This window comes from Lactobacillus sp. CBA3606, assembly GCF_002970935.1.
Classification (GTDB): Bacteria; Bacillota; Bacilli; order Lactobacillales; family Lactobacillaceae; genus Lactiplantibacillus.
The window spans coordinates 1,384,118-2,306,863 of sequence record NZ_CP027194.1; the positions used below are offsets into that span (position 1 = coordinate 1,384,118).

A 922,746-nucleotide genomic window follows, 5' to 3' on the forward strand; every position below is an offset into this window, starting at 1 on the left:
GACATAATTGCAGCAGTCTGCGTGAAACGCTCAGTACCACTATCATTAGCGGCGCCGGCATGCATGACTACCGTAATAATCCGATTACCATTACTGAACTTAACGGTCCCAGTAAAGGCATTCCCGGCCTTAGTGGACGTCCCCGTCTTCAAGCCATCGACTGGTAATGCCGAATAGTGCTTAACGAGCCCTTTCAACATGTAGTTTCGATTGTCCATCTTCGTGGCAGAACTCGTGCCTTTTTCAAACCAAGCATGAGCAATGCTAGATGTTTTAAGTACTTCTGGGTACTTACTCAATAGCTTTTGGGCCACTGTGGCAACGTCTTGCGCTGACATTTCGTTTTCAGCGGTAGCCGCTACATTACTATACCCAATCGTACTACCGACTTCTTTATTCGTTAAACCAGATGCATTAATGATAGTCGCATCCGTAATTCCGAAAGATTTAGCCGTTTTCCGCATCAACGTTACAAACTGATGTGGTGAACCCGCCACCGCATCACCTAGCGCAGTAATGGCCGCATTCGCTGAATAAATTTCAGTCGCATTATACAATTGCCGGACCGAATAAGTCTTGGTTGATAATAATGGCACATTCGCATAGTCAGTGTTCTGGCTCATTTTAGCAACTGCCTTGCTAACACTGATCTTTTGATCCCAAGATAACTTACCTTCATGAATCGCTTGTAAAACTAAGTATGTACTCAGCATTTTCGTCATTGACGCAATCGCCATTGGCTTGGTACTATTCTTATCGTATAAAATCTGTCCCGTATTGGCATCCACAGCAATCGCAGCCTTGGCTGAAATAGCTGGCGTTGTCGCAGCTTGAGCGTCGATGGTCGCCCCCGCAATACCCAATCCAGTCGTGGTAAACGTCACTGCCGCTACCAACGTGATCATAATTTTCTTTAACTTTCCCGCAACTCTCATCTTTCAATTATCCCTTTCCTGACTGTCCTAATTTCAGTTTAAATAATAATGGTACTCGAAACAAGTTAATTCGTGATTTTTTGCTTAGTTTTCGTCAGTGGTTGATCATGCTTGACTGGGAGATGCATCACAAAACTCGTTAATTCATCATCACTCTGGGCATAAATGTAGCCACCATGGTGCGTAACAATGCTTTGGGCAATCGCTAAGCCGAGCCCTGAACCGCCCGTTGCTTTCGAACGTGATTCCTCGACCCGATAAAACCGTTCAAATAAAAGGCCTAAAGAATCGGCTGGAATCCGTTTACCATCATTAGTCACATGAATCACCACTTCTGGACCACGTTGTTCCGCTTGTAAAATAACTTTTTTAGCCCCATCACCGTATTTAAAAGCATTCGTAATCAAGTTATTAAAGACTCGTCCTAATTTTTCCGCATCCGCTTCCAGATAGATGGGCGCCGGCCCCGTTTCAACACTAATCGTTAATTGTTTCTTATTAGCTTCTAACTCAAAACTAGCCGCCAACTGTTCCAGCATCGCCGTTAGATTCAACCGGCTAATATTTAATGGCGTTTCAGTCTGCCGAACCTTGGTGTACTCGAATAAATCTTCCACTAAGGACTTCATCTGCGTCGCTTTAGTATAGGCAATGTGCGTGTATTTTATCAGATCAGCTTCTGATTGATACTGGTGATTTTCAATCAAGCCGAGATACCCAATAATCGACGTTAACGGTGTGCGGATATCATGACTCACATTGGTAATTAACGCATCTTTCGACCGTTCAATTTCTCGTTCTTCGTCCATCGAATGAATCGCCGAATCAACAAGCGCATTCACGCTTTCAACCACTCGTTGCGTATCACCAGTCAAATTAAAATTAATTCGGTGATCAAAATGGCCCGCAGCAATATAATGTAACTCACTGATAATATGCCGTAATTGCATTTGTTTATAGCGCCGAATCAGCCGCCAATATAAGACAAATCCATCGGCAATGACCATTAAAGCAATGAATAGATTCTCATAGCTCCATAATTGATAATTCGTCGGTCCGATTTTAATCGAGCGTTTTATCTGAAAAATCCCGCTCTGTAAGCCGGGATTATGCGCAATCGCACTATTAATCAACACCACAATTGACAAGTTTAAAAGGAGTAGCAAAATAACGGTCACTACTCCTTCAAAGAATAATTCACTTTTTTCACGTCCTGTTAATTTCAAAAGTTAACCTCGCTCTTAACGTGATTCAATCTTATAACCAACGCCCCAGACAGTTTGAATGACTTTTTCTCCATCCGTTGCCTCTTCGATTTTATCGCGCAAATGACTCACATGGACCATGACCGTTTTGGCGGACACGATACTCTCTTGTTGCCAAACCCGTTCAAAAATATCATCCGCTGAAAAGACCCGGTTAGGATGACTAGCCAAGAGATATAAAATACCAAATTCCAAGGCAGTTAACTGAATATCCTTGCCAGTCAGTGTCTTAACTTCGTGTGAATCTTTATTAATCGTCAACGGCCCAATGTCTAAAACATCCGGTTCATTAGTCGTCACATTATTTTCTGACCGTCGTAATAATGATTTGACCCGCGCCATAATTTCTAGCGGATTGAATGGCTTCGTCACATAATCATCGGCCCCGGTAATTAAGCCTTGAATTTTATCCATATCGCCGGTTTTAGCGGATAACACTAAGATGGGTAATTGGGAGTCTTTACGGACTTCTTTAATGACTTCAATCCCGTCCATTTCAGGCATCATAATATCCAAAATCATTAACGCAATGTCTGGATTCGTATTTAATTTCGTCAGGGCTTCTTTCCCGTTGTAAGCACTGATTGGTTCATAACCTTCATTTTTGATATAAATCTCTAATAGTTGTGCAATTTCTTTATCGTCATCGACTACCAAAATTTTCATATTCATTTCTCCTCATATTAATTCTATTTATATTCTACCAAAAAGTATTAATCAACGGGGTATTCAAGGTGCTATTTAGAGAAAACGCAAAGATTGTTCGGGTTAATCATTGACGCCGGCTACCATATTGCAAAAAAAAGCTCAATTCAGCATTGAATTGAGCTCGTTTGAACCAATCAAAGATTGGCTGGTTTAGTTCATTACCCGTTAACAGAATAGTTAGGGGCATTCTTAGTAATTTGAATTTCATGTGGATGCGATTCACGCAAGCCCGCACCAGAGATTTCAACGAATTGGGCATTTTGGATTAAGGCATCGATATTTTTAGCACCGACATAACCCATCCCAGAACGTAAGCCACCAAGCATTTGGAAGATAATATCGTCCGCACTACCCTTAAATGGCACGCGGCCTTCAACCCCTTCTGGCACTAACTTGTTAGCTTCATTCACGCCACCTTGGAAATAACGGTCCGAAGAACCATGCGCTTGTGACATGGCACCAACGGAACCCATGCCACGGTAGAACTTGTATTGCCGACCATCGTCAAAGACAACTTCACCAGGGGCTTCAGTCGTCCCGGCTAACATGCTGCCTAACATCACTGCATTGCCGCCAGCTGCCAAGGCTTTAACGATATCACCAGAATACTTAATCCCACCATCAGCAATGATCGCCTTCCCATATTCTTGTGCAACACTTGCTGAATCATAAACTGCCGTTAATTGTGGCACGCCAACTCCGGCAACAATCCGCGTCGTACAAATTGAACCAGGGCCGATACCAACTTTAACCACGTCAACCCCAGCTTCAAATAACGCCCGCGTGCCTTCAGCAGTAGCGACATTTCCAGCAATCAAGGTTTGGGTTGGGAAATGCGCCCGAATTTCTTTGATCTTCCGTAAAACCCCGGCTGAATGCCCATGCGCTGTATCAATCACAATTGCATCAGCACCGGCTGTGAACAACGCTTCAGCCCGATCAAAGGTATCGCTGGTCACCCCAACCGCACCAACAGCCAACAAATGGTTGGTTGCATCAACAGCGGCATGTGGATGTTCAGCCGTTTTTTCAACGGCCTTAATTTTGCTAATTTCAGCTGCTTGGGCTTCAACACTCAAGTTCTTATGAATAACTGCTAGTCCACCTTGGTTAGCCATTGCGATCCCCATGGCTGATTCAGAGACTGTATCCATTCCCGCACTGAGAATTGGAATATTAAGTTGCAAATTATCAGCCAACTTTACACCTAAATCGACTTCATTCGGTAAAACGTGACTTTCGGCCGGAATCAATAAGACATCATCAAACGTATAACCCTTTTTTCCAAACTTTGTATCCCAATTAGACATTGAATGTTAGCTCCTTGTGGTTTTATTTTTATCTGTAAAGGTAACAAAACATCGCCATAAATGCAAGGTGAAACTTGCATTTTCAGCAATTTTTCATTTAGATGGCTTAAAACGGATTCGATTTTCTCGAATCCGTTTTAACTTAAATGCTGTATTTAACTAAAATAAACTCGTGGTGATATGGTAACGCCGCTTCAACCACATCCGTAAGAAGAAGACAATCACTGCCATAACCAAATAAACAATCGCTGGCAAGGCTGGGTTCAAGCTCGTTGGTAATGAAGCTGCGGTCGTAAAGATTAACATCCAAACAATCACTGCCATGACGGACCATAAAATCTTACGCCACATGGCAACTTTTTTGTTTTTACCTGGTGCCAAGTATTCAAATAACTTCGCTACCCCGAGACCACCAATCGCTGACGTGACGACAATTGCCGTAATCCCGTTGGCACCGGCTGAGCCCTTGGTTGCATTGGAACCAAAGAACCCAATCGCACCATACATCAAGCAGAAAATCATGAATAACATCAATCCATTATCCAACGCCGTAATCCAGTAATTAGCGTGAGCTTGATCAGCAGGATCTTTCTTAGGCCCATCAATAATGGCCTGCGTTTGTTCTTGGACGGTGCCATACAACTGACGCGCAGTGGTCCCTTTATGTTGTTCAGCCAGCAACGTCGCTAGCATCTCATCCAGGGCAGCTTTCTGCTTGTCACTTGATAAAGTTGTAGCACTCAAGGACTTGCGCATTTGGCGCATGTATTCGTCATTACGCTTCGTTAATTCCGTTGCATCACGTAATGGTTGTTCGGCTGCTTGGATTTGCTTAGCACCCGCTTGCGCATTCCGTGGTTCTTTCGATGATTCACTCACGAATAGTTCCCCCTCTTGGCTTAATTAGACGTTGAATCGGAATTCGACGATGTCACCATCTTGCATGACGTAGTCTTTACCTTCAAGTCGTAGCTTACCATTTTCTTTGACTTTGGCTTCACTGCCGGCCGCATCTAAGTCGGCAAACGACATTACTTCGGCCCGAATAAACCCACGTTCAAAATCAGAATGAATAATTCCAGCTGCTTGAGGCGCCTTTGTTCCGCGTTTAAAGGTCCAAGCACGTGTTTCCTTGCCACCAGCGGTAAAGAACGTTTCAAGGCCTAAGAGCTTATAAGAAGCCCGAATTAACCGATTCAAGCCGGGTTCTTCGACACCTTCAGCGGCTAAAAAGTCTGCTTTGTCAGCATCATCAAGTTCCGCAATTTCTTCTTCAGTTTCAGCAGCGACCCCAATTGCTTGGGCGCCCTCTTTTTTAGCATAATCGGCCACAACCTGATAATATTTTGAGCTTTCAGGGTCAGCCATATCATCTTCGGCAATGTTAGCGACATATAACACTGGCTTCGACGTCAGTAAGAATAAGCCCTTAACAATGAGTTGGTCATCTTCATTAAAGGTTAACGACCGCACTGGCTTACCAGCTTCCAGGGCTGGCTTGATCGTTTCCAGCACGGCCAATTCAGCTTTAGCTTCCTTATCGCTCCCTTTGGCTGCACGTTGGACCTTAGCCAAACGCTTGTCAACAGTCTCTAAGTCAGCCAAGCTTAATTCCAAGTTAATCGTTTCGATATCATCTTGAGGATCGACTTTACCCGTCACATGCGTGATATTATCATCATCAAAGGCTCGGACAACGTGGACAATCGCATCAACTTGGCGAATATTTTCAAGGAATTTATTCCCTAACCCTTCACCCTTACTAGCGCCCTTAACAATCCCGGCAATATCTGTAAATTCAAAGGTCGTTGAAACGACTTTTTTGGCGGGAATAACTGCTTGAATCCGATCTAAACGTTGATCAGGAACTTCAACCATCCCAACGTTTGGGTCAATGGTCGCGAACGGGTAGTTGGCCATTTCGGCGCCCGCCTTCGTAATTGCGTTAAATAATGTTGATTTACCAACGTTTGGTAACCCAACGATACCTGCTGTAAGTGCCATATTGATTATTCACTCTTCCTTTTAAAGTAATTAAGCTTAGTCGGCTTTCTTTTCGAGCATCTTTTTCATTTTTTTATCAAACTCACGGCGCGGCAACATGACGATATGACCGCAGCCCGTGCATTTGATCTTAATATCAGCGCCCATCCGGGTAATCTCCCAACGGTTGACCCCACAGGGATGCGCTTTTTTCATTTCGACAATATCACCTAAATCGTACATGTGCAACGCTCCTTTAAGGTTTAATTTAAATCAATTTGTAAAATTTCTAAAATCCGATTTAAGTCATCATTTGATAAGTATGGGATTTCGATTTTACCTTGTTCTTTTTTATTTTGCTTGGTTTGAATGGAAACTGCTGTCCCAAACTTTTCTTGCAATTGTTCCTCGCTAGCGCGAATATACGGTGATTTTTTGACGACTACCGGTTTAGGCGCTTGCTTTTGTTCGCCATTATAGCGCGCCACAATCTGCTCTAACTGGCGGACCGTTAACTGGGCTTTAATCGCCTTTTTAGCCAATGGGACTAATTGGGTCTTATCCTTTAAAGACAATAACGTCCGTGCCTGACCCATGGACAATTGGCCCTTTTGAATCAGTTGTTTAACCCCAGTTGGCAAGCCTAATAGACGCAGATAGTTGGCAATATAGGGCCGACTTTTACCGAGGCGTTTGGAGACTTCAGCTTGGGTCAACTTAAGCTTATCCATCAATGATGCATACGCTTCGGCCTCTTCTAACGCAGTTAAATCTTCACGTTGTAGATTTTCTAAAACCCCAATTTCCATCATCTGAGCTTCGGTAACATCCCGGACAATTGCTGGAATGGTCTTCTGCTTAGCTAATTTTGAGGCACGAAAACGACGTTCACCAGCAATTAACTCGTACTTTTTAATTTCAGCATCCGGTTGCCGGACAATGATAGGCTGAAAGACACCTGATTTTTCAATCGAACTGGCGAGTTCTTTTAAAGCCGTTGCATCAAATTTTCGCCGTGGTTGATAGGGATTAACTCGAATATCAGTTAGTGCGAGTTCCGCAACCATTTCTTCATTGGTTGGTTCATCAGCATCGGCAAACAAGGCATCAATGCCACGGCCTAATGCTTTATTTTGCGCTTTTTCTTTACTTGCCATGAGCCGCCAACACTTCCTTTGCTAATGCTAAGTAGACTTGCGCCCCTTTTGAACGAATGTCGTAATCAACGATTGAGAGACCATGACTAGGCGCCTCTGACAACCGCACATTGCGGGGAATAATCGTCTTATAAACGGCATCCTTAAAGTATTTGCGCACTTCTTCATTAACCTGGGCCCCTAGATTGGTCCGGGCATCATACATCGTTAATAACACCCCTTCAATTCGAAGTTGTCGATTGAAGTGTTTTTGGACTAACTTAACGGTATTCAATAATTGGCTTAACCCTTCCAAAGCATAATATTCACTTTGCACCGGAATTAAGATTGAATCACAAGCCGTAAAGGCATTGATCGTTAGCAGGCCTAGCGAGGGTGGACAGTCAATCAAAATAAAGTCATAAGCGTCCCTGACGTCATCAATGGCATCCCGCAAACGCGTTTCACGAGCCATCATTGGCGTTAGCTCAATCTCCGCACCCGATAATTGAATCGTGGCTGGGACAATGTCCAACCCCTCATGACTCGTTGGAATAATTGTATCTTTAATTGGGGTATCATTAATTAAGACATCATAAATTTCACGTTCAATCGTTGATTTTTGAATGCCCAAGCCGCTCGTCGCATTTCCTTGCGCATCCGTATCAATTAATAGTACCTTTTGACCTTGTTCTACGAGACTTGCACCTAAATTGATGCTTGTCGTTGTCTTACCAACGCCACCTTTTTGGTTGGCGAGTGCAATTACGGCTCCCATAATTATTGACCACCCCTTGCTTGATTTTTCGGGATTTCAATCGTGATACGGTAACTGTCACCAGTGTCTTCTTCATGCGACTGCACTGACAAGCCAGCGGCCGTCACCATCTTAATTGATTTTTTAATCGTATTGACCGCAATGCGGGTATCTCCCGTTAATCCCCGCGGTCGTTTTTGTTTTGGTTTTGGTGGCACCTGTATTTTTTGTACCACTTGTTCCGTTTCTTTAACGGTTAACTGCTGGTCCAACACTTGAGCTAACACGGTGGCTTGCTGATCCACTGATAAATTCAAGAGGGCCCGGCCATGCCGTTCGCTGATTTGGCGTTTTAATAAGGCTTGTTGCACGGCTGGCGCTAACTTTAATAACCGCAACTTGTTCGCCACAAACGACTGACTTTTACCGAGTTCTTTCGCCAGCGCCACTTGTGTCAGCGTATTTAAGGTCATTAATTCTTGATAGGCCGTCGCTTCTTCAATGACCGTTAAGTCTTGGCGTTGTAAATTTTCAATCAACGCCATTGAAGCCGTTTCGCCATCATCCATTTTTTGAATAATTGCTGGCGCTTGGGCCCAATGCAAAGAACAAATCGCACGAAAACGTCGTTCACCAGCAATGATTTCGTATTTTTTAGGCGCATATTCTCGCAATACAATCGGTTGCAATAAGCCATGTGCCGCAATCGTGGCTGCTAATTCATCAATCCCGGCTGTCTCAAAAACTTGCCGTGGCTGAAACCGATTCGGAACAATCGCTGTCACCGGAATCTGCACGATTTGTTGTTGGGGATTCGCTGTTTCAGCATCCTTATTTTTATCACGATTACCACCGAATAAGGAAAATGCCATCTCAATTACCTCCCACTTTAGTCATGGGCCGTTAACGGCTGTTTAGCAGGCGTCCCCGGCTTACGTGGATAGCGCTTAGGCGTCGGCCGCTTTTTAGCCACAATAATAATATGCCGCGGGTCACCTGTTTGTGGTAAAGTCAACGCTTCATCACGCACTAATTGACCACCTAATTGTTGAATCGCATAAGCACCTTCAGCTGTTTCAGTCCGAGCATTAGCGGCCTTTAGCGCCACCATCTGACCACCGACTTTTACAAGTGGCAAACACAATTCGCTTAACACCGATAAGCGGGCCACCGCTCGGGCTGTGACTAAATCATATTGCTCGCGATGACCGGATTTTTTGCCCGCAAAGGTTTCAGCCCGATCATGAAAAGCTTGCACATCACTTAATCCCAAAGCGCTAATGAGTGCTTGCAAAAAATTAATCCGTTTATTTAACGAATCCACAATCGTCACTTGTAACTGGGGGAACACGATTTTTAATGGTAGCGACGGAAAGCCAGCTCCCGCACCAACATCACAGATGGTTAACGGTTGTTCGCGCAACGCTGCCACATAAAAAGCGGGCGTAATTGAATCATAAAAATGCTTCAAATACACTTCGGGCTGAGCTGTGATCGTCGTTAAATTGAATTGGCGATTGGTTTCAATCAGCAACTTAAAGTACGTTGCGAATTGAGCCATTTGCTGATCACTTAGTCTAATATCGTGACTCGCCAAAGCTTGTTTAAATTCTTCTGGATTCATGAAAAAGCTCCTTAATTAAGGTCGCATTTGCCTTACAGTTGTGAAACAACTTGAATGTTTCACGTCACCTCATAACTTTAACTTAAAATCAAGGCAAAATCAATGCTCGAGCTTGGATTATTACCCCGTGTAACCCTTGAAAAATCACGATTTCGCTTCATTTAGCCAGAACCGATTTTTTTGCATCTATCCCACTGGATTTTAGCAGATTTTTAGAAAAATAGACGGCCTTTCAGCTAGTTGCTGAAAAGTCGCCTATCGTTTATTTTATATTTAGTTGCTTACCAAACGAATAACCCAACTACGCCGGCGGATAAGAGGGAAACTAAAATCCCAGATAAAAGTAAATAGCCCACGTTACGTGAAATCAAGTCATTCTTTTCACGACTCACAATCCCCTTGAATGCCCCAATAATCATCCCAACAGTTGAGAAGTTGGCAAATGATGTCAAGAAGACCGTCAAAACTGCTCTAAAATGGGGGGCAAAATCGTTAACTTTACCCGTAACTTCACCCATGACCACGAATTCATTCGTGACCAACTTGGTCCCCATGTAAGAGGCCATTTGGAAGGCATCGTGAGCATTGAAACCCAGTAACCAAGCAAATGGGAACATGATTACCCCAAAGATATTTTCAAGTGAAAGGTTCGTGTTGATTAAGCCTAACAACTTATCAATTAACTTCGCTAACGCCACAAAGGCAATAACGTTGGCCGCGATAATCAAGATTAACTTACCAGCGCCAAGAATGGAGTCACCTAAGAAAGAGAAGAATGGTTCGCGCACTGGCTTAGCTGCTTGAACTTGTTCATCTGCCAAGGTTTCAGAGCCACTAGTTTCAGTTGTTGCCGTCGTTTCTTCAACGGCAGCACTACTGCCAACTTTGGCAATGGTATCTTCTTCTGGTTTAACATCGACCGGATTTAAGATGGCCGTAATAATGGCCGCATTTAAGACATTCATTGGCACCGCCGTCAAAATAAATTGACCAGGCATCATCTTAATATACGCGCCCAGAATGGAGGCCGTCACACAACTCATCGACATCATCGCAATGGTCAAGTTTCGTTGAGCTTTCATCTGTTTCAATTGTAATTGCGAAACAGCAAGCGCTTCGGTATTACCTAAAAACATCATTTCAACAACGAAAAATGATTCGAATTTTGGTTGACCGGTAATATAAGCCAAACCACGACCGACCCATTTAATAATCCATGGTAAAACGCCGATATATGTCAAAATATCAAATAATGGCACAATTAATAAAATTGGTAACAATGAACTGGTAACGAAATCCATTTGTTTGACATTGACCCAACTAGCCAACGCAAATGCAATCCCATCGTATGAAACATCAACCAGCCAAGTAAAGCCATCAGCTGCTGCTTTAACCGCGTCAACCCCGACTTGTGAACCGGTTAAGAACCATGCTAACAATAATTCCAAAACCAACATAACACCGATTGAACGCCAATGAATCGCGTGTTTTTGCTTGGAGAATACGTAGGCAATTGCAATGAAGACCACAATCCCAATAATATTAACCACCAAGTTAAATACCATGTGAATATTCCTTCTTCCCTATAGATGTTGTCAAACCAATAAAAAACAATTAAGAAAAAACTACCTTTATTAATTTACCATTTCCGCTAACGTTATGGTAGCTAAATTTTAAGGAATCATTAAGGAATTGTGTGCTGACGCCACTAAAAAAGCGACTTAACTTAAGAATCATTAAGTCGCCAATTAAAACCCAATCATCAACTGAACTGATGACGAGCCCCTGCCAAGGACTTTTATTATACCGCGTTTTATCAGACACCGAACCAATTAGTTGACCCACCGCTTAGATGAGCGTAAGCTACAAACAATTAAACGAAAGGGGGTGATGCTTTTTGAGTACCAATCGTAAGCTTAAAGCATCAGTCTCTGCTCTACTTGGAGCACTGAACTGATTGCTTTAAAGGTATCTAAGACTACGGTCTTGGATGCCTTTATTTTTTTGCGTCACGGTTCTCCTAGCACCCCTTAAGACTTTACGGGTGGTCACTAAAACCAAGCGGCGCACTTAATCATTAACTAGCGCGATCGCCACAACATTTCGTTTGGATATTCAGTCGTCAAAAATTGTTTGATTGCTCGAATCATCATTGCGGTCGACGGCGCTGTGGCCTGCGTTTTATTGGCAACCAATGCAATCTCTCGATTATAGGGTTCCGCAAACGGATACGTATTGACATCCCCTGTTAATTTTTTCAACGCTAACTTCGGCAAAATCCCCATTCCCAAACCAGATTCCACCATCGAAATGATGGATTGGTCATCAATCGAAAACCGCAAAAAATTATTCGTTACATGATAATGATCCAAAGCCAGCTTCGTATCACGGTCATAATCACTCTGCTGCAAAATGAAATTTTGATCCATGACATCCGCTTTCGTCATATACTGACCGTTAGCGGGGACAAAACCGGCGGGGGTCACACAATAGATTGGATCATTAATCAAAGCATGCGCTAATAAATTATCATTAACGGGGAGCGACGTGAATCCCACATCAATCGTCCCAATTTTCGCCCACTTAGTAATCTCATTGAAATTCCCTTGAACGACTGAAATTTCAATATCGGGATATTCATGGTTAAAGCGCCGAATAATGCGAGGCAACCAATTGATGCAAACACTACTGAAGCCGCCAATTCGCACGGAACCAGAATGTAATCCTTGGATATTATCGGCTACTTGACGCAGATTACTTTCAGTATTCAAGATTTCCTGGACGTAAGGCAGGACTTGCTGCCCATCACTGGTAAGTTCAACCCCCGAACGGTTACGAATAAATAACGGAAAGCCAAGTGCCTTTTCCAGTTGGTTCACAGAATGACTGACCGCACTGGGCGTCACATTCAAGGTTGCAGCCGCTTGATAGAAGGTTTTCTGCGCCACAACAGTTGCAAAAACTTCATACGCAAAATTTGCCATACTGATGATTTACTCCTTAGATGAATTGTTTTCATTTATAATTGAAAAAGTTGAACTTTACTAAACTGCTCCCCCATTTTATCATATTAATAATCAAACCAGTCAATGACACTTAAAAAAATCAAGTGGGGGCCACATCATGAAAAAACTATTTGCGAATCGCGTCTTAACTAATGACACAACTGATCTTGATAATATTTTCAAAAATAGCGCCAATCCGGAAAACATTTCCTTTGCTGGCGGGTTTCCCGATGTCCGCTTATTTCCCGAACAGGCTTTGCAACAAGCCTATCATGACGCAATTAACCAACAGGGACCGGCCATTTTTCAATATCAATCCACCCAAGGCCCGCTGGCGCTGCGGCAAAAATTAGCGACACGCATGGTCCAACAGGCCGGCGTGACAACCACTGCAGCAAATATCTTGCTTACCCAAGGCGGGCAGCAAGCCATCGACTTGGTCGCTAAATTACTCTTAAATCATGGCGATGCCATGGTCGTTGAGGGCCCGACTTACATGGGCGCCTTAGCTGCATTTGATACCTACGAACCCACCTATTATGAAGTGCCAGTCGATCAAGATGGCATGAACTTACGCCGGTTACAGCAGACGCTTAAAGCGCATCCCGAAATCAAACTCATCTATACAATTCCTGATTTTCATAATCCAACTGGGACAACGCTCACTGCAAAACGGCGACAGGCAATGGTGGCCTTAGCTAATCAATACAATGTCATCATTTTAGAGGACAGCCCTTATCGCGACCTGCGTTACAGCGGACAAACCATTCCCGCAATTAAGCACTATGATACTGAAGGTCGGGTAATCTTCATTTCCAGCTTTTCTAAAATTCTATCACCCGCTTTACGAACCGGCTGGTTAGTTGCTGACGACACCCTGATGACCCAATTAGTTGGGTTAAAATCAGCCGTCGATGTTCAATCACCGAATGTGACTTTAGCAGCAATTAATGCTTATTTGGATCAAAATGACTTAGATGCTCACATCGCAACCCTTAACCAAGCCTATCAAGTTAAGCGCGATGCCATGTTGCAAGCCTTAGATCGTTATTTTCCTAAAAATGTGACTTATACACGTCCAGCTGGTGGGTTCTTCATCTGGGTCACGTTACCTGCAACCATCGATGCGCAGCAATTGTTAACCGACGTTGTTTTACCACAAGCGCATGTCGCCTACGTCCCTTCGGCTTGTCAATTCGCTAGTCGCACCGTTAAAAACGGTCTCCGACTAAACTTCACCAGTCTCGATCCAACGACAATTACAGCCGGCATTCGGCGCTTAGGTCAGTTACTCCAACCCGCGCCCGTCACAACCACCACTAAGCCACGGCTAAAAACCAGTTTTCAATTTTGATAATAGCAACTAGTTCGTTTGATTATGAGAAAACGATTTGACTATCATTAGAGAACGCGGTAAACTTACGCTAAATAATCAACATTTTGATGAGATGAGTACGTTATTTGATTCAGTCCAGCGAGCTGTGGTGCGATGAAAAGCAGCCTGAATCCTAACCGAAGATGGTCTCTAAATGGTGTCGGTAAGCGTTAGTGAACCGATGACGGGGTCGTACTCGTTAACGTACGCGAGTTAAGCTTAACTCACAGAGTTGGACCGAGTGATCGGTTCAAGCACAAAGGTGGCACCACGATCAACAATCGTCCTTTTATTAGGAAGATTGTTTTTTTTCGGCAAAAAATCAATGAAGGAGCTAAAATATAATGAAAAAATGGATCAAACAATTAGGACTAGCTATTTTAGGCCTCACCCTCGCAATTACCCTTACCGCTTGTAGCCAAAAGACACATTCAACGACTACCCGCGCAACCACTAACTTGCATTTGCAACAAGCTGGTACTTTGACCATCGGACTAGAAGGAACATTTCAACCTTACAGTTATCGCAAGAACGGCCAATTAACCGGCTTTGAAGTTGACCTAGGTCGCGCCATTGCCAAAAAAATGGGCTTAAAGGCTAAGTTTGTGCCAACTAAATTTGATGCGTTAATTGCTGGTTTAGCAGTCAACAAATACGATGTCGTCATTAATGATATTGCCGAAACACCACAACGTCAGCAAAAATATTTATTTTCAACGCCTTACATTTATTCAAAATCGCAATTGGCCGTTAAAAAGAACGCCACGATTACGCAACTGACCGCGATTAAAGGGCAAAAGGTGGCCCAGACAACCACCAGTAATAATGCCGCCGATGCTAAGCGTTTGGGCGCAACCGTCGTCCCCACTGACGGCTTTGAACAATCAATTGCACTCGTGACCCAAGGACGGGTCAGTGGGACCATTAATTCACGCGAAGCTTTCTACGCTTACTTCAAACAAAATCCGACCGCTCATTTAAAGCTAATCGCTACGGGTAATGCAATTAAAACGCAAAAAATCGGCGCTATTGTCACTAAAAAGCACGCCAAGTTACAACAACGCTTATCAACTGCCATCCGGGCATTACGCCAAGATGGCACGCTCACGAAACTCTCAAAGCGCTACTTTGGTGGTGACGTGACCAAGCCTTAGCCCGAGCGAGACGCCCGTTAATTTTTCTAGCCTCACTTATTCCCAGTGAATTTTAGGTATCATGATTGAAACTGGTTCGCTATAATAATAGAGTGCTTATTTTTTGTCAGTTAACTTAGTTTCAATTATGATATGACTAGTGTCTAAAAAATTTAGGGAGTGTTGAGTAAATTATGAAAAGTGTTATTAAACGACTAAGTCTAGCCGTTTTCGGGGTAGCCTTGGCAGTGGTCTTAACTGCTTGTGGTAATAGTTCCAGTCAATCCAGCAGTGCCAGTTCTGACCTTGGATTACAGACGCCGGGGACGTTGACCGTGGGTCTAGAAGGAACTTTCAAACCATATAGTTATCGCAAAGACGGTAAGTTGACCGGGTTTGAAGTCGATTTAGCTCGCGCCGTTGCTAAAAAGATGGGCGTTAAAGTCAAATTTGTGCCAACCAAGTTTGACTCGTTGATTGCTGGCTTGGATGTCAACAAATACGATATCGTCATTAATAATATTTCTCAAAATAAGCAACGGGAAAAGAAATATCTCTTTTCGACCCCTTATATCTATTCAAAGTCACAATTAGCGGTTAAGAAGTCGAACAAAGCCATTAAAAAGATTACTGATATCAAGGGTCAAAAAGTGGCTGAAACGACAACTAGTAACAATGCTACCGATGCCAAACGCTTAGGCGCTACGATTACACCAACTGATGGCTTCCAACAGTCCATTGATCTCGTTGAACAAGGTCGCGCCGCCGGAACGATTAACTCCGGTGAATCGTTCTACGCTTACTTGAAACAACAACCTAACGCTAATATTCGTTTAATTAGTGCTGGTGACGAGATTGCCACGCAAAAAATTGGCGCCATTGTCACTAAGAAACACGCTAAATTACAGAAAAAAGTTTCTAAAGCGATTCGTGACTTACGTCAAGATGGCACTTTAACGAAGCTTTCCAAACAATATTTTGGCGCTGACGTCACTAACAACTAACCGTTAGACCACTTTAAGCGCAATTACACCAAGCGTCGAGCCTGACTCTCGGCGCATACATACATTTTATTTTCACAGGAGGTCCCGCATGGAATCCATTTGGCATATTATTGTTACTTCAACGCCCCAAATCGCCTTGGCTGGCTTAAAATATACGATTCCGATTGCCCTAATTTCATTTATCTTGGGCCTAATCTTAGCCGTATTGACCGCATTAACTAAGCTATCACCTCGCCATGGTTGGTTTTCAATTCTGAAAGCCATTGCTTACTTTTATGTTTGGCTCTTTCGGAGCACCCCGTTATTAGTGCAATTATTCATTGTTTACTTTGGCCTGCCCTACTTGAAGATCAAAGGTCTCTTCCCGAATGGGATTCAACTTGATCCGTGGACGGCTGGTATTACAACTTTCTCACTCAATACCGGTGCCTATTGCGCCGAAACTATTCGGGCGTCAATCTTGTCTATCTCACAGGGCCAATGGGAAGCCGCTTATTCTATCGGAATGACTAAGCCACAAGTCTTGCGTCGGATTATTTTGCCACAAGCAGCTCGCGTCTCGTTGCCACCACTAGCCAATAGTTTTATTGGCCTCGTCAAAGATACTTCCTTGGCCGCCTCAATTACCATTATTGAAATGTTTGAAGTGAGTCAACAGATTGCTGCTGAAAACTACCAGCCATTGGTCATGTATGCGTTAGTTGCCGCCCTTTATGCCGTCTTGTGTTCAATTCTTAGTTACTTACAAGGCTATCTTGAAAGACGGACCTCACGTTACATTAGTCCCATTAATTAGGAGGGATCACCTGTGATTAAATTTGAACACGTCAATAAAACTTTTGGTGAGCACCCCGCTTTAATCGATATTAATACTGAATTTAAAGCACACCAAACCACGGTCATCGTTGGGCCTTCTGGGTCCGGCAAATCAACTTTATTACGATCGCTTAACTTATTAGAACATCCTGAAAGCGGTCAGTATCACTTCAATGATTTAACCATTGATTTCGCTAAGCCCTTGACCAATAAAACCATTTTAACGTTACGGCGCAAAACCGGGATGGTATTTCAAGGCTATAACCTCTTCCCACATTTAACCGTCATTAAAAATGTGATGGAAGGTCCTGTTCAAGTTTTGAAACAACCTGTGGCAACTGCTCAAAAGTCGGCGTTAGACTTGCTAACGAAGGTTGGCCTAGCTGATAAGGCTGATGCTTTTCCTAGCCAACTTTCTGGCGGGCAACAGCAACGCGTGGCGATTGCCCGCTCGCTAGCGATGAACCCGGAGTATATTCTCCTCGATGAACCCACCAGTGCCTTGGACCCCGAACTAGAAGCCGGCGTGTTACGAGTACTCCTAGATTTGGCCCGTGAAAAAGACTCGATGGTCATTGTGACGCATAACTTAGAATTTGCCCGCGCGGTTGCCGATAAGATTCTCTTCGTTGAAAATGGAAAAATCTTATTTGATGGCACCCCGGCCGAATTCTTTAAAGAACCGACCCAACGAATCTCCGATTTCTTAGCTGCTATGACTTTTACCACCATTTCTGATAAAGCTAACCAATAATAATTAGTCTAAAAAGAGTACTGCGAGAATTGTTAACTTCTTGCGGCACTCTTTTTTTGCTAGCAGTCGCCTTTTATCGCCCCAACCTTGACAGGAATTGATCAATCACGCTATACTATTAATCGAACGATACTATACGACGTATAATATAGCAGGAGGAATAGCGATGGCGATTCAAATTAGCTCCGAACTGTTGGACGGCTGCGTCTTAGCCCTTTTACAAACAGAAGATTATTACGGTTACGCCTTAACGCAACGATTACAAGCATCCGTTTCAGTCTCTGAATCAACGCTATATCCAGTTTTGCGGCGCCTTAAAAAAAATGAGTGGGTCACAACTTATGATCAGGCTTATCAAGGCCGTAACCGACGCTACTATCAGATTACAGCCGCTGGGACAGCACAACTCACCATCATCCAACAAGACTGGCAGACTTACAATCAGGCCATTAATACATTACTAAAGGGGGAAGCATCTTCATGACAGACTATCTAGATAAATTCACCGCCTTACTGGTCCAATTACAAGCGGATGAGCGAGACGAAGTAATCGAATTTTATCGCGAATATTTATTAGACGCTGACATTCAAACTTATGCTGATTGCGTTGCCGAACTGGGAGCGCCGAAGCAGCTTGCACGCAAGGTTTTGGCCGATTATTCAATCCGCTTCAATGAAAATCTCAACGCCAATACCTCGAAACATCAAAAATCTAAAGCCGGGATGCGCGCAATTTGGTGGGTTATCTTAGCGCTCCTCTCCACGCCGATTACAATTCCAGCATTATTAGTCATTATGGGCGTCTTACTAACATTAGCTATTATGATATTCGCCATGGCTGTCGTTATCGTTGTGGGCTTTGTCACTGTGACCATCTTGGCCTTAACCATGATTACTGCCGGTATTGGTATCTTCATGCAATCGTTGGCGACCGCCCTCTTCTATCTGGGCGTTGGTCTGGCACTGCTTGGCATTGAATTGCTGATTCTGCCGTTAGTCCTCTGGTTTATCGGCCTGATTATCCAAGGCGTTTCCACCATTATCCAGCGACTCTACCAACGCTTCGTGACCCGTAATCGTGCCGAAAGGGGGCAACGTCATGAAAAAAACCATTAAAATCGGCTTTGGCTTATTAATTCTAGGTGCCATCCTCATTATCTTTGGCATCGCCAATAATGGGATTCAGTCAGTCTATTGGCACAATGGCTTTCACGTGTTAAAGCAGACGACACGGACTTATCATCCCAAAACCATTAAAACAATCACGTTAGCGACTGCGAACAATGTCATTATTCGACGTGGCGATACGACTAAAATTCAAGTCACAGCTAGTCATCATCGACCAACAATTACGACCGATCACGGCCACGTCACGATTAAATCTACGGCAGCTAACACGACCGGCTTTTTACTACACTCAGCGACCGATGTGACCGTTATTACGTTGCCACAAACCGCCAAATTAACCACCGTCACGGCGACGGCGAATCAAGTTGGTAATTTACGCCTGCATCATCTGAACATCGACCGCTTAAAGCTAAGTGGTCAGGGCGCCGTTAATCTGAGTCAAGTCACCGTAACGCAACCATTAACGTTGGCTACGACCGATGATGTTCAGCTCACTAAAGTTCAAGCGCCAAGCTTAACCATTGGGGCTGAGGCTGATGATATTCATATTACTCAAAGTCAATTTACGAAAGCCGCTTCAAATCTCAAAACAACCGATGGTGACATTACCGTTCACCAAACGACTTTTAAAAGTGGTCACATTAGCAGTGATGAGGGTGATATTGCCTTACGTGATAATCACTTACAACAACGACTCACGGTTAATGCGACCGATGGTGATATTACTGTTCGAGCTCCCCATCAAGTTGGCATTAACGCCACGACTAGCGAAGGTGATCTCTCAATCTTTGATTGGAAAAATGATGACCAGAACCACTATCAAGTCCATACCGACGCCACTAGTCAATATGACTTAACCACTACTGAAGGCGATATTACGGTCACCGCTGCCTAATTACTGACCTATCAAAAAAGCCGCATTAACCTGCTTAATTCATAGCAGATTAATGCGGCTTTTAAAATTAGTTACCGCTCAAATTACGATAAAGTGACCGTTTGACCTTCAATGGTCATGCGATTACGACCGGCAGTCTTCGATTGATACAAGTATTGATCAACACGTTCAAACCAATCAGTAAAGGTAGCATCCGTCGTCTGTAGTTCTGAGACCCCAAATGAAACAGTGACCATTAATTTTTGCGTTTCAAAATCAATGGGCGTTTGTTGTAGGCTGTCACGAATGGTAGTCATAATCTGTTGGGCATCCGTTGCCGAACGACCCCGGAAAATGATAACAAATTCTTCACCGCCATACCGGAACAATTGTCCCCGCGTCTTGGCCTGAAATAAAGCTTGATCAAAATGCTGCGCCACATGCTTTAGCACCGCATCGCCCGTCGTATGACCATACTGATCATTAAACTGCTTAAAATGGTCAATATCAAACATCGCCATTGTTACTGGCACGTTAGTCCGTTTTTGATAAACCTCAAAAACTTCACGCGTCACCGTATCAAAGCTGAACCGGTTACGAACCCCAGTTAATTCATCATAATTCGCTTTTTGATCCAGTTGGGTAAATCGGTCAATTAATCGCCCTACTCGTTGCACGCAGAAACGAACGATCCACATATAAGCGACAAACACGATTAAAATATTAATCGTGTACGCCAATTGAAACCGGTGCACCGACCAAATAATGAACCACCAAGTCCCACCATAAACCAGTTGTAACGCAAGGTACCGCCACTGTGAACTCATCATACTGGTTTGATGATGCGAAATATAAATGATTGTCCCAGACAATAAGACCGTCATGGTAATAAAGACTGCGACAAAATGAGCGCCGTGCCCCATATACATCCCTTGCGCATAGAAAAAAATGAGCATTAAAATATTAATAATTTCGACCATTAAATTCCTCATGGTATAGAGACTAAAGAGTAGCACCGTTAATTGAGCCGTAGCATATGCCCAACTGACCACACTGCCAGAATTGACGGTCCAAAATATCTGCCGCAGTAAAACCATACTTAACACGACGCTACCAGCTTCAATTCCATGAACTAAAAAAGTAAATCGCCGACGCCGTATTTTTAACGCTTGGTGCTCTAAACTATAAGTTAATAAGGTCATGATCGTAATCAGACCCGTCATAATCAAAATCGTAATAACTGTTTTCATATTAAAAAAATCGTTAACAAATAAATTCAATAAATTATCTAGTTGCATATTTATCACTCCGGACACATATGTTCAAAGGAATTGTCCTTTAAATAGTACCATGAAGTACCCCCGACTGTTAACCACTTGTTTCTGAAAAGAAGCGGTTTCACAAGGCTAACGATCCCGAATGAAAGCTAATCATTGCTCGCAAAAGTCACTTATATCAAGGCTTTAGCCGTTCATACACAACCTGATTTTGACCGTTTATTTGGGGCAAAACTTTTTTTAGCACAATTTATTTTTCTCAGACCTAATGCCCCGTTGCAATCGTCACCCAGACGATTCCTAACGATAAAATAGCCAAACCAAGCACTGCTAAAGCATGCCACCACTTATGTTGAGCAAAAATCGCCAAATATTCGCGGATAATAGCATCTGGCAAGAAGAACCGTGCCGTTCGTGACCCAATCCCATCAGCCTTTAATCCGGCTGCTTTAGCAAAGATACCAGCTCTAAACGTGTGGTAATTGTTGGTCACGAAGATTGTCCGTGGGTGCTTAATGGAACCTTGGTCAATGAGTCGCTTGCTAAATTGCATATTTTCTAAAGTCGTAGTGGCTTGCGTTTCGGCCCAGCCAGCCGTCGCGGGTAATCCCTGGGCGCGTGCATAAGCCAACATAGCTTGGCCTTCCGGTAAGGTCTCATCACTGCCCTGACCACCTGAAAAGATTAAGATCGCTGGATGTTGCGTTTTTCGTTGTTGACGTTGATAAAACGCCAACCCGCGCCTAATCCGTTGCGCCAATAATGGGGACACTTGATTACCATGTAGCAAGCCCGCTCCCAACACGATAATATAGTCTTGGCGATACCGTGGTCGATTAAACTGATATAACACGAGCATCGTCAAATAATTGTAAAACCAAAAAACAACATAAAAAATAACGAGACTTGGAAAAATAAGCATAAAGTCACGCACCGAACGCGTCACATGTTGACTAATCACGTGACTGATCAGTGGTAACACCAAGATTCCTAATCCTAAGTATAGCGTCAACATATTCGCTAACGTATGGCTTTCGTGCCGCCAGACAATCCACGCATTCCATAATAGCAAAAATGCTTGTAACGAAAATAATAGCCCAATTAATAGTAAGAAACTTACAAAAATAACACTGCAAACCAAGATTAAGTGCCGATGGTTGGTCGCCAAAATAGTCCAAGCTAGTAGAATCAAAAACGTATAAAACCATAGCGAAAACCAAATACCATTACTCAACCGAACCTTATCATGGCGATACCGCCAAATAAAAATAAGCCCTAACACCACTGGTATCAACCAGCAACTAGCTGGTTCGGCTGGCATCAGATTGGTCGTATTAGCCAAACTCCCCACCTCCGATAAAATCCTATTTATCATAGCATAGTTCGGCCGCAGCGATGGTGGCGTTACCGGAGTTGTTTTTGCTCATTGTGAACTACTCGGCCATGAATGACTGAGCTTCTGAGAACACTGCCAACTTACACAATAGTGACTAGCACTATGCCCAGCGGTTACAGCTATTTATCACGGCTCGTTCCGAGCCTAGTTAGTCTTTTCTTTTCTTTAAGCATTCAATATGTTCTTGGCGGCATTAATATCCCGATCATGGTTAATGCCACATTTTGGACATGTCCATTGCCGGATAGCTAGCCCATGCTTACCGTCATCGTAACCACAGTCAGCACAGATTTGACTAGTTTTTCTAGGGTTCACAGTGACCAGCTGTTTACCATACCAAGCACATTTATATTCAAGCTGAGTGCGTAGTTCACGCCAAGCTTGATTGGCAATCGCCCGAGCGAGCCGATGATTGCTAAGGAGATTTTTGGTTTTCAAATCTTCGATTTTAATCACATCGTACAGCGTTACCAGTTTCTTGGTAAGCTGATTCAAATAATTACTACGTTGATTAGCGATTTTTTCGTTATATTTGGCAACCATGAGACGCGCCTTGCGATAATTACTGAAATCCGTTAATTCACGGGGTTCTAATACTTGATTGTGTTTATCCCAAGCAATTTCTTTCAAGGCTTGTAACCGACGTCGGGCTAGCCGTTTTTCCCAATAATGTTTCTTTTGCGATAAGACTTTATCAAAGCGAATAGTAGGATATTTGACACCCTCGCTGGTAATCATTAGATCCGCTACGCCCATATCAATCCCAACCGATTGCTTAGTTTCAGGCAGTTCTTGCACATCATTATCGACTAACACAATGGCGTAATATTTGCCGGTAGCGGATAACCGGATTGTGACATTCTTAATTTTACCGGTGAGTTGTCGGCCAGATTTAAATTCAATACAGCCTAATTTTGGGATTTTGATATAGTGTTGATTGATTTGAATAACGTTGTGATTGACGGCACTAGACTGATAACTCTGTTTAGGAAATTTTCGTGATTTGAACTTCGGAAAACCACTGTGTTCCTTGAACAATTTCTGAAAAGCGTGATGTAAATCACGACTAACATGTAAAAGACTGGTTGATTCCGCTTGCTTTAAGAAAGGGTATTCCTGTTTGAGACACTTGATCAGATAATTCATGCCAAATTCGTTGACGTAGGCGCCACCGTTATTATGGCGTTCAATCTGCATACTTAATAGTTGGTTCCAAACGAAACGACAGCAACCAAAATTGTTAATGATTTTTTCTTGTTGGTCAATTTGAGGATAAATTCTTGTTTTAATCGCCCGCAGCGTCATCTATATGCCCCTCTTTTATTCGTTGGTCATCGATATACTTAACAACTGCTTGCTGGTTAGTAGTGCCAATAACTTTTGCGGTACATTAATTAATAAATGGCTACAATCGTCGTGACCAATTTCCATCTGTTCAATACTAAATCCGTATTTTGAACCGATTTCTATTAAATAGACGCTACTTACAAAACAAAAGGCGATTCATCACGTTCTTAAAGGAACGTGTTTCCTCGCCTAATTTAAAAAATAATAAATACCATCATCGCCATAGTTAACCATAATTCATCAACCCGAAAGATATACTTCAGTAAATAACCAACAACTACTAATTGGACAACGGCCCGAACTACACCAACCACAATATCTTTATCGAGTCCTAGCTGTTGCCATAAACTAATCCCCAGCGCGACCAAAACAAGCATCGCCGCCAAAAACAATGAGGTATTATTCACAACTAGCTTCATTTAACATCCTCCAAACGACCGGCAACGATCCGCAGTAGCTGATCTGCGGCCGCAACTTCAGTCACATCATGGGTGACGAATATTGTTGTCACCTGCTGTTCAACATTTAATTGACGTAACCACTGATGAATGATTGCTTTGTTAGCCTCATCCAAGCCAGCCGTAACTTCATCTAATAACAAAATTTTAGGTAAGAATAAAATGTTACGAATCAATGCAATTCGTTGGCGTTCGCCCCCAGACAAGGTCCCAACAGATTCTGTCAGCATCGTCGTTGGTAACCCAACGTTAGCTAACGCCATCTTAATATGCGCCCAGTCAGGGGTCCGCTGCCGAATTTGATAAGGAAATGCTAAATTGTCAGCGACAGTCTCACCAAACAACGTTGGCTGCTGAAAACAATAAGAGACTTGTCGGCGATATTCAATCGGATCGTAACTCATCAGCGGCTGGCCGGCAAAAGTTAAGGTGCCACTGGTTTTAGAAATCATCGCAGCCATTAGCCGGAGTAAGGTACTTTTACCGCTACCGGAAGGCCCCGTCATGGTATAATGCGCGCCAACTGGAATCGTTAAATTAATCGCTTTTAGAATCTGCTTTGTCCCGACTTGATAACTTAAATCTTGCATTGTCATGATCGCTGTCATGTCACACGCCTCCATTTGATTGTGTACAATTCATTCTAGCATAATCAGGCGCTAGTTTATAATTATTATCACTCACAATCACCCTTAATTGGCGCCCAACCAAACACTTTGGGTCCCTGGTCCTTACCATGCTATAATAACGTGAACGTAGTCAACAGAAAACGAGGTTAGTTAAAGCTAATATGACACAATTTAATCAACATCATTACCAGCCCCGAACCCGGCCGGCTGAAAAGGTTCAAGCTGAGGTTCAACTTGGACAACGGTTTCCTTTAACCATTCACCGGTTAGGTATTAACGGTGAAGGCATCGGTTATTACAAACATGTCATCACTTTTGTGAAAGGCGCTTTGCCAGACGAAGTCGTCGTTGCCGAAGTCACTGCCGTTCATCCGCGTTACTTAGAAGCGAAAATACACAAATTACGTCAGGCCAGCCCTGATCGAGTTGCTCCCCGCGACGCTTATGCAGGCCACGTCGGCGGTTTTGAATTAGAGCATCTCGCCTACCCAGCCCAATTGCGTTTTAAACAAGACTTAATTCGGCAAGCTTTAGAAAAATATCGGCCAGCCGATTACCAACATTACGATGTTCGCCCCACAATCGGCATGGAAAATCCTTATGGTTATCGTAATAAGGCACAATTCCAAGTACGCGTCATTGATGGTCATGTTGCGGCGGGTCTTTACCAAGAAAATAGTCATGACTTAGTTGATTTACCCACTTGTTCCGTCCAGATGCCAGTGACAATGACCGTGATGCGAAAAATCGTCCAATGGCTTGAAGAACTAGCCGTGCCAATTTATGACGAAGCTAGTAATTCCGGGATTGTTAAAACTATCGTTGTCCGGGCTGCAGCCGCCACGGATGACGTCCAATTGGTCTTGATTACGAATACGCCCAAATTACCGAAAAAGCATCAATTACTCATGAAAATTGCGGCCGAATTACCGATGGTCGTTTCCGTGATGCAAAATGTTAATATTGGTAAAACTTCCCTAATTTGGGGTGATCAGACCACCTTATTAGCGGGTAAGACCACGATTACTGAAGAACTCGACGGCTTAACATTTGAGCTATCCGCCCGAGCCTTCTTCCAATTGAATCCGGAACAAACCCAGAAGCTGTACAGCTTAACCCGTACGGCACTTGATTTAGCACCGCATGAAACATTAGTCGATGCCTATTCTGGCGTGGGGACCATTGGCTTATCCTTAGCCGATGTGGCTTACGAAGTCCGCGGGATGGATACGATTCCAGCTGCGGTAACCGATGCCAACGAAAATGCCAAACGCAATCACATTACCAACGCCCAATATACCGTTGGGGCTGCTGAAACGTTACTCCCACAATGGTTAGCTAGTGGTTTTGAACCAGATGCGATGGTTGTTGATCCACCACGAACCGGTTTAGATGATGTCTTACTTGATACGATTTTACAAAGTGCCCCTGAAAAGTTGGTTTATATTTCATGTAATCCGTCTACCTTGGCACAAGATTTACGTCAATTAACCCGCGGTTACCAAGTTGATTACATCCAATCAATTGATATGTTTCCACAAACGGCGCGGTGTGAAGCGGTCGTCCGGTTCACCAAGCGTCACTAAGGAGTTGCAGTTATGGCAACAGCTGATAGTCAAATTTCATTAGTGATGACCAGTACCTTACGGCCACCCTTTAAAACTCATTTTTTATTATTAAAAGATTATATTGCGGATGTACGACTCCCAACAAGGGACGGTCGCTTAACCACCTTGATTGCGAAAAACATTCCCTTATCACCAGCCTTATCGGAATTAAAGACCATTTTTGATGATACAAAAAATCCAGTTTATTGGCGGCTACACGATCAGGCAATCCAAGAATTCTTTGCTGCGTATCCTGAAAAACGGCCAGTATTACCGTTAGATCTCTTGCAGGTTGTGCTCAACACGTTAGCTGAACAAGGGCTAACTGATGCCCAATTAATGCAGATTATGACCCAAATCTTTGAGCGGTTACAAACCAACGACTTTAATGGTCGGGCTGCACAACGCATTTTAACTGAATTTATCCATGATTAAATAAAAACGTCGCTACGAGAATTTCCTCGTAACGACGTTTTTTAGCATTAATTTTAGGGCTTAGCTTTTAAAATAAACTTGGTCTGATCATCAACCAACGTCACAAATAGCTCTTGGCTTGGATTAGGATCGAATGGCCCTAAATCAACCATGAGCTGACCATCATCGCCGACTTCAAATCCCTGATACCGGTCGAACAACATGTGATACATCGTCTGCGCCGGTCGCATTCGCTCATCAACTTGGGTGGCAGCGGCTTTCAACGTATAGCCGGCCGCAAGTAAATTACTCATTGCGGCTGCTTTAATCACCATCTTCATCGTATAGATGCGCGCCCGTCCCGGTTCATCTTGGTTTTTAGGAATAATATACCCCTTTTTTTGCCAATACCGTAGCTGGCGTGGCGAGACACCAGTCATCTTACTCAGTTCACTAATGCCAATCGTCAATTGACCACGTCGAAACATCGTACGAAAATCTGGCATACCATCAATCATCCTGATGCCCCCTCCACGGAAACTATAATTACCTTAAATTATAGCATGGATTGGCAGCGAACTTATGCCTTTATGCTTAATTTTAGGCCGTTAAGTCAAGTGTGTTTGTAAGAAAGCCGGCAAAGATTGTGCTGGTTGCCCCATAATCAGCTCATAGTCCGCACTAACTTCACTTAACAAACCTTGTGCACCACCAGCATACATGGAAGCCAACATTGACCCCTCGTTATTTTGATTATAAAGCGCCGCAAATTCCGCTAATGGTAGTGGTTGATACCCAATTTCATGCCCACTTACTGCCGATAAGACGGTTGCTAAGGCTGGCATCGTATAGGATTGCGCCTGCGTTAAGGTATAAATACGGCCGGTTTGTAATAATTGGGGCGTCGTCGCAACTTTAGCAAAGGCCGCCGCACTATCCGCTTGGCTAATAAAGCTCAAAGCTTGATCTCCCATCGGATAAATGACATTTTTCCGCGCAATTAACTCAGGCAGATACGGCACCAATGGATCGGCGTACAACGCATTGCGAATAATCGTATAGTCCAATTGCGACGCAGCTAATCGACGGGGAACGTACCCATAAAAAGCGGACAAATCAAATGGATTGTTCACTTGATCAGCAATAAAGCCCATCACCAAGAGGTGCTTAACGCCACTAGTTTCAGCGGCATGCACCACATTTTCAAATTCACTAACCCGACTATAAGCGTCATGACTTTTACTTGGAACGTAAATAAAAACATCACTCGCTGCTAAAACCCCTGCCAAGCTGGCGGGATTTTGATAATCAATAGCCGTTACCGTGAGGCCTTGTTGTTGAAACCCTTGGGCTTTACGTAATGTGTGTACCCCTAAATTCAATTGTTCCACTGGAACCAGCTTGATTAACGCCTGTACAATCTGCGTCCCTAACTTCCCAGTAGCACCAGTAATCGTATATTTCATATGGTCAGCGCCCTCTCTTGTAACTTTATTAGTTACATTAAAGCAGTGCCACATACATTTGTCAATTTAAACGCAAGCGTTGCCCGCCCAAAAAGGACTGCTGAAAATCCGCCTGCGTTTTGACTTGTTTCCCAAAATCAACAATCTGTGCGTGCCATTCACGAGCCTGAACAAAATCATAAGTCCAATTGGCGTCAATCAGGGCTTGGGCACGTCCATATTGTGCGGGTAATGGTTGGCCTAACCACGTGAATAGTCGCCGTAAATACGTATCGACAATAATCGTTGGTTGGTCAAACACGTACATCGAAAAATAATCCGCCGTTTCATTGCCAATTCCTTTTAACGCTAACAATTCCGAACGTAATCGTGCTGCCGGTAACGCACGCATGATCGCCAAATCAAACGAATATTGGCTACTCCAAGCAGCTAAAGCGCGTAAAGTCGGCACTTTTCGTGTATAGAAACCAGCGGGTTTGACCAACGTTGTTAATTCCGTAACCGACAACGCTAGAATAGCTTGTGGTCGAAATTGGGTAGCATGCTTTAGATTAGCTAAGGCATAGTCGACATTGCGCCAATTCGTATTTTGGACCAGGACGCCACCCCACAAAATCTCCCAAGGCGTTTCAGCCGGTGGCACGCCGGGTTCCAACCAATGCCGAGGCCCTAAATTAGTGGCTAAACTTTGATATAAATCAGCAATTTGCATGCATCATCCGCCTCCTCAAAACTGACTGCTGTTGTCAAAAAAAGGAGCTTGGTTTTTACCAAGCTCACTTCTTAATTAAGTTAGTACTGATTAACTCCGTTTTACCGTTAACACAATATCAGCTTTACGATTTTCTGGTTTGACCTTTTCTTGGAAGTCTAAACCTGCATCCTTAAATAGTGCTTGGATTTCAGTATTTACTAATGGTAACTCACGTGGATCGCCGGCTTGTTGGCGAATATAAACCACATATTCAGCTGGTAGTTCTTCCAAATCATATTCGACATCTTCATCATTTAAAATGACGTAAATTAATTTCCGTTCTTTATTCATACGAAATTACCCCTCAACTATTTTTTAATCTTTATTGCGCAGTGATTGGCCGTGACTGTTGCACAAACTCAAGATAGTCCTGCACACAATGATCCAACCAATCAATCGTTGGTTGATCGATCAGTTGACCGGCAGCATCGAATTTAGTTTGAACGAGGCCTAATAAAAATTCGTCGCCCGGTAAAACTCGGGCTGCCACGCCTGGTGAATCCAGAATTTGTCGCAAGTGACCTTGGGCACGCACGGTCCCTAATGGCCCCATTGTCGCACCAAGAATCATTACCGGCTTATTCTTCAATGGATGTTCGACGCGCGACAACCAATCAATGGCATTTTCTAAAACGCCGGAAATACTATGATTATATTCCGGCGTGACAAAAATAACCCCATCTGCCGCTAATACCGCCTGTTTTAAAGTTTGGACACTTGCGGGCGCAGTTAGCTCAATATCTTGATCATAAAACGGTAAGGTCTTGAGGGCTGGAATCGTCACAGTTAGTTGATCAGCATAGCGTTTTTGCACGTATTCAGCTAGTTTTTGATTATATGAGGCTTGCCGAACACTCCCCACCAGGGCAACAATTTTCATTAGTGTAAGACTCCTTTAAGTTGTGTTTGTCTTTAGTATACGCCTTTTTTACGCCCTCAGCGAAACCGGTTACAACTATTCCGGCCTAATTCGGCCAAAATCAACCGCCGAATTTAAACTTTCGCCTAACGTACCGTTGCGTTCAAACCAGGCCTCATTTATCTGAATGCCGTTAGTAAACCGGACAAAAACCAGGTTGCTTAGTTATAATTAACTTTAATTAATCCGGCTAATGATGCCAACACTGAACAGCGCCTCAACCGGTTGATATCCCCAGTAGTCAATCTGGTTTATTAACTTTTTTCAAAACCCAGCATCTCACGCATCCCAACCATAGCTAGTCTGTTATACTAATTGTTAGAGAATTTGATCGGAGGTTTTGGCTTGTGTATTATCGTGGTGAAGTCCTAGATTTTGTGAACATGCTACTCACGGATGAAACCGTGCCCTTAATGCGTTCACGCTTAGTTTTTTCTAGTAAAATTAATGTCGAGCGCCTCAAAGCTGCTGTGCTAGCTTCGGCGCAAATTGTCCCTGAAATCTTTGCCAGTTATCAGGCCGATCGTAATCGTTTTGAGGTCGTTCATCAACAAGTTGATGACATTGTCATTGAAGCTCAAAGCCCTTATAGTCCTGAAAACGTTGAATTTAATTTTAACAACGGCCCGCAATTACAGCTTTTCGTGATTCATCACGACCAATATGATGTCTTGCAAGCCTTTATGAGCCATCTGTTAACCGATAGTGTCGGTTTTAAAGAATACCTCTATCTACTCGTCCAAGCCTACAATTATGACGACTTATCTCATTTTAGTAACGAACGGCGGTTACGGCCCGTCATGTCACAATTACAACGGCAATTTAAAAAAACACATGCCCATGGTGACGCCCACTTCAGTACCGTTCGCTTGCCCCATTACCAAGGCATCAGCTTACGCCATATCGGTCATATTATGCTAACAAGTGATCAGTTCAGACGTGTTCGTCGGGTTGCTAAGGCGCAAGATATCGGCATCAGTGAGGCTATTCTAGCTGCCTATGCCAAAGCATTACAAGTGCTAACTGGACACACCACTATTACCTTACCTTGTCCCGTTAACTTCCGGCGCCTGACCACTGATCAGCCTAATATCACGCAAATTGCGAATCTAACCGGCACCGTTTACCTAAATATAAAAGTCGATGTCGATGCACCTTTTTCAGTCTTAGTTCAACAGGTCCATGATTTATTGGCAGCGGAACACACTCGCGCAGCTTTCTTATATCGGTTGACTAATTTACAAAAAATGAATCACACCATGCCAATTGGGTTAATGCGCAAAATTGCGAAGCGTTGGTTAGCACAACAACCACTCACCTATACTAATTTTGGCACGATTGATCAAGCCCGCCTTAAGTTCCACGGTTTAACGGTCGTTAATTGCGTTTTTTCAGGCGCTTTTCGAACCACGCCGACTATGGAAATTGCAGCGAGCACCTTTGCTGGCACTTGTACGTTAAGCTTTAACAGTATCGGTTCCGAGCGTGATTATCAGCTTGGCATGAAGATTCTAGAGAATATTCAAGCCCAATTACTGGTTTGGGCGCAAACAGCCCCCACCCCACAAGTCGCACCGACCAAAGCCACATTTTCTATCAAAGAATCCTAAACGAACGGCTCACTCTTACACTGAGTCGTTTTTATGTGTGACCACTTATTTTAGTCAATTTTTCTTAATAATGGTTCTAAGCTGGAATCCCGTTCACAAATGTGGTTTAATAGGGTTGAATCTTAATAAAGGAGGCCTCACGCCATGGCAGCGGATATGTTAACGCAAGCCTTACAACAATTAAAAGATCATAAAATCCGGGTAACCCCGCAACGTCAGATAATTTTGACTTATTTAGTGACCCATCACAATCATCCTTCTGTAGAAACAATTTATCAGGCCTTGGCCGCACAGCTACCTAATTTAAGTCTAGCAACGGTTTATAACACGCTCAAGCTCTTTGTCGATTTAGGCCTAGTGATTGAATTACAAAATGGGGATGCCGGTACCCATTACGACTTTTTTGGGCGGCCTCATTATCATGTTGTTTGCGAAAATTGCGGTAAAATTACCGACGTCTTTGAACCTGATTTGAGTCTGGTTGAAACCAAAGCCGCCAAAATTTCGGGCTATCTAGTTACTGGTCACAATATGGAAGTCTACGGCCTTTGCCCCGATTGTCAAAAGCAACTCAACGTCACGAAAGTTGCGGATTTAAAACGCCTGCACTTAAAAGATGACGCTGACTAAAAAAACTGCAATCAAAAAATAGTCACTGCAAGAATTTACAAAAATTCTTGCAGTGACTATTTAGTCTCGGCCAACAAAGATGCCGTAATGTGGGAAAACTCGCTTGCTTCTGCTTACCCTTTAGTTTGACCAAATTTAAAATATAGCCAAGGTCCAATTGGCTGAACCAATGTTAACACTAACCATCCCAGCTTATGCCCCCGACGCACTGATTTAGCTCGGATAATATCAATCATTGCGATACTGGTCGCAACCAACTCGAATGCCACAAAGGGCGCGATTTGTTGCCGGCCGTGCCGTGATAACTGACGCTTTTTGTGCCAATTTTTACCCATTTTGAACCCCCTCCTTCAATTATTTACTATTATACGCTGCTTAAATTGAAAACGCTAACAGGATAATGAGGCTAATGGTGATGGTGTCAAGAACCGCGCATTAGCCACCTGAATCGTATCAATCACTGCTGGCCGATACAATAATTGCCGAGTGGTAACGCCCACCTGCCCGCGTTCCACCGTAATCACTTGATAGCCACTGCTCTCGTGCACGAGATGCATCTGCGGATTAGCGCAATCAATGCCATATGCCGCTGACTCCGCCACCGCATTTAAGATATGATCACCGACCAGATAAGTCGTGGCGAAATGCACATGGCCGGTAAAAACACCGCCAATATTATGCCCCCGTAAGACGGATAACAAGGCCGGTGTATTTTGAAGAATAGCGTAGTGCATGTTCTGCATGGTCGGTCCGTCTAACGGATGGTGTAGAAAAAGGAAGGCCCGTTTCGTTGGTGCCTGACGTAAATGTTTTCCTAACCATTGCAACTGTTTTAACGCTAATTCACCAGCTTCAAAGCCAGCCACTTTTGAATCTAAAAAATAAAAGTCATTCTGTCCAATCCGCATCCGACTTGTATAATAAGGGCCAGGATTTGCCGGTAAATAACCCGCATAAAAGGCCGCACGATTATCATGATTCCCCAAAATCACCCGGACATGACATTGAAATTCTGCTTTCATCTGATGAACCACGGCATGTAACCGCTGATAATCAGTCGCACTACCGTCGTGAATCAGGTCACCTGTTAAGACGATTAAATCCGGTTGCATGGGTAAGGTCCGAATATCTTGAATAATCGTCGCTAACTTATGCCAAGGATCGAGCTGTTGATGATGAACCGGTATTTGACCACGCGGTGTCAAATGCAAATCGGAAATCTGAATAATATGCAAACATTGCACCCTAATCACTTCTCTACGCTAGTATTCACCAAATGGTTACCCTTAACATACTAAGCGGACGTAAATTTTCACCAAGTTATCCTGTAAAATAACTGTAAATATTCTGTTAGTAGTGCTCAGCAATCAATTGAGCTATGATAAGACTACTTAAGTTAATAAGTGAGGGAATTTACATGAAGAATATTTTAGCTGGTCCACGCATCGTTTTAGCGGTACCACAACCTGAAGACTTTGATGAAATTAGCGATTGGTACACTGCTGGTAGCTTTGGCCGTAACCTAGACACCTTACCGGCCCGACCACTATCAGGTGAAGAACTTGAACAAACCTATCGTAATCTTAGTCGCGATACCGAATTCTACTTCCACATTCGTACCGCTGACGATGATCGCTTACTAGGCTTTGTCACGCTGTTCAACATTGAATGGAATAATCAAATCGGACAATTAGCCATTGCGATTGGTGACCCAACTGATCGTGGTCAAGGTTATGGGACGGAAGCCTTAAACCTCATGCTTAATTATGGTTTTAATGAATTAAACTTATATAAAGTTCGTTTGGACGTTATTGCAACTAACCAAGCAGCCATCGCGGTTTATCAAAATAGTGGCTTTGAATTTGAAGGCACGAATAAGCTCGCCGTCAAGCGTGACGGGCAACGCCATGACTTATATAACATGGGCTTATTTGCCGCTGATTTTCAACCCCGCATCAACCTGGATTAAACAATCAGCGCAATTAGTTGCAGTCAATATGGTTTGCAATTATAATAGTCGCAGATTGATAGAAAAGACTTTGTCGCTATCAATCATTAATATTCTTTAGTCTTTTAGATTATAATAGGCATTGCTGCCATAATGTCGATTATTAATCATTTTCATTCATAGACTCCCCCAAGTCTTATGAATGGGGTGCATCAAAGCCCCCACTTTGATGTTGCCTACTCCTTGACCACTACATCCCTGATGTGGTGGCTTTTTTGTGTGTCCAATATGGGTTAACTTGGGTTGGTGCATGATCTATGCGTTTATAAATCGTTCACCAATTCAACCTAACTGAAATTAATCCTCTTCGACCGGCGAATTCGACCGACGATCTTGTAACCACGTTTTAGCTTGGACCAAGACCCAGGCAATGCCAGCGGTAAAAAGTAACAACATCAGCGTCGATAAAATAATAACCACGATAATTTGTAGCCCTTCGGCTTTCAAAACATCTAACTTCGTCGCCAATGCAACCCCAGACGGAATAAAAATCAAACTGATAATTTGCACGAAGAAGTTACTAACGCCTTCAACCTGTTCTAGTTTAACCAGCTTAAACGTTAATAGACCGTATAACATAATCATCCCGATTAAAGCTGGTGGCATGGGGAAGTCCGGCCAGAGCTGGGCCATTAGTTCTGAAATCAAACTACTTGCTAATAAAATTGCGCCATAAATCATAATTTGTCTAATAAACGACCATTTGTGTTTAGGTTTCATTAAAAGTCCTCCTTAACCGAGACCGACTAACCGGGCAAAGACTGGTACCATAAAGTTAACTAGTATTCCAGCAATCACAAAGGCAATCGCGCCAGTTGCGCCAGCAGCCTCACTAACTTCAATCGCTTTAGTTGCGCCAACTGCATTGCCAGCAATTCCAAACCCTAAGCCGGCACCTAACGGGTTCTTATGTAACTTGAACCAACGAATAAAGTGGTCACCTAAAGCATAAATCAAGACTGAGTTTAGAATAACCGCAAATGCCGCAATGGCTTGGTCACCACCAACTGATTCCGCAACTGGTAAGGCAATCGCCGTTGTTGCAGCCTGAACTAACATGGCACCTAAGGCTTCATCCGTCAGATTGAGTGCGCGGGATACCCCATAAATTCCGAATAACGAGAACAATAGTCCTAAAAATAACGCTATTAAAATCACATCCCAATGCTTCTTAAAAATATCATTACGTTTATATAGAGGGACCGCAAATGAAACGGTGGCAGGCGCAACTAGCCAAAATAGCCAATCGCCGCCAATTTGATAAGCCTGATAAACTTTGTGCAGCGGTGCTTGCAGGGCTGACGCAATCAATACCAGTAAACCAATCCCGAGTAACATTCCAAAGAACAATGGCTGGAATAAGACAAATCGATTCGTTTTATGATACAAATACTCGCCAATCCCATAAACTAACACGGTCAAACCGATGCCAAAGAATGGATTATTGAGAAGATAATTCAAATAAGTTCCAACTTTCTTTTAGGGGGTGAAAGTGACAAAAAAGCGCCCCACTCCGGGTCTAGTCATCATTTGCATGGTGGTTAGGCTCAGAGCAGTGCGCTAACACGACTCCAAATATTATATACTTATTATAGCAAGCTATAGATTTAATTAATAGTATTTAGCCTCCGGCGGTTTAATCAACCACTTGAAACATCAACGCATAGGCACCGGTACCCGTATGCGTCGCAATAATCGGACTCGTTCGGGCAACTAATAAATCTGCTTGTGGCGCTACTTTTTGCATCAAAGCCTGTGGGGCCTGCGCCACTGTTTCAGCACCGACATACGAGATACCGGCGGATTCAACCCGGCTAACATCCGCTAATTCCGCTAAAATCTGCGTTTGTGCTTTAATTAGTGCTTTTTTTCCACGTCCCCGCGTATACAGTTTTAGCTTGCCTTCAACCAATTCAAACACAAACTTTAATTTGATTAAATTAGTCACGACCCCTGCAATTTTGGGAACTCGACCACCCTTGACTAGGTTATCTAAGGTATCCACAAACAGATAAACGTGCGTCTGTTGTCGAATGACCGCAATCTTAGCCAGAATTGCATTCAAATCAGCGCCCGCATGCGCCATGCGCGCAGCAGTCAATACTTGAAAGGCCATCCCCCGATCAGCGGACTGCGTATCAATAACCGTCACCTGGCCGGCCGCCAGCTTAGCAGCTTGACGCGCAGCATTCACGGTCCCACTTAAGGTTTCAGTGAGATGCAGTGACAACACTTGACTCCCATCCGCAGTCAACGCATTGTAGCACGTTACAAAATCACCGATTGGCGGTTGGCTAGTCGTTGGTAATTTCGGATTGGTCGTCATTTCACGATCAAAGTCAGCTCGTGAAACCGTGGTATCAGCCACCAAATCACCATTAAAGCCCACCAGCAACGAAACAATGTTAATATCATATTGGTCAATTTCGGCCGCGGTTAATTGGACCGATGAATCAGTGACGATTTTAATTGTCATAACAAGAACCACGCTTTCAACTAAGTTGGTTGCAATTATAGCATTCACATTTTCGTCACCTTTATGAAAGCTTACTACGACTGCCTTTTGCGGCATTGGCGGTATTAAATCGGTCACGATGTAGTTATAAAGTTTGTAAAATTAGGCTAAGTCGCCATGACTAAGTTGTTTTTTCAAAATGAGATCACGTTTTTAGCCTTTAGCCGTCACACTTTCTTCAAGGAACGTGGCTATACTATGTTTATGGTCATTGAGGAACTCCCCATTCCTTAACGACAGCCCTAAATTAAATTCAATTACCTCCCCAAGTAATGAATTTGTGTGTGTGTAACAACCTAACTTAATTTACTTCCCTTTTCCACCGTATTCCCCGATACGGTGGTTTTTTGTGTCACCGCTGGGTTATTCCAAAAAGACATCCGCCATAATCCAGCAGATGTCTTTTAGCCTTATTTTACTTAACTTGCTTTAAAGCATCCTTCACGGCCTCTTTAATCGCGCGACTCGAAGCCGAAGCCCCGGAAATCGCATCAACATCGGTGGAATTCGCCGCAACCATTGCTTTTGGTAATTGATCAACCGCTATTAAACCAACATCTTCGCTTTCATGATGTTGCATAACCTCTACCTTTTCTAGCTGATGATGCCGATAAGTGACGCGCACCACGACCTTGCCACCAAGCCCACTATTGGAACTACCTAGATATTGATCAGTCCCTAAATCAATCTTAGTCGTCTGCTCAATAGCCACAATATCATTAATGCCATTAACATCATTGGCCCTAACGTCATCAGCATCATCTTTAGCAGCTGCTGCATTTTCACCAGCTAGTTTTCCAAAGATGAGGCATTCAGCTAAGTTACCACCACCTTGATAGCAATTAGCCACAATCCCACCTAGTTCACCGGCACCAAACAAATGTGGAATGGGATTATTATTAATATCTAGAATTTGGGCCGCTTCATTGCGTTCTGGTCCGCCTTGCGTGTTTAAAACGTCATTAGCAACCGCAATGGCATAATAGGGGCCGTCATCAAAACAACGCATGCTTGCCGAATCTCGTCCAAATTCATAATCTTGACCTAAGCGCTTAAACTGATTAAAGCTTGCCACTGTACTTTCAAGCTTGGCAGTTGGCACAGCTAATTTTTCGGCTAATTGCGCTAGTGAAGCTGCCGAAACTAACTTCTGCATGAATTCTGGATAAGGCAACTGACCCTTTTGTGCTAGTTCTTGCTTGAACTCATCGTATTGCGTTTGATCAAACACTAAATACGGATGCTGATTTTTCATCGGAATTAACCAAGAACCATGCATCTTAATATGCCCATGACGATGTGGTGCATCCTCTGGAAAATAACGCGTCCCGTCATCAGCAATCACTAGAATACTGCCTTGCTTCAACTTAGGCCATTCTAGCTGACGACCACGTTCATTATCAGCTTCCTTAAAAGTTAATCCGGGCAGAATACCATGTGACTCATAATTAGTCATATGCCACATCTTAGCGCCAACTGCTTGCGCCATTTTGATGCCATCACCACGATTGAATAAGGTCCCTAGTGGGGTTAATCGTTGACTGTGCAAATAGGTTTGAACTAGTTCTGGATTATTTTCAAACCCACCCATGGCTAAAACAACCCCATTTTTGGCATGCACATTGCACAATTGACCTTGCCGTTTAATCTGGACACCACGAACAATTCCAGTACCAGGGTCTTGAATCAAAGATTGTGCCCGTGAGTCTAGCCAAACATCAATCTGATCGGCTCGGTCTAATACCTTTTGTCGCAGGAGTTTCCATAAACCAGCATCTTTATCACGCTTATGGACTAGTGCAAAATCAACGGTTTGACTTCCCTTTAGTTCTGGATATTCGGCCATCGTTTTTTTTATTGCGACAGCATCCCCAGGTTTAATATCGTGTTTCCAGCTAACTGCCGGAATGCCCAAGTATTGCTTGAAATACTCGGGCATTTGATGCATCCCCGATAAATAAGCCTGTAATGTCTTTTCTGGCATCGCAAACGGCGCATTTAACGCATGATAATAATCAGTTAAATCAGTCAAGCTGTCACCCATTACGACGTGTTGCGCTGAATAACGGGTATTACCACCTTCACGCCCATATGGCGCCGCCTCAACTACCAACACATGCGCGCCATTATCGGCTGCAAACCGGGCTGCAGAGGCCCCAGCCCCGCCAAATCCTAATACAATCACATCATAATTTCCTTGCCACTTAACGGTTAAAGCCGGGCCGTTAATTTGAGATTTTACGAGTTGTGTAAAATTGGCAAAACACCTTTCCAAAAAATTAACCGTATGTGGATCAACTAAACTGCCTTGTTCATTAAACGCCTTTGGTGCAAAGCTTAACATGAATTCATTACCGGGCAGTACAGTTGCCCCAACTCCTGGTGCATTCAAAATCAACCGTAATTCATCTTGTGCGCGCGAGGTGCCTTGAATCCCCAATGAAGTTCCCACAATCATGAGTGGCTTCCCCACAAATGGGTGGACACGGTATGATAACCATTCAATCACACTTTTAAGTGCTGCCGGCACGGCATGGTCATATTCTGGAACACCAATGATGACACCATCGGCTACTTGAATTTGATCAGCTAACGTTTTTACTGACGCTGGTAATTCAACAGTTGCATTACATTCTTTAAACAATGGTATTTGATCAATCTCTGCAATCTGCATCGTGACATTTTCACTAAAGTGCTGCTTCATATACTGTAATAAGTCTCGATTATAAGATTTTTCAGCATTGGTCCCAACGATTGCAACTAATTTCATAACTAACAGTCCCTTTTATTTTTAATTGTGAAAATTCAAAAAGTATCGTGTGGTTGTTCACAAGGCCAATATACGCACTTTTAAAAAAAAGACAATGTTAGCATTCAGAAAAATCAGCTGGAAGCCTGCTATCATCGGCTAAACGGCGTACTACTTTTTATATTTAGCCAATAATTAGGCTAGGTCGCACTCATTTTTGCCGAAAAAATAGTTTGACTTTCATAAATAAAATTAATGATTATCACTTTAAAATCTGCTGATAGCCTAGTTATTTCATCCACTGATTGACTTGTTAGTCGTGTTTGCTCTGATACAATTCCCTACAGTGGTACCTTTTAAGGCGCTATTTAACCTATTCGTGTCATTCGCTAAAAAATAGCACGTTGACAATTCAAAAATAAAAGTTATGCTACGGATGAAGATTTAGGAAGTTACTAGTTTAACTAATCATGTGATGTTTTTTTCAATGGTGATGGTTGCACCATTGATAGTCACGCCTATCATCATCTTTTTTGCAATCAGTGAATCATATAAAGGGGTACCCATTATGACTAATAAAATTAATTGGAAAGCTTTTATTTTACCCTTAGTACTGGGGATTGGACTTTGGTTACTCACACCAGTTAAGCCTGCAGCGATTAGTCCAACTGCCTGGCATCTATTCGCTATCTTCGTTGCTACTATCATTGCCTGTGTGACTAAACCGTTACCAATGATGGCGACCACCTTAATCGGTATCACGGTCGCCACGCTAACTGGCATTTTCACTATGGACGAGGTCACCGCCGGATTTGGCAATTCCACCGCTTGGATGGTTGCCATGTGTATGTTTATGGCAGCTGGCTTTATTAAGTCCGGCTTAGGCAAAAGAATTGCTTACTTATTTGTCAAATTATTTGGTAAACACACTTTAGGGTTAGCCTATGCTTTGTCTGCGGTCGATACCGTCTTAGCAATTGGTATCCCCAGCAATAATGCTCGGGTCAACGGCATTATGTATCCGATTATTGATAACCTTTCTCATGAAATGGGTTCCGATCCCAAGCAAGGAACGCAACGTAAATTAGGGTCATTTCTAATTTTTAACGAATATGAAATTAATAACGTTACTTCTGGGCTATTTTTAACCGGCTTAGCAGGCAACATGGTGGCCTTAGGACTGGCAAAAACCCAAGGCATCACAATTTCTTGGTTGCAGTGGTTTACTGCGGCCAGTGTACCAGGACTGATTTCACTATTGGTCATTCCTTTCATCCTATATAAAGTTTATCCGCCTGAGATTAAAGCAACCCCGAATGCACGTGTTTGGGCAGATAAACGCCTTAATGAACTTGGCAAAATGGCCATCAGTGAAAAAATCATGTTACTCACTTTCTTACTTGCGATTATTTTATGGTTGGTCGGCACAAGTATCGGTATCGATGCGACGACAGTTAGCTTTATTGCCGTAGTCATCTTGTTACTTACTGGGGTCATCACAACTAAAGACCTATTAAATGAAAGTTTCGCCTGGAATATTCTAGTTTGGCTATCCATCATTATGTTGATGTCAAAAAAATTAATGACGCTCGGCTTCTTCCCTTGGTTCTCAAGTACATTAGGCCATTCACTCCATGGCATGAATTGGATTCTAGTTCTAATTATTTTATTCTTGGCTTACTTCTATTTACATTACATGTTTCCCAGTGTTTCAACCCAGATTTCAGCCCTCTATGCTGGTTTTCTTTCAGTAGCCATTGGTGCTGGCGTCCCCACTACTTTGGCTGCCCTAATGTTAGCCTTTTGTGGTTCTATCTATTTATCAACAACACCATACTCTGCTGGCCCGGCAGCCTTGCTTTCCGGTACCGGCTATGTGACCAATAAAGAATGGTGGCAATTAAGTGCACTCATCGGACTTGTCTTCAATATCATTTGGCTGGGAGGCGGCCTACTGTGGACTAAGGTGCTTGGCCTTTGGTGAGCCCTACCATTATTTAAAAATCACGTTGCCAGCTCTAATTAAACTAATTTACGTTATACTTAAATTAGTTTAAAGGGAGGCTTTTTATGAACGAGCGTGATTTAAAATACTTTTGTAGCTTAGTCGAAACTGGTAATTACACTGCGACTGCTAAACAATTTCAGGTAACGCAACCGGCGATTTCAGTTGCACTCAAACGACTTGAGACCAAATATGCCACTAAACTATTAACCCAGTCTAATCACCGGGCACGCTTAGTTACCACCTCAGCTGGACAGGTTTTATATATTAAAGCTCGTCACCTAATTAAAGAATTTACCCAGATTGAATTAGAAGTGCAACATGCTGGTGATCAAAAAGTTAGACTTGGCTTTTCACATATTGCTGGCGGGATTTGGCTACCGCGCGTCATTGAAACCTTCGCCCACCATCACTTATTGGCCTCTGTCACGACAGAAGTTGCCATTTCTGAACAACTACTCGAACAGTTGCGTCATCATAAGTTAGATGCCGCTATTTTTTCAACACTACAGCCAATGCAATCAGATGACTTGCAAGTATTTCAATTAGAAACCCACCCTTTATGTGTACTGGCTAACATTCAGCAACCAATCAGTCGCTTACAGATGGTTGAAGCAACTGACTTACAACAGTTGCCCATCATTGCCCGTTTACCACATTCACTACCAAGAACAGCGTTAACTCGCTATTGTAGTCGTAGTAACGTTCGACCAAAAATCATCTATGAAGCTCATTCTAATCAGCTAGTTGAAAGCTTAGTTGCTCGCAATTTAGGCATCGGTTTTGTCATTAACGGGTCCGTTGCTTTGAGCCCCAATGTTGTTAAGATTCCACTCAAGCCTAGTCAATCAATTGATTGCTACATGCAACTGGCGGTTCGAAAATCCTTCCTACCAAACGCTTATCAAACCCGTTGCATTGACTTGCTAAAAGAAATTAAGGTTCAAGAGTAATTGACTGCCCTTTGCCACTGTATTCCCCACTACGGTGGTTTTTTGTGCACTGGCTAGCAACTAGTCCCCCTAGGCAAAGTTAGTCATATCTGCTAAACTAGCTCTTAATATTTAACCATTAAGGAAGACTTACACGTGTTTTACTCACTATTTGATCCAACCTATTTTTTGGTCATCATTGGTTTAATCATCTCAATGGCCGCTTCAAGCTATATCAATCGGACTTTCAAACACTACGATACCTATCGAAGTCAATCTAATACGACGGGAACTGCAGCGGCGCAGTTTATTTTGACCCAAACGGGGATTAACGACGTGGGCGTTCAAGCCATCAGTGGCGATTTAACCGACAACTATAATGGACAAACTAAAGTCCTTAGTCTGTCCGCTTCAACAGCACAATCCACGTCGGTCGCCGCCATCGGGGTCGCTGCGCATGAATGTGGTCACGCTGTACAAGATCACGTGAACTACTGGCCTATGCGGCTCCGAACAGCCCTCGTTCCAGCAGCCAACCTCGGGTCAACGCTATCTTTACCCATTATTATTGTGGGGGTCTTACTCAGTTACAATCAGACCTTAATTCATATTGGCATTTTGCTATTCTCATTAGCCTTACTATTTCAACTCGTGACTTTACCCGTTGAATTCAATGCTTCTAGCCGCGCCTTAAAGATTTTAGCGAGTGGCGGCGTTCTGACGCCGGCAGAAGTTCCGCTAGTCCGCAAAGTGCTTATCGCCGCAGCATTAACTTACGTGGCGGCTGCGTTAGCCACTTTCTTACAGTTGCTGCGACTAATCATCCTATTTGGCGGTAATCGCGACAATGATTAGGGGCTTAATAAAGGCTTAGTGAATTCTTCACCACATCGGCTGGATTCGTTCACATATTCTTCACACCGGCTCGGTATGATAGTATCATAGCAATTGAGGAACAACCTCAACTAGCTACAACACAACCTAAAATTTTTCATTTACTCCTCCAAAGTAATGAAATTCATAGTAACATGCGACCCCCCATCGCATGTTTACCCTACTCCTTTTTCCACCGTATTCCCCGATACGGTGGTTTTTTGATGCTAAATCATTGCCCTTTGAGCAAGCTATTTACTTTTTATGCCATAAATCGTTATACTGGTAGCATGGTAGTTGAATTTGTCACTCAACTGCTATACCTTTTCATTTACTCCTCCAAAGTTAATGAAAATAGTCTTGTTAGGTCCTCCAACCTAACAAAATGAACACTCCTTTTGCCGTCGCGTAAAGCGATGGTTTTTTATTTTCTGAAAATTTGCATTTTTAAAAGCTGGGGGCGTATCATAATAAGGTTGATATTAAGGAGTTGATCACATGAAAAAGCGCCGTTGGATGGCAGCTTTAGCCACACCATTCATGCTAGTTTCAGCGACTCTGCTCGCTAGTGAAAAATTATATAATTTTGCTTTTAAGCGGGTAGATTACGTGCCTGAAACATCCGCCGATAAGCAAAAATACGCGACTGATTATTGGGCTTATGTCGATTGGTTGCAACGCCAGCCGCTCCAAACCTGGCATTTACATCGTGACGATACGGCTAATCAGCTAGTTGCCAAGTTCGTCCCCGCCAAAAACCCGAGTCGGCGCACCGTCATTGTCTCGCATGGCTATAAGGGAGATGGTGAAACCATGGCCAATTATGCCTATATGTTTCATAATCTCGGATATAATGTTTTGTTACCCGATGACCGTGGTCATGGTCAAAGTGCCGGCCGCTATATTAGTTTTGGATGGCAAGATCGCCATGATTATGCGGATTGGGTTCAACAGGTCCTCCAAAAGATGGGCCACCAAGCTGAAATTGTGCTTTTCGGCGTTAGCATGGGGGGCGCAACCGTGGAAATGATGAGCGGTGAAGTCCTCCCACCACAAGTCAAAGCAATTATTGCGGACTGTGGCTACACCAGTCTGGCAGATGAACTCACTTATTTGCTCAAACGCCAATTTCACTTACCAAAATACCCGATTGTACCGCTGGTCAGCTTTATTAATCGCCATCGGATGGGCTATTTTATCAGTGATGTGAGTTCAGTAGAACAACTCCGCCACAACACCCGTCCCATTTTCTTTATTCATGGTGAAAAGGACGTTTATGTGCCTAGTTGGATGTTGAAACAAAATTATCAAGCTGCAGGCGGACCTAAGCAGATGTGGCAGGTGCCAAATGCTAGCCACGCTGAAAGTTTTTGGGTCGACCCCGCTACTTATGAAAAACACGTTAAAACCTTTCTTAATCGTTATCTCACTCATTAAAAACAACCTTAAGTTTAGCAACTGCCAACTAATGGCGCCTAAACTTAAGGTTGTTTTTAGGTTTATTTACAAGCACTGATAATCCGTGCCAAACGGTCGGCCATGCGGGCTAAATTAGCTGGCCCTTCCTGCATCGCTGCCGCCAAAGTTGCGACATGGTCCACAATTGGCAATACTGCGGTAACGCCATGATCAGCAAAGGCCTGATTGGCACCTTTTTGATTACCTACCATTAAGTAGCACGCTTTTTGAGCGGCTTGGGCACGTTCGCTAATCTGAATCGGCACCTTCCCCATAAAGCTCTGATCATCGACTTGCCCCTCGCCAGAAACCACGAAATCAACTGTCGCAATTTGAGCTGTTAACTGGCTCAAATCTGCAATTAGTTTAAATCCTGACTGGACTTGGGCACCTAGAAAGTACCGTAACGCAAACCCAATGCCACCCGCAGCACCATCGCCTAAGTGCGCACTAACTTGCCCAGCGGTAACCTGCATAAAATGCTGCATCGCTTGATCATAACTCGCCACTGCTACGGTAGTCAGCCCTTTTTGAGGACCAAAGATAGTTGCGGCCCCCGTAGGACCAGTCAGCGGATTGGTGACATCCGAGGCCGTGACAAACGTCACTGCTTGGACAGCTTTAGTCACCTGAGTTGCATCCCAATGCGCTACGCGACTCAAATCGGCGCCGACCATCTTTAACTCTTGATTTTGCGCATCAAAGAAACGATAACCCAATGCCCGTAAGATTCCAGCACCACCGTCCACCGTACCACTGCCGCCAAGCCCAATCACAATCTTTTGGGCCCCACGCGCAATGGCCGCTTTAATCAATATACCAGTACCGTACGTGTTCGTCTCAGCAGGCGTTAGCCCCGCCGTAATGAACTGAATACCCGAAGCGGCGGCGACTTCAATCACGGCTAACTTCTGATCCGCAAAGTACCCATAAGTTGCCTGAATGGGCCGTTGGTTAATATCAACGGTTGCCACTTGTACCGTCATACCACCAGGTTGATTGGCTAAAAATGCCGCTACCGTTCCTTCACCACCATCCGCAATGGCAATTTGGCGAGAGTTGATGCCCTGCTTAGCAAATTGATCTGCCACAATTTGATTGGCTTGAATGCTCGTCATTGATTTCTTAAATGAATCAATCGCAATTAGTGCTTCCATCATTTTACCCTTCTTAATTTGAGTTGCTGCTGAGCCCCTTGAATCGGTACTAAAAGATAATCAGCCGCCTCATTTTTCAATACATAAGTCCCATTATACGCTCCCGCCGTAATGACTAAGTCATCATCACGATTAAAATAATAGTGCCACGTTTGACGTTGCTGATTCGTGGCATCAATCGTTAACTCAGCTGCGGTAAAAGTTGCCCGACCAATCGTATGAACCCGGCCTGTAACCGTAGTCAACTGCCAGGTGTGTTGCTGTAGAACCGCCGGATTACGCTGGTCACAAGCACTCAAACCCCCGATGATCATGGCAATGCCTAAGATTAAAGACACCCATTTTAGTTGATATTTCATTGTTAGCTCCCCCATGCCATCAGTATATAATAATTTATATTCGAATTATTATATCCAACATAAAGGGGCCGTTTAACGACCTGAACGTTATTACCAGTGACCATGGCTGTGATTTAAAGTCCCTTTATCGCAAACTTAACCATTAAAATAGTCCCCACCGAGTTGGCGAGGACTAATGACTCAATTTTATTTAATCATCTAAGCCTAAACGTTTAAAGATATCATCAACATGCCGTAAATGATAATGATAGTCAAAAGCATCATCAATCGCTGCTTGATCTAAATGTTGGCGAATTTCGGCATTACTTTCAACCAATGGTTTGAACTGCAACTGCTGGTCCCAAGATTGGGCCGTGAGTGGCTGAACTAAATCATAAGCTGCTTCACGTGACATCCCAGTATCAATCAGCTTCAATAAGACCCGTTGGCTATAAATTAACCCATAGGTGGCATCCATATTCTGCTTCATACGTTCTGGAAAAACAGTCAACGTCCCAATAATCTTTGTAATCCGCGTCAAGATATAGTCCGTTAAAATCGTCGTATCCGGCAAAATGATCCGTTCAGCTGAAGAATGTGAAATATCCCGTTCATGCCATAATGGTACATCTTCGTAAGCTGTCATCATGTGTCCACGAATGACCCGTGCTAAGCCAGTCACATTTTCAGAACCAATCGGATTCCGCTTATGCGGCATCGCTGATGACCCTTTTTGACCTTTATTGAAAAATTCTTCAACTTCATGCGTTTCTGATTTTTGTAAGCCGCGAATTTCAGTTGCAAATACTTCAACACTCGTGGCAATTAACGCCAACGTAGCGATGTATTCGGCATGTAAATCACGCGGTAAAATTTGGGTTGAAATTTCTTGTGCCCGAATACCGAGCTTATCACACACAAACTGTTCGACGAATGGCGGAATATTGGCGAAAGTTCCTACTGCACCACTAATTTTCCCAGCTTCAACGCCAGCAGCAGCGTGTTCAAACCGTTCAATATCCCGATTAATTTCAGAATACCACCGTGCCAACTTCAGTCCGAAGGTCGTTGGTTCCGCATGGACCCCATGGGTACGACCCATTTCAACAGTATATTTATATTTTTTGGCTTGTTGCGCTAATGTTGCTCGTAAATCCTGTAAATCTTGACGAATAATCGCATTGGCTTGCTTTAATCGGTACCCCTGCGCCGTATCAACCACATCGGTACTCGTTAACCCATAATGGACCCACTTACGTTCAGCCCCTAATGATTCTGAAACATCACGCGTAAACGCCACCACATCATGATGGGTCACAGCTTCAATCTCAGCGATACGATCACTATCAAACTTCGCATTGGCACTAATCTTAGCAACATCTGCCGCTGGAATCTTGCCTAATTCAGCCCAGGCTTCATCAGCCGCAATTTCAACTTCCAACCAAGCTTGGTACTGGTTTTCTAGGGACCACACTTGGCCCATCTCGGGACGCGTATAACGATCAATCATTGCTAATCCTCATTTCTATTTACTGATTTGCCAACAAAACACGAACATTATTATATCATATCCGCCTAATAATTAATAGTGACGAACAATGAAAAAATATGGCTTATTTTCACTAAGTCGGTTTTTATCCGCTTGGTTTTATCAACTTATTTAGTTAACTATGAACATTATCAATACAGCAAAATAAGAACATTCGGATTTAGGCTTGCACTTGGAAAGGAAAATTGCTATACTCATTCCTGTTGGAGTGATGAACATTTCGTCACTCATTGCTATTAATCATTCATATATTAAAAATACTTTAATGAGGTGGAAAACATGGCATCAGTCGTAGTAGTAGGGAGCCAATGGGGCGATGAAGGTAAAGGAAAGATCACAGACTTTTTAAGTCAGGAAGCAGATGTGGTATCACGTTACCAAGGCGGCGATAACGCCGGCCACACTATCGTATTTAATGGTAAGACTTTTAAATTACGGCTGATTCCATCAGGGATTTTCTTCCATGATAAGCTTAGTATCATTGGTAACGGCGTCGTTTTAAATCCTAAATCATTGGTTGAAGAACTCCAATATCTGCGCGATAACGGGGTCCAACCAGATAACCTCCGCGTTTCCAACCGCGCACATGTGATTTTGCCTTACCATATTCTTTTAGACGGTGCGCAGGAAAAGGCTAAAGCCGGCGGTAAGATTGGGACAACCAACAAGGGTATCGGACCAGCTTACATGGATAAAGCCGAACGCATTGGGATTCGGATGGCCGACCTATTAGACAAAGAAACCTTTGCCGCCCTCTTAAAACGTAACTTACAAGAAAAGAACCAAATCATCACCAAGCTATATGATTTGGAACCCATTAAATTCGATGATATTTTCGAAGACTACTATAACTATGGTCAAGAATTGAAGCCATTTGTGACAGATACCTCGGTTGTCATTAATGACGCCTTAGACGCTGGCAAGCGCGTGCTATTCGAAGGTGCTCAAGGTGTCATGCTAGATATCGACCAAGGGACTTACCCTTACGTGACCTCGTCTAACCCCGTTGCCGGTGGTGTCACCATTGGGAGTGGCGTGGGCCCTTCTAAGATTGATAACTGTGTGGGGGTTTTAAAAGCCTATACGTCACGAGTTGGTGACGGTCCATTCCCAACCGAACTCTTTGATGAAGTTGGGAATTTCATCCGCGAAACAGCCCATGAATATGGCACAGTCACCAAACGGCCACGTCGAATCGGTTGGTTTGATAGTGTTGTTCTACGCCATGCTAAACGCGTTTCTGGCTTAACTCATTTAAGTTTGAACTGTTTAGATGTTCTTACCGGCTTAAAAACCATTAAAATCTGTACCGCATATGACTTAAATGGCAAAACCATTTATCATTATCCTGCCAGCTTAAAAGAACTCGAAGCTTGCAAACCGATCTATGATGAATTACCTGGTTGGGATGAAGATATCACTGGCGTGAAGACCTTGGCTGAATTACCTGAAAACGCCCGTAACTACCTCCGCCGTATTGAAGAACTCGTCGGTGTTAAGTTGGCAACTTTCTCAGTCGGTCCCGACCGTGAACAAACTAATGTGATTGACCACGACATCTGGAACTAAATAAAGGAGTCGGTTATGATGGAAATTTTTGATTATGAAGATATTCAACTTGTCCCCAATAAATGTGTCATTAATAGTCGATCCGAAGCTGATACGACGGTAACCCTTGGTGAACGCCGCTTTAAGCTTCCGGTAGTCCCAGCAAATATGGCAACGGTCATTAATGAAGACTTAGCCGCATGGTTCGCCACTAATGATTATTTTTATATCATGCACCGCTTTAACCCTGAAACTCGGCAGCAATTTATTGAAACAATGCATGCCAAGCAACTTTATGCTTCCATCTCAGTCGGCGTAAAAGCCACTGAACATGATTTCATTGACGCCTTAGCCGCCGCGGCCATCGTACCAGAATATATCACGATTGATATTGCGCACGGCCATGCGGACAGTGTGATTGCCATGATCAAGCATATCAAGCAAGTCCTCCCTGCTAGTTTCGTCATTGCCGGTAATGTCGCAACGCCAGCTGCCGTCCGCGACTTAGAAAATGCCGGCGCTGATGCGACCAAAGTCGGTGTGGGTCCAGGTAAGGCCTGCATCACTAAAGTCAAAACCGGTTTTGGGACCGGTGGCTGGCAATTAGCCGCCGTTCGTTGGTGTGCTAAAGCCGCCCGCAAACCGATTATCGCTGATGGCGGTGTCCGGACTAACGGCGACATTGCGAAGTCAATTCGGTTCGGTGCCACCATGGTCATGATTGGGTCAATGCTGGCCGGTCACCAAGAATCACCCGGTAATACCTTAAAAATTGACGGTAAAACTTACAAACAATATTATGGTTCTGCCAGTGAGACCCAAAAAGGCGAACATAAAAACGTTGAAGGTAAACAAATGCTGGTCCCATATCGCGGCCACTTAGCAGACACCTTGAATGAAATGCAAGAAGATTTACAATCATCCATTTCCTATGCTGGTGGTCGTGATTTAAAGGCCATCACCAAATGTGATTATGTCATCGTAAAAAATTCCATTTATAATGGTGACTAATTAAGCAAAAGCGGTTGAGATATTGGTCTCAAGCTCTTTTTTGCTGGTCATTTATGAGAAACGGTCCAGTAAGGCTGGATAAATCAGGTGTTTTCCCCTAACCACCCGCTATGAAAGCGGTTATAATTAAGGAAACGACTAATCGAGGTAATTTTAATGGAACATAATCGCGTTTTACGACTAGATCACGGTATTAATTTTCGTGAACTAGGCGGTTACCAGACCACTGGTGGCCAGACGATTAAATGGCAAAAATTATTACGTTGTGGTGGGATGTCGCTACTTAGTCCCCACGACCTCACTTATTTAGACCAATACGGATTACGTTACGATATTGACTTACGGCAAGCGAGTGAAGCCCAGTTATCACCTGACCGCTACCCACAAAGTACCCACTATCGTAATACTTCCGTCTATCCGTTCACCGATAACCGCCGTTTTGACCGGCGCCTCAAACGGTTAATCAAACGGATGATTATTGACGATAGTTTTAATGCCCAAACCTACGCTCAAATGGTCACTGACAGTCATCCGATTAAAGTTTGGCAACACCTGTTTGCAACACTTTTAGCTAACGACCAGCCGAATCAATCCCTCGTGTTTCACTGTGCCGCGGGTAAAGATCGAACTGGCGTAGCGGGTGCCTTAATCATGACCGCTTTAGACGTCCCACGTGATACCATTATGCAAGATTACTTGTTAACCAATGCCGTCTTTATGGCCGCTGATGAGCTCGACAACGATACCATCATTACTGAAGCCAACAATGGTGACTTAGCCAGCCATTTTAATACCGCCTTAGCGGTCGAAGCAGATAATTTAAAAATGGTATTTCATGTTTTCGATGATTTATACGGTGGTGGTCGTGGCTACCTCCGTGAGGCGCTCGGTTTAAGCCTGGCCGACCTTAATGAGTTAAAACAGCTTTATTTAGATGACCCTGCATAAAACGTGCACAAAAATAGTCGCTACAAGCATGTGATGACTGCTTGTAGCGACTATTTGACTTGCTTGATTTTTATAAAATTGGTGATAACAATCGTGAAAATGTTTGTTTAAACTTCAACCAAAAGGGCTGATCTTTAAAGTCTTGGACCGTCACTAAACTACTCAACGCTTGATCTTTTAAGAAGATTTCTTCAAGCTCTTGTGCCAATTCGGTATCATACAAAAAGGCATTCACTTCAAAGTTCAACTTAAAGCTCCGGAAATCAAGATTAGCTGATCCAACTGACCCAACCTGACCATCAATCACGATGGTCTTCGCATGAATAAAGCCATTATTATAATAATAAATTTTCACACCGGCTTCAGCTAATTCGCGCGCATAATATTGCGTGGCTCGATAGACAAAGGCATGATCGGGCTTATCAGGCACGATAATCCGGACATCAACCCCTGACATGGCCGCAATTCGGATGGCATCTAAAACTGAGTCATCAGGAATCAAGTATGGCGATTGAATCCATAGACGATGCTGGGCCGTCATGATCATTTTAATATAGCCCATCTTAATTTGTTCACCATCATTATCTGGACCACTCGAAACAATTTGTAACGAGGTGTTCCCTTTAACTTTGATAACTGGAAACATTTCGGCATTGGGTTCAATGCGATGTTCAGCATCCGTGGCGTTCCAGTCCCGAACAAACCGTTCTTGTAATTCAAAGACCCCGGAACCCACAATTCTCAAATGCGTATCCCGCCAATAGCCAAATTTCTTATCACGGCCAAGATACTGGTCACCAACGTTAAACCCACCGACATACCCTACTTGACCATCAACAACGACAATCTTACGATGATCCCGAAAGTTAAGGCGGAAGTCCAAGATTGCCGAATGCCCGCCTAAGAATGGCCGCGCATGCCCGCCTAATTCTTCCAAGTGTTTGAAGAAACTCTTGAACGTGCCCATTGACCCCCAAGGATCATAGACAACGCGGACATCGACGCCGGCAGCCGCTTTTCGTTCCAATAAATGTAATAATTCATTACCGATCTTATCGTTGTAAAAAGTATAGTACTCCACATGGACATGGTGCTGTGCAGCTTCAATATCTTTGAACAGCGCCTGAAACTTTTCATGCCCATCCGTAAAAATCTTGACCTGATTCTTACGACTGAGTAAAGCGCCATCGGAATTCAAGAAAAGACTAACCATCCCACGTACGGAACTGGTAACCGCATCAGCGGGCATTAATTCCGACCCCAGCTCATTGCGTTGCCGTTGAATCATCTCTTCTAATCGAATTTGGGTTTCTTTCTTCAACCGAAACATCCGATTTTTCGGTAACTTCCGCCCCAAAAAAGCGTATGCGATAAAGCCCACAACTGGAATCATGATTAAAACTAATAACCATGCCCAAGTGGCGGCAATATCGCGGCGATCTCTAAATACCGTCACAACGGCAGCAATCGCATTGATAATAACTATGACGTTCATAACTGGCAAAATGTATTGCACTTGTGGCACCCACCTATTTTAATGATAAATTCATTTTACCGCAGATAGCCATGAGATAATAACATTTTGCGACGATAATCATTGCTTTTTTCGCAGAAAACGGCAATAATTTCGTCAGGGAGGGACCTCAATGTTAGCCATGTTAGGAATTCACGGACTAGGGCCACTGCGGCTATTTCATTTAACCGAGCGCGCCGCTGGGCCCAAAGGTGCGATTGGCCTCTTATTAATTGTTGTTTTGTTAGTCGTTGCCTATCGTTATTATCGACGTCATCATTAAAATAATTACCGCCAGCTTACTAGCTGTGCGACTTGAACCAAAGCAACTAATTACTGCAAGAATTTTATGACTTCTTACAGCAATTGGTTGCTTTTTCAACCCCAGGGGCCTGCTTTTAAAAATGCCAACCGTTATCACCGGCACTGATTAAGTTATGAATCAGACCTAACCGATTGCATACTAACTTAACAATCGGTTGATTTTGATAACCAATCCTAACGCTCACGTGACCGAGCTAGTATAGTTAAAGCCATCACGATAGGGGGAGGCAACTCAGCACGATGGAAAAGCAAAAAATGCCAACGCGGTCATTGATGGGCATGTTAATTACCTTAGGAGTGGTCTATGGCGATATTGGAACATCGCCATTATATGTCATGAACGCCATTATTAATGATGCTGGGCCACTAAAAAAAGCCACGCCCACCTATGTCATCGGCTCAGTCTCCTTAATCTTTTGGACCTTAATGCTGATCACTACCATTAAATATGTCATTATCGCCTTACAAGCTGATAACCACCACGAAGGTGGCATTTTTGCGCTCTATGCCTTAGTGCGCCGCCGGTCTAAGTGGCTAATAGTCGTCGCTTTAGTGGGTGGCGCCGCCCTCTTAGCCGACGGAACTTTGACACCAGCCGTGACGGTAACTTCTGCAGTTGAAGGTCTCCGGGGACTACCTGGTACCGCTGGCTTTAGTCAGCATCCGTTGCTCGTCCCCCTAACCGTCACCATTATTTTAGTGGGCTTATTCATGATTCAAAACTTTGGCACCACTGGGATTGGTCGCGCATTTGGACCGATTATGTTAGTCTGGTTCACCTTTTTAGGCCTTGCCGGTTTAGCAAATATTGGACAGGCTCCTCAGATTTTAAAGGCACTTTCACCTTGGTATGCCGTCCAAATCTTATTCAGTCCGACTAATAAAACTGGAATTTTTATTTTAGGTAGTGTCTTTTTAGCCACGACCGGGGCCGAAGCACTCTACTCGGATATGGGCCACGTCGGTAAGGCCAATATTAAAGCAACCTGGCCGTTCATCTACCTCATGTTAACCTTAAATTATTTAGGCCAAGGCGCTTGGATTATTCAGCACGCGCAACAACCAGCCTATCGCGAGGCCTTGAATTTAAATCCTTTTTATGAAATGATTCCAGCTAATTTTAAAGTTGCTATTATTATTCTCGCTACCCTTGCCGCCATCATCGCATCTCAAGCCTTAATCACGGGCTCTTATACCTTGGTCGATGAAGCAATCGGGTTAAAATTTCTCCCCCGGATGGTCATCAAACACCCCAGTAAAGTCCGTAGTCAAATCTACATTAGCACCGTTAATTGGTTACTATGCGGCGGCACCTTAACGATTGTCTGGCTATTCCAGACATCGGCTCGCATGGAAGCGGCTTATGGTTTGGCAATTACCATCACCATGCTGATGACGACTATTTTATTGACTCAATTTGTTCAAATGAAGGGCCATTTTGGCTGGTCATTGGTTTTACTGATTGCCTTTGGGACACTGGAAACCACCTTTTTAATCGCCAGTCTGACTAAATTCATTCACGGCGGCTACCTCACCTTGGGGCTCACCCTACTAATCTTTCTTGTGATGGTCACTTGGTATTTTGGTAATCGACGCCGGTTACAATACAACCGGGATGAAGAACAGGTCAGTCTACTCGATTATCGCCATCAGCTCACCCAGTTAAGCCATGATGACCGCTATCCCTTATTCGCAACTAATCTAGTCTACTTAGCCAAAGTCGATGCTCAATATCGACTCAAACGGGCGATTTTATATTCCATCTTAGATAAACAACCCAAACGAGCGAAAGTTTACTGGTTTATTACGATTAACGAAACTAATCAACCCTATGATTGTAACTATACAGTTGATATGTTGGAGACTCGGAATATCGTCGAAGTTCAACTCAATCTTGGCTTCAAAAAGTCACAACACGTTAACATCTATTTGCGGCGCATTGTTACCCACCTGATTGCCAACCGGATTATTGACCCACAACATCCGCATTACGGGACCATCAAGCATCGCCAAGTTGGTGATTTCAAATTCGTCGTTCAAAATCAACAACTGATGGACCTAACCAGTTATCCGAAGATGCATCAGCTGGACCGCTTATTAATCGGGGGCCGGGTCTTCTTACAAAACATTACGCCGTCACCAGCCGTTTGGTATGGCTTGGAGTTTAGCGACGTTCTTGAAGAAACAATCCCACTGTTCACCACCCCAGCAACGGATGCTACCCTCACTAATCACACCATCTGCCATCAGTTAAAGCCACCAAAATAACCCGTTTTGGCCCCTTTGATGACCGACGCTAAATAGGCACCGCAAGAATTTTGTTAATTCTTGCGGTGCCTATTTTCTGTTATGCGACACTTTTGCATGGCCCACTGCTTAAGCCCCCGCCGTTATTTCTTAGTTGCCACCCGTTTTTGTTCAGAATCCTGGACGCCAATAATATCTAAGAAGAACGCTACAATCGGAATCCCGACAATCAAGCCCCAAGCGCCTAATAAGCTTTCCATAATAATCAGCGTAATAAAGGTAGCAAAAACGGGTAAATCAGTCCGATCCGCCATTAACCGTGGATGTAAGAAATAAGACTCAAAAGCATGCACGAGAATGACAAGGACGATAATTTCGGCAACATAGACGACGCCGCCCGCAGCAAACGCCAACAACGTCAATGGAATCATCGACAAGAGTACCCCCGCAACTGGGACTAGTCCTAAGATAAAGACAATAATCGACAACACTAAGATACTGGGCATCCCAATAATAAAGAAACCAATGGTCATTAAAATTGTGTTGATGGTACAAATAATCAATTGGGTCTCAATAATTTTGCCAAGAATTAAAATGAATTTATGGGCTAAATAGTAGACATTTTTAAAGAAGCGACTGAATTTTGAATTTAAAAATTGCCGGCCAAAACTCATCATCCGGCCCCGAGTTAACGTGAAAATAAAGCTTAAAAAAATCGCGAGAATCACATGGGTGAAGCCAGTCCCGACATGACTGATTTCTTTAACCCCAGTCACTAATAACGACTTACTATTTTGGATTAACTCACTACTATGAATCGCCTTATTAATCCAAGTATCAATATTTTTATTCAAAACTGGATGATGGGTGATGGCCTTCGCCAACATATCTGGAATGACTTTGAGCTGCGCAATTAAAGTCGGCGCGGCGTAAGACAAGGCGCCAATAAAAATCCCCAAGACCAAGACATAGACGACAATGGCCGCCAACCAATACGGTAGATGAGTTTTTAAATTCAACCAATGGCTCACTTTTACCCCTAAAAAGGCAAAAATCGTCGTTAATAAAATAACCGTCGCAAAGCCCCGCATTAAGTAAACGATAATCATTAAAAATAGTAATGTTAAGTAAAGCGTAATATCATCGCGTTTAAAAAAACGACTGATTCGATCCATGAACAATCCCCCAAATCTTTTGCTAGTTGTCATTATAGCATTGCCTGAAACTCAGCGGGGACCCGGTCACTTCATTGGTTGACATTTGACCTGAAAGCCAGTAAGATAAACCATAATATTAGAGAACGATTAAAAGATGAGTAAATCAGGTGACTGTCCAGCGAGTATCGGGTTGATGAAACGATATCAGGCGGCTGATTGAAGATGGTCTGGTTTAAAAGTTCGTAGCTTTGGCTACCGACATCACTGCCCGTTAACGCAGTTGCGGATTACTTGTAGTCCGATTGAGGAAGTTAGTGCAACCTAGCTTCGAACTCAGGTGGTAACCCGACCAACGTCGTCCTGATTGATTTAACGATCAATTAGGACGGTTTTTTTGTTCAAAAATAATTAATTTATAAGGAGTGTAATTCAATTATGACAACTTTAACCCAAACAATTCCCTTTCATTACGATGTGGTGGGGAGCTTATTACGCCCAGCCAGCCTCAAGCAGGCCCATGCACAACTTGCAGCTGGTGAAATAACCCCCGCAGCCGAATTAAAGTCACAACAAACGGAAATCAAACGCATTGTCGCCGAACAGGTCAAATTAGGCTTGCAGGCCGTTACTGATGGTGAATTTTCACGTAGCTGGTGGCATTTAGACTTTCTTTGGGGCCTCAATGGCGTTGATAAATATGACTATCATCAGAGTTACAAGTTCAAAGGCGACCACACGCGGACCGATAACGCTGAACTAACTGGGAAAGTTGCTTTCAACCCCAACCACCCTTTCTTTGCGGCCTTTAGCTATCTTCAATCAATCGTGCCAGCGGGAATCTTAGCAAAACAAACAATTCCGTCACCGACGATGTTATTTCGAGATAACCGTAGTGACAATTGGGCGCAATTCTATGATAGCTGGGAAGCTTACCTGACTGATTTAGCTCAAGCTTATCACGCCACGCTACAACACTTTTATGACTTGGGCTGTCGCTATATCCAACTTGATGACACCACTTGGGCTTTCTTAATTAGCAAGCTCAACGATGACACCCTGACAGCAAGCGAACAGGCGCACTTCCATCAAATGGCAACCGATGCCGTGCAAGTCATTAACGCCAGTTTGGCTGACTTACCTGCTGACTTAAAGGTCACGACCCATATCTGTCGTGGAAACTTCAAGTCGACCTACCTCTTCTCTGGAAGTTATCAAGTCGTCGCTAAATATTTAGGCCAATTACATTATGACGGGTTATTCTTGGAATACGATAATGCCCGCGCCGGTAACTTCGATGTTTTAGACCAAATCTGGAACGGTGATCCGCACAAACAACTGGTTTTAGGCTTAGTCACCTCAAAGTTTCCAGCACTCGAGCAGCCAGCCGACTTAATCGCTCGGATTAAGTCAGCAGCGACTAAAGTGCCGCTAGCTAACTTAGCGTTATCAACCCAATGCGGCTTTGCTTCCACTGAAGAAGGTAATGAGCTAACTGAAGCTGAACAATGGGCGAAGTTAGCCCTAGTCATTAAAACGGCGCAAACCGTTTGGTCAAAAGCATAACAATGTTAAAGGCATGTTGATTTTGAGTTAATTTTAACTCGCATCAACATGCCTTTTTTATTTTGCTAATCATAATTTTCCTTAATTGCGGGTCGTCCGTGAACGCCAACGTTTCCGCAGTGGATTGACTGACCGTGAATTGCTTGCTTTGACGGGGGCATTTAAGAGCACCACGCCAATAATCACTGCCATGAAACCTAACAACTTCGTGCCACTCAAGACTTCGTCAAATGCGACAATCCCAATTAACCCGGTAATAGCGGTACCTACGCCCGCCCAAATAGCGTAACCTACACTCAGTGGGAGCTGTCGCAACGCCAATGAGAAGCTAAAGACGGCCAAACCGTACAACAACATACCTGCAATACCAATCCAGGTATACTCAAACCCATTGGAAAGCTTCAATAAGCTTGTCCCTAAAATTTCAATTCCAATCGCTACTAATAACTGTAACCATGCCCGCATCTGCGTCGACCCCCTTTTAATGATTCAATAAAATTGCCCCGATAATAATCGCTACTAAGCCGCTAATTCGAGCCAAATTCAAGCGTTCCCGATACACCACCACTGCTAAGATCACAGTTGCAAATGTGCCGAAGCCAGCCCAAAGTGCATAGGTTATGCCTAATGGTAACGTCTGCATTGCTAACGTTACTAAGACTAACGAACTAAAGTACCCAATTAAAACCATCACGGTCGGTCCCAAATTTCGAAACCCGTTCGCCTTTTTCAAGAAAAAGCTCCCAACAACTTCCATCACAATCCCAATAAATAACAAACCGTATGCCATCATTAGCACCTCCAAATTTAAGCTGTCCTACCATTCTAATCGAAAATAATTCGCAAGGCAATCAAAAAGACACACCTGGATGATTACATTTTGATGACAAACTTGATATCAAAATGTAAAACTCAAGTTTGGCTTTAAAATTGGGACGACAAAAAAGCGCCAAGTCACCAAATTAGCTTGGTTAACTTGTCGCTACATTTTGAGTCGTTTAAATATAAAAATAGATTGAAAAATACATTAAGGCGGTCCCAATCATCACCGCAACATGCCAGATTACATGTAAGTATTTAATGTGAGGAATACTGTAAAGTAAGGCCCCTAGCGTGAAAGCCACGCCCCCGGCAACTAACAGCCAAAAACCCGTTAGCCCTAAATTCAACCATAACTGCCGCCCGCCGGCTAAACACATCCAGCCCATCAAAACATAAATTACCGTCTCGACCTTATGTAACCGGCCCGGCCAAACGGCATTAACTGTGATGCCGGCTAGGGCTAGTGCCCAGATGGTCAACAAAATCGTCCAGCCCAACCAGCCCTTAATTGCTAACAGACTAAACGGGGTATAGGTGCCCGCAATCAGAACATAGACACCACTGTGATCTAGAATTCGAAAGACTTCCCGCGCCCGGGTAAAATACAACCCGTGAAACAACATCGAACACGTATATAACACGACTAACGAACACCCATAAATCACAAAGGCCGTCCATTCCAATGCTTGTCCATCGTTATATGCTTTTAACATGAGAAAAACAAACCCAACGATACTTAAAATCAAGCCAATTCCGTGGGTCACTGAATTCAAAACTTCATTGGTTATTTGATAACGTCGTGATGGTTGTTGCATGCTAATCACCTCAGATTTTCATTGTTTATAGCATACCATCATATAGTGTTAATATCAACTTACCTAGTCAGTTAAACTAGATAGTGGTTAACTCACTGTTCCGCCTCTTCGGCATGGGCTGCGACCTGCTGAAAAATACTAATAATATGTTTATCGGCTAACTGATAGTGGACATTCCGACCATTGCGGGTCCCAACCACCAACTTTAATTGGCGCAAAACGGACAGTTGATGCGAAATATTGGATTGCGTTAATTGTAACCCGGTCGCTAACTCCCCCACGCTTAGACTAGACACGCCCAGCGCATACAGAATACGAGCTCGGGTTGGGTCGCCCAAAGCCTTAAAAATAGCCGTAATACGCGCGAGTTCATCGGTTTGAGGAATCAATTGATTTAATTTTGTCACCAGTACATCATGCGTTAATTCTGAATCCATAGGCACTCCCATTTTCTGATTGTTCTCGACATGTAATGGTGTTACAATACACATGAACAGTCATTCATATGTATATTCATTCATGTTTAATTATAGCAATTCAACTTTCAAATTCAACTAAGTAGGTGTTTTTTATCATGACCCATACTCATCAAGTCCAACAACAAACCAATGCCTTCAAAATTGGGATTAGCTTAAATGCCATTTTCATTGTGCTAGAAGCCAGTTATGGCTTTTCAAGTGGTTCCTTGGCTCTCGTGGCGGATGCTGGCCATAACCTAAGCGACGTTTTAGGCTTACTTATCTCTTGGTTAGCCCTCTGGCTCGGTCAAAAAAGTGCGAACGCGAAGTATACGTACGGTTACAAGAGTTCGTCAATTCTAGCCGCACTATTTAACGCCGTCTTTCTATTAGTCGCAATTGGCGGTATTTCAGTAGAAGCCATTCAGCGCCTCAGCAATCCCGGACCAGTGGCTGAATGGGATGTGATTATCGTGGCGGCGATTGGGATTGTCGTCAATGGTTTTACGGCCTTACTCTTTATGAAAGGCCAGCAGCATGACTTAAATATCAAAGGCGCCTTTTTACACATGGCAGCGGATGCCGGCGTATCACTTGGTGTGGTACTTGCTGGTTTTGTCATCTTGATGACTGGCTGGTATTGGCTCGACCCCGTAATTTCACTCTTAATCGCCCTTGTCATTTTAATCGGCACCTGGGGGTTATTGCGTGATGCCATGGCTTACTCTTTAGAAGCGGTCCCTAATAATATCGACCAAGCTGCCATTTATACGTATTTGATGGCTCAGCCAAGTGTTCGTCAAGTGCATGATCTCCACATCTGGGGCATGAGCACGACGGAAACCGCAATGACCGTCCACCTTTGCCGAGCTACCTTAGCGGACAATAATGCTTTTCTTGAACAACTGAACAAAGAACTCAGTGACCAGTTCCCGCTAACGCACATTACCATTCAAATTGAATTAGGTAAAGTCGATTATGAAACCACTGATAGTTCCATTTAGCCTCAAACACAACGAAAAAATCACTGCAAGAATTAAGTTATAAATTCTTGCAGTGATTTTTTTGTCATCATTAAGCTACACATACTTTAGTCAACTTGAATAATCCCCGCCGCCAACAGAAACATTTGTGTCACCACCGGACCGACAAAGGTAAAATCATGCCGATGCAAGTCAGCGGCAACGCGGGTCCCTAATGCCGACTGGGTTGGTAACTCATTATCCGGTGCCGGCATGTGGAACGGCGCCTGCGCCACAAAAGCCCATAGATACGCCTCAAAGCTCCCATATTGCTGTTGGATTTTGACAATAGCTTGCGCATCCTGAATAATTGCATGCAACTTACGGCCATTACGCATGACGTTAGGCGCTTGTAATAACCGCTCTAAGTCGAAGTCATCATAGCCCGCCACCACCTCGACCTGCAGACCGGCCATCTGTTGGCGTAAAACCGGTAACTGACTGGCAGCCGCTTGCCAACTCAACCCCACTTGAAGAATACCAACAATCAGTAATTCAAATAACACATGGTCGTCATGCGTTGGCGTTCCAAAATACTGGTGATAATCGTCGACACCCGTCGCTGAGAAATCATTGAAATCATCACTTGCAATCATTCATCAGCATTTAACCAGTAACCATTTTCAATTCGATCAAGTAACGTGACCATTTGTCGTGTTTCAGCCACATCGTGAACGCGTAAAATTCGCCCACCTTTTAGAGCCATCAGCGCTTCGGTCACCAAAGTCATCGGTAACCGATCTTCTTTTTTCAGACCTAATAAAGCCCCTAAATAGCCTTTTCGTGACACAGCAACCATCATCGGCCGCCGCAGGTAGTTAAATTCGTCAAGGTTCCGCATCATCACATAGTCTTGTTCACCATGTGCGACCTTAGCGTAACCAATTCCTTGATCTAAGGCAATCCGCTCTAAATCAATCCCCGCCTGCGTTAAATCAGCCAAGTTCTGTTCAAAGAATTGCCGCATTTTCCCAGTTAAATCCGTGTAAGATTGGGACCGATTACTATGCATGGTTAAAAGTCCCACCCGACTATCGGCCATCAAAGCGACTTTCCGCGGATCATCCGTGAAAGCATCAACATCATTAATAATACTAATGCCTTCAGTCAAAACAGCCTGCATGACTGGATACTTATACGTATCGATCGCTAACACGGCCGTTGGAAATTGTTGTTTAATCGCACGAATATACGGTAAGGTCCGGTCCAATTCAACTGCTGGCGTCACGGCTTTAAATCCCGGGCGCGTCGTCTGACCATTCACTTCAATCACATCGGCGCCAGCCTGGAGCATTGCTTCCACATGCTTCAATACGGCCGTCATCGTTTCATACCGGCCACCATCATAAAAAGAATCTGGTGTAATATTCATAATACCGTAAAGCATCGGCCGCTTGGTCAAATTAAAACGACGGTCACCGACTTGCCAATAAATATCATATTGTTTCATAATTTGCGTCAATTGAACTTGAACCAAAGCCTGTTGTTGGAACACTAACGGCCATTGTTGGGTAAGTTGTCGACCAGCAGCTTGACTAAGTAAGACCGTTAAGTGTTCTGGTCCGGCTTGCACCACCCCGTCTAACTGCTGACAAAGTGCCGTTAACTTGACCTGTTGTTCCCGCTCGTAGCCCCCGAATTGTAGTACGAGTTGCTGTTGACGTTGCACTTGCGCATTGAGGGCCTGGCTAGCAAAATCAGGCTTAGGCGCAAAAGAACTGGTTATATCTTGAACAAACATTTATAACACCGATCCTTTCATTTTCGATAGTTGCTGACTTAATTGTCGGGCGGCTTGACCACGATGTGTACGCGGTAATCGCCAAACAGCTGGTAATTCAGCGAGCGTCCGGCCAGTCGTTGGTAACCAAAAGATGCGGTCAAAGCCACCGGAATATTGACCAGCTGGCGTTGTTGCAATATACCCGTTAATTGTCGCTTGCACCGTTAATAAACGGCCATCCGGCCAAGCTGCTGCTAGCGTGGCTCGGAGTGTGGCTTGTCGATCAACACCCGTAACCGACTGCAAAGCCGTTAAAATGGCTTGATTACGGGCCATGCCACTCATTTCAACACCTAAATCACGAGCTGTGGTGACCCCTAAGGTTGTCGGTAATGCTGGAATTTCAATCCCGCTGTCATCCGCAATCACTGGCCGTTGTAGCTGTTGCGCGGCAAATTGCGCCTTAGTTACTGCATTCTGCACATAACTCGTAGTTGTTTCACTTGGAAAGCTTAGCTTAGCGGTTTGCGTCAAATACGATACTGCAGCAATGCCGTAATAGGCTAAACATAGTTGTAAATCATGGCTCTTAGCTCGATTATTGGACCCAATCAACCAGAGTTTAGTCATTAGCTAACCCCGGCCAACCCGCTTGTTGGAGTTCGCGCATCACATAAAACGAGCCCGCAATAATGATAGCACTATCATCAGTTCCCCGTTGCTGTGCCAGTGTTATAGCTGCTTGAATGTCAGTGGCAACTAAAACTTCGGCTTGGGGGTTAAGGGCCTTAGCCGCTTGGGCCAATTCAGTGGCTGGTAAGGCGCGCTTCGGATTAGCAGGCGTATTAGTAATCACCAACGCTGCCGCTGGTAAAACTGCTACTAACATCTCAGCATAAGCCTTGTCCCGTAAGACGCCTAGCACCCAAATTAACTGCTTAGCTGGGAGTAGCTGGCGAACGCTCCTCACCAAGGCGCGCATGCCATCAGGATTATGTGCACCATCCGCCAACATTAACGGGTCAGCTTGTAATAACGTTAAGCGCCCAGGTAACCGAACTTGCCGTAACCCTTGCCGAACAGCTGTATCACTAATCGGTACCATTTGTCGCCGTAAAACGGCGATGGCCGTTAACACGAGTCCTAGATTCTGAACCTGATAAGCGCCAATTAGCCCCAATTTTAGTTGTGACCATTGGAACAAGTCACTTGTCGCATCCACAATCGTGCCCTGAATGGTAACTCGTTGGTTCGTCATCACTAGGTGGTTAGCGGTAATTAAAGGCACTGACTGGGCCGTTGCCTGCGCTTGCAAGACCGCTTTGGCAGCTGGATTTTGATCCGCCAATGTCACCACGGTGGTCTGCGGTTTAATAATTTGAGCCTTATTTTTAGCAATCGCTGTAATTGTCGACCCTAAAATCTGCATGTGATCAAGCGCAATTTTGGTAAAAACCGTTAATTGCGGTGCCGACAACGCATTGGTGGCATCATACTGGCCGCCTAAGCCAGCTTCCACAATGGCCCATTGGACCTTTTGTTGTCGAAACCAGACCATCCCAATCAAAAAATACCATTCAAAAATTGAGATATCAGCTGGAACTAGTCCCAACTGGGTTAACGTCGGCACAATGGCTTGATAAGTCGTGACAAAGGCGGCCTGACTAATCCACTGGCCATTGAGCTGTAACTGCTCCCGCTCATCATTAATCGCTGGACTACTGAAGCGGCCCACCCGATAACCTTGTGCTTGTAAAATTTGGGCTAACATCGCCCCCGTCGACCCCTTACCATTGGTACCGGCTAAATGGATCACGTGTAACTCACGATCAGGATGTCCGAGCGCTTGCATAATCCGTCGTAGTAACGGGACCCGATCTGTTTCAGTCACTAGCATGGCTTGATTTAAATGGGCCACTAAGGTCGCATAGCGCTGTTCCATTGTCATTGCCGTCATTTTATCACCTGCTTAATTGGCAATCCGTTGTAAAAATTCATGTTTTAAATCTAAATTTTCACGAAACTGCCCACTATAGTAGCTACTTTCAGTCTGAACACCGGGTTTGCTGACGCCCCGCATTTCCATGCACATATGACGGGCCGAAATCGAAATCGCAATTCCCGCTGGCTTTAAAATACGCTGTAACTCTTTGGCAATCGTGACCGTCAATCGTTCTTGCACATTCGGCTGTTGACTACAATAATCAATCAATCGTGGAATTTTACTTAACCCAATAACTTGCTGATTTTGAGGCACATAGGCCACTTGAACCGTCCCAAAAAATGGCAATAAATGATGTTCACACATTGAATAGAATGGAATATCTTTTAAAAGGACCATTTCGGTGGGGTCCGTCACGTGAAATAACTTGTAATTATCGAATTCAGGTGCTGTTTTAGTTGCAAAGACTTCGGCGTACATCCGCGCAACTCGATCGGGGGTCTCAACTAATCCGGGCCGATCAGGATTTTCGCCGACTGCCGTTAAAATTTCACGGACCGCCTGGCGAATTTTAGCTTGCTTCGTTTCATCAATCATCTTGTTCACTCACATTTCCTACATTTTTTATCCAACTTGTATCTGTATTTGCCGCAATCAGCCGTTGTACTTGTGGGCCCACCCAAGGATCTGCCGCAGCAATCTCGGCAATTGGTAATAACACAAAATTACGTTCCGCCGCATGCGCATGCGGAATCGTCAAGGTAGCCGTTTGTAATTGCCGGGTTCCCCAAAAAATAATATCTAAATCAATTGTCCGCGGGCCCCAATGAATCAAGCGTTCACGATGCAAACTTTGTTCAATCACATGTAACTGTGCCAGTAATTGCTCGGGGGTGGCGGTCGTCGTCAAGGCAACGGCCACATTATAAAAATTCGCTTGGTCGCGGTTCCCCCACGGCTCAGTTTCGTACCAATTAGAGACTGCTCGCACGGTCACCGTTGGGAGCGCCCGTAATTGAGCAATCGCTTGCTTAATATTAGCGACCCGTGGGTGAATATTCGCCCCAACACTCAGGTACACCCGTTCTTCAGCTGGCATGTGGTGCACCTTCCACCTCAATCTCAACGTCATCAAAAATTCCAGGCATTGGAACACTGTATTTACGAATCTTTAAATTAATCAGTGTGACCGTCGGAAACTGCGTTAATAGCGTTTGTAATAACTGATTAGCAAGTGACTCAATCAATTTATAAGAATGGGTCGTCACGAACTCATCAGCGGCAGCCCGAACTTCTGCATAGTTGATGGTTTCATGCACATCATCATGTTGAACTTTCGTTTCAATTGGATACTTAATGGCAATATCTAACGCCAATTGTTGCCCATTACGACGTTCTTCTGGTAAAACCCCATTAAACGTATGGACCCGTAAATTATTAATTCGAATTATTCCCATCAAAATCCCTCTTATGCTATTTTTTAACTATAATCATAGCATGAAGCCCTCCTAAGTGATAGTAATCCGACAAATATCCCTTTGATTGGGCCCAAATGTTTGGAATTAACCTAAAAAAAAGGAGCTTCAGGTTGCCCCGAGCTCTAGTCCGTTCAATAAATTAGGAATCCGTTTCAAATTTAAAAAGTTGACTTAAATATTGACTCGTTAAACCAGGCGTTTGTTTGACAATAAACGTGGCGACTGGCGACTGTGTCATCTGCGTTTGAATAAAAGTCGTATTAAATAGGTTCGCCAAGGACAACCCGATAAAAATGACCAGATATGAAATCACAAATGCCACGACTCCACCTGCTAGGCTATTGACTTGCTTAATTACTGGTAACCACGTGATACTCCGCGAAAGCCGTGCTAACATCCGAATCACCGCCCAGCCAATAGACGTTAAGATGAAGAACGCAATCAAGTTAATGACTAAGAGACTAATGGCACTAGGATCTAATAAATGTAAGTTAGTCAGTAAGTTACTAATAACGGTGCCAAATGGTTGATAGAGCAAACGAGCAAAAATCAACACAACAATCGTGCCAACTAAGTGAAGCATTTCAATTACAAAACCGCGGTGAAAGCCACGCATAACTGCAGTTACTAACCACAATATAATAATAATCGTAAAAATCATCGAGTTTCCCCCTTTAGTGTCATATCAGTAGTTTAGCAGGTCTAGCCCTTTGATGATAGTTATCCGCAGAAAAGTTAAGCTTTCTTTAGGGACTTGACTTACGAGCAAATTTTGGTTAAAGTTAAACAGTAATAATTACTATTTAAAAGAACGGAGTAGTGGCATGCCTTTCAAAAAAATATGGGTCGGTTTAGCATTACTTATCGGATTTAGTAGTCTACTGGCCGGTTGTCAAAATAAGACCAGCTCGCAAACAACGACTAATGGCAAGATTAAAATCATTGCTAGCCTAGACTTCTATGGTCAAACTGCTAAAAAAGTTGCGGGTAAATATGGGGACGTTACAGCCGTCATTAATCGGCCCAGCGTTGACCCTCACGACTTTGAACCTACTGTCCAAACTGCTAAAGTCGCCAGTAGTGCAGAATTACTCATCTACAATGGCCTAGGTTATGATGATTGGATGACTAAGCTCATCACTAATAAAGCCGCTAACGCCAAGGTCATTCAAGTTGGGACGACCGTTGCCGGCCAAAAAAACGGCGCCAATGAACATGTTTGGTATGATCCAACGACCATGCCAAAGTTAGCTACTGAAATTGCCCAGCAATTGGGTCGATTACAGCCAGCCCATAAAACGTATTTTTTAAAGCAGGCTAAGCAATATCAGGCAAGTTTAAAACCCTTAACGGCCGCCGTTAACCAACTCAAGCAAGGTGCCAAGGGCCAAAATGTTGCTGTCAGTGAGCCCGTCTTTGATTATTCATTAAAAGCCATGGGCTACCATATCAGCAATCGTCATTTTGCATTGGCCATTGAGGAAGGTTCTGATCCGTCACCAAAAGATATTAAGCAAATGCAAACGGCGATTAAACAACACAAAATTGCGTTCTTTGTTGAAAACACGCAAACGGATAGTAATATCGTGGATAATATGGTTAAATTAGCTAAAAAATCCGGAGTGCCCGTCTTAAAAGTCACTGAAACTTTACCCGCCAATCAAACTTATCAGCAATGGATGCTATCACAATATCAACAATTAGCAAAGATTCAAGCTACCACTACTAATTAAGTACCAGGCAGCGGAACAAACTACCTTTTGATGCTAAATAGCCACTTCAAGAATTTTGTGAATTCTTGAAGTGGCTATTTTATTTTTTCGTTTATTTAGCCTGCCGTTCATCACGCAAGAGTAATGCTAAAACTAAACCGACAATTTCAATGCCAAGCATTGTTAAAAAGACCACATGGTAGCCCTGCAAATTAGCAGCCAGTGTTGGCACCCCCGCTTTGAGTTGGGCGGCCGTAACATTTGATAATAGCAAGGTCGCCACGGCTACCCCCGCCGATCCCAGAATCTGCCGGACGGTCGTAATGACCGCTGTTCCATGCGAAATCAGCTGATCTGGTAAGGAGTTAGCGCCTAAGGTAACAGCTGGCATCATCACAAAGGCGTTCCCACCTTCAATAATCGCCGCGATTAGAATCATCGTCACTAGATTGAGTTTAGTGGTAATCACTGCTAAACATAACCAGCCAACGACAATCATCGTCATTCCAATCAACATAATCCGTTTATAGCCAATTTTTTCGGCCAACTTACCGGTTAAGGGATTTAAGATGCTTAAGAATACCGCACCAGGTACTAACGAGAGGCCTGAAATAAATGGTGACACCTTCAAAATTCCTTGATAGTACAATGGAAAGATAATCGTGACCACGATTAAAGCTACATACGAAATCGCCGTTAAAAAGATTGCTAAATCATAATTAAATGTTTTAAGTACCCGTAATTCCAGAAGCGGTGTCGTTAATTGGAACTGCCGATAAGCGAAATAAATCACTGCTAAAATCGACACAATTAATAATAGCCAGCCCCAAGTCCAATTAACATTTGGCTTGCCAATTTCATTGACCACGTATAAAATACCAGCAAATCCAAGTAACATGACGATGGAAATCAAATCCAGCTTTGATGGTTTGCTGACCAATACGTCTTGAATCGTAACAAAGCTTAGTAAAATCAAGATTGTGGCAACAGTAATAAAGACCAAGAACAAGCCATGCCAATCAGTAAACTTTAAAACGACACCAGAAATGATTGGGCCCGATGCTAACGCAGAGCCCATCACCAAGCCAGCAATGCCCATAGTGGACCCCCGCTTCATTTCAGGCGTAATCGTCAGTAGGATTGATTGGTATGATGGAAATAGCACGCCAACCGCAGCCGCCTTCACTAATCGACCCACCATCATTACCGGAAAACTAGGTGCAAAGTAAATAATAATTGAACCGACGTCGAACAAGACTAAGACTGTTAAGAATAATTTCTTGAAACCGATATTGTTTAATAACCATGGACTGATTGGCATCATGACAACCATGGTCAACATAAAGCCCGTCGTGAGCCATTGAACAGTTGACGCCGAAATACCAAAGTCACGCATAAACGTTGGATAAACCGTCGATAACGATGATTGACTAATTGACATCGTCCAAGTCCCCATGAGTAACGTAAAAATGAACCAGAACCGTCGGCGCCCACTTAACTGGAGCGTCGCTTTGGTTTGTGACATTATAAATTCCCCTCTCCTACTTACTTTAGAACTGTTATCAACTAACGATTCTATTGTACCTATTTACTGCCGTGATGTACAGGTTTGACTACGTATTCTTCAAATTAGTTGGTCGACTCACAAAAAAGGAGTTTGGGATGATCCCAAACTCGGGCTTTATACTTCTAATACCCACAGATTTTGTTTCCCAACACTAATTTAACTTTATTCTGCTAGCATTGCTGGACTAACTGCACGCATTTGTGCTTTTTCTTGAGCACTGGGTTCTGCTAGGTGCATCTTTTTTAGCGCTATCACCGCTCGATACTGTAATTCGACCACATTAACATCATCTCGCCGATCATAGTGCGTAATGGTTACATAGGCCGCATGCTCATATATTTTTTCAACTTTAGCAAAAAAATCATAATCAGTATTACCGTTTTTTTGACACTTCACCCAATCACCAACTGTAATTTCAGCCATGCCTATCACTCCATTTCATAAAATATGCTAATAACATAGCACTGAATTACCGGAATAACAATTATTGGCCCTAATTAGTTCTCTCACTCAACAATCAAAACAATTTTTGAACACAAAAAAAAGGAACCGAATTAATCGATTCCTTCGTTTGCATGGCAACGTCCTACCCTCGCAGGGAGCGATCCCCCAACTACTCTCGGCGCTAAGAAGCTTAACTTCTGTGTTCGACATGGGAACAGGTGTATCCTTCTTGCCATCGTCGCCACACTATTGAGAAACTTGTGCTCTCAAAACTAGCTAATATCAAATTGTATTTTTCATCTTACCGGAACACCAATTACTTGGTTAAGTCCTCGACCGATTAGTATTAGTCCGCTTCACACGTCACCGTGCTGCCACTTCTAACCTATCTACCTGATCATCTTTCAGGGGTCTTACTTCCATAAAGGAATGGGAAATCTCATCTCGAGGTGTGTTTCACACTTAGATGCTTTCAGCGTTTATCACATCCATACGTAGCTACCCAGCGATGCGCCTGGCGGCACAACTGGTACACCAGAGGTATGTCCATCCCGGTCCTCTCGTACTAAGGACAGATCCTCTCAAATTTCCTACGCCCGCGACGGATAGGGACCGAACTGTCTCACGACGTTCTGAACCCAGCTCGCGTACCGCTTTAATGGGCGAACAGCCCAACCCTTGGGACCGACTACAGCCCCAGGATGCGATGAGCCGACATCGAGGTGCCAAACCTCCCCGTCGATGTGGACTCTTGGGGGAGATAAGCCTGTTATCCCCAGGGTAGCTTTTATCCGTTGAGCGATGGCCCTTCCATACGGTACCACCGGATCACTAAGCCCGACTTTCGTCCCTGCTCGACCTGTCTGTCTCGCAGTCAAGCTCCCTTGTGCCTTTACACTCTGCGAATGATTTCCAACCATTCTGAGGGAACCTTTGGGCGCCTCCGTTACTCTTTAGGAGGCGACCGCCCCAGTCAAACTGCCCACCTGACACTGTCTCCCACCACGCTAAGTGGTGTGGGTTAGAGTGGTCATACAGCGAGGGTAGTATCCCACCAACGCCTCCACCGAAACTAGCGTTCCGGTTTCTATGGCTCCTACCTATCCTGTACAAGCTGTACAAACACTCAATATCAAGCTACAGTAAAGCTCCATGGGGTCTTTCCGTCCTGTCGCGGGTAGTCCGCATCTTCACGGACAATATAATTTCACCGAGTCTCTCGTTGAGACAGTGCCCAGATCGTTACGCCTTTCGTGCGGGTCGGAACTTACCCGACAAGGAATTTCGCTACCTTAGGACCGTTATAGTTACGGCCGCCGTTTACTGGGGCTTCAATTCTGAGCTTCGCCGAAGCTAACCCATCCTTTTAACCTTCCAGCACCGGGCAGGCGTCAGCCCCTATACGTCATCTTACGATTTTGCAGAGACCTGTGTTTTTGATAAACAGTCGCCTGGGCCTATTCACTGCGGCTGATCTTGCGATCAGCACCCCTTCTCCCGAAGTTACGGGGTCATTTTGCCGAGTTCCTTAACGAGAGTTCACTCGCTCACCTTAGGATTCTCTCCTCGACTACCTGTGTTGGTTTGCGGTACGGGTAGTTAAATACTCACTAGAAGCTTTTCTCGGCAGTGTGACATCAGACGCTTCGCTACTAAATTTCGCTCCCCATCACAACTTGTCCTTAAATTGATAAGCATTTGACTCATCAAAAGACTTGTTGCTTGGACATCCTAATCCAACAGGATGCACATCTTAGCCTACTGCGTCCCTCCATCGTTCAAACGCATTTAACTAGTACAGAAATATCAATCTGTTATCCATCGTCTACGCCTCTCGGCCTCGACTTAGGTCCCGACTAACCCTGGGAGGACGAGCCTTCCCCAGGAAACCTTAGTCATTCGGTGGATGGGATTCTCACCCATCTTTCGCTACTCATACCGGCATTCTCACTTCTAAGCGCTCCACAAGTCCTCACGATCTTGCTTCACCGCCCTTAGAACGCTCTCCTATCACGTGACCTAATGGTCACATCCACAGTTTCGGTAGTATACTTAGCCCCGGTACATTTTCGGCGCAGAATCACTCGACTAGTGAGCTATTACGCACTCTTTAAATGGTGGCTGCTTCTGAGCCAACATCCTAGTTGTCTGTGCAACTCCACATCCTTTTCCACTTAGTATACATTTAGGGACCTTAACTGGTGATCTGGGCTGTTCCCCTTTCGACGGTGGATCTTATCACTCATCGTCTGACTCCCGGATATGAATCAATGGCATTCGGAGTTTATCTGAATTCAGTAACCCAAGACGGGCCCCTAGTCCAAATAGTGCTCTACCTCCATGATCCTTCATCCGAGGCTAGCCCTAAAGCTATTTCGGAGAGAACCAGCTATCTCCAAGTTCGTTTGGAATTTCACCGCTATCCACACCTCATCCCAGCAATTTTCAACTTACACGGGTTCGGTCCTCCAGTGCGTTTTACCGCACCTTCAACCTGGACATGGATAGGTCACCTGGTTTCGGGTCTACAACCTCGTACTAAAAACGCCCATTTCAGACTCGCTTTCGCTACGGCTCCGACTTTTAAGTCTTAACCTTGCACGGGATCGTAACTCGCCGGTTCATTCTACAAAAGGCACGCCATCACGCATTAACGCGCTCTGACTTATTGTAGGCACATGGTTTCAGGAACTATTTCACTCCCCTTCCGGGGTGCTTTTCACCTTTCCCTCACGGTACTGGTTCACTATCGGTCACTAGGGAGTATTTAGCCTTGGGAGATGGTCCTCCCGGATTCCGACGGAATTTCACGTGTTCCGCCGTACTCAGGATCCTGAACTGAGAACGTCTAATTTAATCTACTGGGCTATCACCATCTATGGCGGATTTTCCCAAATCCTTCGACTATCAAACGTTTTGGTAACTCAAATGTTCAGTCCTACAACCCCAAAGAGCAAGCTCTCTGGTTTGGGCTGTTCCCCGTTCGCTCGCCGCTACTTAGGGAATCGAAATTTCTTTATATTCCTGCTGCTAATGAGATGTTTCAGTTCACAGCGTTTACCTCCGACTAGACTATGTATTCATCTAGCGGTAACAGTTGATTAAAACTGCTGGGTTGCCCCATTCGGAAATCTCCGGATCATAGCTTACGTACAGCTCCCCGAAGCATATCGGTGTTAGTCCCGTCCTTCATCGGCTCCTAGTGCCAAGGCATTCACCATGCGCCCTTGTTAACTTAACCTCATTTTCCTAACGGAAAATGCGATTAATGAGTTTAGCGATTTAAAACTTCTTTAAAAAACTCAAAAAACGCGGTGTTCTCGGTTTAATTATGAAAAATTATATTTGATATTATCTAGTTTTCAAAGAACAAGTTTGAGAGTTAGACCTCTCAAAACTAAACAAAGTTTCAACAATCATGTGTAAGGTTTCCGTAATATTCCTTAGAAAGGAGGTGATCCAGCCGCAGGTTCTCCTACGGCTACCTTGTTACGACTTCACCCTAATCATCTGTCCCACCTTAGGCGGTTGGCTCCCGAAGGTTACCCCACCGACTTTGGGTGTTACAAACTCTCATGGTGTGACGGGCGGTGTGTACAAGGCCCGGGAACGTATTCACCGCGGCATGCTGATCCGCGATTACTAGCGATTCCGACTTCATGTAGGCGAGTTGCAGCCTACAATCCGAACTGAGAATGGCTTTAAGAGATTAGCTTGCTCTCGCGAGTTCGCAACTCGTTGTACCATCCATTGTAGCACGTGTGTAGCCCAGGTCATAAGGGGCATGATGATTTGACGTCATCCCCACCTTCCTCCGGTTTGTCACCGGCAGTCTCACCAGAGTGCCCAACTTAATGCTGGCAACTGATAATAAGGGTTGCGCTCGTTGCGGGACTTAACCCAACATCTCACGACACGAGCTGACGACAACCATGCACCACCTGTATCCATGTCCCCGAAGGGAACGTCTAATCTCTTAGATTTGCATAGTATGTCAAGACCTGGTAAGGTTCTTCGCGTAGCTTCGAATTAAACCACATGCTCCACCGCTTGTGCGGGCCCCCGTCAATTCCTTTGAGTTTCAGTCTTGCGACCGTACTCCCCAGGCGGAATGCTTAATGCGTTAGCTGCAGCACTGAAGGGCGGAAACCCTCCAACACTTAGCATTCATCGTTTACGGTATGGACTACCAGGGTATCTAATCCTGTTTGCTACCCATACTTTCGAGCCTCAGCGTCAGTTGCAGACCAGACAGCCGCCTTCGCCACTGGTGTTCTTCCATATATCTACGCATTTCACCGCTACACATGGAGTTCCACTGTCCTCTTCTGCACTCAAGTTTCCCAGTTTCCGATGCACTTCTTCGGTTGAGCCGAAGGCTTTCACATCAGACTTAAAAAACCGCCTGCGCTCGCTTTACGCCCAATAAATCCGGATAACGCTTGCCACCTACGTATTACCGCGGCTGCTGGCACGTAGTTAGCCGTGGCTTTCTGGTTAAATACCGTCAATACCTGAACAGTTACTCTCAGATATGTTCTTCTTTAACAACAGAGTTTTACGAGCCGAAACCCTTCTTCACTCACGCGGCGTTGCTCCATCAGACTTTCGTCCATTGTGGAAGATTCCCTACTGCTGCCTCCCGTAGGAGTTTGGGCCGTGTCTCAGTCCCAATGTGGCCGATTACCCTCTCAGGTCGGCTACGTATCATTGCCATGGTGAGCCGTTACCCCACCATCTAGCTAATACGCCGCGGGACCATCCAAAAGTGATAGCCGAAGCCATCTTTCAAACTCAGACCATGCGGTCCGAGTTATTATGCGGTATTAGCATCTGTTTCCAGGTGTTATCCCCCACTTCTGGGCAGGTTTCCCACGTGTTACTCACCAGTTCGCCACTCACTCAAATGCTATATCACTCAGGTGCAAGCACCGTCATTCAATAGCCAGAGTTCGTTCGACTTGCATGTATTAGGCACGCCGCCAGCGTTCATCCTGAGCCAGGATCAAACTCTCAAATTAATGATGAGTTCTAAAAAAGCTCATTTAGTACTTGATTTAAAAATTGTTTGTTTACGAATTGACTTCGCAAATGTTTGCTACCAATTCAAGAATTGATAGACCCTACACATTTGATTTGTCGAAACTTTGTTCAGTTTTCAAAGGTCTAATTCGTTGGTTGATTACCTCAACGCAACTTAATTATCTTAACATCTTGATTTCTTTTTGTCAACTTCTTTTTTTAATAGAATTAACAATCTCAAGCTGTTTGTTGCCGTTGTGACAACAGGAATAATCATATCAATTACTGAAGCAGTTGTCAACAACTAATTTCAATATTGTTTTTCGTATTCCTTGTCGCCGTAGCAGCAACGTGTACTAATATACCAACCACAGCCGAAACTGTCAACAACTTTTTACATCTTTTTTAATCAAGATAGCTTATCGACCAGTTCTTTCTTATAATAGAACCTATTAAACTTAACTAAGGAGTCCAATCCATGCAACCTACTTGGTACCCGTTTCTACTATTAACCGGTCTCGTCTTAATAATCGCTATTCATATCGCCCATCAAACTCAGCAGGGGCTGATACGACTAAAGTGTCTTAGTCTACTCGCTTTTCTCTGGGTACTCACGGCTTTTTGTTACACACCAACTGCTTACGACTTTGGTAGTAACGTCGTCTTGCACTACATCCAATGGGGACCCGTTAAACTAATTTTGAATCCTTTTCGCCACCTCGACATTGAGTTTTGGCTCAACGTCGTCTTAACTATGCCACTCGGCTTCTTACTTGGCTGGAATTTTCCACACTATTCCTGGCGTCGCATCATTGTCCTTGGTTTGATCACCGGCCTGACCCTTGAAACTGGACAATTCATTTTAGATTGGTTGGTTCACCTTAATCGTTGGGTTGAAGTTGATGACGTCTTAACTAATTGGACAGGTGTCATCATTGGATTCGGTAGTTTTCAGCTGCTAAGCCGCGTGCCAGGTGGGCGTTGGCTAAAAAAATAACTGTAAGACTTAAAAACCACGCTGGCAAAATTTGCCAACGTGGTTTTTGCTTTAACAAGCTATTCTTCAAAAAATAAGTCAAAAACATGTTGCCGATCTTGGTTCCAAACCTGATTATCGCTCGTCGGATAAACGCGGTTGGTCAAAACGACCAAGCCGAGTTGACGATCCAAATCAAACGCAATCGCTGGTCCGGTATAACCGGTATGCAGATACTGATGTTTACCTTGGCGTCGCTCCCAACCTAATGTTCGACCTTCAACATCATGCTCACCTAACCAATCAAAAACATTTTCATCTAAAACACGCTTACCTTGGTATTCGCCAAAATTCAACATCATTTCAACAAAAACTGTTAAATCCGTTAAAGTTGAAAACAAGCCGGCATGACCGCTCTCGCCATTAAGCAAGAATGCTTTATAATCATGGACTTGACCTTGGATTTGGCCGCGCCGTGGATCAAATTCCGTTGGGACAAACCGAATCTTGGGCCGATTCAAGTTATATCCGGTATTCGTCATCGCCAATGGATACAAGATATGATCTTGCACACTGCGCGCTAATGACCCATCTACCGTCCGAATAATCCAGCCTAAAATAATATAGCCTAAGTCTGAATAAACAACTTTTTCACCGGGAGCTTGTTGCAACTTAGCATCATAAACTGCCGTAATCAAGTCTTCTCGATTCATCCCAGATAGATTTTCAATGTCACTTGGCAAGCCACTCGTATGTAACAATAATTGCTTAATCGTTAATTGAGAATGTGCAAACCCAGGTAAGAAACGGGCCACTGAGTCATCCAATCGAATCGTATGGTCTGACAATAGTTGGAAAATCCGGGTGGTTGTGCCAACTACTTTCGTCACCGATGCCAAATCATATATCATAGAAGCATCTAGTCCGACTGCAAACTCACCATTACCTTGAACACCATGGTAGTACTGGTTAATCCCTTGTGGTGTAATCACACTAAACGACGCCCCATAAATATCACCAGCAGCAATACACTTATCAATATATTGTTCTATTTTTTCAATCACTCGTCACGAGCCTACCTTTCGTCATTGTACGCCCTTAGCTTTTAGGCTTCTCATACCCTTTTATCATAACGAAATTCCGAATAAAAGCAACGGCAAACATTTTTTAAAATTTAGAGACATTCCTATTGCAAACGCTTACTTTATCTGGTAGTATATTAAGTGAGGAAAGGTTATAACCCTCATTAGCAAGCTTCTCAATGAGTTTTGGTTGTCGCCATCACATTAGACAACTAGTCTTAACGTTTGGTCGTTACCGAGACCAGTCAGACGTCGTTAAGCGTTATCGGTCCAGTTACTTGCATTGGATGTCTGAACGTTGACCCTTAGACAAACGGTAACCGTTATTTGAACCAGCAACAAGTAACATCCGTACGGTTAGTTCCAAATTTCGACTCAGGTTGTAAAAATTTAAGCGGAGGTGCTGTCTGTCACGAAGACATTACCAAGTTTTAAGCGTAAGTTCGACTTTCGTTAGAATCCGTTTGACGAGTCATGAATCAAGTAAAAATTACTTTTGATCGACTAAAGCAGATCGCTACAGGAAATACGGGTTAGTCCGTTAGAAGTTGGACACACGTAAAATTGAATAGCATGAAGGTGTAACGTATTAAGAACACAGTACAATTAATAATTGCTAATCAGGATTATTCCTCATAAGTAGGACTCAAGTTGAGAAGCCTTGAGCCCTATTTTTTTGTCGTCTGCAATTGAAATCGTTTACACCACTAATATGAACTCGTATACTTGAGTCAAAATAGGAGGTCTTCCTTTGAAAAAAATTAATTTAGGTCAAAGTGGCATTCAAGCATCGGCCGTTGCCCTTGGCATTATGCGCATGAACGCCCTCGACGTTACCCAAGCAGCCCAAGTTTTAAAATCGGCAGTCGACTTAGGTATCAACTATATTGATGCAGCCGACATTTACGGCGACGGTCAGTCATCAACCATTTTTGGTCAAGCCTTAAAGCAGGCTAACATCACCCGTGACCAACTTTACATTCAGACTAAAGGCGGTATTGTTCCCGGTCAACGTTATGACTTCTCCAAACAACATCTCATTGATGCTGTTGATGGCGAGCTCAAACGCTTAGGTGTTGATTATTTAGATAGCTTTCTTCTTCATCGACCGGATCCATTGATGGAACCAGCCGAAGTGGCGGCGGCTTTCAATGACTTACAACGCGATGGTAAAGTACGGCATTTTGGGGTATCTAACTTCAACCCGATGCAAGTCGAGTTATTACAAGCAGCTCTAAGCCAACGCTTAATGATCAATCAGCTTCAATTTGGTGTCATGCACACTGGTCCAATCGACTTTGGCCTGCACACTAATATGCAAGACGACCGTAGTATCAACCACGATGGTGAAATCATTGAGTATTCACGGTTACACAACATGACCATTCAAGCATGGTCACCTTATCAATATGGTAATTTTGCTGGAATTTTCTTGGACAATCCTAAATTTCCAAAACTAAATGCGGCAATGCAGACCCTTGCAGATGCTAAGCAAGTTACCAAGAGTGCGATTGCAACCGCTTGGATTTTGCGCCACCCAGCACAAATTCAGGTTATCTTAGGGACGATGAATCCAAAACATCTCGCTGAAAATGCCGCTGGAGCAGCAATCGAGCTAACCCGCCAAGAATGGTATGATATCTACTTTGCAGCAGGCAATGACTTGCCATAAGCTATATTGGTTACCCTTTCAGCCTCAATAAAGCGACTTAAACAAATAATTGTTGTCAGAACCTTACGGATTCTTGCAGCAATTATTTTCTTTTGGCCGCCATTGTTAGCGGTCGTTTTAAGCTGCAACCCCCGTTTTCTTTAAATTTACCGTAAGAACGGCGAAAACCCAATAAATTCAAGCTTTTATATTTCGAATTTTAGTAAAAATGCGCTATCATTAATACAATGAGTTCTATTTTATGAAATAAATCAACTAATGATACCAATTGTACTTATCAAGGGAGCCCTGCTATGTCAAAATTCAACATTACACTCATCAACGCGGACCGCGCTAAGGCAATGCTGACGGAATATAAGGAACAACGCAACCTGTCCATTCCGCGGTTAGCCCATCCGGGTCGTTACATCTTACCAGACTACAAATTAACGCGGCGGCGGGCGGCTTTCAAAATCGTTAAACACACTTTTTTAACCCCGCATTATAAATCTTACGTTGCAATGGACTCTGATAACGGTCATACGTTATGGTTTCACAATTTCGGTTCATTAACTGAAGCCTTGTTTTGGTTAGAAACAGGCCTTAAAACTGGTGATACTGATTCCCACTCTAACTATAAAGAATGGACCGCAAAACACACTGACGAAATTGATACTTTCAAGCAAGATTTGCGTCAACATAAAAAGGCCCATCCCAAAAAGAAAAACAAGTAAACTCAAATAACCTAAGGAGCGCCCCTTCAAACTGATTCAGTCTGGTGGGACAATCCTTAGGTTGTTTTTTATCAAAATCAGGGTTTGAGACCAACGCCTCAAACCCTGATTATTATTTCTTTTTTAAAAGATACTATCTATAGAAGCTAGTTTGAAACTCAATCCGTTTCTTGGGCTGATTTTTGCGTGCGTTTTTCACTGGCGTAGTCCGTCTTAGTCGAGATCTCAACATCCCGAGCAATCGCAGTCCGCCGCGCAATCACCGCCGCCTTAGCATTGGCCTTCGCCGCTGCTTTGACCGGATCGGCAGTTAAATCATGGTACAGCGAGTATAACAAGATTAAACAAACCGCAATCAGTGGAAAACCAGACATCGCACAAATCGACTGAATCGCTTTAAAGCCACCGACTGTCACCAAGCCCAGTGAGAATAGTAAGAAGATAACGACCCAGCTCATACGATTAAAGCGACTCGGTTGTTGGCCAACTGACAATTCTTTACTCGTAAATGAAGCCGTGATAAAGGCAAATGAAGAAACGGTCGTTGCTAAAAAGATAAAGCATGATAGGCAGTATAACGCCAACATAATCATCTTAAATGGTAACGTCGTTAAAACGGCCGCAATCACCGCAGCTTGACCTTGAGTATTCAAAATGTGGACTAAATTGACAACCCCCATCTTTTGCAAATACAAGGCGTAGCCACCCAAAACGGCGTAGAAGCTGACACAGCCAAGTGAGCCCCACAACAACATGCCACCTAAAACTTGGCGAATGGTCCGACCACGTGAAATCCGAGCAATAAATAACCCCATCACTGGCATAAAGGATAACCACCAACCCCAATAAAAGATCGTCTGACTCTGCATCGCAGTCATTGCACCATTGGGAGCTGAGTTAAAGCTCAAGCTGACAAACTTATTAATAAATAAACCGATACTACTGGTTTCTGAATTCAAAATATAAAAGGTTGGTCCCACGACTAACACGACCACTAAAAAGCCAATCGCTAGCCAAATATGGGCAGAACTTAAGCGACCAATCCCACGCTTCAAGCCATTGAAGACCGCCATCGCAAAAATCACGAAGAGGATGGCAAACAGTCCTAACTTTAAAGTCATGGTATCAGCGATTCCGGTAACTTCACTCAATACTTTTGAAATCACTGGAATTTCCATCCCGACGGAGGTCCCAACTCCCCCCATAATCCCAATGATTACTAAGAAATCAATGACATTACGCGCAAGTCGTTTCCCCATCCCGGGACCCGCTAAAACAGAAATGGCGGCACTAAGCCGTTGCACTTTGACGTGTTTCACATACATGGCATACGAAATTCCAATGGTGGCTGGCGCAAACATCATCCACGCCATTGGTCCCCAATTGAATTGTCCCAGCATGTGTGCATAATTGTAAGCCGAAGCTGAAAACGGCTTAACTCCAAATGAAGGGCTCTGTAAATAACGCAAGGGATCCACGATACTCAACATTAAAATGCTGGCATCAATCCCCGTGGCATAAACCATACTGCCCCAATGGAACGTTGAAAATTCCGGTTTGTCCTTGGGACCGCCTAACTTGGTTTTACCTAATTTACTTAAGCCTAAGTAAATGAAAAAGATAAAGTTGATGACGTAAACGAGCATGTATAACCAGCTCATGTTACCGGTCAACCAGTTGAGAATCGACCCCAAACCGGTCTCTAATGACTTACCCCCGACTAACAAAAACACTGAAGCCGCAGCGAATAAGCCAATTGTCGGCAAATACACCCACCAATCAATATTCTTACTTTTTAAAATAATAAACCTGCTACTGAACATATACTTTCTATATAACTATTCGTGCTTCATCCTACCATGACCGGTAGTCCCCACGCGTTAATTTCCGACTAGCAATCGGTACACCCCTCCGAGCTAAATTCTCGCTCGAAGCACTCAGTACCCTCATCATAAGGTTCAAACGGCTTTGCATGACAAACTCTGTTTTTGCTAACTCAAAATCAGTAGCAGAATTTCCTTCTTTCCGTTGGTGAGTTCATCATGCGCCATACTGACATAAAACTGGACGTGAATCCGTCTTAAATTAATTGCCTCATCTACGTTGGCGTTCACCATACCTTTAGCGCTGATAGCTAGTACCAATGCCGATTAATCTCGTCGTCATCAGCACACCACGTAACGATTAATTGTTACATTATCTTGCTAATGGATAACCCCCTTGAACTCAGATAAGTTGTTTTTGGTTAGCGACCGCGTGTTGTAAAAAACCGGCCTCATCATACACAAAAAAATCGCACGACAGGGTAACAAGTTACCACCTGTACAGCGCGAGCGTCTTATACAAATGCTGATTTCAGTATTTATTCTGATATCTGATGTTCATGTATTAGTATACTAGTATAATACGATATGTAAAATGACCACGTTCGCAGACGTTTAAGCCTATCATGTTAGGCCTGACTCGGTTTTTAATGGCCTAAAAAGCCCCGATTTGCAGAAAATTAATTGTTTTTTCTGCAAATTATTAGTTTTTGTTTAGAATCATTCTTATCTATTTAAATAAGGCCATTTTCATGATAAGCTGTTACTATCAACAAAGAGAACGGTTGCATACCGGTGGAGGAGGAGTTTAACATGCGTCATTATTACAAATTAATTTTAACCATTAGTATTGGTGTCGTTGCTTTAGGCCTACAGTTTGGGTTACAACTGCCGTTGGCCGCCCAAATTATCATTACATTAATGGGGACCATCATGGCCTTATCAATGCTCGTGGAAATGATCAAAACATTGCGTACCGGTAAATACGGCGTTGATTTACTAGCCATTACCGCAATTGTCGCAACTTTGGCCGTTGGTGAATATTGGGCCAGCTTAGTCGTCTTAATCATGTTGACCGGTGGCGACTCCCTCGAGGACTTTGCTGCTAAGCGGGCCAACACGGAACTAAAAGCCTTGCTTGATAATTCACCTCAAGTTGCCCACCGCTTAACTGCCGAGCAATTAACTGACGTTACCGTCAATGCAGTTGCCGTGGGCGATCAATTAGTTGTTAAGCCGGGCGAATTAGTGCCCGTCGATGGTCACTTAATTCAAGGGACAGCGCTATTTGACGAATCCTCATTAACTGGGGAATCCAAGCCGATTGAAAAACAAGTTGGCGATGACCTAATGTCTGGCGCTGTAAACGGTGATAGTGCGGTGACCATGTTAGTTGACAAACGCGCCGCTGATAGTCAGTATCAACAGTTAGTCAAACTAGTCAAAGAATCCGAAGCGCGACCAGCCAAATTCGTTCGACTTGCTGATCGGTATGCCGTCCCTTTTACACTTGTGGCCTACGTCATTGCCGGGATTGCGTGGTTACTAAGCGGCGATCCGCATCGGTTTGCCGAAGTTTTGGTCGTCGCTTCACCTTGTCCATTAATTTTAGCCGCACCGGTTGCCTTAGTCTCTGGCATGAGCCGTACTAGTCGTAACGGGATTGTGGTAAAAACTGGTGATATGTTGGAAAAATTAGCCACTGCTAAGTCGGCTGCCTTTGATAAGACCGGCACCATTACCAGCGGCCAACTGACTGTAAACACGATTGTGCCGCAAGCAACCTTTACCGCCGCAACCGTCTTACATTTAGCCGCCAGCGCAGAACAAAATTCTAGTCATATTTTAGCTCGTTCGATTGTCAAATATGCTAATCAAACACCGCTAAGTCCAGTCACTGATTTAGAAGAAGTCACTGGTAATGGTGTCACAGCAACTGTCGATGGGCATGCCGTTAAAGTTGGCAAGCTAAAATTTGTGGCCCCAACGACGACCCAAACACCGTTAACAACAACGGCCATTTACGTGGCAATCGACGATCACTATGCCGGCTATATTACCTTTATTGACAACGTTCGACCAGAAGCAGCGGCGACTCTGCAGGCTTTACACGCGGGGGGCATCAAAAATATTATGATGCTTTCCGGCGATCAACGGGCGATTGCGGACCGAATTGCCGCTGAAGTCGGGATTGATACCGTCGCAGCCGACCTATTACCAGCTGATAAAATCAAAAATCTACAAGCACTGCCTAAAACCGAACGCCCGGTCATTATGGTCGGTGATGGCGTGAACGATGCCCCCTCACTGGCAGTGGCCGATGTCGGCATTGCGATGGGTGCCCACGGCTCAACTGCGGCCAGTGAATCGGCTGACGTGGTTATTTTGAAAGATGACCTCAGCCGTGTTGTCACCGCCGTTCAGATTTCAAAGGACACCATGCAGGTTGCCAAACAGGCCGTTTGGATTGGCATTGCGATTTGTACCATCCTGATGCTAATCGCCAGCACCGGGATTATCCCGGCACTGTTTGGGGCGATGCTTCAAGAAGTTGTCGATACGGTCTCAATCTTATGGGCCTTACGCGCGCTCCGTGACCGCCCTTAACCTCACTTAACTAATGGAGATGTTAACATGCCAGAATGGCTTTTGAACTGGTCTCAAGAATCTTTGATTTTCATTGTTGTGCTCACCTTTGTCGCCGTTATCCTTTTAAAATTGCCCTTACGGACTGCCATCCTAGTCGACTTTGGCTACATGATTATGGCGTTCCCCTTTGCTTGGCAAAAGCGACATCGGCACCAATAAAATAACTCAAAAAGAACGCTCGCAATTTCAAGTTGCGGGCGTTCTTTTTGGTAAAGTAGTCATTTAGTGTCGTTCAACTGGAATAAACTTAAATTGATCATAATCAAATAACCCACGATCAGTTAACTTTAAAGTTGGAATGACTGGTAGCGTCAAAAATGACAATGTTATAAAGGGATCAAACGTCATTGGCGTTGCACATAGCTGATTATAAGCAACTTTAATGGCCGCTAATTGTTGCGCGGCAACCCTATATGAAGCGGTTGATAGTAACCCACCAATTGGCAACGGCATCGTCGCTAAGACTTTTTGCGTGGTCGCCACTGCAATGCCACCATTCGTTTTTGTGAGTTGATTAATCGCCTGTAAAATGGCCGCATCCGACGTGCCAACCGCAACAATATTATGGGCATCATGCGCCACGGAGCCAGCTACGGCCCCTTGCTGCAGCTGAAAGCCATGAACTAACCCGACGCCGACTCGCCCCGTCTGATGATGACGTTCCACCACTACCATTTTTAAAATATCTTGGGTCAAATCAGCTTGAAATTCACCGGCTACGACTGGCACTTGCTTCACTAAGTGATCCGTTTCAATGTGATTTGGTTGCACGCCAATCACATTCACGTTGCCCGTCGTTAATGGCAGCTTCAAATCGGCTAGGGTTGTTTGCTGGTGCAAACGGGTCGCAGTAAACGGCAATGGCTGGGTGGCAGCCGCCGTCGTAATCCAGGTGCCATTTTTCATGGTACGCGCAATCTGCACCTTTTTGACATCCGTCAACACCACTAAGTCAGCCAATTGCCCTGGCGTTAAGCTGCCACGGTCATTCAATCGATGGGCTTTAGCGGCATGATAACTCGCCATGGTATAGGCTAACGCTGGCCGTATACCACTCGCAATCGCCAACTTAACATTGTAATCAATCGACCCTTCGGTAATTAAGTCAGCAATCGTTTTATCATCCGTACAAAACGCAAAGCGACCGGCATTAGCTTCGGTAACCGCCCCAATCGTCGCTTGCACATCACGTTCAACCGTCCCCTCCCGTAAGAAGACCCACATACCGGCTTTCACCCGTTCTAAGGCTTCAGTCACCGTGGTGCATTCATGATCCGTATCCAGGCCAGCATTGCGCATGACGCCTAATTGGTGGGCATTTAACCCGGCTGCATGCCCATCCGCATGGTAACCATGAGCTAATGCATCATGAATCTTAGCCATCGTGTCAGCATCACCGCGCGCAACTGCCCCGTAATCCATCACTTCAGCCAAGCCGTGGACTTCCGGTTCCGCGTACAACGGTCGTAAATCAGCCGCATGTAAAGTGGCGCCATTATCATCAAAAGGCACGCAGGGAACCGAAGATGGCAGCATAAAACAAACATCCAATAACGTTTGACGCGCATCATCAATGAGATATTTTATGCCAGCTACCCCAGCGACATTCGCCAACTCATGCGGGTCAGTCGCCACCGTGGTCACACCGTGCTTAAGAAGTACCTTCCCAAATTCACTCGGGGCAACCATGGCGCTTTCCATATGCACATGCGCATCAATTAGCCCAGGAACCACCCACTGACCAGTCGCATCAACGTGTTGACGTGCTTGATAAGGTTCGTCCTTTAGATTACTGATAATGTGCCCCTGATCAATCCACAAACTGGTCAGTTCAAACTCCCGGGTAAAGACATTCAACACTTGGGCGCCCGTAATTACCATATCAACTGTTTTTGTCACAACGTTCTCCTTCTGCCTATTGGAGAAAGCAAACGGGTCACCACGGCAAAAAGAGCTGTGATGACCCATCGACTCAATTCGCTTATAGTCCAGCATTTACGGTGCTGGGTAGAAACTCGCCATCCTTATCATGGCATTATATAGGCAATTCGTTTATTTTATAAATTTGTTTGTCAGTAACCTTAGCAGACTTCGATTTCAAATGCAACCGCCGTGAGTCTGACTAAGCATTGCTTTACTAACTGGAAGCGTTTATGCTATTAGCAACAAGCCAACTTGGCTCACTCAAACAATGTAAGGAGTTCCCTGTCATGAACAATCCAACGATGCTATCTTATATTCGCCGTGAACAAACGGTGCTCGGCCAATTATTGACCGGCTATACTGATCAGACCGACGCCGCCTTGGCACCGGCTCCCACTGAAACCACCCACTGGCTCATCTTAGCGACGGCTTCTAGTTTAAATGCTGCTCGCAGTGCCCAAGGCTATCTCCAAAAAATAGCTGCCGTGCAAGTAGAAGTGGTCGATGCTGAACACTACTTGCATTACGTGCCGGTCAATCCCTTGATTGACACCGTTATTGGGATTTCACTCAACGGTGAAGATGCTGCGGTCCTCGCTACGATTCAAAAAGTTAAAGCCCAAACCAATGTCTTTGTCTTAGCTTTAACGAGTCAATTAGACACCCCACTCGTTACGTTAGCTGATGCGAGCTTTGATCTTTTAACTGGTCACGAAACAAGCCCCTACATCACATTAAGTTATCAAGCCATCTTGCTAAGTCTGATGTTCTTGGGCCTGCGGAGTGCAACTAAGCGCCAACTCATTACCCCCTTCTTCGCCAACCAAGAACTAGACGAATTTGGCTTACTAATCGAACACATTAACGAAACCAGCCAGCGGGCCAGTGATTTCTACCGTAAATTCACCATTGATTTCGGCTTAGCCCCACAATTTACTAGTATTGGCGCCAGTGTGTTAGCTGGAACACTGGCCGAAGTTCAAACAAAGTTCACTGAAATCGTGCGTGTTCCCACCCACGGCTACACCTTAAATGCTTTCACTACCGGCGGTTATCTGGGCACCCATGACAATCATCGACAATTCTATATTGAACTCAATACAACTCCCAGCGTCATGGCAACCATGCAAGCGGTCAAGACTTATGAATCTCGTCTGACACCACATATCTACACGATTAGCTTGACTGGTGAGCAGCCAACTTTAAATGACGAACAAACCTTACAATTGCATCAAGTTGATGATGCGCTAAAAGCACCTTTATTAGCAATTATCCCGTTCCAAATTCTAGCTTGGTATATTGCTAAAGCTAAGGGTATTAACCTCGCACATCCAATTTTCACTGACTTTCAAGCCAGTTTACCAAAATAATCGATGACTACTAGCGGTTGGGCCAAGCCTCAACCGCTTTTTTACCCCCTAATCCATGTTATCAACTGGCTTTAACGACGCTTTAAGCTTGGTCGCTTGACCAACATGGGCTAATCCCAAACCAGTAAACCCACTGATTAATGACATCACTGGACAAAGTAAACTGAAAAACGCAAATGGCAAGTACTGAATCGTGGGCACGCCCAAGGTAGTCGTTAAAAAGACCCCGCCGACGCCCCATGGGACTAAGTAATTAATAACGGTCCCACCATCTTCAAGTACCCGGCCCAACGCCTGGTCTGCTAGTCCACCAGCATTAAACGCTTGGCGAAAAGCACGCCCTGGTAAAATAATGGACAAGAACTGTTCCCCAACTAATACATTAACGCCGATACAAGTGATGATGCCCGCCGTGACCAGCTTACCATCACTAGTTAACCGTTTGGCTAAGGGCGTCATCACCTGACCAATCAACCCAAACTTCATTAAGAGGCCACCTAGTGACAACGTCACCACAATTAAAGCGACCATACTCATCATGCTGACAATTCCACCACGTGACAACAAGGTATCGACACTTTGATTACCCGTCTTTGAGACAAAACCCGTATTAATAATCGCCGTTAATTTAGTCATCGAAAGCTGGGGCTGTTCAACCAAAATCAACCCTGCTGATACAAAGATATTCAATAGCATCGTTGGAATTGCCGGCATTTTGAACCCTGCACAGATAAAAACCAACACAATCGGCAACAAAGCCAACGCTGAAATACTAAAGTGCTGCGTCAAAACCGTCACCGTTTCATTTATTTTCGTCAAACTAGTGCTGCCCGTCGCACGTCCTAAAATGGCAAATAAAATCAGACTGATGCCACCAGCTGGTAAAGTACTCCACAGCAAGTGTTTAATGTGGGCAAACAAATCCGTGGCGACCACGGCTGAAGCTAAATTATTCGTTTCTGACAATGGCGATAATTTGTCGCCGAAAATACCACCACTAATAATGGCCCCGGCCACTAAGGCTGGATTCAAATTCATCGTCACGCCCATACCGAAGAAGGCAATGCCAACCGTGGAGGTCACTGTAAAAGCACTCCCAACTGCGGCGCCGACTAACGTGCAAACAATGAAAACAGAGGGCAAAAACCAATGGATGTTGATTAACCGAAAACCAATAACCATTAACGTTGGAATAGTCCCCGCTGCAATCCAAGTCGAAATCATCGCACCAATCAGAATAAAAATAAAAATTGGAATGATGCCTTGATCAATGCCTTCTTTAATTCCAGCATTCACGGCAGCCCACGGAAAACCTCGAAGCATCGCCCAGGCAGTCACAACCCCCATAGCTAGTAAAACTGGCACTTGTGGTGACAACCCCAACCCAATTACCCCCAAGCTCATAATTCCTAAGACAACTAGCAAGACAATCACTGCTTCAAGTGTACTAATTTTAGGTATTGTATTCGTTTTTTTCATTTTTACCACTCCTAATCTCATCTGCTGTAATAACCAGCGTTAAAGTCAAAAAAATCGTCCCTATTGTTCGTTAGAACAACAGGGACGATTAGACTAGTCGCGGTACCACCCAGATTGAGACTATTCAAAAAGCCTCCACTCACTAGAAGATAACGGCTCTAGTTATTATCCGTTCAGTCTGAAACTCGGTTACCGTATTTCGAACACAACCCCTGATCGGTTCGCAGCCCCCACCGACTTCCTGACACTCAGACTTGCTTCTACTTGATGTAACGTTTAACGTTCATTTATTAAGTTGTGGTTAACATTACCACTGATTATTTTAATCGTCAAGCAGTTGTTCTAATTGATTTTTAATCTTTCGGCTCAACCGGCGCTTCGACCCCATTCACGACAGCTTGCGGTGCTTGTCCGTTTAAAACCGCAATCGCATTCGTGGTCACAATCTTAGCCATCGCATCACGCGCTTCCACGGTGGCATTACCAATATGTGGCGTTAAAACCACGTTCTTTAACGCGGCGAATCCTGGGGTTAACTGTGGTTCTAATTCATACACATCTAACGCCGCCCCAGCTAATTGCTTGGTTTTTAATCGCGCTAGTAACGCCTTTTCATCCAATAATGGCCCACGGGCTGCATTGATCAAGTAGGTACTTGGGCGCATTAACTCAAGTTGTTCAGCGCCTAATAGATGTGTCGTCTCAGCGGTTAAGGGCGCATGTAGACTCACAACATCAGCTGTCTTTAACAACTCCGGTAACGTTAAATACGTCGCATCCGTCTTACTAGCCGTAAAAACATCTAAGGGTTGGCGTTGATAATACACGATTCGCATCCCAAATGCGTGCAATCGTTTCGCAACAGCTTGCCCAATGGCACCCATCCCAATAATTCCCAGCGTCTTGCCAGCAAGTTCATGACCTAAGAAGAAACAAGGGGCCCAACCCTCAAAGCCCGTCGTTCGCATGACCTGATCACCTTCAACAATTCGATGAGTCACGGCTAAAATCAACCCAACCGTTACTTCGGCAGTGCTAGCCGTCGAAACTCCGGGCGTATTAGTCACCGCAATCGCCTTAACAGCGGCATAATTAACATCAATATTATTAAAACCGGCCCCAAAATTGGCAATTAATTTTAGCTGGGGGGCTTGATCAATAACCGTTTGATCAACCTTGGTTGATAACGGCGTAATCAGTACCTCGGCATCCGCCACACCAGCAATTAAGTCGGCTTGGCTAATTAGCCCTGGCCCTTGATACATCTCAGGTTGATACCCAGCCGCTTGTAACGCTTCAATCCCACTCATCGGAATAACTGCTGAAATAAAAATTTTTGCCATGGTTGGCAACTTCCTTTCTACAACGAAAGGGCCTCGCTTGATTTAGCGCTGACCCTTTAACAATCGACTACTGACTATCCTTTATCACCATAAAAATGAAATCATGGATTTTGCTACTTTGGGATTCTGATTTAGCGCACAATGAGCTGCTGTGGCCCCACTATAGAAGTCTTCTTGATATTGTGCTAATTTGTCCCGTAATAAATAACTGACCGAGCGCGCCGAAGCTACCGAAACAAAGCCATCATTGTTGAAGCCATTATCCGTATCACCGATCACATTTAACAGTTTGACGTGTTGCGGAAAATTCTGTCGTTGCTTCAACATCGCAGCAAAATGTTGCGAAAACCGTACTGGCTTCGCAGCGACGGTCTGCGTTTGCGCTTCAGTCTCAGCATTCAGATACCCCGTCAAGCCATCAAAAGGCCCCGCAATCGTGACAACTTTCTGTAAGGTTGGTAAAGCCTGATCAGTGCCATACTTCAGCGCCTGATTCACAATATCATTGGCACCTAACGAATGACCCACAGCATTATAGCTAGTCACCCCATACTTTGTTTTCAATTGGACTAACACTTGGTGTAACCAATAAATCTGTGTTTTTTGTGGCGCATGATTATCTTGAAAGACCACTTGAACCATTGGATTCTTAATGGACTTGTGCCAGTAACCCTTAAACGCCATCACCCCATCTTTATAAACGTGGACGACCAATGCTTTTTGCGCGGCTCCCGCTTGCTCAGCCTGCTTAATCAAATAATTAGTCGAGGCTGCCCCACCGTTATAACCATGCAAAAAGACGGTCGCTGTACGCGACTTTTGATAGCGTTGACTTAAGCCGACCACAGTTGTTGGTTGCACGCGGCTGGTCACTTTTGTAATTTTAGTCTGATGACCACTGGCCCCAATTAGCACGACAGTTGCACCGATTACAAACGCCAATAGTAAAAATTGAATGGCTGTTCTAAATCGTTTCAACAAAAGTCACCGCTTCCCCCATCATCATTTATCAGTCCTATTCTATGATTGCTTAATTAATATTGTAATGTTTCTATTATGCCACAAAACAACGCCACTGTGTCACTTGCGGTTAAGCGCTGAAACCCTTTAATACCGTTTTATTAGTAATAACCGTATAATTAATTTTGACGGCTAAGCACGTTCGCTTAACCAACATTTTAATTATCATTGGAGGGCATTATGTATAATAAAGCATTTAAGTATCCTGATAAAGCCGCTTACGAATTTGTCATCAAAGCGCTGGCCGCTAAGGGCATCACTTATAAAGAAATTGCGCAAATCACTTATAAGTTGCAAATTAAGTATGTCCCCGAACTAACCATCGCCGAATGTGAAACAGAAGCCCAAGAAGTCTTGCATAAGCGTGAACTCCTCAATAATGCAATGGTCGCCTTGGAATTGGATCGGCTAGCCACTGAAGGCCAGCTCAAAGAACCCCTCCAAGCCATCGTTGCTAATGACGCCGGTGTTTTTGGCGTCGATGAGGGCCTAGCACTCAACATGGCCAATATTTACGGAACCATTGGTGTCACTAATTATGGCTACGTGGACAAAGTTAAAGAAGGCGTCATCAAAAAACTAGATACTGATAAATCTGGCGTTGTTAATACCTTTATTGACGACCTCGTCGGGGCTATTGCCGCCGCGGTAGCCGCTAAAATTGCGCATAAATACGCTTAATTTCGAAAAAAAGCGTAAGAGCCGCTAACTGTCATCATCAGTTTATGATGACAGTTAGCGGCTCTTTATTTAATTTTTTTCAGGATGCCCCAAATCAATCCAATTGGTTGGAACTGGTTCGCTTTAAGCCATTTGGTGTTCTGATAATGATTTCATCTTTAGATACCGTTGTTCGCGTGGAATAAACATCCGAATTTCATCTTGGTTGAACCCACAAAGTAAGCGATGGTCATCAAAAATAATTGGCCGCCGTAATAATTGTGGTGTCTGGCTCAACACATGGACTGCTTCACTTAACGGCATATCTTCAATCGGTGTCGTCTTACTTAATTGCCGATAAGCATTCGACTTAGTACTAATTAAATCGTCAATGCCATTATAAGTGTACTGCAATAAATGTTTAATTTCGACTTCGGTCAAAGGCTGGGCATTCATATTGCGTTCATGGAACGGAATTCGATGCTCTAATAACCAGCGATGGGCTTTGCGACAACTTGCGGTACTTGGTAACACACATAAGTTTATCATATTATTTTCCCCAATCTTGCTTGCCTCACAGTGCAACCCCCATTATTGTGCACTGTAATAGTTGACGTCATTAATTAACGCCTTAATCATAGCAAAATTTATATCCAATTACTAGCTTTTACGGGAAAATAAATTAAATAATTTAATTACCGCAGTTTAGCTGCCGTTATATTCCAAATTTATCAGCGTACCTATCAATTTTTTTATATTAATCAGCAGGACAATCACTTTGTTGCATCAAATACGTCCTTAACACAATTGCTTGATTATAATGTTCATCCTTAGCGCCATAGAGCAAAATGACATTGTTTTTTTTAAGTTCATGATTGACGAGCTGACAAAAGTCCGAGCTCAAAGGGTTATTTTCAAGTTCACTTAAGTAACGTTTTTTAAACACCGGATATTTTTCGGGTTCATGATTGAACCATTGTCGTAATTCCGTTGACGGCGCAATCGTTTTCACCCAATCGTCTAACTGGGCATTAACTTTAGAAATTCCACGCGGCCACAACCGATCCACCAAAATTCGATAGCCATCCAAGTCCACTGGTTTAGTATAAATACGTTCTACTCTTAATTTCACCCTGCACAACTCCCTTAATTAGTCAGATTAACACCCGCTGCTAACCCTATTATAACGCATCATTTCAACGAAATAATGTAACCGAAACCAATAATTTGAACAGTACTGGCAACCGTGGGATAAATGCTCGTTTTCCCCCCTTGATTAGTTCAAAAAAACGAACGTCAGCTTTAAGCTGGCGCTCGTTTTTTGTCGCATTTAAAACTACCCTCGACCGTTTTAAACGGGCTGGGTCAGCATATCTGTTAATTCCATAGCAGTTGGATAGGACTTTTGTGTTCCCTTCTTAGTAACCGTCATTGCAGCATATTGGTTCGCATGTTGTAATGCAGTTGGGATTGATTCACCCTTAGCATAATAGTGAGAAAAGCTCCCGATAAACGAATCTCCAGCCCCAGTTGTATCAACAGCCTTAACCTTCATTCCGGGGACTAATTCAGAATGTCCCTTTGTAATCCATAAAGCGCCTTTGCTACCTAACGTGATAATTAAATTACCAACACCACGGTCAATCAAATTTTCGGCTGCTAATGTAATCTCATCTAAATTACTAGTTGGCATACCGGTTAATGTGGCTAATTCAGTTTCATTAGGGGTAAAGAAAGCGACCTTAGAAACATAATTAATATTCAAATCTTCATTAGCCGGTGCCGGATTAAGTAAAACTGGTACGTCATATTTCACACCAAGATCAATCGCATGATAGTTAGTTTCTAATGAGATTTCCTGTTGCAAGACGATTAACTTTGATTGCTTAATTAAATCAATCTTAGCATCCAGAATAGCCGGCGTTAGCTCTTTATTAGCCCCTTTGATAATCAAAATACGATTATCACTCGTTGGATCAACAAAGATTGGCGCAACGCCGCTAGCCTGATGTCCAATACCAATACCGTCAGTACGAATACCACTAGCTTGATAGTTGCTTAATTGTTGTTTACCAAAATCATCATTACCTACCATTGTAATAAAATTCACATCTGAGCCTAACCGTGCAGCAGCCATCGCTTGATTGGCACCCTTACCTCCGAAACCCATTTCAAATTCTGGCGCTTCAATTGTTTCACCTTCAATTGGCATCCGATCGACATAAGCAGTTAAATCAATCATATTTGAACCAATTACTGTAATATCTGCCATTACTTACTCCTCCTTAGTTTTCTAGACCGGTTGTTACACTGAAATGTCGTTGTTCCATTGGCTTAAGTTGAATTAAAGTACCTGCTTTTTCAGCGGCATGTTTGCCTTCCGGGGTACTCGTTCCAGGGAGTGCAAATGCAGCAACTTGTTGATCTGCATTATATAAAATCCAACGTGTCGCAATTGGAAATTGGCTCGTCTTGAACTTTGTTAAAAAATTATGTTGGTCATTCAAATGTAATCTAAATTCGGCAACATCAGTAAATTCAGTTAAGTTCTTTGAGAAAAACACAATTTCTGGATCATAATGTTGTGGATCATCCAATTGATTAATTAATTGACCACTAGCCTTGAGTTCATCATTATACGCTAACCATTCGGGCGTTGGATGCACATGACTAGGCACCGTTTGTCGTAATTCAAAAGCTTCATCTGGTAGATTTTGTTCAATACGACCATTTTCAGCATAGGCGTAATTCATATGGCACATATACTGTAGTGGCATTGATTGATATTTAGATAAATTCGTCACACTTAAGTTAATGTCAAACAAACCAGCATCTTTACGCATCATTACTGACGGTTCACTCAAATAGTGATTGCCAAAGCCCTTAACATATTCAAAATCCGCATGTACAGTCAAAGTTCCCTCACCTAATGTTAGATACGCATGATCCATTTTACTAGTTGGAAATTCACCGTGTAACTGATAATTATCTTCTAGCGCTGGCGTCCCATTGCCTAACAACCCTGATGTAAATTGGAAGCACCCATAAGTATCTGCAATCCCTTTTCCAGGTAATGGTTGTGAAAACATATCCTTCATCTTTAATGAAATACCATCAAAAATAGCATCCCAAATAATTAATCCCATAAAAGGTAATACGACCAAGTGACCGCGACTATTATCAATTCGTAACCCTTCAACACTGGAAGGATACGTGAAAGTAGTGGCCTTAAAATCATCATCTTGATACAAAACTTTTTCACTTTGCCCAAACATAGCATGGGTTAAATTAATTTTTTTCATTTTAACTACTCCTCTTAATTTTCGATACGTTGATGTTTTTGATAGTAATCGTAAGCATAGACACCAACCACCGCAAAACTAATGACATTAATAATAAATGATAACGAAATTGAGCCTGTCATATCAGCCACTGCTCCTTGAATTAACGGTGACACAGCACCACCAATAATTGACATCACAACAATTGCCCCCGCAGTTTCGGTATAACGCTTATCTTTAACAGTATTTAAAGTTTGAGAATAGATGGTTGGCCAACCGGGACCAAATAGACCACTTGCAAGAATTGCAAAATAAATTGCTGAAATATTTGGCACTAACATGACATATACCAGTGCTAACACACCCACTATGGCAAACCCCATTAATACTTGTGAAGATTGAAATTTTTTCATGAGGCTCGTTGCAATGATTTTGCCTAAAAAGAAAGCAATATAGCTATACACCATAAAGGTCGAGGCATCCCGTTCAGTAATCGTTTTTGAAAAGCTCATAGCTAGCGTAATCGTAAATGACCAGACTGCCGTTTGCATTCCCATATAAATAAATTCGGTTCCAATACCCTTCATAAATTCTTTGTTATGCATAAGGTAACTTAACGTTTCACCGATTTTGGCATCTGCAACTTGTTTAGTGCCCTTTGTAGCATGTGGGCGTCCGCTTGGAAACTGAGTCAAAGCAAACAGTAACATGCCAATAATCAGAACCACAATGATGTATTTATATGGTAATAACGTTTGTTGCAACATTTTTTGCCCATAAGCCAATCGAGCTGCACCATGCATTTTTGCCATCGTAGACTCTAAGCTCGCACCGTCGTTAAAGACTAAATACTTACCTAACAGAATCCCAGCGACTGCGCCAATCGGATAAAAGATTTGCGAAATATTCAATCGTACCGTCGAAGCCGATTTAGGTCCCATCAACGTCGAAAATGTGTTAGCACTAGTCTCTAAGAAGCTAAGACCACACGCAATTGCAAATAATGCAATTAAGAACACCCCATAAGTGGCAAGATGTGACGCCGGAAAGAATAACCAACACCCCACTGTATAAAGAGTTAATCCCATTAAAATTGCAAATTTATATGATGTCTTTTTAATAATTCGACTGGCTGGAATTGCAAGTATGAAGTAACCCAGATAAAAGGCACTATTCACAAAAGCACTGGCGGCATTACTAAGCGTAAAAATTGTTCTAAATTGTGTGATTAAAATATTGTTAAGACTAGCTGCGGCCGCCCATAGTGGTATTAATAGCGACAACAACATGAACTGAAAGATTGGCGTTCGATCTAAATAGCCATCGTCTAATTCCTTAGCATGTAATTTAATCAGACCGAAACGTCGTTGGGACTTTTTAGACCCAATAATCGGTTTTTCCATGGTGATAACATTCCTTTCATGTCCGATTAGTATTAAACCTCACAACAGCTTGTCAGTCCTAATACCAATCTACAAACTTATTTCAACTATGGGCAGTAGTGCGCCAATGATGTCAATAACCGCTTTACAGCGCTTACATTTACAAGGAAATTCATAGCCGTTCTAACAACGGCTATCACTTAATTATTAGGCCTTACCAATAATTTTCATGCTGGCACTGACGCCCAAGCGTGAAGCCCCTGCGTCAATCATTGCTTGCGCTTCTTCCGCAGAATGAATACCACCTGAAGCCTTAACTTTGATGCGATCACCAACTGCAGCCTTCATTAACTCGATATCATGAACGGCAGCACCGCGCTTAGAAAAACCAGTTGACGTCTTAACAAAATCAGCATTTGCCTTCGCCACGATATCACTAGCTTTACTAATTTCATCATCAGTTAAAAGTGCCGTTTCAATAATCACTTTGACCAATTTACCTGCTTGATGACCAACTTCAACTACCGCCTCAATATCCTTTTGAACAATATCGTCATGACCAGATTTAAATTCACCAATATTCATAACCATATCAAGTTCATCAACACCATCTTTTATAGCTTGTTTACTTTCGGCAACTTTAATAACTGTCGTGTTTGCTCCCAATGGAAAGCCAATGACACAAGCAGTCTTAACATCCGATCCTGCCAATTGTGTATGTACGTGATGCACCCAATATGGATTAACCATGACGGAGAAAAAATGATTAGTTAATGCTTCTTGGGTTACCTGATCAACCTGTGCTTCGGTTGCCTCTGGATTTAATAGTGTATGGTCGAGATAATGATTTAATAACATGTTTTGAAACCCCTTTCTTTTTCAACAAAATCATCATATCAGCTATTTGAACATTTGTAAAGTACATACATGAAAAAATGTTCAATCATTAAAATGTGCTATAATGACGCTATTAATAACAATGGAGTCTGTCTATGGATAATCAGGATAAAATTAAAAACGCTTTAAAAGTTTGTCATTTATATTATGAAGATGGTCTAAGTCAGGGCGAAATTGCCATCAAGTTAAATATTTCTCGACCAACAATTTCACGGTTATTACAATTCGCACGCAATCAAGGCTTGCTTAAAATTGAAATCGCCGATCCCTTGAAGGACCTGGATGTATTGGCTACACAATTAGAACATCAATACCATTTAAAAAAAGTGGTGTTAATTTTTGATGCAACCAATGATTTAAGTGCCATTAATGAAAAAATTGGGGCAGCTGCAGCTGATTATTTAGATAGCATCATTAAGGATCGAGATAGTATCGGTATTAGTTGGGGGAAGACCTTAGAAAGCGTCGCTAACCACTTACACCCTAGTAAGGCTAATAACGTGTCGGTCGTGCAACTAAAGGGCAGTGTTTCGGCCAGTGAAATGAATAATTTTGCTAACGATATCATCACTAAATTTAGTACTGCTTTTCACACGGATGCGGTCAATTTACCTTTACCGGTTATCTTTGATAATGCCGTTACTAAAAACGTTGTGATGCAAGATCGTTTTATCAATGCTATCGTTCAAAAAGGAATTGATACAAATATTGCCTTATTTACTAGTGGTACAGTTCGATCAGATGCCATGCTTTTCAATCTTGGCTATCTGAGAGATACTGAAATTAGTCGCCTACAAGCACAGTCAGTCGGCGATGTTGTCTCACGCTTTATTACATCATCTGGACAACTTGCTGATAATGATATCAATGATCGCACCGTCGGCATCCCTTTAACGGCCTTACAGAATAAAGAATATTCGATTTTAATTTCGGGTTCCAGCCGTAAAGTTGCTTCAATTCGGGGTGCTTTATTGGGCGGTTATGCTAATGTTTTAATTACCGATTCACAAACGGCCGCTGCCTTGTTGGGTTAACTCAAAATCTTCTTAAAAACAATGGTAAGCGCTACTAGTTATCTATAATTCCAATAAAAAAAGGTCAATCTCAATTGTTCTCCTTAGGGAGACACAACTGAGATTGACCTTTTATTTAACTAATTACCCTTCTCCAACCACTACTTCAACTTGACCACGTTTCGGCACAAAGTTAATGTTATAGATTGGTTCGCGTAATACTTTTTCATATTCATCCAACACATCCGCTGGTAACGGGGTGTGCGCCGACAACGCTTGCATGAGATCATCGACAGAATAAACCTCTGCCATATTAATAAAAATCCGCATATTACCAATCACATCATTTAACAATTCTGTTAAAATTGCGTTTGGTTTACCATTGCCATCCGTGACGACCACTTGGTTACTGTCAATTTCATTGTGATTAATTCTCGTTAGTTTAACGATATCAAATACATTTAGCATCCTGTCACCCTCCATTAAGTCGTGCGTTTGTCGTCACGATTAACGCCAAACAACCCTTAGTTTGCTAATAGTTTACCACAAATGACCTTAACTAAAACGGAGGAGCCGTTGAATCATTTATTTTTCCCGCTGGGCGTAGCGGTCCCAAATTTTGGCCTGTACTTTCGGTGTGGGTAACTGAGTTAAGGCGTCCGCTGTTACCAACTTCCCAGCAAAATACGCTAAATCAGTTGATTCGGTAGTCCCAGCCAATAACTGAATCGTCCATTTTTGATGGGTAAAGGTATGAGTCACCGGTCGCACGGGCAATGGCGCCACGACCACTTTAAGTTGATATTCTTGTTGAAAATACAGCTGAACGGCCGTTATTAAGTCAGCCGGCGTGTAGGCATCCGCTAATGCCAAATCCGTCACTTTAATCAGTGGGACCGTCCATAAATTAGCCAACATCCCTTGACTGGGACGCTGGGTCATTAACCATTGATCCGCTTGCTTCACCACGACAGCCACATACGCTACTGGCTGTGGCCGTGGCTTTTTAGTCTTAACGGGATAATCCAATTCTTTGCCATCTAGATAAGCCTGATTAAACCGTTTGACCGGTGAATGGGCCGTATCTGGCTGACGAGCCGTCATATAACTAGCGCCTAAATCCATAATTGCTTGATTAAAATCGCCTGGACGGGTCGGTGAAATAATCTTTGCAATCACCCGTTCAAAAATCAAGCGGGTTTGGGGCTTAGCAATATCCGCATCAATTTCTAATAGGCGACTAAAAACCCGATAAGCATTGCCATCCACCGCTGGTACGGGTTCATTGAAGGCAATACTTGCAATAGCGCCTGCCGTATAGGGCCCAATACCAACCAGCTCAACTAATTCCGCAGCTGTTTGCGGCCATTGTCCCGCATAATCAGCCAATAATTGGCGCGCACAACGTTGCATATTGCGGACCCGTGAATAATAGCCTAAACCCTCCCAGGCCTTTAATAGCCGGTCTTCCGGCGCAGTTGCTAACGCAGTAATCGTCGGGAACCAAGTCATGAACCGCTCATAATATGGAATTACCGTTTGGACCTGCGTTTGCTGTAACATAATCTCTGAAACCCAGATATGATATGGGTCGTGATCATGACGCCAAGGCAAATCTCGACCGGCTTCATCAAACCAGGCTAACAACGTCGTTTGAAAATCACTAATTGTTGCCGCTGACCACTCAATCATGCAGACGACCTCCTAAAAACGCCACGTAACTCCGTTAAAGGGGTCCGTGGCGTCCATTTCTTATTTAATCTAAAGTTCCAGCCAAATCAACTAATGTTTTTTCATAATGATCCGTAACACTTGAGTCTTGAAAATCAGCGTTAAAGACAGCTAAAGTTAGATATTCTGGATACTTACTAATAACTGCCGCCAAACGCGTATTCATTTCTGGATATTTATGATCCTCATTGTTCAAGATATCGAGACTAGCCTGATAACAAACATTAGCTAGAAACAAATAATCAACAAAATAGTTAAAGCCTAATTGATTTTTTAGTTTAAAATGCGCATCAGCATCCACCGTTTCATGAATATTCGTTAAATACTTAGAAACAATTTCCTGATATTGACGCAACAACTCTTGTTTAGCTTGTGCATGCACTTCCGTCGCCATTTCATCCCCACCTAACTTACTCCTGTGAGAATTATAGCATATGGCGCAATCCTAAATTAATGTTTTCAACTAATTCAGCTAATTGCTGATATTGCCAGTGACGTTCAGCGGTTACTGCCGCTTGATCATTAGGTGCCGTTAAATTAACTAACTTAATCCCTTGATCTGCAGCCCGTAAGGCATTTTCATCGACATACGCCGAGGCAATTGCCCAACTGATACATTCCAAAGCCGCCGCGCCAATTGAACTGGTACTGTTGGCGATCATCGCCTCAACCTTGGCACTGGCTTGCCGCACTTGATAAACACTTGCCAAATTAACTTGCCATAATTCATTCGCATCAATAGCCAGTCGTAACTGGCGATCATGCTTCTGATTATCATCGACATATTGCATCGCCTTTTTGGCAATTACTAACGCCCATTTGGCGAGTTGCTGTTGTGAGAGTTCACCGGTTAATCCTTCGATTTGGGACCGTATTCCAGGGTCATCATCAATCGATATTTTAGGGTGACTCGGTCTAAAACCTTCCGTCATCACGCATTCCTACTTTCTACTAATCCTACGACTGTTCCAAATACTTTTAGCGCCACCCCAGCGAAAATAGCTAATTGCCAATAATCGATGTTGGCGCCTTGTGCGGTGGTTACAACATTTTACTTGCTCGTCAGTCATAATTGTGTTGCCAAACGTAAAAGCGATTCCCGCTGGTGCTATATTGGCCCGGCGTAACCACATTTGGTAACATAAACAAACTACTGATACTGATAAATTGTAACAGAAAATAGGCCAACAAGTGACAATCAACTATCAAATTATTGAAAATCTTTAACTCCAGTAGCTGAACCTGCGATTTAACACTATAGGACACTCTAGGATTCAAAAAAACGGTAGTCCAAGTCTAACAACTCGGACCACCGTTAAGGCGTTAGCTAATTATTGAATCTCAATGTGTTGCGTATCCGCTGCGGCTTTCTTAGGCAACGTTAACTTCAAGACCCCATTCTCATAATGGGCTTCAATCTTCGTCGCATCCACATCAGGCAACGTATATTCACGACCAAAGTGTCCAGTTTGCCGTTCACTAGTAATGACATTACCATCTTTATCGCTTTCGTCACTAATACTTTCACGTTTAGCTGTAATGGACAACTTACCATCACGATATTTTAGCGCCAAATCTTTTTTCTCAATCCCTGGAACATCAACTTGCATCTCATATTGGTCATCGGTTTCTTTAATATCGGTCTTCAAAATTGCATTGCTGGTTGTGCCATTCAAGAAAGAACGACCTAATCCATTCACCAAGTCATCGACCTTCGTTAAATCATTGAACCGATCAAATAAATCATTGTGCCAATTTGTCATATCATTAGCCATATGCAATCACCCTTTCAACTTGTTTACATCTTTAATCCTAATCGTTTGCGGCTTAATTGCAAGAATTTAGCACTCTAAGCAAGTGAGTGCTAAAATATTAATCCACGCGATAGGCCTGCATATCAACTGGAATCAGCCGTACCACTTTATGGGGAGAAATGGTTAAGTTCTTGGTGGTCGCTGATTGCGGCCACTCTGTCTTAGGTCGGTCCGCCAATTCCAAGCCCACCAACATCCGAATCCGATCCAAAATATCTGGCACTGCAAATGCGTTATCGCCCTGATTAAACGATGTTTGTAAGGTCGTCATTTCGACTTGCAAATGATGCTCCCGAAAAATAAATGTGACTGGAATCTCAACTATCTCAGTCGATTGCGGTGATGCCTGTGCCAGGGTTTGGTCCAGTGCCGTAATAAAAGTTGTAAATTCATCCATTGATGTCACCCCCTCTAGTTAGGTTAAATTATACTGCAACCGCTTACCAACGGCATCAAAAAAAGAGTTATGACCGTAGCCATAACCCTTTAACTGTCAAAATATTAGTTATTAGATAATTTTTTTGCATCTTCGTCGATCGTTTCAAAACCGGAAACGCCGCTCTTCTTCTTTGGATGCTTTGCACGTTCTTCTTCAGCCTTTTGAATCATAGCTTTTTTCTGTTCCTTGCTAAGCTTTTGTGCCATGATAATCGCCTCTTTTATATTGGTAAACGAAGCCTCGCCTCGTTACTTATTCATTATAGTGCTATTTTGTCCGAATAGCGCACTTTTAGATCAAAAATTTTCAAAACCGCTCGCTTGCATTCTGTAATAATAAGATTTACAGTTAAATTATTCAGGAGGGGATACCATGACAAAAGTACTTATCTTAGGGGCTGCCGGTCAAATCGCCCGGTTAGCTGAACAACAATTTTTAAACGACACGCAAGTAGAACTCACACTTTACTTACGAAATGCACAACGAGTTAACGACTTAAAATCAGCGCGGGTCACCATCATTGACGGCGATACAACTGACGTAACCAAGTTGACCCAAGCGATGCAAGGTCAAGATGTGGTCTATGCTAACTTAGCCGGCCAAAATATCAAGGCGCAAGCTGAGACCGTTGTGACGGCGATGCATACCACCGGACTCAAACGCCTCATTTGGATTTCAACATTAGGTATTTATGATGAAGTCCCTGGTAAATTTGGCGAATGGAATAACGCTACTTTAGGTAGCTACCTCACCCGTTACTTTGATGCCGCCCAAGTTCTAGAACAATCTGACTTGGATTACACTATTATTCGGCCAGCTTGGTTAACAAATAAAGCCGAAACTGATTATGAACTAACCCAACGCCATGATACTTTTAAAGGCACTGAAGTTTCACGTCAAAGTATTGCCGCGTTAGTCGTCCAATTGGTTCAAAATCCAACCACACAATTACGAACATCTTTAGGGGTTAATAAACCCAATACCGATGGCGATAAACCAGCTTGGTATTAATAGCCATGTGAGTCAAATGACAACATAGTTTCAGTCATTTGACCCACGTTTTTTTTAATGATTTTTTCATTTTAAACCCGCTTAAATCAAACTTCATAATTCACGGACCTTCCAATTTGACGCCACTTAAATGTGGTGTTAGATTGTAAACTTAATTTGAAAATAACCAGGTTTTCTGACCTAGTTTTCAAGGAGGCTTCACGTTGAATTTAAAATGGTATGTTAAACAATTTTCCGGTCTAACAACAATCCAATTACACGATATTTATCAGCTCCGCGCAAAAAGCTTTGTCCAAGAACAAGCCCGAAGTTATCAAGACCCAGATGATACTGATTTTGACGCTCGTCATATCTTTGCTTACGATAATGGTCACCTAGTCGCCTATGCACGGATTTATGACCGTGCTGGGGTCGTGACTTTTGGCCGTATCACAACTGATAGTACGTATCGCGGCACTGGTCTCGGTAAACAACTTATGAACCATGTCATGGCGATTTTAAAAGTCCATTATGCCGATGCCCAGATTGAAATTGACGCTCAAACCCAAGTCCAGAAATTTTACGAAAAATTCGGCCTAACGACCCAAGGAGACCCCTTTATCGATTTAGGCGCCGAAGTGATCAAAATGCAAGCACCTGTTCAAGCTTTGGTACTGGCTTGACGATTACCATAGCCCACCATTAACGTCCGACTGGCTGACAGTGATGGCCAATGGTGGCTATTTTTTTACGCTGTATCAGACGATCGCGTGAACTTTCTCAAACTTAAAGTTCAACTTCAAAATAAGACCATTACATCTACAGAACTTTGGTATCATATTTATACATTTAAGGTATTAAAGCCTGATTAATCAGCGTTTATACCTGGTATTCAATTCATTAAATCGGCTTGATTGAATTTGTGAGTTGTGTAACAATAGCAATTGTAAGCGTTTTACATATCAATTAACTAACAAAGTGAGGCACTAATTATTATGAAAATTAAAGCAGCAGTTGTTAATCAAGTTAATGATCCATTCGTCATTAAAGACGATATTGAATTGGCTGAAATGGGCCCAACTGATTTACAAGTTAAATTAGTTGCAAGTGGGATTTGTCACTCGGACGAAGCGATTCGTAAAGGGGATGCTTCCCTGGGTTATCCAGTTATTCTCGGTCATGAAGGTTCGGGAATTATTGAAAAAGTCGGCCCCCAAGTAAAAGATTTTAGCGTGGGTGATCATATTGTCATGTCTTTTTACGCCGATGGCACTTGCGATAACTGCTTAAAAGGGATGCCAACTAAATGCCGCCACTATGCCGATTATAATTTAAGCGGCACACGACCAGATGGGTCTGATCATTTCCAAGAAAACGGCGCTCATGTCAGTGATATGTTTGACCAATCCTCATTCACGACCCATACGGTCATCGATCAGCGCAATGCCGTTAAGGTGGACAAGGCCTTAGACTTACGGCGCTTAGGACCTTTAGGTTGTGGCTATGTCACTGGGAGTGGCACTGTTTTGAATAGTCTACAACCACGTCCCGGCCAGACGATTGCCGTCTTTGGGACCGGTGCGGTTGGGTTAGCTGCAATGATGGCCGGTAAAATTTCTGGTTGTACCGAAGTTATTGCGGTCGACATCGTAGATTCTCGCTTAGCCTTAGCGAAAGAACTAGGTGCAACTCACACCGTTAACAGTAAAACGGAAGATCCAGTAGCAGCCATCAAAAAGTTAACCAATGGCTACGGCGTTGATTTCACTGTGGATACGACTGGTGTAGAACCCGTAATGGTCGCTGCCATTCATGCTTTGGCTCAAGGTGGGACTGCCGCTTTAATTGCCGTTACCGCTAAGAATATTACCATCAGTTCATGGAATGACCTATGTGTTGATGATAAAAAGGTTATTGGGGTTAACATGGGGGACGCCATTCCTCAAGTCGATGTGCCACGCCTCATTGACTTCTATCAACATGGCATGTTCCCATTTGAAAAGACCGAAAAATTCTACAAGTTTGCAGATATTAATCAAGCCAATGCGGACTCCGTGAGTGGTAAAACCATCAAACCCGTCCTAATTATTGACGAAGACTATCAACCTGAAGCTTAATTTAGCTCAAGCCCAAAAAGGGTTCTCTGTCAACTGTTGTTGGTAATCTTTTTATTGGTGCTTAGCCGCGCAACGGCTAAGCACCTTTTTTTAATGCGAACATTAAATGTATACGCAATCTGAAATTATTGAAATTTCCAAAACCATAGGCGGTATGTTTTAAAACTTTAATTTTATTATTCGTCCCTTCCAAAGGACCGTTTGAATATTGATATCTGAGTGCGTTCTCAATTTAATCTTGGCTATCTCGTAGTTTTGAAAAATGTTTCTCAATCTCCTCTGGAAATTGATTACTAGCATCCAGAACCTGCCTTAACCGGGGTAAATCTCGATATTTGACGGCGCTTCTGAGTGTATGCAAGGCGTCATAGGCTCGTTTTAACTCTGGATCAAATTCCAGCATCTCTTCAACAATTTGATTTTGGGTATGGCGTCCGGCAATAAAGGAATAGTGCCTATAATTTTTGATATCCAGTTTCTCGTTAGGTTTTAAGAGTAGTTTCCAATATCTTTTTAGTGCTTTATATTTAATGTTTGATTTAGCAAATTGTTTCATGACGCGAATACGAGTTTGATTAAAGCCTACCACCGCCGATTTCACGACGTGAAATCGGTCAGTAACGATTATGGCCTCTGGAAATACTGACACTAGCTCAGGGTACGTATAATTCATATCCGTTACAATAACTTTGACACTCATTCTGGCTGTTTTCGTATAACGTTTAAAGTATTTTTCAAGACTAACAAGTGTTCTCGATTCTAAGATATCTATAAATTGATGAGTTTCTCCATCCATAAAGACGAAACTAATCGAACCATTGGCATCTTTGGTTGACTTGATTTCATCCATGCAAATGACACTTGGCAACCAATCATAATGGGTCAATAAATCACGTTCGTAGGTCTTTAACATTGAGACAACTGTACTACTTGAAATATTCAATTCGTGAGCAATGTGTGTCATGGTCACCGGTTCACTTAGCTTCTCTAAGCAAGCGATGCGAACATTATTAGAGATTGTATGATTCCGTTGCGTTAGCGTAGTTGCTGCTAAAAAATAGCTGTTGCACACTTTACACTTAAAGTTCCGTTTCTTTAGATGCAGTAAAACGTCTCGCTCACTGCTCCTAAGTAGCTTAACTTTTACTTGTCGCCAACCATAGTGAATGATACTTTTTCTGTTGAGTACGCCGCACCTTGGACACGCTTTTGGACGATAGTCCAAAATTGCTTGAGCTTCGATTGGTCCTTTTTCTTGAATGTTATTGATAATATTCACTTTTTTGATGTTTGGGTCTTTAATTCCCAATAAAAATTTAGTATCCTTACTCATAGGGGTATAGTCGCTTCTTTCTCTTGAAATGTGGTAGTGGATAGATATATAAGTCTGCCGACTATATCTCTTTTTTTTTGCACTTTTTTAATATACTACAAATAAAATACATACAAAAATATCTGCTGCCAGTAATCAAGTTTTCACTTAATTACCAACAACAGATATTTTAGAACCCCAAAAAGAGATCACAATTTTAAAATTGCGACCTCTTTTTGGGTTACTGCGATAACGTTATTCTAACGTTGACTTACTGCGATAATGCTGCAAAATATAAATCGCAAAAACGACTAAGATTGAGCCAATAATTTCAATGATGCTAACTTTTAAATTCAAGAAAATAATACTCAAAACAAATGTCACCACCGGTTGCACCGCATCAACAATACTAACAACTGCAGAAGGCGCATATTGTAAACTATGCAATAATGCTGAAAACGCAAAGATCGTCCCAATTAAGACGACGGCGCCAATCGAAATCACTAATCTTGGCGTAATAGTTGGGGCACCACGCCAAAGTGGATGATAGAGATTGAATAGAATCCCGGCAATTAAAGTCCCCCAACCTAAAACGATGATTGGGGAATTTTCAGCAACAATTCGTCGGGGCAAGACCACGTATAAGGCCGCTGTAACCCCAGACAAAATCCCCCAAATGAGCGCATTCATCGGAATCGCTAATTCATGAATATTTCCCCGCGTAATCGCCAAAAAGACCCCTAACAGCGAAACACCAAAAGCAATCATATCGGTACGCAAAGGCCACTCACGCTTGAACACTAACGTTCCCAGTACAATAAATAGCGGACTTAGATATTGTAGAATTGTCGCTGCCGCTGCACTGCCTGCTTCGATACTAATATAAAAAGTATACATATTCGCCATTAGCCCGACCGTAGCATAGGCCAACAGTTGCCCAGTTGAACGCCAACTCTTAAAAATCTTAAAAATACCCATGCCACGCTGCATAAAACCGATTGCCAATAGAATGATCCCGGCGGATAGTGTCCGTACCGATAAGAACCAATCCGCTGGTATCGCTTGGTTTTGCGAAATGAACTGCATGACCGTGCCAGAAATCCCCCAAAGGGTTGAGGCCAACATGGCCCACATAATACCTTTCATATAACGGTTAGTTGTGGTTGTTTTCAATTTTTAATTACCCCAGTTTTTAGATTAATGGCAATATTATACCGGGGGATGATTAAAACTCACTGAAAATTGACCGCATATTTCCAATAAAAAAATAACAGATTTCAATCTTTTTTACGACACCCACGCTTAAAATAACGTCCCAATATAATAATGAATAAACATCGTAATAATACCCACAATCACATTCCGCGTAACAGCCGTTTTAACATTCCCTTTACCAAGTACCGCTGATAAATAACCGGTTAGCGCCACTGATAAAGATACGGCTAAAATTGTTCCCGGCCATTTTAAAGCGGTTGGTAAAAAAGTCATTGCCACTAATGGGAACACGCCACCCGCTGAGGCTGAAAATAAGGAAGAAAAGGCCGCATCCCAAGGGTTCATATAATGACCTAATTGAATGTCATACTTGATACTTGCCATGGTCTTCAACGGTTGCTTTGCTAACAAATCTTCCGCAATCGCCTGTGAAGTCTGTTCCGTCACCCCTAAAGCCCGGTAGTGACGCTTAACTGCGGCTAATTCATCATCAAAGTTAGTCGCTAACAATTGCCGTTCCCGTTCAACGACTGCCTTTTCCGTGTCCTTTTGGGTACTGACTGACGCGTACTCACCAGAAGCCATCGAAAAAGCACAGGCCAGGAGATCTGATAACCCGGCAATAAAAATTGTAAACTGATTACTAGTCGCTGCGGCAACACTAAAAAGCACCCCAACAACGGTTAAAATCCCATCATTTGACCCTAATACACCGGCTCGCAACGTATTCAACTTTTCGTCCATGGTCTGTTGCGTTTTTTTTGATTTTGTCTTTGTTCTCAACATCTTGCTGTTTCCCCCTCAACTAAAACTACGCAAATAAATGACCAATAAAATACGTTACAATCATCGTTAATAAGCCTGAGACGACATTCCGTAAAACCCCATGCTTACGATCAGAATTACCCAAGACCGCAGCAATATAGCCGGTAATGGCTAATGCCACTGCGACCGCGACCACCGTCGCTAAAATCTTAATCCGTGCTGGAAAAAAGGTAATGGAGACTAACGGTAAGATTGATCCCGTTGGAAATGAAATCATGGATGCAATTCCAGCCGCATAAGGACTGATAAATTCACTCGGATTGAATCCATAACGTTCCCGTACTGTCGTGATTAAGGCATCTTCTTGCATCATTTCTTTAGTCGCCTGGGCCGCTAACGGCGCACTAATCCCTTGATCAACATATTTTTTAGTGACCATTGCGACTTCATCGTCGTAATGCTGCGATAACGCTTTTTTTTGCCGTTGAATCGCCATTTTTTGCGCATCTTTTTGGGTATTAACTGAAACGTATTCTCCCATCGCCATTGAAATTGTTCCAGCCAACATACCAGCTAATCCAGAAATCAAGATTGAAAAACTATTCGTTGTGGCACCAGCAACCCCGACAACAATCCCCGCAACTGATAAAATCCCGTCATTTGCGCCCATGACACTAGCGCGCAAAATATTAACCCGTTGTGCTAAGGTCATTTTTTGTTTCATTATTCCTAGCCCCCGTTGCTACTTTATAATCACTATTACTTAATAGATGTTATTCTTTTATCGTTTAAAATGCAAGCTCTGCTAAATATTTTAAGTTATGCTTACCTAAATATAATTATAGTGTACCATCAAATCGAATTTTCTGTTAATCGAATCAACGACTAAAACGGCGCAAAGGACTTAGCCTCAGCGCCGTTTTTCATCTATAATTTTTAATTAACTGCTTTAAATTGTTGACTTGTTGCTAATGGAAATTCAGCTGGTTCAGCGGCATTCATTAAGTCGGCCGTTAAAGCAACCCGCGTGATAGTTTGATCATTATATGGTTGCATATAAAAAGCTGGTTCGTGCATACTCATATAAGCACGATATTGCGTATAATCAGCGGAGCCATCATCTTTAATCTTAACACCCTTGGGAATTTCAACAGAATTTAACATGTGTGACAAAGCGTTTACGGCCGCAGCATCCGTAGTAACGGCCTCCGTATGCGTCCGCATAAAGACCGTCCGGATAAAGCGTGATGGTGACGTATAATCGCCAGGCATCCCCAAAGCCCCAGTCCCAGGACCGAAAGCTTTGACTTCTAAATCACCGTATTGCCGATTAACATGTGATTCTGGTTGCAATTCAACGTAGTTACTGAGGTTCTTCAAGTGCCAATCAAAATCTGGTGAGTTCGTCATAACACCCACTGGATTCTTCATGAAATGGATGCCATCAGCTTCTTGTTCCAAAACATAGGTTGCACCACTACGATCACTGATAATCCAGTGCAATGGTACCACAATGTTCAATAAGGGCGCTGCAGCTTCTGTAATGTTCAACTCATCTAAGCGGTCACCTAATTCAGCGGCACGCTTCAAGTTGCCTAAGAGCCACATGACAAGTTCATGTGGGGCCAAATTAGTCTTAGCGTCAACCGGTTCTGCGGCATAGTGCGCTTGACCGGAAAAATATAATGCTGCAGCACTAACCCCAAATTCATTGACACCATCAACGAGCACGTAACCGTTCAAATCACGGCCAGTACCTACAAAACTATACGGAGCATCAAAACCAGTCGCATTGGTCACGCTGGTAAAATGATGGTGCCGTGGAATAACTACTGGCCGACCACCGAGTTCAAATCCAAAATCCATTGTCCGGGCTAAAAATTGATCACCACCCGTGGTTTGATACGTTAAACTTGTACACATGGGACTTCACTTCCTTGATTTAAGTACTCCCATCTTAGCACCTAAATCAATTCGATACACGTATTTACACAATTAATTTACCCTAGTCAGTTTAGTCTTTAATCCGCAAAGTCATCGCATTAATCGCCACGATTACAGTACTAAGTGACATGACAACCGCTCCAACCATTGGATTTAAGATGAAACCAAGTGGCGCTAACACCCCGGCTGCCAACGGAATCGTAATCACGTTATAACCAGCCCCCACCAGAGGTTCTGCGTCATCTTACGTGTTGTTTGTCGTGCAAGTTCGAGGAATTCAACCACATCGTTAGGATTACTTTTAACTAGGACGATGTCCGCCGAATCAATCGCTACATCCGTCCCGGAACCAATTGCAACGCCAATATCCGCACTGGCTAAGCTAGGTGCATCGTTGACCCCATCACCAATCATCATGACATGACTACCGTCAGCCTGATATTTTTTAACTAATTTCGCTTTGTCTTCTGGTAATAGACTTGCGTGGACGGTCTTAATGCCAAGTTGTTTAGCGACCACTTGAGCACTTTGTTCATTATCCCCAGTCAACATAACCGGTGTGATGTGTTGTGCGATTAAGCTATCAATCAAGTTTTTGGCTTCCGGCTTAATCTGATCCCCTTGTGCCACATAACCTAAGACTTGGTCAGCTTGAATTAAGAAGCTAACTGAGTTGCCGGCCGAAGCTAACCGATTGAACGTCGCTTGATCATAAGCCAATTTTTGGCGATCCAAGTAAGCCGCTGAAACGATTTGAACCGTTTTTTCAGCCACGGTCCCACTAAGACCAACCCCGGTAATTTGATGCACATCACTCGCTGTGGCTGGCGTTAATTGCTGCGCTTTAGCTGCTTTCAAAATCCCGACTGCTAACGGATGACTTGACCCATTTTCCAGTCCGGCCATAATCGCTAAAACATCATCTGCTTTAAGTGACTTAGTCGTGCTCTGATAGTCAGCAACCTTGAAGTTCCCAGCAGTTAACGTCCCAGTTTTATCCATTAACGCATAATTTAATTTTTTCACTTGTTCCATGGCATCCCGGTTACGCATCAACAAACCATGACTGGCCGCAATCGCTGTACTCCGAGCAACCACTAATGGTACCGCTAAGCCCAATGCATGCGGGCAGGCAATGACTAAGACAGTCACCGCAATGGATAACGCTAACGCAAGGTTACCAAAAATCATCCAAACGATAAAAGCGACAATCGCCACGGTTAACGCCGCGTAGAATAATAATCCAGCCACCCGATCGGCCATATTTTCTTGCGACGACTTAGCTGCTTGCGCATCGGTGACCAATTTCATGACTTGCGCCAAGTAACCCGTTTCGCCAGTCCCAGTAACCCGCATTTCAAAAGTACCTTCACCGTTGACTGAACCGCCGACGACTTTGGCATCAGTTTGCTTTTCAACTAAGCGCGCTTCACCAGTAACCATCGCTTCATTAACACTGCTGGCACCGCTAGTAATCACCCCGTCAGCTGGAATCTTTTCACCAGCACGAACTTGAACGTGATCATCAGCAACTAATTCTGAAATCTTAACGTCTTTAGTTTCACCGGCAACCACTTTGTGCGCTGTACTTGGTAACAGCTTAGCCAAGTTATCCACCGCAGAACCGGCGTTCATCACCGTATTCATTTCAATCCAGTGACCAAGTAACATGATATCGATCAATGTAGCTAACTCCCAGAAGAAGTCGGTGACCATGGGCGTGACTTGTAATAAGTTGTTGGCAACGACTGCATAAATACTATAAACGTATGCCACGCCAATCCCCATCGCAATCAACATCATCATCGCTGGTTTATGGTTGGCCCATTCGGCTTTGGCCCCACTAAAGAATGGCTGACCACCATAGATGAAGATGATCGTCCCTAAAATGGCGACCAGATAATCCGACCATGGCCGGAAAACAACTTGAAACGGTAAGCTAACACCCATCATAGGACTCATAATAATGAGCGGAATCGTTAAAATTAATGAGACCCAGAACTTCCGCTTTAAGTTCCCCATGTGCATCATCTGGCCACCGCCCATATCCATGTCCATATCATGCATATCCATTTTACTCATATCCATATCTTGCATATTCTGCTTTGAATCAGCATTCATATCGGTCATATTCCCCATATCTGCTTTTTTCATTCCAATTACCTCCCAAATGCTTGCTTGTCGTTTACATCTGTAATTCATAACCAAGTTTACAATCGTAAACGATAATTGTCAAGTAACAGCCTCATTATTTAAATAATTACTTTAAATACTGGTCGGTAATTACAGCATACAAAAAAAGTAGTCCGTCGGGCAATCATGACGCACTACTTCACTCGCTTAACTTTCAAATTACTTTGCTTAACAAGTCGCCTCATCACCAGGCAAACAATCACAGTCCACGGTGACCGGTGCGGTGGCCGCCTTGCGCGCTAATTCCGCTTGTAACTTCGTAATATCAGCTTGACTAAGCGTTAACTTACCGACTAGATCAGTTAACGTTTGACCGACGCGCATCTGACAAAGGTGACCAAACAACGTCTCAACGGCTTCATCCATCGACGGTTGTTCCGCAACCGTTGGATAATACGTAAATGCCCGGCCATTCTTTTCGGCCCGTAAGGCACCCTTTTTAATCAACCGCCCTAGCAAGGTCTTAACTGTAGCTGGCTTCCAGCCCATCTTTTCAGCCATGATTTCGGCCATTTGACTACTGGTCACATGACCCAACGTCCAAGCTACCCGCATTACTTCCCATTCAGCGTCACTAATTTCAATTTTAGTTTGTGCTTCCATTTTTAGAAACCACCCTTCCGTATTGTCTACTTTTTATAGTTTACAATCGTAAACGATAAAAAGCAACTTTCTTCTCTCTAATGATAGCGCAACCACCACTAGATATAAATATCTTAATGTCAGCGCCTGTAATCCGGTTCGGCTTATTGAACCGATTATAAATCTATACTACAATATTGATAAATAGATTTATTTAGGAGGAGATTATTATCTATAAATTCTTTGTTCAACCACAAGTTAATGAGACTGATCATTCAATCTATGGTTACGAAGTTCTATTGCGAGAACAGCAAAATGATACTTGGACTTTACCCACCAATTTTTCTGAAATTCCCTTAAAAGAACAAGCCAAGCTGTTAAAGCAAACTGCAACCGCACTTAAAACTTCACTCACTAATAAAGTCATAGCGTTTAACCTTGACCACGAACAAGTGATTAACCCACTAACCCTAGGCACAATTGTTGCATTGAAAAAACAGATTAATCCTTCAGCCTTAACCATCGAATTTACCGATGCGCCGACCCTGGAAGAGGTCCAACAATACAGCATTCTTCTCCATCAAAACGGCATGCAATTAGTCCTAGACGATGTCGGTACTGGTACTAACACCTATGAGAATATCAAAGACATGTTACCTTATGTTGATCAGATTAAGTTCGCGATGCAAAACTTGCGTATGAGTGGTGAAGCCAATAAAATACCAGAACTACTCGCTTTTTGGAGTAAAATTGCTCGTGACTACCGGTTAACCATGATTCTTGAAGGCGTCGAGGATCAACATGACCAAGCCTTAGCTGCTAAATTTGGCATTACGATTCATCAAGGGTACTTATATGGTAAGCCCACATTGCCAGCTTAACTTTATTTGGGGGTCTGATTAATATGACACTTGCGCATTGGTACGTGCCATCACTAATAACCAGTATTTTTTTCTTACTCGGGATGATTACCTTATATTGGCTACTCGCTGATCGTGCGATTCACTACGTCGAGCAGCGCCGGCATACCGTGAATCAGGAACACGTTCGAACCATCGTTGGCTTATTATATATGGCGATTTTCATTCTTTGCTTACAACTACTCGTTGGTCACCAGCAAAATAGCTGGGTTTTCATGAATTTCCAATTATTTGCGGTCGTCTTTGTCAGTTACTTCTTATTATTAAATATCAAGCTATGGCAATGGGGACTAACGGCCGTTTTGTTCATGATTATTAATGGCACGTTTTTTGAATCTTTATCCTGGCTATATACATTAATTTTGATTGTTTTCTTCTTCATCATGAAACTTTTAAAACGACATAAACAGTACAATCATTGGGATTTTATCAACTACTTAGTCATCACAATGGGATTTTCTGCAATTCTCTGGGGGATTGTCGCTTGGCGGTTACAACTATCGCCTAAGCTAGTTGGCGCTGAATTAGGTTATATGTTAATTATGTTAACTATCGTCTACTTTTATATCAACTTACTTTATCGCGATGCCGCCACGTTGGCACAACTCACTTACAGTACTAATTTTGATGAATTAACTCATGCCAAAAATTATTTTGCTTTTCGAACTAACTTTGGGCATGACTTTGAAGATGACCGTACGCAACAGCGACCATTTACTATTATGCTATTTGATATTGATCACTTCAAAACCATCAACGATACTTACGGCCATTTGGCTGGTGATTATGTGCTAACCCGATTAGCGGGCTTGATTGAAGCTTACTTACATGAACTCGATTCAGACTTAGTCCTCTACCGAACGGGCGGTGAGGAGTTCACGATTCTGTTCAATAACTATTCACTAGCTACAACACTCCCGCAGGCGCAAGCCATTGCTGAACTGATTCGTACCGCAGACTTTAATTATGACCATCAACCGATTCACGTTAGTATTTCCGTGGGATTAACACAACAACGGGTGACGGACGATGATAGTACCGCCTTATACAAGCGGGCTGACAACTACCTTTATCAGTCTAAGAATCATGGCCGTGACCAAGTTACTGCCAAATGAATCTGGTTTCAACTAAAAACCGGTGGTCCAGAGATAACGTCTCTGGGCCACCGGTTTTGGGCTTAAATCATGATTTAGTTCACTTGCTGACTAAAACGGGTCAATAGAATCATTAATGTTGGCACCGTCGTTGGATAATCAGTCACATGGGCTAATAAATAACTTTCTATTTTACTTTGATACAACGTTATAGTTGTTATTTGACCATTGGTTTGTAATAACGTCCGTCGAAACTCATTCAATAATTGTTGTAACTCGGCTTGAACTGAATCCGACCGATCTAAGGTTAATGCCGCCCGACTAATGGCGTCCACGACCATCACGGGTGTAATTGTTGCACTAGTTGTCATTTTTAATTGGCCCCCGCCCTTTTTAGAATAACCTCCAGTATACACCGCCCGCTGAAAAAGGTTAGCACTAAGTCCGGAAATTGCCGGGGTGATTGAAATATGTTAGGATATTCCATCACGTAACTATGGAGGTTTTTCGATTGAAACCAAACTCAAAACTTTTTATGCGGCTACAAACCTTTATGCGTGGCCGCTATGGTCAAAATGACACGCTTAATCGCGTTTTAAATAACACTGCGTTATTACTTATCTTAGTGGGTATCTTCACCCGTCTAACTTGGCTAACGCTAATTGCCCTAATCCTATTAGTCGTTAGCTATTGGCGCCTTTTTTCTAAAAAAATCTATCGGCAAGTTGCCATTAACCGCACTTTTCAGCGTTTCTGGCGACCCTTGGTGCGGCCGTTCACTCGCATGGGTTACCGCATTAAACAGCGGTGGCATTACCGTTTCTTTCATTGTGCGCAATGTCAGCAACGGATTCGGGTCCCACGTCATCACGGCCATGTTCGGGTCACTTGTCCAAAATGTGGGCATCAATTCAAGGCTCGAACTTAATTTCTGAAAAGCTAAAAAAAATTTCAGAAATCGCTTACGAAAACAACGCTTTTCTGTTACAGTGACCTATTGTGGTTACTGTTTCAAAAAAGGAGATCTCGTTTTATGCAAACTAAGTCACACAGTAATCCAACCTTAATTATGATTGGATTATTACTCGGGGGCTTTGTGGGAATGTTCAGTGAAACGGCTTTGAACATTGCCCTCCCCCAATTAGAACAACAATTACATGTTAATACCGGGACCATTCAATGGCTCGTGACGGGCTACTTACTAATGGTCGGCATCGTCTTACCGTTATCAAGCATGTTAACGAAACACTTTACCACGCGCCAACTAATCATCTTTGCCTTAGTTGATTTCATGGTTGGGGCAATTGTTTCGGCGTTAGCGCAAACTTTCGTCCTATTATTAATCGGCCGGATGATTCAGGGGATTGCCACTGGACTCATCTTACCCTTGATTTTCATTGTGTTGTTAGCGGTTTATCCACCACAAAAACGTGGTGCCGCCATGGGACTAGTCGGGTTAGTCATTATGTTCGCACCGGCCCTCGGACCAACTATTGCGGGGATTATTCTGGGAAGTCTCTCTTGGCATTGGATTTTTTGGTTATTCGTGCCTTTACTCGCAGTTGCTCTCATTATTTCAATTATTTTTATGCAAAATGTTTCCGAAGTTACCAAACCAAAAATTGATGGCTTATCCATTGTCTTATCATCGGTTGGATTTGGTGGGTTAGTCGTTGGTGCCAGCTTAGCCGGTGATCGTGGTTGGGGCAATCCGTTAGTACTCATCGCTCTAATTATCGGGGTTGTCGCACTATACTTCTACTGTCACCGCCAACTACACTTGGAAACGCCAATTTTAAACTTACGTGCTTTTAGCTTTAAAAAATTCAGCGTCGGGACCGTCTTAGTCATGATTGACTTCGGCATCATCATGTCATCTATGTATCTCTTACCCATGTATTGGCAAAAGGGATTGCTCGCACCTGTTGCGATGACAGGAATTTTGATGTTACCTGGTGGGATTATCAATGCGGTCATTTCGGCAACTTCTGGTCATCTCTTTGACAGTTATGGGGCTCGTTACTTAACTCGTGGTGGTTTTGCGTTAACCTTTATTGGCGCCTTAATGCTGATCTTCACGACGACACACTCGAGTTATTGGTACGTTGTTTTGGCCCACGTCATTCTCATGATTGGCGCCCCATTAGCTATGTCCCCTGCCCAAACCTATGGGTTAAATGCTTTACGAGGACCCGTTGCCGCTGATGGCAGTACAATTCTTAACACCTTGCAACAAATCCTTGGCGCCCTAGCAACCGCAATCGCCACTAGTCTATTGGGCATCGGCCAAAGTGCGAGTCATGCGACTGGTGCAACTGCCTTTGTCCATGGCGTTCACTACGGATTTTGGTTCACACTAGCGTTGTCAGTATTAGGCTTTATCATCTCCCTAATGGTCAGCAATCAGCCTGAAAAATCAATTGATCCGTTGGCTGACAAATTCGCTGCTCCGACCAAACAATAACTATAATTAACGCTACTTTGATGCCAAGGTAGCGTTTTTTTGATTGCACTTTCTACTAATTTCCCGCACAATGATTATGAATCGAGTAATAAGGAGTTTTATCTTAATGGCAATTACAATTAATTTAATCATTGGGACCAGTGTTATCTTAGCCTTACTTTGTTGGGGATTGGCCGTTTATTATTTTCGGGCCACTCAAAAGCTCATCCCCCTCATCTGGCTGATTGCTGGTCTAGCTTCAGCGGGACTAGCCGGCTTCTTCATCTGGGCCGCCATTCCGCTTTGGACAAGTATTTAAGGAGGGCAATTATGGATTCATCAGGACTTTTTAAAAAATATCTCACAAAGTACCACATCACGATGCAACATCCGGAACACGGGTTAATCATGCTAACCTCTGAAGTTTGGCTCAAGCATCCGGAACTTCAAACTGCTATTTTAGAAAATTTACAAGATTTAACTGGCGTACAACAAGTGACAGTCAATAGTCCCGAACAACTCGTCATGCGTTATAATTCCGCCCAACTGCGACAACTTAATCCTGTGGCGTTATTTGCCATTGAACGCAAGCTCAGCCGGCAATATCGCGAAGCCGGTTACTGATTTCAAAAAAGGTCACCCGATTATCATGACAATCGGGTGACCTTTTTTGTGAACCAGTTAGAATTTAATGGTTGCTAAAATCTTACCTTCATCACCACTAAAATTGATGACGTTACGTTTCAAATTAGCCGTCCAAGCTTGGCAACCGGCTGCGGCCAATTGCTTAACAGCTGTGGCTAAATCAAGCTTTCCCGCTACGTAATCAGTCCCAACTTGGGTGACTGTTGCAGCTGATTCTTCCCGCGCAACTCGGGTTGCCAGCCCGTTAGTCCGGCGTTCAACTAGATAGCCATCTTCACCAAAATAAGTCGTGGCGCCCGTGGCAACATCGTATTGAAAATGCTGGACTCCTAAGTCCGCTTCTTTTTGACCAATGGTGGCAAAATCAACGTGTTCACCCAATTCAGCTAAAACTTTATCAATTGCTGCTAATTTAAACATGGTATTACACTCCTTTTAATTTCATCGTTAGTCCTATTGTAATCCAAATTAAGCCGGCGTGGTTTTTAGGGGGTAGAAAATTCGCATTAATCCCATATAAATTAACGCAATGAGGACCATATCAATAAAGGTAGCCCCCAAGACCGTTGCAATTAACGTCACTTGTTTTAATAACAAGAAAATGACCACACCTAACACCCAGCATCCCAGCGCAATCCAATTAACTCCATGATGATACCAGTATTGCCCTTGCGAACTTGCCAATTCATTAACATCATAATGTTGATGATGACGCCAATAATAATCCACTAACAAGACACTAATCATCGGCCCTAAGACCATCCCAATATAATCTAAGAAAGCCGTAAATGCTGCTAAAAAACTACCCATTATCAAAGGAATCAACGTCACTAACGTTGCAATCACAGTGACTGCCCATAATGCCGGTCGCAAACGAATCCTGGGAAAAATATTTGATAACGCCGACCCGGCCGCCAACAAATTAACCGCATTAGCGGTCATACTGGTTAACACAATAACTAATAACGCTAATACCCCTAGCCCCAGCCGACTCGCAATTGTACTTGGATCTGAGTTATTGGGATCATAAGTACCGGAAGTAATTGCAATGCTCATCGTTGCAGCTAAACCAATAAAAGCAAACCAGAATAGCCCCGTGAATGCGCCTAGAAAGGGCATGCCGGTCGCACCGGACCGTTTAGGCGTGAAGCGGGTAAAGTCGGCACCAGCGGTCACCCATGACAGGTTAAAAGCTGCCAACGTATCCATCCCAGCACCAGCAGTCATATGTAGTTTCGTTGGTGCTTGCCAGGCTAATAATTGTGAAAAACTCACCGTTCTAAAAACGACGACCGTTTCCCACAACACAAATAAGATGACCAGCACAATGCCAACCCGTTCAATCATCTGAACGGATTTTTGACCAACGGAAACACTAAGTAAATGCAAAATACTCATGACAATAATGCCCGAAATCAGGCCTTTAGCACCACCGGGTTGCCCATAAATTGGCCACCCGACAAGGTCATGTAATAAATAGCTGACTGAAGTAGCCGCAATAAACGTATTAACGGCAGTCCAGCCAATATATTGCGTTAGGTTAACAAATGAAGGCACGTAACTCCCACGCACACCGAATGAGCCTCGAATCAAGCTCATCGTCGCTGCCCCGGTCTTATAACCCATAAAACCAACTAATGATAAGCATAAATAGGAAAGCGTGGACGAAGCAATAATGACTTTTAAAGCAGTGAGTAACCCACAGGCGGCTAAAACCCCACCAACGTACCAAGTCCCGTTGTTCGCATTGGCCCCAATCCAAGTCGCAAACATGTCCCAATTCGACATATGGCGATGTTTTGGTGCAATCACTTCTATCTGATATTTTGTTTCTTGCTTCACAACGTTCACCCTTTCTACAATGTTAACCATTGTAGTTTTTTCCGCTAGTGATGGTCAAGTTAATTTGACGAACTTTGTGCATTGCACTGCCTTTTAAATAGCCGTAAGATTAAAATAATAATAAATTAATTGGGGAAGTGACACGTTTGAAAGGCGCATTAGTGGGTTGGCGACGTAATCTAGCCGTTTTATGGTTAGGAACTTTTATTGCGGGGATGGGATTCTCCGAAATTATGCCATTTTTATCTTTATACGTTAGCGAATTAGGCCATTTCACTCGGGGTCAACTAACGATGTACAGTGGGGTCACTTATGCCATTACCTTTTTAGTTATTGCCGTGGTATCGCCACTGTGGGGCAAGCTCGCCGATCGTCGTGGCCGCAAACTCATGTTACTGCGATCATCACTTGGGATGGCTATCGTAATTGGTTTAATGGGATTTGTGCATAATATCTGGATTCTCATTTTTTTACGGTTTTTGCAAGGCTTATGTGCAGGCTATATTCCGAACGCCAGTGCCCTAATTGCGACAGAAACACCTAAAGAAAGTAGTGGGACCGCCATCGGTATCTTAACGACTGGTTACGTCTCCGGTAACCTAATTGGCCCAATTTTAGGCGGTGTTTTAGCACAAATTTTCTCGATTCGCCTGACATTTATTATCACCGGGATTTTATTATTAATCGTCTTTGTGTTGAGCCTCACCTTGGTACATGAGAACTTCCAGCCTAGTGACCAAGCCGCCGCTCAGCCAACTGGTAGTCTATTGAGCCAATTTAAGAATCCAACGCTAATCATCACGTTACTCGTCTCAACAATGATTATTCAAATGGGCAATAATTCGATTACCCCGATTATCAGTCTTTACGTTCAACAATTAATGCACAACGTCGGCCCGATTACCATCGTTGCAGGAATTATCGCCGCCCTACCTGGGATTTCAACGCTCTTATCAGCGCCACGGTTAGGCCACTTAGGCGATACCCGGGGGACTGACCGAATCTTAGTCTTCGGCTTTGTTTTCGCAATTTTGATGTACTTTCCCCAAGGCTTCGTATCAAGTATTTGGACGCTCGGGTTATTACGCTTTATGATTGGGGTCTCAGATGGCGCACTCTTTCCAACCGTTCAAACCCTGCTCTCAAAAAACACCCCCCATAACTTAACCGGGACCATTTTTAGTTGGAACCAATCTTTCCAAGCACTGGGTAGTATGTTGGGGTCATTACTTGGTGGCGCAGTATCGACTTGGTTCAACTACAATGGCGTCTTTATTTTTACCGGTTTGTCCCTCTTACTTAATTTTATCGTCGTTTTGATTTTTATTCCAAGTATGCGTCATCCGTTTCGAGCTCATTGAGACGCCGACGAATTGTGTGCCTAATTGGATTTTTCTGATCGGCAATTCATTGAAGTTTTTTCATTTCACAGTATTTAAAAATGCGACTGAAAATGACTCGAAGGAGTCATTTTTAGTCGCATTTATTTTTATTTTTTCATTTGTCGGCGTTTAGCCAGTCTCTCATTCATGCGGCGAACATCAATCCGATTACTAATTTGTAAGCCCAGCCAAACGAGACCATAAATCAGCGTCACGCTTAATAAATAGCGCACCGGGTGGGCTATAAAGATAGGCCACAAGCCATTATATACGCCGGTTAAGCCAACAAGCAATAAAACGCCACCATAATGGCTAACTAGCGCTAATGCAAATGGCATTTTCTCACTGTCAAAAATCATGGATAACAGCCCAATTAAGGCGCTCATGACCCAGTTGCTTAGAATGTTGGCACGGGTGATGTTAATCGTTGGACTGAGGCTCATGATCACGACTAGAAAAGTAAACGACCCAATCAAGATCCCAATCCCGGCGCTCTTTAAACTTTCCTTCAGCATCTTTTTCACATCCCTAATTGTTGTCGCAACTGTGGTAAGTATTTACGACTCACCTGCATTTTCAACTGATTCGTTAAGAAGGCCGTCATACTGCCGGAAAAGGCGGCTTCTAACGATTGGAGATGGTTCACGTTAATGGCGGCGCCTTTGGCAATTTGAATGAAATCTGGTTGGTTTAATTTGCTCAGGATTTTCTTCAAGACCCCCGAATTTGATAGGTCGCGGCGATCGTGTAGAGCGTCACCTCATGACCGTAGACCGCTAGTGCGATAATATCGGCGATCGGCACTAAGACGACACGATCATCAACTGTAATCGGATAAACGTCCACCGGTTGTTGGTGAGCTTCCAGCGCCTGAATTAATGCGATGACCGTCGGCGAAAAATGGGCAGCTTGAACCGTCACGCGAATATCATCATCTGCTAATTGGTCGTTTTGCTCAAAATTAACCTGCAAGTCACCCACCACCTTTTTATCTGCCAATTATACCTTATTGATGGCTTGGCGACGACTGCGCTTGGCAAATACCAGGGTGAGGGCACCAAAGATGACACTAAAGCCGACTAAGATTAGGCCATTTTCTTGCCAACTGGTTAAATGTTGTAACTGAATCCCAATACCTAATGTCTGTTCGAAATAATCACGCAATTGTGGTGCCGGTTTGAAAGTCGTCTTTAGTTGATCAGCCATCAAGGCTTGGCGATAGATCGCCGCATTATAAGGAAATGGCGTGACCTTCATCACGTTTTGCGCGGCGACCGGAACTGCCCCAATTGGGATGTAGACCCCGGCGAAAAAGCCGGCAGATGTCCCTAAAATGGCCCCAATTTTTCCGAGCGAATCCGGATTAGTGACGAACGATAAGAGGAGTAGATTAAAAGTCGTCCAGACCACACTACTCAATAACATAATCCCTAAAACGGGTAAAATCAGCGTTAATGACAACATGACTTGATCCGTGAGACTAAAGTAACCAACCATTGCGACAAACATCATCGACTGCATTAAGGTGCCAATAATAATAGCGCTCACTAAGTAACTGCACTGAATGCCAATGAAGGACATATCGGTCAATGCTAAATCAGCCAGTGTCCCCGATTCGCGATCGACAATCATCTGATTCAAACCATTTGCGGTCGTGGTGACGGCGGTTACCGCTAATGTACCACCGATTAACCAGGGATCTAATAGGTTCTGTGGGGCTGCTAATTGTGACCAGCTGGTTAACATGTTCTGCTTCAAAAAGACGAGATACAGGATAAAGGCAATGAGCGCGCCTAGTAACGAAAAGAAGACCCCACTTTTATTGCCAAAATAAAGCGTTAAGTGCCGTTTAACTAAAGCCATCATGAGCGAATTTCCTTTCCGGTGAGGGCCATGAAGATGTCATCCATATTTCCGTGGCGGAATTCAAAATGCGTCACGACCGGCTGGATTTTGGTTAACAACTTAATGGCCTGTTGATCATCCGGCAATGCAATCTGCAATTGTTTACCCGTTTGTAGAACATGCCATTCTGGTGCTAATTGCGCCAATACCACTTCGGGTTGGTCCGTCTCAATCATCAGTTGACTGTGTGCATAGGTGGCTTGCAGTTGTGCAACCGTATCGGCCGCAATAATTTGGCCCTGATCGATCACGTAGACAAAATCGGCTTCAGCTGCCTCTTCTAAATAATGCGTGGTCAGAATAATCGTTAAGCCTTGTTGCTGGCGTAATCGGTTTAAGGTCCGCCAGATAACTGTTCTCGTCTGAATATCCAAGCCAGTCGAGGGTTCATCTAAAAAGAGTAATTTAGGCTGATGAATCAAGGCACGTGCAATATCAACTCGCCGGCGTTGACCACCTGAGAGCGTTCCATAAGTTTGATTAAGGATCGACGTCAAACCAATGGCGGTAATCAATTCACTTGTGGGCGTTAAAGTTACCCCTTGGTACATATCCGCACGACTTTTAAGATTTTGCCAAACCGTCAACTGATCATCCAAGACACTTTTTTGAAAAACAACGCCAATCTGCTTTTGATAGTGGCGATTATCTGGACTGAATCCGGCCATCTCAATGGTCCCGGCAGTGGGTGCTATGGTGCCAGTTAATAAATTAATTGTTGTTGATTTACCAGCGCCATTGGGCCCCAAGAAAGCCACTAACTGGCCGGCTTGGACCGTTAAATCAATCTGCTTAACGGCAAATTTAGCGCCAAATTGTTTGGTAATACCGATTGCTGTCAGTAATGTCATCGCTACACGCTCCTTATCAATACCCCAAATATACAGGAGTAGTGGCTGGCCTGCCCCCAACTTTGCGATAAGTGGTCTGAATGTGACGATAAGTGGTTGCTTTCAAGGTATCAAAAGGAAACACCCACTAGAGTAAAATGAAACGCTGTAGCGCGCTTGCTCAAATTGGGATGCCTTTAGCAGAAAGTTCAAGGCTACTTTCTTGTGCAGATATTGTAATTCGTCTTGCAAAAAGCGGGACAACAATCGGGTTATTTGCGCACATTAACATAAAATCGGCAGTCATTCTCAAAGCTAGAATGACTGCCGATTTTATGTTATCTCACGCTCTTTTTATTACTTCAAGATCCGTTGAATCTGTAACGCCATCAGCATTGTTTCTTCAGCTGGTATCGGCGTTTTAAACTTCATATTTAAGTAAACAGTAACTTGCTTAGCAATTTGAAAAGCTCGTGGATTTTGGCTTTGAACTAACGCTACCATCGCTGGATCAGCATCCGTCAACAAACGCTTGGCAATCGCCCGTTCCACAAGAAACTTGACATGAATAATACACCGTTGAAAGTTAGGACTACTCTCATCTAAGCCACTGCCAGCTTGATATTTAATAATATTAATAATCCGACCAATTAGCTGACCAGCTTTTAGGGCATCTTTTCGTTCATCCGTGCCATTCTCAGCATTAATCACATGTGCTGCAATATTGGCCGCCTCTTGTTCTGAAAAATCAGTTCCACTAGTCTCATTCACCAGTGTCACGGCAAATTGGCCAATTTCGAACTCATTCGGATAATAAGTTTTAATTTCCCAATAAACACGATTCGTAATCACAATCCCTTTTTCAGCACGTTCTAATGCGAATTTTAAATGATCCAATAACGAAATATACAATGTGTCACTAAGTTTAGTAGTCATTCGTTGGCTCGCATGTTTAACAATTTGTTGCGTAATTTCAATTAATTGTGGTGAAGAGGAGGCAATCGTTGCCAGCAACTGCTCCACATTAGCATCTGGGGCTGGAACAAAAACTTGATTAAAAGCACCTTCAGTTATAATAGCACCATTTTTTTGCCCATAACCAATCCCTTTACCAAGTAAAATAAATTCTTGATGCTGCTCGTTAGTTGCCAACACAACGCTAGAATTTAGCACTTTTTTGATGTGTAACACGTAATCGCCTCCCAAATATTAATTATGTTAAATCAGCTCCATTCGTTCGGATTACCTTTTGGTACCAAGCAAAAGAATCTTTCCGATATCGTCTAAGCGTTCCATGGCCTAAATCATCTTCGTCGACATAAATAAAACCATAGCGTTTAGACATTTGTGAGGTTGAAGCACTGACTAAATCAATTGGTGCCCAACTGGTATATCCCAAGAGATCAACCCCGGCGTCAACTGCTTTAATCATCGCTTGAAAATGAGCCCTAAAGTAATTAATTCGATAATCATCATGAACTTCGTGCGTTGCTGTTAACACATCTTTAGCCCCCATGCCGTTTTCAACAATCATTAGAGGCTTATGATAACGGTCATAAAGCTGTAACAATGAAATTTGGAGGCCAGTTGGGTCAACGGTCCAACCCCATTCAGTTACATCCAAGTGGGGATTTTTACCACCGACAACTGTATTTCCGGTCGTTAAAGTCAGGTTATTTTGATCATAGGATGAAACCATCGACATGTAATAACTGAAAGAAACAAAATCAACTGGATTTGCTTTTAAGATTGCTAAATCATCAGGTGCTAGCTTAATTTCAATCTGATTGGTCTTAAAATAATTTAAAACTAATTCAGGATATTCACCGAAAACCTGCACATCCGCTGGAAAATAGTTCATTGTATTTTTATTAAACGAGGCTAATACATCACGTGGATCAGATGAATTTGGATAATCGGTCAGTTTCGTCAACATACAGCCAACTTGACTGCCCGGAATAATTTCATGACAAGCCTTGGTGACCAATGCCGAAGCTACAAACTGATGGTGAAAAGCTTGATATTCGGTTTGTAGTAAATTGGCCGTTTGATCTGGAATAATTCCGGCCGACGTAAACGGATGGCGCGTGACACTGTCAATCTCGTTAAACGTCAACCAATATTTAACATCTGTTTGAAAGGCTTTAAAACAAGCTTTGCAAAATTTAACAAATAAGTCAATAACGCGTCGATCGGCCCAACCATTATACTTAGTAGCCAAGGCTAGTGGCATTTCATAATGTGAGAGCGTAACAATGGGCTCAATCTGATACGTGTGCATTTTAGCAAAAATAGCTTTATAGTATGCTAACCCAGCTGCATTCGGTTCATCTTCTTCACCAGTAGGAAAAATCCGAGTCCAAGCAATCGATAACCGTAACGTTTTGAAGCCCATTTCGTGAAACAACGCTAAGTCTTCTGAATAGCGGTGATAAAAATCAATCCCTCGCCTTTTCGGGTAATCCTCAACATGCTTCGTTTTAAGTGCCATTTCAATATCAGCAGTCGTTACACCAACCTGTTTACGGTAATCCTGAACGTCAACTTTTGGTTTATAAGTTGCCACATCCGCAACCGACAACCCTTTACCATCAACATTCCATGCACCCTCAACTTGGTTGGCAGCAATCGCGCCACCCCACAAAAAATCTTTTCTTAAACTCATCAGCTATACTCCTAACTTAGCAATATTCATAACTGCATTATCAATTGAATTTTCACGATTTTCATCAACCGCTACTGTATATGCGTCCTGATTGGTCACAACCATCATCGTAATCGGATTGTAGCCAGCCGCTTTAATCTGTGCTAAATCAAAAACTTCTAGCACCTCACCAGCTTGCACTCGCTGACCAACTTTAACATCAGACTCAAAATACTGACCATTTAGTTGAACTGTGTCTAAACCGATGTGAAATAAAATCTCGGCACCATTATCAGTTTTCATGCCCAATGCATGTTTAGTTTCATAGACCATCTCAATCGTGCCAGCAGTTGGTGCAACCAACCGACCCTCACTAGGTATAACTGCAATTCCTTGTCCCAATAGGCCTTGTGAGAAAACATCATCTGGGACCGATGACAAAGGCATCAACTTGCCAGCAATTGGCGCTTTTAAGTCTTCAGCCAACACCGTAGTTGTATCAGTAAGCGTTTGTTCCGTATCTGACTCTGTTTCGTTCTGCCACAAACATAAACCGGCAACAAACGAAACAACAAATGAAATACCAAAGCCAATTAATGCATGCATTAGATTCGCTGGATTAGTTTTGTCAACATACATAGGTAAGCTGGCTAAGCCAGGACCAACTAACGTAAAGGCACTGAGCCCAGCGATTCCAATATAGGTCCCTCCAACGACCCCACCAATAATAACGCTAATTAAAGCGCGCTTATGTTGTAAGGTTACCCCGTAAAGTGCCGGTTCAGTAATACCGAATAGGGCTGAAATACCGGCTGAAATTGCTGTTGCTCGTAATTTAGTATCTTTGGTCCTAAATGCAATTGCAAAACAAGTCCCGCTTTCAGAAATATTATGCGCTAACGATGCGGGTAAATAGAGTGACTCTTTGCCAACCGTACTAAACGTGGCTACCACGTACGGAATCATTGGTTTGTGCATACCAGTTGCCACCATGAAAGGCAATACGCCAGCCAACAATGCAGTTGCAACCCAACCAAGATGCGTATTTAAAAACAAAATAGCGCTTACAAATCCTTCACCAGCGACATATCCGAGTGGCCCTAAAAATAACAGCGTAATTGGTGCTGTAATCAACATGGCCATCATGGGTACAAAGAAAATACGAATTGGTTTTGGTGAATATTTAGTAAAGAATCGCTCCATTACTGCATAAAACAAAACACTTAAAATAGCCGGAAATACTTGAGAACTATAAGTCACATTCATCACTGACATGCCAAATAAATTAGTTCCTTTAGCTAACATTGTGACCATGTCTGGTAAGATTAAGACTCCCACCGTTGACACCGCAACTAATGGATTAACTTTTAATTTTTGGGCAGCCGTAATCGCAACCAATAATGGTAATAGGTATAGGGGGGCGCCACCAACCAAATTCAAGATTTGATAAGTTTGACTTTTATCACTGACCCAACCAATCATTGCTAATAACATTAACACGGCTTTCAGAATCCCACCACCAGCAATTGCTGGTACTAATGGCTGAAAAACTCCAATGATGAAATCTAAAATGACTTTCCCAAAAGACTGTTTGGAGCCTTTAACCGCAATACTGTCAGTACTATTGCCCAACAGAGCTTGAACCGCATCAAACATTTCAACAACATCGTTCCCAATGATAACCTGGCATTGACCGCCCGCAATCACAGCTCCGAGCACCCCATCAATCGCCTTTAATTGATCTAAATCAGCCTGGTCAAAATCATTTAGTGAAAACCGGAGACGGGTCGAACAATGAATGAGACTTGTCACATTCTTAATGCCACCGACACCTGCAACAATTAACTTAGCACTTGCTTTAAAATCCATATCTATTCCACTCCTAACGACAAAAAACAGGACCTAAAAAGTAGTGAGCTAACGCCCGTTACTCTTTTAGATCCTGCCTGCATTACCAGTTACATGTCTAGTTTATTTATTTCTATGTTATTAATGTAAGCCCTTTCTTAGCCGGTGTCAACCTTATTTTTCATTTCAAAATTAATTCGTGTCCCTCACAAGGACTCATCCTAGCCCCTAATTAAGGTCAATACCTCGGGTTGCTTCTTAATAATTTCTAGCAATCGGCTGGCACTACGACTAGGACGAGATTTGCCACTTTCCCATGATTCAACTGTCCTTGGTGACACAGAAAGAACCGTTGCCAAGACCCGCTGAGTAACTTCAATTTCTGCACGAATTGCTTTAATTTCAGTTGCACTATACTGTGGTGCTGGCATAATTGAGACTTCATGAGTTGTAACCTGTGACCCATCGCCATTCAATGCTGCAGTTGCTTGTCGGATACTCTTTTGTAAAGCTGTTAATTTTTCAGTCATTTTCATAAGCCTTTCTTGATAATAATTTTGAAAATTTATATAGGGCCCTTTTTTCTGGATTGGTGAGTGTTACTTTATGATTTTTCTTATAGATTTTAAGAAACCAGAGCTGGCTACCTTGAGCAACAAAATAAATGGTCCGATAACTACCACTTTTTCCTTGTGTACTTTCTGGATCGGCATAACGATACTTGTATGCGCCACCAGTACCCTTAATGATACTACCCGGAAATTTTTTGCCATGGTTGTTTACTGGAAGCCTGTTTCGATATGCGGCAATCTTAGCCTCAAAATCATCACGGTGTTTTTTAGTTAACTTTAACTCACACCATTCTTTATTGAACTCATCCGTATAGACAAACGTGATATTAGGGTTACTCATAACAGACCTTTCTGACTACTACGCATAAATCGTATACGATTTATGCGTAGTAGTCAATTCATTAATACTTTAACGATGTACCTAAATGTAAATCCGAAAAAATAGTCCAATACCTTGAAATGATAAACTAACAAGGCATTGGACTAACTATATAAAAACTGCTTACAATTAAATTCGCTTTACTTCACATACATTCCCATAAATTGCGTTACCTTTTGCGTATACAATTTCGGTTGCGTCGTATACGATTCGGCATGGCCTGCACCTGGTACCACCCAGATTTTTTTAGTCTTAACTGTGGTGGCACGATAATTTTGGTAGACCATCTTGGTTGGCACAAACGTGTCCTGACCACCATGAATGAAAAAGATGGGCAACTTATTATGCTTTAGCTGCGCAACTGAACTCGCTTTAAGAAAGTTAAAGTGAGCTTTCGCATCAGCGACCAAACTCGCGGTATAAATTAGTGGGAATTTTGGTAAATGATACAGTTCTTTGAGTTCATAACTTAACTCGTCACTCACACTCGTATAACCACAATCTTCAATAATCGCTTTAACCTGTGACGGTAACGGTTCACCGCTCATCATCATGACAGTGGCACCCCCCATTGAGACACCAAACAGGCCAATCTGGCTCTTAGGACCAACCCGTTTGACGACTTGGCGCGTCCACTTAACATAATCTAGACGATCCGGCCAACCAAACCCATAATAATCGCCGGCACTTTGACCATTGCCGCGGTCATCAGGAGCTAAAACATTATATCCACGGCGATGCCAGAGACGAATATAGCTTGCCATCTGTTCTTTATTCCCCATATAGCCATGGGCAACGACAATCGTCCGTGTCGTTTTTTTAGTTGCCGGTACAAAATCAGCCACTAATTTTAAATGATCCGTTGCTGACCATTCATGCCAAGTTTGTTTTTTGACAGTCTTCAGCCAAGCTTGGTTCTTTTTTAAAGTTGTATGACTGCGTTTAGAACTATGCGTCAAGACTTTCGGCGTCGGCTCGAAAGCAAAATGATAGAGATAGAAACTCCCACCTGTTATCCCGATAACAACGACAGCAACCACTGCGACGACAGCAAGTAGCCATTTTTTACGTTTAGTCATTGGTCGCTACCTCGCTTGCTAAAGTGGCTAATTGTCGTTTCGTTAATAAGTGAGTTGCGACCGTCTGGGCAGCCAACTGAATCGCTTTTGTCATGACATCCGGGGCTAATGTCACTGTTTGCCCACGCAAAGTTTGTTCAAAAGCCTGACCGAACTGCGTGTATCGCGCTTCAATCTGACGCGACTCTCGAATCGTTAAAATCGCCTGACTAATCGTCGTTAAAGAAAAGTCTTGCTTTAAAATTGTCACGACCAACACGGCAGCTAACTGATGCCGTGCATACTGCCGCCCCGTCGTCGGTCGACTAAAGAAATGTTGCTTCACATAACTATTGACCATCGTTTTAGTGACCGCTGGAATCTCCAGGGGGGCCAGGGTTTGGTTAACTAACTGTAATAATTGATCCATATAAACTGGCATTGTTGGGAACTGTTCCCATGGTAATAAGTGAAATTCAGTTAAAGGTTGTGCTGTCATTATTCGACCTCCTAAGTTAGTCTTAAGTTACCGTAACTCAAACTCAAATTCAAGCTAATTTAGTTTTATTAATTATATTATATAGATTTAAAATCTATATAAAAATCTAGTCCGGCTGCTTATCGAAAATAACTTGAACCGGCACCCAATTTTCGGCTAAAATGAATAAGACTTAAAATTACGCATTACAGAAAGGACCCTTTCATGAATAACGTTTATTTAGCCGCTCCTTTTTTTGACGAGGCCCAAAAAGCACGCATTGCTCAGGTTAAAGCTGCTTTAATCGCTAACCCAACCATCAACTCAGCCGGTATTTTCTTACCAGAAGAGCACCAATTCGAAGCTGAACCCTTTGGTAGCCGAGCTTGGCAACAATACGTCTATGCCTCCGACATGCGGCAAGTTCACCGCGCTGATCTAGTGGTCGCCCTGCTCGACTTCGACATGACCAGTGACACTAACGAACCTGATTCCGGTACTATGTTCGAAATTGGCGCCGCCGTGGCTGAAAAAACGCCGGTCTTGGTCGTTCAATTCGATGCTGACAAACAACTCAACTTAATGATTGCCCAAGGCTTAACTGCTTATTTCGATGCTAGCAAAGATGGATTACAAGCATTAGCCGCATACGATTGTGACAACCTTAAATCCAGACCAGCCAAGCGCCCCGTTTTTTAAATCTTTAAATCGTCAACCGTTCAAGCCCCGCACTTCACCCGGCACTATGTCGTGATGAAATGCGGGGCTTTTTAAGGCACCAAGTCGTCATAAAATCTAATTAAGCCCAAACATTTAACACCGCCGTCGACTAAAACTTTGCATTGTTCGTTACCAAACTAAACTTAAATGGCATTAATATTGTTATAATAGAACTTAAACAAAATGTGGAGGCCCGCCGTTATGCAAATTAAATTAATCTCGACTAGTGATGTTCATGGTTATTTAGCGCCCACCGACTATAGCCGGCGTGACCACGTGGTGCCCTTTGGCCTTAGTCGAGCGGCGACAGTGATTCAACAATTAACTCAGATAGACAACGATGATGTTTGGCCAATCGTCATTGATAATGGAGACTTCGTTCAGGGCTCACCTTTGACTTACTTTATTGCGCGCCAGCACCAAGAAGCCGCCCCGTTATACTCGCGGTTAGCCAATCGTAATCACGTCCAAGCGGGCGTTTTTGGCAATCACGAATTTAACTACGGTCTCGACTTTTTGGACCTGTGCGAATCAGCCCGTAATTATCCCATGTTGGCCGCTAACATTCATGATGACCAGCACCGAACCTTATTTTCAAAACCCTACACCATCCTAGAACGCGCCGGCGTTAAGGTTGCCATCTTAGGCCTCACCACCCAATTTGTTGCCCATTGGGAACTCGCCAAACATTTAGACGGCCTGCACTTTGAAGACGTCGTGGCAACGGCAAAAAAGTATGTCCCTAAGTTACGCGCCTTAGCCGATGTCGTGGTCGTTGCTTACCACGGTGGCTTGGAACGTGATCCCCACACGGATGCGCCCACAGAACGCTTAAATGGTGAAAACCGTGGCGCCGCTTTATTGGCAGAAGTCCCAGGGATTGATGCGCTTATCACCGGCCATCAACATCGAAAATTAGCCGTCACGGTCCATGGTGTTCCCGTGACCCAGCCTGGGATGAAAGGTACTAACGTTGGCGTAATTACCCTTGATCTCAACGATCAAAAACAAATTATTCATGGGCAACCAGCGGTTTTAAGCGTAAAAAATGCGCAACCTGATGCTGAAACTATGGCATTAATCCAACCGATTAATCACAAAATGGAAGACTGGTTAGACACCCCGTTAGGTAAAATTAATGGCAACATGTTGGTACATAATCACTTAGAAGCCCGGTTACACAACCATCCTTATATTAACTTTATCAACCAAGTTGAGATGACCGCCACTGGAACTGATATTGCGGCGACGGCACTCTTCAATAATGATGTCCCTGGTCTCAAACAACACGTGACGATGCGCGAAGTCATGAATAGTTATATCTACCCAAATAAACTCGCTGTTGAAACAATTACCGGTGCAGCTTTAAAACAAGCACTGGAACGCTGTGCCAGTTATTTTCTGTTGCAGGCTGGACAAGTTATCGTCAATCCTGAATTTTTAAAGCCGAAATTGCGTCATTATATTTATGATATTTATAGTGGCATCGACTATACCTTTGACTTGACCCGCCCCATTGGGCAACGCGTGGTTCAACTCGATTATCATGGGCAACCCGTGCAACCTGATCAACCCCTAACCGTCACATTAAACCATTATCGTGCCGGGGGCGGTGGTAACTATCCGATGTATTCACGTGACAAGATCACCCGGCAATTATCCATTGACATGACAGTTCTAATCGCTGATTATTTTGCTGAAAATCCAGTGGTTACAGCGCGTCAACCTACTAATTTTAAAGTCCTTTATTAAGAAAAAAAGCGGGTCCCTAGCTAAATGTTGACATTTAGCTAGGGACCCGCTTTTAATCACTAATCTTTAGAAATCAACTTCATCAGGGTCGTTAGCTAAGCCAGCTACCCCATGCATGCCATTAATGGTTTTCACATCTTCAGCACTCAATTCAAAATCAAATAATTCTGTATTTTGTTGAATCCGATCAGCGTGCACTGATTTTGGTAGTGGTAAGAAACCACGTTGCAATGACCAACGGAGAACTACTTGTGCCACACTCTTTTGGTACTTATCCGCAATCGTCTTCAATGCTGGAATACCAAAGATTTTACCCGTGCCTAATGGACTATAAGCTTCGGACAAAATGCCATGTGCCTCATTGTAAGCCACAACTTCAGGTTCAGTGTCACTAGGATTCAAGAAGATTTGGTTCACGGCTGGTACCACTTTAGCCGTCTTTAATAAGACATCTAAGTGGGCTGGCCGGAAATTAGAGACCCCAATTGCCCGGGCTTTACGAGCCGCATATAAGTCTTCCATCGCCCGCCAAGTATCGGCCGTCAATTGTTCAAAGTTAGCTCGCATCGCTGCTGGATTAGGCCAATGAATTAAATATAAATCAACATAGTCTAAGCCTAACTTGTCTAATGACGTCGCTAACGCGGCCTTAGTCGCTTCATAACCATGATCAGCATTCCAAAGCTTTGTGGTCACAAATAAATCTTTGCGGTCAACGCCACTATCTGCAATCGCTTTACCAACACTATCTTCGTTGCCATAAGCGGCCGCGGTATCAATATGGCGATAACCAGCTTTTAAAGCCGCCAGTACGGACTCATAAGCCACTTGACCATCAGGCGTTTGCCAAGTCCCAAAACCAACAATGGGAATCTTGGTGCCATTATTCAAACTATACGTATCGGTAAGCTTTGTTAATTGTGTCATTAAGAAATGCCTCCAGTATTTTATTTACTAAGACTAAGTTTACTCGTCAAGGGGGGCCTTGGTCAAGCATCTTGTCCCTAAATAGATGACACCAACTCGATTCGGTGCGAAAATATGATTATCTTAAGTAAATGGCGGTGATAATGATGGCCGATGCGACGCTATTAATGCAAACAGCCCTATTAGCTGGTGCAACCTTGTTAGAAAATGGCGCTGAAATTGCGCGCGTAGAAGATACCATGCAACGGATTGCCGCTAATGCTGGTTATCCTGACGCCCAAATTTTTGTTTTATTAACCGGTATTACGATTTCATTACCAACCGTCACCGCTAGTCAGGTGCGCGCTATTCATCAACGGGGCATGGACTTAGAAAAGGTAGATCAAGTGAACACATTGTCACGCCAATTCGCCCAACACCAAATTACCCTCCCAACATTTGCAATCAAATTAAAGCACGTCAGTCAAGCTGTGCCGACCTTCCGTTTTTATTGGTTAGCCTTAGCGGCCGCCATCGTCAGTGTGACACTAATGATTGCCTTTACTGGACATGCCACGCCAGCCGATTTAATCACGTGTGGGCTGGCTGGCGTTGGCGGCTTCAGCGTTTATTATTGGATCAATCGCCTAGGTCAAATTCGGTTTCTAAGTGAATTTGCTGGGGCTTTAATTATCGGTATCATCACCCTACTTGGGTTTTATCTAACAACTGGTCACTATCATCCGGATGCCATCATTATTGGTGCCATCATGCCGTTAGTGCCCGGGGTCGCCATTACAAATGCTGTCCGTGATACAATGACTGGTAATTTGTTAAGCGGTCCAGCCCGGGCGATGGAAGCAATTCTATCCGCTTGTGCGATTGGGGTTGGAATTGCCTTAACATCGATTTTTTATTAAGGGAGATGCTTAACATGGGACATTGGTTATTAACCACCGGCTTATTACAAACCTTACTCGCTTATTTAGCCACTGCGGGTTTCGGTGTTTTATTAAATATTCCACGGCGAGCAGTTAACCTGAGTGGCTGGGTGGGCGCAGCAGGCTGGGTCACCTATGAAGCGATTGCTCAGGTTTTGCCACTAACTATTAACATCAAGCTTGCATTAGGCAACTTAGGCGCTGCCATTGTGATTGGCGTCGCTAGTGGTTGGGCGGCACACTATAAACAAATGCCGATGATTATCTTCAATATTCCTAGCTTAGTTCCACTCGTCCCCGGTGGGCAAGCCTATCGCGTTGTGCGTAATCTAGTCACCGGGCATCCCGCCATAGCGACCCATTATTTTGTCCAAGTCGTCATTATTGCAGGCGTAATTGCGATTGGGTTTTTAATTGCTGAATTTATCAATCGTTTAACTTGGACTTTAGCGCAACAAACACCAAAGGATCACGCTTGAAATCAGTTTTCAAGCGTGATCCTTTTAAAAATCAGTCGTTCAGTCTTAATGGACCAGTGTGAAGTAGGCAATTACTAAGGCCCCGAGCACAATTCGATACCAACCAAAGACCTTGAAGTCATTGCGTTTGATGTAATCTAACAAGAAACGAATCGATAAGTAAGCGACCACAAAGGAGACAATCACCCCAACTGCTAGAACAACCCCTTGGGCGCCAGCTAATGAATTACCGTGATCAAAATACTTATACAACTTCAATAATGACGCCCCAAACATGGTTGGAATCGCCATAAAGAATGAGAACTCAGTCGCCACATAACGCGACGTCCCAATTAAGATTGCACCTAAAATCGTAGCGCCAGAACGCGACGTCCCTGGGACTAACGAAAGTAATTGGAAACAACCGATAAAAAGCGCCGTCGTATAAGGCAACGTCTTTAATTCACTGAACCGTGGTGTTAAACGTTTATTATGATTTTCAATCACAATAAAGAGCACCCCATAAATAATCAAAGTTGCTGAAACCACCGCCCAATTCATCAGATGGGCATCCATCCAATCATTCAATGGCAACCCAATAATGACCGATGGAATGACCGCTAGAATCACTTTACTCCACAACACCCAAGTATCCCGCTTTTCCGGCCGACTCTTACGTGGCGATAAGGGATTTAGCTTATGGAAGTAGATGACAACCACCGCCATAATCGCTCCTAATTGAATCACCACATTAAACATATCCGTAAACTGCGTTGATTGTTGCATCTTAATAAACTCATCAACTAAGACCAAATGCCCCGTTGAACTAATTGGTAAGAATTCAGTAATCCCTTCAACAATCCCCAAGATTACTGCTTTAATAATATCTAACACTGGCTAATTCCTTTCTTTTTCAACCCTTGCAACTGGCATTTAAACTATTTAATTATAGCAAGGCCACTAACGAGTTAATAGCACAATTCAGTAAGTATTTTGTAAAGTTTAGGCTGATAGGGCCGCCAAAGCCTGATCAAAGGCACTTTTAGTTTCGTTATCGAAACAAACAATCTGAATCAACGCCACCGTTTTAGCCGTGGTTTGGGCCGTTGCTTGCAATGTTTGTAACGCAATCGGGGCCGCTAATGCTAAGGGAAAGTGATAGACCCCCGTACTAATTGATGGAAAAGCCACCTGTTGACAACCATGCGCTGCAGCAACGTTCAAGCTATTGCGATAACTATTCGCTAGCAATTGCCGCTCGTTATGCTGCCCACCACGCCATATTGGACCAGGCGTATGAATAATAAACTTGGCCGGCAAACGATACCCGCGAGTTAACTTAGCCTCCCCCGTTGCACAACCGTTTAATAACCGGCAGGCCGCTAATAAGGCAGGACCCGCAGCCTGATGAATCGCACCATCGACGCCACCCCCGCCTAACAAAGTTGTATTCGCTGCGTTCACGATTGCATCCACTTTGACTTGGGTAATATCGCCACGCTTAATTTCAATTTTAATCATCCGTTAGTCCCCCGCCATAATTAATTGAACACTGACGGTTGCTTGTTGCTTCAACTGGGCTGCGCTCGGCGCCTGCTTCGCTAAAATCTGCAACCCGGTCCGAACTTGCATTAAACTAGCCGCCAATGCAGCCACAGAGGCCGGCAAAGTTGCCGCATGGGGACTTAATATCCCCACTAACCGCGTTTGTAACCCAGCATATATGGCTTGCGTCTGGTCAGCAATGAGTTGATCTTGATCCCCAACTTCAGCCATTGAATTAACCATGAAACAGCCCGCTGGCCACCGGTCACTTTGAAATGGCAGTAGCACACAATCTGTTAAGAGCGCTGTTAGTGGCGTTCCCAACGCTTGATCACGTTGGATTAGTTGCGTTAACTGCTGATCCAACACCGCCTGATAAGCCTGTAAACTTTGCCGTAATGCGACGGCCTTGCTATGATAATGCCGATAGAACTGCGATCGTGACAGCTGCCCGCCACGTACTAAGTCATCCACTGTCGTCTGGGCATAGCCGTATTGCCAAAACTGCACCATGAAGGCTTCCACCACTGCTGATGGCATTGCTTTTTGCGTTGTTGTCATTGCCGACACCTTCCTTTTATTCAGTAACTAAATATTGAATGCCACGCACAATTGCCCCTAAATAACTCACCAGTGCCACCAAACTTAGCACCCCGAGCAAGCCAATTGCTAACCAACTACTCTGACTGAAATTAGCCATATAAAAGCCCGATACTGCCAAAATAACGATAAAAGCGACCGCCAATACTGCTGGTAATAAGTGGAGCCAAAAAGCATGAGCCGCCGTTCGATGCACGGCTGGGTTATCGCGCGATACAGCCCACACGATTAATGGAAATAAAACGGGTAAAAATAAAATACTAAGATAACTTAAACTATTAATAATCCGATTATGGGTCATCTCAATCCCACCCCTCAATTAGTTACCCCGAGTATAGCGAAACTGACGCTTATCAGCAAATGATAAAGAATTTTTAAAATGTTTAGAAGTCTCTCAAGGTTGGGCCGCCAATCCGTGCGCACCGCCTTTCTTCTGCTATACTTTAAAGTGCATTAGTTAAGATGCGGAGGGAAACTGCTTATGAAACGACACATCAAATTCAAATGGCAACTATTACTGGTTGCCCTACTCCTGAGTTTTGGCAGTTGGCAAACGTTAGCCCATGCGGCTGACGAGCCAATCGTCACCTTAGGGTCCAGCTTAACCAGTAGTCAAAAAACGGGCACCATCAGTACTTTAACCGCTAGTCTAAATGGGGATAGCTATCAAACCTTAACGGTTAACGGGGATACCTTAGTCAAATATCTGAATCCGGCCGGTGAAAGCTTTACTAGCACTTCAGGCGTTTGGTCGAGTGCGATGATTCAAAAGACCAGTTCAGGATCCGGCATTAATGTTCAAATTCTTGATTACAACGGGACCAACAATATTACGACAATCACTGCTAATCAATATAAAAATGCCGCATTAACGGCTGGGATTACGGATGCCAACATCTATGTCACTTCAGCCACCCCAATTGACGGCTCAGGGGCCTTAGCAGGGGTCTACGCCGCTTACGCCCAGAGCGGTAACCAGTTAAACACCAAACAAGTTAATGCCGCTCAGAGCGAATTAAGCACGTTAAGCGGCATTACTAGCACCAATAAGAATAAAACTGGTTACTCAGATGCCCAACTGAATAATGCCGTAGCTGGTGCCAAGCAAGCCATGGCAAAAAAAGGCAGCACTGTCACCAATAATGAAATTACGACCATTGTGAACCAACAAATTACTAATAATAACTTAACTAATGTGATTACTAATAATCAAAAGACCCAGTTGATTAATCTTTTAATTAAAGTCCGCGATTCCGGGGCCTTAGACTCAGCCAGCTTTAAGACGCAGGCCAGCTCTTTAATGAAGAATATTCAATCGAATGCTAAAGGAATCTTTAGTAAATTGAACACTAAAGAGAACCAAAATTTATTGCAACAAGTGTGGACGGCCATCACCAACTTCTTTAGTTCGATTTTTAAATCAATTTTCGGCTAAATGAGCAAAAAGCGCGTGGAACAAAAGACAGATTGTGACCGTAACAAGGCCCAGTCATTACCTTTTGTCGCCCGCGCTTTTTTATTGATGCCCTTCAAGCCAACCAAAAAGGTCATTTAACTAACTTGTGTAAGTTAGCTAAATGACCTTTTTAAATGATGTCCATTAAGCTTGTTTTAAAGCCGTATACTTAGGTTTTTCAACCGTCTTGCTGGCATCTTCATTAACGAATTTATCCATGAATTCTTCTACTAAGTCTAATGTTTGATATTGCTTAGCTAAGTTGAAAGATTGTGACCATTCCCGATTGCGTTGTAATAACTCAGAAAAGACAACATGTTCAACCCGTGCGCCTTCAGGAGTTAACTTCAACACCTTGTTACGGCGATCATGATCTTCAGCTTCTTGATATAAATAATCTTTACGTAATAGGCGACCGATTAACCGTGAAATCGCTGACCGCGTCACGCCATGAGTTTCCGCAATATCCATTAAACGAATCTTGCCTTTAGCTTCGGCAATGTCATAAAGAATATAAAATTCGTCTAGCGTAATCCCGTGCTCCGTGGCTGGTTCCGCAAACATGTCAGCTAAGTTTTTAAAGCCGTGTAAGTACATATGGCTAAACCGGTTAAAAAATTCCATATCATCATTCATATAAAAAATCTCCCTTTCAATTCAAAAGCCGAATTATAATCTGTTAGTCTTCATAATTCGCTCCAAAGTTATTATAAAATTAGTAAGCGCCTTTTATCATTTCCCCGATTTAAAGTGTACTAGTATATTTTATGAAATACAAGGTCTTTAGGTTATTTTTTATATTAAATTTTTATTTCAGAACTTAAATCAATGGTCGCCCGCTCATGTAAGTAACTAATGAATTGACGGTAGTAACGATCGGTATTGTACTTAGCGGTGCTCAAATAAATTCGGTTGATTGTTTGCTTATCTGCACCAAGCAATAAATAAAAGGATTGCTCGATATTTTCGGCAATCGTTTCCACACTAACTCGTAATAATTTACGCTTGAAAAAGACTGCCATGCCACCAGATATTGAAAAATTAATGGCATATCTGATTGCCGAAGTCTCACCCGCAACCCCGATACTTTCTAACCAATCCAGACTGACTAATACCAGCTCAGTCGTTAATTCTGGGCTAGCGAAGACGTCTTTACTAAAGTGTTCAAGCTTGGGATTTTCATCTAACACGCGCAACATAAAACACATTTGAATGATAGTCCGTTGTTCAACGGTCAAATCAGTTAATTGCTCATTACTATAGACAAACACGCTTAACATCAGTTCATTTAACATCGTACTTAATAACACGATTTTTTTAGGAAAATAGTGTTGTAACAACGATTTACTGATAGCGCACGCTTCGGCAATATCTTTCATCTGCACGAAGTCATAGCCTTTTTCGGCAAATAACCGAAAAGCTGTATTTACAATTTCGGCACGCCGTTGCGTATTTCTTTTTCGGGGCATAAACTTTACCTTCTCTTCATTTTTAACTAGTTCAACACTAAGTTAACCGTTTTAATCATTTTAAATCGTGACTTAATTCTACCATTTTTTTTAATATCAACACTAAATAAACTATACTAATATATCTTTACTTGCAACTTTTATGAAAACAAACCGATTAATTACAGCTTGTTTTCATAAGTTGCGTTATGAAAATTTAGCTTAGGCGGCCGTTTGCTTCGCTTTATAAAGCGCTTACATTAAGCTGTTTTATGTTAAACTTAACTTAATCATCATGATAAGGAGGAGTCCACATGAGCACTAAAAATACTTATCAACTAGCTGATATTGGACGACATAATCCGATTTTTTCACCATTACGTTCAACGATTGAGACAGCCTTTTACGCCAATAATATGACCCATATTACAACCGTTCAAGCGGCTTATGAGCGTGCGGTGATTAGTCCCGGCACAATCAAGACTGATTTACCGATCTATCGACCAACTGACCTCGGGTTACCTGCCGATGCTAAAATGTTAGTCGACAATACTGGTAAGGTCGTTGGCCGGACGGCACAAGCACGGCGTATTCTCGGTGATCCAGGCGTTGATGAAGCTGATATGACTGGTCGCATTCGTCAAGCTATCTATGTTAGTCAAACACAACCTTTTATTAAAACCGACGTCTTAGTCGGCTTAGATCCGGATTTTACGGTCCGGGCCCACTTAGCACTCCCGGCTGGTTTTGCAACTAATTTATTATCTTACTTGCTGAATTTCCAGCCCCTCACTGCTAACTATCAAGCCATGTTTAAGGCTTCCACGCCCTATCCAGAAGGCGATATCTATATCTATGCGGATCCAACTTATCATGATCCCGATTATCCTAATGGGCTAGCCTTATTCGACCCTAAACATAATGTGGCCGCCATCCTTGGCTTACCTTATTTTGGTGAACTCAAAAAAGCCACCTTAACATTAGCCTGGTCAATTGCCCATCGCCATGGTTATGTCGCTTGTCACGGTGGTTTAAAAGCCTTTCACTTTAAACAGCAAGCCGATCAAGTTTTTGCGATGTTCGGCCTATCAGGCTCAGGCAAATCCACTTTAACACATGCTAAACATGGTCATCATTATGATATCACCGTTTTACATGACGATGCTTTTGTTATTAATCGCCAAAATGGGAGCTCAGTCGCCTTAGAACCAGCTTACTTCGATAAAACCAACGACTATCCGATGACCGCTAATGAAATTAAATACTTTATGACAGTCCAAAATGTTGGCGTCACATTAGACGAACAAGGCCGCAAAGTCCTTGTTACTGAAGATCTGCGTAATGGTAATGGTCGGACCATCAAGTCACGTTATGCCTCAACTAATCGCGTCGACAAAGAAGCGGCTCCTATTAATGCTATTTTTTGGATTATGAAAGATGACAGTTTACCACCGGTTATTAAAGTCGATGATGCCGTACTAGCCGCCACATTTGGGGTCACCCTGGCAACTAAGCGTAGTTCAGCGGAAAATATCGTTGGTGACATTGACCGCAACGCCTTGGTGATTGAGCCCTTCGCTAACCCATTTCGTGTCTACCCTTTGTCAGAAGACTATCATGACTTTAAAGCACTCTTTAAAGACCGTCAACTTGATTGCTACTTACTTAACACCGGTTCCTTTGGCTCTAAAAAAATCCCGAAGGAAGTCACCTTAGGGGCCTTAGAAGCCATCGTTAATCAGACGGCCCAGTGGGAAAACTTTGCAGGGCTGGATCATTTGCAAAACTTACAACTAGCAGATTTTCCCGTTGCTGCTGAAGATACCGATTATCGTCGCTTAGTTGCAGCCCGGTTAGCCATTCGTGCTAACTTTGTGGCGCAATATCAGCAGACCCATACTGATCAGCTCCCCGCTGAAATTACTGCTGTGTTGACGAAGTTGCAACACCAATTAACAGCACATTAAATAGTAACAACCAGTAGTCTAATAACGACTCTGACCTAAAACCAGCTTACCGATATCAAGATTTTTATTGCCATTGCGTCATAATGGCACCAAAAATAGCTTACTTTTAACTTGGCATTCATTCGCGCCCCGTTTTAACTCAATTAAGGTTATAATAAAAGTATCAGTTACCGCACTGAACTTTTACGAATCTTAACAATCGGGGTGAAGAGCATGGAACTACCATTGAGTCAATTATCAGAAAAATTAATCGAATTTGAGCGTCAACATCATCTTACCGATGGCGACCTTGCCTTTGGCAGCCAACTATCAGTTGAACGGATTCATAACATCAAATCCGGTGAAGTCACACCAACACAAGCAGAAATCCAATTGCTTAAAAAATTCATGAATAGCCGCGCTAAAGCTTAACTAACCGTTGCGACTTCATTCAGAGCTTGGGAAAATCCAAGCTCTTTTTTTATCACTAAAAGATGCAATCAAAAAAAGCTGACCCAATTGTCAAACGACAGTTGGATCAGCTTTCTAACTGGACTAAAAGCCCACTATTCTTTGATTACATGTGGATAGCAAAACTTGGTGTGAAGTAAGCAGTACTCTTAACAGATGCTGGATCACCATAGTCATGCGCACCAATATATTGGCCGCCGCCTAAGTAGATTGCAACGTGATAAGGGTTTGCAGAGTTACCCCAGAATACTAAGTCGCCAGCTTGAGCTTGGCTAAAGGCAACATGGCTACCAAGTGCAGCTTGTTGTGAAGTCGTCCGGCCAATAGTAATACCAGCCTTAGCAAAAGCTAATTGCGTAAATGCTGAACAGTCTAATTGACCGCTACCAGTACCGTAAGGAGTACCAACTAAGCTATATGCAGCTGAAATGGCTGAGCCATAAGTTGCACTGCTAGTTGAGACAGTTTTAGTACTCGTTGAGTTGTCATTAGTTGAGTAAGTGGTTTCAGTTGCTGAAGCACTTTGGGTGCTGGTGCTTTGACTAGCAGCACTTTGAGTTGATACTGAACTAGTAGCAGCTGAGCTTTGTGTCGTTGCTGAACTAGTAACAGCTGAACTTTGCGTTGAAGCTGAGCTAGTTGCGACACTTGATGACGTCGTTGAGCTAGTAGCAGCACTCGTTGCGCTACTTACGCTAGCTGTTGAGTTACTGCTTGATTGAACCGCAGCACTCGTTGCAACACTACTGCTTGAAGCAGCTTGGCTGGTACTACTTGCACTAGTAGTCGTCGTCGAGCTGGTTACAGCAGCACTGGTTGCTTGGCTACTAGTTGAAGTAGCGGCACTCGTTGACTTAGCACTGCTTGCACTAGCAGTAGTCGTGGTCTTTGAGGCCTTGTCAGTAGTCTTAACACCTGGGATGTTAATTTTTTGACCAGCAATAATTAAGCTAGCATCGCTTAAGTTGTTTTCAGCAGCAATTTGCTTAACTGAAACGTTATATTTTTGTGAATAGCTCCAAACCGTATCCCCAGAATGGATTGTAAGTGTGTCGGCATTTGCGACTGCTTGACTAGTTACTAATAAACCAGCTAAAGCAGCGGTTCCTAACATTACTTGTTTAATATTTACTTTCATTTTAATGATGATCACTCCAAAAAGAATGTCACGCATATGTACTTCAAGCCAAGCTCTATACTACCTAAGTTGTATTACACAGCAGTGCCATTTAAATAACATTATGTTACGAACGTTACAGAATCTTAACAATATGCGACAAACGTAATATTACAATTTCAGATTCCCACAACCACGCGGTTTGTCATCCATCGTTTTTTGGGTTATGCGCGATTCTTTTTTTAAAAGTTTTTTAAATTTGTAAAAAAATAAGCAAATGAGTTGAAAAATTTCATTTGCTTATTTTAAATTAGTGCTGGCGCCGGTGAGTGCGGGGTAATCCTAATAACCAACGCACATCGTTACCCGTGAAATTAATTTTTAAAAATTCCGTCTGCTTGGCTTGGGTATACATCGTTGTTAAGACGTCATCACCTAAGGTTAATACCCGCTGTGCAATTTGCTCATCGAATAGATAAAGTAACGTGGCAGTTGTAATCTGATCAATCATAAAGATTTCGGCAGCATTTTCAAATAATGCCACGGGACTACGCTGTAACTGACCCTGTTTAAAAGTTGCATAAGCTGCGTTTAGGACTTGTTCCGCTTGGTCCATTAATACCGTTGCTTCCGCCATTACCAGCGCCTCCTTTAATTTACTTTCATTTTAACGGCTGTCGGTCTTTTTAACCACCATTAACGACTTATTTTATTGGAAATTTGTTATACTAAATGTGCCTTAGGAGGAAATTAACTTGCCAAATACCGATGAACGTTATTATCAACCCACTGATTTAAAAGATGCCATGTTAGCTATTCAAAAATTATTTAATTCTTATACTGAAGCGCCATTGACGCCAGAATTAATCGCCTATCATCAAAAACTGATTACCCAATTACAAACAAACCTACTGGTAGTCGCCAAAGAACAGCACAATCAATTACGACTTAACCAACTCGACCAAATGATAGCGGTTATGCAGGACTGGTTAAAATTACGACTTAACGGCAAGATTTTCAATGGCAAAATGCAACACTTTAAATTCGTCAGTAAAGCCCAACCACAATTCAAACGCCAAGTGCATAAAATTCGTGGGAATCAAAATCATCGAGCTAGTCGCCATTAACTTTCAATCGCAAATTCAGGGGTTGCGCCTCCTCATTTTTGCGGTATACTAAACTAGTACTTGGGCCCTTAGCTCAGTTGGGAGAGCGCCTGCTTCGCATGTAGGAGGTCGTCGGTTCAAATCCGGTAGGGTCCATAAAAAAACGCATCACGCTGATTTTGATCAGTCGTGATGCGTTTTTATTGTACTTAGAAAAGTTGGGCCCCGTTATGGCGGCAGATAACTAGGGCCACTTTTAGATTTAGGCTAAATCATCTCCATTAGATTTAATCACTTTTTGATACCAGTAGAAGGAATCTTTTTTGATCCGAGCCAAGCTCCCTTGACCAGCATCATCTTGATCAACATAAATAAAACCATAGCGTTTGGACATTTCAGACGTTGAAAAGCTAACTAGGTCAATTGGACCCCACATGGTATAGCCCATTAAATCAACCCCATCCGCAATCGCTTCCTGCATTTGCGTAATGTGTTGTCGCAAATAGTCAATCCGATAATCATCATGCATCTGACCATCTGCTGTTAATTGATCAACTGCGCCTAGGCCATTTTCCACTACGAACAATGGTTTCCGGTAACGATCCCACATTTCGTCTAACGTGATCCGCAACCCAACGGAATCAATTTGCCAACCCCAGTCGGATTCTTCCAAATAAGGATTGCGGCCGCCAGTCGCCATATTACCGTTGGTTTGTTCACCAGCATCCGCCGTCGTTACCGTGGTCATATAGTAGCTAAAGCTAATGAAATCCACCGGATACTGCGCTAAGATAGCTTGGTCATCATCAGCCATTGCCAACGCAATGCCATTATCGGCAAAGTAACGATTCATGTATTCCGGATATTCACCACGAGCCTGCACATCGGTAAAGAAGAGGTTTTTATCATCTTCTAATTGTGCGGCTTGCACATCAATCGGGTTCGGGGTACCTGGATACGTCTGCATCCGTGCTAACATTGAGCCAATTTTTGCATGCGGATCAATTTCATGTAATTGCTTCGTCGCAATCGCACTAGCAATAAACTGATGATGTAGCGCTTGATATCGGGTCTGCAACTGATCGTGTTTTGACATTGTTGTATCAATGGCACCTGTTTCATGGAAGCCCCAGGTACCCGTGTTAATTTCATTAAACGTTAACCAATAGGGCACTTGACCTTGATAACGCTTGAAAACAACTGCCGTAAAGCGATTAAATGCGGCAATAGTCGCTCGACTGGCCCAGCCATTTTGCTTTAAAGTTAGTGCAATTGGCATTTCATAATGTGACAACGTGATTAATGGTTGAATATCATACTTCTTTAATTCTGCAATTACCCGATCGTAAAAAGCCAAGCCAGCTTCATTCGGTTGGGCTTCATCACCATTTGGAAAGACCCGCGACCATGCAATGGAGAACCGATAAACTTTAAAACCCATCTCAGCAAATAATTTAATATCTTCCTTATAGTGGTGATAGAAATCAACACCCCGGCGTTTGGGATAACGCGTATCCGTGGCATCGGCCACCGCTGCCTGGATAGACGCTGTCGTGACCGCATCCATCGACATCTTTTTACGATCCGTAGCCTTTTCAACGACTTCCGCCGTCGTTAAACCTTTACCATCTAAGTTCCAAGCACCTTCAACTTGGTTAGCAGCGGTCGCGCCGCCCCACAAGAAGCCTTGGGGAAAACCTTTAGGATAAGTTGTTTTATACATTTGCAGTTACTCCTTCATTAGTTGCTAACTTCAAAATCCAATTGTCAGCTGCAGCGGTTGCATCCGTTGGTGTCACCGCTTGATAATCAGTCGTATTTGTCACGATAACCATTACCGTTGGATCATACCCAGCTGCTTTAATCTTCGCAACATCAAATTTTGTAATGACTTCACCCCGCTTAACTGTGGCGTTTTGTTTAACTAACGTTTCAAAGAATTGACCGTTTAACTGAACAGTATCAATCCCAATATGAATCAAAATTTCAATACCGGCTGTAGAGGTAATCCCAATCGCATGACCAGTTGGGTAAACTGCACTAATCGTCCCATCGACCGGGGCCTTCACAACGCCCTCTGTCGGCACAATTGCTAACCCTTTTCCCATTGCTTCAGAAGCAAAAACATCATCGTTAACACTCGTTAAAGGAATGATTGTCCCGGTCACAGGTGCTGTAATCGTCGTGTCCGCAGCCGCCAACGTCATTGCCGTGGAGGTCGTTTTAGTCGTCGTAGTCTTAGGCATGCCAACCAGCAATGTCAAAATTAATGCTCCGACAAAGGCAACAATTAACCCAATGATTTCACCGACAAACCCTTGGCCTAAATAAGTTGGTAAGGCTAATAAGCTCGGCAAGGTAAATGAACTAGCGTGGACTTGGAAAGCGCCACTAATGGCCCCACCAATAGCGCCACCGACAACCGCACAATAGAATGGTCGTTTTAATTTCAACGTTACCCCGTAAATCGTCGGTTCTGTAATACCAAAGAACGCAGTAATCACGGACGAGCCGGCTAAGGCTTTCATCTTACTATCTTTTGTCCGTAAAAAGACCCCCAATGCCGCGCCAGCTTGCGATAAAACAGCGGCACTCAGAATTGGTAACAAGGGATCATAGCCCATTTTAGCAATATTATTCATCATCAATGGGACAAAGGTCCAATGAACCCCAAAGATAACGAAGACCTGCCAGAAGGCGCCCATCAAGATTCCGGCACCGATTGGGAAGAAGTTGTAAACGGCCATCATGCCGGTTGCTAACGCATTACTAATCGTGCCACCAATTGGGCCCACTACGAGTAAAGTCAATGGCATCATGACAATTAAGGATAGTAACGGCGTAAAAATATTCCGGACGGCTTCTGGGAAAATTTTATCAAATAATGGTTCCAAATAGGATAGCACCCAAATTGCCAACAAAATTGGAATAACGGTTGACGTATACGTCGTGGGAACTACCGGAATGCCAAAGAAGTGCAGTGTCGTTGCATTTGACATCACTGAAACTAAAGTTGGGTACAATAACGCCGCGCCTAATGACACACTAACAAATTGATTGACATGTAATTGTTTGGCGGCCGTAAAGGCTAAGAATATTGGTAAGAAGTAGAAGATCGCATCCCCTGCCGCATACCAAATCTTATAAGCACCACTGCTAGCTGATAACCAGTTTAAAGCAACCGCTAGGGCTAAAAGCCCTTTCAAAATTCCGGCACCAGCTAAAGCACCCAAAAATGGGGTGAAAATGCTTGAAATAAAGCCGATGAAACGGTTAATCAAATTTGGCTTGTCTTCTGGTTCAGTAGCGGTCGCTTGTGGCGCAGTCATGGTTGCCAGACCAGCTAAGTCTGCCAAAGCATCGTATACTTTAGCGACAGAATTTCCAATTACAACTTGATACTGACCGGCACTTTGAACAACCGTAATCACGCCATCTAAATCATTGATTGCGGCAGTATTGGCAGCATCGGTCGACTTCAAGTTAAATCGTAACCGGGTTGCGCAATGCCAAGCTTTACTAATATTTTCTTTACCACCGATATTGGTTAATATTTGTTGGGCTAAATCTTGATAATCCATAATTTGACTCACTCCTTAAAAAATAAAAACCCAAGTCACCCCCTGCTCGTCATGGTCGACGATTAAGAGATCACTTGGGTTTTGCCTAATTCAATAGTTACAATCCCATTATTAATGCGCTTCGTTCAACATCCGTTGAATGTGCATGGTTAAATAAATCTGTTCGTTCATTGAAACAGGTTGTTGCGCCGTCTTTTTAATAAACGTCACAATCTTTTGTACACAAGCAAAGGCTTGCGGATACTTCTGTGAAACATGTTGAAATAAGATTTCATCTTCAGTGCCTTGTGAGCGATCAACCTCTTTCAAGGTTAGCCGCTCGGCAAAGAAACGCAAATGAACTAAGAACCGTTGCAAACTTAGACTGTCATCCGTCATCGTTAACGATAATTGATATTTGACGATATTCAAGACATCATTAATCAATTTCGTCATCACAATCGTTTGATCAGCATCCGAGGTTGCCATACTATTTTCAACAAACTTCATGGCAATAAAGCCGGCTTCATCCTCAGGTAACCGAACCTCAAATTGACTTGCAACCAACGTTAACGCTTGCCGACCAACCTGATATTCTTGATGATAGATGCGTTTGGTTTCCCATAAAACCTCATTTTTGATATCCATTTGATGCAAATGTCGATACACCGCAAAATGAATATGATCAGTCAATGAGATGAGTAAATAACTATTAAAGGTGGTATTCAGCTGTTTTTCCGCTAAATCAATAATCTGCGACGCAACTTCAAAATACTCCGGTTCAATATCACTCATTAGTGACTGAAAGTTGGCTAACCAATTATCGGCCGTTGGCGTATACGTCTTGGTGACGCGGGTCTCATCTACAGAGTCACCGCTCTTCTTTTGAAAACCAATCCCTTTACCAATTAAAATAACTTCGTGACCATGCTGGTCCGCCAATAACACATTATTGTTAAAAACCTTTTTAATCCGCATGCCTCACGCCCCTTGACTCTTGGTCTAAAAATAAAACCCAATAATTTTAAACCCAGTGATTGACTACGCCCATCATGGTATTCAAAATTATCAGGTTTTGCCCACTAACGTGTTAGCGGTAACAATCCTTATTTACAATTGTTTAGTATAACGAGTGACGAAAACGATTGCAAGGATTTTATTTATCAATTTTTATTTTTTTCAGTTTAACTTTAATTATTGCTGCGAACTGCTGATGCTGGTCATCCCCTATATATCGTCGCCTTTAAAAATTTGACTCACGGCTATACTCGCTTTGCGACCTATTATGTGCGCTAAACTGCTATAGTAGACATAATAAAACTTACTTTGGAGGTTATCACATGGCAAATCGTTACTTGCATAACGTTCAGGGCCTTTTTGATACGATCGCCCCAAACTATGATCGGATGAACACTATTATCAGCTTAGGCACTCATCGCCATTGGCGTAAACAAACCATGGCACAGATTAAACTCGCACCATCAGCCGAAGTGTTGGATCTCTGCTGCGGCACCGGTGATTGGACCATCGCGCTTGCCCAGCAACTCGCGCCAACTGGTGAAGTCATTGGTTTTGATTTTTCAGCACCAATGCTTAAATTTGCCCAACAAAAAGTTAATCAAGCCAACGTCGCCAATCGCGTTTGGTTACGACGAGGTAATGCGATGCGGCTGCCCTTTAAAGCCAATACCTTCGATCTCGTGACCATTGGTTTTGGCTTACGCAATTTACCAGATAAAGTTCAAGCTTTAGCCGAAATTTACCGTGTCTTAAAACCCGGGGGCCAGCTGGTTTGCTTAGAAACATCGCAACCTGACCAGCCTTTGATCAAGCCCGTCTGGCAATGGTATTTCACTAAAATCGTGCCCACCTTTGGTCGCTTATTCGCCCATCAATATCAGGAATATGCTTACCTACAAGAGACCACACGGCATTTTTGGAGTTACCAGCAATTAGCCGGCCATTTCGAACAGGCTGGTTTTAAAAACGTCCATTACCAACGATTTAACTTTGGGGCAGCGGCCGCTCACTTCGGTTCAAAGCCTGATTTGGCGGTGACTCATGACTAATTTAACCGCACTCAATCAATGCCTAGCTTGGCTGACACAACCCGTGACACCACTTAACCCGATTGATGGCCTGATATTATGTGGCAATAGCCTCCCATTAACGACCCAACTAGCTGCCCAATTAGCATCCAAGCACCACTTACCTACGATGATTATCACCGGCGGCATCGGTCACGCCACCAAATATTTACGTCAAAATTTACAACAGACTAACAATGATAGCGAAGCAAAAATCATGGCAGCTGGCGTCCGCCATGCCGGCTATCAAGGCGACCTACGCCTTGATCCCACTTCAACTAACACTGGCGAAAACGCCCGGCACGCATTAACCTTAGTCCCAGCTCATTGGCATAACGTCCTACTGGTTCAAGATCCCTTATTGGCCCGCCGAACACAGCTCACTTTCGAATCAGTCTGGGGGCCGGCGTACCACTTTGAACGCGCCATGCCGAGCCAACTTCAGCTCACCACATTAACACCGGCACTTAAATTTACTAATGCGCCCGCATATGATGCTGCGTGGCAACCAGCCTATTTCACCGAATTACTATTAGGTGAGTTACAACGACTCTGGGATACCCCCACCGGTTACGGTCCGAAAGGGCAACAGTTCATTCCACATGTTGACCTCCCACAGCCTGTATTAACGGCCTATCAGACCCTAACCGCCGCCGCATTACAGCGACACCGTTAAAGCTTAAGTTCAACCAACGAATTTGATCCTAAATTCGTTTTTTTTAATGTCAAAAAAATAATTGGCACCTTTTTACGAATTTAACTAATGTCATACGGCTAAAATAACCGGCTATTCAAGCTAGTATTTTCAGTAACATTTCAATCTAAACAAAAAACTAGCTCAAAATCTGCCGAAATAACCGGCTAAAGATTGCGCTAGTTAACCATTCTGCTAAGCTAACAAGTAGCTACTTGTCCAAGGAGGACGCCATGAAAACTCGAAATTCTGCCTTTGAACTATTAAGAATTATTGCCATGTATCTGATTGTGCTTTATCATGCCACTTTCTGGGGGCCCTTAAATACGATTACTGAACTATCAGTTAACCGTGGCTTCACGCAATTATTTGCCGTCGGTGGTAAATTAGGCGTGAACTTATTCGTCATGATCAGTGGTTACTTTTTAATTCATTCCCACGCGACCCCCAAGAAATTAATCCCGATGTGGAAACAAGTGTTTACCTATTCGGCGGGCTTTTTCATGCTCTTTCTAATCATTAACCATGGTCAGTTTCAGCTAATGGCTTTATTACGCGGCCTGCTCCCCGTCATTTTCAACGAATATTGGTTTGTGACTGCCTATATCATGCTATATCTGTTAGCACCTTATCTAAACCAATTGATCAAGCAATTATCCCGCGTGGCCTTACTCAAACTAGTCGGCCTATTAGTTGGCTTAACCTCAATTTTGCCGAGTATTTTCCAAAATCAAACCGCCGTTAGTGACCTAGGCTGGTTTATTTTATTATATGTTATTGCGGCATACTTACGACTCTATGGCATCCCCACTAGCCTAGCCAGCAACCGTCGTTCTTGGCTATTTTTAGGGAGCAGTGCTTTTATCCTGGCGGGCTCTATCTTAACCATGGACTTGTTAGGGCAACGATGGCCCATTTTCCAAGGTAAAGAACTCCACTTTGCGGGTCAAGAATCCATTTTATTGCTCTTACTCGCAAGCGCCATCTTCATTCGTTTTATGCAACTCAAATCATTCAACAATCCATTAATTAATCGGTTAGCCACACTAACTTTTGGGGTCTATTTGATTCACGATAATGAATTTATTCGGCCACTACTTTGGCAACATTGGGTGCCTGAAAAGACTTTCTATGCCAGTGCACTTTATCCCTTACAACTATTGCTCAGCGTTTTAGCCATTTATCTGGTTGCCTCGGCCATTGAACTTGGCCGGCAAAAGCTGTCAAGTCTTTGGCTACACCACAAACAACGTGGGGTATAAACGCCGTAGCGCTTGTGCCAAATATTGCCCTGCCACTCGGGATCCTGCTAGATCCAAGTGCACATAATCAGTCGTTGTTGGCGCCCAATCAGCGGTTTCAATCAACTTAATTGGCGGAAAAGTTGCAACCACGGCACGAATTATCCGGTCAAAAGCTTGATTGAATGGCACTAACACCGCAATTTGACTCATCGGATATAACCGTTGGACCTGTTGCAGAAACCGGCGATAAATCAGTGTAAACTCAGCCGCTGAAACGCGGCGATCATTGGTCCCAACGTTGATGACCACCAGCGCCGTTCGTTCCGGTCGCCACGGCGTTGTCGCATTGAGGGCCGTCAAAACTTGCGGTAACGGTGGGACACCACCAGTGCCCGGCCGCTTTAACCCCGCAGCACTATAAGCAATCCGGACGTTTCGGGCATTCAATAAATCACTGGCAAGCGCCGCATAATTAGCCTCACCGCGATAATCGCTAGCGGGCTGTTTACCAGCGACCCAACACCCCGCCGTAATTGAATCACCAATAAAGGTAATCCCATGTTGCCCAGGCTTGACGGCTTGCAGTTGACCATCACTAACGATATCGGCGATGGCAAAACCACTGCCCCCTTGCCAAACCAGATCAGCATCCGTATTACCACTCATCACTAACCGAATCACATGGGGACGACCGTCTAAAGTTAGCTGGTATGGTAGCATGCTAATCGCAATGCGCTGATAAGGTAAGCCATCAATTTGTAGCGCCATCCATGAAGCTTCGGCAACTGCTAACGGGAGCATCTTTATCGTCACTAATTGCGCATGAGTGACCTTAAACCAGACTTCTGCGCCAAGATTAGTACTATACATTACGGTTTGGTTCTGAATTATTTTCACCGCCCAGCGCCCTTGAAAATACGCTGTCATCACGGGGTTGTTCGGGATTGTTGCTTGCACTCGCATTTAAATTAACCTCCTAATCGCTGAAACTTGATACCCATCAATTTAATCTGCTCGCACCGATTATATACTAGACTCATCAAATCAAACGAGGAGTCTTACTTATGAAATTCCAACAATTTTTAACCAAGCATACCAATCAAATTACCCTTATAACCGGTATTTTAATCGTCTTGGGCATGCTGAGTAAATATGTACTCAACTTTACATTAGGCTATCAGCTCACACTAGCCATTGCATCCATTATTGCCGCCGTGCCCATTGCCGTCCGAGCTTGGAGTGCCTTAATCAACAAGGTCTTTAGTATCGAGCTATTAGTCAGTATCGCCGTCATTGGCGCCTTTATTATTGGTGAGTTCAACGAATCGGCCATTGTTACCTTCCTATTTCTATTTGGATCTTATTTAGAAAGTCGGACCCTTCAAAAAACACGTCACGCCATCAAAGGTCTGACCGAAATGGCGCCAACGACCGCCACGTTAGTCACTGAAACTGGCACCGAAACCGTTGACGTCGATGACGTTGAAACCGGCGACGTCGTCTTAATTAAGACCGGGAGTCAAGTCCCAGTTGATGGCACGGTGATTGACGGTAATGGCTACTTGAATGAAGCTTCCATTACTGGTGAAGCGCGCCAAATCAACAAACAAGTCGATGATCAAGTCTTTTCTGGGACCTTAGTTGAAAATGGCTATTTAAAAGTCCGGGCCACTCAAGTTGGTGACGACACGACTTTCGCTAAAATTATTGATTTAGTCGAAGAAGCCCAAGATACCAAATCCAAGGCTGAAAAATTCATTGACCGTTTTTCACAATATTATACGCCCGCTGTTTTAATTTTAGCCGTGATAGTCTTTATTTTCTCCCGTGATTTTCGCTTAGCAATTACCGTCCTTGTGCTCGGTTGCCCAGGTGCACTAGTCATCGGCGCACCAGTTTCCAACGTGGCCGGTATTGGCAACGGCGCCAAACGTGGTATTTTAATCAAGGGTGGCGAAGTAATCGACACCTTTGCAAAAGTTGATACCCTTGTTTTCGATAAAACAGGCACTTTAACTGAAGGAAATACCGCGGTAACTAGTTTTAAAACCTACACCGCTCAAACCGATACAGCACTAAGCTTAGCCGCCACGATTGAAGGCGTCTCCGATCATCCTTTGGGCCAAGCGATTGTCACCTATGCTGAAAAGAACGCTACCGAAATGACAGCCCCAACTTTGACCAATACTGAAACGGTTAAGGGTCAAGGTATCTGTGCCGAAGTCAATCATCAACAAGTCGTCATTGGCAATCAAGCCATGTTAACTGCCCATCAGATTAAGTTAACGGCGACACAAACGCAAGCCCTCACAACGATGCAACAAGCTGGGCAATCAACGGTCATCATGGCCATTGACGGTATCGTTAACTTGATGTTTGGAATTGCAGATACAATTCGCCCCGACGTCAAAGCTTCCTTAGCGGCTTTGAAGACGCAAGGTATCAAACACCTCGTGATGTTAACTGGCGATAACGCCTTAACCGCAGATGCCGTTGCCCGCGAACTCAATATTGATGAAGTCCATGCCAATTTATTACCGGCCCAAAAGGTCACCTATGTTAAAAAATTACAGGCCGCTGGCAATACTGTCGCCTTCATTGGTGATGGTATTAATGATAGTCCATCAATTGCCAACGCCGATATCGGCATTGCGATGGGTAGTGGCACCGATGTTGCAATTGATACATCCGACGTCGTCTTAATGCAGTCTAGTTTCCCCGCCTTAGTTCATGCTCACGGCCTCGCCAAAAAGACTGTCTTAAATACTCGCGAAAATATCTTTATCGCTATCGCAACCGTAGTCTTCCTACTAATTGGGTTAATCTTTGGTTACATCTACATGGCTAGTGGGATGTTCGTTCATGAAGCCAGCATCTTAGTCGTTATTTTCAATGCGATGCGCTTGATCAACTTTCAAACTAAATCCAGCCAGCCAACTAAAGTGACCCATCCAACCGGTAAACTCAGCTCGACTGTCAAAAGCTAGTCTTTCAATTTGCGCCATCAAAGGCAGTTACAACCAATTCCACTAGGATTGGTTGTAACTGCCTTTTTGACGCGCCTGTGTACGCTGACTACCTAAAGTTCTGCCGCCCATAACCGGTTGACCAAACAAGACCGATTAATTGCTTTTATATACAGGTGGGGGTATATTAACAATCATCAAACACCCAGTGGGGGTTATGACATTTGGAGGGAATCAATAATGATAAAAGAAATTCATGATCAAGATTTTGCTAAAGAAACCGATACTGGCATTGCCGTCGTCGACTTTCGAGCCGATTGGTGTCCACCTTGTCGGATGATGGACCCCATCTTAAAGTCCTTGTCTGAAGATCCAGCCTACAAAGATCAGGTTAACTTCGTTTCATTAAATGTTGATCACGATAAGGAAGTCGCTAGTCAGTTCCAAGTACAAGGGATTCCAACTTTCTTAATCAAAAAAGACGGCCAAGTCATTAGCCAGATGGTTGGCGCTCGACCGAAGCCTGATTTTGAAGCTGAATTAAAGAAAGCCGTCAATTAATCATGGCTACCGACGCAACGCCCTACGTAACCAACAAGCAAATCACAACCCGTTTAAAACGTTCGGCTGGGCAACTAGATGGTGTTTTGCGGATGATGGCTGAGGAACGTCCTTGTGACGACCTGTTAGTCCAATTATCCGCTGTGAAGTCCAGCATCGATAAGGCTATGAAACTAGTTATCGCCCGTAACATTAGTGATTGTCTTGATGACGCCACCGCTGTCGACGCTGAACGACTTGCCCATTCATTAGATTTATTACTCAAAACTAAATAGACAGACTAAAAGCGGCCACCAACGTCTTTCACCTTGATGGCCGCTTTTTGGTGCGCCTTATTTGTCCCAGTTCCCTTTTTTCCAATCATCGTGCGCCCAGTCATCTTGGTCCCACGCCGCCTGTTTTTTATCGGCTTGTTTCATTTGTTCAGCAGTTGGCTGCTGTTGCTTGGCACGGCGCATTAATACTGCCGTTGACACGACCGTAATAAAGCCAGTCGCAAGGATGAATACGAACGTCCACATGATAATTTCACTAATTGACATCCTTAATACCCCCCCGTATTGATTAGCGCTAGTATACCGCAGTCCCTTTAGATTTGCCATCCAGCACGATTCCACAAAAAAACGGCCATCGTTTAAGATAGTCGTCTTGCCATCATTTTAATCGTCATCCTCGTCTTCTTCGTCCAGCCCAGTCCGAGCCGTATGACCTAAGAAAGCTTGTAATTGGCGAATTTGGCGATTATTGCTGCCCCGATAGGCCGTTAACCACGCCGCTAATGCTGGTCGGTCTTCCTTGACTGCCAACTTAATTGCACGATCAGTAAATAGATTCTCAGTATCAAAATCTTTCACGGTTGCTGCAACCATGGTCTTGGCATCTGCATATTTGAAAGCCCCATCCTCTGTCAACATGGTATATTTAACCAATTCGGCTGTGGTTGATGATGGTTTTTGATCTTCATCTAATAATAAGTCGGCTAACGCCGCAAAGTTTTGCGTATTCAATACAATTAACCGATCATATTCAGTCCGCAACGCTAATGAATCCGGTCCCTGAACGTACCATTTGATTTGATTTAATTTGACGTATTCAACCATCAAATTAGCTAAGATATGATTCGTCATGGCGCCGGCCGTTGGTAATTTATGGTCAAGCTCACTCTGTTTTAGTTCAGCAGCATATTTTTCAGTCATCGTTAAATCACTCATCATTAAAATCTCCTTATTTAACCTTTACATTTTCAACTTCATAACCCAGGCCAGTCACAACTTGGCTCAACTCGTCGGCGTTGGTCACACTTTCATCAAAGGTCGCCTTAACCTTACTGGCATTAAATAACACCTTAACCGTTGCTACACCGGCTTGATTCGTCAATGCCTTTTCAATTTTTGTTAAACATGATGGACATGTTAGTGTCCCTAATTGCATCGTTGCTTTTGTCATGATTAAAACCTCCAATTAGTTTTACTTCCGATTGCTTGAACCTATCATAACGGCTCAGTGGCAATTAAAAATTGATCTCGGTCAAGAAACCAAATAAAAGTTTCAAACAGTGATTAGGACCTGAAAGTCCCCGCCATATCTGCTATAGTTATGGTGACTTATATATAAGGAGGTTCTTACGATGCCCACTCATGCCACGCACGACTGTGTGCAACTTGTCCCCATTTTCAAGAATCTAGCGACTGACCAATTAGATACGATCGAATCCATTGTGCAGCATCACCATTATCAAGCTGGCGAAACACTATTCAATGCGGATGATCCATTAGACACCTTAATGATTGTTTCTGGTGGTCAAGCTAAAGTTTATCAACTCGCTGCAAATGGCCGTGAACAATTACTCTATCTCCTACAAACTGGTGATATCGATGGCGAGGCTGCCTTGTTTGAAAACAAAAATCGGACTTCCTATGGCGAAGCACTAGTCCCGACTGATGTTTGCAGCATCCGCCGCGAAGACTTTCAAAGCTTGATGCAGACCTATCCTAGCATCAGCCTGAACGTTTTGAATGTTTTTGGAAAACGACTAACTCAACTAGAACGTCAAACGACCAGTACCGCTACTGAATCCGTTGAAGCACGGTTAGCTAATTATTTAGTAGAAACTGCAGCCTCACTTAAAGTCAAAGCGTTCAAGCTGCCATTAAAGAAGAAAGATTTAGCTACCTTCTTAGGCACGACTCCTGAGACCATCAGCCGAAAACTCACTCGTTTTGAAGAAACCGGCTTAATTACCCAAAAACCGGGTAAAGTCATTCAACTTAACGATGTCGATCAATTGTTATTGGTTGATTAGCGCCACAATAACTCATGAAAACCCGAAGCAAAAACCCACCTGTGCCATTAATCTACGGTATAATGAGGATTGTATTAGAAAATCAATCGAGGAGTGAATTTAATGGCAACAATCAGTCCAGCAGCAGTAAAACAAGACTTGTATGACGCCGTCAATGGCGACTGGCTCAAAACAGCCGAAATCCCCGCTGACCATGCGTCAACCGGTGGCTTCATGGATTTAGTCGATGCAATTGAAAAAACTTTAATGCATGATTTCGATGCAATGGCCGCCGGTGACTTGGCGACTAATGATCCTCAATTAACTGAGTTCATTAAATTTTATCAATTAGCTAAAGATTTCCAGCAACGTGACCAAGCTGGCGCTAAGCCGCTACTGCCTTATTTGAAACAGATCGACAGTTTGAGTGACTTCGCTGACTTACAACAGCGCATGCCCGATTGGATTTATGACGGTCTGCCATTGCCATTCAGTCTAGATGTTGACGCCGACATGAAGAACACTAAAGTCAACGCCCTCTTCGCTCAAGCTCCCGGCACGATTTTACCGGACAAGACTTATTACGATGAAGGTAACGAATCTGGACCAAAATTATTAGCCGTTTATAGCCACATGATGACCCAACTACTTCAATTGACCGGTGCTGATGAAGCCGAAGCACAACAAACTGTCGCCGATGCTTTGAAGTTTGACCGCTTGATTGTCCCTTGGGTTAAAAGCGCTGAAGAAAGTGCGGATTACAGTAAAATGTATAACCCGCGGGCTTTCAAAGACTTTGCTAACGATAGTAAATACTTGGACCTAGCTGCCATTACTTATTCGGTGATTGCCGGCAATCCAGAAACTGTTATTTTGCCAGAACCAGCTTACTTTGATCACCTTAACGAAGTCGTTAATCCAGACAACTTCGATTTAATGAAAAATTGGATGAAAACAAAATTAGTTCAACGACTTAGTGGCTACTTAAGCGACGAGATTCGCACTTTAGGCACCACTTATTCACGAACTTTATCCGGGCAAGAACAACCGCGTAGCCAGGCCAAAAGCGCTTATTATTTGGCTACCGGTGCTTTTGACCAAGTCGTTGGCCTCTACTATGGTCACAAATACTTTGGCGAAGCTGCCAAAGCTGATGTCCACCAAATGGTCACTAAAATGATTGGTGTCTATCAACGTCGGCTACAAGCCAACACTTGGCTCAGTGCCGCTACCCGCGACAAGGCCATCACTAAGCTTAACCATTTGGGCATCCAAGTGGGCTATCCAGATAAGCTGGAAGCTGTTTATACTAAGTTCAAGACGCATACTGCCGCTGAAGGTGGTAGCGTGTTGAGTAACGTCTTAAACTTCGGTCGCATTGCACGACAAGCTATGTTTGCTAAATGGAATCAAGCGACCGACCGAACCCGCTGGGAAATGAGTGCGGATACCGTTAACGCCTATTATCATCCATTCATGAACATCATTGTCTTCCCAGCTGCTATCTTACAGGCACCATTTTATAGTCTCAAGCAATCCGCTAGTGCCAACTATGGTGGTATCGGGGCCGTGATTGCACATGAAATTTCACATGCCTTTGATAATAACGGTGCGCTGTTTGATGAATTTGGAAACTTGCATAATTGGTGGACGGAAGCCGACACCACTCATTTCAAGGAATTGGCTAAAGCGATGATTACTGAATTCGATGGTCTTGAATTTGCTGGCGCTAAAGTCAACGGGACCTTGACCGTTTCGGAAAATATCGCTGATGCTGGTGGGTTAAGCTGTGCTGAAGAAGCGGCAAAGAGTGAACCTGAAGTTGATCTCACAGCCTTTTTCACCAACTGGGCCATGGTTTGGCGTATGAAAGCCACCAAACAATACATGCAATTACTGTTATCCATTGATGTGCATGCGCCAGCTAAACTACGCGCTAACGTGCAACCAAAGAATTTAGATGATTTTTACACCACTTTTGATGTTCAACCAAGCGATCCAATGTATTTGGCACCCGCTGATCGCGTCAAAATCTGGTAATGTCCCTGATTAAATCCGGGTTATTTGCCCGGATTTTTTAGTTATCGCGAGGTAGCCGTATGACAAAATTTGAAAAGTATCATCCATTATTAACCCCCCACTACACTTTGGATTGGTTAACCAAGGTTCGGGTTAAAAATGTCCTTACCCTTTACCAACAGATGAGCAACGCACAAACGCCGCCCACTATACTAACAACGGCCGATCAGTTAAATCAAACTATGCGCGAGATTTTTCATGATCAAAAATTAGTTTGGGGAATTAGCACCCGGCCAACCGATCAGTTCATCGGCCAAGCCGGCTTTGATCCAATTGACCTCACTGCCAAAACGGCCGTTCTAACCGTGACTGTTCTGACAGCTCACCACCAAATAGCGGTGCTAACTGAAATTTATCAACGATTAATCGCATTTGCCTGGCATGAGCTTCACCTCACCCACTTGACTGTGATACCAGCAGCGGATGACACGATGACGCGTAGCTTGTTAAGCCAGCTCGATTTCGTCCCCACAACCCCTGCCGCTCAAAGCTACGAATTAAAAAATTAATAACCTCCTATATCGACTCACAATTATAAGATTGTGAGTCTTTTTATATTAAGGGTTATTTTTAATAACGGTTCAAATTATCATTCAAGGCCAAGTCAGTTTAACCCGGCCCAACCCAACTAGCCACCCATACAGTTGCTAGTATTACTGTCATAACAGCGTTCATTTATCACACAATTAATGAAAGACTTTAACTTTTAACCCGTTTTTGGTTGCGTTTTCTTTTAAATCTAGTAAAATAGAATTGTTAACAAAAACATGTTGTACAATTATGATTGTGAAGCTAGACACATTAACTAAGGAGTGTTTTAATATGAAAGTTATCGTTATTGGTTGTACCCATGCCGGCACCGCTGCGGTGAATCAAATCTTAGCCTCAAATCCAGAAACAGACGTGACTATTTATGAAAAAAATGATAACGTTTCCTTCTTATCTTGTGGGATTGCGCTCTACTTAGGCGGTCAAGTCGCCGATCCACAAGGCTTGTTCTACTCAAGTCCTGAAAAGCTTGCTGAACTTGGTGCCACCGTAAAAATGCAACATGATGTCACCGCCGTAGATGTCACAGCCCATACCGTCACCGTCACCGACTTAGCAAGCGGCACCGTCGCAACCGAACACTACGACAAATTAGTCGTTACGACTGGGTCTTGGCCAGTCATCCCGCCAATTGACGGCATTGATAATCCCAATGTTTACCTTTGTAAAAACTGGGGCCATGCTCAAAAGCTTTGGACCGATGCTAAAGCGGCCAAACGCGTTATCGTCATTGGTGGCGGCTACATTGGGACCGAACTGGTAGAGGCTTACCAACACCAAGGTAAGGAAGTTACTTTAATTGACGGCTTACCACGAATTTTAAATAAATATTTAGATCAAAATTATACGAATCGCATCGAAAAAGACTTTACTGATCACGGGATCAAGCTTGCGCTGAGCCAGATGGTTAAAGGCTTCAGTGGTACTGATGAAGTGACTGTTACAACGGATCAAGGTAGCTATACTGCTGATATGGCAATTCTCTGCGTTGGCTTCCGGCCGAACACTGGCTTATTCAAAGACCAACTTGAGATGTTACCAAATGGGGCCATTAAGACCAATGATTACATGCAAACTTCTGACCCTGATGTTTATGGTGCTGGTGATTCCGTAACCGTGCATTACAACCCGACCCACAAAGATGCTTATATTCCATTAGCAACTAATGCTATCCGCCAAGGGACACTAGTTGGGTTAAACCTCTTCAAGCCAACTAGAAAATACATGGGCACCCAATCAACTTCCGGCCTAATGTTATTTGGTAAGACCATCGTCGCTTCTGGGATGACATTAGAACATGCACAAGCTGAGGGTATTCCAGCCGCTGCCGTCACAGTCGAAGATAATTATCGACCAGAGTTCATGCCAACGACTACCCCTGTTTTAATGCAATTAGTTTACAATCCAGAAACTCGAGTAATCTTAGGTGCTCAATTTATGAGCGACTATGATGTGTCACAATCTGCGAATACTATTTCAGTCATGATTCAAAATAATAACACCATTGATGACTTAGGCTTCGTTGATATGTTCTTCCAACCAACTTACGACCGACCATTTAATTACTTGAACATCCTTGGTCAAGCAGCCATTGCACAAGTTGAAAAACAAGTTCACGCTTAACCATTTTTAAACCGTAATAAGGGCCAGCGATGATTATCGCTGGCCCTTATTACGGTTTATTTAGCTAGGCGCATTACTTAACGTCCATGTGATTTTCCCTGAATAAGACCCTGGCGTTGCTGCAGCATTGGTCTCAATCAACAAACCAGTATCGGCAGTCCAATTCTGCATAACGTCATATTCATCACTATCACTCGTGCTTTCGTGTTGGTCAATGATGGTTCCCGCCCCATTAATTACTGTGGCTTGGTCACCATTTTTGTAGACAATTTGACTAGGCAAGACTTGTCCATCTTCATTCGTAAAGTCACCAGCACTGGCTTGCAACTGCCAACTAGACCCTTTCCCTCGTTCATCAGAAACGACCAGTTGCCAATCATTTTCACGCGTGGCGGTCTGGGCCTTCCCATTAACGGTAATCGCGGCAAACTTGCTCGTTGCGGCAATCGTCTTAAAGCCCAGCGCACCGCTACTAACCTTAATCGCAATCGTCACTTCATTCGATTCGTTTTCATCTTCATCCACGACGTGCACTTTTAGCTCATTGTCGCCAACGTGCAGTTGATCAGCCTTAAGCACCATACTGAAGACCCCAGACTCATCATCATCGCTCATTTTAAATGGCGCTAATTTTTCACCATTCAAGCTCGAATTGACTGTTATCCAGCTATTTTTGATTTGTTCAGAGTCTTCTGCAAACACCAAGCCCGTGATTTTTAAGTCGCTACCCTTATCAATCGTATAAGATTGCTTCGGAATATAGAGCTGAATATCTTGATCCACAGTCACCGTATAATCGGGTGCTGTCGTGGTCGTTTCAAATTTATCACTCGTAAAGGTGGCAGCCGTCGCCGTCGTAGCTGTATTGATTTTTACATCATCAGCTTGCCCTTTCAAAGTAATCACTGCGGTTGGATTAGACGTCGATAATGCCTGCGCTAAGTCATACGTGACACTACTATCACCAGCTGCCGGTGCGGCTACTGTTTGTACCTCACCGTTAGCGTACTTAATTTCCGCGGTATCAAACGTAATCCCAGTCGGTAATTTTAAATCAGCTTTAATCGCATCCCAATCAACAGCACCGGCTTGATAATCCAACGTATACTCATAAGTGACTTGATCTTTGGCTTTAACTTTAGACCCAGCCGTCACAACTTTATCCTTAGTGTTATCTGTGACTTTAACTGCCGCAGTCGCATCTAATAGGTTTGGTAGCGATTCAAATACGACCAAGCTATTCCCGGCGTTGCTTCCATTAGTCCCAACAAACCCCCAGCGTACCAAACCATCACTACTATTAAACTGCGTTGTATCCACAGCTTCAGTTTGCGTGATGGCAGTCGCATTATCGGAGCCATCGGGATTAATATCATTAAAGGTGTACGTCATCGTTTTTGCACTCGCATCCCATTTTAAAACCAAGTGGTGCCATGCGCCATCGGTCAATGACAAGCTCGGTTTGGCATCAATGTGATTTTGGGTAAATAGATACCGATCCGCCCACAGCAGTTGTGTTACCTTCGTCGCCGTATATTGATCAGCTGAGCCTGGATAACCAGCGGCAATATGTTGGCCTTTAATCCCAACATCAAAAGCAGTGCCGCTACCCGCATCACTATAAGATTTAGATGTATTCGAGTACGTATCAAATTCTAACGCCCAACTATTCTGAATCCCAGTTGCCGCAATTTCGGCCGCATCCGTTCGTTGTTTGTCATCATCCACGCCCCAAACGCCCATCGTTTCACCGATAATGGTTTGTTTCGTATAACTTGAAGCGGCACCCGTTCCGTTCGCATCATTTTGCATCACAAACGCGAGTCCGTCGCCTGCTTTGCTCGTCGAAGTCCCCAGATAGACCCACATTTTCAAAGTCGCATCCTGGTTAATGTCAAACCGATTGGCATCCGATGACCAAGCACCACCAAGTTGTTTTTTCGCGCTATTAATCTCAATAGCTTCCGTGTTAGGGGCCGCCGCATTAGTTACTTTCTGAATACTGGCACTGTTTTTAACCCCATTCGTAAAGGTTGCTGGTAACGTAAATAACTGACTTAATTGATTTAATCCTTTTGGAGCCGTCGTTAATGGGGTGGCTGCTGCTTCAGCGGACCCGTCAACGGCTTGAACACGCGCGGCACTCGCCCATAAACTAGCCCAGATGATAAATCCAGCCAATAATAGTCTTCGTACTTGACGCATTTGCTTAGCTCCTCTCCTTAATTAGGCTTGGTTATGCCGACGATTCTTGAGTAACAACCAGATAACTAGTCCCAGTAAAGCCACAATAATAACGCCAAGACCAACGAACCACCAGAAATAGTTCCGTTGTTGCACTTGCCCAACCGCTGTTTTATTTAAGCTATCGGCTTTTTGCTGACTGATTGTAAAGTTCCGAGTAAATTGCCACTTGTGCTTACCTTTATCCGCTGTAGCCGTTAAATGTAAGGTGTATTTGCCGGCTTTCAAAGGTTGCTTGCCATCCCCAATAGCAAAGTTGAAATTACTATTAGGGGCCATCGCCATGTTTTCTTTATTCGTTGTTAACAGTTTTTTAGTCGAATTAGCAGCGGTCACGTAACTCTTGATCTTGAGCCCGTGCATAATTACAGGTTGATCATTTTGCAAATTAGCGGTGACGTAATTCTGATAGTTAATTTGTTTGGCTTTAATCCCTAATAACTTCATATTAGGCTTAATTGATGTACTCGTTGCTTCACGAACTTGCAGACCAATGACGTAAGCATACTGATTTTCAATCGTCATGCCACTTGATTTTTTGGCAGTCGCCGTATTTTCCTGCGTCACATTAATACCACCAAGCGCAATCCCGGTAAATGCCGTCTTGGGAATTGCTAACTTAATCGTCACGGCCTTAGTTGACTTAGCTGGTACTTCAACTTTTTGGACTTTTGATAACGCCGTTTTAATATCAAATTTTAGTGACGCATCTGCTTTCGCTCGCGGTTGACTATAATCAATCACCCCGTTGCTATTAGTGCTTGCTCGATTTGGAGAAACCGCATAAGTGTGCGCCTGACTATCTTTATTCTTAATCTTGATTGTCAACGTCTGGGTTTGTCCCGGGTTAACTTTCAAATCGAAATACGAGACATCTGAATTCACTTGGTTTTCTGGCAGTTCAGCCGCAACACTATAATTTAAATTATCAGCCTTAGCCACCATAGTTAAGCCGCCAAATACCACGCTCAAGATGAGACTCAACTGCAAGAATATTTTTTTCATCACTATTTTTTACCTTTCTTTTTCAACTTACTTCCTATGTATCCGGGGGTAACCCGTATCGATTCGGATAACCCTGGACTGATTCTCAACTGGGGGCATTCGTTAGTAACCACGTTAAGGTCCCCGTATAATTTCCTGGTGCAATCGTGGCATCATGTAACTGTAACGTCGTCGGCACCGTCCCACGATTCATTACCAACAGCCACGTCCCTAAACCAGTTTTGGGCGCTGCGACTAGCACGTTGTTAACTTGACCAGCTGTTAAATGACCCTGATTGACTAGTTTGGGTGCTGAACTAACGTTAGTCCCAACTGGTTTAATTTCGACCGATCCTAAATCAATCGTGGCATGTAACATTTGCGTCGCACTACTAGGTTGACTAGGCTTAACTTGTAGCGCCCAACCGGCTGTACTCGTCCGCCGATTAGAAACCTGAACCATCGCCCGTTGATTTTGTGCCGCTACGATAATTGGCCCCTGGTGACCGTGACTAGGTTCAAACTTCAAATTACTTAAATAATCAATGGTTAAATTACCCTGCGAACCAGTGCCAGTCACATTGCCTGGATCAACGCTATCACCTGGATAGATCTGACTCGGATCATCTGGATCAACTGGCGCGACGGCGCTATCATCCGTATTAGGCGCAATTTCAATCTTGACTTGCGACTGATGAGAAGTGGCGACTTGACCCACTAATGGCATCAATAACCAGCCACTAACTAGTGCACTACCGACTAGTGGTAACCGCGTTAAAGTCTTCACCATGCGCATCAGTTACACCTCGCTTCTCACGGTGAAATTCAAACAAAATTCGTTTTTTAATTAAGATGGGGCATTAGTTAAAGTCCATGTCAAAGTTGATTTGTAAGCGCCCGCTGCATTCCCTGCTGGTACGTTCAAGCTAACATTATCTTTATCATGAGTCATGGTGAAGACCCCAATCCCTTCACCAGCATCTGCTGATAAAATCGATTGATTTTCAGAATTAACAGTCACATTTTGAGCCGTAGGGGCCGTAGACGCATTACTTGAATCTTCAGCTTCTACTTGACCACTGTTTAAGCTCAGGGCAGCGCCACGTAATGTGCTTTTACTATCACTAGTCGTAAAGCTAGTTCCTTTAACATCAACATGCCAACCATCGGTATTTCCAGGATTGGTCACTTGTGCCAAGCCAGTCACTGCATTAGCAGTATAAGTTTGCGTTGCCAAATTGTTCGTATTCGTACCAAGATCAATGTCTGGGGCCGAATCTAACGTGATATCTTTTTTAGTTTCATCTTGAGTTAACTCAATTTCAGCTGTGGTATCCTTGCTAGTAGTCGTGTCTGCTGCTTGGGCAGCTAAAGGTAAAACGGTCATTAGTGAAATTCCTGCGAGTAGTGTTCCAATATATTTTTTCATTACGATTGCTCCTTTATTTGTCGACGGCATTGCCACCAGATTCTGATCAGTAGTCCTAATAAACTAACTATAAGTAATGCGATGCCCCCTAAGACCCAGGTTTGACTTCCATTTAGTTGCGGTAACAATCCCGCTAACCGGCCTGATTGCAACGCATCGCCAGCGGCATGTGCAGTTACGGTAATATCATAGGTGCTTTGTTGAACATCAGCCAACGCATTGAGCGTCCAGCTACCATTTAAGACGGCTGCTAAACCACTCAGCAAAATTCGCCACCACATCTTACCATCACACCCTTCGCTTGGCTTTACAATTAATCGCTTAGTCAATCTACATGTCAGTTACTAATAGTTAACTTTTGTTAATGCTTCCCTATCAGCAACGAAAATATAGCACGGAAAGTAAATCACTGTCAATTAATTAGAGGCGTTAACTATCAGCTTAAAATGCACTTTTAACGGTCTTCTGAGGTGTTTCTCATTTTTATAAAAGGATAAAAATAGTTATATAAACTACTCTAATCAGTTTGATGACAACGTTTTTAAGCCTTTGTTAAATCAATTTTTCGAAAAATCAACAACCCGTTTAATCAATCAACCCGTTAACATTATATTATTATTAAATTTCAATGTGACCATCCATTAGTCATTTACTTCAATTACCATAACTAATCATCGTTAACATAAAAATGGAATGTTAGCGGGTTCATCACTGCTATGTAAAGCTTACATTGACCCATTGATTAGCAACTAAACTGGTTAAAAGCTAGTCAATCTTTTGTTTTATTAATCGAGGCCTTCAATTTTTGATTAGAGCTTGCTATAAAAACAAAAAATATTATATTGAATACAAAATAATTTATTCCTCAATCGCAATCATCCCTGCCAAACACCGCTAATCTGCGTCATACCATATGGTATACTTAGAAAAATAATTGATTTAACCAGAAGGAGACACTCATCTTGCCTGCCAAGAAAACCTTTAACGATGACCAAGTCATCACCAAAATCATGCAGTTGTTTTGGCAAAATGGTTACTACCACACCTCCATGGATGACATTGTTGCCAAAAGTGGTGTGAAGAAACAAAGCCTATACAACGCTTTTGGTGATAAGCACACCCTGTACCTCAAAGCCTTACAACGCTACCATCAGCTCACTCTAAAAGCCTGCGCGCAAGCCATGCAGCCATTAGAACAAGCTGGCGAATCGCCGTTAGTGGTACTCATGATGTTATTTAGCCGCGATTTAGTCACGCCAACCCAACCGACCGGCGACTTAATGGCCAACGCCGTTGCAGAATTTGCCGCCACCGATAGCGCCGTTACACAAACTACTGACCGTTTTTATACAGACTACTTAACCTTAATGGCCGCTGTCATTTTAAAAGGACAGGCCAATCAAGCCATTAGTAATGCCCAACCGGGGATGGTCTGGGCGCAAAGTTTATTGGAAGCACGAATTGGCTTGCAAACCCGCATCCGGCAAGGACAACATCCCGATATCGCCCAACGTCAACAAGTCTGGACAGCTTTGTTACAAGTCTAGCCGCATGCTTAGCGGGCGCTTCAGTACCCCCAACGACCGCAATAAAATAGTCGCATCAAGAATTTACAAGCCAATTCTTGATGCGACTATTGTTTTATTTAGAGCCCATTTGTTTCACGTGAAACAATCACTCAAAAGCAAGTTGATAGTGAATCTTACTTTCACCGTTACCAGTCGGAATAACTTGTAATTGTGCTGGCAATTGACTTTCAAGTTCACTAACATGACTAATAATTCCAATCATACGTGATTGACCTTCTACTTGTTGCAACGTTTCCATAGCCATCTCTAAAGCTTCTTCATCTAAAGAGCCGAACCCCTCATCAATAAATAAGGCTTCAATCTTAATACCACCGGCTTGCGCTTGAATGACCTCAGCCAATGCCAATGCCAACGAAAGTGCGGCCACAAAGCTTTCACCACCGGATAAGGTATGCACACTGCGAACTTTGCCGGCATTGTCATCATAAATATTGATTTCAAGGCCACTGCCATTCCGGAAGGTCCCTAACGCCGTCTCTAATTGGAATTGATAGCGCCCACGCGTTAATTGTTGGAGCCGATGGTTAGCTTGCCGGAGCACCTTCTGCAAATAAGTCCGTAATACAAAACGTTCTAGACTTAACTTTTGCGCGCCACTACCGTTAGTGACATCGGCTAACTTAGCCAATTGGGCCAACTCAGCTTGTTGATCACGAACTTGAGCTAGTGCTGCCTGCATCTTAGCCACCAAGGCTTGATTAGCTTGCAATTCACGGTCCAAATCATAATACTGATGTTCAATTTGTTGTTCGGCCGTTGTCGCCGTTGTTACCGCTAATTCTAAAGCTGCGATGTCCGGCTGTGACTGATTGCCAATCGCTTGTTGAACAGTTGCAAGCTGACCTTGTAGCGTTGACCGGTGTTGTTCAAATTGATTGATCTGCGCCCGCAACGTAGCCAACGTCGTGACTGCTTGCAATTGCTGATTTAACCGTTCAAAATCAACATAATCCCAGGCTGCTTGCATGGCCGCCGTTAACGTTTCAGTCGCTGTTTCGACTTGTTCTTGACTAGCAGTTAAATGGCTAGCGGTTGTTGCCAATTGTGCCTGAACAGCCGCTAATTGTTCATTGATAGCCGTCACAGCTTGATCAGCTTGCTGCATCGCCGTTTCATAATCAGTCTGCGCCTGTGATAACTGCGCTAAATACTGATTTAAGACAGTTAAAGTTGGATAATCCGGTGATAATTGCTGTTGTTGATCAGTCAACTGGGTCTGTAATTGTAAGCCATGATTTTCAGCGGTAGTTAGGGCTTGCGTTACTTCGGCTTGTTGTTGCGCTAACTGGTCACTAGTTGGCCCTAATTCGGTCAATTGGGCTTGTGCCTGTTGCGCAGCAGTCACTTGCAGCTGATTATCGGCCTGTTCTTTGGTCAATTGCGCCTGCATGGCGGTTAATGCCGTCGCTAACTGTGCAACCACGGTGGTCAAAGTAGGTTGTTTCGTTTGAATCAATTGGGTTAAAGCACTGGTTAACTCCGTCAGTTGTGTTTGTGCCAGCTTGGCTTGTTGTTGGTCATTCGTCAATTGCGTTTGCGCGGTCGCCAAAGTTTTCGCTGCCTGCATACTTTGTTTTTGAGCTATTTTCACAGCATCCTCAGTAACGGTCAATGTATCGCTTGGGGCCGGCTGGGGATGTGTCGTCGAACCGCACACCGGACACGGTTCATTGGGCAATAAACGCTGGCTCAATAAAGCAATCTGCCCGCGAACCCAAGCGCTGTCTAATTCCCGATAAGTCGTTTCAGCCTTGGTCGCCGCGGTCGTTTGCTGCGTAACCTTTTTTTGCTGTTGCTCACAACCTGCTGTTGCTTGGGTCAACTTAGCTTGTTGACTCGTGACTGCCGTCAATTGGGTCGTAATCTCAGTTAGATCACGTTGTTGACTAACTAAAGCAGCTTGTCTCGTTAAGCGACTAGGTAATTGGTCACTCAGAGCAGTTAATTCGGTCTGTTGCTGCTGTAAGTGCTGTTGTCGAGCGGCTAACTCAGTCGCTTGGGCTTGTAAGTGCTGCACTTGTTGCTGCGCCTTTTTTTCTGCTATCGTCGTCTGCTCAACTTGTTCATATAGCTCTTTTTTAGCGGTCAATGTCGTCAACTGTTGCTGCCGTTCAGCGGCAACTGGCTTTTTATCTACTAGCCGTTTTTGCTCGGTTTGCGCTGCTTGTTGTCGCGCGCTCAAGTTGGTTTGCTGATCAGTCAACTGGGTTTGCGTCGCCTGCTCAGCTTTGACTCGGGCTTGGGCAGCCGTTAATTGTTGTTGGACTGGTGCTAATTGCTGCGCCCATTCTAAATGTTGTACTTGCTGACGTTGTACGTCAATCTGTGGCTGTTTTTGCACTAATTGGGCCTGTTCTGTGGTTAATTGCTGCTGAGTTGCATAATTTTTAGCCAGCGTTTGCCCAGTTGCTTCAGCTTGTTGGGCCTGCTTTAAAGTCTGATTAGCAGTGGTTAGCGCTGTATTTAAAACTGCTCGTTGGGCCACTTGCTCGGCCTGCCACGTTAATTGCGCCGTTACCGCTGCTTGTGGTGCCAAATCAGCACCGGTCACTTCAGCGGGCCACGTTAACTGCTGCTGATATGTGGTCAAAGTTTGCGTTGTTGTCGCATTCGCTTGCTGTTGTTGCTTCAGCTGTTGTTTCAGTTGCGCCGCCCACCGACCATATAGACTTGTCCCGAAGATGCCACGTAAGACCTTTTCTTTTTCATCACTATTAGCCATCAAGAATTGGCGAAATTGACCTTGCGGCAAGAGTACGATTTGTGAGAATTGGGCGCGCGTCAATTGCAATAAGTCGCTAATATAAGTTTGGACGGCATTAACTTTCGTATATTCTGCGACCGCCTGACCGTTGGCATCAAAAACCGTTAAGGTCACTGCTGCTGGCTGATTATGCGTTCCAGTCCCTCGTTTTTTAGCAACGAGTTGTTCAGGCGAACGGACGAGCCGATAAGTCTGTCCTTGGTGTTCAAAATCAAACCTAACTTGAGTCAATTCATCAAACGTCGCAAAGTCGGACCGCATTTGCTTAACTTGCCGGTCACCCCCCGACGTCCCACCAAATAACGCAAAACACATAGCATCAAAAATCGTCGTTTTGCCAGCACCCGTTTTACCACTAATTAGAAAGACCGGAAAATCATTAAATTTCGTGAAATCAATCTCCTGATGGCGAAACGGACCAAAAAAATCAAGTTGTAAGGTTAAAGGTCGCATCGGTTATTCCTCCTGATTGGCTGCCGTTAAAGCTTGGGCCGCCCACTTTTTTTGTTGCGTACTAAGGGAACTAGTCGTCGTTTGTTCAAAGAATTGCGCTAACAAGGCCATCGGATCCAAGTTTGGGTCTAGTTCAGCTATCTGACTATCCATATTAACTGGACCGTCAGCACGTTCTAACTCAATAATATTAGGATAGACTTCCCGTAATGCCGTCATGACGTTAGGGATTACGGCTTGGTCAGTTAACTGAATAGCTAAATAATCAGCTTGTGCTTGTTGTTGATAAAATGTAGGATCGGTTAAGGTTGCAAAGGCACCTGTTAGCACCCGGACATCGTGAATTGGTGTTAACGGCTTGAACGTCACTTTAAAAGGCGCCGTATCGACAATCCAGACCCCCTTTTGCTGTTGCGCTTCTGAGACGGAAAACTTCACCGGCGAACCGCTATAGCGCACGCGCTCAGCATGGAGGGCATCTTTACCATGTAAATGCCCTAACGCCACGTAATCGAATGGTGCCAGCAAATCTACTGGAATTGCATTCAACCCACCAACCGTAATCTTAGTTTCCGAATCCACATGTTCACTACCAGCCGCAAAAAAATGCGCCACTAAAACATGTTTTTTAGCTGGATCAAAGCGTGCCACCATGGCAGCCACTAATCGTTTCATCCCGGCTAAAGCCGTTGTTAAATGCGGATCATCAAAATACTGTCGCGCTGCGAATGGTTCAAAATATGGCAATAAGAAAAATTGCGTATCCTCGAATTCCACCGGTGTGACGGCCTGACTTAACGTCGTATTGAGATAATAATTAGTCGCCTGAAACCAGGGACTCCCAGTTCGCAACCGGGTCGCACTGTCGTGATTGCCACTAATTGCTAACACTGGTAACTTGGCTTTTAAATTTAAATCAATCAACATATCGTCTAGTTGGGTCACCGCCCGCTCGCTAGGAATTGACTGGTCATATAAGTCGCCAGCAATAACAACGGCGTCCACCTGTTCATCAATCGCAATTTGTTTAATCTGCTGATAAGCCGCCTGCTGTTCTGCCGCTAGATCAAACCCATGTAGTTTCTTGCCAATATGCCAATCAGCAGTATGTAAAAAGCGCATGTTTGTCGTCCTCCTAAAAAATAGTTAGTTCTATTATAAAGCAGCTGGTGCGTTAATTGCCTCAGTTAGGATCATTGACAGATTAGGTTTGTTAGAATGACGAACTAGCCATCTTCAGGTTCACCTCACTGAGAAAAATCAGAAAAATTATTATTATGCTAAATATTTAATGCACCAAAATTGTCAAAGTTCTTATTAATCAGCAAAGAAATCGTTTCCATAAATATCACAATTATTGCGTTAAACTTATCGAACTTATTACTATCATGAGTATATTACAAGCAGTCCATTTTAAAGTATTGTAGAATAGGCATTAGGTTGTCATATTATAAAAAGGAGCGTGAATTTCATGCGCAAATATCTAGCCGAGTTTCTCGGTACATTTATGCTGGTCTTTCTTGGGACTGGCGCCGTTGTTGTTGGTAAGGGTGGCGTCTTAACCATTGGCTTGGCCTTTGGATTAGCAATTACGGTTTCAGCTTATGCTTTCGGTGGTATTTCCGGTGGGCACTTTAACCCAGCCGTCACCACTGCGATGCTAATCAATCGTCGAATAGCAGCGCGCGATGCCCTTGGATACATCGTCAGTCAAATCTTAGGGGCCATTGTTGCTTCAGCAGCAATCCGTAGTTTTGTTAGCGCCTTGGGTCTCGCGACCAACTCACTTGGTCAAACGGACTTTTCAAAAATCAACAGTGGTATGGCCTTCTTCGTTGAAGCCTTAGTGACCTTCTTATTCTTAATGGTCATCTTAAATGTCACTAGTGCCAGCCATGGCAACAGCAATTTTGCTGGCTTAACAATTGGGGTTACGTTAGGTTTCTTAATTATCGTTGCCTTGAACTTAACCGGTGGCTCATTAAATCCTGCCCGTTCAATTGGCCCAGCGCTCTTTGCTGGCGGCACTGCAATCTCACACCTATGGGTCTACATCTTAGCTCCCGAAGTTGGTGCAATTCTAGCCGCTTACTGCTCACGTGTTTTGGGTAGTGAAGACTAACATTTAAGTTAACATCAAACTTAGTTCAAAAATAATACCGCTAATCGGCCCTCGTGCCTGTTAGCGGTATTATTTATTTTCGACGCCAGTGTCGGTACCATTCATGTAGCGTCCCAATCACCAGACCGACAATGACAATGACGGCCGTGACGTAGCCAAAAATCCCAATATTAGTAATCCAGCTATTATCTGAGTGACTTTGGACTAGTAACGAAGAGCCCACAATCAAAGCTGCTAAAATCACGGCTAAAACAACCTTATTGACCATTGAATCAATCCGATCAATAAACATTTTACGATGTGAAAAAACAATATTCACCCGTGTCTGTCCGTTTTCAAATGTATCTAAGGCTGCTAACAACCGTGATGGTAACTTAGGCGTATCCCGTAAGCCCTGCGCCGTCGCTAACAGGCCATCTTCTAACTCATGTTGTAAGTTAAAATTCTCGCGAATATATTGACGTGCAAAGGGCCGAGCCACATCCATCATCGACAATTTGGGATCCAATGTTTCGACAATGCCTTCAATCGTACCAAATGCCTTGCCAAGTAGCGTCACTTCAGAGTTAACCTGAATATTATTACTACGACAAACTTTGACCATTTCAAAAATTAGTCCTTGAAAATCAATATCGCCTAAACCAGAATTATAATACTGCCCTAAAAATGGGGCTAATTCACTAAAGAACGCCTCTTCATCCACTTCGCCAGTACGATTAGAAATGGCTAGAATGGCTTTGCCGACTTGCTGCGTATTTTCAGTCGTGACCGCAACTACGACATTTGCAATCCCTGCCATCAGCGCTGGGCTAATGGCCCCCATCATTCCAAAATCCAAGTAGACTAACCGGTATGGTGGTACTGGTCGTTGCCCTAAGCGGCCCTTTTTCCGGAGAACCGTTTCATGATAGCCAATATCAGTTGGCGCTAATTCACGTAATAAAATATTGCCGGGATGCGGATCAGCATGGAAAAAGCCATCCTCAAAAACTTGTTTTAAAAAATTAGTCACTAATACTTGTGCCAGATATTGACGTTCGTCATCATATTGATGATCGTCGGCGGCATCGGCCGCGCTGACTTGCGCCATAAAGTGCTGAATGCTCGTGCCCGCCATATATTGATTGACCAAAACTTTTTGGGTGCTATATTTCGCATAAACCCGGGGCACACGAATAATATCATCTTGATTATTCAATCGGTAAAAACGTGTCCCATTCTTAACCTCAATGCTAGTATCTAATTCGTTAAATAAGGAACGCTTAATTTCAGCCACCATTTCTCGTAAATCAATCACCGAGGAATCTGGAATATAGCGTAAGAGCGGCAGGGCCCGTTCAAATAACGAAATATCCAACGTCACTTCGGCATCAATCCCCGGATGTTGCACCTTTACAACCACTTTTTGACCATTAAGTAAGGTTGCATGATGTGTTTGCCCCATTGACGCCGAGGCAAACGGCTGCTCATCAAACGCGGCAAACATCGCCGTCATCGGTTGGTTGGTCTGGGTTTCAATAGTTTGTTTGACCACTTGGTAATCATCCGCCCGGACATTATCTTGCAGCTTTTTGAATTCATTAGCGAATTCCGGCTTAACAATATCAGTTCGTGATGACAGAATCTGACCGATTTTAATAAAAGTTGGCCCCAGCTCTTCAAAGGCCGCCCGCACTTGGCTTGGATGCTTCTGCCGAGCTAAATTACTGAGGACATTATATTTTCGTAACACGCTCACAATCGTGCGAAACCGCGTATGTCGATTTTGGTTAACCCGCCATTGTGGTTCTTCAGTCGTGGTTTTAGCCATTTGAAGGCCTCCGATTCAGAAATTAAGTTAAGTCTATTATCCATCTTTCCACCACAATACGCACGACTTAAACTGTCTTTCCCCAAAAAAGAAACCGTCTTGACGCTAGCTACTAAATAATCGCTGCAAGAATTGGACATTCTTACAGCGATTATTTGGTCTTTATTCAAGTCTAATTTTTCAATTCTGATCGCTTTGCCAGTTACCACGCGCCGTAACTCGTGGTTCGGCATGACCTAAGTCTAACTCCTGTTCAACCGCCTGTTGACCGACCAAATTCAAATAATTAAATGGTTCGTCAAAATTTGGTTGGAACAACATGTCGATATAAGCCAAATCATCGATCGTATTCTGATTTTGAATCATCACCGAAATCGTATTCGCTGATTGAGAAACATCGTGCTTACTCCAAAATTGTGCACCTAAGATTTGGCGCGTTTTATAATTATAAACGAGATCAATCAATAGTCGTTCTGCCGTTGGCATATAAGTTGGCCGCCAAGTGCCATCAAAGATCACATGGCGAATCGGTAATTGGTCATGCTGAGCGGCTACGTAGGTCAAGCCAGAGGTTGCCAGCGTATAATCGAACAATTGCATCGCTGAAGTGGCCTGCGTGCCCACATACGGCTGAATATCACCAAAGACGTTGATTCCCGCTAGCGCACCTTGCCGTAGCGCATTCGTGGCTAATGGCGTATAGGCGGGCTTGCCAGTCGGATTATAGTTCACCACACAGGCATCGCCAGCCGCGTAAATATCTGGATCTGACGTTTGAACGTAGTCATTAATAATGAGCGCACCATGCCGATCCATCTTCACTTGACCCCGTAATAATTCGGTATTCGGCACAAAGCCGGTACAAACAATGGCTAAATCAGCCGTATAGTCGCCAGAAGAGCTTTCAATCACGAGCTGACCGGCATCGTTGTTGCTAAAACCAGTTACCCGTTCATTCAAATAAACTTTTACTTGATGATCTCGTAACAACTGCACCGCCTTAGTCGACATTTCAGGGCCAATATAGTTATTTAAAATTTGGTCATGTGACTGAAACAGCGACACATCATGGTCGGTTGACGCATAGCTTTCAGCTAATTCAGTCCCCATATAACCGGCACCAATAATCGCAATATGCTGGTTATCCTTTGCCGTTGCATAGATGGCTTGGGCTTGTTCATAGTTCTTACAGAGCAAGACCTTTGATTGATCAATCCCCATGATGGGCGGTACGACCACTGAAGAACCAGTGGTCATGATTAACTTGTCGTACTGGTCATCAAAGACTCGGCCAGTCTGCATATCAGCCACCTGCATCGTCTTATTTTTCGTATCAATCCGTAAGACATTATGCTGCGTTCTCACCGTGGCCCCAATCTTTTCCAAGGCTTCGGGCGATGAATAAAACATGTCTTCTAAGTGCTTAATTTTCCCAGTTAAATATAAATAAATCCCACTAGAAACAAATGAAATATTATCGTGCCGTTCATATATCGTCACCTGAGTATCCGGGTGTCGTCTTAAAATTTGTTTTGCCGCTGCGGTACCAGCGTGCGTACTACCTACAATAATAACCTTCATGCGATACCTTCCATTCATAAAAATAAACTTAACTAATTAATTAAAAGCTTCATGATAAAATTGAAACATCATTCTGATTTTTCAATACTAATGCTAATTAATTGATTAGTAAACCACAAGGCATTATTAAAAGATATAAAATTTTAAGTTTATTTTTATATCGTTATCATTTAATCGCTAGCTGGTAGCGTTAGCGGCTAGTTTAAAGCGTAGCCGCGTCGCGCAATGCACTAAACCTATTAACATTATCTTTACCACCAACGCCAACCAAGATTGCATTGGCAGTCGCTTTAATCTTATCACTAGCCATATCTAAGCCCTCCTAATAGCTGCCGCTACTGATCAGCGTATCGGTCCGAAGTAGCCGTCCGAATAGCTTCGAATTGTTGCTCATCATTATTTTCAATTGCCGCTAATTCATCAACTCGTCGTAAATGACGCCCCCCAATAAAGCTTGCATCTAGCCAGGCCTTAACAATCATCTTGGCCAATTCAGGGCCGACAACTCGAGATCCAAAAGCTAAAACATTGGTATTATTGTGTTGTCGTGATAATTGGGCCGAATAAGGTTCGCTACAAACAACCGCCCGAATCCCTTTAATTTTGTTGGCAGCTAAGGAGATGCCAACACCGGTACCACAAATCACAATTCCTAGGTCAAATTCACCGCTAGCAACGGCCTCACCAACCCGCTTACCATAAATCGGATAATCCGTTCTCGTCGTTGTATTCGTGCCAAAATCAGTAACGTCATAACCGAGTGTTTTTAAATAAGCGCTAATCGTTGGTTTTAATTCAATTCCTACATGGTCTGATCCAATTGCAATTTTTGTCATCATCATTCTCCTTAATTTAAATCGTAACGGTATTTTCTTGTCGAACTTCATGAATAATTTGTTGATAGGTTTGAGGCTTGTTAAATAGCGTCGATGTACCCAGAATAAAGTTTTCCACGCCTAAAGCATGCAACTGCTGAATTCGTGGCCGTGAAATGGCCCCATCGACACTGATGGTGTACCCAAATTCAACTTGTTTGGCAGCCAAAGACTCAATCTTCGGTAAAACGTAGTCTAAAAATGGTTGTCCAGCAAATCCGGGATTAACTGTCATTACCATCACATTGTCGACAATTGGGAGTAGCGCTTCGATGGTTGCCACCGCAGTCCCAGGATTAATCGCAATACCAGCTTGCTTACCCAGTGCATGGATATCATCGATTGTTCGAGCCGCTTGTGTTTCCGCTTCAGGGTGAAAATAAATCACTTGCGCACCGAGGTCACTGAATAACTTGACGTAACGCCGGGGATGCTCAATCATCAAATGCACGTCCAATGGCTTTTGTGCCACCTGACTGATGTAGGCATAATCTTGTAACCCCATCCCAAAATTAGGCACAAATTGACCATCCATAATATCCATATGAAAGTAATCAATCCCAGCCTGATTTAAAGTTGAAACTTCATGCTTTAAATCGGCGAAATTAGCACACATCATTGACGGACTTAGTCGTAATTTCATTAATTAATCCTCATTTCTTTTAAATCATTCGCGAGTAATCGTTTACTCAAACGGCAAAAAAATTAAGCCAATGTTAACTTTAAATTAGCCCCATTGGTGGCAATAACCCGTTGATACCAATAAAAGCTTTGCTTCTTAATCCGTTTTAACTGCTGGGTTTTATCAACATACACGAACCCGTAACGCTTTTCAAAACCTTCACGGGTTGAGTATAAATCCGTTGCCGACCAGGTTAGATAACCGACCATTTCGACCCCACCCTCAACTGCCTCACGCATTTTCTCAATATGATTGGCTAAATACTTGATTCGATAGTTATCAATCACGGTGCCATCGGCTTCCAACGTATCACGAGCACCTAAGCCATTTTCCAAAATCAAGATTGGCAATTGGTAACGACTATAGAAATCTTCTAAATAATGTTTAAACCCATAAGGATCAATGGTCCAGCCCCATTCACTGGTTGCGACGTACGGATTAGGCGCTTTAATCCCATTCATTTCATGACTGAGATCCGTTTGTTGTGCTGAAATCGCTGACGACATGTAATAAGTTAATGACATAAAGTCCGGCTCGGCCTTAGCAATCACCGCTAAATCCCCTGGTTCAATGACCTGATCAAAATCAGCACCTGGAAAAGCTTTCAGATAAAATGGGGCATATTTACCACGAAAATAAACATCCGCTGGCCCGTAGCCAACACGCTTTAATAAGCCGTCCGTTGCTTCGACATCCTTTGGATCTGCGGTCATTGGATAAGCACAAATATTACCGATATTACCACCCACCTGCGCTTGCGGATCAATTTCATGCACGAGTACCGTTGCTTGGGCATAGCTTAAATTAAAGTAATGTTGCATCTTAAAAATTTCAGTCTTATTTTTTCCATGGTAACCAGTCATATATTGCGAATCCATGGGTAAAAAATTTTGCTCATTAAAGGGAACCCAATACTTCACACGCCCTTTAAAATAAGTCACGACCGTCTTAACATAATGCAAATAGTCTGTGATAATTTGCCGATCCATCCAACCGTTATAAGCTTGCAACAAATGCAGCGGTAAATCATAAGCATAGAGTGTCACGACTGGTTCAATATGGTATTTTTCCAGCTCGGTTAACATCGCATCATAGTAATCTAAACCAGCTTGATTAGGTGTCGTCTCATCACCATTCGGGAAAATCCGCGTCCAGGCCATCGTAAACCGATAAAAATGGTCCGAGGCCGTTTTAAAATCGGCAAAGTCAGCACTCGATGCCACCGTATTAGCCTGGGAACTAGCCGTTTGACGGACATCCGCTATCGACACACCTTTATGCCCGGAATTGGAATCGCCTTCAAATTGTTGCGCATTCGTTGAGGATCCCCACTTAAAAGTCTTTGGAAACCCAACAGGTCGTAATTCTATCATTGTCAAACCTCCGTTTAAATTATATAATAGTTATTGAGTAATCGTTTACTCTTTACGGTTACTATCCTAATACCTTAAAATGTAATTGTCAACGCTTCCTTAACCAATTTTATTTAAAAACAGCGAGGTGACTCAAATGCAGCACTATTCAATTAAAGATATTGCCCGGCTCAGCGGGGTTTCCGTGGCGACCGTCTCACGCGTCATCAATAATAACGGTCGTTTTTCTGAGGAAACTCGTAAAAAGGTCTCAACTGTTATTCAAACCACTGGCTATGAAACCAACTATAGCGCTAAAAATTTACGCATGAATCGTTCTGATACCATTGGCATCTTGATTCCTGACATCAGTAACTTTTTCTTTGCTGAGATCACTAAATTGTTAGAAGAAAAATTGTTTGCCCATGGCTACTCTGTCATTATCTGCAATACAGCACATGATGATCAACGTGAACAAAGCTATCTTCGAACCTTAGAGAGTAAAGGAATTGACGGCTTGATTGTCATCTCTGGTAGTGCCACCTTTGAATTTACGCAAGGAAACAGTCAAAAAAAGATTCCTTATGTCTGCGTTGATCGTAAACCGGCCGATAAGTCCAAAACCATTTTTATTTCTTCAGATCATCAGCAAGGTGCTTATGACGCTACCAAAGCACTTTATCACGCTGGTTGCCAAAACCCAGTAATTGCAATTGGCACCTTTGACACCCCTTCAATGCAGGGCCGACTTGCTGGCTTTAACGCCGCCTTAACCAATCGTACCTCCCAATGGGGCCACGTTTTTAAATTATCAACACCAGCAGCTGGCACTGATGACCTAACCGCCTACTTACAACGACATCCCCAAACGGATGGTATCTTTGCGGTTAATGATTCCGTCGCTTTAAAATTGCATCAAATTTTACGGCAATTAGCTATTTCAGTGCCAACGACGATGAAACTGATTGGTTTTGATGATTCACCAACTGACGAATACGTGACGCCTACCCTTTCATCAGTTGCTCAAAACAATACTGAGTTGGCTGAGCAGACCGTCATACAATTGCTCGGGCTCATTGACCAGACGACACAGCCAGGGCACGAGGTAATTGTTCCAGTCAAACTACGACTACGGGAAACCAGTTGATCCTTGCCTGACGTCAATAGCGTTACTGCTGACACTTGAAAGGTACTAGTGAATAGACATTAAGCCTGACGCTTATGTCTATTTTTAAGTTGCATTTTATTAAAAATCTGCTGGTGGTAATCTGAGTTTTCACTTTGATTACCACCAACAGAAATTATTGCACGCAAAAATCGCTATTTCATACTTGTTATATAATGATTTTAAAAAAGGCGACCTAAAGTAAGTTGGCGTGGCTATCATGACTATCACCTGACACTAACTTACTTCGTACTATCTCGTTCCACTAACTGTGTGCCTAATTCAATCCGTTGTGGAATCTTGCGGCCACTTTGTAACCGGCTCACAATTAAGTCCACGGCCGTTTCACCCATCAATTCAGTTGCGACCCGGACCGAGCTTAATTCTGGATAAACGAATGTCGCTAATGACGTATCATTAAAACTGAAAAGTTTGACACGTTCGGGAACCTGAATCTTAGCCGCTTGTAGCGCCTTGAGTGCGCCAGCAGCCATTGGATCATTGGCAATAAAAAAGGCCCGTGGTAAATCGTCACCTAACGTCTCAATGGCTTGTTTCATCATCTCATAGCCGCCTTGACCAGTGTAATCACCTTCAAAGACGAGTTCCGGTTGATAAGCTTGATGCGCCATCATCGCGGCCTTAAAGCTGATTAATCGTTGGTCGACGACTTGAACGGCCTGATCAGTCGTGGTTTCAAGACCATGAATCATCCCAATCGCTTGAATACCTTGTTGCCAAAAGTAGTCCACGACTTTAGCTGTCGCCAGCTTAAAATCCGTTAAGACACTATCAAAGCCAGCCGCAAACTGATCATCATCCACAAAAACCAGTTGATCCGTCAGCGCTGCCATATCCTGAACTTGCTGTGGACTAAACTTGCCAATAGCAACTACTGCATCTACATCGGTCGCAATTTGCTGCATGTCATTTTGGAAAACCCGGGTGACTTCAAATTGTTGGGCCTGACCTTGACGCTCGATTCCCATCCGCACCGACATATAATACAAATCATCTTGTTCTTTTGACTCAGAATACCATTGCACAATCGCCAACTTTTTACGCACAGTTGGCATAGTTGACCGCCGTTTATTCTTCGAATATTGTAACGCTTCCGCTGCACTAAAAATTCGTTGGCGCGTCTCGTCACCGACCGATAAGGATTGATCATGATTCAAGACCCGTGAAACGGTTGCTAACGAAACCCCCGCTGCTTTGGCAATATCTTTTAAAGTTGCCGCCATTACCCAATTCCTCCTAGATGATAAGAATGCCAGGCTCACAAAAGTTGCTGAGCCTGGCGCCTTACTGTCATTTAACCTGACAATCTTTTACATTTAATTACTGGCTCTAACTGCCGTGACAAACCGATCAAAAGCCGCTTGGCCGGCATCATCCCATTTGAAGACCCCCGCGTTAGCAAGCACCTCCGCAAAGACTTGACCCACTTCACGATCCAATATTGGCGTCACATTATCAGCCGTAAACGTATACTTGGCTTTCAATGCATCGGCCCACGGCTGATGCATTGGTACCATTTGATTATGACGGTCTAAGAGGTATTTTGCAACTTCTTGAAGTTCGGTTTTTAGCCGGGCAGGTAAAATGGCCCGACCCATGACTTCGATTAAACCAATGTTTTCTTTTTTAATATGTTGCACAGCTTGATGTGGATGAAAAATCCCATCTGGATAAGCTGCTGACGTTTGGTTATCCCGTAATACCAAGTCTAAAATATATTGATCGCCCACTTTACGTGCAATCGGCGTTGTTGTGTGGTGACGCGTCGTTCCTGTATAGGCTCGCACGTCAACTGTTTCATCCGAATAGTTTTTCCAGACTTCATGAATCTTAGTTGCCGCATCAAGTAACGCAGTCTGATCTGAACTAGTCAAACGAATTGTCGACATCGGCCACTTCACGATTCCAGCCGTAACGTTAGCTAGTCCTAAATCAAGCGGACGGTCCAGCGGTGCTTTCATCATTGGAAAATCATGACGACCGCCTTGATAATGCTCATGTGACAACATCGATCCACCCACAATTGGCAAATCGGCATTGCTACCGACAAAATAGTGTGGAAATTGGGTCACAATCGCTAATAAGTTACTAAAGGTTTGCCGATTAATCACCATTGGCCGATGCACCCGATCTAAGAAGATTGAATGTTCATTAAAGTAGGCATAGGGTGAATATTGAAAGCCCCAAGTTTCGCCCGCTAAAGTGAAACGAATCACCCGATGATTACTGCGAGCTGGGTAACCTAGCCGACCCAAGTAGCCTTCATTCTCTAGACATAGTTGGCACAACGGATAACCATTTTCCGGTTGATTCCGTGCGGCTGCAATGGCTTTTGGATCTTTTTCTGGTTTTGACAAATTAATCGTAATTTCTAGCTCGCCAAAATCAGTCTGCGCTGGAAAAACAACATTTTTCGCAATAGCACTCGTTTTAATATAGTCATTTGCTTGACTTAACTGATAAAAATAATCAGTTGCCGCTTTAGGACTCGTTTGATACTTATCCCAAAAATTTTGATTAACCACGGATGGCAATGGCGTGACTAAATCCATCAATTGATCTGCTAAAATATCACGTGCCGATTGATCGGCCTCAATCGACTCATTTTGGACGGCCGTTTGCACAAGTGCAGTGGTAAGACTCGTCAGCTGATCATCGGTCGCGGTCACGACTGGACCTTCACCGACTAAGGCGAGTACCCGATTGGTGACATAAATCCGATCTAAGGCTGTGTATTGTGACGGCGACGCAATGACTGCCGTCACAAATTGATTAATGGTTGTCACTAGGCTTGCCCTCCCTGATCATCATAGCCGGCGGGATGGCGCTGTTTCCAGTTCCACGCAGTCCGAATAATCTCTTTGACATCATCATACTGTGGTTGCCAGCCCAAAGTAGCGCGGGCTTTATCACTCGCAGCAATTAAGGTACTTGGATCGCCGGCTCGACGTGGCGCCATCACAGCTGGAATCGGTTGTCCAGTTACTTCACGAGCAGCATCTAACATTTCTTGATTAGAAAAACCCGTTGAAGAACCTAAGTTAAAGGCTGCACTGGCATGATCTTGTTGTAAATAAGTTAATGCCAGAATATGCGCATCCGCTAAATCAACCACGTGGACATAGTCGCGCACGTTGGTGCCATCTGGGGTGGGATAATCATCACCAAAAATCTGCAATTGATTCCGTTCACCCGCAGCAACTTGCAAAATAATCGGCACGAGATGCGTTTCTGGGTGATGATCTTCACCGATACTGCCATCTGGTTTCGCACCAGCTACGTTGAAATAGCGCAATGCAACAAACTTAATTCCGTAAGCGACATCTGACCAATGCATGATTTTTTCCATGGCTAACTTACTTTCCCCATAAGGATTCGTCGGCACTTGGGGGTCAGTTTCTTTGATGGGAACTTGCTTGGGTTCGCCATAAGTTGCAGCGGTTGATGAAAAGACAATTCGTTTCACGTCATGTTTTGCCATAACTTCTAGTAATTTCACCATACCAGCCGTATTATTATCAAAATATTTCAACGGATCTTGCATTGATTCTGGTACGACAGAAAAGGCCGCAAAATGCATAACTCCTTCAATATTTTCCTGATCAAAAACTGAATTCATAAACGTGGTATCCCGAACATCACCTTCATAAAAACGAGCTTGTGGGTTGATAGCAGCTTGATGTCCCGTCACTAAATTATCAACCACTGCAACATCATAACCCTGTGCAACTAACCGATCGACTGCGTGTGACCCAATATAACCAGCCCCACCTAAAACTAACACTGCCATGTGATTTCCTCCTATTCAATTCCGCTACTTATGCCAAACTCATTAAGCCAATTCTAAAGGTCCATCCGCAATTTCAGCAATATAGAAATCAGCATCATAGCCGACCGTATCCCGATAAACTTGACCCACGTTTGCCTTAAAAGCGTCAACTTGATCCTTTTCAACAATTGCAATTGCACAGCCACCAAAACCGGCCCCAGTCATCCGCGCGCCTAAAACGCCAGGTTGTTGCCAAGCAGTTTCTGCCAAGGTATCTAATTCTTTACCCGTAACTTCATAATCAAAATGTAGTGACACGTGTGAAGCGGTCACTAAGCTACCGAAAGTCTTTAAGTCAGCATTAGCCAAAGCCTGCGTTGCTCGGATAGCGCGTTGATTTTCAAAAACAGCATGCCGGGCGCGTTTAATTAACGTGGCATCATTAATCAGATAGGCCGCTTCATCAAAGTTAGCTTCATCTAAATCACCTAATGACTTAATAGCTAACTTCGTTTGGAGGCGTGCCAAGGCTTCTTCACATTCAGCCCGACGTTCATTGTATTTCGAATCTTGAAGTTCGCGCCGTTTATTCGTATTCATAATCACAATAACATGATTCCCCAATTTAACAGGGGCGTATGAATAGGCCATGGTATTGGTATCTAATAGGATTGCTTGATCTTTTTTACCCATACCAACTGCAAATTGATCCATAATTCCCGAGTTAACGCCGATATAATTATTTTCAACTTTTTGACCTAATTTAACGAGGTCTAATTGGCTAACCGTTAAGTTAAAGCCAGTCTTTAAAACAATTCCCATCAACAATTCGATAGAAGCTGATGATGATAACCCAGCACCATCTGGTAGATTTCCATGCACATATAAATCAAAACCATGATCAAATGTAACGCCGGTCTTCGCTAATTCATCCATCATCCCTTTAGGATAATTCGTCCAACCAGCGGCCTTGTCATAATTTAAATCATGAACATCAAACGTCACGATGCCTTGATCCGGAATATTGGCAGAATACATCCGCACCGTGTTATCAGTTCGCGCAGCATAGACCCCGTACGTCCCAATGCTGATTGCACATGGGAAGACGTGGCCACCATTATAATCTGTATGTTCGCCGATTAAGTTAATCCGACCAGGTGAGAAAAAGACCCGTTCTGGTTCGCTGTCAAAAGTCGTTTTAAATTCTTGTCGTAAGTCGCTGGTTTTCATAATTGTAGCCTCCGGTTTATTTTAGTAAAACTTTATCAATCTGAATATAAGGCAATTTCCACGGTTTGTCAATCACTAATTATCCTTGGTTTCACAAAAATGGTAACGCTTTATCGTATATTTTATTTTTCGATTTATACCTTTAGCAACCAACCTAACTTAGCCTGGTTTTCACTTGATTAGTAAAACTATTCTAGTTAATTTTAACTAAACATTCTATACAAATGCCCAGTTTTGCTTTATATTATTTGTGTAAGCGTTTTATAAAATGCTGTTATTTTTGAAAGGAGCACCATTTATATGCAAGCTGACCTTGAGTGGTTGGATGACCCCGAAGTGTTTCGTGTGAATCAACTTCCGGCTCATAGTGACCATGCCTTCTATCAAACCAACGCTGAAATAACCCAAACCAGTAGTTACGTGCAATCTTTAAACGGGATTTGGCAATTTAGCTTTGCCAAAACCCCGGCGGAACGGCCCTTGAACTTTTATGACCCGAACTTCGATGCTAGTGCGTTTGAATCAATTACGGTGCCTGGTCATATTGAATTAGCCGGCTACGGTCAGATTCAATACATCAATACGTTATATCCTTGGGAGGGCCAAGTTTTCCGCCGCCCACCCTATACGTTAAATGCAGATCAGTTAGTCTCTGGACTCTTTAGTGACGCCATTGACAATACCGTCGGTTCATATCTTAAAACATTTGAATTAACGCCTGCATTCCAAGGCAAACGGACAATTATTCAATTTCAAGGCGTTGAAGAAGCCCTGTATGTCTGGCTAAATGGTCATTTTGTTGGCTATGCAGAAGATAGCTTTACCCCATCTGAATTCGACTTAACGCCGTTCATCACCACCGGTAAAAATACGTTAGCAGTACGTGTTTACAAGCGCAGTACCGCTGCGTTCATCGAAGATCAGGATATGTTCCGCTTCTCAGGGATTTTTCGCGACGTTAATTTATTAGCACTCCCGGCCGTCCATATCGCAGACCTCGATTTACGACCAACCGTAACTACCGACTGGCATACTGGCAATTTAGCAGTTACGACCAAGTTATCATGTGCAGCTACCACCACAACGGCCACCTTGCAACTCACGGTCACCGATCCAGCTGGTACCGTCATTGCTCAACAAACCCAACCACGGGCCAATACGGTGACCTTTGACCCAATCACGGTCACGGACGTTCAACTTTGGGGTCCCGCTACCCCGAACCTCTACCAGGTCACACTAACCGTTTTGACCGCTAATCAGCACATCATGGAAGTCGTCCCGTATCAATTTGGCTTCCGGAAAGTCGAACTTCGCGCTGATAAAGTGATTTACGTCAATAATCAACGACTGATCATCAATGGTGTGAACCGCCATGAATGGAACGCCAAAACCGGCCGCGTCCTATCAATTGCCGACATGCAAGCTGATATTCAAACCATGTTAGCTAATCATATCAACGCTGACCGAACTTGCCACTATCCCGATCAACTCCCTTGGTACACTTTATGTGACCAAGCCGGCATTTATTTGATGGCCGAAAACAACTTGGAATCTCATGGTTCTTGGCAAAAATTAGGCGCCATCGAGCCATCTTATAATGTACCTGGTGATAATCCACACTGGTTAGCCGCAGTAGTGGATCGAGCCCGCACTAACTATGAACTTTTCAAGAATCATCCCGCCGTTATTTTCTGGTCATTGGGGAATGAATCTTACGCTGGGAGTGATATTGCTGCCATGAACCGTTTCTACAAAACTCATGACACCTCTCGCTTGGTTCATTATGAAGGGGTCGTTCATACGCCCGACTTAAAAGATCAAATTTCAGACGTTGAAAGTCGGATGTATGAAAGTCCTAAAAACATTGCCGCTTACTTGGATAATGATCCGCAAAAACCCTTTATCGACTGTGAATACATGCATGATATGGGTAATTCACTAGGCGGTATGCAAGCTTACAATGACCTCATTGATCGCTATCCGATGTATCAAGGGGGCTTCATCTGGGACTTTATCGACCAAGCCCTCCTCGTTCATGATCCAATTTCTGGACACGATGTTTTACGCTATGGTGGCGATTTTGATGACCGTCACTCAGATTATGAGTTTTCCGGCGACGGGTTGCTATTTGCTGACCGAACCCCAAAACCAGCCATGCAGGAGGTGAACTATTACTATGGGTTACACAACTAATCAGCTTCATGTCATTTACGGTGATGGGGCACTCGGTGTGAGCGGTGCCGACTTTCACTACCTTTTTAGCTACGAACGCGGTGGGTTAGAGTCCTTACAAATTCACGGTAAAGAATGGCTTTATCGCACGCCAAAACCTACTTTCTGGCGGGCCACGACCGATAACGACCGCGGTAACCATTTCTCAGAAAAATCCGCACAATGGTTAGCGGCCAATCAGTTCAGCCCTTGTACGCAAGTCGCGGTAAGTATCGATGGTCAGCTCTTACCTGAGTTGCCAATTGCGCCGTTGAATAATCGTTACACTAATAACGAAACTGCGGCTGAGGTTGCTCTAACCTTCACCTTCAGTACCAATACGGTGCCCAGCACACCAGTCACCATCACCTATACGGTCACCGGTACCGGAAAAATACACGTCCAAGTCCACTTTACGGGCAATGCCGCTTTACCAGACTTACCCGCTTTGGGACTACGCTTAATCATGCCAACTACCGCAACTGGTTTTGACTACACCGGTCTCGCTGGTGAAACCTACCCTGATCGTCAAGCCGGCGCAGCTCACGGAACTTACCACATTGATGGCTTACCAGTTACTCCTTATCTAGTGCCACAAGACTGTGGGATGCACATGGCGACCCAACAAGTCACCGTCACCCGTGATCAAACCCAAAACAATGCCGATCAAGCGAGGATGCCGTTTGCTTTAACCTTTGAACAAGCGACACATCCTTTCGCCTTTAGTTGCTTACCTTATACGGCTGAAGAACTCGAAAATGCGACTCACATGGAAGAATTACCCTTGCCACGACGGACTGTATTAACGATTTACGGCGCTGTACGTGGCGTTGGCGGGATTGATAGTTGGGGCGCCGACGTCGATGCTCAGTATCATATTCCAGCCAGTCAAGCTATTGATTTTGACTTTAATATTAGTCCTAAACACTGACATTTATTTAAAATTTCGAGCTTGGGTTTAACCTCAAGCTCTTTTTTAATGCCCGAAAATTGAGCGCTAAATGCTAAGTCTCGGTACCACTGCAACAGCCAAATTAACTTCGTTGGTAAAACCATCGTTAAACTTTTTAGTAAAATAGTTATTGACATCTTTACTGAAAACGATTACATTAAGACTTGTAATTCATAACGAGAAAGATGTGAGGCGATACTATGACTGATTCTGTAACGACTAAAAGTAAATCGCGACGCGTAACTTCGCAATTAGCTTATTCCTTTGGGGCTTTCGGGCATGATGCGTTCTATGCAACGCTATCCACGTACTTTATTATGTTCGTCACTTCCCACTTATTTGACAAGAGCAGCGGTGCTCAAGGTTCCAAGATGATTGCGTCCATTACGTTAATCATCGCTGCCTTACGCTTCGTCGAATTGGCGATTGATCCTTTGATTGGGAACGCCATCGACAATACCAACTCACGCTGGGGACATTTCAAACCTTGGATTGTCATTGGCGGGACGATTGGTTCAATTGTCTTAGCTATTTTATTCACTGACATGGGTGGACTCAATGCTTCTAACCCGGTCCTATATTTAATTATTTTTGCTATTTTATACATCACAATGGATATCTTTTATTCCTTTAAAGACGTTGGTTTTTGGTCCATGATTCCAGCAATTTCATTTGATTCGGCAGAACGTGAAAAGACGGCCACCTTCGCTCGAGTTGGCTCAAATATCGGGGCCAACTTAGTTGGCATCGTTGTTATGCCAATCGTCTTATACTTCTCGGTGAACGCTAACAGTGGTCAAGGTGATAACCGAGGTTGGTTGGCCTTTGGCTTAATCATCGCCTTAGTTTCTTGGATCTCCGCGATGGCAGTTGCTGCCGGCACCAAAGAAAATGAGTCTGAATTACGTCAAAATACTGAAAAAACGACTTTCAAAGACGTCTTCAAGGTTTTGGGTCGTAACGATCAATTAATGTGGTTAGCCCTTACCTATGGGATTTATACGGCTGGGATTGCCATCACCAACTCTCTGGAACTCTATTACTTCACCTATATTTTAGGGAACGCTTCTGAATATACCTTGCTAGCCAGCTTGAATGCGATCATCGGGATCTTTTCTGTTTTGGCTTTCCCATCACTAGCCAAGAAATTCAGTCGTCGCAAAGTCTTCTTCTTAGCGATTGCCATCATGATGGTCGCCTTAGCTCTATTCACGTTCTCCGGTCAATCTTTAGCCTTAGTTTTGACGGCTGCTGTCTTATTCTACATTCCACAACCATTGATTTTCTTAGTTGTCCTAATGGTCTTAAGTGATTCCGTAGAATACGGGCAACTAAAGTTTGGGCACCGTGACGAATCTTTAACTTTATCCGTTCGCCCATTGTTAGATAAACTAGGCGGCGCCGTTTCCAACGGGATTGTTGGTTTGACTGCCGTTTGGGCCGGGATGACTGCCGGCGCAACTGCGGGTGACATTAGTACTCATGGGCAAATGATTTTTAAATTAATGATGTTTGGCGTTCCGGCACTGATGATTCTAATCGGAACGTTTATCTTCTTCAAAAAAGTCACTTTAGATGAAACCATGCACGCTAGCATTGTGGACGAACTCGAAAAGACTTGGCACAAACATCTAGATACCGATGAAACACCAGCCGAGGTTGAAGCTGAAGCAACGGCCACGACCAGCTACCAACTGCCGGTCAGTGGAACGTTACAAAAGTTAAGTACCGTTGGTAATCAGACCTTTGCCAGTGGCGATATGGGTCGGGGATTTGCAATTAAACCGACGGATGGTGGTGTCTATGCCCCGTTTAACGGGATTGTTGAAGCCACCTTTCCAACACGTCATGCTATTGGGCTGCGCTCAGACACCGGAATCTTAACCTTGATTCATATCGGGATTGGGACCGTTAACTTACGCGGTACCGGTTTCGTACAATATGTTCAAAAAGGCGACCGGGTCACTCAAGGTCAAGAATTGATTGAATTTTGGGCACCAGCAATTACTAAAGCTGGTTTAGATGACACCGTCATGGTCGTTATCACCAATCATCAAGCCATTCAAAGCTTTGATTACTTGAAACATACCGGAACCGCCACACACGGCGAGGCGATTTTAAAACTTTCGAGTCCCGCTGCTAAGCAAGACTAAAGTCATTGAAAAAGCAATCCGCACCGGCAAATAGCTGGCGCAGATTGCTTTTTGTTCACAGCCCCCCTCGGCGCCATGTCGGCCACCACTTTCACTGCTAAAGTTCGTTAGTTTAAAGCACAAATGTAAAATTTTATGTTATGATAATAATATTATTATTAGGTACAGTTAGGGTCCCATCAAATTGATGGGGCCCTAACTTTTAGTCGTTTAGTTTAATGCTTCATATTGATACCTAATCGTATGTGTCACCGGATGTCCTGGCCGCAATACGATATCACCAAAATCAGGATGATTAATCGCATCTGGTAAGGTTTGAGCTTCCGTCGCTAATGCCGTATATTGATGAGCGGCTTCCTTAGTTGCATCAAACGGATTAGCCGTATAAATAATCAAGCTATTCCGATCAGAATAGAGCTTTACTTGCCGATGCTGGTCGGTATCACCAATTACCGCAATGGGCGTTGTCGCACTAGGCGTCACTTCGTAAGCATCATCGAATTCAATCCCTTGACTGGTCGCTTTCAATTGATCCAAAGCCGCTTGAACTGGTTGCGGTTCATTGAAATCATAAGCAGTCTTGCTAACTGGTAACCGTTGACCGGTTGGCACCTTTTCAGCATCAAACTCTAAGCGCTTAGCACTAGTGATTTGTAGCCATTGATGGGCCAATGAGGTCCGATCATCCGCCACGTTCCAATAGACGTGGTTCGTTGGATTGAAGAGTGTCGCCGCATCCGTATCACCTGTAAAAGCAATCGAAACACGATCTTGATTATCTAAAGTAAACTTAATTTGCACAGCTAAATTACCCGGATAATGATCGGTCGTCGTTGTGATTTGCCGTTGTAGGGTCACGCTAGCACTATCCGCTGTCTGACTTAACTGACCCGCAAAATTCAAGGTATTAAACCCGTGCTGGCCCCCATGCAAAGAATGGGTTTGCTCATTCATATCAACGTTATAACGTTGATCGTCAATCTTAAAGCTAGCACCGCCGATACGACCTGCGACACGCCCAATCGATTGGCATAAGCAGTACCCGACGCGTTGATAGTCTGCCATGTTGTCTAGGCCCCAAATCAAAGGCCGCTCGACGCCATTTTCCACAACGACAAACTCTTGCCACGTTCCCCCATAACTCAAAACTGAGATACGAGTTTGGTGATCATTAATTAACGTATATCGCATAATATCTTGACCGGCTAACTGGTCAAAAACTGTTGCTTTCGTTTCCAAGGTAATCCCTCCATATTTAAAACGCTTTCATCGTTAATTATAGCCTATTTAAACTGGAATTGATATTATTTTAGTAAAAGTTTAACTAAAAAGCGTTAGTCCTTCGCTTGCGAAAAACTAACGCTTTTTCAATTAGGCCTGTACGGTCGTTTTAGCTGCTACTGCGGTAATGTAATCTAAGAAATTCCCGAAACATTGCTTCAAGAAGTGTTCGCTACCATCGTCATCTAAATGGTCGTTTTCATCAAATTTGGTGCCTGCTTGCGGTAACATAAATTCATTCCCCGGCATCACTTTAGCATCTACCCCTGGTGAATCCAGAATCTGCCGTAAGTTCATTTGTGCGCGGACCGTGCCTTGAATCCCTAAGGATGTCCCCACAATCATGACTGGCTTGTCCTTAAACGGATGTTCCGCACATGATAACCATTCAATCGCACTCTTCAAAGCGGCTGGAATCGAGTGATCATATTCTGGTACCGCAATGACCACGCCATCAGCAGCGTCAATTTTAGCTGCTAGGGCTTTGACGGTCGCTGGTTCGTTATCCAGATCATCTTCGTTAAACAACGGCAAGTCTTTGATTTCACAAATATCTAAGCTAGCTTGTGCATCCATTAAGTCCTTCATCGCATACAAAAGTTTTCGGTTATACGATTTTGAGGCATTAGTGCCGACAATCGCGACAATATTAGCTTCATCATCGCCGGCCTTTTGTTGCGCCTTGGCATTCTCACTCGCCGCCGCACCCGCAACGTAACCGGATGCAATTCCCCAAGTATTCATCATACTTGGCATTGAATCGTGACCATTGGCGCCACCGATAACTTCACCGGCCCCAAAGTAGTTTGCTACTAAAGCATTCTTACTCGTCAATAATTGTAAGCTCTTAGAATCCGTGGTATAGCCACCTAACGTGGTCGCAAACCGGTCACGTTGTTCGATAAGATAATAAGTATCGCCTTCATATTGATGTAAGTATTTCGGATCACGACCGAATTCACGATCATGGCCAGCCTTAACGTAACCTTGATAATCAGAAACCGTCTGTGCGAGCCGGTCGGCATTTACGCCAGCTGCCTTGGCAACCGTCGTTAAGTCACCCTTAACGAAAATTGGTCGCTTAGTGGTATCGGCAAAGAATCCTTTGATTTCTTGGGGAGTGAAGTCATGTAAAATCAAGAGATCGTAAACTTGTTTCCAGGTCCGTTCATCCATTAACAAGTAAGCAGTTTTGTCCGCTTGCTTTAAAATAGCATTCCGAAAAGCGGTGTACACGTTAGATTCATTAACAATCCGTTCACCCTTGGTGTTCACATAAATGGCACCCATATCCGTCGCTTGCTTTGAGGCATAAGTTGTTAACTTAGCAACCCCTGGTTCCACTTCAACCCCATGCGGATAGATCTTATACCAATCTAAGTCATGCGTTTGTAAATCCAAATCTGCATTAAATTCATAGGCATCACCCGTGGACGTCATTGGACCATAGTAATCAATCCCTTGGCTTTCAGCACCACGCATCTTTTGATTAGCCCCATGACCCCCCGTAGCTAAGACAACTGAGCGCGCTTTAATCTTAATCAATTGCCCATGTTGTTTACCGACTAAGCCGTTCAACTGACCTTGGCGGTTAAACGTTAAGGATTGAACTGGCGTATCTAATAAGATTTCGCCTCCCGCTGCCGTAAAGGCCCGCGAAACTTTTTGAATCAGTTCATAACTGCTAGCTGAAGGTAACTCGATTTGCCGATTAATTGAATGTTCCGGCGTTTGGGTTTGGGCTTTTTGGTAATGTAAGTCCGCAAAATCACTAATAAAATCAATCGCTGGTCCAATATGGTCTACCATTAACTGGGTTAGAGCAGGATAGTTAGTTTCGAGACTTTCACGGGCAACATCCTGCGCTAACATTTCAGGCGTATCATGATTATTATCAAAAATCTGAGCAGATACTTTAGAGCCCGTCCCAACAACATTGGAGCCATTGAGAATCGTCGCACCCCCAAGATAACCATTCTTTTCAACTAGAATGACCTTTTGACCCATAGTTAACGCCCGACAACCCGCAACTAATCCGGCTTCACCACCACCGATAATCACAACATCCGTCCGCAGATGCTGCGTTGTCGTGGCTTTTTTAGCCTTCGGCACTGGGGTTAACGTAATCCCTTCGTCAGCGACCGCTTTTTGCGCGGAAGTCAATAGGGCTTGGGTCATCACGGTAGCACCACTAATCGTATCGACATTGAATGATTGTTCATCAATAATATTTTGTTTTAATTTATCAATGACTTGATTAAAAATTCCGGACGTTTCAGAATGTTTCAAGATTTTTAAATCTTCCACTTTATCATCTTGAACGTCAACTTCATAATTAATAATGCCATTATGGCCCATTGCTTGACCTTTAATTTGTTGTTCTGCTTTACTCAATTGAATACACTCCCTTACGTCGCGGCTTCAAGCCACTCGTGACCTTAACTTGTTGCTGGCGATCGATAAAAATTGCTTCGACCCCTGGTAATTGCTCGATGGTCGCCATGCCAGCCACACACCCTTGAAAATAACCCACCGTGGCTAGTACCTCGGCTAATTCTGATTGTGCCGTAATAATACTGACTTGGGCCACCTGATTTTTAACGGGATAGCCCGTTTGTGGATCAAGAATATGATGATACACTTGGGTGCCAACCTTAAAATATCGTTCAAAAATACCGGATGTCACAACGGTTTTAGCTGGCATTTGAACTTGCAATAATGGTTGTCCGCGTGGCGCGGTTGGGTTTTGAATCCCAACCTCCCAACGTTGATCGGCAGTGAACGGCTGTGTCCCTAGTAACTTAACATTACCACCCAAATTCACAATTGCTTGCGTGACACCAGCTTGTTGCAACTGGGCCACAATTTGATCTGCAAAGTAACCTTTCGCAATTGCACCCAAATCAAGCGCCATCCCGGCCCGTTGCAAATAAACGGTCTGGTGAATGGGGTCTAGCTTAACTTGATCAGGATCCATCAAGGCTAGTCGTGCCTGAATACGCGCCGGACTGGGCACTTGTTGCCCCCCAAACCCGATCCGCCATAACTTGACTAACGGTCCAATCAACACGTTAAAACTAGCCGAATATTGGCGTGTATAGGCTAGTGCTGCCTGAATTAATTGAAAACCCGGGGTACTGATTGCAACCGGCTGCTGACCGGCTTGTTGATTAATCGCACTTAATTCCGAATCTGGTCGATTCATTGAAAAAACTTGATCCATCCGTTGCAGATAGTCATAAATAGCTTCAATGACCGGCTGATTCCGTTCAAATAACGTTATTGAGATAACCGTGCCCATTAACGTAAACTGGGAAACGTATTTCTTATGCGTTGCATGTGGTGCCGTCAATGGTCACAGCTCCTTTTTTATTTAGCTTAATTTCAAATCAGTTAATGTCGGTCGTAACCGGTCCAAGGCAATTTGCCCAGGCGCTGAGGCCGCACCAACCGTCGCAAAGGACAAGCAGGAGCCAAAAACTTCTCCCGCCAAGCGCGACACTTTACCCAAATCACCCATAGACATCGTAATCACCGGTTGAGTCAGGCTTTGGTGCGCTTCATTGGTCGCTGCCAGTAAGGTTAACACGTCATTTGACGTTTGTGGCATGACCGCCATCTTCGCAACATCGGCGCCAAAAGCCACCATACTGGTCAACCGTTCTACAATATCAGCTTGCGCTGGCGTCTTGTCAAAATCATGATTACTCATAATGACGACGACTTTTTGCGCATGGGCTTGGTCAACTAATTGTTTCACCGCTACTTCATCATGATACCGTTCAACATCTAACGCATCCGTGAACTGGCCCGCTAATACCGTCGTATTAACTTTAAAGTAATCGGCATCGCTTAACGCTAATTCGCCACCTTCGCCTTGAGTTCTAAATGTGGTTAACAAGGCTAAATCGCCTAACGCTTGGCGTAACTGTTGACCGGTTTGTGTTAATTGATCTGGTTGCGTGACGCCCTCATAAAAATCAATGCGCCATTCAACTAAATCTGGCTGGGCCGCTTTAATTGCCGGCACGGCCGCAAGAATTTCAGCCGTCGTTTTACCCGTAATCGGGACTGCAATTTTAGGCCGGCCAGCACCTAAGGTTAGGTGCCGTAATTTAACGATTTTTTGCATGATTGAGACTGGCTCCTTTCTGAGTTGGTTTGCCAAATAAATGATAGTATCGAATCGTTATTAAGACTGCTAAGATAAAACCAATCAGCGCAATAATAACATCAAATAAGAAGATATTAGCTAAACTATCAGCCATCATTCCGGTAACTAATGGAATTGTGAAGGAGGCAATTGAACCAGCCGTATAAAAGGCTCCGGTAATTGTTCCCTTACCTTGTGGGAAGAAGGTCGACATAACCGTTAACCCTAATTGCATCACCCCACCGGCGGCTGAGAAACCAATGACAAATGACATAATTGAACACATCATCGCGGTTGGGAATAAGTACATTAACAAAAGTGATAAGAATGACATTAACGTATAAATACCTAAAAATTGAATTTCTTTAACGGCGCGTTTGGCCAAAGCTGCGGTCACTAAGACACAAACAATCGAGCCGATACTATAATAACTAATCAACGCTCGTGACCCCGTGTCACCCATGCCGGCAACATGGGTCCCATATTGACTTAACCATTGGCTAACAAGATAAAAGGTGGCTTGTGAGACATAACCATAAAGGATAAACAAGGTGCCATCAAACCATAAACTACCTTTAGGTTTAGCAGCTGTTTCAGCTTTAGTGGCAGTAGTCGTCGTTGTACTAGCTTGATTGGCAACTGGAAATTTGCCAGAAACTAATAAGAAAATCAAGTTAATGACTAAAACAACAATACACAGAATAAATGACCAACCATACCAATACTTACCAGCAACTAGAAAGCTAACCAATAAGGGTAATCCGAATTGTCCAACTGAGATAAAAGCTTTAATAATAACATTTGCGGTTCCTTTAGCATTCGGGAACATTTCCATTAAAGCTGGATAAGTCCCAGAATCTAAGAACGAGTTAGCGATCCCCGCTAGAATCCCAAAAATATACGCGATTGAGATTGACGGGCTCATTAAGATTCCCACAAAGAACAACAGATAAGTAATGACACCTAAAACAACGAATGGCTTACGACCAAATTTATCTGATAAAAATCCTGAAACCAATAAGACAATTAAGCGACCAATTCCTAATGAAGAAATAACGACCGCTACACCACCTGTATTGGTATGCCATTGTCCAGCTAACGAATCCATGTTTTGGGCTAAAATAATGACCCCAATCCCATGAATAAAGTAGTTTAGGTATAGGCTAATTGCGGTTGGCATATACTTATTTTTCATGATATCCTCCTAAGCGCAATTTTTATTTATGGTCAACAGCATCTTCATCAAATAAAATATGGCGAATATAATCAACTGGCATTTCTTTACCCGTCCATAACTTAAAGGCAGCTGCACCTTGTTCAAGCATCATGCCTAAACCGTTAAAGACATGTTCAACCCCAGCTGCTTGTGCAACTTTCATGAGTTTAGTCGTCCGTGGCGCATAAACAGTATCAAAGACAATCAAGTCCTTACGTAACCAACTAGGATCATCAATTAGCGTCTTGTCTTCCAATGGTTTCATCCCAACCCCAGTTGAATCAGTATAAATATCAGAACTTTGAATTTCTTGTTTGAAATCAGCGCGATTTTCAAGTTCATGTAAGGTCGCTTTGCAATCGGTCCGTTCATTAATTAACTTAACATTACGTTCTGCATTTTCCCAAGAAGCATCATGCATATTAAAGATCGACATCTCTTTAACGCCATCTAAAGCTGCTTGCACAGCAATGGCAGTCCCAGCGCCACCGGCACCAGCCAAAGTCATCTTTTGACCACGAATATCAATACCTTCATCTGCCAAAGACTTCATAAAACCAATGCCATCAGTTGTATACCCGGTTAGCACGCCATTATCATTAACAACCGTATTAACCGCACCAACCATTTCAGCGGCAGGATCTAATTTATCTAACAATGGAATAACTTTTTGTTTATTAGGCATGGAAATATTAGACCCACGCATATCTAAAGTTCTAATTGATTGAATCGCGCTTGGTAACGTCTCATTAGTGACTTCAAATGCTAAGTACGCATAATTTAATCCTAGTTTAGCAAAAGCATTGTTATGCATCGTTGGTGACATTGAATGTCTAATTGGATAAGCCATCAAGCCGATTAGTAATGTATGTCCGTCAATTCGTTCAGTCATAATTAATTCACTCCTAAATAAAATTTATAATATTTTGTTACTCAATTCACTTGTCATCTTAGCAGATTGACTTATTATATTAAATAGGGTAACGTTGATTAATCAATAGATATTTTCTATGATTGAAAGGGGTATCATTTTCATGAATTTACGCCACTTGATTTTCTTTAAGGAATTGGCGCGCACCCAACATATGTCGCAAGCCGCTGATAGCCTTGGTATCTCACAACCATCACTTAGTTATGCCATCAAAAAATTGGAAAAAGAATTGGGCGTGCCACTTTTTGAACCTGACGGCCGTAATATTAAACTAACCCCAATCGGTGAGGTCTATCTGAAATATATCACTGCCAGCTTAAATGATTTATCACAAGGTAATGAGTTAGTTCACCAGTTGATGAATCCTGATACCGGTCACGTTAATTTAGGCTTTACTTACACCCTGGGTCAGCAGTTAGTGCCGGAACTACTCACTAACTTCCAAGCTGAGCCACAAAACAAGGCAATTACGTTTGAACTTGGCCAAAGTAACTCTACCGCCCTATTACAAGACCTAGCCAACGAAAAATATGACCTGATTTTAGCTTCTAATATTGAAAAATTTGGTGATCAAGCCGCCGACAATCTCTTTGACTTTATTCCACTGGTGCAACAAGAAATCGTGGCCGCAATTCCTAGCCACCATCCCTTAGTAAGTAAAGACTCCTTAAAGGTCGCCGATTTAGCACCTTACCCCATGATCCTTTTTTCTAAAAACAGTGGGCTTCGACCGTTAATCGATCAAATCTTAGCACGCGCTAAATTAACCCCTAAGGTTGCTTACGAAGTCGAAGAAGATCATACCATGGCTGGCTTTGTTCAACATAACTTAGGCGTGGCGCTCATGCCTTATTTACCATTGCTTAATCAAACCAATGTTCACTTGAAGCATCTTATAAACCAACCGTTGCAACACCAAATATATCTAATCGTAAAACAAAATCACTTTATTACACCTTCTGTTCATCGTTTCCAGGAATTCAGCCGCAGTTACTGTTGGCAACATTATACGAATCAAGAACGGTTGATTTAGATCTTAAAAGCGCGGGCGACAAAAATCCATCTTGTCGCCCGCGCTTTTGAATACTTTTACTTAGTCACAACTATTTTGGGCCGATATAAACTTAAAACAATCAGACTGCAGGCGACGCCAACCATCGCAATGCCAACATCAAACCACATAATATTTCGAATACTGACCCGCGAAATCCAGGCAGTAAACACCGGAATCGTAAACGAAGCCAACCCACTAGCCGTATAGTAAATGCCAGTAATACGACCCTTAGCCCGCGGAAAGACATCGCTCATAATGGTTAAGCCCAATTGCATCACGCCACCAGCGGCTGAACAACCAATGACAAAAGAACAAACTAGCGCCACGCTCATCACCGGCACTAACGTTAAAACAATTAAGGCCAGTAACGAAATTAACGTGTTGATTAACATGAGCCACACGGCCTTAATAACCCGTTCAACTAAAATAGCCGTCACGACGACCCCAAGAATTGAGCCAATACTGTAAATACTAACCAGCATCCGAGCATGGACCAAGTTAAGCTTAACCACTTCACTACCATATTTGGTTAACCACTGACTAACTAAGTAAAAAGTCGCCATCGACACATAACCAAAAATCGTTAAAACAATCCCTAATACTAACTGTCGCGGCTTTAGCCCAGTCGGTTTTGGGGCTACCTTCGTGACAGCTGGTTTAGCCGGAACAGTTGATAGCTTTGGAAACTGCCGTGCTCGTAATAGCATAAAATTAATAACCAATAGCCCGATGCACAGTAAAAATGACCAACCATACCATAAGGTCAAATGATCAAGTCCGGCCACGATGATTGGTAATAATAGCTCACCAATCGATGCAAACGCCTTAATCATAATATTGGCAGTTGCTTGTCGCTTGGGATACAACTCCATTAGTGCTGGATAAGTCCCAGAATCCAAAAAAGAATTTGCCATCCCAGCTAAAATTCCAAAGCCATAGGCAACAATAATGGTCTTCGATAAAATAATACCGATAAAAAATAACGTATACGTTAAAATGCCAATCTGTACAAAAAACTTACGCCCAATTCGATCGGAAAAAGTGCCGGCAATATACAAAACTAGCAAGCGACCAATGCCTAGTGATGAAATAACTAATGAAACTCCAGCATCATCAACGTGCCACTGTTGCCCTAAAACAGTCATGTTCTGAGCTAAAATAACAATGGCCATCCCATGGACAAGATAGTTGAGGTATAAGCAAATCGTCGTTCGGGTCCGTTCTATCTGAGTCATCCGTATTCACCTGTGCTTTGCTTAAATTTGAATTGAGTAACAAAGCACTTTGCTCACCTGTTAACACAATCATTAAAAGGTAAAAATCTAGGTTTGTCAAGGCAACTAACCGTCACTTAGCACGCCACAACAAAATAGTCCTAGTTTTGGACTATATCAAGCTACTTTGGCAGCCGACTGAGCCATTAACTAGCACTATTATTGACCACTATCTTTAATCCAAGTCTACCTTAGCACGCTCATCATCAGTTTTAGCTTTTTTCTTCATCAAACCATTATTTTCAATGACGGCTTGATACCAATAAAAGGACTGTTTTCGATAACGTTTTAGCGTGCCTTGACCATTATCATCTAAATCAACATAGATGAAACCATACCGCTTACTCATCTCTCCAGTTGAAGCACTAACCAAATCAATACAGCCCCATGGTGTGTAACCCATTAGGTCAACCCCATCAGCAATCGCGCCGGCCATGGCTTGGATATGTTGCTTCAGGTAATCAATCCGATACTGATCATCCACATAAAAATTCTTATCTGGCTTATCAATTGCGCCCAAACCATTTTCAACGACAAACAGTGGTTTTTGATAACGGTCATAAAGTTCATTTAAAGCAATTCGCAACCCAGTTGGATCAATTTGCCAACCCCAATCACTGGCCTTCAAGAACGGATTTTTGACACCGCCCATTAAGTTACCCGCAACTGTATCAGTGTTCGCATCCGTCGTTTCAACGGCCATTGACATGTAGTAACTAAAGCCGACATAATCAACTGGATACTGCTTCAATAACGCTAATTCACCATCAGTAGTTGCTAAATCTTCAAATTTCAAGCCATATTGTGCCAATAGACGCTTCGTATAGGCGGGATATTCACCACGTACTTGCACATCGCCACAGAAAAAGTTAAAATCTTGGCTTTGTTGCAGGTTAGCTAACTGATTTTTTGGATTAGCATCGTAGCTGTAACTCGTCGCGTATAAGATCATACAACCGACTTTGAGTTCTTTCCGCAAATCATGCGCAATTTTAACTGCCTTGGCACTGGCGACGAACTGATTATGCCAAGCTTGGAAGACATTCTTTTTGTCATCAGCGCCACTTGATGGCACCATGCCTTGACCCATCACTGGAAAATGAGCGGCACTATTAATCTCATTAAAAGTCATCCAATACTTCACCTTATCTGCATAGCGCGTCAACACTGTCCGGGCAAAGTTTTCATAAAATTCGATCAAATAGTGATTCTTCCAACCACCATATTTTTTTGCTAAATTTAAAGGTAATTCATAATGTGAAATGGTTACCACTGGTTCAATCTGATGCGCTAAACATTCATCAATCACAGCATCATAAAAAGCTAAGCCGGCTTCATTCGGTTGGGTTTCATCGCCATCCGGAAAAACGCGTGACCAGGCAATCGAGAACCGATAGCATTTAAATCCCATTTCAGCAAATAACGCAATATCTTCCTTATAGTGATGATAAAAATCAATCCCTAAATGGTTGGGATACGTATATTTGGCTTCATCAATTGTCCAATCAAAATCTGGCTGTGAAACAATCTTAAAGCGATCTTTACCACCAGGTAACGCATCCGCAATGGACAAACCGCGACCACCTTCTTGGTAGCCACCCTCTAATTGATTGGCGGCAGTAGCCCCACCCCATAAGAATCCTTCTGGAAATTCTGACATTTGCTTTGCACCCTTTCTGACTTATGCTTTAGCACTAAATGTTAGCCCTTACATTTAGTATACGAACTTCGTAGTTGAATTTCAAATGAATTTGAAACCGGTTACTACAACTTGGCACCATTAGACGCGATGACTTTTCGATACCAATCAAACGAGGCTTTCCGGCGACGTTTTAACGTTCCTTGCCCAGCGTCATCTTGGTCGACGTAAATAAAGCCATAACGTTTAGACATTTCAGAAGTTGATGCGCTGATTAAATCAATTGGTCCCCACATAGTGTAACCCATCAAATTAACACCATCTTTAATCGCTTCTTGCATTTGCTGGATATGTTGCCGTAAATAATCAATTCGATAATCATCATGAATTTTGCCATCCGCTGAGGGTTTATCAAAAGCCCCGAGCCCATTTTCAACAATGAATAGCGGCACTCGATAACGATCCCAGAATTCGTTCAACGTTATCCGCAACCCAATCGGATCAATCTGCCAGCCCCAATCACTGGTCTTTAAATATGGATTCTTGCCACCCATATTTAAATTACCATTCGCCTTTTCAACATTATCACTAACAGAAGTAACGGTTGACATGTAGTAACTAAAACCTAAATAATCAACTTTACCAGCTTGTAATAACGCCTCATCACCGGGATCCATTTGTAAAGTTACACCGTTTTCCACGAAGTAACGGTTCATATATGTTGGATACTCCCCACGCACTTGGACATCCGTGAAGAACAAGTTAAGCTGATCTTGAAGCTGTGCTGCACGTACATCAACCGGATTCGACGTATTCGCATATGTTTGCATCCGGGCTAACATGCAACCAATCTTAGCAGTTGGATCAATTGCATGACATTGTTGAACCGCAATTGCGCTAGCAATAAATTCATGATGTAACGCCTGATAACGTAGTTGCATTTGCCCAGCAGTATCCAAATCACTATCCACTGCACCGGTTCCCATAAATCCCCACGTTGAGGCATTAATTTCATTAAATGTCATCCAATATTTTACAATACCTTGATATCGATTAAAAAGAACTTTGGTATAACGTGTAAAATCCGCAATGGTTTGACGACTCGCCCAACCATTGTTGATTAATGTCAAATCAAGTGGCATTTCATAATGCGAAATTGTCACAACTGGTTCAATATTATACTTGTGGCATTCAGCAAAAACAGCGTCATAAAATTTCAAACCGGCCTCGTTTGGTTCAGTTTCATCACCCTTAGGAAAGATCCGTGACCAAGCAATCGATAATCGAAACGCTTTAAAGCCCATTTCCGCAAATAGTTTTATATCTTCGCGATAATGATGGTAAAAATCGATGCCCCGTCGTTTCGGATATAACGTATCAGTCGAATCAGCCATCGCCGTTTGAATACTAGCCATCGTCACCGCATTCATTTGATCAATGTTTTTACGATCTTCAGCCTTTTTTACGACTTCTGCCGTCGTTAATCCTTTACCGTCCACGTTCCAGGCGCCTTCAATTTGGTTAGCGGCTGTTGCCCCACCCCATAAGAACCCTTTTGGAAAGCCAGTTGGAATTGTTTTTGAATACATTTTTAAACATCCTTTCAATAACAGATTATTAGTCTAAAATTAATAATGGTTTAGTTGCGCCAATAGTTTGAAGTTGTTCATCAACTAAATTAATATGATGATAATTTTTAGAGTTAGTGACCACGATTGGGGTTGTCACTGAGAACCCTGCTGCCTGAATAGCTTTAATATCAAATCTGACCAGTGGCTGCCCCATTTTAACAGTATCACCTTGGCTCACTAACGTTTCAAATCCCTTACCATCTAATTCCACCGTATCCATGCCAATATGCATTAGGAGCTCTGCACCATCATCGGTATTCAGACCAATGGCATGTCCTGTTGGAAAAACTAGTGCGATTGTCCCATCGGCAGGCGCTACTAACACCCCATCAGTCGGTTCAATAGCAATTCCTTTACCCATCGCACCAGATGCAAATACTTCATCTTTAACTTCGTTTAACGATAAGACTTGTCCCGTTACCGGACTATTTAAACGAGTGGCCTGATTATAAGTCACACTTGGTTTTAAAGTCGTTACACTAGTTCCAGTTGAAGCTTCCGCATTCACACCAGCCAATATGGGTTCTGCTGCAGGTGCCACTGTCTTAGCTGGTTGATCACCAGCATCAACACTTTGACGGCCAAATAACATCTGAAGGGCAAAACCTAAGACTGCTGAAACACCCATGGCAATGAGTAATCCATAGACAGCACCATCGATCCCACTTTTAGCATTAATTGCAGCTGGAATACTGAAAATACCCATACCGCCCATCATCCATAACTTAGTTCCGGCAAGACCAATAATTCCACCGCCGAAAGCGGATGCAATACAACTTAAAATAAATGGCCGTTTCCGTGGCAAGGTTAACCCATAAATGGCCGGTTCAGTAACACCGAAAATCCCAGAAATGAAAGCTGGAAAAGCAATACCACGCGTTTTTTGATTTTTAGTCTGCAATAAGATACCTAACACCACACCCGTTTGGGCAAAAGAAGCTGCCAATGATAAGACCACGATTGGATCATAGCCTTTGGAAGCCAGATTGGCCATTGCCACTGCGACAAATCCCCAATGAACCCCAAAGATGACGAAGACTTGCCAGAAAGCACCAATCACAACACCGGCTAGAATTGGACTAATATCATAAATAGCGACACAAGCTGTTGAAAGACCATCACTCAACCAAGTTGCAATTGGTCCAATGATTAGAAAGGTAACCGGGATCGCTACCAATAACGTGACGAATGGCACCAAGAATGTTTTAACCACAGTTGGAATCACTTTTTTGGCCCATTTTTGAACTTTGGAAGCAAACCAAACCGCTAGAATAATCGGAATAACGGATGAAGTATAGCTCATCATAACAACTGGAATACCTAAGAAAGTGGCATGAATTGAAGATTCAAAGAAAGTACCACTGAATAAAGTCGTTAGAACTGTTTTACTACTATTTAAAGCGACAATATCTGGATAGCAAAGTGCCATTCCAATTGCCATACCGACGTATTTGTCGAGATGGAATTTGCTAGCTGCTGACATACCAAGAACAACTGGCAAGAAGTAGAAGAACCCATCCCCAATTGCATATAAAATTCGGTATGTCCCAGAATTAGCTGATAACCAGCCAAACGCTAGAAACATTGCGTCAAAACCTTTAATCATCCCGGCTGCACACAAGACACCCAAAATGGGACTAAAAATACCAGAGATTAGATCAATAAATCTGTCAAAAATACTCATACTTTCATCGCTAGCATCATCATCTGGCACAGTTCCACCATCTGCGAAACCGCCGACTTTGATTAACGTTTCATACACATCAGCGACCTCATTACCAATAACTACCTGATATTGCCCACCTGATTGCACCACCGTAATGACACCATCGGTATCCTTTAAAACAGCTGTTTTTGCAATACTTTCATCCTTTAACTTGAACCGTAACCGCGTTGTGCAGTGCACCACACTGTTAACATTATCCTTACCGCCAACTCCGGCGATAATCTTTTTACTTAATTCTTCATAAGCCATCTTGTTTCCTCCTAAAAATATTCGACTTGGATAAACAAAAACCCAAACGTCCTTGCTTAAAGGCCTCACCATTAGTACTCTCATGGTGATGATTCTTAAGCAAAGATATTTGGGTTCATGCCTGTTTAACCAGTAACACACCTACTTAATCTTCGATTATTCAATTTTCTGTCGATGCGTTACTCGCCAGATATGCAACGTTAAATATACTTGATCATCCGGTGATAACACCCAATTTGCCTTACTTTGTAAAAAGTCATCAATTCGTTCAACCGTTCGATAGGCTTTAGGATATTTGACTATCATTAGCTGAAGCAATGATTGATCTAAGTCACTGCCAGTTGCTGGTGCATGACTTGCGCGTTGAACCATTAGTGATCGCAAATGTGCTACGAAACGATTATAATTGAATGATTCAGAGTCTAGCGTAATACCATATTGGTACTGAACAATATTGACAATACCACTAATAAGTTTTGTGATTTTGATCGTTTCTTGTAACTTAGAGCCATCCGAAGCAGCATTGACAAAGTGATAGGTCATAAAGACCACTTCACTTTTTGGCAACGAAATTTTAGCACAAGTTTTAATCAAATCAACAGCTTTTTGAGCGGCTTTATATTCTTTGCTAAAAAGGTTGCGAACTTCCCACCGAACCGTACCATTATCCACATCAATCCCATCATTGGCACGTTTAATAGCAAAATCAATATGATCTGCTAATACAAAATATTGATAATCGTTGAAGCTGAGCCCTAAGATAGGTTCAACCAAATGAATCACCTTAGTCGTTAATGATAAAGCTTGCGGCCGCAAATCCTTAAAACTATCAACATCTAAATTGCCCGTCAACGTAGCAATAAAACGCCGATCGATTTTTGTCTCATCAATTAGGTCGTCACGATGCTTGCCAAAGCCTACACCGTTCCCAATAACAACCCATTCGACGCTATCGTCATCTTCTACCAGGGCCGCATTATTATTAAAGTTTCTCAGGAATTTCATTACTGCGCCTCCCGGATTAAATAAAAAGCCTACTTTAAAAGTAGTCCAATTCCTTAATACGGAACTGTTGTACTAATAATAGTAGGCTAATGCCTGATCAAGTCAGTAACACGCTTTATTTATGGATTCATAGTACCAAGTTTTGTAAGCGTTGTCAACGACGTTTGTTAATTTAATTAGGATTACTTTTTAAAGGTATACCAATTTATTAAATAACCAGCAAGATTGGCGCTAAAAATTTATTTATCAATTTATCATTACGATCGTGATAGACTATAATAAAGTTAATTACAATTTGAAAGGAAACTATTTTTTTATGACTTATAAAACCATTCTATTCGATGTTGATAACACCTTAATTGATTCAGCTTCCATTGCCGCAAATGTCTTTCACGACGTCATTGCGACCTATGGTGTAGATATTCCTGTACAACAGCTCCGGAATTTAGTCGGCTTGCCCACTGATAAAATTTTGGAACAATTACAAATCGAACCCGCCGCTGAAATTGCAGCTAATTATGTTAAGAAAATTAGTGCTTACAAAGATAATTTGCACTTCTTTGACGGTATCCAAACTACTTGGAAACGTCTAAAAAATAACGGCATCGACACCGGCATTGTGACCTCAAGAACTATGGCCGAAGTTAAGAGCGATTTAGCTAATTTTCCTGAAATTACTCATTCTAAAATTATCGTAACCGCTGATAAAACTAGCGAACATAAACCAAGCGGCGCGCCACTGGAATTTGCTATGAAACAAAATGGCTTAGTTAAAAATGAAACTATTTACGTTGGCGATACTGTCTACGACATGCAAGCGGCCTTTGATGCTAAAATCGATTTTGCTAGCGCAACTTGGGGTGCACTACCTAATGCTGATTTTTCTGAAGCGACTTATCAATTGGAACACCCCTATGAATTATTGAATTTATAAAAAATTCATCATTATTAATTTTTTAATATACCTTTACAACCGTAGTAATTCAGACGCTTTGTTAACGAGAGGAGCCATAGAATCGATTCTTTTTCTTTTATGTTAATTTCAAATCTTATGTCAACACAAGAACAATATATTCCTACAGTGTTTAATAAAAAACTAGTATCGATAGGATTTTACACCTATCAACACTAGTTATCATAGAGCTACTTAATTATTAATAACAACTGCTTTGTTTTTGACCATTAAATTTAACAAGCATGTCTATATCTATTTTTTAATCGTCTTTAAACCATAGTGTTTCAAGTTAATAAAAACAGTTCTATCAAAGAAACCAATAAACGTTCCTTGAAAAAATAGACAAATAATAGTTCCGATATTAACTGCCCATAATTGACCACTAATAAGATAAGTAATCACCATAATAATTACTGGCGGAATATAGTGAACGATTTGCGCAATCGTTGCATTACCGTGCAAATATCTGAACCGAATAATCTGCATAAAATCATCATTCGGGTGCAGAATCAGATTAGCGCGCTGATACATTGAAGTTGCCAACGCCACACATAGAATTCCCAAAACATCAATTATTACTCGAGTATTTACAGGTAGCTCTCGAATGCCCGTTTTCTGAATTTCTTGTGTAAATAGTTGAATCAAATAACTAAATGGTACCGTGAATAACAAATTCCCAATAATTCGTGACCAGATAATCTGTCGAATTAAAATTGTATTCAATAACACCACTACCACACCACAACTAAATAACGTTACGCTCAAACTAAATGGCCAAAGATGATATAAATTAACAGCAGAGGCTGTCCACACGGCACTACCTAGGTTCATTACAATTGTTAAAGCATGCCCAATCGAGTTAATTAAGAGCGATAATCCGAGGAAGAACCATCTTTTGACCCAATCATGACCAACCTTCACTTGTGTGTTCTGAACCATCCGCAGCACCCCAGCTTAAATTGCCCTAAAGATTAATCAACGTTAGCAGTAACTGCATCCGGTGTTAAAAAGTCTTCATTAGCAGTTAAATCAAAACGTTGGATCAAGTCTTTAAAATCTTTATCTGTAATAGATTGTAGAATTTCGCCACCTTGAGCCCGAATCGTTGTGTAAATTAGAGCTGATTTTTCAACGGTTTCAATTAATCCATAGGTTTCATCCAATGAGTCACCGGCAGCGAAGACCCCATGATGTGGCCATACAACAACTCGAAAGTCATTCATCTTATCGGCTGTTTTTTCGCCAATCGCATTGGTTCCTGGACACATATATGGAATTACACCAATACCTTCTGGAAAGACAACAATTGATTCTGGATGCATTTTCCATAAAGTCCGACTAAATCGCTTTGAAGATAGCGGTACAGTAAACGTCATTGCAACTAAGTTAGTTGGGTGACAGTGCATGATAACCCGTTGATCAGGATCATGCTTTAGCCGTTCAATGTGACTCATCAAATGAGATGGAAATTCACTAGTAGGTTCGCCACCATCATTAAAGCCCCACATTAAATCAACCTGATTACCAGCCTTACTGATTCGAATTAACCCCATATCACGTTCAGGATATTCGATAATATTCTTAAAGTAACGGCCAGTCCCAGTTACAAGATAATACTTACCAGCTAATGCACTAGCATCAAATTTGATAGGAATTTGACGTAACACTTTATCAGTACCAGCAAAGGCTTCAACCTCTTCTTTGGTTAAGCGTAAACTGACATTCCCACCGTTACGTTCATCCCAGCCATGTCGATATAAATTATTCGTTGTTTTAGACATATCCTTAACATATGATGATTCAATAAAATTCTTCATATTTGCCAACCTCTTTAAATTAATTATTGTTGTAACAAACCTAATTTAGTTAATTATTTTGCATCTCGTGGAAATTGGACCTTTTGTTCATAATTCCGAATTTCATTAAGCCAATCAGCACCAACTGGTGTATTGTTCTTCAAGCAGAATTCATCCCAGATTGCACCAAATGGGTATGATTTAAGCTCTTCGGTCACTGCTAAACGCTTTGTAAAATCAAAATTCAATTCAGCCTTCTTTAAATCATCAATTGGTGCCAGCATTGCTTGTAATAATGCTTTTTGAGTCGCACGAGCACCAACAACCCAAGCAGCAACTCGATTAATGGTTGCATCAAAGAAATCTAATCCAATGTTAGTCCGGCTTAATTCATTATCACGAACCAAGGAGCGTGTAATTCGAGTTAATGCATCATCAAAGATAACAACGTGATCACTATCCCAACGAACTGGCCGAGAAACATGTAACATTAAGCCTTTGCCAAATGGCATGAAAGCAGAGAACTTATCTGAAACATCTTCTGTTGGGTGCCAGTGTCCAGCATCAATGGTCCATAATTTACCTCGACTGATTGCATAGTTGTTATAGAACAAGTGTGAACCAACCGTATAAGATTCAATTCCAGTTCCGAATAATTTACCTTCAACCGCTTCGATAGTATTATTTTCATCGTATTTTTTAGCAAATACTTCATCTAATGATTCAATTAAGCGTTCCCGTGGGCTTTGTTTGTCGATTGGATTATCTTTAAAGCCGTCTGGAATCCAGAAATTATTAACTGATTGTTGACCTAATTCCTTACCAAAGTAATTAGAAATTTCACGTGATTGTTTCCCAACTTGGATCCAATAATCGCGAACCGATTTTTCAGGACTTGCCAACGTAAAATTATTTTTAACCATTGGATGTGAGAAGAAAGTCGGATTCATATCTAGTCCAATACCTTCTTGCTTAGCCCAATCAACCCAATACTTAAAATCATCAGGACCAACCTCATTAAAATCCTTTTTCTTATCTGTAACCGCATACAAAGTATGCAACTGTACTTTGTGACTCCCAGGAATCAATGACAAAGCTTCATGTAAATCACCAGTTAATTGGTCTGGCGTCCGTGCAATTCCAGGATAATTTCCAGAAACTCCAATTCCACCAGTCAATTCTTGATTAGGATTCAAGAAACCATGAATATCGTCACCTTGCCAACAATGAACCGACAATTTAACTTTTCTCAAATCATCCATAACTTTATCAGTATCTACACCTAATTCAGCATAACGTTCCTTGGCAACTTCATAAGCTTTTTCTACTTCATCAGTTTTAACCATTATTATTTCCTCCTAAAATTAATCTAAATGAAATACTTCTTTTAGATCTGTAGTAACTGGACTATTATCCTCATTAGTATCCATTAATGGTTCCATATACTGCCACCATTTCTTACAAATATCGGTATCAGCGATTTTGTTATATGTGGCTTCATCAGATACTTCCAGATAAGCAAAGGTCTGGCCTGTCAATTCATTCAAAAAGATTGAATAATTTTTAGCACCATATTTTTTTAGTGCTTGCTTCATTTCTGGCCATAACTCAGCATGCCGTTTTTGATACTCAGCATAGGCATCCTTATGCAAATACATCACTTGTCCTAATCTAACCACTTTAAACCATCTCCTTAGACTTGTTTTTCAGAAACTCTTGATACTGACTTAAAATATCTCCATATTTATTTTTTTCTGGTCGGAATCGTTTTAAATCAAATGATTTAGCAATTAGCCGGCGACCAGCATTGATATTCTCAACATCCTCAGCCGCAATCATCTGAACCATGATGTTACCAATTGCCGTAGCCTCGCTAGGACCAGCAATCACTTCAACATCTGCTAAAGTGCTCGTTAGCTGATTCATCAGAGCAACATTACTACCACCACCGACAATATTTAAAGTATCAATATGGTACCCTAATATTTCATCTAACTTGGCTAATTCATTGGCATAAAACAACGATAGATTCGAATAAATAGCTTGGAATAATTCTCCAGGTGTTGTCGGAATCTTTTGATTAGTTTCTCGACAATAAGCCTGTAACTCTTCAATCATGTTGTTCGGATTCGTAAAACGATCATCATTAATATCGATAAATTGTTCAAATGGTTTTACCTTATCGGCCAAAGCAGCTAACTCACCAAAACTATATTTATCATTCAATTCATGTCGAACACACTGCGCAACCCATAAACCCATAATGTTTTTTAAGAAACGATAGGTCCCGTAAGCGCCCCATTCATTAGTATAATTTTCACGAAAAGCTTGTAAGCCATTTTCAGGAACATTCAATTCAGTTCCCAATAATGACCAGGTTCCCGAGCTTAAGAACGCCCATCGATCACCTTTTCCAGGGGTTCCAACAACTGCAGAAGCTGTATCATGAGTAGCAACGGTTATAACTTCAACTTCAGGAATATCATATTTTTTATGCCACTTGTAACTTACATTACCTAAGATTGAACCAGATTCTACTAATCGTGGAAATTGGTCTTGCGAAACATTTACTTTATCAAGTAAGTCTTTATCAAATAGTCCTACTCGTAAATTCAGCATTTGAGTAGTCGAAGCATTTGTAATCTCAGTAACTGCATTTCCAGTTAGTACATAGCCAAGGTAATCAGGCATCATCATAATCTTGTCAGACTTTAATAACAGAGACCGATTTTCCTTGTATAACTGATACAGTGTGTTGAAATCTTGAAATTGAATCCCAGTCTTTTCATAGATATACTCTCTTGGTAAATCACTAGTTAGTTCCTGAATCGCATTATGAGTTCGTTTATCACGATAACTAATTGGATCCTCCAACTTATGACCATCAGCACCAACTAAGACATAGTCAACAGCCCACGTATCAATCCCTAACTTAACCTCGTTAATTCCCATTTGCTTAACTTTTTCAAGTCCAAGAAAGATTTCATCAATTAAATGATCCACGTCCCAACGATCATGCCCAGCATGCATTGAAAACCCATTTGAAAAACGATGAACTTCCTGTAAAACTATTTTTCCATCTTGTGGTTGACCTAAAATCAAACGGCCACTTGAAGCACCGATATCAACAGCAATATATGATTTCATTCATTTCACACCTCCCGTTGTTGAGGTCGAAGAACTAGTATGATCGTTTTTGTCTTCAACGGTATTAGTTTGTACCGCCTTGGCCTTGCCATAACGTTCTTCTGTAATTTCATCTAATGATTTTCCACGTGTTTGTGGTGTCCAAATAACCCCGATAATTAGCGAAATAATTAATAAGACAATCATGAACATCCCAGCAGTTTGAAAACCCATGTTAGTTAAAATAGCTGGGAATATAATGGACCATATTCCGGCTGAACCCCGGACAACAAAGAACATAACACCTTGTGAGCCAGCTCGATATTTAGTTGGGAATAACTCCGTTGCCCATAGTGCATACCAAGCTTGAGCACCAATCCCAGCAGAAATTCCCCAGAGTGCAACGAAGATCCAAAGACTAGTCCAATTCATTCCGGAGAAGGTTAAAACGATCCATGAAGCAACTGCCATAATAGCGCCAACTGCAAAGAAGATTCGATGATTAGCACGATCACCATAACGCGCAAAACCAATATAAGTTGCAGCTGCTGTTAAAATCCAAAGAACGGCTTGTAACAAATTAGCTTGCATGTTGGTCAAACCACCAGCAGTTTCGTAGACATATGGCATGAAGAAACCCATTGCTCCCGAAACTAAATTCCAGAACATGTAAACACCAATTAGAAATAACAAAGTTTTAATATTAATTGCATTTGAGAATAGATCACGATATGGATGTGGTTTTTCATTAGTTGCTTTTTCAAGCTTCTTTTGTTCAACCCAAACTGCTGATTCATCCAATTTGCTTTGCAATCGCCAAGCAATGAATGCCACAATGGTTAGGAAAACGAATAAAATCCGATTACCCATCAATCCCATCGGTGATAATATTGTCCCGGCAATAAAAATAATGGCTGGTCCTAGTGACCAAGCAAATTGTGAAATACCAATATTTTTAGCTCGGTCATTCGATTGTGATGTTTCTGAAATATAAGTCCACGATGCAGGTACCCCCGCACCAACTGCAATCCCAGTTACTAAGAATCCGGCTAGTAACATCGGAAAATTAACCGAGAATGCTACGATAGCTGTACCAACCATATAAATCAGCATATCGTACGTATAAATAACCTTACGACCATACTTATCTGATAAGTGGCCTCCAATTAAAGCACCAATTGCTGAACCAAATGCATTTGCGCTTAACGCACCCAACAATCCGACTTGAAAACTGCTTAAACCCAAAGCTTTAGTCCATAGCGTTAGACCACTAGCACCGGCGACAATGGAACCAGAATCCAGAAAGTTTGTGATTGATACCGCAATTGTAGATCCAGCAGATCCTTGTTCTTTTTTACTCATTACATCTACCTCCTTTAAAAAAGTAAGCGGTTTCATTTGTTTACAAGCCACATTGTACCCGTTGACTTCACTATGCTACAATAACAGTTGTGCGGTATGTGTGTATCATATTTACAGGAGGGATTGTGAATGGAAGCACGTATTTTGAACCTTTTAAAGCAACCAACATTAATCGAGGAAAAACAAAAAAAACAGCATTGTTTTGTAGAAGACATGCCAACATACGCAATTAACAAAGCACTCTCTAAAGAAGAACATGCCCGTGTTCTCAGCAACTATTTCTTTAGAAATAAAGATATTTACATTAGCAGACACAATCGCTATGCCGATTACCCAACTCATACACACACCTTTTTGGAAATGAATTATATGTTACAAGGTCATGCTAATGAAATTGTTGATGATAATAAGGTTACTTTAAATACAGGTGATTTATTATTGCTAGATAGTGGTTCAACTCATTCAATCGCTGCTTTAGGCGATGACGATTTGCTCATAAACATTTTATTCAGAACTAAAAATATTAGCATCGATCTATTAAATGACTTGCGTCGCAGTAATAGTGTGTTATACGACTTTTTACTTAATCAAGTTGTTGGAAAACAAGACCAGTCTAGGGACTATCTCATTTTCTCTAAACGACGCAGTAGCGAAATTACCGACACTTTGAATCGGATAATTGAAGAGTATTATTTAAAAAAAGATTTTTCAAACGCTATAATTCAGTCCTATCTATCCATCTTATTAGTTCAACTAGTCCGTAAGTATCCCCTAAATGGACCACATCAAGCCAGCAAACGACGATTAATGGCAATTAAAATTCTTAAGGATATTGCTACTGAATATAAAACAATTAACTTAACCACACTGGCTACTCGCTATAACTACAATAAAAATTATCTTAGTAATATGTTCAAACAAGAAGTTGGTAAGCCATTCAGTGAGGTCCTAACTCGTCAACGTTTAATTCAGGCCAGGACTCTAATCACGTCTAGCTCAGCGCCCATCGCTACTATCATGGAACAAGTCGGTATTTCTAATAAAACCTTTTTTTATAAAAAGTATCAAGAGTATTACCATTCTGTTCCCAGTGCCGATCGCTAAAAAAATAATGATTTACAAATTAATCCTAATTTGCTATATTAGTCGTCAAAAGTAAGCGGTTTCTGAAAAGAGGAAACCATGTCAACAGCTGAACAAAATCTCGATCCACATCTTCAAAATGCAATCTGGGGGTTACCACTATTACGCCCAGACGAACAGCATCGTTGCTTAGGTACCTTTTATGAGCGAATTGACTTGAAAATTACATTTGAGCAAGCCTTACAGCGAGATTTTTCCCAAGAACTACTACTAACTATTCAACAACATCCAGAACGCATGTTATTACTACATGGTAAACTTGATGCTGATATTTTAGGTCGTTATGTTAAGTTAGCTCACCAAACTGCGATTAATTTCGCCATTAAATCTGACATTTTCTATCACCATGACCGCAATAGCGTTGCAATCATTCTTTGTGCCAATACCAATATTGATTACCAAAAAACTGACATCACGCAACGTTTTCCAACCCCAGTTAAACCAAAAATCATCAAAAAACATCATTGGTTTACTTAGTTCAATACAACAAGCCGCTCAAAATTATCAGTCAAAATGACTAGTAACTTTGAGCGGCTTGTTGTATTTATTTTAAACTAGATTGTGAACAAAAAAATTAATGGAAACTGAATTGTTTTCTAATATTTATTCAATTTTAATCTTTTCATGATCCTGGAAACATAACCCTAACATCATTTATTTTCATCTTTTCAATGAATAGTTTATCGGGCTTTTTATCAGTTATTAAAATTGACCATGCCGATAATTCAGCCAGTTTAATATAATCTGAATTGTCATGTCGAAACTTAGTATGATCTGCTAACAATATACTTTCACGCGCATTTTCCACCATTTGCCGCTTAATAGTTGCTTGTTCAACATCTGCCATATAGGCTCCCGAAATATCTAAGGTACTGCATGACATAATTGCAAGTTGTGGGCGAAACATTGCGATATCTTGAAGTGTATGACTGCCTAATATCGAATCAGAATTAGCACGTAATTGCCCACCAGTTAAAAATACATTTAAATTTGTCATTGAATTGGCAGCCACTGTAAACTGCAAATTATTCGTAATAATATTTAAATTTTGATAGTCCATCAAATAATTCGGTAAATGCGCCGCAGTTGTACTTGAATCAATAAACATTGCTTGATTATCTTGAATTACTTTAGCTAATAGACGACAGATAACCTTTTTTTCAGCAATATGCTCACGCCTCCGAAATGGTGATGCAAACTCAATATTAGTATCTTGCAATAACGATACCATACCAAAAGTTCTTTTTATTCGTCCAGATTGTTCTAAGATAATCAGATCCCGACGCATTGTCGAAATACTTTCACTTGTCAAATCAATTAATCGCTTAACACTAATTCTTGGATGCTTTTTTAGTATCCTCAATATTTGAACCAATCGATCATCTCTATTACTCATCTTTACCCTCCAAATGAACATTCTTGAACTATATCCGCCTATTTTGAACATTTAGTTGGAATAATTTTGAATGATTTTCATAATATGTCGAATTGCATACCAATCCGCATATAGCCATCATATACTGGTCATTGAAAGCGAATCGGCGAGGGTAATGTGAATAATATTCAATCTATATCACTAATATTAATTAACATATTATCATATCATTTATTAAAAAAATAAATTTTATCTGTAATCACTTTGAAAATTATCAACCAGTTTTTCATTATGGGTTGCCATTAAATGAATCCGCTTTCAAAAGACTATTAGGAGGACTTCTTATGGATTATCAAACAATGCTTAAACCAGAGTTAATTTTTTTAAATGTTGATGCTGAGGATCGAATTGATTTATATCAGCAAGTAGCAAAAGAGCTATTGAAACTAGGCTATGTAAAAGACTCTTATGAATCTGCATTAAACCAACGCGAAGATGAATTTCCAACTGGTGTAGTGAGTGATCTAATTTCAATCGCCTTACCACATGCCAACCCTGAAAACATTTATAAACCGTTTGTATGCGTCGTAACTACTCGAAAACCGATTCCAATGCTTCAAATGGGCTACAATACCGAAGAGCAAGCCAAAGTATTCTTCTTTTTAGGAATTACCCACGCTGATGATCAACTGATTCTCTTACAAAAATTCATGGCTCTAATTCAAGATCCAATCTTCGTAAAACATCTTGATAAAATCCATGACAATGCTGAAATGTTCACTTACTTGACCAAAGAATTCAAATAGTTCAAAAAAAGAAAGGAAGTATCCTATTATGGCAAAAATTATTGTTGCTTGTGGAAGTGGCGTCGCTTCAAGCGAGTTAGTTGTTAAGCATATTTCAGATTTTTTTGAAGATCATCACATAACAGGTGTCGAAGTCGAAGCTACTGACTTTAAAAAATTACCAGATATTTTGGCCAACTATGATATCTATGTTTGGATTGCACGTCCAAGCGAAGAAATTCAGCAAATTGTTGACGATAAAAATATTGCTTCAGTCAATGGACTACCAATTTTCACTGGACAAAAACCAGAGATTTCCTACAAGGCTATTATTACTGCCTTAAAAAGAATGCAATCTTAACGATGCTCTAATTAGGAGGAACAACTCATGGATGTGTTAAAAACAATCGTTAATTACGTTTTAAATCTCGGAGCACCGGTCTTTGTACCGCTAATTATGTTTATTCTAGCTACAATTGCCGGCCTAAAACTCAAAAAATCAGTTTTAGCCGCATTAACTTTAGGGGTCGCCTTCAGTGGCATGACTTTAGTCGTTAACTATATGATGGATTCAATTTCACCAGCTGCTAAAGCAATGTCTAAAGTTTTCCATCTAAGCTTAAATGCCATTGATGCTGGATGGACCGGTGTTGCTGCAATTACTTGGTCATATAAATCAGCATTTTTATTCTTCCCATTATTACTTGCAATTAATTTCATCATGCTAACTTTTAATTGGACAAAAACGTTAAACGTTGATATGTGGAACGTTTGGAATAAAATTTTTACTTATGTAGTTGTTTTATATTTTACTCACAATGCCTTCTACGGATTTCTAGTTGCCGGTCTCCAAATTGTACTTGAACTCAAAGCCGGTGACATGTGGCAGCGACACATTGAAGATCTTACTGGAATGCCTGGAGTTACCGTCCCACATTTTGTCACTTTGTTTGCTGTTATTTTACAACCATTGAACAAATTACTCGATTTCATTCCAGCCATGAATAGACCTTTTGATTCAGCTGCGCTACAAAAGAAAATTGGCGTCTTTGGTGATAACACCGTCATGGGAGCCATTATCGGAGTATTGCTTGGCTTTGGCGCCGGGTACTCGGTGTCAGGCTCATTAAACTTAGCTATTGAAGCTGCAACTGCAATGACCTTATTCCCAATGATTTCAAAGCTCTTTATGCAAGCGCTGTCACCAATTGCTGATGCGATGAGTGATTTTATGAAAAAACATTTCAATGGTCGTGAATTCTTTATTGGTTTAGATTGGCCAATTTTAGCTGGACGTAACGAACTCTGGGTAACAGTCGTTATTTTAGTACCAATTATGCTAATTTTCGCCATGATCCTTCCAGGAAATACCGTCTTACCTTTTGCCGGCATTATTAACCTTTCCTTTGTGGTTGCAGCACTCCTACTGACGGGGGCTAATTTACTACGTATGTTGGTTCTTGGTGTTATTACTACACCCATCTTTCTGTATGGTGCAACCTACTTTGCACCAGTTATTACCAATCTTGCAAGAACTACTGGAACGGTTAAAGTTCGTGCAGGCCAACAATTATCTTGGTCGACTTTTGAAGGCCCGGACTTTCGATTATTCTTTGCTAAAGCTTTTACTGGTGAATGGTGGGCCATTGCTCTAGTTATTCTTTGGTTATTAGGCTTTGTCTGGCTATATATTGATCAAAACAAGCTTAAATTACCTAGTCAACGTTATACTACTGGCAATAGCTCACCGGTCTCAGTAACGACGACAACCTCTAATATTTCAACAGCTGATGTCAATCTTGACGACCTTGATGGACTAGACTTCGGGACTACTTCCCATAATAAAAAAGCGACATCCGAAAAACAAGCTTCCAATCTTAATGATGTTGATAATATGGATTTTAGTCATGCTTCTAAACAAAAATAATCACGGTGAATTATTATGAAAACAAATCACAAAAAGAATTCCCTTAAATTGTTCTGGTCATTATTACTTTTTGTAGATGTTCTACTTTTTATCGATGCCTTAAGCACTACTACTATTTGGGCATGCTTATTGGTTATGATTTTAAGTGAGCTCATCTATTTCAAAGGCAATAAATACCTTTTTGGTGAATTTGATCGTAAACAACAACTAAAACGCGAACAACGCAAACAAAAATATTTACAAAACAAAGAATCGGAGTAACGATATTATGACAGAAGAATATGTATTTGAAGCTGAGCGTCGTGATTTAGCAATGGTTTCAAGAGAGATGTTTAATCGTAAAAATACTAACATTGCTGGAGGTAATATTTCTGTAAAAATCACTGCCTCTCACAATATTGATTTCGGTAGAGTCCACATAAAAAAGTATCATGATTATATTATTATGACACCTACTTTTATGTCTGAAGCGTGGTATGGCAAACTAGATGGTGCTCAAATTCTAGTCGTTGATTTAGAAACTGGTCAACAAATTGATGGTGTTGGTCGATTAACTCGCGAAATCAACATGCACCTTGAAGCCTATGCCGCCAATCCAGCTATTACCGTTGTTTATCACTCACATGCTGAAGAATCAATGTTTTGGGCAACCATTGGACAAGATATGCCAAATGTTACAGAAATTACAGCTGTTAATCAGAGTCTCGGAAAAATCCACTGTTTACCTTATGAACCTGCTTGCTCCAAAGCACTAGCTGATCAAGTCCATACCAGCTTAGTTGACTTAGGTGATGCTGCTTTAGAAAACATCTTTCTATTAAATAGCCACGGTGTTTTAATTACTTGTACTGATCTACATGCAGCCACTCGTATTCTCGAAACAGTTGAATGGAATGCTAAAATTGCCTATCAACAAACCGTTTTTAAATCACTTGGCTTATTAAAGAAATATCAATCGTGTGGAAAAAATACGGATGCATTTTTAAATTAATATGGATTCTATGATATTTGGTGCTGATGGAGAAATCCGTTAACACCAAATATTATAGATCCAAAATATCTAGCGCTTGTGGTGCACTGAGCTTTTTTAGCTGAGTGCACCACTTTTTATAGTGCATTCCTGAACCATGCTTGACTGTACAAATACTGTTATATCAGCATTTTTTAAATATTATTTAAAACAATAACTATTGTTATCCAATGCACTACCAGTAGTATCAGCATTGTTCATTTTACGGTAGTTCACCGATTGCACTGAAATCAATCGTTCAAGTTCACTTATAAAGCGTTTTCATTCATGGTTTAATAACAAATGTAAGTTAAACAAGTGATTTACAATCATTATCAATCTATTAGCTGGGGGGTGTATCTATGAGTATCCTAAATAAAGAGTTGGTTTTTTCACATGTTGATGCCAACGATGCTGACGAACTTATTCACTATCTTGCAGAACAATTAAAACAAGCTGGCAAGGTCAAAGATACTTTTGAGCAAGCTATTAAGGATCGTGAAAAAATTTATCCAACTGGTTTACCAACTGGAAAAATTGCCGTTGCAATTCCACATACTAATGTTGAATATGTTAACGAGGCTGCGATTGCCTTTGCTACTTTGGCTCATCCAATCAAATTTCATAATATGGCAGTAACTGATCAAACAGTTGATGCCCAAATTGTTGTGATGTTAGCAATGAAGAATCCACATAGTCAAATTTCCATGCTCCAAAAGTTAATGGCCCTTTTTCAAGATCAAACACTATTAGGTCGGTTACAGCAAATTACAGATAACGAGCAATTATTCAAGATTGTATCAGAACATATTTGATTAAAGCTAAGGGGGATTATTCACTATGAGTCATATTATTGATTTCATCATGTATATCGTTGGATTAGGACCAACCGTTCTAATTCCGATTGTTATGTTGGTGTTCGGGCTAGTTGTCCGTGTACCTTTTACCAAAGCCTTACGTGGTGGTTTGATGGTCGGAATTGGTTTTATCGGTCTAAACGCCACAGTCTCAATTTTGACCAATGTCATGAACCCAGCAATTAAGAGCATGATTGCAGTTATGCACTTAAACTTACAAGTTATTGATGTGGGCTGGCCATCTGCTTCTGCCATTGCCTATGGGACTGCAGTTGGTGTCAGCATGATTCCACTTGGAATTGCAATCAACATTATCATGTTACTCACTAAGACAACTTCAACGATTGATGTTGATATTTGGGATTTTTGGCATTTCGCTTTTAGTGGCTCGTTGGTATATGCCTTAACTAGGGATATCTTATTGAGTTTATTCTTAGCAAGCGTAAACATGATTGTCATTATGGTTATTGCTGATCGAACTGCGCCACTTTCTGAAAAGTATTTAGGTTTGCCCGGAATTTCTATTCCTCATGGTTATGCTGGATCGTTCGTCCCAATTGCAATTGTCTTGAACTGGATTCTCGACAAAATTCCAGGCATCAATAAAATCCATTTGGATGCTAAAGGTTTCAATACCAAGTTTGGTTCATGGGGTGAACCTACTTTACTTGGTTTCTTAATCGGGCTTGTTATTGGTGCATTAGCCTATGGCTTTATTCCTGGTATGACAATTGCTGCTAAGCTCGGCAAAATCATGCTAATGGGAGTTACGCTATCAGCTGTTATGATTATCACACCAAAAATGGCTGCCTTATTACTACAAGGGGTTGTACCAGTTTCAACAGCCATTCAATCTTATACGCAAAAGAAGTTTTCCGGAAAGCGTAAAATTTACATTGGTATGGATACTGCAGTTGGGATTGGGAGTCCCGTTGTCTTAGCTTGTGCAACTCTGATGATTCCGGTTGCCTTACTATTCGCTTTCATTTTACCTGGTAACCAATTCTTACCAACAATTGGTTTAGTTGGATTTGTGTTCATGTTCCCATTGATTGTTTCAATTACTCATGGTGATTTTTTCCGTTCATTCATCATTGGTGCTATTAACGTTATTATTGGCCTCTGGATTGGGACCGATCTGGCACCATTAATTACTAAAAGTGCACGTGCCGCTCACTTTACCATTCCAAAGGGTTCATCATTAATTTCAAGTATTGATTACGGTTCCAACCCCTTCCCATGGTTATTCGTCCAAGTAGCAACACATAAGATTACTGCTTATATCATTGGTTTAGCATTGATTGTGGTACTCTGCTGGTGGAACCACAAGAAAATTGTCGAAGAAGAAAAAGGGTTGTCAGCAGAAGCTGTCAAATAACAAAATCAGAATTTAAATTAGGAGTGTATATATTATGAAAAAAATTTTAGTTGCATGTGGTGCCGGTGTCGTTACAAGTACAGCTGCTATGAACAAATTACAAGAAGAGTTAGCCAACCGTGGTATTTCAACCGACGAATATACATTGGGTCAATCATCCGTTGCTGAAGTCCAATCACTTGCTAGTCAATATGATATGGCAATTACAACGACTCAATATGACAACGATGCGATTAAAATCCCTGTCATCAACGGCCTACCACTACTAACAAACATTGGTGTTGATACAGTAATTGATAAAGTTGTTTCAGAGTTGGGGCTTTAAAGGATACGGCTAATAATAACTAGGCATAAGTTAATAAAGCCGAATGATTGGTCTCTCAATCATTCGGCTTTATTGGCTTTAATAGTCACTAAGCATTCACACAGGAGGTACATCGGATGACAAAAAATAGTCCAGTGACAACTGGTGCTGAACGTCTATTAGACTACTTAGTCTATACGACCGAATATCTCAGCATGGAAGAGATACGTGAACTATTTAATATTTCCAGACGTACAGCTTTCAACTGGTTAGCAATAATTAATAGGAAACTAATTAGTGAAAAGCTTACACCCATCATAAATATCCCTCGTTATGGCTATAAATTAAATGATCAAGCCCGGCACCAATTAGCCCAACAGCACCTTAAAATGACTCCAGCATCAGCTGAAGAGAGTTTAAACTTAGGTCCCCAAGAACGACGAACTGAAATTATTTGGCTATTACTTCAAGGCCAAAATAACATCTCAATTAATAGATTATCTGAATACTTTAGTTGCTCTCGCAACACAATTATCAAAGATTTCAAAGAGCTTAATCTGGCTTTTCCAAAGTTAACAATTATCAGCACTCACCAAGGACGCAAGATTGACAGCGCTGAACGAACCGTCCGACTCGTTATCTATGAATTATTACAGCGTCACAACACCGCTATGTTTAAGTTCATTGATACACTAAATTATAGTGTGACAAAGTATGAACAAATCATTATCGACTGTCAGTCAAGGTTACACATGAATTTCTCGGAAAATGCGATTCATCAGCTGACTTATTTACTGATTTTTTCAGATTGGCGAATTCGTCAAGGAAAAGTCATTCAAGACGAGAGTGATTACTATTGGATTGTTGAAAATACGAATGGTGTCATCTCAACTTGTGAGAACATTATGGAGGCTATCTTTGGTAAAACTTACGATGTCGGAGAGGTTATTTTTCTGAGTAAAGTTGTACTTTGCTCACAAGCAACTGAGATGGATTGTGTCAATGCCAGTCTGTACGATGATTTAAATGATATTTCGCAAGAAATTATTTTCCGGTATGAACAACTAACTGGCGAAAAAGTTTCTTACAAATTATTCACTAAAGTGCTCTGTAATCACCTATATTCAACTTTTTTTCGTGTGAAATTTGAAATACCATTTTCTTCTAGCGAAATAGATGCCATCAAAAAACGTTATCCACGTTTAGTCAAATTCACAGCTATTGCCTGTGATCCCTTGGAACACTACCTTGGGAAACGTCTACCAAGCAATGAAGTGGCTTTAATTTGTTTATACTTTGGTCCTGGTGACAGTAACGAGTATCAGGATTTGCAAGATACGGATAAATTTAAGCGAGCTTCACTAGCTGAAGTTTTAGTGGTTTGTTCAAGTGGTATTGGGACTTCTGTCATGCTTTACAATGAACTTAGCAAAACATATCCCTTAATAAAATTTTCATTACCCTTAGAGATTCGAGAATTACCAGAGATATTCAGATTGAACTATCAAGCACAATTAATTATTAGCACAGCACCACTTGACGAAAATGACTATCAAATTCCGGTGGTTAATGTAAAAGCTATTCTTACTGAACACGATCAGAGCTTAATTGAAGCTCAATTTAGAAATAAATTACCACGAAAAATTGAACACAATACAAATGTCGTTAGTCACTTGCTGGAAATCATTAATGACTATGCCACTGTTAATGACGAAAACGGTTTACGGCTAAGTCTTGACAAATTTATTTTTCCTGATAATAATCGAGAATCCACTCACACCGATCGGCCATCACTAGGCAGTATTTTGCCAGCCAATCATATCAAGTTGCTTCACAACAACGGTCAATTAACTTGGGATGAAGTTTTAAAAATTGGCTGTCAGATGCTAGAAGAAGACCAAATTATTGAATCACGCTATTACTCAGAAATCCAAAAATTAATTAATCAGTATGGTCCATATATGTTAATTGCTAATAATATCTTTTTAGCCCACGCTGCACCAAGCCAGGGCAGTAAAACGGTTGGGTTATCCCTAGTCCTATTGGATCAACCTTTAAAAATCACTGCTAAAAACCAAAGCGTTTATGTCACATGCATCTTTGTACTATCTCCCGGCTTAAAACATGAACATGAGCGCGCATTAACAGAGCTAATTGACATCGTCCGAAATACTGATAATGTTAAAAAGCTTTTGAAAGCATCAACCGTACAGGATGTACGTGAAATTATTATTTAAGGAGTAAAAATCATGTTAGAAAATTTAAAACAGTATGTCTATGAGCAAAATATGCGTTTGCCAAAGTTAAACTTAGTCACTTTTACTTGGGGAAATGTTTCAGCAGTAGACCGCGAACATAACCTTTTTGTCATTAAACCATCTGGTGTAGCTTACGACAAACTCACTCCAGAGGATATGATAGTTTGTGACTTTAATGGCAACGTCATTGAAGGCACATTAAATCCATCTAGTGATACACCTACCCATGCCTATTTATATCAACATTTTCCAAAAATTGGCGGTATTGTTCACACTCATTCACCTTGGGCAGTCTCATTCGCACAAGCAGGCATGGATCTACCAGCACTAGGAACAACCCACGCAGACACTTTTTATGGCCCAGTCCCGGTTTCTGAAGCATTAACCAAAGCAGAAATCGAATCAGCGTATGAAAAAAACACCGGAATTGTTATCGCGCGTACTTTCAAAGATCACAACATCGACCCAATGGCCGTACCAGCTGTCTTAGTCCGTCAACACGGCCCGTTTACTTGGGGAGAAACAGCTGCCAACGCTGTCTATAACGCTAAGGTTCTAGAAGTTGTTGCTGAAATGGACTATCACACACTCCAATTAACCCGTAATGATAGTTCTGTTCCACAATTTCTACTCGATAAACACTATTATCGCAAACATGGTAAAGACGCTTACTATGGTCAAAAATAGCCACAATATTCTGTGCTTAGCTAATTGAATAATTACCCATTTCATTGAATTAGGCTAACTAAACTATTAACTATCAGACAATTTTTTTGAAAATGCCCTACTAAAACTTGTTTCTTTATATGTCTTAGATAGACTCAAATATTCATTATTAAAAAAGTTGGCTTTGTGAACTTAGACAATAAAATCTCCCTTGAATTAACCATGATTCGTCATTCAAGGGAGATTTTATTGTCTTATTCACTATGCGTCATTGATTGCGGATTGTTTTGACCATAATAGGCATCCTTACCATGTTTACGATAATAATGCTTATCTAACAGATATTGTGGGACATGACTATCTTGGTGTGATAGTGTCAGTGCATGATAATCAATTTCGGCAACAACTTCTAAAACCTTAGCATTATAAACTGCTTTGGCAGCTGTTTCCCCCCAAGTAAATGGACCATGTTGAGATACCAATACACCTGGAATAGCTTCTGAATCAATATGGCGATCCTTAAAAGTTTTGACAATAACAGCACCAGTTTCTGCTTCATACGCCGTTTCGATTTGTTGCTTACTCAAGGGCTCTGAAACTGGAACATCCCCATAAAAAGTATCAGCCGCAGTCGTATTTAAGGCCGGGACATCCATGTTAGCAGAGGCGAATGCCACCGCCCAAGGAGAGTGCGTGTGCACAATGCCACCAATTTGGGGGAAAGCATTATATAGGACAGTATGTGTTGGTGTATCACTAGATGGATTTAACTTGCCTTCCACTACTTCACCTTTAAGATTAACAACGACCATATCACTAGGCTTTAATTCATCATAGGCGACCCCACTGGGTTTGATGACAAATAATCCTTTTTCACGGTCAATCCCACTAACATTCCCCCAAGTAAATGTTACTAACCCCAATTTTGGTAACTGCATATTCGCTTCATAAACTTTTTCTTTTAATGCTTCAAGCATGAACACCCTCCTGTTCTAATCCAACTTTGGTGAATAACGCATCAAAATACTTCTTAGCCATAGTCACTTCACGAATCGAATCATCAGCTTTTTCAGTCCACATCTCAATTGTGAATGCTCCGTGATAATTCAATCGCTTTAAGGTTCGTAAGCAACCTTCAAAGTCTACCGTTCCTTCACCGAAAGGAACATCACGAAATTGCCCGATACTATCAGGTGTAACTGGCTGAGTATCCTTCAAATGTACTGCCACAATATTATCCAAGCCAACTTCTAAATCATGTGCCACATCATTATCCGGCCATGCAGTCAAATTACCCACATCAGGGTAAGCTTGGAGCCATGGGCTGTGGATCTGACTTTTAATATCACGAATCTTTTCTAATGAATTTAGAAACTGATCGTCCATTGTTTCAATCGCCAACATGACTTCTTTAGAAGCTGCATATTCGACACCTACTTTTAGGTTTTCTAAAAAAAATTCCCGTGACAAAATCGTCTTTGGCTCATAATAAACATCGTACCCAGCTAATTGAATATTTCGAATACCCAGATCACTGGCTAGATCAATTGCTTGTAATAACATTTTCAGACTGGTTTGGCGAACCGCTACATCCGCAGATCCTAACGGAAACCGTCGTTGACCGCTCAGCATCAACGTATGGATTCTGACTCCAGTTTGCCAACTAGCATCTCGAACCTCTTGCCGTTGCGCTTTAGTCCATTGTAGCCGAGCTAGTCTGGTATCGCTTTCATCTACTGATAACTCTAAAAAGTTAAACCCTAGTTGTCGTACTAACTCTAACCGCGCCAACCACGACTTGGCTTTAGGCAGCGCTTTTTCATAAATTCCTAACGAAACCATGCGTTCCTCCTTAATTCGCCACTTGAACAACTTCAATTCCCCGATGACGAAAATCCCGGATGACTTTTTCATTTGCAAATGAATCAGTAATTAAGACATCCACTGCTGACAAATCGGCAACATGATAATTACTAGAAACACCAATCTTTCGATAATCAGCAACACAGATTACTTTCTGCTTCGTCCGTTGGATCATCGTACTATTGACTTGTGTTTCGTAAATATTTTGAGTAGTTACCCCACTCTCAAGATTAATGCCATCACAACCAATCAATGTAAAATCGGATTGAACTGTTTCTAGTAATTGAATCGCAACCGTCCCAACCAAGGACTCCTTAGGGTAACGTACCTCACCACCAGTTAAAATAATAGACGTCTCTGGGTGTCGTACACATTCTGTTGCGCGAATATTATTTGTAATAATAGTCAATGGTTTAACAGCCAATTGATTAATTGCACGCCAACAAAGTGAGCTTGAATTTACAAAAAGGGTACTACTGTCTTTGATATAACTTGGCACAGCTGCAGCAATACTATCTTTTAATTGATCAATTTTTGAGCGTGAAGAATCATCCTGAGTCTGCTCATCAGTAACTTTTCTAACAATACCATGTTGCCAATCAACTAACCCCATACTATTTAAAGCTTTTAAATCACGACGTACTGTTATCTCTGATACTGCCAGCTGAGCGGCCAATGTCTTAACTGGGATCAAATTATTTTGATATAAAGCCTTAACTAACCGATCACGCCGATTTTGAACATTTTCCATTGAATTCTTCACAACTACACCCTCAATCTATTACTTTGTTACAGCTGAGATTATTTTCCCCAAAGACGTTTCAACTCGTCTTGAAATTCTTGTGCAGCTTTGGCTGGACTGGAAGCTTGAGTAATTGCACGCCCAGCAATGAATGTATAGACATTAACACCCTCAAATAACGCTAATTTGTCAACACTTAACCCTCCAGTAACCGAAACTCGGAAACCCATATCTACTAACATTTTAACCTTGGTTAAATCTTTTTCACCCCAACTACCACCAGATAAGAGTGCATCACGGCTTTGATGATAAATGGCTTGGGTAATCCCAGCATCCAACCATGATTGCGCATCAGCCCTGGTCCAATTACCGTACAGTTCAACTTGAATTTCTGAAATTTCTTTATTAGCAGCCTTCATTGTTGGTATAGTGGCAGAACAAATACAGGTCATCCAATCGGCCCCAGCCTCAGCCATATTTTTAGCTACGGTACCACCAGCATCAGCACATTTAGTATCCGCAATAATTGTTTTATTTGGAAAAAGTGCCCTCATAGAAGAAACTGCTTTGGTTCCTTCTTGTAAAATCAAAATGGTTCCAGCCTCAACAATATCAACAATATCCCCAACTTCGCGAACGTCAGCTAAAGCACTAGCCAAAGTATTATTATCTAAGGCAACTTGTAAATTTGGTTTTGTCATTTTAAACCCTCCTGATATTTTAGAAACACAACAAGCGAACCGTGGTTAGTCGGTTCGCTTGTCAATACCGATTAATTATTTAACCAAATCGGTTTCTTCACGTACATGTTGCATAATTTCCTTATCACTCATGACGTTTTTGACACCGATAACCATGACACCCTTAGCTTTGGCTTCATCAAACATATCTACAAAGTTACTTGGTGTAAATACCATGTCATAAGAACGTGCTGTACTTTTACCTTCAGCTAAACTCGTATGTTCAATTTTAGTGATTGGTAAATCTAATTGCTTAAATGCCTTTTGGACACTCTTCATCATCATTAAGCTGGTACCAGAACCATTTGCACAAGAAACTAAGATATTCATAATAGAATCCCCCTAAATATATTTAAACTGACAGTTATTTCAACGCTTTCTTTTCAGCCATATTCTTCTTATATTGTTCATAATCCGTAACCATCAAGAAATAATTCTTTGGATCATGACGATATTCTAACTGCGGAATAACAACTAAGATAACCACAACGGCAATGATCCCAAAGATACCTAGGAATTTCATCAAAACCGTAAAGATTGGCCAAACAGTATCCCAATCGAACATACCAAGGTAACCACCGAATTTTGATAAACCAACCCAACTTGAAATTAATGCAGCTCCGAAAACTTGAATCAAGCCACTGCAGAACGGTAATAGCATCGCTGCTTTAGCACCGGCACGTTTGTTAGCATAAATCCCGAATGCAGCGTTATCAAAAAACAACGGAATAAATCCGGCAATAATAATTGTTGGTGAATGGAAAACAAGCAAGGCCCCTATCGCTAAGAATTGCCCTAGAGCACCAAACAAGAAACCAATTGTGACTGCGTTAGGTTCACCAAATGCGAAGGTTGCTGCTACATCAATACCAGGCACCGAACCAGGTAATAACTTGTCAGAAATCCCAGTAAAGCTCTCAGTCAATTCACCAACGAAAGTCCGGACACCTAACTGCAAAATTGCCAAGTTAACCGCAAAACTCAGTGATGTCGTCAAAATGTAGAACAAGAAGCTACCACCTGGTACTAATCCAGAAGCCCCTTTACTAGATACATAAACTTCATTAAAGTATGGCCGTCCAAGCACCAACATAATAATTCCAAAGAAGAATAACATTAAAATTCCAGTAGCAACCATGTTTTCGTTAAATATCTTTAAGAAACCTGGTAGTTGGATGTCTTCTAAACGACGCGCTTTTTTATTGCTTTTAATCTCATGTGCTTTGAAACGATCGGACAACCAAGAAACGAACGCAATCCCAAAAACTTGTTGATGCGCAATGGCAAAGCCACCACCGTCAGTCAAATCTTGTGTATAACGAATCGTCAAGTTAGAACCAACTGCCCAGTACAACCCTAGAATGACACCCATAACTAGAAGGACTTCAATCCGTCCCATTTTTGGAAAACAGAATAGCAGTAACCAGAAAGCAGTAGCAGCTTGTTGAACTTGCACATTACCAGTTGTGAAAACTGCTCTTAGTTTAGTATACTTCTGAAATCTAACTAACAGAATATTAAAGATAAAAGCAAACAACAATAGCAACATGACATCACCAAATGTTCGTCCAAATGTCTTCAAAAGTCCATCGGTGACAGCGTTCTGACCGAAGTACGGATCAATGACCGTCGCAGTTAAGTTGAATCGTGTCTTTAGTCCCGTTAAAATTGGTCGAAAACTGCTAACCAACCCACCAGAACCAACCATTAAAATCATATACCCGATAACCGCTTTCAAAAAGCCCGCGATTGACTCATATAGAGGCTTACGTTCCAGTATGTAACCGAGCAAAACAATAAAACCAATCATATAAGCCGGTTGAGTTAAGATATTGGTAGCAAAGTAATCCCATATTTTGAGTAAAATATCTAGAAATTGCGACATGAGTTTCCTCCCTTTTTAACTCTCGGCATCAATAACGGCTTTAAAATCAGCAATACTTTTAACGGCTAACAGTTTATCAATCAAACCATCTGTCATTAACATATCCGACAAATCACTAATATTCTTCAAATGCTGGTCAGGATCTTTAGCTGCCAGTGTAAAGAACAACTGAGCTTGTGAATCTGGATTAGTTTTATCAAAAACCACTGGTTGTGGAAACTTTGTAAAACTAATCGCTGTCCCTAAAACATTCTCGCTTTCGGCTAATGCATGAGGCATTGCAACCCCTGGGACAATCACAATATAGGGTCCGTTCTTCTCAACATTTAAAATAATTTCATCGAGATACGCTGGTTTGATATACTGATGTTCAATTAACTTTTGACCAGATTGGCGTAAAGCTTCACGCCAATCACTGACCGATTCCTGCCTAATATCAACAAGATCTTTTTCTAAAAAATCGTTAAGTAACATTTCAACTCACCAACTTTACTATTTTATAAGAATGATGGGAATGGTGTATCATTATCAATTGAGAATGCATCCTGGAAGCCACGATCGAAGTTGAATTCCATTCGATCTTTATCGTCAGGGTAAGTAAACTCACCACCAACTTGCCAAATATATGGTTTAAACTTGTATTGCAGACGATCTTTCTTAAAGTTCCATAACATGGTAATTTCCTTAGGATCAGCCATAAAGTTTGTCCAGATATCATAATGAACTGGAATAATAACCTTAGTTTTGAGTGATTCGGCCATCCTTAGAATATCAACTGAAGTAACTTTATCTGTAATCCCACGTGGATTTTCACCATAGGCACCTAAAGCAACATCAACATGATTTTCATTACCATGTTTAGCAAACATATTTGAATAGTGTGAGTCTGCAGCATGATAGAGATTACCACCAGTCGTTTCAAATAAGTAGTTAACCGCAATGTTGTTCATATCTTGTGGCATTTTTCCTTTAAGCGTAACTGTTGGATCATCTTCGGTAACTAACGCCGTCCGATCAAATCCTTCTAACACCTTAACTTTGGTTTCACCAATCGTAACCACATCACCTGGCTTAACGACAATCGTTTTTTCTGCAGGAACACCCCAACTTTGCCAGATCTCACAAACCTTCTTTGGCCCATAGAACTTCGCTTTAGGACAATTCTTGTTAACTGCCGCAGCTGTATTAACATCCAAATGGTCACTATGAATATGACTAACGAATAAGGCGTCAACATCTTTAATTGCAAATGGGTCAATAACAAAAGGTTGATTCCGCAAGTTAGGCTGCATCGCTTGCACACCACTCATTCGTTGCATTTGATGACCTTTGCGCATTGTGCCATTACCATGACTTTGTTTACCAGTACCACACCACATATCGACTAAAATGTTAGTTGATTCTGCGGTTTTTAACCAAATACCGGTACAACCTAGCCACCACATTGAGAAGGTTCCTGGTTTAACTTGCTTATCAGCAATTTCTTCATTTAACCAAGTTCCCCATTCTGGGAATGTATTTAAAACCCAACTTTCACGAGTCACATTACTAATATTTTTTTCTGGCATGATGATTCCTCCAATAGATTGATAACTTATATTTCATCTATAATGATACGACCGTTTGTATCCGCTTTCAATGTTGCTATATGCTCTTTTTAACTATTTTATGACTTTTACGAATGTTTTATGATTGATTATGATTTTTTACTTTTAATTCACCTATTTTTAGTTCATAAAGGTACTTTTATGAAATCACACTCACTTATGAGCCGTTAAAAACTATGATTAAGCCAAATAAAAAACTGCCATGATAGCTACATTTTTGTATGTAACTACCAAGACAGTTTTCTATTTAAAACCCTATGATATCTAATATTGATGAGATAGAAACCTATTAAGCCCATTTTTTCAAAAGTATTATATTACTCATCTAAACATTCGAGAAATATTAATTCAAAAGATAACTCTGATAAAACACATCATTATTACGTGATATAATTTTCTTCGTAGTTATCAGGTAATATGCTCATAACTCGCCTAACAACCACGAAAAAATATTTTGCCTATCAAATTCTAAGTTCAGTACCCGCAGAACAGAATTAATGTTAATCGTTCACCTGCAAGAAACGACCTCACTCTAGTTAACTACCAGAATAAGATCGCTTAAAAGAACACAGAATTATCTTACTTCGGCTGAACGTTTGGCAGGAACTAGCGCAAATGACTGTCAAGACACTGGAAAGTTGCATCTCGCAACCACATCGCTGGAATATCACCTATTTTGACAAACAACGTCCCATCATCCTCAGCACTGGTCGCTTTCGTCAAAGTATCGCTGAGTAAAGCATGGAATAATACTGTTGTTTTTGCAGTTGGTAGTGTCTGCTACACAACATAAGCATTAACTTTAGTAATCGTTTCAGTTAAATTAGTTTTCATAATTATCTCCCTTTAAATGCTATCCCTTTCACAAAATCAAAGATAACATTATTTAGTAGTCATAATTTTTAATTCGTTTAAAATTAAGCACTTTTAAAATTAATTTAATCACGTTAGTCTGTAAATTATTAGTTCATCATCTCTTCATTTCATCAGTAAAATAAAAAAGAACCAGATCAAGCTGGCTCTTCCAGATTCTTAATACTAACCTTTTTGATATGTCAAAGTTCCAACTGCATCACCATGATCAACATATTGTGGTGACACGATGGGAACAGAATCGATCTTATCCATATTAGTGTAAACAATCACGATAGTCGTTCCCTTTCCACCAGCCTTAACTTTATCAATATCCATAATTGCTAGTGGTGTGTTGGGTTCTACATGATTACCTGATTCAACTAACATATCAAATGGTTCGCCATTTAACTCAACAGTATCCAATCCCATATGCACCAGAACCTCAAGCCCCTTCTCTGTCGTGATGCCAATGGCATGCTTTGTTGGGAAAACCGTTGAGACTACTCCAGCAACAGGTGAAACGATATCATTATGAACAGGATCAACGGCAAAGCCATCCCCCATCATTTTTTGTGAAAAAACATCATCTGATACAGATTCAATCTTAATCAACTGTCCTGTGGCCGGTGCCACAATTTCTTCTGATTTATTTTTCTTAAATAGTTTAAACATCATAAATCCTCCATTCAAATCAATACCTATCGTTTACAGATCTCGTAATGATAGTGCTCATCTAAATTAACTGTTGTTATCGACAAATCACCTGACAGCGCTTTCAAATCAGCTAATTTTAAACCGCGGGTTACCCGCTCGCCCAGATTAATATAAAACGTGATTTGTTCCGTCACCCCTGCTGGCAATTGCATCCGCAGACTTACCTCACTATTCTCAGTAATGATGTCAATCGTCCGATTCTGTTTGGAATAGCCAATGACTCTTCCAGCGACCGGGGCATAGATACTTGAATCATCACACTTTATTATAATCTTCATTTGCCGATCATTCGTTATGACATGATAAATACTGTTAGCCGGTAATTCTATCTGAACACGCTTCTTAATTACTGTCATTATGCACGATTTCTTTCATTTTATACATGTTCATCATTAACATTTGTCTCGCAATATCGGTTGCATCCGCAATATCAACATATATCCGGTCACCAATCGGCTTGACAGCCCTGATTCCAATTCCTAGTTGTAGCATAATATCAAAAGGATCGACCCATGAGACATCCTTAACCTGAACCATAATCTGATTATTGGATACTGTAATTTGTTGAATATTACCATCGAGTCCAAAACACTCATATAACATCGTTGCTTTTTCACCCACCGGTGTTAGACCATATTCATCAAGTTCAGCATCGTAAATATCTAGACCAGATATTAACTGCCGCATTACACTAAGTATTTGAGGGACGTCTAAACCGACAATCACTTGAACAGCTTTCCCATGTCGAACCACTGTAATTGCGCCATCGGCAATAAATTGTTTGTCGGGTGCAACAGCCTCAGGACTGTTCACAGTAACCCTAATTCTGGATGCACAATTAACAAGGTCATCAATATTGACACTTCCGCCTAAATCTTTCAGATAATTGACTGCCTGCTGTGAGAAGCTATTTCTCGTGCCCATCTTAGACATCCTCCTGAATTATTAATTATTGTTAGGCATGATAATTGTTTTAATCTCCAAATATGCTTAACACCAGATAATTCTACAACTTATCTTCTAGGGCATAATCTGCCTTACTGATATAATTGATTAATCCCATACTGAATAAATCTATTAGAACGTGTAAATCCGAGAAAAATTGTTCTTTTCGATTTTCATAATTAACGTTTTTCGAAACTGTATCATAGTAGAGATTATATTTTGCAATTTGCGATAACTTATTTTGTCTAAATGACGTAAAAGCTACTGTTTGCACACCTTGCAGATTAAAATTCTGAACCATCTTTAAGACTACTTCATTCATACCAGAATATGAAATAACAATCAACACATCTCTAGCATCAATATGCGTTCGTGTTAAGCTCATTTCATCGACCGCACTTGGAAAACTGAAAGCCATTTTACCTGACAAATATAAGTTTCGCTGCAACTGCTGAGCAACAATTTGTTGCTCCCAACCAGTCGAATAAATAAATATTGTTCCAGCTTTATTCAGCGCCTCATAAATATCGTCCAACTTAGTACTTTTAAATTGATTGGACATCCATAAAACTGACTTGACGGTTTGTGAAACAAAATCAATATTAACATCTTGAACTTGTTTCGATTCCTCCTGCAATAAATATTTGAGCTGACTAAAACCAGTTAACCCTAACTTTTGACAAGCTCTAAATATGGACGACTTAGAAAACAATGACTTCGTTGCAACATCCGCTAAACTTGCGTCTTTAACCATCGCTCGATTACGGTTAATAAATTGGATAATTTCCTTATCCGTTTCATTTAACTCACTAAAGTGCTCGTTTTCCAGAACTTCTAAATTCAAATTGCATCCCTCAATCTAATTAGTTTATTTGTTTAGTAAATGTTTAATTTACTAAAACCCTTAGATTGTAACACGCACATTAACCATTGTTTTAATTCATGCCAACAAAGGAGCGCATCCTTCATTACTATTAAAGTCTGCTCTCCAATTGTTACTCATATTCTATTTTGACTTATTTTAATTCTGGCCAGAAATCCTTGTTGGCAACAACCATATCATCAAGAATATCTTTAGCAACACCAGCATCAGGGACGATCTTGCATAAGCTAAAGGCTTCCCACAGTTTCGTATATGAACGTTCTTCCCAAGCATCAACGGCTAACTTTTCAACACTATTTTGCTCGGTAATTAGACCTTTCTGGAAAGTGGCTGCCTTACCCATGGCAATTCGTTCAGCACCAGTCGCACCAAATAAGCAAGGTACTTCAACTGTAGCAGTCGGGTCGATGTTTGAGATAGCACCCTCGTTAGGAATAATTGCTAACATCCGTTGTTTCGTATCGTAAGCAATGGCGGTACATAAGTCAACGATATAAGTTGAATGTTGATCCGATACAAAGTTAGTATCTTTAGCACTCTTATTCTTAACGATTCGAGCACATTCACTGAAGACATTCTTTTGACGATAAGCTTCAACTTCATCGGTTCGTGTATACTTAGGATTTGAATTCTTAACAACCCACGATGGATAGAGGTAATACTTCAAGTAAGTGTTTGGCAAGGTTGTTGGATCCAGTGCATAAACATCAGCTGCCTTCTTGAAGGTTTCTTCCCAGCTTGCTTCAGTATTCTTATCATAGTCACCACCGACCCAGTAACCATTCTTGGCAACATATTCTTTCAAAGCAGGCATCAAATCTTTACCAGTCTTGTCACGAATATCAGTCCACCAACCAAAGTGATTCAAACCATAATAACGGAAAACTAACTCATTACGATCCTTCAAATTGAGAATTGCAGCCATCCGATCCATAATATCAATTGGCATATCACAGATATTGATAATTTTTGAATTTGGCCGTAAACGCCGAGTAGCTTCAGCAACAATTGCAGCTGGGTTTGAATAATTCAACATCCAGGCATTTGGTGAATACTTTTCCATATAGTCAACTAATTGAATCACCCCAGGGATCGAACGTAGTCCATAAGCAATCCCACCAGGGCCAGTGGTTTCTTGGCCGACAACGCCATGAGCTAGTGGGATTTTTTCATCCTGGCTCCGCATTGCATATTTACCAACTCGAATTTGAGCCATAACAAAGTCAACATCAGAGAATGCTTCTTCTGGATTTGTTGAAGCTTCGAATTCAACTTCTGGCGCTCGTTCTTTAACTAAAATCCGGCAAGCGTCTGCAATTTTCTTTTGGCGTTCACCATCATTATCATAAAATTTTAATTTCCGCAACGGGAATTTTTTCATATGTTCCAATAAAGTTAAAACAATTCCTGGGGTATAAGTACTACCACCACCGGCAATTAATACGGAAAATTTTCTATCATCCATGAGTAATTCCTCCTAGAACTATTTGTGTTTCACTTGATTACATGTTTAATATTACTCTGAATATAAGCGCTTTCAATACTTTGCGGCTAGTTCGGGAACAGTTCCACAAGCTATCCTACATTTCAAAAAATGAAATATATTTCAGCATCATTAAAACCCAAAGTGACTGATAATCCAGCGATTAAAGCGTTTAAATAAATTCACTAATTTTTCGTAATCGTTTCACCAATTTGGGCATAATCGTAGATTTGATAATCGACGCGCAAATTAGTCGGCATGGTCAACGCTACACAATGTGGATCCTCAACCAGTATAATTGCCCCCGTATCGACACGATTTGCCGCCTGTATGCCTGAAATAGAATCCTCAAAAATCACGCTAGTCGCTGGTGTCGCTTGAACATTTGCGATGGCTTTTAAAAAAATGTCTGGTGCTGGCTTACCCGGTAGCGAAAAGTCATTCAGCGCTACCTGTTCAATATCAAACCAACGATCGAGTTCTAAATAGGTAAAAAAGAACTCAACATTTGGCTTTTCTGAAGCGGTGGCAATGTTCATTTGAATCCTCTGATCCTGGCAGCTATCCAAGAATTCCGGTAATCCTGCCACTAAGTGAAAATCACGTGGCCGTGATAAACATAAATCACAATAAATTTTTTCTTTAGCTGTCGTCATGCTAATTAGTTCATCAGCTGTAATCTGACGCCGTGCATAATATTCAAATGTATCGCGATTATTACAACCAGCGATATGTTGTTGAAATTCCAACTCAGTCATCTTACGATTAAAATTTTGCTGAATAAACTGACCCCAAGAATCTTTTTGAAACTTTGCATCAAAGAACATAGTGCCATTAAAATCAAAAATCATTGTGTCTATCATTTATGACTCACTCCATTCGTCTTTGACAAAATGCAGTCAAGTCAGCACAATAAGTGCTAACTCGGCTGCATTTTTCACAGTTATAACTTATATTATTGTATCTGACTAAGCTACTGAAAATACCTATTTCAAGCCAATTGTAAACAGTAACCAAGTACAAATAAGGTAAAATGGTGTACTACCAATGATAACCGCTAAAGTTTGTTTATCAATCGATATTGTTTGAATCGTTACAATGTTTTTTGATAGATAGAGCACAATTAAGCCTATAATTACTGAAATAATATTACCAACCATTAATTGTAAAACTGTTAAAATGCTAAACGTCACAATTACCGTTAGTCGACTGGTTAGTAACACTGATTTCCTGAAGTAGAGTACATAAGCCACAATTAAATCCATCAACGTTACAATAAACATTACTGTTGTAATCGGACTTTTACCAAAATATGTCTCCAGCCCCATATTATTCATGTTCAGTGCCAGCGCAATATACGCAAAGTAAGCTACTGGAACAATCATCAAAACCGCAATATAGATATTCAATGCTTTACGTAAATCATAATGCAGCCCCGTGATAACCCTGTCAAAAAATCTTGAAATTCTACTATTCTTTGCAACCATTTAACTGACCTCCTACCTATCAATTCAACATTAATGACTTAAATTAACGACAACATCGCTTGGACAAACTTCTCATGATCCTTCATACTAATAGTCACTTTTTTACCATCAGCGACAACCTGTTCTACGCCAATGTTAAGCTCCTTAAAAACTGATTCCTGGTCAACTTCAGCCGGATTAACAACCGTGACGACTAATTGACCAGCAACATCTTCCACATTTTCAATATTTTGATCAGTCCCCAATGAATCCATAATCAACGTTGCATTTTGTTGCATAGGCGTTAGCGCTTTCACTTCTGGCTGCGTACTAGCATCCATTTGAATAGGGCCACTAGATAAATCAGTCATCTTTTCAAGCACTTGAGCAACATCTAAGCCAACGATAACTTGAATGGCTTTACCATGATGCACAACCCCAACGGCTTTGTTAGCTTTAAACATGCTATCACTAGCTACTTTTTCAGGATCTTTAACTGTCACCCGTAAACGTGTTGCACAACTAGTCATATCTTCAATATTTCCTGCACCGCCAAGACCTTCAAGATAAGCTTGTGCCCGCTCAATGTATGGATTCGAAGCAGTACCAGTTTTAGCTTTATATTCTTTCTTGTTAATCAGCTTGGTATCTTCACCTTCGGCCTCACGACCTGGTGTTGCATAGTTGAAATGTTGAATCATGGTCTTGAAGACAAAGAAGTAAATAACTGAGAAAACTAACCCAATTGCAATTTGAAGAATCCAAGTATGCCAGTGATTAGCCCACAGTGGAATCCAGTTCATACTCAAGAAATTAATTAGACCACCATCGAATTGACCAACAATCCCAAAAGCGAACATCGTGGCATCCAGTGTCGCAGCCAACAATGAGTGAACGACCCAAAGTACAGGAGCTGCAAATAAGAAAGTAAATTCAACTGGTTCAGTAATCCCAGCAGCAATTGAAGTTAAGCCAGCAGGAATCAATAAAGCAGCGGTTTGCTTTTTACGACTCTTCTTAGCAGTTACATAGAAGGCATAACAAATTGCTGGAATACCAAAGACTTTTTCATTACCAAATAATTCGAAACCCATTTCTGGTGCTAAGGATTTGATAGGTGCCGTACTGGTTGCAAATTGTGATAAATGTTGTAACCAGTATGGTTCCAATCCACCAGCAACTGCTGCTGGACCGTATTGGAACGGAATATAGATAAAGTGATGTAACCCAGTTGGAATCAGGACCCGTTGTAAGAAACAGTAGACCCAAACCCCAATTACGCCAGATGTCTTCATAAATCCTTGCAAAGCGGAAATGCCCAATTGAATCTTTGGCCATACAAGACAAGTTACAAAGGCTAAGACAAACATTGCGGCAAAGCCTAGAATAACAACATATGATGATCCTTGAAAAGTCCCTAACCAATCAGGTAATTTCTTATCAAAATACTTGTTGTGTAACCAAACAACAATCCCTGCAACAACTAACGCACCAACGATACTAGTATCTAGCGTTTTGATACCAGCAATCATTGTTAATCCACCATTAGTGGAGTTTGCAGTGATTTCACGAGCATAATGATTAACACCAAAAGTTGGTCCCCAAATACTTAAAATAGCAGCTACAAAATAATTAAAGGTTAAATACGTCACTAACGACTCTAGGGCTGCCCGGCCTTGTGACTTTTTAGCTAAACCAATCGGTAAACCAACAACGAATAGTAATGGGACCTGCCGGAAGATGGTCCAACCACCTTCTTCAATCGTGTACCAGATACCATACCAAGTTGTTGTAGACTTAGCCAAACTTGGAAAAATAGCAGGATTCGTAAACAAAGAACCAAAAGCAACCACTAATCCAGCAAAGGAGAACAGCAAAACTGGTACGAACATCGCTGCCCCAAATTTTTGCAGTTTCTGCATCATAATTATTCATCTCACTTTTTTAAATTAAAAAGAAAGACTAGCCAATCATTGCAACAGTCCTTCTTAATCACTACTTACTAAAACTAGTTAAGTTCTGGCCAGTAGTCCTTATTTGCAACAATCATGTCATCTAAAATATCCTTTGCGATACCCGCATCAGGAACAATCTTGCATAAGCTAAATGCTTGCCATAACTTCGTGTATGAATGATCTAGTAACGCGTCAACCGCTAACTTTTCGACACTGTTTTGTTCCGTAATCATCCCAGTTTGATAAGTTGCTGCTTTGCCCATTGCTAAACGTTCAGCACCATTGGCACCAAATAAACAAGGAACTTCAACCATTGCGGTTGGATCAATATTCGAAATAGCCCCTTCATTAGGAATAATTGCTAACATTCGTTGCTTAGTATCATAAGCAATTGCCGTACATAAATCGACGATATAAGTTGAATGATCATCTGGTTTGAAACCAGTATCCTTAGCCGTCCCGGTCTCAACAATACGAGCACATTCACCAAAGACTAGCTTCTGCCGATGATCTTCAACTTCATCCGTCCGAGTATAATTGGGATCTGAATGTTTAACCACTTGTGATGGGTACATGTAATACTTCAAGTAGGTATTAGGCAACGTTGTTGGATCTAGCGCATAAACATCGGCTGCCATTTTAAAGGTTTCTTCCCAACTTGGTTCGATACCTTCTTCGTAGTCATCATCGACGAGATAGCCATGTTTGGCAACATGTTTCTTCAATGCCGGCATTAGATCTTTCCCAGTCTTATCGCGAACATCCGTCCACCAACCAAAGTGATTTAAGCCATAATATCTAAAAACTAAATCATTGCGATCTTCTAAGCCAACGATCTCAGCCATCCGATCCATGATACCAATTGGCATATCACAAATATTGATAATTTTTGAATTTGGACGTAAACGCCGGGTTGCTTCTGCAACAATAGCTGCTGGATTGGAATAGTTAAGCATCCAGGCATTTGGTGAATACTTTTCCATGTAATCAACTAATTCAACCACTCCAGGAATTGAACGTAACCCATACGCAATCCCACCAGGACCAGTTGTTTCTTGACCGACAACACCATGCTTTAATGGGATTTTTTCATCTAAGCTCCGCATAGCATATTTGCCAACCCGAATTTGCGCCATGACAAAGTCAACATCCGTAAAAGCTTCAGCAGGATCCGTCGTTGCTTCAAATTCAATTTCTGGTGCTCGTTCCCTAACTAATATTTCAGTGGCATCTGCAATTTTCTTTTGACGTTCACCGTCATTATCGTAGAATTTTAACTTGCGAAGTGGAAATTTATCAAGCCCGTTTAACAATGTCAAAACAATCCCGGGTGTGTAAGTACTCCCACCACCGGCAATTAAAACTGAAAACTTACGATCATCTGTTGCGTGAGTCATAAAAATAGCCTCCAAGCCTTTTAGTAGCTTTATATAAAGCGCTTTCATCAATTGATGAATTCATTATTGCATGCTCATTAATCGACTTCAATGAGTTCAAACGATTTAGAACGTTGTTCCAATATATTAAATTAGTTTCTACTCATGAAATTTTTTTCAAAAATCCTTAAAATTTTCGTATAAGTGCCTATTTAACAGTAATATTCAATTAAAAAAAGATGATAACCAATCAAACATTCCCCATTAAGCTTATAGTTACCAATATGTAAACATAATATAACGGGCTATCTTTAAAAACTATATTCCAACTAAAATGAAACATAATGATCAACAATTCACATAAAAAGCAACAATTAGTTTTTATTGTAAAATTCATCTTTTAAAACAAATTAAAAGTATGATCCATTAACGGATCATACTTTTTCTGCACAACTTTCATCGCGCCAATATGGATGGGATTCGGCAACCATAACCGTCGCAGCCCCTTTAAAACGAACAATTTCTCCTGGTAACGCTAGAACACTCTGACCAGGCCACAACACCATCTGAGATGCTGTGATTAAAGAACCACTTAAAACTGTAATTGCCGCCGCAATCACCCCAGTATTCTGCCACGTTGTATCAATGAATCGTGTATGAGTCAAAGTATACGGTCGTTGATCAGTCGTTCCTCCAAGCGGTAATGGGATCGTAGTAACAGCATTACTAGTTACTAAATTCCGGTATGCCGCCGCGACTGCTAACTTCCGTGGTCGACCATCTAACCCTAAACGATGATAGTCAAAAAAACGATACGTCACATCTGTCGACTGTTGAATTTCATAAACTAGCGCTCCCTTTTGAATCGCATGCAAGGTCCCAGCTGGTACATATAAACAATCACCAGCCTTAGCTGAAATTTGATCAACAACTGCTAACGGAGACTGCTTAATCTGCGTCAAGGAAAGTCCTTGCCGATATGCTGGCTTAACACCAGCAAAAACTTTTCCTGATGTTGGTGCCGTGATAAAGTACCATGATTCTCGCTTACCGTATCGCAATCCTTGCGCTCTCGCATCAGCATCTGTTGGATGAACTTGAATGCTCAAATGTTCGTCAGCGCCCAGCATATCAATAATTATTGGATAAGGTTCTCCGGGTTTTAATCCGAGCATTGTTGGCTGTTGCGTAACAATATCATGTAAATGCATCGACTGCTGTGTCTTAGTGTTATACGTGTCACAATCAATCGCTGTAGTTCCGGCAACAGAATAAACTGAACCTGTTTTTGGTGCCGTTGCCTGATATGCTTTTAACCGTTCTGTCCCCCAGATTCGAGGCTGTGAAATAGATTTTAAAATTAGCATCAATAACCTCCACTAAAAGAAGCCAATTAAACAACCAATCGTGACAATCACTGTTAAAACTAAAATAATCTTCGTTGCCGACAATTGTTTAGCCGAGACTAACCACCAGCCAAACAAGACCACTGCCAATGGTAATAGTCCTGGGAAAATCCCGTTCAACACGGTTTCTAAACTCTGACTTTTGCCACCAAGAGGTACTTTAGCAATCGTCTTCAACACGATTGTATTAGCGGCTAGAGCACCAACAACCATCACACCCAGAATATTAAAGGCGTCTGTAATCCGCTTAGAATTTTCACCGACAATCACGTCGATTGCATTAACACCTAACCGGTAACCACTATGAAATGCAATATAAGAAATTGTTGGTCCAATAATACCATATGTGAGAATGTAGAACAGCGGCCCCAGAGGACTACCACCAGCGGCCAAACTCATCCCTATAGATAAGAGAATCGGGACGATAATTCCTTGGATTACTGAATCCCCAATCCCAGCTAGCGGCCCCATCAAAGTTGCTTTAATATTGACTGGCATCTCTTCAGAGACATTCTTACCTAAAGCAATTTGCTCTTCCAGAGAAGCAACAATTCCGTTAATCAATTGACCAGTCTGTGGCTCAGTATTATAGAACATCGAATGTCGCTTCAGTAATCGCCGTTTTTTGTCAGGATCATTAGCATAATATTTTTTAGCAAATGGTAGGTAGGAGTACGCCCACGCATGGGCCTGCAACTTTTCATAACTCATTGAACTTAATTGTGTAAAGCCCCAACGGTACCAGATTTCATTTAATTCATGTTTCGTTAGTGGCTCCGAATTGGAAGTTACTGCATTTTTCATCTATAATCCCTCCATCAGAATAAATCATCATCTTCATACTCATCGTCCGTATTAACCACATTACTATCAGCGACTGACTTCCCGCCATCGGAACTGCCATTACCGTGATTGGTTGATGCATAATAATAAAGATAAGCTACCAAAGCGGCAATAAAAACAATCGCAATCATACTCAATTTAGCGAAAGCCAACAAGACAAATCCAGCCATGAAGAAAATCAAGTGTGTCTTATTCTTGATTACAATGCTCATCAGCAAGGCAATCCCAAGTGCTGGTAAGACCCCACCCAGGACTTGAATAATGTGAGTAACAATATCTGGGACACTATTGATTAACCAATTAACTAATCCTTTACCAAAATAAATAGCCAGAAAAACAGGTACTGCTCGTAAAATAAATGTCGAAATTTGAGGGTAAACAAGGTGATTCAAAACAATTCCCCGATCATTATTCGTTTCGGCAGCTTTATCAGCTCGAGAATTCCAATATGAATAAATTGCCATTCGGAAATTATAGAAAATCAATCCAAAAGTCTGACCAATTAATATGGCTAACGTAACAGCAATCGCGGGATTTTGTGTTGTTGCCATCGCCAAACCAATCCCACCGTAAGCAGCGTAAGTAATTTCGCTATTAGTCGCCCCACCAGTTGAAAGATTGGCAATGAAAACTGCCTGAACAGCAAGCCCACATAAGATCCCTGCTTTGATATCACCAAATGCCAGTCCGACTAATAAGCCCGCCACTAACGGTCGCCCAACAATATAGTAACCACCAGACATTCCGAACAGCCACGGTGTTTCAATGGCACCTAGATAGCAGAAAACTCCAGTTAACAGTGCTGGTAAGAATAAGGACGAATTCATTTATAACACCTCCATCTAATTGACTAAGCTAATCCATCGAATCATATTTTGCTTTCATCGTCTTCCAAGACCGAATATCATCATCAGGCAAGAGCTGAAATTGAATATCGATTCCATGATTATTCATATTGTCAAAAGCTTGATAATCATTGCTATCAATTGCAACCGTTCGTCCTAAAATCTTGGCGCCAGCCCGTGTATTCATTGGACCAACATTTAGCACACCTCCAAAATCTACGCCCATGTTGACCAGTTTTGAAAACGTCTGGGGAGAATCACTAATCAAGAAGAATTTTTTCTTAGATGCGATTCCTTGTTGAATTTTATCTGGTGCTTCCGCAACCGTATAAATACCAACTTTCAATTCATTTGCGGCTGCTTTCAAAACCTTTCTTCTTAAAGTATCATGAGCGATATTATCACCAACAACTAAAATGCCATCGACAGGACGTGCTTTAGTCCAACGAGTCATCGTTTGGCCATGAATGACTCGGTCATCAACTCTTACTATTGAAATACTCATAATTTTTTCCTCCTAAATTATCAAAAAACAATATCGTCATCATCATTATCGTTATTAACTGCTACCGCTATCCCCATACGACCGGTATTTGCTGCAATATCAGCAAGCTTAACTAAACTTGTTGAACTCGATAATGTTCCCACTTCTAATAACATCGCCAAGTTCAACCCACTCACAACACATACCTTATCTGGATTGTCCAAGAATCGTTTAAAAGATTCATTGTACGGTGTCCCCCTTGAACATCCGCTAAAATCAATACCTTATCAGCCGTATTGAGATACTCGTCCAAACTTTCTCTGAATTCTCCAACGCCAGTATCCGTTAATTCCAATTTATCAATTCCAGTAGTATCACCCGCAATCATGTGATAACTGGTCAAAATACCACTTGCTAAATGACCATGTGAAACCAACAATAATTTCATAATCAGCACCTCTTTATTTGTAATAATATATATCTATATAAGCTAAATATGCTTTTACATAAGCCATTATATGAATCCGCTTACATTATGTCAATAGCTATCTTTATTTTCTTTAAAAAGGCATTATATTAATACTTTAGGAATTTAATTTGTCTATTTACGATTAATTTGACAAATCAACTACAAACCACTATCATTAAATATGTAATAACTTAATAAATGGAGGTTAACATGATGGAATCTTATACAATTGATGATTTTTCACGACTAATTGATCACACAAACTTAAAGGCCTTTGCTTCCGCTGCGGATATGATCAAACTCTGTAACGAAGCTAAACAGTATCATTTTAAAATGGTTGCTATTAACCAGGTTCAATCAAACCTATGCTCAAAACAATTGACCGGTACAGATATTGATACCGGTGCCGCCATTAGTTTTCCCTTAGGCCAGACAACTATTGCTTCCAAGGTTTTCGACACAAATGATGCCATTAAAAATGGGGCGAACGAAATTGACTACGTCATCAATATCACCGAGTTAAAGAATAAAAATTACACCTATATTGAAGATGAAATGCAGCAGATTGTCACAGCTTGTCATGCACACAACATCCCCTGCAAGGTAATTTTTGAAAATTGTTACCTGACAACCGCTGAGACAAAACAGGTTGCTGAAATTGCACGCAAAGTTAAACCAGATTTCATTAAAACATCAACTGGTTTCGGTACTGGCGGTGCAACTGTCGCTGACGTTAACCTGATGAAATCTGTCGTTGGCAACACCGTTAAAGTCAAAGCCGCTGGAGGCATTCGTAACACTGATACCTTTTTAGCTCTCGTCAAGGCCGGGGCCGATCGGATTGGGTGTAGCGCTGGTATCCAAATTATTGACGCCTTAAAAGAACGGATGGCTGTTGATCACATTGACCATATCGATATTGACCGACCATTTCCAAAAGTTAACCAATAACAAGACAAAAAAAGCATCTTGCAAAATCTTAATTGGTTTTACAAGATGCTTTTTGCATATTATGAAAAATAATTGTCTTTTTACGCCCGCTGCAAATTCATGACAAAGTAATTAACGTCGCCTCGATATTTAGCCACTGAATATTCAACTGGTAATTCACTTGCTGTAAATCCCTGAGTGTGAAAATAGAATAATGGATCACCCTGAGCAATATTCAATAAGTCCGCAACCGTTTCATCAGCTGTTAGTACATCTAATCGACGACGTACATGCGTGACTTCATGTTTTGCTTGACTCAGCGTATCGTACAATGAGGCTTGTGTAAAATCAACGGCTAACAAATCTGCCTGTAGCCTAACTGGAATGTAGCTCGTGATCAAAACAACTGGTTGGTAGTTCGCGTACCGCAACCGTACGAGTTTATAGACAGCCTCCCCCACGTTAAGCCGTAAATTATCAGCAACCTCTACGTTAGCTGCTTCCCGTTGCAATAACAAGACCTTTGTTTGCGGCAATAATCCCTTATTACTCATTTCATCGTTATAACCTTCTACAATTTGAGTAAAGGCCTGCGCAATTTTAGGTTGCTTAACCATCGTCCCCCGACGCTTGCGTTTTTCAAGTAATCCTTGACTCACTAGGGATTGAATTGCCTGCCGCACTGTCGGCCGACTAACCCCATAATGAGCCATTAAGTCAACTTCTCGCGGAATCAACGTCTGGGGTGGATAGGTGCCATCCTTGATTTTTTGTAACAGGTCCAATTCAATCTGTTTATGTTTTGCTAGCTCACTCATCAACTAATCCTCACTTTTGTCCTGATATATTATCGTTATCATAGCACACAAATAAATAAAGTGTTGGCTAGCACTGAGCATAAGGCCCCTTGCCAGCTAACACTTTAAAAGCTACTTCATTGTTGTTGCACGCTTTAGCCACGCCTCATCGGCCGGATCCCCAGAACCACGCTTATTTTGATCAATCGCTGTAATAGTAGCCATTTCGCTATCACTCAGTTTAAAGTCAAAAATATCAATATTTTGTTGAATTCGATTTTGATGAATTGACTTTGGAATCACAATAATTCCGCGTTGCAGATGCCAACGTAAAATAATTTGTGCCGTTGATTTTTGGTGATTATCAGCAATCTTCATTAACACTGGGTCAGTGAGGACGTGACCTTTTCCTTGTCCCAATGGTCCCCAAGCTTCATGCCGGATTTCTAATTGATGTAACAACGTATGCATCGCTTTTTGCTGGAAATATGGGTATGTTTCAATCTGATTAACAACTGGCCGAACCTTAGCTGTGCTTAATAACTTATCAAGCTGTTTTTGATTGAAATTAGACACCCCAATCGCTTTAATCAAACCGGATTTATATAGATCTTCCATCGCCCGCCATTTCTCAGTATAGCCGACACTTGGCCAATGAATTAAATACATATCAAGATAATCTAGTTGTAATCGTTTCAAGCTCGCTTCAAATTCCCGCTTAGTTTCATCATAAGTGGTTGATTACACCATAGCTTGGAGGTGACAAATAAGTCCTCACGCTTAACATTGGTATTAGCCAAAGCCGTGCCAACACCAGCTTCATTATGATAAATAGCCGCGGTATCAAAATGACGATACCCCGCCGCTAATGCATCTTCAATCGCTGTTATTAAAGTTTGTGTATCGTCAACTTTAAAAACGCCCAATCCCAATTGGGGGATTCTGACATTATTATTTAAAGTGATATATTCCATTAGATAGGCCCTCTTTTTCTTAATTTGTAATTACATATTAAGAATAGCGAATTAAGTAAGAATAAGCAAGACTATCTTAGCATCCTGGCAATTTTGGGATTCATTTCAAAAATAAAAGGACATTTAGTTTTTATTCCAAACGTCCAATTAATTTTCCGAAATTTAGCTGTCACTCTAATAAATCTTTACTAGGAGTCGTCTGCAACAACTCAGCTTTCAAACTGATTGTCCACACTTACCTGCTTAAACCAAGTAGCAGACTTCTTCAAAGCCTTTTTCTGCGTATGAATATTATCACGAATTAAACCATAACGATTGTGATAGGCATGATTCCAAAACCAGCAATCAACTGCAGTCCAAACAAAAAAAGATCATCGCCGCCCAAATCAGGCAAGTAACGATGATCCTCCGCAATACTAATAATCTTCTAAAACTATCAATCCTTACTTTTCAGTTCCCTGACCATCCCATTCACGTTGCATGATCGCTTTTAATTCACTAATCAAGGGTTCCCGTGGATTGGCTGTCGTACATTGGTCCTCATATGCCAGTTCAGCTAACTGATCGACATTAGCATCGAACTGCTTTTTCTCAACGCGGTTCGCTTTCAAGGATAACGTAACATCCATTGAATGCGCCAAATCAATATATGCTTGCACCAAGCTTTCTTTAAGTTCTTCATCCGTATTGCCGGCTAACCCCAAGGCTCGCGCAATGTTGGCATAGTCTGCCAATGCTGTATTGTGCGTATATTTAGGCCACATCGCCAATTTAGTTGGAATCTCCGCATTATACCGAACGACTTGCGGATACGTAATCGCAATCGCTAACCCATGCGGTAAGTTGAAGGCGCCACCTAATTTATGGGCAATCGAGTGATTAATTCCCAAAAAGGCATTGGCAAACGCCATCCCAGCTAGGGTCGAAGCATTATGCATCTTCTCACGCGCTAATTGGTCGCCATCATACGAGGCTTTCAAGTATTTAAAGGCTAATTGTAGCGCTTGAATCGACCAACCGCGGGTAAAATCTGAGGCCATCGTTGACACGTATGATTCTGTAGCATGCGTAATCACGTCTAAGCCCGTCCAGGCCGTCGTGCGCTTAGGAACGGTCTCCACAAACTGTGGATCCACGATAGCGACATCTGGTTGCATCGCATAATCAGTAATTGGGTATTTAACATGGGTCTTAGAATCCGTGATAACCGCATATGGGGTGACTTCTGAACCAGTGCCAGACGTTGTTGGAATCCCGATATAAGTTACTTTATGCGCCGCTGGCACTTGATAAGTCCGCTTCCGAATATCTAAGAACTTCTGCTTAGCCTCTAAAAATGACGTTTCGGGATGTTCATAAAAGAGCCACATGCCCTTAGCTGCATCCATCGCTGAGCCGCCACCTAATGCGATAATTGTATCTGGTTGGAACGCCTGCATCCGTGCAACCCCTTTAGTCACCGTATCTGTCGAAGGATTAGGTTCAACCTCTGAAAAGATATCAATATCAACCGGTTCAGTCCGTTGATTTAAGACTGCAGTTACGCGATCTGTATACCCAAATTTAACCATTCCAGGATCACAAACGATAAAGACTTTTTCGAGGCCACTCATATGTTCCAAATACTGGACGGCATTGCGTTCAAAATAGACTTTGGGTGGCATTTTTACCCACTGCATATTATTCCGTCGTTTTGCGACCGTTTTAATATTAATTAAATCCATATCTGTCACATTATGTGAAATAGAATTACCGCCATATGAGCCCGTGCCCAGCGTTAATGATGGCGTCATGTTATTATAAATATCGCCCAAACCTCCCACTGAAGATGGGGTATTAACTAAGATTCGGCAGGCCGGCATTTGGAGTCCAAACGCTTTGATCAATTCGTCATCTTTTGTATGAATACCCGCAGTATGCCCTAAGCCACCGTAATGCAGCAATTCATCCGCTCGTTTGAAAGCGGCGGCTGTCGATTGGGCCTTATACAAAGTCAATACTGGCGAAAGTTTTTCACCAGACAAGGGATAATTAACACCGACACCATCAATCTCCGCAATTAGAACCCGACAATCAACGGGGACCTGCGTCAAACCAGCCATTTTAGCAATTTGATAGGCGGTCTTCCCAGCAACCGGCCCGCGTACCGTATGCCGTTCAGGATCAATCACAGCATCACTTAGAGCTGCGACTTCTTGTGGTTTCACGAGGTAACAGCCTAACCGATTGAATTCAGCTTTCACGGCATCATAGATTTCGGCATCTACAATGGCACTATTTTCTGAAGCACAGATCATCCCATTATCAAAAGTCTTTGATAACACAATATCATTCACAGCCTGTTGAATATCGGCCGTCTTTTCAATATAAGTCGGGCCATTCCCAGGGCCAACACCCAACGCCGGCTTACCAGAAGAATACGCCGCCGTAACCATGCTAGGCCCGCCAGTTGCTAAAATCGTGGCAATCGCAGGATGGTGCATCAAAGCATTGGTCGCTTCAATACTAGGGTGTTCAATGTATAAAACAGCATCGGCTGGACCTCCAGCAGCCTTAATTGCGGCTTGCATAATCCGAGCCGCCTCGGCACTCGCTTTTTGCGCTTGGGGATGAAAACCAAAAACAATGGTATTCCGACCCTTTAATGAAATCAACGCTTTAAAAACAACCGTTGACGTGGGGTTAGTAACTGGGGTAACCCCGGCGACAATCCCGACTGGTTCCGCAATTTCCATCAATTGCGTTTCAGCGTCATCTTTCAAAATACCAACAGTCTTATCGTGCCGAATACTATTCCAAATGTATTCACTGGCATAAATATTCTTAATGGCTTTATCTTCCACGACCCCACGGCCAGTTTCTGCCACAGCTAATTTGGCTAACTTCATATGGTTATCTAATGCGGCGACAGCGACCTTTTCGCACAAATCATCAATTTGCGCTTGTGTATACGTTTTCAATTCGGCTAATGCAGCTTGTGAGCGGGCTACTAATTTAGCGACTTCAGTTTCAGCAGCAGTCTTTTTTTCAATTGGTTTTGTTTTAATCATGGGATGTTCCTCCATTCAATTCTCTTGTGAATTAATTTACAAACATTATTATAACGGACTCCCGTAAAAATGCAAGCGCTATCTTCACTGGTTGTCCAAACCAATCCACACCAACAGTTCCATAGTCCCTACCCGGTGGGCTTTTAACCGTCCCAAGCGCGTTAAAAATAAAGTTTAGTTCTGCACAAAGTCTACACAAAAAAAGGATTGGCCGCTGAAATTCAACCGCGGACAATCCTCTACTCAACTCATTTATTCAAAAGTACGATGCCTCATTACCGAACAACAATCACAGAAACGGGGGCTTTTCGGGCTAACCGGGGACCAATGGCAGCCGTCATCTTCGCATGGGCAAATTCAGTATCGGCCCCTGCGACTAGTAAATCTGGCTTAAAATCAGGAATGACTTGATCCAAAATAACGTCATCCACATCGCCACCTTCGTAAACTAGCGGTTCGACATTTTGAACCCCACGTTCGGTGGCAAGCTTGACGTAATCTTGAACAACTTGCGTCACATGATTCCGTTTCGCCTGTAATTTCGACGGTGTCAACGAATCAAAGATATTAATATCTTCGCTCTCCAAGACTGACACAATCCCCAAAGTAACGTTATAATCACGAGCCAACGTCAGTGCGTAGCGAAAGGCGCGTTCAGAAGACGTCGTGTCATCCTCATCCACCGTCAATAAAATCCGCCGATAAACGAAGGGCTTATCAATCTCATTTTGATCCATTTACATGACCTCCTCATTAAGTTGGTACTGACCATCGCTATTATACCAGTTCCCCTACAGCAACGTGGGACAAATGATCGTTTTTTCAGGTTGAGCTAATGCTTCACTGGTAACGCCGCCAAAGTCTGCTTTAGCCAATCAACATAGTAAGTTTCACGACCAATCGCATGTTGCAAAATCAAATAATGACCATATGTCGTGGTTTGCGGCCGGCCTTTAAAAACCGTCGTTAGGCGCGCCTGCAAGTGCATTAATTTTGTTTGATGTAACTGTAATTGTTCCGTTAGCATTTCTGGCAAACGTGGGTCACGATTCGTTTGGATGAAATATAGTTTTAAAATGAACTCATCCTTGGTCGCCGTTAAATCGGGGGTACCTACACTAATCCACTCCCGTAACCAGGCCAAGCCAGTCGGCGTAATATGATAGAGCTTTTTCTCTAATTTCTCACCACTGATTGTGATTTCATGTGTAATGGCTCCTTGGGTTTCAAGCCGTTTTAGCTGCGGATAAATTTGACTATGCTGTGCTTGCCAAAACTCACCGATTTCGTGATCAAAAGCTTTCGTTAAATCATACCCAGTCAGCGGTTGTTGATTTAATAGTCCCAGAATAATAAATTGTAATTTGTTTTTTTGCGCCATTTGGTAGGACCCCCTTGACGAATCTTTAACTTAAGTATACACTAGCTTTGTTATTTAAAACATGTAATTTATAACACGTTTTAATTTACTTAATTTTACTTTTGAAAGGATCTTTAATAATGACCAAAACATTTAAAACTTTAGCTGACTTTTTAGGTACCCATTTTATTTATACGTATGATAACGGTTGGGAATACGAATGGTATGCAAAGAACGATCACACCGTTGACTATCGCATCCATGGCGGCATGGTCGCTGGCCGCTGGGTCAAAGACCAAGCAGCCAATATCGTTATGTTAACTGACGGTATTTATAAAGTTGCTTGGACTGAACCAACCGGGACTGACGTTGCTTTGGACTTTTTACCAAACGAAAACAAAGTAAACGGGACTATTTTCTTCCCAAAATGGGTCCAAGAACATCCTGAAATCACGGTTACTTTCCAAAACGACCACATTGATGTTATGGAAGCTGCCCGTGAAAAGTATGCCACTTATCCTAAATTAGTCGTTCCCGAATTCGCCACTATTACTTATATGGGTGATGCTGGACAAGATAACGATGACGTCATTAGCGAAGCCCCTTACGCCGGCCTGCCTGACGATATTCGTAATGGCAACTATTTTGACGAAACTTATCACCGGCTAAACAACTAATGTTTCACGTGAAACATTACGGTGCGTAACATAAAAAGAATAGTCGCTTCAAGAATTTTTACAACTAATTCTTGAAGCGACTATTTAGTATCTGCTATTAGGTTACCAAAAATCAGGCTACGCGTATTAATCCAAGTTTAACGCCACATATTGTTCGGTATGTGTATCTCTTAACGTGTAGTTTGGCGGCAAGGCATCCCGGTCAGCCTTAACGATTTGAAATCCAACCCGTGCATAGAACCGTAGGGCCGCTTCGTTAGCCATTACACACTTTAAGGTCACTGGTTCAGTCGCATATTGTCGCATTTCAGTCAGCAAATTTTCACCAACACCTAATTGACGAAAAGCTGGGTCAACAAATAAGAGATGAATAAAATTAGCTAACCGATAAAGCGAACAAAAGCCCGCTCTTTGCCCATCAATCCACGCCACCAAAACAAATTCACCGCGACTATCTTGGTCAAAATCTTGTAGTCGTGGATTCGTCACCCATGGAAAGTCCTGCTGACGATCAACCAAATAAATTTGTGCTAAAGCGGCACGGTCAGCTTGCGTTGCAGTTTTAATTTGAATCACTGCCATCGTTTTCATCCTCTCCCCCATAATTTATTTTATTATGCGGGTCTTTGTAACAGAATACAACCAAACTAATAACATCAAGCAACGTTAAGCCTTAATTTCACGCAATCAATGATTGTTTTTTTAATATTTGAACCTGACAAAACTAGCTTTCACCCTCGGACTAGCGGTATAATACAGTCTAAATCTTTCACCCTGAAAGTAGGAGAAAAATGAGAACAGCAATTGTGACCGATAGTGCCAGTTATTTATCAGCTGCGGATATCAAAAAATATAATATCCACGTCGTACCAATTACCGTGATCTTCGGTAAACAAACTTATTTAGAAAATGTTGAAATGACGACTAAAGAATTCTATGAACGGATGCGTACGGCTCCCGAACTGCCAACCACCACCCAGGTCACGTTGGGGCAAATGCAACAAATGTATGACCAATTAGCTGCGGAAGGCTACGATAATGTCATTAGTATTCATCTGTCTTCCGGTATTACCAGCTTTATCACCAACCTTGAAAGCTATCTGCCTAACGTCACCAACATCAAAGTCTATCCATTTGATTCTTTGATTACGGCGGCTGGCGAAGCTTACATGGCACTTTTAGCGGCTAAATTAGTGGCAGCTGGTCAGACACCAGCCCAAGTCATTGAACAACTGCACCAACTCCGTGAGACAACTGAAGTTTACTTTGTGGTCGATAACCTCAGTCACCTCGTCCGGACCGGTCGGTTATCCAACGCTTCCGGCTTGGTTGGGAACCTCTTACGGATTAAACCCGTACTAACCTTTGAGGATGGCAAAATTGTAGCGATTGAAAAAGAACGCACGATGCGCCGCGCCTACCAAGCCATTAAGGCCAAGTTAGCCGCTGCCATTGCAGCGGCCGATTACCCTTTACGCGTGACAATTGAGAATGGCAACAATCCCAAGTTACAAGCAGAGTGGACCGCCGATTTGATCAAAAGCTTTCCTGATTTAACAATCGACGAAGGCGAAATTGGCCCGGTAGTCGGCGTGCATGTTGGTGAAGGCGTGATGGGCTTGATTTGGGCAAAAGATTGGGAAAAATGGCCCGATTGACCGAATTAATTTTCAATAGCTACGCACAAAATTAAAGTTCAATAATTGTAAAGGTGAGCTTGAACAACACCCAGGCTCGCCTTTTGCATCCTATAAGATTTAGCAGTTGCATTAGCCTGACATTTCACTAAGCATAATAGATACGAACTTAGCCCTATAGTCATAAGATTGTTTACGAGTAATTACGACAACTCAGGGTAATCAAAAAGCGCCATAACCTGCTTTGGGTTAGCGACGCTCATCTTAATTCGTAAAAAGCCATTATTTTTTGGCTTTTTTCTTTTTACCTTTTGGCTTACCCGTTTCGGCCGTTGGCGCTTGCTTAAGCACTAACTTCCGTACCTTTTTAAGTAGCTTCTTTTGATTCGTTGCATCGAGCTGCTCCCATAATGTAACCAATTCAGGCGTCATTTGCTTCGGCCCTGATGCCACAGTAACAGTGCCCAACAACCACTCAGGCGTGACTGACAGCGCTTGCGCTAACGCCGTGACCTTATCTTGTTTCGCCACGTATTTACTACTTAACCACTGACTGATGGAAGACCGCCCAATCCCAGTCGCTTTGGCTAATTGTGCCGATGTCATTTGGGCCTGCTGCATCGCTGTTTTTAATCGTTCAGCAAATAAACTCATTCAGAATTACCTCCAATCTTAGTTTCCTTTGGTACTATCAATTAAGTGAACTTGCCATCAGTTTAGCCTTGTTAGTGCGGAAATTCAATGCTAACCAACTAATTGTTTACTTTTCTAAACTATTTCAGTTTCATTTATTTAAGTTCGGCTAAAAAAATGAACCCAGGATAACTCCCAGGTTCACCGTTTACTTTAATAACCGATAGCATTAACATTATGTCGTTTCGTCGTACTGGTGTCCCAAATGGGCACTTTAACCACGCCCAAAACTTTATTCGCTGGGACAAAGCCCCAATACCGACTATCATTTGAGACTGAACGATGATCGCCGAGAACAAAATACGAATTTTTTGGCACTTTGGTTGCAGGAATGGCCCAACTATTCTTATTCGAAATCGAAGCCAAACTCCAATTCCCGGTCCCCTGTGTCCGCTCAAACTGACTAATAAACCCTTGTTTAACGACATGCCCATTGACGTAAACTTTCCCATCTTTAGAACTAACAGTATCACCGGGCATCCCAATCACACGTTTCACATACTTAACCGTCTTCGATGAGGCATCGGGATCTACTTTATAAGCATTAAAGACAATGACACTCAGATGCCGAATTTTAGCCGTTTTCACAACTGCCACCCGCTCATTATTTTCGAGATTTGGCTCCATAGATGGCCCATCGACCCGCACCATCGTGAACACAAAATGGCGAATGACCATTGCAATCAGTAATCCCACTACAATTGGCAATATCCAGCTCATGATATTTTTGAAAGTTTTCATTAACACTGCTCCCTTATCCCCGCCTTAAATACTTTTAACAAGTATAATCCAATTATAGAAGCTTGTCCGTTAATCTCTAATGCTTTTTACAAATTATAAAGAACCGCATGCCCCTAACTGTGGGTTGTGATGCCGGTCCCAACATCAGTCTGCCAATTTTCTGAAAAAAAAGAGCTTGGATTTTCTCCAAGCTCAAGTTCGTTATTTAATTGTGAAAATCAATTAATTCGCAACTTTAGCAATCCGACCCTGTTGAATGTAAACACTCAAAATCGCAATATCAGCGGGATTAACCCCACTGATTCGTGAAGCCTGTGCAATCGTCGTTGGTTGGATTTTCTTCAACTTTTGATGTGCTTCTGTTGCTAACCCATCAATGGCATCATAATCAATCCGGTCTGGAATCTTTTTAGCTTCTAGCTTTTTCAAGCGATCAACCTGTTCCTCGGCCTTCTTAATGTACCCTGCATATTTGATTTGAATCTCAACTTGTTCAATAATATGCCGTTCTAAAGGTGTTTCAGGCGCTGGAATAAAGGTCATCAAATCCGCATAACTAACTTCTGGTCGTTTCAAGAAATCAGCCGCTAATACGCCATCCTTTAATTCACCTGAATGATGTTCCCGTAAAAATTGATTAACGGCCGCATTTGGTTTGATTCTGATTTTGCCTAAACGGTCAAGTTCGTTTTCAATTGCCGTTCGTTTGGCCTCAAAAGCGGCATAACGATCATCACTAATGAGCCCGAGTTCCCGACCTTTATCCGTTAACCGTAAATCAGCATTATCATGCCGCAAAATTAAGCGGTATTCGGCCCGACTAGTTAACAAGCGATAGGGTTCATTCGTGCCCTTAGTGACCAAGTCATCAATCATGACTCCGATATACGCATCACTGCGTTTCAAGGTCAATTGACCTCGGTCTAAAGCCCGTAACCCAGCATTAATCCCAGCAATCAATCCTTGACCAGCGGCTTCTTCATAGCCGGAAGTCCCATTGGTTTGACCAGCCGTATAAAGATTCTTAACCCGTTTCGTTTCTAATGTCGCCTTTAATTGATAAGGTGAGACCACATCATATTCAATGGCATAACCTGGCCGCATCATCTCAGCCGTTTCAAGACCCTTAATCGAATGCAGAATCCGTTGTTGCACTTCTTCTGGCATTGAGGTTGAGAGGCCTTGAACGTACCATTCATCCGTGTTGCGCCCTTCTGGTTCTAGGAACAATTGATGCCGTTTCTTGTCAGCGAAACGCACAATTTTATCCTCAATTGACGGACAATATCGGGGGCCAACACCTTCAATCACACCAGTAAACATTGGTGCTCGATCGAGATTTTCTCGGATAATACGATGTGTCGTTTCATTCGTATAAGTTAACCAACAAGAGAGTTGGTGCTTTAAGTCAATATAATCTTCATCTTTAGTCTCAAAACTAAAATGATGAGGATCGGCATCGCCAGGTTGTTCTTCAGTCACACCGTAATCGATGGTCGTCCCATCGACCCGCGGTGGTGTCCCGGTCTTGAAGCGTTCAAGATCAAAGCCCAGCCGTTTTAAATCTTCTGATAACTTCATGGCAGGTTGTGAATTATTAGGCCCAGATGAATACATCAATTCACCAATAATAATCTTGCCACGGGCAGCCGTTCCAGTCGTCAAAACCACACTCTTAGCCCGATAACGTGCCCCGGTATTGGTAATAACCCCTTCACAGACCCCGTCTTCAACGATTAAGCCATCAACAATACCTTGGCGTAGCGTCAAGTTGGGTTCCCGTTCAATGGTATGCTTCATTTCAGCATGATAAGCATGCTTATCCGCTTGGGCCCGCAAAGCACGAACTGCTGGGCCTTTACCGGTATTTAGCATCCGCATTTGAACATAAGTTTTATCGATGTTATGCCCCATTTCACCACCAAGGGCATCAATTTCACGCACGACGATGCCTTTAGCTGGACCACCAACGGACGGATTACAAGGCATGAACGCCACCATATCCAAGTTAATCGTCATTAAAAGGGTCCGATTACCCATCCGAGCAGCTGCTAATGCCGCTTCAGCACCCGCATGGCCGGCGCCAACGACGATAACATCATAGTCGCGGCCAGTATATTCCTTTACTTCTGTCATGATTATTCTTTTCCTCCGTACCGGCTACTTGCCTAAGCAGAACTGGCTAAATAATTGATCTAATAATTCATTTTCATAACTATCCCCGGTAATTTGACCGAGAAATTCCCAACAACGGGTCATATCAATCTGAACTAAGTCTACGGGCATCCCCGTGGCAATCCCAGTCTGAACGTCTTGCAAGGCTTGTTTGGCCTGATTTAACAACCCGATATGCCGGGCATTAGTGACCATGACCGTATTTTGACTACTTTCGATGCCTTCATGGAAGAACATCTTCGCAATCCGTTGTTCCAGCTCGTCAACGCCAGCTTGTTGCAGCACAGACATGTTTAACACGTCGCTTTCATCAACCACTTTTAATAAGGCCGTTTGGTCCAATTGGGCCGGTAAGTCAGTCTTATTCAAGATGACAATGCGTTTAGAATCAGCCGTGTCACGTAATAATTGCTCGTCTTCAGGTGTCAATGGTTGGCTATTGTCGAGGACTAACAAGACCAAGTCGGCAGCCCCAATCGCTTTCCGACTGCGTTCGACACCGATTTTTTCAACTTTATCATCCGTATCACGAATCCCAGCTGTATCGACTAGCTTCAACGGCACACCGCGCACATTGACGTATTCTTCAATCACATCACGCGTCGTCCCCGCGACATCCGTAACAATCGCTTTATCTTCGTGCAGTAAGTGGTTCAACAAACTCGACTTACCCACATTTGGCCGGCCGATAATTGCTGTTGCAAGCCCCTCACGCAAGACTTTACCTTGCTTCGCCGTGGCTAACAACTGGTCAATACTTTGGCCGACTTCGGTTGCTTTTTCTTTTAACATCTTAGTCGTCATCGCTTCAACTGCATCATATTCGGGATAATCAATATTCACTTCGACCTGCGCTAACACGTCTAAAATATCTTGTCGTAAGTGACGAATCAGCGTCGAAAGGTCGCCATCAAGCTGATTTAGTGCCACTTTCATGGACTTATCCGTCTTCGCTCGAATCAAATCCATCACGGCTTCAGCCTGTGACAAGTCCAACCGACCGTTAAGAAAGGCCCGTTTGGTAAATTCACCCGGTTCAGCCATCCGCGCCCCATGACTTAAAATCAATTGTAAAATCTCGTTGGTCGCAACTAAGCCACCATGACAGTTAATTTCAATCACATCTTCACGTGTATACGTCTTCGGTGCTCGCATCACGGAAGCCATGACTTCATCAATTTCTTGATGGGTTTCTGGGTCAATAATATGCCCATAATTAATCGTGTGGGTGTGGACCTGACTAAGATCCTTGCCCTTAAAAATCTGAGCAATGACGTCTAAGGTCTGATCACCGCTCACGCGAATAATCGAAATGCCCCCTTCACCAGGTGGCGTTGAAATTGCTGCGATTGTATCAAATTCTGTGGTTACTGCCATACCTTCAGGTCCTTTCTAAACGTGTTTGGAACGCTTTACCATCTCAAATACCATACCAAATTTCACTTACAATTAGTTAACAATATGTCCTAAAATGCAGAAAAAAAGTGCCTAGTCCACGCCACCTTAAAGCGTGGATAAAGCACTTTGACTACTTTATCTAAAAGATAAGAATGATTAATACCTATACTATAATAGCTCATTTGCGGTTTGTCAAACGCCTGTTTGCATCCGCAAATGGCCCTACTTCCGAATCGCTACAACCACGGCCCGGTGCGGATCACGGCCCGCTGAAAAAGTGGTGACGTGATGATTATCGGCTAATTCCGCATGAATGAGTTTCCGTTCAAAGGATGGCATCGGATCTAAGAAAACTTGTTTGCCGGTCGCAATAACTTCACGCGCCGTATTTTCAGCTAACCGCTGCAAGGTCTCTGCGCGCCGTTCACGATAATCGTCAACATCTAAGCTCACATTAACGTGGGAAGCCCCGTGATGATTCATGTAGACTTGGGCTAAATCTTGTAACGCATTAATCGTCCGACCGTGTTTCCCAATCAACAAGCCTTGCTTCGCTGTATCAAAATTCAAAAGCGCATACCGATTACCAAAATCAACATCTAAGTCTGCCGTAATCCCTAATTGTTTCACAATTTTTAATAAGTACGCACTCAAATCACGTACCGCCTGCTCATTAGCCGCCTGCCGGGCTGCAATTTGGGCCGGGGTCTTTACCGGCATTACCGACTTTACCGGTGCTGGTTGCGCTCGGGCGACCACCGGTTTAGGCTTGGGTGTTGGTGTTTTAGCTTTAGTCACCACTGGCGCTACTGGCACCACCGGCTTAGCCACTGGCTTTACTGGTGCTTTAGCTTGCACTGGCTTTTTCGCTGGCATCTTGGTGACCGCGGGCTTAGGTGCCGCTTGGGGCTTCACGGTTAACCGAACTTGGGCTGCTTGCTTGCCGATGCCCAAAAAGCCCTTCTTAGGCGCCGTTACCAGTTCAATAGTGACTTGATCACGCGTCCGTGCCAGTTGTTTTAAACCAGCTGCGACCGCGTCCTCGACGGTATTACCTTCAAATACTGTCATACGATTTCCTCCTCGATAAAAATACCTGCATTCATTATAGCATTCTCATCTCCAACTCGTGTCACTTCAAGTTAATTGCCCGAATTGCCATTGCATTTGTTATTTTGACCATTTGGTAAAAATACGCATTTAATCGTCAAAAAACTTACAAAAAAAGACCCACCAATCGGCAGGTCCAACTTACATTTAACGTTTATGATTCCGAATTGCCCGTTTTCTAGCTTTTTCAAGCGCTTGTGTCCGCTCGCGTTCTTTTTGCTTCTTCGCCGCCCGTTCACGATTAATCTTGAAGGGGTTTTGGAGTAACAACGTTTGACCAACTTGGAACGCATTAGAAATCACCCAGTATAACGACAACGCTGATGGCACATTGATAGCTGTAATTAAGATCACTAACGGCATCAAGTATGTCATCGACGTGGTCATACCATTCTGTTCTGGTTGTGACTTCATTGACAACCATGAACTAGCGAACGTAAAGAGCGCCGCTAAGATTGGTAAGATATAATATGGGTCTTTGCTCCCAAGTTGTAACCATAAGAACGTCCCGCTCTTCAAGACTTGTGTCCGCCAAATGGCTTGATACAAGGCAATCAGAACCGGCATTTGCACTAGTAACGGCAACATGCTGGCCATCGGATGGACCCCATACTTTGAATAGAGCTTCTTCATCTCGGCCTGGAGCTTTTGCTGAGTTTCCATATCGCGTGATGAGTATTGCTTTTGCAGCGCCTTCATCTGCGGTTGAATCTCTTGCATGGCAACCATGCTACGAGTTTGGAAGACCATCAATGGTAGGATCACAATCCGAATAATAATGGTAAAGGCAATAATCCCTAAACCATAACTATGACCGAACAACTGTGATAGCCAAATAATCGCCCGTGAGAAGTTCAAGATGATCCAGCCATCCCAAAATCCAGTGCTCTTATCCGTAATCGGCGTATTGCTACACCCCGATAAAACCAGCACTAGTGCCAGTACGGCCAACATCGCCAGTATTTTTCTGTACTTTTTCAAACGAATGTCCTCACTTTAATCATTGTCCAGCAGGTGCGCTAGCTTTAGCGCATGGCTTAGATAAGCTTTGGTTTCGGCTTGCGACTTGCCGGCAACGGCTGGTCGGGCAATGACGAGGAAGTCCGCATCTTGTTTAAGTTGCGGCTTTAACTCGGTAATTGATTGCCGAATCCGGCGTTTCACCCAATTACGAGCAACGGCGTTTCCAATCTTTTTACCGACTGAAATGCCGACCCGAAAATGTGGCTGCTCCGGTTTCTCCAAAACGTAAATGACAAATTGACGATTGGCATACGAGTTGCGGGTCTCAAAAACTTGCTGAAACTCAGTTTCTTTTTTTACCCGATATGATTTTCGCATAATCCATCTCCATGTGTGCGCTCAAGCTCACCTGAGCGAATTGCTACACAACTTTACAGTCCTGAACCTAAGCGCGGTTCAGGACTGTAAAGAAAAAGCCACTGATTATCAGTGGCCTATGCAGACAATACTTTTCTGCCTCGTTGACGTCGACGAGCTAACACTTTACGACCACTGCTAGTGCTCATGCGTTTGCGGAAACCGTGCACGCGTTGACGATGACGTTTCTTTGGTTGGTAAGTTCTTTTCATTACAAATCCTCCTTCAATCTAATGACATGAATCAAGTCGATTAAGTCGTTATTTTCAAAACGCAGTCTATATCTAAATGCATTTCCTGAATACTATAGCATAAATAACCTTATTTGAAAACCACTATCTTGTTTTTATCCTTTTACGACCGGCTTGCTGGTCGCAAAGCACACCTTGAGTTTACCCATTTTAGCCTGTTACCACTGATCTCAAATTTGGTGCAAAACACTTGTGGATGAACCAGCTGCCATTTTTCTTGTCCCCAGTTTATGCACCGACTTGTCGACAAATTCACGGGGTGTGCATTGGTTTTCCACAGGCCCATTCTTACATGTGTATAACTCCAACAAACGTTGTTATAATCACCTTAGTTTCAAACACATTTCTGTGGACAACTGCCGACTTTTTAAAAACAATGCCTTTTTTAGACAGCTTGTGCATAACTTTAAAAACAGGGTGTGATTTATTTTAACAACTCACGCACCCCCTGTGGAAAACTCACGATGTTCATGCTAGAATAGAATTACGTTTTTTAAGAAAAGGGGTATCCACGTGCTGGAACGTAATGACTTATGGAATATCATTAAGTTCTCCCTGAAAAGTGATCTTTCATCGATGACCTTTCAGACGTTTGTCGAACCGGCGAAACCACTCCAGCTCAATAATTCGCAGATGACGATTGAAGTCCCCACAAAACTTCATCGTGATTATTGGGAAAATAACTTGGCAGCTAAATTTTCAGATTATGCCTTCCAAGCAACTAATGAGCAGATTACGCCGGTGATGATAACCGAGGAAGAACGTCAGCAGCTTACGAAAAAATCGCAAGCGACTACTACCGGTAACGTTGCTAGTGACGCACCTGTCACCGCAACTACCCCCACATTTATGCGGGAAACGAAACTCAACCCGAAATATACATTTGACAGCTTCGTCATTGGTAAGGGGAACCAAATGGCCCATGCCGCGGCCTTGGTGGTCTCTGAAGAACCTGGTAATATGTATAATCCGTTGTTTTTCTATGGGGGTGTTGGGTTAGGCAAAACCCATTTAATGCACGCTATCGGTAACAAATTACTCGAGTCAAATCCTAATAGCAAGGTTAAGTATGTCACGAGTGAGGCGTTTACCAACAACTTGATTAATTCCATTCAAACTGGAACACAAGAATCATTTCGCGAAGAATATCGGAGTGTTGATTTACTACTCGTTGATGATATTCAATTCTTCGCTAATAAGGAAGCCACACAAGAAGAATTCTTCCATACATTTAATGCGTTATATGAAGATGACAAGCAAATTGTGTTAACTTCTGATCGTTTGCCTAATGAAATTCCTAAATTACAAGATCGCTTAGTTTCTCGGTTTAAATGGGGCTTATCCGTTGATATCACCCCGCCTGACCTCGAAACACGAATTGCCATTTTAAGGAATAAGGCCGATTTAGAAGGCATCAATATTCCGGATGATACGCTCAGCTACATTGCCGGGCAGATTGACTCTAATGTCCGCGAGCTCGAGGGGGCTTTAGCCCGTGTTCAAGCTTATTCGCAACTAAACCAGTCCCCAATTACGACCAGTCTAGTTGCCGATGCGCTCAAAAGTCTCAACCTTAGTAGTAAGCTATCCGAAGTTTCAATTCCCATTATTCAGGAAAAAGTGGCTAAATATTATCACGTCACGATGACGGAGCTAAAAGGTAAGAAGCGTAACAAGCAAATTGTGACGCCGCGCCAAATTGCGATGTATTTATCCCGTGAATTAACGGATAGTTCCCTTCCCCGGATTGGTAATGAGTTCGGTGGCAAGGACCATACGACCGTGATTCATGCTTATGATAAAATTGCGGCTGCCTTAAAAACTGATCCTGATTTGCAACAAGCCATCGGTGATCTCAAAAGTCAGCTAAATGGCTAGTGTGGATAAACTCAGTTAAGTCAAAAAGTTTTCCACAGCTTATGCACATGTGGAAAACTCGATTGTTACAAGGGTTCTGCCTATGTTTCCACAGTATCCACTGCTCTACTAGTACTACTATCTTTTATTACTAATCTATATTAAACCCGCATCAGCAAAGAAGAGAGGATTTATTATGAAGTTCACGATTAATCGATCGGCCTTTATTAAAGAATTAAACAATGTTCAACGTGCCATCTCATCAAAAACTACGATTCCCATTTTAACGGGCCTAAAATTAGACGTTGCTACCGAAGCCATTACCTTAACTGGGAGTGACGCCGATATTTCAATCGAAACCACGATTCCAGCCAATGATGATAACAATACGTTAGTCGTTGAAGAAGCTGGTTCAATCGTTTTACCAGCCCGCTTTTTCAGTGAAATCGTTAAAAAATTACCTGAAACCACGATGACCGTGGCTGTTACGGAAGGCTTTCAAACGCAGATCACATCAGGCGCGGCGTCATTTACCATCAATGGCTTAGATCCTGATAACTACCCACATTTACCAGAAATTGATACGACCAATACGATTACGTTAGCCGGTGATGTCTTCAAAGAACTCATTGGTCAAACGGTTATTGCGGTTTCTAATCAAGAAAGTCGGCCGATTTTAACTGGGATTCACTTTATCTTAGCTGATGGTGAATTTTTGGCGGTTGCCACCGACTCACACCGTTTGAGCCAACGTAAAATCAAATTACCAGCAGCCAATAATGCCAATTATGACGTGATTATTCCTGGTAAAAGTTTAACTGAATTATCACGGATGATCGGCGATGATAACCCCGATGTGCAAATGCGGTTATCAGAAAACCAAGTGCTCTTCGTGCTTGGCAACACGGCGTTTTATTCCCGTTTATTGGAGGGTAATTACCCTGATACGTCACGGTTAATTCCAAAAGAATCAAATACGACGGTTGAAATTGAAGCGCCAGCGTTATCTGCCGCCATTGAACGGGCTTCTTTACTGTCACATGAAAGTCGCAATAACGTTGTCCGCCTTTCCGTTAATCCTAGTGATAAAACCATTACGATTTTTGGCAATTCACCCGATGTGGGGGAAGTCACGGAACAATTACAACCTGCTGAGTTAACGGGTGAAGAACTCGAAATTTCGTTTAATCCGGATTACATGAAAGAAGCGTTACACTCATTTGGTCAGGCCATGATCAAGATTTCATTCACAATGGCATTACGGCCCTTTACGTTAGTCCCAACTGAAGAAGGCGAAAACTTTATTCAATTGATTACGCCAGTTCGGACGTTCTAACTTGGCTGAATAAATATACAAAAGTAAGTTAAAGCACCCTAATTCGAGATGAATTGGGGTGCTTTTTTTAATCACTTGCAGTCAGCATAACTAGGTCAGAGCAAGGATAGCCCGCGATGAAACTTTTGAAGTTACGTTGTTTAAACCCTAAGTTGTTTTTATACAATTCCCATAAATTAGTTGCGCTAAGCGCCACTAAAGTAGCCCTGATCAACTAACCGTTAGTTTTAATCAACCCAATTATCCTGAATTTAACGGCTAAAAAAACAGTGATTTTGCGAAAATAAGCGATTTTTTCAAATCCTAGCAAATTTACCCCGGGGCTAGTACCCCGACATTAGTTTTACTTAAATCGGCTTAAAATGGCTCTGAACGCGGTTATAAATTGAATTTTGTGTGAAAAACAAGTATAATGTAACCTGTTGAAGAGTAGGCCAAAACCGGTAACGGTCAAGCTTGAAAGCTTGTGTTTGAAAGGTTAGGTAGGTGATAGTTATGAAAAAGCCAGTACAAATTGATACGCCTTTTATTACTTTAGGCCAATTATTAAAAGAAGAGGCCATCATCAGTTCCGGTGGTCAAGCCAAATGGTTCTTACAAGAAGTAGCTGTTTTGGTTAATGATGAACCCGATGATCGGCGTGGCCGTAAGTTGTATCCCGGTGACACGATTGACATTGCCGACAACGGGTTATTTTTTATACGCTCAAATCAGACAGAAACGACTGATTAGATGTACTTAGAGAATTTAGAACTACATGATTTTCGCAACTATCCGGATTTGGCAGTGAGCTTTAGTCCGAGTACAAACGTCTTATTAGGTGAAAATGCGCAAGGCAAGACAAACTTGTTAGAAGCGATTTATGTGTTGGCCTTAACACGCAGTCATCGAACCGCTAATGACAAAGAGCTCATTCGCTGGGAAACCACGACCGCCACTTTAAAGGGTCGGTTACATAAGACGACCGGTAGCTTACCACTAGAATTAGAACTGGGCCGGCGCGGCAAGCGGGCCAAAGTTAATCATTTAGAACAAGCAAAGTTATCGCAATATATTGGCAACTTGAATGTGATCGTCTTCGCGCCGGAGGATTTATCGATTGTAAAAGGAGCGCCGGCCATTCGCCGCCGATTTATGGATATGGAATTTGGACAGATGAGTCCGAAGTATCTTTATAATCTTAGCCAGTACCGCGCTATCTTGAAGCAACGTAATCAGTATTTACGGCAGTTACATCACCACCAAGCGAAAGATAAAGTTTATTTAGAAGTATTATCTGATCAGTTGGCTGCATTTGGAGCTGAAATTATTGCCAAGCGGCTAGAATTGTTAAAGCAACTAGAACGCTGGGCTCAGGTGGTCCATGCCGAAATCACTCAGGATCAAGAGCAACTGAGCTTTCATTACAAAACGCAGCTTGAAGCTACGTTGACGACCGTTGAACAGCTCTATCCGGCGTTGCAGCAACTGTATGCCCAACAACAAGCTAAAGAAATCTTTCAAGGGACGACGTTGCTAGGGCCTCATCGAGACGATTTGCAGTTTAGTGTGAACGGCAAAAACGTGCAGACTTTTGGCTCGCAAGGTCAGCAACGGACGACTGCGTTATCAGTGAAGTTAGCTGAAATTGATCTGATGAAGGCTGAGACCGGTGAGTATCCGGTTTTGTTATTGGACGATGTTTTATCAGAATTAGATGCGGCACGGCAGACCCATTTGCTAACCGCTATCCAAGATAAGGTACAAACTTTTTTGACCACGCCGAGTTTGGATGGCGTGGCCCGTAAATTAATTAAGCAACCCAAAGTATTTGAAGTTAGCCATGGCATTTTACATGAGGAGGAACCGCATTGACCGAAAATGAAAAAGAAACCAAACTTGAACGTGCTCGTGAATATGATGCGAGCCAGATTCAGGTCTTGGAAGGTCTTGAAGCTGTCCGGAAACGGCCAGGGATGTATATTGGGACGACAAGTAGTCAAGGTCTCCATCATCTCGTTTGGGAAATCGTGGATAACGGGATTGATGAAGCCTTAGCGGGTTTTGCCAACGAAATCCATGTGACCGTTGAAAAAGATAATAGTGTCACGGTGACCGATAATGGTCGGGGAATTCCAGTTGATATCCAAAAGAAAACGGGTAAGCCGGCCTTGGAAACGGTCTTCACGATTTTACATGCCGGTGGTAAATTCGGCGGTGGTGGATACAAAGTTTCCGGTGGCCTGCATGGGGTCGGGGCTTCCGTTGTGAATGCCTTGTCTTCAGAACTCGATGTTAAGGTTATTCGGAATGGCAAAGTCTATGGCATGGACTTTGCGCGTGGTAAGGTTCAAACCGCCATGCGCGTCGTTGATACCGCACCAGCGGATGCCCATGGGACAATCGTCCACTTTTTACCAGATGCTGATATATTCCGTGAAACAACGGAATATGATATTAGTATTTTAACGACACGGATTCGGGAATTAGCCTTTTTAAATAAAGGATTACAGATTACGATTCGCGACGAACGCCCGGAAAAACCTACGGAACAAGATTTCTTGTATGAAGGCGGGATTCGGCATTACGTTGAATACTTGGATAAGAATAAAACAGTGTTGTTCCCCGAACCAATTTACGTGGAAGGGGCGCAAAACGGTATTACCGTGGAAGTGGCCTTACAGTATACGGATGACTATCACAGCAATTTAATGACCTTCACGAATAATATCCACACCTATGAAGGTGGGACGCATGAAGAAGGCTTTAAACGGGCCTTAACGCGGGTTATTAACGACTATGCGCGGAAGAATAACTTGCTAAAAGATAACGAAGCTAACCTGTCAGGGGAAGATGTTCGTGAAGGTATGACCGCTGTTGTTAGTGTTAAGCATCCGGACCCACAATTTGAAGGTCAAACGAAAACAAAATTAGGAAATTCAGATGCGCGGGCCGCCGTTGATCGGTTGTTCTCAGAACATTTCAATAAATACTTGATGGAAAACCCTAGTATCGGGCGTAAAGTCGTGGATAAGGGGTTACTAGCCTCTAAAGCTCGGGTTGCCGCCAAACGAGCGCGGGAAGTCACGCGGAAAAAGAGTGGGTTAGAAATCAGTAATTTACCTGGTAAATTAGCTGACAACTCAAGTAAAGATCCTAAGATTAGTGAATTATTCATTGTCGAAGGGGATTCCGCCGGTGGCTCTGCTAAGCAAGGTCGCTCACGGTTGACGCAAGCGATTTTACCAATTCGGGGTAAAATTTTAAACGTTGAAAAGGCTAGCATTGATAAGATTTTAGCCAATGAAGAAATTCGGTCCTTATTTACTGCGATGGGTACTGGTTTTGGTGGCGACTTTGATCTAAGCAAGGCCAACTATCATAAATTAATTATCATGACCGATGCCGATGTCGATGGTGCCCATATTCGGACACTGTTACTAACGTTGTTCTACCGCTATATGCGGCCATTAGTTGACGCTGGCTTCGTCTACATTGCGCAACCACCATTGTATCAAGTCCGCCAAGGTAAATTTGTGCGGTATATTGATTCAGATGAAGAGTTGAGTGAAGTCATGGGACAATTAGCGCCATCACCAAAACCCGTTGTGCAACGGTACAAAGGGTTAGGGGAAATGGATGCTGAACAGCTGTGGGAAACGACGATGGACCCAGAAAAGCGGCGCTTACTGCGAGTACGCGATGAAGATGCAGCCGATGCGGATGGCGTCTTCTCAATGCTCATGGGTGACCATGTCCAACCACGGCGTGAATTTATTGAAGATAACGCGAAGTTCGTCCAAGATTTGGACGTTTAAGCGAACCGTTAATTGCCCGGGAAATAATTGGCAAGCGTAGATGAAGGAGGATGAAAGATTTGGCTGAAGCAGAATTACCAAATCGGATAACCGATGTGAATCTGTCCAAAACGATGCGAACGTCGTTTTTGAGCTATGCCATGAGTGTTATTGTGGCGCGGGCTTTACCCGATGTACGAGACGGTCTAAAACCCGTTCACCGGCGAATCCTTTACGGGATGAGTGAATTAGGCGTCACCCCTGAAAAACCATATAAAAAATCAGCCAGAATTGTCGGCGATGTCATGGGGAAATATCATCCCCATGGTGACTCTGCCATTTATGAATCAATGGTGCGGATGGCCCAAGACTTTAGCTATCGGTACATGCTAGTTGATGGTCATGGGAACTTCGGGTCAGTCGATGGCGATAGCGCCGCGGCCATGCGGTATACCGAAGCCCGGATGAGTAAGATTGCTGTTGAAATGCTCCGTGATATTAATAAAGACACGGTTAGATGGCAACCTAACTATGATGATACTGAACGAGAACCAGAAGTTTTGCCGGCCCGTTTTCCGAACTTATTAGTAAACGGCGCAACTGGGATTGCGGTCGGGATGACGACCAATATTCCACCGCATAACTTAACGGAAGTTATTTCAGCAATTCATATGTTGATGGATAATCCAGATGTAACGACAGCCGACTTGATGGAAGCGGTCCCCGGTCCAGATTTCCCAACTGGTGGGATTGTGATGGGTAAATCCGGGATTCGAAAAGCTTATGAAACGGGTCGCGGGAATATTATTATTCGCGCCAAAGTGGATATTCAAGAACAAAAGAACGGTAAGGAACGCATTATTGTTAATGAATTACCTTACATGGTGAATAAAGCCAAGTTAATCGAACGGATTGCCGGCTTAGCACGGGACAAAGAAATCGAAGGTATCACTGATATCAACGATGAAAGTGACCGTGAAGGGATGCGGATGGTGATTGATATTCGGCGGGATGTCAGTGCGTCCGTCGTTTTAAATAACTTGTACAAGATGACTTTGATGCAGACTAACTTTGGGTTTAACATGTTAGCCATCGTTAAAGGGGCGCCTAAAGTCCTGAGTTTGAAGCAAATCTTAATCTATTATTTGGAACATCAAGAAGATGTGATTCGGCGGCGGACCCAATTTGATTTGAAGAAAGCCCAAGCACGGGCTCATATCTTGGAAGGGTTACGAATTGCGTTAGATCATATTGATGAAATTATTGCCATTATTCGACAATCACAAACGAGTGAAATTGCTAAGAACCAGTTGATGGATAACTATGGCTTGTCAGATAAACAGGCACAAGCCATTCTAGATATGCGGCTGGTACGATTAACTGGTTTGGAACGCGAAAAGATTGAGAATGAATATCAAGACTTGGTTAAGTCGATTGCGGACTACAAAGCCATTTTGGCTAGCAAAGAACGCATTAATCAAATTATTTACGAAGAATTACTTGAAATTCAACGTAAATTTGGTGATGAACGACGGACTGAACTCATGATTGGGGAAGTCTTGAGCCTTGAAGATGAAGACTTGATTGAAGAAGAAGAAGTCGCCGTAACGTTAACGCATAATGGTTACGTTAAACGCCTTCCAACCACTGAATTCAAGTCACAGCATCGTGGTGGTCGTGGTATTCAAGGGATGGATGTCCATGATGATGACTTTATCGAGCATCTCTTAACAACTTCCACCCATGACGTCTTGTTATTCTTCACGAATGCGGGGAAAGTTTACCGGATGAAGGCTTACGAGATTCCTGAGTATGGTCGAACGGCCAAGGGAATTCCGGTGATTAATTTACTGGGAGTTAACTCTGGTGAAAAGATCCAAGCTGTGGTCAACGTTTCCGGCGACGCCAGTGAGAGTGAACAGTTCTTGTTCTTCACAACCGTTAAAGGGGTCGTCAAGCGGACGCCAGTACAAGAATTCGCCAATATTCGGAGTAATGGGCTAAAAGCGATTACGTTGAAAGATGACGATGAATTGATTGGGGTTACGATTACTGATGGTCATCAGAACGTGATTATTGGGACCCATGCCGGGTACGCGGTTAGTTTTGATGAAACGACGGTTCGCTCAATGGGCCGGACAGCTGCTGGGGTGCGTGGGATTCGTTTACGTGACGATGATTTTGTCATTGGCTTCGACATCCTTAAACCTGACAGCAAGGTCTTTATCATTACCGAAAAGGGTTATGGTAAGCAGACGCCAGCACTTGATTACCCTATTAAGGGACGTGGTGGTAAAGGGATTAAGACGGCCAACGTGACCGAAAAGAATGGTCCCTTAGCCGGTTTAACGACTGTTGAAGGGACTGAAGATATTATGGTGATGACCGATCATGGGGTCATGATTCGCTTTAATATTGCGACGGTCTCACAGACTGGTCGGGCAACCTTAGGGGTTCGTTTGATTCGCTTAGATGACGGCGGTAAAGTAGCGACAATGGCGAAGGTTGATCCAGAACCAGCTGTCATTGAAGATACTGATACTACCGCTGATGATCAACCAGCGGATGCAGCGATTGACGCACCTGCTAGTGATTCAGTTGACGTAACACCAACTGAAACGCCAGCAACTGAGGCTGATAATCCTGCTGATTCAGAATGATTTAGCTGAAACGAGAAGGGCTAGTGAACGTTGCTAGTCCTTTTTTGTGGGCAGATATACGAGGGCTATCGTTACTTTAATAGCCTTCGTCGTAGCTTTAGCAAGGACCAAATTTTAAAATTCAGCAATAAAAAAGTATTTCCCGGGCAATAAACGTAATTGATAAGTGTATCGTGCATCGGGATTTTTTGTTTCGTCGGCCGTTCCAACCTTGCAACAGATTAATTTAGATGCTATACTTATAATTCGTGAGTATCTAACAATGATTTAGATTACTTTCCTTGCTCTTTCAAAAGAAAGGGCCTGAAGTCCATAAGGAGGTGCAAATTTCATGAGTGAATCAAAGAAATATGAAATTACTTACATCGTTCGTCCAGACATTGATGATGCTGCTAAAACAGCTTTAGTTGATCGTTTCGACAAAATCTTAACTGATAACGGTGCCGAAGTAATTGATTCAAAAGATTGGTCAAAGCGTCGTTTCGCATACGAAATCGGCGGTTACAATGAAGGTACTTATCATATCGTTAACGTTAAAACGACTGATGATGCCGCATTGAACGAATTTGATCGTCTTTCAAAGATCAATGATGACATTTTACGTCACATGATCGTTCGTCGCGAAGATTAAATTAAATTTGAAATAAATTACGAGAGGAGCACTTCTGTCTATGATTAACCGTACAGTTCTTGTTGGCCGACTAACAAGAGATCCCGAATTACGATACACTTCTGGTGGCGCTGCCGTGGCAACGTTCACGCTGGCTGTTAACCGGAGTTTTACTAATCAAAATGGGGAACGTGAAGCTGATTTCATCAATTGCGTCATCTGGCGTAAAGCTGCTGAAAATTTTGCGAACTTTACTCATAAAGGGTCGCTGGTTGGGATTGATGGCCGGATTCAAACCCGGAATTATGAAAACCAACAGGGACAACGCGTTTATGTTACAGAAGTGGTCGTTGACAACTTCTCATTATTAGAATCACGAGCAGAGTCTGAACGTCATCAGGCTGCTAATGGTGGTAGTAATAACGGCAGCAATGCTAGTTATAACAACAATAATAGTGGGTATAATCGTCAGGACCAAAACGCAGCTCCTCAACAATCATCAACGACTAACAATAATCCTTTTGGTAATGGTAATCCTAGTGGTGCTTCTAACACCAATGGGACGGCTGGTAACAATAGCGCCCCAACTAGTGGGTCTAATGAAAACCAAGCTGATCCATTTGCCAACAATGGGGATCAAATTGATATTTCGGATGATGATTTACCATTCTAGCAGACTAGCTGCAGATATCGAGGAGGGAAATACCAATGGCACAACAAAGAAGAGGTGGCCGTCGTCGTCGTAAAGTCGACTTCATCGCCGCTAACCACATCGAATACATCGATTATAAAGATACTGACTTATTACGTCGTTTCGTTTCAGAACGAGGCAAGATTTTACCTCGTCGGGTAAGTGGGACTAGTGCAAAGAACCAACGTTCTTTGACTATTGCTATCAAACGGGCTCGGATTATGGGCTTATTACCATTCGTTTCTGAAGAATAATTCAGCTCATACTAGACCATGGCTAACCAGCTATGGTCTTTTTTTTGCAAAAAATGCCCTTTAATCGGCTAGATATTGGTTGTTTTTGACAAAAGGTTCGTCCATACCAATTTTCATTTGAACAGTTAGTAAATAGCGATAAGTTCGACTCAAACTAACTTGATTGGAGCTGAATCGCGGCAAGTATTAATACTTGTTTATCTAATTATTGATAATTTTTAATCCAAAACAAAATATTAGACCCATACCAATTTTGCCGTCACTTAATTTTCTTAAGTGACGGCAAAATTGGTAATAAGCATTTATTATATTCATTTAAATTCCCTTACAATGAAAAACGTGTACATATCAGCAATAAGTTGGATAGCTTAAAGTGGTGATTATCGCGGTGTAACACCTTGTTTAGTGGCATTTATAATGGTTATCAACTATGGGAACTAGTTGAAGTGGCGTGATGAGTGCAATTTATCAGTATTACTGAATGTAATACGTAAAAATGGCGTCACTAACTTTAGTTACGAATCAGTGCAAAACCCATGTTAACGTTAGCAAGGTTAATAGTGACTATGGTAAACTATCAATAACATATAAACAAAAGGGGATATCGCAATTATGAAAAAAATTATCGGAAGTTTACTATTATCTGGGGCACTTTTAGTATCAGTCGCATTACCAACGGTCGCAAATGCCGCTGAAAACCGTGATGGTTCAACAAACGTTACCGCAACATTTACGGCTGGGAATACTGATGTAACACCAGTTGATCCAACTGATCCTGATACACCAAGTACTGGCGGTGATGGTAATAACGGGTCTAACACTGGTAATGAGGGTGGTAGCGGCTTATCACTTATCTATGTCACAAATAAATTAGACTTCGGCTCACATGCCATCGATGTTTTGAATTCAAATACTTACGCTGCTAACTACACAAATGCTGACGATACAAAGACCAATGCGGATACAAGTGCTTTATGGGGTAACAAAGCTGTCATTGAAGTTTCAGATACCCGTGGGACTAACAACGGCTGGTCATTACAAGTTTCTGGTTCAGCCCTAAAATCAACGAGTGGTGATACCATTGAAGGTGGCACCTTAGCTTTACCAACCGGGGATGTTACGAACTCTGGGACTGCAACCAATGATGCTAAATCAGTTGCAGTTACGAATGCCTTAGGGACGGCCACGAATGTCTTAACTGCCGCTAAAGATGGTGGTGCTGGGGTTACTGTTGATCAATTAGACCCAACAAACATCAAATTAACCGTACCAGCTAACACGGCTAAAGCCGAAGCTTACTCAACGACTGTTAACTGGTCATTAACTGACACACCAGCTAGCTAAAAACAAAAACGCACAAAATAAGATGGTCATTGTGCAAACAGTGACCATCTTTTCTTACATAATTAGGTTGAAGAGGGAGTAAGCATATGAATAAATTTATGAAACGTTGGTTATTAATGTTAGTAACGGTGGGGGCCGTTTGGGGCGGTGTCGCTAGTCAAAATGCGCAAGCCGCTAATAGCAGTAGTAGTAGCTCATCGGCTAGTAATAATATTGGCTATAGTGTGGCAGCTGAAATCCCTAAAAATCAAATCAATAAAAAGAATTCGTTCTTTGACTTGAAAATGACGATGAGACAAACACAGACATTAAAAGCCGTCTTGTACAATTCGTCAAATAAAGAATTGAAGATTGCAACGGCCATTCACACGGCCTATACCAATAGCAATGGCCTAATCGAATATATCAATACGACGAAGACTTATGACCAGTCATTAGAGTACAAGATGAGTAACATTACGAAACTAAACACCAAAACGGTAACGGTTCCAGCCAATGGGTCAAAAGTTGTGACGGCGCAAGTCACGATGCCTAGCGGGAACTTTAATGGTGTGATTCTAGGTGGTTGGTATTTCAAACGGATTGACGATAAGGTAACCGGTTCGGTCAAAGGGTCTATGAATATTAAGAACGAATATTCATATGTCATCGGGATGAAGTATACCGTGGGTAAGGCAGTGACGCCGAATATGAAGTTAACTAAGGTCAAAGCCGGACTAGAAAATTATCATAAAGGGATCTTTCCTTATTTACAAAATCCAACCGCAGTCATTATTCCAAACTTAACGATTAAGTCGACGATTACCGACAAGCAGACCGGTAAAACGGTCAAAACGGCGAAGAAGACGGGTGTCCAAATGGCGCCTAACTCAACGTTCCGTTACCCCTTACTTTTAGGTAAGACGGAATTACAAGCTGGTAAGTATCATATTAAGATGGTGGTTAAGAATACTGATTACACGTGGACTTTCAATCAAGATTTTACAATTTCTCAAAAAGACGCTAAAACGTACAACAAAAAAGCGGTCGATAATTCGGGTATTAACATCTGGTGGTTAATTGGATTAGGTGCCTTAGCAATGTTAATTATTATTTTAATTATCGGTTTAATCATTTACTTCATCATTAAAAAACGGCGTCAAAAGGATTCAGACGACTAACAAAGACCATCAACTGCTGGGGGAGGGTGATCGTGATGAAACGGCTCATATTAAGTCTACTAATTGGTTTCGGGTTAGGGTTTATTAGTGTTATACCAGTGAGTGCAGCAACGATTAATGGTAGCATGGACGTTAATATTAGTTTTTATCAGACTAAAACGACAGCGATGGCGTATGCTGATAAGATTGATATTCCAGATGGTCAAACACCATATGTGGTTAAGACCAAGCTTGTCAAAGCGCCACCACTGACAGCGGCGATGCTAGTTGAAAAAATCAAGGCGTACCAATTGCCACAGACCAATGAAAGCAGCTCTATTTTGGCGCTGATAATCGGGTTCTTAATATTAATGGGGTTAGTATTAGGCCGATTAAGTCGACGGGGATTAGCGGATGCAAAACAACGGGTGAATGATCATGGGAAAACGTAAAACATTTTGGCAATTAAGTTTAGGATTAATCATACTGATTAGTATCGCCTTTGGTGGCCGAGTTGTTGGACAAGCGGCTGATACGTTTGTTGATGTGACAGCTAGTTTCGATAACGGTGTCAATAAAGTGCTGCATAGTTATGGGACTGCTTTTAGTATCACTTCGTGGCCAGAAGTTAAGTCAGTTACAGCTAATAATACAATTGATGGACAAATCACCAATCGAACAACTGAATTACAAGTCACTTATCGTGGGACTTTTGGGATTGGTACTGGTGGATTTAACAGTGTTTATGCCGAAATTATGGATACTAGTGGTAATATTTTGGGTACCGATGCTAATACCCGTGATATTTTTGCTGATTTAGGTCATAAAGGAACTGGACTTGGTCAGGCAGATCAGGTTAGCAGCTTTAGTATGGATGCTTCAGATACTCAAAAAATTGATTTTACTTGGGGTAAGTGGGCCGGTACCGTGCCAATGTACATTGCTTTAAAGTTCCCAACTAATAATGCGGCTAAGGATGCTGGTGCTATTGGTTTAGCTAAAATTGATGAGTACAAGGCTTGGCCAGCGGATGCTAATCCAACGATTACGAGCACCTTAACGACTAACTCAACCACGATTACAGGTAAAGGGACCACTGCTGGCGACGTTATTAGTAGTGATGTTAACGGTGTTACAACGACGGTTGGTAGTGATAAGACCTATACCCTGAATTTAGGCACAACGTTGGCTGGTAAGAGCAAAGTGACGGTGACTGAAAAAAATAGTGTTGGTGATGCTGGGACGGCTAGCGCGGATGTGACCAAAGATTTAACGATTGCAGCTGATAAAACCAGCTTGAATTTAGATGCGGATGATGTGGTGGCATTAAAAGGCAAGTCTGACAGTGATATGATTAGTTGGATTGTGAAGCAGGCTGGCATCACTGTCAAAAGTGGTTCTGGTGGGACAGCAACGTTTACTGCGGACGAAACGGGTTTAGCAGCGACCATTCAAGCCTTAGCTGAAAATGGTAGTACAACTGTTAACATCTACGCAAAGAATGGTGCTGACGTTTCTGATAAAGTGGCGGTGTCATTAATTAAAGAACCGACAACACTGACTTTTGGAACGTTATCAGCGGATGTTGGCTTTGGCTCGACCACGGTACCAAGTAAAGAGACGGTGATTAGCCCAACCAGTAACTTTGATATTAACGTGGCGGATGCACGAGCGACTGGGTCGAAATGGTATGTCTATGCGACGGCGACACCATTAACAACGGGCACTGGCACGGCGGCACACACGTTAAAAGGCAATTTGATTTATAAAGATGGGACTAATCAACAGAATTTAACCAATACGAGTACGTTAGTGGGGTCGGGGACTAAAGTTGCCGGCACCACTGACACCAAGGTAACGAGTAGTTGGGATAGTTCTAAAGGCATCTTCTTAGATGTTTTCCCTGGTGTTTATGCAGGAGATTATACCGGTCAAGTTAATTGGAGTTTACAAGATACACCGACCGACTAGCACGATAGGCTGGTTTTGGTCCTAACGAACGGAATTCATTGATAATGATGAATTCCGTTTTGTGCTATCTGGATAAGCAATCAGGTCGGTCGTTTAAGCTGAAACTAAAATGAAAGCGCGGTTTGTGATAGAATATAACTATTACTGAGAACTCTTGAGGGAATTTCAAATGAAAAAAATTTTTTCGCGCGAAAACATTCCATTTTTCTTACAAAATCAACCGCTACGCCTGTTGTCGTTTGTCATTTTGGGCCTATCGCTGATTACGTTAGTGACTGGTTTTTTAGTGAACTGGATTTTTGGCACCATTATCTTGGTCTTAATTATTATGGCCGGCATTCTGTCTTACAACACGTTGATTGAACTAAGTTCGAGTGCTAATGAATATATATCAGATTTATCCTATCGTATTAAGCGTGGCGAACAAGAAGCCTTGATTCAAATGCCGATTGGCGTCATGATTTTTAATGCGGACCAAACAATCGAATGGGTTAATCCATACCTGCAACGTTATTTTGGGCAACAAGACGTCTTAGGCTACCGGCTAGTTGATCTCGATAAAGAACTAGCGGCGGCGGTTAGTGCCCACCAGGATGAACCGGCGACGATTCGGTGGCAGGACTATCAATTTGATTTACGCGTGCAACAGAGTACCAATACGTTATATATGATGGACGTCACTAAATATGCCGAGTTAGCCAATCAATTTGAAGATGAGAAGTTAGTCATTGGACAGATCTTTTTGGATAACTATGATGAGATTACACAGTCAATGGCCGATACGGATATTTCTAATTTAAACAATTATGTGACCAACGAATTGTCCAAATGGACGCAAACGTTTGGCATGTATTTGAAACGATTAGATGATGACCACTTTTTCTTACTAGGCTATGCCAATAGTTTACGGCGGGTGGAGGAAAATAAGTTTCGGATTTTAGACCGGATTCGTGAGTCAACTTCGAAGCAAAACTTCCCCTTAACGTTGAGTATAGGGATTGCGTATGGCGAACGTAATATGAATAACTTGGCCGATTTAGCGCAAAGTAATATGGACTTAGCGCTGGGTCGGGGTGGCGATCAAGTCGTGGTTCGAGCGGAAGATGAACCCGCCCGTTTCTATGGTGGGAAGACTAATCCGATGGAAAAACGGACCCGGGTGCGGGCGCGGATGATTAGTCAGACGCTCCAAGAATTGATGAATCAATCGGATCAAGTCTTTGTGCAGGGCCACCATCAACCGGATATGGATGCAGTGGGCGCCTGTTTAGGGATTCGGCGGATTGCGGAGATGAACGGCAAACAATGCTGGATTGTTTTAGATGAACAAAATCTACATTCAGATATTCAACGGCTGTTAGATCAATTACGGTCGGATGAGACGATTGAAGCGTCTATTATTTCACCAGCTGAGGCGCTTGAGAAGGCCACTGATCAAAGTTTATTAGTGATGGTCGATCATTCGAAGCCAAGCATTTCAATGTCACAACCGCTCTATGAACGGTTAGAAAACCGTGTGATGATTATTGATCATCATCGTCGAGGCGAAGAATTTCCTGAAAACCCAGTTTTGGTTTATATTGAACCGTATGCCTCATCAACGTGTGAGCTGATTACCGAAATGTTTGAATATCAGTCGCATGATGCGGAAGCGATTAATAAGATTGAAGCCACGGCGATGTTGACTGGGATTGTCATTGATACGAAGTCCTTCTCACTGCGTTCTGGATCGCGGACCTTTGATGCGGCCAGTTACTTACGGTCGGCTGGTGCGGATAGCTTATTAGTCCAACAGTTCATGAAGGAAAATGTCGATAGTTATTTGCAGCGTAATCATTTAATTGAATCCGTTGAATTTGTTAATCAGGACATGGCGTTATGCGTCGGCGAAAATGACCAAGTGTATGATCCGGTCACGGCTGCCCAAGCCGCTGATTCGTTATTGTCCATGTCGGGGGTTGATGCCTCCTTCGTGATTACGCGCCGTGAAGATGGTCGGGTTGGCATTTCAGCGCGTTCTTTAGGTGAGATTAATGTCCAAGTTTACATGGAAAAATTGGGTGGTGGCGGTCACTTGTCGAATGCCGCTACTCAAATTGAAGGCCAGTCCGTTGATGAAGCCAAACAAACTTTGATTGACTTACTAACGGCAACTGATGATGAAAATCCAGAATCTAATTAGGAGTGAACACAGATGAAAGTTATTTTTTTAAGTGATGTCCGTGGTAAAGGTAAACGGGGCCAAATCAAAGAGGTTCCTGCTGGTTATGCCCAAAACTTTTTGATTAAAAAAGGGTTAGCTAAAGAAGCGACCAAAGTGGCTGTTAATACCCTAAAAGCTGAACAAAAATCCGAAGCTAGTCGAGCGGCTGAAGAATTAGCCGCTGCCAAAGTTAAAAAAACTGAATTAGAATCTGACGCAACGGTCGTTGAATTAACCGCTAAAGCTGGAACTGATGGCCGCTTATTTGGGTCAATTCCTAGCAAGCAAATTGCGACGGCCTTGGCTGATCAATATCAAGTTAAGTTAGATAAACGTAAGATCGAATTACCAGAACCAATCCGCGTGTTAGGATACACGAATGTGCCAGTTAAACTACACGCGGAAGTAACGGCGAAGATTCGCGTCCACGTTGTCGAAAAGTAAAAGGATGGATTGCGCATGAACAATGATGGGTTAGATCAAACACCACCACAAAATATTGAAGCTGAAAAAGCGGTCCTCGGTGCCGTTTTCTTAAATAGTGATGCGTTAGTTGAAGCGATGGAATTCGTGGAAGCCACAGACTTTTATCGCCGGGCCCATCAAATTATTTTTGCGTGCATGGTCACTTTAAATGACCGCGATGAAGCCATTGATGCAGTGACGGTCAGTGATTTATTGACGGCGCAAAATCAATTAGATGATGTTGGCGGGATGAGTTATATCGCTGAGCTCGCTGGGTCGGTACCAACGGCAGCCAATGCGGGTTATTATGCCAAAATTGTTGCGCAAAAAGCCACGGTTCGGCGGTTAATTAAGACGGCCACGGCCATCACAACTAAGGCTTATACCGAAAATGACGATGTGACCACCTTACTGGATGATGCCGAACGAGACATTATGAATGTCTCGGAACAGCGTAATCAGAGTGGGTTTAAATCAATTTCAGACGTGCTAAACTCGTCAATTGAAGAGATTGATCGGTTATATCAAAATGATGATGATATTACCGGTTTACCAACTGGTTTTACGGAATTAGATAAGATGACTGCGGGCTTGCAACCGGATAACTTGATCATTTTAGCCGCGCGACCAGCCGTTGGTAAAACGGCCTTTGCATTAAACATTGCGCAAAACGTTGCAACTAAGACGGATACTACCGTGGCCCTTTTTAGTTTGGAAATGGGCGCTGAATCCTTGGTTAACCGGATGTTGTGTGCAGAAGGCAGTATTGATGCTGGGCATTTGCGTACCGGTCAATTGAATGAAGAAGAGTGGGAACACTTGGTGGTGGCGATGGGGAGCCTCTCCAAAGCCAGCATTTATATTGATGATACACCGGGAATCAAAATGTCTGAAATCCGGGCGAAAAGTCGGCGCTTAGCAAAAGAACAAGGTAACCTCGGCTTAATTGTCGTGGATTATTTACAGCTAATCGAAGGTGGTAACAACGAAAGTCGGCAACAAGAAGTTTCCGAAATCTCACGTCAAATGAAGAAGCTTGCTAAAGAACTGGGCGTGCCAGTGATTGCCTTGTCCCAGCTATCACGGGGCGTGGAGCAGCGGCAAGATAAACGGCCGGTACTATCCGATATTCGTGAATCTGGGTCAATTGAACAGGATGCTGACATCGTTGCTTTCTTGTATCGGGAAGATTATTACGATCGTGAGGGCGACGATGATGATAGTGGCGGTGATTTTGGCGGAGGAGGCGGTAACTTCAACGGTGGTGATCCACGTGAACAGGATGCCTCTGAAGACGTCGGCGAAGTCGAAGTTATCATTGAAAAGAACCGGGCCGGGGCGCGTGGTACCGTGAAATTATTGTTTGTTAAACCATTCAATAAGTTTTCATCGGTCTCCTATGCGCAAGACCCACAACAAGCATAACTTATCATAGTTGAGTTTGGGTTAATCCCTGAACTCTTTTTTTATCGAAATTTGACACGTTGAACCGTCGAATTGGCTGACCCGCATTTTTATTTTGGATTGAATTTGCTATGATGGGATTAAGGTGTTGAAAAGGATGGGGATGCGGATATGACACGTAAACAAACCATTGGCATACCATGGTTAATTGTTGGGCAGTTTATGAATAATATCGGAATGAGTTTTATTTGGCCGTTAACGACCATTTATATGCATAATGTACTCGGAAAGTCGCTGACAGAAACCGGGATTGTTTTATTACTCAATTCGGTGGCGAATGTGTTAGCGAGTACGATTGGCGGGCGGGTCTTTGATCGTGGTAACCCGTACTATCTGCTATTAATGGGGATTATCTTGAATGGTACGGCTAACTTGATGCTGATTTTTTATCACAGTTGGCCATGGTATCCGGTGCTACTCGTGGTGACTGGCTTTGCTAGCGGTTGGCTGAATACGATGTTTAATGCCTTAGCTGCGAGTGTTCCCCGCGAAAAAATCCGGCGCACATTTACATTCATGTATTTAGCAGCTAACTTGGGGGTGGTTTTTGGCACGATGTTTGTGGGGATTGTCTATAGTTTGGGTATGGCATTGTTGTTTTCAATGACCACCGGGCTCTACGTGATTTTTCTAGTGATTGCGTTATTTAAGTACAATGTTGATTCTTCAAATGTCACGGGAGTGGACCCCCGGCAAGCACGGGCAATTCAGTTACCACGGGCTAATTATCGGATTATTTGGACATTTTTTATTAGTTTATTTATTATTTGGCTATTATACGAGCAATGGGTCAGCAATTTATCCGTCTACATGACGAATCTAGGCATGCCATTAAGAAATTATAGCTTTTTATGGACGGTCAATGCCGGGCTATTAGTGGTCATTCAAAGTATCTTGAGTTTGTTGGGCAATCGGGTTAAAAATCTTTATGATCAATTTTTCTTTGGAATGTTTTTTGTGGGCCTATCTTTCCTGTCATTAGTGATTGCTCACGATTACCCACATTTTATCTTTGCCATGATTCTGTTAACGATTGGGGAAGCAACCTGGTCACCGGCGATTCCAACGCTCGTCAGTCAACTATCACCGGTTCGGTCAAAAGGGCGCTATCAAGGCCTCGTACAAGCATTTTGTGCTTTGGGTCGATCATTTGGACCGTTATTTGGTGGCGTGATTATTGATAATTGGTCATATAAGAGTTTGTTTTTATTGGCTTTTGGCGTTTTACTGGTAGTCTTAGGTATTAATATGGTGGTTGTCCGGACGAATCACCAAAAAGCGGTCAATTACATGGATGGTCCGGTTAAATAAAAATGTTTCACGTGAAACAAATTAGGTAGAGGTGGGTGCCAAATCGTGAGTGATAAACGAAAAATCCGCGCTAATCGCGTGGTGATTAAAGTTGGGACGAGTACGTTAGTCTACCCAGATGGCGCGATTAATCTGCGGGCAATTGATCAATTGGCATTTGTCATTAGTGCAATGCAGCATCGCGGCCGCGAAGTTGTCTTGGTCTCTTCTGGGGCCATTGGGGTCGGACTCAATTATATGGGGCTCACGAAACGTCCAACGGCTATTCCAGAACAACAAGCAATTGCGGCAATCGGGCAAACCGAACTGATTGCGATTTATAAGGAACGTTTCGCAATTTACGAGCAAAAAATTGGGCAGTTGTTATTAACGCGCGATATTTTTGTTTATCCAACGAGTCATCATAATGTCTTGAACACTTTTGAAGCGTTGCTAGCCGAAAAGGTTGTCCCGATTGTGAATGAAAATGATACGGTTGCTGTTGATGAATTAGATCATGAGACTAAATTCGGTGATAATGATCAATTATCAGCGATTGTGGCGACTAATATTGGGGCAGATTTGTTGATCATGTTATCAGATATTGATGGCTTCTATGATGGTAATCCTAAGGACCCGACAACTAACCTGATACCGCACATCGCCCAAGTTGATGACCGAATTTATGCATTGGCCGGTGGTAGTGGCAGTCGTTTTGGCACGGGTGGTATGGTGACCAAGTTAAAGGCAGCTGAACGGATGATTGCGGCTGATGGTCAAATGATTCTGGCAAATGGGGCGGACCCAACGGTGATTTTTGACTTACTGGATGGCGAACCGCTCGGAACGTTATTTGGGCGTTGAATTGAGGAGGAAGCGGCAGATGGCAACAGTTAATTTAGACCAACTAGGGGCGCAAGCCCAAGCAGCAAGTTACACCTTAGGATTATTAACGACGACTAAAAAGAATGCAGTTTTACGGGCAATGGCAACGGCGCTGACGACTCATCAAACTGAAATTCTGGCGGCTAATGCTGAAGATTTAGCTAATCCGCAAATTCCAGCAAAATTTGTTGATCGGTTGACCCTAACCGCCGAGCGGATTACTGCGATGGCAACGGGCCTGGAACAAGTGGCCGCTTTAGCAGATCCGATTGGCACGGTTGATCGTGGTTGGCGAAATGCAGCTGGTTTGCTGATAACCAAGGAACGGGTGCCATTAGGGGTTATTGGGATGATTTTTGAAGCCCGACCGAATGTGACGATTGATGCCTCAGCATTATGTTTTAAAACAGGAAATGCCGTCATCTTGCGTGGGGGTAAAGAAGCCTTGCATTCTAATCAGGCTTTAGTGACAATTCTGCGGGATGTTTTGGCAACAATGGCAGTCGATCAGAATGCGATTCAATTGATTCAGGATACATCGCATCAGACAGCCGCAGCCTTTATGCAACTGACAGATTACGTGGATGTATTGATTCCGCGTGGGAGTGCTCGGCTAATCCAAACGGTCCTAGCAACAGCGACGGTGCCCGTAATTGAAACTGGCGCTGGCAATTGTCATGTGTATGTTGATCAAGCGGCACAATTGCCAATGGCGACGGCGATTGTGGTGAACGGGAAAGTCCAACGACCATCCGTTTGCAACGCAACTGAAAAATTATTGATTCATCGTGCCGTGGCAGCGGACTACTTGCCAACGATTATCAAGGCGCTGCGACAACATCACGTGGAAGTTCGTGGTGATGCGGCGACGCAAGCTATTGTGCCAGATGTTATACCAGCAACACCGGCAGATTGGGGTACTGAATATAATGATTTAATCATTGCGATTAAGGTGGTTGATTCAGAAGCCGCCGCAATTACGCATATCAATCACTATAATACACAGCATTCCGAAGCCATTGTGACGGATGATTATCAAGCCGGTAAAGTTTTTCAGCAACGGGTGGATGCAGCCTGTGTTTATATTAATGCTTCGACGCGCTTCACGGATGGTTTTGAATTTGGATTTGGGGCCGAAATCGGAATTTCAACGCAAAAATTACACGCACGCGGGCCAATGGGCTTGGCGGAATTAACGTCGTATAAGTATGTGATTGATGGCAATGGTCAGACGCGGGCCTGAAAAACGCGGCGTCGCCAGATCTTAAACGGGACTGGTTGGCCGTTAACAGCCGGTTAGCGACGTTCTAATGGTTGACTTGGCTAACTAGTCAGTCAAAATTAAACAACGGTTATTGCGGCTGTAATTGAGAATTGTAAAGAAGTTTACATGTTTTTTACAATAACGTGCTAGTTGCCAAGTTCAAGTAGCGCTATATTGTAAGTGTACTTCTTAATCAGCACCCCGCGATTAGTCATTAAGAAGTATCCCCGTCGATCCTTAAAGACGTAAAATGAGGTCATGACTTCCTTGATTGGTCATGGCTTTTTTTGTATTTTCTGACTGAGTTGAGACCAGTGTTTTTCGGCCAAGCGCGTTATACTTAAGCAGACATGAACTTTAAGGTGATGGTTTTCTATGGGGGGATTTAGCATGTATCAAGCAGTAGTTTTTTTTGATTTAGATGGGACCTTAATGCAAGCTGACAAAACGGTAGCGCCTAGTAGCGTGCAAGCGATTCAGCAGTTGCGGGCCAATCAGATTTTACCGGTCATTGCGACCGGGCGTAATGTGTTTGAAGTAGCGACTATTATGCGCCAAATGCACATTGATTCAATTGTGAGTGCTAATGGGAGTTATGTGCAGTATCAAGGTCAATTTTTAGCGGCACATGAATTGGATAAAGACTTATTAACGGATATCACGCACTTTGCGAATCAGCGTGAAGAAGCCTTGGCCTACTACAACAACGCCGGTTTTGTGCTAAGTCATCAAGATGCCTTAACGGTTCATAACTATCAGCTCTTACAGCAACCGGTTCAAGTTCGCCCAAATCATTATCGGAATCATCATATTAACTTTTTGCTTGTCTTTAATACCCATGGTGCTGGACAATATCAGCAACGGTATCGCGGGCGCTTAAGCTTAGTTCGTAATAATCCACGGGCGTTAGATACGATGCAGTGGGGTGTTTCAAAAGCAAGTGGGATTGATGATATCTTAACGAAAGCGCAGCTAACCCAGGTGCCCACGTATGCGTTTGGTGATGACTTAAATGATATTGAGATGTTTCACCGCGTGCAGTATCCCATCGCAATGGGCAATGGCAATCCACAAGTTAAACGATTGGCACGCTATGTGACCGCTGATAATGAGCATGATGGCATCAGACAAGGGCTGCAACATTTTGACTTAATTTGAGCTTATGGGTTGATGCATATTGGCATCATCTAAAAAAGTGTTCAGGGACAATCCCCGAACACTTTTTTAGATGATTGGTTAAGCCATGGCGGCTTTAATGTTGGCTAACGTGAGTTGAGCGGTCGTGGCAAAGTTAATATCAGCTGCGGCGAGCACGGTTGCGTCACCAATCCCAATTGAAGTCTCACCGGCGCCGTTAATTGATTGTACACCGGCCGCGGCATCTTCGACCCCAATGCATTGTTGGGGATCCAAGTTGAGAATTTCAGCCCCGCGACGGAAAATTTCCGGATTAGGTTTTCCATGCGTTAAACTCGTGGGGTCAATTGATTTCGTGAAATAAGCTTCTAAGCCCAAGTGTTTTAAAACGAGTGGTGAATTTTTTGAAGCCGAAGCTAGTGATAGTAAGTAACCACGGGCCTTTAAATCTGCTAAAAATGGTTTAATGCCAGGAAGAATATTAGCCGGCGTCATTTGAGCGACTAATTTTAAGTAATTCTCATTTTTTTGCGTTGCTAGCGCTGTTTTTTCAGTGGGGGTAAAGTCATTTTCACGCTGGTCATGTGCTAAAATCAGATTTAATGAATCCATGCGACTAATGCCTTTTAAAGCATCCGCCAAGTGGTCGTCCCACTTGACCCCGACTTGATCTGCCACTTGATGCCAAGCCTGGCTATGAAAAATCGAAGTATCTGTAATCACCCCATCTAAATCAAAAACAAAGCCTTTAATATCAGAAAATTTTGCCATTGTAAGAGCCTCCTAATTTTCGGCATCGGCCACTGTTAGTGGTTGATTGGCCTGTAAATGGTGCATTTTAGCCGCAAGTTGACTCGAGGGTGTCACCGTGACACCCAGATGAATGCTTTCAGTACGAGTCCAGTGTTTGTAAGCGCTATTGGTCAAAGTTATTATACCGACTTACATTGCTGTTGACAACGCTTTCATTAATTTGGAATAAAGTTGTAATACTCTTGGCAGGTTGCGGTAATAGTGGTTGAATCAAAAAAAGCCCACCGACCTAATTGGTCGTGAGGGCGTTAGTTGGGGTTGAGACTGGTCCATTCAGCAGTGTCGGCGACCCGCTCGAGATGATCAATGGTCATGGCTTGGCGAATTTTAATCGTTTGGGTTTGAAAGCGTAAGATAACGGGATCTTTATAGGCTAACTGCTGCTGAAAGGTAGTGAGTTCCGGTTGCCAAGTGGGGCCCATTTGCTCGGGACTGCTGAGAGTTAAGTGTCCTTTGAGCATTAAGGACGCATAGTCAGCCAGGTGATAACAAAATAGCGTCGCCCGCCGATTATGTTGAATGTTTTGCGCCGTCGTGGTTTGCCGGCTGGTATAGAAAAAGAGCTGTTCGAGTGTCCGATGCGTGGGTAATGGACTTAAAGCGACTAGCGTTGGAAAGCCAGTTGCATCAATTGTCGCCACGGTAAAGACCGGTGTTGTCTGAATCATTTGTAGGGCGGCCTGACGGGTTGTATGTTGCATTTTAACCCCCTCCTTTTTTTAAACTAGCTAGTGCTAGTATGCCGGAAGGGCGGGTGATTGTCATTTGATGTGCTCTGGGTAAAATGCTGACTTTGAGAGTTAAACTAAAAAATGTGGTACCGACTGACTATTGTTCGCAGCGCCACACTAGGCGGTGGCCAGATGAAATCGCTGAAGACACAAAAAAATCAGCTCTCACGGTGGATTATCACGGCGTGAAAACTGATTAGTGGTTATGGATGGGCAGTCAGGGGATCGAACCCTGGACCCACGGATTAAGAGTCCGTTGCTCTGCCAGCTGAGCTAACTGCCCATAACTCAACAAAAAATATAATATCATGAATTCGGCCATCTGACAATACTATTTTGAAACTTTTTTCAAAAAATGGATATTTTCTTGAAAACGACTAGGCTAAAAAACATGATTTGGCGCTAGATATTTCCCGGGAAATACTGATATCACGCGGGTTAGCATTCAAAGAAAGCCCCGGGTATTTGTGATATACTAAAACAGTGTTGAAAGAGTGCTTCAACCTGCCTGACGCAGGCCGTGATCGTTACGGCGCTGTATTATTCGATGGATTTAATAAAAATTTGACTTAACTTGATTTTCCCCTAAGGAGGAAGCTGTGTATGAAAAAGATTCTAGTTGTTGATGATGAAAAACCGATTTCCGATATTATGAAGTTTAATTTGACCAAGGAAGGGTATGAGGTCCATGTGGCCGCAGATGGCGAAGAAGCCATTCAAAAAGTGGATGAAGTCCAGCCAGACCTGATTCTCTTGGATTTAATGTTGCCTAAAATGGATGGCCTAGAAGTAGCCCGCCAAGTCCGGAAAAACTATGATATGCCAATTATTATGGTTACGGCTAAGGATTCAGAGCTCGATAAAGTCTTGGGCTTGGAACTGGGTGCCGATGATTATGTGACTAAGCCGTTCTCTAATCGGGAATTAGTGGCCCGAGTTAAAGCAAACCTGCGTCGGCAGGGGGCACCAGCGGCACAACCAGCTGAAGAAGAAGCTAATTCCGATATTGAAGTTGGCGATTTAGTGATTCATCCAGATGCTTACATGGTCTCTAAACGAGGCGATAACATTGAACTTACCCACCGTGAATTTGAATTATTACACTACTTAGCGCAACATACTGGTCAAGTGATGACCCGCGAACATTTACTACAAACTGTTTGGGGTTATGACTACTTTGGTGATGTGCGGACGGTTGATGTCACGGTCCGGCGGTTACGAGAAAAAGTCGAAGATAATCCAAGTCATCCGAAATGGCTCGTTACCCGGCGGGGGGTTGGGTACTATCTTCGCAATCCTGAAAATGAGTAGAGGTCGTTAGGTCGTGTTGAGATTTAAACGAAAGAATTTTTTAAAATCAATTAATTTTAAAATTGCGTTGGTCTTCGCGTTACTACTATTAATTACGTTAGAGATTGTCGGCGCCATCTTTGTCCGGCAATTAGAAACGCAAAATTTGCGACAATTTAAGACGCAAGTACAAATTCCAACGTATGTTGATAATTCGTTAGCGGAACAGCTATCGGCGGGCAGTGCATCGAAAGCAAATGCCAAGATTAAAACGATTTTGTCGGACTATAACAATGCCAATATTGATGAAATTCGGATTATTGACAGTAAAGGGACGATTCGAGGGACGAATGACGTTAACGATCAAACGATTGTCGGTCAAAAAACCACGGATCGTAATGTCAAAAATGCCATCTATAATAACCGATCCTATACTAAAAATACTTATGATACTCAGAATAACGGCCGATATTATATCTCAATTGTCCCTTTATATAATTCGAATGCGACCGGGAATAATAGTCAATTAGTCGGGGTTTTGTATGTCCGGGCTAATTTGAAGTCCGTCTACAATACCATTAATTCAATTATGAGTATTTTTGCGTTGGCGTCGTTAGTGGCGATGGCGTTGGGATTAGTGATTGCAATTGTGATTGCGCGGGCAATTACACGGCCAATTGAAGAAATGAAACAACAGACGCAACGGATTGCACGGGGCGATTATGCGGGGCAAGTCCGCGTCTATAGTGATGACGAACTAGGCCAATTAGCTGGGGCCATTAATAACTTATCCATTCGGGTGGAAGAATCACAAGAGTCCACAGAAGCCGAACGGCGTCGGTTAGATAGTGTTTTAGCCCATATGAGCGACGGGGTGATTGCGACAGATCGGCGTGGGAACATTACGATTATTAACGAAACGGCCTCAGACTTTGTGGATGTCAGTGCAGAAAAAGCTATCGGTAATTCAATTCTAGACATGCTTCAGATTCGCGAGACGTATTCGTTACGAGATTTAATTGAAAATCAAGATGAACTCACGTTAGACTTCTCGTCGAATGATCGCGACTTAATTTTAAATGCTTATTTCTCATTAATTCAACGCGAGTCTGGCTTTATCAGTGGTCTAGTCTGTGTGCTACATGATGTGACGGAACAACAGAAGATTGATAATGACCGGAAGCAATTCGTCTCGAACGTGTCACATGAATTACGGACGCCGTTGACCAGTCTAAGAAGTTATATTGAAGCGTTGAGCGATGGCGCTTGGAAAGATCCAGAGGTTGCGCCAGGTTTCTTAAAAGTGACCCAAGAAGAAACAGATCGAATGATTCGGATGATTAATGAGCTGTTAAGCTTGTCACGGATGGATTCAGGTACAACCCGGGTTGATATGGAACTCGTTAATATCAACGAGTTGTTTAATTATGTGTTGAATCGTTTTGATATGATTTTGAAAAAAGATGATAATCCAGCGAAGTATTACACGATTAAGCGAGAATTCACCAAGCGCGACTTATGGGTTGAGATTGATACCGATAAGTTTACCCAAGTATTGGATAATATTATGAATAATGCAATCAAGTATTCGCCTGATGGTGGGGTCGTGACTTGTCGGCTATTGGAAACCCATAACCAAGTGATTATTAGTATTAATGACCAAGGTTTAGGGATTCCCCGTGCTGATTTGGGACATGTGTTTGATCGGTTCTTCCGGGTTGATAAAGCTCGTTCGCGGGCCCAAGGTGGGACTGGACTGGGCTTGGCGATTTCGAAAGAAGTCGTTCAAATGCTCGGTGGTCGGATTTGGGTAGATAGTGTCGAAGGCCAAGGGTCAACGTTCTATATCTCATTGCCGTATGAACCTTATGAAGAGGAGGACCTTTGGGATGACGACTCACAAGTTTAGAGGCCTAATATTACCAATTATCCTCATAATCTTAATTGTCCTCAGTGTGGGCTTATCCATGTATATTTGGACGAATCCGGCCCGCTATGAACGTGAAAATAAGGTTAGTACCACGTCGTCTGGTTCCACATTAACACGGACGATTGATGACATTTATTTACCGACGCAATTAATTCACACGGATGCGGCTGGTAAGCAGACACTTCTGCTGAATAAAAGTGTTAGTTTAGTTGAACAATTCAAAGCCCAAATCAGTAAATGGGATGCACGTAGTATCTCGAAAGTGCGTGTCACGTCGGCTAAAAGTTATGCGGCGTTGCTAAATGGGCAAGACTCGTACGTCTTGAACTTTCCAGATAGTGTGACGGTTAGTCTGTTTAACACGACCTTTAATCAGCAACTGAAAAATTTTCGGTCGTCAGAATTTAGCCGCATCGTGATTCCAATCAATGATACGAATCATTTGTATCTGTTGAATGATAATCAGCATCAAATCTATAGTGTCCGGTTAAAAAAGAAGTCACTAAAGTCGGTCCAGCAGTTCTTGCAGGCGGATAAGGTGACAACGATTGCGGTCAAGATGACTTATACGAATGGCGCGACTTATTTGGATTATACGCAGCCAGTTAAAATGCAACATTATAGTTATTTAATGAACAAATTAGCCGCGAGTGAATTAGCGAACCGTTTGTTGGATGCGGATGGTAATTCAACTGTTTCAGTGCATAATCATAAGGACAGTCAAGAATATACCACGGGTTCTTTTAAACGGATGACGGTGAATAAGCAATTAGGGACCGTTTATTTTGAAGATTATAGTGATTCTGGGGATACCCGCAATCTTTCGTTTACGAGTCAATTAAAGAAAAGTTATAACCAATTGACGACTTTAGGGGTGCCAATGGATAACATTCGGTATTATGGTTACGATACGACAAGTAGTAGTGTGATTTATCGCAGCTATGTGGAAGGCTTCCCAATCTTTAATCAAACAGAAAACGGGGATGTGCGGATTCAAATGACCGCCAATGGCTTAGATCGCTACTACTTCTCGTTATATAGTCTACAGGTTCCAGTGCCCACTACGAGTAAGCAACAAACGGTCACACTGCCAAGTTCAAGCAGTGTGTTAAAACAGTTAGTGGCTGCGGGGTATAAGGAAAATAAAATTGGTTCGATCGAGTTAGGCTATCAGTGGTCACAAAATAAGTCGTCGAAGCTCGTGATTGACTTAACCCCGACGTATTACGTCTACTATAATAATGCTTGGCGGACGTATACGTCGCTGCTAAGCGGATCGTAAGGGGGCGGCCACAGTGAATTTTCGAAGAATTGAGTGGATTTTTGTCGTTGCATTTGTCGTGTTAGACATTTTCTTGGTGTACATGTTTGTCCAGACAAGTTCAAGTGATTCCAGTAGTAAAACTGCCAGTGATACGACCACAATGGTGATTCGCGAGATGCACGAGGATAATATCAGTTTTAGTAATCCGAGTGCGCAACAAGGGACTGGTTATTATATTGCTGGGAGTAACGATAGTGGGCTCAAGCAACATCTCAGTCAATTGACCGGTCAGGTGACGCGGTTTCAAAGTGATGGGAAGTTAACGAGCACGCTACGGAGCACGGTTACCGTGGATGAAAGTCATCCGCAAGCGGCGTTAGATCAGTTTGTGCATCAGTCGACCAATGTTATTCATGGCAAACAATACGTGTACAGTGCGTCGTTATCGTCTAAAGGGGCTTATGTCTACGTCCAAAAAGTGGCGGATGGCGAGATTTTAACTGGCACGGGTCAGTTACATTTATTGGTCAATAAGAACAATCAGTTAGTAAGTTATACGCAAGCATACGTGAATAACGTGAAAACGTTACGAGAAAAAGCGGTGACGATTAGTGAGAAAAAGGCGTTAGTTGCGCTGTATCAATACAATCAAGTCTCCAATAATTCGCGCATTGTCTGGCGAAAGTTAGGCTATTCACGGCTATTAAAATTAAAAGATAGTAGTGTTTACGTGCCAACTTGGATTTTTGCGGTGCGGAGTAAGAACAGTTCCAATGTTAGCTTGCATCGGATCAATGCTTTTACTGGCGCAGCGATGAAGGCTAGCAATACGAGTGCGACCACCAGTACGGCAGTCAGTGAAACGACAGCTGGCATGGTGTGGAACGTCGAATAGCCTGTTTTAGGAGTTTGGGTTTTGAACCCAAACTTTTTTTATTATGACGGTGGTACCCGTTGACTTTTCAAGCCCAGCAAAAGCGTGTATCATAACAAGGTAGAATCTGATTTCAGAGATGGGAAGAACCTAAATAATGGTATTAAAGTTAGCAACGGATCAAATGCAAGTGAGTATCTTAGCTTCAGGGAGTACTGGCAATGTCACTTATATCGAGACACCAGAACACAAAGTGCTTGTGGATGCGGGATTAAGCGGTAAAAAGATTGCCAATTTGATGACCTCAATTGGTCGCGACATTAACGAAGTCGATAGTTTGTTTGTGACGCATGAACATACGGATCATTGTAAGGCTGCGGGGATTTTAGCGCGTAAATATGGCTTAGATGTCTATGCGAATCAGGGGACTTGGGATGCCATGGCGCATACTGTCGGCAATGTACCAGCAGAATTACAACATGTCTTCGCTCCAGATACGAGTTTAGACTTAGGTGATTTAGATATTGAGTCGTTTAGTGTGTCGCATGATGCCGCTGAACCGCAATTCTATGAATTACACCATGCGGGAAAATCCTTTGTTGTGATTACGGATACGGGGGTCGTTTCTGACCGTGTTGAAGGGGTTATTAAGGATGCGGATGGTTATTTATTTGAATGTAATCATGACTTAGAGATGCTGCGGATGGGCCGTTATCCTTGGCCGTTAAAGCAACGAATTCTAGGTGATGAGGGTCATTTGTCAAATGAAGATAGTGCCAATGCTTTGATGGATGTTATCGGAACGCGGACTAAACGCATTTATTTAGGGCATCGCAGTCAGGATAACAATATGAAGACGTTAGCCCATTTAACAGTGGCATCAATGATGAAAGAACACGATTTTGGTGTTGAACATGATTTTCAGTTGTTCGATACTGATCCTGAAACGGCCACGCAATTAGTGACCCTCTAGTGTAGATTTAAGTGTTCCACAAGGATTCAGTCATAGAAAAATCACATTTTTTCGGTAGAATAAACTTAAAAATTGATACTAGGTAGGGAGGGATCGCGTTTCGACGCGAAATTATGACAAATCATTCATTAGTCAAAGTTGCTGTCACGGCGCTCGTTGCTGGGTTATTAGGTGGCGGGATCGCTTACGGTGGCATTAGTTACTTCAGTAATAACAACGTTACGACGTCGGCAACTAGTGTACCGACAGGCTCCAACAAATCTGGTTCGACCGCGACCACGAACGTTAAAGTTAATGTGAGTTCCCAAGCCACCAAAGTCTTCAAGAATAATAAGGCTGCGGTTGTCTCCGTTATTAACTTACAAAAACAAAGTTCAGCTAGCAATAGTTGGAGTGGAATTTTGGGTGGTGACGACGGGTCATCATCTAGTAGTGATAGTTCCAGTTCTAGCTCGAATTCTTCCAGTAGTAAACTCGAAGAATATAGTGAGGGCTCTGGGTTAATTTATAAAAAGAGTGGCAATGTCGCTTATATCGTCACTAATAATCACGTGGTGAGTGGGTCAAATGCCGTTCGCGTGATTATGAGCGATGGGACTAAGCTATCCGCAAAGCTGGTTGGGACTGATTCAGTGACCGACTTGGCTGTCTTGAAGATTAATGCTGATAAAGTCACTAAGACTGCAAGTTTCGGTAATTCCGATAATATCGAAGTTGGTGAAAATGCGTTAGCGATTGGGTCACCATTAGGGTCTAGTTATGCGACGACGCTAACTGAGGGAATTATTTCTGCGAAGAAGCGGACGGTCGCCACGACCAATACATCCGGACAGCAGACGGGTTACGCCGCTGTTATCCAGACGGATGCTGCGATTAACCCCGGTAATTCTGGTGGGCCGCTCTTTAACTTAGCAGGCCAAGTTATTGGGATTAATTCGATGAAGCTGTCTTCCGATAGTTCTGGGACGAGTGTTGAAGGGATGGGCTTTGCCATTCCAAGTAACGAAGTCGTTAAGATTATCAATGAATTAGTTAAAAATGGTGAAGTTGTCCGGCCAGCATTAGGCGTGGCAACGTACAATGTATCAAGCATTCAAGCGAGTGATCGTAAATCTGTCTTGAAGTTGCCAACTAATGTGACTAATGGGGTCGTTATTATGAAGACCTACACTGGGTCACCGGCGAAAACCGCCGGACTAACGAAGTATGATGTGATTACGAAGTTAGGCAATACCAAGGTGACTAGTCTGGCAACGTTACGGACGGCGTTATACGAACACAGTGTTAATGATACGGTTGCCGTGACCTACTATCATGAAGGTAAGCTAAAAACGACCAACATGAAGTTAACGGAAACGACCAAAACGTTGAATAAACAAGCCAATTAATTGAAGTAGTTTTCATAAGCGTCCTGCGACGGTAATTGCGTTGCAGGGCGCTTTTTTGTGGATTTGCGCTGATTGATTGAAAAAGCGAACGAGCGAGTTTCAAAACAGGGCGTTAGGTCTTAAGATTGGTCGTTTGAAGGTGGTAAAGCCGAACAAATTTGGCTTAAGCGCAGTGAACCATTTATAACTCGAATGGGTGGGGGTGCAAAACGGTGGATAACTTCGGGGATAACTTTTACGGTTAGGGTGGATAATTTATTAACAGGCGTTAAATCGGCAATTTGGGCGGTTGAAAAGTTATCCACAAGTAGAGCGCTGGGCTGTGGACTAAATTTAAAAAATATATTTTAAATTGCGGCGATTGTTGATATAATAGGTTTTGTAACCGGCGTCGGCGAACAAATGTTGCTGTGGAAAACTGTGGATAAGTCGGAGGCCCCTTGACAAAATGGGGTGAAATAAATGTTGTGGCAAACGTACGTTCAACACAATATATAGATAAATTAGTTATACCCCTGTGGATAACTTTGTTAATAACTTGTGTAAAGGTGGTTAATTATGAACATCAAAATTATCTGTGTCGGTAAATTAAAAGAAAAATACTTCAAACAGGGCATTGCAGAATATGCCAAACGGATGAGTAAATTCGCTAAATTCCAAATCGTGGAGGTCTCGGATGAAAAGGCCCCTGAGTCATTAAGTAACGCAGAGATGGAAAATGTGATGGCAAAAGAAGGCCAACGGATTTTAGACAAGATTAAAGATCGCGATTATGTGTACGCACTAGCCATTTTAGGTAAAGAGCGTTCCAGCGAAGAATTCGCGGCCGAAATCGATAAGTTAACGACGTATGGTCATAGCGACATTGATTTTGTAATCGGTGGTTCACTAGGCTTGGCACCGGAAGTTTTACAGCGGGCCAATACCCAGATCTCATTTGGCCGTTTTACATTGCCACATCAGTTAATGCGGTTAGTGTTGACAGAGCAGGTATATCGGGCATTTATGATTAATATCGGTAGTCCGTATCATAAGTGATAGGGTAATATGCGGTATTTTTTGTTTTAGTGGGAATTGGTCGTGCTGGTGTTTTCGGAGAACGAAGTTGTGACTAGTTGCGATGCAGTCGGTTGGTTTTAAGATGAGCCATTTTTGACTGACAACTTAAAAGTAAGTTAATGTAAATCAAGGTTTTCAATAATTGAGAATGTTGCTATATCAAGGATGACGGACGCCAAGTATTCCCCACGCATGTGGGGGTTAATTTCAAGAATTATAAGTGGCATCCTAAACTGGGGTTTACAGTCATTTCTTAAGTTTAGCGTACTAGTCTAGATAACTGTTGTAAGTCTTTTTTTACTGTTATCCGTAATATGAAAAATGTTATTATTGTGTTTATGACAACTAGCCTAATAGTTTTAATAGTCCTGATGACTTATACGCTGAAACAGCAAGTGTCATTCTAAGCCTGTTAATTATTCGATAATTCTTTTATGATATTAGTAATGACACCGTTTTGACTTGGTTATATGTCATGCCCCACTGACTATTTTGATGTTTGCAAGGAGTGGGGCCACTGAAGTCTAGATAACTTACTACAATGAGCATCGCATACAAATGAAACTAGGGTCGCTGATAGAATATCGACAATCTGCCACCTAGAAAAGACAAGCACTATTCACTTTAACTTTTGGGATACACGCTATATATATCAAGGTGATGTGTCTTTTTTTACAAAAATAGTGTTGATGGAGAAATCCATCAACACTATTTTTGAGAATGGTCAGATAATCAGTAATTGGCAACAAAATAGCAAAGTTCTGAAGTTTCAGCTACAAGTGCTTTTTAATACGATTGAAACGGATCAGCTCGCAAGTAAGACTCACAATTTGATTGATGATGGTAATGAGCTTTGGTAGTGGCTAGAATATGAGTAATTGTCGAATAAAAAATTGATAGGTTATCAACTATAGTCAACATTAATAGGAATAGCATTAGTTGATTGGCTAATGTTGTTCTTATTATTAATGCTTTGTCATACAGAAATGGTACTCATATCGTTTGTCTTTCTTAGAGTTGATATTTTTTAATCAGATAAGCAGGTGTACAAGCCCAAGCATGACAATAACTATTAATTAGTGGATTGCCATAGGGAGAGTAATTACTGTCTTCTGGTTTGTAGGCCTCCCAGAATGTATCAGCGTGTTGTGCTATCATACCGCCCCAGTATGTCTTAAGTAATCGGCGTCCTTCAGTTCGTAATCCCGATTCTAAAAGAGCGGTAACGATGAAATGATACATATAAGGGGTTGCAATACCAGTAACTGGGAAGTAAGACCGGTATGCCTTCTGCATTAACTTGGTTGTTTGTTTAGACGGTAATACTTTTGCTAAGGCCATCCAAACCTGACTATAAAGATTAAATTCATGTTTGGGACCGCTTGTGAATAAGCCTTGATCGGCATCAAATAAAGTTGTTTGTGCGTATCGTGTTGTCCGTTCTAAGCTGGCTTGATAAATTGTGGAAGTTGGTAATTTTAAAGATGTTGTTAGGACTAAAAAGTCACGTAAAACGCTGATTAAAACTCCTTGAGCGGCGGTTGTTTTATCATAAATATCGCCCCAATCAATGAAGGCTGGCCAGGACTCCGGCAATTGTAACTTGCCATTGTGATCCACGTAAGTTAATGCTAAGTCGAGTTGCCGTTGGGCAATTGGGTAAAGTGTTAAACCAGTTGCTCGATCGTGAGTTTGGTCAACGTAGTCTTTTAAACAGCTGATAAAAAACAAGCTGTAATCAAAGAGAAATGTATCATCTGGGGCAGGTCTACCATGTGTGAAAATATTAGCACTAATTAATCCTCGAGTAGTTGGCATACCGGCAAATAAATATAAGCAGCGTTTAACTAAATCAGGATGATTAAAAGTTGCATAATTAGCCAACGCCTGCAAATGTAAATCTCCCAACCAAAGGCGTTGATCACGTTTAGGACCATCCTCAAACACATTTTGCATGCACTCTGCCAAGGTTTTGGTACTGACCCGTTCGATTTCTCGAAGTTCGGGGTCTTTAGAGGTTGGTCTGGGTAAGTTTTCTTCGTCAACGGCACTAGTAGCAGTAACGATTGGATTGGTCAGCAATACTTGCCATTTTGGCGACGTATCAATGACGGTAATTTTGACATATCGGAAACTGTAACGACGCGGCAATCTTAGGCTAGTGGGTAAGCTATCAATATGGAAAACTTCTTCGGCAATCCAGGATCGTGATAACCAGCCAGTGTAATTAGCTGAATCTAAGGCTAGCTCAGCCGGGACTTCGGCAAATTGGAATTTCAGCGTCAGAGGCGCATCCATATGAGCTCCGTGAGCAGAGAGGTCGAGAGCTAAATGACCGACATAATGATCACCAAAATCCAAAATACGACAGTCATCTCGGTGTAAGGGTAACTGTATCAGTTTATTGGGCAGTGGAACTAATTGTTTTTGCGTGTTTAAGGTATACCAACGCTTGACTGACTGCTGATGAACAATTAAAGTCGGCTCATTGGCGTCAGCTTGTGCTAAAAATTTTTGATTGTAATCAAATTTAATATTTGGATTGAGTTGAAATTTAAAAGCCATACAGATCACTCCTGTGAGGTTGTTGATTGTGAGTTTTGTTGTTTGTGACCGAGAAAATGGCCTGAAATCATGACGATAACTAGGATAATTAAAATAATGGCACAAACTGTTAGAATCATATCTGGATTATTATTACCAATCCTACTCCCGATTAGACTCATAAAATATGGGGCAACAAAGATTCCAATATTAACCACAATGAGTTCAATTGAGGAAGCCGCATTGTTAAGCGCTTTAGGCGTAATCTCTGAGACACGGAGAAAGATGGATGTCGAGCAGCATGTGAAGAAAGCTGCTGCAAAGACAACACCAAATGTAGAAACGAGCAAGCTATTGGAAGTTGCGGTGACTAATAATAATAAGGCCATCATAAACATTGCTAAAGGCAGTAGGGCATTCTTTAACCATTTATGGATTAAGCCGAAGAATATGCCAATGATCATTCCAATTGGTGCCGTTAAACTTAAGATGTAGGTAGCTTGTGAAGCATTCCCGTACCCCTTGCTAGTGACGAGTAAACCAAATTTTTGGTTGAATGTCATCCAAACCATGAATAAGAAAAACATGACGATTGCTAAGTAATAGACACGATGATCCATTGCTGAAAAGTTAGTTTTTTCTTTCTTTCCTTTGGCTGCAGGTTGAATATCCATTTCAGGTAGGATGAAATAAACAAGGATTAAAATCGCTAATAAGACAAAATAGGTTAAGAAACTATAGTGCCAGCTAAATTGTAATAAAACGCCAACCAAGCCTGTCAGAATCCAAGAAGCGAAATTGGAAACGGTACCAATTAAACCGTACATTGAGGAACGCTCATCACCATCATAAAAGTACGCAACAATACTATATGATAGCGGGTTCAACAATCCAATGCCTAGGCCAAAGATGAATCGAAAGGCTAAGATAAGATAAATATTGGGTACAAATGCCGGGGCAATCCCAGCTAAAAATGAAATTGCGAGTCCAATTAAGACAGTCTTCTTATAACCTATTTTATTAGTAACAAATGGACTAATCATTACGGCCAACATAATTGCTAAACTAGGTAGTGACGAAATTGATTCGACAATTGCTTGTGGGGCATTGGGAAAAGACCTTACCATTAAAGGAATGGCACCTGAAACAACCCCAGAAACGGTGGAATCAATTGAAATTGATAGAATTGAAGCTTTAAACCAAAAGCTGTGTTTATTTTGAGTGGTTTGCATTGATTAAGTCTCCTTTTTGATTGATGATGCTAATCATCGTGTTAATGTTTTGAGTATCTAACGTAGCATCAACGCGCTTTAAAGTGTTAAAGGTCATTAAGGCACCCATTGAGCGGGCTTTTAAGGGATCATCGTCCTTAGTCATTTCTAAGAATTCGGCCGATTTAGGATGCTTTTTAAATAAGGATTGTAGCGTTTTTGCCATTCCTGGTTGATGCAACATATCGCCAAGATTGCTGTCGGCGGTCACCGGGACTGGTATTTGAGCGATAGTCATTTCAGCATTGAGCTGAGGATCATCGCTGGCATTGCCGACGAATAGATGATAATGACCGGCATTGAGAACCCATTGGTGGATTGTTGAATCAAATGTTTGAAAGACTCGTTGGTCTAATTTGATAACTACCGATTTAGTTTGATTTGGAGCCAACTTAATTTTTGAAAATCCTGCTAATTGTAGCGGTTCCGGTCCACTGATCGAATCGGTATAACAGGTATAAACTTCAGCGGTTGCTTGGCCGGCTAAATGACCGGTGTTGGTTAAGTCAAAGGTAACTTGCGTCTGTGTCGAGTCAATGAGTGTATCTGTTGAATGATAAGCAAAGGTCGTGTATGATAGTCCAAATCCGAACGGAAATGCGACTGATTTATGAGTGGCAGCATAGTACTTGTATCCGATGAAGCGACCTTCACCGTAATTGACCGTGTGCTGATTTCCTGGAAAATTCAAATAACTGGGATTATCACTAAGATGTTGTGGAAAAGTCTCGGCTAATTTACCTGAGGGATTAACTTTGCCAAACAGAATATTGGCAATTGCACTGGCCCCGGCCTCGCCACCAAGATAGCTTTCCAAGATACCAGCAACTGAGTCTTTCCAAGGCATAGTTATGACAGAACCGTTGGCAAGAACGACGACTACAGGTTTGCCAGTAGCTGTTAATGCTTGAATCAGGTGATTTTGGTTTGCTGGTAGCTCTAGGTTATCACGATCATAACCTTCTGATTCGATTAGATCTGGTAATCCAGCAAAGACAACAATCATGTCTTGGTTTTCACTTGCAATGACAGCTTGATGAATTAAGTCAGTTTGGTTCTGATTGTCAATTTGGTAACCTTGAGCAAAAGTGAGGTTAGTCGTAAATTGTTTGAGTTCAGTTAGAGGCTGTTCTAAATGATAGGGATTCACATGAGAACTACCACCACCTTGAAAATGAGGATGGATTGCCATATCACCGACGACTAATAAATGTTGTTGGGATGTTAATGGTAGGGTCTGATCACTATTCTTAAGCAAAATCATACTTTCCTCAGCAACTTTACGAGCAAAATTATGATGTTCCTCACGATTATATTTTTGGCGATGCTGTCGTTCATTTGCAGCATCTAGTGCGAAAACAATATTGTGTTTAATAGCTCGATTTAAATCCGTTGTAGTGAGCTTTTTAGTTTCAAGGAGCTCTTGAATTTGTGCCGTGATACGTTCCTGATTTTCACCAGGCATTTGTAGGGTTAAACCATGTTTGAGACCTTGTGCAAGATTATGAGCAGCGAAACAGTCTGTAACGATGACACCGTCGAAGCCCCAATCTTTTCGTAACACATCCAATAGTTGTGGGTTGCTGGCGCAATAGTCACTATTGACCTGGTTGTAGGCTGTCATAATCATTTTAGGCTGACCAATTTTAACTGGTTTTTCGAAAGCGCGCAAATAAAGTTCATGAAGTGTTTGTTCATCTACCTGAACGTTAATGTTCATGCGCCGGGTTTCTTGATTGTTAAGCGCGAAATGTTTTAGACAAGCACCAATGCCTGTTGCTTGAATTCCTTGAATGAAGCGGGTTGCCAGTTCACTCGTTAAATAGGGATCTTCAGAATAATATTCAAAATTACGACCACCAAGTGGGCTACGTTTTAGATTGATGGCTGGCGCTAGCATCGTGTCGACATCTTCTTGTAAAGCCTCTTTACCAATATGCTGGCCAATTTGGGCAATTAAATCAGGATCCCAGGAGCTAGCGTAGGTACTGGGCGATGGATAGGCAGTACTTGGTTTGGTATTGTAAATATCTTCGTCAAAGTAGTCTTTTAAGCGCCGAATTCCAGCCGGACCATCTGCCAACAAAAATTTACTTAAATGATGATCCAAGTGGTTAATAGCAGTGGTTTCCCAGATAACCTGGGATAATAACTGTGCTTTTTCAGTGACAGTTAATTTGCCAATAATTTCATCAGCCAATTGTGAAGTAGTTGTCATTTTTCACGCTCCTCAATAAATTGAACAGATTTCAAGTTTCCCAGCCGGCCAACAGCATGATTTTCGGCGCCAAATTTCAGCCATACCCGATGAATACCAGCCGTTTTTGCCAAAGTTCCATGATAAATTTGATATGTTTGCCAATCAGGCCCAGGATGATTAATCTTAATCGTGCCAATTTTATGATTGTTTTCAAGCCAAACTTCGACACGCATTGGTTTTGGCGTTGCTAAACTTATTTTGAATTGTTGGCAATTGTGGCCAAAATCGACATGATCAAATTGAATCCAATCGTTATTTTTGACGTAGGCAAGCGTATCAGCGCTTCCTAGTGGATGTAGTGCCATCGGTTCAATTAACGCATTAAATGGTAGTTTTAGGCGCATTCGTGATAGACGACTAACGGTTATTGGCTGATTGACGGGTAAAGCGGTCTCAACTCCAGTTGAACTCATTTGGACTTCATTGATACTACCGTCTACGTTTAACGTTAATGGTTCAATACACAAGCGCCGGTTATAGATACTATTTTGACTAGAGCGATGATAGAAAACATATAATTGATGATTAACTAATTCAATTGAGCCATGATTATTCCAACTACTTGAGTCAGAACCGGTATTATCAATAATGATTCCCCTTTTGGTATAAGGACCTAGTGGTTGTTTGGCAGTGGCATAAGCTAATGACGTGGCACGACCACGTGAAATATCTGTATAAGTTAGATAATAAATTCCCTTAATCTTACGAATTGATGCTCCTTCATGGAAGCCGTGTTCATGTTCACTTAGGATATTAGTATTAATAGTGGTCGGAATAATTGTTTGCATATCGGTTGCAAGCTGGCCACCACGGAGATTGAATTGTCCCCAGAAATAGTAAGCTTGACCATCATCATCAATAAAAATGGCAGGATCAATACTTTGTCCATCTGCTGGGGTGACTGGGCCTAGGTTTTTAAATGGGCCGTCTGGTTTGTCGGCAACAGCAACACCCATGCGATTACCATACATACAGTAGTAGAGGTAATAACGGTTATGACTAACAATGCAATCTGGTGCACCTAGAGTTAAGCCATTGTTGACACCATGTTTTTTATCAGTACTATTAAAAATAATGCCATGGTCTTGCCAATGAATTAAATCTGTTGAAGAATAGGTCACATAGTTAGTGCTACAAAACTCGGTGTCGCCAGGATTATCGTGAGAACCGTAAAGATAAACACGACCATCCGGCATAATGCGAGCCTCGGCATCGGGAAGATAAACCGTTGGATCTAAGATAGGATTCATAATAAGGCTCCTTTTTTTGTAAACGTTTTCTTTGTTACGTGGATTATTGTAGCGGATAAGAATAAGATGGTGTTAGGGCATATTATGACGAGATAATATCGATATTTTGACTTTTACTAAAGAAGGAGAAATTATCATGCAATTGGAATATGATTCTGACTTACATGAACGCGTACAATTTGACAAAAATGTTCCGATGCGAATTTTTCGTGGATATGATCGTGGGCATGCGATGATTGTGCCACATATGCATGAAGCGATTGAGATTATTTATATTACGACTGGTGAGTTGCATATCATGGATGAAACAAAGCATTTCATACTAACTGCGGGTCAGTTTCATATTTTTAATTCTAATTCAGTACATTCAACACAATTTGATGGCACCTTATTAAAAGGAATTGTCTTACAAGTATCGTTCCGATTTATTAGGGATTTAGTACCGAATGCTGATATGTATTACTTTTCAGATAAGGTGGGCACACAGGACGCTAAAGAAGCAGTGATTACTTCATTAAATCAGTTACTAAAATTGGCTATAAAACATACTGAATTTAATTATTTAAGTATTTATGCGACTTTGATGACATTGTTACATAGGTTATTTACCAGTTTTAAAATGCCGCGGTCAGTGCGTGAACGTCGTCTCAGTGAAAAGTATTTTAAGCGAATTCAAAACATCACGACGTACATTGATCAGCATTATGCTGAAACAATAACTTTGACGACATTAGCAACCCAGGTTAATTTAAATGCGAGTTATTTATCTCGTTTTATCAAACGACACTTTGGGATAACTTTCTATGATTACTTAACTAATGTTCGATTAGACCATGTCTATTCGCAATTATTGACAACTGATAATGGTATTATGCAGATTGTTGAACAAACGGGTTTTGCTAATTATGCGCAATTTAGCAAAGAGTTTAAATTGAGATATGGTGTTCTTCCTAGCGTGGCTCGGCAGGAATATCTTGATAATCAGTAGGCAGTTAGCCTCAAAATCCCTGTCACCAAGCACTGAGTAATTGGTGGCAGGGATTATCTGGTTTTCTTTTTATTGATTCATGATGAAAATTACGTTTACCATTGATATGAACGAGTTGCTTAGTAAGCACGAGCTTAACTTGACCTAAGACATAAGCACCTTTGATATCACCAGTGTTTTTAAAGCGGCAATACCTTCTTTAGATAAATATAAGATACTCATTATAAAGCTCAGGATTTAATTGGTTATTTTGACGATGAACGTTCTTGTGGCCGGGTTCACTGGTGATTGGAAAAGTGGTTGGTAATTTGATTAGTGTATCCAAAAGTCCATGCACGTGAATATTCGCAATTTGTTGATTATCATAGATGTCGTCTTGCTGCCTTCTTTAAGACCACTATCGGCACTATTACTAAAAAAGACTGGCGAATGCGGGGTGATCCTCGGTATCACTTAGGTTGGTATAAAGTGTTCCCAAATTTATGGCAAGCAATTTTTTTAAGAACGCTTCCTTGAGAGATTTACTTAAGCAGCGGCTTAAAAAAACTGTTATTATTTAAGCACAGTATTTCACGGGAGTAATTACCCCATTGGAAACTCAGCAAGAACAGCGCGGGTCAACACCTACATTCACTAATTTTAAATTGGGTGGGGTGTTGCGATGCGTCATTATGGTGCAGTATTTTAATGGTTATACTAACGATAGTCCAAGCGATTGTGATGCTTGCTATCGCGTATTATATTTATAGTCGGGCGGTTTAACCTGAGTCGTGCAAAAAAGATCAGAGATGAAACTGATCTGATGTGGCTCAAGTTCTTACTGGCAATAAAAAAGCTACCTCATAAGAGATAGCACCCAAAGTATTGCGTCGTACTTGCGGGACAAGGTTAGAGCGACTAGCCTTATCTTTACATAAAAATTATATCATGAGGGTGAGATAGGTGCAAAAAATTGATATAGCACAACAAGTACAACGATTGTTAGATAGTGAGTTAACGGCTTATCGAATTGGAAAGGATACTGGGTTATCTATTACAGCTGTACAGCGACTTAAGACAGGTGAAAGCGCGATAGACAATCTAAGTGTTAAGACCGCACAAACGTTAATCGATTATGCGTGCAAAGAATTGGGATGCTAGCAATAGCGTCCTTTTTATTTTGCCGTGATTAAAAAGGACGAGCGATTAATGTGCCTATATGGATACAGTCGCGCGCTTGGTGAGAAGCTAAGTTAGGGAGGGCCTTGATATGTCCGTACAAGGTCACTCAAAAGGGTGGATGAAAGAGTGCTGGGTCTTGAATCACCGACTAATAATTCGACTCAATTAAATTATTAGCTTTTAATTCCTTATCATGTTTGCTAATATTAATATGTTCCCCATACATGGGGGTGATCCAATGATTAGGAAGGTCTGATCAGTGTTCCCTACGGATGTGGGGGTGAATTATGAGGGTTAAAGTGGGGGCGCTAATGAATGCGGTTACAACAGCTTGTCTTAAGGTTGAATCGTTTAAGCAAACAAAGGAGGAAAGTGGTTATGAAACCATCTAAACAGGCTGGCGCTTTATGGGCCAAAAAGCAATCGAAAGACGGTCAACAAGCGTGGCTGCCGCTAATCGTACATTTAATTGATACTAAAAATACCATTAACTGGTTATTTAATCATTGGTTGAGTGCCAGTCAACGGCAGTTATTGCAGGGGACATTATCAGAGGCGGAAGCACAGCAGTTGGTTGAACTAGTGGGCTTTATCCATGATATTGGAAAAGCCACCCCTGCGTTTCAAACCAAACAGTCGTATGACCGCGATGACGAATTGGATGACCAGTTAAAGGCCCAGTTAGCGTACAGCGGGTTTCTTGATTTAGATAAGTTATGCTTGGCATCACCGAATAAGTCGCTGCATGCTCGCGCAGGTGAAGTAATTGTTGATGAGCTTGGGCTACCGACTGCAATCGGCGCAGTTATTGGTGGTCATCATGGCAAGCCAGAAAGTAGTCGGCCATTTGAACAATTGGCAGCTTATACAGCCAATTATTTTCAAAGTGATAATGACCCTGAATTACAGGCCCCTTGGCGGCAGGTTCAAAAAGACTTACTTGACCTGGGGTTAGCATCAGCAGGTTATCACTCAGCAACTGAAGTCCCCACGATTAAGCAACCGCAGGCGGTTATCTTAGAGGGATTACTCATTATGGCTGATTGGTTAGCCTCTAGTGAGTATTTAGATTATGAACAAACTGTACCTCTTTTTCCGCTAATTGCGCTGGATCAGTCTTGGCAGTCAATCAATCTAACCACGCGGTTTCAAGCCGCTATCAGTGCTTGGAACCTGAGTGACGAGTGGGACCCACAACGTGTTCAGTTAGAGCATGCCTATCAGCAACGGTGGGGTTATGAGCCGCGGCCAGTTCAAAAAGTGATGACGGCGGCAATCGGTGCCCTTACTGATCCCGGCATGGTTATTGTGGAGGCACCCATGGGACTGGGAAAGACTGAAATTGCCCTAATTGCGGCTGAAGAGCTGGCTTATAGAACGGGTAGTGATGGGGTTTTTATCGGGTTACCTACGCAAGCAACCACTAATGCCATGTTTGAGCGGGTCGACGATTGGGTGAGCTTTTTAGCGCACCAGCAAGATAAAAATTTGGCTATTAAATTAATGCACAGTAAATCGCAATTCAATCAAACTTATCGAGAACTGCCGCATGCGGCGAATATTTATATGGCCGAAGACGACGCGGGCGCAGTGGTGGTTAATGATTGGTTTGCTGGGAAAAAATCTATTTTAACGAAGTTTACGGTTGGGACGATTGATAATCTGTTATTGATGGGCCTGAAACAAAAGCATTTATTCCTGCGTCATTTAGGTTTCAGCGGCAAGGTTGTTATTATTGATGAGGTTCACGCCTATGACGTTTATATGGATCAGTACCTCTATAAAGCCATCAGTTGGTTAGGTGCCTACCACGTGCCAATTGTGATTTTGTCAGCGACTTTACCAAAAGCCAAACGAAAAGCGTTGTTAGAAGCGTATTTGATTGGTAAGTATGGTCGCAAATATAAAAAACAATTAGTTGCACCGGCAAACTGGGCCGAAACGCAAGCGTACCCATTGTTAAGTCTGTTGGATGGTTGTGAAATTAAACAAGTTGAAGACTTTCCAGGTCAGAGTGATCAACCACCGATGAAGGTACAAGTCAAACAGTTAACTGGCTCGGATGAGGAACTGATGTCACAAGTGGCAGCAAAAATAGCGGCTGGTGGCGTTGCTGGGGTGATTGTTAATACCGTAAAACGTGCGCAAACATTGGCGCAGTTAGTTCCGGCGGATATTAAATTAATGGTTTTACATTCGGCTTTTTTGGCAACGGATCGAACCGCACAAGAAACGGCCTTACAGGCGGCGATTGGGAAGCAGGGTGACCGGCCGACTAAGTTAATTGTGATTGGAACCCAGGTGCTAGAGCAGTCTTTGGACATTGATTTCGATGTTTTATACACGGATATTGCACCGATGGATCTTATTTTACAACGGATTGGCCGGCTGCATCGTCATCAAATTAAGCGCCCACAGGCCTTGCAAGCGCCACAAGTATTTATTATGGGGATTCAAGATCAAAATGACTATGGCGCAGGCAATGAAGCAGTTTATGGCAAGTATTTACTGATGAAAACCGCACATTTTCTGAAAAGCACGCTAACATTACCAACTGATATTTCACCATTAGTTCAGCAAGTCTATGATCCGCAAACGGATGGGGAAGTTGCTGATCTTGAGGCCGCTAAGCAAAAATTTGATACTGATTTGGCGCAAGAAAGAAAAAAAGCTAAAGTCTTTCAAATTGCAAACCCTGACCTTAGCACTGAAGCCACCATCCACGACTGGCTAGGTCGTGATTTGGGACGCGTTGATCAAGATGAGCAAAAGGCTAATGCAGCAGTGCGCGATATTAAGGAAACCTTGGAGGTTATTTTGGTGCAACAGACAAGCGCTGGTAAGTTCTTGTTAGATGGGCGACCGTTAGCCAGTGTATCAGAACAAGTCATTGCGCAACAGGTGATCCGATTGCCAAACGCAGTAACGCCACGGATTGATCAGGCCATTCAAGCCTTAGAAACGTTAACCAGTCATTACTTTTTAGGTTGGCAAAATAGTATTTGGCTTAAAGGAGCCTTGGTATTACCATTGGATCAAAATTTAGCAACGGATTTTGAGGGTTGGCACTTATCATATACGGCTACCCAGGGTCTTAGCTATATAAAGGAGGATGAGCATGGATAAGCAAACGTTTAATTTAACCACGGACCCATGGATTAAGGTCATTGAAAGGCAGACCAATCAAACGCGAACCGTTTCTTTGATTGAGCTATTTGAACATGCCCAGGATTACCGGCAACTAGCCGGTGAGATGCATGCCCAAGATTTAGTTGTTTTACGCTTTTTACTTGCCATATTAACCACCGTTTATTCACGATTCGATGCCGATGATGAGCAATATGATTGGTTGATAACCAGTTCAGATTCGGCGCAATCATTAGTGGTCGATGAAATGGCGGATGAGACGGATATTCAGAAGGATCTATTAGCCACCTGGCGACAACTCAATCAAGCTGGCCATTTTTCCGCTGCAGTTACGACATATTTAAAACAACAAACTAAACGGTTTGACTTTTTTGGGGAACGGCCTTTTTATCAAGTAACCACAAAAGATTATGATGCCTTAGTTCCTAAAAACAAGCAGATTGCAGCGGGAAAGGGGCAAGTTGCGCTTAAACAACTGAATCGTCGTATTTCGGAAAGTAACAATACACCGGCCCTTTTTTCACCAAAGGCGGGGGAAACTAAGAATGAATTAGCATTGGACGAATTAGTCCGTTGGGTTATGACCTATCAGAATTTTACTGGGGTAACAGATAAAACCAAAGTGGTAACTGATGAAAAGTTTTCTAATTCAGCAGGATGGCCTTATCGGCTCAATCCGGTTTTTGCCAAAGGAACGTCCCTGTTTGAAACGTTAATGTTGAATTTAATCCTAGTTAATAAACGGGATGAAATGGCCCCGTATACGTTGCAGAAGCCCGTGTGGGAGTATCCAACGGTCAGTGCCTATATTGATGAACGAAAGCAACAGCTGCAACCAGATAATTTAGCTGCGCTGTATACCACTTGGTCCAGAATCCTACATATTGAGTGGGATGAAGCGGGGCAACCAACTATTTTTAGTGCGGGAATACCAATCTTTGCCGCCGATAATGCCTTAATTGAGCCGATGACAACTTGGCGATTGGATAAGAAAACCAATGATTACCGGCCGGCGGTTAAAGGATTACGGTCATTAGGGATTGCGATGTGGCGCAATTTTGGCCAGTATGTCAAAGTCAGACAAGCGGATGATAGTCATGAACCGGGGATTGTAATTTGGCTACGGACGCTAAAAGAAAAAGAAATAATTTCTCATAGTAAACCTTTAATTCTGAATTCAGTAGCTTTAATTAGTGATGGGAATGCAACCTCGCAGGCACCGGCAGTTGAAGTGGTCGATGATATGCAACTGCAAGCCGATGTCTTGTTTGATCCAGAAAGCGCTGACTATTGGCCGCTGCGAATTGAAGACACGATTGAACTAACTCAAACTATTGGGACTGACTACTATCACTTTGCTACCGATGTTGGTCGCATTCGTAATTTGGATGTGCGCACATTTGCCAACGGAATGAGTGCTAAATTTTACGAAGCGTTAAACGAACCGTTCAAGGCCTGGTTGGCCGACTTAACGGGAGACGATAATCGTGAAGAAAAAATTAATTTGTGGAAGCAAACCTTGGAGAGCATTGTGGTGCAGGCGGTTGATGAGACGTTACAAATCAGCTCACCACGCGATATTAAAGGTATCAATACGGAACATGGTATTTTAAACATCTTTACCGCAAAGAATCGTCTCATGTACAACTTACGGCAGCATCTCAAGCCACAGAAAGGGTGATTAAAAACTTATGACAGGAAAAATAGCAACAACGACTGCACGGATTATTAAGACGCTTTATCGTAATGGTGAACCCAATAAGGCCGTATTAGCTGATTTAAGAAGTGCTGCTACCGTGACGAGTCAACGTGCTCAAGGGGTTTGGCCAATTATGATGGCGAACTTAGAACGCTATCAACTTAGTCGCGATGGTGTGCCAACTTCAGCCGAAGTTGCGGTATATGCGGCGCTACGGTTCTATGCCATCCAGCAACAGGGGCAAACACAGTTGGTTTATGAATCGGCGGAAAATGGCAATGGACAAGCCTTCTTTTCGGCTTTAGCGCAGTTAAGGGCTCAAGAAGAGACCCGGGTGGCGTTAGACCGACGCATACAACCGCTGTTAGCGACGACGAATCCGACCAGTGTGATTAATGGATTGGCCCAATTGGTTAAAATATTAAAGGCTAATGATAGACAGCAAAAAATTGATTACGCTTGGTTAGCGCAAGATTTATATGGGCTACAGGCCAGCTATGAGCAAGCTAATCGGGTGCGTTTACGCTGGGGACAACAGTATTTTTGGATTAAGCAAGCATCCACTAAAAACGAAGGAGCACAAAACTAATGACGAGTAAAAATTTATATATTGATTTGAATGTGTTACAAACCGTGCCATCATCAAATATTAACCGTGACGATACTGGGGCACCGAAAACGGCCCTTTATGGTGGTGTCATGCGGGCGCGGGTTTCTTCTCAAAGTTGGAAGCATGCGGTTCGGAAGGAATTTAAAAATGACAATGTTTCGGTTGGAACGCGGACTAAAACGGCGCCGACCTTACTAGCGACTGAGTTACAAAAATGTGATGCAACCTTAGATGATGCAGCCGCCATGAAAAAAGTGACCGAAATTTTTAAAGCTGCCGGTATTAAGATCAATAAAGATAACGAAACCGGGGCCCTTTTATTAATTAGTCATGGTCAACTTAGCAAGTTAGCGCAATATGCCATTGATAATGAAGAGCTAGACAAAAAAGAACTGAAAAAAGTGTTAAAAGGCGACCAGTCATTGGATTTGGCGTTGTTTGGCCGCATGGTGGCAGATAACCCTGAATTGAATGTGGATGCTTCAGCACAGGTGGCCCACGCGATTTCGACCCACGAAGTTGTGCCAGAATACGATTATTTCACGGCATTGGATGATGAACAACCTAAAGATACTACTGGTGCAGCAATGTTAGGAACTATCGACTTTAACTCAGCAACACTCTATCGTTATGCTAATTTGAACATGACTGAATTAAGCCATAATCTCAATGAAACTGATGCGATTCAGGGAGCCACGGCCTTTATTAAAGACTTCTTGTTGTCAATGCCAAGTGGTAAGCAGAATACATTTGCGAATAAGACGTTGCCTAGTTATGTGATGGTTACATTGCGGACAGATACTCCAGTTAACTTAGTATCGGCCTTTGAAGAACCAGTTACTTCCAGTAATGGCTATGTTACACCGTCAATTAAAAAACTTGAAGCTGAATATACAGCTACGCGTCAATTTTTGGCACAACCACTCGAAAATTTAATTTTGAGTAAAAATGAGTCACAGGTTGGAAAACAGGTCACAAACCTCGATGAACTTTTGGCGCAGGTTACCGAGGCTTTATCAAAGGCGGTTCAGGATGAAAACATTAACGATTAAATTAACGGCGCCGTTACAGTCGTATGGTAACGAAGCGAGTTTTTCACGGCGTACCACGACGCATTATCCGACCAAAAGCGCTGTGATTGGAATGGTTGCAGCAGCTTTGGGTTATCGGCGATCGGATCAGCGGATTTTAGCACTCAATGACTTGAGTTTTGCAGTCAGGATTGATCAAGTTGCTAAAATACTCACGGATTATCAAACGGTTGAATGGAAAAAGGATACGAGAAAGATTACGTATCGAGACTATCTTCAAGATGCGGTGTTCATGGTCGCACTCGGTAGTCAGCAGGATCAGTTAATTGATGAGATTCAGGATGCTTTACGTCATCCCCATTTTCAATTGTTTTTAGGGCGGCGTTCAAATGCTCCGGCTGGTGTTCTTCAGTTACAGGTATTCACAGAGACCACTCCGCTTGCGGTATTAGAACAGATTGCTTGGCAGGCAGCGCCATGGTATCAAAAAAAGAATCAAGTTCGCACGTTAGACATTGTTGCGGATGCTAATTTAGTGCCAACGGCTCAAGGTGCGATGATTAAAGACCAAGTTGAGTCGTTTGACCAACGTAATCGGCGATATGGCTTTCGAGCGATTGCTAAGACCAGCGTCAGCTTGAACCAGCTAGGTTCTCAGGCACATGATATTATGGGATTTCTCTAGAAAGGAGCAAGTATGTATTTATCAAGAGTTGAAATTGATTATAACAATCGGTATAAAATCAAAGATTTAACACATCTTGGGGCCTTTCATAATTGGGTTGAACAGAGTTTTCCGGCTGAACTAGTCGCGGGACAACGGAATCGGCATTTATGGCGGCTTGATGAATTGGCCGGCAGAAAATATTTGTTAGTGTTGAGTGCCGCTAAGCCCGATTTAGACTTGCTGGTAAAATACGGCGTGCCCGGAACGGCGATAACGAAGTCGTATGATCAATTCTTAGACAAGCTACAGGTCGGGCAACGGATGCGATTTCGATTAACGGCTAATCCCACGCATACCATCAGTCAACCAGGTAAAGCGCAAGGTCGAGTGGTCCCACATATTACGATTGACCAGCAACGACAATGGTTAATGGATCGTGCTGAAAAAGCAGGCTTTCAGTTAAGCACGCCAGTGGCAGCTGATGTATCGGACTTACAGGAGTCGCGAACCTTCGATATTGTTAGTCGAGAATGGCCCGTCTTGCATCGCAAAGCTGGTCGGGGTGTCCGCTTGAGTCGGGTGACTTTTGAGGGCGTCTTAATAATCACTGATGTGGCTGATTTTAAGCAAACCTTGATTAAAGGACTTGGTCGTGAAAAAGCCTTTGGAATGGGCTTAATGACGGTTATCCCGGAGGATTAGCAAATGGCTAAACAAATTGGTGCTAAGCACCCAGAACGCTATGAGTTAGGACGAGTTCGTGATCGAGTTACTTTTTTATACTTGGAACATGCCAAGTTAAATCGTCAAAATAGTGCGATTCAAGTTACAGATCAGCGGGGTGTGGTCTATGTTCCAGCGACGATAATCAGTGTGCTTATGCTCGGTCCAGGCGTTGATGTGACACATCGGGCCATGGAACTCATTGGTGAATCCGGTTTGGGTGTTGTCTGGGTTGGTGAATATGGGGTCCGGCAATACGCAGCTGGTCGTTCATTGAATCATTCCTCAACCTTACTTGAGGCACAGGCCAAGTTAGTATCTAATCAACGGTCACGACTCATGGTTGCGCGGCAGATGTATCAGATGCGTTTTCCTAATGATGACGTTTCGGAGCTTACGATGCAAGCATTACGCGGCAAGGAAGGTGCACGTGTGCGTCAAGTTTATTTAAAACAATCCCGTGAAACTGGTGTGGACTGGGAAAAACGTGAGTACAATCCAGATGATTTTGAGGCTGGTACGCCAATTAACAAAGCATTAACGGCTGCACATCAGGCTTTATATGGGTTGAGCTATAGTGTGATTGCCGCAATGGGTGCTTCAGCGGGGCTTGGTTTTGTGCACACTGGGCATGACTTGGCCTTTGTTTACGATTTTGCTGATTTATATAAGGCTGAATTTTCGATTCCAACGGCGTTTAGGGTTGCTGCTGAATTTGGAGATGACCCAGACATTGGTAGTCGAACCCGGTTGGCGATGCGTGATACTTTTGTTGACGGTAAATTATTAATTCGCATGGTCAAAGATTTAAAAGCACTTTTGGGCCTGCCAATAGTTGAAGATGATGTTGGCGTTGTTAATTTATGGGACGATAAGATGGGATTGCAAAAATTCGGTGTTCAGTATCATGAACTGCCAGTAGATGAACGCTCATGATTGTGATAACGCTGACTAAAGTGCCAAAGTCGCTGCAAGGTGATTTAACGAAATGGTATCAAGAGATTCAGACAGGTGTTTATGTGGGTAATGTTAGTGCGCGAATTCGCGATGCATTATGGACTCGGATTATGGAAAATATTGGTCGCGGTGAAGCTACCATGGTCTATAATGCGAATAATGAATTAGGTTATCAGTTTAAAACAACGCGTCAAGATCGAGCAGTCCTTGATTTTGATGGCTTACCATTGATGATGCATTTGAATGTTGCGACTGGCAATGTCAAACATGGATTTAGTGATGCCGCGAAGTTTCATCGAGCAAAAGTTATGACCCGTAAAGCGGCTAATCGAACGTCATTGCCAACTAAGTTGTCACCGTTAGTAACGATTGATCTTGAAACGACCGGCTTAGATGCGGCTAAAGATGCCATCATATCAATCGGTGCCGTTAGACGATTAGATGCGAATCAAGTGGATCATTTTTATCAGTTAATTCAGATCAAATCGGCAGTGCCAAAAAAAATCACGGCGCTCACACAGCTCACTACTGAAATGTTGAACACGACCGGCGTTAGCTTAGCTGCGGGGTTACAAGCATTGCAAGCGTTCGTCGGTGATTTACCCATCGTCGGTTACAATTTGCGATTTGATGAGCTTTTTCTGACAACTGGTTTTGAGCAAGTCGGGCAAACTGATTTAGCTAATCAGTGGTTAGATTTGCTACCGATGGTCAAAAAATCGAATAAATTTTTAGATAATTACCGGCTATCAACTGTATTGAGTGAATACGGTATCAAAAATAATACGCCACATAATGCACTTTCAGATGCGACGGCAACGTTCACATTAGCAGACAAGTTAATTGAAAACAGGGTTTTGAAAATTTAAGAACCGCGGTATAACAGTGATTCTTTAGTGTATTCCCCACGCATGTGGGGGTGATCCTTTAACTTTTAGTCCACCAGCCGTGCATGTGTCGTATTCCCCACGCATGTGGGGGTGATCCTCGAGCCGACAATCTAATTTGGTCTAAGAAAGGGTATTCCCCACGCATGTGGGGGTGATCCCACTTGTAACCCTACTCTACCAAGGGTTGTAAGGTATTCCCCACGCATGTGGGGGTGATCCTAATGGCAGGGCATCATTGGCACTTGGCTGCGTAGTATTCCCCACGCATGTGGGGGTGATCCTCATAGCCGCGAATGACGCTACCAATGCCGGTGGTATTCCCCACGCATGTGGGGGTGATCCTGTTAACGATCCATCCATGTTATTCAGTAAGTTGTATTCCCCACGCATGTGGGGGTGATCCTCGTCGTTCGTTTCACTACCAATTCCCCTTTCAGTATTCCCCACGCATGTGGGGGTGATCCTAAATTTACCTTCAATTTAGAAGGAAAAGTAAAGTATTCCCCACGCATGTGGGGGTGATCCCGTTCGAACTCTTCCAAGCGTAGAAACTTCTACGTATTCCCCACGCATGTGGGGGTGATCCTATCACAAACAGAATCGGCAGGTCACCCTTTATGTATTCCCCACGCATGTGGGGGTGATCCTCCAGAAACGGCGCTATCAGCAAGTGCGGTTGAGTATTCCCCACGCATGTGGGGGTGATCCTGACAAAACAATCGTCAATGTTGTCATATCCAAGTATTCCCCACGCATGTGGGGGTGATCCTTTACTAATCCGGTTATAAAACCCGTTAGCATTGTATTCCCCACGCATGTGGGGGTGATCCTGATTATAATTTCAGCTATTCAAGTTCAGTTAAGTATTCCCCACGCATGTGGGGGTGATCCTATAAAGCTAAAACTGATGACCAAATTATTAAGGTATTCCCCACGCATGTGGGGGTGATCCTTTCTGGCCTAGCGTGCCACGTCTGGGGTTCTCGTATTCCCCACGCATGTGGGGGTGATCCCGATAATTCAAAATGGACACAGTCATATTTGAGGTATTCCCCACGCATGTGGGGGTGATCCCAACAACCGTGCTCCCACCGTTATTAGATGATGGTATTCCCCACGCATGTGGGGGTGATCCTAAAATTAATTTCATGAAAACGGAAAAGGGCGGGTATTCCCCACGCATGTGGGGGTGATCCCTGGCACCATTTGTTTAGCTGTGTAAACCGAAGGTATTCCCCACGCATGTGGGGGTGATCCTCGGTTAATTTCACTCTATCTTACCCGCTTTCTGTATTCCCCACGCATGTGGGGGTGATCCTAGAAACCAAGGAAGCAGATATAACAGCACCTTGTATTCCCCACGCATGTGGGGGTGATCCCAAAATCACCTTTAATCTGATCTAGCGCCTCTTGTATTCCCCACGCATGTGGGGGTGATCCTAAGCAACGTTGATAAACTTTTCAATTCTTGATGTATTCCCCACGCATGTGGGGGTGATCCCATTTTTCTATAAAATATCATTGACATCTATAAGTATTCCCCACGCATGTGGGGGTGATCCTCACGGCTAACGTATATTCCTACTTGATTGATGGTATTCCCCACGCATGTGGGGGTGATCCTCACGGCTAACGTATATTCCTACTTGATTGATGGTATTCCCCACGCATGTGGGGGTGATCCTCAGTCAAAGATGAATTGCAGATCACTTTTACCGTATTCCCCACGCATGTGGGGGTGATCCCACGTATGGGAAAGATATGTCTGACGGAGCACAGTATTCCCCACGCATGTGGGGGTGATCCCCAGCCCGAACATCTAATCCCGTATGCACCTCAAGTATTCCCCACGCATGTGGGGGTGATCCCCAAGCAATGCGAATATCACTGATGGGAAGGTCGTATTCCCCACGCATGTGGGGGTGATCCCGTCAGCTTACTGACGAAGCGGATATTCAAATCGTATTCCCCACGCATGTGGGGGTGATCCCTTGACGACGGTCTTGAGCGTGTATGTTTTTTTGTATTCCCCACGCATGTGGGGTAGTCTTATAATTATTCTAATGACGAAGAAAATTGTGAATAAAGACTCATTGAAAAAAGCTATCAGATTCAACGGATATTAGTAATCTTCAAATACGGGTATTTGTAGACCTACCTAAGATACAATCATTTCAAGATGGTAATAAACAAATAGCTTTAATTACCGCTAATGCTGTATTGGACACTTGAAAGCGGAAAATTATCTGACCTTACCATTCAATAATCTTGATTGAGTAGCTTTTACGACGGCGTTAATTTGTTATTATATGACAGATATACTGGAATTGGTAGATGGCTCCTTTTAAGCCGATTACAGCGACGCTTCCCATAACGTCTAAACGTAGGCTTCAGTTGTAGCAACTCCTGAAAGATGCCTCGAATGAGTTATTGAAAACTGGTATCGTTAAAAATAAATTCGGTAATAACGGGTACTGATTGTGCCATATAGTAATAGCCTACTATAGCTAGAATACTCAGTTCTAAAAAGAAATTAACTGATTAAATTTAGAAACCTTAGTGAAACGGTGCTTAAAGCACAATTTTTATTAAGTCTTTTTTTAATCGGCTATATATCTTTCACAGCATCTAACTAGTTTTAGGAGACATTATTTCACGTGAAACAGGCTTACTCTTGCATATATGAAAAAACTGGAAATTAATGATTGGTATTATGCAAAAAAATTATGAGGGTAGTTTACATTTCAGTGATGTTCATCTAAACTAGAACAAGGCAGATCTTATTACATTCCTTATCATGTTAATGAAAATTATGCGTTTCACACGTCGATAGATGGGTTAAGGATCATTAATGAGTAGCCTAGTCTAAATACTGATGACTTTAAAAGCTGATCGTACTTGGAGGATTAGAATGGAAGAGACAACAAGATTTTGTTTTAAGTGTGGGGAAAAGATTTCTAGTGACGTTGATTTTTGTCCAAAATGTGGCGCAAAACAACCTAATAATCAGGAACAAAATACAGTAACACCACAGCCTACAGCTACACAAACGGTTAACAATTATCAAGAGCCAGTTCAAGCGAAAGCTGATGAAAAAACTGGTTGGTTAGTATTCTGGGGCTGGGTTGCAGCTGTTATTGCGCTTTTTGTTCCAATTATTGGCGTGATTTCAATTGTTCTAGGCGCTATGGTGATTAAAAAGCACCGAACGGTTGCAGGGACGGTTTTAATTGTTTTTGCTATTATTTTTATTATTCTAGGATTAACCGGATTTTCTGAAGGATTCTTTGGTGCAATCTAAATTGAAAAATAATTATTAAATATAAAATAGGTTCCTAAGGCTGAACAAAATTAGCTTTAGGGGCTTATTTCACATTTTCTGTTAATTGGTAATGTTATGCTGACGATGTGGTTTACATCTATCAGCATAAATAGGCGATAGTGGAATTGTCAGTAGGGGTGTCTTCTTTTCAAGTTACGTCTAACTCAGAAGATGATTCAAACAGTTTTATTTTTTTCGGGTTTAGTTTAACCTATAGATTATAATAAGGGCTTATTATAGACTAAAGAATGAAATCTGGTACTTACGGTCCATTTGACTATTTTACCAGTAAAGAATGTAAGCTAAACGATAGCTTAAAAAATTTTATTTTATGAGAGGATTTTTGCCATGTCTCCTGATGAAGCGAGCTTTAACAAAATGTATGGCGAACCAGAACCAATAAGGATTGCAGACTTTTTTCAAAATTCTCCGGTTATTCTACAAGACGCTGCTATCACACCTTTTTTCACACAGCCACAATATAGTGGTATTGATTTTAATCGGTTTATTGATCAAATTGCAGCAAAACATAGTCCAGCTCAGTTACAGTTGGCGTATGCCTTTTTTATGGAAAAGGACGACATACTTGGTCATATTTTACGAGCGGCTGATGATGTCGATGGTCTCAAACTAACGGAACAGGCAGACGATGATATTGCTTTTAATTTCTTTATTTGTTGGATATTTGCCAAGCGCTTAAATATGACAGCAATTATTGATTTAGCAAAGGTATTTCATTTGCTACTAAAATTCCTGTTAGACAATCAGATCCTTAATGCCCAAGCATACGCTGTTCTTCAGCGGATTGGGAATCAAGCTTTAATCGGTGTAGTCAACGCTCGGCAGGCTGATGAGCATGATTTTAACCAAGAAATGATGTTATTCAGTCAGGGGCGCAAACAAGCCGACAAAATTTTCACTAAACCGAACTATACAATTGATGTCAAAAAGGCGAAAATTGTCTTAGCTAAGATGAACCGACCGCAATCAGCGCTGGCTAATTTTTCACCTCAGAAACCGGTGAAATTAAAAAAGGGGCTGGATCAGCATCAGTTAGACTTAGAATTGAAGCAAGCCCATCGCTTACTTAATGACTTTCAAATGGCAGTTGAAGATGAATTAGCACAATCAGATTGGACAGTTTATGAGTCATTGATTTTGCAAATTCATCATAATATGGTAGTGAACTATAATCGACGATTACGACATTGGACACAAGAAAGCTTGCTGGCTTGTCTGATTAACTGCTATCAAGAAAATCGGCTGTTTGATGCGACACCGACTTTTTTTCGTCTTTTTCAAGGCTATCTATTTTCGATTGAGGATCAAGGCGCTATTCAGAATGGTGAGCGCTTATTTATGGCGTTAGAGAATAGTTACAAGTATTACGTGACTAGTAGTGCTAACGCTTTAGTGCACTAAAGTCATAGCTTTAGGCAAAAACGATAATTGTAGTCTGTTACTCAAGGTGACAATTGTTTCACGTGAAACAATTTAAAGCCTTTTGAGTAACAGGTGGTCAATACCGTAAAAATTCTATTAAAACCATGAGTGATTTTTAAGAAATACCAACCTAATCAATTGCAGTTAATGTTAAAATAATAACTGGATTATGTCATTTTAAATAAAAGGTCGGGGAAGTTAACTCATGAAACTTAAGCAACAAATGCTATTAGTAGTAGTCATGGTGGTTGGTTTGTTGGTTGGGATGGGGCTCAACGGACAAGCGGCGACGACGTATCAACGGTCAAAAATCACTAGTTTTGCGACCAGATGGTATTATTCAACGAATAGAACGGCTAAAGTTTATCAGATTAGCGGGGCCGCTAAAAAAACGAAGTTACGCGCTAACCATTCATTGAAAAACTATACGCAGACTAACTGGAAAGCAACCAAACAAATGACCCTCAAACGGGGGAAAAAATCGTACCATTACTATTACGTGCAAAATTCGAAACATGGTAAAGTGACGGGCTGGGTGTTAAGCAACAGCTTGAAATCAGCTTTTGGCCGCGCACTTAAGACGGGAAATAGTAACGGAATGGGCCAATATAAAGTTGATGGGATGAATTTATCAGCTTATTCAACGCGGGCTTTTTCAACGGTGAAGATTGGCAATTATATGATGGGTCCCATCAAGTATCAATACATGCCCTCGTATAAAAAGCTTGGTAGCTTCCAAACGAATCCCGAAACTTTGGGTTTGTTACGGCGGACACGGGATAAGACTAGTCGTTATACCCTTAAAACCAGCATGTATTTACCAATCGATTATAAGAGTACGCCAGCGCATCGGTTTACCAGCAAGAGTGTGTTAGGCAATCCCCAAAGTGCCACGTTCTCAAAAGATGACCATTATTTATACGTGATGTATACCGATAATACGAAAGCGAATAATGATAGTCAGCCGGGCTGGGTGATTCGCTATGACTGGAATCGATTAACCAGCTTGGGCGCCTCAAAGGCCGGTCGGATGGATATGTTGCGGCGAGCAACTAATCGGTATTGGCATGGAACAACGACGGCCTTTGATCGGCAAGTCTTAGCTTGTATCAAAGTTGGACCACGGTTTGCAACCGGTCATGCACAGTCGTTGGCGTTAAACCCGAAAACGAATGAATTATGGTTTATCAAAGCGTACAAAAATGGGTATCAAGCGACGGCCGAACGGTTAAATGGCACGACGTTAAGACCAAACGCCGCTGTGCGGTTCCAACTAAAATCAAATGTGCATATGGGTAGCGTGTTAACTTTTGACGCTGCTGGGAATGCTTATTTCTGGGCGCAAATGAAGACGGCCTGGCCTAGAGCGGGCGTTAACTCAGTTAAAATTTATCAGGGTAAGTTAAGCACGAGTAATGTACACTTTAAACTCGTGATGCAAGGCATCAACAAAGCGCCGGGACAGGTGCTCCAGTCGATGAGCTATAATACAAGCGATCATCGGCTCTACTTAGCGGCGGATGAAAGTATTTTCTCGATTCCAACGAATCGGTTGGGCAAATTGCGCACGAGCGATGTGAGTGCTAGCAATTTTAGCGGGAATCGTGAATTTGAAGGCTTAGTCTTTAAACACCGGTCCGCAACGGGTTATGTGTTAACTAATAAAGGGCCCGAAATGATGCAAATGATGCGATAATTTAGTGATTAACACGTTGGGAAATAAAAATTTCTAGCGTGTTTTTTGTTAGTAATCAGGCTAAGGCCCCATCTTTTTAAGTAGCGTAGTATGATAGTTGAGATAAATGAAATGAGAGGAGTCCTGAATGATGACGACAGTAGTAGCTGGGATTATTGCCCATGTGGATGCCGGAAAAACGACGCTTTCAGAAGCGATGTTATATCAAGCCGGTGCATTACGACAATTAGGTCGGGTGGATAAACGCAATGCTTTTTTGGATTCGGATGACCTTGAAAAGCAACGCGGCATTACAATTTTTTCACATCAAGCGAATTTACATTATCAAAATCTAGATCTCACGTTATTGGATACCCCGGGACACGTGGATTTTGCCACCCAAACGGAACAAGTTTTAAGCGTTTTAGATGTTGCCATTTTAGTTGTCTCAGCCACGGATGGCGTCCAAGGCTATACGCGGACTTTATGGCGGTTGCTGGCGCATTATCATGTGCCAACAGTTATTTTTGTGAATAAAATGGATGCGCCAGAGACTGATCGAGCGGCAATTTTACAACAATTGCAACAAGAATTAGCGGCTGGGTGTGTTGATTTTGGAGTTAATACCTTAACGACGGCGACTTATGAGACGATGGCGATGCAAAATGACACGGTGTTAGCGAATTACTTGGAGACGGAGCAACTCGGTGATGAGACGATTCGCCAAATGATTCAACAGCGAGAAGTCTTTCCTTGTTATTTCGGAGCGGCGCTTAAAACGACTGGTGTCACAGCCTTACTTGCCGGACTGGATCACTGGATGCAACCGGCAGCGTATCCCAAAAAATTCGGGGCGCGGGTTTTTAAAATCTCGCATGATGAACAAGGTGAACGCCTGACGTGGCTACGCTTGACCGGGGGACCTTGGCGACTAAAGCGGTGCTTTTAGATGGTCAAAAAGTGAACCAGATTCGTAGTTATAATGGCACAAAATTTAAGTCGTTACCGACTTTGTCAGCTGGCATGGTGGGAGTTGTTCCCGGCTTAACGGGGACGTACCCGGGGCAAGGCTTAGGGACTGAACCGGCTGGTCGGCCACCGGAAATCCAACCGGTCTTAAACTATGCGCTGGATCTTAAAGGCCATGATAGCCAGACGTGTTTACAGATTTTACGGCAGTTAGCTGATGAAGATCCTCAATTGCATGTGGTTTGGTCTGAACAGTTGCAAGCCATTCGGTTACAGCTGATGGGGCAGGTCCAACTCGAAATTTTACAACAATTACTGCATGATCGGTTTAACTTGGATATTGGGTTCGATGAGGGCCGAATTCTTTATAAGGAAACAATCACGCATGCTGTGGAAGGCGTCGGACATTTTGAACCTTTAAGGCACTATGCAGAAGTCCATTTGCTATTGGAACCGACCGCACCCGGCAGTGGGCTAACGATAGCGTCACAATGTGATTTGGAAGTGTTAGGCCGTAATTGGCAACATCAAGTTTTAAGTAACTTGCAAGCTAAGTCTCAACTCGGGGTATTGACCGGCTCACCGTTGACCGATCTGAAAATCACACTAGTTAGTGGTAAAGCTAGTAATGTGCATTCAGTTGGTGGTGATTTTCGGGAAGCAACGTGGCGGGCGGTCCGGCAAGGTCTGATGATGCTGCAAACAACTGAGCAATGCCAATTGCTTGAACCGTGGTATCGGTTCAATCTGTTAATTGGCACCGACCAAGTTGGCCGCGCATTGACAGATATCCAACGAATGCATGGGACTTTTGAGCCGCCAGAAGCTGGTCATGATGCGACTTTAACGACAATTACTGGCGTGGCACCGGTGGCCGAAATGCAGGCTTATTCGCAGGTGGTTCAAGCGTATACACATGGTCAAGGACAACTGGAATGTATTGTTGATGGTTATCGCCCCTGCCATAATGCCACGGCAGTTATTGCGGATATGGCTTATCAGCCAGTAGCGGACTTAGAGAATACACCGGATTCGGTTTTCTGTGCCCATGGTGCTGGCTATCCCGTGCCATGGGATGCAGTGCCGGCAATGGCGCACGTGCCTTATACGTATACAGCCGCTGCTTTAGAAAAATTGAGCTAACGAAAAGCGTGGGACAAATAAATTCTTGTCTCACGCTTTTCATTAGCTAACTGCTTTAGACTTCAGCCTCGTTTTCTTCATTCAGCTTGTCGCAATCAATGATTAGCTGGCAGACTTCTTTAGCCGGTGTGAGCTTCATGGAATACTTACGACCGTATTCAATCATTGTGTGATGTGCTTGATGTAATTCCGCTGGTGCTAGTACTCCGACAATCTTATTTTCAACCTGCAAAGGTGAGGCGGATTGATCGACAAAGTACAGACGTTTGGCGATGGCTGAAACATGGGTATCCACTGCGAAGGTGGGTTGCTCAAAGACATCGCTCAAAACGACATTGGCGGTTTTTCGTCCGGCCCCAGGTAACGCCATCAGGCCTTTACGGGTGGTTGGCACGACGTCATGTAAGTCTTCATGTACGATTCGCGCTGTCTTGATGATGTTCTTGGCCTTATTATGAAACAAGCCCACACTTCTGATAATGTCTTCAACAGCGGTGACATCCGCCACCATTAAGTCCTTTGGCGTTGGGTAAGCCGCAAATAAACGCGGCGTCACCTTGTTAACAGAAACGTCCGTCGCTTGCGCGCTTAAAATTACGGAGACCAGATATTGAAACGGGGTGCGCGAGTCTAATGACGGCCCCACTGGTCCAATCTCAGCTTCCATTTGATGAATTGCCCAAACAATCTGGTGGTCTTTTAACATATTGTCCCCACGCCTTTCCATTCTTGATAGTGTTACTTACCTGCTATCATACAATGTTTATTGATTTAAGACTATCATTATCTCAGAACAGTAAACTGAACAAAAATTCAGCTAGCTAAACAAGTGTCGTTTAGCAAGCTTAAGTGCGGCTGGTAATGTGGATCCACTCGCACCAACCTAATGACAAGTAAAAAAACAACCAAAATTTGGTTGTTTAAAGTTAGTCGGTTGCGTTAAAGTTCACTTTAAGGGGTACACTTAATGGCGTTAACAAATTTAGATTAGGAGTGATTAATGATGAAAACAGCAGTATTTATTGAACCTGGAAAAATGGTTGCACAGGACTTACCTAAAGCGACGATTAAAGCGCCAACGGATGCCGTCTTAAAGGTAGTCCGGGCTTGTGTTTGTGGGTCCGACCTTTGGTGGTATCGCGGTTTAGCCAAGCGACCAGCCAATAGTCCCGCCGGCCACGAAGCGATTGGGATTGTTGAAAGTGTCGGCGCTGAAGTGACGAACGTGCAGCCGGGTGATTTTGTGATTGCGCCGTTTACCCATGGTTGTGGGCATTGTGCCGCTTGTTTAGCTGGTTTTGATGGTGATTGTCAAAATAATACTGACTCTGAAGTAGTCGGCTATCAAGGTGAATATTTACGGTTTACGAACGCTGATTGGGCTTTAGTCAAGATTCCCGGCCAACCGGCTGATTATACCGATGCTCAATTAAATGATTTATTGGCGTTATCCGACGTAATGGCGACCGGGTACCATGCGGCCGTTAGTGCGGAAGTTAAAGCTGGTGATACCGTCGTCGTGATGGGCGATGGTGCCGTGGGGTTATGTGGCGTGATTGCGGCCAAATTATTAGGTGCGCAGCGAATTATTGCGATGAGCCGGCACGCTGATCGGCAACAATTAGCACAGGAATTTGGTGCAACTGATATCGTTGCCGAACGTGGAACCGCGGCTGTTGAGCGAGTTATGGCGTTAACGGCCGGCGCCGGCGCTGATGCTGTCTTAGAATGTGTCGGGACCGCGCAATCTGTTGATACCGCTGTTCAAGTTGGCCGACCAGGCGCTGTAGTTGGGCGCGTTGGGGTGCCACAAAAGGCTGAGATGAATACGAACAATCTTTTCTGGAAAAACATCGGCTTACGGGGCGGGATTGCCGCGGTTACGACCGCTGATCGGCAAGTCTTATTGGACGCTGTCTTAAAAGGCGCCATTCATCCGGGTAAGGTCTTTACACAACGGTTTGATTTGGACCATATTCAAGACGCTTATACGGCGATGGATCAACGAACTGCTATTAAGTCATTGTTAGTAATTAGTGACTAACTAAATCGTATTAAAAAATAACCTCGTTTAATCAGCGCACTGATTAAACGAGGTTATTTTTGGTCGCAAAAGACGAGCCGAGTGGCTGTTGAGCGAGCCGAATCGAAGTGATAATCAGGGTGATCGAATTGCTGAATGGTAGCGGGCTCGGTCACTTGGTGTTCTGCGAGGAAGCGGACCATCGCGCCTCGCGCCATTTTAGCACGGGTGGCCTTGGTCTTTAGTTGCCCATTAACTAAGCTGGCAAAGACAATCGTAATAAAGGGCTGTTGTGGCTGCATGTAAGGATAAATGGCTTTGGCATATTCCTCTGAAGCCAAGTTAATCACCGGTTCAGTCGGGCCTAATTGTAAGGCTTGGTAAAGGCGGTTGCCCCAGAATTCATAGAGATTGTGGGTGCCGGCAACGGCTAACTTGGCCTGAAATTCTAACCGGTAGGGCACGACGCCATCAAATGGACGCAAGCAACCGTAAAAACCAGATAAAAGTCGCAAATGGTCCTGACAATAGGTTAGCGCCGGTGCCGTAAAAATATCAGGGGCCATATATTGATACTGAATGCCGCTAAAGCTGAGTAAAGCGGGCGTCAAAGCCGTTGTGAGTTCCAAACGTTGGAGCCAATCATAGTTAACTTGGGCCAATCGATCGCTACAATGCCAAAGGGCCTTAGCTGCTGGATAGGATAATCGGCGTAAAGCCTGCAGAATCAGAGTTGTTTGGGCTAAGGATGAGGGTAAAGCAGTGACAGCAAAACTATCGGAATCTACAATCATTTTTTTAGCGGGTGCAATGATAATTTTGATGAAGCACGCCTTCTTTCAGAGCTAATCAGAAATTCAGTTTAGCATATTTTAGCTGTTAATGTCGTAAATTGACTTTACTATGTGAAAAATGTACAGTCTTTCGGGCCAAATACTGTAGCTATTGTCTCTTATCCAAGTGCAATGTAAGTGTTATCATTTAGGCGTAGTAAGGAATAACTAGTTATTGATATTATCACAGTATCTATTAAATATAATTAAATCATTCACAATCAGGTGTGCGTCATCAAGGAGGTTATTTTTCATGAAAGATTTTAAAGATAAAGTCATGTTTATTACCGGTGCGGCCCATGGATTCGGGCAAGTTATTGCTGAAGCAGGGGCGAAACGTGGCATGCGGATTGCCATGGTTGATATTGATGAACCGGCCTTAAAAACAACTTATCAAGCTGTCACAGATGCCGGTGCCACTGCCATTATGATTGGCGCAGATGTCACCAAAGAAGCCGCAGTGAATGCGGCGGTCGATCAAACCATGGCCAAATTTGGTCAGATTGATTTGTTGGTCAATAATGCCGGTATTGCGTTACCTGGGCGGATTTGGGAATTACCAACGCGCGACTGGGAATGGATTATGCATATCAACTTGATGAGCCAAGTTTACGCGATGAAACGGATTATTCCAATCATGCTGAAGCAGAAGACGCATGCAGATATTTTAAATGTGGCGTCGATTGCTGGGTTAGTCGACACCCCCGGCATGCCATCGTACCATGCTAGTAAATTTGCTTCAGTTGGGATGACTGAAGCGACGGCTTATGATCTACAACGGATTAAAGCGGATATCGATATGCATGTGATGTGTCCTGGTTTTGTTCAGACGGACCTCTATCACACGGAAAATCATCGCCCAGACCAATATCGCGACGACACGGACCCTTACTATCAAAGTGAAGCTTACTTAAAGGGCCAACAATTTGCGAAGTACGTTATTACGTCTGGCAAACCAATTGATACGATTGCGGCGACGGTCTTTAAGGCGCTCGAGGATAATCGGTTCTATATCCTGACGCATCCTGAATTTAACCCATTGATTGCAGATCGAGTTGATCGCATTATCCATGATGGTGCGCCTGATGTACATGTCATGGATGGACTCATGTAACGCTTGAAAATTAAAAAGGAGTGTTGAATAATGGCTAGTTTTATTGCAAGTAACGACGATATGAAAAACTTTTTGAATCTGCCTAGTATGAACGATCAAGCTGGGATTGGGTTTGCTTATGCGACGGATGAAACCATGTTGAAAAAGTTAATTCCAGCGCCATTAAAATTATTAGCGCCAGTGGTTTGTGGGTATGTGGTCCATATGGGGAAGCCAACGTTTAGTGCCCCTTACTTGGAACAAAGTTTATTCGCCTTAGTCAGTTACAAAGATAAGATGATGGGGGCCTACCCAATTTCGTTATTGCTACACGGTCCTGGAGCTGAAAGCGGGGTTATCGCAGGCCGTGAAGGTGCTGGGATTCCTAAAAAGTTAGCTGATGCCATTGAATTACGGCGTAACGATAATTCGGCAACGGCGACTGTTCAACGCCATGGCAAAACATTATTGGATGTTTCATGGACAGCTGGTGAACTGAATGATCCTTCGATCATGCAACAATTTGCCGGTCAGTTGGCACTAGGTAAGGAAGCTGAAATGAATAGTTTCTTCTATACCTATGACTTAGATCAACATCCGGATGGCTCTAATCATTTCACGAATGTTGAACTTGTAGCGACACAACTACGATCATTAGCTGATCAAGTGGAACCGGGGAATTTAACGATTACCATGAATTCGACAGATGACGATCCGTTTGGCGAATTGAAAGTTCTGAAACCACTCGGGGCCGCTTGGTTCCACTTTGACACCTCGGTGATGTTCAATACATTGAAGTTAGAACAAGTTGATGCGGCGACAACGATGCCAAAATTATTAACAAGTCGCTATGATCGGACTTTCTTCAACCCGAAAGCAACCACTTATACGATTTAGGGACACGTTAAAATTAATGAAAAGAAGGGTTTAAGATGACACAAACCAAACCTACCATGGTTAATAATGATTTTTCAGATGTGGTTTTTAACCGCCACTCAGTTCGTTCTTTTGATCCAGAAGTTAAGATTCCCCGCCCAGAACTACAGGCGATGATTGCTGAAGCTGCGAAAGCGCCCTCGGCTTGTAATTTACAATCTTGGCATTTTGTGGTGATTGATACCCCAGCTGCTAAGGAAAAATTCAAGCAGTCAGTCATGTCTTTCAACTACCCCCAAGTGGATAGTGCCGCTGCAATTGTCTTTATCGCTGGTGATACGCAATCCCATTTCGTCTATCGTGACGTTTGGAATCAAGTTTATAAGGCGGGTAAGATTACTAAAGAACGCTTGGATCAGATTTTAGGGACTTTCCTACCAATGTATGAACATGCGACGCCGGACTTTTTGAAGTTTGATGCCACGATTGATTGTTCAGTCGTTGGGATGCAGCTCTTATTAGTTGCTCGGGCGCACGGCTACGATGCGAATGCCTTTTCAGGGATTGATTTTGAGCATATGATTCCAACGTTAGGCCTTGATCCAAAACGCTACATTCCAGTGATGGGGATTGCGCTTGGAAAAGCTGCGGGTGAACCATTGCATACGGATCGGTATGATGCAAAGACGTTAACCGACTTTTTAGCAGATTAAATTGAATTTAACGTATAATTGATCGTTAACCTAGGTGGAAACCAGCCTAGGTTTTTTTGTGCTCTTTACAACAGCGCTTACATTGCCTATGATGAAGGCAACGAAGTCAGTTCAACTAAGGAGCCGATATGAAACTTAAACAAGTGATGCAGCATTTGGCCACTAAATTCGAGGTGACTGATTGTTTAACACCGGCGACGGCAGCATTAGTCATAAACCAAGCGCAGTTTGAGAATAAAGACCGGTCGCCGATTGGGTCGCAGACGTTATTATTACAGCTACCAGTTGCCCAAAAAGTTCGTTTGAGTTGTGATGTACAGGGGACTTGGCAGCTGGTAGGGACGCTTCAGCTAGGCGCAAAACAACTAACCGTTGCCCAGACGCAAAATCAACTGTTGCGTTTACTTTTTATGCTCGGAAAGTTATTACAACCGGCAACGACTGGATTAGCGACCCTCAATGACTTGGCAATTGATGCGATTACAGCGGACTTTGATCCGATTTTTGATCGGGCAGTGCGCCTAGTTCAAAACCCGTTAGCCATCATTGATTTAAATGGGCAGGTCTTATCACGGTCACATATGACCAAGCTCAATGGGGCGAGCATCCAGGCGGCCGTGGGAACTAATCAGATTGGTAAGTGGTTATTAGAACGCGGCTTTGAACCAGAAAAGTTAGACTTTTTGACGCAAATCTATGTGGCCGCAGATCAGCTTTCAGCGGTACCGATGCTAGTCACACCATTGGCACATCGGCAAGAGCCCTTAGGTTATCTGGTGATGCCCGCTTTGACGACGCCACTAAATACGCAACATGCGCTCCTGATTAATGACTTAAGCAAGATTATTGCAGGGTCGTTGGTTAAGAACCAAATTATGCCGACGGCGGCATCGCAACGGGATCGATTGCTCAATATGTTATTAACGGAACGGCAAAGTGCCACTTTTGATGCGCAATTTAAAGAACAAAACGTTAAGTTGCCAACTGAAATGGTTTTAATCAAGTGCGACCCCCTAGCCGATCAGGCGCCCATGATTTTGCAACAGCGGCTGCAGTATTTATTACGACCACTGTTTACACAAAGTTTGATTTCGGTATATCGGCAACATTGTTTGGCACTAGTGACGATCAGTTTGGCCGCTTATAATAGTGCAGAATTTAAAGCCCAGTTACAACGGATTACACAGCAAGCGGATTGTCGATTAATCGTTTCAAATTATTATGTGCGTCCAGAAGATACAGCGGCGGCTTATCTGGTCTGCAGTCGGACGGCCAAGTTAAAAACAATTCACACGCGTGTGGTTTTTTGCGAGGATGAATTTTATAACTTAGCGTTAGCACGAGTTAACCATATTGAAATTTTACCGTTTTTTGTGAATCCAGCTTTAAAGGCGTTAATCAGCTATGATGCAACGAATAAGACGACGTTAGTGCCAACTTTGGATGCGTATTTAACGGCGACGTGTAATTTGACGCGCACGGCCAAACAACTTTATGTGCATCCGAATACGCTCCGGAACCGGTTAAAAGCGATTACGACCATTACGGGGTGTGATTTACGCGATGCTGAAACTTGTTTTAAGTTGGCGTCTGGGTTTAAACTACAGCGATTTTTGATTGATAATAACGATAGCGTGGCAACACAGTCGGTGCAACCGAAATAATGGCGTTAAAAACGCTTGGCCTAAATGAAGGTAGTCGTCTTCATTTAGGCCAAGCGTTTTTTAGAGGCTAGCGTAAGGAGCAGTACCGTTTTTAAACTTTAAGAATCAAGCTAAATTGAAAAAATTTTTTTTAGAACTAATTATCGAAAAAATGATAAAAAAATTAATGTAAACGAGTTCATTTTAATATTTTTAGTGCTAGGTTTAATCAAACCACTAACCAAAACATTCCGGTGAAATACATAATTAGTTGAGTCGGTTGATAAACTAATTGCGTCAGTTTATCGCTGTGGCTGTCGGATTTATAACGCATGTTTAAAATAAATTATTAATAATATAATCTTTATTAGCCAGCCAAACGGCAATGTGATAGTATTTTTTGATTCTGTGCAAGTAAAGTGACTTTCACATTTTTATCATGTAACAGGGTAAAGGTTAACGAGATTAATTATCCCCATTTATCAATAAATTGATGATACAATGTAATTTATCAATGACGATTAACGCATTGAATCAATTAAATAAAATTATATTTGGATACTTTTTAGATTTGTGAAAGAGGGCATAATTGTGAAATTCTTGAGGAATACGGCTTTTAAAGGCGATCCTAAATTGCGATACAAGATGTTTAAAGTTGGCCGTACTTGGGTGTTTACCACCATGGCGACTTTCGCTTTAACTGGTGGGATGCAATTAGCAGCCCATGCCGAAACGACAACTAATAATGAAACGACGGCGAGTGTTACTGCCACCAGTAGTGCGGCGACTACTAGCACCACCGTCGCGGATACTGAGACAGACAATGCGTCGGCAACGGCATTGGCAGCTGCAACTAGTGCGGCAACAACTTCAATAAATAGTAGCGCTGATACTAGTACAGCTGATGCGGCGGCTTTAGCCGCTGCCATGGCAGCTAATGCTAGCAGCAGTAGTGTAACCAGCAGTACAACCACTGAAAATAGTGCTGTGTCAACGAGTGCAGCTAGTTCTAGCGCCGTTACCAAAGCGACGAGTACCGCGACAACTAGTCGTAGTGACGCTAGTTCGACTGCAAGTGCTACGAGCACGGCAGCCGCTAGCAGTAGTAGTGCCACTAGCGAAAGCAGCAGTGCCGCGACGAGTGATGCAACCACAACGAATGAAAGCAGTAGCGCGGCAACAACTAAAACCAGTAGCGCCACTGCCAGTAGTAGTGCAGTAGCTTCAAGCACAGCCAGTGAAAGTACCGCGGCTGTAACGAATGACGATAACACTGTCACCGCAACGAATGATGGGGACAAACTGTCTTCATCAGTTAGCAGTGCCGTAGCAACACCTGCTAAAAGCGTTACGAGTCAGGCCACCGCGGATGTGACGGAAGCTGCTGCCACTGCGACTGCGCAAGCTAAAGCAGCCCGTGATGCGGCCAGTAAAGGTAATAATACGGATAGTAGTGCCACGAATGCTGCAAATTCAGCAGCTAATTTGGCCTCTTCGTATGCCGTTGCTGCTAGCAGTTACGCTAGCTTAGTTAATAATTTACAAACGCAAAGCGCCTATAGCTCTGCCCAAAGTGCTTACCAAGAAGCCTTGAAGATGGCAGATTTAGCTAAACATTATAATAGTTTGGCGAATATGTATTTAGATGCAGTCGATAATGGGGTGGGAACACCTTCAGACAACGCGTTGAGCTATTATGATGCCATTAATGCTGCTCAATCAGCTGCAAACGCTGCGGCTGATTACGCCACGACCGCTTCTTCAGCGGCCGAAACAGCGCGTAGTGCAGCAACTCAAGGCTTAGCTAGCATGGCAAGTAGTACATATACTGCTGCTAGTGATGCTGCCAAAGCTGCCGAAGCTGCTGCTAGTTCAGCAGCGGATGCGGCCAATAGTGCTTATTTAGCAACACAGTATGATAAAAATAGTTCTTCCGTTGCAGCTGCTTATAACACGGCAACTAGTAATGCAGCGGCAGCTTCAACCGCAGCAGTTAATGCTAAATCTGCGGCCGAACAAGCTTCAATTGCCTATGCGAATGCCGTTTCAGCAGCGGCGGCTGATGATTATGCCGCTGGAAGTACCGCTTATTCAACTGCTACGGTAAACATGACCACGACAATTAATCAAAGTAATATTGCGAGTGCGGCTAACTTAAATGCGCAATCAGCAGCTAGCACTGCTACAAGTATCTCAATTAGTGATGCGGCTTCGTCAGCAGCAAAAGATGCGACGACTGCTAGTACCGCTAGTATTTCAGCGGCCAAACAAGCGAGTGATGCGGCTAATTACGTTGGGACACAGGCTTCACAATATGCAAGCTTAGCTAATTCAGCAGCAATGGCTGCCGCTGCCGCTTATGCAACGGCCAGCTTAGCCACTGCCGAGGCAGCCACCGCAGCTACCGCTAAAGATGCGAACTCGTATGCTCGGATTGCGGCCGCTGCTGCCGAAGAAGCTAACAGTTATGCCGCAATTGCCGCAACTAACGCCGCGTTGGCTAAAAAATTCAGTACGGATGTTTCTAATGAACAAACGGATGCTGATGGTGCAGTGCTAACGACTTCGGTTACTAATGAGACGATTAATGTCGGCAATTCAGTTAATCTAAGCACTGATCTTTCAGGAATAGGGAACCTTTATACGACCTCTGGGAAAACTTATGTTTGGTACATGTCAACTGATGGTAAGACCTGGACCATTATTAGTGGTGCCACGGCAGCTAGTTACAGTGCATCAATGACTGTTGCTGGGACTTACTATTTCCAAGCTGTGATTTCAGGGTCGAAGACATTAGCTCTTTATACCACTAAATTTAAAGCTGCATCGAATGTTATGACAGTTGTGGTTACTGATCCAGCTGGAACGTATGCTGATCAAGCTAGTAGTTCGGCTAATGTTGCGTCAGACTATGCTAATGGTGCCAATTCAAATGCCAATGCCACTAGTGATGCGATTAAAAATGCCAGTTCTTCAGCTAACTTGAATGGTTCTTTAGCTAGCTTTCATACTAGTCAAGCGAACTCTTCTTACAAAGTTTCAAGTTCTTATGCTGCATTAGCGGCTAGTGCGGCTAGTGCGGCCAATGCTGCGCAAGCCAGTGCAGCGAGTTATGAAGCTAGTGGGAATTATGACTTAGCGAGTTCTTATGCCGTTAATGCAGCGAGTTATGCTAACGATGCGAACTCATATGCAACACTGGCCTCAACAGCTGCTTCAGCAGCGATGGCTTCACTAAATACTGCCTTAGAACAAGCAGTTCATGAGGATGGTGGTGATGCTGCCAATGATTATCTTGCATCAAGTTACGCTAACGCAGCTGCTGCAGCCGCTTCATCGGCAGCTAAACAAGCTAGTTTGGCGGCTTCTAATGCCAATAACGCCAACAATGCGTATACCGCTTCGCCAAACTTTAATGCCGGGACAGCCAGTTATTCAGCTGCGGCTAGTTCTGCAGCTGCGGCGGCTCAATCTCATGCCGCTGATGCTAATAAGGCTGCTAGTTTAGCAGCGTCCTATGCTACTGATGGTAATTATGATAGCGCAGCCTTGCAAAACAGCTATGCTGCTTTAAGTTTGATTTATGCCACTAATGAACTTGATGCTGCGCAAAGTGCCGCTAACATGGTGACTTCAACCATTGTTCAAGCACAAAGCACTTATTATAACTCCTTGGCTCAAGATGCTAAAACAGCTGCGTCAGCTGCGAGTTCAGCTGCAAGTTCAGCTGCGTCAGTTGCTAATTCATTATCAGCGAAGTATGCCAGCAATACGACGCTAGGTGCATCATATGTTGCTCAGACCAAAGGTTATGCTGAAGATGTTATGAGTGCCGCCGCCGCTGCCAATTCGGCGGCTGCGATGGCCGTTCAATATATGAGCTTGGCTACTTCTGCGGTTAATGCCGGGAACTTTGCGGATGCGAGTTCTTATGTCACTAGCGCAGATCGCGCTTATGCTGATGCGAGTTCTTATGCGGCAATGGCAACAGCTGCCGCTAATTCAGGGAGTGTTGCTGCCGATTCTGCAGTTGCTTTCTCCAATAATTTAGGTAGCAAGCAATCTGATAAGACTGGGAACGCTGGGACCGTCTTCGGCGTAGTAGTCGTTGGTGGGATGACCTCGCAACCAGCAGCAGTGACGTCAACAAAATCTGGAAATACCTTCACCTTATCTGCTTCGTCTTCATTAGGATTGGGTGTGCCAGCAATCGGGGTTACGAATACCTGGTATGTCCAAATTAATGGGACTTGGATGACTGTTGCGGCTGCAGTCAAGGCCGGCTACTTTGTTAGTGCGACGGCAGTCGGTAATGATAGTGGTTCCTTGGTTGGGTTGGCTTCAACCGGACGGAGTGCTTTAACTGTTAAATTGAGCGATTCGTTTACAGGGTCGTTAATTTTCCAAATGGTCACAACGTTTAAAGATATAGGTATTACAACCGCAACCTTTGCCAGTGATTTAGCACAAGTGAACGTTTATGATGGTGATATTCCAGCCACTGGCGTTGAAATTAGCGGTGATGATTATATCGTTATTTCGACGGTCGGTGGTGATGATGATGCAACGACTGGTCAATATGTTGTTACAACTAATCCGGGTAATGCAACCGGTGAAATCACTTGGTCAAGTAGTGATGAAAGTGTTGCTACTATTGATAATGCCGGTTTAATTACGGTAGTTGGTAGTGGGACCGTCACGATTACGGTGACGATTACCAATGCGGACGGTAGCACCTACTCAACTTCTAAAGTGATTACCATCGGGAATGGGTTAGATGATAAAGAAGTTAACGCTGGTGACACGATCGAGTGGATTCCAGATGGTGGTCTTGGAAATGCCGGTGACGATATTAGTTACCAATGGTATTATTCAAAGACTCAAGATGGCACCGGTACTGCAATTAACGGCGCTAATGGTGCTACGTTAAATAAAGATGATATTTCAGTCAATGATTCTGGTTACTATTACCTTGTGATTACTGGAACTTCAACTGCTGAAGATGGAACTGTCACAACTCAAACAGTTACGCTTGGTAGTGCTTATCTAACAGTTAATGCGATCCAAACTTCAGCGGCCGAATCTTCAGCTAATGAAGCAAGTGAAGCGGCCGATGATGCTTCAGTCTATGGTAGTATCGCTGGATCATATGCCAACATTGCTGATGAATATGCGGATGGCAATAGTGCGGCTAGTTCATATGCACAACAGGCTGCAGATGCTGCTGCAACGGCACAACAAGCTGCAGAAGATGCTAAAAGTGCCGCCGCCGCTGCTAAAGAAGCGCAAGCTAATGCTGATTCAGCGGAAGCTGCTGGTCAAAATTCAGCTGCTTCAAGTTATGCTAAAAAAGCACAGGAAGCTGCTTCGAGTGCTGCAGATGCCAAGAAGAAAGCGTCCCAAGCAACTGATGATGCCGGTTACTATGCTGCGTTAGCTGCAGATGCGTTGGACACGGATACCGACACCGATGCTGATTCGGATACTGATACCGATACTGATTCGGATACTGATACCGATACTGACACAGATACTGACACAGATACTGACACTGATACAGATACGGATACTGATACCGATTCAGATACGGACACGGATACGGATACCGATACTGATACTGACACAGATACCGACACAGATACGGATACCGATTCAGACACCGATACGGATACTGACACAGATACCGATACGGACACGGACACGGATACTGATACGGATACCGATACCGATTCAGACACGGACACGGACACGGATACTGATACCGATACGGATACTGACTCAGATACTGACACAGATACTGATACGGACACGGATACTGACACCGACACCGATACAGATACTGATACTGATTCAGATACTGACACAGATACCGATACTGATACTGATACTGACACGGATACTGATACTGACACGGATACTGATACTGATACAGATACAGATACGGATACAGATACGGATACAGATACCGACACGGATACTGACACAGATACTGATACTGATACCGACACAGATACTGATACCGATACCGATACCGATACCGATACTGACTCAGATACGGATACTGACACAGATACCGACACAGATACCGACACTGATACCGACACGGATACCGATACTGACACCGATACTGACACGGATACCGATACCGATACCGATACGGATACTGATACCGATTCAGATACAGACACCGATACGGATACGGATACCGACACCGATACGGATACTGATACCGACACCGATACGGATTCAGATACCGATACTGACACCGATACGGACACGGACACAGATACCGACACGGATACCGATACTGATACTGATACCGATACTGATACCGATACTGATACTGATACGGATTCAGACACAGATACTGATTCAGACACCGACACGGATACGGATACCGACACAGATACAGACACGGATACCGATACTGACACCGATACTGATACTGATACGGATACCGATACTGATACGGATACCGACACAGATACAGACACGGATACCGATACCGACACCGATACGGATACTGATACTGACACCGATACGGATACCGACACGGATACTGATACTGATACCGACACGGATACCGATACTGATACTGATACCGATTCAGACACCGACACGGATACCGATACCGATACCGATACCGATACCGACACTGATACTGATACGGATACGGATACCGATACGGATACCGACACGGATACTGATACTGATACCGACACCGACACCGATACCGATACCGACACGGATACCGATACTGACACGGATACCGATACTGACTCAGATACTGATACGGATACCGACACCGATACGGATACTGATACCGACACCGATACGGATTCAGATACCGATACTGACACCGATACGGACACGGACACAGATACCGACACGGATACCGATACTGATACTGATACCGATACTGATACCGATACTGATACTGATACGGATTCAGACACAGATACTGATTCAGACACCGACACGGATACGGATACCGACACAGATACAGACACGGATACCGATACTGACACCGATACGGATACTGATACTGATACGGATACCGATACTGATACGGATACCGACACAGATACAGACACGGATACCGATACCGACACCGATACGGATACTGATACTGACACCGATACGGATACCGACACGGATACTGATACTGATACCGACACGGATACCGATACTGATACTGATACCGATTCAGACACCGACACGGATACCGATACCGATACCGATACCGATACCGACACTGATACTGATACGGATACTGATACGGATACCGATACGGATACCGACACGGATACTGATACTGATACCGACACCGACACCGATACCGATACCGACACGGATACCGATACTGACACGGATACCGATACTGACTCAGATACTGATACTGATACCGACACAGATACTGATACTGATACCGACACGGATACTGATACCGACACCGACACCGATACCGATACCGACACGGATACCGACACGGATACTGATACCGACACAGATACCGATACTGACACGGATACCGATACTGATACTGATACCGACACTGATACCGATACCGATACTGACACGGATACCGATACTGATACCGACACAGATACCGATACTGATACCGATACTGACACGGATACCGATACTGATACGGATACCGACACGGATACCGATACCGATACGGATACCGATACTGACACGGATACCGATACTGATACCGACACAGATACCGACTCAGATACTGATACTGATACCGACACGGATACTGATACTGACACCGATACTGATACCGATACTGATACCGACACAGATACAGATACCGACTCAGATACGGACACGGATACCGACACGGATACTGATACGGATACCGACTCAGATACTGATACCGACACAGATACTGATACTGATACGGACACGGATACTGATACGGATTCAGACACGGATACTGACACGGATACTGATACCGATACCGACACAGATACCGACACGGATACGGATACTGATACGGATACCGATACCGATACCGATACCGATTCAGATACCGACACGGATACCGACACGGATACTGATACCGACACAGATACCGATACTGACACGGATACCGATTCAGATACCGACACGGATACCGATACCGATACTGACACGGATACCGATACCGATACTGACACGGATACCGATACTGATACTGATACCGACACAGATACCGATACCGATACTGATACCGATACTGATACCGACACAGATACCGATACTGATACCGATACTGATACCGATACCGATACTGATACGGATACCGACACGGATACTGATACGGATACCGATACTGACACGGATACTGATACTGACATCGATACTGACACTGACTCAGGCACTGATTCTGGTTCAGAGGGTGATACTGGTTCAGGCAATGGTAGTGCGGGTAATGGTTCAGGAACAGGTAATGGTTCAGGTTCGACTACTGACTCAAATAATGGGTCGAATACGACTACTGGAACTGGATCAACCAACGGTAGTAATAACACCACTACCGGAACCGGATCAACAACTAGTTCCAACACAGGTAATGGTACGACTACGACACAATTAAGTGCAGTAGCCAATACCGCTACTGGTAATGGTACGACTGGTATTACTAGCCTCAGTGCTCAAACCAACAATGCCAATGTTAGTGGTGTAACTGCTACTAATGCTGCAACAACTGGCAATGCTTTGAGTGATGGTGCGGCAGCAAACACGCCAGCGGTAGCATTGGCAACTGCGGCACAAGCAAGTACCAATAGTGATACTGGTGAAGCAGCTACTGCTACTAGCAAAAAGGCTAAGTCTAAGGCCAAGAAAGCGGCCAAGACTAAGACGGTTGCTAAAGAAACGCTGCCAGATAAGAAACAAAGTGATAGCGATAAGATTAGTTCAAGAAGTAATTGGGCGACAGTTGGCGCTTGGCTAGCTGCCATTGCTATCGCTGCTCTAGGTAGTGTGGGTGCCATTGGCTGGCGTCGTCGTAATAAGAACTAAGATTCATAGGTGGTTTTGCATGATGACTGACCAGTAACATGGTAAATTAGAGTTAACACATCAGGTGGGCTTAAAGGCCCGCCTGATATACATAAAAGAAAAAAGGCGAAGGTGACTGACGTGCAAAAAACAACTATTAAACAATTAAAACAAGCAGTTTTAGCAACTGGGAATGTGGTGGATCATGGAACCAATTCGGTTACCTTAGCAGTATCTATCTCTGATCAACAACATCGTGCGCAAGTGCAATTTGTTCGCCGAGAAACTTTTAATCAAGCTTGGCAAGTTGTGGCAACTGAATTAGCGACGACGCCTCAACATAGTTGGGTTCGGGTTGAAAGTATTCAGTCTATTCAACGATTACCGCGCGCTGAATTTGAACAACGGTTGGCGGCGACCTTTCGGATGAATTATTGGCGTTATGGTGTAAGTTTTGACGCTGATTTTAAGACGGCTTTGTTGGAAATGGAAATTAATGGACAAGCCTTTTTCCGACCTGGTAAGGACCATCGGATTGGTCGTAATCGGTCGGGCTCATGGGCTGATTATCAACGAATCACGCCTTATTTAAAACAACGAATGGGCACACTGCCAGTTGATATTGAACAGACCGAATTTGTCTGGGTCTTTACAACGGCGGGCGTCTTTACAGACGGGGAGCAACTGTGGAATTTAGAAACAAAAGAAAACTGTGCTAAGGGGATTCGGGTGCTCACCGATCCGCAGACGGAGATTGCGACCGTGATTGATCAAGGTGAAACCTTTTTGATTAATCAAATTAAATCCGATGGCCAATTCGTTTATGGCTATTTTCCGAGTCGGCAAAAAGTATTATCTAATTATAATTGCGTGCGGCATTTTTCATCCTTATATGCATTGTTAGAAGCGATTCCGTTTACGGGTCGCACTGCCGACTATGTCAAAGTTAAGCAGGCCATTCAATGGGGGCTGGATAATGCGACAATCGAGCAGCAAGGAGCGCTTTTTATTAACGATAATGGCGAGCTTAAATTGGGTGGTCAAGCCTTATTAATGCTGACGCTTTGCCAATATCAAACGGTCACTGGTGATAAGAGTTTTGAACCAGTTTTAAATAAGGCTTTTAAAGGGGTACCGTTTTTCCGGGAAGCATCTGGGAAACTAAATCATGTGTTGAATCCTGATTTAACGCTTAAAAGTGCTTATCGGACCATTTATTATGAAGGTGAAGTCGCATTTGGCTTATCGCGATTATATGAATTAAATCATGATCCAGCCGTGTTGGACTTGGTTAAGCAGATTTTAGATTACATGGTTGCTAATGACTATGGTAAGTATCATGACCATTGGATTTCATATGCAATTAATGAAGCGTTACAAGTCTTTCCAGATAACCGGGATTATATGGCGTTGGGCTTGAAGAATGTGTTCATTCACTTAAAGTTCATTGAAGAACGCGATACGACCTATCCAACCTTGCTGGAATTAGTCGATGCCGCAGTAAAAATGACTGACTTTATACGCGCTTCTGGCAATGAAGATTTATTGGCACCGTATGATGTGATTCGCTTACGCCAAGTTTTAAAGTATCGCGCGGAATATGAAGTGACGACGGGGAGCTTTTTACCAGAACTAGCGATGTATTATTATCGACCAGCTAAGTTTATCGGTGGCTTCTATGCGCGTCATGACAGCTTTCGGACCCGGATTGATGACTGTGAACACTTTTTATCAGGGTTAATTAACTACTATAACTATACGTACCAATAAAGCGAACAACGTCATTATTGGGAGAGGATGTTAGCATGTTTTACTTTATTAATGAATACTTACTACCTAAAAATTCTAGCGTGGAACATAGTGCCATGGACCGGGTTAAGCTCTTTAATCACTACCAAACGCCCGCTAAAATCGTGACCAAAATGTACGATCGTTTGTTACACCAAACACTCGCGACTTTCAATTTACCAGATGAACAAGTGCTCAATATGTTTGACTATTTCCAGCAAGCCACCACGGTGCTGACGCAAGTCTACCATGTCGAAGAGTTACAGTTGCCCGTAGAATATGCGGTGGAAGTTGGTGCTAATTTCAGTCGTATCTTTAATGGCGATGAGTTAGTCGGCAATGTCGGGTTTATTCCAGGCACGATTGGTCGGGTCTTTTATCAAGAATTTCTAGATAATCAAGGCAACCGAATGGCAACGGATTTATGGGATTGGCGTGGATTTAAATCTTGTACGCAGTATTTTGGTCAAAATGGTAAGCTGACGATGGAACGGTATTATACGCCAGCCGGTAAGATTGCGATTGAACAATACTTTGTGCCGGATACTGAAGGCAATCCGCTGGCATCACGGTTAATCTTAAAAGATTATCAGGATCAAGGCGATCGCTTTTTCCAAAATACCACAGCGTTATTTAACTTTTTTATTGCTGAATTAAGTCATCGCGATACTGAAACGACGACCTTTATTAACGATCGTCCTGGTACCGGGATTCAACCATTATTGCAATTAAATGATGATTCGAAAAAATACGTCATGGTCCCAATTTATCATGCCAAAACGCTAAATGATCCACTACATGCGCCACTTGATGGCTTTTTGGAACCGGCCCTCGATAATGCGCCGCATTTTGATGGCTTTATCACGTCAACCAACCAGCAAGCACAACATTTACAAACTCGTTTCTCACAGGCTAAAGTGACACAATTACCAGTCGTCGCAACGACGGCTCTAAACCAAAGTCAATTAGTGCCAATGTCGCAACGTGCTAAGCAATTGTTATACGTTGGTCGGTTAGCGCCGGATCGCCAAATTGATCATTTAATTCGGGTTGTGGCGTTAGTTAAACAACAGATTCCAACGATACAATTTGATTTATATGGCTACGGTGACACGGCTTATTGTGAGACGTTGACTGCATTGATTGATGAGTTGGATCTGACGACCAATGTTCATTTGATGGGTTATCAACCAGATTTAGCGCAACGTTATACAAGTTATCAGCTATTATTGAATGCGGCATTAGCTAATGGTGGGCCGATGGCGATGCCAGAAGCCATGGCCCAAGGCTTACCCGTGATTAGCTACCGCTTTAACTATGGTCCCCATGATTTCATAAATGATGGGCAAGATGGCTATATTGTTGAACCAGGTGACCAGCTGGCAATGAGTACGCACATTACTGACTTGTTAACCGATGAAAAACAGCTAGCTAAATTTAGTGCAGCGGCATTCAATAAACTGCATACCGACCAAACTTACTTAAAGGTTTGGCATCAATGGCAACAGGTATTAGGGTTGAAAAACGGAGGATAAAAATTTGTATTATTTTTTGAATGATAATTTACAATTTTCTAAGTCTGGGATTGAACATGCCGAATTGAAACGGTTAACGCTTTTCAAACAACACCAGATTCCAGCAAAAATCGTGACGCGGATTTTTGCAATGAACTTGCATGCGGTTATGGCAGATGCCGGTTTAGCTGCGACTGATTTAGTTAATTTATTCGACTTCTTCTGCGGTAGCCAACAAGTTGCGTCGCAGTCAGTTAAGCTCGCCGATTTTAAGATTCCGGCGGATGCGATTAAGACACGAAAAGATCGTCAGGTTCACGTTGTTCAGCAGGGTAAATTGATGATGATTATTTACTTGCGACCGACTGAAGATGAGATTAGCAATGTCCAGTATTTTGATGTTAATGGGAAAACCCTAAAAATGACTTGGTGGGATACACGAGGTATGAAATGCTTGGAACAGTTGTTTGACTGGGATGGCAAAATCGTGGAAGAAGCCTACTTTGGTCCTGATGAGCAGATTCACATTGAAAAACTGCACTACTTAAACCATGCAGGACAAGAACGAGTGACTTGGCGGGTCTTAAATTATCGCGGTACTAGTTGGACGTTCAATGGCATGAATGAATTAACACGTTTCTTTTATGATGAATTGAACCAAAACGATGAGGAAAACGTCTATATTTGTGATCGGACAGTGGAATGTGCTTGGAGTTTGTTCAACATGGTGACACCGACTAAAAAGATTTTACATCTGCATAATAATCATGTGGGCGAGGATGCGGATAGCTTGCATGCTAGTTTCAATAATAACTATGCCCATGCCCTGAATAATTGGGCTAATTGGGACGCGGTTATTTCAGCGACTCCTGAACAATCGGCCGATGTAGAAGCTCGGTTTGGTCAAGCCATACCGGCCTTTACAATTCCGGTCGGCTATGTGGAAGCAGCTACGTTAGATGCGCCACATGTGCCTTTTGCGCAACGGCAAAAATACTTACTCGTGCAAGTTGCTCGGTTAGCGCCTGAAAAACAACAAAATCATTCGATTGAAGCCTTTCAACAAGTATACGAGCAATTTCCAGAGGCCCGCTTAGAGTTCTGGGGTTACGCTAATGGCGATATGGAAAAGCAATTAAAAGCCCAAGTTAAGGCGGCCGGTCTTGAAGAAGTCGTTCAATTTAAAGGGTATACTAATGATGTTGATGCGGTTTATAATCGGGCTCAAATTGGTCTACTGCCAAGTCGGGCGGAAGGTTTTTCATTAATGTTACTAGAGGCGCAAGCACATGGGTTACCGATGATTGCTAACGATGTCAAATACGGTCCTAGTGATATTATTCAAGATGGTGTTAGTGGGGTCTTGACGACGAATGGTCAAGTCCAACAATTGGCCGATGCAATGTTAGATTTATTAAGTCATCAAGCTAAGTTAGCGACTTATAGTACCAATGCTTATCAAAATAGTCAACGCTATTCAGCGGCAGCAGTCTTTGATAAGTGGCAAGCGTTATTGGATGTCTTTCCAAGTGGTGCGAAGCCAGTCGCCACAACTGTAAAGTGAGGAACTGATAAATGTTAATTATGATGTCGACTTATACGAGTATCAAAATGGGTATCCGGTTAGTGGCCTATTTGGTATTAGGTGGTCTAGTTTTGATTATTCGCCACCGACACCGTAAAAAATCTCGCACTGAAATGGATGAAGAAACGAAACGCTTAATGGCGCGGACCAAAAAAGATGAGAATGGCAAGTATCCATGGGAACAATAAAGTAAGAGTGCTCAGCCAACCGGTTAGCGACTGAGCATAGTCTAGCACCCCCTTTGATGCGGTTTTAGCATCAGCGGGGGTGTGTCGCTAAGCGGAGGTCGCTGGTTGGCTTAAGTTATGAATGTTATTACTAAAAAAACACGCCGGTAATGCCCCGAAAGGCATGACCAGCGTGTTTCTTGATGAAGTGCGGCGACCTTCAGAACGCTTGCGCGCCGATCGCGTACCTCCATCATGGTTTGGCACCATCAGTAGTATCGCACGTTCAACTAGGTGCCGTCAACTAAAAGTTAAGCAAAATGTTTCACGTGAAACATCTAAGAAAAGGACGCTGATTCCCAAAGTGGAAAATCAAAGTCCTTTTTTACGGCTTAAAGCCGGCTGTTATAAATCAAGAAACTAATGTAACATGTATCGCCGTCTGGTAAAGTGTAACCAGAATTTTGGTTTGAACCATCATTTTCATGTAACACGATGAATTCACCGGCGCCGTAATCTTGATCGTTTAAGTATAAGACTAAGCTTTCATCACAGTCTGCTAAGGTCTTACCGGTGACGATGCGCCGATTCCAGCCGCGGTGAATGGTACCATTTGGATTAATCATAATTTTGTAACTCCTTTAATTATAAAGTTAGTAGTTGCGCTTGACGTTGAGGTTGGGCAGATAATTCTGCTGCCGTTAAGTCAGCTTCAATTTGATGAGCGGCATTAAAAATTAGATAACGTTGGCCTACCGCTTGAACCTGTTGATAGTTATGGCTAGCCATAATAATAGTTTTTCCAGCTGTTTGGAGCCGTTTAAGCAGGCCCAACATTTGTTGTTGGGCGGTAATGGTCAGACCATTGAGTGGTTCATCAAGCAATAAAATGGCCGGATTAAGTGCCAACACGCTGGCTAAAGCCACCCGTTTTTTCTCACCACCAGAAAGTTGATAAGGAACCCGATCACGTAGGGCCACACAGTCGGTTAGTTCAAGACAGTCGGTCACGCGTTGATTGATTTCAGTCGGACTTAATCCCAATTGTTGAGGACCAAAGGCAATCTCTGCGGCTACCGAGGGGTTAAACAATTGAATGTCGGTGTTTTGAAAAACCATGCCAATTTGTTGATGTAGTTGTTGTCGCTGAGTGGGGTCGGCTAAATAAGTCGGTGTGATGGCTTGGTCGTTAAACCAATACTGTCCCTGACTGGCAGTGGTTAGCCCGCTCAGTAACCGTAACAAGGTTGATTTACCAGATCCATTTGGTCCCATTAAACAGACCCATTCGCCAGTGTCGATTGTGAGGCTCAGCTGATCGAGCCCTTGGGTATTTGGATAATTGTAAGTCACATTTTCAAGCTTGATTAAGGTCAATTTAAAGCCTCCCTAGCAGTAAGACAGCCATCAAAATCAGTTCGGGACTAAGCGAGAGATAGTCTTGCCAGTGATGCTTTTTGGTGGGTACCTGAGCGTAATGACCGTTGAATCCACGGGCTTCCATCGCAGCATAGAGTTCTAAAGCATAGGCGTAACTTTTTAAGTAGAGATTGCCAAAGAGGGCACCGATTAAATGATACGGATGTTTAGTTGGTGCGACGGTTCTTAAATCCAACGCTTCCATGGTGTGTAATAAGTAATTGCCAAGCATCCGTAAATAAGTGATGGCAATCGCTAAGGTCATAATTAAGACGTCAGGACAGTGTAAACTTTTGAGCCCAGTCAACAAATCTTGAAATGGCGTGGTTAACCGATAATAATGGGCGTTTGCTAGCAGTAGCGCAGTCTTGATACCGAAGAATAGCACCGTCGTGGGACCGGTCAACCAGTAACTAGGTAACACCACTAATAAAGCGATGAGTAAGCTAACGGCCCAATCACGGGTGAAACGGCGCAATTGTCGTGGTGATAAGCTGAGTAATTGACCGCCAAGTAATAGCGCTAATCCCCATAAGAGCAGGCCGTTTTGAATTAAGGCAATTAATAATAATAGCAGTAACAACCGTACTAATTTAATGGCAGGGGATAGTTGCCAGCGTGACGATGTTTGGACGGGCGCTGGCTGGGCAAATTGGGCTAATAACTTTTGTAGTCGCCGTCGATTACGGGCTAAAAATGGCCGTTGTTTGCCCATGGCAATTGGTTGCGGCGCCTGTTGCAACCAGGCGGGTAACTTAGTGGGTGCTTTTGGCATCATGTTGAAGACCTCGGATCAATAATAAGCAAAGTAAAATGGCCGTCAAAGCAGATAAAATATAGCCAATAGCGAGTGGTAACCCGGCAATCGAATAATCTTGAAATAAGGCTTGAAAATGAATGCCGTGGGTCATGCCAACCGGAGCAGTGGCTTGACCGAGCCGGTGTTGAAGCTCGCTGGGACTCCATTCACCCCAAGCAGTGTTACTGGCGAGTAGGCCGAGTGGTGAGATTAAGGCCAACCCAATCAGGAGATACAACCATGGTCGTCGGTTCGTCCGTGGGGTAGCTTGATATAAGTTGAGCGGGGCGACTTTCTTAACGAACTGATAAACCAGTAACGTAAAACCGACTTCCACCCAACCGGCGACTAATAAATGAGCCGCTAACATGGCTGGTACGGCGATGTTAAGCCCGTATGGACAGTAAAGCGGCGTGCCGTTGGCCGTATGAGCTAATAAAGGTTGCAAGCCTAGCTCAATTCCCGCAACTAAGGCAGCGGTGTTAATGCCAAGGTAGGCCCCAACTGCGAGGCCTATTTTTTCGTGATGCCATTTTTGACCGATACGATAGCAAGCATAACCAACAAACGGCATGATGACTGCCATATTAAATGCATTAGCACCAAAGGCCAGAATCCCGCCGTCACCGAAAAGTAGGGCCTGTAGTAATAAGGTCACGGTTAACGCTAAACAGGCCGCCCAGGGCCCAATCAGCACCGCTAACAGCGTCCCACCCACAGCATGTGCGGTGGTCCCGCCTGGAATTGGCAGATTAAACATCATGATTAAAAAAGCCAACGCGGCAGCAATGCCGAGCATCGGTAAGGTTTCATGGTGGGTTTTAATCTGAACTTTAACCTTTAGTACTGCCACGGTCCAAATGGGCGCCATGGCGGCAACGAGTGTGCCACAAGTGGCAGGGCTTAAATAGTTATCCGGAATATGCACGGATGAGCACCTCTTCTAATTAGCAATTTGATCTAAGAGATAACTGATGTCTTGAATAATGAACTTATGATTTTGAACCAACAATACGTTATCAGCCCGCAATTCTTTCAACATTCGGTTGACGCTACTCCGTGAACTAATCCCACAAAATCCCGCAATATCTTCATTAGTGACGACAAAATCAATTAAAATCCCAGCTTTAATTTGACGGCCAAATAAACCAACTAGACTGTAAATAAAAGCACAGATAGCGCCTTTTTTACCGTTCATGACCATACGTTGCAAGCGTAAAATGTTTTCGGACAATTTCTTCCGATAATAATTTTTGACGTAATTTTGTAATTCCGGGGTATGGTTCACATATTTCCAAAAATCGACGCGATTAACTTGGTAAAAAGTAGCATATTCGGATTCAATCCGGACGTTAAAAGGTTGATCGGTCGACCGTGAAACTTCATCACGGAGTAAAGAAATCACATCAGGCTTGGCAATGTACGATAAATTAAATTCGCGGCCGTCTTGTAAAATGATGCTGTTCTTGATGATGCCATCCTTTAAGACGTACGTGTAGTGCTCTGCTAAACCATGATAGGTCAAGTAAGTATGGCGTTTTTTTTGAATTGTCGGGACATGATGGGCTTCTAAATAGCTCAGTAAATATTCAATATCAGTTAATACCATCTTAGTTTCAGTTCTTTCGTGAATAGATTTAGGGTCACGATTGTCCTAATCACGATCAGTCCGTTGTTAAGCATACCTTTTTTATGAATTAGTACAATCGCATTTAAAGTATACATTTGTTAACGCATTTTGAAAACTTTAAATGTAGCAGTTAATTTTGGCAGGGACGAGTATAACAAAAGGTGCGTGTAAAAAATAGTTTAATGAAAGAGGATGGCCAAAAGACATGGTTGCAATTGATTTACCCTATGATAAGACCACGATTACCGCTGAAATTCCAGAAAAGAATTTCGCCGGTAAACTAGTCTCACAAGCTGCAACATATCATAACAAATTATCCGAAAGTGAAACGGTGGAACAATCACTAGATCACCCCATTGGCACGGATAAATTAGAAACTTTAGCTCAAGGAAAAAAGAATATCGTCATTATTAGTTCTGACCATACCCGGCCGGTACCGTCACACATTATGACGCCTATTTTATTACGGCGGTTACGGTCCGTTGCACCAGATGCACGGATTCGAATTTTAGTCGCAACGGGCTTCCATCGGCCATCAACCCATGAGGAATTAGTTAACAAATATGGTGCTGACATCGTCGCTAATGAAGAAATCGTGATGCATGTGTCAACCGATGATAGCAGTATGGTTCAAATCGGCCAGTTACCATCTGGTGGCGCTTGCATTATTAATAAAGTCGCCGCTGAAGCCGACTTACTAATTTCAGAAGGCTTCATTGAATCTCACTTCTTTGCCGGCTTTTCTGGTGGGCGTAAGTCAGTTTTGCCAGGGGTAGCGTCTTATAAGACCATCATGGCAAACCATTCCGGTGAATTTATTAATTCACCTAAAGCCCGGACCGGTAATTTAATGCATAATCCGATTCATAAAGATATGGTTTATGCAGCTCGGACTGCCAAGCTCGCATTTATTTTGAACGTAGTCTTAGATGAAGATAAAAAAATTATTGGCTCCTTTGCTGGTGACATGGAAGCAGCGCACAAAGTTGGTTGTGACTTTGTCAAAGAACTTTCCAGTGTCCCTAAAATTGATTCTGATATTGCAATTTCAACCAATGGTGGTTACCCCTTAGATCAAAACATTTATCAAGCGGTTAAAGGGATGACAGCCGCTGAAGCAACGAATAAAGAAGGCGGGACGATCGTGATGGTTGCCGGTGCCCGTGATGGTCACGGTGGCGAAGGTTTCTTCCATAACTTGGCTGATGTTGACGATCCGAAAGAATTCTTAGACCAGGCGATTAATACGCCACGGTTAAAGACAATTCCTGACCAATGGACGGCACAAATTTTTGCCCGCATTTTGGTGCATCATCATGTTATCTTTGTGTCAGATTTGGTTGATCCAGCATTGATTACGGGAATGCATATGGAACTTGCTAAAACCTTAGATGAAGCCATGGCTAAAGCTTATGCTCGTGAAGGAGAAAACGCCCGCGTAACGGTAGTGCCAGACGGTTTAGGTGTCATTGTAAAATAACATGACAACTGATGAAATCTTACAAGCCGTCGCTGCTGGCAATCTCAGTCCAACGGCCGCCGCACACCAATTAGAGGCCACCCAAACCGCTGATTTAGGATTTGCCAATGTTGATTTAAGTCGTCAACGGCGCAATGGTTTTCCAGAAGTCGTCTACGGTGCGGGTAAAACTGCTGCTCAAATTGTCGATATTGTCACTGCCATGACGACCACTGCAGCACCGATTCTAACAACACGGTTGTCAGCGGCGAAGTTTGCGGCTATTCAGCCGGCCTTACCAACCGCGGTGTATCATGCTACGGCGCAATGCATGACGGTTGGGGCATTAACCCCAGCGAAGTCAGCGGACTATATTGCCGTGGTGACAGCCGGAACATCAGACATGCCAGTAGCAGAAGAAGCGGTGATTACTGCCCAGACTTTTGGTAACCGGGTTGAACGGGTCTACGATGTCGGTGTGGCTGGGATTCATCGGTTATTTGCTAAGTTAGACGTGATTCGCGGTGCTAAGGTTGTCATCGTGGTTGCGGGCATGGAAGGCGCTTTAGCCAGTGTGGTTGGCGGCTTAATCGACAAACCGTTAATTGCGGTGCCGACCAGCATTGGTTATGGCACGAATTTTCAAGGCATGACCGCGCTGTTGACCATGCTAAATAGCTGTGCGTCCGGGATTACCGTGGTTAATATTGATAATGGTTTTGGCGCGGCGTATTCAGCCAGCATGATTAACCAATTATAGGATTGTTCACTTAACTGAACAGAGAGGAAAATAACATGCGAACACTCTATTTAGATGCTTTTTCCGGCATTAGCGGGGATATGTTTTTAGGGGCACTCTTGGATTTAGGCTTGGATTTTGAGGCCTTAAAAACCGAACTTGCCAAATTACCCGTGACTGGCTATACCTTAACGCATGCGCGGTTAGCTAAAAGTAGCATTTATGGTACAAGTTTTGATGTGCAAGTCGCTGGTGGCAAGGATCATGGTTTTGTGGAACATCATCATCCGGCTGCGGATCACCATCATCATGGTGCAGCCCGTCATTTAAGCGATATTTTAGCGCTAATTGATAACAGTGCCTTATCGACCACGGTGAAAAAGCGGGCGCAAGCTATTTTTACTGAAATTGCGCAGGCTGAAGCGACTGTTCATCAAATGCCACTTGCCGAGGTTCATTTTCATGAAGTCGGGGCATTAGATTCGATTGTGGATATCGTCGGTTGTTGTGTGGCCTTGGAATTGATGAAAATCGACCAGCTAATTGCGTCACCATTAAGTGATGGTAGCGGGTTTATCCAAGTAGCACATGGGCAGATGCCTGTACCAGTACCTGCAGTGATGCAGATGCGTGTCGGTACGCAGATTCCAATTCACCAACGGTTAGATGTGCAAACGGAATTGATTACGCCGACCGGGATGGGCTTGGTTAAAACTTTAGTGCATGAATTTGGGCCATTGCCCGCCGATCAGACGCCACTCAAAGTTGGCTATGGTTTTGGACAACGGGATACTGGTGGCTTCAATGCATTACGTGCAGTTTTATTCGAAAAAAAAAACTAAGTCATCAATTGGTTGATCAGACAGCGGATGCTGTGGTCTTGATTGAAGCGAATTTGGATGATCAAACAGGGGAAAGTTTAGGTTATGCGATGGCGGAGCTTTTGGCAGCCGGCGCTTATGACGTCTACTTTACTCCCATTCAGATGAAGAAAAATCGACCTGCTACGAAGTTGTCGGTATTAGGTCAGCCGCGTGATCGTGAAAAACTAACTAAAATTATTTTAACGGCCACTAGCACGATGGGCGTGCGTTATCAGACTTGGCAACGGACCATTATGCGGCGGCGGTTTACAAGCGTTGAAACACCATACGGACTCGTGCAAATCAAAATCGCAACGTATGACGACCTTGAAAAGCGGACGCCAGAATATGCGGACTGTGCACATTTAGCGCAGCGTTACCATATTCCGTTTATGACCGTTTACCAAGCTGCCTTAGTGGCCGCAACTGATTTGAAGCAGGAGGAATGAGTTTTGTTACATCAATTAATTGCCGAATTTATGGGCACCGCCTTGATGATTATTTTTGGGGTCGGCGTGCACTGTAGTACGGTGCTCAAAGGAACCAAATATCGTGGTTCTGGTCATATTTTTGCAATCACTACATGGGGATTTGGGATTACGATTGCCTTATTTATTTTTGGCAATGTTTGTATTAATCCGGCCATGGTTTTGGCCCAATGTTTATTAGGCAATTTGGCTTGGAGTCGGTTCATTCCTTATTCCATCGCCGAAGTTTTAGGTGGGGTCGTTGGTTCTGTCATCGTGTGGATTATGTATGCGGATCATTTCAAAGCATCGGCCGATGAAATTTCACCGATTACGATTCGAAATTTATTTTGTACGTCACCAGCCGTACGGAACTTACCGCGGAACTTTTTCGTCGAATTATTTGATACGTTTATTTTTATTTCAGGAATTTTAGCTATTTCGACGGTAAAGACGCCCGGGATTGTGCCAATCGGTGTGGGCTTACTAGTTTGGGCTATCGGGATGGGACTTGGGGGTCCTACCGGTTTCGCCATGAACTTAGCGCGTGATATGGGTCCCAGAATTGCGCATGCTATTTTACCTATTGCCAATAAAGCGGATAGCGACTGGCAATACGGTATTGTGGTTCCCGGGATTGCACCATTTGTCGGGGCAGCCTTGGCAGCTTGGTTTATGCATGGATTTTTTGGTATTTAATTTAAACTAAATAGAAGAGGGTCATTAGAATGACAACTTTAGCAACTAAGAAAGTAACTTTAACCAACTTATTAAAAGATTTAAAACGCGTTACCGTCGCATTTTCAGGCGGAATTGACAGTACCTTAGTTTTAAAAATGGCTTTAAACACATTGGGCGCTGAAAACGTCACAGCCGTTGTTGCTAATTCAGAATTATTTACGGACGAAGAATTTGAAAAGGCTGTTAGCTTGGCACAAGAATTAGGTGCTACTGTTCAAACGACCACCTTGGATTATTTGAGTGATACGCATATTGAACATAACACGGCAGACAGCTGGTACTATGCAAAGAAAATGTTCTATGATCGTTTGACCGCTTTAGCTGCTGAAAATGGGAGTGCCACTGTTCTTGATGGTATGATCAAAAACGATGAACAAGATTATCGTCCTGGTTTGAAGGCACGGACCGAAGCCGGTGCTCGTAGCTTGTTACAAGAAGCAGACTTTTACAAGGTAGATGTTCGGGCCTTGGCACAAGAACTTGGCTTAACAAACTGGAATAAAGTTGCCTCATGTTCCGTTTCTTCACGGTTCCCTTATGGCACCACGTTGACGCATGCTAACGTCAAACAAGTCATGGCAGCAGAAAAATACTTGCGTAGCTTAGGCTTCCCAACGGTTCGGGTTCGTTATCATGATGATATTGCTCGGATTGAATTACCAGAAGCTCGGATTGGGGATTTCTTGGTCTTCAATGACCGTGTTAATCGGCAATTACAATCATTAGGTTTCCGATATGTTACCTTAGATTTAGGTGGCTTCCGGAGTGGTCATATGAATGATACGTTGACTAAGCAACAATTAGCGACGTTTGCAACTCAAAACTAAATAATTAATGCACTTAGAAGCGTTTGGCTGAAAGGTCAAACGCTTTTTTGCTGTCCAAAATTCCTTGTGGTTAGTCGGGTTTATTTAATTAATAAACGACGCAATAATCACATAAAAAAATTAGTCGCTTATTATTAAACCTCAACGTGATTATATTGTTTTTACTTTAAAATTATAATTGAATATTAATTTCCTATCAATTGGAAAAAGTTCAAATGAGAAGTAGTGGGGCGAAATAATGGCGGAAAATAATAATAAAATAACGCTAACGGCGTTAGTTATGATGATCTTTACCACAGTTTTTGGCTTTGCCAATAGTACAGTGGCATTTTACTTGATGGGCTATGCGTCAATCTTGTTCTATCTGTTAGCAGCGGTACTCTTTTTCATTCCGTTTGCGATGATGATGGCGGAATATGGTGCGGCGATTAAGTCAGATAGCAGTGGGATGTATAAGTGGCTGGAAGTGAGTGTCAACGCACGTTTTGCGTTTGTTGGTACTTTTATGTGGTTTGCTTCTTATATCATTTGGTTGGTTTCGACGTCAGCGAAAGTTTGGATTCCCTTTACCACGATGTTTTTTGGGAGTGACCAAACGCAAAAATTTGCGTTTTTAGGCTTGAACGCCACCCAAGTAATTGGGTTACTATCCTGTTTGTGGATGGTCATTGTGACATTAGTATCCATCAAAGGGGTCAAAGGAATTGTGCGGGTTACGAGTTTAGGGGGCTTAGCGGTCACCAGCTTGAATGCGATTTTATTGGTTGTTTCAGGAGTCATTTTGGCCTTGAATCATGGCCATTTTGCACAACCAATGACGCATCTGTTGGATTCGCCTAATCCAGGTTATCAGCAGCCGGTGGGATTGATGAGTTTTGCAGTGTTTGCCATCTTCGCTTATGGCGGACTGGAAGTTCTTGGTGGCATGGTCGATAAGACGAAAAATCCAGAAAAGACCTTCCCCCGCGGTATTATTATTTCGGCCATCGTGATTACACTTGGCTATGCGTTGGGGATTTTATGTTGGGGGATTAGTACGAATTGGCAAGCCGTCTTAGCTAACCCAACGACGAATATGGGGAATATTAGTTACGTGATGATGCGTAATTTAGGGCTAGTCTTAGGGCAGTCATTAGGGTTGAGCCAAGCGACGAGTAATTTAATCGGGTTGTGGTTTGCCCGCTATACCGGATTAGGGATGTTCTTGGCTTATTCGGGAGCGTTCTTTACGCTAACTTATTCACCACTAAAAACCTTGATTCTGGGGACGCCCAAGTCGTTATGGCCAAAAAAGTTTACTAAATTAAACGAAAATAAGATGCCTAGCTATGCCATGATGGTGCAATGTGCGATTGTTATTGTCATTATTTTGGTGGCTTCCTTTGCAACGAGTGATGCATCGGCCTTTTATAATGTTTTAACGTTGATGGCCAATGTTTCGATGACTTTGCCATACTTATTCTTGCTCTATGCTTTTCCAAAGTTCAAGCAAAATCGAGCGATTCAAAAACCGTTTGAAGTCTATAAATCACCACGATTAACGGTGCTGATTAGTTGGGTTGTGTTTGTCGTCGTCTTAGGTGCGAATATCTTCACGTTGATTCAACCGGTTCTAGCTACGGGGAACTTTAAGAACACGTTTTGGATGTTAGTTGGGCCAGTCTTGTTTGGTCTGATTGGGATAATCTGGTATCAAGTACATGTTCACCGCACGACTCGTTAAAATTAATCCAAACATACGTTCCCTTATGAGCTGAAAAGGGGTATAATAAAAGTTATCAATTAGTAGGAAAGGTGATTTTATCATGGAGATTTCTGCCTTACAACAAGTCGTTAAAACGAGTAACAAAATTGCGTTAAGTACAGCGTTGGATCATCAAGCTGATGTTAAAATCGTTAATTTTATTTGGTTAGCTGAGCAGCCCGACCGCTTGTTTTTTTCATCGGTTAAAGATAGTTCGGCGCTAGCTATTTATGCGCAAAACCCTGACCTAGCGTTCATCTCGGTCCCAAAGGATGGGACACCCGGTAATCCTTATATGCGGGCGCAACATGTGCAGTTGCGGCCCTCTAAGAAGACGATGACCGAGTTATTGCCGAGTTACCTGGCAACGGTCCCAAATTATCAAAAAGTTTGGGATTTAATCGGGTCTAAGTTAGTCGTCTTTGAACTCGTGCTTAAAGATGTCTATGTTGATCCGGGACTCGGACAACCCAAAGGAACGTTACATTTCAAGTAATACGTTAAACGAATTGGCTGATAAATAAAATAAGTATGCGCTGAATGACCGATTGAGTTGGGTTCAGCGCATTTTTTTGCGCCCAGTTTAAGAACTAAAAGCAGTATGGTTTCCGCCAACGAGGGGCACCATACTGCTTTTTAGCTAAATATATTAAGAATATAGGCGTTACCTGCTGGTCGTTGTAACCCTTTTTTTCGCGCGCTACTGAACGATATCAAACCAATCACCCGAATTTTGCAATAATTGCCATAATTTATCAGGTAATTTCATATTGGCTAATTGAGAGATGTGCAATTGTTTCTCGATATCGGCGGTTGCGCCAGTTTTAACTTTCTCAGCCCAATCAGGATTGATAATTAGGCCATGTGCGATTGCGGCCAAATCTAACCCGGCGTTTAAGGCTTGCTCGGCCTGCTCTGGTGTATCTAATGACCCAGCAGAAATCAATGGGACCCGCTGATCGATGTGTTGAGCTAATATGTCGAGATAGGTCGGTCCTGTTTTTGAATTGCCAATTGGTTTAGAAGTTAATACATTGTTCAATGTGACATGAACATAATCAATATCGTGGTTAATCAGCTCATCGATTAAGGCCAATGAATCATGTAACCGTAAGCCACCATCGAGATGTTCTTCAAGTGTAATCCGGTACCCTAAAATAAAGGGGTGTTTGGCATAACGTGCAATGACCGCTTTTATTTCATCAACGACAGCTAAGGCAAACCGCATTCGATTTGTAAGGGACCCACCCCATTGATCATGCCGTTTGTTATAGTATGGCGAGAGAAAGTTTTGGAATAAGAAGCCAAATGCCCCATGTAATTCGACGCCATCAAATCCAGCAGCGATTGCTCTTCTAGTCGTTTCACCAAATGCTTTGATGATAACCAAGATTTCTTTTTCAGTTAACGCTCGTGGACTCAAGGCTTTGACAAAAGTACTTTCTTTGGTTGTGATTGTACTTGAACTGACGACATCTTGAGGGTCCACTAAGTCGGTATTAGCCTTATTACCTGCATGTAGCAGTTGCAGGATTGCTTTGGCGCCACCACTCTTAGCAACGTCGGCTAGCCGTGAAAAACTTGGAATAAACTTGTCATCATAGCCAGCAAATTCGTCACTGAAGCCAATTGCATTTGCGGCGACGGGGGTTGATCCAGTGATGACTAGTCCTAAGCCGTTAACTCGACGACGATAATAAGCAATCTCTTGATCAGAGACTGTGCCATCAGCATTGCCAGACCAGGTCGTCATTGGTGCCATGACCATCCGGTTATTTAGAGTCAGGCCGTTCTTAAAAGTAAAAGGAGAAGTGCTCTTCGTATAGTTATTGTTTGTCATTGATAACGCTTCTTTCATATCAGTTGAATTTTCGAGGAAATTTATTTCGGTTGCGGAATTTTAAACTGTGACATCCGCCAAAGCTCCTCAACATGATCAGCATCCATTTCGCCAGTTTTGAACTTGGCGGTGTGGTCTTCAAAGGTATCGATCTTATGTTGTAGGAGGGCTTGAGTTCGTTTCATTTCGGCCAATTTTCGATTGAGGTCTGTCAATTGTTCTTGCAAAATGGCTTTTTGCGCGGGCTCATTTTCGCCACGTTGGTTCAATGTGGCAAATTCAATTAATGCTGCCATTGACAAGCCAGCATCTTTTAAACACTTGACCAAAAATAACCAGTTTAAATCATTGGGACGGTAATCGCGATACCCATTTTGGTCACGCTTGATTGGTGGAATTACACCAATATTTTCGTAATAACGTAGGGTGTCAGTTGAGAAACCAATTAAGTTTGAAACTTCTTTTCTATTCATGGAAATTTGCCGGCTTTCCTAATTGATGGTTGTAGTATAAACCTGGGACCTAACTCCCAAGCAAGTGAAAGGTTTAAAGTCTTGTTTAAATTAGTCGTTTACTTTGGTTACTAAAAAAGAGCTTGGGCGTTTAGGCCCAAACTCTTGGTCGTGATTAGAGACGACTGTTATAAATTAAGAAACTAATATAGCATTGATCACCATCGGGTAAATCATAACCAGTGTTGAGGTTACTACCGTCATTTTCATGTAAAACGACGAATTCACCAGAACCGTAATCTTGATCATTTAAATATTGAACGAGTAGTTCGTCACATTCAGCTAAAGTTTTACCAGTAACGACGCGGCGATTCCACCCACGATGAACGGCACCATTCGGGTTAATCAAATTCTCCAACTCCTTATTATATAAAGTCATCAATCGCACTATTGACGAAAAATCGTGATAATAGTGTCACTTTGATGGACAGTGTTGAATCTGTTTGACAACTAAGGCTACTAGCCCTAGTTAATCATAGCAAAGTTTAGCTCAGTTAACCAGTTGACGGTAACGCTTACAACCAGTACACTGAAAATATATACACTAGGGGTGTCCATGACTGGGCTGAGACAGTGCCGATGCGCTGATCCCTTTGAACCTGTAAGTTCAGACTTGCGTAGGGAAAGTGTCATAGCTAATGAAGTAATAGCTAGCGGTCCCGGGTTCAATGAAAGTTGAAGCGGCCGCTTTTTTTGCGTGGCCGTGAGTAACGTTATCTGTAAGGGGGAACCGAAATGGATTTAACTTTATTAGCAAAGCTCCGACAACAAAACCCAGTGGTCCTTAATTTAGCGAACTGGGTGACCGCGCAGGCGGTAGCGAATGGATTGAATGCTGTCGGTGCGTCGCCAATTATGTCGGCGGAAGTGCAAGAAGCAGCGGCGGTCGTCAAGATTGCGGGCGCTGTTTGTTTTAATCTAGGGACGGTGACCACGTCACAAGTTGAACAGATGCAGGTGGTGGGGCGTTTCGCTAATGCGCAGCAGAAGCCCATTGTATTGGATCCAGTTGCGGTTGGTGCCGTGCCTTATCGACGCCAAGTGGCGCTCGGGTTATTGACAACTTGCCAAGTTGCGGTTATTCGTGGGAATGCAGGCGAAATTGCGGCTTTAGCGGATTTTGACTGGCAAGCTAACGGCATCGACGCTGGCACTGGTACTGGTGATCTAGTTAAGATTGCGCAGGCCTGCGCCCAAAAATATCACTGCGTCGTCTTGTTATCGGGACCAACGGATATCATTACGGATGGTCACCGAGTCATTCAACTCACCAATGGAACCTCGTTATTTCAATTACAAGTGGGGGCGGGCGACCTGTTATCAAGTCTAGTTGCGGCCATGCTGGCCGTCAGTCCAACGGCGGTTTTTGAGGCAACACAAGTGGCTAGTGCAGTGTTAGCAACGACAGGGGAATGGGTTGCTAATCAACTCGTTTCTGAGCGTCCCGGTTCATTTGGGACGGCCTTAATTGATAAGTTACATTTAGTGACAGCAGCTGAGATTCAAGCTATTTTGACGATTAAAGGAGCAGATAACTAATGGCAGATTTTCCACAAGCTTTGACGATTGCTGGGACGGATAGCGGTGGTGGTGCCGGAATGATGGCAGATTTAAAGACGATGCAAGCGCGACAAGTTTTTGGTGCGGGCGTAGTGGTCGCCGTTACGGCGCAAAATACTTTGGGCGTGCAGGACTTTATGGCCTTACCGCCACATTTGATTGATGAACAGTTTGCTTCATTAGCGGCGGATTTGACGATTCGAGCCTGTAAGACCGGGATGCTGGCGGATGCGACCCATGTTAAAGCTGTCGTGCGCAATCTAAAACGGTACGACTTTGGCCCGTTAGTGGTCGATCCAGTGATGATTGCCAAAGGTGGGGCGTCATTATTAGCGGCTGATGCCATTCAAGTGGTGCGTTCTGAGCTAGTCCCGTTGGCAACTTTGATCACGCCGAATTTGCCAGAAGCTGAACAACTGACTGGATTAACAATTACCGATACAGTTGGGATGGTAGCGGCGGGTAACGCATTACAAAAATTAGGCGCTAAAAATGTCATGATTAAAGGCGGACATCAAACTGATGCTGTATGCGCCCGTGACTTCGTATTATTGGCAGATGGAACGGCTTTTTGGCTAACAGCTCCTCGGACTGTAACGCAACGTACTCATGGGACCGGAGATACATTATCAGCTTGTATCACAGCTGAACTGGCGAAAGGACAGCCGTTGCGAGCAGCAATTAAAACGGGCAAGGCGGTGGTGACAGCAGCCATTGCGGCCACGATTCAAGTCGGGCACGGTCATGGGCCTTTAAACCATTGGGCGAGTCCCAGTCTGGCGGTGACTGAAGATGATGCTTGATTTTGAGCCAGCACAGTTACGGGCTTATTTTGTGGCAGGCACGCAAGATGTCCCCGGTCAGGATTTACGGCAGGTCTTACAACAAGCTGTGGCTGCTGGGATTACGGCGTTTCAGTATCGCGATAAAGGCACAAGTCAATTAACCCCGCAGCAGCGTTACGAGTTAGGCCAATCATTACGTGCTGCTTGTGCGCAGGCGCAAATCCCATTTATCGTGGATGATGATATTGATTTAGCGTTGGCATTAAAGGCCGATGGTGTGCACGTCGGTCAAAGTGATGGTCAGGTGCAGCAAGTGTTACAACGTGCCGCCGATAATTTATTTGTCGGACTATCCTGTGCCAATCTGACAGAAGTTCACGCAGCTAATCAGCTTTCAGGGTTGGCCTACTTGGGCAGTGGTCCAATCTTTCCAACAACGTCGAAACGTGATGCTGCCCCAGCAATTGGCTTAGCTGGATTAACCCAATTAGTCCAAGCGACAACGCGGCCAATTGTGGCAATTGGTGGAATTACAGTGGCTCAATTACCAGCCATCATAGCTGCCGGTGCTGCGGGCTCAGCCGTTATTTCGTTGCTAACGCACAGTCCCAATTATCAAGCGACCGTCCAAGCGATGTTAGCAGCAACGCGTTAAAAATCAGGATTTAATTTCCCGGGAAATAAACGCCTTAATTAACACTACTAGTCGTAATTGTTGGGGTGCTAACTTATTAGTTGACATTCGAATTGATTAAACCTAATCTATAATTAATCGAATCATCATTTTTCTTTAATTAAAGAGTTAATGGTAGTTTAGGGTGGCGTCATGAAAACCAATCCCCTGTGGACCTGTGATGGTGTACAGGGGATTTTTATGGCGTCGATAGAGAGGAGTTTATAAAACGAATGGTTAAACCAATTATTGGTATTGCACCGGGAGTTTTAACGGTGAATAGTCAGATGTTTCCCGGGCGACAACGCGATTATGTGAACCGCGATTATTTAAAATCAGTGACTGATAATGGTGGCATCCCACTGGTCTTGCCGGTGACGACGGATGTAGCCACCATGCAACGATACGTTCAGTTGATAGATGGGTTACTACTGTGCGGTGGTCAAGATATTGATCCGCTTACTTATGGTGAAGAACCGTTAGCTGAGCTAGGGGCAATTGATCCGCAACGTGACCAGTATGAACGGGCGTTAGTCGCCATAGTCCATGCGGCGCATAAGCCTATTCTGGGGATTTGTCGTGGCTTACAACTGCTGAATACGTTATATGGTGGGACGTTGTATCAAGATATTACCGACATGCCAGCTGGCGAGGGAACCCTGAAACATATGCAGGCGCAATTACCCGCATATGGCATGCATCATATTCAGGTTGAAGCAACGTCGCAATTAGCAACGTATCTAGGTCAAACATCGTTAACGGTTAATTCGTTTCATCATCAGACATTGCATCGGATTGCACCAGGTTTTCAAGTGGTTGCGACTGCTCCGGACCACGTTGTCGAAGCGATTGAGGCGACTGCTGGCGGTATGCAGTTGGGTGTGCAATGGCATCCAGAAATGATGCAAACTGACAATCCAGTGATGGCCCAATTGTTTGCTAAATTTATTAACACAAGTACAGTAACAAATTAAATTCTAGGTGGGGAGTTAGTTCGATGAAAATAAATAAAAAAGGGTTAATTGGGCTGGGCGTAGTGGTATTGGGAATTGGCCTAGCCAGTTGTACCACTAACTCACCGCAAACTAAAACGAGTTCAGCAGCCTTAAAGGTAACTGCGTCGCAGGCGATTGCCACGGCTGATCCGAATAAAGCCGATGACATTGCGAGTCAAGCTGCAATTGCCCAATTTATGGAGGGGTTATACACGACTAATGCGCACGGCAAAATCGTACCGGCGATTGCGACTAAGCTGGTCAAGCCGACGAATGGTGGTAAAACGTACACTTTCACGTTACGCCATAATGCCAGGTGGTCAAATGGACAAAAGGTGACGGCAGCTGATTTTGTGTACGCCTTGCAACGCCAAGTTAATCCCACGACGAAATCTCAGGAAGTCGGTCACGTGGCCGAAATTAAGAACGCAACTGCGATTATGGCTGGCAAAAAGTCGGTTAAAGCTTTAGGGGTTAAAGCCTTAGGTCGCTATCGACTGCAATTAACCTTAACGCAAAAAGTGCCGTATTTTAATTACCGGTTAGCGACTGAAATCTATCCGTTAAAGCGGACATTTACTGAAAAGTACGGCAATAAATATGGCACGACGGCTAGTAAGACACTCGCAAATGGCCCTTACGTGTTAACGGCTTGGAATGGCACGAGTGATACGTGGCAATATACTAAAAATCCCTATTATTATGCGCGACAAGGTGTCCGGATTAAGACGGTGAAAGTGCAAACGGTTAAAACTAATAGTACGGCCCAAAACTTATTTGAAAGTAATGGGGTGCAAGTAACTCAGCTGACTGGGACGCAGGTTGAAAATGCGCAACGCGGGCAATTGAAGACTAATTTGACGATTACGAAATTAAACCAGCTTTACTTTATGCCTTGGAATCAACGTCGCACGGTGACCAAAAATGTGGATTTGCGGCGAGCGGTTAGTTATGCTTTGAACCGCCAATCATTAGTTAAAAATGTTTTAAAGGATGGCTCGACCGCGGCGACCTCCTTAGTTCCAACGGGGAACACGACTAATCCAACGACCGGGAAAGACTTCAATGTGGATACGGGAAACTTATACCCCTACAGTCCTACCAAAGCTAAAGCTTATTGGAAAAAGGCGCAAGCTAGCCTAGGTCATCAAAAAATAACGTTGCAATTGTTAACTAATGATAGTGATGTGAATAAATCGGTCGCCGAGTTCATTCAGGCGGCCATCGAGAAAAATTTGGCCGGTGTGACGGTTAACATCAAGTCGGTACCGTTGACGAATGAAATCTCGAGCTTGAGTAATGGTGATTTTGATTTTGCGACGTTATCGTGGTCGAGTGATTTTCAAGATCCAATTGATTTCTTGAATAAGGCTTCCGTGACTAATTCAGTTGATTTTGGAAAGTTCAAGTTACCAGCTTATGAAGCGCAAATCGCACAACTGGCGGCTGGTACTCAAAGTACAACGCAACGGTATCAAACGATGCAGCAAGCCGCTAAATTAGTTGCGACTGAACAAGGTGTCACGCCATTGTATCAAACTGCGGCTGCTCATTTGGTTAGTGATAAGGTCGGGGGCATTCATTTTACGTTGTTACGAGATGCCTTGTATCGTTATGCTTATTGGAAATAACGGCTTTTAGCAGTGAGTTCTGCCAGCGTCATAGCCTGTTTATTTGCTCAGATTACGGTAAAATAGAAGATAACCCAAGATGTTTCACGTGAAACATTTAAAATTAACGGTTAGTGAAGGGATTGGTCAGCATGGCGGCAAAGTTTCAATTCGAACCAACAGCAATAACGGCATTAAAGGATCAGTATGATGTGATTATTATTGGTTCTGGCAGTAGTGGCTTAGTTAGTGCAGTTCAGGCCCATGAGTTAGGATTGCGGCCGGTTATTTTAGAAAAAATGCCTAAAATCGGTGGCAATACGACGCGGGCATCTTCTGGGATGAATGCGGCTGAAAGCTTGGTGCAATTAAAACACCACGTGGTGGATAGCTATGCTGATTTTTATCATGAGACTTTGATTGGTGGCGGTCGTCAAAATGACCCAGCCTTGTTGGATTATTTTGCGTCACATGGCGCCTTAGCGCTTGATTGGCTGGCAGCACATCAGATTGAACTAGACGACTTAACCATTACCGGAGGGATGCGAGTTAAACGCACCCACCGACCAAGTAGTCTAGCACCAATTGGGGGCTTTTTGATCACGCAATTATTAAAAGTGATTGCAGCTGAAAAGATTCCACTGTTTACTGAAGTCACGGTGACCAGCTTACAACAAACGGAAGCTAAAGTTACGGGAGTACGAGTGACCTTAGCCACCGGTGAAGAACGAACGTTACAAAGCGCAGCGGTAATTTTAGCCACCGGTGGTTTTGGCGCCAACCGGACTTTGATTGGCAACTATCGGCCAGATTTGACGGCTTATCAAACCACTAATCAACCAGGTGCGACCGGTGATGGCTTAACTTTAGCCACCCAGGTCGGCGCACAACTAGTTGATATGGATCAGATTCAGGTTCATCCGACTGTGCAACAAGAGACGGATCATCCGTTCTTAATTGGTGAAGCCGTGCGTGGCGAGGGCGCTATCTTGGTCAATCAAGCGGGACAACGGTTTGTGAACGAGTTAGCGACCCGAAAAGCTGTCACAGCGGCGATTGACCAGTTACCAACTAAGCATGCTACTTTGATTTTGGATCAATCTGTACGGCAACGCGTGCCCGCAATTGAATTTTACGATCATATGGGGTTAGTTGAAACCGGCGCAACCTTAACTGAATTAGCGGCTAAAATTAATCTGCCAGCTGCGGCGTTAACGCAAACCGTGACGACTTGGAATACGGCCGTGGCGACACAAAATGATGCGGCTTTTAACCGGAAAACTGGCATGAGTCATGGCCTTAAGACGGGACCATTCTATGCGATTCGCATTGCACCAGCTGTACATTATACGATGGGTGGGGTTAAGATTAACCGGCAAACCCAAGTCTTAAATGCCAACCAACAAGTGATTCCAGGGCTCTATGCGGCCGGTGAAGTAGTTGGCGGGCTGCATGGAAATAACCGGATTGGTGGTAACTCAATTGCTGAAACCGTGATTTTTGGTCGGCAGGCAGGGCAACAAGTCTATCGTTATTTAACGGCACTTAAAACTGAATAAACTAAAGCGGGGCCGTCAAATATGGCGGCCCCACTTTTTGTAACTGATTGGAAGGGGTGCTGAAATCGGCAAAACTGTGGCAATTAATGTGTTTGTTCAGAGAACTAAACAGCCGAAAGTGACTAACCAATTGGTACTTTATTAGGTTGTCACGATAAATAAGTGCTGATTTGGATGCGATGGGGCATCCAAATCAGCTACGACCGAATTATGGGTGCACCCCTTATTAGTGGGGAGTGTTTTCGATGAAGCCAAAAGCATTTTTACCAATCGGTCAACTTGGAAAGTGAAAACGACTTAAGCTTGCTTGATGAAGTTTTGACCGGCTTTAATTAAGTCAGCGGTCTGCTGATTAAGTAGCGGTGGTAATTGGTCGAAATCAAAGTAGGCTAGTTTTAAAGTTTCATTGGTGGCTTGACGTAAAACCTGTCCGCCAACTGCGCGGACTAAGAATAGTCGCGTGATTGTTTGGGCGATATCGCCATTTGGATAGGCGGTTTCGCCGCGATCAAAAATACCAATGGGGGCTACTATCTCAACCTTGAGGCCACTGTCTTCTTCGTATTCGCGGACGCAAGCAGTGGCATAAGTTTCGCCGTATTCTAAATAACCACCGGGTAAGCTCCAATTATGGGTATCAGTCCGTAAGTTCAGGAGTACCCGTTGCTGTTCATCAACTAAAATTCCAGCGGCCGTGTTTAAAATAATGGGCTTGTGGCCCACTAAAGCGCGAATTTCTTGAATATAATTTGCCATTATTATGCCTCACCTTCATGGTTGTTAAAGTTAATTATACGCGTTGCTGATAATAAATAAACCGGTTACAGCCGCGGAAATTGCCAATTTTGTTGGGCCTTAAATAGCGACTTTAATGCTAACTGGGTTTGCGCATCCGTCGTTTTTTAGCTAAGATGGTAGCTATATCCTGCTATCATAGTAGCAGTAGTTCTTTGAATAATGAAAAGAGAGAAAACGATGCAAAGAAAATTAAGTACGGGCCAAATGCAGATGATTGCATTAGGTGGCACGATTGGCGTAGGGCTCTTCATGGGTTCTGGCTCAACCATCAAGTGGACCGGACCGTCAGTTTTGATTGCGTATATCGTCGCCGGCGCTTTTTTGTACCTGATTATGCGAGCTTTGGGTGAAATGCTGTACGTTGATCCAAATACGGGGTCTTTTGCCAAGTTTGCTTCTGAATATATTCATCCGGTCTTCGGCTATTTAACCGCATGGAGTAATGTCTTCCAGTTTGTGGTGGTTGGGATGAGTGAGATGATTGCGTTAGGCGGCTATTGCCGCTATTGGTGGCCAAACTTACCAGACTGGATTCCAGGCTTAATTGCGATTGGTTTTTTATGTGCGGCTAATTTGATTTCGGTCAAGATGTTTGGCGCCTTGGAAACTTGGTTCTCCCTCATTAAAGTGGTCACCATCATTTTAATGATTATTGCGGGGCTGGGACTGATCTTGTTTGGTTTTGGGAATCATGGTCATGCTATTGGTATCAGTAACCTGTGGGCGCACGGCGGCTTTTTCACGGGTGGGGTGAAAGGTTTCATGTTTGCCTTAGCAATTGTCTTGGCGTCTTATCAGGGGATTGAACTGATTGGTGTGACGGCTGGTGAAGCTGAAAATCCGCAGAGCACGTTAGTTAAAGCGATCCGGTCGACCGTCGCTAGAATTTTGATTTTTTACGTCGGCGCCATTTTCGTGATTGTTAGTATTTATCCCTGGGATCAATTGAGTCAGATCGGCTCCCCCTTCGTTCAAACGTTTGCCAAGATTGGGATTACTGCGGCCGCGTCGATTATTAATTTCGTGGTCATCACGGCCTCACTATCTGGAACGAATTCTGGGATTTATAGTGCCAGTCGGATGACGTATACCTTAGCGGAAAATCGACAATTACCACACAAGATGACCTTGTTAAATCGCCATGGGGTCCCGTTTTATGCGGTCATTTCAATTTCAATTGGAATTTTAATTGGGGTGTTACTAAATGTGATTTTGCCCTATTACTTTAAAAGTGCCAGTGAAATTTTCGTGATGGTTTATAGTTCGAGTGTCTTACCTGGGATGGTGCCGTGGATTGTGATTTTGATCAGTCAGATTGAATTTCGCAAACAAAATGCGGCTAAGATGGTCAACCATCCTTTCAAGATGCCATTTTCACCGTATTCGAATTATTTAACGTTAGCTTTTTTAGCGTTAACCTTGGTATTTATGTTTATTAATCCGGAAACGCGGTATTCGATTTTAGTGGGAGTTGTCTTTTTAGTTATCATGACGATCATTTACTTCCGAAAATATCGCCAATCAACGGATACACATTAATCAGTTATCAATGATCAGCTTGTGACTTAATGGTCACCGGCTTTTTATTTGGGCAAAAGTTGCGGTAAAATTGGGTATCAACGGATTAATGAAGGGGGTTTTGAGGCAATGGTTAAACAAGGACATTATGCTAGCTCAAGTCGACGGAAGGTTGTCCATCAGCTCAAACAGCATCATCAAGCGCAGGCTGATCGGGTCATTGCCACAGCGGCGATAGCCGAATTTTTACAGGTCCGGTATCATTTGACGCAGGCCGGTGCACAACGGCCAATCGTACGTAAAACCATGCAACGCTGGCTAACGCAGTGGTTGGCATTAGCCACAGCGACGCCTGCCACGACTTGGTCGGTCGCCACTTTGACGGCACAAACGTTGCAAGCATTCAACCGGCAGTTACCTTGGCAGGGGTATGCGCTGGTATTACAAAATTTTGCAGCGTGGCAAGCTTTCTTGGTTAAAGAGGTTCCCGCAGTGCCACTGACGACACGGCTAACGTTGACGGCATTGCAGTCGCCGACACAGATTCAAGCACAGGTGATGCAACAATTGGCGGTGAATGGCTTGTTAGGCTTGCTGGGCCAAGATGAACAGCGATTAGCCCAAGTGACGACGACGCAGGTGGCACAATTACAAACAAGTCTACAAGTAGCGGGTAAGGTGGACTGGCAACGGGTCGCCACGTTACTAGAACCAGTTGCGGCCACGGCTACCAGTCAAGATATAAGTACACAGACTTGGGTGCAACAACTGAGAAAATTAACACCGAAAGATTTTGACTAAATGTTCAAAAAGGAGATGCACTAATGAAATTTATGACGTCTGATCAGGTGACTTTAGATTATACGGATGCGGGCCACGGACAAGCAGTGGTTATTTTAACCGGTTTTGGTGGTGCTAAAGCTATCTGGGCGGCCCAAATCCCGGTGTTGCTTGCTGCGGGCTATCGGGTTATTAATCTGGATGGCCGGTGCCAAGGGCTTTCAGAACACACGGCAAAAGGATTACGGATGAGTCGGCGGGCCCTGGATGCGGCTGAATTAATTGCAGCCTTACAATTAGAAAAACCGATTTTAATGGGAAATTCTATGGGAGCAGCAACTTGGTTTGCTTACCTATCCTTGTTTGGGGATGCTAACGTTGGCGCAGTGATTGATGTTGATCAATCGCCTAAAATGATCAACACCCCCCAATGGCCTTATGGCTTTAAAAAATTAACTTGGACAGATTTTCCCGCTAGTTTCCAGCAACCATTGGGGCGTTCGACCTTCAAACACATTGATGACGCAACGTATGCGCAAGTTAAAGCGGTTGCCAACCAAGCGCCATTTGATGCCCCCTTAATGGGCCCTTTACTGATCAATCACGCTGTTCAAGACTGGCGCGATGTGATCCAACAACTGACCAAGCCGTTTTTGATTATTGCAGGTCAAGAATCCCCTTACTTTAATTCAGATTTTGCGGCGGTTGTGGCGCAGACCGCCCCACAAGGGCAAAGTGTTGTGATTCCAGCAGCCGGCCATATTGTTATGGCTGAACAGTCAGCCGCGTTTAATACCGCATTATTACATTTTTTAGCAACGGTAACGTCAAGCGATGAGGATTAGCATCGCTGTTTAGTTGTTTTTGTTGACTAAATATGCCATAATTTGTTCGAATATATTTTAGCGATGGGGTAGGCTAAATTAAGCGAACGAAATGGGGATGGCTTAATGTCAATTCATCAAAACAATTTTTATGCTAACGAATTAGGCCGGCTGGTTAACGTGACGGTGATTTTACCGGAGCCAATGAATTCGGCGGGGAAGGTCGCCGCTACTTTCAGTCGCGGGTCAGCCCAATTACCTGTTATCTGGCTGTTACATGGTTTAGGTGGCGATGCGACGACGTGGATCCGCCAGACTGCAATTGAACGTTTAGCGACCCAGTATCGCGTCGCTGTCGTGATGCCACAAACGGAACGCGGCTTTTATACGGATATGGTCACTGGACCCCGGTATTGGACCTTTTTGACGACTGAATTACCAGACCGATTACGATTCATGTTCCCACTAAGTGCCGCCCGTGAACAAAATTTTGTGGTCGGAAATTCCATGGGTGGGTATGGGGCCTTGCGATGGGCGCTAACGTATCCAGAACGTTTTGCCGCCGTTGCTGCACTATCACCAGTGACGGATTTGGCACGTTTTCGGGTAGAACAGGCCGCAATTATGCCCGATTTTGACTTAGCGTTTGATCCGCAACATTTAAGCGATACGCCGGTTGGCATTGATTACTTGTTACAGCACTTGTCCGCACCTAGCCAGACCTTACGAGTCTTAATGACGACGGGGAGTGAAGATATGTTGCGGGCAATGGATGTCGCCTATCAGCCCCGGTTTGCCAATGCCTTTAAAACGAATTTTACGTGGCAAGAATTACCTGGACGTCACGATTGGCCGTTGTGGAATCAGCAGTTGCCGATGGTGATGCAATGGCTATGTGGCGAACAGTTGGCGCCATTGTAAAATTGTTTCACGTGAAACAATTGCTAAAACTCAAAAAAATCCCCGCCGGAAATTAGCTTCCAGCGAGGATTTTTTTGTTAATCAGTTTTAAGATTTAATTTAAGCCCGGATCTTTTTCCAAAAAGTGGAAGCGGATGAACTTACCAATTTCAGTGACAATTAGGACCACAATTCCAGCTAGGATGGGAATTCCCCAGCCGTAACCAAAGCTAACGTTGGTTGTGTGGAAGACTGATTGCATAAATGGCAAGTAGACAATCCCTAACTGTAGCAGAATAAGAATGCCGACAATGTAAAAGGCCATTTTATTTTGAAAGAGGTATTTAGAAATGACGGGATGGTTATTCCGCAAGTTAAACAGGTAGAAAATCTTCCCAAAGATAATGATGTTTAACGACATCGTACTTCCGACCACATTTGGCAAACCTAACGCAGTTAAGTAGTCGTAGGCGAAAATACCTAGTCCGGAAATGAGCAACGAAACATAGACAATTTCAAAGGAGTCTAACTTGGATAAAAGTCCGGCTTTGACGTTTCGCGGCCCGCGGGCCATAATCCCAGCCTCGGGTGGTTCGAAAATAAACGCAAACTGAATTGTTAATGCCGATACCATGTTAATCCAGAGTAACTGTGTCGGGTAGAGGGGCAATTCATGGCCCATTAGAATACTGATGATGACGACCAAGCCTTCTGCAAAACTGGTTGGCAGTAAAAAGCGAATCGTTTTCCGAATATTATCAAAGACGTGGCGACCTTCACGGACTGCCGCCACTATGTCGGCGAAATCATCGTCTGCTAAGACCATATTAGCAGCTTCTTTGGCGACTTCAGTTCCCTTAATCCCCATAGCAACCCCAATATCGGCTTGTTTTAAGGCTGGTGCATCGTTGACCCCGTCACCAGTCATTGAAACGACGTGTTGATTAGCTTGTTGTGCGCGGACAATCCGTAATTTATTGGCCGGAGTAGCGCGGGCAAAGACATTGTAGTCATCAATTTGGGCGTTGAGTTGTTGATCATCTAAAGCATCGATTTCAGGCCCCGTGATGGTTTTGACGTGTGGCGCTAAAGCCAACTTGTTGGCAATTGCCATCGCCGTATCTGGGTGGTCACCGGTAATCATTTTAACTTGGACACCAGCTTGGCGAAGTTCCGCAATGGCGGCAGCGGCTTCTTCACGGGGTGGGTCAATGATTCCGACCATACCGGCTAAGGCTAAGTTGCTAATGTTTTTGGCATCAATGGTCGTCATGTCTGGCGCAACGACTTGATAAGCTAAGGCGACGACGCGCAAGCCATCTGCGGTTAGGTCGGCCATGGCATGATCCCAATAAGTGGGAGCTGTTTTTTGATCGGTTAATCGCAAAATAGTAGCGGGCGAGCCTTTGACCATCAATAAGCGTTGGCCGTTAAAGTCAGCTAAACGTGCGGAGAATCGGAAAGCAGAGTCAAAAGGTAGCGAGTCGACTTCGGCTACTTTCGGATCATGACCAGTCATCTTACGATAAAGCGTTGTTAAGGCGCCATCGGTCGGTTCACCGGTCAGTTCCCATTTATTGTTTTCAAAATGCAATTGTGCATCAGTGGTTTGACCGGCAATATTGACTAGCCATTCCATGCTTTCATCCTGATGCCAATCCATTGTTTGACCGTTTAGTTTTAAGGACCCGTCGAAGTTAACGCCACCATCGGCATCATAACCCACACCAGTAACATCGAAGAAATGGTGTGGGGTGACCACTTTCGTGACGGTCATTTCATTTTTAGTTAAGGTCCCAGTCTTATCGGTATTAACAATATCCACGGCCCCCAGGGTTTCGACAGCGGGTAATGATTTAACGATGACATTTTTCTTCGTCATGCGCCGGGTCCCCATGGCTAAGACAACCGAAGTACTGGCAGGTAAGCCTTCTGGCATGGAACCCACGACCATGGTAATCACGGCAATTAGTAGGGTTGGTAAGCTGTAAGTATCCATCAGCAGGCCCAGACCAAATAACAAGACGGCTGCGACGACGATGGCGATTGATAAGCCGAGACCCAATGAATTCAAGTTTCGCATTAGCGGGGTCGGCTTTTCTTTGACAGCGCCAACCGATTGTTGAATGGCCCCGATTTCGGTTGCTTCGGCGGTTGCCACGACAATGCCTAAGCCGGAACCACTCGTGACCGCCGTTGAAGCATAGACCAAGTTACGCCGATCTGCCAAGGCCAATTGCTCAGCTGGCATGGGCTCTTCAATCTTTTCAACCGGATTGGTCTCACCAGTAAGAATGGATTCTTGCACACTTAGATTATCGGCAGAAATGAGGCGCATATCTGCCGGGACGGCGTCGCCCGCCTCCAAGTTGACCAAGTCACCAACTACTAAGTCGCGCGCATCAATCTCAAGTTTTTGGTTGTCGCGAATGACAAAGTTTTTAGATATCAGCATTTCACGGATGCGCTCTAAGGCGTTTCCCGCTTGACGTTCTTGCACGTAACCAATGATGGCATTGGCAATGATGACCAACCCGATGACGATGGAATCTGAGTAACGATGCATGAGAAACGTCATAATTGCGGCGGCAGCTAAAATATAAATAATACTATTATTAAACTGCTTGATGAACTGAATGAAGCGAGAAGTGTGCTTGGTTTCCAGTTCATTCCGACCGTTTTGTTGTAAACGGTGCTCAGCTTCGGCAGCACTAAGGCCAGTCACAGGATCAGTCCGGTACTTGGTTGCTAAAGTTGGTTCATCAAGCTGCCACAAATGGGTGGTATCCGGAGGCACCTGATCTTGGTCTTCCGGGTTAGTCAACTGCTGATTGTTATTATCTATCATTAAATTCACTCCTATAAAAGTTTTAAATTAAGCTTAACGATGGGGCGCAGTAAAATCGTTACGTTTTTTGGGCGTTAAGCAGGCCAAGGTGGCCACATCCCTTCCGGTTTTAGGTTGTCGTTAGTTATTATTATAAACGAATATTAATCGGCGTTGTTATAAAAATGTTTTACAGTTATATAACGCTTAATTACTTTAGTTGCAATAGTATATCAGATTACCCGTTAAAAGGCGCTAGTTAGCATTGCAACCCGGGTTTAAAACCAGTATGATGGCTAATAAATATAACTAAAAGGAAGCTAACTTGATGATTACCTATCGCTATTCTGTGGCGGCGGATTTACCGGCATTATTCGCCATTGATCAAACTATCTGGAATTCACAAAATAGTCCGGGGCCGATACTAGCCAAGGACCTCGCGGCATATACGCAAAATTATCCAAGCGGCAGTCAATTGGTGGCAGTTCAAGATGAGCAAATTTTAGGGATGATTTCTTGGAATCCAATGCCGCCCTTTATGTCAATGCGATTTACTTGGGATATTGGCATCGGGATTTTACCGCAAGCACAACATCAAGGCGTTGGGCGTGGTTTGATGACGAAACTTAAGGCTGAAGCGCGGCGTCTCGGGATTCATCGGCTTGAATTACGGGTGCTAGCGACTAATTTGGTGGCCCGGCAGTTCTATGCACAACTGGGATTTCAAGTAGAAAGTGTGGCCCGTGAGGCCTTTTACTTAGATGGTCATTTTGTGGATGACTATGGCTTGGCTTATTTGATTGATGAGTAGTGGAAATCAGTCAAGATCGGCGTTAATAATCGTTACAAAAAAGCGCTCGGGCAACTTTGTCCTGAGCGCTTAGTGTTTTAAAGGCATTACTAGCTTAGTCGATAGGGTCCTTCATGAGTAACCAAAGGATTAAGTAGGCGATTAATCCAGGAAACATCGGTGTAATTGCGAGTACGATGAAAATAAGCCGTGCGAGATTGGCATTCCAGTCGTAACGGGTGGCAATGCCGCCAATGACACCGGCAATCACACGATTTTGATTGGAACGATGAATGTTAATTTTCATGACGAAAGCCCTCCTTGAAGTGTATTTACACCTAGTGTAGCGTGTTCAGACTGGTCCGTCTACTAAGAGGCTTTTAAGCGGTTGGAAATGGATGTTCAGTGAGTACTGTTGTGTAGTAAGCGATTTCCTGGAGTGCTTGTGATAAGCCTTTGGTATAGCGTGCTTTTAGTGGGGCTGCCGCGATGAAGTGACCATCGGGTTGCAGGTTGTTTTGTAACTGACCAACAGGGGTGGGTTTAGGTAAGACCAGCATGCCTAGCCGTTGTAAGACGGGGACCAGCGCTGCCGCACCAAACTGGCCACCACGCATGTTATCAGCATATGAAACGAGTTTAACCGGTTTACGCTGGCCTTCAAAAGCCAGAAAATCGAGGGCATTTTTGAGCGCGGCCGGCATCGCATGGTTATACTCTGGTGTCAAGATGAGGTAACCGTCTGCTTGGGCCATATCACTAACCCATTGTTGCTGATTAGCGGGTAAGTGACGCTGGTTGTTTGCCATTGGTGGTAGTGCTTCATCAAAAAAGGGTAGATTGTATTGAGCTAAGTCTAAAAAGGTCGTCTTGAGACCTAATTCAGTACATAATGCAGGTGCCGTCAGCTGCAAATGGTTGAATAAAGCCCGACCGAGGGAACTTTTACGGGTACTACCTAAAATAATCGCAATTGTTTGCATAAGTAATTAACTCCATTTCGTTATTGATTCGCATGAATACAAAATGTTATTATAGACGGATAATCTTAATAATACAAGTATTTATTCATGTGAATTAAAAAGGAGATGAAAAGATGACCGAACCGTTAATCGAGCAGATAATGTCTGAATTAAATGCATTTATCGCCCAAGATGGCGTTGATGATGACGAGAAACAATGGGCGCAACGACAGACGACGGATGTCCACCTGCAACAGCAACTCAAGCAATTGTCGACTACCGATATTAAGGTAATTGCGCAATTAGCGACACAATCGGCGACGCACGCTAAAGCATTGCCACAACTAACGACGTTGTCACAAGCGACCATCTCACGAGCAGTTACTAAGTTAGCGCAGGTGGGCTTAGTTGAAAAATTTCGGAGTTTGCAAAACAATAAAGAAGTTTTAGTGCGGTTAACGACAGCGGGGCAACAGGTGGCACAACTCCAGCACCAATTAAAGCTGGCGATTGCTGCACAAGCCAGCGCCATTGCTGCAGACTATACGCCAGCAGAATTGACCCGGTTCGTGACCTTGATGCACCGAATTCGCCAAATCAAGCTGTGACTAGCATCTGGGAATGATAAGTCATTGACAGCCACGGTCAAAATTGTAAGTTAATAGCTGACAAGCCATACTCAGTTCTGGTATTGAAAGCGATAATGACCTTTTATATTCAGTCGTAAAATTGGAATTTTCGTTGAGATACTAATTTTGATCAAAGCTTAGTAAAACAGATTTTACTTGTTGAAACCTCCTATGAAATGCAGCGCACTGAAAATCAAAGGTGTGCCAGTTACGCTAATATTTCCCGGGAAATAATCGTGAACTACTCAAAAAATGTGGGCTGAAATGTGATAAGCTAGGTTGTACTATCTTGACTTACAAAAAATTAGTAGTCGCTAGATTTGGAGATGATAGTTGTGGATGACGCAGAACGTGAGCGCGGACCATGGCATCGTAATTTAATTGTTTTATGGTTTTGTACCTTTGTGGCTGGGATGGCATTTAGTGAAATTATGCCATTTTTGTCATTGTTTGTGAGCCAGCTAGGAGACTTTAATAAGCAGCAAGTGACCTTTTATAGTGGTCTTGCCTATGCGGCTGATTATGCTATTTCTGCTATTTCCGCACCATTATGGGGTATTATTGCGGATAAAAAAGGTCGTAAAGTGATGTTACTACGCGCTTCGTTAGGGATGGCGTTGGCGATGGGGTTAATGGGGTTTGTCACCAATGTTTGGCAATTAGTTGCTTTACGGGCTTTACAAGGTGTCTTTGCCGGTTTTATTTCCAATGCGCAAGCGCTAGTCGCTTCTCAAACACCACGTAAATATAGTGGTCACGCATTGAGTACCTTAATCACTGGGGCCGTTAGTGGTCAGTTATTTGGGCCGGTTATCGGTGGTGTCTTAGCCGAAGTGTTCTCGATTCGAAATACGTTCTTTATTACGGCGGGGTTATTAGTTGGTGCATTCTTGCTGAGTTTGTTCTTCGTGCAAGAACATTTCAAACCAGTTGATCATCATCGAGAACCGGGTGCTAGTCGCAATCCATTGGCAGCCTTTCAAAATCCTAAGTTAATCATTATCATGCTGTGCTCGACCATGATTGTCCAACTAGGGAATGCGTCAATTGCGCCGATTATTAGTTTATATGTGCGCGAATTGATGCATTATAAAGGCCCAATTACGGTTGTGGCCGGGATTATTGCTGCCTTACCCGGAATTTCTAATATTTTAGCGGCCCCTCGGCTAGGTCGGTATGGCGACCAGCATGGTTCAGGGCGGGTGCTATTGTTTGGGTATGTTTTTGCAGTTATTATGTATTTCCCACAAGGTTGGGTCACGAGTGTGATTGCCTTAGGGTTGTTACGATTTGCGATTGGAATTTCTGATGGGGCACTGTTCCCAGAAATTCAAACCTTATTGACTAAGAATACGCCAGTGCATTTGACGTCAACGATTTTCAGTTACAATCAGTCTTTTCAGGCGATTGGTAATATGTTAGGCGCTTTGTTAGGTGGCGTAATTGCTGGGATTTTTGACTATAATTCAGTCTTTATTCTGACTGCCGTGATGTTGGCCATTAACTTAGGCTTGATTTTGTGGTTGGTCCCAGGAATTTGGAAACAACAGGGGTCATTAGCTGAATAGTACGGTCTAAATGGTTAGGGAGGCGTACCTCGCTAACCATTTTTTGTTGTCAAAATTGAAACGAAGGCGTATGGTAATTCTATGACTATCGAACTAAAACAACAGATTAGTGAAGACCAACAACGTATCGCAATCTTTAAAGCTTTGGCTGATCAAAACCGATTGCGAATTATCCGAGTACTTTATCAGACGAACCGTGAAATGACTTGTAGTGAGGTAGGTGCGCAATTAAAGATTAGCAAGTCCACGGTGTCTTATCATTTTAAAGCCTTACGATTAGTTGGTTTAACTAATACACGGCGCGTGGCGCAGACGAAGTATTTGTCTTTACGCGCCGCGACGTTTGACCAGTATTTACCTGGTTTTTTAAGCACGCTATAATTTTTCTGAAACTTAGTTCGATATTTGTCGAATTAAGTAAGCTAAGAGGAGTGGATTTTCATGTTGAACACGCATCAGCATAGCCGTTATCTGACTTTAGGCATGATGTTAGCCGCCGCTAATATGCGTTTGCCGATTACAATGATGCCAGGGTTAATCAGTAGTTTAAAACGAACTTTAGGTTTACCGAGCTCAATGGCAGGTTTATTGACGACGATTCCGTTGCTGACCTTTGCCGTGATGTCACCACTAATTTCACGGTGGGGTCGCCGGTTTGGCAATGAGCTGACCATTTATGCCATGCTGGTTATTTTAGTCATCGGCAGTTATTTACGGGTGATTCCGTCAATTACTTTACTATTTTTAGGGACGTTATTGGTTGGAATTGGCGCTGATGGTGGCAATGTCTTGATTCCAGCAATTATTAAGGATAATTTTCCAACTAAGATTGGCGTCGCTACCAGTGAGTATACCTTGTCAATGCTACTTATCGGTGCCTTTGGGACGGGACTTTCTGGCGTACTAACAGCGTATTGGTCGCTACCAGTTACAATGGCAGTGCTGTCGGTGCTAGGGATAGTTAACTTAATTGCTTGGGGACCAAATCTGAAATATAATCACCGTGCTGAACGTCCCACCGTTAAGCGTCAGGTGAGTGCCGTAGCACATGCTAGTGTCTGGCGGTTACCCTTAGCTTGGGTGGTGACGGCGTTCTTTGGGTTACAAGCCTTGGTCTATTATTCATTGTTAACGTGGTTACCGACTATTTTAGTGGCACATGGCTTCACGCTAGTTGCTGCCGGAAACTTAGTCACTGTCATGCAATTAAGTGGACTACCAATGTCGTATTTAGTACCGGCGACGGCTAGTAAGCCAGCCGGTATACGCGCAATGGTGGCGGTTGTCGGTGTTGGCTTTATCGCTGGGATTGCTGGCATTTTGGTTGGGGGACTCAACTTTGTAGTTGTTGCCGGCTTATGTGTGTTAATCGGTCTCGGCTCAGGTGCGGCTTTTAGCCTGGCAGTGGTGTTCTTTACGCAAAAAACGACGACTGGTTTTGAAACCGCAGACTTGTCAGGGATGGCCCAATCCGCCGGCTATTTACTGGCGGCCGTGGGTCCGGTTGTTTTCGGTTGGTTAGGGAGTCAGCTTGGCTGGACGCCAGTTCTGTGGTTGGCAATTGTTTTTTCAGCCTTACTCACATTAGCAGGCCTGGTCATACAGCGACATCCGTCAATCTATGACTAGGGTGTTGGGAGTGTCATTTTATTAAATTAAAAAAATTTAAAATTTACGAACTAATTAGTTGCCTTAGAGTAGGACTAAGGTCTTAAACTGAGCATTGTTAACTTAATCAAGCTATCTTAATTAGGAGGGCCCAACAATGGCAGTAATTCAGATTTTAGTCGTTGTCTTGGTTGCGACTGGGTTATTGACCCTTATTGGTGATCCGACACGACCACTAGCAACACAACGGATTAGACGGCGGCACTAAGCCGATTTTAACTAATGAATTTAATTATAGAAATGGAGATTTCTAAAAATGACAGTACTAACAGATACGTATACTTTAACCAATGGGGTTGAAATTCCACAGGTGGCTTTCGGTACTTGGCAAATTCCAAGTGGTGATACCACCTATCAAGCAGTTAAAAATGCGTTAGCTGCGGGCTATCGGCATATCGATACTGCTTTAGCTTATGGTAATGAACGTAGTGTCGGTGAAGCTATTCGTGATGCCGGTATTCCACGTGACGAGATTTTTGTCACGACAAAACTACCTGCTGAAACGAAGTCTTATCAAGGAACATTAGCGGATTTTGACCAATCACTAAAAAACTTAGGTTTGGACTATGTTGACTTGTATATCATCCATGCGCCATGGCCATGGGGTCAACTTGGAAGCAATTATGATGAAGCTAATCTAGAAGTTTGGCAAGCGATGGAAGCTATTTATCGAAGCGGTCGGGCCAAAGCTATCGGGGTTTCTAACTTTGCTGTCCACGACTTGAAAAATCTACTAAAACAGGCTGAAGTTAAACCAATGGTTAATCAGATTCAATACTATTTAGGCTATACTGAACCTAAGATTACGGCGTTTTCAACGGCCAACGGGATGTTGGTTGAGGCTTATTCGCCTTTAGCAACGGGTGGACTGGTCCACAATCCGGCAATTCAGCAAGTCGCTGATCACTATCAGGTTAGTGTCCCACAGTTGGCGTTACGTTTTGTGCTCCAAAATGGCATTTTACCGCTACCTAAGGCAATCAATCCGGCCCATATTGAGGCCAATACTAAGTTAGATTTTGAAATTAGTGCGGCGGATATGGTGACCTTAAATGCGATGTCGGTTGTGGATGCTTCTGTTTTTCACAATCCAACCCAAGGTTAAAAAGTTGCGGGTCAAATAATTGACCGCCCCCCGGTGACAGGGACTACACTAAGACTTGTAAATGAAGCCAATAAAAATGATAGGAGCAAAATTTGATGGCAACAATTAATGCCGCTAATGCGGGCACTTATGCATTTGATGATAATTTTAAGGTTAATCGGTTAGGTTACGGGACCATGCAATTGACTGGACCTGGAACCTGGGGTCCTTACAAAGACCCTGAAGCAGGGATTAAAGTCGTTAAGCAAGCCCTTGATTATGGGATTAACTTCTTTGATACTGCGGATTCTTATGGCCCTTGGTTTGCGGATCGGTATTTAGCAGCTGGTTTAAAGGGCGCTGCTAACCGGGATCAAATCTTTATTTCGGATAAAGTTGGTCAAACTCGGCAAGGACCAAATATTTGGACGCCACATGGTGAAGCCAATTATTTGCGGCAACAAGTTGAAGTGTCCATGATGACGTTGGGCTTAGACCATGAAGACTTGGTATTCTTGCATCGAATTGACAGTCATTTTTCAGTGGCCGAACAGGTCGGTGAATTGAAGAAATTACAAACCGAAGGCAAAATCAAGCATATCGGCTTAAGCCAAGTATCGGTTGCCCAAATCAAAGAAGCTCAAAAGGTCGCTAAGATTGATGCGATTGAAAACTTATACAACGTTGCCGACCATCATGATGATGACGTGGTTGATTATGCGGCTGAACAAGGCATGGCTTTCTTGCCTTGGTTCCCATTGGCAACTGGTAAATTAGCACAGCCCGGCAGTGCATTGAGCACGATGGCTGAAAAGTATCACGTTAGTCCGGCTCAAATCGCCTTAGCTTGGTTATTGAAGCGGTCAGCGAATATCTTGCCAATTCCTGGGACCAGTTCCGTGGCTCATTTGGCGGATAATGTTGCAGCTGCCAACGTCGATTTGACGACGGCTGACTTCAACGAACTAAGTCAATTAAGTCTTAAATAGATTATTAGCGTTTGGGCTCAAACCCGAACGCTTTTTTGTGCTTGTTTTTTTGAACCAGTTACGTTTAGAATAGAGAAAGCTTAAGTTGAAAGAGGATGGATAATCAGATGAAGACGCGCCTTGAAAGTAAGACACCAATGATTTATTTGGCGGGACCTTGGTTTACAGCGGGTCAACCCGAACGGTTAGCGAAGATTGAACAACTCATGAATGAGTTAGAATTAACGTATTACAGCCCACGCCTAGATGGAATCGATCTTACGCCAGATGCAACTGAGGCTGACCGTAATGCTGTTTTTGATGACAATGTAGCGCATTTGAAGCAAGCTAAGTTAGTCGTTGCGGTTGTGGATGGTTTTGACACAGGGACAATCTGGGAGACTGGTACGGCCTTTGGACTGAACATTCCAGTGGCCTATTACGCTGAGACTTTAGCTGATGGAACTTTTAATGTAATGTTGGCGAAATCAGGCAAAGCAACAGTCCAAAACATGGCTGATTTGAAGGCATTTTTACAGGATCCGACGACGGATGACTTTCAGTATGCTGGTGCGATTCGATAAATACCATAATCATATAACTAAATAACGCCATTCTGATAATTTTTTATCAGAATGGCGTTATTTAGTTTAAGTAGATTTTTAAACTAATCTAAACTTTTATCAAGAATTGAACGTAGAACTTTCTCACGTAGTGCAACTGCATCTACTTGGTTACGATTTTCATAGCCTTGAGTGAGCACATCACAAATGTATAGCTGTGAAATTCGCCCAGCAACTGAACCACCATTTAGAAATTCTTCGATGGCTGTTTGTAAAACGACATCACCGAGTTGAGCGACAGGACTATTTAAATTATTGGTAATCGCAATAACCTTAGCCTGGTTATTCTTGGCAATTTTTAGGGCATCATAGGTATCTTTAGTTCGGCCGGTTAGAGACAGACCGATAACTAAATCAGTTGATTTAAATAATGAGGCAACTTGCGCCTGAATATGTGGATCACTAACGGGCGTCGCTTGCACGCCCACACGTAAAAGGATTGAAGCAAATGATTCACTTACTTGGGCACTGCCACCAACACCAAAAATATAAATCGATTTAGCCTGACTCAGCAAATCAATAGCCTGGTTTAGTCGGTTAGGATCAATTAATTGAGCAGTCGCAGTTAAAGCATCTTGTAGATGGCGATTAATATCATCATAGTAATCAGCTGGTCGGGTCTGTTCCTTTTGAGTAAAATCCTCTTTAGCAATTTCGATTTTGAAGTCAGAAAAGCCACTAAAGCCTAATTTTTGACAAAAACGAATAATGGTTGCATCACCAACTTTAGTTGCCATTTTGATATCACTCATTGTAGCGTACATTAGTTGACTACCAACTTTTAAGACGTAGTCGGCAACTTTTTTTTCTGAACGGGTTAGCGTTTCATACTGTTCATGAATTAAGTAATCATAGCGCAACAGTTATCACCATCCTTATAGGTAATATTATACGCTATTCCAAATGAAATTAAATTGGAGTATTACTCCATAAAAATAAATAAAGCGCTTTACATTATCCAAAACAGCTGTTATATTTTATTTGGAGATAAAATCCAAAAAGATTGTTTATGGAGGAATTACGGATAATGAAAAAATCACAATTTTTATCACAAATTAAAAATGGTCTCATTGTTTCTTGCCAAGCATTACCGGGGGAACCGTTGTACACCAAGACTGGTGGGGTGATGCCACTATTAGCAAGTGCCGCACAACAGGCCGGAGCAGTCGGAATTCGGGCGAATTCAATTCGGGACATCAAGGAAATTCAAGGCGTTGTTGATTTACCAATTATTGGCATTATAAAAAAAGACTATTTACCAGAGAAACCATTCATTACAGCCACCATGCAAGAAGTTGATGCGTTAGTTGCGGCCGGGGTTGAAGTAGTTGCGTTTGATTGTACTGATCGTCAACGTCATGATGGGCTAACCGTGACGGCCTTTATTCAGCAAGTTAAAGCCAAGTATCCTGATCAATTATTGATGGCTGATATTTCAACTTTTGATGAAGGGATAACTGCTTGGCAACAAGGGATTGACTTTGTCGGAACCACACTCAGTGGCTATACAGAAGAAAGTCCTAGACTAATTGGCCCTGACATTGATCTGATTAATAAGCTAGTAGCTGGCGGGGTTGACGTGATTGCCGAAGGTCGTATTCATAGTCCTGAACAAGCGCAGGTCGTTCATAGTTTAGGTGTGGCTGGAATGGTCGTTGGTGGGGCAATTACGCGGCCTTTAGAGATTGCAACGCGCTTTATTCAAGCAATCAAATAACTTTTTAGGAGGATTGAAAAATGTTTAAACAATTTTCTAAGCTGGGTCAAGCTTTTATGCTGCCAATTGCTATTTTACCCGCAGCAGGATTATTACTTGGATTAGGTGGGGCTCTAACGAATAAAAGTGCGTTGACGGCATACCCTTTCTTAGATGTCAGTTGGTTACAAACCATTCTAAAAGTAATGAATTTTGCAGGAAATGCTGTTTTTGCTAATATTGCGCTAATCTTTACAGTTGGGATTGCAGTTGGTTTAGCTAAAGGGGATAAAGGGACGGCAGGGTTGTCTGGGGCGGTAGCGTATCTAGTGTATACCGCTACAATCAGTGGATTATTACAATTGTTTTCCGCCAAAGATGCTGCAATTGATACGGGTGTTTTAGGGTCCATTGTCGTTGGTGGGGTAGTTGCCTATTTACATAACCGCTACCGTAAAATTGAATTACCACAATTTTTAGGTTTCTTTGGTGGATCAAGGTTCATTCCCATTGTTTCTTCCTTCGCAGCAATCGTTTTAGGTATGATTTTTTACTTAATTTGGCCACCGATTCAGGGATGGTTAGTGGTTGCGGGGAAAGAAATTGCAACCTTAGGTAGTATCGGAACTTTTCTCTATGGCTTCTTACTTCGTTTACTTGGTGCGGTTGGTCTGCATCATACTATCTATCCTATGTTTTGGTACACCTCTTTGGGCGGAACCGAAGTTGTAGCTGGTCATACGATTCAAGGGGCACAGAACATTTTCTTTGCTCAATTAGCTGACCCCAACCATACGGGATTGTTCACCTATGGGACACGATTCTTTGCTGGTCGATTTGCAACAATGATGTTTGGCCTACCAGCTGCGGCACTAGCAATGTATCATGCCATTCCAAAACGTAATCGTAAACAAAATAGTGGCTTGTATTTTAGTGGCGCTTTGACATCGTTTTTAACAGGTATTACTGAACCTTTAGAGTATACGTTTTTATTTGTTGCACCCTGGTTATATGTTATTCATGCGTTCTTAGATGGCTGTTCTTTCTTTGTTGCTGATATTTTAAATATTCGAATTGGCAATTCATTTTCCGGTGGCTTGATTGATTATTTACTCTTTGGTGTGCTACAGGGTCAAGATAGGACGCATTGGATGTATGTTATTCCTTATGGGATTGCTTGGGCATTTATTTACTATTTTGTTTTTTCATTTTGTATCAAAAAATTTAAAGTTGCTATTCCAGGAATGGTAGATGTCGATAACACTAGTGTCGTAGAATCCAGCAGTAGCGATAGTGATTTAAATACGCAATCGCAAATAATCATTGACGCATTGGGCGGTGCAACGAATATTGAATCAATTGAAGCTTGTGCGACGCGATTACGAATTGCGGTTAAAGATAGTGGCCTAGTTGATAAAACGCAGCTTAAATCATTAGGTGCAACTGCTGTTCTTGAAATGGGTGGCGGTATTCAAGCTGTTTTCGGTGGTAAAGCAGATTTGTATAGTCAAGAGATTAATCAGATTTTAGGTACTGATTAGGAGGAAAAATAAAATGTTTAAATTTTTGAAGAAAAAAGTAGCGTTGAAGTTAGTGGCACCGGTTGATGGTCAAATAGTAGCGTTAGAAAATGTGAACGATCCTGTTTTTTCACAAAAGTTAATGGGAGAAGGGTTTGGTATTCAGCCAACCAGTGGTCAAGTGTATGCGCCGATTAGTGGTACGATTACTAGTGTGTTTAAGACTAAACATGCCATCGGTCTAACGACGCCGGAAGGATTAGAAATATTAATACACATTGGTTTGGATACGGTTGAATTGAATGGTGTACCATTCAGCATCCAGGTTAAAAAAGATGATCAGGTTACTCCTAAGACCGTTTTAGCGGATGTCGATTTTGAGCAAATTAAAGCTGCTGGTAAAGAGACCGTTGTATTAACGTTGGTTACTAATTCTGCGACCCAGTTAGCTGAGTTAACGGCGATTAGCACGCAACCGATTAAACATGGGGCGGAAGTCACTAGTCTAACCCTTAAATAAAGTATCAAAAAGGTTGCTTGATCAGATTTTGATTAAGCAGTCTTTTAAGTTAAAAATAAATAAAGTAATAAAAAGCCTAAGTTCATTAAGGCGAGTTAAAGAACTGGCTGGTTGCTGTCGTTTGAGTAGCATTTTAACGGTCAATCGGTTAATTTGAAGAAGTCCCGAAGATAAACTGCCACGCCATCTTGCGTATTGGGCAATGTGACTGCCGTTGCGGCTTGTTGCACAATAGCTGGCGCGTTACCCATGGCGATACTGTGATCGGCAACTTGAAACATACCCAAGTCATTCAAGCCATCACCAAAAACTAAAGTGTGCGCACGGTCAATGCCGGTTGCTTGTTGAATGGTGGTAATAGCAGTGGCTTTATCAACACCATGCGGGATTAATTCTAAATTATGCGGGTTAGAACTCGATAAATTTAGGGTGGTTGTCTGGCCTAGTTCAGTGCGAATTGCCGCCAACTGAGCAGGGTTTCCGTAGGCAATTGCATTGGTGATATACCCAGCAAGCTTGGGCAGATATTCAGGCCCAATCAACGGTAATGCATTTAAATCTGGCATTGTGACGACGTTGGCGCGGGCAGCGTCAGCTTGATAAGGCGGTTCGTCACCCGTGTAGTATAAACGATTGGTTTCAAAGAAGAAGACTTTGCAATCGTGGCCTAAGACGGTCTGATAAATGGTTGTGAGCTGGTTGGCTGATAAATAGGCCGTCTGTAGCTGGTCGCCGAGTTCAAAAGTCGCACCGTTTGCGGCGATAATTTTAACTGGACCGCCAATTTGGGCCGCTGCTTGTCGAGCTAAGGGCAACATACGGCCGGTAGCAATGTAGAAGTGGTGTCCGCGCGCCATCAAGCGCTGGAGGGTAAGCTGGGTCGCCGTCGTCAGGCGGGTATGGTCAATCATAAGTGTCCCGTCGACGTCGGAAAAGATTAAATAAGGTGTCATCATTAACGTCACTCCTTATTAAACGATTATACTAGAAGTTAATCGCGGTTGGTGTAAAGGCCAATAAATATCATGATAAAAGCCTAAATTAATCGTAATTAAATGAAAGTAAGGGCTTTTTTTCAGTTCAAACTAGACAATTGATATCCAAGTTGTATAATGTACCTGTAAGCGTTAACAAAATCCGAATTTGGGGGCGTTAGTTATGGTTAAAAGTAAAGCAATTATGATTGGTGCTGGGCTATCGAACATGGCTTCAGCAGTGTATTTGATTCAAGATGGTCATTGGGATGGCAAAGATATCACCTTTTACGGGGTTGATATGCATGGTGCCAATGATGGCGGGTCAACCGCAGACTTCACGAACGAATATTGGAACAAGAATCATCCCATGGAGAACACGACCGGGTATGTTGCTCGGGGCGGTCGGATGTTAAATTATCGGACCTATGTGGATTTAATGGAATTGTTAGACCGGATTCCATCAATTACGGAACCAGGCATGACAGCCGCAGAAGATACTCGCGACTTTGATGCAAAACACCGGACTTTTGATAAGGCACGGCTATTACAAGGTGGCAAGGGTATTATCAATGCCAGCAAGTTAGGCTTTAACAACAAAGATCGGACCTTACTCACGAAGCTGATTTTGATGCCAGATGCTGAGGAAGAAAAACTCGACAATGTGACTATCGCAGAATACTTTGCGGATGATCCACATATGTTCCAAACGAACTTCTGGTACATGTGGGAAACAACCTTTGCGTTCAGAACACAAAGTTCTGCACAAGAATTACGGCGTTATATGCATCAAATGATTTATGAATTTACTCAAATTGAACATTTAGTTGGGGTTAATCGGACGCGTTACAACCAATTTGAAAGTATGATTGAACCATTAATTAAGTATTTACAAGCTCAAAATGTGACCTTTATTGACAACAAGATTGTTGAAGATTGGCAATTTAAAGATACTGCGATGCAAGATGAAATCACGGTGACAGGATTAGTTGTGAAAGATGCTAAAACCGGTGAGACTGAAGAAGTTGAAGTCGATGATGACACTGCAGTAATCTTTACCAATGGGTCAATTACCGATTCTGCAACGATGGGGGATTACAATACGCCCGCACCTGAAAATATGGAATACGGGATTAGTGCCGCCCTCTGGAAGAAAGCCACGGAACGCTTCTATAACTTGGGTACGCCGGACAAATTCTTTAATGATCGGAATGCAAGTGAATGGGTCAGCTTTACGTTAACGACCAAGGATCATGCTTTCTTAAATGAAATCGTGCGGATTACGACGCAAGAACCAGGGAATGCGTTGAACTCCTTCCTATCAACGACGCCAATTACACCTTTGAATCAAAAAGATATTAATATGTCGATTGTTATTCATCATCAGCCACACTTTACTACCCAAAATCCAAATGAAACCGTACTCTGGGGTTACTTCCTTTATCCACGGCGACAAGGCGAATTTGTTCACAAGCCATACATTAAGATGACGGGTAAAGAAATGGCGCAAGAATTAATTGGTCAGCTTTCGAAAGTTGATCCTGGTCCTGGCAACATTAAGGATAAGGAAAAAGAATTATTAGATAGCATCATCAACAATATTCCGGTTTACATGCCATATGCCTCTGCGTTGTTCAATAACCGGGCTAAGACTGATCGGCCAGAAGTTGTCCCACAACATTCAACCAACTTAGCCTTTACGGGTGAATTTGCGGAACAACCTTACCAAATGATTTTCACGGAACAAAGTGCAGTTCGTTCTGGTGAAATTGCAGCCTATCACTTTGCAGGGGTTCCAATGGATAACTTAGTTAAGACACCACGTTATGACAAGGATCCAAAGACCTTGTTGAAAGCGACTAAGAAAATGTTTGACTAAAATCAAAATTGGTTTTAAGAGATAAAGTGAACCCCCTGAGTTGGAGTAAATCCAAACTTGCTATGATCCCTTTATGGTTGTCAGATGAAATAATATAATTCATCTGACATTCCATGGAGGGATTTTTGTATGCCAAGGTCTAGATATACACTAGCCGAAAAACTGGCTTTAATTACTGAGTTTCAGAGCTCCAGTCTTTCTATTACTGCATTTAGTAAGCAACATGGGTTGGATCATCACACCATTGGTCAATGGAAATTACGTCTTCAACGCGATGGTATCAATGGATTAATGGCAACCACTAAGAATCAGCATTACAGTAAAGCGTTCAAGCAAATGATTATTCAAGCAAATGATTATTCAAGCATATTTGAATGGCGAGGGAACACTTCAAGAATTAACTAATAAATACCAAATGCGCTCAACTTCACAGCTAAGAAACTGGCTAATCAAGTATAATAGGGACCAAACTGTGACGGCTTCGCCGTCTAGAAAGCAGGTCCCTAAAATGAGCCGTAAAACAACTTTTAATGAACGTGTAGAAATTGTGGAGTGGATTAATAAAGGTAATCATTCATACAGTGAAGCCACCAAGCATTTTAACGTCTCTTATCAACAAGCTCGTTCTTGGGCCTTAAAGGCCCAAGCCAAAGGTTTTGAAGCCTTGGTTGATAACCGAGGGCATCGTAAACCTGAATCAGAACTAACGGATCTGGATAAAGCCAACCTCCGAATTAGGCAATTAGAGTCACAAATTAAGGATCAGCAATTATTAGAGGCATTCATAAAAAAATATCAGGAACTTCAGCGCAAGGGGTGAAACATCAACGTCGACTGGCTTACCACGCAATCAAGGAAGTTAGTCAAAACAATCATGGGACGATTACTAAGTTATTAGCAATACTTAAGGTTAGTCGTCAAGCCTATTACAAAGGGCTACATCGTAACGTAACGGATTGGGAGATTCGAGATAACTTCTTAACTGAACGGGTTCAATATTGGTATAACCAACATCATCAAAGTATTGGCAGTACCAAAATATTATCTAATCTCAGAAAAGACCTGGCCGTCACCGAACAGGTGACGTTAAAGCAAGTTAAGCGGATTATGATCAAGCTAGGAATTCGTTGCCAGGTTCGTCAGAAAAAGCATTCACGAATCCAAACAACAGGAGCAATACTTACAAGATAATTTTTTAAATCAGTGTTTTAGCGTTAACCAACCAAACCTGGTTTGGTTAGCTGATTCAACGGAATTGACCTATGGTGTTAACGGTCAGTATAAAGTGCGTTTGAGTGGCGTACTGGATCTTTACGGTCGCCATCTAATTGCCCATAAATTAAGTGAAACTGAAACTTCGAAGGCAGAAGTTCAGGTTTTTCAACGGGCCTTTAATTTTGCGGGTGACGTCCACCCTGTAGTGCATACTGACCGAGGTTCGGCATACACATCAGGAACATTCAATAACTTTTTGGCGCAACATGAAGTCACCCGTAGTATGTCACGACCAGGAACGCCGTATGATAACGCACCAATGGAACGTTGGTGGAACGAGTTCAAATTGCGCTGGATTGATCGACACGCTAAACCAGTTACCTATAAAGAATTAGTGGCCTTGGTCGAAGAAGGCATCAACTATTTTAATCAACTAGATCGTTCACCAGCAAGAAACGACCGCACCCCAGCGGAATACTGGAATGAGGCCGTTTAAGCAAAGCAAAACAAAACTTATATTATTTCAAATGACAACTTGACAGGGACTAGTACAAACTTAGGGGCTTTATTGCTCTAACTGTTTTTCAGATAATTCTCTGCAAACCGAGTCTGACCATTAGGATATACCCTAGTGGTCATTTTTAGCTTAGTGCTATACTGGTGATTATAAATGTTCATTAGAGCTGTCCAAAAGGGAACGCTGAAAATGGCTAAAATCGGTTACGCGAGGGTGAGTTCCAAAGATCAAAATCTGGATCGGCAGTTAATGGCTTTAAAGGACGTTGATCAACTATTTACGGATAAATTAAGTGGGGTCAACACCCAGCGCCCGGCGCTGAAAAAGTTGTTGGCCTATATTCGCGAGGGTGACGTTGTCCTAGTCACCGAATTAGATTGCTTAGGTAGGAACAACCAGGATTTAACCAAGATCATGAACACTATTCAAACTAAGGGTGCCACCTTGGATGTCCTAAATCTACCTTCCATGACCGGAATTGCGGATCCGAACTTGCGCCAATTGATGACCAACCTCATTATTGAATTGTATAAGTACCAAGCCGAGAGTGAACGTAAACGGATCATCGAACGTCAGCAACAAGGGATTGCCTTGGCCAAACAGCAGGATAAGTATCGCGGACGGAAGCCTCAATATGCCGAAGATGATTCGTGTTTGCAACATGCTTTTAAGCTTTATAAAGCAGGCATGAGTGATGTGGATGTTGCCAGGAATACAGGTATTAAACGGACTACCTTTATTCGATATCGAAAGAAATTCGATGTGAAAAGATGACGTTTACATGAGATAATCATGTCAAAAAAGATTAGTAAGTAGAAAATTCGCTAGAAAAACACAAGCTGAAGACGATGATAAAAAAAGGGGTATGTGTTTATGACTGTAGATTCTTGGTTTAGCAATTATGTTTCAGAAAACATAAATATAGATAGTAAAAAAAGCACAGGTGCAAGAAATAGTAGAAATTGGTTAACTTCAAATATTAAGGATCTTAGTCAAAGAAACGAGGAAAACCTTGAATTATACTCGGGCTCAGAATTTGCATTAAAAATGGGATCATTTGCTCGAAAGACACAGATTAGACCTCTTGACGATGTTGACCAAATGATTATCTTTTCGGCAAAGGGGAGCACCGCTAATTTAGATACATCTCAATGGAATCAGGTGTTTGTAAATGTTCCAGATAGCGCTCCTGAATTAAAGAAAATGGATGGAGAAAATGGGCTTAGTTCTATAAAGGTCTTGAATTATCTTAAACAGCTATTGAATGGAATATCGCAATATCAGTCGGCAGATATTAAAAGGAGTCAGCAGGCACTCAGACTGGAATTGTCAAGTTACGACTGGGGATTTGATATAGTCCCTGGATTTAGAACTGTTACTGATGGTCAGGGATATTACTACTACATCATTCCAAATGGGGAAGGTGCCTGGGAAAAAACAAATCCACGAATAGATCGTCAAAACTTAACTGAATATCAAAAAGAAGCCTCAATTGATCTAAGGGAAGTAGTGCGTATTCTCAAATATTGGCGAAAGGCTCATAATGCAGTATGCAAGCTTAATTCTTATGCACTAGAGACCATGGTTCTTGACTTTATAGACACTAATCCAATATACTCCAACTCCCGAGAGTTTGTAGAAAGTTTCCTTCTTTATCTTTCAAAAGCAGTTTTCGGTTCTGTTCAAGACAGAAAAGGATTTCAAGGAGATTTGAATTTTTTAGATTTTACAGCTCGTTTAGAAATTCAGAAAAAAGCAATATATTACCATGACGTGATAAAAGAGGCTAATAAATACGAAACTGAATTTATGAGTGAGCAAGCAATAAAATCTTGGACTAAGTTTTTTGGGAACTGATAGATGAAAATGAAAATTGACATAGCTAAGCAAAACACACCCAAAGCAATTCGGTTATTGTCTGCACAAAGGAATTTATATTCTCAAGCAAAATTTATAGAGCTTTTTAGCCTGTTGTCAACATTAGTTCCGATTGTCCTTGTACTTTTTATTGGAAATGGGATTTGCATTCAATTCATTACAACAATCGCCCCCGTGATAGCTCTTTTACTAACTCAGTGGTCAAAAAACGAAATAAAAAGCGCCGCAAGAATTCAAGAAAAATTTGACACTATTATATTCGGGCTATATTGGAATGAAATATTAGTCGGGAGAGAACCAAGTCCAGAGATTATTAATAAGTTTTCAAAAAATCAGGATCAAAGTATTTTAAAAAATTGGTACACTAATCCAGGTTTAGATTCAGATGAATTAAATATAATCATTTGCCAAAGGAATAATGTGGTATGGAATATACAGCTCCATAAAATCTGTAAAAATATAATAGTATTTTTGCTTTTGCTATTTCTAGGATTTATTACTGCTGGTATCTTTTTTAAAGATTACATGTGGGTACATGCTATGGATACTGCTATCGTTACTATAATTCCAATTGTTATCAAACTGGTAAGTTATTGGATCAGTTTTAAAGCTTTGCTAGATGAAGAAACCCAACTAATTAACAAGATAGATGATATCATTCACTCTATAGATGAAAATAGATATTCAATTTCTGTTGAAGACTTAAGATCTATTCAAGATTTTATATTTATTAATATTAGATCTGCAACTGTTTTAGTTCCAAATTGGATTTACTTTGTTACCAAGAAAAACCGTGAAGAAGCAATGGAATCCTCTACAAAAAGTATTGCTGACAATTTAAAAAAGCATTCGGAACATTAATCTTATGGTGTAAGATCATGTTCTGGATCTTGCTCAATTAAAAGAACCTAAGAACATAGATACTAATAGATACAATATAGATACTCAAAAGTTGGACTTTCCCACAACTTATTTCTCACCAGCAGAAATTGAAAAACAAAACAGAGACCTGGTCACTCATGCTGATAAATTCCTAACTGATGAAGACAGTGGACTACCAGCTTTCTTAGAACTCGAAGCGGTTCAATTACTTAGCTTTTGGTGCCGAACCCCGCAACAGATGCGCCGGTTTATCGGTATTATTCTCAATGCCAAGTACGAGGTCGAAAAGGAACGTCAAAACATTGGGGTCTATATTCCACTAGACGATGAAGAGCTAAAGCCCTTGATGACCAGGACTTTAAGACGCTACTTTAACGCCCTTAGAAGTAATGAGAAACATATCAAAGACGTTGAGAATTACCTATACGGCACCATTCAAAATCTATTTGGGGTTTGGTGGAATAAACATGTTGCCAGAGATTATGCCGCCAAACACCCCGAAAATGCTAATAACGATCATGCTTGGAATTGAAGGCCTGTATAAGCTTATATCTAGATCTTTAATCGTGTGAGGACCATTTAATTGGAAACAGCTTAAAACCGTTTAGAACAAAAAATAGATAGCTTAAACGGCACATGCTGGATAAGTAGCTGAACATGAAAGGAGCTTTTAAAATGACTAAACCAATCAAAAAAGTCGGAAAGATAGAGCAATTGTTGGCTGACCCGTGGGCAGTCGATATTCAAGAAATTTGGGAGCAAGCAGCACATAATCCTGATCCTGATAAACGCAAACTCTTTGACGCTTTACACACTTACCTCTTAGACAAACGTCAAGAACAAATCATCAATGAAAAACACTTTGTGGTCTAATATGAGTGAACAAAAAAGATATATCATTGTGGCTGGAATAAACGGCGCTGGGAAAAGTACTTTGTATCGTACACGGCCAGAATTATTTGCGCATTCTAAACGATTGAACGCTGATGAAATTCTGCAAGCAATGGGTGGTGATTGGCGAAAAAATCGTGATAATTTTAAAGCCATGCGCGAAGAAATTAAACAGTTACATGCTGCTTTAAATCAGCGACAGAGTATTCACGTTGAAACAACCTTATCTGGACAAGGTAAGGCTCAATTGAATCTAATTGATCGTGCTCACAAAAATGGTTTTGAGGTCACGCTTTTATATGTGGCTTTAAAAAGCGAAAAAATAGCAATTAATCGTGTTCATGAGCGGGTCAAAAAAGGTGGGCATGGTGTACCAGATGAAGTTGTAAAAAAACGTTATAGTCAATCAAATCATAATTTGCCAGCAGTTGCCTTCAAAGTTGATAACGTAGTGATCTATGATAATAGCCAAAAATTTGTGTCAGTTTACAGAAGAGAGCATGACCAGGTGATTAAAAATAAATTGAGTGAATATCCTTGGATTAATTCTAAAATCACTTTTGAAGCAGCCATTCAAAAACAACTAAATGGCTTTGTTAAAGATAATCCAGATTTAAAAATTGAAAATCCAATGAATGATCCAGAAAATAAAGACGAGTCCGGGACATAACTCGGATTCCATAAGAAAATGAGGTAGTAAATTCTCGAATTTTGAGAATTTACTACCTCATTTTTTCTTTGCCCCTCCGGGTCTGCAAATAGCATGGCTAATTTTGCCATATTATTTGCCATTAATGCGATACCAACTTCATTCCATGTACCCATTAAACCTCGCACCGAGAAACGGTTGAACGACAAATGAGCTTTCAAGTTGGCAAAAATTGGTTCAACATCAATTTTACGTTGCGCGTAAATTTGTTGGCCAACTTGACTTGAAAGCTGTTCTTTTGCTTTGTTTTTAAAATATTCCCAATTTGAGTTAATACTGATTTGGCGCTTGTTACCCTTGGGGGTAGTGGCTAATTTTTGCCGAATAGGATCTTCAAAATATTTAACAGCTCGATACACTTTGAAGTTTCGCTCAGCACCGTATTTATCGTGACGAGTGCTGTAATTAGAAAAGACAAATTGAATGCCATCCAAATCAGTAAAACAATCGTTCTTTTCATCATAATTCCAATTAGCAACTTTCCGTTTGTCTTTATGATAAGAACGTTTTTGTTCTTTTTCATACATGCCATATGGAATCAAAAAATTAGTTTTAAGCTCATCAGTAATATATTGATAGTTCATTTCACTACCATAACCGGCATCAGCAACAATATACCGGGCAGTATATTGGTTGGTATCAAAGATAGTCGATAAAAATGGCTGTAGCGTCCGAGTATCGGTAGGGTTATGGAATAAATCGAAGAATAATGTAAATTGATTTTGACTTGCGACCTGAAGATTATATCCTGGTTTTAGTTGACCGTTCTTCATTGGATCCTCTTTCATACGCATGAAAGTTGCCGCAGGATCAGTCTTAGAGAAACTATTGCGTTTACCAAAAGTCCTATTGGCAAACTCGTATTTTTGTTTGCGTGGAATCAGATCGTTGTGTAGCAAATGTGAGTAATGTTTTAGTTTACGACGACGGCGCTTATTTTGAGAGCCACCGGGTTTAATCTTTTCGTCGGCAATAATTGTATTCAAATGAGTGATTTCATCATCCACTTGATTGGAGATTACATCTAAACTAGCACTATCAAGAGGCCGATCGGTCTCTTGATTGACGGCCAAATCAACTTTAGCTTGAATTAAATCCTGATAAAGTTGGCTAGTTTTAACATTAAGCTTAGGCTCATTTTTCTCAACAGACTTTCGCCATACAAAAGTATATTTATTAGCGTTAGCAAGCAGTTTAGTACCATCAATAAATAATGCCGAGTCATCAATCAGCCCCAATGCTTCTAACCGTTGGCGGAAAGTTAAGAAAAGCCGTTTGATCAGTGTTTTAGTTTGCGGTTTAACCCGAAAACGATTGATAGTTCGATAACTAGGTGTTGTTTGGATATTGCCTAATAGCCAACGCATCGGTAAGTTTTCTTCCGCCATTTCAGCGATTTTTCGACCAGAAAAAACTTTACGAGAATATCCAAATAATAACATTTTAAGTAATAATCTAGCAGGATACTCAGGACGACCGGTCCGAGAGGACTCGGCGTCCAAATCAGCCATTGAAATTGATTCAACTAAAGTATTGATTGCCCAAACAATGTGATTACTTTTGGGTTGCCAGTCCAATTCTAGTTTCAAAATAGTTTGATTATTGATATAATTCATTTGCATAGAAAGCACCTCTATTTTCTTTTTTGTTTGGTCGCAATAAGAATACCAGAGAACTTTCTCTGCGTACATAAAGAATGAAAAAATAGTTCTGAGAAATCAAAAAACGATTTCTCAGAACTATTTTTTAGAATCTAGGACTTTTGTCCCAAACTCGTCTTTTAGTTATGCCTTTAGGCCCAGTTGAGCGCGCTAAAGCGTGCGAAACAAAAAACCACCCGCTATGCGGGTGGATGGCAAAATGGTTAAACCAAAACGCCCCCATCAGATTTAGAATGTAGGTGTCAGAGCCAAACATTCAAAATCGAAAGGGGACGTCAGAAATGGCGAATAAGCTAAATAGTCTTGCGCATACCAAATGGCTGTGCAAGTACCATATTGTATTCACTCCAAAGTATAGGAGAAAAATAATTTATAATCAATATCGACGTGATTTGCAAGAGGATATTCGATTGTTGTGCCAATATAAAGGCGTAAAAATTTTGGAAGGCCATATGATGCTTGAACATGTGCATTTATTGGTAAGTATCCCACCGAAGCTGAGTGTATCAAGTTTCGTGGGGTATTTGAAAGGTAAATCGGCATTGATGATGTTTGATCAGCATGCAAATTTAAAATATAAATTTGGAAATCGACATTTCTGGTCAGTTGGTTATTATGTCAGCACGGTTGGATTGAATGAAGCAACCATCGAGAAGTATATCCGTGATCAGGAGAAAAATGATCAAGCGGAAGATTGCTTGAGTGTTCGGGAATATGAGGACCCTTTTATGGGTCAAGGTAAGTAATACCAACACCACTTAAAGCGGTGGCAAAAGTGACAAGAGCAAGTTTGGCTTTGATACACAAAAGCCAGAGCTTTGAGACGCTGGCAAGGACATAGGGCTTATAGCCCTGGAGCAAACTACCCGTTTTACGGGTAGTTATGATTTGTCGGTGTTTGAGTCTAAAAAAGCCCACTATGCGGGCTAGAAAAACTAAGCGGTGATCCTTGGTCTAATTATTTGAATAATTCAGTGTGACGCATTGTGTTAGTCATGACGGTGCTAGCGCTTCTTGTACTGCATGCAAAAAAGCTTGGGCTGCTGTAGTAAGGGAGAGGTCTTTGGACCAGACTAAATTAACGGCCACAGGTGGTATGTCGGCTAGCGGAACGAAAGCTAGTGCAGTACTGGCGGTGTTGTAGATACCTTCAATGGCGATGGCGGCACCTATCCCAGCCTCAACAAACTTAGTAGCGTTGTAGAGTAGATTATAGGTTGCTATCACATTTAACTGAGTGATATTTTGCCCAAACCAGTCGGCAATTTCTGTGTTAACCCCGCGTTGATAGGACATCATCAAGGGAACTGTGAATAAATCAGTCGGTACAATTTGGGCGTGTTTGGCCAGTGTTGAAGTCTTGGGTAAGAGTAATCCCCAATGACTGTGACTTGGCAAATTAATGAAATTAAGCCGCTCTTTGTCGACATGACCTACTAGGAGACCAAAATCCAGTAGGCCTGCAGCTAATTGCCGTTTCACGTCGTCTGCATTCAGGCTGGATAGCTGGAAGGTCACTTGTGGATGCTGATTGGTCAGTGTCTTAGCCGCTTGTGCGATGGTGGTAATGCTGGGGACTTCGCCACCGCCAATGGAGACGTTGCCACTGAGTGTGGTTGTTTTTTGAATATTATAGATAGTCTTGTCCGCAAGTGCCACAATTTGACGAGCCTGTTGGGCGAAATAAGTGCCACTGGCAGTTAAGGCAATTGTGCGGCTGCCACGTTCGAATAAGGTCACGTCTAGTTCATCCTCTAAATCGTGCAGTTGTCGTGAGATGGTGGGTTGAGAGATGTGGAGTTTGGTGGCGGCCCGGCTGATATTTTGTTCTTGGATGACGGTGAGAAAATAACGTAGAACTCGAATTTCCATGAGAAACCTCCTATGCTTTTTAAGCATGATATATTAATCAATTTAGGTATTAGACATACTATAGTTTACCAGTTATGCTAGTCTCCACAAAGTCATTGAAGGAGATTAAAAAAATGAGTGTTGAAAATAAGGTTGTAGTTGTTACTGGAGCATCTAGTGGCATTGGTGCGGCCACTGTTAAATTATTAGTTAATCAAGGCGCCAAAGTGGTTTTTGGTGCGCGACGTGCTGATAAATTGGCAATGGTTGCGGCTGATTTACCTAAGGATCAAATTGCTTATCAGGTGACGGATGTGGCAGAACTCGTATCTGTTCAGGAATTAATTCATTTGGCTGTTAGCACATTTGGCAAGATTGATGCCCTCTTTAACAATGCTGGAGTGATGCCCACGGCTAATTTAGCTGAGAATCATCATGATGAGTGGCAACGGATGTTAGATATTAATGTGATGGGCGTATTAAATGGGATATCAGCGGTACTTCCTGTCATGCATCAACAAGGATTCGGCCACATCTTAGCAACGGATTCGGTTGCAGGTCACTTGGTTTATCCAGGATCTGCGGTGTATTGTGGAACGAAGTTTGCTGTACGAGCGATTATGGAAGGCTTACGACAAGAAGAAATTCAGAATCGGATTCGCACGACGATTGTGTCACCAGGAGCAGTTGATACGGAACTATACCGGTCTATCAGTGATTCTAAGACGGCTAAAGACTTAGTGACCGCTTGGCATGCAACATCAGATAGTGCCCTGCAGCCCGAAGATCTTGCGGCTGCTGTCGTTTATGCTATTGGTGCACCTAGCCGTGTAGCAGTAAACGAAGTCTTGATCCGTCCCGCTGGTCAGGCGATGTAAGAAAGTGAGTAAATAAATGCAGAAGACAACGATTCTTGACCGTGCTCTGGCGGGTGAACGACTCGTGTTTACGGATCCGGAATTTGCGATTGTGGAGCAAAAAGTTGTCCACACAGCTCGGCTTTTACAGATGTTTAATCAGACTACGCAAACCGGAGCAGAACGCCGACAATTACTCAGTGATATTTTTGGGACAACTGTGCCAATTTCAACGGACATTAAGGCACCGCTCCATAGCGATTTTGGCGGTCATATCTTTGTTGGAGAAAATGTCTTTATTAATCAAGATGTGATATTAACTGATCTTGGCGGTATTTATTTAGGGGATGGTGTCTTGATTGGACCACGGTCAACGTTGATTACAGTGAACCATGTGGAAGCTCCTAAACATCGGCGTGATCTTTTGCCGCAAGCAATCCATATTGAAGCGGGGGCCTGGTTAGGTGCTGGTGTAACGGTTCTTCCCGGTGTTACAATCGGAGAAAATACCATTATTGGTGCTGGTGCAGTGGTGACTAAGGATATCCCCGCCAATGTGGTCGCAGTGGGAACACCTGCCAAAATACTGCGACATGTTTTGGCGGAGGTAGACGATGAATCGGCAATATAAAGTTGCGGGTAAGATACTTTTCGTCGTTTTAGTTAGTGTGCTAGTTATTGTGAGTGCCTGGTTTTGGCAGACGCATCGCCAATCTAGCCAACAGCCGTCATTTCAGAGGACAGCATCGCAATCAGTAGTGGGGACAAACAATCGGCGGATAATTGTGACTATTGGACACAAACAGCTTACTGCTCGTTTAAATAAAACGGTACCGGCCCAGCAGTTATGGCAGCAATTGCCGATGACGGTTAGCTTTACTGATTTTGGGAGTGGTTTTGTAGAAAAAATTGCGCCACTACCGCAATCACTACGAACAACAGGTACGCCAGTAGGTGCGAATCCACATCCCGTTGATATTGCTTATTGGTCGCCACAACCCCGGTTGGTCTTCTACGGGGGGAATGCGGGATACTATGAAGGCATTCATATCATTGGTCATTTTGAACAGCGAAAAAAGGCGCAACGATTACTGCAACGACACATGGGTCGGATAAAAATACAAATTACCCGGGATTAAATGGACGGAGCAGTGTTTATTTCACCGTCCGTTTAATAAATGAAAATCGTATCCGTTTTCAATACTAGTGCTACTAAGTTTTTTTGAAGATTAATAAAGTCGCTCAATAGCGTTCGATTTAGTTATTATTAGACTATGAATGTGAACAGATAAAATAAATGTGTTTTGAAAATGAATTGTCAGCAAATCTGAATGGATGCAGCCATGGTAACCGTCAGTATTAATCATAATTAGGCTTATCAGCACGGATTTTTAGCGAGGTATGCTATGCTAGAAAAAGACTTTTTATGGGGAGTGGAATTGATATGCCAGCAATGACCACGTTGATTACGCCAGCTGAGAATCGCTTTTTTTTATTGAGCGAACGGGCCCGACGAACCACGACATTACAACAAATTAGCGGTTTGCTTCGAGACCATGTGACGGTCAAAGTAACTAGTGATTTTTTATTAGACACGGTTCGTAATTTGATTTTGCATGACCATGCGGCATGGATGACGGCGTGTAGCCATGAATGGCAGCTTTTAGCGAGCTTGCCATATGTGATTAATCCGAGCGATGATCGGCATAATTGGCACCATTGTGAGCTGTGCCATAAGCCAGTACGCTACGAATATCATGTGCAAAATAAACATAACCAGCAAGCCTTAGTGGTGGGTTCTGAGTGCGTGAAGAAGTTCATGAATGCCGAAACGCGGTATCTAATGGTGATTACGACGGAAGATAACTTTTATGCGGTCGCGCAATACCAAACATTGACGGCACAAGTTCCGGTGATCCCAACGATTATGTTCAAGCAACCGTGGCTGCCGCAATTACCAAGCGACCAGCATGCCCAAGCAAAGCAGTTGCGAACGATGACCAGCCAAACCGTGACGACTTATCTGAAACGGCGCACGACGACCTTGCCATTGTTAGCCTTAAAGCCAGCCTTGAAGGATTATGACCAATTGGTCCAGTTGGAAGCGAAAACAGTCGCAACTCAAGCCGTTGTAAAAGAAGCCCAAGCGGTTGCAACTCAGCAACAACGGACCAAAGCAGTGCAACGGACGGTGCAGTCGGCTGTCGAAAAGCTTAAGACTAGCCCGCTTTACCGCCAATATTTACATCAATTAGCGGTCATTATTGTGTCACGTCCAGACCGTGCGACAGCTAAAACCCTGTTCAGCAAACTGACACCGCCAGCAACCACCCGGCCACTAGTCAATTCTTACCAATTTGGCTTAATGGTAACGGAGTATCAGCAGATCGGCCAAATCCAAGTGCGACGATTGGCAATGTTGGACCGTGATTTTGTGCAAGCGTTGAACCAAGTTACCCGCCAATTAGACCAACGCCAAACGATTCGGTTTTATGATGATGTTTATAATAGTTGTTGGGGGTGGACCTACCATCAGGCCGCCAATCAACGGGCCGATTGGCAACGTTTATTAGCAACTCGGTTTGGTACTGATCTGTCATTGGCTTGGTTTCAAGAACTGACTCAGCAGACTGACGCTACCGTGGTTGCTTGGTTAGCTAAGCATGCCGATACAATCATGCAAACTCAGTTGAAACAGCGGCTCAAGACGGCCGGACCAATTGCCAGATCACGGTTAACCCGGTCAGAATTACGGGAATTTTGTCAGCGTGAGTTGACTGCAAGTGCTACAGCGGTGGATTTTCAGCGAGCTTTTGACCGTTATTATCAGTTGCCAGCTGAGCGTCAAACGCAATGGCACGAGACTTTAGCGTATTATTACGTGGCGAAGCATAGTACTGCCGACCATCAAGTTGCGCTCCAGCAATTGCAATGGTTATTGCGGCAATAGTGCGTGTCACACAACTTTAGATTGTTTCACGTGAAACATCTCCTAGGATGTCAAAAGGGCTTCTGCTAAAGCGAGCACTTTTTGACCGTTCATTGTGCCATAGTCGTGCATATTGATAATGGCCATGGGAATATGTAATTGGGTCGCTAGGACTTTAACTTTTGGTGCTAAAAAGCTGATTTGCGGGCTTAATAAGAGGACATCTGGCCGTTGAGCGGCCGTTAAGGCGCGGTCAATTGTGGCCGCTGCAGTGGCAAAAATGTGGTAATTAGTATTGCGCTGTTCGGCGACTGTCTGCATCTTAGCAACGAGTAATGAGGTGGATATGCTACTGGTGCAAGCTAACATGATGGTTTTTTTAGGCATGGATGAGGCTCCTTTACGACGGTATATTAAGCAATACCTTAGCATAGCTAGCATCAAATGAAAAGCGGCGACTGCGACAAAAAATAGCGACTGTAAGAATTCACGTGAATTCTTACAGTCGCTATTTGGTATCGGTGATCAAGCGGTTTTAAAGGTATACCAATAATCAATTTGTTCCGCTAAACCTGAAAACGCGTTTTTAGTTAGCCAATTACTTATCGCCTAATAATTTTTCAGCAGTAGTTAGGACGTTTTCACCATTCATCATGCCATAATCTTGCATATTGATGAGAGCCATTGGAATCCCAGCCTGGTCCGTTTTCTTTTTTACATCATCAGCCATATAACTAATCTGTGGTCCCAGCATCAAAACATCTGGTTTGTGTTCAGACTTTAGTTGATGATCAATGTCGGATGAAGCGGTGGCAAAAATCTTGTAATTAACGCCATCGGCTTTAGCGGCCGCTTCCATTTTTGAAACTAGTAATGAGGTTGACATGCCGGCTGAGCAAGCCAACATAATTATTTTTTCAGCCATAATGATGAACTCCTTTTAATCTTATAATTTTTCAGTAGCGGCATTGCCAGCGGCTGCTTCAGCAGCGGCTTTGGCGCCTTCTTGTTTCGTCAAGACAGCATCGTATTTCTTAGCAAATGGGAAGTAGATACCGACAGACATTAACAAGGTAATCGTTTGCCAAATGGCCATCTTCCAACCACCGATTAAGAACCCAGAAATGATGGCAGGCGTTGTCCAAGGTGCGGCGAACCCATTTAATGGCGGTACAATCCCAAAATAGATGACTAAGTAAGTCGACAAAGCGACGATCACCGGTGTCAAGAAGAATGGAATTGCCAAGAATGGATTCATAACAATTGGTAAACCGAATAGGAAAGGTTCGTTAATGTTAAAGAGGGCTGGGACTAATTCAATTTTCCCAATCGTCTTAAATTGCACTGATTTAGCGGCAACTAACGTAAAGATAACCAACCCAATTGTAATCCCGGAACCTGTTAAGTTAATGAAGTTATTGTAGAATTCATTGGTTACAATATGAGCACCATTAGCAACGGTTAATTTACCGGCTTTATATAAAGCGGCATTGTCAAAGGTGTTTGGAATCAACAAGCCACTGGTAATGGCCCCCATGATTAAGCCACCATGGACCCCAAAGAACCAGAAGAATGGGACCAATAGCGCGATGACTAGGGCACCGCCTAAGGAATCAGATAATCCTTGTAAAGGTGTTTGTAAAACTTTATAAATAAATTGCAAAATATCAGTGTTACCAAAAGCATTGAAAGCAGCATAGATTAACATTGAAACAAATAGAATAATCCCAGCAGGAATCATCGCTGTAAATTGATTAGCGACACTTGAAGGAACTTGTTCAGGTAAGGTGATCTTCCAGCCGGCGCGAATCATTGCAGAGTATGACCAACCAACTAGAATCCCAACGATAATAGCGGCAACCATCCCTTGACCACCTAGCCAAGTGATGTTAATGACACCGGTAACGGGCGAGGTCACAAAGTTTTGTAAAGCGGTTGGTAACTTGTCGATATTGGTTGCAACAGCGCCACCAGACATGACTACTTTACCAGCGGCATTAGTAATCCCAGTACCGGCTTTGCCCATTGCTCCAGCTAATGGGCTAGCAATGTTCAAAGTTTGCAATAGGAGGAAAGTTGCCATCGACGTTAAGCCAGCTGGCAAAGCTTCGTAACCTTCATTACGGACATAAACATAGGCAATCCCAACAGCGGCCCAAAGTGACATAATCCCGAAAGTGACGGTATAGGCTTGGTTAAAGAAGGCTGACCAGCCAGAAGCTTTCACCGCTGCTGCAACGGAAGCGATTGGGATATTTGATAGAATTAAGAAGACTGACCCAATAATGATAAAGGGGAGGGCGTAAACCATCCCATCTTGTAAGGCCTTCACCGGTTTAGTGTTCACGAACTTCATAATCGGTGGTAGCACTTTTTTGTTAATGAAATTACTGAAAGCACTGTTACTACTTGTTTCATCCATTACAATTCATCTCCATTTTTTTCTAAAACTGCTTGTAACCAATAATAAGATTTCTTCGGTACACGTTTTAGATCCTTTAAATCATGATTACTCCGGTTAACATAAACAACCCCGTAACGTTTTTCGATATCCGCATGTGAGCTCGGAATATCAATGAGGCCCCAGCCCAAGTAACCTAACACTTGGGCGCCATCTAGAAACATCGCATCTTTCATCGCTTTTAAATGTTCGGCGTGATAACGAATCCGTAAGTCATCGGCAATCGGATGCTGACCATCCCAATGTTCACGGATGCCAATGCCGTTTTCAATCGGAAAGACAGGGACTTGGTAACGATTGTATAAATCAGTAATTAAATTGCGGAAACCTAAAGGATCAATCGACCAGTCCCATTCGTTAGTCTCTAGAAAGCGGTTACTTTCCATGCCGAAATTTAAGTAGCGATTTGGCGCCGTATGTGCGGGAATTTTATCAGCGTTAATCGTCGTTGACCGATAATAACTGAAAGCTAAGAAATCAGCATGCATTGCCGCTAAAATGGCTTCATCGCCAGGTTGTAAATCATAATCAAGGTGCTGGTTCTTAATAAATGTCAGAACTTCATGGTCATAGTGCCCATTAACGAAGGCTGTATTCAAATTTTGATTCAAAAATTGATCCAACTGACGGGCGGCGAAAACATCGTTCGGTTTGGCAGTCGCCGGGTAAACTGGGGTGTAAGCCAACATGCCACCAATTTTGACGTCAGAATAGTTTGCATGCACGAAAGCGTCTAATTGCGCATGGGCGAGCATCGTGTGATGAAAAATCGTGTATAACTCACTCAATGACCGATCACCAGTGGTATAGCCGGAAATATTAAAGGCCTCATCACTGAAATAGAGGTTATGTTCATTGAACGTAATCCAATATTTAACGCGATCAGCAAAATGTTCAATAACCTTTTTACCAAAACGGACGAACGCCGCGACCGTATGGCGGGACATGAATCCGTTTTCTTTTTGAGCTAACGCTAATGGCATGTCAAAGTGATAGAGACAAATCATTGGGGTGATACCACGTTTTAGCATGCCATCGACGAGACGATCATAGAAGGCCAAGCCTGCGGGATTAAAGGCGCCATCACCGTCAGGGACGATTCGTGACCATGAAATTTGAATGCGATACATGTTCATATGCAACGCTTGCATGAGGTCTAAATCCTCATCATACCGGTGATACTCATCAATCGCATCGTGCCAGTCGGCGGTAGTGGCCGTCGCTGGTCGAACATCATAAACTGATAAGCCTTTACCATCCACATTCCAGGCACCTTCAGTTTGCATGCTTGAAACGGAATTTCCCCAGAAAAAATCTTTAGGCATTTTACGTGATTCTTGCATCGTTTTCTCCAATCTAAAAGTTATAACAGGAAGCGCTTTCCTTAACACTGATAGTATAGCCTGAACTGGTATTAAAAACAATCCTTTTAACTATATTTGTATATTCTTTTGTTAGATAATTGCGGCGTATTCAAGTTTAACGTTGGTATCAGTACCTTTTGAACAACTGTAAAAAGGACTAATGCCAGCAAAAAAATGAGCCAACTTTTAAAGTTGACTCATTGATCAGGTGATTGTTAGCTATTGGTTCAGTTAGTTTTTAAAAGGATTCCAGAAACGGCCGCCATTGAGTTTAAAGCCGGCGATACCGAGAAGAATTAAGAAGAGGACGATGACTAGTGCCAAGTAATCACGCCACTGAAATTTTTGGGCACGGTACCAAGTCCGATGTTTTCCCTTCCCGAAGCGCCGCAATTCCATGGCTTGACTAATAATTTCGATACGATCAAGACTTGAAAAAATCAATGGCAAAAGAATTTGGATGCCACCCCGAATTCGCGTTGTTAGCGTGGCTTTTTTTGAGAGTTCAAAGCCACGTGCTTGTTGGGCTAGACTAATTGTCCGATAGTCATTTTGAACATCCGGAATGTAGCGCAAGGCGATGGCAACTGAATAACTAATGCGATAAGAAATCCCGATCTTATTGAGACTGGCGGCAAATTCACTGGGATTAGTCGTCATTAAGAAGATGAGTGCAAGGGGTACGGCAAACGTGTATTTGAGCAATAAATTAAACTCATAGAATAGTTGTTCAGCGGTGAGGTTAAAGTAATGCTGGTTGCTACCTAACAGCAAATGTTCCGGCCCATAAATGGTCACGCCATAGTGCGGTGCAAAAATATAAACCATGATCAGATTGAGCACTGAAAAGCCGATAATGACACTGACGACAACTGAAATCTCATGGAACTTTATTTTTGAAAAGTGAAATAAAATAAGCGAAAAAATCATGATTCCAATCAGATAGCGGGTATCGTAAGTCATCATACCGATGATTGATAGGCCGATGAAGCCAAGTAACTTAGTGCTGCCACTCAGCCGATTTAAGAAAGTCTTTCGATCAGTATAACCAATGAGGAGTTGATGTTGCATCTTAACGTGCCTCCCGTTCCGCTTGGACGAATTTGGCGACAAATTCAGTTGGATTAAGTTGATGTTGCGCTGCTAAGGTATAAAGGCTCGTCTTAGCTAAGCCGGCGGTTTTGATGGTAGCGGTATCGGTTAAGACGTCGGCTGGGGCCGCATCCTTGATGATTTTGCCATGACCTAACACGATGGTTCGATTGGTATATTCAAGCATCAAGTGCATATCGTGGGTGATGAGCATAATTGTCAAATGCTGTTGCTGATTAAGCGTCGTTAAGAAGGTCATCATCTCAGTATAGTGTTTTAAATCTTGGCCGGCTGTAGGTTCATCTAGGATGAGCATGGTGGGTTCCAAAACTAAAATGGCCGCAATGGTCACGCGTTTTTTCTGACCGAAACTTAAAGCCGAGATGGGCCAATGGCGAAATTCGTAAAGGCCACAGACTTTTAAAGTCGCTAAGACCCGCTGTTTAATGGTGGTAGCCGCAACGCCACGTAGAATTAGGCCAGTTGCGACCTCATCAAAAATCAATGTCTTTGATAGCATTTGATTAGGATCTTGTAAAATATAACCGATTTTATCTGCCCGTTCTTTAACGGATTGGGTCAAGAGGTCGTGACCGTCAAAAGTTAAGTGGCCCGCTTGCGGCGTTAAAAAGCCGGTGATGAGATTGCTAAGCGTCGACTTACCGGTCCCGTTTTGGCCGACTAAACTAATCATTTCACCGCGATACAGTGTTAATGATAGTTGGGTAATAATGGGCTTCTTGGGGTCATAACCAAAGCTAAGTTGGTCGATGTTAAGCAAGGGATCAAGATGTTGCACAGGTGACTTTAAGGCGACCCCGGCGGTCCAATGTTGCAAGGTTGCCGTTAAGTTCGGCACGGTTAACCGTTGCAAATCTGCCACATGACTTACTGCATGTAGGTCGATGCCGGCTAATTTTAAGGCGGCTAAGTAAAGCGGTTCGCGGAGGCCTAATTGCGCTAACAATGAGGTCTTCAGAATAACTTCAGGTCGATCGTTCGCTACGATTTGACCGTCGTTCATGATGACTAAACGGTCAATTGGCTGTTCTAAGACGGCTTCAATGCGATGTTCAATAATAACCACGGTTAAAGCTTCTGTGTGGGTTAATTGCTCGATTAAAGCCATTGACGCTTTACCCGCTGCGGGATCAAGACTTGCTAAGGGTTCATCGAATAAAAGAATTTTGCTGTTATCAATTAAGACGCCAGCCATGGCAACGCGCTGTTTTTGACCACCGGATAACGCTTGCGGCCGTTGGTTCAACAGTGTTTGCAGGTGTAACGTTTGCGCCCATTTGGCAGTGGCAGCTTGCATCTGTGGTTGTGATTGCTGGTCATTTTCAAGGGAAAAGGCCATGTCTTCTACCACGGACAAGCCGACAAATTGACTATCGGGATCTTGCAAGACCGTCCCAACGGCCAGCGAACGTTCAAAAATGGACGTCGTTTGGACCGCTTGCCCGTTCACACTAGCTTCACCGCTGAGCTGACCCTTGAAAGATTGCGGGATTAAGCCATTGAGACAACGGCCTAGTGTTGATTTTCCTGAACCAGATGGCCCAGCAATCAGCACCTTTTCACCTGGATAAATGGCGAGATTGAGGTGACGTAACGTTGGTTCCGTTTGACTATCATATTGAAATGAAAAGTCTTTGAAGGTAATAATCGGTGCAGTCATAGGTTAACGTTCCTTTTTTAAGCTGCCATGTTGAGTCCGCGTCCGGGCGTATAAAACGAGGAGGATGGTCCCAATAACGGCCACTGAAATTGAGTCGACAATCCAAGTGGTGATACCTTGGACATAGACTTTGCTAGCAGGTTCGTGATAAATAATGATGTCGCCGGTGGGTGCTAAAATGACCCAGCCGATAAAGTTAATGATAATTTGGTAGAGGTTGAACCAAATTAACTTCGCTTTACTTAAAACGCCCTGGTCAATCTTAAGGCGATTTTTGGCGAGACCAAAGGCTACACCGATTAGGCCGTCGACAATGACCCAAGTCCACCAAGGGGAGCCGTATGTGACGAAGTCATTTAAGGCATGGCCGATAAAAACAGCTAATCCAGCTGCAACGGGGCCAAAAATGGCGCCCAATAAGGCTAAAAATCCCATAGCAACGTTAAATTGGGTATTCGGGACTCCGGTTGGGATGGCGACGAATTTCATGAGGACAAAAATGACGGCGGCGCCAATACCAGTGGCGACAACGGTCCGAATGGAAGTTGATTGTTTATTTTGCATCTAATGACACACTCCTTATAATGGCTAGATCAGTTAAAGTTGTACAGATGACGAAAAAAAACGCGCCTGAAAGCGAAATGCTTTCGAGGACGCGTTTGCGTGTTACCACCTGAATTTTCCCAGTATTGGGACTTGTCTTGATGGTAACGGATCGCTCCGACTGAGATTACCCTCAGTAGCTTCTTCAAGACCATCTTCACTAGTTCACGTCATCGCTTGCACCAAACACGACTCTCTTAGGACGCTGGCCTAGTTACTCATCTCGTCACAGCTTTTTCTCATCTGAATTTAACTTACCATAGCATACGCTAAACTAACCAGATAAGCAAGTAAATCCGAACGAATAAAGCCGTTTACACTAAATTGAACGGCTAATTTATTTGTTATGGACCTTATGCGCCATATAATAAGCGCCCCATTCGGCTAATTGCCCTTTTGAAATAGCTTTGGCGTAGCCTTGTTCTAATAATTTTTGGAAAATTACGGTAAATTGTTCAGTGGTGGCCTGGGCTAAAATCTGGGCCTCCGCTTGGTTGGATAGTTTTGAAAAATCAACGTCGATTTCGGGCTTGAAATCAGCCAGCGCCTTAATAGCGGCTGAATAAATCACGGCGTCTTGGTCAAGTTTCAATGAATGTACTTCCATCGTTAATCACCTCATTAAAAGAAATTGCAGTCTAGTTATCGTTATTATAGCGATTAATCGCAGCTAAGGGGAACGATAAACCCCAGAATTGATAAAAATGACAATTAAAATAAAAAGTATATACAAATGTTTTGTTTTCGCGCCAAAATAGGTTAGACTGTTGGAAAAGAAGACTAATGAAGAAGGAATGTGACTAATTTGGCTTACAAATATGAAGCCATCGCAACTAGTTTGCGGCAAGACATCAAAACCGGTAAATATGCGCCCGGAGAATTGATGCCTGATCAAAATAAGTTAGCAACCACGTTTGACACGACCCGGATTACGATTCATAAGGCGATTCAGTTACTGATTATTGAAGGCATGGTTTATTCTAAGCGCGGTGCTGGGACCTTTGTGCGAAAGGATTTTGGTTTAAAAGAACAGCGGCAAGCAACTCAGGTTGACCGCCCCTTGGAACAACGCGGACCAATCAGGGCAAAAAAGTAACTAGCAAAGTGTTAGAACTCCAGGCCCGGCTACCAACGACGCATGAAGCTGAACAACTCATGATTGATGAGATGGATCCCGTGTACGTGATTCGCCGAACGCGGTTTGTGGATGGCAAGGTGTGGGCCTATGAGCATACCATTATGCCAACCAGTATTGTGACGTTAACGAAGACGGTGCTAGAAGGTTCAATCTATGGTTACTTAGAACAAGCCCGGGGCATGTCGTTAGCTGGGTCGCATCGGCTAATTTCGGCGGCCAAGGCCACTACGGAAGACGTTGAAGCAATGGGGGCCCAATTGAATGATCCCGTGTTAGTGATTAATCAAGTCAGTTATACGGACGATGGCCAACCCTTCGAATTATCAGAATCACATTTTCCGTATGCCAGCAGTACGGTAGTGGCAGATATTCAAGTGCACTAATGACCGAAAATTATTAGCCCATGGCTGTCGCATGGGCTTTTTTGAGTGGTTTGCATTCGGTAAATAAGAGGTGCATAATTTATTTGAAAAAGTAAGCGTTTTCTAAAACGCTAAAGGAGGGTCTTCAAATGGCTGAAGATTTTTATCAACGTTTGATTGATAAGTATGAACCAATGACGGAAGCGGCTTTTTTAATTTTAGTGAGTGTCCGGCAACCGATTAAAAGTGAGGCGTTACCAGCAAAAATTGCGGCGTTGACGCAGGGAAAATTGCAATTGGGATTAGGAACCTTATTTACGACCTTACATGCGATGACCAAGGATTATTTGATGACGGAGCGTTTAGACGCCGATGATCAGGCCATTTATGAAATCACTGGGAGTGGCGCAGCCGTATTGGCGGCCGAACGCGATCGCCTGCAACTACTAACCGCGATTTTAAAACAAGAACAAGTCTAAGTACGTTAATTTAGAGTGACTGGGGAAGCGAGTCAATGTGGCGTTATCGGTTTTTAATTAAAGGATCAGCACAAGAGTTAACTTGGTTGAATCAGTTGGCCCAAAAAGGGTGGTTGCTGGCTCAGATTCGGGGAAATTGGTATCACTTTCGGCGGACGAAGGTGACTTATCGTCTATTTAGTGAGTATGTGCCCACTGAATTGATGACGACTGTGGCACCGGGTAATCAGCTGTTTAGCGTGTTAGCCACGGTTCAAGTCAAGAAGCCAGCTATTCAAATTGTTTATACGGGGAGTCCGCAAGCTGTGGTCCAAGCTATCCGGTTATCACCGGGAGATGCGTCCATGCGGTTAAAAGTCGCGCTCAGTTTACGTGATCGCGCGCTCAATACGATGAATCTATTGATTTATTTAGGCGTTGGCTTTTTTGGGTTGCTTATTTTTACCATGGATAGTGATTTGCAACTTATCTTACTGACGGTGTATGGGGCAATTGGTATTTATGTCGTATTGCGATTTGCGAAGGCAACTAAGAATTTACAGGCACAAATCATGATTTTACGGCGCGCCACGGCAGATTATGATGGCGCATGGCTGCCAACGATGCACGTCTTTTTGACGGCCATGCCTAGTGACTTAGCGTTAGAACCAGTAGCGAGTTTGGGCCGTTGGACGCTAGTTGGCCATAGTCATAACGGCACTTATTGGTATGACTTGCAAACATTAGCGTCAGCAGCCGAAATTAAACAAACGCTCCAACCATTTTTACCAGCCACCACCCAAGTGAATGTGATTAGTTGGCTGGGATTAGCACCACTTGGTTGGGTTATTTAACTAATATCAAGGTCGGGTCCGGAGAATTAAACGGGCCCTTTTTGTGTTACCCGACGCCGGGCTTTTTTATAATATAAATAATATTAGGTGACATAAAATTAAAATAGTAGTACTCTGATAAAGACTAAGGCTGGGATGTGCGTTATTATTATCATTGAGTATTGAACTATTAAAATATAAATAAATAATGCTATGAATGTTGCGGTATTCGTCATACTATTTTCATAAAATCAGTTTAAATTGTAGTTAGGGTCAATTAGGTTGACCAGGAAAAAATTAGCGAGGTGATTTTGATGCGATTAAAAGATTTAACTGGAGTAACTTTTACCCGTTTAACAGTGATTGAACGGGCGGAAAGTGCCCCTAATGGCAATGCGCGCTGGTTATGCCAGTGTTCTTGCGGGCGAAAAGTGGTTGTGGACAGTTATCGGTTGCGTAAAGAAATTACGAAGAGTTGTGGCTGTTTACGGGCCGATGTCAGTCGAAAAAATATCTTTGAAAATCCTAAAACCCGTCAAAATATGGGCCGTAGTGATAATTTACCTTTATATCAAGGCACGTCCGTGGATCGCTTAAAGCCAAATAGTCGTAACCGCAGTGGTGTCATCGGGGTTTCTTTTGATCGGTGCTCACAGAAATGGGTCGCTCGCTTAATGTATCGGGGTCGCTTGGTTTTAAATCAACAATTTGCCGATATGGATGATGCTATTTTAGCGCGTAAACAGGCAGAGCAACATTATGTGATGCCCGTACTAGCCGAATATGCCAAGTCAAGCGCGGAATAACGCGTACATAAGTCTGATGATTAGTTGCAAGGTGTTTGGGATAAAATCCAAATGCCTTTTTTGCTACTCTAAATTTGCGGGTATTGTTTTTGGGGAAGCGGTTGGCTGAACCTAATTGTGATACTATTAATGAATAATAACCGATCAGCTAGAAAGGATGCGGCAAGCATGGCAGTAGTTGGACGACCGCAAGATCCAAAAAAAGTGCAGCGAATCATGCGAGCAGCGACCCATGAATTCGCTAGTCAAGGGTATACCAAGGCAAAGACCGACCAGATTGCTAAAGCGGCCCAGGTATCAAAGGGCTTAATTTTTCATTATTATGGGAATAAGCAGCAACTTTATTTTGAAACGGTGCAAGCGGCCACGGCTTTGATCAAGGCGACGCTAAGTCCAGTGACGCCGGTAGCACCAATTGATTTAGTGACGTTAGTGGTTCAAAGTACTCAAGCTAAAGCTGATTTCGGGCAAAGTCATCCGGATGAAATGCGGCTCATGATTGCGGCGTATGGTAATGCTGAGCAATTACCAAGCGGGATTCAGCAGCAATTAACGCAACTTTATACGCAAAGTATGGTGGCGATGCAAACGTTGATTGAAGCGGTCCTGGCGCGGATGCCGCTGCGACCAGAATTGGATCGATCAACAGTGGTGGCCCTCATTATGGGTGTCTATAACCAAATCTTTACCGAATTTCAACAGCAGTTACCGGCCCATTCAGCGATGACGACCATGGCGGATACGCAATGGATTGTGGAACGGGCTAAGGCTTATATGCATATTTTAGAAGTTGGTTTAGTTGGACCAAAAATTGATAGTGAAAGTTGAGCAACGGTGATGGAATTGAATTTAACAACAGAACAGGCGGCATTGTGGCAAAAGCTGACGACTTTTACCGCCCAAAAAATAACGCCGTTAGATCATGAGATTGATCAACAAGGTCGGTTTGCGGCTGAAGCGTATGCGCTATTGGTGCAACAAGGTCTCCCACAACAAGGGTTAACGGCACCCTTTGGTCAGGGCTTGGATATGGTATCGCAAGTGCTATGTGTCATGGCATTAGCGCAAGGTTCCGCCAGTGTCGCCACAACATTAGCCAGTTTATGGCAAATTACAGCGCAAATTGATCGGTATGGCACGGCTGACCAGCGCGCGACTTTGTTGGCGGCGGCGCAGACTAAATTAATGGGCTTTGCCGTTACTGAACCCGGTGGCGGGAATGCGTTGGGCGTTCAAACGACGGCATTTAAAAGCACAACTGGCTGGTTATTAGATGGCGAAAAAGTGTTGATTACAAATGGGGGGCAAGCAGCTCACTATTTGGTTTTGGCGAAAACTGATCAAAATGATTTTGCCATTTTTATGATTGACGCCACGATGCCAGGTGTTAAGGTGACGCAACCAGTTGAAACATTAGGATTACGGGGAGTCGCAGTGGCTGGCTTACAATTAAATAATGTGGCCGTTACGACGACCCATTTATTAGGCCAAATCGGTCAAGGGTTAGAAATTTCACGACACCAACAAAATATGGCCCGAATCTTCAACGGCGCTTTGGCAGCCGGAATCATGCAACATGCTTTAACGCAATTGAAACCGTATACGCAACAACGACATTTAGTTGATGGTCCCCTAAACACGTTCGCAACGGCACAAACTCAGGTTGCAACAATGGCGACAACATTACGGGCAACCCAATTATTAACGCTCGATGCAGCGCGCCAAATGGATCGACAACCAGATTTTGCGGCCGCTGCGACGATGGCAACGTTATTTGGGAGTCAAAATGGCCTGACGGTTACAAATCAGGCCTTACAATTGGCCGGTGGTTTGGCTTACACGCGTCAATTGCCATTTGAACAATTAATGCGTGACATGCGAGCGTTAACCCTAATTGACGGCCCCGTTGAAATGCTGCAACAGGAATTGGGCGCAGCTGAGTTAGACGCGGCCAATGAGGGGCACTTAATGACTAAACAACCGGTGCCCGTAACGAAACGGATCGAAGTTGCAGATTTGCCACGGGTAATTAAGGCTTTGCGGTTGACGGAAGAGGTCCCGGTGACGGTCGGTGGCATTCGCACTGCCAAACGAATTATTGCTTTAGGGCGCGGCGCTGATAATCCAGAAGTTTTGTTGCAAGCACAGCAATTGGCGAAATGGATTGGGGCGGCCGTGGCCGTGACCCGGCCGTTAACCACCAAGGAACAGTTTAGTATTGACCAGCAAATTGGTACTGGTGGGGCGACGGTGACTCCGGAAGTAATTATTAATATCGGTATTTCTGGATCCGAGCAATATGTTAGCGGCATGATGGGGGCGACCCATATCTTGTCGGTTAATCAAGATGCCACGGCAGCAATTTTTAGAGTATCACAGCAAGCGTTTGTTGGGACGGCCGCAGCATTTTTGGCTGGCGTTTTGGCAGCTTTGAAGTGAGGGGAAATAGTTAATAGATCCAGCTTCCGAACACAAAGTGTCGTTTCGGAAGCTATTTTTTTAGGTCGTGGCGAATACCAGTCCGGGTTCTTAATGTCAAAATAAGGGGAAGTTAAACATGCAAATTCAAGATCGTATTATTCAAAATGAGCAAGTCCGGTTTACTATTTTAACGGATAAATTAATTCGAATTGAATATTCAAAGTCTGGTCAATTTGAGAATCAAAAGACGCAACTAGTTCAAAATCGAGATTTTCCGCCAGTTCAGTTTAAAGTTTATCAAAATGAACATGGGCATGTTTTAGAATTAGTGACGACTGGTTTTCATCTGTACTATGATGGCGGTGAACTTGATGCTGGAAGCTTGTTTATCGATGCGGCTTCGAATTATGGTACTCATTACAGTCGCTGGTATTACGGAGAGCCATTGACTAAAAATCTAAAGGGAACCGCCCGAACTTTGGATAAAGCGGATGGTGCTATTTCGTTAGCAGATGGTCTTATGTCTAAAGATGGTTTTAGTGTGTTAGATGATTCAAATTCGTTTATTTTAGAAAATGATCAAGTTAGTGTGCGGCAACAGCCAGAAATTGATTTATACTATTTTGCCTATGGCCGCGATTATCGTCAGACGTTGCAAGTCTATTATCAGTTAACAGGTTTTCCACCGCTAGTGCCACGATATGCTTTAGGAAATTGGTGGAGTCGGTTTTATCCTTATACCCAAAATGAATATTTAGAGTTAATGCAAAAATTTGATCAGCAGCAAGTTCCGATTGCGGTCGCCGTCTTTGATATGAATTGGCATATAACAGCTATTCCTAAAAGATATGGTAGTGGTTGGACTGGCTATACTTGGAATCGGGATTATTTTCCAAATCCCGTTAAAATGATGCAACAGTTGCACGCTCAGGGTCGAAAAGTGACTTTAAATGTCCATCCAGCTGCTGGTATTCGAGCGAGTGAGGTCGAGTATCCAGCCGTTGCGAAAAAATTAGAGTTAGATCGTGCTAATGAACAACCGGCTTTATTTAACTTGCAAGACAACCAATTTAAACTCGTTTATTTTAACTTTATTCATCGGCAGTTGGAACAACAAGGAGTAGATTTCTGGTGGGTTGATTGGCAACAAGGCGGCGCTCGTGGTAAGTCAAAAATTGATCCATTATGGTTATTAAACCTTAATCATTACTTAGATAATGAACGGCAACACCCTGGAGAAGGGTTAGTACTATCGCGGTATGCTGGCCCTGGGAGCCATCGTTATCCCATCGGTTTTTCTGGTGATACAGTTGCTTCGTGGGCCTCATTACAATTTCAACCATACTTTACGGCGACTGCTAGTAACATTGGTTACACTTGGTGGAGTCATGATATTGGTGGGCATATGCGTGGCACATATGATGGTGAATTAGCTTTGCGATGGCTGCAATTAGGTGTTTTCAGCCCGATCTTGCGTTTGCATAGTTCTAACAATATTTTCATGGGAAAAGAACCTTGGAATTATGACCAAACGATAGCACCGGTTATGATTAAATTCTTACAGTTACGGACACAGTTATTACCTTATTTGGATAGTGCTAATTATCAAACGCATGCGGAAGGCTTACCGTTAGTGCAACCAATGTATTATGGTCATCCGAATGATGAAGTGGCTTATCAAGTGCCAAACGAATATCAATTTGGACCTGCCATGATTGTGGCATCAATTACGACGCCCGCAGATTCAGTGACACAATTAGCGAAGACTAAGGTCTGGTTACCTGCGGGTACTTGGTATGATTTCTTTACCGGCTTACGCTACCAAGGAAACCGTGTTTTTGAAGCGTACCGTGAAAAGGCGACCTATCCAGTATTTGTCAAAGCTGGCAGTATAATTCCTTTAAGCTCTGACTATATGGCGCCATTGACGCAATTACCAATAAAATTAAAACTTAAGATATTTACTGGTCAAGCGGGGACTTATGAACTCGTTGAACATTTAGGTCAACGAAGGGCTATCACAACGATTACTTGGGATGAAGAGCAGCAGCGATTAAGTATGGTTAGTGATGATCCTACTCACTTGATTCCAGTTAATCGTGAGTACCAACCAGTATTAGTTGGGGCAACTGCTCAAATAACTGCAAGGACGGCGACCACATTTCAATTTAACGATTACAAAACTCAGTTGCAAATGCCCACAGTAGCACGATTAGTTAAGCAACGGTTGCAATTTTCAAAGTTAAGTTTCGAAATTAAGTGGCAAATTTGGCAGGCATTTGATGAGGCTGATAACACCAATCAATTATTAGGTTACTTATCAACGCTTAATGAAACGCAGATTAAGGCGATGATTACTGAATTGATTATTAATTAAATTTAAGTGGTTTAGCGAATGGGAGCCAAACTGACTTTCGGTGCGTGTTTTGGTGACTTTAATGCTGATATGATCACTTTGCAACCGGTTGCGCTAGCTAAAGTTAACGCTTACAATGACTAATGAAAGTTAAAATGTAGGGGGCGATTTTATGGCGACAATTAAAGACGTTGCAAAATTAGCGAAGGTTTCACCATCAACGGCATCGCGCGCAATGCATGATAATCCAGCGATCAGTCAAAAAACAAAATCACGAGTTTGGCGAGCGATGGCGCGACTACATTATGCGCCGGATTTTAATGCCCAAGGGTTAGCAAACAAACGCAGTAACGCTATTGGGGTGATTTTACCAATTGATCAACAAGAAATATTTACCAATCCATTTTTCTTGAAAGTTTTACGTGGGATCAGTGAAGCGTGTTATCATGCGCAAATGATGGTCAACTTAGCGACTGGGTCATCACAAGCTGAATTATTAAAAAGTATTGATATTATGGTTACTCAGGGAATGATCAAACGATTTATTGTTCTGTATTCAGAACGCGATGATCCAATTTTAGTTAAGCTCCAACAATTAGAGGCTCAATATGTCATAATTGGAAAACCGTATCGATTAGTAAACGAGACGCCATATGTTGATAATGATAATATTTTAGCTGGTTCAGATGCCACCCAATTTTTAGTGGCGCATGGGCATCACGACATTTGTTTTGTGCATAATGATTTAAAAAAGATGGTTCAAAATGATCGGTTATTAGGCTATCAACGAATCATGATGGAAAATCACTTTCCAGTTAAGATGTTGGCATTACCGGCACAAGAGTATCCAGGTGGACGACAATTAGTTATTCAATACTTAACGCAACATCCAGAAATAACTGGTTTTGTGACCGTGGATGATATGTTGGGTTTACGGATTCAACAAGTGCTGCAATCATCTGAAATGGTAACTGGACGGCAAATATCAATTATTGGTTTTAATAACTCGGTTTATTCAGAAGCGGCACATCCAGCTTTAACCTCAGTGGAAGTATTCCCACGCCGTTTAGGTCATGAGGCGGCTAAAATTGCGGCGGGGTTACAAACGCACGAACATTTAACGACTAAAATTATTGTTCCCCATCAAATCATTGAACGTCATTCTGTCGTAACCATGTAAAACATCATTTTCGGAGGTGTAAGTGTGACCACATTAACAGATGTTGCAAAGCGGGCCAATGTTTCCAAGATGACGGTATCACGGGTGATTAATCATCCGGAACAAGTTCGTGATGAATTGAAGCGCAGTGTTTTTGCGGCAATGCAAGCGTTAAATTATCGGCCTAATGTTGCTGCTAAGGCGTTAGTAAATAATCGTACCCAAATTATTAAGTTATTTATTTTAGAAGATATGGACACGACGGAACCCTATTACATGAAGCTTTTAGCCGGAATTTCAAAGGAATTGGGGAAAGAACAGTATTCATTACAGTTAGTGACGGAGCATAATTTTGACATCGGTGGTTGTGATGGGTATATCGTCACTGGGATGCGTCATGCAGACTATGAGTGGTTACAACGCTTAGAGCGACCAGTCGTTTTATTTGGTGAAAATCGCTTAGAGTTTGATTATTGTGATACTGATAATACGTTGGGAACAAAAATAGCCACTGAATATGCAATTAAACAAGGTTATACGCAGATTGAATTTATTGGGATTAATGTAAAGGAACCTTTCGAATATTCACGTGAAGCGGGTTATTTGCTTAGCATGCAAAAGCATCAATTGACCACGTCGATTCAACGATTTAGTAATCATAGTCATTTAGCTATGGAATATATTCAGCAACAGGCGCAACGTTTGCAAGCCAATACTTGTTATATTTGTGCCAGTGATCGGTTGGCATTTGGCATTGAAAAGGGCTTAACGCGTTTTAACGCTAAAATCCCGGCAGATTTTGGAATTATTGGTTTTGATGGGGTCTTTTTAAATCAGGTGGCAACGCCCAAGTTAACCACAATTCAGCAGCCGGTTTTCGAATTGGGTGTCCAGTGTGCACAGATGCTACTGACTAAAATCAGTCAAGGGGGTCAGCCACAGGGCATTCATCAGGTGAAACCGACGTTACTAATCGGTGGTTCAACAAGATAAATTGATTTGACATGTTTTTTATGATTGGTGGTCAGGATGAGAATCCTGATTTTTTTGTTGGGTTAAAATCTGTTAGCGATAACAATTGGAAAACCCTTGTTTCTCTTATGGATAGTCAGTAGGATTATCGTGTAAGAAAACGTTTTCTTGATGGGCGAAGGGGGTAGTTGCAATGGTGAATTGGTATGATCGACAGATTATTTATCAAATTTATCCAAAAAGTTTTCAAGATACAAATGATGATGGCATTGGTGATTTACAGGGCGTGATTCAACGAATTCCCTATTTAAAAGAGTTGGGCGTTACTACAATTTGGTTAAATCCAATCTATGTTTCACCTCAAGTTGATAATGGTTATGATGTATCAAATTATTATGCGATTGAGCCATCTTTAGGCACGATGAGTGATGTCGAAGCGCTAATTAAAGCATTGCATCAAAATAATATGCACTTATTGTTAGATTTTGTCATGAATCATACATCTGATCAACATCCTTGGTTTCAAGATGCTATTAAGCACCCTCAGGGGTTGTACCGGGATTATTATTTGTGGTCAGATGCACCGGCTAATCAGTTACCGAATAATTGGGGGTCATTTTTTGGCGGGAGTGTTTGGGAAGCCGATCCGGGAAAAACTGAACAATATTATTTCCATTTGTTTGATCGGCACATGCCGGATTTAAATTGGCGTAATCCAGAAGTACGGCATTCAATGCTGGAGATCGCCAAATTTTGGGTGAAGAAAGGCATCGATGGCTTACGTTTAGATGCTTTTATCCATATTGATAAAGCTAATTTTAAGCAACAGGTTCCTAGCCAGTCAACTGAACCAGTTGTCGCTGAGGCGTTTTATGCGCATTTGCCGCATGTTCAACCTTATTTAAGTAAATTTTGTGGCGCATTGCGGCAACTAAAGCCAGATATTTTTATTTTAGGTGAGGCAGCTTCTGCCAGCCCAGAATTGTTAATGGATTATAGTCGTCCAGCTAACAATGAATGTAATGCAGTCATTACTTTTCGGTCATTGGTTGATGACAAAAGCCATCTTAATCCAAAACTGCCCGCGGAATTTCAACCTAAGCCCTTAGATATCGAAGGGATGAAACGGCAACTCACTACGATTCAAACTAAGTTAGCTGGCGTGAGCTTACCGGTTTTATATTGGAGCAATCACGATTTGGCGCGATTAGCGACACGGTATGCGAGCAAATGGCATCATGAGCAAAGTCTTAAATGCTTAGCAGCGATGCTATATTTACAACGTGGTATTCCGATTATTTATTACGGCGAAGAAGTCGGTATGGAAAATTTAACTTTGCCAAATTTGCAAGCATTTAATGACCGAACGGTGGGGCCATTCGATCGGCAGGCTCAAGCCTTAGGTTATGATCAGCACCAAATTATGCAGATGTTGAATCAAACCCATAAGTTGGCGGCCCGTGGTCCGATGCAATGGGATAAAAACCAGCCCTATGATGGGTTTTCAACCCAAACGCCTTGGCTCATTGGTCAAACTAAGCCTGAGAGTTCAGCAATGACGGCGAGCCTATTAAGTTTTTATCGCCAGTTACTCAAGCTTAAACAAACTGAGTTATTTACAGCTGGTGATGAACTGATTGAGGCATCACCAAAAGGATTATTCCAGTTTACACGTCAATTGGATAACAGACGAGCAACGGTGACTTGTAATCTGACGGATACGGCCATTACAGTCGCAGTACCCACGTTGGCTAAGGTGCAGTTATTGGAAGGCGATGTTACCCAGACCGCAACGACGACGACTTATCATCCTTGGTCAGTGATCGTTACTAAAAATTAGGAGGTTTTTTAAATGGCAAATGATACGATTACCAATTTACGGCAACAAGTGATTTATTCTGTTTTTCCGCGTAACTATACGGCGCAGGGGACATTTAGTGCGATTCAAGCTGATCTACCACGAATAAAGGCCTTGGGCACTGATATTATTTGGCTAATGCCGATTTATCCGATTGGAAAGGCTCATCGAAAAGGGGCGCTAGGTTCACCATATGCAATTGCAGATTATCGTAGTATTAATCCAGAATTAGGAACGATGGCAGATTTTAAAGCGTTGACGACTGCGATTCATCAACAAGGGATGCGAGTAATTATTGATATTGTTTATAATCATACATCGCCAGATTCGAAGTTAGTCCAACAGCATCCGGACTGGTTCTATCATAAATCGAATGGTGATTTTGGTAATCGTGTGGCGGATTGGTCGGATATCATTGATTTAGACTATCAGAATTCGGCTTTGTGGACGTATCAAATTGAGACCTTAAAGCAATGGGCGACCGAGGTGGATGGTTTTCGCTGTGATGTAGCGCCCCTCGTACCTTTAGACTTTTGGTTAACCGCTCGGCGAGAATTGGCAGCCTATAAACCGGGGCTAATTTGGTTAGCAGAAAGTAATGATTCAGCTTTTTTGAAGCAAGTTCGTGATGCCGGTTTTGAAGATTTGTCAGATAGCGAACTCTATCAAGCTTTTGATATGGTATATGACTATGATACTTTAGCTGATTTACATGCCACCGTAGCTGGTAAGCGTAGTCTAGGCGAGTTTGCACGAATCCTAATGAAACAAGATGTTACTTTCCCGAAAAATTATGTGAAGTTACGATTTTTAGAAAACCATGATGTGCCTAGAGCGGCCGACTATCTTTCAACCCCCCAACAAGTAAAAAATTTATTAGCATTTAATCTATTTGAAAAGGGAAGTGCTTTAATTTATGCCGGTGAAGAGTTTGGCGCTAAGCATTTGCCGAGTTTATTTGATCGTGATCCAGTTGCTTTAAATGGTCCGCTAGCTTTGACACCGATGATTCGCCAAATTAGTTCAATTAAGCATCATTCCCTCTTTGAGACAGGGGCTTATCAGGTTCAACCAGTTAATGAGCAAGTGATGCAAGTTCAGTATCAGCAAGCTGATGAACTGGCCTTAGGTTATTTCGCATTTCAAACTTTTACCGGTGAAATCAGTTGTCCATTAGCGAATGGAAAGTATCTTAATCAACTAGATGGCCAAGATATTATGGTGAAAAACAATCAGTTTAGTTTCACCGGTGACCCAGTTATTTTTATAAAACAATTGATTTGTTTCAAATAAAATTGTGTCAAAATTCAGTGATATTACGGGTTGATTTAAGGCTTTTACATGATCATAATGTTAAGAATGTTTGAATTTGCGCAACCGATTGCATAGGTTTTTAGATGCAGAAAGTCGTGTAATGACGCTGTTTATAAAAGAAATATAAAAATTGTTATCGGTAACATTGTGAAAGGGGTTGCGAAAACGCTTTCAAAACTGCATAATTGAAGTTGTCATAAAAGGTTATGGATCTTAATAAAATTAAGTAGGGGGTAACATCATGACAAAGGGATGGAAAAAGTTAGGAGTTACAGTTTTAGCCGGGGCAATGGCATTAACATTGGTCGGTTGTGGTAACAGCAATTCTTCAAGTGCTTCTAACAAGAAAGTTAAGATTACGATCTTCCAAGGGAAGGTTGAATCAAACAAGCAATTTAAACAAATTGCGGCACGGTATCATAAGTTACATCCAAATGTTTCAATTTCAGTTTCATCAGTTGGTGGGGGGACCGATTATAGTCCAGTTCTAAAGACACGGATTTCTTCAGGGAATGCGCCAACAATCTTTAGTTTAGCTGGACCAGCGGATGTTAAGCAATTTGCTTCACAAGAAGCTGATTTGTCTAACACTAAGGCTGCTAAAGCTGCCCAATCTGGGACTTTAAATGCCGTTACAACGAATGGCAAAACAGTTGGGTTACCATTCAACGTTGAAGGTTATGGGTTTGTTTATAACAAGACGATTTTCAAGAAGGCTGGGATTGATCCAACTAGCTTAACAACGATGGCTAAATTAACTGCTGCTGTTAAGAAGATTGATTCTGAAAAATCTGAATTAGGGATTAAAGGCGTCTTTGCATTACCTGGTAAGGAAACTTGGATTCTTTCTGACCATTTAGCTAACTTGTATGTGGGTCAACAATTTAATGGCAATGCGCAAAAGATGTATAAATCTAAGAGCATGAGCTTTACAGCAAATAAAGAAATGAAGTCAATGATTGATTTACAGAAGCAGTATTCTGTTGGACCAGTTATGCAATTAGACTATTCTGCCCAAGTTAATCAAAACTTCTCACAAGGTAAAGTTGCGATGATTCAACAAGGGGACTGGATTTATTCAACGGTTGAACAAATCGATAAGAAATTTGCTAAGAATGATATTGGCATGATTCCAATTCCAGTTAAAGGTTATGAAAATAAATTACCAGTTGGGACTTCATTATACTGGGGTGTTAACAAGAACAAGTCAACGGCTGAACAAACAGCAGCTAAGAACTTCTTAGATTGGTTATACACATCTAAAGAAGGTAAGAAGTTAGTTGTTAACAAGCTTCATTTCGTACCAGCCTACAAGGGTTACGGTAACGTTAAGATGCCAGATGCATTGTCACAAGTTGTCTTCAAGTACTCAAAAGCTAATAAGACAATTGGTTGGGCATTCCCTGCTTACACTGGGACATCATGGGATCCAAATACCTTCCAACCAAACTTACAGAAGTATCTGTCAGGCAAGCAAAGTTGGGATACAACCGTTAAGAATTCAATTAAGGGTTGGAACGAACAACAATCGTCAAATTAGTAAAGTCTAAAGGTATTTCAGAAGAGGGGATTATATATGAAGAATCGAAGCTTATCTTTCTGGCTCTTTTTAACGCCAACCCTCGTTGCGTTAGCACTAGTTGTTTTCATTCCGGCCATTATGGGTGTATTTTACTCATTCACTAACTGGGATGGGCTTGGCTATACTGAGATGCTCGGTTTTAAAAATTACATCACACTTTTCCATAACAGTGGCTTTTTAGCCGCTTTGTGGTTTACTGTTCGATTTGTAATTGTAACCGTTATCTTATTGAACGTGATTGGTTTGGCATTAGCGTTATTAGTAACGCAAAAGTTTAAGGGTAGTAATTTATTACGGACAATTTTCTTCATGCCAAACTTAATTGGTGGGTTGATTTTAGGTTTCATTTGGCAGTTTATCTTTACCCAAGCTTTTACAGCAATTGGGAAAGCGTTACACATCGCGGGATTATCAGGGTGGTTGACGGATGCTAAGACTGGTTTTTGGGGCTTAGTCATTGTCACGGTCTGGCAAATGAGTGGTTATATCATGATTATTTACATTGCTTATTTGCAAAATATTCCCAGTGAAGTAATTGAAGCTGCTGAAATGGATGGAGCTTCACCATGGCAACGATTCGTTCATATTACGTTCCCAATGATTGCACCAGCCTTTACGATTTGCATGTTTTTAACACTTTCAAATGGGTTTAAGATTTATGATCAAAACTTGTCATTAACGAACGGTGGTCCCTATAAATCAACGGAAATGTTAGCAATGAATATTGTTAATACGGCCTACTCAGAAAATAATTTTGCTTTAGCTGAAGCGAAAGCTTTAATCTTCTTCCTGATTGTGGCGGCCATCTCTATGTTGCAAGTCTACTATAACCGTAAGCGGGAGGTAGATTTGTAATGAAGAAAACTAGTCGAATCTTTTTAGGGATTTTAGGAATTCTGTTAGGGCTGGTCTGGCTCTTCCCATTTTACATGATTTTAACAAACTCTTTTAAAACGCCAAAGGGAATTTTCGCTTCCGTATTAGGGTTGCCAACAACGGCTACGACGGCTAACTATAAAAACTCTTTTAAAGCGTTAGATTTCATGAATTCATTAGGTCACTCGTTACTAATTACCGTTGTTTCGGTAGTCATCATTGTCTTTTTCTCATCAATGGCGGCCTATGCGTTGCAACGTAACAAGAGTAAGTTAAGCGGTGCCTTGTTGATGTTATTTGTTTCAGCGATGCTGATTCCATTTCAAACGGTTATGATTCCATTAACGGCTAACTTTGGACATGTTCATATGTTAAATATGTGGGGATTAATGTTGATGTATCTTGGCTTTGATGCCAGCTTATCAATCTTCCTGTATCAAGGCACAATGAGCAGTATTCCGATTGCCATGGATGAATCGGCTGAATTGGAAGGGGCTAATCGATTCCAAATCTTCTTTAAAATTATTTTTCCAATGTTAACACCAATTACGGTGACCGTTGGGATCCTAAATATTATCTCGATTTGGAACGATTATCTGTTACCATCACTGGTTTTACCACAAACTCAGTATACGATTCCGCTACAGATGTTCTTCTTCTTTGGTCAATATACCAAACAATGGCATCTAGCGTTAGCCGGATTGACTTTGTCGATTATTCCAGTCATTCTCTTTTACGCCTTTGCACAACGTTACATTATCAAAGGTGTTACTGATGGTGCGGTCAAGTAAATTAAGCAATTGAATAAAGCGAAGGGAGGGTGCTAATGTTAAATTTACAATCAAAGTTTGGACAAAAACTCGTCGTCATTGGTAATTGGTTAGCGGCATTGGTAACGATCAATCTAATTTGGTTTCTAGTGACACTGCCGGTTCTGGTTATGCTGGTTTTAAGTTTCAGCGTACCGTTAAACCAAACCTATGCGGGTTCACTGGCGATTACGGTTGTGATGTTAGCAGCCTTCACCGTACCGGCTACGACTGCAACGTATCAAGCGGTGCAAGCGTGGCAGACTACCGATAGTGGCTCATTTTTAAAGGTCACTTGGCGCGCTTATTTAGTGGCATTAATGCATTGGCAAGCAAATCTGCTAGTGGCAGTAGTAGCAGGTAGCTGGATCACGGCTTTAAGATTAACGACAACTAATGTTGGGTTACACGTTGCGACACTAGTTTTCGGTATTGTATTACTAACTCTTTGGAACGGGTGGAATTATTGTCAGTTTGAAAATTTATCGGTCATTGAATTGGTGGTAGCCCACCCATTCAAGCTACTGCTATCAGCAGTGGTTACGATAATTCTATTTGCACTTAACTTTGAGTTGCGGCTGATTTTCTTTATCTTGTTGTTTAGCATGTCTTTGTCAGCGCTAACAACCTATCGAATTTTTAACCCGCACTTAAAAGCTGAATCGACAAACTGATTTTAACTAAATGAATGATGGAAATAAAGGAGCGTTGGCATAATGGCAGAAATAAAATTGGAACACATCTATAAACGTTATCCTGGAAACGACGCAGACTCGGTAACTGATTTTAACTTAGATATTAAAGATAATGAATTTATCGTATTTGTCGGTCCTTCTGGGTGTGGTAAATCAACAACTTTGCGGATGATTGCCGGATTGGAAGATATTACCAAGGGTGATTTAAAGATTGATGGGGAAGTTATGAACGATGTTCACCCCAAAGATCGGAATATCGCCATGGTTTTCCAAAACTACGCATTATATCCACAAATGTCAGTTTTTGATAATATGGCTTTTGGATTAAAAATTCGAAAAATGCCAAAGGATGAAATTGAAAAACGGGTTAATAACGCGGCTGATATCTTAGGCCTCACTAATTATTTGAAACGGAAACCGGGTGCCTTGTCTGGTGGACAACGTCAACGGGTGGCTTTAGGTCGCGCCATTGTGCGGGATGCTAAATTATTCTTACTTGATGAACCTTTATCAAACTTAGATGCCAAACTTCGAGTTGATATGCGGACTCAAATTGCGCAGTTACATCAGCGTTTAAAGACCAATATGATTTATGTGACGCATGATCAAATCGAAGCGATGACCATGGCTGATCGAATCGTGATTATGAATGATGGTAAAGTCCAACAAGTTGGGACGCCCGACGATTTGTATAATAAACCAGTTAACAAATTTGTCGCTGGTTTTATGGGATCACCATCAATGAATTTCTTTGAAGCCGAACTAAAAGATGGTCGTGTTTCAAATGGCAAAGGTCTGGATGTCGCGGTACCAGAAGGGCGTTTAAAACTTTTACGTGAGCAAGGCTACGATGGCAAGAAACTAACGGTTGGGATTCGACCAGAAGATATTCATACCGAACAAGTCGCTTTGGATGCCATGGCAGATGCAGTTGTTAATGCTAAAGTTGAAGTTTCAGAATTCTTAGGTACTGATTCAATGCTCTATTCACGGACAGGGGCCACGGAATTTGTAGCCCAAGTCAATGCACGTGATTATCATAAACCAGGCGAAGAAGTTAAAATGGCCTTTGAAATGAGTAAAGCTCATTTCTTCGATGACGAAACTGAATTGACAATTGAGTAAACAATTGTTGTGGGGTTAAGTTAATGCTGATGAAAAGAGTCTGGTGGCAGTAACTGTCGCAGGCTCTTTTTTAGCGGGGCTAATTAGGAGGACGTAAGCAAATGAAACGTATTTTTGAAGTCAATCCATGGCACGTGATTAGTCACGAATTAGTGCCGACTGATAAGCGACTACAAGAGAGTATGACAAGCATTGGCAACGGTTACATGGGCATGCGTGGGATGTTTGAAGAGCATTACTCGAATGATACGCTCAAAGGAATTTACATTGGTGGTATTTGGTATCCAGATAAGACCCGGGTTGGCTGGTGGAAGAATGGGTATCCGGACTACTTTGGTAAGGTCGTTAATGCGGTTAATTTCATTAAAGTGAACTTAACGATTGATGGTGATCAAGTAGATTTGGCTAAAGATGATATTAGTGATTTTACGGTCGATTTAGATATGCACACAGGGGTGTTACGGCGATCATTCATCGTAACAAAAGGTGCTAAGCGCGTTCAGTTCATGATTGACCGGTTCGTTAGCGTCGCGCAAAAAGAACTATTTGATGTGCATTATAGCGTGCATAATTTGAGTGCGGAACCTGTGCAAGTTGGGTTTATCTCACAAATTGATGCAGATGTCTTTAATGAAGATGCTAATTATGATGAACAATTCTGGCAGGTTCTTGATAAACGACACACCATCACCGGTGGCAGTATGGTCGCTGAAACGAAGCCTAATGACTTTGGGACACCGCGGTTTACCTTAGGACTGCAAATGATGCATATGACTGATTTTCGGGGTGTTAATGCACCGGATACTGAAAAATCAGTCACCAACATTTTTCGTGGCACCCTGGCAGCGGATGAAACGAAAAATTTTGAAAAAAGAGTCCTCGTGGTGACCTCGCGCGACTATGAAGATATGTTAGCCTTACGTTCCGGCTTAGCTGAGTTAAGTGAAAAGATCAATACCCAGACGTATGAAGACCTATTGCAAGCGCACGTGGCAGTCTGGGCGCAGCGCTGGGAATTAGCCGATGTGGCAATTGACGGTGACGATGCGGCACAACAGGGGATTCGGTTCAACTTGTTCCAGCTATTTAGCACGTATTATGGTGAGGATAAGCGCCTGAACTTGGGACCAAAAGGATTCACTGGTGAAAAGTATGGCGGGGCAACTTATTGGGATACTGAAGCTTTCGGTGTGCCCTTCTACCTGTCATTAGCGAAGCCTAAAGTTACTGAAAACTTACTAGAGTATCGACACAATCAATTAGATGGTGCATATCATAATGCGCAGATGCAAGGCTTAGCTGGTGCACTTTTCCCGATGGTGACCTTTAACGGTATCGAATGTCACAATGAATGGGAAATTACCTTTGAAGAAATTCATCGGAATGGCTCGATTGCGTACGCAATTTTCAATTATACCCGTTATACTGGTGATGAAACTTATTTGAAGACCCACGGTATCGATGTTTTGACCGCAATTGCTCGTTTCTGGGCGGATCGGGTTCATTTTTCAGAACGGCGCCAACAATACATGATTCATGGCGTCACTGGTCCCAATGAATATGAAAATAATGTTAACAATAACTGGTATACCAACTTTATGGCGCGCTGGACGTTGCAATACACGTTGGCGAGCTTGAAGAAAGTGACCTCGGCGAAGCAAGCAGAACTCGCCGTGAGTGCGACTGAACGTGCTAAATGGCAAGATATCGTGGATCGGATGTATTTCCCACACGATGATCAATTAGGGATCTTTGTTCAAAATGATACTTATTTAGATAAGGATTTGAAACCAGCGGCATCAATTCCAGCTGATCAGCGACCGATTAATCAACACTGGTCATGGGATCGCATCTTGCGGTCACCTTATATTAAGCAGGCGGATGTGTTACAAGGCATCTATTACTTTATGGATCAGTTTACACCAGCCCAAAAGCAAGCTAACTTTGACTTTTATGAACCGTTGACGGTCCACGAATCCAGTCTGTCGCCCGCAGTGCATGCGATATTAGCCGCAGACTTGCATTATGAAGATAAGGCCGTTGAAATGTATCAACGAACGGCGCGCTTGGATTTGGATAATTACAATAATGATACGGTCGATGGGTTACACATTACCTCAATGACTGGTTCTTGGCTGGCAATCGTCCAAGGTTTCGCAGGAATGCGGGTACGCGATGGTAAGTTAGCGTTCGCACCATTTGTACCGAAAGCTTGGTCGCACTATCAATTCCATGTCAACTTCCGTGGTCGCTTATTGAAAGTTGATGTTGATCAACAAGGGTCGACGGTTGAATTGGTTGCCGGTGAGCCGTTGACGATTGAATTGGCTGGTCAAGCGGTCAACTTAAAAGATACCGTAGCTACTAAAGTTCAGGCCTGATTTCAACGTGGCCGAATCTGGTTGAAATCAAGTGTTCACACCCTAGAATGAGTCAAACTTCATTCTAAACAACTCCTAAACGACGTATTCCTGAAGGGGAATACGTTTTTTTATCAGCAGAATGTCGCAAACAGGTGACCAAGGTCAGGTTGTTCTGCTTAACCAAAAATTGGCAGTCATTCTCAAAAAGAGGAATGACTACCAATTTCATGTTAATACTCGCAAACGAGTCGACTAATAAGAAAATCGTTAGACTTGGTGCAAGAATAATAACTTGGTTTCAAAATCATGTGCTGGTGGGTCTAGTGACAAGCCGATTTGGTTTAGTTCTTGGCCGGACCATTGGCCCCCGGTGCTTAACTGATAATGCGCAGTTTCGTTGAGATAATGCAACGGTAACTGGGTGGGGACTTTTACCGCTGAACTTAAACCCGCGGTGTAGAAACAAACCGCATGTTTTTGATCAGCTGTTACTAACAACCAAGCTTGTTCAGTCGTTGTGGGTCGTTGTGTTGCCAGCCGGTAAAAGTTAGCGGTTTTAAACAACGGTTGCCAAGTTTGATACGTTTTAAGCCGTTTTTTAATGGCGGCCTGATTCGTGGCCGATAAGGTGTTTAAATCCAATTCGAAGCCTAGTTGGCCGATTGTTGCTAAATCCAAACGTGTTTTTAATGGTGTGGACCGACCGTTTTGGGCATTGGGGCTAGCGGCGACGTGAGAGCTAAACACCGCTTGAGGAAATTGATAACTGAAACCTTTGATAATGGTGGCTCGATCAACCGGGTCGGTTAAGTCACTCAGCCATGTTTGATCAGTGTAAGCTAACATCCCAAAGTCTAAACGCCCACCGCCTGCGGAACAATTTTCGATAATTAAGGCCGGAAAACGGGCGCGCAATTGACCTAATAGATCATATAATCCCAAGACGTAACGGTAATAAAGTTCATCTTGTTGGTCACTAGGGAGGCAATCATTGCCCACCTGGGTTAGATGCCGATTCATATCCCATTTCAGGTAATCCAAATGATTAGTGGTAATTAGTGTGGTCAATGTTGTTAAGAGATGTTGACGGACAACAGTTCGCGATAGATCCAAAACTAACTGATGACGTGCAGTAATGGGCGCACGTTGTTGGTAGTGGAGGGCCCAATCAGGATGTTGCTGGTAGAGCTGGCTAGTCATCGTAATCATTTCCGGTTCAACCCATAAACCAAATTTTAAGCCAGCTTGATGAGCTTGCTCAGCTAATGGCCGTAACCCTTGTGGAAATTTTTGTGAATCTACCACCCAATCGCCCAATTGACCGTGTTCACTATTGCGATTAACGAACCAGCCATCGTCTAAGACCACCATGGTTAGGCCTAATTTTTGTGCCGTCTGAATCAAAGGCTGCATTTTAGTAGCTGAGACCGCAAAACCCAGGGTTTCCCAAGTGTTCAGGGCAATTGGCTTGTGGTTTGTAGTGGGCTGTAGTTGGTTAGCAAAAGCATGCAATGATTGCGACAAACCGTTAAAGCCTTGATCAGACCAACTTAAAAGTGCCTCTGGTGTTTGAAAAGTAGCGCCAGCGACTAACTTCCAAGTGAAAGTCGTGGGCTCTAAACCAATCGTTAAGCGGGTTTGTTGATATTGATCAACTTCCACGGTGTGTTGAAAATTACCACTCCAGACGAGCGCACTCCCCAAGACTTCGCCAGTAAATTCGGTTGTCTGAGGGCGAGCTAACGCCACAAATGGTTGGTGTTGTGGTCCACTAGTACCGCGTAAGCTCCGCTGACTTTGCAACCCAGGATGCAATGGGGTGAAGGTGGCTTGAGCTTCATGCGCGTGAGTGCCACTAAAGGTTAGCGCTTTATAATTTGCATCCGCTAAGTCCAATTGTAGACTAGCCGCAGCGTCGACCATCAGTGTGGTCGAACCCGCATTGATTAGGGTCGTACTACGTAAAATTAAAGCCGAATCTTCAAAAATTGTATAATTTAAATCCAGCTTTAACTGGGTGACAGCATCGCTTAAATGTAAAATCAACGTGGTCACTGCTGTGCCGGCCTTAACGGTTGGAGGCAACTGCTGTGGGTTTAAGGGCTGTTGCGTGACTGTCATGCCAGTGTAAGTTAGGAGCGGCAATAGTTGATTAGCTGTGTCTTTAATCAAGTAACTTGGTTGCCGATAATCTCCGCTGCCAATCGTGGCATATTCTAGCGGAAGCGACGTGATGGCATATGGAAAAGTTGCGGTGGGGTCAGTGGCAAAGGCATGGGCGCCAGTTGGCAAGCCCGGTTCTCCGCAATAGTTTGGCAAATAACGCCCAAAATAGCGATGCACCGGATACCGATTGTCGAGTAACTGAATAATATAACTGATCTGATGATTATAGAGTTGAATCAGACCACTCGCTTTATCGAATTTAACAGGCATTTTAAAGGCTCCAATCAGGTTTAAATGGCTGCAGCGACGCCACTAGTTGCCGGTTGCGTCAAGGCGACTAACTGGTTACCCGCTGTCACTTGGTCAACTTTTAAGCGTTCAACATTGGCGTAGGCCGGTGTATTAGTAATGACCAGCATTACGGTGGGGTCATAGTGTGCCGCGGTTAAGGCAGCAATGTCAAAGGTTCCCAATAGCTCACCTGCTTGGACGTGGTCGCCTTTTTGGACCTTGGTCGTAAAGTGTTCGCCGTTTAAGTTAACGGTATCAATACCAAGATGAATCAGAATTTCAGCGCCAGCATCTGTCTTAATACCATAAGCGTGGTGACTATCGTAGGTAACCGTGACGGTACCACTAGCTGGTGCTAAAACTTGGTCGCTGATGGGAATAATGGCCGCCCCTTGCCCCATAATTTCAGCGGAAAAGACTTGGTCATGAACTTGGCGGAGACTTTCGTTGGTCCCACTGACGGGGGCAACTAAGACTTCATCAGCAACGACACTAGCGACGGGAGCAGCAACAGGTGTGGTTGCTTGAATATCGGTATCATCACCTAAAGTTTGTTTAGCATAGATGAAGGTCGGAATGAAAGCCACAATAAAGGCGATTAAAGCACTTAATAAGAAGGCCGGAATTGAACGTGATGCAATCGAAATGAAGCCAATGACGGAAGCTGGTCCCATGGCGACGGCTAAAACGTGAAACAGGCCTAGAAAAATACAAGCAATCCCAGAGGCAATCGCCCCAAAGATAAAGGGATATTTCATTTTTAAGTTGACCCCGAAAATGGCAGGTTCAGTAATTCCCAGCAACGCTGATAGTCCAGCAGATGAAGTCAATGCTTTTTGTTTTTGACTCTTAGTTGCAAAGAAAATTGCTAAGGTTGCGGCCCCTTGGGCAATGTTAGCCATGGAAGCGACCGGGAAGATAAATGAGCCACCAGTTTTACTAATATTAGCTAATAACTGAGTTTCAATCGCCGGGAATGTTTGATGTAGCCCGGTAATAACGATGGCTGAGTAGAGGAGCCCGAAAATACCCATCCCAATCCAGCCGGTGGTGTTGTAAAGGCCAACTAGCCCGTTGGTTAAAGCATCACTAACTGTCCGTAAAACTGGACCAACAATGGTAAAGGTTAGAAAACCGGTAATTACAATAGCAAACATCGGTGTAAACGTAAAGTCGAAGGCGCCTTTAATATGCTTATGGAAGAATTTTTCAAGCGTGGCTAGGATGAAGGCAACGGCTAGTACGGGTAAGACTTGGCCTTGATACCCAGCTTGGGCAACGTTTAAGCCAAAGATATTCCAGTAAGTCATTTTGCCGGCTGCCGTAACGGCGGCTACATTATTGCCGTTAACGAGGTCGGGTAAGACCATAATCATGCCCATGGCAGCCCCTAAGAAGGGATTACCACCGAAGCGTTTCGTAGCTGAGAAACCTAATAAGATTGGTAAGAAGGTGAAAGGAGCAGCTGCCATGGCGTTAATCATTTCGGCAATGCCTTTGAGTCCGGGATAAACTTCAACCACAGATTTGGCCATGAATAGATTTTCGGCCGTTAACACATTATTTAAAGCCATTAATAGACCACCAGCAACTAAGGCTGGAATAATTGGAATAAAAATATCAGATAGCACTTTCAAAAAGTCCATTAAGGGGTTTTTCTTTTGACCAGCACTGGCGACGGCTTTAATGTCATCAGGGGTGGCTTCTTTAAGTCCAGTTCTTTCAATTAAAGCATCGTACACGTGATCAACATCGCCAGGTCCAATAATAATCTGGTATTGTCCGTTGGTTTCGAAAGTTCCCTTAACATCGGGATCGTCATCCAACGCTTTTTGATTGATTTTGCTTTCATCTTTAATGACTAACCGTAGCCGAGTTGCACAATGGGCAGCGGCTTGAAGATTATTAGTACCGATCGCAGCTAAAACACGATCAGCGACTGCTTGATGGTTCATTAGGACCACTCCTTTTAGGTTGATAAATTAGTTTTGCAAGCGCTTTACACAATCCAATAATAACAAGTTATCAAAATATGTCAAGCGTTTAACATAAAATAATTTAGCAAGGTGTTCTTTATTAAAAAGCCAATTTCATAAAAAATAACACATAATTAAGCAAAATGTGATAAACGTTTGACATATCGTTGTAAGCGGTTTTATAATAGGCTTAACTTAAATTAGTCCATCGAAGGAGTTAACAATCATGGAATGGAATCGGCAAACAAGGTATACCCCTTATCAACAGTGGCCACAGTCGCGGTTAACGGCTTTAAAAGCGCAAGCCAAAGGGTCCAAGTGGCGGATGCAGCACCATATTCAACCTGCCAGTGGCTTGTTAAACGATCCAAATGGGTTTTCTTATTTTAACCAGCAGTGGCATTTGTTTTACCAGGTTTTTCCATATGGGCCGGTACATGGTCTGAAAGCTTGGCAACATGTGACTTCTAAAAATTTAATTGATTGGCATGATGAGGGCCTAGCGATTCAGCCGGATACCCGTTACGATTCCCACGGTGCCTATACAGGGACGGCGTTACCGATTGGCGACCGGTTGTTTATAATGTATACCGGCAATGTTCGTGATGAAGCTTGGCAGCGGCAAGCTTATCAGTTGGGCGCTTGGATGGGGCCAGATAATCACATTGAAAAGCTGGCAGCGCCGTTAATTGACGCCGCACCTACAGGTTACACGACTTCGTTTCGTGATCCGTACTTATTACACCATGACGGGCACTATCAAGCCATTATTGGTGGTCAGACGACTGCAGAAGTTGGGGCGGCCTTAGTTTATGACTCACCCGATCTACAACACTGGCAATTCAAAGGTGAACTCAACTTGCCAGCAGCGTTGCGTGGTTATATGGTGGAATGTCCTAATTTAGTCTTTATTGGCGGTCAACCCGTTTTCTTGTTTTGTCCACAGGGGTTACCGCAAACGACCCTAGCTTATCAAAATATCTATCCTAATGTTTATATCGTCGGGCAAACCTATGATTGGTCACAGGCCACTTTGACGGCACCCACCGGGCCAACGCAATTGGATGCTGGGTTTGATGTCTATGCGACGCAAGCCTTTAATGCGCCTGATGGCCGTGCCTTAGCGGTGAGTTGGATTGGTTTACCAGAAGTCGCTTACCCGACGGATGCTGAGAATTGGGCGCACTGTTTAAGTGTGGTGAAGACGTTAACGTTAAAAGATAATCACCTCTATCAAAATCCAGTTGCCGAAGTAACGCAATTAAGAACGCAGTCCCATGATTTAGTGACTGAAGTAACGCAATTGAACGGCGCCTTTGAAGTGGAACTCACTGTTCCGGCCGCAACCGTTGCGACGGTCACGATTAAGACGGGGATTGGCACCGGGCACTTAACCGTAACCCTCGATGCCCGCCGTGGTCAGGTTACTGTTGATCGAAGTGCCACAGGCCACCCCTTTGCGGAAAAGTATGGTCAGGTGCGAACGGCGCAAGTGACAGCTGGTACTGCGATAAAAATGCGGCTAATCGTAGATGTGTCAGTCTTTGAATGCTATATTAATGAGGGCTATACCGTTTTAACGGGCCGCTTCTTTTTAGATGCAGCGCCAACCACGGTTCAATTAGCCGGTTCACCGACCACTGGGACCGTCTGGGAATGGCGTAAATAAGTGAGTACTGGAGTCAAACTATGAAACCAAAATTAAATGATGTGGCAAAGTTAGCTGGTGTTTCGGTCACGACGGTGTCGCGCGTGATTAACAATCATGGTTATCTGAGTCAAAAAACAAAAACCGCGGTTATGGCGGCGATGCGCGAGTTACATTATCAGCCGAATAATATGGCCCGTTCGTTACAAGGTAAAAATACCCAATTAGTGGGAGTGATTTTTTCAGATATTAGCAACCCATTTTTTGCTGAACTGGTTTCTCGGATTGAAAAGCTATTATTTGCTAAAAACTATAAAGTCATTTTATGTAACAGTGCCGATGATCCCCAAAAAGAGCGCGATTATTTACAAATGTTAATGGCCAATCAAGTTGATGGCATTATTGCCGGGGCACATAATTTAGGGTTGGAAGAATATCAACAGTACGGCTTACCGATTATTTCGTTTGACCGTTATTTGTCAGCCAATATTCCAATTGTGAGCTCGGATAATTTTAATGGCGGTTACTTAGCTGCGCAAGCTTTACGGCAAGCGGGGGCAACGAAATTAGCGATTTTTACGGGTAAAAACCAAGCTGGTTCCCCAACTAATGGGCGCCGGGAAGGTTTTACAGCCTATTTAAAGCAACAGCAATTGACGCCCCATGTTCATGAGTTACCCTTTGAATTGTCACCAGCATTAAAAATGATGCAAATTCGGACTATTTTGGAAAACAATGATTATGATGGGGTCTTTTGTAGTGATGATTTGACAGCGTTGCTCACGATAAATGTGGCCCGACAAATTCCGATTGATGTTCCCAATGAATTAAGGGTGGTGGGGTATGATGGGACCGCCTTGATGCGCAACTATCAACCCCAATTGACCACGATTGAACAACCCTTGGCCGATATTAGCACGTTGTTGGTGTCATTATTATTACAACGCATTGTCGATGCGAATTGTGAGTTAGAAGCGAAATACACGTTACCAGTAAAGTTAGTTAAAGGCACTACAGCTTAAAAGTAAGAAAGGCGGTTTGAAGATGCAGACGGCAGCAATTAAATGGTGGCAAAAAGCCGTAGTTTACCAAGTTTATCCACGGAGTTTTCAGGATACAAATCAGGATGGTATTGGCGACTTACCCGGTGTCACCGCTCATTTAGATTATTTGAAAAAATTAGGGGTCGATGTGATCTGGTTGAATCCAATCTATCGGTCGCCTAATGACGATAATGGCTATGATATTAGTGATTATCAAAAGATTGCGTCAGAATTTGGCACGATGGCCGATTTTGAGACCTTGTTAGCCGCTGCCCATCAGCGGGGCCTCAAAATTATTATGGATCTAGTGGTTAACCATACGTCAGATGAACATCCCTGGTTTCGCCAGAGTCGCTCAAGTACGACTAATGCGTATCGCGATTTTTACTTTTGGCGTGCTGGCAATGGTGAAGCCGCCCCTAATAACTGGGATTCGGCTTTTGGTGGTTCGGCTTGGCAGTATGATCAGCACACTGACGCCTTCTATCTGCATACTTTTTCAACCAAACAGCCTGATTTGAATTGGGAAAATCCGACCGTGCGTCAAGCTATTTATCAGATGATGACGTGGTGGCTGGAGAAGGGCGTTGATGGCTTTCGCATGGATGTTATTAATCAGATTTCCAAGCGGCCAGGCCTGCCAGATGGGCCTTTGAAACCGAATAGTGTCTTTGGCGATTCCCAGTTAGCCAATGGTCCGCGGGTGCATGAGTTTTTGCAAGAAATGCATCAGCAGGTGTTGACCAAGTTCGATGTGATGACTGTTGGTGAAACTCATGGGGTGACGCCGGCGGATGCCCTTAAATATGCGGGTCAAGACCGGCACGAATTGGATATGGTTTTTGAATTTGACCACCTTAAACTAGATAATAGTCAGGCTGGTTACGGCAAGTGGAGTACCCGTAAAACACCGCTGGTGGCCCTAAAAGCAGTCATTGAAAAATGGCAAATTGGGCTAAACGGTCAGGCTTGGAATAGTTTGTTTTGGAATAACCATGATACCCCCCGCGTGGTCTCGCGGTTTGGCAATGATACGCCACAGTATCGTGAACGATCGGCCAAAATGTTAGCGACCTGTTTGCATTTGTTACAGGGGACTCCGTATATTTATCAAGGGGAGGAACTTGGAATGACGAATGCGCATTTTGACCACCTCAGTCAGTATCGAGATATTGAAACGTTGCATGCGTATCGTGATTTAGTCACGACCAACCATCAATTGACGAAACCAGATATGTTAGCGCGTATCGCAGCGAAGTCACGTGATAATTCACGAACTCCGATGCAATGGAATGCCCATGAAAATGCGGGCTTTAGTACTGGCAAACCGTGGATTGAGGTCAACACTAATTATCCGACGGTGAATGCGGCCGCAGCATTAGCTGACCCTGATTCAGTCTGGTATTATTATCAAAAATTAATTGCGTTACGCCATGACTACCCGTTGGTTACCTTGGGGACCTTTACCTTATTGTTGCCAACGGATCCAGCAGTATTCATGTATCAACGACACTATCAATCGCAAACTTGGTTAGTCGTTTGCAACTTTACCGCTGAGCAAGTCACCCGTGCGTTAACGCCATATTTGACAGCACAAGCGCGGTTAATGATTGGCAACTATGCGGATGATCAGGGCGATGTATTGCGGCCTTATGAAGCTAAAGTCTACGCTGTTTAATGTCGTCAATTGAGCATAAATCCAAAAAAAATTGCGTCAAGAATTCATAAAATTCTTGACGCAATTTTTTTAATTATTTCTCAATGACAATCCGGCCATCATGGGTTCCCGCTAATAATGCTTGGCCTTGAGTGAAGCCGGCTAACGTGAATGGTAAATGGGTTCCAATGGTGGTCCGTAATTGGTCGGTACTGAGTAATTTAAATAACATTTGCAATGCGGCCTGATCAGAAATGACATTGGTTGCGTGAATGGATTGGAAGTGAATGGACTTGCTACTAGCTGGCAAGCGGTTAGCGACTGAAACAATCGTTGCGTCGAATTTAGCCATTGCCAAATCGGTCTTACCATCAATTCCATTGAGCGTGACGTTGATAATCACATCCCCTCGGTCAGCTAAGACATGGGCGGGATTTTGATGATCATAAGCCACGAACTGGTCTAAACCTAAGGCCGTTAGTTCATCCGCATGGCGCTGACTTGCAATGGCAATCACGTGAGCGCCTAAGCGCTGGGCCAATTGGACGACCAACATGCCGACACCACCAGCCGCGCCTTTGACAATCACCGTCTGGCCGGCCTGAACATCAGCGAAATAACGCACGGTTTTGTAGGCAGTAATACCCGGCGTAATCAGGCTAGCTGCCATCGCTGCTGTTAGATTATCTGGAACTGTGACCACGGTATCAGCGTCCACACAGACTTGTTCAGCGTAGGCATGCTCTGTGTGTGCCGCCACCCGGGTCTGTAACGGCACGTCTGTCACGGCGGCCCCCACTTTGATGACACGACCAACCACATCGTGGCCGGGAATGAGTGGCAGTGGTGTGTCCGGATTAGTCCCCCGATGGTCAAGACGATCACTATCATTTAAATTTACCGCTAGCGTTTCAATCACCAGCTGATTCGCGGTTGGTTCTAAAGCTGGCTGTTCGATTGCTTCAAAAATGGCAGGTCCCCCAAATTTGCGATAACCATATGCAAGCATCGTTTTCCCCCTCCTAGGCAAAAAAGTTCTTTAAGCCAATTGTAGCGGGGGACTAGGGTAAATCACAAGCTACAACCATCAGATTAGGGGCTTTGTTTGGTGACTAACTTAGTAAGCGCAACGGCTTGCTTATTCACTCGGTAACTGCTTTTTAGGCTGACGCTTGAGCCCCCAACCAGTGAAGCCGCTGAGAATGGAGAAGAGTGGTGACAATAAGCTGAAGAAACAAAATGGGAGGTAAGCTAGCGTGCTCACGCCTAATGTATTGGCGGCAAAGGCTCCCGCAACACCCCAAGGAATGAGGTAGTTAATGACGGTACCGCCATCTTCTAGGACCCGACTTAAGGCAAGATTAGCTAAGCCGCGGTCATTAAAAGTCTTTTTGAAAGCTTTTCCCGGCAGAATAACGGAGAGGTACTGTTCGCCAACAAAGAGATTGACGCCGATTCCTGCTAAAATCGCGGCGGTGACTGTGGCACCAGTGCCGTGGAGTCGCTTAGCGAGGGGCACCATCGCAGTTTGCACGAGGTTGAACTTCATGAGCAAGCCGCCTAACGCTAGGGTTAACAATATTAACGAGACGGTGCCCATCATTGCACTGATACCGCCCCGGGATAGCAATTGATCGACACTCGCATTGCCGGTTTTGGCCACAAACCCCGTTTCAATCATGCCAGCAACTTTGCTTAATGGCGTGTGCGGCTGTTCAATAAATAACATCACGATGGCTAGGCCGATATTCAATAAGAGCGTCGGAATGGCAGGAATTTTGCGCAATGCACAGCCTAACATGAGTAACAGCGGTAATCCGGCCCACCAACTAATGGTGAAATTCTGATTTAGCACGGCCAAGGTTGTTTGGATTTTTCCCAACTGGCTACCTGTGGCGGCCCCTAAGCCGAGAACGGTGTATAGGCCAAGTGAAACGACGAAAGCGGGAATCGTGGACCACATTAAGTTTCGAATATGGTTAAAGAGGTCACTTTCAGCGATGGCGGCAGCTAAGTTCGTTGAATCAGATAGTGGTGACGTCTTATCTCCAAAAATAGCACCTGAAATGATGGCACCGGCAATTAAGGCCGGGTTAATCCCCATAGTGGTCCCAATCCCGAATAGCGCAATCCCAATCGTCGAAATAATGGTAAAAGCACTCCCGATTGAAGTTCCGATAATAGCACAAACTAAGAAGACTGAGGGGACGAACCATTGTGCGGAAATCAGATGAAAGCCGAAGACCATCATGGATGGAATAATACCGGCCGCAATCCAAACACTGATTAAGGCACCAATCAACAGAAAGATAAAGATTGGAATGATACCAGTGGTAATGCCATCTACAATGCCGGCATGAATCTCTTCCCAGGTTGCCCCGCGAGTTTTGGCCCAGAGAATTAGTAATGCGATAACTAAAATGACGGGGGTCTGTGGAGAAAGCCCGAATTTGATGACGCCTAGCCCCATAATCGTTAACATGAGTAATAAAATAAGTAGCGCGGCGGGTAAACGAACCGGCCGCCAATGAGAATTAGGTTGCATGGTCAACACTCCTTTTTTTTAACAAAAAAATCGTCCCCGTTGCAGTTAATGCAACAGGGACGATTGATTAGACCGTGGTACCACCCAGCTTGAAGTCACTTTAAGTCACTTCCACTCACTAGAAGGTAACGGTTCTAGTTATTATCCGCCGGGTGATCCCGGACATTTTACCGTATTTCAGCATCATTAACCTGATCGGTTCGCAGCAACCACCGACTTCCTGACCCACAGTTAAGATGTTACTTGAAAGTAAAATTAACGTTCATTATTAAGTTAAAGGCGATATTAGCATGTTGTAACCAGAACGTCAAGTGCGACAGCTAACAGGTTAGCCTTGATCCGCATTAAACGTTTGTTCCACGATATCCATGACTTCTTTGAACAAGCCAATTGGAAATTGGTGGGAGCGGCGAATTAAGTTGATATGCACGCTAGGAATTTGAACGTCGTTAATTGGTAATTTAACTAAGCCATCAATGGGCGCCGTGGTGATATCTGAAACAAAGCCTAACACCTTGTTTTCACGGACTAGACCGCTGATTAAGTTACTATTATCCGATTCAAATAAAACTTGTGGTTCGATTGATAACTGTTCTGTCAATTGATGAAAGACGAGTTTGTTTAAATAAGTGGCATTCAAAATCACGAACGGGTACTGTAAAGCATCCTTGAAAGTCGGATGTTCCAATTGGGCAAAGGGGTGATCAGGATGACTTAAAATTTTAAATTCGAATGGTCGCAAAGGCGTCACCGCCAAGCGTTCATCAAGTGTTTGGTCGAGATTCCCACTAATGGCTAAGTCAAGCTGACCAGCTAAAACTTGTTTGACTAATTGGTTAGCACCCATTTCAACAGTGTGAACGCTATTTAATAGGTCTTTTTCGATGATTGGTCTGGTTAAGGCTGGTAAGTAGTGTTCACCAATCGCTGGTTCAACACCGAGCCGCAACGTATGCTGACGCAAGTGACTGATGGATTCATTCACGTGTTGCCAGTTAGAGGTAATATCATTAGCTGCTAATAAGAGTTGCTGACCGCTAGGCGTTAAGACCAAGGCTTTTGTCTTGGCCTGGCGAAAAAAGAGTGTCACTTGAAAATGACGTTCAAGGCGTTTGATGGCTTGAGAAATTGTGGGCTGACTGACATGAAAGTCGGCAGCTGTTTGGGTGTAGCTCTGGGTACTAATCAAACGCTGAAAGTAATACAGATCCTTAATGTTCATGAAAATGTAGCCTCCATAAGAATTGTTAGTAACGAGTCTTAAAAGAATCGCTCTGGGCTAGCTTAAGTTTGTGTTATTTAAACATGATTATAAAAAAAACTTATTGATTAAGGGGGTGTTCAATGACCCGCCCTTGATGTTTGGGTTATCAGTTGACCAGTTAATCATACCACGATTATTGCTTGAATAGGCCAATTATGTTACTGAATATTTAATTTAGGGTAATTAATCATATAATGGTTGAATACTTAAATTTATAATTAATTTTAATAGTGTTTCGCCGGCAATACTGATACCTGAAAACGCTGATGAGTGATGGCTTTCAGCGATTCTGCTGATTAAACGAAGTTGTACAGTTTAACTGGGACCGCATAAAACAGGCGCTCATCAGAACACTATATAATAGTTATAATTAATATTAGAAATTATGCTGAAAAATAAATTTAGTTTATAACCCGTTTGTCGTCGCCAATGATGATGAGTTAACGGTCAAGAGCCAAAAAGATAACTTATAAGCATTGCTTATTGGTTAAAGCGGTGTCATATTTAAATTTAACCAGCCAATTTGCTAGCTGAAAAGGGGTTAAAGTTAGTACTGGCAATGGGTTGCTTAGTTTTGGCTAATTTTAAGATAAATAAGGTTAACCCCCTGAAACTATAACTGATGTTAATGAGTCGGTTCGGCTGGCTGAGTAGTTGGGCCCGTCCAGATTAAGTTAAGTAAAACTAACATAAGTATGGCGTATCGGTTAAAGGGGTGTGCTAATTTAGTTGGCAGGACTGGCTAACAAGCGATTCAATATAAGTTATTATAATACTAAACATGTTTTCAATGAGATAAATGGTGTTAAAACAACTAGTTTGTTAATTAAGTATAAAATATTATTATAAACAAACCAAATTAAATATAATTTTTTGATGGTGACAGTAACTAATTTAGCTATAAAAAAACTGCGACGCAAATTGGTCGCAGTTTTTTTAATTTTGATGGCAGGGTCCTTAACGCCGATCTTGATGTGATCGGTTCGTGGGTCTTATTCGAACGGGTTGAGCAGCGGGGACGCGGTTCCCGGCGACAACACCAGCAACGGCTGCGAGCCCGGCAGCTGCTAATAAACCAGCTAATAGCATGTGCAAGACCTCCTTTTCGTTAAAGCACTAGTAACGTTTTGATTACTTGCAGTCTAGGCGAGTTGGCGGTGAAATGCAATTAATAAGCTGGTAAATTAACGAACTTTTGCATAAGTTGCAATTTTCTTAAGTAATTGTTGATTATGGTTGATTCTAGCAAAGGCGGCGGCGTCATTTAAGAGTAGTGCGGTCTTGGTTGAATCTGAGCTTAATTGAGCCTGTAAAAATTTAATACGCGCAACATAAAAAGTGACATGAAATTGGGCACAAATTTTAATGGCGTAGGTGAGGAGCTTTTCACTCTGGTCGGTTTCACCTAATTCGGCGTAAAAGGCACCCGTGTGAAAGGCTAAGTTAATGACCCGCCAGACGCTGGCTGTTGTTGTTAAAGCGAGATTTGGTAGGGCATGCCGGACCTTTTCAAAGTAATACTGGGCTTTATTTAATTCATGATTATATTGATAAGCAATCCCACTGCCGCAATAAGCAAGCTGGGTATAAATGAGGGCGTGTTGTTCATCCAAATCGGTGATGATCTGGTCAAAGTTAAAGAGGACATCACTGATTGGATGATGATTAAGAGCGGCGACGTAGCCGTTTAAATAGTAATATTGTAGCTTGGTTTCTTGATCGTGGCGAGGGACGTCGGCAACTTTTTTGAGCCGCGTTTCGGCGTCGGCGTAGTCACTAGTAATTAAGTCAAATTCAACTTTTTCGAGTTCCGTTAAGACGGCCGCATCTGCGACCCGTTCAGTTGGGAAAACGTCTTCTAATTGTAATTGCAGCCGTTGACAAAGTTGTGCGACAATCCGAATTGCTGGGGCCTTGCCGTTATTTTCAAATTTACTTAAGGTGGCTTGGGTACAGATTCCCGCAGATAAGGCTTTTTGCGACAAGCCTAAAGCTTTCCGCCGGGCAATAAATAATTCAATGTTCATTCTTATGGACCCCCTTAAAGGTTATCGCATTAACTTTATCAGAATTAACGATGAACAACAAGGCTAACATCGCGTGTGACAAGCTTTGGCTGGAACCGGTCAGTAAAAAAGCACCCTATAGTCATTAAACAAATTGTCTAATGATTAGGGGGTGCTTCAGTGCGACCTGATTCAGTTATTTAGCCATGTAAGCGGACTTGAAATTATAGTTAATGCCCGCGGTATTGTAAATTAACCCCTTCAGTTTTGGATTAACCATTTGCGCGATGACGTTTTGCGAAAGTGGGGCGACCCCTTGGTCAGTGCCCATAATCTTTTCGGCTTTGGCTAAGGCTGCCCAACGTGTTTTGCTGTTGGTCGTATTAGCGGCGGTCGTAATGGCGGCATCGTAATCTGAGTTGGTCCATTTACCGAAGTTATAATCGTTCGTCGAGGTCATGATACCTAAATCTGAGATTGGATCAGAGAAATCAGCTTGCCATGCGGATAGTACCAACTGGAAGTTCCCGGCAGTTTCCCGAGCAATTCGCGTCTTATAAGGCACGGTGATACTCGTGATCTTTAGACCCGGTAATTCTTTTTCTAATTGGCCTTGAACATATTCCGATAGAGCTTTCATCTGATCAGTATCATCATGCGTTAAAGTCAATGTTAAGCTCTTTTTGCCAACTGCAGCCAAGCCTTCACGCCAGAGCTTTTTGGCCTTGGCATTGTCTTGGGTCACAGAACTGTTAACGGTGTTTTCCGTAGCAAAATCTTTGCCAGTGGTTGGATCTTTCGCTAAGCCGGCGGTCACGAAGCCCTTTGGTGTGACCGAACCGTCACCTAAAACGTTATTGACGAGTTGCTTCCGGTTGAGCGTTAAGGACATCGCTTGTCGTAACTTCGTATTAGCTAAGGCCTTAACCTTCTTTTGATTGAACTCCAAGTAATTCAGGCGCGAAGATTTGCGAATAACTAATTTATTATTATTCTTTTCGTTTTTAACTTGTTGCCCAGATAGGGTTGCCATATCCAGCTTACCGCTTTGGAATAAGTTAAAGGCGGTCGTGGTTGATTTGATGACTTGATCATGAATCTTGGTTAGATGGACATTCTTTTTGTCCCAGTATTGATTGTTTTTAACTAAGGTCCAAGTCGCGTTGGTTCCTTCCCAACCAGTCATTTTAAACGGCCCATCGTAGACCATTTTACTAGAACTGGTCCCGTAACCTTTGCCATATTTTTTAACGGCATTTTCGTTTTGCGGGAAGAAGACGTCAAAGCCCATCAACAACTTGAAATACTCGATGGGTTTTTCCAACGTGACGGTTAACTGGTACTTCCCATTGGCTTTAATCCCTAAAGTTGACGGCTTGGCTTTGCCGCTGGTGATTTTGTCGGCGTTTTTAATGCCAGAGTAGAGGTAAGCGTATTGTGAAGCCGTCTTAGGGTCGACACTCCGGCGCCAGCCATAGACGAAGTCTTGCGCCGTGACTGGGTCGCCGTTACTCCAATGGGCATTTTTACGTAACGTAAAAGTATAAGTTAATTTATCTTTAGAAAGCTTGGTCCCCGTCGCAATTCCGGGCGTGATTTTACTATCATTGCCAATACGATAAAGGCCTTCTTGCGAGTTACTAATCATGGTACCACTAATGACATCGACTGCTAGTGATGGATCTAGTGTGGATAAATCTTGGCCATTTTCGGACCAATTTAAAACTTGTGAACTGGCTAGTTTGCCAGTTGACTGACTGCTACTGGATGAGTTGGTTTTACCGCAACCGGCTAATAATAGCCCGATGGTGGCAGTGGCGGCAAGTGCCGCGGTGATTTTTTGCCATTTCATGAGTGGTGACCCCCTAGTTCCTTTTATGATATAAGAATGAGAATACATTAAAAACTGATTAAAATCAACTTAAATTTAAAATTATTTTTAAGCGGTCACCAAAAAAGCAGTCCAAACGGTGAGTTTCGCCGGGACTGCTTAGTAAAAGAATTCACCTAACAATGTCAGAGTAGCCGTCGTTTAGTAAGGTCGCTTAAGTAGCCGGACCCGATCAACGGCTGGAATTTGGTTGAGTGTCGTGATTAATTGCTGACTACGGGTGTGGTCAAGCTCATCGATATCGATGATGGTATAGGCAGTTTGTTGTTTGGCAGCATTCGCCATTGAGGCGATATTTAGTCCCGCCGCCGCTAATGTTGCGGTAATTTGACTAACCATATTGGGGACGTTTTGGTGAATGATGGTGAATCGGTGCGCTGCATTAAATGGCACGCTTAAGTTGGGTAAGTTAATGGCATCTTGAACATTGCCCGTTTCCAGGTAGGTCATAATGGTTTGCGCAGCCGCGGTGGCGCCGTTAACTTCGGCTTCTAAGGTTGACCCGCCGATATGTGGCGTGACAGTGACTTGGGCTTGATTAGCCAAGCTTGGTTCACCAAAGTCGGTGTAATAGTGGGCCACCTGACCGGTCTTAATGGCTGCTAAAACGGCACTATTATCCACAATCCCACTACGCGCGTAGTTGAATAACTGAACCTTAGCTGGCATTGCGGCCAGTTCGGTGGCGCCAATTAGGTTTAATGTGGCCGCACTTTTAGGGACATGGACGGTGACGTAATCAGCGTCTTTGACGGCCATCGGTAAGGTGGCGGCCCGTTGGACCTGTTTGGAAATGTTCCAAGCGGCGTCGGCTGATAAGTATGGATCATAACCAACAACGTTCATCCCAAGTGCAAGGGCAGCGTTTGCCACTAAGACCCCGACATGACCGAGGCCGATGACGGCGAGCGTTTTACCGAATAATTCGGTGCCGTTGAATTTGGTTTTATCATGTTCAGTGCGTTGCGAGACATCTGCTTCGGTGTGGTGGGCTGAATAATTGGCAGCTTCGATTAAGTTTCGTGAGGCCACAATTAAGAGTGCAATGACGAGTTCTTTAACCGCATTGGCGTTACTGCCAGGTGTGTTGAAGACGGCTGTCCCATTTTTAGTGGCGGCGGCGATGGGAATATTATTGACACCAGCTCCGGCGCGGGCAATCACTTTGAGCGTCGCTGGTAAGGGTTGGTGCGTGAGGTCGACTGAGCGAATGAGATAAGCATCAGGATTGTTAGTTTGGTTGAGTTGGTAAGCGCTAGTAAATCGGTCTAAACCGGCTTGGGCAATCGCATTATAAGTTTTAATTTGATACATTTGACTGAACTCCTTTATGGGTGGCTTCAAAAGTGGCGAGATAATCAACGAGTGCCTGCACACCAGCGATTGGCATGGCGTTATAAAGACTCGCCCGCAGGCCACCTAATAGGCGGTGACCTTTTAAATTCAATAAGCCATTTTGAGTGGCACCGGCAATCACTTGAGCATCTAAAGCTGGACTAGTCGTTTTAAAAGGGACGTTCATCAGTGACCGGTCAGCGGGAGCGACGGGATTATTAAACAGCGTGGATTGATCTAAAAAGTCATATAATAAGGCTGCTTTTTGACGGTTACGTTGGGCCATGACGGTGACGCCACCTTGCGCTTTGAGCCATTTCAAGACTAGCCCGGCTGCATAAATTGCCATGACTGGTGGGGTATTGAACATCGACCGTTTGGCTGCAAAAAGCTGATAGTCAAGCATGCTGGGCAGATGTTGGGCGTGCCCGATTAGGTCGTCACGAACAATAACTAAGGTTAGGCCAGCCGGACCAAGGTTTTTTTGAGCACCAGCAAAAATCATCCCAAAGTCGGTGACATTGTAGGGCTGGCCTAAAAAGTTAGAGGACATGTCAGCAACTAAGGGGACGGTCCCAGTGACCGGTAAAGTGGTATAGGCGGTGCCTTCAATCGTATTATTAGTTGTGACATGGACATAATCTAAGTCAGTTGCGACCGGTTGAGTGAGGATTGGTAGGGTGGTGAAGTGAGTCGCCGCGCTACTGCCCAAAATATCGACTTTAGTGTGGACCCGTGTGGCTTCATCTGCGGCGCGACTCGCCCAATGACCGCTATCAAGGAGCCCGATATGATGATGTTTGGTCGCTAAATTTAACGGTGCGGCGGTGAATTGTAAGGTGCCACCACCTTGAAAGAAAAGCACGTGATAATTATCAGGAATTTGCATTAGCGTTCGTAAATCGGCTTCAGTATCAGTGATAACCTGGTCAAATAGTTGGGAGCGGTGTGAAAGTTCCATGATACTCATGTGCGATCCTTGAAATGATGGTAATTCGGCTTGAATCTGAGCAATCACTGGTTGCGGCATGACGGCCGGACCGGCGGAAAAATTATAAATTGGCATTAATATCCCCACTTTCAAATTAACGGTGACTAGCTAAAAAAGTCCGCGCAATCAATTTTGATCACGCGGACTTAAAGTCAGGAGTTATAACCGTCCGCGTCATCAATGGTCATTGACAAGTGCGCGGGCTTTGTTGGAACGCAAAACTAGGCCGACACAGTTGTCTGTGTTGACCAGGAGGAGACGATTAAGTTAGCTTGACGATTAATAACCATGCTGACCACTCCTAAAATTTCGTTGCCTTAAATCTACCAAGCCGGTAAAAATTTGTCAAGCTAACATGACTAAAATTATTGTGGCATAATGAAAAGCAACTAAGCCAATTAATGCAAGGAGATTCAGCTGATGACTACTTTCTATATTGTCCGGCATGGTCAAACGACCGCCAATGCGCAAGACTTAAAACAAGGGACGATTAATACCGCTATTACACATTTAAATGCGGTCGGTGAGCGCCAAGCGCAAGCCCTACAAGCACGTTTTGACATTAGTTTTGCTGATCGTTTAATCGTGAGTCCGTTAGCTCGGACGCAAGCAACCGCCGCTATTTTAAATCATGGTCGTGATTTGCCAATCACACTCGATGAGCGTTTACTTGAAATTTCATATGGTCAATGGGATGGTCAAAAGAATGCCGCGCTAAAAGCGCAGTATCCCCAATATTTTGATCCAGCCTTACACGACGTCCTGCCAAGCTATGTCACCGTTGCCACAGCGGGTGAGTCGTTTGATCACGTGGTCCAACGGGTGACCGATTTCTTAACGACAACGGCGCAAGCCCATCCAGCTGATCAGATTATCGTGGTGACGCACGGGTTTACGGTGAAGGCGATGTTACTTGCCATCTTAAAACCGGCTGATCCCATGAGTATTCCTGAACCGGATAATGCCAGTATGACGAAGCTGACCGTGGTGCCAGCTGAAGACCGCGCTTATGTGAGCTATTATAATCGGCAGGTTGGCTTTTAAAAATGGAGGATGATTTAAATTGACTTATTCAGCAGCAGCGACGCGTTATCAAGATTTACCGATTCGGCGAGTAGGCCGCACGGGGCTACAACTCCCAGTCGTGTCACTGGGACTATGGCGTAATTTTGGCGATACCGCGCCACTAGAACAGTCCCGTGCCGTAGTGTTAGATGCCTTTGATCATGGGGTGTTTAGCTTTGATTTAGCGAATAACTATGGTCCTAGCAAAGGTTCAGCCGAAAAAACCTTTGCCCAGATTCTGAAAACGGATTTAAAGCCTTACCGGGATGAATTGGTGATTACAACGAAGGCAGGCTATCCAGCCTGGCCGGGGCCATATGGGGCGTTTGGGTCCCGGAAAACCTTGATTAGTTCGCTGGATCGCAGTTTACAGCGAATGAATTTGGATTATGTGGATATCTTTTATTCTCATCGACCGGATCCAAATATTGATCTCCAAGAAACCGCAGCGGCTTTAGATTTATTAGTGCGGCAAGGCAAGGCTCTGTACGTCGGAATTTCTAATTATGACCGAGCGCAAACTGAAACCATGGTTGGCTATTTTAAAGCGATGCATACGCCATTTACGGTCAATCAAGTGTCATACAATTTACTGAATCAGCAAGCAGTCACTAGTGGTTTGCTGGATTATTTGACGCAGGCGCAGGCCGGTTTGGTGGCATATGGACCCTTGGCAGAAGGCCTATTAACGCAGCGCTATTTAGCTGGGATTCCGGCTGATTTTCCAATTCATCGAACAAATCAAGCGCTTTTAGCAGCGGGCGCTGCACCAGTGGTCGCACGCTTGAACGCACTAAATCAAGTTGCCATGCAACGGGGCCAAACCCTGGCTCAGATGGCGTTAGCGTGGTTATTACGTTCAGAAACGGTGACGAGTGTCATTATTGGCACGACCAGTGTGGCCCATTTACGGGCGAACTTAGCAGCGACGCAACAGTTAACTTTTAGTGCCGCCGAAGTGACCACAATCAAGCAAATTTTAGGCTAGGTCGGTGGCCTAAAAAGTAATCAAACTGTAACTTTAAATATCGAACGTGCGTTCTGTAAATGTGCTATGATTAGGATACTATTTTCGATGAGGTGATCTGAATGGAACAGCTGAAAACAATTGAAGCGTCGTTATTACAAGCGTATGAATTGAATTGTGTGGTGCGATTAGGCTTAACGGATGGGCGCAATCCCAGTGGCCTGATTGCAGCGGTCAATGATACGGCCGTCTTCTTAAATCAACAGGCCGGCATTGTTAATCAAATTGCCATCAGCGATGTGACTGAGATTGTCTTTTTGAAAGAACCCTGGTGGCAACGTTAACTAGTACGTCTAGTGAGCCTAAAAGTCTGCTTTGGTATCTTTAATGACCGATACCAAATAATCGTCGCAAGAGTTAAAAAAATTCTTGCGGCGATTATTTTTTCGATCCAAGTTACGTGTTAATCAGCTTGAACTCGTAACTGTTTGACTAATGCAGCATCTGGGCGGACCGTGATTGTCTTCGCTTGACCACTAAAAGTGACGAGGCCAGATTTGGCGCCCTTCGGCTTTCGAAGTTGACTAACTTTTAAGACGTCAACCGGGACCCGGGGGTATTTGCGGCCTTTACTGTAGTAAGCCGTCAAGACGGCCGCTTCAGTCAAGGTCTGTTGGCTAGGGTGATTACTATGAATGACCACGTGTGATCCCGCGAGTTCGCTCACATGCATCCAGTAGTAATCCTTACGGGCAGTCAGGGTCAAGTGATCATTTTGATCGCTATCTTTACCGACTTCCACTAACACGTGGTCGCTCGTGTAAAAACGACGGGGATGCGCTGGTTCCGGGGCTTTCGATGAATGTAAGATATGCGTTTTCAAGGCGCCTTCAGCAATCAATGCTTGTTTTAGCGTGGCAACTTGGGTGGCATCGGTCGGTTGAAAGCTGGCTTGCCGGTCGAGTTGAGCTTGCCGAAGCTGCTTAGCTGTTTGTAAGTGTTCAGTAACGGTTGCTAGGCCACGCTTGGCTTTGCGATAAGCATGGAAGTAAGCTTCTGCATTGACCATGATCGACTTGGTCACATCGAGTGGAATCGTGATAGTTTGTCCGGGGGTTCGATAATCGGGCAAGGTCACAGTCTGCTGATGACCAGTGATTTGGCTAGCGTAGGTTTTTAGTAAAGTGCCTTTGACTTGTAAGTCGGTGGCATCGCCCACTTGTCCAATGGCGCGGGTCAAAGCTGTAATTTGTTTGTCAGTCCGAAAAAGCTGCCGGGTCATCGCAGCTTGAACGAGTTGTGTATCGGTTGGTTCGGTTGAAATTGACATGAGTAACCGTCCTTTGCTTGAAGATAAACGTAGGTTTAGTATACCGCATTCAAAATAATTCAACACTTTTCATGAAAATTCGGTATTCTATTATATGGGAGGTTGATATTTCGATGCAAAAAACATTAATTATTAATGCCGGTAGTTCGTCGTTAAAGTGGCAGTTATTTGAAATGCCCGCTGAAACGGTGCTAGCTAGCGGTATGGTAGAGCGAATTAGTATGCCCGGCTCAATCTTTACGATTAAGTACGGTGACCATCAAAAATTTGAGACCGTGGTTGATAATTTGGACCAGAACCAAGCGGCTCAAATGATGTTGGCAGAACTGCAACGGTTGCAGGTGATTCAAACGTTGACAGAAATTACAGCGGTTGCCCATCGGGTGGTTGCCGGTGGTGAAACGTTCAAGCAGGCGGTGGAAGTAACGCCGGCCGTCTTAGACACAATTAAACAGTTAAGTAACTTTGCGCCGTTACACAATCCGATGGAAGCAAAAGGGATTGAAACCATGGCGCAGACATTACCCAATGTGAAGCAATATGCTGTTTTTGACAGCCAATTCTTTACGGATTTGCCAGAGATGAACGCGATTTATAGTTTGCCGTATGAATTAACTCAAAAATACCATATTCGACGGTATGGCGAACATGGTATTTCACATCGCTACTTGACTAATCGGGCGGCAGAACTATTGGGTAAGCCCGTTTCAGCAGTCGACTTAGTGACGTTACACTTGGGTAGTGGTGCGTCATTAGCCGCCGTTAAAGCTGGCAAAGCTTACGATACTTCGATGGGCTTTACACCATTAACGGGGGTTACGATGGGAACACGTGCTGGGGATGTCGATCCAGCCGTGCTGCCTTATTTAATGCAAGTCTTGAAGATTAGTGATCCCAATGAAATCATGATGATGTTGAATAACCAGTCGGGTTTACTCGGTGTTTCAGGCATTTCACCAGATATGCGTGAGATTAAAGCGCAAGAAACAACTAATCCACAGGCAAAGTTAGCGGTTGATATTTTTGTGAACCGCATTACGAAGTATGCCGGTAGTTACTTGACTGAATTGCATGGGGCCGATGCGGTGATCTTTGCCGGTGGGATTGGTGAACACAATGCGCAATTACGGCAACAAATTGTGGATGAATTAAGTATCTTTGGCCTTAAGTTAGATGCTGACTTGAATGCTGCCGGTAACGAAGGCGTGATTAGTAGTGCCGATTCAGCGATTAAAGTCATGTTAATTCCAACCAACGAAGAGTTAGCGATGGTGCGCCAGGTCGCCGCACTACAACAGTAATTAAGCTTTCCTAAACTTGGAACTGGACGGTAGGCGTTGGGTGCCAGCCCATGCTAAACTTAACGTTGAGAACAAGTTTGTTCAACCAGCAGTCGCGATGACCGTAAGGAGGGAAGCTCAGTTTGTTGAGCGCATAGATGATCGGGTTATTGATTGCTTTAGTAATTGGCTTTTGGTTGCTGAAAGTTGTCTTTAAAGTTGGTTTTTGGCTGATTGGATTGGCGGCCATGATTGTGGTCGGCCTATTCTTAATTCGGATTGCTTTATGGTTAGGCGTTGCCGTGCTAGCCATTGGTGGTTTAGCCTTAGTTGCCAGCCCATTTCGTAATTAGTAAATTCAAGCTATTTTTAAAGCCGTTAGTCATAATCACTGGTGGATTATGACTAACGGCTTTTTGATGTAAGATGAAAAGTACAGCTCAGGCGGATATTGGTTTAAAGCAAAGTTCCTAGCCAAACAAAACTGAGGCCGCCAAAAAGGCTGAGGCTTAAATACCAACTAGCGGTGGTCCAATGATGGTGGCGTGCTAATAAAACAATTTCGTTAATCATGGTGGCAAAGGTTGTCAGGCCACCCATAATACCAGCACCTAAAAAAAGTTGCCATAATGGTGGCAGTGAACTGGGCAAATCCCAGCCAAGCAATAGGGCCCCACTAAGGTTGATGATGAAGGTAGCGAGAGGGAAGGCCCAACGTTGATTGAGTGGCTTGGCGAGGGTCATGACACCATAGCGAGTGAGGGCGCCCAGTGCCGCGCCACCACCAACTAGACTAACTGCGATCAACATGGGGTCGCCCCCTTAGTCAGCCAATAATGACTCAGTAAATTTCCCGCTAAACCGGCAATAAGTCCTAATCCCAAGCTGGTGCCGACGTAGGCGCCTACTAAGCCCAGCTGATGTTGTTGGAGTAGTTGCAAGGTTTCGAATGTGAACGTTGAAAAAGTGGTAAAACTACCGATGAGGCCAACGCTTAACCCGGTGATGACCGCTTCGGACAGCGGTAGCCAGGTTGGGAGTAATTGCGTCACGAGACTCAACAGGAAAGCACCCGTCACGTTAATAATGACGGTTAGCCAAAAATGTTGCGGCCAGCTGATGAGCAGACTGAGCCATTCGCGACTACCGCCACCGATAAAGCCAAAAATGGCGATGGCACTTATTTTTTTCAAAATATTGGGCTCCTTTGGATTGTTTAGTTTCAGTTTAAAGCCTTTGCCGGCTAGTTGCAAAATAAATTAAAGCATGTTAACCTATAACACAACTTATGAAAAACGGGGTATTCAGCCAATGCGTAACTAATTAATGCGAGCAATTGAACAGTTTTGACCACTCTTTAAGGGGTCAACTGTCTTTTCTTGGGATTAATTAGTTGGGCTGGCAGGATACTAAATGCCAGTGGTCTCTTAATTGAGAGCACTTTTTTTGTGCCCAGTTTAATCCCTGAATTTAAGGGGGAATTTAACGTGGTAAGTCTTAAATTAAGTAAAATTGAAAAACAAATCAATGGTCAAACGTTGTTTGAAATTGACCAATTACAAGCGACGGGCTCGGCGCATATTGGCGTTGTGGGTCGCAATGGTGCTGGTAAATCGACCTTGGCACACCTGATTACGGGCGCCGACCAGGATTATACTGGTCAAATAGTAGTCGATGCACCAGTCCGCTATGTGCCACAAATTGCGGCGAATCATGAACGCAGTGGTGGGCAAGCCATGTTGGCCCGGGTACGGCAGGCATTACAAGCGCGACCGGCAATACTAATTTTGGATGAACCGTCATCGAATTTGGATGAAACGCATCAAGCGTGGTTGATTAAAAAGCTACAGCAATATCGCGGTCTATTGCTGCTCATCTCGCATGATCGCCAGCTGCTCAATGCAGTGACTGACCAGACATGGGCGGTTGCGCAACACCAATTTACGGCCTATGCCGGTAATTATGCGGCTTACGCCGCGGTACAGGCGCAACAATTAGCCAGTCAACAAAATGCGTATGCCCGCCAAACGCGACATACGCAGGAGTTACAACGGGCCATGCAGGCGCGACGGGAGAAAGCCCAACGCGTTCGGCGTGGCAGTCGACGTTTAACACCAGCGGAACGGGCTAATTCAAAATCGCTACGGGAAGCAACGGCTGCCAAGTTGGAACGCAGTGCTAGTAGCTTGGGCCAGCGTGGGGCGCGTGAAGCAACCGTTGCCAAACCAGTGACTGCGACTGGTTTCAAATTAGTGGCAACTGATTTTCCACCGTTGACGGGTAAAACAGTCGTTGCTGCGACGGACTTTACCTTAAAGGCGTTCAACCAAACGCTTTTAAAACAACTTAACTTGCAAATCAAACCGGGCGAACGGGTGGCATTAGTCGGTCCGAATGGCTGTGGCAAAACAACGCTATTACAGGCTATTCAAGCTAGGACGGCAGGATTAGCCGTGGCACCAACTGCTAAAATCGGCGTTTTTAATCAAGATATGACAGTGCTAGATGACCAGTTGACAGTCTGGAAAACAGTCCGTGCGACCAGTGCGTTGCCTGATCAAACGATTCGCAATGTTTTGGGCGCCCTGGGATTGCCGGCCAGATTCTATTCACAACTCGTGGCAAACTTGAGTGGTGGCGAGTTGGTCAAGCTACAATTGGCCCGGATTTTAGTTGGGATGTACAACGTCTTAATTTTGGATGAACCGACCAATTATTTAGACGTCGCCGCCTTAGATGCATTAGCGGCTTACTTGCAACATTATCCCGGCACGGTCTTGTTTGTCTCCCATGATGCGACTTTTCGGCAACAAGTCGTGACGCGGACGTTAACCTTCGCTGACCGGACTTTGATTGACCCAGCCCAAGTTGCCACACAAGCGGCCCAACCGTCAGATTTACCGTTGTTGCAGTTCAAGTATGATCAATTAATGCAAGATCCAACTGCTAAAACTGCTGACATCCAAGCCTTGCGTACGCAAATTGAGGCCTTAAAATAAGGCGTACAACGTGCGTGGATTAAAAGTCAGTTTAATGTCACTTAATCTAAAATCGGCAGTCATTCAGGTATTGAGAATGACTGCCGATTTTAAGGTAATGTGCGTCAATAACTCGACTTTTGGTTCGCGCACTTTAAGGCTAGGGCCAAGGAATAATGAAGACGCCAAGTTGCATTAAAATAATACCGCTAATTAAGAGGGCCCAATCACGTGCTTGCAATGGCACTTGCCGATAATGAGTGCGTGGTGCGTCTTCGACAAACCCGTGGGACGTCATTGCTTGTGCCAGATTTTGTGACCAGTTAACAGCCACTAGCACGGCTTTGAAATACAGCTTGGGTGACCAGAAACTTAGCGCCTGACCACGCATTAAGCCTGCCGTGTGAATCACTTTGACTTCGTGCTGAATCTTCGGGACTAGGTTATAAGCCGCTAAGACCCCGTAAGCAAATTTAGCGGGCAAATGCCAATTTTGTTCCAATGAATCAGCTAATTGGAGAATGTTAGTCGTTAGCGTAAAGGTTGCTCCGGTAAAGACGAACGCATAAATCCGGGTAAATAACACCCAGGCCATCATGGTCTGATTGCCACTACCATTGATATATTGGGTACTCCATAGACCGATAGCGGGTAGCAATGGCACCAATAATAACCAACCGAGCGTGCGCAACTTGATCCCGTGCCAAAGCAGGTCGATGATGGCTAAGAGGACTAATGCCACGTTGAGACTGATAATCGTTGTAAACGAAATTTCTAAGGCAATTGTTAATAATAGTAATAACTTAATACTAGGATTCATGAGCGCACCTCCGGATAGCGTAAATGCTGCTGATTGAACCGCAAATGATAATCAATTAAAGAGGTCAGACCAGTTAACTGATGACTAATAATAATCAAGGTTTGCTGGGTGGCTGCTTGCGTGGTCTGCAATAACGTGACTAATGCCTGCACCGAAGCTAAGTCCAGCCCTTTTAGTGGTTCGTCCATGAGCAATACCGGCGTCTGCATGATGAGCATCGTTAATATCTGTAGCTTTTTCTTTTGCCCTTCGCTTAACGTATAGATGACTTGGTCGGTGTGGTCGGCTAGATTCAGTTGTTGTAATGCTGCCTGAATCCGGGCTGGCGTGAAATAGTCCCCATAAGCGTGTTGCTGGCTAAGCGCTAATTCCTCGGCCATGGTAATCGTTAAGAATTGCGTCTCAGCCTCTTGGAATAGCAATGCCACTTGGCGCGCATATGGTCGACGCTTGATTTTTTTGATGTCATGACCAGTGTAGCTAATTGTTCCCAAATAGGGGGCCAAACGGACGAGTGCTTCAAAAAAAGTTGATTTGCCACTGCCATTTGGTCCGGTAATCAAGGTATTGTGATGCTGGTATAACAATAGGTCAGTGGGAGCTAACAAAAGTCGGGTTCCGGCCATTAGTTGCACGTTAGCGAGCTTAAACAGCGGCGTCGCAGTTGGCGCCGGTACGGGCCAAGTTTTCGTTGGCGTTTCAAAGGCTGTTAGTAACGAGGCCCACTGACTTGGTGGTAACGTGGCTAAGCCTTGGCCGGCAGTAATCTGAACCAGATTATCAATGAGGGGGGCATAACCAGTGAAAACGTGATCCGCTAAAATAATGGTTTTACCAGCTTGGTCACGGAGCTGAACGAGACACTGTAACAGACTCGCGCGCGCCGCCGGGTCAACGCTAGCAAAGGGTTCATCTAATAAAATAACGGCACTATCCATGGCAACAATGACCGCTAAGGCGACTTTTTGCTTTTCTCCACCGGATAACTGATCTAACAAGCGCTGGCGGAGTGGCCCGATACCGACTAAGTCTAAGGCGCGGGTGATTTTGGCTGGCATGGCGGCCGGGTCGACTTGGCGATTCTCTAATGCAAAGATTAATTCATTTTCGACCGTATCCATAGCGAATTGCTGGTTCGGATTTTGAAACATTAACGCCACTTGACTAGCACGTTTGGTGAGTGGTAAGTCGGTGAGCCGAGTTTGGTCATAATAAATGGCATCGGTAGCGGCGGTTGCAGGTAATAAACCGGCCATCAATTTGAGTAAGGTGGATTTGCCTGCACCGGATGGCCCCGTTAGTAAAGTGAACTGGTGGGCCGGAAAGGTGAGCGTTGCCTGATCAAAGATGGGCGTTTGCGCCGCCGGATACGTATAAGTGAGTTTTTTTAGCGCAATCGTTGCCATCAAAAAGCCCCTTTTCTAATTAGTGTGTGTTCTAAAAACATGACTACGATCTAATAAATTGGTGATTAAGCGAGTTAAGACGCCGCCAAATAAGAACATGGAACAGAAGCGGACGACGAAGTACAAAATTAGTAACCAAAGTTGGAGCTTGATATAACCGTTGCGAGCCAAGTCCCAAGCAAAGGTGACGATGGTGGTCGTTAGGGCCGAAGCGGTCAGGCCGAACCAGTCATAGTGCCGATAGCGCGTGATTACGTAACCTAATTCAGCACCGATACCTTGTGTCACTCCCGAAATCAAAGTTGAAATCCCCCATTGACCGCCAAAAAACATTTCGACAATTGAAGCAAGTAGTTCGCCTAGTGTTGCGGCTCCTTTTAGGCGTATCAGGTAGCCGGCTAACATCCCTGGCATACACCAAAGACCTAGTAAGAGTTCATTGGCGAGCCCGGATAGGCCAACGGGCGCTAAAAGCGCTGTTAAAACGTCATAAACATAGTTAGTTCCCATAAAAATTGCCCCAAAAAAGATCCCGATTAATGCAATCAGAATAATATCACTTAAATGCCATGCTTTTGTCCAGTTCATCAATAAAACCTCCCCAATAATGTGGCATTCATGCATTCGGTAGACTAAAAACGGTCACCATTAGTCATAAATAACTAGTGGTGGCCGGCTAAAGTCCATATTGATGGTTCCCTAAAAGCATTGCTCCCTGCGCTGGCATTGTCCAGATTCAGGTTCAATGGGTATTATCTCAGCCATTTGGCACCCCAGTTGCTATGAATGTTACGCTTAGTGTAACCGAATTCAGCGGGGCATGCAATGACTTCTTACCAGGAGTGAGCAAAGTTCATTGGAAAATCATGATTTTGTGCTTTACTATAAGTTAGTAAACTTGCAAGTTAATCAAGTGGCAGTCAAGTTGGAGGTTGTTAAGATGACAACAATATATGATTTTAAAGAGACTGAAATGACCGGCGATTCACTCGCATTAGAGCAGTACCGTGGGCAAGTGATTTTAATTGTGAATACGGCTAGCAATTGTGGCTTAGCACCGCAGTTTAAAGGCTTAGAAGCGTTGTATCTAAAATATAAAGCAGAGGGCTTGGTTGTTCTAGGCTTGCCTTCGAATCAATTCCACCAAGAAAAGGCGGATGACGCAGCGACCCATGACTATTGTCAACGGCATTATGGCGTCACTTTTCCGATGACTAAGCGGGTGTTAGTCAACGGTGAGGATGAAGATCCACTGTTTGCTTATCTGAAACAAACGGCGGGACATGGTCGGATAAAATGGAATTTTACGAAATTTTTAATTGGTCGTGATGGGCGCGTCTTAAATCGGTTTGCACCGACCACGCGACCAGAAACATTCGAAGCTGCGATTCGCGATGCCTTAGCGGATCGGTCATAAGATGGGAGGAATTTAGTGTGGAAACATATACATTAAGCGATGGGTTAACGGTCCCTAAGATTGGTTTTGGCACCTATAAATTGAATGGCGCACAAGGGGTTCAAGTCATCGATAGTGCTATCGATCGTGGGTACCGGTTATTGGATACGGCTTTTAATTATGAAAACGAAGGGGCCGTTGGTGAAGCGGTACGGCGGACAACGGTACCGCGCACTGACTTAATTATTTCATCGAAGTTGCCCGGCCGGCATCATACTTATCATGAAGCAATTGCAACGATTGAAGAATCCTTATATCGGGCGGGGTTAGATTATTATGACCTCTATCTGATTCATTGGCCGAATCCCAAGGAAGACCACTATGTGGAAGCTTGGCAAGCCTTGATTGATGCGCAAAAGTTTGGGCTGGTGCGGTCAATCGGCGTATCGAACTTTTTGCCAGCTCATCTGGACCGCCTAGCGCAGGAAACGGGCGTGTTACCGGTGATTAATCAGGTTGAACTCCATCCATACTTCAATCAAGCAGATCAGCGTGACTATGACACGGCGCACGGCATCTTAACACAAGCTTGGAGTCCGCTTGGCCGGGCCAGTGAGCTGTTAAAAAATCCAACGCTTAAAAAGCTAGCAACCACCTATGACAAAAATGTGGGTCAATTGATTTTACGCTGGGAAACGCAACTCGGGGTATTGCCAATTCCCAAGTCTTCAACCCCTGGGCGGCAAGCCGGCAATCTCGCTATTTTTGATTTTGAAATTTCAGCGGCAGATATGGCAACCATTAATGGGTTAAGTCAGGCGGATGGCCGCCTGAAAGCCCAAGACCCCGCCGTTTATCAAGAGTTTTAAGTCAGATTACAATGTTTGGAAAATGCGATTGAGACAAAAAATAAGTGCTGGCAGAAGTTACAAAATTCTGCCAGCACTTATTTTTATCATTAAAACAGTCGTAACGGGAACTTTAGGCCTTATGAATCGCAATAATTTTAACTTGGTAATGACCATTGGGCGCCATGACGGTGACGATGTCATCAACGGTATGTTGGTTCAGGGCAGCACCAATAGGTGAGGTAAATGAAATTTTGTTATCGGTTAAGTTGGCCTCTTGTTTACCGACTAATTGGTAAGTGACACGGTCGTGGTCATCCATGAATTCTAACGTGACTGATTTGCCAATATCAAGTTGATCATTATCAGCCGGCGTAACGACCTTAGCGTATTGCAATTGCTTATTTAAAAAGCGAACGCGACTTTCCAAACGGCCCAAATCGCGTTTGGAATTCGTATATTCGGCGTTTTCAGAGCGGTCACCTAATGCGGCCGCGGCTGCCAGCACTTTGATGCGGTGTGGACGTTGGGCAATCAATTCAGCAATTTCTTGTTCAATCGCGTGGTAACCGGCAGCAGTCATTTTATTAAAGGTTGGTTCCATGAGTTAAAACCTCACATTACTTGGATTTTGCTGACAATAGTTTACCGCAAATTAATTTGAATTGGTACTGGATAGGGGTTAGTTAGCTAATCATCAACACTTTATTATTAATAAGTTGGAACTGGTTCGACAGACTAGTTAACAATCAAAGTAAAAAAAATAGCCAATAGCTTTACAGCTTTGGCTAGTCGTAAGGTTTCTCACGCCTTACGGAGTTACGAACACTCTCAGTATAGGCAAATTAATGTAAAAATACAATTGTTATGTTATTTAGACAGTGGCATTATCGGTGAATATGGTAGCGATTACAAAGAAAAATAAAATATTTTGAACAAACTGCTTGAATTTTAGTCTAGACCAATATACAATTGGACTATACCAAACAAAGAGGGAGTCAGTTAATTATGAAAGTTATCGTAGTAAAGGATCAAGCTGCCGGCGGCAAAGAAGGATTTAAGGTCTTTAAGGATGCCTTAGATGATGGGGCTAAAGTATTTGGGTTGGCAACTGGTTCAACACCCGTTACAACTTATCAAGAAATCGTAAAGAGTGACTTAGATTTCAGTAACTGCACATCCGTTAACTTGGATGAATATGTTGGTATTGCACCAGACAATGACCAAAGTTACAAATATTTCATGCAATCACATTTATTTGACCAAAAGCCATTCAAGGCGTCATTCTTACCAAATGGGTTAGCTGCTAATCCAGATGAAGAAGTTAAACGTTATGACAAGGTTATCGACGAACATCCAATTGATTTACAAATCTTAGGAATTGGTCGGAATGGTCATATTGGGTTTAACGAACCTGGTACTTCTCGCGATGTTACGACCCATGTTGTTGATTTAACACCGTCAACCATCGAAGCCAACGCTCGGTTCTTCGCCAGCGAAAATGATGTGCCTAAGCAAGCCTTCTCAATGGGCTTAGCTTCAATCATGAAGAGCAAGCACTTATTGCTTGAAGCCTTTGGCGAGAACAAAGCCGACGCAGTTAAGGGCATGATTGAAGGTCCTGACACCCCTGATCTACCAGCCAGCATTTTGCAAAATCATCCTAACGTTACCGTTATTATTGATGAAGCTGCAGCTAGCAAATTAAGCAAAAAATACTAATTTAAACGCATCCTAGAAGCTTAGCATCACGAGACCATTTTGGTTTTGTGATGTTTTTTTGCTGGTTGAAAAACAATCGAAAAAACGTCACCCTAAAATTAATCAAGGTGACGTTTTTTGTATCAAATATCAAGTTATAGATTCTGGCCTTTTTCCCAACTAGTTGCTGATAATAATAAGCTTTGTTTAACCAGCTGATCGAATAAAGCATAGGTCCGTTTTGAGATTTCACCAGCTGTTTCAGCGTTTGCCCGCGTTAAAGTAGTTGCGACATTTTTTCCTTTAACCATGGCATCCGTCTTCGCCACACGGCCCAACGCATAGGATTGGCACCCAGCACGAAAGGCATTAACCGTGGCGGCGAAGTCGTGCCAGTGTGGTTCAATCAAAGCGGATAAGGTTTTGTTTAACCAGTAGACGTTGTGGCTATCGACCGTGGCTGTCGTATTGCGGTAGTCCAGCGGCGTGTCATTAATGTTGGTAAAGAATGGGACGGCGGGCGCATAGGCGAATAAGCCCATCGTTACCCATTGAATCGCCGCTTGTTCGGCCGGAACATCATTGCGGATTTGCAAGATGGATTGACATTGATTGCGGTCCATCGCAATCGAACGGTACCGCTTTTGTTCCGCAACAGTTCCAGAAGCATAGGTGTCAAATGGATCATATGGCGTGCCATTATAGTGTGACGATAGGAAGAACTGAACGTCATCAACTGCTAATAAATGGCTGGGTTTACGAGACATTGGCATCGTTTGATCGGTCGGTTGTTGTGTGGTTATCTCAGGGTTGAACAAGGTTTGCCCGTACCAAGTTCGCGGCGTGTTGTAGTAGGCATCGTCTTCGCCATGGGTCCCAAAAATTTGACGGAAATTAAAGTGATCAGGAGCGGGATTCAAATGGTTCTGGTTAACAAAGGCCACTAAATCGGTGGCACCTAAAAAGTTATCAGTATCGTTTAAATCCAGTTCTTCTATGACCATTTGGTTAGGGACAATTGCATAGGTCGCTTCAGGTAAGCGCATGGCGCCCCAATGATGACCGCCAGCAGTTTCTAACAACCAGATATCATTATGGTCATTGAACGCAATGCTGTTGCTTTCACCAGTCCCGTATTTTTCGATTAAGGCACCCAGCCGTTGGACGCCGGCTTTCGCACTTTTGATGTACGGCAACACTAATGTGACCATTGCTTCCTCATTAATCCCATCGGTGACGAGTGGATCGTAACCTAAAACACGGGCATTAGTGGCTGTGGTTTCAGTTGCACTCATGCCGACGTTATGGTCATTAATCCCAGCTTCTTCATATTGACCGTCGCTTTGGTCTGCCTGTGGGGTACCCGTATAACGGTAAGCGTGGTCGGGTAACGGCACCGTCACGCCGGTTGTGACCGAGGTGAAGGTCGCGTTCGGCTGATCAGTAGCAGGATGGACTACAAATTTAATGGGATTAATTGGGCCGTAACCATCCTCGTTACGTGCGACCATCGTGGACCCATCGATACTAGCGGCTTTACCGACTAATATTTCGGTGCAATCAGAACTTTTATTTATCATTAGTGTTGCCCCCTTGATTGCTTCTAGTATAGGAGTCTGAGGCGAGAATTCAACGGTGGTCAGATGAGTCACTTGTGAAAACGCAATCATTTAGGTGGCAATTGAATTCATGAAACGGCTATCATTCCTTTTAAATTAGCAATTTGCGAGCGTGTGCCAACCTTTTGACTTGTGAATTAGTGAGTTTAATTTTGGCACACTTTCCTGTGCCACGGGTCTACCTAGAACTCCTTGAAACCGTTTTCTATACTCGATATGATAGAGACGTTAAGAAAAAGGAAGGAGCTTTAGTGTAATGAAAGCAGCAAATGTAAATAATTCTGCAACCCAATCCGCTCCTGTTGCAAAGAAGCCGGGTATCAAAGCCCGGGTACAAAAATTTGGGAGTGCCTTAAGTAACATGGTCATGCCGAATATCGGGGCCTTTATTGCTTGGGGGTTAATTACCGCCATCTTTATGAAGGGTGGTTGGTTCCCAAATGCGGATTTGGCTAAGATGATTCAACCCATGGTTAATTATCTCTTACCACTACTAATCGCGTTTACCGGTGGGAATATGATTGCCGGTCATCGTGGTGGGGTCGTTGGTGCGATTGCAACCATTGGGGTCATTGTTGGGTCCAACATTCCAATGTTTATTGGGGCCATGATTATGGGACCACTTGGTGGCTGGGCCATCAAGAAATGGGACGATGCGATTTCAGATAAAGTCCGGAGTGGCTTTGAAATGCTCGTTAATAACTTCTCCGCTGGGATTATGGGGATGTTACTAGCCATTGTTGGGTATTACGGTATTGGGCCGGTTGTTGCGGGTGCTAGTGCAGCGATGGCCGCCGGGGTTAACTGGATTATCAAGGTTAACTTATTACCATTAGCGAATGTCTTTATTGAACCAGCCAAGATTTTATTCTTAAATAATGCAATTAATCAGGGGATTTTAACCCCACTTGGGATTCAATCAGCTGCTTCAGCTGGTAAATCAATTCTGTTCTTACTTGAACCAGATCCAGGTCCAGGTCTTGGGGTCTTGTTAGCCTTTGCTTTATTCGGTAAAGGAACGGCCAAGGCTTCAGCACCGAGTGCGATGATTATTCACTTCTTTGGTGGGATTCATGAAATTTACTTCCCATACATTTTAATGAAACCAGCCTTATTCTTAGCAGTTATCGCTGGTGGGGTTACCGGTACGGCGACCTTTAGTTTGTTAAACGTTGGTTTGAAGTCAACGCCATCACCTGGTTCGATCTTCATGCTGTTCATCATGTCACCCCGTAGCATTTCAAATTATATTGGCCTCTTGTTAGGGGTTGCCTTGGCGACGGTGGCCTCATTCATTGTTGCGGCGATTATCTTACGCCGTGATAAGAGTATGGGTGCCGAAGATTTGGCTGCTGCTCAAGGTCAAATGAGTGCGATGAAGAATGCTAAGAATGGTGAAGCGGTTAATCCCGCCGAAGCCGCTGACGTGATTGCTTCTTATAAAGATGTTGATCATATTATCTTCGCTTGTGATGCCGGTATGGGATCATCCGCAATGGGGGCATCCTTATTACGGGATAAAGTGAAGAAAGCTGGTATTGAGATGTCCGTGACGAATACGGCCATCAGTAATTTGAAAGATGAACCAGGCTTATTAGTTATTACGCAAGATGAATTAGCTGATCGAGCTGCCCAAAAAGCACCGCATGCTTTACGGTTGGCCGTTGATAATTTCTTGAGCAGTCCTAAGTATGATCAAGTCGTTGTTAACTTAAAGGCTCGCGATCAAGTTAGTCCGGAACCAGCACCTGCTTCAGCAGCACCACAAAGTGCCACCGAAGATCCGAGTGCATTACCTGACAACTTAGATTTAACCGTCGTTAACGAAGTGGTCTTTGTTCATCATGATGGTCACTTGGGAACCGCAACCATGGCAACGTCATTGATGAAAGGGCGTTTAAAGAAAGCTAACAAGTCAATTGCTGTTAAGAACTTAGGTATTGATGAATTGCAAGATAACCACAGTCTCTTAGTTGTTTCCAGTTCGGAAGCCGCTAAAAACTTGAAGACCCGTTATACACACGTTCAAGTGTTAGTCACGGACGACCTTCTGAACTCGCCTAAATATGATAAGATGGTCTTAGGATTAAAATAAACCGTTATCATATGAGGTGACCCATGGTTAAGTTCACGAAACGTCAAGACGAATTACTACAGTTATTGTTGGCTAGCCCAACGGGACTCAGCATGAGTCAGATTGAAACCGCCATCAATAGCAGTCGTCGGACGATCTATCGAGAGTTTAGCAACTTAGAACTAGTTCTTGAAAATGCGCATTTAAAAGTTGTTAATCACGAGCATCGGTTCCAATTAAGTGGGACGGCGACGGAATTAACGGCTTTTAAAGCCCAATTGACAGCTAGTCATGGGATTACGCCCGCCTTTGATTCGCAAACACGGCAGAATGCCTTAGCTTGTCGCATCCTAATGGCGGACCGTTCGATGAAGTTAAAAGAATTAGCGTTAGATTTTAACGTCAGTATTGCGACTATTTCCAATGATTTAAACACGTTGAGTACCCCCTTTGCAGACTATGAACTTTCAATTGAACGCTTAAAGTCGCGGGGAATTCAAGTGGCCGGCACGGAAGGCAATATTCGGAGTTTGTTTGCTACGATTTTGAATCATGCCATCAATGACTACGAATTCTTCAAAACAATTGGTAAGCTCAAACGTGGGTTGGAAGTGTCAACGATTGATGAACAATCTTATTTTCTCAGTCAATTAGATACCACCGTCTTAATGTACTGTTACCAAGCGGTGCGAAGCTTGAAAAAACAATATTTTTCGGCGGTGCCGGATGGTCAATTACAACAATTGATTATCACGCTAACGACCGCTGTCATGCGGTTACAACGCGGTCAACGGGTGACGTATTTACAAGGTATCAATCGCGATGACTTCTTAAAGTATCAACGGATTGCCTTAGCGATTTTGACACAATTGCCAGGAACGTTGAAAGCCCAGATTACCGGTGCTGAGATTGACTTTTTAGCCCAGCAGATTAAAGGCCTCACGTTTCGGATTGACCAGGATGCGTCATTGTCTAATTATGATTTGCAACTCACGTATCGAGTGAAAAAGTTAATTGATGCCGTTGCCCAGTATTTTGATTGGTCATTTGGGACGGATGATCAACTGCTCAATAATTTGACGGCACACATGCAGATCGCATTACAACGGAACGGTATTCCCGGGCCAGTACCGCCGAGTCCAGAGTTACAGGAAGTCCGTTCTCAGTATCCAAAGTTATATTCGGCCGTGGTGCGGGGCTTTGCGGCCACGTTCCCGGATCAGAACTTTCAGATTGATGAACTAACGTATTTGCTGATTCATTTTGCCAGTACTTATGAACAACAGTTAAGTCATCAAGCGTTGAAAGTCTTGGTGCTATGTCCCAATGGGATGACGACGGCGCGGATTTTAAAAACGCGTTTGGCACGCTTGATTCCAGAAATTACCATGATTGAAGTGGCTCGGATTGGGAGTCTTGGTCAGATTGATTTAAAGCAATTTGACATGATTCTCTCAACGACCCAACTACCGGGATTCAAGTTGAATTATCGGGTAGTCAGTCCCTTGTTACTTGAAAATGAAGTGAGTGCGTTGCGTGATTATATCCACCAGTATTTTCCAAGTACCCAGTTGGTAGATGCGCAACCGGCCCCCCAGCCGGAACTCACTTTAGACTTTGACACGACCTATCAACGGCTAACAATTGCGAAAAAAATTTTGGACCAGTTCACAATTACCGCCATTGCTAATGAACAGGCGACGATTGCGGAAACCTTAGTGAAAATCACACGGTTACTTGATCCAAAATTAGTCCGTGACCCTTTAGAAGTGGCCGGAAAATTGTTACACCGAATTGGAGTTGCCCCAGTTGGTATTCCCAAAACCAACTTGGCGCTCGTGCATACTTTAAGTCAACAAGTCACGGCACCGTATTGTGCCATCTTTGAATTGACAACGCCAATGACGTTTAAAAGCATGGATGACCAAACGATTCAACTCCAGCGTATCGTACTGATGCTGGGTCCGGAAAATATGAGTAGTTTTGAAAATCGCTTAATGGGCAAGTTAAGTGCCCTAGTGATCGAAAACCAAGCGAACACCACCGCCTTTATGACGGGCAGTCGCCCAGAATTGTATCAATTAATTAGTCAAGCATTTTTGAACGAACTAACGAAATAGTGTAGGTGAATAAAAATGGAAGCTTTAGATAAAAAGATGATTGCTTTAAATCAACAAGTTGCCACGCAAGCAGAAGGGATTCGGTTAGCTGGTCAATTATTGGTCGATGGTGGTTGTGTCGAACCAGAATATATTGATGCGATGCAGGCCCGTAACCAAGATGTTTCCGTGTATATGGGTAACTTCATTGCCATTCCCCATGGAACTGAGGATGGCATGAAATATATTAAGAAAACGGGAATCTCCGTGGTGCAAGTTCCAATGGGTGTGAGCTGGGGTGATCCCGAAAATGATGACGATGATAAAGCCGTCACAGTAATCTTCGGGATTGCTGGCTTGAATGGTGAACACTTGAACCTCTTATCACAGATTGCCATCTACTGTAGCGACGTGGCGAACGTGGCGAAGTTAGCTGATGCTCAATCCGAAGATGAAATTATTAATCTATTAAAGGAAGTTGATTAGCATGTTAGACGTACATTTTGGTGCCGGTAATATTGGTCGGGGTTTCATTGGTGAAACCTTAGCGGACAATGGATTTAAGATTACTTTCGTGGATGTTAACGAAACGTTGATTGATGAATTAAACGAGCGACATGGTTATACGATTGAATTGGCGGCAGAAGGCCAAGAACATATCGAAGTTCATGACGTTAAAGGGATTAATAACGGTAAAGATCCACAAGCCGTTGCCGCTGAAATCGCGCAAGCTGACTTGGTCACAACTGCGATTGGGCCTAAGATTCTGAAGTTCATCGCACCGTTGATTGCGGATGGGATTAAGTTACGTCAAGCTAATGCTGATACCACACCTTTAGATGTGATTGCTTGTGAAAATATGATTGGTGGGAGCCAATCTTTGAAGCAATCCGTTTATGAAGCTTTGGATGATAGCGAAAAAGCATGGGCAGACCAATATATTGGCTTCCCTAATGCCGCTGTTGACCGGATTGTACCGTTACAAAAACATGATGATCCGTTATTCGTTTCAGTCGAACCATTCAAAGAATGGGTCATTGACAAGTCACAAATGAAGAACCCAAAGATTCAATTAAAAGGGGTCGATTATGCAGATGACTTGGAACCTTATATCGAACGGAAGCTCTTCTCTGTTAATACCGGACATGCGACCGTGGCTTACACGGGTAATATGAAAGGGTACAAGACGATTGGTGAAGCGGTTAAAGATGACAGTGTTGTTGCTCAAGCGCAACGTGTCTTAAGCGAAACTGGAGACTTACTCATTCAAAAGTGGGGGTTTGATCCAGAAGTTCACCATGCTTACCAAGCGAAGATTTTGAGCCGGTTTGAAAATCCTTATATCTCCGATGATATCGAACGGGTTGGCCGGACCCCAATTCGGAAGTTGGGCTTTGACGAACGATTCATTCGTCCAATTCGTGAATTGAAGGAACGTGGCCGGGATTACAGTGCCTTAGTCGACACTGCCGGTATGATGTTCTTCTTTGATTATCCGAATGATGCCGAAAGCGTCAAGTTACAACAATTATTGAAGGATGAACCAATTGAAGCAGTCATTAAGACAGCGACTGGTTTGAAAGATGCCGCTTTGATTGATGAAATCAAGGCTGCGTATGAAAAACATTTAGCTGAAAAATAAATCAAGTTAACTTAAAGGACTGATTGCCAACCGCCAGGGCAACCAGTCCTTTTTTGACTCAAATGTCAGTCGGGTTATTTACTTGGGCTAATTATCGGCAGATGGACTTAATCAAAAAAATCAGGTTAGCAAGCGCAATTGGCATACAAAAAATGTAAGCGATGGCATAATTGACTTAATAAAACTGATTATGTCAGTTAAGCCAGAAAGGGTTGGAAAGCGATGATTAGTAATGAAACGTTCCTAAGTATGCATGAAATTGCTGAAATGTTAGATGGAAAGTGGGTGTTGCCACCGGCTGATGACCAAGCGTTAGTCGAGCATTATGCAATCTATCCAGGTGAGTTAATACATAAAGACCATGCCAATTTATGGTTCGCAATGGATGTCCCAACTTGGCAGCGGGGGACAAGTAATACTGGGGTATATGCCACCACTTTTGCTGACTCACACGCTAAAGTTAGCCAATATCAACAGTACTTGCAGATGGCAGTTGTCCAACATCCGGTGGCTGATACGACCGTGCCTCAGCTACAAGTCACAGACCCTTATGTAGCGATGGTCACACTCTTTAAATGGGTCAATCAACATAATCCTAGTCGTAATGTGGGCATTACGGGGACTGTTGGGAAAAGTACGATGAAGGAATTAGTTGCAACGTTGTTATCATGTACGACCACGGCGAATAAAACGCCACTGAATCATAATTCACGGACGTCATCGCGGATTACAGTTCTGAATAATGCTAAAGCCGACTACAATATCTTAGAAATTGCGTTGGCTTCATTATGGTATGGCCGCCAAAAAGTGGGCATTGTGGAAGATGTCAAGTTGGATTTAGCGATTTTGACGCAGGTTGGTGTCGGCCAACGCGGTTATGATGAACATAAAATGGCCGATTTTAAAACGCGAATTGCCTATGGGTTGAAGCCGGGTCAACCTTTTTTAGTTAATGGGGATATTGCCAATATTGATGAAGTAGTAACGAATGCGCAACGGTATACGAAAAATATCGTGACATATGGAACCACCGCGGCCTGTGATTTTGTTGGACAAGTCAATGCTGCAGGGCAACTGACTGTGACTTACCAAGATAAAGCGGTGGCGACGTTAACGGTGGCTGGTTTTGACCAAGGTCTCATTAGTAATATTATTGGTGCTTTGGCAGCTCATCAATTGTTAATAGGGGATTTGGCGCCGGCTGATTTAACAACTTTTGCCACCAGTTGTCAGGCTTTGGCTGTTAAAGCTTTGCAACAGACAACGGTGCAGAATCATCAGGTGACCATTATTGATGATACGCATAATGCCGAGTTACTCTCGATGACGAACTTTATGCAGTATGCCCAAAGCTATCCTGTTTCAGCGCAGACGCAAAAGATTTTTATTGTCGGGCGGATTATTAACTTAGAATCGCAAGCGCGCCAAGTTTATCAGCAACTAGTGACGGAATTTAATCAAAGCCAGTTTGATACGGTCTATACGTTTGGTCCGGAGATTGATCAAGTTGCAGCTGAATTTAAGCCAGCACTTTATGGCGGACATTTTGAAACAATTGAGTTGCTGATTCAAGCGATTACGAAGCGTTTATCCACGGATACGGTTATTTTTATCAAGGGATCGAGTCGTAATTCGAAAATCAATCGTATTAGTCGGCAGTTTGTGAAGCAGGCGCCACATTACGTTGACGGTGTTGATCAAGTCGCAATTACTGAAATTGAACCAAGTTCAACGGCGTATACCACTAACGGTGTTGGGAGATTGTTAGTGATTCTAAGTTGTTTAGAACGCTTAACTTATCGCAAGTTAAAGCTCACAGATTTGGTTAAGATCACGCAAGATTTAAATCACGATCGTAGTGTCAATAAAGTTGGGTTAACGGTGGGCGCCACTCACACGGTACTAGAATTGTTGAGTTTAGCGATTGTTGCGCCAGCACCGGATGTCATTATTAACTTGGCCGAATCAATTTTTGGCGGTAATCGAGCGGCAATTCAAGGCATACAACAGCGGGCCAAGCAATTGGGATTATCGGCCCAAGCGGTGGTTAACATTACTGGTCGACCAACTCGGCATCCGCAACGGACTTATTTAAGTGATGTAGAAAAGATTGGGGCTGCCCTAGTTAAATTGCCGAATGAGTTTTTAAGCTTGTTAAGTTTACAGCGGGCACAGCTGGCTAATAGTCGTCAGAGTTATCAGAAGCGGTCGCAGTTATTAAAAACTGGGAAAAACTATGGTTCAGTTTTCTTTGGGCCCCAAGAAAGTAATGGCTTGATCTTTTTCAATACGCCAACGGGTAAGCGGGCTATTGCATTTATTAATGCGCCGCATATTAGTTATATTGATACTAAGTTGGAACAACTGATTGATGGTGGCTTGCCAGCAACGGCCGTTAAAACGCCGGTGGATAAAGTCACGTTAACGCAACCAATTATAAATTTATTGAGTGATACTTACTTTGGCGAGATGTATACGCGAGACCGGCAACGGCGCCAGATTGATGATGGGTTACAAAAATATGGCTATGGGCACTCTTTTGAAAAAATCGGGTCGTTCTTTTCAGCAACTGCGTATAATATTTTTAATTTTGAGGCGGTCTTTGCCAGTGGGCCGAGTGCCCTTACGGGGATTAAACCATTCGTGTTAGATGCTAAGGCTAAGCCAACGATTGCTGAATTAAAACGGCGCCACTTTAACCTAGCAATGATGGGGAATAATCATGCGAAAGATGCGGGCGCAGAAGCTTTGATGACTAGTATTACGGCCTTTCATCAAGCTGGAATTGCCACGGTCGGTGCGGGAATCGATCAGACTGATAGCCGTCGCTTCGTTGAGTTTGACTATCATGGGCAAAAGATTGCCTTGTTTAATGGCTATTGGTATCGTAACCCGGCCTATAATTTATTTGATTTTTATGCCAAAACAAACGTGGCCGGTGTTAATTGTTTGGATACCTTAGTATGGGAGGCAGTGCGGGATTATAAACAACAAAATCCGACGGCCAAGGTAATTGTTAGTGCCCATTGGGGTAATGATTTCCAAGAAAAAATTATGCCAGTCCAGCAAGCAACAGCCGAAAAACTCGTGAGCGCTGGGGCAGATTTGATTATTGGGCATGGCCCCCATATCTTACAGCCAATTAAGTATGTGGGTAAGGCGCCGGTAATTTATAGTATCGGTAACGGTGTGTTCAATAATAACGGTGAATTTGTTAAACGTGGTTGTTTAGCCTATGGTGCGACAGTTCGGCTTGATTTGGACAAGCAACGTCTCTATCTATGCCCATTTTATGCCAATAATCGTGAAACTTTCTGGCAACCAGCCTTTGTGAATGATGAAGATTTTAAAGAGGCGGCGGGGGTGTTTGGTACTGAATACGCAACGACTAAGTTAGATGGCGATCTAAATGCGGTTGTGATTCCGCTTTAGATTTGAAACTTCAATTAAGAAAGTTAGTCCCCAAACGTGCTATGATAATGAATAAATGAATTTGAAGTGAGGGACTAAGATGATTGAACCAATCAATGGTGATCAGTTTGCGACTGTTGCTGCTGGTACTGACTTAACGGTTGTTGATTTTTGGGCAGATTGGTGTGGGCCATGTAAGATGCAGACGCCAGCACTAGAAGCATTGGATGAAGAATACGATGGCAAAATCAAGTTTGCATCATTAGATGTTGACCAAAATAAAGCGCTGGCAGAAGAGTTGCAGATCATGAGTATTCCAGCTTTGGTTGTTTTCAAAAACGGCCAACCAGCCGAAAAAGTCGTGGGTTTTCATCCTCAAGGGGCTTTAAAAAAATATTTAGATCAAAAGCTCGCAGAAGTAACAGCGGGATAGTGAGTTTATATAGAAAACGCTAGCCGCTAATCGGATGTGATTAGTGGCTAGCGTTTTTAGGTATACTGACAAAAGGCAGATTATTCTGATAGTAACCAGTCAACGATATTAATAATCGGTATGCCATCAATTTCTTGAAGGTCGGGATAGTGTCGCTGTGTGATTAGAATTTTTTGATAGTTGTCTCGAATATGCAATAAGTTATCAGTTTCGTGGGAATTCTTAGGGATTTCGTAAGTGACTTGGATATAGATGATTTGGTCAACTTTACGGGCGACAAAATCTACTTCTGTTGTATCCAACTTACCGACATCGACAGTGTAGCCACGTCGGATTAGTTCAAGATAAACAATACTTTCTAATTGGCCTGAATAGTTACCGGGCCGGCGTCCAACGGCATTTCTTCTTAATCCAGGGTCCACAATAAAATACTTACCGGCCGATCTCAGATAAGAACGGCCTCGAATATCATATTGTCGACTTTGATAAAATAAAAAGGCATCTTCTAGTAACTGTAGGTAACGTTCAATCGTATGATTGGTGATTTTAATGCCTTCATTGGTTAAAGTGCCCGCCACTTTTGCTGGTCGTACAAGTTGACCAATGTTATCTGCCAAAAAGCCAACCAAGCCTCGTAATGATTCGGGATCACGAACGTTGGCTCGCATTGAAACATCATTTAAAATAATCGTATCAAAAATGCCAGATAAGATGGTGTCTTTAATAACGGGATTGGCTAAAACTACGGATGGAAAGCCGCCATACTGTTCATATTCTAAAAAGGCTTGATCAATATTAGGTGTGTTAGGATTAATATCTTTAGCGGCTAAAAATTCTCGAAATGAAAAGGGATAAATTGGTATTTCAACATAGCGACCGCTTAATAAGGTCGCTAATTCGCCGGATAACATTTTTGCGTTGGAACCAGTGATAATGATGTCGCAGTCGTAACTGACGCGCAACCCATTAATCACACTTTGCCAACCGGTAACCATTTGAATTTCATCAAACATCAGGTAGAGATGTCGTTCTTTAGTTAGTTTTGGTTTTAACAAGGTCATTAATTGAGATTGGTTGCGGATATTTAAGAGCTCGAACTCTTCAAAGTTATAATATAAAATTGATTGCTCAGAGATGCCCTGTGTTTTTAGATAATCACGATAGAGCATCAGCAGAACTGATTTACCAGATCGACGTACGCCGGTAATAACTTTGATGGCATCAATATCTTTTAATTGAATTAACTTATTTAGGTAAGCATCACGCTGAATCATGTTGGCCTCTTTTCAACAAAATATTAAATTATAAAATGGAAGTATACTTCCATTTTAGCGTAAAAACTATTTTTTTGGAAGTGTACTTCCATTTTTTGTGAATGACAGTGTTTTTGGAAACACGTTGCCATTTTTAGTTAGGCCAGTCAGAAACGCCGCTCAACAAGGGAAATTGTTGAACGGCGTTTTTAGTTCGGATAGTAACCTATAGATGAGTGTAAATGGCTTCAATCAGATCATCGCTGTTTACAATTAATTGACGATCTAACGAAATCAAATAAGTGGGATGCATGGGATTGACCATGTTATGAAAGGCATCCTTAATGATGCAACCAGTCATAACCAGCGTCTCGGTTTGAACTTGAATGATGATGTTAAAGGTCTGATGATTACTGGTCACAACGACATTAGCATCAAGTAAGTGTGTTAAGTTAAGTCCTAACGTGGCGGTTGAATTGGTCAGCCCCATGGCCCCTGTGTTAGTGATTAACTTTAAACATTGATCAACGCGTTCTAGGGCTGTATACATTGAAACTTTTGGGACTGCCCGTGTTTTACGTAAAAAAGGTCCGACAACTAAATTCATAAGAATTCCCCCAAATCCTTAATTGATAATTTAATCATAAGGCCTTTTAAGCGAAGGTTCTATAATTTCGACATGTAAGGGTCGTTAGTTGGGTATCTTTATAAGATACCTTAGTAAGGCTTACAAACAACGGCTTTGTCAGCTGTCGGCATAGGTGTCGAAACGTGTCCCAAAAGTCAGATTAGCCGCTTAATGCTAAATCGGCAGTCATCCTCAAAAACAGAATGACTGTCGATTTCATGAAAACTGGCTAACTAAGTGCGCTTATTTTTTAGTCAATTTTTCGATTTTTTTACGTGATTTAACAGCTAATTCTGGAAACCAAATGGCAATTTCATGATGGGCATTTTCACGACTGTCGGAGGTGTGAATGATGTTGCGCAGAATACCATCAGGATATTCATGTGCAAAGTCGCCGCGAATGGTGCCAGGTTGGGCATCGTTTGGCCGGGTCTTACCTGCAAGATTATGCACTGACTTGACGACACCAGTGCCGCTAACGATGATGGCGACTAGGGGTCCTTCTGTCATGTAAGTTTCAATCTCGGCAAAGTAAGGTTTCTCAACTTTTTCACAATAATGTTGCCGTAATTGTTCAGGTGTCGCAGTGATGACTTTCAGTGCGGTGATTTGATAGCTTTTACGTTCAAAACGAGAAATAATATCACCAATGTGACCTTCAAGGACACCATCTGGTTTTACCAGTACTAAAGTTTTTTCAGAATTTGCCATAATCAAGGACCTCCTAAAGTTTTAGAAAACGCTTTCAATGTTGATTAACTTAAATTGTAGATGAACCAAGGGCGGACGTCAACTAAGGACGGGCTAAATCATGAAATAAGTTATAATTAAGCTGAATTAATCGGCTTAATCGTACTCCTAAAATGATTTTACCGGTATAATGAAAACAGCTCAAAAACAAAGGATTGATGTGCATGCCACCACTTGATTTAACGCATATTCGCCAGCACCATACGGTTGCCGAATTGATTGCGCTTGGAAAGGCCCGCCGATTGGTTACGACTTTTGACCAATTAGGGACGTTTATCCCCGTAAAACGGGATGCGGCCGCTTATCTGAAGCGGGTCCGTAAAATGTTAGTGCCAGAATTATTACCATTGCGGCGGGAACGAATGTCGGCCTCTAGTTTTGCCTTCTTTCGGGGATCTGTCGAATTGATGGATTATGATTTAGATTACCAGAAATCAACTGAAATTTCGGCCGTGGTTTGCGGTGACGCCCATATTGGTAATTTTGGATTTTATGCGTCACCAGAACGACGCTTGGTTTTTGATCTGAATGATTTTGATGAAGCCAGTGTCCATCCTTGGGAATGGGATTTGCGGCGGTTATTGGTCAGTATTATTCTGGCGGCCAAGGATTCTGAGTTTAAACCTAAAAAAATTGAAAAATTAGTTCGCGAAGCCAGTGCCAGCTATCGTGATGGGATTAAACGGATGTTTAACCAAACGACACTGGAACGTTTTTATCGGGATAATGAAGCACAATCTGTCTTGAACTTTGGTGGTGAACCGGAAGATACGGTGGACTTTATTGCGGAGTTAGCTAAAAAGGCTGCTCGTCGAAATTCAGAACAGGTTGTCCGAAAGTTTACGATTACGAACAGTCGTGGTGAGCGCCAATTCAAAGACAACGCCCCCCGTTCAGTTCACATTGATAAAAAAACGTATCGTGGATTGAAGCAGGGTATCTTAGATTATTTACAGACGGTGCGCACGGATGTGGCGTTACTCTTGTCACAGTATGAAGTCACGGATATCATTCGGCATAGTGTTGGGGTGGGGAGCTTTGGTTCCTTGTGCTACCTCGTATTATTAACGAGTACCGATGGCAGTCACATGGTCTTACAGATCAAAGAAGCCTTGCCAACTCGGAAAATTGGTAGTCAAACGACCGGACCTAAGTTAACGGCGGCTTTGGAATTGACAGAAGGGCAACGGATTGTGAGTGCGCAACGAATCTTGCAATCAACTTCGGACGTCTTCTTAGGGTATTTCCAGATGGCGGATAAGAGTTTTTACGTCCGTCAATTCCGCGATATGAAAGAGTCAATTGATATTCCAGCGTTGTCATGGGGCCAATTTAGCGCCTATGCAAATACGTGTGCGATGATTTTAGCCCAAGCACATGCGCAAAGCCCCACTGCCGCAATGATTCGCGGGTACGTCGGGAGCTCAGATAAATTTGATGAAGCGATGGGCAACTGGGCTGAAGCGTATGTTGACCAAGTTGAAAGTGATTATCAAACCTATTTACAGTTAGATTAACTGAATTAAAGTCAGATAAGACCAGATATGTCGAACTTCAACACAAAAATTAGACAAGGCTATATATTTCTATGTTGCTAAGGTATGTTCTCGATATTTGATCGAGAACATACCTTTTGTTATGCCTTTAGGCCTAGTTGAGCGCGCTAAAGCGTGTGAAACAAAAAACCACCCGCTATGCGGGCGGATGGCAAAATGGTTAAACCAAAACGCCCCATCAGATTTAGAATGTAGGTGTCAGAGCCAAACATTCAAAATCGAAAGGGGACGTCAGAAATGGCGAATAAGCTAAATAGTCTTGCGCATACCAAATGGCTGTGCAAGTACCATATTGTATTCACTCCAAAGTATAGGAGAAAAATAATTTATAATCAATATCGACGTGATTTGCAAGGAGATATTCGATTACTATGCCAATACAAAGGCGTAAAAATTTTGGAAGGCCATATGATGCCGGACCATGTGCATTTATTGGTAAGTATTCCACCGAAGCTGAGTGTATCAAGTTTCATGGGGTATTTGAAAGGTAAATCAGCATTGATGATGTTTGACCAGCATGCGAATTTAAAATATAAATTTGGAAATCGACATTTCTGGTCAGTAGGTTATTATGTCAGCACAGTTGGATTGAATGAAGCAACCATCAAGAAGTATATCCGTGATCAGGAGAAACATGATCAGGCGGAGGATCGCGTGAGCGTTCGGGAATATGAGGACCCTTTTAAGGGTCAAGGTAAGTAATACTAACACCGCTTAAAGCGGTGGCAAAATTGACAAGAGCAGTTTGGCTTTGATACACAAAAGCCAGCGCCTTGAGATGCTGGCAAGTACATAGGGCTTATAGCCCTGGAGCAAACTACCCGTTTTACGGGTAGTTATGATTGATAGTCACGGTGAAGTGCATCGTGGTAACTACTACTCGACATCTGTACTGCTTTTAAAACCACAACTAATTTAACATTGAATTTACGCCTTAGCTCAGTGATTAGCTGGGCTTTTTCTTGGTTTGAGATTTTTTCTGTGCCAAGGCTTCGAGTTTTTCCAAGTATGCTACCCGTATTCGTAAAAGCTCGTTTTCTTCTTGAAGTTGCTTCAAAGTTTTGGGTTGTTTAGATTTATCTGTCATTTTTAAAGACCGTCCTTTAGATGGCTTAAGACGTCCCTCAATCAGTTTGCGTTCCCAGTCCCAAACCATCATCGGTTGCTTTAATCTGAAATGGGTTGCCGTTACTGGATATGAGGCATGGTGTTCTTGTCGCCATTTGATAACTTTAATTTTAAAGGAATAGTCATAAAATGTCTTCCTACGACAATGCTCTAATCCTTGAATTCCAAAAATTTTAAATTGAGTGAGCCACTGATAAATCGTTGCACTTCCTTTAATGTCATACTTTTTCATAAGTAACAGGGACGAAGTTCCCTGGAGATATTCCCTTAATACTTGTTGCTTTATTTTAGCTGAAAACATAGTAACCCCCTTGAGTTTGGATTTACTCCAACTCAGGGGGTTCACTTTAGCAACTTTAGTCGTCTGGACAGCTTTTTATTTATTTCATTTATTGATGTCTTTTAACACCTAAAGAGCTTGAAAAAGCACTCATCTCTTGTGGCATATTCCTACAAACAAAACCATTCATAAAGCTTCACACTAAAATATTCTGCATTACTATCTAGATAGGTAAAGTACAATATTTATTATTAAGTCAACATAAGTTGCCGTTTTATTAAATTTGCTCTAAAATATTTGTATGAAACCTAATAAAAACAAAAAACAGATTGTAGTTAATTCAGCAAATCTGAACACGGTCCATAATTTGGAAAATGCTTTTTCACTTTATCCAGAAAACAGACGACGACCAGTGAACAAAACACTATATAAGGATACATTTTTTAAATTAGTCTACAATGTTAATGACGACTCATTAACCATAATATCCTTAGGAAATATTGTTTATTCAACAATTCCGTACGACACCACTCGTAATTACATGCAACAATCTGCAATTCAATATCTGCTCAATCCAGAAAAAGTCCATCAACATATTCGTCAGGAAAAGAGTAATCTACTGAATTATTTTGCCTTTGCATTAAACAAAATAAATAGTCAAGTCTACGGGAAAAATTCAGTTGCGGTTAATCAATCCTATCAACAAATTTTTAATGATCCATTATTTGAAATACAAATCAATGGTCGACTTCTACAACATGAAGAAACTGGTGCCATTTCAGCAAATATTCCTGCTAAATTTCTAATTAAAATCAATCGGTCAAGCGGTATATCTGAATATTTAAAAGCTTACATGCAATTTGTTATACAATTAATACATATTCTGCCAATTGCAACAAACGGCCGAGCAGTTATTGCCATGCTACCCGCCATGGAAAATCAAACTCGAGTAATTAATCCAGACGGATATCTGAGTACTCATTCAAATTTTCATACTGCAGAAAAATTATTAGCAATGAACGAAAATAATAGTAATCTAGATATTAAATTATCAAATAAACCAATCTTAAAATCGGAGGTTGGAAAAACACTGATTCAGAATAGAAAAAATTACACTAAACAAAGCATTAGTCCTAATTTATTAGCACCCTACTTTGAAAATACCACTACAGCGGAAAATGACAATCTCTTAAACGTCGTTTCAGATATCCATTCAACTAACAGTAAACTGCCAATTATTAACCAACACTTTAATATCTTAGCTGGTGATATTTCAGACTCACAGGTCACTGATAAGCACATCAGAGGTGTCTATGTACTCGGAAACCATGATACAACAGATGCACTTACGCAGACTACGCTCTTAGCAAGACAGATAGGCACAAGAGGTGCTTCTTTTTTAAGAGAACCATGGTTTAAAAAATTTGTCGATGCTTCGACACGTCGGTGGTGGATGCTACCAATTGGTGACAATGATTTTTATAAAAGTGTCAGTTCTGAACTACAGTTACGATTTCCAAAAATGACGATTTTGAACAATAATAGTACCATACATGACGGTGTTCGTTACATTGGTATAACTATACCGATTGAATTTAATAAACGGATAAATGAAGAACAGCATTTTTTACTCCAAAAATTAAATGAACTATTAGATTATAATTACACGATACCAACAATCATCATCTCACACGCACCATTATTCAATGAATTAAGTCTGCTCACATCAAAAAATGTAGATTATCATGAAAATTATGTTTGTCTGGAACCCAAGATAAAAGAATTATTTACCAATTATAATATCCTCGGTGTCATTCATGGTCACCATCACATTCCAGCATCTTCAGGCACATTTAAGATGGTCAAATTTGCCAACAAAGACTTATTCGTCATATGCTCTATTTATGCTCAGAGTAACACCGGCTTCGATTTAACTAGTCTTATAAATTATAAACGGCCAACACTTGATACGACCATTAAAAGATAAGATGAATTCATAAATCTTTGAACTCTAAAAAACTGAATGTTTAAGTGTTCATCCGCCTTTGCGAAGATATCGAGTCACTCAAAGAAGCCTAAGAGCGTTATATTAATTGGTACAGTAATTATTGAATTCCCCTTAAAATCATAACTACCCATAAAACGAATAATTTACTCCAGGGTTATAAGCTCTATGTACTTGCCAGCATCTCGAGATGCTGGCTTTTATGTATCAAAGCCAAACCACTCTTGTCACTTTTGCCACTGCTTTACGCGGTGCTTGCTGGTATTACTTACCTGGACCCTTAATAGAGACTCCATATTTCCTAATGATCACGTATATACCTCTTGGTGGTTGATCCATTTAATCCAACTGTGCTGACATAATAACCAACTGACCAGAAATGTCGATTTTTAAATTTCATGTTGAACAAACATCATCAATGCCGATTTACCTTCCACAAGTTTTATGCCTTTGTATTGGTACAACAAGTAAATATCATCTTGCAACTCACGTTGATATTGATTATAAATTATTTTTCTCCTATATTTTGGAGTGAATACGCTATGGTACTTACAAAGCCATTTGGTATGCGCAAGACTATTTAGTTTATTCGCCATTTCTGACGTTTCCTTTCGATTTTGAATGTTTGGCTCTGACACTTACATTCTAAATCTGATGGGGGCGTTTTGGTTTAACCATTTTGCCATCCGCCCGCATAGCGGGTGGTTTTTTGTTTCACACGCTTTAGCGCGCTCAACTAGGCCTAAAGGCATAACAAAATTGGCCGGTATATCCCCGGTAAAATACCGGGAACATACCAGCCAATTAGCAGCTTAGAAATTCACTCTAATTTATGGGGTTCACTTCAAATGTTATTTTTAACGGGCCATACGAAGCCTCCAAACGTAATAAACTGATTGTTTGGGGCTGTTATCTATGTTCTAGCATTGGTACGGTACTATATTTCTTCACCGGGTATCAACTGATTCATGGGATAATCAATCAAGAGTTCCTAGCTATCGCATTTTTATCGTATATTCCAGGGATTATCATAATGCCTAAACAAATCTATAATTATTGGTCGCAACAGCCTGATCCTAATCAAAAAATCATTATACCAACGGTTGCGGACTACCAATTTGCTAACAAGCTTAGACTAAAAGAAGCCATTGCGTTTGCATTCTTCGCATTAGCAATCTTGTTGCTTAGAACGTAAATTTTAAATTAGTTTTCTTGTTTCAATAAGCATTATTATGTGGCGTTTTCAAACAAATAAAAAATAAAGTGATCCTCAATTAGGACAAATATTGTCCAAGCCTTGAGGGTCACTTTATTTTTGTTTTATCGAGGTTTGAAATTCGATTGTATCAAACAGAATTATTTTAATAAATAGGCCGCATCCGCTGCATGATCGAATGAGGATAAAATCTTAGGCCCATCATCGGTAATAACGAGGGTATGTTCATACTGGCAACTTAAACTGCCATCCATCGTCCGGACGGTCCAGCCATCATCAGCTGTTTCGCCAGAACGCCAGTCGCCGATGTTCACCATTGGTTCAATGGTAATCGTCATCCCAGCCTTGAGCCGTGTCCCGTGACCAGCTTCACCATAATGAGGGACGTCTGGTTTTTCATGCATCGTTGGTCCGATACCATGGCCGATGTATTCGCGGACCACGCCGTAACCCATTTGGTTTTCAGCGTAATCTTGAATTGCCCAGCCGATATCACCGATACGGTTGCCAACAACGGCTTGGTCAATCCCACGGTAAAGTGCTTCATAGGTGACGGCCATTAGTTTTTTGACTTCTGGTGAGGCTGTACCGGCAACGAAAGCGTGGCAAGAGTCACTCAAGTAACCATGGTAGTTAATGACGGTGTCGATTTTTAATAAATCGCCGTCTTTAACTAAGATGTCTTTACTAGGGCAACCGTGACAAATCATGTCATTAACGCTGACACAAGTTGAGTATTTGTAGCCTTCAAAGTTAAGTTCACCCGGGGTGGCGTCGTGGGCGGTAATGTAATCATAAGCAAAATGATCCACATCCCAAGTTGTAATGCCAGGCTTAATGTAATCTTCTAAGGCATGAAACAAGCCGACCATGATGTCGCCAGCTGCTTGCATGCCCTTAATCTCGCGATCTGATTTAAGAGTTATCATGTTTCCTCCAAAAAAATTAAATGAATTTATGAGTAAAATTGGTTCCTTTGTTAGTATACTGCAATCAGCCATATCCGACAAAATGCATTGTTTGTGGTGTGTCAGGCTAAGGCTGCGCAATAAAAAAGTTATAAAAAATTTGCTCGGCTCCGGATATTGAATTGGCGGGCAAGTAAGCGGATTGGTTGTTTACAATTGAGTCGCCATTTCAAAATAAAGGCTGGTTATCCCAAAAGTTAATGATACAATATATAGTGTTGTTTCAAACAAGGCCACTACATACTGTAGTGGCTACCGAATAGTTGGCCAACTATTAGCATACAGCGGTATATTTAGCGATGGAAAGAGGAACTTTATTTTGAGTAATTATTTTAAATTTTTGTCCCACCAATTAAAAGGTTGGCCACAACAGAATTACTATTTATTCTATTTTAGCTTGGGTTGCCAAGTGATGACCTTGGTAAGTGCGCCTATCACAATCCTATCTATTCTAACATTTATTGGGACGACCTTGGGTGTTTTATGTGTCTTAGCAATCAATGCGGCGAAATCAGTCAACGGTTTGTTGGGCGTTATATCAGCAATTTGCTTCATTGTTGTTGGTTTTTCAGCGAAAAACTATTTAAGTATTGGGGAACAACTTGCTTACGTCGTGACCTTGGATATTCCGGTGTTACTCAGTGCGAGCTGGAATGTCAACATGGTCTCGAAAATTCGAAAGTTTACTGGCCGGACTTGGGTCGTGGCCATTGTGGCAACCTTAGTGGTGTACGGGGTATCCGGTTACTTAATCGGCGCTTTAACGGATGATCCACGGCCGTGGGTTGATGCGATTAGTTTCGCCATTTGCCTAACAGCGGGTGTGATTTGCTACTTACGTTACAATAATCAATATTTCTGGTGGATTGCATCAGGGCTAGCGCAAATGGTCCTTTGGTTCATCTCGTTCCGACAAGGTTCCGCAACCTTAGCGATGTTCATTAATAGTTCCGTTTACTTAATGAATGACGTTTTAGCGTTTACTGTTTCGCCTTGGTACAACAAGCATGAACGGGCTCGCTTGATTGCCGAAGAAAAGGCCGCCAGTGAATCAACAGATGATGCGGCAACGGACTTTAGTTTAAATCATTAATCAGAATAGGTAACACGATTAAAAAACGATTGCGATGATTGACGTCGCAATCGTTTTTTTTGATAACTTGTCTAGCTAGTATAGACAAGCTAAAACATAATGAAACTCATTATTAAAAGCAAAAAGCGTTGCTATTTGACAACTTGTCTAAACAAGTTTATAGTCAGCCTTGAAAGCGATTGCTTAATCAATTGGAGGGCCAAGTAGATGCGAAATAAATCAGCACTAGTTTATGATGACTTAATGCAAAAAATTGATCGCGAGGTTTACAAACTAGGCACTTATCTGCCGAGTGAATATCAAATCTGTGAACTTTACGGTATCTCACGAGAAACTGGGCGCAAGGCCTTGGCAATGTTAGCTGAGGATGGTTATATCCAGAAAATTCGTGGGAAGGGGTCGATGGTAATTGAACATCGACAGTATGAATTTCCAGTTTCTGGGATTGTCAGCTATAAGGAGTTAGCGCAACAGCTACATGTGAATACTGAAAATGACGTGTACTACTTTGAACCACATGTGAGCTTACCAGTTCAAAAGTTTACATCGTTAGGGGTCGAGATGGCTGCCGAACCAGTGACTGCGATTAAGCGGATTCGCGTCATTGATAGCGAACCAGATATTATCGACAAGGATTATATTTTACAAGCGGTGGTACCGGATTTACCAAAAAGTGCGGCTGAAGATTCATTGTATGCCTACTTTGAGGATGAATTGGGGTTAGAGATTGCCTATGCCACCAAAGAGATTACGATGGAGCCGGCGAACGCTGAAGATTGTGAACGCCTCAACTTAGCAGCTGGGGCGTATATGGCAGTGGTCCGGAGTGTCACTAGTCTAGCGGATGCGACGCCATTCCAATATACCGAATCACGACATCGTGCAGATAAGTTTCGGTTTCGGGACTTTGCCCGCCGGACTAAGAAGTCAAATTAGAGAGGAGCCGGCGTTATGAAATTATCACAACAAGTCATTTATCAGCTTTATCCAAAATCATTTTATGATAGTGATGGTGATGGGATTGGTGATCTACAAGGCATTATTGCCAAGATTCCTTATTTAGCAAAGCTGAATATTGATATGATTTGGTTCAATCCATTCTTTGTATCACCGCAAAATGATAACGGTTATGATATTGCGGATTATTACCAAATTGACCCAACTTTTGGGACGATGGCTGATTTTGACGAATTGGTCGCGAAGCTCAAGGCAGTCGGGATTGAAGTCATGCTCGATATGGTCTTCAATCATACATCGACGGCGCATCCCTGGTTTCAAAAGGCATTAGCCGGCGATCCTAACTATCAAAAATTTTATTATTTGCGACCAGCCAAAGCCAATGGCCAATTACCAACGAATTGGGAATCGAAGTTTGGTGGGCCGGCCTGGGCACCGTTTGGGACGACTGGTTTATATTATTTACACCTATACGACCCCACCCAAGCGGATTTGGATTGGCATAACCCTGCCGTGCGTGCGGCTTGTAGCGCAGTCGTTAACTTTTGGCGTCAAAAGGGCGTTAAAGGCTTTCGCTTTGATGTTTTCAATGTGACCGGCAAAGCCACCACCTTAGTGGATGCTCCCGCTGGTGTTGCCAGCAAGACGCTTTATACGGATCAACCGGTGGTGCATGATTATTTGCGAGCACTGAATCAAGCCAGCTATGGTCAAGATGCGGCTAGCATTACTGTCGGTGAGATGTCATCGACCACGATTGAAAATAGTATTGGGTACACGGCACCGGCTAATCAGGAACTATCGATGGTGTTTAATTTCCATCATTTAAAGACCGATTATGTCGATGGTCGCAAATGGTCAAAGATGCCCTTTAACTTTCCCCGCCTGAAACGACTTTTAGACGACTGGGCCAAGGGAATGGCTGTCGGTGGTGGTTGGCAAGCACTATTTTGGAATAACCACGATCAACCGCGGGCCATTAATCGCTTTGGCGATGCTGGCAAGTACCGTACTAAGTCGGCCGAGATGTTAGCCACCGTTATTCATTTGATGCGGGGCACGCCGTTCATATATATGGGTGAAGAAATCGGGATGACCGATCCGGATTATCAGTCGATGACTGACTATGTGGATGTTGAAGCCGAGAATGCTTATCACACCTTGATTCAACAGGGGTATCGCCCTGAAGATGCTTTCACCATTGTCAAAGCCAAAGCGCGGGATAATTCACGGACACCGATGCAATGGGATGCGAGTGCCACCGCTGGCTTTACGACCGGCACGCCCTGGCTTCAGCCAACTAATCAGGCTGAGATTAATGTTGATGAGGAATTAGCCCATGGCGAAATTTTTAATTATTATCAACAGTTGATTCACTTGCGGAAAACGATGCCAATTGTTGCGGATGGGGATTATCAGCCGTGGCGTTTAGATGATGATCAAGTCTTTGGTTATTGGCGTCAACTAGGGACGCAACGGTTACTAGTCTTAAATAACTTTTACGGCACGGCAACGACCGTGACCCTCCCGACTGCAATGGTCACGGCCAAAGTCTTACTCTCTAACTATACGCAAGTTCAGGTGCAACCTAACTTAGTTTTGAAACCTTACCAGTCAGTTGTCTTAATGCAAGCATAAAAAGGAGGCCATTTTTATGGTGAAGAAAATGCAAACGGTTACAATTGCAACCCCCGTTACTGGGACTGTGATACCGTTAAAATCAGTGAAAGATCCGGTCTTTTCAGCCGGCATGTTGGGACTTGGATTTGGCGTTCAGCCTAGTGCTGGGCAAATCGTCGCGCCAGTCAGTGGTAAAGTGACAATGGTCGCTGAAACCAAGCACGCGATTGGCTTCAGTACACCGGCTGATAACTTGGAAGTGTTGGTACATTTAGGGATTGATACGGTGGACTTAAAAGGTGCGCCGTTTACCTTAACGGTCAAGGTTGGCGACGAGGTGAAAGCCGGCGACGTGATTGCGACCATGGATTTAGCAGCTATTGAACAAGCCAATAAGCAGACGACCGTGATTCTAGCGGTGACTAATTCTAGTGATAAGTTGGCCTCGTTAGATATTGCGACCGGGACCACTACGGCAGGCCAAATGGTTGCGACGGGACGATTGAATGCCAATACATTTAATGCTAAACAGCAAGGACGTTTGCCACAAGCCGGTAAGTATGATGAACTAGCCGCAGCGATTGTCGCTAATGTCGGTGGCGTTGAGAATATTAAAAGCTTGATTCATTGTATTACGCGGCTGCGCTTCTACCTTAAGGATGAACAGCAGGCTAATGATGACGTTATTGCGAATTTAAAGGGCGTCATCGACGTTGCGAAAGCTGGCGGTCAATATCAAGTGATTATTGGGCCAGCCGTGACGGATGTCTATGATGCCGTAATTAAGTTAATCGGACCCGAATTATCCAATGATGCGGAAACGGCTAAAGCGGTCGCCGAAACCAATGCCGCTGCTAATCGGCCAACCACGTTGTGGGGGCAAATCAAGTATGCTTTTAGTAGTCTAATTGGGGTGATTACGGGGTCGATGATTCCGGTGATTGGATTATTGGCTGCTTCCGGGATTTTAAAAGGGGTGCTGGCATTACTGACGACCTTTAATATCGTTGATCCGAAAGCGTCGACGTATATCATTATTAATGCCATGGGTGATTCGGTGTTTTACTTCTTACCGATTTTTGTCGGCTTCACCGCTGCGAAAAAATTAGGCTCTGATCCTGTCATTATGGGGATTATTGGTGGGGTCTTGACCTATCCGACCTTGGTTTCAATTGCGGGCGGGGGCAAGACGTTGGGGACTTTCCTCGGTATGAGTGTGAATGCGAGTTTCTTTGGCTTACCGGTGCATATGGCGTCGTACACGTATTCTATTTTTCCAATGATTGCGGGGGCTTGGCTGGCTAGCAAGCTTGAACCGTGGTTAAAACGGGTGATTCCGGTTGTTTTGCGGATGATTTTTGTGCCATTATTCGAAGTGGTTATTATTTCCGGGGTCATTATCTTATTCCTCGGGCCAATCATTACCGTGATTTCAACGGGCTTAGCCAATGCCATTGTGGCAATCTATAACTTGAGTCCGGCAATTTCTGGCTTGATTATTGGTGGCTTCTATCAAGTCCTCGTGATTTTTGGATTACATTGGGCCTTGATTCCAATCGTCGCCAACGATATTGCGTCGACAGGGCATAGTTATTTAAATGCCATCATTTCTGCAACGATGGTTGCTCAAGGTGGGGCCGTACTGGCGATTGCGATGAAGTCTAAATTAGCTAATATCAAAGAGTTAGCTTGGCCGGCAACCATTTCAGCCTTTTCTGGCGTGACGGAACCGGCGATGTATGGGATTAACTTGAAGTATGGTCGCGCCTTTGTCACCGCTAGTATTGGGGCCGCCGTTGGGGGGTTCTTGACCGGACTATTACACGTTAATATGTGGGGCTTTAGCGGTTCGTTAATTGGCTTTACCTCCTTTGTGAATCCGAAGGGGTTGGACTTTAGCTTCTGGGGTTATTGGATTGCGACGCTTGCCACAATTGTGGTGTCATTTACCTTAACTTGGTTCTTCGGCTTTAAGGATGAAGATGTCGCGACCGTTAAGACGGCGCCTAAGAAACGTCATTTAGGCGCAACGGCCTAATTTCAAACAGCTCAATGCGACGCAAAAACGGCATGAATTCGTTTATTTTCTCGAATTCATGCCGTTTTTTTTAATTTAGCTGACTCACATGGGCTTGCTGATGCATCGCTTCAACGTAAATACGCACAAAGTCGGTGCCATACGTGGTCGCCAAGTGTTGTTCAAGATTCGGCGTCGGTGGCAAGACTTGCAGTAAAGGTCGAATCCATTGATTAGTTGGAAGCAAGCGTAATAAGCGGTGGCTCGTGAATTGGGAGAACAATAAATTGCGCCCAAAGAGCTGTCCCAAACGCGCCTGAAAGCCGGGTTGATTGACGGGAATTAGTTGCAAACGACTGTTGTTCATATCGCCTAATAATAATTTTGTGTGTGGAAAATCGGTGTACAAGTCGAGCTGTTGATTCTTATAGGCTTTAGCAATCACCGGTGATAGTTGAACTAACCAGATGAGTTGGTGTTGTTCTAGGTGCAGCAGTAACCGTAACGTGATGAGATCTGTTGGCGTTAGGGCATAACTATAATGGGTTAAATTAGCGGCGGTCAGGTGGTTATGTAACGTTTGTTGCAACGCTAAAAAATCACCAGCTTGCCAAGTTAGCGCTAATTGATCGTGATTTGTTAACCATAGCGGATGGTCGGCTAGCCGTAACGTTAAAAAACGGGCGGCTTGTGGCGCTGGTTGATCCAACATTAATAACCAGTAGGAACTGGCACTAGACCGCGCAAAGTTCCGCGCGAGGATGTGAACAGTAGCCGGTAGCGCCGTCTGAACAGCTAGCTGGAGTTGACGCCGATGACTGGCGGTATTAATGAATGGTTGTGAAGTTTGAGTTGTTCGCCATTTTGCCAACACGCATCTCTCCTGACTAAATAAACTACCCTGAGTATAAGTCAAAGTACTGCGGACCACACAAATAAAGTTCAAATTTTAAAAGACTGATGACTTTCGGCGGTAATTCGAGGTGACCGCGGTATAATGGAAAGTGAGAGCTGATTATTTGATAACCAGTTTTAGACGGTTAGCAGGTAAGAGTTTGAGGAGGCCCAAAATGGATTTATGGACAATTGAAGCCGATCAACCAACCCGTGAATTGGCAACCCAATTAACGGTTAGTAATGGGTTGATTGGAGTTAAAGATTTAACTGAAATACCACAGTTACAAACCGGACAACCGACTGATACGGCTGTTTATGTAAATGGGTTTTATGAGGATGACCCGATTCAATACGGTGAAGCCCAATTTGGTTTTCCAAAACAAAATCAAACCATGTTACCATTGCCAGCGCCCACCCGTTTTGACCTGTGGTTGGACGATGTGCCAGTGGATTTACAACAAGGGCGACTCGTGGCACAACATTATCAGTTATCCATGCAAACCGGGCAATTTACCCATACGATTACTTGGGAAGAACAGGCGACTGGCCGACAACTAGCCATTACCTTAACGCGCTTTGCGAGCTTGGATACGGTGGGGTTATTAACCCAACAGCTCCAAGTGCAACCGCTTAATTTTGAACACGGTCGGTTGCGGGTGATTTCTGGGCGACATGTGCAGGCCCAGGCTAAAGCGACTGATCAGCTTATCGAACCAGCAGTGACGCAATTAACGCCAGCCTTACGTGGGTTAACCTATACGGCGCCACATAGTGAACAGATGGTGACCTTAGTGACCCACTACGATCAACCGGGACAGTGGGTTGCTGATGGAAATTGGCTGGGTGAATTTGAGTTAACCACGCAACCAATCAGTTTAACTAAAACCGGGTGGTTCCAATTAGGCGCCCTCACGGCTTTATCAGCAACGGCGACCACCCAGTTGACGACGAGCTTTGCAGAACTAGCAGCGGCACAAACGGCGGTGTTAACCAAGTTTTGGGCCATTAGTGATATTCAGATTAGTGGGGATTCGCCGGCGCAATTAGGCCTCCGTTTTTCACAATTTGGGTTATTACAGGCGTCTGGCACGCATCAAGGTAATCAAGGCATTGCTGCAAAGGGCTTAACCGGGAGTGGCGATAATGGGCATTACTTGTGGGACACTGAAATCTATGAAGCTCCTTTCTTTTATTGGAACCACCCACAGTTAGCGCGGCAGTTATTATTAGGCCGTTATCATCAATTGGCGGCAGCGCAGGCGCATGCACAAGCATTAGGCTTGAATGGGGCCTTATTCCCTTGGCAAACGATTAATGGCGAAACCGCATCAGCCCACTTTTCAGCGGCCACCACGGCTATCCATATTAATGCGGATATTGCCTACTTTGTGATTCGCTATTATCAGATTACGCATGATGCCACCTTTATGCGAGACTATGGACAGGAGCTATTAGTTGAAACCAGTCGTTTTTATTTAAGTTATGGCAATTTTGATCAGGAAAAAGGATTTGTTTTGAATACGGTGACCGGACCGGATGAATATACGGCGTTAATTAATAATAATGCCTATACAAATTATCTGGTTCAGTTTGAACTACGTTATTTAACGGACCACTTCACGCAAAAAGATATCGGCCGCTTTAAAGTTTCACAACGTGAATGGGATCATTTTAAAGCCGCAGCAGACCAGATGTACTTTGAAACTCATGGCGATTTGATTGCACAAGATGATAGTTTCTTATCGAAGGAACGCTTGGATTTGACCCGCATCCCTAAGGATCAATTTCCACTTTTGCAACATTACCATCCGTTGATGTTATACCGGTTACAAGTTTTGCAGCAGGCGGATTTACTATTAGCAATGGTGCTGTTACCAGAACAGTTCAGCACGGCACAAGTAAAGACCAACTACGATTATTACGAACCGTTAACAACGCCTGATTCATCACTTTCGCCAGCAATTCATGCGATTGCAGCGGCACGCTTTGGTGACAATACTGACGCGAGTGCCTTCTTTCAACGGACCATCAATACGGACCTAAAAAATGAACAAGGTAATACGGCAGCTGGTCTGCATTTAGCAGCCATGGGGGGGAGCTGGATAGACTTTGCTTGGGGGCTGATGGGTTTGACTGTTGATGATGAAGCGGCCACTTTACGGCCACAGCTACCGGCCAACTGGACCAGTTGTACGTTTAAGTTACGTTATCGCGGGATTAGCTATACGATTGAAGTGACGGCAACGACCTTAGTCGTGACGGGCGCGCAAGGTGATGAAGTGACTATCGATGCGGATCAACGGCTGATTCGTATCTTAGCAGTGTAAGCTTAGAAATGAAGTAAATAATGGTCCAATCAATGACTAAAACCCATTGATTGGACCATTTTTGATACTAAATTTTCCTATTTGGGGATAGCAGTGGGCCAGTGTTGTTGAATGTCCCTAATTAAGGGGATTAAGCGGCTCTTTTGGGACAGTGAATAGTTGGCATAGATTGGCATCTGAGCACTATCGTCGCTAATTGGTACGGAAACTCGATCAGTGTCTGCTTTAACACTTTTATCATATAAAGGGTCACTCTGTGAAAGGCTAGTGGTAAAGAATGGAAAACGAGAATATTTAGTGATTTCAGTAAAAGAATCACGATCGTCTTGATACATAAATTTTGCATTTGCAATCTGTTTTTCGATTATTTTATGCCATGAGCCAATGGCACGCATGACGATAAAGCTTAGGCCTTTTAATTCGTCGAAAGTTACGGTTGCTTGGTTGGCTAGGTACATAAACTGGTCTAGATTAACTTGTAGTCGTTCTTCACCAATGTATTGAGATTCGATGTCGGTCGCAAAAATCTCTTGATTGGAAAATAGGATTGAATATTGATTACTAGTCAGTACTGTTTCAATCGATTCTGTGGGGACCAGTTTATCGACAAGTTGAATTTTTTCGTTAAGGGTGTTCTGTAATTGAGTCAATAAAATTAGTGGACCAGGGACAGTGGCGGCGAGGATTGTTGTGTGTTGACCGTGGTAGTAATTCTGAACTCTGGAAACCATGGCGGTGCTCGCTTGTAACAGCTTGGTGGCCTCTTTAGCAGCTAGTTCACCAGTAGGCGTGAGTTTGATTCGATTTGCTTGGCGAACAAATAATTGCACACCAAAATCATCCTCTAGTTTTTGCATGCCACGCGTGACCGATGGTTGGGTCACGTTCAATTGGGCCGCCGTTTGGGTCAGTGTTCCGGTCTGAGCAAAGACGGTGAGTTCTTCTAATAAATAATTTTCAATCATTTCATCAGCTCCTAAGCATGCGTTAAACGTATATTAGCATGTTTATCTGGTAATTTTCAAATATTCAGTTGCGACCTATGATAGCGTCATTCAATTGGTAGAATTAAATAATGGGGTTGAAATGTCACAAATCGGTTTCGGTGTTTTTTAAATTATTGATGAGCAAAAATGTGAGTCTGCAGTAACTCAGGCCTTGCAAGTAGGTTATCGCTTAATTGATACTGCTACGGCTTACCAAAATGAAGTTGCGGTTGGGCGCATACATTGGTACCTTTAAAGTGAGCATTATTGTTGGCTAAATTTTGTTTCTAATTTGCAATTTCACAACTGTCGAATGGCCATTTTAAGCACTTTTCACGCTAATATTCTTAAAACGAATATCACTTAGTCAAAAGTCGAGTTGTTCGTTAACGCCGAAACGCTTAACATAAATAAGGTGAGTAGATTGAAAGTCGATATAAAAAAGAGTTAGTAAGTGAGGTCATAGAGATGAAGCGGATTGTGATTGGAATTACCGGGGCGTCCGGGACGATTTATGCGGTTGATCTATTAGAAAAGTTGCATCAAGATCCAACGGTGGAAGTCCATCTAGTGATGAGTACCTGGGCCAAAAAAAATTTAGCGTTGGAAACGGACTACACCTTAAAGCAATTAAAGGCGTTAGCCGATTATACGTATCATATTAATGACCAGGGCGCCACCATTGCGAGTGGGTCATTCTTAAACGATGGCATGGTCATTGTGCCGGCTAGTATGAAGACGGTTGCGGGGATTGCGACTGGTTTTGGTGATAACTTGATTTCGCGAGCGGCGGACGTCACGATTAAGGAGCAACGTAAGTTAGTGATTGTTCCACGTGAAACACCATTGAGCGTGATTCACTTAGAAAATTTAACGAAACTAGCCCGATTAGGCGCACAGATTATTCCACCGATTCCAGCTTTTTATAATCAGCCGAAAACCATTCAGGACTTAGTTAATCATCAGACGATGAAAATCTTGGATGCCTTCCAAATTGCTAATAAAAATGATCACCGTTGGGAGGGCGATTAGGAATGTCAAGTTTTACAACGACACAAGCGGGTTACCAGATGACGGCAACCTTGCAAGTGATTGGATTTGATTTATTGGTCGTCGTGACGGGTGGAACGAATCCCCATATTGGCGATGTCACCACGCTAACGGCGACAACGGGCCCAAAAACAGTTAAATTTCCAAGTCATGATGGCCGCTTTCATAAAGATAACTTTATTTCAGAACGCTTAGCACAACAGTTACAGCCCCATCTAACGGGGAGTTGTACGATTACTGCTGGGATTCATGTTAATCAGATTACGAAGGCGCAGATTGCGGCCGCCGCGCCGATGACCTTAGACTTAGGTCAACAAATTATTGCTTGGTTACAAGCCAATCCGATTCAAGCCGCTAAACCTGAATATTATCGTTAATTAGTTGAATTACAAAACGCTAGTCCCCATCAAAATGATGGTCGACTAGCGTTTTTGTCATAGGTTCACTTTAGCCCGTTAAGTAATGTTTGCCACCAAGTTGTGAGTGGCTGTGTTGCAGATTGCAGGGCACCTGCCGTTAACCCAATGCCTGGAACCACCGTTGTTGTTGGTAATAGGCTGGCAAAGTCGGCTTCATAGTTGCCGGGTGTTCCGGCATCAGTATAAAAAGGTGCGACTGTGCCTGAATAGGTTGTGAGTTGTTTTAGAAATGTGCGAACCGGAGTAGCAACTTTTGCCGACCACACGGGACCACCGACTAAAATGATGGCATATTGGGTTAGCTCAGGCCATGAATTGGTTAGTTCAGGTAAGTGTCCACTAGCTAGTTGCTGATTAGCAACATCGGCGGTGGCGAACATGTCGCTAGGAAAAGTGCCTGGTGCAACCGTGAGTTCAATCCGGGTTGCCGCCGTGAGTTGTTGCAATTGAGCCGCCATTGCGGCCGTTGTTTGTGACCATGAATAATCAACGATTAATACTTTTTTTGCCATATTAAGCACTCCTTATGATTTGATTGCCTCTAGCATACAGGGTTAAAGTAAGTTGAAGGCAAGGCTTTTTGCTAAAATAATCGAGACTATTTTAGCAGCTGACTACAAGACGGTCGTCACGGCTGCCAAAAGTCAAGATGGATCGGTTAATGCAAAATCGGCAGTCATGCGGTGTTTGCGCATGACTGCCGATTCAGATTAATATGCGCAAATAACCAGTGCGTTAGTGTTGCGCGTCTTTTTTAGCTTGATCGACTAAAATACTATCGACCACGTCTTGCATGCTAACTTTTGCGAGGCGGGCTTCCGCGGCCGTCTGCGCATCTTGATAGTATTGTTGGAGCACATGTTGAATATTGCCACCGACGATACATTCGGGATTGGTCTTGGGATCAACTGCGAACAGGGCCTTATCACCTTCAATGGCATAAAAAATGGTTAAAAGTGAAATGTCACTTAAGGGCTTGGCTAAAGCCGGCTGGGCCGTTCCCGGCGTCGTGGTGATTAAGCCAGCCCGGCGTAACTTGCTCATTAGTCGGCGCACGACCACGGGACTGGTCTCAATACTACTGGCGATTAAGTCACTGGTTAACTTGGCCTGGTCATAGATTTTGATAAATGCTAGCAGGTGAATTGAATCACTAAAACGAGTTGACACACGCATCTGCGGTTCCTCCTGTAACTTAATTAATTACCGTGATTATAAACTAAGCGGATTATTAAAGCAATTATCAAGTTATTATCAACTTATCTTGTAACTTTTTAGCAATAATTATCGCTTATTAGGATAAAATCAGTTATGATGATGGTACTAAATTGAGCAGTTACTGCAAAAGGAGCCAGGCCAACATGAGTGAGCTTGAAACTATCCAGGCATATTATGCCGCCTCGTTGAGTAAGGATGGTCAAATTACCAAAACCCAACAAAAAATACTTGCTGCGGCCTTAGCGTTATTTGCTGATAAAGGGTATGAAGAAGTCGGCACGCGTGAAATTGCTGACCGAGCAGGGGTCGCTGAGGGGACTCTTTTTCATAATTTTACGAATAAAAATGGGATTCTCGCTGCTATCATGCAACCAATCGTGAAGCAAGTCCTGCCAGCCATGCTAAATGCTTTAGATCAAGCGGTCTTAGAGCGTGATCATCAAACGTTAGATGCCTTTGTATTTGCCTTAGTGTCTGATCGCGTCGCTTTTGTTGAACAGAATCGGGCGTCACTGGCGGTGATTTTGTCGCAATTCTTCAATAATTCCGCCGATCGTGCTGCGGTTATGGGCATGGTTTCGCCAGCGATTTTAACGCAGGCCAATCAAGTGATGGATCGATTAAAAGCGGCGGGCGAATTGGTCGATTGGCCTAATCATATGATTTTACAGTTGTTGTTTTCAACGCTTGGGGGCTACTTGGTGGAAGCGGTCCTATATCCCGCTTTGAATCAACTCGCTAACCCAGCTAAAATCACGTACCTCAGTGATTTCTTAGTAAATGGCTTGAGCCCACGACGGATGCCCTTACATGTTGATGAACCTGGGTTTGAGTGAGTTTAGGAACACCAAAAAAATAAGTGAAAACAGTTGACTAATTTTTCAATGATGATATACTACTTATTGGAATTAAAGCGAGCGCTCAATTGAATAGTAACGGGTGTTAGCTGTTGAGGATCACACAGTAGTCCACAACCTGAATTCTAAACCAATAGAAGAGAGGGTTTCATAATGAAACTAGCAAAAACGAAGGACCGTTCAGCGATGGTGGCCACCAAAGGTAGTACGGGGGTTCATTCAACTGGGACCGATAGTAAGAGCTTGGACGAAGTGAATGGGAGTGTTCGGGTCCCGAAAAATGCAAACTTTTGGCGCACATTAGTTGCATATACGGGCCCGGGCGCACTGGTAGCAGTTGGTTACATGGATCCAGGGAACTGGATTACATCAATTGCTGGGGGTTCACAATATAAGTACGCATTGCTATCCGTTATCTTGTTATCAAGTTTAATTGCCATGTTATTGCAAGCAATGGCAGCACGGTTAGGGATTGTCACAGGTAAAGATTTAGCCCAATTGACACGTGAACGAACGTCAAAAGGGATGGGAATCTTCCTCTGGGTTATTACTGAATTAGCGATTATGGCAACGGATGTGGCCGAAATCATTGGTTCTGGGATTGCCTTAAAGTTGTTATTCGGCTTCCCCTTAATTGTGGGGATTCTGATAACAACGGCCGACGTCTTAATCTTGTTGTTGTTGATGAAGCTTGGTTTCCGAAAGATTGAAGCAATTGTTGCAACCTTAGTTGCCGTTATCTTATTTGTTTTCTTATATGAAGTTATTATTTCACAACCTAACGTCCCAGAAATGTTCAAAGGTTATGTGCCAACCACAAAAATTGTCAGCAATCAATCAATGCTGTACTTGGCATTAGGGATTGTTGGGGCGACAGTTATGCCGCATAATCTGTATCTTGGTTCGTCAATTTCGCAAACACGAGCAGTTGACCGTAGCGATGAAAAAGAAGTTGCCAAAGCGGTTAAGTTCACCACGATTGATTCTAATATTCAATTATCAGTTGCGTTTGTTGTGAACAGTTTGCTCTTAATCTTAGGGGCTGCTTTGTTCTTTGGGACTAAGGGTGACTTGGGTCGTTTCGTGGATTTATACAACGCCTTGGGTGATAGTAAGGTTGTTGGGGCGATTGCCAGCCCAGTATTAAGTATGTTGTTCGCAGTTGCGTTACTGGCTTCTGGTCAAAGTTCAACCATTACAGGGACGTTATCTGGTCAGATTATTATGGAAGGGTTCATCCGGCTAAAGATGCCATTATGGGCACAACGGTTGTTAACTCGGCTGATCTCAGTAACACCCGTCTTGGTATTCGCCATTTATTATCATGGCAATGAAGCTAAGATTGAAAGTTTATTGACCTTCTCGCAAGTCTTCTTGAGTATTGCCTTACCATTTGCGATGATTCCACTCGTCATGTTTACGAGTGATAAGCAACTGATGGGGAACTTCAAGAGTCGCACGTGGGTTAAGTGGACCGCTTGGGTCATTACGGCGGTACTGATTATTTTGAATATTTACTTGATTCTGCAAACAATTGGTTTAGTTTAATTGAATTATGGCTGGTATCAGGTATAATTAGAGTATAAAAGCGAGGGCTGCTAGTGACAGCCCCCGCAAGTTCGCAAGTCTAGTGCGGTTTACGTTGGTGACTAACCCTTTTTGTGGTTAGTCTCTTTTATTATCCGGTAAGCCTTGGCATAAATGTAAAATGCGTTGGCAAAAACCCAGATACTAATTGAAAAGTCGACCAATCCGTAAGCCTTTCTAGTAATATAGTCATGTCCGTACCTCCTAGCCTAGAATGTGAGGGGTTCGGGCACACACTATATCTTGCTAAGTCTTGTTCGGGGTAATTACTCCCTCACTTGACCATAACTAAAGCATACACTTGGATAGGCGCAAAGCCAATGGATTTTGCACTTTTATTTTGTCTTAAAGACGAAATTAGGCGAGGAAACAATAGTTTTCGGTTTTGATGCCTGTTATAATACTGTTGCAAGGAACACTAAAATATTGGATACACCAAGTCCCCCAACTATGTGGAGTAGTTGAGGGACTTTTTACGCTTATCGCTTATGTAAATAAACGGGTGGGTTAGAGTGTTGCCTACGATCTAACCAATCGGCAAACAGGGCCACCAATAGATCAACCACTCACCCAATTTCAAAAATGGTTAGTCACCAACGTAAACTGCACTAGACTTGTGAGGACTGTCATAACCAGCCCTTGCGTTTATACTCAATCCATATTATAGACACCCCACCGAATCGCTTAAAACATCTGAGAATGGCTTACGTGTTTGGTCCGATGGTACAGATGATTTCAGACGCCAGAAAAAATAGTAGCCACAACCAATCAGGGTCGTAGCTACTAGCTAGAAACTATATTATTTAGACTCATTTTCTGCTATCAACTCCTGCATACGGGCTGACAACAACTCTTGAAATTCGGCCACGTCCTTTAGGGTAGCTTCATTTTTTATAAAATTGCGGGCTTTTGACCGATACTGAATATAATTTACCCGCTCCTTGTTCTTACGATCCCACCGCTGATTAGCGGCCTTTTTGGCTTCGCTATACGCCATCGTATATTACCTCCCCTGTGAAATACTCGGCCATAGACGACTGAGCTGCTGAGAACACCGCTAACTTACGCAATAGTGGCTAGCACTGCACAGCAGTTACAGTTATTTATCACGGCTTGTTTCGAGCCTAGCAAGGCTGGTTAAGCGCTTAGTTTATGCTCCTGACGGCATTAATATCTCGAGCATGGTTAACGCCACAATTACCAGCAGACGTAACATTATCGTATTTACCTATCTGAGTATGAATAGCCATACTAGCAAGCTAATCAATAGCAGCCAAACAGTAATGTTCGGTAATGCCTGTTTCAGCGTAATGCGGTTGACACTCACTTTCACATTTTTAGGCTTAAATCGGTTCATGGTTTCCCCCCCTTTTTTAGTGCAGTAGCACTGTATATTTGATATAATGAAAACGTACCAACAAGGGGTGGGCTAACACCCCTTGTGAAACTCACAACTCACAACTAAATTCGATTTTGAAGACCCATAAGTTAAGCTGTAGCTTGACTTTGTAACTTGGTTCATCAAATCGTTTTCTGACTTCTAAGCTGATGATTATCAGGTTCACTGTTAAAGCGAACTCGATTTTCGTTGGCTTTTTTAGTTTGAACTGCAAGGAGTTTCATCTCCCTCATTGGTACAACTATATCACGTACCTATCCAAGTGTGTTGTCAACCTTTAAGGCGGATTGTTCTGCCGACAATGATAATGCATTAAAGTAGCGAGCTTGGGATAAGTCCTTGGCTCGTTTTTTTGTGAGCAAAATTTGGTTAACCGGCGGCTAAGGTAAAGGGTGTCAAGTTGAGGAGCGTCGCTAGCAGTGGTCGGATGCCTGTTTCAAAGTCATAAATATCAATCACCGGGGTGCTGGGACTGTTGGCGGCTTGTTTTAAATCAGCCAGAGAATAAGCGTGACCGGCTGCTAGTATTAGGGCCGGGGGTGTGGCGGTAGTTAGTTTAGGGGCTAAGTCATGGACGAAGTATGCAAAGTCGGGGGCGGTGTTCAGTAACAAGGGTAACCGACTAATTTCTGTTGGATTAAGTTGCTGGGCCAATTGCTGCATCTGGGCGGGGGGATAAACCATGGCTGCATAACGTTGCGGTGCCAGTTGCGGTAGCGTTGCCGTGGGTGGCGTCAGCTGCACGGTTAAGTTTAATTGCCAGCTGGCTAGTAATAAAGCCGGTAAAGTTGTTAAGTTAATGAGACTAATCAGAATGGTTTGTCCAGGGGTCACGGCCTGCTGTTGTAAACTGGTCCGACACAGTGCTGCATCTTCAAGCAGATCGGCACCAGTGTACCAGATGCCTTGGGTGGGCGTCTTAATGATGGGACGTTGATAATTTTGACGTAATTGTTGTTCAATTGCAGTGGTTAAAGTCGACATCTGGCAGGGCTCCTTTCGAATTTGGTAGGCTTAATCAGCAGTTGGTTGGTATTTGAGTTTATCAAGGCTTTGACTACTAGTATCGATTGTTGCGAGCACTTGGTTTTGGATGGTCTTATTGACTAACTTCGTTGCTTTGGGGGTCAGGTCAGGGGCAATGGGGTGTTTAGTTACGGGCATTGCCAAGTTAGTCTCGTGAGTGACTCTTTTAGTCAGGGTTGTTGTCGTTTGGGCAGTCGTAGTGGGGGTCGTGTCAGCCATGGCGGTAGCGGTGGTTGCGAAGAGGGTCCCGGCGGCCATTAAGGTGATGGTGAGCTTTTTAAATGTATTTTTCATTAGTATCGAACTCCTTTTAGTTGATTAAAGTTAGCGTTATTTTTCCCTTAGGCGACTGGCATCAGCCAATCGTTTGAAAGTAGTTGATGGAAGTGACGGCCAAGTGGCACCCATAATTTGGAGTTGCAAATGTTGCGTGCCGTTTCCCAAAAGAGGGGATCACTGAGTTGAGCGTCACTTAACTTAACCTTGATGTATTCACCTTGTTCACTTTTAGCGATGATGAGGGGATAAAAGACTTTGACTAAATGCACCGCAGTAATGTTTTTAATTTTTGGGTCGGTATCTAATAACATATGGACAACTCCTTAGTTGCTGGCTTGACTTGAATGACTTTAGTTTACCGGGAATTGGCCTAACTAACTATCGAGTTTTAGTAAGCTTTAAATAAAAATTTCTTAGAAAAGCATGTAAGCACAAAAAATAGCCACCATAAGCAGTCATAACTGCTTGTGGTGGCTGGTTAAAAAGGTCAAGCGAGGGTCCAACTGACCGTGAAAATCGTCCCTTGGGGCTGATTATCAGTGACCGTGATGGTCGCTTGATTTAAAGTGACCAGCTGTTGCACAATTGCTAAGCCTAAGCCGCTGCCTTCAATCGTTTGTGACCGTGCTTGGTCGACGCGATAGAATCGTTGGAAAATGGCGGCTTTTTGGTCGGCTGGGATGCCCTCACCTAAGTCAGCGACGACCAGCTGAATTTGTTCAGCGGTCTGGATTAAGCTTAACGTAATCGGCTGGTCGGCCGGTGAATACTTATGGGCATTATCTAAGAGGGCAACGACAATTTGTTGTAGCATCTCAGCATTACCAGCGACGTGAATGTTTTGGGCAATGGCTAATTTTAAGGGTTGTGACCAAGCGGGCTGATAATGTTCGGTTAGTTGTATTAAGAGGTCCGATAGGTTTTGGTCCGTCAAGGTTAACTTGGCCCGATCGGCCCGGGATAAATGTAAGAGATTCTCGATCAGATGTTGCATGCGTAAGGACTCTTCATCGATAAAATGTAAGGATTCCGGGATGACTTCCGGATGTGCTGTGCCACGGCGACGAATGAGACTGAGATTACCCCGAATAGCTGCAATTGGGGTCCGTAATTCGTGGGAAGCATCCGAAATGAATTGCCGTTCGTGTTGCAGCCGGTGATTCTGGGTCACTAAGAGTTCATTAAAGGCTTGTCCTAAATCGTTGATTTCACGTGGACTAGCCGGGACTTTTAGCGTGGGTTGATCAGCTTCTGGATTGTTTGACGTATATTTTGTCTCATGTACGAGCGCAATTGTTGGGGCACTCAACCGGGCAGCTAAGCGGTGCGCCCACCAAGTACCAATGGCTAGAGTCAAGAGGGTAACCGCAATGATTAACACAATCAAAATGAGTAAGCTATGCATTAAGCGCTGCAAGCTCACACCCAGTTGATACGTATTGTGACCATCTTTTTGCGTATATAATAGAAAGAAGCCGAATTTTTGGACGTAAATTAGAGGCCCAACTAGGTGCGTCTGGTGATTAGCAAAAAAACTTTTGGATGACGGCGATGTTAAGATGGTGCGGCGGCTCTTCGTCGTGGTTGTTAACGTCGCTTTTTGCGTCGTGACCCGAATAAAGGCGGGTTGCTTCGTGTTGCGAGTGGTTGAATTATTCCACTGAATAAAACTCGGCACGTCTTTAATGTTGGCTCGTTTCAGACTGCTCATCAGGTCATGGGCCTCATGCGTCGTATTAACGGTCTGCTGGACCCCAACTAAGACTAAGATAATCAAGCTAATCATCAGGGTAATGGTCAAGACCAGTCGTTTGATGGCCCGGTTAATCAGTTGCTCATAGGTGAGGGTGGTGTCAGTTGTTTTGGGCATTGGCTAATGGCTCCCTTAGTTTATAGCCGACCCCGCGGACCGTTTTAATTAAGGGGTCGACGGCGGTTGGACTGGTGATTTTATTGCGTAAATAACCCACGTAGACATCGACGACGTTTTGTTGGCCTAAAAAGTCGGCCCCCCAGACTTGATCGAGTAAGTCATCACGGGTGAAGACTTGTTCGGGATGGGCTAAGAAAAATTGCAATAAGTCGTATTCACGATGGGTGAGTTGGACGTCGGTGCCAGCATTAGTCACTCGGTGCGCCTTAGTATCTAAAACCAGGTCATCAAGTTGATAAACTTGATTGGGTTCAACTTGATTTTCGGCACGGCGCTGAATGACCCGGACCCGAGCCAAGAGTTCTTCGATTTCGAAGGGTTTAGTCATATAATCATCGGCGCCATTATCTAAGCCAGCAACTTTATCGCCGATATAATCGCGGGCAGTCATGATGATGACTGGCACTTGGTCGTGTTTACGAATCCGCCGGAGGACCTCCATGCCGTCTAGCTTGGGGAGCATCCAGTCTAGTAAGATGAGCAAGAGTTCATTTTGATGGGCTTCGTAAGTCGCCATTGCTGCCAAGCCGTCATCAGCGACTAGTACTTTGAAATCTTCAAATTGTAATTCTTTGGTTAAGTAACCGGAGAGGCTATGTTCATCTTCCACGATTAAAATTGTATTTTTCATCGGTTAACAAAACTCCTTTGATGATGATTGATTAGATTAATTATAACGGATATTTGGCGATAGTCGACTGAATTGGCAATTGACTTTATAATCTAAATGTAAGCGCCTTAGTGACTTATGGTAAACTTGGGCTAGTAACAAAATGGAAAGGTAGTGGCAAAATGGGACTTTTTGGCGATGCAATGCAAGCCTTATATCATAGTGGGCATTATCGGTATGCCATCATTATTAAAAAAACGGCGCCGGCTGTGGATCCAAAAACGGTGCCAGCGATTATGGCGTTAGGTCAGGTAAACCGAACCCCTAATTTTAAAACCTGGGAAGTCGATTCACCATTTAAGGTAGCCGAGTTTACGCAAAAGTTGACGGCGGCGATTGCGACTTGTCCGCTTGAAATGACGGCTATCACAATTAAGCCGGAAATGGATGGCCGCTGGGGCGATCGGTAATAATTGGAATTTGTTCCTACAAATGCTGGTTGTAACTATGAATTATATAATATACCAATTAATAAAAGCTTGAGGTGGAAAAGATGTTTTCATATGATCAAGTTCAGCAGTTAAATCGCTTAGAGATTGAGATTTATAAGTATATTATGGGTCATCCGGTGGAAGTGAGCACGATGACGATTCGGCAATTAGCGAATCAAAGTCATGTCTCGGCGACGACCATCTTGCGGTTTTTAAAGCGGATGGGGTATGACGGCTACGCTGAATTCAAATTTACCTTGCGCGAACAGTTAAAGCAAGATGCCGAACAACCCTTAGCTAAAACAGTGGTACCGATGCGGGCCTTTTTTGACCGTCTGAATATTCCGGCAGTCACGACGAAATTACAACAAGCGACGACCTTGATTCAACATGCTCAAACAGTAGTTCTCATTGGTGCGGGGACGAGCAAAGGCTTAGCGAGTTATGGGACGCACTTACTAGCTAACTTTGGCGTGTATGCCCTACAAATTGCGGAGACAACGCAACCGTTACCCGTCCAACATCGTGATTTGTCACAAACCGTATTATTGCTCTTATCGGTTTCTGGAGAATCCGAAGCGGTGATTCAACAGGGGCTATATTATCAGCAAAGTGGGGCGCACTTAATCGTCATCACCGCTAGTAGTCATTCAACAGCGGCGGGGATTGGCGATGTGGTCTTAACCTACGATATTCCAGAAGTGCAAGCGGTCAGTGGTGGCAGTACTTTATCACAATTACCAGTCGTTTATTTCTTAGAACAATTGGCGATGGGCGTGCAACCATTGGCATAGACCGGTATATCAAGTTAATGTGGAACATGTTTCATAATTGGAACGAATTCCTTTATTGGAAACAGCACACTGTTTGTTTTGAAAGGGTATACATTCACTCATCGATTGGTATAATGGATGTTGTGGAAAGCGCATTCAACTTTTTTACTGAATAAGTTGGACGTGGTTGTGAAACATATTGTTATTTATAAGTTAGCAAGGCTTACTGGCAAGCGGCCGTTGTTGGTAGGTAGGTTTTAGATGAATTGGTTTGGCGATATCCAAGCCAGTTACAGCTAAGTGGTTTTTAAATTATTCTAGGGGGTCACGACATGAGCGAAAATAATAAATCAAGTTTCGTTAATGATCGACTTGTCCCATTATTTGGTAAGATTGCTGGTTCTCGTCACTTAATCGCGTTACGTGATGGGATGACACTAGCCGTACCAATGATTATTATCGGGTCGGTCTTCATGATTATCGCGCAGTTTCCAATCAAAGGTTATCAAACATTTATGTTGAATACCTTTGGTAAGAACTGGGCAACGATTGTTCAATATCCAACTAACGCCTCATTCCATGTGATGGGGTTGATTGCCGTTATCGGGATTGCTTATAACTTGGCAAAGAGTTACAAAGTTGATCCAATTTCAGCGGCGATTGTTTCGATGAGTGCATTCTTATTAACAATTCCATTTACCAGCGACAAAGCTGGGGCTTTATGGGTACCATTGACCCAACTTGATTCAGCCGGTTTGTTTACAGCTCTTATTATTGGTCTATTTATTACCGATCTTTATGTCTTTATGGTGCACCGCAATTGGACGATTAAAATGCCTGATAGTGTACCGCCGGCTGTTAGTAACTCGTTTGCAGCGTTAGTACCAGGGGCCATTATCTTGGTTCTCATCTGGTTGTTACGCTTACTTGTTGAAGCAACGCCAATGCAAAGTATCCCAAATGTGATTTCTTTCGTGTTAGCAAAACCATTAGGCTTACTAAGCAACACCTTACCTGGTGCGATGGTTGCTGAATTCGTCGTTTGTATCCTTTGGATCTTTGGGATTCATGGTGCTAACGTGGTCAGTGGTGTCATGCAACCAATCTGGTTGGCTGCGATGTCACAAAATGCGCATGCGTTACAAGCTGGTAAAGCTTTACCAAACGTCGTTACCCAACAATTCTTCGATAACTTCGTCCACATGGGTGGTTCTGGTGCGACCTTAGGGTTAGCATTCATGATTGCCTTTGTCTCGAAGAGTGCTGAATTTAAGACGTTAGGTAAATTGATTATTGGTCCGGCTATCTTTAATATCAATGAACCAATCGTCTTTGGGTTACCAATCGTTATGAACTATCGAATGGCAATTCCATTTATCGTGGCGCCATTAGCTAATGTTGTGACTACTTATGTCACGATGTCGACTGGCTTGGTTGCTAAGACGATGGGGGTTATGGTTCCTTGGACCACGCCACCAATCATTTCTGGATATTTAGCAACGGGTCACATTTCTGGGGTGGTCTTACAAATTGCTAATATCATCATGGATGGTGCGATTTACTACTTCTTCTTTAAGGCCTTAGATCGTGATAAGATCAAAGAAGAAAAAACATTTGCTGAAAAACAAGCAGCTGGCGAAACTGTCAAAGCTTAATATGAGTAAATAAATAACGAGCTTGGGGAAATCCCCGGGCTCGTTTTTGTTAATTAACTCGTATGAAATTGCGGATGTAGTAACTTAGGATGCTGATGGTCGTGACCTTGATATTGAATAAGCCAATAGTCGTTTTGTGGGAGCGCATGGCGCGCGATAATGTGCGTGATGACAAAACGGACCATATCAGCATTGGCGTTAGTCCAAAGCCGCCAAGTCGGTAAATTAGCGGAATAGACGCGTTCCCAAGTCCCCATATTTTGCTCATCGGGGGCGAGATTGACCAATAAGTCAGTATAACGATTGCCGGTTAATTCAAGTAAGTAGCAATAATTATATTGATGGCTTGTAGCGGTGACGACCATGATTGTCAGCTCCTTTGTCGTGATAGAGCGGCGTTAATTACGTCAGCCCTTAAATTAACTTTCCAATATATAGTACAACCGTTTGACTAATAATCCTAGCCTTTTGCAGAAGTGTTATTGAAATGTAATAAACATAGTTGCAATTGAAAAAATGAAGCGTAATCGCTTGACCTGAAACGCGTTTCACCAGCTATAGTAGACTCAAAAGTAAGTCACAAGTGGGAGGTTTAAGTCATGGAAACGGGTATTTTGAAGCAAATTGATTTGAAGACGACGGCGGAACAGTATTTTTTTGTAGCGGCAAGTCAGCAGGCAGAATGGATTCGAATTCGGTCACTTCAAGCTTTTAAGCCTTTTGAATTGACCTTTCGCGTGAGTGATTTGCGCATTAGTCACCACCAAATCGTGACAGCGGCTAATCACAAAAAGTATGAATTTAATGACGATACGGGTGGCTTAATAACCCAATTAATGAATTGGCACCACCAGTGTTAATGGTATTCGGCGATTAAGATAAAGTAATCAGGACCAAAAGAATAGACACTGCAAGAATGAGTTATGACAATTCTTGCGGTGTCTATTTAGGTGCTGCTTGATTTTTAGTTGGTACTATCGGTATAAGTGATGCGGTCCAAACCATTGGTGTCATAATTTAAATTATTAATGCCATCATAGGTCGGATTTAACGCATTTAATTTGGTTTCCATATTCGACAACTTAGCCTTTTTTAGCCCTAATTGTTGGCGAATCGCATCAGAAGTTGCTTGTAAGGTCTTCGTACTAGCGATTTGATAAGAACTGGTATTAATCCAAGCGGGCGTACCAACCAGTTGCGTAGACTGAATATTCTTCGTGTTTTCATGGTCATGTGTGGCTAAACCGACTAATTCTTTGAAGCTCAGGTCGGTCTTTAAGTTGCCCTTAAGTGAACTTAGTAATTCACTGTAATGAGTGAGAGTCGCCGTTTTAGCAAGTTTAGCGAGGACTGCCTTCATGACTTGTTGCTGCCGTAGCTGGCGGCCATAATCGCCCCGTGGATCTTGGTGCCGCATCCGAGTATACGCCAATGCTTCTTTCCCATTGAGGTGATGGGTCCCTTTAGTGACGGTAATATTATCAAAGGTGACATCCATCGGACTGGTGATGGTGACCCCGCCAACGGCATTCACAATTTGTTTCAAACCACCCATATTAATTGTGGCATAGTAGTTAATGGGGATGTTGAGCAACCGGCTGACACTAGCTTTTGCCATATCGGAACCGCCGATATTGTAAGCGGCGTTTAGTTTTTGGACATTAGTTTGTGAGTCGCCCACCATTTCGGCTAAGGTGTCACGTGGAATACTGGTAATGACGGTTTTTTTAGTCTGCGGATTGATGGTCACGACCATAATCGTATCAGAATTCCCCTTATCAATCCGGCCATCGGCGCCAGTATCGGTCCCCAATAATAAGATGCTGAGTGGTTTGCTGGTGTCGACATTTTTGGCCGTTTTACCGGAATTAATTGATGATTGGTAGGCCGCTAAAGTTTGATGGACGAATAGGCCGCCAGCAATTAAAACGATTAAGGCAACGATGCCCCCTGCGATTAGTACCGGTCGTAATTTAAAATGTGCCATAAGTTGTTTGTAACTTCCCCTCTGTTTTTTGGTGCAAAGTTCCCCGCGTTTTTAAAAACTATAGTAGCTAGCATACCGGTTTTGTTGTGAGCTGGAAAATACTTAATTTAAGTGTACGTAATTTAAAAAATAGATACCATTGAACCGTCTTAGATAGGTAACTGTGCAAATAGTCTGGCCGGAAAAGACCGGGTCGTTTAATGAAAGGTTAAATTAACGGAATAAGATTGCGTCACGTGACGATAATGCTTATGATATAAGGGTAGAATTGAAAGATAAGGAGGCGCTTGTTATGGCATTAAAGGAATCTAAAATCCGCCTTGAATTTGATGCGGAGGTCTTGCGTAATGAGATTTTTGACATCGAAGATTTTGCCAGTTTTCAACGTTTTTGGCACCGATTTGAACATTTTCTGGAGGATCGGGTGGTGTTAGGTCATCTGAACGTGTTGGAAAGTCATGGGTTAATCCCGAGTGATTTTAAAGACGTTGCGGGTCGTTTGAGTTACCATGCCGGCCGTGACCAATACACGATTGACTATCACCAGATTGTAAGAGAATGGTTAGTCACGATTCAATAATATTGTTAGCTTAGTCAAGTTAATCATTGGAGCGATAAAACAACGTGAGTAAAGCAAATCCTCAGTCGGATGCGGCCAATCAATTATTACCCGCCGCTCCCGAATTATTACAAGCAGTTGACCAGCTGAAGGCGTATTCGTTACGGTATGAAGTCGCGATGAAGCTTGTTTTAGATAAGTTAGACTATATTAGTCGTGAGTATGAACTACGCTATGGCTATGCGTTGATTGATAGTGAACAGTCCCGCATCAAGTCGCCGGAAAGTATCATCGGTAAGGTCAAACGTAAGCAGTTACCGTTAACGCTGGCAACGGTGTTTGATAATTTACATGATATTGCTGGGATTCGGTTAATCGTTCGATTTTTGAGCGACATTAAAATCGTCGAAGACTTATTGGCGACCCAAGCGGATATTAAAGTGTTACGCGTCAAAGATTATGTGCATCACCCGAAGGCGAATGGCTATCAAAGCCTACATTTGATTTTGGGCGTCCCAGTGTATACCGTCGATGGCCCGAATATTATTGAAGTCGAATTGCAGATTCGGACGATTGCGATGAATTTCTGGGCGTCGTTAGAACATGAACTGAACTATAAAAAGAATGTGCCTGAACAAGCGACCTTACAGCGGGCCTTGACTAAAAAGGCTCGGTTAATTACTCGTTTAGATCAAGAAATGGATGATATTAAGACTCGGATGTATGATCAAGATCCTAAGTAACTAGCCTGCGCACCGCAAAAAGACGCCAGCCAATTGGTTTTAAACCAGTTAGCCGGCGCTTTGTTTTATTTTTAGTTGTGTAAAGCTAGTTCATCACGTTGCGGTAGCACCCAGTCGTCGGCGAGTAATTGGTGGAACTTACGGCCGATAGGGACCCACAGTTGAGCGTGCCAAATATCTTGGACGCTTTCCCAAAATATTGAGTCTTGGCGCTGCCGATTGCTGACGTTGACGGGGAGATATTGCCCGGTTTCAGTTTGGACAATAATTTGAGGATAGAATACTTTCACAATTTTAGCCGCCATGATATTTTTAATACGTGGGTTATTATCCAGTAGCATCTTGTGCATCTCACTTTCCAGCTGACTTCATTAGTAACACTATGATAATCATACTGATAAAATAGGGTCATTTTGCTGGGGTTAAGTGATCTTTTTGTTATGAATTGCTTTAGTTCCGGTAAGGAAAGTTGTGAATTGGTAAAGCTAGTTAAGGTTCGGTGGGCAAATCGGTAATATCTTTCAGAGGTTTGCCGCGATACCACCAATCATTAATGAAGCTCGCAAGTTGTTCGGGGGTCTCTTGCAACCCAGTCTTCAACCAATAACGCACAACGCCCACGATACCATTTAAGTAGTATTCAAACATATACTGACCCTCACGGATGCTAGTCGCGTCGTCGACTTTCGCACGGTCATGCTCGAGAATTTCGCGTTTAGTTGTGGCAATAAAATGCATCAAAAAGTCTTGGTCAGTGGTCAAAATAAAGGAGGTTACGGCATGCCGCTTTTTTACGATTTCGAAAATTCCCGTTAAAATCGCACGTAAGGAATTCGGATGCGTATGTTCATTGATCACAGCGAGTAATTCTTTGGTGGCATCTTGTTCCATGGTATGCATGCAGTCTTTGACGTCTTCGTAGTGGGCATAAAAGGTCCCACGATTAATGTCAGCGACCTTGCAAATCGCAGTCACAGTAATTTCGTTAATCGTCTGTTTTTGTAGTAGTTCAATTAAGCTATCTTGGATTAAACGGTCGGTCATTTGGGACCGCCGATTGTTTTTTGTTCCAACCATTTTAAAATCACTCCATTATATGGACAGTTCACTATTAATTGTTTATTTAATGACATATTTATGAAAATTGTTGGTTGAAATTTATATTGTTTTCAACTAACATGTTGTTATTATTTAAACACATTGTTGATTAAATGTCACGATGTCGTTTTAGAATCTGATTTAGGGAAGGGATACAGATTGAAAGGGAGTCATAGACGCTTTATAATCCAGGCACTCATTTGGGTCGTAGTAATGGTGGCGGCCATTGTTATGCTCCCAAATGTCAGCCAACTGGTTCGTGATAAGGGCCAGACACAGTTGCCGAGTTCGGCTAAGAGTCAAGTTGCACAAGTTATCCAAGATCATTGGGGACGTAATCAGAACAATACGCGCCAAGTAGTGGTGGTCTTTAGTAATGGTGATAAGCCATTAACAGCTAACCAGAAGCAAGAAATCGCTGGGACGATCCAACGCTTCAAGGTTCAAAAGTCGAAATATCATGTGAAATCAATGACGGCTGCGAGTGATAACTCAGCGGCTAAGAAACAATTGATTTCTAAAGATAAATCAACCGAGTTGTTACAATTGATGGTCGGTAAGAATCAAACCGTTGAGAATATGACCGCTAGCATCACAGACGGTGCCAAAACCAGTGGGGTGAAAACCTATATCACTGGGAGTGACATCTTAAATGATGACTTTACGCAAGAAACGGAAGCCGGGATTCAAAAGACTGAAATTATTACCGTCATCTTTATTTTCATTGTGTTGACGTTAGTCTTCCGGTCACCGATTACACCATTAGTTTCATTATTATCAGTTGGGGTCTCCTTCATTATTTCCTTGAGTATCGTGATGAATTTGGTTAATAAATTTGATTTTCCACTATCAAACTTTACTGAAGTCTTTATGGTCGTGGTGCTCTTTGGGATTGGGACCGACTACAATATTTTGCTATTCGATCAATTCAAAGAAGAACTCAGTCATGGCGATAGTCCAGTCGCCGCGACTGGGCGAGCGTTAAAGATTGCTGGACGAACCATTCTCTATAGTGGGTCATCTGTCTTAATTGGGTTCACATCGTTAGGTTTAGCGAACTTCTCGATTTATCGGTCAGCCGTTGGGGTTGCCATTGCGGTGGCAGTCTTGTTGTTAGTTTTACTAACCTTGAACCCATTCTTCATGGCAATCTTAGGACCAAGATTATTCTGGCCAACTAAGAAGTTTGCCGGCGGTAGTACCAGTAAAATGTGGCATGGCATTTCGGCCAGTTCAGTGCGTTATCCAATTATCGCGTTGGTCGTGGTTTTAGGGGTGTCGTTGCCATTCATTGTGACGTATGACAATCAATTAAATTATGATACTTTAGCTGAATTGAAAGATACGATTCCGGCTAAGCAAGGGTTTAAAGTGGTTCAAACGCATTTCTCGAAAGGGACGGCGGAACCATCAACCTTATATATCAAGAGTGATCATGCGTTAAATAACGAAAAAGATCTAAAAGTGATTGATTCATTAACGAAACAACTGCAAAAAGTCGACGGTGTTAAGACCGTGGCTTCAGCGACCCAACCAGGTGGCTCAGAAATCAGTGCGTTATACGTTAAGAGTCAATTAGGAACAGTAACAAGTGGGATGAAATCGGCAAGTAAAGGCCTCACTAAGATTAGTAGTGGCTTAGATAGTGCCGATAGTCAGCTCAAAGGGTCCAACATGTCATCTGGTGTCAGTGATGCTAAAGAGCTTGCTACCGGGGCTAAAACGGTCGCTGATGGCGTGGTCACTTATGCCAACGGTGTTTACACGGTTAATAACGGGTTAGACCAGTTGAACAGTAAGACTGGGACGTTATCTAGTGGTGTCAACCAGTTAGCAAGTGGCTCGAAGCAAGTTAGCACCGGGTTGAATACGTTAAGTAGTAAGACCGGGACGCTTGCCAGTGCCACGAGTCAGTTATCAACGGGGGCCAATAGTTTAAAGACCGGGGTCGTAACTTACACGAACGGCGTTTACACGGTTAATAATGGCTTAAATACGTTAAATAGTAAGACTGGCACGTTGAGTTCGAGTGTTAATCAACTATTTAGTGGGACCCAATCGTTGTCAACTGGGTTGGATCAGTTAAGTAGTAATAATGCAACGATTGCTAATGGCACTGCAAATCTAACCTCCAATGTGGCAAAGTTACAAACTGGCGCTAGCTCAATTTCTAATGGTTTAGCCCAAATGGATGAACAGATTAAAGCTGGGACAGGTAACTTTAATACGGCGCAATTAACACAATTAACGCAATTGGCGGGTGAGCTAAAGGCGATTAATGAGCAGATGACAACTTTAACTCAGTTACCGGGCACTATTAAACAAAACATTTCAACGTTGAATACTTTTAAAGATACGATGGCAACCTCACAAACTCACATGGATACCATTAAGAGTGCTTTAGAAAGTGCCTCCAGTAAGGACGCTGCAGAGGCGAGTGAACCTAGTACCAGTGTCAATGCCAATTCAGTTGCTTCGGCAGCGATTGCGGCAGCCGGTTCGTCGGCAACGGATACTGAAAAATCAGCCATCAGTGCTGCGGTTGCTTCCGAAGTTGCGGCACAAAATCCCAATGCTAATTCATCAACGGCAACCACGAAAGCTGGTTCGACAACCAATGCCGAAGATGGGTTGCGAGCGTTATCTGCGTTACAAACGCCAATAAACAATATGCAAAAAGAGGCAGCCGATTTAAGCAATCGGTTAAGTGGCTTGTCTGATGTGGGTACGTTAGCTAAAAGTGTAATTGCAGGCAATGAAGCTTCTATGGAAGCAATTAGTAAGTTGCAAACAGCAGTTGCCAGCATGCAAAAAATTGAAGTTGCACTCGAAGGTACCAATACGCAACTTGGTTTAGTACCTGGTTCTAGTCAATTAACGACTGGGCTGAGTCAACTACAATCTGGTACAACGACGTTGGCTTCCAGCTTAGGCGAATACACGAACGGTGTTTCAAGCGCTGCTTCGGGTGCTAACCAAGTTAACAATGGGGTTGGAACGTTACAATCATCTATTCCAACCTTAACGAGTGCCATCAGTGCTTTGGATGCTGGGACGAACAAGTTAGTTGCCAATTCCAGTGCCCTTAACAGTGGGGCCTCACAACTTGCAAGTGGTAACGGGCAATTAAATGCCCAAGTGCCAACGCTTGTGAGTGGTGTTAACAAGTTGTCTTCTGGTGCCAGCCAAGTTTCAACTGGGATGACGAGTTTACAAGGTCAAATTCCAACCTTAACAAGTGCAATCAGTGCGTTAGACGCTGGGACCAATAAGTTAGTTGCTAATTCAGCAACCTTAGCGGACGGCGCTTCACAAGTTGCTGATGGGAACCAGACCATGTATACCACGTTACAAAGTCTAGTTAAGCAAATGGCAACCTTACAAAAAGGCTTAGGTACGGCGAGTGATGGCACGAAGACGATTAACAAAGGGGTTGGGTCAGCGAATAGCTACCTAGTCGGTTTGAAGAAGTCGGATGCGGCCAAGACTTACTATGTACCGAAGAGTACCTTAAAGGGTAAGACTTACAAGACTGCTTTGAAGGCCTACATGTCTGGTAATAACCATGCCACTAAGATGACGATTGTCTTAAATGATAATCCAAGTTCGAAGGCGGCAATGAATAAGGTTAATGCCATTCAAACGCAAGCAACGAATGCGTTGAAGGGGACTTCCTTAGCAGGTTCAACGATTGCTATCGGTGGTCAGACCTCAACGACTAACGATACTCAATCAATTGCGTCGAGTGACTTCATTCGGACGGCTGCGATTATGTTAATCGGGATTCTGATTGCCTTAATGGTTATCACCCGTTCAGTCTTGCAACCATTCTATATCTTAGGGACCTTATTATTGGCTTACATTATGTCCTTAAGTATTACACGGATGCTCAGCAGTTGGTTCATGGGCCAAGACATGTTAACTTGGAACACGCCATTCTTCGGGTTTATCATGTTAATCGCCCTTGGGGTTGATTACAGTATCTTCTTGATGATGAAGTACCGTGAATTTGACAATACTTCGGCAACGCCAAGTACCCGGATTGTACGGGCTTCGGCTGTTATTGGTGCGGTTGTCTTATCCGCAGCGTTAATCTTGAGTGGGACCTTCGCGGCCTTGATGCCATCTGGGGTCTTAACCTTGATTCAAGTTGCAATGGTCGTTATCATCGGGTTGATTATCTTAGTCTTTGCGATTCCAGCGGTTATTCCAAGTTTGATTCGGTTAACGTATCCGTTGACTGATAAGATGACGGATGATGACGAAGCTGGCGAGCAAACCAAGCGTAACCGACACTAATTATTAAAGATAATTTAGCAGGTATGTTACTGTTAAAGCACTGGCGACGCCGGTCGAAATTGAGTAATCAATTTCGGCGGGCGTCGTTTTTTAGTTGAAATTGGAGGTCAGCAAATGACGAGATGTGACTGGGCGAATTCATCGCCAGCAATGCAGCATTATCATGATACCGAATGGGGGCAACCGGTTCATAATCAGCAACGATTGTTTGAACTGTTATGCCTCGAAACCTATCAGGCTGGGTTGAGTTGGCAAACGGTGCTGAATAAACGGGCAGCTTTTAATGAAGACTTTTATAATTATGATATTGAGCGCGTGGCCGCCATGACCACGGCTGATGTGGATCGGTTATTAACGGATGCACGCATTATTCGGCATCGCCAAAAACTCATGGCGACGATTAATAATGCGAAAATTATTCGTGATTGGCCATTAAAACAGGCCTATTCAGCGTGGTTATGGCAGTTTGTCAATGACCAACCAATCCGGCAAGCCTGGCCGACTAGTCGTGACTTACCGGCGACGACCACCTTAGCGATTGAAATCTCGAAGGCTATGAAAAAATTAGGTTTTAAGTTTGTCGGCCCGACCACGATTTATGCTTATTTACAAGGCGCTGGCTTGGTCAATGATCATTTGGCGAGCTGTGATTGGGCGCCGGAACATCGAAAGACCAATTACTGATAACTTTGACGAACTTTAGCTGTTAGCGTATTACGATGCTTGTTTGAACGACCTAATTCTAACAATGAATTAGATCGTTTTTTTGATTGTAAACAATTGAATTTTACACCAAATAGCGTTACAGTTAACTCATAAATGAAAACGCTAACAATAATACTTAAAAGAAGGCAATTATCATGGGTAAAACAGTTGAAGCATCAGTTGCAATGTTAAAAGTTTTGGAAGCATGGGGCGTTAAGCAGATTTATGGGTACGCTGGTGGATCGTTTAATTCGACGATGCATGCACTTGATGTGGAACAAGCCCGCTTGCACTATGTTCAAGTGCGCCATGAACAGGTCGGGGCTTTAGCAGCTGCGGCGGCAGCAAAGTTGACTGGTCAGATTGGGGTCGCTTTTGGGTCCGCGGGTCCAGGTGCTGTCAATCTTTTAAATGGCCTCTATGATGCTAAAGAAGATCATGTGCCAGTGTTGGCCTTGGTAGGGCAAGTGGCTCATACCAATATGAATTATGATTATTTCCAAGAGTTTGCGGAGGAACCCATGTTTAGTGACGTGGCGGTCTTTAATCGAACCGTCATGACGGCTGAAAGCTTGCCATACGTGGTCGATAAGGCCATTCGGACCGCTTATAAGGAAAAGGGCGTGGCGGTTGTCACGATTCCAAATGATTTTGGCTACGTGGAAATCCCCGATGTGGCTTACGATTCAGCGAGTGTGCCGGCGAATACGGTCACGGCGCCAGCAATTGCCGATGATCAGATTGAGCACGTGCTCACTTTAATCAAGGCGGCCAAGTATCCGGTCTTTCATGTGGGACAAGGGGCTCGCGGTGCTACCGAAGCCATGATGCAGTTAGCTGACCGGTTACAAGTTCCGATTATTATCACTGGCTTGGCTAAAGGTGTGATTCCAGATAGCTTTGCTGGCAACATGGGTAGTGCTTATCGTGCGGCGTCAAAAGCGGCGGATGAGTTAATGGCAATTACAGACTTAGTGGTTTCCATTGGGGCCGATTATTCCTTTGCACAAATCATGTATACCACGCATTCGTTCAAGTATGTCCAGATTGAACTAGATGTGGCTAAGTTTGGTCGGCATCATCACTTAGATTATGGGATTCATGGCGATGCGAAAGCCTTTATTAAACGGGCTTTGACGTTAGGTGAACCAGCGGCACCATCGCCATATTATCAGGCTGCTCAAGCCGATATGGCGGATTGGCAACGTTATCTGCAACGGCTCAGTGAACGGACCACTGATCCATTGGAATATGAACAAGTTTATCAAGAAATCAATCGTGTCGCAGCCGATGATGCCATCTTCTCAATGGATGTCGGTGACAATACGATTAATAGTTTCCGTTTCTTAAAGATGAATCCGAAACAAAAATTATTAACTTCGGCATTATTTGCAACCATGGGTGCCGGCGTGCCAGGAGCGATTGCAGCAAAGTTAAGTTATCCAGAACGCCAAGCATTCAATATTGCGGGTGACGGCGCCTTTTCAATGGTCATGCAGGATTTATTGACCGAAGTGAAATACCAATTGCCAATCTTTAATATTGTGACGTCGAATCAAACGTTGAACTTTATTAAGTCGGAACAAGAAGATGTGCCACAGCCTTATTACGGAATCGATTTAATTGGCGCTGACTTTGCCATGATTGCAGAAGGCATGGGCGTTAAGGGGATTAAAGTCGAACGATTTGACCAACTGCATGCGGCCTTTGAAACCGCGATGGCAGAAATCAAAGCCGGTCGTCCGGTACTCATTGATGCCAAGATTACCGCTAAACGGGGTTTACCAGTTGAAATCTTAGATGTTGATCCAGCGAAGACATCAGCAGCGTCGGTGGCTGATTTTAAACACACTTATGATGCTGAAGAATTACAACCACTGTCCGCTTATTTTAGTAAATTTGGGGTTAAATAGCGTCAATTAAGGCGTGTTAATCATAATAAATGGTAAGTTAAACAGTTACGTTAGCCAGTAAATGGCGTACGTAACTGTTTTTTTGATTTAAGCCCATCTATTTGAGCATTAGACGTTGCTTATCAAAAAAATTCGTTGAGTAGCCGATGAATTGACTTAGGAACTTCACATTTTAGATACTTTTGCCGGGTATGTTAGAACTTGTTCAGTCACAAGCAGTCTCAATACTTATTTTTTAAGGAGGTTACAAGCCGTGAATTTCTTTAAACGCGCATGGCTTAATTTAACAGCGAAGAAAGGGCGCTCGGTCCTATTAATTCTGGTCACATCAGCTATTATGTTATTTGTATTGGCCGGTCTTTTGATTCGAAATGCCGCTGATACGGCAACGAGTAATGCGAAGCAGAGTGTCGGGGCAACCGTCACGCTGGCTGCAAATCGCGACGCTGCTTTTAAGAAGATGCGAAGCGCATCAACGAGCAAAAAGAGCAAGCCGACTTTAACGACTTCGCCCGTTAAGTTAAGTGATGCCAAAAAGATTGCGAAACTTAATAACATTGCCAGTTATTCGGCAACGGTTTCGACGTCTGCAAATGCTAAAGATTTTGATGCTATTTCGACTTCTAGTAGTAGTCAAGGTGGTGGTATGAAAGGGATGGGTGGCGCAAGTACCACCAGTTCCGGCGATATTGCGATTTCTGGGGTAACATCAACCAGTGCAACTTCTGATTTTGAAAATAGCACGAGCAAAATTACCAAAGGCCGCGGGATTACCACGGCTGATGAAGGCACGACTAATGTCGTCATTGAAAGTGAACTTGCCAAAGAAGATAGCTTGAGTGTGGGTGATACCATTAAACTTAAAGCGACCACCGGAAGCAAGACGACTTATACGATGAAGATTGTTGGGGTCTACAAGGCTAGTTCTAGCACGACGACTGCCCAAGGGCCAGATGCAACCGATCCATCGAACAGTGTCTATACATCATATACCTTTGCGAATACGGTCAAAGGCTCGAAATATAAGAACACGGCTGATTCGATTACGTTTAACGTCTCGGATCCAGCTAAAGTGAGTGCGGTTAAAAAAGCCGGTAAACAATTAATCAACACGTCGAAATATGCGTTGACGACGGATGATAGTAGTTATCAAACGGTCAAGGCGTCGATGAATAACGTGAAGTCCTTTGCAGATAAAATTGTCTGGTTAGTGGCGATTGCTGGGACCATTATTTTGGCCCTAATCGTTATCTTGATGATTCGGGAACGACGCTATGAGATTGGTGTCTTGCTATCCTTAGGTGAAGCCCGGTGGAAGATTGTGGCCCAGTTCTTCGTTGAAATGGTGATGGTTTTAGTTGTTTCAATTGTCATTGCTGGCATTGGCGGTAAGTTCGTGGGTAATCAGTTAGGTCAACAATTGGTTTCCCAACAAACGACGACGGCCACGACAAGTACCACCAGTACCCAAACGGGACAACCCGGTGGCACTGGCGGTGGCGCACCTAGTGGCACTACAGGTGGTAGTAAGCCTAGTGGTAATATGGGCGGCAATCCAGGCAGCAGTACCACGAGTGCAACCGCCTCACAAAAGCAAACGGAATTGGATATCAGCGTTACCATTATGGACTTAGTTGAACTAGGTGGTTTTGGCTTAGCGATTATGTTCTTATCCATTATGCTAGCATCTGGTGGAATTCTCCGACTACAACCGAAGAAAGTCTTAATTGAATAGGGAGGCAGGACTCATGTTAAAAGCAAATGATATTGGTTATTGGTATGATCGCCAAGCAAACAGTCTTTTCGAGCATGTGAATCTCGAATTCAAGGCAGGCAATTCTTATGCGATTGTTGGGCAGAGTGGTTCTGGTAAGACGACATTCTTATCCTTACTAGCTGGGTTAGACAAACCGCGTGCTGGTCAAATTGAACTAAACGGTGAACCGATTAACAAAATTGGGTTAACGGCCTATCGAAAATCGCACGTTGCAATCGTGTTTCAAGCGTACAATCTGTTTACCTACATGTCGCCGTTAAATAATTTATTAACGGCAATGGCGATTACGGCTTCTAGTCATCGCGGTGATAAGCAGTATGCGGCGGATATGTTGCACAAACTTGGGATTACTGATGACCAAATGAAGAAAAATGTGCAGCGGTTGTCTGGTGGGCAACAACAACGGGTCGCCATTGCGCGAACGATGGTCTGCGATGCCAAAGTGGTGGTGGCGGATGAACCAACAGGTAACTTAGATGAAGAAAATACGAAATATGTGATTGATCAATTTCAAAAGATTGCGCATGACCAACAAAAGTGTGTGATTATTGTGACACATGAACCGGACGTGGCGCGCGCTTGCGACCATGCTTATCGGTTAGCAAGTCATGAATTTACACTAGAAGCATAAGCATGCTGATCGTTCGAACGGCCGTAGACAGGACTTGTCGCGGCCGTTTTTTTGATGGCGGTAGCTGTAAGGACAGCGATAATATTACAAACCATTACGAAATCTTCGGTTTATTACAAGTGACCCAGTAAACTGTAACCTGCCATTTATCCGTATGCAATATGTAGCCGGTATACTAATTAGTGTTGATTGGTTAACGCCAATCGAAATTTAATGACCGATAATTTATAAAAAACAAGCAGAAAATACAGGAGTGAATTAATTTAATGAGAATTAGAAATGTTGTTCTATCAACGGTGGCCACTTTAGGATTATTTGCAGTTAGCAATACGGTTGCTAATGCCGATACAGTGACGGTTAAGTCTGGTGACACGGTGGCTAAAATCGCCAGTGCTAACGATACGACGGTCAGTGCCATCAAACAAGCTAATGGTTTAAGCAACGTTAACTTAATCTACGTTGGCGATCAACTTGAAGTTGGTAGTACAACTACTTCAGCTACGACGAGTACAAGTTCAGCAGCTGATACAACCAGTACAACAACTACTAAGACTAGCTCTACAACAGCGACAACGAGCACAACTGCTACGACAACTAACTCTAGCGACAGTGCCGCTAAAGCATGGATTGCTAATAAAGAATCTGGTGGCTCATACACCGCTTCAAATGGCAATTACTATGGTAAATATCAATTAAGCAAGTCTTACTTGAATGGCGACTATTCAGCCGCTAACCAAGAAAAGGTTGCGACTAGTTATGTTAATTCCCGTTACGGCTCATGGAGTGCCGCTAAAGCGCACTGGTTAGCTAACGGCTGGTACTAAACTTAAATTAAGTCTAAAAGAGGAAATTCCATTTGGAATTTCCTCTTTTTTAGGTTACTGACGAAATAGTTGCGGGTTAGGGCACGGTTGAGGTATTATGCAGCCGTAAAATAAAACAGGAGGTGTTGAGCATGGCGATAACTTTTGCCCATCAACTAACCAAAATTCGGCAACAACAACACTTGTCGCAAGCCCAACTGGCACGCCAATTAACATTGCCACGCTCGGTTGTCGCGCAGTGGGAGCAGGGACAAACAACCCCGGAACTAGATCAATTAATTAAGTTAGCAGCGTTGTTACAGGTTAGCTTGGATGACTTGGTTTTAGGTGAGTCAACTAATCGGCAACTGACCACGTTGCCTAGGCTGACGACCAATGGTGGTTGGGAGCGGTTGGTTCGTTATTGGTGGTTAGGCCTGTCATTAGTGGGGCTAATCCTGTGGGCATTAATGAGTTTTTCAGGGGCGCTTTGAGGTAGCAGTCTAACCGATAGACATTTTATCAGCAGTCAAGACCTAAAACTAGGGCAAATAAAAAGACCATCGTCATGATGGTCTTTAAGCATTAAATTTAAATTTTAGTACCAGCCGTTTGCTTGTGAATGAGCTTTAGCAGCAGCCCATGAGCCGTAACGGGAAGTAACGTAGTTGTTAGCAACTTTTTCTTGGTTAGCAGCTGAGTAATCACCGTTTAAGTATGATTTGCTTAGTTGGTATTTACCGTAGTAGTTACCATTAGTTGCGCCATATGAACCGCCAGATTCTTTGTTAGCAATCCAAGCCTTGGCTGAGCTTTCACTATTATTAGTTGTGTTAGTAGTAGTGGTGCTAGTCGTTGATGCGGCTGGCTTAGTGGCGGTCGTTGCAACTGAACTGCTAGTAGCGGCTGCTTTAGGTGCAGTGGTTACAGTCGTGTTGTTAGTTGTTGAAGCCGTGTTAGCTGATGATGAAACGGCTGCTTGGTAATGGTTACTTTGAGTCGTTGCAGCTGTGGTTGTAGTTGTATTAGCAACTGGTGTGGTCGTTGAAGTAGTGGCAGTCGTTGCAGTGCCATTAACTTCAAGTTGGTCACCGACGAAAATTAAGTTAACGTTGCTTAAGTTGTTGGCGTTCTTGATTGCAGCAACACTGGTGTTGTAAGTGTTCGCAATTTCGGCAACGGTGTCACCAGCTTTAACAGTAACAGTGGCGGCGTCAGCAGCAGTCGTTGTAGCAGCAAATAAAGCTAAAGCTGCGGCAGTTGATAATGCAAGGTTCTTGATTTTCATATTAGTCATACACTCCTATAAGTTTAAATGGGGTCGATTGTCTTATCTAAATATCTCGCGTTAGTCAATGGAAACTAATGTCGCCTTAACTAATTAACAATGACTAGTATACCGAGCGAGTATTGCAACACAATAAACAGGAGGTTACGTTTTGGGCCAGTAATTGTAATATAACGCGCTTTTTGTAATGAATTGTAATATTTGGTGACAGTTTCTGGAAATAAATGTGATGTTTTCATGAATTTGACCAAATTGAGCAGCAATTAAGGCTAAAAAGGGCTGATTAATTGATTAAGGACTAAAACTAAAAGTGACGAGGTTAATCATCTTTAGATTATAGCTAAGTCGAATTGATAATATAAAGACGCAACACAATAGAAATTTGCGGTGCGCCTTTTAAAATAGGCCAATTGTAGCCAGTCTGGCTGGCAAGGAGGCGTTAAGCTAATTCACTTCATCTAGAACTTGACTTAGGCATGAAGCTTAGTTTGCCGCCGATTGTCAATTAGGGTATAGAGACTGGTACCGACTGCGAGTGTGACGAAGCCCCAACCACACATGGTTAAAACGAATGCCGGTTGGTCGTTGCCGAGTAGATTAGCGGCCCCGTTAACCAAGGTGGGTGATAAGAATGCACCTAAATTAATCCCCATTAACATAATGGATGTTGATAAATTTTCAGAATGTGCGGGGGCAATTTGAGCAACCCGGAGAAAGCCTTGGGGAAAGACCCAGCCAAAGAAACCACCGGCAATGATAACGCCGACAAAAATCAAGGTCACACTATTAGCAGTTGCAACAATAAGAAAACCCATGGCAATGCCGATTAGGGCTACTGGTAACATATAATTACCTAGGTAGTGGCTCAATTTGCCAAAGATGGCACTGGCAATCATGGAAGCGGCCCCCATAACGGCTAAAATAGTCGATGCCATGGCAGGAGTCGTTAGTTGTTGGGTGGTGACAAAGCTGGCTAATTTGATGGTCATCATCATAAACAGCCCAAAAATAATTAGCATGAGTCCGGCGAGAACTAAAACGTGCCCATTAGTGGTTTGTTTAGGTCGGGTTGCCTTGACAGTTACTTTAGGTGTTGGAATTTTAACCAATAAGCCAAATAATAGTAGTGGAATGAGGGCAATTAAGTAGCCAGTGAAGACGGTTTTCCAACCAGCTAACACGAGTAAGCTAAGCAATAGGCCAAACCCAGCGTTGCCTAAATTTTGGGCGGTATTTTGATAACCTAGCATATCCGCTAGTTCTTGATCCTGGTAGAAGTTATACATCAGACTAACTGAGAAGGGATTGAATAATCCAATGCCACAGCCCATGATAAAGCGAGCTAGGATAATAATGACGTAATTACTAATTAGGACTGGCATTAAACCGCCAATCAGATATAAAAACAACCCTAACATAATGGTTCGCTTAACCCCTAATTTTTGCGCGATCCAAGTTGAAAACATAATGAGTAACAAGACACCTAGATTTGGCAAAGTGGCAATCATTTCAACTTGGGCCGTGGTTTGGGCCGTGAAAGTTTTAGCCATCAAGGGATTCGCAATTGCGATTGATGGGGCGGTCATTGCTAAGATGGATAGTGACAGCAAAGCGAGTTTGAAAGGCCAGCCGTGCGTGTTTTGTTTAGGCATGTGTGTCACGCCTCCTCAGTGGTATTTTGCGCAATGAATTTTGCCGCGCTAGTGCCAGCTAAGCGGCCAGAGGTCCAAGCAAATCCGGAGGCTAGTCCTTCATAAGCAGGATAACTATGACCCTCGTAATAGCCACCGGCATTCGCGCCGCCGGTAAATAAGCCAGGAATTGGTCGGAATTGTTGGTCTAAAACGCATAAATTCTCATCGACGCGAACGCCACCGACCGTACCTAAGTAAGCGACTTGAGCTGTAAAGGCATAGAAAGGTCCTACATTAACCGGATAAACTAGTGAAGCAGCAGATTTACTAAAAGTGGTATCAGTTTTGGTGGCTACCGCTTGATTATAAGTTTTAACTGCTGCAGTTAATGTCGCTGGGACCATCCCAACTTTTGCGGCTAACTCGGTGAGTGTGGCCCCTTTAAAGGCCGTGCCAGCCGCGACCGAAGCATTGGCTAAAGCAGTGAAGTCACCGGGTTCAGTATCTGCACCGGGGCCAGCTTGCGAGACTTCTAATGCGCCACCATTCTTGGTGAAGCTATCTAGGGTTGCTTGATCCACGACGAAGTAATATTGGCCGCCGACTGACCAGCCAGCGTTGGCCCAGTTGACCGTATCATAAACAACATCTTCATTGGTAAAGCGTTGTCCAGCCCCGTTGACCCAGAATAAAGGGGTTAATAGGAGTTGGGTTAAAGCGGTGTGTGAAAAGCCTGCCAAATGTTCGGCCGAAGTCTTTTGGGTAACGGTTGATTTGGCTAGTTGGGCGGCATGAATTAATGCGGTTCCGTCAATATCTTCGGCGCCCGCCTTGACCATCGCTTGAAGTCCTTCGCCCATATTTGGGACTCCTAAAGTTCGTAAAGCTTTGGTATGCATTGTATGAGCGACTTTTTCACGGTCGCCACCAAAGCCACCGGTTGCGATGACAGTTGCTTGGGCGTCAACATTGAAGGAGGTTCCATCCACATCCGTTGCTGAAACGCCAATGATTTTACCAGCGGCGGTTTGACGTAAGTCAGTTAAGGTGACACCAAACTTGAATTGAACGCTTTCATTTTCAAGTTTGGCTTGAATTCGCGCATAACTTTCAGGTTTGTTTTGATACATATGGTAAGCACCACCTTGATAGGGATTATCACGATGGGCAAATTGAGTGGTCTTGGCAGTATCATTTAATTTAATTGTCATGCCAAGCTCTTCTAACCAAGCTAACGTATCGGCGGCGGTGTCCACGATACGATGAATTAAGGGGCCATTAGCCAGATTGTGATTATAAGTAGTTAACTGATTGACGGCTTCAGCTTTTGATAACTGGAGGCCTTTGGCACGTTGCTCGTTAGAATCAATGGCAAAAAAGCCACTAGAAATCTTGGTGTTACCACCAATTTGCGCCTGCTTTTCTAGAACCAGAACTTGTAGCCCCTGTTCGGCAGCGGCGTGTGCGGCCGCCAGACCGGTCCCGCCAGCGCCAGCAACGACGACATCAGTTTTAATAGTTGTTGTCATAATTAATCACTCCTAATTGAATTTGATTCCATTATAAAGTGAATAAATGTACAATATAACCAAGCAAGATATCTTTTTTCTGATGTAAATATATCTTTTGGGATTTTGGAGGGGGACGGATGAGTCAAAATTATCAAAGTAAGGAACCGATTGAAATTCCTGGAGTCTATAATCATACCGGGGTTAAGACGGTAACGCCGGCACCCCAGCAAACGACCTTATTAATTATTGAGAGCTTAACGGCCAGTGTATGTGAAATTGACCAACAAGTGGTGCCGTTAAATCCACAAGATATTATTTTAGTTCAGCAAGCGACGCAAATAAAGGTGAGCGCACAGCCGGGTGTGGTTAAATGTCGGACGTTTACGGCTAACGTGACGTTTCCCAATCCATTAAATATGACCGTGGTCGGTGATAATCCGTTAATTCATGACTTAATGAATGATACGAGCACGGCTAGTCAGTATGTCGTCTTTCATCAGCTGGAAAATCGGCTAAGTCATACTTATTGTGATTTATTAGTGCAGATGGACCAGCAAGATGCGGATCGTTACTTAGATTTTGAACGAAACCAAGTTTTTAGTTTATTATTAACTGAATTATTACGACAACATCGCGAGACGGTCTCGCTAGTCGATTCTCAGTTCCCAGTTCGAGCGATTCGGCATGCCGGTCGGGAAACACAAGCTGGCGCTATTTTTACTTATTTATCACGCCAGATTGCAACGGTGACCTTAACTCAAGCGGCTACTCATTTTGGGTATCAGGCGAATTACTTTTCGCGGCTCTGTCGCACGTTATTTAATGAATCTTTTTCGGCGGTAAAAAACCGAATTCGAATGGAAATGGCTGGTCGGATGTTAAGCTTGACGACAAAAGGGATTACAGAAATCAGTTTTGAATTGGGTTATAAGAATGTGACGAGTTTTTACCAAGCTTTTTCGCAGGCTCAAGGGATGACACCGACTAAATTTCGACAAACTGGCCGTGAAAATTAAGTCATCAAAAAAGCGCCTGACCAATCCAAGTTGAACTTGGACCGGTCAGGCGCTTTGCTAAAAGTTAATTTTAATCTTTAATACCAGCCAGTTGAAAGCCAGTGTGACTTAGCTTGTGACCATGAACCATAGCGTGAACTAACGTAGTTATTAGCAACGCGTTCTTGGTTAGCAGCTGAGTAGTCACCATTTAAGTAAGAAGCGCTTAGTTGGTATTTACCAACGTATTGGCCATTACGGGCACCGTATGAACCGCCAGATTCCTTGTTGGCAATCCAAGCTTTAGCAGAACTATCAGATGAACTCGTGTTACTGCTAGTATTAGTTGCAGTTGTCGTGGTACTCTGAGTAGTTGCCGCTGGGGTGCTAGTGCTATGTGTAGTCGTGTTTTGACTAGGTGTGGTCGTTGTTGTTGATTGGGTCTGAGTTTGCGTCGTGGTACTTGTGGCTGGTGTGGTAGTAGCAGTCGTATCGTTGACTTCAAGCTTTTGACCAACGAAGATCAAGTTAACGTTAGTTAATTGGTTCGCTTTTTCGATGGCGGCAACGGTCGTATCATTTTCGTTAGCAATTGCTGAGACGGTGTCACCAGCTTTAACCGTAACGGTTGCGGCTTGAGCGGTGGCGCCAATAGCAAAAAGACCTGATGCGGCTGCTGCAGTAGATAATAAAACATTCTTAATTTTCATAAGTAATGGTCACTCCTATTTTTTTAGTCCGAGTTTTTGCTTGGCCCCGAAACACATCCCAAGCACCTTAGTTAACTCATAGTATAGCCGTCAATTGTAACAAACGAATAGCAATCATTTTACGAATTGGCGGTGCGTTTGTAATATAAGCCACTTTTTGTAATCTTTTGTAATATTAGGGACTAATCGAGTGATTAATTTTAGATTAATCAGCTTTTAGCTTGATTAACCAACGTTTTTTTTCAGCTTTACCGTTTAATAGGTCCGGCTGAGTTAAAACGGCCTGATTGAGTGATTTTAAGTGACCACTGACGGGGAGGGTTAATGTTTTGGTCGCCTTAGTACCAATAATCGTCACTAAGTCATCGCCGGCTGCCAAGTGTTGGTCAACAGCAGCGTAGGTGACTGCGGTAATGGTCCCCAGTTCAGCTTGACCAGTTGTCGTTAGGCCGAGGACTAATCGTTGCCGTGATTTTAACTGTAACCACAGGTCGCCATAAGCCATCAGTTCGTGGCGTTCTTGGTAATCAGTTTTGTACCATAAGTAGACGGTCTTCCAAACAGGTAAATGTTCTGGCATGGTGTAACCTCCGATTTCTAATTCGTTTAAGTATAACATGCTTGCCTAATCGGCTAATAACCGATTCATCAGTTGCAGGTGATGCATTAACATTAATTTTTTAATCGGTCCCAGACCGGGAAATTTAGGTTGGTGTGCATACGTCATTAATTCAGCTAAGGCCGGCGTTGCGTTAAGGCCAGTTAAATGGGTTGGCGCCCACGTAATCAACTTAGTGAGGGCCTCGAAAAACTTTTGCTTTTGACCGCCCCGCTGATCATTACTAGCGGAAACAAAATGGTGAATTCGTAAGCAACCAGTCGGCGTCACGTAAATCACGTGGATTGCAATTGCACGAGCGGGAAAGCCTTTATCAAAGTAAACGCTACCGACCATCGAATAGTCCCCAAAGGCTTGATAGCCCAGGGGTGCTTGGTGCCAATTAGCAGGCGCAAAATAGTCATCGGTTAGCTGGGCATAGTCGGCGACATGGGGCCAAAAGGTGAGCGAATCAGTTAACAAAATTGACCGTGAGCCAGCTATTTGATGAAGGCGGGCTTCATTTGGAATCAAGATACCGGCGACTTGTTTTAAAACTGCTGTTCGTTGGTAAGTCTTGAGCAACGGATAGTTGGGCGCAATCAAGAGGCTCGTCTGACCAGGCGTAGTGGTTAAAAAGTCTGCACTAAAATCCGCCGCTAAAATGGCGCTTGGATGATAGAATGGGGCGCTGGTGAGGTCTGGTAAGGGATACAACTTAGTGTGATTCAAGCCGTAAACACTCACTTGGGGGTTGGCAATGACACTAAAGGGTTGTTTCGCTGCTAACAAGACCTGAACCGTTTGTTGGAGTTCCTTGGAATCGCGAACAGGTTCAATTATGGGAATGATATGCGGGCCTAGCTGCTGGCTTTCACATAGCGCTTTTAAAGCTAGCAAGTCATACATCCGACCGCGCAAATAAGGATAATAAGTTGTCATAAGCGATCCTCTAAGTTGGGCTGTGTTAAGGCATGCAACTTTAATTGCAGCGCTTGATACTCAGCATTCCGAGCATCTAGTTCGGTTTGAAGGGCAGTAACAGCGTCGGTCTGGAGGTCGGTGACGAATCGATCATAGAGATTTTGATCAGGGTGATAGATGTCGTAGCCGACTTGGGCCCGTTGTTTAAGCGCTTTGAAAAGTTGGTCATCAGAATACAAGGCCAGGCCTTTTTTGACCCGTTTGGCTTTATCGACTTCACGAAATAAGGAAGCAATAAAGTGACTCGTCAGCGGGCCAGCGTCAACTTGTAATGGTTGATGCTGGGCCTTTTTAGCAATGGTTAAAAAGCCTGGGGTTGTTAACGGTGCGGGCGCCAAGTCCAAGGCGCGTTGGTCAAAGGCCCGATAAATGAGGACCCCAATATGCGCCGGAATTTCGGCGGCAACTTCATCGTAAAGTTTTTTGGGCAGCACGAAATAATTATAGTTACCAATAAAGGATAATTTGGCTTTGGAATGAAAATCAGCTTTGGTCACTTTTAGTTCGTAACAGCGCCATTCAACCTGCCCATCGGCCAGTTGTTGATAGCTCAAAGTGTCGACAATGCCCTGATCAGCTGGCATTGAGACTTCTTCAACCACGTAGGCCCCTTGGTCGAGGCAGTAATGGTAAAGGGTGCTTTCTAATTGACGGGTTAATTTAGTTTTCATGTGTGTGGTCTCCCTGAGTGGTTTGCCAAAAATTAGCAATCGTGGCGGTGAGTTGTGGGACAGATTGAATCCGTTGGAAATATTGCCAGTGCGGTGGAAATAGTTCAGTATAGCGCCGGCTGGCAAAACGTTGATCCAGTAACAAAATAATGCCGGTATCATGGCTACTGCGAATCAGGCGCCCCGCTGCTTGCAACACATTATTCATGCCGGGTAGCTGATAAGCGTAGGCAAAGCCGTTACCGTTGTTATGGTCATAGTAGTCGCGAATCAGATTCGTTTCGGCACTTATTCCGGGCAGGCCGACACTAACGATAGCGACCCCAATTAAGCGGTCGCCGCGTAAGTCAATGCCTTCAGAGAAGATGCCACCCAAAACGCAAAAGCCAACTAATGTTTCAGTCGCTTCGGCTTTAAATTGGGCTAAAAAAGTGATCCGAGCGGTCGCATCCATGCCCGTCGTTTGGGCGGTTGTCTGGATAGCTGGGTAGGCTAATTCAAAAGCGGCTTTTAGCTGATTGAGATAACCATAAGATGGGAAGAAAATCAGATAGTTGCCTGTTTTAGCGGTTACCAACGCATGCAGACTTGCGATAATGGCGGCCTCGCTATGCGCACGTTCATGGTAAGTGGTTTGGACGTACTGTGTGACCAGAATTGCTTGATGTTTAGGCGGAAATGGTGAGGGCAATTGATAGGCGAGGCTGTTAGCTTGCCCGCCCAACACGTCTTGATAGTAGGCCATTGGCGATAAAGTCGCTGAAAATAAGACGGCACCAGCACCTAAGCTTAGCGATTGGTCTAAAAAATCACTCGGATCGAGGCAAAGTTCCTTAACCGTGATATGATGCCCGTCACGGACAAGGCGTGTCTGATAGCTACCATCATATAAATCGCCGATTTTAACAAAAGTGAGACTTGCAAAAAAATAATCACGAACGGCGTTTAAGCGCTCGGATGGCGGTTGCTGTTGGAGCCAATCACTGACAAATTCATTGAAAGTTCGCAACGTCTTTAATAATTTTTCAGGTGGTTCTATCGCAATTTGTGAGGTGATGTCATCCGCTAAGAGCACTTTGTTGAGGCGAGTAAAGGACCGTTGCACTTTTTTCAAGGCCTGTTGTAAGTCGTCGCTAGCTTGGGATTTGTCTGGTAAGGCTAACTTTAATAAAGCCGCGATGGGTTGGTCACTGATGGTCGCTGAATACATATCACGGGCCCGACTAACCAGATTATGGACTTCATCGACTAAGAAAAAGGTGGTTTCATCGGACTCACTGAAGAAGCGTTGTAAATAAACTAAGGGATCAAATAGATAGTTGTAGTCACAGATAATGACATCACAAAATAGGGCCGCGTCCAGTGAAAATTCAAACGGGTCCAACGTGTGTTTCCGAGCATAAGTCTCAATGACAGGACGGGTTAGCTGGTCTTCATGCGTCAATAGATCCTTTAAGGCCGGTTTTAGGCGGTCATAGTAGCCCAGCATGAATGGATTCTCTTCTGGCGGCACGTCTCGTTCTTCTGGAAACTGAATCTGATCTTTAGCCGTTAAGGTGATGCTTTTTAACGTTAAGCCATCGTGGCTCATTAAGGTCACTGCATCTTCAGCAACGTGGCGGGTGCTTTGCTTGGCTGTTAGATAAAATAAGCGTTCGATGGTATCTTCACCTAAGGCTTTAATCGCTGGAAATAAGGTAGAAATAGTTTTACCGGTTCCCGTGGGGGCCTCGACGAAAAGGCGCTTTTGTAAGCGAATGGCCTTGTAAACGGCGACAGCTAATTCACGTTGGCCCGTCCGATAGGCTGGAAACGGAAAGGGCAGTGATTTGATGGAAGCATTGCGCCGGTCACGTAAATTAGCTCGCAAGGTGAGCCAATAGTCGTATTCGGTAATCAATTTTTTAAAGAAAGTTGCCAGTTCAGCGCGGGTCAAAATCCGTTGAGTTTTAGTGATTTTTTCATTAATAACTTGAAAGTAAGTGAGTTGTAACGTGACCTGGTCGATTGCTGGATGGTCTTGTAAGAAGAGGTAGCCGTAAACTTGAACTTGGCCCCAATATAAATCCCGAGTGTTATCAGTTAAGTCGTCGTAGGCTTGGTCGGAAGTTTTGATTTCTTCAATTAGAGTACCAGCATCCGTGGTCTGAATGCCATCGGCGCGACCTGAAATTAAGTAGTCGGTGCCCGCCATTGTCACATTTTTTTTAAGATAAACCTCGCTTTGATAATCCACCGATCGACTACTTTGCAGTTGCCGATGAATCTTTGCACCAGCGAGGGCGGTGTTTTGACTATTTTTAATTTCGTTCAAGTCGCCTTTACGCAGGACGAACTCAACGAGTTGACGAATCCCAATTTTAGTCGCCATACGCAACGCCTTTCTGATTTTGATTGGCTTTAATTATAAAACAGACGTTCGCTTTCGGCAAGAGTGCATCAAAAGGCGGTCAGCCACCGAGCATAGCCTAGCCAGACCGCTGATGCGTCCTAGGCATCGGCGGTCTGGCGTAGCTAAGCCCAGGTAGCTGCCTTTTGCAGCCCGTTTCGGCTATCAAAATAACACGCAACGAATTAGCGAGCTTTCAAAAGGACATGTGCAAGTTGAGAAATTGCGATGATCACAACGATACCAATTATTTTTAGTACGGTCGCATGTGGTCCCAAAAATAACCATAAGATAATGAAAATAAGCTCAAATGCAAAAATAATATTTTTCGTGTTAATCCCATCCAATCGATAAATTTTGATTTCTAAGTATTCTACGCGGGTGACAATGATTTCCAGCCAGCTTTGCAAAACCATCACAAATAGACCTCAGTCTAGCGACAAAGGTCTGACTAATTTTACGGCATACGCTTATTGATACCAACGACTGTGCCGCCGTTTCATGACTTGACCAAGATTGAAGCCGTAACTCACAATACCAGCCATGACAACGGTGGCAATGATGGCGCCTAGCCAAGTGTAAGGTGTGCTGAAGTAAGCGGCATAGCCGGCACATAAGCTAATCAAGCCAATTGTGCTTGTTAACAGCCAGAAAGGTGTGGGCTTAAAGAAGATGAGCCCTACTAGGAATAAGATTGCGGCTGTGACGGTGGCTTCAACACTTAGGCGGGTACCAAACTGGGTCAGGAGGGCGATGACTAATAAGCCAGCGCCCACGACTAATAGGACGGTTGCAAATAAGTTACTGATGGTCCAATGAAAAGGTTGCTTTGCCATCTCAATCCCCTCGCTTTCATTAAGGCTATTATACCGTAGCCGTTGCGGGGGCAAAAATAATATGCGTCAACAGATGAACAAAATGGTGCCATTTTCAACGTGCTATTGAAAGCGTATCCATAATTGGTTACACTAACAGTATGCACACTTGATGATGGATGGAGGAAATCGCATAATGGCAAAAGTATTAGCAATTAATGCTGGTAGTTCAACTTTGAAATGGAAGTTGTTTAATTTACCAGCTGAAACGGTCATCGCTTCTGGGATGGTGGACCGGTTAGGCTTACCTAATTCAGTTTTTGAGATTAAAAAGGCGGACGGGGTGAAGTATTCAGAGACGAAACCCAAGATTGATGTTCATGAAGCCGCCGCCATGGTTTTGACACGGCTAAAGAGTGACGGCATTCTGGCACATTTGAGTGAAATTACTGGGGTCGGTCATCGAATCGTCGCCGGTGGGGAAGAATTCAAAGATTCAGTAATTATTACCCCAACGACGTTAAAACAAATTAAGGCATTATCTGAATATGCGCCGTTACACAATCCAACGCAAGCTTATTATATTGAAGTTTTTCAGCAATTATTACCAAAGACGGTCCAAGTGGCGGTCTTTGACACCTCACTATATGCGACGATGCCGGCGGTAAATTATCTCTACAGTATTCCCTATGACTATTATCAAAAATTTGGTGCGCGTAAATATGGCGCCCACGGGACTAGCCATCGCTATGTTGCCCATCGTACGGCGGAACTTTTAGACAAACCGTTAGCGGACTTGAAGTTAATCACCTTGCATTTAGGTTCCGGCGCTTCGATTACGGCTTTTGATCATGGTAAGGCGGTTGATACGTCAATGGGCTTTACGCCATTGGCAGGAATTACCATGAGCACCCGCTCTGGTGATATTGATGCGTCGTTGATTCCCTACTTAATGCGGCATTTAGGCATTACGGACGTGCAGGATTTTATTGATATTTTGAATAATAAATCCGGTTTGTTAGGGATTTCTGGCTTGTCACCGGATATGCGGGACTTGGATGAGACCAAGCATGACCGGCCACGTTCAGAACTCGCCTTGGAAATTTTTGCCAACCGCGTGGTTAAATATGTCGGCAGTTATATCGCTGAGATGAACGGTATTGATGCGTTAGTCTTTACGGCGGGGGTCGGTGAAAATTCATTTGCGATGCGGTCACGTATCTTGAAACAACTGGGTTACTTTGGGATTACGGTGGATGAAGAAAAGAATCAAATCCATGGTAAAGAACAAGTCATCAGTCAGGCCGGTGCGCCAGTTACCGTGATGGTCGTACCAACGAATGAAGAATTAATGATTGTCCGGGATGTCGCGCGGTTGACGCATCGGGCGCCCATGCCGCAGTAAGATGTGTTAAACTAAAATCAGTGTTTTTGAGTGCCTCACAAGGTTGTGGGGCACTTTTGCTGTGCGATGACGTAAAATAGGGGGCAAGTAGGGATGTTAGCAACGGATATTTTGATTCAAGGTGCTAGTACAACTAATTTACAACATATTAATGTCCAGTTGCCTAAACATCAGATTACGGTCGTGACTGGGGTGGCCGGCGCTGGTCAATCATCATTGATATTAGCGACGTTAGCGGCAGAATCGCAGCGGTTATTAAAAGGGAGTGCGACACCGCTAGGACAACCGCAATTACCGCCTGCGGTCGTGCCAGTCGTAGACAAAATTGAGCAGTTACCAGTCACTATTGTGATTGATCAAAAACCGTTAGCATTGAAGCACCGCTCAACGGTTGGAACTGTGACTGAAATCTATGCAGGCTTACAGTTGTTATTTGCGCAGCTAGCGCAACCAGCAATTGGACCGGCCGGGGCTTATTCTTTCAAGCAAGCGACTGGCTGGTGCCCACAATGTTTGGGGACCGGTGTTGAGCCACAACTTGAGGTGCGCCGGCTCATTAACTGGACGAAATCACTGAACGCGGGTGCTATTCAACTGCCAGCATTTCAGCCTGGTGGCGACCTGTTTAATCGTTATACGGCTGCTGGTAATTTTGACAACGATCAAATTTTAGCCACCTATACTGCGGCCGAGTGGCAACGCTTATTGTATGATGAGGGCAGTCAACCAGACCAACCAACGGCTGAATGGCCGGCCACCGCGCTATATGTGGGCGTGATACCAATGATTAAGCAGGCTTTAGCCACGGGTCAGTCCGTGAAAGGATTGACGACTTTAATGCCAGTGCAAGCCTGTTCAGTTTGTGGTGGCACCCGGGTCAATGCCCATGTCCGGCAAGCGGAAGTGAACGGTCGGTCATTGGCCGATTGTGTGGATTTATCGGTGACAGAATTATTGGCCTTTATTAATACAATCTATGATGACCATGTTGTCTCAGTTTTACATAACCTGCAACAAAGCTTGGCTAATTTGCTAACAATTGGCTTGGGATATTTGACCATGAATCGAGCGACACGTACCTTAGCTGGTGGTGAAATTCAGCGGCTTAAGCTGACTCAATATTTAAACAGTCCGTTAACGGATGTCTTGTACATCTTAACGACGCCTAGTGCTGGCCTGCATGCCGAAGATTTAATTGGCATTAATCGGGTGTTTGGACAGCTACGTGATCAGGGGAATACCGTGGTCATAATTGACCAAAATCCAGCTATCATACGGCATGCAGATCATGTGATTGAATTAGGCCCGGGGGCTGGGCACGCTGGCGGTCAAGTGACCTTTACCGGAACCTATGCAGAATTGCTTAAAAGTTCAACTGTTACGGGGCAAAGCTTACGGGCAGCACGGTCGGTTAAAGCTGAGGAGCGGCCATTTAACGCTTTTTATGCTTTAACGAATGTCAGCCGATTTAACGTGCATCATGCGACGGTGCGCGTGCCAAAAGCGGCTTTAACGGTTGTGACTGGCGTTGCGGGTGCGGGCAAACGGACTCTCATACAACAGTTATTTCCAGCAGCATATCCTGGAGCCAAGGTATTTGATCAAAGTCTGATGCCGGGGCGCCAGCGGTCGAACGTGCTGACTTATCTGGGTATTTTTGACACCTTACGGCAACTCTTTGCCCAGTCCTCGGGAGAACCAAGCACGTTGTTTAGCTTTAATGGTGCGGGGGCTTGTCCGGCCTGTCATGGAACGGGTATGATGACCTTAGATTCCGCTTATCAGGGCACCCGCGACCAACCGTGTGCAACGTGCCATGGTCGCCGCTACAATGCGACGGCTTTAGCGGTCAAATGGCATGGTTATAATATTGATGATGTCTTGCAACTGACAGCTGCCGAAGCAATTACGTTAGTGAAACCCCGTTTGAAAGTTAAGTTACAGGCCTTGCTTGATGTGAAGCTGGGCTACATTAAGCTAGGCCAGGGATTAGCGACTTTTTCGGGTAGTGAATTACAGCGCTTGAAGTTGGCCAAAAGTCTCGTGACTCAAGATACCCATCCAATCTTTATTTTAGATGAACCCAGTACTGGGTTGCATGCGGCCGATGTCGCCGATTTGTTGGTGCTCTTACAGCGACTAGTCGCCCAACATAAAACGGTGATTGTTATCGAACATAATTTAGCGGTCATCAGCCAAGCCCAATGGGTCATTGATATGGGCTTACACGCTGGTCGGTATGGCGGACATGTACTGTTTGAAGGCCCAGTTAAAGCGTTATTGACTGTACCGAAGTCATTTACCGCCCAACATTTACGCCACTATTTAAAGTTAGATTAATAATAAGTCCACTTATATCAGCGATTAGCGTTGATATAAGTGGACTTTCTAGTTTAAACGAGTAATTGTTCTTCGATAGTGACGTGCCGAATTTGCCAATAAACGACTGCGGCAACGACGATGAAAAAGCCACCAGTTAGGATTAATGAGATGATGGTCGTCTGCACAGAAAAGGTTAAAGCACGTTGCGTATGGGTGTGGGTCATGAATTGAACGACTAAGCTAACATCACTGAGCGCATGCAATAGCATCGGCAGAATCAAATTCTTTGTCTTAAGATAGACGCCACAAAGTAATAAGCCACAAACAGCTGCGTATAGCGCTTGTGGCATGACATAACTAAGCGCCAGCTGATGACTGTTAACTAAAACATGGCTCATACCAAAGAGTAAGCTGTCAATAATGATGGCAGTCATCGGCCGATGAGGTAAAGCTCGCCCCAGTAAGGGTAATAAGACGCCACGATAAACGTATTCTTCGGTGATGCCAATGAGTAAGATATAACCGAGATAAAGGAAAATGATGGGCTTAAAATCTAATTGAAATAAGTGCACATAATTTCGACTAACTGGTAAGAGGAGAAAAATCAAGGCTGGCAACAGCTGTAAGGCTTGTTGCCATGGCTGTTGTGAATTCCAAAGCTTGATGGGACTATGACTGACGTAGTGATTGAATCCTAGGACAACCGCTAAGACAATCAGATCTTGCCCAATCCCGAAGTAAGCTGTGGGTAATATTCGGCTGACTAACCAGCCCCCAACAATAAATAAAAGTGGCACTAAAACAATTAATGATAAACTTTGCGTCCATGGACGCTGCTGACTGCTGTACATCAATAAAGCCCCCCGTTAATAACGGATGATATCGCTATCATATTTTAGTCTAGCACTGCTAGTTGGGTTTGAATAGGTGTTGGTGCGAGGTTGCATTCAATAGTTAACTGACGCATAATTTAAAACGAGGACTAGGAAACCGCTTTCTTTTACGGTTAAAAAATTGGTGCTTGTCAGCGGGAACTGACAAGCCTGTCGGGGGTAGGTTAAGATGCAACGATATCGAACAATGATTAAAGGTTCAGCGACTGAACTGACTTGGTTGAATAAGATGGCACAAAAGGGGTGGCTACTGGCTGGAATCAAGGGTAACTGGTATCAATTTACCGCAACCACGGCGCATTATCGGTTATTTAGTGAGTATGTCAGTACCGAAGTAGTGCCAACCTTAACGAGCGAGGCGGCTATCTTTGAAATTTTGGCGACGGTTCCTTTAAAAGCAACGCCAAAAATGCAGGTGATTTATACGGGGAGCACCCAACCAGACATACAGCATGCGCGCGTCGACCAACAAGATGCGCAAATCCAGTTAAAGATTGTTTTAGGGATGCGCGCTCATCAGCTTAATTTAATGAATATTGCGGTTTATGCCGGTTTATTGATGGTCATCGCGTTGATTTTCAGCTTGGGCGTGCAACAATCCGACACAGTAATTTGGCCCGTCATCTTTATTTGGTTAGCTTTGATTGGATTTCGTGTGTTGCGGGCCAAAAAATTACAGCGGGTGGCGAATCAATTACGCGTGCGGACGCAAAATTATGATGGGGCGTGGAAACCAACGATGCACATCTTTTTGAAAAAAATGCCGGCTGATTTGGATGTGGAAAAAGTAGCGAGTTTAGGTGACTGGATGTTAGTCGGTAACGATAAGCAAGGGACCTACTGGTATGACTTGCATACTTTGGCTAGTGAGGCTGAGATTCGAACGGCCTTAAAGCCTGTTTTACCGGCTGGCGTCACTGTGTATGTGATGAGCTGGTTAGGTCTAGCCCCAATTGGGTTTATTTAGGTCCCCTTGATAACTGATATCAAATGAGACAATAAAAGCAAATAATCGCTACAAGAATTCGTAAAATTCTTGTAGCGATTGTTTATTGCTAAGCCATTACTTTGACCATCTTTTGATGTTCAGTCTGGTTGAAGATAAAGGGCTGTCCGACAGCGCGAAAGCCGAAGTGATCGTAAAAACCAGTGACTTGAATCTGAGCTTCAATTTGAATGGGCAGTTGTGGAAAACGGTCGGCTGCCACGGTTAAAAGTTGTGTCATGAGGGCCCCACCGAGATGTTGACCACGTCGTCGTTGATCAACGACGACACGGCCAAATGAACAGTGGTCATCCTCCTTGAATAAGCGTGCATACGCAACGATTTTGTTTGCTTCAGTCTTAAAAATATGTATGGCCTTTAAATCGATCGCATCGACCTCTTGATAAATACGGTGTTGTTCAACTACGAAAGTTTTGACGCGTAATTCGTAAATAGCGTATAATTCAGCTGTTGTTAAATCTTTAAATTGTTTAATTGACCACATTGATTTAACCTCCTTTGACTTGCAAATTAGTTTACCACCAAATTATTGCATATGCAATAATGTTAGGAGCGGAAAATGATACCAACTTTAAGATTAATGGGAACAATTTCACGGAGTGTGATGAATGAGGGCAATCAACGTTTTGCCAAGTATGGGTTGAATCATAATCAATTCATCTATCTGATTCGGATTTGCGAACAGCCCGGGCTGTTTTTTGGTCAGTTGGCGGATCAAATGAAGATGGACCGAACGACGAATTATCGTGCCGTTCAAAATTTGATTAAGAAGGGCTACGTCACCAAGACGGCACATCCTGAAAATAAGAAAGTCCGTTGTTTGTATCCTACTGTAGCTGGCAAAGCGCTTTATCCGGAGCTACATGCCTATGAACAGTGGTGCGCCACCGTTGTTAGTGAACAACTGACGGCCGGTCAACAACAGCTGTTATTTGAAAGTCTCGCCATCGCCGCCACCAATACCACCGCTAAAATTGAGCAGTAGTGCCAGCTAATAAACTAACCAGTGGCTTTAGCTGATTTTTGGGGACTACCAGTGTACGATAAAGGCAACTGCCAGTGAAGCTGGAATCTGTCCAAAAGCAAGCGTAACCGCAGTTAGAAAAGAGGGTCACTAATATGGCAACAATTTTAGTACTTGGTGGGGGCTATGCAGGGATGCGGGCGCTTAAATTTTTACAAAAAAAGGCGCCATTAGATGATGATTTGATCTTAGTTGATCAGACACCAACGCATACTGAAAAAACCAATCTGCATGAAGTCGCCGCGGGCACCATTGCACCAGAACGTATTACCTATGATATTCGAACCGTCCTTGATAAGCGGGTTAAGTTTGTGCAAGCCGTTGTCGCTAAAATCGATGTCACTAATCAATGTGTGGCATTAGTGGATCAACCGACAATTAACTATGATTATTTAGTTGTTGCGCTAGGGTTTCAATCGGAGACATTCGGCGTTCCGGGAGCGGATGACAATGCGTTACCAATGGATGATTTGACGACGGCTGAAGCCGTTTGTCAGCATTTAGAGGCCAAAGTCAAAGGGTATGCGACGACTAAGGATCATAACGATTTAAAAGTTGCCGTCTGTGGCGCTGGCTTTACGGGAATTGAGTTGTTGGGCGAATTGACCCAATCGTTGCCAAAGTTGCAAGCGAAGTATCAGACACCGGCAATTAAGTTGGTTTGTTTTGAACGAATGCCCGGCATCTTACCGATGTTTACAACGAAATTGCAAAATTATGCGAAAGATTTCATGGCCGCACATGAGGTTGAACTGAAGCTAGGTGCTAGCATCACGGCAATCAAACCCGGCGTAGTGGCTTATGAAGATAGCGCGCATCAGGCACAGGAATTCGCCGCGAATACGATTATTTGGACAGTCGGCGTGAGTGGGTCACACGTGATTAATGATTCTGGCTTTGCGCAACGGCGAAATCGGGTGACGGTTCAACCGGACTTATCATTGACGGATCATCCGGAAGTGTTCATTGTTGGCGATGTTGCAGCAGTCATGGACCCCGCTAATAATCGTCCGTATCCAACGACGGCGCAGATTGCGTTAGCTGCGGGAGAACAAGCGGCTAAAAATATTGGGGCATTGCGGCATAATCAGGCGACGATGCCATTTAGCTATCAATCAAGTGGTACGGTTGCCTCTTTGAGTGATCGGGATGGAATCGGTGAGATTCTTAGCAATAATCGGCCCGTTCAAGGCTATCCAGCTTCGGTGCTCAAAAAAGTCATTACGGATCGTTCGTTAGTTGAAAGCGCACATTTGAGTACGGTTTTGAAGAAAGGCCGCTTTGATTGGTATCATTAAAGTCATTATTAGACCTATAAAAAATCAGGATCGACGACGAGTCGGTCCTGATTTTTATTGGTTTTAATGATGCATCTTGAATTCTAAATACCGATCGTTATACAGGCCCACTTTTGCTGGTGAGAGATCTTGATAGATTTGCAGATGGCGGATGGTCTTATCATCCGGATAAAATTGGCGATCATTACGAATGGCTTTTGGTAACAGTGCTTTAGCAGCCCGATTAGGCGTGGCATAACCGATGTAAGCCGCATTTTGCGCCGCATTTTTCGGCACGCTCATAAAGTTCAAAAAGGCATAGATTGCCTTGAAGTGGCGTGCTGTCTTCGGAATGACTAAGTTGTCAAACCAGAGATTACTGCCTTCAGTAGGCACAACGTAATGTAAGTGTGAGTTGTTTGCTAACATTTCGGCCGCTTCACCGGACCAGTCAACGGCCACGGCCGCTTCATTTTGGATCATGTACATTTTGATTTCATCTGCGACGACGGCTTTGACGTTGGGCGATAATTGGTCTAACTTATTGCGCGCCGCTAATAAAGTGGCCGGATCAGTCGTATTCATGGATTGATGCATGGACGCTAAGGCCATCCCCATAACATCGCGGGCACTGTCGATTAACATAATTTTATTGCGATATTTCTGGGACCATAAGTCTTGCCAATGCTGAATGCTGCCTGGTTGAACAATCTTATCATTGTAAATAATGCCAAGTGTGCCCCAAAAATAAGGCACGGAATACTGGTTGTGCCGGTCAAACGCTAAATTTAAGAAGCGGGGGTCGTAATTTTGCATCCCCGTTAGGCGTTTTTTATCTAATGGCAGGAGTAACTTGGCAGCTTTCATTTTTTCAATCATGTAGTCACTAGGAACCGTTAAATCATAGCTGGTGCCGCCCTGCTTGATCTTAGTGAACATCGCTTCGTTACTGTCAAAAGTCTCAACGTTAACGTGATAGCCGGTTTGTTTTTGGAACTTAGTCAACAAGCTGGGATCAATATAATCCCCCCAAGTATAGAGGTTCAAAACGTGGCGACTATTGCTCCCCGCACTCGTTTGCAACTGATGGGCACCTAGCGCCAATAAGCCGCAAATCAGGAGTAAGCCGACGATTGCGCTCAATAGTTTTTTCATCCGCGGCGCCTCCTTGGTAAGCGGCGATGTCGCCGTCCATACTGGTTAATAAAGTAATAGCCGATGACTAAGACCAACGCTAAGAGCAACATGAGTCCCGATAAGGCGTTGATTTCGAGATTAATACCTTGGCGGGCACGGGAATAAATTTCGACAGATAGCGTTGTAAAGCCGTTGCCGGTCACGAAAAAAGTTACTGCAAAGTCATCCAGCGAGTAAGTTAAAGCCATGAAAAAGCCGGAAAAAATTCCGGGCATGATGTAGGGGACGATCACTTGGCTTAAAAGTTGCCAGTTATTTGCACCTAAGTCGGCGGCAGCGTCGAGCAAGCTCGTGCCCATTTCTTGAATCTTCGGCAAGACCATTAAGACGACGATGGGAATTGAAAAGGCCACGTGACTAAGCAGAACTGAGCCAAACCCGAGTGGGATTTTTAGAGCAGTAAAAAAGATTAAAAAGCTTGCCCCAATAATGACATCTGGGGAAACCATCAAGATATTATTTAACGCTAATAAGGTGCTGCGAGTGACTGGTCGTGTTGTATTATTGATACCTAAAGCGCCTAAAGTGCCAATGGTCGTCGCTAAAATAGCGGAGAGCAAGGCAATTAACAAGGTGTCCAAAAAAATCGCAATTAGCCGACTATCGGCGAATAAGGCTTGATAATGAGCCCAAGTAAACCCATGGAAATTTGTCATGGTGGTGCCGGCACTAAAGGAGTAAACCACCAAAAAGATAATCGGTGCGTATAGCACGATGAAAATCAACCAGAGGTATAAGTGTCGCCATTTGAAAGTGAGATGTTTCATTTTGTCAGCCCCTTTCGATGATGGCGCTTATCGCCGCCGGTTAGCCACATAACAATCACCATTGCAATGATAAGAATCACCCCAATTGTTGAGCCTAACCCCCAGTTCATGGTGGTGAGGAAGTGTTCTTCGATGGCCGTACCTAACGTAATGACTTTATTACCGCCAATCAGGCGCGTTAGCATGAAGAGTGAGAGTGACGGAATGAAAACCGCTTGAATCCCGGCTTTGACACCTGGCAAGGTCAGTGGAAAAATCACCCGACTAAAGGTTTGCCAATTGGTAGCGCCTAAATCGCGGCTAGCATTGATATAAGAAGGTTTGAGCTCACTCAGCGCATTATAAATCGGTAGCACCATGAATGGAATCTGAATATAAGCGGCCACAAAAATAAAGCTGAAATTCGTAAATAAGAGCTGCTTAGGGCCAATTCCAATGAAGCTCAAAAATTGATTGGCGATGCCATTTTGACTAAAAATTCCAATAAAGGCATAGGCTTTTAATAGTAAGTTAATCCAAGTTGGCATAATAATGAGCAATAACCAGAGCTGGGCATGCTTCGTTTCATTCAACAAATAAGCAGTTGGATAACTGATTAGAACCGTTGCCAAGGTAATTAAAAAGGCGTACCAGACTGAATTGACCGTCATCAAGAGATAGGTCTTGGAGGTGAAGTAAGTTTGGTAATTAGCCAAAGTAAATTGACCGTCAATGTTGAAAAATGATTGATAAATCAATAAGATGACCGGTGCCAATACGAATAATAAAATCCAAAGGGTGTAGGGCACAAAGTAGGCGGTATTACGACTTAAACGTTGTTTTCGTTGCATTTTAAAGCCCCCCTAATCCACATCATAACGTTCCAAGCGCGCATCAAAGGCAGCTTCGGATTCGTGTAAGCGCATGACGTGGATATCTTGGGGATCAAAGGTTAATCCAATTGGGGCGCCTTCAGTGGCCGGATTGGTGGCGTGCACCAACCACTCGTTACCGTCATTATCGGTCGCAACAATTTCAAAGTAATTGCCACGGAAGAGCTGTGAATTAACGGTTACAACGAGCTTACCTTGGTCAGCGGCGACAATGTCTAAGTCTTCCGGCCGCAAAACGACTTCCACGGCTTCATTGGGGCGCATCCCAGCATCGGCGCATTCGAATCGTTTGCCAACAAAAGCCACTTCAAAGTCTTTAACCATCTGGCCGGGAATAATATTGCTTTCACCAATAAAATTGGCCACGAAATGATTAATGGGTTCATCATAAATATCAACGGGCGATCCACCTTGTAAAATTTGACCGTCATTCATGACGAAAATCTCGTCACTCATAGCGAGCGCTTCTTCTTGGTCATGAGTGACAAAGAGAAAAGTAATCCCTAAGCGTTGTTGTAAGGCGCGGAGTTCATATTGCATGGCCTTACGGAGTTTAGCGTCTAATGCTGATAAGGGTTCATCGAGTAAGAGCACTTTTGGTTGCATCACCAGTGCCCGGGCAATTGCGACGCGTTGCTGTTGACCACCAGATAAGGCACTAATTTCACGATCACCAAAATCAGCTAGTTGGACTAGGGCCAGGGCTTGTTGCACCCGAGTGGCAATTTCAGCTTTAGCGACTTTATGTAGTTTTAAGCCGAAACCCACGTTTTCAGCGACATTTAGATGTGGGAATAGTGCATAGTCTTGAAAGACCGTATTGACTTGACGCTGATTAGCAGGTAAGTCATTGATAACCTGACCATCAAAATAAACTTGCCCACTAGTGACCGCTGTAAAGCCAGCAATGGTCCGTAAGATGGTGGTTTTTCCACAACCAGAGGGCCCTAGTAGAGTGTAAAATTTACCGGCTTCAAGTTCTAAATTAATATTTTTAAGAATGGGTTGGTCGCCATAGCTTTTTCCAACCTGAGTTAACCGAATAATCGGTTGTGTGTTAACCGCCAATTTAAAGACCTCCTCGGATCGTTCGACCCTTAATTATAACGAAAAAACACCCAGTAGCAAGTCACAACTCGCTGGGATTAGCCCGGCCTCAAAGCTCATAAAAAAGGCAGGAATCTGAGACGATGGCCTCAGATTCCTGCCGCTTCCACTTGATTGGCGGGATTAGCTTAATTAGTCGGCACGGTAGACGAGTTCAAAGACTTCGCTGACCATGGGGGTGTCGGCATTTAAAACATGCCCATGGGCTTCTAAGTCAGGCGTAAAGGCCTGAGTTTTGAGTTCGCGCCAATTCCCGATTGAACGGTCGCCATCGGCTTCGTGATAAGCATGCTCAGCGGAGATGCGATAGAACGGAATTAATTCTGAAACAACCGTTTTAAGGATTGCGACGGGTTTCATATCACCATCCAAGAGGACGTTGTAATCACCAACTTGCGGAATTGCAACTTGTTCAGCCGTGTAAGCGTCTAACGGTGTCGTGGTGGCGGTCTTGATTCCGGCCAAAATTGCCTCAGTTAAGGCTTGAACTTCGGCTGGTTTTTTCTGATCACCAAACCACCGGGTCTGATAAGAGGCGCCATTGGTGGCAGTTGTTTCATTAAAATTTTGCCATAATTGTGCTGCTGATTGTGCTGGCATAACTTTCACCTAATTTCGATTAGAGTATTGAACTTGGTTTTTTTGTAACCGAATTCACAACCTAAGTATAGCATGTTGAAACCCAAAGCGACAAGCCATTTGCGATGGGTGTGGGCCAAATTAGTCCTGACGTTATTTCTGTTATAATAAAGGCGAGTTAAGGGCCGGTTTTAAGCTTGAAAGGAGTTTTTAAGATGGAAATTACGCCAGTTAGGTCAACTGACTTACCACAGATTTTAGCGATTGAAGCGGCTGGGTTTACGACTGCCGAACAGGGCACGGCACTTGCCTATCGCGAACGGATGACTAAGTTAGCGACCACGTTTTTAGTCGCGCGAACAGCGGATACGGTCTTAGGGTTTATTGTTGGTCCGGCAGTGACGGCCCGGTATATTGAAGATGATATGTATACAGTGACGCCGACTAACTTAGTTCAGGGTGGGCATCAATTGGTGTTCACCTTGGCTGTGGCCCCGACTGCCCAGCATCAACATGTTGGCAGCCAACTATTGACAGCGTTAGCTACGGTGGCTCAACAGGCTGGGCGGACAAGTATGGCCCTGACTTGCCTGGCCCGGTTGATTCCGTTTTATGAACAAAATGGCTTTAAAAACCAAGGCGTCGCAGCCTCGACACATGCTGGCGAGACTTGGTATAACTTAGAGAAAACATGGGAGTAACCAATCATGAAATTATCAACTTTGCAAACGCAATTACCCAATTTTACGGTTAAATTATTAACGTTGGCGGATCAACAAGCGCTATTGGAACTCGAACAAAGCAATCCCCAATATCACCAGTATTTTTCACCGAATGACTTAACGTTAGCTGAAGTCCAAGCTGATTTGACCACCCGCCCAACCGGCGTAGCGGCGGAACAAAAACAAGTCTTTGGGTTTTATCTGGCGCACCATTTAGTGGCCGTTTTAGACGTGTTGACGCAATATCCGAAGCAGGATTTCTTGTTCATCGGTTTGTTAATGGTCGGCCAACCCTACCAGCGGCGCTCAGTGGGCAGTGTGATTGCTACGGGGTTAATGCAGGCAGCGCTCAAAAGTAACATCCACTGTTTACAGTTATCACGGGTGACGGATGATACTGCGACCGCCGCTTTTTGGAAAAAGTTAGGCTTTGAAGATGGCGATCAGTTGTTCTTACCATTAGCCCATGATGGCCGGTTAGCCGTGACGACGATGACGCGATTATTAGCTTAAATCTTGGCCGTTAACATTAAAATAATTCTAATGGAATTCTTACGATAAAACGCTCACAAGCTGTTGCGAGGCATGTTACACTCGTGGTGACAAAAACAGTAGAAATGAGGTTATTTTGATGATTAGACATTGGGAAAAAGTGGACACGGGGCTGTTGATTACCGCGATTATTTTGGTGGCAGCTATCGGTTACTTTTTTGAATTAACGGCTAGTATGACCGTCAGTGCGATTGCCTTTCCAAGTGGCTTAATTATTTTAATGGGCATTATGGAATATGCTGTTCATGAATTACGACGTAAATAAGTTAGTATGGCCTTAACTAACCAGCTTTTGAGTCCGATTGAGATTAAATAATCACTGCCAGAATTCACAAAATTCTGGTAGTGATTATTTTTTTCAAAAGGTTTTAATTTGATTGTCTTATACTGTACTATGCTGTATGATGTGTAGTACAGTATAAGACAGTTACGGAGGTAGCGCTATGGTTATGATTGATCATCAAAACGGCCAGCCGTACTATGCGCAACTGGTTGCGGGTTTGCAACAAGATATTGCGCATGGTGTTTTGCAGACCGACGACCAACTGCCATCGGTGCGTGAAATGGCGAAGCAGCACTTGCTGAATCCGAATACCGTCAGTAAGGCGTACAAACAATTGGAAGCCCTGCACGTGATTCGGACGGTACAAGGCAAGGGTAGCTATGTCAATCCACCTGACCGTAACGCAGAGCGGGCAACGATTCAACAAAAGCTCCAACAATTGGTCCAGCAAGCCCAACAAGTTGGCGTGCCGATTGCGGATTTGATTACGTGGTTAACTGAACTGGAGGAGACCTCATCATGAGTTTAACAATTGATAAATTAAGTCAACAAATTGATCAACAAGCGACGCTAACGGAGCTTAGTTTTGAGCTACAATTAGGCCAAATTGTTGGTGTGATTGGGCGTAACGGCGTGGGCAAAACGACGTTGTTTCGGACGATTAACGGCCAGTACTTGCCAACCAGTGGTCGGGTGCTAGTCGATGGTCAAGCGCTTAGTCAGCAGCCAGCCTTAAAAACGCAATTGAGCTTTGTTGATGCCCAAGCTAATTTCTTTAAAGGACTCACCGGGCAACAAGTGCAATGGTATTATCAGACGGCTTATCCGGCTTTTGATGCAGTAAAGTTCACGCGCCTTGCCGAACGTTACCACTTACTGCTCAATCGAAAATTACGTCATTTTTCAAAAGGCATGTTCGGCCTATTTACGATTATTCTAAGTGTAGCGACCGAAGCGCCATATCTGTTTTTAGATGAACCTTTGGATGGGCTGGACGTGTTGATTCGTAAGAATGTGTTGAGCATTTTGATTGATGAAGTGGCAACGGGACAACGCGCCGTCTTGATTGCTTCCCACAATTTGTCAGAGTTAGAAGGCATTATCGACCGGGCCTTAATCTTGAAACAGGGCCGCTTGATTCATGACTATCAGCTAGAAACAATGCGAACGCAAGCACGAAAGTTACAATTAGTTTATCGTGACAAAAAAATCCCACGATTGTTGCGAGAACAAGGTCACATTGTCAATGTTTCTGGTCGGGTCATTGTGGTGGTCTTTGAGAACTTTACAACTGAGTTAGCCACGCAGTTAGCTGCGACGCAACCGGCCTTTCAAGAAACGTTGCCATTGTCGTTAACCGACTTATTCATGGCGAATTTAACGGATGAACAGGATTACGATATTTTAGGTTAAATTAGGGGGCAAACTAAATGACAAATCAAGCGGTTCGGCGGTTACTCTGGCATCGGTATTGGGGCGTGTTACTCGTTGCTTGCGGGTTAGCGCTGATTGGCGGCGTCCGGGCAGCCATCAATACAGCCATTTTAGCGGATAAGGTATTTTTACATGGGGCGCCAGCTAATGATAATGGCGTGCCAATGTTATTGGCCATCTTTGGGATGGTGATTATTCTAGGTTGGTTTACATTTATGTGGGATAACTATACTAACTTTAATCATTACCTGCTGGCCTTACGGGCGACCCGGCAACAGCTTTATCAGCAAAAAATAGGGCTATTTATGAGTACCATTGTGATTAGTGATGTGTTGATGCAAGGCGTATTTTTAGGGTTGGTGCGGCTACTGACACATTATCCACGAGCCTATAATCTCAATTGGGGGGCAACGTTACGTTACACGATTAGTCAGTTAATGTTTATCCTGGCGCTATACCTACTAGTTGCCACAATTGGGTTGTGGTTAGGCCAGCCATTAGCGAGTGCTTTGGTTATTCTGATTTTCTTACCAAGTTTGGTCTTCTTTTATGATGGTGTCTTGAGCTTAAGCGCTAAACTCATGCAAGTGAGTTCAATTAAAATTGATCCTTTGCACCAATTGAATCAGGCCACTTGGCCGGGATTTTGGCTGGTGACGATGGGCGCCTTAGTGGTCATCATTGGGTTATATGGCTTGAATCGCTGGGCCAGTCAACACTTATCATTGAAGAATAGTGGTGACTTCTTACTATTCCCACAATTTAGAACGCTATTCTTATGGTTAGCAGTTGTTTATTTGAGCGTTAGTGTGGGATTCTCTGGCTTTTGTACGCTCTTGTTAAATACAGTGACTAGTCAGGCCTATGATCAGTTTCCTTGGTCACAAGGCATTATCATGGCAATCGTCACGGCTTATTTAACTTGGAGTATTGGGCGTTGGCTCATGTATCGGCCGGACCGAGTTCTTGATGCCTTTAAATTTAAAAAATTAAATTAAAGTTACTGTAACTAAAAAGCGCCGTCACTAGCAAGCTAAACTTGCTGAGTGGCGGCGTTTTTTGGCGGCAATTCTACATCTGTATTTAAAGGTTTAACGAATTTTATTTAAGCGTTTAGCGACAGTTTTAATGTTCAACAAGTCCCAATCTTCCAAGTTATGTGAAATGGAGTTGTGACCCCAAGTCCCACAGCCTAGCGTCAAGGAAGGCGCGACATTATCATACTTAAAGCCAATGGCTCCTTGTGAGGATGGCACATTAATCAAGGCCCGGCAAGCAGTCATTTCAAGGGCAAAGTCATTCATCACGGCTTCATCAGTTGTGTGTAAAGTGGCCGTGTGACCTAAGCCACCGAGCGCTAAGCTACGTTTCATTAAATTGAAGCCCGCAGCGGTGTCTTTAGCGTGAACCACAGCTAAAACTGGTGATAGCTTTTCGCGTGAAAGGGGTTGATCCCCACCAATATCAGGTAATTCAACAGCTAAGACTTTGGTGGCAGCTGGGACGTCAAAACCAGCCCATTTGGCAATTTGCCAAGGTGTTTGACCGGCAACTTTCGGGTCAACAGCTTGTTTTTTCAAGTTCATGACCGTGCTTTCGAGGGCTTTAAAGTTTTCGGGCCCAACGAAGTAGACCCCATCGGCACTCAAGGCTTGCTTGACGTCATCGTAGATACTGTCATCAACGATTAAGTTAGATTCTGAGGCGCAAATCATCCCGTTGTCAAACGACTTAGAGATAATCACATCGTTAACGGCTTGCTGAACATCGGCCGTCTTTTCAATGAAACAAGGGACGTTACCGGGGCCAACACCGAGTGCCGGTTTCCCAGTTGAATAGGCTGTTTTGACCATGCCAGCACCACCGGTAGCGATGATGGTAGCGACGCCCGGATGGTTCATCAATGAATTAGTGGCTTCCAAGCTAGGTTGCTTAATCCATTGAATCCAATCTTTAGGGGCACCGGCAGCGATGGCCGCATCACGAATGATTTTCCCAGTTTCGACACAAGTCTTTTGCGCAAATGGATGGAAGCCAAAGATAATTGGATTCCGGGTCTTTAAGGCTAACATGGCGTTGAAAATGACAGTCGAAGTCGGGTTAGTCACGGGAGTTACCCCAGCAATAATCCCAACGGGTTCGGCAACTTTAGTAATGCCACTGACTGGGTCGTCGTTAATGATACCGACTGTTTTGTCATCTTTAATATAGTTGTAAATATTTTTAGCAGCAAAGTCGTTCTTCGCCACCTTATCACGGTAGTTCCCCCGGCCAGTTTCATCAACGGCCATTGCAGCTAACATCCCACGAGCAGCGTGGGCGGCGTGAGCCATGGCGGCAACAGCTTGATCAATCTGGGCTTGGTCCATGACTTCCAGGCGACTGGCAGCCAAAGAGGCATTTAACACTAAGCGATCAATTGATTGTTTAATTTCAGGTTGTGCATCAATTTCTTTCAACATCGAGTGATTCCTCCTAAGCGATTACGATACTTGTTGTTTATTTCACAAGTTCTATTATAAACACTTCTTCACAAATGTAAATAAGAACTTTTCTACGACAATTTAGTTTTACTTACTTTTGGTAATGCCGGTGTTAGCGGACTTTATTGTGAAATAAAAGAAAACGCTTACATTATTAATTCTTTGATAATTAGTTATTTGATTCACAATTAAACAACTTGAAAATCCATCGTTTATTAATTACCGGAATAAATAATATTAATTTCGGAAAAGGCTTACATTGTCAAATGGTTTGTTAACCCCTAGTCTGAAGCACGTTGACTTAGGCAAGAAATATGATAAATCGGTTATCACTCCTAGGTAAAGTGTGCTAAAATAAGTGTGATTCAAAAATCGTATCTCTTAATTAACCTAGGAGGGTTATTTTTATGTCATTTGTAAATGCTGTTGATATGACACAAGACGCATACAAGAACCATTACGCTATTGGTGCGTTTAACACTAACAACCTTGAATGGACTCGTTGCATCTTAAAGGGTGCTCAAGAAACCAACACCCCAGTTATTCTTCAAGTTTCAATGGGCGCTGCTAAGTACATGGGTGGCTACAAGCTAATCAAGCACTTAGTTGCTGATACTATGGAAAACATGAACATCACTGTTCCTGTTGTTATGCACTTAGACCATGGTAACTACGAAGCTGCTAAAGAATGTATCGAAGTTGGTTTTTCATCAGTTATGTTTGATGGTCATGACCTACCATTTGCCGAAAACTTAGAAAAGACTAAGGAAATCGTTAAATTGGCTCATGCTAAAGGCATCTCTGTTGAAGCCGAAGTTGGTTCAATTGGTGGCGAAGAAGACGGTATCATCGGTGAAGGTGAATTAGCATCTGTTGAAGAAGCTAAGACCTTAGCTGCTACTGGTATCGACATCTTAGCTGCTGGGATTGGTAACATTCATGGTAAGTACCCAGAAAACTGGACTGGCTTACATTTTGATCGTTTACAAGAAATCTCAAACGCTGTTAAGATGCCATTGGTCCTTCACGGTGGTTCTGGTATTCCTAAGGACCAAATCGTTAAGGCTGTTGAAATGGGTATTAGCAAGGTTAACGTTAACACTGAAAACCAAGTGGCTTTCGCTAACGCTACTCGTGCTTACATCGAATCTGGCGCTGACCAAATCGGTAAGGGCTACGACCCTCGTAAGTTATTGGCACCTGGTAAGAAAGCCATCGTTGATGTTATCACATCACGGATTGGTTGGTTCAAAACACCAGCTGTTAAATAATTAGATTTTTGATTCGGAGAAGTCGACCTTGGTCGACTTTTCTTATGATTATTAACAATAAATAAAATAAAAACGGCTGAGATTAACTTCTCAGCCGTTTTTTGTTGAAAAAGATTTAGGAATTAATGGCTGCCATGAGTTGGCGTTCACGATAAAAGAGTAAGACGATAAACATGAGTACGTATAGGCCTAGAGGAAGCCAAGCGTAGTTTAAGGTAATCATGTGTTGCGTGGCGGTGTTTTGCGCCTGATTGGCGACGTAGCCGGATAAGTGGAAGAGCCCGGCAGTGACAAGCCCGCCAAGTCCCAGCCCGACGTTGACACCGAAGTCATCGGTGGATGCTAAGATGCCCTCAGCTTGAATACCCATGCTCATGCCGTAACGAATCGTGTCAGCAATCATAATAGATACGAGGCCAATGATGAGGCCATTACCGATGGCATTAATAAAAGTACCCGCAAAAATGATAGCTAAGTTAGGCTGCATCACGCCCACTGCTAATACGAGTTGACCCAAAGCGGCGACAGCGATACCAGTTAGCATGGTGCGCTTTTTGCCTAACTGTCGGGAGGTCCGGACGATTAATAAGACCCCAATTAGAGCGGCAAAGGTGAAGCCGTTGACGAGTGGCACTAATTTTTCAGCATGTAGTAAGTATTTAAAATAATAAATGGTGGTTTGGTTCTTGATAGCCGTTGTGAGCCAGTAGAGTAAAATAACGATGGAAATAATGAACCAGGGCTGATTCTGCTTTAACATGCCCCAGACCTCACTAAGGGGCTGATGGGCCTGTTCTGGTTGACTGAAGCGTTCGTGAACATGGAAAAAGGTATTCCATATCAGAATTAATGAGATAATTCCAAAAACGATAATCGTCAGTAGGAAGCCGCGCTGTTGATCACCACGGCCAAAAAAGGCGACTAATGGCAAGGTGAAGACGGCGACGATAATCTGGACGGAACTGCCAAAGAATTGGCGGATAACGCCGAGCAAGGTTAATTCATGTTCATTTTGCGAGAGCGTCGGTAAGATTGATGTAATCGGTAAGTTAACGGCAGTATAGAAAAAGCCGAGGCCTAAGTAAGTCACGTAAGCCCAAATTAATTTGCCGGTCTGATCAAAGTTAGGGGTGACAAAGGTGAGCACCGCAAAAATGACATAGGGCAAGGCGTACCATAAGAAGAAGGGCCGACTTTTGCCGAAGCGAGAATGGGTATGGTCAATCATAATTCCAATAATTAAGCTTTCAACGACATCAGCGAGGCGGGCCACGATAAATAAAATAGCAGCGGCACTCGCCGAAAGGCCATAAACATCCGTATAAAAGAACAGTAAATAGGTCGTCATCATTTGAAAGACGAGGTTGTCAGCGGCATCACTTAGCCCGTAACTAATCCGTTCCGGCCAAGCCGTTTGCCAAGGTTGTTTCAAGTTATCATCTCCGTTCAATTAGTTTCACATGGTTAAATTGTACACCAATTTAATTTTAGGTGCTGGATTCACGATTAGGCCGGTCACACGTTATGAAAACTTAGATGATAAAAAAATTGCGACAAGAATGTTTGAATTCTTGTCGCAATTTTTAGCGCATTCGATTAAATTTAATTTTTACTCGTTTTACCGAGCTTAGTTAGGGCTGGAATTAAGCCCAAGCTATCTAAAGTTTGGTTTGGTAAGACAACCGTGTTGGAATCACCATTAGCCAAAGCTTTGACGGCTTCCGTGTTTTGGAAGATGAAGTAATTTTCTGAAGAATTGCTCAAGGCGGTATTCAAAATCCGCGTCCGATAAGCATCGGCATCCGCTTCTGTTTGGATAGCAGTCGCTTTCGCCGTGGCGCTATTAACTAAAGCTTCATTTTGCGCCTTGTTTGTCGCTAATAGGGCTTGGTTATTGGCTTCATTTTCCAAGGTGATTGAGCGGCTTTTCCCTTCAGCGGTTGCGATGGTAGCGTCTCGTTCCCGAGTGGCCTGCAATAACTTATTCATGGAAGCTTGAATGTCAGCGGAAGGGTTCACCGAGTCAATATTGACCCGATCGACGTTCAACCCGTAACCAGCGGTGACTGATGAGATTTCCTTGAAGAGGGCGGCGTTGATTTCTTGGGTACCATTTAAGACTTCATTCAATTCTTTATTCCCGATAATCCCACGTAAAGCTGCCCGGGTATCTTGAATCATACTTCGAACAGAATCTTCATTTTTAAAAACAAAATCCTCGATATTAGTCACGTGATATTTCAAAGAAATCTTTACTGAAATTTCAGCGTTGTCCTTGGTAATTACGACTTGTTGATTCAAATCGACGGGGGTTTGGGCCGTTGTTACGGTAATAACTCGTGAAATGAATGGTTTGATAAAGTGAAAACCGGAACCAATAACGCGTTCGAACTTCCCGAATGTTAAAACAACACCCTGATTAGGCTGAGTAATAATCCGAATTGCTGCGACTAAGATAATAATAAGTAATAAAACGATAATGATACCAATAATTAATGCCATCATGACACTTAATTCCCCCTATGATTGTGGCGTAACGACCGTCACAGTTAAGCCATGTGCACTTACTCGAACAATTTCGACTAAGTCGCCAACTTGTAACGGCGTTGCCGCGTGGATATGGTAAAAGATGCCGTAAAACGTTATTCCGTCAGTCAAATCCGTTGCCTTGAGCTGGAATCGCTGGCCGATTAAGCGTTGGTCTAAGTATCCTTCTTGCATAACCCTTCCCACCTTTTCGTTGTAATAGCCTAATTATAGGCTGTTTATGGGGGAATTGATAGGCAGGGGATTACCAGAGGACGCAAAAAAACCTTCGTACGGGAATACGAAGGTCAAAAGGAGTAGGTCACCACGCAATGGGGAGTCGCGTGGTGATGCCCAGTGAACGTTTATTCATATAAGCGGGGGGACGTTCACATGCCGCTCACTGGGGTTGTCAAAGCTATCCGCTCTGACAGATTTCATTACTTTGGAGGAGTAAATGAAAAGAATGTTAATTGTTATAGTAGTAATTTCGGAAGTAACTTCCTTAATTGCTATGAGTAAACTATACCAACGAATTATGAAGAAAGTGTGGCGATGTTTTTTCAATTTTAAGAATAATTCATTAAATATCAACAAATCATTAAAATTATGGCTACCGTGAGGACCGCTGCAATTAAAATTGCGTAAGAATTTATTGATAACGTTTCCAAGATGGTGGCATTTTTTAGGAGAGCGTGTAAAATTAGGACTGATAGACGGCTTTACAATTATAAATAATAGGAGAGTGTTTGCATGAACGAACAAGCTTGTACAACCATTTTAGTCGGAAAAAAGGCCAGTGTGGATGGCTCAACGATGATTGCCCGGAATGATGATACCTTTATGCCCATCACGCCACAAAAATTCATTGTGCATCCCGCAGTCCATGGTCGTAAGGAAACGTTAACCTCTGGTAAAAACGGCTTTACGGCACCATTACCTGCAGATGGTTATCGTTATCAAGGGGTCCCTAATATCGAAGTTGCTGAAAAAGGGGTCTTTGAAGAAAACGGCTTTAACGAAAAAAATGTCGGCGTTTCATCAACTGAAAGTGTTTATGGTAACGAACATACTTTGACGTTTGATCCATTTGTTAAAAATGGCTTGGCCGAAGACTCTTTACCAACGATGGTGACGCCTTTTATTGATTCCGCTAAAGCAGGCGTGCAATATTTAGGCAAATTAATTGCTAAATATGGCTCACCAGAAGGTAACGGCGTGTTGTTTAATGATAAAGATGACGTTTGGTATATGGAAATCGTCACTGGTCATCATTGGGTGGCACAACGGATTCCAGACGACGCCTATGCAGTTGCGGCGAACCAAGTTGCCATTCAATGGGTTGATTTTGATGATCCAGATAACTTTATGTGGTCTGACGGCATTCAAGAGTTTGTGACCGCTCATCATTTGAACCCTGATAAAGCTGGTTTTAACTTCCGGCATATCTTTGGAACTGACAACGAAAAAGATCGTCATTACAATACGCCACGGGTCTGGTATGGGCAACACGTCTTCAATCCAGAAATTGAACAAGATCCACAATCAAGCGAATTACCATTTATTTGCCATGCAGCTAAGTTGATTTCAGTGGCGGATGTGGAATATGTCTTAGGGTCACATTATAATGAAACTCAATATGATCCTTTCACTGATTCACCGGACGCTAAGAAGTTCCGACCGATTTCAATGAACCGGACGCAAAATGCGCACGTGATGCAAATCAGAAATGATGTGCCAGCTGAACAAAGTGCTATCATGTGGATGACCTTTGGGACCCCTGCTTTTGCACCATTCTTGCCATTCCATGCGAACATTTCAGAAACTGATCCAAGTTTTGCCAACACACCATTAACTTATGACCGTAAGAGTGCTTATTGGTTATATCGGACGGTCTCAATGATTGTGGAATCGCATTATGCTGACTTCGTTCAAGATGACATTGATTATTTGAAAGAATGCCGGATGGACTTAGGTCGCTTTGTTGCAGCTACGGATGCTGAAGCGGCTAAGTTGACTGGTGCTGACTTAACAGCTTTCTTGACTGCCCAAGACAAAGTGATGGTTGCGGATATGCGGGATAAGGCTGAAGCGTTGATTGGTCGTTTGATTACGAAGGGCTTAACTTTATCGAAGTTAACCTATAATGTTGATATCAATCTTTAAAATTTTGCTTTAGTGCATCAGCGTGTATAATTAAGGTATCAATCGAAAGGGGTGATCTGAAATGGATGAAAATGTCTTATTTAATCCGGGCGATGCAATTTCTGAATCACACGATTATAACGAAGCGTTGCGGAGCGCGGATATCTATAATGCGCAACATGGTCGTAAACGTGGTCTGTTGATTGCAAAACCATTGGAAGAGGATCATGGCTATTCAGTTTTTTATGCAGATGATCTCATTTCGACGGACAAGCAGGCACCCGTTGCCCGTAAGTACCACGTTGAAAAACGGTTGTCTTAAAGTGATGGATGTTAGTTAGATTTGAGTAAGTAAGCGCGGAACAGACTAAATTTTGGTGCTCATTTTGGCACCTTGATAAAAGCAAACAATCGGTTTAAGAATTCACAAAATTCTTGAACCGATTGTTTTTATTTAGGGATTGATATTGGTATGGCTTTAGGACCAATTTTAGGGGGTACTTATCCCGGCTTTTCTACCGTTCAATATAATCCGGGACTACTGGAAAAGCAAGGCTTAACTCACGCCCCCCAGTTAGCTTGTTTCAGCAATAAAAAAAGACGCCTGGAGTTTAAGCGCCAAGCGTCCATTGCTGTTATAAATTACCAGTATTTTTCAAACGTTTTTCTAATAAATAAGCATCCATGTACCCAAATGACAACTCAACGACTTGATCCAATTCAATCAAGGTGCCAATTCGATTAACTTGATTATCCTCATCAATGTTATAAAAAATAAAATGGCCATTGGTTAACGTGCCCGGATAACCGGTCATATCAGGTAAGCCCGGATTACTGGTTGTGAGATGCAAGAGGTTATTAAAATTCCCGGCTTGGCGTAGTAGTGTTTCAAATAAATCAGTAGTGGCGTCAAATAAGCGTTCATCGTTTAAAACGGGTTGCACGTTTAGCTCATATTGTTGGTTCAATTCAATGAAACCTAGCATGGTTTGCAAGTAATCCGATTGCACGGTCACCGACTCGATTAATGACCGGCGACATAAGGTGTAACCACCGAATTGACCCGTCATATCAACGAGATTGATTAAGACGCTGTCGGCGTTCAAGGTATTAATAAAGCCCACGAAGAACATGTCGGAGCCGTCCGCTGATTGAATCGCAATTAATTGATGGTCCGCTTGCGCATGGACCAGGGTGTTATTAACAGCTAAGTCGCCTGTCACTTTTAGCGTATTAACATGGTGATAGTCGGTTTTGACAAAGGCACTTTCAAGTAAAAGCTCATTGCCGCGAAATTCGATAATCTCGACTTGATCATAAGCGATTGTTTGCGCGGGTTGTTTTTGATAATTGAATTTATCGAAAGTTTGAAAGTTAAATTGCTGTTCGGCTAATGTCTGTACTTGACCTTCTAAATAATTATCGCTGTCCGTTTGAACGAGCAAGATGATTTGATTGGTCGTTAAGGCATCTGCCAGAATTTGTGGCAACTCCGCATGGTGCGCATTAAAAGGCGTTGTTAGTTGTGGGAGCGTGCTGAGGCCTTCAACGTCGGCATTTTCAATGCGAAAAGCCATATTGTCTAAGTCTTCACTCATCGTTTCGACTTCATCGATAATCCGATAGCGCATAAAGACGGCCCCATCTTGGAGACCGGCATCGTCATAAGTGTTTAAGATGACGCCGTCGGGTGCCAGACTATCAATATAGCCGGTATAAACGACCTCGCTGTCGGCTTGATATAGATTGATGAGATGGGCCTGTTGCTCGGCCAATTGTAATTCTGTCTTAATTGAACTCATCTGGTCTAACCCCCTTTGATTGTTATCAATCCATCATAGCACGTTTCGATAGGTAACCGGGATTTTTAGTTTGTTTAGCAGTGGTGCTAAAAAAGTTGCGTTGAAATTTCTGATTAGAAATTTCAACGCAACTTTTAGTTATTTTTTGAGTTAACCACGGAAGTAGCCGTAACTGCCTAAAATTGCTAGAACATACCCGGTAGCAATTACTAGTGAAAAGAGCATGCCACTGGTCTGGTTGAGTCCCAACCGCTTAAAAAAGTGTAGACAACCACTAGTTAGCGTTGCCAAAGCGATTCCGATTAAAATGGCACTCAATGTGCAGCCCCATTTACCGAGTAACGCACTGCCAATGCTAATAATTGTTAAAACGACGATAATCAGCACTCGTCGTTGATTAGTTAGTCGTTGTTGCATCTCATCATCCCACCATAAATTAGTTGACGTATTGAACGTTCTGCTTAGTAAAATTTTACCATTAATGGCCTATTTTTGACAAGTTATTACTAATTAGTGGGTGAAAAAGATGAGCTTAGGGCACCGGATTGGTTAGGCTTGCTTACGAGCTGTGGCGACTAAATTATCCGGCAAGACATCATCGAAGGCGTGGAACTTATCAATAATGGTGTTAGCTGAATTTTGGAATTTACGTTGTTCTGGGGCGGTCAAGGCTAACGTCGTGACCGCTTCAATCCCGTCTTTGCCAATAATAGCGGGCTGACCAACGTAAGTCCCGTATTTTTCGCTGTAGGCAGAAACCGGACAAGCTAACCGAGCATTAGCAAAAACGGCTTCGCTTAACTTAACGGCACAAGTTGCAATGGCAAAGCTGGTATACCCTTTACCGGAGTGAACGGCCCAGCCGCCATGCCGAGCTTCTGCTTCTAATGCATCCAAGTCCAAATGATGAGATTTAACGAGGTCAGTAATGGGAATGCCGTTAACCTGGACTGTTGACCAAGCGGTGAATTGGGATTCGCCATGTTCGCCATAAACGTAACCGCTAATGTTTTTAGGATCGCAGTCAAAAGTTTCGGCAACCACTTTTTGCATCCGGGCCGTATCAAGAAAGGTCCCAGTGCCAAAGACTTGTTGGCGCGAAAGTCCGGTGGCTCGCTGGAAGAAGTGGGTGATTGCATCACAAGGATTCATCGTATCGATTGCCACCCCGTTAAAACCGGTGGCCTTAACCTTAGGTGCGATTGACTGGACGATTTGTTTCGTATATTCGAATTCCGCCCAGCGATTACCAGAAGCGTGATCTAAAGCGTGAATATTACCACTAGTAATGAATAAAATATCAGTATCAGTTAATTCGCTGTAGTCGTTAATCTTGATAATTGTGCGACTATCTAATCGCGCTTGCGCGTCTTGCAAATCTAGTTGTTCGGCACGGGCTTTAGCTTGATTAGTGTCGATTAAAATTAATTCGTCAGCAATTCCTTTACAAACTAAAGTATAAGCAATGGTGGCGCCGACATGGCCCACCCCGATAATGGCATATTTACGCATAAACATCATCCTCCTGTTTTTTTGTTAATAAGATTGAAATTAATAATCTAATTTGTTTTTAATATAACGAGGCTTAGCTTACAGCGGGTCTCCATACCTGTCAATTGTCGAAAACGTTTTCTTGATGAGGTCATTATAATATTAAGTTCAGTACTAAGCTGTGCCGATAAGTTACGGTACTTGGCTTAAGATAATTAACCTTAAAAAGAGATGTCATAAGATATAACAATAAATCCTTTTAATCGGTTAATAATCTGAATAAAAAAAGCAAAATAACCCAAATTATTAAAAAATAATGGGCAACCTCAATAATTAATGTTATAATTTCTCACATCAAATGGTATGGATTGGAGTTATGATTATGAATGCTGCAAATTCAACGTTCTTAGTTCTATCTAGTATATTGGTATTGTTCATGACACCAGGATTAGCCTTCTTTTATGGTGGCTTAGTCTCTAAGCGGAACGTTGTTAATACGATGTTATCCGTTTTTATGATTTGCGGACTCGCAATCCTACTATGGTTATTATTAGGGTATTCGCTCTCATTTTCTGGTGATTTTGGTGGGATCGTTGGTAATTTAAAGGCGGTCTGGTTACACGGGGTCAATCTACAAGCGTTAACCCCGACTAAAATCCCCAACGGGTTATATTTAATTTTTCAAATGATGTTTGCTATTATCACACCGGCGTTGTTCGTCGGGGCAGTCGTTGGTCGCATTCGGTTTAAGTTCTTGTTGGCGTTCATTGCTTTTTGGTCCATCTTAATCTATTATCCAATGGTCCACATGGTCTGGGACAATGGGCTACTGGCCAAGCTTGGCGTGATTGATTTTGCTGGTGGGACAGTTGTCCACATTAATGCCGGGATTACCGCGCTTGTATTATCGGCGTTTTTAGGCCCACGGTATAACTACGGTAAGGGTGAAACGCAACACTATAACATTCTGTGGGTCCTATTGGGTACGGCTATTCTTTGGATTGGGTGGTACGGGTTTAATGCAGGCTCAGCATTAGCCATTAATGGCATTGCGATTCAGGCATTTCTAACCACGACGGTGGCAACGGCTACGTCAATGATGACGTGGATGGTGATTGAAATGACCACTAAAGGGAAGCCGACTTTAGTCGGGGTTTGTACGGGGACCTTGTGTGGCCTAGTTGGTATTACCCCGGCCTGTGGTTATGTGACAGTTAGTGGGGCCTTTTGGATTGGCTTAATTGCGACGCTGACAAGCTATACCTTCATTACGTTAGTGAAACCACGTTTAGGGATTGATGATGCGCTAGATGCCTTTGGCTGTCATGGTGTTTCTGGGATAGTGGGGAGTATCTTGACTGGCTTATTCGCCACAAAACAAGTGAATGCCAGTATTGCGTTAAATGGGTTGTTTTATGGGGGTGGCTGGAAACTATTCGGGTTACAGGTGCTGGCGACCGTAGCCACGATTGGTTTCACCACGGTAATGTGTGTGGTGATTATCGTTATTTTGAAACGTTTGATCAAAATGCGGGTCGATGTGGCCGAAGAAAAATTGGGCTTAGATCAAGGTGAACACGGTGAGGTTGCAGATTACACGGTTCCCATCAGTTCGGAGTTAACCGATATTCAAGTACATCAAAATGAATTCCAAGGGCAGTTAGCCCGATTATTAGATCGACATCAACGGTTTCGGTAAACCGGTTGCTGATTTTAAAAACGCCCTTCATGCTGGTTAAATGAAGGGCGTTTTTGAGTGGCGTGAGCCATCGTTATTAGGCGTCAATGATGGCGAATTCAAGCCAGCCATATTTGGATGAGCCAGTTTTGATAAAGGTGCTACTGGCGTTTATTTGCCATAAGAATTTTTCGGTTGCTAGTCCATTGGTGTGGCAAAACGCCTTCAGCTTAGTTAAGCCGTGATGAATACCAGCCGCATTGTTTTCAACTAACACACAAGCGTATTTGCCAGCCGCTTTTTCGATGGTCGGCATTGGGATGGTGGCAGCATCAGTCATAACTTCTCTGATTATCCGAAATGAAGCGGTGTCATAGTCGGCTGGCTGATCAACTGCTAAGGTGGTTAAAAAGCCCGATTTGTTCGTGTCCATAACGGCTAACGAATCCAGCTGATGATAGAATTCAGAGAATAATTGGGCGACCTCTGCTGCAGTACAGCCGACTGATTGGCGCGAACACCAGAATCTTTTTTTGTGTCGCTCGTTTACTACAGGTTGATAGAATGACGTGTTAGCAATGACGGCCTGATTTTCAAGCCTTTTATTAATGACCTTTTTAATTCTAACAAGTTCATTGATTTTATCATCAATTTTACTTTGGGTGTCTAACAGTTGCGAAATGGCAACATCGGTCGATTGATCCTTAATTTTTTTGATTTTTTCTAAGGGGATGCTCAAGTTTCGTAAACCTAAGATGAATAGTAACTCATATAACTGATCATAGTCATAGTAACGGTAACCGGCCTTGGTTTTGTAGTTCGGGGTAAAGAGGGCTTCTTGATCGTAAAAGATTAAGGTCCGCCGGGTTGTATGGGCTAATTTAGCCATTTCACTTATTTTTAACATAGATAAGCTTCCTTCATTGACTGTCACGTTACGTTACAGCATATAATTAAGGATAACATTAATGATAGGAGCACAAAAATGAAAAATCAAATGCAAGCAATTAAAATTAGTCAACCCGTTGATGCCAAGGATTTAGTTCCTGAATGGGTTGCACGACCAGTTATTAAAGCCGGGTATGTCCTGATTAAAGTTAAGGCGTTCGGGGTTAATGAGTCAGAAGTGACTAGTCGTAAAGGTGAATCTTCAGCGGACTTTTCTTATCCAAGAATATTGGGTATTGAAGGCGTCGGCGTTGTTGCAGCGGTTGGCGAAAACGGCTCATTGGCGGTCGGCCAAAAGGTTGCGACGATGATGGGCGGCATGGGGAGAGCTATTGATGGGTCCTATGCAGACTATACCTTAGTCAAAGCAGAAAACGTTATCCCGATAACGACAAGCCTGGACTGGGGCATTGTTGGGGCTTTACCGGAGATGTTGCAGACGGCTTATGGGTCACTCAAGCGTGGCTTAGACTTGCGTGAAAATGACATCCTTTTAATTCGTGGTGGTTCCTCGACAGTCGGGCTGATGGCCGCTGATCTCGCCAAACAGATGGGGGCAACCGTTATTTCAACGACCAGAAATATGGATAAGTTAGCAGCCCTGACCAAATATGGTGCGACTTATCCGGTATTAGATGATCAAAACTTTGATGAAAAGATGCATCAATTGGCACCCAATGGGGTCGATAAAGTCCTAGAGTTAGTTGGGGTTACGACCTTATTTCAAGATATTAAGTATTTGAAAGCGGGTGGCAAATTGTGCTTCACCGGTGCTTTGTCAGGTAAATGGACGGTCACTGACTTTTCACCATTCATGATTCCAACCGGAACCTTTCTAACGAGCTATGCTGGTGAGGCACAAGATTTGCCAGCAACGGTCTTTAATCGTGTTTTGAAGGAAATTGAACAGGGCACGCTGACTGTTCCAATTGCCAAAACTTATCATGGCTTAGCGGCAGTTGGACAAGCGCAAGCCGACTTAGAAGCCGGTCACGATAGCGGTAAACATGTCGTCGTCTTGTAGAAAAACGATTTCATGGGCGATTAGAACACTAATTTAAATAGGAACAACAAAAAGCTAGCCTAATTGACGCATATTCTGCATCGGTTAGGCTAGCTTTTTTGGTTACCGAGTAATTAAAATAATGTCTGCACGGTCCCAGTCACTTCGTCACCTAAGATGGCGTTAGTCACAAGGCGGTCAAAGTAAGATGTTTCAACCACCCCAGCGAGTAATTTGAGTTGGTGATTCAGTTCAGATAACTGTGCATAGTTGGGGAATTGACAGTCGATAATGAGATTACCGTTATCGGTAAGGGTCAAGCCATCACGATTGGTGGCGGTGCGAACCGTCGCTTGACCGCCACGAGCAGCCACTTCTCGCATGACTAAAGCCAACGCTCGCGGTAAAACTTCTAATACTAATGGGATTTTAGGATCAAAGGAATCGACTAACCGTGATTGTAAGGTTAATAGCCAATAATTATCGGCTAAGCTCGCAATAATCTTTTCGTTCGTATGGATGCCACCACCGCTTTTTAAAGCTGAGCCGTGGTGGTCGAGTTGATCACAGCCATCAAAGGCAATGTCAATGCGATCACAGTATTGCGGATCAATCACGGTGTAGCCGAGAACGGTCGCCAATTGGCGGGTGGTCGGTGAGGGAGTCACTACTTGAATGTCGTTGACGAAGTTCGCTGCTTCATTGACGAGTTCACCAACTGTTGAACCGCCACCAAAGCCGACGACCATCCCCGGTTGAATGTGTTTGAGTGCCGCTTGCGCGATTGTTTGTTTAATGGTCATTAGGGTCACTTCCAAAGTTATTTAGATTATGATTATCATACCACGGAAGGGTTACTGATGAGCTAGAACGTCTGGTTAACTAACCTGAACTGCTGGGGCGATGTGACATTTTTGGGTGATTTTGAGCCGTTAAATGGGGATTCTTAGCAAATGGTCCTACACTATAACTGTATTGATGGCTACCTTGATTATGGTGAAAGGGGTAACAGCAATGCAAAGCATTCGAAATAAACTCGAGTTAATGGCATTGACCTTAATCATGAGCTTAAGTATGAGTCCCGTTGCTCAGGCAGCGGCTACGCCATTTGGGGTTAATCGTTGGCAAAAGCCACAGGTCACGTACGTGATGACCGGGTCCACTCATTACCGCGATATTTATGTCACGGCGATTAAGGCTTGGAACGCAACCGGTCAGTTTCGATTCGTACCAGGGTCTGCGGCACATCATCAGGTGACTTTGGGGACTAGTACAGCGACGACCGGACGTTATCACCTGTTAGCCGGATTAACGCTAATGTATGAGCAACCCAATCATTACTTTGCTAAGGCACAAGTCCTGCTATTAACTCGAAATTTAATGACTTACCATTACACCACCACGAGTCAAGTACACGTGGCTGAACATGAACTTGGACATGTGATTGGGTTACAACATAGTCGTGATTCGCGCAGTGTGATGTTAGCCGACAATCGTTACAATCATATTAGTCAGGCCGATATTGCGGCAGTCAAAAAGCGATATCAATTACCGGTTGGCGAAGATTCAACCAAATAGTTTTTTTAATTGCATGACCAGTATAGCTATCAATTCAAAAAAAGTGACACTGGACCCCACTAGTTTTGATGTTACCGGTGTTCACTTTTTATGCGCCGATTAAAGTTTTAAGTGGGCGTTTTTTCCGCTAATAAGTTTAAAATATTAAACCTTGATATTGATTGACACTCGTTTAAAATAATTCTAAACTAAAGCTAATGTGTTGGTAAGCGCTGACACTAGGACGTGATTCAATGGTAATTATTGTTTAGAATTTTAAGGGGATGTCGAGATGGCAAAAAAAGTCTATACTGATTATTTTTTTGATGAACCAGCTTATAATACGCACGATGGTGGCTATATTCCGTTAGTCACACCGCAATTAGCGCCACAACCGTTGGCGATTCCACCGCTGTTGCAACCAGATAAACAGACAGCGACGGATGATTACTACACGGTTAAAGCTGAAACTAGTGAAACTCAATTTTTACCAGGTAAAAAAACGAAAACTTGGGGCTATAATGCGGGCTTCTTGGGGCAAACAATCGTTTTCCATAATGGGAAACAAACGCATATTGATTTGAAAAATGCATTACCAGAATTAACGACCTTTCATTGGCATGGGTTAAATGTGCCCGGACCAATTACGGATGGTGGCTGTCATGCCCCCGTATATCCTGGTAAAACGAATCATATTGATTTTAAAGTCATGCAACCAGCCGCAACCACGTGGCTCCATGCGCATCCTTGTCCATCAACGGCGACCCAAGTCTGGAAAGGCTTAGCGGCAATGGTGATTATCCAAGATGATGTGGAAGCGCAATTACCGTTACCCCGAAATTATGGCGTGGACGATATTCCGTTGGTTCTACAAGACCGTGAATTTCATGCGGATAACCAGTTCGATTATCGGGCTGATTATGATCCCGATGGTGTGCAAGGGCATACCGCATTAATCAACGGGACCATCAATCCTTATTTTGAGGTGACCACCCAACGGATTCGCTTGCGGATTTTGAATGGTTCTAATCGACGTGAATGGCGGTTACACTTTGACGATGGGTTAACATTTGCCCAAGTGGGCTCCGATGGCGGGATTATGCCAGCACCAGTCTATCTGTCAAAACTCATGATTACTTGTGCTGAACGGGATGAAATCGTGATTGATTTCGGCCAATATCAACCTGGTGATGAAGTGACATTGATGTCTGACGAGACGCCATTATGTCATTTCCGAATCAAGTCCTTTGCGCCGGATAACACAACGTTGCCAGACCATTTGGTGGACATTCCGGATGAAGCCCCGACCCCTGGGGTACCCGTTCGTAAGATTACGATGGATGGTATGGATGAAGAAGTTGCGATGGATGGCAAAAAGTTTGATATGGAACGGATTGATGCGCGCCAGAAAGTCAATGATGTGGTCATCTGGGAAATTACGAATACGAATAGTACCAAAAACGGGATGGTCCATCCATTCCACGTGCACGGGACGCAATTCACGGTCTTGGCCCGTAACGATGGTCCAGTCTATCCGAATGAACACGGCCTGAAAGATACTGTGGGCGTGAATCCAGGTGAGACGGTTCGGATTAAAGTCAAGTTTGATTTGACCGGTGTCTATATGTATCACTGTCACATTATTGAACATGAAGATGGTGGCATGATGGCACAGATTGAATCCTATGATCCGGATCATCCACAGACGTATCATCTGATGGATATGACCACCCTACGCAATGCTTTTGCTGAAGAGCAAGGCGTTAAACCAGAAGATGTTTGGATGCCAGGAATGTAAGCAATAAGCATAGGTCAAAGGAACTTTTGCGACCTATTTTGGGTTCTTTGATAACACTACTGTGATGAAAAAAGTGAATCGCTAAGCTTGGACCGATAGATCAAGCTTAGCGATTCACTTTATTTTTTTGAGGATTCAATAATTGGTTTACTTACCGCCATCAATTTCTTGTAGCACAAACTAAAGCCTAAAAAGAAACTGGCAGCTAATAAAGCAGTTAATGGTAACGCCCTAAACATATTGGTTGGTAAAACAAGTCCTAATAATGGAAAAGCATAAGCGGCAGGTAATTTTAAGTGCAGTAACTGGAGTAGCCCAAAGACTAGTGGCAGGCTAATCAAAGTCGTGACTAACCAGGCTGAGAAAAGTAAATGAACTAAAACACCAATCGTTGCGGCACCGGCTAAGGCGATGATTTGTTTGCTAGCCATTTTACCACTGTAAGTGGGTTGTTGCAGGACCTCGAAAAAGACAACTAATACGGGTGGCATTGCCGCTAGTTGTGGTTGGCCGACTAACCAAACTGCACTCGTCCAAACGATAACCGCACCCATGAAAATAAAGATAGTCTGATAGCTAGAACCTGAACCTTTACCCAGGCCTTGATGCAAGCCGCGGATTAGGACGCCCACCATCAAGATGAGTGTGAATAAGAAAATGGCGACGATAAAAGACCAATGGGTCGCATTAACAATAATCGGGAGTAGCCCCGTAGCAAAAGCTGGGGCTAGGGTTGAGCGTAACACGCTTAACAATAACAGCATCAGTGCAAGTGCTACCAAGACCTTTTCAGGGTAAGTTAAGGCTAATTGATTGATGAAAAAACCAATGACGGCTGTCCCGGACGGTACTAAGAAGATCTTATAAGGTTGACGTAGCCAAGTCGGGTTATGGTAAATCCACATACCGGTAGTTAACGCTGCGATTTCTGGTAAAATCACCTCGTAATCGTTGAGCCAAGTCGCAGCTGCAACCATTAGTAGGACTAGTGTGAACCCCACCAGATAATCGCGTAAGTCGCGGTTAATTAAATGCATCTTATCTCGATAACCTCCTCGTTGATGATATATAAAAGTATTGAATTTAGTCAATTGTTTTCGATTATAACACAACTAATCAGGGCTTTCAGGTCGACTGATGGGCATTTAAATGATGAAGTAAAGTAATAATTAATTCCAAAACTATATTTAAATCAATTCTCAAACTAGTTGATGTGGTGATAGCTTTAGCTTTAGTCGTTAGTTTGTTAAACTTAGAGTATTAAATGGGTTATAAAAGGTGGGGTTAAGAATGGCAATTGCAGCAATGGTGATGGCGGTATTAGTTGCGTTAGAACATTTCTTCATTTTGTGGTTAGAGATGTTTAATGCCGATAGTGAGATGACGGCACAAGCATTTGGGATACCGCGAGCACAGTTAGCACAGCCAACCGTGCAACTTCTATTTAAGAACCAAGGGTTGTACAATGGCTTTTTAGCGGTCGGCATACTCTTTAGTTTGTTTGTCGTACCAGCGGTGGCTAGTACTGGCGTAACGTTATTTTTCCTGGCGTGTGTCGTCGTAGCGGCTATTTACGGAAGCGTTAAAGTTAGCAAAAGTATTATGATTATTCAAGGGTTACCCGCATTAATTGCCTTCGGTTTAGTTTGCTTAGCTTAAGTAAGTCTGAGCAGCCGATTATGGGTGTAGCGGTCAGTATTTTAGACGACTGATACCAAATAAGCACTGCAAGAATTCAAAAAATTCTTGCAGTGCTTATTTTTTCTGAGTTGGTTAGCCGTTATTTTTTACCAATTACCGTGGTTTCAGCGGTGGCTAAAATATGACCAGCACTCGCTTTATAGAAGCCATTTAACCAATAACCCGGTGCTAGCGGGAGGGTTGTGTCCAAAGCATAGAGGGTGAAAGTATACTCGTGGTCTTGGTTAGGCGGATAGGGACCCACGTAATGTTGTGTGATCTTTAAATCAGTCTCACCCGTAACTCCTCCGGCAGTCGAGTTGTTGCCTTGAACCATTGGCACCACCCCAGTTTGGCTGGCGTTGGCGGGAATCGTTGTTGTTTCGGCAGGTAAGTTGGCGGCAATCCAATGAATCCACGTAAAGCCGCTAACTGGAATCGCATCGTGATCGTAAAAAGCAAAGGCGAGCGTCTGGGTACCAGCGGGCACAGCCGTGATATGAATTGGAAACGAAATAATAGGATGGCCCTTATATTGTTGTTCTGGGGCAGCTTGCTTACTGTATTCTGCGGCGAGGACGCCGTTTTCGGTTGGAATTGAAACTTTCATCAAAAAACCTCCTTAAAGTTGTGGTGCCGATAATTCTGATAGTCGTTGCCGTAATGCCGGGTCGACCGCGGTGATATAGAGCCCATAGCGCCCGCGTTTCATTAAAACGTTAATCGAATTAAAAACGATTTGTACTTTTAATTTCGCCAGTTCACCTAAATCTGATCGATTTTTAAAGGCCTCTTGATCTTCGTAGTGGTCCAAATGAATGATGACGCGATCCGTTGCGGCATCGTAGCCCACCGATGGGCCTAAAATAACACCGGCGTAGTTGAGGTCGAAGCCTTGAATCGTATAAATTGAGCCAACTTCATTTAAGGTTTCGGGTCGCAAGGCCCATGGATCGTCAGTCAGATTAACTTTATCCCACGGGAGCTTGAGATGACCGGCAGTGACGTACCAAGTGCCATGATTGACCACATAGGGAAAGTCGGCAGTCGCAATGAGGCGCGCCAAGTGTACTTGCTGATCACGTTGGCGAATTAGGTCATACATGGGTTGACCGTCAGCAAAAATCCGGAAATCAAAGTTCGCATCAACGGGTTGTGGCAATAAGTGGCCTTGGGTGAATTGGTCGATCCAATTCACCACCTGTGCATTCCCAGTAACTCGGAATTGCTCATCTAAATTGAACGTTTCGTGTGGATATTGGGCTAAGAAAGGTTGTAAATCCGCCGCTTGCCAGTAACTTTTTAATTTTAAGACTTGATGGCTGTCGAAGACTAAGACGACTACCCGGCTATGCTTGATGAGTTCCGCTAACTGATTTTGACCGTTAAAGCGATTATAACGGTCGGGTTGGGTGAGTAAAAGGTGCGCTTCATCAATAAAGACCACATCAGCCTGGTGGTCAGTTTTGCTTAACCGATTAATTAGTGGCGTCGGTTTTTGGAAATCCTTTTTACGTAAATCTGGCGCTGAACCAGCTAATCGTTTATAGATTTTCAGCATTTCGTTGTGATTGACAACTAAATAATTATCAGTGCCCTGTAAGGCGTTTGGCGTTTCACTGCGACTTAAGGCTTGTAAACGACTAAAAGCAGCGGCTAGCACAGCACTTTTGCCAGTACCGGCATCGCCGTGAATGACGAATAAGCCAGTCGTCGGTTGCGCCAAATGCGTGGTGATAAAAGTCAGTAACGCATGTTCTAATTGTTGTTGTGCGGGTGACAAAGCGGCTGTCGCGGTCAGCTTAAAGGTCGCCGCACTAAGTTCAGTTGTCATAAAAAGCCCCCTGTCGCTTATTGTAACGTAACGTCAGTATTAATTGAAATGATAATAATTACAGTCGGTGGTAAAATAAGATTAAACGAGTTGGTTCTGGGAGGGATATTTATGAGGCTTGATTTTTCGGTGGCAGTTCACAGTTTATTGTACTTAGATGATCATCGGGCAGATAAGGTATCTAGCCGCGAATTAGCGCAATCTTTACATTTGAATCCAGTAATGATTCGTAATATTTTGTCTGTGTTACATAAGGCAGGCTATCTGCTTGGGACAGTCGGTAAATATGGCGGTTACCAACTAGAGAAACCCTTAGTTGCGATGAATTTAGGCGATTTATATGACTTAACGATTCCACCCACTTTGAGTTATGCGCGCTTTATTACCGGCCATTCCCGAACCGATGATGAGGTTGAGACTTCGCCGATTGCGGCCAATTTAAGCGAATCATTGACTGACTTGTTTACGGTGGCGGACCAACAGTATCGGGCCTATTATCATCAATTTACGATGGCTGACTTAAAACGCGATACCCACCATCATGGGTATTTTTTGGCGCAAAAGCCACCTTTAGATTCTTAATGTGAGGCGTAAAATCCCTCAAAAACTTAGGCTAGTAGTTGCTACCAGCTTACTTTGAAACGGAATAGCGTTAGCGGATTGTCGCGGGTGCTTGAACGTGCTATCTTTAATGACATTAAAGGTAACCAGCATTTAAGAGGAGGCCCTGGCAATGGCACCACGTTTAGTCTTAGTTCATGAAACTGACCGTTATCGGGAATTATCAGAAAGTCGTTATTGGGTAGAATCTGCTGATTTTTGGGGTGTGGATGGTCGTGGTAATACGGTTAATGAAGCCATCGGCAATCTTTTAACTCACTTAGTGCAATATTGTCGTGACTATTACCAACGGAACTTATGGCAACTGGACAATCGGTTGTTACAGCTAGATCATGTCGATGCCGTATTGGCTTACGTCAAGGCCGGCAAATCACCGGCGCCGTTATTTCGTTTCAAAGTGTTGCCATGTACAACCACTGCCTTGACCAGATAATTGATAAATTCTTAAAGAAGCATTCATATTTCCACCACAATCCTGCGGTACACTGAACCATATTATGGGAACTGCAAACTATTGGAGGGTTGTTTGATGGATTTAGATAAAGTTTATCAACTGATGGATAAGTTTGAGCAAAGTAGTTTAACTGATTTTGAATATCGTGATCAAGAATTTGAGATTCAACTGGGTAAAAAGGGTCATCGTAAAGCAACCGTGGCCGGCCAGCCGGTTCCGTTACCTAACGCGCCCGTTACTGAGGTAGCCCCCGTGACACCAGCGCCAGTCGTGAACACGCCGGTGACCCCAGCAGCGACACCCACTCCGGTGGGGACGCGGTTAGCGCCAGAACAGACTACCGATGAAATTGACCCCAAAGAATGTGTGACGGCGCCAGTCGTGGGTATATATTATCAAGCACATTCGGCGGATGAAGCGCCTTATGTTAAGATTGGCGATCATGTTAGTGTGGGTCAACAAGTGGGCTTGATTCAGGCGATGCAGATGATGCGGCCAGTCGTAGCCCAACAAGCTGGGCAAGTAAAGGCCTTATTAGCTAAAAATGGTGATGAAGTTAACTTTGGGCAACCATTATTACAATTGGCGTTAGATACGCCTAGTGAGGTTTAACTCGTTCTTAAAATTAATAAAAACGGCAGCGACGACTTATCCTAGTTGGATGAGTTATCGTTGTCGTTTTTTGCGTTAGTGCTAAATGACTGATTAGTTATCTTGACGTGTGGCGGCCAAGTCAATTTCACGAATATTAACATTTTGAGGCATGTCATAGATGAATTTGACCGTTGTGGCAACGTCTTTCGCAGCCAAAGTCGTGCCGCCCATGGTGGCTTTCCAAGCTTCATAATCGGTTAAGGCTTGTTGGTCCGTCACGTGAGTCAATAGTTCAGTTTCACCGGCACCCGGTGCGACTAGTGAGATACGCACATTATCATTGGCGACTTCTTGGCGAATCGTTTCGGATAAGCCGTGGACACCAAATTTACTAGCGACGTAAGCCGCATGGTTAATGAAAGATTTAAACCCAGCAATTGACGACATGTTGATGATGGTTCCGTGTTGGCGAGCAACCATCGCTGGGAGCACGATTTGAGTGCCATTCAAAACGCCCATGACATTGGTGTCGAGCATTGTTTGCCATTCTTTCGGGTCTTGTCGCTGCACATTACCGAGTAACATCACGCCGGCATTGTTGATTAACAAATCAGTGGCACCGTATTGTGCTTCGGCGGTCCGAATGGCTTGCTCTAAAGCGGCATAATCGGTCACATCAACGGCTGCCGTGAGGACATTATCAAAGTTTAAAGGTAATGCTTTGATTTTTTCAAGTCGCCGACCTAATAAAAGTAAGGGGTAGCCTGCAGCATTAAATAGTTTTGCGTCTTCAGCGCCAAAGCCGGAGCTAGCACCGGTAATAACGACCAATGGTTTTTGTGTTTTCATAAGTAGCCTCCAAATTAATAACTTGATTGATTGTAGTATATAATCTAGAGTTAACTCTAAGTCAAGTAAAATTAAAAGAAGGAAGTTTTAGAGATGACCTATTCAATCGGCGAAGTTGCCAAAAAGTTAGCGATTAGCCCATACACGTTACGCTACTATGATAAAGCCGGGCTATTACCCTTTGTTGATCGGAATGCAGCCGGTCGCCGGCGATTTAAAGATAATGATTTTAATTATTTGGAAGTAATCATGTGTTTAAAGGAAGCCGAGGTACCAGTAAAACAAATTGCAGCGTTCATTGCACTTTGTATGGCTGGTGATACAACGTTGCAAAGTCGGTATGACTATTTAGACCAGCACGAGACCGAGTTGGAAGAAAAAATGGCCCGGATGCAACAGACGTTAGACTTTTTACGTTGGAAAAAGTGGTATTACAAGACTGCTTTGCAAGCGGGAACGGAAACAAGCCATTATTTACCGCACACCAATCACGTGGATCCAGCGGTCCGGCAGGAATTTGATCGGTTAGTAGCTAACGGTGCGGACCCTAAGCAGTTAGGCCAATTGCATGCGGCTGATCAACGAGTCGCGGATTAAATGTGAAGCCTGGGCCAAAAGTCAGTTGGTGTCGCTTAACCTTCCAATCAGAGGTTAACGCGCATTAACTGACTTTTGGGCCCCTTTTTTGTTTGCAAAAATGGTGATTTGATGAGAAATCGGTCACGGTCATGGGGGCAAGTTACTTCATATTAAGCGGGTGCTTTTGGAGTGACTCAAGTTTGGAGACTTATCGAACGCGAGGGTTTAGCCACGTCCTCGTCTGGTGGATTTGTTAAGCTTAAGTTGTTACTAAGTCAAATAAGGAGGCGCGCGATGTTTTATGATCAAACTTCACAAACGGTATTGACTGATTTAGCTACGAGCCGGCAGACCGGCTTATCGGTAGCTGAGGCCCAACAACGACTTATTAAGGCTGGCAAAAATGAAATGCAAACTGACCCGCCGACTCCGATTTGGTTAGTGTTGTTGCGGAGTTTTAAAGAACCCTTAGTGATTATTTTATTGTTGGCGGCATTATTATCAGTCATTAGCGGTAGTTATGACTTAATTCAGACTGGCAATGGGGATCATGCCCGGTCATCATTTTATGAAGCAATTGCCATTATCATTTTGATATTGATTAACAGTGGCTTGTCCGTCTGGCAAACGGTGAATGCGCGAAAATCATTGGCGGGATTAAAAGCGATGAATAATCATCAAGTGGCCGTGTTACGTGATGATTTATGGGATAAAGTGGCGGCTAACCAGCTGGTCACCGGTGATATTATTAGTGTTAAAACCGGCGACTTTATTGAAGCGGATGTTCGTTGGATTAAAGTTTCGGAACTGCAAGTGCTCGAAGCACATTTGACTGGCGAATCAGAGCCGATTATGAAAACGGTTACTGAACTAGCAACCGCCACTGACTTAGGTGATCGCAAAAATATGGGTTATTCAGGCTCAACGGTCACTAATGGGGCGGGCTATGCCGTAGTTGTGGCGACCGGAATGGCGACCGAATTGGGCAAAATCGCTAGCTTATTACAAACGACGCCAGAGCAAAAGACCCCGATTGAAAAGACGATTAACGAGCTGACGCACAAGTTAATGTTGGTTGCAGGTGGCATCGTGATTTTCACCTTGTTGGCGGGTAGTCTGAAAACTTGGTTGACGACGGGGAGCTTCTCATTTACGAGCTTTATGGCCTTGTTAGCCACGGCGATTGCCTTAGCGGTGGCGGCGATTCCCGATGCGTTACCAGCAGTATTGTCAATCGTCTTGACGATTGGGGCGACGGTATTAGCCAAGCGTAATGGGCTCATTAAATCGCTTAATAGTGTGGAAACTTTGGGGTCCACGACGTATATTGCTTCCGACAAAACCGGCACCTTAACTAAAAATGAAATGACGGTCACACGCTTTTTTGCTAATGGAATTGATTTTGAGGTTGAAGGTCGCGGTTACGAGCCGTTGGGCGAGATTACGCCGTCAGCTCAAGTGACGGCGGCGCAGCAATTTATCAGTGCTAGTATTTTGGATAATGAAGCCAATGTGTCTAAAACTGAAAATGGGGCCTATGTACCATTCGGTAATCCGACCGATGTGGCGTTGGTTGTTCTAGGCTTAAAAGCGGGCTTGGATCGCGCTGAATTGTTAAATCAACCAGCAACGGCTGATGTTGATATCCTGCGCCTGTTTCCATTTGATAGTACCCGTAAGTTAATGAGTGTGGTTATCAGAAGTGGTCAAACCTATAAAGTGATTACCAAAGGGGCGCCAGATGTGCTATTGAAACGAGCCGTAGCGGTTGAATTAAATGGTGAACGGGTCCCGATTGCGACGGGGCGGGCGCCGTTTACTGCTAAGATTGATGAGTTTGCCGCAGCAGCCTTGCGTACCTTGGCGGTAGGTGAGCGGGTGGTCACCAAAGCTGAAGCCCTGGATTTGCCAATGGCTGAATTGGAACAGCAGGTAAGGTTATTAGGATTGGCGGGTATTATTGATCCACCGCGCGAAGAGGTGCGGCAATCGGTCGCCACGTTACACCAAGCAAAGATTAACGTGGTTATGATTACTGGCGACCATGCTAAAACGGCCCAAGCCATCGCTGTAAAATTAGGCATTGTTGCCGCCGATGGGCCAGCCGCTATGGAGGGGCAACAGCTTGATCAATTAACGGATGATGAATTATATGAAAAGGTGCCGGCAATTCGGGTGTATGCCCGCGTCTCACCGGAACACAAACAACGGATTATCCGACAATTACAACGGCATGGCGAAGTGGTTGCCATGACTGGCGATGGCGTGAATGATGCGCCCGCATTGCGAGTAGCGGATATTGGGATTGCGATGGGGATTAACGGGACGGATGTCACCAAGGATTCGGCCGATTTAATTCTATTAGATGATAAATTCACGACCATCGAACATTCTGTCGCAGCTGGCCGAACTATTTTTACTAATATTAAAAATTTTATGCGTCACGAGTTAACTACCAATGTGGCCGAGGTCTTGTCCTTGTTGTTCGGCCTATTGTTGATTACACATGATATTGGTCAAGTTGGCAGTAATGTGCCAACGCTGACCGCATTAATGGTGCTATGGGTGAATATGGTTAGTGATGCGTTACCATCGTTTGCATTGGGATATGATGTTCCCGAAGCGGATATTATGCAGGTGCCTCCACGGAATACGCATCAATCCATCTTGGCGAATGGCATGCTACCACGGGTGCTGGTGCGGGGGACGGTAATGGGCCTGACGGTGTTTATCGCGTTTATCTGGGCTGCCAGTAGTGGTATGTCCATTCAAGCAGCTCAAACCGTGGCCTTTTTAACCTTAGTTTTTGGGCAACTCTGGCATGTATTTGATGCGCGGAGTGCCAAAACGCTATTTCACCGCAATCCGTTTAGTAATCCAAAATTAGTGTTAGCAGTGGCTTTTTCAGCGCTAAGTTCGCTGTTTGTGACGATGTCGCCGTTCTTTAACGAAGTTATGGGAACGGCCCGACTAAGCAAGCTGGTCTATCTGATGGTTATCTTCTTACCAGCAGTGCCCGTACTAGTTATTTCAGCGATTAAGGCATTAGTTTTAAGTAAGCGATAAACTGGAATCTAGTCTCAAAAAAGGACACCTCGGTCAGCATTATCCGACCAAGGTGTCTTTGCGATTTTCTTTAAAATGATTTAGCCAATTGCGGCAATTGTTTTCAAGAACCAAGCATTAAAAGCCGGGGCATCAATATCCACACAGACGGTTGCGTTGGTTTGACCCGCATGGTAAGCGCCACGAGTATCACCAACGGTTTCGCCATTGGCGGGGCCTTCCGTCTGTACGTCAATCCACATCGCCTTAGTTGTAAAGGCTTCTGGATGTAGGAGATAGAACAATGTATTTACATCATGCATGGGCAAGCCAGTCTGATCGCCATCTTGATAATGGTTGAAGAGGGCATGTAGCATGGCGCCAGTCCGGCCTAGACTTGGTAATTGTTGCATGGTTGCCGGTGTTAGCAGTGCTTTCATTGTGACGTCGAGACCGACCATCGTAATTGGCACACCCGCGGCATACATAATTGCGGCCGCATGTGGATCGGTAAAGACATTAAATTCAGCCGCACTGGTCATATTACCTTGACCTAAGGTGCCCCCCATCGCAACGATTTCTTTAATGTGTGGCAAAACTTCTGGATAAGTTTTAAAAAGTAGGGCGATATTAGTGTAAGCACCCGTGGGGACTAACGTGATGGGGTGTTCAGCTTGCATAATATGATCACGTAAAGCTTCAACCGCCGTTTCGGCCAGCGGCTGAGCTAGATCAGTTGGAAAATCATAACCTGGCATGCCTGAAACGCCATGCACCCGGACAGCATCTTCAAACGGTTTGATTAACGGTTGGGCTGCGCCGGCTGCGACGGGAACGGCGCTATTGAAAAAGCGCGTTAATTTTAAAGCATTTAAAGTGGTTTTATCAACGGTCACATTGCCGGCAACGGTCGTGATGAGGTCTAAATCAAAGGCAGGATGGTTGATGGCAATGGTGATTGCAGCGGCGTCATCAATCCCTGGGTCCGTATCCATAATAATTTTGGTTGACATAAGTATTCCCTCCAAATGGTGTTAAGTTTAGTGATACCACTGTGTATAGCAGTGTTCAATTAACTGAATCGTTTGTTTGGTGATTGCCGGTGTCATGACCGGACTAGTGAGCTGGTGGTGACTTAGTAAGTCGCAAAAATGATTGATTTCAAAAACAAATTCACTTTGCTGGGTGACTTTAAGTTGTCGTGGCGGTTGGTCATTTAAAGCTAAGGTCGCATGGTCAGTTTTCCAATAATTGGGAATGGTGATAGTCCCTAAATCGCCGTGAATCACCATTTGACTGGGTTGTGGTTGGGCGGCCGTAATTAAGAGGTTAACCAAGCAGTCGTCAAGGCTCAGACTGAGGGCGGCTTGGGTATCGGTCAGGCCGGTCGGAATTGTGGCGACCCCGGTGACTTCTAGGGTGGTGGGTGCCAACAAGTATTGGAGATAATCTAAAGCGTAGGCGCCACTGCCATATAGCGCGCCGCCACCAGCCGCACGGTTAGTGAACCAACCAGTAGGGTTACCCCGCGGATGATATTCTGTGATGTTGATTGTGCGTACGGTACCCAGCGTTCCAGCCTGCAATAACTGTTTGATCTGTTGGGTGATCGGTAAGAAAACGGCTTTTTGCGCTTCCATTAACAGGACCTGGTTTCGCTGTGCAAGGTCAAATAAATCATTAGCTTGGGTCACCGTCATGGTAAAGGGCTTTTCTAACAACACGGCTTGGTGATGTTCAAGGGCCAATTTAGCCAACGGAAAATGGCCGGCATTATAGGTTGGAATATAGACAGCATCTAATTGCGGATTATCAACTAGCGCCGTGTAAGTTGGGGCCACGGTAGCAATGTGACACTGAGCGGCTAGTTGTTGGGCTTTAGTTTGTGAACGAGCTGCAATGGCTAGCGGGGTGGCAACTGGTGATTCGTGCATCCCGGCTACGACACGTGGCACAATTGAAGCAGCACTTAAAATTCCAAATTTGACTGGCATAACCAATCACGACCTTCCAAAATAACTTAGTTCTATTTTAGCATAACCGCAACAGTGAATTCGATTGCATTTGCCGCGTAACTGCCGTAGCATGACAGCAGAACATAGAATATTAGGAGGCAGTTATAATGGGAAAACCACGCGTGATTTTAATTACCGGGGCGTCATCAGGCATTGGAAAAGCGACGGCCCTGAAGCTACAGGCACAGGGTAATATTGTGTATGGAGCGGCTCGCCGGATTGAAAAAATGACGGATTTAGCAGCCAGTGGCGTGCATGTCTTAAAGCTCGATGTAACGGAAGAGGCCACGTTAGTCGCTGCCGTCAAAACGATTAAAACTGAACAAGGTCGGTTAGATATTTTAATTAACAATGCCGGTTATGGTTCTTACGGCGCCCTAGAAGATGTGAGCTTAGCAGAAGGCGAGTATCAGTTTAAAGTCAATGTTTTTGGTGTGATGCGTTTGATTCAACTCGTCTTACCAATGATGCGGGCGCAACATGCCGGGCGGATTATTAATGTCTCGTCGATTGGTGGCAAAATCTATCAACCATTAAGTGCCTGGTACATGGGGACCAAGCATGCGATTGAAGGCATGAGTGACGCATTGCGGATGGAAGTGGCGCCCTTTGGTATTCAAGTTTCAATTATTGAACCCGGTGGGATTAAGACGGAATGGGCTGGAATTGCTGAAGAAAAGTTGTTAGCCATTTCAGGTGAAACGGCTTACGCTAAACAAGCCGTCAAAGTTGGGGCCATGTTGTCGTTATTTGATGAATTTGCGTCGAATCCGGGTGTCATTGCCAAGTTAATGACGCGAGCGGTTAATGATGAGCGTCCAAAAACACGCTACCATGCAGGGATGGGCGCTGGCTTATCGTTAACGGCTCGTCACTGGTTATCTGATCGTCAGTTCGATCGAATGATGGGGCAAATGGTGACTGGTGCGGCTAAGTTAGCCAAGTTACAGCATCGTGGTCAACGGGCAGGTAAGGCCCACTATCGCCGCACAACGAATTAAATGTTAGGTGAAGCATGCAACGCTGCTACTCTGCAGGGTTGCTTTTTTTATTTTGCCACAGCTGAAATAGATAAAAACATTTAAATTAACATTTACGTATCAGCGTGTTAATATAATTAATGTAACTTTTGAAATCACAGCGTTTGAAATGATGAAAGCATTTTAGTGCGGTTTTAAAGTGGGTTATGCTAGGATTAAAAATATTAAGGGAAAAGTACGGGAGGGTAATTATGCAGACCTTGATTCAAACATTAGTTGAACGACGAGGGGATTTATTAACAGCGTTGTGGCAACATTTGGAAATTTCACTAGCAGCGTTAGTCTTAGCCATGGTGATTGCGATGCCATTGGCTATTTGGGCGGTTCGGCGACCTAAAATGGCGGAAGTATTATTGCAATTAACCAGTGTCTTACAAACGATTCCTTCACTAGCTTTGTTGGGACTATTGATTCCACTAGTCGGGATTGGGACGGTACCAGCCGTGATCGCGCTAGTGATTTATGCGTTACTACCGATTTTTCAAAATACATATTTGGGTATTTCAGAAATTGACGAGTCAATTGAAGAAGCTGCGGATGCTTTCGGCATGTCACGAATGCGGAAACTCTTTAAAGTTGAACTGCCAATTGCGATGCCACAAATGATTTCAGGGATTCGGACGGCGTTAGTTTTAATTATTGGGACGGCGACGTTGGCGGCCTTAATTGGGGCCGGTGGTCTCGGGACCTTTATCATGCTGGGAATCGATCGTAACGATACGTCCTTACTATTAATCGGGGCCATTTCATCGGCTTTACTAGCGATTATTTTAAGTGCAATTGTTCGTTGGTTCCAAACGGCTAAAGCAAAATCAGCTTTAATTGTTTTCGTGGGGATTTTAGCTTTACTTGGTGGCGGGGGTGCTTACAGTGCCTATGCTAACCGGGTTGAAACGATTACGATTGCCGGTAAGCTAGGTTCGGAACCGGAAATCCTGATTAACATGTATAAGCAATTAATTGAAGCCAATGATGAACACGTTAAAGTCACTTTAAAACCTAATTTTGGGAAAACAACTTTTCTATTCAGCGCATTAAAAAATAGTCAAATTGATATTTACCCAGAATTTACAGGTTCAGTGTTAGAGACCTTAGTCAGTGGCAGTCATCCGCAGCATTTGACGGCTAATCAGACTTACCAATTAGCGAAAAAGCGGTTGGCTAATCAAGATGATTTGAGACTGTTACAACCAATGAAGTATAACAATACGTACGCTTTAGCAGTCACAAAGCAATTTAAAAAGGCGCATCATTTAACGACCATTAGTGACTTAACTCAAGTCGAATCGCTTTTAAAACCAGGGATGACGCTAGAGTTTATTGATCGTGATGACGGGTTAAAAGGGTTAAAGAAGGCTTATGGGTTAGATGTCACTGCGAAGTCGATGGAACCAGCGCTCCGATATGAAGCGATTAGCAAGGGGCGGATTAACTTAGTGGATGCTTATTCCACCGATAGTGAATTGCGTCAGTATAACTTAGCTATCTTAAAAGACAACCAGCACTTTTTCCCAACTTATCAGGGGGCACCGCTGATGAAAGCCAGCTTTGCGAAGAAACATCCGCAAGTGGTGGCCGCTTTAAATAAATTAGCTGGCAAGATTTCAGAAACTGATATGCAAGAGATGAACTATGAAGTTAACGTTAAAAATGAATCGGCCGCTAGTGTTGCGAAACGGTATTTAGTGCAACACGGTTTATTAAAGGAGGGCAACTAAATGACTGCAGCAATTGAATTTCAACATGTGCAAAAAAACTTCAATGATAACGTGGTCATTCCAGACCTGAATCTAACGGTGGCGCAGGGCGAATTGTTCGTGTTAGTAGGTACTTCCGGTAGTGGGAAAACCACGTCGCTTAAGATGATTAACCGGTTAGAGCCCACCACGGCTGGCAAAATCTTGGTCAACGGTCAAGCCACCACCACCGTGCCCCTCCGGGAATTGCGGTGGCAAATGGGCTACGTGTTACAACAGATTGCCTTATTCCCAACGATGACGGTGGCACAAAATATCGCAGTCATTCCGGAAATGAAAGGAACGCCGAAAAAAGAAATCAACCAAACGATTGATGACTTATTAAAAGAAGTTGGGTTAGATCCCAGTGTTTATCGTGATCGAATGCCAGACGAACTATCTGGCGGCGAGCAACAACGGATTGGCATCTTACGGGCGATTGCCTCACACCCTTCGATTGTCTTAATGGACGAGCCTTTTAGTGCGCTAGATCCGTTGTCACGGCAACAGTTACAAGATTTGGTGCTATCATTACATCAACGCTATGATAATACGATTGTTTTTGTTACCCATGACATGAGTGAAGCTTTAAAATTAGGTGATCGGATTGGCATCATGCGTCAAGGGCAACTGTTACAAGTTGATACGCCAACGGCTATTGCGCGCCATCCGGTGAATGATTTTGTACGTGATTTCTTCCATGCGAGTCGGGCCAAAAAAGTGTATGACATTTACGTTGGTCGAGTCGGCTTAGTTCAAGGTTATTTGGCTAACAAACCGACTGTGGCGGCCGGGAAGATTGAAACAGTCGATGGTCAAGCGACTTTACGGACGGCGTTTGAAGCATTAGCGACCCACGATTATTTAGCCGTGATTGAAGAGGGTCAGGTTAAAGGGTATTTAGATCGACAGATTGTGATGCGTTATTTGAGTCAACATGAACCAGATTAGGTCGTTACGATAAAGGCAAACCTTAGGGGGTTAAACTAATGGCGAAACAATATGATGTGGTTGTAATCGGTGGTGGTCCGGCTGGCGGGGCTGTGGCAAGTGGCTTAAAGGCCCAAGGTAAGTCGGTTTTAATTATTGAAGCTGATTTATGGGGCGGCACGTGTCCTAATCGGGGCTGTGACCCGAAAAAGATTCTGTTGAGTGCGGTTGAAGCCAAACGGCGCGCGCAAGATTTACAGGGTCACGGCTTAAAAGGCGTGCCTCAAGTGGACTGGTCAGCCTTGATGACCACCAAACGTGGGTATACTGATGGCATTAATGACGGGACGTTACACGGCTTACAAGCCAGCGCGATTGACACATTACATGGACAAGCCTACTTTCAGGCTGATGGGCAACTCACGGTCGATGGGACCGTGGTTAACGGTACTGATTATGTGATTGCCACCGGTCAACAACCGACGATTTTGCCGATTGATGGTCACGAGTATTTTCAAACGAGTACCGACTTCTTAGACCTAGCGACTATGCCGAAGCGGGTGACATTTGTGGGTGGTGGCTATGTTGGGTTCGAACTAGCTGGCATTGCACAAGCAGCGGGCGCTGACGTCCATTTGATTCACCATAATGAGCGGCCGTTGAAGGCGTTTGATCAAGAGCTAGTGACGGCATTAATGGCGAATATGACGACTATGGGGATCACGTTTGATTTGAATGTGGACATTAAACGCTTAACTAAACAAGCAGACGGTATTCATTTAACCGACGATCACGGCTTCGAATTGACAACTGATTTAGTGATTTGTTCAGCTGGACGTCAACCTAATATTGCCCATCTCGGGTTAGAAAATATCGGGGTGGCAACGAACCGCCGTGGTGTGCAAGTTAATGATCATTTGCAAACGACGAATCCGCATGTCTATGCGATTGGTGATGTTAGCGATACGGCAGCACCAAAGTTAACGCCCGTAGCAGGCTATGAAGCGCGTTACTTAGTTGGTGAATTGACAATACCTAGTGCGGCCATTAGTTATCCGGTTATTCCGACGCAGGTCTTTTCAGAATTGAAGTTGGCACAAGTTGGTGTCACGCCAACGCAGGCGGCAAAACAACCGGCACAGTATACGGTTAACACGTTAGATATGACAAAATGGTTCACCTATTATCGGTTGCAGACGCCACAAGCGTTGGCTAAGGTCGTGATTGATCAAGCGACCGGTTTATTAGTGGGGGCAACGTGCTTAAGTGAAATTGCGGATGAAGTCGTGAATTACTTGATGATTTTGATTCAAAAACAAGTGACGTTGTCAGAATTACAACAGTTGATTTGGGCGTACCCAACACCAGCTAGTGATTTACAATATTTATATTAAGGTGTTATCAAAAACAGACTGCTAATTTTAGCGGTCTGTTTTTGGTGTATCCGGGATTAAAGTAGCGAAAAATGGTCCTAGCGAGTTTTAAAAATTGCCCCCGTTAGGTGCTTGACTATGCTATATTTAGGCTAAACTCAAATCACGACGACGATTGCGACAGCGATAATGTAACCGGATTCGTGAATGAAAGGAATTTATTATGTCGATTCGTTTAATTGCCTTAGATATTGATGATACGCTGCTTAATTCGGAGGGTAAACTACTGCCAAGTACGATTACAGCTGTGCAACAAGTCCAGGCCCAAGGGATTAAAGTGGTGCTCTGTACTGGCCGACCTTTAGCGGGTGTGCAACCCTATCTGACGGCGCTTAACATTACTGGTGATGACCAATATGTGGTGACTTATAATGGTGCCGTGATTGAAGCGGTTACGGGACGGGTGGTGGCGAAACAGTTGGTAGCCAATAGTTATTATCGTGAATTGACGGCGTTTGGGCAACAACAACATATCCCATTTAACGTGCTCGATGATGAAAGTGTCATCTATACGGCTGACCACGATGTGAGCTGGGTGACCGTTGTCCAAGCTTGGGAGAATCAGGCTGGACTTTTAATTCGCCAACCGGACGAGTTACCAGCTGATTTTCAAATCACAAAAGGGTTATTCGTAGGAGCACCCGAACAATTAGATGCTGTCGAACCGTTAGTTAAGCAAAAATTCGGCAAATCCTTATACGTCGTTCGCGCTGCCGCTAACTTTTTGGAACTGATGCATCCGGGAGTCAGCAAGGGCCAAGCGCTTCAAGCTTTGGCACAGCTGTTAAAGTTTGATGCGCGTGAAATTATGGCAGTCGGCGATGAGCAAAATGACATTACCATGTTTGATTTTGCGGGAACCGCGGTTGCAATGGGCAATGGTTCGGCAGCGGCTAAGGCCCATGCTAACCATGTTACCGGAACCAATGATGCTGACGGCTTGGCGGCTGCCATTCAGCGGTATGCTTTAAATTAAGCTGTATTAAAAAATGACTGCTTGATTGGCTAGGCCAATTTAAGCAGTCGTTTTTTAAAACTAATTAAACCCGAACTTGATGTTCGATGGTGAATAAGCCCGGGGCCATGCGAGCAATTAATGGCGAAACATCACCAACACTGAGTAAGGTCAAGTGGTGCATGGCACGTGATGCAATGGTATAGAGCAAGCCAACGGAGCGGTCGTCAGGGTAAGTCTTGGCCGAAACATCATAAGCAATCACGGCATCAAATTCTAACCCTTTGGCGAGATAAATCGGCATGATGATGACGCCTTGGGGCATGGTGCGGTCGTTGTCAGCCATCAGCGTTGCGACGGTATGGTGTTTGAGATATTGATACACTTTTTTACTTTCGGCTAGGTCTTTTGTGAGAATTGCGACGGTGGTGGTCGTAGTGAGTTGCCGGTTCACTTCAGTCAATAACCCCTTTAAGGCATTGGTCTCGCCGTAACGCAACATGACTTTCGGCAGGTCGCCTGCGCGGGTGAAGGCTTGGATTTGGTCGCCATCCGGCAGTAAGGCTTTAGCAAAGTTGGTGATTTGCATGGTTGAACGGTAGCTCTTGTTCAACGTAATCAAGTTGACCCGGCGAACGGCGAACGCGGCCTTTAAGCGGGTGAGCAATTCTTTGGGAGCTTCGATACCCTTGAATAAGGCTTGTTCACTATCGCCAAGCAAGGTGAACTTAGCTAACGGAAAGGCATGTTTGATATACAATAATTGCGCAAGTGAATAATCTTGCATTTCATCAACAAAGATTGACTGCATCCGTCGATTTTGACCACTACCGGTTAGAATATCGCGTAGGAGTAATAGCGGCGCACAATCGATTAGTGCGATTCGATGATATTCGATGCCTGTTTGGAAAGCCTTTTGCCGAGCAGTCCATTGTTCAGCCGTAATCGGGGCTGGCCGGTCGATTTGGGCTAAAAAGTCGTTATATTGTTCATAAGTATCGAGAAAATACCCATTATAGATTGCATTGTAGACTTGGCGGAGCCGTTTAGTTACAATCTGTTGTCCAAGATAGAAGACTTCATCGTCTAAAGATTGAAATTCACCACGACGTTTATGCCCTAGCAAATCATGATAGTCCTCATCATTTAATTGATCAATAATATCGTTGACCCAATCAGCTTGTGCCTCGTGATCAATGCGTTTTTTTAGCTGCTTAATTAACATATTCTTGAGCGCCAAGAACCGGTCGGCTGGCTGCATCGCCGCTGGTAAAGCTGTCGCCAACTGGGTGATGGTCTGCTTAGAGAAGAAGACTTCGCCATTGAAGACAACATCTGTAAATCGAAGCTGAGCGGCGGGCAATTCATGACAGTAGCGCTCAACTTGTTGCATAAATGCGGCGCCTTCCTGAAAGTCACGGATGGCCGGATTAAGGGTGGTTGCTTGGTGGTCTTGTTCGTAGCGTTCGAAGAGACTTTCAACAGTCAATCCTTGAAAGCGAGCGCTTAAAAATTCAGCCAGCGTCACTTGCCGCATATTGCGTTCACCTAGACTAGGTAGCACTTCCGAAATGTAATGACTAAAGAGCCGGTTAGGTGAAAATAACACCATTTGGTCGGCTTCTAATGAGGCCCGTGAGTGATACAGCAAGAAGGCAATGCGTTGCAGAATGGCGGACGTTTTGCCGGAACCAGCGACGCCCTGCACAACGAGCAAATCACTGTAAGTATCGCGAATAATGTCATTTTGTTCTTTTTGAATCGTGGCGACAATGTTTTGCATATACGCATCATTTTGTTCACCTAAGACGTTTTGTAAAATTTCGTCACCAACCGTTTCGTTGGTGTCGAACATGTTTTTAATTTGCCCCTGATTGATTTGAAATTGGCGTTTCTTGAGTAATTCGGTGCTTTGTTTACCGGCTGGGGCTTGGTATTGCACCTGACCTAACGTCCCATTGTAGTAAACGGATGAGATGGGGGCGCGCCAATCATAGACCAGGAAGTTCTGGTCGGCATCGACGAAAGAGGCCGTGCCGATATATAAGCGTTCGGGCGCGTCGTCCGGGCTATCTTGAATATCAATGCGGCCAAAATAGGGTGAATTACTGAGGTCTTTTAAGACGCCAACTTGGCGTTTTAAGATTGCTTCAGACTCAACCGCGCGTTCGACCATTTGCTTTTGCTGTTGCAATGCCGCATTGGTTTCAATACGGTCATCCACTTCAAAGGTATTGACGGAGTTATTATCACCATAGTTTTTCTGAATCACATCGGTTTCAAGATGGGCTTGGTTTAAGAGATGATCGGTCTGTTTGGACCGTGCTTTAACCTGTTCAACGACTTGGTCCACCCGCTGTTGTTCTTGTTGCTGTTCTTGGTTTGATGTTGTCACTGATAACAGCCTCCAGTCTTAATTGTATCCATTTTGCTTGAATAATTTTAGGCGGATTTAGGGGTAGTGTCAATTAAAGCGCCTGGGTTTAGCTTAATTTATGTAAGTCGGCACTGACTGCTTAGGATTTGTTTTGACAGCGGTGCGGGTAACGCTTAAACTAAAGATAAATAATCGTTGAAGAAAAGAACAGTAAGGCGTCCAAATAACAGAGACTTAGTAGTTGCTGAAAGCTAAGATGGACTAATGAATTGGCTTTTTGGAGATTCGGTGAAAACCGGGAACCCACCCTTATCGGTTGAATGAGTGGCAGAATAAAATTCTGCAATTTAGGTGGTACCACGGTAATGCGTCCTAATTGACTATTGTTTTAGTTGATGAGGACGTTTTTTTTTGAAAGGAAGTTTTAAACATGACAAAAAAAGTAATTTTAACGGGTGACCGCCCAACCGGTCGTTTGCACATTGGTCATTACGTCGGATCGTTAAGAAACCGCGTGGCATTACAAAATTCAGGGGACTATGACTCTTACATCATGATTGCGGATAATCAGGCGTTGACGGATAATGCGCATGATCCTGAAAAAATTCGTAAAAGTTTGTTACAAGTGGCGATGGACTATTTAGCCGTCGGGATTGATCCTGAAAAATCAACGATTTTAGTGCAATCACAAATTCCAGCGTTAACTGATATGATGAATCAATTCTTAAACTTGGTCACGGTGGCCCGGTTGAATCGGAATCCCACAGTTAAAACTGAAATTAAACAAAAAGCTTTTGGCGAGAGTGTGCCAGCCGGATTTTTCGTTTATCCAGTGAGTCAAGCAGCCGATATCACAGCCTTTAAAGCCACAACAGTGCCCGTTGGTGATGATCAAGAACCTATGTTGGAACAAACGCGTGAAATTGTCCGGAGCTTTAACAAGACTTATCAACAAGCCGTCTTAGTTGAACCAGAAGGTTATTTTCCACCTAAAGGATTAGGGCGAATCCCTGGGTTAGATGGGAACGCCAAGATGAGTAAATCCTTAGGTAATGCGATTTATTTGGCGGATGACGCCGATACCGTCCAAAAGAAAGTTATGTCCATGTATACTGACCCAGACCATATTCACGTGGAAGACCCTGGTAAGGTAGCCGGCAATGTGGTTTTCACTTACTTGGATATTTTTGGCACGGACCAGGCTAAGATTGCGGACTTAAAGGCCCAATATCAACACGGTGGTTTAGGTGATGTCAAAATTAAACGTTACTTAATTGAAGTTTTAGATGGTGTTTTACGGCCAATTCGGGAACGGCGGGCCATTTACGAAGCTGATCCAGCTCAAGTGATGGCAATTTTGAAAGCTGGCACGGCCAAAGCTAACGTGGTTGCTGATCAGACTTGGCGTGAGATGCAAGCGGCGATTGGTATTAATTATTTCGATTAAGCGCTAAACGCATTTAGGTCATTTATGCGCATCAACAAGCTATTGGTAGTCATTCTGATTTTGGAATGACTGCCATTTTTTTGCTCTCCGCCCACTATTCAGCCACGCAACCGGTTTAACGGCGCCCAAACACTGTTTTCGCCAAGCGGATGGAAGCATGATAAAATGATAACCAATTATAATTGATAGAGGAGCGTTTAGTAGTGACAGAATCAACATTTTGGCAAGCATTGGCAACGCAGGCCCGTTCAGAACAGCGGCCATTTTTTACGATGGCGCCAATGGAAGCCGTTAGTAATACTGTTTTTCGACAGGTTGTTGCGCAAGCAGCGGCTCCGGATGCGTTCTTTACTGAATTCGTCTATGCGCGCAGTGTCACTGATGCGACCACGAAATTCCCCGTACATGGGCGGCTATATGTGGCACCAGCAGAGACTAAAGCGCCAGTTGTCCAGCTTTGGGGCCAGACGCCGGCTGATTTTGCGACCGCGGCCATGGCGGTTAAACAACAAGGCTTTCAAGCCGTTGATTTGAATATGGGCTGCCCAGATGGCACGATTATTAAACACCATGGTGGTAGTGACTTGATTCGACATCCTGACTTGGCAGCTGAATGTATCGCAGCGGCGAAAACGGCGGGGTTAGCGGTGAGTGTTAAAACACGGTTAGGCTATAGCAAAGTTGCCGAGTATCGCGCTTGGGTCACAACGTTATTACAACAAGATGTGGCCTTATTAACGATCCATTTACGAACTAAGCAAGAGATGAGCAAAGTTGGGGCGCATTTTGAACTCATTGATGAGTTGATTCAATTACGAGATGCGATTGCACCACAGACCTTATTACAACTAAATGGGGATATTCCAGATTATCAAGCTGGGTTAGCTTTGGCGCAACAGCATCCGGGATTAGATGGCATCATGATTGGTCGTGGCATTTTTGCAAGTCCGTTTGCCTTTGCGAAACAACCCCATCAGCAGACGTTAGCGGAGTTACTCGGGTTACTACGACTGCAATTAGATTTGTTTGATGAGTTTGCAACAAGCTATGATGTGCCCCGCTTTCCAGCCTTAAAACGGTTCTTTAAGATTTATGCGCGGCCAGAATTAGGGGCGACGGCGCTACGGAACCAATTGATGGCAGCAAAATCAACGGCGGCCGTGCGGCAAATTTTAACTGATTTTGAGGCACAGTTAGATTAATAGGCAATCAGGCTCACGACTTTTTAGTGTCGGGGGTCTTTTTGATTGGCCTGCAACCTTACATCCGCAACGTACCGGCTTTAATGTTAAAATAAAATAATAACTAAAAATGTAAAGTGAGCGTGGTGTTGATGGAAAACTTAGCAATTGTGGACTTGGGATCAAATTCGGCGCGAATGGCAGTTAATCGCCTGCACCCCAACGGCACGGTTGAAGAAATCAAACGCGTCAAAGAAGATACGCGGTTATCAAAAGGGATGGGTGCAGCGCATATCCTACAACCAGCAGCGATTGAGCGGACCATCAAAGCGCTATTAAATTTTAAGCAACTTTATGAGCATTTACCAAATACCAAAGTCATCGGGATTACGACGGCGGCGGTTCGAATGGCTAAAAATCAAACTGAATTCTTGGCGCGAGTCAAAAAAGAAGTGGGCTTAGACCTCCAAGTCTTGGCTGGTGACGACGAGGCTTACTATGACTACTTAGGCGTTGCGAATTCGCTAGTTATTCAGGATTGTTTGATTCTGGATACCGGTGGCGCCAGTTGTGAACTGATTTTAGTGAAAGACGGTCGCAAGCAGCAACTGATTAGCGTGCCCTTTGGGGCGGTGACGCTGTCGGAACAATTCCAACTTGATGATTTGGTGCCCGCAGCTAACCTATTTCGAGCACAGATGTTTTTACGTAATCGGTTAGCAGATATCTGGTGGCTAAGTGAAGCCATGCATTACCCAATTGTTTTACTAGGCGGGGCTAATCGGACACTGGCACGAATTAATCGTCGCCGGCAGAAAAAGTTAAAAGTAGAAGATATTCATGGCTATCGCTTAAAAACAGAAACGGTCTATCATACCTTCTTAGACTTATTAAATCGGTCACGCCAAGGCCGGCAAGATATCTCCGGTATGGAGTATGGCCGGGCAGACATTATTGTCGGGGGCATGCTACCGTTAGTTACCCTGTTGCAAATGTTAGACAGTGACCGTGTGATCTTTTCAGAAAGTGGTGTCCGTGAAGGCATCATTTCAGAATATTTAAATCAGTAAACTGAATTTGAAGATAGGACTGATTATATGACGGCTGATTTTCGCCATTTTTACCAAAAAGATTGGGCTGAACGGACGGCCTTAGTAGCTGAACAAGCACAGTTGTCAGCAGCGGAAACTGCGCTGTTTAAAAAGCATTATGACCCTAAACATCGTGAGATTATTGAAAATTATTTAACGGATTATGCGGTGCCGATGGGTGTGGCCGTGAACTTTGTCGTGGATGGCACGCCGCGGCTAGTGCCGATGGTGACTGAAGAGCCATCGGTGATTGCGGCAGCTAGTAATGGTGCCAAAATTGTGAAGCGTGCAGGTGGCTTTAGCACAAGCGTGACGCAACGTGCAATGATTGGTCAAATCGTGTTGGAACAAGTTGACGACGTGGCGGCCACCACGCAACTGATTACGGCACAGCAAACCGCACTTTTGGCCGTTGCAGATGCGGCCCATCCAAGTTTACAACGGCGGGGTGGCGGTGCCCGGCAATTACGTATTCGGCGCTTAGGTCAGGGGTATTTATCAATTGATTTATTCGTTGATGTGCAAGCTGCGATGGGGGCTAATATGCTCAATAGTATGTTAGAGGCCGTTGCCAAGTCGATTGGTGTGTTGACCAAACATAATGCGTTGATGAGTATTTTGTCTAACTATGCAACTGCCAGCTTGGTTCGGGCTAGTTGTCGCCTGCCGGTTAGTCTGTTGCAAGCTGGGCGTTATTCGGGCCAATTAGTGGCCCAAAAGCTGGTAGCGGCCAGCACGGTGGCCCAGTTAGACCCCTATCGGGCAACGACACATAATAAAGGCATTATGAATGGCATTGATGCCGTCGCCATGGCAACTGGAAATGACTGGCGGGCGTTAGAGAGTGGCGCCCATGCCTATGCGGCCCGTGACGGTCAGTATCGGGGCCTAAGTACCTGGACGTTGACCGGTCAGGAATTGGTTGGTACCATCGAATTGCCGTTACCGGTAGGCATTGTTGGCGGGTCAATCAAGATCAATGCGTTGGCCCAACTGAATCAACGTTTATTGGGTGTAACAACAGCCACTGAACTGGCTAAAACCATGGCAGCGGTGGGCTTAGGCCAAAACTTAGCGGCTTTACGTGCGCTAGTGACAACCGGGATTCAACAAGGCCACATGCATTTGCAACTGAAATCGCTAGCGTTAGCGGCTGGTGCGACCACCGCTGAGTTGCCAGTTATATTACAACGTTTAGAACAAGCCCCACAACAAGACTTAGCCACGACCCAACAACTTATCGCCACTTTAAGGCAATCAAAGGAAGAGACGCATGACTAAAATTAACTTAAATCAAGCAGTGTCAGATTTATTAACGACGACGAATTCATTGTTTCCAGGGAATGTGACCGTAACTTTTGGTGAGACGGTTTCCGGATATGTGCGGCATGACCAAGCCCAACAAGTGATGACAGCGGGGGATATCGAGATTCACGTTAGCGATGTAACGGCGCCAAATTATACGGCGTCACATGAACTCTTACATTTATTACTACTGTTACAAGGTTTTCCGCAAGTGACCTTTAATCTAACGACGCGAAATGACCAATTAGATGAGCAGTTAATGGCAATCGCAATGGAATTATATGATTTGGTAGCGCATATTCTTGTCGTTCAAAAGCAACGCCAACACGCTTTAATTGACGACGACATTGAAGCCCGCTACTTTGACGGGGTCGCGGCGACGATTGAGCCCGAAGATCCGCAAAAAACGGATGCGATGATGACACTACGACTGTTGACATTAACGGACTTATTGGTCTTTTTCGATGGTCAACTGACACCAACGCGAGCGGCTAAAGTTGCCGCTGATTATCCGCAAGCTTGGGCAGCTGCCCAGCAGTTATACGCTGGAATGACGGCTAAGCCAGTGACGACACCTTTTGCCATGCGGCGTGCGGTCGTTAAATTGTTCAATGCATTTGACGCTCAGATGACGGCGTGGCAGTTGCCATTATTACATGGGAGTGAATTCGTGACCGTTCAAAGTGTGTTGAGTGAACGCCAATTGCGGTTAGAGGTGCGGCAATTATTTGATGTTTATCATTCTGAAATGGTTGATAAGAACAAACATACACGGGCGTACATTGGGTTGAATAAAGGTGATCGGCAAAATGCCTTTGTTATTCCTGCGCCGGCCCAAAAACGAAGCGACGCCTTTTTCAAGACGCTGTATGCAAAATCAGTGAAAGACTTATTAACTGACTTACAGGAACCGTTTACGATTCGGTAATGGTCGTAATGGAAGTTGCTATTTTTTTGAAGGGGTGACCGTTTGATGATAACGATTGGACTAACAACTTGGACGGAACATCCGCGCCTGCTAGGTGGGACGGATAAATTAACTTTGACGGAATACTCGGGCGTCTTACCGGTGGTTGAAGTGGATACACCTTTTTATGGTATTCCCAAACCAGGTACCGTTGCCAAGTGGCAAAAAGCGGTCCCGGCCAGGTTTCAGTTTATTCTTAAAGCGAATCAAACGATGACCTTGCACGATTCGTATGAAGATGGCATTTCGATGGAAGCTTTGAAATTAGCTTATCGAAATTATCGGGCCATGTTAAAACCATTGTTGCAACATCAACAATTAAAGGCGATTTTATTTCAATTTCCACCGTTTTTCGAACGGTCAACACGAAATTTTCACTATTTACAACGGCTGGTAACTTGGCTACCAGGTTTGCCAATCGCAGTTGAGTTTCGTAATCAAAGTTGGTATGAACCCGGTGTGAAAGACTCAGTTTTAAGTTTTCTAAAAGACCTAGGTATTATTCATGTGGTGGTCGATGAACCGCATGCTTTAAATGATGGGGTTAGCTTAGAACCAGTCGTAACCAGTCCTAAGCTTGCCATAGTCCGGTTACATGGGCGTAATCAAACGGGCTGGTCTACCAAAGGGCCTAACTGGCGGGGACAGCGAACCTTGTATCGGTATAGTGCCTCCGAGTTAGCTGAGTTTAAGATCTTGGTGGCCCAATTACAAACTCAAACGCAGGAAGTTTGCGTTATTTTCAATAATAACGCTGGTGGCGATGCCGCAGATAACGCCTTAGCATTAAAGACATTACTGGGCGTTTCTTTTGGTGATTTGGGACCACAGCAGTTGGATTTGTTTTAGGCGTACAGAAGAACACTAAAAGAACAGGGCGTGTTGCCTAAAGCATGTTAATCTGAGCTTATAAGTGTTGATAGCGCAGATGAACAAAATTTAGGAGGTAATTCTGGTGGCACAAGTGGCGTCTAAAGATAATAATTTAGCGTTAGATCAGCGTAAATTTGCCGAAATGGTTGTGAATTCGCATCGCGTTTCGGATGATTTAGATCCTGAAGCCATTGTTAAACGCAAGTTAACTTTGTATTTAACAGCCTACTATATGGCTGAAAGGTTCAATAAATTAGAAGATGGTCATTTTCATGGTGAAATGGGTACGGTCCATTATCAGAAGTTGTTACAACAGTTAAAAGATGAAAAATTTGGTGACTGGTAGTCGAAGTAACCACACTAAGCAAGCGTTTGAGGTAAACTCAGACGCTTTTTTTGCGGCTATTATTCAATTTTATGGCATCGTTTAGCTGGAAGTGTTCTTTAGGTGTTCTTACCCATGAAAATGATATCGAAAACGTTTTCAATGAGATATGCTGAGCATATAGAAAACTTAAGGAGGAGCTGAAATCATGTTACTGACAATAATTTCGTATGCCATGATTGTCGTCTTCATGTTTATTATCATGAAGAAGAAGCTATCACCATTCACGGCATTAGTGCTAGTACCGTTAGTTTTTGCAATTATTGCGATGGTCGCCGGGGTTGCTAAAAAAGGAACCATCGGTGATTTTGTTTTAGAAGGGATTAAGACCACCGCCAACACTGGAATTATGTTATTATTTGCCATTCTTTATTTTTCAATTATGTTAGATGCTGGTTTGTTTGATCCAATTACTAAGAAAATGATCTATTTTGCCAAGGGTGATCCAATGAAAGTCCTGATTGCAACCGCCGTGGTGGCCGCTGCGGTATCTCTAAATGGGGATGGCACCACGACAACATTAATTTGTTGTTCTGCTTTTATTCCAATTTACAAAAAATTAAAGATGCGGATGATGAATTTAGGGGTTTTAGTCATTTTACAGAATACCATCATGAACTTATTGCCTTGGGGTGGTCCAACTGCGCGAGCAATGGCAGTTTTAGATGTTGACGCTAGTATCTTAGCTTATGTTTTACCCGGTATGATTTTGGCATTAGCCTATGTCACTTTTATTGTGGCACCGAGTATGGGTAAAAAAGAACGTAAACGATTGGGCGTTAAAACATTAACAGTAGCCGAAATTGAAGCTATGACCCAAGTTACTGATCCTGAGGTGGCAGATATTCGGCGCCCTCAGAACTTTGCTTTTAACGGTATTTTAACGATTGTGCTGATTGCTTGGTTAGTTGCTGGATCTTTTATCAAAGCGCTGGAAATGCCACCATTGCTTTTGTTCTTAGTGGGAACCTGTATCGCTTTGATGGTTAACTATCCTAAATTAAAAGATCAGTCCAAACGTATTGGAGCCAATGGTGGCGATGCAGTTCAAGTGGTCATCTTAGTTTTTGCGGCAGGGGTCTTTATGGGAATATTCCAAGGAACTGGGATGGCAACGGCATTGGCTCAAAGCTTTACCCAAATTATTCCACATCAATTAGCTGGTTTCTGGGGGATTGTCATCGCAGTTATTTCAGCACCTGGCACCTTCTTCCTATCAAATGATGGCTTTTATTTCGGGGTTTTACCAGTCTTGGCGCAAGCTGGGCGTGCGTATGGATTTACTAATATGCAAATGGCGTTAGCATCGCTAATGGGTCAGGCATTCCATTTACTTAGTCCACTCGTGGCTTTTATTTACTTACTACTGCGATTAACGGGGTTAGATATGGGAGCTTGGCAAAAAGAAACGGCCAAATATGCCTTAGGTGTTTTTGCTATCTTTGTGGTAACGATTCTTTTAACAGGGCATATGCCATTTTACATTCCGCAGTGAGTTTATTTTCAAGGAAACGAAAGCGCTTTACGGAAGGCGATGTGTTGATATCCTAATAAGGAGGTAACGATGATGACCAGCTTTTGGCAACAATTATTTCATCATGCGACAGTAACAAACACGGCGAGTTTAGCGGCTACAAAAGCTGAAAAATCAACGATTGATGAGTGGGTAATAGTACCAAAATATATTGATGTTGATCCCCGTGAACAGGTCATTCCAGCGTTGATTGCTGCTAGCGTAGCGGTTGATCAAGCTGCGAATAGTCAATTAAGTTTAAAACGGTTAGCCGTTCAAAATCCCGAAGCCCAATTAGTCAGTATTATTGCCAGTAGTTGTGCATTAGCTATGGGTGATAGAACGTTTGTTATCAAATCAATTAGAAAGCGAGTTGATCAGTACTAATGTTACGTAAATTTAAAATTACGATTGATGGTAAAGAATATTTAGTTGAGATGGAAGAAATTGGTGGTAACTCGTCACAACCAACGACGCTTCAATCAGTAGCACCAACGTCAGCCCCAGCCCCTGTGGCTACGGAGGCAGCATCAGTTCAGGCATCGCAGCCGGTTACAGATGCGACTGCAATGGTTGCCCCAATGCCGGGGGCAATTATTAAAATATTAGTGGCACCTGGTGATCAGGTGAAAGAAAATCAACCGTTAATGGTCTTAGAAGCTATGAAGATGGAAAATGAAATTGTCGCTAATCAAGCGGGAGTAGTGGCTGCCATTTATGTGACTAAAAATGACACGGTCAATGCAGGTGATGCGCTAATTAGACTTAGCTGAAGGGAGTAAGACTGTGGAGACATTGATTCAAGGCATTGCATCAATTACCTTAGGCCAAATTGCGATGATGCTAATTGGCGGTATCTTAATTTATTTAGGTATCAAAAAAGAATATGAACCAACTTTGCTAGTGCCAATGGGATTAGGTGCGATTTTAGTTAATTTTCCCGACACAGGGGTTTTAACCCAAGTCATTGGAGGGACCAAGGCAGAAGGCGTCTTAGATGTTCTCTTTAAAGCCGGTATTACCACGGAATTATTTCCATTATTAATTTTCATTGGGATTGGCGCCATGATTGATTTTGGTCCTTTATTACAAAATCCGTTTATGCTTTTATTTGGCGCCGCAGCTCAATTTGGTATTTTCTTTGTCATCATCGTAGCTGTTTTATTTGGTTTTGATATTAAAGAAGCTGCCTCAATTGGTATTATTGGCGCAGCAGATGGACCGACTGCAATTTTTGTTTCAAATCAATTGGCGCAAAATTTATTGGGGCCAATTACGGTGGCCGCCTATTCGTATATGGCATTAGTCCCGATTATTCAACCATTGGCAATTAAGGCGGTTACGACCAAAAAAGAGCGTCAAATTCGAATGACTTATAAGGCAGAAAGCGTTTCTAAAACGACGAAGATTTTGTTCCCGATTATTGTCACTATTTTGGCAGGTTTTATTGCGCCAATCTCATTACCATTAGTTGGCTTTTTGATGTTTGGTAATCTATTGCGGGAATGTGGCGTTTTGGATCGGTTAGCAGCTACGGCGCAAAATGAATTGGTTAATATTGTCAGCATTTTGTTAGGGCTAACTATTTCAGTGAAGTTACAAGCTGCTCAATTTTTGAATTTACAAACTTTGATGATTATCGCTTTTGGGCTAGTGGCATTCGTTATGGACTCTATTGGCGGTGTTTTGTTTGCCAAACTGTTAAATGTCTTTCGACGAGAAAAAATTAATCCCATGATTGGGGCTGCCGGTATTTCAGCGTTTCCAATGTCTAGTCGAGTCATCCAAAAAATGGCTTCGGATGAGGACCCTAAGAACTTTGTCTTGATGTATGCTGTCGGGGCTAATGTTTCGGGTCAGATTGGTTCAGTTATTGCAGGGGGCCTATTACTATCATTCTTTATGTAGAAAGGAGCCGGTATCATGGTTGAAAATTTAAAAATTGCATTTGAATTAATGGGTTTTGGTATGGGTGGCGTTTTCTTGGTATTATTCATCATTTTTTTAATTGCCAAGTTACTGTTGAAACTATTACCGGCTAAGTGAGACCAATATGATGGTAGTAAAACAATTGTGGTTTCAGTTTGATCCAAGCGTCAGACAACAGTGGCGGGACTTGCTAGTAGCAGCCCAATTAGTGCCAGATGAGCAAGTTGATTATACGGTCGGAATTTACGATGGTGCGCAATTAATTGGAACCGGCTCACTTTATCAAAATATTATTAAGGAAGTTGCAATTGATCCAACAGCTACTCAACAAAATTTGTTGGCACCGCTAATTAAAGCTTTGTTGGATCGATTGGATGAAACCAAATATGAGTCAGCTTTTGTTTATACCAAGCCTATGACAGCGCCTTATTTTGAAGCAATGGGATTTAAAGTGATTGTTACTACGGATGAAGTAAGTTTATTGGAATGGGGTTATCCTAATTTCGATGACTATCAGGCCTACTTGCGTCAATATCAGCGTCCAAGTAAGCAGGCTGCTGCTATTGTGATGAATGCGAATCCGTTTACGTTAGGGCATCAATATTTAATTGATCAAGCTTTAAAAAGTAGTGATGTGGTGTATGTTTTTGTTGTTTCTGAAGACCGCTCTCAATTTAAAACTGCAACTCGTTTAGCGATGGTGAGACGTGCCGTAGCAGGAAATCAGCGGGTCGTGGTCTTAGAAACGGCTCATTATTTAGTTTCAAATGCGACTTTTCCGACGTATTTTTTGAAAGATCAGGCCGATTTGATGCTTGCAAAAACGCAGGCTCGCTTAGATGCGACGTTATTTTTAACTAAAATTAAACCGGTGCTAGCCATTCAACAACGATTAGTTGGGGCAGAACCAGATTCGCCAGTGACGCAGGTTTATAACGACCAGTTGGCACAAGTTTTTGCAAGTCAACTATCATTGACAGTTGTGCCAAGGTTACGACAAGCGGGGCAACCAATTAGTGCAACCATTGTGCGGCAGGCGCTATCAAATGGTGATTGGGCCACTGTTGAACGCCAGGTACCACCAATTAATTATCAATTTTTGAAAGGAAGTTAGACGATGTCAACATCTCAAACAGTTACCGTGGGAACCTTAGAATCAAGTGATTTAATGATTACACTCAAACCTAATAATAGTGGTATTCAAGTTGAATTAGAGAGCAACGTAAAAAAACAATTTGGTACTCACATTACAGCTTTAATTATTGAAACGCTACAGCATTTTGGTGTGGTGGATATTCAGGTGACGGCTGTGGATAAAGGGGCTTTGGACTGTACCATTAAAGCTCGTACGATTGCAGCCATTTATCGTTTACAAGGAAAAACCGATTATGATTGGAAGGTGATTGACGCATGGAACGCTTAAGAAGAACCATGATGTTTGTCCCTGGAGCTAATCCGGCCATGTTACGCGACGCTATCTTATATGGTGCCGATTCGGTCATGTTTGACTTAGAGGACGCTGTTTCAATAAAGGAAAAAGACACAGCCCGCATATTAGTTTATTCTGCCTTAAAAACATTTGACTATACGGCAGTTGAAACGGTAGTGCGAGTGAATGCGTTGGATGCTGGTGGTAAGCAAGATATTGAAGCCATGATTTTAGGCGGCATTGATGTGATTCGCTTGCCTAAGACGGAAACTGCGCAAGATATTGTAGCCGTTGATGAAACGATCACAGCTGTTGAAACTAAGTATCAGTTAACCGTTGGTCGCACTAAAATGATGGCGGCGATTGAATCGGCTGAGGGTGTTTTGAATGCACGTGAGATTGCTAAAGCTTCTAATCGAATGATTGGTATTGCGTTAGGGGCCGAGGATTACGTGACAAGCCAGAAAACTCGGCGATACGCGGACGGGGCTGAATTATTTTTTGCCCGTAATTATATCTTACATGCTGCTCGTGCTGCTGGAATTTCCGCCATTGATACCGTTTATTCGGACGTTGACAATGAAACTGGGTTGCAACGCGAAACTGAATTAATTAAGCAACTTGGTTTTGATGGTAAGTCGGTTATTAATCCACGTCAGATTCCAATTATTAATCGCGTTTATGCACCAACTAGTCAAGAAGTACAAAAAGCGCAAGAAATGATGGCGGGGATTAAAGCGGCTGAAGCTAAAGGGGCTGGCGTGATTGCGGTTAATGGTCAAATGGTGGATAAACCAGTGGTTGAACGGGCTGAGCGCGTTTTGGCTTTAGCAAAAGCAACTAATATGGAGGTGAACTAAAGATGGTCGTTAATCAAGTGAAACGTGAGATTCCAGCAAAATATGCGACGCAATATGGGGTCTATACTGGTGAATTTACACATATTGAACACTATCAGGAGGCAACCCGCCGGATAAAGCCACTTCAGCCATATACCAGTAAATTAGTTGCCAGTATTCACGATGCCATTGTTAAGACCGGCTTAAAAGATGGCATGACGATTTCATTTCATCACCATTTTCGGGAAGGCGATTATGTCATGAATTTGGTGTTGGCTGAAATTGCTAAGATGGGTATTAAAAACTTGTCAATTGCCCCAAGTTCGATTGCTAATGTGCATGCACCTTTAATTGACCATATCAAAAATGGCGTGGTCACTAATATTACCTCCAGTGGGTTACGTGATAAGGTTGGCGCGGCTATTTCCAGTGGCATTATGGCTAATCCAGTTGTTATTCGATCACATGGAGGTCGCGCCCGGGCAATTGTACGAGGCGATATTCATATTGATATTGCTTTTTTAGGCGCCCCAAGTGCCGATATCTATGGCAATATTAATGGCACGCATGGCAAGGCTACTTGCGGTTCATTGGGATATGCCATGGTTGATGCTAAGTATGCTGATCAAGTGGTCGCAATCACCGATACCTTAATGCCTTATCCAAATACCCCCATCAGCATCCCTCAAACCGATGTGGATTACGTGGTTCAAGTGGATGAAATCGGTGATCCAGATGGCATTGCCAAAGGGGCTACCCGGTTTACTAAGAATCCGAAAGAATTATTAATTGCCGAATATGCGGCTAAAGTCATTACGGCTTCAAGCTATTTCAAAACTGGCTTTTCTTTTCAGACCGGAAGTGGCGGGGCAGCACTCGCAGTGAGTCGTTTTTTGCGCCAAACAATGATTGATCAAGATGTTAAAGCGAGTTTTGCGCTTGGTGGCATTACCAATGCCATGGTTGAGATGCAACAAGAAGGTTTAGTTGATAAGCTAATGGATGTGCAAGACTTTGATCACCCAGCAGCCATTTCGTTGGCTGAAAATACCAATCATTATGAAATTGATGCGACCATGTATGCCTCGCCATTGAGCAAAGGGGCCGTCATTAATCAATTAGATGTGGCAATCTTATCAGCTTTAGAAATTGATACTGACTTTAATGTTAACGTTATTACAGGGTCAGATGGTATTTTGCGTGGTGCGTCTGGTGGTCATTGTGATACGAGTGCCGCTTGTAAGTTAAGCGTGGTGATTGCACCGGTGGTTCGTGGTCGCATCCCAACTATTGTAGATGCAGTAACGACTGTAATTACGCCAGGCGCCAGTGTTGACGTGGTTGTGACTGAACTAGGAATTGCGATTAATCCACAACGACCAGACCTAATTACAATGTTTAAAGATTTAAAAGTCCCTCAGTTAACGATTACAGAACTTAAAGACCGAGCATATGCGATTACTGGCGTACCAGCTAAGATTGAACATGGTGATCAAACCGTAGCCTTAATTGAGTATCGGGATGGAACCTTAATTGATGTGGTTAAAAATGTCTAATCCCTTTCAGAATTTGACTGGGCCGGCCATTACCTTACCACAAATGTTAGCGACTAGAGATTGGCGGTCTGACCAGCAATTAAAGCTGCTGCAAACTTACCTTGGTACAACCTTGATTTGGTCTTCTGTCCGGATTCCAGGGCCGATTAAAACCGGCCCACGGCTCGTGACTGCGTACCAAGCGATATTGGCACACTTGAATCAATATTATGGGGTGCGAGTACTGGCATCAGGGCAATTTGATTGGGCCACTGGCTTTGAGTTTTACTTGATTTTGAATCAAACTGCCAGCACAGTTAAGCAGCATTTAATTACGATTGAACAGAATCCTGGTTTTAGTCAGTTATGTGACTTAGATGTTTTAACATTAGTCAATAACCAGTTACACCAGACTAATCGGCACGGATTGGATTTACCGGTGCGTCCTTGTTTGATTTGTGGTGCAGATGCTAAAGTTTGTAGTCGGTCACGTCGGCACGGGCTAGTTGATGTTCAGCGGACCGTTGATGAGATTATCACAGTAGGGTGGCGAGAAATTTGAGTAAGCAAAAAGTTGAACTTACGGAAACGGTTTTACGTGATGGCCAGCAAAGCTTAATTGCGACGCGGATGCCAATCACAGATATGGTCCCAATCTTGGATAAATTAGATCAAGCTGGCTATCACGCGCTAGAGGTTTGGGGGGGAGCGACTTTTGATGCCTGTTTACGTTATTTAGATGAAGATCCTTGGGAACGATTACGAGTCATTCGAAAGCATACGCACCGGACGAAGTTGCAAATGTTACTACGAGGTCAAAACATTTTAGGTTATAAAAATTATGCCGATGATGTTGTAACAGCTTTTGTACAAAAATCGTTGGCTAATGGGATTGATATCATTCGGATGTTTGATGCGCTAAATGATACACGTAACTTAAAAACAGCTTTGGCTGCAACCAAAAAGTATGGTGGGCATGCGCAAATGACGATTGCGTATACAACTAGTGATTTTCACACGATTCCATACTACGTTAAGTTAGCTAAAGAAATGACGGCAATGGGAGCCGATTCACTCTGTATTAAGGATATGGCTGGTATTTTAACGCCGCAACGTGCCTATGATTTAGTTAGTGAATTGAAAGCCACGATTGCAATTCCAATTGAAATTCATACACATGCGACGAGTGGCATTGCAACGATGACTTATTTAAAGGCAATCGAAGCTGGTGCTGATATTATTGATACGGCAAGTTCGCCATTTGCAGGGGGGACCAGTCAGCCAGCTACGGAATCAATGTTAGTTGCTTTGAAAGACTTAGGTTATGACTTACGGGTTAATCCAACGCTAGCAGCTGAAATTGCAGCCTATTTTGCGCCAATTCGGGATCGCTTTCGTCAAGATGGTGGCTTGAATCCGAAAGTAATGGATGTTCAGCCGAAATCTCTGCGCTATCAAGTGCCCGGTGGAATGTTGTCGAATTTGTTAGCACAGCTTAAAGATGCGGGACAAGAAATGTTATACGAGCAGGTCTTAAACGAAGTTCCTAAAGTTCGCGCTGATTTGGGATATCCACCGTTAGTGACACCATTATCGCAGATGGTTGGCACCCAATCCTTGATGAATGTGATGAGTGGTGAACGCTATCAGTTAATTCCAAATGAGATAAAAGACTATGTTCGTGGGTTATATGGTCGGTCGCCAGTGGCAATTTCTCCGGCGATGATTAAAAAAATTATTGGTGATGAGCAGCCAATTACGACTCGCCCAGCCGATGATATTGCACCGCAATTACCAGAATTCAAAGCAGAAATTGGAGACTATGCTCATAGCTTAGAGGATATTTTAACTTATGGATTATTCCCAGATCAAGGTCGTGATTTCTTAGGTCGCCGTGAAGATCGGTTCTATGACGTTCCGGTTCAAAAGATTCGGCTTGATTTTACGTCTGAAAGTTAGCAGCAAGTACTACTGAAAAAGCCGGAGGTCACAGCTCCGAGCTTTTTTAGTCCCAATAAACTATTTTTTATGCATGACGGAAAACGCTTACATACTCTGATATAATGGAAAGAAATAGGAGAAAAGCAAATGGATGCTACCGTGCAAGCAGTTGCTAATAATTTAGATTTGTCCCAGAATACCCCCCTTAAAGATGCGCTTTTGGATGCCTTGCGAAAAACTATCATTTTGGGTGATATTGCGGCTGGAACTCGCATTAATGAAAAGAAATTATCGGAAGGGTTAAATGTTAGTCGGACCCCCATTCGATATGCATTGCGACGGTTAGCCAGTGAAAATTTGGTTGAAAGCATTCCGGGCGTTAGTATGGTTGTACGGGGCATTACCATAAAAGATGCCTATGAAATATTTGATATTCGCAAAGAACTAGATGCATTGGCGACTCGCAAAGCGATGTTACGGATGACAGCGGTTGATTTTGAAACGCTGCGTGAACTTCTTGAGCAGACCGAACGAGAATTAGATGTGGTCCCGGACATCACCATGGTTAGCTATTTTACTGATTTTAACCAGTTTATTTATCAGCATTGTGAGATGCCGCATTTAGTAACAATTGTGTTTAAGTTACAAGCTTATTTAGTTTATTTTCGTGATATCTCAATCATGTCTCGTGAACGCCGGGCCTTAGCATTACAAGAACATTGGCGGATTTATCAAGCAATGGTTAATCAGGATGAGGCCCAAATAAATTTAATTATTCGTGAACACTTAGGACAGTCACTGCAATTTATTGTTAAAGAAATGAGGGCCCATAATCTTGATTAATGCTCATGATATGACGGTATTGCCACGCTTAGCACAACAATCATTACTGATTGAAGTATCTTTAGCACCGAAACCAGGGTTGGTAGATCCCTTTTCAGTGGGCGCACATGTTGATATGGACTATGATTTGTTTATAACTAGTATTCAAGCTTGGTCACCTTACTTAAAGCAATATTTGATGATTGGTGCAACTAGTTCAAAGTTAACAACCCTATTTGCGACTTTGCGGCAAGTTGGAGCACAAGGAGAGGCGGCAATGTTGACGGCCACCCACCAAGTCAATACGCATAAAGGTGCCAACTTTTCTTATGCTATTTTATTGGGTGCTTTGGGCTGGTGTTTAAAGACTCAGACGTTAAAACAAATATGTGCGCAACGTTTTACAACCGTTTTTCAGACGGTCAAAATGATGACGGCGGGAATTACGACAGCCGATTTTGCACATGTTTTAGCCAAATCACATTGGTCTTATGGCGAAGCACTTTATGTTAAGCAAGGGGTAACGGGAATTCGTGGTGAAGCTGAGGCTGGTTATCCAATGTTACAAAACGTTGCATTACCATTTTTAGCACAGCATGCTGATTTACCAGCGGCCTTGCGTTATTTGCAACTAATGGTTTACCTAATGGCGAAGCTCGAAGATGTTAATCTCCTACATCGTGGTGGCCGGTCTGGATTAATACGGGTTCAGCAGGCCGCTCAAGCTATTTTAGATCAAGGTTTAACAACTGCACCGAGTTGGGCAAAAGCGCTAAACAGCTTAGATCAGCAACTTATTGATTGGCATCTGAGTCCAGGTGGAACAGCTGATTTATTGGCGTTGAGTATTTTTTTTGACCAAGTGGTGGTATCACCGGTATCATGGGATGTAATCGCTAAGGGATCTAAACACGAAGTATGATACAATAAAAAAGAATCTAACTAAAATGATATTATAAGCAAATTTATAACGGGTTGAAGGGAATTAAAATCATGGCAGAGACAAAACCAACATATTATATTACGACACCGATTTATTACCCCTCGGGTAAACTACACATTGGGAACTCCTACACGACGATTGCGTGTGACACTCTAGCACGTTATAAGCGGGCGATGGGTTACGATGTCTTTTTCCTAACAGGGACGGATGAACACGGCTTAAAAATTGAAGAAAAAGCTGAAAAGCTAAATACTGATCCTAAAACTTATGTTGATGGGATGGCAAAACAAATTAAAGACTTATGGAAATTGTTGGAGATTTCCAATACTAAGTTTATTCGGACGACGGATGATTACCATGAACAGGCAGTCCAAACCATTTTTGAACGTTTGCTCAAAAAAGGTGATATTTATTTAGGTCATTATGAAGGCTGGTATTCCGTGGATGATGAAGAATACTTCACCGAAACGCAACTGGCCGAAGTCTATCATGATGATAACGGCAAAGTCATTGGTGGTAAAGCACCCAGTGGTCATGACGTTGAATTAGTTAAGGAAGAATCATACTTCTTTAAGATGAGTAAGTATGCAGACTGGTTGTTGGCGTATTACCAAGCCCATCCAGACTTTATTCAACCCGCTAATCGAATGAATGAAATGATTAACAACTTTATCAAGCCCGGGCTAGAAGACTTAGCAGTTTCACGGACGAGCTTTACTTGGGGCGTCCCAGTTAAGAGCAATCCTAAACATGTGGTCTACGTCTGGTTAGATGCGTTGATTAATTATATTACTGCCTTAGGTTATGCGACGGATGATGACCAGTTATTCAAGCAATACTGGCCAGCCGATGTGCAAATGGTTGGTAAAGAAATTGTACGTTTCCATACGATTTACTGGCCAATTATCTTGCATGCCTTAGACTTGCCTTTACCTAAGACAGTCTTTGGTCATGGGTGGTTATTGATGAAAGACGGTAAAATGTCGAAATCAAAGGGTAACGTGATTTATCCAGAAACCTTAGTGGAACGCTATGGTTTGGATGCGCTACGCTATTATTTAATTAAAGCCATGCCTTACGGTAATGATGGGTTATTTACACCGGAAGATTTTATTGCCCGGGTTAACTATGATCTCGCTAACGATTTGGGGAACTTGTTGAACCGAACCGTCGCAATGATTAATAAGTATGAAAATGGTCAAGTGCCAGCTTTAAAAACTGGGGTGACTGAATTTGACGCCGACTTAGAAGCAACGGCCAAAACTACGATTGACGCCTATAATGCGCGGATGAATGAGTTACATTTGGCTGACGCTTTAGGCGAAGTCTGGAAGTTAGTTAGCCGGACCAATAAATATATTGATGAGACTGCACCTTGGCAGTTAGCCAAAAGTGATGCAGCCGATGCAACGGCGCAATTAGCCAGTGTGATGGCGCATTTGGCTGCCAGTTTGCGGGTGATTGCTAGCTTGATTAGTCCAGTGATGACGCATGCGCCAAAGGAAATCTTTACCCAATTGGGTCTAGATCCAGCGAGTCTAACGTTAGCCGCATTAAAATTCAGTGACTTACCAGCCGCAACGCAGGTCGTTGCTAAAGGGACGCCAATTTTCCCACGGGTCGAGATGGACGCTGAAGTTGATTTCTTAAAGGGTCAAATGACCAAGTCAGATAAAAAGAAGGGTCGGGCCGCTATGGAAGCAGCGAAACACGAAGCCGAAGTTGAAAGCGATTGGAACCCCGCTGAAACTGAGCTTAATCTCACCAAAGATGCGATGACGATTGATGATTTTGATAAAGTTGAATTAAAAGTCGCTGAAGTCATTGCCGTTCAAAAATTAAAAGGGGCGGACAAACTGTTACAATTCCGATTAGATGCCGGTGATTCTGATCATCGTCAGATTCTTTCTGGAATTGCCAAATGGTATCCAGAACCAGATGTTTTAATTGGTAAGAAAGTGATCATCGTTGGTAATTTAAAGCCACGGAAATTGCGTGGTGAAATGAGCCAAGGTATGTTACTATCAGCTGAACATGATGGGGATGTACAACTAATCACGGTACCAGAAAACCTAGTGAATGGGTCCTTGATTTCATAAACATGGTTGCTTGAGAGCTTGGGATAATTAAAATCCAAGCTCTTTTTTTAACCACCGAAGTTTGGTTGTCAAAAGGCTAGCTTAAAGACGGTCAGCGGGTGCTTGCGTTGCATGGTAAAATCAATTAAGATACATTTTGGGTCAGCCGCGGCTAGTTGTCGGGTTGACGAAAGTTAGAAAGGGGCCGTGACATGCGGATTTTTGATTCCCATACCCATTTAAACAGTGAAGAATTTATTAACGAAGTTCCCAAGTATTTAGCCCAAGCGAAAGCGTTAGACGTAGTCCGAATGGCAATTGTGGGCTCAAATACGCAATTGAATGCCGTGGCTATTAAGTTGGCGACCACGTATCCTGAATTAGTTGCCATTGTTGGTTGGCATCCTGAAGATGCTAAGGATTATACGCCCGCAACGGAGGCCCAGTTGATTGACCAACTCCAATTACCAACGGTTGTGGCAGTTGGTGAGATTGGACTGGATTATCATTGGGATACGTCACCGCAAGCTGTGCAACGAAAGGTTTTTGCCCGGCAAGTGGCGATTGCTAAAGATTTACATTTACCGATTTCGGTGCATAATCGTGACGCATTTGAGGATACTTATCAGATTTTGAAAGCCGCTGATATTCGTGATATTGGCGGGGTCATGCATAGCTTTAACGGTGATCCAGAATGGCTTAAAAAGTTTTTGGATTTGGGCATGCACATCTCGTATAGTGGTGTCGCGTCGTTCAAGCATGCTGATGACGTGCATGCGTCGGTTCAACAAACGCCGAGTGATCGGTTGTTAGTTGAGACAGATGCACCGTATCTAACGCCGGAACCTTATCGGGGCAAGCAAAATGAACCCGGTTATACGCATTACGTGGTGGATGCCGTGGCGAAATTACGAGCAACGACGCCCACCGAAATTGCCGCCCAAACTTATCAAAATGCAGAGGAATTATTTAAGATTGAAAAAGATTAAAGAAGTTATTGTCGTCGAAGGTAAGGACGATACGAAACGATTAGCATTAGCGGTGAATGCCGATACGATTGAAACGAATGGGTCAGCAGTTTCGGCAGCAACCGTGGCACAAATCAAACGATTACAGGCCAGCCGAGGGGTGATTGTTTTTACTGACCCGGATTTCTCAGGTGAACGGATTCGGCGGATTGTTTCGGCAGCCGTTCCGGGGGTCCAGCATGCCTTTTTACCGCGTAAAGCGGGAGTGCCTACCAAGGCCGGTGGTAGTTTAGGGGTGGAACACGCTAGTCCAGCAGCCATTCGGACGGCCTTAGCCAATCTGTACACTGAAAACTTGAGCGAGCCGACGACCCTGATTACTAAAACGGACTTGATTCAGGCCGGGCTATTAGCTGGCCCTGCTGCCCGGCAGCGCCGTGAACAGCTCGGTGAATTACTAAAAATTGGCTACGTGAATGGCAAGCAATTGCCTAAGCGGTTGCAATTATTCCAAGTACAACCGGCTGATTTTTGGCAGGCCGTCGCACAACTACACACAGAGGAGACAAAATGAGTAAAGAAATTGATATTGCAAATCCCGCCCGCACGCAGGCCATTATTAATTCATATGGCTTACGTGTTAAGAAAAGCTTAGGTCAAAATTTCCTAACTGACCAAAATGTGTTGCATAATATTGTCGCTATTGCTGATATTAGTCCTGAAGATAATGTCATTGAAATTGGCCCCGGAATTGGGTCTTTGACGGAATATCTAGCGCGGGCGGCACATCAAGTGCTAGCCTTTGAAATTGATGATCGTTTATTACCAATTTTAGCTGAAACGTTAGCTGATTATGACAATATTGATGTGGTTAATCAAGATATTTTGAAAACGGATTTACCGGCAATGATTCAGACGCACTTAGACCCCACGCGACCATTAAAATTGGTGGCTAATCTGCCTTATTATATTACGACCCCTATCTTAATGAATTTATTGGCGGGCGATGTTAAGTTTGAAAATATTGTGGTCATGATGCAAAAAGAAGTCGCCGATCGGTTGTCAGCGGAACCAGGGACTAAAGCATATGGTTCTTTGACGATTGCAGTCCAATATCGGATGGCCGCAGAACTTGCACTAGTGGTGCCCCGTACCGTTTTTGTACCAGCACCCAATGTGGATTCAGCGATTGTGAAGTTAACGGCATTGCCAACACGGACGCACGTGCCATTTGATGAAGCCGCGTTCTTTAAAGTTGTTAAGGCCGGTTTTGCCCATCGGCGTAAGAATTTGTGGAATAATTTGCAGAGTTTGTTCGGGAAACAGCCTGAAACGCGAACGTTGATTCAAGCTGCGTTGGATCAGGCTGAGATTGATCCGAAAATTCGGGCGGAACGCCTAACGGTCGATGCGTTTATTACCTTGACGGATGCCTTACATGCCGTTGGTTTAATTGCGGCCTAATTGGTCTATAAAACAGTTGCACATTAGAAAACCTTGTGATATAATATTGACTTTTTAGTGAAAAGCTAGTATAGTAGTTTCACATGAGGAGGTTTCTGAATGCCAATTTCACTAGCTGCAATTAAAGATAAGCTTGACGCTCGCATTGGGCAACACATGAAAGTGGTTGCACAAGCGGGCCGTAAAAAGACCACTGAACGTCATGGTATCTTGAAAGAAACGTACCGTTCTGTATTTGTCGTTGATTTAGACCAACAAGAAAACTCTTTTGAACGGGTCTCATACAGTTACACAGATGTGTTAACGAAAAACGTTCAAATCGCCTTTGAAGATGAAACAACTGAAGCTTAATTCGCCACGTGCGAACTCTCAATACTAAGACCCGCAGCAAGGTCTTTTTATTTTGCCCTGATATTAGTATAATTGTATCAAAGTAAGATAACGACCCAGATAATCGCGGTCATAAAAGAGGGTGAGACGCGTGCAGATCGTGGAAAAAGCGCCGGCTAAAATCAACTTGGGCTTAGATACGTTGTTTGAACATCAAAACGGTGCCAAGGAATGGAATATGGTGATGACGTCGGTTGATTTAGCCGATTACGTGCAGATTGAGACCCTAAAAGCTAATCGGATTGAAGTGGCGACGGATAGTGGCTTTCTGCCGAACGATCGGCGAAATCTCGCCTTTCAAGCGGTAAGCTTATTAAAACGCCAGTATCATATTCGGAGTGGCGTGCGGATTAAAATAAAAAAAGCGATTCCAGTTGCGGCCGGATTAGGTGGCGGCTCCTCGGATGCGGCCGCTGTTTTACGGGGGCTCAATCGGTTGTGGGAACTTAATTTAGATTTAGCCACCCTGGCGCGCTTGGGCTTACAGATTGATTCGGATGTGCCTTATTGTGTTTATAGCCAGACCGCTCATGTGACAGGCAAAGGGGAATTAGTGCGACCGCTCCCCAAGTTGCCGCCGTTGTGGATTGTACTCGCTAAGCCTAAAATCAGTGTTTCCACGCCGAATATCTTGCGGCAAGTCGATTATCGACAATTAACCACTCATCCGGAGATTCCGGGGTTGATTGCTGGCGTCCAGTCAGGTAATCTAGAACAGATTTTTCAGCATATGGGCAATGTGTTAGAGCCAATCACGGCTAATCGTTATCCAGAAATTATGCAAATTAAACAACAATTATTAACCTTTGGGGCAGATGCTGCGCAGATGAGTGGCACGGGCCCAACCGTGTTTGGCGTTTGTCGCAAGCGTTCGCGTGCCCAGCGCGTCTATAATTCGCTCAAAGGTTTTTGTCGGGAAGTTTATCTGGTCCGCCCGGTGAATCTAATGGATCGTTAACGGTAATCACTAAAGCGGGTGGCTTAATTGGTCAGTGCCGCTTTTTTTCATTAAGCAATGGCTGAACCCAGCACAAATGGGGTGAGGTGTGGTTAAATTGAAAGAAATGGGGTGGATGGATAATGAAGCAAACAACTAAATTAGGGTTAACTTTAGCGGGCGTGGCTGGTGCCACAACCTATGTCGGTGCTTTGTTGGGTGGTGCTGTCGCTTATCAAGTCGCCATGCACGTGAGCGACGAGCAGAAACAGCGAGGTCAACAATTATCACGGTCAGAAAATACTGAAATCGAAAATTTTTGGTACGATAAACAACCCCAACAACAATGGCAGCTGCAAAGTTTTGATGGCTTGAACTTAGTTGCCACGTATCTCCCCAATCCTAAAACAACTAAGCGGTTGGTCATTTTGGCCCACGGTCTCAATCATTCACGTGAACAGATGATTCCCTATGCGCGTATTTTCATGAGCCTGGGGTACGCTGTGCTGATGCCAGATGCGCGCGCTTTTGGTGATAGCGATGGGCATACGATTGGTTATGGTTGGTTAGATCGGTTGGATTACGACCGTTGGATAGCCATGGCTTTGACACAATTAGGCGCTGATATCGAAATCGTTTTGATGGGGATTTCGATGGGGGCAGCGACGGTTATGGCGACCAGTGGCGACCCCTTGCCTGAAAATGTTAAAGCAATCGTGGAAGATAGTGGTTATGCGGATTTATATGATGAAGCTAAATTTCGCTTGACGCACCAATTTCATTTACCAGCTTATCCCATCATGCCGCTGGCGAATCAAATTGCGCGTCGCAGTGCTGGCTACGCATTCAATGATGGTCACATTTTACAACAAGTTCAAACGGGGGCCTTGCCGATTCTGATTATTCATGGCATGCATGATACGACGGTACCGGTCCGCAATGCGCACCAGCTTTACAATCGGGTGGCGCAGCAAAAAGGCTTGTATATTGATGCCGATGCGGGCCACGTCCAAGCAATCCGCACGCATCCAGATCGGTATCAAGCTGTGGTAAGTGAATTCTTGACTGAACAAGTGGGGTTAATCTCCTAAGTAGTTGAGCTAGTCAGTTTACATGCTGGCAGAGCTAAGTTAACGCGATCAAGCTGATCGCGTTTTTTTGATTTGGCATTGACCTATTGACAAATTGGCGGTTTCAGGTAAACTAAAATAGTAATCATTACTATTTACCTTATTTAGAGAGATGGGGGTTAGACTATGACGGAACCCTTAATAGCCGTCCAACATTTGGAAATCAGTTTTCCAAATAATCAAGTTTTTAAAGATTTAGATTTTAAGATTCAACGTGGTGATTTTTTGACCGTCATTGGTGAAAATGGCGTTGGCAAAACGACTTTAATTCGGGCCTTATTAGGCATGTTGAAGCCTAGTGCGGGTCAGATTAAGTATTATCCCAATAAAGCTGCGATTAAAGTCGGTTATGTCCCGCAATTTCGTAACTTGGATCAGGAATACCCACTAACTATTGAAGATTTTGTCGGCTTGAATGTGCGAGGCTGGTTACCTTGGTTATCAAAGGCGGAACATCAACAAGTTCAGACGGCGATGGCGGTGACTAATGTCAAAAAAATCAAGCAACGGCAGCTCGGGATGGCTTCCGGTGGTGAAAAACAACGGGCTTACTTAGCGCAAGCTATTGTTGAACAGCCACAACTGTTGATTCTAGATGAGTCAACTGCGAGTTTAGATAACGAAATGAAATATGAATTATTAGATTTGGTGCAAAACTTGAATCAAACGAGCGATATTACCGTGGTATTTGTGACCCATGATTTTCCGTTAGCGAAGCAATATGCCAAGCATTATTTAGCGTTGAAGCCGGGGTATCAACAGTTTGGTTCGATTGACGAGATGTCGGTGGCCCAACTAAAGGAGGTCACAAATGTTTAGTTTAGCTTTTATGCGGAATGCCTATTTTGCGGGAACGTTTATTGCAATTATTTGTGGCACTATCGGCGTCTTTGTGATTGCCCGTAATTTGTCATTTTTGACGCATACCTTATCCGAGATTGGATTTGCCGGTGCTGCCTTTGGCATTTTTATGGGCTGGACGGCGTTGACTGGGATGCTGATTTTTACGGTCATTAGTTCCGTGATTGTCGGTCAGATGAGTGTGAAGCAGTCACGACGAGAAGCCTCGATTTCAGCTATTTCAGCATTGTTTATTGGCTTAGGGATTTTATTTTTATCGCTATCAAATCAAACGTCGAGTTACGCTACCAGCATCTTGTTCGGTAGTGTGATTGGGATTGCCCAAGCCGATGTGATTCGAGTGGCCGTATTGTCAGGATTGGTTATTCTAGTGATGTTGGGGTTATATCGCCCCTTAAAATTCGATTCTTTCGATGCGATTGGCGCCAAAGTCAGTGGATTGTGGACGACGGCGATTTCAGTGGTTTTCCTTGTCTTAGTTGCCATGAGTGTTAGTGTGGCAGCCCAGATTGTTGGATCTTTGTTAATTTTCATCCTATTAACGTTACCGGCAGCCGCTGCCCGTTACTTTGTGCATACTGTCAGCAAAATGATTGGGTTATCAATTGTTTTTGCACTGATTGGGGTCTGGCTAGGCCTGTATTTGAGTTACGTGACGAATCTACCGGTCAGTTTCTTTATTGCTTCAATCGAGTGTCTTTTTTATTTTTCGGCTTTAGGTTACCAACGATTACGGGTTGGCAGTTAACTTGGGTCGTCTAGACGTGCACTGACGGCTAAGCCGTTAGTGGGCGCCTTTTTTTATTGTTCTCGATTTAACCAAAAATTTAGGTATTAAATCACTATTTAACGAATGATATTAAGAAATTCCGATTGTTTTCTAAAAAGATAGCAAAAGACTACCTAATTTCCGAACGTTTGTGTTATCATTTTGCATAGACTTTAAAAAAGATGATTTAGGTTGAGGTGGAAACATGAAAGTACGTAGAAGCGAACGTTTAATTGATATGACGCGCTATTTGTTGGAACGACCCCATACATTGGTCTCGTTAACTTATTTTGCAGCGCGTTACGAATCAGCTAAGTCTTCCATTAGTGAAGACTTGACGATTTTGAAACGCACCTTCCAGATGCGCGGTACCGGAATTCTAGAAACGATTCCAGGTGCTGCGGGAGGCGCTCGCTTTATTCCTTATATCTTAAAAGAAGAAGCCCAAGCATTTATTGATAAAATGACGGACTTAGTTGCTGATAAGGATCGGGTTTTACCCGGCGGCTATATTTACTTATCCGATATTTTGGGGCAACCAGAAATTTTGCGGCAAGTGGGTCGAGTGATTGCAACGCAATACTTGAATCAAAAAATTGACGCAGTGATGACGGTAGCCACCAAGGGAATTCCAATTGCCCAGAGTGTGGCAACTTATTTGAACGTGCCTTTCGTGATTGTCCGCAACGATTCTAAAATTACTGAAGGCTCTACGGTTAGTGTGAACTATGTTTCCGGTTCTTCTGAACGCATTAAAAAAATGGAATTATCGAAACGTAGTTTAACCGAAGGCGCCAATGTTTTAATTGTGGATGACTTTATGAAGGGCGGCGGCACCATTAACGGGATGAAGACGTTAATTGAAGAATTTGATGCTAATTTAATTGGGATTACCGTCTTTGCCGAAGCCGCCTTTACAGGTAACCGATTGATTGATGACTATACGTCATTGCTACAGGTCACTAATGTCAACGATAATGAAAAAGCAATCAAAGTTATTCCTGGTAATTATTTAGAGAAGGTTTTTGGGGCGGAAGTCTAAAGGCCATGTTTTTGAACCCGTTCTTTGGTATGATTAAGTGAATTGAAGACTAAGGAGAAATTTTGTTATGACAACCAAAAATGCAATCATCATGGCCGCTGGTAAAGGGACCCGGATGAAATCCAAGTTAGTCAAAGTGCTTCATCAAGTTTGTGGTAAGGCGATGGTTGACCACGTGTTGACCCAAGTTGAAGCTACTTCGATGAATAAGATTGTGACCATTGTGGGTCATGGTGCTAAAGACGTGGAGGCGGCTTTAGGTGACCGGACCTATTATGCGGAACAAACAGCCCAACTAGGAACTGGCCATGCCGTCCTACAAGCTGAAGATTTATTACGTGACGCTGACGGGATGACCTTAATTGTGAGTGGGGATACGCCGTTATTCCGGGCTGAAACTTTCCAAGAATTGTTTGAATACCATCAAGCAAAGAAAGCCGCTGGGACCGTATTGACCTCAGAAGCGCCTGACCCACAAGGCTATGGGCGAGTTGTTCGCAATCATTTAGGTATTGTTGAAAAGATCGTTGAACAAAAAGATGCGACTAAAGCCGAACAAGCGATTCATGAAATCAATACTGGTGTTTACTGTTTTGATAACCGGAAATTATTTGCAGCATTACATCAAGTGACCGATGATAACGCACAAGGTGAATATTATTTAACTGATGTGATTCAGATTATGAAGGCCCAAGGCGATATTGTCGCCGCTTACCGGATGAGTGATTTTGATGAATCCATGGGTGTTAATACGCGCGCAGCATTGGCTCAAGCCACGAAGGTTATGCAAAAACGAATTAATACCGCTCATATGGCTAATGGGGTGTCAATTATTGATCCCGCAGCGACGTATATTGATGCTGGTGTTAAAATTGGGGCCGATACAGTTGTGGAACCGGGGGTTTTAATTAAAGGCCAGACGACGATTGGTTCAGATTGCTTTATTGGCGCACATTCAGAAATTCATGATATGACAATTGAAGACCGAGTGACCGTTACGTCGTCATTCTTAGAAGATTCCATCATGCATGCGGATAGCAATATTGGCCCTTATAGTCATTTGCGACCACAAGCTGAGATTGGGGAACATGTCCACTTAGGTAACTTTGTGGAAGTGAAGAAAGCCCAAATTGGCGCGCGGACAAAGGTCGGTCACTTAACTTATGTTGGTGATGCGACTTTAGGCAAGGATATTAACGTGGGTTGTGGTGTTGTCTTTATCAATTATGATGGGGTCAATAAACATCATACTAACGTTGGTGATGCGGCCTTCATCGGGAGCAATTCCAATGTCATCGCACCAGTTGAAGTTGCTGATCATTCCTTTATTGCTGCGGGTTCGACGATTACGGATGATGTTAATTTCCACGATATGGCGATTGCACGTGCCCGTCAAACCAATAAACCAGACTATTGGAAAAAATTACCACATGAGCCAGAAAATAATTAGACTATAATTAAAAACAAATCAGCGACATAATACTGATTTGACTGAAAAGTTGCTAGGAAAGACTCGTTTTTGAGTTTTTCCTAGCAACTTTTTTTGACCGGCAGATTAAGCCCTTAGTCATCGTAACAAAACCAAAGTTATTATTTAATTCAGCTTGCCTGCTCGGTAGGCTTGGGCTTCAAGCTGGCGTACGTGAATAATTGTCCGTAAATTCGTATCAATAATCGGCTGGTGTAGTCGTTCGACCGCCATGAGTTTTTTGAGTGTTGCCTGACCAGCAATTGCGTCGCCAAAATAAAGGGCCCAGATGGCTAACCAAAATTGACGACCGAGGCGGCCATCCCAGGTTAAGCGGGTCGGTTCGAGTGCTTGAAATTTAGGTGCCAAAGCACGAGCATAATCAAATTCGCGCCAGTTAAGGTAAGTTTGTAACACAGCCCCATAGTAGTCAATTAGAGCAGTCAAAACGTGGAATGGATCCCCCAAGGTTGTTTGATACCGGTGGCAATTTTGTACCATTTTAAGCGTAAAGTCAGCTAGCGCGGCAATGCCGGCGTCACTTGCGACCAAGGCGGGGAGCAAGTTGGCTAATTTTAATTCTTGCACCGTCCAAGTCTTGGTTTGACGTAAGTGTTGATAGGCCGGTTGGATCGCAGTAGTGAGAGGCATTTGTCGATGATCAAAGGCAATTAAACGGATACTTGTATAGCTAGCAACCAGGCGTTCATAAGCTTTAGGACTATGTTGATGATCACGTACCCAATTAGTTAAAAAAGTAAAGTTTTGGTCATAATAAGCCTGAGTGGTGATTAACAAAGCTTGATCGAGTGGTGAAGACTGATAGTGTTGGGCAATAAACCGGTATTCGTCAACTGAGACGCCTAAATTATCTAGAATGGCGAAGAGTTTCGTCGCTGCAATATCATGCTGTCCATGTTCAAATCGGGTTGCAAAAGATCGTGAGACGATGCCTGAATAGATTTCTTTTTGAGAAAAGCCCTTATCTAAACGAATTTGTTTGACGGTTAGACCGAGAGTTATCATTGTAACCTCCTTAAGGTGGCCTATATGCCACCTAATCAATCGTTGTAACATGACTATGCCACGTAAACTAAGGGTTAGTCAATTAGGGAGGTCTTGAACATTGCACATGATATTGAGAAATCGCACCGTTCAAACGCTAGTTAGCGCCAACTTTTTTTCAACGTTGGGGGTCAGCTTGTTTAATATTATTTTGTTAACCTATGCCAAGAGTTTTACGCAGCCCAAACTATTGGTTTCAATCGTGTCCATAGCAACCGTTTTACCGAGTGCTTTTGGTGTTCTGGCCGGTCGAGCGGCGGATCAGACTAAGCGGAAACCGCGGTTGATGATTCAGACCAAGTTAGTGCAAGCGGGCTTGTATTTAGTGCTAGCACAGATGATTAATCAGCATACCGTTTGGATTTTTTACGTGGTCGTCGCCATTAACGTGAGTTCTGATACGCTTGGTAATTACGGTAGTAGCTTGTTTACCCTAGTGTTGCAGGCCCGCATCGCAGCTAGCGACCGACAACAAGCGTTAGGTCTGAATCAGAGTGTCGGGACATTGGTTCAACCGATTGGGCAAGCGTGCGGGGTCGCTGTATTGGCAGCAACGCATAACTATGCATTGGCGGGCGACTTGAATGCCATTGCCTTTTTATTGGCGGCGGTCTGCCTGCAACTCGGTCATGCCACAATCAAAATGCCTGTGACTAGCCAATTGCCAGCACCACACTCACAGCCGCCGGTATGGCCGGCTTTGCAGCCAGTATTACGTGAAGTGATGCAACTATCGGCAATTAGCGGATTAGGACTTGTGATGGGGTGTAACCTGTTGGCTAACGGATTAACCGCCACGTTGAATCTATTCTTTATTGATCGCGCTAATCAGTTACCGGTCAGCTATAGTGTTGCCCTGCTATTAGTGGATTTGGGCTTTGTTGGCGGAACGATAGTTGGTGGTCTGACAAAAAAAACTTGGTTAGATCGACTCAGTATACAGCAACTCATCATCAGCATTGCTGGCTGCTTGGCCGGCGAGTTTCTCGTGCTACTGATATATCCCCATTTGGGGGCGATTTTGTTAGGCACCTTTAGTTTGGCCTGTTTGACTGGTAAGTTGGATCCTAAGTTTTTTGCTTTGATGATGGTCAAAGCCGATTCGCAACAATTAGGTGCAATTTTTGGCCTAATTAGCACGGCCGTCATGTTGGCAACACCAATCGGTAGCTTGGGATTTGTTTTAAGCTATAATATCGGCGGGGCCACACCGACTTTTGCGGTCGGACTGATGCTAGCATTAGGTCTACTGGGGTGGCTTCAGTTGGCAAAACGGTGACTGGATTTGGTTAACGTTGAACGGGATGATCGAATAACGTCATAAAAATAAAGGTGTTCGGGAAAAAATCACTAACACAGTTCGCTTAAGCTGAGCCTAAATTTGTGATAACGGTTTCGTTTTGTTTGGTTTAAGTCGGCATGACCGTAAAATCCGAACGAATTTCACCTCACGAAACTTTAATATTAAAGTAACAACGGCGTTAAAAACCCGAAATAGCTACTGCTAGCCCAGTCTAATGCAATTTATAACGGTTAAGGGGGCTTGCTTTTCGGCCCCAAAATGCATATTATTTATATGTAATAAGTTTTGAATGGAGGAAATTATGTCAGAACAGTATTTTGATCCAAAGTTGAAGATTTTTGCTTTGAATTCAAATAAACCATTGGCAGAAAAAATTGCTGAAGCCGTTGGTGTTAAGTTAGGTAAGACATCCGTCGATCGGTTTAGCGATGGCGAAATTCGCATTAACATTGAGGAAAGTATTCGTGGTGACCAAGTTTACATCATCCAATCCACCTCAGCACCAGTTAATGATAACCTAATGGAATTATTGATTATGATTGATGCGTTACGGCGGGCTAGTGCTAAGACCATCAATGTGGTCATCCCTTACTATGGGTATGCACGTCAAGACCGTAAAGCGCGTTCGCGGGAACCAATCACTGCCAAGCTAGTTGCTAACATGCTGGAAACAGCTGGGGCAACTCGGATTTTGGCACTTGATTTACATGCTGCTCAAATTCAAGGATTTTTTGATATCCCATTGGATCATTTAATGGGAGCACCGCTGTTGGCTGACTATTTCTTAACGCATCACTTAGCTGAAAATGCCGTTGTGGTTTCACCAGATCATGGTGGGGTGACTCGGGCGCGGAAGTTAGCTGAATTCTTAAAGGCCCCAATTGCCATTATTGACAAGCGGCGGCCACGGGCTAACGTTGCTGAAGTGATGAATATTATCGGTGATGTGAAGGGCAAACGGGCCATCATGATTGATGATATGATTGATACTGCTGGGACGATTACCCTAGGGGCGCAAGCCTTGATGGATGCTGGTGCGACGGATGTCTATGCTAGCTGTACGCATCCAGTCCTTTCAGGCCCAGCAATTGAACGGATTGAAAAGTCACCAATCAAGAAATTAATTGTGACAGATTCGATTGCTTTACCCGCTGAAAAGCAGATTGATAAGATTGTTCAAGTTTCCGTGGGACAATTGATGGGTCAAGCCATTAAGTTCATTCATGAAAACAAACCAGTTAGTCCATTGTTCAAAAATCGGTTCCATAACGAAGAAAACTAGACTAATTTTTAATGACGAAGTGTTTGGGCAATAACCCAAACACTTTTTTTATTACTAAAACCTACAATTAGGGTTATTTGTGGCTACAATGGAAGTATTGAACTAAAAGGGAGGTGGGGTGACATGAATTGGTTTTACTGGGGTAGTTTGGCTTTGGTCATTGCGGTCACGTTACAATTGACGGATCGGCGGCGCTGGTTAACGGGGTATTTTGTGAGTGCTGCAATTATCGGACTGGCCTTAGCAGCCTATCGGACAGTTAGCAATCAAGCGAGTCCCCTCTGGCAATTTATTATCGTGGGGCTAAAATTAGTGGGTTATTTGGTGTTACCAATCCTCGTATTGGTCGTGGCCCTGAGTTTTATTCGGTATAGTTATCGTTTAATTCGTAAGGAAGGCTGGCACTTACATTATAGTTTGTTGGCAATTGTCGGTGTTTTATTGGTTACCATGCTTGGATTATTGGCGTTAAATGGGTTGCGCTGGCGACAACGCTGGCTCTGGGAATTATTGGGGCTAGCGGTAGTACTAACGGCCTATTTTGCGGCCGGATTTTTGGCGTATCTGGTAGCGGGGGTGACGACGCGGTTAGGTCGGCGTGGCCCGGTCGATGCAATTATTGTGTTAGGCGCTGGCTTAATGCCAGATGGTCGACCGACACGGACCTTAAGTTACCGATTAAAAGCGGCGGCTAAATTTTATCGTGGGCAACGCGCGCAACATCATCAACCAATTAAGTTAATTGTTTCAGGGGGTCAAGGGGCGGATGAAATCATGGCTGAAAGTACGGCTATGCGCCAATATCTCGTGGCGTTAGGCATACCAGTTGACGTGATTCAAGAAGAGAATCAGTCGACCTCGACGCTTGAAAATTTAAAATTCTCGCATACTTGGTTGGTCAAACGCCAGCCTTTTTATCGAGCGGTCGTGGTGACCAGTGATTATCATGTGCTGCGCGCTAATATTTTAGCACGCCGGTTACGGCTGAATATGGTTAGTCGAGGAGCACGGACCCCGTGGTACTATGTGCCCTTCGCGATGTTTCGCGAGTATTTGGCTTTGATTGTGTTATATCACTGGGCTAACATTGTTGCGGTCATTGGTTTGACCTTGGTTTATGGGGCCTGGTTAGTAAAGTTAATTTAGGCTAGTGTGGTGGTTTTGAGAAAACAAGTGGTATTTTTTGAATTAGGCGAGGAAACATGTTCTTTTAAGGACGTGATGAATCGCTTTTTGTTTTGTACGTCGCATATATTTAATAGAAATCATTTCAAAATGCGGATTTAGTATTGAATAGATGGAAATTTGTCACGACGATTATAGCCACTTAGTTAGTTAATGTATCGCCAAAGTTATCGGTAAAAACTAATCGTCACTGGTGATTACCTAGTTATGATATCGAAAGCATTAGTACCACTTACCCAACAAGTATTGATGACCAACGAATAAAAGAGGGGCATATAGATGACGCTGCGGGCAATTAAAACAAGAATATACCCTCAAATTAATCAACAAGAAAAAATCATTAACAACTTTGGTTGCTGTCGTTTCGTCTGGAACCAGTTATTAAGTATGCAGATTGAGCGGCATAATAACGGTGGCGTCTACGTCAATGAATTTGGCATGAATGATCTGATTAAGTGTCTTAAACAGGAATACCCTTTCCTCAAGCAAGCGGAATCAACCAGTCTTTTACATGTTAGTCGTGATTTACATCATGCTTTTCAGAAATTATTTAAGGAACACGTTGGTTTTCCGAAGTTCAAATCACGTAAGTTTCCCAAACAGAGTTATCAGTCTAATTCAGTCAATCATAATATTAGTCAAATCGATCAACATCAGCTTAAAATCCCAAAATTAGGTCATCTTGCCTTTAAATCTGGCCGACAACTCACTGGTAAGATTAAAAACGTCACAATCCGGCTATCCGCCACCGGCAAATACTACGCCATTGTGTTAGTCGATAATGACGTCCAAGAACTGCCGAAAACTAAGCAATCGGTAGGGATTGATATGGGTGTGGCGGATTTAATGATTACCAGCGAGGGTGTCAAATATCCTACCGTTCGTTTTGACAAGGCCCTATCGCAGAAGAAACACTATTGGGAAAAACGGCTAGCCCGGCGAAGATTACAAGCCATGAGAGAAATTGCGTGGGATAAACACAATCACGTAGTAGAGCCGCGTGAATTGAACGACTTCAGTAATTATCGCAAGGCGCGTCTCATGGTTGCCAAATATAACGAAAAAATCGCTAACCGGCGAAATAACTATTTACATCAACTCACTAAGAAACTAGTAACGCTGTACGATGTGATTAAAATAGAAGATTTGAAAACCAAAAATCTTCTCAGCAATCATCAACTCGCTCGCGCAATTGCCAATCAAGCCTGGCGGGAATTACGCACTCAGCTTGACTATAAATGTGCTTGGTATGGTAAGCAACTGGTCACTGTGAACCCTCGGAAAACCAGCCAGATTTGTGCTGACTGTGGTTATGATGACGGCAAGCATGGGCTAGCTATCCGGCAATGGACATGTCCTAGTTGTGGCGTTAACCATGATCGGGATATTAACGCCGCCAAGAACATATTGAATGCTTAAAGAAAAGACTAGCTAGGCTCGGAACGAGCCGTGATAAATAGCTGTAACCGCTGGGCATAGTGCTAGTCGCTATTGTGTAAGTTAGCAGTGTTCTCAGAAGCTCGGTCATTTATGGTCGAGTAGTTCACGAGGTTAATGTTATAATGGACGAAGTTAAAAGGGAGGGATTTGCCGTGGATCTTACACATCGACCACGTTTGGGGCTGATGGTGATCATCTTATTTGGGCTTTTCACTTTGTCAGGTTGTGCGTCAACTTCGCGGGGCACAACGAATCGTTCAACCACTGCTGGAACGACCACGCATAGTAATGCAATGGTTTTGACTAAGGCGAATCAACAAATTTCGCACCAAAGAATTGCGACGGCGTTACAAACGTTGGCGACCGCTAAGACGTCAAATGCAACGATTGATAATTTGACGACGGGTTTAAAGTATTATCAAAAAGCGGCGGTAGCTCTTAATGATAATGAATTGAGCTTAGCCAAGGGCTATTTTGCGACGTTAACTGCTTATCAAGGCACAACTGATGCCACTTTCATTAAAGCGCGTGCTGAACTGGTGCATCAGTATCAGCAAGTTAAGTTAGCGAACAGCTATTATAATACGGCTCGTGATGAGTTAAGTGTGCATGCACTAGCCCGTTCGAAAACAGCGATTGATAAGTTAGACCAAATTGATCCAGTTCACCCAGTCATTAAACAATTACAGAAAAAAGCGCTGGCAATGAAGCAAGCCATCATGAACTATGAAGCTTCGCAATCAACGAGTTCGGGGCAAGCAAGTTCGGCGGTCGCTAGTACAAGTATGACTAGTAGTAGTCATACCGCGACCACGAGTACCACCAGTTCAAGTGTCACTGCTGAGAGCAGTACGAGTAGCAGTGCGGCTAGTACAAGTAGTGAGACGGCGGCGAGCCAAGCTGACGAATCGACCAGTAGCACGAGTAGTCGTGCGGTCTCTGATCAAGCCATCTTGAGTGAGTTCAAGGCAGCGGCAACGGTCACTTTTGCCAAGTCTGACCAGTTTAACGTGCTTGCTAGGACGACTCATTATTATCAGATTGAAGTCAGTCATGCCGCTGATACTGGTGCGACGAGTACGACCGATATTTATCGGTATTATCCGATGAGTGGGCAGGTTGAACAACAAGCTAACCATGATTCTGAATAATGGCAACACAAAAAAACGAGCCTGATTTTCCAGGCTCGTTTTTTAATTGCGGTTATTTAGTGAGGGCCCAAGTATTAATGGCATGGGCGACGCCGTCTTGGCGGTTGGTTTTGGTTTCGTACTTAGCGAGCGCCTTTGCTTGGGGAATTGCATTACCCATTGCAACACTATTCGTTGCATATTTAAGCATGCTGAGATCATTGCCTTGATCACCGATAGCCATCACTTCATCGGCCGTGAAGCCTAATCGTTCAGCAAGTACTTGTAAGGTCCGACCTTTGCTGGCTGCTGGATTCATCAATTCTAAAAAGTATGCCTCTGATTGAACCAAGTAATAACGGTCATAAATTTCAGCTGGAATTTTTTTAATGGCTGCCGCTAGAATCTGGGGGTCATCAATGAACATGCATTTCACAATCGGCAGATCAGATCGCATCTGTTCAGCGGTTCGATAACGGACGGGCATATTAACTAAGAAACTTTCACCTACCGTATAAGGGCTGATGTTAGCATTGGCGGTATAGATATGGTCTTCACTTTCAACGTGACAATGAACACCAATCTTGCGACTCAACGCTTCAATATCAATATAATCATTGTGCGATAGCGTTAAACTAGTAATAATACGGCCTTCCACGGTTTGAGCCATAGCACCATTGAAGGTCACGACGTATTCGTCATCCCCAGTAATGGCCAATTGCTTTAAAAACGGCGTGACGCCGCTTAAGGGCCGACCCGTGCAGAGCACCACTTTGATGCCCTGGGCCCGGGCGGCTTGCACGGCCTGGATTGTTGCTGGATTGAGTTCACTGTGTTCGTTTAGTAGGGTGCCATCCATATCGATGGCAATGAGCTTAACTGACATTAGACTAATTCCTCCATGTAAAATAATAAGTGTTAAATAATTAACCGATCATTTTGAATGTGTTGCTGAAAGGCTTGATAAATAGGATCGAATAAATCAACCTCAGCCGTCCGACTCAACATTTCTTTAGGAAAGAAGAAACGCCGATCGCCAGAGACTTTCCCAGTAATCGCCCGGACGAGATCGCTGACTGTTGAGAGTTCAACTAAGCTGCCGTCTTCTTGCATTAATTCAATCTGCGTCCGTGGTTTTTTCATCTTGGGGTCATAAGCATCGTAAGGTAAATCGTAACTATCATTAGTATCGGTGTAATAATGACTATTAAAGCCGGCCCGCTCGATTAACGTTTGGAGTTGTGGGACGAGTGACTGCGTTTGGGCATCAATCCGAGCTGATTTTAAAGGCCGGCGATCTAAAAAGCGGGTGGCTAAATCAGCTAAGATTGGATCTTGACTATCACGCCAATGGGTAAAGTAGGTGTTTAAGACGCCGTCGTCTAACCGCAGATAGTCTTGTAACGTAAAGTCGTTATTGAAAAATGGTAATAACATGTGCGGGGTGGCCTCAGCGTCAGCTGCATGACTTTGATAAAGTTCATTAGCCCGTTCCAATAGGTGGTCTAAAATGACTTCCATTGAACGTGAGACTGGATGAAAGTATACTTGCATGTACATTTGAAAGCGGCTGACGATGTAATCTTCAACTGCGTGCATGCCTTCCATCGCAAACGTAATGCCACCTTGATAGGGATGCATCACCCGTAAAATACGAGTTAAATCAAAATTACCATAATTGGTACCAGTGAAATAAGAATCCCGTAATAAATAATCCATCCGGTCGGCATCAATTTGACTAGAAATCATTTGGACGACTTGGGGATTAGGATACGTTTTTTGAATGACCGCAGCGACCTGACTTGGAAATTCTGGTGCCACTTGACGCAAGACTTGATTCACTTCAGTTTCCGGTGACGTCAAGATTTTGACGGTCAATGCTTCGTGGTCGGTATGAAAAATATGTTCGAAGGTATGCGAGTAAGCGCCATGGCCAATGTCATGAAGCAAAGCGGCACACAGTGTGACGAGGCGTTCGCGGTCATCCCAACCGCCGTCACCGGGTGTTTTGGTCGGATAATTGCGTTCAAAGTTATCACAGATGCGGCGACTAACTTCGTAAACGCCCAAACAATGACCAAAGCGGGAATGCTCGGCGCCATGAAAAGTTAATGACGTGGTGCCCAATTGCTTGATGCGACGCAACCGCTGAAATTCAGAGGTGTTAATAAGGTCTAGAATCACTTGGTGCTGAATATAGACATAGTCATGGACGGGGTCGCGAAAGACCTTTTCCATGGGCAATAATTGATTACGATATGACAATTAAATGCCTCCGTTCACTAATTTTATTTAAGGCGTTCTTGACGGCGTCGCATTTGTTGATAAGCGTGAGCCAAGTGCGCTTGAAACTCAGGCTCGGCGATTAACCGTGGTAATTGTTGCTGGTCGACGGTACCATGTTGTGCGAGAACGGTATCAAAGCGCTGAATGACGGTTGGAACCGTTAATGGGCGCTGCAATTTCGCTGCCATGGTCGTCATGACGCGGGGGTCCACTTGGGGAAAACGGTCGTCCAACTGGCCGGCTAAACTGGTTTGATAGAATTGTTGGATGAGTTGACTCCGCTGTGTTTGATCACCGTTTACACTGAGATAGAGCATGATGACTAATGCGGAGGCAGTTCGCCGTTGTGACATGCCGGCGATCTTTTGACCTGCAATACTTAAATCATAAGTCCCCGGGCAATAAGAGTGGGTGATTTCGCCGGCCTGAATCGGCCAAGCTGGCCAAACGGCTTGCACATAGCGCGTCATCAGCTGATAAGCAGCTTCAATGGAATAGTCAGCCCGTTGTGCTGGTAAAAAGAGTGAAACATTCAGCACACCGGGATCTGAAACGACCGCTAAGCCGCCCGAGTTACGCAATAACGTTTGATAGCCGGCCGCATTAAGGTCAGCGAGCCCCGTCGCTAAGGCTGGCAGTTGTTGATCGAGTAAGCCTAAGATGACGGTTGCGGGCAACTGCCAATAGTGAACTAATGGTTGCTGGATTTCAGCAGTTAACCATAATAAAGCGTTCGTATAAGCAAAGCTGTCCACGATTTCGTCAGGCTGGTAAAATTGTGTTAAAGTTGCAATAGTTGACTGCATGACGGTGCCATCCCCTCAAAATATCGGTTACAACGTTAATTATACTCGAAAAGTAAGCACCACGCAGGGCAATTACGGGATAGATTAATTTTTAGGGGTTTTTAAGAACATGGCTTATAATTAAACTAGTGATTGATACCGGCGTTGAGGGGCTAATTTTACCGCCGATATTTGGTTAATTAGTCGAATCCGAGGCTAGTTATTGCTGGTTTCGGCTGGAGCGTTTAAAATAGTATTATTGATAATAAGTAATTTAAATAAGGTTGGTTTCAAGCACAGTTGATGACTGGTGACTTGAAACGGCTACTGATTAGGAGGAACAGTGATGGACGATTTAACAACGGGGGTCCCAGTGGCAATCCATCTGGAGACGCAAGCGGTCCAAGCAGGTGATACCGCTAATTATGCCCTGGATGTTGAGGGTCAGTTAGTACAAATGGGGGACGCTTTTTACTTGCGGTACAAAGAAGTGAGTGATGATGCGGCGCCCGTTCCCGTAACCATCAAACTGGTTTCCAATGGCGATGTGGTCTTGACGCGGAGTGCTGAAAATCGGTTACGGCTCCATTTTGCTAATGGCAAACGGATTCAAGCTCGTTATCGGACACCGATGGGTATTTTGCCGGTCGACACGGTGACGCCGATGCTACAGGTCCGATTACGAGAACGACCATTTTCCGGTGAAGTCAACGTTAACTATCAGTTATATGCGGGCGAACAACCCATTGGCGACTACAAGCTGCGATTGCAATTTACAGCTTGATTTGGTATGATGAACTGTAAACCGTGGAAAGGACGTGCACCAGTTTGGAACTAAAACAATTTGATGGACAGAAGAAGTCCGAATTATCTTTAATCGAGGTTGGTCATGCGATTTTATCGCAACATGGTGATGCCATGGGCTTTGCCGATTTAGCTAACGCGGTACAATCTTATTTAGGTAAAAGCGACGAAGAGATTCGGGAGCGTTTATCACAATTTTATACCGATTTAAATATCGATGGTAGTTTCATTTCGCTCGGTGATAATATGTGGGGCCTGCGTGCATGGTACCCATTTGAATCCATTGACGAAGCGGTTATTCATACCGACGATGATGAGGATGAAGATCGGCCTAAGCGTAAAAAGCGTAAGAAGGTTAATGCCTTCTTAGCAGACGCCGGGGACGATGATGACGTAATCGATTACGATGACGACGATCCTGAAGACGATGATAACTACGATGATGATGACGATCAGACCGATGACGATGATGATTCGGCTAGCGCCAGCAAGTATGATGATTTATCTGGTGTCGATGATACCGATGATGATGCCGCTGACGAAACGTTGCCAGATGGTATCGAAGGTCAATTATCCGAGTTGAACGATGACGATGATGATGACGACTTCGATGATGATGACGACGAAACCGAAAACAAGTAGCCTATTTGCCAGGATTTAACTTGACGAATGTTCATTCTACTTGTATTATCTTATTTGGGCTCTCTGGTAGTCATACTAGAGACAAACGAACGAAATCAAGCTCCCTATTCACTGAATAGGGAGTTTTCTTTATTTATAATATCCCCACGAAATAAATCTTTAAGGAGTTATCACATGACCAAATATATTTTTGTAACTGGTGGCGTTGTGTCGTCAATTGGTAAAGGTATTGTCGCAGCATCATTAGGGAGATTACTGAAAAATCGGGGCTTAAAAGTCACCATTCAGAAGTTTGATCCATATATCAACGTTGATCCTGGTACGATGAGTCCTTACCAACATGGTGAAGTCTTTGTTACTGATGACGGGACGGAAACTGATTTGGACTTGGGACATTACGAACGGTTCATCGACATTAACTTGAACAAGTATTCCAATGTAACGACCGGTAAGATTTATTCAGAAGTTCTACAAAAAGAACGACGGGGCGATTATTTAGGGGCCACGGTCCAAGTTATCCCACATATTACTAATGCAATTAAAGAAAAAATTATGCGGGCCGGCACGACGACTGATTCTGATATTGTTATCACTGAAATTGGTGGGACGGTTGGGGATATTGAATCCTTACCATTTATTGAAGCGTTACGCCAAATGAAGAGTGACTTAGGGTCAGACAATGTGTTCTACATTCACACCACTTTAATTCCTTATTTGCGAGCTGCGGGTGAAATGAAGACCAAACCAACGCAACATTCCGTTAAAGAACTCCGGAGTTACGGAATTCAACCTAATATGTTGGTGGTACGGACTGAACAACCAATTACGCGCGAAATGCGTAATAAGATTGCGTCATTTTGTGATGTTGAACCAGAAGCCGTAATTGAATCCTTGGATGTTAAGACGATCTATTCTATTCCATTGAATGTGCAAAAACAAAATATGGATCAGATTGTCTTAGATCATTTTGAAATGCAAGCACCTAAGGCTGATATGAGCGAATGGGAAAACCTTGAACGGCACGTACAGCACCTCTCACGGACAATTAAGATTGCTTTGGTTGGGAAGTACGTTGCGTTACAAGATGCCTATATCTCTGTTACAGAAGCCTTAAAGCATGCCGGTTATACGGATGATGCCGAAATTGAACTCAATAAGATTTCCGCCGAAGAGGTTACGCCTGAAAATGTGCAAGCCTTACTTGGCGATGCAGACGGTATCTTGGTTCCCGGTGGCTTTGGCGATCGTGGGATTGAAGGTAAGATTACGACCATTAAGTATGCGCGCGAAAACGATGTGCCATTCTTAGGGATTTGTTTAGGAATGCAAATGGCAAGTGTTGAATTTGCCCGTGACGTCTTAAACTTAAAGACGGCTAATTCAACAGAAATTGATCCAGACACGCCAGACAACATTATTGATTTGATGGCGGACCAAGAAGATGTTGAAGAAATGGGTGGTACCCAGCGTTTGGGCGCTTATCCTTGCAAGTTGAAGCCGGGAACGGTTGCGGCTAAAGCTTATCATAATGAAGAAGTTGTCATGGAACGGCACCGTCATCGGTATGAATTCAACAACGAATACCGTGAAGCGATGGAAGCTAAAGGGATGGTCTTTTCTGGGACTTCGCCAGATAACCGCTTGGTAGAAGTGATTGAATTACCTAAGCAACGGTTCTTTGTTGCAAGTCAGTATCATCCAGAGTTTTTATCACGTCCCAACCGGCCTGAAGGCTTATTCAAGGCTTTCATTGATGCCGCAAATGTGACGGGTACTGTTAAATAACGATTGAATAAATGAGTTTGGGGTAACCCAAGCTTATTTTTTTTACAAGAAAAGTTAAAATCGGTAATGAAAACGGTTAAATTTATTAAGTTTAAAATTTTATGCGCAAAAAAGATTACAGTTTCCTGATATTGGTTGTTTTTTTGCATGACATTCTTTATTATGGTTATTGATTGTATGATACAGTGTGACACTTATTTAGCGAGGAAAGTTATGTTATGAAAAAAATGATTATCCATGGCGGAAAACGACTTTCTGGGGAATTAACGATCGGTGGCGCAAAAAATAGTACCGTCGCACTGATTCCTGCTGCGATCCTAGCAGACACTCCGGTCCGATTTGATACGGTTCCGCATATCTTAGACGTACACAATTTAAAAATTATTCTGGAATCGATGAATGTCCATTCCACTTTTGAAAATGATGTTTTAACGATTGATCCAACGCATATTAATGAATCTGAATTACCAAGTCACGCAATTAAAAGCTTGCGGGCCTCTTATTATTTTATGGGCGCATTACTCGGGCGATTTAATCGAGCAACCGTTACATTCCCCGGTGGGGATAATATCGGTCCGCGTCCAATTGACCAGCACATCAAAGGGTTTAAGGCTCTGGGTGCCAACGTTGTCGAAAAAAATGATTCCGTTTTTATTTCGACGGGTACGGAAGGCTTACATGGCGCCCGTATTTTCTTAGACGTCGTCTCAGTTGGGGCAACGATTAACATTATCTTAGCCGCCGTCAAAGCACACGGGACGACGACTATTGAGAATGCTGCTAAAGAACCTGAAATTATTGATTTAGCCACGTTTTTGAATAACTTAGGGGCCAAAGTTCGCGGTGCCGGTACGGATGTTATCCGGATTGAAGGTGTGGACTCATTACGGTCACGAGCAACCCACACGATTATTCCTGATCGGATTGAAACTGGGACTTATTTGTCATTAGCTGCGGCGATGGGCGATGGCGTCTTATTAAAGAATGTGATTCCAGAACACATGGAGTCCTTCACGGCTAAAATGTTCGAAATGGGCGTTGATCTACAGATTAATGAAGATAGTATTTATGTGCCGCGTGTTGGGGAATTAAGCCCAGTGCGGGTTAAGACGATGACCTATCCAGGCTTTGCCACGGATTTACAACAACCGATTACCCCACTATTATTGCGGGCTAACGGGAGCAGTGTGGTCATTGATACGATTTATCCACAACGAACGCAACACATTGCACAACTAAGAAAAATGGGCGCTAATATTCACGTTCAAGATAACTTAATTGTGGTGGGCCATTCAGCTCATCTGCAAGGTGCGCACGTGGAGGCCGGAGAAATCCGCTCCGGTGCGGCCTTAATGATTGCTGGACTAATTGCCAATGGAACGACTGAGATTTCTCGCGCCGATAATATTTTACGTGGTTATGACCGAGTGGTTGAAAAGTTGCATACGTTAGGTGCCGATGTCGAAATCGCAACTGACGAACAGGTTCCTGAGGGCTAAATCCGCCCATCATAAGCTGAGAAAGAGCAGTGATAATGGAAAAGATTTTAACGATGCATGACCTTGAGCAAAAGACCCTCAAGGAAATTTATACGTATGCGCGTGACTATAAAATTCAATATTATTCACAAATGAATAAAAAAGAATTGTCATTAGCAGTTTTAAGAGAACAAGATAAGAAGCGCGGCTTTGTCCAAATGGAAGGTGTCCTTGAAATAATTGGACAAGAGGGCTACGGCTTTTTGCGTCCAATTAATTACGGCCCTTCTCAAGAGGATATTTACATTTCGCAGTCGCAAATTCATCGTTTTGGATTACGCAATGGGGATTATGTCGCTGGGCAAGCTCGGCCACCCAAGCCCAGTGAACGGTATTATGGGTTGATGCGCGTGGGCACCGTTAATGGTAAGGATCCGAATGAGGCGAAACAACGGCCCCATTTTCCAGCGCTCACGCCGTTGTATCCCGAACGTCAGATTAAGCTGAGTACCAATAAGCAAACGTTATCAACTCGGTTGATTGATACATTTGTGCCGATTGGTTTCGGGCAACGGGGCTTAATTGTTGCGCCCCCTAAGGCGGGGAAAACGACGCTGCTTAAAAATATTGCTAATGGGATTATGACGAATTATCCCCAAGCAAAATTAATCATGTTATTAATTGATGAACGGCCAGAAGAAGTGACTGATTTGGAACGCTCGATTAAAGGCGAGGTTGTGAGCTCAACTTTCGATCAACAACCACAAAACCATGTTCGTGTGGCAGAACTGGTCTTGGAGCGGGCCCGTCGCTTAGTAGAAGATAAACAGGATGTGGTCATCTTGTTAGATTCCATCACACGGTTGACGCGTGCGTACAACTTAACGATGCCTTCTAGTGGGCGCACGTTATCTGGTGGTTTAGACCCAACGGCTTTCTATAAGCCCAAGCGGTTCTTCGGTTCAGCCCGAAATATTGAAGAGGGCGGTAGTCTGACAATCTTAGGGACGGCATTAGTCGAAACGGGTAGTCGGATGGACGATATGATTTATGAGGAATTTAAGGGAACCGGTAACTCGGAGTTACAGCTCTCCCGGGAATTGGCCGAACGGCGAGTCTTCCCCGCACTAGATTTGAAACAATCTAGTACGCGAAAAGAAGAACTCTTGTTGCGGCAGGCTAATTTAGAGCCAGTCTGGCAATTACGGCGGTCAATGACGGGGAATGCGTTGGAGTATACGGAACAGATTCTCCAATTCTTAAAGCATACCGATACTAATACGGCGTTCTTACACGATTTAGGCAGTCTGAAATTTAATCCAGCTAGTCGGCGGTCACATAGATAACCGTTGCGTGTTGCGCGGATTCATGATAAGATATTTAGCGTTGATTAAAACTATGATAATCTCTGTCTCAGCAAATGATTCAGGGCAAAGGAGCGTAATATTATGCAAAAAGGAATTCATCCAGATTACCACCAAGTGGTTTTCCAAGATTCAACAACTGGTTTTAAGTTTATCTCTGGTTCAACAGCAACGTCTGACGAAACTGTTGAATGGGAAGACGGTAACACTTACCCATTAATCCGGGTTGAAGTTACTTCGGACTCACATCCTTTCTACACTGGTAAGCAAAAGTTTACCAAGGTCGATGGTGCGGTCGATCGTTTCAACAAGAAATATGGTCTCAAATAAGCGTTTATTTAATAAAAAGTCAGCCGAATTATCGGGTGACTTTTTTTGTGTTTTCGCTAATTGTTGTGAGTGGGCGCTCGAAGTCGACGCACTTGCTCATCAATACAAAACAGCCGCTGCAAGAAGTTTGACTTCTTACAGCGGCTGTCTTTGGAATCAGTTAAGATTAGTAACGTAATAACGCTAGGGCAGCCGTCTCAACGGGCATCCGCTTAGCTGGAATAATTCGAATCTGACCTTGCTTACTCATGACCACATCGACTAAATCGTCGATTAAGTTATCTGGCATGCGCAATTCAGTGGTTTGAACCTGACCACTAGCGGTAATGGTCCCACTGACTTGAGCATCCGTTGCGACAATTAGGGTATCAATTCGACCAGCTAAGGCCGGCTTAATCATGTCAAATGGATCATCTAAGGCTAATTGTCTTGACTTGGCATTATCGTAACGAGTTAAGAGAATATCCGTTAATTCGGTATGCCATTTCGTTTGAATCGGAGTGGTTGCCGCTTGGATTTCCGTTAAGGATAGGCCATTTGGCGATGTCTCGATTAATAGGTGTTGTGACAAGTACGGGTTCTTACTAAGTTTCCGGAAAGCGGCCTGATTGTTCCCCAAACTCATCAAGATTAATGGGCGTTGTGACGCCTGCGAGTAGTGGGTTAAACAATACTGGTCGACTTGCAAGAAGTAGTTACGTTGGTCAATTTCGCGTTCTTCAGCTTTAGCATTGTGACCATGATAGTTGACACCATGAGCTGGGCTTGAGTTAAAGTTTAAGTCACCACCACGTTTTTCAGACCCTAGGGCTTTTTTCAGTGTAGTGGGGGCGTCATCTGGCAACGGTACTGCTGTTAATTGACCTTGGCGTTGTTGGTAAAGCGCCATTGTAGTTTCACTTAGGGCTAAGAGGTCAAAATCGAATTCATTTTGACGGTCCGCTAAGATTGGTCGAATCGCTGGCATACTGTTGACGATGACTTGATTATCAGTAGGCGTTTGTAAATCGAAAATTAATAGTTGTTGGGCGTTAGCAATCAAGCCAGTTTGTGGGCCAGTATGCTTTAACCAGAAACTATTGTCATTAGCTAATTGATCGAATTGGACTTGGAACGGTCGAAAACTCGTTTTAGGAAAGCGTTGCGTTAATTGTTCCTGAGCGTCACTCACGAGTTGTTTAAATTGTAAACGGCGTCGGTTCAAATCGTTTAAAACGGCTTCAGTGTTCAGATAGATGGCGATGAATGGTCCGGCATCGCGTTGTTGCATTAATTGGTTAAGATCATTTTTTACCATGATATCCATAGGTCCAACCTACTTTCTTTTAGTTGATGTTAATAGCATAACAGACCAAGTATCGATTATGCAAATGTTATGAACTGAATAAGTAATAATTGATTGTTTAAAAACATTTAAGAACGCCCCTTTCTTATTGGGGCTAATTAAGGTATATTTACGTTGAACTGTGATGATAATGGTTAAGGATTGGGGGAGGTCTGGCGATGCAGCCAAAGAAGAGAACCGGCTTGAAGTGGTTAGGACGAGGCGTTTTTGCACTTTTGATTGCCTTGTCGTTAGCTTTGATTTTTAATGAACAGATCAAAGACCAAATGGTTAGCTCATATGCGCCCAAGATTACGGCTAAATCGGTCAAAAAGAATACTAAAAAACAAGGTGATTTTGATTTTACTAAAGTGAAGTCACTCGATTTTCAAACGGTCGCTAAGGCTCGTTTGAATAAGTCGGCGGTCAATGTGGTGGGGTCGATTGCGATTCCAGCGATTGAGTTATATTTGCCAATCGGTAAAGGTGTCAGCAATGCTACGCTCGCGTTATCAGCTGGGACGTTGAAAGCCGATCAGACGATGGGAACGGGTAACTATGCGTTAGCGGGACACCACATGATTAAGCATGGCGCCTTATTTAGTCCGCTCTATTATAAGAGTCAAGTGGGGCAACTGATTTATTTGACGGATGCCCAATCTATTTATGCGTATAAGACGACGCAACGTCAGTTTATTGCTGCAACGGATGTGGCGGTGATTAATGACGTTCCTGGTCAAAAACTGATTACGCTGATTACGTGTGATAAGACGGGTGCGGGGCGGTTAATGATTCGAGGGCAATATGTACAAAAATGGGCCTTTACGCAAGCGCCCGCTGCTGTACAAAAGTCATTTGAAAGTCATTTCAATAACAAATATTAAATTTTGAGCCGCTAAGTGTTGTTAGGCGGTGATTCACGGTACAATAGTGTTAGTATCAGATTTTATGAGGAGGTTACACTTGATGGTTGGATTAATTATTATTGCAGTGGTGCTGGTCTTGGTGGCAATCTATGCAATTATCTATAACGGCATCGTTAAAGCCCGGATGTACACCCAAGAGGCTTGGAGTCAAATCGACGTTCAGTTGAAACGGCGGAGTGATTTAATTCCGAACTTAGTGAGCACTGTTAAAGGGTATGCGAAGCACGAAAAAAGTACTTTGGAACAAGTTGTCGCGTTGCGAAATCAATTAACCCAGGTTCCTAGTGGTGATCATCAGCAATCCATGGCGGTTTCTGATCAATTAACGGGTTCATTGAAAAGTATCTTCGCCCTCGCTGAGAACTATCCTGATTTGAAAGCCAATCAGGAATTCAGCAAGTTAATGGAAGAATTAACGAATTCAGAAAATAAAATTGCCTATTCACGGCAGTTATTTAATTCAAGTGCAGCTAGTTATAATATGAAATTGCAACAATTCCCATCTAATTTGGTGGCTGGGGTGCATCATTTCCAACCAACTGAATTCTTAACGGTGCCAGAAGCTGAAAAAGCTGCGCCAACCGTTTCATTTGATGATTAGAGGTTACGCCCATGTTATTTGAGCAAATTGCCCGCAATAAGCGGCACACGGTTTACGTGATGGCCGCTTTTGTCATGTTAGTGGCTGTAATTGGTTTAGCGGTCGGCTATGTCTTTTTTGATAGTGCCGTGGCTGGACTCGTGATGGCCCTAATTGTGGCGTTAATTTATATTGGGATTATGGTCGGTCAGTCGACCAATGTGGTTATGAGTATGAATCATGCCCATGAAATTCAGCAAGTTGATGAAGCACCTGAGCTTTGGCACATGGTTGAAGATATGGCGCTGGTTGCGAAAGTCCCAATGCCACGAGTCTTCATTATCGATGATGCCAGTCCGAATGCGTTTGCGACAGGCAATAACCCGGAACATGCGGCGGTGGCCGTCACTACTGGTATTCAAGCCCGCTTAAACCGCGAAGAACTAGAAGGCGTTATTGGGCATGAGATGACGCATGTGCGAAATTATGACATTCGTTTACAAACAATTGCGTTAGCCTTAACGGCGGCAATCAGCCTACTGGTTAATTGGGGCTTAAATTCCTTTTGGTGGGGTGGTGGTCGACGTCGGCGTGATGATGATCGTGAGGGTAGTAATGGCTTACAAATAATTTTGATGGTGGTCGCGGTGATTGTCATTATCCTGGCCCCAATTGCGGCTAGCTTAGTACAGCTGGCGTTGTCGCGTAACCGTGAATATTTAGCGGATGCTGGCAGCGTTGAGTTGACCCGTAATCCACAAGGGTTGATTGCAGCGTTAACCAAGATTGACGATAGTGCGCCAATGCAAAAAGCGGACCCGAGCAGTGCGGCATTATATATTTCTGATCCATTTAAAGCCAAGCGTTCTTGGACCCATTTGTTTGATACGCATCCACCCATGGCCGATCGTATTGAACGATTAAAGCAGATGTGAGTTATTCCAAATAGACAGTTGAAAGAGTGAGTCGGTTGCAACGCAGATATATTTACGCGAATTTAGAAAAGCTTGATAATTTAGTATTTGCTTATGGCATTGACCAAAGCGATTTTGTGCATGGCATTAAACGGTTGCCCGCTAACTTAGTTTCACTGGTTGGAGTAGACGATGAAGAACATGCTGTTAATGCGCATACTGGTTTAAACGTGATTAATGATGAAAATGAGATTCGCCGTTATTTATTGCAAAGTCATGCGACCATGGTTAAATGGATGGATTACGATGAAATCGGTGATTTGGATTTTTTGACGGCCACGGAAATTGCTGAATTACTTTATCTGGGCCATATGAATCGGCCGATTCGCTCGCCGTTCAATTATAAGTTACGCAATCATTATGTTTTCTTGGAGCAACGTAATGGCGGTATCAAACTATACTTCTACTATATTTCGGCTTTTAGTCACGTCCTGAGTGCGTCGATTGTCCGCCATACTTTAGCGGCATATCGTGGTCGGCGGATGTTTATGCGGAGCTTACAAGTGCCGCGGGTTCCAGAAGCTATCTTAAAACAATTAGTCCGGTTGATGCCAGATGGTCTCTTTATTTATTTTGACCAATCTATGGTCCGACAACGGCAATTACTAGTGCCCGTGCATACCAAGTTGGCGAATGATGATATTGAAGTGTTTGATCCCGCAAGAAGTGAGGAATCAAGGCGGACCCATAATGTGGCGACGTTACGCTTTAATTTAAATTCTGGTGAATGGGGTCTTCAGATTCATGATAAAACGGCATTTGAAGATCATTTATAAAGTGAGTTAATGGAGTGGGTAGCTGCGTAGTCTGTGAAAGACTGCTGGTTACCCGCTTTTGTTTATGAGCGTTCATAGAGTCCGGCCTATCAAAGTGGTATAATTTTTATGCGAGTAGCCAAAATTAAATTGGCGATACGAGATAGTGGCACAATTAGTCAGAAGAACGGTTTTCTATTACCATTATAGGAGAACCATGAATGGAGCGTTTATTTTTATGAAGATGCAAGTGACTGAAATTGCAAAGGCCGTGCATGCCGAAAATATGACTCAAGCTTGGCCAAATGTTAGTGTAACGGGTGTTGCTTTTGATAGCCGTCAGCTAAAAGCAGGTGACTTATTCATCCCACTAATCGGGGCTAATGATGGGCACCAATTCATTCAAAGCGCCATCGACCATGGTGCGGTGGCAACTTTATGGGCTAGTGATCATGCAACTAGTGCCCCAACCGATTTGCCGGTGATTTTAGTCACCGATACATTGGTCGCCTTACAACAATTAGGCCAGTATTATTTGCAAAAAATCAATCCAAAAGTCGTCGCAGTTACGGGCAGTAATGGCAAAACGACGACTAAGGATATGATTGCCAACGTTTTGAGTACGCAATATAACGTGACCAAGACACATGCCAACTTTAACAATCAAATTGGGGTGCCGATTACGTTATTAAGTATGGAACCCAATACGGAAGTGGTCGTTGTTGAAATGGGCATGGATCATTTTGGCGAACTGGACTTTTTAAGCCGGTTAGTGCAACCAGATGTGGCCGTCATTACGATGATTGGGGAAGCCCATATCGAATTCTTTGGCACGCGTGACAAGATTGCTGATGCGAAGATGGAAATCGTGCACGGGTTAAAGGCGGATGGTGCCTTTATTTATAATGGTGATGAACCATTATTGACCGCTCGCGGTGCGACGGTTGAACAACGGCAGCGGACCTTTGGGCTGGCGGCGACCAACACGTTAGTAGGTAGTGCGGTTCAAACGAGCCGAGCGACAACCCAGTTCAAAGCCAGCCTTTGGCCAACTGAAACGTATACGATTCCGATGATGGGCGCTTATAATGTTAATAATGCCTTGGCCGCCTTATTGGTCGCTGATACGTTCCATATTCGGCCAGTGGCAGCGCAAAAAGCATTAGCGAGTTTTGTGCCAACGGAAAACCGGACTGAATGGTTAACTGGCGAGCAAGGTGAGGCCATCTTAAGCGATGTGTATAATTCTAATCCCACCGCTGCCAAACGTGTTTTGGCCGCCTTTTCCGCCATTCCAACGAAGGGCCAACGCATCGTTGTTTTAGGCGATATGTTGGAACTAGGCAGTCAATCTGATGCGTTACATGCTAGTTTAGCTAGTGAACTTGATCCGACAATGATTCAGAGTGTCTACCTTAACGGGCAGCATATGCACGTCTTGGCGCAGGACTTAACGGCAAAGTATCCGGCAGCAGCGATTCATTATTACCCAACGGCAGAACAGCCGCAATTGATTGCAGATTTAAAGCAAGCTGTCACGGCCGATGATGAAGTGCTACTTAAGGGTAGTCATGGGATTCATTTGGAGAATGTGCTAGCGGCACTCGAAGCTTAAGCTGGAAATTAAATAATTAATGTAAATTAATTAATTGGTTTACAAGCTTACTGGTGATTGGCTGGGAAGTGGTGACGCTAACATGATTTTAACCAAGTTAAACGCCCGCTTTAACCGCTGGGGCTCGCTCTTGCTAATTTATAATAACCGGTGTATGATAATTTAGTTGTACTATTTGAAAGTCAGACCGTTGGCTTACATGACAGCGCCTCACGGGGAACGGATTTTTTCCTAGCTGCCAGTAATCCCATGGTGTCATCCTTAGGAGGAAATATATTTGAAGTTTACAGAACTAGGCTTATCTGATAGCCTACTTAAAGCAGTTAATCGAGCAGGTTATGAGGAAGCAACCCCAATTCAAGCTGAAACCATTCCAATGGTTCTTGAGGGGAAAGACGTGATTGGGCAAGCCCAAACCGGTACAGGTAAAACTGCCGCGTTTGCACTCCCAATCCTACAACGGTTGGATTTTGCCAACCCCAATATCCAAGCGTTAGTTATTTCACCAACACGTGAATTAGCAATCCAAACTCAGGAAGAAATCTTCCGGTTAGGTAAAGACGAACGCGCTAAAGTGCAAGTCGTCTATGGCGGGGCTGACATTCGCCGTCAAATCAGAAACTTAAAACAGCATCCTCAAGTTATTGTTGGGACGCCGGGCCGATTATTAGATCATATTCGTCGTGGGACTGTTAAGTTAGACCACGTGCGGATGATGGTTTTAGATGAAGCCGATGAAATGTTAGACATGGGTTTCTTGGATGATATTGAATCAATCATCAAACAAGTTCCTAGCGAACGTCAAACTATGATGTTCTCAGCCACGATGCCACCAGAAATTAAGCGCATCGGGGTTCAGTTCATGAACGAACCACATCACGTTAAGATTAAATCAAAAGAAATGACCGCTGATACGGTTGATCAATATTACGTTAAAGCGAAAGAATTTGAAAAATTCGATATCATGACACGTTTATTCGATGTTCAGTCACCGGACTTAACGATTGTCTTTGGTCGGACGAAGCGTCGAGTTGATGAATTATCAAAGGGTCTTGAAGCGCGTGGTTATAACGCTGCTGGGATTCATGGTGATTTAAGTCAACAACGCCGGACGCAAATTATGCGTCAATTCAAAGCGGGTCAATTGGATATCTTAGTTGCCACAGACGTTGCGGCCCGAGGCTTAGATGTCTCTGGGGTTACCCACGTGTACAACTACGATATTCCTCAAGATCCTGACAGTTATGTTCACCGGGTTGGCCGGACTGGCCGGGCCGGACATAAAGGGGTTTCTTTAACCTTTGTAACGCCTAACGAAATGGAATATTTGCGGGTTATCGAAAAGTTAACCAAGAAGCGGATGTTACCATTGAAGCCACCAACTGACGATGAAGCCTTTGCTGGCCAAATCGCAGCCGCTGAAGCTAATGTTGATACGTTAGTTGCTAAGACTGCAACTGAAAAGTATGCGGACCAAGCAGCTGAACTATTACAAAAGTATGATGCGACTGATTTAGTTGCGGCGTTATTGAATGACTTAACTAAGGACGACGCAACTGCCGTTCCAGTTAAAATCACACCAGAACGCCCATTACCTCGCCATAAAGGCGGCGGTGGTGGTAACCGTCGTAGTGGCGGCTATCGTGGTGGCAATCGCAACCGTAATCGTAGCAGTAATGGCGGTAGTCGCGGTGGTAACAGTGGCGGCAATAGCCGTGGCGGTTATCGTGGTGGCAATCGTGATCGTGACAATAGTCATGGCGATCATAAGAGCGGTGGCTATAAGAGCCGGAGCCGTGAAGATAATCGCAGTAATAATCGGAATCATGATGATGGCCGTAAGCAAAGTAGCAAGCGGAACTTCACGATTCGGACGAACGATTAAGCTAACTCATTAAAATAACCAACTGAACTCGGTGATTAGCGGGGTTCAATTGAAAAGTCGAGCGTTTTGCTCGGCTTTTTTTGTGCCAAAAATGCTAAAATGAGGCTATTAATTCAATGTTAATGCTGGGATTAAATGATCTTCACGGTGACGTGAAAAGATTGCGTGCTGAGAGACCTGTTACAAAGCCACTGACTGTGGTAAATTGGAACTATTGGATTTTGAAAGGCGATGGGGACGTGATTTACGGAACTGGCATTGATTTAACTGAATTAACGCGAATTGCGACTATTTTACAAAAAGGGTTACAGTTACCCAGTAAGGTGTTGACTCCCGCCGAGTTGGCCGTCTTTAACGCCTATGGTGCTAAGCGCCAAATTGAATTTTTGGCGGGCCGTTTTTCAGCTAAAGAGGCCTATAGTAAGGCATTCGGAACCGGAATTGGTGCGCAAGTCAGTTTTCAAGATATTGAAATTCTAGATAACCCGATGGGACGACCAGAGATTAAGCACCACCCATTTAATGGTTCGGCCTGGGTTTCGATTTCACATACTGATCAGCTCGTCATGACCCAAGTTATTTTGGAAAGAGGCAATGTGTGATGGTTGTAATTGGGGAACATCGCCACACGCAAGTCAAAGTTGACTTGCAGGCAATTAAACATAATATTAATGAAGAAATGAGTCGTAAAGATCCGTTGACGGAACTATGGGCAGTGGTTAAGGCTAATGGTTATGGTCACGGGATTATTCCAGTGGCACAGGCTGCACAAGCGGCTGGCGCAACTGGCTTTTGTGTCGCAATTTTAGATGAAGCGTTGGCTTTACGGGCGGCTGGTTTAACTGCGCCAATCTTAGTGTTGGGAATTACAGAACCAGAATATGCGCCTTTGATTGCTGAAAAAAACATTTCAGTGGCGGTCGGTTCGCAAGCTTGGTTAACCCAAGCGGCAACCATCTTAGCTGCCAATGCGGTTCAGCAACCGTTGCAAGTGCATTTAGCATTAGATACCGGGATGGGCAGAATTGGCTTCCAAACGCCAGCTGAATTAGCGGCGGCGGTCACAAGCTTGCGTGCCCAACCAGAACGGTTTGATTTTGCCGGACTCTTTACTCATTTTGCAACGGCTGATCAGTCGGATGATACTTATTTTAATCAACAACTAACCACTTGGAAGCAGTTAATTGCAGCGGTTGATGAGTTGCCACGCTATGTTCATGTTTCTAACTCGGCGACTAGCTTATGGCATCAAGCCTGTAATGGTAACTTGATTCGGTTTGGGGTGGCACTATATGGCTTGAATCCTGCTGGTCAAGCTTTGAGTGCACCGTATACGTTACAACCAGCATTATCATTAACGGCGACCTTAACGTTCGTTAAAAAGTTGCCCCGAGGCAAGTCGGTCAGTTATGGCGCAACTTATACGGCTAGTGAGCCAGAGTGGATTGGGACGGTTCCGATTGGCTATGCTGACGGCTATGAGCGGCGGTTGCAAGGGTTTCATGTTTTAATTGATGGTCAGTTTTGTGAAATCGTCGGGCGGGTCTGTATGGATCAATTGATGGTGCGACTCCCACATCAGGTCGCAGTGGGAACCAAGGTAACGTTGATTGGAACTGATGGTGACAACACGATTACCCTACAAGCAATGGCCGACTATTGTCAGACGATTCACTATGAAATTGCCTGTGGGCTGGCGACGCGCTTGCCACGAGTTTATACGGATTAAGCTTAGCCGGGGCGGCCAATGCCTCGGTTTTTTTGGTTGATTGCGGGTGACTTGGCTTAGTGGTGAAGTCTGGGTTAAACGATCATAAATCTCAGGTTAAGGCGACTACTGGACCGAGTAGAACTGCTTCGGGTTAGTAAACGGTTGCTAAAAGCTAAGGGTTCATGCTATTATGAGTAGCATGAATGGCTAGGATGGACCGGTATATTGGGGAGATGCATACTAGCAATTGGTCACAGGATTAAAGGGAGATGAGGCGATGACCACCGCTGATATTAAGCGTGGTGATATCTTTTATGCCGATTTATCGCCAGTTGTGGGGTCCGAGCAGGGCGGCATGCGACCGGTATTAATCGTACAGAACAACGTTGGTAATCATTACAGTCCGACTGTCATTGTTGCGGCAATTACGGCGAAAGTCCAAAAGGCAAAGATGCCCACACATGTGAACATCAATGCGGCCCATACTGGCATTGAAAAAAATTCAGTCGTGCTGTTGGAACAAGTTCGGACGTTAGATAAACAACGGCTAAAAGATCGCGTAACGCACTTAGATGAACAAACGATGCAACGGGTTGATAGTGCGCTTCAGGTCAGTGTTGGATTAGCTGATCGCACGAAGCATCGTTCACGGCGTACCATGCAATCGTAATCGGCATGGGAATTAGTCATTTACATAATTGATCCGTTTCGGGCAACCGAACAAAAAGCATTAAGATTAGCCACTTTTGGTTAGTCTTAATGCTTTTCTTATGCGTCAACAGTTTTTTCGGTAACTTGGACTAGGGTTTTTAAAGTGTCCAAGGCGGTTATTAATGGTTGGGCCTGATTTAAAGCCCAATTGGTGAGTAGATTTTGAGCGGTCGGGTCCAGCGAAAAGCTGACCGCTTGGGTTGTGGTAGGTAAGTCGGCGATGGTTTTAACGACGGTGAGCGGGATTGGGTGTAACGTTAACCATTGTTGAAAATTGGCTTGTGCCATCGTGGCAGCATCTGTAATCAGGCCGTCACTTAGCTGCCAAGTATCTAAGTGATAGCTGTCAGTCATCGCCGCTTGCCAAGCACTGGCAAAGGTTGCGCCTAAGCCAATGGTTTCACCGGTTGATTTCATCGCGGGGCTTAAAATAGTTGGCATGCCTGGTAATTTATTGAAGGAAAAGACTGGCGCTTTAATGGCAATCTGGTCGCCAAGCGGATAGCCACCAGTTGGTAAGCCGAGTTCAGCCACAGTCTGACCCAGAATTAACTTAGTTGCCAATTGGGCGAGTGGTAAGTTAGTCACTTTACTCATGAAAGGCACGGTTCGACTGGCTCTTGGATTCACATCAATGACGGCAACTTTGGTCGCAGTGACCACGAATTGAATATTAAGTAGACCGACGCAATGGAGGATACGACTGAGTTTAGTCGCAATCTGGATAATGGTTTGCTGAATCGCTGGGGTTAAATATTGCGGCGGGTAGACCGCAATCGAATCTCCGGAATGCACGCCGGCGCCTTCCACATGTTCCATGATACCGGGAATCCAAACATCGTGACCATCGGATAAGACGTCGACTTCACATTCCTGACCAGCTAAATAGTGGTCAATTAAAATGGGCGCGCCGGTACTAGCGGTGAGGGCCGTGTTGATGACGGGCGCTAGTTCAGCTTCGGTGTGGACGATAGCCATTGCGCGGCCTCCAATGACAAAGCTCGGCCGGACCAATAATGGATAACCGATTGTAGCGGCAGCTTTAAGGGCTGCTGACCACGTGGTGACGGTGGTTCCCGGTGCTTGGAAAATTTGATGTGCATGTAGTAATGCGGCGAAATCCTGCCGATTTTCAGTTAAGTTAATTGTTGCGACACTGGTTCCCAAAATAGGCACGCCTAAGTCTGACAATGATTGGGCCAGATTAATCGCTGTTTGACCACCAAATTGAACAATCACGCCAAGTGGCCGTTCCAGGTTGATAATCGGCATTAAGGCTTCGACCGTCAAAGGTTCAAAATAGAGTTTATCAGAACTTGAAAAGTCCGTTGAGACGGTTTCAGGATTATTGTTGACAACAATTGCCTGGTAGCCTGCTTGTTGAATCGCTTTGACACAATGCACGGTGGTGTAGTCGAACTCGATGCCTTGGCCGATACGGATGGGGCCGGCACCTAAGACGAGGATGCTGTGTCCTAGTGGCTGGCTCTCATTGACTTGACCGAAAGCAGTACTGTAAAAATACGGCGTTGTACTGGCAAATTTGCCGGCACAGGTATCAACCATTTGATAAACGATTGGCTGTTGGGCGGTTGCCGCTTGTATGTCAGCGGTAGCTAGACCGGAATAGTAGTGGCAAGTGGCGACACTTAATCCATATTTTTTAGCTGTTAAGAGGGTGTTAACGGTGGGCTGAGTGGTGAGCAATTGGGTTAATTGGCTGATGTGTTGCAATTTACGTAAGAAAAATGGTGTGATTTTTGTCAAGGCAGCAACTTTGGCTAGCGACCAATGCTGGGCAAAGGCGGCGAACAGGTAGAATAGCCGTTGATCAGTAGGTACTTGCAATGCCGCCGTCAATTCAGCAGTGGTGATGGGGGCGGCTGGTTGTAAGGTGGTTTGTAAAGTCATGGTCGTCTCTAATGAAGCTATCGCTTTTAAAGTCGCTTCTTCTAAAGTTGTGCCAATCGCCATCACTTCACCAGTGGCTTTCATTTGGGTGCCGAGGTGGGCATCCGCAGCGGGAAATTTATCAAAAGCAAAGCGTGGTAATTTGGCGACGACATAATCCAAAGCGGGTTCGAAAGCGGCGTAGGTCGTTTGAGTGATTGGATTTTTAATTTCAGCTAAATTAAGGCCAATCGCAATTGCGGCCGTGATTTTGGCAATTGGATAACCGGTTGCTTTGGAAGCGAGCGCTGATGACCGACTGACCCGGGGATTGACTTCGATAATGTAATACTGGGCACTGGCCGGGTCTTGGGCTAGCTGAACGTTACAGCCACCACGAATCGCTAACGCTTCGACAATGGCTAACGCCGCATTTCGTAAAGTTTGGTATTCAGTGTCAGTCAAGGTCTGAGCGGGGGCGTAAACAATTGAGTCACCAGTATGAATGCCGACGGGATCGAAGTTTTCCATACTGCAAACAATGATTTTCGTGCCGCTGTTATCACGCATGACTTCAAATTCAATTTCTTTAAAACCAGCGATACTTTGTTCGACTAAACACTCGTTAACTGGTGATAAGGCCAAACCGCGTTGCAAAATTGGGGTAAGGGCTGCTGCGTCGGTCGCAATCCCACCGCCAAAGCCGCCAAGTGTAAAGGCAGGTCGCACAATGACGGGATAACCAATCTTAGCCGCAAATGCTAGGCCAGTTTTGACATGATGGACCGTCGTACTAGCGGGTGTTGGCTGTTTTAGCGACTGCATGAGCGCTTTAAAAGCCGCGCGGTCTTCAGCTTGATTAATGGTTGCAAGCGAGGTTCCAAGGACCTGAATATGTAGTCGCTCTAAAACACCAGCTTGGGCTAAGGCCATTGCTAAATTTAACCCAGTTTGACCACCTAGTGTTGGTAACAAGGCGTCGGGGTGCGTCTGTTCTAACACTTGGGTGACGCTAGCTAAGGTCAATGGTTTTAGGAAAACCTCATCGGCCGTCGTGGTGTCGGTCATAATAGTTGCTGGATTAGAGTTAATCAAAATGACATGGTAACCGTTGGCTTTTAAACTCAGGCAGGCTTGGGTGCCGGCATAATCAAATTCGGCGGCCTGACCGATTTTAATGGGGCCGGAGCCGATTACGGCAATTGACTGAATCTGGGTGTTTTTAGGCATTAATGGTGACCTCCTTTAGAATAGTTTGGATGAATTGATCAAAAAATTGGCCGGCTTCTTGTGGTCCAGGATGTGCTTCGGGGTGGAACTGAACGGACATCACGGTTCCCTGGGGTAAACGCAAGCCTTCAATACTGCCATCATTGAGTTCCGTGTAGGTAACTTGTAAGGGTGTTTTGGTTAGCGATGTTGGATCGACCGCATAGTCATGATTTTGGGCGGTGATTAGGACGTTGCCAGTTGCAGTTGCTTGAACGGGATGGTTGAGACCATGATGTCCAAATGGCAATTGGTAGGTTTTAGCGCCATAGGCTAGCGCAATTAATTGATGGCCCAAACAAATACCAGCTAATGGATAGTGACGTGCGAGTTGGCGAATCAAAGGCAAAATAGTGCTGTAAGCTTGTGGGTCTCCAGGGCCATTGGATAAAAAGATGCCATCCGGATGGTAGGCCATAATCGTTTTGAGCGAACTAGTTGCTGACAGCACACTAACTTGGCAACCGCGGCTTTGTAATGCGGTGGTAATAGCTTGTTTTTCACCAAAATCCAGTAAGACTAAATGGGGGTGCTGCGTTGTTGAGGGCCATGCTGGTAACGGTTTTGCTGCTAATTGCTTTAAGGGGATCTGCTTTAGCTGGGTGGCAAAGTCGGTAACGGGCTGATTACTCAGAATCGCTGGTTGGGTACCGGTCATCCGCAAATGGTGAGTTAAGGCACGTGTATCCACCGCTTGAATCCCCGGAATATGGTGTGTTAATAAAAAGTTGTCTAAGGATTGTCGACTAGTGTAATGGTCCGCAAAGTCAGCTAACTCATGTACGATAACGGCTTGGGCGCCAATCGTGGCGGCCTGACTAACCGTAGCGTCAATCCCGTAATTGCCAATTAAGGGATAGGTGAAAGCGATGAGTTGGTTGAGATAGGAAGGATCAGTGATGGTTTCTTGATAACCGGTCATCCCCGTATTAAAAACTAAGGGACCCGCACCCAGCACGTTAAGATCGCCAAAGCCGGTGCCAGTCCATTGCGTACCATCAGCTAATGTTAAAAATTTTTCCATCCGACCACGACCTTTCTAATGAAATGATTAAAATCATTTTTCGTATGAGCTAAGTAAACTATTATTCTAATAGGATGTCAAGGTGTATTATACATATTTTATGCATAAACACGATTTAATACGATATAATATTCAATAAAATCATTATTTGTGAATATTTCATCAGGAAAGCCTTGCATCTGACAGATGATTAGAATATAGTGTGAAACAAGCGCATGTTAGTGATAATGAGACGATTAAGTCAATTGGAAGTGGAGTGAATTGGATGAATCATTTTGAAGGTCGATCATTTTTAAAGGAAATAGATTACACATCAGCGGAGTTAACTTATTTAATTGATTTTGCGATTCATTTAAAAGCGTTGAAGCAACAGCATATTCCACATCCTTATTTACAAGGTAAGAATATTGCGTTGTTATTTGAAAAAGCGTCAACCCGAACGCGCTCGGCGTTCACCGTTGCGGCCAATGACTTAGGCGCCCATCCGGAGTTTTTGGGACAGGCGGATATTCAGTTAGGAAAAAAAGAATCAGTTATTGATACGGCTAAAGTGTTAGGTAGCATGTTTGATGGCATTGAATTTCGTGGCTTTAACCAAAAAACGGTTACGCAGTTGGCTGAATATAGTGGGGTGCCAGTGTGGAATGGTTTAACCGATACTTGGCATCCCACACAAATGATTGCGGATTTTATGACTTTGAAAGAACATTTTGGGTATTTAGCGGGTTTGACGTTAACTTACGTCGGTGATGGCCGCAATAATATGGCGAACAGTCTGTTAGTTACCGGTGCAATGTTGGGTGTCAACGTCAAGATCGGTGCGCCAACCGACTTACAACCGGCGCCTAAAATAGTTGCGATTGCGCAACAACTAGCGGCTAAAAGTGGGAGTCAGTTGCTGATTACTGCCGATCCGCAACAAGCTGTCGCTCAGGCGGATGCCTTATATACGGATGTTTGGGTATCAATGGGCGAACAAGTTGATTATGGGCAACGCATTCAGGCATTATTGCCATTTCAGCTTAATGCGGCCTTAGTTGCTGCAACCGGGAAAACCACAACGGTTGTGATGCATTGCTTGCCAGCAATTCATGATCAGCAAACCGTCATTGGTGCAAAATTGGGACAACAATTTAATTTGGCTGCGGTAGAAATTACAGATGCTGTCTTCAATGGGCCACAAGCGGTCATTTTTCAAGAAGCTGGGAATCGAATGCCTGCGATTAAGGCCATCATGGCAGTCAGTCTGGGTCATTTATTCATTCCAGACCAGCTTTTTTGAAATTAGGCGAGGAAACACGTTCTTTCAAGGACATGATGAATCGCTTTTTGGTTTGTAAGTAGCGTCTATTTAGTAGAAATTGTTTCAAAATACGGATTTAGTATTGAACGGATGGAAATTGGTCACGACGATTGTAGCCACTTATTAGTTAATGTACCGCAAAAGTTATCGGCACCACTAACCAGCAAGTAATTGTTAAATATATCAACGGCCGACGAATAAGAGAGGTATCTTTAGATGACACTGCGGGCAATTAAAACAAGAATATACCCTCAAATTAATCAACAAGAAAAAATCATTAACAACTTTGGTTGCTGTCGTTTTGTTTGGAACCAACTATTGAGCATGCAGATTGAGCGCCATAATAACGGTGGCGCCTACGTCAACGAATTTGGCATGAATGATCTGATTAAGTGTCTCAAACAGGAATACCCATTCCTCAAGCAAGCGGAATCAACCAGTCTTTTACATGTTAGTCGTGATTTACATCATGCTTTTCAGAAATTATTTAAGGAACACGTTGGTTTTCCGAAGTTCAAATCACGTAAGTTTCCCAAACAGAGTTATCAGTCTAATTCAGTCAATCATAATATTAGTCAAACAAGCCAACACCTGATCAGATTACCCAAACTAGGAAATATTGCCTTTAAATCTGGCCGACAACTCACCGGTAAGATTAAGAATGTCACAATCCGGCTATCCGCTACCGGCAAATATTACGCCATTGTGTTAGTCGATAATGACGTCCAAAAACTGCCTAAAACTAAGCAATCGGTTGGGATTGATATGGGCGTAGCGGATCTAATGATTACCAGTGATGGGGTCAAATATCCCACCATTCGTTTTGATAAAGCCTTATCGCAAAAGAAACATTACTGGGAAAAACGGCTAGCCCGACGTCGGTTACAAGCCATGCAAGAAATTGCGTGGGATAAACACAATCAAGTAGTAGAGCCGCGTGAATTGAACGACTTCAGTAATTATCGCAAGGCGCGTCTCATGGTTGCCAAATATAACGAAAAAATCGCTAATCAGCGAAATAACTATTTGCATCAACTCACCAAGAAACTGGTAACGTTGTACGATGTGATTAAAATTGAAGATTTGAAAACCAAAAATCTTCTCAGCAATCATCGGTTAGCTCGAGCAATTGCCAATCAAGCCTGGCGGGAACTACGCACTCAACTTGACTATAAATGTGCTTGGTATGGTAAGCAACTGGTCACTGTGAACCCCAGGAAAACTAGTCAAATCTGTGCTGACTGTGGTTACGATGACGGCAAGCATGGGCTCGCTATCCGACAATGGACATGTCCTAGTTGTGGTGTTAATCATGATCGTGACATTAACGCCGCCAAGAATATATTAAAAGCTTAAAGAAAAGGCTAACTAGGCTCGGAACGAGCCGTGATAAATAGCTGTAACCGCTGTGCATAGTGCTCGCACTATTGTGTAAGTTGGCAGTGTTCTCAGAAGCTCAGTCATTCATGGCCGAGTAGTTCACAGCTAAGTGGCCCTTGCGATAGGGTTGTGCCAGTGCTACGATGGAATCCGCTGTAAAAAAATACGTGGTTCGTAACCATCCCACGTTAAAAAACTAGGAGGATTTTGCAATATGACGCAATCAAAAATTCGGCCGTGGATTATTAATGCTTTAGTCGCGGCTATTTATATCGTTTTATCCGTTGGTCCGGCTGCTTTTAACTTAGCTTCGGGCGCTATTCAATTCCGAGTTTCGGAAGGCTTGAATCATCTGGTCGTCTTTAACCGGAAATATATTTGGGGGATTGTGGCGGGAGTTATCTTATTTGATGCCTTTGGCCCGGGAGCTAGCTTACTAAACGTGGTCTTTGGTGGGGCGCAATCGCTAATTGCCTTGTTAGTTGTGAGTTGGCTTGGCCCCAAACTCACCAAAGTTTGGCAACGCTTGGTCTTAAATATTATTTTATTTACTATTTCAATGTGCATGATTGCTTGGATGTTAATGCTAGTTGGTGGCGCGACAGCCTTTTGGCCAACTTACTTAACGACGGCCCTTTCTGAATTCATTATCATGACGATTACGGCGCCCATTATGGTTGGTTTGAATCGTATCTTACAATTTAGTGACCGCATTAGTCGGTAACTTTAAAAAACTGGTCGGCAATTACTTGTCTGACCAGTTTTTGTTGTCGATTTAATTTGAAAGGCGTAAACGATTTGTCGAGAGACATTAACGCGAAAAGTTACTTTGTTTTGACGTTAATGTCGTTATTTAGCACGTTGGTGTCGTTATTGCGAGTACGATGTTGATTAGGCTTATACTGAATTTAGTTGTTGAGCAACTATTATTGGGTGAACTTTTCGTAATCAAGTCGTTAGGATGGGTGGTTACTAATGAATTTAAAGCAAAAAAAGAACCAAAGAGCTAAGACGGATAGTTTGAAGCAGTTGACAGAGCTAAGTGCTGATCCAAGTATTTCAGCGGTTGAACGGCAATTACTAGCGCAGTCACAACTGGAACTAACTAAGGGGACCTATGAGGAACAAGTCGCAACTAGCTTAGAATCACAATTGGCCCATTTAGCTTTAAAGCAAGAATTAACGCCAGTTTTAGTACCATTTTTGAGTGAACTATCGCGTCAACATCTTGGCACTGGTAAGCGCGGGATGGTTTATTTCGATTAAACGAATTGAAGCACAATAAGCGGAAACTTTAGTCAGTATTGCTTTAAATCAAGATGTTAGAAAAAAGCGTGGGACAAACGAAAAAACAGTCATTGCAAGGATTCATAACTTGCAATGACTGTTTTGCATGTCGATTTTTGTCTCGCGCTTTTTAATAATGGTGTGGATTATTCAGCTTGTAAATCTTCCACTTCAATCACCTTAAATTGTTTGCGATTCAAGTTATCGGTAATGCGTTTGAGTTTTTCCGTATCAACGTCTTCTGGCAAGGTGAATAAGGTCCGATGACCGAGCGTGCCGCTTTGCACATCTAGCGTCAAACAACCAGCAATTGAGGTGTATTTCGTGATGATCTTGGCCATGGCGGCTAAGTCACCCCGTTCACCAATTGAAACGACAGTCAAAACATAGCTGCCAACGTTGACGTTCCAAGATTGTGAGAGCATGTCGAGGAGCCGCGTATGGGTCAAGATGCCGTAGAAATAACCATGTTCATCTAAAACGGCGATGTAAGGTAAGTCTTTAATTGAGAAGAAGACATTGTAAAAAGCAGCGTCGACTTGGATTGTTTTGGTGGCATTCTTTAACAGCGCCGTAACTGGCAATGACATATCACCACCACGTGATTTATGCCGATAGATGTGCATTTTATAAACGTTACCGCGGAAAATGTGACCGGTTTCGTCTAGGATTGGGACACACCGGAAGCCAGAATCTTCTAAGACTTGGAGCGCTTCCGCTAGTGTTGCGTCGGCGGTGACCGTAGTTAAACGTTCTTTCGGTTTAACGAGTGTTTTTAATAACATGATAAATCCCCCAATTATTAGTTTATTTTAATAAAGCATACCATAAAAGCCAGGTTGGTGGGGGAGTAATATACGCCGTGTGATAGTCATGAATCAAAAAAGGCCAGTCCGATAAGTGACCGGACTGACTTCTTAAATTAGATTTAAATTAGAAAACGACAACGGGGGTGCCAACCGGAACCGCTGCATAAACTTTAGCCATGACACTGGGTGGCGTGTTCACGCAACCGTGAGAACCATTGGTTTTATACCAAGTGCCCCCATATTTAGTCTGCCAAGCAGAATCATGAATGCCTTCACCGGTATCATCGAATGGCATCCAGTAAGTGACCGGTTGCGAATAGCTAGAGCCATCATCATTGTCACCTTTGAGTGTGGCATTTTTTTGTTTACTCCAAACATCCCAGATACCAGTAGTTGTCGCATGTTTACCAGGTTTCCCGGTAACAACGTCCGTCGAAACTTTGACTTTGCCATCGACATAGACCCACATATGTTGGTTGACTTTATCAACTTCGATATACGTGTGACCAATATCGGTCTGATCGGTGTTATAGCCAGAACCATTGATGAGTGGTGAGCGGGTAAAGTCTTTGCCCGCTAAGACTTGCTTGGCTAAGGCTTTCGCTTCTGCCTCGGTTTTAATGGTCCAACCGTAGAACCCACCACTAATTTTGACCGTTCCTCGCTTAGTGCTCTTAAAAGTCCGCGTGGTATGGTAAGTATGGTATTTTTCGTTAAGTTGCTTAACATACGTAAGTACGGCTGCTTGATCAATTGTGACGGTCCCGTTATGATCAACTTTTAGCCAGCTTAAGATTAAGTCATGTGGCACCGTAAATTTGTGACCATTGATGTTATAAGTGATGGTTTCACTTGCGTATTTTTGCGTTTTTGTCTGTGCTGTTTTTAGCGTTTGGCTCGTGCTAGTGACAGTCGGGGTAACGTAGGCTGTTTTTAAATTAATCTTGGTTTGTCCCGTCTGCAATGCCTGTGTCAGGACTTGTTTTAATTTCGGGGTACTAATTTCGGTCCCTTGAACTTCTTTCTGAATGGCAACTTGGTTATTTTTATAAACTAACTTAGCGTTTTTGGTTTGAGTTCGCTTCGTTTGATTGGCCTGTGCCGTAATTTTAGTGGTGAGGGTGTGTAGCGTCGTCTTAGTCACATTTAAGGCACCTAGACTGGCCGTATCGGCTGCTTGTGCTGTTTGCATTAAAGCTAATGGCCAGCGCCAATAATTTTGTTTGGTGATTAATTGTGTGAGTTCCGACTTAGTGTCGATGGTCATACCAGCAGTTTTGCTAGTAAAGGTATAAACTTTTTTCTGATTTTCAACGATATGATAAGTGCGGTGTTCAAGGGCCGCATTAACTTTTGGTGCGGCTTGCGCAGCGGTCTTGCCACTAACGTTGACACCGGCCACTTGGGTATTGGCTAAGAAAGTTTGTTGATGTTGCCAGATCAAACTTGTTGCCAAGTACCCGACGACTAACAAGCTGACGAGACTGCCAGCAATAATTAGTCCACGTTTGTATGTCATTAACATTGGCCTCCATGTCCATAATAATGTTCCCACCTTATAACATTTTAATGGGGAGTGCAAATATGAAGCCAGTTAGGCGCCTACTTTGGTTAGCAAATTTTGACGTAAAAAAAGAACCATGACCGCAGTCACAGCTCTGGTTGTTACGAGTTAATTAGTTGTTTTCAAGTGTTGCTAGGCCATCTGTCAAAACTTTTTTCAAAGTAGCGGCAGAAGCTTGCATTTTAGCCAATTCGTCAGCTGATAATGGGGATTCAATGATTTGTTTCAAACCAGTCCCACCAATGACGGCGGGGGTCCCAATATAAATGTCATTCAAACCGTATTGGCCGTCCATATAGGCACCAACGGGTAGAACCGCATTTTCATCACGTAAGATGGCTTTAGAAATCCGCATTAAGGCGGTCCCAATCCCATAGAACGTTGCGCCCTTTAAGTTGATGATATCGTAAGCTTTGTTACGAACACCATCTTCTAAAGCGGCTAAGTCAGCGTCGGATACGCCTTGTTCTTTAGCAATCGTTTTAACTGGTCGGGTCCCAATAGTGGCGGTTGAGTAAGCAGCAAATTCAGAATCACCGTGTTCGCCCATGATATAAGCATCGACGGACCGGGGATCAACATTGAATTGCTTGCCTAAAGCGACTCGCAAACGGGAGGAATCTAAGGAAGTTCCAGAACCAATTACCCGGTGTTTTGGAAAACCGGATAATTTCCAAGTTGCATAAGTCAAAATGTCAACTGGGTTAGCGGCAACTAAAAAGATACCGTCAAAACCGGAGTCAACGACGGGTTTAACAATTGAAGATAGAATATTTAGATTCTTGTTAACTAAGTCTAATCGTGATTCGCCGGGTTTTTGTGGTGCACCAGCGGTAATGACAACTAAATCAGCGTCTTGACAATCTGAGTATTCACCAGAATAAATCTTCTTGGGAGCGGTGAAAGCTTGGGCGTCTTCAAGGTCAAGGGCATCCCCTTTGGTACGATCTTTAGCGACATCGACAATTACAAATTCTTCAGCAATTCCTTGTTGGGCCATCGCAAAAGCGTAGCTGGAACCAACTGCGCCGTCACCGACTAGCACAACTTTTTGATGATTTGGCATGCTTGACAAAATAAGTCATCCTCTCATAACGAAAATTTGTTTTTCAACGATTAGAGTATACCATGTTTAATAATCAGAAGTCGCTAATTTTAGCGTGCTTCTAATCCAATTGCAATCCAGCTTGGTGAAACGTTTGAACGAGGTGTTAAGGCGGGGTTTGTGGTATACTAATTGCACTAAAAGGGCGTCCAGCTAAGCGATTCAGTGGTGAGTCGTTAATTGGTGTGCTTAAAAACGTTAATCGACACTTGCAAAGGAGTGTTGCCGAATCAGGTTATCACTGGTTCGGCCTGTTTTGCATGTTAATACGGATATTGGAGTTAATAATTAAAATGAAAATGATAGTTGGTTTAGGTAATATTGGGCCGAAGTATGCCCAAACGCGGCATAATGTTGGGTTTATGATCGTTGATCAGTTAGCCGAGCAGCTCGCAGTACCGTTTAAAACGAGTAAATTTGAGGCAGAAGTGGCGACTGGTTTTGTTAATGGTGAAAAAGTCTTACTAGTTAAGCCATCCACTTATATGAATGATTCTGGCCGGGCAGTGGGGCCATTAATGACGTATTATCAGCTCGCAGCGCCAGATTTATTAGTGGTGCATGATGACTTAGATTTACCAGTCGGAAAAGTCCGTTTGAAACAAAAGGGTTCAGCTGGTGGTCATAATGGGATTAAGAGCATCCTTAGCCACGTGGGAGACCCAACGTTTAAGCGGGTTAAAGTGGGTATTGAACATCCGCAAAAGATGAGTGTCGTCGACTATGTACTTGGCAAGTTCACGCCAACGCAACAGCCATTAGTGGCAGATGCTAGCGTTACAGCCGCGGCGGCGATTGAGGCGTGGTTAGCCGGGACTGATTTTGCAACACTCATGAATCAGTACAATTAATAGGAGGAAAGTTGCGATGGATATTGAAGCAATTGTTGAGCAGACCCCGGATTTTCAAACGATTTTAGCTGGTTTAAGTCCGGCTAGTCGCCAGTTAGTGACCGGGCTGAATGGATCAGCACGAACCGTCTATATCAGTGCGTTGTTCCATCAACTCACGCATTCGGTATTAATTGTGACGGATAATCTCTTTCATGCCAGCCAGACGGTGGATGATTTAACTAGTTTATTGGCGGATGAGCAAGTCTATTTGTTTCCAGCCGAAGAGATGTTAGCCTCTGAGTTAGCGACGAGCTCGCCGGAGTATCGGGCCCAACGGGTGCAAGCGTTAGCGGCCTTGTTAAGTCCGACACCAGTGATTGTCGTGACCTCGGTTTCAGGCGCACGGCGGTTTTTACCGCCCGTACAAACGTTTAAAACGGCGGCGTTAACTTTAACAGTGGGCCATGATATAGATTTAGAACAGCTTCAAGTCCAGTTACACGATATGGGCTATATTAAGGAAAAATTGGTTGCTCGACCAGGCGATTTTGCGGTGCGCGGATCCATTGTTGATATCTATCCGTTGGATGCTGATTATCCGTTACGGTTAGATTTATTTGATACTGAAATTGATACATTAAAATACTTTGATCCAGAGACCCAACGTTCTGTAGATAATTTGGAGACGTTTACCGTGTTACCGGCGACCGATTTTATTTTGACGCAAGCCATGATGACCGCCGGGGCTGACCGCTTAACGGCAGCATTAGCAGTGGAAAATAAACGATTAGACGCAGCGGATCAACAAACTTTGACGGCTAACTTGGCCCAACCGTTAGCTGATATGCGTAAAGGGTTGATTGGCAATGATTTGTTACTGTATGGGGCATACCTCTATGGTAGTAAAACAAGTATTTTTGACTATGCGCCAGCTGCAGGTGTCATTATTTTTGATGAATATTCACGGATTTTAGATAGTGAGCAACAGTTATTACAAACTGAGGCTGATTGGATTACCGATCAACTCGCACATCACCGGGTCTTATCGACGGCTAATTATGGTAACGATATGCGTGACCTACTGAAAAGTGATCATCATGCGCAAGTTTTAATGTCGTTATTTCAAAAAGGTATTGGGAATGTGCGATTGTCACAAGTTACCCCGGTGCGAACCCGACCGATGCAAGAATTCTTCGGCCAGTTACCCACTTTAAAAATCGAATTAGACCGATGGCACAAGCTCAAACAAACGGTTGTTTTAATGGTGTCAGAAGCTGAACGCTTGACTAAGGTCAGCAATACGTTAGACGATTTTGAGATTGAAGCAACCATGACGAAGGCGGAGAATCTGCAGCCCGGAGTGGTGCAAATTGTTCAAGGAACTTTACAAAATGGTTTTGAATTCCCCGACGGTCACTTGGTGATTGTGACCGAACAAGAGATGTTTAAGAAAGTGCCTAAAAAACGGCCGCGGCGACAAACGTTAGCCAATGCTGAACGATTAAAAAGTTATACGGATTTAAAACCCGGTGACTATGTGGTGCACGTGAACCATGGGATTGGCCAGTATGTGGGGATGCAGACGCTGGAAGTTGATGGGGTCCATCAAGATTACATTACGATTGCGTATCAGAATAATGCCAAGATCTTTATTCCGGTGACTCAGCTGAATCTCGTTCAAAAGTACGTGTCTTCTGAAGCCAAGACGCCCCATGTAAATAAGTTAGGTGGGACGGAGTGGACTAAAGCCAAGCGTAAAGTGGCGGCTAAAATTGAAGACATTGCGGATGAACTAGTGGAACTCTATGCGCAACGAGAAGCTGAAGTCGGGTATGCCTTTCAACCAGATGATAGTTACCAAGATGATTTTGAAAATGATTTTCCATACCCGGAGACACCTGACCAACTCCGGAGTATCGCTGAAATTAAGCACGATATGGAGCGGCCTAAACCAATGGATCGGTTACTTGTTGGCGATGTCGGGTATGGGAAGACAGAAGTTGCCTTGCGAGCGGCTTTCAAAGCCATTGAAGCTGGAAAACAGGTGGCATTCTTGGTGCCAACAACAATTTTGGCGCAACAACATTACGAGACGATGTTGAATCGTTTTGAAGGTTATCCAGTGAATGTGGGGATGTTGTCACGTTTTCGGACCGGCAAAGAAATGAAAGCCACGATTAAGCAATTAAAAGATGGTGAACTAGATATTGTGGTCGGCACCCATCGTCTATTGTCAAAAGATGTGAACTTTGCTGACTTGGGCTTATTGATTGTCGATGAAGAACAGCGTTTTGGTGTGAAACATAAGGAACGGCTCAAAGCATTGAAATCAAATGTGGATGTTTTGACTTTAACCGCAACGCCGATTCCCCGGACGTTGCACATGTCAATGCTCGGTGTTCGGGATTTATCGGTGATGGAGACACCACCGACGAACCGTTATCCGATTCAGACTTACGTCATGGAACAAAATTATGGCGTCATCAAAGAAGGTATTGAACGCGAAATGCAACGTAATGGACAAGTCTTTTACTTGCATAATCGGGTGCATGATATTGATAAAGTGGTCGCACAAATCAAGGATTTGGTGCCAACAGCAGCGGTTGCCCATATTGACGGGCAAATGCCAGAGTCACAATTAGAAGGAATTTTATATGACTTTATTCGGGGAGAATATGATGTCTTAGTGACTACGACGATTATTGAAACCGGGGTCGATATTCCGAATGTGAACACGTTATTCGTTGAAAATGCGGATCACATGGGCTTATCACAACTGTATCAATTACGTGGTCGGATTGGACGGAGTAGTCGGGTCGCTTATTCATACTTCACTTATCAACAGAATAAAGTGTTGACTGAAGTGGGCGAGAAAAGATTACAAGCGATTAAGGATTTCACCGAATTAGGGTCAGGGTTCAAAATTGCAATGCGTGATTTGTCTATTCGTGGGGCTGGTAACTTACTAGGTAAGCAGCAACATGGCTTTATTGATTCCGTCGGGTATGATTTATATACGCAGATGTTATCAGAAGCAGTGGCGAAGAAACGCGGTCAAACCATCAAAGCTAAGACGGATGCGACGATTGAATTGGGCATCGAGGCCTATTTACCAACCACTTATATTGAAGATGAACGGCAAAAAATTGAAATTTATAAACGGATTCGCCAGTTGGAAAATAACGATCAATATTTGGAAGTTCAAGCAGATTTAATTGATCGATTCGGCGACTATCCTACTGAAGTCGCGGGTTTATTGGCCGTTGGCAAGTTGAAAATGCTGGCTGATGAGGCCTTGATTGAAAAAATTCAACGCGTCGATAATGATTTACAATTGACGTTATCACAGGTTGGAACCACGAAACTAGATACTAAAGATATCTTTAAAGCCTTAGCAAAAACCAAATTACGAGCGACAGTCGGGATTGATGATGATAAAATGAAAGTTAAATTAGTCATTCAGCCTAAAATGCAGGTGGCCGACTGGTTGGAACAGTTAACCTTGTTTGTCCAACAATTAGGGACTGTGTTACTGACTCCGGTCACTGAACCAAGCAAGTAATTGCGGTAGAAGGGAATTGTTATGCCAAAAGATCATTTGAATACCATGTTTCGAGGGGCGTTAATCTTATCGGTATCATCGTTAGTTGCTAAGATTTTAAGCGCAGTTTACCGGATTCCGTTTCAAAACATGGTTGGTAACACTGGTTTTTACGTGTATCAGCAGATTTATCCGATTTATGGTATCGGGATGACCTTTGCGTTAACGGGATTTCCAACTTTTATTTCAAAATTAGTTGCCGAACAACCGGATGAAGCGAGTAAGTCATTAATCACACGGCGGGCGTTTCAAATTTTGAGCGGGTTATCATTAATCTTGTTCTTTGGCTTGCAACTGGGATCCAATTGGTTAGCTGTGCGGATGGGCGATGGGCTATTGGCCCCAATCATTCGCTCGGTAGCCTGGATGTTTCTCTTTATGCCGTGGTTAGCGACTGGGCGTGGTTACTACCAAGGTAAGTTTTTGATGGGACCGACGGCGGTTTCGCAATTGATTGAACAGTTTGTCCGCGTGGGCGTCATTATTATGGCAGCTTACTTTGGCCTCCATCGTGGTTGGGATGATTATCACATGGGAACGTGGGCCATGAGCTCGGCGGCGATTGCTGCATTTTGTTCATCCTTGATTTTTCTAAGCTTCGGGTTACGGCAATTATTAGCGCCAGCGCCGGTAGCCACCCGACCATTATCCAGTTATCGGGTATTGACGAAACGATTCATAGTTGAAGGTGGAACCCTTTGTCTGGTAGCAGCCGTTGTTATTTTGTTACAATTAATTGATTCTTTCTCCGTCATGCGAGGCTTGGTGCGCCAAGGACAACCGATTGAGATTGCCAAGGGCATTAAGGGCGTTTACGACCGCGGTCAACCGCTGGTTCAATTAGGCCTAGTGATTGCGACCTCGTTTTCAGCGACCTTGTTGCCAGCTTTAACCGCCGCGTTAGCCAAGCGACAATTTATCGAATTCAAGCGGCATACCCGTGCTATGGTGCATGTCAGCTTGGCATTGTCGATGGCAGCAACGGTGGGCTTAGTGGCGTTAATGCCGCAAATCAATCATTTGTTATTTGGATCAGTCGCTGGGACCACTGCGTTAAGAGTCTATGTCGTTAGTATTTTATTTGCGGCGCTCATTACGACTTATACGAGTGTCTTACAAAGCTTGGATCAATATACGGCGATGATTATTGGTATTATTGGTGGCTTAGCGACTAAGATTGGCTTGAATTATCTCATGGTCGTTCATTTTGGGATTAACGGTGCGAGTTTGACAACGGTCGCCAGCTTAGCGGTGATGTTTGGCATTATGTGGTTAGGTTCACCTGAAGACTTGCGTCAAGTGTTAGTCGAAAGTGGTTATCTCATTAAGTTACTCGCCGTGAGTGGCCTAATGGGCATCGTGGTCTTGTTGACCAGTCATGAAGTACGGGCATTGGTCGGTCCAGCGATGGCGAATAATCGTGGAATTGCGGGGCTGATTACGCTAGCTGGGGTTGTAGTTGGCGTCGTGGTCTTTGTGGCTGGTGCAGTGGGTGCCCGACTCTTCACGATCCGCGAATGGCTCGTGCTCCCTTATGGTAAAAAACTGATTAAATTAGTCGCACAAGGAAAGGAACATCATTCATGAGTATGCGTTTAGATAAATTTTTAAAGGTTTCACGAATTATAAAACGGCGGTCAGTCGCAAAAGAAATTGCGGATAAAGGTCGTATTCAAATTAATGGCAAGGTTGGCAAATCATCATCGAATGTTAACGTTGATGATACGTTGATTATTGGTTTTGGAAACAAGACATTGACGGTCAAAATTACCCAATTACTAGAAACAACTAAGAAAAATGATGCTGAATTAATGTATGACATCATTAGCGAAGACTATAAGACAGATTTTCGGCAACCTTTTAGCGATTAACGGCTAGGGTGGTAAATGGCTTTAGTTCAAAAAAATCGCCATAAACATTGGTCTAATCGTAATGATGTCGTTTACACCGCTGGTTGAACTTGTTATAATTTAGTCAATTCAATTTGAAAGGACTGGGACAACATGACGAATGGGTCACGAAGTAAGGTCAAAAAGTTAAATAATGATTTTTCACGTCAGGTTGCGACGAATAAGCTGAGCTATGAACAGCGTCGTAGTCAGGTTCGCCGGCGTCGGTTTGTTGGGATTGTGGCTATTTTTGGGGCGTTAGTGTTATTTTTCGGTTACCAACTGATCAATACTCGTGCAAGCTTACATCAGGTCAATCGCCAGGTTGCGACTAGTCAAGTTAAGTTGAAGCACGTGCAAACGAAGCATGCGGCGTATAAGACGCAGATCAAGCAACTCAATAATAAAGATTACTTACAAAAATTATTGCGTTCGAAATACGATTATACGAAGAGTGGCGAGACGGTTTATAGCTTACCAAATGATAATGCGGCGGACGTAACTGCTAATTAGACGGGATTTTGACTGACTGTTTATAGGTAGACCATTTTAAAACAGGTCATTAAAAATTTAACTCAGCGTTTCACAAAGTATGCTATACTAAAACCATTATTTCATAGGAGGAACAACTTTTTTTATGGCAATTGAAGTAGGTACGAAAGTCACTGGTAAAGTATCAGGAATCACCAATTTTGGTGCATTCGTGAACTTGGGAAACAATCAAACGGGGCTGGTGCATATCAGTGAAGTTTCTGATGGATTCGTTAAAGACATCCACGATGTTTTAAGTGTTGGCGATGACGTGACTGTCAAAGTGTTATCAGTTGGTAATGATGGCAAGATTGGTCTGTCAATTCGTAAGGCTGTTGATCATCCTCAGGGTGAAGCCGACCATCATGACCATAATAATAGTCATCAAAGCAATAATCATGGCCGTTCTGACCACAGTGAGCACCAAAGTAATGGTGGCAACCGGCGTGATCGGCCCAATAATTTTCATAGTCGTGGTGGCAACGGCGGTGGTCGTTTCCAATCACGGCAACATGAACCTAAGAAGCAAGACTTTGATTCATTAATGTCTGGTTTCTTAAAAGATAGCGAAGACCGTTTATCAACCTTGAAGCGTAATACTGAGGGTAAACGTGGCGGTCGTGGTGGCCGGCGTAGCTAAGCAGTGCTAACTGCTAGTGGCCGGTACCAGCTTATTGGTGCCATTAATCTAGCTAAAAACTAAAGCTCGTGTGAGACAGTCCTTGTCGAGCATGGGCTTTTTTTGTCGCTTAATCATCAAAAGGGAGGTAGGCCATGACCTTAATTCAACAATTTAATCGTCAGTTGGCACAACAAAAGTTATTGACGCCAGCAGCAACGGTCGTGGTGGCGGTCTCGACGGGTGTTGATTCGATGGTCTTATTGACGTTATTACAACAAATTCCACTGCACCAACGGCCACGCTTAATCGTGGCCCACGTTAATCATCATTTACGGGCTCAAAGTGTCACTGAGGCCGACTTTATCACCACCTATTGTCAGCAACGGCAGTTAGTCTTAAAGCTCGCTGATTGGCCACTAGCGGCACACCCCACCCATGGGATTGAAGCCGCTGCTCGTCAATTTAGGTATGATTTTTTTACCCAAGTGATGCAGGCGACTGGTGCTAAAACCGTGTTAACTGCCCATCATGCTAATGATCAGGTGGAAACTTACTTGATGAAGTTGGCTCGGGGCGGCGACTTAGCGCAATTAGTGGGAATTCAAGCAACCCGACCTTTGGGGGTAGGACACTTGGTACGGCCGTTATTAGACTGGTCGAAACAAGCCTTACGCGACTATGCGACAACCCAACAAGTGCCTTATTTTGAGGATGCCACGAATACGGATGTTCAACTCACTCGCAATCGCGTCCGTCACCGGGTTGTGCCAGAACTAACGGCGGTTAATTCGGCGTTACTGACGCATGTGGCTAGCTACGAAACCCAGTTACAAACGGTCTTATCAGCGCAAGCTCAAATGGTGACTGTCTTATTACCAACGGTGCTAACTGCCACCCAACAATTGCGGTTACCGGCCTTACAACAACTCCCCAGTCAATGGCGGTTAGTGGTGTTACAAGCTTGGCTCGAACAGCAAGCTGCAGTCCGATTAAGCGCAATAAAACTGCAACCCTATTATCAGTGGTTAAAAAACTCGCAGCAACCGACGGGCACCGTCCAGTTAAGTGCCACCGTCATGTTGGTCAAAGCCGGTAATCTGGCTGAGGTTCGTCCCTTAAAAAAAAGGGATAAAAAGTTAATGCCCTCTGAAAAAATTATGGTAGACTTAGACCAATGGCAGAAAATTACTGATTGGCAAACTGCGGGCGTCTTTCAGCAAGCACCAAATTCGACGGCACAACCATTTCGGTTACAAGCAAGTGATTGGCCGTTGACATTTCGCCGTTGGCAAAGTGATGATCGTTTAGCTTTGAAAGGGCATGGTCATCAGTCTGTCCGGCGAATTTTAATTGATCAAAAGGTCCCTGTGGCCCAGCGATCGACGGTGATGGTGCTGGTCACGGCATCAGGGACTGTCTTGTGGCTAGTTGGGCACAAGTTCAGTTACCGGGCGCCAGATGTTGGTCACCAAACAGTATTTTTAGCCTTAAAACATACGGAGTTGAAAGGAGTACATCTGAAACGATGAACAACGACATTGAACGAGTACTGTATAGTCGCGAAGATATCCACGAAGTTGCGCAGAAATTGGGTCAAACCCTAACCGCTGAATATGCGGGTAAAAATCCATTGATTATTTGTGTACTCAAGGGTGCCGTCTTATTTACCACGGATGTTATCCGTGAAATGGATGTGTATGCGGATTTAGATTTCATTAATTTGTCCAGTTATGGCAGTGAGACTGTCTCCAGTGGGGAAGTCCAACTGACCAAGGATTTGGATGTTGAGGTTGCTGGTCGTGATATTTTGGTCATTGAAGACATTATTGATACTGGCCGGACCTTGAAATTTTTAACGGATCTATTGAAGCGACGATCAGCTAATTCGGTTAAAGTTTGTACGTTATTAGATAAACCAGCCGGTCGTTTAGTTGATATTAAAGCCGATTATATTGGGTTTGAAGTCCCAAATGAATTTGTGGTCGGGTATGGTTTGGACTATGCGGAACGGTACCGAAACTTACCGTATGTTGGAATTTTAAAACCAGCGATTTACGAGCATAAATAATTGGTCAATGATAGTCAAATGTGCTATTATTTAAACTATCGAAGTATAGTACCGTGCTTTTAACAGTATATAAAAGTTTCGATGAAGGAGGCCCATATGAACAATCGACGCAACGGACTCTTTCGTAATAGCTTATTTTATATTTTGATTTTTCTAAGCTTGATGGGGATTATTTACTTTTTCTTTGGTAATAATTCCAGCTCCCAAACTCAAAATATTCGCTATAGCGAATTTGTCAAACAATTAGACAAGAATAACGTGAAAAATGTTAGTATTCAGCCTAGTGGTGGCGTTTACAAGGTTACTGGTCAGTATCGGAAAGCCCGCAAGGTTTCTTCAACCAATGCGTTAGGGATTACGAGTTCGTCTTCAAAGACAACCTCGTTTACCACAACCATGTTGGAGAATAATTCGACGGTCGATCAAGTATCTAAGTTAGCGACTAAAAAGAATGTTAAGTTAACCGCAAAAGCTGAAGAATCTAGCGGTATTTGGGTCACGTTATTGATGTATATCGCGCCATTGATCTTGTTTGTATTCCTATTCTATATGATGATGGGACAAGCTGGTCAAGGCGGCGGGAACAACCGGGTGATGAATTTTGGTAAGACGAAGGCAAAACCAGCCGATAGTAAACAAAACAAAATTCGTTTCTCAGATGTTGCTGGTGAAGAAGAAGAAAAGCAAGAATTGGTCGAAGTGGTCGAATTCTTGAAAGATCCGCGCAAGTTTGTGTCGTTAGGTGCTCGGATTCCATCAGGGGTACTCCTGGAAGGACCTCCTGGTACTGGTAAAACCTTACTTGCTAAAGCGGTTGCCGGTGAAGCGGGCGTGCCATTCTTCTCAATCTCTGGTTCAGACTTCGTCGAAATGTTCGTCGGGGTTGGGGCTAGTCGAGTTCGAGACTTGTTTGATCAAGCTAAGAAGAATGCGCCATCAATCATCTTTATTGATGAAATTGATGCCGTTGGTCGTCAACGTGGTGGTAGTATGGGCGGTGGCGGTCATGACGAACGTGAACAAACCTTGAACCAATTATTGGTTGAAATGGATGGATTCACGGGTAACGAAGGTGTTATCGTTATGGCAGCAACTAACCGTTCTGATGTTTTGGACCCTGCTTTATTGCGTCCAGGTCGATTTGACCGGAAGATCTTAGTTGGTCGTCCAGATGTCAAAGGCCGTGAAGCGATTTTGAAAGTCCACGCAAAGAATAAACCATTAGCTGCAGATGTTGATTTGAAAGAAATCGCTAAGCAAACGCCTGGTTTTGTTGGGGCTGACTTGGAAAACTTATTGAATGAAGCGGCTTTATTGGCTGCCCGACGCAATAAGAAACAGGTTGAAGCAACTGATTTAGACGAAGCTGAAGACCGAGTCATTGCTGGTCCTGCCAAGCATGACCGAGTGGTTAGCAAGCATGAACGGGAAACCGTGGCTTACCATGAAGCTGGTCATACGATTGTTGGCTTAGTCTTAAATGACGCACGGGTCGTGCACAAAGTTACGATTGTCCCTCGGGGTCGTGCTGGCGGTTACGCCATCATGTTACCACGGGAAGATCAGATGTTAATGTCGAAACGTGATGCCAAGGAACAGATGGCTGGTTTAATGGGTGGTCGTGCCGCTGAAGAGTTAATCTTCGATGCACAGTCATCCGGAGCTTCTAATGACTTTGAACAAGCAACTCAAATTGCCCGGGCAATGGTCACTCAATATGGGATGAGCAAAAAGCTCGGCCCAGTTGAGTTAGAAAATGCTAACCAGCAAGCTGCTTACCAACAAGGCATGGGTTCTAGTGCCTTTTCACAACATACGGCGCAACTCATTGATGATGAAATTCGTGGCTTGGCTGAGGAAGCTCATCAGACTGCAACAGACATCATCCAGAGCCATCGTGAACAACACAAGGTGATTGCAGAAGCCTTGCTGAAGTATGAAACATTGGATGAAAAGCAAATTCTCAGTTTGTTTAAGACTGGGGAAATGCCTGCCAAGGGTGGCAACGAATTTCCTAGTGAAAAAGCGGCAACCTTTGAAGAATCCAAACGTGAATTGGAACGCCGAGAAGCTGAAAAGCAAGCGGCTGGTCAAACTGACGATACGGATGCTAAGACTGAACCAACTTTCCCAAGTGAATCGCAACAAGCGACAACACCAGATTCAGCAGATGCTGAAGCTAGTTCAAGTGCTAGTGCGACGAGTACGACTAGTTCAGCGTCATCTCAGGATGATTCTGGGAGTCAAGCTTAACTTAAATTTGTTTGAAAGAGCCGAGACTTTGTCTCGGCTCTTTTTATGCGGTATTATTAATCGGACTATTAAATACGAGATAGGAGCATATTGATGGAAGATTATTTAGTTAAAAGTATAGCTGGTAACGACATGTTTCGCGCGTATGCGGTAAATGCGACCGGCGTGGTTGCTGAAGCGCAGCAACGCCATGACACGTGGAGTGCTGCTTCGGCAGCGTTGGGCCGGAGTCTGGTTGGAACGCTACTATTGGCCTCGGCTGGATTAAAAGGTGACGAGACGATGACCGTTAAAATTAACGGGAATGGTCCTGTGGGTGGTATTGTGATTGATGGTAATGCAAATGGTACGGTTAAAGGTTACTTACAACATCCACACGTACACCTCCCTTTAAACGCCCAGCATAAGATCGATGTCAAAGCGGCAGTCGGGTCGACCGGTTTTTTGGCCATCACTAAGAGTCAAGGCGTGGGCGATCCATTTACGGGGCAAGTGCCATTAGTGTCCGGTGAATTAGGCGAAGACTTTACGTATTATCTGGCACAGTCTGAACAAATTCCGTCGGCGGTGGGCTTATCAGTTTTTGTTAATGAAGATAATACGATTGAAGTGGCCGGGGGCTTTTTAGTGCAAGTTTTACCTGGTGCCACGGATGAAGCCATTAGTGATTTAGAACGTAAGCTCAAAGAATTGCCATTGGTCTCGCAATTATTACGGACGGGTAAAACACCGCAAGATATTTTAAAAGCGCTGTTTGATGATGTTAAAGTGCTTGATCAGATGCCAGTTAAGTTTGCGTGTGATTGCTCTAAAGAACGGTTTGGCGAATCTTTGATGGCGTTGCCGAAACATGAAGTTCAAGCGATGATTGATGAAGATCATGGGGCAGAAGCGGTCTGTCATTTCTGTGGTAACCAGTACCACTTTACTGAAGCTGAGTTACAGACAGTATTATCGCGATCACACGGTCAAGCCTAGGTCATGTGTATTGAATAGGAGTGATGGTAGATGACGGCAGCTTGGAAAATTGGTAATGTCCCGATTAAAAACCGCGTGGTCGTAGCGCCTATGGCTGGGGTTACTAATGCTGCTTTTCGCGTGATTTGTAAAGATTTCGGCGCTGGCCTAGTGGTTTGTGAGATGATTTCTGATCGGGGTATCATGTATCATAATCAAAAAACATTGGCGATGATGTTCGTCGATCCTAAAGAACATCCGATGAGTATTCAAATCTATGGCGGGTCCCAAGCGACACTGGTGCAAGCGGCTAAATTTGTGGATCAACAGACTAATGCTGATATTATTGATATCAATATGGGATGTCCAGTGAATAAGGTTGTGAAGACGGATGCTGGCGCTAAATGGTTATTAGATTCAGCTAAGGTTTACGAAATGGTTGCAGCGGTCACGGCAGTAGTCCATAAACCAGTTACCGTTAAAATGCGGACCGGTTGGGATGCAGACCATTGCAATGCGATTGAAAATGCATTAGCGGCGGAACGCGCTGGTGCCGCTGCAATTGCCATGCATGGGCGTACACGGCAGCAAGGCTATCGTGGGACTGCTGACTGGGACCTTTTACGACAGGTAGCGGCGCAACTGACAATTCCGTTTATGGGCAATGGGGATGTTAAGACCCCACAGGATGCACAGCGGATGCTAACCGAAGTTGGTGCAGATGCAGTTATGATTGGTCGCGCGGTTGAAGGTAATCCTTGGATGTTACACCAAACAACGCATTATTTAGCAACGGGAAAGTTATTACCAGCACCAACGCCATTGGCAAAGATGACGTTAGCCAAGGCCCATTTACAACGTTTAGTCGCACTAAAGGGTGAACACGAGGGATGTCAAGAGTTCCGCGGGCAAGTGCCATACTACCTAAAAGGAATTCCCCGGTCGACCCGAACTAAAGTTGCTTTGATGGCAACGGATGATGCGACTAAGATGACGACGATTATTGACCAATTTATGGACCAAACCGCAACTTATTTGGCAACTAAACCGTAAAATGCAGAATTAACTTGCTTTTTTGCAGTCTAATTGTCAAAATTAACATTGTAGTGAATGGCTAGCGACAGCGGTAAACGATGTTGTTAACTGGAAATGGAGGAAGACTAGTGGCACGACAAGAGCAAACGATGAATGATCAACTTAAGGTTCGTCGCGATAAAATGGATGAATTACGTGAAGCGGGGATTGACCCCTTTGGTCATCGTTTTGAACGGACTGATTTGGCCCGGGATTTAAAAGACAAATATGGTGATATTGATAAAGAAACCTTAGATGAACAAAAAGCCACTGCGACCATTGCCGGCCGGATGTTAGCTAAACGGGGCAAAGGTAAAGTTGCCTTTGCTGACCTTTGGGATCGTTCCGGTAAGATGCAATTGTATATTCGTAAAGATGTTGTTGGCGAAGACGTGTATCATGTTTTTAAACGTGCTGACATTGGGGACTTCTTAGGTATCACTGGGGAAGTCTTCAAGACTGATTTTGGTGAATTAACTTTAAAGGTCACTGGTTTAACGTTCTTGTCTAAGGCGTTACGACCACTACCAGACAAGTTCCACGGACTACAGAATGTGGAACAAATCTATCGGCAACGGTATTTAGACTTGATTTCGAATCGTGATAGTTTTGATCGTTTCTTGAAGCGGACCAAAATCATTTCTGCAATTCGGCATCATTTGGATGGTCAAGGCTTTACTGAAGTTGAAACCCCAATGTTGCATAATCAAGCTGGTGGTGCAGCAGCGCGACCATTTATTACACATCATAATGCTTTGAACATTGATTTGTACTTGCGGATTGCCTTAGAATTACACCTCAAGCGTTTAATCGTTGGTGGGATGGAAAAGGTCTATGAAATTGGTCGTGTTTTCCGGAATGAAGGGATGGACCGTGAACATAATCCTGAATTTACCATGATGGAAACTTATGTGGCCTATTTTGACTTCCATGACGTGATGGATGAAACTGAAGGAATTTTTAAAGCCGCGGCTAAGGCGGTAACTGATGATGGCATTATTACGTATCATGACCAGCAGGTAGACTTGAACCAACCGTTTAAGCGCGTGCATATGGTGGATGCCATTAAGGCGCAGACTGGGATTGACTTCTGGCAACCAATGACTTTGGACGCCGCACAGAAGTTAGCAGATGAACATCATGTTAAGTACGAAAGCTACTGGACAGTTGGTCATATCATTAATGCTTTCTTTGAAGAGTTCGTGGAAGATACGCTAAATGAACCAACCTTTATTTATGGGCATCCAGTGGAAATCTCACCATTAGCGAAGAAAAATGAAAAAGATCCACGCTTTACAGATCGGTTTGAACTATTCATTTTAGGTAATGAATATGCAAATGCCTTTAGTGAATTGAACGATCCGATTGATCAGCGCCAACGTTTTGAAGCTCAGGCTGCAGAACGAACTGCTGGTAATGATGAAGCTGAACAAATTGACGAAGATTTCGTCGAAGCTTTGGAATACGGGATGCCTCCAACGGGTGGTCTTGGTATTGGGATTGATCGGTTAGTCATGTTAATGACGGATGCTGATTCAATTCGTGATGTTTTGTTGTTCCCAACGATGCGTCCAGAAGAAGATAACTAATAATTTGAAACTAGTTCTGAAATTACTGCGGTAATTTTGGCACTAGTTTTTTTTATAGTGAGCGAGGAAAACGGTCGTGTTGAGCCGGTTTTACGTGGAAATTCAGTTAAAAAGGAACTTTTTTTAAAAAAACTGAACTTTTTTAAAACGAACATTACCAGCTGACGACGTTTTAAATATTAAGATTATTGAGTTTGAAACGGCGGATAACAGTTTGATTGGTCTGCACAGGTGATATATCCGTACAATGGATTCGTGTTGGGTTAAACATGGTAATATTGACTGGTTATTTTATCAATTTAGGGCTTGCAATTAAGCGTGAAAATTGGTAAATTTATATACGTTGTTGAGGCGCACAAAGCGGTTAGCCGCAAGCCTTCAACGAAAAAAGAATTATAAAAAGTGGTTGACAAATGGTTTGCCACTTGATATGATGATTAAGTTGCGTTGAGGTAATCAACCAACGAATTAGACCTTTGAAAACTGAACAAAGTTTCGACAAATCAAATGTATAGGGTCTATCAATTCTTGAATTGGTAGCAAACATTTGCGAAGTCAATTCGTAAACAAACAATTTTTAAATCAAGTACTAAATGAGCTTTTTTAGAACTCATCATTAATTTGAGAGTTTGATCCTGGCTCAGGATGAACGCTGGCGGCGTGCCTAATACATGCAAGTCGAACGAACTCTGGCTATTGAATGACGGTGCTTGCACCTGAGTGATATAGCATTTGAGTGAGTGGCGAACTGGTGAGTAACACGTGGGAAACCTGCCCAGAAGTGGGGGATAACACCTGGAAACAGATGCTAATACCGCATAATAACTCGGACCGCATGGTCTGAGTTTGAAAGATGGCTTCGGCTATCACTTTTGGATGGTCCCGCGGCGTATTAGCTAGATGGTGGGGTAACGGCTCACCATGGCAATGATACGTAGCCGACCTGAGAGGGTAATCGGCCACATTGGGACTGAGACACGGCCCAAACTCCTACGGGAGGCAGCAGTAGGGAATCTTCCACAATGGACGAAAGTCTGATGGAGCAACGCCGCGTGAGTGAAGAAGGGTTTCGGCTCGTAAAACTCTGTTGTTAAAGAAGAACATATCTGAGAGTAACTGTTCAGGTATTGACGGTATTTAACCAGAAAGCCACGGCTAACTACGTGCCAGCAGCCGCGGTAATACGTAGGTGGCAAGCGTTATCCGGATTTATTGGGCGTAAAGCGAGCGCAGGCGGTTTTTTAAGTCTGATGTGAAAGCCTTCGGCTCAACCGAAGAAGTGCATCGGAAACTGGGAAACTTGAGTGCAGAAGAGGACAGTGGAACTCCATGTGTAGCGGTGAAATGCGTAGATATATGGAAGAACACCAGTGGCGAAGGCGGCTGTCTGGTCTGTAACTGACGCTGAGGCTCGAAAGTATGGGTAGCAAACAGGATTAGATACCCTGGTAGTCCATACCGTAAACGATGAATGCTAAGTGTTGGAGGGTTTCCGCCCTTCAGTGCTGCAGCTAACGCATTAAGCATTCCGCCTGGGGAGTACGGTCGCAAGACTGAAACTCAAAGGAATTGACGGGGGCCCGCACAAGCGGTGGAGCATGTGGTTTAATTCGAAGCTACGCGAAGAACCTTACCAGGTCTTGACATACTATGCAAATCTAAGAGATTAGACGTTCCCTTCGGGGACATGGATACAGGTGGTGCATGGTTGTCGTCAGCTCGTGTCGTGAGATGTTGGGTTAAGTCCCGCAACGAGCGCAACCCTTATTATCAGTTGCCAGCATTAAGTTGGGCACTCTGGTGAGACTGCCGGTGACAAACCGGAGGAAGGTGGGGATGACGTCAAATCATCATGCCCCTTATGACCTGGGCTACACACGTGCTACAATGGATGGTACAACGAGTTGCGAACTCGCGAGAGCAAGCTAATCTCTTAAAGCCATTCTCAGTTCGGATTGTAGGCTGCAACTCGCCTACATGAAGTCGGAATCGCTAGTAATCGCGGATCAGCATGCCGCGGTGAATACGTTCCCGGGCCTTGTACACACCGCCCGTCACACCATGAGAGTTTGTAACACCCAAAGTCGGTGGGGTAACCTTCGGGAGCCAACCGCCTAAGGTGGGACAGATGATTAGGGTGAAGTCGTAACAAGGTAGCCGTAGGAGAACCTGCGGCTGGATCACCTCCTTTCTAAGGAATATTACGGAAACCTTACACATGATTGTTGAAACTTTGTTTAGTTTTGAGAGGTCTAACTCTCAATTTAATAACGCTTTTGGGCCTATAGCTCAGTTGGTGAGAGCGCACGCCTGATAAGCGTGAGGTCGATGGTTCAAGTCCATTTAGGCCCATCGAGGATTTTTTGTCCTTGCATCACTATGGGGAATTAGCTCAGCTGGGAGAGCACCTGCTTTGCAAGCAGGAGGTCAACGGTTCGATCCCGTTATTCTCCATTGGCAACTTTGGTTGTCAATGAAACTTGTTCTTTGAAAACTAGATAATATCAAATATAATTTTTCATAATTAAACCGAGAACACCGCGTTTTTTGAGTTTTTTAAAGAAGTTTTAAATCGCTAAACTCATTAATCGCATTTTCCGTTAGGAAAATGAGGTTAAGTTAACAAGGGCGCATGGTGAATGCCTTGGCACTAGGAGCCGATGAAGGACGGGACTAACACCGATATGCTTCGGGGAGCTGTACGTAAGCTATGATCCGGAGATTTCCGAATGGGGCAACCCAGCAGTTTTAATCAACTGTTACCGCTAGATGAATACATAGTCTAGTCGGAGGTAAACGCTGTGAACTGAAACATCTCATTAGCAGCAGGAATATAAAGAAATTTCGATTCCCTAAGTAGCGGCGAGCGAACGGGGAACAGCCCAAACCAGAGAGCTTGCTCTTTGGGGTTGTAGGACTGAACATTTGAGTTACCAAAACGTTTGATAGTCGAAGGATTTGGGAAAATCCGCCATAGATGGTGATAGCCCAGTAGATTAAATTAGACGTTCTCAGTTCAGGATCCTGAGTACGGCGGAACACGTGAAATTCCGTCGGAATCCGGGAGGACCATCTCCCAAGGCTAAATACTCCCTAGTGACCGATAGTGAACCAGTACCGTGAGGGAAAGGTGAAAAGCACCCCGGAAGGGGAGTGAAATAGTTCCTGAAACCATGTGCCTACAATAAGTCAGAGCGCGTTAATGCGTGATGGCGTGCCTTTTGTAGAATGAACCGGCGAGTTACGATCCCGTGCAAGGTTAAGACTTAAAAGTCGGAGCCGTAGCGAAAGCGAGTCTGAAATGGGCGTTTTTAGTACGAGGTTGTAGACCCGAAACCAGGTGACCTATCCATGTCCAGGTTGAAGGTGCGGTAAAACGCACTGGAGGACCGAACCCGTGTAAGTTGAAAATTGCTGGGATGAGGTGTGGATAGCGGTGAAATTCCAAACGAACTTGGAGATAGCTGGTTCTCTCCGAAATAGCTTTAGGGCTAGCCTCGGATGAAGGATCATGGAGGTAGAGCACTATTTGGACTAGGGGCCCGTCTTGGGTTACTGAATTCAGATAAACTCCGAATGCCATTGATTCATATCCGGGAGTCAGACGATGAGTGATAAGATCCACCGTCGAAAGGGGAACAGCCCAGATCACCAGTTAAGGTCCCTAAATGTATACTAAGTGGAAAAGGATGTGGAGTTGCACAGACAACTAGGATGTTGGCTCAGAAGCAGCCACCATTTAAAGAGTGCGTAATAGCTCACTAGTCGAGTGATTCTGCGCCGAAAATGTACCGGGGCTAAGTATACTACCGAAACTGTGGATGTGACCATTAGGTCACGTGATAGGAGAGCGTTCTAAGGGCGGTGAAGCAAGATCGTGAGGACTTGTGGAGCGCTTAGAAGTGAGAATGCCGGTATGAGTAGCGAAAGATGGGTGAGAATCCCATCCACCGAATGACTAAGGTTTCCTGGGGAAGGCTCGTCCTCCCAGGGTTAGTCGGGACCTAAGTCGAGGCCGAGAGGCGTAGACGATGGATAACAGATTGATATTTCTGTACTAGTTAAATGCGTTTGAACGATGGAGGGACGCAGTAGGCTAAGATGTGCATCCTGTTGGATTAGGATGTCCAAGCAACAAGTCTTTTGATGAGTCAAATGCTTATCAATTTAAGGACAAGTTGTGATGGGGAGCGAAATTTAGTAGCGAAGCGTCTGATGTCACACTGCCGAGAAAAGCTTCTAGTGAGTATTTAACTACCCGTACCGCAAACCAACACAGGTAGTCGAGGAGAGAATCCTAAGGTGAGCGAGTGAACTCTCGTTAAGGAACTCGGCAAAATGACCCCGTAACTTCGGGAGAAGGGGTGCTGATCGCAAGATCAGCCGCAGTGAATAGGCCCAGGCGACTGTTTATCAAAAACACAGGTCTCTGCAAAATCGTAAGATGACGTATAGGGGCTGACGCCTGCCCGGTGCTGGAAGGTTAAAAGGATGGGTTAGCTTCGGCGAAGCTCAGAATTGAAGCCCCAGTAAACGGCGGCCGTAACTATAACGGTCCTAAGGTAGCGAAATTCCTTGTCGGGTAAGTTCCGACCCGCACGAAAGGCGTAACGATCTGGGCACTGTCTCAACGAGAGACTCGGTGAAATTATATTGTCCGTGAAGATGCGGACTACCCGCGACAGGACGGAAAGACCCCATGGAGCTTTACTGTAGCTTGATATTGAGTGTTTGTACAGCTTGTACAGGATAGGTAGGAGCCATAGAAACCGGAACGCTAGTTTCGGTGGAGGCGTTGGTGGGATACTACCCTCGCTGTATGACCACTCTAACCCACACCACTTAGCGTGGTGGGAGACAGTGTCAGGTGGGCAGTTTGACTGGGGCGGTCGCCTCCTAAAGAGTAACGGAGGCGCCCAAAGGTTCCCTCAGAATGGTTGGAAATCATTCGCAGAGTGTAAAGGCACAAGGGAGCTTGACTGCGAGACAGACAGGTCGAGCAGGGACGAAAGTCGGGCTTAGTGATCCGGTGGTACCGTATGGAAGGGCCATCGCTCAACGGATAAAAGCTACCCTGGGGATAACAGGCTTATCTCCCCCAAGAGTCCACATCGACGGGGAGGTTTGGCACCTCGATGTCGGCTCATCGCATCCTGGGGCTGTAGTCGGTCCCAAGGGTTGGGCTGTTCGCCCATTAAAGCGGTACGCGAGCTGGGTTCAGAACGTCGTGAGACAGTTCGGTCCCTATCCGTCGCGGGCGTAGGAAATTTGAGAGGATCTGTCCTTAGTACGAGAGGACCGGGATGGACATACCTCTGGTGTACCAGTTGTGCCGCCAGGCGCATCGCTGGGTAGCTACGTATGGATGTGATAAACGCTGAAAGCATCTAAGTGTGAAACACACCTCGAGATGAGATTTCCCATTCCTTTATGGAAGTAAGACCCCTGAAAGATGATCAGGTAGATAGGTTAGAAGTGGCAGCACGGTGACGTGTGAAGCGGACTAATACTAATCGGTCGAGGACTTAACCAAGTAATTGGTGTTCCGGTAAGATGAAAAATACAATTTGATATTAGCTAGTTTTGAGAGCACAAGTTTCTCAATAGTGTGGCGACGATGGCAAGAAGGATACACCTGTTCCCATGTCGAACACAGAAGTTAAGCTTCTTAGCGCCGAGAGTAGTTGGGGGATCGCTCCCTGCGAGGGTAGGACGTTGCCATGCAATATTCCGACATAGCTCAGTTGGTAGAGCGCTTGACTGTTAATCAAGATGTCGACGGTTCGAGCCCGCCTGTCGGAGTGACAGTAGATGTTGGCCACAGAGTTGACATCTTTTTTCTATCATGCCGGCTTAGCTCAGTTGGTAGAGCATCGGTATCGTAAACCGAGGGTCATCAGTTCGACTCTGGTAGCCGGCACTTGTTGAGACGAGACGTGGTTCTCGTCTTTTTTGTTACCATGATCATTTTAATAGCAGGGTGATTTAGAGTTCGGGGACTTCCTGAGCTCTTTTTTAGTAGTGAAGGATTAATTGATGTGATATAGCACCCAAATTGTGGCTAATATTGGTGATGAAAGGTGACCACCATTCGGATTCTTAGGTAAGCGTTGTTACACGTTGTTGAAGTATGCCATGCTTTTGGGGACGTTTTGTAAGGCAATCCTGCCAAAAAATTGGGGGCAATAATATCAATTAAACTTTTGTTTAATTAGATAATCGGGTTGAGATTGCAATTTTACGCCGTCTTTTTTGTGAAAACAATCAGGTGTATTCTCATAGTGAATTAGAAATTAATGTCATTAAATAGTTCATAAAAGCTTCTTGAAACACTTTAATCTATTAGTTTTAGTGATTTGGCGGGCTTTTTGACTTAAATGTTATTATGAGGATGATTTTTATTTATGGGTTATAAATTAGAAGTTGATTAAATATATTGTTGAATAAGATTAAGGCTAGTATAATGGTTATTATGTTTAATTAGGAAACTATTTTTGTTTCTTTTAAACGAAGTTCAATCGGTTTTAATGACGTCTGGAGGAAATTTAATTGGATAAACAACAAAAGCTGGATCGGTCGTTTTTTGGCCAACCACGCGGTTTGCGAACGTTGTTCTTCACTGAAATGTGGGAACGATTCAGTTACTATGGGATGCGCGCACTATTAATCTTTTACATGTACTATAGTGTTGCTAAGGGTGGTCTAGGGTTCGATCAAGGGACCGCTGCATCTATTATGTCGATTTACTCAGCACTGGTTTATGTATCTAGTGTGTTCGGTGGCTTCTTAAGCGATCGTGTCTGGGGTAGTCGAAAGACGGTTTTTATTGGTGGCGTCCTAATTATGGTCGGCCATATCGTCTTGGCGACACCGTTTGGCGTTAGTGCACTATTTGTCTCAATCGCTTTAATTGTTATTGGGACTGGCTTATTAAAGCCTAATGTTTCTGATATGGTCGGACAACTTTATACGACTGAGGATTCGCGGCGCGATGCTGGTTTCAGTGTTTTCGTGTTTGGGATTAACTTGGGATCATTGGTCGCACCAATCTTGGTGGGCCGCATTGGTCTGAACGTTAACTTCCATCTAGGTTTCTCATTAGCAGCAATTGGGATGTTCTTCGGATTGTTACAGTATTACTTTGATGGTAAGAAAAATCTTAGCACCGCTAGTTTATATCCAACTGATCCGTTGGAACCAGGCGATTTAAAGAAAGTTATTCGCCGGTCCGTTCTTGGTGTTATTGGATTAGGCTTAATTTTAATTCTGATGCAATTATTACATGCCTTAACTTTGGTCAATATCATTACTTTAATTAGTGTACTGGTTATTTTAACCCCAATCGCTTACTTTACGTTGATGTTAACCTCTGAAAAGACGAATGCCGTTGAACGATCACGAGTTCGGGCTTACATCCCACTATTCATCGCTGCGGCGTTGTTCTGGGCTATTGAAGAACAAGGTTCAGCGGTCTTGGCGTTGTTTGCGGCCGATCGAACCAACTTGAACTTCGGAATTTTTCACTTAGCTGCGTCTGATTTTCAGATTCTAAATCCATTGTTCATTATGTTATATACCATTCCATTCGTGTGGTTATGGACTAAATGGGGCAAAAAGCAACCAAGTTCACCAGCCAAATTTGCAGTTGGGTTAGTCTTTGCCGGGGCTTCGTACTTAATTATGGCGATGCCGGGCGCTTTATTCGGCACAGCTGGTAAGGTTAGTCCACTTTGGTTAGTGGGTAGTTGGGCCGTCGTTGAAATTGCAGAAATGTTGATTTCACCAATTGGTTTATCAGTGACCACCAAATTGGCACCTAAGGCGTTTGCGTCACAAATGATGAGTATGTGGTTCTTAACTGATTCAGCTGGGAGTGCTTTAAATGCCCAACTGGTTCGATTCTATTCAACTAAGACTGAAGTCCCATATTTTGCGACGATTGGGATTGTAAGTATCATCTTGGGAATTATCCTATTTATGATGGTACCGATGATCAAACGCGCAATGAAGGGCGTTTTATAAGCGAATTATTTAAGCAGGTATGTTATCTTTATGATAATGTATCTTTTTTTTGGAGATGAAACGAATGATTCGGATAGCTTTTAGTAGTGATAATCATTTTGATGTTAATCGGGTGGACGTTGCAACGATGTTAGCTGCACAGGCGGATTATTTATTACGTCAACAGGTGCAATGGTATTTGATTGCTGGTGACTTGTTTAATGATTTTCAGCGAAGTCAACAGTTTGTGGTTGATTTACAGGCCAAATTAGGCACGCAGACACACGTTTTATGGGTCGCGGGAAATCATGACATGGTTCACGGCATCTCGTTTGACGGGCTTGAAACCGGTCATTTTGAAGGCTATTTGCATAACCAATATGTGGATCTGCCGAATAGCGATTGGCGAATTATAGGCAATAATGGCTGGTATGATTATCAATTTGCTGCCGCAGTGCCAGATAAGACGCTGGCTGATTTTAAAACTTGGAAACAGGCGTATTGGATTGATCGGACGATTCAGCAACCGATGAGTGATCCGGAACGTAGCGATTTAGTCCTCAAACAAGTTCAAGCACAGTTGAAATTAGCACAGGTAGCGAAAAAACGGGTCATTCTGATGACACATTTTGTCCCCCGAGCTGATTACTTGCCGAACTTGCCGACTAATCGTTTTTGGAAAATGGCCCAGGCTTTAATGGGGACACCACGATTAGGGCAGTTAGTTGAGCAATACCAAGTCGAACGCGTCTTATTTGGTCACTTACACCTGCACCCGGCGCCTAAAGTCGTGGGGGCGACCACGTATTATGATCAAGCTGTGGGTTATGGACTAAAACGAATTAATGAATGGCAAGCGACTGACTTTATTTCAGAGTGGTATCGGGACACTTTTTTGCTTAATTTACCGGAAAAATAAAAAAAGTTTGCAAAATGACTTGATTTTTTATTCAAAGTTTTGTATTCTAATATAGTTGATTGATTCATGGAGGGGTAGCGAAGTCTGGCTAAACGCGGCGGACTGTAAATCCGCTCCTTCGGGTTCGGTGGTTCAAATCCACTTCCCTCCATTTAATTATTGGGCTATAGCCAAGTGGTAAGGCAACAGGTTTTGATCCTGTCATGCGCTGGTTCGAACCCAGCTAGCCCAATCGCAGTAACCGGATAGTCGTTAATGAGAGCTGAAAAGCTTGATTTAGCGGCTTTTTTATTTTAGATGCACCAAAAGTGTGTCACGAAGTTGGATAGGCGTGTAACACGCTAATTTAGTAACTACTGCATTTAGTTGTGCCGTAGTAATGTGTAAAGAGATGGCTGGTGTGAGGCTTTAAATCAGCATGACCAAGGGGCCTCAATGCGTCACTAATGGCTGTACCGGCTACAAATACCAGTGGATAAAAAGTATGCCTAAATTCATGGATTTTTATGCGTCTTAGGTTGTAAGCGCTAAATGACGCCTAATCACAAAGCGACCAATGCATAAACCGTTAAGCCTGACATCAGCTTTTAAAAAACTGTTACACTATAAGAAGCAATCTGCTAAAAAGGGTTTTAAGCCTTAAGGGTGTCAGCTTTACAAACCAGTGGGAGCTTTGTAAGATAAAATGAACGGTTATGATAAGGAGCGAATAAAATGAAAATTGGATTTATTGGAGCCGGTAATATGGGCCGGGCAATTATTGAGGGCTGGCTTAAAATGCAGGCGGTAGCACCAACCGATATCTATCTGCATAGTGCGCATGCCGACAGTTACGGTCCCTATGCTAAGGCGAAAGGCTTACGGGCGTTGGATTCTAATCTAGCGGTCGCTGAGGCGGCTGATGTGATTGTGTTGGCAGTTAAGCCTAATATTGCGTTAGACGTGCTCAAAAGCGTACAACCGGCTATTACGGCGGATAAATGGGTCATTACGATGAGTTCTGGGCTAGATTTAGCAGATTATCGAGCAGCGGTTGGCAACTTGCCAATCTTACGTATCATGCCAAATGTGAATGTGGCGATTGGCGCTGGTATGACTGCTTTAGTCGGTAACGATACGTTGACTGCGGCGCAATATGCCAGTGGACAACAATTATTTGATGCAATTGGTCAAACCAGTGCCGTGGCTGAAAAAGATTTTAGTACTTTTGCAGCGTTAGCAGGGAGTTCGCCAGCGTATGTCTACTTCTTCATTGATGCGATGGCCCGGGCAGGGGTTAAGCATGGCTTGGACAAGGCCACGGCGACTAAAATTGCTGCGCAAGCGACCTTGGGTAGTGCCCAGATGGTCTTAGACTCCGATAAAGTGCCATTTGAATTGGTAGATCAAGTCTCATCACCAGGTGGTACGACGGTTGCTGGGTTATTAGCTATGGAAGAAGCCGGGTTTATGACAGCGGTCGTTAAAGGCATTGATGCGACGATTGCCAAGGAACTTGGGATTAACTAAGGTTATTGAGATTGGATTGATCAACCCACTTTTATGGTTGCATGTTTGGTCTATACCGATTATAATATAACCAGTAAATCCTAGGAGGAATAGTTCATGAGCAAAGTGTTAAAACATGCGATCATCTATACCGGTTTAGAAAAGATTGATGACGGTTATATTCGTTTCGGCAAAGAAATCGAAGCGGTTGGTTCGATGGACGATTATGTTGCACAACCAGATGATGACATTGAATTTGTTAGCGGGAAGACAATTATCCCTGGCTTTATTGATGTTCACAGTCATGGTGGCTATAGTTTTGATGCCATGGATGGTGACCCAGCTGAAATTAATGAAATGGTCAACGATATGGTGGCACGCGAAGGGATTACGTCATATTTCTGTACGACGATGACCCAGTCAAATGAAAACTTAGATCATTCGATGGCCGGGATTAATGCCGCTGCTAAAGAAAACCCAGTTATTCAAGGGGTTCATTTGGAAGGACCATTTATTTCAGCTAGCTTTAAAGGTGCACAACCGGAAGAATACATTAAGAATCCTAATGTGGCTTTATTAGATAACTGGAATAAATTATCGGGCGGGCGCGTTAAGCTAATTACTTATGCGCCGGAAGATCCTGGGTCGCGTGAATTTGAAAAGTATTGCTTGGAAAATGGCATTGTGCCTTCAGTTGGTCACAGTAATGCAACTCGTGCCCAATTGCTTGCAAGTAAAGCGACCCATGTCACTCATTTATACAATGCACAACGTGAATTTAAGCACCGCGAACCTGGTGTAACCGGGCATGCCATGCTTGAAAATAACATGTATTGTGAATTGATTTGTGACGGGTTCCATATTGTTCCTGACATGATTAAACTTGCTTATGAACAAAAAGGCGTCGATCGGATTGAATTGGTTACTGATTCGATGCGTGCGAAGGGCGAACCCGATGGTATCAGTGAATTAGGCGGCCAAAAGGTTATCGTTAAAGATGGTCAAGCGCGTTTGGAAGCTGGTAACTTAGCTGGTTCTGTGTTAACTTATATCAACGCCTTTAAGAATGTCCAAAAGTTCACTGGTTGTGGGATTGCGGAAGCCGTTAAGATGTCATCCGTTAACCAAGCTGAGGAATTTAAGCTCACGAAAAAAGGGACGTTGGAAGCTGGCAAAGATGCGGATCTTAACATCTTAGATGCTAATCAAGATTTGGTCGCTACTTATAGTTACGGTCAAAAAGCTGTTAAATAAATTAATTAGAAGTAAGGGATGAGGACCGTGAGTTCGCCAATTTATATTCAAATTCACAACCAAATTAAACAAGCCATTGAGGCCGGTCGGTGGGCGGTCGGTGACCGAATTCCATCTGAACGGGAGTTGGCCAATAAGTTTGATGTGAGTCGCATGACCTTGCGTCAAGCCATTCAGACTTTGGTTGATGAGGGAATACTGGAGCGGCGAGTCGGCGCTGGCACCTTTGTTGCTAACCAAAAAGTGCAGGAAAAAATGTCAGGAGTGACTAGCTTTACCGATTTAATGCTAGCTCAGGGCAAGGTCCCGTCCAGTAAAACGATTTCATATCATGTGACGAGTCCGTCCTTATCCGAAAGTGAAAAGTTAGCTTTAGAACCTAACGAACAGGTTTTACGGATGGAACGGATTCGGTACGGTGATGACTTACCGATTTGTTTTGAAGTCGCAACGGTGCCCGAACGTTTAGTCAAACAATTTACTAAGGATGAGGTCACGAGTTCGTTGTATCGAACGTTGGAAGCCAAAGCGGGGTTTGTCCCTGGTAAGGCGCAACAGACAGTTTCAGCGATGTCGGCTTCAGAACGGATTGCGGAGTTTTTATCTGTTCGGCGCGGGGATGCGTTGTTGCGCTTACGGCAAATTTCGTATTTACAAACGGGTGAACCGTTTGAATATGTGCGGACTCAATACGTGGGCAATCGGTTTGAATTTTATCTAGAAAAATAGACTAGTCTAAAAGCAGGATCTGAGATAAAAGCGCTCAGGTCCTGTTTTAGCGTTGATTAGTGCTGACGGGCAATTTTTTTAACGAGGCGTAAATAGCGTGGTAACACGAGCATCCGTTTGAAACGACTGGGCTCTTTGAGTAACCGATAAAGCCATTCAATATGATGCTGTTGCCAGAATTTTGGTGCTCGCTTAACGGCGCCAGCTAACACGTCAAAGCTCCCACCAACGCCCATCCAAAGGCCATCAACCCGGTGGCGATAGGTGGCGATGAAGACCTCTTGTTTGGGAAAGCCCGTTGCTACCAGAATCATATCAGGACGGGCCGCAACTAACTGGTCAACAACAGCCGCTTCATCGGTATAATAACCGTCGATTGCGCCTGCAATCACTAGTTGTGGGTAGCGTGCAGTAACTTTAGCGACAACCTGTTCTAAAACGGCTGGTTTAGCGCCTAACAAAAAGACGCGTTGATGATGTTTGGCACCCCAAGTTAATAAACTTAATAATGTATCGTAGCCAGTAATTCGTTCAGGCAGCGGGGTTCCTAAGATTTTGGCACCCTGAATGACCCCAATGCCATCGGGGGTGATATAGTCGGCCTGAGTCAAGATGCGCTGATAGTCCGGGTGTTCGCGAGCATACATAAGAATTTCCGGATTAGCGGTGACCACAAACCGATTGCGGTGCTGTAAGATATCTTGTTGTAATTGTGCTTGAAAAGCGACGTTTGTCGTCTTAATGAACGAAACGTTTAAAATGGTGACGGTGTCAAAAGGTGCTGACATAAGAGGCCTCACTTTCTAATCCTAATTAGAGTATAGTTAAATCATGAATTTCTGCAACTTTTTCAGGTGCTAACATTCATTAGTTTTTAAAAGAATGCTAAAATAGGCTTAACTTATTTGTAAAGTCGCTTACAACTTACGAAATGGAGAATTGGACGCATGACTCAAATATATCCGGATGATAGTTTAACCTTGCATACGGATGCTTACCAGATTAACATGATGCAAACTTATTGGGAACAAGGGATTCATAACAAGCACGCTGTTTTTGAGGTCTTTTTCCGTAAAATGCCGTTCCAAAATGGGTACGCAATTTTTGCGGGCTTGGAACGAGTGGTTAAGTATATCAATAATCTTCACTTTACGGCGACTGATATCGCTTATTTGCGTGAAGCCGAAGATTATTCTGAAGGCTTTTTAGCTTATTTACAAGACTTTAAATTTGATGCGACGATTCGCTCCGCTCGTGAAGGAGATCTCGTCTTTAATAATGAACCCGTGATGCAAGTTGAAGGGCCCCTAGCGACCTGTCAATTAATTGAAACGGCTTTGTTGAATATTATCAATTACCAAACTTTGATTGCGACCAAGGCCGCCCGTATTAAGTCGGTTGTGGGTGAGGATGGTTTATTGGAGTTTGGGACGCGGCGGGCCCAAGAATTTGATGCAGCAATTTGGGGCACCCGGGCAGCGTACATCGGCGGCTTTGATGCGACTAGTAATGTGCGTGCGGGTAAAATTTTTGGAATTCCAATTAGTGGGACGCATGCCCACGCGTTAGTTCAAACTTACCGTAATGATTATGCGGCCTTTAAAGCTTATGCCGAGACCCATCACGATTGTGTCTTCTTAGTGGATACGTATGATACGTTACGCAGCGGGGTTCCGAGTGCGATTAAAGTGGCTAAAGAAATGGGCGACCGGATTAATTTCCAAGGTGTCCGGATTGATAGTGGGGATATGGCGTACTTATCCAAGCGCGTGCGCGAACAATTGGATCAAGCTGGTTTCCCAGATGCCAAGATTTATGCCTCAAATGATTTAGATGAAAAAACGATTCAAAACTTGAAGATGCAAGGTGCCAAAATTAGTGTCTGGGGGGTTGGAACCAAGCTGATTACGGCGTTTGACCAACCAGCACTCGGGGCGGTTTATAAGATGGTCTCCATTGAAGATGACCAGCATCAGATGGTTGATACGATTAAGTTATCGAATAATGCGGAAAAGGTTTCGACGCCTGGTCGCAAACAGATTTGGCGGATTACGAAGCGGGCGGATGGTAAATCAGAAGGCGATTATGTCACCTTGTCGGATGAAGATCCACGCGATGAAGCGTCTATCTATATGTTCCATCCTAGTTACACTTATATCAACAAAACGGTGAGTGATTTTGATGCACGGCCCGTGTTAGTGCCTATTTATGACCAAGGAAAACAAGTCTATCAATTGCCTGAGTTGGCGGCGATTAAGCAATATGCTTATGATAGCTTGGATTCGTTATGGGATGAATACAAGCGTGACTTAAATCCGCAAGATTATCCAGTGGATTTATCACAAAAACTTTACGATCATAAAATGAACATCATTCATTCAGTCCGTGACTGGGTGAGTCAAAAAGACTATTAGGAGGAATTTAGCCGATGCGGTCATTACAAACTGAAATTATTAAGGCACTCCACGTTGCCCCCCAGATCGATCCCGAAACCGAAATTCGTCGGAGTATTGATTTTTTGAAAGCGTATCTCAAAAAGAATTCATTCTTGACAAGTTACGTTTTAGGAATTTCGGGTGGCCAAGACTCCACGCTAGCCGGCAAATTGACCCAAATGGCCATTGACGAGATGCGTACGGAAACGGGTAATCCTGATTATCAATTTATTGCGGTTCGGTTACCTTATGGCGATCAGGCGGATGAATCGGATGCGATGGCGGCGATTGATTTTATGCAGGCCGACGTGGTTGACCGTGTTGATATTCAACCGGCAACGGATGCGATGGTTGAGGCTTTAGAGGCCAATTCACTAACAATTCATGATTTTAACAAAGGGAACATTAAAGCTCGGCAACGAATGATTGTGCAATATGGGATTGCCGGTGAAACTCACGGCGTTGTTGTGGGTACGGATCATGCCGCTGAAGCAGTCACAGGCTTTTACACGAAATATGGTGATGGTGGCGCTGACGTGGTGCCTTTATATCGCTTAAATAAACGGCAAGGGCGCGCGATGTTGGCTTATTTACAAGCGCCTAAACACCTTTACGAAAAGGTCCCAACGGCTGACTTGGAAGATGATCGCCCCGCTTTACCAGACGAAGTCGCGTTAGGGGTGCATTATGATGAGATTGATGATTATTTAGAAGGCCGAGCGATTGCGCCTGCTGCCGCTGAAAAGATTGAGGCGTGGTATTTAAAGACTGCGCACAAGCGGCACGCCGCAATTAATGTCTTTGACGATTTTTGGAAATAAAGATGACTTATGGTTATTAGTAGACAATGGTCCAGTTATTCGCTATACTGATGCTACAATCATAAGGGAGTAACTAGCAGATTATCTGCGGCAACGTCGTCAACAAGAAGCCAATCCGGTGTTGTCTTAAATAGTGAGACTTATGTATGTCACATTTTGCGTGCATACATGAGTCTCATTTTCTATACCAAGAAGATGAGGCTCAGATGCGAGGAGGAGATTTTATGTCAAAAGCAACACCGATTTATCAGCAGTCGTTAGCAACGATTTATCAGCATTTGCAAACCAACGACCAAGGTCTGAGCCAAGTCGAGGTGGACGCCCGCCTGGAAAAATACGGCCATAATGCGTTGAATCAACAAAAAACAACGTCATTATTGCAAAAATTCATTGCCCAGTTTAAAGATTTTATGATTATTGTCTTACTGGTGGCCGCATTAATTGCAGCCTTTACGGGTGAAGGCGTGGACGCTATCATCATTTTATTAGTGGTCGTATTGAATGCCGTCTTTGGCGTGTTCCAAGAATCCAAAGCTGAAGAAGCGATTAATGCGTTAAAAGAGATGGCGGCCCCGGATGCAACTGTCTTGCGCGATCAAGCCTTAACAACGGTCAAAAGCGATGAACTAGTTCCCGGTGATATTGTGTCATTAGAAGCTGGTGACATTGTACCAGCAGATTTACGGTTATTGACCAGTGCCTCGCTAAAAGTTGAAGAAGCCGCTTTGACTGGAGAATCAGTCCCGGTTGAGAAGCAAGCAGTGACGTTGACCGCGGCGGACTTAGCTATTGGCGACCGGGTCAATATGGCCTATATGAACAGTAACGTGACGTATGGTCGCAGCACCGGGATCGTAGTTGCGACTGGGATGCAGACCGAGGTTGGTCGGATTGCCGGGATGATTGAAGCGGCTGACGAGACGACCACACCATTGCAAGACAATTTAACGCAATTAGGAAAATCATTAACCATTTTGATTTTAATTATTGCCGCTGTTGTGTTTGGTGTCGGCATGTTGCGGGGCAGCGAAAGTCTGATCAATATGCTGCTAACGGCCATCTCGCTAGCCGTTGCAGCGATTCCCGAAGGCTTACCAGCCATTGTGACCATTACCTTAGCGCTGGGCACCCAACGGATGGCGAAACGCCATGCGTTAGTTCGTAAACTTCCCGCCGTTGAGACGCTTGGCAGTACCGATATTATTGCGTCAGATAAGACTGGGACGTTAACTCAGAATAAAATGACGGTTGAAAAGTTAGTTGTTAACCAAGCATTAGTTGACGCCCGGACGACTCATTTAGCGCCAGCCAGTCATTTGGCACAAGTGATGATTTTAAGTAATGATACAAAAATTATGGCTGATGGGTTAGCCGGTGATCCGACCGAAACGGCATTAGTACAGTATCAGTTAGATCAGGATTATCCGGTTGATCAACTCTTAAAAGACCGGCCACGGGTGAATGAAGTGCCCTTTGATTCTGAACGTAAATTGATGTCAACGGTGCACCCATTACCGAATGGTCAATTCTTAGTGGCCGTTAAAGGGGCGCCAGATGAATTATTAAAACGGGTTACGGCGATTGAAAACAATGAACAAGTCAGTCCCTTGACGGCAACTATGCGTGATCAAATTTTAGCGACTAACCATCAGTTAGCGACACAAGCATTGCGTGTCTTAGCATTTGCCTATAAGATTATTGACGAAATTCCGGCAACGGTTGATTCTATGACTTTAGAAAATGAGTTGATTTTTGCTGGTATGGTCGGCATGATTGATCCAGAACGGCCAGAAGTTGAACAAGCGGTGGCTGAAGCCAAGTCAGCCGGGATTCGCCCATTAATGATTACGGGTGATCATCGTGATACCGCCGAAGCAATTGCAGTCCGTTTGGGGATTATAGAAGCGGGTGATGATGCTGCCGTGATTACCGGGGCAGAATTAGATGCATTGAGTGACGCTGAATTCAGTAAAAAAGTCGCCGATTACGCGGTGTATGCACGGGTGGCGCCGGAACATAAGGTCCGCATTGTTAATGCGTGGCAAAAACGTGGTAAAGTCGTTGCCATGACTGGTGATGGGGTCAATGATGCGCCCGCCTTGAAAGCTGCCGACATCGGTATTGGAATGGGAATTACTGGTACAGAAGTCTCTAAAGGGGCCAGTGATATGGTCTTGGCGGATGACAACTTTGCAACGATTGTGGTGGCTGTTGAAGAGGGACGAAAAGTCTTTGCCAATATTCAAAAAGCGATTCAATACTTGTTATCAGCAAACTTAGGTGAAGTCTTGACCTTGTTTATGATGACGATGCTTGGCTGGCAAATCTTAGCGCCGGTGCATATTTTGTGGATTAACTTGGTGACTGATACCTTGCCAGCAATTGCGTTGGGTGTTGAACCGACTGAAAAGAACATTATGCAGCACAAACCACGGGGACGTAATTCGAACTTCTTCTCCGGGGGCGTGTTCTCCAGTATTATCTATCAAGGATTACTGGAAGGTGGGATTACCCTATTCGTTTATTGGCTGGCGATTACGTATCCCGTGCATGCCAGTGCGAGCTTGGCACATGCCGATGCGTTAACCATGGCTTTTGCCACCTTAGGGTTGATTCAGTTATTCCATGCATTTAACTCTAAGTCGATTCACGAGTCACTTTTCACAGTCGGTCTGTTCCGGAATAAGTTCTTTAACTGGGCGATTCTGATTGCGTTTGCTTTACTTGCCATGACCATTATGGTGCCAGGCTTAAATGGCTTGTTCCATGTCAGTCATTTAGATGGCTACCAATGGGGAATTGTCGCCGCCGCATCAATTTCAATGGTTATTGTTGTTGAAATTGTTAAGTTCGGTCAACGTTGGTGGTTACGCAAGCATAATGGTTAAGGAACTGTTAGAATAAAAGGTAACTTAAACTAAGAAAAGAGTCATAACTCATGAAAAAAGCAACGATGGCGACCTACATGCCAGTTTTATCGAAAGTTATTGAAAATACCGAAAAAATGGGTGAACAAATGAATCCCGGTTTTGAAAAAATCCGTCAGGCAGTGGATACGGATGCGATTGCTAAAATGGTTCCCGCTGAATTTAATGATATTCAGATGGAATTCACGGATGGCACTGAACAATACCAAAAAAATCTACAACAATTAAAGCAAGCGGCTGTTCCTGCACGCTTGATTGGGAAGCATCGTAACCTGTTGGCTGCATATGACGCTTATACGACAGCGTGTGCCGCGATGACTGCGAGCTTGAAAATTGCCGATCAAACTGTCGATGTGGCTGCGTTTAACCAAGCTGAAAAGGATCAAGAAGCTGCGATGACGCATGTTTCTAACGATGTTCAACGGATTATGACGATGGTGATGTAACACGCATCAAATGAAGAGGATCTGGCCAGCATGGCCGGGTTCCTCTTTTTATTTAACGAAAATCACGGGTTAAGCGCGTATAATATAACAGAATAGTCAGTTAAAGATTGGGTGAAAATATGGATAATGAAATTTTAAAGTTGGTCGAAAAAACGCTAACTGATTTTAAGCCGCAACAAATTAAAGCGGTGCTGAGTTTAATGACTGAAGGCAATACCGTGCCATTTATTGCCCGCTATCGTAAAGAACGTACTGGTGATTTGGATGAAGTCGAAATTCGGGCAATTAAGGAAAATTATGATCGGTTGGCTAGTTTAGAAAGTCGTAAGGCGGATGTGATCAAGCTGATTTCTGAACAACAACAGTTAACACCGGCGCTGAAAGCCGCAATTACGACAGCTGATAAACTACAAACGGTTGAAGATTTATATTTACCCTATAAGCAGAAACGGCGGACTAAAGCGACAATTGCCAAAGAAGCGGGTCTAGAACCACTAGCCGCTTGGTTGTTGAAGTTTCCCCAAGGCGACATTGACCAACAAGCACAACAGTATGTGACGGCGGCCGTCCCCGATGCGACAGCCGCTTTAGCTGGGGCTCACGAAATTTTAGCTGAAGCTTTCGGCGATAATGCTAACTTACGCAATTGGATTCGCAATGAGACCCGCAATCATGGTGACTTGGTGGTCCAGGTGAAGCCCAAAGGGAAAGCCTTAGATGAACAGGGCGTTTATCAACAATATTATGACTTTACGAGTCCTGTGAAACAACTCGTCTCGTATCGGGTCTTAGCGATTAATCGGGGCGAGCATGAAAAAGTGTTACGGGTCAATTTACAAGTCGCACCGACTGCCATTGAGCGGTATTGCCATTTTCGTTTTATCGGCCAACATCAAGGTCCAGCTGTGGCCTTAATTGAAGCGGCGTATCAAGATGCCTATAAACGGTTTATTGCGCCCGCCATTGAGCGTGAATTGCGACATGAATTGACGGCGACGGCTGATCAGCAAGCTATCGATGTGTTTGGTGATAATCTCTACCATTTACTCATGCAAGCGCCGTTAAAGGGCCGGGTCGTATTAGGTTTTGATCCCGCTTATCGGACAGGCTGTAAGCTAGCTGTGATGGATGCGAATGGTAAATTTTTGGATAAGCTCGTCATTTATCCGCATAAACCAGCGCCAATGGCGAAACGCACTGCGGCCGCCGCTGAATTTACGGCCTTCATTGAAAAGTATCAGGTTGAAATGATTGCGATTGGTAACGGGACAGCTTCACGCGAATCGGAAGAATTTGTGGCAACGATTTTGAAAACCTTGCAGCGGCCAGTGTATTACGTGATTGTTAATGAAGCGGGGGCCTCAGTCTATTCAGCTAGTGATAATGCGCGGGCCGAATTTCCAGACTTACACGTTGAGCAACGCAGTGCCATTAGTATTGGTCGCCGGTTACAAGACCCCTTGGCAGAACTCATTAAGATTGATCCGAAATCCGTGGGGGTTGGTCAGTATCAACATGATGTGCCGCAAAAAGCGCTGTCGGCCCAGTTAGATGTTGTGATTGAAACGGCGGTTAACCAGGTTGGCGTTAATTTGAATACAGCCAGTGCCGAATTATTGACCCATATTTCCGGATTATCCAAGACAATTGCACAAAACATTGTCGCTTATCGGGATGAAAACGGGGAGTTCAGGAGTCGACCACAATTGAAAAAAGTGCCGCGCTTAGGACCAAAAGCTTATGAACAGGCGGTGGGGTTCTTACGCATTATTGCAGGTAAGACCATTTTTGATAATACCGATATTCATCCAGAAAGTTATCCAGCGGCGAAGGCCCTGCTACAGGCGGCTGGCTTAGCGACTCAAGATGTCGGGACGGCGAAGGCTCAACAATTAACGCAGGTCGATTTGACGCAAGTTGCGACGACTACTGCGGTCGGGACGTTAACCTTGCAAGATATTAGTCGTAGCTTGCAAAAACCAGGCCGTGATGTGCGTGAGACCATGCCAGCGCCCTTATTGCGGCAAGATGTCTTAAAAATGAGTGATTTAAAACCTGGGATGCAATTACAGGGGACCGTCCGTAATGTGGTTGATTTCGGGGCGTTTGTTGATATTGGTGTTAAGCAAGATGGCTTGGTGCATATTTCTAAGTTGACGACTAAGTTTTTGAAAGACCCCCGGCGAGTTGTTGCTGTGGGCGATATTGTGACGGTCTGGGTCGACGAAGTGGATGAACAACGTCAACGGATTGCGTTGACAATGATTGCGCCTACTGAGGTTGAGCATGACTGACTCGCAACTCCAACAGTTAGTTGAACAGATTTCAGTCCATGAGTTTCACCGGGCTTTTCGCCATCGCGCTTTTTTTAATGCACGGTTACGATCCACCGGTGGTCGTTATCAATTGGCCAGTCATAACATTGATATTAATCCAAAAATGTTAACGGATTTTGATGAAGCAACATTGATTGGTGTGATTAAACATGAGCTGTGTCATTATCATTTGCATCTGACACAGCAAGGCTATCAACATCGCGACCAAAGTTTTAAACAACTATTAGCCCAAGTGCATGGATCACGGTATGCCCCTAAGCCCAAGCAAACGACGACCTTGGCGTATCGATATACGTATCGGTGCCAACGTTGTGGACAAGTCTATCACCGGAAACGGCGACTGAATCTGAACCGCTATGCTTGTGGTCGTTGTCAGGGACCGATTAAGTTAGTGTGAAAAGCGTTGCTTATCAGTGAGTGGTTCGATAGAATGGGCTTAACTATTAGGAATTTTGGAGGCGTTAGCGATGGAAACAATCAAAATTGGGATTGTCGGTCTAGGAACGGTTGGGACTGGCGTGGTCAAAATGTTACAAGCGCATCAAGCGAAGATTTCAGAAATTACTGGTCGTAAGCTCGAATTAGCTTGTGTTGTCGTGCATAACTTGAATAATCATCAACAGGCTGAACTTGGTGCCGTCCGCTTGACCGATCAGATTGAGACCTTGATTGATGATCCCGAGATTCAAATTATGGTTGAGGTCATGGGATCAATCCACCCAGCCAAAGAATATATCACCCGGGCACTACAAGCAGGCAAACATGTGGTTACTGCTAATAAGGATTTGATTGCGCAGTACGGACGTGAATTGGTCCAAATTGCACGTGAAAATCATCGTGACCTTTTCTATGAAGCGAGTGTTGCCGGTGGAATTCCGATTTTACGGACGATTGATAATAGCTTTGCAGCGGATAAGATTCAGCGCGTGATGGGGATTGTTAATGGGACGACCAATTACATCATGACGCAAATGTTAACTAAAAACTGGTCATATCAACAAGCCTTAGCGAGTGCACAGACGTTGGGATTTGCTGAAAAAGATCCAACGAATGACGTTGAAGGCTTGGATGCGGCATATAAAATGATTATTTTGACACAATTTGCTTTTGGAATGAGTTTATCGTTGTCCCAAGTTAAAGTGCAGGGCATTACTAAAATCAGTCCGGAGGATATTGCTGAAGCACATCAACTAGGCTATACCATCAAGTTATTAGGGATTGCTGAAGAGTTGGATGATCGGATTGCGGTATCGGTCGGACCCGTACTGGTCTCAGATCAACATCCATTAGCGACGGTGCAAAATGAAAATAATGCCGTTATGGTGACTGGGATGGCCGTGGGAGATACGATGTTTTATGGTCCTGGTGCCGGCGAATTACCGACGGCTAACAGTGTTTTGAGCGATATTACGACGGTTACTAAAAATATTGCCTTGAATACGACTGGGAATACGTTTAATTCTTATCGGCAAGAGACGAATTTAGCGGCCCCAGTTGACGTTGTTTACCCACACTTTATTGCGCTAAAAATGCGTGATTTACCTGGGATGATGATGCGGTTGACTGAAATTATGACCCGCGCCCAAGTTTCCTTTAGTCAGATCATTCAAAATCAATTAGGGGATGGCAATGCGCGGGTGGTGATTATTACGCATGCTATGAATGATCAACAATTAGCAGCTATTACCACGGCAATCGGCGAACAAGCCAACATGCAATTGTTAGCCCGTTACAAAGTTTTGAAAAATGAGTAGGTGAAATGATGTTAACAATTTCAGTACCAGCGACTTCCGCCAATCTTGGTCCAGGATTTGATTCGATTGGCTTGGCTTTGGATTTACAGTTAACGTTAACCGTTGTGGGGCCGAGTACAACGTGGCAGGTTAGTCATCCATTTGGAGCTGCTGTCCCAACGGATGCGACGAATTTAATCGTTAAAACGGCGCTAACTTTAGCACCAGATTTACCGCCACAACACCTGGAAGTTCAATCGGCGATACCTTTAGCCCGCGGGTTGGGAAGTAGCTCGACAGCGATTGTGGCTGGCTTGGCTTTAGCTAACGCCTTAATGCCTGAGCCAGTCGCTACAACTGATCTATTACAGCTGGCGACGCAGTTAGAAGGGCATCCGGATAATGTAGCGCCGGCAATTCTTGGTGGCTTGGTGGTGGCAACTGCAGTGCAGCAGCGAGTTCAAGCGGTACAATTGCCAACACCAACTTGGTTTGCCAGTGTGTATGTGCCTAATGAACCCTTGTTGACAGTGGCAAGTCGGGCTGCGCTACCCTCGGACTTAGCATATACACAAGCAATTACGGGGAGTAGCGTTGCGAATACTTTGGTTGCCGCTTTAGCCACGAAAAATTGGTCATTAGCATTACAATTATTAGAAGCAGATAAATTCCATGAACAGTACCGAGCACAGTTAGTGCCAGCATTAGCCATTGTCCGGCAAACGGCCCATGCGTTAGGGCTGGTTGGCACATACCTGAGTGGGGCTGGTCCAACGATTGTGACCCTGGGCCAGCGCGCCGACTTGGTAAGGTTGCAACAACAGTTACAACAAAACGTGGCGTTAACTGGACAGTATTACTTGTTACCTATTGATGCAACCGGGGTTAAAATCAATAAATCTTAAATTTAGCTTGTCAGACTCACGACATTTTGGTAAAATGGTTTTTGTGAGTGTGATGCGGCCATGGCGGAATTGGCAGACGCGCAAGATTAAGGATCTTGTCGGGGTTAACCCGGTGGAAGTTCGAATCTTCTTGGCCGCACTTTATATACAGAATAGCCGGTATTGATACGAGAAATCGTTGATATGCCGGCTTTTTTATTAGTCATGATAGTGAATAAAACGGAACAAAAGCGATACCAGAAACGATACCAGATTTTGATTATTGAGCCAGTATTTTACTCATATCGTAGACCTGTGCAGACAGTTCTATGATACTTTCTCGTTCAGACATAGTAAAATAGTGATAGTTCATGGCGAGTACCCTTTGCTTTTCTTGGTTGTTAAGTAATTGTACCCGCTATGGGCTTTTTTTGTTCGATTATGTGTTGCGCTTCAATTGTAAATTCGCCCTTCTAAAAAAACGATTCATTACCTAGAATCAAATTTCTTTGTTCGTTCGCTTATGGACGCTAATTGGTTGAAAAAATTTTCGACGTCGGCAGCGGGCATATCTGCGAGTACTTCGTCCCAGAGCGACTGTTTGATTTGCCGGATGGTTTCACAGGCAGCTAGTCCTTTGGGAGTAATGCTGACCCAGGTGGCGCGGTGATCGCTATGGTTGGGGACTCTAGCGATATAGCCGTCCCGCTCAAGATGGGTCATTTCTCGACTGACCAAGCCTTTATTAATGGCTAGTTCACTTGTGATTTGTTTGGCGGTAATACGCTCATGTTCACTAATGAAGAGGAGAAAATTGGCATTGCTAGCGTTGATTCCAGGGAGCGTTAGTTCATGATTTGTGGCTGTCTGAAAGCGACGGTGGATTGCGCCAATGAATTTTCCGAGTTTGATAATGTCCAAGGTAATGACCTCCTTTATCTCAATATAGTATAGCATATAGTTGACAAATAAACTAAATTCGGTTATTCTATATTAGTTGCTTTAGCAACTATATGGAGGAAATCAAATGACTTTAAAACAACGATTGCTTTTTACCTTATTTTTATGTACCGGGATGGCCGGTAGTATGAGTTGGCTAGGAATGGCGAAGAGTATGGGAATTAATGGCGAAATGTGGCGGCTATTTGGGCTGTCAATTGGCCCGACAATTGCCTTCGCATTTGTCTTTAACTTGTTAGTGGTCAGCAATTTAAGTAATTTGTTGATTAAATGGCGAACTAGACGGCTGACTGATTCAGCGGTGATTCGTCTGAAAGCAGCGACAATTCGTAGTTGGACAATGCTTTTAAGCATGTGCTTTACCATGAGTACGTTGGCATTACTGATGAATGGGACCTTGTTCCACATGACCGTGGCGCAGTTTATTCTGGGATTCTTTGGCACGCTGACCATGGCCTACTTTATCCGTGATCTCTTTATTATGCCGCTAGCAACGCGGCTGGTATTTCAGATTATGCCGGCTTGAGGGTGCCAAATTCAGTTAAGCTTAATTTACTTAAAAAGCTCAGTATTGCGAGACAGTTCCCGCAATATTGGGCTTTTTAGCTGATTTGAAAGCATTAATAAGGTAACTCATCTGACTAACTAGCGCTAATGCCGACTTGGTCGCGGGAGACTATTTTGATGCAATGGCGTAGTAGTTTAGTCTAAATTGTTACTACTATAATAGGTGTTGTTGATAGTTAACGAACAAATTGGTCAGGATACGCAATGTCAGATGATAATGTTACCCTAAAGGAGAATCACTAATGACTAGTGATTGGGTAGCAGCTGAATGCTGCTGTTGAAACAAGCAAATTGTAAAGGAGCCGTAAATTAATGATAGTCAAAAAGCAACCAGCAATTGCGTTGGGGACTTGGGCGTGGGGTGTTGGAGTTAATGGGGGTAGTCAAGTGTTCGGTGACTATCTAACCGCGACTGATTTGAAGCCGGTTGTCGATCAAGCGATGGCAGCTGGATTTAATCTCTGGGACACCGCCTATGCCTATGGCGCTGGTGCGTCCGAAACTTTGTTGGGGGAGTTACTGAAGCCTTATTCACGAAGCGATTATCTTTTGTCAACTAAATTCACGCCACAACTGGCCGGAACTGGTGACCATGAGATGGCGAAGATGTTAGCGGGCAGTCTCAAACGGTTACATACGGATCATATTGATTTGTATTGGATTCATAATCCTGCCGACGTTGAGAAGTGGACACCAGAATTAATACCATTAGTCAAAAGTGGTCAAATTAGGCAGGTTGGTGTTTCCAATCATAACTTAGCCCAAATTAAGCGAGCCAGTGAAATTCTTGGTGCGGCTGGTATTCCAATCTCGGCGGTTCAAAACCATTTTAGTTTGTTATACCGATCATCGGAAACTGCTGGGATTATTGATTATTGTCGTAAACATCAGATGACGTTCTACGCTTATATGGTCTTAGAACAAGGCGTGCTGACTGGACAATATAATGTTGAGCATCCGCTGCCAGCTGGTAGTTTACGGGCAAAGACTTATAATGCGGTCTTACCACAATTGACGCAGTTGGTAATGGCTTTAAATGAGATTGGCGAAAAGCAAGGCGCGACGGCAGCTGATGTGGCGACGGCCTATGCCATTGCCAAAGGTACAATGCCGATTATTGGTGTCACTAAAGCCAAGTACATTGCCAGTGAAGAAAAGGCAGTCACCGTTAATTTGACGGCAACCGATATGATGCATTTAGAAAACTTGGCTCAAACAACCAATGTTGATACTAAAGGGGCTTGGGAAGCCCCAATGATTTAAGGGTCACTTAGTCAAGCGACGTAACCGAACTTGGGTTGCGTCTTTTTTGCAAGTTTAGCGGCTTCAGCAATGAGCACTTATTAAGGAAAACTAAATTAAATCCTAAAAATCACATAAAACAGCTAAAAAAGCATTAAAAATATGTCGTTTTGATACACAAAAAGTGATACAGAAGACTGTATCACTTTTTGTGTATCAAATTAAAGCCTGTGATAGCACGTTTTACTAACTAGTGTATTTTGGCACGGAAGTTGCATATATATTAGTGAGTGCAAAAAAGATTGCGCTTACAGTATCACAATAAATGAAGTTACAGGCTATTTAGATATTATTTATTCATTTTCCTATGACTGTAACAAAAAATAGGAGGTACAAAGATGGTAAGCATTATCATTGCTAGTCATGGCGAATTTGCCAAAGGCATTTATCAATCTGGTTCAATGATTTTCGGCGAACAAGAAAACGTTCAACCCGTTACGTTGATGCCTAGCGAGGGCCCTGATGATATTAAGGCTAAGTTGGAAAAAGCAATTGCTTCTTTCGATGATCAAGATCAAGTCTTATTCTTAGTCGATCTTTGGGGTGGCACACCTTTCAATCAAGTCAATGGCTTGTTTGAAGAACATAAGGACAAATGGGCGATTGTTGCTGGTTTGAACTTGCCAATGTTAATTGAAGCCTATGCATCACGGCTTTCAATGGACTCAGCTCATGAAATTGCAACTCATATCATTGAGACTGCAAAGGATGGGGTTAAGGTTCGACCAGAAGCATTGGCACCTAAGGAAACTAAGGCGGCAGCACCAGTAGCTAATGCCGGTGGTCGTCCTGGTAAGTTCGATTACGTGCTTGCTCGGATTGATTCACGATTACTACATGGTCAAGTTGCAACGGCCTGGAGTAAAACAGTTAACCCAACACGGATTATCGTTGTTTCTGATAACGTTGCCAAAGACAACTTGCGGACTCAAATGATTATCCAAGCAGCGCCAAATGGGGTTAAAGCTCACGTGGTTCCAATTGATCAAATGATTAAGTTGGCTAAAGATGACAAACACTTCGGTGGTCAAAAAGCCTTACTATTATTTGAAACACCTCAAGATGCTTTGAAAGCAATCAAGGGTGGCGTACCGTTGGATACCTTAAACATTGGTTCCATGGCACATTCAGTTGGTAAAGTTCAACCTAATAAGGTTTTAGCTTTTAACCAAGACGATATCGATACTTACCATGAATTGGAAAAGATGGGCATCAAGATGGATGTTCGTAAGGTTCCAACTGATGGCCAAGATAACTTGGATCGTATCATGGATAAAGCTGAAAAACTATTGAAAGAACAAGCAAATAGTTAGTTAACTATCGGAGAAAAATGGAGGATTAAAACATGAATTTGAACGCGATTCAAATGATTTTAGTCGTGTTAGTCGCATTTTTAGCTGGTATGGAAGGTATTCTAGATGAATTCCATTTCCATCAACCAGTTGTTGCCTGCGCATTAATCGGCTTAGTTACCGGACAATTAGTCCCATGTATTATTTTAGGTGGTAGTCTTCAAATGATCGCCTTGGGTTGGTCAAACGTTGGTGCCGCTGTTGCGCCTGATGCAGCATTAGCTTCGATCGCATCTGCAATTATTTTGGTACTTGGTGGTCAAGGCCGTGCCGGAGTTTCATCAGCGATTGCGATTGCTGTTCCTTTAGCCGTTGCCGGTTTATTACTTACTATTCTTGCACGTACTTTAGCAACTTTGATTGTACATGTTATGGACCGTGCTGCTGAAGAAGGTAGCTTTGCTAAAATTGACATGTGGCAAATGATTGCCATTGCGATGCAAGGGTTACGGATCGCTATTCCAGCTGCATTAATTCTTGCTGTTGGTGCTGGTCCTGTTAAATCAATGTTGAACGCAATGCCTGCTTGGTTGACTGATGGTTTGTCAATCGGTGGTGGGATGGTTGTTGCCGTTGGGTATGCCATGGTTATTAACATGATGGCTACTCGTGAAGTATGGCCATTCTTCGTTTTAGGTTTCATCCTAGCTGCAATTTCTGAATTGACGTTGATTGCCTTAGGTGGTATTGGTGTTGCGATGGCCCTTATCTACTTGAACCTTTCTAAAATGGGTGGTTCTGGTAATGGTGGCGGATCCGGTACTGGTGACCCTGTTGGCGACATTATCGATAAGTATTAGCGAAGGAGGAAAACTAAAATGGCTGATCAAATTAAATTAAGCAAAAGTGATCGTATTCATGTTTGGTGGCGTTCGACGTTCCTCCAAGGTTCTTGGAACTATGAACGGATGCAAAACGGTGGTTGGGCTTATTCATTAATCCCAGCTTTGAAAAAATTATATACGACTAAAGAAGACCGTGCCGCTGCTTTAAAGCGTCATATGGAATTCTTTAATACTCATCCTTACGTGGCTTCACCAATTATTGGTGTTACCATGGCACTTGAAGAAGAACGTTCTAATGGGGCTCCCATTGATGACGTTACGATTCAAGGGGTTAAAGTTGGGATGATGGGACCATTGGCCGGTGTTGGTGACCCAGTTTTCTGGTTCACGGCTAAGCCAATCATTGGTGCCTTAGCTGCTTCCTTAGCAATTGGTGGTAGCGTGATGGGTCCTATCTTGTACTTCGTTGTTTGGAATATTATTCGGATGGCCTTCATGTGGTATACACAAGAACTTGGTTACAAAGCCGGTTCTGCGATTACTGATGATTTATCTGGTGGTATTTTACAAGATATTACTAAGGGTGCTTCAATCTTAGGGATGTTCATCTTGCCAGCCTTAATTGAACGGTGGGTCACAGTTGACTTCAGTCCAGTTAAAGTTTCAACAATCAAACAAGCTAGTGGTGCTTACATCGACTGGAACAAATTGCCAGCTGGTGCCAAGGGTGTCAAAGAAGCCTTGACTCAACAAGCTTCTGGGATGTCATTGGACAAATACAAGGTTACGACCTTGCAAGATAACTTGAATCAATTGATTCCAGGTTTAGCTGCGCTTTTGATTACCTTCCTCTGCATGTGGTTATTGAAGAAGAAAGTTTCTCCAATCATTATCATCTTCGGCCTCTTCGCCTTTGGTGTTATCATGCATGTTCTTGGTGTAATGTAAAGATGAATTGAGACAATTTAAATTATTGATTTAAATTGTTGGGATGGACTCTTGCGAGTTCATCCCTTTTTATTAACCGGCACTTTGCGAAAAAAGCGCCAACGCCGTATAATCGGTGTAATCAAGAGAAAGAAATGGAGACACTCAAATGGTTCAATCGCTTAATACAAAGGTTGATATGGTTGTTGACGGTAATTCGCATTTAGGCTTGACCGATTATGGAAAAATTATGATTGGTGATCATGGTTTTGAATTTTATGATAATCGTAATGCCAAAAATTATATTCAGATTCCTTGGGATGAGGTCGATCGGGTGATTGTGTCGGTCATGTTTAAGGGCCGCTGGATTCCACGTTATGGTTTTCGAACTAAGAAGAACGGGACTTATACGTTTTCTTCGAAAACGCCGCGGAAGGTCTTGCGAGCGGTTCGTAAACATGTTGAACCAGACCATATCGTGCGTTCGTTGTCATTTTTCGATGTTATGAAACGGGTTATTACCGGTAGAAATCGTAATAAGTATTTGAAGTAAGCGAACTATCAGTAATCAGGTGGTGCTAGTGCAGGCGTTTGGGGAGAATCCCAAGCGTCTTTTTTGGTTGCTAAGGCGACGAGTGGTTAGTCACGGAAATATAAATAGTGTGTTGATACACTGTGTGTTAAGATAAGGACTAACTGAGTGTGTCAATACACTTGAGATTGTAACGGGTATTCAATAAAGAAGGAGTGGCCCAGTTGACCAGAAAAGCACGAATTTATGAGTATGTTTGTGAGTATGGGGATACTGATGGCGTGACGACTGAAATGGTAGCTAATGCGTTGGCACTAGCGCGGTCGAATGTCAGCAAAGAATTGAATACATTAGTACGTGAAGGCGACCTATATAAGTTGTCCGGGCGGCCGGTACGCTATGCAGTAAGTGCGGTAACTGCGACAACTGCGGCTTCAACTGTGACTACGCCAGCACCGCCAGTTGGGACGACGGCGACAGCGACGCAAGTGCGACCACCGGCAGCGCCGACGACCAAGGCGGTTCGACCAGCCGATGTTTTTGCTAGCATGATTGGTGCGCATGCCAGCTTGGAGAATCAAGTTGAACAGGCTAAAGCGGCCATTTTATATCCACCACGGGGGCTGAATACACTAGTGATTGGGCCAACCGGGTCCGGGAAAACGTATTTTGCCAATGTGATGTATCAGTTTGCTGAAACGCAACACGTGCTGACGAATCCGCAAGGGTTGATTACGTTTAACTGTGCCGATTATGCGCATAATCCAGAATTATTAATGTCGCATTTGTTTGGTTATGTCAAGGGCGCCTTTACAGGAGCAAATGAAGACAAGGATGGCTTAATTCAAGAGGCGGATGGCGGCATGCTCTTCTTGGATGAAGTCCATCGGTTACCTCCAGAAGGGCAAGAAATGATCTTTTACTTTATGGATCATGGGACGTATTCACGTCTGGGGGAAACGGCAAAAGATCATCATGCCAACGTGCGCCTCGTCTGTGCGACAACGGAAGACCCCGAGAGTGCCCTACTGCAGACCTTTGTGCGGCGGATTCCAATTACGATTCAGTTGCCAGCATTTAATCATCGTTCAGCGGCGGAACGGCTTGATTTATTAAAAGCCTTATTATCACTGGAAGCTAACCGCATTAATAAACAGATTCGGTTAACGGAGGATGTGGTGCAGGCGTTACTAGGATCAGTTACTTTTGGGAATGTTGGTCAATTGAAATCCAATATTCAGCTGGTGTGTGCCCAAGGTTTTGTTAATAGTATTGAAAACGATACTGAAATTGAAATTACGATGGATGACCTGCCACAAAATATTCGGAATGGCTTAATGACGGTCGCATCTAATCGGCATGAACTCGGCGCAATTTCAGAATTGCTGGATCCCTATTTGATTGTTAAACCAAACGATGGTCCAATGCCCATTCGCAATAAGAATGATAATTATGAATTACCTTATAATTTATATGAAATCATTGGCGATAAAGCCTCATTGCTACGGCGTGAAGGCCTCGATAAGGAACATATTAATCGGTTTATTACGACTGATATTAATTTACATTTAAAATCATTTTATAAACAAACCCAGATGAATATTGCCCCTGAAAATAAGTTAGCCGAAATTGTCGATCAAGATGTGATTGATTTTACCAAAATGGCGCAAACGACGATTCAAGAAATGTTAGGCTATAATTTTAAAGATAATTTTATTTATGCGGTGAGTTTGCATATTAGTTCATTCATCAAACGGATTCAAGCGGGTAAGCCGATGCGGCAGATGAGTCAAGAGATGTTGGCAATGGTCAAAGAATATCCAGCCGAAATCAAAGCTGCGCAAGTGCTGAAACAAAGTTTGGATGATCATTATCATTTGCCGATTCCCCAATCAGAAGTGTATTACTTAGCTATTTTACTTATTTCGCTAAAATCCATGCAACTAAACGGTAAGGTCGGCGTTTTGGTGGCTGCGCATGGGATGAGTACGGCGTCCTCAATGGCGCAAGTCGTTGGTCAACTGTTAGATGATTATGATGTCGGTGCCTTTGATATGCCGCTAGATATGGACCCAAGCGTTGCCTATGAACATGTTAGGACCCAAGTACAAGGACTGGATGCCGGTAATGGCGTCCTCATGTTGGTTGATATGGGGTCACTGGCAACTTTTGGCAAGCGCATCCAGGCGGATACCGACATTGAAATCCGGACGATTGATATGGTGACGACGCCGGTTGTTTTAGAAGCTGTGCGGAAGGCGAGTCTGATTGACAGCAATTTAGATACGATTTATCACGAATTGGTTGGGTTTAAAGGTTATTCACGAATTTCACGGAACTTACCAGTCGCACCAGTTACACCAACCGTTGACGCACCGGTTACAACGAGTGATCAACGGGCGATCATTGCGATTTGTGCGACCGGAGTGGGTACTGCTGAACGGATTAAGACCATTTTAGATAGTCTATTGGCCCAAAATTTTGTTGAGGGAATTACGGTATTCCCCATCTCAGTGGTCAATATGCAAGCACGGCTCACTCAAATTAGTCAGACGTATCAAATTATTGCGGCGACTGGGATTACCAAGCCAGACTTAGATGTGCCGTTTATTTCGTTGGAAGAATTATTACAAGGTGGGGGCGAGAAGTTTATCGACCAGTTAACGACCGGCCTTGATGCGCCGCAAACAAAATTAACCGATGCACGGGCCTTAACGCCAGCCTTATGTGAACAGTATTTGGGTGATTACTTTACTTTTTTGAATCCGCATAAGTTAACGCCTATTTTATGGGCTTACAGTGAGCTGATTAATCAAAATTTAGTGGTGCCAATGACCAATGCTTTTCGCATTGATTTGATCATGCATTTAGCTGGGGCACTAGAACGAACAGCCATTAAAGACGCAATCACGGCACCAGCAGAGGAATTACCAAGGATTACTGCTTCAAAATGGTATCCAGTTGTGCAACAAGCGGATCAACAGTTAACAGATCAACTCCAATTGACTTTTTCAGCCGCAGAAAATTATTATATCGTGCAACTGTTAGAAAATCATCAAGCCGAGTTGATACACTAAGTGGCATGTTTTTTGCATGTATCTTAATAAGAGAAGTTAATCAAAAGGAGGCTGTTTAGATGCTAGCATTTGTTGTTGTCAGTCACGGTGAATTTGCCGAAGGGGTCGTGAAATCATCATATATGATTTTCGGCCAACAAGAAAAAGTTCAAACCGTCACTTTTCAGTTGGATGAAGGTCCAGAAGACTTAGCTAAAAAACTAGATGCGGCGATTGCCACATTCGATGCGACGGACCAAGTGTTGTTCTTAGTTGATTTGTGGGGGGGCTCACCTTTCAATGCGGCGAGCCAAATTGTGGCCGAACACACTGACCGCATGGGACTTGTCACTGGGTTGAATTTACCGATGTTAATTGAAGGCTATACAGTACGGGATAAGCCGCTAGATGCAGTCATTGCTCATTTAGAAGAGACCGGCAAGATTGGCATTAAACATTTAACGTTGCTCCAAGATGACGGCGAAGCTGAGCAGTCATGACCATGGATATTCGACTGGCCCGAATTGATAGTCGGTTATTACATGGACAAGTGGCGACCGTTTGGACCAAAAGTGTTGCGCCTAATCGAATCTTAGTCGTGTCAGATGTGGTGGCGCAAGATAACCTACGCAAGATGCTAATTGTGCAGGCTGCGCCACCAGGGGTTAAGGCCAATGTGATTACGGTCGATAAGATGATTGAGATTTATCAAAATACCTTATTCGATACAGTTAAACCGTTAATTTTGACCGACACGCCACAAAATATGGCGCGGTTAGTTGCGGGGGGCTTGGATGTGAGTCACGTGGGCGTCGATATTGGCAGCTTAGCCTATTCTGCTGGCATGGTGATGGTGACAAATGCGATTGCGGTTGGGCATGCTGAAGCCGCTGCCTTATATCAATTAAAGGCGGCTGGCGTTGCAATTTTTGCTCAGAAAGTGCCCACAGATAAAAAAGTTGATTTGATACCATTATTGGCAAAAAATGGTTTTGAAACTAGTCCGAATCTGGAATAAGATTTAGTGAGTTTGGGAAACCAAGCTCTTTTTTTACCGGTGGCATGGTTAAATTTGATGACAGTTGTCTTAGGATTTGACTAAAATTAAGGGACAACCTTTGACCGCGGGGCTTTTATTGATAAAATTATAGCCAGAAGCTTTAATCGAAATAAGTTGGGGGTCAGCAGATGACAATATATACGAAAATTACCGCGGCAGGGCAGTACGTCCCTAAACGCGTGGTTGATAATGATGAATTAGCACAAATTATGGCAACTAATGACGATTGGATTCAATCGCATACCGGGATTCAAACACGACATTTTGCGATGGCTGATGAAAATACGTCTACATTAGCAACGCAAGTAGCCCAACAATTACTTGATCAACAACATTTGGCAGCCAGTGCGATTGATTTAATTATCGTCACGACGATTACACCGGATGCATTGACCCCGGCAACAGCTTGTTTGGTGCAGGCCAATATTGGTGCGGCGCACGCGTTTGCCTTTGACATGAGTGCCGCCTGTGCTGGTTTTACCTTTGGGGTTGCGACGGCAGATAAATTTATTCGTAGTGGTCAATACCAAAATGTGATGGTCATCAGTGCTGAAGTTAATTCGAAGATGATGGATTTTAAGGATCGGACTGCGGCAGTATTCTTTGGTGATGGTGCTGGTGGGGTGCTCTTACAAGCGACCACTGATCCAGCTGAAAATAGTATCTTGGCGGAAAAGCTACAGACGCAAGGCAATGCGACTGTGATTCATTCTGGTCGGGTAAAGCCCATCACCACTATTGCTGCTAGTAATTATCCCCAAACGGATGCGTTCTATCAAGCTGGCCGCGAGGTTTTCCAATTTGCGACCACGGTTGTCCCACAACAAATGCAAGCTTTATTGGAGACGGCCCAGGTTGCTCCAACTGACTTACAGTATGTGATTTGTCATCAAGCTAATCTGCGCATCATCGAACAAATTGCGGCTAAATTAGCTTTACCCATGACCAAATTTCCACATAATGTTGAAAAGTTTGGCAATACGTCTTCAGCGGGAGTTGCGATGGCTTTAGCCGACGTCTATGCCACGATGACTGGCCCCGTCTTATTGACTGCTTTTGGGGGCGGCCTCGCATATGGCTCAATTTTAATCAAAAAATAGGAGGATGACCCACATGGCATTAAAAGATTTAGATCGATTAGTCGAAAAATATGCACAGCAGGGCTATCAGCATATCCGCGTTAAGGCGGGCGATTTAGAGATTGAAGTCACTAAGCCGGCTCCTGAGGCAGTTGCTACCAAAGTTCCAGTCTCAGCACCGACCAATGTGGCGGCGACAACGATCACCAGTCCGATGGTTGGGGTGGTCCATTTAGCCACGGATTTAGCAGTGGGCCAGACGATTACAGCGGGGCAAGAACTAGGTCAAATCGAAAGTATGAAGCTTTTTAATCCGTTGACGAGTCCTGCGGCTGGAACCTTAACGGCCATTTTGATTGCAGATGAAGCCTCAGTAGAATTTGAACAACCGCTATTTAAGATGCGAAAGGATCGGTAAGTATGTTTCGCAAGCTGCTAATTGCTAATCGCGGTGAAATCGCCGTGCGGCTTATCAAGGCCTGTCGACAACTTAATATTCAGACCGTGGCGGTGTGCTCAACAGTGGACCGTCAGGCTTGGTATACCCAATTAGCGGATGAAGTTGTCTGTATTGGACCAGCGGCGGCTACCGGGTCGTATTTGAATGCAGAGGCCATCTTGATGGCGGCCATCAATACACACGCCGATGCGATTCATCCTGGGTATGGGTTCTTAGCAGAAAATGCTGACTTTGCCGCCATGTGTCAAGAATGTGGGATTACTTGGGTTGGCCCCAGTGCTGCTCAGATTCGGCTAATGGGCGACAAGTCATTAGCAAAAACGTATGCCCAAAAGCAACAGGTTCCCGTCCTAGCTGGGCAGTCCATTCAAGGGCTAACTTGGCCCAAAATTAAGCAAGCGGCGTTAACGATTGGTTTTCCGCTAGTCTTAAAAGCGAGCCATGGTGGTGGTGGCAAGGGTATTCGGGTACTGCAAACGATGGCTGACTTACATCAGCAACTGCGCGTGGCACGCCAAGAAGCCGCCGCCGCTTTCTTGAATGATGCGATGTATTTAGAGCATTATCTGCCAACCGCACGGCACATTGAGGTCCAAGTGCTGGGGACTGGTGATCAGCTTTTGGTGTTAGGTGATCGAGATTGTAGTTTACAGTTACATAAACAAAAAGTGTTAGAAGAAAGTCCAGCTAGTTGTTTAACCGCAGCGCAACGACAAACGTTATATCAGTTATCGCGGCAATTATTGGCGCAATCGCATTATCAAAGCTTAGGGACCATCGAATATTTATTTGCAGCGGGACAATTTTATTTCATGGAAATGAATACTCGGCTACAAGTCGAACATGGCGTGACTGAATTAACGACGGGCATTGATATTGTCCAAGCACAGCTCAAACAAGCGGCGGGGGTGTCCTTACATTTACCAGTGACAACCACAAAAAAAGTGGCAATTGAAGCGCGTTTAACGGCAGTCCTGCCAGTAGAACAGACGGTGATTTCACAGTTTGACTGGCCGACTTATGCCCGGGTTGATACGGGGTATCGAGCGGGTGATCACTTGGTCACTATGTATGACGGTTTGATTGCTAAGTTAATGGTAACGGGACCAACGCGGGCGGCTGCAGTGGCCCGGTTACAAACCGCATTGGCAGCAGTCCGATTAGTCGGTCCGGCAACCAATCTCGCCTTTTTACAGCAAACGGTAGCCCGATCGGCTTACCAACAAGATCAGTTTTCAATTCATAGTCTAGCGCAATGGGAGGCCGAACAATGAGCCATTATCCAAAAAAAGGGATTTGGACTGCTTGTCCGGCTTGTGGCCGGCATGTGCATGCAAGTCAGTGGGGGCGCTGGCAGCAGTGTCCTTATTGTCAACATTGGCAGCGATTAACAGCAACCGAACGGATTGATCAGTTGGTAGATCCCGGAAGTTTTGAACCATTAACAATGCCAGAACAAGCACATAATCAGTTGGCATTTCCGAATTATGATCAAAAATTAGCCCATGCCCGGCAAATGACTGGCCTGACTGAAGCCGTAATTACTGGCACAGCAACTTTTGACCATTGGCCCAGTCTGTTAGCTGTCATGGACAGTCATTTTATGATGGGAACGTTAAATACGGTTGTGACGCAACGGTTAATTACAGCGCTACAAGTTGCACGTCAACGACAACTGCCCGTGATTATTGTGACGGCTTCCGGTGGGGCTCGGATGCAAGAGGGGCTATATGCGTTAGTCGGGATGAATTTAATCTTGGCAGAGTTAGCACGGCTGGCACAAGCGACACTACCCTTGATTACAGTTTTGACTGATCCGACGATGGGCGGTGTCTCAGCGAGCTTTGGATTTAAAGGTGACGTCGTGTTAGCGGAGGCTGACGCTAAGATTGGGTTTGCCGGTGCCCGAGTGATTCAACAGACAATGCCAATCACGTTACCGTCTGATTTTCAGTCCGCAACAAGCTTAGAAGCACACGGTATGTTAGATGACGTCGTCTTACGACCAGCCTTACGAGCAAAATTAATCGACGTGTTAGCAAGTTATGCGTGCCAAGGAGGGGATCAACGTGGATGATCGGTTACAACGATTACGGGCAGCGGATCGCATTAGTGCGCCTACGGTAATTAAAGCGTTGTTACCCATATTTACGGCCCAGCGTGGAGATCGTGTCCTTGGTACCGATGCCGCTTTAACGGCTGGTTTTGGCCGGACTGCAACGCAGCAAGGATTGGCCGTTTTGGGGGTTGATCGGGGGTCAGACTTAGCCAGTCGACGTCAAAAAAATGGTGGCGCCTTAACTGTGTCTGGCTATCGAACAGCTTTACGAGTGGTTCAACATGCTGAAAAGTTTAAGTTGCCAGTCGTGAGCCTGATTAACATGCCCGGTGCGGATGCGAGTCCCCAATCAGAACGTTATGGACAAAGCCAAGCGATTGCAGATTTGATTGCTGCGATGGGGCAGTTAACGGTCCCCAATCTGGTGGTATTCTTAGGTGAAGGCCATAGTGGCGGGGCATTAGGCTTTGCGAATGCCAACCGCATACTAATGTTAGATGACAGTCTATTCAATGTGGCGTCGCCGGAAGCGGTGATGGCAATCTTACATGGCCAACAGACGGTAAGTACTGCGATTGACTTGTTGCCAATGACTGCGCCCGAGCTTAAACGCCGGGGCTTGGTGGATCAAGTGATTCCGCATGGACAACCTGACTTAGTAGCGGCGATTGTAGTAGCGATTACGACTACGTTAGTCACGTTACGGCCATTACCCGCCACGACAATCGTCACGCAGCGCGAAGCCAAATTTCAACAATTTATTGCACAATGGGCCTTAGATTAGGCGCACAAAAAGAGCTGCTTTACCCGCATGATTCAGGGGGTGAGCAGCTCTTATTAGATGTTACGGTTAATACTGACCGGTCGTTGCAGGAGTGTAACTGTTGGTCGTTTGCGTGTCTTGAGTCTCATTGGTCGTCGTCGTACTGTCAGTAGTTGTCGTTGTTGAACTGGTGCTACTACCAGTCGTGGCTGTGGTTTCGAAGTCACTGACCGTTAAGTCACTAGTTGTTAACTGCAATTGCGTCCGAATCCGCTTAGAAGCTTTATACCGTGCAGTCGCTGAAGCAACTTGATAGGAAAGACCATCAATGGTTGAATCCGTTCCTTGTAGGGTGTAAGTCTTCGCATGATGGGTGGCGTTCTTGTACTTCGTATCGAGGGCAACCATATCATTCCAAGTTAAATCAGTACGCATATTTTTAGCAAGATGCTTCGTGATTTTTTCAATGTTAGTTAAGGAGCCCAACGAATTTGATTGACTGACCATCGCCATAATAATTTGCCGTTGCCGTTTTTGACGCCCATAGTCACCTAAAGGATCATCATAACGCATCCGTGAGTAGTCCAAGGCTGCGGCACCGTTCAGCTTGATTTTAACGCCCTTTTTAACGTTGGCATTGCCATACTTGAAGGTCATAGTTGGCGTAACGGTCACACCGCCCATGGCCGTGATAATCTGTTTTAAGCCGCCCATGTTAATCAAGACGTAAAAATCAATTGGGAATTTTAGCAACTTTTGAACGGACTTAACGGCCCCACTGGCACCGCCAATCGTGTAAGCCGCATTGATCTTTTGCGACTGACCATTAATTGTCACTAAGGTGTCCCGTGGAATACTGGTTAAGGTCATGGTTTTCTTTTTGGGATTAATCGTGGCGACAATCATCGTGTCGGTTCGAGTCGAAAAATTAGAACCACGCCCCAAAGCACCAGTATCGGTTCCCAATAATAGGATTGAGAACGGTTTACCTTGTTTTAAAACGGCCGCAACGTTCCGTGATTTAGTCGTGCCAGTTGATTGATAAGTCGTATCCATGGTATTTTTAGCAGCATTCCAGGTTTTATACCCCCAAGCCGCTGCGCCAGCAACAATGAAGATTAATACAATTAACACGACCACTAACCAAGGATGATGTTTACGAGCCTTGATATGCGAATTTTGTTGCCGCCGTCGCCGTTGACGGGGGCCCAGTGGATCTTGATTATTTTCTGACATATAAGTTCCTCATTAATTTCGTATTTTCACTAGCTCTATTTTATGCTGTTTATTAAGTTATTGTTCCAAAAGATGGTTGATTTAAGAAGATTTTAACAATCATTGGTCAGGCTAGTGAACCTAATCAACCGGAACACAATTATAGAATACTATAAGTAAAATTATGACTATAGTCAAACGTTTTCGGCTATAAACCAACTTCAAGTAGGCTAAAAACAGTGGTATACTGAAATAATTCTCATTGAATTTTTATTTTACTAGGAGGGTTAGGGGCATGCAGATTTTTTTACATAGTATTCAAGGCGTTGTGATTATCATTGTCATGATTGCGGTGGGTTATCTGTTGGCAACTTGGGGCTGGTTTAATGATGACTCCACGAAACTAGTGGCGCGGTTAGTGACGCAAATTGCGTTACCTGCGTACATGATTGCCACCATCACGAAAGATTTTACGGCGCATAAATTATTAGCGACCTTACCGGGATTGCGGTTTCCAATTCTAAATATGGCGATTTTGTTTGGGCTATCCTTTGGGGTCATGCGCGCCCTCAATATCCGTAAGTCGCATCGCGGGCTATTTTCGTCGATGTTTTTAAATTCGAATACCGTTTTTATTGGCTTACCTATTAATGAAGCGTTATTTGGCAATAGTGCGTTACCGTATGTGTTGGTGTATTACATGGCGAACACGACGATTTTTTGGACGTTGGGTGTCTATCTTATTCAACGTGATGGGGTGCAGGCGACCAAGTTTGATTGGAAGCAGACCGTGCAAAAAATCTTTTCACCACCTTTGCTGGGCTTTATGATTGGGGTCGTCTTAGTGTTGTTACGACTACAGTTACCAGACTTTTTGATGCAAGACTTCACATATATCGGTGGGATGACGGTGCCATTATCAATGATCTTTATTGGAATTTCGATGGCTAATGCAGGGCTGAGTAGCATGCGCTTAAATCGAGATAGCATCGGGATTCTATTGGGGCGGTTTATTTTTGCCCCCGTCTTAATGACGTTAATGTTGATGCCGATGGCGTTACCAGTAGAAATGAAACAAGTTTTCATTTTACAATCGGCGATGCCAGTCATGACGAACGCACCAGTGGTCGCCAAGCTCTATGGGGCAGATGCGGATTATGCTGCGGTAATGGTGACAGAAACGACGTTATTGAGCTTAATTGTGATTCCAATTTTGATGTTTGTGGTGCAGTCCAATCTAATTAGCTGATTTGAAAACTAAATGAAAAGGGTGCTATACTGAGTAACGTTAACCATTAAATTTTTATTAAGAAGGAAGCGAACGTTTCGTGAAGAAAGCATATCTTTACATTGCAATTTCGACGTTGATGTTTAGCTCGATGGAGATTGCCCTAAAGATGGCCGGTAGTGCCTTTAATCCGATTCAACTAAATTTAATTCGTTTTTTTATTGGGGCCGTTATTTTATTGCCATTTGCCCTAACTGCATTGAAGCAAGCTGGTCGTAAGTTGGTGGGCGCTGATTGGCGCTTATTCGCTTTGACTGGGTTTGTCTGTGTGATCGTTAGTATGTCGTTATATCAATTGGCGATTACGGTCGATCAGGCGTCAACCGTTGCCGTCCTTTTTAGCTGTAATCCGGTCTTTGCCTTACTCTTTTCATACTTGATTTTGCATGAACGGTTAGGCCGAGCCAATTTGATTTCGGTCGTTATTTCGGTGATTGGGTTACTAATTATTGTTAACCCCACTCATTTAACGAATGGTCTCGGCTTGGTATTAGCGATTGGGTCAGCGATTACTTTCGGGTTGTACAGTATTGTTTCGCGGTATGGTTCCGTTAAGCGCGGCTTGAATGGGCTGACGATGACCTGTTTTACCTTTTTTGCTGGCGCTTTTGAATTATTAATAATTGCTTGGTTGACTAAAATCCCAGTGATTGCTGGTGGACTTAAGGCCGTGGGGTTACGACAATTTGCGGCGATTCCTATTTTGGTCAACGTTAATATGACTTATTTCTGGCTATTATTCTTTATTGGGGTTTGTGTGACCGGAGGCGGCTTTGCCTTTTACTTCTTGGCCATGGAACAAACGGATGTTTCAACAGCTTCGCTAGTGTTCTTCATTAAACCTGGCTTGGCCCCAATTTTAGCAGCCTTAATTTTACAAGAAAAAATCTTGCCGACCACGATTGTAGGGATTGTTGTTATCTTGATTGGTTCGGTGGTCACCTTTGTTGGGAATCGCTTCCGGGAACGGGATAGTGCGATGCTTGATGATGGGACTACTGAAGATCAAGCTGAAAAGTCAGGCTCACAGACGACGGCGGTCTCTAATTCAAAAGATTAATTTACGGGTATTAACCTAAAATTGGCAGTCATTCTTTTTTTGAGAATGACTGCCAATTTTTTGGTTAAGTGGATCAAGCTGACTTTTGCTCCCCGCGAGCGACTTGCACTTCAACCTAAAAATCGATTATGATAAGAGTATTGAAGGTTACAGGTGGCGAGAGATAATGACAGAATTGGTAATTGTACGACATGGTGAGAGTACGGCTAATCGTGATAATACTTATACTGGTTGGAGTGATGTACCCTTAACGCCAGTAGGAATCGCTCAGGCCCGTCAAGCTGGGCAACGGATACAAGTGGCAGACATCCAATTTGAAGCAGTGCATACGTCGGTTTTACAGCGGGCCATTGTCACGGCAAACTTGATTTTGGCAGAGATTAACCAGCTTTGGTTACCAGAATATAAGTCATGGCGTTTGAATGAACGGCATTATGGCGCATTACGGGGACAAAATAAAGATACAACGCGGCAACTTTATGGTAAGGCGCAAGTCCAACAGTGGCGCCGGAGTTTTTATACGGTGCCACCGTTATTAGCACCCAGTCAATTGAGTCATGACCGGCGTTATACGACTAATGGTCCGGCCGTTGAACCGCAAGCTGAAAGTCTACAGATGGCTTATGAGCGGATTATGCCCTACTGGATTGATCAGGTGGCGCCACGGTTGTTAGCGGGTAAAAATCAGTTAATCGTAGCCCATGGTAGTACGTTACGGGCCTTAATCAAATATTTAGAACATATTAGTGATACTGGGATTGATGGTGTCGAAGTAGCTAATGGTGTGCCTATTTGCTATCAATTAGACGACCGACTGAACATTGTGAATAAGACTGAATTGAGCTAAAAGCCTGGGGTGGTCGTGACCCTGGCTTTTTTTTGTCTAAAATTAGCTTTTTAGCTCGCTTAACTAAGTCCCGTTTAAAAGTGGGGTTAGTTGTGTTTGCATGTAGGCCTCGTTAGAATGGGGTGTGAGTTGTGCACAACTCGTTGGCTGAGCTAATTTTTGGGAGGAAAACTAATGACTAAATCTGATTATGATTTTGACGTTTTATACCTTGGTAGTGGTCACGGTACTTTTGATGGGGCCATTCCATTAGCTGCTAAGGGGGTTCGAGTCGCCGTCGTTGAAGCGGGCTTAATTGGAGGAACCTGTCCTAATCGTGGTTGTAATGCCAAGATTACGTTGGATGCCCCCGTCGCATTACAACGACAACTAGCTGCGCTAAAACCAGTTCTAACAGGGACCACTAAGATTGACTGGACGGCTAATATGGCGCATAAAAAGGCCGTTATTGATGGCTTACCCGCTGCAATTGGTGGGCTATTGACCAATAGTGGCGTGCACCTGATTCAAGGCCGGGGGACGTTAGTTGATGCCCATACAGTGAAAGTGGGGTCACAAACGTGTACGGCTGAAAACATTGTTTTGGCAACGGGACTACGGTCGCACCAGTTAAATATTCCTGGGGCTGACTTATTACATGACAGTACGGACTTTTTGAGCTTAACGAAGTTACCCGCACAATTAACCATTATTGGTGGCGGCTATATTGCGTTAGAATTTGCAACAATTGCCCAAGCTGCAGGAAGTGCAGTTACCTTGGTCTTGCGTGGTAAGCAAGCCTTACGCCATTTTTATCAGCCTTATGTTGAACAGCTCTTACAACAGTTAACACTTAAGGGTGTTAAAATCTATCGTGAAACGGTAGTGACGGCGGTTAAAGCGGTTGGTGATCAGTGCCAAGTTGAGACGGATACGCAATCTGCCTGGTCAACGGATTGGATCTTAGATGCGACGGGCCGGATACCAAATGTTGAAAATCTGGGCTTGGAAAAAGTCGGTGTCACTTATAATGCTAAGGGCATCGTGGTTAATGATCATTTACAAACTAGTGTCCCTAATATTTATGCCTCGGGAGATGTGATTGATAAAATACAACCACGCTTAACACCGACTGCCATTTTTGAATCCACGTATTTGATGCATACGTTTGCTGGTGAAACGACGGCACCAATTGATTATCCAGCTATTCCAACGGTGGTCTTTACATCACCAAGATTGGCACAGGTTGGGGTCACTGCCGCGACTGCCTTAGCGCACCCTGATCAATATCGCGTGGTTACCCATCACGTTCCTGATGATTGGTATCGCCAAGTGGGGCAAGAAACCACCGGCGATAACTGTTTGATCTTTGATCAAGACCAACATTTAGTTGGGGCGACTGAAGTCAGTGATCAAGCGGCGGATGTGATTGATACGTTGCTCCCAGCGATTACGTTTAAGTATGGTCCCGCGCAATTTGAACGGCTCGTTCATTTATTCCCAACGATTTCAGCTTCAGCTTGGGGTCAACTTTAAAATTTAAGCCACGTTTCGGTACCATTGCGGGTAAAAGCAAAATAGTCGCTTCAAGAATTAGTTGTGAAACTTCTTGAAGTGACTATTTTTTTGACCAAATCTCGTTTGGTGATATTGTGTTTTAACTTAAGCTAAGGCGCCCATTGGATCCCAAGGGGCCAAAACAGTTGGTTCTTCAGCTTGTGCCGCTTTCAAATCAGCCGTTAAGAATTGTTTGTTAACGACGACTTGGTAGCAATATTCATCGAGCCAAGCATCGCTCATAACGAAGAAGCCCTTGGTCCCAACTTTATCGCCCCAGCTATTTTCAACCTTCCATTTGGTTGGTTGACCATTCACTAGGTCGACACCGGTAATGACCATGGCATGAGTCATTAAGCTTTCACCATAATCGAGCCGTTCAGCTTTTGACATGGCTAAATCGACGTCGAATAATTCATCTTTACGATAAACATCGGTTGCCATAATGCCTTTTTGCCGGTCAGAAGATTGACCAACATCACAACCGAACCAGACACTTTGTCCAGCTTGTAATTGCTTGATTGCTAATTGCTTGAAGTCAGCCATTGAAACGTTCAAATGCTTAACCGCACGTCCGCCTAAGACATTCCCTAACATTTCGATAGTGTAGGTGTGGTTGTATGGCTTGTCGTCAGTTGGGGCATTGATGATTGAAACGTAATCATCTAAGTTCCAGCCAATGTATTTTTTGAAGAAGCTTTGAGGTGTTAGCCCTTGATCAATGTGATAGTTTTTATCATCATCGCGGTATTCCCAGTCAAACTCAGTCACGGGTTCGCCAAAGGCAATCGCTAGCATCCGATAAACTTCGTTCAACATCTTTTCCTTACGATCTTGGATCGCAGTCGCACTTGTTTTAGCAGCGACTAATTCGCGCAATTCAACGGCATCTTTACGGAGCTTTAAGTTAAGGGTGCTATTGATTTCAGCGGATTTAGAACTGTTATAAGTTTCAGGCATGACACTCTTAGGCACGATACCGTACTTTTGAATAATGGCAACTAACATGTCCCATTGCCCACCATCTTGTTGTGGTGTCGTCATTAACCAAGCAACTTTACGGCTACTAGTTGGTTCAGTGGCGGTCGCTAAGACATTTTCATAGAAGTAGTTGGCTTTTTCGAATTTGTCCCAGAAGAAGGTATAGTTTTGCGATAATTCAAAATCCTTTAATTTGAATTGGTCAGCCAAGGCGTGGCGCATCGTATTCAATGCGGCAAACATCCAGCAACGCCCACTTTGTTTTTGGTTGGCAACGCTCCCGGTATCCAAATCAATTGAGAAGACGGGGGTCGTTTGACTCATGGCTTGAATATCTTGGCTACTAGCCAAAATCCCATTCTTAGTGACACTACGTTCGATGACTTTGGCATCGGCTCGTTGATCTAAATCGGCTTGAAAATTAGCGATTTGATCCATACTAATTGCTTTACTCAAAAAATCACGCTCCTTTAATCTGTTTCTAATTGTAGCGGTTTAATGGCTCACCGGCAAGTGATTCGGTCAGTAAAAATTAAGGCCGGACGTTAATGACTTCCGGACCAGCGGCATGGCCGACAATGACGGTATTGACCATGTCTAGAAACAGCCCATGTTCAACCACACCTACCATGTGGATTAAGTCATCGGCGAGTGCGTGAGGGTCTGTAATCGGGTCGATTTGTAAGTCAATGAGATAATTATTAGAATCGGTGCGAACAAATTCACCATTAACTTTACGGAAAACAGGATGATAGCCGCGTGCTGCCATTTTTTCGAAGACGTGTTGACTGCCATAAGGGATAACTTCAACGGGTAACCCAAAGGCGCCCAATTGGTCGACTAATTTGCTTTCGTCAACGATCCACATGACTTTGTCGGAATTAATGGCCACAATTTTTTCAAATAATAGTGCGGCGCCGCCACCTTTGATACCTTGATAAGTCGTAGAAATTTCGTCTGCGCCATCAATCGTGAGGTCGAGGTGATCGACTTCATCCACGGATTTCATCGGAATGCCTAAGCTTTTGGCTTGTTCTGCCGTGCGGTTAGAGGTTGAGACGCCAACAATGTTGAGATGTTCGGCTTTAATACGAGCACCAAGGGCATCAACCATGAATTTAACGGTTGAACCGGTGCCTAAGCCCACTTGCATGCCATCTTGAACGGCAGCTGCGGCTTTTCGACCGACGAGTTGTTTCAATTGATCTTGTGTCATTTGCGGGACTCCTTTGTATAAAATCACTGATTTTTAAAATGCGGTAAGTTAGGGTTGAACTAAACAGTCGGCGTATTCAGGATGTCGGTCGAAGAAGGCTTTGGCATATGGACATAATGGCTGCAGCTGTTTGTGTGACTCCCGAGCGGCGTCAATCACAGCTAAAGTCAGTTGAGCAGCGAGACCTTGATGACCAAAATCATCACGCACGAAAGTATGTTCAATGACCCAAGTTTGGTCTTGATTAATGGCAGGAAAAGTAATTTCGCCAGCGAGTTGTCCCTGCTGGTCGTTAAAGTAAAAACGATGTGGTTCACGGATGAATTCCATTGCTATCACCACCTTGTAAAGGGTTTTATAACTTAAGGTAATTAAACCGATAAATGCCTGTTTTGTCAACGATACTCTGGCTGAAAGTATGGTAAAATGTGAACACTATCATTAATTACAGAAAGCAGGCGTTTTAAGATGGCACGTGGATTTAAAATTGTTCAAAAATATGCAACCCAAGACTTACGGTTGCCTTACCGCACCACAAAAAAAGCTGCTGGGTATGATTTTGAAGCCGCAGTTGATTTTAAGCTACCTTCAATTTGGAAACTAAACTTTATTAAAGTGCTTTGGCAGTTACGTCATGGTACCCCTAGTTCAACTGCCGACTTGGCTGCAGCGACTAAGACGCTAAAACCGTTTTTAGTGCCAACTGGGATCAAGGCTTACATGAATGATGACGAATACTTACTTTTAGCCAATCGGTCCAGTAATCCGTTAAAGCGCGGGCTGATTTTGCCAAACGGTATTGGTGTCATTGATGCCGATTATTATGATAATCCGAATAATGAAGGCGAAATCTTTATTCAACTGATCAACTTCGGTATTCAAGATGTTCAGATAAAAAAGGGTGAACGGCTGGCACAGGGGATTTTCACGCCTTATTTAACGGCAACTGATGAGACAACGGTTCAGACAACGCGAACTGGTGGTTTTGGGTCGAGCGGTAAATAGCTAAAAAAGAGTTAAAACAAGGTAAATTGACGGTTTTCAGCGTTATTAATGGTAAAATAAAAGTTATCTGGGTTTAATCATTAGTTTAACGGTTGGATTGGAGGAAACGAGTTAGTGGCAAAAGTTAAAACACAGTTTGTTTGTTCCAATTGTGGGTATTCCACGCCGCGGTATTTGGGGCGTTGCCCCAACTGTGGCGAATGGAACACGTTAGTTGAAGAACATGTTGATAAGCAACCTGATCGTAAGTCACGTGTGAGTTTTGCTGGAAAAACAGCTAAACCGCAACGACTAAAGGAAGTTTCACTGACTAAGACCCCCCGAGTTAAGACCAAGTTAAATGAGTTTAACCGGGTCTTAGGTGGCGGGGTAGTTCCTGGCTCACTCGTCTTAATCGGGGGTGATCCGGGGATTGGTAAATCCACCTTGCTGTTACAAGTTTCAGGTCAGCTTGCCGATACTGGTGGCTCAGTGCTTTACGTTACGGGTGAAGAAAGTGCCTCACAAGTCAAGATGCGTGCGGATCGGTTAAAGGTTGAAAGCGAAGACTTTTACCTCTATCCCGAAACGGATATGGCTAATATTCGGGCGACTATTGAAGCAACTAATCCGCAATATGTCATCATTGATTCCGTTCAGACCATGCAAGAACCTGATGTGCAATCAGCGATTGGGTCGGTTGCGCAGATTCGTGAAATCACGGCTGAATTACTACAAATTGCGAAGACCAACGGCATTACTATTTTTATCGTTGGGCACGTGACTAAAGGTGGCGCCATTGCTGGGCCGAAGATTCTGGAACATATGGTGGATACCGTCTTGTACTTTGAAGGGGACTTACACCATACGTACCGGATTTTAAGGGCCGTTAAGAATCGGTTTGGGTCAACGAATGAGCTGGGGATTTTTGAGATGCGGACAGCGGGGTTATTTGAAGTCGCCAATCCTTCTGAAATCTTCTTAGAAGAACGCTTAAAGGATGCGACGGGTTCGGCAATTGTTGTTTCGATGGAAGGGACTCGGCCCATCTTGGTGGAAGTGCAAGCGTTAGTGACACCAACGGTTTTTGGTAATGCCAAGCGGACGGCCAGTGGGTTAGATCATAATCGTGTTTCGTTGATTATGGCGGTCCTCGAAAAACGAGCGAGTTTGATGTTACAAAATCAAGATGCTTACCTCAAGGCGGCTGGTGGCGTAAAATTAGATGAACCAGCGATTGACTTAGCGATTGCCGTGAGCGTCGCTTCCAGTTATCGCGATCAGCAAACCCGTCCAAGTGATTGTTTTGTGGGTGAAGTGGGGCTAACTGGGGAAATTCGCCGGGTTAATCGGATTGAACAACGGGTTGGTGAAGCCACCAAGTTAGGGTTCAAACGAATCTTTATTCCGAAGAATAATCTGCAAGGCTGGGATATTCCTAAAGGAATTGATGTGATTGGCGTTGCCACACTAAAAGAAGCGTTACAATTAGCATTACAACAGCCAAATTAAATAACAAAGGGGCTGACGCCATGAAGAAGTTAACGGTACGACTCGTATTCGTGATAGTCGGTGGGACGTTAGGGTTAACTTACCTACCGTTTCTATGGGCCACGATTTGGTCGCAACCAAATCCATTATTAAATAATCTTTTTACTAATTTTTTGCTCGGGGCACTATTTTTGTGGGTGTTGTCATTATTCTTAGCGAATGCAGCAGTCAAATTAGTGGACCGGGTCGAGAAAAACTTGTCCAAACAAAACCCGATGACCTTATTATTCGGGAGCGTTGGGTTCATTATTGGGTTACTGATCGCGGTTCTGATTTCGCAATTATTCAATCGTAGTCCATTATTCTTATTGAACACGGTCGTCCCAATAATTTTGATGCTGTTTTTTGGGTACATTGGGGCACGTGTTGGGACCACCCGAATTGATGAATGGCGGAAGGTCTTTAATTTCAAACGGCGTGAAAAAGAAACGTCACCTGAGATTACGGATGCGCAACCTGATCAAAATTATCATCATTATAAAATTTTGGATACCAATATTTTAATTGATGGTCGGATTTATGATTTAGTGAAGACTGGCTTTCTGGAAGGAACGCTATTAGTGCCTAACTTTGTGTTGTACGAGTTACAATACATCGCGGATTCAGCGGATAGCATCAAACGAGTTCGTGGTCGGCGCGGCTTAGATATTTTGAATAAGCTACAAAGTGACCACATTATTCCAGTTGAAATGTATAAGGGTGATTTTGAAGATATCCCTGAAGTTGACACTAAATTAATTCAGTTGGCTAAAAAAGTGAACGGGGTCATTGTGACTAATGACTATAATCTCAACAAAGTCATTGAATTTCAAAATGTGCAGGTGCTTAATATCAACCAGCTTGCTAAATCCTTGAAACCACGGGTGATTCCGGGTGAAGAGATGACGGTCATGGTCGTTAAAAATGGTAGTGAACGGCAACAAGGGGTTGGCTATCTAGATGATGGGACCATGATTGTGGTCGAAGACGGTAAGTTCTACATCAATGAAAAGGTTGATGTGGTAGTTACGAGTGCCTTACAAACAGACGCTGGGCGGATGATTTTTGCCCGGTTGGCACATGCTAATCGTGGTATTTCAGCCAAGTCAGATAGTGATAAGGGGCATAGTAAGCCGTCTCATGAACGGTCGACGACTAATCAGCGGCATAAGTCGACGAAATCCTAGGCAAAACTTTATTTTTAAGGATAAACATTGTAAACTAAACTAGTAGTCTGTTTATTGGAACCGTTCGTGGTTACTGATGAGCGCGCTTCGGCAATTTTGCCGGAAAATGAATGCAAGTTTAGCATTTATATTGTAATAAAAATATGAAAGAGGCGTTAATGACATTGGCAAAGAGCAAGATTCGTGTGCGTTACGCACCAAGTCCAACTGGCCATTTACACATTGGTAATGCTCGGACAGCGTTATTTAATTATTTATTTGCCCGACATAATAAGGGTAAGTTCATTCTGCGGATTGAAGATACCGATTTGAAGCGGAATATCGCAGATGGCGAAAAGAGCCAAATGGATAATTTGGCTTGGTTAGGGATTGATTGGGACGAAGGTCCTGATAAGGGCGGCGATTTTGGTCCTTATCGTCAGTCTGAACGGAAGTCACTTTATGATCCTTTGATTCAACAATTGATTGATGAAGGTAAGGCTTACGAGTCTTACATGACCGAAGATGAACTACAAGCACAACGTGAAGCGCAAAAGGCGCGTAAAGAAATGCCACATTACGTGTATGAATTTAAAGGCATGACTGAAGATGAAAAAGCGGCTAAGATTGCAGCGGCTAAGGCAGCTGGGATTACGCCAGTTATTCGTTTCCACGTCCCTGAAGCACAGACTTATGCTTGGGATGACATGGTTAAAGGTCATGTTTCCTTTGAATCTAAGACTGTGGGTGGCGATTTCGTCATCAAAAAGCGGGATGGCATGCCAACGTATAACTTTGCCGTGGTAGTTGATGATCATTTGATGCAAATTAGCCATGTCTTCCGTGGTGATGATCACGTTGCCAATACGCCTAAACAATTAATGATTTATGAAGCCTTTGGGTGGGAAGCGCCTAAGTTTGGTCACATGAGCTTAATTATCAATACCGAAACGGGTAAGAAGTTAAGCAAACGTGACGAAACAGTGCTCCAATTCATCGAACAATATCGTGAATTAGGTTACTTACCAGAAGCGATGTTAAACTTCATTATCTTATTAGGGTGGTCACCAGTGGGTGAAAGTGAATTGTTCACCAAGCGTGACTTCATCAAGATGTATGATGAAACTCGCTTGAGCAAGTCACCAGCCGCCTTTGATGGTAAGAAGCTCGAATGGATTAACAATCAATATGTTAAAAAAGCGCCTGAAAATGAGATTTTTTCAATGTCAATCCAACAATTGATTAAGGCTGGTCGTTTACCTAAGCGTCCAGATATGAATACGATTGAATGGACCCGGACGTTAGTCTCATTATTTAAGCACCAGATGAGTTACACTGGTCAAGTAGTTGAATTATCCGACTTATTCTTTAATGGTCCCGCTGAAATCAATGATGAAGCGAAAGCTGAATTGGCAGTGGAAACGGCACCAACGGTTTTAAAAGAATTCCGGCAACGGATTGAAACGATTGATGTCTTTGAAGCTACTGAAATTCAAAAGACCATCAAGTCGATTCAAAAAGACACCAAGATTAAAGGTCGTCAATTATACATGCCAATCCGGATTGCAGTTAGTCATGAAATGCACGGTCCTGAATTACCAGAAACGATTGAATTATTAGGTCGTGAAACCACAATGAAGCATTTAGATGCAATGATTGCAACTTTAGCAAAATAACTGTTTGATAATAAGAGCAACCTTGCGAAGTCCTCAGAGAGCGACGGTAACTGTGAAGTCGTGATGCCGCAAGTTGCAGTGCGATTATCAGCTGAACAGGCGGGTGGCCGTTATCCCAGTAATGAGACCGGTCCGCCGGTGAAGCAAGAGTGGAAACACGCGTCAAGCGTCTTTTGTATCAGAGGAAGTTATTCCTTTGATATTAAAGGCGCTTTTTTGGCACCGGGCCGCAAGTAGGCCGGTGGCATGTTAAACTAAAGCAATCTAAAAATGAAAATTATGATGAGTTGAGAGGAGCTGGTCAGCAATGTTATCAGTATTTAATACCCTAACCCGGCAAAAGGAACCCTTTAAGTCAATTACCCCGGGTGTCGTTAAAATGTATGTCTGTGGTCCGACCGTTTATAACTATATTCATATTGGCAATGCCCGCTCGGCAATTGCTTTTGATACGATTCGGCGGTATTTAGAATATAGTGGCTATCAGGTTGATTATGTTTCCAACTTTACCGATGTCGATGACAAGATGATCAAGCGCGCGGCCCAAGATCAGACCACGGTGCCAGCGATTGCTGATCGGTTTATTAAAGCATTTATGGCGGATGCCAAAGCAGTCAATATTGAACCGGCGACGGCCCATCCCCGGGCTTCAGAAAACATTCCTGAAATTATTGCCTTTATTGAAGCTTTGATTGCCAAAGATTATGCTTATGAATCAGCTGGCGATGTCTATTATCGGACGCGACGGTTTAAAAACTATGGTCAGCTTTCTGATCAGCGAATTGATGATTTGGAAGTTGGCGCTAGTCAGCATACCGCTGATGAAGAAACGAATCGCAAAGCTGATCCAATTGACTTCGCACTCTGGAAAAGTGCGAAACCAGGTGAGATTTCATGGTCATCGCCGTGGGGTGCCGGTCGTCCAGGCTGGCATATTGAATGTTCAGTGATGGCGACGAAGTATTTAGGAGCGACGATTGATATTCATGGTGGCGGTCAAGATTTGGAATTTCCACATCATGAAAATGAAATCGCCCAGAGTGAGGCGAAGACTGGCCAAAAATTTGCTAACTATTGGTTACACAACGGGTTCGTCACGGTTGGTGATGACAATGAAAAGATGAGCAAATCTTTAGGTAATTTTGTGACGGTTCATGATATTATTAAACAGGTTGATCCGCAAACACTACGGTTCTTTATGGCAACGACCCAATACCGGCGGCCGATTCAGTATAGCCAGAAGAATTTAGCCGAAGCGGCAAATAATTTAAGTAAGTTACAAAATGCTTTTACCAACTTAACTTACCGGTTAAAAGATGCGGCGGCTGGTACCGATGCAACGGTGACCGCCCAACTAGCGACGTTAACGGCTCATTTTGTGACGGCGATGGACGATGATTTCAATGTGCAAAATGGGATTGCTGCGGTTTATGAATTAGCTAAGTTAGCGAATATCTATGCGGCTAAACCAGTCGTTCAAGTGGCAACGTTAAAAGCTTTGATTGCCCAATTAACTCAGTTGGTGCAAGTCTTTGGGGTTAACTTGAAGACTGAAACGACCACTTTAGCCGACGCTGATATCCAAGCGCTGATTGCGGCACGTGAGGCAGCTCGGCAAGCGAAAGACTTTGCCAAAGCGGATCAAATTCGTGATGAGTTAAAGGCCCAAGGGATCGTTTTAGAAGACACCCCCCAAGGGGTCCGGTTCAGAAAGGATTAATATGACAGTTGATTATCAACAATTAAATGGGATTGCCTTAGCCTATCTCGGTGATGCAGTTTATGAACCGTTTATTCGGCAACATTTAATTGAAATTGGGTATACTAAGCCCACGAAATTACATCACCATGCGACGCATTATGTGTCGGCTAAAGCGCAAGCAGCACTGATTAAACGGATGCAGGCTGAGGCGATTTTAACGGCAACCGAAACGGATGTTTTCAAACGTGGGCGGAATGCTAAAAGTCATACGTCGGCAAAACATACCGATGTGTTAACGTATCGAATTTCAACCGGCTTTGAAGCGATTTTTGGTTACTTACAGCTAACGGCGCAACCGGAACGAATTGCCACGTTAGCGAATTGGTGTATCACCCAAGTCGATGAAGGGAGGCTTTCAAATGTCAATTAATAATGAACAACCTACTAATGATCAAGAACCAGCTGATTTTGTGATTGGCCGTCATCCAGCGATGGCTGCCATTAAGAGTGAACAACAAATCAATAAAGTCTTTATTCAAAGTGGTCTACAAGCTGATGTTTTAAATGATATTGCTAAGATTGCTAAGAAACGTCATCTGATTGTCCAATATGTGCCGAAGCAAAAGTTAGATCGGTTAACCGATAACGCGAACCATCAAGGGGTTGCAGTTGGCGTGGCCGCTTTTGAATACGCGACCATCGATGACTTATTTGCGGTGGCAAAGGCGAAGCAAGAACCACCATTTTTCTTAATTTTGGATAATATTGAAGATCCCCATAATCTTGGTTCCATCATGCGGACTGCAGATGCAGCGGGGGCCCACGGCATTATCATTCCTAAGCGGCGAGCAGTGGGCTTAACAAGTACGGTCGCTAAGACGTCAACGGGCGCCATCGAACACGTCAAGGTTGCCCGGGTCACGAACCTTGTTCAAACGGTTAAAGAATTGCAGACGGCTGGCCTTTGGATTTTTGGGACCGCAATGGATGGCACCGATTATCGGCGTTGGGATGCTAGCGGTGCAGTTGGCCTGATTATTGGCAATGAAGGTAAGGGGATTTCACCGTTGCTACAAAAGACCGCGGATGAGATGCTCACGATTCCGATGATTGGCCATGTTCAGAGTCTAAATGCCAGTGTCGCAGCTAGTTTATTGATTTATCAAGGTTACACGTCGCGCCATCCGTTAGGAAATTAATAATGAAACAACAATTATTAATTGTGGATGCATATAATATGATTGGTAATTGGCCAGAATTGAATCGGCTGAAACAAAGCGATCGATTACCAGATGCGCGTGATGAGCTGTTGAACGTTTTGACCGAATATAAAAAAATCACTGGCTTAAATATTAGTGTTATTTTTGATGCGATGTATGTGCCGGGTAATTCAAAACGTTACCGGCAAGCTGATTTGGAAATTGTCTGGACGAGTAAAAATCAAACGGCTGATAGTTACATTGAAAAGTATGCCGCTGACCAACAATCACGGGTGATGCAAGTGACGGTTGCCACTAGTGATCAAGCGGAACAATGGGTTATTTTTTCAGAAGGGGCCTTGCGAATTCCGGCACTAGAATTGCGGAAACGCGTCCATGAAGCTTTGAAAGAAGTTCGGCATACTGCCGTGCGTAGTCAGGACTTAGGTTCAGTGCGAAAATCACCTTGGGATGCGCAACAATTGTCGGCTTTAGATCAATATCGGCAACAGTTAGAACGGGAACATTCGAAGCATCATCATTAGTCAATTTATTGCTGACAAAATTGTATTCTAATATGGCTCAATAATAAGTTGAAATTTAATTAATTGTTTAACTAGTTTTTAGTATAAATCAAAAACGTATGTTCGCTTGTGTCGTGTTAAAGCCCCGTGTATATTCAGTTTGCAGACACTGGACGATGCGGCTTCTGTAATTCAGAAACGGGGAATACGATTTGAACGAACAGCAATTAATTGCGTTAGCAGCACAAGGAGACAATCAAAGTATTATTGATTTAGCTGAACAATATTTGCCGGTAGTTTTAAAGTTGCGCCGCCAGTACTTTATCCGAAATTATGATGAGGATGATTGGTTACAAGAGGCCCGAATTGCGATTCATCGAGCCGCTAGTGAGTACGATCAACGGCATGCGTGTAGTTTTGGCGCTTTTTACCGGTTGTTATTGAATAACCAAGTCATTGATTTGATTCGGCGTTCGCAGGCCAAAAAACGGCATCCTGAACATGATATCTTATCTTTAGATATGGGAATGGACGATGGTAATGATGCCTTATTAGTAACCAATCTCATGGCAGTTGATATTGTGCACGTGCGCAATATCGTGGCTGAATTTGCGAAAGAATGTTCTAGCTTTGAAGGCCAAGTCTTTACCGCCTTACTAGCTGGCTATTCACCGCAATACATCGCCCGTGATTTAGATGTCGGTTTAGCACCGGTCACTAATGCGGCTGATCGTTGTCGCCGTAAGCTTCGTCAGCAATTAGCAAGCTAGCATTAAATTGACATTCGAAAAATTCCATGATACTGTTAGACCTGATAATTATGGAGGTAGTATCGATGGCACATAAGAAAATTGCACTGGCATGTACGGTTTGTGGTTCGCGAAACTATACGATTGATGCCAATCCTAATCGAACTAACCGCTTAGAAGTTAAGAAATTTTGTAAGTTCTGTGGACAACATACACTTCATCGTGAAACGCGGTAGGGGGACTAACTATGCGATTATTTAAGTTTTTTGGATTGGTCGGACACGAAATGAAAAAGGTCACTTGGCCAACTTGGCGAGAAAATCGGCGTGATTCATGGACGGTTATCTCAACCTCATTGTTCTTCGTGGCGTTTTTCGCGTTATTCGATTGGGTCATCCAATTGCTTTTAAACATGTTAACGGCTTTGCATTAATGGCCTTTTAGCAATAAATTTGTTATAATATGGTTATTGAAAGAAAAACTTCGTCTTGGCGAAGTTTTTTTGTTTTACTTAAAAGACATTCTTAAAGGAGTTTAATCATGGTCGAATCTGTTGAAAAGAAATGGTATGTGCTACATACTTATGCTGGTTATGAAAACAAAGTTAGTTCTAACTTGGAATCACGGGTCCAATCAATGGGCATGGAAGATAATATTTTCCGAGTGGTCGTGCCAGAAGAAGAATCTCATGAAGTTAAAAATGGGAAAGATAAAGTTGAAATGAAAAAGGTCTTCCCCGGTTATGTCTTAGTTGAAATGGTCATGACTGACCAAGCTTGGTACATTGTCCGGAATACGCCAGGGGTTACTGGATTCTTGGGGTCACATGGTCAAGGGAGTAAGCCAACGCCATTGTTACCAGAAGAAGCAGAAGATATTTTACATCAATTAGGTATGAGTGCGCGGCATACAGAACTTAACGTTGAAGTTGGCGAACAAGTGACCATCATTGATGGGGCCTTTTCAGGTTTGGCTGGTGAAATCACCGAAATTGATACTGAAAAGTTGAAATTAAAAGTCAATATCAACATGTTTGGCCGTGAAACGAGTACAGAACTTGATTTCGACCAAGTTGATCAAATTCAATAATTTTAAATAAGCTGGTGGGCAAGCATGTCACAATTAATTCTGATTATTATCGCGGTGATCATAATTGGCATGATCAGTCGCATCAGTTATAAGTTTTGGCAATATGGGCGACCACAGCATTTAGTGACTAGTCAGCAGCCGCAGACGGCCGATGACAGCGCAGTGACGTTGTTTATTCCCGGATATGCAGGGAATCGGTTCTCATTTGGACGGATGTTACAGCGGTTTGTCATGGGAAAAATTGCGAATAAGTCGTTGGTTGTTTGGATTGATCGCCATAATCATCCGCACGTAACCGGTCATTTAGATCCCTATCGACCGATGGTACAATTAATTTTTGCAACACCACGCGTGGCCGTCCGTGCCCAAGCAGCCGGGGTCCTAGCAGTAGTGAAATATTTATTGGCCCACGAACATGTACAGACCATGAATTTAGTCGCGCATTCCATGGGTGGGGTAGTTTTATTTCAATATTTAACGACTGCGGCGCGCTTGGCTAATTTGCCAGAGGTTCGCAAAGTGGTGACAATCGGGGCACCGTTTAACGATAGTGAAGTGGGTCAAAACACTTATCCGATTGAAAATCATCCCCTAACGGCGACTGGGCCAACAACAACGACCCCGGTTTATAATTACTTTTTACGGACGTTACAACAGTTGCCGAATACGATTTCGTATTTGAATATTGCGGGTAACATTGGTGATAAGTTTCAAAGTGATGGCGCCGTTGCGATGAATAGTGCCCTGTCATTACGCTTTTTATTGCGGACGACTGTTAATCGCTATCAAGAGTTTGTTGTGCATGGAAAAAATGCTCGGCATTCCCGATTGCATGAAAATTATGAGGTTGACCGGCAAATTATTCAGTTTTTATATCCGAATAAAATAAAAACGGTTGATGACGAAAAGTAGATATGCTACAATGATGCTTGTGCGTCACGTATGCACGTTCACGTGGGAGGAGCAAAAACTCTGCTCCATTTACCACATCACGGACTAAGGAGGAATGTCTCGTGGCTAAAAAAGTAGCTAACGTTGTTAAATTACAAATTCCTGCGGGCAAGGCAACACCAGCTCCGCCAGTTGGCCCAGCATTAGGTCAAGCAGGTATCAATATCATGGGCTTCACAAAGGATTTCAATGCGCGTACCGCTGATCAAGCAGGTATGATCATTCCCGTTGTGATTACGGTTTATGAGGATCGTTCATTCGACTTCGTTACCAAGACCCCACCTGCTGCCGTTCTTTTAAAGAAAGCTGCTGGTGTTGAACACGGTTCTGGTGAACCTAACACGAACAAGGTTGCTACGGTAACTGAAGCTCAAGTTAAGGAAATCGCTGAAACTAAAATGCAAGATCTAAACGCAGCTGACGTTGAAGCAGCTATGCGCATGATCGAAGGTACTGCTCGGAGTATGGGATTCACCGTCGAAGGCTAATTCAGTACCGAGAGTAGTCGGACACTTCATCAAAATGAATGTGTCAAGTGGGAGGAAATCTCCGTTTGAACCACATTTGCAAGGAGGAAAACACTTAGATGGCAAATAAAAGTAAACAATACCAAGACGCCGCTAAGCTAGTTGATCATGACAAAGCTTACGATGTAACTGAAGCGGTAGACTTGGTTAAAAAAATGGATTTCGCAAAGTTTGATGCAACCGTTGAAGTTGCTTTCAAATTAAACGTTGATACAAAGCAAGCCGACCAACAACTTCGTGGCGCGGTTGTCCTACCAAACGGTACTGGTAAAGAACAAACAGTTATCGTTTTTGCTAAGGGAGACAAAGCTAAAGAAGCTGAAGAAGCCGGTGCTGACGTTGTCGGTGAAGCCGACCTAGTTGGCCGGATTCAAGACGGTTGGTTAGACTTTGACGTTGCAATCGCAACCCCAGACATGATGGCCCAAGTGGGTCGTTTAGGTCGGGTACTTGGACCTAAAGGTTTAATGCCTAACCCTAAGACTGGGACTGTTACGATGGATGTTGCTAAAGCGGTTAACGATTCAAAAGCCGGTAAAGTAACGTACCGGACTGACCGTGATGGTAATGTTCACGTTCCTGTTGGCAAGGTATCATTTGATACTGACAAGTTAGTTGGTAACTTCAAGACCATTGAAGACACTATCATCAAAGCTCGTCCTGCCTCAGTACGTGGGACTTTCGTTCAAAACTTAGTTGTTACTTCAACATTTACGCCAGCCGTACGTGTTGACTTAGCTTCATTTTAAGGACAAAGTTTTTTAAAACAATTGACCGCTTAGGTGATCTGTGATAGATTACTAGAGGTTAAGTAATATCTCTACCTAAGACTCAGGTGGCTTAACGGCCTCAAACATACCTGCCGAGGACATTGTTTTTCTCTATGTCTTGGTGGACATAGGGATTTTTTTATAAATCCCTGAACCAAAATTCTGGGAGGTGAATCTATTGAGTAAAGAAACTGTTGCTATTAAAGCAAAAGAAGTCGAAGAAGTTACGGCACAATTAAAGAGCGCTGTATCAGCTATTGTAGTTGATTATCGTGGTTTAACTGTTGAACAAGTAACTGACTTACGTAAGCAATTGCGTGAGGCCGGTGTCAAGATGCGCGTTATCAAGAATAAAATCATGGTACGGGCTGCTGAAAAAGCTGGTTATGCTGACATGAATGATGTCTTTTCTGGTCCTACGGCGGTGGCCTTCTCTGAAGAAGATCCCGTTGCTCCAGCTAAGATTTTAGCTAACTTTGCTAAGACAGCTGACGCCCTTCAACTTAAGGGTGGCGTGATTGAAGGCAAAGTTGCCTCTCTTGAAGAAGTTCAAGAATATGCAACCTTACCATCACGTGAAGAATTATTGGCAACTATTGCTAATATGTTACAAGCACCTGTTCGTAACGTGGCATACGCTGTTAAGGCGGTTGCTGAAAAGGGCGACGAAGACGCAGCTTAGGCTGTTGGTGTAAACAAAAAAATTAATTTCATACAAAATGGAGGAACATAAAATGGCTTTTGATAAAGACACTATTATCAACTCATTAAAAGAAGCTTCAATTTCAGATTTAAACGACTTAGTTAAGGCTATCGAAGAAGAATTCGATGTCTCAGCTTCAGCACCAGTTGCTGTTGCTGGCGCTGCCGGTGGCGATGCTGCTGCAGCTAAGGATTCATACGATGTTGAATTAACTGAATCTGGCGACCAAAAGGTTAAGGCTATTAAAGCCGTTCGCGATATCACTGGTCTTGGCTTGAAAGATGCTAAGGGCCTTGTTGATGGCGTTCCTTCAATCGTTAAAGAAGGCGTCTCAGAAGACGAAGCTAACGATATCAAGGCTAAACTTGAAGAAGTTGGTGGCGTTGTTACCCTTAAGTAATTTAATTACTTAAGCGGACTACGCTGGACCACGCTAACCATGGCAACATGGTGGCGTGGTTTTTTGTATAAGCTAAAAAATCTGGATCAACGCAAATACCCGCTAATTGTTTGGCTATTTGCCTAACGATTAGCGGGTATTTGCGTTGACGACAGTTTGCTTAATAACCGGGTGGTTAGTTAGCGGATCATTTTAATTAGCAACACGGCTGGTTCCAGTTTGATAATTTAACGTCATGCCATTTTGTACATTGAAGATGTAAACATTAAAGCTAACAGCCGAACTATCAATGGATTGGGCCCGCATTTGCACGCCACTAGCCAATAAATTGTCAGCTTTAAAGATTGGTTTCACTTCGTAACGCACGTAGTGGTCCGGGCTAGCGTGTAAATAGTTGGCAACTTGGTTTTCATAAGTAACCATTTCGGGATCATTCAGTGAGCGGGTCCCAGTAATGAGGTTTTTCGGGTTATTATTTTGCCCGGTTAATTGATAACCAATCAAGTGACTACGATTATATAACCATCCACTGGCAATTCGCTTATTATGCCAACCAGTAGGGGCAACTGTTAAGGCCGTTCGTTTAGTTGTGGGCATCAAACTTTGATTTAATAAGGCGCCTGCAGTGGTCGGGCGATTTAATCGGTCTAAGTCACCATACTTTTGCCAGGCACCATTGCGAGTCGTTAAGTCCGCAGCACTAAAGGCTGGATTATTCGCGTTGATGGTTACGGTCGGGTGACCTTGATACTGCTGATTGGCTAACGCAGTGTTAGTTGGGTTACCGCTAGTCTTCATCGTGGTCGCCGCGGTTGTTTTAGTAGCCCCATCAGTCTTATTCTGTGCTTTTTGATGATCAATGGTGGTTTTACGACTGGTTAATTTTTGAGCTGTTTTTTTCAAACTAGCAGTGGAGCGCTGATTAGCGGCAATTAAATCTGCTAACTTAGTATCATGCTTAACTGTGATATGATGCGTTTTTTTGACAATTTTTGTTTTAGTTACCGTCTTAGGTTTAGTGGCAGCCGTGCTGTTAAGATTAAAAGCCCCTAGACTTAGTAGTAACAAAATGATAATGGGCCAGCTGTGTCGCAAGAACCGTTTTCCCCGTAAATGCCGCCGTTGGTAAAGATGCCAGCTCCAATAAATAGCGCCGATTAATAATAAATATCCCATAGTTAGTTAGACTCCTTTATTAGCGTAATGATTTGCGATAGCCGGCTGCTTGAGCAGCTTCCTCAGTAGAAAAGTAACTAACATTTTTCTCTGCCATACGGTAGTTATGGTCCGTCTCAACATGATAGATTTTAGAATGCGTATTACCAACAATCCGGCCAGGTTGGGCAGTATCGGTGTCGCCACTAAAGCGATTGGTACTGGTCGCTTTAGTGGTTTGGGTTGATGTGGCGGTGGCTGCTTGCTGTGAGGCAGCTTTTGAAGCCTCATGACTGCTACTAACGCTGGCTGCCAGTACGGAACTCGTACTAGTAGCCAGCGAAGATGACGCAGCGACTGATGCTGAGTGTGCCGATGATTGACTGGCAGTTAGCGCACTCGATTGTGAGCTGGCTTGGGTTAAAGTCGAAGACTGTTGACTGAGTTGTTTGGCCGAAGCGGCATTAGCTCGACTGACAGCTTTAGCTGATGACCAAGCTGCAGTATCTGCGGCAGTCCGTTTGCTGACATAGCTTGTTTTAGTCCGGGTGACAATCTTAGGTGTGGTAGTGGCCGTTGACTGCGCGCAACCACTTAGAATCGTCAGACTTAAAAGTGCAATTAAAACAGGTTTTCCAAAATGCATAAAGTACCCCTCCAAAGTATGATAATCATATTATACAAGAACGGATTACGTTGGGTAAAGTGGTAATTTAATAAAAATGCTTAAATACGCAAAAATAGGCATTTTTCCTTAATTTTAGAAATTATGATTAATAACTGACAGGCGATTGGTTTACGGAACTTAATTATGTGAGTTAATCAAAGCCATGATGATGAGACTGTAAACTAGTTTTAAAACTTGGGTGGAAGGTTGTATAAATGAAATAAGATTGCGATAATAAGAGCAATAACGGTATTGGGGGAATTTTTTTGAAGGCGATGATACAAAAAGTGGGGGCCAGCTTAAATAAACGGCTGGGCTTAATTAAGGCCTTATTTGTCTTTTCAGTTTTACTATTTGTTATTACTGAAGTGGGTAAGATTGCTAAAGAAGTAAGTGGGGCTCAATTAGGAACGGCACTAGCTTCACAAAGTTGGTGGCATTTATTAAGTATGGTTGTGATTGGGATGGTGGCGGTAACGCCCATGCTGACCTATGACGTCATGATTACGAAATTTCTGCCGAACCACTATTCGCTGGGATATATTTTTAAAGCCGGATGGATTACGAATACTTTTACGAATATTGGGGGCTTCGGCGGTGTACTCGGGGCCTCATTGCGGGCCAATTTCTATAACAAAGGTGCCAGCAAAAAACAGATTGTCTTCGCCATCTCTAAAATTGCCTTATTCTTAGTGTCGGGATTATCGCTTTATTGTATGATTTCATTGATTTTGGTCTATGGTTTTGGCATCGGCCAAGTTTACCGTAGTTATTGGATTTGGTTGGTTGGTGGTTCTTTGTATTTTCCAGCGGTCTTTATCTTTACCCGGGTCAATGATTCAGCTTTCTTTGAAGGACTAACGCTAGGTAATGTTGTCCGCTTATTAAGCGGTTCATTTGGAGAATGGACGGGCTGTGTCCTATTCTTTTTACTAATTGGTAATTTTATGCAATTACCAATTGATTTTGCGGCGGTTGTGCCTTTGTTTGTGATTGCCTCAGTCGTTGGGGAAGTATCGATGGTTCCTGGTGGGATCGGTTCATTTGATGTATTTATGATTTTTGGACTGGGAGCCGTTGGGGTCTCACGGCCAGATGCGGTCGCTTGGTTATTGTTTTATCGGCTATTCTATTACATTATCCCATTTGCGATTGGGTTAGGGTTATTCACACATGATACCGGTCGACGCTTGAATCAACATTTAGAAGGTATTCCAAAGGCAGCATTACAACGTTTTGCTCAAATGGCGTTAACTGTTTTTCTTTATGTTTCCGGTTTTTTGATGTTGTTAATGTCGACGGTTCCTAATTTTGCCTATAATAATAAAATTTTCTTGCAGGTTTATCCGTTTACCTTTTTCTTTATTAATCAGGCTAGTAGTATTGTGATGGCCTTTTTATTGATTGGGGTTGCGCTAGGGACAGCCGGTCGTGTCAAAAAAGCTTTTTGGCCAACGGTGATTGTTTTACTGATTGCAATTTTAAACACGATTCGTTGGCTAGTGGTGTATGACGCTATTTCCATGAAGTTTATTATCTTTTTAGTGATTATTTTAGCCCTAGTTGCATTATCGAAGCAGGCCTACTATCGCCGCCGGCTGGCACTCTCGTGGGGGCAACTGCTGTGGGTAGGTTGTGTTTACGTGATTACGTTTGTGTTGTATACGATTGTGGGCGTTTATAATGCCCCCCAGATTCATCATCGCCATGCGGTGCCGGAAGCCTTGTTTTTCCCCTCGCAAAAACTATGGTTATTCGGCGTCATTGGTTTAGTCATTGCGGCTTTGATTTTAGTCGCCATGAATCGTTATTTTGCGAATGGTCATAACGCGCGGCTGGGCTTGAAGTTGGATCTTGAACGCGTTAAGCACGTGATTGCAACAGCTGGTGGCAATGAGATCTCCCACTTAGCTTTTTTGAATGATAAATTGGTTTATTACTATCAGGCCGCAGGTGAAGACCAGCTTATCTTTCTATACCAACAGAAGGCTGACAAGCTGATTCTGATGGGCGAGCCATTCGGAAACCAAGCCTATCTTCAGCCGGCCTTAGAACAGCTCATGGATGATGCTGACAGCGATGGGTATTCATTAGTCTTCTATGAAATTAATGAAACTTTGACGATGCGATTACATGAAATGGGTTTTGATTTTATTAAGACTGGCGAGGAAGGCCATGTCAAACTGGCTGACTTTAGCTTGGCCGGTAAACGGCTCCGTGGTGAACGGGCTTTGATGAATAAGTTCACACGGGATGACTATCAGTTTGAAATCTTGCAGCCACCATTTTCAGCGGCGACGATGGCGGCATTAAAAGCCGTTTCAGATAGTTGGCTTAATGGCGAGGCTGAAAAAGGATTTTCGTTAGGGTTCTTTGATGAGACATACTTGAATCAGGCCCCGATTGCGGTGGTTTATAACCCTGAGCATCAACTGGTAGCCTTTGCTAATTTGATGCCACAGGGGAATGACAAAATCGCGTCGATTGATTTGATGCGATCAAGTGCGGCCGCACCATCGGGAATTATGGATACGGTTTTTGTACATCTCTTTGAACAAGCACGAGCCCAAGGGTTTGCTTACTTCAACATGGGGATGGCGCCGCTGGCTGGGGTCGGCGTTTCACGGTACAGCTTCATTCAGGAAAAAATTGCACATCTGATTTATGAATATGGCTATCAATTGTACGGTTTTCAAGGGTTGCGGTCGTATAAAGAAAAATACGTTACGGCATGGGCGCCTAAATATATCGCTTACCGGAAACGGAATTCATTGATTTTTACGATTTTACAATTATTGCAAGTGGTTAACACACGTCAAAAGAAACGTGCCGAACGCCATTTGTTACTTGGACCAAAATGGTTTCAAAATTTGAATCATCATCGTTAATAGCCAAAAAGAAGCACTTCAAGAACTGATAAAATTCTTGAAGTGCTTCTTTGTCAGCAAGCTTAATTAGTATATTTGGGTGGGAGGACATGATGATAGTTTTCTAAACCGGTAAAAATTTCGCTCAAATTATGACCATTGATGAAGAGGTTCAGATTTTCAACCGGCGCAAAGCCCATCTTGGTGCTAGTGGCTAGCATCTGTACCAAGTTATCGTAAAAACCGTTAATATTATAAAGTGCAATCGGTTTTTGGTGAATATCGATTTGACTCCAAGAGAGCATTTGCAAAAATTCTTCAAAAGTGCCGAAGCCACCAGGCAGTACGATAAAGGCATCTGCTAAGTGTAGCATTTTTTCCTTACGTTCAGTCATCGTACTAGTTTCAATGAAAGTCGTCACGTTTTTTAAAGCTAATTCGCGTTCAACTAGAAAGCGGGGAATAATACCAATAACACGGCCGCCAGCATCGAGGGTGGCCGTGGCTACTTTACCCATCAGACCATGGTTACCGCCACCATAAATTAGCTGATAATCATGATCAGCTAAGTACTGACCTAAGGCAATTGTTTTGGTGGTAAAGTCGGGGTCTAAGCCAGAATTAGAGCCGCAAAAGACACAAATATTATGAATTGACATGGGTTATTCATCCTCCATCGTAAAAAATTAAAAAGTAGCGGCGACGAGACCAAGTCCCGAAGCCGCTACTTTACTGAACTTTAATGCGTTTAATTAAAGCGAATCGCCTGGTTCACCAATATCGTAATCAGTGTCTTGCATTGCTTCAACTTGGCCCAAACGATAGCCATTCCCAACTTGTGAGAAGAAGTCATGGTTTGATGTCCCCGTTGAAATACCGTTCATAACGACTGGGTTAACATCTTCAGCCGTATCTGGGAAGAGGGCATCTTGACCTAAGTTCATCAACGCCTTATTGGCATTGTAGCGACTAAAGGTCAAAACTTCATCTGACCAGCCGATTTGATCGTAAACCAAATGAACATAATTTTCTTCATTTTCATAAAGCTTGTATAAGAAGTCGAACATCCAGTCTTTAAATTCAGCCTGGGCCTTTTCAGAACGATTCTTGAAGCCTAATTGGAATTTATAACCAATATAAGTGCCATGGACACTTTCGTCCCGTAAAATTAATTTAATAATTTCAGCAACGTTTGGTAATTGATTATGCCCCAAATAGTAAAGTGGCGTGTAAAAGCCAGAGTAGAATAAGAAGGTTTCCAAGAAAACGTTCGCGACTTTCTGCTTTAATGGATCTTCATCGAAGTTATCATATAATTTATAAATCCATTTGGCTTTGTTTTGGAGATATTCTTCACTGTCACTCCAGTCAAAGATTTCGTTGATTTCATCAGGCGTATTTAACGTTTCAAAAATCGTTGAATAACTTTTAGCATGGACTGATTCCATGAATTGAATATTGTTTAAAACCGCTGTTTCATGGGGCGTCACAATGTGTCGCCGCAGTGATTGTAGGCCATCTTGTGATTGTAAGGTGTCCAGTAAAGTTAAGCCACCAAAAACGTGACCGACGACCCAACGATGATCGTCATCTAAATCGCGCCAGTCCGCAATATCATTGGAAACTGGAATTCGGGTATCTAACCAAAATTGTTCGGTTAATTTTTCCCACGTACTTTTATCAATTGCATCTGAAACTTGATCCCAGTTAATCGCTTTGTAATTGCCATTGCTGAGTAATTTTTGGTAATATGCCAAGTCTGTTGCCATAGCGAGTGTCCTCCTAGAGATTTAGTGTGCTAAATGACGCAGCTTTCACATTCATTGACGCCAACTTCACCATCGTCATCCGTAAAGGTCCGGATATAGTAGATTGACTTAATCCCTTTCCGGTAAGCATAATTCCGGAGGATATTTAAGTCACGAGTCGTCATTTTGTCAGTCCGGCCGTCTTTCCATTCATATAAGCCGGCTGGAATGGTTGACCGCATGAAGAGTGTTAAACTCATGCCTTGATCAACGTGTTGCTGAGCAGCGGCGTAAACATCAATGACTTTACGCATGTCAGTATCATAAGCAGACTTATAATAATCAATTGTATCATTAGATAGGTAAGGAGCGGGATAATAGATCTTACCAATTTTCTTTTCTTGCCGTTCTTCGACCCGGTTGATGATGGGGTGCAAGCTAGCAGTCGTGTCATTAATGTAGGAAATTGAGCCATTTGGTGCAACGGCCATCCGGTTTTGATGGTATAAACCATCGCGCATGACATCGGTTTTTAAGGCCGCCCAGTCAGCTTTAGTTGGAATGAAGATACCGTCAAATAAAGCGGCAGTCTTAGCAAATTTTGGTTGCCAAGCTTGGTCTAAATACTTATCGAAATAAGTGCCGTCCGCATATTTTGATTTTTCGAAATTCACAAAAGTCGTGTGGCGTTCGCGAGCAATCGTGTTAGATGCCTTTAACGTCCAGTAGTTTAGCAATAAGAAGTAGATATTTGTGAAGTCAACGGCTTCTTTGCTCCCATATTCCATCTGGTTCTTGGCGAAGAAGGCATGTAAGCCCATGGCGCCCAAACCAATCGTATGTGCTTGATGATTTCCTTTTTGAATAGAAGGCACAACGTCCACGTTGGAATTGTCGGTAACAAAAGTTAGTGCGCGGACCATTGCGGCGACCGAATGACCAAAGTCAGGTGATTGCATTAAGTTAACAATATTAGTTGAGCCTAAGTTACAACTAATATCAGTTCCCATCTTTTCGTATTCTTGTTGATCATTAATGAGTGAAGGTGTTTGAACCTGCATGACTTCAGAACAAAGGTTGCTCATAACGATTTTGCCATCAATTGGGTTAGCCCGGTTAGCGGTATCAATATTAACGACGTATGGATAGCCAGATTCTTGTTGTAATTTACTGATTTCATTTTCAAGATCACGGGCCTTGAGCTTGGTCTTTTTGATGTTAGGATTCTTGACCATGTTGTCGTATTCTTTAGTGATATCAACATAGGAGAATGGCACGCCATATTCGCGTTCGACACCGTAAGGGCTGAATAGATACATATCAGCATCAGTTTTAAGGAGTTCGTAAAACTTATCAGGTACTGTTACACCAAGGGAGAGGGTCTTTAAGCGAATCTTTTCGTCAGCATTTTCTTTCTTAGCCGACAAGAAGGCGATAATATCTGGGTGGAAGACACTGAGATAAACCACGCCGGCACCTTGGCGTTGACCAAGTTGGTTGGAATAAGAAAAGCTGTCCTCCAATAACTTCATCACAGGAACGACCCCACTAGCAGCACCATCAATGTGTTTGATCGGGTCGCCAGCGCCACGTAAATTACTTAAGTTAATTCCGACCCCGCCACCAATTCGGGATAATTGGAGAGCTGAGTTAATTGTCCGACCAATGGCATTCATGTCATCGGTTGATTGGATTAAGAAACAAGAGATTAGTTCACCACGTCGTGCACGTCCGGCATTTAAAAAGCTTGGGGTTGCGGGTTGGTAACGTTGATGGATAATTTCGTCGGCTAAGTTTAATGCCAATTGTTCGTCGCCATCAGCAAAGTACAAGGCATTCATAGCAACCCGGTCGATAAAGTTTTCTAAGTAATAGTCACCATCATCAGTCTTTAAGGCGTATTGTGCGTAGAATTTATAAGCGGCCATAAACGTCTTGAATTTAAAATCTTGCGTTTTCAAATAGGCGTATAATTTTTCAATAAAACTAAATTCGTATTTTTCGATGAAACCCGTTTCCAAGTAGTCATGGTCTAATAAATAATCAAAACGCGCTTTGAGACTAGGAAATTGCTTGGTATTAGGTTGGACATTCTGTACCAGAAAGGCTGCTAGGGCATCTTGATCTTTGTTCAAAGGAATCTGATTGTTGATTGGAATGTTGATTTCGTTATTTAAATCATAATAGGTAACATCTTTTAAGTCTTTCAGGCTCATAGGGATTCCTCTTTCTTTCAAAATAATTAACTATTGGCTAAAATGGACGACCCACAATCAATAGGAAACTAGTGATTGTGGGTCGGTTTTAAAAAATGATGTTCATTCGGTTTAAAGATACAAAAATAAACGGTGTTAGACAGCTAATTGTTTCAATTCGTCAGGACGGAAGCCAGCAATGCTACTTTCGCCATTGATTTCAACAACAGGTACGGCTTGGAAGCCTTGGTCTTTTAAATAGTCAACATACTCAGGATTGACGTTAATATTTTTCTCTTCAAATGCAATATTGTGTGCGGTCAAAAATTTCTTAGTCATCTTGCATTGCATACAATTATTTTTCGTGAATACTGTTACTTTTTTCATTTCAAATCACCCTTAATTCGTTTAATCGATAAATTTAGTATACAACAAGCTAGGGAAAATACAATCAAAAAACACAACATCTCGTGGATGAAAAAGTTTCAAACCACAAGATGTTGTGTTAGGACCGGCTTTTAACCGTCGTTTAAATTTATTTAAAATAATTGTCGTTATTTCGTGGAATCAGGTATCATAGATGTAGCCTAAAAATTAGAGGAAAAAATTATGACCAACTATTATTATACACACAATCCAGATATTGTGCATGCTGAAAAACAATGGAATTTTGAAATCTTTGATCATCAGTTTAAATTTACGACTGACAATGGTGTTTTTTCCAAGCGGACCGTGGATTATGGGTCCCGAACATTACTGTCAGCTTTTGAGCCAACCGATTTGCCAACCGGAAATATTTTGGATTTAGGAACGGGTTACGGTCCGATTGGGTTGGCCTTAGCCTATCAATCGCCACAACGGACCGTTGATATGGTTGATGTGAATGAGTTAGCGCTAAGCTTGGCGCGTCAGAACGCAACTTTAAACCAATTGACCAATGTTAATGTGTTCACTTCTGATTGTTATGAGCAAGTGACCACGACTGATTATGCGGCGATTGTGACTAATCCCCCCGTGCGTGCTGGTAAAACGGTGGTGGCAGCAATGCTGACTGGTGCGTTGCCCCATTTAGTTACGGGTGGAACCTTAACCGTGGTCTTACAAAAAAAGCAAGGGGCGCCCTCAGCCAAAAAGATAATGACGGCGACTTTTGGTAACTGTACGATTATTAAGAAAGACAAAGGCTACTACATTTTGCAAAGTGTAAAGGAGGGATCACTTGATCGCTAGTGAACCAGAAAAATGGATGTTAGAAGCGTTACATGAGGCCAAGTTGGCTAGCTTAATTGGTGAAGTGCCAATTGGCGCTGTGATTGTGCACGATGGTGAAATTATTGGTCGGGGCCACAATTTACGTGAGCATGGTCAAGACGCTACGTTACATGCCGAAATCATGGCGATTCAAGAAGCCTGCGAGTATCTACACAGTTGGCGCTTGGAAGACTGTCAGATTTATGTCACGTTAGAACCTTGTATCATGTGTAGTGGCGCTATTTTAAATGCACGGATTCCAGAACTTTATTATGGTGCTCGTGATCCTAAGGCCGGCGCGGTCCATAGTTTGTATCATTTAATGGCTGATGACCGGTTGAACCATCAAGTGACGGTGCATGAACGGATCTTGCCACGGCCCGCGGGCGAGTTATTAGAAAACTTTTTCCGAGATATTCGTAAACGCCAAAAGGCTGCTAAAAAGGCGCGCCAGCAAGCGACTGAAAAAAATTAAGCGGATGGCTAGCATTCTGTGCTTAAATCATGTATTATAGTATTTGCCGCAAGGCCTTAAGGCAAGGGTGGATTTACGAATCGTGTCAGGTCCGGAAGGAAGCAGCACTAAGTTTGCTTCATCTTGTGCCTTAAGTTTTTATGAAATGTAACAGCTCTTAGCCATTCGGTTGAGAGCTTTTTATTTAAATTAATGTTGTTATGAATTGAGCCAGTTGGCTAGTGAGAGAGGAAGATTCGCATGTATCGGGCATTATATCGGGTGTGGCGACCACAACGGTTTGACGAAATCGTCGGTCAACAGATGATTACGCAAACGCTAAAAAATGCGATCATGACCCACCAAACGAGTCATGCGTATTTGTTCACCGGACCACGGGGCACTGGGAAAACGTCCGCGGCTAAGATTTTTTCAAAGGCGATTAACTGTCATCATTTAGTTGATGGTGAGCCTTGTAATCAATGTGAAACGTGCGTGGCAACAACTAAAGGTCAATTGAATGATGTCATTGAAATTGATGCGGCTTCTAATAATGGGGTCGAAGAAATTCGAGATATTCGGGATAAGGCTAAATATGCGCCAACGCAGGCGGATTATAAGGTTTACATCATTGATGAAGTGCATATGTTATCGACTGGTGCGTTCAATGCCTTGTTAAAGACGTTAGAAGAACCACCGGCTAACGTGATTTTTATTTTAGCAACCACGGAACCACACAAGATTCCGTTGACGATTATTTCGCGGACCCAACGGTTCGATTTTCGGCGGATTACCGCTAAAGATAGCTATGACCGAATGGTTTATATTTTGGACCAAAAGCAAGTGACTTATGATGAAAAGGCGTTACGAGTCATTGCGCAAGCTGCCGAAGGTGGAATGCGAGATGCGTTGAGTATTTTGGACCAAGTGATTTCTTTTGGCGACAATACAGTCACTTTAGATGATGCCTTGATGGTTACGGGTAGTGTGACCAAGACTTTGATTGCAGATTATGTTGAAGCAGTAACCAGTCAACAAACTAAGCCGGCATTGGAAACGATGCGGCAAATTTTGCAAGCAGGCAAAGATGCTAATCGGTTCATTGAAGATTTGATTAGTTACACACGAGATGTGTTACTCTATCAACAAGCACCCGAAATGGTCGATAGTGTGGCGATGGGAGAAAATGATGATCGGTTCCAAGCCTTTGCCAAGCAGATTGATGCGGAAGTCTTGTATCAGATGATCAAAACGTTAAATGATATTCAACAACAGATGCGTTTTACGACCCATCCGGATGTTTATCTAGAAGTCTTAACGGTTAAGCTAGCGCAGTTGACACCAGCGACTGGGGTCCAATCGGCACCTGCTATCGTAGGGGCAGATGATCCGACAATTCAGCAATTGACCACGAAAGTCGATCAGTTACAAACCGAATTAACGACGCTTAAAGCCCAAGGTATCACGACTAATCAGAGTCAGCCGAAGCGGGTTAAGCAGGCCACTAATAGTAATGGCCCAGCGGTTAAAAAAGTAAATGTTAGTCAAATCTATCCGATTTTAGGTGCGGCAACCAAAGCCGATCTGTTAAAGATTCGCGAGGTGTGGGCAGACTTAATGAATATTTTAAGTGTGACGCAGCGGGCATTAATGCATGTTTCAAAACCGGTTGCTGCCAGCGATGAAGGGGTCGTGGTCGCATTTGACTATGCCTTTTTATATCAAAAAGCGATTGATGATCAAGTCTTGATGGCTGCCTTAAGTAATGGGTTAGCGCGGTTGATGGGAACGGCACCAAAAGTCGTCTGTGTTCCAGAAGAACAGTGGCCGCAGTTGCGTAAGGATTACTTAGCGACACACCAGCCAGATGGTGGTGCGTCGCCAGCTAAGCCGGAGCAGCCGGCGGTAGTGGCGCAAGCCGAAGCAATGTTTAGTGGGATTGTTGAAGTTAAAGCAGATTAAAAATTGAAGGGAATTGATGAATAATGATGCGTGGTATGGGTAATATGCAAAATATGATGAAGCAAATGAAGAAAATGCAACAAGATATGTCCGTTGAACAAGCGGCTTTAAACGAAGCAACTTTTACGGGGAGTGCTCCGGATGAGATGGTTAAAGTGACGTTTACTGGTGATAAGAAAATGCAAGATATTACGATTAAACCAGCTGCCGTTGATCCTGATGACGTGGACATGTTACAAGACTTGGTTCTAACTGCGGTAAATGATGCGTTAGCTCAAGTTGATGCCCAAACACAAAGCACGATGGGCAAGTATACCAAAGGCTTGCAGTAGTCGAAAACAGGTAGTGAGGTAAGCAAATGCAATATCCAGAACCAATTGCAAAGTTAATTGATAGTTACATGAAATTACCAGGGATTGGCGGTAAAACGGCGACCCGTTTGGCCTTTTATACCATCGATATGGATGGTGATGATGTCACTGAATTTGCGAAAGCCTTAGTGGCCGCAAAACGTGATTTACATTTTTGCAGTATTTGTGGCAATATCACAGAAGATGATCCTTGTGTGATTTGTAAAGATAAGTCGCGTGATCAAAGTGCTGTTCTAGTGGTTGAAGAAGCCAAGGATGTAATGGCTATGGAAAAAATCAAAGAATACCAAGGCCTATATCATGTTTTGCATGGTGTTTTATCACCAGTTGATGGTAAGGGGCCCGAAGATATTAATATTGCGAGCTTATTAAAACGGCTGCAACAAAATGAAGCGATTAAAGAAGTCATCATTGCAACCAATGCTACGCCTGAAGGTGAAGCGACAGCCATGTATATCTCACGGCTCGTGAAGCCGGCTGGGATTAAGGTAACCCGGTTAGCGCATGGCTTATCTGTTGGTAGTGATATCCAATATGCGGATGAGATGACCCTCTTTAAGGCCGTTGAAGGTCGGCAAGAGATGTAAGTGGGGGTGAAACTAATTTTTAAGCGACGACAAAAAATTAAGCACCCCAAGGCAACGTATGATCAACAGTTATTGACATTACTCAATGCTGCCAAAGTTGATTGGGATCGTGCGAAGCAAAATGAAAAAGCAATTTATGATAACAATACGAGTGAATTAGTGACCCAAACGGTATTGGCACGTGCCAAGTATTTATATTTGTACCGTGAAGCGCGTCGGCGTCAAGTTCACGGTAATCAAATTCAACGTTCAGTCATTGATAAATAGGATTAGACTTAGGCGGTACGTTTTTTAACGTAGCGCTTTTTAGTTATAATGAGGCGAAAAACACAATTGATAGTGGTTAATGCAGTGAAATAAAGCTTTTAAATACTCTCACTAGTGGTGAACGCATTAGACATGCTTGCCACAATCAAGTACAATTATGACAATATGGATTATTAGATGGGATTGGGAATTGTGACAGGAAAGTTAGTAACCTTTGAAGGGCCCGATGGTGCGGGTAAGACCTCGGCCTTAACCGCATTAGTTGCCAAGATAGCCCCGCAGTTAGGCGATCAATTGGTCGTTACACGGGAACCGGGTGGTAATCAAATTTCAGAAGCGATTCGAAAAATAATTTTGGATCGGCATAATACGGCGATGGATGATCGAACTGAAGCCTTGTTGTATGCGGCAGCTCGGCGCCAACATTTGGTGCAAAAAATTCTACCTGCTTTAGCCCAAGATAAGTTGGTACTGTGTGATCGATTTATTGACAGTTCGATTGCCTATCAAGGTGCAGGTCGGGGGATTGGTGAACAAGCCGTCGAAGAGATGAATCAATTTGCTACGGCGGGGTTAACGCCTGATTTGACCTTGTATTTTGATGTTGATGCGGCAGTGGGCTTGCAACGTATTCAAACGCATCGTCAAAATGAAATCAATCGCTTAGATGTGGAAGCCTTGAGCTTTCATCAACGGGTACAGGCGGCTTATTTACAATTGTTAGCTCAGTATCCAGCGCGGATTAAACGGGTAGATGCAAGTCAACCGTTAGCGCAAGTTGTCACGCAAGCCCTGCAAATTATGACGACACAATTACCGCAATATTTTACCACTGAGGGGAAGTCGAAATTATGAAATTAATTATTGCCATTGTTCAAGATAAAGATAGTAACCGCCTCAGCAGTCAATTTATTGAAGCCAATGTGCGGGCCACGAAATTGTCGACGACGGGCGGCTTTTTACGTTCCGGAAATACGACGTTCATGATTGGGATTGATGATGACCGCGTCGATGAAGTTTTAGCCATGATTAAGCACACCAGTCATGCCCGTGATCAGTTTATGACGCCACCAGTTAACCTTGATGTCACGATGGATGGCGCTTCGGCCTATCCGGTTGAAGTTCAAGTTGGTGGGGCCACTGTGTTTGTTTTACCAATTGATCAATTTCACCAATTTTAAAGTTTAAGGTGGTTAATAATGGTAACAACTGATGAATTAACAACGACCTTAACGGCAAAGCAGCCGGCACTATTGGCTGCTTTTAAACATATTATTACGCAGCAACATTTAGCCCATGCTTATTTATTTGCTGGCATGGCAGGGGCTGGTCAACATGAATTAGCTATTTGGATTGCCCAACGGTTATTTTGTCACCATGTTGTGGCGGATGAACCAGATGGGACCTGTGATGAATGCTTACGAATCGCTAACGGCCAACATCCCGATATTGTGACGGTTGCGCCGGCTGGTCAAAGTATTCATGTGGATCAAGTTCGTTACTTAAAAGCAGAGTTTTCTAAAAGTGCGGTGGAAGGTAATCGAAAGATTTTTATTATTTCAGATGCCGAAAAAATGACAGCGAGTGCGGCTAATAGTCTATTAAAGTTTATTGAAGAACCTAGTGGGAACGTGACCGCGTTCTTATTAACGACGAATAAACAGCTCATGTTACCGACTATTATTTCGCGGACTCAGGTGATTGAATTTCCCCCGTTACGTGCGGGCGAACTACAGCAATTATTTGAACAGGCTGGGATTCCACCGCAACAAGCACAAATTTTACGGCACCTCACGAATAGCGTGACCCAAGCCCAAGCTTGGTTAGTCGATGATTGGTTAACCACGGCGGTGACGCAACTTTGGCGTTGGTTTTCACAAGTGGTTAAAGGCGATGCCCGGAGTTTTGTGGCAGTTCAGACTAATCTAGTGAGCTTGGGTAAGGATGCCGCACAACAAGGCGTGCTATTGGATTTAATTGCGAGTCTGTTTCAGGACTTACTGCAGGTTCATTTTAAGGTTGAAGCGCCAAATGAGCTCAGTTTCGGCCAATATCAGGAACAATTAGCAACAATGACGGCGACGTTACAAGCGTCGCAATTAGTAACGGCCACCGAATTAGCGTTGGCGGCTAAGCGCCAGCTGGCTAGTAATATTAGCTTTCAAAATGTCTTAGAAGGACTAACGTTACAATTGTGGCCAATTTTTCAAAAAAACGCTTAAATATAAAAAGATGAGGGTGAGCGTGTGGATAAGCGTGATTTATACGATAGTTTCGGTGATATGGAACAACAGATGCAACAAATGCTCGATAAAATGGCGCAACTACGGGCTGATATGACTAAAGTGTTAGAAAAAAACGCTGAGTTAGTTATTGAAAACGAACATTTACGGGAACACATGGTTGAAATTGAGAATGAATTACCGAAAAAGACCGCTGGCACAACCACCCTTTCGAAATCGCGGCAAAATCTGGAAAAACTTTACGATGAAGGATTCCATGTCTGTAATCAGTTTTATGGCAAACGGCGCGATGATGATGAATCCTGTGTCTTTTGTTTAGAAGTGATTTATGGCGAACGGGAACGTGCCTAAACCGTGGTAAGGAGGAGACAATTTGGAAACGCAACAAAGTTTTGCTGACCACGCTGCTGTAGGAACGTTGTATTTAGTACCGACGCCAATTGGTAACTTGCAAGATATGACGTATCGGGCAGTGACGACGTTAAAGGCGGTTGATTTAATTGCGGCCGAAGATACCCGTAATACACAGAAATTATTGAATCATTTTGAAATTGAGACGAAACAAATTAGTTTTCATGAACATAATACGCAGGAACGGATTCCGCAGTTAATTGCCAAGCTACAAGCGGGCGTTGACTTGGCACAAGTAAGTGACGCTGGGATGCCGTCAATTAGTGATCCTGGCACCGAATTAGTGGCCGCTTGTGTCGCTGCAAAGTTACCCGTAGTTCCTTTACCGGGGGCAAACGCGGGTTTAACAGCGTTAATTGCGTCCGGATTAGTGCCACAACCGTTTTATTTTTATGGCTTTTTACCGCGAAAAAAACAAGAACAAAAAATTGCTTTAACGGCGTTAGTGGCCCGAAAAGAGACCGTGATCTTATATGAGTCACCTTTTCGCGTTGCCAAAACGCTCGCAACCTTAGCGACAGTCTGTGAAGGCACTCGGCCAGTCGTTGCTTGTCGAGAATTAACGAAGCGTTATGAAGAATTTGCCCGCGGGACACTAACGGAGTTGGTCGATTGGGCTCAAAATCATCAACTTAAAGGGGAATTTGTGTTATTAATTGGGGGTAATCCGCATGATCCTGAACCGGATGCGCCGGATGAATTGGCACAGTTGCCTTTAAAGGCTCAAGTTGAGGCGCTAATAGCCGCTGGTGATAAGCCGAATGTCGCAATTAAGGCGATTGCTAAACGCCGGCAGGTCCAACGTCAGACTGTTTACAATGAGTTTCACGATATTAAATAGGAGGCGCAGGCCATGGCAGCTTTAGGCGACCAAGCTAAAATTTTTACTGAAAAACACCGATTAACTTACTACGAATGTGATCGCACGGGACGGGCAACGTTGACGACGTTAATTAACATTGCTATTTTGGCCTCGCAAGATCAAAGTGATGCGCTGGGATTAACAACAGAATTTGTGCAAAATCATGGCGTGGGTTGGGTGGTGACCCAGTATGAGATGACGATTACGCGGATGCCCAAATTGGATGAGACTGTCACTTTGGCCGTCCGTGGCTCCGCATATAATCCATATTTTGCGTTTCGCGAATTTTGGATTCGTGATGCTGATGGGCAAAACTTGGCCTATATTACCAGCATTTGGGTGACGATGAGTCAAACAACGCGGCGAATTGTAAAAATTGATCCTGAATTAGTGGCACCTTACCATTCAGAAGCTGTTAAGCGAATCCCACGATTACCACGACCGATTAATTTTGAAGAAACGCCAACGACGTTGAGTAAGCCGTACCAGGTCCGCTTCTTTGATATTGATCCGAACCGGCATGTTAATAATGCGCACTATTTTGACTGGTTATTGGATACGCTACCCGCTGAATTTTTATTACAACATGATTTGGTCCAAGTAGCAGTTCGTTATGAAAACGAAGTGCAGTATGGGCATACGGTGACTTCAGCAGTTAATATTTTGCCGGCGACAGCGCCAGATGAAGTGACAACGAGTCATCGTATCATGGTTGGCGATGAGAAGTGTTGTGAAGTAACAGTTAAGTGGCGGCCACTAGCGGCACCAATTGAATAAGTAAGTTGCCCTAAAGTTGAGCCGTTAGTGCTCAACTTTTTTTGTGCGGTTGGGTGTCAACTTAAAGCTAATTGGCCACTGGTTTATGCTATGATAAGGGTAAGTTTAAAGGGAGGTAAATTATGTCAATTCTTGTTTTGGGGGGAGCCGGTTATATTGGTTCTCACATGGTTGATCGCTTAGTTGAAAATGGTACCGAGGTAGCAGTGGTCGATAATTTAGTTACCGGTCACCGGGCAGCAATTAATCCAGGAGCCACTTTCTATGAAGGCGATGTGCGCGACGCTGAATTTTTAAATCAGGTTTTTGATCGTGAATCAATTACAGCAGTTGTTCATTTTGCCGCATTTTCAATCGTACCAGAATCAATGGAAAAACCGTTGAAATATTTTGACAATAATACTGGTGGGATGATTACGTTGTTAGAAGTCATGCAAGCCCATGGGGTGAAGCAAATTGTCTTCTCATCAACAGCTGCCACTTATGGCACACCGAAACAAATTCCAATTAAAGAAACTGATCCGCAGAATCCGATTAACCCATATGGTGCTAGCAAGTTAATGATGGAACAGATTATGCATTGGGCAGACGTGGCCTATGGTGTTAAGTTTGTGGCATTACGGTACTTTAACGTAGCTGGTGCAAAACCAGATGGTAGTATCGGGGAAGACCATGGTCCTGAAACGCATTTAGTGCCAATTATTTTACAGGTCGCTCAAGGTAAACGTGCCGAGCTAAAGATTTTTGGGGATGATTACCAAACGCCAGATGGGACTAATGTGCGTGATTATGTCCATGTGTTAGATTTAGCGGATGCGCATATCTTAGCATTGAAATATTTGGCTGCTGGAAATGACAGTAATGCCTTTAACTTAGGCTCTTCAACTGGCTTTTCTAATCGGCAGATGTTGGCGGCCGCCCGGGAAGTGACAGGGAAACCTATTCCGGCGACGCTGACTGCACGGCGTCCTGGTGATCCTGATTCATTGGTAGCTGCTAGTGATAAGGCTCGCCAAATTTTAGGCTGGCAACCACATTACGATGATGTTAATGAAATCATTAAGACCGCTTGGGCTTGGACCCAAAAGCACCCTAATGGTTATGATGATCGCAACTAAATTGACATAAATTAAAACACCAGGTTACTGACAATGCTAGCTGATTTCTGAGCTAGTGATGCCAAGCAACCTGGTGTTTTTTAGGGGGTGTCACTTATTGATTGAGCTGTTGATAGTCGCTGATAATTGCAAGCAACCGCTTGATATCATCAGTATTAACATCACCAATGGTTCCAATCCGGAAACTTGGAATGTTGGATACTTTCCCTGGATAAATCACAAAGCCCCGGTCTTTGATAAATTGATAAAAATCGTCAAATTTAAAGTGGGTTGTGGGATATTTAAAGGATGTGATGATGGGACCTTGATCAGCTTGACCAATGACTAATTCAAAGCCCAGCGCTTGCATACCCGTACTTAATAGCGCTTGATTGGCAGCGTAGCGATGATAACGTGGAATCACGCCACCTTCAACCTTAAATTCGGCCAAGGCTTGTGCGAAGGCATGGACAACATGGGTTGGCGATGTAAATCGCCACTTGCCCGGTTGGTTGGTCATCGTTTGCCATTGGTCATATAAATCAAGACTTAGTGATCGGGCATTAGTCGCTGTTTGAGCGAGCTCACTTTTTTTAGCAATGACAAATGCGAAGCCCGGCACGCCTTGCACGCATTTATTAGCGCTACTGATTAAATAGTCACAGGCCAATTGATCGACGTCAATTGGCACGCCACCGAGACTCGACATCGCATCAATAATCGAGATGATTCCCCGTGATTTTAGCAAGGGGAGTAACTGTTCAATCGGGTTTAAAATGCCAGTCGTGGTTTCACTATGGACAGTGGCGAAGTGGGTGACTTCGGGATGAGCGGCTAAGGCTTGAGCGATTCTTTGAGGATCAACCGCTTGGTCCTCTGCAAATACGACGTCGACGTGTGGAATTTGATAGTAGTCTGCGATGGTGCTCATGCGATGACCATAGGCACCGTTGATGGCAATCATTAAGACGGCATCTTTTCGTGGAATCGCCGTTCCGAGCGTTGCTTCGACGGCGTAACTACCGCTACCTTGTAATAATACCGTTGTGTAGTTGTCTGGATTAGCCTGGGCTAAAGTTAACAGCTGTTGCCGAATGGTTTCGGTAATTTCCCGGTAATCGCTATCCCAAGTACAGTAATCAATCTGCATCGCAGCTTTAACAGTCGCTGTCGTACTTAGGGGGCCTGGTGTGAGTAATAAATACGGTTGTTTCATGGTGTACTCCTTTAAAGTCTTAGTGAGTATCGATAACAGGTTGATTGATTGTTGTAAGTAATGACGGTAGGTCAACCATTGATTGCAAAATGTAATCCGCCCCGGCTGCCTGATAGTCGGCTGTGACTTTTGCCCGTCGTGCCGTTTGTTCGGCGAAGGTTAACGCCTCAAACTCAGCTTGTGATGAGCCCATTAGATTACTTCCGTCAACGATACCGACAGTTCGGACGTTCGCATTTTGACCTTCTAAAATATCATTGATAGAATCGCCGATTTTTAAAACAGTTGCGGGATCAGTAACCGCTAATTGGTCGCAAGCAAGTTCAAGCATGGCTGGCGCTGGTCGACCAATCCCATTAGTTTGAGCAGAAGTAATATTGACACTAGGACGATAGCCTTGTTTAGCCGCAATTGGGGCAACGATGGCTAACATTTCGGCATCGTAACCAGTAGTGGTGCCATAGGCGATCTGATGTTGATCAAGATAATCAATGACGGCTGGCATGCCTGGCTTTAGTGTCGCAAAGTCCGTTAGCGAGGCTAATAAAATTGTTTTGAAATCCTGATAGATGCGTTCGCAGTCATCATGGGAAGGCAAGACCTGAAAGCGAGCTTGCCAATTATTTTGGACGAGTGGTAAGTTAATGATTTTGTGAATGTGCGTGTATTTATCTAAGCCCATGTCTTGACGGATTTCAGCTTCAGAAATTTCAACGCCAACATTGGCAAAAGCTTGTTGAAAAGCTACGATGGGCGCTCGGCTGCCATAGTCAACTGTCGTACCGGCCCAATCAAAAATAAGTGCTTTAATCGTCATGTTATAACTCCTTTAGTTAGGTGGATTAGTTGTTTTTTAAATAGTGACCGCGCAAACGCATTGAGACAACTTCCAATACGATGGCTACTGCAATCAAAAGGTAAACGATGAGGCCAACTTCATGAAAATTAAAGTAGAAGCCACTGGCCATGAATAGATAGTAACCAATATCGTCAGCGCCGGCAGCGGCACCAACTGCAACTGCATTAGCAAAGTTGATTTCAAAGCGGATGAAAGTCCAACTCAGTAATGCTGGAATAATCGACGGTAAAATTGCTTGGAAGACAATCGGCCAAAAGCCAACGCCACTGGCTTTTAATGCTTCAATCGTGTCTTGAGAAGTTTCTTCAATACTTTCGGAATAAGCTTTGACCAAGTAGGCGACACTATGGAATGTAAGGCCAACAACAGCTGCGTTAGCGCCCAAGCCCATGACAACTGAATAAATCAGTACCCAGAGAATGGTTGGAATTGACCGGATGAACGCCATTACCGCTTTAATCGTGTTTGCTAGTCCATCGGGGACTAAGTTGCGGGCCGAAAAAACAGCAATGAAAAAGGCAATTAACGCACCCAATAGTGTGGTTAGCATGGCTAATGAGACACTAGTTGCCAATGCCCGTAGTAATAAAGACCAGGAATCTTGACCGACGCTTGGTTGTAAAAACATAGCCTTTAAGTTAAGACCTAAGCTTTGAAAGGCATCAAGAAAATTCAAGTTACCGGTATCAAGTGTGAGCAATGAGTAAATGGTAATTAAGCCTAAGGCCCCTAACACAGTCCGCAGAATTAAACGCGGTTTCGTGATTAATGAAATATGTGTGGTTTTTGGTGCATGTGGCCGAATGGTCTCAGGTTTTGGTTGACTATTTTCAATCATGCAATCGCCCTCCGAATCTGAGTGGAAGTTAGTTCGAGTAGAATAACTAAAACGGCAATTAACAAGACAATTAAGCCGGCAGCATCGTAACGAAAACTCTTAAAATAGTGATTGAATAGGAACCCAATACCAGTTCCAGTTAGGATGCCGACTAAAGTGGCATCACGGAGATTGTTTTCAATCATGTAAAGGACCCAACTAGTCAGGGTACTGGCAACCTCGGGTAAGACGCCACAAAAAACACATTGGAAGTAACTAGCGCCAACTGCTTGGAGTGCCTGCAACTTTTCAGCGTTTAAGTCTTCAATCGTTTCCGTGAAGGCGCGGATTAAATAGCCTAAAGTCATGAAAAATAAGGCTAGAAAACCGGTTAAATCACTTTGCTTGAAAGAAAATAGTAAGATCATTGCCCAAGCAACTACTGGAATATTCCGTAATAATGACGCAATCAACCGAATTACCAGTCTGAGACCAGGTGCAGGACTAGTCGTCTTGGCACCAAGCACAGCCAAAATCAGTCCAAACAAACTAGCACAGACTGTGGAGGAAATTGCGACAATTAAAGTACGCCATAACTGATAAAGAATGGGACCTAAATACGAGATTGAACTGGCAGTGGGTACAAAGTTCTTAAAGAGCCAGATTAAGCCGGCTGGGACCTGAGCTAGTGACGTTATTGTTTGAAAGTTAACGATTGCCACGGAAGCAGCGTAAATCCCAATCAGTATCAATAAAATAACGAATAATCGTAACCGACGTTGACGAAAAAATTGTTGTGGTGATTGAAAGTTAGTTTTCATGAGCACTCACCGTCGATTCAGGCTTTTCAGCTTGCGCATAGATTCGTTGTAAGATGGCATCATCAACAGTTTGACTAGCACCTTCAAAGACAATTTCACCGCTATTAATGCCAATAATGTGATCAGCGTAGTCGGTTGCAATATCTACTTGATGGAGATTAATGAGAATGATGAGCTGCTTTTCCTTAGCTAACCGACGTAAAATATCCATCACAATTTGTGTTGATTTAGGATCCAAAGAGGCAATCGGTTCATCGCATAAGATCATTTTAGGATGCTGCATCAAAGCTCGCGCAATTCCAACACGTTGCTGTTGGCCACCGCTTAACTGATCACAGCGTTGATACGCATATTCTTTGAGACCAACTTCGGTTAATAAAGCTAAAGCTTCGGCTTTCTCAGCGTCTGTGTAGCGTCCCAACATACCAGCTAAAGTTGATTTGGCACCTAAACGACCATGTAAGACATTTTCTAAAGCCGTTAGTGGCTCGATGAGGTTGTAATTTTGAAAAATCATCCCAATGTGATGTCGAATACGGCGTAGTTCTGATTTATTAGCTTGGCGAATGTCTTGATCATCAAGTAGAATTTGACCACTGTCGTCGCGGATTAATTGGTTGACACTCCGTAAAATAGTTGTTTTACCAGCCCCGGATGGGCCAATGATGGCCGTTACTTCACCAGGTTGCGCTGTAAAACTAACCCCTTTAAGGGAGTGCTTATTGTGACCGTAAGTTTTATTTAATTGGATTACTTTGAGCATAGCAGTTCCTTTCATGATGCTTATTAGCTACCGAGTGGTTTAATAACCAACTAGTTTATGGGTTGGGGCATACCATTTATCATTGACCTTAACTAATTGTGATTTGTTAGATTGCTTAGGGAATAGTTTTGGTGTTTTAGCACCGGGAGCTGAGAAAATAGCTTTATTTTGAGCGAAAGATTTTGAAGTGAATTCATCCGCAATCTTCTTTTGGTCAGTCTTGCTGAGCGTCTTCGTGTTGTAAACCCATGGGCCCTGTTGGACTGGCATTTTGGCGATGTTTACAACTTGTTGACCTTTAAGGGTATTGAATGGTGCTTCAGCATCATCTTTAACCGTGAAAGTTGAACCAAGCTTATTCCATGACCCACTAGTTACTTTAAGGTATGGCATTAAGTCAGTATCATCAAAGGCTGCAACATCAACGTCGCCCTTGATTAAGTTCACTGCAGAACCTTGATGCGAGCCGCCATAAAGAACCTTGCTGAAGAATTCACCATTTTGAGTTAACGTATCTTTGTCTTTACTCTTAATCTTAAATTCGCGGGTTAATTCAGCGGTTGGCACTAGAAAACCAGAAGTTGAACTGTTAGAAACGTAAGACATCCGTTTGCCTTTAACATTTTTAATGCTATATTTGCCGTCGACTTGGTACTTGTGCGCGTCTTTTTGTTGTACCATTAAGTAAGAATTGTATGAGGCGTCTTTTAAAGTGCCTTTGGCATCAGATTGGGCGGCAAAAGGTTGCACGTCTTTACTAAGGTGATTAGCTTGGATATAACCATTAGCCCCCATGTAAGCCACTTGAGCTTTACCTGAAGCGATGGCTTGAATGGCAACATTGTAATCGGTGGTTGTTTGTAACTTAACAGTCTTACCAGTGACTTTTTCGATGGATTTTTTCAAAGCTGCTCGTGAGCCAGAAAAACTTTTAGCAGATTCATTAGGATAGAAGACCACGGAAATAGTTCCTTTGTTGGCACTGCTACTTTTCTTTGTGCTAGTCCCACTGGCACAACCGGCTAAGCCTAACCCTAAAACTGAAATCATTGAAACCCCTAAAAGTGACTTACTAATCTTTGACATAATTTCAAATACCTCCAAGTAATTTAGTTACCTGTGTAGCATAGCAAGTGAATGTAAAAGTGTTTACAAGTATCGGTGAATAATACGTATAGGTTATGTAAATAAAATTTACTGATTAATTACATCGTAAATATTTAGGGGTCGTCAGGGGATTAAATGGTGCTAAGATTAGATTTTTTATAAAAAGCTGATGATTTGCTTATGACTAGCCTGAAAACGAAGGGATAGCTTTCAAAGTAAGCAAATTATGATAAGATATGTGAAGTAATTCAAAATGAGGAGTTTTTTAAAATTATGAAGGTGTTGGCAATTGATACGTCCAACCGACCGTTAAGCGTGGCTGTTTTAGAGGACACTAAAGTCCTCGCCACAACGACAACCAATGTTGGTCGCAATCATAGTAGTACGTTATTACCAATTATTGAAGCAGCAATTACGCAGGCGGGCTTAACCGCAGCGGCGTTGGACCGTGTGGTGGTAGCCGCGGGACCCGGGTCATATACAGGCTTGCGAATCGGGGTCACGACTGCCAAGACGTTGGCGTATACATTAAATAAAGAATTAGTGGGTATTTCTAGTCTGGCAGCTTTGGCCGGCAATGTGGTTAAAGAGGGACAATTAGTGGTACCAGTATTCGATGCTCGGCGTGATAACTTGTTCACAGGACTCTATCGGATTGTGCATCAGCGACCAGTGCCGGTGATTGCAGATCAGCATGTGAGTGTGACTGAGTGGTGTCAACAATTAGCGCCATATCAAGAATCAATTGTCTTTATTGGCGCCGATGTGGCGATTACGCAAGCGACGCTCAGTGCGCAACTTGGTGATCGGTTTGTTCGTGCCCAACCACAATTAGATTTACCGCAGGCAGCTGTACTCGGTTTGTTAGGCTTAACGGCCACTCCGGTCCAACAGCTACACAATTTTGTGCCCAATTACTTACGGCTAACGCAAGCAGAACGCGAATGGCTAGCCAAACATCCGAAAGAGGACCATGCCCCATATGTTGAGAAGATTTAAGCAGTACTTTCAGAGAGTAACGAAAAACCGTAGTCAACGCCGTCAAAAAATAATGACGATTGATAATCACGTTGTGCAAGTTGGTCCGACCGGGTACTATGTCTCGCGGGCGCTGATTACAGATGTTCCAGAAATGTTAGCCATTGAGCGCGCCGTTTATGCGGGTAAGACCCCTTGGGATGAAAATGCCTTTAAAACGGAACTCCGCCGTCAAAGTGGTCGCTTTTATATTGTCATGCGTCATGAAGATCGGCTATGTGCCTTTTGTGGCTGTGCTTTTGATGATCGGCGTCAAGATGCGCACATTACGAATATTGCCGTCCATCCTGATTTTCAAAATCAAGGGTTAGGTCGGTACATGATGACAACAATGATTGAACGTGCTGGGTATTTAAATTATCGGACGGTAACCTTAGAAGTTCGGGCTAGTAACGTGAATGCCCAACGGTTATATACAAGTTTGGGATTTGAAAAAACTGGCGTTAAGAAACGGTATTATTTTGGTGATCATGAAGATGCGCTTGATATGACGTATCATTTACCGGTAACGGCCGCTAATGACTGATCGACAGTTAATTGCCAGTTCAGCTTATGCCACTGAATCAGCTGTAGCTAAGCTGTGTTTTGAGTTAGCCCAGTTGGCCTATCCCCAAGGGGCCCCTTGGCGGTTAACAACTTTTGCGGCGGATTTAGCAATGCCCCAATCACTTTATCAGCTCTTAGTGGTGGCGGGACAACCGATTGGGTTTATCAGCTTAACGAAGGTGTTGGATGAAGTTGAAATTACTAATGTAGCCGTTGTGCCAGCTTATCAAGGTCAGGGACAAGCAACTTTCATGTTACAAACTGTCTTGCGCCAGTTACCCATAGCTAGTCAGGTTTTTTTAGAAGTTCGTGATAGTAACCACACTGCGCAACGGTTATATGCTCGGTGTGGTTTTTCGAAACTATCAACGCGGAAGGCGTATTATCAGCAACCGCGTGAAGATGCATTAATTATGCGAAAAATTATTAATTGAGGATGATAACGCGTGGAAAAGCAAAATTTAATTTTAGCCTTTGAATCTAGTTGTGATGAAACGAGTGTTGCCGTGATTGCGGATGGACAAACGATTCTGTCAAACGTGATTGCGACTCAAATTAATAGTCACAAACGGTTCGGTGGTGTGGTACCAGAAGTTGCCAGTCGCCATCATATTGAACAAATTACATTATGTATTGAAGCAGCTTTAACAGAAGCTAAGGTCACTTATGATGACTTGGATGCCGTTGCAGTAACGTATGGTCCGGGCTTAGTGGGCGCGTTATTGGTCGGAGTAAATGCCGCTAAAACGGTGGCCTATGCGCATCATTTACCTTTGATTCCAGTGAATCATATGGCGGGGCATATCTATGCGGCCCGGTTTATTAAGCCGTTTGAATTTCCGGTGATGGCTTTACTCGTTTCTGGGGGACATACAGAATTAGTTTATATGCAAGCGGATGGTCAGTTTGAAATTATCGGCGAAACTCGCGATGATGCCGCTGGTGAAGCTTATGATAAAATCGGTCGCGTTTTAGGCGTGCCCTATCCAGCCGGAAAAGTGATCGATGAAATGGCGCATCAAGGTCAAGATACGTTTAAGTTTCCGCGGGCCATGATTGATGAAGCTAATTTTGATTTTAGTTTTAGTGGGTTAAAGAGTGCTTTTATCAATACGGTTCATCATGCTGATCAGATTGGTGAAACTTTGGATAAGAATGATTTAGCGGCTAGTTTTCAAGCGAGCGTGGTTGATGTTTTAACGAGCAAAACGATGCGCGTTTTAGAAAAGTACCCGGTTAAACAATTGGTATTAGCTGGCGGAGTTGCAGCTAATCAAGGGTTACGCGAACGCTTACAAAAGGTTTTACCAGTCAAGTTTCCAAATACGGAATTATTATTAGCGCCTTTAAAATTATGTGGTGATAATGGGGCCATGATTGGTGCCGCCGCTTATGTGCAATATCAACATAAGCAGTTTGGTGATGCGACGTTAAATGCTGATCCAAGCTTAGAATTTGATTGGATGCCTAATATGGTTCACTAAAAATGACCGTTACTAAAACAGTCGCTGCAAGAAATTACAACTTGCAACGACTGTTTGGTAGCGGTCTTTTTATATTAAACTAGCTTTTCCAAAGCTTCAGCTTGTTCAGTCCAGTCATTTTCGGCCTGTTCATGTGTGGCGTTAACTTGTTCCAATTGTTGTTGAAATTCTTGTAATTTTGTCGCATCAGCAAAGACGGCTGGTTGTGACATCTGTTCTTGAATTTCAGTAGCCTCAGTTTCTAAGTCACTCATTCGTTGTTCCAGGGACGCAACTGAACGTTCTAACTTGCGCTTAGTTCGCTGTTGTTGTTTGCTAGCTTGATAGGTTTGCTGTCCCTTGGATTGGCTCACTGGTGCGCCAGCTTCGCTGATAGCAGTGGTCGTGGCGCTGGTGGCATTAGCCGCCGCTTCACTAGCGGCCAATTCAGCTAACTCAGCTTGTTCCTGCTTTTTATCAATATAGTAATCATAGTCACCTAAGAATAATTCTGTGCCAGTTGGGGATACTTCAACGACACTGGTGGCAACTTGATTAATGAAATAACGGTCATGTGAGACGAACAAAAGCGTGCCATCAAAATCGTTAAGTGCAACTTCCAATACTTCACGACTGTCAATATCCAAGTGATTGGTCGGTTCGTCTAAAATTAAAAAGTTATCATTTTCCATAGCTAACTTGGTCAGTAGTAAACGGGCCCGTTCACCCCCGGATAAGGACCCGATTGATTTATCGACATCGGCACCAGTAAACAAGAAACTGCCTAAAATGGTCCGAATATCTTTTTCAGGAGTGGTCGCATGTTCGTCCCAAAGTTCACTAAGGACGGTTTTTTTAGCATGCAAATTCTTTTGTTCCTGATCGTAATAACCGGTAACGACATTGGTCCCGAAGACCGCTTGCCCCTTGATAAATGGAATTTGACCCAGAATACTTTTCAGCAAGGTTGATTTACCAATTCCATTGGGTCCCACGATGGCGATGGCTTCATGTTTTTTGATGTTTAATGTGTCCGGTGCTGACAAGATTTGATCTTGATAGCCCACCGCTGCATCTTTGACGGTTAAGACAATGTTGCCACTTTGTTTGGCTGCATGAAAACCAAAGTGGGCGGTCTTTTCATCACCTTCGGGACGGTCCAAACGCGTCATTTTTTCGAGTTGTTTTCGCCGTGATTGGGCGCGCTTGGTAGTTGAAGCCCGCACAATATTCCGATTAACAAAGTCTTCTAATTTGTTGATTTCGGTCTGTTGCTTCTCATAATGTTTCCATTCTGCTTGAATACGGGCCGCTTTTTGTTGGACATATTGATCATAATTGCCAGTATAATGCACCATTTCATGATGGGATAGATCGTAGACTTCGTTGACGACCCGATCTAAGAAGTAACGGTCGTGACTCACAATCAGCAAGGCGCCCGTGTAAGATTGAAGATAACTTTCGAGCCAAGTGAGCGTTTCAACGTCCAAATGGTTGGTTGGTTCATCCAGAATGAGCAAATCCCGTTTTTCCAATAGTAGTTTGGCAAGCGCCAACTGGGTCTTTTGGCCCCCGGAAAGTTCGGTAACGGATTTATCATAAACATCAGCATTGAACTGGAAACCATGTAAGACACCCCGGATTTCGGCCTGGTAACCGTAACCATTTTTTTGTTGAAATTCAGTTTGAACTTGGTCATAAGTCTTTAAAGTTTGTTGATAAGTCGGGTCATCCGCAATAACTTCAGGATCACTTAATTGGGCTTCTAAGCGGTGCATTTGAGCTTCTAGTTGATGTAATTCAGCGAAGACACTGCTCATTTCTTCCCAAATTGTATGGGCGCTATTTAAACCTTGATCTTGAGCCAAATAGCCGATAGTTAAGCCTTTACGCATTGAAATTTGACCTTCGTCAGGGACGGTTTCACCGGCAATCATTTTTAATAAAGTTGATTTACCAGCCCCGTTGCGACCAACTAAGGCGACACGCGCATGGTCCTGAATATCTAATTGTACGTTATCGAACAAGACATCAGCGCCAAAACGCCGCATGACTTGCTGTACTTGTAGTAAAATCACGTTTTTTTAAACTCCTTTCGAGGTGGATTCGTCAAATAATTGTAGCATATTGTCGTTGTTAGCCCTAGTGAAAGGGAAGAATAAGTAAATATTATTTCACAAAGTGGCCTATTATGCTAGAATAGTGTCAGCAAATTCACAAACTTTTGATAAGGAGGGTCGTCAAATGGCAGAAACAAAAATTCCACGGGCAACGGCCAAGCGGTTACCGATATACTATCGGTATTTGAACATTTTATTAGATGCTGACAAGAAACGGGTTTCGTCAACGGAGCTGTCAGAAGCAGTTAAAGTTGATTCAGCTACGATTCGACGAGATTTTTCATATTTTGGGGCATTAGGCAAACGCGGGTATGGCTATGACGTTGAAAAGCTCTTGGCATTTTTCAAGAAAATTTTAAATCAAGACACGTTAACTAACGTCGCCTTGATTGGGGTCGGTAATTTGGGCCATGCGTTACTTAATTTTAATTTTCATAAAAATAGTAATGTCCGTATTTCAGCAGCTTTTGATGTCAACGAATCAATTGCCAATACGGTCCAAAGCGGCGTTCCCGTTTATCCGATGGCGGAATTAAAGAAACAATTAATTGAACAACAAATTGAAATTGCCATTTTAACGGTGCCAACTTCAGTCGTTCAAGACGTTACAGATGAACTGGTTGATGCTAACGTTAAAGGAATTATGAACTTTACCCCATTACGCATTTCAGTTCCCGAGACGATTCGGGTTCAAAATGTTGATTTAACGAATGAATTGCAAACCTTAATTTATTTTATTGAACATTATGGGGAACAACTTGGCGATAAATCAGCTGAATAATATTAGCTAGCAAAAGACGCAACCAAAAAAATGGTTGCGTCTTTTAGTTATTTTAAGTTAAAAATAAGGGTAAAACTGCGACAACGTTCATTAAAATATGGGCAATCATCGATGTCTGAATACGACCAGTATGCCGGTATAGCCAACAAAAGAGGAGGCCGATAAAGGCATATAAAATTAAATGACCGTCCGCATGAGCAAAACTAAATAACAAACTAGAAATAACCGCAGCACCGACTGTTCCAGTAACGGTCGTTAGGTTACCGAAAATAACTTTACGAAAGACGATTTCTTCCATAATTGGCGCTCCAACGAGCACTGCCAGTAAGAAGAAGGGGTATTTCTGACCAATTGTGAGTAACGTATTGGTATTGGCCGAGGCCGTTGACTGGCCGAGTAGTTGCGTCAAGCGTAAAATAACGACTTGACCGACAAGCACTAAGACAACGCCGATAATTCCCCATAAAACCGTACTGACCCAATTTTTAGGGTGCTGTTCGACGGCATTTGGCGTTTTAGTTCGCCAAGCGAGCCATCCTAAAATGATAGCGCCAAGTAAGTAATCTAAAGTTTGAATTAAGAAAATCCAAGATCCAAGTTGATGGAATCCTTGGGCTAATAAAGTAGGTAGGGCATAGATGATAAAATAGACGATTAAAACTGTCAGCGATTGGCGGCGATTAGCCATTAGCTCACGTCCTTTAATAATAAAATTTCGAGTCAGATTTGACTTAAGTAAGTTCATTATAATCGATTTGACTTTCTTTGACTAATTATTGACAAATAACTTGCATTCTTGAATTAAAATGATATAGTTATCTTTGTGATTAGCACTTGATGTTTGTGAGTGCTAAAAAAGAATAAATGGAGGGATTCACGTGTTAAAACCATTAGGTGATCGTGTCATCTTACAACAACAAGCAGAAGAAGAACAAACGATTGGTGGTATTGTTATTGCCAACAATGCTAAGGAAAAGCCACAAAGTGGTAAGGTTGTTGCTGTATCTGATGGCCGGATTTTAGATAACGGTTCAAAGGTTGCACCTAGCGTGAAAGTCGGCGATCAAGTATTGTTTGACAAGTACGCAGGTACTGAAGTTAAGTACGAAGGGTCAGCTTATCTAGTCTTACACGAAAAAGATATTGTCGCGGTTGAAGACTAATCCATTTAACTGATAGTAATTAAAACAAAATTTATTTATGAGGTGAATACAAATAATGGCTAAAGAATTAAAATTCTCTGAAGACGCACGTTCAGCAATGCTCAAAGGTGTTGACCAATTAGCTAACACCGTTAAATCAACTTTAGGTCCTAAGGGTCGTAATGTTGTATTGGAAGAATCATACGGCTCACCAACCATCACTAATGATGGGGTGACGATTGCTAAGGCAATTGAACTTGAAGATCATTTTGAAAATATGGGTGCTAAGTTAGTTTCTGAAGTCGCTTCAAAAACTAACGATATTGCCGGTGATGGGACTACTACTGCAACGGTATTGACGCAATCAATCGTCAACGAAGGCATGAAGAACGTTACTGCTGGGGCTAACCCAGTTGGGATTCGGCGCGGGATTGAAGCCGCAACGAAGACTGCCGTTGACGCCATGCATTCAATGGCCCATGAAGTTAAGACGCAAGAAGATATCGCTCAAATCGCAGCCGTTTCATCAGCTAGCCAAGAAACGGGTAAGTTGATTGCGGAAGCGATGGAAAAAGTTGGTCATGATGGCGTTATCACTATTGAAGAATCACGTGGTGTTGATACTAGCTTGGACGTGGTTGAAGGAATGCAATTTGATCGTGGTTACCTATCACAATACATGGTTACCGATAACGATAAAATGGAAGCTGATTTAGACAATCCTTACATTTTAATTACCGATAAGAAGATTTCTAACATCCAAGATGTTTTGCCATTACTACAATCAATTGTTGAACAAGGCAAGCCATTGTTAATTATTGCCGATGACATTTCTGGCGAAGCTTTACCAACTTTGGTATTAAACAAAATGCGTGGGACTTTCAACGTTGTTGCGGTTAAAGCACCTGGCTTTGGCGATCGTCGTAAGGAACAATTACAAGATATCGCGGTATTAACTGGTGGGACTGTCATCACTGATGACTTGGGCCTTGAATTGAAAGATGCTACTATCGATCAATTAGGTCAAGCTAACAAAGTAACAGTTACCAAAGATAACACGACTATCGTTGAAGGTGCTGGCGATAAAGATGCCATCAGCGAACGAGTTGAATTTATCCGTAACCAAATTGCTGAAACCACTTCTGATTTCGACAAAGAAAAATTACAAGAACGTTTAGCTAAATTAGCTGGCGGGGTTGCCGTTGTCCGTGTTGGGGCCGCAACTGAAACTGAATTAAAAGAACGTAAGTACCGGATTGAAGATGCCTTGAATGCGACCCGTGCGGCTGTTGAAGAAGGCTTCGTACCTGGTGGTGGGACTGTCTTCGTTAACGTTATCAAAGCGGTTGATGCTTTGAAAGAAACCGGCGATATTCAAACTGGGATTAACATTGTTAAGCGTGCACTTGAAGAACCAGTACGGCAAATTGCTGAAAATGCTGGTTTAGAAGGCTCAGTTATCGTTGAAAAGCTTAAGGAACAAAAACCAGGCGTTGGGTTCAATGCTGCAACCAACGAATGGGGCGACATGATTGCTGCCGGAATCGTGGATCCAACCAAGGTTTCTCGTTCAGCATTACAAAATGCTGCTTCAGTTTCAGCGTTATTATTAACGACTGAAGCCGTTGTTGCTGAAAAACCAGCTCCAGAAGCACCCGCAGCACCTGCAGCACCAAACCCAGGCATGGGCGGTATGATGTAAGTTTGTTGTTCAAAACACCTACTCAATCGAGTGGGTGTTTTTTTAGTCGTCAAGCATGCTGACGACTGGAATCGGCTGGGGGCGTCACTCACTGGCTGTGAGTTCTGTGAGTAACGGCAAAAAAAATAATGTGATGGACGAAACGTGTAGTATTTACTAATTTAAAGTAGTAGAATCTAATTTGACTTATCACTTACTTGAAAATAATTATTTTTTGGATAAAGGAGTTATTAGCATGTGGCGTTATTTAAAACGGTTGCTAATTGGTAAACCGTTAAAAACCATGGATGAGGGTGGGCAAGCACTCACTAAGTTCAAGGCACTGGCGCTGCTGTCCTCAGACGCGCTTTCATCAGTGGCTTATGGTACTGAACAGATTACGACCGTCTTGATTACTTTGTCAGCGGCAGCTTTGATGTATCAATTATATGTGGCAGCTTTAGTTTTAATTTTGTTATTTGCTATTACGATGTCTTATCGCCAAATCATCAAAGCCTATCCATCTGGTGGTGGGGCTTATGTGGTTGCAAGTACGAACTGGGGGCGACCGGCGGGGTTAGTTGCTGGAGGTTCGTTGCTGGTTGATTATATGTTGACCGTGGCAGTTTCGGTAACTTCAGGGACCGAAGCCATTACGTCGGCGGTACCAGCGTTAGTGCATTACCAAGTTTTGATTTCAGTGTTAATTGTCATAGCTATTATGGCTTTAAATTTACGTGGAATGCGTGAATCTGCCGCCTTCTTAACTTTTCCCGTGTACTTCTTTATTATTATGATTGTTGGGATGATTATGTGGGGAATTATGAATATCGCTAGTGGTAACTTGGATTATCATGCGTCAGCAGCAATGGGGGCACCCGTGCAAGGCATGACCTTAGTGCTGTTCTTCCGTGCCTTTTCATCGGGGTCATCATCGTTAACTGGGGTGGAAGCCATTAGTAATGCGGTGCCTAACTTCAAACGACCAAAACGGCGTAACGCTGCGAATACTTTAGCCATTATGGCGATTATTTTGGCCGTTTTCTTTGGTGGGATTACTTACTTAAGTTATTTCTTGGGTATTAAACCACAGGCCGGTAATACGGTCTTATCACAAATTGGCGCTGCAGTATTTGGACATGGTTTGTTCTACTATTTGTTACAATTAGCAACGGCATTGATTTTAGCAGTTGCGGCAAATACTGGTTTTTCAGCTTTTCCGGTACTAGCTTACAATTTAGCCAAAGATAAGTTTTTGCCACATGCCTATATGGATCGTGGTGATCGATTAGGGTATTCCAATGGGATTATCTCCTTAGCGGTTGGCGCGATTGCGTTGATTTTTATTTTCCATGGCAAAACAACCTTACTGATTCCGCTATATGCGGTCGGGGTCTTTGTGCCATTCACCTTATCACAATCTGGCATGATTATTCACTGGCTACGAGAACGAGGTCAATGGTGGTGGATAAAGGCGGCAGTTAACTTGTTAGGTGCCTTAATTTCCTTAGTATTAGTTGTCTTTTTGTTTGCCTTACATTTTGGCAACGTCTGGCCTTACTTAATTGTGATGCCACTGTTACTGTATATGTTTTATCGGATTCATGTGCATTATAATCGCGTTGCTGCACAGTTACGGGTGATTGCCAAAGAAAAAGCGGAGTTGCATGATTACGATGGTGCAACCGTGATTGTTTTAGTTTCAAATGTGACACGAGTGACTGCTGCGGCTGTCAATTACGCTCGTTCAATTGGTGATTATGTGATTGCCATGCACGTGTCGTTTGATGAAAATCCGGAAAAAGAACATAAGACGGCGGCTGAGTTCAAGTCGACTTTTCCAGATGTTCGATTTGTGGATATTCATTCATCTTATCGATCCATTGCAACACCGACCTTACGTTTTTGCGATGTTATTGCAAAGCGGGCGGCCGAACGTAATTTTTCAACCACGGTTTTGGTCCCACAATTTGTACCGAAAAAGCCTTGGCAGAATATTTTGCATAACCAAACGAGTTTACGGTTACGGGCAGTTTTGAACGCGCGTGAAAATATTATTGTTTCAACGTATAATTATCACTTAAAAGAGTAATTAGCTAACGACGCGGTGATGGCTTGACCATTTACCGCGTCGTTTTTTGGCTAAATTGTGAATGAAATGTGTTGCCTTTCCTAAGTTTCATTGAATCAAGTTGTCAAGGTCGACAGAGATTTGTATAATTATCAGTAAGTCATGAGAGAGGGGTTGCGCGCAAATGATTAAATTTGAAATCTTAGTCTGTTTAATGGCGACAATGATGATCTCGGCCATCTTAACGCCGTTTGTGCGAAAACTTGCGTTTAAAATTGGGGCAGTCGATAAACCTAATAGTCGCCGAGTCAATAAAATTTCAATGCCAACGATGGGTGGGCTTGCCATTTTTATTGCTTATACCATTGGGACCACCATGCTCTATTTAATGCATCAATTTCCAAGTCGCTTGTTTTTTGCATTATTGGGTGGCGAAGTGATTATTTTAGCAACTGGGATTATTGATGATATTTTTGAATTAAAGCCGCGTCAAAAGATGTTAGGAATTACGCTAGCGGCCTTAGAAGTTTACTTCATTGGTGGCATTAAGATGACAACGTTTACGTTCCCGTTTATTGGTTTAATTCACTTTCATTGGATGAGTTTGCCAATTACGCTATTGTGGATTTTAGCCATTACGAATGCGATTAATTTAATTGATGGCTTGGATGGGTTAGCAACCGGGGTTTCAATTATTGCTTTGAGTACTACTGGGGTGATTGGTTTCTTTTTCTTAAACGCCAACACGTTTGTTTCCCTATTGATTTTTACATTAGTGGCGGCAATGCTGGGCTTTTTACCTTACAATTTTTTCCCAGCCCGCATTTATTTAGGGGATACAGGATCGTTGTTCATCGGCTTTATGACGGCTGTGTTCTCACTATTTGGTCTAAAAAATGTCACGTTGATTTCAGTTGGGATTCCAGTAATGATTTTAGGGGTCCCCATTACGGATACAGTTTATGCGATGATTCGCCGGATTTTAAACAAAAAGCCAATCTCGCAGGCCGATAAGCATCATCTCCACCATCGGTTAATGCAATTAGGATTAACTCATCGGCAAACCGTCATGGTGATTTATGGGATTGCCTTGATCTTTTCGTTTATTTCGTTGCTTTACCCGATTTCGTCAATTGGCGGATCGGTTTTACTAACGATTGGGTTATTGTTGGGACTGGAACTGTTTGTTGAAGCGATTGGTCTGGCCGGGGATCATCGGCAGCCCTTACTCAATTGGATCAAACGAACAGTGGCACGCTTTACGTCTAAGAGTAATCATTAAATTAAAGGCTTGATTTGTTACAGATTGGTTGACCAGTAATGGTGAGCCAATCTGTTTATTTTTTTAGCAGGCACTAAGTTTACTTAAATAGCCTTTACGAAAACAATACAAGGGATTTACATAATCGCTATTCTTAATTTACAAAGGAACAGTAGTATTAAAACTGTTCCATTAGCAATCAATGAACTGTTCAAATCAAACGGTGATCATGCTCGTATCACATTTAGCACTTCCTACCCAGACTTGCTATTTTGATTTAGCCGCATTGATTGCTTTAATTATGACAGTCAAAATTAAAAAGGGGAGTTTCGATTATGAAAAAAGCAGTGACATTAGGGGCACTAGCCGTAACAATGACCATCTTATTAGCTGGTTGTGGGAGTAGTTCTGCAACTAGCACTAAGGCTACCAGTAGTAGCAGTAAAGCTAAGACTACTAAGATTGTGGCGACTGGTTCAACCGCGTTGCAACCATTAGTTGAACAGGCTGGACAAACATTCCAGAATGCACATTCTAATGTGACGATTAATGTGCAAGGCGGTGGCTCTGGAGCTGGTTTGAGTCAAGTCGCTAAGGGCTCAGTCAATATCGGTAACTCTGATTTATTCGCACAAGAACAAAAGGGATTAGATGCTAAAGGCTTAGTTGATCATAAAGTTGCCGTCGTTGGGATGGCACCAGTTGTCAATAAAGATGCTGGTGTGACTAATGTTTCCAAGGCCCAACTTGTCCAAATCTTCCAAGGTAAAGTGACCAATTGGAAAGATCTTGGTGGTAAGGACGAAAAAATTACCGTGGTTAACCGGGCTCAAGGTAGTGGGACGCGGGCAACTTTCGAAAAATGGGGTCTAGATAACGCTAAAGTTGCGACTAGCCAAGAACAAGATTCGAATGGGACCGTTCAAAAAATTGTTTCGACCACGCCAGGGGCAATTAGTTATTTAGCCTTTTCATATGTTAAGACGGATGTTGAAGCATTATCAATTGATAACGTTAAACCAACTGAAGCGAACGTTGCCAATAACAAGTGGAAGATTTGGGCGTATGAACATATGTATACTAAGGGACAACCAACTGGTGAATTGAAGACTTTCTTAACTTATATGACCTCAAAGGATGTTCAAGGTAGTCTAGTTAAAAAATTAGGTTATATTCCATTGACTTCAATGAAGGTTGACCGTGGTGTTTCTGGTAAAATTACGACTTTGAAATAACCGTTGCGTAGCGTTTAAGCAAACTAAAAAGACTGTAAAACCAATTTGGTTTTACAGTCTTTTTGTATGTCGAGAGAATAAAAGGTTGAGCGCTGGCGTGTGGGAAATGTTGGTCGGCTTAGGTCATTTTAACGGGAACTTCGTTAAATTGTTCACCTTGCGTCGTCAAAGTGACTTGGCCACTTAATAAGTTAGTGAGGGCCGCCTGTGTCGTCGCTAACTGAGCAGTGTCAACGGCAATGGTCAAGCTAATGCCAACGCCGTAATCTGTCGTGAGCGTAACTAACTGTTGTTGACTGAGATAATGATTAAGGCGATCTAGCTGATGGTAGCCAATTTTAATGATTAACTTAGTTTGTAAAATTCGTTGTACTTTGCCAACCTGTTGAATGGCTTGTGCAGGAGTCCCATTGTAGGCTCGAATTAGGCCACCAGCGCCCAATTTAATACCACCAAAGTAACGGGTGACAATAGCTAAAACATCATGGACCTGATTTAGCTTCAAAGCTTCTAAAATTGGGACTCCAGCCGTCCCAACTGGTTCACCATCATCACTCATGCGTTGAATATGGTCATCGGCGCCGAGCAGATAGGCAAAGCAATGGTGGTTGGCTTTGGGATTTTCAGCGCGCACAGTGGCTAGCTTAGCTTGAACCATGGTTTCATCCGTTAGCCGATAAAGATGAACAATAAAACGTGATTTTTTAATCGTTTGTTCAAAAATAAAATCATGAGCAATCGTGTAATATGGCACGGTCAAAATAAATCAGCTCCTTTAAAGTAAGTTAATTGTGAACGCGTAATTGACTAGTAAGGGGGATGAAGCAATGCAAGCGAATGAGTTATATGGTCGTCAGCTTAATTTAACGGTCGCTCAGGCTAGTGACTTACCAGTTAATACGCAACGTTTAATGAGTATGCAAGTGACGGCTAGCTTAGTCCAGTGTCAACGTTGTCATAGTCGATTAAAGCGTGCATGGGCTCAGTTACCTAATCAACACTATTATTGTTACCAGTGTTTAAATCTAGGCCGGATTAGCACCTTAACTTCACTGTATCACATTCCGGAACCCAATGACTTTCCTAATCGGCCTAAATTAACTTGGACGGGGACGTTAACTCCGCAACAAACTGCTTGTGCGGCAACTATTCAGGCTAAGTTTGCAACACACCAACGTCATTTACTTTGGGCAGTTACGGGGGCCGGCAAGACTGAAATGTTGTTTCCAGGGCTGGCTTGGGCATTAGCGCAAGGCCTGCGCGTTGCAGTGGCTTCACCACGGGTTGATGTTTGTTTGGAACTATATCCGCGGTTACAAGCGGCCTTTGCTAGCTTGGATATTGCTTTACTACATGGTCGTCAAACCGAGCCTTATCGGTATTGTCAATTGACCGTTTGTACCACGCATCAATTATTGCGATTTCGAGCGGCTTTTGATGTGTTAATTATTGATGAGGTAGATGCGTTTCCTTTTGCTGCTAATCCCCGGTTGACCTATGCCGTGACCCAAGCTTTAAAATCAACAGGAGCTTTATTATATCTGACGGCCACCCCTAGTCAAGCGTTGCTACGTCAAGTCCGGCAACATCAGTTAAGTATCAGTTATTTGCCACTACGGTTTCATCAGCATTTATTACCGGTCATTAAGGTCACCTTACGACCAAATTGGTGGCGCCAAATTCAACACGGCCAGTTACCAACGGTATTACGACGCTGGTTACAGGAATATGCGCAGACGCAGCGTCGATTTTTATTGTTTGTGCCGCGAGTCAGTCAATTGGCATTAGTCCAAGCGGCCGTGCAACAAAATATTCCGGAGTTGACCGGTTTAACGGTGCATTCTACTGATCCTGACCGGTTGGCGAAAGTTCAGCAGATGCGTTCGGCGACGGTACAATATTTAATTACGACGACGATTTTGGAACGTGGAGTGACGTTTCCTGGTATTGATGTGATTGTGTTAGGCGCCGATGATACGATTTTTTCAACGGCAGCGTTAGTTCAGATTGCGGGGCGTGTCGGTCGGTCAAAAGAGCGGCCGACTGGCTTAGTGCGTTTTATTTGTAGCAGCTATGCACGACCGGTCAAACAAGCCCAACGCCAAATTAAACAAGTTAATCGGAAAGGGCGGCGCCTACTAAATGAACTGTCTACTGTGTCAACGGCCGTTACACCCTAACTTAACTTTGCCCTGGCTATTAAGTTGGCGACCACTAGTCCAACCGGTTGTTTGTGTGGCATGTTGGCAACAATTTCAGCCGATAATGGCCACTAGTGCTTGTCTAAGTTGTGGCCGCGCCCAGGCAACGCGGACGCCATGTCGTGACTGTCAACGCTGGAATCAGCCTGATTTTTATAATCAGGCGTTATTTGAATATAATTCTGCAATGCAAGCATACTTTAAGCAATATAAATTTAAAGGTGATTTTCGGTTACGGCAAGTCTTTGCCGCAGTGTTACAGGCGCGGTTAGCTCAGTTGCGACCAACGCTTATGGTGACGATTCCGGTGACACCGGCGACGATGTTAACACGCGGCTTTAATCAAGTGACCGGCTGGCTAGCTAATGGGGAAAATCAGAGCTGGTTACAGACGGCGGCGGTCGCAAAAACGATTGCACAATCGGCAAAAACTCGGGAGGACCGTTTAGCAACACCGCAACCATTTGTCTTAAGTCCGACGACACCTAAGCTTCAGGGCCAGACCATCGTAATTGTCGATGATGTGTATACGACTGGACGTACCATTCGGCATGCAGCCGATTTGTTGTTAGAAAGTGGCGCTAAACAGGTGATTGGGTTAACTTTATCACGATAATTATAATGAAAGGCGCATTTAGATTGTTTATTATAGCGCTTTCTATTATAATGAAATCAAGCAAAGTAATAGAAGAGTGGTCCTTTGATTACTTTGGGTACACAGTAATGTGTGTGAAGGGAGAGAAGATCTATGCTTAATTTTAATATTCGCGGTGAAAATATCGAAGTGACACAAGCTATTCGTGACTATGTTCAAAAACGGGTGGGTAAATTACAAAGATTCTTTGACAATAACGTTGACTCAATTGCCCACGTGAATCTAAAAATTCATCCGGACAAAACTGCTAAAGTTGAAGTAACCATTCCACTTCCCTATTTAGTTCTCCGGGCAGAAGAAACTTCTCCTGATATGTATGCGAGCGTTGATTTGGTAACCGACAAGTTGGAACGCCAAATTCGCAAGTATAAGACCAAGGTCAACCGGAAGTCCCGCGAAAAGGGCTTCAAAGCGATTGATTTTGCAGCGACTGACGAAACCGTTGCAGCTGCTAATAATGATCAGGACGATAAGTTGGATGTTGTGCGTACGAAACGGGTTTCTTTGAAACCAATGGATAATGAAGAAGCCATTTTACAAATGGACATGTTAGGTCATGATTTCTTTATCTATGAAGACGCAGAAACTGACGGCATTAACATCGTTTATCGGCGTAATGACGGCCGCTATGGTTTGATTGAAACCGGCGACGATCAATAATATCAAGACGTAAATCAAGAACTGGTCGCTGACCAGTTCTTTTATTTTACAAATAAAACGGTCGGTATCGGTTTCATTGACAGCGTGTGGTTTTCATTGACCTCAAAAAATGGTAAAATGACAGATGGTATTTTATTTTGAAAATAGACTAAAGTAACAGTAATTAAGAATTATTATTTGGAGAGGATACGGAAATGGCCAACATTTTAAAACGCTGGGTTGAAAGCGACAAGCGCGTCATTCGGCGTCTTGACAAAATAGCGAATCAAGTCGAAACTTACGCTGACGAATATGCCAAGTTAAGTGATACTGACTTACAAGCTAAAACACCGGAATTTCGTGAACGATACAAGGAGGGTGAATCACTTGATGATTTACTCCCGGAAGCATTCGCTACCGCCCGTGAAGGCGCTAAGCGAGTGCTTGGGTTATATCCGTTCCACGTACAAATCTTAGGTGGTATTGTGTTACATCAAGGTGATATTGCCGAAATGAAGACTGGTGAAGGGAAGACCTTAACGGCTACCATGCCGGTTTATTTGAATGCAATTTCTGGCGACGGTGTGCATGTGGTCACGGTTAATGAATACTTGTCAGCCCGTGATGCCACTGAAATGGGTGAACTTTACAATTGGTTAGGCATGAGTGTGGGCATTAATGGTGCTGACAAATCGCCGGAAGAAAAGCGTGCTGCTTATAATTCAGACATCACTTATTCAACCAATGGTGAAATTGGGTTTGATTATTTACGTGATAACATGGTGGTTTATCGTGAAGACATGGTTCAACGACCATTGAATTTTGCGATCATTGATGAAGTTGATTCAATTTTAATTGATGAAGCCCGGACGCCTTTAATTATTTCAGGACAGTCTGAAGGCACCACTGGGATGTATAAGCGGGCCGATCGGTTTGCCAAGACCTTAACCAAGGAAACTGATTATAAAGTTGATTTGGAATCTAAGACAGTTGCTTTATTGGATGATGGGATTCGTAAGGCTGAGAAGTATTTCGGCTTAAAAAACCTGTATGATACGGATAATACGGCGTTAAATCACTACTTAGATGAAGCCTTACGTGCCAACTATATCATGTTAAAAGATAAAGATTACGTGATTCAAGATGGTCAAGCGATGATTGTTGACTCCTTTACGGGTCGGATTATGGATGGGCGCCGGTTCTCGGATGGCTTACATCAAGCGATTGAAGCCAAAGAACATGTTGAAATCCAAGAAGAAACTAAAACGATGGCTAACATCACGTACCAAAACTTGTTCCGGATGTATAAAAAGCTTTCTGGGATGACTGGGACCGCCAAAACAGAACAAGAAGAATTCCGCGAAATTTATAACATGGAAGTTATTAGTATTCCAACTAACCGACCAATGGTTCGTGATGATCGTTCAGATTTACTCTATCCAACGTTACGGAGTAAGTTCAATGCGGTTGTTAAAGAAATCACGGCGCTTTATGAAAAAGGGCAACCAATGTTAATTGGGACGGTCGCGGTTGAAACGTCTGAATATTTGTCACAACGTTTAGACGATGCGGGCGTTCCTCACGTGGTTTTAAATGCGAAGAACCATGCACGAGAAGCTGATATTGTTGCCAATGCTGGTCAACGTGGTGCCGTAACCATTGCCACCAACATGGCTGGTCGGGGAACTGATATTAAGTTAGGACCAGGTGTTAAAGAACTTGGTGGACTAGCGGTTATTGGGACCGAACGCCATGAATCTCGACGGATTGATAATCAGTTACGTGGTCGTTCAGGGCGTCAAGGTGATCCTGGTATGTCACAATTTTATTTATCATTGGAAGACGATTTGATGTTGCGGTTCGGTTCAGAACGGATTAAGAACTTCTTGCAACGAATGAATGTTGAAGATGATGATGCAGTGATCCAATCACGGATGATTACGCGACAAGTCGAATCGGCGCAAAAGCGGGTCGAAGGAAATAACTATGATTCACGGAAAAATGTGTTGCAATATGATGATGTTATGCGGGCACAACGTGAGGTTATCTACGGTGAACGTCAACAAGTTATCATGGAAGAAACGTCCCTTAAACCAGTTATTATGCCAATGGTCAAACGAACCATTGAACGGACGGTGCAATTGCACACACAAGGGGATCAAAAAGACTGGGATTTAGCGGCTATTGTTGATTTTGCACAAGCGGCGATGGTTAAAGAAGATTCAATCAGTGTTGCAGATTTAGAAAATAAGACGCAAGCTGAAATTGAAGATTACTTAATGCAACGCGTTGATGTGATTTATGCTGATAAGACGAAGCAACTTTACGATGCTGGTCAAATGCTAGAATTTGAAAAAGTGGTTATCTTACGGGTAGTTGATGCCCATTGGACTGATCATATTGATGCGATGGATCAACTTCGACAATCAATTGGGTTACGTGGCTATGGGCAATTGAATCCGTTAGTTGAATATCAACGGGATGGTTACCGAATGTTTGAAGAGATGGTTGCAGATATCGATTACGATACTACCCGGCTCTTCATGAAGTCTGAAATTCGGCAAAATATCCAACGTTAATTAAATAGGCAAGTTAAAGGCGTAGTTGGGGTTGGTCCAACTACGTTTTTTGCAAAAAAATAACTTAAAAATAAGTTGAGAGAAGGGTTCTTTGTGGAGTTAAGTGAATATAAACATTTAATTGAAGAAATGCAGAGTGCTGTCGGCGACTTTAGGGGGTCACTTTGACTTAGATGCTTTGAATGAAAGCATCCATGAAAATGAAGCGCGCATGGCTGAACCAGGATTCTGGGATAATCAGGCAACTGCACAGACGGTTATTGATGAGAACAATGCCTTAAAAGGAAAGTTCGATGCCTATCAGCAGTTAGCTGATGAAGTTGGCGATTTAGCTGTAGCTTATGAGTTACTGAATGAAGAACCAGATGCTGAGATGCAAGCCGAATTCGAAACTGATTTTGAAAAAGCCCAGCATGATTTACAGCAATATCGGTTGAATCTACTACTAGATGGGCCTTACGACCGGAATAATGCTATTTTGGAAATTCACCCAGGTGCTGGGGGAACTGAATCGCAAGACTGGGGTGCCATGTTGTTGCGGATGTATACACGTTGGGCTGGGAGTCATCATTTCACCGTTGAAACGGTTGATTATCAGGCTGGTGATGAGGCTGGCATTAAGAGTGTGACGTTACTCATTAGCGGTCATAATGCTTATGGCTATTTGCGTTCTGAAAAAGGGGTTCATCGGCTAGTTCGAATCTCACCATTTGATGCCGCTGGCCGGCGGCATACCTCATTTGCCAGTGTTGATGTGATGCCAGAATTAGATGATAGTGTTGATGTCGATATTCGGACGGATGATTTAAAAGTCGATGTTTATCGCGCGAGTGGTGCTGGTGGGCAGCATGTTAATAAAACGTCATCAGCTGTTCGGATTACCCACTTACCAACTGGAATTGTAGTCGCTAGTCAGGCCCAGCGTTCGCAGTTACAAAATCGACAGACGGCGATGAACATGTTACGGGCCAAGCTATATGAACGGGCTGAAGAAGAACGAGCTAAAAAACGGGCCGCCATTCAAGGTGAACAGCTAGAAATCGGTTGGGGATCACAAATCCGATCCTATGTTTTCCATCCTTATACGATGGTCAAAGATCATCGGACGAGCTATGAGTCGCATGATGGTCAAGGTGTGATGGACGGTGATTTAGATCCGTTTATTGATGCTTATTTACGCTGGAAGCTAGCTCAAAAAAATCCACAGTAAGGGTAAGACACTAGAGTGACCGATGTCAATGGTTGCTTTAGTGTTTTTTTGAGTATTAGGATTATAATTATTAAGAATAAACGTATTAATAGCGGCCATTAATGGAAACAAACAAGATTGGTCTGAACCAGTAAAAATGCTATACTAATTTCAGAGTTCAACGTTAGGAGTAACGCACATGCAGGTATTAAAGGTCTTGGAATTATTCTTGGTACAACCGTTAGTTTGGGTTGGCTTGATTAGATGTTATTTGTCAGCCCGGCGACGGGTCAGCTATGAGCGACAGACGTTTGGCAGTGCCATTGATGCCCATTATTTTGAAACGCGAAATTTCTTTAAATATGGGATCTTACTAGGGTTAGCGGCGACTGTGATTAGTCTAGTTTTAGGATTGGTGGTCTCACCAGTTTGGGTCTTGATTTATGAAGGGCTTGCCGTGATTAGTTTGTTGGTAGTTCCTTTTGGCTTAATGCCAATAACTGTTTTTGGACTTAGTTGGTTGCTTTATTGGGGACTTAATCCTAAAGTGACGTTGATAGGACATCAGCTTAAACGAGTAGGGATCACCACCATGACGCTGAGCAGTGGTGTGGTGCTTAGTGGGCTGGTGCTAGTTGTATTATTACTGGCAAGTACGGCATTTTTATTGACACGCCGTTCAACGCAAGTGGCTTCACCACAAGTTCGACCTGATCAACGTGGCAAACGAATCGTAAGGTATCGGTGGCAACAGTTGTTGGTCTTACCAGTCGGTGTTTTGATTCCCGGTGATTGGGTACATGCGACGTTTAGTTGGTGGCCAGTTTTTCAAGTCGGTCATCAAAGCTTCGGTTTGCTCTTATTGCCATTATTACTTGGTGTGAGTGTACAAGCTTATAAGCAAACGCCAGCTGTGGCGTGGCACCGTTTAGCAACGCGCTATAGCTGGATAGCTTTAATCGGGTTGGTTATTATTATTGGCGCTAAGTTGGTCACGCTGAGTCCGCAATGGGGTGTTGGCTTAATTGGTGGCATCGTAATTCTAGTTTGGTTGAGTTTAGCGCAACATCGTTATCATGATCAACACCAACAATTTTGGTTTTCGGATACTGACCAGGGTGTGCGGGTGATTGGCTTACGGCGTCACACACCTGCAGATAAACTTAATTTGAAGGTTGGCGATATTATTTTAGAATGTAATCGTCAACCCGTGCATACTGAGACACAATTTTATGAAGCATTGTTAAAGAATCCAACCTACGTTCACTTAAAAGTGCGTAATGGACAACAGGAATTAATTATAACTGAAACAGCGATTTATAATGGGGCACCACATGAGTTAGGAATTGTGTTATTCACTGATCAGGAGGATTAACGACCATGGATAAGATTTTAGTGGTAGATGATGAACCAGCAATCGTAACGTTATTATCATATAACTTAAAACAAGCTGGTTATGAGGTTGTGACGGCTACCGATGGGGCGGCGGCGTTAGCTTTGAGTATGCAACAACCGTTTACGTGTATTTTGTTAGATTTAATGTTGCCTAAATTAGACGGCATGGAAGTGACAAAACGGTTACGGCAAGAAAAGATTCAAACGCCAATCATTATTGTCACGGCAAAAAGTGATGAATTCGATAAGGTCTTTGGTTTGGAATTGGGTGCGGATGATTATATCACGAAGCCATTTTCGCCACGAGAAGTGTTGGCCCGCATTAAAGCGGTGATTCGGCGGATGACACCAGCCGATAAGCCAGCAGTGGTGCCAGTATCTGCGGCACCGACCAGTCGCTCGATGACCACTATTGGTGAGTTACAAATTGACCAAGATAAGTATCGGGTAACGCGTAATGGTGAAAATATTAGTGTGACGCCTAAAGAGTTTGAATTACTGGTTTATTTTATTGAACGAGAGGGTCGGGTGCTTAGTCGTGAAGCTATTTTGAATCATGTCTGGGGTTATGATTATGCGAGTGAAACCAGAATTGTAGATATTCATATTTCACATTTACGTGAAAAAATTGAACTAGATCCTAAAAATCCACAATTAATTCGAACTGTGCGTGGTTTTGGCTACGAGTTCGTTGGTGATGAGCATGCATAATCAGTGGCAGCAAACGATGCGTCTGTTAACGTTAGAAAATATTTTGACGTTGTTAATCGGCTTGGTCGTGCTGCAACATTTTTCACCGATTCAATGGTCATGGCAATTAGTCGGGCTACTCATGTTAGCCATTATCTTATTGGCGATTATTGAGGCCAGTATTGTTTGGTTTCAACAACATGAACGGCAAAAGACAATCGATCGAATGGAAGCTAAATTGCGACAAATGAGCAGTCAGCAGTTTCCACCGCATATTTTATTGCCGGAGAATGATCCACTGTATAGTTTATCGCAAGCTGTTAATCAGTTAGAGTCTTATCAGCGCAATCAGACGCGCCGAGCGGAGCTACAAGAAAAAGAATTAATGATGATTATGCGCTATTTGCCAATTGGCGTGATGGTGATTGATCATCATCGACAGGTGCAATTGTCGAATCCAGCAATGAGTGAATTGCTACAACAGTCAATTAATTCGGTAGCGCACCTTTATACAAAAGATATTCAACTGTATGCTTTGACAAAAGTGATTGAAGCGACGATTACGACTAAAAAAAATCAGCGGGCGACGATTACGTTGACGCCAGCACCTAATACGCAGGTGGTCGAAGCAACCACGGTTTATATTCAAAATAGTCGGTCACACTTTCAGATTGTCTTAATGCTCTACAATATCACTGAGGTTTATATGATTGAACAGATGCAAGATGACTTTGTTAGTAATGCCAGTCATGAGTTGAAGACGCCAATTACAGCAATTGCTGGTTTTACTGAAACATTAATCAGTGGCGCAAAAGATGATCCCGCAACGTTGGATCAATTTTTAAAAATTATTGCCGATGAGAGTCAACGGTTGATTGATTTGATTCAAGATGTTTTGTCATTGTCACGAATTCGGGCACAAAATATGACTAACTTATCAATCCAGACTGTGCAAGTAAAGCCGTTAGTTGATCAAGAATTGGCGGTATTGCAGCAGGCCTTTCAACGAAAAAATATTGTTGTCACCAGTCACCTTGAGCCAGCGATGACCGTGGTGGCTGATGCGCAAAAGTTGAGCCAAATTGTTAAAAACTTATTGTCGAATGCAATTAAGTATAATCGCCAAAATGGGACTGTAATTATCAGTGCTACTAGCACTGATAAGCAATGGATTTTAAAGGTTCAGGATACCGGTATCGGTATTAGTGCGAATAATCAGCAACGCATTTTTGAACGCTTCTATCGGGTCAGTCCATCGCGTTCGCAACAAGTCGTTAGTGGCACGGGACTTGGATTAGCGATCGTAAAAGAGCTGGTTAATGCGATGCACGGGCAAATTACGGTGATTAGTCAACGCGGGGTTGGCACTACAATGACGGTTGCATTGCCTATCAAAGTAACTGAGTGAGCTTGGGATATAGAACCCAGGCTCTTTTTTTCGGCCTTTTTTAAGTCAGCAAGCAGGTCTAACAGTTCAAAATATTTTGACATTTACACAATCTTTACAAAACGTCTATTAAGTATTTACAAAAACTTTGTATTATAGATATTGAGCATGGGTAGGAGGTATTTTGTTATGAAGAAAAGTCGGGTCATCCAATTACTAGGACTGATTCTGATTGGCGTGTTAGTGGGGCTTGGGTACACTTACCGAGTTAAAACCAACGCTGGCGAGTCAATCACCGCAGTTGGTTCCACCGCATTACAGCCTTTAGTTGAAGCGGCTGGTGAACAATATAGTTCTGAACATACCGGGATTTTTATTAATGTGCAAGGTGGCGGCTCTGGTACGGGTCTAAGCCAAATCCAATCTGGCGCTGTTGCGATTGGTAATTCTGATATTTTTGCTGAAGAGCAAGCCGGAATTCAGGCGAGTAGGCTTAAAGATCATCAAGTTGCCGTGGTTGGGATTGCCCCAATTATTAACAAGCAGACCGGGATTACTAACTTAACTAGACATCAATTAGACCAGATTTTTACTGGTAAATTAACGAATTGGCGTCAAGTTGGCGGTAAAAACTTGCCGATTGTCTTGATTAATCGGGCGCAAGGATCAGGAACCAGGAAGACCTTTGAGCGGTATGCGCTCAATGGTCACAAGAGTGCTGAATCTCAAGAACAAGATTCTTCAGGTTTGGCGCGGTCGATTGTCGCCAGTACACCCGGTGCGATTAGCTACGTTGCCTTTTCATATTTAGATTCGTCAGTGACGACGGTTACCGTGGATGGGGTGCAACCGACAGAAGCTAACGTCCGCCGGAATAAGTGGCGAATTTGGTCATATGAACATTTATATACGAGTTTACAGCCAGATCCATTAACAAAAAAATTTATTACTTATATTCTATCGACCGCTGTTCAGAAAAAGTTAGTGAAACAGTTAGGTTATATCTCGGTTCATGATATGCAGGTTCAGCGAAGTGCGACCGGTAAAATTACGACCGTGAAATAAGGAGGAGCGCATGGATAAAATTCGGGCAAGTCTCTTAAAAAAATCAGTTGCGAGCAAAATCGAACGCCGCGGTAAGCTAATCAGTTTGACCTGTTTGGCATTGATTATTGTCGTCGTGTTCTTGATTTTCTACTTTGTCGCATCACGGGGGCTAGCAACCTTCTTTCAAAATCACATTAATTTTTGGCAGTTTCTAAGTGGAACCCAATGGAATCCAGGAACCGTTGGGACCAATGGCCAGCCAGCAGTTGGGGCGTTACCAATGTTAGTTGGGTCGTTTCTAATCACAATTTTATCGGCCTTGATTGCGACGCCATTTGCCATTGGGACGGCGGTGTTTATGACTGAAATTTCACCACGGCGCGGGGCCCAAATCTTGCGACCAGTTACGGAATTATTAGTCGGGATTCCTTCCGTTGTGTATGGGTTCATCGGCTTACAAGTTGTCGTGCCATTTGTAAGAAGTACTTTTGGTGGCAGTGGGTATGGGATACTATCCGGGACCTTTGTCCTATTCGTTATGATTCTACCAACGGTCACATCGATGAGTGCTGATGCGCTAAATGCCGTCCCAAGGTATTATCGCGAAGCTTCGCTAGCATTAGGTGCGACTCGGTGGCAAACCACGTATAAAGTGGTTTTGAGAGCCGCAATCCCCGGTATGTTAACGGCCATTGTTTTTGGGATGGCTCGAGCTTTTGGGGAAGCTTTAGCTGTACAAATGGTGATTGGGAATGCGACCTTGCTGCCGCATAATTTAGTTTCACCGGCCTCAACGTTAACCAGTATCTTAACCATGGGAATCGGGAATACAGTTATGGGTTCCTTACAAAATAATGCGTTGTGGTCCTTAGCCATGATGTTATTGCTCATGTCACTGTTCTTTAACTTAGTGATTCGCTATATTGGACGAAAGGGGAAACTAAATAATGAACGCTAAACGAATGGATAAGCTGGCTACCGGTATCTTATATGCCGTTGCTGCTTTAGTTGTAATTATTTTGGTGGCTTTACTTGGTTATATCCTAGTCCAAGGGGTGCCAGAAATTTCCTGGCATTTTTTAACCTCACCGTCGCTTTCATTTGAAGCCGGTGGTGGGATTGGTATTCAACTCTTTAATTCATTCTATCTGCTGTTCTTGGCATTACTGATTTCGTTGCCCATTTCGTTGGGAGCAGGAATTTATCTGAATGAATATGCAAGTCAAAATACGTTTACTAGCTTGATTCGAACGACCATTGAAATTTTAAGCTCACTGCCTTCAGTTGTGGTTGGCTTGTTCGGTTATTTGTTCTTTGTGGTTCAATTTAAGTTAGGCTTTTCAATCCTGTCAGGGGCATTTGCACTCACTGTCTTTAATCTGCCAATTCTAACGCGGAGTATTGAAGAAGCGTTAGCTAATATTTCTGATAGTCAACGTGAAGCTGGTTATGCTTTAGGATTATCACGTTGGGAAACGGTGACCAAGATTGTCGTGCCTGCAGCGTTGCCAAGTATTATTACCGGGATTGTTTTAAGTGCCGGTCGGATTTTTGGCGAGGCCGCAGCGTTGATTTATACGGCAGGCCAAAGTGCGCCAGCGTTAAATTTCAGTGATTGGAATCCATTTAATATTAGTAGTCCCTTAAGTCCGTTGCGCCCGGCTGAAACTTTGGCCGTGCATATTTGGAAGATTAATTCTGAAGGGATTATGCCGGATGCTAAGGCGGTCTCAGCGGGCGCCTCAGCCGTGCTGATTATTGCAGTCTTACTCTTTAACTTCTTAGCCCGTTGGCTTGGAAAACGCTTGTATAAACATTTAACCGCTGAATAAGGAGGTCCTTTTAATGGCAGATGCAACAATGATGACGACAGATCAACGAAATATTATGAAGTTCGATGAAAAAGCACATGAAATTGCACTTTCAACGCAAGATTTACACGTGTTCTATGGGAAGTCAGAAGCAATTTCAGAAGGTGACTTACAATTTGAACGGTATAAGATCAGTGCGCTGATCGGGCCATCTGGTTCAGGGAAATCAACCTATTTGCGGTCTTTGAATCGCATGAATGATCGAATTGCCACGGTTAAGGGCCAAATTATGTATCGAGGTCTAGACATTAATAGTAATGCGATTGATGTTTATGAGATGCGGCGCCATATTGGTATGGTTTTCCAGCGGCCTAATCCCTTTGCCAAATCAATTTATGAAAATATCGCCTTTGCATTACGACAACGTGGGATGAAGAACAAGCAAGAACTAGATGAAGTTGTCGAACGGTCTTTACGGCAGGCAGCCATGTGGGATCAAGTTAAGGATGATTTAAATAAGAGTGCTTTGGCGCTTTCTGGTGGGCAACAACAACGGTTGTGCATTGCCCGGGCAATTGCGATTAAGCCTGATATCTTATTGTTGGACGAACCGGCTAGTGCTTTGGATCCCATTTCAACGAGTCAGATTGAAGATACTTTGTTGGAGCTAAAGCAAAATTATACAATTATTATTGTGACTCATAATATGCAACAAGCGTCACGGATTAGTGACTACACGGCGTTCTTTAATCTCGGTAAAGTTTTGGAATATGCTGAAACGGGTGACGTTTTCACCAATCCAAAAGTTGATCTGACAAATGATTATATCTCTGGTAATTTTGGCTAGGAGGCGAGTTAATGAGTACAATTTTAAAGACAGAAAATTTATCACTTTTTTATGGCAAGAAAGAGGCGTTGAAGAGCGTTAACCTTAGTTTTGAAACCAAAGGGATTACAGCTTTAATCGGACCATCAGGATGTGGTAAATCAACGTTTTTACGGTGCTTGAATCGGATGAATGACTTAATTCCTAATGTGACGATTACTGGTGAGGTGGTCTTTAATCAGGCGAATATTTATGCGCCGACGACGGATACGGTCCAATTAAGAAAAGAAATCGGGATGGTTTTCCAACAGCCTAATCCCTTTCCCTTTTCAATTTACGAGAATGTTGTTTATGGCTTACGTTTGGCCGGGGTTCGAGATAAGGAAACGTTAGATGCCGCCGTTGAAAAAAGCTTGAAACAAGCGGCAATTTGGGATGAAGTCAAAGATCGCTTACATGTCAATGCGCTATCCCTATCAGGTGGTCAACAGCAACGGATTTGTATCGCACGAGTGCTGGCGGTTGAACCAGCAATTATTCTTTTGGATGAAGCTACCAGTGCGTTGGACCCAGTTTCAAGCCATATGATTGAAACAACCCTATTGAATTTACGGCATGATTACACTATCATAACTGTTACGCATAATATGCAACAGGCATCACGAATTTCTGATCGGACCGCTTTTTTCTTGAACGGTGAGTTAATTGAGGTAAATGATACGAAACAGATTTTCATGAATCCAGTTAAGCAAGCAACCAATGACTATATTTCAGGCCGATTTGGTTAGGAGGATAAAACCATGCGACGACTATTTGATGATGAATTAAATGATATTGATGCTAATTTCACTGAAATGGGAATGATGGTTAGTGAAACCATTGAAAAAGCGGTGAAAGCTTTTATTGACCATGATCGTGATTTAGCCCAAGAAATCATTGATAATGATGCCAAAATTAATGAACGTGAAGTTGAGTTGGAACAAAAATCATTTGAAATGATTGCTTTATACCAACCTGTCACTTCTGATTTACGTGAAATTGTAACGATTTTAAAGGCTGTTTCAGAATTAGAACGGATGGCTGATTATGCCCGGAACATTGCACATGCGACGATTCGGGTTAAAGGACATGTACGCGTCCCTGAAATTGAAGCGCAGTTATCTGAGATGGGGAATCGGGTCCGTAAAATGGTCGAAGAGATGTTAGCGGCCTATGTTAAAAGCGATGATTTGGCAGCCCGTAAAGTTGCGGCCAAGGATGCTAAAGTTGGTGAAATGTACGATAAAATCAACGAAAAAGGAATTTCGAAGATGGAACGCCATCCAGAAACTGTGATTGGATCGACCGATTATCTTAATGTTGCGAGTTATTTGTTACGAATCGGTGCATTGGTCACTAATGTTGGTGAATGGATCGTTTACTTGAATACCGGAAAAATCATAGAATTGAATCCAGAAAGTTCGAATTTAGTTTAGTGATTCATAAATAATTTCTAAAGCCGGTCCATCAAGTTTGCAACCTGCTTTTACAATTAGTAGAATGTAATTAGACTAAACTTATGTGAGGGGTCTAATTATGAAGACTAAAACTAATCGTAAACTAACTAAATCTAACAATCGGGTCGTCGCCGGTGTCTTGGGTGGCATTGCCGCCTATCTACAGTGGAATGCTACCGTATTGCGTGTGTTATTTGTGTTACTGACAATTGCGTCACATGGTTTTGGGATTTTGTTGTACTTAGTCCTAATGACCATTATTCCCAGTCAGCCTAAGCAATCTGGCTTTTTTGATCAGATGCGCCAAGCTACAGGGCAGTCATCACAAACTACGCAGCAACCGCAAGGACGTAAAGAAATTCATAACGTCCATGAAGAAGATGAGCCGCGCCACCAAGATTAATGGAGTGATAGTGAGTGGGTTTTTGGAAACGAATTATAATTAATACCGTATTATTTATTGCCATTGCTGGCTTTTTTAAGAGTGATTTCCATGTTGCCAATGTGTGGATTGCTTTATTGGCAAGTTTTGTTTTAGCAGTCTTAAACGCAGCGGTTAAACCCGTGCTACTGTTATTATCATTACCGATTACGTTATTGACCTTAGGGTTATTCAGTATTGTGATCAATGGTTTGATGCTCCAACTGACGTCTTATTTTGTCGGCAAAACCAGTTTTGGATTTTCCAGTTTTGGAATGGCCGTCTTAGTGTCGGTTTTAATGTCCTTGGCAAATGTGATTGTTTCTAATTTTTTAGCTAAGCGTGATGTAAATGGTGAATAAAGCGCTTTAAAGTGCTAAGATTAACAGATAGGAATGATCCATTTTCAGTCAAAAAAGTGCGAGCGGCTTGAAAGAAGATTGCAATAGCAATCTTGGACAATGCCACTGGCTTTTTTTTATAGCTGAATAATTTGGGAGGGATTAACTTGGCAGAAAGTGTAACTGTTGCCGATTTAGTGAAAAATACCCGCTTGGATGTTTACCATGGCGCCAAGCTACTAGCAGATAAAGAAATTACAATTAGTGATATTTCACGACCTGGCTTAGCACTAACGGGCTACTTTAACTACTACCCGCGTGAACGGGTACAATTGTTAGGAAAAACTGAAACCGCTTATTCAAAGAATATGAGCCACGATGAACGGTTAATGATTTTTCGGAAGATGTGTCAATTAACGACGCCAGCTTTTGTGGTTTCTACGGGATTACCCGTACCCGCTGAGCTTGTTCAGGCTGGTGATGAGAACAAGGTACCAATCTTAGGGACTAAGATGACTTCTTCGCGAATTTTAAGTAATATGACCAATTACTTGGAAGGTAAATTAGCTGAACGCCAATCAGTTCATGGTGTTTTAGTCGACATTTATGGGCTAGGGGTTTTAATTACTGGTGATTCAGGGGTCGGGAAAAGTGAAACGGCTTTGGAACTCGTCAAACGGGGGCATCGCTTGATTGCGGATGATCGAGTGGATGTTTATCAACAAGATGAACAAACCCTAGTTGGGGAAGCACCTAAGATTTTAAACCATCTTCTTGAGATTCGTGGGATTGGGATTATTGACGTGATGAACTTGTTCGGTGCCGGAGCAGTCCGCCAAGATACTGATATTGATTTAATTGTTCACTTAGAGAATTGGACGCCAGATAAGCAATTTGATAGACTAGGAAATGGCGAAGCATCGCGTAAGTTTTTTGATGTTGAAGTGCCGGAAGTGTCTATTCCGGTTAAAACTGGGCGTAACTTAGCCATTATTATTGAAGCAGCTGCGATGAACTTTCGGGCTGAAAGCATGGGTTATGATGCGACTAAGGTGTTTGATGACAATTTGAATTCCTTAATCAAAGAAAATTCAGCCCATGATTCTGAAAAGCATTAAGGAGATGGCGACAGCGTGAAACTCGTCTTGGGGGCGTTAAACCCGATTGCGTTAAGATTAGGGCCAATTGAGGTTCATTGGTATGGCGTATTTATTGCAAGTGCCGTTATTATTGCGGTGACTTTGGCCGTGCGCGAAGGTCTGCGGCGTGGTATTCGACCAGATGATATTTACGATATGATTTTATGGGCGTTACCGTTTACTTTGATTGCGGCTCGATTATATTATGTTGGGTTTCAATGGTCCTATTATAGCCAAAATCCAGGTGAAATTATCCGAATCTGGGATGGCGGTATTGCCATTTATGGCGGCTTAATTGGTGCGGCAATTGTGGTGATTCTATTTTGCCGATCACGGTTTGTCCCCGTTTGGTTAATGTTAGATGTTGCGGCACCAACTGTCATTATGGGCCAAGGAATTGGTCGCTGGGGTAATTTCATGAACCAGGAAGCTTTTGGCCGGGTGACTAGTCTTAGCTTTCTACAAGGGTTACATTTACCGCAGTGGTTGATTTCTCAAATGTATATCAACGGTGCGTATCGGCAACCGACGTTTTTATATGAGTCGGTTTGGGATTTACTCGGATTCGTCGTATTAATGACGACGCGACATAAAAAAGGACTTTACAAACAAGGTGAAGTCTTCTTGACCTATGTTGCCTGGTATTCATTTGGACGCTTCTTTACAGAAGGGATGCGGACAGATTCTTTAATGTTATTTGGCGTCATCCGTATTTCACAGGCCTTATCCGTGGTATTATTTATTGGTAGTTTGACTTTGATTATTTGGCGTCGACGCCGATTAACCGAGAATCGTTGGTACCTTGATGGTTCTGGTCAAAAAATTGCCACCGAAAATAAGTAGATTAGAGGTATATTTGAATGACAGAAAAAGTTGCCGTTCTAGGTGCTGGCTCATGGGGCAGTATTTTGGCGAACTTATTAGATGAGAATGGAAATGAGGTACGGCTCTGGTCTAACTCGGCTGCGCAAGCAGCTGAACTAAATGATCAGCATACGAATGAACGCTATGTCCATGGTTTTCATTATTCGGAGTCGTTAACGGCTTATACGGATTTGAAGGCGGCGTTAGATGGGGTTGCGGTGATTCTGTTCGTCGTACCAACCAAGGCCATCCGCAGTGTGGCACAACAAGTCACAGCGGTGTTACAAGCAACTGGGCAACGGCCGATCATTGTTCACGCTAGCAAAGGCTTAGAATTAGAGACTCATAAGCGGTTGTCACAAGTATTGGCAGAAGAAATTCCAGCCAATCTTCGGCAAGCAATTGTGGTATTATCTGGTCCTAGTCATGCGGAAGAAGTTGCTAAACGTGATATCACGTTAATTACAGCGGCAAGCGCCAACGATGCGGCTGCTAAGCTGGTACAGCAACTCTTTATGAATGACTATTTCCGAATCTATACGAACCACGATGTGATTGGGGTTGAATTAGGCGCTGCCCTGAAAAACATTATTGCATTAGGTGCCGGTGCGTTACATGGCTTGGGCTATGGTGATGATGCCAAAGCTGCTTTGATGACACGTGGATTGGCTGAAATTAGCCGCTTGGGTGTAGCATTAGGGGCTGAACCGTTAACTTTTATTGGGTTATCGGGTGTTGGTGACTTAATTGTAACTGCTACAAGTGTGCATTCACGTAATTGGCGGGCCGGTAATGAACTTGGCGCTGGTCAAGATTTGAAGACGGTCGTTGCAACTATGGGAATGGTGATTGAAGGAATTCCATCTACCAAGGCAGCTTATGAATTAGCCCAACAACAGCAGATTGAAATGCCAATCACCGAAGCCATCTATGATGTTTTGTATAATGGCGCCGATATTAAGCAAGTTATTCCTCAATTAATGCAACGTGAGGGGAAACCTGAAATTCAATAGGTTATCATTTTATTTCATTATTCTTAGGAGGATGTCCAAATGTCTAAAGTTAGAAAAGCAGTTATTCCCGCCGCTGGTTTAGGAACTCGTTTCTTACCAGCTACTAAAGCAATGCCCAAGGAAATGCTGCCAATTGTTGATAAGCCAACGATTCAATTCATCGTTGATGAAGCACGGAAGTCTGGTATTGAAGATATTGTGATTGTTACGGGTAAGAGCAAGCGGAGTATCGAAGACTACTATGATTCAAATCCAGAACTGGAAGATAATTTACGGGCTAAGCACAAGGAAGAAATGTTAAAACTCGTTCAAGAAACGACTGATATTAACCTCTACTTTATTCGGCAATCACATCCCCGTGGCTTAGGTGATGCAGTTTTAACGGCTAAAGCCTTCGTTGGGGACGAACCTTTTGTTGTCATGCTGGGTGATGATTTGATGGAAGACAAAGTACCATTGACGAAACAATTAATGGATAGCTATGATCAAACACACGCCTCAACCTTAGCTGTGATGAAGGTGCCGCATGATGATGTTTCGAAATATGGGGTTATTAATCCTGAAAGCGAAAAAGCGCCTGGCTTATACAATGTGAATAACTTTGTTGAAAAGCCAAGTCCCGAAGATGCGCCTAGTGATTTGGCGATTATTGGGCGTTACTTGTTAACTCCTGAAATTTTTGATGTCTTAGAACATCAAAAGCCAGGTAAGGGTAATGAAATCCAATTAACCGATGCTATTGATACGTTGAATAAAACGCAACGTGTCTTCGCCCATGAATTTAAAGGGACGCGTCATGATGTTGGCTACAAGTTTGGTTACTTAAAGACGACGATTGAATATGGGTTAACCCATCCCGATGTTAAGGATGATTTACGGGCCTATATTAAAGATTTGGGGACTAAGTTAACCAAAGCGGATGCTAATAAACCTGCTACGAAAAAAACTACGAAATAATAAAAAATGATTCAGCTGAGTAAATCAGCTGGATCATTTTTTTTAACGGTCAGATTTAAGCTTGAAAAGATGTGGCTTGCCGTAATAATACCCTTGGCGAAGTGGAATATTTAAATTATCCGCCAATTGATCCTCAGCGTCATCTTCGACCCCTTCAAGAATTAGACGGGCATCATGTTCTAAGGCAACATTATTCCAGAACTTTAGTTGTGCTGGAATTTCATCAGTTCGCTCTTCTTTACGGAAGTTTTGCATGGCAAATTTAATTTCTTCAGCGTAACCAAGCAATGGCTTAATATGGTCAAAGACGTTAATCCCAGTACCAACGTCATCTAGGCTAAACTCTAACCCATGTGCTTTGATTAATTCAATTTGCTTTTGCATATCAGCTAGTGAATAGGCCTCTTCATCAGGTTCTTCAGTTACTTCAACAATCACTTTAACCGGAAACAATTTAGCTTGGGCGTCAATTACGGCGGCCGCAATCGCAGGTGTTAAAAATTGCTTACGGTTGAAATTAATAGAAACTGATCCAATCTTCAAAGACAACTCACTAGCGGTTGCCTTCAATAAATCAATTTGCACATCAATTGGAATGGCTTCAAAGTTTGCTGGTAGTGTCCAACGATCTGCTTCGGTTTCACGGTAACGAATAAGCATTTCGTAACCAATCAAAGAATTATTGAATTTATTTAATTGTGGTTGAATAAAATAGCGATACATACACTGGCCCCTTACGTTCAAATTATGTTCAGTAAAATTACCCCTAAGTTACATAGTATACCAAATAATGATTTAGTGGAATGCGAAGGCCTCGCCTTTTTTCAATTGAGCGATGGGTTTAAGCAAGGGTGGGAATGGTTGAAAGCGATATCTAAACTTTTTTTACGTCGATATTAAAATAATGTGGGTGTTTTAACAAATCCGGATATAAATTAATTGAAAAAGCGGTTATAATTAAGTTGGTCTGTATCAACGTATTTGTGACAAATAAATTAATTCTGTGGAGGAATATTTAGTATGAAAATTGTAATTGTTGGGTGTACCCATGCCGGAACAGCGGCAGCAAATCAAATTTTAAAGAATCATCCAGAATCAGAAGTGACGATTTATGAACGTAACGATAACATTTCATTCTTATCTTGTGGGATTTACCTTTATTTAGGTGGTAAGGTGAATAAGCTAGAAGATATGTTTTATGCGTCACCAGAAGAATTGGAAGCAGCGGGCGCTAAAGTCAAGACAAAGCATAATGTGCTTAAAATTGATGCAGCCGCTAAGACGATGCAAGTTGCAGATATGGAAACAGGTCAGGTTTTTGATGACCATTATGACAACTGGGTCATCCGTTGCTGTGCCACCAATCTTTGGGATTGATGAATCGAAAGTTCTCTTGTGCAAAACGTATGAACAAGCACAGGAAATTTATAAAACCGCTAAAGATAACAAACGGATTGCGATTGTTGGGGCTGGTTATATTGGGACTGAATTATCTGAAAGTTATGCCAATACCAATCATGAAGTAACCTTGTTCCAATCACATGATCAGATCTTAAATCACTATATTAGCAAAGATATGTCTGACCAAGCGGTTGACTTATTGAAGCAACATGGCGTTAAAGTGCTCTTAAATCATCGGGTTACCGCATTTACTGGGAACGATAAAGGCGAGTTAGTCATTGAAACTGCCCAAGGCGATTTTGTGGCCGACTTAGCGATTGTTGGGACTGGCTTTATTCCAACGACTGAATTATTACGTGGTCAAGTGGACATGGACAAACATGGTGCCATCATTATCAATGACTATGTTCAAACGTCTAATCCTGATATTTATGCTGCGGGCGATTCTTGTGTGGTTAACTTTAACCCAACGGGCCGGTCAGCTTATACGCCATTAGCAACGAATGCGGTACGGCAAGGGGCCTTAGCTGGGGTTAATATCTTTGGCAATATCCAACCTTACATGGGAACGCAAGCAACGTCTGCCATGCAGTTATTTAATTACACGTTGGCGACAACCGGGTTGACTTATGAAGTTGCGAAAATGAGTAATATGCCCGTTAAACGAGTTGTCTTTGATGGTACATGGCGGCCAAGTTATATGCCAAGCACAGATCCATTGAGAATTGAATTAACTTATAATCCTGAAAATCGGCAAATCTTAGGTGCCCAGTTCTGGAGTCCTCACGAAGTTGCCCAGTCAGCCAATACGGTTTCAGTAGCTATTCAAAATGGGAATACCATTGATGATTTAGCCTTTGTTGATATGCTATTCTCACCAAACTTTGATGATCCCTTCAATTATTTGAACTTAGTCGCTCAAATGGCGGTTGACCAAGAAGCTAAGGCTGGCAATGCACAAGGGCGGATTACAGCTATTGGTGATTGGGCTAAATTAAACAATCCTGAAAACAAGTAACTCGTAGAATGGGGTCTTACGATGCATAGCAAGTGGTTAGGGTGGTGGCTATTATTGCCGCTAGTGTTGCTAGGATTAAGTGGTTGTAAAAAAGAAGTGACGGTTAAGCCCCCAACGCAGGCACCGACTGCTTTTAAACTGAAAAGTCAGTATGCGACTACGACGGATCAACAACAGGCGCGTTCATTAGTTAAGTTCATTAAACGTGGACTTTTGACGCCGCAAGGGTTGTATACCAACTATGTGGATACGGTGAAACGATCGTCTGGGGCCGCTACGGGGCATGAATTATTGAGCGAATCTGCTGGGATGTGGTTACAGTATTTAGTGACAACTAGTCAGTGGCACCAGTTTCGAACCTTTTATCAAGCCACTAAAAAAACATTCGATGATCATGGTCAATTTAGTTATCGCTATGACCCCCGTTCTAAAAAACGTTATCGCGTTAATGCCACGCTGGATGATCTACGGATCATTCGCGCGCTATTAGCGTACGATCAAATGCATCATACGACGCATTATCGGCAAGAAGCGACCGCACGCTATCAAACCTTAATTAATACCAGTATTAAGGATGGTCATCTGGTTGATTATTATGATATGAAGACTGGTAAAGCGGCCACAACGGGGAGTCTAGCTTACTTCGATTTACAAACATTAAAATATTTTGAACAAAACAGTAAAGCCGGTCGTACAGCCTATCAACATCAATTAACGGTGGTCAAAGGTGGTTATCTAGGCGATGTATTCCCGCTATATGCTAAGAACTATCAATGGACGACTAGCCAGTATAGTGATGCATCGCTTAATACCTCTGAAGCCTTGGAAACGTTATTGCATTTGGCCGAAGTAGGTCAACTTAAAGCAACCAGTCAACACTGGTTAGTACAACGATTGCAACAACGTAATTTGGCTAATGGTTATACGACAACTGGCACGGTTAGTGTTAACGGTGAATCAGCGGCCAATTATGCATTAGCGGCCATGATTTTTGCAGCGGTACATGATCGACCACATTATCAACAAGCAATGCGGCAAGTCTGGCGGTTACAAGTGACAACCTCAACGTCAGCCATATTTGGCGGCATTGGTGATGCGAAAACGCACCAGGCGTACTCTTACAGCAATTTAACTGCTTTGAATGCCGCTTTTAAATAAAGGCGATGGACAGAGCTGAGAGGTAATGAATGTGACTAAGTTAAAGCGAGGGCTGATTAAGGCCGGCAAGGTTTTCCAAAAAATACTGCCACCGCCACTATTAGCAATGCTAATTTGTGCGATTTTGGCTAGTTATATTAATTTTATGCCACCAATTAATGGGTTAGCAGATAATGGGGACTATTACCGCGCCATGTATAGTAACGGTATCTATAAACTTTTAGGGACGCATTATAGTTATTTTGACTTCGTCACGCAGAAATTTGGATTGATGAAATATTATAATGACTATCAATCAGTTAACTTTTCGTCGCAACCATTATTTGTGAAGCTAGCGATTGGCTTAAATAAATTATTTTATAGCCAAACAGTCTTTGATATTCGCTTTATGGGTTTAGTGAATACTGGCTTTTATTTGGGTAGTATTTATTTATTAACAGATGCACTGACTTATCCGGCTAAACGACCACGTAATTATTTAATTGCTGGCTTAGTTGTGTTTGTGTTCGGGGATTCGTCGTTTACCTTGTATTTCAATTCGTTTTTTGCCGAACCGCAAATGTTAAGCATGACGTTATATTCGTTTGCAGCGGTGCTTTTATTAGCCCGGCACCGTTATCGCCGTCGTTGGCCACTATTACTGCTGTTCGGTGTGAGCACCATGTTACTAATTTCGAGTAAGTCACAAAATGCGCCGTTAGCATTAAGTTATGTGGTTGTTGCATTAGGGTTATTATTTTTACCAAACTTTAAAGCACAACGCCTAATTATTTTTGCTGGTATGGCTGGCTTGCTCGTGGTTGGGGTGCTGACGTATAAGTTGATTGGGTCAAGTTTTACGCAGATTAATCAGTACCAGGCTTTTTCACATGGGGTGTTGACCCAAACTGGCGACCCAAGTACCGATTTGCGCAAAAGCGGTATTGATGAGCAATATGCCCTCATGAAAGATCAAGATTATTATGCAAAGCAGTTTGCACCGATTGATGCTTCTGGAAAGTATGTGAAGAAAAATTTACTGACTAAGTATAATTTTAGTTGGATTGCAACATATTATGCGAAGCATTTGCCACAGTTTGGCAAGTTGTTAGACTTAACGGCGGCAGATGCCATGATTACGCAGGTCAAGGCGGTTGGTGATTATACTAAAGCCTCGGGCGCGCCGGCTGGCAAACAGGTCACTTTCTTTACGGGATTTAGTTCAATTGCGGGCGCCTTCTTCCCGCAAAAATATGCTTTTAATTGTTTATTAGCCGTGGCTTTAGCAATGGTATATGCCGTGGGCTTTTATAATGATTTGAAAGCTCATGCCAGTGAAGGGGTGCTCCGTTTCTTTCTCGTTTTAGGGTACCTGACGATTTTTATTTTTGTCCCGATTATTTCAATTGTTGGTGATGGCGATGCGGACCTGGCAAAACACATTTTTATGGTACCGGTCAGCATTGATTTGATTTTCTTGCTAGTTGTATCGGATATTTTAAATCATCGGTTGTGGCACGCTTATCATGAAGGGACGTAACCGTATGCACAAACTAAGAGGTTGGCGATGGGGGTTGCTAGTGCTAGGCGTGTTGTTGGGATTTGGTCTAGTGCGTCCAACGGTCCATGCTGCAACGAAAGTTTTATTGGTTTATGATTCTCAAAATAGGGCCACTCATGGTGAAAATAAAATTGCGACGGTCCAACGGATTTTAGCGGGACTAAATATTGACGTTAAAACAGTTGCAGCAGCGGATTATCAGGCTGGTCAGTTGCAGGCTTATCAAGGCGTGGTGACGATGATTAATTGGCCGCAGACGGATTTAAATAATGCTGCGTTTACACATGATCGCCAACAATTTAAAGGGACCAAGCTACACATTGGTCGCAATCTAACGGCGACCGAAGCCCGAGACTTAGGTGCTCAGCCTGTAAAATTATATCATCAGCAATTTACGTTACAGAATTCAGCGGGTACAATTCATCAGCTCCTCCCGTTTAGTGAGACGATGACTGTGTTAACCAAGTTACCGAAAGAAGCTCAGTCAGTTGGTGTTTTGAAAACCCAAGCGGTCACGGCGCGTACCTATTCGTATGGAACCATTGTGAATCATCAGGGTTACTTACCGTATTTAGCCACACGTGGCTATAGTTTTGTGGTGGCAGCGCAAATGATGGCCCAATTGTTTGGCCACCGTGGTCATTATCAACCGTTGCTGACGATTACGAAAGTCACGCCGTATTCTAATCTGACCTTATTAGCGCACTTGAGTCAGACCCTTTATGAACAAGGCATTCCTTTTGCGGTTAGTACCACTAGTGTGAGTGAAAATGGTCACTTCAAAGCGTTTCAACGTTTTGCAAAAGTATTACGATTAGTTGAAAACCGTGGTGGGGTAGTTTTCTTAAAGACACCAACGGTCGGTGGGGTGACTGCCAGCAGTGGTGGCAGTCTGAGTCAATTAATGGATGATGAGTTGGTTCAATTAGCACAGAACCAGGTTTTCCCGGTTGGTATCAGTACATCGATTTATTGGAATCAAGATGCTGTTTATCGTCAATACGCTTTGAAAAAGGCCTCGCATGTTTTATTTTTGCCGAATCCGGCGAATTTAACGTATGCTAAACAAGATAATCAGGCGACTCACTTTAAACAAAGCCTGTATGGCTTGGATGCAACGTCCTTGGCTACGGTTACTAGTGGATCGGATTTAGGAAAACTAGCCGTTGATTTTGCCATACCAACGGCGATAACGGTTACGATGCCAAATAGTTCCCGTAGTTTACGAACGTTAGAGCGGCGGATTCAGCAGTTACCGTATCAATGGTTTAATCCGGTGACGCAAGGTTGGCAGACGAAAATCACCAGTGGTACCGCCACTTTTGAGTACCGGCAAGGGGCGTACTTCTTGAATGGCACTCAGACTACGATTGCAGCCAGTGCCACGCGGACAAAGACGTTGGCGCCAGTCAAACCGGCTGAGAGTTGGATGAATCGGTTCTTTAAAGTTCAAGGGAGTGTTTTGTTAATCTTTTTCGGGATTACTTTCGTGATTTTTATTGGCTTCATTTGGTTTGGTCGGAAGATTTATTTGAATATGTTTAAACGTTAGTAGGAAAGGCTAAAGGTTGACTATGTTAGATGGATTTTTATTTGTCGCGATTGTGGCCATTTGGGGAATTTTAGTCATCAATGTCATTTTAACGATTGCCGGTTATGCTAATTACTTACAAAAAAATCGGCAACCAGCGCCAGAACTACCGGCTGAGGTTCCTTTTGTTTCGATTATGGTGCCTGCGCATAACGAGGGCATCGTGATTGTCAAAACACTCCAAGCCTTGTTGAATTTTGATTACCCACATGATCGCTACGAGATCATTATTATAAATGATAATTCAGACGATAATTCAGCGGAATTATTGGCTCAAACCCAGCGATTGTATCCTAAAAGGCATCTAAAAGTGATTAATACGGATCAGATTACTGGCGGGAAGGGTAAGTCGAATGCGTTGAACATCGGCTTAAAACAGGCTCGTGGGTCGTTGATTTCCATTTATGATGCGGATAACACGCCACAAGTCAGTGCGTTACGCTATCTGGTGGCAGAATTAATGGGTGATCCACAGCTGGCGGCGGTGATTGGTAAATTTCGCACGCGTAATAAGAATGCGTCCTTGTTAACACGATTTATTAACATTGAAACGCTCTCATTTCAATGGATGGCACAGGCGGGACGAGAAAAGTTATTCAAGTTATGTACGATTCCTGGGACGAATTACGTCATCCGGCGTGATATTCTAGAAAAAATTGGTGGCTGGGATGTGAAAGCGTTAGCCGAAGATACTGAAATCAGCTTTCGTATTTATCGGATGGGTTACCGTATCCGGTTTCAGCCCTTAGCCGTGACTTGGGAGCAAGAACCGCAAACGTTAGATGTCTGGTTTCATCAGCGGACTCGCTGGGTGAAAGGCAATATTTATGTGATTCTAAAAAATGCTAAATTATTGTTTACTAAAACCGGCCGACCGATTCGGTTTGATTTACTTTACTTCTTATCAATTTATTTCTTATTAATGACGTCATTAATTTTATCAGATACGATGTTTGTGTTATCAGTTGCAGGGGTCGCACATTCTGATTTAGTCGGTTTTAGTAATGGGTTATGGTTAATGGCAGTGCTCACTTTTGTGATCAGTACCTTTGTGACGATTACAACGGAAAAAGGCGAAATGACGTTTGCTAATTTGATGATCATTATCTTTATGTATCTTGTTTATAGTCAGATGTGGTTAGCCGTAGCAACCTATGGGATGGTGGGATATGTTCGTGAGCAAGTTTTTCATCAACAAGCAAAATGGTACAAAACCAAACGGTATCAGTAAATGGGTCATCGGACTACTCTTGATGGTGGCGCTCAGTAGCAGCGTGCTGTTAGCACCAACTTTAACGGCGACTGCTGCTAAAAAGTCGACCGATTTAACTTATACCCAAGCATTTCAGAATACGACCACGACGCTGTCGGGGACGTCCGTTGAAGCAAACATGTACTTTATAAAAATGGATTATTGGGACGTTAAAAAAGCGACCATTAACCTTAATTTTCAAATCTCACAGTTGGCGAATCGCGCAACATCAGACCTAACCGTTTCATTAAATGGCACTAAATTTTATTCTTTCCGGCCTGAAAAGAAGACTGGGTTACAGACCAAGTCGATCACGGTGCCATTACGACTATTACAGGGTGAAAATCAACTGAAAATTAGTGGGCAAATCTTGAATCAAGCTGGTCAAAAAGACTATCAGTTGGCGCAAACGCCGGCTAATTGGTTAACTATTTATGATGGCGCGACTGTCAACTTTCAATATCAATTAAAAGCGCCAACGACAGCCATCAAGTCATTTTATGCCCACTTTTCAGGGACGGACACGATTGCTAATGAGAACTCTGTTATTACGGTGCCCAAGCAAGCTAGTAATGCGGAATTAACGGCGGCGATGTATGCCTTATCTGGCGAAGCGCGAACAATTGCGACTGAAACATCGCAGATTCAAGTGACAACCGCCGATAATGCCACGGCCAAAGCGGCTGACTATCAATTGGTATTGGCGACGTATGATCATTTGCCAGCACAATTCAAAGCTAAGCTGACTCGGGCACAATTGAAAAACCGAGCGGTGATTAAGACTGTCTACACTGGTGGCAAGCACTATCTAATTGTGACCGCCTTAACGGGACAACACTTGAAGCAAGCGAGTCGCTTTATTGCGAATCAGGAACTGATGCAAGAAACCGAAGCAGCAACCGAATATGTGGATGATCAAACCGCCACGGTAACATCGGAGTTGCAATATGACGGGAGTTATCAGTTAACGACGACTGCGGATCAATTGACGGGTGCTAAACATCAGTCCAGCACTTATTTTGTTAATTTACCGGTTGATCGCACGAATGCGGATGGGTCTAAAATCCGCATTCATTTTCGATATTCGAAGAATTTAAACTTTAAGCGAGCCTTGGCAACCGTTTATTTGAACGGCAGCCCGTTAGGCAGTAAGAAGCTCAGTGCGGCCCGTGCGGATGATGACAGCCTGACGGTAACGTTGCCAAAAGGCCAAGCATTAGGCCATAGCTTTACAATTCGAGTTGGATTTGATTTGGAAATGGCAGATCAGCGTAGTTCAGATAATACGCAAACCCCATGGGCAACTATCGAAACTGATTCTAAAGCGATGATTAAGTCGAAGCCAGTGACGGATGTGTTATTTACGAATTACCCGAACTTGTTTTTGAAAAATGACACGTTCAACAATGTGGTCGTGGTACGACCGAAGACATTAACCAGTTATGATTATCAGACGTTATCGAATATTTTTAATTTGATTGGTAATTATGCGCAAAGTAACACTGGTAGTGTCCGGTTTTACACCCATCAGCCAAGTCAGTCAGTCTTGAAAACGAGTCAGGTGATTGCCTTTGGCACGCCAACTCAAAATGAATTCATTAAGCGACTCAATCATAAGTTGTACTTTAAATACGGTAAAGGCCAGCAAGGATTTGTATCTAATGAAAAGTTAAGCATTGAACGCACGTATGGTGAAAATATTGGGACTGCCCAGCTATTGCGGTCACCATATAATGCCAAGACAGGCTTGTTAGTGGTTACCGCCAAGCAATCGAGTGATGTGTACCGTGCGTCGACACAACTCAACTACCAACGTAACATTGCCCAGTATTCAGGTGACGCAATTGTGGTTGACCATGATAATAATCATTATAATTATCGGTTTAAGAAACATAAGTCGGTGACGGCTGACAATGTCACTGCCAAAACGGTGCTGTCAAAGAATTCACAGTTAGTCGTTTATTTGGGAATCGCGTTAGTTGGGCTTATTTTGATTGGGTTAGCTGCCTTTTTGATTTTACGGAAGCATGGGTTAACCGTACGAAGGGGGTCGCACCATGAATGATGATCAACGGGCTGCCGTGTTTGCAGACGTCTATTTATTATTATTCTTAGCCTTGTTTAGTGTAACCGCAGTGTTAATGACCTTAACCGCCAATCTAACCCTCAATACGATCTATTTAGGGTTGACGGTCTTTATGATTTTAATGACGTATTTTTTTGGAGCGGTTACTGGATTGGTTGCCAACCTTTTATTTATCTTTGCGCAAGCAGTGGTGATGATTTATATTAATGCAACCCATCAAGCTGAAATACCAATGATTATGATTTTTTGGTTAATCATGCCGTTACTTTTATCGGCGACGTTTTATGCGATGACCCGGCGGTTAGCGGCCTTACAAGCGGCCAATGCCAAATTACGGGGCGATATTATGCAGCGTGGGGCATTCGATGAACGAACGGATTTACGGACGACGGTGGCGTATATTCAAGATGCTCAAGTATTTACAGAAACGAATCGCCGGTTCCAATTACCAGTGACGACGGTGATTGTCCGAATTCGTTACTTCAACGAAATCAAACGGATGATGAGTGATCAACAATTTTCAGATCTATTGCGATTGACTTCCGATACAATTACCGGCGCGACTCGCGATAATGACATTACGTATTCATTGGATCAAGAGAATCCAACTTGGGCGATTTTATTATTTTCAGATGTTGCAGGGTCAAAGATTGCTGCTAATCGAATTAAAACGAGTTTTGACAAGGGCCTACAAGCTTCAGTTAGTTTGAGTTCGTTAGAAATTTTGTTAGTCGTGGGGATTGCTAGTTGGGACCCGGAAAAAATGAAGAGTCCCTATGATTTAATGAACACAGGGATTAAAGAAACTGAATACGATGTGTAACGGTACGGTCACGTTTTTCAGTTGTGTACAAACAACTTAGTCGACAAACTGGATTTTTGGGGGTATATTTAGCCACGTAGATTAGTTAAGTGGAAGGGGTTTTAGAAATGGCAAAGCGTTACGACGTGATTATTATTGGTGCTGGTCCTGCTGGGATGACAGCGGCCTTATATGCCTCACGGGCCAATTTATCAGTATTACTATTAGATCGTGGGATTTATGGTGGACAAATGAATAATACCGCCGCAATTGAAAACTACCCGGGTTTTAAATCAATTTTAGGGCCAGATTTGGCTAAGGAAATGTATGAATCCTCAACGCAATTTGGCGCAGAATATGCTTATGGTAGTGTTGAATCTGTTGAAGATCAAGGCGACATTAAAGTGGTCAAAACGGATTCGGACACGTTTGAAACTAAAGCAATCGTCATTGGCACGGGATCAGAGTACCGCAAGCTTGGGGTACCTGGCGAAGATACCTATGGTGGCCGGGGTGTTTCGTACTGTGCCGTTTGTGATGGGGCATTCTTCCGTAACAAGCACGTGGTCGTCATTGGTGGCGGTGATTCTGCCATTGAAGAAGGCAGTTACCTAACGCAATTAGCTGATAAAGTGACTGTTATTCATCGGCGTGATCAATTACGAGCACAACAAATTTTACAAGACCGGGCCTTTGCAAATGAAAAGATGAACTTTGTCTGGAACAGCAACGTCACGGAAATTGTTGGTGATGGGAAAAAGGTCACTGGTGTGAAAGTAACTAATAATCAAACGGGTGAAAATAGCGAAATTGCGGTTGATGGGGTCTTTATTTATGTTGGGATTAACCCAATTACCAAGCCTTTTAGTAATCTAGGTATTACGGATGAAAATGGTTGGATCGAAACGACTGACCATATGGAAACCAAAGTTCCTGGAATCTTTGCTGTAGGCGATGTACGTAAAAAAGATTTGCGGCAAGTTGCTACCGCTGTCGGTGAAGGCGGTACGGCTGGACAACAAGTCTATTCATACATTACAGCTCTCGGTGATAAAGTTAAAAATTAGGTCACGAGTGTCAGTTTAAAAGTCTGCTAGTTTGCGAGCATTAATATAAACTCGGAACAAACGGACTTTTAGGACATGTTTCGAGATGACTGATGACAAATAGTCACGGCAGGAAGTCACAAATTCTGGTTCTAAAATATCTGTTGTTGGTAATTGAGTGAAAACTTGATTACTGGCAGCGGATATTTTTGTATGTATTTTATTTGTAGTATATTAAAAAAGTGCAGAAAAAGAGATATAGTCGGCAGACTTATATATCTATCCACTACCACATTTCAAGAGAAAGAAGCGACTATACCCCTATGAGTAAGGATACTAAATTTTTATTGGGAATTAAAGACCAAAACATCAAAAAAGTAACTATTATCAATAACATTCAAGAAAAAGGACCAATCGAGGTTCAAGCAGTTTTGGACTATCGTCCAAAAGCGTGTCCAAAGTGCGGCGTGCTCAACAGAAAAAGCATCATTCGTTATGGCTGGCGGCAAGTAAAAGTTAAGCTACTTAGGAGCAGTGAGCGAGACGTTTTACTGCATCTAAAGAAACGGAACTTTAAGTGTAAAGTGTGCAACAGCTATTTTTTAGCAGCAACCAGTTTAACGCAACGGAATCATACAATCTCTAATAATGTTCGTATCGCTTGCTTAGAGAAGCTGAGTGAACCGGTGACCATGACACACATTGCTCACGAATTGAATATTTCAAGTAGTACAGTTGTCTCAATGTTAAAGACCTACGAACGTGATTTATTGACCCATTATGATTGGTTGCCAAGTGTCATTTGTATGGATGAAATCAAGTCAACCAAAGATGCCAATGGTTCGATGAGTTTCGTCTTTATGGATGGAGAAACTCATCAATTTATAGATATCTTAGAATCGAGAACACTTGCTAGTCTTGAAAAATACTTTAACCGTTATACGAAAGCAGCCCGAATGGGTGTCAAAGTTATTGTAACGGATATGAATTATACGTACCCTGAGCTAGTGTCAGTATTTCCAGAGGCCATAATCGTTACTGACCGGTTGCACATCGTGAAATCGGCGGTGGTAGGCTTTAATCAAACTCGTATTCGCGTCATGAAACAATTTGCTAAATCAAATATTAAATATAAAGCACTAAAGAGATATTGGAAACTACTCTTAAAACCTAACGAGAAACTTGATATCAAGAACTATAGGCACTATTCCTTTATTGCCGGACGCCATACCCAAAATCAAATTGTTGAAGAGATGCTGGAATTTGATCCAGATTTAAAACGAGCCTATGACGCCTTGCATACACTCAGAAGCGCCGTCAAATATCGAGATTTACCCCGTTTAAGACAGGTTCTCGATGCTAGTAATCAATTTCCAGAGGAAATGGAGAAACATTTTTTGAAACTACGAGATAGCCAAGAGTCGATTGAGAACGCACTTAGATATCAATATTCAAATGGTCCTTTGGAAGGGACAAATAACAAAATCAAAGTTTTAAAACATACCGCCTATGGTTTTGGAAATTTCAATAATTTCAGATTGCGTATACATTTAATGTTCGCATTAAAAAAAGGTGCTTAGCTGTTGCGCGGCTAAGCACCAATAAAAAGATTACCAACAACAGTTGACAGAGAACCCAAATTCTTGCCATGACTATTTTTTTGCGTGATTTTGTTGGTCGCATTTTAGTTGCCCTCAGGGCGGTAATTCGCTATAATCAGCAACACTGAAAGCGATTACGATTAGACCCTTAACTCACAGTGAAGGAGGCAACCATGCCAACGTATAAATATTTTGCCCAACCCATTAAAAATGTCCTGACGAACCAGACTATTTTGTATGAATTATTATTACGACAATGGCATGAGGCGCACCAAAATTGGGGAATTCCAACTGATTTTGAGCTCACTCCAGCGGCGGTTATCCAGTTGTTGGATGTGGCTGTTAAGGAATTAAAGTACCACAATGTTTCAATTAACCTGACCCAAAAACAATTTGCCGATCCGGTCATGCAACGTGACTTGAATGCGTATGTAACTGAAAATTTATTGCCACGCCAATTAACCATTGAATTAGTCAGCACGCCGGATTTAGCGGTATTAAAAGCTATGAGCCGAGATTATCGCTCGGCAGGGGTGCTAATTGCGTTTGACGATGTGGGCTCGGATAATTTGTTGGCAGACATTGCCCCCATGTTACCGTATGCCAACACGATTAAGTTTGCATTGCAAAATAGCCGTCAAAATGGTCAGACCAATTTGAAAACAGCAATTTCAGAGCTCCGTTTTTGGTTTGAAAAAGCGGAAGCCGAGCAAATGCTGTTTACCTTTGAAGGGATTGAAACGGCTGCTGACTTGCAATTGGCACATCACTTGCGGATCACAAGGGGACAAGGGTATTTGTTTGCCAAGCCACAGTTACCCGCGACATTTAATCGTTAAAAACGCACTAACCGTGGTATCAGGGTCATTGCCATGGTTAGTGCGTTTCTTTAATGTTGATAGGGAAATAATAAGAGTTGTTTATTCGTATAAGTGCCTAAATAAATATCGCTTAGGGTGTAATGTTTGGCATCAAGTTGCGCTTGTAGCCAAGCTAAATCATGATTGCTACTCTCTAAGGCATCCGTATTTAGCTGACCATCGACAATTAAAGGATATTTGATGGCATCGTCACCAACTTGCGTAATTGTTAATTGACCGTTCTGTTCGAGAATCGCACGTTTAACGTAACGGATGTCGGTAATGCCCTCAGTACGCAAACGGAAGGTTAAGTCATTAGCACTCAACCCGTTTTTTAGGGCGGTTGCGACCATCAGCTCACCATTTTTAATTAAGAGTTGTGGTTGACCGTCAATCAAGGTTTTAATATAGCGATTATGATGGGTCAAAAATCGGAGGACTAAGACGAGTAACGTCCAGATTAACAGCACTAAGATATATTGAAGGACAGTGACACTCGTGCTATAAATCATCCCACCAACGATGGCACCCAGTACATAGTTTTGAACCTGATCGAGCGCACTGATAGGGGCGAGGTTACTTTTCCCGGATAGATTAATTTGAAGAATGATAGTTAATAAGCCTAGGCCTAACTTAATGGGCACATCCCAGTATGAAAACATTATTGGTCCCCCTTAACGTAAGTGATTTGCGGATTAATTGGGGTGGCTTTGGTTAAGGTATAGCTATTTCCATCGGGATTAATCGTCACGTTATAAATGGTTTTATTCACTATAATTAACATGCCACTATTGACGGTGGCAGTATTTGACCAGATCTTGTGGCGCGAGACGTGGTGTTTTTGTGCCACCCGTTGCATAATCTGAGTGACTTGCGACTTTTGGGATGAATTAGATTGTAACGTCTGCCATTCATTAAATTGAATGCCAATCAGCAAGAATAATAATAAAACCATGATAATAAATAAATCACGATACTTTAAGTCGGTTTGATGCCGATACCAGAGCCAACTAACTAGACCGATAATTAAAATAATAATACTAATTACTGCCAGTTGGATTAGCGTGTGGTTACTGTTTTGTTGCGTTAAATAAGTGTATGAATAAAAAGTCATGATAGCCCCCTTATGAGCTTAATTATACCAATTTTTCAAGTAAAAGAGACTGAAATAATAATGGCAATAGTGGTGCTAGCAGCATAAATTGCAAGGCAAACGCAGATTTATCATGATTTTTAACTTGTAAAGGGGTCACATGTTGTATACTATTTTTGTAAGCACTAACAATTATATGAATTGGGGATGGTCACTTGAGTTGGAAAGAAACATATTCAACTTGGAAGCAACAGGCAACACTCGAACCAAGCCTAAAAGCAGAATTAACGAATTTAGCAGGCGATGAAGCGACGTTAGAAGATGCCTTTTATCAGCCAATGGAATTTGGAACAGCCGGGATGCGTGGTATTCTCGGCCCTGGGATTAATCGCATGAATATCTATACAGTCCGTCAAGCAACGGAAGGGCTGGCGCGGTTCATGGATACGCTACCAGCTGAGGTTAAAGACCGTGGTGTGGCAATCAGCTTTGATTCACGCCATCATTCGACCGATTTTGCGCATGAAGCGGCGCATGTTTTAGGGGCACATGGTATTAAATCATTTGTCTTTGAAGGGTTACGACCAACACCTGAATTATCGTATACTGTGCGCCACTTAAAGACTTATGCTGGGATTATGATTACAGCTAGCCATAATCCAAAACAATATAATGGTTATAAGATCTATGGTGAAGATGGTGGTCAAATGCCACCGAAGGAATCTGATTTAATCACATCATATATTCGCAAAGCTACTGATTTATTCGCTATTGACGTGGCTGATGAAACGCAATTGTTGGCTGATCATACCATGACGATGATTGGTGATGATGTGGATCAAGATTACTTGGCTGAAGTTAAGAAGATTACCATTAACCAAAAGCTAGTGGATGAAGTGGGGAAGGACATGAAGCTTGTGTTCACGCCATTACATGGGACTGGCCAGATGTTGGGTGAAAAAGCCCTCCGCAATGCAGGCTTTAAAAACTTTAGCATTGTTAAGGAACAAGCCATTGCTGATCCCGAATTTCCAACGGTCAAGTTTCCTAATCCTGAATTTCCATCTGCTTTTAAGATGGCGATTGAATTAGGGAAAAAGGAAGGCGCCGATGTTTTAATTGCGGTCGATCCTGATGCTGACCGGTTAGGGACGGCAGTGCGTCAGCCCAATGGTGACTACGTGTTATTGACGGGTAACCAAATTGCGGCGGTCTTGTTACATTACATCTTACAAGCCAATAAAGATGCTGGCACGTTGCCAGCGAATGCTGCTGCGGTGAAGTCGATTGTTTCAAGTGAATTTGCAACGAAGGTTGCGGCATCATATCATGTCGACATGGTTAATGTCTTAACTGGTTTTAAATACATTGCAGAACAAATCGAACACTTTGAAGCGACTGGGGAACACACCTTTATGTTTGGTTTTGAAGAAAGCTATGGTTATTTAATCAAGCCATTTGTTCATGATAAAGATGCCATTCAAACCACAGTATTATTGGCCGAAGTAGCAGCTTACTACAAACGTCAAGGCAAGAACTTGTATAATGGGTTGCAAGACTTGTTTGCTGAGTACGGGTATTTCCGTGAAAAGACGACTTCAGAAGAATTCGATGGTGTAGGCGGTAGTGACAAGATTGCGGCTCTCATGACTAAGTTCCGTGAAGAGGCCCCTGTTGAATTTGCGGGCTATGAAGTTGTTTCAACGGAAGACTTCCAATCACAAGTTGAAACCTTTGCGACTGGCAAAACGGCGCCAATTGCGTTACCAACGGCGAATGTTTTGAAGTATAAGTTAGCGGATGGTACTTGGATTGCCATCCGGCCTTCTGGGACTGAACCTAAGATTAAGTTTTATATTGGGACCTTAGGGGATTCTTTGGATGCTGCTAATACGAAGTTAGAACAATTTGATCAAGCGATTCAGGCTTTTATTAAAGCTTAAGGGATTACTGAATTTAAATTTAAAAGGAATGCCGCTGATTTTTTTCAGGGCATCCCTTTTTTGTATTTAATAATCATTAGGATTAGCAGCCAAGGGTTGGTAATCCGCCATTTCAGCGTCGCGATAATCCCACCATTCATTGTCATAACCGACAAAGCCAGCGGTTGTCATCGCCGTATTGAGAATTTGGTAATAATGATCTTGAATTGCAGTCCGTGGCGCATCCCGATGAGCTAATGGACTAAAATCGTCAAAGGCGGTCGGCATTGGACAAGCTTCACCAGTTGCGGTGACCAAAGTTAAATCAAGGGTAACGCCCTTTTGGTGACTGAAATTCGGATTAGGTGGCGCGACAAATTCTGGATCAGGGTAGGCGTCGAATAAGCGTTTTTGAGCGCTAACCGGCCGGTAAGCATCCCAAATCTTTAACCGGAGCTGCTGTGTTTGGACGAGCGCACTCGCCTGGACCAATTTTTGTGCCGTACCAGTCCGAGCGATGGCCGTGGTGAAATTATAAATCACCTGATGGGTAAAATTATTGGGCGTAGCATAGCGTAAGTCCACGATAATGTTGGGATCAAGCTTTTTGAGATTTGTGAAACCAGTTAATTCAGGGGACATTTTGCAGACCTCCTTAAGCGTTGATACCCCTCATTGTACGCAAGTCAGGGTGATTTGTCTGGTGATAAGGATTGTAAGCTTTAAAGTAGACAGGGGCGATGGTGGTTGTTATGATGGACGATACTGCGTGAAAAAATAAGACAACCAGAGGTGAAGCTAATGACACGCCAAACGCGACGAGCCATTTTTATTTTAATTTTTAGTGAATTTTTAGTTTGTTTAGGGATTAGTTTAGTCATTCCAGTAATGCCATTTATTAAGAATGATCTCAAACTAACTGCAACGGATATGGGGATTATGAACGCTTTATTTGCGCTGGCGCAATTTGTGGCTTCACCTTTGATTGGTCGATTATCTGACCGCATTGGTCGTAAACCAGTCTTAGCAGGTGGACTATTCTTATACATGGTGTCAGAATTCTTGTTTGCTTTGACCAATCAGCTATGGGTCTTCAATATTTCTCGGCTAATTGGTGGATTATCAGCGGCAATGGTCGTGCCAACTGCGATGGCCTTAGCTTCTGATATTACAACCAAGCGACAACGAGCTAAGGTTATCGGCTGGTTATCAGCGGCTTTTAGCGGTGGCTTGATTTTAGGACCAGGGATTGGTGGTATTTTAGCAGGAATCAGTTATAAGACCCCATTTTGGGTGGCCGGTAGTTTAGGCTTAATTAGTGCAATTGTCTTATTAAGCTTACTCCCGAGTGATGCTGAAACCTTGGCCCAACGAGAACCAGAGCTGGATTCGAAGGCTGAGCCAGCCAGTCATCCCTTAAGTCGTGCCTTTTGGACCGTGCCGATTATTATTTTATTTACGATGATTTTAGTCTCTTCATTTGGCTTACAAGGATTCGAAAGTATTTACAGTATTTATGTTAACGAGGTCTTTCACTTTAGCTTAAGCAATATTGCAATGGTCTTAACTTTAAATGGGTTAATTTCGTTATTCTTGCAAGTGGCTTTGTTCGATACTTTTGTGCAAAAGTGGGGCGAACGACGGGTTATTCGTGTTTGTTTTGCAGCGGCGGCCATCTGTACGATTTGGATTACCCAAGCGCATACTAAATGGGAAGTTATGATTGCGACTTTGGTCATCTTCTCAGCATTCGACCTGTTACGACCAGCGATTACGACTTTATTGACCAAAGCCAGTGAGTCCAATCAAGGCCTGATTAATGGGTTGAACATGTCACTAACAAGTGTGGGTAACATTGTCGGACCCATTATGTCCGGTATGTTATTGGATATGAATACGCATTATCCGTATATTGTCGTGGCAGGATTCTTAATTGTGTCTTATCTGATGGCTTTCTTACTGCATCGGCCACAACAACCACTACCATCAACTAAACAATGAGTTAAAACGGGACTAGCAAAAATTGCTGGGACCGTTTTTTTGGTTGCTAGTAAGTAGTGGATTTGGTACACTGAGGCCAATTTAAATGAGATTAGGACGGTGTTTAAGATGGGGATGCATCAATATTTACAAAGCTTGAGTAATTTAGAAACGATTCAACGGGCGCCTGGATTTTTTAAGTATCAGAATCATTCGGTGGCTGCGCATTCATTTAAGGTTGCTGAGATTGGCCAGTTCTTAGGGGACGTCGAAGCCAATGCAGGGCAGAAAGTGGATTGGCGGTCCCTGTATGAAAAAGCGTTGAATCATGATTATAATGAGCGTTTCATTGGCGATATTAAAACGCCTGTTAAATATGCAACTAAGACTCTCCGGGAAATGTTAGCGGATGTCGAACATAAGTTGTCCCAAAATTTTATTCAAAATGAAATTCCAACCGAGTTTCAGGCTGCCTATTCACGCCGGTTGTCAGAAGGTAAGGATGCCACCTTAGAAGGTCAAATCTTATCAGTGGCGGATAAGATAGACTTACTGTATGAATCATTTGGTGAAATTCAAAAAGGAAATCCAGAACCGGTGTTTACGGCAATCTATCAAGAAAGTTTGAAAACCATTGTCGCTTTCAAACAACTGGCTTGTGTGCAGTATTTTCTGCAAGCTGTCTTGCCAGAAATGTTAGCTGAGTCGTTTACCAATCAAGAAAAAATGCAGGCCTTGACGCAACAAATTCTAGCGGCAACGACGCAACCTGATTAATGGCGAAAGTATGTTCGATGTGCTAAAATGAATAGCGGTTTTGTAAGTGATAGGGAAGCCACGGCTTGCCTATTTTTTATGAGAAATGACGCCAGTTAAATGGCGAATGGCTGGGCTTAAGCTGTACTAGTCTAGTTAATGATAAAACTTAAAAATAGCTTTTAGAGGAGGAGTCGCTTTTGATTGATCGTATCGATAATAATCAATTTGATTTGGTTTCTGAATATCAACCTACCGGGGATCAACCGCAGGCCATTCAGCAATTAACGGCCGGCTTAAATGCGGGTGAAAAAGAACAGATTCTGTTAGGTGCCACCGGGACTGGGAAAACTTTTACAATTTCAAATGTTATTGCACAAGTTAATCGACCGACCTTAATTTTATCCCATAACAAAACGTTAGCTGGGCAACTATACGGGGAATTTAAAAAGTTCTTCCCGCATAATGCGGTCGAATATTTTGTCAGTTATTATGATTACTATCAACCAGAAGCCTATGTGCCTTCCAGTGATACTTATATTGAAAAAGACTCGGCTATTAATGATGAAATTGATAAGTTACGACATTCGGCGACGAGTTCATTGTTGGAACGAAATGATGTGATTGTTGTGGCCTCGGTTTCCAGTATTTTTGGGTTAGGGGATCCGACTGAATATAAGAATCATGTGGTTTCTTTACGAGTGGGGATGACTTTAGAGCGTGATGCGTTGTTACGGAAACTTGTGGATATTCAATTCGATCGGAATGACATCGATTTTCAACGGGGACGTTTCCGGGTTCATGGCGATATTGTTGAGATTTTTCCAGCTTCGCGGGATGACCATGCCTTGCGGGTTGAGTTTTTTGGTGATGAGATTGACCGCATTCGCGAGATTGATGCGTTAACGGGAGAAGTTGTGGGTGACCGGGACCATGTTGCTATCTTCCCAGCGACCCATTTTATGACGAATGATGCCATTATGGAACAAGCAATTGATGGCATTGATGCTGAATTAGCAGACCGATTAAAAACGTTAACAGCGGATGGAAAGTTGTTGGAAGCTCAACGGTTAAAGCAACGGACGACTTACGATATCGAAATGTTACGTGAGATGGGGTATACCAACGGGATTGAAAATTACTCGCGGTTTATGGACGGCCGCCATCCTGGCGAGCCACCATATACGTTATTAGATTTCTTCCCGAAAGATTTTTTAATGGTGGTTGATGAGTCTCATGTGACCATGCCACAAGTGCGTGGTATGTACAATGGTGACCGCTCACGGAAACAAATGTTAGTGGATTATGGCTTTCGGTTACCAAGTGCGCTCGATAATCGGCCTTTAAAGTTAGCTGAAGTGGAACAGCACGAAAATCAAGTTGTGTATATGTCAGCGACTCCTGGGCCTTATGAAATGGATCGTACAAAGCATGTGGTCCAACAAATTATTCGACCAACCGGATTATTAGATCCTAAGATTGAAGTGCGGCCGATTATGGGGCAGATTGATGACCTAGTTGGTGAAATCAATGCACGGGTTGAACGTCATGAACGTGTCTTCGTCACGACGTTAACCAAAAAGATGTCCGAAGATTTAACGGATTATATGAAAGATTTAGGGATTAAAGTGCGTTACTTGCATAGTGATATCAAGACGTTGGAACGAACTAAGATTATTCGTGATTTACGATTAGGTAAGTTTGATGTCTTGATTGGGATTAACTTGTTGCGTGAAGGGATTGATGTTCCAGAAGTGTCCTTAGTGGTTATTTTGGATGCCGACAAGGAAGGCTTTTTACGAAATGAACGGTCGTTAATTCAAACTATTGGTCGTGCCGCACGGAATGAACATGGATCGGTCATTATGTATGCCGATAAGACCACCGTTTCTATGCAAGCAGCCATGGATGAAACTGCTCGACGGCGGCAGATTCAAGAACAGTATAATCACGATCATCACATCACACCGCACACGATTAAGAAATCAATTCCAGAGTTGATTGCCTCAACGAAAGCGACGGCTGATACTGGTAAAAAGGATGATTTCTTAGAAACTGATTTTGATGATATGACCCATGAACAACAACTCGATATGATTGGCAAGTTGGAAGAGCAGATGAAGACGGCGGCTAAGAAGTTAGACTTTGAACAGGCCGCAACGTTACGAGATACTGTCATGGAATTAAAAGCGCAGATTAGCTAGGAGGTCATTTTTTTGGCGAACGATAAGATTGTCATTCATGGGGCACGAGCCCATAATTTAAAAAATATTGATGTCACGATTCCTCGGAATAAATTAGTGGTCGTGACGGGACTATCTGGTTCCGGTAAGAGTTCGCTGGCGTTTGACACATTGTACGCTGAAGGGCAACGACGTTATGTTGAAAGTCTGTCAGCGTATGCGCGGCAATTCTTAGGGCAAATGCAAAAGCCGGATGTTGATTCAATTGATGGGTTAAGCCCGGCAATCTCAATTGATCAAAAGACGACGTCCAAGAATCCGCGCTCAACAGTCGGTACGGTCACTGAAATTAACGATTATTTACGCTTGTTATGGGCACGGGTTGGGCAACCAATCTGTCCGAATGATGGGACGTTAATCGCCAGTCAAACCGTTGAACAAATGGTTGATCGGGTGCAAAAATTACCAGAACGGACTAAATTACAGATTCTATCACCAGTGGTACGTCAAAAGAAAGGCGAACACAAAAAAATCTTTGAAAAGATCAAGCGCGAAGGTTTTGTACGTGTCAGAGTTGATAATGAGGTTCATGATATTGGCGAAACCTTTGAATTGAATAAGAATCAACAACATACCATCGAAATTGTGATTGACCGTATCGTGGTCAAGTCGGGTGAGCGCTCACGGTTGTTCGATTCGTTTGAAGCAGCTTTACGTTTAAGTGGGGGCTATGCGATTGCGGATGTCATCGGTGGCGACCCAATTCTGTTTTCTGAACACTATGCTTGTCCAGTCTGTGGGTTCACGGTGGGTGAACTTGAACCACGGTTATTCTCTTTTAATGCGCCCCAAGGTGCCTGTCCTGATTGCGAAGGTTTAGGCGTTAAGCTCGAAGTAGATGAAGATTTAGTGGTTCCAGATAAAAGCCTCACGTTAGCCGAAGGCGCTTTAGCACCTTGGAATCCAATTAGTTCACAATACTATCCAGAGATGTTAAAGCAAGCCTGTGAACAGTTGTCAATTCCGCTGGATGTGCCATATGAAGACTTAAGTAAAGCTGAACGACAAACGGTCTTATTTGGTTCGGCGGATCAACAATTCCACTTCCATTACCAAAATGATTTCGGTGGCGTACGCGATGTAGATGCGGTCTTTGAAGGGGTTATTAATAACGTTGATCGGCGTTACCGAGAGACTAGTAGTGACTTTACACGTGACGTGATGCGTAAATACATGACGGAATTAACTTGCCAAACTTGTCACGGTTTCCGGCTGAATCGAAAAGCCTTAGCCGTTAAAGTTGGTGGTCAACATTTAGGCACTGTTTCAGCAGAAGCTATCGGGGATGAACTTGATTTTTTTGCGCAGTTAAAATTATCAGCGCAAGAATTAATCATTGCACAGCCGATTCTAAAAGAAATTCGTGATCGGTTAACGTTCTTACAAAATGTGGGCTTGGCCTATTTGACGTTAAGCCGGGCTGCCCGGACCTTATCTGGGGGCGAAGCACAACGGATTCGCTTGGCAACGCAAATTGGATCGAATCTATCAGGCGTGCTATACATTTTGGATGAACCGTCGATTGGGTTACATCAACGGGATAACGATCGGTTAATTAAGTCGCTAAAGAAAATGCGTGACTTAGGCAATACGCTAATCGTAGTTGAACACGATGAAGATACGATGCGCGCAGCAGATTACATTATTGATATTGGACCAGGTGCTGGCGAAAATGGTGGTGAAGTCATGGCCGCTGGGACACCGAAGCAAGTGGCCCGTTCTCGTAAATCATTGACAGGTCAATATTTAGCCGGCAAACGCTTCATTCCAGTGCCGACCACTCGGCGGCCTGGTAATGGCAAAAAAATTCGGATTACCGGCGCAGCTGAAAATAATTTGAAGCAAATTGATGTGGATTTCCCCTTAGGCGAATTAGTTGTTGTAACCGGGGTTTCTGGATCAGGTAAGTCAACGCTGGTTAATGATATTTTGAAGCGCGCTTTAGCCCAAAAATTAAATCGTAATTCGGAAAAGCCTGGGAAGTACCGGTCAATTAGTGGTGTCAAAAACATTGAACGGTTAGTTAATATTGACCAAAGTCCGATTGGCCGTACGCCACGGAGTAATCCAGCAACGTATACCGGCGTCTTTGATAATATTCGGGACCTATTTGCCCAAACTAATGAAGCTAAGCTCCGTGGGTATCAAAAAGGGCGCTTTAGTTTTAATATTAAGGGCGGCCGCTGCGAAGCTTGCCATGGTGACGGGATTCTAAAGATTGAAATGAACTTTTTACCAGATGTCTTTGTACCGTGTGAAGTGTGTCATGGTCAACAATATAATTCTGAAACTTTGGAAGTCGAATACAAAGGGAAAAACATTGCGGATATTTTAAAGATGACCGCTTCAGAAGCAGTTAAGTTCTTTGAACCAATTCCTAAAATTCGACGGAAACTACAAACCTTAGTGGATGTTGGTCTTGGTTACGTTAAGTTAGGCCAACCAGCCACGACACTGTCTGGTGGTGAAGCCCAACGGATGAAGTTGGCGTCAGAGCTACACAAACAACAATCTGGGAAGAATTTCTATATTTTGGATGAACCAACGACAGGCTTGCATAGCGAGGATATTCGGCGACTCATTGGCGTTTTGGAACGCTTGGTGGATGCCGGCAATACGGTTTTGATTATTGAACATAACTTAGATATTGTTAAGTCAGCGGATCACTTGATTGACTTAGGGCCAGAAGGTGGTGCTGGTGGGGGGCAAGTCCTAGCGACTGGGACCCCAGAAGAAATTGCGGCTGTGCCTGAAAGTTATACTGGTCAATACTTGAAGCCAGTCTTGGCGCGCGATGCTGCTCGACAGGCAACTCCGGTAACCAAATAACCTAAAGTTTGTGGTACACTAACTATGTTATTAGAATTTAATTAGAGGAGTGTTTCAAAATGGCTAAAGTAGAAAGTTTTGCATTAGATCATACGAAAGTTTTAGCACCCTATGTGCGTAAAATCACGGTTGAACATGGTGCCAAGGGTGATGCCATCACTAACTTTGATCTACGGTTAGTTCAACCTAATCAAACGGCGATTGATACCGCAGGGTTGCATACTATTGAACATATGTTAGCCGGATTATTGCGGGACCGGATGGACGGCGTCATTGATTGTTCACCATTTGGTTGCCGAACGGGCTTTCATTTGATCACTTGGGGCGAACACAGTACTGAAGAAGTGGCGAAAGCTTTAAAATCTTCCTTAGAATTTATTGCGGGTCCTGCCAAGTGGGAAGACGTTCAAGGCACAACGATTGATAGTTGTGGGAACTATAAAGATCACTCGTTATTTTCAGCTAAGGAATGGTCAAAGCTGATTTTGTCACAAGGGATTTCTTCTGATCCATTTGTGCGTCAAGTGGTTGAATAAGGTTAAAATTTAATGTTAAAAAAAGTTGTCATACCCAGTCGGTTATGACAACTTTTTTAGTTAAAATGAGAACGAAAATACATTAGCTTATGAATAAATGTATAAATAACCGTTTTAAAAGTGAATATTTCGTTTTATATGAATATTTCCCGTAAATCATTGCATAAAGTTAAAATGGGTGGTACGATACTGTCATTGAGAAGCGATGTTTAAAATTATGGAGGTATAAATCAATGGTCAAACAAAATGATAAAATTATTCTTGCTTATTCAGGTGGATTAGACACGTCGGTTGCGATTAGCTGGTTAAAAGACAAGGGATATGACGTCGTCGCTTGTTGTATTGATGTCGGCGAAGGCAAAGATATGGCAGCGATTAAAGCCAAGGCCTTACAATTAGGTGCTGTTTCGTCATACATGATCGATGCCAAGCAAGAATTTGCCGCCGAATATGCCTTAATCGCGTTACAAGGACATACCTTGTACGAAGGCGAATATCCATTAGTTTCAGCATTATCACGACCATTGATTGCTAAAAAATTAGTGACCTTAGCCAAACAAGAACATGCGGTTGCCATCGCGCATGGTTGTACGGGTAAAGGGAACGATCAAGTTCGTTTTGAAGTTGCCATCCATGCTTTAGCGCCAGATATCAAGATTGAAGCGCCAGTTAGAGATTGGCATTGGTCACGTGAAGAAGAAATTGACTATGCTAAAAAACACAACATTCCGGTGCCAATTAAGTTAAATAGCCCTTATTCAATTGATGAAAATCTTTGGGGCCGGGCTAACGAATGTGGTATTTTGGAAGATCCTTGGGAAGGTGCGCCGGCGGATGCCTTTGATCGGACCAAGGCATTAGCTGACACTCCCGATACACCAACGACTTTAGCAATTACGTTTGAAGCGGGGGTCCCAGTCGCGTTAGATGGTGAAACTTTAAACTTAGCTGATTTGATTGTTAAATTGGACAAGCTTGCTGGTGAACATGGTATCGGCCGGATTGACCATATTGAAAACCGGTTAGTCGGAATTAAATCACGGGAAGTCTATGAAGCCCCCGCTGCGACGGTCTTACTCAAGGCCCACAAAGATTTAGAAGATTTGACTTTCGAACGGGAATTGGCGCATTTTAAACCGTTAATTGAACAAAAGTTAGCCGATACCATCTATAACGGTCTTTGGTTCTCACCATTAATGGATGCGATGTTGGCGTTCTTAAAGCAGACGCAAGCTGTCGTGAATGGGGTTGTCCGGGTTCAATTATTTAAAGGCAATGTCATCACCGAAGGTCGGAAATCACCAAACTCATTGTATGATAAGAATTTGGCCACTTATACAGCGGCAGATGAATTCGATCAACAAGCGGCGGTGGGCTTTATCAAGCTTTGGGGCTTACCAACGCAAGTTAATGCGCAGGTTCAAGCAAAGGCACAAGCTGACGCACAAGCGACGCAGGCCCACGTCGAATGAGTACGAAAAAATTATGGGGTGGCCGGTTCACAGCGACCGGTGCCAAGTACGTGGATGAATTCGGTGCTTCAATTGGCTTTGATCAATTACTAGCTGCTGAAGATATTGCCGGTTCATTAGCGCACGTTAAGATGCTTAAAAAGACTGGTATTTTACCAGCCAATGAAGTTGATCAAATTGTCGCCGGGCTCGAAAAGTTATCCGAACAGTTAGCAGCCGGCGACTTGACCTTTGATACGGTTAATGAAGATATTCATATGAATATTGAAGCGTTATTGACCGCTGAAATCGGACCGGTAGCCGGTAAATTGCATACGGCACGGTCGCGGAACGATCAGGTGGCAACGGACTTTCATCTGTATCTGAAACATCAGTTACCACAGGTCTTGGATCGGTTACAAGCGTTAGAGACTGTACTGGTTGATAAGGCTAGTGAAAATATCGAAACGATTATGCCCGGTTATACGCATTTACAACATGCGCAACCCATTTCCTATGCGCATTATTTATTGGCTTACTATCAAATGTTTAAACGCGATATGGAACGGTTTGAGTTTAATCAGCAACATACTGATATTTCACCGTTGGGTGCGGCGGCTTTAGCTGGGACGACCTTTCCCATTGATCGGGAATATAGTGCCAAATTACTAGGGTTCAGTGCGGTTTACCATAATAGTCTGGATGCTGTTTCAGATCGGGATTTCGTGCTTGAATTTCTAAGTAATGCCGCCATTCTAATGATGCATTTATCGCGGTTCTGTGAAGAACTTGTTGCTTGGAGTAGCTATGAATTCAAGTATATTAGTTTGAGCGATCAGTTTTCAACCGGGAGTTCCATCATGCCGCAAAAGAAAAATCCCGATATGGCGGAATTAATTCGCGGGAAATCTGGCCGAGTTTATGGGAACTTAATGAGTTTGTTGACGGTGATGAAGGCGATTCCGTTGGCCTATAATAAGGACCTACAAGAAGACAAAGAGGGCGCTTTTGACACGGTGACAACGGTGTTAACAAGTTTACACGTCTTTACGGGCATGTTGGCGACACTAACTGTGAATGAGGACCAGATGGCAGCGGCGACGGTTAACGATTTCTCCAATGCGACGGAATTGGCGGACTATCTTGCTAATAAGGGGATTCCGTTTCGAGAAGCCCATGCGATTGTTGGCAAGTTAGTCTTAGATGGCTTGCAGAAGCACCGGCCATTACAGGATATTCCATTAGCTGAATACCAACAGATTTCACCGTTGATTGAAGCGGATGTGTATCATGATTTGGATGCTAAGGTGGCCGTTGAACGGCGGCATTCCTTGGGTGGAACGGGCTTTGACCAAATCAAGCTTGAGTTGGCGCATGCGCGGACCCAGTTGGCAGCGTATCAATCAGAAACAGATCAAAATTAGCAAGTTAGTTGATGATTAGTGAGGAATCTGGGCGATCAACCTAGGTTCCTCTTTTTAATTGTGATGGCTTAATTAGTTGTCACAACTAACTTAAACCGGTATATTGAGAGTATTAAAAGGAGGTTATCAAATGACAAAAATTTTAGTGACAACGACGGAACAAGTTCCCGGCCAAACGTATGAAATTATTGGTGAAGTTTTTGGGGTCACAACGCAGTCTAAGAACCTTTTCCGCGACATTGGCGCGTCACTTAAGAATGTGGTTGGTGGCGAAGTCAAAGATTATACCAAAATGTTAAATGAAGCGCGTACGATGTCGGTGGCGCGATTACGGACTAATGCAACGGCGTTAGGTGCGGATGCCGTTGTGATGATGCGATTTGACTCGGGGTCAATTGGCACCGATATTCAATCCGTCGTTGCATATGGCACGGCAGTAAAATTTACCACTGCAAGTTAAGTTAGGGTTTATTTAAGGTTATTGGAAACTCTTTCATGAACTGGTATGATAGAATCAAAGAGAATTGGAGATGTTATTGCGTATGTTTAATGATCATCGTTGGGGCTTTGACTGGAGCGAATTCATGACTGGAGTCGTGTTCCTCATTGCCGCTTATTTTGTTATGAAACAACCTAAGGCTGCGTTATTGAGTCTGGTATTCTTATTTGCCATTGCGGCAATTATTAGTGGGATTACGACGATTGCTGGTTATACGAAGCTTCGTCGCGAAACGGGATTACGGGCTAACTTCGCCTTGGTTTTTGCGATTATTGATATTTTGGTGGGCCTGTTATTCCTATTCCATGCGCCTAGTGGTATTTTGGTCTTAGGGTATGTCTTTGCGTTCTGGTTCTTAATTGATTCAATTGAACGTTTGACGGTGGTCTCACATTTAAAAGTCTTTGGCATGGGATATTACGTGCTATCGTTGATTTTGGATATTGCCAGCTTGGTATTAGGGATTCTGTTAATCTTTAATCCAATGATTGCAATTATTTCATTCAACATTTTGGTGAGTGTTTACTTTACAATTTTCGGGATCAATGCGATTTTAATCGCGTTTGCTCGGCGAAACTAAAAGTCACCTAGAATTGAAAATAAGGGGCTAGGGCCAATGGCGTTAGCCCCTTTATTGCGAGCAAAACGGGGCCGTTACTAGAAATGACACACCCGGTATGCTATACTACCAACAACATCGATCAAAGGAGCAACGTTATGGCAGAATCTTTACAATTAGTAATTATCTCTGGAATGAGTGGTGCCGGTAAGACCGTCGCTGTTCAAAGCTTTGAAGATCTCGGCTATTTTTGTATTGATAATATGCCGCCAGCTTTGTTACCAAAATTTTCTGAATTGGTTGAAGAATCCGGGAAAATTAACAAGGTCGCTTTGGTGATTGATTTACGATCACGAGCGTTTTATGACGAGATTATTGATATGTTAGCTAATTTGGACAATACCGACTTCGTGTCGACCAAAATTATCTTTTTGGATGCGTCCAATGAAGAATTAGTGTCACGCTATAAAGAAACGCGGCGGGCTCATCCATTAGCCATGGAAGGTCGAATTATGGATGGCGTGTATAAGGAACGAGATTTACTAGCGCCGCTAAAGGATCGCGCCTCTTATGTGATTGATACGACCACGTTAACGCCACGTGAACTCCGCGAATCAATTTTTGATAAATTTGAAACGAATGCCGATGAGACCTTTCACATCGAAATGGTCTCCTTTGGCTTTAAATATGGCTTACCGATTGATGCTGATATCGTCATGGATGTACGTTTTTTACCCAATCCATATTACATTCCAGCCTTAAAGGGCCAAACTGGGCTAGATCAACCAGTCTATGATTATGTGATGGCACAACCAGCGACTGAAGCTTTTTATCAACAGTTTTTAGGCATGCTTGAAAGTATCATGCCAGGATATGAAGCGGAAGGCAAAACCAGCTTGACCATCGCAATTGGATGTACTGGTGGGCAGCATCGCTCGGTAGCACTTACTAAGCGTATTGGGGCGGCTTTAGCGAAAAGCTATAAGGTACACATTAGCCACCGCGATATCGAAAAACGGAAGGAAACAGTTAATCGCTCATGAGAAAATATACGTTTAAGACTCAGCGACCAAAAATCGTCGTGATTGGTGGGGGAACTGGGTTACCAGTTGTCCTCAATGGTTTGCGCAAGCAAGCGGTTGACATCACGGCGGTTGTGACGGTGGCTGATGATGGGGGTTCGTCTGGCATTATTCGCAATTATGTTAACGTCGTGCCACCAGGTGACATTCGAAATGTCATGGTGGCATTGTCTAGCTTACCCCATTTATATAAAGATATTTTTCAGTACCGGTTCCAAGGTGATGACCAATTTTTTGCCGGTCATGCCATTGGAAATTTGATTATTGCCGCTTTAACCGAGATGAAATCCGGGGTTTTTGATGCGGTCCAAGAATTATCTAGCATGATGCAAGTTGAGGGCCATGTCTATCCAGCAGCCAACGAAGCTTTGACGCTGCATGGTAAGTTTAAGGATGGTTCTGAACTTGTTGGTGAAGCTGAGATTACGGCCGCACATAAGTCGTTAGACCGGGTGTGGGTGACTGATAAAGATGGGCAACGTCCCGCAGCGGTGCAACCAGTTATCGATGCCATCATGGCTGCGGATCAGATTGTCTTAGGTCCCGGGAGCTTGTTTACGAGTATTTTGCCTAATTTAACCATTGATAATATTGGTCGGGCTGTCTGTGAATCGGATGCTGAGGTTGTCTATATTTGTAATATTATGACCCAAAAGGGTGAAACCGATGACTTTTCAGATGCAGACCATGTCCGGGTTCTGAATCGACATTTAGGCGAAGCTTTTATTAATACAGTGTTAGTTAATACAGAAAAAGTACCGGATGATTATATGGATTTTCACAAATTCAACGAGGTTTCACGTCAAGTTAGCCATGATTTTCGGGGGCTCCGAGATCAAGGGTGTAAAGTGATTTCGTCGAACTTTTTACAATTGCGTGATAACGGGGCCTTTCATGACGGCGATCAAGTGGTCACGGAACTGATGAATTTAGTCGGTCATTCCGACATTTTAAGGTAGGAGGTAGCCAGATGTCATACGCCAGTGAAGTTAAAAAAGAACTAACTAACCTCGCTGTCCATCGCGAGAATGCGAAAGCTGAATTAATGGCTCTGATTCGAATGAATGGGACAATTACTTTAGCACATCATCACTTAATATTGAACATTCAGACGGAAAACCCGGCCATTGCGCGGCGTATCTATCGGTTATTAAAACAATTTTATGACGTCGCCAGTGAATTAATTGTGCGCCGTAAAATGAAATTAAATAAAAATAACTTGTATATCGTTCGTTTGCAGACCGGAACTGAAATGGTCTTAGCTGATCTAGGTATTTTTAAGGATTATCAGATTGTGGAAGTCGTACCAACCGAGGTTTTAACCGACGATGCGGCGGTGCGATCCTATTTGCGGGGGGCTTTTTTAGCCGGTGGGTCGGTGAATAATCCCGAAACGTCACGGTATCATTTAGAAATCTATTCCCTGTATGAAGAACATAATTCGATGATTTCACAAATGATGAATCAATACGGTATGAATTCACGCACGACGGATCGTCGTGGCGGCTTTATTACGTATATCAAGGAAGCTGAAAAGATTGCGGACTTTTTGTCGTTAATCGGGGCCACGAATGGCATGTTGAAGTTTGAAGACGTGCGGATTATGCGCGATATGCGTAACTCGGTTAATCGACTGGTTAACTGTGAGAATGCAAATATGGATAAGGTCGCAAATGCGTCCAGCAAGCAGATTGAAAATATTTTATTGATTGATGATACGGTCGGCTTGCAACAATTGCCACCGAAGTTACAAGAAGTTGCGGTAACTCGGCTAGCGCATCGGGAAGTGAGCCTCAAAGAATTGGGGACTTTAGTGCCCGGTGGTCCGATTTCAAAATCGGGGATTAATCATCGGTTACGTAAAATTAACCAGTTTGCTGAACAATTGCAAAAAGAAGCCTAATTAAAAACGAATGGCCAACATTACAAATAGTCGCGATAAGAATTTAAATTCTTGTCGCGACTATTTGTAATTGGTCATCAAGGGGCCAAAAGCATCCTAAAATTATTGGGCCAAGTCATAACTTAGCTGTAAATAATGGCGTAAATCAGCATCGGTAACCCGATCATCTAAGATGATTGAAAACCAGTGTTGCTTGTTCATATGGTAAGCTGGAAAATAATTTTTTTGATCGATTAAGGGGTGTTGATTGGCTAATCGGAAATCAACAACGGTGACAATTTCGTCTGAGGCCAGTCCCAGTTTACGTTGTGGTATTTTGACCAGCAAGGCATACCATTTTTGGGTGTCTGAGCGTCGTAAAATAGCGTTGTTTGGAAACTTTGACCATAAGAATTCAAGGTCATTGTGATAGTCGGCCTTGACGGTCTCGATTAACCAACGGGCTTGGCGTGATGGAAACACTGCAGGTTCAAAAGCTTGGTCAGCAACGGCTTGAAGTGCGTTGAGATAGGCTTTTCGAACGGTTGCAACAAAAGTACCGGTATTGCTGGCTGCCAGATGTAGCGTGTAGGGTTGCTGGGTGGCGTTGTCGATTAAGGTCGTGGTGACCGTGTTAGGTAGGGTTACTGTGATGGTTAATGTAAATGTTGGTGCTAATAATGGTTGTGACCGAATCAGGTCATGATTGTAGTGGGTAAATCCCATTTTTAATAGCTGAGCTAGTTGACCACGTTGCGCTTTAAAAATGGTTTGGGCCATATCATCCATGGGTTGATCGCCTCCTAAAATAACTGTTCACTATTAGTTTAAACCTGATTAAGTTTAAATGGCAATGCCAGCATTAAATAAATCACTTGACAAAAGTAAGTAAGACTATCTATACTAAAGCCATCTTATGAAATCGGAGAGACGTTGCGATGCAAATGAAAAAACAAGTCATGTTAATGAACTGCTGTCCATGTTGTGAAACTAACAACATGGCTATTTGCGTCGAATTACAAGCGTCTCTACTGCATCAAAACTAACGGCATTGAGCTCAAAACGTTATTTTTGAAACGCCTGCTTGGAATCTGACGAGATTCCTAGCAGGCGTTTTTTTGTTACCGATTCGAGGGTAGATTCACCAAAAAAAGTAAATTAAAGGGGCGAGAGTATTGAAGAAGCGATCAGTGTTAGCAGTTATTTTTAGTGTCATATTAGTCACGGTGTTAGCGGCCTGCGGTAAGCAAAGCAGTCAAACGACGACCAGCGGTAACTACGCAACTAACCAAGTTTTAAATCTTTCATATCCAAGTTCGCTTGATTCAATTGATATTTCGACGATGTCTGGTTATGGCAGTACGGGGAACTTGTTTGAGAGTTTATATCGGTTAGGTAAGGATGGGAGTGTCACGCCTGGTTTAGCTAGCCAAAGTAAGGTTTCAAAAGATGGTAAAACTTATACGTTCACGATTCGCAATGCCAAGTGGAGTGATGGCTCAGCGATTACGGCGCAAGACTTCGTCTACTCATGGCGGCGTACGGTCACGCCCGCGACTAAGTCTCAGTATGCGTATTTATTTTCAGGCGTTAAAAATGCAGATGCAATTGTCGCTGGAAAAAAGTCGGCCAACACGTTGGGAGTCAAGGCCAGTGGCAAACATACCTTTATCGTGACGTTGGATAAACCCATCACTTATTTCAAGAAATTGATGACTTATCCATTATTTGGCCCAATCAGTGAAAAAGCTATTAAAAAATGGGGGAGTAAGTACGCCACCAAAGCGCAATACATGGTATACAGTGGGCCATTCAAGTTAACTGGCTGGACTGGGACCAATAATAAATGGACGTATGTTAAAAATAATCAATATTGGGATAAAAAAGTCGTTCATTTAAATAAAATTAACTATAGTGTGAATGAAAGTTCGACGACCACTTTGAACTTGTTTCAAGAGAATAAACTGGATTTAACGCAGTTATCAAGTGAACAAGTGAAAAATATGAAAGCGAATAAGACTTACACCACGTATCCTTATTCAATCACGGCCTTCCTGGTTTATAATTTCCAAGATAGTAATGCCACGATTAAAAAGGCTTTGAGCAATCAAAAGATTCGCCAAGCTATCTCGTTATCAATTAATCGAGATCAACTTGTCAAAAATGTAATTGGAGACGCATCGAAGCCAGCCAAAACGTTCGTGCCACAAGATCTCGCCAAAGATCCCAAAAATGGTCAAGATTTTGCCAGTGAATCAACCGTCAAAAATTCGACGTCATATAATCCCAAGCTAGCAAAAAAGCTTTGGCAACAAGGGTTAAAAGAGGTTGGAATTAAACGGTTAACGATTAGCATGTTAACGTCGAATGACGAACCAAATAAACCAATTTCCCAATATTTCAAAGGCCAATTAGAGAAGACTTTACCAGGCCTAACGATTAATCTTTCAAATCTCCCGGCCAAGGTGGCGTCTTCCCGAGCACAACAAGGTGATTTTGATGTTTATCTGAGTGGTTGGGGTGCTGATTTCAATGATCCAATCTCACATCTACAAATTATGACGAGTGGCAGTGGTTATAATTATGGTAAATATAACCGTAGCACCTATAACGCATTGATTAAGAAAGCTCAAAATCAAGATGCTAATAATGCCGAAGCCCGCTGGCAAGATACGTTGCAAGCGGAAAAGGTGATTATGCAAGATCAAGGGATTACGCCAATTTATCAGACGGTTTATTCCTACTTACAGAATCCTAAAGCCAAGGGTATCATTCACAATACAGCCGGTACCCAATGGAATTACAAGTATGCTTATATGGAAAAATAAATTTAATTAAAAAAAATAGTAAGACGGCAACCGGTATGTTAAAGGTTAGCCGTCTTTTTGGCGCAAAAAAAGTGAGCTAACCGCAGTTAACTCACTTTAAATGATTATTTTAGCTTGTTGTTTTCCATAATATCATCGATCAAACCATATTCTTTGGCTTCTTGCGCCGTTAAATAGTTATCACGTTCAGTATCATGATTCAACTTTTCAACTGGTTGATCAGAATTGCTTGCTAAAATTTCGTTGATCTTTTTACGGGTCTTCAAAATTTCTTCAGCAACGATTTCAATTTCAGTTTGTTGCCCTTGAGCACCACCAGAAGGTTGGTGAATCAAGATTTCTGAATTAGGTAAAGCAAAACGCTTGCCCTTAGTCCCAGAAGAAGCGAGGACACTGGCCATAGAAGCTGCCATCCCCATAACAATGGTTTGGACATCGGACTTGATAAAGTTCATCGTGTCATAGATGGCTAAGCCGGCGGTTACAACCCCACCTGGTGAGTTGATATAAAGATAAATGTCTTTGTCAGAGTCTTGCGCGTCTAAGAAGAGTAATTGCGCAATAATCGCATTGGCCATGTTGTCTTCAATGGGACCAGATAACATAATAATACGGTCTTTTAAAAGTCGTGAGTAAATGTCATAAGCACGTTCGCCACGTGATGACTGTTCGATAACTGTCGGAACTGGATACATACTTGTTAGCCTCCTAAAGTTTCAATCTGATAAATTAGCTCATTGCTAATATAAATGTAGTTTACCGCTAAGGTCAGTAAAGGTCAAAAGAAAAACCTCAAAAACAAAATTCCGTTTTTTTAGGTTCCGTGGTATACTTAGGATTCTATCATATACGGCTTGAGATTGGGGGAATCCCAATCTCTTTTTTATGTCCAAATATCCTGACTGACAAGCAGCAGGGGTACCGCCTAGGTTGCTGAGTATGGTATGATGAAAGCGGTATAAGTTTTATTTTTGCTTGATTTGGGTATAAAAAAAGCTGAGATATAATCTCAGCTAAGTGATGCGCCCGGAGGGAATCGAACCCCCATTTCAAGAACCGGAATCTTACGTGCGATCCATTACACTACGGGCGCCTGAACAACATGTTATAGTTTAGCGGATTATGGCTGAAAACACAAGAGGTATTTATAAAAAATATTTGGGAGGCATTATTTATGGCATTAGGACCAGGCTTTCGCCAGCAACAACGGCAAACCCAAAAGTTAGCCATGACGCAGCGATTACAACAATCGATTCAAATGTTGCAATTTAACGTTGAAGAATTACGTGACTTTTTAACCCAAAAAGCGCTTGAAAATCCATTAATTGATGTTGATACTAATTGGAATGCCAATCATGCCAGCTTGAGTACGGCTAAGAACGTTACGGCTCATGATGATTTTATTGAACGGGTTTCAACATCTAACCAACACTCGTTGTTTGAATACCTATTAGATCAGATTCACTTAACCATGCGGGATACAAAGCTACGCAAAATTGTGTTGTACTTGATTGAATACGTGGATGTTAATGGGTATTTAAAAGTGGCTGATGAACAAGTGCTAGCGGCAACGCAAGCGACGCCAATTGAATTACTAGATGCCATCACCTTGTTACAACAACTTGATCCACCAGGGGTTGGGGCGCGGAACTTACAACAAGCATTGATGTTACAAACTGAAAATGATGATAGTGCCCCTAATTTGGCGTACATTATTTTAGAAGAAAGTTTTGATGCATTGGTTAATCGTAATTGGGCCCAACTAGCTAAAAAATATGCAGTTGAGTTGGCAGATATTTCAAGTGTTTACGACTATGTACGGACGCTAAGTCCAACACCCGGGGCGGCAGTCGGGCAAGAAACAACGGGATATATTTTTCCAGACTTAATTGTGACCCAACCAACGGCGGGACAATTGGCATTGAAGACGGCGTCGATGGCGCAGCCAGTTGTCAAATTTCAAAGTCGGTATTATCAACAGATGAGTCAGCATGATGATCAAGAAGTCACGGAGTATCTCAAAGAGAAAAAATCTGAGTACGATTGGATTGCGAGCAGCTTGCAACAGCGTGAGGCAACTATTTTTCGCGTAGGGACTGCGATTATCGAACGCCAGTCGGCATTTTTCCTTGAAAAAACCAAAAGCTTAAAACCATTATTATTGCGCGATGTGGCCCAACAGCTACAAGTTCATGAATCGACAATTAGTCGGAGTATCAATGGTAAATATGTGCAAACTGACTTTGGTATGTTTGAACTTAAACGTTTCTTTACTCAGGCGGTCAGCAAGCGTCCCACAGATGGCGAACTTGTCTCAGCTGATAACGTGCAACACCGGATTGTGGCCTTAATTAAGCAGGAAGATAAAGAAAAACCGCTTTCAGACCAAAAAATAGTTCAGATTCTTAAGTCGGAAAATGTCGAACTTTCACGGCGCACAGTGGCCAAATATCGGGAAAATCTTAACATTCCGGCCTCGTCGAAACGAAAACAATATTTAAAAACCGAACAGTAATGAAAACAACCATTTTAAGCAGTCGGTTATCGGCTGTGATGGGTTCTCATTTGCAACCATTACATGAACCTGTTATAATTCAAGTTGTGGTTAAGAGAGGTATGCAACATCGATTTCATCGTAAATTATCGTTGTGTGCTTTGTTTTTTTAAGTCTTTGGGTCGTTATTCGACATAGCTGGACTAAATCCGTCCCACTAGAGAGCAGGTTGGATGCCATGCATTCAGATATTCAATGGATTGAGGCAATTGCCCCAGACATGGTTGAAATGCTAAGTCATCGTTACTTGGTATTAAGAACCATTAATTGGATGGCCCCAGTTGGACGTCGGCTATTGGCTCAAACCTTAGAAGTCAGTGAACGGACGTTACGGACCGAAACGGATACGTTACGGAAGTTAGATTTAATTGTGACTGATAAGGCGGGCATGCAGTTGACGCAACCGGGAAAAGATGTTTTACTCGGGTTAAGCCAATTCATGGATGAGTTAATGGGAATTCGGCAGAAAGAACGACAGTTAGCGCAACGCTTCAATTTAAAACGTTGCATTATTGTCTCTGGCGATTCCGACCGACAGTTAAAGGTTATCGGGACCATGGGCGAAGAAGTTAATCAACTATTACAGCGGTTATTGCCAGAAGGAAATAACATTATTGCGGTAATGGGTGGTCATACCATGGAACATGTGGCAAATCATTTATCTAGCAAGCTTGCTAGTAAGCGTGACTTGCTGTTTGTTCCGGCGCGTGGTGGGGTTGGTGAATCGGTTGCGATTCAAGCGAACACGATTGCGTCACAAATGGCACAACATACCGGTGGTAAATTTCGGTCGTTGTTTGTGCCCGAACAGGTCAGTGAACGAACTTATGAACCACTCCTTAAAGAACCAAGTATTCAAGAGGTGTTGGGGATTATTCGTCAAGCCAATGTGGTGATTCACAGCGTAGGTGATGCGGTTTCAATGGCGCATCGTCGGAACATGTCTGAGGATCAAATCAAAGTATTACGTGGCCGTCATGCGGTTGGGGAAGCTTTTGGTTATTTCTTTGATAAAGACGGCAACGTTGTTTATCGAATTCCACGCATTGGGTTGCAAATCGGAGAACTGGTCAATATGGAGATTATACTCGCAGTGGCGGGCGGTGCTTCTAAGGCGACCGCGATTGAGGCGTATATGAAGATCGCACCTAAGAAGACGTGTTTAATCACGGATGAAGGTGCAGCAAACTTGATTTTAAAAAAGTAATCTTCTATAGTGAAGTTGCTTTTTAAAATAAAAAAATATTTTTATTTCCACAAGGAGGAAATTCTAGTATGTCTGTAAAAATTGGTATTAATGGTTTCGGACGTATCGGTCGTTTAGCATTCCGTCGTATCTTAGAACTTGGTGCAAAATCAAGTGATATCGAAGTTGTTGCTATTAACGATTTAACTTCACCTGCATTGTTGGCTCATCTTTTGAAGTATGACTCAACTCATGGTACTTTGGACGCTGAAGTTTCAGCAACCGACGATTCAATCGTGGTTAACGGTAAGACTTACCGTGTTTATGCTGAACCTAAAGCACAAAATATTCCTTGGGTAAAGAACGACGGCGTTGACTTCGTTCTCGAATGTACTGGTTTCTACACATCAAAGGCTAAGTCACAAGCTCACTTGGACGCTGGTGCAAAGCGTGTCTTGATTTCTGCTCCTGCTGGTAGCGATTTGAAGACCATCGTTTACAATGTTAACGATGACATCTTAAACTCAGATGACCGCATTGTTTCTGCTGGTTCATGTACGACTAACTGTCTTGCACCACTTGCCTTCTTCGAAAACGAAGAATTCGGCATCAAAGTTGGTACGATGACTACTATCCATGCTTACACATCAACTCAAATGTTACTTGATGGTCCTGTACGTGGTGGTAACTTCCGTGCTGCTCGTGCTGCTGGTGTGAACACTATTCCTCATTCAACTGGTGCTGCTAAAGCTCTTGGCTTAGTAATCCCAGAATTGAAGGGTAAGTTACAAGGCCATGCACAACGTGTTGGTGTTGTTGACGGTTCATTAACTGAATTAGTTGCTATCTTAGACAAGAACGTTACTGCTGATGAAGTTAATGCAGCAATCAAGAAGCATACTGAAGGTAACGAATCATTCGGTTACAACGAAGACGAAATTGTTTCTTCTGACGTAATTGGTACTACTTTTGGTTCAATCTTCGATCCTACCCAAACTGAAGTTACTTCTGATGGTGAAAGCCAATTAGTTAAGACTGTTGCTTGGTACGATAACGAATATGGCTTCACTTGCCAAATGGTACGTACTTTATTGAAGTTCGCTACTCTCTAATATAAATTAGTTTGTCAGAACTTTAAAACCGCATAGGTTTTGAGACGGCGGGGGGAGGCAATCTCCTTCTGCCGTCTTTTTTTAATTCAAACCCACGAATTCTAGGAGGATTTTAACTTGGCTAAATTAATCGTTTCAGATTTAGATGTTAAAGATAAAAAAGTTTTAATTCGTGTCGACTTTAATGTGCCAATTAAAGACGGCAAAATTGGTGACGACAACCGGATCGTCGCTGCTTTACCAACAATCAAATACGTTAGCGAACATGATGGTAAAGCTATCTTGTTCTCTCACTTAGGTCGGATCAAGAGTGAAGACGACAAGAAGGGCCTTAGCTTACGTCCAGTTGCTGAACGCCTTTCAAACTTGTTAAACAAGCCAGTTACCTTCGTACCTGTTACTGAAGGCGAACAACTTGAAACTGCTATTAACAACATGAATGATGGGGATGTTTTAGTTGTTGAAAACACCCGTTTTGAAGACGTTGTTAACGGCGAACAAGTTAAACGTGAATCAGGTAACGACCCTGAATTAGGCAAGTACTGGGCATCATTAGGTGACGTTTACGTCAACGATGCTTTCGGGACTGCTCACCGGGCCCATGCTTCTAACGTTGGGATTGCTTCAAACATGGATCAAGCTGCTGCTGGGTTCTTGATGGAAAAAGAAATCAAGTTCTTAGGTAACGCCGTTGATAATCCAAAGCACCCATTTGTTGCTATCTTAGGTGGTGCTAAGGTTTCTGATAAGATCGGTGTGATTGATCACTTGCTTGCTAAAGCTGATAAAATCATCATCGGTGGTGGGATGACTTATACCTTCTATGCTGCTAAAGGCATGGGTATTGGGAATTCACTTGTTGAAAAAGACAAAATTGACTTAGCTAAGTCAATCATCGAAAAAGCTGGCGACAAGTTAGTCTTACCTAGCGACTCAGTTGTTGCTGAAAAGTTTGACAACGATGTTCCTAGCAAAGTCGTTGAAGGGTCAATTCCTGACGGTTACATGGCCTTAGACATCGGTCCTAAATCAGTTGAAGAATTTAAAGCTGTTTTAAGCGATGCTAAGACGGTTGTTTGGAACGGACCAATGGGTGTCTTCGAAATGAGTAACTATGCTAAGGGGACGCTTGAAATTGGCGAATTCTTAGGTACGTTATCAGAAGCAACGACCATCGTTGGTGGTGGGGATTCAACTGCTGCTGTTAAGCAACTTGGTGTTGCTGACAAGTTGACCCATATCTCAACTGGTGGTGGCGCTTCACTTGAATACCTTGAAGGTAAGACTTTACCAGGTATTGCTGCTATTTCTACTAAATAATTTAAGCTCCGAAAGGAAGGTCTATCGTGCGTACACCTATTATTGCCGGTAACTGGAAAATGAACAAAACTGCTAGCGAAGCTTTAGCTTTCGTAAATGCAGTTAGGGATCAATTACCAGCCTCATCAGAAGTTGAATCAGTTGTTGCTGCTCCAGCCCTTTTCTTACAAGAAATGGTCGAAGCTGCTAAGGGTTCTAACTTAAAGATTGCTGCTGAAAATGCTTACTTTGAAGATGCTGGTGCTTTCACTGGCGAAACTTCACCTGCTGCTTTGGCTGACTTAAACATTGACTACGTTGTCATCGGTCATTCAGAACGTCGTGGCTATTTCCACGAAACTGATGAAGATATCAACAAAAAAGCACATGCTATTTTCAAAAATGGCATGAAGCCAATCATTTGCTGTGGTGAAAGTCTTGAACAACGCGAAGCTAACCAAACCAATGATTGGGTCGCTGGTCAAGTTACTGCTGCTTTGAAGGGCTTATCAGCTGACCAAGTTAGCGAAACAGTTGTTGCTTACGAACCAATCTGGGCCATTGGTACGGGTAAAACCGCTTCTAGTGACCAAGCTGAAGAAGTTTGTGGCGTTATCCGTAAGACCATTGCTGGTCTTTACTCAGAAGACGTTGCTGACAAAGTTCGGATTCAATACGGTGGTAGTGTTAAACCAGCTAACGTTGTTGAATTAATGAGCAAAGCAAACATTGATGGTGGTCTTGTTGGTGGTGCCTCAATGGACCCTGACTCATTCTTAGCTTTGGTAAACTACCAAAAATAAGTAATTCATTATTGCAAGTTTAATCACAACCCACTACAATAAGATGTGAACCTATTACAAGCAAACCTAAGGAGAAAATTTAATGTCTATTATTACAGATATTTATGCTCGCGAAGTCTTGGACTCACGTGGTAACCCTACTGTTGAAGTTGAACTTTATACTGAAAGTGGCGCATTTGGCCGTGGTATCGTTCCTTCAGGTGCCTCAACCGGTGAACATGAAGCCGTTGAATTACGTGATGGCGACAAGAGCCGTTTCATGGGCCAAGGTGTGACTAAGGCTGTTGACAATGTTAACAAGTTAATTGCTAAAGAAATCATCGGCTACGATGTTACTGACCAACGTGCCATTGACCAAGCTATGATCAAGTTAGACGGTACGCCTAACAAAGCTAAGCTTGGCGCCAACGCTATCTTAGGTGTTTCAATTGCTGCTGCTCGTGCAGCTGCTGACGAACTTGAAATGCCATTATACAACTACCTTGGCGGTTTCAATGCGCATGTCTTACCAGCACCAATGATGAATGTTATCAATGGTGGGAAGCATGCCAACAACGACGTTGACTTCCAAGAATTCATGATCATGCCTGTTGGCGCATCATCAATCAAGGAAGCTGTTCGGATGGGTTCAGAAACTTTCCATAACCTTAAAGCAATCTTAAACGAACGTGGTTTATCAACTGCTGTTGGTGATGAAGGTGGTTTCGCACCTGACTTGAGCAACAACGAAGAACCATTCGAAATCTTAATTGAAGCTATCGAACGTGCTGGCTACAAGCCAGGCAAAGATATCGCAATTGCCTTTGACTGTGCTGCTTCAGAATTTTACAATGCTGAAACTGGCAAGTATGACTTAAAGGGTGAAGGCGAAAATGGGAAATCATTTACAGCCGAAGAATTCGTTGACTTACTTGACACAATCGTTGACAAGTACCCAATCATTTCCATCGAAGATCCTTTGGATGAAAACAACTGGGAAGATTGGCAAATGGCAACCGCTAAACTTGGTAAAAAAGTTCAAATCGTTGGTGATGACTTATTCGTTACTAACACGGACTACCTTGCAAAGGGTATCAAGATGGGCGTTGCTAACTCAATCTTAATCAAGGTTAACCAAATTGGTACTTTAACTGAAACTGTTGAAGCTATCGAAATGGCTAAGCAAGCTGGCTACTCAGCTATCGTTTCTCACCGTTCTGGTGAAACTGAAGACACGACCATTGCTGACTTAGTTGTCGCAATGAACGCTGGCCAAATCAAGACTGGTTCAATGAGCCGTACTGAACGGATTGCTAAATACAATCAATTAATGCGGATTGAAGACCAACTTGAAAGCACTTCAGAATACAAGGGTCTTTCAGGTTTCTATAACTTGAGTGAAGACGCTCGTAACACGATTGCTAGCAAATAATTACAGATTATCGAAAAGTCACTCTTAGGAGTGGCTTTTTTTTACACTAATTAATAGGATGAATTAATTAATAATGATAGATTGATTTAAATTATCTATTGAAATATTTAATTTTTCTATCATTTTTATATATTTAAAATATTAAATAAATATATATAATACTTTTTGATAAGTTACTTAATCCCAAATGCTGGTTTGACGGGCCTGCTTACCTTTAGTTGAAATAGGTTTAGTGGTTAGGATTAAGTTGTGGTGGGGAAAGTGGTTGACTTATGGTTTGGACTGGTTGTATGATGACCTCGTTAGCAGCCGGATAAACTAACTGGTAATGGCCAGGTTTAGTGACTATTACGAATTTATATCAGATTAGTTAGACCAGACGCGGTTAATTAAGTGGGCAAGTGGTATCTTTTTATCAAAATGTAACCGCTTACTTAAGTGCAACTGATCGGCTGACCTAAATCTAAGGAGCGCGACGTAATTATGAGTAAAATTAAAGCAGCAACTGCTGGTTTAAAGGTATTAGAAGCTTGGGGCGTTAAAAACATCTATGGATTGCCAGGTGGGTCATTTGATTCAGGCATGCAGGCCATTTATGAACGTCAAGCGACCCTACATTATGTGCAGGTCCGGCATGAGGAGGCTGGGGCCTTGGCTGCTTCAGCGGAATCAAAGCTGACCGGCCACATTGGCGTTACCTTTGGGTCAGCCGGTCCTGGGGCAGTTCATCTGCTAAATGGGCTGTATGATGCAAAGCATGATCATACACCAGTTCTCGCCATTGTGGCGCAAGTGCCAACTAAGCGTATGAATGTTGATTTCTTCCAAGCATTGGACGAAGGGCCAATCTTTGAAGATGTTGCAGTGTGGAATCGGACCGCAATGACGGCTGCTGCGATTCCACAAATGATTGATGAAGCGATCCGCCAAGCTTATAAGTATTCCGGTGTGGCCGTTGTCACGATTCCTAAAGATTTGGGTTGGACGGAAATTGAAGACAAATTTGTTCCGACCGCTGCACTATATCAACACCCAATTATGCCAGAACCAGCGCCGCAGCAAATTGATGATGCTTGGGAGTTGATTAAGGCGGCTAAAGCGCCGTTGATTTATTTTGGCATTGGTGCCAAGCATGCGGCTAAAGAATTAAAAGCTGTCTCAGAACGCTTTAAGATGCCAATGATTTCTTCTGTGTTAGCGAAAGGAATTGTTGAAGATACCAATGAGAATTACTTGGGATCAACCGGCCGCGTTGCACCCAAGCCCGGAGTTGAAGCCGGCTTTGCAACCGATTTAATCTTATGGGTTGGGAATGATGTCCCCTTTAGTATTTTCTTAATTAATCCTCATGCAAAGGTCATTCAAGTTGATATTGATAGTGAAAAATTAGGGAAGCGGCACCACGTCGATGTCGGCATTTTAGCGGATGCTAAGCAGACGCTGAAAGCCTTACTAGCAAAGGGCACAGCTTTACCAGCAACACCATTTTATCAAGCCTCATTGGCTAATCGGCAAAATTGGCGGGATTGGCAAGCTAGCTTCGCTAATGATGATCAGACGCCATTGCGGCCAGAGCCGGTTTTTGACCAGTTAAACAAAATGGCAAGTCCCCAAGCAATCTTTGGGGTCGATGTCGGTAATGTAAATATTAATTTTATGCGCTTAGTTAATTTGCATGCTGACCAGAAGTGGACGACTTCAGGGCAATATGCGACGATGGGTTACGGCGTGCCAGCAGCCATTGCGGCTAAAAGTGCTTATCCTGATCGTGATGTGTACAGCTTGAGCGGTGACGGTGCCTTTGCGATGTTAGGTGAAGAGATTATCACTGAAGTGAAATATCAGTTAAACATTGTTAATTTTGTCTTCAGTAATGCCACGTTAGGCTTTATTGAAGCTGAACAAACGGATGATAGTCAACAACCATTATCGGGTGTGGCGTTGCCGGATACTGATTGGGCTAAAGTCGGTGAAGGCTTAGGGGCGCTTGGGATTACTGTGCGGACGTTGCCGGAACTCAAAGCAGCAGTGGCACAAGCCAAGACAGCGAACCGGCCGGTCGTGATTGATATTAAGCTGACGCATGCAATGCCGTTTACGACGGAACACATGGCCTTAGATCCAAAGTATCAATCACAAGCTGAAATTGATGCTTTTGTGAAGCAGTATCAGGCAGCTGGGTTACGGCCATACAGTTATTTCCTCGCGCAAGCCACTAAATAAATGACTTAATTAGGTGACGTTACTTATGATGAGTAGCGCCACTTTTTGTGTTATTAGCACGCCACTGCACAGATTGTTTCATACATCTTTTTAAATGCATGAAATCTCGTGGTAAAATAAGATTACTAGCATTTAAAGGAGTTAATTAAGCGAATGGATTATTTTCAAACTGAAATTAAGCAATGGTCAGATTGGCAAGCGGTAGTTACCAATAGTGCCGTCTTTGAACCGTTGATTCGTCAAATCTATTCAAGTGAACACGAACCATTTAAAACCCCCGTCGCTGTTACAACCGATTTTTGTGCTACTTTTGCGGTGGGGCCGACTCAAATTGCCATTTTTCCACCGGCTGTAGTGGCTGTGACGACCCGTGACCGTTATCAAACGGAGCGGTTTAGTCTGACTCGGCTAGCGCGGTTACAGCTTGCGGCGCCACGCTTATGTCATGCGGGCTTTATTTTTGATGCTTACCAGTTTTATTATGTGATTTATCAACCCTTAACGGGGGTCACTTTGACGGAATTTAAAGCGACGGCTGAACCATTGGCAAAAGCAACGTTAGGTCAGCAACTGGGAACGGCACTTTTAAAATTGAACACAGCGGTCCCACAATTCAACCAAGTCGATCAGACTAAGGTGGATCAGCGCGCCACTTGGCAACCTTTAGGCACAACGTTTGCAGCGGAACGGGCACAGTTTTTAGCACAACATTCGGTTCAAGGCGATCAGTTTGTCCATGGTGCGTTAACGGGTGAAACAATTGTCGTGACTGCTGATCAAGTGGGCTTTTGTCACTTTCAGACGGCGCATGTCGGCCCACGGCAAACTGAATTAGTCCCACTATTATTGGCAGCCGCATATCAAGAGCCTGATCTAATCGCCGGCTTGAAGAAGGGATTAGCTCGTCCTGATTTAGCAACAGATTTATTGATTGGTCTTTTATGGCGCACGGATGGTCCCAGTTGGATTCGCCAGGTGATGGGGCGTGAAACGGGCATAACGTTACCACAATTACAGGCACAATTAGCCATTATCATCAATGGAAAGGCGGGGGCCGAAGGGTGAAATTACAACGTCAACCAATGAAGCATCATTTTGATTTAACCCGATTTAGTGCCGTTTGGCGGGGCTTAGTCGTCGGGTTAATTACTGGGGTGGTTGTCAGTGTTTTTCGGTTTTGTATCGAGCAAGGGTTATTACTGGTCCAATGGGGGTATGGTCAGATTCGTGGTAATCTGTGGTTATTGCTACCATGGCTTGGTCTTAGTGTCTTAGTTGCGGTCATCGTTGGCTTAATGGTGAAAAAAACGCCGGATATTAAGGGGTCTGGGATTCCACAAGTTGAAGGTCAACTCGCAGGCGAATTAGATTATGCTTGGTGGCCGGTGCTTTGGCGAAAATTTATCGGTGGTATTTTAAGTATCGGTTCTGGCTTGTATCTCGGTCGTGAAGGGCCGTCGATTCAGTTAGGCGCGACGATTGGTCAGGGGTTTGCAGAAGAGACGCATCAAACCGGAGCTGATCGGCGTTCCTTGATTGCAGGTGGTGCTGCTGCGGGCCTGTCAGCGGCCTTTAATGCGCCCATTGCAAGTACGCTATTTATTTTGGAAGAGGTTTACCATAACTTTTCACCAATTATTTGGACGACTGCTTTGGCGAGTGCGATTGCAAGTAATTTTATTTCGTTAAACTTTTTCGGCTTGGTCCCCGTATTACACATTCCGTATGGGCGTAACTTACCGTTAAGTCAGTATGGCAATTTGATTGGGCTAGGCATTTTACTCGGGATTTTCGGCTATCTTTATCAAAACGTCACGCTAGTAATGCCTGGTTGGTATGCGAAGCTACGATTGCCAAGCTGGCTCAATGGGTTAGTGCCATTTTTATTAGTCATTCCCATTGGCTTATTATGGCCGCAATTATTAGGTGGCGGGAATTCGATTATTCTAAATATTGCTGGAGCACCACCATTGCTGCTCGGGTTATTAGGGATCTTTGTGTTACGATTTGTATTTTCAACGGTTTCGTATGGGTCAGGCTTGCCGGGGGGGATTTTCTTACCGATTCTGTCCTTGGGGGCCATTTTAGGCGCCATTTATGCGCAAGCAATGGTGGCTATAGGCTTAATGCCTGCCCAATATGTGACCAACTTTATTATCTTTGCGATGGCCGGTTATTTTGCTGGTATTGGGAAAGCCCCGTTCACCGCAATTCTCCTGATTACCGAGATGGTTGGGACTTTGCATCATTTGATGCCATTAGCAGTCGTTTCAATGACAGCTTATGTAGTCGTTGATTTATTAGGTGGGGCGCCGATTTATGAAGCCTTATTAGAAAAATTAACACAACCCAAGTTGCCAGAACATAGTGGCGTTCAAGATCGACTAGAGATTCCGGTTTTTGAAGGGTCTGCGTTCGAAGGCCATCAAGTTCGTGATTTCAAATGGCCGCAAGAATCTTTATTAATTGCTATTCGGCGGGGTGAACGTCAGGTTATCCCACACGGGGATACTTTAATACGTGGTGGGGATACCTTAATTATCTTAACGGATCGGAGTAATCGCGCCTGGGTCCATCACCAAATTGATAAGTTAAATGTGGTGACGACTTGATGTGGTTTAGAATGTAACTAATTACGCTTGAGACTGGAAAAGTGAGGCCAAATATGTTAAATTGTTATAGACATAGCGGACTCTTTAGGAGGCACTTTTATTGTATAATTTACTGATGACGTTAATATTGGTCGTTTCCGTTTTAATTATTATTGCGGTAATGATGCAACCATCCAAAACAAATGATGCCATGTCTTCATTAACCGGTGGTGCGGATGATTTGTTTGCAAAACAAAAGCCCCGTGGTTTTGAAGCCTTCATGCAAAAGGTAACCATGGTATTAGGAATCGCTTTCTTTATCATTGCGTTAGCTTTAGCATGGTACTCATCGAAGTAATCAACCGTCCTCCTGTGATTTCAGGAGGCTTTTTTTTAAAGAAGGTGTCGAGGTGTTTAAACGACCAGAACCATTTTTCTTTGAACATAGTGAACGTGTTGTCATTTTGCTCCATGCTTATGCGGGTAGTGCTAACGATGTGCGCATGCTAGCTCGGGGCTTAGAACGGGCGGACTACAGTATCTATGCGCCACAGTTTACCGGGCATGGGACTGGTCAGCCAAGCGATATTGTGACCCAAGGCTCGCCAGAACAATGGTGGCAAGATACGCAAGCAGCAATTTCATTTGTGCGGCAAAAAGGCTATACTAAAATTAGTATTTTCGGTTTGTCGCTTGGTGGCATTTTTGCAACGAAAGCGTTGGCCGATGATTCGCAGTTGTTAGGTGGGGGAACTTTTAGCTCGCCAATTTTTCCAAGTGCGCATAGTCAGGTGCCAGCGATGTTCATGCAATTAAGTCAGCAACAACTTGTGCGAGCAGGTCAATCGTCAACGGAACAGACGACACAGCTGGCAGCGTTAAAGCCCGCCATGTTAGCCCAGTTACACGCAATTGAGCAATTTACAGCGACACAAGTGCGGCCACAGTTATCGCAGTTAACCCGGCCTTTTTTCATCGGGCAGGGCGGCCAAGATGAGTTAATCGATGCCACCGTCGCACAACAACTGCGCCAGCATTTATTAGCGCAACAAGTACCGGTTGATTATCATTGGTATGCCACTGCTGGACATGTCATCACGGTCAATATTGCGCATCATCAATTAGAACAAGATGTCTTAAAGTATTTAAAAACTATTTATGAATAATAAAAAAATGAGGTAAATAATGTCAGAATCTAACTTACAAGAACAAATCCTGACTTTTTTGCAAACTCATCCCGACCGCAGCTATAGTGTTGAACGGTTAAGCGATGAATTGCATTTTACAGGATCAACGGCGTTCACTTTCTTAGTCAAAGAACTTGCTAATATGGAACGCACGAAACTGGTCACTACGGACGATCACGATCAATTCAAAATCGTCCAAGCAACTAAACTAGTCGATGGGTCTTTTCATGGAAATGATAAGGGGTTTGGGTTCGTGCGCTATGATCCCGAACTACCTGATATTTATATCAATCCAGACAATACGATGTTTGCTTTCACTGGTGATGATGTCCAAGTTGAGATCATCCGGCCAGCAAAGCCCGGCTCTGATCGCGGCCCTGAAGGTAAAATCGTCAGCATTACACAACGTAACTACTCTCAAATCGTGGGCGCTTTTGTGCCTAGTACCGAAAATGCAGGTTTTATTGGGAAAGTTGAGATTAAAGAAAAGAAACTTTCTAAATATGAACTTTTAATTACGGCACAAGGGTTACACCCAACGGAAGGCGAAGTTATTATCGCTGAAGTTGCGGCCTACCCAGATGCCCAACATCCGACTCGAATTGTTGGTTTGGCGAAACAAGTCATCGGGAGTGTTGATGATCCTGGGATGGACGTTTTACAAGTGGTCTACCAACATGATGTCCCTTCAGTCTTTCCAGAAGAAGTGACGGATGAAGCTAATCGGATTCCAGATTATGTCACAGAAGCCGATAAAGCTGGCCGGAATGACTTGACAGATCAGCCATTGGTGACCATTGATGGCGCCGAATCGAAAGACTTGGATGACGCGGTTGTGGCCTGGAAATTACCAAATGGTAACTTCCATTTAGGGGTCCACATTGCGGATGTGAGTCATTATGTGACTGAAAATTCTGAACTAGACCGGGAAGCCTTTAAGCGTGGTACCTCAGTTTATTTAACTGATCGTGTTATTCCAATGTTGCCACGGCGCTTATCTAATGGGATCTGCTCACTGAATCCAGATGTTGAACGCTTAGCCATGAGTTGCGAAATGGAAATTGATCAACAAGGGAACATCGTTAATCATAAGATTTCACAAAGTGTGATTAAATCGCATGCACGGATGACTTATGATGGGGTTAACCAGATTTTGGAAGCCCATGATCCTAAAACCCGGGAAAAGTATGCAGATTTAGTGGATATGTTTGATACGATGGGTGACTTACACCGTATTTTATATAAACACCGTCGGCACCGCGGGGCAATTGATTTTGATGATAATGAAGCCAAAATTATCGTTGACGAAACGGGTCACCCAATCGATATCCAACTCCGTGTGCGGGGATTAGCTGAACGGATGATTGAAAGTTTCATGTTAGCTGCTAATGAAACGGTCGCAAAGCATTATAGCTTATTAAAAGTGCCTTTCATTTATCGGGTGCATGAAACGCCTGACAGTGACCGGATGCTCAGCTTCTTCGAATTTGTCACTAACTTTGGGGTTAATGTGACGGGTAGTTCTAAGGATGTTAAGCCCAAGATGTTACAAGATGTGTTAAAGAAAGTTGCTGGCAAGCCTGAAGAAGCCATGGTTTCAGTCATGATGTTGCGGAGTATGAAGCAAGCCCGCTATGCCGACCAATCATTAGGACATTTCGGGTTAGCAGCGCCTTATTATACCCACTTTACCTCGCCAATTCGCCGTTATCCGGATATGATGGTGCACCGTTTGATTCGGCATTATGATGAAAATGGTACTGGGGAAGATGCCCGTGCTAAGTATCGGGACAATTTACCAAATATTGCGACTACGACGTCAGAGAATGAACGACGTGGTGTTGACACGGAACGTGATGTTGATTCCATGAAGAAAGCTGAATTTATGGCGGACCATGTTGGTGAAAAGTTTGATGCCGTGATTGATTCCGTAATGAAGTTTGGCCTTTTCGTTGAATTAGAAAATACGGTTGAAGGTCTGGTTCACATCAGCGTGATGGATGATGACTATTACGAATATGTTGAAAAGCAGTTGGCATTAGTCGGTCGTAAGACGAAGCGGACGTTCCGCATCGGCCAACCAGTCAAGGTTCAATTGATGCGGGTCGATAAGGACCAGCGTGAAGTTGACTTTAAACTATTAAATCCAGAAGAAGCGCCAAAGACAGATTTATTGCCTAAACGGGAACATCATGATAACTATCGCGGCAATAACCGTCGTGGTGGTAATGGTAACTATCGTCGTAACGGTAGTAATAACAACAGTAATAATAATCGCAGTGGTAGTCGGTCAAGCAATGGCGGTAATCATAGTACCAATAATAATCACCGCAGCAATAGCACGACTGCCAGTCATAATAACCACAGTAGCAGCCAAAGTAACAATAATCGTCGGCGGACGACTGATAACCGGCGGTAATTTAGTAGGGGGTGCAGTCGATGGCCAAGCAACGAGGTAAGCATCAAGATACTGCCCTTGCTCAAAATCGTAAGGCCCGTCATGATTACGCAGTTGAGGACACTTATGAAGCCGGGATTGCTTTAACAGGGACCGAAATTAAGTCGGTGCGGGATCGCCGGGCAAACTTAAAAGATGGTTATGTCCAAATCCGTAATGGTGAAGCCATTATGGTGAATGTGCATATTAGTCCGTTCAAAGAAGCGAATCGGTTTAACGTGGATCCATTGCGTAGTCGTAAATTACTTTTGCATAAAAAAGAGATCAAAAAGTTGAATGAAGCCACCGCAACTAAAGGGGTGACGATTATTCCTTTAAAAATGTATCTTAAGCATGGTTTTGCAAAGGTTTTGATTGGCGTGGCCCATGGGAAACGCGAATATGACAAGCGGCAAGATATTAAAAAACGTGAACAACAGCGTCAGATTGATCGCGTGATGAAACACTATTAGAATTTTTATACTTAACTAGGATGGCTTAAATGCTGTCCTAGTTTTTTTGGGTTGACCCAAAAGTGAGCTAGTTTGTATGCTGAACGGAATAAGCCGACTTGGGGGCTCAAAGCGCGCTTCTTAGCGGCTAGTGGTGGTCAATTGGCTGTCAGATGACCAAAAAAATTAATAAACACAATAAACCGGCTTTTTCCTCGTTTTCTTCGTTTAAAATTTGGTGCTGATTAAGAAAATGAAGCCAAGGATAAATGATACCGCAATCATTAAAAATAAATTAGATTATCATTACAGATTGAGTTGGTGAGATCTCATAAACTATGTTATATTTTATGACATACCGTTCAGGTAAAGCGAACTAGGAGGGGTCTCATCATGAAAAAATGGCAGGTTGCAGTAGTCATGCTGCTAGCGGCAGTTGGGAGCTGGTTAACTTTAGCGCCAACTGCGCAAGCTAAGACTTACACGATTGCGACAGATACGACTTTTGCACCGTTTGAGTTTCAAGCAAAAGGCGGTAAGTATAAAGGTATTGATATTGATATTTTAAAAGCAATTGCTAAGAAAGAACATTTCAAGTACAACTTAAAAGCGATTAGTTTTGGTGCGGCCGTTCAGCAATTGAGTGCCAACCAAGTTGATGGCGTCATTGCCGGAATGAACATTACGCCGGCACGAAAACAAACCTTTGATTTTTCAACACCGTATTACACATCGGGGGTTGTCATGGCGGTGGCAAAAGGGAGTAAGATTACTAGTTTTAAAGGTTTAAAGGGGAAAACCGTTGCTTTGAAAACTGGGACGGCGGGCGCGGCCTATGCTAAGTCCATTCAAAGTAAATATGGGTTTAAAATTAAGTATTTCAATGATTCTAATAACATGTATAACGATGTCAAAGTAGGTAATTCATCAGCCTGTTTTGAAGATTATCCAGTGATGTCATACGGGATTAAAAATGGGATTGCGTTAAAGATTGCGTCAAAACAATACGCTGCGGGTGATTATGGCTTTGCCGTTAAAAAAGGCAAAAACACTGAATTATTGAAGCAATTTAATGCCGGCTTAAAAGCAATTAAAGCGGATGGCACGTATCAAAAAATTGTTAATAAGTATTTACACTCGAGTGAAGCAAAATTAACTGGTGAAACTGCCAGCAGTCGGACGTTTGTTGGGCTGTTCACGCAGAACTTCAGTACCATCAGCAGTGGGTTGTTGATGACATTAGAGTTAACGGTCATTTCAATTATTTTAGCCACTATCTTAGGTATGATTCTAGGCGTCTTAGGCGTGATGCCTGGCAAGCTGGGACCTGCAATTTCTAGCACGATTATTTATATCTTTCGTGGGATGCCATTAATGGTGTTGGCCTTCTTTATCTATATTGGTTTTCCAGATTTGATTGGGCACGGGTTTAAAATTCCTGCCTTTATCGCTGGGATGGTAACGTTGATGCTGAATGAAGGGGCGTATACCGGGGCCTTTGTTAAAGGTGGTTTCCAAGCAGTTGATGCCGGTCAGATGGAGGCGGCTCGCTCACTGGGGTTACCTTATTGGACTGCGATGCGCAAAGTCATTATGCCCCAAGGAATTCGCATTATGATTCCGTCATTTATCAACCAATTTATCATTACGTTAAAGGATACGTCGATTCTATCGGTTATTGGGATTGTTGAATTAACCCAAACCGGGACGTTGATTATTGCCCGTAACTTTGAAGGGTTCAAAATTTGGTTAATGATTGCGATTATTTACCTCATTATTATTACTTTATTGACATGGTTATCGAATTGGGTTCAAAGGAGGTTAGGTTAACAATGGCTAAAGTCAGTGTGCAAGATTTACACAAAAGTTATGGGGATAATGAAGTCTTAAAAGGGCTGAATTTAGAAGTTCAGAATAATGAAGTTGTTTGTATGATTGGGCCTTCGGGTTCGGGGAAAAGTACTTTTTTGCGCTGCTTAAATGATTTAGAAGTTCCTAGCCAGGGTAAGGTGATTATTAGTGATTATGATTTATCTGATCGGGCTACAAATATTAACCTGGTACGGGCTAATATTGGGATGGTTTTTCAACACTTTAATTTATTTCCACATTTAACCGTGTTGCAAAATATTACGTTAGCGCCGATTCAACTCAAAAAAGCCACTAAGACAGCCGCTGAAACAGCCGCGCGCAAGTTGTTGGATACAGTTGGCTTGGCAGACAAGGCGGATGCAATGCCACAATCATTATCTGGTGGGCAACAACAACGAGTTGCCATTGCCCGTGCTTTAGCCATGCGACCAAAGATCATGTTGTTTGATGAACCGACTTCAGCGTTGGACCCCGAAATGGTGGGCGATGTATTAGACGTTATGAAAAAATTAGCGGCTGATGGCATGACGATGATTGTTGTCACGCATGAGATGGGATTTGCTAAAGAAGTCGCCGATCGAGTTGTCTTCATGGCCGATGGGTTAATTCAGGAAAGTGGGCGCCCAGCAGATATTTTCGATCATCCGCAAAGTCCACGGTTACAAGATTTCTTGAATAAAGTGATTAATGTTTAATGGTCCCATGTTTCAGGAGTCAAAAAGGCAACTGGTGTTGAGCTTGGCTCAGTACCAGTTGCCTTTTTATGGAAAATATAATGAGGATGATTTTTGAAACTAGGCGAGGAAACACGTTCTTTTAAGGACGTGATAAATAGCTGTAACCGCTGGGCATAGTGCTAGCCGCTATTGCGTAAGTTAGCAGTGTTCTCAGAAGCTCGGTCGTTTATGGCCGAGTAGTTCACAAGGGAAACTAAGCCGTGAAATTTTGAGGCTAAACTGCTCAGCTGTCTTGGATAAGGTCCCCGTTTTAGCAAATATGAGGAATACTTGTAGCAGATCGTTATCTAACATGACTTCAGTTCCTAGGATACGTTATCTGTATACTAGCATGTTTAATTAGTAATTTTCAATTCACGAGTTTGTCTTTATACTAAGGTCACCCAGTTCAGGAAAGGTTGATTGATATAAATGATAAAAATTCCAACGATTAAATTAAATGATGGTAATGAAATTCCGGCAATGGGCTTTGGCACTTTTCAGATTCCGAATGATGGTTCAACATACAAAGCGGTTAGACAAGCGTTAGCCTTTGGTTATCGACATATTGATACAGCTGTGGCCTATTTTAATGAAGCCGAAGTGGGGCAAGCTATTCGAGATAGTCAGATTCCCCGTGACCAGATTTGGGTAACTAGTAAGCTTTGGTTACAAGACTATGGTTTTGAAGCGGCAACGAAAGCCATCGATCGGTCACTTGAAAAATTAGGGTTAGACTACTTAGATTTATATTTGATTCATCAACCCTATGGTGATGTTCCTGGTGCTTGGCGAGCCATGGAAGAAGCGAAACAAGCGGGTAAAATCAGGTCGATTGGTGTTTCAAATATGACACCCAAAATTTGGTCAGAATTTGTGCCAAAGTTCGCAACGATGCCAGCAGTTAATCAAGTTGAATTTAATCCATATTTTCAGCAGACTGCACTACGACAAATCTTGAAAAAAAGTGATGTTCGATTAGAAGCGTGGGCGCCTTTAGGTCAAGGTAATCAGCGCCTAATGACCGATCCAGTTATCACGAAAATAGCGATCAACTATCACAAAGATGTCGGACAAATCATTTTACGATTTGAATATCAAAGCAATGTTATTGTCTTTCCTAAATCTGTTCATCGTGAACGAATTAAGACTAACTTGAATATCTTTGATTTTGAATTGACCGGTGATGAGATGAATCAGATTAAGCACCTTGATAAAAATCAGGGACAACATGATCCTGATGCTCCCGGAGTTTCAGCTATGTTATTGTCTGCATTTGATGTCCATTCGAATGATTAGAATAATACAAAATGTGAGGGATTGAGACATGGCAAAAGTTTTTATTACTGGTTCAACGGATGGTCTTGGGCTATTAACCGCTCAGAAGTTAATTTCGATGGGAAATGAAGTTGTGTTGCATGCACGTAATCAGCGAAGAGCTAGTGATGTACACAAAAAATTACCAGGTGCGAAGGTTCTGATTGGTGATCTTGGTAATCAGAATGAGGTTGAAGTTTTAGCAAAACAAATGAATGGGATAGAGCGCTTTGACACGATTATCCATAATGCCGGTATCGCCGTGGATGATCCACAACTTATTTTTCGTGTTAATGTCATCGCACCGTACTTGTTAACCGCCTTAGCTCGTCAACCAAAACGGTTGGTCTATGTTTCATCTGGCATGCATCGTGGTAGTACTTTTGATGTTAATCATTTAGCCCAAACAACGGACTACTCAGCATCCAAACTACAGGTTTTAATGTTAGCTAAAGCAATCGCACGACTGTGGCCGACTGTTGCAACTAATGCGGTAGATCCTGGCTGGGTGCCAACTAAAATGGGTGGTCGCGGTGCCAGTGATAATCTAGAACAAGGCTATGCAGGCCAGGTTTGGTTAGCAACGACAGCCGATTCGTCGCTAACTGGCCAATATTTATATCATTCACAACCTAGTAGATATGATCAACGCGCTGATAACGTTGAGCTACAGACACAACTTTTAAAGCAATTAAAAGAGATTACGGGTATCTCGTTGGCATAGTTTTTAATAGTGTCAGTTCTGAACGACTTTATTTTGGTTTTTTACAAAAATAAGGCCGTTTTTTGTATTTTTTAATAGTAGGTAATCGTAATTTGCGTTATTAAATTGAGATGAAAAACCACTATGAGTTATTAGCTGACTGGTGCTAAGTCAGCTAATAACTCATAGTGGTAGTCAGATCGTCTTAAACTAGCGGTTACTTGATTGGTTTGGATAAGTCACTTTGGTGGGGATGCAGCGTATAGTTACTTTCACCGAAAGTGACGTGATAGCCATCAGTTGTCGCCCGTTGCTGATTACGATTCGTTGGTTTACGCCAATGGTCTAAGATAGCAGCAATACAAATACAGAGGGGCTCTGTGACTTGATCGGTAATGGTCAGTTCAAAAGCTTCACCATTAGTTGTGACGACCGGTCGCATGGTCATGACCAGTTCGGTACCGTGATAAATACGATAACTTTCGGTGTTTAAACTGCCCATAATAATCCAACGTAATTTACGAACATAAATCATTTCATGCCAAAAGCCAAACGTGCGACTGATAGAGCCGACGTTTTGGCGATTGTAATATAAATCAAACTTTGGCAAAATACCGAGTGAAGTTTGCTTAATTTCGGCGAGCAGTTCACCTTGAATGGCATAGAGGCTGAGGGCGTCTTGACGACGGCCCCAACGACCGACAAGCAAGTAATGTGATTGGTCATGTGCATCCCGAATGACCCGCGCGCCTTTAGCAAAACTGTTGCGGCTGAAATATAGTTGACGCATGTCAAACCCTCATTTCCCATTTAACTAGTTCTGCGCTAGCACGGCCAAGATGGCTTTACCAACACCATCGTTCACGTTAGTGTCTGTGACATGATTGGCAAGTTGCTTAACTTCCGTAGTCGCATTACCCATCGCATAACTGGTGTCGGCTAATTTTAGCATGGAAACATCATTATTATTATCGCCGATTGCCATCACGTTGGTCATCGGCGTATTCAACATATTGGCATAGCGTTCAACCGCAATCCCTTTTTGGGCATTGATATTGTTGATTTCAATATTTGACCGCGATGATGAGGTGATTTTAATTGAAGAGTGTTTGGCTAGCAAGTCAGCCGATAATGGTTGGAGTTCTGCTGGTCCAGCTTGACTAAAGGTAATAATTTTCATGACGTGATTTTTGGGATCATCTAACAAATCGTTATAGTCGTCGACATAATTAATATCCATTAATTCTAGACGCGCCGAGGCGAGTGAAACGGCAATTTTAAACGATGTATCTGGATTTAAGTTCGTCAGTAAGTGCGCGATTTCTTCGATACGTTTGGCTTTGTTATTAGAATAGACGCCATCATTGCCAACCACTTCAAAGTAATAGCCACGCGCGGTTAACGTATGGAAAATGGCCCGGGCGACCGTTTTAGTGATGGGGACCATGTCTAGCATTTTGCCGGAAGCATCAAATACTTCAGCACCGTTTAATGTAATTAGTGGTGCGGTAATCCCTTGAGCCGCTAGTAAGGGTTGCGCTTCAGAGTAGCGACGACCGGTTGAAACGATGAAATGGACGCCTTGCTGCTGAGCTTTCAGAATTGCTTGCGCGTTAAAATCAGAAACCGTCATTTCGTTATTTAACAAAGTACCATCCATGTCAGAAGCGATAATCGAAATCATGCTGTCACATCCTTAATTTTATTAATAACCCTATTCTAACATGTTTAAATCGGAATTCAGAATTATTATCATTAGCGGTTTTGAGTATGCTACAATAATGCAAGAGGTGTTAAGGATGAAAGCGTTTATTCATACTGACTGGTGGGACGTCTTAGAACCTGAATTTGAGCAGCCTTACTATCAGCAATTACACAAATTTTTAAAAGCAGAATATCGAACTAAAAATATCCATCCAGATATGTATAATATCTTTCAAGCTTTTGAATGGACGCCCTTTGCGGATACTAAAGTCGTGATTTTAGGCCAAGATCCTTATCATGGTCCTAATCAAGCACACGGGTTAAGCTTTTCAGTTTTGCCTGGCGTCCCGGTGCCACCGTCGTTAGTCAACATTTATAAAGAATTACAAACGGATGTCAGCTGTACACCGGTCAATCATGGCTATTTAGAGGCGTGGGCCAAGCAGGGCGTGCTGCTACTTAATTCCGTGTTGACCGTTCAAAATGGGGTGGCTTTTTCGCATGCCGGTAAGGGATGGGAACGGCTAACGGATGTTGCGATTCAACGATTATCCGCGCGGCCAACCCCTGTGGTCTTCATTCTCTGGGGCAAAGCTGCACGTTCAAAAATTAAGCTGATTGATACGGCGACTAATGTGGTGTTACAAGCGCCTCATCCGAGTCCGTTATCTGCTTATCGTGGCTTTTTTGGATCAAAACCATTTTCTAAAACGAATTTGGCTTTGACATCTTTTGGGGAGCAACCGATTGATTGGCAACTTCCCGCACAAGTCAGTCTTAAAAACTAATTAATTAATTTATTGGAGGTCATCGCATGGATTTATTTACAGCATTGGCACAAAAGATTACTGGTAAGCATCAAACGATTGTTTTCCCTGAAGGAACGGAACCTCGAATTGTTGGGGCCGCAGCTCGGTTAGCCGCCGATGGTTTAGTGACACCGATTGTGTTAGGGAATGCGACACAGGTTCAGGCCGTGGCAACCGATTTAAAGGCCGATTTAACCGGCGTACAAGTCTTAGATCCCGCCACCTATCCTGCCGCTGATAAGCAAGCGATGCTAACCGCATTAGTGGCCCGGCGTAAAGGCAAGAATACGCCGGAACAAGCAGCTGAAATGCTTAAAGATGAAAATTACTTTGGGACGATGTTGGTTTATTTGGGCCAAGCTGATGGCATGGTTTCTGGTGCAGTTCACCCGACTGGTGATACTGTTCGACCAGCGCTACAAATTATTAAAACCAAGCCCGGGTCACATCGAATTAGTGGGGCGTTCATTATGCAAAAAGGTGATGAACGGTATGTTTTTGCGGATTGTGCGATTAATATTGATCCGGATGCTGATACATTAGCTGAGATTGCTTTACAAAGTGCGCACACGGCCAAAGTATTTGATATTGACCCTAAGGTCGCGATGCTAAGCTTTTCAACTAAGGGTTCTGCTAAAGGTGATGCGGTCACTAAAGTGCAAGCGGCAACCGCTAAAGTCCAAGCCGCAGCACCAGACTTAGCCGTTGATGGTGAGTTACAATTTGATGCCGCCTTGGTTGAAAAGGTTGGGTTACAAAAAGCCCCAGACTCTAAAGTAGCTGGGCATGCCAATGTCTTTGTCTTCCCAGAGTTACAAGCTGGAAATATTGGCTACAAAATTGCGCAACGCTTAGGTGGTTTTGAAGCCGTGGGACCAATTTTACAGGGCTTGAACAAACCAGTGTCTGATTTGTCACGTGGTGCCAGCGAAGAAGATGTTTATAAAGTTGCAATTATTACTGCAGCACAAGGCTTAGAGGCCTAATGATTAGTTAAGCGGGAGAAACTCCGGAGCTTGTGCTTTGAAGTTGCTCGCGTTTTTTTTATAATGATAGTAAGCAATTAACAGGAATGGAGGCACTTAATAACGTAATGGAATCAGTAACAGTCACATCACCCGAACAAACGATGCAACTTGGTGCCAAACTAGGCAAAATGGTACAACCGGGTGACTTAATTTTATTAGATGGTGATTTGGGTGCCGGCAAAACGACCTTTACTAAGGGATTAGCCAAAGGGTTAGGCATTGATCGCAATGTTAAAAGTCCAACGTTTACCTTGATTCGAGAATATCGTCAGGGACGGTTGCCACTTTATCACATGGATATTTATCGACTCGAGGATGGGGGCGCCGAAGATTTGGGCCTCGATGAATACTTTGATGGTGATGGTGTTAGTGTGGTCGAATGGTCAGAATTTATTCAAGACTTATTACCAGCAGCTTATTTACGGATTGCTTTAAAGCGTTCTGGGGCGGCGGATGAGCGTCGAACGATTACGTTAATGCCACAAGGGACGCATTATCAGAAGTTGGTTGAGCAATTAGAGGGGTGAGTGACAACCATGACAGCAACAGTTGTTGATGTTCGTCCGGCAGAAGCGGCCGATGCGGCACAATTATTGGCGTTATTGATGCAATTGGCGACTGAATCGAATACGTTTACTGTGGATGATGGTTTGGGAGAATTAAGTGAAGCGGATGAACGTCAGCAGATTGAACAGATTACCCGCACGACAACGAATACCATCTTTGTGGCCGCTTTAGGCGAGCAATTAATTGGTATTGGCACAGTGCAAGCGACGGACGCACTCATTAAACAACAGGGTGAAGTGGGTGTCGCAGTTTTGAAACAATATTGGGGCGCTGGATTAGGGACTGCTTTGGTTGAAGAAGTGATGACTTGGTTTCGTGATTTTAGCACGTTAAAACAATTGACCTTAACTGTCCAAACTAGAAATCACCGGGCAGTGAAACTTTATCGGCGACTTGGGTTTAAACAAGTGTTACCAACGCCGTATGAAGTGGTTGATCCAACCGGAAAAAAGGTTTTAGCCGTAGATATGACATTGGCGCTCTAAAGACAGTTGATTTCTTTGTGGTCAGTCGCTTTTAGGCGAAAAAAAAGAGTTTGGATTAGGTTCCAAACTCAGTAGTGTCATGTGGATTAACCCTGAACACGAACGAATGGTTTCAGGCGCTCAGCCCCAAATTGATTGGCTTCACTTAATAGGATGTTCGCACAAGCTAAGCTATCATCTAGCGCATTGTGATGATGTTGTAAGTCAATATCTAAAGCACGGCACATGGTATCAAGTTTATGATTAGGCAATTCAGGAAAGAACTGTTTACTGGTCTTAACCGTATCCATTGATAGATACTGGGGTGCGCCAATGCCATAGTGAGCCAGGGTCTGACGTAGCACGCCGGTATCAAAAGGGGCATTGTGAGCAACGACTAATTGATCGCGTTGAAAGAACGGCTGAATATGGTCCCAAATTGCGGGGAACTTTGGGGCTGTGGCAACATCGGCTTCATGGATACCATGAATTTGGACATTGCGCCAAAAAAAGTCGCTTTCAGGATTGATTAAGGAATAAAATTCATCAACAATTTGGTCATTACGAACAATGGTTAACGCTAATGAGCAGGCACTATCCCGTTTCGCATTAGCGGTTTCAAAGTCCATGGCAACAAAATTCAAATGGGCCACCTGCATTTCTTGAGAGTTATGTCGTTATAGTACTGTGATTGTGGCTTAAATTCAAGTCACGGGTTCGGTGATAAACGGACGGTTAGTTCAACGGGACAGTGATCAGAACCGAAAACTTGGGTTAAAATTCGGGCGTTGATCAAGCGGTCAGCTAATTGGTTAGCCGTGATAAAGTAGTCAATTCGCCAGCCAGCATTGGTATCTCTGGCATGGAACCGATAACTCCACCACGAATATTGATCAGTTTGGTCGGGATAAAAATAGCGGAATGTGTCGGTATAGCCACTAGCAAGTAAGTTGTGAAAGGCTTGTCGTTCAGCGTCAGTAAAGCCGGCACTTTCATGATTGGTCCGCCAGTTCTTTAAATCAATGTTCTCATGAGCGACGTTTAGGTCACCGCATAGAATGATTGGTTTTAAGGCATTCAAGCGGTTGAGATAAGCTGAAAAAGCGGTGTCCCAAGTTTGACGATAAGCCAAGCGTTTTAAGCCTGTGCCAGAATTTGGTGTGTAACAAGTAATCAGATAGTAATCAGCGTATTCTAGTGTGATAACGCGGCCTTCAGTATCGTGTTCTGGATTGCCGATGCCATAGGTCACCTGTAATGGGGTGTGTTTCGTGAAAATAGCAGTACCGGAGTAGCCTTTACGGTCGGCGTAATTCCAATATTGTTCGTAATCTGGTGTGGCTAGGTCGATTTGACCGGCTTGTAACTTGGTTTCTTGTACACAGAAAAAATCAGCATCCAGTTGCTTAAAAGTGGTCATAAAGCCGTGTTTAACCGCGGCTCGCAGACCATTAACGTTCCAAGAAATGAGTTTCATCGTTTAAATCAACGCCTTTCGATTGGTTTGAATAAGTTAATTGTACCGCAGTTCGGCATTTAAAATGGAGGATTCGATATGTTAAAAATTGGCGTACTTGGGTTAGGCAACATTGCGCAAAAGGCGTACTTACCGGTGATGGCAGCGATGCAAGATCAATATGAGTTTCATCTAACGACGCGAAATGCTGAAAAACGGCAAAAATTAGCCGCTACTTATGGGTTTACCCATACGCATGCGACGGTGACTGAATTGATTGCTGCCAAGCCAGCTGCGGTCTTTGTGCACACTCCAACGGCGACCCACGCGGCGATCATTAAGCAACTACTGATGGCGGATATTAATGTGTATGTGGACAAACCAGTCGCCACCGATTTAACTGATGTTCAAGCCCTTTATGCTTTAGCGGCTACCCGCCATCTCTTGTTGACCTGTGGATTTAATCGGCGATTTGCTCCTTTTAATCAGCAGTTAAAAGCGCTACCGGACAAACGGGTTATTACGGCAGAAAAAGTGCGTGAAACTGGCGGTCAAACGGTTGAAGCGGCCGTGTTTGATTTGATGATTCACACGGTTGATACGGGGTTGTATTTGCTAGATGAGCCCTTGATTGAAACAACTGGTCGGATTGTGGCCAGTGCCACAGGTCAATTAGAACAAGGTTATTTCAGTGCGCAAACGGAACGGACCCAACTTAACGTAGTTACTAATATGTATGGGGGCGTCAACTTAGAACAGACGACTGTCCAAACCGTGACTGGCCGTGCAGCGGTGACGAATTTAAATATGTTGCAACAGTTTAAGACGGCCCAAAGTGCCACAACGTTGATGCCAGATTGGACGCCCACGTTAGAAACCCGGGGTTTTGCCCCTTTGATTCGGGCCTTTTTAACTGCGGTTGCGACCCATGGTCAAAATCCAGTTGACCCAACTTCGGTTATCACTAGTCACGCGGTATGCCGGCATTTATTAAGCCATTAAAAAGTGCTATGATTATATGATAGACTCAAATTGAAACACGAAAGGAACCTCACCATGACCCAAGATGTGTTGGCCACTTTTCCAGCCATTGAAATTAAAAAGAATGAATCGCTCAGCCACTATACGAATACTAAAACGGGTGGCCCGGCCGATTATGTGGCTTTTCCTAAGTCAATCGACGAAACTAAAACGTTGATTGATTTTGCGAATGCCCAAGCGATGCCGTTAACGGTCATCGGAAATGCCAGCAATTTGATTGTTAAGGATGGTGGCATTCGTGGCTTGACCTTAATTCTCACGCAAATGAATCAGATTCATACGAGTGAGACCACGGTGGTTGCCGAAGCCGGGGCTGCTTTGATTACAACGACTAAGGCGGCTTGTCAAGCGCACCTGACTGGTCTCGAATTTGCAGCTGGGATCCCTGGCAGTATTGGCGGTGCCGTCTTCATGAACGCCGGTGCTTACGGTGGTGAGATGAGTGAAGTTATCGCCGAAGTCACCGTAATCACGCCTGCTGGTCAGCTAAAGACGTTGACGAATGCGGCACTTAACTTTGGCTATCGACACAGTACCATTCAAGATTATGATGATATTGTAGTCAATGCGACGTTTAATTTAAAAGCCGGCAATCAAGCCCAAATCCAAGCCCGTATGGATGAATTAAATACGTTACGAGCAGCGAAACAGCCGTTAGAGTGGCCTTCTTGTGGGAGTGTTTTTAAGCGACCAACGGGTTACTTTACTGGTAAACTGATTCATGATGCGGGGCTACAAGGGACCCGGGTTGGCGGTGCTGAAGTTTCTAAAAAGCACGCTGGTTTCATCATTAATGTTGATCATGCGACGGCGACTGATTATTTGAACATGATTCATCATATTCAGGCCGTCGTATTTAAAAAGTTTGGCGTCCATCTCGAACCCGAAGTTCGGATCATTGGAGAAGACGCTTAGTTGAAGTCAATTGAACAAAGGAGGCAACCACTTAGATGCCGATCATCGAACTAGTGATTCTATTGGCATGTTTAGTGCTGCTGTCGAACGTATTGAGCCACTATCTAGTCGCAATTCCCGTCAGTTTAATTCAAGTCGGGCTGGGTCTGGGAGTGGCTTTATTATTAAATGTACAAGTCAAACTGCAAACGGACTGGTTTATGCTCGTGTTCATTGCACCGATGCTGTACAACGATGGCAGACAGTTCCCGAAGCAAGAGTTATGGAAATTACGAGGCGCAATTTTTGCGAATGCAATCGTACTCGTCTTTATCACAACGATTCTAGGGGGCTTCTTAATACATGTCCTCATTCCAACCATCCCCTTGGCCGTTAGTATCGCCTTGGCAGCGATTCTATCACCTACCGATCCGGTGGCGGTCCAATCAATTTCTGAAGGGGTCAAGTTACCAAAGGATATCTTACATTTAGTCAGTGGCGAAAGCCTAATTAATGACGCTAGCGGCCTAATTGGCTTTAAGTATGCCTTGGCGGCGGCAGTGACCGGGAGTTTTGCCATTGGTAAAGCGGTCGGTGACTTTTTCTACATTAGTCTAGTTGGCCTGGCAGTCGGTTTGGCACTAATTACGTTGATTCAAGTTATTCGCGATGTTTTGCGACGTGAAGGAATTAATGACACGGTTTTCAACGTGGTGCTACAAATTTTGACGCCCTTTGCCATTTACTTCATTGCTGAAGACTGGTTCCAAGCATCCGGGGTTGTAGCGGTAGTTGCCGCTGGTGTCTTAGCACATATTCAGAATTCCCATGAAGCTGAAGACGCGCCAGAACTACGCTTAGTAACCGAAAAAGTCTGGAATATTATTGTGTACTTATTAAATGGGATTGTGTTTCTCATTTTGGGCATTGAGCTCCCCGTCGCAACTAAAGGCACGATTGAAGGGACCCATACAAATACGTTCCATGCTATTTTTGATGTGCTGATTGTGTGGGGTATTCTGTTGCTGATTCGAGTGGCATGGACTTATGGGTACATGTTATTTAGCTGGTTACGTAATCGTGCTAAAACCAAGCCCAGTGTTCGAATTGCAACCTTGTCTGGTCTATCAGGCGTGCGGGGCGCAATTACGATGGCGGGGGTCTTCACGATTCCCACGGTTATTGCCAATGGCGATGCCTTTCCTGAACGGGCATTAGTGTTGTTTATTGCCGCCGGGGTCATCATTTTAAGTCTGGTTTCAGCCGCTGGGATTTTACCATTAATGGCAGCCAAGTCCTTGCCGTTTATGACGCGTGGTTCGAGTTTAGATGAAGATGATGGTGTGATTGTCACTGATGATAATGAGACGGATGCTCCTGATGAAGTCAAGCCGCAGCAAGTGTCTTATAAGCAGGCCCGGATTTATGTGTTACGATTAGCAGTTCAAAATATTGAAGAGCATCGGCGCGCGGAAAATCAACGAGCAGCATATGATTTGATTTTAGATCAACAATTTCAAATTCGGCGGTTAGAAGTGGCGTCACAAACGGCGGATGAACTGCAACCGATGCTCACCGATGAGATGCAACTACGCTTAGTGGCTTTAGCCGGGGAACGCCAAGCTGTTAAGGAAATGTTAGCGCATGGTGAGACATCGAAGCTAGCGGCCAGAGCGTATTTACGGCGAATTGATGAACGGGAACAACGCTTGTCACAAACGATTCATCGTCCGGGATTACCTACCTTACGGACGTTACGAATTCTCTACAATCGCGCCGTGCAAGGGTTCCGCTTGTGGATTGCCCCCGCTGATAGCGATAAATTACGCGCTGAACAATTAGAGATTCAACGGGTTGCCTCAAAAGCAGCCATTAAAACCTTATCGCAGTATTTAAAGCAAGCGAATGTTGATGAGCAGCAATTTGATCAGCAAGCCTTGTATCATTTGATTGTGAATTATCGGAACCGAATTGAAAATGCCAAGGCTGATCATAGCTTGTCACGTGCTGATTATGAACGGCAACGGCAAACATTACGTATTAAAAGCCTTGGTGCTGAACGAGCCGGTGTGCAGCACTTATTGGAGAGTGGGCAGATTAGTTTACGGACGGCATCGAAGTTGCGTCAATTTATTAATTATTCCGAAAATCTACTGATGTTAAATGATATTGAAGCGGATGATGAGTAATTATCTGGTGTATTACAAAAGGCTTAGTTATAATAAAGTTAGCCTAAGTTGCACAGTGAATCGTTAAAACTTGCAATTAAAAAGGGATTTTTAGAGTCGGACCTAGCGGGGGGACACAAGATGACGGAAACAGAAATTCATGAACAATTCGTTGAAACTTATATGCATATTTTAAAATATATCGGGGATTTTGTTTCAGTACCAACCCGACCATATAAGATTACGTTTGAAGCTTATACGGTCATGCAAATGATTGCGACGAGTGAAACGGCGTTAACGTTGGTTAAAATTGCGAACGTTCAACGGGTATCTCGGAGTGCCATTGCACGACAGATTAACGTATTATTGGCTTTAAAGTATATCGAACAAACGACCAATACGCATGATCGGCGAATTAAGTATCTTTCATTAACGCCCGCGGGTCAAAAAGTTGAACAAGCGATTAGTAAAGCGTCGACGGAACGGTTCCATGACTGGTTACAGGTCTATGGGGAACAACGTGCGACAGATACGCTACGTTATATTACCGATGCTGAACAAAAGGCAACGACACTTGGATTTAGCGGTTTCAGTGGCTTACATGATAAACGTAGTGTTCATCACGGTTACCGGGATCCAAAAGCAGTTGATTAAAAATAGCGTTGCAGACAATTTTGTCTGCAACGCTATTTTTAATTAGTCGTTGTGGTATTGGTAAAACGCCAAGCGGCATAAATGAGTGTTTGTAAGCCCCACATTAAGCCAACGAAGGCTAGCATCTTGATTGACCACATGTTAAGTAGTTGTTCAATAATGTATTGGGGCGTGATTAAGAGATAGATTGAATGGAGGCGCAAGAATCGACCAACATAGACCCCGATACTAGCAAAGAGGAAGAGGACCAAGCTAATTAAAGTTCGTGCCCCAGGTAATCGGTCCAAGTGTAACCGGCGCTGGCATTCCAAGGCAACTTGATCGACGCCCCAAGTCCCGATGATAATTGAGACGATAGTAGGGCCAGCTAAGTAGGTAAAGTCACGCCACATGGTTAAGTTAAAGCGTAATAGCCCATTAACGCCATAGGGATGCAGCAGACTTAAGTGAAATAAATCGGTCATCAGATAAGGGGCGTTGGGATAAAAGAGTAACCAAATCAGAGCCAACAGCCAAAAGAGTGGGGCAGAACGGCGGCGCGTCAGCCAAAAGCTGAGTTCAATTGGAATATAGGCTAGTGTTGTATTTAGTAATAAAAAATGAAATGAATCATGAATTGTAAATGCAATTAAGCCAATGAATAGCCAATAAGCGAGCCGGACGGTCCACCGTTGTTTACCAGTCATTTGATCACCACCCCTTCCCGATTATTTTAACAGAAATAATTGTTATTCTATATTAATTAATCGCAACTTTAATAATTATTCAATTTTCAATTGAAAATTGTAAAGCGACATTGCGAATCTACACAACGCTAGCGGTTCGCCGTGCTATAATGTGAAAGTAAATATTTTTCATAAGGAGGAGGATTATGAACTTCAATTGGAGCGATTTGTTGACGGTGCAAAATTTTGTCCGGCTCCTTGACATTCTGGTCGTCTGGTTTGTCATTTATGAATTAATTGTCCTATTACGCGGGACTAAAGCGGTTCAGTTGTTCCGGGGAATTATTGTCATTGCGGTCGTTAAGTTTGTCAGCGTGGTGATTGGCTTAGATACGGTTTCTTGGATTATGGATCAAGTCATTAACTGGGCGGTCATCGCGATGGTCATCATTTTCCAGCCGGAAATCCGGCGGGGCTTGGAGCATCTTGGTCGTGGGTCGATGTTCGTGCGCGGCAAACGTCAAAATGAAGACGAAGAACGCATGATTGCGGAGCTCGATAAGGCGATTCAATATATGGCTAAACGACGGATTGGCGCTTTAATGTCAATCAAGCTTGATACTGGCTTGGAAGACTATATCGAGACTGGCATTGCGCTTGATGCCGATATTACGGGTGAGTTATTAATTAATATTTTCATCCCCAATACACCGTTACATGATGGCGCCGTGATTATTCAAGATAACCAAATTAAAGTGGCAGCGGCGTATTTACCGCTATCTGAAAGTAATCTAATTCCTAAGGAACTGGGAACACGCCATCGTGCGGCCGTTGGAATTAGTGAAGTGACGGATGCCTTAACGATTGTTATTTCAGAAGAGACTGGGGAAGTTTCAATCACTAAGGATAATGAACTCATGCGTGGCATGACGCAAGAAAATTACCTGCGTTACTTCCGGCAGGTCTTATTGACACCGGAAGATCAAACTCGCCAAAATGCGATTCAAAATTGGTTTGGTCGTATTTTCGGAGGGGGGCCCCGTAAATGAAAAAATTTATGAATAGTTCGTGGTCCTTACGACTATTAGCGTTATTATGCGCGTTGGTCTTATTTGCCTATGTTAATTCTAATAAAAGTAGTACGACTAGCCTGACTAACAATACGTCGAAAACTACGTTAACCTCTAACCGGAAAGTCACGATTAGTGCGCCCTTAGAGTTAAATGTCAATAGTACGAAGCATTTTGTGACTGGCTATCCCGAGAATGTTAAAATTACCATTGAGGGCCCGGCAGCATTAGTCACAACGACGGCCAATACACAAAACTTCAAAGTTTATGCGGATTTAACGGGCTTAGCTGCCGGCCGGCATAGTGTGAAGGTACAAGTGGATGGTTTGAATAAAGAATTAAGCTATTCGTTAAATCAGAAGTATATTCACATTAATATTCAACCGCGACGGACGGCGTCGTACAAGATTAGTGCTGATTTTAATAGCGCCAATGTTGCAGATGGTTATGAGACGGGCACGCCACGTTTGGGAACAGCGAGCGTCAAAGTTACCGGTGCGGTTAGTGAAGTTAGCAAAGTGGCTAAAGTTGTCGCAGTGGTTAACACGGAAAAAAATCTACAAAAATCAGTCAATCAACAAGCGATGATTGAGGCTTTAGATGCTAATGGACAGACGTTGAATGTGGTCTTAACGCCATCGACAACCTCCGTCTATATTCCGATTAAACAAGCGACCACGACGAAGAAAGTTGCCGTTGACTTAAATGCCAGCGGTAAGACGGCTAGTGATACCAGTTATTCATTTTCAACAGACACTAAGTCAGTTGAAGTTACTGGGACTAAAGCGGCGTTGGCAAAAATAACTAAATTACCGGTGAACGTTGATGTCTCGGGCGTTGATGAGACGACGACAAAAACAGTCGCAGTCTCCACTAGTGATGAAGATGGCCTTTCAGCGGTTAGTCCGACGACGATTAAAGTTAAGATAACTGTTAAAAATGATTGAAAATTTGAAATGAGGTAAGTATTGATGAAATATTTTGGAACTGATGGTGTGCGTGGCATTGCTAATTCTGGTTTGACACCAGAACTTGCTTTTCGTTTAGGCCGTGCTGGTGGCTATGTGTTAACGGAACATGCTGAAGACAAAGCAGCCCAACCACGGGTTTTAGTTGCACGTGATACGCGGATTTCGGGTCAAATGTTGGAAGAATCTTTAGTTGCCGGTTTACTTTCAGCTGGGATTGAAGTTTTACGCTTAGGCGTCATTACCACACCTGGGGTCGCTTATTTAGTTCGGATTCAGGATGCAGATGCTGGTGTTATGATTTCAGCGTCACATAATCCAGTGGAAGATAATGGGATTAAGTTCTTTGGTGGCGATGGCTTTAAGTTATCGGATGCTAAAGAAGAAGAAATCGAAACATTATTGGATCAACCACAAGATGATTTACCACGGCCAGCGGCGGAAGGTCTCGGCACTGTGGCTGATTTTCCTGAAGGTAATCTTAAGTATGCCCAATTCTTGGAACAAACGATTCCGGATGACTTAAGTGGGATTCATTTGGCGGTTGATGGTGCAAATGGCTCGACTAGTAACTTGGTTTCACGGATTTTTGCGGACTTAAACGTCGATTTTGAAACAATGGCGACGTCACCAGATGGGTTAAATATCAACAAAGGCGTGGGGTCGACTCATCCCGAAGCTTTAGCTAAGTTTGTCGTTGAGAAGGGCGCTCAAGTTGGGCTGGCCTTTGATGGCGATGGCGATCGGTGTATTGCAGTTGATGAACTGGGCAATGTCATTGATGGCGACAAAATCATGTACATTTGTGGGAAATTCCTCAGCGAACGCGGTAAGCTCAAGCAAGACACGGTTGTTACCACGGTTATGAGTAACATTGGGTTATACAAGGCGTTGGAAGCAGCTGGCTTACACAGCGAACAGACTCAAGTTGGTGACCGTTATGTGGTTGAAGAAATGTTGAAAGACGGTTTTAATCTCGGTGGCGAACAATCTGGTCACGTGGTATTTTTGGACTTCAATACGACTGGTGATGGGATGTTAACCGGGATTCAATTATTACACGTCATGAAAGAAACCGGTAAGAAATTATCTGAATTAGCAGCTGAAGTCACGACTTATCCACAAAAATTAGTTAATGTGAAAGTACAAGATAAGCAAGCTGCTTTGGATAATGATCCTATTAAAGCAGTTATCGGTGAAGTTGAAACCGAAATGGCCGGTGACGGTCGGGTCTTGGTTCGACCTTCTGGGACGCAAGATTTGTTACGGGTGATGGCCGAAGCGAAGACGACTGAATTAGTCGATGCTTATGTTGACCGAATCGTGACGGTCGTCCGTGATCAAGTTGGTGTTGAGTAAGTAAGATTGCAGCGCATCATCAAAAATTCATAAAAAAATCAAAAGACAAGCTAGTTAGTTGACTGGCTTGTCTTTTTAATTGGTCTACATCCCATATTCTGGGTATACCAATATATGATTCTATTGACATTTTTGAACTGAAACGTTAAAGTAATACTGTTTCTAGGAAATATACCAATCGGAGGCAAAAAGCAACCAATTCTTAATTGGTTAAAGCGGAATAGCGCCAGGACTTTAGATAATAAAGTTGACGAGGATGACGTCTATCGAAAATCGACGGGTGACGTCAGGGACTGCACTCTATAGGTCGGGTACAAAAGCTAGTCGTGAGATTAGTGACAGATAACTTGACCAAGCAGCTAGAAACAATTCAAACAATAAAGGAAGTTAAAACTTATGTGTGGAATTGTTGGCGTTACAGGTAAAGATAGTGCAGTATCAATTTTATTGAACGGTTTAAAGAAATTGGAATATCGGGGTTATGATTCAGCCGGTATCTATGTTAATGATCAGGATGGCCAAGATTATTTGGTTAAAGAAAAGGGTCGGATTGATGACCTGCGCCAAGCAGTTGGGGCTAACGTTCATGGGTCAACTGGGATTGGTCATACACGTTGGGCCACGCATGGGGCACCAAGTGTGGCCAATGCGCATCCACAAGTTTCGGCGGATGGCCGTTTCTACTTGGTGCACAATGGTGTGATCGAAAACTTTGAAGAATTAAAAGCCGACTATTTGAGCGACGTGACTTTTAAATCACAAACTGATACCGAAGTCATTGTGCAATTAGTTGACCGTTTTGTCACGCAGGAAGGCCTATCAACCTTAGTGGCTTTCCGGAAGACTTTAGGCTTATTAGGCCATTCTTCATATGGTTTCCTGTTAATGGATAAAGAAGCCCCTGATACGTTGTATGTGGCTAAAAACAAGAGCCCATTACTGATTGGGGTTGGCGACGGGTTCAACGTGGTTTGTTCTGATAGTTTAGCCATGCTTGACCAAACGAAAGACTTTTTGGAATTACATGATGGCGAAATCGTTGTGGTTAAGCCAAACGAAATTACGATTACGGACCAAGCTGGCGAAGCCGTTCAACGGGAGACGTTCCATGTGGACATTGACGCAGCACAAGCTGACAAGGGGACTTATCCATTCTACATGTTAAAAGAAATCGATGAACAACCGAATGTCATGCGGAAGTTATCTCAAGTCTACTTAAATGATGCGGGGATGCCCGTTATTAATGCCGACTTATTGGCTGAAATTAAAGCTGCTGATCGGTTATATATCGTGGCGGCCGGTACGAGTTATCATGCCGGGTTAGTTGGGGCTAGCTTGTTTGAATCCTTAGCTGGTGTTCCAACCGAAGTGCATGTCTCATCTGAGTTTGCTTACAACCAGCCATTGCTATCGAAGAAACCATTCTTCATTTTCTTAACGCAATCTGGGGAAACCGCTGATAGTCGCGAAGTTTTGTTGAATGTGAATGAACAAAACTTCCCAAGCTTAACGATTACCAATGTGCCTAATTCAACATTGTCACGGGAAGCGAGCTACACGTTGCTCTTGCATGCTGGTCCTGAAATTGCGGTAGCCTCAACTAAAGCTTATACCGCTCAGATTGCCTTACAAGCGATTTTAGCCAAGGCGTTAGGTGAAGCCAACCAAACTACTGCGGCTACCGATTTTAATGTTAAACAACAATTAGCTTTGGTTGCTAATGGGATGCAAGCACTAGTTGATGAAAAAGCCACCTTTGATAAGTTGGCACAATCAGCCTTATTACACACGCCGAATGCGTTCTATATTGGTCGGGGCTTAGACTATGCGGTTTCATTGGAAACGGCCTTGAAGTTGAAGGAAATTTCTTATGTACAAGCAGAAGGCTTTGCTTCCGGTGAATTAAAACATGGTACAATTGCGTTAATTGAAAAAGATACGCCAGTGATTGGTATTATCACGCAACAAAAGACGGCGGGCTTAACCCGTTCTAATTTACAAGAAGTCGCGGCACGTGGAGCCAAAACGATTACGATTGTGAGTGACACGCTAGCTAAAAACGATGATACGATTGTATTACCAGCAGTTGATGAACGGTTGAGCGCTTTACTTAGTGTTGTACCTGGGCAATTATTAGCTTACTATACCAGCTTGAACAAGGGCTTGGATGTTGATAAACCTCGGAACTTAGCTAAGAGTGTGACCGTAGAATAACTTAAGTCATTAGTGGGCAATGACTGCAAAGAAGCAACTTCGCATGACTAGCGGAGTTGCTTCTTTTGGCGCATAATATAAGTTAATCGTGAAGTTAAGGGAGTGGCTCTTGTGGCAATCAAACTAATTGCAACAGATTTAAATGGCACATTATTACGTGGTGATCAGTCGTATCATCAGGAACGGTTACAACGGGTTTTAAACGCATTACGGGCCCGAGGGATTCGGTTAGCCCTGACTTCTGGCAATCAATATGCCCATTTAAAGGCGCTCTTTGCACCCATCGAAGCTGATAATTTAGTGATGGTGGCGGAAAATGGCGCTTCAATCTATCAACAAGCGGCACAATTATTTGATGGGAGCTTATCAGCAGCGACGGTTAATCAGTTTATTACGGTTGATCGAAAACAAGCGTTGTTTAACAAGACCTATTTAATTTTGGTGGGTGCCCAGGGGTCGTATACCGAGCTTGGTGCGCCCCAAGCACTCTTAAAAGCGGCGCAGCAATTTTATGATAACTTACAAGAAGTGCCCAGCTTGGCGACGGTGACGGATAAAATTAAAAAAATCAGCGTATCAACAACACCAGCTGCAGCGAGCGCATTGGTAGCTGCGTTGAATAAGACGTTTGCCGGGCGCTTAGTGGCGCACGACAGTGGGTATGGCGTGATTGACTTAGTTGCTAGTAACGTCGGTAAGTTACCTGCCGTTCAATGGTTAGCCCAGCGGTTTGGGTTAGCGGCTAATGAAATTATGGCGTTTGGCGATGGCGATAATGACGTGCCATTGTTACAATATGCCGGTCTAGGAATAGCGATGCGCAATGCACCAGCTAAAATCCAAGCAGTTGCCAATCAAATTACTGCGCTTGATAATGAACATGATGGGGTTTTGGATAGTATTGAAAGCTTGGTTTTGAACAAAGCTTAGGCCTAAATTAATAAGCATCGGTGGCTAAGAATAGTCGCCGATGCTTATTAATTAGACATCATAAATATTTGAAAACTGATAAGCGGTTTGATAGGTCACTGGGACATTAGGCTCGATAATAATGTTGCCGAATTCTTTATGATGAATGGCATCGGGGAGCATTTGAGCTTGTAATGAGAGTCCTAATTGTGAGCGCATGGGCTTACCACCGTTGAGCCGATAACGGTCATCGCGATAGTTAGTCGCACTCGAAACAACGATAGCTTTGGCATTGGTTTTGAGGGTGACTTTGCGGCCACTAATCCGATCAAGCAGTTCGACTTGTGGATGAGGCGTGGTATTCAACACGAATCCATGGTGTAAGCCGCCGTTAATTTTTTTGATTTGCGGGCCAATTTCAGTCCGTTTGCGAAAATCAAACGGCGTGTTCGTAACCCATGGCAATTTACCAGTTGGCAAGCCGTGTTTATTGAGGGCTGAATATTCATCAGCGTTGATTTTGAGGACTTGGTGATCGATTAAGCGGTCAGCATTCCCGCTGAGATTGAAATAAGTATGGTTAGTTGGGTTGAAGAGGGTGGCTTTATCACTCTTACCCGTATAACTAATCGTGAATTTGCCATTGTTGTCTAAAATGAAATTGGCGGTAATTGTCATCGTCCCGGGATAGCCATTTTCACCATCAAGTGTAATGTATTGCATGACTAGGCCCACTTGATCTGCCGTTTGTAGCTTCCGTTCGAGAAACCAAGGCTCAAATGCAATCTGTGGCATGTTACCGCCGTTTAAATGGTGTTCACCAAAGTTTTGGGTGAGTTCATGGTGACGCCAAGTGGCATTTTTGATGACGCCAGCGACGCGAGCTACGGTGGCGCCAAAAAAAGATTGATAGTTAATGTAATCTTCGCCAGCATCAAAACCTAAAATGACGTTGGCGAACTGGCCAGCCTTATCATGTGTTTTGATTGCGGTAATGGTGGCGCCCCAGTCCATAATGGTCACGCTCATATGATGATTGTTCACTAATGTATAATAATTAATCCCGTTTGCTTGATGCTCAATTATTTTCATCGTCTCATTCACTCCAATGCATGCCTGACAAAATATCCGGTTACCCTTAGTATATTTCATTTTCAAACATAATGCGAACGTTTGCATGGCTCAAACAGGCGGTTATGTCTGATATTGTGCCTGAAATCACAAGCCATTAATTTTAGATTAAGCTCGTGGGGTCTAGCTTGACGGTAACCGACTTCTCTAGTACCATATAGCAGTTAGTAATACTGTGTTATTAGGATATAAATCGTAGAATATTAGGAAGTATTAAAATGACAACTGATTATAAAATTAAAGTTCAAAATGTGACCAAAGAGTTTGATTTGTTTAAGACTCGTTCGGATCAATTAAAAGCTTTTTTCTCTATTTCTAACCAGCCAATTCCAGAATTTTGGGCCTTAAAAGGCATTTCCTTGGAAGTTAATCCTGGTGAAACGTTAGGCTTAATTGGGGTCAATGGTTCTGGTAAGTCGACGTTATCGAATATCATTTCGGGCGTAATTCCCCAAACAACGGGGGTCGTGGATGTTCGCGGCGATACGTCGATTGTTGCGATTAATTCTGGCCTGCGTGGTGAGTTGACTGGGTTAGAAAACATCCGGTTGAAAGCCTTGATGATGGGAATGACCAATCATCAGATTGATACTATGTTGGATGATATTGTGGCTTTTGCGGATATTGGCGATTTTTTGTATCAACCCGTTAAGAGTTATTCGTCTGGGATGAAATCACGGCTTGGATTTTCAATTGCGGTGCACATTAATCCAGATATTCTGATTATTGATGAAGCGCTATCGGTTGGTGATGATACGTTTTATCAAAAGTGTGTGGAAAAAATTAAGGAATTTAAGGGTGAGGGTAAGACTATTATCTTCGTCAGTCATTCCTTGAAACAGATCGAAATGATTTGTGATCGGGTGGCCTGGATTCAATATGGAGACTTAAAGCAAATCGGTCCGACCGAAACAGTCGTTAAGGAATACCGAGAATTCATCAAATGGTTCAAAGCGTTATCGAAAAAAGATAAGCACAAGTATCAAAATGATGCCAAAGAATTGCAAAAACAATTTGACATTGACGCTTATCAGGCACAGGTTGTGGCCGAACGGCAAAAGGCAGAACCTGACAATCCCCATGTTGCTCGAAATGTGCAAAAGGACTTTTATGGTGGTGTGATTTCTGAAACGATGCCATGGCGAACTCGGATTTTCACTAGTGTACTGGCGATTGCGGTCGTCTTCTTAATGCTGGTTAACATTTCTGGGCATTCACTGACGAGTGTGGTCACCCATCCGTCGACGATTCTACACCCCTCAACGACCTTGACTGGGGCGGGCGTCACAAAATCAACAAAATAATTTAATTAAAATAAAAATCGTAATTATCAGAAATGATGATTACGATTTTTTGGTATCGGCGAATTAGTATTTAAGCCTTATTCGGTGAACTAATTAACTTAAAAAGATGATTTAATCAAGGCTATCGTCCTTAGTAGCTATATTTTGCTGGCTTAATTTTTGTTAATTTACGTCAACGTTGACAATTAAATAATTTATTTTCAATAATCGTTGACAACGCTTACAATATCGACTATTCTTAATTCGTAAGGTATTTAGTTACCTTCTAATCAATTCTCTTTCTCTCTTATGCCGACCACTATCTCTGGATAGTGGTTTTTTGTGTTGGCCTTGAAAAGCCTAAATGGTCATTTTGACATGGTTGGCTGCGCCCGCTATACTAACAATGAAGTGAGGGATTGGATTTGAAAAATCATGAAACGTTAGATTTAATTGAAGAAATTACCCGCAATGACGGGACAACCTATATGGAAATCGGCAACATGGTGATGAATGGGCGGGCTGAATTAGCGGCTGAACGTCGCTTTATTAAACAAGTCCGTATTTTACAGTTGAATATTCCCCATTCAGTCCATGTTGAAAATTATCAAGCCTATATTAATGAAACTTTTGAAATTCCAGATGAATCAATGGACCATTGGGAAGAGTGGGTTAAGACGCCGGCGATGCAGACGGAAGTTGACCTGATTTTAAAAGAAAATCATATTGGGTAACTTGAAAGCTAAGTCGTGCGGACGACGATTATCAGTGGTATCTTAGACCAGGTTCTAATCGGAGGATGGTCTAATTGAGAAAAGCGTTATTGCAATTTGTTCAAGCTCGTTTTCAAACGCGGTTTCGGTTTCGTAACGAATTCGAAAGTGGGTTAACCTTAAAGATTTTACAACGACTCATTAATGAACATCCAGAAAGTCTATTGTTAACGCGGCATGATGTTGAATGCATGCTAGGGCAATCGTTAGATACGCCCGCTTTACAACGTGAATATTTCCCCCAGCGGTCAATCACCCTCTTAGAGACGGTTTTAGATGAGCTGAACACCCTAAGTATAATTGTGCAACAACCGCTTGGACGAACGCGTTATCCGCTATTTCGGAGTATTCAGATTGATCAAGTTTGTGAACGCATCGTGTTTAACTTAAATGTGGATGATTTACCGCAGTTAACACAATGGTCGACGGAATTGGTTCAGGGATAAAGGAGCATTTCTTTGGAAAATACGGTTATTGAGACATTAAATGCGCATCGAACGCACCGGAATTTTACGACAGCATCGGTGAGTGATGCGATCTTAACGCAAATTATTACAACGGCCCAGCAAGCACCAACTAGCCAATACTTACAAGCTTATAGTTTAATTGAAGTGACGGACCCGGCAATTCGGGCCAAGCTGGCAACGATTACGACTAAACCAATGGTTGCCAATCAGGGGCGTTTACTGGTCGTCTTAGCGGACCAAAACCGGAATGTCCAACTAGCCGCGACCCCCAATGCCAAACGTGCCTTGACGGAATTAGACCGGTTTCTGGGCAGTGTGGAAGATGCCACGCTGATGACCGAAGCGATGGTCATGGTTACAGAAAGTTTAGGTCTGGGGAGTGTCGTTTTGGGATCGATTAATAATGATACCCAAGCAGTCATTGAGCTGTTGCACTTACCAGCTTTAACGTTACCTGTGTTCGGGTTTCAATTAGGGTATCCGGCAACAATGTCAGCTAAAAAGCCGCGACTGGGACTAGAAGCAGTCTTGTTTAAGGATCATTACGAGGAACCGGCAGCGTATCAAGCAACGTTAACGGCTTTTGATGAGACGTTACATGCTTATTATCAGCACCGGGGCACTAATACGCGGGACGAACATTTAAGTCAGATGACGCAAGCAGCTTTAGGTTCAGCGGCCAAGCGACGTGATTTCTTTAAAATTGCGCGGCGCCAGGGCTTTTTACCAGAAAGTTAAGTTATCTTAAGCGACAAACTGTGACTAACTTGCCATTGGTCACAGTTTTTTTGTACAAATATAAGTGACTTAATTAATACAGCTGGATCCACGGGTGACGTGGTTGTGGCAGTAGCGGATGGGCTGTTGCCTAGACCAATTAACCAAGTGGGTACAAGGTGCGCCATCGTTAACTAACTGCGATTGTGAACAAGAGACACTTAGTAATCAAGTTGAACTAAGCTTTCATATCATTTGAAAAATAGACCAATCCGAATATAATAGAAATCCAACTCAGACACTCATCGGCAGACAACTGAAGTTGGAGGTCAAATTAAATGCAAAAAATTCGGCATTTTTTAAAAGGATCAGTCGCAGAATTGCGCTGGTTGAATCGGCAGGGCCAACATGGCTGGCAATTGACGCAAGTTAGTGGTTGGCGGTATCACTTTAGCAAACAGCCGATTGTGGCACCGATACTAACAGAATACGTGACCACACCAACGTTAACTGAATTGGTTGCGGCTGCTCAGCCAGTGGCAACGTATCAGTTCGATCAACTGGGGTTGGCGGTCGTTTACTTTAAAGCTGGGCCCCAGCAACGGACGATTATGACGGATGCGCCGGAACGCTTGATCGTGATGCGCAAAGCACGTGAACAGGCTTTAAATCGCTTGAATGCGTGGGCCGTTGGAATTTGGTTATTGATGTGTTTCGCCGTTATTTTGGCGGGTCAGACGCAGTTAACTGCGGCATTAGTCCAGCGGATTTTAAGTGGCGTTGCGGTCGGGACCGTGGTGATGTTGGTGGGGATTGTGACCGGCAGTCTCACAGCGGGACGTTATCATCGCCAAGTCCGGCGATTGATCCAATTAACTGGGGATGACCAGGGCACTTGGAAGCCGACCTTTCACGTCTTGTTTCACCATCAAGCTCAGATGCCAGCGGTTGATCAGCTGGCGGAACTAGGGACTTGGCAATTAGCCATGCAAAATAAGGCTGGTGATTATTACTTTGATTTGCAGACTAATTTAAGTGAACTGGAAATTAAAAATTCGTTGCTTAAAATGATAAAAAACCAAGACTTTACTGTGATGTCTTGGTTGGGACTATATCCAATTTGAATTTTTAATTATCTGATTAATGTGAAAAAAAGTAATAAAATGAGAAAAAGACTTGCACTGTTCTCATAAAATGTGGTATAAATATGACATAGCAATTGCCCAGTAGTTCAGCGGTAGAATAATTGACTGTTAATCAAGAGGTCGCTGGTTCGATCCCAGCCTGGGCAGTTAGTAATGTTTATATTTTTGAGCGGTACCTCCTGATGAGGTGCCGTTTTTGGTGCACTATTAGGCATCAAGGTTACGACGCAATTTAGTCATAAATAAATCATAAAAAAACATCTGACAAATCTTGACTATTATTGACTAACAACGTATACTTACTATATAAAAGTAAGTAATGAAATTGCTTACTGTAAACTTAGGAGGAATTCATCGTGACAGTAAATTTATATTATTCAACATCTAGTAAGTCAAGCCGTAGTGCCCGCGCATGGTTGGTTGCTAATAGCATTGCCTTCAATGAACGTGACATTATCGCAAACCCGCTGGATCGCGATGAATTGAAACAAATCCTCCGGCTAACTGAAAATGGCTTCGAGGACATTGTTTCAACGCGGTCAAAAGCTTTTAAGGCTTTGCATATTGATTTATCAGAGCTAGGGTTTAATCAGTTATTGGACCTATTGGTTGAAAAGCCACAACTATTGAAACGACCAATTATCTATGATGGTCGGCGGTTGCAAATTGGGTATAACGAAGAAGATATTCGGGCATTTCTACCACGTTCAGTGCGTAAGTCTGAATTACGAGAAATTCAACAAAAACTATATGATGATGATCAACAAGCAGTTGGTTAAGCAAATTCAGGTCTAGGACGTCAGTCTTAGATCTTTTTTGAAATTAGGCGAGGAAACACGTTCTTTCAAGGACATGATGAATCGCTTTTTGGTTTGTAAGTAGCGTCTATTTAGTAGAAATTGTTTCAAAATACGGATTTAGTATTGAACGGATGGAAATTGGTCACGACGATTGTAGCCACTTATTAGTTAATGTACCGCAAAAGTTATCGGCACCACTAACCAGCAAGTAATTGTTAAATATATCAACGGCCGACGAATAAGAGAGGTATCTTTAGATGACACTGCGGGCAATTAAAACAAGAATATACCCTCAAATTAATCAACAAGAAAAAATCATTAACAACTTTGGTTGCTGTCGTTTTGTTTGGAACCAACTATTGAGCATGCAGATTGAGCGCCATAATAACGGTGGCGCCTACGTCAACGAATTTGGCATGAATGATCTGATTAAGTGTCTCAAACAGGAATACCCATTCCTCAAGCAAGCGGAATCAACCAGTCTTTTACATGTTAGTCGTGATTTACATCATGCTTTTCAGAAATTATTTAAGGAACACGTTGGTTTTCCGAAGTTCAAATCACGTAAGTTTCCCAAACAGAGTTATCAGTCTAATTCAGTCAATCATAATATTAGTCAAACAAGCCAACACCTGATCAGATTACCCAAACTAGGAAATATTGCCTTTAAATCTGGCCGACAACTCACCGGTAAGATTAAGAATGTCACAATCCGGCTATCCGCTACCGGCAAATATTACGCCATTGTGTTAGTCGATAATGACGTCCAAAAACTGCCTAAAACTAAGCAATCGGTTGGGATTGATATGGGCGTAGCGGATCTAATGATTACCAGTGATGGGGTCAAATATCCCACCATTCGTTTTGATAAAGCCTTATCGCAAAAGAAACATTACTGGGAAAAACGGCTAGCCCGACGTCGGTTACAAGCCATGCAAGAAATTGCGTGGGATAAACACAATCAAGTAGTAGAGCCGCGTGAATTGAACGACTTCAGTAATTATCGCAAGGCGCGTCTCATGGTTGCCAAATATAACGAAAAAATCGCTAATCAGCGAAATAACTATTTGCATCAACTCACCAAGAAACTGGTAACGTTGTACGATGTGATTAAAATTGAAGATTTGAAAACCAAAAATCTTCTCAGCAATCATCGGTTAGCTCGAGCAATTGCCAATCAAGCCTGGCGGGAACTGCGCACTCAGCTTGAATATAAATGTGCTTGGTATGGTAAGCAGCTGGTCACTGTGAACCCTAGAAAAACTAGCCAAATCTGTGCTGACTGTGGTTATGATGATGGCAAGCATGGGCTCGCTATTCGGCAATGGACATGTCCAAAATGTGGCGTTAACCACGATCGGGACATTAACGCCGCCAAAAACATATTGAATGCTTAAAGAAAAGACTAGCTAGGCTCGGAACGAGCCGTGATAAATAGCTGTAACCGCTGGGCATAGTGCTAGTCACTATTGTGTAAGTTGGCAGTGTTCTCAGAAGCTCGGTTATTTATGACCGAGTAGTTCACATCCAACGATAGGCAGATTACTTGGTTTACCATAATCAATTGAGTACAATTGGATGAGACTAATTAGAGAGGCGGATTTAGATGAGTGAACAAGATCAAGCAACTTGGGCAGTCCAGGCGCTGCAAAAGTTACAAACAACCGATAATGCCGCAACCATTACCGGTATTATCAGTGTGATTGAAGCACAGCAGACTGAGATTGAAAGTCTCCGTGGATCAATGGAAGGCCAATTGTGGAGCCCAACTAGTTGGCAACGTGATCGGGAACAAACCACCAAACCGACGAACTAGTTAGTGGTGCTGGTTGCTGTCTTTTACAAAATGATAATTGCGCAGACGAAATAAAAATGGCTCGTAAATTTCCAGTATTTTCAGGAAATTTACGAGCCATTAGTCTAAAATGAATATTCAGCTATAAGGGGACATTTTAAAATTATTACGGCTAAATATTAACGTCCATAAACTTTTTTTACAAATGGTAGTACAAAAAATCGATTAAAAATAGGTGCAACAACGATATTTCTAGATAGAATAAATATAAAACTAATTAATATTGATAATTTTTCATCACCCCAAAAGGCACCTACAGTAATTGATGCATATAGCGACATTAGCATACACATCAAAAATATCCGAATAAAGAATATTTTTGATGAGAGATTCGGATAAATCTTAAAAAGATTAGTTAATATAGGTGTAACGATAATAAAGCTGACTAATAAGGCAATGATAAATGTTGGGATTAGAGCAAATAGTACGCCGAATGCAACTGCATGAAAGGCTAAACCATTTGCCCAAATTAGATTATAAATAATCATCAGTAATACCATCAAGAAAGTGATACTAATGCTAAACGAAAATTTTAGTTCTTTTATTTTTTTCATTTTTTAAAACCTCATTCAATAAATTTATTAAACTTAGAGTTCCTAAGTGTGTGTGCAATTTTGTCATATGTTGAAAAAAGATGTTGTAATGTATGGTGATATTGCCAATCAGTGGGTAATAATTCAGCTGGTAAAAATGGATCTGTTATAAAAATATTGCTAATGAAGTTTCCAATATCTAAATATAAATTGAATAAATCTGAGTCGTCAGTTAAATCTTCGGGTTTTATATTTATTAGGAAAGCATTTACTGTTTTATATAACGTCCTGACTTTATCTAGTTGCCAAATCTTTTGTATTAGGTTGTCATTCAAATTTGGTTCATCCCAAGTGCCACTGATAGTAGATACATACTGTGTGAGTGCCATATTATGGGCGACTACTTTAATTTCAGCGCGATTATCATTAGGAGAAATATAGATGTTTGATAAGTATGCGCCAAAACCATATTGGGTTAAAACCGTTTTAAAACTATCTTTTTCTTTGCGATTTTTTTCAGGGATATTTAGTAATACAAAATAAAAGATATTATTAAAATGGTCTTCAGGGATATATTTATTGTTTAACACATCGATATATTCTTGACCGCTTTCAGTTATTTCATAAACGCCACGTTTCATGGTCTTAATTAAATTAAGCTTTTTTAACTTAGAAAGTGTATTTCTGATACTCATTGCGTTGAAGCCACGCTTAGCATAGATATCGATTAATTCTGATGATTTTACTAAATGACCTACTGAAATTAAATGTAATAATTGTTTTTTTGTTGAGTCCATTGTTTATTAATTCCTTTCATTTTATATAATATCATTTTTACGATTCGTTGACAACTGATTATATTTGAAGTAGACTCATAATATTAAATATAATCATTAAGGAGATTGTTATGGAAAATAATTTAATACCAACTGATCCGTTTCAACTAACAAGTGATAATCTGACATCTAATCAACCGGTTCCGTTTGATCAATTAGGTGTTGAGGGCGCTGCGAATCTTTCACCCCAGTTAAGTTGGACTGGCTTTAAGCCTGAAACCAAGAGTTTTGCTCTTACTATGTATGATTTAGATGCTCCGACTGGTTCTGGATTTTGGCATTGGGCACTATATGATATTCCTGCAACTATAACCAATTTGTCAACTGATGCTGGTAATCCGACTCAAAAAAATTTACCATTCGGATCTAAACATCTTAAAAATGATGCTCGGTTACCATTTTATGCTGGTCCAGCACCTTTCCCGGGGACTGGGAAGCATCGATATTTGATAGCAGTTACAGCGCTTGATATTGAAAAATTAAAGATTGATTCAGAGGCAACACCCGCAATGTTGAATTTAACAATGATGTCGCATACAGTTGGTAGAGCTACTTTGATGGTAACGGCAGAGATTAAGTGAATTTGAATTTAGAAAATTATGTTTGATTAAATTAGAAGTTAAATGATAGCAAGTAGCGAGCATAGACAAGTATGTAATTTTCTATACAATAAAGACCCGGCATAGCCGGGTCTTTATTGTATAGTGCCATTTCCACAGTCTAAAATAAGAGTTAACTAAGTTTATCTGTATTGTTGATTATTCGGTGATAATTTTACTGTTTTGTTCCGCTAAGGCAGTTAAATGTTCAAATAAGATACCTTCTCGTAAGCCGTTTTGAGAAAAGGTCATCCGGTCAGCATCTAAGAAACGCATCAAGGTGATGGCCGGTATCATCCCGCCGACGATAATATCAGCCCGATCTTTAGCGAGCCCGGGAATCTTGGCCCGGCCCGTGGCATCTTGGGCTAAGATTTCATCAAAAGTGTGATAAATGTCAATGTCTTTTAAACGGTAGCCGTGAATCGCTTCAAAGTTCAGAAAATCACTCTGGTGGCGATTGATTTTGGCAATGGTTCGGTTACTACCACCTAGACAAACTAAGGGGAGGTTCAGACCATTACGTAACCACCACACGCTATTAAATAATTTATCAACAAAAGTCATCGCTTTAAATAATTGATTAGCAGGAATTTGATCAGCTAAGGCAAATTTTTCAGATAAACTAACGGCGCCAATCGGTAAACTAATCAATTGTTTGGCCTGACCATTAACGATGAGGACTATTTCGCAACTGCCGCCGCCGGTATCCATCATGACACAATTGGTGCTTGGTAACGTGTTCACCACACCCAGGTAGTCATAATAAGCTTCAGTGTTGCCGGGGATGACTTCGATGTCTAAGCCAAGTTCCGTTTTGACTTGCTTCAAAAACTTTTTTTGATTACTCGCTTTCCGTGTCGCCGCGGTGGCAACCGCTTTAAGGGTCAAGTTTGGTAGTTCATCATAGACGGTTTTAAACGTTTTTAAGGCCGCAATAGTGCGGTCAATGGCAGCTGGTTGTAAGGTTGGTACCGCTGTGACATCCTCGTTCTCAGAGAGTCGTACCATTTCTTTGAGTCGATGGGTAACGGCATAACTACCATCCGCTTGAATTTGCGTGATCGTCATCCGACATGAATTGGACCCTAAGTCAATTACGGCAAAATTTTCCATCTATTAGGCATCTCCTTCATCGTTTAAAGGGTTCGGGTCATTTTTCGGGCTCATCATTGGAATAAATTGATGGGCGCTACTGGTTGGCGTTGGTGTGGGATGGTCGGCCGCCACTTTGAGCTCCGCTTGGTGCATGAAAGTCGCTTGTGAGTCTAAGGTTGGTAAGCCACGACGATCACACTTGACGTATTGATTGTCAGCTTGTAAAATCCGCGTTTTGACGGTGTCGTGCCACATGGTTTCAAAAATCGCTTGCGCACGGTCACGAATTTCTGGTTGCAAAAGTGGGAATAGCAATTCAACCCGCCGATTAAGATTACGGGTCATCATATCCGCACTGGCAAGGTAAATCTGTGGTTCACCGTCATTGCTAAAGTAGTAGATACGACTATGTTCTAGCAGGCGACCGATAATCGAATGAACCTCGATATTATCAGAAACGCCTTTAATCCCCGTGCGTAAGCAACAAATACCGCGAATAATCAGTTGGATTTTCACGCCGGCATGTGAAGCTTCATAGAGCTTACTGATAATTTGGGGATCGGATAGTGAATTCATCTTCATCTTGACCAGTGCTGGCCGTCCAGTTTTAGCAATCTCAATCTCGGCCGTTAACTTCTCGTTAATGAAGTCACGAATGCCATCGGGTGAAATATGCAATTTGTGGAAGTAGGGTGGTTCAGAATAGCCAGACAACATGTTGAAAATGTTGGAAGCATCAATCCCCATATCAGTATCAGCCGTGAAAAGGCCCATATCAGTGTAAAAGTGTGCGGTCACGTCGTTATAGTTCCCAGTCCCCATGTGCATGTAGCGTTTGATACCTTCATTTTCCCGCCGCACCACTAAGGCTAACTTACAGTGAGTTTTGAGACCAATCAAGCCATAAATGACGTGACAACCCATTTCCTCTAACTTTTTAGCCCAATGAACGTTGTTTTCTTCATCAAAGCGCGCTTTAACCTCAACTAATACGGTAACTTGTTTGCCATTTTGGGCAGCTTGACCCAAGTACTTAATAATCGGTGAATCTGCTGAAACTCGGTAGAGCGTCATTTTGATTGCTAAAACGTTCTTATCTTCAGCGGCTTCATGAATAAAGTCCACAACGGGCTGAAAGTCATCGTAAGGATATTGCATTAAAATATCATGGGCCTTGATGAGGTCAAAAATCGATTGTTCCCGGTAGACGGCTGGGTAATAAGCGTGATAAGCCGGGTAGTTCAAATCAGCGTGCCCGGTAACTGCTTTAACGAGCTTGGAAAGAAAAGTTAAGTCTAGTGGCCCGTTAATGACATACAGGGAACTTTCTTGACTGCCAAGTGCTTTAGTCAACCGGTTGCGTTGATGCTTGCTCATCGTTTTTTCAACTTCTAAGCGCATGACTTTACCATGTTCACGCATTTTAAGTTGCTTTTGGACTTCCTTTAATAAATCGGAAGTATCTTCTTCAGCCACATCCAAGTCTAAATCCCGAATAACACGATAGGCACTAGTTTCTTTGACGGTGTAGTTAATAAATAATGAGCCGACAAATGCTTTAATAATGTCTTCAATCAGCATAAATTGATTTTCAGCGCCAGGTAAAACGACAACGCGAGGGAAGACATCCGGTACTTGCACGGTGGCAAATTTGCGTTCTTTTTTATTGCCATTTTTATAAATGCGGAGTGCAATATTTAATGTATTATTACCGATGAATGGGAATGGCCGTGAAGAATCATCGGCCATCGGCGTTAGCGCTGGATATAATTCATCATCGAAATAATTTTTAACGAAATTATATTGGCTAGGGGTCAAGTCGTCGATTTTGAGTAACCGAATCCCGTGTTGTTCAAGCAAAGGTAATAAGGAACGGTTCAACGTGTTGTATTGTCGTTGGACCATTTCGTGGGCCTGGTCACTAATCGCCGCGACTTGTTCGGCTGGTGACATGCCAGCTGAATCCACTTGGGTGTAGTTGACCGAAATGAGTTTTCGCAATGAGGCCACCCGCACGGTGAAAAATTCATCAAGGTTACTTTGCGTGATACTCAAAAAACGGACCCGTTCTAGTAGTGGATTGTCCTTATCCCGGGCTTCACCTAAGACCCGATAGTTAAAGTCCATCCAGCTTAATTCGCGATTGGTGTAATAACTTTCTTTATGATAATTCATATTAACGAACCCCCCGACGTTTGATGACAGGTGTTAGGCCGAAGACCTCCTTAAAGAATTCCGACTTTTGCGAGAACACCCAATTTTCTAAAAATAGATCGTCATGTGCATAACACGTAATGACCACCCGTGGATTTTTGATGGAAACGGATATTTTATTGATCTTTTGTTGCCGACCATCATCTAAAGCATCCGCGATTCTTAAAATAGCGGATAACTTTGAAACGACTAAACGTTGTTCTAAACTCATGTGCTCAAAATGCTTAATATCCTTCGAAGGCGTTTGGGCACTGTGATAACGGGCGATGGTCGCAATTGTTTGCTTCTCCATATTCGTTAGCCCGGTTAATTCCGTCGCTCGTAAAACATAATCTGAGTGCATGTAATGTTGATGCGGGTCAATATAACTACCGATGTCGTGAACAATTGCGGCCACTTGTAATAATAGCCGCTCACGTTTACCAAGGTGGTGTAGTGGCTTGAGTTGATCGAATAAGTGCAAGGAGAATTTCGTCACGAGATCACGGTGCTTCGGTTCAACGTTATAGCGACTGGCTAGATTTTTAGCCGCCGTGACAATTTGATCATTAAAGTTATATTTTTTATAACCTAATTTTACGGCTTCTTGAATGATAAGCCCATCTAATGCTGTTACATTACCGAACCAAATGGTCTTAGCTGCGGTTAGTTGTAACAATTCATTAATTAATAATAGTTCAGGAATGATTAAGCGCACATCCGCTTCATCGACTTCATATTTGTCCATTAAGTATTGATCGGAGGCATTGATGGCATCTTGATAAAGGGCCTGAAAATCGGCTTTGCTTAATTCTTTAACGCCGGCTTTATTTTGTTCTTGGCGAAATAAATTTGAAAACGGTGGGACGCCTAACATGACGACATTACTAGGTTGCTGGCGGGTGGCCGGTAAGAATCGGCCAAAGTCGTCAATCTGACTAGAAATATAGTCGTCCAAAACCTCAACATAATTGGGGACACTGGATTGTAAATCTTCTAGGACTTCAGCAATTCGGACGGGGCCTAACCGGAGACTACGTGAAAAGACAAAAGCACCTTGGTCGTAGTGCGAAATACCAACACTGCCAGAGTTAATGCCTAGTAAATAGGTGGGTGCTTGACTCATTTGTTTGAACTTCGGAAAGTGGACGGCGACTGCGGCCGAACGTAAATATGTTTCTTGGCTACTAGATAACCAGTCAATCTTTAGGCCTGTGCGGACTAACAACTGATCTTGAATGTAGTCGGCATTGTTAGCGGATGACAGGGACCAGGACCCCCATAAATGAAAATCACTGACGCCATAATCATGCATGATTTGGATGAAGCCAGTTAGCGCCTGAGCGGCCTGTTCGACCGAATCATAATCAATCGTATGTTGGTCGTAAATATCTTCACCTAATGAAACGTCAGAACGGACCCGTTCAATCTGGCGGAGGGTACGTAAATTTACAATTGAGAGTTCAATACTTTGCACATTAATCATCATAATACCAAATAGTTTTGCTGCCATTTTTAATATCCCCCCATTAAATCATTTAAGTATGCTAATTGATTGTGACGTGCCGCAACTAATTAGCTTCGGTTAGCTTTAATAGTTAACATACGTAAAAAAGCTATAAAGTTCATCAAAAAAATTAAAAAAAGCGTGGTTCGGAAGCAACTCGAGTTGTTCCTGAACCACACTAGTGACTATTGTAAGCTGTCATGATTATTAATGATTAGTTTGTTCAGATGTTTTTCAACTCGTTGATTTTCTGGTGGCAGTTGCATGTAATCACCATACATCCGCGTCAAGATAGCATCGTAAGCCTGTGGAATCTTAACTTGCATTGATTCGAAGGGTGCGAGTTCTAACTGCGTTAATTCGGCGTAAGAGAGAATCTCTTTGTCATAATCGTATTGCGATGCTAGATTTTTATAAGTCCGCGAATCAGACTGTTCATATAGCCGCATGTAGCCTTCACGTTCTTGTTTAAGACGATTGACCTCGGCTAGTTGTTGCGGTGTTCGCTTAATTAATCGTTGCCGTAACGGCGTTTTTACAAAGTTATAATTTAAACGTAACAAAATGGCTGCGTCCGCCAATTTATAATGCATGAGTTGGGAGCGACGGAGATCTTCATCCGCTGGAATTTTATCAAACGGAAAGATGTCGACAAAAACCCCTTTAAAAGCATTATTGACGTTATTTTTTTCTTCAATATACGTATTAACATCCAATAGCTTCATATAACTGAGCCCATAATCGGGATCACTAGCGCCAGTTTGTAAGAAAAAAGCATTAGGGTCTAAGTGGCGATTGGCAACAGTTAAAAATCGTTGATAGTCTTCTCGGCGCATCCCGATATCAATATCATCGTCCCAAGGAATAAAGCCTTGATGACGGATGGCGCCCAGTAAGGAACCACCAATTAAAAAGTAATCAATGTGTTCCGCATCGCAGATGTTAACGACGGTCTGCATTAAGCGTAATTCGACTTGATGCAACGATGTCAGCGACATACTTTCAGCTCCTTTTCGTAAGCGGTTTAGCTAATTCCATCATACACTTTGTCGGCTTAAATTGTTAGATAGGATGCTTTACGTTGTAAAAAAAAGGGGTTCAATATAGGAATTAATGCAGAATAGTTAAAGGTGTGTTATATTTTACAAACGAGTTAATGGTTAGATGAGAAAGGGTCGTGGTAACAATGAATAATGCGGAACTTGATAAGTTGTTGAATACCTACTTTGATGCCTATCAGAAAACATTGACAATGATGACTGACTTAGTTGCCTGGCCATTGAGTCAAAATCAGCTTTCTTTTGAACAATTCTTGATTTTAAGACGTATTGCAACGGTTAATCAAGTCACCTTAAATGATATTGCGGTGCAACGGCAGGTGACACGGAGTGCGATTTCACGGCAGATTAAGTCGTTGTTAGCTTTGCACTATGTCTTTCAGGTGCCTGATCAACAAGACAGACGCCGGTTATATTTGCATTTGACCGAGCAGGGGCAACGGATTGAATCTTTAATTGACCGAGCCATTACCCAACATTTTGATATGTGGGTTAAAAAATTGGGGGATACACAAATTGCGGGGGTCCTCGGGCAGGTCATTACTTTGAATCAACAAGTTGAACAGTTAGAACAACAGAAGCATTCAACCGAGTCCTAAAGTTAAAAAGCGGTGCCTCGTAACCAGCTAGGGTTGTGAGGCGCCGCTTTTTTTGCCACCGGTGGCACGTAAAACCGAACATTTACTAGACTTAATGCCGGAAAAAGTTACAATAGATGCCCTCACAAGCTTCTAAGAACATCCCAATGCCCATTAAATACATGGCGGCCATGTTATGCATGGTCAAAACGAGTCCTAATAAGATGGTATACAGAATTAAGAAAAAAATGGCACTAAATTTTGAACTAGCCAAACTGATCATCCTCCCCCAACGATAAAAACCTTAGTTAAAGACATGTAATCACTTACATCTTAAACCAACTGGCGTTAAATTAAAAATAGAATGTAATATTGAACTAAATTAATTAGTGTTCGGATATTGCATTTAATAATGGACAATGATACTATTAAAAATGTTGTAAGAGAGAAAAACACGAACGTTTACAGATGTGCAAAAGCTATTATTTTAATTATCTGGAGGAAATTATGAATAAAATTGCCGCATATTTTAATTTTTCAGAACTGAAGACGTCGATGCGAACAGAAACGGTCGCTGGATTGACAACCTTTGTCTCGATGGCTTATATCTTGTTTGTTAACCCGAGTGTCTTAGGTGCTTCTGGGATGGATCAAGGGGCCGTCTTCACTGCAACGGCGTTAGCTTCTGCTTTAGGCTGTTTACTCATGGGATTAGTCGCTAAGTATCCGATTGCGATTGCACCAGGGTTAGGGGTCAATGCTTTCTTCACGTATTCCGTGGTTATCGGGATGGGTGTTAAGTGGGAAACGGCTTTAGCTGGTGTGTTCGTGGCGTCGATCATCTTCATCATTATTACGATCTTCAAGTTGCGTGAAATGATTATTGATGCGATTCCACGGGATATGAAGTTAGCTATCTCGGCTGGGATTGGTTTCTTCATTGCTTTCATCGGGTTGCATGGCGGTGGTTTGATTGTTGCCAACAAGTCAACTGTAGTTGGTCTAGGTTCATTGAGTGTCGGTACGACATGGTTAACCATCTTTGGGTTAATCGTAACGTTGATCTTAATGAGCCGTAAAGTTCCCGGTGGGATCTTTATTGGGATGGTCTTAACCTCGATTTTGGGCTTGGTGACTGGCTTGATTAAAATGCCAACTCATTTGGTTTCAGCGGCACCATCCTTAAAGCCGACCTTTGGGGTTGCGCTAGCACATATTGGCGATATTAATAGCTTACAATTAGTGATTGTTGTCTTGACGTTCCTGTTGGTTACGTTCTTTGATACTGCTGGGACGTTGGTCGGCTTGGCTGAACAAGCTGGCTTTATGAAGGATAATAAGATGCCACGGGTCGGAAAAGCCTTAATGGCTGACTCAACATCGATGTTAGTCGGTTCCGTTTTAGGGACTTCCCCAACTTCAGCTTATGTTGAATCATCTGCTGGGATTGCCGTGGGTGGTCGTTCTGGGATGAGTGCGGTGGTGACAGGAATCTTGTTCTTGTTAGGCTTGTTCTTCTCACCATTGTTGAACGTGGTCACCACGCAAGTAACGGCGCCAGCGCTAATTATTGTCGGGGTATTGATGGCACAATCTTTGAAGCAGATTCAATGGGATCGTTTTGAAATCGCAGTGCCAGCCTTCTTAACTGTTATCGGGATGCCGTTAACTTATAGTATCTCGGATGGGATTGCGTTAGGGTTCATCAGTTATGTGATTACGATGGTAGCAACGAAGCATGCCAAAGAAGTTCATCCGTTAATGTACGTGTTGTTCTTCGTCTTCATCTTATTCCTCTGGATTTTGAATGTTTAAAAACTAATGATAACAAAAACGCCTGCGAGATTAAGCCTCGTGGGCGTTTTTAGGTGATACTGGTTATTTGTTGAATTGATCAGCTTCAACATCTTTAATGAATTGTTCCAAATGATCAAAGTAAACGGGGGCATTATCAATCATATGATGATGACCACCATTTGGGGTTGTTACTAAACGAGAATTAGGAATGTCGCGGGCCATTCGTCTAGCCGAAGCTAATGGCATGGTCTCATGTTCACCGAACGTTAATAGCGTTGGCACCTTGATGTTGTGGATTTGATCACGAATATCCCATTCTTTGAGCTTACCAGTGATGACAAATTCATTATCACCTTGGAAGGCGTTGTAGACCGGAGTCCCAGTAGTATCAATCAGATGTGAGATAGCTTTGGGTTGTTTCCGATCAACGTAATTCGCATTTAAAACGTCGACGTATTTCTGATATTGAGGGTCGTTCCAGTTACCTTCAGCTTCTTTTTGTTTCATATAAGCGACGGCATCGGCTGGCAAGCATTCTTCACGACACCTGTTGACGTTGACCACATATTCTTCAATATTGTCGACCATGCTGGAAATAATCGCACCCTTTAAGTGCTGACCATATTTCAAAGCATACATCATCGTTAAGGCGCCACCCCATGATTGGCCAATCAAGTAGAAGTTGTCCAAGCCCAGCTTTTGGCGAACTTCTTCAACTTCTTCTAAAAAGTAGTCGTAAGTGAGGTATTTCTTAGCAATTTCTGGATCTGAATAATCAGGTTGGTCGGAATACCATGAACCTAATTGATCATACATGGTAACTTGAACGCCTAAGTCGGCTAACTTTTCGCCAAAGTTTTCCCAGTATTCATGATTACCACCAGGGCCGCCGTGGAGACAAAGTAATTTAATGTCGCCGTGACCTTGCGTATTGGTCCATAAATGGTAGCCGTTATCGAGAGTCAAAATTGTTGTCCCTTGTTTCAAATGGATCACCTAATTTCTTAATAGTTAGTCATTATACTACCACTGTTAACGGACTGGGGTCAAAGCAACTGGGGTGAGTGACGATGAGCTGTTGCGATTAGTTAACCAATATGGAATAATAGGTTAACAAATTAAAAAGGTGAGGTTATCAGATGCTTAACTCAACAGCACTTTTACAAGCGTTATTAGAACGAGCGCCCAAATATTATTCAGGCGATCAATTGGCCCAACAGTTCGGGGTTAGTCGCACCGCGATTTGGAAAGCAATCCAAGGGTTACAGGCGGCCGGTTATTCATTTGAAAGTCGCCATGGGCGTGGCTATCGGTATGTGCCGAATAACCAATTAAGTGCGCCCGTTATTGCCGCGGGATTACAGCTGGCGGTACTGCCGAAAATCCAAGTTTTGCCAACCGTTGATTCGACGAATGCGTATCTAAAACGCTTAACGACTAAGCAAACGTTTACGCAACCAATTGTCGTGGTGGCAGATACCCAAACGGCTGGCTATGGCCGATTAGGGCGTGACTTTTATTCGCCTAAATCAACTGGAATTTATTTAAGTATCGGCTTACCCATTACGCCGACGACCCCATTGGATCCAGGCTTGTTGACAACTAGTACCGCCGTTGCCGTTGCTAAAACGTTAACGGCTTTATTGCCAGTCAAAGTTGCCCTAAAATGGGTCAATGATGTGCTAGTTGATCAGCATAAGGCGGTGGGGATTTTATCAGAAGCCGTTACTGATTTGGAAACAGGACATATTTCGACGGTGATTGTGGGAATCGGGATTAATTTAACGACACGGGCCTTTCCTGATGACCTGCAAGCTAAGGCTGGAGCTGTCACACAGCAGACGACCGTCACCCGTAACCAGATTATCAGTGCGCTGCTTAATCAATTCTTTACAGGCTATCAAACCTATCAGACGGGAGATTTCATGGCTGATTATCGGCAATTATCAATGGTAATTGGACAACAAGTTGAGTTAACAAGTGGTCAAAAAAGAATTACAGGTTTAGTAAAAGACATTGATTCAACCGGGGCCTTGGTTGTACAATTGCCGTCAGGTGATAGCCAACGACTAAGTTCTGGTGAGATTACGAAGGTCACAGTATTGACGGGGGACTATCATGGTTAAAAAACAGACTTTGAGTCAATTAATTATCGCCGCAGAATTAGCGGTTGGGCTAGCACTTTGTTCGAAAATAACGATTCCATTGGGTTTGATTCCGTTGACGGGTCAGACTTTAGCGGTGGGTCTAATTGCCAGTATCGTGCCGATTGCGACTGGCACGTGGACGATTGCTATTTATTTATTGCTAGGCTTAATCGGCTTACCAGTTTTTGCTGGTAATACCGCGGGTTTAGCGGCGTTATTTGGGCCAACCGGCGGTTACCTGTGGGGATTTTTCTTATATGTCTGGTTAGTAGGGGCCTTTTGTAAGGTATTCAAACCAACGTTAGCTTTAATTATTGGCAATATCGTCGGTGCAATCGTCCAACTATTTGCAGGGGCCTACTGGTTGGTTTTAACTGCGAATTTAACTTGGACAGCAGCGATGAGTAGTGGTGTCATGCCCTTTTTAATCCCCGCATTAATCAAGCTGGTATTGGTTGTCATTGTGGCGAAGGCCATTTTACGACGCTTGCCAACGCGCTTCGGATTCAGAAATTAAGTAAATTTGGTTATAAATGGTACTTGTTAGGTTTAATGAATAAAGTGGTTAATAAAAATAACTAAAGAAATCGAGTTATTGCTGGTCAAGTGGGCGGTCGGCATATTATAGTAGAGGTACTGGTATAATGAATGCGAGTATTGACTACTTAGCAACAATTCAAGGGGTAATGGGAAATGAAGGAAAATTTGCAGGGCGTGAACCTGAGTCGCGCGATGGGGAAGATGAATCAACACACAATGCATCCACGTCGATATATTACCGGCTTTGATGGCATTCGAACAATTGCAGTTTTAGGTGTGATTATTTACCATTTAATGCCGGCATCGCTACAAGGCGGTTATTTGGGGGTCCCGATTTTCTTTGTCGTTTCGGGTTATTTAATTACAGATATTTTATTACAAGAATGGACTAGCAAGGGTAGCATCGGGCTATGGCAATTTTATGGTCGCCGGTTACGGCGTTTATATCCAGCGTTAGTGACGATGTTACTAGCGACGACGACGTACATTACCTTGTTTCAACGGTCGTTGTTAACGAATATTCGGGCGACTGTCATGACGAACCTGTTATATGTCTATAATTGGTTTGAAATTGGGCACGGACAAAGTTATTTTGACCGGTTCAATGGTGAATCACCGTTTACCCATTTATGGTCGCTTTCCATTGAAGGGCAATATTACTTACTATGGCCTTTAATTGTCATTGGGCTAATGTTGATTTTGAAAAAGCGTGCGCATATTTTCTGGCTCATGATGGGCGCTGCACTAGTCTCAGCATTGGCAATGGCCCTCTTGTATGATCCAGCTAATACGAACCGGGTTTATTACGGGACGGATACGCGGATGTTTGCCATTCTAATTGGGTCCGGTTTAGCCTTTATCTGGCCTTCACGAGAATTGCCACGAGAAGTTGCATTCAGTAATCAGGTCACCCTAGATGTTTTGGGGGGCGGGTCATTGCTTGCTTTGATTGTGATGTTCTTTAACTTATCGGGGCAAGCTGCTTTCACTTATCGCGGTGGCATGTTACTTTTCACGGTCCTTTCCGGCGTCTTGGTTGCGACGGTCGCCCACCCGGCGAGTCATATGAACCGGTTATTGACTAATCCTGTCTTCACGTATATTGGTCAACGGAGTTATGGCATCTATCTGTATCAATTTCCAGTCATGATTTTCTACGAAACTAAAGTTAAAAATATTGGTAACCATCCGTTATGGCATAGCTTGGTGGAAGTTGCGCTAATCTTGTTAGTTACGGAATTAAGTTATCGTTTTATTGAGAATCCGATGCGGCATTATAACTATGGTCAGATCTTTACCCACTTGTTTAAGAAGCCCGCTTTTAATCGGGTTACTGGGACGATTGCGAGCTTAGCGGCGATCTTCTTCGTGATTACGGCGGTTGGATTTGTGCAACAGCCAGGTAAAGCCTCAAGTGTCCAAAAAACGGCGTTACAAAAGACCATTACGGCCAACTCTAAGTCAGTTAAGGCGAAAAATGCAGCGGCCTTGAAACGCCAAAAAGCCGCTGCCGCTAAAGCTTCTTCACAATCCAAACAATTGGCAGCTGATAAGCTGAAGACTAAGCAAGCTTATGAAAAGTTATCTGAAGGACAGAAAAAAGTCGCTTCAGATTATGATTTGAAGCCACAAGTTGTGCTAGCGATGAATGCGACGGATTTGACCGCAGTTGGGGATTCAGTCTTGTTAGATGTTTCACCGGATTTACAACAAGTTATTCCGGGGACTATCGTTCAAGGTAAAGTGGGTCGTCAAGTTGCGGATGTTCCTGGCATTGTCGCCGCCTTAAAGGCGCAAGGCCAGCTGGCCCGTAATGTGCTAGTTAACATTGGCACCAATGGGGCAATTACGTCGGCGCAAGCGGAACAGGTCGTCAATACGATTGGTGCCGATCATCAGATCTTTTGGGTGACGGCGCATGTGCCAACTCAAAGTTGGCAAAATCAAGTCAATAACCAGATTGCCAAGACTGCTAAGCAGCATGCTAATGTGCATGTGATTGATTGGTATCAAGCGGCGTTGAATCAATCCAGTTGGTTCGGGAGTGACAATGTGCACCCTAATCCGACAGGAAATCGGCATTTAACGGCCTTGATTGCAAATCGAATTGCCGAAGTGAACAAAAATTAAATAAGACACAAAAGCAGTTTTAAGTCACCGTGGTAAACGGCACTTAAAACTGCTTTTTTAGGTTGACCTTAATGTATGACTTGTTGAGCGCTGAGCTTTTGCAACCGGTGCGCATGAATCCGATAAAAGCCGGTTCGAATGGTTTGATGATAACTTTTATGGATTCCCAGGGTAAAACTTTGATCATATTTAGGAATGGCAACATAATCATACTGACTGAGATTTTGTTTGAAGGCGGTGCGTGACTTGCTAAAAACGGCTTGCCCCGTCGCATTGCTTGTGAAAAAGTAGTAATTTGCTAAGTAACCAGCGTAATAAGTCGTTACTTCAACTTTTTGTGGATCGACAATCAACAGCTTAGTTTTATTCAAATGGGTCCATGGCTGTGCAATCTTAGTTAACTTGACCGGCAGGGTGCGGCGATTATAGTGGTTCGTAAAATTTGTACCGTTAATTTCAGAATACATCATAATCACTGCAAAAAATAGCATTAAAAAAGTCGTTAACTGATAGGTGGTTTTGGTGATGATTGAGCGAAAGGCTTCAGGACTGCGATGCGCAAAGTCCTGTTCGTAGAAGGTTTCGTCCATCACGCGTACCAGCCAAATGGCCCCAATCAGCAGGTTCAGGACAACGACAGTTGACATGTAGCGTTCAAAGCCGTCCAGCGTGATTGCTTCAGCATAGGGCATCGAAAAGACGTACATGCCAAGTAAGCTAAAGTAATACAGTAAACTAATCAGATCTAACCAGCCTAAGTGTTTGAATAGGTTATTAGGATGATGACAGCCATACTTGATAATGGCCCAAGCCCCAATTAAGAGTAAATTCAAACCGAGCAAGCCCTGCGTGGATAAAGACCCCAGATTAAAGATTTGGTGAACAAATTGCTGCCCAATCTTTAAAAATCCTTGCCAACCATCTTGAGATAATTGACTTTGATAAGCCTGGGCACTAATTTCGTGTTTGGAATTAGTAAAGGTGAGATGCACGTGGATTTCCCACCAGATAAAAGGTAAGGCAGCAACTAAGATCGTTCCTAAAAAGGTAGCACTGAGCTTGATTGTTCGTTTGAACCATGGTCCGGCGGGTGTTTGGGTGAATAAGGTGTATAAATAGTATCCGGCAATCAGCGCGACAAAGAAGGCGGCTGAATTTTTGACGAGTAGGAGACTGCCACTGAACAAGGCAACATGGGCAGCCTGTATCCGTGGCCGGTTACGATAAATAAAGATTCCCACCAAGGCAGCCATAGTGAGAATTGCCAAGACGTAATCAACTAATAAGTTATTTAAGCGAATGTTGATATTAAAAACGTATGAGATGGCGATGGCGAGACACAGCAACATCGAATTTAACCCCCGGGTGCGATCGCGTAATGTGGCAAAAATAGCATAGCTCGCCGCCCAAATTAGTCCAAACTGGGCCACTAACATGGTCCCCGCATTGAAGCCAACGAACGTGACGAATTGGGTGATAAACAGGGCCGTAGCAGGGGGATAGGACGTAAATGAAATAATGGCGTCATGAGCCCCAGGTAAATGCCCTGTATAGGTTAGAAACTTAACAATGGTGGCCCAGTGTGAAAAATTATCGTAATGAATTAATGGGCTGTGAATCAGCACACTTGCCATGGCGAGACCCAGGACGATCATCCAACCATCAAAAAGGTGCCAGCCTTCATACTTAAAGGCGAGCTTACCAAAATAGCCCAAACTGAGGCGGAGGATTAATAAGATGACACCGAAACTGGTGACCAGCCAGATACCAAGGCGTAACCAGCCTAACATGGCAAAGCCAAAGAGGAGCATGATTTGGACTAAAATGCCCGTAATCCAAGTTAGATAGGGATTGACATGAAGCCAACGCATGGCACTACTGTAGCCAATTAAAGCTAAACTAAAAAAGATAAATCCGATTATTGCCAACTTGATGCCTGCTTTCGTGAGTTAGTGGAGCCGCTTTAGCCCATGTGGCGTGATTTTAAATAGGCCGGTGACAACGTGTTGATGATAGACTTTTTGCGTTAAAACGGTAAATGTCCGGTGGGTTTCAGGAATTGCCACGTAATCATAAGTTGCGAGCGTCTTTTTAAAAGCTTTGGGCGTCATCATAAAGTTTTCTTGGCCGATGGCTTGGTCGGTAAAGTAATAGTAGCGACCGACGTAGCCGGCGTAATAATCATTAACATCGACCGCTTCAGGGTCAACGATGAGAACTTTTTTATGATTTAAATGCGACCAAGGCTTCGAAATTCGTTGTATTTGTAGCGGTAACGTATTATGGTTCATTTTATTCGTGAATTTAGTCCCGGTGATTTCAGAATACATCATCGTAATGGCAAAAAAGCCGGTGACTAAAGTAGAGACTTGATACATATTTTTAGTGGCAGCGCTACGAAAAGCTTGGGTATTGCGTTTTTGAAAGTTCTGTTCAAACAACGATTGATCAATCGCACGAACTAACGCAATCGCGGCAATGAACAAGTTTAAAATTACAATACTTGCCATGTAACGTTCGAAACCATCCAATAAAATAGCTTCGGCATATGGCATTGATAAGATATACATTCCAAACAGGCTACCATAATAGGCGATAAAGACTAAGTCTAATAGGAGCACCATTCCCAGTAACTTATTAGGCCGGTGGGCACGTAGTCGGATAACAAACCAAGCAATGATTAAGACCACATTAATTAATAAAATTCCCTTAGTGGATAATGAATTCAAGCTCAGAATCTGTTCTAAAAATTTATGACCAATTTTGAATAATGCTTGGTGACTTTCACCATTCAATTGCTTGGCATATGCTTGGGTACTGATTTGATGCTTGGAAACCGTAAAGGTGTGCTTCACGTGCCACTCCCACCACATAAATGGCAGAGCGGCAATCAGTAGGGTGCCAAGCAAACGGATGGGTGTTTCGATTAAACGCCGATACCAGTGACCTTGACTGTTAGTAATCAAGATATACAAGAAATAGATTCCAATCATCACAACAAAGAAAGTTGCAGAGTTCTTTACTAGTAATAAAACTGCCACAAAGAGGGCGGTGTGTGCACAGAGCAACCGTGGTCGTTTGCGGTAAGCGAAGATGCCCACTAGAGCGGCGATGGTGATGATGGGTAGCACATAATCGACTAATAAGTTATTCAAGCGAATTGCCACGTTAAAGACGAAGGAAATAGCTAAAGTAAAACATAAGGCAAAGCCCGTCAAAGCACGCGAACGATCGCGTAGCCCAGCAAAAATAGCATAGGCTGCGCCCCAAATTAAAATAAATTGACCTAATAACATGGTGCCGTCACTAAAACCAGCCCAGTGAACGAACTGAGTAATAAAAAGTGCTGTGGCAGGCGGATAAGAGGTGAATGAAATCAATTTATCCGCCGCTCCTGGAAGGTGACCAGTAAAGGTCATAAACTTGACCATGACTGCCCAATGTGAAAAATTATCATAATGAACTAGAGGACTGTTTAAGAGCACCTGACCAGTGGCAAGACCTAAGCCAACCATCCAAAAGTCAAAGAGATGAATTCCTTCGAATTTAAGTCGGCCACGGTGCCAAAAACTCAGGCCAAACCATAGGATCAATAAGCCGATACCAAAATAAGTGACTAATTGAATTCCTAAATTCAAATTACCGGTCATCGCAAATATATAGAGCATTAAAATTTGGACAAGCATGGCGGTAATCCAAGCTAAGTATGGTGACACGCCCATTCGGCGCAGTGTGCCATTGTAACCAAGTAATCCTAAAAAGTATAAAAATACACCGATTAAAGCCTTAATCAAAGCGGTTCCTCCTAGAAACGATTGAAACGACGACTGAGATCACGTTCGAATGTCTTTGCCCGAACAATTAAATTCATATAAAGCTCATCGAACGGGGTTACCCATGTATTTTGAACACTGGGGAGTGTTGTATTCGCACCGTCATAAATGAGTTGCAGGAAATGATCACGATTAGCATCGGCTGCAACCTGTACTTGCGTACTATAGATGGTGGTATTGCCATGTTGACTAATCCGAGCAACTTTACCACTCAGCTGGACGTCAAAATCTTGATGTTTGATTTTTAAGTTAATGGTGTCACCCTCAGCAATGTCATCGGCAGCGCCGTCATCAATGGTAAAAGCAACGCCCCCTTCAGAGACATCTTCAGTTGTGATGGCATGCCAAGCGCCTTTAACTGCTTGGACTTGACCCGTTACTTGGCGGATAAAACGTTCATTCTTACGATAGACTGGTCGGCCCATTGAGATGAAGAGACACATACTTAAATTAATAAAATGCATGAGTAACCAGAAGGTGATGACACTCCCGACCAGAATTTCAGAACCGTATTTACCATAATTAAACTTGATAATGGCAATCAACGTGATACTCCATAAAAATAAGTATGGCAAAATATAAAGTTTATCTTTAATGGAATAAGTGACATTTTTTGAAGTTACCTTAAACTTTTTGGCTTTGATACCAAGTGTTTCCAAAATAACTGGGATGAAGAGATAGGGGGCAAAGAAGGTTTCCTGGACTTCACCCCAACGCTCATTACGGATTTTAGCAGTATCGCCCATTCCCGAAGTATCACCCATGACATAGTGCAATAAAAAGTAACCAGGCGCCCAGATAATCATCAAAATCCAAAAATTAGCATTGACCACTTGAATTTTAAATAGTGCGTAGAGAATTGGCGCAATCATATAAATCATGCGGCGAAAGAAAGCCCACCAATAGAAATAAGTATTGATGAGAATCACGCGATTCATACCGGATAATTTAGGATTGGTAAAGATGTGCAAGTTACGACAACTTTGCATGACACCTCGCGCCCAACGGGTACGCTGTTTAATGACCCCTTTAATATCGATGGGGGTAATACCGCTAGACTGTGGCACCTTAGTGGCTAAACTAATATAGCCAGCCATATTCAACATTGTTCCTAATTCAAAGTCTTCTGTGATTGTATCAGTCGGGAAATCCCCAACTTCATCAACGGCTTTACGCAAAAAGACGGCGTTTGATCCTGTAAAGAGGGCCCGTTTGTTCCCACCATTTAGTACGTTGATGTCGCGTGAAAAGAAATCTTGTTCATTAGGAATGACTTTTTCTGAAAATAAATTAAACTGGAAAATATCCGCATTATAAAAACTTTGCGGGGTTTGCACAAAGCCTAGCGGTTCAGTATGGTCCGGATCGGCTTCAAGTTGTTTAAAATTTTCCGTAAACAATGGTACAATCGCATTTAAAAAACCAGAAAATGGAATCATATCCGTATCAAAAACCACAAATAAAGGAGACGTTAACTTTTCCAAAGTATGGTTGATGTTGCCAGATTTAGCTTGGTGATTGTTTTCCATACCGGAATAGCCGATGTGATAATGTGCTGCTAAGGCTTGAACCTCAGGACGATTGCCGTCATCAGAAACGACCACGTGGACTTTACTTTTATCGGGGTAATCAATAAAAGTGGCCGCATTGATCGTTTTTCGTAATAAATCGACTTCTTCATTATGAGTGACGATAATAATATCGACATCTGGGAGTGGTTGTTCAGGATCATAGTCGGGAACTGTTAAGTGCCACTGGTTTTTAGTAGCGCGCATTCGAAAGAAGATTAAAATAAAGCCAGTTGTATTTGATAAAATCTCGCTCAAAACTAATAGCAGGGCAAAAACCAACGTGAATATTTGGGCGTGCCAAGGAATTGTAAAAAAGATACGCCAGAGTAAATAAACGATTGATAGCGCAATTGCTAGAAAATAAAGCAAACGGCGCTTATTTGACATGATGAGTCGCCTCGTTAGTCGTTTTAAAAATGTAAGTTTTTTGAATATGATAGCTAATTAAAAATAAACCAAAATCACCGATGATTTTAGCTAGAACCGGGACTAGGCTGCCAGTTGAAAGCAGCACCAGTAAATGAGTTAAGCCGGTAGTTAAATAGCCTGATGCAATGGCCTGAACGGTTAAGAGACCAGCATATTTAAGGACGGTCTGTTCGCCAGCATTGTCAAAAACCAGGTGATGATTGATGAGATAGTTAACTACGGCGGACAGTAGGCGAGCCGTTACAGTCGCAATCATGATGGCATGTAGCGACCGATTCGCTAGGACCCACATGATTAGCCCAAACAAGCTAATATCGACAACGAAAGAAGCTAGGCCACTGATTGAAAATTTAAGAAATCGAGAATAGATTGCCAACGAATCGCGGACCACTCTAAAATGAGAGGATGCATTGCCATCTAAATAGATTGTAGGTATTGGGGCTTCGACAACGACAACGCCATATTTTTTGGCTTGTAGTAACATGTCGAATTCAAACTCAAAACGATTACCAGGAAAGGTGATAAGCGTTTGCGTGTATTTAAACGGAATCAGTCGTAAACCCGTCTGAGTATCTGAAATATTTTGATGAGTGAGTAGCCGCACTAACCCACTTGTTAAGAGATTACCGAACTGGCTACGAAATGGAATGTCGTTAGTAAAATGCCGGACGCCAATGACTAAGCTGTCTGGATTAACTTTGAATTTGTTAAGACAACTAACTAATGCAGCGACGGTATGTTGACCATCAGAATCCATCGTCGCAATCCCGTCTAAGTCGGGAGCGACTTGCTGTAGCTGAGTAAAGCCAGTTTTTAAAGCGGCGCCCTTACCACGGTTTTCGGCGTGATGTAAGATAGTGAGCTTGGTTGAAGCTAAAGCTAATAATTTTGAAAAAATCGCTTGATGGGCCGAATCACTGCCATCATCAACGATCGTAATTGCGGTTGTGAGTGGTGCAAGCTCGTTATCACTGAGTAGTGCTTGAACTAATTGAATTAATTTGTTATCTGGATTGAGTGCTGGAATAAGAATCCCAATTTTCAACATCTGATTACCCCATTCTGTTTAATAAACTCAAGTAATGACGCTATGGCACTTGATTTATTATGACCATTAACTTTAACATAACACAATACTTTTAGTTGTGGAATACTTTCATTATAAAATTGTGGTCGATTTGCTGGCGAACGAAGCCACTCTAAATGTTTTAAATAAAATACTGTCCCAATTAGTAAATTAAATTCTAATTGGGACAGTATTTAGAGTGTAAAAATAAAATCGTATCAATTAAGCAGTCGTTCCTAATGCATCAAGCCAAGCGGTACCATCATACCAAACGCTTTTCTTTAAATCAGTGTCGTAATATTGGTAACCTGCATAGATGTTTTGAGTTGGTCGATTGGCAGTAGTGCCAGTTTGGCCCACAGTACCAGGTTGTAGATTAGTTGCTGATCCCATACTTGGGCTTAACAATTCAACATGCACGTTGGCATCACCAACAATGCTATTGGGACAGGCTCCGATTTGACGGTAACCGATAATAGTAGGATTGCCACCCTTAAGGACAATTCCAGCACCAGTAGCAACATTATTACGTGAATAACAAGATATTAATGAATTGCCAACACCGCCGACTACCTGATAATCTACGCCAGGATAATCATCTGACCGAATTACTTCGTCTTCAGCACCACAACTAATTAGAGATACATTATTACAATTATTGTTTAAATAAAATCCAATACCGCAAACTTCGACTGCACAACCGTTACATGTTGAATAATTTAACTGGTTGAAATCATAGCCTGCTTGGGTACAGGTAATGGCATAACAATTATTCATAACTACAGAGGTTCCACTACCCCAAAATGAAAAGCCATCACCAACCACACCGACAACTTTTACATTTGTAAAGGAAGAGGTGATGGGGCAATCAATACCAAGAGCATTGCCAACAATCCCCTGTAAAGTTACATTTTCGAAGACAATCCCTTCTGTATTACCGGCATTTTCTCGATTAAAAGAAATGCCGCCACCCCAAGAGGCATCCATGCCAGGCCCTTTAAATGAAATATTCTTAATTGTTATGTAGCTGACATCTTTACCAAGGAGATGCAAAGGGAGATCATTCTGAACGATGGTTGTTGCATTTTGGGCAGCACCTAATAAAGTAGTATTGCTATAAATTGTAAGTGTAGCAGTAATTAAATAAGTACCAGATGGAAAAAATATGATACCGCCGCTAGTTGCATGGGCAGCATCTAAAGCAGCTTGAATGGCTACAGTATCATCAGTTGTGCCATCGCCTTTAGCATTGTAATCATCTTTAATATTATATCCGAACATAATACTCATCCTTTCGTTGGAAAATTCAAAAGTTAAAAATCTTTACTAACTAATTATAGTTCAAAACGCAAAAAAAGAAAGCGGTTTCCTTTTTTATCTGCACCTCGTTTGTTTATTAATTTTATTGTATATGTGTTATTAATATATTAGTATTATGTAAATTGGAATTTTAAAAGGTAGGGGTAAATTTAATGAAAAAAGTTAATCGAGTTGTTGAGATAGTTTTATTGATTACTATAGTTTTTGGCGGAATATTTGCGGTCATGTCCATGCCAGTAGTAAGGGCTGATACTTTGGGGACAAGTTCAACTGAAAGTATTGATGACTGGATGCCAGATAAGGCATTGCAACAGACTGTATATACTGCCTTGCATGACCTAGGTCAATCAGTTAATTCAAACGGTGGTTATGAGACGACTTCGATTGATCAAGTTACACCTAAAATGTTAGCAGATATTAGATATCTACAAGTTGATTCAACAAAAATTACGAATTTAAGTGGATTACAGTATGCAACAGGACTTGTTCAGGCAGATTTCAGTGGGAATACAATTTTAAAATTACCAGATACGATGCCTGGAGGTGACAAGTTGTATTCGTTGGGATTAGGTAGTTATCAGTTAACTAGTACCAGTCCTAGTTGGGTGTTATCTTCGAAAATAAGTTTTAAAAACACTACTTCAACGTACACTGATATTAACTATGGATTTGCTGGTCATACTGTCAGTGGGACGTATACATTGCCAGCCACTAGCTTAAATTTTAGTGATGATAAACAAAAAGTGGAAATTCCCTTTAGTAGTTTGTTTAAAGGATTTAAACAAGCTGACGGTTCTTTTAGTAGTGTTAATCCAACCGTGGAAATAAAATTTTCTAGTAATGACAAGTTAACACTAGCTATTAATAAAGATAAACAGCAGATTGAATTGGATTTGAGCAAGGTTTCCGCAGCAACCGCAGTACAAATTCAATTTTCAGTCAATGCTTCAGAAAATGGATCATCATATGCTACTTGGGATACACTCAGTTTTAATACCCCTGAAACGGATGCTACAGTCACTGATCCAATGGCACAGATTAGTCCAACTGAAGTGGCTAATATTACGGCATTAAGTAAAAATAATAGTAATGTGGTTGCTAGTAAAGTGACTGCCCTAGATAATTATACAATTAATACAATGATGACAGATACAGGCATTTATTCTGGCTATATGACTGAGGATGAAAAAGCGTCAGTTGATACCGATACTGATATGTTTAATCAGATTACAGAATCAGCGGGACTATATTTAGAAACATTGGCTTTGCGTGGAGATGCAACCGGTTTTGATAATTATTATGCGCAAGTAAAAAAAACGTTTTCTAATAATGATGGTTCGTTTTACTGGATGTACAACACACGGACTAAAACACATAAGGCAGGCAATGCATCATTAGATGATTTACGAATCATGCGGGCACTAACTATAATGCAAGCTAAGGCGCCATCAGATGCGCGAGCAACCGAGATTAAAGAATTAGTGGCTGGATTTAAAAAATATTCCTTGTTGAATGGCAAAATGATTGATGGGACTAGTTTTACGGACAATACTAAAGAGCCTGCAATTCGACTGTGCTATTTAGATATGCAAGAGTTAAAGTATGTTTATGGTGAAGCTGGATTAAGTCAAAAAAATTATAACGATCAATTAGATGTTTTAGAAGGCGGTTACCTGGGTGATGATTTTCCATACTATCAGACCTATTATTATTATGGCGATATGAATGGTTATAAGAATGGAGAATATTCGACCTTGCCAGAAGCCAAAGGTGAAGTTAATTCAATCGATAGTTTATTGATTATTTTGCATTTGGCTCAAGTAGGTAAGGCTAAAGATGCCAGTATTAGTTGGGTAAAGTCACATGTCCATAATCGAACACTTTACAATAATTATTATACAGATGGGACACCAGTTGAAAAAAATTCGGCAGCGTCGTCATATGCAATTGCAGCAATGATAGCTTCAACAGTTGGCGATAAAGAGATGTATAATGATGCAGTTCAAGATTTAAATGATTCACAAGTGCCAAGTGGGTATGGCGACTTTTCGGGCTGTTTAGGTGATATTCCTAGTATGAAATCAGCCACCTACAATAATCTGACTGGATTGTTGGCGTACTATTATTAATAAAGTTGGTTAAATGATTTTAATCAGTATTAAAGTGTGTTAATTAAATAGTGCTGTATGACTTGAAAGATCTTTTAGCTCTAAGGGAATTTTTGTTAATTGTTAATAGGGTACTGCGACGAATATTAGAATAAAAAACATCTCAATTAAGCGACCGAAAACGGCATTAATTGAGATGTTTTTTTATTAATCGTTAGCAATTGTTTTTAAAGGAATGTGCAATTGAATATCATTTAAATTCAACGAATATTGTAAGTCTTGATTGCCTCGTACCGTCATCTTCATGTCAGTGGCATAAATAACTAGGCCTAGTTGATGTTTGGCGAGCAAATGATGGAAAATCGGCTGTAAATCTAAGCTGAAATCGTAAAATTCATTAGGCTGAATGGCTTCAGCATGCCAAGGGTGTTGGCGATTTTGCAAGTTCAAGTGACCCTTAGTAATCATTTTGTAAGGTGTCTTGGCGGCCAGCTTGAAGTCTTTTAAATCATCCTCACGCCAATGATAGCCAAGGTCCAAGGCTTTCGAAGCGATTAGTTGCGGACTAACGGTTAGGCGTTGTGCCAAGCCGAAATCAAGTAACATAAAACTTAACATTCCAAAGTTTTGGTTAACGGCCACAGAACCGCTAATATGGGGTTGTCCCACCAATAATTGGTCACCGGGAGCTTGCCAAGATTTGAACAGGAGCCGATGGTCGTACAATGGATTAGTTTTGTCTTCACTAATAAGATCATTTTGCCAGGCAGTTAAGTGTTGGCGATAATAGTCGAATAATTTATCAGGGAGCTTGTCAGTAAAGTGGGCGGCCCGTTGATCAACGGGGTAATCGGCCGGCACTAATTCCTTATATTGAACCTTGAAGTCCAAGGACTGATCCGTGTCTTGCCACCAATTATCATAAGCTTGCCACGTTTCAGTTGCAGTATTATCTTGAACTAACACGTTTGGAAGCAACGTTTCAGCGTGATTATCGAGGCCATATAACTTGTGGCTGAGCCATAAGTTCATCATGTCGGTAAAATCAAGTGATTGTAAATTATTAATGTAGATGTGTTGACCCTGATGTAAAATCAACTTTTTAGTGACTGGGACCGCTTGTAACTGATCCCAGAGCTTAGCCACGTTACGCGGCTTAACGTTCCAGTCATTCAAGCCTTGCACCATGATAATGTCCGCTTTAATCTGGTTAATATGTTTGCGGTAGTTACGTTCGTCCCAAAATTGATTGTAACTTCCGGTAGCGCGATCCTGACCAGCGGTTAATTCAGCCAGCGTTTGGTCGAACTTGGGCTGAATGCGATGGGCATCACCGGCTTTTAAACTTCGTGAAAAGACTTCCGCAGCCAAGACATCAGTGTCTTCACCTTGGAAAGTATCGGGAGCAACAACTAGGCCGTTGTCGCGATAATAATCATACCAGCTTGAAATCGCTGCTTCTGAAATGATGGTTTTAAGACCAGCGACACCAGTAGTGGCCGCCGCAGTGGCTAAGGTGCCAAGATATGAGCGCCCAGTCATCGCAACAGCACCGTTAGTCCACCAAGCTTTGATTGCCACATCGCCATCGCGAGTGGTGAAGGCGGCGCGTTGACCAGTTAACCATTCAATGACGGCGACGGTAGCCGTTGTTTCGGCAACTGAACCAGTCAACGTCAGACCATCGGAATCTACCGAGCCGATGCCAGCGGCGTAAACGACGGCAAAGCCGCGGGCTAAGAAGTAATCATTTAAGGTATAGGATTGCTCACGGCCAAAGGTTTCTTCAGCCTGAGTAGCTGTTTTGTCGGTTACTCGTGGTGCAGGTAAGGGCTCGTCGACTGGGTGAGCCTCAATATCGGTATAGGTGGTCTCGTCGGGTTCTTTAGCGGTTAACGGGACGTCTACGTTGTGCATTTGGGCATCACCAGCTTGGTTATTGATACCTTGGTTGTAAGGACTAGCGGTATATAGGACGGGAACTTTAAGCCCGGTTGCGGTTTCAGCGGGGCGCAAGATTTCAACTTTTAAAAGGTCACGTTGTTGATCATGATCCGTGTCTAACGGCGCTTCTACATAGACGACTTCGCGGATGAGCCGGTTAGTATCAAAGACGGCCTGGGCTTTGCCGTTAAAGAACAACGGCTTTTGGTCATTGGGTAATTGGTAAGCCGGCACAAAAAAACCCTTAGTCGTTAAGACTTCAATCAACGTTTGACCTTGATTGCCACGGGTATTTAAAAGCAAATACCAAGCATAGTAAAGTGATTCACGGTCAAAGGCGCTATCCCAGACCATCGGGAGGTGAATATCACGCATTGCCAGCAGGGGGTCGGCGAGGTCGAAGTCATGTCCGGGTAGGAAGCCCAATAATTGGAGCCCGACGTTATAAAAGACTTGGTTGTTAACGACCGTGGCGGTGGCGAGCCATTCAGTTAATGACTGTTGGCTGGTCGCCATTAAATTAGCAAATTTATGCTGGAGTCCCGCTGGTGAATGGACTTCGGGAAAACTTTTGGCTAAGAGTGCCCGATAAATTGCAGGGACGGTTTTTAAAGTTGTCATTTCCGGGGTAATAAAATGAATTTTTTTGAGTTCTGCGATAGCCGCTTCCGAATCCGTCGGTGCAATCGCAAATTGGTTATTTTTCATAGGTTGATTCCTCTATTAATTATTTTTTATTTTTAATTAACATTATAACACGCCAGTTGCGGGTTAAACGTTGACAGACGATGAATGTTGCGGTGTCGGTTAAGTCACCGACAAAACTGACAGTGGATAAAGCTTGTGTTACATTTAAATTAACTGATAGTTGGAGATGATTAATTATGGCAGATTTTCCGATTTTGTATACGACCCAAGCGGTTAATGCAGATGGAATCACGGGACAGGCCTATGTGCCGGCGGGTTTAGCAGTGCCGGTCAGTAGCCCATTAAGTGCCACTGAAGGGACTAATCCAGAACAACTGGTGGGGTTGGCGTTGAGCACTTGTCTGAATGCGACTTTGGCAGCGATTGAAGCGGAACACCACTATCCACATCAAAGTACAGTGGTCACAACGGTACAGCTATCACGCGATCGGTTTGGATATCAGTTTTGGGTGGATGCCCAGGTGACAATTCCGACAGTTGATGCGACAACGGCGGCTCGCTGGTTGGCGTTAGCCGAAAGTCGTTGCCCCGTTGCCAAGTTATTAGGTGCTAGTGCGACTGTTAAGATTCATTTGTAATGGGGAGGTTCAAGGACTGGCGGTCGGCTTATGGCAAAAAAAGCGCCTGGACTGGTGTCCAAGCGCGATAATGCATTAATGACGACGGCCTTTTTTGGCAAAAGTGGTCGCTGTTTCGACTTGCTGTAGCGCTAATTGCTTGGTTTTCTCACGTTCAATTTTTAACTGTTTACTCAGTTGACGTGTTTTCCAGAAGCCGTGGGCACTAATTGCAAAAGGTAACATCTCAATTGTCAACGTGACTGGAATCAGCCAAGGCGCTTTGGTCACTAAAGTCAAAACGTGTTCGCGGTGCTTGGTTAAGGCCGCATGACTCATTTTTAGTGGTAGCATAGCAGCATCCTCCTTTAAAAGTAACTGTATCATAACGTAAAATGAAATCGCTGTCATTAATTTTGCGAAAAATAGGATTGGGGCATGCTTGCTACCAATCCTATTTTCATGAAATTAAGCATCCAGCTTCTGGTTCATTTTACTATGATGGACCCCATAGCTAAAGTAAATAATGAGGCCAAAGACAAACCAAACCAATGAAGCGACCCAAGTTTCCAAGGATAATTGGGTCATCATGAAGAGACATAAACACCCGGAAACAATCGGTAAGACTGGATAAAAAGGCACGCGGAACCCTTTGATCTGATTTAACTTTGGATTACGCCGTAGTAGCAAAATACCAAAGGAGACAAAGGTAAAGGCAATCAGGGTTCCGATATTAACCAAGTTCGCTAATTGACCAAGCGGAATGAACCCCGCTAAGATTGAAATGACGACGGTGACTGTAATCATCGCATGCTTAGGTGCGTGATGCTTGTCGATTTTACCTAAAAAGCTAGGTAAGAGGCCGTCACGACCAATCGAGTAGAGTAGTCGTGAACTACTATAAATCATCGTGACCATCATGGTAAACATGCCCGCTAATGCACCGATGGAGACAATCCCGGCAACGAAGTTTTGATGGACGAGTTGGAGGGCGAAAGTGACGGCATCATCCACGTTGAGTAACTTGTAAGAGACCATCCCAGTTAACACGGCTGAAACCATAATATAGAAGGCGGTACAAATTACAAGCGTTCCAATAATCCCAATCGGCATGTTGCGTTTGGCATTCTTGACTTCGGCTGCGGATGACGAAACGGCATCAAAACCTAAGTAAGCGAAGAAGACCACCGCCGCACCATGGAAAATCCCTTGCGTCCCGAACGGTGCGAATGGCGTCCAATTACTGGGCTTCACATAGAAGGAACCCACCAGTAAAAAGATGATAATGATTGCTAATTTAACGGCGACAATGATATTGTTCAAGCGTACCGAAGTCTTGAGCCCGGCATCAATAATCCAAGCAATCACACAGACGATAATAATTGCGACCAAGTTGACGTAGGTGCCGTGCGCCGGATCGAAGGACCCCGTGATGGCTTTCGGTAATTTGAGGCCAAAACCGGCAATGAATGAATTAAAGTAAGCGGCCCAGCCAACGGCCACTGCCGCTACTGCTAAGACGTACTCTAAGACGAGGGCCCAACCGATAATCCAACCAATCATTTCGCCGTAAACGATGTTACCATATGAATAAGCTGAACCCGCAATGGGTAAGACCGATGCAAATTCGGCGTAACACATCGCCGCGACGGCACAGACGATTGCGGCAATGATGAATGATAAAATAATACCTGGACCGGCTTTAGTTGCGGCGACGGTACCGGGTAAAATGAAAATACCAGTCCCGATAACAGCCCCAATACCTAAAGCAATTAGATCAATCGCGGATAAGGTCCGCTCAAATTGACTGTCTTTTTGTAGATAGCGCTCCAAAGCTTCTTTTTGGAATAAGCGCTGACGAATCCCCATAGATTTTGCCACCTTTTTCAGTAGATTTAATTGACCATGTTCACATGATACCGTGAATAATTATTAAAAGTCAATTAGAATCAAGTGGGAGGCATTAAAATCAGTGAGTTAACTTAGTTTGACGGGTCGCTTTACTAAACTTTAGCGGGTTACAGGTAAGTTGAATTCTGATAAGATGAAGCATAACGAATCGGAGTGAAGGAGGCGACGACCGTGTCGTCAATATTAGTGGCAGAAGATTTATCCGCAGTTGGTGGGATTTCACTAAGTGCGGCGCTTCCAGTTTTGACCGCGATGGACTATCAAGTTGCGGCGTTACCCACCAGCTTGCTATCGACTCATACAAGTGGGTATGGGCAGCCAGCTGTGGCTGATTTAAGCCAGTGGCTGCCCCAGACTTTTGCCCATTGGACGCAAGCCCAGCTTGATTTTAAACAAGCTTTGATTGGCTACGTGGGGTCGGTTGACTTATGCCGACAGCTAGCGGCTTATTTGCAACAGCAGCCCTTAACTTTACTAGTTGTGGACCCGGTCTTAGGCGATTTGGGACAGTTGTATTCAGGCTTTGACCAAGCTTATGTGCAGGCGATGCGCGACTTAGTTCAGTCAGCGGATGTGATTCTGCCAAATGTGACTGAGGCCAGCTTATTAACGGGCCAACCTTATCAAGCACAACCGGCGTTATTACCGATGCTGACGGCGTTGCAGGCCTTACTAAAGCCTGGTGCAACAGCAGTGATTACCGATGTAACTCAGAACCAACAAATTGGTTGCGCCTGGTTAGCGGCCGGAACGGTTCAATTTGTTGGGCAACCGCGCTTGCCAGGACATTACAATGGGACTGGTGATACCTTGGCAGCGGTGATTACTGGCTTGTTAGGGCGTGGTTGGTCGTTGACGCGTAGCCTAACGTTAGCAACGCAATGGTTACAGTTAGCGGTTACGGAGACGTTGGCGGCCCAGCGGACGGATGAACGCCAAGGGGTGGCCTTGGGGGCATTGATCCGCGCAATTGGGTCACTAGTTTAAGTGAACCGCATGGTATAATTAAATGAAACAGTTGAATGAGGAGGACGAGCAATATGACGACTGAAGTCGCTAGTGGTGCCGTGGTGTATCAACTAAAGGCCGGCCAACCAGTTTATTTATTATTACAAAGTGCGACCAGTGATTTTTGGGGATTCCCCAAAGGACATGTGGAAGCTGATGAAACTTTAGCAGCAACTGCGGTTCGTGAGATTCATGAAGAAACTCAGCTAACTGTGACAGTGAATACCGACTTTAAAGCATTCACGGAATATCAATTACCGAATGGTAACTTAAAACAAATGACCTTATTCGTGAGTGAAGTGCCGGCAGGGGTCAGCATTACCCGACAAAAAATTGAGATTAAGGCCTTTGGTTGGTTTGACTATGCGACTGCCCGCGAACGTCTGACGTATCCTAATTTAAAGGAACTTTTGGATCAGGCCAATACGTATCTCACCCAAAAATGATTGGCACAATGTCGTTGAAACAAAAAAATTACTGATGCCGTCGCATAAACGGTCATCAGTAATTTTTAAACTGTACAGCTAAGATCTATTAGGTTTAATTAATAATTTTTAGGCTTGAGTTTTTAAGTTTGCAACTGCATCTTCGATTGTAACGCCTTCAGCGCGCAATTCTGGATGAAGTTTGTCAGTTGCAACGAATAATTGACGCTGTGTATCCAACACAATGTTGAACCAGCTATTAGTTGTTTGAAATTTCATATGACAAAACTCCCTTCTGAAAATTGTTTGGTTATGCTACGAGATGCTTTCATCATCTGTGAACCTTACAAGTAAACTACTATACTCGGTTCGTTGATTTAATGCAAATGAAAAGCCTTACAGCGATAAATAAATTAGGAGCGTTTTAAACCATGACGAGGAAACGAATTTTTGTAATTACTGGACCAACTGGCAGTGGTAAAACGACCGTTAGTCGGTATTTAAAAGACCATTATAATATGCCACAAGTGATTACGCATACCACGCGAGCGCCCCGGCAAGGCGAAGTCGATGCAGTGGATTATTATTTTGAAACGGCAGCGAGCTTTGCAACTAAGCATTACTTGGAACATGTGACCTACAGTGGACAACAGTACGGGTCATCACGCGAGGGCTTAGCAGCGGCATGGGAAAAAGCGGCTAATATCAGCATTGTGTTAGATACCGCGGGCGCGGTGACCTATGCGCGTGAGTTAGGTGAACAAGCAGTCATTATTTATCTTAAAGTCAGTCAACAACAGGCCTTAGTGGACCGATTGACGAAACGTGGTGATCCCCAATTACGAATTGAACGGCGCGTTGCAAGCAAAGAATATTTACGTGATCAACAGTTGCCAGCTGGTTTAGTGGGGGCGGCGCAAGTCATTGTAAATGATGATTGGGCCACGACGACGGCCGCGCTGGATGCCTTAGTGGCACCGTATCAAAGTGCGGCAGAATCGGCTAATTAATTCACTTTTGGCTGGACTTATGCTAAACTAAATAGTAATCATTATGATTTAGCTTTAAGTAGTACTGACCAGAATGGAGGCCACGAACGACATGGAAGCAACGCTTGAACAAGCAGTGTCGATTCTCCGGCGTAATCAATTAAAAATTACCAAGCAGCGACAAGCCTTGTTAGATTATTTAGTGACTTATCAAGAGCATTATGTGGCAATTTCAGCGGTTGATGAGCATATGCGCACCCTATTTACGGGCATGAGTCATAATACAATCTATCGCAATATTAAAGAATTCGAAACTTTAGGGTTATTAGAATTAAAAGCCCAAGCCAATCAGACGTTGGTGAAATATCAATGTGATTTTGATCATCAGCATCACCATCACTTTGTTTGTTCAAATTGCGGCCGCGTGATGGAGTTGGCAGCTTGCCCACTTGACGCCTATGAGGCCCAGCTACCCGGCTGTACGATTACGGGTCATCGGATTGAAATTTATGGATTATGTGCCGCCTGTACTGCCAAACAAGCGACAGTGAAATAGCTGACCATTTAAGTCAGCTTTTTTTAACTGCGGATTTTGTGGGTACTGGTGTTAAACTGTTACTAAAGACTTTATTAATTTCAATTGGAACTAATGCATTCTTAAGCTCAACATGGTTTAATTATTGATTGAGATTAGAGAATGATAGGCATAGAAGGGACTGACATTGATGGCTTATCGAACACCACCATTTATTACACCATTTGCGATTGTGTCGATCGTGCTAGCACTTGGCGCGACGAACGTCGTGGTCAATAAAACCACGCATACAGTCAATGGTGCCAAGACTAGCAGTAGTGCAGTCGTAAAATCAGCCAGCAGTAGTACCACGGATAAAAATAAGGCTGATAAGGCATCTAGCGATAAAGACAAAGATAAAAATAAAGATAGTCGTTCGACTGATAGTAGCTCGGACGACACTAGTGATGATCAAAATAGTAGTAGTGCTAGCAGTAGTGACGATAATAGTAGTAGTACCACGGATGAGAGCAGTTCAAGTAGTAGTACGACCGCTAACAGTAGTTCAACTTCGACTAGCAGTAGTGACACGAGTTCTAGTTCAACGACCAGTTCATCAACCGATGACACGACCGATGATGCGTCAAGTTCAACCACACAATCTAGTGCGGCGACCACGACGAGTGAAGCGACGACAGCCACTAGTTCTGACGATGGGGGCGAATAGTTAATGTTTAGTATTTTGGATATGATTAACCACGCCTTAGGTTATGTGAACGTTAACCTTAAAATTAAAAATCAGATTTACATCGGGATTGGGATTGCTGGTAATCTTTATCTGGGTTATGTGGCGATTCGCTTGATGCAAAATGGCGCTTGGTTACGAGGTGCCTTGTATCTATTAGTCTTTTTAGCGCTAATTTATTTTATCGTTTTGAATTTTATTTATTACTTCACTCAAAAACGAGCTAAGTATGACCTATCACCTAAAATCGAAAAGTTATTAGGTGGTAAGCCTAAAGAAGTCTTAGCTGCTGAAAAGCAAGCTCAAAATGGGGCCCAACAACCTTATATTTCCGCTAATGGAATCTTTGATGGGCAGGAATTGTTGCCAGCTGCGGTTAAGACAACCAGCACGGAACAGCGCAATGTTCACCAGATTGTTGATCAATTACAGGCGACCAATGTGGTGCGGCTAGATTATGCGGGCATGAGTGATGCTGACATCATGCAACAAGTTAAGGCGACTGGTGAGCCGGTGTATGCGATTGGTCAAGGAATTCAGATTCCATATTCTGAATTACGTTTGGAAGATCATAAGCTGGTCATCTATGCGGGGCTCAATCAAATTGATCAGCTGCCAGTCGGGCGCATTACTCGGGTCGGTTTGACGGATGTTCACGATGCGCATGAAGATTACAAGTTATATTTGGCTTCTACGGTGATTACAGGCGGCATGGAAAAAATCGCCGGGCGCCAAGCAACAATTGAACAGCCAGGGGATTACCAAATTACCGCCCAAGTAGCGTTTGAAGACCGCCAGGCTTAACTTTAAGTTGGTTAGTTTACCTAATGATTAGAATCTAAAAAGCGGTATCTCAGCGACAAGTCGTCGTGAGATACCGCTTTTTTGTGATTAAAATAACTTTAAAAGATCAGTTGGTTGGTCAAAACGGTAAGTCGTTCGTTGATGGTTAGCATGGGGGTCCATCCCCCAGACTGCTAAGCCAAAGTCGACATTAGCGGCGGCCGCGGTCTGTTCATCGCTTAAAGAATCACCGATAAAGAGGGCCTTACTTGGTTGTACGTTTACTTTTTGTAGGGCCGTTAACAATGGTAATGGGTCGGGCTTGCGTTTGGGGGTATCGTCAGCGCTGATGGTGACGGCCATCCGTGACATGAACGTATAAGGCTGCATGCCAGCTTCGAGTTCGGTGCGGCGTTGCGAGGTCACGATACCTAGTTTTAGGTTAGCTGGCAATTGTGCCATGAGGGTGGTAATCCCAGGATAAAGGGCAATCTCATGGTAGTGCGCCGCCATCACTGCTTCGTAACGGGCTTGAAAGTGGTCGAAATCTGTGGCAGCAATCCCAAGGTGCGCCATTGCTTGTTCCGCAGCCATTGGAAACGTGGTTTGCGCGTCGCTGGCTGAAAAAGGTTTTTGATATTCAGTTAATACTTGGTGCATGACAGTCGCATAAACTGGCTGGCTGTTAGTTAGGGTACCGTCAATATCAAACATTAAAGCCTGATAAGTCATGAGGCATCGTCCTTTCAGTTCTGAATTAAGTTAAGTATACCAAATTTAGCGTTGACAGTGATTCTTCGGATTGTTATAGTTAGATTAATAAATGATGAGGAGCTAATGATATGTCATTACTATTGAACCACTCAAAAACTCAAACTAGTTTTTACTTTTGGTATTTTCGCTAGTGTTTGTGCCCGCAGTATAGGTGCAAACACGAATCTGATGTTTGCATCGATGCGGCTTGCCAAGAGCTTTTTGAGGTTCAATGGCACCCATGGATGATTAAAATTCCAAGGGTGGCTAAAATAAAAAACGCTTTGATTGTTTGGCGTCGCCCGGAGAATTATTTTCTCGAGGACGACGTTTTTTTGTTGGTATTGAGAGATTGGTTAATCATTCGGGAACCCCAAACCAATTAAATAGTCTAGGAGGAACCAATCTATGTCAATTGAAAGTAAAGTTTTAGTTCAACGGATGAATCATCAGCTTGATGCCATCCAACCATCTGACATCTTAGCCTTTAACGCTGAAATTGCCAATATTCCGGGAATTATTCGGCTAACCTTAGGTGAACCTGATTTTAATACGCCTGAACATGTGAAAGCAGCTGCGATTAAAAGTATTGAAGATAATGAAAGCCACTATGCCCCTTCAAATGGGACGCTAGCTTTGCGGACCGCAGCGGCTAATTTTTTGGCGGCTAAATATGATGTGCATTACGATCCAGCTGATGAGGTCATTATTACGGCCGGGGCCACCGGTGGGATTTACACGGCTTTGAGCTCAATCTTAAATCCCGGCGATGAAGTTTTAATTCCAACGCCAATTTTTCCGCTCTACATTGCGATTGCTAAGCTTAATGGGGCCGTTCCAGTTTTCATGGATACTTCTGATAATGGGTTTGTGTTATCACCAGCCCAACTTAGCGCGACTTTAGCGGCCCATCCGAAGGCCAAAGCCGTTGTCTTGAATTTCCCCTCAAATCCGACGGGGGTCACTTATCGGCAAGCAGATTTAAAGGCATTAGCGGCGGTTTTAGCGGACAAACCGGTCTTTGTGCTAGCTGACGAAATTTATAGTGAACTGACTTATGGTGCGGCGCACGTGTCCATTGCCCATTACTTACCTGAGCAGACAATTCTCCTTAATGGGGTGTCCAAGTCGCACGCCATGACCGGCTGGCGGATAGGAATTATGTGCGCCCCTAAAGTGATTACGGCTCAATTGGGAAAAATTCACCAATTCACGGTGACAACAACGACTGCTAATGCGCAAGCAGCGGCGACTGAAGCATTGAATCATGGGCGTGATGATGCCCAAGTGATGAAAGCCGAATATCAGGCGCGGCGTGATTTCTTATTAACCAGTTTGAACCAACTAGGTTTCAAATCGGCGAAGCCAGAAGGGGCTTTCTACCTCTTTAGTAAGATTCCGGCTGGTTTGCCACAAGTTAGCATGGCTTTTTGTCGAGAACTGGCGCAGGAAGCCCGGGTTGCCTTGATTCCAGGGAGTTCATTTGGCCCCGGTGGTGAAGGCTATGTGCGGATTAGCTATGCGGCTTCAATGGCGGATTTACAGACGGCGGTGCAACGAATTGGGGCATATGTTGCGAATAAAGCGAAACAAGTGGAGGACAACTAATGAAAATTTTAATGTATAGCGTACGTGATGATGAAGAAAATGCGATTAAGGCTTGGGCGACTAAAAATAAGGTTCAAGTAGATACTAATGCGTTAGAATTTCATCCAGACACGGCTCAGTTGGTGCACGGTTACGATGGCGTTGTGATCCAACAACGCAGTGCAATTGGTGGCGATGCCACATTCTATCAGCAACTTGCAGCTGCTGGATTGACCCAATTAACCAGTCGTACGGCGGGGGTTGATACAATTGATCTGCCAGCTGCAAAGGCAGCTGGTTTGACGGTGACGAATGTGCCAGCTTATTCGCCCAATTCAGTGGCTGAAATGGCAGTGACCCAAACGATGCGATTAATTCGAAATTTAGAGTTATTTGATAGTCGCATTAGTCAGCAGAACTTCCAATGGGCTGGTTTACAAGCCCGTGAGATTCGATCATTGACGGTCGGTATTATTGGCGCTGGTCGAATTGGGGGGACTGTTGCAAAGTTATTCCATGGTCTGGGCGCTAAAGTGATTGCTTATGATGTGGTTCGACATGCGGACTTAGAATCCGTTTTGACTTATGTCGATAGTAAAGAAGCGTTGTTGCAACAAGCCGACGTCGTGACGTTACATGTCGACCTCAATGCGACCTCCAAAGCTTTGATTGATGCGGCTGCGCTGAAACTAATGAAGCCGGATGCCTTTATCATCAATGCATCCCGAGGGCCCGTCATTGTGACGGCGGCATTAGTGGCCGCCTTAAAGGCTGGTGAAATTGCCGGAGCGGCGTTAGATACGGTTGAAGGTGAAGCGGCTTTATTTAACCAGAATCACCAAGGCGAAGTGTTACAAGATCCGTTAATTGCCCAATTAATGCAAATGCCTAATGTTATTTTAACGCCGCATGTTGGCTTTTATACGAATCTAGCTGTTCAAAATATGGTGGAGATTAGTCTGAACGATGTGGTGACCATTCTTAATGGTGGGCAAACTGAGCACGCTTGCTAAGCTCTCATTAGTATGTGAGGTTGATCAATTGAAAACAGTTTGATGCCGAATACTAAACGGCTCAAACTGTTTTTTTGTGCGGTTTAGCTACTTGAATTTAGACAGTCGGGTAGATGGGCTAACTCCGAATAATATTTACTGATGGCAGCAGTTTGTTCAAGTTAGTTGGTCTGATTCGGTTATTTTAACCTAAAGTTGGCTGAAAACTAGTCACTATTTTGGTGATTGCGAACAATATTTGCTTGAATTTTGACAGATTTACTAATTATGTATTAAACTATTTAAGTAGCATTAACGAAGAATAAGAATTCTTTAACTTTTTATATTAATGCAATAATCTAAACCGTCAGTTACGAGGCTGACAGAGAAAGCGATGGTGACTGCGATGTCAATGATCGAATTTCACGACGTGGAGAAGTATTATGGTGATTTTCACGCACTTAAGCATATTAATCTAACGATTGATGAAGGTGAAAAAGTTGTCTTGATCGGACCTTCTGGTTCTGGGAAGAGTACTTTAATTCGAACAGTCAATGGATTGGAACGAGTTCAATCCGGTCAGTTACTCGTTAATGGCTATGATTTAGCGGATAAGAAAACTGATATGAACAAGATTCGCAAAAATGTGGGGATGGTTTTTCAACATTTCAATCTCTATGCGAATAAAACCGTGCTCGAAAATATTATGATTGCGCCACGATTGGTCTTAAAACGGCCGGAAGCTGAAAATAAAAAATTAGCGATGGACTTATTAGACAGTGTTGGTCTAGCTGATAAGTCGAATAGTTTACCAAGTCAGCTATCCGGGGGCCAATCACAACGGATTGCGATTGCGCGTTCGTTAGCGATGAAGCCTAAATGTTTGTTATTTGATGAACCAACTTCAGCGCTTGATCCCGAAATGATTGATGATGTTTTGAATGTTATGAAGAATGTGGCGGCCGATTCAAGTATGACCATGTTAGTGGTTACGCATGAAATGGGCTTTGCCCGTGAAGTGGCCGACCGGGTTATCTTTATGGATGCTGGTGAGATTCTGGAAGATGAACGAAAAGAAAAATTCTTTGACGGTGAACCGACTAATGAACGTGCCCGTCAATTTTTGAGCAAGATTTTGACACACTAGTCAGCCGGGGAGGGACAAGCATGAAAAAGTTAAAGCGTTTCCTGGGTGTACTGGGCATGGTCGGCGTGTTAACCCTTGTTTTAACCGCTTGTGGATCACGACAAGCCCTATCAAAACAAGATGTGCTAACTAACGACAAAGCCAGTAATACCATTACATGGGGTGTGAAAGCCGATACGAAGTTATTTGGGTTAATGGACGTTAAAGATAGTCAGATTAAAGGCTTCGATGCGGACATTGCCACGGCAATTACGAAAAAGATTTTAGGCAAAAATGGGCATGCCAAATTCGTGCAGGTGACAAGCCAAACACGGATTCCATTACTTAAGAATGGGAATATTGATGCGATTATCGCTACGATGACGATTACTGCGCAACGTCAGAAACAAGTTGATTTTAGCGACTCCTACTTCGATGCTGGGCAATCATTGCTGGTTAAAAAAGGAAGTTCAATTAAATCTGTTAAGGACCTAAATCGGACTGGTGTCAAAGTTTTAGGCGTTACCGGTGCTAATTCGGTTGAAAATATTAAAAAGTTTGCGCCGAAAGCGAAGGTGTTAGAGCTTTCCGATTATGCCCAAGCGATGACTGCCCTAAAATCAGGTCAAGGGGTCGCCTTAACGACGGATAATGGGATTCTTTACGGGATGGCGTCACAAAACCCAGGCTATGAAGTGGTCGGGGGCGCCTTTACGAAGGAACCTTATGGGATTGCCATTAATAAGGGGCAAGCACCATTTAAAAAGAAAGTTAATCAAGCTTTAAAAGAAATCGAAGCTGATGGGACGTACAACCGCATCTTAAAGAAGTGGTTCGGCAATGTCGCTGGCTTTGACTATAAGGAGGCGTCGCGCTAATGCTGTATATTCTAACGCACTATTGGTCAGAGTTAATTCAAGGGCTCGGCTATACCTTATTATCAAGTATCATTGCTTTGTTTTTTAGTACGATTATTGGGACCATGTTTGCGATTTTTGAAGTGCTACCTAATCGTGCGATGCGGATTATTGGCCGGGTGTATATCGAAATTTTCCGGAATATCCCACTCTTGGTCATTGCGATGTTCTTCTATGTGATTATTCCACTGTATGTGGCTAAAATTGATGGCTTTACAGCTGGGACCATTGGCTTGACGATTTACACGTCGTCATTCATTGCGGAAACGGTGCGTGCTGGGATTTTATCCGTTGATGGTGGTCAAATGGAAGGGGCTCGTGCTAATGGGATGTCGTATTGGCAGGCCATGCGCTACATTGTGCTACCACAAGCCTTTAAGATTGTGATTCCACCACTTGGTAACCAATTCATTAACTTAGTGAAGAACTCGTCCGTACTGGCGTTCGTGGCTGGTTTTGATTTAATGTATCAAGGTAATTCGATTGCGTCGTTATCGTTAGATACGATTAATAGTTACGTCGTCGTCGGGGTCTTTTACTTAATTATTACGTTACCATTGAGCTATTACATGCGGCACTTAGAAAAACGGTTAGCAAACTAAAGGAGGCGGCTAATTATGCAAAATTTTATTCAAGCTTATTCTTGGGTTAACCTGCGTTTCTTACTCGAAGGCCTCTGGGTAACTGTTGAAGTGTCGTTAATCTCAATCGTTGCCAGTTTTATTATCGGGTCAGTTTTGGGTGTGTTACGTTACGTTAAAATTAAATATTTATCTGCGGTCGTGGGTTTTGTTGTCGATATTGTACGGAATCTACCATTGATTTTGATCATTTTCTTCACCTACTTCGGCCTGCCACATTTAGGCTTTAAACCAGGGATCATTTTTGCAGCGGTCCTTGCCATGACAATTTTTGAATCAGCGATGTTAGCGGAAATTATCCGTTCAGGCATTTTGGCGGTTGATTATGGTCAGATGGAAGGGGCCCGGGCAAATGGGATGACTTATGTGCAAGCCCTTTGGCACGTGGTCTTCCCGCAAGCGATTAAGAAGACGATTCCAACGATTGTTAGTCAGTTTATCTCTTTGATTAAGGATACGTCATTGGCAACCATCATTGTGTTACCAGAACTTCTGAATCATGCACAAATTATCTACGGTCAAAATTCAGCGTACATTATTCCGATGTTCATTATGATTGCGTTGATGTATTTCATCATTTGTTACGCGTTATCCGTGTTGTCACGGGTGTTGGATAAAAAATTAGCATAAGTGGAGTGCTCGCAATGCCGGTAAGCTACTGAGCATAGCCTAGCTAGTCATTTGATGCGGGCTTAGCATCGGATGACTAGCGTAGCTAAGCGGAAGTAGTTGGCATTGCGAACACGTTACGGCAATAAAGGTGGATTTGAGCTTAGCTAGTCATTTGATGCGGGTTTAGCATCAGGTGACTAGCGTAGCTAAGCGGAAGTAGTTGGCATTGCGAGCACGTGGCTAATTTACTTATGGAAAATCAAAAAATGAGCTTGGAGGCAAAAGCCTCCAAGCTCATTTTTGATTTTAAAGGGTCGTTTGCCGACGTTGGTAGTAATAGACGGGCAGGCCTAGCGCAACGATTAACAACGATAGTAAGACGCCAGGTAAGTCAGACCCAATCTCACTGACAATGACGAAGAGTGCCCCTAAAATGGCAATCAATGGCGTCAGTGGAAACCAAGGCGTGGAGAAAGGCCGCGGTTGTCCTGCTTGACGATGACGCAGCAAGAAGACCCCGATGAAAGTTGCCACATAGAAGCAATAGACGGTGAAAATACACAGGTCTGATAACCGATCGGGATTAAAGAAGAGAATCAGGATGCTGGCATAAGCCAAAATAACGGCTGTGGCGATAATTGGTTCGTGTGACTTTGGATTTAAGTAACGAAGCTGTTTGGAGAATGGAAGTTGGTGACGGTCAGCCATGGCGTAGACGATTCGTGGAAAGGTCATGATTTTGCCATTCAGACAGCCAACCATGGACACGATAATTCCGATATTCAGTAATCGACCACCGATTGTGCCAAAGGCAGCCTGGGCAAAGTATAGGGTGGTTTGTTGGCCGAGTTTGTGAATGGTTTCGGCGGGGACGAAGTGTAAAATCCCGTAGGTGACTAGCGTATAAGCGACCAAGACTAGTGAGATACCTAAGATGATGGCCCGGGGTAGCATTTTTTGCGGTTCTTTGATTTCGCCGCCCAAATTTGCGACTAAGATCCAACCATCATAGGCGAATAAAGTAGCTAAAACGGCGACACCAAAAGTGCCATTACTTTGACTGACCGATTGTAAAGTTTGCCCAAAAGCGGCTTGATTACCGAAGAACAACCCAAAGATAATGATGGCGATAATGGGTAAGAGCTTGCCCAAGGTTGTCACCATCTGAAAGGCCGCACCCCAGCGATTTTCAAACATATTTAAAATTCCGATTAAGACGATGACGCCAATTGAAAGTGGCGCTTGCCATTGGCTGGATAAATTGAAAAAGCCAACGAGTAAAATACCAAGATAAGCCCCAATGGAAGCAATAATTGCCGGCCCATAGATGACGACTTGCATCCAGCCGGATAAGAAGCCCCACAGCTTACCATAGATGGCTTCCATATAGACGTAAAGACCGCCTGTATGAGGCATTTGTGCCCCAACTTCAGCAATCGTTAGGCCAGCGGTTAACGTGATGAGGCCACCTAGTAGCCAAGCTAACAAGGCATTAGTAGTGGAGCCAGCACTGTCTAGAACGGATGACTGTTTGAAAAAAATCCCGGAACCAATAACGGTCCCGACAACTAAGGATAATGCGGACCAAAAGCCTAACGAACGGTTAAGCTTGGTCTTAGAGTTAGCAGCTTGCATGAAATGATAGCCTCGCTTTCGTTGAACAACCGGTGTAATTGAATGCATTTAGCATACCAAAAAAAAGTGATTATCGCAATTGGAAAAATGACGAATTTGCCCTTTTTTAGCCTTAATCACGAACTTATTAACTGATTGAAAGAATAAAAGTTCGACAAAATCACTTTTTGATATTTAGATAGCACTAAAATGTTCGCTTTTTATAATTATCCTAATGGCTGACGGCGACTGGCGATTTTGGCAGGGCTGATGAAGTCGAGTATAATGCTAGCATATGAGAGCGAGGAACGCAGAATGGTTATTGCAATTGTGACGATCCTGACACTGACCAGTGTTGGGTTATTTGGGCTGTTAGTCGTAACGGCTCATCGGCGCCAGGTGAAGTTAAGTGGTCGTGAATTTGGTATCGGGATAGGTATCGGAGCGGTGACTGACTTTTTGGATACGTTGGGGATTGGGAGCTTTGTGACGACGACAGCTATTTTTCAGGCGACTCATTATCTAAAAGATGAACGCAAGTTACCGGGGACCCTGAATACGGGACATGCCATTCCAACAGCCGTTGAGGCGCTGTTCTTCGTAACGACAGTTAAGGTTGAGGCTTGGACCTTAATCAGTCTGGTCTTAGCCGCCGCGATTGGTGCGGTACTAGGAAGTGAAGTAATGGTCAAGCTCAATCAACGCCGAATTCAGCTCATCATGGCGGGGGCCTTGGTCGTGACGGCAATCTTGATGGCGGCTAAGTTAGCCGGGTGGATTAGTCTCTTGGGGATTGCCAATCATGCGACTAGTTTACGTGGCTGGCCATTGGCAATTGGGATTGTTGGTAATTTTATTTTGGGATTATTGATGTCTGCTGGGGTTGGTCTATACGCCCCTTGCATGGTGATGGTGTATTTTCTAGGTTTGACGCCGATTGCTGCTTTTCCGATTATGATGTTGTCATGTGCGTTGCTCATGCCGAGTTCAGCCTTGAACTTTATTCGCCGTGACCGCGTGGATTATCGGGGCTTGTTTGGGATTATTTTGGGCGGCATTATCGGCGTTGTTTTAGCTGCAACTGTCGTTAAATCATTATCACTGACAGCTATTAGCTGGCTGATTGTGTGTGTGAGTCTTTGGACGGCGCAGTCATTATGGCGGGCGGTGGTTCGAACCCGTAGTGGGATGTCAACGAATTAAGGTTAAGCTAAAAGGCGGCTGTGACACAACTAGCCTTTGAAAAGTGAAAATGGACGTCCAACCGGGTTTTGGTTGGACGTCCATTTTTGATTGTATCGCTAGCTTAGGCTGGTGTGACTTCGTAATGTGCATACCGTTGGGCGTCAACTGGCGTTAATTCTACCGTCAATTGCGTCCCATCAGCTAAATAATCTGTCTTTAAAATGTTGGCGTGGTCATTCAAGTAGGCCACGACTTCACCGTCATTAAATGGAATCAGTAAAGTTTTGGTGACAAAGTTCTTGAAAACTTGCGCCTTGATAATCTGGGTCAAAAGTTGTAGCGATTTTTCATCCTTGGCCGCATAGATGAGTTGATCATCTTGCTGCGTGGGATAGGTCGCTTCGGTTAAGTCGGCTTTATTAT

The 922,746-nt window shown here is 43.2% G+C and carries 846 protein-coding genes, 11 tRNA genes, 6 rRNA genes, 1 other RNA gene, 16 pseudogenes, 1 CRISPR repeat array, 4 riboswitches and 2 other annotated features (2 of these 887 only partly in view); of the genes and pseudogenes, 530 read left to right on the top strand and 350 right to left on the bottom strand.

Annotation, left to right across the window (positions count from 1 at the left end; translation table 11 throughout):
* From C5Z26_RS06805 to C5Z26_RS06870, 13 genes are all read right to left on the bottom strand, one after another.
* A protein-coding gene (locus tag C5Z26_RS06805) for a D-alanyl-D-alanine carboxypeptidase family protein (protein WP_105449223.1) crosses the window boundary here: on the bottom strand, window positions 1–935 show its 5' portion. 400 nt of this gene lie to the left of the window's left edge; the window shows 935 of its 1,335 coding nt (coding positions 1–935); it begins with the start codon at window positions 933–935; its stop codon lies off the left edge, out of view.
* A gap of 65 nt (window positions 936–1,000) precedes the next feature.
* Window positions 1,001–2,161, bottom strand: a complete 1,161-nt coding sequence (locus C5Z26_RS06810) for a sensor histidine kinase (protein ID WP_105449224.1) — start codon at window positions 2,159–2,161, stop codon at window positions 1,001–1,003.
* Between the two features lie 15 nt (window positions 2,162–2,176).
* The gene (croR, locus tag C5Z26_RS06815) at window positions 2,177–2,866 is read right to left on the bottom strand and encodes a response regulator transcription factor CroR (RefSeq protein ID WP_105449225.1); all 690 of its coding nucleotides are present in this window, start codon (window positions 2,864–2,866) and stop codon (window positions 2,177–2,179) included.
* Window positions 2,867–3,066: 200 nt separating this feature from the next.
* On the bottom strand, window positions 3,067–4,218 hold the full coding sequence (gene guaB / locus C5Z26_RS06820) for an IMP dehydrogenase (RefSeq protein WP_105449226.1): 1,152 nt from the start codon (window positions 4,216–4,218) through the stop codon (window positions 3,067–3,069).
* Between the two features lie 159 nt (window positions 4,219–4,377).
* Window positions 4,378–5,097: a DUF1129 domain-containing protein gene (locus tag C5Z26_RS06825; protein WP_105449227.1), complete on the bottom strand. Its 720-nt coding sequence runs from the start codon at window positions 5,095–5,097 to the stop codon at window positions 4,378–4,380.
* A 24-nt stretch (window positions 5,098–5,121) separates the two neighbouring features.
* Window positions 5,122–6,222, bottom strand: coding sequence for a redox-regulated ATPase YchF (ychF, locus tag C5Z26_RS06830; RefSeq protein WP_105449228.1), 1,101 nt, complete (start codon window positions 6,220–6,222; stop codon window positions 5,122–5,124).
* Between the two features lie 36 nt (window positions 6,223–6,258).
* A complete protein-coding gene (locus C5Z26_RS06835; protein ID WP_105449229.1) occupies window positions 6,259–6,444 on the bottom strand; it encodes a DUF951 domain-containing protein in 186 nt (61 codons plus the stop codon).
* A gap of 20 nt (window positions 6,445–6,464) precedes the next feature.
* Window positions 6,465–7,358 (bottom strand): ParB/RepB/Spo0J family partition protein, encoded by an 894-nt coding sequence (locus C5Z26_RS06840; RefSeq protein WP_105449230.1) that lies wholly within the window; start codon window positions 7,356–7,358, stop codon window positions 6,465–6,467.
* On the bottom strand, window positions 7,348–8,115 hold the full coding sequence (locus C5Z26_RS06845) for a ParA family protein (RefSeq protein ID WP_105449231.1): 768 nt from the start codon (window positions 8,113–8,115) through the stop codon (window positions 7,348–7,350). The genes C5Z26_RS06840 and C5Z26_RS06845 overlap by 11 nt, the downstream gene beginning before the upstream one ends.
* A gap of 2 nt (window positions 8,116–8,117) precedes the next feature.
* On the bottom strand, window positions 8,118–8,966 hold the full coding sequence (noc, locus tag C5Z26_RS06850; RefSeq protein WP_105449232.1) for a nucleoid occlusion protein: 849 nt from the start codon (window positions 8,964–8,966) through the stop codon (window positions 8,118–8,120).
* 17 nt (window positions 8,967–8,983) lie between these two features.
* Window positions 8,984–9,718 carry a 16S rRNA (guanine(527)-N(7))-methyltransferase RsmG gene (rsmG, locus tag C5Z26_RS06855; protein WP_105449233.1) on the bottom strand — a complete coding sequence of 245 codons (735 nt, stop codon included), beginning with the start codon at window positions 9,716–9,718 and terminating at the stop codon, window positions 8,984–8,986.
* A 281-nt stretch (window positions 9,719–9,999) separates the two neighbouring features.
* On the bottom strand, window positions 10,000–11,283 hold the full coding sequence (locus C5Z26_RS06860) for a NupC/NupG family nucleoside CNT transporter (RefSeq protein ID WP_105449234.1): 1,284 nt from the start codon (window positions 11,281–11,283) through the stop codon (window positions 10,000–10,002).
* A gap of 516 nt (window positions 11,284–11,799) precedes the next feature.
* Window positions 11,800–12,702: a LysR family transcriptional regulator gene (locus C5Z26_RS06870; RefSeq protein ID WP_105449236.1), complete on the bottom strand. Its 903-nt coding sequence runs from the start codon at window positions 12,700–12,702 to the stop codon at window positions 11,800–11,802.
* 139 nt (window positions 12,703–12,841) lie between these two features.
* Between C5Z26_RS06870 and C5Z26_RS06875 the strand changes: the two genes are divergently transcribed.
* The 8 genes from C5Z26_RS06875 (at window position 12,842) to C5Z26_RS06910 (ending at window position 19,828) form a co-directional block, all read left to right on the top strand.
* Entirely contained in the window at window positions 12,842–14,077 is a 1,236-nt protein-coding gene (locus tag C5Z26_RS06875; RefSeq protein WP_105449237.1) for an aminotransferase-like domain-containing protein, read from the top strand.
* Between the two features lie 365 nt (window positions 14,078–14,442).
* Window positions 14,443–15,252 (top strand): transporter substrate-binding domain-containing protein, encoded by an 810-nt coding sequence (locus C5Z26_RS06880; protein ID WP_105449238.1) that lies wholly within the window; start codon window positions 14,443–14,445, stop codon window positions 15,250–15,252.
* Between the two features lie 173 nt (window positions 15,253–15,425).
* Window positions 15,426–16,235, top strand: coding sequence for a transporter substrate-binding domain-containing protein (locus C5Z26_RS06885; protein WP_105449239.1), 810 nt, complete (start codon window positions 15,426–15,428; stop codon window positions 16,233–16,235).
* Between the two features lie 88 nt (window positions 16,236–16,323).
* Window positions 16,324–17,031 (top strand): amino acid ABC transporter permease, encoded by a 708-nt coding sequence (locus tag C5Z26_RS06890; protein WP_105449240.1) that lies wholly within the window; start codon window positions 16,324–16,326, stop codon window positions 17,029–17,031.
* Window positions 17,032–17,043: 12 nt separating this feature from the next.
* Window positions 17,044–17,805, top strand: coding sequence for an amino acid ABC transporter ATP-binding protein (locus C5Z26_RS06895; RefSeq protein WP_105449241.1), 762 nt, complete (start codon window positions 17,044–17,046; stop codon window positions 17,803–17,805).
* Between the two features lie 166 nt (window positions 17,806–17,971).
* The gene (locus tag C5Z26_RS06900; RefSeq protein WP_105449242.1) at window positions 17,972–18,289 is read left to right on the top strand and encodes a PadR family transcriptional regulator; all 318 of its coding nucleotides are present in this window, start codon (window positions 17,972–17,974) and stop codon (window positions 18,287–18,289) included.
* Window positions 18,286–18,921, top strand: a complete 636-nt coding sequence (locus C5Z26_RS06905; protein WP_105449243.1) for a DUF1700 domain-containing protein — start codon at window positions 18,286–18,288, stop codon at window positions 18,919–18,921. The genes C5Z26_RS06900 and C5Z26_RS06905 overlap by 4 nt, the downstream gene beginning before the upstream one ends.
* A complete protein-coding gene (locus tag C5Z26_RS06910; protein WP_105449244.1) occupies window positions 18,905–19,828 on the top strand; it encodes a DUF4097 family beta strand repeat-containing protein in 924 nt (307 codons plus the stop codon). Before C5Z26_RS06905 ends, C5Z26_RS06910 begins: the two co-directional genes overlap by 17 nt.
* Window positions 19,829–19,911: 83 nt before the next feature.
* Here C5Z26_RS06910 and C5Z26_RS06915 read toward each other — a convergent pair whose 3' ends face one another.
* From C5Z26_RS06915 to C5Z26_RS06940, 6 genes and pseudogenes are all read right to left on the bottom strand, one after another.
* A complete protein-coding gene (locus C5Z26_RS06915; RefSeq protein WP_105449245.1) occupies window positions 19,912–21,105 on the bottom strand; it encodes a GGDEF domain-containing protein in 1,194 nt (397 codons plus the stop codon).
* Window positions 21,106–21,349: 244 nt separating this feature from the next.
* Window positions 21,350–22,405 (bottom strand): YdcF family protein, encoded by a 1,056-nt coding sequence (locus C5Z26_RS06920; protein WP_105450152.1) that lies wholly within the window; start codon window positions 22,403–22,405, stop codon window positions 21,350–21,352.
* 240 nt (window positions 22,406–22,645) lie between these two features.
* Complete coding sequence (locus tag C5Z26_RS06925; protein ID WP_105449246.1) at window positions 22,646–23,785, bottom strand: RNA-guided endonuclease TnpB family protein; 1,140 nt, start codon at window positions 23,783–23,785, stop codon at window positions 22,646–22,648.
* A pseudogene (locus C5Z26_RS12825) lies at window positions 23,766–23,953 on the bottom strand (hypothetical protein); the annotation flags it as partial. The gene C5Z26_RS06925 and the pseudogene C5Z26_RS12825, both read right to left, overlap by 20 nt.
* A 71-nt stretch (window positions 23,954–24,024) precedes the next feature.
* A pseudogene (locus C5Z26_RS06935) lies at window positions 24,025–24,246 on the bottom strand (ABC transporter permease); the annotation flags it as partial.
* Window positions 24,243–24,875, bottom strand: a complete 633-nt coding sequence (locus C5Z26_RS06940; RefSeq protein WP_370447988.1) for an ABC transporter ATP-binding protein — start codon at window positions 24,873–24,875, stop codon at window positions 24,243–24,245. The gene C5Z26_RS06940 and the pseudogene C5Z26_RS06935, both read right to left, overlap by 4 nt.
* A 200-nt stretch (window positions 24,876–25,075) precedes the next feature.
* On the opposite strand from C5Z26_RS06940, the gene rlmD reads away from it, so the two are divergent.
* Complete coding sequence (gene rlmD, locus C5Z26_RS06945) at window positions 25,076–26,500, top strand: 23S rRNA (uracil(1939)-C(5))-methyltransferase RlmD (RefSeq protein ID WP_105449248.1); 1,425 nt, start codon at window positions 25,076–25,078, stop codon at window positions 26,498–26,500.
* A 12-nt stretch (window positions 26,501–26,512) separates the two neighbouring features.
* On the top strand, window positions 26,513–26,956 hold the full coding sequence (locus tag C5Z26_RS06950) for a hypothetical protein (protein WP_105449249.1): 444 nt from the start codon (window positions 26,513–26,515) through the stop codon (window positions 26,954–26,956).
* Window positions 26,957–27,009: 53 nt separating this feature from the next.
* Here C5Z26_RS06950 and C5Z26_RS06955 read toward each other — a convergent pair whose 3' ends face one another.
* The 5 genes from C5Z26_RS06955 to C5Z26_RS06975 all read right to left on the bottom strand — a co-directional run bounded on the left by C5Z26_RS06955 (window position 27,010) and on the right by C5Z26_RS06975 (window position 30,035).
* On the bottom strand, window positions 27,010–27,453 hold the full coding sequence (locus C5Z26_RS06955; protein WP_105449250.1) for a MerR family transcriptional regulator: 444 nt from the start codon (window positions 27,451–27,453) through the stop codon (window positions 27,010–27,012).
* Between the two features lie 90 nt (window positions 27,454–27,543).
* Window positions 27,544–28,401 (bottom strand): SDR family oxidoreductase, encoded by an 858-nt coding sequence (locus tag C5Z26_RS06960; RefSeq protein ID WP_105449251.1) that lies wholly within the window; start codon window positions 28,399–28,401, stop codon window positions 27,544–27,546.
* Window positions 28,402–28,462: 61 nt separating this feature from the next.
* On the bottom strand, window positions 28,463–29,113 hold the full coding sequence (locus tag C5Z26_RS06965; protein WP_105449252.1) for an endonuclease III domain-containing protein: 651 nt from the start codon (window positions 29,111–29,113) through the stop codon (window positions 28,463–28,465).
* Window positions 29,114–29,203: 90 nt separating this feature from the next.
* Window positions 29,204–29,446 carry a hypothetical protein gene (locus tag C5Z26_RS06970; protein ID WP_105449253.1) on the bottom strand — a complete coding sequence of 81 codons (243 nt, stop codon included), beginning with the start codon at window positions 29,444–29,446 and terminating at the stop codon, window positions 29,204–29,206.
* A gap of 31 nt (window positions 29,447–29,477) precedes the next feature.
* Window positions 29,478–30,035, bottom strand: a complete 558-nt coding sequence (locus tag C5Z26_RS06975; RefSeq protein WP_105449254.1) for an NADPH-dependent FMN reductase — start codon at window positions 30,033–30,035, stop codon at window positions 29,478–29,480.
* A 386-nt stretch (window positions 30,036–30,421) separates the two neighbouring features.
* Here C5Z26_RS06975 and C5Z26_RS06980 point away from each other — a divergent pair, with 386 nt between their 5' ends.
* Together C5Z26_RS06980 and C5Z26_RS06985 are read left to right on the top strand one after the other, a co-directional pair.
* Window positions 30,422–31,684, top strand: a complete 1,263-nt coding sequence (locus C5Z26_RS06980) for a hypothetical protein (RefSeq protein WP_199774959.1) — start codon at window positions 30,422–30,424, stop codon at window positions 31,682–31,684.
* A 144-nt stretch (window positions 31,685–31,828) separates the two neighbouring features.
* Window positions 31,829–32,314 (top strand): Fur family transcriptional regulator, encoded by a 486-nt coding sequence (locus tag C5Z26_RS06985; RefSeq protein ID WP_105449255.1) that lies wholly within the window; start codon window positions 31,829–31,831, stop codon window positions 32,312–32,314.
* A 113-nt stretch (window positions 32,315–32,427) separates the two neighbouring features.
* On the opposite strand, the gene C5Z26_RS06990 is transcribed toward C5Z26_RS06985, so the two are convergent.
* Both C5Z26_RS06990 and C5Z26_RS06995 read right to left on the bottom strand, forming a co-directional pair.
* Complete coding sequence (locus C5Z26_RS06990) at window positions 32,428–32,649, bottom strand: PLD nuclease N-terminal domain-containing protein (protein ID WP_105449256.1); 222 nt, start codon at window positions 32,647–32,649, stop codon at window positions 32,428–32,430.
* 54 nt (window positions 32,650–32,703) lie between these two features.
* Complete coding sequence (locus tag C5Z26_RS06995) at window positions 32,704–33,558, bottom strand: metallophosphoesterase family protein (protein ID WP_105449257.1); 855 nt, start codon at window positions 33,556–33,558, stop codon at window positions 32,704–32,706.
* A 173-nt stretch (window positions 33,559–33,731) separates the two neighbouring features.
* Between C5Z26_RS06995 and C5Z26_RS07000 the strand changes: the two genes are divergently transcribed.
* Window positions 33,732–34,283, top strand: coding sequence for a GNAT family N-acetyltransferase (locus C5Z26_RS07000; RefSeq protein ID WP_105449258.1), 552 nt, complete (start codon window positions 33,732–33,734; stop codon window positions 34,281–34,283).
* A 336-nt stretch (window positions 34,284–34,619) separates the two neighbouring features.
* Here the strand turns inward: C5Z26_RS07000 and C5Z26_RS07005 are convergent, their stop codons facing one another.
* From C5Z26_RS07005 to C5Z26_RS07020, 4 genes are all read right to left on the bottom strand, one after another.
* A complete protein-coding gene (locus C5Z26_RS07005; protein ID WP_105449259.1) occupies window positions 34,620–35,042 on the bottom strand; it encodes a CidA/LrgA family protein in 423 nt (140 codons plus the stop codon).
* A 12-nt stretch (window positions 35,043–35,054) separates the two neighbouring features.
* On the bottom strand, window positions 35,055–35,783 hold the full coding sequence (locus C5Z26_RS07010; RefSeq protein WP_105449260.1) for an LrgB family protein: 729 nt from the start codon (window positions 35,781–35,783) through the stop codon (window positions 35,055–35,057).
* A gap of 175 nt (window positions 35,784–35,958) precedes the next feature.
* Complete coding sequence (locus C5Z26_RS07015; RefSeq protein WP_105450153.1) at window positions 35,959–36,798, bottom strand: DegV family protein; 840 nt, start codon at window positions 36,796–36,798, stop codon at window positions 35,959–35,961.
* Between the two features lie 454 nt (window positions 36,799–37,252).
* Window positions 37,253–39,607 (bottom strand): FAD-binding protein, encoded by a 2,355-nt coding sequence (locus C5Z26_RS07020; protein ID WP_105449261.1) that lies wholly within the window; start codon window positions 39,605–39,607, stop codon window positions 37,253–37,255.
* Window positions 39,608–40,154: 547 nt separating this feature from the next.
* Here C5Z26_RS07020 and C5Z26_RS07025 point away from each other — a divergent pair.
* The 4 genes from C5Z26_RS07025 (at window position 40,155) to C5Z26_RS07040 (ending at window position 44,833) form a co-directional block, all read left to right on the top strand.
* A complete protein-coding gene (locus C5Z26_RS07025) occupies window positions 40,155–41,570 on the top strand; it encodes a DASS family sodium-coupled anion symporter (protein WP_105450154.1) in 1,416 nt (471 codons plus the stop codon).
* A gap of 86 nt (window positions 41,571–41,656) precedes the next feature.
* Complete coding sequence (locus C5Z26_RS07030) at window positions 41,657–42,544, top strand: LysR family transcriptional regulator (protein ID WP_105449262.1); 888 nt, start codon at window positions 41,657–41,659, stop codon at window positions 42,542–42,544.
* A 135-nt stretch (window positions 42,545–42,679) separates the two neighbouring features.
* Window positions 42,680–43,378 carry a zinc metallopeptidase gene (locus C5Z26_RS07035; RefSeq protein WP_105449263.1) on the top strand — a complete coding sequence of 233 codons (699 nt, stop codon included), beginning with the start codon at window positions 42,680–42,682 and terminating at the stop codon, window positions 43,376–43,378.
* A 516-nt stretch (window positions 43,379–43,894) separates the two neighbouring features.
* On the top strand, window positions 43,895–44,833 hold the full coding sequence (locus tag C5Z26_RS07040) for an alpha/beta hydrolase (protein ID WP_105449264.1): 939 nt from the start codon (window positions 43,895–43,897) through the stop codon (window positions 44,831–44,833).
* Between the two features lie 62 nt (window positions 44,834–44,895).
* Here C5Z26_RS07040 and C5Z26_RS07045 read toward each other — a convergent pair whose 3' ends face one another.
* The 3 genes from C5Z26_RS07045 to purB form a co-directional block, all read right to left on the bottom strand.
* Complete coding sequence (locus tag C5Z26_RS07045) at window positions 44,896–46,014, bottom strand: glycerate kinase (protein ID WP_234005650.1); 1,119 nt, start codon at window positions 46,012–46,014, stop codon at window positions 44,896–44,898.
* Complete coding sequence (locus C5Z26_RS07050) at window positions 46,011–46,370, bottom strand: hypothetical protein (protein ID WP_105449266.1); 360 nt, start codon at window positions 46,368–46,370, stop codon at window positions 46,011–46,013. The genes C5Z26_RS07045 and C5Z26_RS07050 overlap by 4 nt, the downstream gene beginning before the upstream one ends.
* Before the next feature lie 190 nt (window positions 46,371–46,560).
* Window positions 46,561–47,859: an adenylosuccinate lyase gene (gene purB, locus C5Z26_RS07055; RefSeq protein WP_105449267.1), complete on the bottom strand. Its 1,299-nt coding sequence runs from the start codon at window positions 47,857–47,859 to the stop codon at window positions 46,561–46,563.
* 318 nt (window positions 47,860–48,177) lie between these two features.
* Between purB and C5Z26_RS07060 the strand changes: the two genes are divergently transcribed.
* The 3 genes from C5Z26_RS07060 to C5Z26_RS07070 all read left to right on the top strand — a co-directional run bounded on the left by C5Z26_RS07060 (window position 48,178) and on the right by C5Z26_RS07070 (window position 51,405).
* Window positions 48,178–49,467: an adenylosuccinate synthase gene (locus C5Z26_RS07060; RefSeq protein ID WP_105449268.1), complete on the top strand. Its 1,290-nt coding sequence runs from the start codon at window positions 48,178–48,180 to the stop codon at window positions 49,465–49,467.
* 18 nt (window positions 49,468–49,485) lie between these two features.
* Entirely contained in the window at window positions 49,486–50,457 is a 972-nt protein-coding gene (locus tag C5Z26_RS07065; RefSeq protein WP_105449269.1) for a GMP reductase, read from the top strand.
* A gap of 156 nt (window positions 50,458–50,613) precedes the next feature.
* A complete protein-coding gene (locus C5Z26_RS07070) occupies window positions 50,614–51,405 on the top strand; it encodes a tyrosine-protein phosphatase (protein ID WP_105449270.1) in 792 nt (263 codons plus the stop codon).
* Between the two features lie 70 nt (window positions 51,406–51,475).
* Here the strand turns inward: C5Z26_RS07070 and cls are convergent, their stop codons facing one another.
* Entirely contained in the window at window positions 51,476–52,900 is a 1,425-nt protein-coding gene (gene cls / locus C5Z26_RS07075) for a cardiolipin synthase (RefSeq protein ID WP_199774989.1), read from the bottom strand.
* 151 nt (window positions 52,901–53,051) lie between these two features.
* Here cls and C5Z26_RS12535 point away from each other — a divergent pair, with 151 nt between their 5' ends.
* Window positions 53,052–53,201, top strand: a complete 150-nt coding sequence (locus tag C5Z26_RS12535) for a hypothetical protein (RefSeq protein ID WP_199774936.1) — start codon at window positions 53,052–53,054, stop codon at window positions 53,199–53,201.
* 281 nt (window positions 53,202–53,482) lie between these two features.
* Entirely contained in the window at window positions 53,483–55,510 is a 2,028-nt protein-coding gene (locus tag C5Z26_RS07080; RefSeq protein WP_105449272.1) for a KUP/HAK/KT family potassium transporter, read from the top strand.
* Window positions 55,511–55,632: 122 nt separating this feature from the next.
* On the opposite strand, the gene C5Z26_RS07085 is transcribed toward C5Z26_RS07080, so the two are convergent.
* On the bottom strand, window positions 55,633–56,664 hold the full coding sequence (locus C5Z26_RS07085) for an AI-2E family transporter (RefSeq protein ID WP_105449273.1): 1,032 nt from the start codon (window positions 56,662–56,664) through the stop codon (window positions 55,633–55,635).
* Window positions 56,665–57,081: 417 nt separating this feature from the next.
* Here C5Z26_RS07085 and C5Z26_RS07090 point away from each other — a divergent pair, with 417 nt between their 5' ends.
* A complete protein-coding gene (locus tag C5Z26_RS07090; protein WP_105449274.1) occupies window positions 57,082–58,209 on the top strand; it encodes a vitamin B12 independent methionine synthase in 1,128 nt (375 codons plus the stop codon).
* 81 nt (window positions 58,210–58,290) lie between these two features.
* Here C5Z26_RS07090 and C5Z26_RS07095 read toward each other — a convergent pair whose 3' ends face one another.
* From C5Z26_RS07095 to C5Z26_RS07110, 4 genes are all read right to left on the bottom strand, one after another.
* Window positions 58,291–58,674 (bottom strand): DMT family transporter, encoded by a 384-nt coding sequence (locus C5Z26_RS07095; protein WP_105449275.1) that lies wholly within the window; start codon window positions 58,672–58,674, stop codon window positions 58,291–58,293.
* Between the two features lie 16 nt (window positions 58,675–58,690).
* A complete protein-coding gene (locus tag C5Z26_RS07100; RefSeq protein ID WP_234002788.1) occupies window positions 58,691–59,002 on the bottom strand; it encodes a DMT family transporter in 312 nt (103 codons plus the stop codon).
* Window positions 59,003–59,207: 205 nt separating this feature from the next.
* On the bottom strand, window positions 59,208–59,846 hold the full coding sequence (gene trhA, locus C5Z26_RS07105; RefSeq protein ID WP_105449277.1) for a PAQR family membrane homeostasis protein TrhA: 639 nt from the start codon (window positions 59,844–59,846) through the stop codon (window positions 59,208–59,210).
* A gap of 92 nt (window positions 59,847–59,938) precedes the next feature.
* Window positions 59,939–60,283 (bottom strand): ArsR/SmtB family transcription factor, encoded by a 345-nt coding sequence (locus tag C5Z26_RS07110; RefSeq protein ID WP_105449278.1) that lies wholly within the window; start codon window positions 60,281–60,283, stop codon window positions 59,939–59,941.
* 137 nt (window positions 60,284–60,420) lie between these two features.
* Here C5Z26_RS07110 and C5Z26_RS07115 point away from each other — a divergent pair, with 137 nt between their 5' ends.
* A complete protein-coding gene (locus C5Z26_RS07115) occupies window positions 60,421–61,308 on the top strand; it encodes a cation diffusion facilitator family transporter (RefSeq protein ID WP_105449279.1) in 888 nt (295 codons plus the stop codon).
* 86 nt (window positions 61,309–61,394) lie between these two features.
* Here the strand turns inward: C5Z26_RS07115 and C5Z26_RS07120 are convergent, their stop codons facing one another.
* From C5Z26_RS07120 to C5Z26_RS07155, 8 genes are all read right to left on the bottom strand, one after another.
* Entirely contained in the window at window positions 61,395–61,922 is a 528-nt protein-coding gene (locus tag C5Z26_RS07120) for a DNA-3-methyladenine glycosylase I (RefSeq protein WP_105449280.1), read from the bottom strand.
* The gene (gene folP / locus C5Z26_RS07125; protein ID WP_105449281.1) at window positions 61,919–63,067 is read right to left on the bottom strand and encodes a dihydropteroate synthase; all 1,149 of its coding nucleotides are present in this window, start codon (window positions 63,065–63,067) and stop codon (window positions 61,919–61,921) included. Before folP ends, C5Z26_RS07120 begins: the two co-directional genes overlap by 4 nt.
* Window positions 63,068–63,679 carry a non-canonical purine NTP pyrophosphatase gene (locus tag C5Z26_RS07130; RefSeq protein WP_105449282.1) on the bottom strand — a complete coding sequence of 204 codons (612 nt, stop codon included), beginning with the start codon at window positions 63,677–63,679 and terminating at the stop codon, window positions 63,068–63,070. It lies immediately after the preceding gene.
* Entirely contained in the window at window positions 63,672–65,006 is a 1,335-nt protein-coding gene (locus tag C5Z26_RS07135; RefSeq protein ID WP_105449283.1) for a bifunctional folylpolyglutamate synthase/dihydrofolate synthase, read from the bottom strand. Before C5Z26_RS07135 ends, C5Z26_RS07130 begins: the two co-directional genes overlap by 8 nt.
* A 12-nt stretch (window positions 65,007–65,018) precedes the next feature.
* Complete coding sequence (gene folE, locus C5Z26_RS07140; protein WP_105449284.1) at window positions 65,019–65,588, bottom strand: GTP cyclohydrolase I FolE; 570 nt, start codon at window positions 65,586–65,588, stop codon at window positions 65,019–65,021.
* Window positions 65,581–66,090 carry a 2-amino-4-hydroxy-6-hydroxymethyldihydropteridine diphosphokinase gene (folK, locus tag C5Z26_RS07145; RefSeq protein WP_105449285.1) on the bottom strand — a complete coding sequence of 170 codons (510 nt, stop codon included), beginning with the start codon at window positions 66,088–66,090 and terminating at the stop codon, window positions 65,581–65,583. The genes folE and folK overlap by 8 nt, the downstream gene beginning before the upstream one ends.
* Entirely contained in the window at window positions 66,080–66,448 is a 369-nt protein-coding gene (gene folB, locus C5Z26_RS07150; protein WP_105449286.1) for a dihydroneopterin aldolase, read from the bottom strand. The genes folK and folB overlap by 11 nt, the downstream gene beginning before the upstream one ends.
* 160 nt (window positions 66,449–66,608) lie before the next feature.
* Complete coding sequence (locus tag C5Z26_RS07155) at window positions 66,609–67,130, bottom strand: CvpA family protein (RefSeq protein ID WP_105449287.1); 522 nt, start codon at window positions 67,128–67,130, stop codon at window positions 66,609–66,611.
* 163 nt (window positions 67,131–67,293) lie between these two features.
* Between C5Z26_RS07155 and C5Z26_RS07160 the strand changes: the two genes are divergently transcribed.
* Window positions 67,294–68,202, top strand: a complete 909-nt coding sequence (locus tag C5Z26_RS07160; protein ID WP_105449288.1) for a metal ABC transporter solute-binding protein, Zn/Mn family — start codon at window positions 67,294–67,296, stop codon at window positions 68,200–68,202.
* A gap of 91 nt (window positions 68,203–68,293) precedes the next feature.
* Here the strand turns inward: C5Z26_RS07160 and C5Z26_RS07165 are convergent, their stop codons facing one another.
* From C5Z26_RS07165 to C5Z26_RS07185, 5 genes are all read right to left on the bottom strand, one after another.
* Window positions 68,294–69,706, bottom strand: coding sequence for an MFS transporter (locus C5Z26_RS07165; protein ID WP_105449289.1), 1,413 nt, complete (start codon window positions 69,704–69,706; stop codon window positions 68,294–68,296).
* 204 nt (window positions 69,707–69,910) lie between these two features.
* Window positions 69,911–70,171, bottom strand: coding sequence for a DUF2187 domain-containing protein (locus C5Z26_RS07170; protein WP_105449290.1), 261 nt, complete (start codon window positions 70,169–70,171; stop codon window positions 69,911–69,913).
* A 150-nt stretch (window positions 70,172–70,321) separates the two neighbouring features.
* Window positions 70,322–70,438, bottom strand: a 5S ribosomal RNA gene (gene rrf / locus C5Z26_RS07175).
* Window positions 70,439–70,512: 74 nt separating this feature from the next.
* Window positions 70,513–73,433 (bottom strand): 23S ribosomal RNA (locus C5Z26_RS07180).
* A 206-nt stretch (window positions 73,434–73,639) separates the two neighbouring features.
* A 16S ribosomal RNA gene (locus C5Z26_RS07185) occupies window positions 73,640–75,213 on the bottom strand.
* A gap of 479 nt (window positions 75,214–75,692) precedes the next feature.
* On the opposite strand from C5Z26_RS07185, the gene C5Z26_RS07190 reads away from it, so the two are divergent.
* Window positions 75,693–76,211 (top strand): VanZ family protein, encoded by a 519-nt coding sequence (locus C5Z26_RS07190; protein WP_105449291.1) that lies wholly within the window; start codon window positions 75,693–75,695, stop codon window positions 76,209–76,211.
* A gap of 59 nt (window positions 76,212–76,270) precedes the next feature.
* On the opposite strand, the gene C5Z26_RS07195 is transcribed toward C5Z26_RS07190, so the two are convergent.
* Complete coding sequence (locus C5Z26_RS07195) at window positions 76,271–77,254, bottom strand: serine hydrolase domain-containing protein (RefSeq protein WP_105449292.1); 984 nt, start codon at window positions 77,252–77,254, stop codon at window positions 76,271–76,273.
* A 769-nt stretch (window positions 77,255–78,023) separates the two neighbouring features.
* On the opposite strand from C5Z26_RS07195, the gene C5Z26_RS07200 reads away from it, so the two are divergent.
* A complete protein-coding gene (locus C5Z26_RS07200; RefSeq protein ID WP_105449293.1) occupies window positions 78,024–78,944 on the top strand; it encodes an aldo/keto reductase in 921 nt (306 codons plus the stop codon).
* A gap of 293 nt (window positions 78,945–79,237) precedes the next feature.
* A complete protein-coding gene (locus tag C5Z26_RS07205; protein ID WP_105449294.1) occupies window positions 79,238–79,657 on the top strand; it encodes a hypothetical protein in 420 nt (139 codons plus the stop codon).
* A gap of 158 nt (window positions 79,658–79,815) precedes the next feature.
* Here C5Z26_RS07205 and C5Z26_RS07210 read toward each other — a convergent pair whose 3' ends face one another.
* Window positions 79,816–81,480, bottom strand: coding sequence for a BCCT family transporter (locus tag C5Z26_RS07210; protein WP_105449295.1), 1,665 nt, complete (start codon window positions 81,478–81,480; stop codon window positions 79,816–79,818).
* Between the two features lie 813 nt (window positions 81,481–82,293).
* Between C5Z26_RS07210 and C5Z26_RS07215 the strand changes: the two genes are divergently transcribed.
* Both C5Z26_RS07215 and C5Z26_RS12540 read left to right on the top strand, forming a co-directional pair.
* Window positions 82,294–84,087, top strand: a complete 1,794-nt coding sequence (locus C5Z26_RS07215) for a heavy metal translocating P-type ATPase (RefSeq protein WP_105449296.1) — start codon at window positions 82,294–82,296, stop codon at window positions 84,085–84,087.
* A gap of 27 nt (window positions 84,088–84,114) precedes the next feature.
* Window positions 84,115–84,288 (top strand): hypothetical protein, encoded by a 174-nt coding sequence (locus C5Z26_RS12540; RefSeq protein ID WP_199774960.1) that lies wholly within the window; start codon window positions 84,115–84,117, stop codon window positions 84,286–84,288.
* A gap of 63 nt (window positions 84,289–84,351) precedes the next feature.
* Here C5Z26_RS12540 and ade read toward each other — a convergent pair whose 3' ends face one another.
* Window positions 84,352–86,028 carry an adenine deaminase gene (gene ade, locus C5Z26_RS07220; protein WP_105449297.1) on the bottom strand — a complete coding sequence of 559 codons (1,677 nt, stop codon included), beginning with the start codon at window positions 86,026–86,028 and terminating at the stop codon, window positions 84,352–84,354.
* Between the two features lie 65 nt (window positions 86,029–86,093).
* Window positions 86,094–86,192: riboswitch (purine riboswitch) on the bottom strand.
* Window positions 86,193–86,339: 147 nt separating this feature from the next.
* Between ade and C5Z26_RS07225 the strand changes: the two genes are divergently transcribed.
* Window positions 86,340–87,422 (top strand): SIS domain-containing protein, encoded by a 1,083-nt coding sequence (locus C5Z26_RS07225; protein ID WP_234005651.1) that lies wholly within the window; start codon window positions 86,340–86,342, stop codon window positions 87,420–87,422.
* Window positions 87,423–87,470: 48 nt separating this feature from the next.
* On the opposite strand, the gene nhaC (C5Z26_RS07230) is transcribed toward C5Z26_RS07225, so the two are convergent.
* The 3 genes from nhaC (C5Z26_RS07230) to C5Z26_RS07240 form a co-directional block, all read right to left on the bottom strand.
* Complete coding sequence (gene nhaC / locus C5Z26_RS07230; protein WP_105449299.1) at window positions 87,471–88,901, bottom strand: Na+/H+ antiporter NhaC; 1,431 nt, start codon at window positions 88,899–88,901, stop codon at window positions 87,471–87,473.
* Window positions 88,902–89,254: 353 nt separating this feature from the next.
* Window positions 89,255–90,244, bottom strand: coding sequence for a 2-hydroxyacid dehydrogenase family protein (locus C5Z26_RS07235; RefSeq protein ID WP_105449300.1), 990 nt, complete (start codon window positions 90,242–90,244; stop codon window positions 89,255–89,257).
* An 84-nt stretch (window positions 90,245–90,328) separates the two neighbouring features.
* Complete coding sequence (locus C5Z26_RS07240; RefSeq protein ID WP_105449301.1) at window positions 90,329–91,225, bottom strand: alpha/beta hydrolase; 897 nt, start codon at window positions 91,223–91,225, stop codon at window positions 90,329–90,331.
* A 219-nt stretch (window positions 91,226–91,444) separates the two neighbouring features.
* Between C5Z26_RS07240 and C5Z26_RS07245 the strand changes: the two genes are divergently transcribed.
* A complete protein-coding gene (locus tag C5Z26_RS07245; protein ID WP_105449302.1) occupies window positions 91,445–91,945 on the top strand; it encodes a phosphatidylglycerophosphatase A family protein in 501 nt (166 codons plus the stop codon).
* A gap of 123 nt (window positions 91,946–92,068) precedes the next feature.
* Here the strand turns inward: C5Z26_RS07245 and C5Z26_RS07250 are convergent, their stop codons facing one another.
* The 6 genes from C5Z26_RS07250 to deoC (C5Z26_RS07275) form a co-directional block, all read right to left on the bottom strand.
* Complete coding sequence (locus C5Z26_RS07250; RefSeq protein WP_105449303.1) at window positions 92,069–92,473, bottom strand: Spx/MgsR family RNA polymerase-binding regulatory protein; 405 nt, start codon at window positions 92,471–92,473, stop codon at window positions 92,069–92,071.
* 208 nt (window positions 92,474–92,681) lie between these two features.
* Window positions 92,682–93,056 (bottom strand): DUF488 domain-containing protein, encoded by a 375-nt coding sequence (locus C5Z26_RS07255; RefSeq protein ID WP_105449304.1) that lies wholly within the window; start codon window positions 93,054–93,056, stop codon window positions 92,682–92,684.
* Between the two features lie 219 nt (window positions 93,057–93,275).
* Entirely contained in the window at window positions 93,276–94,196 is a 921-nt protein-coding gene (gene rbsK / locus C5Z26_RS07260; RefSeq protein ID WP_105449305.1) for a ribokinase, read from the bottom strand.
* A 13-nt stretch (window positions 94,197–94,209) separates the two neighbouring features.
* On the bottom strand, window positions 94,210–95,226 hold the full coding sequence (locus tag C5Z26_RS07265) for an aldose 1-epimerase family protein (protein WP_105449306.1): 1,017 nt from the start codon (window positions 95,224–95,226) through the stop codon (window positions 94,210–94,212).
* A 14-nt stretch (window positions 95,227–95,240) separates the two neighbouring features.
* The gene (gene fucP / locus C5Z26_RS07270; protein ID WP_105449307.1) at window positions 95,241–96,608 is read right to left on the bottom strand and encodes an L-fucose:H+ symporter permease; all 1,368 of its coding nucleotides are present in this window, start codon (window positions 96,606–96,608) and stop codon (window positions 95,241–95,243) included.
* A 186-nt stretch (window positions 96,609–96,794) separates the two neighbouring features.
* The gene (deoC, locus tag C5Z26_RS07275; protein WP_105449308.1) at window positions 96,795–97,445 is read right to left on the bottom strand and encodes a deoxyribose-phosphate aldolase; all 651 of its coding nucleotides are present in this window, start codon (window positions 97,443–97,445) and stop codon (window positions 96,795–96,797) included.
* Between the two features lie 134 nt (window positions 97,446–97,579).
* Between deoC (C5Z26_RS07275) and C5Z26_RS07280 the strand changes: the two genes are divergently transcribed.
* A complete protein-coding gene (locus tag C5Z26_RS07280; RefSeq protein ID WP_105449309.1) occupies window positions 97,580–98,518 on the top strand; it encodes a sugar-binding transcriptional regulator in 939 nt (312 codons plus the stop codon).
* 123 nt (window positions 98,519–98,641) lie between these two features.
* Here C5Z26_RS07280 and C5Z26_RS07285 read toward each other — a convergent pair whose 3' ends face one another.
* From C5Z26_RS07285 to C5Z26_RS12545, 7 genes are all read right to left on the bottom strand, one after another.
* Window positions 98,642–98,965: a hypothetical protein gene (locus C5Z26_RS07285; RefSeq protein ID WP_105449310.1), complete on the bottom strand. Its 324-nt coding sequence runs from the start codon at window positions 98,963–98,965 to the stop codon at window positions 98,642–98,644.
* A 117-nt stretch (window positions 98,966–99,082) separates the two neighbouring features.
* Complete coding sequence (mutY, locus tag C5Z26_RS07290) at window positions 99,083–100,189, bottom strand: A/G-specific adenine glycosylase (protein ID WP_105449311.1); 1,107 nt, start codon at window positions 100,187–100,189, stop codon at window positions 99,083–99,085.
* Window positions 100,190–100,253: 64 nt separating this feature from the next.
* Window positions 100,254–100,622, bottom strand: coding sequence for a hypothetical protein (locus tag C5Z26_RS07295; protein WP_105449312.1), 369 nt, complete (start codon window positions 100,620–100,622; stop codon window positions 100,254–100,256).
* A 31-nt stretch (window positions 100,623–100,653) separates the two neighbouring features.
* Complete coding sequence (locus tag C5Z26_RS07300) at window positions 100,654–101,160, bottom strand: putative immunity protein (protein WP_105449313.1); 507 nt, start codon at window positions 101,158–101,160, stop codon at window positions 100,654–100,656.
* Between the two features lie 399 nt (window positions 101,161–101,559).
* On the bottom strand, window positions 101,560–102,003 hold the full coding sequence (locus C5Z26_RS07305) for an Hsp20/alpha crystallin family protein (protein WP_105449314.1): 444 nt from the start codon (window positions 102,001–102,003) through the stop codon (window positions 101,560–101,562).
* 97 nt (window positions 102,004–102,100) lie between these two features.
* Window positions 102,101–102,439 (bottom strand): hypothetical protein, encoded by a 339-nt coding sequence (locus tag C5Z26_RS07310; protein ID WP_105449315.1) that lies wholly within the window; start codon window positions 102,437–102,439, stop codon window positions 102,101–102,103.
* A gap of 104 nt (window positions 102,440–102,543) precedes the next feature.
* Complete coding sequence (locus C5Z26_RS12545; RefSeq protein WP_003642964.1) at window positions 102,544–102,687, bottom strand: hypothetical protein; 144 nt, start codon at window positions 102,685–102,687, stop codon at window positions 102,544–102,546.
* Between the two features lie 166 nt (window positions 102,688–102,853).
* On the opposite strand from C5Z26_RS12545, the gene C5Z26_RS07315 reads away from it, so the two are divergent.
* The 3 genes from C5Z26_RS07315 to C5Z26_RS07325 all read left to right on the top strand — a co-directional run bounded on the left by C5Z26_RS07315 (window position 102,854) and on the right by C5Z26_RS07325 (window position 105,588).
* Window positions 102,854–103,492, top strand: a complete 639-nt coding sequence (locus C5Z26_RS07315; RefSeq protein WP_105449316.1) for an SDR family oxidoreductase — start codon at window positions 102,854–102,856, stop codon at window positions 103,490–103,492.
* 203 nt (window positions 103,493–103,695) lie between these two features.
* The gene (locus C5Z26_RS07320) at window positions 103,696–104,154 is read left to right on the top strand and encodes a GNAT family N-acetyltransferase (RefSeq protein ID WP_105449317.1); all 459 of its coding nucleotides are present in this window, start codon (window positions 103,696–103,698) and stop codon (window positions 104,152–104,154) included.
* 312 nt (window positions 104,155–104,466) lie between these two features.
* On the top strand, window positions 104,467–105,588 hold the full coding sequence (locus tag C5Z26_RS07325; RefSeq protein WP_105449318.1) for an NAD(P)-dependent alcohol dehydrogenase: 1,122 nt from the start codon (window positions 104,467–104,469) through the stop codon (window positions 105,586–105,588).
* A gap of 76 nt (window positions 105,589–105,664) precedes the next feature.
* Here C5Z26_RS07325 and C5Z26_RS07335 read toward each other — a convergent pair.
* The 7 genes and pseudogenes from C5Z26_RS07335 to C5Z26_RS07365 form a co-directional block, all read right to left on the bottom strand.
* Window positions 105,665–106,921: pseudogene (locus tag C5Z26_RS07335) on the bottom strand (ISL3 family transposase).
* A 234-nt stretch (window positions 106,922–107,155) separates the two neighbouring features.
* The gene (locus C5Z26_RS07340) at window positions 107,156–108,046 is read right to left on the bottom strand and encodes a DMT family transporter (protein ID WP_105450155.1); all 891 of its coding nucleotides are present in this window, start codon (window positions 108,044–108,046) and stop codon (window positions 107,156–107,158) included.
* Between the two features lie 156 nt (window positions 108,047–108,202).
* Window positions 108,203–108,901 carry a VIT1/CCC1 transporter family protein gene (locus C5Z26_RS07345; RefSeq protein WP_105449321.1) on the bottom strand — a complete coding sequence of 233 codons (699 nt, stop codon included), beginning with the start codon at window positions 108,899–108,901 and terminating at the stop codon, window positions 108,203–108,205.
* Between the two features lie 25 nt (window positions 108,902–108,926).
* Window positions 108,927–109,604 (bottom strand): VIT1/CCC1 transporter family protein, encoded by a 678-nt coding sequence (locus C5Z26_RS07350; protein WP_105449322.1) that lies wholly within the window; start codon window positions 109,602–109,604, stop codon window positions 108,927–108,929.
* A gap of 212 nt (window positions 109,605–109,816) precedes the next feature.
* Window positions 109,817–110,803: a choloylglycine hydrolase family protein gene (locus C5Z26_RS07355; RefSeq protein WP_105449323.1), complete on the bottom strand. Its 987-nt coding sequence runs from the start codon at window positions 110,801–110,803 to the stop codon at window positions 109,817–109,819.
* A gap of 91 nt (window positions 110,804–110,894) precedes the next feature.
* Window positions 110,895–112,921 (bottom strand): annotated as a pseudogene (locus C5Z26_RS07360) (heavy metal translocating P-type ATPase).
* A 264-nt stretch (window positions 112,922–113,185) separates the two neighbouring features.
* Window positions 113,186–113,620, bottom strand: coding sequence for a CopY/TcrY family copper transport repressor (locus C5Z26_RS07365; RefSeq protein WP_105449324.1), 435 nt, complete (start codon window positions 113,618–113,620; stop codon window positions 113,186–113,188).
* A 209-nt stretch (window positions 113,621–113,829) separates the two neighbouring features.
* Here C5Z26_RS07365 and C5Z26_RS07370 point away from each other — a divergent pair, with 209 nt between their 5' ends.
* Window positions 113,830–114,480: an EAL domain-containing protein gene (locus C5Z26_RS07370; protein ID WP_105449325.1), complete on the top strand. Its 651-nt coding sequence runs from the start codon at window positions 113,830–113,832 to the stop codon at window positions 114,478–114,480.
* A gap of 23 nt (window positions 114,481–114,503) precedes the next feature.
* Window positions 114,504–115,634 (top strand): GGDEF domain-containing protein, encoded by a 1,131-nt coding sequence (locus C5Z26_RS07375; RefSeq protein WP_105449326.1) that lies wholly within the window; start codon window positions 114,504–114,506, stop codon window positions 115,632–115,634.
* Between the two features lie 74 nt (window positions 115,635–115,708).
* On the opposite strand, the gene C5Z26_RS07380 is transcribed toward C5Z26_RS07375, so the two are convergent.
* Complete coding sequence (locus C5Z26_RS07380; protein ID WP_105449327.1) at window positions 115,709–115,984, bottom strand: hypothetical protein; 276 nt, start codon at window positions 115,982–115,984, stop codon at window positions 115,709–115,711.
* Between the two features lie 140 nt (window positions 115,985–116,124).
* Between C5Z26_RS07380 and C5Z26_RS07385 the strand changes: the two genes are divergently transcribed.
* From C5Z26_RS07385 to C5Z26_RS07400, 4 genes are all read left to right on the top strand, one after another.
* Entirely contained in the window at window positions 116,125–116,541 is a 417-nt protein-coding gene (locus tag C5Z26_RS07385; RefSeq protein ID WP_105449328.1) for a Zn-Finger Containing protein, read from the top strand.
* 105 nt (window positions 116,542–116,646) lie between these two features.
* A complete protein-coding gene (locus C5Z26_RS07390) occupies window positions 116,647–118,077 on the top strand; it encodes a DHA2 family efflux MFS transporter permease subunit (protein WP_105449329.1) in 1,431 nt (476 codons plus the stop codon).
* 106 nt (window positions 118,078–118,183) lie between these two features.
* Complete coding sequence (locus C5Z26_RS07395) at window positions 118,184–118,375, top strand: hypothetical protein (RefSeq protein ID WP_105449330.1); 192 nt, start codon at window positions 118,184–118,186, stop codon at window positions 118,373–118,375.
* A gap of 11 nt (window positions 118,376–118,386) precedes the next feature.
* On the top strand, window positions 118,387–118,680 hold the full coding sequence (locus tag C5Z26_RS07400) for a hypothetical protein (protein WP_105449331.1): 294 nt from the start codon (window positions 118,387–118,389) through the stop codon (window positions 118,678–118,680).
* Window positions 118,681–118,737: 57 nt separating this feature from the next.
* Here the strand turns inward: C5Z26_RS07400 and C5Z26_RS07405 are convergent, their stop codons facing one another.
* Together C5Z26_RS07405 and C5Z26_RS07410 are read right to left on the bottom strand one after the other, a co-directional pair.
* Complete coding sequence (locus tag C5Z26_RS07405) at window positions 118,738–119,121, bottom strand: DUF1398 family protein (RefSeq protein ID WP_105449332.1); 384 nt, start codon at window positions 119,119–119,121, stop codon at window positions 118,738–118,740.
* A gap of 48 nt (window positions 119,122–119,169) precedes the next feature.
* Window positions 119,170–120,543, bottom strand: coding sequence for a cytosine permease (locus C5Z26_RS07410; protein WP_105449333.1), 1,374 nt, complete (start codon window positions 120,541–120,543; stop codon window positions 119,170–119,172).
* Between the two features lie 146 nt (window positions 120,544–120,689).
* Between C5Z26_RS07410 and C5Z26_RS07415 the strand changes: the two genes are divergently transcribed.
* Window positions 120,690–121,904, top strand: coding sequence for an MFS transporter (locus C5Z26_RS07415; RefSeq protein ID WP_105449334.1), 1,215 nt, complete (start codon window positions 120,690–120,692; stop codon window positions 121,902–121,904).
* 128 nt (window positions 121,905–122,032) lie between these two features.
* On the opposite strand, the gene C5Z26_RS07420 is transcribed toward C5Z26_RS07415, so the two are convergent.
* From C5Z26_RS07420 to C5Z26_RS07475, 12 genes are all read right to left on the bottom strand, one after another.
* Window positions 122,033–122,440: a DUF3021 domain-containing protein gene (locus C5Z26_RS07420; protein ID WP_105449335.1), complete on the bottom strand. Its 408-nt coding sequence runs from the start codon at window positions 122,438–122,440 to the stop codon at window positions 122,033–122,035.
* A gap of 5 nt (window positions 122,441–122,445) precedes the next feature.
* Window positions 122,446–122,640 carry a LytTR family DNA-binding domain-containing protein gene (locus C5Z26_RS07425; RefSeq protein WP_105449336.1) on the bottom strand — a complete coding sequence of 65 codons (195 nt, stop codon included), beginning with the start codon at window positions 122,638–122,640 and terminating at the stop codon, window positions 122,446–122,448.
* Window positions 122,637–122,924 (bottom strand): LytTR family DNA-binding domain-containing protein, encoded by a 288-nt coding sequence (locus tag C5Z26_RS07430; protein WP_105449337.1) that lies wholly within the window; start codon window positions 122,922–122,924, stop codon window positions 122,637–122,639. Before C5Z26_RS07430 ends, C5Z26_RS07425 begins: the two co-directional genes overlap by 4 nt.
* Window positions 122,925–123,791, bottom strand: coding sequence for an ABC transporter permease (locus C5Z26_RS07435; RefSeq protein ID WP_105449338.1), 867 nt, complete (start codon window positions 123,789–123,791; stop codon window positions 122,925–122,927).
* Window positions 123,788–124,681 (bottom strand): ABC transporter ATP-binding protein, encoded by an 894-nt coding sequence (locus C5Z26_RS07440; protein ID WP_105449339.1) that lies wholly within the window; start codon window positions 124,679–124,681, stop codon window positions 123,788–123,790. Before C5Z26_RS07440 ends, C5Z26_RS07435 begins: the two co-directional genes overlap by 4 nt.
* 336 nt (window positions 124,682–125,017) lie before the next feature.
* Complete coding sequence (locus tag C5Z26_RS07445; protein WP_105449340.1) at window positions 125,018–125,851, bottom strand: PRD domain-containing protein; 834 nt, start codon at window positions 125,849–125,851, stop codon at window positions 125,018–125,020.
* 22 nt (window positions 125,852–125,873) lie between these two features.
* Window positions 125,874–127,325 (bottom strand): glycoside hydrolase family 1 protein, encoded by a 1,452-nt coding sequence (locus tag C5Z26_RS07450; RefSeq protein ID WP_105449341.1) that lies wholly within the window; start codon window positions 127,323–127,325, stop codon window positions 125,874–125,876.
* A gap of 3 nt (window positions 127,326–127,328) precedes the next feature.
* The gene (locus C5Z26_RS07455) at window positions 127,329–129,173 is read right to left on the bottom strand and encodes a PTS beta-glucoside transporter subunit IIBCA (RefSeq protein ID WP_105449342.1); all 1,845 of its coding nucleotides are present in this window, start codon (window positions 129,171–129,173) and stop codon (window positions 127,329–127,331) included.
* A 200-nt stretch (window positions 129,174–129,373) separates the two neighbouring features.
* Window positions 129,374–129,682 carry a helix-turn-helix domain-containing protein gene (locus C5Z26_RS07460; protein ID WP_105449343.1) on the bottom strand — a complete coding sequence of 103 codons (309 nt, stop codon included), beginning with the start codon at window positions 129,680–129,682 and terminating at the stop codon, window positions 129,374–129,376.
* Window positions 129,675–130,064 carry a type II toxin-antitoxin system RelE/ParE family toxin gene (locus C5Z26_RS07465; protein ID WP_105449344.1) on the bottom strand — a complete coding sequence of 130 codons (390 nt, stop codon included), beginning with the start codon at window positions 130,062–130,064 and terminating at the stop codon, window positions 129,675–129,677. Before C5Z26_RS07465 ends, C5Z26_RS07460 begins: the two co-directional genes overlap by 8 nt.
* 179 nt (window positions 130,065–130,243) lie before the next feature.
* Window positions 130,244–131,182 (bottom strand): alpha/beta hydrolase, encoded by a 939-nt coding sequence (locus C5Z26_RS07470; protein WP_105449345.1) that lies wholly within the window; start codon window positions 131,180–131,182, stop codon window positions 130,244–130,246.
* On the bottom strand, window positions 131,175–131,660 hold the full coding sequence (locus C5Z26_RS07475; RefSeq protein ID WP_105449346.1) for a DUF1836 domain-containing protein: 486 nt from the start codon (window positions 131,658–131,660) through the stop codon (window positions 131,175–131,177). Before C5Z26_RS07475 ends, C5Z26_RS07470 begins: the two co-directional genes overlap by 8 nt.
* Window positions 131,661–131,864: 204 nt before the next feature.
* On the opposite strand from C5Z26_RS07475, the gene C5Z26_RS07480 reads away from it, so the two are divergent.
* A complete protein-coding gene (locus tag C5Z26_RS07480) occupies window positions 131,865–132,338 on the top strand; it encodes a nucleoside 2-deoxyribosyltransferase (RefSeq protein WP_105449347.1) in 474 nt (157 codons plus the stop codon).
* Between the two features lie 222 nt (window positions 132,339–132,560).
* Window positions 132,561–134,111: a bifunctional metallophosphatase/5'-nucleotidase gene (locus tag C5Z26_RS07485; RefSeq protein WP_105449348.1), complete on the top strand. Its 1,551-nt coding sequence runs from the start codon at window positions 132,561–132,563 to the stop codon at window positions 134,109–134,111.
* Window positions 134,112–134,177: 66 nt separating this feature from the next.
* On the opposite strand, the gene C5Z26_RS07490 is transcribed toward C5Z26_RS07485, so the two are convergent.
* Entirely contained in the window at window positions 134,178–135,038 is an 861-nt protein-coding gene (locus C5Z26_RS07490; protein WP_105449349.1) for an aldo/keto reductase, read from the bottom strand.
* 131 nt (window positions 135,039–135,169) lie between these two features.
* On the opposite strand from C5Z26_RS07490, the gene C5Z26_RS07495 reads away from it, so the two are divergent.
* Together C5Z26_RS07495 and C5Z26_RS07500 are read left to right on the top strand one after the other, a co-directional pair.
* Entirely contained in the window at window positions 135,170–135,937 is a 768-nt protein-coding gene (locus tag C5Z26_RS07495) for a threonine/serine exporter family protein (RefSeq protein ID WP_234005652.1), read from the top strand.
* Window positions 135,938–135,951: 14 nt separating this feature from the next.
* Window positions 135,952–136,437, top strand: a complete 486-nt coding sequence (locus C5Z26_RS07500; RefSeq protein WP_105449351.1) for a threonine/serine exporter family protein — start codon at window positions 135,952–135,954, stop codon at window positions 136,435–136,437.
* A 45-nt stretch (window positions 136,438–136,482) separates the two neighbouring features.
* On the opposite strand, the gene C5Z26_RS07505 is transcribed toward C5Z26_RS07500, so the two are convergent.
* The 4 genes from C5Z26_RS07505 to C5Z26_RS07520 all read right to left on the bottom strand — a co-directional run bounded on the left by C5Z26_RS07505 (window position 136,483) and on the right by C5Z26_RS07520 (window position 138,862).
* Window positions 136,483–137,310, bottom strand: coding sequence for an undecaprenyl-diphosphate phosphatase (locus C5Z26_RS07505; protein ID WP_105449352.1), 828 nt, complete (start codon window positions 137,308–137,310; stop codon window positions 136,483–136,485).
* 108 nt (window positions 137,311–137,418) lie between these two features.
* Entirely contained in the window at window positions 137,419–137,937 is a 519-nt protein-coding gene (locus C5Z26_RS07510) for an O-acetyl-ADP-ribose deacetylase (protein WP_105449353.1), read from the bottom strand.
* A 3-nt stretch (window positions 137,938–137,940) separates the two neighbouring features.
* Window positions 137,941–138,522, bottom strand: coding sequence for a TetR/AcrR family transcriptional regulator (locus tag C5Z26_RS07515; protein WP_234005653.1), 582 nt, complete (start codon window positions 138,520–138,522; stop codon window positions 137,941–137,943).
* 16 nt (window positions 138,523–138,538) lie between these two features.
* Window positions 138,539–138,862 carry a magnetosome magnetite crystal formation protein family gene (locus C5Z26_RS07520; RefSeq protein ID WP_105449354.1) on the bottom strand — a complete coding sequence of 108 codons (324 nt, stop codon included), beginning with the start codon at window positions 138,860–138,862 and terminating at the stop codon, window positions 138,539–138,541.
* A gap of 180 nt (window positions 138,863–139,042) precedes the next feature.
* On the opposite strand from C5Z26_RS07520, the gene C5Z26_RS07525 reads away from it, so the two are divergent.
* A complete protein-coding gene (locus tag C5Z26_RS07525) occupies window positions 139,043–139,996 on the top strand; it encodes a DUF1002 domain-containing protein (RefSeq protein WP_105449355.1) in 954 nt (317 codons plus the stop codon).
* Window positions 139,997–140,161: 165 nt separating this feature from the next.
* On the opposite strand, the gene C5Z26_RS07530 is transcribed toward C5Z26_RS07525, so the two are convergent.
* Window positions 140,162–140,653, bottom strand: a complete 492-nt coding sequence (locus C5Z26_RS07530; RefSeq protein WP_105449356.1) for a MarR family winged helix-turn-helix transcriptional regulator — start codon at window positions 140,651–140,653, stop codon at window positions 140,162–140,164.
* A gap of 164 nt (window positions 140,654–140,817) precedes the next feature.
* Window positions 140,818–141,486 carry a TetR/AcrR family transcriptional regulator gene (locus C5Z26_RS07535; protein WP_105449357.1) on the bottom strand — a complete coding sequence of 223 codons (669 nt, stop codon included), beginning with the start codon at window positions 141,484–141,486 and terminating at the stop codon, window positions 140,818–140,820.
* 293 nt (window positions 141,487–141,779) lie between these two features.
* Here C5Z26_RS07535 and C5Z26_RS07540 point away from each other — a divergent pair, with 293 nt between their 5' ends.
* Window positions 141,780–143,432: a phosphoenolpyruvate carboxykinase (ATP) gene (locus C5Z26_RS07540; protein ID WP_105449358.1), complete on the top strand. Its 1,653-nt coding sequence runs from the start codon at window positions 141,780–141,782 to the stop codon at window positions 143,430–143,432.
* A 213-nt stretch (window positions 143,433–143,645) separates the two neighbouring features.
* Window positions 143,646–143,843, top strand: a complete 198-nt coding sequence (locus tag C5Z26_RS07545; RefSeq protein WP_105449359.1) for an LBP_cg2779 family protein — start codon at window positions 143,646–143,648, stop codon at window positions 143,841–143,843.
* Window positions 143,844–143,988: 145 nt separating this feature from the next.
* Here the strand turns inward: C5Z26_RS07545 and C5Z26_RS07550 are convergent, their stop codons facing one another.
* On the bottom strand, window positions 143,989–145,020 hold the full coding sequence (locus C5Z26_RS07550; RefSeq protein ID WP_105449360.1) for a C40 family peptidase: 1,032 nt from the start codon (window positions 145,018–145,020) through the stop codon (window positions 143,989–143,991).
* Between the two features lie 289 nt (window positions 145,021–145,309).
* Window positions 145,310–145,636: a hypothetical protein gene (locus tag C5Z26_RS07555; RefSeq protein WP_105449361.1), complete on the bottom strand. Its 327-nt coding sequence runs from the start codon at window positions 145,634–145,636 to the stop codon at window positions 145,310–145,312.
* A gap of 118 nt (window positions 145,637–145,754) precedes the next feature.
* Between C5Z26_RS07555 and C5Z26_RS07560 the strand changes: the two genes are divergently transcribed.
* Both C5Z26_RS07560 and C5Z26_RS07565 read left to right on the top strand, forming a co-directional pair.
* On the top strand, window positions 145,755–146,126 hold the full coding sequence (locus C5Z26_RS07560; protein WP_105449362.1) for a hypothetical protein: 372 nt from the start codon (window positions 145,755–145,757) through the stop codon (window positions 146,124–146,126).
* 62 nt (window positions 146,127–146,188) lie between these two features.
* Window positions 146,189–146,261, top strand: a tRNA-Ala gene (locus C5Z26_RS07565).
* A 106-nt stretch (window positions 146,262–146,367) separates the two neighbouring features.
* Here C5Z26_RS07565 and C5Z26_RS07570 read toward each other — a convergent pair.
* From C5Z26_RS07570 to licT, 3 genes are all read right to left on the bottom strand, one after another.
* Window positions 146,368–147,828, bottom strand: coding sequence for a glycoside hydrolase family 1 protein (locus C5Z26_RS07570; RefSeq protein WP_105449363.1), 1,461 nt, complete (start codon window positions 147,826–147,828; stop codon window positions 146,368–146,370).
* Window positions 147,821–149,686, bottom strand: coding sequence for a beta-glucoside-specific PTS transporter subunit IIABC (locus C5Z26_RS07575; protein ID WP_105449364.1), 1,866 nt, complete (start codon window positions 149,684–149,686; stop codon window positions 147,821–147,823). Before C5Z26_RS07575 ends, C5Z26_RS07570 begins: the two co-directional genes overlap by 8 nt.
* Window positions 149,687–149,797: 111 nt before the next feature.
* Window positions 149,798–150,643 (bottom strand): BglG family transcription antiterminator LicT, encoded by an 846-nt coding sequence (gene licT, locus C5Z26_RS07580; protein WP_105449365.1) that lies wholly within the window; start codon window positions 150,641–150,643, stop codon window positions 149,798–149,800.
* 362 nt (window positions 150,644–151,005) lie between these two features.
* Here licT and C5Z26_RS07585 point away from each other — a divergent pair, with 362 nt between their 5' ends.
* The 3 genes from C5Z26_RS07585 to C5Z26_RS07595 all read left to right on the top strand — a co-directional run bounded on the left by C5Z26_RS07585 (window position 151,006) and on the right by C5Z26_RS07595 (window position 153,708).
* Window positions 151,006–151,734 (top strand): demethylmenaquinone methyltransferase, encoded by a 729-nt coding sequence (locus C5Z26_RS07585; RefSeq protein ID WP_105449366.1) that lies wholly within the window; start codon window positions 151,006–151,008, stop codon window positions 151,732–151,734.
* Complete coding sequence (locus tag C5Z26_RS07590; RefSeq protein WP_105449367.1) at window positions 151,727–152,428, top strand: YdcF family protein; 702 nt, start codon at window positions 151,727–151,729, stop codon at window positions 152,426–152,428. The genes C5Z26_RS07585 and C5Z26_RS07590 overlap by 8 nt, the downstream gene beginning before the upstream one ends.
* Window positions 152,429–152,679: 251 nt before the next feature.
* Window positions 152,680–153,708 carry an acyltransferase family protein gene (locus C5Z26_RS07595; protein ID WP_105449368.1) on the top strand — a complete coding sequence of 343 codons (1,029 nt, stop codon included), beginning with the start codon at window positions 152,680–152,682 and terminating at the stop codon, window positions 153,706–153,708.
* Here the strand turns inward: C5Z26_RS07595 and C5Z26_RS07600 are convergent.
* A complete protein-coding gene (locus C5Z26_RS07600) occupies window positions 153,682–154,653 on the bottom strand; it encodes an SGNH/GDSL hydrolase family protein (protein ID WP_105449369.1) in 972 nt (323 codons plus the stop codon). The two genes, C5Z26_RS07595 and C5Z26_RS07600, sit on opposite strands and share 27 nt — an antisense overlap.
* A gap of 101 nt (window positions 154,654–154,754) precedes the next feature.
* Here C5Z26_RS07600 and C5Z26_RS07605 point away from each other — a divergent pair, with 101 nt between their 5' ends.
* The 3 genes from C5Z26_RS07605 (at window position 154,755) to C5Z26_RS07615 (ending at window position 157,492) form a co-directional block, all read left to right on the top strand.
* On the top strand, window positions 154,755–156,677 hold the full coding sequence (locus C5Z26_RS07605; protein WP_105449370.1) for a heavy metal translocating P-type ATPase: 1,923 nt from the start codon (window positions 154,755–154,757) through the stop codon (window positions 156,675–156,677).
* A gap of 219 nt (window positions 156,678–156,896) precedes the next feature.
* Window positions 156,897–157,217 (top strand): thioredoxin family protein, encoded by a 321-nt coding sequence (locus C5Z26_RS07610; RefSeq protein ID WP_105449371.1) that lies wholly within the window; start codon window positions 156,897–156,899, stop codon window positions 157,215–157,217.
* A 2-nt stretch (window positions 157,218–157,219) separates the two neighbouring features.
* Window positions 157,220–157,492, top strand: a complete 273-nt coding sequence (locus tag C5Z26_RS07615; protein ID WP_105449372.1) for a metal-sensitive transcriptional regulator — start codon at window positions 157,220–157,222, stop codon at window positions 157,490–157,492.
* Between the two features lie 57 nt (window positions 157,493–157,549).
* Here C5Z26_RS07615 and C5Z26_RS07620 read toward each other — a convergent pair whose 3' ends face one another.
* The 3 genes from C5Z26_RS07620 to C5Z26_RS07630 form a co-directional block, all read right to left on the bottom strand.
* Window positions 157,550–157,759 (bottom strand): hypothetical protein, encoded by a 210-nt coding sequence (locus C5Z26_RS07620; protein WP_105449373.1) that lies wholly within the window; start codon window positions 157,757–157,759, stop codon window positions 157,550–157,552.
* A 117-nt stretch (window positions 157,760–157,876) separates the two neighbouring features.
* Window positions 157,877–158,428 (bottom strand): ferritin-like domain-containing protein, encoded by a 552-nt coding sequence (locus C5Z26_RS07625; RefSeq protein ID WP_105449374.1) that lies wholly within the window; start codon window positions 158,426–158,428, stop codon window positions 157,877–157,879.
* A 13-nt stretch (window positions 158,429–158,441) separates the two neighbouring features.
* Window positions 158,442–158,663, bottom strand: coding sequence for a heavy-metal-associated domain-containing protein (locus C5Z26_RS07630; protein WP_199774961.1), 222 nt, complete (start codon window positions 158,661–158,663; stop codon window positions 158,442–158,444).
* A gap of 181 nt (window positions 158,664–158,844) precedes the next feature.
* On the opposite strand from C5Z26_RS07630, the gene C5Z26_RS07635 reads away from it, so the two are divergent.
* The 4 genes from C5Z26_RS07635 to C5Z26_RS07650 all read left to right on the top strand — a co-directional run bounded on the left by C5Z26_RS07635 (window position 158,845) and on the right by C5Z26_RS07650 (window position 163,749).
* Window positions 158,845–159,519: a Crp/Fnr family transcriptional regulator gene (locus C5Z26_RS07635; protein ID WP_105449375.1), complete on the top strand. Its 675-nt coding sequence runs from the start codon at window positions 158,845–158,847 to the stop codon at window positions 159,517–159,519.
* Between the two features lie 102 nt (window positions 159,520–159,621).
* Window positions 159,622–161,538 (top strand): M13 family metallopeptidase, encoded by a 1,917-nt coding sequence (locus tag C5Z26_RS07640; protein ID WP_105449376.1) that lies wholly within the window; start codon window positions 159,622–159,624, stop codon window positions 161,536–161,538.
* Window positions 161,539–161,597: 59 nt separating this feature from the next.
* Entirely contained in the window at window positions 161,598–162,086 is a 489-nt protein-coding gene (locus tag C5Z26_RS07645; RefSeq protein WP_105449377.1) for a GNAT family N-acetyltransferase, read from the top strand.
* A gap of 313 nt (window positions 162,087–162,399) precedes the next feature.
* Entirely contained in the window at window positions 162,400–163,749 is a 1,350-nt protein-coding gene (locus tag C5Z26_RS07650; protein ID WP_105449378.1) for an FAD-dependent oxidoreductase, read from the top strand.
* 60 nt (window positions 163,750–163,809) lie between these two features.
* Here C5Z26_RS07650 and C5Z26_RS07655 read toward each other — a convergent pair whose 3' ends face one another.
* The 5 genes from C5Z26_RS07655 to C5Z26_RS07675 all read right to left on the bottom strand — a co-directional run bounded on the left by C5Z26_RS07655 (window position 163,810) and on the right by C5Z26_RS07675 (window position 168,687).
* Complete coding sequence (locus tag C5Z26_RS07655) at window positions 163,810–165,954, bottom strand: lectin-like domain-containing protein (RefSeq protein WP_105449379.1); 2,145 nt, start codon at window positions 165,952–165,954, stop codon at window positions 163,810–163,812.
* A gap of 21 nt (window positions 165,955–165,975) precedes the next feature.
* Window positions 165,976–166,998, bottom strand: a complete 1,023-nt coding sequence (locus C5Z26_RS07660; protein WP_105449380.1) for a WxLIP family cell surface protein — start codon at window positions 166,996–166,998, stop codon at window positions 165,976–165,978.
* Window positions 166,999–167,083: 85 nt separating this feature from the next.
* Entirely contained in the window at window positions 167,084–167,773 is a 690-nt protein-coding gene (locus C5Z26_RS07665) for a WxL domain-containing protein (RefSeq protein ID WP_105449381.1), read from the bottom strand.
* A gap of 51 nt (window positions 167,774–167,824) precedes the next feature.
* Window positions 167,825–168,406, bottom strand: coding sequence for a WxL domain-containing protein (locus tag C5Z26_RS07670; protein WP_105449382.1), 582 nt, complete (start codon window positions 168,404–168,406; stop codon window positions 167,825–167,827).
* Window positions 168,406–168,687, bottom strand: a complete 282-nt coding sequence (locus tag C5Z26_RS07675; RefSeq protein WP_105449383.1) for a cell surface protein — start codon at window positions 168,685–168,687, stop codon at window positions 168,406–168,408. Before C5Z26_RS07675 ends, C5Z26_RS07670 begins: the two co-directional genes overlap by 1 nt.
* 681 nt (window positions 168,688–169,368) lie before the next feature.
* Here C5Z26_RS07675 and C5Z26_RS07680 point away from each other — a divergent pair.
* Window positions 169,369–169,953, top strand: coding sequence for a TetR/AcrR family transcriptional regulator (locus C5Z26_RS07680; protein WP_105449384.1), 585 nt, complete (start codon window positions 169,369–169,371; stop codon window positions 169,951–169,953).
* 127 nt (window positions 169,954–170,080) lie between these two features.
* Here the strand turns inward: C5Z26_RS07680 and C5Z26_RS07685 are convergent, their stop codons facing one another.
* The gene (locus C5Z26_RS07685) at window positions 170,081–173,212 is read right to left on the bottom strand and encodes an AAA family ATPase (RefSeq protein WP_105449385.1); all 3,132 of its coding nucleotides are present in this window, start codon (window positions 173,210–173,212) and stop codon (window positions 170,081–170,083) included.
* Window positions 173,213–173,215: 3 nt separating this feature from the next.
* Complete coding sequence (locus tag C5Z26_RS07690) at window positions 173,216–174,334, bottom strand: exonuclease SbcCD subunit D (RefSeq protein WP_105449386.1); 1,119 nt, start codon at window positions 174,332–174,334, stop codon at window positions 173,216–173,218.
* A gap of 340 nt (window positions 174,335–174,674) precedes the next feature.
* Between C5Z26_RS07690 and C5Z26_RS07695 the strand changes: the two genes are divergently transcribed.
* Complete coding sequence (locus C5Z26_RS07695; protein WP_255414930.1) at window positions 174,675–175,334, top strand: MIP/aquaporin family protein; 660 nt, start codon at window positions 174,675–174,677, stop codon at window positions 175,332–175,334.
* A gap of 73 nt (window positions 175,335–175,407) precedes the next feature.
* Here C5Z26_RS07695 and C5Z26_RS07700 read toward each other — a convergent pair whose 3' ends face one another.
* The 5 genes from C5Z26_RS07700 to C5Z26_RS07720 all read right to left on the bottom strand — a co-directional run bounded on the left by C5Z26_RS07700 (window position 175,408) and on the right by C5Z26_RS07720 (window position 181,655).
* Window positions 175,408–177,144 carry an ABC1 kinase family protein gene (locus tag C5Z26_RS07700; RefSeq protein WP_105449388.1) on the bottom strand — a complete coding sequence of 579 codons (1,737 nt, stop codon included), beginning with the start codon at window positions 177,142–177,144 and terminating at the stop codon, window positions 175,408–175,410.
* A 180-nt stretch (window positions 177,145–177,324) separates the two neighbouring features.
* Window positions 177,325–178,725, bottom strand: coding sequence for an FAD-dependent oxidoreductase (locus C5Z26_RS07705; RefSeq protein WP_105449389.1), 1,401 nt, complete (start codon window positions 178,723–178,725; stop codon window positions 177,325–177,327).
* 335 nt (window positions 178,726–179,060) lie between these two features.
* Complete coding sequence (rpiB, locus tag C5Z26_RS07710) at window positions 179,061–179,561, bottom strand: ribose 5-phosphate isomerase B (protein WP_105449390.1); 501 nt, start codon at window positions 179,559–179,561, stop codon at window positions 179,061–179,063.
* A 16-nt stretch (window positions 179,562–179,577) separates the two neighbouring features.
* Window positions 179,578–180,243 (bottom strand): ribulose-phosphate 3-epimerase, encoded by a 666-nt coding sequence (locus C5Z26_RS07715; protein ID WP_105449391.1) that lies wholly within the window; start codon window positions 180,241–180,243, stop codon window positions 179,578–179,580.
* Between the two features lie 62 nt (window positions 180,244–180,305).
* On the bottom strand, window positions 180,306–181,655 hold the full coding sequence (locus tag C5Z26_RS07720) for a glycoside hydrolase family 1 protein (RefSeq protein WP_105449392.1): 1,350 nt from the start codon (window positions 181,653–181,655) through the stop codon (window positions 180,306–180,308).
* Between the two features lie 136 nt (window positions 181,656–181,791).
* On the opposite strand from C5Z26_RS07720, the gene C5Z26_RS07725 reads away from it, so the two are divergent.
* Window positions 181,792–182,781, top strand: coding sequence for a LacI family DNA-binding transcriptional regulator (locus C5Z26_RS07725; protein WP_105449393.1), 990 nt, complete (start codon window positions 181,792–181,794; stop codon window positions 182,779–182,781).
* A 260-nt stretch (window positions 182,782–183,041) separates the two neighbouring features.
* Here the strand turns inward: C5Z26_RS07725 and C5Z26_RS07730 are convergent, their stop codons facing one another.
* The 4 genes from C5Z26_RS07730 to C5Z26_RS07745 all read right to left on the bottom strand — a co-directional run bounded on the left by C5Z26_RS07730 (window position 183,042) and on the right by C5Z26_RS07745 (window position 187,819).
* Window positions 183,042–184,043 (bottom strand): LacI family DNA-binding transcriptional regulator, encoded by a 1,002-nt coding sequence (locus C5Z26_RS07730; protein ID WP_105449394.1) that lies wholly within the window; start codon window positions 184,041–184,043, stop codon window positions 183,042–183,044.
* Between the two features lie 93 nt (window positions 184,044–184,136).
* Window positions 184,137–185,606 (bottom strand): UDP-glucose--hexose-1-phosphate uridylyltransferase, encoded by a 1,470-nt coding sequence (locus C5Z26_RS07735; protein WP_105449395.1) that lies wholly within the window; start codon window positions 185,604–185,606, stop codon window positions 184,137–184,139.
* The gene (gene galE / locus C5Z26_RS07740; RefSeq protein WP_105449396.1) at window positions 185,606–186,610 is read right to left on the bottom strand and encodes a UDP-glucose 4-epimerase GalE; all 1,005 of its coding nucleotides are present in this window, start codon (window positions 186,608–186,610) and stop codon (window positions 185,606–185,608) included. The genes C5Z26_RS07735 and galE (C5Z26_RS07740) overlap by 1 nt, the downstream gene beginning before the upstream one ends.
* Before the next feature lie 42 nt (window positions 186,611–186,652).
* The gene (locus C5Z26_RS07745) at window positions 186,653–187,819 is read right to left on the bottom strand and encodes a galactokinase (protein WP_105449397.1); all 1,167 of its coding nucleotides are present in this window, start codon (window positions 187,817–187,819) and stop codon (window positions 186,653–186,655) included.
* A gap of 300 nt (window positions 187,820–188,119) precedes the next feature.
* Here C5Z26_RS07745 and C5Z26_RS07750 point away from each other — a divergent pair, with 300 nt between their 5' ends.
* The 3 genes from C5Z26_RS07750 to C5Z26_RS07760 all read left to right on the top strand — a co-directional run bounded on the left by C5Z26_RS07750 (window position 188,120) and on the right by C5Z26_RS07760 (window position 193,135).
* Window positions 188,120–190,012, top strand: coding sequence for a glycoside hydrolase family 2 TIM barrel-domain containing protein (locus C5Z26_RS07750; protein ID WP_105449398.1), 1,893 nt, complete (start codon window positions 188,120–188,122; stop codon window positions 190,010–190,012).
* Window positions 189,996–190,961: a beta-galactosidase small subunit gene (locus C5Z26_RS07755; protein ID WP_105449399.1), complete on the top strand. Its 966-nt coding sequence runs from the start codon at window positions 189,996–189,998 to the stop codon at window positions 190,959–190,961. Before C5Z26_RS07750 ends, C5Z26_RS07755 begins: the two co-directional genes overlap by 17 nt.
* 221 nt (window positions 190,962–191,182) lie before the next feature.
* Window positions 191,183–193,135, top strand: coding sequence for a sugar MFS transporter (locus C5Z26_RS07760; RefSeq protein ID WP_105449400.1), 1,953 nt, complete (start codon window positions 191,183–191,185; stop codon window positions 193,133–193,135).
* A gap of 210 nt (window positions 193,136–193,345) precedes the next feature.
* On the opposite strand, the gene C5Z26_RS07765 is transcribed toward C5Z26_RS07760, so the two are convergent.
* From C5Z26_RS07765 to C5Z26_RS07790, 6 genes are all read right to left on the bottom strand, one after another.
* Entirely contained in the window at window positions 193,346–194,380 is a 1,035-nt protein-coding gene (locus tag C5Z26_RS07765) for an aldose epimerase family protein (RefSeq protein ID WP_105449401.1), read from the bottom strand.
* Between the two features lie 126 nt (window positions 194,381–194,506).
* Window positions 194,507–196,774 (bottom strand): FAD-dependent oxidoreductase, encoded by a 2,268-nt coding sequence (locus C5Z26_RS07770; RefSeq protein ID WP_105450158.1) that lies wholly within the window; start codon window positions 196,772–196,774, stop codon window positions 194,507–194,509.
* A 28-nt stretch (window positions 196,775–196,802) separates the two neighbouring features.
* Window positions 196,803–197,717, bottom strand: coding sequence for an FAD:protein FMN transferase (locus C5Z26_RS07775; protein WP_105450159.1), 915 nt, complete (start codon window positions 197,715–197,717; stop codon window positions 196,803–196,805).
* Between the two features lie 72 nt (window positions 197,718–197,789).
* Window positions 197,790–198,548: a type I 3-dehydroquinate dehydratase gene (gene aroD / locus C5Z26_RS07780; RefSeq protein WP_105449402.1), complete on the bottom strand. Its 759-nt coding sequence runs from the start codon at window positions 198,546–198,548 to the stop codon at window positions 197,790–197,792.
* Window positions 198,532–199,764, bottom strand: coding sequence for an MFS transporter (locus C5Z26_RS07785; RefSeq protein WP_105449403.1), 1,233 nt, complete (start codon window positions 199,762–199,764; stop codon window positions 198,532–198,534). The genes aroD and C5Z26_RS07785 overlap by 17 nt, the downstream gene beginning before the upstream one ends.
* A 22-nt stretch (window positions 199,765–199,786) precedes the next feature.
* The gene (locus tag C5Z26_RS07790) at window positions 199,787–200,677 is read right to left on the bottom strand and encodes a shikimate dehydrogenase (RefSeq protein WP_105449404.1); all 891 of its coding nucleotides are present in this window, start codon (window positions 200,675–200,677) and stop codon (window positions 199,787–199,789) included.
* Window positions 200,678–200,819: 142 nt separating this feature from the next.
* Between C5Z26_RS07790 and C5Z26_RS07795 the strand changes: the two genes are divergently transcribed.
* On the top strand, window positions 200,820–201,749 hold the full coding sequence (locus C5Z26_RS07795; RefSeq protein WP_105449405.1) for a LysR family transcriptional regulator: 930 nt from the start codon (window positions 200,820–200,822) through the stop codon (window positions 201,747–201,749).
* A gap of 56 nt (window positions 201,750–201,805) precedes the next feature.
* Here C5Z26_RS07795 and C5Z26_RS07800 read toward each other — a convergent pair whose 3' ends face one another.
* The 5 genes from C5Z26_RS07800 to C5Z26_RS07820 all read right to left on the bottom strand — a co-directional run bounded on the left by C5Z26_RS07800 (window position 201,806) and on the right by C5Z26_RS07820 (window position 209,294).
* Window positions 201,806–203,005, bottom strand: coding sequence for an MFS transporter (locus C5Z26_RS07800; RefSeq protein ID WP_105449406.1), 1,200 nt, complete (start codon window positions 203,003–203,005; stop codon window positions 201,806–201,808).
* 214 nt (window positions 203,006–203,219) lie between these two features.
* Window positions 203,220–204,704: a glycoside hydrolase family 1 protein gene (locus C5Z26_RS07805; protein WP_105449407.1), complete on the bottom strand. Its 1,485-nt coding sequence runs from the start codon at window positions 204,702–204,704 to the stop codon at window positions 203,220–203,222.
* A gap of 104 nt (window positions 204,705–204,808) precedes the next feature.
* Window positions 204,809–206,272, bottom strand: a complete 1,464-nt coding sequence (locus C5Z26_RS07810) for a glycoside hydrolase family 1 protein (protein WP_105449408.1) — start codon at window positions 206,270–206,272, stop codon at window positions 204,809–204,811.
* A 28-nt stretch (window positions 206,273–206,300) separates the two neighbouring features.
* Window positions 206,301–208,289 (bottom strand): beta-glucoside-specific PTS transporter subunit IIABC, encoded by a 1,989-nt coding sequence (locus C5Z26_RS07815; RefSeq protein ID WP_105449409.1) that lies wholly within the window; start codon window positions 208,287–208,289, stop codon window positions 206,301–206,303.
* Window positions 208,290–208,445: 156 nt separating this feature from the next.
* Window positions 208,446–209,294, bottom strand: coding sequence for a PRD domain-containing protein (locus C5Z26_RS07820; RefSeq protein ID WP_105449410.1), 849 nt, complete (start codon window positions 209,292–209,294; stop codon window positions 208,446–208,448).
* Window positions 209,295–209,610: 316 nt separating this feature from the next.
* Here C5Z26_RS07820 and C5Z26_RS07825 point away from each other — a divergent pair, with 316 nt between their 5' ends.
* On the top strand, window positions 209,611–210,228 hold the full coding sequence (locus C5Z26_RS07825) for an HAD family hydrolase (protein ID WP_105449411.1): 618 nt from the start codon (window positions 209,611–209,613) through the stop codon (window positions 210,226–210,228).
* A 273-nt stretch (window positions 210,229–210,501) separates the two neighbouring features.
* On the opposite strand, the gene C5Z26_RS07830 is transcribed toward C5Z26_RS07825, so the two are convergent.
* Genes C5Z26_RS07830 through C5Z26_RS07855 form a run of 6 tightly spaced genes read right to left on the bottom strand, consistent with a single transcriptional unit; the run spans window position 210,502 to window position 216,533 of the window.
* Window positions 210,502–211,188, bottom strand: coding sequence for a YczE/YyaS/YitT family protein (locus C5Z26_RS07830; RefSeq protein WP_105449412.1), 687 nt, complete (start codon window positions 211,186–211,188; stop codon window positions 210,502–210,504).
* Window positions 211,189–211,220: 32 nt separating this feature from the next.
* Window positions 211,221–212,066: a rhamnulose-1-phosphate aldolase gene (gene rhaD / locus C5Z26_RS07835; protein WP_105449413.1), complete on the bottom strand. Its 846-nt coding sequence runs from the start codon at window positions 212,064–212,066 to the stop codon at window positions 211,221–211,223.
* 53 nt (window positions 212,067–212,119) lie between these two features.
* Complete coding sequence (locus C5Z26_RS07840; protein ID WP_105449414.1) at window positions 212,120–213,391, bottom strand: L-rhamnose isomerase; 1,272 nt, start codon at window positions 213,389–213,391, stop codon at window positions 212,120–212,122.
* A gap of 18 nt (window positions 213,392–213,409) precedes the next feature.
* On the bottom strand, window positions 213,410–213,724 hold the full coding sequence (gene rhaM, locus C5Z26_RS07845; RefSeq protein ID WP_105449415.1) for an L-rhamnose mutarotase: 315 nt from the start codon (window positions 213,722–213,724) through the stop codon (window positions 213,410–213,412).
* A gap of 1 nt (window position 213,725) precedes the next feature.
* A complete protein-coding gene (gene rhaB, locus C5Z26_RS07850) occupies window positions 213,726–215,192 on the bottom strand; it encodes a rhamnulokinase (protein ID WP_105449416.1) in 1,467 nt (488 codons plus the stop codon).
* The gene (locus tag C5Z26_RS07855) at window positions 215,193–216,533 is read right to left on the bottom strand and encodes an MFS transporter (protein ID WP_105449417.1); all 1,341 of its coding nucleotides are present in this window, start codon (window positions 216,531–216,533) and stop codon (window positions 215,193–215,195) included.
* A 129-nt stretch (window positions 216,534–216,662) separates the two neighbouring features.
* Between C5Z26_RS07855 and C5Z26_RS07860 the strand changes: the two genes are divergently transcribed.
* Complete coding sequence (locus C5Z26_RS07860) at window positions 216,663–217,637, top strand: AraC family transcriptional regulator (protein WP_105449418.1); 975 nt, start codon at window positions 216,663–216,665, stop codon at window positions 217,635–217,637.
* Between the two features lie 78 nt (window positions 217,638–217,715).
* On the top strand, window positions 217,716–218,153 hold the full coding sequence (locus tag C5Z26_RS07865; protein ID WP_105449419.1) for a YueI family protein: 438 nt from the start codon (window positions 217,716–217,718) through the stop codon (window positions 218,151–218,153).
* A 145-nt stretch (window positions 218,154–218,298) separates the two neighbouring features.
* On the opposite strand, the gene C5Z26_RS07870 is transcribed toward C5Z26_RS07865, so the two are convergent.
* A complete protein-coding gene (locus tag C5Z26_RS07870) occupies window positions 218,299–219,072 on the bottom strand; it encodes a DeoR/GlpR family DNA-binding transcription regulator (protein WP_105449420.1) in 774 nt (257 codons plus the stop codon).
* A 323-nt stretch (window positions 219,073–219,395) separates the two neighbouring features.
* Here C5Z26_RS07870 and C5Z26_RS07875 point away from each other — a divergent pair, with 323 nt between their 5' ends.
* The 10 genes from C5Z26_RS07875 (at window position 219,396) to C5Z26_RS07920 (ending at window position 228,256) form a co-directional block, all read left to right on the top strand.
* Window positions 219,396–219,857, top strand: a complete 462-nt coding sequence (locus tag C5Z26_RS07875) for a PTS sugar transporter subunit IIA (protein ID WP_105449421.1) — start codon at window positions 219,396–219,398, stop codon at window positions 219,855–219,857.
* Window positions 219,858–219,885: 28 nt separating this feature from the next.
* The gene (locus C5Z26_RS07880; RefSeq protein WP_105449422.1) at window positions 219,886–220,197 is read left to right on the top strand and encodes a PTS sugar transporter subunit IIB; all 312 of its coding nucleotides are present in this window, start codon (window positions 219,886–219,888) and stop codon (window positions 220,195–220,197) included.
* Between the two features lie 27 nt (window positions 220,198–220,224).
* Window positions 220,225–221,763 carry a PTS galactitol transporter subunit IIC gene (locus tag C5Z26_RS07885; protein WP_105449423.1) on the top strand — a complete coding sequence of 513 codons (1,539 nt, stop codon included), beginning with the start codon at window positions 220,225–220,227 and terminating at the stop codon, window positions 221,761–221,763.
* 15 nt (window positions 221,764–221,778) lie between these two features.
* Window positions 221,779–222,024: a hypothetical protein gene (locus C5Z26_RS07890; RefSeq protein ID WP_105449424.1), complete on the top strand. Its 246-nt coding sequence runs from the start codon at window positions 221,779–221,781 to the stop codon at window positions 222,022–222,024.
* 7 nt (window positions 222,025–222,031) lie between these two features.
* On the top strand, window positions 222,032–222,754 hold the full coding sequence (locus tag C5Z26_RS07895) for a class II aldolase/adducin family protein (protein ID WP_105449425.1): 723 nt from the start codon (window positions 222,032–222,034) through the stop codon (window positions 222,752–222,754).
* 380 nt (window positions 222,755–223,134) lie between these two features.
* Window positions 223,135–223,587 (top strand): PTS sugar transporter subunit IIA, encoded by a 453-nt coding sequence (locus C5Z26_RS07900; RefSeq protein ID WP_105449426.1) that lies wholly within the window; start codon window positions 223,135–223,137, stop codon window positions 223,585–223,587.
* A gap of 25 nt (window positions 223,588–223,612) precedes the next feature.
* The gene (locus tag C5Z26_RS07905; RefSeq protein WP_105449427.1) at window positions 223,613–225,007 is read left to right on the top strand and encodes a PTS galactitol transporter subunit IIC; all 1,395 of its coding nucleotides are present in this window, start codon (window positions 223,613–223,615) and stop codon (window positions 225,005–225,007) included.
* Window positions 225,008–225,041: 34 nt separating this feature from the next.
* A complete protein-coding gene (locus tag C5Z26_RS07910; protein ID WP_105449428.1) occupies window positions 225,042–225,332 on the top strand; it encodes a PTS sugar transporter subunit IIB in 291 nt (96 codons plus the stop codon).
* Window positions 225,333–225,448: 116 nt separating this feature from the next.
* On the top strand, window positions 225,449–227,548 hold the full coding sequence (locus tag C5Z26_RS07915; protein WP_105449429.1) for a BglG family transcription antiterminator: 2,100 nt from the start codon (window positions 225,449–225,451) through the stop codon (window positions 227,546–227,548).
* Window positions 227,549–227,560: 12 nt separating this feature from the next.
* Complete coding sequence (locus C5Z26_RS07920) at window positions 227,561–228,256, top strand: L-ribulose-5-phosphate 4-epimerase (protein ID WP_105449430.1); 696 nt, start codon at window positions 227,561–227,563, stop codon at window positions 228,254–228,256.
* Window positions 228,257–228,489: 233 nt separating this feature from the next.
* On the opposite strand, the gene C5Z26_RS07925 is transcribed toward C5Z26_RS07920, so the two are convergent.
* From C5Z26_RS07925 to C5Z26_RS08030, 24 genes and pseudogenes are all read right to left on the bottom strand, one after another.
* The gene (locus C5Z26_RS07925; protein ID WP_105449431.1) at window positions 228,490–229,212 is read right to left on the bottom strand and encodes an L-ribulose-5-phosphate 4-epimerase; all 723 of its coding nucleotides are present in this window, start codon (window positions 229,210–229,212) and stop codon (window positions 228,490–228,492) included.
* On the bottom strand, window positions 229,205–230,077 hold the full coding sequence (locus tag C5Z26_RS07930) for an L-ribulose-5-phosphate 3-epimerase (protein ID WP_105449432.1): 873 nt from the start codon (window positions 230,075–230,077) through the stop codon (window positions 229,205–229,207). The genes C5Z26_RS07925 and C5Z26_RS07930 overlap by 8 nt, the downstream gene beginning before the upstream one ends.
* A gap of 10 nt (window positions 230,078–230,087) precedes the next feature.
* Window positions 230,088–230,861, bottom strand: coding sequence for a DeoR/GlpR family DNA-binding transcription regulator (locus C5Z26_RS07935; protein WP_234005657.1), 774 nt, complete (start codon window positions 230,859–230,861; stop codon window positions 230,088–230,090).
* Between the two features lie 38 nt (window positions 230,862–230,899).
* Window positions 230,900–231,541: a 3-keto-L-gulonate-6-phosphate decarboxylase UlaD gene (locus C5Z26_RS07940; RefSeq protein ID WP_105449433.1), complete on the bottom strand. Its 642-nt coding sequence runs from the start codon at window positions 231,539–231,541 to the stop codon at window positions 230,900–230,902.
* A 75-nt stretch (window positions 231,542–231,616) separates the two neighbouring features.
* Window positions 231,617–231,910: a PTS sugar transporter subunit IIB gene (locus tag C5Z26_RS07945; protein WP_105449434.1), complete on the bottom strand. Its 294-nt coding sequence runs from the start codon at window positions 231,908–231,910 to the stop codon at window positions 231,617–231,619.
* Window positions 231,911–231,944: 34 nt separating this feature from the next.
* The gene (ulaA, locus tag C5Z26_RS07950; protein WP_105449435.1) at window positions 231,945–233,465 is read right to left on the bottom strand and encodes a PTS ascorbate transporter subunit IIC; all 1,521 of its coding nucleotides are present in this window, start codon (window positions 233,463–233,465) and stop codon (window positions 231,945–231,947) included.
* Between the two features lie 15 nt (window positions 233,466–233,480).
* Complete coding sequence (locus C5Z26_RS07955) at window positions 233,481–233,939, bottom strand: PTS sugar transporter subunit IIA (RefSeq protein ID WP_105449436.1); 459 nt, start codon at window positions 233,937–233,939, stop codon at window positions 233,481–233,483.
* Window positions 233,940–233,962: 23 nt separating this feature from the next.
* Window positions 233,963–235,033, bottom strand: coding sequence for an L-ascorbate 6-phosphate lactonase (gene ulaG, locus C5Z26_RS07960; protein WP_105449437.1), 1,071 nt, complete (start codon window positions 235,031–235,033; stop codon window positions 233,963–233,965).
* A 663-nt stretch (window positions 235,034–235,696) separates the two neighbouring features.
* Window positions 235,697–235,846: pseudogene (locus C5Z26_RS12495) on the bottom strand (glycoside hydrolase family 125 protein); the annotation flags it as partial.
* Window positions 235,847–236,110: 264 nt separating this feature from the next.
* Window positions 236,111–236,599: a PTS sugar transporter subunit IIA gene (locus tag C5Z26_RS07965; protein WP_105449438.1), complete on the bottom strand. Its 489-nt coding sequence runs from the start codon at window positions 236,597–236,599 to the stop codon at window positions 236,111–236,113.
* Between the two features lie 26 nt (window positions 236,600–236,625).
* Window positions 236,626–236,997 carry a hypothetical protein gene (locus C5Z26_RS07970; protein WP_105449439.1) on the bottom strand — a complete coding sequence of 124 codons (372 nt, stop codon included), beginning with the start codon at window positions 236,995–236,997 and terminating at the stop codon, window positions 236,626–236,628.
* Window positions 236,984–237,565, bottom strand: coding sequence for a PTS sugar transporter subunit IIB (locus C5Z26_RS07975; protein ID WP_158682824.1), 582 nt, complete (start codon window positions 237,563–237,565; stop codon window positions 236,984–236,986). The genes C5Z26_RS07970 and C5Z26_RS07975 overlap by 14 nt, the downstream gene beginning before the upstream one ends.
* Window positions 237,566–237,647: 82 nt before the next feature.
* On the bottom strand, window positions 237,648–238,430 hold the full coding sequence (locus C5Z26_RS07980; RefSeq protein ID WP_105449441.1) for a MurR/RpiR family transcriptional regulator: 783 nt from the start codon (window positions 238,428–238,430) through the stop codon (window positions 237,648–237,650).
* A 172-nt stretch (window positions 238,431–238,602) separates the two neighbouring features.
* Window positions 238,603–239,934 (bottom strand): 6-phospho-alpha-glucosidase, encoded by a 1,332-nt coding sequence (locus C5Z26_RS07985; protein WP_105449442.1) that lies wholly within the window; start codon window positions 239,932–239,934, stop codon window positions 238,603–238,605.
* Between the two features lie 203 nt (window positions 239,935–240,137).
* On the bottom strand, window positions 240,138–240,815 hold the full coding sequence (locus C5Z26_RS07990; RefSeq protein ID WP_105449443.1) for an HAD family hydrolase: 678 nt from the start codon (window positions 240,813–240,815) through the stop codon (window positions 240,138–240,140).
* 123 nt (window positions 240,816–240,938) lie between these two features.
* Window positions 240,939–241,439, bottom strand: coding sequence for a hypothetical protein (locus C5Z26_RS07995; RefSeq protein WP_105449444.1), 501 nt, complete (start codon window positions 241,437–241,439; stop codon window positions 240,939–240,941).
* 38 nt (window positions 241,440–241,477) lie between these two features.
* Window positions 241,478–243,343 carry an alpha-glucoside-specific PTS transporter subunit IIBC gene (locus C5Z26_RS08000; protein WP_105449445.1) on the bottom strand — a complete coding sequence of 622 codons (1,866 nt, stop codon included), beginning with the start codon at window positions 243,341–243,343 and terminating at the stop codon, window positions 241,478–241,480.
* 83 nt (window positions 243,344–243,426) lie between these two features.
* Window positions 243,427–244,770, bottom strand: coding sequence for a 6-phospho-alpha-glucosidase (locus C5Z26_RS08005; protein ID WP_105449446.1), 1,344 nt, complete (start codon window positions 244,768–244,770; stop codon window positions 243,427–243,429).
* A gap of 413 nt (window positions 244,771–245,183) precedes the next feature.
* Complete coding sequence (locus tag C5Z26_RS08010) at window positions 245,184–246,116, bottom strand: class I mannose-6-phosphate isomerase (protein ID WP_105449447.1); 933 nt, start codon at window positions 246,114–246,116, stop codon at window positions 245,184–245,186.
* A gap of 12 nt (window positions 246,117–246,128) precedes the next feature.
* Window positions 246,129–246,959: a PTS system mannose/fructose/sorbose family transporter subunit IID gene (locus tag C5Z26_RS08015; protein WP_105449448.1), complete on the bottom strand. Its 831-nt coding sequence runs from the start codon at window positions 246,957–246,959 to the stop codon at window positions 246,129–246,131.
* A 14-nt stretch (window positions 246,960–246,973) separates the two neighbouring features.
* Window positions 246,974–247,825: a PTS mannose/fructose/sorbose/N-acetylgalactosamine transporter subunit IIC gene (locus C5Z26_RS08020; RefSeq protein WP_105449449.1), complete on the bottom strand. Its 852-nt coding sequence runs from the start codon at window positions 247,823–247,825 to the stop codon at window positions 246,974–246,976.
* A 28-nt stretch (window positions 247,826–247,853) separates the two neighbouring features.
* Complete coding sequence (locus C5Z26_RS08025; RefSeq protein WP_105449450.1) at window positions 247,854–248,348, bottom strand: PTS sugar transporter subunit IIB; 495 nt, start codon at window positions 248,346–248,348, stop codon at window positions 247,854–247,856.
* A 20-nt stretch (window positions 248,349–248,368) separates the two neighbouring features.
* Window positions 248,369–248,503 carry a hypothetical protein gene (locus C5Z26_RS12730; RefSeq protein ID WP_255414931.1) on the bottom strand — a complete coding sequence of 45 codons (135 nt, stop codon included), beginning with the start codon at window positions 248,501–248,503 and terminating at the stop codon, window positions 248,369–248,371.
* A gap of 17 nt (window positions 248,504–248,520) precedes the next feature.
* The gene (locus C5Z26_RS08030; RefSeq protein ID WP_105449451.1) at window positions 248,521–248,775 is read right to left on the bottom strand and encodes a PTS sugar transporter subunit IIA domain-containing protein; all 255 of its coding nucleotides are present in this window, start codon (window positions 248,773–248,775) and stop codon (window positions 248,521–248,523) included.
* A gap of 234 nt (window positions 248,776–249,009) precedes the next feature.
* Between C5Z26_RS08030 and deoC (C5Z26_RS08035) the strand changes: the two genes are divergently transcribed.
* Entirely contained in the window at window positions 249,010–249,747 is a 738-nt protein-coding gene (gene deoC, locus C5Z26_RS08035) for a deoxyribose-phosphate aldolase (RefSeq protein ID WP_105449452.1), read from the top strand.
* 80 nt (window positions 249,748–249,827) lie between these two features.
* Here deoC (C5Z26_RS08035) and C5Z26_RS08040 read toward each other — a convergent pair whose 3' ends face one another.
* From C5Z26_RS08040 to C5Z26_RS08065, 6 genes and pseudogenes are all read right to left on the bottom strand, one after another.
* Window positions 249,828–250,544: a GntR family transcriptional regulator gene (locus C5Z26_RS08040; RefSeq protein WP_105449453.1), complete on the bottom strand. Its 717-nt coding sequence runs from the start codon at window positions 250,542–250,544 to the stop codon at window positions 249,828–249,830.
* Between the two features lie 111 nt (window positions 250,545–250,655).
* A pseudogene (locus C5Z26_RS08045) lies at window positions 250,656–251,497 on the bottom strand (aldo/keto reductase).
* A gap of 209 nt (window positions 251,498–251,706) precedes the next feature.
* Window positions 251,707–251,865 (bottom strand): annotated as a pseudogene (locus tag C5Z26_RS08050) (family 1 glycosylhydrolase); the annotation flags it as partial.
* A gap of 75 nt (window positions 251,866–251,940) precedes the next feature.
* Window positions 251,941–254,547, bottom strand: coding sequence for a bifunctional acetaldehyde-CoA/alcohol dehydrogenase (adhE, locus tag C5Z26_RS08055; RefSeq protein ID WP_105449454.1), 2,607 nt, complete (start codon window positions 254,545–254,547; stop codon window positions 251,941–251,943).
* 275 nt (window positions 254,548–254,822) lie between these two features.
* Window positions 254,823–255,284: a universal stress protein gene (locus C5Z26_RS08060; RefSeq protein WP_105449455.1), complete on the bottom strand. Its 462-nt coding sequence runs from the start codon at window positions 255,282–255,284 to the stop codon at window positions 254,823–254,825.
* 95 nt (window positions 255,285–255,379) lie between these two features.
* Complete coding sequence (locus C5Z26_RS08065) at window positions 255,380–255,928, bottom strand: PadR family transcriptional regulator (protein ID WP_105449456.1); 549 nt, start codon at window positions 255,926–255,928, stop codon at window positions 255,380–255,382.
* A 119-nt stretch (window positions 255,929–256,047) separates the two neighbouring features.
* Here C5Z26_RS08065 and C5Z26_RS08070 point away from each other — a divergent pair, with 119 nt between their 5' ends.
* On the top strand, window positions 256,048–256,584 hold the full coding sequence (locus tag C5Z26_RS08070; protein WP_105449457.1) for a phenolic acid decarboxylase: 537 nt from the start codon (window positions 256,048–256,050) through the stop codon (window positions 256,582–256,584).
* A gap of 126 nt (window positions 256,585–256,710) precedes the next feature.
* Here C5Z26_RS08070 and C5Z26_RS08075 read toward each other — a convergent pair whose 3' ends face one another.
* Window positions 256,711–257,175, bottom strand: coding sequence for a GNAT family N-acetyltransferase (locus tag C5Z26_RS08075; protein ID WP_234005660.1), 465 nt, complete (start codon window positions 257,173–257,175; stop codon window positions 256,711–256,713).
* Window positions 257,176–257,375: 200 nt separating this feature from the next.
* Here C5Z26_RS08075 and C5Z26_RS08080 point away from each other — a divergent pair, with 200 nt between their 5' ends.
* Window positions 257,376–258,242, top strand: a complete 867-nt coding sequence (locus C5Z26_RS08080; protein WP_105449458.1) for a DegV family protein — start codon at window positions 257,376–257,378, stop codon at window positions 258,240–258,242.
* Window positions 258,243–258,503: 261 nt separating this feature from the next.
* Here the strand turns inward: C5Z26_RS08080 and C5Z26_RS08085 are convergent, their stop codons facing one another.
* The 8 genes from C5Z26_RS08085 to rpmH all read right to left on the bottom strand — a co-directional run bounded on the left by C5Z26_RS08085 (window position 258,504) and on the right by rpmH (window position 265,930).
* Complete coding sequence (locus C5Z26_RS08085) at window positions 258,504–258,875, bottom strand: helix-turn-helix domain-containing protein (protein WP_105449459.1); 372 nt, start codon at window positions 258,873–258,875, stop codon at window positions 258,504–258,506.
* Between the two features lie 192 nt (window positions 258,876–259,067).
* Entirely contained in the window at window positions 259,068–259,655 is a 588-nt protein-coding gene (gene lepB, locus C5Z26_RS08090) for a signal peptidase I (RefSeq protein ID WP_105449460.1), read from the bottom strand.
* A gap of 222 nt (window positions 259,656–259,877) precedes the next feature.
* Entirely contained in the window at window positions 259,878–261,791 is a 1,914-nt protein-coding gene (gene mnmG / locus C5Z26_RS08095; RefSeq protein ID WP_105449461.1) for a tRNA uridine-5-carboxymethylaminomethyl(34) synthesis enzyme MnmG, read from the bottom strand.
* A gap of 24 nt (window positions 261,792–261,815) precedes the next feature.
* On the bottom strand, window positions 261,816–263,207 hold the full coding sequence (mnmE, locus tag C5Z26_RS08100) for a tRNA uridine-5-carboxymethylaminomethyl(34) synthesis GTPase MnmE (protein ID WP_105449462.1): 1,392 nt from the start codon (window positions 263,205–263,207) through the stop codon (window positions 261,816–261,818).
* 243 nt (window positions 263,208–263,450) lie between these two features.
* Entirely contained in the window at window positions 263,451–264,299 is an 849-nt protein-coding gene (jag, locus tag C5Z26_RS08105; RefSeq protein ID WP_105449463.1) for an RNA-binding cell elongation regulator Jag/EloR, read from the bottom strand.
* 186 nt (window positions 264,300–264,485) lie between these two features.
* Window positions 264,486–265,319: a membrane protein insertase YidC gene (gene yidC / locus C5Z26_RS08110; RefSeq protein ID WP_105449464.1), complete on the bottom strand. Its 834-nt coding sequence runs from the start codon at window positions 265,317–265,319 to the stop codon at window positions 264,486–264,488.
* Between the two features lie 15 nt (window positions 265,320–265,334).
* Entirely contained in the window at window positions 265,335–265,679 is a 345-nt protein-coding gene (rnpA, locus tag C5Z26_RS08115) for a ribonuclease P protein component (protein ID WP_105449465.1), read from the bottom strand.
* A 116-nt stretch (window positions 265,680–265,795) separates the two neighbouring features.
* A complete protein-coding gene (gene rpmH, locus C5Z26_RS08120; protein WP_105449466.1) occupies window positions 265,796–265,930 on the bottom strand; it encodes a 50S ribosomal protein L34 in 135 nt (44 codons plus the stop codon).
* Window positions 265,931–266,482: 552 nt separating this feature from the next.
* Here rpmH and dnaA point away from each other — a divergent pair.
* From dnaA to C5Z26_RS08220, 20 genes are all read left to right on the top strand, one after another.
* A complete protein-coding gene (gene dnaA, locus C5Z26_RS08125) occupies window positions 266,483–267,847 on the top strand; it encodes a chromosomal replication initiator protein DnaA (protein ID WP_105449467.1) in 1,365 nt (454 codons plus the stop codon).
* Window positions 267,848–268,022: 175 nt separating this feature from the next.
* On the top strand, window positions 268,023–269,162 hold the full coding sequence (gene dnaN / locus C5Z26_RS08130; RefSeq protein WP_105449468.1) for a DNA polymerase III subunit beta: 1,140 nt from the start codon (window positions 268,023–268,025) through the stop codon (window positions 269,160–269,162).
* 495 nt (window positions 269,163–269,657) lie between these two features.
* Window positions 269,658–269,894, top strand: coding sequence for a S4 domain-containing protein YaaA (gene yaaA / locus C5Z26_RS08135; RefSeq protein WP_105449469.1), 237 nt, complete (start codon window positions 269,658–269,660; stop codon window positions 269,892–269,894).
* Window positions 269,895–271,016 carry a DNA replication/repair protein RecF gene (gene recF / locus C5Z26_RS08140; RefSeq protein WP_105449470.1) on the top strand — a complete coding sequence of 374 codons (1,122 nt, stop codon included), beginning with the start codon at window positions 269,895–269,897 and terminating at the stop codon, window positions 271,014–271,016.
* On the top strand, window positions 271,013–272,959 hold the full coding sequence (gene gyrB / locus C5Z26_RS08145; RefSeq protein WP_105449471.1) for a DNA topoisomerase (ATP-hydrolyzing) subunit B: 1,947 nt from the start codon (window positions 271,013–271,015) through the stop codon (window positions 272,957–272,959). Before recF ends, gyrB begins: the two co-directional genes overlap by 4 nt.
* Window positions 272,960–273,072: 113 nt before the next feature.
* The gene (gene gyrA / locus C5Z26_RS08150; protein ID WP_370447989.1) at window positions 273,073–275,598 is read left to right on the top strand and encodes a DNA gyrase subunit A; all 2,526 of its coding nucleotides are present in this window, start codon (window positions 273,073–273,075) and stop codon (window positions 275,596–275,598) included.
* A gap of 331 nt (window positions 275,599–275,929) precedes the next feature.
* Complete coding sequence (rpsF, locus tag C5Z26_RS08155; RefSeq protein ID WP_105449472.1) at window positions 275,930–276,229, top strand: 30S ribosomal protein S6; 300 nt, start codon at window positions 275,930–275,932, stop codon at window positions 276,227–276,229.
* A 40-nt stretch (window positions 276,230–276,269) separates the two neighbouring features.
* The gene (gene ssb, locus C5Z26_RS08160; protein WP_105449473.1) at window positions 276,270–276,881 is read left to right on the top strand and encodes a single-stranded DNA-binding protein; all 612 of its coding nucleotides are present in this window, start codon (window positions 276,270–276,272) and stop codon (window positions 276,879–276,881) included.
* A gap of 35 nt (window positions 276,882–276,916) precedes the next feature.
* Complete coding sequence (gene rpsR / locus C5Z26_RS08165; protein WP_105449474.1) at window positions 276,917–277,153, top strand: 30S ribosomal protein S18; 237 nt, start codon at window positions 276,917–276,919, stop codon at window positions 277,151–277,153.
* Between the two features lie 612 nt (window positions 277,154–277,765).
* Entirely contained in the window at window positions 277,766–278,497 is a 732-nt protein-coding gene (locus C5Z26_RS08170; RefSeq protein WP_105449475.1) for a WxL domain-containing protein, read from the top strand.
* Window positions 278,498–278,583: 86 nt separating this feature from the next.
* Window positions 278,584–279,657: a WxLIP family cell surface protein gene (locus C5Z26_RS08175; protein ID WP_105449476.1), complete on the top strand. Its 1,074-nt coding sequence runs from the start codon at window positions 278,584–278,586 to the stop codon at window positions 279,655–279,657.
* 35 nt (window positions 279,658–279,692) lie between these two features.
* Window positions 279,693–280,088: an LPXTG cell wall anchor domain-containing protein gene (locus C5Z26_RS08180; RefSeq protein ID WP_105449477.1), complete on the top strand. Its 396-nt coding sequence runs from the start codon at window positions 279,693–279,695 to the stop codon at window positions 280,086–280,088.
* On the top strand, window positions 280,075–281,607 hold the full coding sequence (locus C5Z26_RS08185) for a cell surface protein (RefSeq protein ID WP_105449478.1): 1,533 nt from the start codon (window positions 280,075–280,077) through the stop codon (window positions 281,605–281,607). Before C5Z26_RS08180 ends, C5Z26_RS08185 begins: the two co-directional genes overlap by 14 nt.
* A 169-nt stretch (window positions 281,608–281,776) precedes the next feature.
* A complete protein-coding gene (locus C5Z26_RS08190) occupies window positions 281,777–283,789 on the top strand; it encodes a DHH family phosphoesterase (RefSeq protein ID WP_105449479.1) in 2,013 nt (670 codons plus the stop codon).
* A 12-nt stretch (window positions 283,790–283,801) separates the two neighbouring features.
* Window positions 283,802–284,254 carry a 50S ribosomal protein L9 gene (gene rplI / locus C5Z26_RS08195; protein ID WP_105449480.1) on the top strand — a complete coding sequence of 151 codons (453 nt, stop codon included), beginning with the start codon at window positions 283,802–283,804 and terminating at the stop codon, window positions 284,252–284,254.
* 15 nt (window positions 284,255–284,269) lie between these two features.
* Window positions 284,270–285,700, top strand: coding sequence for a replicative DNA helicase (gene dnaB, locus C5Z26_RS08200; RefSeq protein ID WP_105449481.1), 1,431 nt, complete (start codon window positions 284,270–284,272; stop codon window positions 285,698–285,700).
* Window positions 285,701–285,850: 150 nt separating this feature from the next.
* A complete protein-coding gene (locus C5Z26_RS08205) occupies window positions 285,851–287,050 on the top strand; it encodes an MDR family MFS transporter (protein ID WP_234005661.1) in 1,200 nt (399 codons plus the stop codon).
* 45 nt (window positions 287,051–287,095) lie between these two features.
* Window positions 287,096–287,893 (top strand): glutamate 5-kinase, encoded by a 798-nt coding sequence (gene proB, locus C5Z26_RS08210; protein ID WP_105449482.1) that lies wholly within the window; start codon window positions 287,096–287,098, stop codon window positions 287,891–287,893.
* A 19-nt stretch (window positions 287,894–287,912) separates the two neighbouring features.
* Window positions 287,913–289,157 carry a glutamate-5-semialdehyde dehydrogenase gene (locus C5Z26_RS08215; RefSeq protein ID WP_105449483.1) on the top strand — a complete coding sequence of 415 codons (1,245 nt, stop codon included), beginning with the start codon at window positions 287,913–287,915 and terminating at the stop codon, window positions 289,155–289,157.
* 411 nt (window positions 289,158–289,568) lie between these two features.
* On the top strand, window positions 289,569–290,336 hold the full coding sequence (locus C5Z26_RS08220; protein ID WP_105449484.1) for a Cof-type HAD-IIB family hydrolase: 768 nt from the start codon (window positions 289,569–289,571) through the stop codon (window positions 290,334–290,336).
* A 78-nt stretch (window positions 290,337–290,414) separates the two neighbouring features.
* On the opposite strand, the gene pgmB is transcribed toward C5Z26_RS08220, so the two are convergent.
* The 3 genes from pgmB to C5Z26_RS08235 all read right to left on the bottom strand — a co-directional run bounded on the left by pgmB (window position 290,415) and on the right by C5Z26_RS08235 (window position 292,142).
* Window positions 290,415–291,086 carry a beta-phosphoglucomutase gene (gene pgmB / locus C5Z26_RS08225; protein ID WP_105449485.1) on the bottom strand — a complete coding sequence of 224 codons (672 nt, stop codon included), beginning with the start codon at window positions 291,084–291,086 and terminating at the stop codon, window positions 290,415–290,417.
* A 290-nt stretch (window positions 291,087–291,376) separates the two neighbouring features.
* Window positions 291,377–291,829, bottom strand: coding sequence for a pyridoxamine 5'-phosphate oxidase family protein (locus C5Z26_RS08230; RefSeq protein ID WP_105449486.1), 453 nt, complete (start codon window positions 291,827–291,829; stop codon window positions 291,377–291,379).
* A 240-nt stretch (window positions 291,830–292,069) separates the two neighbouring features.
* Window positions 292,070–292,142, bottom strand: a tRNA-Lys gene (locus C5Z26_RS08235).
* Between the two features lie 320 nt (window positions 292,143–292,462).
* On the opposite strand from C5Z26_RS08235, the gene yycF reads away from it, so the two are divergent.
* The 7 genes from yycF (at window position 292,463) to rlmH (ending at window position 300,616) form a co-directional block, all read left to right on the top strand.
* Complete coding sequence (gene yycF / locus C5Z26_RS08240; RefSeq protein WP_105449487.1) at window positions 292,463–293,170, top strand: response regulator YycF; 708 nt, start codon at window positions 292,463–292,465, stop codon at window positions 293,168–293,170.
* A gap of 13 nt (window positions 293,171–293,183) precedes the next feature.
* Window positions 293,184–295,058, top strand: a complete 1,875-nt coding sequence (gene walK, locus C5Z26_RS08245; protein WP_105449488.1) for a cell wall metabolism sensor histidine kinase WalK — start codon at window positions 293,184–293,186, stop codon at window positions 295,056–295,058.
* Complete coding sequence (locus C5Z26_RS08250; RefSeq protein ID WP_105449489.1) at window positions 295,039–296,361, top strand: YycH family regulatory protein; 1,323 nt, start codon at window positions 295,039–295,041, stop codon at window positions 296,359–296,361. Before walK ends, C5Z26_RS08250 begins: the two co-directional genes overlap by 20 nt.
* 13 nt (window positions 296,362–296,374) lie before the next feature.
* Window positions 296,375–297,238, top strand: coding sequence for a two-component system regulatory protein YycI (locus C5Z26_RS08255; protein WP_105449490.1), 864 nt, complete (start codon window positions 296,375–296,377; stop codon window positions 297,236–297,238).
* A gap of 136 nt (window positions 297,239–297,374) precedes the next feature.
* The gene (locus tag C5Z26_RS08260; RefSeq protein ID WP_105449491.1) at window positions 297,375–298,190 is read left to right on the top strand and encodes an MBL fold metallo-hydrolase; all 816 of its coding nucleotides are present in this window, start codon (window positions 297,375–297,377) and stop codon (window positions 298,188–298,190) included.
* Window positions 298,191–298,303: 113 nt separating this feature from the next.
* Window positions 298,304–299,578 carry a S1C family serine protease gene (locus C5Z26_RS08265; protein WP_105449492.1) on the top strand — a complete coding sequence of 425 codons (1,275 nt, stop codon included), beginning with the start codon at window positions 298,304–298,306 and terminating at the stop codon, window positions 299,576–299,578.
* Between the two features lie 558 nt (window positions 299,579–300,136).
* On the top strand, window positions 300,137–300,616 hold the full coding sequence (gene rlmH, locus C5Z26_RS08270; protein WP_105449493.1) for a 23S rRNA (pseudouridine(1915)-N(3))-methyltransferase RlmH: 480 nt from the start codon (window positions 300,137–300,139) through the stop codon (window positions 300,614–300,616).
* A 1,032-nt stretch (window positions 300,617–301,648) separates the two neighbouring features.
* On the opposite strand, the gene C5Z26_RS08275 is transcribed toward rlmH, so the two are convergent.
* The 4 genes from C5Z26_RS08275 to C5Z26_RS08290 are packed head-to-tail and all read right to left on the bottom strand — an operon-like array spanning window position 301,649 to window position 307,962.
* Entirely contained in the window at window positions 301,649–303,202 is a 1,554-nt protein-coding gene (locus C5Z26_RS08275) for an alpha-L-rhamnosidase-related protein (protein ID WP_105449494.1), read from the bottom strand.
* A gap of 5 nt (window positions 303,203–303,207) precedes the next feature.
* Window positions 303,208–304,413 (bottom strand): MFS transporter, encoded by a 1,206-nt coding sequence (locus tag C5Z26_RS08280; RefSeq protein WP_105449495.1) that lies wholly within the window; start codon window positions 304,411–304,413, stop codon window positions 303,208–303,210.
* Window positions 304,394–306,670 carry a beta-glucosidase gene (locus tag C5Z26_RS08285; RefSeq protein ID WP_105449496.1) on the bottom strand — a complete coding sequence of 759 codons (2,277 nt, stop codon included), beginning with the start codon at window positions 306,668–306,670 and terminating at the stop codon, window positions 304,394–304,396. The genes C5Z26_RS08280 and C5Z26_RS08285 overlap by 20 nt, the downstream gene beginning before the upstream one ends.
* The gene (locus tag C5Z26_RS08290; protein ID WP_105449497.1) at window positions 306,667–307,962 is read right to left on the bottom strand and encodes a family 43 glycosylhydrolase; all 1,296 of its coding nucleotides are present in this window, start codon (window positions 307,960–307,962) and stop codon (window positions 306,667–306,669) included. The genes C5Z26_RS08285 and C5Z26_RS08290 overlap by 4 nt, the downstream gene beginning before the upstream one ends.
* 136 nt (window positions 307,963–308,098) lie before the next feature.
* Between C5Z26_RS08290 and C5Z26_RS08295 the strand changes: the two genes are divergently transcribed.
* From C5Z26_RS08295 to C5Z26_RS08360, 14 genes and pseudogenes are all read left to right on the top strand, one after another.
* Window positions 308,099–308,950: a helix-turn-helix transcriptional regulator gene (locus C5Z26_RS08295; protein WP_105449498.1), complete on the top strand. Its 852-nt coding sequence runs from the start codon at window positions 308,099–308,101 to the stop codon at window positions 308,948–308,950.
* 942 nt (window positions 308,951–309,892) lie between these two features.
* Window positions 309,893–310,090 carry a hypothetical protein gene (locus tag C5Z26_RS08300; RefSeq protein ID WP_105449499.1) on the top strand — a complete coding sequence of 66 codons (198 nt, stop codon included), beginning with the start codon at window positions 309,893–309,895 and terminating at the stop codon, window positions 310,088–310,090.
* A 399-nt stretch (window positions 310,091–310,489) separates the two neighbouring features.
* Window positions 310,490–313,237, top strand: a complete 2,748-nt coding sequence (locus tag C5Z26_RS08305; RefSeq protein ID WP_105449500.1) for a CRISPR-associated helicase/endonuclease Cas3 — start codon at window positions 310,490–310,492, stop codon at window positions 313,235–313,237.
* Window positions 313,230–314,939, top strand: coding sequence for a type I-E CRISPR-associated protein Cse1/CasA (locus C5Z26_RS08310; RefSeq protein WP_105449501.1), 1,710 nt, complete (start codon window positions 313,230–313,232; stop codon window positions 314,937–314,939). Before C5Z26_RS08305 ends, C5Z26_RS08310 begins: the two co-directional genes overlap by 8 nt.
* A 10-nt stretch (window positions 314,940–314,949) precedes the next feature.
* A complete protein-coding gene (gene casB, locus C5Z26_RS08315) occupies window positions 314,950–315,546 on the top strand; it encodes a type I-E CRISPR-associated protein Cse2/CasB (protein ID WP_105449502.1) in 597 nt (198 codons plus the stop codon).
* Window positions 315,546–316,619, top strand: a complete 1,074-nt coding sequence (gene cas7e / locus C5Z26_RS08320) for a type I-E CRISPR-associated protein Cas7/Cse4/CasC (RefSeq protein WP_105449503.1) — start codon at window positions 315,546–315,548, stop codon at window positions 316,617–316,619. The genes casB and cas7e overlap by 1 nt, the downstream gene beginning before the upstream one ends.
* Entirely contained in the window at window positions 316,600–317,283 is a 684-nt protein-coding gene (gene cas5e / locus C5Z26_RS08325; RefSeq protein ID WP_105449504.1) for a type I-E CRISPR-associated protein Cas5/CasD, read from the top strand. Before cas7e ends, cas5e begins: the two co-directional genes overlap by 20 nt.
* Window positions 317,284–317,295: 12 nt before the next feature.
* On the top strand, window positions 317,296–317,967 hold the full coding sequence (gene cas6e, locus C5Z26_RS08330) for a type I-E CRISPR-associated protein Cas6/Cse3/CasE (RefSeq protein ID WP_105449505.1): 672 nt from the start codon (window positions 317,296–317,298) through the stop codon (window positions 317,965–317,967).
* A gap of 3 nt (window positions 317,968–317,970) precedes the next feature.
* Complete coding sequence (cas1e, locus tag C5Z26_RS08335; protein WP_105449506.1) at window positions 317,971–318,924, top strand: type I-E CRISPR-associated endonuclease Cas1e; 954 nt, start codon at window positions 317,971–317,973, stop codon at window positions 318,922–318,924.
* Entirely contained in the window at window positions 318,921–319,814 is an 894-nt protein-coding gene (gene cas2e / locus C5Z26_RS08340) for a type I-E CRISPR-associated endoribonuclease Cas2e (RefSeq protein WP_105449507.1), read from the top strand. Before cas1e ends, cas2e begins: the two co-directional genes overlap by 4 nt.
* A 29-nt stretch (window positions 319,815–319,843) precedes the next feature.
* A CRISPR array of direct repeats spans window positions 319,844–321,826; the repeat unit is 29 nt; unit sequence GTATTCCCCACGCATGTGGGGGTGATCCT.
* A 920-nt stretch (window positions 321,827–322,746) separates the two neighbouring features.
* The gene (locus C5Z26_RS08345; protein WP_158682825.1) at window positions 322,747–323,136 is read left to right on the top strand and encodes a zinc-ribbon domain-containing protein; all 390 of its coding nucleotides are present in this window, start codon (window positions 322,747–322,749) and stop codon (window positions 323,134–323,136) included.
* Window positions 323,137–323,505: 369 nt separating this feature from the next.
* Window positions 323,506–324,579: a hypothetical protein gene (locus C5Z26_RS08350; protein WP_105449509.1), complete on the top strand. Its 1,074-nt coding sequence runs from the start codon at window positions 323,506–323,508 to the stop codon at window positions 324,577–324,579.
* Window positions 324,580–324,805: 226 nt separating this feature from the next.
* Complete coding sequence (locus tag C5Z26_RS08355; protein WP_105449510.1) at window positions 324,806–326,296, top strand: hypothetical protein; 1,491 nt, start codon at window positions 324,806–324,808, stop codon at window positions 326,294–326,296.
* A 130-nt stretch (window positions 326,297–326,426) separates the two neighbouring features.
* Window positions 326,427–328,387, top strand: a pseudogene (locus C5Z26_RS08360) (GTP-binding protein).
* A 55-nt stretch (window positions 328,388–328,442) separates the two neighbouring features.
* On the opposite strand, the gene C5Z26_RS08365 reads toward C5Z26_RS08360, so the two are convergent.
* The gene (locus C5Z26_RS08365; RefSeq protein WP_105449511.1) at window positions 328,443–329,093 is read right to left on the bottom strand and encodes an endonuclease III domain-containing protein; all 651 of its coding nucleotides are present in this window, start codon (window positions 329,091–329,093) and stop codon (window positions 328,443–328,445) included.
* A gap of 297 nt (window positions 329,094–329,390) precedes the next feature.
* Between C5Z26_RS08365 and C5Z26_RS08370 the strand changes: the two genes are divergently transcribed.
* On the top strand, window positions 329,391–330,431 hold the full coding sequence (locus C5Z26_RS08370) for a zinc-dependent alcohol dehydrogenase family protein (RefSeq protein ID WP_105449512.1): 1,041 nt from the start codon (window positions 329,391–329,393) through the stop codon (window positions 330,429–330,431).
* 53 nt (window positions 330,432–330,484) lie between these two features.
* Here C5Z26_RS08370 and yaaA (C5Z26_RS08375) read toward each other — a convergent pair whose 3' ends face one another.
* Window positions 330,485–331,234 carry a peroxide stress protein YaaA gene (yaaA, locus tag C5Z26_RS08375; RefSeq protein WP_105449513.1) on the bottom strand — a complete coding sequence of 250 codons (750 nt, stop codon included), beginning with the start codon at window positions 331,232–331,234 and terminating at the stop codon, window positions 330,485–330,487.
* 262 nt (window positions 331,235–331,496) lie between these two features.
* Here yaaA (C5Z26_RS08375) and C5Z26_RS08380 point away from each other — a divergent pair, with 262 nt between their 5' ends.
* The 9 genes from C5Z26_RS08380 (at window position 331,497) to C5Z26_RS08420 (ending at window position 349,637) form a co-directional block, all read left to right on the top strand.
* Window positions 331,497–332,357, top strand: coding sequence for an SDR family NAD(P)-dependent oxidoreductase (locus C5Z26_RS08380; RefSeq protein ID WP_105449514.1), 861 nt, complete (start codon window positions 331,497–331,499; stop codon window positions 332,355–332,357).
* Window positions 332,358–332,387: 30 nt separating this feature from the next.
* On the top strand, window positions 332,388–333,233 hold the full coding sequence (locus tag C5Z26_RS08385) for an acetoacetate decarboxylase family protein (RefSeq protein ID WP_105449515.1): 846 nt from the start codon (window positions 332,388–332,390) through the stop codon (window positions 333,231–333,233).
* 35 nt (window positions 333,234–333,268) lie between these two features.
* Window positions 333,269–333,925 (top strand): nitroreductase family protein, encoded by a 657-nt coding sequence (locus tag C5Z26_RS08390; protein ID WP_105449516.1) that lies wholly within the window; start codon window positions 333,269–333,271, stop codon window positions 333,923–333,925.
* A gap of 128 nt (window positions 333,926–334,053) precedes the next feature.
* Window positions 334,054–335,589: a PucR family transcriptional regulator gene (locus tag C5Z26_RS08395; RefSeq protein ID WP_105449517.1), complete on the top strand. Its 1,536-nt coding sequence runs from the start codon at window positions 334,054–334,056 to the stop codon at window positions 335,587–335,589.
* Window positions 335,590–336,159: 570 nt separating this feature from the next.
* Window positions 336,160–344,583, top strand: a complete 8,424-nt coding sequence (locus C5Z26_RS08400) for a KxYKxGKxW signal peptide domain-containing protein (protein WP_105449518.1) — start codon at window positions 336,160–336,162, stop codon at window positions 344,581–344,583.
* A gap of 120 nt (window positions 344,584–344,703) precedes the next feature.
* Window positions 344,704–346,332, top strand: a complete 1,629-nt coding sequence (locus C5Z26_RS08405; RefSeq protein ID WP_105449519.1) for a glycosyl transferase family 1 — start codon at window positions 344,704–344,706, stop codon at window positions 346,330–346,332.
* Window positions 346,333–346,367: 35 nt separating this feature from the next.
* The gene (locus C5Z26_RS08410; protein WP_105449520.1) at window positions 346,368–347,885 is read left to right on the top strand and encodes a glycosyltransferase; all 1,518 of its coding nucleotides are present in this window, start codon (window positions 346,368–346,370) and stop codon (window positions 347,883–347,885) included.
* Window positions 347,886–347,889: 4 nt separating this feature from the next.
* Entirely contained in the window at window positions 347,890–349,428 is a 1,539-nt protein-coding gene (locus C5Z26_RS08415; RefSeq protein ID WP_105449521.1) for a glycosyltransferase family 4 protein, read from the top strand.
* 11 nt (window positions 349,429–349,439) lie between these two features.
* Complete coding sequence (locus tag C5Z26_RS08420; protein ID WP_105449522.1) at window positions 349,440–349,637, top strand: hypothetical protein; 198 nt, start codon at window positions 349,440–349,442, stop codon at window positions 349,635–349,637.
* Between the two features lie 371 nt (window positions 349,638–350,008).
* Here C5Z26_RS08420 and C5Z26_RS08425 read toward each other — a convergent pair whose 3' ends face one another.
* The 5 genes and pseudogenes from C5Z26_RS08425 to C5Z26_RS08445 all read right to left on the bottom strand — a co-directional run bounded on the left by C5Z26_RS08425 (window position 350,009) and on the right by C5Z26_RS08445 (window position 353,443).
* Window positions 350,009–350,242, bottom strand: a complete 234-nt coding sequence (locus C5Z26_RS08425; protein ID WP_105449523.1) for a hypothetical protein — start codon at window positions 350,240–350,242, stop codon at window positions 350,009–350,011.
* A gap of 19 nt (window positions 350,243–350,261) precedes the next feature.
* Window positions 350,262–350,927 (bottom strand): annotated as a pseudogene (locus C5Z26_RS08430) (energy-coupling factor ABC transporter ATP-binding protein); the annotation flags it as partial.
* A gap of 67 nt (window positions 350,928–350,994) precedes the next feature.
* On the bottom strand, window positions 350,995–351,813 hold the full coding sequence (locus C5Z26_RS08435) for an energy-coupling factor transporter transmembrane component T (RefSeq protein ID WP_105449525.1): 819 nt from the start codon (window positions 351,811–351,813) through the stop codon (window positions 350,995–350,997).
* Window positions 351,791–352,762, bottom strand: coding sequence for a cobalt transporter CbiM (cbiM, locus tag C5Z26_RS08440; protein WP_105449526.1), 972 nt, complete (start codon window positions 352,760–352,762; stop codon window positions 351,791–351,793). Before cbiM ends, C5Z26_RS08435 begins: the two co-directional genes overlap by 23 nt.
* A 15-nt stretch (window positions 352,763–352,777) precedes the next feature.
* Window positions 352,778–353,443: a Crp/Fnr family transcriptional regulator gene (locus C5Z26_RS08445; RefSeq protein ID WP_105449527.1), complete on the bottom strand. Its 666-nt coding sequence runs from the start codon at window positions 353,441–353,443 to the stop codon at window positions 352,778–352,780.
* Window positions 353,444–353,669: 226 nt separating this feature from the next.
* On the opposite strand from C5Z26_RS08445, the gene larA reads away from it, so the two are divergent.
* The 8 genes from larA (at window position 353,670) to C5Z26_RS08485 (ending at window position 360,800) form a co-directional block, all read left to right on the top strand.
* On the top strand, window positions 353,670–354,944 hold the full coding sequence (gene larA / locus C5Z26_RS08450; RefSeq protein WP_105449528.1) for a nickel-dependent lactate racemase: 1,275 nt from the start codon (window positions 353,670–353,672) through the stop codon (window positions 354,942–354,944).
* A gap of 1 nt (window position 354,945) precedes the next feature.
* Window positions 354,946–355,683 carry a nickel pincer cofactor biosynthesis protein LarB gene (larB, locus tag C5Z26_RS08455; protein WP_105449529.1) on the top strand — a complete coding sequence of 246 codons (738 nt, stop codon included), beginning with the start codon at window positions 354,946–354,948 and terminating at the stop codon, window positions 355,681–355,683.
* 35 nt (window positions 355,684–355,718) lie between these two features.
* Window positions 355,719–356,504, top strand: a complete 786-nt coding sequence (larC, locus tag C5Z26_RS12735; protein WP_105449530.1) for a nickel pincer cofactor biosynthesis protein LarC — start codon at window positions 355,719–355,721, stop codon at window positions 356,502–356,504.
* Window positions 356,505–356,512: 8 nt separating this feature from the next.
* The gene (larC2, locus tag C5Z26_RS12740; protein WP_199774962.1) at window positions 356,513–356,974 is read left to right on the top strand and encodes a nickel pincer cofactor biosynthesis protein LarC2; all 462 of its coding nucleotides are present in this window, start codon (window positions 356,513–356,515) and stop codon (window positions 356,972–356,974) included.
* A gap of 3 nt (window positions 356,975–356,977) precedes the next feature.
* Window positions 356,978–357,691 (top strand): D/L-lactic acid transporter LarD, encoded by a 714-nt coding sequence (larD, locus tag C5Z26_RS08470; protein WP_105449531.1) that lies wholly within the window; start codon window positions 356,978–356,980, stop codon window positions 357,689–357,691.
* Window positions 357,692–357,720: 29 nt separating this feature from the next.
* Window positions 357,721–358,560 carry an ATP-dependent sacrificial sulfur transferase LarE gene (gene larE, locus C5Z26_RS08475; protein ID WP_105449532.1) on the top strand — a complete coding sequence of 280 codons (840 nt, stop codon included), beginning with the start codon at window positions 357,721–357,723 and terminating at the stop codon, window positions 358,558–358,560.
* A gap of 238 nt (window positions 358,561–358,798) precedes the next feature.
* Window positions 358,799–360,283, top strand: coding sequence for a glutamate/gamma-aminobutyrate family transporter YjeM (yjeM, locus tag C5Z26_RS08480; RefSeq protein ID WP_370447969.1), 1,485 nt, complete (start codon window positions 358,799–358,801; stop codon window positions 360,281–360,283).
* An 82-nt stretch (window positions 360,284–360,365) separates the two neighbouring features.
* Complete coding sequence (locus C5Z26_RS08485; protein WP_105449534.1) at window positions 360,366–360,800, top strand: pyridoxamine 5'-phosphate oxidase; 435 nt, start codon at window positions 360,366–360,368, stop codon at window positions 360,798–360,800.
* A gap of 204 nt (window positions 360,801–361,004) precedes the next feature.
* Here the strand turns inward: C5Z26_RS08485 and C5Z26_RS08490 are convergent, their stop codons facing one another.
* The 3 genes from C5Z26_RS08490 to C5Z26_RS08500 form a co-directional block, all read right to left on the bottom strand.
* Window positions 361,005–362,144, bottom strand: coding sequence for an NADH-dependent flavin oxidoreductase (locus C5Z26_RS08490; protein ID WP_105449535.1), 1,140 nt, complete (start codon window positions 362,142–362,144; stop codon window positions 361,005–361,007).
* Between the two features lie 41 nt (window positions 362,145–362,185).
* Window positions 362,186–362,617, bottom strand: a complete 432-nt coding sequence (locus C5Z26_RS08495) for a MerR family transcriptional regulator (protein ID WP_105449536.1) — start codon at window positions 362,615–362,617, stop codon at window positions 362,186–362,188.
* A 154-nt stretch (window positions 362,618–362,771) separates the two neighbouring features.
* On the bottom strand, window positions 362,772–363,005 hold the full coding sequence (locus C5Z26_RS08500) for a hypothetical protein (protein ID WP_105449537.1): 234 nt from the start codon (window positions 363,003–363,005) through the stop codon (window positions 362,772–362,774).
* A 187-nt stretch (window positions 363,006–363,192) separates the two neighbouring features.
* Window positions 363,193–363,298: riboswitch (TPP riboswitch) on the top strand.
* 93 nt (window positions 363,299–363,391) lie between these two features.
* On the opposite strand from C5Z26_RS08500, the gene thiM reads away from it, so the two are divergent.
* The 6 genes from thiM (at window position 363,392) to C5Z26_RS08530 (ending at window position 369,838) form a co-directional block, all read left to right on the top strand.
* Window positions 363,392–364,195: a hydroxyethylthiazole kinase gene (gene thiM, locus C5Z26_RS08505; protein WP_105449538.1), complete on the top strand. Its 804-nt coding sequence runs from the start codon at window positions 363,392–363,394 to the stop codon at window positions 364,193–364,195.
* The gene (thiD, locus tag C5Z26_RS08510; protein WP_105449539.1) at window positions 364,195–365,019 is read left to right on the top strand and encodes a bifunctional hydroxymethylpyrimidine kinase/phosphomethylpyrimidine kinase; all 825 of its coding nucleotides are present in this window, start codon (window positions 364,195–364,197) and stop codon (window positions 365,017–365,019) included. The genes thiM and thiD overlap by 1 nt, the downstream gene beginning before the upstream one ends.
* Entirely contained in the window at window positions 365,009–365,656 is a 648-nt protein-coding gene (gene thiE, locus C5Z26_RS08515; protein WP_105449540.1) for a thiamine phosphate synthase, read from the top strand. The genes thiD and thiE overlap by 11 nt, the downstream gene beginning before the upstream one ends.
* Window positions 365,657–365,907: 251 nt before the next feature.
* Window positions 365,908–366,648: a gamma-glutamyl-gamma-aminobutyrate hydrolase family protein gene (locus C5Z26_RS08520; RefSeq protein ID WP_105449541.1), complete on the top strand. Its 741-nt coding sequence runs from the start codon at window positions 365,908–365,910 to the stop codon at window positions 366,646–366,648.
* A gap of 23 nt (window positions 366,649–366,671) precedes the next feature.
* Window positions 366,672–368,300, top strand: coding sequence for a peptide ABC transporter substrate-binding protein (locus C5Z26_RS08525; protein WP_105449542.1), 1,629 nt, complete (start codon window positions 366,672–366,674; stop codon window positions 368,298–368,300).
* A gap of 131 nt (window positions 368,301–368,431) precedes the next feature.
* Window positions 368,432–369,838 (top strand): flavocytochrome c, encoded by a 1,407-nt coding sequence (locus C5Z26_RS08530; protein WP_105449543.1) that lies wholly within the window; start codon window positions 368,432–368,434, stop codon window positions 369,836–369,838.
* 297 nt (window positions 369,839–370,135) lie between these two features.
* Here the strand turns inward: C5Z26_RS08530 and C5Z26_RS08535 are convergent, their stop codons facing one another.
* Window positions 370,136–370,594: an NUDIX hydrolase gene (locus C5Z26_RS08535; protein WP_105449544.1), complete on the bottom strand. Its 459-nt coding sequence runs from the start codon at window positions 370,592–370,594 to the stop codon at window positions 370,136–370,138.
* A gap of 219 nt (window positions 370,595–370,813) precedes the next feature.
* Between C5Z26_RS08535 and C5Z26_RS08540 the strand changes: the two genes are divergently transcribed.
* The 4 genes from C5Z26_RS08540 to C5Z26_RS08555 all read left to right on the top strand — a co-directional run bounded on the left by C5Z26_RS08540 (window position 370,814) and on the right by C5Z26_RS08555 (window position 374,679).
* Window positions 370,814–372,175: an amino acid permease gene (locus C5Z26_RS08540; RefSeq protein ID WP_105449545.1), complete on the top strand. Its 1,362-nt coding sequence runs from the start codon at window positions 370,814–370,816 to the stop codon at window positions 372,173–372,175.
* Between the two features lie 108 nt (window positions 372,176–372,283).
* Window positions 372,284–372,955, top strand: a complete 672-nt coding sequence (locus tag C5Z26_RS08545) for a hypothetical protein (RefSeq protein ID WP_105449546.1) — start codon at window positions 372,284–372,286, stop codon at window positions 372,953–372,955.
* A gap of 23 nt (window positions 372,956–372,978) precedes the next feature.
* Window positions 372,979–373,779, top strand: a complete 801-nt coding sequence (locus C5Z26_RS08550) for an alpha/beta fold hydrolase (RefSeq protein ID WP_105449547.1) — start codon at window positions 372,979–372,981, stop codon at window positions 373,777–373,779.
* 105 nt (window positions 373,780–373,884) lie between these two features.
* Entirely contained in the window at window positions 373,885–374,679 is a 795-nt protein-coding gene (locus C5Z26_RS08555; protein WP_105449548.1) for an alpha/beta hydrolase, read from the top strand.
* A gap of 94 nt (window positions 374,680–374,773) precedes the next feature.
* On the opposite strand, the gene C5Z26_RS08560 is transcribed toward C5Z26_RS08555, so the two are convergent.
* Window positions 374,774–377,506, bottom strand: a complete 2,733-nt coding sequence (locus C5Z26_RS08560) for an HAD-IC family P-type ATPase (RefSeq protein ID WP_105449549.1) — start codon at window positions 377,504–377,506, stop codon at window positions 374,774–374,776.
* A gap of 307 nt (window positions 377,507–377,813) precedes the next feature.
* Between C5Z26_RS08560 and C5Z26_RS08565 the strand changes: the two genes are divergently transcribed.
* Window positions 377,814–378,296, top strand: a complete 483-nt coding sequence (locus C5Z26_RS08565) for a GNAT family N-acetyltransferase (protein ID WP_105449550.1) — start codon at window positions 377,814–377,816, stop codon at window positions 378,294–378,296.
* Window positions 378,297–378,390: 94 nt separating this feature from the next.
* Here C5Z26_RS08565 and C5Z26_RS08570 read toward each other — a convergent pair whose 3' ends face one another.
* Entirely contained in the window at window positions 378,391–378,582 is a 192-nt protein-coding gene (locus C5Z26_RS08570) for a PspC domain-containing protein (protein ID WP_105449551.1), read from the bottom strand.
* Between the two features lie 73 nt (window positions 378,583–378,655).
* Complete coding sequence (locus C5Z26_RS08575) at window positions 378,656–379,258, bottom strand: NADPH-dependent FMN reductase (protein WP_105449552.1); 603 nt, start codon at window positions 379,256–379,258, stop codon at window positions 378,656–378,658.
* A 113-nt stretch (window positions 379,259–379,371) separates the two neighbouring features.
* On the opposite strand from C5Z26_RS08575, the gene C5Z26_RS08580 reads away from it, so the two are divergent.
* The 7 genes from C5Z26_RS08580 to C5Z26_RS08610 all read left to right on the top strand — a co-directional run bounded on the left by C5Z26_RS08580 (window position 379,372) and on the right by C5Z26_RS08610 (window position 385,738).
* Window positions 379,372–379,845: a MarR family winged helix-turn-helix transcriptional regulator gene (locus C5Z26_RS08580; RefSeq protein WP_105449553.1), complete on the top strand. Its 474-nt coding sequence runs from the start codon at window positions 379,372–379,374 to the stop codon at window positions 379,843–379,845.
* 356 nt (window positions 379,846–380,201) lie between these two features.
* Window positions 380,202–381,434: an MFS transporter gene (locus C5Z26_RS08585; RefSeq protein ID WP_105449554.1), complete on the top strand. Its 1,233-nt coding sequence runs from the start codon at window positions 380,202–380,204 to the stop codon at window positions 381,432–381,434.
* Window positions 381,435–381,515: 81 nt separating this feature from the next.
* On the top strand, window positions 381,516–381,815 hold the full coding sequence (locus C5Z26_RS08590; protein WP_105449555.1) for an ArsR/SmtB family transcription factor: 300 nt from the start codon (window positions 381,516–381,518) through the stop codon (window positions 381,813–381,815).
* A 60-nt stretch (window positions 381,816–381,875) separates the two neighbouring features.
* Window positions 381,876–383,063: a CynX/NimT family MFS transporter gene (locus C5Z26_RS08595; RefSeq protein WP_105449556.1), complete on the top strand. Its 1,188-nt coding sequence runs from the start codon at window positions 381,876–381,878 to the stop codon at window positions 383,061–383,063.
* Between the two features lie 295 nt (window positions 383,064–383,358).
* Entirely contained in the window at window positions 383,359–384,207 is an 849-nt protein-coding gene (locus C5Z26_RS08600) for an aldo/keto reductase (RefSeq protein ID WP_105449557.1), read from the top strand.
* Between the two features lie 95 nt (window positions 384,208–384,302).
* Window positions 384,303–385,175, top strand: a complete 873-nt coding sequence (locus tag C5Z26_RS08605) for an aldo/keto reductase (RefSeq protein ID WP_105449558.1) — start codon at window positions 384,303–384,305, stop codon at window positions 385,173–385,175.
* 107 nt (window positions 385,176–385,282) lie between these two features.
* Window positions 385,283–385,738, top strand: coding sequence for a nucleoside 2-deoxyribosyltransferase (locus tag C5Z26_RS08610; RefSeq protein WP_105449559.1), 456 nt, complete (start codon window positions 385,283–385,285; stop codon window positions 385,736–385,738).
* Between the two features lie 83 nt (window positions 385,739–385,821).
* Here C5Z26_RS08610 and C5Z26_RS08615 read toward each other — a convergent pair whose 3' ends face one another.
* Complete coding sequence (locus tag C5Z26_RS08615; RefSeq protein ID WP_105449560.1) at window positions 385,822–386,637, bottom strand: MurR/RpiR family transcriptional regulator; 816 nt, start codon at window positions 386,635–386,637, stop codon at window positions 385,822–385,824.
* Window positions 386,638–386,804: 167 nt separating this feature from the next.
* On the opposite strand from C5Z26_RS08615, the gene C5Z26_RS08620 reads away from it, so the two are divergent.
* Genes C5Z26_RS08620 through C5Z26_RS08630 form a run of 3 tightly spaced genes read left to right on the top strand, consistent with a single transcriptional unit; the run spans window position 386,805 to window position 389,513 of the window.
* Window positions 386,805–387,494, top strand: a complete 690-nt coding sequence (locus tag C5Z26_RS08620; RefSeq protein ID WP_105449561.1) for an N-acetylmannosamine-6-phosphate 2-epimerase — start codon at window positions 386,805–386,807, stop codon at window positions 387,492–387,494.
* A gap of 20 nt (window positions 387,495–387,514) precedes the next feature.
* On the top strand, window positions 387,515–389,014 hold the full coding sequence (locus C5Z26_RS08625; RefSeq protein WP_105449562.1) for a PTS transporter subunit EIIC: 1,500 nt from the start codon (window positions 387,515–387,517) through the stop codon (window positions 389,012–389,014).
* Window positions 389,015–389,027: 13 nt separating this feature from the next.
* Window positions 389,028–389,513: a PTS sugar transporter subunit IIA gene (locus C5Z26_RS08630; RefSeq protein WP_105449563.1), complete on the top strand. Its 486-nt coding sequence runs from the start codon at window positions 389,028–389,030 to the stop codon at window positions 389,511–389,513.
* A gap of 140 nt (window positions 389,514–389,653) precedes the next feature.
* Here C5Z26_RS08630 and C5Z26_RS08635 read toward each other — a convergent pair whose 3' ends face one another.
* Complete coding sequence (locus tag C5Z26_RS08635) at window positions 389,654–390,469, bottom strand: HAD family hydrolase (RefSeq protein ID WP_105449564.1); 816 nt, start codon at window positions 390,467–390,469, stop codon at window positions 389,654–389,656.
* Window positions 390,470–390,671: 202 nt separating this feature from the next.
* On the opposite strand from C5Z26_RS08635, the gene C5Z26_RS08640 reads away from it, so the two are divergent.
* The 11 genes and pseudogenes from C5Z26_RS08640 (at window position 390,672) to C5Z26_RS08680 (ending at window position 398,419) form a co-directional block, all read left to right on the top strand.
* Window positions 390,672–392,366 carry an oleate hydratase gene (locus C5Z26_RS08640; protein WP_105449565.1) on the top strand — a complete coding sequence of 565 codons (1,695 nt, stop codon included), beginning with the start codon at window positions 390,672–390,674 and terminating at the stop codon, window positions 392,364–392,366.
* A gap of 129 nt (window positions 392,367–392,495) precedes the next feature.
* On the top strand, window positions 392,496–392,771 hold the full coding sequence (tnpA, locus tag C5Z26_RS12625; protein ID WP_234005663.1) for an IS66 family insertion sequence element accessory protein TnpA: 276 nt from the start codon (window positions 392,496–392,498) through the stop codon (window positions 392,769–392,771).
* A 103-nt stretch (window positions 392,772–392,874) separates the two neighbouring features.
* The gene (locus tag C5Z26_RS12630) at window positions 392,875–393,186 is read left to right on the top strand and encodes a helix-turn-helix domain-containing protein (RefSeq protein ID WP_234005664.1); all 312 of its coding nucleotides are present in this window, start codon (window positions 392,875–392,877) and stop codon (window positions 393,184–393,186) included.
* Window positions 393,183–393,557 carry an IS3 family transposase gene (locus C5Z26_RS12635; protein WP_234005665.1) on the top strand — a complete coding sequence of 125 codons (375 nt, stop codon included), beginning with the start codon at window positions 393,183–393,185 and terminating at the stop codon, window positions 393,555–393,557. Before C5Z26_RS12630 ends, C5Z26_RS12635 begins: the two co-directional genes overlap by 4 nt.
* Before the next feature lie 64 nt (window positions 393,558–393,621).
* A complete protein-coding gene (locus C5Z26_RS12640; RefSeq protein WP_234005666.1) occupies window positions 393,622–394,077 on the top strand; it encodes a DDE-type integrase/transposase/recombinase in 456 nt (151 codons plus the stop codon).
* 210 nt (window positions 394,078–394,287) lie between these two features.
* Complete coding sequence (locus C5Z26_RS08655; protein WP_105449566.1) at window positions 394,288–394,872, top strand: recombinase family protein; 585 nt, start codon at window positions 394,288–394,290, stop codon at window positions 394,870–394,872.
* Between the two features lie 99 nt (window positions 394,873–394,971).
* Complete coding sequence (locus C5Z26_RS08660) at window positions 394,972–395,955, top strand: hypothetical protein (RefSeq protein WP_105449567.1); 984 nt, start codon at window positions 394,972–394,974, stop codon at window positions 395,953–395,955.
* A 3-nt stretch (window positions 395,956–395,958) separates the two neighbouring features.
* Window positions 395,959–396,837: an S-4TM family putative pore-forming effector gene (locus C5Z26_RS08665; RefSeq protein ID WP_158682826.1), complete on the top strand. Its 879-nt coding sequence runs from the start codon at window positions 395,959–395,961 to the stop codon at window positions 396,835–396,837.
* A gap of 40 nt (window positions 396,838–396,877) precedes the next feature.
* A pseudogene (locus C5Z26_RS08670) lies at window positions 396,878–397,390 on the top strand (replication initiator protein A); the annotation flags it as partial.
* Between the two features lie 143 nt (window positions 397,391–397,533).
* Window positions 397,534–397,731, top strand: a complete 198-nt coding sequence (locus C5Z26_RS08675) for a hypothetical protein (protein WP_105449568.1) — start codon at window positions 397,534–397,536, stop codon at window positions 397,729–397,731.
* Window position 397,732: 1 nt separating this feature from the next.
* On the top strand, window positions 397,733–398,419 hold the full coding sequence (locus C5Z26_RS08680) for an ATPase (RefSeq protein ID WP_105449569.1): 687 nt from the start codon (window positions 397,733–397,735) through the stop codon (window positions 398,417–398,419).
* Here C5Z26_RS08680 and C5Z26_RS08685 read toward each other — a convergent pair.
* Entirely contained in the window at window positions 398,323–400,080 is a 1,758-nt protein-coding gene (locus tag C5Z26_RS08685) for an IS1182 family transposase (protein WP_158682827.1), read from the bottom strand. The genes C5Z26_RS08680 and C5Z26_RS08685 overlap by 97 nt on opposite strands.
* A 320-nt stretch (window positions 400,081–400,400) precedes the next feature.
* Here C5Z26_RS08685 and tnpA (C5Z26_RS08690) point away from each other — a divergent pair, with 320 nt between their 5' ends.
* Window positions 400,401–400,865 (top strand): IS200/IS605 family transposase, encoded by a 465-nt coding sequence (gene tnpA, locus C5Z26_RS08690; RefSeq protein WP_105449571.1) that lies wholly within the window; start codon window positions 400,401–400,403, stop codon window positions 400,863–400,865.
* A gap of 247 nt (window positions 400,866–401,112) precedes the next feature.
* Here the strand turns inward: tnpA (C5Z26_RS08690) and C5Z26_RS08695 are convergent, their stop codons facing one another.
* Window positions 401,113–401,991, bottom strand: a complete 879-nt coding sequence (locus C5Z26_RS08695) for a LysR family transcriptional regulator (RefSeq protein ID WP_105449572.1) — start codon at window positions 401,989–401,991, stop codon at window positions 401,113–401,115.
* Between the two features lie 113 nt (window positions 401,992–402,104).
* On the opposite strand from C5Z26_RS08695, the gene C5Z26_RS08700 reads away from it, so the two are divergent.
* From C5Z26_RS08700 to C5Z26_RS08715, 4 genes are all read left to right on the top strand, one after another.
* Window positions 402,105–402,848 carry an SDR family oxidoreductase gene (locus tag C5Z26_RS08700; RefSeq protein ID WP_105449573.1) on the top strand — a complete coding sequence of 248 codons (744 nt, stop codon included), beginning with the start codon at window positions 402,105–402,107 and terminating at the stop codon, window positions 402,846–402,848.
* A gap of 16 nt (window positions 402,849–402,864) precedes the next feature.
* Entirely contained in the window at window positions 402,865–403,458 is a 594-nt protein-coding gene (locus tag C5Z26_RS08705) for a sugar O-acetyltransferase (protein WP_105449574.1), read from the top strand.
* Window positions 403,442–403,966 carry a cyclophilin-like fold protein gene (locus C5Z26_RS08710; protein ID WP_105449575.1) on the top strand — a complete coding sequence of 175 codons (525 nt, stop codon included), beginning with the start codon at window positions 403,442–403,444 and terminating at the stop codon, window positions 403,964–403,966. Before C5Z26_RS08705 ends, C5Z26_RS08710 begins: the two co-directional genes overlap by 17 nt.
* A 305-nt stretch (window positions 403,967–404,271) precedes the next feature.
* Complete coding sequence (locus C5Z26_RS08715) at window positions 404,272–405,777, top strand: hypothetical protein (protein ID WP_105449576.1); 1,506 nt, start codon at window positions 404,272–404,274, stop codon at window positions 405,775–405,777.
* A 42-nt stretch (window positions 405,778–405,819) separates the two neighbouring features.
* Here C5Z26_RS08715 and C5Z26_RS08720 read toward each other — a convergent pair whose 3' ends face one another.
* The 8 genes from C5Z26_RS08720 to C5Z26_RS08760 form a co-directional block, all read right to left on the bottom strand.
* On the bottom strand, window positions 405,820–406,143 hold the full coding sequence (locus C5Z26_RS08720; protein WP_105449577.1) for a PTS sugar transporter subunit IIB: 324 nt from the start codon (window positions 406,141–406,143) through the stop codon (window positions 405,820–405,822).
* 211 nt (window positions 406,144–406,354) lie between these two features.
* Window positions 406,355–406,681, bottom strand: a complete 327-nt coding sequence (locus C5Z26_RS08725) for a PTS sugar transporter subunit IIB (protein ID WP_105449578.1) — start codon at window positions 406,679–406,681, stop codon at window positions 406,355–406,357.
* A 21-nt stretch (window positions 406,682–406,702) separates the two neighbouring features.
* Entirely contained in the window at window positions 406,703–408,178 is a 1,476-nt protein-coding gene (locus C5Z26_RS08730; protein WP_105449579.1) for a PTS sugar transporter subunit IIC, read from the bottom strand.
* Window positions 408,178–409,560 carry a glycoside hydrolase family 1 protein gene (locus C5Z26_RS08735; RefSeq protein WP_105449580.1) on the bottom strand — a complete coding sequence of 461 codons (1,383 nt, stop codon included), beginning with the start codon at window positions 409,558–409,560 and terminating at the stop codon, window positions 408,178–408,180. The genes C5Z26_RS08730 and C5Z26_RS08735 overlap by 1 nt, the downstream gene beginning before the upstream one ends.
* A 252-nt stretch (window positions 409,561–409,812) precedes the next feature.
* The gene (locus tag C5Z26_RS08740; protein WP_105449581.1) at window positions 409,813–410,652 is read right to left on the bottom strand and encodes an energy-coupling factor transporter transmembrane component T family protein; all 840 of its coding nucleotides are present in this window, start codon (window positions 410,650–410,652) and stop codon (window positions 409,813–409,815) included.
* Window position 410,653: 1 nt separating this feature from the next.
* Window positions 410,654–412,354: an ABC transporter ATP-binding protein gene (locus C5Z26_RS08745; protein WP_105449582.1), complete on the bottom strand. Its 1,701-nt coding sequence runs from the start codon at window positions 412,352–412,354 to the stop codon at window positions 410,654–410,656.
* A gap of 3 nt (window positions 412,355–412,357) precedes the next feature.
* Entirely contained in the window at window positions 412,358–412,918 is a 561-nt protein-coding gene (locus C5Z26_RS08750) for an ECF-type riboflavin transporter substrate-binding protein (protein ID WP_105449583.1), read from the bottom strand.
* Window positions 412,919–413,294: 376 nt separating this feature from the next.
* Window positions 413,295–413,564 carry a hypothetical protein gene (locus tag C5Z26_RS08760; protein WP_105449584.1) on the bottom strand — a complete coding sequence of 90 codons (270 nt, stop codon included), beginning with the start codon at window positions 413,562–413,564 and terminating at the stop codon, window positions 413,295–413,297.
* 198 nt (window positions 413,565–413,762) lie between these two features.
* On the opposite strand from C5Z26_RS08760, the pseudogene C5Z26_RS08765 reads away from it, so the two are divergent.
* From C5Z26_RS08765 to C5Z26_RS08845, 17 genes and pseudogenes are all read left to right on the top strand, one after another.
* Window positions 413,763–414,478, top strand: a pseudogene (locus C5Z26_RS08765) (GntR family transcriptional regulator).
* A 128-nt stretch (window positions 414,479–414,606) separates the two neighbouring features.
* A complete protein-coding gene (locus C5Z26_RS08770; protein ID WP_105449585.1) occupies window positions 414,607–414,936 on the top strand; it encodes a PadR family transcriptional regulator in 330 nt (109 codons plus the stop codon).
* A 35-nt stretch (window positions 414,937–414,971) separates the two neighbouring features.
* Window positions 414,972–415,769: a hypothetical protein gene (locus tag C5Z26_RS08775; RefSeq protein ID WP_105449586.1), complete on the top strand. Its 798-nt coding sequence runs from the start codon at window positions 414,972–414,974 to the stop codon at window positions 415,767–415,769.
* Window positions 415,770–416,062: 293 nt separating this feature from the next.
* Complete coding sequence (locus C5Z26_RS08780) at window positions 416,063–416,554, top strand: alcohol dehydrogenase (RefSeq protein WP_105449587.1); 492 nt, start codon at window positions 416,063–416,065, stop codon at window positions 416,552–416,554.
* A gap of 168 nt (window positions 416,555–416,722) precedes the next feature.
* Window positions 416,723–417,382 carry a TetR/AcrR family transcriptional regulator gene (locus C5Z26_RS08785; RefSeq protein ID WP_105449588.1) on the top strand — a complete coding sequence of 220 codons (660 nt, stop codon included), beginning with the start codon at window positions 416,723–416,725 and terminating at the stop codon, window positions 417,380–417,382.
* A 9-nt stretch (window positions 417,383–417,391) separates the two neighbouring features.
* Window positions 417,392–418,993 (top strand): acyl-CoA dehydrogenase family protein, encoded by a 1,602-nt coding sequence (locus C5Z26_RS08790; protein WP_105449589.1) that lies wholly within the window; start codon window positions 417,392–417,394, stop codon window positions 418,991–418,993.
* Between the two features lie 118 nt (window positions 418,994–419,111).
* Entirely contained in the window at window positions 419,112–421,352 is a 2,241-nt protein-coding gene (locus C5Z26_RS08795; RefSeq protein WP_105449590.1) for a glycoside hydrolase family 31 protein, read from the top strand.
* A gap of 151 nt (window positions 421,353–421,503) precedes the next feature.
* Entirely contained in the window at window positions 421,504–422,511 is a 1,008-nt protein-coding gene (locus tag C5Z26_RS08800) for a LacI family DNA-binding transcriptional regulator (RefSeq protein WP_105449591.1), read from the top strand.
* A gap of 24 nt (window positions 422,512–422,535) precedes the next feature.
* Window positions 422,536–423,483: a LacI family DNA-binding transcriptional regulator gene (locus C5Z26_RS08805; protein WP_105449592.1), complete on the top strand. Its 948-nt coding sequence runs from the start codon at window positions 422,536–422,538 to the stop codon at window positions 423,481–423,483.
* Window positions 423,484–423,655: 172 nt separating this feature from the next.
* Window positions 423,656–425,302: a glycoside hydrolase family 13 protein gene (locus tag C5Z26_RS08810; RefSeq protein WP_105449593.1), complete on the top strand. Its 1,647-nt coding sequence runs from the start codon at window positions 423,656–423,658 to the stop codon at window positions 425,300–425,302.
* Between the two features lie 12 nt (window positions 425,303–425,314).
* Window positions 425,315–426,613: an alpha-amylase family glycosyl hydrolase gene (locus C5Z26_RS08815; RefSeq protein WP_105449594.1), complete on the top strand. Its 1,299-nt coding sequence runs from the start codon at window positions 425,315–425,317 to the stop codon at window positions 426,611–426,613.
* A gap of 262 nt (window positions 426,614–426,875) precedes the next feature.
* Window positions 426,876–428,174: an ABC transporter substrate-binding protein gene (locus tag C5Z26_RS08820; protein WP_199774963.1), complete on the top strand. Its 1,299-nt coding sequence runs from the start codon at window positions 426,876–426,878 to the stop codon at window positions 428,172–428,174.
* 36 nt (window positions 428,175–428,210) lie between these two features.
* Window positions 428,211–429,071 (top strand): carbohydrate ABC transporter permease, encoded by an 861-nt coding sequence (locus C5Z26_RS08825; RefSeq protein ID WP_105449596.1) that lies wholly within the window; start codon window positions 428,211–428,213, stop codon window positions 429,069–429,071.
* Window positions 429,071–429,883, top strand: coding sequence for a carbohydrate ABC transporter permease (locus C5Z26_RS08830; protein ID WP_105449597.1), 813 nt, complete (start codon window positions 429,071–429,073; stop codon window positions 429,881–429,883). Before C5Z26_RS08825 ends, C5Z26_RS08830 begins: the two co-directional genes overlap by 1 nt.
* Before the next feature lie 35 nt (window positions 429,884–429,918).
* Window positions 429,919–430,575: a hypothetical protein gene (locus C5Z26_RS08835; protein WP_105449598.1), complete on the top strand. Its 657-nt coding sequence runs from the start codon at window positions 429,919–429,921 to the stop codon at window positions 430,573–430,575.
* A 42-nt stretch (window positions 430,576–430,617) separates the two neighbouring features.
* Window positions 430,618–431,721: an ABC transporter ATP-binding protein gene (locus tag C5Z26_RS08840; RefSeq protein ID WP_105449599.1), complete on the top strand. Its 1,104-nt coding sequence runs from the start codon at window positions 430,618–430,620 to the stop codon at window positions 431,719–431,721.
* A gap of 101 nt (window positions 431,722–431,822) precedes the next feature.
* Window positions 431,823–434,102 (top strand): glycoside hydrolase family 65 protein, encoded by a 2,280-nt coding sequence (locus C5Z26_RS08845; RefSeq protein ID WP_105449600.1) that lies wholly within the window; start codon window positions 431,823–431,825, stop codon window positions 434,100–434,102.
* Window positions 434,103–434,351: 249 nt separating this feature from the next.
* On the opposite strand, the gene C5Z26_RS08850 is transcribed toward C5Z26_RS08845, so the two are convergent.
* Window positions 434,352–436,520: an alpha-galactosidase gene (locus tag C5Z26_RS08850; RefSeq protein ID WP_105449601.1), complete on the bottom strand. Its 2,169-nt coding sequence runs from the start codon at window positions 436,518–436,520 to the stop codon at window positions 434,352–434,354.
* A 20-nt stretch (window positions 436,521–436,540) separates the two neighbouring features.
* Window positions 436,541–438,496 carry a sucrose-specific PTS transporter subunit IIBC gene (locus C5Z26_RS08855; protein ID WP_105449602.1) on the bottom strand — a complete coding sequence of 652 codons (1,956 nt, stop codon included), beginning with the start codon at window positions 438,494–438,496 and terminating at the stop codon, window positions 436,541–436,543.
* A 247-nt stretch (window positions 438,497–438,743) separates the two neighbouring features.
* On the opposite strand from C5Z26_RS08855, the gene C5Z26_RS08860 reads away from it, so the two are divergent.
* From C5Z26_RS08860 to C5Z26_RS08870, 3 genes are read left to right on the top strand one after another with little or no spacing between them, the layout of a single operon-like run.
* The gene (locus tag C5Z26_RS08860) at window positions 438,744–440,186 is read left to right on the top strand and encodes a sucrose-6-phosphate hydrolase (RefSeq protein ID WP_105449603.1); all 1,443 of its coding nucleotides are present in this window, start codon (window positions 438,744–438,746) and stop codon (window positions 440,184–440,186) included.
* A 20-nt stretch (window positions 440,187–440,206) separates the two neighbouring features.
* Window positions 440,207–441,187 (top strand): LacI family DNA-binding transcriptional regulator, encoded by a 981-nt coding sequence (locus C5Z26_RS08865; RefSeq protein WP_105449604.1) that lies wholly within the window; start codon window positions 440,207–440,209, stop codon window positions 441,185–441,187.
* A gap of 22 nt (window positions 441,188–441,209) precedes the next feature.
* On the top strand, window positions 441,210–442,886 hold the full coding sequence (locus C5Z26_RS08870; RefSeq protein WP_105449605.1) for a glycoside hydrolase family 13 protein: 1,677 nt from the start codon (window positions 441,210–441,212) through the stop codon (window positions 442,884–442,886).
* Between the two features lie 73 nt (window positions 442,887–442,959).
* On the opposite strand, the gene C5Z26_RS08875 is transcribed toward C5Z26_RS08870, so the two are convergent.
* From C5Z26_RS08875 to serC, 8 genes are all read right to left on the bottom strand, one after another.
* Window positions 442,960–443,874: an NADP-dependent oxidoreductase gene (locus C5Z26_RS08875; protein WP_105449606.1), complete on the bottom strand. Its 915-nt coding sequence runs from the start codon at window positions 443,872–443,874 to the stop codon at window positions 442,960–442,962.
* A 129-nt stretch (window positions 443,875–444,003) separates the two neighbouring features.
* Complete coding sequence (gene nhaC / locus C5Z26_RS08880) at window positions 444,004–445,410, bottom strand: Na+/H+ antiporter NhaC (RefSeq protein WP_105449607.1); 1,407 nt, start codon at window positions 445,408–445,410, stop codon at window positions 444,004–444,006.
* Window positions 445,411–445,738: 328 nt separating this feature from the next.
* The gene (locus tag C5Z26_RS08885) at window positions 445,739–446,632 is read right to left on the bottom strand and encodes a LysR family transcriptional regulator (RefSeq protein WP_105449608.1); all 894 of its coding nucleotides are present in this window, start codon (window positions 446,630–446,632) and stop codon (window positions 445,739–445,741) included.
* Window positions 446,633–447,631: 999 nt separating this feature from the next.
* The gene (locus C5Z26_RS12745) at window positions 447,632–447,763 is read right to left on the bottom strand and encodes a hypothetical protein (RefSeq protein ID WP_255414755.1); all 132 of its coding nucleotides are present in this window, start codon (window positions 447,761–447,763) and stop codon (window positions 447,632–447,634) included.
* A 95-nt stretch (window positions 447,764–447,858) separates the two neighbouring features.
* Window positions 447,859–448,701, bottom strand: coding sequence for a helix-turn-helix domain-containing protein (locus C5Z26_RS08890; protein WP_105449609.1), 843 nt, complete (start codon window positions 448,699–448,701; stop codon window positions 447,859–447,861).
* 175 nt (window positions 448,702–448,876) lie between these two features.
* Window positions 448,877–450,532, bottom strand: a complete 1,656-nt coding sequence (locus C5Z26_RS08895; RefSeq protein ID WP_105449610.1) for a peptide ABC transporter substrate-binding protein — start codon at window positions 450,530–450,532, stop codon at window positions 448,877–448,879.
* 180 nt (window positions 450,533–450,712) lie between these two features.
* Window positions 450,713–451,885 carry a phosphoglycerate dehydrogenase gene (locus C5Z26_RS08900; RefSeq protein ID WP_105449611.1) on the bottom strand — a complete coding sequence of 391 codons (1,173 nt, stop codon included), beginning with the start codon at window positions 451,883–451,885 and terminating at the stop codon, window positions 450,713–450,715.
* The gene (gene serC, locus C5Z26_RS08905; RefSeq protein ID WP_105449612.1) at window positions 451,872–452,972 is read right to left on the bottom strand and encodes a 3-phosphoserine/phosphohydroxythreonine transaminase; all 1,101 of its coding nucleotides are present in this window, start codon (window positions 452,970–452,972) and stop codon (window positions 451,872–451,874) included. The genes C5Z26_RS08900 and serC overlap by 14 nt, the downstream gene beginning before the upstream one ends.
* A 345-nt stretch (window positions 452,973–453,317) precedes the next feature.
* Between serC and C5Z26_RS08910 the strand changes: the two genes are divergently transcribed.
* From C5Z26_RS08910 to C5Z26_RS08920, 3 genes are all read left to right on the top strand, one after another.
* Entirely contained in the window at window positions 453,318–453,941 is a 624-nt protein-coding gene (locus tag C5Z26_RS08910; protein ID WP_105449613.1) for a histidine phosphatase family protein, read from the top strand.
* A gap of 19 nt (window positions 453,942–453,960) precedes the next feature.
* Window positions 453,961–454,950 (top strand): aldo/keto reductase, encoded by a 990-nt coding sequence (locus tag C5Z26_RS08915; RefSeq protein ID WP_105449614.1) that lies wholly within the window; start codon window positions 453,961–453,963, stop codon window positions 454,948–454,950.
* A 101-nt stretch (window positions 454,951–455,051) separates the two neighbouring features.
* The gene (locus C5Z26_RS08920) at window positions 455,052–455,273 is read left to right on the top strand and encodes a hypothetical protein (protein WP_105449615.1); all 222 of its coding nucleotides are present in this window, start codon (window positions 455,052–455,054) and stop codon (window positions 455,271–455,273) included.
* A 119-nt stretch (window positions 455,274–455,392) separates the two neighbouring features.
* Here the strand turns inward: C5Z26_RS08920 and C5Z26_RS08925 are convergent, their stop codons facing one another.
* Window positions 455,393–456,259, bottom strand: a complete 867-nt coding sequence (locus C5Z26_RS08925; RefSeq protein ID WP_234005667.1) for an NFACT RNA binding domain-containing protein — start codon at window positions 456,257–456,259, stop codon at window positions 455,393–455,395.
* A 113-nt stretch (window positions 456,260–456,372) separates the two neighbouring features.
* Between C5Z26_RS08925 and C5Z26_RS08930 the strand changes: the two genes are divergently transcribed.
* Both C5Z26_RS08930 and C5Z26_RS08935 read left to right on the top strand, forming a co-directional pair.
* On the top strand, window positions 456,373–457,560 hold the full coding sequence (locus tag C5Z26_RS08930; RefSeq protein ID WP_105449616.1) for an acetate/propionate family kinase: 1,188 nt from the start codon (window positions 456,373–456,375) through the stop codon (window positions 457,558–457,560).
* Between the two features lie 137 nt (window positions 457,561–457,697).
* Complete coding sequence (locus C5Z26_RS08935; RefSeq protein WP_105449617.1) at window positions 457,698–457,892, top strand: small multidrug resistance protein; 195 nt, start codon at window positions 457,698–457,700, stop codon at window positions 457,890–457,892.
* Window positions 457,893–457,995: 103 nt separating this feature from the next.
* Here the strand turns inward: C5Z26_RS08935 and C5Z26_RS08940 are convergent, their stop codons facing one another.
* Both C5Z26_RS08940 and C5Z26_RS08945 read right to left on the bottom strand, forming a co-directional pair.
* Window positions 457,996–458,349: a fluoride efflux transporter FluC gene (locus C5Z26_RS08940; RefSeq protein ID WP_105449618.1), complete on the bottom strand. Its 354-nt coding sequence runs from the start codon at window positions 458,347–458,349 to the stop codon at window positions 457,996–457,998.
* The gene (locus tag C5Z26_RS08945; RefSeq protein ID WP_105449619.1) at window positions 458,343–458,732 is read right to left on the bottom strand and encodes a fluoride efflux transporter FluC; all 390 of its coding nucleotides are present in this window, start codon (window positions 458,730–458,732) and stop codon (window positions 458,343–458,345) included. Before C5Z26_RS08945 ends, C5Z26_RS08940 begins: the two co-directional genes overlap by 7 nt.
* A gap of 294 nt (window positions 458,733–459,026) precedes the next feature.
* Here C5Z26_RS08945 and C5Z26_RS08950 point away from each other — a divergent pair, with 294 nt between their 5' ends.
* On the top strand, window positions 459,027–460,538 hold the full coding sequence (locus C5Z26_RS08950; protein ID WP_105449620.1) for an ATP-binding cassette domain-containing protein: 1,512 nt from the start codon (window positions 459,027–459,029) through the stop codon (window positions 460,536–460,538).
* 139 nt (window positions 460,539–460,677) lie between these two features.
* Here the strand turns inward: C5Z26_RS08950 and C5Z26_RS08955 are convergent, their stop codons facing one another.
* From C5Z26_RS08955 to C5Z26_RS08965, 3 genes are read right to left on the bottom strand one after another with little or no spacing between them, the layout of a single operon-like run.
* On the bottom strand, window positions 460,678–461,337 hold the full coding sequence (locus C5Z26_RS08955; RefSeq protein WP_105449621.1) for an energy-coupling factor transporter transmembrane component T family protein: 660 nt from the start codon (window positions 461,335–461,337) through the stop codon (window positions 460,678–460,680).
* Window positions 461,334–462,743, bottom strand: a complete 1,410-nt coding sequence (locus C5Z26_RS08960; protein ID WP_105449622.1) for an ABC transporter ATP-binding protein — start codon at window positions 462,741–462,743, stop codon at window positions 461,334–461,336. The genes C5Z26_RS08955 and C5Z26_RS08960 overlap by 4 nt, the downstream gene beginning before the upstream one ends.
* A gap of 15 nt (window positions 462,744–462,758) precedes the next feature.
* Window positions 462,759–463,331: an ECF transporter S component gene (locus tag C5Z26_RS08965; RefSeq protein WP_105449623.1), complete on the bottom strand. Its 573-nt coding sequence runs from the start codon at window positions 463,329–463,331 to the stop codon at window positions 462,759–462,761.
* Between the two features lie 105 nt (window positions 463,332–463,436).
* Window positions 463,437–463,529, bottom strand: a riboswitch (TPP riboswitch).
* Between the two features lie 154 nt (window positions 463,530–463,683).
* Between C5Z26_RS08965 and C5Z26_RS08970 the strand changes: the two genes are divergently transcribed.
* Window positions 463,684–464,160, top strand: coding sequence for a glutathione peroxidase (locus tag C5Z26_RS08970; RefSeq protein ID WP_105450165.1), 477 nt, complete (start codon window positions 463,684–463,686; stop codon window positions 464,158–464,160).
* A 17-nt stretch (window positions 464,161–464,177) separates the two neighbouring features.
* Window positions 464,178–465,008, top strand: coding sequence for an aldo/keto reductase (locus C5Z26_RS08975; RefSeq protein ID WP_105449624.1), 831 nt, complete (start codon window positions 464,178–464,180; stop codon window positions 465,006–465,008).
* A 112-nt stretch (window positions 465,009–465,120) separates the two neighbouring features.
* Here the strand turns inward: C5Z26_RS08975 and greA are convergent, their stop codons facing one another.
* On the bottom strand, window positions 465,121–465,591 hold the full coding sequence (gene greA, locus C5Z26_RS08980; protein WP_105449625.1) for a transcription elongation factor GreA: 471 nt from the start codon (window positions 465,589–465,591) through the stop codon (window positions 465,121–465,123).
* A gap of 404 nt (window positions 465,592–465,995) precedes the next feature.
* Between greA and C5Z26_RS08985 the strand changes: the two genes are divergently transcribed.
* Window positions 465,996–466,709, top strand: coding sequence for a glucosamine-6-phosphate deaminase (locus tag C5Z26_RS08985; protein ID WP_105449626.1), 714 nt, complete (start codon window positions 465,996–465,998; stop codon window positions 466,707–466,709).
* Window positions 466,710–466,843: 134 nt separating this feature from the next.
* Here C5Z26_RS08985 and C5Z26_RS08990 read toward each other — a convergent pair whose 3' ends face one another.
* The gene (locus C5Z26_RS08990; RefSeq protein ID WP_199774964.1) at window positions 466,844–468,268 is read right to left on the bottom strand and encodes a C69 family dipeptidase; all 1,425 of its coding nucleotides are present in this window, start codon (window positions 468,266–468,268) and stop codon (window positions 466,844–466,846) included.
* 295 nt (window positions 468,269–468,563) lie between these two features.
* On the opposite strand from C5Z26_RS08990, the gene C5Z26_RS08995 reads away from it, so the two are divergent.
* The 6 genes from C5Z26_RS08995 to trxA all read left to right on the top strand — a co-directional run bounded on the left by C5Z26_RS08995 (window position 468,564) and on the right by trxA (window position 477,966).
* Window positions 468,564–470,402, top strand: a complete 1,839-nt coding sequence (locus C5Z26_RS08995) for a PTS mannitol transporter subunit IIBC (RefSeq protein WP_105449627.1) — start codon at window positions 468,564–468,566, stop codon at window positions 470,400–470,402.
* 23 nt (window positions 470,403–470,425) lie between these two features.
* Complete coding sequence (locus tag C5Z26_RS09000) at window positions 470,426–472,501, top strand: BglG family transcription antiterminator (RefSeq protein WP_105449628.1); 2,076 nt, start codon at window positions 470,426–470,428, stop codon at window positions 472,499–472,501.
* A gap of 15 nt (window positions 472,502–472,516) precedes the next feature.
* Window positions 472,517–472,966: a PTS mannitol transporter subunit IIA gene (locus C5Z26_RS09005; RefSeq protein ID WP_105449629.1), complete on the top strand. Its 450-nt coding sequence runs from the start codon at window positions 472,517–472,519 to the stop codon at window positions 472,964–472,966.
* Window position 472,967: 1 nt separating this feature from the next.
* A complete protein-coding gene (locus tag C5Z26_RS09010) occupies window positions 472,968–474,122 on the top strand; it encodes a mannitol-1-phosphate 5-dehydrogenase (protein ID WP_105449630.1) in 1,155 nt (384 codons plus the stop codon).
* Between the two features lie 222 nt (window positions 474,123–474,344).
* Window positions 474,345–477,554, top strand: coding sequence for a CapA family protein (locus C5Z26_RS09015; protein ID WP_105449631.1), 3,210 nt, complete (start codon window positions 474,345–474,347; stop codon window positions 477,552–477,554).
* Between the two features lie 79 nt (window positions 477,555–477,633).
* The gene (gene trxA / locus C5Z26_RS09020; RefSeq protein WP_105449632.1) at window positions 477,634–477,966 is read left to right on the top strand and encodes a thioredoxin; all 333 of its coding nucleotides are present in this window, start codon (window positions 477,634–477,636) and stop codon (window positions 477,964–477,966) included.
* Window positions 477,967–478,046: 80 nt separating this feature from the next.
* On the opposite strand, the gene C5Z26_RS09025 is transcribed toward trxA, so the two are convergent.
* The 3 genes from C5Z26_RS09025 to ndk form a co-directional block, all read right to left on the bottom strand.
* Complete coding sequence (locus C5Z26_RS09025; RefSeq protein ID WP_105449633.1) at window positions 478,047–479,240, bottom strand: ATP-binding protein; 1,194 nt, start codon at window positions 479,238–479,240, stop codon at window positions 478,047–478,049.
* Between the two features lie 205 nt (window positions 479,241–479,445).
* The gene (locus tag C5Z26_RS09030; protein ID WP_105449634.1) at window positions 479,446–479,826 is read right to left on the bottom strand and encodes a hypothetical protein; all 381 of its coding nucleotides are present in this window, start codon (window positions 479,824–479,826) and stop codon (window positions 479,446–479,448) included.
* Between the two features lie 264 nt (window positions 479,827–480,090).
* Window positions 480,091–480,558: a nucleoside-diphosphate kinase gene (gene ndk, locus C5Z26_RS09035; protein ID WP_105449635.1), complete on the bottom strand. Its 468-nt coding sequence runs from the start codon at window positions 480,556–480,558 to the stop codon at window positions 480,091–480,093.
* 203 nt (window positions 480,559–480,761) lie between these two features.
* Between ndk and C5Z26_RS09040 the strand changes: the two genes are divergently transcribed.
* Together C5Z26_RS09040 and tnpA (C5Z26_RS09045) are read left to right on the top strand one after the other, a co-directional pair.
* Window positions 480,762–482,114, top strand: coding sequence for a DUF2252 domain-containing protein (locus C5Z26_RS09040; protein ID WP_105449636.1), 1,353 nt, complete (start codon window positions 480,762–480,764; stop codon window positions 482,112–482,114).
* 276 nt (window positions 482,115–482,390) lie between these two features.
* The gene (gene tnpA, locus C5Z26_RS09045; RefSeq protein WP_105449637.1) at window positions 482,391–482,855 is read left to right on the top strand and encodes an IS200/IS605 family transposase; all 465 of its coding nucleotides are present in this window, start codon (window positions 482,391–482,393) and stop codon (window positions 482,853–482,855) included.
* A 244-nt stretch (window positions 482,856–483,099) separates the two neighbouring features.
* Here tnpA (C5Z26_RS09045) and C5Z26_RS09050 read toward each other — a convergent pair whose 3' ends face one another.
* Entirely contained in the window at window positions 483,100–483,582 is a 483-nt protein-coding gene (locus C5Z26_RS09050) for a helix-turn-helix domain-containing protein (protein ID WP_105449638.1), read from the bottom strand.
* Window positions 483,583–484,102: 520 nt separating this feature from the next.
* On the opposite strand from C5Z26_RS09050, the gene C5Z26_RS09055 reads away from it, so the two are divergent.
* Window positions 484,103–485,548 carry a metallophosphoesterase family protein gene (locus tag C5Z26_RS09055; protein ID WP_158682828.1) on the top strand — a complete coding sequence of 482 codons (1,446 nt, stop codon included), beginning with the start codon at window positions 484,103–484,105 and terminating at the stop codon, window positions 485,546–485,548.
* 325 nt (window positions 485,549–485,873) lie between these two features.
* Here the strand turns inward: C5Z26_RS09055 and C5Z26_RS09060 are convergent.
* Window positions 485,874–486,162: pseudogene (locus C5Z26_RS09060) on the bottom strand (transposase); the annotation flags it as partial.
* A gap of 437 nt (window positions 486,163–486,599) precedes the next feature.
* On the opposite strand from C5Z26_RS09060, the gene C5Z26_RS12500 reads away from it, so the two are divergent.
* On the top strand, window positions 486,600–486,761 hold the full coding sequence (locus C5Z26_RS12500) for a hypothetical protein (RefSeq protein ID WP_158682829.1): 162 nt from the start codon (window positions 486,600–486,602) through the stop codon (window positions 486,759–486,761).
* A gap of 161 nt (window positions 486,762–486,922) precedes the next feature.
* On the opposite strand, the gene map is transcribed toward C5Z26_RS12500, so the two are convergent.
* Window positions 486,923–487,711 carry a type I methionyl aminopeptidase gene (gene map, locus C5Z26_RS09070; protein WP_105449641.1) on the bottom strand — a complete coding sequence of 263 codons (789 nt, stop codon included), beginning with the start codon at window positions 487,709–487,711 and terminating at the stop codon, window positions 486,923–486,925.
* A gap of 355 nt (window positions 487,712–488,066) precedes the next feature.
* Between map and pnuC the strand changes: the two genes are divergently transcribed.
* From pnuC to C5Z26_RS09090, 4 genes are all read left to right on the top strand, one after another.
* On the top strand, window positions 488,067–488,843 hold the full coding sequence (gene pnuC / locus C5Z26_RS09075; protein WP_199774990.1) for a nicotinamide riboside transporter PnuC: 777 nt from the start codon (window positions 488,067–488,069) through the stop codon (window positions 488,841–488,843).
* Window positions 488,844–489,050: 207 nt separating this feature from the next.
* The gene (treR, locus tag C5Z26_RS09080) at window positions 489,051–489,779 is read left to right on the top strand and encodes a trehalose operon repressor (protein ID WP_105449643.1); all 729 of its coding nucleotides are present in this window, start codon (window positions 489,051–489,053) and stop codon (window positions 489,777–489,779) included.
* Between the two features lie 15 nt (window positions 489,780–489,794).
* Window positions 489,795–491,438, top strand: a complete 1,644-nt coding sequence (gene treC, locus C5Z26_RS09085) for an alpha,alpha-phosphotrehalase (protein ID WP_105449644.1) — start codon at window positions 489,795–489,797, stop codon at window positions 491,436–491,438.
* Between the two features lie 16 nt (window positions 491,439–491,454).
* The gene (locus C5Z26_RS09090; RefSeq protein WP_370447970.1) at window positions 491,455–493,458 is read left to right on the top strand and encodes a PTS sugar transporter subunit IIABC; all 2,004 of its coding nucleotides are present in this window, start codon (window positions 491,455–491,457) and stop codon (window positions 493,456–493,458) included.
* Between the two features lie 70 nt (window positions 493,459–493,528).
* Here the strand turns inward: C5Z26_RS09090 and C5Z26_RS09095 are convergent, their stop codons facing one another.
* Window positions 493,529–494,311, bottom strand: a complete 783-nt coding sequence (locus C5Z26_RS09095; RefSeq protein ID WP_370447971.1) for a hypothetical protein — start codon at window positions 494,309–494,311, stop codon at window positions 493,529–493,531.
* 196 nt (window positions 494,312–494,507) lie between these two features.
* Between C5Z26_RS09095 and C5Z26_RS09100 the strand changes: the two genes are divergently transcribed.
* Window positions 494,508–496,661, top strand: coding sequence for a glycosyl hydrolase family 65 domain-containing protein (locus C5Z26_RS09100; RefSeq protein ID WP_105449646.1), 2,154 nt, complete (start codon window positions 494,508–494,510; stop codon window positions 496,659–496,661).
* 77 nt (window positions 496,662–496,738) lie between these two features.
* On the opposite strand, the gene C5Z26_RS09105 is transcribed toward C5Z26_RS09100, so the two are convergent.
* Window positions 496,739–497,626: a LysR family transcriptional regulator gene (locus C5Z26_RS09105; RefSeq protein ID WP_105449647.1), complete on the bottom strand. Its 888-nt coding sequence runs from the start codon at window positions 497,624–497,626 to the stop codon at window positions 496,739–496,741.
* A gap of 121 nt (window positions 497,627–497,747) precedes the next feature.
* Here C5Z26_RS09105 and C5Z26_RS12645 point away from each other — a divergent pair.
* The 3 genes and pseudogenes from C5Z26_RS12645 to lpdD form a co-directional block, all read left to right on the top strand.
* A pseudogene (locus C5Z26_RS12645) lies at window positions 497,748–497,885 on the top strand (aldo/keto reductase); the annotation flags it as partial.
* Window positions 497,886–498,115: 230 nt separating this feature from the next.
* Window positions 498,116–498,679, top strand: coding sequence for a UbiX family flavin prenyltransferase (locus C5Z26_RS09115; protein WP_105449648.1), 564 nt, complete (start codon window positions 498,116–498,118; stop codon window positions 498,677–498,679).
* A 2-nt stretch (window positions 498,680–498,681) separates the two neighbouring features.
* Window positions 498,682–499,074, top strand: coding sequence for a prenylated flavin chaperone LpdD (lpdD, locus tag C5Z26_RS09120; protein ID WP_105449649.1), 393 nt, complete (start codon window positions 498,682–498,684; stop codon window positions 499,072–499,074).
* A 65-nt stretch (window positions 499,075–499,139) separates the two neighbouring features.
* Here the strand turns inward: lpdD and C5Z26_RS09125 are convergent, their stop codons facing one another.
* On the bottom strand, window positions 499,140–499,628 hold the full coding sequence (locus C5Z26_RS09125) for a flavodoxin (protein WP_105449650.1): 489 nt from the start codon (window positions 499,626–499,628) through the stop codon (window positions 499,140–499,142).
* Between the two features lie 52 nt (window positions 499,629–499,680).
* On the opposite strand from C5Z26_RS09125, the gene C5Z26_RS12505 reads away from it, so the two are divergent.
* The gene (locus C5Z26_RS12505) at window positions 499,681–499,830 is read left to right on the top strand and encodes a hypothetical protein (RefSeq protein ID WP_158682830.1); all 150 of its coding nucleotides are present in this window, start codon (window positions 499,681–499,683) and stop codon (window positions 499,828–499,830) included.
* Window positions 499,831–499,851: 21 nt separating this feature from the next.
* Here C5Z26_RS12505 and C5Z26_RS09130 read toward each other — a convergent pair whose 3' ends face one another.
* Complete coding sequence (locus tag C5Z26_RS09130) at window positions 499,852–500,292, bottom strand: Rrf2 family transcriptional regulator (RefSeq protein WP_105449651.1); 441 nt, start codon at window positions 500,290–500,292, stop codon at window positions 499,852–499,854.
* Window positions 500,293–500,477: 185 nt separating this feature from the next.
* On the opposite strand from C5Z26_RS09130, the gene C5Z26_RS09135 reads away from it, so the two are divergent.
* Window positions 500,478–501,170 carry a TetR/AcrR family transcriptional regulator gene (locus C5Z26_RS09135; RefSeq protein WP_105449652.1) on the top strand — a complete coding sequence of 231 codons (693 nt, stop codon included), beginning with the start codon at window positions 500,478–500,480 and terminating at the stop codon, window positions 501,168–501,170.
* 207 nt (window positions 501,171–501,377) lie between these two features.
* A complete protein-coding gene (locus tag C5Z26_RS09140; protein WP_199774992.1) occupies window positions 501,378–502,739 on the top strand; it encodes an Nramp family divalent metal transporter in 1,362 nt (453 codons plus the stop codon).
* A gap of 838 nt (window positions 502,740–503,577) precedes the next feature.
* On the opposite strand, the gene C5Z26_RS09145 is transcribed toward C5Z26_RS09140, so the two are convergent.
* From C5Z26_RS09145 to C5Z26_RS09170, 6 genes are all read right to left on the bottom strand, one after another.
* On the bottom strand, window positions 503,578–503,775 hold the full coding sequence (locus C5Z26_RS09145) for a hypothetical protein (protein ID WP_105449654.1): 198 nt from the start codon (window positions 503,773–503,775) through the stop codon (window positions 503,578–503,580).
* A 771-nt stretch (window positions 503,776–504,546) separates the two neighbouring features.
* Window positions 504,547–505,161, bottom strand: a complete 615-nt coding sequence (locus tag C5Z26_RS09150) for a hypothetical protein (RefSeq protein WP_105449655.1) — start codon at window positions 505,159–505,161, stop codon at window positions 504,547–504,549.
* Window positions 505,162–505,191: 30 nt separating this feature from the next.
* Complete coding sequence (locus C5Z26_RS09155) at window positions 505,192–505,497, bottom strand: hypothetical protein (protein WP_105449656.1); 306 nt, start codon at window positions 505,495–505,497, stop codon at window positions 505,192–505,194.
* A gap of 47 nt (window positions 505,498–505,544) precedes the next feature.
* Window positions 505,545–505,793, bottom strand: a complete 249-nt coding sequence (locus C5Z26_RS09160; RefSeq protein WP_105449657.1) for a hypothetical protein — start codon at window positions 505,791–505,793, stop codon at window positions 505,545–505,547.
* A gap of 176 nt (window positions 505,794–505,969) precedes the next feature.
* Complete coding sequence (locus C5Z26_RS09165) at window positions 505,970–507,352, bottom strand: sensor histidine kinase (protein WP_105449658.1); 1,383 nt, start codon at window positions 507,350–507,352, stop codon at window positions 505,970–505,972.
* Complete coding sequence (locus tag C5Z26_RS09170; protein ID WP_105449659.1) at window positions 507,336–508,046, bottom strand: response regulator transcription factor; 711 nt, start codon at window positions 508,044–508,046, stop codon at window positions 507,336–507,338. Before C5Z26_RS09170 ends, C5Z26_RS09165 begins: the two co-directional genes overlap by 17 nt.
* Before the next feature lie 161 nt (window positions 508,047–508,207).
* Here C5Z26_RS09170 and C5Z26_RS09175 point away from each other — a divergent pair, with 161 nt between their 5' ends.
* The 3 genes from C5Z26_RS09175 (at window position 508,208) to celB (ending at window position 510,944) form a co-directional block, all read left to right on the top strand.
* Window positions 508,208–508,495 (top strand): hypothetical protein, encoded by a 288-nt coding sequence (locus C5Z26_RS09175; RefSeq protein WP_105449660.1) that lies wholly within the window; start codon window positions 508,208–508,210, stop codon window positions 508,493–508,495.
* A gap of 83 nt (window positions 508,496–508,578) precedes the next feature.
* Window positions 508,579–509,310: a MurR/RpiR family transcriptional regulator gene (locus tag C5Z26_RS09180; protein ID WP_105449661.1), complete on the top strand. Its 732-nt coding sequence runs from the start codon at window positions 508,579–508,581 to the stop codon at window positions 509,308–509,310.
* A gap of 311 nt (window positions 509,311–509,621) precedes the next feature.
* The gene (celB, locus tag C5Z26_RS09185) at window positions 509,622–510,944 is read left to right on the top strand and encodes a PTS cellobiose transporter subunit IIC (protein ID WP_105449662.1); all 1,323 of its coding nucleotides are present in this window, start codon (window positions 509,622–509,624) and stop codon (window positions 510,942–510,944) included.
* A gap of 53 nt (window positions 510,945–510,997) precedes the next feature.
* Here the strand turns inward: celB and C5Z26_RS09190 are convergent, their stop codons facing one another.
* The gene (locus C5Z26_RS09190; RefSeq protein ID WP_105449663.1) at window positions 510,998–511,309 is read right to left on the bottom strand and encodes a hypothetical protein; all 312 of its coding nucleotides are present in this window, start codon (window positions 511,307–511,309) and stop codon (window positions 510,998–511,000) included.
* A gap of 234 nt (window positions 511,310–511,543) precedes the next feature.
* On the opposite strand from C5Z26_RS09190, the gene C5Z26_RS09195 reads away from it, so the two are divergent.
* Complete coding sequence (locus tag C5Z26_RS09195) at window positions 511,544–511,804, top strand: hypothetical protein (protein WP_105449664.1); 261 nt, start codon at window positions 511,544–511,546, stop codon at window positions 511,802–511,804.
* 104 nt (window positions 511,805–511,908) lie between these two features.
* Here the strand turns inward: C5Z26_RS09195 and C5Z26_RS09200 are convergent, their stop codons facing one another.
* The gene (locus C5Z26_RS09200; RefSeq protein WP_105449665.1) at window positions 511,909–512,931 is read right to left on the bottom strand and encodes an LCP family protein; all 1,023 of its coding nucleotides are present in this window, start codon (window positions 512,929–512,931) and stop codon (window positions 511,909–511,911) included.
* 292 nt (window positions 512,932–513,223) lie between these two features.
* Between C5Z26_RS09200 and C5Z26_RS09205 the strand changes: the two genes are divergently transcribed.
* Together C5Z26_RS09205 and C5Z26_RS09210 are read left to right on the top strand one after the other, a co-directional pair.
* Window positions 513,224–513,511 (top strand): hypothetical protein, encoded by a 288-nt coding sequence (locus C5Z26_RS09205; protein WP_105449666.1) that lies wholly within the window; start codon window positions 513,224–513,226, stop codon window positions 513,509–513,511.
* A gap of 44 nt (window positions 513,512–513,555) precedes the next feature.
* Window positions 513,556–514,233: a GTP pyrophosphokinase gene (locus C5Z26_RS09210; RefSeq protein ID WP_105449667.1), complete on the top strand. Its 678-nt coding sequence runs from the start codon at window positions 513,556–513,558 to the stop codon at window positions 514,231–514,233.
* Window positions 514,234–514,304: 71 nt separating this feature from the next.
* Here C5Z26_RS09210 and C5Z26_RS09215 read toward each other — a convergent pair whose 3' ends face one another.
* Together C5Z26_RS09215 and C5Z26_RS09220 are read right to left on the bottom strand one after the other, a co-directional pair.
* Window positions 514,305–514,574, bottom strand: coding sequence for a hypothetical protein (locus C5Z26_RS09215; RefSeq protein WP_105450168.1), 270 nt, complete (start codon window positions 514,572–514,574; stop codon window positions 514,305–514,307).
* A gap of 148 nt (window positions 514,575–514,722) precedes the next feature.
* Window positions 514,723–515,310, bottom strand: coding sequence for a TetR/AcrR family transcriptional regulator (locus C5Z26_RS09220; RefSeq protein WP_105449668.1), 588 nt, complete (start codon window positions 515,308–515,310; stop codon window positions 514,723–514,725).
* Window positions 515,311–515,490: 180 nt separating this feature from the next.
* Here C5Z26_RS09220 and C5Z26_RS09225 point away from each other — a divergent pair, with 180 nt between their 5' ends.
* The 7 genes from C5Z26_RS09225 (at window position 515,491) to C5Z26_RS09255 (ending at window position 525,953) form a co-directional block, all read left to right on the top strand.
* On the top strand, window positions 515,491–519,630 hold the full coding sequence (locus C5Z26_RS09225; RefSeq protein ID WP_105449669.1) for an MMPL family transporter: 4,140 nt from the start codon (window positions 515,491–515,493) through the stop codon (window positions 519,628–519,630).
* Between the two features lie 114 nt (window positions 519,631–519,744).
* Complete coding sequence (locus tag C5Z26_RS09230; RefSeq protein ID WP_105449670.1) at window positions 519,745–520,314, top strand: DNA-3-methyladenine glycosylase I; 570 nt, start codon at window positions 519,745–519,747, stop codon at window positions 520,312–520,314.
* A gap of 176 nt (window positions 520,315–520,490) precedes the next feature.
* Window positions 520,491–522,248: a pyruvate oxidase gene (spxB, locus tag C5Z26_RS09235; RefSeq protein WP_105449671.1), complete on the top strand. Its 1,758-nt coding sequence runs from the start codon at window positions 520,491–520,493 to the stop codon at window positions 522,246–522,248.
* 253 nt (window positions 522,249–522,501) lie between these two features.
* Window positions 522,502–523,983: an ABC transporter permease gene (locus C5Z26_RS09240; protein WP_105449672.1), complete on the top strand. Its 1,482-nt coding sequence runs from the start codon at window positions 522,502–522,504 to the stop codon at window positions 523,981–523,983.
* A gap of 13 nt (window positions 523,984–523,996) precedes the next feature.
* Window positions 523,997–524,656 carry an ABC transporter ATP-binding protein gene (locus C5Z26_RS09245; RefSeq protein WP_105449673.1) on the top strand — a complete coding sequence of 220 codons (660 nt, stop codon included), beginning with the start codon at window positions 523,997–523,999 and terminating at the stop codon, window positions 524,654–524,656.
* A gap of 266 nt (window positions 524,657–524,922) precedes the next feature.
* Window positions 524,923–525,480 carry an aggregation-promoting factor gene (gene apf, locus C5Z26_RS09250; RefSeq protein WP_105449674.1) on the top strand — a complete coding sequence of 186 codons (558 nt, stop codon included), beginning with the start codon at window positions 524,923–524,925 and terminating at the stop codon, window positions 525,478–525,480.
* A 131-nt stretch (window positions 525,481–525,611) separates the two neighbouring features.
* A complete protein-coding gene (locus C5Z26_RS09255) occupies window positions 525,612–525,953 on the top strand; it encodes a helix-turn-helix transcriptional regulator (RefSeq protein ID WP_105449675.1) in 342 nt (113 codons plus the stop codon).
* Window positions 525,954–526,057: 104 nt separating this feature from the next.
* On the opposite strand, the gene apf (C5Z26_RS09260) is transcribed toward C5Z26_RS09255, so the two are convergent.
* The 3 genes from apf (C5Z26_RS09260) to C5Z26_RS09270 form a co-directional block, all read right to left on the bottom strand.
* Window positions 526,058–526,747: an aggregation-promoting factor gene (gene apf / locus C5Z26_RS09260; protein WP_105449676.1), complete on the bottom strand. Its 690-nt coding sequence runs from the start codon at window positions 526,745–526,747 to the stop codon at window positions 526,058–526,060.
* Window positions 526,748–527,217: 470 nt separating this feature from the next.
* A complete protein-coding gene (locus tag C5Z26_RS09265; protein ID WP_105449677.1) occupies window positions 527,218–528,399 on the bottom strand; it encodes an MFS transporter in 1,182 nt (393 codons plus the stop codon).
* 5 nt (window positions 528,400–528,404) lie between these two features.
* Window positions 528,405–529,910, bottom strand: a complete 1,506-nt coding sequence (locus C5Z26_RS09270) for an FAD-dependent oxidoreductase (protein ID WP_105449678.1) — start codon at window positions 529,908–529,910, stop codon at window positions 528,405–528,407.
* Between the two features lie 119 nt (window positions 529,911–530,029).
* Between C5Z26_RS09270 and C5Z26_RS09275 the strand changes: the two genes are divergently transcribed.
* Window positions 530,030–530,908, top strand: coding sequence for a helix-turn-helix domain-containing protein (locus C5Z26_RS09275; RefSeq protein ID WP_105449679.1), 879 nt, complete (start codon window positions 530,030–530,032; stop codon window positions 530,906–530,908).
* A gap of 77 nt (window positions 530,909–530,985) precedes the next feature.
* On the opposite strand, the gene apf (C5Z26_RS09280) is transcribed toward C5Z26_RS09275, so the two are convergent.
* The 7 genes from apf (C5Z26_RS09280) to C5Z26_RS09310 all read right to left on the bottom strand — a co-directional run bounded on the left by apf (C5Z26_RS09280) (window position 530,986) and on the right by C5Z26_RS09310 (window position 537,075).
* On the bottom strand, window positions 530,986–531,597 hold the full coding sequence (gene apf, locus C5Z26_RS09280) for an aggregation-promoting factor (RefSeq protein WP_105449680.1): 612 nt from the start codon (window positions 531,595–531,597) through the stop codon (window positions 530,986–530,988).
* Between the two features lie 205 nt (window positions 531,598–531,802).
* The gene (locus C5Z26_RS09285; protein WP_158682831.1) at window positions 531,803–532,177 is read right to left on the bottom strand and encodes a glycine cleavage system H family protein; all 375 of its coding nucleotides are present in this window, start codon (window positions 532,175–532,177) and stop codon (window positions 531,803–531,805) included.
* A 45-nt stretch (window positions 532,178–532,222) separates the two neighbouring features.
* Window positions 532,223–533,137 (bottom strand): sce7725 family protein, encoded by a 915-nt coding sequence (locus C5Z26_RS09290; RefSeq protein WP_105449682.1) that lies wholly within the window; start codon window positions 533,135–533,137, stop codon window positions 532,223–532,225.
* Window positions 533,134–533,850, bottom strand: a complete 717-nt coding sequence (locus C5Z26_RS09295; protein ID WP_105449683.1) for a hypothetical protein — start codon at window positions 533,848–533,850, stop codon at window positions 533,134–533,136. The genes C5Z26_RS09290 and C5Z26_RS09295 overlap by 4 nt, the downstream gene beginning before the upstream one ends.
* Entirely contained in the window at window positions 533,840–536,221 is a 2,382-nt protein-coding gene (locus C5Z26_RS09300; RefSeq protein WP_105449684.1) for an ATP-dependent DNA helicase, read from the bottom strand. Before C5Z26_RS09300 ends, C5Z26_RS09295 begins: the two co-directional genes overlap by 11 nt.
* A 203-nt stretch (window positions 536,222–536,424) precedes the next feature.
* A complete protein-coding gene (locus tag C5Z26_RS09305) occupies window positions 536,425–536,658 on the bottom strand; it encodes a hypothetical protein (RefSeq protein ID WP_158682832.1) in 234 nt (77 codons plus the stop codon).
* Window positions 536,659–536,709: 51 nt separating this feature from the next.
* Window positions 536,710–537,075: a hypothetical protein gene (locus C5Z26_RS09310; protein ID WP_105449686.1), complete on the bottom strand. Its 366-nt coding sequence runs from the start codon at window positions 537,073–537,075 to the stop codon at window positions 536,710–536,712.
* Between the two features lie 175 nt (window positions 537,076–537,250).
* Between C5Z26_RS09310 and C5Z26_RS09315 the strand changes: the two genes are divergently transcribed.
* Entirely contained in the window at window positions 537,251–538,459 is a 1,209-nt protein-coding gene (locus C5Z26_RS09315) for an acetate/propionate family kinase (RefSeq protein ID WP_105449687.1), read from the top strand.
* 93 nt (window positions 538,460–538,552) lie between these two features.
* Window positions 538,553–540,799, top strand: a complete 2,247-nt coding sequence (locus C5Z26_RS09320; protein WP_105449688.1) for an excinuclease ABC subunit UvrA — start codon at window positions 538,553–538,555, stop codon at window positions 540,797–540,799.
* Window positions 540,800–540,852: 53 nt separating this feature from the next.
* Here the strand turns inward: C5Z26_RS09320 and C5Z26_RS09325 are convergent, their stop codons facing one another.
* Window positions 540,853–541,632 carry a CPBP family intramembrane glutamic endopeptidase gene (locus C5Z26_RS09325; RefSeq protein WP_105449689.1) on the bottom strand — a complete coding sequence of 260 codons (780 nt, stop codon included), beginning with the start codon at window positions 541,630–541,632 and terminating at the stop codon, window positions 540,853–540,855.
* Window positions 541,633–541,843: 211 nt separating this feature from the next.
* Between C5Z26_RS09325 and C5Z26_RS09330 the strand changes: the two genes are divergently transcribed.
* Complete coding sequence (locus C5Z26_RS09330) at window positions 541,844–542,641, top strand: hypothetical protein (RefSeq protein WP_105449690.1); 798 nt, start codon at window positions 541,844–541,846, stop codon at window positions 542,639–542,641.
* Window positions 542,642–542,729: 88 nt separating this feature from the next.
* Here the strand turns inward: C5Z26_RS09330 and C5Z26_RS09335 are convergent, their stop codons facing one another.
* A complete protein-coding gene (locus tag C5Z26_RS09335; RefSeq protein ID WP_105449691.1) occupies window positions 542,730–543,164 on the bottom strand; it encodes a GNAT family N-acetyltransferase in 435 nt (144 codons plus the stop codon).
* A gap of 75 nt (window positions 543,165–543,239) precedes the next feature.
* Between C5Z26_RS09335 and C5Z26_RS09340 the strand changes: the two genes are divergently transcribed.
* Window positions 543,240–543,665, top strand: coding sequence for a MarR family winged helix-turn-helix transcriptional regulator (locus C5Z26_RS09340; RefSeq protein ID WP_105449692.1), 426 nt, complete (start codon window positions 543,240–543,242; stop codon window positions 543,663–543,665).
* Window positions 543,666–543,799: 134 nt separating this feature from the next.
* Window positions 543,800–545,002, top strand: a complete 1,203-nt coding sequence (locus C5Z26_RS09345; RefSeq protein ID WP_105449693.1) for an NAD(P)/FAD-dependent oxidoreductase — start codon at window positions 543,800–543,802, stop codon at window positions 545,000–545,002.
* A gap of 63 nt (window positions 545,003–545,065) precedes the next feature.
* Here C5Z26_RS09345 and C5Z26_RS09350 read toward each other — a convergent pair whose 3' ends face one another.
* From C5Z26_RS09350 to C5Z26_RS09370, 5 genes are all read right to left on the bottom strand, one after another.
* A complete protein-coding gene (locus C5Z26_RS09350; RefSeq protein ID WP_105449694.1) occupies window positions 545,066–546,136 on the bottom strand; it encodes an ABC transporter substrate-binding protein in 1,071 nt (356 codons plus the stop codon).
* Complete coding sequence (locus C5Z26_RS09355) at window positions 546,133–546,945, bottom strand: ABC transporter permease (RefSeq protein ID WP_105449695.1); 813 nt, start codon at window positions 546,943–546,945, stop codon at window positions 546,133–546,135. Before C5Z26_RS09355 ends, C5Z26_RS09350 begins: the two co-directional genes overlap by 4 nt.
* On the bottom strand, window positions 546,942–547,775 hold the full coding sequence (locus C5Z26_RS09360; RefSeq protein WP_105449696.1) for an ABC transporter permease: 834 nt from the start codon (window positions 547,773–547,775) through the stop codon (window positions 546,942–546,944). The genes C5Z26_RS09355 and C5Z26_RS09360 overlap by 4 nt, the downstream gene beginning before the upstream one ends.
* A gap of 12 nt (window positions 547,776–547,787) precedes the next feature.
* Window positions 547,788–548,885, bottom strand: coding sequence for an ABC transporter ATP-binding protein (locus tag C5Z26_RS09365; RefSeq protein ID WP_105449697.1), 1,098 nt, complete (start codon window positions 548,883–548,885; stop codon window positions 547,788–547,790).
* 171 nt (window positions 548,886–549,056) lie between these two features.
* Window positions 549,057–549,524, bottom strand: coding sequence for an ASCH domain-containing protein (locus tag C5Z26_RS09370; protein ID WP_105449698.1), 468 nt, complete (start codon window positions 549,522–549,524; stop codon window positions 549,057–549,059).
* Window positions 549,525–549,718: 194 nt separating this feature from the next.
* On the opposite strand from C5Z26_RS09370, the gene C5Z26_RS09375 reads away from it, so the two are divergent.
* The 6 genes from C5Z26_RS09375 (at window position 549,719) to C5Z26_RS09400 (ending at window position 553,492) form a co-directional block, all read left to right on the top strand.
* A complete protein-coding gene (locus C5Z26_RS09375) occupies window positions 549,719–550,204 on the top strand; it encodes a GNAT family N-acetyltransferase (RefSeq protein ID WP_105449699.1) in 486 nt (161 codons plus the stop codon).
* 6 nt (window positions 550,205–550,210) lie between these two features.
* A complete protein-coding gene (locus C5Z26_RS09380; protein WP_105449700.1) occupies window positions 550,211–550,738 on the top strand; it encodes a GNAT family N-acetyltransferase in 528 nt (175 codons plus the stop codon).
* Between the two features lie 118 nt (window positions 550,739–550,856).
* The gene (locus C5Z26_RS09385) at window positions 550,857–551,042 is read left to right on the top strand and encodes a hypothetical protein (RefSeq protein WP_105449701.1); all 186 of its coding nucleotides are present in this window, start codon (window positions 550,857–550,859) and stop codon (window positions 551,040–551,042) included.
* A 178-nt stretch (window positions 551,043–551,220) separates the two neighbouring features.
* Window positions 551,221–551,583, top strand: a complete 363-nt coding sequence (locus tag C5Z26_RS09390) for a GntR family transcriptional regulator (RefSeq protein ID WP_105449702.1) — start codon at window positions 551,221–551,223, stop codon at window positions 551,581–551,583.
* Complete coding sequence (locus C5Z26_RS09395; RefSeq protein WP_105449703.1) at window positions 551,580–552,473, top strand: ATP-binding cassette domain-containing protein; 894 nt, start codon at window positions 551,580–551,582, stop codon at window positions 552,471–552,473. Before C5Z26_RS09390 ends, C5Z26_RS09395 begins: the two co-directional genes overlap by 4 nt.
* A gap of 17 nt (window positions 552,474–552,490) precedes the next feature.
* Window positions 552,491–553,492: a hypothetical protein gene (locus C5Z26_RS09400; protein WP_105449704.1), complete on the top strand. Its 1,002-nt coding sequence runs from the start codon at window positions 552,491–552,493 to the stop codon at window positions 553,490–553,492.
* A gap of 93 nt (window positions 553,493–553,585) precedes the next feature.
* Here the strand turns inward: C5Z26_RS09400 and C5Z26_RS09405 are convergent, their stop codons facing one another.
* Window positions 553,586–554,956 carry an aldehyde dehydrogenase family protein gene (locus tag C5Z26_RS09405; protein ID WP_105449705.1) on the bottom strand — a complete coding sequence of 457 codons (1,371 nt, stop codon included), beginning with the start codon at window positions 554,954–554,956 and terminating at the stop codon, window positions 553,586–553,588.
* 428 nt (window positions 554,957–555,384) lie between these two features.
* On the opposite strand from C5Z26_RS09405, the gene fba reads away from it, so the two are divergent.
* Window positions 555,385–556,248: a class II fructose-1,6-bisphosphate aldolase gene (gene fba / locus C5Z26_RS09410; protein ID WP_105449706.1), complete on the top strand. Its 864-nt coding sequence runs from the start codon at window positions 555,385–555,387 to the stop codon at window positions 556,246–556,248.
* 115 nt (window positions 556,249–556,363) lie between these two features.
* Here the strand turns inward: fba and C5Z26_RS09415 are convergent, their stop codons facing one another.
* The 3 genes from C5Z26_RS09415 to C5Z26_RS09425 all read right to left on the bottom strand — a co-directional run bounded on the left by C5Z26_RS09415 (window position 556,364) and on the right by C5Z26_RS09425 (window position 558,969).
* Window positions 556,364–557,680, bottom strand: a complete 1,317-nt coding sequence (locus C5Z26_RS09415) for a glycoside-pentoside-hexuronide (GPH):cation symporter (protein ID WP_105449707.1) — start codon at window positions 557,678–557,680, stop codon at window positions 556,364–556,366.
* Window positions 557,681–557,850: 170 nt separating this feature from the next.
* Window positions 557,851–558,753 carry an SPFH domain-containing protein gene (locus C5Z26_RS09420; protein ID WP_105449708.1) on the bottom strand — a complete coding sequence of 301 codons (903 nt, stop codon included), beginning with the start codon at window positions 558,751–558,753 and terminating at the stop codon, window positions 557,851–557,853.
* A 15-nt stretch (window positions 558,754–558,768) separates the two neighbouring features.
* Complete coding sequence (locus C5Z26_RS09425; protein WP_105449709.1) at window positions 558,769–558,969, bottom strand: hypothetical protein; 201 nt, start codon at window positions 558,967–558,969, stop codon at window positions 558,769–558,771.
* Window positions 558,970–559,527: 558 nt separating this feature from the next.
* Here C5Z26_RS09425 and C5Z26_RS09430 point away from each other — a divergent pair.
* Together C5Z26_RS09430 and C5Z26_RS09435 are read left to right on the top strand one after the other, a co-directional pair.
* Complete coding sequence (locus tag C5Z26_RS09430; protein WP_105449710.1) at window positions 559,528–560,940, top strand: C69 family dipeptidase; 1,413 nt, start codon at window positions 559,528–559,530, stop codon at window positions 560,938–560,940.
* Between the two features lie 61 nt (window positions 560,941–561,001).
* Window positions 561,002–561,241: a hypothetical protein gene (locus C5Z26_RS09435; RefSeq protein WP_105449711.1), complete on the top strand. Its 240-nt coding sequence runs from the start codon at window positions 561,002–561,004 to the stop codon at window positions 561,239–561,241.
* Window positions 561,242–561,554: 313 nt separating this feature from the next.
* On the opposite strand, the gene C5Z26_RS09440 is transcribed toward C5Z26_RS09435, so the two are convergent.
* From C5Z26_RS09440 to C5Z26_RS09450, 3 genes are all read right to left on the bottom strand, one after another.
* Window positions 561,555–562,721, bottom strand: a complete 1,167-nt coding sequence (locus tag C5Z26_RS09440) for a hypothetical protein (protein WP_105449712.1) — start codon at window positions 562,719–562,721, stop codon at window positions 561,555–561,557.
* 150 nt (window positions 562,722–562,871) lie between these two features.
* The gene (locus C5Z26_RS09445; protein WP_105449713.1) at window positions 562,872–563,138 is read right to left on the bottom strand and encodes a hypothetical protein; all 267 of its coding nucleotides are present in this window, start codon (window positions 563,136–563,138) and stop codon (window positions 562,872–562,874) included.
* Window positions 563,139–563,270: 132 nt separating this feature from the next.
* A complete protein-coding gene (locus tag C5Z26_RS09450; RefSeq protein WP_105449714.1) occupies window positions 563,271–564,233 on the bottom strand; it encodes an L-lactate dehydrogenase in 963 nt (320 codons plus the stop codon).
* Window positions 564,234–564,594: 361 nt separating this feature from the next.
* Between C5Z26_RS09450 and C5Z26_RS09455 the strand changes: the two genes are divergently transcribed.
* Window positions 564,595–565,911 carry an ammonium transporter gene (locus C5Z26_RS09455; RefSeq protein WP_105449715.1) on the top strand — a complete coding sequence of 439 codons (1,317 nt, stop codon included), beginning with the start codon at window positions 564,595–564,597 and terminating at the stop codon, window positions 565,909–565,911.
* Between the two features lie 76 nt (window positions 565,912–565,987).
* On the opposite strand, the gene C5Z26_RS09460 is transcribed toward C5Z26_RS09455, so the two are convergent.
* Window positions 565,988–566,797, bottom strand: a complete 810-nt coding sequence (locus C5Z26_RS09460; RefSeq protein WP_105449716.1) for a MerR family transcriptional regulator — start codon at window positions 566,795–566,797, stop codon at window positions 565,988–565,990.
* Window positions 566,798–566,875: 78 nt separating this feature from the next.
* Here C5Z26_RS09460 and C5Z26_RS09465 point away from each other — a divergent pair, with 78 nt between their 5' ends.
* A complete protein-coding gene (locus C5Z26_RS09465; RefSeq protein ID WP_234005668.1) occupies window positions 566,876–567,862 on the top strand; it encodes a zinc-binding dehydrogenase in 987 nt (328 codons plus the stop codon).
* Window positions 567,863–567,975: 113 nt separating this feature from the next.
* Here the strand turns inward: C5Z26_RS09465 and rpiA (C5Z26_RS09470) are convergent, their stop codons facing one another.
* Window positions 567,976–568,644, bottom strand: a complete 669-nt coding sequence (gene rpiA / locus C5Z26_RS09470) for a ribose 5-phosphate isomerase A (RefSeq protein WP_105449717.1) — start codon at window positions 568,642–568,644, stop codon at window positions 567,976–567,978.
* 211 nt (window positions 568,645–568,855) lie between these two features.
* Between rpiA (C5Z26_RS09470) and C5Z26_RS09475 the strand changes: the two genes are divergently transcribed.
* Both C5Z26_RS09475 and C5Z26_RS09480 read left to right on the top strand, forming a co-directional pair.
* Window positions 568,856–569,419 carry a matrixin family metalloprotease gene (locus C5Z26_RS09475; protein ID WP_234005669.1) on the top strand — a complete coding sequence of 188 codons (564 nt, stop codon included), beginning with the start codon at window positions 568,856–568,858 and terminating at the stop codon, window positions 569,417–569,419.
* 271 nt (window positions 569,420–569,690) lie between these two features.
* Window positions 569,691–571,196 (top strand): multicopper oxidase family protein, encoded by a 1,506-nt coding sequence (locus C5Z26_RS09480; RefSeq protein WP_105449719.1) that lies wholly within the window; start codon window positions 569,691–569,693, stop codon window positions 571,194–571,196.
* 119 nt (window positions 571,197–571,315) lie between these two features.
* Here the strand turns inward: C5Z26_RS09480 and C5Z26_RS09485 are convergent, their stop codons facing one another.
* Window positions 571,316–572,233 (bottom strand): hypothetical protein, encoded by a 918-nt coding sequence (locus tag C5Z26_RS09485; RefSeq protein ID WP_105449720.1) that lies wholly within the window; start codon window positions 572,231–572,233, stop codon window positions 571,316–571,318.
* Between the two features lie 253 nt (window positions 572,234–572,486).
* Here C5Z26_RS09485 and C5Z26_RS09490 point away from each other — a divergent pair, with 253 nt between their 5' ends.
* A complete protein-coding gene (locus C5Z26_RS09490) occupies window positions 572,487–572,855 on the top strand; it encodes a DUF1304 domain-containing protein (protein WP_105449721.1) in 369 nt (122 codons plus the stop codon).
* Window positions 572,856–572,976: 121 nt separating this feature from the next.
* Here the strand turns inward: C5Z26_RS09490 and C5Z26_RS09495 are convergent, their stop codons facing one another.
* Both C5Z26_RS09495 and C5Z26_RS09500 read right to left on the bottom strand, forming a co-directional pair.
* The gene (locus C5Z26_RS09495; RefSeq protein WP_105449722.1) at window positions 572,977–573,486 is read right to left on the bottom strand and encodes a YbhB/YbcL family Raf kinase inhibitor-like protein; all 510 of its coding nucleotides are present in this window, start codon (window positions 573,484–573,486) and stop codon (window positions 572,977–572,979) included.
* Window positions 573,487–573,498: 12 nt separating this feature from the next.
* A complete protein-coding gene (locus C5Z26_RS09500; RefSeq protein ID WP_105449723.1) occupies window positions 573,499–574,710 on the bottom strand; it encodes a DUF2075 domain-containing protein in 1,212 nt (403 codons plus the stop codon).
* Window positions 574,711–574,821: 111 nt separating this feature from the next.
* Here C5Z26_RS09500 and C5Z26_RS09505 point away from each other — a divergent pair, with 111 nt between their 5' ends.
* From C5Z26_RS09505 to C5Z26_RS09515, 3 genes are all read left to right on the top strand, one after another.
* Window positions 574,822–575,292 carry an RrF2 family transcriptional regulator gene (locus tag C5Z26_RS09505; protein ID WP_105449724.1) on the top strand — a complete coding sequence of 157 codons (471 nt, stop codon included), beginning with the start codon at window positions 574,822–574,824 and terminating at the stop codon, window positions 575,290–575,292.
* Between the two features lie 151 nt (window positions 575,293–575,443).
* Window positions 575,444–575,764, top strand: a complete 321-nt coding sequence (locus C5Z26_RS09510) for a hypothetical protein (protein ID WP_234005671.1) — start codon at window positions 575,444–575,446, stop codon at window positions 575,762–575,764.
* Window positions 575,765–575,860: 96 nt separating this feature from the next.
* Window positions 575,861–576,397 carry an acetyl-CoA carboxylase biotin carboxyl carrier protein gene (locus tag C5Z26_RS09515; RefSeq protein WP_105449725.1) on the top strand — a complete coding sequence of 179 codons (537 nt, stop codon included), beginning with the start codon at window positions 575,861–575,863 and terminating at the stop codon, window positions 576,395–576,397.
* Between the two features lie 93 nt (window positions 576,398–576,490).
* Here the strand turns inward: C5Z26_RS09515 and C5Z26_RS09520 are convergent, their stop codons facing one another.
* A complete protein-coding gene (locus tag C5Z26_RS09520) occupies window positions 576,491–577,228 on the bottom strand; it encodes an SDR family oxidoreductase (protein WP_105449726.1) in 738 nt (245 codons plus the stop codon).
* A 93-nt stretch (window positions 577,229–577,321) separates the two neighbouring features.
* Between C5Z26_RS09520 and C5Z26_RS09525 the strand changes: the two genes are divergently transcribed.
* Entirely contained in the window at window positions 577,322–577,825 is a 504-nt protein-coding gene (locus C5Z26_RS09525; protein ID WP_105449727.1) for a MerR family transcriptional regulator, read from the top strand.
* Between the two features lie 276 nt (window positions 577,826–578,101).
* A complete protein-coding gene (locus C5Z26_RS09530; RefSeq protein WP_105449728.1) occupies window positions 578,102–580,873 on the top strand; it encodes a cation-translocating P-type ATPase in 2,772 nt (923 codons plus the stop codon).
* 80 nt (window positions 580,874–580,953) lie between these two features.
* On the opposite strand, the gene rihC is transcribed toward C5Z26_RS09530, so the two are convergent.
* Together rihC and C5Z26_RS09540 are read right to left on the bottom strand one after the other, a co-directional pair.
* Complete coding sequence (gene rihC, locus C5Z26_RS09535) at window positions 580,954–581,865, bottom strand: ribonucleoside hydrolase RihC (RefSeq protein WP_105449729.1); 912 nt, start codon at window positions 581,863–581,865, stop codon at window positions 580,954–580,956.
* 27 nt (window positions 581,866–581,892) lie between these two features.
* Window positions 581,893–582,846: a Gfo/Idh/MocA family protein gene (locus tag C5Z26_RS09540; RefSeq protein ID WP_105450170.1), complete on the bottom strand. Its 954-nt coding sequence runs from the start codon at window positions 582,844–582,846 to the stop codon at window positions 581,893–581,895.
* A gap of 128 nt (window positions 582,847–582,974) precedes the next feature.
* On the opposite strand from C5Z26_RS09540, the gene C5Z26_RS09545 reads away from it, so the two are divergent.
* From C5Z26_RS09545 to C5Z26_RS09565, 5 genes are all read left to right on the top strand, one after another.
* Window positions 582,975–583,868, top strand: coding sequence for an oxidoreductase (locus C5Z26_RS09545; RefSeq protein ID WP_105449730.1), 894 nt, complete (start codon window positions 582,975–582,977; stop codon window positions 583,866–583,868).
* Between the two features lie 230 nt (window positions 583,869–584,098).
* Entirely contained in the window at window positions 584,099–585,625 is a 1,527-nt protein-coding gene (locus C5Z26_RS09550) for an ABC transporter permease/substrate-binding protein (protein WP_105449731.1), read from the top strand.
* A complete protein-coding gene (locus C5Z26_RS09555) occupies window positions 585,626–586,594 on the top strand; it encodes an ABC transporter ATP-binding protein (protein ID WP_105449732.1) in 969 nt (322 codons plus the stop codon).
* A gap of 38 nt (window positions 586,595–586,632) precedes the next feature.
* Window positions 586,633–587,967 (top strand): dihydrolipoyl dehydrogenase family protein, encoded by a 1,335-nt coding sequence (locus tag C5Z26_RS09560; RefSeq protein ID WP_105449733.1) that lies wholly within the window; start codon window positions 586,633–586,635, stop codon window positions 587,965–587,967.
* 202 nt (window positions 587,968–588,169) lie between these two features.
* Window positions 588,170–588,982 (top strand): Cof-type HAD-IIB family hydrolase, encoded by an 813-nt coding sequence (locus tag C5Z26_RS09565; protein ID WP_105449734.1) that lies wholly within the window; start codon window positions 588,170–588,172, stop codon window positions 588,980–588,982.
* 64 nt (window positions 588,983–589,046) lie between these two features.
* Here the strand turns inward: C5Z26_RS09565 and helD are convergent, their stop codons facing one another.
* Complete coding sequence (gene helD / locus C5Z26_RS09570; RefSeq protein ID WP_105449735.1) at window positions 589,047–591,356, bottom strand: RNA polymerase recycling motor HelD; 2,310 nt, start codon at window positions 591,354–591,356, stop codon at window positions 589,047–589,049.
* A gap of 168 nt (window positions 591,357–591,524) precedes the next feature.
* Window positions 591,525–591,716, top strand: a binding site (T-box leader).
* 52 nt (window positions 591,717–591,768) lie between these two features.
* On the opposite strand from helD, the gene trpS reads away from it, so the two are divergent.
* From trpS to glmU, 31 genes are all read left to right on the top strand, one after another.
* Entirely contained in the window at window positions 591,769–592,785 is a 1,017-nt protein-coding gene (gene trpS, locus C5Z26_RS09575) for a tryptophan--tRNA ligase (RefSeq protein ID WP_105449736.1), read from the top strand.
* Window positions 592,786–592,988: 203 nt separating this feature from the next.
* A complete protein-coding gene (locus tag C5Z26_RS09580) occupies window positions 592,989–593,987 on the top strand; it encodes a tRNA dihydrouridine synthase (RefSeq protein WP_105449737.1) in 999 nt (332 codons plus the stop codon).
* A gap of 131 nt (window positions 593,988–594,118) precedes the next feature.
* Window positions 594,119–595,036, top strand: coding sequence for a Ppx/GppA family phosphatase (locus C5Z26_RS09585; protein ID WP_105449738.1), 918 nt, complete (start codon window positions 594,119–594,121; stop codon window positions 595,034–595,036).
* A 27-nt stretch (window positions 595,037–595,063) separates the two neighbouring features.
* The gene (locus tag C5Z26_RS09590; RefSeq protein ID WP_105449739.1) at window positions 595,064–596,338 is read left to right on the top strand and encodes a hydroxymethylglutaryl-CoA reductase, degradative; all 1,275 of its coding nucleotides are present in this window, start codon (window positions 595,064–595,066) and stop codon (window positions 596,336–596,338) included.
* Window positions 596,331–597,290, top strand: coding sequence for an IpaB/EvcA family protein (locus tag C5Z26_RS09595; protein ID WP_105449740.1), 960 nt, complete (start codon window positions 596,331–596,333; stop codon window positions 597,288–597,290). The genes C5Z26_RS09590 and C5Z26_RS09595 overlap by 8 nt, the downstream gene beginning before the upstream one ends.
* 45 nt (window positions 597,291–597,335) lie before the next feature.
* Window positions 597,336–598,178 (top strand): DUF72 domain-containing protein, encoded by an 843-nt coding sequence (locus tag C5Z26_RS09600; protein ID WP_105449741.1) that lies wholly within the window; start codon window positions 597,336–597,338, stop codon window positions 598,176–598,178.
* A gap of 166 nt (window positions 598,179–598,344) precedes the next feature.
* The gene (locus C5Z26_RS09605) at window positions 598,345–598,548 is read left to right on the top strand and encodes a hypothetical protein (RefSeq protein ID WP_105450171.1); all 204 of its coding nucleotides are present in this window, start codon (window positions 598,345–598,347) and stop codon (window positions 598,546–598,548) included.
* Between the two features lie 187 nt (window positions 598,549–598,735).
* A complete protein-coding gene (locus C5Z26_RS09610) occupies window positions 598,736–600,082 on the top strand; it encodes a CitMHS family transporter (RefSeq protein ID WP_105449742.1) in 1,347 nt (448 codons plus the stop codon).
* Between the two features lie 69 nt (window positions 600,083–600,151).
* Entirely contained in the window at window positions 600,152–600,487 is a 336-nt protein-coding gene (locus C5Z26_RS09615; protein WP_158682833.1) for a hypothetical protein, read from the top strand.
* Window positions 600,487–600,873: an acetyl-CoA carboxylase biotin carboxyl carrier protein subunit gene (locus tag C5Z26_RS09620; RefSeq protein WP_105449744.1), complete on the top strand. Its 387-nt coding sequence runs from the start codon at window positions 600,487–600,489 to the stop codon at window positions 600,871–600,873. The genes C5Z26_RS09615 and C5Z26_RS09620 overlap by 1 nt, the downstream gene beginning before the upstream one ends.
* A gap of 13 nt (window positions 600,874–600,886) precedes the next feature.
* Complete coding sequence (locus C5Z26_RS09625; protein WP_105449745.1) at window positions 600,887–602,008, top strand: sodium ion-translocating decarboxylase subunit beta; 1,122 nt, start codon at window positions 600,887–600,889, stop codon at window positions 602,006–602,008.
* A gap of 15 nt (window positions 602,009–602,023) precedes the next feature.
* Window positions 602,024–602,146, top strand: a complete 123-nt coding sequence (locus tag C5Z26_RS12750) for an OadG-related small transporter subunit (protein WP_255414932.1) — start codon at window positions 602,024–602,026, stop codon at window positions 602,144–602,146.
* 7 nt (window positions 602,147–602,153) lie between these two features.
* Window positions 602,154–603,143, top strand: a complete 990-nt coding sequence (citC, locus tag C5Z26_RS09630; protein ID WP_105449746.1) for a [citrate (pro-3S)-lyase] ligase — start codon at window positions 602,154–602,156, stop codon at window positions 603,141–603,143.
* Between the two features lie 3 nt (window positions 603,144–603,146).
* Complete coding sequence (citD, locus tag C5Z26_RS09635; RefSeq protein ID WP_105449747.1) at window positions 603,147–603,452, top strand: citrate lyase acyl carrier protein; 306 nt, start codon at window positions 603,147–603,149, stop codon at window positions 603,450–603,452.
* Window positions 603,440–604,318, top strand: coding sequence for a citrate (pro-3S)-lyase subunit beta (gene citE, locus C5Z26_RS09640; protein WP_105449748.1), 879 nt, complete (start codon window positions 603,440–603,442; stop codon window positions 604,316–604,318). The genes citD and citE overlap by 13 nt, the downstream gene beginning before the upstream one ends.
* Window positions 604,319–604,320: 2 nt before the next feature.
* Complete coding sequence (gene citF / locus C5Z26_RS09645) at window positions 604,321–605,853, top strand: citrate lyase subunit alpha (protein WP_105449749.1); 1,533 nt, start codon at window positions 604,321–604,323, stop codon at window positions 605,851–605,853.
* A complete protein-coding gene (gene citX / locus C5Z26_RS09650) occupies window positions 605,846–606,394 on the top strand; it encodes a citrate lyase holo-[acyl-carrier protein] synthase (protein ID WP_158682834.1) in 549 nt (182 codons plus the stop codon). Before citF ends, citX begins: the two co-directional genes overlap by 8 nt.
* Window positions 606,391–607,791 (top strand): oxaloacetate decarboxylase subunit alpha, encoded by a 1,401-nt coding sequence (locus C5Z26_RS09655; protein ID WP_105449751.1) that lies wholly within the window; start codon window positions 606,391–606,393, stop codon window positions 607,789–607,791. The genes citX and C5Z26_RS09655 overlap by 4 nt, the downstream gene beginning before the upstream one ends.
* Before the next feature lie 129 nt (window positions 607,792–607,920).
* Window positions 607,921–608,616: a GntR family transcriptional regulator gene (locus C5Z26_RS09660; protein WP_105449752.1), complete on the top strand. Its 696-nt coding sequence runs from the start codon at window positions 607,921–607,923 to the stop codon at window positions 608,614–608,616.
* Between the two features lie 10 nt (window positions 608,617–608,626).
* The gene (citG, locus tag C5Z26_RS09665) at window positions 608,627–609,517 is read left to right on the top strand and encodes a triphosphoribosyl-dephospho-CoA synthase CitG (RefSeq protein ID WP_105450172.1); all 891 of its coding nucleotides are present in this window, start codon (window positions 608,627–608,629) and stop codon (window positions 609,515–609,517) included.
* Between the two features lie 71 nt (window positions 609,518–609,588).
* On the top strand, window positions 609,589–611,637 hold the full coding sequence (gene metG, locus C5Z26_RS09670) for a methionine--tRNA ligase (protein WP_105449753.1): 2,049 nt from the start codon (window positions 609,589–609,591) through the stop codon (window positions 611,635–611,637).
* A 191-nt stretch (window positions 611,638–611,828) separates the two neighbouring features.
* The gene (locus C5Z26_RS09675; protein WP_105449754.1) at window positions 611,829–612,605 is read left to right on the top strand and encodes a TatD family hydrolase; all 777 of its coding nucleotides are present in this window, start codon (window positions 611,829–611,831) and stop codon (window positions 612,603–612,605) included.
* The gene (gene rnmV / locus C5Z26_RS09680) at window positions 612,592–613,158 is read left to right on the top strand and encodes a ribonuclease M5 (protein WP_105449755.1); all 567 of its coding nucleotides are present in this window, start codon (window positions 612,592–612,594) and stop codon (window positions 613,156–613,158) included. Before C5Z26_RS09675 ends, rnmV begins: the two co-directional genes overlap by 14 nt.
* Complete coding sequence (rsmA, locus tag C5Z26_RS09685; protein WP_105449756.1) at window positions 613,155–614,048, top strand: 16S rRNA (adenine(1518)-N(6)/adenine(1519)-N(6))-dimethyltransferase RsmA; 894 nt, start codon at window positions 613,155–613,157, stop codon at window positions 614,046–614,048. Before rnmV ends, rsmA begins: the two co-directional genes overlap by 4 nt.
* A gap of 99 nt (window positions 614,049–614,147) precedes the next feature.
* On the top strand, window positions 614,148–614,399 hold the full coding sequence (locus tag C5Z26_RS09690; protein WP_105449757.1) for a Veg family protein: 252 nt from the start codon (window positions 614,148–614,150) through the stop codon (window positions 614,397–614,399).
* 130 nt (window positions 614,400–614,529) lie between these two features.
* Entirely contained in the window at window positions 614,530–615,396 is an 867-nt protein-coding gene (gene ispE, locus C5Z26_RS09695; RefSeq protein ID WP_105449758.1) for a 4-(cytidine 5'-diphospho)-2-C-methyl-D-erythritol kinase, read from the top strand.
* A gap of 122 nt (window positions 615,397–615,518) precedes the next feature.
* Window positions 615,519–616,466 carry an alpha/beta hydrolase gene (locus C5Z26_RS09700; protein WP_105449759.1) on the top strand — a complete coding sequence of 316 codons (948 nt, stop codon included), beginning with the start codon at window positions 615,519–615,521 and terminating at the stop codon, window positions 616,464–616,466.
* A 165-nt stretch (window positions 616,467–616,631) separates the two neighbouring features.
* A complete protein-coding gene (locus C5Z26_RS09705) occupies window positions 616,632–617,324 on the top strand; it encodes a metal ABC transporter ATP-binding protein (RefSeq protein WP_105449760.1) in 693 nt (230 codons plus the stop codon).
* Window positions 617,317–618,114 carry a metal ABC transporter permease gene (locus tag C5Z26_RS09710; protein WP_105449761.1) on the top strand — a complete coding sequence of 266 codons (798 nt, stop codon included), beginning with the start codon at window positions 617,317–617,319 and terminating at the stop codon, window positions 618,112–618,114. The genes C5Z26_RS09705 and C5Z26_RS09710 overlap by 8 nt, the downstream gene beginning before the upstream one ends.
* 226 nt (window positions 618,115–618,340) lie before the next feature.
* Window positions 618,341–619,177, top strand: a complete 837-nt coding sequence (purR, locus tag C5Z26_RS09715; RefSeq protein WP_105449762.1) for a pur operon repressor — start codon at window positions 618,341–618,343, stop codon at window positions 619,175–619,177.
* A 67-nt stretch (window positions 619,178–619,244) separates the two neighbouring features.
* Window positions 619,245–620,627, top strand: coding sequence for a bifunctional UDP-N-acetylglucosamine diphosphorylase/glucosamine-1-phosphate N-acetyltransferase GlmU (gene glmU, locus C5Z26_RS09720; RefSeq protein WP_105449763.1), 1,383 nt, complete (start codon window positions 619,245–619,247; stop codon window positions 620,625–620,627).
* A 144-nt stretch (window positions 620,628–620,771) separates the two neighbouring features.
* On the opposite strand, the gene C5Z26_RS09725 is transcribed toward glmU, so the two are convergent.
* Window positions 620,772–621,671: a helix-turn-helix domain-containing protein gene (locus C5Z26_RS09725; RefSeq protein ID WP_105449764.1), complete on the bottom strand. Its 900-nt coding sequence runs from the start codon at window positions 621,669–621,671 to the stop codon at window positions 620,772–620,774.
* Window positions 621,672–621,846: 175 nt separating this feature from the next.
* Between C5Z26_RS09725 and C5Z26_RS09730 the strand changes: the two genes are divergently transcribed.
* From C5Z26_RS09730 to C5Z26_RS09750, 5 genes are all read left to right on the top strand, one after another.
* Entirely contained in the window at window positions 621,847–622,989 is a 1,143-nt protein-coding gene (locus C5Z26_RS09730) for an MFS transporter (RefSeq protein WP_234005674.1), read from the top strand.
* Window positions 622,990–623,314: 325 nt separating this feature from the next.
* The gene (locus tag C5Z26_RS09735; RefSeq protein ID WP_105449766.1) at window positions 623,315–624,295 is read left to right on the top strand and encodes a ribose-phosphate diphosphokinase; all 981 of its coding nucleotides are present in this window, start codon (window positions 623,315–623,317) and stop codon (window positions 624,293–624,295) included.
* Window positions 624,296–624,418: 123 nt separating this feature from the next.
* Window positions 624,419–625,441: a YdcF family protein gene (locus C5Z26_RS09740; protein WP_105449767.1), complete on the top strand. Its 1,023-nt coding sequence runs from the start codon at window positions 624,419–624,421 to the stop codon at window positions 625,439–625,441.
* Between the two features lie 318 nt (window positions 625,442–625,759).
* Window positions 625,760–626,899, top strand: coding sequence for an RNA-guided endonuclease TnpB family protein (locus C5Z26_RS09745; RefSeq protein WP_105449768.1), 1,140 nt, complete (start codon window positions 625,760–625,762; stop codon window positions 626,897–626,899).
* A gap of 173 nt (window positions 626,900–627,072) precedes the next feature.
* On the top strand, window positions 627,073–628,071 hold the full coding sequence (locus C5Z26_RS09750) for a hypothetical protein (protein WP_234005676.1): 999 nt from the start codon (window positions 627,073–627,075) through the stop codon (window positions 628,069–628,071).
* Window positions 628,072–628,123: 52 nt separating this feature from the next.
* Here C5Z26_RS09750 and yidA read toward each other — a convergent pair whose 3' ends face one another.
* From yidA to C5Z26_RS09765, 3 genes are read right to left on the bottom strand one after another with little or no spacing between them, the layout of a single operon-like run.
* Window positions 628,124–628,936 carry a sugar-phosphatase gene (gene yidA / locus C5Z26_RS09755; protein WP_105449770.1) on the bottom strand — a complete coding sequence of 271 codons (813 nt, stop codon included), beginning with the start codon at window positions 628,934–628,936 and terminating at the stop codon, window positions 628,124–628,126.
* A gap of 32 nt (window positions 628,937–628,968) precedes the next feature.
* Entirely contained in the window at window positions 628,969–630,315 is a 1,347-nt protein-coding gene (locus tag C5Z26_RS09760; RefSeq protein ID WP_105449771.1) for an HD domain-containing protein, read from the bottom strand.
* 23 nt (window positions 630,316–630,338) lie between these two features.
* Window positions 630,339–631,142 carry a lipoate--protein ligase family protein gene (locus C5Z26_RS09765; RefSeq protein WP_105449772.1) on the bottom strand — a complete coding sequence of 268 codons (804 nt, stop codon included), beginning with the start codon at window positions 631,140–631,142 and terminating at the stop codon, window positions 630,339–630,341.
* Between the two features lie 325 nt (window positions 631,143–631,467).
* On the opposite strand from C5Z26_RS09765, the gene C5Z26_RS09770 reads away from it, so the two are divergent.
* The 6 genes from C5Z26_RS09770 (at window position 631,468) to C5Z26_RS09795 (ending at window position 637,524) form a co-directional block, all read left to right on the top strand.
* On the top strand, window positions 631,468–631,905 hold the full coding sequence (locus C5Z26_RS09770) for a YwiB family protein (protein ID WP_105449773.1): 438 nt from the start codon (window positions 631,468–631,470) through the stop codon (window positions 631,903–631,905).
* A 44-nt stretch (window positions 631,906–631,949) separates the two neighbouring features.
* On the top strand, window positions 631,950–632,567 hold the full coding sequence (gene rpoE / locus C5Z26_RS09775) for a DNA-directed RNA polymerase subunit delta (RefSeq protein ID WP_105449774.1): 618 nt from the start codon (window positions 631,950–631,952) through the stop codon (window positions 632,565–632,567).
* A 174-nt stretch (window positions 632,568–632,741) separates the two neighbouring features.
* Window positions 632,742–634,352 carry a CTP synthase gene (pyrG, locus tag C5Z26_RS09780; RefSeq protein WP_105449775.1) on the top strand — a complete coding sequence of 537 codons (1,611 nt, stop codon included), beginning with the start codon at window positions 632,742–632,744 and terminating at the stop codon, window positions 634,350–634,352.
* 218 nt (window positions 634,353–634,570) lie between these two features.
* The gene (gene murA / locus C5Z26_RS09785; protein WP_105449776.1) at window positions 634,571–635,851 is read left to right on the top strand and encodes a UDP-N-acetylglucosamine 1-carboxyvinyltransferase; all 1,281 of its coding nucleotides are present in this window, start codon (window positions 634,571–634,573) and stop codon (window positions 635,849–635,851) included.
* Between the two features lie 35 nt (window positions 635,852–635,886).
* Window positions 635,887–637,176 (top strand): transcription termination factor Rho, encoded by a 1,290-nt coding sequence (rho, locus tag C5Z26_RS09790; protein WP_105449777.1) that lies wholly within the window; start codon window positions 635,887–635,889, stop codon window positions 637,174–637,176.
* A gap of 102 nt (window positions 637,177–637,278) precedes the next feature.
* On the top strand, window positions 637,279–637,524 hold the full coding sequence (locus tag C5Z26_RS09795) for a type B 50S ribosomal protein L31 (protein ID WP_105449778.1): 246 nt from the start codon (window positions 637,279–637,281) through the stop codon (window positions 637,522–637,524).
* Between the two features lie 166 nt (window positions 637,525–637,690).
* Here the strand turns inward: C5Z26_RS09795 and C5Z26_RS09800 are convergent, their stop codons facing one another.
* The gene (locus tag C5Z26_RS09800; RefSeq protein WP_105449779.1) at window positions 637,691–638,830 is read right to left on the bottom strand and encodes a baeRF6 domain-containing protein; all 1,140 of its coding nucleotides are present in this window, start codon (window positions 638,828–638,830) and stop codon (window positions 637,691–637,693) included.
* Between the two features lie 197 nt (window positions 638,831–639,027).
* Between C5Z26_RS09800 and C5Z26_RS09805 the strand changes: the two genes are divergently transcribed.
* The 9 genes from C5Z26_RS09805 (at window position 639,028) to C5Z26_RS09845 (ending at window position 647,964) form a co-directional block, all read left to right on the top strand.
* Window positions 639,028–639,732 (top strand): class A sortase, encoded by a 705-nt coding sequence (locus C5Z26_RS09805; protein WP_105449780.1) that lies wholly within the window; start codon window positions 639,028–639,030, stop codon window positions 639,730–639,732.
* 82 nt (window positions 639,733–639,814) lie between these two features.
* Window positions 639,815–640,375 carry a LemA family protein gene (locus C5Z26_RS09810; protein WP_105449781.1) on the top strand — a complete coding sequence of 187 codons (561 nt, stop codon included), beginning with the start codon at window positions 639,815–639,817 and terminating at the stop codon, window positions 640,373–640,375.
* Between the two features lie 11 nt (window positions 640,376–640,386).
* Window positions 640,387–641,289, top strand: a complete 903-nt coding sequence (htpX, locus tag C5Z26_RS09815) for a zinc metalloprotease HtpX (RefSeq protein WP_105449782.1) — start codon at window positions 640,387–640,389, stop codon at window positions 641,287–641,289.
* A gap of 26 nt (window positions 641,290–641,315) precedes the next feature.
* Window positions 641,316–642,104: a hypothetical protein gene (locus C5Z26_RS09820; protein ID WP_199774965.1), complete on the top strand. Its 789-nt coding sequence runs from the start codon at window positions 641,316–641,318 to the stop codon at window positions 642,102–642,104.
* 217 nt (window positions 642,105–642,321) lie between these two features.
* On the top strand, window positions 642,322–643,698 hold the full coding sequence (locus tag C5Z26_RS09825; RefSeq protein WP_105449784.1) for a UDP-N-acetylmuramoyl-tripeptide--D-alanyl-D-alanine ligase: 1,377 nt from the start codon (window positions 642,322–642,324) through the stop codon (window positions 643,696–643,698).
* 277 nt (window positions 643,699–643,975) lie between these two features.
* The gene (gene cshA / locus C5Z26_RS09830) at window positions 643,976–645,583 is read left to right on the top strand and encodes a degradosome RNA helicase CshA (protein WP_105449785.1); all 1,608 of its coding nucleotides are present in this window, start codon (window positions 643,976–643,978) and stop codon (window positions 645,581–645,583) included.
* Window positions 645,584–645,822: 239 nt separating this feature from the next.
* Window positions 645,823–646,185, top strand: coding sequence for a holo-ACP synthase (gene acpS, locus C5Z26_RS09835; protein WP_105450173.1), 363 nt, complete (start codon window positions 645,823–645,825; stop codon window positions 646,183–646,185).
* Entirely contained in the window at window positions 646,185–647,312 is a 1,128-nt protein-coding gene (gene alr, locus C5Z26_RS09840) for an alanine racemase (protein WP_105449786.1), read from the top strand. Before acpS ends, alr begins: the two co-directional genes overlap by 1 nt.
* A 259-nt stretch (window positions 647,313–647,571) precedes the next feature.
* Window positions 647,572–647,964: a type II toxin-antitoxin system PemK/MazF family toxin gene (locus C5Z26_RS09845; RefSeq protein ID WP_105449787.1), complete on the top strand. Its 393-nt coding sequence runs from the start codon at window positions 647,572–647,574 to the stop codon at window positions 647,962–647,964.
* 98 nt (window positions 647,965–648,062) lie between these two features.
* Here C5Z26_RS09845 and carB read toward each other — a convergent pair whose 3' ends face one another.
* Both carB and C5Z26_RS09855 read right to left on the bottom strand, forming a co-directional pair.
* Window positions 648,063–651,125: a carbamoyl-phosphate synthase large subunit gene (gene carB, locus C5Z26_RS09850; RefSeq protein WP_105449788.1), complete on the bottom strand. Its 3,063-nt coding sequence runs from the start codon at window positions 651,123–651,125 to the stop codon at window positions 648,063–648,065.
* Window positions 651,118–652,188 carry a carbamoyl phosphate synthase small subunit gene (locus tag C5Z26_RS09855; protein ID WP_105449789.1) on the bottom strand — a complete coding sequence of 357 codons (1,071 nt, stop codon included), beginning with the start codon at window positions 652,186–652,188 and terminating at the stop codon, window positions 651,118–651,120. The genes carB and C5Z26_RS09855 overlap by 8 nt, the downstream gene beginning before the upstream one ends.
* A gap of 265 nt (window positions 652,189–652,453) precedes the next feature.
* Here C5Z26_RS09855 and argF point away from each other — a divergent pair, with 265 nt between their 5' ends.
* The 5 genes and pseudogenes from argF (at window position 652,454) to C5Z26_RS09880 (ending at window position 656,137) form a co-directional block, all read left to right on the top strand.
* Entirely contained in the window at window positions 652,454–653,470 is a 1,017-nt protein-coding gene (gene argF / locus C5Z26_RS09860; protein ID WP_105449790.1) for an ornithine carbamoyltransferase, read from the top strand.
* Window positions 653,471–653,539: 69 nt separating this feature from the next.
* Window positions 653,540–653,641: pseudogene (locus C5Z26_RS12830) on the top strand (IS200/IS605 family transposase); the annotation flags it as partial.
* 66 nt (window positions 653,642–653,707) lie between these two features.
* A complete protein-coding gene (locus C5Z26_RS09870) occupies window positions 653,708–654,847 on the top strand; it encodes an RNA-guided endonuclease TnpB family protein (protein ID WP_105449791.1) in 1,140 nt (379 codons plus the stop codon).
* A 185-nt stretch (window positions 654,848–655,032) separates the two neighbouring features.
* A riboswitch (PreQ1 riboswitch) is annotated at window positions 655,033–655,077 on the top strand.
* 8 nt (window positions 655,078–655,085) lie between these two features.
* Complete coding sequence (locus tag C5Z26_RS09875; protein ID WP_105449792.1) at window positions 655,086–655,595, top strand: QueT transporter family protein; 510 nt, start codon at window positions 655,086–655,088, stop codon at window positions 655,593–655,595.
* Window positions 655,596–655,846: 251 nt separating this feature from the next.
* Complete coding sequence (locus tag C5Z26_RS09880) at window positions 655,847–656,137, top strand: bacteriocin immunity family protein (protein WP_105449793.1); 291 nt, start codon at window positions 655,847–655,849, stop codon at window positions 656,135–656,137.
* A gap of 167 nt (window positions 656,138–656,304) precedes the next feature.
* On the opposite strand, the gene cbpA is transcribed toward C5Z26_RS09880, so the two are convergent.
* The 3 genes from cbpA to C5Z26_RS09895 all read right to left on the bottom strand — a co-directional run bounded on the left by cbpA (window position 656,305) and on the right by C5Z26_RS09895 (window position 659,606).
* Window positions 656,305–656,943: a cyclic di-AMP binding protein CbpA gene (gene cbpA / locus C5Z26_RS09885; protein ID WP_105449794.1), complete on the bottom strand. Its 639-nt coding sequence runs from the start codon at window positions 656,941–656,943 to the stop codon at window positions 656,305–656,307.
* Between the two features lie 148 nt (window positions 656,944–657,091).
* Window positions 657,092–658,486, bottom strand: a complete 1,395-nt coding sequence (locus tag C5Z26_RS09890) for a L,D-transpeptidase family protein (protein ID WP_105449795.1) — start codon at window positions 658,484–658,486, stop codon at window positions 657,092–657,094.
* 157 nt (window positions 658,487–658,643) lie between these two features.
* Window positions 658,644–659,606: an L-lactate dehydrogenase gene (locus C5Z26_RS09895; RefSeq protein ID WP_105449796.1), complete on the bottom strand. Its 963-nt coding sequence runs from the start codon at window positions 659,604–659,606 to the stop codon at window positions 658,644–658,646.
* Window positions 659,607–659,929: 323 nt separating this feature from the next.
* On the opposite strand from C5Z26_RS09895, the gene pth reads away from it, so the two are divergent.
* From pth to C5Z26_RS10025, 26 genes are all read left to right on the top strand, one after another.
* Window positions 659,930–660,487: an aminoacyl-tRNA hydrolase gene (pth, locus tag C5Z26_RS09900; RefSeq protein ID WP_105449797.1), complete on the top strand. Its 558-nt coding sequence runs from the start codon at window positions 659,930–659,932 to the stop codon at window positions 660,485–660,487.
* Between the two features lie 16 nt (window positions 660,488–660,503).
* A complete protein-coding gene (gene mfd / locus C5Z26_RS09905) occupies window positions 660,504–664,031 on the top strand; it encodes a transcription-repair coupling factor (protein ID WP_105449798.1) in 3,528 nt (1,175 codons plus the stop codon).
* A gap of 21 nt (window positions 664,032–664,052) precedes the next feature.
* A complete protein-coding gene (locus C5Z26_RS09910; protein ID WP_105449799.1) occupies window positions 664,053–665,657 on the top strand; it encodes a polysaccharide biosynthesis protein in 1,605 nt (534 codons plus the stop codon).
* A 2-nt stretch (window positions 665,658–665,659) separates the two neighbouring features.
* The gene (locus tag C5Z26_RS09915) at window positions 665,660–665,941 is read left to right on the top strand and encodes an RNA-binding S4 domain-containing protein (RefSeq protein ID WP_199774952.1); all 282 of its coding nucleotides are present in this window, start codon (window positions 665,660–665,662) and stop codon (window positions 665,939–665,941) included.
* A 132-nt stretch (window positions 665,942–666,073) separates the two neighbouring features.
* Window positions 666,074–666,472, top strand: a complete 399-nt coding sequence (locus C5Z26_RS09920; RefSeq protein WP_105449801.1) for an FtsB family cell division protein — start codon at window positions 666,074–666,076, stop codon at window positions 666,470–666,472.
* 124 nt (window positions 666,473–666,596) lie between these two features.
* Entirely contained in the window at window positions 666,597–667,130 is a 534-nt protein-coding gene (locus C5Z26_RS09925; protein ID WP_105449802.1) for a S1 domain-containing RNA-binding protein, read from the top strand.
* Between the two features lie 134 nt (window positions 667,131–667,264).
* A complete protein-coding gene (tilS, locus tag C5Z26_RS09930; protein ID WP_105449803.1) occupies window positions 667,265–668,641 on the top strand; it encodes a tRNA lysidine(34) synthetase TilS in 1,377 nt (458 codons plus the stop codon).
* Entirely contained in the window at window positions 668,638–669,180 is a 543-nt protein-coding gene (hpt, locus tag C5Z26_RS09935) for a hypoxanthine phosphoribosyltransferase (RefSeq protein ID WP_105449804.1), read from the top strand. Before tilS ends, hpt begins: the two co-directional genes overlap by 4 nt.
* 96 nt (window positions 669,181–669,276) lie before the next feature.
* Window positions 669,277–671,433: an ATP-dependent zinc metalloprotease FtsH gene (ftsH, locus tag C5Z26_RS09940; protein WP_105449805.1), complete on the top strand. Its 2,157-nt coding sequence runs from the start codon at window positions 669,277–669,279 to the stop codon at window positions 671,431–671,433.
* A gap of 93 nt (window positions 671,434–671,526) precedes the next feature.
* Window positions 671,527–672,411: an Hsp33 family molecular chaperone HslO gene (gene hslO, locus C5Z26_RS09945; RefSeq protein ID WP_105449806.1), complete on the top strand. Its 885-nt coding sequence runs from the start codon at window positions 671,527–671,529 to the stop codon at window positions 672,409–672,411.
* A gap of 30 nt (window positions 672,412–672,441) precedes the next feature.
* The gene (gene dusB, locus C5Z26_RS09950) at window positions 672,442–673,443 is read left to right on the top strand and encodes a tRNA dihydrouridine synthase DusB (RefSeq protein ID WP_105449807.1); all 1,002 of its coding nucleotides are present in this window, start codon (window positions 672,442–672,444) and stop codon (window positions 673,441–673,443) included.
* Between the two features lie 110 nt (window positions 673,444–673,553).
* Window positions 673,554–675,053, top strand: a complete 1,500-nt coding sequence (gene lysS / locus C5Z26_RS09955) for a lysine--tRNA ligase (protein ID WP_105449808.1) — start codon at window positions 673,554–673,556, stop codon at window positions 675,051–675,053.
* Between the two features lie 617 nt (window positions 675,054–675,670).
* Window positions 675,671–677,244, top strand: a 16S ribosomal RNA gene (locus C5Z26_RS09960).
* Between the two features lie 87 nt (window positions 677,245–677,331).
* Window positions 677,332–677,405 (top strand) — tRNA-Ile (locus tag C5Z26_RS09965).
* A gap of 29 nt (window positions 677,406–677,434) precedes the next feature.
* Window positions 677,435–677,507: transfer RNA gene (locus tag C5Z26_RS09970), tRNA-Ala, on the top strand.
* A gap of 158 nt (window positions 677,508–677,665) precedes the next feature.
* Window positions 677,666–680,586 (top strand): 23S ribosomal RNA (locus C5Z26_RS09975).
* Window positions 680,587–680,660: 74 nt separating this feature from the next.
* Window positions 680,661–680,777 (top strand): 5S ribosomal RNA (gene rrf / locus C5Z26_RS09980).
* Between the two features lie 5 nt (window positions 680,778–680,782).
* Window positions 680,783–680,855: transfer RNA gene (locus tag C5Z26_RS09985), tRNA-Asn, on the top strand.
* 45 nt (window positions 680,856–680,900) lie between these two features.
* A tRNA-Thr gene (locus tag C5Z26_RS09990) sits at window positions 680,901–680,973 on the top strand.
* Between the two features lie 629 nt (window positions 680,974–681,602).
* Window positions 681,603–683,075, top strand: coding sequence for a peptide MFS transporter (locus C5Z26_RS09995; protein WP_105449809.1), 1,473 nt, complete (start codon window positions 681,603–681,605; stop codon window positions 683,073–683,075).
* Between the two features lie 64 nt (window positions 683,076–683,139).
* Window positions 683,140–683,973, top strand: a complete 834-nt coding sequence (locus C5Z26_RS10000; RefSeq protein WP_370447972.1) for a metallophosphoesterase — start codon at window positions 683,140–683,142, stop codon at window positions 683,971–683,973.
* A 68-nt stretch (window positions 683,974–684,041) separates the two neighbouring features.
* Window positions 684,042–684,124 (top strand) — tRNA-Tyr (locus C5Z26_RS10005).
* Window positions 684,125–684,133: 9 nt separating this feature from the next.
* Window positions 684,134–684,205 (top strand) — tRNA-Gln (locus tag C5Z26_RS10010).
* Between the two features lie 482 nt (window positions 684,206–684,687).
* Window positions 684,688–685,482: a pyrroline-5-carboxylate reductase gene (proC, locus tag C5Z26_RS10015; protein WP_105449811.1), complete on the top strand. Its 795-nt coding sequence runs from the start codon at window positions 684,688–684,690 to the stop codon at window positions 685,480–685,482.
* A gap of 96 nt (window positions 685,483–685,578) precedes the next feature.
* Window positions 685,579–686,715 carry an N-acetylglucosamine-6-phosphate deacetylase gene (nagA, locus tag C5Z26_RS10020; RefSeq protein ID WP_105449812.1) on the top strand — a complete coding sequence of 379 codons (1,137 nt, stop codon included), beginning with the start codon at window positions 685,579–685,581 and terminating at the stop codon, window positions 686,713–686,715.
* Between the two features lie 27 nt (window positions 686,716–686,742).
* Window positions 686,743–687,444 carry a GntR family transcriptional regulator gene (locus C5Z26_RS10025; RefSeq protein WP_105449813.1) on the top strand — a complete coding sequence of 234 codons (702 nt, stop codon included), beginning with the start codon at window positions 686,743–686,745 and terminating at the stop codon, window positions 687,442–687,444.
* Window positions 687,445–687,500: 56 nt separating this feature from the next.
* Here C5Z26_RS10025 and C5Z26_RS10030 read toward each other — a convergent pair whose 3' ends face one another.
* Window positions 687,501–688,232 carry a WecB/TagA/CpsF family glycosyltransferase gene (locus tag C5Z26_RS10030; protein ID WP_105449814.1) on the bottom strand — a complete coding sequence of 244 codons (732 nt, stop codon included), beginning with the start codon at window positions 688,230–688,232 and terminating at the stop codon, window positions 687,501–687,503.
* Between the two features lie 159 nt (window positions 688,233–688,391).
* Here C5Z26_RS10030 and C5Z26_RS10035 point away from each other — a divergent pair, with 159 nt between their 5' ends.
* The 9 genes from C5Z26_RS10035 to C5Z26_RS10075 all read left to right on the top strand — a co-directional run bounded on the left by C5Z26_RS10035 (window position 688,392) and on the right by C5Z26_RS10075 (window position 699,186).
* A complete protein-coding gene (locus C5Z26_RS10035; protein WP_105449815.1) occupies window positions 688,392–689,858 on the top strand; it encodes a nicotinate phosphoribosyltransferase in 1,467 nt (488 codons plus the stop codon).
* A 14-nt stretch (window positions 689,859–689,872) separates the two neighbouring features.
* Complete coding sequence (nadE, locus tag C5Z26_RS10040; RefSeq protein WP_105449816.1) at window positions 689,873–690,700, top strand: NAD(+) synthase; 828 nt, start codon at window positions 689,873–689,875, stop codon at window positions 690,698–690,700.
* 224 nt (window positions 690,701–690,924) lie between these two features.
* Window positions 690,925–693,588, top strand: coding sequence for a cation-translocating P-type ATPase (locus C5Z26_RS10045; RefSeq protein ID WP_105449817.1), 2,664 nt, complete (start codon window positions 690,925–690,927; stop codon window positions 693,586–693,588).
* Window positions 693,589–693,638: 50 nt separating this feature from the next.
* Window positions 693,639–694,073 carry a hypothetical protein gene (locus tag C5Z26_RS10050; protein ID WP_105449818.1) on the top strand — a complete coding sequence of 145 codons (435 nt, stop codon included), beginning with the start codon at window positions 693,639–693,641 and terminating at the stop codon, window positions 694,071–694,073.
* Between the two features lie 119 nt (window positions 694,074–694,192).
* Entirely contained in the window at window positions 694,193–696,367 is a 2,175-nt protein-coding gene (locus tag C5Z26_RS10055; RefSeq protein WP_105449819.1) for a Tex family protein, read from the top strand.
* Complete coding sequence (locus C5Z26_RS10060; protein ID WP_105449820.1) at window positions 696,360–696,806, top strand: SprT family protein; 447 nt, start codon at window positions 696,360–696,362, stop codon at window positions 696,804–696,806. The genes C5Z26_RS10055 and C5Z26_RS10060 overlap by 8 nt, the downstream gene beginning before the upstream one ends.
* Before the next feature lie 70 nt (window positions 696,807–696,876).
* Window positions 696,877–698,163 (top strand): homoserine dehydrogenase, encoded by a 1,287-nt coding sequence (locus C5Z26_RS10065; protein WP_105449821.1) that lies wholly within the window; start codon window positions 696,877–696,879, stop codon window positions 698,161–698,163.
* An 8-nt stretch (window positions 698,164–698,171) separates the two neighbouring features.
* Entirely contained in the window at window positions 698,172–699,047 is an 876-nt protein-coding gene (gene thrB / locus C5Z26_RS10070; protein WP_105450174.1) for a homoserine kinase, read from the top strand.
* 54 nt (window positions 699,048–699,101) lie between these two features.
* Window positions 699,102–699,186, top strand: a tRNA-Leu gene (locus tag C5Z26_RS10075).
* Window positions 699,187–699,515: 329 nt separating this feature from the next.
* On the opposite strand, the gene C5Z26_RS10080 is transcribed toward C5Z26_RS10075, so the two are convergent.
* Window positions 699,516–699,947 carry a MarR family winged helix-turn-helix transcriptional regulator gene (locus C5Z26_RS10080; protein ID WP_158682835.1) on the bottom strand — a complete coding sequence of 144 codons (432 nt, stop codon included), beginning with the start codon at window positions 699,945–699,947 and terminating at the stop codon, window positions 699,516–699,518.
* A 106-nt stretch (window positions 699,948–700,053) separates the two neighbouring features.
* Here C5Z26_RS10080 and C5Z26_RS10085 point away from each other — a divergent pair, with 106 nt between their 5' ends.
* From C5Z26_RS10085 to accA, 14 genes are all read left to right on the top strand, one after another.
* On the top strand, window positions 700,054–700,512 hold the full coding sequence (locus C5Z26_RS10085) for a hypothetical protein (protein WP_105449823.1): 459 nt from the start codon (window positions 700,054–700,056) through the stop codon (window positions 700,510–700,512).
* 353 nt (window positions 700,513–700,865) lie between these two features.
* Complete coding sequence (locus C5Z26_RS10090) at window positions 700,866–701,816, top strand: aldo/keto reductase (protein ID WP_105449824.1); 951 nt, start codon at window positions 700,866–700,868, stop codon at window positions 701,814–701,816.
* Between the two features lie 377 nt (window positions 701,817–702,193).
* Entirely contained in the window at window positions 702,194–703,168 is a 975-nt protein-coding gene (locus tag C5Z26_RS10095; protein WP_105449825.1) for a mannose/fructose/sorbose PTS transporter subunit IIA, read from the top strand.
* A 32-nt stretch (window positions 703,169–703,200) separates the two neighbouring features.
* Window positions 703,201–704,007 (top strand): PTS mannose/fructose/sorbose transporter subunit IIC, encoded by an 807-nt coding sequence (locus tag C5Z26_RS10100; RefSeq protein ID WP_105449826.1) that lies wholly within the window; start codon window positions 703,201–703,203, stop codon window positions 704,005–704,007.
* Window positions 704,008–704,025: 18 nt separating this feature from the next.
* Window positions 704,026–704,940 (top strand): PTS system mannose/fructose/sorbose family transporter subunit IID, encoded by a 915-nt coding sequence (locus C5Z26_RS10105; protein WP_105449827.1) that lies wholly within the window; start codon window positions 704,026–704,028, stop codon window positions 704,938–704,940.
* 148 nt (window positions 704,941–705,088) lie between these two features.
* Entirely contained in the window at window positions 705,089–705,472 is a 384-nt protein-coding gene (locus tag C5Z26_RS10110) for a DUF956 family protein (protein ID WP_105449828.1), read from the top strand.
* A gap of 203 nt (window positions 705,473–705,675) precedes the next feature.
* Window positions 705,676–708,528, top strand: coding sequence for a sigma-54-dependent transcriptional regulator (locus C5Z26_RS10115; RefSeq protein ID WP_105449829.1), 2,853 nt, complete (start codon window positions 705,676–705,678; stop codon window positions 708,526–708,528).
* A 59-nt stretch (window positions 708,529–708,587) separates the two neighbouring features.
* On the top strand, window positions 708,588–709,007 hold the full coding sequence (locus C5Z26_RS10120) for a PTS sugar transporter subunit IIA (protein WP_105449830.1): 420 nt from the start codon (window positions 708,588–708,590) through the stop codon (window positions 709,005–709,007).
* On the top strand, window positions 709,004–709,525 hold the full coding sequence (locus tag C5Z26_RS10125) for a PTS sugar transporter subunit IIB (protein WP_105449831.1): 522 nt from the start codon (window positions 709,004–709,006) through the stop codon (window positions 709,523–709,525). The genes C5Z26_RS10120 and C5Z26_RS10125 overlap by 4 nt, the downstream gene beginning before the upstream one ends.
* 170 nt (window positions 709,526–709,695) lie before the next feature.
* Window positions 709,696–710,667, top strand: coding sequence for a beta-ketoacyl-ACP synthase III (locus C5Z26_RS10130; protein WP_105449832.1), 972 nt, complete (start codon window positions 709,696–709,698; stop codon window positions 710,665–710,667).
* 13 nt (window positions 710,668–710,680) lie between these two features.
* The gene (locus C5Z26_RS10135) at window positions 710,681–711,064 is read left to right on the top strand and encodes an acetyl-CoA carboxylase biotin carboxyl carrier protein (RefSeq protein ID WP_105449833.1); all 384 of its coding nucleotides are present in this window, start codon (window positions 710,681–710,683) and stop codon (window positions 711,062–711,064) included.
* 2 nt (window positions 711,065–711,066) lie between these two features.
* Window positions 711,067–712,380 carry an acetyl-CoA carboxylase biotin carboxylase subunit gene (locus tag C5Z26_RS10140; protein WP_105449834.1) on the top strand — a complete coding sequence of 438 codons (1,314 nt, stop codon included), beginning with the start codon at window positions 711,067–711,069 and terminating at the stop codon, window positions 712,378–712,380.
* Window positions 712,377–713,183 carry an acetyl-CoA carboxylase carboxyltransferase subunit beta gene (locus tag C5Z26_RS10145; protein ID WP_105449835.1) on the top strand — a complete coding sequence of 269 codons (807 nt, stop codon included), beginning with the start codon at window positions 712,377–712,379 and terminating at the stop codon, window positions 713,181–713,183. The genes C5Z26_RS10140 and C5Z26_RS10145 overlap by 4 nt, the downstream gene beginning before the upstream one ends.
* On the top strand, window positions 713,176–713,949 hold the full coding sequence (gene accA / locus C5Z26_RS10150; RefSeq protein ID WP_105449836.1) for a carboxyltransferase subunit alpha: 774 nt from the start codon (window positions 713,176–713,178) through the stop codon (window positions 713,947–713,949). Before C5Z26_RS10145 ends, accA begins: the two co-directional genes overlap by 8 nt.
* Window positions 713,950–714,015: 66 nt before the next feature.
* Here accA and C5Z26_RS10155 read toward each other — a convergent pair whose 3' ends face one another.
* On the bottom strand, window positions 714,016–715,164 hold the full coding sequence (locus C5Z26_RS10155; protein WP_105449837.1) for an LCP family protein: 1,149 nt from the start codon (window positions 715,162–715,164) through the stop codon (window positions 714,016–714,018).
* A 274-nt stretch (window positions 715,165–715,438) separates the two neighbouring features.
* On the opposite strand from C5Z26_RS10155, the gene C5Z26_RS10160 reads away from it, so the two are divergent.
* From C5Z26_RS10160 to C5Z26_RS10175, 4 genes are all read left to right on the top strand, one after another.
* Window positions 715,439–716,392 (top strand): AEC family transporter, encoded by a 954-nt coding sequence (locus tag C5Z26_RS10160; RefSeq protein ID WP_105449838.1) that lies wholly within the window; start codon window positions 715,439–715,441, stop codon window positions 716,390–716,392.
* Window positions 716,393–716,471: 79 nt separating this feature from the next.
* Window positions 716,472–717,491, top strand: coding sequence for a DMT family transporter (locus C5Z26_RS10165; RefSeq protein WP_234005677.1), 1,020 nt, complete (start codon window positions 716,472–716,474; stop codon window positions 717,489–717,491).
* 166 nt (window positions 717,492–717,657) lie between these two features.
* A complete protein-coding gene (locus C5Z26_RS10170) occupies window positions 717,658–718,338 on the top strand; it encodes a 2,3-bisphosphoglycerate-dependent phosphoglycerate mutase (RefSeq protein WP_105449839.1) in 681 nt (226 codons plus the stop codon).
* 174 nt (window positions 718,339–718,512) lie between these two features.
* On the top strand, window positions 718,513–719,853 hold the full coding sequence (locus C5Z26_RS10175) for a dihydrolipoyl dehydrogenase family protein (RefSeq protein WP_105449840.1): 1,341 nt from the start codon (window positions 718,513–718,515) through the stop codon (window positions 719,851–719,853).
* Window positions 719,854–719,979: 126 nt separating this feature from the next.
* Here C5Z26_RS10175 and C5Z26_RS10180 read toward each other — a convergent pair whose 3' ends face one another.
* From C5Z26_RS10180 to C5Z26_RS10190, 3 genes are all read right to left on the bottom strand, one after another.
* Window positions 719,980–721,311, bottom strand: a complete 1,332-nt coding sequence (locus C5Z26_RS10180) for a C1 family peptidase (protein ID WP_105449841.1) — start codon at window positions 721,309–721,311, stop codon at window positions 719,980–719,982.
* 76 nt (window positions 721,312–721,387) lie between these two features.
* Window positions 721,388–722,071 carry a ribose-5-phosphate isomerase RpiA gene (gene rpiA, locus C5Z26_RS10185; protein ID WP_105449842.1) on the bottom strand — a complete coding sequence of 228 codons (684 nt, stop codon included), beginning with the start codon at window positions 722,069–722,071 and terminating at the stop codon, window positions 721,388–721,390.
* A gap of 48 nt (window positions 722,072–722,119) precedes the next feature.
* Window positions 722,120–722,401 carry a GNAT family N-acetyltransferase gene (locus tag C5Z26_RS10190; RefSeq protein WP_105449843.1) on the bottom strand — a complete coding sequence of 94 codons (282 nt, stop codon included), beginning with the start codon at window positions 722,399–722,401 and terminating at the stop codon, window positions 722,120–722,122.
* A 138-nt stretch (window positions 722,402–722,539) separates the two neighbouring features.
* Here C5Z26_RS10190 and C5Z26_RS10195 point away from each other — a divergent pair, with 138 nt between their 5' ends.
* The 17 genes from C5Z26_RS10195 to rplL all read left to right on the top strand — a co-directional run bounded on the left by C5Z26_RS10195 (window position 722,540) and on the right by rplL (window position 736,041).
* The gene (locus C5Z26_RS10195) at window positions 722,540–723,076 is read left to right on the top strand and encodes a dCTP deaminase/dUTPase family protein (RefSeq protein ID WP_105449844.1); all 537 of its coding nucleotides are present in this window, start codon (window positions 722,540–722,542) and stop codon (window positions 723,074–723,076) included.
* Window positions 723,077–723,190: 114 nt separating this feature from the next.
* The gene (gene radA / locus C5Z26_RS10200; protein ID WP_105449845.1) at window positions 723,191–724,567 is read left to right on the top strand and encodes a DNA repair protein RadA; all 1,377 of its coding nucleotides are present in this window, start codon (window positions 723,191–723,193) and stop codon (window positions 724,565–724,567) included.
* A 20-nt stretch (window positions 724,568–724,587) separates the two neighbouring features.
* Window positions 724,588–725,772, top strand: coding sequence for a PIN/TRAM domain-containing protein (locus C5Z26_RS10205; RefSeq protein ID WP_199774966.1), 1,185 nt, complete (start codon window positions 724,588–724,590; stop codon window positions 725,770–725,772).
* Between the two features lie 164 nt (window positions 725,773–725,936).
* Window positions 725,937–727,427, top strand: a complete 1,491-nt coding sequence (gene gltX / locus C5Z26_RS10210) for a glutamate--tRNA ligase (protein WP_105450175.1) — start codon at window positions 725,937–725,939, stop codon at window positions 727,425–727,427.
* A gap of 307 nt (window positions 727,428–727,734) precedes the next feature.
* Window positions 727,735–729,147, top strand: a complete 1,413-nt coding sequence (gene cysS / locus C5Z26_RS10215) for a cysteine--tRNA ligase (protein ID WP_105449846.1) — start codon at window positions 727,735–727,737, stop codon at window positions 729,145–729,147.
* A gap of 1 nt (window position 729,148) precedes the next feature.
* Window positions 729,149–729,559 carry a Mini-ribonuclease 3 gene (locus C5Z26_RS10220; protein WP_105449847.1) on the top strand — a complete coding sequence of 137 codons (411 nt, stop codon included), beginning with the start codon at window positions 729,149–729,151 and terminating at the stop codon, window positions 729,557–729,559.
* Window positions 729,549–730,328 carry a 23S rRNA (guanosine(2251)-2'-O)-methyltransferase RlmB gene (gene rlmB, locus C5Z26_RS10225; protein ID WP_105449848.1) on the top strand — a complete coding sequence of 260 codons (780 nt, stop codon included), beginning with the start codon at window positions 729,549–729,551 and terminating at the stop codon, window positions 730,326–730,328. Before C5Z26_RS10220 ends, rlmB begins: the two co-directional genes overlap by 11 nt.
* Window positions 730,329–730,330: 2 nt before the next feature.
* Window positions 730,331–730,873: a YacP-like NYN domain-containing protein gene (locus C5Z26_RS10230; RefSeq protein WP_105449849.1), complete on the top strand. Its 543-nt coding sequence runs from the start codon at window positions 730,331–730,333 to the stop codon at window positions 730,871–730,873.
* 191 nt (window positions 730,874–731,064) lie between these two features.
* Window positions 731,065–731,622, top strand: a complete 558-nt coding sequence (locus C5Z26_RS10235; protein ID WP_234005678.1) for a sigma-70 family RNA polymerase sigma factor — start codon at window positions 731,065–731,067, stop codon at window positions 731,620–731,622.
* Between the two features lie 65 nt (window positions 731,623–731,687).
* Complete coding sequence (rpmG, locus tag C5Z26_RS10240; protein WP_105449850.1) at window positions 731,688–731,837, top strand: 50S ribosomal protein L33; 150 nt, start codon at window positions 731,688–731,690, stop codon at window positions 731,835–731,837.
* 11 nt (window positions 731,838–731,848) lie between these two features.
* Window positions 731,849–732,034, top strand: coding sequence for a preprotein translocase subunit SecE (secE, locus tag C5Z26_RS10245; RefSeq protein ID WP_105449851.1), 186 nt, complete (start codon window positions 731,849–731,851; stop codon window positions 732,032–732,034).
* A 107-nt stretch (window positions 732,035–732,141) separates the two neighbouring features.
* Window positions 732,142–732,690, top strand: a complete 549-nt coding sequence (nusG, locus tag C5Z26_RS10250) for a transcription termination/antitermination protein NusG (protein WP_105449852.1) — start codon at window positions 732,142–732,144, stop codon at window positions 732,688–732,690.
* A gap of 24 nt (window positions 732,691–732,714) precedes the next feature.
* Window positions 732,715–733,602, top strand: a complete 888-nt coding sequence (locus C5Z26_RS10255; protein WP_105449853.1) for an alpha/beta hydrolase — start codon at window positions 732,715–732,717, stop codon at window positions 733,600–733,602.
* Between the two features lie 101 nt (window positions 733,603–733,703).
* A complete protein-coding gene (gene rplK, locus C5Z26_RS10260; RefSeq protein ID WP_105449854.1) occupies window positions 733,704–734,129 on the top strand; it encodes a 50S ribosomal protein L11 in 426 nt (141 codons plus the stop codon).
* A gap of 98 nt (window positions 734,130–734,227) precedes the next feature.
* Entirely contained in the window at window positions 734,228–734,917 is a 690-nt protein-coding gene (rplA, locus tag C5Z26_RS10265; protein WP_105449855.1) for a 50S ribosomal protein L1, read from the top strand.
* Between the two features lie 56 nt (window positions 734,918–734,973).
* Window positions 734,974–735,087: a sequence feature (ribosomal protein L10 leader region), on the top strand.
* 29 nt (window positions 735,088–735,116) lie between these two features.
* Window positions 735,117–735,620, top strand: coding sequence for a 50S ribosomal protein L10 (gene rplJ, locus C5Z26_RS10270; protein ID WP_105449856.1), 504 nt, complete (start codon window positions 735,117–735,119; stop codon window positions 735,618–735,620).
* Window positions 735,621–735,672: 52 nt separating this feature from the next.
* Window positions 735,673–736,041 (top strand): 50S ribosomal protein L7/L12, encoded by a 369-nt coding sequence (rplL, locus tag C5Z26_RS10275; protein WP_105449857.1) that lies wholly within the window; start codon window positions 735,673–735,675, stop codon window positions 736,039–736,041.
* Window positions 736,042–736,233: 192 nt separating this feature from the next.
* Here rplL and C5Z26_RS10280 read toward each other — a convergent pair whose 3' ends face one another.
* Both C5Z26_RS10280 and C5Z26_RS10285 read right to left on the bottom strand, forming a co-directional pair.
* The gene (locus C5Z26_RS10280) at window positions 736,234–737,217 is read right to left on the bottom strand and encodes a DNA/RNA non-specific endonuclease (RefSeq protein ID WP_105449858.1); all 984 of its coding nucleotides are present in this window, start codon (window positions 737,215–737,217) and stop codon (window positions 736,234–736,236) included.
* Between the two features lie 19 nt (window positions 737,218–737,236).
* A complete protein-coding gene (locus C5Z26_RS10285; RefSeq protein ID WP_105449859.1) occupies window positions 737,237–737,842 on the bottom strand; it encodes a sunset domain-containing protein in 606 nt (201 codons plus the stop codon).
* A gap of 287 nt (window positions 737,843–738,129) precedes the next feature.
* Between C5Z26_RS10285 and mprF the strand changes: the two genes are divergently transcribed.
* On the top strand, window positions 738,130–740,751 hold the full coding sequence (gene mprF, locus C5Z26_RS10290) for a bifunctional lysylphosphatidylglycerol flippase/synthetase MprF (RefSeq protein WP_105449860.1): 2,622 nt from the start codon (window positions 738,130–738,132) through the stop codon (window positions 740,749–740,751).
* A 62-nt stretch (window positions 740,752–740,813) separates the two neighbouring features.
* Here the strand turns inward: mprF and C5Z26_RS10295 are convergent, their stop codons facing one another.
* From C5Z26_RS10295 to C5Z26_RS10310, 4 genes are all read right to left on the bottom strand, one after another.
* Complete coding sequence (locus tag C5Z26_RS10295) at window positions 740,814–741,389, bottom strand: LOG family protein (RefSeq protein WP_105449861.1); 576 nt, start codon at window positions 741,387–741,389, stop codon at window positions 740,814–740,816.
* 93 nt (window positions 741,390–741,482) lie between these two features.
* Entirely contained in the window at window positions 741,483–742,499 is a 1,017-nt protein-coding gene (gene nrdF, locus C5Z26_RS10300; protein WP_105449862.1) for a class 1b ribonucleoside-diphosphate reductase subunit beta, read from the bottom strand.
* Window positions 742,500–742,528: 29 nt separating this feature from the next.
* Window positions 742,529–744,694 (bottom strand): class 1b ribonucleoside-diphosphate reductase subunit alpha, encoded by a 2,166-nt coding sequence (gene nrdE, locus C5Z26_RS10305; RefSeq protein WP_105449863.1) that lies wholly within the window; start codon window positions 744,692–744,694, stop codon window positions 742,529–742,531.
* Between the two features lie 135 nt (window positions 744,695–744,829).
* Window positions 744,830–745,060 (bottom strand): redoxin NrdH, encoded by a 231-nt coding sequence (locus tag C5Z26_RS10310; RefSeq protein ID WP_105449864.1) that lies wholly within the window; start codon window positions 745,058–745,060, stop codon window positions 744,830–744,832.
* Window positions 745,061–745,282: 222 nt separating this feature from the next.
* Between C5Z26_RS10310 and C5Z26_RS10315 the strand changes: the two genes are divergently transcribed.
* The 14 genes from C5Z26_RS10315 (at window position 745,283) to galE (C5Z26_RS10380) (ending at window position 754,976) form a co-directional block, all read left to right on the top strand.
* The gene (locus C5Z26_RS10315; protein WP_105449865.1) at window positions 745,283–745,903 is read left to right on the top strand and encodes a class I SAM-dependent methyltransferase; all 621 of its coding nucleotides are present in this window, start codon (window positions 745,283–745,285) and stop codon (window positions 745,901–745,903) included.
* Entirely contained in the window at window positions 745,896–746,399 is a 504-nt protein-coding gene (tadA, locus tag C5Z26_RS10320) for a tRNA adenosine(34) deaminase TadA (RefSeq protein WP_255414949.1), read from the top strand. The genes C5Z26_RS10315 and tadA overlap by 8 nt, the downstream gene beginning before the upstream one ends.
* 53 nt (window positions 746,400–746,452) lie before the next feature.
* Window positions 746,453–746,539: signal recognition particle sRNA small type (gene ffs, locus C5Z26_RS10325), an RNA gene on the top strand.
* A gap of 100 nt (window positions 746,540–746,639) precedes the next feature.
* Entirely contained in the window at window positions 746,640–748,340 is a 1,701-nt protein-coding gene (gene dnaX, locus C5Z26_RS10330; protein ID WP_105449866.1) for a DNA polymerase III subunit gamma/tau, read from the top strand.
* Between the two features lie 23 nt (window positions 748,341–748,363).
* Complete coding sequence (locus C5Z26_RS10335) at window positions 748,364–748,672, top strand: YbaB/EbfC family nucleoid-associated protein (protein WP_105449867.1); 309 nt, start codon at window positions 748,364–748,366, stop codon at window positions 748,670–748,672.
* A gap of 26 nt (window positions 748,673–748,698) precedes the next feature.
* Window positions 748,699–749,298 (top strand): recombination mediator RecR, encoded by a 600-nt coding sequence (recR, locus tag C5Z26_RS10340; protein WP_105449868.1) that lies wholly within the window; start codon window positions 748,699–748,701, stop codon window positions 749,296–749,298.
* A 15-nt stretch (window positions 749,299–749,313) separates the two neighbouring features.
* Window positions 749,314–749,565: a YaaL family protein gene (locus tag C5Z26_RS10345; protein WP_105450177.1), complete on the top strand. Its 252-nt coding sequence runs from the start codon at window positions 749,314–749,316 to the stop codon at window positions 749,563–749,565.
* 189 nt (window positions 749,566–749,754) lie between these two features.
* Window positions 749,755–750,420, top strand: coding sequence for a dTMP kinase (gene tmk, locus C5Z26_RS10350; RefSeq protein ID WP_105450178.1), 666 nt, complete (start codon window positions 749,755–749,757; stop codon window positions 750,418–750,420).
* Window positions 750,417–750,746 carry a cyclic di-AMP receptor DarA gene (gene darA / locus C5Z26_RS10355; RefSeq protein ID WP_105449869.1) on the top strand — a complete coding sequence of 110 codons (330 nt, stop codon included), beginning with the start codon at window positions 750,417–750,419 and terminating at the stop codon, window positions 750,744–750,746. Before tmk ends, darA begins: the two co-directional genes overlap by 4 nt.
* Window positions 750,747–750,764: 18 nt before the next feature.
* Window positions 750,765–751,787, top strand: a complete 1,023-nt coding sequence (gene holB, locus C5Z26_RS10360; protein WP_105449870.1) for a DNA polymerase III subunit delta' — start codon at window positions 750,765–750,767, stop codon at window positions 751,785–751,787.
* A 24-nt stretch (window positions 751,788–751,811) separates the two neighbouring features.
* A complete protein-coding gene (locus C5Z26_RS10365; protein WP_105449871.1) occupies window positions 751,812–752,159 on the top strand; it encodes a DNA replication initiation control protein YabA in 348 nt (115 codons plus the stop codon).
* A gap of 22 nt (window positions 752,160–752,181) precedes the next feature.
* Window positions 752,182–753,060, top strand: coding sequence for a 16S rRNA (cytidine(1402)-2'-O)-methyltransferase (gene rsmI / locus C5Z26_RS10370; protein WP_105449872.1), 879 nt, complete (start codon window positions 752,182–752,184; stop codon window positions 753,058–753,060).
* 12 nt (window positions 753,061–753,072) lie between these two features.
* Window positions 753,073–753,858: an acyl-[acyl-carrier-protein] thioesterase gene (locus C5Z26_RS10375; RefSeq protein WP_105449873.1), complete on the top strand. Its 786-nt coding sequence runs from the start codon at window positions 753,073–753,075 to the stop codon at window positions 753,856–753,858.
* Between the two features lie 122 nt (window positions 753,859–753,980).
* Window positions 753,981–754,976: a UDP-glucose 4-epimerase GalE gene (gene galE, locus C5Z26_RS10380; RefSeq protein WP_105449874.1), complete on the top strand. Its 996-nt coding sequence runs from the start codon at window positions 753,981–753,983 to the stop codon at window positions 754,974–754,976.
* Between the two features lie 94 nt (window positions 754,977–755,070).
* Here galE (C5Z26_RS10380) and phnW read toward each other — a convergent pair whose 3' ends face one another.
* Genes phnW through C5Z26_RS10410 form a run of 6 tightly spaced genes read right to left on the bottom strand, consistent with a single transcriptional unit; the run spans window position 755,071 to window position 760,517 of the window.
* The gene (gene phnW / locus C5Z26_RS10385; RefSeq protein WP_105449875.1) at window positions 755,071–756,171 is read right to left on the bottom strand and encodes a 2-aminoethylphosphonate--pyruvate transaminase; all 1,101 of its coding nucleotides are present in this window, start codon (window positions 756,169–756,171) and stop codon (window positions 755,071–755,073) included.
* Between the two features lie 19 nt (window positions 756,172–756,190).
* On the bottom strand, window positions 756,191–756,988 hold the full coding sequence (phnX, locus tag C5Z26_RS10390) for a phosphonoacetaldehyde hydrolase (RefSeq protein ID WP_105449876.1): 798 nt from the start codon (window positions 756,986–756,988) through the stop codon (window positions 756,191–756,193).
* A gap of 25 nt (window positions 756,989–757,013) precedes the next feature.
* On the bottom strand, window positions 757,014–757,868 hold the full coding sequence (locus tag C5Z26_RS10395; protein WP_105449877.1) for a PhnE/PtxC family ABC transporter permease: 855 nt from the start codon (window positions 757,866–757,868) through the stop codon (window positions 757,014–757,016).
* Entirely contained in the window at window positions 757,865–758,668 is an 804-nt protein-coding gene (phnE, locus tag C5Z26_RS10400; protein ID WP_105449878.1) for a phosphonate ABC transporter, permease protein PhnE, read from the bottom strand. The genes C5Z26_RS10395 and phnE overlap by 4 nt, the downstream gene beginning before the upstream one ends.
* The gene (gene phnC, locus C5Z26_RS10405; RefSeq protein ID WP_105449879.1) at window positions 758,658–759,431 is read right to left on the bottom strand and encodes a phosphonate ABC transporter ATP-binding protein; all 774 of its coding nucleotides are present in this window, start codon (window positions 759,429–759,431) and stop codon (window positions 758,658–758,660) included. Before phnC ends, phnE begins: the two co-directional genes overlap by 11 nt.
* A 39-nt stretch (window positions 759,432–759,470) precedes the next feature.
* A complete protein-coding gene (locus C5Z26_RS10410; RefSeq protein WP_105449880.1) occupies window positions 759,471–760,517 on the bottom strand; it encodes a phosphate/phosphite/phosphonate ABC transporter substrate-binding protein in 1,047 nt (348 codons plus the stop codon).
* 294 nt (window positions 760,518–760,811) lie between these two features.
* On the opposite strand from C5Z26_RS10410, the gene tsaB reads away from it, so the two are divergent.
* The 4 genes from tsaB to tsaD are packed head-to-tail and all read left to right on the top strand — an operon-like array spanning window position 760,812 to window position 763,606.
* Complete coding sequence (gene tsaB / locus C5Z26_RS10415) at window positions 760,812–761,537, top strand: tRNA (adenosine(37)-N6)-threonylcarbamoyltransferase complex dimerization subunit type 1 TsaB (RefSeq protein ID WP_105449881.1); 726 nt, start codon at window positions 760,812–760,814, stop codon at window positions 761,535–761,537.
* Complete coding sequence (rimI, locus tag C5Z26_RS10420; RefSeq protein WP_105449882.1) at window positions 761,521–762,102, top strand: ribosomal protein S18-alanine N-acetyltransferase; 582 nt, start codon at window positions 761,521–761,523, stop codon at window positions 762,100–762,102. The genes tsaB and rimI (C5Z26_RS10420) overlap by 17 nt, the downstream gene beginning before the upstream one ends.
* Window positions 762,095–762,556 carry a ribosomal protein S18-alanine N-acetyltransferase gene (gene rimI / locus C5Z26_RS10425; protein WP_105449883.1) on the top strand — a complete coding sequence of 154 codons (462 nt, stop codon included), beginning with the start codon at window positions 762,095–762,097 and terminating at the stop codon, window positions 762,554–762,556. The genes rimI (C5Z26_RS10420) and rimI (C5Z26_RS10425) overlap by 8 nt, the downstream gene beginning before the upstream one ends.
* A gap of 12 nt (window positions 762,557–762,568) precedes the next feature.
* Window positions 762,569–763,606, top strand: coding sequence for a tRNA (adenosine(37)-N6)-threonylcarbamoyltransferase complex transferase subunit TsaD (tsaD, locus tag C5Z26_RS10430; protein ID WP_105449884.1), 1,038 nt, complete (start codon window positions 762,569–762,571; stop codon window positions 763,604–763,606).
* A 74-nt stretch (window positions 763,607–763,680) separates the two neighbouring features.
* On the opposite strand, the gene C5Z26_RS10435 is transcribed toward tsaD, so the two are convergent.
* Window positions 763,681–765,663 (bottom strand): ABC-F family ATP-binding cassette domain-containing protein, encoded by a 1,983-nt coding sequence (locus C5Z26_RS10435; protein WP_105449885.1) that lies wholly within the window; start codon window positions 765,661–765,663, stop codon window positions 763,681–763,683.
* 166 nt (window positions 765,664–765,829) lie between these two features.
* On the opposite strand from C5Z26_RS10435, the gene C5Z26_RS10440 reads away from it, so the two are divergent.
* Window positions 765,830–766,486 (top strand): redox-sensing transcriptional repressor Rex, encoded by a 657-nt coding sequence (locus tag C5Z26_RS10440; protein ID WP_105449886.1) that lies wholly within the window; start codon window positions 765,830–765,832, stop codon window positions 766,484–766,486.
* Window positions 766,487–766,538: 52 nt separating this feature from the next.
* Here C5Z26_RS10440 and C5Z26_RS10445 read toward each other — a convergent pair whose 3' ends face one another.
* Window positions 766,539–767,174 (bottom strand): CPBP family intramembrane glutamic endopeptidase, encoded by a 636-nt coding sequence (locus C5Z26_RS10445; protein ID WP_105449887.1) that lies wholly within the window; start codon window positions 767,172–767,174, stop codon window positions 766,539–766,541.
* Between the two features lie 190 nt (window positions 767,175–767,364).
* Between C5Z26_RS10445 and groES the strand changes: the two genes are divergently transcribed.
* From groES to C5Z26_RS10470, 5 genes are all read left to right on the top strand, one after another.
* Window positions 767,365–767,649 carry a co-chaperone GroES gene (gene groES, locus C5Z26_RS10450; protein ID WP_105449888.1) on the top strand — a complete coding sequence of 95 codons (285 nt, stop codon included), beginning with the start codon at window positions 767,365–767,367 and terminating at the stop codon, window positions 767,647–767,649.
* Window positions 767,650–767,704: 55 nt separating this feature from the next.
* Window positions 767,705–769,330 (top strand): chaperonin GroEL, encoded by a 1,626-nt coding sequence (gene groL / locus C5Z26_RS10455; RefSeq protein WP_105449889.1) that lies wholly within the window; start codon window positions 767,705–767,707, stop codon window positions 769,328–769,330.
* Window positions 769,331–769,565: 235 nt separating this feature from the next.
* On the top strand, window positions 769,566–771,401 hold the full coding sequence (locus C5Z26_RS10460) for an APC family permease (protein WP_105449890.1): 1,836 nt from the start codon (window positions 769,566–769,568) through the stop codon (window positions 771,399–771,401).
* A 163-nt stretch (window positions 771,402–771,564) separates the two neighbouring features.
* The gene (locus C5Z26_RS10465; protein WP_105449891.1) at window positions 771,565–772,662 is read left to right on the top strand and encodes a glycosyltransferase family 4 protein; all 1,098 of its coding nucleotides are present in this window, start codon (window positions 771,565–771,567) and stop codon (window positions 772,660–772,662) included.
* Between the two features lie 314 nt (window positions 772,663–772,976).
* Complete coding sequence (locus C5Z26_RS10470) at window positions 772,977–773,876, top strand: phosphate ABC transporter substrate-binding protein (RefSeq protein WP_105449892.1); 900 nt, start codon at window positions 772,977–772,979, stop codon at window positions 773,874–773,876.
* Window positions 773,877–773,994: 118 nt separating this feature from the next.
* On the opposite strand, the gene C5Z26_RS10475 is transcribed toward C5Z26_RS10470, so the two are convergent.
* Window positions 773,995–774,636: a YigZ family protein gene (locus C5Z26_RS10475; RefSeq protein ID WP_105449893.1), complete on the bottom strand. Its 642-nt coding sequence runs from the start codon at window positions 774,634–774,636 to the stop codon at window positions 773,995–773,997.
* Window positions 774,637–774,703: 67 nt separating this feature from the next.
* Here C5Z26_RS10475 and C5Z26_RS10480 point away from each other — a divergent pair, with 67 nt between their 5' ends.
* From C5Z26_RS10480 to galU, 20 genes are all read left to right on the top strand, one after another.
* The gene (locus tag C5Z26_RS10480) at window positions 774,704–776,056 is read left to right on the top strand and encodes an ATP-dependent helicase ComFA (RefSeq protein ID WP_105449894.1); all 1,353 of its coding nucleotides are present in this window, start codon (window positions 774,704–774,706) and stop codon (window positions 776,054–776,056) included.
* A complete protein-coding gene (locus C5Z26_RS10485; protein ID WP_105449895.1) occupies window positions 776,019–776,693 on the top strand; it encodes a ComFC family protein in 675 nt (224 codons plus the stop codon). Before C5Z26_RS10480 ends, C5Z26_RS10485 begins: the two co-directional genes overlap by 38 nt.
* 132 nt (window positions 776,694–776,825) lie before the next feature.
* Window positions 776,826–777,392: a ribosome hibernation-promoting factor, HPF/YfiA family gene (hpf, locus tag C5Z26_RS10490; protein WP_105449896.1), complete on the top strand. Its 567-nt coding sequence runs from the start codon at window positions 776,826–776,828 to the stop codon at window positions 777,390–777,392.
* Between the two features lie 194 nt (window positions 777,393–777,586).
* Window positions 777,587–779,950 carry a preprotein translocase subunit SecA gene (gene secA / locus C5Z26_RS10495; protein ID WP_105449897.1) on the top strand — a complete coding sequence of 788 codons (2,364 nt, stop codon included), beginning with the start codon at window positions 777,587–777,589 and terminating at the stop codon, window positions 779,948–779,950.
* 93 nt (window positions 779,951–780,043) lie between these two features.
* Window positions 780,044–781,160, top strand: a protein-coding gene (gene prfB / locus C5Z26_RS10500; RefSeq protein WP_105449898.1) for a peptide chain release factor 2 whose coding sequence is annotated in 2 segments (ribosomal slippage) — window positions 780,044–780,115 and window positions 780,117–781,160 — 1,116 coding nt in all. Because the reading frame shifts where the segments join, the coding sequence is not laid out codon by codon here.
* 178 nt (window positions 781,161–781,338) lie between these two features.
* Window positions 781,339–782,514, top strand: a complete 1,176-nt coding sequence (locus C5Z26_RS10505) for a PDZ domain-containing protein (RefSeq protein WP_105449899.1) — start codon at window positions 781,339–781,341, stop codon at window positions 782,512–782,514.
* Between the two features lie 5 nt (window positions 782,515–782,519).
* On the top strand, window positions 782,520–783,245 hold the full coding sequence (locus C5Z26_RS10510; protein WP_105449900.1) for a response regulator transcription factor: 726 nt from the start codon (window positions 782,520–782,522) through the stop codon (window positions 783,243–783,245).
* Complete coding sequence (gene pnpS / locus C5Z26_RS10515) at window positions 783,238–784,632, top strand: two-component system histidine kinase PnpS (RefSeq protein ID WP_105450179.1); 1,395 nt, start codon at window positions 783,238–783,240, stop codon at window positions 784,630–784,632. Before C5Z26_RS10510 ends, pnpS begins: the two co-directional genes overlap by 8 nt.
* A 168-nt stretch (window positions 784,633–784,800) precedes the next feature.
* Window positions 784,801–785,676: a phosphate ABC transporter substrate-binding protein PstS family protein gene (locus C5Z26_RS10520; protein WP_105449901.1), complete on the top strand. Its 876-nt coding sequence runs from the start codon at window positions 784,801–784,803 to the stop codon at window positions 785,674–785,676.
* A 10-nt stretch (window positions 785,677–785,686) separates the two neighbouring features.
* Complete coding sequence (gene pstC, locus C5Z26_RS10525; protein WP_105449902.1) at window positions 785,687–786,616, top strand: phosphate ABC transporter permease subunit PstC; 930 nt, start codon at window positions 785,687–785,689, stop codon at window positions 786,614–786,616.
* A complete protein-coding gene (pstA, locus tag C5Z26_RS10530) occupies window positions 786,606–787,490 on the top strand; it encodes a phosphate ABC transporter permease PstA (protein WP_105449903.1) in 885 nt (294 codons plus the stop codon). Before pstC ends, pstA begins: the two co-directional genes overlap by 11 nt.
* Before the next feature lie 13 nt (window positions 787,491–787,503).
* Window positions 787,504–788,316 (top strand): phosphate ABC transporter ATP-binding protein PstB, encoded by an 813-nt coding sequence (gene pstB / locus C5Z26_RS10535; RefSeq protein ID WP_105449904.1) that lies wholly within the window; start codon window positions 787,504–787,506, stop codon window positions 788,314–788,316.
* Window positions 788,317–788,327: 11 nt separating this feature from the next.
* Complete coding sequence (gene pstB, locus C5Z26_RS10540; protein ID WP_105449905.1) at window positions 788,328–789,083, top strand: phosphate ABC transporter ATP-binding protein PstB; 756 nt, start codon at window positions 788,328–788,330, stop codon at window positions 789,081–789,083.
* A gap of 12 nt (window positions 789,084–789,095) precedes the next feature.
* The gene (gene phoU / locus C5Z26_RS10545) at window positions 789,096–789,770 is read left to right on the top strand and encodes a phosphate signaling complex protein PhoU (protein WP_105449906.1); all 675 of its coding nucleotides are present in this window, start codon (window positions 789,096–789,098) and stop codon (window positions 789,768–789,770) included.
* 100 nt (window positions 789,771–789,870) lie between these two features.
* Window positions 789,871–790,194 (top strand): PspC domain-containing protein, encoded by a 324-nt coding sequence (locus C5Z26_RS10550; protein ID WP_105449907.1) that lies wholly within the window; start codon window positions 789,871–789,873, stop codon window positions 790,192–790,194.
* A gap of 14 nt (window positions 790,195–790,208) precedes the next feature.
* Window positions 790,209–790,574, top strand: coding sequence for a phage holin family protein (locus C5Z26_RS10555; protein WP_105449908.1), 366 nt, complete (start codon window positions 790,209–790,211; stop codon window positions 790,572–790,574).
* Between the two features lie 146 nt (window positions 790,575–790,720).
* Window positions 790,721–791,671 (top strand): HPr(Ser) kinase/phosphatase, encoded by a 951-nt coding sequence (hprK, locus tag C5Z26_RS10560; RefSeq protein WP_105449909.1) that lies wholly within the window; start codon window positions 790,721–790,723, stop codon window positions 791,669–791,671.
* 15 nt (window positions 791,672–791,686) lie between these two features.
* Window positions 791,687–792,535 (top strand): prolipoprotein diacylglyceryl transferase, encoded by an 849-nt coding sequence (lgt, locus tag C5Z26_RS10565; protein WP_105449910.1) that lies wholly within the window; start codon window positions 791,687–791,689, stop codon window positions 792,533–792,535.
* A gap of 17 nt (window positions 792,536–792,552) precedes the next feature.
* The gene (locus C5Z26_RS10570) at window positions 792,553–793,569 is read left to right on the top strand and encodes an NAD(P)H-dependent glycerol-3-phosphate dehydrogenase (protein ID WP_105449911.1); all 1,017 of its coding nucleotides are present in this window, start codon (window positions 792,553–792,555) and stop codon (window positions 793,567–793,569) included.
* Window positions 793,570–793,608: 39 nt separating this feature from the next.
* Window positions 793,609–794,526 (top strand): UTP--glucose-1-phosphate uridylyltransferase GalU, encoded by a 918-nt coding sequence (gene galU, locus C5Z26_RS10575; protein WP_105449912.1) that lies wholly within the window; start codon window positions 793,609–793,611, stop codon window positions 794,524–794,526.
* A 42-nt stretch (window positions 794,527–794,568) separates the two neighbouring features.
* Here the strand turns inward: galU and C5Z26_RS10580 are convergent, their stop codons facing one another.
* Window positions 794,569–795,249 (bottom strand): EAL domain-containing protein, encoded by a 681-nt coding sequence (locus tag C5Z26_RS10580; protein WP_105449913.1) that lies wholly within the window; start codon window positions 795,247–795,249, stop codon window positions 794,569–794,571.
* A gap of 297 nt (window positions 795,250–795,546) precedes the next feature.
* Between C5Z26_RS10580 and C5Z26_RS10585 the strand changes: the two are divergent.
* The 10 genes and pseudogenes from C5Z26_RS10585 to C5Z26_RS10630 all read left to right on the top strand — a co-directional run bounded on the left by C5Z26_RS10585 (window position 795,547) and on the right by C5Z26_RS10630 (window position 808,860).
* A pseudogene (locus C5Z26_RS10585) lies at window positions 795,547–796,945 on the top strand (FAD-dependent oxidoreductase).
* Between the two features lie 21 nt (window positions 796,946–796,966).
* Window positions 796,967–798,103: a glycosyl hydrolase family 8 gene (locus C5Z26_RS10590; RefSeq protein WP_105449914.1), complete on the top strand. Its 1,137-nt coding sequence runs from the start codon at window positions 796,967–796,969 to the stop codon at window positions 798,101–798,103.
* Window positions 798,104–798,128: 25 nt separating this feature from the next.
* Window positions 798,129–799,622, top strand: a complete 1,494-nt coding sequence (wsfD, locus tag C5Z26_RS10595; RefSeq protein ID WP_370447973.1) for a glycan biosynthesis hexose transferase WsfD — start codon at window positions 798,129–798,131, stop codon at window positions 799,620–799,622.
* A gap of 4 nt (window positions 799,623–799,626) precedes the next feature.
* Window positions 799,627–801,195, top strand: coding sequence for a hypothetical protein (locus C5Z26_RS10600; protein WP_105449916.1), 1,569 nt, complete (start codon window positions 799,627–799,629; stop codon window positions 801,193–801,195).
* Window positions 801,196–801,217: 22 nt separating this feature from the next.
* Window positions 801,218–802,465 (top strand): glycosyltransferase family 2 protein, encoded by a 1,248-nt coding sequence (locus C5Z26_RS10605; RefSeq protein ID WP_105449917.1) that lies wholly within the window; start codon window positions 801,218–801,220, stop codon window positions 802,463–802,465.
* Window positions 802,404–804,551 (top strand): cellulose biosynthesis cyclic di-GMP-binding regulatory protein BcsB, encoded by a 2,148-nt coding sequence (locus tag C5Z26_RS10610; protein WP_105449918.1) that lies wholly within the window; start codon window positions 802,404–802,406, stop codon window positions 804,549–804,551. Before C5Z26_RS10605 ends, C5Z26_RS10610 begins: the two co-directional genes overlap by 62 nt.
* A complete protein-coding gene (locus C5Z26_RS10615; RefSeq protein ID WP_105449919.1) occupies window positions 804,544–805,395 on the top strand; it encodes a GGDEF domain-containing protein in 852 nt (283 codons plus the stop codon). Before C5Z26_RS10610 ends, C5Z26_RS10615 begins: the two co-directional genes overlap by 8 nt.
* Window positions 805,396–805,502: 107 nt before the next feature.
* Window positions 805,503–806,441, top strand: a complete 939-nt coding sequence (trxB, locus tag C5Z26_RS10620; protein WP_105449920.1) for a thioredoxin-disulfide reductase — start codon at window positions 805,503–805,505, stop codon at window positions 806,439–806,441.
* Between the two features lie 302 nt (window positions 806,442–806,743).
* On the top strand, window positions 806,744–808,000 hold the full coding sequence (locus tag C5Z26_RS10625) for an ISL3 family transposase (protein ID WP_105449921.1): 1,257 nt from the start codon (window positions 806,744–806,746) through the stop codon (window positions 807,998–808,000).
* A 194-nt stretch (window positions 808,001–808,194) separates the two neighbouring features.
* Window positions 808,195–808,860: an EAL domain-containing protein gene (locus tag C5Z26_RS10630; protein WP_105449922.1), complete on the top strand. Its 666-nt coding sequence runs from the start codon at window positions 808,195–808,197 to the stop codon at window positions 808,858–808,860.
* Window positions 808,861–808,910: 50 nt separating this feature from the next.
* Here the strand turns inward: C5Z26_RS10630 and C5Z26_RS10635 are convergent, their stop codons facing one another.
* Both C5Z26_RS10635 and C5Z26_RS10640 read right to left on the bottom strand, forming a co-directional pair.
* The gene (locus C5Z26_RS10635; RefSeq protein ID WP_105449923.1) at window positions 808,911–809,543 is read right to left on the bottom strand and encodes a DUF421 domain-containing protein; all 633 of its coding nucleotides are present in this window, start codon (window positions 809,541–809,543) and stop codon (window positions 808,911–808,913) included.
* Window positions 809,543–809,995 (bottom strand): DUF3290 domain-containing protein, encoded by a 453-nt coding sequence (locus C5Z26_RS10640; protein ID WP_105449924.1) that lies wholly within the window; start codon window positions 809,993–809,995, stop codon window positions 809,543–809,545. Before C5Z26_RS10640 ends, C5Z26_RS10635 begins: the two co-directional genes overlap by 1 nt.
* A gap of 194 nt (window positions 809,996–810,189) precedes the next feature.
* Here C5Z26_RS10640 and C5Z26_RS10645 point away from each other — a divergent pair, with 194 nt between their 5' ends.
* Window positions 810,190–811,917 (top strand): phospho-sugar mutase, encoded by a 1,728-nt coding sequence (locus C5Z26_RS10645; RefSeq protein WP_105449925.1) that lies wholly within the window; start codon window positions 810,190–810,192, stop codon window positions 811,915–811,917.
* Window positions 811,918–811,983: 66 nt separating this feature from the next.
* On the opposite strand, the gene C5Z26_RS10650 is transcribed toward C5Z26_RS10645, so the two are convergent.
* Complete coding sequence (locus C5Z26_RS10650) at window positions 811,984–812,538, bottom strand: M15 family metallopeptidase (RefSeq protein WP_105449926.1); 555 nt, start codon at window positions 812,536–812,538, stop codon at window positions 811,984–811,986.
* Window positions 812,539–812,697: 159 nt separating this feature from the next.
* Between C5Z26_RS10650 and C5Z26_RS10655 the strand changes: the two genes are divergently transcribed.
* From C5Z26_RS10655 to whiA, 12 genes are all read left to right on the top strand, one after another.
* A complete protein-coding gene (locus tag C5Z26_RS10655; RefSeq protein WP_105449927.1) occupies window positions 812,698–813,897 on the top strand; it encodes an MFS transporter in 1,200 nt (399 codons plus the stop codon).
* 108 nt (window positions 813,898–814,005) lie between these two features.
* A complete protein-coding gene (locus tag C5Z26_RS10660) occupies window positions 814,006–814,653 on the top strand; it encodes a YfbR-like 5'-deoxynucleotidase (RefSeq protein WP_105449928.1) in 648 nt (215 codons plus the stop codon).
* Between the two features lie 179 nt (window positions 814,654–814,832).
* On the top strand, window positions 814,833–816,836 hold the full coding sequence (gene uvrB, locus C5Z26_RS10665) for an excinuclease ABC subunit UvrB (protein WP_105449929.1): 2,004 nt from the start codon (window positions 814,833–814,835) through the stop codon (window positions 816,834–816,836).
* A 12-nt stretch (window positions 816,837–816,848) separates the two neighbouring features.
* On the top strand, window positions 816,849–819,704 hold the full coding sequence (gene uvrA, locus C5Z26_RS10670; protein WP_105449930.1) for an excinuclease ABC subunit UvrA: 2,856 nt from the start codon (window positions 816,849–816,851) through the stop codon (window positions 819,702–819,704).
* A 59-nt stretch (window positions 819,705–819,763) separates the two neighbouring features.
* Window positions 819,764–820,240 carry an S-ribosylhomocysteine lyase gene (locus C5Z26_RS10675; protein WP_105449931.1) on the top strand — a complete coding sequence of 159 codons (477 nt, stop codon included), beginning with the start codon at window positions 819,764–819,766 and terminating at the stop codon, window positions 820,238–820,240.
* Between the two features lie 233 nt (window positions 820,241–820,473).
* Entirely contained in the window at window positions 820,474–821,712 is a 1,239-nt protein-coding gene (locus tag C5Z26_RS10680) for an argininosuccinate synthase (RefSeq protein ID WP_105449932.1), read from the top strand.
* Window positions 821,709–823,115, top strand: coding sequence for an argininosuccinate lyase (gene argH / locus C5Z26_RS10685; RefSeq protein WP_105449933.1), 1,407 nt, complete (start codon window positions 821,709–821,711; stop codon window positions 823,113–823,115). Before C5Z26_RS10680 ends, argH begins: the two co-directional genes overlap by 4 nt.
* Window positions 823,116–823,245: 130 nt before the next feature.
* Window positions 823,246–823,575, top strand: coding sequence for a heavy metal-binding domain-containing protein (locus C5Z26_RS10690; protein ID WP_105449934.1), 330 nt, complete (start codon window positions 823,246–823,248; stop codon window positions 823,573–823,575).
* Between the two features lie 82 nt (window positions 823,576–823,657).
* Window positions 823,658–824,194, top strand: a complete 537-nt coding sequence (locus C5Z26_RS10695; RefSeq protein ID WP_105450180.1) for an HdeD family acid-resistance protein — start codon at window positions 823,658–823,660, stop codon at window positions 824,192–824,194.
* Between the two features lie 137 nt (window positions 824,195–824,331).
* Window positions 824,332–825,216, top strand: a complete 885-nt coding sequence (gene rapZ / locus C5Z26_RS10700; protein ID WP_105449935.1) for an RNase adapter RapZ — start codon at window positions 824,332–824,334, stop codon at window positions 825,214–825,216.
* Window positions 825,213–826,214 (top strand): gluconeogenesis factor YvcK family protein, encoded by a 1,002-nt coding sequence (locus C5Z26_RS10705; protein WP_105449936.1) that lies wholly within the window; start codon window positions 825,213–825,215, stop codon window positions 826,212–826,214. Before rapZ ends, C5Z26_RS10705 begins: the two co-directional genes overlap by 4 nt.
* 11 nt (window positions 826,215–826,225) lie before the next feature.
* Window positions 826,226–827,158: a DNA-binding protein WhiA gene (gene whiA / locus C5Z26_RS10710; protein WP_105449937.1), complete on the top strand. Its 933-nt coding sequence runs from the start codon at window positions 826,226–826,228 to the stop codon at window positions 827,156–827,158.
* A 102-nt stretch (window positions 827,159–827,260) separates the two neighbouring features.
* On the opposite strand, the gene C5Z26_RS10715 is transcribed toward whiA, so the two are convergent.
* Complete coding sequence (locus C5Z26_RS10715; RefSeq protein WP_105449938.1) at window positions 827,261–827,926, bottom strand: MmcQ/YjbR family DNA-binding protein; 666 nt, start codon at window positions 827,924–827,926, stop codon at window positions 827,261–827,263.
* Between the two features lie 386 nt (window positions 827,927–828,312).
* Here C5Z26_RS10715 and C5Z26_RS10720 point away from each other — a divergent pair, with 386 nt between their 5' ends.
* On the top strand, window positions 828,313–829,965 hold the full coding sequence (locus C5Z26_RS10720) for a peptide ABC transporter substrate-binding protein (RefSeq protein WP_105449939.1): 1,653 nt from the start codon (window positions 828,313–828,315) through the stop codon (window positions 829,963–829,965).
* A 104-nt stretch (window positions 829,966–830,069) separates the two neighbouring features.
* Here C5Z26_RS10720 and clpP read toward each other — a convergent pair whose 3' ends face one another.
* Window positions 830,070–830,660, bottom strand: coding sequence for an ATP-dependent Clp endopeptidase proteolytic subunit ClpP (gene clpP, locus C5Z26_RS10725; RefSeq protein WP_105449940.1), 591 nt, complete (start codon window positions 830,658–830,660; stop codon window positions 830,070–830,072).
* A gap of 326 nt (window positions 830,661–830,986) precedes the next feature.
* Window positions 830,987–831,058, bottom strand: a tRNA-Arg gene (locus C5Z26_RS10730).
* An 81-nt stretch (window positions 831,059–831,139) separates the two neighbouring features.
* Between C5Z26_RS10730 and rpoN the strand changes: the two genes are divergently transcribed.
* The 17 genes from rpoN to C5Z26_RS10815 all read left to right on the top strand — a co-directional run bounded on the left by rpoN (window position 831,140) and on the right by C5Z26_RS10815 (window position 851,849).
* Window positions 831,140–832,480: an RNA polymerase factor sigma-54 gene (rpoN, locus tag C5Z26_RS10735; RefSeq protein WP_105449941.1), complete on the top strand. Its 1,341-nt coding sequence runs from the start codon at window positions 831,140–831,142 to the stop codon at window positions 832,478–832,480.
* 217 nt (window positions 832,481–832,697) lie between these two features.
* Complete coding sequence (locus C5Z26_RS10740) at window positions 832,698–833,726, top strand: sugar-binding transcriptional regulator (RefSeq protein ID WP_105449942.1); 1,029 nt, start codon at window positions 832,698–832,700, stop codon at window positions 833,724–833,726.
* 68 nt (window positions 833,727–833,794) lie between these two features.
* Window positions 833,795–834,817: a type I glyceraldehyde-3-phosphate dehydrogenase gene (gene gap / locus C5Z26_RS10745; RefSeq protein WP_105449943.1), complete on the top strand. Its 1,023-nt coding sequence runs from the start codon at window positions 833,795–833,797 to the stop codon at window positions 834,815–834,817.
* 117 nt (window positions 834,818–834,934) lie between these two features.
* Window positions 834,935–836,137, top strand: coding sequence for a phosphoglycerate kinase (locus C5Z26_RS10750; protein ID WP_105449944.1), 1,203 nt, complete (start codon window positions 834,935–834,937; stop codon window positions 836,135–836,137).
* A gap of 26 nt (window positions 836,138–836,163) precedes the next feature.
* Entirely contained in the window at window positions 836,164–836,919 is a 756-nt protein-coding gene (tpiA, locus tag C5Z26_RS10755; RefSeq protein ID WP_105449945.1) for a triose-phosphate isomerase, read from the top strand.
* Window positions 836,920–837,001: 82 nt separating this feature from the next.
* Window positions 837,002–838,330 (top strand): phosphopyruvate hydratase, encoded by a 1,329-nt coding sequence (gene eno, locus C5Z26_RS10760; protein ID WP_105449946.1) that lies wholly within the window; start codon window positions 837,002–837,004, stop codon window positions 838,328–838,330.
* A gap of 483 nt (window positions 838,331–838,813) precedes the next feature.
* Complete coding sequence (spxB, locus tag C5Z26_RS10765) at window positions 838,814–840,553, top strand: pyruvate oxidase (RefSeq protein WP_105449947.1); 1,740 nt, start codon at window positions 838,814–838,816, stop codon at window positions 840,551–840,553.
* Window positions 840,554–840,706: 153 nt separating this feature from the next.
* The gene (locus C5Z26_RS10770) at window positions 840,707–841,618 is read left to right on the top strand and encodes a hypothetical protein (protein ID WP_105449948.1); all 912 of its coding nucleotides are present in this window, start codon (window positions 840,707–840,709) and stop codon (window positions 841,616–841,618) included.
* A 17-nt stretch (window positions 841,619–841,635) separates the two neighbouring features.
* Complete coding sequence (locus C5Z26_RS10775) at window positions 841,636–843,165, top strand: ClC family H(+)/Cl(-) exchange transporter (protein ID WP_105450181.1); 1,530 nt, start codon at window positions 841,636–841,638, stop codon at window positions 843,163–843,165.
* Window positions 843,166–843,265: 100 nt separating this feature from the next.
* On the top strand, window positions 843,266–843,502 hold the full coding sequence (gene secG, locus C5Z26_RS10780) for a preprotein translocase subunit SecG (RefSeq protein ID WP_105449949.1): 237 nt from the start codon (window positions 843,266–843,268) through the stop codon (window positions 843,500–843,502).
* A 52-nt stretch (window positions 843,503–843,554) separates the two neighbouring features.
* Window positions 843,555–844,310 carry an alpha/beta hydrolase gene (locus tag C5Z26_RS10785; RefSeq protein WP_105449950.1) on the top strand — a complete coding sequence of 252 codons (756 nt, stop codon included), beginning with the start codon at window positions 843,555–843,557 and terminating at the stop codon, window positions 844,308–844,310.
* 19 nt (window positions 844,311–844,329) lie between these two features.
* A complete protein-coding gene (rnr, locus tag C5Z26_RS10790; protein WP_105449951.1) occupies window positions 844,330–846,750 on the top strand; it encodes a ribonuclease R in 2,421 nt (806 codons plus the stop codon).
* 20 nt (window positions 846,751–846,770) lie between these two features.
* On the top strand, window positions 846,771–847,241 hold the full coding sequence (gene smpB, locus C5Z26_RS10795; RefSeq protein ID WP_105449952.1) for an SsrA-binding protein SmpB: 471 nt from the start codon (window positions 846,771–846,773) through the stop codon (window positions 847,239–847,241).
* 372 nt (window positions 847,242–847,613) lie between these two features.
* Complete coding sequence (locus tag C5Z26_RS10800) at window positions 847,614–849,050, top strand: amino acid ABC transporter substrate-binding protein/permease (protein ID WP_105449953.1); 1,437 nt, start codon at window positions 847,614–847,616, stop codon at window positions 849,048–849,050.
* A gap of 2 nt (window positions 849,051–849,052) precedes the next feature.
* Window positions 849,053–849,787, top strand: a complete 735-nt coding sequence (locus C5Z26_RS10805; RefSeq protein WP_105449954.1) for an amino acid ABC transporter ATP-binding protein — start codon at window positions 849,053–849,055, stop codon at window positions 849,785–849,787.
* 453 nt (window positions 849,788–850,240) lie between these two features.
* Window positions 850,241–851,107: an aldo/keto reductase gene (locus C5Z26_RS10810; RefSeq protein ID WP_105449955.1), complete on the top strand. Its 867-nt coding sequence runs from the start codon at window positions 850,241–850,243 to the stop codon at window positions 851,105–851,107.
* A gap of 28 nt (window positions 851,108–851,135) precedes the next feature.
* Window positions 851,136–851,849, top strand: coding sequence for an SDR family NAD(P)-dependent oxidoreductase (locus C5Z26_RS10815; protein WP_105449956.1), 714 nt, complete (start codon window positions 851,136–851,138; stop codon window positions 851,847–851,849).
* A gap of 196 nt (window positions 851,850–852,045) precedes the next feature.
* Here the strand turns inward: C5Z26_RS10815 and C5Z26_RS10820 are convergent, their stop codons facing one another.
* Window positions 852,046–852,618, bottom strand: coding sequence for an LURP-one-related/scramblase family protein (locus tag C5Z26_RS10820; protein WP_105449957.1), 573 nt, complete (start codon window positions 852,616–852,618; stop codon window positions 852,046–852,048).
* 24 nt (window positions 852,619–852,642) lie between these two features.
* Window positions 852,643–853,512, bottom strand: coding sequence for a Cof-type HAD-IIB family hydrolase (locus C5Z26_RS10825; protein ID WP_105449958.1), 870 nt, complete (start codon window positions 853,510–853,512; stop codon window positions 852,643–852,645).
* Between the two features lie 115 nt (window positions 853,513–853,627).
* Between C5Z26_RS10825 and C5Z26_RS10830 the strand changes: the two genes are divergently transcribed.
* The 4 genes from C5Z26_RS10830 to C5Z26_RS10845 all read left to right on the top strand — a co-directional run bounded on the left by C5Z26_RS10830 (window position 853,628) and on the right by C5Z26_RS10845 (window position 856,421).
* Window positions 853,628–854,320: a uracil-DNA glycosylase gene (locus C5Z26_RS10830; RefSeq protein ID WP_105449959.1), complete on the top strand. Its 693-nt coding sequence runs from the start codon at window positions 853,628–853,630 to the stop codon at window positions 854,318–854,320.
* 26 nt (window positions 854,321–854,346) lie between these two features.
* Entirely contained in the window at window positions 854,347–855,327 is a 981-nt protein-coding gene (gene pta / locus C5Z26_RS10835; RefSeq protein ID WP_105449960.1) for a phosphate acetyltransferase, read from the top strand.
* A gap of 107 nt (window positions 855,328–855,434) precedes the next feature.
* A complete protein-coding gene (gene tsaE / locus C5Z26_RS10840) occupies window positions 855,435–855,896 on the top strand; it encodes a tRNA (adenosine(37)-N6)-threonylcarbamoyltransferase complex ATPase subunit type 1 TsaE (RefSeq protein WP_105449961.1) in 462 nt (153 codons plus the stop codon).
* A 9-nt stretch (window positions 855,897–855,905) separates the two neighbouring features.
* Entirely contained in the window at window positions 855,906–856,421 is a 516-nt protein-coding gene (locus C5Z26_RS10845; protein WP_105449962.1) for a GNAT family N-acetyltransferase, read from the top strand.
* An 86-nt stretch (window positions 856,422–856,507) separates the two neighbouring features.
* On the opposite strand, the gene C5Z26_RS10850 is transcribed toward C5Z26_RS10845, so the two are convergent.
* Both C5Z26_RS10850 and C5Z26_RS10855 read right to left on the bottom strand, forming a co-directional pair.
* Window positions 856,508–857,044 carry a 3'-5' exonuclease gene (locus C5Z26_RS10850; RefSeq protein ID WP_105449963.1) on the bottom strand — a complete coding sequence of 179 codons (537 nt, stop codon included), beginning with the start codon at window positions 857,042–857,044 and terminating at the stop codon, window positions 856,508–856,510.
* A gap of 65 nt (window positions 857,045–857,109) precedes the next feature.
* Window positions 857,110–857,877, bottom strand: a complete 768-nt coding sequence (locus C5Z26_RS10855) for an exodeoxyribonuclease III (RefSeq protein ID WP_105449964.1) — start codon at window positions 857,875–857,877, stop codon at window positions 857,110–857,112.
* A 78-nt stretch (window positions 857,878–857,955) separates the two neighbouring features.
* Between C5Z26_RS10855 and C5Z26_RS10860 the strand changes: the two genes are divergently transcribed.
* The 4 genes from C5Z26_RS10860 to C5Z26_RS10875 all read left to right on the top strand — a co-directional run bounded on the left by C5Z26_RS10860 (window position 857,956) and on the right by C5Z26_RS10875 (window position 862,613).
* Window positions 857,956–858,858: a Gfo/Idh/MocA family protein gene (locus tag C5Z26_RS10860; protein ID WP_105449965.1), complete on the top strand. Its 903-nt coding sequence runs from the start codon at window positions 857,956–857,958 to the stop codon at window positions 858,856–858,858.
* Between the two features lie 54 nt (window positions 858,859–858,912).
* On the top strand, window positions 858,913–859,812 hold the full coding sequence (gene murB, locus C5Z26_RS10865) for a UDP-N-acetylmuramate dehydrogenase (RefSeq protein ID WP_105449966.1): 900 nt from the start codon (window positions 858,913–858,915) through the stop codon (window positions 859,810–859,812).
* Window positions 859,813–859,847: 35 nt separating this feature from the next.
* Window positions 859,848–861,980, top strand: a complete 2,133-nt coding sequence (locus tag C5Z26_RS10870) for a cation:proton antiporter (protein WP_105449967.1) — start codon at window positions 859,848–859,850, stop codon at window positions 861,978–861,980.
* 120 nt (window positions 861,981–862,100) lie between these two features.
* Complete coding sequence (locus C5Z26_RS10875; RefSeq protein ID WP_105449968.1) at window positions 862,101–862,613, top strand: MarR family winged helix-turn-helix transcriptional regulator; 513 nt, start codon at window positions 862,101–862,103, stop codon at window positions 862,611–862,613.
* Window positions 862,614–862,651: 38 nt separating this feature from the next.
* On the opposite strand, the gene C5Z26_RS10880 is transcribed toward C5Z26_RS10875, so the two are convergent.
* Window positions 862,652–863,299, bottom strand: coding sequence for a DUF1361 domain-containing protein (locus C5Z26_RS10880; RefSeq protein ID WP_105449969.1), 648 nt, complete (start codon window positions 863,297–863,299; stop codon window positions 862,652–862,654).
* A 185-nt stretch (window positions 863,300–863,484) separates the two neighbouring features.
* Here C5Z26_RS10880 and cdaA point away from each other — a divergent pair, with 185 nt between their 5' ends.
* The 5 genes from cdaA (at window position 863,485) to C5Z26_RS10905 (ending at window position 869,819) form a co-directional block, all read left to right on the top strand.
* Complete coding sequence (gene cdaA / locus C5Z26_RS10885) at window positions 863,485–864,327, top strand: diadenylate cyclase CdaA (protein ID WP_105449970.1); 843 nt, start codon at window positions 863,485–863,487, stop codon at window positions 864,325–864,327.
* Complete coding sequence (locus tag C5Z26_RS10890; protein ID WP_105449971.1) at window positions 864,324–865,295, top strand: CdaR family protein; 972 nt, start codon at window positions 864,324–864,326, stop codon at window positions 865,293–865,295. The genes cdaA and C5Z26_RS10890 overlap by 4 nt, the downstream gene beginning before the upstream one ends.
* A 24-nt stretch (window positions 865,296–865,319) precedes the next feature.
* Window positions 865,320–866,675 carry a phosphoglucosamine mutase gene (gene glmM / locus C5Z26_RS10895; RefSeq protein WP_105449972.1) on the top strand — a complete coding sequence of 452 codons (1,356 nt, stop codon included), beginning with the start codon at window positions 865,320–865,322 and terminating at the stop codon, window positions 866,673–866,675.
* Between the two features lie 396 nt (window positions 866,676–867,071).
* A complete protein-coding gene (glmS, locus tag C5Z26_RS10900) occupies window positions 867,072–868,889 on the top strand; it encodes a glutamine--fructose-6-phosphate transaminase (isomerizing) (RefSeq protein WP_105449973.1) in 1,818 nt (605 codons plus the stop codon).
* Between the two features lie 111 nt (window positions 868,890–869,000).
* Window positions 869,001–869,819: a Cof-type HAD-IIB family hydrolase gene (locus C5Z26_RS10905; protein ID WP_105449974.1), complete on the top strand. Its 819-nt coding sequence runs from the start codon at window positions 869,001–869,003 to the stop codon at window positions 869,817–869,819.
* Window positions 869,820–869,870: 51 nt separating this feature from the next.
* Here C5Z26_RS10905 and C5Z26_RS10910 read toward each other — a convergent pair whose 3' ends face one another.
* Complete coding sequence (locus C5Z26_RS10910) at window positions 869,871–870,890, bottom strand: aldose epimerase family protein (protein WP_105449975.1); 1,020 nt, start codon at window positions 870,888–870,890, stop codon at window positions 869,871–869,873.
* Window positions 870,891–871,147: 257 nt separating this feature from the next.
* Here C5Z26_RS10910 and C5Z26_RS10915 point away from each other — a divergent pair, with 257 nt between their 5' ends.
* From C5Z26_RS10915 to C5Z26_RS10960, 10 genes and pseudogenes are all read left to right on the top strand, one after another.
* A complete protein-coding gene (locus C5Z26_RS10915) occupies window positions 871,148–872,233 on the top strand; it encodes an ABC transporter ATP-binding protein (RefSeq protein ID WP_105449976.1) in 1,086 nt (361 codons plus the stop codon).
* 404 nt (window positions 872,234–872,637) lie between these two features.
* Complete coding sequence (locus C5Z26_RS10920; RefSeq protein ID WP_105449977.1) at window positions 872,638–872,946, top strand: hypothetical protein; 309 nt, start codon at window positions 872,638–872,640, stop codon at window positions 872,944–872,946.
* Window positions 872,947–873,020: 74 nt separating this feature from the next.
* Window positions 873,021–873,431: a hypothetical protein gene (locus C5Z26_RS10925; RefSeq protein ID WP_105449978.1), complete on the top strand. Its 411-nt coding sequence runs from the start codon at window positions 873,021–873,023 to the stop codon at window positions 873,429–873,431.
* Window positions 873,432–873,443: 12 nt separating this feature from the next.
* Window positions 873,444–874,190, top strand: coding sequence for a nitroreductase family protein (locus C5Z26_RS10930; RefSeq protein WP_105449979.1), 747 nt, complete (start codon window positions 873,444–873,446; stop codon window positions 874,188–874,190).
* 317 nt (window positions 874,191–874,507) lie between these two features.
* On the top strand, window positions 874,508–875,293 hold the full coding sequence (locus tag C5Z26_RS10935) for a hypothetical protein (protein ID WP_105449980.1): 786 nt from the start codon (window positions 874,508–874,510) through the stop codon (window positions 875,291–875,293).
* A 96-nt stretch (window positions 875,294–875,389) separates the two neighbouring features.
* A tRNA-Asn gene (locus C5Z26_RS10940) sits at window positions 875,390–875,461 on the top strand.
* Window positions 875,462–875,670: 209 nt separating this feature from the next.
* On the top strand, window positions 875,671–876,093 hold the full coding sequence (locus C5Z26_RS10945) for a Spx/MgsR family RNA polymerase-binding regulatory protein (protein ID WP_105449981.1): 423 nt from the start codon (window positions 875,671–875,673) through the stop codon (window positions 876,091–876,093).
* 110 nt (window positions 876,094–876,203) lie between these two features.
* Window positions 876,204–876,305 (top strand): annotated as a pseudogene (locus C5Z26_RS12835) (IS200/IS605 family transposase); the annotation flags it as partial.
* A gap of 66 nt (window positions 876,306–876,371) precedes the next feature.
* The gene (locus C5Z26_RS10955; RefSeq protein ID WP_105449982.1) at window positions 876,372–877,511 is read left to right on the top strand and encodes an RNA-guided endonuclease TnpB family protein; all 1,140 of its coding nucleotides are present in this window, start codon (window positions 876,372–876,374) and stop codon (window positions 877,509–877,511) included.
* Window positions 877,512–877,720: 209 nt separating this feature from the next.
* Window positions 877,721–877,930 carry a hypothetical protein gene (locus tag C5Z26_RS10960; protein WP_105449983.1) on the top strand — a complete coding sequence of 70 codons (210 nt, stop codon included), beginning with the start codon at window positions 877,721–877,723 and terminating at the stop codon, window positions 877,928–877,930.
* Between the two features lie 158 nt (window positions 877,931–878,088).
* Here the strand turns inward: C5Z26_RS10960 and C5Z26_RS10965 are convergent, their stop codons facing one another.
* Window positions 878,089–878,523, bottom strand: a complete 435-nt coding sequence (locus C5Z26_RS10965; RefSeq protein WP_105449984.1) for a hypothetical protein — start codon at window positions 878,521–878,523, stop codon at window positions 878,089–878,091.
* Window positions 878,524–878,534: 11 nt separating this feature from the next.
* Window positions 878,535–879,299: a PaaX family transcriptional regulator C-terminal domain-containing protein gene (locus C5Z26_RS10970; RefSeq protein WP_105449985.1), complete on the bottom strand. Its 765-nt coding sequence runs from the start codon at window positions 879,297–879,299 to the stop codon at window positions 878,535–878,537.
* Window positions 879,300–879,409: 110 nt separating this feature from the next.
* On the opposite strand from C5Z26_RS10970, the gene C5Z26_RS10975 reads away from it, so the two are divergent.
* Window positions 879,410–879,919: a YbhB/YbcL family Raf kinase inhibitor-like protein gene (locus C5Z26_RS10975; protein ID WP_105449986.1), complete on the top strand. Its 510-nt coding sequence runs from the start codon at window positions 879,410–879,412 to the stop codon at window positions 879,917–879,919.
* A gap of 177 nt (window positions 879,920–880,096) precedes the next feature.
* On the opposite strand, the gene ppx is transcribed toward C5Z26_RS10975, so the two are convergent.
* The 4 genes from ppx to C5Z26_RS10995 all read right to left on the bottom strand — a co-directional run bounded on the left by ppx (window position 880,097) and on the right by C5Z26_RS10995 (window position 885,733).
* Window positions 880,097–881,053, bottom strand: a complete 957-nt coding sequence (gene ppx / locus C5Z26_RS10980; RefSeq protein WP_105449987.1) for an exopolyphosphatase — start codon at window positions 881,051–881,053, stop codon at window positions 880,097–880,099.
* A 3-nt stretch (window positions 881,054–881,056) separates the two neighbouring features.
* On the bottom strand, window positions 881,057–883,210 hold the full coding sequence (locus C5Z26_RS10985) for an RNA degradosome polyphosphate kinase (protein WP_105449988.1): 2,154 nt from the start codon (window positions 883,208–883,210) through the stop codon (window positions 881,057–881,059).
* 1 nt (window position 883,211) lies between these two features.
* Entirely contained in the window at window positions 883,212–884,741 is a 1,530-nt protein-coding gene (locus C5Z26_RS10990; protein ID WP_105449989.1) for a Ppx/GppA phosphatase family protein, read from the bottom strand.
* Window positions 884,742–884,920: 179 nt separating this feature from the next.
* On the bottom strand, window positions 884,921–885,733 hold the full coding sequence (locus C5Z26_RS10995; RefSeq protein WP_105449990.1) for a LicD family protein: 813 nt from the start codon (window positions 885,731–885,733) through the stop codon (window positions 884,921–884,923).
* Between the two features lie 188 nt (window positions 885,734–885,921).
* On the opposite strand from C5Z26_RS10995, the gene C5Z26_RS11000 reads away from it, so the two are divergent.
* On the top strand, window positions 885,922–886,392 hold the full coding sequence (locus tag C5Z26_RS11000) for a MarR family winged helix-turn-helix transcriptional regulator (protein ID WP_105449991.1): 471 nt from the start codon (window positions 885,922–885,924) through the stop codon (window positions 886,390–886,392).
* Window positions 886,393–886,483: 91 nt separating this feature from the next.
* On the opposite strand, the gene C5Z26_RS11005 is transcribed toward C5Z26_RS11000, so the two are convergent.
* Entirely contained in the window at window positions 886,484–886,645 is a 162-nt protein-coding gene (locus C5Z26_RS11005) for a hypothetical protein (RefSeq protein WP_105449992.1), read from the bottom strand.
* 233 nt (window positions 886,646–886,878) lie between these two features.
* On the opposite strand from C5Z26_RS11005, the gene C5Z26_RS11010 reads away from it, so the two are divergent.
* Entirely contained in the window at window positions 886,879–888,186 is a 1,308-nt protein-coding gene (locus tag C5Z26_RS11010) for an NCS2 family permease (protein ID WP_105449993.1), read from the top strand.
* Window positions 888,187–888,249: 63 nt separating this feature from the next.
* Here C5Z26_RS11010 and C5Z26_RS11015 read toward each other — a convergent pair whose 3' ends face one another.
* Complete coding sequence (locus C5Z26_RS11015) at window positions 888,250–889,155, bottom strand: proline-specific peptidase family protein (protein WP_105449994.1); 906 nt, start codon at window positions 889,153–889,155, stop codon at window positions 888,250–888,252.
* Window positions 889,156–889,307: 152 nt separating this feature from the next.
* Between C5Z26_RS11015 and C5Z26_RS11020 the strand changes: the two genes are divergently transcribed.
* From C5Z26_RS11020 to C5Z26_RS11030, 3 genes are all read left to right on the top strand, one after another.
* Entirely contained in the window at window positions 889,308–890,294 is a 987-nt protein-coding gene (locus C5Z26_RS11020; RefSeq protein ID WP_105449995.1) for a biotin--[acetyl-CoA-carboxylase] ligase, read from the top strand.
* On the top strand, window positions 890,287–890,832 hold the full coding sequence (locus tag C5Z26_RS11025; RefSeq protein WP_105449996.1) for a biotin transporter BioY: 546 nt from the start codon (window positions 890,287–890,289) through the stop codon (window positions 890,830–890,832). Before C5Z26_RS11020 ends, C5Z26_RS11025 begins: the two co-directional genes overlap by 8 nt.
* A 176-nt stretch (window positions 890,833–891,008) precedes the next feature.
* Window positions 891,009–892,985 carry an acyltransferase family protein gene (locus tag C5Z26_RS11030; protein WP_105449997.1) on the top strand — a complete coding sequence of 659 codons (1,977 nt, stop codon included), beginning with the start codon at window positions 891,009–891,011 and terminating at the stop codon, window positions 892,983–892,985.
* Between the two features lie 68 nt (window positions 892,986–893,053).
* Here the strand turns inward: C5Z26_RS11030 and C5Z26_RS11035 are convergent, their stop codons facing one another.
* The 5 genes from C5Z26_RS11035 to C5Z26_RS11055 form a co-directional block, all read right to left on the bottom strand.
* Window positions 893,054–894,913, bottom strand: coding sequence for an ABC transporter permease (locus C5Z26_RS11035; protein ID WP_105449998.1), 1,860 nt, complete (start codon window positions 894,911–894,913; stop codon window positions 893,054–893,056).
* Between the two features lie 21 nt (window positions 894,914–894,934).
* Window positions 894,935–896,779 (bottom strand): glycosyltransferase family 39 protein, encoded by a 1,845-nt coding sequence (locus C5Z26_RS11040; protein ID WP_234005682.1) that lies wholly within the window; start codon window positions 896,777–896,779, stop codon window positions 894,935–894,937.
* Window positions 896,780–896,790: 11 nt separating this feature from the next.
* The gene (locus tag C5Z26_RS11045; RefSeq protein ID WP_105449999.1) at window positions 896,791–898,776 is read right to left on the bottom strand and encodes a glycosyltransferase family 2 protein; all 1,986 of its coding nucleotides are present in this window, start codon (window positions 898,774–898,776) and stop codon (window positions 896,791–896,793) included.
* Window positions 898,766–899,866 carry a bifunctional glycosyltransferase family 2/GtrA family protein gene (locus C5Z26_RS11050; RefSeq protein ID WP_105450000.1) on the bottom strand — a complete coding sequence of 367 codons (1,101 nt, stop codon included), beginning with the start codon at window positions 899,864–899,866 and terminating at the stop codon, window positions 898,766–898,768. Before C5Z26_RS11050 ends, C5Z26_RS11045 begins: the two co-directional genes overlap by 11 nt.
* A 240-nt stretch (window positions 899,867–900,106) precedes the next feature.
* Complete coding sequence (locus tag C5Z26_RS11055; RefSeq protein ID WP_105450001.1) at window positions 900,107–901,165, bottom strand: glycosyl hydrolase family 28-related protein; 1,059 nt, start codon at window positions 901,163–901,165, stop codon at window positions 900,107–900,109.
* Between the two features lie 191 nt (window positions 901,166–901,356).
* Between C5Z26_RS11055 and C5Z26_RS11060 the strand changes: the two genes are divergently transcribed.
* Entirely contained in the window at window positions 901,357–903,333 is a 1,977-nt protein-coding gene (locus C5Z26_RS11060; protein ID WP_105450002.1) for a hypothetical protein, read from the top strand.
* A gap of 186 nt (window positions 903,334–903,519) precedes the next feature.
* On the opposite strand, the gene C5Z26_RS11065 is transcribed toward C5Z26_RS11060, so the two are convergent.
* Window positions 903,520–905,964, bottom strand: a complete 2,445-nt coding sequence (locus C5Z26_RS11065; protein ID WP_105450003.1) for a Xaa-Pro dipeptidyl-peptidase — start codon at window positions 905,962–905,964, stop codon at window positions 903,520–903,522.
* Between the two features lie 176 nt (window positions 905,965–906,140).
* On the opposite strand from C5Z26_RS11065, the gene C5Z26_RS11070 reads away from it, so the two are divergent.
* Window positions 906,141–906,542: an OsmC family protein gene (locus C5Z26_RS11070; RefSeq protein WP_105450004.1), complete on the top strand. Its 402-nt coding sequence runs from the start codon at window positions 906,141–906,143 to the stop codon at window positions 906,540–906,542.
* 75 nt (window positions 906,543–906,617) lie between these two features.
* Here C5Z26_RS11070 and C5Z26_RS11075 read toward each other — a convergent pair whose 3' ends face one another.
* Both C5Z26_RS11075 and C5Z26_RS11080 read right to left on the bottom strand, forming a co-directional pair.
* The gene (locus C5Z26_RS11075) at window positions 906,618–906,875 is read right to left on the bottom strand and encodes a transposase (RefSeq protein ID WP_105450005.1); all 258 of its coding nucleotides are present in this window, start codon (window positions 906,873–906,875) and stop codon (window positions 906,618–906,620) included.
* A gap of 114 nt (window positions 906,876–906,989) precedes the next feature.
* Window positions 906,990–908,390: an amino acid permease gene (locus tag C5Z26_RS11080; protein ID WP_105450006.1), complete on the bottom strand. Its 1,401-nt coding sequence runs from the start codon at window positions 908,388–908,390 to the stop codon at window positions 906,990–906,992.
* Between the two features lie 213 nt (window positions 908,391–908,603).
* On the opposite strand from C5Z26_RS11080, the gene C5Z26_RS11085 reads away from it, so the two are divergent.
* Together C5Z26_RS11085 and C5Z26_RS11090 are read left to right on the top strand one after the other, a co-directional pair.
* Window positions 908,604–909,419: a PfkB family carbohydrate kinase gene (locus C5Z26_RS11085; protein ID WP_105450007.1), complete on the top strand. Its 816-nt coding sequence runs from the start codon at window positions 908,604–908,606 to the stop codon at window positions 909,417–909,419.
* 53 nt (window positions 909,420–909,472) lie between these two features.
* On the top strand, window positions 909,473–909,886 hold the full coding sequence (locus C5Z26_RS11090; RefSeq protein ID WP_105450008.1) for a bis(5'-nucleosyl)-tetraphosphatase: 414 nt from the start codon (window positions 909,473–909,475) through the stop codon (window positions 909,884–909,886).
* A 108-nt stretch (window positions 909,887–909,994) separates the two neighbouring features.
* Here the strand turns inward: C5Z26_RS11090 and C5Z26_RS11095 are convergent, their stop codons facing one another.
* Window positions 909,995–910,144 carry a hypothetical protein gene (locus C5Z26_RS11095; protein WP_105450009.1) on the bottom strand — a complete coding sequence of 50 codons (150 nt, stop codon included), beginning with the start codon at window positions 910,142–910,144 and terminating at the stop codon, window positions 909,995–909,997.
* A 152-nt stretch (window positions 910,145–910,296) separates the two neighbouring features.
* Between C5Z26_RS11095 and C5Z26_RS11100 the strand changes: the two genes are divergently transcribed.
* The 4 genes from C5Z26_RS11100 to C5Z26_RS11115 all read left to right on the top strand — a co-directional run bounded on the left by C5Z26_RS11100 (window position 910,297) and on the right by C5Z26_RS11115 (window position 912,917).
* Window positions 910,297–910,875 carry a guanylate kinase gene (locus C5Z26_RS11100; protein ID WP_105450010.1) on the top strand — a complete coding sequence of 193 codons (579 nt, stop codon included), beginning with the start codon at window positions 910,297–910,299 and terminating at the stop codon, window positions 910,873–910,875.
* Between the two features lie 91 nt (window positions 910,876–910,966).
* The gene (locus C5Z26_RS11105; RefSeq protein WP_105450011.1) at window positions 910,967–911,410 is read left to right on the top strand and encodes a Fur family transcriptional regulator; all 444 of its coding nucleotides are present in this window, start codon (window positions 910,967–910,969) and stop codon (window positions 911,408–911,410) included.
* 169 nt (window positions 911,411–911,579) lie between these two features.
* Window positions 911,580–912,095, top strand: a complete 516-nt coding sequence (locus C5Z26_RS11110; protein WP_105450012.1) for a hypothetical protein — start codon at window positions 911,580–911,582, stop codon at window positions 912,093–912,095.
* 3 nt (window positions 912,096–912,098) lie between these two features.
* On the top strand, window positions 912,099–912,917 hold the full coding sequence (locus tag C5Z26_RS11115) for a DUF6681 family protein (protein ID WP_105450013.1): 819 nt from the start codon (window positions 912,099–912,101) through the stop codon (window positions 912,915–912,917).
* Between the two features lie 87 nt (window positions 912,918–913,004).
* Here C5Z26_RS11115 and C5Z26_RS11120 read toward each other — a convergent pair whose 3' ends face one another.
* Window positions 913,005–913,628: an HAD family hydrolase gene (locus C5Z26_RS11120; protein ID WP_105450014.1), complete on the bottom strand. Its 624-nt coding sequence runs from the start codon at window positions 913,626–913,628 to the stop codon at window positions 913,005–913,007.
* 429 nt (window positions 913,629–914,057) lie between these two features.
* On the opposite strand from C5Z26_RS11120, the gene C5Z26_RS11125 reads away from it, so the two are divergent.
* The 6 genes from C5Z26_RS11125 (at window position 914,058) to C5Z26_RS11150 (ending at window position 919,542) form a co-directional block, all read left to right on the top strand.
* Window positions 914,058–915,257, top strand: coding sequence for an aminotransferase class I/II-fold pyridoxal phosphate-dependent enzyme (locus C5Z26_RS11125; RefSeq protein ID WP_105450015.1), 1,200 nt, complete (start codon window positions 914,058–914,060; stop codon window positions 915,255–915,257).
* Window positions 915,257–916,249, top strand: a complete 993-nt coding sequence (locus C5Z26_RS11130) for a D-2-hydroxyacid dehydrogenase (RefSeq protein WP_105450016.1) — start codon at window positions 915,257–915,259, stop codon at window positions 916,247–916,249. Before C5Z26_RS11125 ends, C5Z26_RS11130 begins: the two co-directional genes overlap by 1 nt.
* Window positions 916,250–916,634: 385 nt before the next feature.
* Complete coding sequence (locus tag C5Z26_RS11135) at window positions 916,635–917,375, top strand: amino acid ABC transporter ATP-binding protein (RefSeq protein WP_105450183.1); 741 nt, start codon at window positions 916,635–916,637, stop codon at window positions 917,373–917,375.
* Between the two features lie 20 nt (window positions 917,376–917,395).
* Window positions 917,396–918,232, top strand: coding sequence for a glutamate ABC transporter substrate-binding protein (locus C5Z26_RS11140; RefSeq protein ID WP_105450017.1), 837 nt, complete (start codon window positions 917,396–917,398; stop codon window positions 918,230–918,232).
* Window positions 918,232–918,873 carry an amino acid ABC transporter permease gene (locus tag C5Z26_RS11145; RefSeq protein ID WP_105450018.1) on the top strand — a complete coding sequence of 214 codons (642 nt, stop codon included), beginning with the start codon at window positions 918,232–918,234 and terminating at the stop codon, window positions 918,871–918,873. Before C5Z26_RS11140 ends, C5Z26_RS11145 begins: the two co-directional genes overlap by 1 nt.
* 15 nt (window positions 918,874–918,888) lie before the next feature.
* Window positions 918,889–919,542, top strand: a complete 654-nt coding sequence (locus tag C5Z26_RS11150; protein ID WP_105450019.1) for an amino acid ABC transporter permease — start codon at window positions 918,889–918,891, stop codon at window positions 919,540–919,542.
* 288 nt (window positions 919,543–919,830) lie between these two features.
* Here the strand turns inward: C5Z26_RS11150 and C5Z26_RS11155 are convergent, their stop codons facing one another.
* Window positions 919,831–921,159 (bottom strand): APC family permease, encoded by a 1,329-nt coding sequence (locus tag C5Z26_RS11155; protein WP_105450020.1) that lies wholly within the window; start codon window positions 921,157–921,159, stop codon window positions 919,831–919,833.
* A 294-nt stretch (window positions 921,160–921,453) separates the two neighbouring features.
* Here C5Z26_RS11155 and C5Z26_RS11160 point away from each other — a divergent pair, with 294 nt between their 5' ends.
* Complete coding sequence (locus tag C5Z26_RS11160; protein WP_105450021.1) at window positions 921,454–922,341, top strand: TSUP family transporter; 888 nt, start codon at window positions 921,454–921,456, stop codon at window positions 922,339–922,341.
* A gap of 103 nt (window positions 922,342–922,444) precedes the next feature.
* On the opposite strand, the gene hflX is transcribed toward C5Z26_RS11160, so the two are convergent.
* Window positions 922,445–922,746, bottom strand: the final stretch of a protein-coding gene (gene hflX, locus C5Z26_RS11165) for a GTPase HflX (RefSeq protein WP_105450022.1). Its footprint extends 985 nt past the window's final position; the window shows 302 of its 1,287 coding nt (coding positions 986–1,287); its start codon lies beyond the right edge, outside the window — the gene reads right to left on this strand; the stop codon is at window positions 922,445–922,447.

Excerpts from the sequence above, each read along its gene's own strand:
- croR (WP_105449225.1), bottom strand. The coding sequence starts at position 2,866 with ATGAAAATTTTGGTAGTCGATGACGATAAAGAAATTGCACAACTATTA.
- guaB (WP_105449226.1), bottom strand. The coding sequence starts at position 4,218 with ATGTCTAATTGGGATACAAAGTTTGGAAAAAAGGGTTATACGTTTGAT.
- ychF (WP_105449228.1), bottom strand. The coding sequence starts at position 6,222 with ATGGCACTTACAGCAGGTATCGTTGGGTTACCAAACGTTGGTAAATCA.
- C5Z26_RS06835 (WP_105449229.1), bottom strand. The coding sequence starts at position 6,444 with ATGTACGATTTAGGTGATATTGTCGAAATGAAAAAAGCGCATCCCTGT.
- C5Z26_RS06840 (WP_105449230.1), bottom strand. The coding sequence starts at position 7,358 with ATGGCAAGTAAAGAAAAAGCGCAAAATAAAGCATTAGGCCGTGGCATT.
- C5Z26_RS06845 (WP_105449231.1), bottom strand. The coding sequence starts at position 8,115 with ATGGGAGCCGTAATTGCACTCGCCAACCAAAAAGGTGGCGTTGGTAAG.
- noc (WP_105449232.1), bottom strand. The coding sequence starts at position 8,966 with ATGGCATTTTCCTTATTCGGTGGTAATCGTGATAAAAATAAGGATGCT.
- rsmG (WP_105449233.1), bottom strand. The coding sequence starts at position 9,718 with ATGAATCCAGAAGAATTTAAACAAGCTTTGGCGAGTCACGATATTAGA.
- C5Z26_RS06860 (WP_105449234.1), bottom strand. The coding sequence starts at position 11,283 with ATGGTATTTAACTTGGTGGTTAATATTATTGGGATTGTGGTCTTCATT.
- C5Z26_RS06870 (WP_105449236.1), bottom strand. The coding sequence starts at position 12,702 with ATGGCAAATTTTGCGTATGAAGTTTTTGCAACTGTTGTGGCGCAGAAA.
- C5Z26_RS06875 (WP_105449237.1), top strand. The coding sequence starts at position 12,842 with ATGAAAAAACTATTTGCGAATCGCGTCTTAACTAATGACACAACTGAT.
- C5Z26_RS06880 (WP_105449238.1), top strand. The coding sequence starts at position 14,443 with ATGAAAAAATGGATCAAACAATTAGGACTAGCTATTTTAGGCCTCACC.
- C5Z26_RS06885 (WP_105449239.1), top strand. The coding sequence starts at position 15,426 with ATGAAAAGTGTTATTAAACGACTAAGTCTAGCCGTTTTCGGGGTAGCC.
- C5Z26_RS06890 (WP_105449240.1), top strand. The coding sequence starts at position 16,324 with ATGGAATCCATTTGGCATATTATTGTTACTTCAACGCCCCAAATCGCC.
- C5Z26_RS06900 (WP_105449242.1), top strand. The coding sequence starts at position 17,972 with ATGGCGATTCAAATTAGCTCCGAACTGTTGGACGGCTGCGTCTTAGCC.
- C5Z26_RS06905 (WP_105449243.1), top strand. The coding sequence starts at position 18,286 with ATGACAGACTATCTAGATAAATTCACCGCCTTACTGGTCCAATTACAA.
- C5Z26_RS06910 (WP_105449244.1), top strand. The coding sequence starts at position 18,905 with ATGAAAAAAACCATTAAAATCGGCTTTGGCTTATTAATTCTAGGTGCC.
- C5Z26_RS06915 (WP_105449245.1), bottom strand. The coding sequence starts at position 21,105 with ATGCAACTAGATAATTTATTGAATTTATTTGTTAACGATTTTTTTAAT.
- C5Z26_RS06920 (WP_105450152.1), bottom strand. The coding sequence starts at position 22,405 with ATGCCAGCCGAACCAGCTAGTTGCTGGTTGATACCAGTGGTGTTAGGG.
- C5Z26_RS06925 (WP_105449246.1), bottom strand. The coding sequence starts at position 23,785 with ATGACGCTGCGGGCGATTAAAACAAGAATTTATCCTCAAATTGACCAA.
- C5Z26_RS06940 (WP_370447988.1), bottom strand. The coding sequence starts at position 24,875 with ATGCAAGATTTAAGTTATCAAGTCGGGACAAAGCAGATTCTAAAAGCG.
- rlmD (WP_105449248.1), top strand. The coding sequence starts at position 25,076 with ATGACACAATTTAATCAACATCATTACCAGCCCCGAACCCGGCCGGCT.
- C5Z26_RS06950 (WP_105449249.1), top strand. The coding sequence starts at position 26,513 with ATGGCAACAGCTGATAGTCAAATTTCATTAGTGATGACCAGTACCTTA.
- C5Z26_RS06955 (WP_105449250.1), bottom strand. The coding sequence starts at position 27,453 with ATGATTGATGGTATGCCAGATTTTCGTACGATGTTTCGACGTGGTCAA.
- C5Z26_RS06960 (WP_105449251.1), bottom strand. The coding sequence starts at position 28,401 with ATGAAATATACGATTACTGGTGCTACTGGGAAGTTAGGGACGCAGATT.
- C5Z26_RS06965 (WP_105449252.1), bottom strand. The coding sequence starts at position 29,113 with ATGCAAATTGCTGATTTATATCAAAGTTTAGCCACTAATTTAGGGCCT.
- C5Z26_RS06970 (WP_105449253.1), bottom strand. The coding sequence starts at position 29,446 with ATGAATAAAGAACGGAAATTAATTTACGTCATTTTAAATGATGAAGAT.
- C5Z26_RS06975 (WP_105449254.1), bottom strand. The coding sequence starts at position 30,035 with ATGAAAATTGTTGCCCTGGTGGGGAGTGTTCGGCAAGCCTCATATAAT.
- C5Z26_RS06985 (WP_105449255.1), top strand. The coding sequence starts at position 31,829 with ATGGCAGCGGATATGTTAACGCAAGCCTTACAACAATTAAAAGATCAT.
- C5Z26_RS06990 (WP_105449256.1), bottom strand. The coding sequence starts at position 32,649 with ATGGGTAAAAATTGGCACAAAAAGCGTCAGTTATCACGGCACGGCCGG.
- C5Z26_RS07000 (WP_105449258.1), top strand. The coding sequence starts at position 33,732 with ATGAAGAATATTTTAGCTGGTCCACGCATCGTTTTAGCGGTACCACAA.
- C5Z26_RS07005 (WP_105449259.1), bottom strand. The coding sequence starts at position 35,042 with ATGAAACCTAAACACAAATGGTCGTTTATTAGACAAATTATGATTTAT.
- C5Z26_RS07015 (WP_105450153.1), bottom strand. The coding sequence starts at position 36,798 with ATGACAATTAAAATCGTCACTGATTCATCGGTCCAATTAACCGCGGCC.
- C5Z26_RS07020 (WP_105449261.1), bottom strand. The coding sequence starts at position 39,607 with ATGAAATTAGTTGCAATCGTTGGGACCAATGCTGAAAAATCTTATAAT.
- C5Z26_RS07025 (WP_105450154.1), top strand. The coding sequence starts at position 40,155 with ATGACTAATAAAATTAATTGGAAAGCTTTTATTTTACCCTTAGTACTG.
- C5Z26_RS07030 (WP_105449262.1), top strand. The coding sequence starts at position 41,657 with ATGAACGAGCGTGATTTAAAATACTTTTGTAGCTTAGTCGAAACTGGT.
- C5Z26_RS07040 (WP_105449264.1), top strand. The coding sequence starts at position 43,895 with ATGAAAAAGCGCCGTTGGATGGCAGCTTTAGCCACACCATTCATGCTA.
- C5Z26_RS07045 (WP_234005650.1), bottom strand. The coding sequence starts at position 46,014 with ATGATGGAAGCACTAATTGCGATTGATTCATTTAAGAAATCAATGACG.
- C5Z26_RS07050 (WP_105449266.1), bottom strand. The coding sequence starts at position 46,370 with ATGAAATATCAACTAAAATGGGTGTCTTTAATCTTAGGCATTGCCATG.
- purB (WP_105449267.1), bottom strand. The coding sequence starts at position 47,859 with ATGATTGATCGTTATACGCGTCCCGAGATGGGCCAAGTGTGGTCCCTA.
- C5Z26_RS07060 (WP_105449268.1), top strand. The coding sequence starts at position 48,178 with ATGGCATCAGTCGTAGTAGTAGGGAGCCAATGGGGCGATGAAGGTAAA.
- C5Z26_RS07065 (WP_105449269.1), top strand. The coding sequence starts at position 49,486 with ATGGAAATTTTTGATTATGAAGATATTCAACTTGTCCCCAATAAATGT.
- C5Z26_RS07070 (WP_105449270.1), top strand. The coding sequence starts at position 50,614 with ATGGAACATAATCGCGTTTTACGACTAGATCACGGTATTAATTTTCGT.
- cls (WP_199774989.1), bottom strand. The coding sequence starts at position 52,900 with ATGAACGTCATAGTTATTATCAATGCGATTGCTGCCGTTGTGACGGTA.
- C5Z26_RS12535 (WP_199774936.1), top strand. The coding sequence starts at position 53,052 with ATGTTAGCCATGTTAGGAATTCACGGACTAGGGCCACTGCGGCTATTT.
- C5Z26_RS07080 (WP_105449272.1), top strand. The coding sequence starts at position 53,483 with ATGGAAAAGCAAAAAATGCCAACGCGGTCATTGATGGGCATGTTAATT.
- C5Z26_RS07085 (WP_105449273.1), bottom strand. The coding sequence starts at position 56,664 with ATGGATCGAATCAGTCGTTTTTTTAAACGCGATGATATTACGCTTTAC.
- C5Z26_RS07090 (WP_105449274.1), top strand. The coding sequence starts at position 57,082 with ATGACAACTTTAACCCAAACAATTCCCTTTCATTACGATGTGGTGGGG.
- C5Z26_RS07095 (WP_105449275.1), bottom strand. The coding sequence starts at position 58,674 with ATGCGGGCATGGTTACAGTTATTAGTAGCGATTGGAATTGAAATTTTA.
- C5Z26_RS07100 (WP_234002788.1), bottom strand. The coding sequence starts at position 59,002 with ATGATGGCATACGGTTTGTTATTTATTGGGATTGTGATGGAAGTTGTT.
- trhA (WP_105449277.1), bottom strand. The coding sequence starts at position 59,846 with ATGCAACAACCATCACGACGTTATCAAATAACCAATGAAGTTTTGAAT.
- C5Z26_RS07110 (WP_105449278.1), bottom strand. The coding sequence starts at position 60,283 with ATGGATTCAGAATTAACGCATGATGTACTGGTGACAAAATTAAATCAA.
- C5Z26_RS07115 (WP_105449279.1), top strand. The coding sequence starts at position 60,421 with ATGACCCATACTCATCAAGTCCAACAACAAACCAATGCCTTCAAAATT.
- C5Z26_RS07120 (WP_105449280.1), bottom strand. The coding sequence starts at position 61,922 with ATGATTGCAAGTGATGATTTCAATGATTTCTCAGCGACGGGTGTCGAC.
- folP (WP_105449281.1), bottom strand. The coding sequence starts at position 63,067 with ATGTTTGTTCAAGATATAACCAGTTCTTTTGCGCCTAAGCCTGATTTT.
- C5Z26_RS07130 (WP_105449282.1), bottom strand. The coding sequence starts at position 63,679 with ATGACTAAACTCTGGTTGATTGGGTCCAATAATCGAGCTAAGAGCCAT.
- C5Z26_RS07135 (WP_105449283.1), bottom strand. The coding sequence starts at position 65,006 with ATGACGGCAATGACAATGGAACAGCGCTATGCGACCTTAGTGGCCCAT.
- folE (WP_105449284.1), bottom strand. The coding sequence starts at position 65,588 with ATGATTGATGAAACGAAGCAAGCTAAAATTCGCCAGGCGGTCCGTGAA.
- folK (WP_105449285.1), bottom strand. The coding sequence starts at position 66,090 with ATGCCAGCTGAAGAACGGGTGTACCTGAGTGTTGGGGCGAATATTCAC.
- folB (WP_105449286.1), bottom strand. The coding sequence starts at position 66,448 with ATGGGAATAATTCGAATTAATAATTTACGGGTCCATACGTTTAATGGG.
- C5Z26_RS07155 (WP_105449287.1), bottom strand. The coding sequence starts at position 67,130 with ATGATTTTTACGATTATTATTATATTGTGGTTAGTAACTGCAGTTATG.
- C5Z26_RS07160 (WP_105449288.1), top strand. The coding sequence starts at position 67,294 with ATGCCTTTCAAAAAAATATGGGTCGGTTTAGCATTACTTATCGGATTT.
- C5Z26_RS07165 (WP_105449289.1), bottom strand. The coding sequence starts at position 69,706 with ATGTCACAAACCAAAGCGACGCTCCAGTTAAGTGGGCGCCGACGGTTC.
- C5Z26_RS07170 (WP_105449290.1), bottom strand. The coding sequence starts at position 70,171 with ATGGCTGAAATTACAGTTGGTGATTGGGTGAAGTGTCAAAAAAACGGT.
- C5Z26_RS07190 (WP_105449291.1), top strand. The coding sequence starts at position 75,693 with ATGCAACCTACTTGGTACCCGTTTCTACTATTAACCGGTCTCGTCTTA.
- C5Z26_RS07205 (WP_105449294.1), top strand. The coding sequence starts at position 79,238 with ATGTCAAAATTCAACATTACACTCATCAACGCGGACCGCGCTAAGGCA.
- C5Z26_RS07210 (WP_105449295.1), bottom strand. The coding sequence starts at position 81,480 with ATGTTCAGTAGCAGGTTTATTATTTTAAAAAGTAAGAATATTGATTGG.
- C5Z26_RS07215 (WP_105449296.1), top strand. The coding sequence starts at position 82,294 with ATGCGTCATTATTACAAATTAATTTTAACCATTAGTATTGGTGTCGTT.
- C5Z26_RS12540 (WP_199774960.1), top strand. The coding sequence starts at position 84,115 with ATGCCAGAATGGCTTTTGAACTGGTCTCAAGAATCTTTGATTTTCATT.
- C5Z26_RS07225 (WP_234005651.1), top strand. The coding sequence starts at position 86,340 with ATGAACAATCCAACGATGCTATCTTATATTCGCCGTGAACAAACGGTG.
- nhaC (WP_105449299.1), bottom strand. The coding sequence starts at position 88,901 with ATGAAAAAAACGAATACAATACCTAAAATTAGTACACTTGAAGCAGTG.
- C5Z26_RS07235 (WP_105449300.1), bottom strand. The coding sequence starts at position 90,244 with ATGGCAAAAATTTTTATTTCAGCAGTTATTCCGATGAGTGGGATTGAA.
- C5Z26_RS07245 (WP_105449302.1), top strand. The coding sequence starts at position 91,445 with ATGTATAATAAAGCATTTAAGTATCCTGATAAAGCCGCTTACGAATTT.
- C5Z26_RS07250 (WP_105449303.1), bottom strand. The coding sequence starts at position 92,473 with ATGATAAACTTATGTGTGTTACCAAGTACCGCAAGTTGTCGCAAAGCC.
- rbsK (WP_105449305.1), bottom strand. The coding sequence starts at position 94,196 with ATGGCAGATATTACAGTAATTGGTTCAAATATGATTGATTTAACTGCT.
- C5Z26_RS07265 (WP_105449306.1), bottom strand. The coding sequence starts at position 95,226 with ATGAAAAAAATTAATTTAACCCATGCTATGTTTGGGCAAAGTGAAAAA.
- fucP (WP_105449307.1), bottom strand. The coding sequence starts at position 96,608 with ATGGAAAAACCGATTATTGGGTCTAAAAAGTCCCAACGACGTTTCGGT.
- deoC (WP_105449308.1), bottom strand. The coding sequence starts at position 97,445 with ATGTTATTAAATCATTATCTCGACCATACACTATTAAATCCAGAGGCA.
- C5Z26_RS07280 (WP_105449309.1), top strand. The coding sequence starts at position 97,580 with ATGGATAATCAGGATAAAATTAAAAACGCTTTAAAAGTTTGTCATTTA.
- C5Z26_RS07285 (WP_105449310.1), bottom strand. The coding sequence starts at position 98,965 with ATGCTAAATGTATTTGATATCGTTAAACTAACGAGAATTAATCACAAT.
- mutY (WP_105449311.1), bottom strand. The coding sequence starts at position 100,189 with ATGATTGAGTGGTCAGCGGCAACAATTAGTGATTTTCAAACGACGTTG.
- C5Z26_RS07295 (WP_105449312.1), bottom strand. The coding sequence starts at position 100,622 with ATGGCGACGGAAGTGCATGCACAAGCTAAACAAGAGTTGTTGCGTCAA.
- C5Z26_RS07300 (WP_105449313.1), bottom strand. The coding sequence starts at position 101,160 with ATGACGGAAGGTTTTAGACCGAGTCACCCTAAAATATCGATTGATGAT.
- C5Z26_RS07305 (WP_105449314.1), bottom strand. The coding sequence starts at position 102,003 with ATGGCTAATGATATGACAAATTGGCACAATGATTTATTTGATCGGTTC.
- C5Z26_RS07310 (WP_105449315.1), bottom strand. The coding sequence starts at position 102,439 with ATGGATGAATTTACAACTTTTATTACGGCACTGGACCAAACCCTGGCA.
- C5Z26_RS12545 (WP_003642964.1), bottom strand. The coding sequence starts at position 102,687 with ATGGCACAAAAGCTTAGCAAGGAACAGAAAAAAGCTATGATTCAAAAG.
- C5Z26_RS07315 (WP_105449316.1), top strand. The coding sequence starts at position 102,854 with ATGACAAAAGTACTTATCTTAGGGGCTGCCGGTCAAATCGCCCGGTTA.
- C5Z26_RS07325 (WP_105449318.1), top strand. The coding sequence starts at position 104,467 with ATGAAAATTAAAGCAGCAGTTGTTAATCAAGTTAATGATCCATTCGTC.
- C5Z26_RS07340 (WP_105450155.1), bottom strand. The coding sequence starts at position 108,046 with ATGAAAGGTATTATGTGGGCCATGTTGGCCTCAACCCTTTGGGGGATT.
- C5Z26_RS07345 (WP_105449321.1), bottom strand. The coding sequence starts at position 108,901 with ATGTTGAGAACAAAGACAAAATCAAAAAAAACGCAACAGACCATGGAC.
- C5Z26_RS07350 (WP_105449322.1), bottom strand. The coding sequence starts at position 109,604 with ATGAAACAAAAAATGACCTTAGCACAACGGGTTAATATTTTGCGCGCT.
- C5Z26_RS07355 (WP_105449323.1), bottom strand. The coding sequence starts at position 110,803 with ATGTGTACAAGTTTAACGTATCAAACCACGGGTGGTGATCAATTTTTA.
- C5Z26_RS07365 (WP_105449324.1), bottom strand. The coding sequence starts at position 113,620 with ATGGAAGCACAAACTAAAATTGAAATTAGTGACGCTGAATGGGAAGTA.
- C5Z26_RS07375 (WP_105449326.1), top strand. The coding sequence starts at position 114,504 with ATGACACTTGCGCATTGGTACGTGCCATCACTAATAACCAGTATTTTT.
- C5Z26_RS07380 (WP_105449327.1), bottom strand. The coding sequence starts at position 115,984 with ATGACAACTAGTGCAACAATTACACCCGTGATGGTCGTGGACGCCATT.
- C5Z26_RS07390 (WP_105449329.1), top strand. The coding sequence starts at position 116,647 with ATGCAAACTAAGTCACACAGTAATCCAACCTTAATTATGATTGGATTA.
- C5Z26_RS07395 (WP_105449330.1), top strand. The coding sequence starts at position 118,184 with ATGGCAATTACAATTAATTTAATCATTGGGACCAGTGTTATCTTAGCC.
- C5Z26_RS07400 (WP_105449331.1), top strand. The coding sequence starts at position 118,387 with ATGGATTCATCAGGACTTTTTAAAAAATATCTCACAAAGTACCACATC.
- C5Z26_RS07405 (WP_105449332.1), bottom strand. The coding sequence starts at position 119,121 with ATGTTTAAATTAGCAGCAATTGATAAAGTTTTAGCTGAATTGGGTGAA.
- C5Z26_RS07420 (WP_105449335.1), bottom strand. The coding sequence starts at position 122,440 with ATGCTGAAGGAAAGTTTAAAGAGCGCCGGGATTGGGATCTTGATTGGG.
- C5Z26_RS07435 (WP_105449338.1), bottom strand. The coding sequence starts at position 123,791 with ATGATGGCTTTAGTTAAACGGCACTTAACGCTTTATTTTGGCAATAAA.
- C5Z26_RS07440 (WP_105449339.1), bottom strand. The coding sequence starts at position 124,681 with ATGACATTACTGACAGCAATCGGTATTACCAAACAATTTGGCGCTAAA.
- C5Z26_RS07450 (WP_105449341.1), bottom strand. The coding sequence starts at position 127,325 with ATGAGTTTAAGAAAAGATTTTTTGTGGGGTGGCGCGATTGCTGCCAAC.
- C5Z26_RS07455 (WP_105449342.1), bottom strand. The coding sequence starts at position 129,173 with ATGGATTTTAAAGCAAGTGCTAAGTTAATTGTTGCAGGTGTCGGTGGC.
- C5Z26_RS07460 (WP_105449343.1), bottom strand. The coding sequence starts at position 129,682 with ATGACTGAAAAATTAACAGCTTTACAAAAGAGTATCCGACAAGCAACT.
- C5Z26_RS07465 (WP_105449344.1), bottom strand. The coding sequence starts at position 130,064 with ATGAGTAACCCTAATATCACGTTTGTCTATACGGATGAGTTCAATAAA.
- C5Z26_RS07470 (WP_105449345.1), bottom strand. The coding sequence starts at position 131,182 with ATGACTAAACGTAAAAAATGGCTACTTGCTGTCGTCGCAGTGGTTGCT.
- C5Z26_RS07475 (WP_105449346.1), bottom strand. The coding sequence starts at position 131,660 with ATGACAGCACAACCTTTAACTGAATTTCACTTATTACCATGGGAACAG.
- C5Z26_RS07480 (WP_105449347.1), top strand. The coding sequence starts at position 131,865 with ATGAATAACGTTTATTTAGCCGCTCCTTTTTTTGACGAGGCCCAAAAA.
- C5Z26_RS07485 (WP_105449348.1), top strand. The coding sequence starts at position 132,561 with ATGCAAATTAAATTAATCTCGACTAGTGATGTTCATGGTTATTTAGCG.
- C5Z26_RS07490 (WP_105449349.1), bottom strand. The coding sequence starts at position 135,038 with ATGACACAATTAACAAAGCTTACCGATACGTATAGTTTGAATAATGGC.
- C5Z26_RS07495 (WP_234005652.1), top strand. The coding sequence starts at position 135,170 with ATGGCGGTGATAATGATGGCCGATGCGACGCTATTAATGCAAACAGCC.
- C5Z26_RS07500 (WP_105449351.1), top strand. The coding sequence starts at position 135,952 with ATGGGACATTGGTTATTAACCACCGGCTTATTACAAACCTTACTCGCT.
- C5Z26_RS07510 (WP_105449353.1), bottom strand. The coding sequence starts at position 137,937 with ATGATTAAAATTGAAATTAAGCGTGGCGATATTACCCAAGTCAAAGTG.
- C5Z26_RS07515 (WP_234005653.1), bottom strand. The coding sequence starts at position 138,522 with ATGACAACAACGCAAAAAGCAATGCCATCAGCAGTGGTGGAAGCCTTC.
- C5Z26_RS07520 (WP_105449354.1), bottom strand. The coding sequence starts at position 138,862 with ATGACCCATAATCGGATTATTAATAGTTTAAGTTATCTTAGTATTTTA.
- C5Z26_RS07525 (WP_105449355.1), top strand. The coding sequence starts at position 139,043 with ATGAAACGACACATCAAATTCAAATGGCAACTATTACTGGTTGCCCTA.
- C5Z26_RS07530 (WP_105449356.1), bottom strand. The coding sequence starts at position 140,653 with ATGAATGATGATATGGAATTTTTTAACCGGTTTAGCCATATGTACTTA.
- C5Z26_RS07535 (WP_105449357.1), bottom strand. The coding sequence starts at position 141,486 with ATGCCCCGAAAAAGAAATACGCAACGGCGTGCCGAAATTGTAAATACA.
- C5Z26_RS07540 (WP_105449358.1), top strand. The coding sequence starts at position 141,780 with ATGAGCACTAAAAATACTTATCAACTAGCTGATATTGGACGACATAAT.
- C5Z26_RS07545 (WP_105449359.1), top strand. The coding sequence starts at position 143,646 with ATGGAACTACCATTGAGTCAATTATCAGAAAAATTAATCGAATTTGAG.
- C5Z26_RS07550 (WP_105449360.1), bottom strand. The coding sequence starts at position 145,020 with ATGAAAGTAAATATTAAACAAGTAATGTTAGGAACCGCTGCTTTAGCT.
- C5Z26_RS07555 (WP_105449361.1), bottom strand. The coding sequence starts at position 145,636 with ATGGCGGAAGCAACGGTATTAATGGACCAAGCGGAACAAGTCCTAAAC.
- C5Z26_RS07570 (WP_105449363.1), bottom strand. The coding sequence starts at position 147,828 with ATGTATAAAACAACTTATCCTAAAGGTTTTCCCCAAGGCTTCTTGTGG.
- C5Z26_RS07575 (WP_105449364.1), bottom strand. The coding sequence starts at position 149,686 with ATGGATTATCAAGATTTAGCCCAACAAATATTAACCAATATCGGTGGT.
- licT (WP_105449365.1), bottom strand. The coding sequence starts at position 150,643 with ATGCGGATTAAAAAGGTTTTTAACAATAATGTGTTATTGGCGGACCAG.
- C5Z26_RS07585 (WP_105449366.1), top strand. The coding sequence starts at position 151,006 with ATGGCAAATCGTTACTTGCATAACGTTCAGGGCCTTTTTGATACGATC.
- C5Z26_RS07590 (WP_105449367.1), top strand. The coding sequence starts at position 151,727 with ATGACTAATTTAACCGCACTCAATCAATGCCTAGCTTGGCTGACACAA.
- C5Z26_RS07595 (WP_105449368.1), top strand. The coding sequence starts at position 152,680 with ATGAAAACTCGAAATTCTGCCTTTGAACTATTAAGAATTATTGCCATG.
- C5Z26_RS07600 (WP_105449369.1), bottom strand. The coding sequence starts at position 154,653 with ATGCGAGTGCAAGCAACAATCCCGAACAACCCCGTGATGACAGCGTAT.
- C5Z26_RS07605 (WP_105449370.1), top strand. The coding sequence starts at position 154,755 with ATGAAATTCCAACAATTTTTAACCAAGCATACCAATCAAATTACCCTT.
- C5Z26_RS07610 (WP_105449371.1), top strand. The coding sequence starts at position 156,897 with ATGATAAAAGAAATTCATGATCAAGATTTTGCTAAAGAAACCGATACT.
- C5Z26_RS07615 (WP_105449372.1), top strand. The coding sequence starts at position 157,220 with ATGGCTACCGACGCAACGCCCTACGTAACCAACAAGCAAATCACAACC.
- C5Z26_RS07620 (WP_105449373.1), bottom strand. The coding sequence starts at position 157,759 with ATGTCAATTAGTGAAATTATCATGTGGACGTTCGTATTCATCCTTGCG.
- C5Z26_RS07625 (WP_105449374.1), bottom strand. The coding sequence starts at position 158,428 with ATGAGTGATTTAACGATGACTGAAAAATATGCTGCTGAACTAAAACAG.
- C5Z26_RS07630 (WP_199774961.1), bottom strand. The coding sequence starts at position 158,663 with ATGACAAAAGCAACGATGCAATTAGGGACACTAACATGTCCATCATGT.
- C5Z26_RS07635 (WP_105449375.1), top strand. The coding sequence starts at position 158,845 with ATGCCCACTCATGCCACGCACGACTGTGTGCAACTTGTCCCCATTTTC.
- C5Z26_RS07640 (WP_105449376.1), top strand. The coding sequence starts at position 159,622 with ATGGCAACAATCAGTCCAGCAGCAGTAAAACAAGACTTGTATGACGCC.
- C5Z26_RS07645 (WP_105449377.1), top strand. The coding sequence starts at position 161,598 with ATGACAAAATTTGAAAAGTATCATCCATTATTAACCCCCCACTACACT.
- C5Z26_RS07650 (WP_105449378.1), top strand. The coding sequence starts at position 162,400 with ATGAAAGTTATCGTTATTGGTTGTACCCATGCCGGCACCGCTGCGGTG.
- C5Z26_RS07655 (WP_105449379.1), bottom strand. The coding sequence starts at position 165,954 with ATGCGTCAAGTACGAAGACTATTATTGGCTGGATTTATCATCTGGGCT.
- C5Z26_RS07660 (WP_105449380.1), bottom strand. The coding sequence starts at position 166,998 with ATGAAAAAAATATTCTTGCAGTTGAGTCTCATCTTGAGCGTGGTATTT.
- C5Z26_RS07665 (WP_105449381.1), bottom strand. The coding sequence starts at position 167,773 with ATGCGCATGGTGAAGACTTTAACGCGGTTACCACTAGTCGGTAGTGCA.
- C5Z26_RS07670 (WP_105449382.1), bottom strand. The coding sequence starts at position 168,406 with ATGAAAAAATATATTGGAACACTACTCGCAGGAATTTCACTAATGACC.
- C5Z26_RS07675 (WP_105449383.1), bottom strand. The coding sequence starts at position 168,687 with ATGTGGTGGCGAATTTTGCTGAGTGGTTTAGCAGCCGTCTTAAATGGT.
- C5Z26_RS07685 (WP_105449385.1), bottom strand. The coding sequence starts at position 173,212 with ATGCGACCTTTAACCTTACAACTTGATTTTTTTGGTCCGTTTCGCCAT.
- C5Z26_RS07690 (WP_105449386.1), bottom strand. The coding sequence starts at position 174,334 with ATGCGCTTTTTACATACTGCTGATTGGCATATTGGCAAGAAACTACAT.
- C5Z26_RS07700 (WP_105449388.1), bottom strand. The coding sequence starts at position 177,144 with ATGGCTAAAACCACGACTGAAGAACCACAATGGCGGGTTAACCAAAAT.
- C5Z26_RS07705 (WP_105449389.1), bottom strand. The coding sequence starts at position 178,725 with ATGAAGGTTATTATTGTAGGTAGTACGCACGCTGGTACCGCAGCGGCA.
- rpiB (WP_105449390.1), bottom strand. The coding sequence starts at position 179,561 with ATGACAAAAATTGCAATTGGATCAGACCATGTAGGAATTGAATTAAAA.
- C5Z26_RS07715 (WP_105449391.1), bottom strand. The coding sequence starts at position 180,243 with ATGAAATTACGACTAAGTCCGTCAATGATGTGTGCTAATTTCGCCGAT.
- C5Z26_RS07720 (WP_105449392.1), bottom strand. The coding sequence starts at position 181,655 with ATGATAGAATTACGACCTGTTGGGTTTCCAAAGACTTTTAAGTGGGGA.
- C5Z26_RS07725 (WP_105449393.1), top strand. The coding sequence starts at position 181,792 with ATGCAGCACTATTCAATTAAAGATATTGCCCGGCTCAGCGGGGTTTCC.
- C5Z26_RS07730 (WP_105449394.1), bottom strand. The coding sequence starts at position 184,043 with ATGGCGGCAACTTTAAAAGATATTGCCAAAGCAGCGGGGGTTTCGTTA.
- galE (WP_105449396.1), bottom strand. The coding sequence starts at position 186,610 with ATGGCAGTGTTAGTTTTAGGTGGGGCTGGTTATATTGGGTCACACGCA.
- C5Z26_RS07745 (WP_105449397.1), bottom strand. The coding sequence starts at position 187,819 with ATGAAAACCAGCGACTTACGACAAGAATTTAAAACGACTTTTGACAGC.
- C5Z26_RS07750 (WP_105449398.1), top strand. The coding sequence starts at position 188,120 with ATGCAAGCTGACCTTGAGTGGTTGGATGACCCCGAAGTGTTTCGTGTG.
- C5Z26_RS07755 (WP_105449399.1), top strand. The coding sequence starts at position 189,996 with ATGGGTTACACAACTAATCAGCTTCATGTCATTTACGGTGATGGGGCA.
- C5Z26_RS07760 (WP_105449400.1), top strand. The coding sequence starts at position 191,183 with ATGACTGATTCTGTAACGACTAAAAGTAAATCGCGACGCGTAACTTCG.
- C5Z26_RS07770 (WP_105450158.1), bottom strand. The coding sequence starts at position 196,774 with ATGGGCCATAATGGCATTATTAATTATGAAGTTGACGTTCAAGATGAT.
- C5Z26_RS07775 (WP_105450159.1), bottom strand. The coding sequence starts at position 197,717 with ATGGGCACGGTTATCTCAATAACGTTATTTGAACGGAATCAGCCGGTC.
- aroD (WP_105449402.1), bottom strand. The coding sequence starts at position 198,548 with ATGCAAAAAATCGTTAAATTACGGCACCTAACCTTAGGTGCTGGCCGG.
- C5Z26_RS07785 (WP_105449403.1), bottom strand. The coding sequence starts at position 199,764 with ATGAAAAATAAGTATATGCCAACCGCAATTAGCCTATACCTAAACTAC.
- C5Z26_RS07790 (WP_105449404.1), bottom strand. The coding sequence starts at position 200,677 with ATGACTGAACGAATTGACGGACATACATTACTAATCGGCTTGATGGCT.
- C5Z26_RS07795 (WP_105449405.1), top strand. The coding sequence starts at position 200,820 with ATGAATTTACGCCACTTGATTTTCTTTAAGGAATTGGCGCGCACCCAA.
- C5Z26_RS07800 (WP_105449406.1), bottom strand. The coding sequence starts at position 203,005 with ATGACTCAGATAGAACGGACCCGAACGACGATTTGCTTATACCTCAAC.
- C5Z26_RS07805 (WP_105449407.1), bottom strand. The coding sequence starts at position 204,704 with ATGTCAGAATTTCCAGAAGGATTCTTATGGGGTGGGGCTACTGCCGCC.
- C5Z26_RS07810 (WP_105449408.1), bottom strand. The coding sequence starts at position 206,272 with ATGTATTCAAAAACAATTCCAACTGGCTTTCCAAAAGGGTTCTTATGG.
- C5Z26_RS07815 (WP_105449409.1), bottom strand. The coding sequence starts at position 208,289 with ATGGCTTATGAAGAATTAAGTAAAAAGATTATCGCCGGAGTTGGCGGT.
- C5Z26_RS07820 (WP_105449410.1), bottom strand. The coding sequence starts at position 209,294 with ATGAAATTCCTGAGAAACTTTAATAATAATGCGGCCCTGGTAGAAGAT.
- C5Z26_RS07825 (WP_105449411.1), top strand. The coding sequence starts at position 209,611 with ATGACTTATAAAACCATTCTATTCGATGTTGATAACACCTTAATTGAT.
- C5Z26_RS07830 (WP_105449412.1), bottom strand. The coding sequence starts at position 211,188 with ATGGTTCAGAACACACAAGTGAAGGTTGGTCATGATTGGGTCAAAAGA.
- rhaD (WP_105449413.1), bottom strand. The coding sequence starts at position 212,066 with ATGAAGAATTTTATTGAATCATCATATGTTAAGGATATGTCTAAAACA.
- C5Z26_RS07840 (WP_105449414.1), bottom strand. The coding sequence starts at position 213,391 with ATGGTTAAAACTGATGAAGTAGAAAAAGCTTATGAAGTTGCCAAGGAA.
- rhaB (WP_105449416.1), bottom strand. The coding sequence starts at position 215,192 with ATGAAATCATATATTGCTGTTGATATCGGTGCTTCAAGTGGCCGTTTG.
- C5Z26_RS07855 (WP_105449417.1), bottom strand. The coding sequence starts at position 216,533 with ATGAGTAAAAAAGAACAAGGATCTGCTGGATCTACAATTGCGGTATCA.
- C5Z26_RS07860 (WP_105449418.1), top strand. The coding sequence starts at position 216,663 with ATGGAAGCACGTATTTTGAACCTTTTAAAGCAACCAACATTAATCGAG.
- C5Z26_RS07865 (WP_105449419.1), top strand. The coding sequence starts at position 217,716 with ATGTCAACAGCTGAACAAAATCTCGATCCACATCTTCAAAATGCAATC.
- C5Z26_RS07870 (WP_105449420.1), bottom strand. The coding sequence starts at position 219,072 with ATGAGTAATAGAGATGATCGATTGGTTCAAATATTGAGGATACTAAAA.
- C5Z26_RS07875 (WP_105449421.1), top strand. The coding sequence starts at position 219,396 with ATGGATTATCAAACAATGCTTAAACCAGAGTTAATTTTTTTAAATGTT.
- C5Z26_RS07880 (WP_105449422.1), top strand. The coding sequence starts at position 219,886 with ATGGCAAAAATTATTGTTGCTTGTGGAAGTGGCGTCGCTTCAAGCGAG.
- C5Z26_RS07885 (WP_105449423.1), top strand. The coding sequence starts at position 220,225 with ATGGATGTGTTAAAAACAATCGTTAATTACGTTTTAAATCTCGGAGCA.
- C5Z26_RS07890 (WP_105449424.1), top strand. The coding sequence starts at position 221,779 with ATGAAAACAAATCACAAAAAGAATTCCCTTAAATTGTTCTGGTCATTA.
- C5Z26_RS07895 (WP_105449425.1), top strand. The coding sequence starts at position 222,032 with ATGACAGAAGAATATGTATTTGAAGCTGAGCGTCGTGATTTAGCAATG.
- C5Z26_RS07900 (WP_105449426.1), top strand. The coding sequence starts at position 223,135 with ATGAGTATCCTAAATAAAGAGTTGGTTTTTTCACATGTTGATGCCAAC.
- C5Z26_RS07905 (WP_105449427.1), top strand. The coding sequence starts at position 223,613 with ATGAGTCATATTATTGATTTCATCATGTATATCGTTGGATTAGGACCA.
- C5Z26_RS07910 (WP_105449428.1), top strand. The coding sequence starts at position 225,042 with ATGAAAAAAATTTTAGTTGCATGTGGTGCCGGTGTCGTTACAAGTACA.
- C5Z26_RS07915 (WP_105449429.1), top strand. The coding sequence starts at position 225,449 with ATGACAAAAAATAGTCCAGTGACAACTGGTGCTGAACGTCTATTAGAC.
- C5Z26_RS07920 (WP_105449430.1), top strand. The coding sequence starts at position 227,561 with ATGTTAGAAAATTTAAAACAGTATGTCTATGAGCAAAATATGCGTTTG.
- C5Z26_RS07925 (WP_105449431.1), bottom strand. The coding sequence starts at position 229,212 with ATGCTTGAAGCATTAAAAGAAAAAGTTTATGAAGCGAATATGCAGTTA.
- C5Z26_RS07930 (WP_105449432.1), bottom strand. The coding sequence starts at position 230,077 with ATGGTTTCGTTAGGAATTTATGAAAAAGCGCTGCCTAAAGCCAAGTCG.
- C5Z26_RS07940 (WP_105449433.1), bottom strand. The coding sequence starts at position 231,541 with ATGACAAAACCAAATTTACAAGTTGCCTTAGATAATAATACTTTGGCT.
- C5Z26_RS07945 (WP_105449434.1), bottom strand. The coding sequence starts at position 231,910 with ATGAATATCTTAGTTTCTTGTGCAAATGGTTCTGGTACCAGCTTAATG.
- ulaA (WP_105449435.1), bottom strand. The coding sequence starts at position 233,465 with ATGTCGCAATTTCTAGATATTTTACTCAAAATATGGGATTACTTTGCT.
- C5Z26_RS07955 (WP_105449436.1), bottom strand. The coding sequence starts at position 233,939 with ATGTTACTTAACGATTTTTTAGAAAAAGATCTTGTTGATATTAGGCAG.
- ulaG (WP_105449437.1), bottom strand. The coding sequence starts at position 235,033 with ATGCCAGAAAAAAATATTAGTAATGTGACTCGTGAAAGTTGGGTTTTA.
- C5Z26_RS07965 (WP_105449438.1), bottom strand. The coding sequence starts at position 236,599 with ATGTTTAAACTATTTAAGAAAAATAAATCAGAAGAAATTGTGGCACCG.
- C5Z26_RS07970 (WP_105449439.1), bottom strand. The coding sequence starts at position 236,997 with ATGACAGTAATTAAGAAGCGTGTTCAGATAGAATTACCGGCTAACAGT.
- C5Z26_RS07975 (WP_158682824.1), bottom strand. The coding sequence starts at position 237,565 with ATGGGCACGAGAAATAGCTTCTCACAGCAGGCAGTCAATTATCTGAAA.
- C5Z26_RS07985 (WP_105449442.1), bottom strand. The coding sequence starts at position 239,934 with ATGGATGATAGAAAATTTTCCGTATTAATTGCCGGTGGTGGTAGTACT.
- C5Z26_RS07990 (WP_105449443.1), bottom strand. The coding sequence starts at position 240,815 with ATGATAGACACAATGATTTTTGATTTTAATGGCACTATGTTCTTTGAT.
- C5Z26_RS07995 (WP_105449444.1), bottom strand. The coding sequence starts at position 241,439 with ATGGTTGCAAAGAATAGTAGAATTTCAAGATTTTTTGACAGGGTTATC.
- C5Z26_RS08000 (WP_105449445.1), bottom strand. The coding sequence starts at position 243,343 with ATGATGCAGAAACTGCAAAAATTTGGGGCAGCGATGTTCGTACCAGTT.
- C5Z26_RS08005 (WP_105449446.1), bottom strand. The coding sequence starts at position 244,770 with ATGACTCACGCAACAGATGATCGTAAGTTTTCAGTTTTAATTGCCGGT.
- C5Z26_RS08010 (WP_105449447.1), bottom strand. The coding sequence starts at position 246,116 with ATGCTAATTTTAAAATCTATTTCACAGCCTCGAATCTGGGGGACAGAA.
- C5Z26_RS08015 (WP_105449448.1), bottom strand. The coding sequence starts at position 246,959 with ATGAAAAATGCAGTAACTTCCAATTCGGAGCCACTAACGAAACATGAA.
- C5Z26_RS08020 (WP_105449449.1), bottom strand. The coding sequence starts at position 247,825 with ATGAATTCGTCCTTATTCTTACCAGCACTGTTAACTGGAGTTTTCTGC.
- C5Z26_RS08025 (WP_105449450.1), bottom strand. The coding sequence starts at position 248,348 with ATGAGTATTTCAATAGTAAGAGTTGATGACCGAGTCATTCATGGCCAA.
- C5Z26_RS12730 (WP_255414931.1), bottom strand. The coding sequence starts at position 248,503 with ATGTTATTAGAAGTGGGAACATTATCGAGTTCAACAAGTTTAGTTAAG.
- C5Z26_RS08030 (WP_105449451.1), bottom strand. The coding sequence starts at position 248,775 with ATGAAATTATTGTTGGTTTCACATGGTCATTTAGCAAGTGGTATTTTG.
- deoC (WP_105449452.1), top strand. The coding sequence starts at position 249,010 with ATGGAATCTTATACAATTGATGATTTTTCACGACTAATTGATCACACA.
- C5Z26_RS08040 (WP_105449453.1), bottom strand. The coding sequence starts at position 250,544 with ATGAGTGAGCTAGCAAAACATAAACAGATTGAATTGGACCTGTTACAA.
- adhE (WP_105449454.1), bottom strand. The coding sequence starts at position 254,547 with ATGATTAAAACAAAACCAATTGAAAAAAAGACTGCTGCTGAAACTGAA.
- C5Z26_RS08060 (WP_105449455.1), bottom strand. The coding sequence starts at position 255,284 with ATGGATCAAAATGAGATTGATAAGCCCTTCGTTTATCGGCGGATTTTA.
- C5Z26_RS08065 (WP_105449456.1), bottom strand. The coding sequence starts at position 255,928 with ATGGCGCAAAAAAACAAATTACAATTTATTATTCTGGGACTATTAAAT.
- C5Z26_RS08070 (WP_105449457.1), top strand. The coding sequence starts at position 256,048 with ATGACCAAAACATTTAAAACTTTAGCTGACTTTTTAGGTACCCATTTT.
- C5Z26_RS08075 (WP_234005660.1), bottom strand. The coding sequence starts at position 257,175 with ATGAAAACGATGGCAGTGATTCAAATTAAAACTGCAACGCAAGCTGAC.
- C5Z26_RS08080 (WP_105449458.1), top strand. The coding sequence starts at position 257,376 with ATGAGAACAGCAATTGTGACCGATAGTGCCAGTTATTTATCAGCTGCG.
- C5Z26_RS08085 (WP_105449459.1), bottom strand. The coding sequence starts at position 258,875 with ATGAGTTTATTTGCTGAACGATTAAAAACAGCGATGCAGCAGGCCCAA.
- lepB (WP_105449460.1), bottom strand. The coding sequence starts at position 259,655 with ATGAAAACTTTCAAAAATATCATGAGCTGGATATTGCCAATTGTAGTG.
- mnmG (WP_105449461.1), bottom strand. The coding sequence starts at position 261,791 with ATGACAGAAGTAAAGGAATATACTGGCCGCGACTATGATGTTATCGTC.
- mnmE (WP_105449462.1), bottom strand. The coding sequence starts at position 263,207 with ATGGCAGTAACCACAGAATTTGATACAATCGCAGCAATTTCAACGCCA.
- jag (WP_105449463.1), bottom strand. The coding sequence starts at position 264,299 with ATGACAGTATTTGAAGGTAATACCGTCGAGGACGCGGTCGCAGCTGGT.
- rnpA (WP_105449465.1), bottom strand. The coding sequence starts at position 265,679 with ATGCGAAAATCATATCGGGTAAAAAAAGAAACTGAGTTTCAGCAAGTT.
- rpmH (WP_105449466.1), bottom strand. The coding sequence starts at position 265,930 with ATGAAAAGAACTTACCAACCAAAGAAACGTCATCGTCAACGCGTGCAC.
- dnaN (WP_105449468.1), top strand. The coding sequence starts at position 268,023 with ATGAAGTTCACGATTAATCGATCGGCCTTTATTAAAGAATTAAACAAT.
- yaaA (WP_105449469.1), top strand. The coding sequence starts at position 269,658 with ATGAAAAAGCCAGTACAAATTGATACGCCTTTTATTACTTTAGGCCAA.
- recF (WP_105449470.1), top strand. The coding sequence starts at position 269,895 with ATGTACTTAGAGAATTTAGAACTACATGATTTTCGCAACTATCCGGAT.
- gyrA (WP_370447989.1), top strand. The coding sequence starts at position 273,073 with ATGCGAACGTCGTTTTTGAGCTATGCCATGAGTGTTATTGTGGCGCGG.
- rpsF (WP_105449472.1), top strand. The coding sequence starts at position 275,930 with ATGAGTGAATCAAAGAAATATGAAATTACTTACATCGTTCGTCCAGAC.
- ssb (WP_105449473.1), top strand. The coding sequence starts at position 276,270 with ATGATTAACCGTACAGTTCTTGTTGGCCGACTAACAAGAGATCCCGAA.
- rpsR (WP_105449474.1), top strand. The coding sequence starts at position 276,917 with ATGGCACAACAAAGAAGAGGTGGCCGTCGTCGTCGTAAAGTCGACTTC.
- C5Z26_RS08170 (WP_105449475.1), top strand. The coding sequence starts at position 277,766 with ATGAAAAAAATTATCGGAAGTTTACTATTATCTGGGGCACTTTTAGTA.
- C5Z26_RS08175 (WP_105449476.1), top strand. The coding sequence starts at position 278,584 with ATGAATAAATTTATGAAACGTTGGTTATTAATGTTAGTAACGGTGGGG.
- C5Z26_RS08180 (WP_105449477.1), top strand. The coding sequence starts at position 279,693 with ATGAAACGGCTCATATTAAGTCTACTAATTGGTTTCGGGTTAGGGTTT.
- C5Z26_RS08185 (WP_105449478.1), top strand. The coding sequence starts at position 280,075 with ATGGGAAAACGTAAAACATTTTGGCAATTAAGTTTAGGATTAATCATA.
- C5Z26_RS08190 (WP_105449479.1), top strand. The coding sequence starts at position 281,777 with ATGAAAAAAATTTTTTCGCGCGAAAACATTCCATTTTTCTTACAAAAT.
- rplI (WP_105449480.1), top strand. The coding sequence starts at position 283,802 with ATGAAAGTTATTTTTTTAAGTGATGTCCGTGGTAAAGGTAAACGGGGC.
- dnaB (WP_105449481.1), top strand. The coding sequence starts at position 284,270 with ATGAACAATGATGGGTTAGATCAAACACCACCACAAAATATTGAAGCT.
- C5Z26_RS08205 (WP_234005661.1), top strand. The coding sequence starts at position 285,851 with ATGACACGTAAACAAACCATTGGCATACCATGGTTAATTGTTGGGCAG.
- C5Z26_RS08215 (WP_105449483.1), top strand. The coding sequence starts at position 287,913 with ATGGCAACAGTTAATTTAGACCAACTAGGGGCGCAAGCCCAAGCAGCA.
- C5Z26_RS08220 (WP_105449484.1), top strand. The coding sequence starts at position 289,569 with ATGTATCAAGCAGTAGTTTTTTTTGATTTAGATGGGACCTTAATGCAA.
- pgmB (WP_105449485.1), bottom strand. The coding sequence starts at position 291,086 with ATGGCAAAATTTTCTGATATTAAAGGCTTTGTTTTTGATTTAGATGGG.
- C5Z26_RS08230 (WP_105449486.1), bottom strand. The coding sequence starts at position 291,829 with ATGCAACATACAACCCGTCAGGCCGCCCTACAAATGATTCAGACAACA.
- yycF (WP_105449487.1), top strand. The coding sequence starts at position 292,463 with ATGAAAAAGATTCTAGTTGTTGATGATGAAAAACCGATTTCCGATATT.
- C5Z26_RS08250 (WP_105449489.1), top strand. The coding sequence starts at position 295,039 with ATGACGACTCACAAGTTTAGAGGCCTAATATTACCAATTATCCTCATA.
- C5Z26_RS08260 (WP_105449491.1), top strand. The coding sequence starts at position 297,375 with ATGGTATTAAAGTTAGCAACGGATCAAATGCAAGTGAGTATCTTAGCT.
- C5Z26_RS08265 (WP_105449492.1), top strand. The coding sequence starts at position 298,304 with ATGACAAATCATTCATTAGTCAAAGTTGCTGTCACGGCGCTCGTTGCT.
- rlmH (WP_105449493.1), top strand. The coding sequence starts at position 300,137 with ATGAACATCAAAATTATCTGTGTCGGTAAATTAAAAGAAAAATACTTC.
- C5Z26_RS08275 (WP_105449494.1), bottom strand. The coding sequence starts at position 303,202 with ATGGCTTTTAAATTTCAACTCAATCCAAATATTAAATTTGATTACAAT.
- C5Z26_RS08280 (WP_105449495.1), bottom strand. The coding sequence starts at position 304,413 with ATGCAAACCACTCAAAATAAACACAGCTTTTGGTTTAAAGCTTCAATT.
- C5Z26_RS08285 (WP_105449496.1), bottom strand. The coding sequence starts at position 306,670 with ATGACAACTACTTCACAATTGGCTGATGAAATTATTGGCAAATTAACT.
- C5Z26_RS08290 (WP_105449497.1), bottom strand. The coding sequence starts at position 307,962 with ATGAATCCTATCTTAGATCCAACGGTTTATCTTCCCGATGCCGAGGCT.
- C5Z26_RS08295 (WP_105449498.1), top strand. The coding sequence starts at position 308,099 with ATGCAATTGGAATATGATTCTGACTTACATGAACGCGTACAATTTGAC.
- C5Z26_RS08305 (WP_105449500.1), top strand. The coding sequence starts at position 310,490 with ATGAAACCATCTAAACAGGCTGGCGCTTTATGGGCCAAAAAGCAATCG.
- C5Z26_RS08310 (WP_105449501.1), top strand. The coding sequence starts at position 313,230 with ATGGATAAGCAAACGTTTAATTTAACCACGGACCCATGGATTAAGGTC.
- casB (WP_105449502.1), top strand. The coding sequence starts at position 314,950 with ATGACAGGAAAAATAGCAACAACGACTGCACGGATTATTAAGACGCTT.
- cas7e (WP_105449503.1), top strand. The coding sequence starts at position 315,546 with ATGACGAGTAAAAATTTATATATTGATTTGAATGTGTTACAAACCGTG.
- cas5e (WP_105449504.1), top strand. The coding sequence starts at position 316,600 with ATGAAAACATTAACGATTAAATTAACGGCGCCGTTACAGTCGTATGGT.
- cas6e (WP_105449505.1), top strand. The coding sequence starts at position 317,296 with ATGTATTTATCAAGAGTTGAAATTGATTATAACAATCGGTATAAAATC.
- cas1e (WP_105449506.1), top strand. The coding sequence starts at position 317,971 with ATGGCTAAACAAATTGGTGCTAAGCACCCAGAACGCTATGAGTTAGGA.
- cas2e (WP_105449507.1), top strand. The coding sequence starts at position 318,921 with ATGATTGTGATAACGCTGACTAAAGTGCCAAAGTCGCTGCAAGGTGAT.
- C5Z26_RS08345 (WP_158682825.1), top strand. The coding sequence starts at position 322,747 with ATGGAAGAGACAACAAGATTTTGTTTTAAGTGTGGGGAAAAGATTTCT.
- C5Z26_RS08350 (WP_105449509.1), top strand. The coding sequence starts at position 323,506 with ATGTCTCCTGATGAAGCGAGCTTTAACAAAATGTATGGCGAACCAGAA.
- C5Z26_RS08355 (WP_105449510.1), top strand. The coding sequence starts at position 324,806 with ATGAAACTTAAGCAACAAATGCTATTAGTAGTAGTCATGGTGGTTGGT.
- C5Z26_RS08365 (WP_105449511.1), bottom strand. The coding sequence starts at position 329,093 with ATGTTAAAAGACCACCAGATTGTTTGGGCAATTCATCAAATGGAAGCT.
- C5Z26_RS08370 (WP_105449512.1), top strand. The coding sequence starts at position 329,391 with ATGAAAACAGCAGTATTTATTGAACCTGGAAAAATGGTTGCACAGGAC.
- C5Z26_RS08380 (WP_105449514.1), top strand. The coding sequence starts at position 331,497 with ATGAAAGATTTTAAAGATAAAGTCATGTTTATTACCGGTGCGGCCCAT.
- C5Z26_RS08385 (WP_105449515.1), top strand. The coding sequence starts at position 332,388 with ATGGCTAGTTTTATTGCAAGTAACGACGATATGAAAAACTTTTTGAAT.
- C5Z26_RS08390 (WP_105449516.1), top strand. The coding sequence starts at position 333,269 with ATGACACAAACCAAACCTACCATGGTTAATAATGATTTTTCAGATGTG.
- C5Z26_RS08395 (WP_105449517.1), top strand. The coding sequence starts at position 334,054 with ATGAAACTTAAACAAGTGATGCAGCATTTGGCCACTAAATTCGAGGTG.
- C5Z26_RS08410 (WP_105449520.1), top strand. The coding sequence starts at position 346,368 with ATGTTTTACTTTATTAATGAATACTTACTACCTAAAAATTCTAGCGTG.
- C5Z26_RS08420 (WP_105449522.1), top strand. The coding sequence starts at position 349,440 with ATGTTAATTATGATGTCGACTTATACGAGTATCAAAATGGGTATCCGG.
- C5Z26_RS08425 (WP_105449523.1), bottom strand. The coding sequence starts at position 350,242 with ATGATTAATCCAAATGGTACCATTCACCGCGGCTGGAATCGGCGCATC.
- C5Z26_RS08435 (WP_105449525.1), bottom strand. The coding sequence starts at position 351,813 with ATGATGCCAAAAGCACCCACTAAGTTACCCGCCTGGTTGCAACAGGCG.
- C5Z26_RS08445 (WP_105449527.1), bottom strand. The coding sequence starts at position 353,443 with ATGGTATTAACTGATATTGAATATTTACTGAGCTATTTAGAAGCCCAT.
- larA (WP_105449528.1), top strand. The coding sequence starts at position 353,670 with ATGGTTGCAATTGATTTACCCTATGATAAGACCACGATTACCGCTGAA.
- larB (WP_105449529.1), top strand. The coding sequence starts at position 354,946 with ATGACAACTGATGAAATCTTACAAGCCGTCGCTGCTGGCAATCTCAGT.
- larC (WP_105449530.1), top strand. The coding sequence starts at position 355,719 with ATGCGAACACTCTATTTAGATGCTTTTTCCGGCATTAGCGGGGATATG.
- larE (WP_105449532.1), top strand. The coding sequence starts at position 357,721 with ATGACAACTTTAGCAACTAAGAAAGTAACTTTAACCAACTTATTAAAA.
- yjeM (WP_370447969.1), top strand. The coding sequence starts at position 358,799 with ATGGCGGAAAATAATAATAAAATAACGCTAACGGCGTTAGTTATGATG.
- C5Z26_RS08485 (WP_105449534.1), top strand. The coding sequence starts at position 360,366 with ATGGAGATTTCTGCCTTACAACAAGTCGTTAAAACGAGTAACAAAATT.
- C5Z26_RS08490 (WP_105449535.1), bottom strand. The coding sequence starts at position 362,144 with ATGACAAACAATAACTATACGAAGAGCACTTCTCCTTTTACTTTTAAG.
- C5Z26_RS08495 (WP_105449536.1), bottom strand. The coding sequence starts at position 362,617 with ATGAATAGAAAAGAAGTTTCAAACTTAATTGGTTTCTCAACTGACACC.
- thiM (WP_105449538.1), top strand. The coding sequence starts at position 363,392 with ATGGATTTAACTTTATTAGCAAAGCTCCGACAACAAAACCCAGTGGTC.
- thiD (WP_105449539.1), top strand. The coding sequence starts at position 364,195 with ATGGCAGATTTTCCACAAGCTTTGACGATTGCTGGGACGGATAGCGGT.
- thiE (WP_105449540.1), top strand. The coding sequence starts at position 365,009 with ATGATGCTTGATTTTGAGCCAGCACAGTTACGGGCTTATTTTGTGGCA.
- C5Z26_RS08520 (WP_105449541.1), top strand. The coding sequence starts at position 365,908 with ATGGTTAAACCAATTATTGGTATTGCACCGGGAGTTTTAACGGTGAAT.
- C5Z26_RS08525 (WP_105449542.1), top strand. The coding sequence starts at position 366,672 with ATGAAAATAAATAAAAAAGGGTTAATTGGGCTGGGCGTAGTGGTATTG.
- C5Z26_RS08530 (WP_105449543.1), top strand. The coding sequence starts at position 368,432 with ATGGCGGCAAAGTTTCAATTCGAACCAACAGCAATAACGGCATTAAAG.
- C5Z26_RS08535 (WP_105449544.1), bottom strand. The coding sequence starts at position 370,594 with ATGGCAAATTATATTCAAGAAATTCGCGCTTTAGTGGGCCACAAGCCC.
- C5Z26_RS08540 (WP_105449545.1), top strand. The coding sequence starts at position 370,814 with ATGCAAAGAAAATTAAGTACGGGCCAAATGCAGATGATTGCATTAGGT.
- C5Z26_RS08545 (WP_105449546.1), top strand. The coding sequence starts at position 372,284 with ATGGTTAAACAAGGACATTATGCTAGCTCAAGTCGACGGAAGGTTGTC.
- C5Z26_RS08550 (WP_105449547.1), top strand. The coding sequence starts at position 372,979 with ATGAAATTTATGACGTCTGATCAGGTGACTTTAGATTATACGGATGCG.
- C5Z26_RS08555 (WP_105449548.1), top strand. The coding sequence starts at position 373,885 with ATGTCAATTCATCAAAACAATTTTTATGCTAACGAATTAGGCCGGCTG.
- C5Z26_RS08560 (WP_105449549.1), bottom strand. The coding sequence starts at position 377,506 with ATGATAGATAATAACAATCAGCAGTTGACTAACCCGGAAGACCAAGAT.
- C5Z26_RS08565 (WP_105449550.1), top strand. The coding sequence starts at position 377,814 with ATGATTACCTATCGCTATTCTGTGGCGGCGGATTTACCGGCATTATTC.
- C5Z26_RS08570 (WP_105449551.1), bottom strand. The coding sequence starts at position 378,582 with ATGAAAATTAACATTCATCGTTCCAATCAAAATCGTGTGATTGCCGGT.
- C5Z26_RS08575 (WP_105449552.1), bottom strand. The coding sequence starts at position 379,258 with ATGCAAACAATTGCGATTATTTTAGGTAGTACCCGTAAAAGTTCCCTC.
- C5Z26_RS08580 (WP_105449553.1), top strand. The coding sequence starts at position 379,372 with ATGACCGAACCGTTAATCGAGCAGATAATGTCTGAATTAAATGCATTT.
- C5Z26_RS08590 (WP_105449555.1), top strand. The coding sequence starts at position 381,516 with ATGACTATCGAACTAAAACAACAGATTAGTGAAGACCAACAACGTATC.
- C5Z26_RS08595 (WP_105449556.1), top strand. The coding sequence starts at position 381,876 with ATGTTGAACACGCATCAGCATAGCCGTTATCTGACTTTAGGCATGATG.
- C5Z26_RS08600 (WP_105449557.1), top strand. The coding sequence starts at position 383,359 with ATGACAGTACTAACAGATACGTATACTTTAACCAATGGGGTTGAAATT.
- C5Z26_RS08605 (WP_105449558.1), top strand. The coding sequence starts at position 384,303 with ATGGCAACAATTAATGCCGCTAATGCGGGCACTTATGCATTTGATGAT.
- C5Z26_RS08610 (WP_105449559.1), top strand. The coding sequence starts at position 385,283 with ATGAAGACGCGCCTTGAAAGTAAGACACCAATGATTTATTTGGCGGGA.
- C5Z26_RS08620 (WP_105449561.1), top strand. The coding sequence starts at position 386,805 with ATGAAAAAATCACAATTTTTATCACAAATTAAAAATGGTCTCATTGTT.
- C5Z26_RS08625 (WP_105449562.1), top strand. The coding sequence starts at position 387,515 with ATGTTTAAACAATTTTCTAAGCTGGGTCAAGCTTTTATGCTGCCAATT.
- C5Z26_RS08630 (WP_105449563.1), top strand. The coding sequence starts at position 389,028 with ATGTTTAAATTTTTGAAGAAAAAAGTAGCGTTGAAGTTAGTGGCACCG.
- C5Z26_RS08635 (WP_105449564.1), bottom strand. The coding sequence starts at position 390,469 with ATGATGACACCTTATTTAATCTTTTCCGACGTCGACGGGACACTTATG.
- C5Z26_RS08640 (WP_105449565.1), top strand. The coding sequence starts at position 390,672 with ATGGTTAAAAGTAAAGCAATTATGATTGGTGCTGGGCTATCGAACATG.
- tnpA (WP_234005663.1), top strand. The coding sequence starts at position 392,496 with ATGCCAAGGTCTAGATATACACTAGCCGAAAAACTGGCTTTAATTACT.
- C5Z26_RS12630 (WP_234005664.1), top strand. The coding sequence starts at position 392,875 with ATGAGCCGTAAAACAACTTTTAATGAACGTGTAGAAATTGTGGAGTGG.
- C5Z26_RS08655 (WP_105449566.1), top strand. The coding sequence starts at position 394,288 with ATGGCTAAAATCGGTTACGCGAGGGTGAGTTCCAAAGATCAAAATCTG.
- C5Z26_RS08660 (WP_105449567.1), top strand. The coding sequence starts at position 394,972 with ATGACTGTAGATTCTTGGTTTAGCAATTATGTTTCAGAAAACATAAAT.
- C5Z26_RS08665 (WP_158682826.1), top strand. The coding sequence starts at position 395,959 with ATGAAAATGAAAATTGACATAGCTAAGCAAAACACACCCAAAGCAATT.
- C5Z26_RS08675 (WP_105449568.1), top strand. The coding sequence starts at position 397,534 with ATGACTAAACCAATCAAAAAAGTCGGAAAGATAGAGCAATTGTTGGCT.
- C5Z26_RS08680 (WP_105449569.1), top strand. The coding sequence starts at position 397,733 with ATGAGTGAACAAAAAAGATATATCATTGTGGCTGGAATAAACGGCGCT.
- C5Z26_RS08685 (WP_158682827.1), bottom strand. The coding sequence starts at position 400,080 with ATGCAAATGAATTATATCAATAATCAAACTATTTTGAAACTAGAATTG.
- tnpA (WP_105449571.1), top strand. The coding sequence starts at position 400,401 with ATGGCGAATAAGCTAAATAGTCTTGCGCATACCAAATGGCTGTGCAAG.
- C5Z26_RS08695 (WP_105449572.1), bottom strand. The coding sequence starts at position 401,991 with ATGGAAATTCGAGTTCTACGTTATTTTCTCACCGTCATCCAAGAACAA.
- C5Z26_RS08700 (WP_105449573.1), top strand. The coding sequence starts at position 402,105 with ATGAGTGTTGAAAATAAGGTTGTAGTTGTTACTGGAGCATCTAGTGGC.
- C5Z26_RS08705 (WP_105449574.1), top strand. The coding sequence starts at position 402,865 with ATGCAGAAGACAACGATTCTTGACCGTGCTCTGGCGGGTGAACGACTC.
- C5Z26_RS08710 (WP_105449575.1), top strand. The coding sequence starts at position 403,442 with ATGAATCGGCAATATAAAGTTGCGGGTAAGATACTTTTCGTCGTTTTA.
- C5Z26_RS08715 (WP_105449576.1), top strand. The coding sequence starts at position 404,272 with ATGCCAGCAATGACCACGTTGATTACGCCAGCTGAGAATCGCTTTTTT.
- C5Z26_RS08720 (WP_105449577.1), bottom strand. The coding sequence starts at position 406,143 with ATGCCTAAAAAAACCATCATGTTAGCTTGCACCAGTAGCATATCCACC.
- C5Z26_RS08725 (WP_105449578.1), bottom strand. The coding sequence starts at position 406,681 with ATGGCTGAAAAAATAATTATGTTGGCTTGCTCAGCCGGCATGTCAACC.
- C5Z26_RS08730 (WP_105449579.1), bottom strand. The coding sequence starts at position 408,178 with ATGGATGAAACAAGTAGTAACAGTGCTTTCAGTAATTTCATTAACAAA.
- C5Z26_RS08735 (WP_105449580.1), bottom strand. The coding sequence starts at position 409,560 with ATGCAAGAATCACGTAAAATGCCTAAAGATTTTTTCTGGGGAAATTCC.
- C5Z26_RS08740 (WP_105449581.1), bottom strand. The coding sequence starts at position 410,652 with ATGCAACATCAACTCCTCATTGGTTATACTGATCGAAAGACTTTCTTA.
- C5Z26_RS08745 (WP_105449582.1), bottom strand. The coding sequence starts at position 412,354 with ATGACTGCACCGATTATTACCTTCAAAGACTTTTCATTTCAATATGAT.
- C5Z26_RS08750 (WP_105449583.1), bottom strand. The coding sequence starts at position 412,918 with ATGCAAAATAAACAATCAACTTCCATTCGGACCGTTGTCGCCACTGGT.
- C5Z26_RS08760 (WP_105449584.1), bottom strand. The coding sequence starts at position 413,564 with ATGGAAGTACATTCATTGAAACTTGACCAAGACGCCGTGATTTATTCA.
- C5Z26_RS08770 (WP_105449585.1), top strand. The coding sequence starts at position 414,607 with ATGGCTGAAGATTTTTATCAACGTTTGATTGATAAGTATGAACCAATG.
- C5Z26_RS08775 (WP_105449586.1), top strand. The coding sequence starts at position 414,972 with ATGTGGCGTTATCGGTTTTTAATTAAAGGATCAGCACAAGAGTTAACT.
- C5Z26_RS08780 (WP_105449587.1), top strand. The coding sequence starts at position 416,063 with ATGCGATTAAAAGATTTAACTGGAGTAACTTTTACCCGTTTAACAGTG.
- C5Z26_RS08785 (WP_105449588.1), top strand. The coding sequence starts at position 416,723 with ATGGCAGTAGTTGGACGACCGCAAGATCCAAAAAAAGTGCAGCGAATC.
- C5Z26_RS08790 (WP_105449589.1), top strand. The coding sequence starts at position 417,392 with ATGGAATTGAATTTAACAACAGAACAGGCGGCATTGTGGCAAAAGCTG.
- C5Z26_RS08795 (WP_105449590.1), top strand. The coding sequence starts at position 419,112 with ATGCAAATTCAAGATCGTATTATTCAAAATGAGCAAGTCCGGTTTACT.
- C5Z26_RS08800 (WP_105449591.1), top strand. The coding sequence starts at position 421,504 with ATGGCGACAATTAAAGACGTTGCAAAATTAGCGAAGGTTTCACCATCA.
- C5Z26_RS08810 (WP_105449593.1), top strand. The coding sequence starts at position 423,656 with ATGGTGAATTGGTATGATCGACAGATTATTTATCAAATTTATCCAAAA.
- C5Z26_RS08815 (WP_105449594.1), top strand. The coding sequence starts at position 425,315 with ATGGCAAATGATACGATTACCAATTTACGGCAACAAGTGATTTATTCT.
- C5Z26_RS08820 (WP_199774963.1), top strand. The coding sequence starts at position 426,876 with ATGACAAAGGGATGGAAAAAGTTAGGAGTTACAGTTTTAGCCGGGGCA.
- C5Z26_RS08825 (WP_105449596.1), top strand. The coding sequence starts at position 428,211 with ATGAAGAATCGAAGCTTATCTTTCTGGCTCTTTTTAACGCCAACCCTC.
- C5Z26_RS08830 (WP_105449597.1), top strand. The coding sequence starts at position 429,071 with ATGAAGAAAACTAGTCGAATCTTTTTAGGGATTTTAGGAATTCTGTTA.
- C5Z26_RS08835 (WP_105449598.1), top strand. The coding sequence starts at position 429,919 with ATGTTAAATTTACAATCAAAGTTTGGACAAAAACTCGTCGTCATTGGT.
- C5Z26_RS08840 (WP_105449599.1), top strand. The coding sequence starts at position 430,618 with ATGGCAGAAATAAAATTGGAACACATCTATAAACGTTATCCTGGAAAC.
- C5Z26_RS08845 (WP_105449600.1), top strand. The coding sequence starts at position 431,823 with ATGAAACGTATTTTTGAAGTCAATCCATGGCACGTGATTAGTCACGAA.
- C5Z26_RS08850 (WP_105449601.1), bottom strand. The coding sequence starts at position 436,520 with ATGCCTGTTAAATTCGATAAAGCGAGTGGTCTGATTCAACTCTATAAT.
- C5Z26_RS08855 (WP_105449602.1), bottom strand. The coding sequence starts at position 438,496 with ATGAACCATCAAGCAGTCGCTGATCGTGTTTTAGCTGCGATCGGTACT.
- C5Z26_RS08860 (WP_105449603.1), top strand. The coding sequence starts at position 438,744 with ATGGAATGGAATCGGCAAACAAGGTATACCCCTTATCAACAGTGGCCA.
- C5Z26_RS08865 (WP_105449604.1), top strand. The coding sequence starts at position 440,207 with ATGAAACCAAAATTAAATGATGTGGCAAAGTTAGCTGGTGTTTCGGTC.
- C5Z26_RS08870 (WP_105449605.1), top strand. The coding sequence starts at position 441,210 with ATGCAGACGGCAGCAATTAAATGGTGGCAAAAAGCCGTAGTTTACCAA.
- C5Z26_RS08875 (WP_105449606.1), bottom strand. The coding sequence starts at position 443,874 with ATGCTTGCATATGGTTATCGCAAATTTGGGGGACCTGCCATTTTTGAA.
- nhaC (WP_105449607.1), bottom strand. The coding sequence starts at position 445,410 with ATGCAACCTAATTCTCATTGGCGGCCGGTTCGTTTACCCGCCGCGCTA.
- C5Z26_RS08885 (WP_105449608.1), bottom strand. The coding sequence starts at position 446,632 with ATGAACATTAAGGATCTGTATTACTTTCAGCGTTTGATTAGTACCCAG.
- C5Z26_RS12745 (WP_255414755.1), bottom strand. The coding sequence starts at position 447,763 with ATGCTATTAGCTGGTTTATTAGCAGCTGCCGGGCTCGCAGCCGTTGCT.
- C5Z26_RS08890 (WP_105449609.1), bottom strand. The coding sequence starts at position 448,701 with ATGAACATTGAATTATTTATTGCCCGGCGGAAAGCTTTAGGCTTGTCG.
- C5Z26_RS08895 (WP_105449610.1), bottom strand. The coding sequence starts at position 450,532 with ATGAAATGGCAAAAAATCACCGCGGCACTTGCCGCCACTGCCACCATC.
- C5Z26_RS08900 (WP_105449611.1), bottom strand. The coding sequence starts at position 451,885 with ATGTATCAAATTAAAACTTATAATGCGATTGCCCAAGCCGGTTTAGAC.
- serC (WP_105449612.1), bottom strand. The coding sequence starts at position 452,972 with ATGCCAATTTATAATTTTTCCGCCGGTCCGGCCGTCATGCCGCAACCA.
- C5Z26_RS08910 (WP_105449613.1), top strand. The coding sequence starts at position 453,318 with ATGACTACTTTCTATATTGTCCGGCATGGTCAAACGACCGCCAATGCG.
- C5Z26_RS08920 (WP_105449615.1), top strand. The coding sequence starts at position 455,052 with ATGGAACAGCTGAAAACAATTGAAGCGTCGTTATTACAAGCGTATGAA.
- C5Z26_RS08925 (WP_234005667.1), bottom strand. The coding sequence starts at position 456,259 with ATGTCAATTTCAACCGAACCAACCGATACACAACTCGTTCAAGCTGCG.
- C5Z26_RS08930 (WP_105449616.1), top strand. The coding sequence starts at position 456,373 with ATGCAAAAAACATTAATTATTAATGCCGGTAGTTCGTCGTTAAAGTGG.
- C5Z26_RS08935 (WP_105449617.1), top strand. The coding sequence starts at position 457,698 with ATGATCGGGTTATTGATTGCTTTAGTAATTGGCTTTTGGTTGCTGAAA.
- C5Z26_RS08940 (WP_105449618.1), bottom strand. The coding sequence starts at position 458,349 with ATGTTGATCGCAGTTAGTCTAGTTGGTGGTGGCGCGGCACTGGGCGCC.
- C5Z26_RS08955 (WP_105449621.1), bottom strand. The coding sequence starts at position 461,337 with ATGAATCCTAGTATTAAGTTATTACTATTATTAACAATTGCCTTAGAA.
- C5Z26_RS08960 (WP_105449622.1), bottom strand. The coding sequence starts at position 462,743 with ATGGCAACGATTGCGCTAAAAAAACTCACTTATACGTATCCGGCGGCG.
- C5Z26_RS08965 (WP_105449623.1), bottom strand. The coding sequence starts at position 463,331 with ATGAACTGGACAAAAGCATGGCATTTAAGTGATATTATTCTGATTGCA.
- C5Z26_RS08970 (WP_105450165.1), top strand. The coding sequence starts at position 463,684 with ATGACAACAATATATGATTTTAAAGAGACTGAAATGACCGGCGATTCA.
- greA (WP_105449625.1), bottom strand. The coding sequence starts at position 465,591 with ATGGAACCAACCTTTAATAAAATGACTGCTGCCGGTTACCACGCGATT.
- C5Z26_RS08985 (WP_105449626.1), top strand. The coding sequence starts at position 465,996 with ATGAAAGTTATCGTAGTAAAGGATCAAGCTGCCGGCGGCAAAGAAGGA.
- C5Z26_RS08990 (WP_199774964.1), bottom strand. The coding sequence starts at position 468,268 with ATGATAAATAAAAGTTCTGATTGCACCGAAATATTAGTCGGTAAAGCC.
- C5Z26_RS08995 (WP_105449627.1), top strand. The coding sequence starts at position 468,564 with ATGAAAGCAGCAAATGTAAATAATTCTGCAACCCAATCCGCTCCTGTT.
- C5Z26_RS09000 (WP_105449628.1), top strand. The coding sequence starts at position 470,426 with ATGGTTAAGTTCACGAAACGTCAAGACGAATTACTACAGTTATTGTTG.
- C5Z26_RS09005 (WP_105449629.1), top strand. The coding sequence starts at position 472,517 with ATGGAAGCTTTAGATAAAAAGATGATTGCTTTAAATCAACAAGTTGCC.
- C5Z26_RS09010 (WP_105449630.1), top strand. The coding sequence starts at position 472,968 with ATGTTAGACGTACATTTTGGTGCCGGTAATATTGGTCGGGGTTTCATT.
- C5Z26_RS09015 (WP_105449631.1), top strand. The coding sequence starts at position 474,345 with ATGATTAGTAATGAAACGTTCCTAAGTATGCATGAAATTGCTGAAATG.
- trxA (WP_105449632.1), top strand. The coding sequence starts at position 477,634 with ATGATTGAACCAATCAATGGTGATCAGTTTGCGACTGTTGCTGCTGGT.
- C5Z26_RS09025 (WP_105449633.1), bottom strand. The coding sequence starts at position 479,240 with ATGATTCAGCGTGATGCTTACCTAAATAAGTTAATTCAATTAAAAGAT.
- C5Z26_RS09030 (WP_105449634.1), bottom strand. The coding sequence starts at position 479,826 with ATGAATTTAGTTGTCGGACCTTTTTTACGTAAAACACGGGCAGTCCCA.
- ndk (WP_105449635.1), bottom strand. The coding sequence starts at position 480,558 with ATGGCAAATTCTGAAAAAACTTTAGTACTGGTAAAACCAGATGGTGTC.
- C5Z26_RS09040 (WP_105449636.1), top strand. The coding sequence starts at position 480,762 with ATGCCACCACTTGATTTAACGCATATTCGCCAGCACCATACGGTTGCC.
- tnpA (WP_105449637.1), top strand. The coding sequence starts at position 482,391 with ATGGCGAATAAGCTAAATAGTCTTGCGCATACCAAATGGCTGTGCAAG.
- C5Z26_RS09050 (WP_105449638.1), bottom strand. The coding sequence starts at position 483,582 with ATGTTTTCAGCTAAAATAAAGCAACAAGTATTAAGGGAATATCTCCAG.
- C5Z26_RS09055 (WP_158682828.1), top strand. The coding sequence starts at position 484,103 with ATGCAACAATCTGCAATTCAATATCTGCTCAATCCAGAAAAAGTCCAT.
- C5Z26_RS12500 (WP_158682829.1), top strand. The coding sequence starts at position 486,600 with ATGCCTAAACAAATCTATAATTATTGGTCGCAACAGCCTGATCCTAAT.
- map (WP_105449641.1), bottom strand. The coding sequence starts at position 487,711 with ATGATAACTCTTAAATCAGATCGCGAGATTAAGGGCATGCAAGCAGCT.
- treR (WP_105449643.1), top strand. The coding sequence starts at position 489,051 with ATGCGAAATAAATCAGCACTAGTTTATGATGACTTAATGCAAAAAATT.
- treC (WP_105449644.1), top strand. The coding sequence starts at position 489,795 with ATGAAATTATCACAACAAGTCATTTATCAGCTTTATCCAAAATCATTT.
- C5Z26_RS09090 (WP_370447970.1), top strand. The coding sequence starts at position 491,455 with ATGGTGAAGAAAATGCAAACGGTTACAATTGCAACCCCCGTTACTGGG.
- C5Z26_RS09100 (WP_105449646.1), top strand. The coding sequence starts at position 494,508 with ATGGATTTATGGACAATTGAAGCCGATCAACCAACCCGTGAATTGGCA.
- C5Z26_RS09105 (WP_105449647.1), bottom strand. The coding sequence starts at position 497,626 with ATGATTGAAAATTATTTATTAGAAGAACTCACCGTCTTTGCTCAGACC.
- C5Z26_RS09115 (WP_105449648.1), top strand. The coding sequence starts at position 498,116 with ATGAAGCGGATTGTGATTGGAATTACCGGGGCGTCCGGGACGATTTAT.
- lpdD (WP_105449649.1), top strand. The coding sequence starts at position 498,682 with ATGTCAAGTTTTACAACGACACAAGCGGGTTACCAGATGACGGCAACC.
- C5Z26_RS09125 (WP_105449650.1), bottom strand. The coding sequence starts at position 499,628 with ATGGCAAAAAAAGTATTAATCGTTGATTATTCATGGTCACAAACAACG.
- C5Z26_RS09130 (WP_105449651.1), bottom strand. The coding sequence starts at position 500,292 with ATGCGTGTGTCAACTCGTTTTAGTGATTCAATTCACCTGCTAGCATTT.
- C5Z26_RS09135 (WP_105449652.1), top strand. The coding sequence starts at position 500,478 with ATGAGTGAGCTTGAAACTATCCAGGCATATTATGCCGCCTCGTTGAGT.
- C5Z26_RS09140 (WP_199774992.1), top strand. The coding sequence starts at position 501,378 with ATGGTGGCCACCAAAGGTAGTACGGGGGTTCATTCAACTGGGACCGAT.
- C5Z26_RS09145 (WP_105449654.1), bottom strand. The coding sequence starts at position 503,775 with ATGGCGTATAGCGAAGCCAAAAAGGCCGCTAATCAGCGGTGGGATCGT.
- C5Z26_RS09150 (WP_105449655.1), bottom strand. The coding sequence starts at position 505,161 with ATGTCGACTTTAACCACTGCAATTGAACAACAATTACGTCAAAATTAT.
- C5Z26_RS09155 (WP_105449656.1), bottom strand. The coding sequence starts at position 505,497 with ATGAAAAATACATTTAAAAAGCTCACCATCACCTTAATGGCCGCCGGG.
- C5Z26_RS09160 (WP_105449657.1), bottom strand. The coding sequence starts at position 505,793 with ATGTTATTAGATACCGACCCAAAAATTAAAAACATTACTGCGGTGCAT.
- C5Z26_RS09165 (WP_105449658.1), bottom strand. The coding sequence starts at position 507,352 with ATGCCCAAAACAACTGACACCACCCTCACCTATGAGCAACTGATTAAC.
- C5Z26_RS09170 (WP_105449659.1), bottom strand. The coding sequence starts at position 508,046 with ATGAAAAATACAATTTTAATCGTGGAAGATGAACATAGCCTCTCCGGT.
- C5Z26_RS09175 (WP_105449660.1), top strand. The coding sequence starts at position 508,208 with ATGGGACTTTTTGGCGATGCAATGCAAGCCTTATATCATAGTGGGCAT.
- C5Z26_RS09180 (WP_105449661.1), top strand. The coding sequence starts at position 508,579 with ATGTTTTCATATGATCAAGTTCAGCAGTTAAATCGCTTAGAGATTGAG.
- celB (WP_105449662.1), top strand. The coding sequence starts at position 509,622 with ATGAGCGAAAATAATAAATCAAGTTTCGTTAATGATCGACTTGTCCCA.
- C5Z26_RS09190 (WP_105449663.1), bottom strand. The coding sequence starts at position 511,309 with ATGGTCGTCACCGCTACAAGCCATCAATATAATTATTGCTACTTACTT.
- C5Z26_RS09195 (WP_105449664.1), top strand. The coding sequence starts at position 511,544 with ATGGAAACGGGTATTTTGAAGCAAATTGATTTGAAGACGACGGCGGAA.
- C5Z26_RS09200 (WP_105449665.1), bottom strand. The coding sequence starts at position 512,931 with ATGGCACATTTTAAATTACGACCGGTACTAATCGCAGGGGGCATCGTT.
- C5Z26_RS09205 (WP_105449666.1), top strand. The coding sequence starts at position 513,224 with ATGGCATTAAAGGAATCTAAAATCCGCCTTGAATTTGATGCGGAGGTC.
- C5Z26_RS09215 (WP_105450168.1), bottom strand. The coding sequence starts at position 514,574 with ATGCTACTGGATAATAACCCACGTATTAAAAATATCATGGCGGCTAAA.
- C5Z26_RS09220 (WP_105449668.1), bottom strand. The coding sequence starts at position 515,310 with ATGGTTGGAACAAAAAACAATCGGCGGTCCCAAATGACCGACCGTTTA.
- C5Z26_RS09230 (WP_105449670.1), top strand. The coding sequence starts at position 519,745 with ATGACGAGATGTGACTGGGCGAATTCATCGCCAGCAATGCAGCATTAT.
- spxB (WP_105449671.1), top strand. The coding sequence starts at position 520,491 with ATGGGTAAAACAGTTGAAGCATCAGTTGCAATGTTAAAAGTTTTGGAA.
- C5Z26_RS09245 (WP_105449673.1), top strand. The coding sequence starts at position 523,997 with ATGTTAAAAGCAAATGATATTGGTTATTGGTATGATCGCCAAGCAAAC.
- apf (WP_105449674.1), top strand. The coding sequence starts at position 524,923 with ATGAGAATTAGAAATGTTGTTCTATCAACGGTGGCCACTTTAGGATTA.
- C5Z26_RS09255 (WP_105449675.1), top strand. The coding sequence starts at position 525,612 with ATGGCGATAACTTTTGCCCATCAACTAACCAAAATTCGGCAACAACAA.
- apf (WP_105449676.1), bottom strand. The coding sequence starts at position 526,747 with ATGAAAATCAAGAACCTTGCATTATCAACTGCCGCAGCTTTAGCTTTA.
- C5Z26_RS09265 (WP_105449677.1), bottom strand. The coding sequence starts at position 528,399 with ATGCCTAAACAAAACACGCACGGCTGGCCTTTCAAACTCGCTTTGCTG.
- C5Z26_RS09270 (WP_105449678.1), bottom strand. The coding sequence starts at position 529,910 with ATGACAACAACTATTAAAACTGATGTCGTCGTTGCTGGCGCTGGCGGG.
- C5Z26_RS09275 (WP_105449679.1), top strand. The coding sequence starts at position 530,030 with ATGAGTCAAAATTATCAAAGTAAGGAACCGATTGAAATTCCTGGAGTC.
- apf (WP_105449680.1), bottom strand. The coding sequence starts at position 531,597 with ATGAAAATTAAGAATGTTTTATTATCTACTGCAGCAGCCGCATCAGGT.
- C5Z26_RS09285 (WP_158682831.1), bottom strand. The coding sequence starts at position 532,177 with ATGCCAGAACATTTACCTGTTTGGAAGACCGTCTACTTATGGTACAAA.
- C5Z26_RS09290 (WP_105449682.1), bottom strand. The coding sequence starts at position 533,137 with ATGACAACTTATTATCCTTATTTGCGCGGTCGGATGTATGACTTGCTA.
- C5Z26_RS09295 (WP_105449683.1), bottom strand. The coding sequence starts at position 533,850 with ATGAAAACTAAATTAACCCGTCAATTAGAAAGCACCCTTTACCATTAC.
- C5Z26_RS09300 (WP_105449684.1), bottom strand. The coding sequence starts at position 536,221 with ATGGCGACTAAAATTGGGATTCGTCAACTCGTTGAGTTCGTCCTGCGT.
- C5Z26_RS09310 (WP_105449686.1), bottom strand. The coding sequence starts at position 537,075 with ATGGCAAAGCAACCTTTTCATTGGACCATCAGTAACTTATTTGCAACC.
- C5Z26_RS09315 (WP_105449687.1), top strand. The coding sequence starts at position 537,251 with ATGGCAAAAGTATTAGCAATTAATGCTGGTAGTTCAACTTTGAAATGG.
- C5Z26_RS09320 (WP_105449688.1), top strand. The coding sequence starts at position 538,553 with ATGTTAGCAACGGATATTTTGATTCAAGGTGCTAGTACAACTAATTTA.
- C5Z26_RS09325 (WP_105449689.1), bottom strand. The coding sequence starts at position 541,632 with ATGTACAGCAGTCAGCAGCGTCCATGGACGCAAAGTTTATCATTAATT.
- C5Z26_RS09330 (WP_105449690.1), top strand. The coding sequence starts at position 541,844 with ATGCAACGATATCGAACAATGATTAAAGGTTCAGCGACTGAACTGACT.
- C5Z26_RS09335 (WP_105449691.1), bottom strand. The coding sequence starts at position 543,164 with ATGTGGTCAATTAAACAATTTAAAGATTTAACAACAGCTGAATTATAC.
- C5Z26_RS09340 (WP_105449692.1), top strand. The coding sequence starts at position 543,240 with ATGATACCAACTTTAAGATTAATGGGAACAATTTCACGGAGTGTGATG.
- C5Z26_RS09345 (WP_105449693.1), top strand. The coding sequence starts at position 543,800 with ATGGCAACAATTTTAGTACTTGGTGGGGGCTATGCAGGGATGCGGGCG.
- C5Z26_RS09350 (WP_105449694.1), bottom strand. The coding sequence starts at position 546,136 with ATGAAAAAACTATTGAGCGCAATCGTCGGCTTACTCCTGATTTGCGGC.
- C5Z26_RS09355 (WP_105449695.1), bottom strand. The coding sequence starts at position 546,945 with ATGAAACATCTCACTTTCAAATGGCGACACTTATACCTCTGGTTGATT.
- C5Z26_RS09360 (WP_105449696.1), bottom strand. The coding sequence starts at position 547,775 with ATGCAACGAAAACAACGTTTAAGTCGTAATACCGCCTACTTTGTGCCC.
- C5Z26_RS09370 (WP_105449698.1), bottom strand. The coding sequence starts at position 549,524 with ATGCCAGCACAATCAGCAGCACAATTATGGCAAAATTTTAATGAAACA.
- C5Z26_RS09375 (WP_105449699.1), top strand. The coding sequence starts at position 549,719 with ATGGAAATTACGCCAGTTAGGTCAACTGACTTACCACAGATTTTAGCG.
- C5Z26_RS09380 (WP_105449700.1), top strand. The coding sequence starts at position 550,211 with ATGAAATTATCAACTTTGCAAACGCAATTACCCAATTTTACGGTTAAA.
- C5Z26_RS09385 (WP_105449701.1), top strand. The coding sequence starts at position 550,857 with ATGATTAGACATTGGGAAAAAGTGGACACGGGGCTGTTGATTACCGCG.
- C5Z26_RS09390 (WP_105449702.1), top strand. The coding sequence starts at position 551,221 with ATGGTTATGATTGATCATCAAAACGGCCAGCCGTACTATGCGCAACTG.
- C5Z26_RS09395 (WP_105449703.1), top strand. The coding sequence starts at position 551,580 with ATGAGTTTAACAATTGATAAATTAAGTCAACAAATTGATCAACAAGCG.
- C5Z26_RS09400 (WP_105449704.1), top strand. The coding sequence starts at position 552,491 with ATGACAAATCAAGCGGTTCGGCGGTTACTCTGGCATCGGTATTGGGGC.
- C5Z26_RS09405 (WP_105449705.1), bottom strand. The coding sequence starts at position 554,956 with ATGTTGAAAGAAATTGATGCACAACCTGAAATTAAACAATCAATTGAT.
- fba (WP_105449706.1), top strand. The coding sequence starts at position 555,385 with ATGTCATTTGTAAATGCTGTTGATATGACACAAGACGCATACAAGAAC.
- C5Z26_RS09420 (WP_105449708.1), bottom strand. The coding sequence starts at position 558,753 with ATGATGGCATTAATTATTGGTATCATTATCGTTTTATTACTTATTATT.
- C5Z26_RS09425 (WP_105449709.1), bottom strand. The coding sequence starts at position 558,969 with ATGCAAGAAGGATACTTAGACCAACGCTTAATCGGCCAGCGATTCCAG.
- C5Z26_RS09430 (WP_105449710.1), top strand. The coding sequence starts at position 559,528 with ATGAACGAACAAGCTTGTACAACCATTTTAGTCGGAAAAAAGGCCAGT.
- C5Z26_RS09435 (WP_105449711.1), top strand. The coding sequence starts at position 561,002 with ATGGATGAAAATGTCTTATTTAATCCGGGCGATGCAATTTCTGAATCA.
- C5Z26_RS09440 (WP_105449712.1), bottom strand. The coding sequence starts at position 562,721 with ATGAGTTCAATTAAGACAGAATTACAATTGGCCGAGCAACAGGCCCAT.
- C5Z26_RS09445 (WP_105449713.1), bottom strand. The coding sequence starts at position 563,138 with ATGCAACAACGACTAACTAATCAACGACGAGTGCTGATTATCGTCGTT.
- C5Z26_RS09450 (WP_105449714.1), bottom strand. The coding sequence starts at position 564,233 with ATGCGTAAATATGCCATTATCGGGGTGGGCCATGTCGGCGCCACCATT.
- C5Z26_RS09455 (WP_105449715.1), top strand. The coding sequence starts at position 564,595 with ATGAATGCTGCAAATTCAACGTTCTTAGTTCTATCTAGTATATTGGTA.
- C5Z26_RS09460 (WP_105449716.1), bottom strand. The coding sequence starts at position 566,797 with ATGTTAAAAATAAGTGAAATGGCTAAATTAGCCCATACAACCCGGCGG.
- C5Z26_RS09465 (WP_234005668.1), top strand. The coding sequence starts at position 566,876 with ATGAAAAATCAAATGCAAGCAATTAAAATTAGTCAACCCGTTGATGCC.
- rpiA (WP_105449717.1), bottom strand. The coding sequence starts at position 568,644 with ATGACCATTAAACAAACAATCGCGCAAGCGGCACTCAAACACATTCAA.
- C5Z26_RS09475 (WP_234005669.1), top strand. The coding sequence starts at position 568,856 with ATGCAAAGCATTCGAAATAAACTCGAGTTAATGGCATTGACCTTAATC.
- C5Z26_RS09480 (WP_105449719.1), top strand. The coding sequence starts at position 569,691 with ATGGCAAAAAAAGTCTATACTGATTATTTTTTTGATGAACCAGCTTAT.
- C5Z26_RS09485 (WP_105449720.1), bottom strand. The coding sequence starts at position 572,233 with ATGCATTTAATTAACCGCGACTTACGCGATTATCTGGTGGGGTTCACA.
- C5Z26_RS09490 (WP_105449721.1), top strand. The coding sequence starts at position 572,487 with ATGGCAATTGCAGCAATGGTGATGGCGGTATTAGTTGCGTTAGAACAT.
- C5Z26_RS09495 (WP_105449722.1), bottom strand. The coding sequence starts at position 573,486 with ATGAAAGTTTCAATTCCAACCGAAAACGGCGTCCTCGCCGCAGAATAC.
- C5Z26_RS09500 (WP_105449723.1), bottom strand. The coding sequence starts at position 574,710 with ATGACAACTGAACTTAGTGCGGCGACCTTTAAGCTGACCGCGACAGCC.
- C5Z26_RS09505 (WP_105449724.1), top strand. The coding sequence starts at position 574,822 with ATGAGGCTTGATTTTTCGGTGGCAGTTCACAGTTTATTGTACTTAGAT.
- C5Z26_RS09510 (WP_234005671.1), top strand. The coding sequence starts at position 575,444 with ATGGCACCACGTTTAGTCTTAGTTCATGAAACTGACCGTTATCGGGAA.
- C5Z26_RS09515 (WP_105449725.1), top strand. The coding sequence starts at position 575,861 with ATGGATTTAGATAAAGTTTATCAACTGATGGATAAGTTTGAGCAAAGT.
- C5Z26_RS09520 (WP_105449726.1), bottom strand. The coding sequence starts at position 577,228 with ATGAAAACACAAAAACCATTGGTCGTTATTACCGGTGCTAGCTCCGGC.
- C5Z26_RS09525 (WP_105449727.1), top strand. The coding sequence starts at position 577,322 with ATGACCTATTCAATCGGCGAAGTTGCCAAAAAGTTAGCGATTAGCCCA.
- C5Z26_RS09530 (WP_105449728.1), top strand. The coding sequence starts at position 578,102 with ATGTTTTATGATCAAACTTCACAAACGGTATTGACTGATTTAGCTACG.
- rihC (WP_105449729.1), bottom strand. The coding sequence starts at position 581,865 with ATGTCAACCAAAATTATTATGGATACGGACCCAGGGATTGATGACGCC.
- C5Z26_RS09540 (WP_105450170.1), bottom strand. The coding sequence starts at position 582,846 with ATGCCAGTCAAATTTGGAATTTTAAGTGCTGCTTCAATTGTGCCACGT.
- C5Z26_RS09545 (WP_105449730.1), top strand. The coding sequence starts at position 582,975 with ATGGGAAAACCACGCGTGATTTTAATTACCGGGGCGTCATCAGGCATT.
- C5Z26_RS09550 (WP_105449731.1), top strand. The coding sequence starts at position 584,099 with ATGCAGACCTTGATTCAAACATTAGTTGAACGACGAGGGGATTTATTA.
- C5Z26_RS09555 (WP_105449732.1), top strand. The coding sequence starts at position 585,626 with ATGACTGCAGCAATTGAATTTCAACATGTGCAAAAAAACTTCAATGAT.
- C5Z26_RS09560 (WP_105449733.1), top strand. The coding sequence starts at position 586,633 with ATGGCGAAACAATATGATGTGGTTGTAATCGGTGGTGGTCCGGCTGGC.
- C5Z26_RS09565 (WP_105449734.1), top strand. The coding sequence starts at position 588,170 with ATGTCGATTCGTTTAATTGCCTTAGATATTGATGATACGCTGCTTAAT.
- trpS (WP_105449736.1), top strand. The coding sequence starts at position 591,769 with ATGACAAAAAAAGTAATTTTAACGGGTGACCGCCCAACCGGTCGTTTG.
- C5Z26_RS09585 (WP_105449738.1), top strand. The coding sequence starts at position 594,119 with ATGGAAAACTTAGCAATTGTGGACTTGGGATCAAATTCGGCGCGAATG.
- C5Z26_RS09590 (WP_105449739.1), top strand. The coding sequence starts at position 595,064 with ATGACGGCTGATTTTCGCCATTTTTACCAAAAAGATTGGGCTGAACGG.
- C5Z26_RS09595 (WP_105449740.1), top strand. The coding sequence starts at position 596,331 with ATGACTAAAATTAACTTAAATCAAGCAGTGTCAGATTTATTAACGACG.
- C5Z26_RS09600 (WP_105449741.1), top strand. The coding sequence starts at position 597,336 with ATGATAACGATTGGACTAACAACTTGGACGGAACATCCGCGCCTGCTA.
- C5Z26_RS09605 (WP_105450171.1), top strand. The coding sequence starts at position 598,345 with ATGGTTGTGAATTCGCATCGCGTTTCGGATGATTTAGATCCTGAAGCC.
- C5Z26_RS09610 (WP_105449742.1), top strand. The coding sequence starts at position 598,736 with ATGTTACTGACAATAATTTCGTATGCCATGATTGTCGTCTTCATGTTT.
- C5Z26_RS09615 (WP_158682833.1), top strand. The coding sequence starts at position 600,152 with ATGATGACCAGCTTTTGGCAACAATTATTTCATCATGCGACAGTAACA.
- C5Z26_RS09620 (WP_105449744.1), top strand. The coding sequence starts at position 600,487 with ATGTTACGTAAATTTAAAATTACGATTGATGGTAAAGAATATTTAGTT.
- C5Z26_RS12750 (WP_255414932.1), top strand. The coding sequence starts at position 602,024 with ATGGTTGAAAATTTAAAAATTGCATTTGAATTAATGGGTTTTGGTATG.
- citC (WP_105449746.1), top strand. The coding sequence starts at position 602,154 with ATGATGGTAGTAAAACAATTGTGGTTTCAGTTTGATCCAAGCGTCAGA.
- citD (WP_105449747.1), top strand. The coding sequence starts at position 603,147 with ATGTCAACATCTCAAACAGTTACCGTGGGAACCTTAGAATCAAGTGAT.
- citE (WP_105449748.1), top strand. The coding sequence starts at position 603,440 with ATGGAACGCTTAAGAAGAACCATGATGTTTGTCCCTGGAGCTAATCCG.
- citF (WP_105449749.1), top strand. The coding sequence starts at position 604,321 with ATGGTCGTTAATCAAGTGAAACGTGAGATTCCAGCAAAATATGCGACG.
- citX (WP_158682834.1), top strand. The coding sequence starts at position 605,846 with ATGTCTAATCCCTTTCAGAATTTGACTGGGCCGGCCATTACCTTACCA.
- C5Z26_RS09660 (WP_105449752.1), top strand. The coding sequence starts at position 607,921 with ATGGATGCTACCGTGCAAGCAGTTGCTAATAATTTAGATTTGTCCCAG.
- citG (WP_105450172.1), top strand. The coding sequence starts at position 608,627 with ATGACGGTATTGCCACGCTTAGCACAACAATCATTACTGATTGAAGTA.
- metG (WP_105449753.1), top strand. The coding sequence starts at position 609,589 with ATGGCAGAGACAAAACCAACATATTATATTACGACACCGATTTATTAC.
- C5Z26_RS09675 (WP_105449754.1), top strand. The coding sequence starts at position 611,829 with ATGCGGATTTTTGATTCCCATACCCATTTAAACAGTGAAGAATTTATT.
- rsmA (WP_105449756.1), top strand. The coding sequence starts at position 613,155 with ATGAGTAAAGAAATTGATATTGCAAATCCCGCCCGCACGCAGGCCATT.
- C5Z26_RS09690 (WP_105449757.1), top strand. The coding sequence starts at position 614,148 with ATGCCAATTTCACTAGCTGCAATTAAAGATAAGCTTGACGCTCGCATT.
- C5Z26_RS09700 (WP_105449759.1), top strand. The coding sequence starts at position 615,519 with ATGAAGCAAACAACTAAATTAGGGTTAACTTTAGCGGGCGTGGCTGGT.
- C5Z26_RS09705 (WP_105449760.1), top strand. The coding sequence starts at position 616,632 with ATGACGGAACCCTTAATAGCCGTCCAACATTTGGAAATCAGTTTTCCA.
- C5Z26_RS09710 (WP_105449761.1), top strand. The coding sequence starts at position 617,317 with ATGTTTAGTTTAGCTTTTATGCGGAATGCCTATTTTGCGGGAACGTTT.
- purR (WP_105449762.1), top strand. The coding sequence starts at position 618,341 with ATGAAAGTACGTAGAAGCGAACGTTTAATTGATATGACGCGCTATTTG.
- glmU (WP_105449763.1), top strand. The coding sequence starts at position 619,245 with ATGACAACCAAAAATGCAATCATCATGGCCGCTGGTAAAGGGACCCGG.
- C5Z26_RS09725 (WP_105449764.1), bottom strand. The coding sequence starts at position 621,671 with ATGATAACTCTCGGTCTAACCGTCAAACAAATTCGTTTAGATAAGGGC.
- C5Z26_RS09735 (WP_105449766.1), top strand. The coding sequence starts at position 623,315 with ATGTCAGAACAGTATTTTGATCCAAAGTTGAAGATTTTTGCTTTGAAT.
- C5Z26_RS09740 (WP_105449767.1), top strand. The coding sequence starts at position 624,419 with ATGAATTGGTTTTACTGGGGTAGTTTGGCTTTGGTCATTGCGGTCACG.
- C5Z26_RS09745 (WP_105449768.1), top strand. The coding sequence starts at position 625,760 with ATGACGCTGCGGGCAATTAAAACAAGAATATACCCTCAAATTAATCAA.
- yidA (WP_105449770.1), bottom strand. The coding sequence starts at position 628,936 with ATGTCAGTTAAGCTCATTGCCATCGATATGGATGGCACCCTACTAAAC.
- C5Z26_RS09765 (WP_105449772.1), bottom strand. The coding sequence starts at position 631,142 with ATGCAGTCAACTATTGCAACTTTAACACAATTTTACCAGCCTGACGAA.
- C5Z26_RS09770 (WP_105449773.1), top strand. The coding sequence starts at position 631,468 with ATGGACGATTTAACAACGGGGGTCCCAGTGGCAATCCATCTGGAGACG.
- pyrG (WP_105449775.1), top strand. The coding sequence starts at position 632,742 with ATGACCAAATATATTTTTGTAACTGGTGGCGTTGTGTCGTCAATTGGT.
- murA (WP_105449776.1), top strand. The coding sequence starts at position 634,571 with ATGAAAAAAATGATTATCCATGGCGGAAAACGACTTTCTGGGGAATTA.
- rho (WP_105449777.1), top strand. The coding sequence starts at position 635,887 with ATGGAAAAGATTTTAACGATGCATGACCTTGAGCAAAAGACCCTCAAG.
- C5Z26_RS09795 (WP_105449778.1), top strand. The coding sequence starts at position 637,279 with ATGCAAAAAGGAATTCATCCAGATTACCACCAAGTGGTTTTCCAAGAT.
- C5Z26_RS09800 (WP_105449779.1), bottom strand. The coding sequence starts at position 638,830 with ATGGATATCATGGTAAAAAATGATCTTAACCAATTAATGCAACAACGC.
- C5Z26_RS09805 (WP_105449780.1), top strand. The coding sequence starts at position 639,028 with ATGCAGCCAAAGAAGAGAACCGGCTTGAAGTGGTTAGGACGAGGCGTT.
- C5Z26_RS09810 (WP_105449781.1), top strand. The coding sequence starts at position 639,815 with ATGGTTGGATTAATTATTATTGCAGTGGTGCTGGTCTTGGTGGCAATC.
- htpX (WP_105449782.1), top strand. The coding sequence starts at position 640,387 with ATGTTATTTGAGCAAATTGCCCGCAATAAGCGGCACACGGTTTACGTG.
- C5Z26_RS09825 (WP_105449784.1), top strand. The coding sequence starts at position 642,322 with ATGAAGATGCAAGTGACTGAAATTGCAAAGGCCGTGCATGCCGAAAAT.
- alr (WP_105449786.1), top strand. The coding sequence starts at position 646,185 with ATGGTTGTAATTGGGGAACATCGCCACACGCAAGTCAAAGTTGACTTG.
- C5Z26_RS09845 (WP_105449787.1), top strand. The coding sequence starts at position 647,572 with ATGACCACCGCTGATATTAAGCGTGGTGATATCTTTTATGCCGATTTA.
- carB (WP_105449788.1), bottom strand. The coding sequence starts at position 651,125 with ATGCCTAAAAACACCCAGATTCAGTCAATTGCCGTAATCGGCTCCGGC.
- C5Z26_RS09855 (WP_105449789.1), bottom strand. The coding sequence starts at position 652,188 with ATGGAAAAATTTTTAACATTAGCTGATGGTACGCAATGGACTGGCACC.
- argF (WP_105449790.1), top strand. The coding sequence starts at position 652,454 with ATGAATCATTTTGAAGGTCGATCATTTTTAAAGGAAATAGATTACACA.
- C5Z26_RS09870 (WP_105449791.1), top strand. The coding sequence starts at position 653,708 with ATGACACTGCGGGCAATTAAAACAAGAATATACCCTCAAATTAATCAA.
- C5Z26_RS09875 (WP_105449792.1), top strand. The coding sequence starts at position 655,086 with ATGACGCAATCAAAAATTCGGCCGTGGATTATTAATGCTTTAGTCGCG.
- C5Z26_RS09880 (WP_105449793.1), top strand. The coding sequence starts at position 655,847 with ATGAATTTAAAGCAAAAAAAGAACCAAAGAGCTAAGACGGATAGTTTG.
- cbpA (WP_105449794.1), bottom strand. The coding sequence starts at position 656,943 with ATGTTATTAAAAACACTCGTTAAACCGAAAGAACGTTTAACTACGGTC.
- C5Z26_RS09890 (WP_105449795.1), bottom strand. The coding sequence starts at position 658,486 with ATGACATACAAACGTGGACTAATTATTGCTGGCAGTCTCGTCAGCTTG.
- pth (WP_105449797.1), top strand. The coding sequence starts at position 659,930 with ATGAAAATGATAGTTGGTTTAGGTAATATTGGGCCGAAGTATGCCCAA.
- mfd (WP_105449798.1), top strand. The coding sequence starts at position 660,504 with ATGGATATTGAAGCAATTGTTGAGCAGACCCCGGATTTTCAAACGATT.
- C5Z26_RS09910 (WP_105449799.1), top strand. The coding sequence starts at position 664,053 with ATGCCAAAAGATCATTTGAATACCATGTTTCGAGGGGCGTTAATCTTA.
- C5Z26_RS09915 (WP_199774952.1), top strand. The coding sequence starts at position 665,660 with ATGCGTTTAGATAAATTTTTAAAGGTTTCACGAATTATAAAACGGCGG.
- C5Z26_RS09920 (WP_105449801.1), top strand. The coding sequence starts at position 666,074 with ATGACGAATGGGTCACGAAGTAAGGTCAAAAAGTTAAATAATGATTTT.
- C5Z26_RS09925 (WP_105449802.1), top strand. The coding sequence starts at position 666,597 with ATGGCAATTGAAGTAGGTACGAAAGTCACTGGTAAAGTATCAGGAATC.
- tilS (WP_105449803.1), top strand. The coding sequence starts at position 667,265 with ATGACCTTAATTCAACAATTTAATCGTCAGTTGGCACAACAAAAGTTA.
- hpt (WP_105449804.1), top strand. The coding sequence starts at position 668,638 with ATGAACAACGACATTGAACGAGTACTGTATAGTCGCGAAGATATCCAC.
- ftsH (WP_105449805.1), top strand. The coding sequence starts at position 669,277 with ATGAACAATCGACGCAACGGACTCTTTCGTAATAGCTTATTTTATATT.
- hslO (WP_105449806.1), top strand. The coding sequence starts at position 671,527 with ATGGAAGATTATTTAGTTAAAAGTATAGCTGGTAACGACATGTTTCGC.
- dusB (WP_105449807.1), top strand. The coding sequence starts at position 672,442 with ATGACGGCAGCTTGGAAAATTGGTAATGTCCCGATTAAAAACCGCGTG.
- C5Z26_RS10000 (WP_370447972.1), top strand. The coding sequence starts at position 683,140 with ATGATTCGGATAGCTTTTAGTAGTGATAATCATTTTGATGTTAATCGG.
- proC (WP_105449811.1), top strand. The coding sequence starts at position 684,688 with ATGAAAATTGGATTTATTGGAGCCGGTAATATGGGCCGGGCAATTATT.
- nagA (WP_105449812.1), top strand. The coding sequence starts at position 685,579 with ATGAGCAAAGTGTTAAAACATGCGATCATCTATACCGGTTTAGAAAAG.
- C5Z26_RS10030 (WP_105449814.1), bottom strand. The coding sequence starts at position 688,232 with ATGTCAGCACCTTTTGACACCGTCACCATTTTAAACGTTTCGTTCATT.
- C5Z26_RS10035 (WP_105449815.1), top strand. The coding sequence starts at position 688,392 with ATGACTCAAATATATCCGGATGATAGTTTAACCTTGCATACGGATGCT.
- nadE (WP_105449816.1), top strand. The coding sequence starts at position 689,873 with ATGCGGTCATTACAAACTGAAATTATTAAGGCACTCCACGTTGCCCCC.
- C5Z26_RS10045 (WP_105449817.1), top strand. The coding sequence starts at position 690,925 with ATGTCAAAAGCAACACCGATTTATCAGCAGTCGTTAGCAACGATTTAT.
- C5Z26_RS10050 (WP_105449818.1), top strand. The coding sequence starts at position 693,639 with ATGAAAAAAGCAACGATGGCGACCTACATGCCAGTTTTATCGAAAGTT.
- C5Z26_RS10055 (WP_105449819.1), top strand. The coding sequence starts at position 694,193 with ATGGATAATGAAATTTTAAAGTTGGTCGAAAAAACGCTAACTGATTTT.
- C5Z26_RS10060 (WP_105449820.1), top strand. The coding sequence starts at position 696,360 with ATGACTGACTCGCAACTCCAACAGTTAGTTGAACAGATTTCAGTCCAT.
- C5Z26_RS10065 (WP_105449821.1), top strand. The coding sequence starts at position 696,877 with ATGGAAACAATCAAAATTGGGATTGTCGGTCTAGGAACGGTTGGGACT.
- thrB (WP_105450174.1), top strand. The coding sequence starts at position 698,172 with ATGTTAACAATTTCAGTACCAGCGACTTCCGCCAATCTTGGTCCAGGA.
- C5Z26_RS10085 (WP_105449823.1), top strand. The coding sequence starts at position 700,054 with ATGACTTTAAAACAACGATTGCTTTTTACCTTATTTTTATGTACCGGG.
- C5Z26_RS10090 (WP_105449824.1), top strand. The coding sequence starts at position 700,866 with ATGATAGTCAAAAAGCAACCAGCAATTGCGTTGGGGACTTGGGCGTGG.
- C5Z26_RS10095 (WP_105449825.1), top strand. The coding sequence starts at position 702,194 with ATGGTAAGCATTATCATTGCTAGTCATGGCGAATTTGCCAAAGGCATT.
- C5Z26_RS10100 (WP_105449826.1), top strand. The coding sequence starts at position 703,201 with ATGAATTTGAACGCGATTCAAATGATTTTAGTCGTGTTAGTCGCATTT.
- C5Z26_RS10105 (WP_105449827.1), top strand. The coding sequence starts at position 704,026 with ATGGCTGATCAAATTAAATTAAGCAAAAGTGATCGTATTCATGTTTGG.
- C5Z26_RS10110 (WP_105449828.1), top strand. The coding sequence starts at position 705,089 with ATGGTTCAATCGCTTAATACAAAGGTTGATATGGTTGTTGACGGTAAT.
- C5Z26_RS10120 (WP_105449830.1), top strand. The coding sequence starts at position 708,588 with ATGCTAGCATTTGTTGTTGTCAGTCACGGTGAATTTGCCGAAGGGGTC.
- C5Z26_RS10125 (WP_105449831.1), top strand. The coding sequence starts at position 709,004 with ATGACCATGGATATTCGACTGGCCCGAATTGATAGTCGGTTATTACAT.
- C5Z26_RS10130 (WP_105449832.1), top strand. The coding sequence starts at position 709,696 with ATGACAATATATACGAAAATTACCGCGGCAGGGCAGTACGTCCCTAAA.
- C5Z26_RS10135 (WP_105449833.1), top strand. The coding sequence starts at position 710,681 with ATGGCATTAAAAGATTTAGATCGATTAGTCGAAAAATATGCACAGCAG.
- C5Z26_RS10140 (WP_105449834.1), top strand. The coding sequence starts at position 711,067 with ATGTTTCGCAAGCTGCTAATTGCTAATCGCGGTGAAATCGCCGTGCGG.
- C5Z26_RS10145 (WP_105449835.1), top strand. The coding sequence starts at position 712,377 with ATGAGCCATTATCCAAAAAAAGGGATTTGGACTGCTTGTCCGGCTTGT.
- C5Z26_RS10155 (WP_105449837.1), bottom strand. The coding sequence starts at position 715,164 with ATGTCAGAAAATAATCAAGATCCACTGGGCCCCCGTCAACGGCGACGG.
- C5Z26_RS10160 (WP_105449838.1), top strand. The coding sequence starts at position 715,439 with ATGCAGATTTTTTTACATAGTATTCAAGGCGTTGTGATTATCATTGTC.
- C5Z26_RS10170 (WP_105449839.1), top strand. The coding sequence starts at position 717,658 with ATGACAGAATTGGTAATTGTACGACATGGTGAGAGTACGGCTAATCGT.
- C5Z26_RS10175 (WP_105449840.1), top strand. The coding sequence starts at position 718,513 with ATGACTAAATCTGATTATGATTTTGACGTTTTATACCTTGGTAGTGGT.
- rpiA (WP_105449842.1), bottom strand. The coding sequence starts at position 722,071 with ATGACACAAGATCAATTGAAACAACTCGTCGGTCGAAAAGCCGCAGCT.
- C5Z26_RS10190 (WP_105449843.1), bottom strand. The coding sequence starts at position 722,401 with ATGGAATTCATCCGTGAACCACATCGTTTTTACTTTAACGACCAGCAG.
- C5Z26_RS10195 (WP_105449844.1), top strand. The coding sequence starts at position 722,540 with ATGGCACGTGGATTTAAAATTGTTCAAAAATATGCAACCCAAGACTTA.
- C5Z26_RS10205 (WP_199774966.1), top strand. The coding sequence starts at position 724,588 with ATGAAGAAGTTAACGGTACGACTCGTATTCGTGATAGTCGGTGGGACG.
- cysS (WP_105449846.1), top strand. The coding sequence starts at position 727,735 with ATGTTATCAGTATTTAATACCCTAACCCGGCAAAAGGAACCCTTTAAG.
- C5Z26_RS10220 (WP_105449847.1), top strand. The coding sequence starts at position 729,149 with ATGACAGTTGATTATCAACAATTAAATGGGATTGCCTTAGCCTATCTC.
- rlmB (WP_105449848.1), top strand. The coding sequence starts at position 729,549 with ATGTCAATTAATAATGAACAACCTACTAATGATCAAGAACCAGCTGAT.
- C5Z26_RS10230 (WP_105449849.1), top strand. The coding sequence starts at position 730,331 with ATGAAACAACAATTATTAATTGTGGATGCATATAATATGATTGGTAAT.
- rpmG (WP_105449850.1), top strand. The coding sequence starts at position 731,688 with ATGGCACATAAGAAAATTGCACTGGCATGTACGGTTTGTGGTTCGCGA.
- secE (WP_105449851.1), top strand. The coding sequence starts at position 731,849 with ATGCGATTATTTAAGTTTTTTGGATTGGTCGGACACGAAATGAAAAAG.
- nusG (WP_105449852.1), top strand. The coding sequence starts at position 732,142 with ATGGTCGAATCTGTTGAAAAGAAATGGTATGTGCTACATACTTATGCT.
- C5Z26_RS10255 (WP_105449853.1), top strand. The coding sequence starts at position 732,715 with ATGTCACAATTAATTCTGATTATTATCGCGGTGATCATAATTGGCATG.
- rplA (WP_105449855.1), top strand. The coding sequence starts at position 734,228 with ATGGCAAATAAAAGTAAACAATACCAAGACGCCGCTAAGCTAGTTGAT.
- rplL (WP_105449857.1), top strand. The coding sequence starts at position 735,673 with ATGGCTTTTGATAAAGACACTATTATCAACTCATTAAAAGAAGCTTCA.
- C5Z26_RS10280 (WP_105449858.1), bottom strand. The coding sequence starts at position 737,217 with ATGGGATATTTATTATTAATCGGCGCTATTTATTGGAGCTGGCATCTT.
- C5Z26_RS10285 (WP_105449859.1), bottom strand. The coding sequence starts at position 737,842 with ATGCATTTTGGAAAACCTGTTTTAATTGCACTTTTAAGTCTGACGATT.
- C5Z26_RS10295 (WP_105449861.1), bottom strand. The coding sequence starts at position 741,389 with ATGTCAATTCATAATATTTGTGTCTTTTGCGGCTCTAATTCTGGCTTA.
- nrdF (WP_105449862.1), bottom strand. The coding sequence starts at position 742,499 with ATGGCAACAGACTTGGCATATTACCAAAAATTACTCAGCAATGGCAAT.
- nrdE (WP_105449863.1), bottom strand. The coding sequence starts at position 744,694 with ATGAGCCTGAAAGACTTAAAAGATGTTACCTATTATGATTTAAATAAC.
- C5Z26_RS10310 (WP_105449864.1), bottom strand. The coding sequence starts at position 745,060 with ATGAAAAAAGTAACAGTATTCACGAAAAATAATTGTATGCAATGCAAG.
- C5Z26_RS10315 (WP_105449865.1), top strand. The coding sequence starts at position 745,283 with ATGACCAACTATTATTATACACACAATCCAGATATTGTGCATGCTGAA.
- dnaX (WP_105449866.1), top strand. The coding sequence starts at position 746,640 with ATGTATCGGGCATTATATCGGGTGTGGCGACCACAACGGTTTGACGAA.
- C5Z26_RS10335 (WP_105449867.1), top strand. The coding sequence starts at position 748,364 with ATGATGCGTGGTATGGGTAATATGCAAAATATGATGAAGCAAATGAAG.
- recR (WP_105449868.1), top strand. The coding sequence starts at position 748,699 with ATGCAATATCCAGAACCAATTGCAAAGTTAATTGATAGTTACATGAAA.
- darA (WP_105449869.1), top strand. The coding sequence starts at position 750,417 with ATGAAATTAATTATTGCCATTGTTCAAGATAAAGATAGTAACCGCCTC.
- holB (WP_105449870.1), top strand. The coding sequence starts at position 750,765 with ATGGTAACAACTGATGAATTAACAACGACCTTAACGGCAAAGCAGCCG.
- C5Z26_RS10375 (WP_105449873.1), top strand. The coding sequence starts at position 753,073 with ATGGCAGCTTTAGGCGACCAAGCTAAAATTTTTACTGAAAAACACCGA.
- galE (WP_105449874.1), top strand. The coding sequence starts at position 753,981 with ATGTCAATTCTTGTTTTGGGGGGAGCCGGTTATATTGGTTCTCACATG.
- phnW (WP_105449875.1), bottom strand. The coding sequence starts at position 756,171 with ATGAAACAACCGTATTTATTACTCACACCAGGCCCCCTAAGTACGACA.
- phnX (WP_105449876.1), bottom strand. The coding sequence starts at position 756,988 with ATGACGATTAAAGCACTTATTTTTGATTGGGCCGGTACGACAGTTGAC.
- C5Z26_RS10395 (WP_105449877.1), bottom strand. The coding sequence starts at position 757,868 with ATGATTGAAAATAGTCAACCAAAACCTGAGACCATTCGGCCACATGCA.
- phnE (WP_105449878.1), bottom strand. The coding sequence starts at position 758,668 with ATGAAAACTAACTTTCAATCACCACAACAATTTTTTCGTCAACGTCGG.
- phnC (WP_105449879.1), bottom strand. The coding sequence starts at position 759,431 with ATGCTCAAAGTAATCCAATTAAATAAAACTTACGGTCACAATAAGCAC.
- C5Z26_RS10410 (WP_105449880.1), bottom strand. The coding sequence starts at position 760,517 with ATGTCAAAGATTAGTAAGTCACTTTTAGGGGTTTCAATGATTTCAGTT.
- tsaB (WP_105449881.1), top strand. The coding sequence starts at position 760,812 with ATGAAGGTGTTGGCAATTGATACGTCCAACCGACCGTTAAGCGTGGCT.
- rimI (WP_105449882.1), top strand. The coding sequence starts at position 761,521 with ATGTTGAGAAGATTTAAGCAGTACTTTCAGAGAGTAACGAAAAACCGT.
- rimI (WP_105449883.1), top strand. The coding sequence starts at position 762,095 with ATGACTGATCGACAGTTAATTGCCAGTTCAGCTTATGCCACTGAATCA.
- C5Z26_RS10440 (WP_105449886.1), top strand. The coding sequence starts at position 765,830 with ATGGCAGAAACAAAAATTCCACGGGCAACGGCCAAGCGGTTACCGATA.
- C5Z26_RS10445 (WP_105449887.1), bottom strand. The coding sequence starts at position 767,174 with ATGGCTAATCGCCGCCAATCGCTGACAGTTTTAATCGTCTATTTTATC.
- groL (WP_105449889.1), top strand. The coding sequence starts at position 767,705 with ATGGCTAAAGAATTAAAATTCTCTGAAGACGCACGTTCAGCAATGCTC.
- C5Z26_RS10460 (WP_105449890.1), top strand. The coding sequence starts at position 769,566 with ATGTGGCGTTATTTAAAACGGTTGCTAATTGGTAAACCGTTAAAAACC.
- C5Z26_RS10465 (WP_105449891.1), top strand. The coding sequence starts at position 771,565 with ATGATTAAATTTGAAATCTTAGTCTGTTTAATGGCGACAATGATGATC.
- C5Z26_RS10470 (WP_105449892.1), top strand. The coding sequence starts at position 772,977 with ATGAAAAAAGCAGTGACATTAGGGGCACTAGCCGTAACAATGACCATC.
- C5Z26_RS10480 (WP_105449894.1), top strand. The coding sequence starts at position 774,704 with ATGCAAGCGAATGAGTTATATGGTCGTCAGCTTAATTTAACGGTCGCT.
- C5Z26_RS10485 (WP_105449895.1), top strand. The coding sequence starts at position 776,019 with ATGAACTGTCTACTGTGTCAACGGCCGTTACACCCTAACTTAACTTTG.
- hpf (WP_105449896.1), top strand. The coding sequence starts at position 776,826 with ATGCTTAATTTTAATATTCGCGGTGAAAATATCGAAGTGACACAAGCT.
- secA (WP_105449897.1), top strand. The coding sequence starts at position 777,587 with ATGGCCAACATTTTAAAACGCTGGGTTGAAAGCGACAAGCGCGTCATT.
- C5Z26_RS10505 (WP_105449899.1), top strand. The coding sequence starts at position 781,339 with ATGCAGGTATTAAAGGTCTTGGAATTATTCTTGGTACAACCGTTAGTT.
- C5Z26_RS10510 (WP_105449900.1), top strand. The coding sequence starts at position 782,520 with ATGGATAAGATTTTAGTGGTAGATGATGAACCAGCAATCGTAACGTTA.
- pnpS (WP_105450179.1), top strand. The coding sequence starts at position 783,238 with ATGCATAATCAGTGGCAGCAAACGATGCGTCTGTTAACGTTAGAAAAT.
- C5Z26_RS10520 (WP_105449901.1), top strand. The coding sequence starts at position 784,801 with ATGAAGAAAAGTCGGGTCATCCAATTACTAGGACTGATTCTGATTGGC.
- pstC (WP_105449902.1), top strand. The coding sequence starts at position 785,687 with ATGGATAAAATTCGGGCAAGTCTCTTAAAAAAATCAGTTGCGAGCAAA.
- pstA (WP_105449903.1), top strand. The coding sequence starts at position 786,606 with ATGAACGCTAAACGAATGGATAAGCTGGCTACCGGTATCTTATATGCC.
- pstB (WP_105449904.1), top strand. The coding sequence starts at position 787,504 with ATGGCAGATGCAACAATGATGACGACAGATCAACGAAATATTATGAAG.
- pstB (WP_105449905.1), top strand. The coding sequence starts at position 788,328 with ATGAGTACAATTTTAAAGACAGAAAATTTATCACTTTTTTATGGCAAG.
- phoU (WP_105449906.1), top strand. The coding sequence starts at position 789,096 with ATGCGACGACTATTTGATGATGAATTAAATGATATTGATGCTAATTTC.
- C5Z26_RS10550 (WP_105449907.1), top strand. The coding sequence starts at position 789,871 with ATGAAGACTAAAACTAATCGTAAACTAACTAAATCTAACAATCGGGTC.
- C5Z26_RS10570 (WP_105449911.1), top strand. The coding sequence starts at position 792,553 with ATGACAGAAAAAGTTGCCGTTCTAGGTGCTGGCTCATGGGGCAGTATT.
- galU (WP_105449912.1), top strand. The coding sequence starts at position 793,609 with ATGTCTAAAGTTAGAAAAGCAGTTATTCCCGCCGCTGGTTTAGGAACT.
- C5Z26_RS10580 (WP_105449913.1), bottom strand. The coding sequence starts at position 795,249 with ATGTATCGCTATTTTATTCAACCACAATTAAATAAATTCAATAATTCT.
- C5Z26_RS10590 (WP_105449914.1), top strand. The coding sequence starts at position 796,967 with ATGCATAGCAAGTGGTTAGGGTGGTGGCTATTATTGCCGCTAGTGTTG.
- wsfD (WP_370447973.1), top strand. The coding sequence starts at position 798,129 with ATGAATGTGACTAAGTTAAAGCGAGGGCTGATTAAGGCCGGCAAGGTT.
- C5Z26_RS10600 (WP_105449916.1), top strand. The coding sequence starts at position 799,627 with ATGCACAAACTAAGAGGTTGGCGATGGGGGTTGCTAGTGCTAGGCGTG.
- C5Z26_RS10605 (WP_105449917.1), top strand. The coding sequence starts at position 801,218 with ATGTTAGATGGATTTTTATTTGTCGCGATTGTGGCCATTTGGGGAATT.
- C5Z26_RS10610 (WP_105449918.1), top strand. The coding sequence starts at position 802,404 with ATGTTCGTGAGCAAGTTTTTCATCAACAAGCAAAATGGTACAAAACCA.
- C5Z26_RS10615 (WP_105449919.1), top strand. The coding sequence starts at position 804,544 with ATGAATGATGATCAACGGGCTGCCGTGTTTGCAGACGTCTATTTATTA.
- trxB (WP_105449920.1), top strand. The coding sequence starts at position 805,503 with ATGGCAAAGCGTTACGACGTGATTATTATTGGTGCTGGTCCTGCTGGG.
- C5Z26_RS10625 (WP_105449921.1), top strand. The coding sequence starts at position 806,744 with ATGAGTAAGGATACTAAATTTTTATTGGGAATTAAAGACCAAAACATC.
- C5Z26_RS10630 (WP_105449922.1), top strand. The coding sequence starts at position 808,195 with ATGCCAACGTATAAATATTTTGCCCAACCCATTAAAAATGTCCTGACG.
- C5Z26_RS10635 (WP_105449923.1), bottom strand. The coding sequence starts at position 809,543 with ATGTTTTCATACTGGGATGTGCCCATTAAGTTAGGCCTAGGCTTATTA.
- C5Z26_RS10640 (WP_105449924.1), bottom strand. The coding sequence starts at position 809,995 with ATGACTTTTTATTCATACACTTATTTAACGCAACAAAACAGTAACCAC.
- C5Z26_RS10650 (WP_105449926.1), bottom strand. The coding sequence starts at position 812,538 with ATGTCCCCTGAATTAACTGGTTTCACAAATCTCAAAAAGCTTGATCCC.
- C5Z26_RS10655 (WP_105449927.1), top strand. The coding sequence starts at position 812,698 with ATGACACGCCAAACGCGACGAGCCATTTTTATTTTAATTTTTAGTGAA.
- C5Z26_RS10660 (WP_105449928.1), top strand. The coding sequence starts at position 814,006 with ATGGGGATGCATCAATATTTACAAAGCTTGAGTAATTTAGAAACGATT.
- C5Z26_RS10675 (WP_105449931.1), top strand. The coding sequence starts at position 819,764 with ATGGCTAAAGTAGAAAGTTTTGCATTAGATCATACGAAAGTTTTAGCA.
- C5Z26_RS10680 (WP_105449932.1), top strand. The coding sequence starts at position 820,474 with ATGGTCAAACAAAATGATAAAATTATTCTTGCTTATTCAGGTGGATTA.
- argH (WP_105449933.1), top strand. The coding sequence starts at position 821,709 with ATGAGTACGAAAAAATTATGGGGTGGCCGGTTCACAGCGACCGGTGCC.
- C5Z26_RS10690 (WP_105449934.1), top strand. The coding sequence starts at position 823,246 with ATGACAAAAATTTTAGTGACAACGACGGAACAAGTTCCCGGCCAAACG.
- C5Z26_RS10695 (WP_105450180.1), top strand. The coding sequence starts at position 823,658 with ATGTTTAATGATCATCGTTGGGGCTTTGACTGGAGCGAATTCATGACT.
- rapZ (WP_105449935.1), top strand. The coding sequence starts at position 824,332 with ATGGCAGAATCTTTACAATTAGTAATTATCTCTGGAATGAGTGGTGCC.
- C5Z26_RS10705 (WP_105449936.1), top strand. The coding sequence starts at position 825,213 with ATGAGAAAATATACGTTTAAGACTCAGCGACCAAAAATCGTCGTGATT.
- whiA (WP_105449937.1), top strand. The coding sequence starts at position 826,226 with ATGTCATACGCCAGTGAAGTTAAAAAAGAACTAACTAACCTCGCTGTC.
- C5Z26_RS10715 (WP_105449938.1), bottom strand. The coding sequence starts at position 827,926 with ATGGATGATATGGCCCAAACCATTTTTAAAGCGCAACGTGGTCAACTA.
- clpP (WP_105449940.1), bottom strand. The coding sequence starts at position 830,660 with ATGTATCCAGTTCCGACAGTTATCGAACAGTCATCACGTGGCGAACGT.
- rpoN (WP_105449941.1), top strand. The coding sequence starts at position 831,140 with ATGGCATTAGGACCAGGCTTTCGCCAGCAACAACGGCAAACCCAAAAG.
- C5Z26_RS10740 (WP_105449942.1), top strand. The coding sequence starts at position 832,698 with ATGCATTCAGATATTCAATGGATTGAGGCAATTGCCCCAGACATGGTT.
- gap (WP_105449943.1), top strand. The coding sequence starts at position 833,795 with ATGTCTGTAAAAATTGGTATTAATGGTTTCGGACGTATCGGTCGTTTA.
- eno (WP_105449946.1), top strand. The coding sequence starts at position 837,002 with ATGTCTATTATTACAGATATTTATGCTCGCGAAGTCTTGGACTCACGT.
- spxB (WP_105449947.1), top strand. The coding sequence starts at position 838,814 with ATGAGTAAAATTAAAGCAGCAACTGCTGGTTTAAAGGTATTAGAAGCT.
- C5Z26_RS10770 (WP_105449948.1), top strand. The coding sequence starts at position 840,707 with ATGGATTATTTTCAAACTGAAATTAAGCAATGGTCAGATTGGCAAGCG.
- C5Z26_RS10775 (WP_105450181.1), top strand. The coding sequence starts at position 841,636 with ATGAAGCATCATTTTGATTTAACCCGATTTAGTGCCGTTTGGCGGGGC.
- rnr (WP_105449951.1), top strand. The coding sequence starts at position 844,330 with ATGTCAGAATCTAACTTACAAGAACAAATCCTGACTTTTTTGCAAACT.
- smpB (WP_105449952.1), top strand. The coding sequence starts at position 846,771 with ATGGCCAAGCAACGAGGTAAGCATCAAGATACTGCCCTTGCTCAAAAT.
- C5Z26_RS10800 (WP_105449953.1), top strand. The coding sequence starts at position 847,614 with ATGAAAAAATGGCAGGTTGCAGTAGTCATGCTGCTAGCGGCAGTTGGG.
- C5Z26_RS10805 (WP_105449954.1), top strand. The coding sequence starts at position 849,053 with ATGGCTAAAGTCAGTGTGCAAGATTTACACAAAAGTTATGGGGATAAT.
- C5Z26_RS10810 (WP_105449955.1), top strand. The coding sequence starts at position 850,241 with ATGATAAAAATTCCAACGATTAAATTAAATGATGGTAATGAAATTCCG.
- C5Z26_RS10815 (WP_105449956.1), top strand. The coding sequence starts at position 851,136 with ATGGCAAAAGTTTTTATTACTGGTTCAACGGATGGTCTTGGGCTATTA.
- C5Z26_RS10820 (WP_105449957.1), bottom strand. The coding sequence starts at position 852,618 with ATGCGTCAACTATATTTCAGCCGCAACAGTTTTGCTAAAGGCGCGCGG.
- C5Z26_RS10825 (WP_105449958.1), bottom strand. The coding sequence starts at position 853,512 with ATGATTTCGATTATCGCTTCTGACATGGATGGTACTTTGTTAAATAAC.
- C5Z26_RS10830 (WP_105449959.1), top strand. The coding sequence starts at position 853,628 with ATGAAAGCGTTTATTCATACTGACTGGTGGGACGTCTTAGAACCTGAA.
- pta (WP_105449960.1), top strand. The coding sequence starts at position 854,347 with ATGGATTTATTTACAGCATTGGCACAAAAGATTACTGGTAAGCATCAA.
- tsaE (WP_105449961.1), top strand. The coding sequence starts at position 855,435 with ATGGAATCAGTAACAGTCACATCACCCGAACAAACGATGCAACTTGGT.
- C5Z26_RS10845 (WP_105449962.1), top strand. The coding sequence starts at position 855,906 with ATGACAGCAACAGTTGTTGATGTTCGTCCGGCAGAAGCGGCCGATGCG.
- C5Z26_RS10855 (WP_105449964.1), bottom strand. The coding sequence starts at position 857,877 with ATGAAACTCATTTCTTGGAACGTTAATGGTCTGCGAGCCGCGGTTAAA.
- C5Z26_RS10860 (WP_105449965.1), top strand. The coding sequence starts at position 857,956 with ATGTTAAAAATTGGCGTACTTGGGTTAGGCAACATTGCGCAAAAGGCG.
- murB (WP_105449966.1), top strand. The coding sequence starts at position 858,913 with ATGACCCAAGATGTGTTGGCCACTTTTCCAGCCATTGAAATTAAAAAG.
- C5Z26_RS10870 (WP_105449967.1), top strand. The coding sequence starts at position 859,848 with ATGCCGATCATCGAACTAGTGATTCTATTGGCATGTTTAGTGCTGCTG.
- C5Z26_RS10875 (WP_105449968.1), top strand. The coding sequence starts at position 862,101 with ATGACGGAAACAGAAATTCATGAACAATTCGTTGAAACTTATATGCAT.
- C5Z26_RS10880 (WP_105449969.1), bottom strand. The coding sequence starts at position 863,299 with ATGACTGGTAAACAACGGTGGACCGTCCGGCTCGCTTATTGGCTATTC.
- cdaA (WP_105449970.1), top strand. The coding sequence starts at position 863,485 with ATGAACTTCAATTGGAGCGATTTGTTGACGGTGCAAAATTTTGTCCGG.
- C5Z26_RS10890 (WP_105449971.1), top strand. The coding sequence starts at position 864,324 with ATGAAAAAATTTATGAATAGTTCGTGGTCCTTACGACTATTAGCGTTA.
- glmM (WP_105449972.1), top strand. The coding sequence starts at position 865,320 with ATGAAATATTTTGGAACTGATGGTGTGCGTGGCATTGCTAATTCTGGT.
- glmS (WP_105449973.1), top strand. The coding sequence starts at position 867,072 with ATGTGTGGAATTGTTGGCGTTACAGGTAAAGATAGTGCAGTATCAATT.
- C5Z26_RS10910 (WP_105449975.1), bottom strand. The coding sequence starts at position 870,890 with ATGAAAATAATTGAGCATCAAGCAAACGGGATTAATTATTATACATTA.
- C5Z26_RS10915 (WP_105449976.1), top strand. The coding sequence starts at position 871,148 with ATGACAACTGATTATAAAATTAAAGTTCAAAATGTGACCAAAGAGTTT.
- C5Z26_RS10935 (WP_105449980.1), top strand. The coding sequence starts at position 874,508 with ATGCAAAAAATTCGGCATTTTTTAAAAGGATCAGTCGCAGAATTGCGC.
- C5Z26_RS10955 (WP_105449982.1), top strand. The coding sequence starts at position 876,372 with ATGACACTGCGGGCAATTAAAACAAGAATATACCCTCAAATTAATCAA.
- C5Z26_RS10960 (WP_105449983.1), top strand. The coding sequence starts at position 877,721 with ATGAGTGAACAAGATCAAGCAACTTGGGCAGTCCAGGCGCTGCAAAAG.
- C5Z26_RS10965 (WP_105449984.1), bottom strand. The coding sequence starts at position 878,523 with ATGAAAAAAATAAAAGAACTAAAATTTTCGTTTAGCATTAGTATCACT.
- C5Z26_RS10970 (WP_105449985.1), bottom strand. The coding sequence starts at position 879,299 with ATGGACTCAACAAAAAAACAATTATTACATTTAATTTCAGTAGGTCAT.
- C5Z26_RS10975 (WP_105449986.1), top strand. The coding sequence starts at position 879,410 with ATGGAAAATAATTTAATACCAACTGATCCGTTTCAACTAACAAGTGAT.
- ppx (WP_105449987.1), bottom strand. The coding sequence starts at position 881,053 with ATGGAAAATTTTGCCGTAATTGACTTAGGGTCCAATTCATGTCGGATG.
- C5Z26_RS10985 (WP_105449988.1), bottom strand. The coding sequence starts at position 883,210 with ATGAATTATCATAAAGAAAGTTATTACACCAATCGCGAATTAAGCTGG.
- C5Z26_RS10990 (WP_105449989.1), bottom strand. The coding sequence starts at position 884,741 with ATGGCAGCAAAACTATTTGGTATTATGATGATTAATGTGCAAAGTATT.
- C5Z26_RS10995 (WP_105449990.1), bottom strand. The coding sequence starts at position 885,733 with ATGTCGCTGACATCGTTGCATCAAGTCGAATTACGCTTAATGCAGACC.
- C5Z26_RS11000 (WP_105449991.1), top strand. The coding sequence starts at position 885,922 with ATGAATAATGCGGAACTTGATAAGTTGTTGAATACCTACTTTGATGCC.
- C5Z26_RS11010 (WP_105449993.1), top strand. The coding sequence starts at position 886,879 with ATGAATAAAATTGCCGCATATTTTAATTTTTCAGAACTGAAGACGTCG.
- C5Z26_RS11020 (WP_105449995.1), top strand. The coding sequence starts at position 889,308 with ATGCTTAACTCAACAGCACTTTTACAAGCGTTATTAGAACGAGCGCCC.
- C5Z26_RS11025 (WP_105449996.1), top strand. The coding sequence starts at position 890,287 with ATGGTTAAAAAACAGACTTTGAGTCAATTAATTATCGCCGCAGAATTA.
- C5Z26_RS11030 (WP_105449997.1), top strand. The coding sequence starts at position 891,009 with ATGAAGGAAAATTTGCAGGGCGTGAACCTGAGTCGCGCGATGGGGAAG.
- C5Z26_RS11045 (WP_105449999.1), bottom strand. The coding sequence starts at position 898,776 with ATGTCAAATAAGCGCCGTTTGCTTTATTTTCTAGCAATTGCGCTATCA.
- C5Z26_RS11050 (WP_105450000.1), bottom strand. The coding sequence starts at position 899,866 with ATGTTGAAAATTGGGATTCTTATTCCAGCACTCAATCCAGATAACAAA.
- C5Z26_RS11055 (WP_105450001.1), bottom strand. The coding sequence starts at position 901,165 with ATGTTCGGATATAATATTAAAGATGATTACAATGCTAAAGGCGATGGC.
- C5Z26_RS11060 (WP_105450002.1), top strand. The coding sequence starts at position 901,357 with ATGAAAAAAGTTAATCGAGTTGTTGAGATAGTTTTATTGATTACTATA.
- C5Z26_RS11065 (WP_105450003.1), bottom strand. The coding sequence starts at position 905,964 with ATGAAAAATAACCAATTTGCGATTGCACCGACGGATTCGGAAGCGGCT.
- C5Z26_RS11070 (WP_105450004.1), top strand. The coding sequence starts at position 906,141 with ATGGCAGATTTTCCGATTTTGTATACGACCCAAGCGGTTAATGCAGAT.
- C5Z26_RS11075 (WP_105450005.1), bottom strand. The coding sequence starts at position 906,875 with ATGCTACCACTAAAAATGAGTCATGCGGCCTTAACCAAGCACCGCGAA.
- C5Z26_RS11080 (WP_105450006.1), bottom strand. The coding sequence starts at position 908,390 with ATGGGGATTCGTCAGCGCTTATTCCAAAAAGAAGCTTTGGAGCGCTAT.
- C5Z26_RS11090 (WP_105450008.1), top strand. The coding sequence starts at position 909,473 with ATGACGACTGAAGTCGCTAGTGGTGCCGTGGTGTATCAACTAAAGGCC.
- C5Z26_RS11095 (WP_105450009.1), bottom strand. The coding sequence starts at position 910,144 with ATGAAATTTCAAACAACTAATAGCTGGTTCAACATTGTGTTGGATACA.
- C5Z26_RS11100 (WP_105450010.1), top strand. The coding sequence starts at position 910,297 with ATGACGAGGAAACGAATTTTTGTAATTACTGGACCAACTGGCAGTGGT.
- C5Z26_RS11105 (WP_105450011.1), top strand. The coding sequence starts at position 910,967 with ATGGAAGCAACGCTTGAACAAGCAGTGTCGATTCTCCGGCGTAATCAA.
- C5Z26_RS11110 (WP_105450012.1), top strand. The coding sequence starts at position 911,580 with ATGGCTTATCGAACACCACCATTTATTACACCATTTGCGATTGTGTCG.
- C5Z26_RS11115 (WP_105450013.1), top strand. The coding sequence starts at position 912,099 with ATGTTTAGTATTTTGGATATGATTAACCACGCCTTAGGTTATGTGAAC.
- C5Z26_RS11120 (WP_105450014.1), bottom strand. The coding sequence starts at position 913,628 with ATGACTTATCAGGCTTTAATGTTTGATATTGACGGTACCCTAACTAAC.
- C5Z26_RS11125 (WP_105450015.1), top strand. The coding sequence starts at position 914,058 with ATGTCAATTGAAAGTAAAGTTTTAGTTCAACGGATGAATCATCAGCTT.
- C5Z26_RS11130 (WP_105450016.1), top strand. The coding sequence starts at position 915,257 with ATGAAAATTTTAATGTATAGCGTACGTGATGATGAAGAAAATGCGATT.
- C5Z26_RS11135 (WP_105450183.1), top strand. The coding sequence starts at position 916,635 with ATGTCAATGATCGAATTTCACGACGTGGAGAAGTATTATGGTGATTTT.
- C5Z26_RS11140 (WP_105450017.1), top strand. The coding sequence starts at position 917,396 with ATGAAAAAGTTAAAGCGTTTCCTGGGTGTACTGGGCATGGTCGGCGTG.
- C5Z26_RS11145 (WP_105450018.1), top strand. The coding sequence starts at position 918,232 with ATGCTGTATATTCTAACGCACTATTGGTCAGAGTTAATTCAAGGGCTC.
- C5Z26_RS11150 (WP_105450019.1), top strand. The coding sequence starts at position 918,889 with ATGCAAAATTTTATTCAAGCTTATTCTTGGGTTAACCTGCGTTTCTTA.
- C5Z26_RS11155 (WP_105450020.1), bottom strand. The coding sequence starts at position 921,159 with ATGCAAGCTGCTAACTCTAAGACCAAGCTTAACCGTTCGTTAGGCTTT.
- C5Z26_RS11160 (WP_105450021.1), top strand. The coding sequence starts at position 921,454 with ATGGTTATTGCAATTGTGACGATCCTGACACTGACCAGTGTTGGGTTA.